This is a genomic window from Hyalangium versicolor (genome assembly GCF_020103695.1).
Taxonomy (GTDB): domain Bacteria; phylum Myxococcota; class Myxococcia; order Myxococcales; family Myxococcaceae; genus Hyalangium; species Hyalangium versicolor.
In genome coordinates, this window is the sequence record NZ_JAHXBF010000003.1 from 57672 (window position 1) to 741390 (window position 683719).

A 683719-nucleotide genomic window follows, 5' to 3' on the forward strand; every position below is an offset into this window, starting at 1 on the left:
CGCGTGGTTCGCTCGTCGCAGCGAGGCGGAGCTGGACGCGGCGCTGGCCGTTCTCGCCAAGGCCCCGAGCTACAAGGATCGCGAGTGGCTCTCGCGCGCCTTCGAGGTGCGGGCCGCGTTTCCGCTGAGCGCGGAGGAACGCACGGCCTGTGACAGCCTGGGCATCCCCACCTTCCACTATGGCCACGAGCCGCCCAACGCCTTCTCCCTCCACGTCGCCAAGTACTTCGCCAACAGCGTCCGGGAGGAGGGCCTGCTCACGATTGCCACGGGTGGCATCGTCTACTCGCCCGGGAGCGCGGGTACCATCCAGGAGATCTTCCAGGACGCCTGCCAGAACCACTACAACACCGTGGGCGTGGTCAGCCCGATGATCTTCCTGGGGCGGGAGTTCTGGACGCGCACCCGCCCCATCTATCCCCTGCTGGAGCAGCTCGCTCAGGGGCAGGAGTATGCTCGCTATCTGAGGATCACCGACTCGCTGGAGGAGATCGTCCAGGCCCTGGAGGAGTACGGCCGGGCCGTAGGCGCCAGCCATCTCCCTCGCCCGGTGTTGTAGCTCGCAGCCTGTCACCAGCGGGGGAGTCCGAGTCCGGACTGTGACCCTGAGCGGAGCTGCCGTGGCTTCAAGTGCGTGCCCATCGGGTACCAGTGAGAGGTATGGTCCGCCGCCATGCCAACTCCTCACATCTCGGCCGCGCCGGGAGACTTCGCTGATGTGGTGCTGATGCCCGGCGATCCGCTCCGGGCCCGCTACATCGCCGAGCGCTTCTTGCAGGACGCCCGTCAGGTCACCGCGGTGCGCAACATGTACGGCTACACGGGCACCGTCCAGGGCAAGCGGATCTCGGTGATGGGTCATGGGATGGGCATTCCGTCTCTGTCCATCTACGCCACCGAGCTGATCAAGGACTACGGCGCGAAGGTGCTCATTCGCGTCGGGAGCTGTGGGGCCATCCGGAAGGATGTGGCCATGCGCAGCGTGATCGTCGCGACCGGAGCGGGTACGGACTCGAAGGTCAACCGCATGAGGCTGCTGGACCACGACTTCGCGGCCGTGGCGGACTTCACCCTGGCCCGTCGAGCCGTCGAGTCAGCCGAGCGGCGTGGCAAGGCGGTGCGCGTGGGCTCCGTCTTCTCCACGGATTTCTTCTACCACCCGCAGCTGCAGCTCTGGGATGTGGTCGAGCGCATGGGCATGCTGGCCGTGGAGATGGAGGTCGCGGGCCTCTATGGCGTGGCCGCCGAGTTCGGGGCTCGCGCGCTGAGCTTGCTCACCGTGTCGGATCACATCCGGCTGGGGCTGAGCCTGTCTCCCGAGGAGCGCCAACTGACGTTCGACGAGATGATCGAGATCGCGATGGATGTTGCCGTCGCCGAGGCTGGCTCCAGCGCCTGAGCGATCACTCGGGTTCTTGAGCAGCCGTGTCGCTCGTGGAGTACTCGGGAGCGGTGGGGGCCTCGCGTCCCCACGGGCCCGGCTCCTGGCGCACCCAGCGCCGGGCGAGTTCTTCTCCCGCGCGGCGCAGCAGCCGGTCGGCCCGGGCATAGTCTGGGTGCTCCGGCAGGGGGCTCTTGTCTCGGGCTGACTCGAGTTCGGGAGCCAAGGCCTCCGCGTCCCGGAGCACCTCTTCCAGGGCGACACGGCCGTGCTTGATGTCGAGCAGCCGATCGCGCAGGGCTCCCGTGGCCTCGAAGACCGGGGCGCCATCGCGAAGCCAGCCCGTGGCCAGGGCGATGAGCCGGAGCAGGTTGTAGGCGTTCTTGGGACGCAACTCGCGGGCGTCGGGGGGCCTTCTGCCTCCACTGCGCGCGTAGCGGGTGAGCGCCGCGAAGTCGTTGGCCTCGATGAGCCCCTGGTCCGATAGCGAGCGATAGAGCTGTTTGATGTACGTCTTGGCCGCGAGGATGCCGTCTTCCACCGTGGGGGCCTGGCGCGGCGAGTGCTTCGCCAGCCTGCGGGCCACCTCGTCCAGGTCCGGCGCGGGCTCCTCGCAGAGCCAGTCGAGGACGAGGTCACGGTGTTCGGCCAGGCGCTGTGAGCTGGACAGCTTGTGGAGCTGGCTCAGGGCGTAGCGGCCGAAGCTGCCGAAGATGTTGCGGGACACGAAGGCTTCGCGCTCGGCCAGCAGCCACTCGCCCAGGACGTCCTTGGAACGGACGGAGGGGACGAAGAGCAGCTCCAGGGTGTTGGGATCCGCGCGGAGTGCCTGGTCGATGGCCTTGCGGTACTCTCAGTAGGTGCTGCTGCCATCGGCGCTGACGAGATCCCTCGGAATCTCGCCCAGTCCCCAGGTCCAGGGGAGCGGCAGGGCGAAGACACCCCGCAGGTCCGTATCCGAGCCCTCGTGGGCGAGCCCCCAGGCCCGTGAACCCACGGTGGCTTCGATCACCGCGCACTGGTGGAGTGCATCCCAGGCGGCGGCACGGCGCAGGGCGAACTGCACCTGGCCGGGCTTGCGAGGCACGAGCTCTTCGCGCGCATACCAGAGTTCGCCCACGCCAGGGATCTGCACGTCCAGGCCGCCGTCTCGGGCGCGAACGACGCGGCCCACCATGCCCTGGGGGACGCGGCGCTCTCCGGAGACGCGCGCGACACGGGTGATGATCTCCGTCCCATGGGGTAGGGGGACGGAGAGGGGATCGACGCTCTCGAGGCCCTTGATGCGGTGCTGGCTCATGAGCGTGCCGCCTGGCGTGACAGGAGCCCGAGCAACCCGAGGAGCATCAGAGCGAACGGGGCGCCGCTCGTGGTGCCACAGTCACACCCGCCCGAGTCCTCCGGGTCCTCGGGTGAATTGACTCCACCATCCGGGTTCTCGGTGCCTCCATCGGAGTCGATCGGGCCTGTTCCCGAGTCCGGTGGGTCCACTCCGCCATCCGGCGAGCCCGTGCCTCCATCCGGTCGACCGCTGCTGGTGCCAAAGCCGAGCGCGCCGATGTCCTGAGTGCTGCCTGTGGGACGAGGTTCGCTCGACTGGTGCTTCACGTACTCACGGGACAGCGGGTGGGTGCTCGTCTCGGCTGGCGGCGCGACGGCCTTGCCACGAAGCGGCGATGAGGCGAGGAGATGGAAGTCCTGGCCCGCGAGGCTCACGAAGCCCGGGTCGGTTCCCGTCACTGTGCCTCCCGTGTCCACAACTTCGCCGGTGACGGTGGCGAAGGCGTTCACATAGCCCGGCTTGAACCAGTTGCCACCATGGCGCAGGGTGCCCGAGCCCGCCGAGATCTCCAGGCTGTTGCCGCTTGCGGTGAGGAACACCACGTTGCCGGTGACATAGGCCGACTGGGCATCGCTGGACAGGCGCACCAGGGTGGTGCGGTCGGTGCGTGTGGAGACGACGGTGTTGTTCCAGAAGTAGAGCGTGCCGCGATAGGTGGGCTCATCACCGTTGTCGCCGCCGAAGTGGACGATCTGCCGGTTGTCGGTACCGGCAGGCTCGATGAGCACGTTGCCGTAGACGAAGGTGCGCAGGTACGAGGGATCCGCGCGGAACGTGACGCTGTCCGACTCCACGAGATCGAGCTGCCGGTTGCCGCCTTCGATCCAGTTGTACCGGACCACAGTGCCCGCCGAGCGGTCCTTGAGGTTGTTGCCCTGGCAGTCGGTGCACAGCGGTCCGAAGTGGTTGTACTGGTACACGATGCCGAGGGCCTCGGTGTACGCGTTGTGCTCGAGGAATCGTCCCGGGTTGCCGTTGCCGTAGATGGAGTTGCCCTCGACGAGTACGTCCGATGTGCCGTTCGCGATGAACAGGCCGTTGCCGTTGTCCTCAAGGACGCAATTGCGGATGACGATGTGCGCGCCCTTCTCGATGAAGATGCCCGCGGCGTTGAGCTCGTAGGTGGAGGCGCCGTTGCGGCCGGTGAAGGAGCCTCGGGCCCGGCGCAGGTGGAGACCCTCGATGACGATGTATGAGGGCGTGGTGTCCGTCGGCGAGTTGGCGCCGCCGATCTTGATGATGCCGCGCTCCTCGTTCCAGTAGTTGAGCTGGGTGCGGGTGGTGGCGCCCTCGCCGTGGATGATGGGCAGGTTACCCTGGGCATCCGGAACGCCGCGCACGGTGATGGGTGCGGCCTGGGTGCCGTTCCGGCCGATCACCCACTTCTCGGTGTACGGCGTGGAGCGCGCGTAGATGAGGACGGTGTCCCCCGGAGCGAGCGTCTCCCAGGGGACAGCGCCGATGCTGGCATAGGTCTGATTGGGGCCAACCCGGAACTCCGTCGCGGATGCGGTCAGTGGCAGGGCGAGCAGGGTGAGGACAGCGGCGAGAGCACGCATGGGTGGGTCTCCTGATCGTGAGGTTAGGCGCTGGTGGCTTCCGCAGGGAACCCCGATTGCACGGGAGCAAATTCATGAGCGCCCAGGAGGCTGGCCGGTTCCTGGACGCATTGAGTGCGTGGGGCGCGGAGAGGTAAGAGGGGCGTATCATGTCCTCATTCAGGGCTCTCGTGGGTCTCCTGCTGCTCCTTGTCACGGGCTGTATCTCGCTTCCGGGCGTAGAACCGGGAACTCCGCCCACGATCATCGAGAGCGCACAGTCCGCGACCACCGCGATGGCCACTGCCTCCGTTATCTTTCAGGTGAAGGCGGAGGACGCCACGTCAAGCGGGCTGCGATTCTCCTGGACCGCCAGCACAGGAACTCTCGGGACTCCAACGAACGCGGATGTCACGAGCGAGGTGACATGGACAGCGCCACTATGTGTGCCGGTTGGGACGATGGCCACTATCACCGTGAGTGTCACGAATGGCGTGGGGCTTTCTGTTTCCAAGACCTTCGATGTTTCCGGAAACCCTTGCCCAACTCCTACTGTGTCTGCAGGAGGTGTTCACTCGCTGGCATTGCGCGCTGATGGCACTGTCTGGACCTGGGGCAGTGATGGGACTGGTATGTCCCACCTTGAGCCAGTGCAGGTGGCGGAGTTGAACAGCGTCGTCGCTGTCGCGGCAGGACCAAACTACTCGTTGGCTTTACGCAGTGATGGCATCCTCTGGGCCTGGGGACTCAACAGGTATGGGCAACTCGGGGATGGGACGACGACCAGCCGTGTTACCCCCGTACGAGTCTCTGGGCTGACAGGCATCGTTGCCATGTCCGCAGGTACGAATCATGCCCTGGCCCTCCGAGGCGATGGCTCCGTCTGGGCATGGGGGAGTAACTCCTTCGGCCAGCTAGGGGATGGGACGACGGTAGACCTCTCCACTCCCGTGCAGGTATCGGGGTTGAGCAATGTCATCGTTGTCGCTGCGGCGGGTACTCACTCGCTGGCACTTGGGCGTGATGGCTCAGTGTGGGCATGGGGCGACAACAGTAGTGGCCAACTCGGGGATGGGACGACGGCTCAGCGCCCCACTGCCATACAGGTATCGGGACTCAGTAGCATTGTCGGCATTGATGGTGGCGGCAACTACTCGGTGGCTCTGCGGAGTGACGGCACGGTTTGGACCTGGGGCGTCAATGATTTCGGTCAACTTGGCGATGGGACCACAACCAATCGCCTAACTCCTGCGCAGCTATCGGGGCTGAGCAGCATCACCGCAGTGTCAGCAGGCGAAAATCATTGTCTGGCTCTGCGCAGCGACGGTTCGGTCTGGGCATGGGGGGCCAATTACTTTGGCGAGACCGGAACAGTGGTACCTGCTGAGCCTCTGACCCCTGGTCAGGTCGCTGGGCTCGACAACATCACCGCTATTGATGCGGGTCTCGCCCACTCTTTGGCCTTTCGAAGTGATGGAGCGGTTCTGGCTTGGGGGGCGAACACTTCAGGCCAGCTGGGCGACGGCCTACCTTCATTGCGCTCTATTCCATCACAGGTAGCTGGAGTAACGACGGCGCTTTCGATAGGCGCCGGTGGTGAGCACTCCATGGCTATCCTGGCCGGTCAGACGCTCTGGGGCTGGGGAGCCAATGGCAAGGGGCAGCTCGGTAACGGAATGAATCTTGAAAGCCCGACTCCCATTCGGGTGCCTGATCTCTTCAATGTCGTGGCTGTTGCATTGGGCAGAGAGTACTCACTGGCCTTGCTGAGCAGTGGCACCCTTTGGGGCTGGGGCGCGAACAGCGCTGGGCAGTTGGGCGATGGGACGACAACCGACGGGTTGACTCTGCATCAGGTGACGCAGGTTGACAGTGTCATTGGAATCGCTGCGAGTGGGGAACAATCACTCGCTTTGCGGAGTGATGGCACGGTTTGGTCGTGGGGGCGCATCTATCTCAGCAGTGGGGCTAGCGGAAATCTCACGCCGGCACAGGTTGCTGGGTTGAGTGGAATCACGGCGATTAGCGCTGGCGCGCATCACTCATTGGCTTTGAAGAACGACGGCACTGTGTGGGCGTGGGGATTCAACTTCTCAGGGAGGCTTGGCGATGGGACGACGACGGACAGCCTCGCTCCTGTGAAGGTATCCGGATTGACCAACGTGACGTCTATCGCTGCAGGAGGGGGCCATTCTTTGGCTTTGAAGAGCGATGGCACTGTGTGGGCTTGGGGGGATAACGGAAGCGGCCAATTGGGCAACGGGACACTTGTCAGTCGCCCTGTTCCTGTCCATATCGTCGGGTTGAGCAGCATTACAGCCATCGCCGCAGGAGAGGGCCACTCGTTGGCTCTTCAGAGCGACGGCACTGTGTGGGCCTGGGGAAGCAATTTTGCTAGCCAGGTCGGTGATGGGACAACGATCGACCGTATCGTTCCTGTGAAGGTTTCTGGTTTGGATGGAGTCATCTCGATTGCAGCCGGTGGGATGCACTCCATGGCCATTCGCAGCGACGGCACCGCTTGGGCCTGGGGTTCAAGCTCCTATGGGCAACTCGGTGATGGCACGACGTCGCGGCGCCTTTTGCCAGTGCGTTCTCGGTTGCCTTGAAGGGGCTTGGAGTACTGGTTTGACGGAGGCGGAAGAACCCAGACTACGTGCCGTGGAAGCCGCGCACTCCCAAGGAGGGGGGCGTTGGTACCTTGTCTGCGGATGGACCGGCTTCGGAATGTCGTCGGCAGTTGCTGCTCCCGGGTTCCTCACTGATGTTGGCCAGCGCTGCGCAAGCGGGCTTCTATGTCAGTCGTTGGCAGCGCCCGCGAGGATCCACGAGCGCACTCGGATCCGCAGTCCCGGATTCTTGTCAAAGTAATCCGTAGCGCCCGGCGGCATCCGCCCACCACAGTTCGTACCTTCCATCTTCAGGATGAGCACGGAGTTATCTGGGCTGCCAGGGGTGACGCGGTTGAGCGAGGAGCATGCGCTGTTGATCGCTTTGACGTTGATCAAACTGCCATAGCTGGTAGCTGCGGAGAGGTTGAGGCTTCCGCTGGAGCCATGGCAGCCTGTGCAAGGCACCGTGTTCCATATGTTCTGGACGTCGGTGTAGTGGGGCACCGTGACGGGAATTGCGATGGAGCGGACCACGGGCGTGCTTTGGCCATCGGTGACACTCACAGAGAGCGTGAAGGACGTCTGTGTGCTCAACGCGGGCGAGTACCACTGGGCGCTCGCGGTGTTGACGGCACCCACGAAGTTGCCCATCGAGGCCGGAGCTGTCTGGCTCCACGCGTAGGTGATCGTGTCGCCGTCCGGATCGCTCGCCGTGATGGAGAACGCTCCCGTGTTACCCGCCAGCAGGGTGCTCGGTCCACTGATGGTGGCACTCACGGTGGGCGGCCGGTTCACCTTGCGGACAGTGATGTCCACGGTGCCCGACACGCTGCCGCCCTGTCCGTCGGACACGGTGACGCGCAGCCTGTAGACACCGTTGGCGTTCACATCCGGGGCCGTCCAACTGGGAGTGGCGGACGAGGTGCTGCTGAAGGTGCCCGTGGGGGATGCGGGAGACACCTGGGTCCACGCATACGTGAGCGGGTCTCCATCCACGTCGCTCGCACTCACCGAGAGGTTGGTGGACGTCTGCTCATCAATGGTGGTGGAGGAGGCTGAAGGGCCTGCCGTCAGGGTGGGGTTGGAGTTGACGAAGGCGTGCACCAGCACAGGGACCGACTTGTTGGTGGTGCCTCCCTTGCCGTCAGACACGGTGACACGCAGCTGGAAGTTCGTGTCGGACGCCGTTTTGGGAGCAGTCCAGCTTGGGGTGGCCGAGGTGGTGCTGTTGAAGGTGCCGGCGGGTGTGGTGGGCTCCTGCGCCCAGAGATAGGTGAGCGGGTCGCTGTCCGGATCGGATGCGGTGACCGAGAGGGCCGTGGTCTGCAGGGCGTTCAGGGTCGCGGGAGTCGCCGTGGGGTCCGTCACCGTCGGTGGGTTGTTTTGGGCAACGGGCTCCTTCACTTCCACGGCCACTGAGCCTTGCGCGGAGCCGCCCTTTCCATCCGAGACGGTCACCTGCAGCGTGAAGTTCTGGGTGCCCGTCACCACCGGGGCGGTCCAGATGGGGTTGGAGAGGGTGGCGTTGTTGAATGTGCCCGCCGGGGTGGCCGGTGTCTGCGTCCAGGAGTAGGTGAGCGTGTCGCCGTCCGCGTCCGTCGCCGAGACGGAGAGCTGTACCGGTGCCGCTCCGACCACGTTCGAGACAGAAGCGGTAGGCGTCCCGCTGGCGATCACGGGAACCTGATTCGGGGGCGGAGGCGGGCGGACTCGCACCGTCACGGAGCGCTGGACGGAGCCATCCTTCCCATCCGAGACGGTGACACCGAGTTGGAAGCTGGTCTCCGCGCTCACCTCTGGAGCTGTCCACGTTGGCGTGGCGCTGGAGGCATCACTGAATGAGCCCGCAGGAGTGGCGGGCGTCTGGGCCCAGGAATAGGTGAGCGAGTCTCCATCCGGGTCCTCGGCTTTCGCGGTCAGCGCCACCGACGCGCCAGAGTTCACCTCCGAGGCCTGGGCTGTCGGGCCCGTGAGGGAGGGAGGCTTGTTGGCGGGTGGGGCGGGCTCGTCGTCACCGCAAGCGGACCACAACGCGACGCACAGCAAGGAGAGGAGAATGCGCGCCAATCGACTGTACATGGGGCCTCCAGGCAACGAATGGAGGGCACCGTAACCCAGGTGCCCTCGTTTCGAGGAGTCGTCACCACCCTCGAACGACGAGGCTCCGCATGACATGGCGGCCCCGCGGGCGGCGGGCAAGGACCGAACTGGTATGACAGCCGTACCAGGCGGCTCGGACCGCGCCCGGACCGGCCCCTTTGTGCCATCGCGCTGGAGTCCGTCGGCTGCCGCTTGTCGGGAGGGGCTACTCGCCGGTCGCCAGGGGGAGATCCGGTTGCATCCGGAGGACGGTCTCGTACTCGCGGGAGCGCCCCTGCCCATCGAGGGTGACCTCTGCCACGACAATGGAGTCCCGCAGCACTTTCTTCACCACGCCGCCGTTGCGGCCCACCTTGCTGCCTCGCGAGATGGGGAAGGCCATGCCCCTGGGGTTCTCGATGACGGCCACCGGGTTCGCCATGCCCGAGATGACTCCCGTCAGCTTGAGTTCGTCGAGGCTATAGATGCAGAGCGGTCCCTGGCAGTCGATGAGCGGCCTCGCGCAGCAGGGCGAATCCAGCGGGTATCGGAACGGATCACGCTTGCCCACGGGGTTGTACGAGTAGGAGACCCCCGGGACGGAATCCTCGGCGGCAGGGGCCGGCATCGCGGCGGAAGCCTGAGCCACGGGAGCAGGGGAGGAGGCGGTTGGGGCCAATGGCTCGGGGGCCCGAGTCGAACAGCCAGACAGCAGCACTCCCAGCAAGAGCACGGCGGGCGAGAGCTTCTTCATGGAGCACCTCCAGCACGGGACGCAGGTCGCAGCCTGGACCAGGAGGACTCCCACCAGCAATGTGCGTCCGTTCCGCCTGCTCTGGACTCACCCGTGTGGATGCAACATTGGCGTGAGGCTGTCCTCTCTCCGCGCTTGCTTCGCCCCCCTGGGCTTCGCACAAGCTCCCTCCTGAAAGAGAGGAGAAGTCGTGACGAAGTTCCAAGGGATCCCCCGGCTCTTGCTGTGTGCCTCGCTCGTCGTGCTGGTGATGTTCGCCACGGCACAGGCCGGCGGGCGTCAGGCCTCACAGAAGGGCGTGCTCCTCGAGCAGCTCGCCTGGCCCCAGGCCGAGAAGGTCCTCACTCCCGACACGGTCGTCGTCATCCCGCTGGGCGCGCAGTCCAAGGAGCACGGTCCACACCTGCCGCTCGCCAACGACTGGAACATCGCCGAGTACCTCAAGCAGCGCGTGCTCCAGAGCGCGGACGTGGTGATCGCCCCCACCGTCAACTACTCGTACTACCCCGCGTTCGTGGAGTATCCAGGTTCAACTTCGCTGCGGCTGGAGACGGCTCGTGACCTGATCGTCGACATCTGCCGGGGGCTGGCGCACTTCGGCCCTCACCGCTTCTATGTGCTGAACACCGGCATCTCCACGGTGAGGGCGCTGCGCCCCGCTGCGGAGATCCTGGCGCAGGACGGCATCCTCCTTCACTACACCGATCTGATGGTCGCCACCGGCGAAGTCGAGAAGCAGGTGTCGCAGCAGGAAGGCGGCACGCACGCCGACGAGATCGAGACCTCCATGATGCTCTACATCGCCCCGAAGACGGTGGACATGTCCAAGGCCGTGAAGGACTACCACCCGGGCAGGAGCCCCTTCAGCCGGACTCCCACGGATGGAGGCGTCATCTACTCGGCGAGCGGCGTCTACGGAGACGCGACGCTGGCCACCCGGGCCAAGGGCCAGCGCGTGGTCGAGGCCATGGTGACCGCGGTCCTCTCGGACATCGAGGCGCTGCGCAAGGCCCCCGTTGGAGCTGCTGGCGCCACGGACGGGGGAGTACCGAAGGGCTCTCCTTAGAAGAGCGGCAGGGAAGGGGAGCGGCCGAGAAGGTGATCGGACCGCGCCGGGGCGGCACAATCCGCGCTGACCGTCCTGTACCGGGAGCCCTCCATGCGCGTTGTCCTGATGACCGGCTCGTCCCACCCCGCCCTGGCCAACGCCGTCGCCAAGGTGCTCAGCCTGGAACTGGGGCGCTGTGCCGTCGATCGCTTCCCGGACGGCGAGCACCACGTCGAGGTCGCGGAGGAGTTGCGAGGCTGTGACGTCTACCTGTTCCAGCCGCTGGGGCCGCCCGTGGACTCGCACCTGATGGAGCTGCTCTTGATGGTGGATGCGTGCCGGCGCCGGGGAGCCGGGCGGGTGACGGCCGTGGTGCCCTATCTCGCCTATGCCCGGCACGATCGCCGGGAGACCGGGCGCGAGCCGCTGGGCGCGCGTCTGGTGGCCGACATCATCCGAGCCGCAGGGGTGGATCGGCTCGTCGCGGTGGACCTGCACAGCCCCGCTGTCGAAGGTTGCTTCAACATCCCCGTGGAGCACCTGAGCGCCATGCCGCTGCTGGCGGACCACTTGAGCCGCACCGCCGTCCCCGGCTCGGTGGTCGTCTCTCCAGACCTGGGCGCGGTGAAGCGCGCCGAGCGGTACGCGGCGGAGCTCCAACTCCCGGTGGCGGTGGTCCACAAGCGCCGCACGAGCGGCTCCCAGGTCCAGGCCCGCAGCATCACCGGCGACGTGAAGGGCTGCACTCCCATCCTCGTGGACGACATGATCTCCACCGCCGGCACCATCGAGGCGGCGGTGAACGTCCTGCTCGAGGCCGGCTGTAAACCCGAGGTGACGGTGGTGGCCACCCACTCCCTGCTGGTGGGTCCCGCCATCGATCGGCTCGGGCGGCTCCCGCTGCGCCGGCTGATCACCACGGACAGCGTCCCCATGATTGGGCGGCTCCCCTTCCAGGTGGAGGTGGTGTCGCTGGCCCCACTGCTGGGCCGCACCATCGAACTGCTCCGCCTGGGCGCCCAGGGCTAGGGACAGCCCGCCATTCCTCGCGTAGAGCGCGTTCCCCGAGATCCGGGCGCTACCTGCCCGTGAGGGGCGGAGAGCGCTCGCTCGCACAGAGACTCACTCACAGCGCGCGGGCGCTGCCCCCGTGGCCGCGTCCATTCCCGACAGAAACCCGATGCAGCGCCAGCACCGTTTTGCATTTCCGCGCCATCCGGATTCGAGACAGGCGTGTCTGGTTTCAATATTGAAACTCTTGCCTTTCATCCTTGAAAAACCAGACACAGCACAAACCGGTTTTTCAACAACGAAATGGTCATCAGGGAACCCTGCCCTTCCGGGAATTGAACCTGCACCAGAGAGGGTGTAACCCGTTGACGCGACAGGGGTCCAAGATGTTTGATCTTCGACCAGCCGTCCTGCCAGAGCACATGAAGCTGGGCAGACCTGTTGGGTCTGCTACGAAACACGCAATATCGATGACCTGGAGTCTTCGAACATGGACATGGCGCAGCAATCGAACCGTCCAGAAATGTTGATTCCAGGAACGTGCGTGGAGCACTGGCGGGTGCTCGAGTGTTTGAGCCAGCACGCGGATGGCGCGCTCTACCGCGTTGAGGACACGCGGCGCTCGGGTGAGCCGCTGGTGATGAGGCTCTCGTCTCGCCGCAGCGATGGTCAGTGCGGAGACCGCAACGCGCGGCTGCAGGCGGCGCACCCCAACATCGCGCGGCTCCATGGCTACGGTCGTTGGCCCGCTCGCGCGGACGGCTTCTTCTACTGTATCCGCGAGGACGTGCGCGGCCAGACCCTGGCTCGCTGGGTGGAGACGCACAACCCCACGTTCCTGCAGATCGCCGCGCTCCTGAACCGGGTGGCCACCGCGCTCGATGAGCTGCACGTGCGCGACACCTGGCACCGCGAGGTCCACCCGGACAATCTGCTCGTTCGCGACGAGGACGCGGAGCCGGTGCTGTTGGACCTGAGGGCCGGTGGCAACGAGTGTCTGGGCACGCTGCTGCACATGCCGCTGCCGCAGGACATGCAGGTGTTCCGCAGCCCCGAGGCCCTGCGCTTCCTGCGGACGAACCTGGGGCGCGACCACGCCCGCTACCACTTCCGGCCCACCGACGATCTGTACTCGTTGGGAGCCCTCGCCTACTGGTTGGTGACGGGACACCCTCCGTTCTCCCCGAGCCTGCCGACGGACCAGCTCCACGCCGAGATCGAGCTCCGCGCGCCGCTGCCTCCCTGGGAGGTGAACGAGCGCGTTCCCAAGCCCCTGGGCGCCATCATCCTGCGGCTCATGAGCAAGCTGCCCGAGGCCCGCCCGCACAGTGGCGAGTCGCTGTGCGCGGAGCTGATGGTGGCCGTGTCCGCGGGCGCTCGCTCCATGTGGGCCCGGCGCGTGTTCGACTGGGCGCCGGACGAGTTGGGGGCGGAAATGGGGGCTCAGCGGATCCGGCGTCCTGCGGCTCCTCCGGTCAGCCCGCTGCCGGGGCCGAGGCTGCCTCGGGTGGTGCACTTCACCTCGCCCTTCGAGCGGCGGGGCCCGCCCCTCCGGTCCGCTCCCAAGGGCGACCGGTCCGAGCCCCTGAGCCCCTGGGCTCGGATGATGTAATTCGTGAATTTCTAGACTAATCCGTGCTTCGTCGGTTGCTCCAGGGCCTGCCGGGCTTGGCGCTGGGGCGCTCCTCTCATTAACCTGCTGGGGTCCAGCGGTTGGGATGGGGTGCAAATGAGCCAGCTGCAGCCTGTGACGCCCGAGCCGTCGTCTCCCTCTCCTCGTGCTTCGAACGAGGCCACCGTCCCCTCCGAGCTCCTTTCGAGTGCGCCGGAGCCGGGCGTCTCCATTCCGGAGATCCAAGCGACCGAGGACGTGTTCGCCTACGTCCAGCGCATGCGCGGTGCCTTTGATTTGAGGCTGTACCAGCAGGTGCTGGGCGCGGCGAACGACTTCAAGGAAGGGGATGCGGCCATCGGGGTGGCTGCGGCGGACGCGGTGTCTCGGGCGAATGCCCGGACACTGCTGGAGCGCACCCGCCTGGGCGAGCTCCACGCGCACCCGCCGCTGGAGGATCGGCTCTTCGTGTTCATGCTCGAGGCCATCGACGCGGAGGTTCGCGCGGCCACGGCGGACTGGACGGTGGGCCGGCTGAAGGACTTCCTGCTCTCGGCGGGTGAGGACGAGATCAAGCGCGTCTGTCGGGGCCTGAGCAGCGACGTGATTGCCTGTGCCGTGAAGCTGATGAGCGACGCGGAGCTCACCACGGTGGGCAGCAGGATCTTCCATCCGTTGCCGGGCAGCCAACTGGGAGCGCGGGGCTACCTGGGCGCGCGCATCCAGCCCAACTCGCCCACCGATCACCCGGAGGACATCTGCTGGCAGGTGTTCAACGGTTGGTCCTTCGCGGTGGGGGACGTGGTGCTGGGCACCAACCCGGTGTCCTCGGTGCCCGAGTCCGTCGCGGCGGTAGAGGCGGCGCTCCACGACATCCTGGTCACCTTCGGGCTGCAGGACGTGATGCCGAACTGCGTGCTGGCGCACATCGACATCCAGGCCCGGGTGGAGGAGTTCCAGCCGGGTACCACGGGCATCTGGTTCCAGAGCATCGCGGGCACCGAGTCGGCCAACCGCACCTTTGACGTCACCCTGGAGAAGATGGTGGAGCACGCGGCCCGGCGCACGGGCCGGTTCGGGCTCTACTTCGAGACGGGGCAGGGCGCGGACGCGACGAACGGGCAGCACGCCGGCTGCGACATGGTGCTGCTGGAGTCTCGCAAGTACGGCTTCGCCCGCGCGCTGAAGCGGCGCGTGGGGCTGGCTCAGGTGGGCGCGGGGCGCGAGGCGGCGCCGTGGGTCCACGTCAACGATGTGGCGGGCTTCATCGGCCCGGAGGTGTTCCGCTCGCGGGAGCAGCTGGTGCGCTGCTGCCTCGAGGACATCGTCATGGGCAAGCTGCACGGGCTGATGATCGGCCTGGACATCTGCTCCACGCTCCACATGGACGTGACGCTGGATGACCTGGGCTGGTGCCAGGACAAGATCGCGCCCGCGTGTCCCGGCTACCTGATGGCGCTGCCGACGCGCAACGATCCGATGCTCAGCTACCTGACCACGTCGTTCCAGGATCACGTGCGGCTGCGCGAGAAGTTCGGCTACCGGGTGGATGACCGGATGTGGGCCTTCTTCCAGCGGCTCGGGGTGATCGACGCGCAGGGGCGGCCCACGGAGCGCTTCGGCGATCCGCGGTGGGTGTACGCGGAGTACCGCAAGCGCAGGGGAGATACGCGTCCGGACGCGCAGCTACTGGCGGAGGCCGAGAAGAAGATGGAGGAGGTCCACGCTCGCGGTGTTGCGCTCGCGGTGGGCCGTGGCGAGCACGTCTGGGACGTGGAGCCGGGCTTGGATCGGCAGGTGCGGGCCCACTACGAGGACGCCAAGCTGGGCATCTGGACGGAGCTGTCGCACGCCTTCATCAAGACCGTTCCCGACGCGGTGGTGCTGAGGACCCAGTCGCTGGATCGGCGCGACTACATCCTGCATCCGCCCTCGGGCGAGAAGCTGGATGCGGACTCGGTGCGGGTGGTGGAGGCGCTGAGACAGCGCCGGGAGTCTCGGTGGGACGTGCAGATCGTGCTCTCGGACGGGCTGGATCCGCGCTCCCTCATGGATGAGGGACACCTGGCACCCTTCCTGGAGACGCTGCGCCGCGAACTGGTGGCCGCCAACTACCGCGTGGCACCCGAGCACCTGGTGATCAAGGGTGGCCGCGTGCGGGCTGGCTATCAGGTGGGAGAGCTGTTGTTCGGAGACAAGGCGGACGGGCTGCCTCGGGCTCTGCTGCACGTGGTGGGCGAGCGGCCCGGTTCCGGCCACCACGCCTTCTCCGTGTACATGACGGCTCCAGCGGGCCGGGTCTGGGCGGGCCAGGAGCGCCCGGTGGACCACGACATTACGCGCGTCATCGCGGGCATCTCGGATACCAGCGTGCGGCCCGAGGAGGCGGCGCGCGAGGCGGTGCGCATCCTCGGGGGGTTGAGCCGGGGCTGAGGCTCCTGCCTGGGCCTATTTCGCCAGCGGCTTGGTGTTCGTGATGCTGATGCCGCCCTCGGTGGCGGTGGCGAACACCTCGCTGGCGGCGGGGATGTTGAGCTTGGTGCGCACCATCTTGGTTCCGAGGACGAACTTCACCTCGATGTCGTGCTCGCCCGGAGGCAGATCCCTCACGGCCACGACCTGCGAGTTGGCGGCGCCCTTGCGGAGCCCGTCAATGGAGACGCTGCACTGCTTGGGGCAGCGCACGGTCAGCATGGAGGGCTCACCGGTGGCCGGCTTGACCTCCTTCTCCTGGCCGAGCGGGGTGCGCTCGGTGATTGTCAGGCGCTTGCTGCCGTCGATCTGCACCTGCACCTTCATGCCGGCGGGGATGTCCGCGAAGCCGCCGTAGAGGGAGCGGTTGAGGAAGCCGCCCGTGGCATCCACGCGCCGCTGCCCGGGCTGCACGTCCTTGAACTCCCAGTTGTTCGCGGCCTGTCGCACGCCGCTCTTGCCATCGATCTTCACGGTGCAGTCATCCGTGCAGCGGACGATGACGGTGGAGGGAGTTCCCGCAGCGCCCTCGGCGGGCTTGGCCGCGGCGGGTTTGCTCGCTGGTGGCTTTGCCTGCGCGGCGGGAGTTCCCTGGGCGAGGGCGGAGCTGGTGACGAGGACGGCGACAACGGCGGCGAGGCGCATGGCGGCAGAGGCCTTTCGAGAGACGGTGAAACGTCCCTGGCCTACCGTCACGCCCTGTTCCCCGTCAACCCGACGAGAGAGCGGGGCCATGCGTCTGTCTGCGAGTGCCGTGCGCTCAGGCTCCCTCGAATTCGATCTTCGCCTTCTTCATGACGTGGTCCACGGCCAGGAGGTGCCAGGCCACCTGCTCGATACGAGACTGGAGCTCGGGCTCGGCCTTCAGCGCGGCGGCCACCTCGGCGGGCGTGAGGCCCTGGGACGCGGTCTCGTCGAGCAGCACCTTCTCCACGAACGCGGGAGTGAGCGTCAAGCCATCGCGCTTGACGATGGCACCCAGCGCCAGGCCGATGCGCAGGCGCATCTCCACCTCATCGCGCAGGGACTCGTCCTGGAGCCAGCTGTTGAGCGCCTCCTCCTGCTCCTCGTCGGAGAAGTTCAGCTCGGACACCGAGACGCCCTCGGTGGCACCCCAGCGGCGACGGATCTCTTCGTCCACCAGCTCGCGGGGAATCTCCACTGCGGCGCGCTTGGCCACCTCGACGAGCACCTGCTGACGCGCCTGGAGCAGCAGCAGCTGGGTATGCTCCTCCTTCATCTGCTCGACGATGCTCTCGGTGGTCTCCTCGATCGTCTTGCCGCGGCCGAACTGCTGGAGGAACTCGGGGCTCTCCAGATCCGGGTACGTCACCTCGCGCGCCGCCTGGATATGGACCAGGAAGCGCGCGGAAGTACCCCGCAGAGCCTCCACCGGGTATTCCGGCGGCAGGGTGATGTCCACCACGAGGCCCTCGGTGGGCACCTGGCCCACCATGGCCTCGTAGAGCCCGGGCAGAAGGGGCTCGGGCTCCACGGGCAGCCACACATCCGTCTTCACGCTGAACGGAATGAGCTTCCCTTGGGAGTAGCCCGCGAGGTTGAGCAGCACCTCGTCGCCCCAGGCGATCTGCTCCGTGGGCGAGCGAGCGCGTTCGGTGGCGTAGGGGCGGGCCAGCTCCAGGAAGCGCTCGTGCACGTCCTCCACGGTGAAGGCTTCCGGGGCGGGGACCGTGACAGCCAGTCCCTCCAAGGAAGGGGCTTGCACCTGCGGCAGTGACACCTCCTTCCCCTGAGCCGCCTGCTTGGCGGGGGACACATACAGGGGGATGTCGAGGGGCTTCCTACCGGAGGGGGTGGTGGGCGGGCTCTTCTTGGAATCCATTCCGTGCGCTCCCTGGCGCCGAGATTACCAGCCGCTGAAGATCTTCTTCGCGCCGTCGGCGATGGCCGATCCTACCTTCTTCGCGCCGTCGGCGATGGCAGAACCCACCTTCTTCGCCGTGTCCTTGATGGCGCCGAAGTTCTCGATGGCGGCGCCCACCGCCGTGGAGGCGATGGAGACGGCCGCGCCCACCTGCGACACGATCGGGATGTTGGTGGCAGCGGCCACCGAGCCCAGAGCGGTGATGCCGGACGTCACCTTGGAGGCGATGCTGGCCTTCGGGTCGGTGATCGTCTTGATGGCGATGCCCACGTCCAGCGCGGCGATGCCCACGTTGAGGCCGGGGGCGAAGCGGCCCGCCAGCTTGGCGGCGGTGCCCGTGGCCTTGGCGGCGGCGCCAGCGGCCTTGGTGGCGGACTCGGCCGCGTGGAGCGCCGTGGCCACGCCCTTGGCGTTGCCGCCCAGCGCCAGCGCGCCGGTCTTGATGATGTTGGACTCGAGCTTGCCGGCCAGCTTCGCCGCGGCGCCGCCGGGGATCTTGCCCAGCAGGCCCGCCGCGCCCGACTTGAGCGTGGTGCCGATCTTGCCCAGGAAGCCCGAGGACTTCGCGGCCTGGCCCAGCACGTCCAGCTTGGTCAGGTCCTTGCCCAGGTGCACGGCCTCGGCGGCGGACTTGGCGATGGCCTTGGTCAGCTTGGTGCCGTCACCGATGGCCGCGGTAGCCGCCTTCTCCAGGCCCTTGAGGGCCAGCTTGGACTCGATGGCGGCGGCGGTGGACAGGCCTCCCTTGACGGTGCCGAGCACGCCCTTGGCGGCGCCCAGCGCTCCGCCGGCGATCTGGTGGCCATCGCCGTTCTTGATGCCCTGGGCGATGTTCTTCACGCCGGTGAAGATGCCGAAGGCGCCGCCCACCAGGCCGCCCGCGCTCTTGAGAATGCCGAGCTTGCCCACGCCGGAGGCCACCGCGTCCTTGGTCGCGTTGGCCACGGCGCCCGCGTGCCAGCTCTTCGCCGCGTTCTTCAGGTTGCTGAAGAAGCTGCCCGCGCTGGATCCGGTGGAGGTCCGAGCGGCGGCCGCCCGGGTGTCCATGCCGTCCTGGACCTGCTGGGGCCGGACCTGGTTGACCGGGGCGGAGTTGGTGCGCTGCAGCTCGGGCCGGGGCTGGGTGTTCTGCACCGGAGCGGAGTTGGCACGGGTGAGGCGGGAGCGGTTGTCGATAGGCGAGGTCATGGGTGCATCCTGGGGGCGGCCAGAATCAAGGCTCGCAGAGTGGGTGGGATTCTATGGGATGGTCGGTCCGGCAATACAGCCTTGCCGGAATAGGTGAGGGCTGATGGAGTTATCGCGCCCACACAATAGAAGTTGCGTGGCGGGGCCTCGATGGGAGGAGCCATGGAGCGGCTGGAAGAGGCACTGAAGGCATGGCGCGAGGTGCTCGGGAGCGAACAGGTCCTCGTGGACGCTGGGACGCTGGAGGCCGTGCAGACGGCGACCTTCGCCACGGCCCAGCGGGTGCCGGCGGTGCTGCGCCCGGGCAGCCGTGAGGAGGTACAGGCGTGCCTGCGCATCGCCCACGAGCTGCGCGTCCCGGTCTTCCCGGTGAGCGCGGGACGTAACTACGGGTATGGCTCGCGTGTGCCAGCACGCACGGGGAGTGTGGTGCTGGACCTGGGGCGGATGAACCGGGTGCTCGATTGGGACGAGGATCTGGCCTACCTCACGGTGGAGCCGGGGGTGACCTTCGCCCAGGCGCACGCCTTCCTGGAGGAGCACGGCTCACATTTGCAACTGGCCACCATTGGTGGACCGCCGCAGGCGAGCCTCGTGGGCAACGCGCTGGAGCGGGGAGACGGTGGCGGTCCTCACGGGGACATCTTCCAGCACGTGTGTGATCTCGAGGTGGTGCTGCCCACGGGCGAGTTGCTGCGCACGGGGTTGGGGCGCTACCCGGGAGCCCGCTCGGGGGTGGTGCTGCGCTGGGGGCCGGGCCCGGGACTGGATGGGCTCTTCAGCCAGTCCAACCTGGGCGTGGTGACGCGGATGACGTTCTGGTTGGCGCCCCGTGCGGCGGCGGTGCGCATCATCTCGGCACCGCTCGAGAGCGCCGCCCAGTTGCCGGCGGTGGTGGACGGGCTGCGTGTGCTGCGAGTGGAGGGCACGCTGCGCGAGGCCTACTCGCTGTGGAACGACTACAAGATGCTGTCGGTGCTCGGGCAGTACCCGTGGGAGCAGGCCGGAGGGCGGACGCCGTTGCCGGAGTCTCTGCGCAAGAGCCTGCTCGAGGAACAGGGATTGGGGCCGTGGCATCTGAGCTTCCTGCTCCAGGCCCCGAGCGAGGAGCAGGCACAGGCGGCGTGGCACCGGGCGGAGGCGGTGCTCAGGGGCGCTGCGCCTTCGCTCGCGTGCTACCGCGAGGAAGAGGTGGAGCCGGAGGCGCTGCGCCGGGTGCCTTCGGCGCGCAACCTGCGGATGATGTACTGGCGCCAGCGCTCACCGATGCCCGCCCAGCCGGATCCGGATCGGGATGGATGCGGCTTCGTCTGGTTGTCCTGCGCGGTACCGATGAAGGGGGCGCACGTGGAGCGGGCCCTGGCCATCGCCGAGCCGCTGCCGCTCCAGTTCGGTTTCGAGCCCAACCTGTGCTTGCTAGGGGTGGGCACCCGGTGTGCCTACCTGGTGGTGGCGCTCGTCTACGATCGGAGGGTGGAGGGCGAGGACGCGCGCGCCCTGGACTGCTACCAGGCGCTCCAGGAGGCGATGAACGGAGCGGGCTACTACCCGGCGCGATTGGGCATCCAGGCTCCGGTGCTCGGGGCCACGGCCGAGGACGACTCCGCGCGGGTGCTCGGAGCGCTCAAGGCGGCGCTGGATCCGCACGGCATCCTCGCGCCGGGGCGCTACCTGCCGTCTCCCTGATCGTGCTCGGGCTCAGTTGTTGGGCGCGCCCGCGAGGATCCACGAGCGGATCATGATGAGCTCGCCCGTGTTGGTGTCGAAGTACTCGGGGTCGTTCTGCGGCATCCGGCCTCCGCAGGCGGTGCCGCTGATCTTCTGCACCAGCAGGGATTCCTCGGGCTGGCCCGGGAGCACGCGCTTGAGTGAGTTGCACTCACCGATGCCGTTCTTGTTGACGAGTGAGGCGTAAGAGCTGCCCGCCTGCAGGTTCAGGGAGCCCGAGGACGTGTTGTCCGAGTGGCACGTCGTGCAGGTGGGGCTCCAGATCGGCTCGACGTTCTGGGCATACGAGGGGACACGGACATCCATCGGCAGCGTGCGGGTGACGGAGTCGGTGCCATCGGACACGGTCACCTGCAGGGTGAAGCTCTTGGTTGCGGCGATCTCGGGAGAGTGCCAGCGGGCCACCGACTCGTTTGGAGTGGTGAAGGTTCCCTGGCCGGCGGGAGTCGTCGTCCAGGTGTACGTGAGCGGATCCCCATCCAGATCGTTGGCGGGGACGAAGAGGGTGAGGGTTTGCCCGGCCACGACGGAGGTGGCGGGATCCGGAGTGATGTCGCCAACGTTGGGAGCGCGGTTGAGGGCAGCCACATTCGTCACTGCGATCGCCACGGTGGACTCGGCCGTGCCTCCCCGGCCATCCGAGACGGTGACCTTCAAGGTGAAGGTCGTGTTGCGCGATACGATGGGCGCCGTCCACGTCCGGGAGGCCCCGCTCTCGGAGCCGAACGCGCCGGCCGGGACGACGGGCAGTTGCGTCCAGGAGTAGGTGAGCGCGTCCCCATCCGGGTCGTTGGCGCTCACGGACAGCGTGGTGTTCGAGCCCTCGTTGACGCCGGCCGGCGAGGCGGTCACCTGGGTGATGGAGGGCTCTCGGTTGGGCGGAGGGATGGTGATCGCGATCGGCGCGGAGGAGGCGGAGTTGCCTGCGGCATCCGAGGCCTTCGCGGTGATCTCCTGGGCCCCCTGGGCCGCGTTGGAGGAATCCCACTCGCACGAGAACGTCTCGCCGGAGTTCTTCTCCACCCCATCCGTGCAGATGCGCGTGGTGGAGAGGTAGAACTCCACCTTGGCCACCTTGCCGGAGTCGTCCTCCGCGGTGGCCGTCAGGGTCCTCCGGCCCGTGACGGTTTCCCCCGCGCTCACTCCTCCCGTGAGCTGGACGCGGGTGGGCGCCGAGGTGTCCTTGTCATCGCCACAGCCCACGCCAGGCAGGCTGAGGAGGACCAGCAGCGGAATCCAGGTTCCTGAGGCGCTTCGAGCCGAGGCCGATGCATTCGTGTCGTTCATCGGCGCGCATGCTAGGGCCGTTGGGACAGAAAGAAAAAAGGGTGCACGCCGAAAAGCGTGCACCCCTTGAAAAACTGGGAGAAGGCGAACGGATCAGTTGCCGGTGAGGAGGCTGGCGACCTTGGACGCGGCGAACTGGGTGAGGTTGTACTTGTCGCCCTGAGCCGCGGCCGAGTCATCGCCCTTGCGCGAGCCCATGAAGCCCTTGACCAGGTCGAGCACGCCACCGGAGCTGTTGAGCTGCGAGCCCAGGCCGAGAGCGGAGCCGAGGCCCGTCTTGCTCAGGAGCGTACCGGCCTTGCCCAGCAGGCCACCACCGAGGTTGCCGACGAGGCCGCTGACGATGCCCTTGAGGCCACCGCCGTTGAGGACGCTGTTGGCCACACCGACGACCTTGGCGGCGCCGGCGATGAAGGGGCCCACGCCCGGAATGAACGAGGCGATCTGCCCCAGAGGCCCGTTGAGGATCTTGCTCGCGAAGCCGACCGCCTTCTTGGCGATGTCACCGATCTTCTTGAACGCCTTGCCGATGCTCTTGATGAATCCCATGGCAAACTCTCTTATGTCGAAAGGAAAAGTACAGCGTTGAAGGGATTATCCGGGGGAGCGCCGAGGAGTTGTGTGGCGACTTCACTTTTTTGTGAGCCCCGTCGGATCAAGGCTTTAGCGGGTTGCGCCCCTTCTTGATCGCGTCGTCGAGGTTGGGATCATTCTTGGGCTTTACGTCCTCGGCGCTCTGGCCGGAGAGATCGACGGCCTTCTTGCGGGTGTCCTCGAAGCCGCTGGGGTTCTGGCCGGCCTTGAAGGCCTCGACGCTGGCGCGGACGTTGGCCTCGATGGCCTCGTAGGTGGGGGGCTCGACCCCCATCTTGCGGAGGTTCTCGTCACTGACGACGAGGAAGGCGGGCTCCACGCCGGGGTTGTTCATGTAGTACCCGACGGTGTTGACGAACTCGTCGAGGTCCATCTCGAGTTCCGCGGCGATCTTCGCGACGTTCGGATCCGCGAGGATCTTCTTGCGTAGCTCGGCGGAGATTGGCGGGGGGGCGTCGAGTTGCTCGATGTCGGCTCCATTGCTCATTTGGACCTCGGGGTAACGTTGAGGCCGGAGAGTATGGAGGTGTCCTCCCGCTGTTGTCGATGGGCTACTCCCGGTCCGTTGCCGTGGGCCTGGCCACGATCCGGCGGATCTCCGCGATGAGCCAATCGCATTGTGGCTGCGATTTGAGTCCGGACCTTGGGGGTTGAGAAAAGTGAGTGGCGTGTTGCTTGATGGTCTGCCCTGCCAGAAAAGCGTGGTGCCGATAGCCGATCCCGGGGATGGTTCGGCAGTAGCGCTGTCGCCCTCCAGGACCGCCAGGAGAGTCCGAATGACGACGACGACCGATCCACGAGAGAAACCGCCCCGCCGTCACTTTTCGATGATCCGGACCTTTGTGCTCGCGGACTTCGTCACGCTGGGCAATGGGTTCTCGGGGGCAGGGGCGATCCTGTCGGCCATGCAGTACCTGGCGACGGGGGAGCTGCGGTGGTTGTGGGTGGCTTTCGGGTTGATGCCGTTGGCGCTGGTGCTGGACTTCGCGGATGGGCGGATTGCCCGTTGGCGCTTCAAGTCTTCGCCGCTGGGGGCGGACCTGGACTCACTGGCGGACGTCATCTCGTTCGGCATGGCGCCGGCGGCGCTGGCGTTCGCGGTGGGGATGCGGGGGGCGCTGGATGTGGGGGTGCTCCTCTATTTCGTGGCCTGTGGGATCAGCCGCCTGGCGCGCTTCAACGTCACGGCGGCCGAGCTCAGCGATGGGACGGGCAAGGTGAAGTACTTCGAGGGCACGCCCATCCCCACGAGCCTGGCGCTGGTGGCGGTGTTGGCGGTGGCCACGTGGCAGGGGCGGATTGGCATCGGGGAGCAGCTCCTGGGAGGCGTGTGGCACTTGGGCCCTTTTGAACTGCACCCCCTGGTGCTGCTGTACCTGCTGAGCGGCAGCGCGATGATCAGCAAGACCCTGCGGATTCCGAAGTTCTGAGGGATGTTTCTCAGCGAACGTCCGCTTCGGGAAACGTGCAGTCCCCTGCGTGTCCGCGCCGTTCCCCATGAGTTCCCCGACTGTGTGGTTGCTCGCCCATGGGTGGGTGCCTAGTTTCGCCACGTGATCCTCAGCAACTCCCAGGGTGGCCGTGGGAGTACCTGAGGTGGGTGGGGTGACGGTGTGGGGGTAGGGACCATGAGTGGGCGCTGGGGCCTGTGGGCCCTCGTGATGGGGCTGCTTGCGGGGTGTGCGGATCGGGAGCGTTCGTCCATGGCGGATGGCCGGCTCACCGCCACGCCCGCAGGCATCGATTTTCAACGTGTGGCGGTGTTCGACGGCCGCGAAGCAGCGGTGACGCTGCGCAACGTGGGCCGTTCGCGCATCGAGGTCGACGACATCTGGGTGGAAGGGCCGGACGGGCAGTACCTGGCCAGCTTCACCCATGAGGGACCTCACAGCCTGTTGCCGGGCAGCGAGTGTGGTCTCAAGGTGCGCTTCGCGCCGCTGGAGCCGGGCGAGCTGCCCGCCACGCTCGTCATCCGTTCCGATGCGAAGCGCGAGCCCATCCTCCGCATTCCGCTGAAGGGTGCGGGCGTGGATGCCTGGGCGCGCGTGTCGCCGCACAAGCTGGACTTTGGCCGCATCGAGGCCGAGTCCTCGAAGACGCTGTCCGTCACCGTCGAGAACCCCACGGACCTGCCCGTGGAGGTGACCACCCGTCTGGTGGGTGCGGACAAGGACGAGTTCTCCATCTCCCCGGTGATGCTGGGAGCAGGGGAGAAGCGCGAGCTGCCGCTGACGTTCAACCCGGTGGCTGTAGGGCGTAAGAGCGTGGCGCTCGCGGTGACGCCGTGCCGGGGTTGCGCGGACGTGCCGGTGATGGTGTCCGCCGAGTCCCTGGACCGCGCCGTGGTGGCCGAGCCGGCCGAGCTGGATTTCGGCGGGGTGCCCATCGACAAGGACAAGCGGCTGATGGCGCGCATCCACAACATCAGCACCGAGCCGATGTCGGTGACCCAGCTCGATCTCGGGGGAAAGGATGCCTCTTTCAGCCTCGGCGCCACGGGCTTTCCGCTGGTGCTCCAGCCGGACGAGGTGCGCGAGTGGGAGGTGCGCTACAGCCCCGGCCACATGGGCTTCGCGGATGACACCGCCAGCTTCCACGTGGTCAGCAAGCGCAACCCCATCACTCCGGTGGCCCTTCGAGGACATGGCGGTGCGGCGGAGCTGTGCGTCTCTCCGGTGGCTTATGACTTCGGGTCGCAGCCGATCGGCGCCAAGACGTCGGTCGTCGTCAATATCAAGAACTGCGGCTCGGAGAACGGCGGGCCGCTGAAGCTCACTGGCCTGGACTTCCAGCCCGACCCGTCGGGCCCGGTACAGTTCAGCACTTCGCCGATGCTGCTCCCGTACACGCTGAATCCCGGGCAGGAGGTGAACCTCAAGGTCTTCTACGAGCCCTCCCGCGAGGGCGATACCACTGGCGGGCTCGTGTTGAGCACGAACGCGTTCAACGCCGCGTCGGTGCTGCTGAACTTCCACGGTGTGTCCCGGCCCCATGCGCCCTGCCAGCTCGCTGTCACTCCGATGGCGGTGAACTTCGGCACGGTGCCACCCCGGCGCGGCGCCGTGCTGGGTGTGAAGCTGGAGAACCGTGGCGATGATGTGTGCCCCGTGAAGAACATCCGCCTGCGCGACGACGGTGGCGGCGTGTTCCGGATGCCGGGCGGCGAGCTGGACGGTCTCATCATCTACCCGGGCAACTGGTTCAGCTTCCAGGTGGCGTTCGATTCGCCGGCCTCCGGTGGAACATTCCTGGGCACGGTGCAGGTCGAACAGTCCGATCCGGTCAACCCGCTGCTCCTCGTGCCGCTGCAGGCCAACTCGCAGAGCGCCTGCCTGGTGCCCACTCCGCGCTTCGTGGACTTCGGTGTCGGCCGCAAGGACTGCCCGCCGACGCCTCGCCAGGTGAACTACCTGAACGCATGCCCGGGCCCGATCACCGTCTCTGGCGTACGCCTGGGGCCGGGCACCACGGACTCGGAGTTCTTCTTGAAGGATGCGCCCAACCCGCTGCCCATCACGCTGCAGCCAGGTGACGCCTTCTCCGCAGAGGTCGAGTACTACGCCCAGGTCACGGGCATGAACCTGTCTCCTCTCTACGTGGACTCGAGCGACCTGCCCGAGCCGCTGCTCGTCCCGCTGCTCGGCGAGTCCTCCAAGAAGGTGGACAAGAAGGACACCTTCATCCAGCAGGACGGCACGAAGGTGGACGTCCTCTTCGTGGTGGACAACACCGCCTCCATGGTCGAGGAGCAGCCGCGCTTCATCAACGCGCTGCCGGCCTTCGTGGGCACCGCGCTGGACAAGAAGGTGGATCTGCACGTGGCGGTGACCACCACCGGCATCACCCCGGAGTCCAACGCTTGCCCGGGCGGAGCGATGGGCGGCGAGGCCGGGCGCATCTTCCCGGTGGACGGCAGCCGTCAGCGCATCCTCACGAACCAGACGCAGGACCTGACCACGAAGCTCCAGGGCAACGCCCAGGTGGGCCAGTGCGCCTCCGTGGAGCAGGGCTTCGAGGCCGTGCGCCGCGCGCTCTCGGATCCGCTCGTGGCCAACGCGGATGATCCGCGCACCCCGCAGCCCAACGACGGCAACGCGGGCTTCCTCCGGGACGAGGCCGCACTCGTGGTCGTCTTCGTGGGCGATGAGGATGATCACTCGCCGGACAGCGTGGAGACCTACGTTCGCTTCTTCCAGGGCAAGAAGGGCGAGTTCCAGCCGCAGCGCATGACGATCTACGCCATCGCGCCCACCGACTCGACCTGCGCCACGGCGGGCGGCTATGGCACCCGGTATGCCGAAGCCACCAGCCGGACGGGCGGCGAGGTGCTCTCGGTGTGCGCCTCGGACTACGCGCCACTCCTGCGCAACGTGGCCAACAAGGCGTTCTCGCCTCAGGACCGCTTCCCGCTGAGCGAGCTGCCAGACCCGGGCTCGGTGACTGTGACGATCAACGGCGCGCCCGTGACTTCGGGCTGGAGCTACGACGCCAGCTCCAACAGCGTCGTGTTCGCTCCCAGCCCGGCGCCCGGCGCCAAGGTGGAGATCGGCTACCGCCGCGCCTGCCAGTAAACGCCTCGGACGGGCTCTCGCGGGCCCGATTTTCGGGCTCCAAACAGGGGATGTCGGCCCCAGGTGCTACAGGGCTGGTTCAACCTGTGCGGATGACCAGAAAATTGGAGGACCCCGCGTGCTGAGTACCCTGAGCCCGTCGCAGCCGCAGCCGAGGAGGCGCCTGGTGAGCACCCGTCAGCACATGCAGCCGTTGTCCGCCGCGCCCCAGAACTCGCGCGCCGCGGGTCCCGGTTTGCGCGTCATTCGCGGGGAAGGCCAGCGCCGTCCCGATGAGCCGCTCACCTCCCGGGATGCCGTGGCCCGCGTGCTCATGGAGGCCGGTGCGGACCTGTTGCTGCGCCGCATTTCCCCCGCACGCGCCGAGGAGATCGAGCGCCAGGTCGACCGCGCCCTCGAGCTCTTCGACCGGGTGGAGGCCAACCCCCTGGTCCTTCCCGTGCTCCGCCGTCACCTGGATGCCCTGGATGCGCTCATGCGCGAGACTCGCGAGCGCCGCCCGTCCCGCCGGGGCGGTTGAGCCCTCGTTCACCTGCCTGCCCGGGCCCGACCCAATTCCTGAATCTGAACCAGGGGTTTGACCCCCCCGCCGGTGCCGCTTACGCTCGGGTTCTTTGTAAACCCGGGCCCTCCCAGCGGGCGGGTCAGATTCGTGTCGCTCGAGAACTACGGCAAGTACCAACTCCTGAAACGGCTCGCGATGGGCGGGATGGCCCAGCTCTACCTTGCGCGCCGCAAGGGTCCGGATGCCTCGGACGAGCTGGTGGTCGTCAAGCGCATCCTTCCGCACCTGGCTGAGAACGTGGAGTTCATCCGGATGTTCCTGGATGAGGCCAAGATCGCCGCGCGGCTGGCCCATCCGAACATCGTCGCGATCCACGATCTGGGCGCCCAGGACGACAGCTTCTTCCTGGCCATGGAGTACATCCACGGCGAGGACGTGCGGCGCATGTGGAAGCGCGCGGCGGGCATGGGGCTCGAGGTGCCGGTGCCGCTGGCGGTCCGCATCATCATCGAAGCGTGCGCGGGTCTGGACTACGCCCACAAGAAGACGGACCCCTCGGGCAAGCCGCTGGGCATCGTCCACCGGGACGTGTCTCCGCAGAACATCCTGGTGTCCTTCGACGGCGTCGTGAAGGTGGTGGACTTCGGTATCGCCAAGGCGGCGGACCAGGCCACCGTGACGCGCTCGGGGGTGCTCAAGGGCAAGTACTCGTACATGTCTCCGGAGCAGGCCGCCGGCAAGCGGGTGGATTGCCGCAGTGACGTGTTCGCGCTCGGCGTGGTGCTGTACGAGCTGATCACCAACACGCGCCTGTTCAAGCGCTCCAGCGACATGCAGACGCTGTCGGCGGTGTCCGAGTGCCAGGTGACGCCGCCTTCGCAGGCGAACTCGCGTGTCCCGGCGGACCTGGACTCCATCGTCATGAAGGCGCTCGCCAAGGATCCGGACGTCCGGTACTCCGAGGCGCTGCAGCTCCAGGTCGCGCTGGAGCAGTGGCTGATCGCCCATCAGTTCTCGGCCAACCCGAAGGAGCTGTCGGCCTTCCTGCACAAGGTGTACGCGGACCGGCTCGCCAGCGAGGCGCGTGCGGGCGGCATCGTGGTGGAGGAGGATCCGCCCCTCACGGGGCAGCGCACGGCGGTGGAGGGACATCGCCGCTCGGGGGGGAACCACCCCAGCGTCGCGCCGAGGAAGGAGTCCAAGGACGTCACCCGCGCGGACCGGGGAGAGCTGATCTCTGCCGCAGCCGCGGAGATCGAATTGACGGATCCCTCGCCCTCGGGGCCCCTGCGGACCTCCCGGAGCGGCGGTGATTCGCGCCGAGAGGTGGAGTCCGAGCGGAACCGGGTGGAGCGCCGTCCCGCGCCGTCCCGGCCGCCAGTTCCCTCCGAGACGCTTCGCCAGGGCTTCGCCGAGCTGCCCACCGAGGCGCTGAATGGGGCGCTGCTGGATCGAAAGCTGATGCCGGATGGCGGGTCGCTGGTCACGGGGACCACGCAGGCCCCGCGCCGGGTACGCGCCCAGCGGCGGCTGATCGCGATCGCCTCCGCGGTGGGGGCGGCGTTGCTGGTCGGCCTGATGCTGTGGTTCCTCCTGCAGCCCTCGGTGCCGCCGCCTCCGGCCACTGTCCGGCTGGAGACGGTGCCACCCGGAGCCAAGATTCTCTTCGAGGGCAAGCCGCTGCCGGGCGTCACTCCGCTGACGCTGCCCACCATGGTCGCAGGCACCTATCAGGTGGTTGCCACCCGAGACGGCTATCAGGAGTTGCATGCCACGGTAGCCATTCCGGTCACGGGCTCGGTGAAGCTGGAGGCACTGAACCTCATCCCGATGCCTGCCAGGAATCCGTCTCCGCCGGTGGCAAAGCCGCAGCCGGTGACGCCACAGCCGAAGCCACCCCCTCCGGTTCCACCTGCCGCCCCCGCGCTGGTGAAGCTCACCGTGGAGACGGAGCCGGCGCAGGCCACGATCTTCGTGAATGGCCAGGAGCGGGGTGTGGCTCCGCAGGTGGTGGAGGCGAAGGCCGAGGAGGAGGTGGAGGTGAAGGCGAGCGCACCGCAGTACAGGGCCGTCTCGAAGAAGGTGAAGCTCGGGACGGGACCCTCTCAGCTGGAGCGGCTGGTGCTCGAGCCGTTGCCGAAGACGGCGCCCACTCCGCCTATCAAGCAGACGCGGGTGGTGGAGCCGCCCAAGCCCGCGCCCGAGGCGCCCAAGGCGCTGGTGCGCTTCGCGGTGACGCCGTGGGCGGAAGTGACTTGCAACGGGCGAAGCCTGGGCACCACGCCGTTCGAGGCCGTGTCCCTGCCCACGGGCGTGTACCAGTGCAAGTTCTACAACCCGGATCTGGGACGGACCCTCTCGCAGAAGATCGAAGTGAAGGCCTCCGTCGTGAACAAAGTCGTGGTGAAGTTCTAGCCATGCCCTGGATGCTCCTGTGACGCTCCCTGCTGGCACCCAGATCGGCAAGTACATCGTCCAGAAGAAGCTCGCCGAAGGCGGAATGGCGGAGATCTACCTCGCCACCTCCCAGGGCGTGGAGGGCTTCGAGAAGGAAGTGGTCCTCAAGCGGGTCGCTGCGGTCCTCGCGGGCGATCCCGGCTTCGTGGACATGTTCATCGCCGAGGCGCGGCTCGTCTCTCGGCTCAACCACGGCAATGTGGTGCAGGTCTTCGACTTCGAGAAGCACGAGGACGTGTACTACATGGCGATGGAGTACGTGCGCGGCTGCTCGCTCGCGGACCTTCGCAAGAAGTGCAAGGACCTGATGGAGCCCATGCCACCGGTGCTGGTGGCGCACATTGGCGCGGAGGTGGCGCGCGGCCTTCACTATGCGCACCGCCTCAAGGTCAATGGTGAGCCGCTCTTCCTCGTCCACCGCGACGTCACCCCGCACAACGTCCTCATCTCGCTCGACGGGGCGGTGAAGCTCACCGACTTCGGGATCGCCAAGAAGGGCGCCGCGCTCACCTCGCCGGGCATGCTCAAGGGCAAGTTCGCGTACATGTCGCCCGAGCAGTCGCGCGGCGAGGCCGTGGATGCGCGCACGGACGTCTTCGCGCTCGGCATCGTGCTCTGGGAGATGCTCACCGGGGGCCGCCTGTTCGATGGGGACTCGGAGCTGGCCGTGCTGCGCTCGGTGCAGCAGACCGCGGTCGCACACCCGTCTCGTCTCAACCCGAACGTCCCCGAGGATCTGGGCGACGTGGTGATGAAGGCGCTCCAGCGGAATCCCGACGCGCGCTACCAGACGGCGAGCGAGTTCGAGCGAGCGCTCGTCCAGTGCGTGCTGAACCACGCCCAGTCCCCGGATGACACGGACGTGTCCGCCTTCGTGCGGCGGATCTATGTTGGCATCGTGCCCTCGGCCGTGGCGCTGCCTGCGCTGCCCGATCACACCCAGTCAGGGGCAGGGCAGCAGGCGGCGGAGCCCGCGCCTCGCGAGCCCACGGCCGTGTTGCCCAACCCGCCGGGGCGGAAGAACTCGAAGCCGTCCCTGCCTGCGGTCTCGCCCGATGAGGACGTCCACGCGTCCACGTCTCTGTTGCCTGGAAGAGGGGAGTCTGTGGCGGCGAGATCGTCCTCGGCTCAGGTGACGACGCCCGGCCGGGCGGTTCCTGCTGTCCCTGCCGAGTTCCAGGACTCGCCCGTGTATCCGGCGACGGTGTCGCTGCCCGTTCCTTCTGCACAGGCTCCTGCGACTCCCGCTCCAGACTCCGGGGCCAAGGCCCGGCGTATGGGGCTGTGGATGGGGGCTGTGGGAGTGGTCCTGCTCATTGTGTTGGGAGTAGGGGCCTGGCTCCGTTCGCAGGCTCAGGGACAGGGCCCCACCACCGACGCCTCGCAGGGGCAGGCTGTCGTTGGAGCGGGCAATGCAGGCACTCCTCCCAAGGTGATCTCCCCTCCACCTGCGACTGCGCAGGGCACCCCAAATGCCGGAGTGGGGAACGGCGTCGCTGTGGCCCCTGCAGGGGCGACGGACGCAGGCAGCGCAAAGAAGGACGAGGCGCACGCTGTTGCTCCGGCCCCCGCGAAAGGCACGCTCACCCTCCGCGCGGTGCCCTATGCCGTCGTTCTGTTGGACGGGAAGGTGCTCGACAAAGAACTTCAGGGGCAGAAGTCCTTCCCCCTGGAGCCGGGCAACTATCAGCTCGTCTTCCAGCACCCCCGCGATACCAAGATGTTCCTGATCACCATCGAGTCCAACGCCACGGTGAGGCGCGAGTTTCGCGTCCGCTGAGCGCGCGCTCCTGAGCTGCCCCCCAGTCGATCGCTGAGCCCCCGCCGGCCCGGGTCCGCCCCGAGCCCCGGCGCCTGCGGATCTGTTCGTTGCTGAACATTCCGTTCGTACGCTTTTCCGGCTTGACACGTGCTGCCGGATTCTGGCACTCAATATAGTCTCTTCAGTACAATCCATTGAATGGAAGCGATGGCACTGCTGGGGCCCGAGGAGATCGAACGGATCGAACGCGACTACGCGGGCGGATTACCGGCGCGGGCCATCCTGGACATCTTCAGGCCTCGGGGCGTGCAGCTCTCGGAGGCCACGTTTCGCAAGTACGTCCAGGCAGGCTTGCTGCCGCGCAGCCGCCGTGTGGGCCGCAAGGGCAAGCACCAGGGGAGCCTCGGCCTCTATCCGGTGGAGTCGGTCCGGCGCATCAACGCCATCAAGAAGATGATGGCGGAGGGACACACGCTCGAGGACATCAAGCGCACGTTCCTCTTCCACCGTAACCACATCGATCAGCTGGAGCGGGATCTGGCGTCGGTGTTGGACGGGTTCCAGAACGAGCTGGGGGAGCGAGCGTTTGGTGGTGAGCACCGCCGGACGCTCGAGGAGCAGCTGGCCACCCTGAGGCGCCGAGCCCAGGATCTGGTCCGAGACGTGGCACGTCTGGGCAGCGCCGTCACCGCGCGCGCAGACGAAACGCCTGATTCGCAATAGGATGCTACAGGCCTGGGCAACCTGCTAGATTCGGAAACATCCGGAGGGGACATGTCGGAAGTGAAGCAGCTCGAGGGCGAGGAGGAGGGCGGAGGGGAGGAAGGGCAGCCGGCGGAGCGGCGCCGCTCCAAGACGATGTCTCGCAAGGAGATGGCGCGCGATTTGCGGCGCCGCCGCCTGGCGGGGCAGGTCGATCCCGAGGAGGGTGAACTCCTCAAGACGATCGATTCGCAGCGCCCCCGCACCCGGGCGGACTGCGTGAACGGGCCGCGGCCGTGCCTGTTCGTGTCGTGCAAGCACAACCTCTATCTGGATGTGAACCCCGAGACGGGCTCCATCAAGCTCAACTTCCCGGACAAGGAAATCTGGGAGCTGGAGCACACCTGCGCCCTGGATGTGGCCGAGAAGGGCGGCATCACGCTCGAGGAGGTGGGGGAGATCATGAACCTCACCCGCGAGCGCATCCGCCAGGTGGAGACGCGCGGGCTGATGAAGCTGCGCGAGGCCACCGAGGCCGAGCCGCCCGCCTCCGCGCGCAAGCCCTGAGGGCTGTAGGGGCATCGGGTGGGATGCGCCGGCCCGCACGGCGCGTTGACACCCCGGGGGGCGGTTGCTAACACCGCGCCTCCCTCTCACCCGAGGCGCACTTCTTGCTGGCTCTCCTCAGCGTTTCCGACAAACGCGGGCTGGTGCCCTTCGCGCAGGGGCTCGTGCAGCGCGGCTTCCGGATCCTCTCCACCGGAGGCACGCTGTCGGCGCTCCAGAGCGCGGGCGTCCCCGCCACCAAGGTCTCCGAGCACACCCAGAGCCCCGAGATTCTGGGCGGCCGGGTGAAGACGCTCCACCCCCGCATCCATGGGGGATTGCTTGGCCGGCTGGAGCTCGAGGGTGACCGGGCTGAGATGGCCGCCCACGGCATCGAGCCCATCTCCCTGGTGGCCGTGAACCTGTACCCCTTCCGGCAGACGGTCGCCTCCGGCGCCAGCGAGGCCGAGGTCATCGAGCAGATTGATATCGGCGGGCCGGCCATGGTGCGCGCGGCGGCGAAGAACTCGCGCCACGTCACCGTGGTGGTGGACCCCGATGACTACGAGGCCATCCTGGCGGAGCTGGCCAAGGGCGGCGGGGTGGGGGACGAGACGCGGCGCCGGCTGATGCGCAAGGCGTTCGCTCATACCGCGGCGTATGACGCGGCCATCGCCGGGTGGCTGGCGGGGCAGGCCCAGGAGCCCTTTCCGGAAGAGCTCTCCCTGCCGTTCCGCAAGGCGCAGGGGCTGCGATACGGCGAGAACCCCCACCAGCGTGGCGCCTTCTACCGGGAGCACTCCGCTCCCGCCGAGCCCACCGTGGCTTTCTCCAAGGTTCTTCAGGGCAAGGAGCTGTCCTACAACAACATCCTGGACCTGGATGCGGCGCTCGGAGTCGTCCTCGAGTTCCCCGAGCAGCCCTGCGCCGTCATCATCAAGCACAACACCCCGTGCGGCGTGGCGGTGGACCCCTCGCTTGTGAAGGCCTATCGCGCTGCGCGTGCGGCCGATGAGGTGTCCGCCTTCGGTGGCATTGTCGCCTTCAACCGCGAGGTGGATGAGGCCTGCGCCCAAGCCCTGGCGGAGACGTTCCTGGAGGCGGTCATCGCCCCCTCCTACTCGGGCGCCGCGCTGCAGGTGCTCGGGGCGAAGAAGAACCTGCGGCTGCTGGAGGCCGGGGCCGCGCTGGCCTCGCCCCAGGTCCGGCCTCGGGTGCAGCTGGATGCTCGGAGCGTGTCCGGCGGCCTGCTCCTCATGGACCGGGACGCCGTCGAACCCCCCCTCGAGTGGAAGATTGTGACAAAACGCCACCCCACGGCCGAGGAGGAGAAGGCCCTCCGCTTTGCCTGGAAGGTGTGCAAGCATGTGAAGAGCAATGCCATCGTGTTTGCCGGGCCAGACCGGCTGCTCGCCGCAGGGGGCGGGCAGACGAGCCGCGTGGATTCCGTGAAGATCGCGGCCGCGCGGGGTGGGGCGGCCCTCCAGGGCAGCGCGGTGGCCTCGGATGCCTTTTTTCCCTTCCGTGACGGTCTCGATGAGGCCGCCAGGGCAGGGGCTACCTGCGTCATCCAGCCTGGTGGCTCGGTGCGCGACGCGGAGGTCATCGCCGCCGCAGATGAACATGGACTGGCGATGGTACAGACCGGAGTGCGACACTTCCGACACTGAGCCATGCGGATCGTCTGCCAGAAATGTGCGGCTGCCTATGCGATTGATGATCGGCTGATCTCGCCGAAGGGGGTTCGTGCGCAATGCCCCCGATGCCGGCACCTCCAGCTCGTCAAACGCGACAGCGCCTCCGCGCCTGAAGCCGCCGCGTCTGCCCCCCAGGCAGCGCAGCCCGCTCCCACGCCTCGTCCCGCTCCGTCCGCCAGTCCCGCGGCCGGTGGTAACTCCGCGGTGGCGATGGATGTCCTCAACGAGTTCAGCGCCCCGCCGGGCTCCGAGGAGCCCGCGCCGGATCCATTGTTCGATGGGCTCGTGCCGCCTCCTGCCGGACGGCCGGCGGCGCCTGCTCCCTCGCGTCCTGCCCCGCAGGCTCCGGGAGGCAAGAGCGCGGATCCGCTGCTTGAGTTTCTCGGACCGCCTCCGGAGGCACCGCCTCCTCCCGTGGCGCCGTCTCCACGCCGGTCCGCCGGGCAGGCAGGGGCCGCGCCTCAGAACGCTCCCGCCCCGGGCACTGTCGGGTGCCGCGAGTGCGGCAAGCCCCTCGCGGATCCTTTCGATCAGGCGATCGGCACGTGCGAGGAGTGCAGGCAGAAGGGGGATCGCGCGGCGTCGGCGGCCACGGCCGTCACGAGCAGCGTTCCGGCCCCTGACTCCTCCATCGATCTGCCTCCGCTCGAGTCCATCGATGTCTCGGGTGTGTCCTCTCAGGCTCCGGCGCTGGCGCTCGAGCCGCGCAGCGGGGTCCGCTCCTCTCCGCCGAGGCCGTATGTGCCTCAGCCCATGCAGCCCATGCAGATGCGCACCTCGGGAGGCTCGGGGGGCGTGGTCAAGGTGCTGCTGGTGCTGCTGCTGGTGGTCGGCGCGGGAGGCGGTGCCGGGTACTACTTCATGGTGATGAAGCCCAAGGTGGCTGGGCCCGTGCAGCCCGTGAAGCCGCCCGAGCCGCCGCCCATCCCCGAGGCCATCCGGGCCGTGCTCCCTCGCTGGGAGCTGCGCTACATGGATCTCAGCGGCAGCAGCATCGAGCGGCTCGAGGAGGGCACCAAGCTGCTCGCCAAGGATCAGCGCTCGGCCTACGCGGAGGCCGAGGAGTTCTTCCAGCAGGCGCTGCTGCTCGATCAGCGCAGCGACGCGGCCATCGCGGGCTACGTGCAGGCGGTGGCGCTCGGGCGTGGCACCAGCATCGACAAGGCCACCTTCGATGAGGCGCTCTCGCTCATCGAGGCCTCCGAGGAGCGCGCGGGCCGCACGGCACAGTTGCTCCTGGCCCACGCCAACCTTCTGCTGTGCCATCCGGGTCAGCAACCGGCGGTGGAGCAGGCCAAGCAGCTCGCCGAAGAGGCACTGGGCAAGGGTACGGATCTTCAGAAGGCCGAGGCGCACCTGGTGCTTGGCCGGGCCTACCTGCAGACGTCCATGGGGCTGGCCAACCAGCACTTCAGCGACGCACTCGTGCTGTCTCCCAACCTCCAGCGCGTGGAGTACCACCGCGCGCTCGCCAATGAGGCGGCGGGCTCGTACGCGCTCGCGCTCGAGGCGCTCCGCAAGCGTCTGGAGAAGGACCCGGAGCACTGGGACAGCCTGGCGACCATGGCGCGCATCTACCTGGAAGTCGGCGAGGTGGATGAGGCGCGCAAGCTCTACGAGGCACGTGCCAAGGCCACTCCGAATGACTCTCGGTTGCTGATGGCCCTGGCCGTGCTGCGCTACCAGGTGGAAGGGAACGCCGCGGCTGCGGCCAGGGATCTGCGTGCGCTGCTCAAGAACCGGCAGCGGTACCCGGAGCGCGAGGTTGCCGATGTGCTCGTCCACCTCGCGGCCGCCGAGCGGCTGGCAGGAAACGTGGACGCGGGCGTGAAGGCCGCCGAGGAGTCCGTGGGGCTGGTGAAGGATCTGCCTGCCGCGCACCTGCAGTTGTTCCTCGCGGCGCTCGGACGGGGGGATGCGGCGAAGGCGGCTGCGCACCTGCCCGGCATCCACGGGAAGATCGAGGACACGGCGCTCGAGAAGGTGCTCGAGGGTCGCTTGCGGCTGGCCGAGAAGAAGCCCGCGGTGGCGCTGGAACTCTTCCAGGATGCCTTCAAGCTGGACTCTCGCCGGGAGGATGCGCTCCTGCTGGCGGGCATTGCGGCCGCGCAGGCGGGCCGCCGGGATGATGCATTCCGGCTGTTCTTCCAGGCGCTGCAGTCGGATCCGCTGCGACTGGCGCCTCGGCCTGTGACGACGGAGTTCTTCCTGCGACCGGGCGAGACGCTGGCGGGGCTGGAGGGCTCCATCCTGGGGTTGGCGAGCGGCAAGGATGACGTGGCGGCCTCGCTGTACGAGGGGCTCCTGCTCTTCCACCTCGGAGATCGCGCGGGGGCGGAGCGGCTCTTCAAGGAAGTGGTCGAGCTGGATCCCAACAACTCGAGCGGCGCGGCCTACCTGGCCTTGCTGTCGCTGCAGAAGGGGGATGGGAGCAAGGCGCGCAGCTTCGCCGCGCGGGCCGTGGCGACGGGACGGCAGAATCCCATCGCGCATATGGCCAATGGGTTCGCGCTCGCGGAGGGCAAGCAGGTGGAGCCCGCCAAGCGCTCGCTGCGCGATGCTCTGGCGCAGGCTCCTGGGCTGCTTTCCGCGGAAGTGAAGCTGGCGGAGCTGGAGCTGGCCTCGAACCGCGAGGCGGCGCGTGAGCGGCTGGTGAAGGCAGCGGGGCGTGATCCCAGCTACCTGCCGGCCAAGAGATTGCTCTTCACGACGGATCAGCGGGGGTGATGTGCGGGTTCTTCTCCTGGGCTCCGGGGGCCGCGAGCACGCGCTCGCATGGAAGCTGGCGCAGAGCCCGAAGTTGTCGGCGCTGCTGTGTGGCCCCGGCAACCCCGGCACGGTGAGGCTGGGGCGCAACGTTCCGCTGAAGGCCGACGCTCCTGACGCGGTGGCGCAGCTCGCGCGCCAGGAGAAGGTGGATCTGGTGGTGGTGGGGCCCGAGGCGCCGCTGGTGGCGGGCGTGGCGGATGCGCTCGCGGCGGCCGGGATCCCCTGCTTCGGTCCGGTGGCCGCGGCCGCGCGGCTGGAGGGCTCCAAGGCGTTCGCCAAGGAGATCATGGCCGAGGCGGGTGTGCCCACTGCGGACTTCCAGGTCTTCACGGACGTGGGGGCGGCGGAGGCCTACGCCGTGGCCAAGGGAAAGATCGTCGTCAAGGCGGACGGTCTGGCGGCGGGCAAGGGCGTCATCGTCGCGCCGGATGCCGAGGCGGCCCGGGCGGCGGTTCGCACCGTGGGCGCCATGGGCGCGGCGGGCCAGCAGATGGTGCTGGAGGAGCTGCTGGAAGGGGAGGAGGTCTCCGTCATCGCGCTGTGCGACGGCGAGCGGTACGCACTGCTGTCTCCCGCGCAGGATCACAAGCGGGTGGGCGAGGGTGACACAGGGCCCAACACTGGTGGCATGGGTGCGTACTGCCCGGCGCCGTTCCTTTCGGGCGAGGCGTTGGAGCAGGTGGGCGAGCGTGTCATCGCTCCGGTGCTGGCGGTGATGCGGCGGCGGGGGACTCCCTTCAAGGGGGCGCTCTACGCGGGACTGATGCTGACCCGGAGCGGACCCAAGGTGCTCGAGTTCAACGCACGGTTGGGGGATCCCGAGACGCAGGTGCTGATGCTTCAGCTCGGAGAGGATCTGCTGCCGTTGCTGGAGGACTGCGCGCACGGGCGGCTGCGACAGCGCGCGCTGGTGCAGGCTCCGGGAGCATCCGTGGGCGTGGTGCTGGCAGCGGAGGGCTATCCGGACACGCCGCGGCGAGGCCAGCGGATCGACGGCGTGGACAGCGTGCCCGCGGGTGTCACGGTCTTCATGGCCGGAGTGGAATCGAAGGACGGGGCGCTCGTCACGGCGGGAGGCCGTGTGCTGACGGTGTGCGCGCGCGGAGAGGACCTGGCTCGGGCGCGTGAGCAGGCCTATGCCGCCATCTCGGGTATCCGCTTCGAGGGCATGCACTTCCGCCGGGACATCGGCGCGCGAGGGCTGCGCGCTTCGCCGTGAAGCTGCTCGCGCGCTACCTGCTGAAGGAGCTGATCGTTCCCCTGGTGGTATGGGTGGCGTTTCTGTTCCTGCTGCTCTTCGTGATGCAGTTCCTGCGTGGCACCGAGGTGCTGCTGGGCTCGGCGGTGACGCTCGGGGATGTCGGGCGGCTCATCCTTTATCTGGCGCCGCACTTCCTGGTGATGGCGTTGCCCATCGCGTTCCTGCTGGCCATCCTGCTCGGGCTCGGGCGGCTGAACGAGGATCGGGAGATCACCGCGCTCCAGGCGCTGGGGGTCAGTCCCACGCAGTTGCTCGCGGGCCCGCTCGTCATCGGCGCGGCGTTGGGTGGGCTCATGCTCCTGCTGTCCTTCACGGGCGAGCCGTGGGGACTCTCCGCGGTGCGGGATCTGGTCAACGAGGTCATCAAGAAGAACGTCGCCGGCGACGTGAAGTCCGGCGTCTTCTACGAGGACCTGAGCGATCTGACGCTCTATGCGGAGCGCGTGTCCCGCGAGGGAGAGCAGTGGACCCATGTGTTGCTGCATGACGATCGCGAGCCCTCCTCGCCGCTGCTGGTGCTGGCCCAGACGGGGCGGATGAGCACCAGCGGCAACGAGGATGCGCTGCGGCTGGTGCTGCGCGATGGCGAGGTGCATCGTGCCAACCGCACGACCACGGATTACAGCTTGCTGCGCTTCGAGCAGGGAGAGATCTCCGTGGGGCTGGGCGGGTCGATCAACCGCAAGAACCGGTTCCGTTCTCCCAAGGAGGAGATGACGCCCGGCGAGCTGCTTCAGGTGGCGGAGGAGGCCGAGAAGAGCGGAGGAGATCCGCGCCCGTTCCTCATGTCGCTGCACAGCCGGCTGGGCAACGCGGTGGCACCGCTGTCCTTCGCTCTGCTGGGTACGCCCCTGGCGCTCGGGAGGCGGCAATCGGGGAGGGCGTGGGGCTACCTGCTGACGTTGGGCGGCTATGTGCTCTTCTATCTGCTGAGCCGTGGGTTCGAGACCCTGGGCAACCAGGGAAAGATGCCTGTGCTGCTGGCTGGCCAGCTGGCCAACGTCATCTTCATCGCGCTGGGCGTGTTCGCGATGTGGCGAGTGAGCCGCTCGGGGACGGCGCGGTGACGAAGACGCTCTTCTTCTACGTGGTGCGCAGCTACCTGCGCTCCGTGGTGGGGATCCTCGCCGCCGTGCTGACGGTCTTCCTCGTGGTGGACTTCGTGGACAGGTCTCGGGCCTACACGGGCGAGGGATGGGTCTGGGACGTGATGCGCCTGTACGCCAACAAGGCGCTCGTGGCGACGCAGCAACTGGGCCCGGCGGCGCTGCTGCTGGCCGCGGGCGCCACGGTCTCCACGTTCCGCAAGCGGGGCGAGGTGACGGCGCTGCGTGCGCTGACCTTCGGGCCTGCGTCCCTCTATGTGCCCATTGGATTGTGCGCGCTGTCCCTGTGTCTGGGGCTCATCGCCTTCGATGAGACGGTGGTGGTGAAGGCCGGCCGGCGGGTGGACGAGATCACCACCCAGCGCTTCAACCGGTGGGGCGACTGGCGCCTCTATTACACCCCCAAGCAGTGGTTCCGGCGCGGCGAGCACGTCTTCTTCCTTCGGGCTGGCAGTGCGGAGGAGGGCTTCCGGGACGTGGCCATCCTGACGCTCACGCCTGATTTCAAGCTCTCGCGCCGGGTGGATGCCGAGGCCATGTATCCGCTGGAGGGGACCCGGTGGAAGCTCACCGGCGTGGTGGAGCGCTCGTTCTCTCCGGATGGTCGCACGCAGGTTCGCTCGTTGGCGGAGACCGAGTACGATCTGGGAGTGCCCTCGCACTCGTTCCGAATTCGCCCAGGGCGGCCCGAGCAGATGCGCTCGGATGAGCTGCGGGAACAGATCGTTGCGCGCGCGGAGGTGGGGCTGGCCTCTCGTCAGTATGAGCTGGCGCTGCACAACCGCTTCGCCTACCCCGTGGCGGGCTTCCCCGCGGCGCTATTGGCGGTGGGGCTGGCGCTGCGGCCGAATCGCCGGGGCCACCTGACGGCGGCCATCGTGGAAGGGTTGCTCATCACCGTGGCGATGTGGGGCCTGATGGTGGTGTGCCGCACGTTGGTGATGACGGAGCGGTTGGCGCCCTCCATAGCAGCCTGGCTGCCGACGATCGTGTTGAGCCTGGCGGCGGGGTTTCTCTGGCTGCGGCGCGAGGGGTTGTTGTACCTGCCTCGGCGACGGGAGTTGGCGAGCCCGGCTCGATAGTCGGTTGACTTCTGCGAGGCAGGGTCACGTTGGCGCACACCTCGAGCAAGGTGGTGTCGGCTGGACAGAAGGCCCTCGCTCTGGAAGAGGGAGGCCGTGCGTCGCGCCGTCACCATCGTCCTGGCTGTGTGGGCTGTCGGGCTCGTCCTGGCGGAGGGGCTGCAGCAACTCTGCGCGGGAGTGGCCGTGCTGTTGGCGCTCGTCCTGGCCGGACGCAGGGAATTGCGCCTGGAGCCGGATGTGCGGGCCTACGTGCGAGCCACCCTGGCGCTGGCGCTGTGGCAGCTCGTCTCCCCGGCCGTGGCCCTTGTGACGGGAGCGGCGGAGCGGTGGCCACGGGGGGCTCGCTATGGGCAGGTGCTCGACACGGTGGCGGCGGCGGCCGTGGCGACGATCGGAACGGTCGGAGTGCCGTGGCTGCTGATCGGAGGCCTGGTAGCGGGGGGCTGGCTGGTTGCCTCGGCGCTGGGGTTGTTCCAGCACTTCGTCCTCTGGAATTGGGAACCTCCGGCCTTCCTCAAACTGAACCTGTCTCGGCTGCAGGAGAACTTCGGCACGGAGCAGGAGCCCCGCTACGCTGCGGGAGGCTTCCTCTTCCACCGGCTGCGCTTCTCTCATGGTGCGATCGCGATCCTTGGACCGGCGCTGGCCGTGCTGGCGCGGGGCAGGGTGGCGTGGCGTCGGGGGCTGGCCGGGGTGGTGGTGTGCGCGCTGTTGCTCGCGCCCTACGCGGCCTTTGCTCGAGCCGCGCTGCTGGCCGGGTTCGCCGTGTGTGTGCTGGCGCTGTTGCTGTTGAGTCGAGGCACGGCTCGGAAGGCGGGGCTGGTGGTCGCGGCGGCCCTGGCGGTGATGGTGGCGGTGACGCCCGCATGGCGCGAGCGCATGGGCAAGGCGGCGGAGAACCTCTTTGGAGGAGAGCGGACCCTCGCCATGTCCGTGGGCTGGCGGCTCGTGAAGGCGCACCCGCTGGTGGGGGTGGGCTTCGGCAACCACAAGCCTGCCGCGCTGGCGACGCAGTCCGAGACGGGCATCACGGATCTGCTCGCCACGGATGCGCACAACCTGTGGCTCACGACCTGGGCCGAGACGGGCCTCATCGGCCTGGTGTTGCTGGCCGCCGTCCACGTGCTACTCGCCCGAGCGTTGATCCGCAGGCACCGCGCGGGCTCCCTCGCGGCCACGGGCGCGCTGCTCTCCTTCTGCGGGTTCCACATCCTCTCGTTGGTGCACTACCTGCCGTTCCATCCCAGCGTGCATCTGTCCTTCGCCTTCGTCTGGGGGCTGGGCCTGTGCCAGGGCAGCGAGGTCCTCGGTCTCCCTCGCGGTGAGGAACGCAGCACTCCCGGCGGACCGTGACAGTGTTTCACCTGGAAGCTGCGGATTTCTCCAGCACCCGCCGGTAGACGGCGAGCGTGCGCGTGGCACAGGCATCCCACGTGTATCGCGAAGCCCGCTCGCGGCCGTTCTCCACCAGACCCTTGCGCAGCCGGTCATCCCTCAAGAGACGCTGCACAGCATCGGTCCATGCTTGCGGATCATCCGGCGGCAGCAGGATGGCCGACTCGCCGGTGACCTCCGGTAGCGCTGACACGTTCGAAGCGAGCACCGGGCACCCCGCCGCCATCGCCTCGAGCGCGGGAAGCCCGAAGCCCTCATAGCGCGAGGGCAACAGCAGTGCCTGCGCCGCGCCATAGAAGCGGGGCATCTCCTCCTCCGGCAGTTCTGACAGCTCCACCGTGGAATCGGGGAACCCGAGTTCCTTGGCCGCTCCCTTGCCCGCCAGCAGGACGATGGGGACCGAGAGCTTCGGTGCGACCTTCGCCAGCAGCCCCAGGTTCTTGTGCGCCTTGGTGTTGCCGACCGCCGCGAGATAGCGCTCCGGGAGGCCACGTCGTTGGCGGAAGTCCTGCGCCTCGGAGGGAGTCGAAGGCTGGTAGCGCTCGTCCACGCCGGGAGCGATGACCTGGATCCGGTACGGCGTCAGGCCCAGATGCGTGGCCAGCTCGTCGCGAGAGAACTCCGACACGGTCAGCAGCGCCGAGGCTCGCTTGGCTCGCGGACCGACGATGAGCCGGTAGTAGAGCGTGTGGACCGGGCTGTAGTTCTCCGGCAGCGCCAGGTGGTTGGCATCGTGGAGCGTGGCCACCAGCCGCCCGCCCCACAGCCCCGGCAACGAGAACGAGGTGGCGTGGAAGAGATCCGGGGAGATCTCCAGCAGATCCGCCAGCAGCGTGGGCTGTTCCAGCACAGGGGACAGGAAGCCCGCGCGGGCCCGTCTCAACGGAATGGAAGGCGTGAGCGCGCCCAGATCCGAGGGCAGCCCTTCGGGAGCCGTGAGGCCCAGGAAGCTCAGGTCTGGCGCGAGCGCTGGCAGCCGCCGCGCCAGCTCCAGGGCGTAGCGCGCGATGCCGTGCATTCGGCCTCGGACCATGCGCAGGTCGATGAGGATGCTTGCCACGGTTCACGGCGTAGCACACGCAGCGCCAGGGCGGGGAAGGGCTCGCAAAAACCCTCGGAAATACACGTTCGGGAAGATCGGCGGCGGCCCTCGTTCAAGGAGCAACACCGGGATTTTCCCTGGGAGGGCGATTCGCCCTCGCACGAAGGGAGACCCCGGTTGCAGTCGGTGGCGAGGCTGGCCGCCTGAGGAACAGCGTCAGGGCAGGGCGCTCAGGGGATGCGCTTGAGGGTGAAGCGGGAGTTCACCTTCGTGCCGCCCGCGCCCCCGCTCATGCCGCCCATTGCCATCTCGGAGGCCAGGGTGCCGCTGAGGTTCAGCAGCTTGCCCGCGGCCACGTCGAACCCTGCAGTGACGTCCAGGTCCGTCTTCACCCCGCCCATCGGCGCGTCGCCCGCGGCCATCGCATCCTGGGTCGGCGAGCTGCTGCCCATGTTCATGCCGCCCATGTTCATGCCACCCATGTTCATGCCGCCCATGTTCATGCCGCCCATCTGGGGGTTCTCGCCTTCGACGTCCGCGCCGCCGAGTGCCTCATCCTCGGAGGGAGACGGAGCCGCGGCGGCCTTCTTGCCCGGCTTGCGAGCGGCTCCGGTCTGCTCGGCAGGGGCGGAGGCCTCCACCTTGCTCCCATCCATCCAGGTCCGGAACTTCGCGACTTTACCCTCGAGCGCGGCCAGCTCCACGTGGATGGTGCCCATCGGCATGGTCACGTCCACGCGCTTGCCAGGATCCATATTGCCATCGGGGAGCACCATCATCTCGAAGATCTGCTTGGGGAGGACATCGACGCCCGGGTCCTCCTCTTTGATGGTCACCTTCTTGAGCGCGGGGGGGCGCTCGGTCGTCTTCATGGAGGCGGTGACCTTGCCCGTCTTCGGATCGACGGAGGCGACCAGATCGACCTGCTGATTCCCCAGGGTTGTGGAGGAAGAGACGCCGTTCGGTCCCACCTGCGTCTTGTGGACGCCGACGAACATCTGATCATCCCGCTGGTACACGGTGACCATCTGGAAGAACTTCGCGCGGCCCTTGCGATCGACCTCGGCCTTCACCACGCGCGCGGCCGGAGGGATCTGGCTGATGCTCGCGACCTTGTTTCCGCCCTGGAAGAAGTCCAGCTTCTCCACGGTGAGTTCGACGTCGGCCGTGCCGTCCTTCCGGACCGCGAGCACCTTCTCGGTGAAGGTCGTCTGGAGCTTCATCTGCATGCCGGCCGCGCCCATGGCTCCCATGCCTGGCATGCCAGGCATCCCCGGCATTCCGCCACCCATCGCCATGGTGAAGGTGGTGTCGTCCTCGTAGCTGAAGTGGTGCTTGTCGCCCTTCTTCCACTGGTAGTTGAGCTCCACCGCGAAGGCAGAGGTCGATACGAAGGATGCGAGACACGCGGCGAGGACACGAGACTTTCGAAACATCGAGGAGAACTCCGAGCGAGAGGTGAAGCGGTGTGGGGTGTGGTGGAGAGCGGCGTGAGGCGCAACGGCACGCTGCCCGCGCCACGCTAGCTCCATACGGCACGATCAGGTGTGTATTCATGTGCACTCGCCGTGAGGCAGTGGCGTGCCCGCTCCTGAGTGCTAGAAGGACCCCCGTGAAGGTCGCCCTCGTCCATGACTGGCTCGTCACCCTGCGCGGCGGAGAGCGCGTCCTCGAAGCCCTCTGCGAGCTGTTCCCCGACGCCGACGTCTACACCCTTATCCATCAGCCCGGGACGATGCCGCCCACCATCGAAAACCGGCGCATCTACACCTCGTTCCTCCAGCGGATCCCCGGCATCCACACTCGCTACCGGCACTTCCTCCCGCTCTTCCCTCGCGCCATCGAGTCCTTCCACCTCGAGGGCTATGATCTCGTGCTCTCCTCCAGCCACTGCGTGGCCAAGGGGATCCGCAAGCCTCCCGGTGCGAAGCACCTCGGGTACATCCACGCGCCCATGCGCTACATGTGGGATCTCTTCGATGACTACTTCGGGCCGGGACGCGCCTCGAGGCCCGTGCGCGCGGCCGCGCTCGCCGTGAGGCCGTGGCTCCAGCACTGGGATCGGAAGAGCTCCGCGGGCGTGGATCGCTTCCTCGCCAACAGCCGCAACATCGCCGCGAAGATCCATCGCTTCTGGGATCGTGACGCGGGTGTCGTCCACCCTCCCGTGGATCTCGAGCGCTTCTGCGCCGCCTCCCTCAATGGCACTGGCCGAGGCGGGTACTTCCTCTGGCTCGGAGCGTTCGCGCCATACAAGCGGCTCGACATCGCCCTGGAGGCCTTCCGCACCCTCGACAGGCCGCTGTGGGTCGTCGGCTCGGGGCAGGAGGCCTCGAAGCTCACCTCCGGCCCGCTCCCTCCGCACATCCGCTTCCTGGGCAATGTGCCGGACTCGGAAGTCCCCGCCCTCTACCGCGATGCCCGAGCGCTTCTCTTCACCGGCGAGGAGGACTTCGGCCTCACCCCCTTGGAAGCCCAGGCGACCGGCCGCCCCGTCATCGCCTACGCCAAGGGCGGAGTGCTGGAGACCGTCACCCCTCGCACCGGGCTCTTCTTCTCGGAGCAGACTCCCGCCGCACTCACTGCCGCGGTGCGCCAGTTCGATGCCTGGGAAGCCGACTTCCGCCCCGAGGAGGCTCGCGCCCAGGCCCGTCGCTTCTCCAAGGCCGCCTTCCAGCGCGGGATCATGGCCGAGGTGGAGGCGCTGCTCGGCTCGCCTGCTTCCTCACACGCCAGCCAGCTCTGACAGCCGTGCCAGGGGGCTCTCCGTTTTCCACTTGGGAAACGCAGCCTCCACATCGGGTGCCCTCCAGGGCAGGGGGGCAACCCGTTGGTTTCACGGGCCTTTCCGTGCTAGGAGGCCCCCGCGCTCCAGCTGTCTCGCAGAGGACACCTCCGCGAGAAAAGGTGCGAGAATTGCAACGGCGGAGCCGTTCGTCCGGCAGGCCACAGGAGTTCCGGCGTGTTCAGTCGTCTCCAGCGCTTCTACACGTCCATCAAGGTCGCCACCGACATCTTCATGCTCTCGGTGGCCTTCTTCCTCGCGTACGCCACGCGCTTCATCGGCCTCATCCCTGTCACCGATGGCATCCCTCCGCTGGATGAGACGCTGGCCTCCCTGGGGATGGCGCTCGTCATCTTCCCGCTGACCTTCCACCAGTCGAATCTCTACACCACCAACCGTTCGCGCACCCACATCGGCGAGCTGTTCGCCGTCTTCAAGGCCTCCATCACCGCCACGTTGATCCTCGTGGCGCTCACGTACTTCACCCGCGAGCGCTACTCGCGTCTCACGCTGGCGCTCTTCCTGGGCTATGCGCTGGTGCTCGTGTCGGTGACGCGGTTGGTGCTCCGGCTGGCGATGGCCGAGGTCCGCCGCCGAGGCTTCAACCTGAAGACCATCCTCGTCATCGGCGAGGGCGATCTCGGCCGGCGCGTCATCGAGACGGTGCGAGACCACCGCGAGCTGGGCTTCCGCGTGGTGGGCGTGCTGGCGCTGGATCTGGAGAACGCTCGCCGCAAGGTGCGCGGCGCTCCGGTGATCGGCCGGGTGGAGGACGTGGACCGTGTGTTGGACGAGCAGCCGGTGGATCAGGTCATCATCGCGCTGCCGCTCGAGCAGCAGGTCGTCGTCAAGCAGCTCATGGAGCAGCTGGCGCTGCGCACCGTGGACGTGAAGGTCGTCCCGGATCTCTACCAATACATCACCCTCTACGGCGGTCTGGAGGAGTTCGGCGGCCTGCCCATCATCAGCCTCCAGGGCGACCCCATGGATGGCTGGAGCCGCGTGGGCAAGCGCGTCTTCGACGTGCTCTTCTCGCTGGTGGCCATCGCGCTGACGGCGCCCATCATGCTGGTGACGGCGCTGATGGTGAAGCTCACCAGCAAGGGCCCCATCCTCTACGCGCAGGAGCGCATGGGGATGGACGGACGCACCTTCCACATCCTCAAGTTCCGCACCATGCGCATCGACGCGGAAGTGGCCGGCGCGAAGATGGCCAGCGCGGATGATCCGCGGCGCACGCCCATCGGCACCTTCCTGCGCAAGTACTCCATCGACGAGCTGCCCCAGTTCTTCAACGTGCTCGTGGGGGACATGAGCCTCGTGGGCCCGCGCCCCGAGCGCCCCGTCTTCATCGAGGAGTTCAAGCGGCAGATCCCGCGCTACCACCTGCGTCACAAGGTGAAGGCCGGCATCACCGGCTGGGCCCAGATCAACGGCCTGCGCGGACAGACGTCCATCCAGAAGCGCATCGAGTACGATCTCTACTACATCGAGAACTGGTCGCTCTTGATGGACCTGAAGATCCTGGTGCGCACCGCGCTCGGCGGCTTCCTCTCGAAGAACGCCTACTGAGCCGGAGTTCTGGATTTCCCCAGACACGGGCGCTTGCCTGCGTAGACAGGCCGTGAAGTCCAGCCCCTCTGGATGTTTCAGTCGCAGCTGAAGACATTCGCGCGCGAAGGAGGGCCGCTCATCGTCATGGAAGCCGTCTAGAATCGGCCTCCTCATGGCGGAAAAGCTCGGTGCTCTCCTGGTCCGCAAGGGCCTCATCAACGCCGCTCAGCTCGAAGACGCCCTCAAGGCCCAGATGATCTATGGCGGCCGGCTGGGGACGAACCTCGTCGAGCTGGATTACCTGGACCTCGAGACGCTGGGGGTCGTGCTCTCCGAGCAGACGCGCTACCCGCAGGCGACGATCGCCGAGTTCGAGGCCGTCACCGTGGCCACGCTCAGCATGATCCCCGCGGCCGTGGCTGAGAAGCACTATGTGTTCCCGCTCGCGCAGGATGGGCGCCGGCTGAAGGTGGCGATGGCCAGCCCCTCGGACATGGCGGCCGTGGATGAGCTGTCGTTCACCACGGGGCTGCGCATCGTCCCGTGTGTCGTGCCGGAGCTGCGGCTCTACCTGTACCTGGAGAAGCGCTACGGCATCGTCCGGCCGGAGCGCTACATCAAGCTGGATGGCGATGCCAAGCCTGGTGGCGGTGTAAGGCTCCCGGGAGGGACTGTCGTGGCTCAGGCGGCCGGGGCGCCGGCTCCACCTCCTGCGGCGCCTCCTCCCCAGAAGGCGGGCATGTTCGGGCTCTCTCCCGGTCAGTTCCTGAGTGACGATTCGCAGGCCAACCCGGACGACAACTCCCTGCCGATGCCTTCGCTGGACGACATGGTCGTCCCCTCCACACCGGCGGAAGAGGAGTCGCGCGATTCCATAGGCGGGCTCGAGCCGGGCCAGTACCTGAGCATGGATGATGACTCGCTGTCCGATCCGGGCTTCATGCCTTCGATGGGATATGGGGCTCCGAAGGCGGCGGCTCCTCCGGTGGCGGCTCCTCAACCCGCGGCTCCTCCGCCAGCGGCGATGCAGGGAAGGCCAGCGGGGGCACCCCAAGCGCCCCAAGGCACGGCGGCTCCGGCCGCGGCGGGTCGGCCTGCGGGCTCCACGTTGCCTCCTGCGGCCTGGGCGGCTGCGGCGAACACGAGCGCATCTCCGGCTGCGGTAGGGACTGCTCCTCCGCTGGAAGTGCCTGATTCGCTCATGCTGGATCTTCCGGGGATGGGGGGGGAACCCCAGGCGCCGTCGCCTCAGGGGCCTGCGACCCGACCGGGGATCCCGCAGCCTCAGGGCACTCCCATCGGTACGCCTGTCATCCCGGCTGCTCAGGCGGCGCCACGTCCTGCCTCGGGGACGCTTCCCGGGGTGGCGATGCAGCCCCCTCCAGGAACTCATCCTGCGGCTGCCGCGCATCCCCAGACCGGGGCGCATCCTGCTGCCGCAGCTGCGGCGCGTCCCGCGCATCCTCAGACCGGAGCGCATCCCGTTGGTGCGATGCATCCCCCTACCGGGGCGCACCCCGCGGCAGGCGCGCAGGTCGGTGCTGGAGTTCAGCCCGCAGCGCCTCCGCAATTGAGCGCCATGCCTGCCGCGAGTGCTCCCCATCCGGGGCAGATGCAGCGCCCCGGGCCCGCGACCCTGACGGGAGTGAACCCGGGAGGTCCTCCCGTGGTGCATGCTGCGCCTCAGTCGGCTCCGCCTCAGCGGCCTCCCACAGCGCCCATGCTGCAGCAGCCCCCTGCGGCAGCCATTCCTCAACAGCCTGTCGGTGCCGGTGGGCCCCAGCAGCTTCCAGCAGCGGCTCCGAGGCCGCCGACGCTGGCTCCTGCGCCAGGGCAACCCGTGCCAGGTGCCCTGCCGCCCGTGGCGCGTCCGCCAACGCAGGTTCCGGTTGCTCAGGCTCCGATTGCTCAAGCTCCGGTTGCTCAGGCGCCACAGCCTGCACGGCAGACCCTGGCAGGAGTGCCGCCAGGTCCGCCCCCGCATCCAGGAACCCCACACGCGCAAGGGGCGCCGCAGCAGGGACCGCCGGTGGTCCACCCCGCGCAGGCGCAGCATGGCGGGCAGCAACAGCCCACGAACCCGCTGGCCCCAATGGGGGCTCCTCCCAGACCCGCGGGCGCTCATCCGGGGACCCTGGCTCCGATGGGGGCTCCTCCGGCGCAAGCGGGCGCTCACCCTGCGCAGGCGCACCCTGCCGCGCAGCACGCTCCCGGCATGACGCATGCCCCAGTGCCGGCGGGCGCGCAGCAGATGCCACCGGCGGGTGGACAGCTCCAGCAGGCCCAGCAGGGGGCTCTTCGTCCGCAGATGCCTGGGGCTGCTCCTGCGCCTCAGCCTCCTGTCCCGGCAGCGGCTCCGGCGGCTGTTCCGGGGAGCCTGCCTCGGGCGCCGCAGGTTGCCGCGCAGCCGAGCCCGGGAGCGCCACCGAGGCCCCCGACGCTGCCTGCAATCCCGCCCCAGCCTGGGGCTGTGCCGCTTCCTCCTCCGCGTCAGACCTCTGCTGGGATACCGGTCATGCCGGTTCCTCCGGCCGCCCCAGCCAACCCAGCCGTGCAGGCCCCCGTGAGTCCGTCGGGTGCTCCCTCCGCGCAGGTTCCTTCCGGAGCCACTCGGCCGCCCATTCCTTTGCCAGCCCCGGGAGTCGCCGCACCCGCGCCGACCCAGGGTGTCGCGGCACCTGCCCTGGCTCCTGTCGCCCTGCCGTCACCCTTCGCACCTCAGCCGGGACCTCCGGCGCGTCCGGTGACCCAGAGCAGTGCCGGATTGCCTGTCGTGGGCGCTCCGCCGGCCGTGGCTCCCGCGCTGGGGCCTTCCGCGCCGTCCGTGCCGCTTCCTTCCGTGCCTCCTGTGCCGCTTCCCTCGGCACCGCCCGTGCTCGCTCAGGCGGCTCCTCCCTCGATGGCGACGCGCCCCCCGGTTGCCGCGCCTGGAGCAGCGGCCGCAGGGCAGCGGATGACGATCGCTCCCGTGCCGCAGGCGCCCGGGCAACCTCCGCCGTCGATTCCTCCGACCATCGCGCCCGCGGGAGTGCCGGTGCCGCGTGCGGGATCACTGACGCCCGCCGCGATGCCCGTTGTTCCAAGCGTTTCGCCTCCACCAGGCGCGTCGGTTCCGCACGCAGGCCCGGGGGCTGCACCCGCAGGGCAGCGGGCCATGCCTCCCGCTCCTCCTGTGCTCGGGGCCGTTGCCCCAGTCGCGGCGCCGCCCGTTCCTGTGGCGAAGCCTCCGCCCATGGAGGCCACGGCTGCTGAGCTGGCAGCCCGAGCAAGAGCTCGGGATAGCCAGGGGCTCTCGGCTCCGCTCGTGGTTCCCGTCGGGAGCACCCCGAGTCCCATCCCCATGGATCTCTCCCTGGAGGAGCCCAGCTCGCTGGACGTGCTGACTCCCGGCAAGGGGAAGGGGCTCGCTGTCGACGACATGTTCGGGCCCGCGACGGACTTCTCCGAGATCGAGGAGACAGGGGCCTCGGCCTCCGAGGTTCCGGTGCCTTGGGACATGCCGTCGTCGGCGGAGGAGTCCAAGCCGTCGCTCCGGTCCGCGAAAGCCCCGGTTCAGGAAGCAGAAGAGCTGGCAGGGGAGGAACTCGCAATCGAGCCGGCCGAAGAGGCCGTCGAGGAGCTGACGGAAGAGTCCACTGAAGCCTCCATGGAGATCCCGGAGCTGTCTGTGGAGGAAGTCTCTGCGGACGCTCCCGAGCTGTCTGTGGAGGAAGTCTCTGCGGACGCTCCGGAACTGTCGATTGCCGATGTGTCGGCAGATGCTCCCGAACTGTCCGTAGCGGACGTGTCGGCGGATGCTCCCGAGCTGTCTGTGGAGGAAGTCTCTGCGGACGCTCCGGAACTGTCTGTGGCGGAAGTCTCCGCGGATGCTCCCGAGCTGTCGATCGCAGAGGTCTCTGCGGACGCTCCGGAACTGTCTGTGGAGGAAGTTTCTGCGGATGCTCCGGAACTGTCTGTGGAGGAAGTCTCTGCGGATGCTCCGGAACTGTCTGTGGAGGAAGTCTCTGCGGACGCTCCGGAACTGTCGGTCGCAGAGGTATCTGCGGACGCCCCCGAGCTGTCGCTCGAGGACGTGTCCGCGGAAGCCTCGGAGCCGTCGGCCGAGGAGATTTCCGAGGAGGCGCTGCCCGGGCCCGCAGAGGAGATCTCCGCGGACGCGCCGCAGCTGGACGCCGAGGAGGTGGCGGAAGCCGCATTGCCCGGTCCCGCCCTGGCGGCGACTGCGGAAGCGCCGAGCCTTCCGAAGAAGCAGGCGGTGGCGGAGGACCAGGCTGGCGAGGTGGGCGAAGCCGTCACGGAAGCTCCGAAGCCTCCGGTGGACCTGGGCGAACTGCCTCCCGCACCCGAGGAGCCGATGCAGTTGGCGGCGACCTGGGAGTTCATGGGGATGGCCGAGTCGCAGGCGAGCGCTCCCGCGCTTCCGAGCGAGGAGCGAGCGCTGGAGCTGGACACCTCGGTTCCGCCGATGCCCGATTACACGGGCAGCCCGCACGACGAAGTGGCGCTGGCGCCGACGTGGGACTTCGTGCCGAAGTGGCAGCCGCAGGAGGATCCTCCGAAGGCCGAGGCAGGCGAATCCGCCCCACCGCTCACGGCCCATGCGCCCGCTCCCGCCGAGTCCTCCGCCGCGAGTGAGGACGTCACGGCCACGGGCAAGTTCGCCATCCCCAGCGCGCAGCCCGCGAAGACCGGCCAGTACGGAACGGTCAGCGCGGCGCCCAAGCCACCCGAGGATCACGGTCTCGAGAGCACGCCTGGCGCGAGGGCCAGTCTCTTCGGCGCCCTGAATGAGGAGCCACCCGCCCCCGCTGCGCAGGAGAGCACCAGCGCGGCGGTGACGACGACCCACAAGTACGGAATTGGCACGGGCGAGCCCGCGAGGACGGGGAAGTACGGGACAGTGAGCTCGGAGGTGACGTCGACCGGCAAGTACGGGATCGGACCGCCGGGGCCATCGAGCACAGGGACTGCGAAGACAGCGGCTCCCACGGTTCCGGCTGTAGCGCAGCAAGGGGAACTCGGAGAGGCAAGCTGGGATCAGCTGCTCTCCGCTGCCGAGCCGGAGCTGCCGGGGGCCGAGTCTGACGCCGCACTGCCGGAGTCCGATCCCTTCACGGAGTTCGCGGCCGAGGCCGCCCGGACCAAGGCAGCGCCAGTCCCCGCACCGGCGAGCCCAACAGGGACCCGGCCGCCGCGTCCGACGGGCCCACAGGGTTCGGGTTCACAGGACTGATCCACCACCCAGTCCGTGCACCGGGCTGTGAAAACGAGAAGGGCCCCGGAGTCTGGCTCCGGAGCCCTCGAGTCACGCGCTCACAGTCGGTTCAGCTGCAGCCACTGGTGGCGCCGCAGTTGGAGCACTTGTAGCAGGCGCCGCTGCGCACCATGATCGCGCCGCAGGTGTGGCAGGGCGGGGCGTCCGCCTGGTTGAGCCAGGTGCTCTTCGGCGCCGTCACCACCGGGAGCTGCGCGACGGCCGGGTCCACCTTCGCCGTGCTGGGCTTCGACTCGATGGCCACCTCGGCCTCGTCCACGAGCTGCTTCGGCAGGAACTTCAGCTCCAGCCACCGGAAGATGTAGTCGGTGATCGACTTGGCGATCGGGATGGCCGGGTTGCCCGTGAAGCCGCTCGGCTCGAAGCGGGTGTGGCAGAACTTGTCCGTCAACACCTGCAGCGGCACGCCGTACTGGAGCGCCAGCGACACGGAGGTGGCGAAGCTGTCCATCAACCCGCTCACCACCGAGCCTTCCTTCGCCATGACGATGAAGAGTTCGCCCGGAGTGCCATCCTCGTACATGCCCACCGTCAGGTAGCCCTCGTGCCCGCCGATGGAGAACTTGTGCGTGATGGACTGCCGCTCGTCCGGCAGGCGCCGCCGCACCGCCTTCGGTTCAGGCTTCACCGCGGGAGCGATCTCCACCGCCACGGGGGCCGCCACCTTCGTGTCCTTCACCTGTTCCTTCGAGGTGTTCAGCGGCTGCGTCCGCTTGCACCCGTCGCGGTACACGGCGATGGCCTTCAGCCCGCGCTTCCACGCTTCCATGTACGCCTTCTCGATGTCCTCCACCGTGGCGTTGGAAGGCATGTTCACCGTCTTCGAGATCGCCCCCGAGAGGAACGGCTGGCACGCCTCCATCATCTGGATGTGGCCCATCCAGCAGATGCTCCGCTGTCCCTTGGCGGGCTTGAAGGCACAGTCGAACACGGGCAGGTGCTCGGACTTGAGGTGCGGAGCGCCTTCAATGGTCTCCTGCTTGTCCAGATACCCGATGATGTCCTGCGCCTGCGTCTGCGGATAACCCAGCTTCTCCAGTGCGAGCGGCACCGTCTGGTTGACGATCTTCAGCATGCCGCCGCCCACCAGCTTCTTGTACTTGATGAGCGCGATGTCCGGCTCGATGCCCGTGGTGTCGCAGTCCATCATGAAGCCGATGGTCCCCGTGGGCGCCAGCACCGTCACCTGGCTGTTGCGGAAGCCATGCTCGGCGCCCAACGCGAGCGCATCGTCCCACGCCGCCTTCTGTGCCGCATACAGCTCCGTGCTCACGCCCTGGGAGGCCAGTTGGTAGGCCGCCTTGCGGTGCTTGCGGATGACGCCCAGCATGGGCTCGGCGTTCTTCGCGTAGCCGGAGAAGGTGCCCTGACGTTCGGCGATGCGCGCGCTCGCCGCATACGCCTGCCCGCACATCAGCGAGGTGATCGCGCCCGCGTAGTTGCGGCCCTCGGAAGAGTCATACGGCAGGCCCGTGGCCATCAGCAGCGCACCCAGGTTGGCGAAGCCCAGTCCCAGAGGGCGGTACTCGTGGCTGTTCTTGGTGATCTTCTCCGTGGGGTACTTGGAGAAGCCGACGATGATCTCCATCGCCAGCAGCATCACGTCCACCGCGTGCTTGAAGGCGGAGACGTCGAACTCGCCATCGATGGTGCGGAAGTGCATCAGGTTCAGCGAGCCCAGATTGCACGCCGAGTCATCCAGGAACATGTACTCGGAGCAGGGGTTGGACGCATTGATGCGCGCGGTGGCCGAGCACGTGTGCCAGGCGTTCACCGTGGAGTCGAACTGCATGCCCGGGTCGCCGCACAGGTGCGCGGCCTCGGCGATCTCGCGGAACAGCTCGCGCGCCCGGAAGGTGTCCATGGGCCGGCCATCGCGCACCGCGCGCGTCGTCCACGCCCCGTCGCTCTCCACCGCCTTCATGAACTCGTCCGTCACTCGCACCGAGTTGTTCGAGTTCTGGAAGAACACGGAGGTGTACGCCTCGCCGTTGAAGGACGGATCGTACCCGGCCTCGATGAGCGCCCAGGCCTTCTTCTCCTCCAGCGACTTGCAGCGGATGAAGTCCAGTACGTCCGGGTGCTCGGCGTTGAGGATGACCATCTTCGCCGCGCGCCGCGTCTTGCCGCCGCTCTTGATGACGCCGGCGAACGCGTCGAAGCCCTTCATGAAGGACACCGGGCCGGACGCGGTGCCACCACCGGCCAGCAATTCCCGGCTGGCACGCAGGGAGGACAGGTTGGTGCCCGTGCCCGAGCCGTACTTGAAGAGCATGCCCTCCGTCTTGGCCAGCGTGAGGATGGACTCCATGTGGTCTTCCACGGAGTTGATGAAGCACGCCGAGCACTGCGGGTGCGGTTCGACGCCCACGTTGAACCAGACGGGCGAGTTGAACGACGCCTTCTGCCGCAGCAGCAGGTGGGTGAGTTCCGCGTGGAAGGCGTCGCGGTCCGCCTCCGCCGCGAAGTAGCTGCCCTCCACGCCCCAGGAGGTGATCGTGTCCACCACGCGCGCCACCAGCTTGCGCACGCTGGTCTCCCGCTCGGGAGTGCCGGGCGCGCCCCGGAAGTACTTCGAGGCCACGACCACGGTGGCCAGCATGGACCAGGACTTGGGGACCTCGATCTGCTTCTGCTCGAAGACGATCCGCCCGTCCTCACCGGTGATTCCCGCGGAGCGGTACTCCCAGGCCAGCTCGTCCGCCGGATCCACGCCCGGCGTCGTGAAGACGCGCTTCACCGTCAGCCCGGTGGTGCCCTTCGCTTTCTTCGCCGCCTTCTTCCCATTCACCGCCGGCTTCGAAACGACCAGATCCTTCTCCATGGACCGACCTCCGGTACTGCGCGCGATTTCACTGAAAGTGTGGATGCAAAACTTTGCAGAATCCTCAACCCCGCGAGATCTCTGAGGAACCTACCGGTCGGCGAGGAAGGGCGCCGACTCAGCGGGGAGGGGATTGCTCGGACAGCAGCGCAACACCCAGGCGGCGGGAGGAGTGCCTTCGAGGGCAACCCCTCCGGTCCAGAACACGAACTCCATATCCTGTGTCCCTCGCTGTACTACCCACAATATGTGGTGGGTTCGCCTGTGTTGCTACCACTCCCTGCTCGCCGGAACTGCAGCCGGACGTGGCCGGCAGGGCGCGCGGTTCTAGAGCCGGTGAGCGCCCGAAATCAAGATGCGTCGCGTGGAAGGTATTGAGATGGCGAGTCATGTATGGTCACAGTGGGAGCTGAGTCTGATCACAAGCAGATATTTGCTGTGAGTCTGCGCATGGATCCGACCGCTGGCTAGTGGCCCGACAGGCAGCAGGGAGGGGGAGGGCGCAGGCGGTGGTCGCTTTCGGACAGGGTGTGCGTTAGGAGGAGAACGTCATGGCTCCTCCATTCCAGCGCCACATCTTTGTGTGCACGAACCGCCGTCCCGACGGCCACCCCAAGGGCTGCTGTGCCTCCAAGGGCAGCGAGGAACTGAGGGCTGCCTTCAAGACGGAGCTGGAGAAGCGCGGCATCAAGGGCCAGATGCGCGCGAACGCCGCGGGCTGTCTGGACACCTGCGCCTTCGGGCCCTCGGTCGTCGTCTATCCGGAAGGAGTCTGGTACGGCGGCGTGAAGCTGGAGGATGTGCCCACCATCGTCGAGGAGCACCTCATCGGTGGGCGTCCGGTGGAGCGGCTGCTGATGTTCAAGAAGAAGGAGCCGCAGGCCCAGGCGGCGGTGAAGCCCGTATCGGAATGATGGGCGGAGTCCCCGGGGATGGAAGCCAGAACGATCGTCCTGATCAAAGCAGTCACCGGCGGCTCCAAGACGGACGAGTACACGGAAGACTTCGATGCGTACTCGGAAGACTTCGATGAGGTGAAGCTCGGCGAGTCCCTGGCGCTGGGCTACCTCAAGGCGTTCCTGGAGTCACAGGGCAGACCGTGGAAGGTCGTCGTCATCAACCCGCTGATCGGCACGCTCTCCGCGGAGGCCGTGGCGGCGCTGACCGACGAGCACCAGCCCTTCCTGGTTGGCATCTCGCTCGTCTACCAGTGGCACCGGAACTTCGCCTTCAAGCTCGCCAGGCTGATCAAGGAGAGGCTGCCGCGGACGCACATCGTGCTCGGTGGCCTCTACACCTCGTCGGACTGGAAGGGGCTGCTGGAGCGCGGGGCCGGTCGCTTCGACAGCATCTGCCGAGGAGAGGGTGAGCAGACCTTCCTCGAACTGGCGGATGTGTTGGCTGCGGGAAGGGAGTGGCGCGGGCTCCACGGGCTGGCGTACCTGGATCAGGGCACCCCGGTCTTTCATCGGCGGCGGCGGCGCATCGAGGAGCTGGAGCGGCTGCCTTTTCCGGATCGCGATCAGCTGCCGGGCATCCTCGGAAAGGGAGGAGTGATCCAGCTCGAGGCGAGCCGGGGCTGCAACGCCGGGTGCACGTTCTGCGACGTTCGTCACACGGGATGGATCGGTCGTCCGCCGAACCATCTGGTGGATGAGCTGGAGCAGCTGGCGGCGCGCCATCCGGATCACGAGGTGTGGTTCATCGACAACATCTTCATCGGGTTCCGAGCGGACCGCTTCGAGCGAGCCGAGAAGATCGCCGACGAGATCATCCGCCGAGGGATCCGGGTGCGGTTCTCCCTGCAGGATCGCGCCGACAACGTCGAGCGGGGCGTGTTCCTCAAGCTGAAGGCCGCGGGGCTGAACCGGGTCTATATCGGCATCGAGTCGTTCTCCGAGTCCGCGCTGCGCCGATGGCAGAAGGGCACCTCGGCCGTCACCAACAAGAAGGCGCTGCACACGCTCAAGGAGCTGGGGATCCTCACCCAGTTCGGGTTCCTGGTGTTCGATGGGGGAACGACGCTGCAGGAGGTCCGGGAGAACATCGAGGGGTTGCGCGAGGTGGCGGCGGACAACGCCTACCTCCACATGCACAACTTCAACGAGCTGATCCCCTATGCGGGGACGCAGTTGGAGCAGGAGTACATCCAGGAATACGGGCACGCGCCGGACAAGAACAGCCGGACGCCGTGGCGCTTTCCGGATGCGCGGGTCCGCGTCTTCCGGGACTGGGCGTGGAAGTACCTGTTCCACCTGTGGCCGGTCAGCGAGTTCGTGTTCCACAACTTCGACGACCAGCTTTTGCAGCCGGACTTCCCGGCGATCCTGCCGGCGAAGAACCGCTGTTTCGTCGAGTACCTGGAGTCCCTCTACGAGCGTGTCTCGGAGGAGCGCCCGGAGCAGGAGCTGTGGGAGCTGTGCCGGTCGGCGGTCGTGGCCACGAAGGAGGCGCTGGGAAGCAGCCTGCGACAATGGGCCAACTCGGAGACCCGGGCGAGAGCAGCCGAGGCGATCGGCTCCATCTCGGAGAAAGTCACCCTGCCGGATTGAGCATGGACCGGCGGGAGCGGGCCACCCAAGAAACTGTGTGAGTGGCCCGCGAGACTGCGCCTGTTAGCGGCGGCGGCCGAGCAGCCGGATCAGGGCGATGAACAGGTTGATGAAGTCCAGGTACAGCATGAGCGCGCCCACGATGCTCACTGTGGCGGCGGAGCTGTAGCCGTGATTGGCGTGTACCTCGCGCAGCTTCTGCGTGTCGTAGGCAGTCAGCCCCGAGAAGATGACGACGCAGGCGCAGGAGGTGACGAAGGCCATCATGTCGTTCTGCAGGAAGATGTTGATCACGCCCGCGACGATGACGCCGATGAGGCCCATGAAGAGGAAGGCGGACCAGCCGCTCAGGTCCTTCTTGGTGAACGTGCCGTAGAGGCTCATCGCGCCGAAGATGCCGCCCGTCAGGAGGAAGGCCTGGCCGACGGATCCCTCGGTGTACGCGAGCAAGTAGACGGACATCGTCACGCCCGTGAGCGCCGCGTAGGCGACGAACATCACTCCGGCCACCGGGCCCGACAGCCTGGGCGCCGCGAACGAGAGCGCGAACACCAGGCCCAACTCCGCTAGCAGCAGCGGAATGCTCCACGAGAGGGCCAGCTCCCACCTTGCCCGGCTGCTGGCGGTGTACACTGCCATTGCGCCGGTGATGAACAGGCCGGCGAACATCCAGCCGTAGACGCGCGACATGAACGCACGCCGAGACTCCTGAATCTGGGCGGCGTTGAGCTCCTCTGGGGAGGTCGTCTGCCAGCCGTTGGTTTCCCAGGCCATGGTGAGCTTCTTCCTTTCGAGCGCCGGGAAGACCCCGGCGATGCCCTTCCTTTATAGCGTGAAGAGAGAGTTGACGCGCCATCCGCTGTCGAGCGAGCGCCATCCCTGTCTGTCCTGCTGCGCGTGGAATTCGTGGCTCAGATGGCCTTCCAAGCCATCAGCAGCTTGTGGGCGACTTCGGAGGTGATGAGGGGCAGCACGCCGCCGCCACCCATGATGTTGACGATCTCGCCCATGGAGCCACGGCACACGCCGCCCCAAGCGGGCTGCTTCGACAGCCCCACCGAGGCGTAGGCGGAGTAATCCACGAAGAACGACGAGGGCAGTACGCCGGTCTCGGTGCAGACGAGGTGGTCCTCGGGAGTGGTATCGACAACCTCCTGCACCACGTAGCCACCGCCGGTGGTGTCCGTGATGGCGCGCTCGCACAGCTCCGCCCACGTGAGCGGGCCGCCGTAGAGCGCCTGGGCGCGCTCGTTGTAGGGGACGCTGCCCACGGAGCGGCCGAGGAACACGGCCTTGCCACCGTAGTCCCAGGCGCGCTTGATGACGAAGCGGTGGGGCTCGGCGACGACGGCAGCCACCAGATCCTCCAGCTTCTCGCCACCGGGCCCCACGCCGGGCCCGCGTCGGAAGCGCCGCGTCCAGGGTACGCAGGCGCGGATGGCCTCCAACTCGTCGGGGCTCAGTCCTGCTCCGTCGGCGAGATCGGGATCGGCCACGGCCTGGGAGAGCAGGGCGAACGTGGTCTTCACCTCCATCTGCGAGGTGGGCGGATTGAGGAAGACGGCCTTCTTGCCCGGCACCGTCCCCAGGAAGTCCTCCATCCAAGGCGACGGAGTCTCCTCCAGCCGCCGCACGAAGAGGTGGCGGTAGACCAGGTCGTACTTCTTGCCGTTCACGATGAAGGCGTCATCGCCAGACACCTCGTCCGGGTGGACGACGTCCGCATCCGCGCCGTACTCCCGGAAGCGCTCGGCCAGGTAGCGCAGCTCGGTGATCTGTGAATCGTTGCGGCGGCAGAGCAGGGCGATGGTGTCCGGCATCTTCCCGCCGCGCTCGGCCGCATACCCGTCCAGCAGGGCGCGGTAGAGCGCCAGGGCGTTGCTCCCATTGAGCGTGAGCAGCGCGTGGATGGCCTTCTCGGGGTAGCCGAAGTGGCGCGCCACCACCTCGATGAAGGTGCGCGCCGCGATGTCCGAATACCCCTGCATCGCGGGGATGGTGGTGTTGATCTCCAGGGCCCGCGGCTGGCCCGCGGTGTTCACGAAGAGATCCACCCGGGTGGTAGCCAGCCGGGAGACCTGTTTCCAGGTGCGCTCGCAGATGGCGCGCTCGAGGGGAGAAAGCGCCCCGAGCAGCACTTCGCTGGAGCCGCCGTTGAGCACCGCGTCGGACATCTTCAGCGTGGCCGAGCCCAACCGTGCGGCCAATTCGCCGCGGCGGCGGATCTCGGCGGCGTCGAGGATGACGGGGGTGGCGGTGACGGGGATGGGGCGCGTGGTGCCATCCTTCTGGGTGACTGCCAGGCCTCGCTGGTAGGCCGTCCGGGCCAGCTCGGCGCCAAACTTGGGCGCCTGGAACCGCAGCACTTCTAAAAGTTCATTCACAGGGATAGATCCTCATTCCCATGGCCAAGACACTCGAATTCTTCTTCGACTACGCCAGCGTCTACTCCTACCTCGCTTCCACCCAGGTGGAAGAAGTGGCAAAGCGTACTGGAGCAGAGCTTCGGTGGCGTGTGTTTCTCTTGGGCGCTGTTTTCAAGGCTGCGGGGAACGTGTCACCCGTCACCGTTGCGAGCAAGGCGACTTATCTGGTCAAGGATCTCCAGGACTGGACGAGCTACCTGGGCCTGCCGCCGTTCCAGATGCCGTCCAACTTTCCCTTCAACTCGTTGAAGGTCAACAGGCTTGGATTGGTGGCGGCGGAGGAGGGGAAGATCGCCGCGTTTTCACACGCCGTGTACCGCGCGGCCTTCGCCGACGGTCGGGATCTCAACGATCCGGCGGTGATCGCGGAGGTCCTGCACTCGGTGGGGCTGGATGCGGAGAAAGCCCAGGCTCGCGCCGAGACCCAGGACATCAAGGATGCCCTGCGCCGCAACACCGAGGAGGCTATTGCGCGCGGCGCCTTCGGTGCCCCGTTGTTCTTCGTGGGGGAGGAGATGTTCTTCGGGAACGACCGGCTGATGTTCGTGGAGCGCGCACTGCGCGCGGGGTGAGGCCCGAGCCGGACGCACCGCGAGCGCGAGTGCGATGGAGTGCGCCGGGTGGAAAGATCCACCTCCGGTCTTGCACCGCCCCTGGACCTGGCTTACAAACGCAACTGCTGTTCATTTAGGAATTCGTGGACGTGAGCTTCCCTGCCCATCCCCCGCTGCGGAGTGCCGCTCGGACGCGCCTGTTGGCGCTGCCGTTCGTGGCACTGTGTGCGGTGGTGTACCTGGGCAGCGCGGTGCACTTCGCCCTCGTCCAGCACTCCACGTGCCTGGAGCATGGTGAGGTCATCCACGTCGATGAGCTCCGGGCCATCGCGCAGCCCGCGGAGGTGGAGGTCGCCTTCACCGACGAGCGCGTTGCCCGGTCGAGCCAGGGCGTCACGCTCTCCCACGGCGCCGAGGCTCACTGCACGCACGCCTTCCTGCGCCGGGAAGGGCTGGCTCCCTCGGCCAGCATCCTGCTCGCGCCAGAGAAGGTGGCCGAGGTTCGGACGACTCCCTCGCTGGAGCAGCTCGTCCCAGAGCCCGTAGCCCGGCTCCGGCTCGCACCCAAGTCTTCTCCGCCACTCGTCTGAGCCACTCGGAGCACGTCCGCCGTGCGGCACCTGTGCGCCGTGCGGGAGGGATCCGGCTGCCGCCGTCGCACGCTCGTGGCGCTCCCTGCACGTGAGCCACGCCGCGTGTGTCACCCTCGGCTGACGTGAGCTTCCGGCGCGCGTGGGCTTCCGCCTCGCGTGAGCGCTCCCGCCATTCCTCTCCCTTTGTCGCTTGTCGCGAGTCGTGTGCCAACGCTCCTGCCTCAGGAGCGCGGTGCTCCCTTGCGCGCTGATGCCGTACCGCAGTCCTACCCGTGGAGTCACACATCATGAAGATGAAGCTGTTGTCCGCTGTCCTGCTGTTCGCGTCGCTGTCCGTGGGTTGTGGAGAAGAAGAGGAGAGCATCGACTCGGAGGGGTGCGAGCACCTGCAGAAGGGCCCCTCGACTCCGGTCACCGCGACGGCCTCCGCTACGGGCGCGCCCGCGGTGAGCAACGATCACCGCCGCTACGACATCTCGCTGATTGATGTCACGGGCGGGAAGGGCGGGTCCGTGTCCTTCGCCGTGTCGGAGGCCATCGACTACATCCTCTTCACCAACGCGGATGTTCCGGTGACCGTCAAGGACGCCAACGGCCAGACGATCGCGTTCGAGGAGAGCGCCAAGAGCTCCACCGAGTGCTCCGACATCAAGGGCCGGTTCACGGTGCCGCTGGCCGTGGGCACGCAGACCTTCACCTTCGGGCCCACCACCGCGACCTCCGTCTCGCTCGTCATCGAGGAGGCGGGCGGGCACGACCACGAAGACTGAGTTCGTGAGCGAAGCACGGCTGTAACCGAGGTGGGGGGCATCCGGCTTCCCTCTCGCAACCGAGGGGTGGGCCCGGGCCTGCCTCTCCTTGCAGTTCTCCTGGAGATGAAGATGGGCAGCTTCCAACAGTTCCTGAATGACAAGCAGATCGACACGAAGGCCCTCACACGCCTGTCGGCGCAACTCGAGGCTCACTCGGAGGAGGATGCCGGGCTGGTCCACAAGCGCTGGGCGAAGCGGCACGACAAGGATACGCAGGCCAAGTCCTATGCGGAGCTCGGCATCGCCAAGCCTCGGAGTGGGCGGGGCGTGAGCGCGCAGCAGCTTCGAGCGGCGCTCGCCGATCAGCCGCTGCCTCCCCGCGTGCGAGGGAAGATCGTGCGCGCGGTGAATGCCGTGCTCGCGAAGGAGGGCGGGAAGCCCGTCACGCACGCCACCCTCTTCGGGGATGTCCGGCACCGCCAGGGCGTCAAGCCCAAGGCGAGCTGAGGGCCCGGCCATGAGCACGCCCCTGCCACCCATGCTTTCCTTGGAGCTCCGCCGCGACGCGGAGCGCCTGTTCGAGACGACGATGTGGTGCCTCGGGAGGGATGTGAACCACCCGGAGGGCAATCTCCTGCTGCGGCGGGGGTTGACCCGCGAGCGCCCACCCGAGGGTCAGCGCGGGAGCAGCGTGTACAGCGCCTCTTTCTCGGGAGGCGGGGGCGTCGAGCTCTGGGCCTTTGGAGTGCTGTGCCACGACGGCGGCGAGGCCACCTTCATTCGCCGGGAGGGCTTCACCCCCCTTCTGGTGGACGTGTCCCGAGTGGCTTGGCCCGTCTTCGAAGCGGAGGCCCTGGGGGGCGCCCAGCCTCCCAGCACGGATGGCCAGCAGCGGCGTTGCCGGGCCGCCGTGGTGACGCTGGCGGAGTGGCTCGCCCGATATGAGGAGTGGGTGGTGAAAGAGGTAGGCCTCTCGTGGCGCCGCGAGTGTCTCGCGCAGCGCCGCAAGGCGCCTCCTGTGGCCGCCGAGGAGCTGGCCGCTGCGTGGTGGCGGCTCTCCTCGCGCACCCGCCTCCTCGAACTCGCTTTGAACGACTTCATCGCCCCTGCCGTTGGGGCTTGAGAGGACCGCATGTTGGCTCGATTGCTGCGAATCGATGGCTCCCCGCTCTTTTCCCGGAGTGCGTGGGAGGATGTCCCGGACTCCGAGCTCCCCACGCCGCCGCTGCGCGAAGGTCTGGGGCAGGCCCACCTGCCGGTGTCCACGCGAGTTCCGCTCGCGCAGGCGTACTTCGATCAAGGTCTGCGTTTGCTGCACATGGGGTGGGGAGCCGAGGCACGGCGGGCCTTCGCGGAAGCGTCTCGGCAGGATCCGAGCCTCGCGATGGCGTGGTGGGGACTGGCCCTTGCTCGTGGTGCGGGAGGCCGGTTCGCCGCGGACCGCTCCGAGGCTGTTCGCAAGGCGCTCGCGCTCTGCGAGGGGGCGACGGATCTGGAGCAGCGCTACATCGTCGCGGCGAGCCTGCTGGCCGACAAGGGGCCCGCCAATGGGCGCCTCGCCTTCGTGCGGGAGATGGAGTGTCTCATCGACTGCCATCCCGACGACGCGGAGGCGCGGTTGCTGCTCGCGGGCTTCCTGCTGGAGGGGTACGAGGCCGATGGGCGGCCTGCCGCGGGTCAGCCGTATGCGCAGACGCTCCTGAGAGATCTGCTGCGCACGCACCCGCTCCATGAGGGCGTCCACCTCGCCTGGGTGTCCGCCATGATGGGAAGCCGCCGGCCTGAAGCCGCGAAGGAGAGCGCGCTGTGGCTGCTGGAGCTCTCCGAGAAGGTCAGCCCGTACCTGCTGGGGGCGGGGCGGCTGCTGCAGCGGATCGGGCTCACGCAGCAGGCGCGTGAGGCACTCCAACTCGCGGTGGAGACGGATGATGCCTGGCTCGCTCAGGAGTCGCTGCCGGTGAGCGCGGCGCCGTTCGCTGCCGAGGCGATGCGGTTCCTGGTGTCCGCCTGCGCCGAGGCGGGGCAGTACAAGGAGGGTCAGGCCTGGGCACGCCGCTTCCGAGGCCGTGTGGAGGCGACCGGGGACGGGCAGGCGGCGCTGCTGGCGGCGAGCACTCTCTCGAGCCTGCACCTGCGCTTTGGCTTCTGCCGAGCGGCGGCGGAGGTGCACGGAGAGGCTGCGGCGGAGGCTCCTGTCGCCGAGCGAGGTCTGCTCGAGGGCTGCCGCTTCTACACCCGAGGGCTGAGTGCCTTGGAGGCCGGGCGGCTCGTGGAGACGGAGCGGGCATGCGATGCGCTCGATGCGCTGCAGCGGTCGCTGGTCGACGCGCGCCGGGTCGAAGGGGCTCGCCTGTGTCCTCGCGACGTGGCGCGAGTGGTGGAGGTGGCTGCGGACGAACTGCGCGGCGCACTGGATGCCCGTCGAGGTGACCCTGCCCGGGCGGAGGCGACCCTCATCCGGGCCATTCGCCTGGAGCGACGCCTGCGCACGGCGGGGCCCACGCCATTCTCCCGGTCCGCGAGGGAGACGCTGGCCCGTGTGCGCATGCGCTTCGGGCGGGAGGCGAAGGCGCTGGAGTTGGCACGTGAGCTGGTGTCGGAGCGGCCCGCGAGCGGCCATGCGCGTCTGCTGGTGGCGGAGGCCCAGGTGGCGCTGGGCCGCTACTCCGAGGCCCTGTCGGACTTCACGGCCTTCCTCGAGTGCTGGCGCCAGGCGGACTCTCACCTGCCTGAGCTACAGCGGGCGCGGGTGTTCATGGCCGGGCGTGGACGCCACCTGAGCGTGGTCGGCGCAGGGCCGAGCACGGAGGAGGAGGAGCCCCGGACCCTCCGGGCTCGAAGGAGGGTCTCGGGGTGAGCCCCGGGATTGTTCCCAGCGAGAAACCGGTCCCGTCCTTTCAGCGGGTGGGATCGAGCAGCCTGCGCAGCTCGTGGATGAGCATGGCCAGCAGCACCAGGAGGCTGGAGAGCACCGTCTGCGAGCCGCCAACGGGGTAGTCATAGAAGAAGGCGAACAGATAGCCGCCCACCCCGGAGATGCACCCGGCCAACGTGGCGATCAGGAACGTCCACCCCAGCCTCAGATCCAGGATCAGCGCGGCGATGGCCGACAGGGTGGAGAAGGCGAACACAGGGAGTGAACCCAGCGCTCGGGCCGACACGCCCACCATGACGCCGATGGACACCATCACCACCGCGTCCAGCAGCCGCACGGGAAGCCCCTGCACGCCCGCGCCAATCCGGTCGAAGCTGGCGAAGGTGAGGCCTCGGTACCACCACAGGTGCACGATCATGACGAGCCCACCGACGATGGCCACGTGGGCGAGCTGCTCGGGCGTCACCAGCACCGCGGTGCCGAAGAGGATGCCTTGGATGTCATGGGCCTCTTGCGCGATGCGGTCTCCTACCAGCACGGCCGCGCCACCGGCGAATGCGAAGGCCAGACCCAGCAGGCTCTCGCGAGTGAGCTTGAGGCGGGAGGGGTCCGTCATCAGCAGCATCGTGGCCGCCAGGGATAGGGTGGTGGCGCCCAGCGTCGGGTCCACCTGGAAGCCCAGGTGGATCTCCGCGAAGAACGCGAGCGCCACGCCCAGGCCGGCCGCGTGGGTGGTGGCGGCGCTGACGAACACCATGCGCCGCAGCACCACGTAGACGCTCAGGAAGCCGAGCACGCCCCCGGCGATGAGGGCGCACAGGATGGGATCTCGGAAGAGATCGAAGCTGGCCTGGAACTGCTCCCACTTCGAGGGGTCAACCGTGGACGTGTCCAAGGTGGGTTCCTGTTTGTGCGCGAGCGCAGTACTCGTCTCCGTACTGGTGGCGGAAGGAGGGGTGGCAAAAGACGGTCTTCGAGTCGCCAACGATGACGGACGGTGTCTCCCGGTCGAGGAAGACCATGGTGTCGGCGTGCTCAGCGGCCAGCGTCAGGTCGTGGCTCACCACCACCACGGCCATGTTCCGCTCGCGCGCCAGGCGGACCAGGCGCTTCATGGTCTCCTTCTCGGCCACGGCATCCATGGCGGCGGTGGGCTCGTCGAGCAGAACGAGGTCCGCTTCGCTGGCGATCACCCGGGCCAGCAACGAGCGTTGCTTCTGTCCCTCGGACAGCTCGCGGTAGGGACGATTGGCGAACTCACGTGCGCCCGCGGTGTCGAGCGCCGCATCCGCGATCTTCCGGTCCTGGCGTGAGGCGAAGGGGTTGAGGAAGTTCCACCCCACGAGCCGTCCCCAGAGGACCATCTCCTTGGGGCGCATGGGCAGCACGGAGTCGATGCCCACCGTCTGCGGGACGTAGGAGCACCGCAGATCGGGCTTGTTCTTCACGACGCGGCCGGACACCGGGGGCTGCATGCCCAGCAGCGTCTTGAACCAGGTGCTCTTGCCCGAGCCGTTGCGACCCACCACGGACACGAAGCTGCCGCGGTGGATCTGGAGGTTGAAGGCCGGCAGCAAGGGCGTCTCGCCAAAGCCGACGGCCAGTTCCTCGCAGCTCAGGAGCAGCTCGGTGGTCCGAGCTGGAACAGGGGCTTCAGGAGGCGAGACGGATTCATCGGGCTTCACGCTGGACCTCCGTCTGGGGGGACTGCTCGGAGAGGCTCTCGAGGAGCTCGGCTCGCACGGCGTCGTTGGCAGGGGAGCTCAGGTCTACGGTGCCATTCGGATCGGGCGTCGCCGCTGCCCAGTCCAGGGGATCGAAGACCGCGGGTGTCAGCTGGAGCCCCAGCGCGAGCAGCACGCGCGGATCATGTTCCCGGTCCGAGGGGACATCGAGCGCTCCGGTGAGCACCGCGACGGGATCGGCATGGGGGCCGGAGGTCGTCAGCTCAAGACGGAAGGGGCGCTCGCCGCTGAAGCGGGGAGTGGCTCGTCCATCTCGCACGGTGCCTTCGAGGCGCAGGGATGTCACCGTCCATTTGGCGCGGGAGAGGTTGGTGCGAGGCAGCTCGCAGTCCGGCTCGCACGCGGGTGTGCGGGTCTCCGGGGCCAGCAGATCCACGTCACCCACAGGCAGGCTGGCGACGGTGGAGGCCGTGGCGCCTCCGCCGGAAAGCTCGGCCTCGACCTCGTCATAGGGGACGAGCGCGCCGTCTTCCCGATCGCAGTGCCCGTTGTGGCAGATGGTGTAGCCCGGAGGTGGGTTGGCCGGATCGAAGGTGCTGGGGCCACTGGCGCTCGCGCTGCCGAGCAGCTCGATGCGCTCCAGCCGAGCCTGCGCGGTCGTCAAGCGCACCTGGTAATCGGAGCTGAGGCGCTGGTAACCGTTGCCGGCGTCGCGAGAGGAGATCGGCGTGTACTCGGCGCGGACGGAAGGCTCGAGCACGGCGAAGCCCTCGCCGGCCTCCCATGCGCAGCCTGTGGAGAGCAACAGGGGAAGGAGGAGATGGACGCGCATGATCAGCCCCCCTTGCTGGCCGCGAGGCCCTGCTCGATTGCCTTCACGAGCCGCTCCATGCGCTGGACGTACGTCTCTCCGTCGCGGAAGTTCGCGCCGCTGGGGAGGATGACGAGGCCCGCGGGGATCTTCGAGGCCACGAGCTTGGAGGTGGAGTCCGGGTAGTACTCCTCCTGGACGACGAGGCGCGCCTTGCGCTGCCGGCCCTGGGCGAGCACCTGGGCCACGTGCGAGGGCGTGGGCGGGATGCCCGGCTTGGGCTCGAGGTACGCGATGGTCTCGAAGCCCAGCCAGTCCCCGAGGTAGGCCGTCGTCTTGTGGTACGAGATGACGGGCACGCCGCGCAGCGCGGCCAGGCGCTTCTCCCAGTCGGCCTGAGCGGCCTCCACGCTCTTGGTGAACTGCGCCAGGTTGGCCTGATAGGTGGCGGCGTTCTTCGGATCGAGCTGTGCCAGGCGCTCCTGGATGCCGCGGGCCACGGCTACGGCTGCCCGGGGATCATGGAGGTAGTGCGGATTGCCACCGGGGTGCACGTCACCCTGGCTGCGGTCGACCTTGACGGTGGGGGCTTCGAGCACCTTCACGAACTGGGAAGCGTCGAGGTAGCCGGGGTTGCCGGACTGGATCTTCGCGTTGCGTGCGCCGAGCTGCAGCGTGGGCAACCAGCCGATCTCCAGATCCAGGCCCACGACGACGAGGAGATCCGCCTTGTTGAGCGCGAGGGCGAGGTTGGGCTTGGCATCGACGAAGTGGGGATCCTGCGTGGGCAGGGACAGCGTCGTCACCGTGGCCTTGTCGCCGCCGACGGCCTTGGTCAGCGCGGCGAGGTCCGGCACGGTGGTGACGACGTTGAGGTCCGCGCGAGCGGGGAGGGCGAAGAGGCAGCAGAGGGCGGCACTCAGTGCCGCGAAACGGAAGGAATTCATCGGAAGGTCTCCAATGGAAAGGGATCAGAAGGCGTGGGCGCCATGCGCGCCCACCACGGCTTCGAGGGTGAGGAAGACGGAATAGTCGGGCTCGTCGCGCCAGCCGGCGCGGTCGGTAGCGGCCTGCAGGCGCAGCCGGGAGAACTCGGTGGGCCAGAAGGTGACGTTGGCGGAGATGCGCTGGCGGGTGTCGGTCCACTCGGGATCGAGCGGATCGGCGGCGACATGGCCGTCCTGGTCATGCGCGGGCGTGCCGAACTCGTAGCGCGCGGCCGTGGCCCACCGCTTGGCGAAGCGCCAGAGGACCTGGGCGTAGCCGTTGTAGTCGGTGAGCACGTCGTTGGGGACCTGGCGGCGGCGGTAGAGCAGCTCCGCCTGCAGGGCGACGATGGTGTCGCTGGCCACGGTGGTGGGGCGGTACTTGAGATAGATGTCGGTGCCGAAGACGTTGGTGTAGTTCCGGTAGCCCGTGGAGTTGGGCCCGGTGGCCGAGGACAGGCCCCACATCAGCGACAGATCGTCCGAGATCGGGAAGAACTGTTTCACTGCGCCGGTGAACTGGAAGTCGAGCGGCGACACGACGCGATCGCCGCCGCCGCCCAGGAAGCTGCGCGCGGTGCCCTCGCCGGTGGCGTCGGTGGCGGAGCCCACCAGCTCCACGTACCAGGGCAGCGGGGTGAGCCAGGATGCCTCGAGCCCCAGGCCCCGGTTGCCCTCGCCGCCGAAGACGCGGCCGATGGCGAAGGGCTGGTCGGCGAAGTCCCACGCGTGCGGGTGCGTGGAGTTGAGGCGGCCGAAGCGGGTGAGGAACTGGCCGGCGCGGACCTGCAGGTTGGCGGGCAGATCCAGCGTGGTGACGTACACCTCTTCGATCTCCACACCCGCGGGGGCGAAGACGATGTTGCTGTCGAAGCGGAGGTACGGATCCACCACGCTGCGGACGCTCAGCTCGAGTTGCTGGAAATTGAACCCGTTGGTGTTCGGGTCATGCCCGCCCTGCTGCAGGGGCTCGTCGGAGGTGAAGGCCGCGAGCGCCATGTCGAGGACGAAGCTCAGATCGAGCCACTGGTTGTTGGCCCCCACGCGGACGGAACTGGTGGAGACTTCCACACCGGAGCTGGCGGGAGCGGGGGCTGGGTTGGTCTCTGTCCCCGCCGCGGCCTTGTCCTTACCGAGAGCAGCCTCGATATCGGCCATATCATCCGCGCTGGGTTGCACTTCGGAGGAACCCGTGGCGGGCGGAGGACCCGCGTCGGACGGTGGCGGGCCGGCGTCGGGAGTGGATTCCTGAGCGGCGGCAGGGATTGCGTACAACCAGAAGAGGCAGGGAACGACAGTGAAGATGCCGGCAGGCCGGCGTGAAGGGGAAGGCACGGAATGACTCCTCGGAACCGGACGCCCGACAGACGGGCGTCGACTCACAGCAATCGCTTCGGGACGCTAGGAGCGCGCCGGGGGCGACAGCTTGGGAGCGGTGGCGAGGATGGGAACCGAGGTGATGGAGCGAGGCGGCGCTGTGGCGAGCACGCTCGTGCCGAGGCACGCCGAGATCGCCACCCACGCTTCCGAGGACTGGGCATCTCCCCGCGTGTCGGCCGTCTGAAGAGGACAGGCCTCGTGCGTGGGGCGTACCGAGTCCACCCCCGTCTCCCTGCGAAGGGCGGAGAGCAGGGGCGTACTGCTGGAGCTACGGGACTGCCACTGCCCTGATCCGCGCGCCGTCTCCTCGAAGGTCTGGTGCTCCGGGCAGAAGCGGTGCGCATGCTCCCGGGAGTGAACGACGGCGACCACGGGCTGCACGGCCCACAGCGCGACGAGCAGCGTCGCGATGAAGCTCCGGAGGGTGGCGATGCGGTCGATCATCGGGGGATAGGTTAACTTGAATGCTCTACTGACGGACTCCGGAGGTGTCAAGGCAAGCCGACGGGCTGGTGACACCTCCATGGATGGGAATTCCTATCGATTTTTCGATGGGATGACTCAAAGACCTCGGCTGTTGGAGCGCATCGCGTGGAGAGACAACCTGCCGGGGAATACATTCCGGTTGCTCACCTGTCGGACCTTGATGCGAGAGGCCGGACGGTGGTGCAGGTGGAAGGGGACCGGGTGGCCATCGTCCGGATCGAGGGCGAGTTGTTCGCCTTCCAAGACCGCTGTCCTCACAGGGAGGGCTCGCTCTCCGAGGGGGATCTGGAGGGGTACGTGATGCATTGTCCCCTGCATGCCTGGCCTTTCGATGTGCGGACGGGCCTCTGCCCTGTGATTCGAGGTGCTCGGATTCGCACCTATGCCCTGCGCGTGGTGGGAGAGGAGATTCAGGTGGCTCCTTTCTCGGGTAGGGTGTCGCCCCCCTGACGTCTTCAGCCAATGAAGGAGCACCTTCCGTGGGAAACCCCCGAGCCTCCCGCCGCGCTTCTCGAGGCGCCTCTGCTGTTGTTCCGGATGTGGCCGCCATGGCCTCCGCGGTCCGGGACTTCTTGCGCGCCGCCGGTTTGCCGCTCACGGATGCGAACCTCGTTGGAACTCCCGAGCGCGTGACGGAAGCCTGGGTGAGCGAGTTCCTCGATGGCTACGGCTGCACCCCCGAGGAGGCTCTCGGGGAGACATTCCCGGCACCCGCGGACTCATCGGGCGAACTGGTGGTGGTGACGGATCTGCGGTTCCACTCCATGTGTCCGCACCACCTGCTGCCTTTTGAGGGCCGAGCGCACGTAGCCTACGTGCCCGGTAAGCAGGTGGTGGGTTTCGGGAGGCTCTCGGCGCTGGTGGACTGCTTCGCCCATCGGCTCATCCTCCAGGAAGATCTCGCCCGGGAGGTGGCCCGCTCGCTCGCGCGGGTGCTGGGCAGCCCCGCGACCGCGTGCATCATCGAGGCGAAGCAGGCGTGCTTGCGCCTGCGTGGGGACAAACAACGTGACGCCGTCACGCATGCGGAGGCCTACGAGGGCCGCCTGCGGAAGGACGGAGCCTTGCGCCGCGAGCTGTGGACGCGGCTGGGGATGCCGAGATGAGCATGCCCTCGGAGAAGAAGTTCCCGCACGTGGAGCCCGAGCGGCTTGAGCGGGCGTGGATGGCGTTGCTCGAGGTGCTGTCTCCCGGGCAGGTGCGGCGCGACGAGGACACCCGCGCCCAGTACTCCCGTGACGAGTCCGACAGCGGCGTCTATCCGCCGGACATCATTGTCTTCCCCGAGAGTACAGCGCAGGTGTCGGCGGTCTTCAAGACATGCCAGTCCCTGGGCGTGCCCTTCACGCCATGCGGGGCGCGCAGCGGCAAGAGCGGAGGCTCACTGCCCCTGCGCGGCGGCGTGTCCGTGAGCCTGGAGCGCATGAACCGCATCCGCTCCATCTCCGTGGAGGATCTCACCGCCGTGGTGGAGCCGGGCGTCATCACCGGCGACCTCATGAAGGCAGTGGAGGAGGTGGGGCTCTTCTATCCACCCGATCCCAACTCATGGCAGTTCTGCACGATGGGTGGAAACATCGCGGAGAACGCGGGAGGCCCTCGTGCACTCAAGTACGGAGTCACGCGTGACTATGTGATCGGTCTGGAGTGGGTGCTTCCCAGCGGAGAGATCCTCCATGTGGGCCGGCGCACCATCAAAGGAGTGGCCGGGTACGATCTCGTGGGACTCTTCGTGGGCTCCGAGGGCACGCTCGGCGTGGCCACGGAGATCACCCTCCAGCTCATCCCCAAGCCCCGGCATGTGATGACGGCGCTGGTCATCTTCGACTCCGTGCTCACCGCGGCGCGTGCCGTCACAGCGGTGCTCGCGGCGGGCATCCTGCCGCGCACCTTGGAGCTCATCGACGACGTGGCGCTGAAAGCCGTGGATGGCCGAGGCTTCCACTTCCCTCCGGGCGCTGGCTCCGCGGTCATCCTCGAGGTGGATGGCAACGTGGAGGACGGTCTGTTGGCGGAGCTGGCTCAGGCCGGAGAGATCTGCGAGCGCCTGGGTGCCACGCAGACGCTCGTCGCCCAGAGCGAGGATCAGCGCGAGAAGCTCTGGGCCGCCCGGCGTGTCGTCTCCACGGCCCTGCGCGCGCTCAAGCCTCACAAGATCTCCGAGGACATTGCGGTTCCTCGCTCACGCATCCCGGAAATCATCGAGAAACTCAAAGCAATGGGCGCGGAACTCGGGCTCATGGTGGCCACGTATGGCCATGCGGGCGACGGGAACCTCCACGCCAACATCCTCTACGAGGGACCCCACCAGCGCCCACTCGTAGAGACGGCTATCCGACGCATGCTCGAAATGACGGTGCAGATGGGCGGCACGATCACCGGCGAGCATGGAGTGGGACACGCCAAGCGCGACTACTTGGCCCTCGAACAGAGCCCCGCCGTGCTCGACTTCCAGCGCCGACTCAAGGCCTTCTTCGACCCATCAGGCCTTCTCAATCCTGAGAAAATGTTTCCCGATCCCGAGCGTTTCTAAAGACACGGTAGCAATGGAACGCGCGGCGAGGCGTGCGGTGAAAAGACACGCTCTAACGAGAGAAAAAATTCCCGCACTGGAATGAGAAACCCTTTTGCTCGTTGCGCGTCTTAGAAGCATGCGGCGCGGGCGGGAGTGACCACAGCGCGTCGGAGCATCTCGGAACGGAGGTCGGGAATCATGGCCAATACGACGAAGTATGCGGCGGAGGGCCTGTCGCACTACCTGCGTCACCTGGGCGGGCACCAGCAGCTGACGCGGGAGCAGGAGTACGATCTGGCGAGACGCGCTCGCAAGGGCGAGGAGGCCGCTCGGCAGACCCTGGCAACTTCCAACCTGGCGTTCGTCGTAGCGGTCGCCAAGAAGTTCGCCAACCGCGGAGCCCGGCTGGATGACCTCATCCAGGAGGGCAATGTCGGTCTGATGAAGGCGATCGAGCACTTCGATCCCAAGAAGAACGTGCGCTTCGCCACCTATGCCGTGTGGTGGATTCGCGCGTACATCACCCGCTATCTGAAGGACAACCGCAGCCAGGTGCGCGGAGGTGAGTCCGAGCGGGGCAGCATGGTGGACTTCTCCCTGGATGCCTCGATTGATGAGGAGGGGGAGACGACGTTCCTGGATCGGCTGGAGGACGCCGGTCCGACTCCGCAGGACTCCTTCCTGTTCCACGAGCAGAACGTCGAGGTGCAGGAGGCGCTCGCCAAGGTTCGCAAGCGCATTGGGGACCTGGGGTGGGACATCCTTCAGGAGCGGCTCACCCAGGACAAGCCGCTGACCCTGGAAGAGCTGGGCCAGCGGTGGGGCGTGTCGCGTGAGCGCGTGCGCCAGGTGGAGCTGAAGACCAAGAGCTTCCTCGAGCGCTACCTCTCCGCGTTCAACCAGGACGAGGAGAACGAGGACGCCGAGAACATGGCTGCTGACGCGGCCTGAGCGACGGCAACTCCCAACTCCTTCCGCGAGCAGGGCGGTACCCCGGGTGCAGTGACCGGGGGCCGCCCTTCTCGTTTTTTCGAACCTGCCTGCTCGCTTTTGACGCAGCCCGCCATGGCAGGTCGGGTTGCTGGGGGACAAGAGCGCATGTTAACACCGCCGCCCATTCGCTTGATTTTGCTCGCCCTTTGACTGCTGGTGGCAGTTAGGACCCATGCAAGCGAAGATCGCCAAGGAGCTGGAATGAGAGCGGAGATTCAGATGCAGGCGCCCGTCCCTTCCACTGGGACCGCGACGAAGAACCTGGTCGAACTGGTGATCGAACGAGCCAAGGATTCTTCGAAGGTTGCTGTCACCTACAAGAAGGATGGCAAGTGGCAGGAGAGCCACTGGCCCGAGGTGCTCCAGCAGGTGAAGACGCTGTCCGCGGCGCTGGTGGCGCAGGGCGTGAAGCCCGGTGATCGCGTCGCCATCTTTGCCGGCACCTCGCTGCAGTGGCTGGTCTGCGATCTGGCCATCTCGGCCGCGCACGCCGTCACGGTGCCCATCTATTCGTCCAACACCCCGGACGAGTGCCGCTACATCCTCAACCACTCGGAGACGTCGCTCGTCTTCGTGGACAGTGATGAGAAGGATGCCAAGCAGGTGGGGCGGCTGTCTCGCATCCGTCAGCGGATCGGCGAGTGTCCCTCCGTCCAGAAGATCGTCGTCTTCGAGGGCGATGCCTCCGGCGATCGGGAGATGAAGCTGTCGGACCTGTTGGCCAAGGGCGTGGCGGCGGAGAAGGAGCAGCCCGGGGCCTTCGAGGAGCGGGCTCGCGCGGTGAAGCAGGATGACGTCTGGGGCTTCGTCTACACCTCGGGCACCACGGGCGATCCCAAGGGCGTGATCCTCACGCACGGCAACTGGGCCTACCACGCCGAGGCGACGCAGAAGATCGGCCTGATGGAGCCGAACGACTCGGTCATGCTGTTCCTGCCGCTGGCGCACGTGTTCGCGCAGGTGGTGAAGGCGGCCTGGCTGGGAATGGGCTACCGCCTGGTCATCGCCGAGTCGGTGGACAAGCTGCTGCCCAACCTCATCGAGACGAAGCCCTCCGTGCTGCCGGCGGTGCCGCGCGTCTTCGAGAAGGTCTACAACAACGTGGTGGCCAACGGCTCGTCGGCGCCGGGCATGAAGGGCAAGCTGTTCCGCTGGGCCTTCAAGCTGTTTGACGAGTACACCGAGGCGCGCATGCAGGGCCGCGAGTACAGCTCGCTGGGCTTCTCGCTGGCCAAGGCGCTGGTGTTCAGCAAGGTGCGCGCCACGCTGGACGAGAAGCTCGGTGGCAACATGCGCCTGTTCGTCTCGGGCGGCGCGCCCCTGTCCCGGAAGATCGCCTACTTCTTCGATCTGCTCGGCTTCAAGGTGCTGGAGGGCTACGGCCTCACGGAGACGTCCGCGCCCTGCAGCGCCAACCGGCCGGAGAAGATCAAGATCGGCACCGTGGGCCCCGCGCACCCGGGCACCGAGATCAAGATCGCCTCGGATGGCGAGATCCTCGTGCGCGGCCCGTGCGTGATGAAGGGCTACTACAAGAACCCCACCGCCACCGCCGAGGTCATCGAGCCGGATGGTTGGTTCCACACGGGAGACATCGGCGAGTTGGACGCGGATGGCTACCTGCGCATCACCGACCGCAAGAAGGACATCATCGTCACCGCGGGCGGCAAGAACGTGGCGCCGCAGAACCTCGAGAACACGCTCAAGACGTTCCCGCTCGTCAGCCAGGCCATGGTCTACGGCGACCAGCGGCCCTTCCTGGTGGTGCTCATCACCGTGGCGGAGGACGTCGCGCGCAAGCTGCTCAAGGACAAGGGCGTGGAAGGTGGCACCTACGCGGACCTGGGCAAGCGTCCCGAGATCCGCACCGCCGTCCAGGAGATCATCTCCAAGGTCAACGAGGAGCAGCCGCCCTACAGCACCCTCAAGAAGTTCGAGATCATGGAGCACGACTTCACCCAGGAGAGCGGTGAGCTCACGCCGACGCTCAAGGTGAAGCGCAAGTTCTGCAGCCAGAAGTACGCGGCGCTCCTCGCCAAGCTGTACGAGGGCGGCAAGAGCTCCGACTGAGCCGGCCGTGCTTCCGGGCCCTCACCCTGGCCTCTCCATCATGAGGGGGGCAGGGTGGGGGACAGAGCCACTCCACAAACGGCGACGCCCGGCCTCACCTCGGAGCACGAGGCGGGTCGGGCGTTCAAGCCTGTTCAAGGCTCCGATAAGGAGCTGTATCAGCCCTGGTGGCTGGCCGACTTGGCCGAGGAGTTCTGGTCCACCGTGGTGGCGCTGGCCAGCGTCCCGTTCTGGGGCTTCTTCTCCTCGGGGGCCTGCTCGCCCTCGCCGCTGAAGCCGCGCTTGAAGTTCTTGATCGCGCTGCCCAGCGAAGCGCCCAGCTGTGGCAGCTTCGAGCCGCCGAAGAACAGCAGCAGCACCGCGAAGATCAGCAACAGCTCCGGCATCCTTAGACCGCCCATTGACCGCTCCTGGAAGTAACCGGAGCCAGCATACCGGCCGGAGCGGCGGCTCGCCAGTGACTCTGCACGGCCTTTCAGGGCTGGGCGGCTGCTGGAGGAGCAAGTTCCTGCATGGAGCCTCCCGGCACGGTGAGATAGAGGGTGCTTCCCTCCGCATCCGTCTCCACGCCGACACTTCCTCCGTGCACCTCCACCTCCTGCCTCGCCAGGTGCATGCGCAGCGGATCCTCCAGCTTCTTCTCCCGGAAGGCCCGCTCCTGGTGCCGGAAGATCAGGCGGATGTCCTCCTCGGACAGCGGCAGGCCCTCGCGCCGCACCTCGATGCGCACCCCCGAGGCTTCGGGAATGGCGCGCACGTGGATGTACTCACCCGGCTGGGCGCGGCTCAGTTGGTGCTGCACGAACGCCTCCACCGCGTGCTGGATCCGGCCGCCGTCGATCTCCACCAGCGGTAGGGGCGCCTGTCCATCCAGCACCACCGTCACTCCTGCCGTCTTCGCTGCCGACTGCTGGTGCTCGACAGCTGAGGCGAGCAAGGGCTCGAGCGGCTGCCGTTCCCGCTCGAAGGACAGCGAGCCCAGCTCCGCACGGCTGGCATCAAAGAAGTCCTGCGAGAAGGACAGCGCCCGGTCGGCGTTACGCAGGATGGTCTCCAGGCCGCGATGGGCCTTGGGCTCCAGGGGGATCCGGCCGCTCAAGAGCATGGCTGCATAGGAGCGGATGTTGGCCAGCGCGCCCCGCAGATCATGCGAGGCCAGCCCCAGGTAGCGCACCCGGCGGCCGGTGGCCTCCTCGGTCTGTGTACTCACCGGCCAGGTCCACACCAGCCGCGCCCCATCTTCCAGCGGGACTTCTCCTGCCCGCACGGCCACGCCATCTCGCTCCCAGGTGTCGTCCGCGTCGGCCCGAGCGTGGAAGCCGGCCTGCTCCAGCAGATCTCCCCCGGACTCGAGGACAGGGGGGAGTGTTTCGAGACCCAGATGTTCGAGCAACCGTGGGCCAAGCAGCCGAGGGGCCCCCTGTCGCGGCAGGAGGACGAGCCCGGGAGCCTCCACCCCACCGTCTGCTCCTCGCGCCCTCTGGCCCATCAGTCCTCCCTCCTATCGTACGGATCACGGGAAAGGGTGGGGAGCGACTGTCGGTTTTGCAACGGGCACCTGTTCGCAGGGGGACGTCACCCGCTTTTTCTTGCGCCCCAGGTGGCTGAATTTGATGGAGAATCCCCTGCTGCCTATTCGGGAGAAGACTCTCTGGCTCCACCCAACACACAGCACAGTGGTTCGACCGTGATTCTCGTCGTGGACGACGACCCGGACATCCTGGAGGCCCTCTCGGAGATCCTCGAGGCCGAGGGTTTCGAGATCCGCCGCGCCCGGAATGGCAAGGAGGCGTTGGAGCGGCTCGAGCCTGATCCCCCGCAGCTCATCCTGCTGGACCTGATGATGCCGGTGATGGACGGCTGGGAGTTTGCCCAGCGCATGCGCCAGAAGCCGGCGGCCATCTCCAGCATCCCGCTCATCGTCCTGAGCGCGGACCGCAATGTGGGCAGCAAGGCACTGGACATCGGCGCCGTGGGTCACCTGGCCAAGCCGTTCGAGCTCAATGATCTGCTCGAGATGGTCCGTCGCGCGCTCAAGGGGCCACCCCAGGTGCCACAACCCACCAAGGAGCCTCCTCGGGCTTGACCTCCCTCGGTGCGGACACTACGGTCCGACCGTCGTTGATTCGTCAATCGAAAACCAGGAGCGACCATGACGGCGAAGGACATCCTCGAGACAGAAATCCCTGGCGTGCTCAAGCAGAAGCCGGAGTTGGCCAAGGACATCAACTCGGTCATCCACTTCGACATTACCGGTGACAACGGTGGCAAGTGGACGTTGGACCTCACCAAGTCCGCGGATTGGGTCTCCACCGGAGCTACCGGTACTCCGAAGATGACCATCACCTGCACCAACGACGACTTCGTGAAGATCCGTCAGAAGCAGCTCAACCCCCAGATGGCGGCCATGCAGGGCAAGCTCAAGTTCAAGCCCATGGACATGGGCCTGGCGATGAAGCTGGCCAAGCTGCTCGCGTAACCGAAGCTCCTGTTCGAGGCGCCCACGATGGCGCCCTCCACCGCGGCGCGACTCCCACTGGGGGCCGCGCCGCTGTCGTCTGGACTGCCCGCTCCCATGAACACGCTCCCCCTTGCCGGACTGAAGGTGCTGGATCTCTCCCGCCTGCTGCCGGGGCCGTATGCCACGCTCGTCCTCGCGGACCTGGGCGCCAGCGTGGACAAGCTGGAGGAGCCCGAGGGCGGGGACTACATCCGCCAGATGCCGCCCCTGCGCGACGGCGAGAGCGCGCTCTTCTACGGGCTCAATCGCAACAAGCGCTCGATCACGCTCAACCTCAAGTCCCCCGAGGGCCGTGACGCGCTCAAGCGCTTGGTGCGGGGCTACGACGTGCTGGTGGAGAGCTTCCGGCCCGGTGTCATGGACAAGCTCGGGGTGGGCGAGGCCGTGCTGCGTGCCGAGAACCCGCGCCTCATCTACTGCGCCATCTCCGGGTACGGGCAGACGGGGCCGGATCGGCTCAAGGCCGGACATGACATCAACTACATCGCCCGAGCCGGAGCGCTGGGCTACGGCGGCGTGGCGGGAGGAACTCCGGCCTTCCCCGGCGTGCAGATCGGCGACATCGGCGGCGGCAGCCTCTTCGCCCTGGTGGGCATCCTCGCGGCGCTGCACGAGCGCGAGCGCACCGGAAAGGGCCGCTTCGTGGATGTGTCCATGACGGAGGGCTCCATGGCCTTCCTGCACATGCACCTGGCCGCGCGGTTGGCCATGGGCGATCAGGGACAGCCGCTTCAACGCGGGCGCGAGGCGCTCAACGGAGGCTATGCCTGCTACGGGCTCTACCGCACCCAGGACGATCGGTGGCTGGCCGTGGGCTCGCTGGAGCCCAAGTTCTTCGCCGGCCTGTGCGAGCGGCTCGGGCGAATGGATCTGCTCGAGGCGGGATACGATCTGGGCGCGGGCGCCGAGCGCGCGAAGGCGGAGCTGGCGCGCATCTTCGCCGAGCAGCCGCTGTCACACTGGCAGCAACTGCTGGAGGGCTCGGACCTGTGCATCGAGCCCGTGCTGGAGGGAGACGAGGTGCTCGCCGATCCGCAGCACCGCGCCCGAGGCCTCTTCGTCGAGGTGGAGGATGCTCAGCGCGGCCGCAAGGTGACACACCTGCTCACCCCGCTGCGCATGGGCGACAACCCGCTGCGGCCTCCCCCGGACCTGGGACAGCACTCGCGGGAGATCCTCACCGAGGCGGGCTTCTCGCCCGAGCAGATCCAGGCTCTGGGTCACAAGTGACTCGGGTGGGGTCATTTTCTTCATGACTCTTTGGGGCGGATATCCTCCTGTGAACCCATGAGGTGGGCAGAATCTTGGCATTCCTCCGTAATTGGCGGAAGCTACAGGGTTGTAGCTGCTGCTTCCGAGAGGAACCCCCCCCATGGTCGAGCTCGAGGATCTGAAAGACTTCATCTGTCGGAAGTTCTCCGAAAATGTAGGACTGCAGCCGGAGGAACTCTTTGGGCAAGACCTCTCGCTGGCTGAAGTGATCACCCGCTCGGCGCGCCTGAAGAACAGCGTGGATCTCATGGAGGCGTTCGCGAAGTCCTCGAACGCGCTTCGCAAGCAGTACGGCCTCCGGGTCCGGCTGCCGGCGCTCTCGCTGGAGACGCGCATCTCCCAAGTGGTCGAGCTGTTCGCGCAGGAGTGTCGGCAGGGGAGGGCCGCCTGATGGGAGCTGCCTTCTTCCAGGAGGTGTCGACCGCGGGCGAGTCTCGCCTCTTCGAGCTGAGCGGGCTCTCCGAGTCAGGGCCGGGCCTCTCCGAGCGCCGTCGGCCTACGGTGATTCCCGAGCTCTACCGGGCCTTCCGCGAGGAGCGCCGCACGCTGGTGGACATCCTCTGGGAGCAGCACCGCTTCCACGAGTCCCGGCGCTGGAACGCCGTCGAGCTGGTGGAGTCCGTCCGCCCGGAGAACCTCACGGATCTGGATCGCTTCGTCGTCTGGAGCGCCGGCCGCGCGGAGATGACCGCCAAGCCCAGCGCCGATCGCATGGCCCGCCTGGCGGACGTCGAGTGCCGCCGGTGGCAGGGCAAGGACGACGCCCTGGCCTCCGTCATCCAGGCGCTCGGCTCGTGGAGCCGCTACTGGAACGAGGAGGAGTCCCATCACGAGATGGGCTTCTCCCAACTGGCCCTTCAGCTGGGCTTCGAGCCGCTCAGCGACGCCTCGGTCATCGACTACCGCAAGGTCTTCCCGGATGACGACCTGCTGAGGACGCTGACGATGCTCTCGTTCTCGGAGGGCATCGCCGCGGTCAACTACGGCCAGTACGCGCGCCACGTCCGCGATCCCAGCCTGAGGATGCTGATCAAGCAGGTGGGTGCGGACGAAGTGCAGCACATGCAGTACTTCATCTCCTTCGCCAAGGCGCTGGCCGACAGCGGGGCCTATGCCCCCAAGGAGTCCTTCGCCGTGGCCCACCTCTTCCTTCGCGAGGGAGGAGAGCTCTACGGCAGCTCGCGAGCGCACGTCGAATACAGGGGTACCCACACCAATTGGTGGGATCACCTGGAGGACGGTGCCGGTAAGGCCGCGGCGGCTCCCGAGGCCCTCGAACGCAAGCGCACCCTCATCCTGCATGCCCTCAAACGGATTACCGGTATCTCCTGCTCCTCGCCCCAGGAGGTTGAGGATGTCTGGATGGACCTCGTGGGTGACTAACGACCTCACAGGTTCTCTCAATTTCCATGAAGTGCTGTATTGAAATGTCGCGTCATTCAGCGTTAGCTGCCAGGCAGTCAGGGGGAAGGGTTGGGTTCACGCTGGCCGGCCATGCATACGTATGGTCCGGACAGTCAGCCATTCCTCGGATCACATGAGGTGGCTCCCTTCTCCGTGGTGGATGAGAGCCCACATCGGCGGAGAGAACCCGACTTCGCCGCTGCGGGCTCGAAGAACGCGAGGAGCCGATGACCGACACCGGTGAGTTGGGAGCGTACATCCAGAAGAAGTTCTGCGAGAACGTAGGCCTGTCCGTCGAGGAGGTCTTCGGGCCCGATCTGACGTTGGCGGCGATCATCTCCCGCTCCGAGCGGATGACCAACAGTGTGGACCTGATGGAGTCCTTTGCACGGACCGCCAATGCCCTGCGCAAGGAGCACGGCATCCGGATCCGCCTGCCCGCGCTCGCGCTGGATACGCCGATCTCCAAGGTCCTCGAGGTGTTCCTCCAGGAAGTGGAGCGCCAGCAGGGGAGGGCTGCATGAAGACGGTGAACCCGCTCATCGAGGCGGGGGCTTCCCAGCAGCCCCCGGTGGCCCGGCAGCAACTGGAGACGTCGGGGCTGGCGGACGAGGGCGCGCGCGATTCGGGCAAGCCCTTCATCGTCGCGGACCTCTACAAGGCCTTCACGCAGGAGGGCCGCACCCTGGTGGACATCACCTGGGAGCAGCAGCGCCTGCACGAGTCGCGGCGCTGGAGCGTGATGGAGATGCTGGCGGCCATCGACGTGGAAGGCGTGACGCAGTCGGACCGGCTGCTGGTGTGGAACGCGGGCCGCGCCGAGCTCACCACCAAGCCGGGCGCGGACCGGCTGACGCGGCAGGCGGACGCCGAGTGCCGCCGGTGGCAGGGCAAGAACGACGTGCTCTCCGCCATCATGCAGGCGTGCGGCACGTGGAGCCGCTACTGGAACGAGGAGGAAGCTCATCATGAGACGAGCTTCAACCGGCTGGCCAACCTGTTCGGGCTGGAGCGCGTCTCGGATGACACGTTCATCGAGTTCCGGAAGATCTTCCCGGATGACGACATGCTCCGCACGCTGACGCTGCTGTCGATCTCGGAGATCGTCGCCGCGGTGAACTACGGCAACTGCGCGCGAGTCATCCAGGAGCCCGGCCTCAAGGCCCTGTTCAAGCAGGTGGCCGCGGACGAGATCCAGCACATGAACTACTTCGTCGCGTTCGCCAAGGCCCTGGTGGACAGCGGAGAGTACGCCGCCAAGGAGGCATTCGCGGTGGCCCACTTCTTCCTGCGTGACGGCGGCGAGGTGCACGGCAGCAAGCGCCAGCGCGTGGAGCAGCGGGACACGCACGTCAACTGGTGGGATCACCTCGAGTACCGCGAGGGCATGTACTCGCCGGACGCGATCGACAAGAAGGAGACGCTGATCTTCAACGCGCTCAAGCGCATCACCGGCATCACCGTCTCCTCGGCCGAAGAGGTCGAGGACAAGTGGATGGAGCTGGTGGGGTGCTGATCGGGCTCGGCCACGATCTGCAGGCCCTCCACGAGCTGAATGGCCGGGAGGGCCTGTGGGAGCCCGGCGTCTTCTTCACCGAGGCGGAGACGGAGCGTTTCCGCACGAGCCCCTCTCCAGTGGAGAGCCTGGCGGCGGGCTTCTCCGTCAAGGAAGCGCTCTTCAAGGCGTTGCCCCCCATCGGGGGCTGGTTCTGGACGGATGCCGAGTTGCACCACGACGCGCGGCACGCTCCGCGCTTCCGCTTCCATGGCGCCCTGCGCGAGCACATGGAGCGTCACGGTTGGGAGACGCTGCTCTCCATCTCCCACAGTGGCGGTTTCGTCTCCACGGTGGTCATCGTCGCGGCCACCGCGCGCTCTTGAACCTTCCTCGCCGGAGTCTCCTGCTTTGCGACTCGAAGAATCGTTCCTCACGCTGAGGGTGCGGCCCAACGATCTGGACAGCCTCGGCCACGTGAACAACGCCACCGCCCTGGAGTACCTGGAAGCCGGACGCTGGGCGTGGATGGAACAGCACGCGCTGCGGCGCGGCGGAAACGTCATCGCCGTCACCATGCGCATCGAGATCGACTACCGCCGGGAGATCGCCCCGCAGGAGGTGGTGGTCCGCACGGTCCTGCAGGAGCCGACCGCGGAGGAACTCGAGGATGGGGACGCGGTCCACTACCGGGCGCGGTTCCACCAACAGATCCTCGTGGACTCCGGTCGGCAGGTGGCGGTGGATGCGCAGGTTCAAGCGGCATTCGTCAGCGCGGCCGATCGGTCGCTATGCTCGGTCCAGGACTTCCTCGCCACCGCTCGCAAACCCGCTTCCTGAGCAGAGGTCTCGACATGACGACTCAGTCCCTCTCTGAGAGTTCCACTCCCTCCACGCCTGCGTCCTCGTCCCTGGTCCGGGACGAGTGGTGGGTTCCCACCAGCGGAGGTCACCAACTTCACGTGGTACAGGTGAGCACCGGCGCCGCGGGCGCGGGAGCCCCGGGGATCCTGTGCCTGCATGGGGTGTTCTCCGACGGGCGCTTCTTCCTGGGCTCGAGCGGCGACGGGCCGGCGCGCTACTTCATCGATCAAGGCTGCACCGTGTACATCGCGGAGCTGCGAGGCCATGGAGGCAGCAAGTGGCCCGAGAAGCGGGCGTGGGACTGGAGCTTCGACGCCTACGCCCAGAATGACATCCCGGATCTGGTGCGCGCCGTGCGGGCGCGGCACACCGGGCCGCTCTTCCTGCTGGCGCACAGCATGGCCGGATACGCGGCGTTCGCCGGGTTGGGGCTCCACTCGGATGCCCAGAGCATGCTGAGTGGAGTGTGCACGCTGTCTGCCGCCGTGAATGACTACAGCGATGGCGGGTTGAAGAAGGCGGTGATGCTGCGCTTCTCCAGCGTGGTGGCTGGGCTGTTCGGCCGTTTCCCGGCCAAGGCGCTCAAGCAGGGCCCGTCGGACGAGCCCGCCGCGCTCATGAAGCAGTTCGCCGAGTGGGCCTCCACGGGGGCGTTCCGCAGCATGGATGGGAGCACGGACTACTGGCAGGCCTTGGGGAAGGTGACGATCCCGGTGTTCGCGGGGGTGGGGGAGGCGGATGTCTTCCATGCCTCTCCGCGCCGGGCCGAGAAACTCGTGGGGAAGCTGGGCAGCACGGACAAGACATTCGTCATCTGCGGTCGCTCGCACGGTTTCGGGAGCGACTTCGGCCACTTCGACATCATTCGCGGCAGACGGGCGCTGGCGGAGGTCCTCCCGCGGGTTCACGAGTGGATGCGTGCCCATTCGGGCACGGCCTGACGGAGCGGGGGGGACGATGCTCGGTGTCATTCAGCGGTTGGGAGAGATGGACGGCCAGCGCGGCGTGCATCTGGTCGAGGACTTCTTCAGTCCTCCTGCGCTGCTGCCCTACGCCGAATTTCCGGCGCGGGTGGCGGCATACGCGGAGCACTTCCGGGCGCAGGGCATCCAGCGTGGTGAGCATGTCATCCTGCCCTTCGAGACCGGAGAGGGCGCGTTCTTCTCCCTGTTCGGGCTGATGGAGGTGGGGGCGATCCCGCTGTCGGTGAAGCCCTACATCTTCAGTACGCCCCGGCAGAGCTACCGCGAGTTCCTGGGGCGGATCTCCGAGCGCTATCGAGCCCAGCGGGTGGTGGATGTGCCGAGCATGGGCAGCGTGGAGCTGTCCCTGCACCGGGTGCCGCTGCCTCCCGCGGGGGCGAAGATCGCGGGCGCGCACCTGCGCGAGGTGGACCCGGACGAGCTGGCCTTCGTGCAGTTCTCATCCGGTTCGACGTCGTTCCCCAAGGGGGTGCCGATCACCCAGCGCAACCTGCTGGCCAACCTGCGGATGATCACCCAGCACGACGGGCGGACCGCGGAGGATCGCGGGGTCATATGGCTGCCGCTGTACCACGACATGGGACTGATCGGCCTGTTGACGTGCGTGTCCATGGGCAACGACGTCTATGTGACGCAGCCATCCACCTTCCTCATGGATCCGCTGGGCTTCCTGGAGTTCATGTCCGAGCGCCGGGCCACGCTCTCCGTCATCCCGAATTTCGCCATCGACTATGCATTGAAGACGATGCGCGAGCTGGATGCAGAGGATCTCGAGCGGTTGGATCTGTCGGCTTTGCGGACGATCTATCTGGGCAGCGAGCCCATCAACATCCCCAACCTGGAGCGCTTCACCGAGCTGCTGCAGCCTCGCGGGCTGAAACCGACGGTGATCAAGCCCTGCTACGGCATGGCCGAGGCGGTGTTGATGGTGTCCTGCGTGGCCTGTGACGAGGCCTGGCGGGTGGTCACCGCGCCCAATGGACAGCCTGCGATCTCGGTCGGGCGGTTGCTGCAGGAATTCGAACTCCGGTTGCGCACCGAGGATGGGCGGCCCTGCCGAGACGGGGAGCTGGGTGAGATCGAACTGAGGGGTGGCAGCCTCGCGGCCACGTACTACCAGGACGAGCGGCCGCTGCGGAACGCGGACGGCTATTACCCCACGGGGGATCTGGGGTTCCTGCACGATGGCGAGCTGTTCATCACGGGCCGCGTCAACGATCGGATCAAGATCAACGGGCAGAGCTACTTCTCCAGCGACTTCGAGCAGGCCGTCGAGCGGCTGCCGTTCATTCGTCCCGGGAGGTCCGTGATCATCCAGGCGCAGGGGCGGGTGGTGGTGCTGGCCGAGGTCAGCCATCCAGGAGTGCTGGAGCGGCGGGCCGAGAATCAGCGGAAGGTGGCCGAGAAGATCCTGGAGGCGGTGGGCGTGACGGTGGCGCAGGAGGATGTGCTGTTCATCCGCTACGGGCAGATCCTGAAGACGAGCAGCGGCAAGCTCCAGCGCCGGGCCATGACGGAGGCGTACCAGCAGGGACGGATCCGCGTCGCCACTCCGATGGAACTGCGTGCGGACCTGTTGCGGATGCGCGCCCAGCGGCTCTTCTATGGCTCGCTGCTCGAGGCACGGAAGCGCGGCAGCCGGTGGCTCCAGTCCGGGCGCGCGGCGCTCGAGTCGGTGGTCCGCGGAGCGAAGCGGGGCTGAGCCTGGTAGCGCTCCAGGCTCTCTTCCATCCATGGATGTGTGATAGCTGCGGGCTCGCAAACGATGTCTGTGAGCCCAGAGGGGGGATACAACATGAAGTCTTGGAAGATCGTGTGGCTGCTGGCCGTGACGGGTCTGGTGATGGCAGGGTGCGGCAAGACTGACGAGGACGACTCCTGCACAAAGGATGCGGACTGCGCGGCGGGGCAGGAGTGCAATACAGAGACGGGGCAGTGCGTGACCGAGGCAGCACCGATCCTGACCTGTGCCACCGATCGTGACTGCGTCCTCTCGGAGATTTGCCATCCCACCGCGAAGGTCTGCGTACAGACATGCGTGGGAAGCGCGGACTGTCCGAGCAGCGCGAAGACGTGCACGGCGCTCAGCACCACGGACACCCGGAAGGTGTGTCAGTGCGCCACGGATGCGCTGTGCAACGCAGAGGGAGGCACTACCCAGCTCGTGTGCTCCAACCTGGACGATGTGTGCACGCCGAAGTGTACCAAGGATGCGGACTGTAGCTTGGGACGTACGTGCGACACGGCGACAGGACAATGCGAAGAGAAGGCGGGGAGCTTGACCTGTACACTCGATGCGGACTGTATCGAGGGGGAGATTTGCCATCCCACGGCGAAGGTCTGCGTGCACACGTGCACGGGTAGTGTGGACTGTCCGGTCACTGCGAAGACGTGTGTGGTGATCAGCACGTCCGACTCCCGCAAGGTGTGTCAGTGCTCCACGAATGCGCTGTGCAATGTAGAGGGAGGTCCTACTGAGCTGGTGTGCTCCGATCTGGACAAGGTGTGCACGCCGAAGTGTGCCGGGGCCGCGCAGTGTAGTCCGGGACGTACATGCGACACGGTGACGGGGCAGTGCAGGAAGTGAGACTGCTCCGGTGCGCTTCGCACGGGTGAGAGCCCGTCGCAGCGCAACCCATGCACCTCCTTATTTCCACTCCGCGAGCCCATGCGCCGCGTGGCACGCGTCGCCAACAAGGTCCAGGTAGAGCTGGGGCTGCTGCTTCGCGATCGTCTCCAGGTCGCGAAAGGCTCCAGCCTCTCCGAGCCTGCGGACCGTGGCTTCGAGGAGTTGGTGTGCTCGCGTCACGGCTTGCTGCTGCCGGGGCGTGGGGCTCCAGCCGTTCTCTCGCCGGTACCTGCCGAGCGTCTCCAGGAAGTGGCCGTAGAACTTGAGGGACTGGGAGAGCAGGGGGAGCCGGTACTGGGGCGCCTCCGCCAGGGCCGCCTCGTACTGCCGGGCCTCGGAGCCCAGCCGGTAGATGAGGACGTCCACCTGTGTGTCCAGGCGCTCGCCCCAGGCCTTGCGAACCGAGGGGTGACGCGCCCAGCTCGCCACGGCCTGGAAGAAGTGGAGCCCCCCGCAGGGGTGCATATAGATGCCCTGCTTCTGCTTGGGCACCTGGGGGAGTCCGGCCTTCATGCCTGCTGCCAGCTCCGCGTGAGCGCGCTCCAGGGTTGCGAGTGCCTCGTCCATTACCGCATCGAAGCGCACGGTCTCTCCCGCGGTGTTGCGGAAGGACGCTCCCGGTGCGAGCACGTGGCCCAGTGCATCCAGCGCCCAGGCCCCCTCCGGCGAGCTTGCCAACTCCGGGCGGAAGTCTCGCTCGAGGTCCTCCACGAGCGCGCCCAGTGTCACCGGACCCCAGGAAGCCTGGAACTTCCGGCTCATGGGAATGCCCGCTAGCACCAGCGTCTTCACCTGGAGGGCCGGATGCGGTTCCACGGGCGTGCCCTCCGAGGTGAAGGGCTCGAAGTACAGCCCTCGGCCCGTCGAGCCCTCCTCCCTCCGCAGGAAGTCCGCGACGATCACCTCCGCGGCGAGCCGCCTATCACTTGCCCGGAAGCCTCGGCCTTCGAGGGTGATTCCATGCGCCAGGGCCCAGGGGTTTTCAGGGCGGGCACCTTCGGTGCGGCACACCGCGCGGAGCTGCTCGGCGGTGGAGGAAGGAGCCGCAGGAGCGGCGGCAACGAGGCCGAGGAGCAGGAGCGAGCCAGGGAGGAGCATGGGCCGGGGATGGGCGCTTGTTCACCTACGATGCGCCTGATATTGACTGAAGAATCAATCTTCAAGAGGAGCGACCATGGTCAACCCCTTCACCGCAGAGCATGAGGCTTTCCGCAAGACGGTGCGAGCCTGGGTCGAGAAGGAGCTCACGCCTTACGCCCTGGAGTGGGACCGGGCGGGCATCTTCCCTCGGGAGATCTTCAAGAAGGCGGGGGAGCTGGGCTTCCTGGGCATCAACCACGATCCGAAGTACGGCGGCAGCGGCCTGGACTACTGGTTCGTCACCGCGTTCTGCGAGGAGCTGACGTACAGCCGGAACGCGGGCGTGAACATGGCGCTCATGGTGCAGAGCCAGATGGCCACGCCCATCATCAACGAGATCGGCACGGACGAGCAGAAGCGCGAGTTCCTCGAGCCGGCGCTCAAGGGCGAGAAGATCGCCGCGCTGGGAGTGAGCGAGCCGGGCGTGGGCTCGGACGTGGCGAACATGAAGACGACGGCGCGCATCGACGGCGACGACTACGTCATCAACGGCTCGAAGATGTGGATCACCAACGGCACGCGGGCGGACTTCATCACGCTGGGCGTGCGCACGGGCGAGGCCGGGTACGGTGGCATCTCGCTGGTGACGTTCCCGACGGACGTGAAGGGCTTCTCGGTGTCGAAGAAGCTCGACAAGGTGGGCAACCTGTCCTCGGACACGGCGATCCTGTACTTCGAGGACTGCCGGATCCCTCGGCGCTACGTGCTGGGCGAGGAGAACGAGGGCTTCTACAGCATCATGACGAACTTCCAGGGCGAGCGCCTGGTGGGAGCCATCTCGACGGTGGGAGGGATGGAGCGGATGGTGGAGGACTCGCTGCGCTACGGCAACGAGCGCGAGGCGTTCGGGCGGCCGCTGATCAAGTTCCAGGTGTGGCGGCACAAGTTCGTGGAGCACCTGACGGCGATCGAGGCGGCCAAGCGGCTGACGTACCACGCGGTGGCGCTGTTCGAGCAGAAGGAGAACCCGGTGAAGGAGATCTCCATGGCGAAGCTGTTCGCCGGGGATCTGGCGCAGAAGGTGGCCTACGACTGCCAGCAGTTCTTCGGAGGCATGGGCTACATCGAGGAGACGCACATCGCGCGGGCGTGGCGCGACGTGCGGCTCATCACCATCGGTGGCGGTACCTCGGAGATCATGAAGGAGATCATCTCCAAGCTGTACGGCTTCTGACGTGTAGGGCGGTTCTGTCCAATCGCGGAAGTTCCGGCTCCCGAGGAGACGGTGGGTTGTCCCGGCGACGTGCGTGTCGCCCTGGAGGGCAGCCCACTTCCGCCGGGAGATCCCGTTATTAACTACAAGTCCTGCCTGTCTCCGGCCGTGGTCGGAGACGATGGTGGATGGTGATCTGGAGAGCGGTGGGCTCGGAGACACTCGGGGGGGGAACCGAGCGCTCTTGATGCGATCGCCACGGAGCCCGGCTCGTAGCCGCAGCCGGTTGGACAAGACCAGAACATGAACCAGAGCGAAGCAGGGGCCGGCCTGCGGCCTCTTACCGTCAGCAAGGCGGAGGGCGGAGCCTTGGCCATTCCAGAGGGCCCAGGTCCCGCCACCATCGGAGCGTCGTCAGCCTTCACTCCCAGCACCAGCGTCCCACCGCCGCTGTCACGCTCCAGCGCGCCGAGAGACACAGGCGCGTCCCTGTCGGGATCCAAGAGCCCGGCACCCTCCGCGCAGGGGGCAGTGCCCGCGCCCGGCACGCGCATCCACCAGTATGAGCTGATCCGCAAGCTGGGCAGCGGCGGGATGGGCACCGTCTTCCTCGCGCGCGATCTGCGGCTGGGCCGGCGCGTGGCCATCAAGTTCCTGCACTCGACGGCGCAGGAGATCACCCGGCGTTTCATTCTGGAGGCCCGGGCTACCGCGCGGTGCAGCCACGAGAACATCGTCGTCATCCACGAAGTGGGCGAGTTCCAGGGCAGCCCCTTCATGGTGCTCGAGTTCCTGCAGGGCCAGTCGCTGCACAAGCTCGTCGGTGGACAGCGCCTGCCGCCCGCGCGGGCCGTGGAGCTGATGGTGCCCGTGGTTCGAGCGCTCGCGTGCGCTCATGCGGAGGGCATCGTCCACCGCGATCTCAAGCCCGACAACATCCTCGTGACGGAGTCCGGCACGCTCAAGGTGTTGGACTTCGGCATCGCCAAGGTGCTCCAGGATCCCTCGCCTGTACCCGAGAGCCCGCCGGGGATGAAGTCTCGTGCGGCTCAGGTGGTGGGAGGCGCCCCGGTGGTGGAGCCGGGGATGGAACTCACGAGCCTGACTCATGACGGCGCCCTCATGGGCACGCTGTCATATATGTCCCCAGAGCAGTGGGGGAACGGTGTCCCGGTCGATCACCGGACCGACATCTGGGCCGTGGGCATCATCCTGTTCCGGATGCTCGCGGGCAGGCACCCGCTGGAGCCACTTCGCGGGCCGCAGCTCGCCATCACGGCGTTCCTCGACGAGACGATGCCGCGCTTGCGCGACGTGGCTCCGGAGGTTCCGGCGGAGGTGGCGGACGTAGTCGATCGCTGCCTGCTCAAACGCAAGGAGGAACGCTTCCCGGATGCACCCGCGCTGCTGCGGGCCCTGGAGCCCTTCCTGCCGGGCCGTTACACCCGCGAGCTGCGCGTGGACGAGAGCCCCTACGCCGGGCTCAGCTCCTTTCAGGAAGCGGACGCGGATCGTTTCTTCGGGCGCTCACGGGAGATCGCCGCGCTGGTGAGCCGGCTGAGAGATCGTCCCCTGATGGCCGTGGTGGGCCCGTCGGGCGCGGGGAAGTCCTCCTTCGTGCGCGCGGGGCTGGTGCCGGTGCTCAAGCGCTCCGGCGAGGCGTGGGAGACACATGTCGTCCGCCCAGGGCGCGATCCGCTGGGCGCCTTGGTCCATCTCCTCGCTCCGCTGGTGACGTCCTCCTCGTCGCTGAACGACGAACTCCGGGAGCACCACAAGCTGGCCGAGCGCCTGCGACAGGAGCCCGGCATTGTGGGTTCGGTGCTGCGAGGCCGTGCTCGCCGCCAGCGCCAGCGCGTCCTCTTGTTCGTCGATCAGTTCGAGGAGCTCTACACGCTCGTTCCGGATGCCCAGGAGCGCCGGGCCTTCACCGCCTGCCTGACAGGCCTCGCGGATGACGCCACCTCGCCGATTCGCGTCGTGCTCTCGCTCCGCTCCGACTTCCTGGACCGGGTGCCTGAGGACGAGCGCTTCATGACCGAGCTCAACCAGGGCCTGTTCTTCCTCGCCATGCCGCAGCGAGAGGGGCTCCAGGACGCGCTGGTGCAACCGGCGGAGATGGCCGGCTACCGCTTCGAGACGCCGGACATGGTGGAGAGCATGCTCCAGCACCTGGAGTCCACCCAGGGCGCGTTGCCGTTGCTCCAGTTCGCGGCCACCCAGCTCTGGGACCGGAGGGAGCAGGCGAGGAAGCTGTTCACCGAGCAGAGCTACCGCGCCATGGGCGGCATTGCTGGCGCGCTGGCCAGCCACGCCGACAGCGTTCTGCACGGCCTCTCTCCTCAGGGGCATGCCCTGGCGCGGGCGATCTTCCTGCGCCTGGTGACGCCCGAGCGCACCCGTGCCCTGGTGACCCTGGAGGAGCTGCACGGGCTCTCGCAGGACACCCACGAGCTCCAGCGAGTGACAGACCAGCTCGTCCAGGCGCGCCTGCTGGTGGTGCAGACAGGAGGCGGCGCGACGGGAGCGACGGTGGAGCTGGTCCACGAGTCGCTCATCCAGGGCTGGCCCACGCTCAAGCACTGGCTGGACGAGAGCCAGGAGGACTCGGCCTTCCTGGAGCAGCTGCGCAACGCGGCTCGGCAGTGGCAGGCCAAGCGCCGGGATGGCGGTCTGCTGTGGCGCGGCGAGATGGTGGAGGAGGCTCGCCGGTTCCAGCGCCGTTACCGAGGCGAGCTCCCCAAGCTGCAGCAGGACTTCCTCAAGGCCGTGTTCGCTCAGGCCGAGAGGGCCGCGCACCGGAGGCGGTCGCTGGCCGTGGGCGCCATCGTGTTCCTGAGCCTCTTGGTGGCCGCCTCGGCGGTGGCGGTGGCGGTGATCCGCAAGGAGCAGCGAACCTCCGAGGAGAACGCGCGCCGGGCGCAAGCCTCCGCGGAGGTGGCGGTTCTAGCGGAGGGACAGGCTCGGCAGAGTCTCACCGAGCTTCGGGCCAAGGAGGAGGAGCGCCAGAAGGCCTTGCAGGAAGCGAAGAAGGCCGGAGAGGAACTGGCCCAGGCCTATGCCCGGCTTCAGCGCACGAATGGGGAGCTGTCCGAGGCACTGGAGAAGGCCCGGTCAGCGGAGGAACGAGCCCAGCTCGCTAGGAAGAGAGCGGATCGCCACGCATGGAAGGAGCGTCTGTCCGCGGAGGAGGCCCGCCGGCTCGCGGCTGAGCTCGAGAAGAAGCGGCAGGAAGATCAGGAACGCATCAACGAGCTCTACAGGCAGCTCGGTGAGCTCGTGCCCGAATTGGAATGAGAGGCATCCCCGATGACCATGAACAGGTTTGTACAGGCCCTCATGATCCTGTTGGCCTTATGGGCGACCCCCGGGCTCGCGCAGTCCTCCGAACTCGTGGTGGAGGACTTGCGCCTCTGGGCTCGGAATGTCTCGCCCGAGGAGCAGCAGGCTGCCATCAAGCTCTTTCATGAGGGCAACACACTTTCGAGGAACGGCCTCTTCTCCAAGGCAGTGGAGAACTACCAGCAGGCGCTCCGGCACTGGGATCACCCCGCCGTCCACTACAACCTGGCCGTGACCCTGCAGAGCCTCGATCGGCCGCTGGAGTTGCATGAGCATCTGACGGCGGCGCTGCGTTACGAGGGCATGCCTCTCGATGAGGGGAAGCGCACCCGAGCCCGTCAGCTCAAGCAGCTCGTCGAGCAGCAGCTCGCGCGGTTGGAGATCCGCTGTGATGTGCCTGGTGCCACGGTGACGATGGGGACAGAGACGGTATGCAACGGATCTGCTCATTTCACTCGCTGGGTTCTTCCCGGGGAATACACCTTTACTCCTGTCAAGGACGGCTACTCCACGGAGTGGAACACCCGGAGACGCTCTCTGCGTCGGGGAGAAAGTGTCTCCGTCAATCTTCATCTGTACACCGACGACGAGCTGAAGATGAGCGATCGCTGGCTACCCAGGTGGGTCCCCTGGGCTGTGCTGGGAGGAAGCGCCGCCATCGCCGCGAGCGGTGGCTGGCTCTACACCCAAGCTCATGATCGCCACCGGCGGTTCGATAGGGCCATTCGGGAGTGCGGCGGTTGTGTACCCGCTTCCGAGACCACGTCCCTTCGCGTCCGCGGAGACCAAATGCAGCGAGGCGCGACAGGGGCCTATATCGCAAGCGGTGCAGCGGTCATCACTGGATTGGTCCTCCTGTATGCCAATCAGGAGCAGACTCGTTACGTCACTGCTGACGTGCACGAGCGGCAACTGAACATCGCGCCCCTGCTCGGTGAGCAGAAGGGCGCGGTCATGACCCTTCACTACTGAGGTATCCCCATGAACCGAATGCCTGCCTTGACGCGGGATGCCACAACTGCGCTCTCGTTGTTACTCCTGTCTCTGGTGTTTCCGGCCTGCTCTGCTACCGAGACAGAGATCTGTTCGTCCGGGATGGTCTGTCCCGCCGGTTGGTCATGCACCGCTGATGGAGAGGCTTGTATTGAAGGCCAATGTGGAGACGGTATCCCGCAGGAGGCAGAGGCTTGCGACGATGGCAACACCCGGGACGGTGACGGGTGCAACGCGACGTGCACCTCCAATGAGAAATGTGGCAACGGCGTGCCGGACCCCGACGAGGCTTGCGATGATGGCAATACAGAGAACGGAGACACTTGCAGCGCTGACTGCAAACAGTCAGCGGAATGTGGCAATCGGAACCTGGATGTGAATGAAGAGTGCGATCCTCCTGGGGATCGCAACGGATATCTCTGTACCAAGGACTGTAAGATTTCTTTCTGTGGCAACGGGCGGACCGAGGGAGATGAGGAGTGCGATGATGGCAATCGCAACGATAATGATTCCTGTCTCAATACCTGTAAGAAGAATACCTGCGGAGATGGTTACCTGAATCCAGACGAGGAGGCGTGCGACGATGGTCCTGCCACTGGCACCCGCACGTGTCCCTATGGCATAAGAGAGTGCGAGGTATGCAACGCTCAGTGCACAGCGAAAGAGCCAGGCACAGGGCCTTACTGTGGAGACGGCGTACAGAACTCCTCTCTCGAAGAATGTGACTTCGGTCAGGCCTGTGGCACGTGCAGCGCTCAGTGCACGCGTGTCAAGGAGCGGCCTGCCACCGGTAAGATCACCGTCGTGGGCAACAATGCTTCAGGGAACAATCTCTCTGAGGGGCACATTTTTGTCATTAGCGACGGCTTCCACCTTCCGGTCATCTTCGAGTTTCTCCACTCTGATGAGGGATATTGCGACGGGGATCAACGTGAGTTCCGCCATTGCTATATCAATTTCAAGGGGAAAGACGATGCATCAACAGTTGCAGGGAACATAGCAAGAATCATCAAGCAGGCGAATGATAGTAACTGGGTTGATGTAAGTGCATCTGTCGTTGGAGGGCTAGATACTGTGCTGCTCCTCAATGATTCGGAGGAGTATAAGGGAACGACAGGAAATCAGCCCTTGCTGACGACTATCCCGGACGGAGCTCTCAGGCGGGAAGGAATGTCCGGTGGAGTTGGGTATGACTGCCCGGAGGGCTCGCCGTGTTTGAATAATGACGATTGCGCGCCCTCTCTCAAGTGTAATTCCAGAAAACGCTGCGTGAGCAAGTGACTCACCAGGAACGGCCACCCAGGAGCGCCCAGCGAAGGAACTCTTCGCGGCAAGTGTGGTTCATTACACCGGCAGATGCCTGGTCTAAAAAGCCGTGATGCCAGGAACCTGGGCGGGGATGGGGTGTGGGGCGCTGGCGCTTTCACCCAATTGGCCCGAATCGTTGTTGCCCCAAGCCCAGAGGGACCCATCGTTCCGCATAGCCAGGGACTGAACGTTGCCCGCCGCCAGGCTGATGAAGTCACTTGAGGTTGAAACCTGGACAGGGGTCGGGCGGCGGGCGGTGGTGCCATCGCCGAGCTGGCCCGAGAGATTGTCTCCCCATGCCCAGAGTTCGCTGTCGTTGCGCATGGCCAAGGCATGAGAAGCGCCTGAGGCCAGGGTGGTGATACGAGACGGGACCAGCGCTTGGACAGGGGTCAGGCGATGAGTGGTCGTCCCATCGCCGAGCTGGCCCCAACTGTTGTTGCCCCACGCCCAGACCGTGCCATCGACGCGTAGCGCCAGGGAGTGTGAATGGCCCGCAGCCAGCAGCTTGATGTTGGCGAGGCCTGAAACCTGGACAGGAGTGAGGTGCGGGGTGGTGCTGCCATCACCGAGTTCGCCGGAGGCGTTGAGCCCCCAGGCCCAGACGGTGCCATCCCTGCGTAAGGCCAGGGAGTGGTAGGTGCCAGCGGCCAGTGCAGTCATGTCAGAGAGGCCAGAGACCTGAATGGGTATGAGGTACCGTGTCTCGGGTCCAGCGCCAAGCTGGCCAGCACTATTGCTTCCCCAGCCCCAAACCGTTCCGTCACTGCGCACGGCCAATGAGTGCTCGGTTCCAGCAGCCAATGAGGTGATGCCCGAGAGCGCTGGAACCTGTACAGGGGCATGGCGATCAAGGGTCGTTCCATCGCCGAGCTGGCCCGAGGTGTTGGCGCCCCAAGCCCAAACAGTGCCATCGCTTCGCAAGGCAAGAGTGTGGGAGTGGCCTGCGGCTATGGCGATGATGCCAGAGAGGCCAGGGACCTGGATGGGTTTGTGGCGGCTGGCGGAGGTGCCATCACCAAGCTGGCCGAAGCCGTTATACCCCCAGCTCCAAACGGTTCCGTCCGCACGCACCACAAAAGAGTCCTGGAATCCACTGGAAAGGGGAGGGCGAACGCAGGGCCTTGTCGAGACAGTGAAGGATCTGCTCGCGGAGAGGTCCTGATCATCCGTGGCTGTGACGGTGACCGTCACCGTACCGTGCGGTGCGCAGTTGCTGCTGAACCATGTTGCGGTGCTGGTGGTTTTGGTGCTCTGAGGGTTTTCAAGAGAGCCTGTGCTTGCAACCCAGGAGAACTGGAGCGAACTGCTCTGGTCATCTTGCGCTGTGACCTGGAACGTGACGGGACTCTCCGTCTCCACGTACAGGGTGGACTGCGAGGACTCAATGATGATGGGAGCGGTGTTGCCAATCACAGCACACCGAGAAGGATATTGTTGGCAGAGTTTCTTGCCTTCCTGCTCGAAGTCAACACAACCGACCATTGCAATCAGCAGCGTCGTGAGGGCAGCAGAAGAGACTCTTCTCCACATGACTTTCGGGCTCATGGCCACGTCCCGTAGACGAAAGCCGATTGACCATTCGTTCCTACTCCCAGCGCTACAGGCTTGGAGGGGGCACTGAACACATACATTCCTGCAGCCGTGAGCAGGCCCGCGGTGCCCGCTCCCATGAGGCTGAGTCCCAGGGTTTGCCAGGTTTGCCCTCGAGAGACACTGCGCTGCACAGCTTCCCTGCTCGCGAGGCCGGGCGAAGCTGTGCGCAAGCGATGGAGCTCGATTCGTGAGAGCGCCCAGGAGATGCCCCCTGTGACCACGAGGCCCCCACCCGCGCCCGCTACGATCGGTGCGTATCTCCTCGGACTTTGAGGAGCAGTCTTTCCCTCCGCAGAGGGAGGCTCCGGTGTCAGAGCCTCAGCCGCAGTTGTTCCCTTGACCTGAGCGCGTACAGACTCGAAATGAGCCTCCACCTTGGGCGAGACCCGAACCGGCAGTGTTGCATCGACGTTCAACGTGAGAGCAGCCCTGAAGGAGGTCGTGCTCTCTGGCCACCGGTTCAACGCTGCCAGGATGATCCCTTCGTAGAGCAGCAGGGTAAGTTCCTGCTCCTGGCTTCGAGTCTCCTCTCGGCCGAGACGGATCTGGTTGAGTGCCCCCTCGTAGTCCAACTCCTTGTAGAGGCGCGCAGCGGAGAGGACGTAGACCTCGGCTGTAGCGGATGGGGCAGCGCGAGCGCTCGAAGTCAGCAGCAAGCAGAGCGCAAGGCTGAGGATGAGTCCGTGGGACGCATCCACGTGACAACGCGGTCGATGCGCAGACGGCCAGAGTGAGCTTGGCATGGAGCCCAGCCACGGTAGGTCGGGCTTCTCATCGGGTCTCTGCCACTGCAGGCGTACTACAGTGCAGGCTCTTACTCGGAGGCGTTCGAGGGCTCTACGGCATGGGGATGGGAGTCGGAGTGAGGTACTGCTGCTGCGCCCCATCGCCCAGTTGGCCGCTCGAGCCCAGGCCCCAGCCCCAGACGGTGCCGTCCTGTTTCAGCGCCAGGGAATATTTGCCCCCCGCGGCGATGGCCGTGACGCCGGTCAGTTCGGAGATTTGAACGGGGACGGGAACGCTTGTCGTCGTCCCGGTGCCGAGCTGGCCGCTATCGTTGAGGCCACAGCTCCAGACCGTGCCGTCCTGACGCCGGGCCAGGGAGTGATAGTCTCCCGCAGCCACATCGGTAACGCTGTCGAGTCCGGCGATGGCCCAAGGTGTGACCCGGTAGGAGCCTAACGTCGCCGTATCTCCGAGCTGGCCATTCCCGTTGAGACCCCAGCTATAGACAGTGCCTTTATCGACGGCCCAGACATGGGCGTAGCCTGCAGCAACGGCCGTAGCGACGACTGAGGCATAGATGAGAGCGGGAGTAGCGCGGTTGGTGGTGCCCTGGGCGTCTCCGAGCTGCCCGTAAATGTTGGAGCCCCAGGTGTAGACAGCGCCGGCAGAGTTGATTGCGACACTGTGCATGGCCATTGGGCCCGACATGAGCGTGCTGACCCCGGAGAGCGTTCCAATAAGGGTAGGGGTAGCGCTCGAGCCGGACGAGCCCGTTCCGAGTTCGCCGGCGGAGTTGTCACCCCAGGCATATGCAGAGCCGCCGACGCGAGCCATTGAGTGGTAGGCTGCGGCTGTGATGCCATTAACGTTGTTCAGCCCGGCGATCACCGTGGGAGTGGGAACGGAAGGACCCGTGCTATTGCCCAGCTGACTGTAGCGATTGGAACCCCAAGATTTGACGGTCTTGTCATTGAGCAGCGCCAGGGAGTGAGTGCCGCCGGCGGAAATCGCGGTGACGTCGGACAGTGCTGGGACTTGAGTGGGAATGGGATGGGAGGCATATGTCCCGTCGCCCAACTGGCCGCTCGTGCCCGTTCCCCAGGCCCAGACCGTGCCGTCGGTGCGCAGGGCCAACGCGTGGCTGCCCCCTGCGGAGATGGCTTTGACTTCGGTCAGGCCCTGGATGCGTGTCGGCTTGAGGCGCTGGAGCGGGTAGCCGAGCTGGCCATTGAGATTGTTTCCCCAGCCCAGGAAGGAGCCGTCGGTCCGCACGGCCAGAGAGTGAGAGGCGCCAGAGGCAAGGGCGATGACGCTTTCCAGTCCAGGGACCGCCGTAGGAGACAGACGCGTGAGCGTGGAACCCTCCCCCAGCTGGCCGTTCGTGTTGGTGCCCCAGGCCACGATTGTCCCGTTGCTCCTCAGGGCCAGCGAGTGGATGGAGCCTGCGGCAAGGGCGATGGCGTCAGTCAGGCCCGTGACCGGCACGGGAGTGGATTGGATGGTAGGGGTGGCCCCATTACCAAGCTGACCGTTGGATCCAGGGCCCCACGCACGGACTTGGCCGTTGGCGAGCAGCGCGAGGGAGTGGTAGTCCCCTGCGGAAATCGAGGTGATGTTGTTCAAGCCCGAGACAGTGGTGGGTTCCATGTGCTGCGTGGTCGTGCCATCACCGAGCTGGCCATACGTGTTGTCACCCCACGCCTGGACGGTACCAGCCGGGGTCAGGGCAAGTGAGTGACGGCGACCTGCCGAGATGGCCTTGATCCCAGGCAGGTTCAACTGATGCGGAGAGGTCCGGTTCGTTGTCGTCCCGTCGCCGAGCTGCCCATAGCTGTTGTCTCCCCAGGCCCAGATCTTCTCGGTGGCGTCCAGCGCCAGGGAGTGGGTGGCACCGGCCGCGAGGGCTTTGATGCCGGAGAGATCGAGCACCTTGGGCGTGGTGCTGTTTCCAGGTGGGGTAACGCCAAGCTGCCCCTGTGCATCGCTGCCCCAGGTCCACACCGTTCCATTCGCCCGCAGGGCCATCGAGTGCGCGGTACCGGCGGCAATGGCGATGATGCTGTCCAGCCCTTGCACCTGCATGGGAGTCGCACGGTCGGTCGTGGTCCCATCGCCGAGCTGCCCCTGGCCGTTCTTCCCCCAACTCCACACGGTACCGTCCGCGCGCAAGGCCAGTGAGTGGTCAGCACTGGAGGCCACGGTGGGGCTCGGGCAGGGGTTGGCCGTGAGCGTGAACGTCTTCGAGTCGGTGTCCCCGCGCTCGTCAGTGACGGTGACGGTGACGGTGACGGTGCCGCCGACGCCACAGGGGGGCGCCTTCCAGGTCAGCTCGCTGTGCGTGGCGGAGTTCGTCGGGCTCCCGAACTCTCCAGCGCCCGTCCAGGAGAAGCTCAGCGTGGGGCTCTCGGCGTCCTGTGCCTCCACGGAGAAGGTCACCGCGTCGTGCGCCATCACGCTGTCTGCTGACTGGTTGGAGCCGATGATGGTGGGCCGGGTATTGGGCGGCAGGCCCGCGTCTGGCTCGCCGCCAGCGTCGCTCCCACAGCGAGCGGGATTGCGCTGACAGAAGGCTTCTCCCTCGTGATTGAAGTCAGCGCAGCCCGTGACGACGGTGAGCACCATCGTCACGAGAACTCCCGCAAAGGCTCGAGTGGGTCGTGGCATCGAGCCCGTCAACTTACCAACACGTGTCGTGAGGACAATTTCGCTTTTCGTGAAGGCTGGGCCTACTTCTTACGGAACAGCGCCTCCGCCGCCGAGACCATCGCGTCCTTGCTCTCCTTGGCGTGCAGGCCGCCCTCGCCGATCTGGAACAGCTCGCAGAAGTTCGCCGAGTCCTTGTCTCCCGGCACGTCCGCGAAGGGCTCCTTGCACTCCTTGGCCACGCCCGGATCGAAGTGCCGGCAGTTGCGACACGAGTGCAGCTCCTCGCCGCAGTGCGGACACGTGTCGCGCCGCCCCACCTGGTTCCCGATGATCTCCAGCCGCTTCCCGCAGTGCGCGCAGCCCGTCATGGCACCTCCCGCGAGGCGCCATCTTGCCAGTGCCGCGCAACCCGCGGCGAGCGCTCAGCGGTTCGGAGTCGCCACCAGCCCAGGCGCGCTCTTCGGGGAAGCGGGCACCGGAGCCGTGGCCAGATCGTGCGGCTCCTCGGCGACCGCGTCATCCAACTGCGAGTTCAGCCGCCGCAGCAGGTAGAGCATGTACGCCACCAACCCGGCGATCGCTCCACCCATCAGCCCCAGCATCTGCCCGCGCTGCCACACGTGCGCGCGCTCCATCACCGCGCGCCGCGCCGCGAACGTCTTCAGCTGCGCGTCCGCCACCGTGTTGTCCAGCTTCTCGGCGTACTCGATGGCCTGCGCGTTGCCGCGCTCCATCAGCCAGCGCGCCTCCGAGTCCAGGTTCGCCTTGCGCGAGTAGCAGAACCCGGCACTTCCCACGCACACGAGGGAGACGCAGACGGCTGCCACTACGCTACGGGAACCCATGGACCCTCCGATGCGCCCAAAAGCGCGGGATATCCTACACCCGCTTCCGCCCAACACTTCCCCGAGGACAGTCCGGAATGCTAGGGACGCCCTCCGTTATGGGCAAGCCCTACCGTCCGAAAGACCACTATTTCCAGAAAGCCAAGCAAGAGGGGCTGAGGGCTCGCTCCGCTTTCAAGGTGGACGAGATCCTCAAGCGCTTCCCGGTTGTGAGGAAAGGTGGGGCCATCCTCGACCTCGGTGCGGCTCCGGGGGGCTTCCTGCAGATCCTCGCGGACGCGGTGGGCCCGTCCGGGCGGGTGGTGGGCGTGGACATTGTCGCCATCCGGCCCTTCAGCCAGAAGCACGTGACGACGGCCGTGCTGGACGTGCTCGCCGACGACTTCGACGCGAAGCTGCTGGCGCTCTACGAGGGCCCGTATGATGCGGTGATCTCGGACATGGCGCCGAAGACGAGCGGCATCAAAGCCACGGATGAGGCGCGCAGCCTGCGGCTGGCGGGCAAGGCGCTGGAGGTGGCGGTGGCGCGCGGGCGGCCGGGCTCGCACTTCGTGGCCAAGCTGTTCATGGGCGGCGACTTCGAGGAGTTTCGCGCCCAGGTCCGCTCGCACTACGAGGACGTGAAGGTGGTGCGCCCCGAGGCCACCCGGGGCGCGAGCATGGAGGTGTACCTGGTGGGGCTGCGCTTGAAGGCCGCTGCGCCCTGAGCGTCAACCCTTCTGCTGCGTGGGGGGCTCGGGCGCCGGGCCGGCCCCCAGCCACTGCGGGTTCTGGACGGTGCCGTCGAACTGGTGGCTCGTCTTGTACTTCTCGAACTTGCCTTCCTTGGCCGCCTTTTCCGTCTTGGCCAGCAGCCCGGACACATCCTTCTCGGACAGCGGCTTGAACTCGCGCGCGGCCTTGAGCGCCTGGTCGAGCCGGTCCATCGAATCCATGCCGGTGATGACCACGCTGACCGGGAGCGACAGGCTGTAGCGCAGGCACTCGGGCGCGGACACGGTCTTGCTCTCGAGGATGAGCTTGGAGCCCATGGGCTTCATGCCCAGCACGCCGATCTCCTCGCGGACGAGCTCGGGCAGCACGCGCTTCTCGAAGCTGTCGAAGTGCGCGTCCATCACATTGAGCGGCATCTGCACCGTGTCGAAGCGGAACCCGTGCTTCTTCGCCGCCTCGAGCATCTTCAGGTGGATGGCGGGAGACTTGTGGCCGGTGAAGCCCAGGAAGCGCGCCTTGCCTGCCTTGCGCGCCTCGACCATCGCCTCGATCGCTCCGCCCCGAGCGAAGGCGCGGTCCGGATCATTGTCGCGAATCACCTCGTGCAATTGCAGCAGGTCGAGGTGGTCCGTCTGGAGACGCTTGAGGGATTCGTTGATCTGGGCCTCGGCCGTCTTCTTGTCCCGGCCGTCGATCTTCGTCATCAGGAAGGCCTTGGCGCGGTAGCCGTCCTGGAGGGCCTTGCCCATCCGGATCTCGCTCTGCCCGTCGTTGTAGTCCCAGCAGTTGTCCAGGAAGTTGATCCCGTTGTCGAGCGCCTTGCGGATGATCTGGATGCTCTCGTTCTCGTCCCTCTGGATGCCGATGTGGAAGCCGCCAACGCCGATGCAGGAGATCTGCTCTCCGGTGCGCCCCAGCTTCCGGCGAGGGAAGGCCGCTGCCTGCGATGGTGGGGTGGCGGCGGCGAAGGCGCTGGGGGCGACCAGGAGCGCGAGGGTGGCGTCGAGAAATTCTCTGCGGTTCATGCGGTGTCCTCCGGCTGCGCGAGGAGGCTGCTCGCGGAGGGAGAGGAGCCGCAACCCGTCTTTCGTTGAGCGGGCGACGGGGCTGAGGAGAGCGTCGGGCGCTGCACGCGTTCGCCCACACAACTGTCTCGTGAGTCACACCCGCGCATGCGTAGAGTAGCGGCATGGCAACGCTCCATCGGCAACAGGTGCTCCTCTCATTCCTCCTCTTCTTCCTCGTCGCCGCTCCGGACACGGCGCTCGCGCAGGCCAAGGCGCCTCCTTCGTGGGAGCAGATCGAACAGCTCGCCAACGATCAGCAGTTGGCGGCTGCTCTCGAGGGCGTCGAGGCCCGGCTGGCGCAGGCTCGGGAGAAGGCAGACGAGAACGAGTGGGCCAGGGCGCTCGTCCGCACGGTGCAGTTGCGCACGGGGCTCCATGGCTACGACACGGCGGTACGCTTCCTGCGCGATCAGCCCTGGCCGAAGGGACTGCTGCCTCGTACGGCGGTGCAGCTCTACTATGCCCAGACGCTCGTCAGCTACACCGAGGCCTACGGCTGGGAGATACGCCAGCGCGAGCGCGTCGTCTCCTCCGGGCCGGTGGATCTCAAGAGCTGGAGTTTCGATCAGATCATTGGAGAGGCCAACCGCACCTACGCCGAGGTGTGGAAGGCTCGCGATCAGCTGGGTGCCACTCAGGTCCAGTCCTTCTCCACGTTCCTTCTGCCGAATACCTATCCCGCGGGCATCCGGAGCACGCTGCGGGATGCGGTCACGTACCTGTGGGCGGCGATCCTCGCGGACAGCTCGGTCTGGAGCCCCGAGCAGTCGCAGGGGCTGTATCAGCTCGATCTCCGCGTGCTGCTCGAGGGAACGCCTCGCGTCGATCTAGGGGATCCGGCTGTCCACCCCCTGATGAAGATCGCCACCATTCTCGGAGACCTGGAGGCCTGGCACCGCGGGGCGGCTCGGCGCGAGGCGGAGTTGGAGGCGCGGCTCACGCGTGTTTCATACCTCCACGGGGCCTTCTCGCAGGCCGATGATCGCACGCGCATCCGCCAGCACCTGGCGGCCTTTCTGGAGGGCTTCCGGAAAGTGCCCTGGTGGGCGATGGGACAGGGCCTGCTGGCGGAGCTCGAGCGCCAGGTGGACCATCGGGTGCGAGCGCATCGGCTGGCGGAGGCAGGGGCCTCGGCCTATCCGCAGACCCTGGGAGGCCAACGCTGCGCCTCGATCTTGAGCGAGCTGGACTCGGCGGACTTCTCCCTCACGGGGATGACCTCGGATGGCCCGCAGCGCCGCTCGATCGAGTTGACGCACCGCAATCTGCCCATCCTGTACTTCCGCGCGTACCCCTACGATCTCGAGAAGCTGGTGACGCAGGGGACCGGTATGGACTTGATGCCCGACAGCAAGTTGCTGCTCGAGGCGATCCAGAAGCAGAAGCCCGCGGCCTCGTGGAGCGTGGCGCTGCCCGCGACGACGGACTTCCGGGACCACCGCACCTTCATCACTCCCCCCCTCCTGCAGCGGGGGACCTATTTCATCGCCGCCTCCGTGCGAGAGGACTTCAGCTCGAAGGACAATGACGTGCGTGGGGTGCTGATGACAGTGACTCCCTACACCCTCACCACCAGCGAGCAGGGGCGCCGCGTGGAGGTCCGGGTGGTGCAGGGCGAGACGGGCCTGCCTGTTGGCGGTGTAGAGGTGCGCCTCTTCCTTCAGAACTATGAGGGGCGCCGCCGCCGGGAGGTGCAGCGCGTCCAGACCAATGCCCAGGGCGAGGCGGTGTTCACCCAAACGATGGGAGAGCAATACGAGACCTTCCTCGTCATGGCGGGCCGGGGGCGGGATGCCCTGGTGCAGTTCGATCACGTGGTCTTCTACGAGCGCGATGATGAGCCGCCCAACACGCAAGTCCTCATCTTCACCGACCGGAGCGTCTACCGGCCGCTCCAGAAGTTGTTGTGGAAGGTGGTGGCCTACCAGGGAAACTCCGAGCAGACGCGCTTCAAGGTCCAGCCGAACGCCTCGGTGACGGTGTCTCTGCGCGATCCCAACGGAGAGGCCGTCGAGCAGCGCGTGGTGCGTACCAACAGCTTCGGCTCCGCGTCGGGCGAGTTCACCATCCCCGCGGGCCGGGTGCTCGGGGCGTGGAGTGTCTCCACGGAGCCTTGGAGCAACGCGCAGGTTCGGGTGGAGGAGTACAAGCGGCCGACGTTCGAGGTGACGCTGAAGGATGCGGACTCGGCGGTGAGGCTCAACCGGCCCGCCACCTTCCGTGGCGAGGCGCGGTACTACTTCGGGCTGCCGGTGGTAAACGGCTCGGTGCGCTGGCGCGCGTACCGCGAGCCCATCATCCCCTACTACTTGTGGGGCGGCGGTTCTTACCGGGGGAGGATCTCCATGGTCGGCAGTCAGATCGTGGCCTCCGGTACCTCCGCGCTGAAGGAGGATGGTTCCTTCCAGATCACCTTCACGCCCGAGGCGGATGAGCGGGAGGCGAAGTCCCTGCCGATCACCTGGCGCTATCGTGTCGAAGCCGATGCCACGGATGAGGGCGGAGAGACGCGCTCGGCGAGCCGTTCCTTCCGGCTGGGCTTCGTCTCGGTGGAGGCCCAGATCGAGGCCGACGTGAACTTCTTCGTCGAGGGCGAGCCCGCGGAGGTACGGGTGACACGCTCCAACCTGGATGGCGTGCCGCAGCCGGGCAAGGGGAGCTGGCAGATCGTGGCCCTTCAGCAGCCCGCGCAGCCGCTGCTCCCCGCGGAGGAGCCTGTCGACCCCTCACTCGAACCGCAACCAGAGGGAGCGGAGGAGCGCATCACCACGCCGGGAGATCTGCTCCGGCGCCGCTGGGAGTGGAACTTCGCTCCCGCGAGCACGCTGCACCGATGGGCGGCGGGAGCCGAGCAGGCGAAGGGCTCGGCGGAGCATGACGCGCAGGGGTTGGCGCGGTTGAAGCTGCCGAACCTGCAGGCAGGGGCCTATCGGCTCCAGTACGAGACGGTGGATGCCTTCGGACAGAAGTTCACCACCTCGCAGGACTTCGTCGTCGCGGGCACGAACGCCCCCGTCGCATTGCCCGCGATGTTGCAGCTCGAGCGGGGCACCGTGAGGGTGGGGGAGAAGGCGCGGGTACTCGCGTTCTCCGGCTTCCAGGGACAGCCGCTGCTCCTGGACGTGTATCAGGGCGACAAGCGGATCCAGCGGCGCCAGCTCACGGGGATGAAGGCTCCCGCGGTCATCGAGATTCCCGTGACGGAAGCGCTGCGCGGGGGCTTCTCCGTGTCGCTGGTGGGCGTGAGGGACTACCAGCTGATGCATTTTGCGGAATCCGTGATCGTCCCGTTCGATGACAAGGAGCTGACCCTCGAGTTCAGCACCTTCCGGGATCTGTTGCGGCCAGGAGCCAAGGAGACGTGGCGTGTGACGGTGCGAGGGCCCAAGGGGGCCAAGGTCGAAGCCGGAACCGCTGAGCTGCTCGCGTACATGTACGACCAGTCATTGGATCTCTTCGCGCCTCACCGGCCGCCCTCGGTGAGCGATCTCTATCGCCAGCGAGATTCGGGTGTGGGGATGAACTCCTCTCTAAGCGCCGCCGATGCCCACTGGATCACGGTCAGCGGGAACCTGGGGCGGGGGAAGGGGTGGAGCCGGCCCGATGAGGATCGCCTCATCTCCGTCGATAACTACGGGGTGGGTGGACCCGGAAGCCGGCGGGGGCTCGAGATGAAGCGACGGGAGATCATCCAGATCATCAAGGGGAGCCCGTCCGCCAGCCGTGATTCGACGGTCACCGCGTCTCCTGCGCCGCCTCCGCCTCCGCCGGCTCCCATGAGCGCCGAAAAGAGCAACGATGCCCGGACGCAGGCGGGCATCCTGGCCTCCGTGTCAGGGGGAGGTGCGCCCAATGCGCCTCAGGAGCCGCTGCGCTCGAACTTCGCGGAGACGGCCTTCTGGATTCCCCAACTGCTGACGGGGCCGGACGGCTCGGCGACGCTGGAGTTCACCGTGCCGGACTCGGTGACGGCCTGGAGCGCCTGGGTGCATGCGATCACGCGGGATTTCAAGGGGGGCTCCGTCCAGCGCACGACGCGCAGTGTGAAGGAGCTGATGGTGCGCCCCTATGTCCCGCGCTTCCTGCGGGAGGGGGACAAGGCCGTGCTGGAGGTGGTGATCAACAACGCCAGCCAGCAGAAGCAGCAGGGCACTCTCACGCTCGATATCGTGGATCCCGAGACGGAGAAGAGCGTGCTCTCCCGCTTCGGCGTCACCAGCGCCAACCAGCCGTTCACGGTGGAGCCAGGGAAGGGGACCTCGCTGCGCTTCACGCTGGCGGCTCCCGCGCAGGTGGGGACGGTGGCCTTCAAGGTCTCCGCGCGTGCCGGCAACCTGGGGGATGGAGAGCAGCGCCCGTTGCCCGTGCTGCCTGGGCGCATGCACCTGTCCCAGTCGCGCTTCGTCACGCTGCACGACAAGGATCGCAAGGAGCTGACGTTCGAGGATCTGCGGCGCAATGACGATCCGAGCCGCATCAACGAGCAGCTCGTCGTCACCGTGGATGCCCAGCTCTTCTACTCGGTGCTCCAGGCGCTGCCGTACCTGGTGGAGTACCCCTACGAGTGCACGGAGCAGACGCTCAATCGCTTCGTCTCCTCGGGCATCGTCTCGAGCCTCTACGGGCAGTACCCGGCGGTGGCGAAGATGGCGAAGCAGATGAGCGAGCGCCCCACGCGCTTCGAGACATGGGACGCGGTGGACGCGAACCGGAAGATGACGTTGGAGGAGACGCCCTGGCTGCAGGAGGCGAGGGGTGGGCCGGAGACAGACCTCCGGATGTTGAAGGTGCTGGATCCCGCGGTGGCGAGCGCCGAGCGTGCGTCCGCGCTGGCGAAGCTGCAGAAAGCGCAGACAGCGAGCGGCGGTTTCCCCTGGTGGCCGGGAGGCCCGCCGTCTCCCTACATGACGCTCTATATCGTCCACGGGTTGGCACGGGCCTCGGAGTACAAGGTGGGCTTCTCTCCGGACATGACCCAGCGGGCCTGGGGCTACTTGACCCAGGTCTTCCGCGATGAGTACGCGACCAAGCTGATGAAGGAGGAGCTGGGTTGGGAGTTCCTCACCTTCCTCAACTACGTGGCCTCCAGCTACCCGGACCCGACCTATACGGGCAATGCGCTCACGCCAGACGAGCGCAAGCGCATCCTCGACTTCAGCTTCAAGCACTGGAAGGACCACTCGCCGTACTTGAAGGGTTATCTGGCGCTGACGCTCAAGCGGGCCGGGCGAGAGAAGGATGCGGACCTGGTGTGGGCGAGCGTGATGGACTCGGCGAAGACGAGCCCGGAGCTGGGCACGTACTGGGCGCCCGAGGATCGGAGCTGGCTCTGGTACAACGACACCACCGAGACGCATGCCTTCGCGCTGCGCACGCTCACGGAGCTGAAGCCGAAGGACTCGCGGCGGGACGGGCTGGTGCAGTGGCTGCTGCTGGACAAGAAGCTCAACCACTGGAAGTCCACGCGGGCCACGGCCGAGGCGCTCTACGCGCTGGTGAAGTACCTGGAGCAAGAGGGCGCGCTCGGGATCCGCGAGGACGCGAAGGTGACGGTGGGAGACAAGACGGTGGAGTTCGCCTTCGAGCCGGACAAGTACACGGGGAAGAAGAACCAGGTGGTCATCCCCGGGCCCGAGGTGGATCCCGTGAAGAGCAGCAAGGTGGTGGTGGAGAAGACGGCGAAGGGGTTCGCGTTCGCCTCGGCCACCTGGCAGTTCTCCACGGAGAAGCTGCCCACGGAGGATCGAGGGGACTTCTTCCAGGTGTCTCGCCGCTACTTCGTGCGCGTGAGCGAGGGCCGGGAGTCCACGCTGCGGCCGCTGGCCGAGGGCGCGAAGCTGGCGCCGGGGGATGAGGTGGAGGTGCAGATCTCGCTGCGCTCGAAGCACGAGGCCGAGTACGTGCACCTGAGGGATCCGCGCGCGGCGGGACTCGAGCCGGAGAACGCGGTGTCCCGCCACAAGTGGGATCTGGGCATCGTCTGGTACGAGGAGACGCGGGACTCGGGGACGAACTTCTTCTTCGAGCGGCTGCCAGCGGGCGAGTACACGTTCAAGTACCGGCTGCGGGCGAACATGGCGGGCACGTTCCGCGTGGGGCCGGCCACGGTGCAGTCCATGTACGCTCCCGAGTTCACGGCCTACTCCACGGGTGCGATGCTCACCGTGGGCAGCGCCCGGCCGTGATGGGGAACAGAGAGGGGAGGCTGTCCTCGCGTGGCTCCCTGCTGCCGAGCCGCTCGCGCTGAGCCCTGGCTGCCTCCCCTCGGTGGTTCCTCCCTTGTTTCGAGGTCCCTCTCACCCAAGGTTTGGGTGGAAGTGGATCAACCAGGGAGGTTCGGCCATGTTCAAGCGATGGATGGTGTTGGGCGCGGTCGCTTCCGCGCTGGTGCTCGCGGGCTGTCGGGATCAGAACCGGGAAGCGGGTCGCCGTTATGGCGCTCAGCCGAGTCAGACGCAGGGCACGGGCGGAGCGGGCCAGAGCACGGGTGAGACCGGCGCGAGCGGCAACGTCGGAAGCAACTCGCAGACCGGAGCGACACAAGGCAGCGGTGGAGACACGGGCTCGTCTGGCACCCAGGACACAGGCAACAAGTAGCCCTGCGAACGGGCGCTCCTGACGTTCCCCGCGGAGCCCGAAGCGAGCAATGGCCTCGGGCTCCGGCAGCTCACTCAGATCTCGTAGGCCTGCTCCTCGAAGACGATGACCTTGTGGGACTCTGGGAAGAGGATGATGAAGAGGTTGTCCCAGTGGTCCCCATTCGGGCCCGTCTGGTAGGTGCGATAGTAGCGCCGCACCTGCACGTTCTCGGTGCCGTTGCCGTACGTCGACAGCAGGGTGGCCGGCAGCGGCTGATAGAAGGAGTACACGGCCGAGGTGAACTGCGCGTACGTGAAGACCTCCGTCGTGCCGTAGTACTCGTAGCGCCACCACTCACCGACCATGTCCAGCGCCTCCGCGGTGGCCTGCGCGAGCGAAGCCTCGCCCGCGTACGGCCAGCCAAAGTCGTACCGGTGCAGGTTGGCGAAGGCGCCGTCACGCGTGTTGCCCGAGTCCACCAGGGCCTGGAGCTGCGCGGTGACGGGCTCCTCGACCAGCACGAGGTGGTAGTCCGCCGGTGCGGCGGGCGGCGGCTGCGGCACGCACGCGAAGCCCATGCAGTCCACCTGGAGCCGGAACTGCTTGCCCGTGCCATTGGGCGAGCTCACCACCGCCAGGTACTCGCCGCCCTGCGCCAGCGTCACCAGGGTGATGCGGCTCAGCGTGCCGTAGCCCGCGTCGTCATCCACGGCCAGCGGGGTGGTGCCATAGCTGCCGTTGGCGTCCTTGGGGCCGTAGAGGAACAGGCCGGTGTCCAGGGACATGGAGCTGCCCAGGTGGGTGACCTCCAGCTTGAGCTGGGAGTTCGCCGGGACCTGGACCTTGAAGGAGAAGTACTGCGGATCCGCGGTGAAGGCCGCCTGCGCCGAGCCTCCCACCGCCACCGGGCCCACATACGTGGTGCTGTCGTAGATGTTGCCGCTGGCCGGCGCCGGCGGCGGAGCCAGCACGGCCTGCCTGCGCTCACCCAGCGCTGTTCGAGGCTCCGTCTCGGGAGTTCCTCCACAGGCGCTCACCAGGCCCACCGACAGCATCCACAGCAACGCGTTCTTCCACGATTGGCGCATCGTCTCGTCCTCAGATCAGAGAACGGAGCCGAGGCCCCGACGCCTCGTCCTCCGTTCAGAAGGGGGACGACCCTGTAGCGCCGTGACACCTGTCATTCAAGTGAGGGAAAGCCCTGCCAGTGAAGGTGGGCCGGGGAACTACTCCGCGCAGGTCGGGCTCTCGTTCGAGGGATACAACGTGGCGATGCCGTAGGTGCCGTTGCGCGTGCCGCAGTAGATCTGCCACGAGCTGCCACCCAGCTCCGGCGACGAGTAGATGCCACCCTCCTTTTTGGCTCCGTCGCGCGCGCAGCAGCGAACGAACGCCCGGGTCCCCAGCGCCGCGATGCTCACCGCATCCTGCGTGCGCGAGAACCCGCCGATCTCCTTCTCACCGCAAGACCACGGGGCCACTCCGTGGAAGGAGATCAAGTACTGGTCCCCGATCACCGCGCTCTTGCCGCGAGCCGGGCCGTCGTAGCAGAGCTTCCCTTCGGCCTCGAGCTGCGCGTACCGCGCCTGGTAGTGCAGTCCACCGATGGGGCCGCGCAGCCAGTCATCTCCGCAGAACACGTGGGTGAAGGCGTTGCGCGGGCCCGTGCTCACCCAGAGGCTCGTGAGCCACTCGATGTTGGCCTGCTTCGCGCTCGAGCCCGTCCGCGAGCGCCCGGCAGCCGCCAGCGCCTTCTGGATGCGCTCGTCGTCATAGTGGTTGGAGAAGAAGCGCTGCACATCCCCGGCGCTCACGGACACGTCGGGCCGCGCGGGGCAGAGCGCGAGGATCTCGCGATCCACGGCGGACAGGGCAGGGGGCTTGGAGAACAGGGGAGGGTTGCTGCACGTCGTCGCGCATCCCGAGGCCTGCTTTGCCACCGCGGGCACCGCCGCGAGCTGCTGCGGCTTGTCTGCTTTCACGAGCTCGGTGGCGCTCGGGGCCTTCTGGACCGCGGTCTCCTCGGCGCCGTCGCAGAGCACCCAACCTTCCGCGGAGGAGCCTTGCAGCTTGCACCACTTCCGCCCAGGGCCGCCCTTCTTGAGGAGCGGGTAGGACGTGTCCGGCTCGACGGTGAAGACGACCTTCTTGGACTCGGGCTGGTCCACCGCCTCCACGCGTGTATCGGAGACGAAGGCTCCAGAGCCCGCCAGGGCGGTCAGGGGAAGGAGCAGGGTCAACAGGAGGGGAGTCAGACGCGACATGGCGCTCGGAGCATACCGTGAGAGGTCTGAAGCCCCCACGCTAGCGAGGGCTCGCAGGCTTGGACTCCGGCCGGGCGCGCTTATTCACCCTGCTACGACAGCTTCACCTTCGCCGCCTTCAGCTTGCCCACCTGCACCAGGTACTCGCCGGCTTCGAGCTCGTGCTTGGGATCGGAGACCTTCTCCCCGTTCACGCGCACGCCGCCCTGCGCCATCAGCTTGCGCGCCTCGGTGGAGGAGGTCACCAGCTTCGTTTCGGGCAGCACCTTCGTCAGCAGCAGCTTCGGCGCACCCGCCAGGGGCACATCCACCAGCTCCAGGCTCGAGGTGTCCAGCTCCTTCTTGGCGAAGCGCGCCTCGAAGTTCGCCGCTGCCTTTTGCCCGGCCTCTTCGCCCTGGAAGCGCGCGGTGATCTCCTGCGCGAAGGCCACCTTCGCGGCCTTCGGGTGCGTCTGTCCCGACTGCACCGACTCCCTCAGCGCCTGCACGTCCTTCAGCGGCTTGGACGACAGCAGCTCGTAGTAGCGCCACATCAGATCGTCCGTGATGCTCATCAGCTTGCCGAAGATCTGATCCGCTGGCTCGTCGACGCCCACGTAGTTGTCCAGGCTCTTGGACATCTTGGCGCCGACGATCTTCCCTTCGAGCAGCTTCGCGTCCAGGCCCTCGAGGATGGGGCCCGTCATGATCACCTGCGGCTCCATCCCCTGTTCCTTCATCAGCTGTCGGCCCACCAGCAGGTTGAAGAGCTGATCCGTGGCTCCCAACTCCACGTCCGCCTTCAGAGCCACCGAGTCGTACCCCTGCAGCAGCGGGTACAGGAACTCGTGGATCGAGATGGAGATGTTCTCCCGGAAGCGCTTCTTGAAGTCGTCGCGCTCCAGCATGCGCTGCACCGAGTAGCGCGACGCCAGCCGGATCATGCCCTCGGTGCCCAGCGCGTCGAGCCACTCGGAGTTGAAGCGCACCTGTGTCTTCTCCGCGTCCAGCACCTTGAAGACCTGGCGCTTGTACGTCTCCGCGTTGGCCTTCACCTCGTCGCGCGAGAGGGGAGGCCGCGTCGTGTTCTTCCCCGACGGGTCGCCGATCAGCGCCGTGAAGTCACCGATCAGGAACACCACCGTGTGGCCGAATTCCTGGAAGCGCCGCATGCGCGTCAGCAGCAGCGAGTGGCCCAGGTGCAGGTCTGGCCGCGTCGGGTCGAAGCCCGCCTTGATGGTAAGGGGCTTGCCCTCCTTATAGGAGCGCTCGAGCTTCTTCTTCAGATCCTCGGCCACCTGGAGATCCACGGTGCCTCGGGTCACTTCCTCGAACTGCTCTTCGGGGGTCGCCTTGCGCAGCAGGTCCTGGGTCATCGCGCCGGGCACGTTACCCGAAACCCACTGCGCCGCGAGGCCCTTCGTACATGAGGAGGGTGAGCACGGCCAGGAACCCTGGCCGGCCCACCCCATCTCTCATGAAGAGAAGCTCTACGTGTCCAGGAAGTCCCAGTCACGGAACAGGCCGCGAAGCGACTCGGCCTCCGTGACGACCAGATCCATGTCCACGTCATCGCCGTTCGTCGGCATGGCCGGGACGATCTGGTCAGTGAACGCCAGACCCACCCGCCGGCTCCGAGCCGAGGCCGCGCGCAGGGTGGCGTCGTAGTAGCCACCCCCGCGACCCAGCCGCTTGCCATCCCTCGTGAAGCCCAAACCGGGCACCACGAAGAGATCGATCTGGTCCACCGGAATCAGATCCGAAGAGTTGGAGGGCTCACGTACCCCCAACCGCCCCGGCTCCAGCTCCGCCTCGGACTTGATCGCCCGGAACGAGAGGATCCGCCCATGAACATGCGACAGCGGGTAGCAGACGATCTTCTCGTCCTGCAGCGCCGCAATCAGGATGTCCCGGGTGGGTACCTCCCCCCGAATGGGGGCATACAGCGCCACCGTCCTCGCCTTCTGGTAGTAGGGCGAAGCCAGGAACCGAGACTGCACCTTCAACCCACGCCCATCGATGAGGTCCGGCGTCATCGCCTTGCGCCGCGCCGTCAACTCCTCGCGCAGCGATTGCTTCCGCGCCGCCTCGTCTGCCGCCACCGTCTCGCTCACCGCCGCCACTCCACAGAAAAAGTCCCCCGCCGCATGGCCGTGTGCCTAGCGTCCATTGAACCCTAAAAAGCCAGGTGGGGACCAAAGTCATGGCTCCGTAGGCTTCCCTCTGCCCCGCGAGGGGGAGGGCTTGCGCATGGCGCCTGAAACGGACCCCGTGATGGACGTATCGGTTCGAATTTCTGCTGGGCATCACGCGCCCCGCAGGGGACAGCCCTTGAACACCTGAAATAGGTTTCTAAGTCCTCAGAGTTGTTGAAGAAACTGCGGAATATCCGGATGAAATGATAAGGACGCCCACCGGCCGGGTCAAGGTGTCCCGCACGCGTTTACAACGTCGGCACATGCCCCCTATGATGCGCCGGCTCTATCCCCAGATGGCGCCCGTGTATCGCACAACAGGCCTCGCGCTGGCCCTTTTCCTGGTTCCTGGCCTGGCCGCTGCGGGTCCGACCCTGTCGGGCAGCTTCCAGGCGGATGCCTATGGCACGCTGGAACTCAAGACCGAGGGCGAGCATGTCTCCGGCCGCCCCCTCGGGGACGGCGTCTGCCGCCTGAACAAGCAGGATCCCGCGCTGGAAGGCGACTTCGAGGGCTCGGTGCTCGTGGCGCGGCTGACGCTCTGCCAGACCGGAGAGTTGTGTCCGAAGCAGCAGACCTACACCGTGCTGGGCTTCTATAACGAGGAAGATCAGACGCTGGTGGCCCACGTGCGGCTGAGCAAGGGGTGCCAGGCGGAGGCCGTGCAGAAGTCCGGGCGCTTCGTCCTGATGCCGGTGAGCCGGACAGGCTCCGCAGGAGGGAGTGGGGACGCGGCGGAGCCGGACAGCAAGCGAGGCTCGCGCTCGGAGGAGGCGGCGAAGCAGGCCCTCCAGCGTGGCAACGCGCTCTACCAGCAGGGCAAGATCTCCGAGGCCATGGCCCAGTTCCGGCAGAGCCTCGAGTATGACTCGAGCGACTCGAACTGGCCGGCGTACCTGGGGCGGGGCTCGTGCCTGCTCAAGCTGGGGTATGTGAGCCCGGCCATCAAGGATCTGGAGAAGGCGCGAGCCGTCCAACCCCAGCATGGACCGCTGCTCTATGTGCTGGGGTGCGCGTATGCGCAGAAGCGGGACAAGTCCAAGGCGCTGGACTCCCTGCGCAGCGCGGTCAACGTGGGGTATGAGCTGCACGCCTCCGCCGAGAGCGATCCGGACCTGATGCGCTATCTGGGGAGCGACCAGCAGTTCAAGGAACTTCTGAAGGCCTCCCGCGAGAAGAGCGCCCGCGGCGCGGCAGCCAGTGGAACCCCAAGCCCGTGAGCACTCCCGTGACGCCGCGGCCGACCCGGGTCTTCGGCAACTATGAGCTCCAGGCCCCATTGGGCAAGGGGGGCATGGCCGAGGTGTTCCGGGCGCGCGTGCTCACCGGGCGCTACGAGGGTTGGAATGTCGCCGTGAAGCGGCTGCTGCCCTCGCTCACCGGGGACCCATCCTCCGTCGAGAGCTTCATCCGCGAGGCGGACCTGTCCACCCAGTTGGACCACCCCAACATCGTGAAGGTGTTGGACGTGGGCGTCGCCGAGGGCACCTACTACATCGTCATGGAGCTGGTGGACGGGCGGGACCTGGCCCAGATCCTCCGCCGCTGCAAGCAGCGAGGCATTCCCCTGCCCATCGACTTCGCGGTGTACCTGGGCAAGGTGCTGCTGGAGGCGCTGGCCTACGCGCACACGGCCTCCGATGCGCGCGGGGCTCCGCTGGGGATCGTCCACTGCGATGTGTCGCCGTCCAACCTGTTCATCTCCCGGCTCGGAGAGATCAAGCTGGGCGACTTTGGCGTGGCGCGCGTGTTCGTGGATGGCTCGCGCGAGGGCGGTGAGGTGCTCGGCAAGCCGTACTACCTGAGCCCCGAGTCCCTGCGCGGCATCGTCACGCCGGAGGCGGACCTGTGGGCCGCCACGGTGGTGCTCTATGAGCTGCTGACGCTGGAGCGCCCCTTCATTGGCAACACGCCGGACGAGGTGTTCTTCAACATCCGGCATCGCCGCTATCGCCCCATCAATGCGCTGCGTCCGGAGGTGCCCGAGCTGCTCGAGGAGGTCATCTCTCGAGGCTTTGCCGCGCGGATCCAGGATCGGTTCCCCACGGCCGATGAGTACGCTCGGTCGCTCACGCCGCACTACGACGAGCTGGTGGGTACGCCGCTGGCCATCGCGGCGGTGGTGCGCGGGCTCTTCGGCGCGAGTGACTGAGGCCGGCTACGCGAGATCCTGAGCCGCGAGTTCCCGCGCACGAGGCACGTGGGTCCGGAGCACTTCCACCACGCGCTCCACCTCGGCCTCGGTGGTGTTGGGGCCGAGCGAGAACCGCAGCGAGCCGTGCGCCTGGGCCGGCGTGAGCCCCATGGCGAGCAGCACGTGCGAGGGCGTCAGGGTGCCCGACGCGCACGCCGCTCCCGAGGAGGCGCAGATGCCCGCCAGATCCAAAGCGATGAGCAGCGCCTCACCGTCCGCGCCATGGAAGTGGAGGTTGCTGGTGTTGGGCACCCGTGGCGCGCCCCCGCCATTCACGGTGACGTCGGGGATGTGCGCGAGCACCTCGCGCTCGAAGGCGTCGCGCAGCGCGGTCAGCCGGGAGGCGGTGGCCTCCTGTTCCGCTGCGGCCAGTTCCAGTGCCAGGGCGAGTGCCTCCGCATAGGGCACGTTCTGTGTCCCAGAGCGGCGTCCTCCCTCCTGGTGCCCGGGTGTGAGCGCCTCGACGTCCACGCCCTTGCGCACCACCAGCATCCCTGCGCCCGCGGGCCCACCGAACTTGTGCGCGGAGAGCGCCAACAGGTCCGCGTCCACCTCGCGCAGGCTCAGCGGCACCTTCCCCGCGACCTGGACCGCGTCCGTGTGGAAGAGGATGCCTCGCTGGCGGCAGGCTCGCGCTACCTCCGCCGCCGGCTGCACGACGCCCGTCTCGTTGTTGGCCCACATCAGCGAGCACAGCGCCGTGGCCGGAGTGAGCGCGTCCAGCAGTGCCTCGGCTCGCATGCGGCCGTTCGCCTCGGGCTTCAGCCGCACCACCTCCGCGCCTTGCCGCTCCAACTGCTTGAGCGCGGTCAGCGTCGCTGGGTGCTCGATGGTGGAGGTGACGATGCGGCGACGGCTTGAATCCGGACGCGCCAGGAAGGCGCCCTTGAGCGCCAGGGCATCCGCCTCGGAGCCAGAGCTGGTGAAGCACACTTCCTTCGGTTCGCAGCCCAGCACCCGCGCCACGCGCGCCCGTGCCGAGTCCAACCGCCCTCGGGCCTCACGCCCGATCTGATGCACGCTCGAGGGGTTCCCGAAACCGCCAGCCGTGAAGGCCCGGGCCAGCGCCTGCGCGACTTCCGGGCGCAGCGGTGCGGCCGCGTTGTAGTCCCAGTAGATCACTCGTCTTGCGCGGCCAGCAGCGAGACGGGCCGCTCATCCGCTACGCCGAACGCCTCCAGAAATCGGCCCACCAGCTCACGCTTGAGCGTCCGGCGCTGGTTGGCTCGCCCCGACAGGGGCATCCGCGCTCCCGCCATGCTGCCGTGGCCTCCCGAGGAGCCTCCGTAGTCCGCGCAGATCTCCCGGATCAGCCGGCCCGCGTTCATCCGGCGATCCTTCACTCGCAGGGACACGTAGAGCTGGTTGCGGTACGTCGCGTACGCCAGCGACCACTTCATCCCCTCGAGGAACATCATCCGCTCGGCCACCTCCGCCACCATGTCCGGGGAGTAGACCTCCTCCAGATCCGTGACGATCGCGGTGCCGTACACCTTCGCCTTCTCGATGGCCGTGTGGTGCAGCTGGAAGTAGCGCGCCGGCAGCTCCGGGTGCTCGATCTGTCCCAGCAGATGTTTGTCACAGCGCGGGAAGAGCCACAGGTAGCTGTCCACGTCCGTCTGGGTCGTCTCCCGGCCCAGATCCCGCGTGTCCGCCTTGATGCCGTAGAACAGCGCGGTGGCCACTTCCACCGACGGCTCCAGTCGCGCCGCTCGCAGGTACTCCACCACCATCGTCGACGTGGCCCCGAAGTCTCCGCCCACGTCCGCGAACGGCGCCTGCAGGCTCTCCTCTCGCACGGGGTGGTGATCGATCACGATGTCCGCGCGGAGCCGCGCCGGCAGCGAGTGGTTGCCCACCGGCGGCTGCGTATCCACCAGCCCGAAGAGATCGTACGTGTCGAAGTCGATCTGTGAGACGTGCGACACCGGCAGCCGCAGCACCCTCACGAACGCGATGTTCTCGGCCCGCCCGATGATGCCACCGTAGCCTACCCGGGCTTCCATTCCCGCACGGCGCTCCAGGATGTGTGCCAGGGTGACAGCAGCCGCCAGGGAGTCGGGATCCGGATTGTCGTGGGTGAGGATGAGCGCCCTCTTCCTCCCCCGGGCCACACGCAGCAGCCGCTCCAGCTTGTCCCGAGCGGGCAACTGCGCGATCCGCGGTGACGGGGGTTCCGCACTCTCCCCGAGAGGTGGGGAGCGGCGGGTGTTGGCGGGCGTTGTGCCAGGCATGGGTCTCTTCTTTTACCGTCTCCGGCGCAGGGATTCGAGAAGCCGGAAGGCCTCCCCATAACGCCCCGGAAACGATGTCTCCAGTACTCCAATGGTGTTGACGAACCGCGGATCATTCACGAGGCACCAAAAGGGCACACGCCTGATTGCCCTCTTGTCCACCGTTTGATCGCGCGTTCTTCGTGAAGTGCTGGAGGTCTCGAGCCCCCGAGCTGCGCGGCGGCGCTAGTTGATGGCCTTGTAGCGCCGGTTCAGGTCCTTGAAGTACTTCACGCCGTTGTCGAGCGAGTTCTCGATCGCGTCCATCAGCAGCGTGCGGAAGCCCGCCACGGGGCCGCGGAAGGACTCGTAGTACTTCTGCCGATCGATCGAGTGGATGACCGCCGGCATGTAGCCGTTGCGCAGCAGGATCAGGTTCGTGCACATCCTGCCCACCTTCCCGCTGTGCTCGGTGAAGGGGAAGATCTGCAGGAACATGTGCTGCACCGTGGCCGCCTGCTTGATGGGATGGAACTCGCGGAACTCGGCGCTCGCCGTGTAGTCCACGAGCTTCTCCAGCGCGGGCTGGATCTTCGCCGGCTGGGAGATGTCGTGGAAGTACGTGCGGTGCAGGGGCATGTCCTTGCGGAAGCCCGCGCGCTCGCGCTCCTTGGCCAGCTCCTTCTCGGTGCGCTCACGCCGCTCGGTGGCCGCGCGCGCCGCCATGGCCTCGGGCGTGTTCCCGATGAACAGATCGTGCATCCGCTTGATCTGCGTCAGCGTGATCTGCGCGTTCTTCTTGCTGGCGTTGGCCTCTTCGCGAATGTAGTCGCAGACGGCCTTGTGCTGACGCACCTCCAGCACCACCGGCATCATCGAGGCCTCGGCCGCCACCCGTCCTGGATACAGCGCAGCGGTGAGCTCCTGCTGCGTGTACACGACGCCCTCGAGCGCGGCGTCGTGGTAGATCCACGACATCTCGAAGCGGTCCAGGAAGTCGCGCGATTTGTCCTTGAAGATGTCGAGGTAGTCGCGCAGCGCCTCGTTCTTCTCGTCGATCTCTTGGTAGCGTTCCTTCACGGACCTGCGGCTCCTTCGTGCCCGCTTCCTGTGACTTCAAGGCTGGGTCAGGCAGTCGGCCAGCGATTGAAACCCGACGGGGATTCTAGAAATTCCGCGCGGTTGGGACAAACAAAACCCTGCTCTACAGATCAACGAGGAAGACCTCGCATGCCTGGTCGAGCAGTTCCTTGGACAGTGCGGGGGGCATCTGCCGGTAGCGCGCGGCGTCCTTGATGAGAGCCACCAGATCGCGCGGGTGGCAGGCGCGCAGCTGCATGTTGCGCGGTTTGTAATACGCCTCGAAGAGGTACGTCACCGCCTGGTCAACGTACGGAATTCCCGCCGCCTCGCACACTCTCTCGAAGATTTCCCGGAAGGTTCCCTCATCCGGGTTCTTCACCTCGATCTTGTACTTGATGCGACGGAGGAAGGCCTCGTCCACGAGTTCCTTCGGATCCAGGTTGGTGGAGAAAACCAGGAGCTGTTCGAAAGGGATCTCGAACTTTTTACCGGTATGGAGGGTGAGGAAGTCGATGCGCTTCTCGAGGGGGACGATCCACCGGTTGAGCAGGTCCGTGGGGTGGACCTTCTGGCGGCCGAAGTCGTCGATGAGGAGCATGCCGCCGTTGGCCTTGATCTGGAACGGGGCCTCGTAGAAGCGGGCGGTCTCCGAGTAGATGAGATCCAGCGTCTCCAGCGTGAGCTCACCACCAACGACGACCGCGGGCCTTCGGCAGAGCAGCCAGCGGTTGTCCATCTCGAAGGTCTGCCGGCGCCCGGTGGAGTCGCGGCCGATCTCCAGCGGGACGGGGGTGTGGTTCAGGTTGTCGAAGACCTTGATGATCTGGTTGTCGATCTCGATGCAGTAGGGGACGTAGGCCTCGCCGCCGAACATGCGCGAGATGGCCTCGGCCAGGCTCGTCTTGCCGTTGCCCGGGGGCCCGTAGAGGAACAGCGAGCGGCCCGAGTTGACCGCGGGGCCCAGCTTGTCGAGCAGATCCTCGGTGACGGTGAGGTGGGACAGGCCCATCAGCAGATCATCCCGGCTGACGACGGGGTTCTCCTCGATCTGCTGGGTGATGAGGGCGTTGTACTGCTCGATGGGCACCGGGGCGGGGCCCACGTAGGTGGTGCGGGTGAGGGCGTCGCGGGCGTACTCGCGGCCCTTCTCGGTGAGGACGAACTCCACCGAGGCGCGGCCGAAGCCCTTGCCGCCGCGCAGATCCACCAGCTTCTCGCTGGCCAGGAAGTCCACCACGCGCTCGATGACGCCGGGCCAGGGCAGGCGCAGCTCGTCGGCGATCTCCATGCCCGTGCCGGTGCCCGAGTAATAGAGGAACTTCAGGGCGATGTCGGACAACAGGCCCATCTTGAGCCCCGTCTCCTCCAGCGACTTCGGCTCCGGCGGAGCGATGTCGAGGATGGACGGGTTCTCGAGATTGAACGGGTTGTCGTCCTGATAACCGGGCGGAGGCATTCGGGGATGTTCTACCTCAATCCCTCGATCCGAGGGTGCACTGCGTCACTCCGGGCCGGGGAGCGAGGCAGCGGTCAGACGTAGGTGAGCCACTCCGCGTAACGCGGCTCCTGCCCGCGGACGACGCGGAAGTACGTCTCCTGGACGAACTGGGTGATGGGGCCGGGCTTGCCCTCGCCGATCTGGCGATTGTCCACCTCGCGCACCGGGGTGATCTCGGCGGCGGTGCCGGTGAAGAAGATCTCGTTGCCGATGTAGAGCGCGTCACGGGTGAACGTGACTTCCTCCACATAGCGCCCGCTGTCGCGCAGCAGCCGGAGCACCGTGTCGCGGGTGATGCCGTCCAGGATGGGGGAAGAGAGGGGCGGCGTCTTGATCACGCCCTTCTTGTTCACCATGAAGATGTTCTCGCCGGAGGCCTCGGCGACGAAGCCGCTGATGTCCAGGAGGATGGCCTCGTCGTAGCCGCCGAGCACCGCCTCGCGCTTGGCGAGGATGGAGTTGACGTACTGGCCGGAGATCTTCCCGCGCACCATGTTGACGTTCACGTGCATGCGGGTGAAGGAGCTGACCTTGGCGCGGATGCCCTCCTTGATGCCCTTCTCGCCCAGGTAGGCGCCCCAATCCCAGGCGGTGATGGATACGCGGGTGGGGTTCACCGCGCCCAGGCCCATGGCTCCGTCTCCCATGAAGGCGATGGGCCGCAGGTAGGCGCCGTTGGCGAACAGGTCTCGCTGCTTGCGCAGCAGCTCCAGGCAGGCCTCCTCGAGCTGATCGGCCGTGTACGGCATCTTCATCAGGCAGATGTGGGCCGAGTCCATCAGCCGCTGGATGTGCTCCCGGAGCCGGAACACCGCCAGGCGCCCATCATGGGTGCGGTAGGCGCGGATGCCCTCGAAGACGCCCAGGCCGTAGTGCAGCGCGTGGGTCATCACGTGCATCTGGCCTTCGTCCCACTTCACGAACTTTCCATCGATCCAGATCTGGTCTGCACGCAGCACTGCGGACGAGGTGGAGCTCATGAGCGATCCTTGATTCGCGGAGGGGGGGACACCGGCCGGGGCCTTCTTTCACATGCCGTGCGATCCGTCAAAGCGTGAATGCTCCGGGCGGGGCCGGAACAGCGCTCGGCGGATTCCACGGTCTTCCGGACTTCACGCCTGGGCGATCTGGGGGAGGTTGGCCTTCGCCTTCTCGATGTCGCCCTCGTACTTGAGGACCAGGTTCAGCGTGGAGGCCACCAGGTCCGCCGTGAGCGCCTCGGCGTTCAGCAGGGCCAGGCTCTGCGCCCAGTCGAGCGTCTCGCTGATGGACGGGGCCTTCTTGAGGTCCAGCTTGCGGATGGCGGCCACGGCCTCGATCACCTGCTCGGCCAGGGTCTGGGCCACGTGGGGCAGGCGGGAGCGGACGATGCGCAGCTCACGCTCGCGATCCGGGAAGTCGATGTGCAGGTGGAGGCAGCGCCGCTTGAGTGCGTCCGACAGCTCGCGCGCGTTGTTCGAGGTGAGGATCACCCGAGGCACGTGCCGGGCCTTGAAGGTGCCCAACTCCGGAATCGTCACCGCATTGTCCGAGAGCACCTCGAGCAGGAAGGCCTCGAACTCCGGATCCGCCTTGTCGATCTCGTCCACCAGGAGCACCGCGGGGCGCTCGGAGAGCTGGGCCTTGAGGATCGGGCGAGGCAGCAGGAAGCGCTCGGAGAAGAAGACCGCGTCCCCCGAAGCCAGCCGGTCCGCCGCCTCCGTCAGCGAGCGGGTGCCCTCCACCATCTCGCCGATCTTGTCCTTGAGGAGCTGCGTGTAGAGCAGCTGCTTGGCGTACTCCCATTCGTAGAGCGCCTTGGCTTCGTCCAGGCCCTCGTAGCACTGGAGCCGGATGAACTCGCGGTCCAGCGCCTGTGCTAGCGCCTTGGACAGCTCCGTCTTGCCCACGCCCGCCGGGCCCTCCACGAGGATGGGTTTGTCCATCCGGTCCGCCAGGAAACAGGCCGTGGCGATCTCAGGAGAGGACAGGTATCCCACCTGCTCCAGGCGGGTCGCCGCGTCCTCCACGCTGGTGAAGGAACGGGGTGGGGACGGCGGGGAAGGGGGGCTCACACCCGGAAACTTAACCGAGGAGATTCTCCACACTGCGGCAAAAATGCCAGAGTTCCGCACGTTCTCCCGCCTTGGTGGCAGGCCGCCTTACTTCCAACCCGTTGGAAATACAGGTGGAAATATTTTGCGCAACCGGGGCACGCCTCGTGCATCACTTCAGCGCATTCCGCTTCAATCTGAGGTGCGCTGTCATGTGGGTGTGGTTCAGGATGGTGCTGGCGTTGGTGGTGCTGTTGACGCCGGGGAGCTTCCCCGTGGTGCTGGCCTACGTGGCGGCGCGGACGCTCTGGTCGCGGTGGCGGGAGGCGCAGGCAGAGGCCAACGGCCGCGAGGTGTCCTTCTTCAAGGACGTGCTGGCGTCGTTGCACTTCCGGGATCTGGTGCGCGAGGCTCGCGCAGCCTTCTGAGCAGCTGAAGTTCGGGTTGAGCGCGGCCCCCGAAAGGACCGCGCTCCCCTCGGTGACGATCAGGACTTGTCGAGCTCATCCACGAGCGAAGTCCAGTCATCCTCCTCCTTCTTCATCGACGACAGGGGCACCATGACGGTGCGATCCGCCGGATCCTCGAACTCCGCGGCCGGTACTGGCGCGGGCGCCGGGGCGGCCTGCTGGACCGGAGCGGGAGGCGCCTTCTTCGCAGCGGGTGCAGCGCCCGCGGCGGGACGGCCAGCGCTCGAGGCTCGGCCCGGAGCAGGGCGGGCGGGAGCTGGGGCCGCAGCCGGAGCGGGGGCCGGAGCCGCCGCCGGGCCGACCTGGGTCTTCACGGCGGCATCGTCGTCGTCCGCGACTGCTGCCGGTTTGGCGGCGGCAGGTGCCGGCTTTCCGGCGGCCGGAGCCGCGGTGGCGCCAGGGGCCTTGCTCTTGTAGCGGGCCAGTTCGAGCTCGGCGACCTTGAGGGCCTTGCTCTTCTCCTGCACGGACTGCTGCAGGCGGGCCACTTCCTGGGCCTTGATGCTGTCGCGGCGCTCCAGCTCCGCCTTCTGCTTGCCGTTGAGCTCCTCGATCTCCTTGAGCTGCTTGGCCTCCAGCTCCTTGCGCTCGCGCTGGGCGGCGGCGAGCTTGGTCGCGGCTTCGGTGGCCTTGGCCTCGGCGGCGGAGACCTTGGCGTTGAGGTCCTTCTCCGCGCGGCTCTTGGCGCTGGCGGCGTTCTCCAGCGCCAGCTCCAGTTCCTGGATCTTCCGGGCGCGGGTGGTGAGCTGGTTCTGGCCTTCCTTGAGCTTCGCCTCGGCGTCCGCGGTGCGCTGCTGGCCGTCCTGGGTGAGCTGGGCGATGCGGGCCTCGGCGGCGGCGAGCTTCTTGGCGAGATCGTCCGAGGCGCGCTTGGCTTCGCTGCGTTCGGCGGCGGCGGCCTGGGTCTGCTGCTGCAGCCGGTTCTCCGCCTGCTGGAGCTGGTTGGCCAGCCCGTCGCGATCGGCGGTGAGCTTGGCCTGGGCGTTGCCGGCCTGGCGCAGCTGGTCGTCCCGTCCGGCGATCTCCTTGCGGGCGCCCTCCAGGTCACCATTGAGGGTGTTCACCTGCTGCTGGAGCGTCTCGGCCTGGCGGCGGGAGTCGGCGGTCTGCTGCGCCAGCTTCGCCTCGAGGGCCTTGATCTGCTCCGTCTTCGCGTTGACGTCGCGGGTGAGGGCCTCGGCCTGGCGCTGCTTCTCCTGGGTGACGGTGGTGAGCTTGCGGAGCGTGTCGGACAGCTCCTTGCTCTTGCCGGCCAGATCGTTCTGGAGCAGCTCCTCGCGGCGCTGGGACTCCTCGGTGAGGACGTTGAGGCGGTCCTCGAGGTGGTGCCGGGCGTCCTCGGTGTGCGCCAGCTGGGAGGTGATCTGCGTGACTTCCGCCACGCGCTCGCCCAGCTCGTTCTTGGTGTGGGCCAGCTGCTCGGCCAGATCCTGGCCGTGCTCGCGTGCGTCGGTGAGCTGGGCCTCCAGCTCCGCCTTCGTCTGGGCCGCCACCTGCCGCGCGCCCGCGTGCGCCGTCTGCTCCTTGGCGAGCGCATCGCGCGTCTGGGCCAGCTGACCCTGGGTGGTGGTCAGCTCCTGGATGGTCGCATCCAGCTCGCCGCGCAGCCCGTCACGCTCCTCGATGAGCGAGCTGATCTGCGCGCTGGTCTCCGCCGCGAGCTTCTGATGGGCGGTGCGCTCGGCCTCGTAGTTGCCCTGGGACTCGGAGAGCTCGGCGCGCAGCTGGCCGATCTGGCCAGTGAGGTCCGTCTCGAGGGCGGCCTTGGCCTGCTCGGTGTCCTGGAGCACGCCGTTGAGCCGCTCGATCTCCTCGCGCGAGGCCTCCAGCTCGCCCTCGCGCATGGAGAGCGTCTGCTGGGTCTGCGACAGCTCGGTCCGGGTCTGCTCGAGCGTGCCCTTGGTCTCGGTCAGCTCGCTGTCCAGTTCGTCCCGGACGGCGATGGTGGAGGCGAGGGTCTGCTTCGTCGTCTCCAGCGTGCTCTGGGTCTCGGTGAGCGTCTGGGTGGTGGCCTCCAGCTCGCCCCGGGTGTTGGCCAGCGCCTCTTCCGTCCGAGCCAGGGTGCCCTGGGTCTCGGTGAGCGTCTGGGTGGTGGCCTCCAACTCGCCGGTGATGCTGGAGATCCGGCTGTCGCGGTCGGCGACATCCGTGCGCAGCCCCTCGATGGACTCATCGCGCTGGGCGATGGTCTGCTCGAGCGACTGGATGTGGGCCTGGAGCGACTGGATGTGGCCGTTGAGGTTGGCCTCCAGCGCGTTCTTGGCGGTGTTGAGCGCCTGGAGCTGGCCGGTGAGCTGGGCCTGCTGCTGGTCCTTGGCGGCCTGCAGCGCCTGGAGCCGATCGGTGAGATCCGTCTCCAGCGCGTTCTTGGCGGCGTGGAGCGCCTCCAACTCGCCGGTGAGCTCGTGCTCGCGGTCGGACAGGTGCGCCTTGACGGCCTCGACTTCGCCCTCGAGCTCGCCGATGCGCTCCAGGTGCTGCTGGATGGTGGAGTTGAGCTCCGCCTCGTGCTGCTCGTTGCGGGAGATGGTCTCCGCCATCTCGCGCTCGAGGGTGGAGATCTTCGTGTCGCGCTCGTCGATGCGCAGGGTGAGATCCTGCTCCTGCGCATCCTTGTCCAGCTTGAGCTGATCGCGCTCTCCGGTGGTGCGAGAGAGGTCCGCTTCCAGGTCGGCGATCTGCTGGTTGAGGCGGGACTCGAGCGCCGCGGCCTGGGCCTTGAGCCGCTCGATCTCCGCGTCGGACTGGGCGCCGTGCTCCTCGGCGGAGGTGGCGCGCTGCTCCAGGGCGCGAACGGTGGTGTCGCGCTCCTGCTCGGTCTGCTGCAGCCGCTCCTGGAGGCCCTGGATGTCGCCTTCCAGCGCCGCGTAGCGCAGGTCGCGCTCGCCGATCGTCTGCGAGAGGGTGGCCTCCAGCTCCTCGCCGCGGCGGCGCAGCTGGTGGATCTCCTGCTCGTTGCCGCGGATGGTGTCGTGGAGCTTCTGCTCGCGGACCTCGGACTCCAGCGTGGCCGTGTTGAACTGCTTCTCGAGCTTGTCGTACTCGTTGCGCTGGTTGTCGAGCTCGGAGGCGCGGCGCGACAGCTCATCGTCGCGGTTGCTGACCTCCTTCTTCAGGACGTTGATGTCCTTCTCCTTGGCCGCGACGACCTCGATGAGGTCCTTCTCGGCCGAGAACTTCTGGAGGAGGAGATCGTCCACCGTGGCGCCGTGCTCACGCTCCTTCTGGAGCATGGACGTCTGCGCCTCGTTGAAGCGCCGCAGCAGGTCGTCCACCTGCATCTTCAGGCCCTGCAGCTCCACGTCCTTCTCGTGGAGCCGGTCCTCGACGGAGACCAGCTCGCGCTCGCGCACGCTCCAGATCTCCGAGATGCGGGCCACCTGGGCCTCGCGCACCTTCAGCTCATCGCGGAGGACCTGGATCTTGCCCTCGGGCGTGCCCATCTGCTCGCGCTTGGGCGGGGTGCGCTTGGATTGGCGCGACTCGGCCAGCAGCTCCGCCTTGCGGTCCGCGATGGACTGGAAGGCGCGGTCGAGGAACGTGCGGTCCTCGTCCGTGATGGCGCTGCGGCGCTCACGCTTGGGCAGCTTGGGAGGCCCACCGGGAGGCGGGGCCCGCAAAGGCGGCGGCATGGGAGGCGGGGCTTCGCGCGGCGGGGCGTTACCGGACAGCGACGCATCCAGCGAGGCCTCGGCTTCCGCATCCTCCAGGTTTCCCGGCGGGATGATGGTGGAGCTGAGCGAGGCCAGCTCTCCCATCTCGAACGGGATCACGAGGTAGCCGTCCGCGGCGGCGGACGTCTCGCGGTGCTTCTTCAGCGCCTCCTCGCCGGTGTCCGACGAGAGCAACAGCACCTTGAGGTTCTGGCCCCACTTCCCCTTCTTGATCTGGCCGCAAAGGGTGAAGCCGGATTGGTCCGGCAGCTCGGCACGCAGCACCACCAGGTCCGGCCGGCGCTTCTCCATCTCGCGCTGGGCCTCCGAGGCAGTGGTGGCCATGGCCGTCTGATACCCCGCGCTGCGGAGGACCGTGGCCATGCTGAGGGCGAATTCGTTCTGGCTTTCGACGATGAGGACCCGACGCTCCATGAAGTCCTTCGATTCGCGATGGCTCGCGAAAAGTGCAGTGAAATCCGGGCCATCCTACCCAGCGTTCGCGGGGCAGGGAAGTTTCCCAGGCGTGCTCGGTTGGCTGGTTTACGAGCCTTTACTGCGCGTGGACCCCTGCGCGCGGGGGGACGGAGGCACCGGAGTGGGATCAGAGGGGGGCTCGTCCCTCCCTGGGAAGTTGGTAGGAGGTGTATGCCTGGCGAACTGGGCTCCCTCGGGGGGGCAGTAACCGTGCGCCACCTGGGCAAACCAGGGATCGAGCGCCGAGTGGGGGGGCTCTGCCACCGGTTGCTCCTCCTGGGGAGCCTGTGCCGAGACGGCCATATCTCGGGACTCCTGTGGAGAACCTCCGATGGGGTCGGCGGAGTCGGCGGCCTTTTCGGACGGATCATCCGAGGCCTCGACGGCCTCCGAGGCGTCCGCCTCCTCTAGATCATCATCCGAGGCGTCGACGGCTTCCGCGGCGTCGGCTTCCTCCAGATCATCATCCGAGGCGTCGACGGCTTCCGCGGCGTCGGCCTCCTCTAGATCATCATCTGAGGCCTCGACGGCCTCCGAGGCGTCGGCCTCCTCCAGATCATCGTCTGAGGCGTCGGCCTCTTCGACCTCGTCGTGGTCGAGCTCTTCTGGCTCTTCCTGCGTGGGGCGAGCGTGGCGCGGGGTGGGCGTCGTGTCCACCGCCGCCTCTTCCGAGATCTCCTGGGCCTCCTCTTCGGAAAGCTCCTCGGGTTCCTCCTCTTGCACCACCGGGGGACGGGCCACCACGGGCGGGAAGACTCCGGAGGGCCGCAGGGGCGGGGGAGTGGGGCGCAGGGGCGGAGGCCCCGCGTTCTCCTGCGGAGGTGACTTGCGCAGGGGTGGAGGCGTCGCGGGCTCCAAGGGAGGAGGACGCGAACTCGCAGGTGTCTGCGGCTCGGGGGCGGGAGAAGTGCGAACGCTGGGAGGCGTCACAGGCTCCGGCGCAGAGGCCGCTCGGGAGGGCGGAGGTGTGGCGGGCTCGGGCGCCGGCGCGGGAGAAGACCGCAGCGGTGGAGGTGTGGCGGGCTCGGGCGCAGGAGCCGGAGAGGCGCGTGGCGGTGGAGGTGTGGCGGGCTCGGGCGCAGGAGCCGGAGAGGCGCGTGGCGGTGGAGGTGTGACGGGCTCGGGCGCTGGAGCCGGAGCGGTGCGTGGCGGTGGAGGTGTGACGGGCTCGGGCGCTGGAGCCGGAGCGGCGCGTGGCGGTGGAGGTGTGACGGGCTCGGGGGCCGGAACCGTTCGCCCTGGCAGAGGAGTCGTGGGCTCCGGTGGTGGAGGAACGCGGATTCTCGGCAGAGCCACCGGCTCCGGCGGTGGAGGAACGCGGATGCTCGGAGGCGCCGCTGGCTCCGTTGGGGAGGGGGCTTGGGGATTCGGAGCCGCGATGGGATCCAGGCGCGGTGGGGGCCCTCGGGTTTCCGAGGGTGGCGGGGCCCTCGTCAGGGGAGGAAGGCTCGGCGTCCGGCTCTTCTCGGCGGGTTCCTGTCCGCGCGTGGGTTCCTGCAGGGCGCTCCGGGTGCCTGTCTTCGGAGCAGGAGGCACCACCGGCGTTCGAGTGGCTCCCTGTTCCGGGCGCGTGGAGCCATTGGAAGGGCTGGCTCCCGGAAACTTCATGGGAACGATGGGCGTGGGGGTCGGCGGCTCCTCTTCTTGCGTAGGGATGATCGGGCGCGGGGAGGCCGCGGGAGGCACCTCGTTCGGAGGCCCCTGCGGCGAACGCACGATAGGCGTCGGCGTGTGAGGGGTATTGTCCCGCTTGGGCGGGATCATCGTGACGATCGACGTCGGTGGTTCCTCGGGCTCGTCCCTCCGGAGCCCTGCGGGCGGACGGACGATGGGCGTTGGACCCGAGGACTCGTCACGAGACTTGGAGCCGGCAGGCGTCCCGTCCCTCAGCGGCAGTCCCATCACCACGGGCGGCTCGTTGGCGCCCGTGTCCAGCTCGGTCTTCACGAGGCGGTCATCTATCCCGGACTCCGACAGCACCTGCCCCACCACCAGGGGCAGATCCTCCTTCTCCTTTTCCTTCTCTTTGGCGGCCGCCTTCTTCTTGGACTTGCCCTTCTCGGACTTCCCGCCGCGCGAGCCCTTTCCACTGCTCCCTCCGCCCTCGGGGGGCTTGATCTGGGAGAGCCGGTTGGTGGGCGTGCCCGTCATCGTCGGCACGGGCATCTCGCTCGGAGTCCCCACGACGGTCTGCTTCCCGAGCAGCTCGTCATAGATGTCCAGGAGCTTGCCGCGGATGAGCCCCGCATCCAGCTCCTGCTCGGCGAACGCCCGGGCCTCACGCCCCATCGCCAGGCGCCGGGGAACGTCTTGTGCCAGCTCGACGATGCTGTCGGCCAGCGACCGGGCATCCCCCGCGGTGTGGAACAGGACGGCGGAGGAGGGGAGCAGCTCGCGCGTCACCGGCAGATCCGCCACGAGCACTGGACGGCCTGCGGCGAAGTACTCGGAGACCTTGGCCAGCGGCCCGCCCTGGAGCCGGTTGCGATCCACGTCGTCCAGGGGCATGACGCCCACGTCCCCGAGCGCCAGCACCTTCACCAGATCGTCATGTGCCACCGGGGCCTGGAACTCGACGTGCTCCTGGATGCCCAGCTCCTTGGCCAGGTCCTCCAGGTGCGGTTGCCAGTCCGGGTGACGCGCGCCCACCAGGGTGAGCTTCACCTCCGCGCCCTGCTCCATCGCGAGCGCCATGGCCCGCATCAGGATCGGCAGCCCCTGCCACCCGGCCTGACTGCCCAGGTACATCAACCGCATCGGCTGGCCGTCCGGCGCTCCGAGCACGTCCGGCGTGTACGGCACCAGATCCACCGGCGAGCGGATGACTCGGATCTGCTCCGTGCTCGCCCCGAGGGTCTGGATGTAGGTCCGGGTGGTCTGAGAACCGGTGATGACCAGGTCGGCGTTCATCAGGCAGAACAGCTCCTGGCGCCGGATCCTGGCGAGGAAGCGCTTGTCGCCCTCCGTCTGGGGGTGGGTGTAGCGCAGCTCCTGCGAGGGGAACGTCTGGGCCTCGTAGATGAGGCGGTAGCCGTAGTCGGCCTTGAGCTCGCACAGGGCGTAGCCGCCGAACGGGTCGGTGAAGTGGGCGAGCGCGTACTCCTCGCTGTCCAGCTGGCGGCGCACCGCGCGCTCGAAGGTCTGGATGCGCGAGGCGAGATCTCCCGAGCCCACGGGCACTCGGAGCAGGCGTGCGCCCTGGTACTTCTCGATGTGCGAGTGGTCCGGCGTCTTCGCCGAGAGCACGACGACCGAGAAGCGATCAGGCAAAGCCTTGAGATACTCGGTCAGTCGGCGTGATGAGCCTGACGGGCCGGGGATGACGTCGAAGCTGCACAGCAGGAGTCTGGGCAGGTCGCTCAAGCGGGCGCAGGATACTCGGTCCTTTTCCAAGGTGTCATCGGCCGTGACGTGGGGACCCGGTCCAGGGAAGAACAGAAAAAACCACAGCTCCGTTGACCCATGAGGCGCGGCGACCTAAAGGCGACTTGTCTATGGACGATCTCAAGAGCGTCACCGTGAGCTACCTGCGGGATCTGGCGCGAAAGCACCTGGGCCCTGGACACAGCAAGCTCAACAAGCAGGAGCTCATTGCTGCGCTCGCCGAGTTCGTCCCTGCTGTGAAGAAGCTCGCCGTGCTTGCGGGAATCGAGCTGGCGGCCCGTTCGAAGGCCGCCGCGAAGTCTACCCCCGCTGCCGAGAAGACGACCCGGGAGGCCCGGGGCAAGGAGACCCGCGTGGCCAACAAGAAGGAGTCCGAGAGCAAGAAGGCGCCGGAGAAGAAGGCGGCCGAGAGCAAGAGGGCGCCTGAGCAGAAGAAGGCTCCGGAACCCAAGAAAGCGCCCGAGAAGAAGGCGGCCGAGAGCAAGAAGGCCCCTGAACCGAAGAAGGCCCCGGAGCAGAAGGCCCCCGAGCCGAAGAAGGTCCCGGAGCAGAAGGTAGCCGAGGCCAAGAAGGCCCCGGAGTCGAAGAAGGCTGCGGAGCCGAAGAAGGATCCCGCGCCGAAGAGGGCTCCCGAGCAGAAGGCGGCCGCGCGCAAGAAAGCGCCCGAGCCGAAGAAGGCGCCTGAGTCGAAGAAGGCGCCCGAGCCCAGGCCGGAGCCGGAGAAGAAGGCTGCGGAGCGCAAGAAGGAGCCCGAGCCGAAGAAGGCACCCGAGCCGAAGAAGGCGCCCGAGGCCAAGAAGGAGCCCGAGAAGAAGGCCTCCGCCCCGCAAGGCCGCAAGGCTGCCTCGCCCCGCTCGGCTTCCCCCAAAGTAGTGGACGATGGCTCCCAGTCACACCGGCCCGCACAGGTGGTGAACTTCCCGCCACGTCCTCGCTACACCCGCTCCGCCGAGGAGGAGTGGGCCGAGTCCGCGGAGGTGGTGGATTCGCCCGAGATGGAGGCCGTGTTCCAGCACGCCGCCGAGCCCCTCATGGAGGGCTTCTTCGTCGCGCGGCTCATGGGTGAGCGCGAGCTGCGGCGCCACCACCTCACCGAGGAGCAGGCCTCCCGCCCCGTGACGAACGGGAGCGGCTCGCCGGAGTTCCAGGAGGAGCTTGGCGAGCTGCCTCTGGACTACGGGAACGATCTGGCGCTGGCGCTGGCGCGGGATCCCCACACGCTCTTCATCAGCTGGGACTTCAGCCTTGCCACCCTCGCTCGGGCCCAGGAGGGGCTCCAGTCGCCTCGGGCCATCCTGCGTGTGTTCGATGGGGATCGGCTCGTCCGTGAGCTGGAGTTCGTGCCCGAGTCGCGCAGCTTCTACATCCACGGGTTGCCCCCGGGACGCCCCTATCGCGTCGAGGCGCACTACGCCGGCCGCGAGGGTCGCTCCCGGCGGATCGGTCACTCGACGCACCCGCTCGCGCTGCCGCGGCCCGGTCCTTCTCAGGACACGTCCGTGCGCTTCATGCACATGCCTCCGCCTCCGCGGGTGGTCGTCACGAGTCAGATTCCCGTCCCGGTGGAGCCCCCAGCTCCTCCTCCGGTTGTGGCGGCTCCCAGCCCCTCGGGCCAGGAGCGCGAGTACATCACCTGGCGCCGTGTCGCGCTGCCGGGCAGCGATGAAATGGCCGCGGTGGCGGAGTCGAGGCGGGAGCGCATCGAGCGTCAGGAGCGCGAGGCCGCCGGGGAACTCGAGAGCGAGGGTCCTCCCGAGCAGCTGGAGTACGTGGAGGTCTCCGTGCGACCGCTGGGCTCCTCGGAGCAGTCGCCGCCCAGGCCTGACCTGGGAGGCTTCGGGGTGGCCCGGAGTGGCTCCTCCGAGCAGACCCATTGGACGCCGCCTCCATCAGGGCGGGGATGATAGGGCGCGCGAGCTATGAGTCAGGGTTCTCTGGCGCTGGTGCTCCACGCGCACCTGCCGTTCGTCCGTCATCCGGAACATGAGGACTTCCTCGAGGAGGACTGGCTCTACGAGGCCATCTCCGAGACGTACCTGCCGTTGCTGGGAGTGTTCGATCGGCTCGCGGAGGAAGAGATTCCCTTCCGGGTGACGATGTCGCTCACCCCCACGCTCGTCACCATGCTGCGTGACGGGCTGCTGACGGGACGGTACTCGCGCAAGCTGGATCGGCTGTGTGAGCTGGGCGCGCTCGAGGTGCATCGCACCCGGAACGATCCGACGTTCGGCCCGCTGGCGCGCTTCTACCGGGACCACTTCGAGTCCCTGCGCGTGGCCTGGGAGGGCCGGTATCAACGGGATCTGGTGAGCGCGTTCCGGCGGCTCCAGGACGCAGGCCACCTGGAGATCATCACCTGCTGTGCCACGCACGGCTTCCTGCCGCTGATGCAGGAGACGCCAGAGGCGGTCCGCGCGCAGATCTCCGTGGCCGCCAACCACTATCGGCAGACGTTCGGCCGGGATGCGCCGGGCATCTGGCTGGCCGAGTGCGGCTACTACCCGGGCGTGGAGCGCTTCCTGGCAGCCGAGCGCATCCGCTACTTCTTCCTGGACACGCACGGGCTGACGGACGCTACGCCGCGCCCGCTGTTCGGGCCCTTTGCCCCCATCTTCACGGAGGCGGGGGTGGCCGCGTACGCGAGGGATCCCGAGAGCTCGCAGCAGGTATGGAGCGCGGAGAGCGGCTATCCCGGCGACCCGCTCTATAGGGAGTTCTATCGGGACATCGGCTGGGATCTGGAGCTCGACTACATTCGGCCCTTCGTCCAGCCCACGGGAGATCGGAAGAACACCGGCTACAAGTACTACCGGATCACCGGCAGGACGCAGGACAAGCTCCCGTACGATCCCGTCGCCGCCCGCCAGCGCGCCGCCCTGCACGCCGGCAACTTCATGTTCAACCGCGAGAAGCAGCTCGAGTTCCTGGCCTCGCGGATGGGGGAGCGCAAGCCGATGGTGGTGGCTCCCTACGACGCGGAGCTCTTCGGGCACTGGTGGTTCGAGGGGCCCCAGTTCCTCGAGTTCCTCATCCGCAAGGTGGCCTCCGAGCAGAGCACCTTCGAACTGGTGACGGCGTCCGACGATCTGCGCGAGTTTCCTCGCAACCAGGTGGCCACGCCGCCGCTGTCCTCATGGGGCGCGGGCGGGTACGCCAACATGTGGCTGGACGAGTCCAACGACTGGATCTACCGCCACCTGTACCACTGCGCCCGGCAGATGGTGGGGTTGGCCCGAGACTTTCCAGAGGCCTCCCCCCTGCAGCGCCGTGCCCTGAACCAGGCAGCCCGCGAGCTGTTGCTCGCCCAGTCCTCCGACTGGGCGTTCATCATGAAGACGGGGACCATGGTGGACTACGCCATGCGTCGCACCAAGGAACACGTCCTGCGCTTCCTGCGCCTGCATGATCAGGTGCGCAACGGGAATATCGACGAGGGCTGGCTGTCCCAGACGGAGTCCCGGAACAACATCTTCCCGGAGATCGACTACCGCGTGTACCGCCCGCTGTGAGCGGTCCGACAGTTGTCTCTCCAACCGAGCTGGGCTTGATGCGGCCGGGGTTGCAATCGAATGCTCGGGAAGAGGAAGGGCGGCGCACTGTTCTGTCCCTGTACCCGAGGTGCAGTTTCTCTTGCCGACCTTGGATCGCGCTTTAGCTTGAGGTGGATATGAGACATCCAACTGTTCGATTCCGGAGCTCCGTGGTCGCGGCGCTCGTCGCTGTGATCTCATCTGTTGCCTTTGCCCAGCCGTCGGCCTCGCCGCAGGCGGCTGCCACCGGCAATGTCCTTCAGCCCGAGACGCGTGCGGCCCAGGCGCTCCCCTCGCTGGCTCCCCTCGTGGACTCCGTGAAGCTTGCGGTCGTCAACGTGGACGTCACGGCCAAGGTGTCCGGTGGACGGGGAATGGAGCAGAGCCCGCTGGATCGCTTCTTCGGTGGTGGTGGGCGCCCCAATGGCCGCGAGAGCATCCGCCAGGGCGCGGGCTCGGGGTTCATCATCGATCCCAGGGGCCTGGTGCTCACCAACAACCACGTCGTCGAGGACGCGGTGTCCATCACCGTCAACCTCAATGACGGCCGCTCCTTCCCCGCGGAGATCGTCGGGCGCGATCCGCTCACGGACGTGGCCGTGATCAAGCTCCAGGGCAAGGATGTGAAGGAGCTGCCCGTGGTGGCGCTCGGGGACTCGGAAGCGCTGAGGGTCGGTGACTGGCTGCTGGCCATCGGCAACCCGTTCGGATTGTCCTCCAGCGTCAGCCTGGGCATCCTCTCGGCCAAGGCGCGCAACATCGAGGCGGGTCCGTATGACGACTTCCTGCAGACGGATGCGGCCATCAACCCCGGCAACTCCGGTGGTCCGCTCTTCAACATGAAGGGCGAGGTGATTGGCATCAACACCGCCATCGTGGGCGGGGGTACCGGCATCGGGTTCGCGGTGCCCAGCAACATGGTCAAGGCGCTGCTGCCCCAGCTCGAGAAGGAGGGCTCCGTCACGCGTGGCTTCCTGGGGCTGGGTATCCAGGATCTGACGGCGGACATCGCGAAGGCGCTCGAACTGCCCGTCAACGAGGGCGCCATCGTCAACGAGGTCAGCAACGGCGGTCCGTCGGCCAAGGCGGGCGTGAAGCAGGATGACGTCGTGGTCGCCCTCGATGGGCAGAAGGTCGCTTCGGCCAACGCGCTGACCCGTGCGGTGGCGCTCAAGCGTCCGGGCTCCGTGGCCACGCTCTCGCTCTACCGCAATGGCAAGAAGCAGGACCTGAAGGTGACGCTGGGGACGCGGCCGGATCTCGAGGGCGTCAGCAAGAAGGGCCCTCGCGAGGCGGAGGAGAGCTCCAAGGCTCGCGTGGGCCTGTCGCTCGACAATCTGGATGCCCGGACCGCGCAGCAGGCGGGCTTCTCCAAGACCGAGGGTGCGCTCATCACCGATGTGGTGCCGGGGTCTCCCGCGGACCGCGCGGAGCTGCAGGCGGGCTTCCTGGTGGTCGAGGCCAATCGCAAGCCGGTGCGCAGCGCGGCGGAGCTCGCTTCGATCATCCGCGCGACGGCCTCGGGCGACACGCTGCTGCTGCGCGTGATGGTGCCGGGGAGTGACACCCGGACCCTCCGCGCTCTGAAGATGCCCTGAGCGGCCTGCGACGGAGACGGGATTGAGCATCTCCTATGTCGCGCTCGGGGACAGCTCGGCCGTAGGAGTGGGAGCAAGCCGTGGCGGGGGATATCCCGAGCGTCTTGCCTCCCGCCTCCGCACGGAAGGGTTCTCGCTGGGGCTCACCAACGTGGGCATGAGTGGCGCGGTCATCCGCGATGTCTTCACCTCCCAGGTGAAGCGGGCGGTGGCCACGCAGCCCACGCTGGTGACGCTCGGTGTCGGCACCAACGACATCTGGCGGGGCACCTCGCTCGAGGACTTCCGCGACGATCTGGATCGCATCGCCCGGCGGCTGAAGCCAACGGGTGCCTCGCTGGTGATCGTGAATGTGCCGGACATGGCGCTCGCGCCGGTGGCGCGCATGGTGCCCAGTCACCTCTACGAGGGCCGAATCGAGCCCTTCAACGAAGCCATCTCCCGCGTTGCTCGTGAGCACGGGATGCACGTGGTGGATCTCTACTCGGCCAGCAAGGTGTTCATCCCCCAGCGTCCCGACTTCTTCTCCTTCGATGGCTTCCATCCCTCGGACGCCGGTTACGAGCAGTGGGCGGACCTGATGCTGCCCACCGTGAGGCCACTGGTCGAGAGGCGCTGAGCTCTTCCTCCCAGGGGGTATGGAGGCGCAACGCCTCCCCACCTACCGTGCGAGTTCCGCTCCCGCCAGAGCATCCGGCTGATCCAGCACGAGGTGCTGTACGCCGGCCGGAATCCGTTCTGAGCCTCAGGCCTTCGCGACGCCCGGAGGGGGCAGGGGGAACGTGCCTTCCGCGGCCGGGCGGGTGCTGCTGTGGGGGCCCCGCTCGCGGCCCGGGTGGATCTCCATGCCGGGCTCGTATGCGGACACCTTGTTACGGCCGCCACGCTTGCTGGCGTAGAGCGCCGCGTCCACGCAGTCCACCAGCGTCTCCTGCTCCGTGGCATCCAGCGGGAAGCTGGCCACGCCGATGGAGATGGTGATGTGCCCCGTGGGCTGGGTGGGAGCCGCCAGGGCGGCCGTTTCCAGCACCGCGCGCCGCAGCTTTTCACCTACTTCCAGAGCGCCTTCCTTGGCCGTCTGCGGCAGCAGGACCATGAACTCCTCGCCGCCATACCGGGCCAGCGTGTCCACCTTGCGCACGCGGGTGCGCAGCACATCGCAGACCTTGCGGAGGACCTCGTCTCCCGCGCGGTGGCCCGCCGCATCGTTGAGCCGCTTGAAGTGATCCACGTCGATCATGAGCATCGACAGCGGAGTGCTGTAGCGCTCGGCGCGAGCCAGCTCGGCCTCCATGCGGTTGAAGAGGTGGCGCCGGTTGGGAACGCCGGTGAGCGGATCCGTCTGGGTGAGCAGCACCGTCTCCGAGTGGAGCCGGGCATTCTTCACCGCCGTGGCCGCCTGATCCGCCACCGCCGTGAGCAGCTCCAGCTCCTCCGGAGAGAAGCCCGCCACTTCCGGACGTTGGAAGTTCATCACGCCCAGCACCGCTTCCATGTGCACCATGGGCACCGCCAGCAGCGAGCCGTGATCGGTTCCACCCACCAGGTTGCGCTTGGCGAAGATGCTCGAGCGATCCGAGACATCCGGCAGGTACACCGCGCGCAGCGTCTCTGCGGCCCGGCCACAGGCGCCCTCGCCAAAGGCGAAGGTGAGGCCCACGCTGCCGCGGTGGTGCGGCCACGCGGTGCGGATCTCCAGGTTTCCGTCCGCGTTGCGCAGCATGATCGAGAAGTTGGGGATCTTCAGCCGCTCCACCACCAGCCGGGTGATGCGCTCGAACATCTCCTGCAGATCCAGCGTGGAGTTCAGCGAGTGCGCCACGTCGAAGAGCAGCGACAGCTCGGTGATGCGCTCCTCCAGCTTCTCCTTGAGGGCCAGCTTCTCCTTGGTGACGGCCAGGTCGCGGTGCGTGTCGATCTCCTCCACCTTCATGGAGGTGATGCGAGCCAGCATCTGGTTGAAGGCCGCGCCGAGCCGGGAGATCTCATCCGTGCCGCGAGTCTCCGCGCGCACCAGCACATCTCCCTCCTCCGCGCGCCGCATGTTCCCCGTCAGCCGGCGCAGCGGCCGGGTGAGGAAGAAGTGGAGCGACAGCGCCGTGGCCAGCGTCAGCATGAGGCCGAACACCAGCGTGGACACCATCGCCAGGTGGAAGACCGAGCCCAACTGGCGGCTCAGGAGCGGCTCGGACAGGCGGACCTGGAGCACTCCCAGGTGCTGGGCGTTGTCACCGGTGTGGCAGTCCGCGCACTCCGCGCCGCCCAGCGGCCTCACCACCTCCGTGCCCTCTCGCGCCGAGCGGGCCGTCTCCGGAGTGGGCGCTGTCAGCCGCTCTCTCTCGGGGTGGAGCGTGCCCTCTTCGCCGCGCTGCCGCGACCAGCGGATCCGGCCATCCGGAGTCAACACGCGCAGCTCCGCGACCGAGCGCAACAGGCGTGTATCCGACGCGATCACCTCGGCCACCGCGCTGTGGGGATGTGCGCGATCCGCCTGGGGCAGGGTGAACGTGGAGGCGATGAACTCCGCGAGCGCGAGGGCCTCGCGGTGTGCCGCGTCCTGCACGGCCCGGCGCATCTCTCGCCAGAAGTAGCCGCCGCCAATCAGCGCGACGATGAGGCCAGGCAAGGCAATGCTCCAGAGGAGCTTCCTGCCGACGGTGTGAGGACCCAGGGCCATGATCTCGGGAGGTCGGCCGCTGGCATTCCTTCCAGCGGACCTACAGGGTTGGAATTGTCCGGTGGACGACTTGGGGCTGTCAAACGTTCCCGGAAGAATTTTCCCGCGGCTCTGGGGATTTCTTGGAGAACAGTGCCGTCCTGGAAAGGGTGGGGTACCGTGTGCACGTCATGGGCTCGCTGTTCATCAACTCCGCATTGCTTCCAGTACCTCATGGCTTCGCCACTCGCACGGGAGGCGTCTCCGAGGGGCGTTATGCCTCGTTGAACCTCGGTTTCTCTGTCGGAGACACGCGTGAGCGGGTGGAGGAGAACTATCGCCGGCTCGCCACGGCCGCAGGGGCTTCGCTCGGTGCGCTGCACCTCGTGAAGCAGGTGCACGGTGATCGCGTCCTGCAGGCAAAGGGCGGGGAGGCCACGCAGACGCTGCGCCCCGTGCTGGGCGATGCGGATGCCCTCTTCACGGAGCAGGCCGGAGACTGGGTGGGAGTGTCCACCGCGGACTGCGTGCCGGTGCTGCTGGTGGATCCCGAGCACAAGCGCGTGGCGGCGGTGCACTCGGGCTGGCGCGGCACGGATGCGGATGTGTCCGCGCGCGCGGTGGATGCGCTCGTGGCGCGAGGCACGCGACCAGAGCGGTTGCTGGTGGCCGTGGGGCCGTGCATCCAGCAGTGCTGCTACGTGGTCTCTCCGGATCTCGCCAAGCACTTCGCCTCGCGCTTCGGCTCGGACGTGGTAGTGGCTCGCGGCGACGAGTTTCGCCTGGATCTGGCCCGCGCGGTGGTGCTGACCCTGCGCCGCGTGGGCGTCAAGGTCGGCAACATGGATGTTCTACAGGAGTGTACCTCCTGTGACTCCTCGCGCTTCTTCTCGCACCGGCGGGACGCGGGACGCACCGGTCGCCACATCAACTTCGTCGTCCATCGCTTCTGAGGCAGGCCGATTTCTTGACCGGCTCGGAAGCTGCTCTTTATCCTCACAGGTGGATACCCGTGCTGGAGCGTCTTCTCATCATCCGACGGCTGATTGCCGTCGCGCCGCTGTGCGCGCTCGTCGCGTGCGCCACTGACTCCGCCACCAAGGCGGATATGGACGCGCTGAGGGGAGAGCTGCGGGCCATGCGCGAGCAGCAGGCCCGCACCAGCGAGCGGCTCGAGCGCCTGGAGCGCAGCAACTCCGTTCTCCGGGCCCGGCCCACGCAGACTCCCGCCGCGGCGCCGACACAGGTCCCCGCGCAGGCTCCCGCCTCCCAGGCCGCGCCGCCTCCTCAAAAGAAGGTGGATGTCCCGGACCTGACGGTGGTGAAGCTCAAGCCCAAGTCCGAGCCCGCTCCGTCACTGCCCACCCGCGTGGCCGTGGTGGAGCCTGAGCAGGAGCAGGTGGAACTGTTCGTCAGCTCGTCGCCCGAGCCTTCCGAGCCCACGCCCAAGTCCGAGCCTGTGCCCGCGCCGCCTCCCGCGAACACGGCGGCGCTCGACGCGGAGTTCGAGCAGGCCGTCTCCGCGCTGCGCACCGGCAATGTGGAACAGGGCGTGGCCCGGCTGCAGGCCTTCGCTGATCAGAACCCCCGGCACTCGCGCGCGGACAACGCGCTCTACTTCGCGGGCCTGGGCATGATCGGCCTGAATGACAACGAGGGGGCCTCGCTCGTCTTCGAGCGCCTCATCGAGACGTACCCCGCCGGGGATGCCGTGCTCGACGGCATGCTCCGGCTGGCCGAGTGCCGGCTGAAGCTGAACCAGCGCGAGGACGCTCGCGCGCTCTACACCCGTGTCATCACCCAGTTCCCGGGGACGGCCGCCGCAACCCAGGCGGAGCAGCGGCTCGCGTCCCTCTCGCCTTAGCAGCAGCCTGAAAGGAAGTCGCCCGATGCGTTCCCGGATCCTCACAGCATTCCTTGTGGCCATCTCCCTGGCGCCGGCCTGGTCGGCGCGTGCCCAGGATCAGGAGCAGCCCGAGGAGGAGAACTCCGAGGGAAGCGAGACCGAGGGCGCGGACGTCTCCGACGAGGGCACGCCCGGCAAGCGGATGGGGCCGAAGATCGACGGCGCCCGCGAGACGGCTCCCGGCGAGGTGCACACCGTCGTCAAGGGCGACACGCTCTGGGATCTGTCCCAGCAGTACCTGGGCAGCCCCTGGTACTGGCCCAAGGTCTGGTCCTACAACCCGGAGATCGCCAACCCGCACTGGATCTATCCCGGCAACAAGGTGCGCTTCTTCCCGGCGGGCGAGGAAGTGCCCTCGCGCGTGGAGACGGGCACCGCGCCCGCGGACAGCATGGTGGTGGAGGAGGGCGAGGTCCAGGCCGCCACGGAGCTGGGGCCCGCCAACGGCGAGAGCCTGGTGAGCGTGTCCGGCGTCATCTCGTACAAGGCCAGCGGCGCCACCCTGGTGACCACGCGCGGCTTCGTCACCTCCAAGGAAGTGGATGAGGCCGGGAAGATCGACAGCTCCTTCTCCGAGATGGAGATGATGTCCTTCCCGGACACCGTCTACCTGCGCTTCAAGAAGAAGGTCGACGCGAAGGTGGGGGATCGCTACCTGGTCTACCGCACCAACTCCGAGGTGAAGCACCCCATCACCGGCAAGAAGGCGGGCTACCTCACGGACCTGGTCGGCACCGTGCGAGTGCTCAGCGTGGGGGACAAGTTCGTCACCGCGCAGATCTCCGAGAGCTGGGATGGCATGTACCGCGGCGATCTGGTGGGCCCCTACGGTGAGCGCTTGATGGATCGCGTCTCCGCCAAGCCCAACACCAAGGCGGTCAAGGGCTACATCATCACGGCCATGCTGCCCTTCCTCACCATCACGGGTGAGCACAACTTCCTGGTTATCGATCGCGGCAGCGCCGACGGCGTCGAGGTGGGCAACACCTTCTCGATTGTCCGCAGGGAGAACCCGGGTGTCGGCAACCTGCTCCATCCCACCGAGAAGGAGAAGGAGAAGGCCAAGGCGCTGCCGGACGAAGTGATCGGCACGTGCCTCGTCTCCGAGGTGAAGGAGCGCACCTCCAACTGCCTGCTCGTCACCTCCATCCGCGAGATCGCCCCCGGCGAGCGCGTGGAGATGCGTGTGGGGGCTGCTCCCACCGCCAGCCGCTAAAGTCGGTCTAAAACCCGCTTTTTGCGACATGCATGCAGGATTGGCTGCTTGACCGCTGCCAGTCCGGTGTTTATGTGTCGCGCCCCCTGCCGTCGGGCCCATCATCTATATAGGTGGGCTTCGGACGGGAGGGGTTGGGTATGGCGGGTACATCTGCACACACACTGACGTCTGAGCAGCGCGCCACGCTGGCACTGTGGGCCGTTCCTGGCCTGGGGCCGAAGACGCTGGAGGCGTTGCGTGTGTTCTCCAGGGGCTCGCTGGCTCGCCTGGTGGGCAGCCCGGTGAGGGAGTGGCTGGTTGAAGCACCGCTGCCCACGCCTGTTCGCCGGCGCCTGGCCCCCGTGGCGGATCTCGCACCCGTGACGGATCGGCTCCTGGAGCGGTGTGAGGCGGCGGGGCTGGAGCTGGCCTTCGCGGGCGAGCGGACCTTCCCCGAGCGCCTGGCCTCGACTCCGGATGCGCCCCCGCTCCTCTTCTACAAGGGGCACGTGGGGCCTCCGCGTCGGCGCGTGGCCATGGTGGGCAGCCGCCACCCGGATCAGGGCTTCCTGCCCTTCGCCCGGGATTTCGCGCGGCGCGTGGCCGAGGGCGGCGTAGGCGTGGTGTCAGGCGCGGCCATGGGCGTGGATCGGGCCTGCCACTTTGGGGCCCTGGACGCAGACGGGGAGACGTGGGCATTCCTCGGCTCCGCGCTGGACGAGCTGGATCCGCCGCAAGCCCGCATGCTTCCTGAGTTTCTCGAAAGAGGTGGGGTGTATTTCAGCGAGCTGCCACCGGGCGTCCGGGCAAGCCGCTCCACCTTCCCTCGGCGAAACCGACTGATTGCTGGCGCGTCGGATGCAGTGCTGGTGCTCCGGGCGGGCAGCAAGTCCGGGGCGCTGTACACGGCGGAGGACGGCCTGGCGCTGGGGCGCCCGGTGCTCGCGCTGCCGGGAGATGTGCGCAACGAGGCCGCGGCGGGCTGCAACGCGCTGATCCGGGATGGAAAGGCGCGGGCTTGTCTGGCGGTGGAAGAGATCTGGGACTTCGTGGGGGCTCGGCCTGTGCTGGCGGTGCCTCCCGGAGCGGGAGAACCCTGGGAGGCGCTCTCGGCGGAAGCCAGAGGCGCCTACCAACTGTTGGATCGGGTCCCCCGCACATTTGATGAGGTGCTGGCGGGCTGCCAGCTCCCGCCCGCCACGCTCACGAGCGCATTGGTGGAGCTGGAGCTGTCCGGCCTAGTGATCCAGTACCCGGGCAAGGTTTACGAGAAGGTCTGAGCAGGAGAGGTCATGGCCACGCGGAAGAAGACTGAAGTCGAGACGGAGGCCGAGGAGACGACCCCCAAGAAGGCGGCGAAGCGTCCGGCGGCGAAGAAGGCCACCGCGAAGAAGAAGTCCGCCAAGAAGGCCGCCGCCAAGAAGGCGACCGCCAAGAAGGGCAAGGGCGCGTTGGCCGAGGTGGAGGCCTCCGCGGCGGAGGACGACGAGTCCACGGAGTCCACTCCGCGCGGCAAGGGCCCCCACTACCTGGTGGTGGTCGAGTCTCCCGCCAAGGCGAAGACGATCAAGAAGTACCTGGGCTCGGGCTACACGGTGAAGGCGTCCGTGGGCCACATCAAGGATCTGCCCAAGAGCAAGATGGGCGTCGATGTGGAGCACGACTTCCAGCCCGAGTACCACGTCATCAAGGGCAAGGAGAAAGTCCTCAACGAGCTGAAGAAGGTCGCCCGGAACGTGGACCGCGTCTTCCTGGCCACCGACCCGGATCGCGAGGGCGAGGCCATTGCCTGGCACATCAAGGAAGAGCTGGACCACAAGGACGCCCAGCGGGTGCTCTTCAACGAGATCACCAAGAAGGCGATCCAGGAGGCCATCGCTCATCCGCGCCAGCTCAACCAGGACAACTACGACTCGCAGCAGACGCGGCGAATCCTGGACCGGCTCGTCGGCTACCAGATCTCTCCGCTGCTCTGGAAGAAGATCCGCCGGGGCCTGTCCGCAGGCCGCGTGCAGTCCGTGGCGGTGCGGTTGATCTGCGAGCGCGAGGAGCAGATCAAGGCCTTCCAGCCTCAGGAGTACTGGACGCTGGACGCGCTGCTGGAGGGTCCGTCGGGCCCGCCGCCCTTCAAGGCCAAGCTGTCCAAGGTGGACGGCAAGAAGGTGGAGCTGAAGGACCGCGACACCACGCAGGGCCTGGTGTCCGAGCTACAGGGCGCGGACTTCACCGTCTCCAAGGTGGACCGCAAGGAGCGGCGCCGCAACGCGCCCGCGCCCTTCATCACCTCCAAGCTGCAGCAGGAGGCGGCCAACCGCCTGTCCTTCACCGCGAAGAAGACGATGACGCTGGCCCAGCGCCTCTACGAGGGTGTGCCCCTCGGCGAGGAGGGCCAGACGGCGCTCATCACGTACATGCGTACGGACTCCACCCGTCTGTCCGATGACGCGGTGAAGCAGGTGCGCGAGTTCATCGGCGCCAAGTACGGCGCGGAGTCGCTGCCGGAGGAGCCGGTGGTGTACCGCAGCCGCAAGAGCGCCCAGGACGCGCACGAGGCCATCCGCCCCGTGTCCCTGGAGTACCCGCCCGAGCGCGTGCGTCCCTTCTTCGAGCAGATGGGCGAGGAGGACATGTACCGGCTGTACGAGCTGATCTGGAACCGCTTCGTGGCGTGCCAGATGAAGCCGGCCGTGTATGACCAGACGAGCGCCGACATCTCCGCAGGCCGGGCCACGTTCCGGGCGTCGGGCTCCACGCTGAAGTTCCCGGGCTACCTGGCCGTGTACGGCGCCGGGCTGACCCCGGAGGAGGAGGCCGAGAAGGAGAAGGCCAAGGCCGCCGGTGAAGACGGCGCGGAGGACGTGATCGGCGAGCTGCCCGCGCTCAACGATGGGGACAAGGTGCGTCTGCAGAAGCTGCTGGACGAGCAGCACTTCACCCAGCCGCCCCCGCGCTTCTCCGAGGCCACCCTCGTCAAGGAGCTGGAGGAGCAGGGCATCGGCCGTCCGTCGACGTACGCGGCGATTCTCTCCACCATCCAGGACAAGAAGTACGTGGAGAAGCTCGAGGGCCGCTTCCGGCCCACGGACCTGGGGCAGATGACCAACGAGATGTTGGTGAAGCACTTCCCCAAGGAGATGGACGTCGCCTTCACCGCCAACCTCGAGGAGAAGCTGGACCAGATCTCCGAGGGCGGTGCCAACTGGAAGGCCGTGCTGTCGGACTTCTACGCGCCCTTCAAGGAGACGCTCGAGAAGGCCGAAGCGGAGATGCGCGACGTCAAGCGCGAGGAGATCAAGACCGACATCGCCTGCGAGAAGTGCGGCAATGTCATGGTGATCAAGTTCGGGAAGATGGGGCACTTCCTCGCCTGCTCGAACTATCCCGAGTGCAAGAACACCAAGGACTTCAAGCGCGACGCTGAGGGCAAGATCGTCATCGTGGAGGAGGAGACCACGGACGAGAAGTGCGAGAACTGTGGCAAGCCCATGGTGATCAAGCGCGGCCGCTTCGGACGGTTCCTGGCGTGTTCGGGTTACCCGGATTGCAAGACGAGCAAGCCCATCTCCATCGGCGTGAACTGCCCGGACTGCAAGCAGGGCTACCTCACCGAGCGCCGCAGCGGCCGTGGGAAGATCTTCTTCGGCTGCAACCGGTACCCGGACTGCAAGTTCGCCGCGTGGGACAGGCCGCTGGCCGAGCAGTGCCCCCAGTGCCAGTCTCCCTACCTGCTCCAGAAGTTCTCCAAGCGGGATGGGGCCTACGTGGCGTGTCCCAACAAGGAGTGCGGGTATCGCCGGGAGATCCAGCAGCCGGGCGAGGTCAGCGCCCCCTCGGCTGCCTGAAAGGCTGAGCGATTCCGGGAGGGTAGCCTGTGCGCGCCTTGACACCCTGAGCGGGCGCCCTCTAAGAAGGGACAGCCCGCTCCCTGCGTGGGAGTCCGCCGCCCGTGCCTGCCACGGGTGTGACGGCCCAGGGCGTTGAAAGGAATTGCAGCGCGATGAGCCCCATGGTGAGCGAACTGTTGAACGGGGTGCTGGCCGCAGCTCCGGCAGGCAAACTGGGTCTCGTGGACACCGTCGTGAAGTTCTTCAAGGACGGTGGCCCCTTCATGTTCGTCAATCTGTTCTGGTTCGCCGCGGCGCTGGCGGTGGCCATCGAGCGCATCTACACGCTCATGTTCCGCTATAACCTGCCCGCGCCTCCCTTCATGGAACAGATCACCAAGCTGGTGATGACGGGCAACGTGGATCGCGCGGTGAAGCTCTGCAACGCCGCCCCCAACGCGCCCCTGGCCAAGGTGATCCGCGCCGGCCTCACCCGCGCCAACCGCGGCGAGATTGAAGTCGCCAAGGCCGTGGAAGAGGCCATGGTGGAGAACACCCCGCACGTGGGTTCCCGCATCCCCTGGCTGTGGTCGCTCGCCAACATCGCGACCCTCGTGGGACTGGTCGGTACCATCTTCGGCCTCATCGGTACGTTCCAGGCACTCGGCAACGTGCCTGCCGAGCAGAAGCAGACGCTGCTGTCGGACGGTATCTCCAAGGCCATGAACAACACCGCCTTCGCGCTGTCGATCGCCGTGATGTGCATCGTGTTCCACCTGATCCTCACGTCCTACGCGAAGAGCATGGTGGAGAGCGTGGAGCTCAACGGGCTGAAGCTGGAGAACCTGCTGTCGCGCCGCCACGCCTCGGACACCCAGGTCGACGGCGAGTCGCGGGCCGCCTGAGCGGCGCCACGCTGAGCCAGAGGGCCACGCATGGCGTTCTACTACTCGCGCCGCAAGCTGAAGCCTCGTGAGGAAGAAGAGACGGGGGAACTGAACATCGTTCCCTACCTCGACATCCTCATGAACCTCATCCTGTTCATGCTGCTGTCCATCACTGGCCTGGCCTCGTTCGGCATCCTGAACGTGACGGCGCCCAACTACGGTGGGCCCTCGGCCGGGGTGCAGCAGGACAATCCGGATCAGCCCAAGCTCACGCTCAGCGTGCTGATCTCCAAGAAGGGCCATTTCATCAACAGCGAGAACGCGATCCTCGGCGAGAACGGGAACGCGCCCACCATCCCCCTCAAGGCGGATGGTTCGTATGACTACGCGGCCCTCAACGCGAAGATGGTAGAGATCAAGCAGGCCTTCCCCAGCGAGACGAAGGTCATCATCGGCGCCGACGCGGATGTGGAGTACGAGGCGCTGATCGCGACCATGGATGCGTGCCGCGAGACGCTGAGCAAGGAGCACCACCTGCTCTTCCCGGACGTCACCCTGGGGGCGATGTGAGCGCGACGGGCATCGAGACGCCGGCGGTGATGACTCCCGAGGAGGAGGAGCGCGTCCAGCGGATGCGCTTCCGCAAGGCGCTGGCGCGCAAGAAGCGCAAGGAGCGCGAGGCCGCGGGCGAGATCAAGGAACTGAACATCACCGCGATGATGGACATGATGACCATCCTCCTGGTGTTCCTGCTCAAGTCCTTCGCCTCGTCTTCGGCGTCGGTGACGGCCTCGGACGACATCCGGCCTCCAGTGTCTTCCACCCGCGCCTCGCCGAAGGACACGGTGACCGTCACCATCACCCCCAAGAACATCCTGGTGGGCGAGAAGGAAGCGCTGCGGCTGGAGAACGGACAGGTGCCGGCCGCTCAGCTCCAGGGGCGGCTCGTGGTGCCGCTCGACGCGGCGCTCAAGAAGGAAGTGGAGAAGCTGAAGTACATCGCCGACCGCAACCCGGCGGCGCCCTTCAACAAGGAGCTGTCGGTGATCGGGGACAAGAAGGTCCCCTATGACTTGCTGCTCACCGTCCTCTACACCGCGGGCCAGAACGAGCTGGAGAACTACCGCTTCGTGGTGCTGAAGAAGGAAGAGGGCGGGGAGTGAGCGCCAGGCGGGCTGGCGCTCCGGGCCCCTACCACGTGTGAGAGCTAGAGGGTGGGCGTGGCGGCATGGCCTCCACGCGTCTCCAGCTCGTGCCGGGTAGCGTCCTCCTCGCAGCGGATGGCGAAGGGCAGGGCCTCCAGGCGCTCGATGGGAATCTCGTAGCCGCAGTCCACGCAGTCTCCGAAGACGCCCGTGTCCATGCGACGCAGCGCGGCGTCGATGAGCATGATCTCGCGCCGCTGCGCCTCCAGCAGGCTGGAGAGCGTGTAGTCGGCAAGCTCGGACTGAGCGTTCTCCTCGTACTCGGGGTCGCGCTCCTGATCCTTCAAAGCCGAGAGCTCTCGGTGGGCTCCCGCATTGGCGCTGAGGACCTCCCGCCGCCGACGCTGGAGGATCTCCCGGATCTTCATCAGTTGGTTGGCTCGACTCATGGCCTGAATGGCTCCATTCCGATGTGGGACCGCGCTCGCCCGGATGGTTTTTCCGGAGGATGAACGGGTGAAACCTAGGGGTGCCTCAGGGGTAGGGAAACCGGAGCGCGGTTGTGACGGCATCGCTGGGCCGAGGGGCGGGCGAGCAGGCGCCTTCCGCCAGCCAACGGCTCGACTTCCCGTTCCTTTTTACTCGCTGGGAAGGGACGGGCAGTCCTGCTAACTGTTTTCGGACGGGCACGATTCAGGCCTACAGGGAGTATGTGAATGGCGGACCAGAAGCCGCGAGTGACGGTGATTGGTGGAGGGCTGGCAGGCAGCGAGTGTGCCTGGCAGCTCGTTCGGCGAGGCATCCCGGTGACGCTCCGGGAGATGAAGCCGCACAAGCGCTCGCCAGCGCATAAGACTGATCAGCTGGCGGAGCTGGTGTGCTCCAACTCGTTCCGCTCGGACAACCCGGAGAGTGCGATCGGGCTGCTGCACGCGGAGCTGCGAGCGCTGGGCTCGCTGGTGCTGGGCAGCGCGGACACGCACCGGGTGCCGGCTGGGGATGCGTTGGCGGTGGATCGCGAGAAGTTCTCGGATGCCATCACCCAGTCCGTGCGCGAGCACCCGCTGGTGGAGGTGGTGCACGGCGAGGTGGAGGCGCTGCCAGAGGGGATCGTGGTGGTGGCCACTGGGCCGCTCACGTCGGAGGCGCTTACCCGCGAGTTGGAGCGCCACGTGGGACAGAAGCTCTATTTCTACGATTCGATCGCGCCCATTCTCTCGGGCGACTCGATCGACATGGACATCGCCTTCAGGCAGAGCCGCTACGGCAAGGGGGATGGGGATGACTATCTCAACCTGCCGATGACGAAGGAGGAGTACTACCGCTTCATCGCCGAGGTGAAGGCGGGCCAGAAGCTGACGCCGCACGCTTTCGAGGAACCTAAATACTTCGAAGGCTGTCTGCCGATTGAGGTGATGGCAGAGCGCGGAGATGACACGTTGGCCTTCGGGCCGATGAAGCCGGTGGGGCTGACGGACCCTCGGACGGGGCAGTCCCCGTACGCGGTGGTGCAGTTGCGAATGGAGGACCGCGCGGGCACGGCGTGGAACATGGTGGGCTTTCAGACGCGGCTGACGTGGGGCGAGCAGAAGCGCATCTTCACCACGTGCATCCCGGGGCTGAAGGAGGCGGAGTTCCTGCGCATGGGGCAGATCCACCGCAACACGTTCATCGACTCGCCGCGGTTGCTGGACAAGGACTTGTCGCTGAAGGCGGAGCGGCGGGTGTTCTTCGCGGGGCAGATCACCGGCGTGGAGGGCTACGTGGAGTCCGCGGCCTGTGGAGCGATGGTGGCGCTGGCGCTGAGCGCGAGGCTGGAGGGGCGCGAGTTCGTCCCGCCGCCGGCCACTACGGCGCTGGGCTCGCTCTACCGGCACGTGACGGGCGAGGCCCATCCACCGGATTATCCGCATCAGCCTTCCAACGTGATCTTCGGGCTGTTCCCGCCGCTGACGGGGCGGGTGAAGAAGCAGGACAAGCGGGCGCGGTACTCGGCGCGGGCGAAGGAGGATCTCGCCACGTGGCTGCCCACGGTGGCCGTACCGCAGTCCCTTCAGAGGAGCGCATAGATGCGGCTTCGGCGACTCATGGTGGTGGGAGCGCTCGCTGCGCTCTCGGTGATGGGATGCAAGCGCGAGGATTCCGGGGGAGGCGGGGGAGGGGGCTCGAGTTCGGGCTCCAACTCGGGCAGTAGCAGTGCCGCGAGCGGGAAGGGCGCGGTCGTGGGCGGGTTGGGAACGCTGCTGGCCCCAGGCCCGGCGGCGGATCTACGAGTGACGCCGGATGGCCAGTTCGCCACCTATCTGTTCGAGGCGAGGAAGCCGAAGCTGGACGGGATTCCGCCGCAGATGCTGCTCGGAGAGCTGCACGTCGTGCCCGTGGCGGGCGGCTCCCAGCGCAAGGTGGGAGAGGGCGTCACGAACGTGCCGGGCGGGCAGCTGTTCTCTCGGGATTCGCACTACCTGTTCTTCCTCAACGGCTACAACCCGGCGAACCAGGCGGGTGCGCTGCACGTGCTGTCGCTCACCGAGCCCACGGCGGAGCCGGCGAAGCTGGGCGAGCAGGTTTCGTACATGTTGCCGAGCCCGGACGGGAAGCTGCTGGCCTTCGTGGACAACGGCGTGCTGAAGCTGGGGCCGTTGCCGACCGGGCCCTTCCAGGACGTGGGCGGCGAGGTGTCCACCGCGCAGTTCACTCCGGACGGCAAGACGCTGTTCTTCCGTCGCCGGCTGGTGGCCGCGGGTGGACTGGCCGCGATCTCGGTGGAGAAGCCCGGAGCCCCGACGAAGCTGGGCGACTACGTGGGGGACTACGAGGTGTCCTCGGACGGCAAGCACGTGGCCTGGCAGGTGCGCAGCGAGGCCGAGCGCGGCATGTACGATCTCTTCGTCGCGGACGTGGCGGACCTGAAGCCTCGGAAGGTCTCCACGGGGACGAAGGTGTTCGGGTTCTCCAAGGACGGCAAGTGGCTGGCGCGCACGGAGAACGGCAAGCCCGAGTTGCTGGGGGATCTGTTCGTGGGCCCAGCGGATGGGGGTGCCGGGCGCAAGGTGGGCGAGCGGGTGGAGGAGTTCGCCTTCTCCCCGGACTCGCAGGCGCTGGGCTCCCTGGAGAAGTACGATCCGTCAGCGCGTGCGGGCTTGATGTCCGTGGTGGCGCTGCCGGACGGAGCGCCTCAGCGCGTGGGAGATCGCGTGCCCAACTTCACCTGGGGCGCGGATGGCAAGTACGTGGCCTTCCTCTCGCGCTTCCTGAAGCCGGTGTACTCGGTGGACCTGATGCTCTACCCCGTGGGCGGAGAGAAGGCCGAGAAGGTCCAGGCGGGCGTGTTCGGCTACGGCTTCACCCCGGGCAACGCCGAGGTCTACTTCCGCACCAACTGCATCCGCGAGGGCCGGGCCTGTGACTTCAAGGCGTTGGACCTGAACCAGGCGCGCGCCGAGCCGGCCACCTGGCTGCAGGGGATCTTCAGCTACAAGCTGGCCAGCGACGGCAAGCGCTTCCTCGTCACCTATGCGCGGATGGACTCGGACACGTACGACGTGGCCGTCTACGACACGAAGAGCAAGGCGCGGAAGACGCTGGACCAGCGGGTGCAGATCCCCGTGCTCTTCGGTGGAAAGGGGGACTCGCACGTCGTGTACCTCATCACCCAGGGTGCCAAGCCCGGCGTGTACACGGCTCCCGCGACGCCCTGAGTCGCAGTGCAGTGCGTCAAAGCCCGCATTCCGGGGCGGTCTTCATGGAAGATTCCGCTCCAGGGCTCTCTTTGCGAGGGGATAGGTGTTTTTATCCCCCAATGTGATCCCCCAGGAAACTTTAGAATACATGGTGCGATAATGTGATTGTAACCCCTTCACTTCCCGTCACCGAAGGTTCGGACCATGAACTCGCGCACGATGAACTACGGCAGCCTGCAGATGTCGCTCCCGGATGGGTGGACGGACGCGACGCAGATCGTGGCGACGGGGCCGGTGGAGGATGGGTTCCGGAGCAGCATGGCGTACGTGGCCGAGCCGCTGCGTCCCCGGGAGACGCCGCCGCAGTTCGCGGCGCGGATGTTGGCGCTGGTGAGCCGGACGACGGAGCAGTTCCAGATGGTGGCGGAGCGTCCGGCGACGTTCGGGAATGTGCCGGGGTTCTTCCGGGAGTTCACGCATGTGGCGCGGGGCGTGAAGCTGGCGCAGCTGCAGTTCTTCGTGATGCGTGAGGGCGTGGTGCACATGTTCACCTTCACGCAGAAGGCCGAGCGGATGCAGGCGACGCGGCACGTGGCGGAGAAGCTCTTCGCTTCGGTGAACCTGGGAGCGGCTCCTGCGGCGGCTCCGTCGACTTCGGCTTCGGCGCCGGCGCCGGCGATGCCGATTCGCCCCCGGCCGTCGCGGTACATCGAGCCGCGGCACATGCGCATCATCGCGGCGTGAGCCCGAGTTGGGATGGAGGGCGAAGTGGCCTCCAAACCTTGCACAGATCGCCGAAGGGTCTACGCTTCAGGGATGCAACCGCTGTCGCCGCTGCTGGAGAAGTTCCGGTCCCACCTCGAGCACGAGAAGGGGTCGTCGCCGCACACCGTGCGCAACTACCTCATCGATCTCGTGGACTTCGAGAAGTACCTCGTCGAGCGGATGAAGCTCACGTTGCTCGCGGGGACGCATGCAGCGATCCGCGGGTACCTGGGCATGTTGGCGGTGGACCACGCGCCGTCGAGCCGCGGCCGGCGGTTGGCCAGCATCAAGTCCTTCTACAAGTACCTGGTGAGGCAGAAGCTGTTGCCAGCCAGTCCAGCGAAGCTGGTGAAGAGCCCGAAGTTGCCGAAGAGCCTGCCCAAGGTGCTCCCGGTGGATGAGGTCTTCGCCATCCTGGACATGCCGTCGCTGAAGACGGTGTTGGGCCTGCGAGACAAGGCCATCCTGGAGATCCTCTATGGAGGGGGACTGCGTATCAGCGAGCTCTGCGGGCTCAACCTGCTGGACGTGGATCGCAGTGGGCGCATCGTCCGGGTGATGGGCAAGGGGAGCAAGGAGCGTCTGTGCCCCGTGAACGCCCCGGCCATCCGTGCGCTCGAGGCCTACCTGGCGAGAAGAGGGGAGCTGCTGGCTACGCTGAGGCCCGGGCAGGATCCGGACGCGCTCTTCCTGAACTACAAGGGGGGCCGACTCACGCCACGAAGTATCGCGCGTCACCTGGACACGTACGTGCTGAAGCTGGCCCTGACGCGCAAGGTGAGTCCGCACGCACTGCGTCACTCGTTCGCGACGCACCTGTTGGGTGGAGGAGCGGACATCCGGAGCATCCAGGAGCTCCTGGGCCACGCGAGTCTGTCCACGACGCAGCGCTATACGCACGTGACGGTGGAGCAGCTCCAGCAGATCTACGATCAGACCCACCCGAGGGCCTGATTCGAATCCCGGAGCCGTGGACCGCGAGAGAGCGGGACGGCCGGGGCCCGCGACCTGCGTCTCCTACCGTGGATCCGTGACTAGGCGCTGAGCTGGAAGATCTCGGCGTTCAGAACGTCGGGCACGTGGACGCGGTGAGAAGCGGACTTGCGAGGAGCCACCGTGCCATACGCCTCTGTGGCCAGATAGAAGGTGGCGCGCACCTTGCCGCCCTCGCGGCGCATCGAGGCCCACTGGATGAGGCCCACGCCTGCTTCGAGCGGCCGGTTGGCCAGCGCCCACACGCAGCGGTCCAGCACCGCGTGGCTCCGGGGATCCAGCACCGCGCGAACGCGGCGCAGCGCATCCCGGTCATTGTCCGCGTAGCAGCGGATGGGGCAGTGCAGCGTCGCGCTGTACGGCCGAGCATCATCGTCCGAGGTGAACGCCCAGCACGTCAGCGTGGAGCGCTGCGCCGAGAAGCGATCATCATCGCCCTGGATCGCCTCGCAGAAGGCCCGTGCCTCACCTTCGGAGTACTCCTTGGCGTGCGACATGGCGAACTCGATGTCCTCCGGAGTCGCATCGCGGTGGGCCACGTAGATCTTCACGCGAGAAACAGCCTGGCCACCCATGTCCAGCGAGAAGTACAGCACCTGATCCTGCACGCCCCGGCGCATCACCACCTGGGTCAGGAAGCGCCACGCGTTGGCGAACCCCAGCCGGTGCAGCGCCTCCTCGACGATGGCGTTCGCATGCTCGGGGCCGCGGGCCTGCGGGTTCAGGTACACCTTCACTTCGGCGCGCCCGTCAGGCTTGAGGCAGAAGGCGTGCCACAGCGAAAAGCGCATGTCCGGATTCTTCGGCTCGAACAGATCCTTCACCCGGTAGAAGTGATCCAGAGACAGGCCGAACTCCTTGTTCAGCCGCTCGTTGAGCGCAACCCCGTCGTCCCAGCTCGTCTGCAGCGTGGTCGGGTTGTTCTGCGCCTCGATCAGGAACCGGATCTCCGGGCGGCTGCCCTCGAGCGCGATGGAGAGCTCGAACGGGGTGTGGTCATCCGAGATGTCCGACTTCCACGGTGACTCATCTCCCACGCGGCGCGTGCTCCAGGACTCCGACATGAAGGTGAAGTACCGCTGCACCTTCTGCGTATCCACCGAGGTGAATCCCGCCGCCTTGCACAGCGCCTCGATGCGAGAGTTGCCAAACTCCTGGAACGTCTGCGAGGCCACCCAGTCCGCCATCGCCATCGGCTGAGAGCTCTTGTCCTGGCCCGCGAACCACCGCATGACGTACTCCAGCATGTGGTCCGTCACTTCGTACGCCAGCGAGAACACCGTCTCGATGTCCGCGAGCGCCTCCGCCTCCAGGTCCGGCATCAGGTCGAGCTCGTTCGTGCTCTCCTTCCAGTGCTCGGTGTCCACGTGCGCCCGTAGAGACTCGATGCACACCAGGTGCTTGCGCGTGCTCGCCTCGAACTCGCGCGACACCTGCTCCAGCGCCATCAGGCTCACCTGGCCCACCGACTTCAGCGCCATCATCAGGATCTGCCTGCGCAGCGGCGTGGCCGAGCGTGCCAGCGAGATGAAGTCGTACAGCACCTCGCGCACCGGGGCGCAGTCATCGCCCCAGAGCAGCTTCAACATGGCGTTGAAGTCCGACACCGAGTGCAGATCCAGCACCTGCAGATCCTTCAGGAACGGACCCCAGTGTGGGCTCTCGGTGGCGGGCTCTTCGGGAGTGCTCTCGTCCGTCTCCAGGAAGCTGTCGGCCAGCTCTGACGAGCCACTCACCAGCGGTGCCACACAAGGCAGGAAGCGAAGGCGATCTTGGGGCGAGAAGCACGAGTCCAACAAAAAGGTCACAAACGGAGAAACCGAAAACGCCTGCTGCTTCTCCTCTAACAACTTCATGACCCGCTTCATCGTGCTCCCTCCTCGGAAACCGTGCCGACCTTGGCGGCACGTGCGTCTGTTTCGCTCCCCCCGCCCTTTCCGCAGCATCCCTGAGGTCCATGTTGACCACAGGGCGCCGTAAACTGGTTCAATGAGTAGCGCATTTTTCTGTCCACGTCAAAGACTTATGGGCCGAGAATGTTTGAAGAGGTGTTGATTTTCCAGGGGATAGCCGGATCCCGAAGAAATCTTGGAACCATTCCCGGTGAATTGGAGCGGCCCAAATGGGGGGCTGGGTTTGAAGTGACTCATGATGTGAAAACCACCCAGGGTGTTTCAGACGTGTCCCAACATGACAGAGCACTCAGGCGGTGCAGTCGGGTCAGTGCTGGGTGCCGCCCTCGGGCGTTCCGTTCGTCCCGGTGGAGAGGCGGCTGATGGAAGGCTCATCGGCCATCGTGTTGTCGAAGCACGTGGCGACCATGTAGCCGGAGCTGGTGGACTCGGAGCGCACCACCAGCAGCCGCGCCTTGGGCATGTTCAGCTGGGGGATGCTCACATCCAGCGCTTCGCCCTGCTCGAGCGGAATGGCCATCTGCAACAGGCAGCCACTCACCGAGGCGTTGATGATGTCAGCTGTCATCTCCTGGCCGCGGCACTGGACCTTGATGGCCAGGCGCAGAGGGTAGCGCTGGTGCCGGCGCCGCTCATGCTGTGACACGGTGTGTTCTCCTGACTCGTCCTTCGCCTGAGAGGGGGGCAACGAGTCCGTGAGACAGAATGTACCGTGATCAGCCGTGCAACGTCATCAGTACGGCCGCTGACCCACGAAGTTGCCGGGCGGCGCGTAGTTGCAAACCCAGAACTCCCAGGTGGGAAAGGCTTTCCCGAAGGGTGAGTTCTTCGTGCATGTTCTTTTCACACAGCCCACGTGGGTAGTGTCCCTCCAGACCAATTGCGTGTAGTGGCCACACACCTTGCCGCTCGCGCACGTGTTGCGGCCCGGATCGTAGTTCGCGGCCTCGGAGGCCCAGTCCTTCACCACATCCTGCGTCTTCCACGCGCCGGGAGTGGCCGCCGCCAGGTTCTCTCCAAAGGGAGCGCGGTTCGGGTTGTGCTCGAAGGTGCATTGGGCCGCCCAGGACTCCGCCTTCTTCGCGGCCTCCGCGGACCACTGAAGCGCGGGCAGGGGAGGCTTGGGCGTGGGACGAGCGCTGGCGCGGGCCTGGTTGTGGGCCTCGATCATCTCCTTCGCGAATGCGTTGGGCGGAGGGCTGCTCTTGGGCGCGGGGCTCGCGGCCGGTGCCGGGGCCGAAGTCTGCGGACGCCGCTCCTTGGCTCCCGCGCCGCACGCGATCAGGCACGCCGCCACGCAGGCCACGGCAACCCGAGAGGCACGCCGCAAGGGACGAAGGTAGGGGCTCGCTTCCATGCCGCGAGGGTGGATGATTTCCAGCCCCGAGTCGACGGCTTCACCGAGTGGAGTGCTGCTCGGTGGGAAGGAGCGTCAGGTGGGCGTCAGTGCAGCAGCGGGGGCTTGGAGGACCCGCCGTGGCCACCCGCGAACTGACGAATGGCGGCATCGTCGGCCAGCGTGGCCTCGAAGTACGTCGCCACCAGATAGCCGGAGGGGTCCGCATGGCAGCGCACCACGATCAGCCGCGTCCGGGGGATCTTCAATTCGGGGATGCTGGCTTCGAGCACGTCACCGGGGGCGAGTGGCTCGGACATGCGCAGCAGGCAGCCTCCCGCCGATGCGTTGATCACATCTGCTTTCAGCTCCCGGCCCTCGCAGTGAAGCCGGATGGGCAGGTGCAGGAGGTACCGCGCGTGTTTCCGCCGTTCTTGCTGGGACATGAATGCCCTGTCTCCTGGCTCCCCAAGCCGCACGGTGCCACCGTGGAAATGTAACGTGTCCCTGTTCCATCGTCATGCCGGAGTGAAGCTTCGCGCGCAAGAAAGCCCACGGTCGCCCGGGCGCGGACGAAAGGGTAGGGAGTTCCAGGGGAGGGCATCTTGTCGGTATCGAACAGACGGCAGGTGCACGTGTGGCTGCGGCGCTCCTTCGTCGGAGTGCTGGTGCTCGCCGGTGTCATGGGAGGCACCGTCGGGGGATACCGGTTCTGGTTCACCCACCGGAGCCAGCCCACGCCCGTGCGCGAGGAGTGGTTCGAGGGCGTGCGCTATGAGCGCCTCGTCTTCCAGGAGCCTCGCCCCGTCGTCGCGCACGTCGTCCGGATCGATCTCCAGGCGCCTGGCATCGACTTCCTCGTGACGCCCGGCCAGCCCTCGGAGGCGGGGGATGTGTTCGCTAACACCACGAGCGGATTTGCGGAGCGACAGGGAGTGCAGCTCGCGATCAATGCGAACTACTTCTATCCGTTCCGGAACAACCATCCTCTCGACTACGAGCCCCACCGGGGGGACCCGGTGCACGTCGTCGGCCTGGCTGCGTCTCGGGGCAGTGCCTTCGGCAGTCCAGGCCGGGACGTCGTCACCCTGTACCTGTCTCGGGATCGCCGCGTCAGCTTCGAACAGCCCTCCGGCGAGCTGTGGCATGCCGTCTCGGGGATGGGCTACGTCGTGCGCGAGGGCAAGCCGGCCGCTCTCGCGGAGGATGGCTTCCGCCAGGTGCCGTACCCGCGCATGCTCGCGGCGGTCGATGAAACGGGTCGCTACCTGCTGCTGCTCATCGTGGATGGCAAGCAGCCCCGCTACAGCGAGGGCCTCACCCTGGCCGAGGCGGCGGACCTGTTCCTGAAGCACGGCGCGTATACGGGGATCCAGCTCGACGGCGGGGGCTCGGCGACGCTCGTGCGGCAGGGCGGACAAGGCCGCATCCGGCAGGTCAATACCCCGACGAACTTCCGCATCGCCGGCTGGGAGCGCGTGGTGGCCACGCACCTGGGCATCTTCGCGCGGCCCCTCCCGCCCGGAGCCTCCTGGACAGATCGAAGGTGAGGGGGCGGACAGGCGGGCGGTCTTCCTTGGAAACCCGCTCTCCAGCTTGTTAAACCCCGCAGACCATGTTCCACGGCACCACCATTCTCTGTGTGCGGCGCGAAGGGAAGGTCGTCATCGCGGGCGACGGCCAGGTCAGCCTCGACAAGACGGTCATGAAGAACACCGCGAAGAAGGTGCGTCGCATCGGTGACGGCCAGGTGATCGCCGGGTTCGCCGGCAGCACCGCGGACGCCTTCACCCTCTTCGAGCGCTTCGAGGCCAAGCTCAAGGAGCACCAGAAGAACCTGGCCCGCGCCTGTGTCGAGCTGGGGAAGGACTGGCGCACCGACCGCTTCCTGCGCCGCCTGGAGGCCCTGCTCATCGTCGCCGATCGAGAGAAGACGTTCATCCTCTCGGGCTCGGGAGACGTCATCGAGCCCGATCACGGCATCGCCGCCGTGGGCAGCGGAGGCCACTACGCGCTGGCCGCCGCTCGCGCCCTGATGACCCACACCACCTTGTCCGCCCGGGACGTCGCCACCCACGCCATGGCCATCGCCGCGGACATCTGCATCTACACCAACTCGCACGTCAGCTTCGAAGAACTCTAGGAGCTCCTCACCGTGGCCGAATCCCGAAAGATGCCCGCCTTCACCCCCCGCGAGGTGGTCAGCGAGCTGGACCGCTACATCGTCGGCCAGAACGCCGCCAAGCGCGCGGTGGCCATCGCCCTGCGCAACCGCTGGCGCCGCCAGCGCGTCTCGGAGGACCTCCGCGAGGAGATCCACCCGAAGAACATCATCATGATCGGCCCCACCGGCGTGGGGAAGACGGAGATCGCCCGGCGGTTGGCGAAGCTGGCCCAGGCCCCCTTCGTCAAGGTCGAGGCCTCCAAGTTCACCGAGGTGGGCTACGTGGGCCGCGACGTCGAGTCCATGGTGCGCGATCTCGTCGAGGCCGCCATCGCCCTGGTGCGCGAGGAGGAGACAGAGAAGGTGAAGCCGCGCGCCCTGGAGCTCGCCGAGGATCGGCTCATGGAGCTGCTCTCCGGCAATGCGCCCAAGGCCTCCTCTCCGCCGCCGTTCGGCTTCCAGGCTCCCTCCGCGCCGCCTCCGTCGCGCCTGGGAGAACATGAGCGAGAGAAGCTCCGCGCCCAGCTGCGCGCTGGCACGCTCGATGACCAGTTCGTCGACGTGGAGACGTCCGACAGCAACCCCACGTTCCTGCGCAACTTCACCGGGCACGGCATGGAGGAGGTCGGCGTCAACCTGCAGGACCTTTTCAAGAACATGCCGGGCATGAACCGCACCAAGCGCCGCAAGGTGCGCGTGCCCGAGGCGCTCCAGCTCCTCCAGCAGGAGGAGGCCAGCAAGCTGGTGGACAACGATCGCGTCACGCGCGACGCGTTGGTCCGCGCCGAGTCCAGCGGCATCATCTTCATCGACGAGATCGACAAGATCGCCAGTCGCGAGGGCGGCAAGGGCCAGGGCCCGGATGTCTCTCGCGAGGGCGTGCAGCGCGACATCCTCCCCATCGTCGAGGGCTCCACCGTCAACACCAAGTACGGCCAGGTGAAGACGGACCACATGCTCTTCATCGCCGCGGGCGCTTTCCACGTCTCCAAGCCCAGCGATCTCATCCCCGAGCTCCAGGGCCGCTTCCCCATCCGCGTGGAGCTCGAGCCGCTCAGCGGACAGGATCTGGTTCGTATTCTCCGAGAACCCAAGAATTCACTCATCCGCCAGTACACCGCGCTGCTGGCCACCGAGAGCGTGCAGCTGACCTTCACGGACGACGCGGTGGAGGAGATCGCCCGCGTGGCCCAGGTGGCCAACGATCGCACCCAGAACATCGGGGCGCGGCGGCTGCACACCGTCCTGGAGCGCCTGCTGGATGATGTGTCCTTCGGTGCCAGCGAGATGGGCCCCAAGACGCTGGCGATCGACGCGGCGTACGTCCGCGAGCGCCTGGGCTCCATCGTTCAGGACGAGGATCTCTCCCGTTACATCTTGTAGCCTTGACCCCCTGGGGCCGCTCCGCGCCGCCCAAGAGAGGAACCGACGTGCAGAACATGACGACCCCGAGCTCCGCCAAGCCCGAGCCCACCTCCGCCACTCCTCGCACCCAGAACGAGATCTGGATCGAGAAGGCCAAGGCCCACCTGCTGCTGAATTACAAGCAGCAGCCCATCGTCCTGGTGCGCGGCAAGGGCGTGCGCGTGTGGGACGCGGACGGGCGTGAGTACCTTGATCTGCTCGGCGGCATCGCCACGTGCGCGCTCGGCCACTGCCACCCGGAAGTCGTCGCCGCCGTGAAGGCCCAGGTGGAGACGCTCTGGCACGTGTCCAACGTCTTCTACTCGGAGCCCTCCATCGAGCTGGCCGCGCAGCTCACCGCGATCTCGGGCCTGCCGCGCGCCTTCTTCTGCAACTCGGGCGCGGAGGCCAACGAGGCCCTCATCAAGCTGGCGCGCAAGACGATGAAGGATCGCGGCACCCCGGAGCGCTTCGAGATCATCTCCTTCGAGAACTCGTTCCACGGCCGCACGCTGGCCGCCGTCACCGCCACCGGCCAGCCCAAGTACCACAAGGGCTTCGAGCCGTTGCCCGCCGGCTTCCATCACGTGCCCTATGGAGACATCGAGGCCGTGCGCAAGGCAGTGGGGCCGAGCACCGCCGCCATCCTCGTGGAGCCCATCCAGGGTGAGGGTGGGGTGCGCGCCGCGCCCCAGGGTTTCCTCAAGGCCTTGCGCGAGCTGTGCGACGAGCGCGGGCTGCTGCTCCTGGTGGATGAGGTGCAGACGGGCATGGGCCGCACCGGCAAGCCCTTCGCCTTCCAGCACGAGGGCATCCTTCCAGACGCCATCAGCGTGGCCAAGGCACTCGGCAACGGCCTGCCCATTGGCGCCATGCTGTGCTCCGAGGCCACTGGCAAGAGCCTTCCCACCGGCACGCACGGCTCCACCTTCGGTGGCAACCTGGTGGCCGCCTCCGCCGCCAACGTGGTGATCCGTTACATCCGCGACCCGAAGCTGCTGAACGAGATCCAGGAGAAGGGCGAGTACTTCATCGCCCGCGGCCGCGAGCTCCAGGCCCGCCTGCCCACCATCATCAAGGACGTGCGAGGCCGCGGTCTGCTCATGGGCATCGAGCTGCAGCAGGAGGCTGCTCCGGTGATTGCCCGCTGCCGGGAGCAGGGACTGCTCGTGAATGCCGCGGGAGAGAAGACGGTCCGCTTCGCTCCCGCGTACATCGTCACCCGTGAGGAGCTGGACGAGGGCCTGCGCATCCTCGAGCGCGTGCTCACCCCCGCCTGAGGATGTCGTCATGCCTGAGTTGGTGGATCTCGATCCTGCGCGACAGAAAGAGATCATCGATCTGGAGAAGGCGCAGGAGGGCCAGGACTACTTCGCCCTCCTGGGCTTGCAGCCCGGAGCGCCCGTCGAGGACGTGAAGCAGGCGTTCGTCGAGGCAGCGCTGCGCCACCACCCCGATCGCTACGCCGGGCTCAACCTGGGCACCTTCCGGGCCCGCATCGAGCGCATCTTCCGCCGCATCGCCGAGGCGCACTCCGTCCTGTCGAACGCGGAGAAGCGCGAGGCCTACCTCCGGGCCAATCCCCGGTTGAGGGGAGCGCCTTCGTCCGCCGCACCGGGCGGTGCGGAGTTGGAGACGCCCCTGGTGGGGGATGAGGAGCGCAGGGCCGAGCGTCAGGCACGGCTCACCCGTCACCCCTACCTGGCGCGCACTCACCGCCTCACCGAGTTGCTGACGCGGGGCAGGGCCTCCATGGCTCGTGGGGACTTCGAGAAGGCCTTCGCCGATCTCAACCAGGTGGTGGCCCTGGATCCGAAGAACCGCGAGGCCACTTCCCTGCTGGCCGAGGTCCGCAAGAAGCACGACGAGCAACGCTCCAAGCTGGAGATGCAGCGCGCGCTGGAGCTGGAGAAGCAGCAGGATCTGCCCAAGGCCCTGGAGTGCTACCGGAAGGCTTCCTCGCTGGATCCTCAGCACGCCGAGGCGGCCTTCCGAGCGGCGCGGCTGGCGAAGGCGCTTGGCTTGGAGTGGAACGAGGTGCGCATCCACGCTCAGCGCGCGGTGGATGTGTCGCCGGACTCGGTGCCCTACCGGCTCCTGCTGGCCCAGGTGCTGCTCGAGGGCAAGGCTGGGAACCTGGCCAAGCGCCACCTCGAGGCCGTGCTGAAGCTGGATCCGAAGAACGCCGAGGCCACCGCGCTGCTGCGCAAGTCGCGCTGGCCCTTCTGACCTTCGCCTGAGGCGCAAAAGAAGAGGGGCGGCCCGGAGGCCGCCCCTCAATCAACTACAGGCTTGCGTACCGACTAGCCGAGCGTGGTGCGCCGGCGAGACAGCAGCACACCCGCCAGGAGCGCGAGCAGCATCGCGCCGCCGGAGCTGGAGCCCGTGCTGGCGCAGCCGCCGTCGTCAGCCTTCTTCACCTCGATGGTGACGGTGTCGGAGGCGGTCTTGCCGTTGGCGGTGATGGTGAGCGTGAAGTGCAGCGTCGCGTCCTCGTCCGGAGCCTTGAAGGTCGGAGCGGAAGCGCTGCTGGAGCTCAGGGTGACCTTCTTGCTGTCGCTCGCGTCCTGGGTCCAGGCGTAGTCGATCTTGTCGCCGTCGGAATCCACGGCGAAGCCGCCGAGGGTGACGTTGGTGCCCGAGACCACGCTCTGGTCCGGACCCGCGGTGACCACGGGATCGTGGTCCGTGGGGCCGCTGTCAGCCGTCACGGTGACGGTGACGGTGTCCGAGACGGACTTGCCGTTGGCGGTGACGGTGAGGGTGAAGTGCAGCACCGCGTCCGCGTTCGGAGCCGTGAAGGTCGGGCTCTCGACGTTGGTGGCGCTCAGCGTGACCTGGTGAGCGTCGCCCGCATCCTGGGTCCAGGCGTAGGTGATGGCGTCCCCATCCGCATCGACGGCGAAGCCCTCGAGGGTGACGGTGTCGCCAGTGTCCACGTTCTGGTCGGAACCTGCGGAGACCAGCGGATCGTGGTCAGCCGGGCTGCTGGTGGAGACCACGGTGATGGCCACGCTGTCGGAGGCCGTCTTGCCGTTGGCGGTGACGGTGAGGGTGAAGTGCAGCACCGTGTTCGCGTTCGGGGCCGTGAAGGTCGGAGCGGCGGTGTTGGCGGCGCTCAGGCTGACCTGAGTGCTGTCGCTCGCGCTCTGGGTCCAGGCGTAGCTGATCGAGTCGCCGTCCGCGTCGTGGGCGAAGCCGCCGAGCGTGACGGTGGTGCCCGAGTTCGCCGTCTGGTCCGGACCGGCCGTGACGACCGGAGCGTGGTCGGTGGACGAGTTGGAGGCGTGGGTGGTGATGGCCACGATGTCCGAGGCCGTCTTGCCATTGGCGGTGACGGTGAGGGTGAAGTGCAGCACCGTGTCCGCGTTGGGAGCCGTGAAGGTCGGAGCGGCGGCATTGGCGGCGCTCAGGGTGACCTGAGTGCTGTCGCCCGCGTCCTGGGTCCAGGCGTAGGTGATGGCATCGCCATCCGCGTCAGCCGCGAAGCCGCCGAGGGTGACGGTGGTGCCCGCGCTGACGGTCTGGTCCGGGCCCGCCGTGACGACCGGAGCGTGGTCGGTGGGCGAGCTGGAGGCGTGGGTGGTGATGGCCACGCTGTCGGAGGCCGTCTTGCCGTTGGCGGTGACGGTGAGGGTGAAGTGCAGCACCGTGTCCGCGTTGGGAGCCGTGAAGGTCGGAGCGGCGGTGTTGGCGGCGCTCAGGGTGACCTGAGTGCTGTCGCCCGCATCCTGGGTCCAGGCGTAGGTGATCGTGTCGCCATCCGCGTCAGCCGCGAAGCCGCCGAGGGTGACGGTGGTGCCTGCGTTCGCCGTCTGGTCCGGACCCGCCGTGACGACCGGATCGTGGTCGGTGGGCGAGCTGGAGGCGTGGGTGGTGATGGCCACGGTGTCCGAGGCCGTCTTGCCGTTGGCGGTGACGGTGAGGGTGAAGTGCAGCACCGTGTCCGCGTTGGGAGCCGTGAAGGTCGGAGCAGCGGTGTTGGCGGCGCTCAGGGTGACCTGGGTGCTGTCGCCCGCGTTCTGGGTCCAAGCGTAGGTGATGGCATCGCCATCCGCGTCAGCCGCGAAGCCGCCGAGGGTGACGGTGGTGCCCGCGTTCGCCGTCTGGTCCGGACCGGCCGTGACGACTGGATCGTGGTCGGTAGGCGAGCTGGAGGCGTGGGTGGTGATGGCCACGGTGTCCGAGGCCGTCTTGCCATTGGCGGTGACGGTGAGAGTGAAGTGCAGCACCGTGTCCACGTTCGGAGCCGTGAAGGTCGGCGTGGCGACGTTGGCGGCGCTCAGGGTGACCTGGGTGCTGTCTCCCGCGTCCTGGGTCCAGGCGTAGGTGATGGCATCGCCATCCGCGTCAGCCGCGAAGCCGCCGAGGGTGACGGTGATGCCCGCGCTGACCGTCTGGTCCGGGCCTGCCGTGACGACCGGAGCGTGGTCGGTGGGCGTGCTGCCGGGCTGCACGGTGACGGTCACGGTGTCCGTGCTGCTCAGGCCGTTGGCGGTGGCGGTGAGCGTGAAGTGCAGCACCGCGTCCGCCGTCACGGTCGGAGCCGTGAAGGACGGGTTGGCCGTGTTGGCGCCCACCAGGGTGACCGGGTTTGCATCAGTCGGGTCCTGGGTCCAGGCGTAGGCGATCGTGTCGTTCTCCGGATCGCTGGCCGAGCCGTACAAGGTGACGGACGAGCCGCTCTTCGCGAACAGATCCACACCCGCGTTGACGTTCGGAGCCTTGTCCGGACGCACGGTGATGGACACCGTGTCCGAAGCGCTGGCGCCCGTCGCCGGGGTGATGGTGAGCTTCAGGACGACGACGCTCTGGGTCTTCACATCCGGAGAGGTGAAGTACGCGGTGGCCTTGTTGGCGTCGGACAGGGTGACGGGGGGGCCGCTCTCCTGCGTCCACGCGTACGAGATCGCGTCACCATCCGGATCGCTGCCGCCGCCGGGGAGCACGACGAGCCGGCGCCCGTCCACCGTCTGGTCCGGACCCGCGTTGGCGGTGGGCAGACGATCCACGTTGGTCACCGTCACGGAAACGCTCGCCGTGTCGAAGTCCCCGTAGATGTCGGTCACCGTCACCTCGAACTCGAACGTGGTGTCCTGCTTCACCTCGGGCGTGGCGAACGTCGGCCGCGCGGCGGTCGGATCGCTCAGCACCACCGTCGGAGCGCCGTTCTCCACCTGCGCCCATGCGTACTCCAACTCCTCGCCGTCGGCATCGTCCGAGGCGGAGGCGTCCAGCGTGATGGTGGGCTGGCTGCGCTCCGGCACGGTGGCCGGCGCGGTGGCCACCGCCACCGGCGCGTGGTTGGTGTTGAGGACGGTGACGATCGCCGTCACCGGCAGGCTGTTCTCCACGCCGTCGTTCACGACGAGCTGGAACGCGTAGGTGTTGTCGTACGGCGTGTCCGCGGTGAAGCTCGGAGTGGCCGTGTTGGCACCCTGCAGGCTCACCGGATCACCGGCGGTCTGCGTCCACGTATAGGTCAGCGGCTGCCCATCCGGATCGTAGCTCGCCGAGCCGTTGAGCGTGACGATGGTGTTGTTCCCGTTCGTGTCGAACTCGGGGTAGGTGCGCGGAGACTGGCCCACGTCGGCGATCGGGCGGCGGTTGCAGACCGTGCCGTCGCTGGTCTCGGCGATCAGGTTGCTGAACTGCCCGCTGGAGACGTTGGTGACCCGGAAGTCGTCCACATCGAAGCCGTAGCCGCCCACGCCGCTGTCGCTACCGATGCGGAAGCGGAAGCGCACGGGCAGACCGTCCAGCAGCGTGCCCAGGTTGACGCTGGCCGTGTTCCAGGCCGGGAACAACGGGTTCGTCGACACGAAGGCCGCGCGATCGCCCAGCGGGTTGTCACCCAGCTCGAGGAACGCGGTGTAGCCAGGGTTGACGCCCAGGTCGAGGTAGAAGTCGTACCAGAAGAGATCATCGATCGTGAGCTCCAGCACGACGCCGTCGTAGTAGGCCGGCAGGCCGTTGACGGTCGCCCACTCGAGCGAGTGGCGGTACTTGAAGCTCACCACCGTGTTGCCCGACGGGTTGATCTGCATCCACGGGGTGGTCAGGCCGACGTCGGAGACGACGCCCTGGTCCACGGCATGCAGGTAGCGGTTGAGCGAGCCGTCCGCGTTCTTCTCGGTCGTCTGCGCCCAGCCCGGCTTGCCGCTGACGAGCGTGGAGGTCCAGCTGGTGATCTTCGAGTCGAACGAATCGATGGTCGAGCCAGTCTGCGCCTCGTCATAGTGGACGCGCTCATCGTACGTCAGGGTCTTCGCCGAAGCGGGCAGCGAGGACTCGTTGAGCGTCACGGTGATGCCCGCGCGCGGCGTGGCGCCGGTGACGGCGTTCAGCTTGACCTGCACCGAGGCCTTGGTCGTGCCGCCCTTGCCCACCGCCGGGAAGGACAGGGTGTTGCCGTTGGGGAACTGCAGCGTCGCGGTGGTGCCGCTGGCGGCCACCGTGCCGGTGAAGGCGGGCAGGGCGCCCAGGCCGGTGTTGCGCACCGTCACGGTGAGCAGGCCCGTCTCGCCCACGTCCAGCACGCCGTCCACGTCGCAGCCGGTGACGCTGTCATCCAGCCGGACGTCGGTCACATCGATGTTGTTGCCGTTGGCGTAGCTCTCCACCACGCCCACGTGGTCGAACGAGTCGCGGTCCGGAGCCTTGGCGCCGAAGCCCGCGCCGCGCTTGGCGAAGGCGTTGACGAAGCGGGTGTAGTCCGCAGGATCCGCCGCGGCCGCCACCGCCAGCAGCGCGTCGCGCGCCTCGATGAAGGTCGGCGAGTTCGGGGTCGTCTTGTAGGCGGCTATCAGGTAGCTCTTCATCCGGTCCTGTGCTTCCTGGAACGGATAGGCGTTGAGCAGCGACGCGTAGCACTCCCACAGCATGTTGGCCCACACCTCACCGCTGTTGTGGACCTCGGAGTTGCTGGCGCCCGTGAGCGTGCTGTTGATCGGCGCGGTGCCCGGCAGCGCCGTGTAGTTGGCGATGTGCTTGAAGGTCAGCGCGTTCTTCGTGAAGTCCGTCGAGTACGGCACGCGGCGGATACCGAAGTAGTAGCCGTTGTTGGCGCCACCGCTCATCACGTAGCTGGCCATGGCGTAGACGCCCTGGAACGTGTTGTTGCCCGGCTTGGTGCGATCCTCGTCGCGCACCGACAGCAACATGGCGTGGAAGTCGCCCCAGCCCTCGCCCATGGACCGGCCCTGGTTGTTGACCAGGCCGTTGGAGTTACCGATGAGGCGGTTGCTGATGTAGTGGCCCCACTCGTGCGCCACGATGTTGTTGTCGATGGTGCCGTCGCGGTCCAGATCCGCGGTCTTCTTCAGGTTCGCCGAGATGGTGGTGCCGTTGGTGCGCACCTCCGTCTTCCACGCGTCGGCCTCCTCCTTGGTGATGGACAGCGTCGGGACGGTGATGGTCGCGTCAGCGCCGCTCATGCCCGGCGCGGATGCGCCCGCCACGTTGTTGGCGATGATCACCGCGATGGCGCCGGCCACCTGCGCGTTCTTCGCCTTGATGATGAAGTTGCACGTGCCGCGGTCGATGACGGCGATCTTCCCGGTGAACGTGCCCGCCGCGAACGCGGTGCAGCCTTCCGTGATCCCGTTGGCGTTGAGGATCGAGACGTTGCCGGTGACGTCGTACACCAGGGCGCCAAACGAAGCGCTGCCCGCATCCTTGATGCCGGCCAGGTTGGCAGGCGACAGGACCTTGAGGGCTGGCAGGCCGTCGAACACGTACATCTGCATGCGCGGCCGCCCGCCGTCCGACGGGGTGGACATGTTGGCGTTGTTGCGGCCGAGGTAATCCTGGGCCTCGGCCTTGATGGCGTCGTTCTCCAGACCACCGCGGCCGAAGTTCTGCTTCTGCGCGTTGCCGGAGATCTCGTCGAAGCCGTAATCGTAGTACCAGTCGTGCAGGAAGTTGTTCAGGTAGAACAGGTGGGCGGTGGCCGCCTTGCGCTGGTTCGCGCTGTCGATCGGCGACTTGGTCACGTCATACGTGTAGTCGAAGGCACCCGGCGCCGTGGTGTTGGCGCGCAGGTCCGTCTCCGGCTGGTAGCCGTCTGGCGCGGCCACGTCCACGTACGCATCCGCGTTGTTGCCGTTGGTCTGCGTGGAGTTGGGCGGCAGCCACGGATCGTTGCGGCTGTACGGGAAGCTCTGCAGGGTGACGAGGTTGGGCGAGATGAAAGGCGCCTGGTAGCCGTTCGGCGTGCCCGTGGGGTGCGGGGTGGCGTCATTGCCCTGCGGACCATCGAAGGGGATGTAGTCCGTGGCGCCGGCCCACACGCGGTAGCTGTACGCGGCGTCCGCCGTCTGGTTGTTGCGGAACAGCAGCGCGCCGTCCGTGGCGGAGATGACGAAGGAGTAGTACTCCGAGTCCTTGCCGCTCTTGGTTCCGACGGCGAGCTCCACGTAGAACGCGGGCTGCAGGCCGTTGGCCAGGGTGAAGTAGACCTTCTTGGCGCGGGCCGGCTCGGACATCGCGTGCGGCATCACCGCGCTGACGCCCTTCTCGAAGGAGAAGCGGGTGTAATCACCCTGGGTGTCCAGCGTGGCCAGCGAGCGGGCGCTGATGGTGGTGTCCGTCAGATCCTTGAACGCGCGGGACACGGCGTCCGCGGCGCTCAGTTGGAAGTCCGTACCGGCGCTGCGCAGGCGCGGCGCCACGGAGTCGTGCGGGGCCATATAGCCGGTGATGGCCACCAGGTTGTTCTGGCGGTCCATCACCACGTTGACGCCGCCGCGGAACACCTCGATGCCGCCCACCTTCTGCTCGAAGCGGGCGACGATGGGGCCGAACCGCGTGTTGTGCACGGACTGGAGGCTGGCGCTGGAGATGTCCTCGCTGGTCAGCCGGTACAGGTCGGCGAACTTCTGCAGGTGCACCCGCGCGGCCTGCTCCGGGCGCTGGGCGGCCAGGGCGCTGCTGCGCTCCGTCTCGTGCCGGTCGTTCCACAGGACCGTCGGCAGGCCGAGCCGCTCCTCGACCGAGCCGACGCGAACGCCTCGGGACTGGAGCTCGGACTCGGAGGCCGCCAGGGTCTTGGTCTCGTGATTCACGAGAAACGCGTCGAAGTTGACGCGCTCCTTCGCCCAGGCGCTGGTGCCGCCGAGTGGCACCAGCAACAGGGTGGTCAACAGCTTTTCCTTCAAGCGCATGCGTCTTCCTTCTTCTGGGAACTGCTCGTGGGGGAACTGCGAACGGCAACTGCACCCGGAGTGCTCACCGCGCGGCGGAGAGGGCTCCTAGGTTTTCCAGGCGGCACAGGGGACAACAGCCCGGGAGGACAGGCGACACACGCTCCGCGCAAGGGAAGCGTCGTCGATGGAAGAGGAGAGGGGCGGGGCAGGGCGCCAGGGGCCTCGTGGGCCTGCTGTCAACGATCTCCGGCAAGCGCTGTACTCCCCGACCCGAAACCTGGGGGTGTCGTGTTGACTACCCGCAGTTGGAAGAGGGGCGCATGGTAACCAGGAGACTACAGGGATGAAAAGGGGCCCCCTTCACTATTCGCGAGGGCCCGTCAAGTCTCAAAAAACTGAGAGCTGAGGTTAGCTGGCAATTCGAGCGAAAGGTCAGGGCCGGCGGGAGGAGCGGGGTGAGGCGGGAGCCTCTTCGCTGGTGGGAGGGGGCGATTGGTCCAGCGGGTCCTCCACCTCGAGGTTCTCGCGGCGCTTGCGGTACTGCTCGCGCACGTAGGCCATGAGCTGGTCCAGGTAGGAGGCCAGGGGCGGGCAGCGGATGCCGGTGCCGTCCAGCAGCTCCAGGGTGTTGTGGCAGTTGTAGATGGCCAGGTGGTTGACGTAGCTGATGGCGGCGCGCTGCGGGCGGGCCAGCTTCTCCAGCACGGGCAGGCGCAGCATGACGTCCGCGGCCCGGGCCGACAGGTTGAAGCGAGGCAGCTTCCGGTTGGCCTTCTCCGCGATGTGCTCGTACACGCGGCGGGCGCTCATGGGGTTGGGGTCCACCAGGTGGAACGTGCGGCCCACGCCGCGCGGATCGCGGGACAGGTGCCACACGGCGGACACGATGAAGTCCACGGGCACCACGTTGAGCGGCGCCACGCCGTTGCCCGGCAGTGGCAGCGGCACCACCATGGGAGACGTCACGAGGAGGATGCCCAGGTAGTAGGGGCCCTCGAAGCGATCGATCTCACCGGTGCGCGAGTCCCCCACCACCGAGCAGGGCCGGTAGATGGTGACGGGGAGGGAGGAGGAGGCGCGCTGGACGATCTTCTCCGCCTGGAACTTCGTCTCCTCGTAGGGGTTGCGGAACGTCTGGCCGCGATCCAGCTCGTCCTCGGCGATGACGCCCACCCGGTCTCCGGCCACGTAGCACGAGGAGAAGTAGTTGAAGCGGCGCAGCTTCTCGCAGTCGCGCGCCAGCTCCAGCATGTTGCGCGTGCCGTCCACGTTCACGCGCCAGGCCGTCTCCTTGGGCGCGCTCAGGTTGGAGATGGCCGCCAGATGGAAGACGTCCGTTACCCGCTCGCACAGGCGCTGGTACTCCTCGCCGGACAGGCCCAGGTGCATGTCCACCACGTCTCCGGTGAGCAGCTCCAGCTTCGCGCCCTCGAGCCCCGCCGAGTGCTTCTGCGCGTCCTTGAGCATCTTGGGCTGAACCAGGGCGAAGATGTGGCCTTGGGGATCCTCACGGGCGATGCGCTCCACCAGCCGCTTGCCGATGAAGCCCGGGTAGCCGGTGATGAAGTAAGTCCCGGGGCCGGAGGCCGCTGCCTTCTTCGGAGTCTCGCTCATGGGCGGCGCAGCATACCCGGCGCTCAGCCGTGTGCGAGCACCGCTTGCCAGACCTGCTCCACCTGGGCCCGGGTGGAGGCCAGATCTCCCGAGTTGTCCACGATCCAGGTGGCATGGGGGCGCTTCTCGTCCAGGGGGAGCTGGGCAGCCAGCCGAGCCTCCGCCGCCGCGTCGTCCACCCCGTCCCGGGCCATCAGCCGCGCCTTCTGGAGGGCGCGGGGCACCCACACCAGGATGACCCCGTTCATGCCGCCTTGGAGACCGTTCTCGATGAGCAGGGGAACGTCATAGATGGCGCGCTCCACTCCCTGTGCGGCCAACTCCTGGATCTTCTCGAGGAAGGCCTGGCCGACCAGGGGATGGACGATGGCGTTGAGGGCGGCGCGCTCGGTGGGATCGGCGAAGACGCGAGCCCCCAGCTTCACTCGATCCAGCCGTCCCTCCGGGGTGAGCACGTTGGGGAAGCGGGCGGCCACGGCGGCCAGTCCCGGGGTGCCGGGCTCCACCACCTGACGGGCGAACACATCCGCGTCCAGCACGTGCGCCCCGAGATCCCGGAGCATCCGCGCCACCGTGCTCTTGCCGGAGGAGATCCCGCCAGTCAGTCCATACACTCGCAAGGCGGGCCTACTTCGCCGCCTTCAGCGTGGTGAAGATGAACGAGTGCACCGTCTTGCCGTCCTCTTTGAAGAAGATGGCCAGGCCCAGCTTGGAGTAGAGGTAGTAGGTGCGGAACTCGTCCGTCACCTTCTTGACGAAGCACGGGTTGGCGGGTGCCGGACCATTGGGGCACGCCGGCCCATAGCTGTTCTCGATGGTCTCCTTGTCGATGACGGGCCCGGGGAAGACGTCGATGCGCTCGACGAGCTTGGTGGCGGTGTCCACCTTGAACTGGGCCTGGGTGGTGCCCTTGATGGCCTCCTTGCCGAAGTAGGCGATGATCTCCTTCTCTCCAGCGACCACGCGAGAGGGCTCGCCGAACTTCTGGATGACCTCGTCCCGCTTGGAGACTCCGGGCTCGATTCCCTGCCAGGGCTTGGCCAGGGCGGGGACGGCGGCGATGAGCACGGCGACGACAGCGAGGGTACGCATCACGGATCTCCTGACCTTGGTGAGCAAGCTACCTCACTAACGGATCGCCCCGGCAGGGCTCAAGGTTCCTCATATAGAACGCCGGGTCGGCCCCCTCATTCAAGATGCCTTGCCCCGCCTGGAGGCCTCTGCTAGGTGCGCTCTTGATGCGCACATCCGGCTTCTGGCTCCTGCCCCTGTTCCTGGTCGTGTCCGTCGCGGCTGGGGCGGCCGACCTCGTCGGCCCGGAGAGCTGCAAGGGTTGCCACCCCGCGGCCTATACGGCCTGGCAGCTCTCCAAGCACGCTCGCGCCACCGATTCGCTCTCGGAGAACCAGAAGAAGGACGCGCGGTGCCTGTCCTGCCACGCTCCGGACCAGTCCCAGGGGGTGACGAACATCTCTTGCGAGACGTGCCACGGGGGAGGGCAGTACTACGCGCCCGACTATGTCATGAAGGACCCGGAGCTGGCCCGGCTGGTGGGGCTGGTGGATCCGTCCGAGAAGCTGTGCCGCACCTGCCACGATGCCTCCTCTCCCTCCCTGCGGCCGTTCAACTTCAAGGAGTCGCTCAAGGCCATCGACCACTGGTCCGCCGAGCGCGCCAAGAAGAACGCCCGCGCGGAGGCCACCACGCCCGAACCGGCGAAGAAGTAGCCGCGTGATCAAGCTCATCGATGCGCAGTTCGTCGTCACCGCCGTGGAGCTCAAGGGGCTGCCGACCGGGCACGCCGCCGAGGTGGCCTTCGTGGGCCGCTCCAACGTCGGTAAGTCCTCCATGATCAACGCCCTGACGGGGCGCAAGAAGCTGGTGCGCGTGTCCAACACGCCAGGGCGCACGCGCACGCTCAACTTCTTCGACATGGAGCTGGAGCGCGACGGCATCCGCTACAAGGTGCGGCTGGCGGACCTGCCGGGCTACGGCTTCGCCAAGGCCAGCAAGTCCGAGCGCGCCCAGTGGGAGAAGATGATCACCGCGTACCTCGAGAACAGGCACCGCCTGGAGATCGTGGTGAGCATCATCGACGCCGAGGTGGGGCCTACGCCGGACGATCTCCTCACGCTCGACTATCTGCAGGAGAAGGGCCGGAAGATCCTCGTGGTCGCCACGAAGATCGACCGGCTCCCCAAGGCTCGCCGCAAGCCCCGCTTGCAGGCGCTCGCGCAGGAGCTCTCGCTGCCCCGCGAGGCCGTGGTGGCCTTCTCCTCCACGGAGAAGATAGGCGTGGACGACGTGTGGAACGCGCTGCTCGGAGTCATCGGCACCGCCACTCGTATCCAGTAGCGAGCGGTAGCCGCCGGGAAACCCTCCCTGCCCGGGAGGGGCTGTGGTAGGCACGCGCCGTGTCCGAGAACAGCAAGGGAAATGGCAAGGACGCGCAGCTGGCTCGACAGCAACTGCGCCGGCAGCTGGCCCAGCTTCCTCCTCGAAAGCGGATGGACGCGCTGATCGAGTCCGCGGATGCGCGGGCCGTGGTGCGCTCGCTGCCCGTCGAGGAGCTCTTCACGACGATCCAGGAAGTAGGGCTGGCGGACGCCACCGAGCTCGTTCAGCTCGCCTCGCCCACCCAGTTCCGTGGCTTCGTGGATCTGGGCGGTTGGAAGCGGGACAGGATCGAGCCCCACTCGGTGCTCACCTGGCTGCGTGCCGCGCGAGGCGATGAGCCGGAGGAGTTCCTCCGCAAGCTGCACGGCCTGGATCTCGAGGTGCTCGAGTTCCTGCTGCGCGAGTTCACCGTGTTTCACGATCTGGAGGAGAACCCGGACGTGAACCCGGAGGGCGTGACGCTGGAGACGCCCGAGGGGCGTTACCTCGTCGAGTTCAAGGTCGAGGGCGCGGAGCTGGCCGGGCTGCGAGCCATCCTCAACGATCTGATCGCGGAGAACCCCTTCGAATCCGTGCGATTGATGGAGGCCACGCGCTGGGAGGTCCCCAGTGAGATGGAGGAGGCGGCCTACCGCTTCCGTACGGCGCGGCTGCAGGATCTGGGCTTCCCCACGCTCGAGGCGGCGATGCGCCTCTTCAGCCGTGTGGACACCGGGCCCGCGCCCGCGAAGAGCACTCAGACGGCGCTCGCTCCCACGCAGGGCCACGTGGACTACCTGGACGCGGCCATTCGCGGGCTGACGGACGTGGAGCGCGACAACCTCGAGGACGAGCTGCGCGGGGTGGCCAACGCGGCCCTGGTGGCCGAGCTGGCGGATCCGGGAGACCTCGATGCCGTGCGCCGGGTCGGAGAGATGGTGCGCGAGTACCTGTCGCTCGGGCTGGAGCACCTGACAGGCGGCGAGCCCGCGCGGTCCGCGGAGGTGGTGCGCGAGACCCAGCTCGAGCGCGTCTTCCAGGTGGGCTTCTCGCTGACGCTGGCGCTCAAGTTCCGGGCGGATCGCCTGGTGAAGGCACCGCTGGCCCGGTTGGAGGACACGCTGCTCCTGTTCCCCGAGGAACTGGCTGCCGTGGAGGCCCTGCGCCTCAAGCGGCCTCGCCGCGCTCTAAAGGTAGAAGGGGCCGAGCCGGTCCCGTTCCGCTCGAAGCGGGAGCTCGCGGCCAGCGAGGCGCTGCTGGCCCGGGCAGAGTCGCAGGTGGAGATGTTCCGCGGGCTGTTGGGCGGTACGGCGGAGTCCGCGCGCGAGGTGCTGGCCCGCTTCGGCGTGGCCCTGCCCGTGCTGGGCGTGGAGCGCCTCTTCACTGCGGGGGTGGCCCTGGCGGTGCTCGAGGGCCGCGTGAATCCCCGGCCTGTACCCCTGGGTCGCACAGTGGAGCTGTGCGAGCGGCTCTTCGAGGGCACGGCCCAGGCGCCGCGGCTGCGTCCCAGTGCCGCCGAACGAGCTCGCGCCGCGCTGGAGCCGGCAGTGGCCGCCGATGCCCGGCCGGAGCTGTATCGCCTGGTGGAGTTCACCCTGGAGCGGATGCTCTCGGAGCTGGCCGCGCCCTACCTCCAGGAGGGAAGGCTGGATCCGACCCTCTCTGTGATCCTTCCAATGGAGGGCACTCCGACGCCGTAATTCTTTCAGTCGCTTGCCCTTCGAGTGCCCGGTTTCCATCGCAAGGCTCTGGATCCACGGGACTTTCCGGATGGCAGTGATTGGCATGTTGCCTGCTACGCCCCTGGACGCACGCGTTCGAACTGACGCCGAAGTCGCCAGGAGGAAGGTATGGGTGTTGGGGAACAGGGGCAGCAGCGGGACATCCTGGCGTTCTATGCGCTGACGGCATTCGCGGCCGTCATGTACGCGGTGCCGGGCGAGTGGATCCCCGCTCTGGCTCCGTTGCGGCTCGCCCTGGTGACATCGGGGTTGGCGGCGGGGTTGATGGCGCTGCGGCGCCTGGGCCGGGCCGAGCCGCTCTACTTTGACGGGGCGCGCGGCCTGTCGCTGCTGGCCTTCTCGGGACTGGCCTTCGCGTCGGTTGCCTGGTCGGTGGCTCCGGACGTGACGCGGGCCACGGGCATCGAGCTGCTGAAGCTCACCGCCATCTATCTGACGATCATCAACGTCATCACCTCGGGTCGGCGGCTGGCGGTGGTGGCCGGCGTCATGGTGGTGGCGTCCATCGTTCCGTCCATCGGTGTCATCAATTGGTACCGGGCGGGCGTGGACATGGTGGAAGGCTTCCGGTCCCGGTGGGTGGGCGTCTACGCGGACCCGAACCACATGGCCATGAACATGGGCATGGTGGTGCCGCTGGCGGTGGCCTTCCTGGCGCGCAAGGAGTCCAAGCTGCTGATGCGCATTGCGTGCGCGGTGGCGGCGGCGCTGGCGGTGGTGGCCATCGTGCTGAGCCACTCGCGCGGCGGCTTCATCGGCCTGTCGGTGGCGATGGCGGTGTGGGCCATCCGCGAGAAGCGGCGCCTGCAGGCCATCGTGGTGGGCTCCATCCTGGCCGTGGGCCTGGTGATGTTCGCGCCGAAGAGCTTCTGGGAGCGCAACGAGACGGTGACGAGCTTCCACGAGGACGCCTCGGCCATGGGCCGCGTGTACGCGTGGCAGGTGGCTTCGCGCATCAGCCTGGACAAACCGCTGCTGGGCGTGGGGGCGGGGAGCTTCCGCTACGCGTGGCCGATGTACGCGCCTCCCGAGGCCCGCCGGGCCTACGTGGCGCACAACATCTTCCTGGACGTGATTGGCGAGCTGGGCTTCGTCGGGCTGCTGTTCTTCCTGGTGTTCGCGGGAGGCGCCACGGGCGGTGCCTTCGCGGGCTCGAAGGACAGCGAGTCGGGGTGGTTGGGCAGAGCCCTGGCCGCCTCCATGGCGGGCTACCTCGTGTGTGACTTGTTCTCGGGCTACATCTTGTCCGCGCACCTCTACGTGCTGTTCGGCCTGGCGGCGAGCGCCGAGCGGATCGCCGAGGCGCGGGCGCGGTCGACGCAGGCGGTGGTGCAACAGGTGCCGGCGGGCAGGGGCTCGGCGGCGGCGTGGGAGGGGTCAGGGCATGCGGCGTGAGGCGGAGGCGGTGGTGGGCATTGAGCCCATCCGCCTGGTGCAGTTCACCCGGTCGTTCTACATCGGAGGCACGGAGGTCCAGGTTCTCGAGCTGCTGCGTGGGCTCCCTTCGAGCTACCGGTTGCAGGTGTCGGTGCTCGAGGAGGTGGGGCCGCTGGTGGGGGAGCTCCGGAAGTTGGGGTTCACGCCGGAGGAGTTTCCGCTCCACGGCTCGCTGGCGCGTCCCAACACGGCGTGGCAGCTGCTGAGGCTGGCGCGGTGGCTGGAGCAGAACCGCATCGAGCTGGTCCACGTGCATGACTTCTACGCGACGATGCTCGCAGTGCCGGCGGCGAAGCTGGCCGGGGCCAAGGTCATCGTCAGCCGGTTGGATCTGGCGCACTGGCATGGCCCGGCGCGGCGCGCGGTGCTCGCCCGGCTCACCGGCATGGCGGACCATGTGGTGGCCAACGCGGCGGCCATCCGCCGGATGCTGGTGGAGGAGGAGGGCCTGCCCGAGTCGCGAGTGAGCGTCATCCACAACGGCCTGGATCTGCCGCGCTTCGACACGCGGATCCGCCAGGGACTCAAGTCGCCGGTGCCGGAGATTGGGGGCGCTCCCTTGCTGGTGCACGTGGCCAACATGAACCACGTGGTGAAGCGGCAGGAGGATGTGCTGCAGGCGCTGGCGCTCCTGCGGCGCGAGGGCTTGAAGCTGCACGCCTTCTTCGTGGGAGACGGGCCCCGCCGCCCCGAACTGGAGCGCAAGGCGGTGGAACTGGGCGTGAAGGACCTGGCCCACTTCCTCGGCCACCGCGGCGACGTGCCGGCCCTCTACGCGCGGGCGAACCTGGGAGTGCTCTGCTCCACGGCCGAGGGCATGTCGAACGCGGTAATGGAGGGCATGGCCGCGGGGCTGCCCATGGTGGTGACGGCGGTGGGAGGCAACCCGGATCTCATCGTCGACGGAGTGCGCGGCAAGGTGGTGCAGCCCGAGCGTCCCGCCGAGCTCGCCGACGCCTTCCGCTGGCTGCTCGAGCACCCGGAGCGGGCCAAGGACCTGGGCGCGGCGGCCCGGGGCTTCGTGCGCCGGGAACTCTCCCTGGAGCGCATGGTTCAGCGCCATGACGCGCTGTATCAACGCGTCGCACGGCCCACGCAATAGGTGCACCGGCCGGGCGTAGAGGGAGGACACACTCCCTCTCGAGGACTCGACTGCATGCACCTGCCGCTGATGCTTCTCCTGGCCGCGGCCCCCGCCCCCCAGTCCTGGAACTTCCAGACCGATGGAACCCCGGAAGTGCGGATTTCGAATATTGAAGGCGAAATCGTGATAGAAGGGGTTGACGGGAATAACGTATTAATCCAAGTATTGCAGGACGGGAGCGAGGCGCGGCGGCGGGAGTCTCCGGTGGAGGTCGTCCAGGAAGGCGACGTGGTGAGGGCGCGGGTGTGCTGTGGCCCGTGCGAAGAGAAGCGTCACTCTTGCAATGACGTGGCGAAAACCCGTTTTCGGGTGCAGGTGCCTCGCGGCTCAGAGCTGAACTTGAGCGCTGTGAACGCTGAGGTAAAGGTGGCGGGGGTAGAGGGTGAGCAGGAGATCTCCACGGTGGATGGACGGGTGGAGACGAGCGGTTCGCAGGGCGCGGTGTCGGTGAGTGCGGTGAGCGGCGCGGTGGTGCTGAAGCCTGGGGTGGTAGGGGAGACGTCGGTGAGCACGGTCTCGGGCTCGGTGAAGCTGAAGATGCCGAAGGGCACGGACGCGCAGCTGGAATTTTCATCAGTGGGCGGCAGCTTCAACGGTCAGGCGACGGCGCTGGGCGGGGTGAAGCGCAAGTACGGGAAGGGCACCCACGAGATTCAAGTCAGCACCGTGAGCGGAGAGCTCCAGGTGCAACAAGATTGACGTCCAGGGGATCGGCTCCATGAGGGCCGACGCCCGGGGCGCTCGCCGGTCAAACTCCAAGGGGCCGGCGGGCGCCCTTATTTTTTGCGGGTCGAAGGTGGCACTCGAAGCGAAGCGAGACTCCCAGGATCCCCAGCGCGATGGGGACGTGAAGCAGCAGGAGCGCCTGGAGGACTTCGTGGGCGGCGGGCGCATCCGCTGCCCCAAGTGCGGCTGGAGGCCGCGCAAGACGGACCGCTGGGGGTGCCGCTGCGGCTGCTCGTGGAACACGTTCGACACGGGCGGCCGCTGCCCCGAGTGCGAGCGGCAGTGGCGCAACACTCAGTGCCTGCGCTGCCAGGAGTGGAGCCCCCACGAGGACTGGTACAGCGAGAAGCCCGCCGGAGCGTGAGGCGGGCCTCGGGGCACGGACGCCGGATGGACTCAGGGGTCGAGCGGGCTCTTGGTGTGGAAGCTCCGCGGCTGGAGGGAGAAGGACATCCACTTGATGGGCATGTTGTTCTGGTCCTCGTCCCGCGGCATGTGGAAGTGCCGGTTGATGTACCAGACCACCAGGTCCTGTCCGTCCACGGATTGCCCGTTGACCATGGCGCTCACGTTCGAGGGAGCGGAGCTGCAGCTTGAGTCGATGTGCGGGGTGAAGTTGCCCACCGCGAGCGATTCGCAGCCGTTGTAGCGGGTGACCCAGAACTCGTGCGCGGCCCAGGGCTCCGAGGTGGTGGCCTGGCCCGCCCATAGCCCCTGGATGTTGGGCATGAGCTCGTAGCCGATGTGGCGCCCCTCGCTGTTGGTGATCGCCTTGTCGTAGATGAACCACGAGGTGTAGCTCGACGGGACGAGATCCTCACCGGTCTCGGTGGGGATGTGCGTCATGACGTTGATGCCGCAGGAGCCTGGTGCGGCGCAGGAGCCGTCGGGAGAGGGGGCCGTGGACGGCTGGAAGGTCATCCTCTCCACGGCGTCGTTCGCCGGACCCCCGATGTCGAAGTCGAGCCGGTAATAGACGTTGTGCAGGTGGGAGATGCCATAAGCCGGCGTCGCGTTGGCTTCGGAGTCCAGGCGGGTGCCGTAGGCCGCATAGGCTGCGCCTGAGATGACGCGCTGGAGCCGGCCCGCCAGCCCCAGCTTGGGCATGATGGTGCCGTCGTCATGGAACTCCCAGCGGTTGATGTACGTGTACTCGCCGAGCTGCGAGGCCATGCTCACCGAGACGCTCTCTCCCATCTGGAAGGTGTTCATGTACTTCCAGGCGTAGCCGCGATCGTCGACGTTCTTGCAGATCAGGTTGTTGGCCAGCAGCGTTCCGCCCGCGCATTCGGAGGGGGACAGCGCGAGGGCGTTGAAGCCCAGCCCCGCGTTGGTGACGTCGAGGGGGCGCGGGCTGCCCGTGACGTAGGGGACATGGATCTCCGAGATGCTCCCCTCGGCGAGCACCAGCCGGGTCATGCCTCCTCGGGGCGTGAAGCTGGCCATGCCGATGACGAGCCCCTCGCACGGACAGCTCTGCACGGTGAACTGCCACCGTGTGCCCGAGGTGAAGGTTTGATCAATCTGGGTGTAACCGGTGCAAGCCGCCGGGGAGCACCCTTGAGCCTCCGCCACCTTCGCAAAGCCGAGCACCACCACGAGCCCCACGAGCCCTGGGACGACGCGAGATCCAGCCATGTTCCCCCCCTGCTGCGGATGACCGCGAGCGTGGGGGAGGAGTTATGGACGGCGCTCGTACGCGCCATCGGGCAGCAAAGGGCAGCCCTCCGCGCGGCTCAGGACAGAGGGCTTCTTCGTTAGGACACCTTGGAATCGGCGGGGACCGGATCGCGGTGATCCGCACCGATGGCCTCTCGGACAGAGCGGAAACCATCCCGGGCGAGCAGGGGACCCAGCTCTCGGATGATCCGCCGCACCATGCCTGGGCCCTCGTAGATGAAGCCGGTATAGGCCTGGACGACGGAGGCGCCGGCTCGGAGCTTCTCGTACACGTCCTGCGCGGTGAAGACGCCCCCCACACCGATGATGGGAAGAGCACCCCCGCTGCGCTGCCAGGCGCGCCGGATGACGGCGTTGGAGGGCTCTCGCACCGGAGCCCCGGACAGGCCGCCTGCCTCCTTCGCTAGCGGATGCTCGAAGGGACGGGCGATGGTGGTGTTGGTGGCGATCAGCCCCGAGAGTCCACACGCGCGGGCTACGTCCACCACCTCGTCCACCGCCTCGGGCGTAAGATCCGGAGCGATCTTCAGGAACAGGGGCTTGCCGGGAGCTACGCGCTCCAGACGCTCCTTCACCGCGCGCAGCAGGGCCGTGAGCTGTTCGGGCTCCTGGAGTTTGCGCAGGCCCGGCGTGTTGGGAGAGCTGGCATTGACGACGACGTAGTCCCCGAGCGGCGCCAGCGCGTCCACGCAGGCCACGTAGTCGTCCACGGCCTGCTCCAGCGGTGTGTCCTTGTTCTTGCCCAGGTTCACGCCCAGGGGGCCGGGGTTCCAGGCTCGCGAGCGCAGGTGCTCGGCGGCCACGGCGGCACCGTGGTTGTTGAAGCCCATGCGGTTGATGAGGGCGCGGTGCTCGGGGAGCCGGAAGAGGCGCGGGCGCGGGTTGCCCGGCTGGGGGCGCGGGGTGACGGTTCCGATCTCCACCGCCGCGAAGCCGCAGGAGAACAGGCCATCAATGGCCTCCGCGTCCTTGTCGAGCCCGGCGGCCAGCGCGAGCGGATGCTCGAAGCGCATGCCGGCCACTTCCACTGCGAGCTCCGTCGAGGCTTCGCGGAGAGCACGCGCCCGGAGCCACCGGCACAGGCCCGCCCACGCCCCGAGCACTCGCAGTGCGAGCATGCCCAGGCGGTGGGCACTCTCGGGGGCCAGCATGAACAGGAGCGAGCGGAGGAGTCGGTACATGCGGCCCTTTTACACGAGGGCCGCCCGCTTCAACCGGGGATGAACGAGTACTGCCGCGCCCACGCGAGCGTCTGATCCACCTGCTCGGGGGTGAGGATGCCGTTCTTCTCCACCAGATCGATCTCCCGGCGCATGTCCGTCTCCAGGAGATAGGGGCCATCGGTGTTGATGGTGAACTTCACCCGCCGGTCCCAGAACGTCTTGATGATGTGGCGCAGCTCGTCCAGACCTTCCACGGCCTTGGTGTGAAGGTTGGAGGTGGGACACAGCTCCAGCACTACGTCCCGCTCGCGCAGCAGCTTCATCGCGGCCTCGTCATACGCGGCGCGGATGCCGTGGCCGATGCGGTGGGGCTTGAGGCGCTCGACCACCGCCATCACGCCCTCGGCGCCGGTGCCCTTCGTCTCGCCGGTGTGCACGGTGCACTTGAGGCCTCCCTTGCGCGCCCTCCCGAAGAGATCCTCGTACTGGCTCACCACTTCGGGCCGCAGCTCGAGCGCGTTCTTCTCCGTGCCCGCCAGGTCGATGCCGTACACGCCACGGGTGCGGTACTTGATGGCCTTCTCCACCAGGATGGTGTTGAGCGGGTGATCGAACTCGCGCGCCAGGCAGAAGATCAGGCCCACCTTCACGCCGTACTCCAGCATGGCGCGATCCATGCCTCGCAGCGCGGCGTGGATGATGTGATCCAGGTCCAGCTCGGAGTTGAGGTTGCGCTTCATCGGGTTGAAGCGCAGTTCGATCTGCGTCACCCGGCTGCCGCGGTACTCCTTGCCAATCACCTCGTACACCGAGCGCTCGATGGCGCTGGGGGACGACTGGATCTTCTCCGTCCACGTGTGGAGGATCTTCAGATAATCCTCGAGGCTCCCCACCTTGCCGGGACGCGAGGTGATGAGTTCCACGAAGTCGAAGTAGTTTTTGACCGGGAGCTTGAAGCCCTGCTGGTGCGCGATGGACCAGAGGATGTGGGGCGCCACGGCGCCGCCCACATGAATATGAAGATCAATGAGGTCGCGAGCCATGGCGGTATGTATGCACAGAGCCGCCCGGGCGTCCAGCTACCTTCGGAGCAACACGTAGACGGCTCCGGAGCCGCCGTCCTGGGGTTTGGCCGAGGCGAACGCCAGCACCATCCTCCCGATGCGCTTCTGGCTCAGCCACCCCTTCAGCTGCGCCTTGAGCACCGGGATCTGGTCCTTGGAATGCAAACCTCGGCCGTGGACGATGAGGACGCACCGCTTGCCTGCCCGGCGGCTGTCCGTCAGGAAACGTTCCAGGGAGTCCCGGGCCTCCACCTGCGTCATGCCGTGCAGGTCCAGGCGGCCCTGGAGCGAGAAGTCTCCACGACGCAGTGCGCGCAGCAGGTTGCGATCGATGCCGGGGCTGGCTCCCTCGATGAACTCGGAGGAGTCCGAGATGTCGAAGTCGCCATCGCTGGAGACGAGCTCCGAGAGCTGGGCGAGCGCCTCGGCATTCTCGTCGATGATCTCGGGCAGGCGCGGGTTGGGCGCGGGGGCTTCGCCGCGGTTGGTGAGCTGCTGGACGCCATCCATGGCCGAGTAGAAGAGCGAGGCATCATCCTCCTCGGGGGCGGGCTTCTTCCTGGATGGAGGAGGGGGAGGGGCCTTGGCCTTCGTCGGAGGCTCCGGGGGCTTCTTCTGGATGGCCTTGATGGCGTCCTTGAAGGGGTTGTTGTGGAAGGCCTCTTCCTTCTTCTTGGGGGGACCGTTGCGTTGGCTCACTGTCTCTCCACGGGTGCCAGTTCCAGGTTTAACCACGCGCTACAGTCCGCGCAGGCGGCGAATCATCTCGTATGCATCCTGAAGCTCCTGGAAGCGCCGGGTGGCTTGCTCGACTGCTCCCGGGCCCAGGTGGGCGACGCGATCCGGATGGTGGGCGGCGGCGAGCTGGCGGTAGGCCCGCTTCACCTCGGCGTCCGAGGCCCCCGGGTTCAGCCCGAGCCTCGCGTACTCGGTGTGGCCCGTGCCCAGGTAGCGCGCGGTGATGGCGCGCCGGTCCTCCTCGCTCAGGCCGAGCCCCTTGACGATCTGGCGCAGGGCCTCCTGCTCGGAGCGCTGGAGGGCGCCGTCCACGAGCGCCAGCTGGTACAGGGTGTCTACCAGCAGCAGGCGGTCCGAGGTGGGCAGCTCGTCCCGGCACGCGGCGATGGACTCCTCCAGCGGTGGGGGCTGCTGGAGGAACTCCTTGAGGTACAGGCGGACCGTGTCGAGGGCCTCGGGGCCATACTTCAGCTCGTCCTGGAAGTACTCGCGCACCACGCGCACCTCGTCCCGAGACACCTCTCCATCCACCCGGGCCACCTCGATGAAGAGGGCGCAGAGGTGGCGAGCGAAGTGCTCCTGGGCGTGGGCGTCGATGGCCTCCTGGGTCACGGGCTCGGGCGGCGGGTCGTCCTTCGAGACGAGCCCGGCCTCCTCGAGTTGCTCGAGCGGGTTGGAGGCGGGCATGGCGTGGGTGTTGTCGTAGTAGTGGCCGGCCAGCCCACCCACGAAGGTGAGCAGGACGATGGCCCACGGGCCTCCGATCCAGAGACCCAGCATCAAGCCCACGATTGCTCCGAGCACTTTTCCTGGCGCCACGGCCGCGTTCACCCCTTGCTGGAGCAGTTTGGCATAGAGTTCGTCCGTTCATGGCTCAGTTGATTGATGGCAAGGCAGTGGCAGCTCGGGTGAGGGCGGAGGTGAAGGTGGAGGTCGAGCGCCTCAAGGCGCAGCGGGAGTTGACTCCGGGGCTTGCCGTGATCCGGGTGGGAGAGGACCCTGCCTCGAAGATCTACGTCACCGGGAAGAAGAAGGCGGCCGAGGAGCTCGGGTTCAACTCCTGGGAGCACCACCTGGAGGCGAGCATCTTCCAGGACGAGCTGTTGGCGCTGGTGCAGAAGCTCAACGCGGACCCGGCGGTGCACGGCATCCTCGTTCAGCTCCCGCTGCCTCGGCACATCGACGCGGAGCGGGTCATCGCCACGGTGAGCCCCGAGAAGGACGTGGATGGCTTCCACCCCATCAACGCGGGCCTGTTGTCTCTCGGCAAGCCGGGGCTGAGGCCCTGCACTCCGTTCGGGGTGATGCGGCTGCTGGAAGAGGCGAAGTGCGAGATCGCCGGCAAGCGGGCCGTAGTGGTGGGGCGCAGCAACATCGTGGGCAAGCCCCAGGCGCTGATGCTGCTCCAGGCGGACGCCACGGTGACGATCTGCCACCGCAAGAGCGATCTGCCTCGCGAGGTGGCCATGGCGGACATCCTCGTCGTCGCGGTGGGCGTGCCGGAGCTCATCCAGGGCGAGTGGATCAAGCCCGGCGCGGTCGTCATCGACGTGGGGCAGAACCGCAGGGCCGATGGGAAGCTCGTGGGGGATGTGGACTTCCAGAGCGCCTCGCAGCGCGCGTCCGCCATCACTCCGGTCCCTGGCGGCGTGGGGCCGATGACGATCGCCATGCTGATGCGCAACACGATCATCGCCGCCACGGGGGGCGTGTAATGCCGACGCGTGAGGAGCGGATCAAGGGAGGGCTGTACGGGCTGCTCATTGGAGACGCACTCGGTGTCCCTTATGAGTTCCACCCAGCCGAGCAGATTCCTCCCCGCGAGCAGATCGAGTTCGAGCCGCCTGCCGGCTTCCATCGCGCGCACTCGGGAGTGGCTCCTGGGACGTGGTCCGATGACGGGGCCCATGCGCTGTGCCTCCTGGCTTCGCTCCTGTATCGGAAGAAGCTCGATCCCGAGGACCTCGGTCGCCGGCTCTGGAACTGGTACGAGCTGGGCTACATGGCCGTGGACTACGAGGTCTTCGACGTGGGCGTGCAGACGAGCAACGCCCTGCGGACCTTTCGCTCGGGGACTCCCGCGCTCCTGTCTGGCCCCAAGGGGGAGCGGGACAACGGGAACGGCTCGTTGATGCGGGTGCTGCCGCTGGCGCTGTGGCACACCGGGGATGATCAGGTTCTCGTGCGCGATGCCATGACCCAGTCCCTGGTGACGCACGGGCACTTGCGCTCCCAGGTGTGCTGCGCGTTGTATTGCCTCTGGGCTCGGAGGACGCTCGAGGGCGCGTCGGATCCCTGGGCCGAGGCGCTGGCCACCTTTCGCCGCCTGTACCCCGATCCGCTCGAGGCCCACGCGGAGCTGGAGTTCCACATCCGCCCGGATCGGCCCGAGCCAGGGAATGGATCAGGCTATGTGGTCGATTGCCTGGTCTCGGCTCGGGACTGCGTGCGCGCGGAAGCTACCTATGAAGGTGCGGTGAAGGCTGCCGTGGCGCTCGGGCATGACACCGATACCACCGCCGCGGTAGCGGGCGGCATCGCGGGACTGCGCGACGGCATCCAGGCCATCCCCGAGCGGTGGCGCTCGGCGTTGCGAGGCCAGGAACTCGTCGAGCCGATGCTCTCGGAGTTGATCCAGCGGATCTAGAACACTTCGCACGTCTGGCTGCTTGGAGAGATGGCAGGCTGAACAGAGATCCTGTCGGAAAGGTGACGCGTACCCCAGGGGGCATCTGAGGCGGAAGCCTCGTGGATGCTAAGAGTTTTCCCGGTCGGGACGATCACGCGTGAGTGCCTACTCCATAGCTTCTCCAATTCCGTGGCAGGACGTGGCAGCGAGTGCGGCCCTCGCGGGGCTCGAAGCGCTCTGGCACGCCCCCATCGGCATCGCCTTCGTGGATACCGGACTGTGCTACCAGCGCGTGAACAAGGCGCTGGCGGCCATGAACGGCCTGCCAGCCAGCGAACACCACGGCCGAAGGCTTGACGAGGTGCTCCCCGCGGACTCGGAGTCGACAAAGGCCACCATCCGTCGGATCGAGCACGTCCTGGCCACGGGACATGCGCTGGAGAACATCGAGGTGGAGTGGGATGCCGCGGGCGCTTCGCCGGAGTCCCATTACTCGCGCGCCAGCTACTATCCGGTCCGGAGCGACTCCGTCATTCTCGGAGTGTGCATCTACGTCGAGGATCTGCGGGAGCAGCGGCGCGCCGAGCAGCAGCGTGGTGAGTTGTTGGAGCGGGAGCGCCACGCCCGTGCCGAGGCGGAGACCGCGGCCCAGCGGCTCTTCATCCTCGCGGAGGCTTCGCATGTCTTCTCCGAGGCCAGCGCTGATCTGCGGAGCCTCGTCAACGCCATCGTTCGCTTGGTGGCCACGATCATCGACGGAGCGTGCGCGCTCTTCCTGCTCACCGAGAACGGGCAGGAGGTCATGCCCGCGGCGGCCTACCATTCGGACTCCGAGGCGCGGAAGGTGCTCGAGGGGTTGGTGGAGCGGGCATCGCACTCGGTGGGCGAGGGCCTCACGGGAATGGTGGTGCGCACGGGACAGTCGCTCCTGCTGCCGCGAGTCTCTCGCGAGGAGCTGCTGGTAGCCTTGCCCGAGGCCCACCGCGCCTATACCGCGCGCTTCACTCCGCGCACGCTGATGCTGGTGCCGCTTCGGGAGCACGGACGGATCATCGGCACGCTGCAGGTGTCTCGCGAGGATGGGGAGCGGCCCTTCGGCCCGACGGATCTCGTCTTCCTGGAGGAGTTGGCGGACCGGGCGTCCCTGGCCATCCAGAATGCGCGGCTGCTCACGCGAGAGAAGGAGTCCCGCGCCGAGGCCGAGAACGAGCGCGCTCGCCTGCATGCCCTGGTGACGCAGGCGCCCGCGGCGATCGCCATCATGCGGGGCACGGACTTCGTCTTCGAGTTCGCCAACCCGCTCTACGAGAAGTTCTCCGGGCGCACGGGGCTGGTGGGCAAGCCCCTGCGAGAGGCGCAGCCTGAGCTGTTCCAGCAGCCGGGATATCTGGAGGTCCTCCTCCGGGTGCTGCAGACCGGTGAGCCCTTCGTGGGCCATGAGTACCCGGTGTCCCTGGATCGGCGCGGAGACGGCACGCTGGAGGAGGCCTTCCTCAACCTGGTGTACCAGCCGATCCACGACGCGCAGGGCCGAGTGGACGGGTTGCTCACGCACGCGGTGGATGTGACGGAGCTGGTCCGGGCCCGCCAGCGCGCCGAGGCGCTGGAGCAGCAGGCTCGGCGGCGGGCTCAGTTCGAGCAGCAGCTGATCGGCATCGTGAGCCACGATCTGCGCAACCCGGTGAGCGCCATCCTCATGTCGGCCCAGATGCTGCTCAAGCAGGACGGGCTGGGCGAGCGGGCCTTCAAGGGCGCCTCGCGGATCCTCTCCAGCGCGGAGCGCGCCAACCGGCTCATCGGGGATCTGCTGGACTTCACCCAGGCGCGGTTGGGCGGAGGCATCCGGATCCAACGCCGGACGACCAACCTGCACGAGCTGGTGCGCCAGGTGTTGGAAGAGAGCCAGGCCGCGTGGCCGGAGAGGGCTCTCCACGCCAGCCACGGGGGCGACGGGTTGGGCGAGTGGGATCCGGATCGGCTGGCCCAGGTGGTCACCAACCTGGTGACCAACGCGCTGCGCTACGGGGCACCTGACACGCCGGTCCGAGTGAGCACTCGGGCCGAGCACGAGGCGGTGCTGATCGAGGTCCACAACCGGGGTCGCCCCATCCCCGAGGAGTTGCTCCCGCACCTCTTCGAGGCGATGAAGCGGGGCTCCCATGACACGGAGCGCTCGGGTAGGAGCGTGGGCCTGGGGCTCTACATCGTCCAGCAGATCGTCCAGGCGCACGGAGGAGCGGTGTCCGTGCGCTCCACGGAGGCGGAGGGGACGACGTTCACCGTCGAGCTGCCTCGCCTGACCTGAGCCTGCCGTCAGGCCGTGAAGGCCTTCTTCACCTCGGGGTTGCTGAGGATGAAGAGCATCCAGCACGTCGCCGGGATGCCCACGCAGACGGTGGGCGACAGGCAGAAGGAGGCGGTGATGGCTCCCACGATGACCAGCCCGTAGCCGCGCAGGTTCAGCGCGCTCAGGGCGCCCCAGATGGAGAGCACGCCGCAGATGATGGCGGCGGCGGCCGGCAGCAGGAAGGACGACGGCGAGAACTCTTTCAGCGCGGTCAACCGCTCCGCCGTGAGCACTCCCGCCATGGTGAGGCCCGCCAGCCCCAGCAGGATGATGCACATGATGAGGTTGAGCGCTCCGACGCACAGCAGCAGGAAAGCCGGGGCGCGGACCAGCCTCAGGGCGGGGAAGCGCGGATCGCTCCGGGGCAGGTTGAGCCCGGGACCGCTCATGATCGAGCCCTCAGCGCGCCTACGATCATCCGCGTCGCCGGGGACTTGTTGAGCGTGTAGAAGTGGATGCCGGGCACGCCGCGCGCCAGCAGCTCCATGCACTGCACGGTGGCGTGCGCCACGCCGAGCTGCATGACGGCCTCGGGCTGGTCCTTGACGCGCTCGAGCTGCAGCCCCAGGCGCATGGGCACGGTGGCGCCGCACATGCGGGTGAAGCGGTGGACCTGCTCGAAGTTGGTGATGGGCATGATGCCGGGGACGATGGGAACGTTGATGCCGATGCGGCGGGCCCGCTCCACGAAGTCGAAGTAGAAGGCGTTGTCGAAGAAGAGCTGGGTGATGAGGAAGTCCAGCCCCGCGTCCACCTTGGCCTTGAGGTTCTGGAGGTCCGCGTCACGCGAGGCCGTGTCCACGTGGCCCTCCGGATAGCACGCCCCGCCCAGGCAGAAGTTGAAATCCTCTTCTCGGATGAATTGCACCAGCTCCGAGGCGTAGTGGAAGCCTCCCGGCGTGGGCTCGAAGTTCGTCTGCCCCCGGGGGGGATCGCCGCGCAGGGGCAGCACGTTCTCGACCTTCGCCTCGGCCAGGCGCTTGAGCACCTCGTGCAGCTCTGCCTGGCTGTGCCCCACGCAGGTGAGGTGAGCCATGGCCTCGATGCCGGTGGTCTTCTTGATACGGGTGACGAGATCCAGCGTCCTGTCGCGCGTGCTCCCGCCCGCTCCGTACGTGACCGAGACAAAGCCGGGCTCCAGCGGCGCCAGATCTTCCAGCGCCTTCAACAGGTTCTCCGTGCCCTCGTCCGTCTTGGGCGGGAAGAACTCGAAGGAGAAGCACGGGTTGGAAGGATTCAAGCGATTACGAATCTTCATATTGAGCCCAGTGTAGCCGGTCCCCGAATGCCTTGATTGGAAGAGGTGCGCGGCTATAGTCCGCCCGCTTTTACCCCCCACCCCTCTAGAGGAGAAGACAATGCCCCGGCGCACGCCCCTGAACGAGGCCCATCGGAAGCTGGGCGCTCGGATGGTCGACTTCGTAGGTTGGGACATGCCCGTGCAGTACACCTCCGTCATCGGCGAGCACGAGGCGGTGCGCAACGCCGTGGGGCTGTTCGACGTCTCCCACATGGGCGAGATCGAGTTCCGCGGCCAGGGGGCCCTTGAGACGGTCAACCATCTCATCTCCAATGATCTGACCCGGTGCGCGGACGGGCAGGCGCTGTACTCGGGCCTGCTCACGGAGCAGGGCACCTTCGTGGACGACATCGTCGCCTACCGCTTCTCGCCCGAGCGCATCTTCATCTGTGTCAACTCCTCCAACCGGGAGAAGGATTTCGCCTGGATGCAGTCCCATGCCCAGGGTGTGAAGCCGGTGGATCGCAGTGACGAGTTCGCGCAGATCGCCGTGCAGGGCCCGAAGGCCCCCGGCCTGGTTCAGCGGCTGACGAAGGCGGACCTGTCCAAGGTGGGCACCTACCGCTTCACGGAGGGCGAGGTGGCGGGCGTGAAGTGCATCATCTCGCGCACCGGCTACACGGGTGAGGACGGCTTCGAGCTGTACTGCGCCGCCAACGAGGCGGAGAAGCTGTGGAACGCGCTGCTGCAGGAGGGCCAGGCGGACGGCGTGAAACCGTGCGGCCTGGGGGCTCGAGACAGCCTGCGCACGGAGATGAAGTACGCGCTCTACGGCAATGACATCGACGACGCGCACACCGCGCTGGAGGCGGGCCTGGGCTGGATCGTGAAGCTCGACAAGCCGGGCGGCTTCATCGGCAAGGATGCCTTGCAGAGGCAGAAGGCCGAAGGGTTGAAGCGCAAGCTCGTGGGCTTCGAGATCACCGGCAGCGGCATTCCGCGCCACGGCTACTCCATCATGAAGGGCGGGCAGAAGGTGGGCGAGGTGACGAGCGGTACGATGGGGCCCTCCGTGAAGAAGCCGATTGGCATCGGCTACGTGCCGGCCGAGCTCTCCGCCGAGGGCTCCACCTTCGATGTGGACATTCGCGGCCGGCCGGTGCCCGCACAGGTGGTCAAGACGCCTTTCTGGAAGAAGCCGTAGCCCCCTTTCGAGGAACAACCCATGTCCGACATTCCCGCCGAGCTGAAGTACACCAAGGATCACGAGTGGGCGCGCCAACAGGGCAGCGTCGTCGTCGTAGGTGTGACGGCCCATGCCCAGCAGTCCCTGGGCGACGTGGTCTATGTGGAGCTGCCCAAGGTGGGCTCCACCATCACCGAGGGCGAGCAGTTCGGTGTCATCGAGTCCACCAAGGCCGTGTCCGAGCTGTTTGCCCCCATCAGCGGCAAGGTGGTGAAGGTAAACGACGAGCTGACTGAGCAGCCGGACACGGTGAACGATGATCCGTACGGCGATGGGTGGATCATCGAGGTCGAACCCTCGGATCCCAAGCAACTGGGCAATCTCTTGGATGCCAAGGCCTACGGCGAGCTGCTGAAGAACGAGTAGCCCCCTTGGCGCACTGAATCCGCCTGGGCCGGTTGTTAGAGACGGCCTCTGATTCACCTCGTACCCGAGCGCACGAACACCATGTCCCTTAACTGGAAGTATCAGGAGTCTTTCGCTGGTCGTCACGTCGGGCCGGATGATCCCGAGCTGAAGGCGATGCTGGCCGTGCTGGGGGCCAGCTCGTTGGATGAGTTCATCGACCGGACGGTGCCTCAGGCCATTCGCTCCAAGGAGCCGCTGCGGCTGCCGGTGGGGGTGGGCGAGCACGATCTGCTGGCGCAGCTCGAGGGCATCGCCGCGAAGAACCAGCGCTTCAAGAGCTTCATCGGGATGGGCTACTCCGACACGCACACCCCGAACGTCATCCTGCGCAACATCTTCCAGAACCCGGGCTGGTACACGCAGTACACGCCGTACCAGGCGGAGATCGCTCAGGGCCGGTTGGAGGCGCTGCTCAACTTCCAGACGATGTTGATGGATCTGACGGGGCTGGAGGTGGCCAACGCGTCCCTGCTGGACGAGGGCACCGCGGCGGCCGAGGCCATGACCATGGCCCTGCACGTGAAGGGTGACGGCGACGGCGGCGCCTTCTTCGTCTCGGAGGCGTGCCACCCGCAGACGATCGATGTGGTGCGCACGCGTGCCGCGCCGATCGGTGTGGAGGTGGTGGTGGGCGATCACCGCTCCGTGGATCTGGGCGCGAAGAAGTTCTTCGGCGCGCTGCTGCAGTATCCGGCCTCGGACGGCGTGGTGAATGACTACCGCGCGTTCGTGGAGAAAGTGCACGCGGCGGACGGGTTGGTGGTGATGGCCACGGATCTGCTTGCGCTCACGCTGCTGACTCCTCCGGGCGAGCTGGGGGCGGACGTGGCGGTGGGAAGCGCGCAGCGGTTCGGCGTGCCCATGGGCTATGGCGGTCCGCACGCGGGCTTCTTCGCGACGAAGAACGCGTACACGCGGTTGATGCCGGGCCGCATCATCGGCGTGTCCGAGGATGCACAGGGCCGGCGTGCGCTGCGCATGGCGCTCCAGACGCGCGAGCAGCACATCCGCCGCGAGAAGGCCACGAGCAACATCTGCACCGCACAGGTGCTGCTGGCGGTGATGGCGGGGATGTACGCGGTGTACCACGGGCCGCGGGGGCTGAAGGCGATCGCGGAGCGGGTGCACGGGCTGACGGTGCTGCTGGCGCAGGGGCTGGCAAAGTTGGGGTACAAGCCTCGGCACGATCAGTTCTTCGACACGCTTCGGGTGGAGCTGTCTCCGGCGCAGGTGCGCACGGTGCTGTCGGCGGCCGAGGCGAAGGGGATGAACTTCCGCCGCATCGACGAGCGCTCCATTGGCGTGTCGCTGGACGAGACGACGCGGCCGGCGGACGTGGAGGCGATTCTCGGCACGTTCGCGGCGGGCAAGGCGCTGGGCGTGACGCTGGACGAGCTGGGCGCGAACCTGAGCAGCCCGGTGGAGGCGGGGCTGCGGCGGCAGAGCGCGTACCTGACGCACCCGGTCTTCAACAGCTACCACTCCGAGACGGAGATGCTGCGGTACATCCGGCGGCTCGAATCGCGGGACTTGTCGCTGACGCATTCGATGATTCCGCTGGGCTCGTGCACGATGAAGCTGAACGCCACGGCGGAGATGATCCCGGTGACGTGGCCGAGTTTCGGCGGGCTGCATCCGTTCGCGCCGCCGTCGCAGGCGGCGGGCTACAAGGCGATCTTCGAGCAGCTGGAGAGCCAGCTGGCGGAGGTGACGGGGTTCGCGGGGTGCTCGCTGCAGCCAAACGCGGGCAGCCAGGGCGAGTACGCGGGGCTGTTGGTGGTCCGGGCGTACCACCAGAGCCGCGGGCAGGGGCACCGGGACGTGTGCCTGATTCCGCAGTCGGCGCACGGGACGAACCCGGCGTCGGCGGTGATGGCGGGCTACCACGTGGTCGTCACGAAGTGCGATGAGCAGGGCAACATCGACATCGGGGACCTGCGGGCCAGGGCGGAGGAGTACAAGGATCGGCTGGCGGCGCTGATGGTGACGTACCCGTCGACGCACGGCGTGTTCGAGGAGGGGATCAAGGAGATCACCTCGATCATCCACGAGCGTGGCGGCCAGGTGTACATGGATGGGGCGAACCTGAACGCGCAGGTGGGGTTGATGAAGCCGGGGCAGCTCGGCGCGGACGTGTGCCACATCAACCTGCACAAGACGTTCTGCATCCCGCACGGCGGTGGTGGTCCGGGCATGGGGCCGATCTGCGTGGCGCCGCACCTGGTGAAGTTCCTGCCGGGGCATCCGGTGATCGCGCAGAGCGGCTCGGAGCGGATTGGAGCGATCTCGGCTGCGCCGTGGGGCAGCGCGAGCATCCTGCTGATCTCATGGGTGTACATCCAGCTGATGGGTGGAGAGGGGCTGACGCGGGCGACGAAGATGGCGATCCTGAATGCCAACTACGTGGCGAAGCGGCTGGATCCGCACTACCCGGTGCTGTATCGCGGGAAGACGGGTGGGGTGGCGCACGAGTGCATCGTGGACCTGCGGCCGCTGAAGAAGACGTCGGGGGTGGAGGTGGAGGACGTGGCCAAGCGGTTGATGGACTACGGCTTCCACGCGCCGACGGTGTCGTTCCCGGTGGCGGGCACACTGATGATCGAGCCGACGGAGAGCGAGTCGAAGGCGGAGCTGGATCGGTTCTGCGACGCGATGATCGCCATCCGCGAGGAGATCCGTGAGATCGAGGAGGGCAAGGCGCCGAAGGACAACAACGTGCTGAAGAACGCGCCGCACACGTCCTGGGTGATCACGGCTCCGGAGTGGAACCGGCCTTACTCGCGAGAGAAGGCTGCGTTTCCGGCGAAGTGGGTGCACGAGGGCAAGTTCTGGCCGTCGGTGGGACGGTTGAACAACGTACTGGGCGATCGGAAGCTGGTGTGCTCGTGCCCGCCGATCGAGGAGTACATGAACCCGGTGCCGCCGAAGGCCGCGTAGCCCACAGTCAGGCTCACCGCTTGTCTGGCCGCTCTCTCTCCAAGACGAGCCTGCTGGCCCTCGTGTCACCCGACGAGCGGGTGCTTACGGTGAGGGGGAGGCAGGGCAGGGTGCCTGGCAAGGAGGGTGAGTCGAATGAAGCTGTCTCTCGCATGCGGAGTGCCCGTGGGGCTCCTTCTTCTCTCAGCCCCGGTTTGGGCCAGGGAGATCCCTCTCTCCTCGGAGCCCACGCTACAGCGATCCTGGCTCGACAGCTCCAGCCTCCGCTGGAACGTGGGCTCGAACATCCCGCTTACCGAGCCCACGCAGCCGCTGGACAGGGCCCGCTGCAAGGCGGAGATCCTCAGCGCAAATACTGACGAGGAGCGCCGCGTCGAAGGGGCAGGGTGGATGCTCGTCGAGCCCACTCGGAGGGCCGGGGCCCTGGCTCTCGTGAAGGGCACTCAGGCCTTCGATGGCGAGTGCCGCCCCACTGCCTTCCAGGTTTTCGTCTTCTCGGAAGGCCAGTTCGCGGGGACGGTGGCTCCTCAACCGATGGAACGCCAGGCCGACGGTGAGCTCCTCCAGGCCCGGGTGGAAGACGACGGTACCGTCATGGCGGACTTCGCACGGTACCGCGCGAAGGATCCGCTCTGCTGTCCGAGCCGCACTGCCACGGTGAGCTACCGGATCGATCACGTGGGCGCCACCCCGATTCTGCTCCCGGAGCGCATCTCCACGGATCTGTTGCCCACCGAGTAGCTCCTCGCGGAGCCAGAAGCTCAGGGCTCTGGAGGCTTGTCGGCGGCGGGGGGAGGCACGGCCGGATCCCACATGGCCCGCTCCTCCTCGGCATAGATCCGCTCGCGTTCCACCATCATCGCCTTGGCCACGCCGTACGCCCAGGCCGCGAGCTTGGCGCCGTTCTGCAGCTCCGCTTGGGTCGTGTACGGGTGCGCGAGCCGAGCCGCCAGCACCTGCCCGGCGAACCAGTCGCGCAGCGTCATGCCCTCGGCTGTGAACATCGGTGTTGTACTCATCGCTCTCCTCGGGGCAATCGGTGTTTCAGGATCAACGCACCTGCAGTGAGTTCACGACCCGTGCCGGTTCGACGTGTACCACCACATCCACCACCTGCGGGAACGCGCTGTGGAGCCGCTGCTCCACCTGATCCGCCACCTCGTGGGCCTGAGCCGTGCTGAGTTGGGGATCCACCTCGATCTTCAGATCCACGTAGACGCTGTCCTCCATGCCGCGGCTGCGAACGTCCCGGCACGAGAGCACACCCGGCACGCCCATGGTGAGCTGCCCCACCTGCACCGCGTCCAGTCGCGCCGTGTCCGAGAGAATACCCACTGCTTGCCGGACGATGCCGTACGCCACATAGGCCACGAAGACCATCACCAGCAGCGCCACCACACCGTCGGCGCGCGGGTAGCCCAGCCACACCAGCCCCAAGGAGACCAGCACCGCCAGGGTGACGTACACGTCCGAGAGTGTGTGGTTGGCATCCGCCAGCAGCAGCGAACTCTTGAGCCGTTCTCCGAAGCGCCGCTCCACACGGGTGACGGCCAGGTTCACCACCAGGGTGACCACCATCACCCCGGCCATGATCGGCGTCACCTGGGCGTGCTTGTCATGCAGCAGCGAGTCGAGCGCCATGCGCCCCAGCTCCAGCATGCCGATGCCGATCATCGCCCCGATGCCCAGCGAGGCGATCGCCTCGAACTTGCCGTGGCCATAGGGGTGATCCTCATCCGCGGGCCGGGCCGCCGCCGTCATGGCCACCAGCCCGAGGATGTTGGAGCTGCCGTCGATGAACGAGTGCAACCCGTCCGCCGTCACCGAGGCTGACTGGTACACCACGCCAAAGAGGAGCTTGGCGGTGGCCACGGCCCAGTTGGCCACGAGGATGGCCGCGAGCACCTGCCGGACCTTCCGGTTGCGCTCCGCGTGGGCGTCCTGACGGTTGGAGAGCGAGGCTTCCACGAAGCCCCAACCCTACCTGCCTCCAGGCCCTGTCCGCGAGTGCGGATTCACCAACTGTCAGTTGGACTGACGGAACAGCCGCATCCGCGGGCCGCCCCCCATCTCCATGAAGAAGCCGAACGAGAAGCGCACCGTGGCGTCCGAGTCCAGCAGCCCCGCCGGCGGGTTGGGGAAGGGCTGAGCCCGCTGGAACGAGGCGACGGCCTCCATGTCCAGGAAATCCAGTCCGCTGCTCTTCTCCACCCGGATGTCCTGCACCATGCCCTTCTCATCCAGGGTCACGTTCACCAGCGTGTAGCGATCCTTGCCGGTGTAGATGTTGCCCGTGGGATCCCGGCGCCGCAGCTCCGTGTTGGGGTTCCAGTGCATGCCCACGCTCTGCTTCACGCGGTTGAAGAAGCTGGCGTACTTCCACTCGCGGGTGTTGAGGAAGGTGCCATCGCCCTCCTCGGCGTCCTTGAGGTGATCGTTGGGCGCCGCGCCGATGATCTTGTCCATCACCGCCTGTGACGGCATCAGCGTGGCCACGCCGGGCAGCCCCGCGCGGCCGTTGGAGCCCTCCTCGTCGCCCATGCCGGTGCCCGGCTGGATGTTCAGGCGCTTGGCGTTGCCCCTCACCTCGTCGCTCTCGTTGCGGTTGGCCACCTGGGGGCCGGGCCCCTTCGAGTCCGGATCTGTCTTCAGCGCGATCTCCTGCTTGCGGTGGGCGTCGGGGACCTCGAACTTGGGCTTGTGGTCCCCCGGGCTCATGGGCCGATCGTCCGCGCCGATGCCGTTGTTGCCCGCCAGTTTGGGCTGCTCCTGCGACTGCTGCCCCGCGCCGTCGCGGTTCTGGGGCGCCGTCTGCTGGGGCATGGCGTTGCGGTAGAAGGGCGTCTGGACCTTGGCCTTGGTCTCCTTCTCGACTTTGTTGTCGTGCTCGGCCAGGTACTTCGCGTCCGGGGCCTTCTCCTCGTTGCCCTTGGCCACGTCCACGACCTGGCCGTTGGGCCGCGTCTCGTCCTTCTTCTTCTCCTCCTCCTTCTTCTTGTCGAGGCGGGGACGCTCGGTGACTTGGGACTTCGCGGGCTTGGACTCGCCGCGGTTCTTGGCCCACTGATCGGCTGTCAGCGGCCGCATGGCCACGGAGCTCGGGGGCCGCGTGATCCGCCTCTCTCCGCCCGGCAGGTGCACGTTGGACACGAGCAGCAGCAGCCCCACGAAGGCCACATGGGCCAGCAGGGCGAGCACCAAGGCCACGAGGGCCCGTCCAGGCCCCTCTCGCCTGCGCCTGCGCCTGTCTGGAGCCGATGTGTGCGTGACCACGTCCTGGATGATAACCCTTGAAAGGCCTAGGTACTCCCGAGCCGTCGCCAGGAGAACAGGAGACCGCTGAAATTTTTCGTGAACGCGACGGAAAATCGAGCGGGGGAGGGGGGAGGCCGTGTCCTGCCCCCCTGGGAGGAGAGGGGCAAGGGAGCGCCCGGAGCCGCCAGCGGCTCAGTAGATGGGGGCCACCTCGGCGCCGTTGTAATAGTGGCGGAGGATGTCCCGGTAGCGCTGGCCGGCCTCGGCTCGCCCGATGGCGCCTGTCTGACACATGCCTACGCCATGGCCCCAGCCGCCGCCGCGGAACACCCAGGCGAGGATGCGGCCTTCGGCGTCCCGGGTGGGCTCCACCACCGCCATGCTGCTGTTGAGCATCCCGAAGAGCTTGCGGATGTTCAGCTCACCTCGGATCTGGGTGGCTCCCTTCTCGCCGGAGATCGTCAGCACGCGGGCCCGGCCGGAGACGCCTCGCTCGGAGAGCGTCATCGCTTGCACGGGACCCACGCCCAGACTCTCAGTGAAGGCGTTCACCTGCGCGGCCGTGAAGCGCTTTTCCCAGCGAAACTTGTTGGGCTGCGCGAGGCTGGAGAGTCGGCACGCGGCCGGTAGATCCGTGGCTGCGAGGAACGACTCGAGATCCTGGGGGCTCGGCTGCCCGGCAGAGGTCTCAAGCAGATCCGGCTGACCGCGCAGGCTGGGATCCGGCGGTCCGCCCCACACCACCTCGTTGTTCTCCGTGTGGCCGCCGCACACGGCGCTGTAGACGGAGTCCACCAGCCGCCCGTCCTTGGAGAAGAGCGCCTCGCCTCGGGTGGCTTCTACCGCTGCGGTGGTGCTGGGCGCCTCACCGGTGCGCCCGCGGTACACGGCACAGTGCTGCTCGGAGCACAGCAGGTACGGGTCCGCGAGGTGCTTGGTGCCCACCTTGGCCAGCACCTCGCCCCGAGCCGTCACTGCCTGTGCCTTGAGCGCCTCCATGTGCGCGCGCGCATAGGTCTCCGAGGGCACCAGCCCCTTGAGCAGATCCTCCAGCTTCACCACGTTCACCACGGCCAGCGTCCCGAAGCGATCCACCGTGAGTTGGAGCGCGCCCCGGTAGCTGCGGTCCTCGAAGCCGTGGTTCTCGTAGCCGACGTGGTACTCCACCTGGCGGATGTCGAAGCCGGAGTCGTCCTTGGTCTCCGCCATCAGCGAGTCCTGCGCCAGCCCCACCACATTGCCCGCTGCATCCCTCACTTCGAGGATGCCGCGCGCCGGAGTTTGCACCTCCTCGAAGAGCGTCGTGCGTGCACCGGACTGGCGCAGCAACTCCGCCTGCCGTGCCGCCGCGGCCTGGGGAGAGAGTTCCTCGTCCACCAGGAGCAGGTAGCGCCGGTTGTCGATCACCTTGCCCGCGATGCCATAGAGCGCGCCGACGACTTGAGTGCGTGTGGAGAGGCCTCGGGCCTGCCACTCCTGCTGCTCTTCGGCGAGCCCGGCCTTGTCCGAGAAGCGGAACTCGCCCAGTTGGATCCTCACGGAGAGGACGGCGGGCTCTCCCTGGGAGACGCGGACCTTCCACACCGAACCAGCTGGGGCCTCGAGCACCTTGTCATCCGGCCCGCCGAAGCGCAGCCGCATCCGGGTGCGAGGGGAGAAGATCACCTCGGGACGGCCCTCCATGAGCCGGATGGGCACCTGGGGCTCGCCGCCGCGGAAGTCGAGCCGCTTCACGTCCGCGGGGGTGGACAGTTCCCCGGGCAACGGGGGCGGCACACCCGCCTCCGTGCGCGGGGCTGGGGGCACGGAGGGTAGGGCAGGCGAGGAACGCGCGTCACTCGCCGGCGCGGGCTGCGGCGCGGAGGCGCAAGCGGCGAGGAGTAGCGTCAGGAGTGTGGGGACGGCCTTGTGCACGGCAAGGACGACCGTACTCGCGTGCCACCCGGACTGCCACTCCGGTCCATTGTCGGATCGCGGGACTACCAGCGAGCCGGGTCCTTCCACGCTTCGGGTCCTGGAAGATTGGGCACTTTGACTCGAACCAAGGAAGGGACTGCCAGGTACTCGGTCAATACGTGCAGGCCGCGTTGCTCGGCCAGCCGTAGAAGCGCAAGGCCTTCCACGCACACATGCATCTCTGTCGCTGCATCTTCCTCCAGCCCTCTTCCTTTCTCTTGGAGCCGGAGCCAGCGCGCGTGCTCCTCATCGAGGAGCTGGGTGAGCGCGGTATTGAACTGTTCGGCGTTCCGGTAGTGGAGCGACTCGACAACTTCACTCCGAGCGTCTTGGGGCTGACGCGCGAGGACGACCGGTCGTGCACGCGGCGCTCGTTCTTCGTCGCCAACTGGGGACGAAGTGACCATGCCCACCAGACACTGCATGAAGAGGAAGTCCTCCTCGTACTCTCTCCTGGGGTCAAGGGGCTTCGAGTTGTGCAGAGCGATCGCTCGCGCCGTGTCCTGGTCCCCGCAAGCGAGCGCATCAAGGAGAGGAGGGGCTCTGCTGGTCAGAAGGGTCTCTTCGTTTCCCTGAGACAGAGAGTACAGGTACGCGTGACCGCTCATGGCCAGGAAGTGGTGGAGGCGCTCCGGGGTGCCGTGGAGCAGCACTTCGCAGATACCTCTACGCCGGAAGGAGCGGCACATCTTCAGGATATCGGCATGTGTCGCGACTCCATTCAGCACGGAGGGGAGTATTTGATGGGCTTCGACCAGGGCATTCTTGGCGAAGACAGGCAGAAACTTGGAAGTCACGTGCCCTCCTGGAATCAATCAACTCTGGCCTGATTGTCTCAACTCCGTCACCTGGATGTTGGTGGGATCAGACGCTTCGAGCGCGTCCACCACGCGCTCGCTGATGACGTACGTCTGTGCGGAGCGCTCGATGCGAAACAAGTCGGGTGCTCGAGCGAGTTTCTCGGGATCCAGCACGTACTCTCGAATATGGACGATGTCTTTCCCAAGGTACTGGATGTCACTTGCGCTGAAGTCCAGACAATCGAACGTGCCGAGGGGGTTGATGAACCAGTAATCCTTGGAGTGCACGAGGCCCTTGTGATTGATCAAGCTGAAGGGAAGGTACTCAACCTCTAGAGCATCCGTGCAGAGCCGGGCGAAGATCTCCTTGGTCTTCGTGTCTACGAGGAGATAGTGCTTGAAGTTCCCGATCAACGAGCTGACGGTGATTCCCGGATACTCCTCGCTCATATGGAGTTGTGCGTTGGGAGGAAAGAAGGGGGCAGCCCTCTTGCCGACAGCCATGTAGTAACTCTCGAGTCCCATTCCTTGGGGTTCGCTGTCGAGCAGGCACAGGGAGTCGTCGTTGCTGTCCCCTAATGTATCAATCAGGTAGTAGTTCATGGAGGATTCCAGGGACTCAGCGCTTTCCCTTTCCCAGGATACGGGGCGTGGATGTTTTCGGGGTGGACTTGGGATTGAGCACGGTGTTCACGGTTCCGTCATAGTCTGGGGAGCGGGTGCTCGAAGTGATCTGACTGTAGATGTCCGTCGAGAGCGTCTCCAGCTTGGTTTTATAGAGCGCGTAGTTGGGCATCACGTGATCTTGTCCTGCTTGGGCCACCTGGTCCAGCACCGAAGCATAGTCGTTCATGATCTCCCCGAGGCGGTTCTTGATCTGCGAGGAGTATTTTGGGTGCGACTTCCTCGTGACCTCTTCCAGGTGTCGAGGCAGTCTGAGTTCGTCCGCGACCACCTTGTCCATGGGGAGGATGATCATGTTGATCTTGTGGTTGATGTTGTAGCCTGCCTTGAGCAACCCTCCGCGCACCAGGGCATTGGCGTCAGGCACTCTCGACTCGAACTTCTTCGTCAGGTCATTGATGGCGTTGCGCAGTTCTGAGTTGGTCACGATGTGATGTGCGTTGTGATAGTAGGGAACCACGCAGCTGTACTTGAAGTTGCCAGTCTGCTCCACATCCCAATCGAACTGCTTGGGGGCGTCGAGAAACTCCCTGTAGAAGGTTGGATATATCGGGTAGACGGTCTGGACTCCTTTCGAGGTCGTGATGTAGTCCTTCTTGGCGTCCGTGCGGAGTTGTTGATTCTCTCGTGTGAAGCGTCTGTATTTGGGCCAGTTGTAGAGTGAGTGGTCCTCCGTGGCGCGCAGATAGGCTTGCCATCGATGTGAGCAGGAGAGTTCCTTCCAGACAGACACGTGGCGGTTGAGGCACTTGCCCGCCGGGGTGTTGGCGTTTTCTTCATGAAACGCGGAGGCCACATCCTTGAGGTGTTGTTCTTGAGAGGGATCTTTATCTGCCATGACTTATCTCTCCTGTTTGAGCAGGATTGCGCTCACATTGCCCCACTCCGAACTGGAGAGGACGAGGACTTGTGACGCCTTGGCGTAACCCCGCGCCAATGAGCGGGCCGCAATGCACATTCCGGCAACACCGCTGGCGGCCCCAATGTCGCCCCATGAGGAGCCTGGGAGGATCCATCGGATGGAGTCGCCCAGGCGCTCCCTGAGTCGGAGCAGGGCATTCCCCCATTCGCGCGCTCGCCACTCCTCGCCATTCAGATCGAGGACGATGTCTCCGTTGAAAGGTACTCCAGAGGAGATGCCGTCGAGGCAGGCTGCCGTCACGGCGGCCAGGCCTTCTCCGACACTCGGTGTGCTCTGGAAGAAGTGTCGTGGCTCCTGGCCTCTGGAGACGGCATCGACCTTCGCTAGGATTGGGGCCTTTCGGCGCGCTGCTGAGCGGCGGGACTCGATCATCACGCATGCGCCCGCTTCTCCCGGCATCAGCCCGACTGGGCGTTCACCGGTCTTCAGCCTGTGTCGGGAGTCCAGCCACTCCAGGGTGAAGGGGTCCAGATAGGAATCAGTGGCCAGGATCACAACGCGATCCAATCCATGGTCAATCCATCGCTGGGCGATGCCGAGAGCTTCAGCACATCCCGCATTGCCACGACAGAGAACTTGAATATGGCGCGGTTCGAAGGGCCACGGTGCTTGTGCTCGCATTCGCTTCAGGAACAACTCCTTCACGGACTCCTCGTCCGTTCCTGGCGAAGGGATGCCTTGGAAGCGCTGTGCGTCCAAGAGAGGTAGGACTACGACCAGCCCCGTGTTCCCCCAGAAAGGTGAATCCTTTGCATCCGGCAGTGGCCCTTGCGCTTCCAGATCCTTGAGACAGCCGAGGCTCAATCGGAGCCAGAGCCCCATGTGGATGAAGCCATTGGCAATGCCGTGAAGTGGATGCCCCACCAAGGGAACGGTGTCCTGGCTGTCTTCATCGAGGATTCGAAAGTATGGAAGGGGCCTGGGGCGAGTGATTCCCGCTCGAATGGACGCGCATGCCGTAGTAGCGTCATGCCCTACGGAGGTGAGCATTCCAAGGCTGGTCACCAGCAGGTTGTGGGTGTGTGTTGGGGCCATTCGCTCCCGCTCCTGGTCATGGGCTCCCTGAGCTGAGCACTTTGAGTTGACGTCTTGAGAAGGCAAAGGTCGGCACGTGGTGAGCGCCTCGGCTGCGTATGGCGAGCGCCAGGGCGAGAACGTGGCGACGTCTCATGGCGCTGGAGATGAGTGCGCCTTGCAAGGTCTGGCTGTTGAGGGGACGTCCCTCCAGATAGCGCTCCTGGGAGTTCAGGTGACGACGCGCCTGTTGCCACCAATGAGTGATGGCCTCCGCCTGTGGCAGCGGCAGCGTGTCGGTAGGGTCGGGGAGGAGATGGGCGTCGAGTTTCTCCTGCTCGATCGGGATGGGCTCCAGTGCCCCCGCGTCTTCACGTTCGGCGGCATATGGACCCTCGATGCGCAGCCCGGTGATGGCGGTGAAGGCCTCGCCCGCGAGCGCTGCGACGGGCTGGTGCCGCATGAACGCGAGGCAGGCGTCGGCGCAAGTGATGCGCCCACTGAAGCCGAGTGCCCAGAGCACTTCGGGCTGGAGTTCCTCGTTGGAGAGCAGCGCTTCGGCGTTCTGGAGATCTCTCTCGCTACCACCCAGGGCCAGCAGAAGCAGCAGGCGCGGAGTGATGCGGGACCGGTCCTGGAGGGCTGTCCGGCAACAGTCCCAGATGGCGCGGTAACCTTGAAGGGCTCCCGTTTCCAGGGCTGCATCCCGAACCTCCAAGGCTGGAGATGCCAGGGCTTGCTCCAGCATGGTGGGAGCAAGCTCGACCTTCGAACTACCTGCGGCACGAATGGCCGCCGCGGCGAGTCTCGGGGAGGTGTGTGTGGACAGGGATCTACAAGTTACTGCGGGGGCACACTGATGGAAGCCCATCACCTGGAGTCCAAGGAGCTGCAGTCGCAGGTCTTCTCTCTGGGAAAGCGACGAGAGCCACGGGGGAAGATCGGAGGGCTCCAGCACCTCCAGGGCTCGCCGGATGGCAGCCAGCGCGACGTCGTCGGCGGAGCGCGCCCGCTCGAGGATTTCTTCGGAAGCTCCAGCAACACGGCCGAGTAGCAGGGCGGAGGTGGCGGTCCAGATGAGCTCCGGATCATCTGAAGCAAGCGCTGGCAGCAGAATGCGCCTGACAACAGGCTCCCTGCCCAGAACGAGCCCATCCAGGTGAGCATGGAGCCGCTCTTCCAGCGGCGCGAGCTCGGCGAGCACGTGGTCGGCCGAGACCAGGGCCTGCTCCCACTGGCTCCACAAGAAGCCCGCCTCTTCCTGGTGCTGCTCGTAGATATCCCAGAGCATCGGAGGTCCCTCCTCGAGAGGGCTGTGCTAGTTGATCTCCACGGAACCGCCTTTGATGCGGTGGGTACCCGTGGCGCGTGATTCCAGGTAGGTGCCCTTCACGATGACCTTGCCGTTGCGCCGCAGGGTGATGCTGGCCTCGCCGCACTGCAGGACGATCTCGTCCTTGCCTTCGATGAGCACCCTGCGCCCGTCCACCTTGGCCTCGGTCGGACGTGAGGCAGAGGGCTGAGCCTGAGCTTCGAGTAACTCGTCCACCAGTGGAGACGGGCTGGGGTCCTGGATGAGGCCCATGATGAAGGGTCGGGTCGGATCTCCCTGCTCGAACAGGAGCACCACTTTCTGGTGGTGGGAGACCGCGGCCTGGAGGGTCTGGGCATCGATCACGGTCGCCAGCCTTGCCGAAACCGGGCCTGTCTTGTTGCCGGGGAAGTCGACCCACAGCCCGCCGGAGTCATCACGGCAGGCAATCCATCCCGTGAGACTTCCCCAGAGACGCTGGGGGGACTCCGTGGCGGGAGAAAGAGAGTCAGCGAGGGTGTTCGCGCGTGAGCTCATGTCTGCACCTCTCGGAATGAGGAGGGTTACACGTCGTGATCACAGAAACGGCATTTGGGCTTCCCCTCCTTCTTGCCCAGGGCAATGACGGGGCCCTGGAGAAGGGGGAAGGGGGGCGTGTTCTTGTCGTTGTGGAGCATCATGTCGAACGCGCGTGCCACGTTCTTTCCCTCGAACTTCACATCGAAGGAGAAGTTGACGAACTCTGCCTTGCCCTTTGTCTTGTTGGAGGCCACGCCTCCTCCGGCTGTACCTGCCTCATCGCCCGTGCTGGTGCTGAAGTTGGAGTCCTTCACGCAGACAGGGTTGCCTTTCACGGATACCTTCTTCGTGCCCTTGGCGGTGTCGGAGGATCTGGCGATGTTGGGGTAGGGGATGGGCACAGGACCCGCGGGGCTGGGCGTCTTGCACACGTCAGGGAAGGCCACGGTGATCCCATTGCTATCCTGAGTCACGACAGACATCTTGTTGACACCGACGTGGACGGCCATGTCTGCACCTCTCGTGAAGCAAGGGTTTGGGTGGAATCAGGAGAGCCCATTCGCCGTGGCGTGCACGGCACGCACGTCATGGATGCTCTCGGTCAAGGGGACGTGACCGCGCCAGAGCAGCAGGACCTGGTCCTCGTCCGTGTCGATGATGACAGTGTCCAGCCGCATCTCGGGGAGCGCGTCGGCTTCGCCAGACAGCTCGACGGAGATGGACGGTGCGGTTGGGGCTGGGAGTGAGAAGGAAAGGGTCCCTCTGGGGGAGGCATTCGTGATGACGACGGGCTCGGTACCTCGGAGATACCCGGGGACAACGAGTTCCGGAGGGGCCGCATTGAAGAAGCGCCGGTCGAAGTCCGTGGGGAGCAGGGGTTTGCGTGTCTTGGCCCACGCGTCGTCATAGGTACCCGCGTACCTTGCGCGCGGGTGCCAGTGAGGGCAGAGGAAGCCGAACCCTGCGGGAGGCACCTGCTGTCCGAATCGCTCGATCGGATGAGCTGGATCCTCGAGGTTGGGCAGGGGCAGGTCTTCCTCGAAGGTGCGTGGCTCGGCTCGGAACCCGATCCCCACGGGGTTGCGTGCCTCGAAGGTGTGCAGGGTTGGATCTGGATCGGTCCGGTCCCAGCCACCGAACGCCCGCTCGTAGACCAAGGGGATGGAATCGAATGGTTCTGGCCGCGTCATGGAGATGAAGCCCAGGCTCTTGTGCCAGACGCGGTTCCCCACCACCCGAACCGACTTCTCGACGGGGCCCACTCGCAAGGAAACGACGACTTCGCGAGTGCGCTGTCCATGCGCCCAGGCGTGGCCCACGAGGACAACGTCCGTGGCGGGCTTGATGAAGGCGCACTCGGGCTCGTAGCGGTAGCTGGACTCCTCGGGGTTGCCCCAGTGAACTCCCGAGACATGGAGGGGGACCTGCTCGCCCGCGAGGCGCAGCCCCTCCGCACGGATGGCATAGGTCGCCTTGGCCACCAGAACGAGGAGCGGTCGCATCTCCTCGTCCGCGAGCGCCAGGAGTTCGAGCGCGAAGGGAGTCTGGTTGTCGATGGAAGGGTGGCCCATCAGTTCTCCGAGATCTTCGAGCCCTTGATGACGACATCTCCGCTGGCCGTGACTTCGACCTTGGCGCCCTTGAGGACGACGTCTCCGTTCTTCTTCACCTGCAGGGTCGCCGAGCCCACCTTGAGGATGAACTGCTCCTCGGCCACGAGCGCGATCTCCTTGGCCGACAGCGTGTATCCCTCCTTGACGACGTGGTTGTGCTTGCCGCCGACGCTCGTGAGCAGGTCCTTCTCCACCTTGAGCGTGCGGTTCTTTTCGATCTGCTCGGACAGATCTCCCCCCACCTGGAGGCTGCGAGAGCCCTTGACCGTCTCGGCCTTCTTGGCGCCCACCGTCTCCGTTTTGGCTCCCCCGACCTGCTCGGCCATGATGCCGCCGATGATCTGGTTGAGCGCGGCTCCGACGGTGATGGCGTAGGCACCACCCACGTTGAGCATCTTCCCGAGCCCCACGGTCTCCGCGGATGCCAGCGCCACCGCCACGGTCTGGTTGCTGTTCACCGAGATGGATTGGTCTCCCACCACGGACTCGGTGTGGTTGCCTGTCACTGTGGTCGAGCGGTCCTTGATCACCTCGAGGCTCTGGTTGCCGCCAATGAGGCTGTCGTCGTTCTTCTTGACCTCCAGGGCCTGATTTCCCTCGATGACCTTGGTCCGGTCCTTCTTCACGAGCAGCGTCTCGTTGCCCCGGACCTCCTGCGTCTTGTCGTTCTCGACGACGATGTTGAAGTCCTTCTGGGCGTGCACGTAGACCAGCTCGCGGCCCGCGGCATCCTCGAAGCGCAGCTCGTTGGAGCCGTTGCCTCCGGGGCTGGAGTTCGATCGCAGTGTGCTCTGCGTCTTCTCGTCAGGCAGATGGATGGGGGGCGGGTTCTGGCCGTTGTAGACGCTGCCCGTGACGATGGGACAATCCGGATCTCCCTCGAGGAACTCCACCACCACCTCGTGTCCGATACGGGGGAGGTAGAGGGCGCCCCAGCTCGGCCCTGCCCAGGCCTGGCTCACCCGGATCCAGCACGAACTCCTGTCGTTGTTCTTGCCCTCACGATCCCAGTGGAACTGAACCTTGATGCGGCCGTGCGAGTCGGTGTGGATCTCCTCGCCTTGTGGGCCAACGACAGTGGCCGTCTGCGCTCCCGCGATCTTCGGCCGCAGTGTGCTGCGCGGCGGGCGGAAGGGCACCTGCGCGGGAATGCAGACGAACTCGTTGCGGTAGGACTCTTTTTTCTCGGACATCGCCTGCTCGAGGGTGAGGACCTCCGGCTGATGGCCGACGTAGCGGGCAGAGAGCAGCAGATAGCTGCGGTTGAACTCGGAGACCGGGTGATCCGCCAGCTCGAAGGTATGCCCCACGAGCACGCGCCGGCAGTTGCTCGCCCCCGTCGCCATCTCCACTCGCGACCGCAGCTCTTCCAGGCGGACCTTGGCGAGCGCTTTCCCAACGCCGGGCTCCTCATAGCGGGCCGGGTAGTCGTAGATCTCGAGCACATGCTCGCCGTCATCAGCGGTGGAGGCGGCTGTGAGATCCAGGGCGGGCCGCACGAAGTTGAAGTCTCGCAGGGTGACGGCGCCGGGTTGGATCTCCATCCGCGCCGAGAACTCGTGCACGGACTCACTGCTTGCCACCATCCGGGAGGGCTCGCGATAGACGAGCTTCGCCTCGCCCTCCATGGCTGCGCAGGTGATGGACGCGTCGTTGAGGACCATCTTGTGCGAGTCCTCCGTGTGCTCGAAGAGATAGAAGATGCCTTCCTCCTCGAGCAGTCGGGACACGAAGTCGAGGTCCGACTCGCGGTACTGCACGCAGTAGGTGCGCGGCGCGTACGAACCCTGCAGAGACAACGTGTGCTCCACCTGACCGTCGCCGAGCACCTTGTGGACGATGTCCGGGACGGTCATCTCCTGGAAGATGCGGCTGCGGCGGGTGTGGCGAAGCGCCCACAGGCGGGGCACCACCGTGACGCGGTAGCGCTGGCGCTCGGGACTGCGGCCAACATCCCAACGTGCGACGCGCGAGACGATGCCGTGGAAGAAGCGGGCCGTCCCATTTCCGAGCTGCACGGTGAGTAGGGCCTTCTGGCCAATCAAGGTCTTCTCGTCGATGGATGTGCCGGGAGGTGCCGCGAGGTTGACTTCGACGGAGTAGAGCTGGGAGATGGTCTCTTGGGCCTCGAAGCCGATGACCGCCAACTCACCGGCTGAGTGAGGGCCGGCCTGGAACTCGAACTCGGGCTGATTGGCCTTGAGCGCGGCAGTTGCAATCATGGAGTCCCTCTCTCAGTCTTGTTGGGAGGCCGCACTGCGTAGGTGTGCGGTACTCGGCCAATGTAGTCGTGATAACAGTTGATGGCTGTACTTCCCAGGGGGATGCTCTCACTCGAGACAAGCCCGCGGGTGTTTCAATGGATTATTGGTTCTTGCCACGTTCAACGGACGTGTCTGGCAGTTGCTGGACGAGGCCTGCCATGTCCATGGCCTTGGGTTTTTGCGGCGAAGAGTTCTTCGCTTGCGTCGCCGTGATGGCTTGGATGTCCTTCACCTTCTTCGACTTGCTGGTGAGGGAACCCGCCTCCTCCATCTTGATCTTGGAGCCCTTGAACTTGATGTCGGACCCGTCGATGGTGAGGGCGTTCGCGTACAGCTTGACCGTTCCCGACTTCTCGAGGCTCAGGATGAGCTTCCCTCCGACGATGAGCTGGAACTTGTCGGCCTTTTGTTCGAATTGCCTGGCAAGCCACGACAGGACGTCTTTGACACTCATTTCGCAGTTCGCATTGCTGGTGTCCTGTCGATCCTTGACCACGGTCGAGTTGAGCTGTCCCTTGATCTCTGTCTGGAAGTCCGCGCCGACCTCGAGCGAACTGTTCTCCTCGACCAGTTCCTGGCGGCTGCCAATGACATACTCGGTGCTGGCCGCGCCCACCTGGGTGGCTTTGTCGCCGCCTGTGGATTCGGTGAACGCCAGCGCCACGTTGATGGAGTAGCCCGCTCCAATGGTGAGTGCCTTGGCGGCCCCCACCATCTCCGTCGCGGTTTGCGTGATGGTCGTGGTGACGTTCCGGGCCACGGTGATGGCTTGGTTCCCCTTGATGGACTCGGAGTGGCTGCCGCGCGTCATCGTGGTGCGGTTGCCTCGAACCTCGAGGGACTGGTTTCCCTCGACCACTCGCGCATCGTCCAGCCTCACCTCGAGGTGCTGGTGGCCTTCCACCGTGCGCTGGCGGTCCTTCTTGACCAGCAGATCCTCGTAGCCGCGGACCTCCTGATCCTTATCGTTCTCGGTGATCAGATCCTCGTCCTTCTGCGCGTGGGCGAAGATCTCTTCCTGGCCCGTCTCGTCTTCGAGCCGGGTCTCGTTGAAGCCGTTGCTGCCCAGGCTGGATGCACTCTTGAGCGTGCTCTTCGTTCGTTCGTCCGGCAGCGTGTAGGGCGTCGGGTTGCCGCCGTTGTACACGGCCCCCGCAATCAGCGGCCGATCGGGATTCCCCTCGAGGAAGCGCACCAGCACCTCCTGGCCGATGCGAGGGAGGAACAGCGCGCCCCAGGCCAGTCCGCCCCAGGCTTGACCGACTCGCACGTAACAGGAGGACCGGTCGTCCCGCTTGCCCTCTCGGTCCCAGTGAAACTGCACCTTGATGCGTCCGTGCTGATCCGTGTGGATCTCCTCGCCCCCCGGCCCCGTCACCGTCGCCGTTTGAAGACCTGGGATGTGGGGCAGGGGTGTCACCCGTGGGGGCCTGAAGGGCACTCCCTGGGGCAGGCACCGGAAGTCATTGGTGTACATCCCTCCGAGGGTCTCGGCACCTCCATGCGTGTCCGGTTGGTGGCCTGAGTGAGTCACCACTTCCACCAGGTACTGCCCGCAGAAGGTTCCATCTCCTGGATCCTCCGCCTCGAAGAGATAGCCCGGAGCGAGTCTTGGGCACACGCTGCGTCCGAGATGGGTCTGCGCTCCCTGCGCTTTCGCCTCCATCCTGACTTTCGCCAGCTGCTTGCCCACCTTCGGGGTGATGTACTCGCCCGGATAGTCATACAGCTCCAGGTCGGTCATTCCGTCCGAGCTACTCTCTGTCGCCGAGATATCCAGTGCCGGCTTCTCGAAGTTGAAGTCGCGCAGCATCACCGTTCCGGGTCGCAGCCGGTGGATGCGTTCCATCCGAGAGATGAACTCCTCGTCGTAGGTCCGCTTGTCCGTCTCCCTCAGGGGCAGCTTCGCCCCGCCTGGGAGTTCCGCGTGCGCGTTCTCCCGGTCTCCGAGCACCAGCGTGTGGCTGCCGTCAGTGTGCTCGAAGAAGTAGAAGATGCCCTCCGCTTCGAGCAGTCGCGAGATGAAGTCGAAGTCCGATTCGCGGTACTGCACGCAGTACTCTCGTGGCAGGTAGGAGCCGCTCAGCGTGAAGCGGTGCTCCACTCCCGCCTCCCCGAGCACCTTCTTGACGATGTCGGGCACCGCGAGCTCCTGGAAGATGCGGCTCTTCCGCATCTGGCAGAGCCGCTCCAGCTTGGGCACCACCTGAATGCGGTAGCACCAGCGGCCGCCGATTTGCCCCAACAACTCCGTCCGCCGTACCAGCCCATGCACGTGGCGAATGGGTTCCTCGCCGATCTGGATCGTGAGCAGGGCCTGAGTGCCGGGCAGCTCTGCCAACTCCAGCAGCCCCCCGTTCTTCTCGAAGAACTCGATGCGAAAGTCGTACAGCTGAGACAGCGACTCCGAGCCCGAGAAGCGGGTGACGACAAGAGATGACGCTGCGTGCGGCCCCACCTGGAGTGTGAACGCGGGTGCATTCGTCCGGGCCATTCGACTCCCCCTTGTTTGAGGTCAGACAAGGTAAGTCGAACGAGCAGGTTTGGGCTGTACCCCGCAGGGGGAACGCGGTCACTCCTGCAGGAAAGACGAAGGCCCGATGCGGCAGATGCTCGCATCGGGCCTTTCTTTTGAGGCGCCACCCGGATTCGAACCGGGGAATGAGGGTTTTGCAGACCCTTGCCTTACCACTTGGCTATGGCGCCGCGACGAATTGGGGACGGTCTTATACGCAGTCCGGCTCGGGCCGGTCAAGGAAGCAACAGCACCCGGGTGCCATCTCCTCCGTTACCATCGCTGTGGGCACACATGCCCACCATGGAGGGGTTCGCGGATGCTGCACGGTTATGGGCTGTACGAGGAGGAGCACGAGGCCTTCCGCCGCACGGTACGCGCCGTGGTGAACAAGGAGCTCCTGCCCTTTGCCAAGGAGTGGGAGGAGCGGGAGGAGTTCCCCCGGGAGCTCTACCCGCGCTTCGGCGAGCTGGGTTTTCTCGGGCTGAAGTACCCGGAGGCATACGGGGGCTCGGCCGCTGGGGAGCTTTACGAGGCAGTGCTCCTGGAGGAGCTGGGCCGCTGCGGCTCGGGGGGAGTGTCCGCGGGCCTGGCCGCCCAATTCACCATCGCCACCGGGCCGCTGCACCTGTTCGGCACGGATGAGCAGAAGCAGCGCTTCCTCGCCCCCGCAATCCGCGGAGAGAAGATCGGCGCCCTGGCCATCACCGAGCCGGATGCGGGCTCGGATGTGGCGGGCCTGCGCACCACCGCCGTGCGAGACGGGGACCACTACGTGGTCAACGGCTCGAAGATCTACATCACCAACGGTGTGCGCGCGGACTTCCTTGTCTGCGCGGTGAAGACGGATCCGAAGGCGGGCCACAAGGGGCTCTCCATGCTCATCCTCGAGAAGGGCATGCCGGGCTTCAGCGTGGGGCGCAAACTGAAGAAGCTGGGCTGGCGCGCCTCGGACACCGCGGAGCTGTTCTTCGAGGACTGCCGCGTGCCCGCGGAGAACCTGCTCGGCCAGGAGGGCCAGGGCTTCTACCAGATCATGGGCAACTTCCAGTGGGAGCGCCTCTCGCTGGCCCTCGGGGCGCTTGGGTCCATGGAGGACATGCTGGAGAAGGTCATGGCCCACGTGAAGGATCGCCACGCCTTCGGCCAGTCGCTCAACCAGTTCCAGGTGGTGCGCCACAAACTCGCGGACCTCTTCACCGAGTTCGAGTGCGCCCGTCAGCTCACGTACCACGCGCTGCGCCTCCACGTGGGCGGACAGTTCGCTGTGGCACAGACTTCCATGGCCAAGAAGGTCGCCACCGAGACGGCCTGTCGCGTGGCGGACGCCTGCCTCCAGCTCTACGGGGGAGCGGGCTACATGATGGAATACGATATCCAGCGACATTGGCGGGATGCTCGGCTGGGCCCCATCGGGGGGGGCACCAGCGAGGTGATGAACGAGATCATCGCCAAGCAGTTGGGGCTGTGAGGCGGGCGGGAGGGACTCCCCGGGGAGGGGCAGGCAGGCAGGCCTGATGGAAGGGGCTTGTCACATTCCGGGTTGGACCTAAGGGTAGTTTGCGGTGGAGGCCTCGCATGGAGATTCGTATCCCCTGCGCCGAGCTGTACCTCAGGCTTGGGGACGAAGATGTCTTGGTGCTCGACTGTCGCCCCCCCAATCAGTGGGAGCGCATCGAGTTCCACATCCCTGGCTCGCTCCGGATGACTCCGGAGGAGGTGGCTCGGGATCTCTTCATCCTTCCGGACGATGAGCTCATCGTCCTCTGCGGCTGTGAGGAGGACTGGGAGGATGTGCTCCGCCTCTGCCGGCTGCTGATGATGCGCGGGCGTAACGCGGTGTGTCTGGATGGGGGCATCCAGGCCTGGATGGCGGAGGGCTTCCCGACCGAACGCCACTTGTGCCCGACTCCGGCCTTGAACGGCTCGCATCCCGCTGCCGAACGGTGCTAAAGCAGCGACGCATCACGGGAGATAACGCACCATGTCGAAGCTCCGCGCCGTCCTGATTGGCGCCACCGGCCTTGCGGGCCAGCAGTTCATCGCCGCCCTCCAGAACCACCCCTTCATCGAGATCACCGGCCTTGCGGCCTCGCCGCGCTCCGCGGGCAAGCCCTACGCCGAGGCGCTGCGCACCGCCAACGGGATGACCGCGTGGTTCGTCCCCGAGCCGCTCTCGGCCGACGTGGCGAAGATGACCGTGGTCAGCGGCGACGAGGTGAAGGGCAAGGACTTCGACATCGCGTTCTCGGCCGTGGAGGCGGACGTCGCTCGGGAGATCGAGCCCCGGCTGGCCAAGGACATTCCGGTCTTCTCCGCGGCGAGCGCCTTCCGCTACGAGGCGGACGTGCCGCTGCTGATTCCGCCCATCAACGCCGCGCACGCGCCGCTGGTTCGCGAGCAGCAGAAGCGCCGCGGTTTCAAGGGCTTCATCGTCCCCATCCCGAACTGCACCACCACGGGCCTGGCCGTCACGCTGGCGCCGCTGGTTGAGCGCTTTGGCGTCAAGGCCGTCCTGATGACGAGCCTGCAGGCCATGTCGGGCGCGGGCCGCTCGCCGGGCGTGATTGGCCTGGACATCCTCGACAACGTCATTCCCTACATCCCCAAGGAGGAGCACAAGGTCGAGGTGGAGACGAAGAAGATCCTCGGTGCGCTGCAGGCGGACGGCGCGTCTCTCACCATCCATGACGTGAAGGTGTCCTGCACGTGCACGCGCGTGGCGGTGCTTGAGGGCCACACCGAGTCCGTCTTCGTGTCGCTGGGCAAGAAGGCCACCGTCGCCGAGGTGGTTGCCGCGATGCGTGAGTGGAAGGGCGCCGAGGTGGCTCGCGGCTTGCCGTCCGCTCCGCCGCAGGGCCGGTGGATCGAGGTGCTGGACGATCCCTTCCGTCCGCAGCCCCGGCTGGATCGCGAGACGCACGGCGGCATGGCCACCACGGTGGGCCGCGTCCGCGAGGACGGGGTGCTGGAGAACGGCTTCAAGTACGTGCTCGTCTCCCACAACACGAAGATGGGAGCAGCCAAGGGAGCCATCCTGGTGGCCGAGCTGATGAAGGCTCAGGGCCTGCTGGGCTGAGGAGCAGGCCCCCTGAAATCAGGTGCGGCTGCTGCTAGAAACCGTTTAGTGTTCGCGGGCACCGCGTGTCCGCGCTGAGGAGAATCATCAGATGGCTTACGTCGTCGCCGAGCCTTGCATCAAGTGCAAGTACACCGACTGTGTCGAGGTGTGCCCGGTCAACTGCTTCTACGAGGGCGAGAACTTCCTCGTCATCCACCCGGATGAGTGCATCGATTGTGGCGCCTGCGAGCCGGTTTGCCCCACCAAGGCGATCTTCCCGGAGACGGAGCTCCCCGAGAAGTGGACTGAGTTCAAGGCGCTGAACGCGGACCTCTCGAAGAAGTGGCCGAACATCGCGGAGAAGAAGGAAGGTCCTCCGGACGCGGACGAGTTCAAGGACGTGCAGGGCAAGCGGCACCTGCTGAGCACCAAGCCGGGCGGTAAGGGCTAGCCAGCCATCGCTGACGGGCAGTGACGAGGGCTCTCCGCTTCCGGGCGTGAGGGCCCTCGGTGTTTTCAGTTCACTCCGAGCGCAAGGAGCGCAGCCGCAGCCCTCGGGCGCCCAGCTCGTCTCGGATGCGCGCAAGGTCCTCCAGGGCGAGCGGACCCTGGCGGCCCTGGATGCGCAGCGCCACCTCGCGAGGCCCCGTGCGCTCCACCTCCACCGTGGCCGAGAAGGGCGAGCCCAGGCTCATGCGCAGGGCGGGCCGCTGTGACTGGATGAAGAGCTCGATCTTCTCGATGAGTTCCAGGGTGGATTGGACCTTGAGCTGAGGGTCCGGAGTTGCGGCAGGAGCGGGGCTCGACTCGCTGGCTGCGAGACGCGATTCGCCTCCGGAAGAGAGGCCCTCGGTGGCCGAGGCGCGTGGAGAAGGCTCGGGAAGGGAAGGGCCAGAGCCGGCGGCAGGAACTGGTGGCTGCTCGGAACGGAGCTGCTGGGACAGCTCTCGGAAGATCAGTTCGGAGAGGCGGTGCTCCGTCTTCTCCTGCGTGGCCCCCTGGGACTCGGTGCGAGTGGTGCGGAGCCGAGCTGCCTCGCTGTGCATCCCCTGCCGGGCGAGGCCGAGGTTCTCGGGGCTGGCGAAGGCGATTCGGGGCGTGGCGCTCCGGGCCATGGAGATGATGGGGCCGCTGGCGAAGGTAGGGCCAGGGGACCGGGAGGGACGGATGGGGAGAGGCACAGCACTCCTGGGAGGCGGCGCGGCACTTCTGGGAGGCAGGGGCAGTCGAGGCTGGGACTTGCCCGGGAGCGCTGATGCAGGAGGCTGGGAGGCAGCGGGCGGCCGGGAGGAGGAAGCTGCGGCGCCGGCCTTCTGGAGTGCTTGCTGGAATTGGCCGGGGGACGGCGGGGCCTGGGTGGGCTGGGATGGATCGGAACTGTCGACCTTCATGGACTCCTCACGGCTGGGGTACAGCCGGGGAGTGAGCACGAGCCATGCCAGGGGGCGCTCCCTCTGAGCGCCTCGTGCAGACCGTCCATGGCGTGGACGGTCCGTCCAGATCCGTGGACGGTGGTCAGTGCCGGCCGAAGCCGCCGGGCTGGGCGGGAGCCACGCCGGTCAGCTCGTTGAATGCGATGGGGCAGGCGGCGGTGGCGTTCGGGTCCGCGAGCAGGACACCCTGGGAGAAGTCCCGATCCTCGAAGAGGAGCGCATCGCGGATCTCCACGTCGGTGATGCCCTTCTTGTACTCCCAGAGCCGGCCCCGCACGAGCATCCGGGTGCCACGGGGGAGCTGATCGAGGTTCACGTACTGCTTCTCCGCGAGCCTCGCGATGATGTTCACGCCCTTGGGCTTTTCGGGGGCGTCGCCTCCATAGATCTGGAGACGGCCGGCATTCGGATCCGGCGGGAACCAGATGAGGTGGGCGAGCATGGCGGGGGGCTCGTCATCCGCCGGAGCCGGAGCGCCCTTGCGCTTCTTGACCTTCTTCTTCTTCTCGAGCCCGGCGTCGATGAACACCAGCCCTCCGAAGACGACGTCCCGGTCGACATAGGCATCGCGGAAGACGCCCTCGGCGGTGCTGGCGGCGGTGGTGTTGGCGAGCACCACCTCCACCTGGTAGCGCTCCCTCAGCAGGGGCAGGGTGAAGAGGAAGCTGTCGATGGGCTTCACGCCTTCGGCCAGGAAGCGCAGCTTGCTCAGGTCCATCGCCGGGTAGTACGGCGACAGGGCGACCGCGGTGTCGTACCAATCCTGGGGGAGCTTTCGATCGATGAGCACCCTGCGCATCATCGCGACGAAGTACGAGGAGCCGGGGAATCTCCCGTTGGTCAGTTGGGTGCCCAGCGCCTGGGCCAGCCCGGGGTCGAGGTAGAAGTTCTCGTCGCGCTTGTGGATGTACGGCGCGGTCTCTCCCATCAGCGTCAACAGGCCGCCGATGACCTGGGTGCAGTTGACGTCTTTGGTCCCCTGGAGCAGCGCCTGATTGAGCTTCGACTTCGCGAAGCGTCGGTCCAGCTCCTCCTCCTTGAACATCGGAGGGGCGCCAGGGTTGAAGAGCTGGGCGGAAGCAGGCAGGGCCAGCAGGCCGAGAAAGAGGGCGAGCAGTGCGGGTCGCATCGGCCCCAGATTATCACGGGCGGGAGGGGGGAATGGTCTCCAGCGGAGGTATCGGGGCGGTCGCCGAAGAAGCCTGGAGGACGAGCACGGCCGCGAGGATGTCGAGCCCCCCGGCCACGGCGAACAGCGCGTGTCCACCACCGAGCAGTGAATAGCCGGCGCCGACGGAGGTGTACCCGATGAGTCCTCCGATGCCGATGGTCACGGCGGTGTAGAGGCCCTGGCCGGAGGCGCGCAGGTGCTCGGGGACGCGGCGCGCCACGAAGGCGACGGCGGACACATAGAAGATGCCGAAGGTTGCCGCGTGGAGCAGGTTGAGTGCGACCAGGGGGATGGGAGAGGAGACGAGCGCCATCCCACCCCAGCGCAGCGCGCTCAGCACGAAGGCGATGCAGAGCAGGTGGCGGGGAGCGATGCGCTCCGCGAAGCGGGGGTAGAGGAACATGGCCGCCACCTCGGCCGCCACGCCGAGCCCCGCGGAGAGGCCTACCACCGACGGAGGCAACCCGAGCGCCAGGATGTGGATGGCCAGCATCCCGTTGTAGGGCGCGCAGGCGATCCAGTGCAGGCAGGTGGCGGCCAGCAGCCAGCGCAGGTCCTTGTGCTCGCGCAACAGCCGGAGCCCTGCCAGCGGATGGGGCGTCACGCCGCGTGGCGTCTGGGAGTTCAGCAGGAGGCTCCAGACAGAAAGCGCTGTCAGAAACGCCACGGCGACGACGATGGCGGAGCGATCCACGCGCTGCGCCAAAAGTCCGAAACTGGTGCTGGAGAGGATGAAGCCGAGCGAGCCGAAGAGGCGCAGGTGTGCGTAGCTGCCACCTGTTCGGGCGACATGGATGAGGGCGAGGCTGTCCACCATGGGGGTGACGGACGAGGCGAAGCAGGCGTAGGCGGCGAGCGTCACCAGGAGTGCGGGGAAGGTGTCCACGCTCAACAGGGGTGCGAAGCAGAGCGCGGTTCCCAGGGCGATGACGGTGAGCACTCGGCTGAGACGGCCCGTGCGGTCGGCGAGGTGTCCCCAGAGCGGAGGGGCCACCAGGGACGCGAGGGGCGAGAGGGCTAGAAGGACCCCCACCTGGGTCGTCGAGAGGGCGAGCGATCGCAGGTAGGCGGGCAGGAAGGGCAGGGTGATGCCCACCGAGCCGAAGTAGAGGAGATAGAAGCCAGCGAGCGGTACCCGCCCGGCCACCTGGGGAGGAGTCATCGCGAGAGGGACGTGCCCTTATCACGCCCTTCATTTTTCCGGCTGTTTGCGTTTCGAGGATTTGTGTACCTTGCCTCCGACATGCCCGACTCGGAGAACATCCAGCCCGTCACCATCAGCCCGATCCAGAACGAGGCGGAGCTCTTTCAAGCCCTCGCCATTCGCGAGGTGGTGTTCATCGAAGAGCAACATGTCCCCGAGGGCATCGAGCGCGACGCGGAGGACGCGAAGGCGTACCACGTGCTGGCGTTCCAGGGAGGCCATGCGATTGGCACGGGCCGCCTGGTGATGCTGCCTCAAGCGCCGGAGGGACAGGCGGGGACGTGGGCGCAGATCGGCCGCATGGCGGTGCTGCAGTCCAGCCGCAAGGCGCGGGTGGGCTCCAAGCTGCTGCAGACGCTCGAGGAGGAGGCGCGGCGGCGGGGCGTCACCGGCATCAAGCTGCACGCGCAGCTCTTCGCGCTCGATTTCTACAAGAAGCACGGCTACGAGCCGCTGGGCGCCGTCTTCATGGAAGCCGGCATCGAGCACCTGGAGATGCAGAAGAAGTTCTGACGCTCAGCGTCGCGGAGGCCGTGGCGCGGGAGGCTGTGCGTGGCGGGGATCCTCGGGCCAGCTGTGCCGGGGGTACTTGCGGCACAGCTCCTTGCGGATGGCCGGATAGTGGCGCTCCCAGAAGCCGGCGAGATCGGTGGTGACCTGGACGGCGCGCATGTTGGGCGCGAGCAGGTGGAGCACCAGCGGTACTCGGCCGGCGCAGACGCTGGGGCCCTGGGCCATGCCGAAGAAGTCCTGGAGGCGGGATTCGACCCAGGGCGGCTTGCCCGGCTCGTAGTGCACCTTGACGCCTCGGCCACCGGGCAGGGTGACTCGTTCGGGGGCATGGGCGGACAGCAGCCGCGCCTGCTCACCGGTGAGCCGTGCGTTGAGCGCATCCAGCAGGGAGACGCCTTCGAGGTCCGCGAAGCTGCGAGCTCCGGAGCACAGGGATGCGAGCGAGTCCCGCAGGAAGGCATTGTCCACAGCGGGGAAGTTGGCCTGCGGGAAGGCCTCGGCGAGCAGGGCCACGCGGGTGCGCCACTGGGTGAGAGCTTCGGGATCGGCGAAGCGCTCCGGGCCGGCGGCGAGCGCGGCCTCGACGAGGACCCGGGCGGTCTCCTCGGAGGGTGGAGCGGGGGTCCGGGTTTCTTCGAGTACGAGGTTGCCGTAGGCGAGCCGGGTGATGCGCTCGACGCGGCGGGAGTCGGAGTTCCACTGGAGGGCGTCCATCTCCTCCAGTGCCTCGGGGTAGAGATCGAGGAGCCATTCGGGCTCCACGGCGCTGGCGAGCCGGACGACGGCGCCCTTGCCGGGGCGTTCCTCTGCGTCGATGGCGACCATGAGCTCGGCGTCCTGCACTACGCTCATCTCTGAAAGGGTGGCAGTGCCGCCTCCGAAGAGGAGGATCTCGGGAGCGCGAGGCTTGCGGCGCTTCGCCACGCGATCCGGGTAGCCCGCGAGCGCACTGAGCATGAGGGCCTCTTCCCGAGCTTCGGCACGCTCGGGGCGAGAGCCTGAGTCTCGTACAGCACGGCGGAGCTGTCGCTGAACGCGATCCACCGCCTGGACGGCACCCTGCTCCAGGGAGAGCGAGTGCAGGCGCCCGGAGGCGAAGTCAGCACGCTCGGCCTCGCGGAAGCGTTCGAGGAGTTCCAGCAGATCCGAGGGCCCGCTGACAACGGCGGCCGAACGTCCCGGGCCACTGAGGTTGGCACGAGCCTCACGGCGGATGTCCCGCTCCCCCATGAGCGCGGCGAGGACAGCGGCATCGGCACCGACGCCACGACGTTCTCCCTCGACGATGATGCGGGCCTGGCGCGGGTGGACGGGGAAGCGCAGGAGCCGTTGGCCGACATCCGTGACGCGGCCCTCGGAATTCACGGCACCCAGCCGACGCAGCAGGGTCTCCGCGGCCTCGAGCGCTGCGGCGGGAGGCGGCTCGAAGAAGGGGAACGAGCCGAGGTCCCGGACGCCCGAGGCGCGCAGGGCGAGCACGGTCTCTGCGAGGTCCACGCGGCGGATCTCGGGAGCATCCTGCTCGGGGCGGCCATCGAAGTCGTGCTGGGTATAGAGGCGAAGACAGTGGCCGGAGCGGGTACGGCCTGCGCGGCCTGCGCGTTGGGTGGCGGAGGCGCGGCTCACCTTGGAAAGCTTGAGCGTGGGCAGTCCGGACCAGGGCGAGTGCGAGGCCACGCGGGCGAGCCCACTGTCGATGACGACGGCGACACCATCGATGGTGACGGAGGTCTCAGCCACGTTGGTGGAGAGGATGATCTTCCGGCGGGAGCTGCGGCGGACGGCGCGATCCTGCTCGGCGGGAGAGAGGTCTCCGTGGAGGGGGAGTACGTCCACACCGTGGCGGTCGGCGAACTCGGCACAGGCATCGCGAGCGCGGCGGATCTCATTGGCACCGGGGAGGAAGACGAGCACATCCCCATCGAGCCCGGCGGTGAAGATGCGCTTGATGGCGGAGAGCACCTGGGCATCGAGGTGCCGGTCGTCTGCGGCGGGGAGGTACTCCAGACTGACATCGAAGCGGCGGCCCTCGGAGCGCAGACGGGGGCATCCGCCGAGGTAGGCGCGGATGGGCTCGGCATCGAGGGTGGCGGACATGACGACGAGCTTGAGGTCGGGCCGAGCGCCTTCCTGGAGCCGTCGGAGCATGGCGAGCGAGACATCCGCCGAGAGGTGCCGCTCATGGAACTCGTCGAGGACGATGATCCCCACATCCTTGAGCTGGGGATCGGAGAGGAGGCGCCGGCCGAGAACGCCCTCGGTGACGAAGGACAGCCGGGTCTTGGGGCCGCGAACGTCCTCGAAGCGGACCTGGTAGCCGACGGTTTCTCCGACACGCTGACCGATCTCCTCGGACACGCGCTGTGCCGCGAGCCGCGTGGGCAGTCGACGCGGCTGGAGGACGATGATCTCCTTGCCCTGAGCGATGCCTGCCTCCAGGAGGGAGCGAGGCACTCGGGTCGTCTTGCCCGCGCCGGGCGGAGCCTCCAACACGAGCGATCGCGCGCCGCGCAGCGTGGAGACGATCTCCGGGAGAAGCGGGTCGATGGGGAGGGCGGCTTCAGCCATGGCCGAATCTCCAACGCGGGCGCTTGAAGCGCTCAGGTCGTCTCAGGGGGAGGCTTGGACTCGGCCTTCTTGCGGCCACGACGGGCGGGCTTTGCCTCTGCGGCGACGGGTTCGGTGGCCGCAATCTCGGTGGCAGGGGGCTCGACAGGAGCGCTCTCGACAGGGGGCTCAGGCGGAGGAGCCTCCGTAGCCGACTGAGGCTCAGGCGGAGAAGGAAGTGGTTCCGAACCATCCTCCTCGGGAGGAAGGTCGGACTCCGCGGAGTCCAGCTCGTCGTCAGCCTGGGCGGGAGGCATCTCCGGGTTCGACTCCTCGAAGCCAAACGGGAGGCCCCGCCCCGCGCGCCGCTTGGGCTTGGCGGCGAGCCCCGTCGCATCGAAGGTTCCCGGAACCGGTACGAGAGAGGCCTCCGCGAGCAACCGGGCCTGCCGCACGGCGACATCCAGCCGGGTTCCGACCGAGATCAGCTCAGCGCGTAGGGGCGCCAGCTGTGCATCAGGGAGGTTGGCGGGAGAGAGGCTTGCCTGCCACGCGGCGAAAGCGCGTGCCACCTGGTCGACGACGGGGCGGACGAAGGAGAAGTCGTCCTGAGCGAAGATGCGAGTGACGTAGCTGGACTTGTAGCGCCGGTCATACGCGGCGGCGAACTCGTTGACGGAGTCCACGGGCGCGCGGCGGAGCTGGGGGAACTTGAGGTGAGGGAAGAGCGCCTCGATGACGGGGGCGCGGCTGCTGGCGCAGAAGGTGATGCCGGCGTGGAGCTTCTCGAGGGCATCGACCCAGAGGTTCTGCTGCTGGAAGGAGAACTCCTCGCGAGCTTCTTCGAGTTCGGGCAGGTCCTTGGCGCGTTCGAGCAGGGCGGGAGCAGGAGTCAGGCCTGAGCGGATGAGCCCGAGGGCCGTGGCCATCCACCCTTTCTCGGGGGCGAGACCCTCCTTGTCCATGAGGGTGTCACTGGCGGTGACGAGTCGGGCCTCGAACGCCTCGGCGAAGCGGATGAGATCGTAGGCTTCCAGCGTGGACAGCGACATGCGGTGGGGGCTCCTCGGGGGGCGGGGGGAGATACCACAACCCGGAGGTACCTCGGAGCAGGCGAGGGGGCGGGGTCAGCGATCCTGCAGGAGAGCGTCGAGCGCGCCCTGGGCGGTGAAGTCCTGGAAGGCGAAGTCAGCGCCGGCTTCGATGAGGGCTTGAGGAGAGAAGTTGCCGGTGCCCACGCCGATGCAGATCGCGCCAATGCCCTTGGCCGCGTGGACATCCTTGGGGGTATCACCGATGACCACGACGCGGCATTCCTCGAGCGGGGCCCCCAGGATCTGCGCGCCACAGCGAGCCCCGTGGCGGATGAGTTCCACGCGGTCCTCGTGATCGCAGCCGAAGCCACCGAAGGCGAACTCCTCGTAGATGCCGACGCGCTCCAGTTTCAACCGAGCGCCAGCGCGCACGTTGCCAGTGCCGAGCCCGACGGCAACGCCGGAGCGGGCGCGAGACTCGGTGACGGCCTCACGCATGCCGGCATGGACGAAGTAGTGCTTCTCTTCGGCCCGCTTCACCTCTTCCCCGAGGAACGAGAGGTATCCGTCGACGACGGCATCGATGGCCTCGGGAGTGGCCTCGACGCCGATGATGCCGAGGGCCTTGCGGACGATGGAGCGATCCGTCATGCCCGAGAGGCTGAACGAGTCACAGGCATCGCGGCGGCCGTGGAGCTTCTCGAAGGAGCGCGAGATGGCACGACGGCCGGCGCCACCGGTGGTGACGAGGGTGCCGTCGATGTCGAAGAGGAGCACGGTTGGACGCATGCCTTCCCATCTAACGGAAGGTCCTGCCCGAAGCGAGCGTGGAAATAGGGCGTACGCCTGGCGGCCACTCAGGGCTCGACGAAGGAGAGTGCCTGCTGGAGTACCTCTCGGACGGCCGGGTCCTCCTCGGAGGGGATGCGCTCTTCGAGGGCTTGCTGGGCCTGAGGACCGCCCAGGCGCCCGAGCGCGCGAGCGACGGCGACACGGACGAGCCCATCGCGATCCTGGAGAAAGGGCAGCAGGGCGGGGACGGCCTCCGAGCCTGCGCGCAGGCTGAGAGCGGTGGCGGCGCTGGCCCGAAGGGGAGACTGGAGGTGGGAGTCCTCGAGCATGGTGCGGAGGTGCCCGGCGCTCTGGGGATGGTCGACGGCGGCCATGGAGGTCACGGCGCGGATGCGCTGGGGCGAGGGCGCATTCGGATTGGAAGCGAGATCGTCCAGGACTCCGAACGCGGCGGGACCCAGGGGGCGCCAGCGCGCCTCATAGGGAGGAAACACATCCGGTCGCTCTAGCAGCGAGACGACCGCCGCGCGCAGCTCCGGGGACGGGGCGGAGGCCTGCGTTTGCGAGGGAGGCTCGGCGGGAGCGGCCTGGAGCAGACTTCCATGTCCGAAGAGGAGGGCGGCGGTGAGCACCGCGGCCCCACGCTTCACGACGGCACCACCCGAGCGGGAGGCGCCGAGGAGGGCTGTCGGCATCGGCATGCAAGGCTCCTTCGGTCGAGGCCAGGGGATACGTTATACGCCGACCGGGCCGTGGGACTCGACGGGGCGGGTGACTTTCACGGAAAGTGGATAGTTGAAGGTCGCGGCGCCGCCGGTATGTTCTCGGGGAGAATGGCCGGACGCGTCTTCTTCTTCCTGCAACACGCCACCTACGAGCCTGCGTTCCAGGCGGCCTCCATGGGGATCACCGCTGCGGCGATGGGGGACGAGGTGTACTTCGTCTTCGCCTTCGATGCGCTGCGCCAGCTTGTCCGCGGCACGTTCGGCCTGCCACACAGCGAGAAGGAGCGGGCCGAGAGTGCTCGCGCGGAGGGGATGGGGGTGCCGACGCCTGGGCGGATGCTCGACGAGGCCCGCGCTCTGGGCGCGAAGTTGGTCGCCTGCGACACCACGGTACGGATCTGCGGATTCGTCCCACAGGAACTGTCGGGCACATTGGACGAGGTGATGGGGCTGGCCTCGCTCTGGCGGCTGACGGAGGGCGCCCGGACGCTCGCTCTCTGAGTGCAGTCGGATTGGGTTGGAACTTGACAGCGCCATTCGAATCGCTGGTGTATGCCCCAGACGCTGTAGCCGCGGTGCCGAGGGACAGGTACTCTCTCGGGGCCGTTTTTCGCTGGAAGAAACCTTGAAGCAGCGGGTGCCGGTACCCGCCTGAGGAAGAAAGCACAGTATGCGTGCCAAGCTAAACCTTCTGAGCGCCTTTGCCGTCGGCATCGTCGGAGGCGCTCTCGTCTCCGCGTGTCAGACGTACGACTTCGAGCCGGTGGAGCCTCTCGCGCTCGCGCAGACGACGGTGGAGACCGTGATTTCGGCCAGGTCGTCGAAGCCGAACCTGATGGTGCTGTTGGACACCTCCGGTTCGATGAAGCTGCCGGCGAATCCGTCGCTGCCGGACTGCCAGACGTCCAAGGGCTTGTGTGGCGAGCCGGCGACGCAAATGGACTGTGACGTGAGCAAGTGCCCCACGCGCTGGAGCGAACTCCAGGGCGCCATGTCGACCTTTTTGAAGGACAACGGGGCGACGGCGCGGATGGGACTGACGACCTATCCGAATGTCACGGGCACGTCGGCTGCGGGGCAGTGCGGAGCCTCCACAGCCGTCAAGATTCCGATTCCTCAGCTCGATGACACGGACACGGCCGGACTCCAGTCGTCGGCCAATGGCATCGCGAACGTGATTCAGGGCATTCCGAACAGCGGGGCTGGCTCGCCGGTGGGAGGTACGCCGACCAGCATCAGCCTCAACTTCGTGGGTTCGCAGGCGGATCTGCAGACCGACGAGCGGCAAGACTTCATCCTCCTGTTGACGGATGGTTTGCCCAATTGCAACGATAAGAACCCCAACTCGGGACTGACGAACCCCGACGCGTGCCAGTGCACCCTGAGCTCGTGTGCGACCCCGGGAGTTGATCGGCTGGGGTGCCTGGACAAGGACATCTCGGTCCAGACCGTTGCCACGCTGAAGGATCAGAAGAAGATCAAGACCATCGTGATCGGCTTCGGCGCTGAGACCGCCTCGGGGGCGGGGCCCGCCACGCTGAATGCCATGGCCGAGGCGGGTGGTTTCGCGCGTAACTGCGAGAAGGAAGGCAGCACCTGCGGCGCGAACGACACATGCGATGCCACGACGAAGCTGTGCGGGAGGCGCTTCTATCAGGCTGCCAACCAGGCTGAGCTTGCCACGGCGCTCCGCGAGATCATCGAGTTGGTGAACACGAACCCCTGCCTGCTCACGTTGGATCCGGACAAGGCTCCTTCGGACCTCAGCCTGATTGTCGTCTATGTGAACGACGAGGCAGTGGCGGCGGGCGACAACACCTGGAAGCTGACGTCCGGGGGCGTGGAGTTCCAGGGTTCGACGTGCGACCGCATCTTGGCCTCGACAGATCGGAACCCGATCAAGGTCGAAGTCCGAGCGGTTCAGCGGAAGTAGGCCGAGGTTGCTTTACCCGGCGCGGGGCGGCGATTAAGAGGGGTTGCGCCGCCGCCCCGCCCATGAAGATCACGATCCTTTCGCGTTCCGCATCGATTCCATCCACCCGGCGTCTGGTTGAAGCCGCGCGAGCGCGCGGTCATCAGGCCCGGGTGTTGAACCCGGGCCGGGTGGAGATGCACCTGGACGGGCGCAGCGCGAACCTCTTCTACAAGCGCAAGAAGCTACCGCCGTGCGACGTGGTGATCCCGCGCATCGCGCAGTCCATCAACACGTATGGGCTCGCGGTGTTGAACCAGTTCGGGATCCGGGGCGTGCCGTTGATGAACACGGCACAGGCGATTGCGCAGTCGCGTAACAAGATGCGCTCGCTGCAGTTGTTGTCGGCCAATGGCATCGACATTCCGGCCACGGTGATGGCGCGGGAGGCGGAGGACCTCAAGGCGATGGTGGGGCTGGTAGGAGGGGTGCCGGTGCTGGTGAAGCTGCTGCAGGGGCAGGAGAAGCACGGGGTGATGGTGTGCGAGAGCCTTCAGTCCCTGGAGGCGGCGCTGGAGGCCGTGCTGGGGCTCGGGCACAACCTGGTGGTGCAGCAGTACGTGCAGAAGACGGGGCAGGACATCCGTGTGTTGGTGGTGGGAGGGCGTGCGGTGGCGGCGGTCGAGCGTCGTCCGAGGGTAGGACGGCTCTCCCATACGCTGATCAAAGGGGCGCGACTGGAGGGCATCGAGTTGTCGGAGGCGTGCCGGGTGACGGCGGAGCGGACGGCAAGGTTGGTGGGACTCGAGGTGGCTGCGGTGGACCTGCTGGACGTGAAGGGGCAGCCCAAGGTGTTCGAAGTGAACAGCTCGCCGGCACTTCCGGACATGGAGGCCGCCACGGGGATGGATCTGGCCACGCCCATCATCGAGCGGGCGGAGGCGCTGGTGGCGGGAACTCCTCCGGTGGAGGACTTGGAGCTCGGAGGAGGCAATGCGCCCGTGGGTGCGCCTGTGGGGAAGCGGGAGGCGCCTCGTCGCAAGGTGACGAGGCGGCCAGCCCGGAAGGCGTCATCGGAGCGAGGATGAAGAGAAAAGGCTCCCTGAGCGTCGGAAGGGTGGTTATACGGTGGCCACCCTACCGAGGAGAGTGCTCCATGCTTCATCCGCGTCGTCTTGCTCCCGTTGTTGCCCTCTGGGGGGCCCTTGTCTGGACCCAGGCGCGTGCCGACGAAGTGGATCCCACCTCTCTCTACGAGGTCAGCACTGAGGGCACGTCCACCAAGGTGAAGGCCGGTGAGAAGGGTGTCTTCGTGCTTTCGATCAAGAGCAAGCAGGGAGCGCACGTCTCGGACGAGGCGCCGTTGAAGCTGCAGCTGAAGGGAACGCAGCTGGCGCCGGCCAAGGAACAACTCGGCCGTGAGGATTCGGTAGCGAAGAAGGCTGAGGGCCAGTCCTTCGTGGATCCGCGTTTCGAGGTGCCGTTCACGGCGGCGGCGGCGGGTAAGGGGACGGTGGACGCGAAGCTGACCTTCTTCATCTGCACGGAGAAGCTCTGCGCTCGCCAGCAGAAGACCTTCTCCATCCCGGTCGAGGTTCAATAGTTCCATGCGTGACCGATCTCCCCGGGGTAGCGAGCGGCGTGAGCGAGGCGAGTCGCGTGAGCGTGAGCCACGTGAACGCGGTGACCAGCGTGAGCGCGGCGATCAGCGCGAGCGTTATGTCTACGGGGTGAATCCGGTACTGGAGGCGTTGAGGGTTCATTCGGAAGAGATGGAGCGCCTCTACATCACGGAGGGGCAGCTCGGCTCCCGGGCCGCAGCGGAGATCCTCAGCCGAGCCCGGGATGCGGGCATTCGGGTGGAGCGAGTGGTACGTGAGCGTCTGGCGACGCTCGCCGACGGAGGGGTTCACCAGGGAGTGGTGGCGGAACTGCGCGGCTTCCACTACGCGGAACTGTCGGACCTGCTTGACGCCGCCCAGGAGAGCGGACGGCCAGCCTTGATTGTCGTCTTGGACGGCATCCAGGACCCGCACAACCTGGGGGCCATCATCCGCTCAGCGCATGCGATGGGAGCCCACGGCGTCGTCATGGGCAAGGATCGGGCCGTGCCAGTGACGGGAGTGGTGGCCAAAGCCTCGGCGGGAGCGGTGGAGCACTGCCCCATTGCCCGGGTGGTGAACATCTCCCGGGCTCTGGAGGAGCTGAAAGAGGCAGGTGTCTGGGTGGCGGCGGCGGACCCCGAGGGCAAGGAGCCTCTCTGGAAGGCTCGCCTGGACGGTCCGCTGGCACTCGTCGTGGGGGCTGAGGGAGCAGGCGTGCGAGAAGGAGTGCTCAATCACTGCGATTTTCGCCTGCGCATTCCCATGGCGGGTCAGGTAGGTTCACTCAACGCGTCCGTTTCCGCTGGCGTTCTGCTATATGAAGTCGCCCGCCAGCGGGGTGTGGGAGTGTCAGGGGGCGCGCGTCCCCGGGATCAATCTCCTTGACTTCGGGGGGGTAGGGTCTCTAAAAGGGCCCGCCTTTCGACGCCGGAAACCGGGCAGGTGACGGTTCCCGTGGGAGTGGATGGGGCAGGGCGAGGTAGCAGCCGGAGTAATGCCGGTGTAGCTCAGTCGGTAGAGCAACTGATTTGTAATCAGTAGGTCGCGGGTTCAAGTCCCGCCGCCGGCCATAAGGACGGGGCCGCGGGATGAGGGCCCGGAAGAAAATGCGGTACTTAGGAGTAGAAGCACGCAGTTGAGGAAAGCTTACGGAGGGATACCCAAGCGGCCAAAGGGAGCAGACTGTAAATCTGCCGGCTCTACGCCTTCGATGGTTCGAATCCATCTCCCTCCATCGGTCAATGCGGGAATAGCTCAGTTGGTAGAGCGTCAGCCTTCCAAGCTGAATGTCGTGGGTTCGAGTCCCATTTCCCGCTCCAACCCGTTGTTAAGTAGATCCAAGCCCTGATAGCTCAGTTGGCAGAGCGCATCCTTGGTAAGGATGAGGTCACCAGTTCAATCCTGGTTCAGGGCTCCATTTCTCTCTAGAGGAGCGTCATGGCCAAGGAGAAGTTCGACAGAAGCTTGCCCCACGTGAACATCGGGACGATCGGGCACGTGGACCATGGAAAGACGTCGCTGACCGCCGCCATCACCAAGGTGCTGGCGAAGACGGGTGGCGCGACGTTCATGGCCTATGACCAGATCGACAAGGCTCCCGAGGAGCGCGAGCGCGGCATCACCATCTCCACGGCCCACGTGGAGTACAAGACCAAGAACCGCCACTACGCGCACGTGGACTGTCCGGGCCACGCCGACTACGTGAAGAACATGATCACGGGCGCGGCGCAGATGGACGGCGCCATCCTGGTGGTGTCGGCTGCTGACGGCCCGATGCCCCAGACGCGTGAGCACATCCTGCTGGCCCGCCAGGTGGGCGTGCCCTACATCGTCGTCTTCCTGAACAAGGTGGACATGCTGGACGACCCGGAGCTGCGCGAGCTGGTGGAGATGGAGGTTCGCGACCTGCTCAAGAAGTACGAGTTCCCGGGCGACAAGATCCCCATCATCCCCGGCAGCGCCCTGAAGGCGCTCGAGGGTGACACCAGCGATATCGGCGAGGGTTCCATCCTGAAGCTGATGGCGGCGGTGGACGAGTACATCCCGACGCCGAAGCGCGCCACGGACAAGCCGTTCCTGATGCCGGTGGAGGACGTGTTCTCCATCGCCGGCCGCGGTACGGTGGCCACCGGGCGCGTGGAGCGCGGCATCATCAAGGTGGGCGAGGAAGTGGAAGTGGTGGGTCTGCGCCCGACGCAGAAGACGGTCGTCACGGGTGTGGAGATGTTCCGCAAGCTGCTGGACGAGGGCCAGGCGGGCGACAACATCGGCGCGCTGCTGCGCGGCCTGAAGCGTGAGGACCTGGAGCGCGGCCAGGTGTTGGCCAAGCCGGGCAGCATCACGCCGCACACCAAGTTCAAGGCGCAGATCTACGTGCTGACGAAGGAAGAGGGTGGCCGCCACACTCCGTTCTTCAAGGGGTACCGTCCGCAGTTCTACTTCCGGACGACGGACGTGACCGGAACGGTAAAGCTGCCGGACAACGTGGAGATGGTGATGCCGGGCGACAACATCGCGATCGAGGTGGAGCTGATCACCCCGGTGGCCATGGATGCGCAGCTGCGCTTCGCCGTGCGCGAGGGTGGCCGCACGGTGGGCTCCGGCGTCGTGGCTGAGGTCATCGAGTAGTCAGTCGTTTACAGGTTCCACACAGGCACCTCGGTGCCGGGGGGAGGGTCGTTGGACGACCTTCCCCTCTTGCCGTATGAAGAGTTCAGGTCATGCCGAAGGGTAACCGCAGCATCATTTCGCTCGAGTGCACCACCTGCAAGGAGCGGAACTACACGACCACGAAGAACAAGCGGAAGAGCCAGGACAAGCTCGAACTGAGCAAGTTCTGCCCTCGGTGCCGCAAGCACACGGACCACAAGGAAGGTAAGGTCTAGTCGTAGAGTTTTAGGCCAGTAGCTCCAACGGTAGAGCAGCGGTCTCCAAAACCGCGTGTTGGGGGTTCGAATCCCTCCTGGCCTGCCAGTTCATTCGAGAGCGGGGCCCCCGGTGCCAGATGGTACCGGGGGTCCCTGCCTTTTTCGCACTACCCCGTGAGGCATCATGGCAACCGCATCTGAGGCCAGCCAGCAGGCAAACCGCTCGGCGATGGACCCCAAGCGGCTGGTCGTTATCTTCCTGCTCCTGGCAGGTATCGTCACCGCCCTCTTCTTCGAGCACGTCCTGGGATTGATCTGGGCTCGCTTCGGTTGGGGCGACCCCATCCTGGTTGAGGGTGTCGACTGGCAGGTCTCTACGCTGGTGGGCTACCTGCTGGCCGTGGGCCTTGCTGTCTTCTGCTGGTTCCAGCCGAAGGTGCACGCGGTGTCCATCGACATCGCCAGCGAGCTGATGAAGGTGACCTGGCCTTCTTGGCCGGAGACCCGGACGTCGACCGTGGCGGTGATCGTCGCCTCGGTGGTGGCCGCCGTCATCCTCTTCTTCATCGACACCATCGCCTACAAGTTGATGGTGGATTGGTTGCCGAGTGTGTGGGGGAAGCTGTAATGGCGATGAAATGGTACGTCGTCCACACCTACTCGAACTTCGAGAACCAGGCCAAGAAGAGCCTGGAGGAGAAGATTCGTCTCGAGGGCCTGCAGGACCAGTTTGGGGAGATCCTCATCCCCATGGAGCAGGTCGTCGAGATGGTGAAGGGCGAGAAGAAGACGTCCAAGCGCAAGTTCTTCCCGGGCTACATCTTCGTTCAGATGGAGCTCAATGACCGGACCTGGCACTTGGTGAAGAACACGCCCAAGATCACCGGTTTCCCGGGCGCCGCGCAGAACCAGCAGCCGACCCCTATCTCGGACGCTGAGGTGGCAAGGCTCACCTCCCAGATCTCCGAGGGGACGCTCAAGCCCAAGCCCAAGGTTCAGTTCGAGGATGGTGACACCGTTCGCGTCATCGACGGCCCGTTCGCCAACTTCAACGGCACCGTGGAAGAGGTCAACCCGGAGAAGGGCCGCGTGAAGGTGCTCGTGAGCATCTTCGGCCGCGCCACTCCCGTGGAACTCGATTTCATGCAGGTGGAGAAGACCACCGGCTAAACCCCTTTCGCGGCTCCTGGCCGCGGAACCCCAGGTGGGAGGGCCTTCGTCAAGAGGTCCGCTCGAACCACCGTCTCGAAAGGCAGCAGTCAGCCCATGAAGAAGGTTACAGGACAGGTCAAGCTGCAGATCCCCGCCGGCAAGGCGAACCCCGCTCCGCCGATCGGCCCCGCGCTCGGTCAGCAGGGCGTGAACATCATGGAGTTCTGTAAGCAGTTCAACGCCAAGACCCAGGCGGAGGCCAAGGAGAGCCTGATCATCCCGGTGATCATCACCGTGTACCAGGACCGCTCCTTCACCTTCATTCTCAAGACGCCGCCGGCCGCCATCCTCATCAAGAAGGCTGCGGGCCTGCACACCGAGAAGAAGAAGGGCTCGGGCGCCAAGAAGCCGGGCAAGGAGAAGGTGGGTCAGATCACTCGCAAGCAGCTCGAGGAGATCGCCAAGAAGAAGATCCAGGACACCACTGCGGCGTCGATCGAGGCGGCGATGAACACCATCGCTGGCACCGCGCGCTCCATGGGCATCGACGTCGTCGGCTAGCCCTCGCCCTCTCTTCTCTAAAGGATTTCTGCCATGCCGAAGATTGCCAAGAAGTTCGCCGCGGCCTCCGCTCTCGTGGACCGCAACAAGCGCTACGCCGTCGCCGAGGGCTTCCAGCTCCTGAAGAAGACCGTCGAGACTCGCGCCACCAAGTTTGATCAGACCGTGGATGTCGCCATCAACCTGGGCGTGGACCCGAAGCACGCGGACCAGATGGTCCGTGGCGCCGTGGTTCTCCCGCACGGCACTGGCGCCACCGTGCGCGTCGCCGTGTTCGCCAAGGGCGAGAAGGCCACCGAGGCCGAGGGCGCCGGCGCGGACGTGGTTGGCGCGGATGATCTCGCCAAGCGCATCGAGGGTGGTTTCCTCGACTTCGACACCGTCATCGCCACCCCGGACATGATGGGTGTGGTCGGTCGTCTCGGTAAGGTGCTCGGTCCTCGTGGCCTCATGCCGAACCCCAAGGTCGGCACCGTGACCATGGACGTGAAGAAGGCTGTGTCCGATGCCAAGGGCGGTAAGGTCGAGTTCCGCGCGGAGAAGGCCGGCATTGTCCATGTGAAGATGGGCAAGTCCTCCTTCCCGGCCGAGAAGCTCGAGGCCAACTTCAACACCCTGGTGGACCTGGTCATGAAGCTCAAGCCGGCCACCGCCAAGGGCGTCTATCTGAAGGGCATTGCTGTCTCCACCACCATGGGGCCCGGCATCAAGATCGACACCACCGAGATCCTCGCCCGGCACCGCTAGCCGGTCCTCAGTCCGCTCCCGGATGGGCACTTTCGGCCCATCTGTCAGCGGCGGAACATTTTTTTCGCTAGAAAAGGCTGGATCTTTGCAGAAGCCGGGGGTATAGGCCCCCGGCTTTTGCAATTCGGACGCCACGTCGTTAGACGGGGTGTCCAAACCCTGGTCCCAGACAGCAGGGACCGAGGAGAGGGTGCTTCACCCGTTGGGAACCGGGCGACCGGTCGGGTGGGGTGGCTCTCTCTCCGGTTCAAACGACCGCGAGGTCAGCCCTGCCGAGACTTGGAGGTGCGGTGTGGTGCCTCTCGAAGGCTCCTCTCGCTCTGCCGCTTTGGCCCAGGCATCAAGCCCACCGAACAGGTGGGCACAGTGAGGAGGTGAGTCAAGGTGCAGAAGAGCGAGAAGGAAGAAATGATCAAGGAACTCAGCGACAAGTTCCAGCGGGCTCAGACCGCGATCGTCGCCGAGTTTTCCAAGCTGAACGTGGAGACCGTGACCAAGCTCCGGCGGAAGTTCCGTGAGGGCAAGGTCGAGTACAAGGTCATCAAGAACACGCTCGCCAGGCGGGCCGCCAAGGGAACGTCGTTGGAAGTCATCTCCGACGACTTCACGGGTCCGGTGGCGCTGGCCATCAGCTACGAAGACGTCGCCGCCCCGGCGAAGATCCTCACCGAGTTCATCAAGGACTTGGAGACGATCAAGATTCGGAGCGCCGTCGTTCAGGGCCGCAAGGTCGACGTTGAGGGCGTGAAGGCTCTGGCGAAGATGCCGGGTCTGCCGGAACTGCGTGCTCAGCTGCTGGGGATGCTGACCCAGCCGGCAGGCAAGCTGGTCCGGACGCTGGCAGCCCCCGGGCAGCAACTGGCACGGGTCCTCCAGGCCAACGCCGACAAGGGCGAGTCCAAGTAACCGATTCGAGAAGCCGTACCACTACCAACCTTCCGGCCTTTCAACTCCTCGTGAGTGCTGGCCGGTTAGATGAACTGAGAAGGAAGAATCACAATGGCTGCAGATATCAACGCGCTGATTGACCAGCTCTCCCAGCTCACCGTCATGGAGGCGGCGAACCTGGTGAAGGAGCTCGAGAAGAAGTGGGGCGTCTCCGCCGCCGCCGTCGCCGTCGCTGCTGGTCCTGGCCCTGGTGGCCCGGCTCAGGGCGCTCCGGTCGAGGAGAAGACGGAGTTCACGGTCGTTCTGGCCAACGCCGGCGCGAACAAGATCAACGTCATCAAGGAGATCCGCGCGATCACCGGCCTGGGCCTGAAGGAGGCCAAGGACCTGGTCGAGGGCGCCCCCAAGACGGTCAAGGAGGGCGTCAACAAGGACGACGCCAAGAAGATCAAGGACCAGCTCACCGCGGCTGGCGCGACCGTCGAGGTCAAGTAGTTCCTTCGGGGGACGCCTGGTTTCGGGAATTCCAGGCGTCTACCTGACCGGATGAGCAGGCCGGCGCTCCCCTGGAGGGGGTGCCGGCTTTGCCCATTTGAAGATTCCAAATTTCCCGACGCCGCCGCGCGTTACTGAAGTTTGCCCGCCCGAGCAGTGCCCGTCCCCGGAGAACGAATGCCGACGCAGATCCAGAACAACTTCCGCGTGCGGAAGACCTTCGCCAAGATCGCGAAGATCATCGACATTCCCAATCTCATCAACATCCAGAAGCAGTCCTACGAGAAGTTCCTCCAGGCCGATATCGCCCCGGAGAAGCGTGAGGACATCGGCCTTCAGGGTGTCTTCAAGTCGGTGTTTCCGATCCGTGACTTCAACGAGACGTCTTCGCTGGAGTTCGTCAGCTACCACCTGGAGAAGCCCAAGTACGACGTTGATGAGTGCCACCAGCGCGGAATGACGTACTCCGCGCCTATCAAGGTCGTCGTCCGCCTGGTTGTCTGGGATAAGGACGAAGAGACCGGCGCCCAGTCGATTCGCGACGTGAAGGAGCAGGAGGTCTACTTCGGCGAAATCCCGCTGATGACCCAGAACGGTACCTTCATCATCAATGGGACCGAGCGCGTGGTGGTCAGCCAGCTGCACCGCAGCCCGGGTGCCTTCTTCGACCACGACAAGGGCAAGAGCCACTCGTCTGGCAAGCTGCTCTACAACGCCCGCATCATCCCGTACCGCGGCTCGTGGATCGACTTCGAGTTCGACCACAAGGACCTGCTGTATGTGCGCATCGACCGGCGCCGCAAGCTGCCGGCCACGGTGCTCATCCGCGCCCTGGGCGCGGTGTCCGATACCGCAAAGAAGAACCCGCTCGAGTTCAAGGGCTCCACCGAGGAGATCCTGAACTACTACTACGCCACCGAGACGATCTATCTGCACAGCGCCACCGAGTTCGAGAAGTCGGTGGAGCTCGATCTGCTCCCGGGTCAGCGCGCCACCCGCGACATCAAGACCAAGACGGGCGAGCTGATCGTCAAGAAGAACCGCAAGTTCACCCGCGCCGCCATCAAGAAGCTCGAGGCGGCCAAGATGAAGACGCTCCCCATCGACGCGGACGAGCTCTTCACCAAGGTCTCCGCGTACGACGTGGTGAACGAGAACCCCGACTCGCCCAACTACGGCGACCTCATCCTGGAGTGCAACCAGGAGGTCACCCAGGAGAAGGTCGAGGAGCTGCTCAAGTACGGCATCAAGGAGTTCAAGGTCCTATTCATCGACAACCTCAACGTGGGTCCGTACCTGCGTGAGACGTTGATGATGGACAAGATCGAGACCTCCGAGCAGGCGATCATGGAGATCTACCGCCGCTTGCGCCCGGGCGATCCTCCGACGCCCGAGACGGCCACCAACCTCTTCAGCAACCTGTTCTTCAACCCCGAGCGCTACGATCTCTCCAAGGTCGGCCGCCTCAAGCTGAACTTCAAGTTCGGCATCGAGGAGCCGCTCGATGGGCAGATCCTCACCAAGCGCGACATTCTCGAGGTCATCCGCTACCTGGTGGATCTCAAGAATGGCAAGGGCGCGATCGACGACATCGACCACCTCGGCAACCGGCGCGTGCGCGCGGTGGGCGAGCTGCTCGAGAACCAGTACCGCATCGGTCTGGTCCGCATGGAGCGCGCGATCAAGGAGCGCATGAGCCTCCAGGAGATCGAGACGCTCATGCCGCACGACCTGATCAACGCCAAGCCTGTCACGGCGGTGATCAAGGAGTTCTTCGGGTCCAGCCAGCTGTCCCAGTTCATGGACCAGACGAACCCTCTGTCCGAGGTCACTCACAAGCGGCGTCTGTCCGCCCTCGGGCCCGGCGGCCTCACCCGCGAGCGCGCGGGCTTCGAGGTGCGCGACGTGCACCCGACGCACTACGGCCGCATCTGCCCCATCGAGACGCCGGAAGGCCCGAACATCGGCCTCATCGCGTCGCTGTCCACCTATGCCCGCGTCAACGAGTTCGGCTTCGTCGAGACGCCGTACCGCAAGGTCGAGGGTGGCTCCGTCACGGGTGAGGTGGCCTTCTACTCCGCGCTTGAGGAGGAGAAGCACACCATCGCTCAGGCCAACGCGGAGATGGACAAGAAGGGCAAGTTCGTCAACCCGACCGTGTCCTCTCGCCGCGCCGGCGACTTCATCCAGCCGAAGGCCGAGGATGTGGACCTGATGGACGTGTCGCCCAACCAGCTCGTCTCGGTGGCGGCCTCGCTCATCCCGTTCCTCGAGAACGACGACGCCAACCGCGCCCTCATGGGCTCGAACATGCAGCGTCAGGCCGTGCCGCTGCTGCGCACCTCCGCTCCGCTCGTGGGCACCGGTATCGAGGCCATCGTGGCCCGCGACTCCGGCGTCACCTGCGTGGCCCGTCGCGACGGCACCGTGGAGTCCGTGGATGCCAGCCGCATCGTCGTCAAGGCCGACACCAACCCGGCCCTCAACGACGTGTCGTCCGAGGTCGACATCTACAACCTGCTCAAGTACCAACGCTCCAACCAGAACACGTGCCTCAACCAGAAGCCCATCGTTCGCAAGGGCGACCGGGTGAAGAAGGGTGACGTGATCGCGGACGGTCCCGCCACCGAGACCGGTGAGCTGGCGCTCGGCCAGAACGTGGTCGTCGCGTTCATGCCGTGGCAGGGCTACAACTTCGAGGACTCCATCCTCATCAGCGAGCGCATCCTCAAGGACGACGTCTTCACGTCGATCCACATCGAGGAGTTCGAGTGCATCGCCCGCGACACCAAGCTCGGCAAGGAGGAGATCACCCGCGACATCCCGAACGTGGGTGAGGAGGCCCTCAAGGACCTCGACGAGAGCGGCATCATCCGCATCGGCGCCGAGGTGAAGCCTGGTGACGTGCTGGTCGGCAAGATCACTCCGAAGGGCGAGACCCAGCTCTCTCCCGAGGAGAAGCTGCTGCGCGCCATATTCGGAGAGAAGGCCGGCGACGTGCGCGACAGCTCGCTGCGCGTGCCCCCCGGCGTGGTCGGCACCGTCATCAACGCCAAGGTCTTCAGCCGCAAGGGCGTCGAGAAGGACGAGCGCGCCAAGCAGATCGAGTCCGCGGAAGAGGCCAAGCTCCTCAAGGACCAGAACGACGAGATCAAGGTCCTCCAGGACAGCGCCTACAACCGCATCCGCGCGCTGCTCCGGACCAAGGAGGCCCAGGGCAAGCTCGTGGATGACAAGGGCAAGATCCTCCTGAAGAAGGGGGACATCCTCAACGACGAGCTCCTCGCCACCGTGCCCTACAAGTACTGGGCGGAGATCTCCGTCGGCGACCCGCTCGATGGCCGCATCCGCGACATCCTCAAGAACCTCGAGGAGACCAAGGAGGCCGTCAAGCTGGCCTTCGGCGAGAAGATCGCCCGCATCAAGAAGGGCGATGAGCTCCCGCCAGGCGTCATCAAGATGGTGAAGGTGTACGTCGCCATCAAGCGCAAGCTCGCCGTGGGCGACAAGATGGCAGGCCGCCACGGGAACAAGGGTGTGGTGTCCCGCATCCATCCCGAGGAGGACATGCCGTACCTCGACGACGGCCGTCCCGTGGACATCGTCCTCAACCCGCTGGGCGTGCCCAGCCGCATGAACATCGGGCAGATCCTCGAGACGCACCTGGGCTGGGCCGCCAAGGGCGTGGGCGAGCAGCTCCAGCGCTACATCGAGGAGAACTACTCCGGCGAGCAGCTCAAGAAGCAGCTGAAGACCGTCTATGACGACAAGGCCTTCGGCGACTTCGTGGACACGCTGCCCGACGACGAGGTGAAGATCCTCTGCCAGCGGCTCAAGAAGGGCATCCACGTCGCCACGCCGGTGTTCGACGGCGCGCGCGAGACGGAGATCCACTCCCTGTTCGACGAGGCGCGCCTGCCTCGCACCGGCCAGATGGTGCTCTTCGACGGCCGCACCGGTGAGCCGTTCGACCAGAACGTCACCGTCGGTGTCATGTACATGCTCAAGCTGCACCACCTGGTGGACGAGAAGATCCACGCACGGTCCATCGGGCCCTACTCGCTCGTCACGCAGCAGCCCCTGGGCGGCAAGGCCCAGTTCGGTGGCCAGCGTCTGGGAGAGATGGAAGTCTGGGCGATGGAGGCCTACGGCGCCGCGTACACGCTGCAGGAGTTCCTCACCGTCAAGTCCGACGACGTGGTGGGCCGCACGCGCATGTACGAGGCCATCGTCAAGGGCGACAACGTGCTGGAGTCCGGTCTGCCCGAGTCGTTCAACGTGCTCCTCAAGGAGCTCCAGTCGCTGGCCCTGGACGTGGAGCTGCTCGAGAGCGCTCCTCCCGAGCGTCAGCGCTCGTTCGGTGGGGACTTCGGCGGGGGTGACGGCGAGGACCGCAAGACGGGTACCGAGGCGTAGTCACAGCGGAGTCACATCAGCGCCGCCCGCCGGATGCCCGCTCCCTTGGAGGGCGGGCGTCTGGTCGAGCGGCGGCGCAGTTCCGCAACGGCAGGGCGCCCCAGGCGCTCTTAAAGAGAGATTTTCGGAGGCAACGTGAAGGACATTTTCAACTTCTTCGAGAAGCCCAAGGACCCGCTTTCGTTCAACGCCATCCGCATCGCGTTGGCATCGCCGGACAAGATCCGGCAGTGGTCTCATGGCGAGGTGAAGAAGCCCGAGACCATCAACTACCGCACCTTCAAGCCGGAGCGGGATGGCCTGTTCTGCGCCCGCATCTTCGGGCCCGTGAAGGACTACGAGTGCAACTGCGGCAAGTACAAGCGCATGAAGCACCGCGGCGTCGTTTGCGAGAAGTGCGGCGTGGAGGTGATTCAGTCCAAGGTGCGTCGTGAGCGCCTGGGCCACATCACCCTGGCCACTCCCGTGGCCCACATCTGGTTCCTCAAGTCGCTGCCGAGCCGCATCGGCAACCTGCTCGACATCACCCTGAAGGAGCTGGAGAAGGTCCTCTACTGCGAGAGCTACATCGTCCTCGATCCCAAGGCGACGCCGCTGCTCAAGGGCGAGCTCGTCTCCGAGGAGAAGATGCACCGGCTCTTCCAGGAGCACGGTGAGGACTCGTTCACCGCCGGCATGGGCGGCGAGGCCGTCCGCGAGCTGCTCAAGTCCATCAACATCGAGGAGCTGTCCGAGGCCCTGCGCAAGGACATGCGCGAGACCAACAGCGAGGCCAAGCGGAAGAAGTACGCCAAGCGCCTCAAGGTCGCCGAGGCCTTCCGTGCCTCCGGCAACCGTCCCGAGTGGATGATGCTGGACGTGATCCCGGTCATCCCGCCGGATCTCCGCCCGCTGGTTCCCCTCGACGGCGGCCGCTTCGCCACGTCCGACCTGAACGATCTGTACCGCCGCGTCATCAACCGCAACAACCGCCTCAAGCGGCTGCAGGAGCTGAACGCGCCGGACATCATCATCCGCAATGAGAAGCGCATGCTCCAGGAGGCCGTCGACGCGCTGTTCGACAACGGCCGCCGCGGCAAGACGATCACCGGCCCCAACAAGCGGCCGCTGAAGTCCCTGTCCGACATGCTCAAGGGCAAGCAGGGCCGTTTCCGCCAGAACCTGCTCGGCAAGCGCGTGGACTACTCCGGCCGCTCCGTGATCGTGGTCGGCCCGGAGCTCAAGCTCCACCAGTGCGGCCTGCCCAAGATCATGGCCCTCGAGCTCTTCAAGCCGTTCATCTACAACAAGCTCGAAGAGAAGGGCTACGTCACCACCATCAAGAGCGCCAAGAAGATGGTGGAGAAGGAGCGCCCCGAGGTCTGGGACATCCTCGAGGACGTGATCCGTGAGCACCCGGTCATGCTCAACCGCGCCCCGACGCTGCACCGCCTGGGCATGCAGGCCTTCGAGCCCGTGCTCATTGAAGGCAAGGCCATCCAGCTCCACCCGCTGGTGTGCGCCGCCTTCAACGCGGACTTCGACGGTGACCAGATGGCCGTCCACGTGCCGCTCTCCATCGAGGCTCAGATGGAGGCCCGCGTGCTGATGATGTCCACCAACAACATCCTCAGCCCCGCGCACGGCAAGCCCATCATCGTCCCCACCCAGGACATGGTGCTCGGCATCTACTACATGACTCGCGCTCGCGAGTTCGCCAATGGCGAGGGCCGCGTGTTCTCGTCGCCGGAGGAGGTGCGCGCCGCGTACGACCACGGCGAAGTCCACCTCCAGGCGAAGGTCGTCTGCCGCATCGACGGCAAGCGCAAGGAGACCACGGTGGGCCGCGTCCTGCTGTGGGACATCGTGCCGCGCAAGGTCGGTTTCGACGCCATCAACAAGGTGCTCGACAAGAAGTCGCTCGGCTCGCTGATCGATCTCTGCTACCGCCTCACCGGTGAGAAGGAGACGGTGCTCCTGGCCGACCGCATCCGCAGCCTCGGCTACACCAACGCCACCCGCGCCGGTATCTCTATCGCGCTCAAGGACATGGTCATTCCTGCCAAGAAGCAGGAGTTCCTGGACTTCGCGCGCAAGGAAGTGGCGGAGATCGAGAACCAGTACCTCGAGGGCCTCATCACCGACGGTGAGCGCTACAACAAGGTCATCGATATCTGGGCGGAGATCACCGAGAAGGTGGCCGCCGAGATGATGCAGCAGATCTCCCAGGAGGAGGCGACGGGGGAGGGCAAGGACGGCAAGCGCGAGACGCGCAAGCAGCCGTCGTTCAACCCCATCTACATCATGGCCGACTCCGGCGCCCGCGGCTCCGCTCAGCAGATCCGCCAGTTGGCCGGTATGCGTGGCCTCATGGCCAAGCCCTCCGGTGAAATCATCGAGACGCCCATCACGGCCAACTTCCGTGAAGGCCTCTCCGTGCTGCAGTACTTCATCTCGACGCACGGCGCTCGTAAGGGTCTGGCGGACACGGCCCTCAAGACGGCCAACTCCGGTTACCTCACCCGCCGCCTCGTGGACGTGGCGCAGGACGCCATCATCAACGAGTACGACTGCGGCACCATGGACGGCCTCTTCATCGGCGCCCTGGTGGAGGGCGGCGAGATCATCGAGCCGCTCGGCGAGCGCATCCTGGGCCGCGTGGCCCTGGACGACATCCTCGATCCCGTCACCGGCGAGGCACTGGTCCGCGCCAACGAGGAGATCGACGAGGAGCGCGTCCGCCGAATCGAGAACAGCGGTCTCGACAAGGTGAAGATCCGCTCGGTGCTCACCTGCCAGGCCAAGCGCGGCATCTGCGTGGAGTGCTACGGCCGTGATCTGGCCCGTGGTCGCAAGGTGTCCATCGGCGAGGCCGTGGGCGTCATCGCGGCGCAGTCCATCGGCGAGCCGGGTACCCAGCTCACGATGCGCACCTTCCACATCGGTGGTGCGGCGACCCGTCGCGCGGAGCAGTCCAGCCTCGAGAACCGGTACGCCGGTACGGTGAAGTTCGCGGGCCTCATCACGGTGCAGAAGACCGACGGCACCCTGGTGGCCATGAACCGCAACGGCGAGATCGTCGTCGTCGACGACTCCGGCCGCGAGCGCGAGCGCTACCAGGTCATCTACGGCGCCCGCATCCTCGTGAAGGAGACGCAGCGGCTCGAGCCCGGCACCCTGCTGGCCGAGTGGGATCCGTTCGCCATCCCGCTGCTCACCGAAGTGGGCGGTGTCGTGCGCTACGATGACATCATCGAAGGCGTGACGATGAGCGAGGCCCTCGACGAAGTCACGGGCCTCAGCCGCCGCACCGTCATCGAGTCCAAGGACCCCGAGGCCCGCCCGCGCATCGCCATCCGCGATGCTCAGGGCAACGTGAAGGATCTGCCCAGCTCCAGGAACCCCGCGAGCTACTTCCTGCCCCAGGGCTCCATCATCACCGTGAACGACGGCGACGAGATCCACCCGGGCGAAGTCATCGCCAAGGTGCCTCGGGAGACGACGAAGACCAAGGACATCACGGGCGGTCTGCCCCGCGTGGCCGAGCTCTTCGAGGCCCGCAAGCCCAAGGACGCGGCGGCGATCGCGGAGATCGACGGCGTGGTGTCGTTCGGCAAGGACACCAAGGGCAAGCGCAAGCTCATCATCACCCCCGAGGTGAACAACGAGCAGCGCACCGACCTGGCCAAGGAGTATCTGATCTCCAAGGGCAAGAACATCAGCGTCCACTCCGGCGACCGCGTGAAGGCCGGCGAGGCGCTCATGGATGGCGCCGCCAACCCGCACGACATCCTCAAGGTGCTCGGCGAGAAGGAGCTCGCGCGCTACCTGGTGGACGAAGTGCAGGAGGTCTACCGACTGCAGGGCGTGAAGATCAACGACAAGCACATCGAGACGATCGTCCGGCAGATGCTGCGCCGGGTGCGCGTCACCGAGGTGGGCGACACCAACTTCCTCGTCGACGAGCAGGTCGAGAAGTGGGTGTTCGAGGAGGAGAACGAGAAGGTCATGGCCGAGGGCAAGCGCCCGGCCGTCGGTGAGCCGCTGCTGCTCGGCATCACCAAGGCCTCGCTCTCCACCGAGTCGTTCATCTCGGCGTCCTCCTTCCAGGAGACCACCAAGGTGCTCACCGAGGCCGCCATCAACGGCAAGGTGGACTACCTGCGCGGCCTCAAGGAGAACGTCATCATGGGCCGCCTCATCCCCGCTGGCACGGGCCTGCCGAATTATCGCCACCTCGACATCGAGGTGGAGAGCCCCACCGACGAGGTCAACGAGATGGAGGCCGCCCTGGCCGCCACTCACAGCGACTCGGCCCCCATCCAGCCTCCGGCTGCTCGCTCCGAGGGCACGCAGACGACGGGTGCCGCCTAACAGCTCCCGCAGCCTGATCGCCTGAAGTTTCGCCGCCGCCCTGGCTTCGCTGGGGCGGCGGTTTCGTTTTTAGCTGGTTCTCCAACGTTCGCGGCTTGACGGGCTTGTTGCCTCGCGTTAGGTTTGACGCAGCACGTCATCCTCGATCGAACACCCTCACTTTCTACTTAAAGAGAGCAAAACCATGGCGACGACCAACGGCAAGGCGCGGGACCTGGAGACGTTCGTGAAGCAGCAACTCGAGGGCGCCCAAAAGCGCTTCGAGGACCTGGAGCAAGAGGCAGAGAAGGCGATCAAGAGCCTCAAGGCGCGCAGCCGCGGACCTGCCCGCGAGGTAGAGAAGTTCCTAGGTCAAATCAACCCGGACTCGCTGCTCGAGAACCCCAAGGTGAAGGAGCTGGGCCGCAAGGCCACGCAGGTCAGCTCCGAGTTGCGCAAGCGCCTGGATGGCATCCAGACGCGCGCGGTGGAGGCGGTGGGCGTGGCCAGCCAGGCCCAGGTGAAGGAGCTCAACCGCGAGCTGTCTCGCCTGTCCAAGAAGCTCGACCAGCTCCTGCCCCCCTCGGCGAAGAAGGTCACCTCCCGGAACAGCTCCCGCGTCTCCGCTTCGTGATCCACGGATCCCTCCGCCAGTCAACGAATAGGTTCATGACGCACTGATCCATCGGTCAGTCAACGAAGGGAACGGTAGGGTGGAATCGGCCGTTCCCTTCGAGGCGGCGGTATGCTTATTTCGCTACCAACTTTTCCGTAGTCCCGGGCTTTTCCAGCTTGGGCGTACTCCCGGAGAGACCACATGGACAAGCCTGAGGCCCCCCGAGAGAAGCACACCGTCACCGAAGCTTTTGAGCGCATCTGGAGTCAGGCCCTCCTCGCGGTCTCCACCGCGGAGGAGGAGGTGAACCGCACCTTCCAACGCGTCGCCTCCACCGCTGGCTTGAGCCAGGAAGAGGTGAAGCGCCAGGCTCGCGAGTTCACCGAGCGGCTCGTGGGTCACCGCAAGGCCCTGGAGCACTCCGTCGAAGATGCCGTGCGCGGAGCCATCTCCCGGTTGAAGGTCCCCCGACGTGAGGAGCTACAGGAGTTCGAGGCTCGGCTGACGCGACTGGCCGAGCGCATCGACTCGCTGGGGCAGCAGAAGTGACGGCCCCGCAGTCGGCGGCTCCGGGCGGCAAGTGGCTGGCCCGGCTCCACTCTTTTAGTGCTGGATGCGCCAAGCTCCCGTTGCTGGCGGGTGTGGCGCTCGTGCTGTCTGCTCGCATCGTTCCCGTGCTCAGTGCGCCGGCTCTGGCTCCCGTGGTTCCCACGCTGGCCGTGGCGGAGCCTGCCTCGCACGACGCGGCCCTGATTGACGCGGTGCTGGCCAAGCGAGCCCCCGATCTCGGTCTCACGCTCCGCCGCCAGCTCGGCCAGGCCATTGCCGAAGAGGCTCGCAAGACGGGGTATGACCCGCTGCTGATCCTCGCCCTCATCGACGTGGAGTCCGACTTCGACGAGGAGGCCCTCTCCATGAAGGGGGCTCGCGGGCTGATGCAGATCAAGCCCAGCACGCTCCACTTCCTCGCCGAGAAGGAGGGCCTGCGGCTGTCTCGCGAAGAGGTGGCCGCTGATCCCGCACTCTGCGTGCGTCTGGGGATTCGCTACCTGCGCAACCTGCAGGAGCGCTTCGGTGGGGACCTGGAATACGCCCTCATGGCCTACAACGCCGGGCCCACCCGCATCCGCAAGGCCATCAAGGATGGCGATGTGGAGAGCTTCCGCCGCTACCCCCGCCTGGTGAGGCGTGATTTCAGGCGCTTCCGAGAGGGGCAGGGGCTGGGAGGAGACTGGGCCCTGGCTCAGAGGGAGGGCAGCGAGGAGATTCCCAACCCCTGATCGACGTGAATGACGGGCTTTCCAGCGCGTTCACATTCATGTACGCGCGCCTTGTCCGGTCCCTCAGGGTACGCTAATGGGGTTGCAAGTTCCTGGGACCTTTGAGGATTTCCAGGAGTGACGCGCATGTATCGCTCGATTTTTTCCGCCGCCCTCGTCGTGCTCGCGGCCCTGATGGCTCCCGCCTCGGCCCTTGCTGGATCGGTCTACCTCAACGGTGTCCGAATCGATGGGCTCACCAACCAGAAGTTCGAGAAGGCCACCGTCCGCATCGACGAGAAGGGCGACATCCACATCGAGGCGGTTGGCTACAAGGTGACGACGTCCACCGTCGCTGTCCAACCGGCTCCAGCGCCCGTGGCACCTCCGCCGGCTCCTGCTGCGACGGCTCCCGCTCCGGTGGCGCCCCCTGCGCCCGTGGCCCCTGCTCGCGGGCCAGAAGCACCCCCGTCGCTCACCCAGCGCTACTGGCTCGTCACGGATCAGTCCGTTCCCGGCATGACCGAGTACGACTTCGATCTCTACATCAACTCCAAGTGGATCCGGAAACTCCGGAATAACGAGGAGCAGGTCATCACGGAGATCACCCGTTACCTGCAGCCCGGGAAGAACACCATCCTGTTCAGTGCCCACAAGGTGTCTGCGGGGGACAGGAAGAGTTTTTCGCCTCAGCACTACTTCAAGGTCATCATTGGCGAGGGCAACATCGGTGGGGACAACGTGATGATCGACAACGCGATCATCAAGTTCCAGCGGACGGCCGCGGACACGAAGGACGATTCCGAGGAGTTCACCCTCACCACACGCTAGCGCCCGAGGAGGCGGCCGGTTCCTTGTTCAATATCGACGAGAGATATCGCGGGTTGCCCGCGAGCCGCGAACAGGTGATCGCGCTCCACACGTCGCTCAACTCGCCGCACCTGTTCATCCCAGGCAAGCCGGCGGGACAGGCGCAGGCGTTCATCCTGGGCCTGCGCGGTTCGACGGGCTTCGCCACGTTCATCTACCTGTACCTGTCCGAGGCCGCCGAGTGCGCGGTCTACGTCTCTGGCAAGCGCAACACCAGCTTCGAGGAGTACCTGGGCGAGGAGGGCGAGGCGCTCGCCTTCGTCGAGTCCATGGGCTTCATGATGGACAACTCGAACTGGCGCTCGTTGCCGCAGCCGACGCAGGAGGAACTGCTGCGGACGCTGCCCGTCTTCTTCCGGGACCCCAAGCAGGTGCCGGCCGTCGCCAAGAAGGTCGAGGAGAAGCGCAACGCCGCCGCCACCCTGGGCCGCTTCCTGGCGGCCTTCTGACTTCCAGCCCCGAGTTCTCTCCATGCCCCGCGTCTCTCTTGCCTGGCCCCTCGCGATCGCGTTCGTCCTCTCTGGTTGCAAGCACATCCCCACGCAGAGAGAGCAGGAGAGCGCGGAGATCCGCTACAACCTGGGCGTGCAGGCGCAGCAGGCCGGCAACATCCAGGAGGCGCTGAGCGAGTTCCAGCGCGCGGTGGAATTCGATCCCGAGAACGCGGACGCGCAGAACGCCCTGGGCATCCTGCTGCACCTGTCCTTCCGGCGTCCGGCCGAGGCCATCGAGCACTATGAGAAGGCCATCGAGATCCGCCCGAACTTCTCCGAAGCTCGGACGAACCTGGCCAACGTCCGCCTGGATCAGGGGCAGTATGACGAGGCCATCAAGCTCTACGAGCAGGTGCTCAACGACATGCTGTACCCCACGCCGTTCATCGCCCAGGGCAACATGGGGTGGGCCTATTTCAAGAAGGGCGACACGCAGAAGGGTGTGGAGAACATCAAGGCTGCGGTGACGCTCAACCCGAACTTCTGCCTGGGCTACAAGAACCTGGGCCTCATCTACGAGCAGACCGGGAAGACCGAAGAGGCCTGCAACGAGTTCACCCACTACCGCGAGCAGTGCCCCGAAGTGGCGGATGCGTACCTGCGCGAGGGCGTGTGCCTGGCCAAGCAGGGCCATGCGGATACCGCGAAGGAGCGCCTGGAGACGTGTGAGACCAAGGCCACCCAGCCGACGCTGAAGGAAGAGTGCCGCCGCCTGCGGGAGAACCTGTAAGCCGGGAGCGATCGTGGACCACGTCGACTTCGGCAAATACCTCTCCCAGCAGCGTGAGCTGAGGGGCATGTCGCGCGAGGACATCTCCCGGGCGACGAAGATCCCTCCCAGCCTCGTCACGGCGCTCGAGGAGGGACAGTTCGAGCGGCTGCCGGCTCGCATCTTCGTGCTGAACTACATCCGGGCCTACGCGCATGTCATTGGCATGGCGCCCGAAGAGGCCGTGCTGCGCTACGAGGAGGTGGACAAGGCCACTCCGGCGCCCACTCCGGCGGCGCTTGAGCGCGAGCGGCGGCGGCGAGCGTGGGTAGGCCTGGCGATGATGCTGGTCGTCCTGGCCATTGGCGTGTACGCCTTCCTCGTGGCCACCGGGAAGCTTCCGCGCCCCTTCGCGGGTTGAGGGAGACCATGGAGCGGTTCGTCGACGAGGCGCTCGTGCTGTCCACCATGGACTACGGTGAGGCGGATCGGCTCGTGACGCTCCTCACCCGCGAGCATGGCAAGCTCACCGCGTTCGCCGCGGGGGCTCGGAAGAGCAAGCGGCGCTTCGCAGGTGCGCTCGAGCCCTTCATGCGCCTGCGCGTCCAGATCGTCGAGACCCGCGGCAGCACCGTGCGCCTGGACTCGGCCGACATCGAGGCCGGCTACTACACGGCCCGGCAGGATCTCGCGCTGATTGCCCGCGCCCTGTACTCCGTGGAGCTGTGCCGCGAGCTGACGCGCGACCATGAGCCCCACCCGGAGCTGTTCGCCCTGCTCGAGGAGTATCTCGCCCGGCTGGATGCCAAGGAGGCAGGCCCCACCTCGCTGCTCGCCTTCGAACTCTCTGCTCTGGCTCACGCGGGCCTGATGCCGCGCTTCGATGCGTGCGCCCTGTGTGGCGGCGTGCCCGGTGAGCGCCCACGCTTCGATCAGTCCCATGGCGGCGCTGTGTGCGAGCCGTGCAGTGGCCGCGCCCGGGAGTCGGTGGCGATCCCTCCCGAACTCCTCTCGGGCCTGCGCGCGCTGCAGGAAGGCCAGCGCACCCCGCTGCCTCCGGAGTTGAGGGCGAGGGCGCGCAGCATCCTCAACGTCTTCATCGCGCACCACCTCGGCCGGCGCCTCAAGAGCGTGGACTTCATGGCCCAGGTCGGGCTCGATTGACGCAGGCTGGGAGCGAGGTCATGACCGATTCGGCGCCGCGGCTCGACGTGGTGTGCATGGGCGAGACGCTGGTGGATTTCCTCCCCGCCGAGTCCGGCTGCCGGGTGCGCGAGGTGTCCTCGTGGTCCCCGTGCATCGGGGGCTCGCTCGCCAATGTCTCCGTGGGGCTGGCCCGTCTCGGAGCGCGCTCGGGGCTGGTGTCCGTGCTGGGCTCGGACGAGTTCGGGCACCTCCTGCGTGAGCGTCTTGCCGCCGAGGGCGTGGATGTGAGCCACGTGCGGCAGACGAAGGAGGCTCGGACCGGGCTCGTCTTCATCTCGCTCGATGCGCGCGGGGAGCGCAGCTTCACCTATTTCCGGACACGCTCGGCGGAGTTCCTCCTGGGTGAGCAGGATGTGGATCCGGACTTCCTCGCGCGGACCCGGGTGTTTCACTGGGGCTCCAACGCGCTCCACCTGCCCGAGGCTCGCGTCGCGGTCCAGAAGGCCATCGAGCGCGTGCGCGAGGCCGGGAACTTCGTGAGCTGTGATCCCAACCTGCGCCTCCATGCCTGGGCGGACCCTCGCGAGCCCAAGGGCATCCTCGAACGGCTGTTGCCCCTGTGCCACGTGGTGAAGCTGTCCGAGGAGGAGATGGAGATCGTCGTCGGAACCCAGGACCCGCATGCCGCCCTGGAGGCCCTGAGCCGGATGGGGGTCACGCTGCCCGTGGTGACCCTGGGAGAGAAGGGCGCCGCCTTCCTCTGGCGGGGCGAGGTGGTCCATGTCCCAGCGCCCACGGTTCGTGTCCTGGACACCACCGGCGCCGGAGATGGCTTCGTCTCCAGCCTCCTCTTCGGGTTGACGCGCCGGTATCCGGACCCGCGGGCCCTGCTCGGTGCCTCCCGCGAGTCCCTTACCGAGCTGGCCACCTTCGCGTGCGTGGTGGGCTCGCGCGTCGTGGAGCGCCTGGGCGCCGTGGCCGGGCTTCCGCTCGCGGCCGAGGTCGCCCAGCACATGCCCGCGGATCTTCGCCCCCGCTGAGCCGGGGTGGCTCGCTGCGTCGTACCCGGAGCGGGCTTTCCTCGTGGATATTTACGATCCGGGCGGGGAAATGGCGGCCCGTACCCCCTCCTTTGTAGGGCGAACGGGCGAGGGGGCGTGACCGCAGCCATGTGCGCCGCTAGCATGGGGGGCCTTTCATGCCCAGACCGGATGCCTCCGCCGGGGCCGATCCCTACCGCGGCCGCAAAATCGGAAAGTACGAGATCCTCACCCGACTGTCCGTGGGGGGCATGGCGGAGCTCTTCCTTGCGTTCACCTCGGGACCAGGCGGCTTCCGCAAGTTCGTCGCGCTCAAGCAGATCCTGCCGGATGTGAAGACCGACGAGTTCGTGAAGATGTTCCTGGATGAGGCTCGCATCACCGCGGCCTTCTCCCATCCCAACATCGGCCAGGTGTTCGATCTCGGCCTGGAGGACGACGAGCTGTATCTGGCCATGGAGTTCCTGCCCGGCCAGAACCTCGAGCAGGTCATGGTCGCGGCCAGCTACACGCGGCCGCTGCCCGTGGGCTTCGCCGCCCGGGTGGCCCGCGACGTCTGCCTGGGCCTCCACTACGCCCACCACTTCACCGCGCCCTCCGGCCGCAAGGTGGCGGCCGTGCACCGTGACATGGCTCCGCGCAACGTCATGATCACCTACGACGGCGTGGTGAAGGTGATCGACTTCGGCATCGCCAAGGCCAGGGGCCGCATTGCCCGCACCCACGTGGGCATGGTGAAGGGGACCAGCGGGTACATGTCTCCCGAGCAGGTGCGCGGCCAGGAGCTCGATGGGCGCAGCGACCTGTTCACCGCCGGAGTGCTGCTGCACGAGATGCTCTGCGGCCAGCGCCTGTTCAACACCACCGACGAAGACGCGATGATGCGGCAGATCGCCAATGCCGACGTCGCTCCGCCCCGCGACCTCAACCCGGATGTGCCCGAGGCGCTCGACGCGGTGGTGGTCCGCGCGCTCGAGAAGGATCCGGCCAGGCGCTTCGCCACCGGCCGCGAGATGGCCAAGGCCATCGAGACGGCGATGGGGCTCCAACTCTTCGACGAGGAGGCTGTCGCCGAGCTCATGCAGGCGCTCTTCGCGGAGAAGCGCCTGAAGACGCTCGCGCTCCTGGACTACGCCAGCCACGATGATGAGCGCGTCAGCAAGGTCGTCGAAGCGCTCCGGGATGATGAGAAGACCCTTGGTGGCGGCTCCCCCAGAGCGGACGAGATCAGCGACCTCGTCCCCACCGCGCCCGTGAAGGCGCTGTCTCACCAGAACCCCCCATCGCGTCCCGCGGCTGGGCGTCCGGCCGCGCTTTCCGGCCGCTCTCAGGCTCGCAAGTCGGGAACTGGAGGCGACCCGCCCTCGGGCCCCGCCAGGGCCCGGCCATTCCCAGCTCCCGCTCGGTCGCCCCCGGAGGCGCAGTCCCGCAAAGCCAGTCTCTTCGAGGAGGACGCTCCCACCCAGATCGGTCCCATCCCCGGCATGCCCTCCGAGGCGGAGACCACGCTGCCCCCCGCGTCCGATCCCCGCGAGGGCCGGCGCAATCCCAGGATGGGGGTGTTCACGCTCGGCCCCACGGAGTCTCCCTCGGGCTCGGCGTCCAGGTCGCGGCACGACGACGGCGAGTTCTCGGAGACCTCCGAGGTCTCTCGGGTGTCCCGCGTCTCGCGCGCCCTGATGGCACTCCAGAAGCCCTCTCGGCGGGGGTTGTGGATCGTCGGCGCCATCGTGCTCGTGGGCCTTGCGGTCCTCTTCATGCCCGAGGCGCTCAGGGACCGGATGGGTTCCGTGTTCTCGTCCGCCGGACAGTGGGCCTCCGAGCGCTTCTCGCACTCCGATCCCCAGGCCGTGCCAGGTCCTCCTGAGTCACCGGCCGTGCTCACTCCCACCCCCGCGCCGCCTTCGCAGGAGGCCTATGAGCCTCCACCACCCGCGCAGGGCAGCGGCGCCGAGGATGCTGTGGGGGACCCCGCGAATACGCCGGCGGCTCCCGCGGAGACGGTGCGCCCCAAGAAGCAGGGCCCCTCCGCAGCCTCCATTCAGAACGCCCCCCCTCGGAAGCCGGTTCGCGCCGTGGCGAAGCCCGCAGTGGACGACACCGCGGCAGAGCCCTCGGAGGCCGATGCGGAGCCGACCGAGGCGGATCCGGCGGCAGAGGAGGAGACCGTTCCGGAACCGCAGACGAAGCCTGCACGGACTCCCGTGATTCAGGGGAAACCAGCGGGGCGTGCCGCCAAGGCGCCAGCTGAGGAAGCCCCCGAGCCTCCGGAGCCCCATGTCGGACCAGCAGAGGTGGATCCTTCGATCCAACCGCTGGAGGAGTCGCCTCCCACCGATGAGGAGGCGCCGCAGTAACCAACGGGTAGGCGGGGAGGGCAGTCCAACCCCGTGACGCGGTGTGGAGACGCGGCTAGCATGGGGGGCCTCGCATGGCGATTCAGGGTGCTTCCGCGGACGATCCCGACCGGGGGCGTCGCATCAGCAAGTATCAAATCCTCACACGGCTCTCCGTGGGAGGCATGGCGGAGCTCTTCCTCGCGTTCACGTCGGGGCCGGGCGGCTTCCGCAAGTTCGTCGCGCTCAAGCAGATCCTGCCGGACGTAAAGACGGACGAGTTCGTGAAGATGTTCCTGGACGAGGCCCGCATCACCGCGGCCCTCGCGCACGCGAACATCGGCCAGGTGTTCGATCTCGGCGAGGAGGACGGCGAGCTGTACCTCGCCATGGAGTTCCTCGCCGGCCAGAACCTCGAGCAGCTCATGAAGGCCGCGGACAAGCGCGACGCTCCGCTGCCGGCCGGGTTCGCCGCCCGGGTGATCCGCGACGTCTGCCTGGGCCTCCACTACGCCCACCACTTCGTCGATCCGACGGGCCGCTCCGTCGCCGTGGTCCACCGCGACATGTCCCCCCGCAACGTCATGGTCACCTATGACGGCGGGGTGAAGGTGATCGACTTCGGCATCGCCAAGGCCAAGGGCCGCCTGGGCCGCACCGCAGTGGGCATGGTGAAGGGGACCGGCGGGTACATGTCCCCCGAGCAGGTGCGTGGCCACGAGCTCGACGGGCGCAGCGACCTGTTCTCCGCTGGCGTGCTCCTGTACGAGATGCTCTGCGGCCAGCGCCTGTTCAACGCCGTCGGCGATGCCGCGATGATGATGCAGATCGCGGAAGGGCAGATCCCTCCACCGCGCGAGGTCAACCCGGCGGTGCCCGAGGCCCTCGAGGCCGTGGTGATGAAGGCGCTCACCCGGGACAAGAGCAAGCGGTTCGCCACCGGGCGCGAGATGGCCAAGGCCATCGAGACCGCGCTGGGGCCGGAGCTCTTCGACGAGGAGCGGCTGGCCGGGCTCATGGAGGAGTACTTCACGGACAAGCGTCAGAAGACGCGCGCGCTCCTCGAGTACGCCAGCCGAGACGATGCCCGTATCAGCGAGGCCGCCGGAGCCCTCCAGGACGAGCCCTCGGACAACGTTCCCACCGCGCAGGTGAAGCGGACGCCCAAGCCGCGCTCCGCACCCAACGGGGGCCCCACTCCGCGCCCCAGCACGCCCGGCGCGCGTCCGCGCAGGCCCCCGAGCAGCCCCGGGCAGGCTTCCGTTTCGTCCACGCCCAGGACTCCCCGGCCTCGGGTGAGCGCCCGGCCGGAAGCGCCGGAGCCAGCCCCTTCGGAGGCCGAGGTTGACGAGGCGGATGAGGCCGGCTCCACCCAGCCTTCGCTCAAGGCCGTGCGTCCGGCACCGCCGCGCCCGGCGCCTCGTGGCAACTCCTACGCGGGCCCCCGTCCTTCGCGCACCACCACGCCCCAGGACACCCCGAAGGCCAGCGATGAGGAGGGCGGGAAGTCCCGCTGGGCCAGCCGCCTGTTCCTCCTCGCTTTCTTCGGCGCCATTGGCGGGCTGCTCTACCTGGAGCCTGTCCGCGCCATGCTCAAGCCTGGGTACGACTCCGCAGTGGCCTGGGTGAAGAACGAACTGGAGCTCAACCCGCCTCCGCCTCCGCCCGATACGCAGACCTGGCCCCCTCCGCAGAAGGCTCGGCCTCCCAATCCGCTGGAGCAGCCGCCGCAGAACGACCCGGCTCCCACTGCTCCCTCGGAGACGGCCCAGGCTGCGACCGAGCCCACGACCGAGCCTGGCACCCCGGAGCCACCTCCGGAGGACGCCAAGGCCGAAGAGGACTCGAAGAGCGGCGACTCGAAGACCCCGGGGAAGGGGACAGCCATCGCCAAGGCCGGCTCGCCCACGGGCAAGTCGGGCACCTCGAAGACCCGGAGCCCCTCCAAGGGGAGCGAGGCGTCGCCCGGAGCGACGGCCTCCAACCCACAGGGTACGAATTCCCAGGCGCAGACGACCCAGCCCAAGGATCTGCAGTCGCAGTTGGCCCAGGAGCCCAACACCACCGTGGAGGACAATCCCGACGGTGAGGTCGTGGTGCTCGACACGAAGGATCCCCGGAAGATGAAGAAGGCCGGCATCGGCCTGCTCACCCTCAACACCGTGCCTCGGGCCGCCGTGTTCGACGGCAACACGCTGCTGGGCACCACCCCGCTGGTGAAGGTCCCCCTCCAGGCGGGCACCTATCGGCTGCGCATCCTCGATTCAGATGGCAACAGTCGGGTGTTCTCCGCTCCCGTCATCGTCGCCAAGGACAACAAGTACACGATTACGGTTTCGGACCTCCCGATGTACACGCAGTAACGGTCGTCCTTGACGGTCCTGGACCCCCTCACTAGGGTCCGCGCGTCTTCGCCTTCGCTCTCGCCAAGGCATTTCGGGACGCTCCGACCATGTACTTCCAGGATCTGATCCTCACGCTCCAGAACCACTGGGCCCGCCAAGGGTGCATCATCGCCCAGCCCTACGATCTCGAGGTGGGCGCCGGCACCATGGCCCCCACCACCTTCCTGCGCGCGCTTGGCCCCGAGCCTTGGAACGTGGCCTATGTGCAGCCCTCGCGCCGCCCCGCGGACGGCCGCTTCGGCGAGAACCCCAACCGCCTGTTCCAGCACCATCAGTTCCAGGTCATCCTCAAGCCCGCGCCCAAGAACGTGCAGGAGCTCTACCTGGAGTCCATCCGTCTGGTGGGCATCGATCCGCAGGCCCACGACATCCGCTTCGTGGAGGATGACTGGGAGTCTCCTACGCTGGGCGCCTGGGGCCTGGGCTGGGAGGTGTGGTGCGACGGGCAGGAGGTCACCCAGTTCACCTACTTCCAGCAGTGCGGCGGCTTCGAGTGCCGCCCCGTGGCCGCGGAGCTCACCTATGGGCTCGAGCGCCTCTGCACGTACCTGCAGGATGTGCCGAGCGTCTTCGAACTCGAGTGGGTCAAGGGCGTGAAGTACCGCGAGGTCTTCCACGCCAACGAGGTGGAGATGAGCAAGTACGCGCTCCACGAGTCGGATCCGCAGATGCTCTTCGCGCTGTTCGACGCGTACGAGAAGGAGTGCAAGCGCCTCATCGAGCGCCAACTGCCGCTGCCCGCGTATGACTACGCGCTCAAGTGCTCGCACGCGTTCAACCTGCTGGACGCGCGCGGCGCCATCTCGGTGACGGAGCGCGCCAACTTCATCAAGCGCGTGCGCGACAACGCCCGCCTGTGCGCCGAGGGCTACCTGCAGATGCGCGAGCGGCTGGGCTACCCGCTGCTCAAGACGCAGTGGACGGTGGGCGAGCAGCCCCCGGTGCTCGAGGGCAAGGCGGCCAGCGACTACTGGAACCACGTGAAGCTCAACAAGCCCGTGGAGAAGGCGGAGAAGACGGGGAAGGCGGAGGTGGCTCGTGGCGCGTGATCTGTTGATCGAGGTGGGCGCGGAGGAGATCCCGGCCTCCTTCATCCTCCCCGCGCTGGAGGACATCCAGCGCGTCCTCACCGAGCGCATGGCCGCCGCTCGTCTCAAGCACGGAGAGGTCCGCACCTTCGGCAGCCCGCGGCGCCTGGCCATCCTGGTCAAGGACGTGGCGGATGCCGGCGAGGACGTCACCACCGAAAAGCTTGGCCCGAGCGCCAAGGCGGCCTTCGACAAAGAGGGCAAGCCCACGGTGGCGGCGACGAAGTTCGCCGAGTCGCTGAAGCTCCAGGTGAGCGAGCTGGGCCGCACCCAGACGCCCAAGGGTGAGTACCTGTCCGCCAAGGTTCAGGAGAAGGGCCGCCCGGCCGCTGAGATCCTCTCGGAGGCGGCGCACGCGGCGGTGCACGGCATCAACTTCCGCAAGTCCATGCGCTGGGGCGACGTGGATCTGGCCTTCGCCCGGCCGGTGCAGTGGCTGGTGGCGCTGCTGGGCTCGGACGTGCTGCCCGTGGTGTTCGGTGACGTGAAGAGCGGCCGTACCACGCACGGCCACCGCTTCCTGGCCCCGGGCGCCATCGAGCTGGCCCGTCCCTCCGATTACGAGGCGGCGCTGGAGAAGGCGCACGTCATCGCGGACTTCTCCAAGCGCAAGGCCCTGTTGCAGGAGAAGCTGCGCGCGGCGGCCAAGGCCACCGGCGGCCAGATCCTCGAGGACGAGTCCCTGGTGGATCAGGTGACCAACCTGGTGGAGCTGCCCAACCCCGTGGTGGGCACCTTCGAGGAGCGGCACCTGGACCTGCCTGCCGAGGTTCTCGTGCAGGAGATGAAGAGCCACCAGCGCTACTTCTCCATCACGGATGCCAAGGGCAAGCTGCTGCCCCGCTTCATCGCCGTGTCCAACACTCCAGTGCGCGACGAGAAGCTGTCCCTCCAGGGCTATGAGCGCGTGCTGCGCTCCCGCCTGTCGGACGGCCGCTTCTTCTTCGACGAGGACCGCCGGACGCCCCTCCTCGAGCGCGTGCCCAAGCTGGCCCGCGTGGTGTGGCAGGGGCAGCTCGGCAGCTACTCGGAGAAGGTGGACCGGTTCCGGGCGCTCGCCGTGTTCCTGGCGGAGCGCACGGGCAAGAACGATCAGCGCTCCACCATCGAGCAGGCCGCTACCCTGGCCAAGGCGGACCTCGTCACCGGCATGGTGGGCGAGTTCCCCGAGCTCCAGGGCGTCATGGGCCGCGAGTACGCCCGCGCCGCCGGCGAGCCCGAGGCCGTGGCCCTGGCCGTCTTCGAGCACTACCTGCCGCGCAACGCGAATGACTCGCTGCCCACGCAGGATCCGGGCGCGCTCATCGGCCTGGCGGACCGCCTGGACACCCTGTGCGGCATCTTCGCCATCGGCAAGGCGCCCACCGGCGCGGCGGACCCGTTCGGCCTGCGCCGCGCGTGCCTGGCCGTCATCAACGTGGTGCTGGGGCGCGGCTACCGCTTCTCCCTGTCCGCGGCGGTGGACGAGGCCCTCAAGCTGCTGGAGCCGAAGATCCGCGACATCAAGCGCAAGGCCGGCGAGCCCGCCCCGCGCGAGCAGGTGCTGGAGTTCTTCCGCGGCCGGCTCAAGGCGCTCTGGGCGGAGGGCAACCGCACGGACGTGGTGGAGGCCGTGCTGTCCGCGGGCTTCGACGACCTGGTGGCGGCGCGCAAGCGGCTGGAGGCCCTTAGCGGCCTGGTGGGCCGTGCGGACTTCACCCCCCTGGCGGTGGCCTTCAAGCGCGTGGTCAACATCGTGGAGAAGCAGGGCAAGGACGTGGCCAAGGGGCAGACCAACCCCGAGAAGTTCCGGGACGACCCCGAGCGCAACCTCCATGCCGCCTTCACCCAGGCCCGCGGCAAGGTGGCCGACTACCTCAAGGCGGACGATTTCTCCGGCGCCCTCAAGGAGATCACCGGCTTGAAGCCCGCCGTGGACACCTTCTTCGACAAGGTCACCGTGATGGCCGAGGACAAGGAATTGCGCGAGAACCGCGTCCGGTTCCTGGTCGAGATTGGCGCCCTGTTCAACCAGGTGGCGGATTTCTCCAAGATCCAGGCTGAGGCCGCCGCGGCAGCCTGAGGAGGGCGGCCGGGCTGACAGCTGTGGAATAGGGGAGTGCCTTTGTAGTTGCTCGGGGCAGGGGTGGTTCCTACACTCCGCCCCCCTCGAATGCGCCCCCTCCTCCTCATCTCCGCACTGGTCTGGGCGGGGTGTGCCGCGGAATCCGAACCGCAGCCTCCCCCCACCGACCGCTTCGTCTACCCCAGCGGCATCGTCCACCGTCCCGTGGATGGTTCCGCCAATGGCGCGCTCTATGTGGCCAGCGCCAACTTCGACAAGTGCTTCGACACGGGCGCCGTCATCGCGCTCGACCTGGATGCCTTGGGTCTGCCCGAGATCGGCGCCCCTGTAGGTGCAGATGGGCCCGCGGAGATCACCGATCTCCGGGTTGCGCCCGAGGCCACCGTGCAGATCGAGAGCTTCGCGGGGCAGATGGCCCTGTGGAACCCGCCGACCGGCACGCCCCGCCTCTTCGTCCCTTCCCGCGCCGAGGAGAACTTCCTCCACGCCATCAACGTCCAGGGGAAGACGAACCTCGAGTGCGTGGGCGGTCTGGGCCGCAACTGCATCCTCGGCGCGCTGTCGCTCACGCGCGACATCCCCGACTCGAAGGACGATCTTCCCCGCGCTCCGGCCCCCATCGGGGTGACGGTGGACGCCTCGAACGGGAAGCCTGAGCTGTGGGTGACCCACATCGAGGCCGCGGACTCGCCCGCTCGCTCGGCCACGAACTTCGACAGTTACGTGCTCCACATCCCGGACGTCGGCGAGGACTCCCTGAGCATCGATGCCTCCGACTTCATCTCGCTGTCCTCGGGAGGCCTCGCGGTGGGCGGCGCTCATGCGACGGCCATCGGGGATCGCTACGTGTACACCACCGGCCGCTCATTCGTGGCGGCCCAGGTCTCCCAGCCGGCCAGCTTCCTGCTGCGCCTCATCGACCGCTCGGACACCACCCGCATCCTCGAAACGGGGTTGAGCGCCGTCTACCGGACGCTGGAGGCGCGGGATGTGCAGCGTGTCTCCCTGGGTGGGGACAAGGACCGCCTCTACATCCTGGCCCGTGCCCCGGACACGCTGCTCATCGTGGACGTGGAGAACGCCAGCGCCGCCCGGCCGACGTTCCTGGTGGTGAACGCGGTGCCCCTGCCGGACGGAGCCAGCGCCCTCAGTGTCCTGCGCCGCGGTGCTCCGGGCGACGAACTTGTCGCCGTCACCTGCACCGCGACGACGCGGACGCAGGGCGTGCTGGTCCTCTACGACACGAAGCTGAATCAGGTCGTCCAGCAGGTAGGTGACCTGGGCAGGCAGCCCTACGGCCTCGCCGTGGATCAGCATGACAATGGGTCGGCGCGGCTCTACGTCACCAACTTCGGCGACGGACGCGTTGCCGTGGTCGACATCCCCAACATCGCGCGGCCGCAGGAAACACGCCTGGTGGCCTACCTTGGCAAGCGCCAGGGGCGCGACGTCAAGCAGGGAACCTCCACGTGCCAGCAGGAGACTGAGCCTTGAAGCACTTCTTCCTTTGCCTCGCGCTCGGCGCAGGCCTCCTCAGCGGGTGCTCCGACACGCAGAGCATCCAGACGACCGCCGGCCTGTCCGGGACGTATGATCTCACCGCCGTCGGCAACTATGTCTTTGCCACCTCCGCGGACCGGAACGAGCTGCGCGTGCTGGACCTCGCCGCCAGCCCCCGCGACTGGGTCCGGGCGCCCAACCCCATCGAGCCGCTCGCCATCCCCGTGCTGAGGCGGCCGCTCTACCTGGCGCGGGACATCCGCTACGAGACGGACGGTAGCGAGGCCACCGGCCCCTATATCTACGCTCGCAGCGCCGGCACCGAGGAGATCTCCGTGGTGGCGGCGGTGGAGACGACGGATGAGGGGGAGAAGGCCTACTTCAAGGAGGCCAAACGCCTGGGCGGGCTCGGGTTCGTCACGGCCTTCGCGGCTCGCGGCGCTCCCAAGGGCGGCAAGAGCGTTCTCTACTTCGCCACCCAGGACGAGTCTGGCTCGAAGCTCTTCCGGTTGGAGCTGGAGGGACCGGAGGCGCTCATGGCCATGGCGCAGCAGCCCCAGGCCACGGAGATTCCGCTCACCACCCCGCTGACGGACCAGTCCGTGACCGCGCTGCTCGTGATGCCCGCTGCCGAGGGGCAGGAGCGCATCGTCGTTGCCACGCGGAAGACGTCCGTGACCGCCGCCAGCGGCGATCGCACCTACCTGCTGGACCCGGTCAGCGGCGCGGAGTTGGTGGAGTACCAGTTCGGTGGACCCGTGCGCCTGCTGGCCACGCACGCCGCCGTGTCGAACCTGCTCCTGGACAAAACGAGCGAGGGCACGACCATTTGCGACCTCGACGACACGCTCCCTCCGAAGGTCGATCTGGCGCACTCGGTGACGACGCTCAAAGAGGGGACGTACGTCTTCGGAGTGCTGGATGAAAGCGCCTGTACCCTGCTGGACCAGGAGGCTTGCTCGGGCGTCCTTGCCGTCGAAGCCAGCACCGGCGCGCTCGCCGTGGACTCCACGGAGTCTCCCATGCTCCCCATCCGGGTGGGCCAGGCGCTGCCCACCGGCCTGACGATCGCTGCCGATGCTGACGTGCTGATCCGCTGTGACGGCACGAGCACCGTTCAGCGCCGTCCGCTGATCGGCATCGTTCCGGCCTCGGATGGGCGGATCAACATCTTCGATGCGGCCAAGCTGCGCTCGTTCGATCTCAACATGGCCTACGATGATGGCGCAGGCAATCAGGTCGCCACCGGCAAGCCCGCGGCGACGGGCCAGGCAATCGTCGACAGCACCGGGGCGGCGAAGACCACCCGAAATACGCCGGCTAACTACATTGGCCTCACCGTCGAGGAGGGGGCCACCCGGGATGACACCTTCCGTGTCATTTACGAGGGCGCACTGCAGGGCCTCGTGAACCGGCCCGTGACCATGACGGGCCCGGAGACCACGGTACGGTGCGAGGGGACCGACTGCTTCTTCTACGTGGATGCCGACGCCGTTACGCCTCGGAGTGGGGAAGACTTCTCCATGGTCCGCGTGGGGGACTTCATCTCTCTGTCCAACAGTGAGGGCGCCTGCCCCACGCCCGAGGACTCCGAACTCCGGGTGCGCACGGCCCAGGTCGGCCCCGTGCCTGATACCTCCCGCTCCGCCGGAGTGCTCAAAACTGGACCCATTCCCGCCGATTGCCCCAATCCCACGCGCTTCACGGTCCGGGCCGGTGCGCATCATTCAGACGCACAATATCCGCTCGTGGTGTACAGCGACGCCAAGGGCTACCTGGGGCGGATGAAGGAGGAGAAGAACACGCTGCCCATTCCCGGCGGCTACTACTTCCACCCCGAGGGCTTCAAAGATAACGAAAAGGAGAAGTTCCGCTCGATCAGCGCTGAACTCCACCTGGACCACCTGGAGGATAAGGACGATCTCAAGCTGGCCCGGGGTGATCAGTTCATCATCACGGCCGTGTCCGGCGTCGTGCCCTTTGCGGCCAATGTGGACACTGTTACCACGACTGCTGGGCTGACGGCCTACCGACTCCCTGGCCCCGTGGTGCACACCCGAGTGGCAGATACGGATTTTGCCTATATTGCCTATCCTTCGGCGGATGGCATTCTTCAGGTCTCCCTCGGCGGCCTGGTGGACAACGCCGCCAACATCAGAGGTCTGGTACCTTTCGAGTAATTGGGCGGGACGGGAGGCCTCTGCTATCGTTCCCCACCTCTCAGACTTTCCGAGTCGATACCCATGATTGACCAGAACTCCCGCCCCGCTCGCAAGGTTGGAATCGCCGACCACCTGTGGGAGACGTTTGAAGAGATGGCCCAGCAGATGGGCTCGGACCGCGACGCGCTGATCAATCAGGCGCTCTTCATGTTCGCGCGGCTCAACGGGTTCATCGAGGTGGGCAAGCCCGGCCGCGCCGAGACGCCGGCCTCGCTCAACGTGGTGCCCGCCACGCCGCCGCCCCCCGTGCGGCCCTCGGGCGGAGGCCCCGCGGTGGCCAAGTCCGGGCCGCCGGTGCTCTCCGCGGCGCCCGCGCCCGCCAAGCCCGCCCCCGTTCGCGACGAGCCTCCCTCGCGCCAGCCGCCGCGCCCGGTGGATGATCGCCCCTCCGCCAACGCCCTGGACAACGATCCGGTCCGCCGCGAAGTGGCCGAGCGCGTGCTGGAGACGGCCGCCGAGCTCGAGCGCCTCATCAAGGGCAAGAACGAGCCGCCCCAGCCCGTGGATGACGACTCCGTCGAGGAGGATGAGAATCCGCCCGACATGCCCGAGGACTCGGGCCTCCAGAACATGGAGGACGAGGAGCCGCCTCCCGAGGACGAGGAGCCCATGGAGGACGAGCCCCCGGCCGAGGACGAGGGCAGCGCGCTCTTCCTCATCTCCGAGGGCGGCGATCAGCAGAAGATCGTCAACGATCGCTTCATCATCGGCCGTGGCAAGCACTGCGACTTCGTGATCAACTCCGGCAAGGTCTCCCGCGAGCACGCCGTGATCATGCGCGAGGGTTCCGAATACTTCATCGAGGACCTGGGGTCCTCCAACGGGACCTGGTTCAACAAGCAGCGCATCAAGCGGCGGAAGGTCGAGGACGGGGACGAGTACTTCATCTGCAGCGAGAAGATCCGCCTCGTCATCCGCTGAGCCTCCCGGGGCCTTCTGGGCCCACGGGATGTTCGCCAATTGACGGAATGAGGGGCTCCCTGCTTTATTCCAGGAGCCTGGCCGCCGGCTCGGCCAGGTGACGGATGACCCCTGTTCAGACCGCGTTGTGGACAGTCCTGGGAGTGGCCCTGGTGATCTCGGTGGTGACGGATGTCCTTCGCCACCGGATCCTGGACATCGTCACCTATCCGTTGATGGTGATCGCCCTGGGACTGCGCCTGTGGTCCGAGGGCGTGGGAGATCTGGAGAAGGGGCTGATCAGCGGGCTGGTGTCGGGGGTGGGGTTGGCGGCGCTGCTGTTGCCCGGGGCGCTGCGGGGGAAGATGGGGTGGGGAGACGTGAAGTTGATGGGCGGGGTGGGGGCGGTGCTCGGCTTCCCCGCGGTGATGGCGGCCGGGGCTTTCATCTCCCTGGCGGGCGCCTTCCAGGCCGTGGTGACGATCATCTGGAAGGGCGAAGTCTGGGAGACGATCGCCGCCACCGGGAGACGCTGGGCAATACGGGCCCGATTGCTGCGCGCGGATACCACACCCGTGACGCAGCGGCACATCCCCTACGGGGTGGCTATCGCCCTGGGGACGTTCTGGGCCATGTGGTGGCAACAATCCAACTCGAGTTAGCTCGGATTCGACGCGCAGAGGGGACCCTGACGATGTTCACACGCTTCACGCAACATGCCGCCGCGCTTGGCCTCTTCCTGGCGCTCTCCGTGAGCGGCACTGCCCTGGCCCAGGAAGGCACCACCCTTGCCCTCGGCGTGGGCACCCAGAAGGTCATCACCATTCCGGGCATCACGAAGATCGCCCTCGGTGATGCGAGCATCGCCGAGGTCAAGAACCTCTCGAACAACCAGATCCTCATCACCGGCCAGGCCGAGGGCAAGACGACGCTCCTCGTCTGGAAGAGTTCCGGCCAGCGCGTCAGCTACCTGATCGCCGTGCGCCGGCAGGACCCCAGCGAGATCATCACCGAGATCAAGAAGCTGCTCGGCGAGATCGAAGGCGTGTCCGTGCGCATGGTGGGTGACCGCATCTACCTGGATGGTCAGGCGTACACCACGCAGGACGCGGACCGCATCGACCAGGTGGTGGCGCTGTACCCCAGCGTGAAGAGCTTCGTGAAGATCGCCCCCAACGCCAAGAAGCTGGTGGCGCAGAACCTCAACGCGGCGTTCCAGAAGGCGGGCCTGCGCAACGTGCAGGCCAACGTGGTGGGCTCCACCATCTTCCTGGAGGGCTCCGTGGAGAGTCAGCAGGACCTGCAGAAGGCGGAGCTGATCACCAAGGCCATCGGCGAGAAGGTGGAGAACCTGCTCGTCGTCGGCATCAAGCGGATGATCCTCTCCGAGGTCCAGTTCGTGGAAATCCGCCGCAACAGCCGGGATCGGTACGGCATCCGCTACCCCACGGACATCACCGGCAACGTGGCGGGCGGCGCCACCTTCAACCAGGAGCTGTACCCGGGCACCTTCGGCTCGGGCACCGGGCAGATGACGTTCTCGGGCGGCTCGGACCTCTCCATCGGCTTCCAGGCCAACGACGGTTACGGCCGCCTGCTGGCCCAGCCCAAGCTGGTGTGCGCCAGCGGTGAGAAGGCCGAGTTCCTCGCCGGCGGCCAGGTGCCGATTCCCCTCATCACCAACAACCAGTTCTCCGTGGAGTTCAAGCCCTACGGTGTGATCCTCAACCTGCGCCCCACCGCGGACCGCAACGGCAACATCCAGACGGAGATCGAGGCCGAGGCCTCGGAGATCGACACCTCGGTGGCGGTGTCCTTCGGCGGGTCCGCCGCCGTCCCCGGCTTCCGCACCCGCAAGGTGAAGACGAACGTCACCGTGCGCCACGGTGAGACGATCGTCCTGTCCGGCGTGTTCAGCCACGACGAGCAGAAGGCCGTGTCCAAGCTGCCCGGCCTGGGCCACATCCCCATCGTCGGCGAGCTCTTCAAGAACCGCGCGTTCGACTCGACCAAGCGCGAGCTGGTCATCTTCGTCACCCCGCGCATCGTCAACCCGGACTCGGACAAGATCCGGACGATCATCGAGGACGTGAAGAGCCGCTACAAGCAGGCCCGCAGCGAGGTCAACTTCAACATCTTCGACTGAGCCAGAGCGGCTGCCTGCTCGGCACAGGGCCGGCCTCGTCTCCCTCGGAGACGGGCGCCGGCCTCGCCATTTCCACCTCTTGCGAAACCCGAGCCACCCTCTTTGAGCCTGAGAGTGCGCTTGGTACCATCCGACCCCATGTTTCTAGTCACGCTTGCCGAGAAGGGCGGCGGCTCCGAGCAGATCGAGTTCGACAAGGACGAGATCACCATTGGCCGCCTGGACAAGAACGACATCTGCCTGAACAAGGGCAACGTCTCGAAGTACCACTCGAAGATCGTTGCGAAGGACGGGAAGTTCATTGTCCTGGACATGAAGTCCACCAACGGCACGTTCGTGAACGGCAGGAAGATCGCCGGCCCACAGGTGATCAAGCCGGCCGACAAGATCTTCATCGGCGACTACATCATCAACGTCGAACCCCTGGACGAGGCCGGCGGAGGCGCGGAGGAGTCGGCCGCGGACGAGGGCTACGACGAGGGCTACGACGAGGGCGAGGAGGAGCAGTACGAGGAGGAGCGCTTCGACGAGGAGCCGGCCGCGCCCGCTCCCGCGCCCATGCCGGTGCGCGCCCAGCCCCCGGCGCCCGCCGAGGCGGAGAACTCCAAGAAGAACATGCCGGCCTCGCTGGCCGCTGCCTTGCGCCGCAACAAGCGCAAGGTGGATCCGCGCATCGAGCGCTACACCCGGCTCCAGAAGGAAATCCATGACCGGCTGATCGAGTACCTCGACCTGCGCCGCATGGACATGGACCGGCTCGGCGACGAGGAGCTGTGGCGCCGCACCGAGAAGGCCATCCGCGACATCATCGACCAGATGGACGCGGACTCGGAGCTTCCGGAGGACGTGGACCGCGAGGAGCTGCTCACCGACGTCATCAACGAGGCGCTGGGCCTGGGGCCCCTCGAGGCGTTCCTCGCGTCGGAAGAGATCAGCGAGATCATGGTGAACCACGCCAACCAGATCTACATCGAGCAGCGGGGCCAGCTCACCCTGTCCGAGAAGACGTTCTCCTCGAACCAGGCGGTGCTCGGCGTCATCGAGCGCATCGTGGCGCCCATCGGCCGCCGCATCGACGAGTCCAGTCCGCTGGTGGACGCGCGCCTCAAGGACGGCAGCCGCGTCAACGCCATCATCCCGCCGCTGGCGCTCAAGGGCCCCTGCATCACCATCCGCAAGTTCAAGAAGGACGCGCTCAAGATCCAGGATCTGATCAAGTACAAGACGATCACCGCGCAGATGGCCGAGTTCCTGGAGATGTGCGTCCGGGCGCGCAAGAACATGGTCATCTCTGGCGGTACGGGCTCGGGCAAGACGACGACGCTGAACATCATCAGCTCGTTCATCCCCGAGGGTGAGCGCATCATCACCGTGGAGGACGCCGCCGAGCTGCAGCTGCCCCAGGAGCACTGGGTGCAGCTGGAGAGCCGCCCCGCCAACCTGGAAGGCAAGGGCGCCATCACCATCCGCGATCTGGTGAAGAACTGCCTGCGCATGCGCCCGGACCGGATCGTCGTCGGCGAGTGCCGCTCCGGCGAGACGCTGGACATGCTTCAGGCCATGAACACCGGCCACGACGGCTCGCTCACCACGCTGCACGCCAACACGCCGCGTGACGCCATTGCCCGCCTGGAGACGATGGTGCTCATGTCCGGCATGGAGCTGCCGGTGAAGGCCATCCGCGAGCAGATCGCCAGCGCCGTTCACCTCATCGTGCAGCAGACGCGCTTCTCGGACGGCACGCGGAAGATCTGCTTCATCACCGAGGTCTCCGGCATGGAGGTGGACATCGTCACCCTCCAGGACATCTTCTATTACAAGCAGGACGGCTTCACGGAGGACAACAAGGTGCGCGGCCGGTTCGTGGCCTCGGGCTTCGTGCCCAAGTTCTACGATGACCTGCAGCGCAAGGGCATCCCCGTGAACATGAGCATCTTCCGCGAGGATTAGTTCCACCATGCCCACCCTGGTCGTCCGTCACCCCGACGGCAGCGAAACCGAGCACGAGCTCTCTGGCGAGCTGAAGATTGGCCGCCAGGACGGCAACGATCTGATCCTCAGCGAGGGAGGCGTGTCCCGGCAGCACGCCCGCGTCTTCGTCGAGGGCGGCAAGGTCATGCTGGAGGATCTCGGCAGCGCCAACGGCACCTATGTGGACGAGGAGCGCATCGAAGGGGCGACGCCCCTGACGCCCCAGTCCCAGGTGGTGCTGGGCGACTACGCCCTGAAGCTCAAGGCCCCGGCCCGTCCCGCCTCCGGGGCGATGCGCAGCAGGGCCCCCCGGTCCGCTCCGGCGCCCGAAGTGGGCTCCGAGGAAGGGGCTCCCCGCGCCACCCGGGCGCTGCCCAGCGTCAAGCCGGCACGTCCTCCCGGATCGGCGTTGGCGAAGCGGGAACGCCCGGCTCCCAGTGCGGCTCCGGCCGAGGGTGGCGGCGGCGGCTCCGGCCCGGTGCTTCGCGGCCTGACGGGGCCCTGGGCGAACAAGACCTATCCCCTCAAGAACAAGCTGCTGGTGGGCCGTGCGCCGCCCGCCGTCGTGCTGCTGGAGGATGACTCGATCAGCCGCAAGCACGCGGAGGTGGAGCGCAGCCCCCGTGGCAAGGTGACCCTGCGCGATCTGGGCAGCGCCAACGGCACGCTGCTCAACGGCGAGCGGCTCGGGCAGGAGCCCGTGGAGCTCAACCCGGGCGACATCATCCAGTTCGGCATGGTGGAGCTGGTGTTCGAGGCGGGAGATGCCGCCGGCGCCGTTCCCTCACGCCGGGATCGCGGCGGGGCTCCCGCTCGCGGAGACAAGGGCGACCCGAGCGACGCTCCGCCCGCCAACAAGCGCAAGAAGCTGCTCATGGTGGCAGGTGGCGCCGTGGGCCTGCTGCTGGTGGTGGGCATCGTCAAGCAGCTCACGGCCTCGCCCGAGGTGGGGCCCGAGGTGCCCGGTCCGGCCGCCCCTCAGGCCGATCCCCAGGCGGAGCTCCAGGAGCTGTTGAGCCAGTGCCGCTCCTTCGCGTCCTCCGATATGGGCAGCGAGCCCCAGTGGGACAAGGCCGAGCAGACTTGTGAGAAGGCGCTGAACATCGACCCGATCAACGGCGAGGCCAACACCCTCATCAAGCGCATCAAGATCGAGAAGGAGGCCGCCGAGCACTTCGCGCAGGGCTCCAAGCTGCTCCAGCGCCTCAAGGAAGAGGACGCGCTGGATGTGCTGAAGAAGATCCCCAAGGATAGCCAGTACTTCCGTCGCGCCAAGATCAAGGTGGACGAGGCCATGGTGCAGGTGCGCAAGCGCGCCCTGGATGACTGCAAGCGCTATCTGGACGAGAACCAGGGGACAGCGGCGGTGCCTCGCTGCGATCGCTACATGGGCTTCTGGTGCCAGAACATCTCGCGCGAGGAGCTGGAGCCGCCCCTGGGCTTCACCCTCTCGCTCGAGGGCCGCATCGGCAAGAAACAGTGGCGCCCCAAGGACAAGCTCTTCGTCCGTTTCCTCCAGGCCCGCCAGCGGCTGGATCCCAAGGCTGAACCCTGGAAGTGCCCGGTGACGGACTTTGGTGTCACTCAGATCGCCGAGGGCCCCGAGGGCCAGGTGAAGAAGATGTTCAAGGATCGCTACCCCAACGAGTACATGACCGCGGCGATGTTCGACTACTGGGGTGGGCGTGGCAACGAGTCCATGGCCAAGCTCCAGAAGGTGCGCTCCAAGCTGGAACTGGCTTCGTTGCACGGGCAGGTGGACCTGCTGATGCAGGACGTGTCCAACGTGGAGCAGCTCTTCAAGCAGGGCTCCTCGGATCTGCAGGCCGGAGACGTGGAGAAGGCCGCCGAGCCCTTCGACGAGGCCATGGAAGTGGACAAGCGCCTCATGGGCGATCTGTGGGAGCGCGCCCCGTCCTTCTACCGGCGCAACATCCAGCAGGACATCGCCGAGAAGGCCTACGAGCGCGGGAAGGACTGGGCCAAGCGCGAGGATCAGCGCAGGGCGTGCCGCATCTGGAAGATAGGCTTCCGCTTCTATAAGGGAAACACGGACCTGATCCGCGTGCTGAGCAACGTGTGCTCGACGATGGGCACCCGGATGTTCAGCGGCGCCCGAAGCTGCGCCGACTTCGCCGAAGTCGCCGAGTGGGCCGTCCCCGGGGATGGGATCGAGGAGAAGGTCGCCAAGAAGAGGGAAGAGCTCAACTGCAAGCAGTAGGGCTCCGGCCGAGATGACAGGCGCTCGCCATGGCGCCTGTCTCCACCGTGGACAGGGCAGGAGAGGCGCGCTAAGGCCGGGGCATGGTCCCGAGCCCAGAGCGCTCCGCGCCCGTCCTCACGCTGATTGACGCCTCGAGCTTCATCTTCCGCGCCTACCACGCCATTCCTCCGCTCACCACGAGCAAGGGCGTGCCCACCAATGCCGTGCTGGGCTTCACGCGGATGCTGCTCAAGGCCATCAAGGATCTGCAGCCCACGCACCTGGCGCTCGCCTTCGACAAGGAGAGCCGCGCCGAGCGCCAGAAGATCGATCCCAACTACAAGGCCCACCGGGAGGCTCCTCCAGAGGATCTGCTCCCCCAGTTCGATCTCATCCGCCGGGTGGTGGAGGCGCTCAACGTGCCCGTGCTCGAGGTGGCCGGCTGGGAGGCGGATGACGTCATCGGCACCCTGGCGAAGCGCGCCAAGGCCGAGGGCTTCTGCGTCCAGGTGGTGACGGGGGACAAGGACTTCATCCAGATCGTCGACGAGGACGTGCGCCTCTTCGATCCGATGAAGGATGTGCACACCGGCCCCGCCGAGGTGAAGGAGAAGCTGGGCATCGAGCCCAAGCAGATGCGCGACTACCTGGCGCTCGTGGGCGACGCGGTGGACAACGTGCCCAAGGTGCCCGGCATCGGCCCCAAGACGGCCACGGAGCTGATTCAGCAGTTCGGGGACGTGGACACCCTGCTGGCCCGGCTGGCCGAGGTGAAGAAGCCGAAGATCCGCGAGGCGCTCGCCGCCCACCGCGACACCCTGTTGATGGCCCGGCAGCTCGTCACGTTCAAGACGGACCTGGATCTGAAGGTCACCATCCCGGAGCTGGCTCGGCGTTCCATCGATACGCCGAAGGCCAAGCAGCTCTTCACGGAGCTGGAGTTCTACCGGTTGGTCGCCGATCTGCCCTCGGACACCGCCGCCACGCCCAAGCCCGCGGAGGCTTCTGTTCCGGCCGCCTCCGCCACGCCGGTGGCGCTGCTCACCACGGAGGAGGAGCTGAAGGCCTTCGCGGAGGCTTCGCGTGCGGCGGGTTCGCTCTTCCTGGTACCGGCCTATGAGGGCGCTCCCTTCACCGCGCCGCTCGTGGGCCTGGGCCTGGCGCTGACGGATGGGCGCACGGCCTATGTGCCCCTGCGCCACCAGCAGCTCGGCAGCAAGCAGGTGACCGAGGCCGTCTTCGCCTCCGTGATGCGCGGGCTGATCGAGGATCCGGCGGTGAAGAAGGGCGGGCATGATCTCAAGGCTTCTGCCCTGGTGCTCGCTGGCGGTGGGATGACGCTCCGGGGCGCCCAGGACGATGTGGAGCTGCTGAGCTACCTGCTCAACCCCTCGCGCCGGGAGCATGCGCTGGCGGATCTGGCTCGCGAGCGGCTGAACACCGAGCTGCCCCCGCTGCCTGCCTCCGCGGAGGGCAAGAAGGGCAGGGCGCTGGCGGATCACGTCCCGGAGGAGCTGTCCCAGGCGTACTCGGCCCGCGCGGATGCGGCCCGGCGGCTGGCTCCCACGCTCTGGAAGGAGCTGGAGGAGGCCGGCATGGCGAAGCTGGCTCGCGAGCTGGAGCTGCCGCTGCTGCCCGTGATCGCGCAGATGGAGCGCCGGGGCGTGAAGCTGGACACCTCGGTGTTCCAGACGATCTCCACCAAGGTGGACGCCGAGTGTGAATCCCGGGTGAAGCACATCCACGAGCTCGCGGGCCAGGAGTTCAACGTGGGCTCCAACCCGCAGCTGGCGCAGGTGCTCTACGAGAAGCTCCAACTGCCCATCCTCAAGAAGGGCAAGACGGGCCCCTCCACCGATCAGGAGGTGCTGGAGAAGCTGTCCGAGCAGCACCCGCTGCCCGGGGCCATCCTCGAGTACCGCTCGCTGTCCAAGCTGAAGAGCACGTACCTGGACACGCTGCCCGGGTTGGTGGCCAGGGATGGGCGCATCCACACCACGTACCATCAGGCGGCCACCGCCACCGGGCGCCTGTCCTCGTCTGATCCCAACCTGCAGAACATCCCCGTGCGCACGGACCTGGGCCGCGAGATCCGCCGCGCCTTCATCGCCGAGCCGGGCCACCAACTCGTCTCCGCGGACTACAGCCAGGTCGAGCTGCGGCTGCTGGCCCACATCGCCGAGGATCCCGTCCTCATCGATGCGTTCCAGCATGACGAGGACATCCACAGCCGCACGGCGGCGGAGATCTTCGGCACCACGGCGGACAAGGTGGATCGCGATCAGCGCCGGGTGGCCAAGACGGTGAACTTCGGCATCGCCTACGGCCTGTCTCCGCACGGCCTGTCCACGCGCCTGGGCATCCCCGTGGAGGAGGCGCGCGACATCATCGAGCGCTACTTCACCCGCTACGCCGGCATCCGCCGCTACCTGGAGGACACCGTCGCCCAGGCCCGGAGGACGGGCTACGTGGAGACGATGTTCGGCCGACGCCGGCTGATGGCGGATCTGCTCTCTCGCAACCGCCAGGTGGCCCAGGCCGCCGAGCGCGCCGCCATCAACATGCCCATCCAGGGCACGGCCGCGGACCTCATCAAGAAGGCCATGCTGGCGGTGGACGAGGCGCTCTCCAAGGAGCAGTTGCGCACCGTGATGCTGCTCCAGGTGCACGACGAATTGCTCTTCGAGGCTCCGGACTCGGAAGTCGAGACGGTGAAGGAGCTGGCCCGCCGCTGCATGTCGCAGGTGGCCACGCTCAAGGTGCCGCTCAAGGTGGACGTGGGTGCCGGGAAGACCTGGGCGGACGCCCACTGAGGCTCAAGGGGAGGAACTCAGCGATCGTTGCGGGAAGCCGCGCGGCGCCACTGGACCTCTCCCACCGATGCCGCCGTGCCCGTGGTCGGCGTGGGGACCGTGTACGTCAGCACGTCGCCGACGAGCGTGAAGAGCCGTTGCTGCTCCGTGCCCTCCCAGTTTGGGAATGACGCGTGCTCGATGTGGAAGGTGATCGTCTTGCCGTCGCTCACCGAGTACGTGCCGAAGTGCGTGTTGCAGCCCTGCACCGCGTCGCGGTTCTCCTCGGCCGTGCCCGCGTTCTTGTCCTTGCTGGCGAAGCGGGCCCGGTCCTCGCGGTAGATCTGGATCGAATACCGGCCTGACTCATCGAGCACGAGGCGGCCCTGGGGATGCGCTCCGTAAAGTTGAACGCGCGTCCCATCGGGCTGCACGTTGTCCACCCGCACGAGGTCCCAGGTGCCTGTCACGAGAACCGGGGCTGGCTTCGGCGCCGGAGTCGAAGCGAGCAGGACCACCGATACGAACGCCATGGCAACGGCAATGCGGCGAGGACGCGCGACCGCGTCGAGCGTGCTGTTTCTCCACTGCATGGAACCCCTCCCAGGTCTGTAACCGGTCTAGATGGTTACATGCAGCGTTATGGCCGGACGCGCTGTAACCTGTCAAGCTGGTTTCAGATGGCTGCGCAGGAAGAAGACCGTGATGGGTTCAAGTTCCGCTCGGGGCGGTTGGCGCTCGATCTGCCCGCGTCATTGGCAGGGAGGCTGCGGCAGCCGCGGGAGCTGTTGGAGACTCCAGAGGATCTGGGGCGCTGGCTGATCGCCTCGGGGCTGACCCCTGTGGATCCCAGCCCCGGGCGCGCCACGCTGGAACAGGCCCGGCAGTTGCGCGAGGCGCTCTATCGCCTCGGCATGGCGTGCGTCCGGCAGCAGCCGCTCGAGCCCGGCGACATGGAGCTCGTCAACCACTTCGCCGCGCGCAGCCCTCCCGTGCCCCAGCTCACTCCGGCGGGAGTCCGGTGGGAGGGAACGTCAGCGCCAGCGCTGCTCTCCGCCATCGCCCGGGACGCCGTGGATCTCTTCGGCACGCCGCTGGCGGGCTTCATCCGCAAGTGCGGCAATGAGTCGTGCGCCTTGATGTTCCTGGATCAATCCCGCTCGAAGCACCGCCGTTGGTGCTCGATGGCAGGGTGCGGCAACAAGGCGAAGGTGGCCGAATTCAGACGGCGCCAGGCCGACGAGACGCCCGAACGCTCGAAGTGAGCCGTCGCTGAAGGCCCAAAAAATACGCGGGAAGAAGTGCCGACCCCCGACGGCACTCCCCCCCGCGTTTCCCCTCCGCCCCAAAAACAAACCGACCCGTCCGGCCGACGAGGCGCGCGGACCCCCATCCACGCGTCCCAAGCGGCCCTTTGGCTAGCTCACCGGCCCCCATGCCGGGAACACGCCCCCCGTTTCGCATCGCAAAGACCCCCATGCCCCGCGATACGCCCCCATCCACCGCCGGCCCTCGGACGCTCCCTCGAGGAAGCATCAAGCCGGACGGGTCGGCACACCCTTAGTGAAGCGCTGCTCGAGTCGCCTCGGTGCCGGGCTGCTGCACCCGGGGCTCCGAGGGCCGCTCGAACCACTCCACCACCAATCCTCCGAAAGGCACCCGAGGCGCCTCGGCGCTCGTGTCCTTCAGGCGCTGCAGCAGCGCGACCGCGGAATCCACCGCCTCGTCCAGGCAGCGGTTGATCACCGCGCGCTCCGCGTCACCGCCGCCGAGCACCTCCACGGCATCCACCAGGCAGCGGCGCAGCACGGCAAATTCGTCATAGAGGCCCCGCGCGCCGCGATCCGGCGACAGGCGCAGCACCGCGCGGGTGCGGCTCCAGGGGCTCGTGCGATCCCCCGAGAGGCTCTGCCCCAGCTCGCGGATGAAGGGCTCCACCAGCCCATCCAGCAGGCCCTGAGGCGGATGAACCTGAGAGCTCCCCGTGCACCGCACCCGCCTCCACGCCGCAGCGAGCCTGTCCGGTTGGTGGGTGAAAACCCGGGCCACTCCGGCGGTCCGCTTCGCTCGCTCCGTCATCTCTGGTGTCCTCCGCGTCACGCGGGGGGACAAAGCAAGTCGCTGGCCAGCGCTCGCGCAGTGGCAGGAGCCAGGAAAATCAGCCCTTTGGGCGGACCCCCCGGACGGAAGGGGAGGGGTGGAGCCGTAATTTCTTCGGGTGGGGAGCCGATAGGAGGGGCCAGGGCATGGCGTTTCCTACTGCCCGGCCCCGGTGATCACAGGTCGTCGCTGGACTCTGTTGCTTGGATGACCTTGGTGTCCGCAATCATGTCGTGGAGGCACTTCACCAGGACGACTGTCGGAGGCACAAGGCCTCGGCAGAAGCCTCATCCCCCTGCAGGGAGCAGGTCGAGGAAGCGGCGTTCCCATCGCTGCCGGTACTCCGCCGTCCAATCGTGCGGAGAAGGGGGCTGTTGATAGAGCCAGGGTTTCAGGACGAGTGCCAGTTCGCGGTACTTGGGCAGGGTGCGGTGTGCCTCCAGGTCGCCCGCATCCGGCCAGGGGCCCAGCGTGACAACAGCCCGGTCTCCTTGCAGGGGTTGGATGGTGGTGTCAGGAGAGGACAATCGTGCCCGCAGACCTGGGGCTCCGCCGAGCGCTCCGAGGACCGAGGGGCCCAGGAACGTCAGCCAGTGGGGGGCGCGTATACGTGTGCCCAGGTACCAGTGGGTGTGACCCAGGCCTCCGAAGTCCATGCCCGGGTAACGGAATGCCAGGCGACGCCACTCTTCGGGGCCGCTCAGGAGCCCCGTCAGTGCGTTGAAGGCGAGGCCAGCATGACCCGAATCCAAGGGGAAGCACTCGGCCAGTTCTAGAGCCAGTGCTTGAACTCGAGAGGGCCCGTGGACTTCCAGGAACTCTGTGGGCAGCCAGAAGGAGACCGCGGACACCATGTCGGGTCTGTCGAGTCCGCGGGGATCTTCGAACCACTTGCCCCGGTACTCGAACCGGAACTCTTGTTCTCCACCCGGGGCATCTTTCAACTCGATGAGCGGCCAGGAGTTCTCGAACAGCTCGCGATGGATGCTGTCCCAGCCTCGAGCGTCCAGGGGCTGCCATTCTCCGTCGTGATCGACGTACCAGTCGAGCGTGCGTGGTGCGATGGCACGGCGATAGAGTTCCAATGCGCTCTGCACTCCTTGAGCCAGTTCCCGGTGGGAGCGGCGCATGTAGAAGCAGATATCCAGGCCGTCACGGATCAAGATCTGGTGATCCTCCGTGTAGATGCGGACCTTCGGAAAGTGCTCACTCATCAAGGATTCCCGCGAAGCACGCCCCAGCGCGGTGCGACACGGGCGGGGTTCCCGCCGAAGGCTTGTTGATAGGTCGAGCCCTGGTCTGCCCCCCGATAGGGGTGACCCTCGCCATAGGTCCGCCATGTCGGAGGGTTGGTGCCAGGGCAGGGGAACTTCAGATCGTAGACGTCGAGGACTTCGGCCACGTTGCCAGTATGGATAACGACATCGGGCTCGATGGTGCCTACCAGATCCTTGCCTCCTGTGCGCAGAAGCGCTTCGACTTGCTGGCGGCTGAGGGGCTCCCATTTTCCTGTGTGGGGGTTCAGGCGATAGCGCTGGTTGAGGCTGAAGCCTCCCTGCCGGAGCGGCGGTAGCTTCTCCTGGATGCAAGCCATGGCCGCCTCATGCTTCTCCAGACCCAGTCGCATGGCTCGAGTCACAGGCTTGCCGTTCGCGTCCCGCTCCAACACCTCGGCGCACTGCTCACGGGTGGGACTGCCGCCAAACAGCTTCTCGTTGAGCAGGAAGTCAGCGTCTTTGACACAGTCGAGGATGATCGTGTCGACCAGCGCTCGTTGCTCCTCGGTCAGATTGCGAAGACCCGCTGCAAGCGAGGCACCACTCGCGCTCACCTCCACGAGGCGCTGGCGTGCGGCCAATGCCTGCGCCTCTCCGCCCGGGCACTGGGCTGGGAAGCGGATACAGAAGTTGGTCTCTGAGTCCACTGCTTGCGCGTAAACCCCTGGTGTGCCCTGACCCGTCATGCCGACACAGGCGCTGAGAAAAAGAACGAAACAAGCGAGTGTTGGTTTCATGCGGCCACCCTACTGCGAGTAGCGTGGTTGACAGCCCCCGCTCAGTGGAGCGTGGGCTTGGACGGGGGCCGCGGTCCGTGCTCGCCGCTCTCCTCATCGGCGAAATCCCGAGGATCCTCCGGCGGGGGTGGCTGTTCGGCCCACTCGGGGATGAGTTCCTCGGGCGGGAGTGCGGGCAGACCCTGCTGCGCGGCCTCGGCGGCCCGCAGTCGTATCGCTGCATCCTCCGCGGCCTCCTCCGCGGCCATGGCCGCCAGCCGCTCCGCCTGCTGCTTCCGGCGGCGCCAATAGGCGACCACGCAGAGCGCCGGAGCCACCAGCCACACCAACTGCATGCTCGTGGTCAATGGCAGCCAGCCGAAGCGTGTCGACAGCCCCTTGCGCCAGTTGCCCTCCTCCACGTCCAGCGAGGAGTGGAACGCCTTGCCGAACGCCATCTGGAACGGCTCGCCGCGGGCCATTCCATCGATGAGCGCGTTCATCACCCCGGGGCCGTGCCGGCCCGCCAGGTACGCCACGAAGTCCGCGCTCTGGGCGTACGCCACCTCCACGTCCGCCGGCATGTCCGGCCAACCTTCCGCCAGATCCTCGAAGTGCAGCACCTTCTGCTGCGTCACCGCCCGGAACAGCGCGGCGTAGTGCGTGACGACGATGCGCTCGCCCGCGAGGTGCTGCGCCAACCCCTCCTGGAACCACCGCGGCCAGTCCCGCGCGAACTGCCCCAGCGCCACGTGCGCCAGTTCATGCCGCAGGGTGATGTGGCCCTCGGGCTCCAGCAGGCTCCGCGCGTCCAGGAGGATGATGTTGTGGGCCGGGTAGGCCAGCGCCACGGCCCACTTCGGCGGAGCCCCGCCCGGCAGTGCCAGGGCCTCGTACTCCTGCCGATCGCGGCCGATGCGGATCTCCGTTCGCCCCTGCCAGTCCCGGCCGAGCACGCTCACGAACGAGTCGCGCACCCACTCGATGCGCTCGGCCAGCGCCTGGGCCGAGCCCTTCGAGCCCTTCGTATAGAGGATGCGGAAGCGCGGCGTGTTGATCTCGTCCTCGACCAGCGCGGGCCGAGGGGTGGGCACCATCGCCGGCTCCGCCATGCCATGCGCGCTGGGCGCAGGCTCCTGGGCCAGGGCCAGGGGCGAGACCAGGAGCAGGGATAGGAACAGCAGCAGGCGCACGAGGAGACTCACGGTCCCCCAGAAATAACAGCCTCGACCGTTGTGGCAGCAACTCCGCGAAGGACGATTCGCTTGCGACGCGATGCGTCACCGGCCAGCAGCTCGACCTGCCTCCGGGGAACCCCGAACAGCTTGGCCAGGAACTCGACCAGGGCGGCGTTGGCCTCACCGTCCACGGGAGGCGCCGCCAGCTGGATCTTCAGCAGCCCGTCATGCTCGCCGACCACCCGGGTGCGCGAGGCGCGCGGCTGAACGAGCACCGCCAGCTCCACACCGTCGGGCACGGCCTTGAGCCACGGGGGAGCCACGGACTACTCGCCGCCGTTGGCCTTCTTCTGGGACAGGAAGGCGACGTTGTCCTCGATGCGGGCGTAGTCCCGGTCCGCGAAGGCGGGGCCCGCGAACGTCTCCAGCAGCTTGCGGTGGGCCTCCACGACCGAGCGCACCTGGGACTCGAACTGGGTGCGCTGACGCTTGAGCTCGTTGATGTCCTCGACGACCTGGACCAGCTTCTGATGGGCGCCGTGGACGATCTTCTCCGCCTGGTGCTCGGCGTCCGCGATGATGATCTCGGCCTCCTTCTTGGCGGTGGCCTTGAGGTCCTCGCTGATCTTCTGCGCGGTGACCATCGTCTCCTGGAGGGTGCGCTCGCGCTCCTGGTACTGCTCGATGCGGAGCTGCGCTCGCTTGAACTCTTCCTTGAGGGCGATGTTCTCCTTCACCACCTCTTCGAACTCTCCGGCGAGCAACTCCAGGTAGGCCTCCACCTCGCGGCGCGAGAAGCCGCGGAGCGCGGTGTCGAACCGCTTCTGCCGGATGTCGAGCGGGGTGATCTTCATGGCTCCGAGTATAGGGCAGCGCTCGGAGTTCTCCAGGAAGTGCCCACTTTCCCGTGGGCCCGCGCGCGGGAGTTCATGCCTGGCCGGCTGCTTGGACGGGTGTCACATGTTACCGCTGTGGTGGAATTCCAAGGGACAGCCCCAGGGCGCTCATCGGCACGCGATACATGTCACCCGTGCCATTGCCGATATCGCGGATCATTTTGTCGTCTCGGGGGACGTCGAACCGCTCTCCCAGGGAGCCGGCGAGCGGGCGCGTGCTGCTGAAGTAGAGCCACTTCCCGTCCGGGGTGACGCTCTGGTTGTACTCGCTGTCTCGCGAGTTGATGCCTCCCCCGAGCAACTGTGCCTTCTCCCAGCCTTCCGGGAGTCTGCGGCTGAGGAACAGATCGTATCGGCCGATGCCGTCCGGCCGTCGCAGCCCGCTGAGGATGAGGTAGCTCTCGTCGGGAGCGATCCAGGGCTCCAACTCGTGCGCGCTCGTGTTGATGGCGTCACCGAGGTTCTCCGGTTCCTGGTAGACGCCATTCACGAACCGGGAGACCCAGAGATCACTCCCGCCGCGAGTGCCGGGACGGTCGGCTCCAAAATACAGGTTTCCGTTGGCCGCCACCGAGGGAGACCACTCGTCGAGGTTCGCATCGTTTACCGGTGCAGGGAGGCGCCAGGCCTCGCCCCACTCGCCATCCTGTTGCAGGGACGCAGCCCAGATGTCGTAGGTCGCACGTGGCGTTGTTTCTCCTAAAGAGGGGCGGTTGGAGATGAAGAAGACGGTCTTCCCATCGGGTGAGATGTGCGGATCCGCGTTGCTCCACTCGGTCGCGAAGCGTGGTTTGACGGGCTGGGACCAGCGCCCATCGGCGCCTTGCCGTGTCTCGAACAGCTCGTAGCGCTCGAAGGCGTCGTCAGCCCGGCCGAAGAGCACTCGCTTCTGATCCGGTGAGAACGCCATGAAGAAATCCCACGCTCCCGTGCTGAAGAGCCCGGCGCCGTAGAGTTCGACAGCCCCGGGGGCCTGCGGTTGCACGGAGACGGGCGCGCGGCATCCCGCCAGCGAGGCACCCATCAGCAGTGCGATCCATGGATGCAGGTTCATCGGGCGGCTCCGTGGAGCACCTCGAGTCCAGAGGCGACGCACGCGACGATATTGGACGCATGCGTGCCATGGGGATCGAGGTCGGGATCGTAGATGGCGATGTTGAGCCCGGCGATGCGTCTCGAGGCGAGGAGCGTCCGGAGGAGGGTCGTCAGCTCCGCGTAGGTGAGGCCCGGGCTGCCAGGAGAGTCCACCGCTGGCATCACCTTCTGGTCGAGGATGTCGAGATCCACGTGCAGCCAGGCCCGGTCGAGCTTGCGATCGATCAGGCGCCGGAGGATGCGGTCCGCGATCTGGGCCACTCCTTCCTTCTGGAACGCGTGCACGGTGATTTGCTCGATCGCGGTCTGCTCGATGTCCTGGAAGGTGTAGTCCGCATCCAGCGACTCGCGTTCTCCCAGATGAACCGCGTCCGCGTCCGCGAGCAGGGGACCCTCTACGCCGGGCCACTCCGTGAGCAGTGACTCGCCGCGTCCCGTAGCGAGGGCGAGGGCCATTCCCGCCGCGGACCAGAGGTTCAAATGTGGAGCGAAGTTGCCGGGATGGGCGAAGTCGCTGTGCCCGTCGAGGTGCACCATCCCGCGTCCGCCGGTTTTTCGAAGCGCGTGCAGGCAGCCCAGGAGGATGCTGCAGTCGCCTCCGACGACGACGGGCACGGCGCCTCTTCGCAGAGACTGTTCGACCTCGGCGGACAGCCGAAGGTTGAAGTCCCGAAGGGCAGGGCCGTTGCGCAGGCGCGTCCCGGGCTGGGGTTTGGGAGAGTACTCAGGCCGTGGGAGTCGGAGGTGGCGATCCGGATGCAGTTGCCTGGACAGCCCTGCATGGTCGAGCGCGGCCGGGGCTCTCCAGGTTCCGGGCTCGACTCCTGGAGTGAGCGGCCTCAGGCCGAGGTTGTTGGGGGCTTCGATCAGGTCGAGCATGCGCCGTGAGGTAGCATCGGGGCATGGCGCGAAACTTTGGGAATCTTGCGGCCGGGGCTCCGGCGCTCCCGATCAGGTCGAGTGGGCGGCATCTGCTCGGCCATGACGGCACGTTCTGCGCTCGAGACGTCGTCTGCCATGCGGGTGCGCACAGCCCCCGCTTCGAGGGGGAGTACAGCCACTCGTGCATTTCGGTGCTTCTGGCCGGGACCTTCCACACGCGTACGGGGCTCGGCGAGGTGCTGGCGGGCCCGGGTACTCTTCTGCTCGCGAACGCCTCGACGGCGTATGAGAACCGGCACGTTGACGACGGCGGAGACCGCTCGATCGTCTTCGACTACGAGGAGGCGCAGCTCGACGAGGTGGGCCATTCCCTCGGTGTCCGGCTTCACGGTGCGCGGCCGTTCGGCCGTGTTTGCATTCCAGCCTCGACTGCCTCGGCGGATGCGGTGGTGCTTGCGCACGAGGCTCTCCGCAGTGGTGATGTAGAGGCGCTTCGGGAAGCGGCGCTGGCGGTCGCGTCCGTCGCGCTGATCGCACAGGGAGGGGGCACGAATGCCGTGCTGGAGCCTTCCTCGCGGCAGCTTCACCAGGTCGCACAGACGGTGCGCTATGTGGAGGCTCATAGTGACGAGGACTGTTCTCTCGACACACTGGCCGCCCACGCGGGCCTGAGCAGCTTTCACTTCCTGCGAGTCTTTCGGGCGATGACTGGCCAGACGCCCCGCCAGTTCGTGATTGCCACCCGGATGCGAGGGGCCGCGATAGCCCTCCGGAGTACGCGCAGGCGCATCACCGACATCGCATTGGATGCTGGCTTCGGGGATCTGTCGCACTTCACGGTGAGCTTCGCGCGGGTATTTGGATTATCGCCGCGCAACTATCGGAAGAGGTATGGACTTGGCGCGCAGGTGGCGTCGCGGAGTGCGCGGGAATGACCGCGTTAGGTAGACCCATGCCCGAGCGTTTCGTCAAACGCAAAGCTTTATGGTTGTGGACTGCTCCCAGCATCCTCGCGTTTCTTGCTTTGGGTTGCTCTTCAACCCCTCCGCTCCCGCCAGGCGTGGTTGTGGTTCCTCGCGCTCCCCCAAGCCGTCCTGGGTATGAATACGTCCTCCCTGCTCCGCTCGATGGAGGCCCATTTGCAACAGTTCGCGATGCTGTGGCGCATGCATGCCATCGTATGATGTCCTTGCCTCACGCCTTCTCTCGCAGGATCGACGTGCGTCGCATTGGTAGCATCTACGTCCGGTATTCGCAGGACGACTCTACGGAATATTGCGCCTGGATCTATTTCACTCCCAAGGGGAAGTACGAGATCAGCTTCATAGCCACCCCTGAAGCTCAAAACACAAAAGGGCCAAGGTTCTGCAGTCTGCCCCAATTTGTCATCGACCCTCGCTATGTGGATGACGAAGTCGAGCCGGACAAAAACATCAAGTATGCCATCGCCATTCACACTCACCCCTCCCCAACAGTCTTCACGCAGGAGGATATCCGATACATTGTAGAGACTGAGCATCGCTTTCAGCGGATTCGCCACGACAATGGCCGATTCCGGCTTGGAGTCGTCGCGTTCTTTTCGCGGGAAGAGCGCGACACGCCTGCCTGCGATGGCTTTTTTGAATACAGCACCGCCGGAGATACAATCCAGATCGTGACCCGCTCGGAGAATGGCGAGTGGCAAAATCGAGACTATGCCAAGGTTGGTCTCAAGCGCGTCAAGGAGACCGGCAAACTGGAGGTCACGATAGATGTGCTGGACGTGAGGGCAGAAGGGTCTTCCTGGTCGGGAGGTCATGCACGATGAGGTTGAAAAAACAGACGCTCCTTGTCCTGTCCAGTTTGGCACTGGCCGGTTGTGCTCACGGGCCGTGTGGGGCTCTGTCGAGCTTATTTGGCTGTGAGTGCGTGCCCAAGCGAGTTCAACCCGAGTTTGCGGACATGCGTATCAAACTGCCGGTCTTCGACAGCAGGTTGCAGGTGGACGCGGACGTCGATGGTTACACGCTTCAGGCCATTCGCATCGCGGCTGATGATTTCCTGAGTCCAGATCCAACGGGTCTCCCATGCCCTGACCAGCAAGTCTCATACGGCTATCAAGCAAAGCGAGAGGGCAACATCATTTTTGTCCGGATCAACTTCAAGCCGGAAAACTGTGGGCTGAGCTATGGCATGCTTGATGGCGGTGTGACCTATGCAATAGACACAACTGGGCGGATCCTCAGGAAGTCGAGCGACACAGTGGGACCTTGAACGACCCGAAAGAGCCCGGAGTGTCAAAGGCCTTTGGGGTCCGTCGAGAGCAGGCTGTAGATCCGAAGGCTGATGAAGTGACTGTCTTTGATCTCGCAGTCACGCATGGTGCCCTCATGGAGGAACCCGACACGCTCCAAGAGCCGATGGCTGGCGGTGTTCCCTTCCTCCACCATCGCTTCGACGCGGTGAACGTCTTTTTCTCGCCGCAGGTAGCGAATCACGGCCGGCATCGCTTCCGTGACGACGCCCTGCTTCCAGAACCGGGGGAGCAGCCAGAAGCCAACCTCGGCCTTCTTGTGCTTGGCTTGGTAATAATAATACCCGATCACGCCTAGGGCTTCCTGGCTCTGCTTGCTGATGATCTTCCACCACTGCCCGGTTCCCTCCCGCTCCAGGGTTTCATAGAAATCCATCTGGGCCTTGGTGGCTTCGAGGGAATCGTACCGGACCCCATAGTAAGGAATCACCTGCGGGTGACTCAGGCCTTCGAAGATAAAGGGCTGGTCCGCTGGCTCTATCCGCTGCAGGGTGAATCGATCAGTGGTCAGGATTGGAGGCATCAACTGCCACTTCAGCACACGAGGTGCGGGAGTCCAAGATTGCCCCTGACGAGTGCCGATGCTAGCATGCTCGGTTGCTCTTTGGGCATCTCCGTGCTGACCCGCACTTCTTGGAGCAACCCATGAATACCCAACCGCTGGTTGCCTTTCTACGCAGACAACTCGACAAGAGAAAAATCGTTTGCGTCGTCCGCACGAAAGAACTCGACAACTACGCATTCAACAGCAGCTATACGATCCTGGCCTATCAGTTGCTCGCCAGCGACGATGTCCGAGGCAAGGCGTATCGGAATGTCATCAACAAGGTCGTCCGAGGACGCAAGGTCGTGGACGTCGGGACCGGTGGGCTCGCGTATATGGCCAGGATGTGCCGTGAGGCCGGGGCCAGCATCGTTCATGCCATCGAATACAACGAGAAGTTTCGCGACTCCATCGAGGCAAGCATCGCCACGACGAGGAGCGAGGACTGCCCCATCAAGGTCTATTACGGCTTTTCAACCGATATCAACCTGCCCGAGTCATGCGATGTCCTCCTCCAGCAAGTCATCGGCACGATCTCCAGCAATGAAGGGGTGGCGCGCACCGTCAAGGATGCGAAGCGCTTCCTGAATCCCGGCGCCGTCTTCATTCCTGCGGCGTGCGGGACCTATGTCTGTCCTACCAGCCCACTCGAACGGAAGTGGAGCCATAAGATCGTCAATCTCCTGGTGGGCGGTACGAACACGATCGAGCCTCTCCGAATGCACGAGGTGCTGCACTTCCCCACGTCCAATCTCATGGCAGAGCCGGGCGAGATGGAAATGTTCGTCTTCTCCGAGGACTATCCGCTCGTGTTCGATCGGAAGCTCGAGTTCCGTATGGATCGCGATGGCCTGGTCGATGGCCTGGTTTTCTATATGCAGATCGTCGTGGATCGCGACAATGTCGTCTCGAGCAGAGGCGAGAATGTTGCTTGGCCGAATCCCTACCTGAAGCTCTTCGACACGCCCGTCCGGGTCGCGAAGGGTGACGTGATGTCGGTCGATATCCACGTCGATCTGGCCACCATCCAGCCCAGCTACGGGGTTGAAGTCAGTCTCAGCTCGACGCCAGAAGGGCGCACCTGTCGCGCTGCGCACCGGTGGGCGGGGGCGGGTAAGTAGAGATCATGACCACCGTGCATGGGGACTGCGATCCTGCGTTCTCCGAAGTCCGCACTGCCTTCGAGGCAAACTTCAGCGATGGGCTCGAGACCGGCGCAGCCCTCGCGATCTACCTTCGCGGTGAGAAGATCGTCGATCTCTACGGCGGGTACCGCGACAGCGCCAGGCAGGAGCCGTGGACTCGAGACACGCTCGTCATGACGTATTCCGTGTGCAAGCCGCTGGTGGCGTGCGCGGTGCTGGTGCTCGTCGACAGGGGCCAGCTCGAGTTGGATGCGCCCGTCGCGAAGTACTGGCCGGAATTCGGGCAGAGCGGCAAACACGCCATCACGGTGCGAGACATTCTCGATCACCTGTCTGGATTGCCCGCCGTTCGCGATCCCATCACCGTGCGAGACCTCTACGACTGGTCCACCATGGTGTCGCTCCTGGAGCGTCAAGAGCCGTGGTGGAAGCCTCGTTCCGCCTTCTCGGAGCAGGTCTTGTTGTATGGCTATATTCTGGGAGAGCTCGTTCTTCGAATCACGGGCCAGGGCTTCGCTGAGTTCTTTCGCGACCAGATCGCGTCAAAGCTGGGGATCGAATTCTACTTTGGCGTCCCGGTCTCGGAGCAGCAGCGCTGCGCGGAACTCTCCGGGATGTCTGAGCGCGACAAGCTCATGTATCTCGCGCCCAAGCTCAAGGAGGCGTTTCTGAACCCCCCGGGGCTCTTGGATGCCTCCGTCGTCAATTCGAGCCCATGGCGGAGTGCATTGATCCCCGCCGTCAATGCTCATGGCACCGCGGATGCGGTGGCGAAGGTCTACGCCGCGCTGGCGAACCGCGGATCGCTCGGAGGCACGCAGCTCTTGAGCCACAGGCTCGCGAGCGCAATCCTCGAACAGCGCCGATTCGTTCGAGACAAATCATCCAAGAGATACGCGCGAATCAGCCACGGGTTCATACACTTCGGGGGAGGGGACTTCGGGCTCGCGGGGGCAGGCGGTTCCTTTGGCTACGGAAACGCTGGGCTCGAGATCGGCTTTGCCTATCTCACCCGGGAGATGAGGCTCGGGTTCGCGCGCGAGCGCCGTGTCTCGAAAGCACTCCGCCGGGTCTTGAAACGCGACCGGTTCAAGAAGTGGTTCCGGCGGCTCTTCTCGGGCTGAACGCCTCGCGGTACTCGCGCATCACCTGCTTGAAGAAGGACCGCCCAACGGTGAACCCGCCCAGCGGCGCTCCGGACCAGATGCCTCCCGTGTCGGGGGCGAGGATCCAGGGGATGATCTCGATTCCGATCGAGCCCGCGGATCGCCGCAGCCGGCCAAGCCGGCTCTGGGCCTCGGCAGTGGGGGGCAGTCCCAACTCGAACACCTCGAAGGAGGCGCGCCGAACCCCAGTGTGCGCCGCCGGCGTGTCGAGGCAGCGCCGGATCACCTCCAGCACCTCGGCCTGCTCCAGGTGGAACTGACGCCCTCGCTCGCGCTCCACCATGCAGACCAGCTTCAGCCCTTGCTCGTTCCACCGATGGAGCATCACGTCGCCCTCCTTGCCCAGCGCCTGGGCACCCTCCGGGACACCGGGCCTGAAGCCACGCTCGGTGACAGCCCGATCCGCGAAGTAGGAGGCGAAGGAGGGGACGTCTCTTTTCTCGGCGTCGAGGCTCATGGCTCACCCCTGTAGGGGAAAACGTCGCCCGGGCTAGGCGAGGTTTCCCCTCTGCCTGCTGGAGAAGTGCCACGTCTTGCTGAAGCCCAGGTCCGCGAGCCGGGCCTGACACTCCTGGATCCGGGCCTGCTTGTCCGGTCTGGCCGGATCGAAGAGGAAGCCGACCACCGTTCCGCTGTGCGCCACCTGGATGCCCAGGGCTTGCACCGACTCCATGATGCCCAGGAACCGATCGAAGTGGGGCTTGGGCAGGTACTTCTGGCTGATGCGGGCGCTGGCGGTGGCGATCTGCCCCAGCAGCCGACAGTTGCCTTCGAGGACGGCCTGCCGCAGCAGCTCTCTCAGCCGCTGGAACTCCTCGATCTCCGCGTCGTTGTAGCGGGCCGGCTCGTGGGCCAGGGTGTCCACGCCCTTTCCGGCGGGATCGACGTTGAAGCCCACCACCTCCAGCTCTGGCACCTGCCCCTGGAAGCGCTGGAGCACCTGGCCCTCGCGCTGGGCGAAGAGCAGGGCACTGTCTCCAAAGATGGTCGAGTCCGAGGCGATCTCGGCCTTCACCGCCAACTGGGCGACGATGGCCGAATCCTCGGGCCGCTTGAGCGCGGCCGTGACGGCACGGATGGCGGCCACCACATCGCTCGTGGAGGAGCCCAACCCCCAGCCCACCGGGATGTTGCCGCGCACCTCCAGCCGCCCTCCTCGGATGGGAGCGCCTCCCCACTCCAGGGTCAGCTCCGCGGCCTTGAGCGCCTTGATCTTCCAGGCGGGTTCGACCACCAGTGGCCCCGTGGGGTTGGGGTGGAAGACCGCCTCCGCGCGCAGGCTCGGACAGGCGAGCGAGAGCAATCCCCGGTGCAGGCGGCCCCGCTCACCCCGGAAAACGCCCTGGAGGATCTCGCCATGATGGCCGATGGCCTCGCCCACGCCACGCTCGGGGCGAGGGGCTGCCTGTGTGGCTTGCGTCCTCGTGGCGCCAGGCTCGGAGGCCGGAGCGCTCCTGGCCTCGAGGACGAGCTTCTCAAGGCCCTGGATCGTTCGCTGCTTGAGGACTTGTCGCAGGCTCAGCGTCACGCCGAGAGAGTCGGCGAGCCGCGCCAGCATCTGGAGAGCCTTGATGGAGTGGCCGCCCAGCTCGAAGAAGTCCGCGTTGATGCCCACCTGCTCGAGTCCCAGCACTTCCTTCCAGACGGCAGCGATCTGCTCCTGCAGCGGAGTCTGTGGGGCGAGCTGCGGCTCGCGCTCCAGGGTCTCCCCGAAGGCGGGTGGGAGCGCCCGCTCATCGACCTTGCCGCTCACAGTGAGCGGCAGCCGCGAGAGGAAGCGGAACTTCTCGGGCAGCATGTAGTCCGGCAGCGACGCCGCGAGGAACTCCCTCAGGCTCGCCGCGTCGACGTGCTGCCACGTGTAGCCTGCGTCCTTGGCGTGGGGGTGCTCTATCCACACGCTGGGATCGTGGTACTCGCCGTACCCCTGCTCGAGGTGGATCGTCACCGGCTGCATCGTGTTCTGGAGCAGGTACTCCCCGGACGAGGTGAACTTCCGTCCGCTCCACTGCTCCCACTGCGCCACATCACCCCGGACGTACTGCGAGCGCAGCTCCACCTTGAGCATGCGTCCGCCCACGCGCTCGTGGATGCGCAGCCAGTTGTCGCTGAGCTGCCCGTCCTCCCGGCGCGAGTAGCACCACTGCTCGAAGGTGAGGTCCGGGCGCGACGACTTGCCCGTGGGACGCACCGGGACGATGACGCGGCCCAGCCCCAGCCCGTTCGCCAGGCTCTTGAAGCCCTGGAGGATGACGGTGGCCAGGCCCTTGCCGAGCGCTCCTTCCGCCACCACACCAGTGAGGATCATCAGCGTGTCGGGCCGTACGCCCCGCGCGGCGTCCTCGAAGCCCTTGCGCAGGCCGTCATCCCAGCCCAGGGGCAGCCCCTCCACCGTCCCATCCCACTGGATGGGCAGGGCGTTGCCCGCCGCCACCACCTCGTCCGCCTCGTTGATGAGCACGAACTGGGTATGGCTAAACTCGCCCGCCAACCGCGGCCAATAGGCCCGGAGCACTTCGTCACCCACGAAGTAGTCGGGCCAGGCTCCCACGTGCAAGTCATCCACGGCCCGCTTGAGTTCGGGCCGCTGCGCCAGCGTGAACATCCGGTAGCGCGTGCCCTCCGCCGTGAGGGTGCTCTCCGGCTCGCGCAGCTCCACATAGGCCACCAGGCCATCGCCGCCGTCGGGCCGCCGCGCGTGCTGGATCAGGCACCGGGCCACCGCGGGGTGGGTGCCCAGGCGGGATTCGATCTCCTCCAACTCGACGCGGTTGCCACGGACCTTCACCTGCTTGTCCGCGCGGCCGATGAAGTACACGTCCCCGGTATCCGAGTACCGGCCCAGATCGCCCGTGCGGTACATGCGCGCGCCCGGCGCCGCGGAGAAGGGATCGGGCGGGAAGGCTTGCGCCGACTTGCGTGCATCTCCCAGATACCCGCGTGCCAGGCCCGGAGAGCTGACGTAGATCTCGCCAGTTACCCCGATGGGGACTGGCCGCAGGGCCGCGTCGAGCACGTACACGCGCGCGTTGGCTACGGGCTTGCCGAGCGGGACGATGTCGCCCTCGAACGGCAGGGCACAGTCGAACCGGCTCGCGTCGACGGTGACCTCGGTGGGCCCGTAGTGGTTGGCCAGCCGGGCGCGGAAGGTCTCCTGGAAGCCGTCCCGCAGCGCCCGCGTCATGAAGGCGCCGCCGCAGATGACCCGCCGCAGCGAGGGCAGCTCCGGCAGGCTCCCGCGGCGCCGGCCCTCCACCAATTCGCCCAGCATCAGGGGCACGCACTGCATGAAGGTGATGCCCTCACGCCGTACCTGCTCGGCCACCTGGGCGGGATTCCGGTGCGTGCCGGGCGGCGGAATCACCAGCCGCGCGCCCACCGCCAGCGCCCAGTAGAGATCCAGGACGAAGGGATCGAAGGCGAACGAGGTGAGCAGCAGCACCGCGTCATCCGGCCCCAACGTGTAGTCCCGCTGCGTGGAGGCGATGAGGTTGAGGATGCCCCGGTGCTCGATCTCGATGCCCTTGGGAGTGCCGGTGGTGCCCGAGGTGAAGAGCACGTAGGCCAGTTGGCTGCCGTGCACGGGCAGCCGCGGAGATTCGGCCGGGAGCGAGGCCACTGTGGCTCGCTCGGCCTCCATGGACAGCACGGTGACGGATGCGGGCAAGGACTCCACGGTCCGCGCCACGTCGGTGAGCAGCAGCCGACTGCCGGCGAGTTCGAGGATCCGCGCCTGGCGCTCCGCGGGGTATTCGGGGCTGATGGGGACGTAGGCCGCGCCCGCCTTCTGGATGGCGAGCAGCGCCACCACCATGTCCGGCGAGGGATCCATCAGCACGCCCACCCGCTCCTCGGGGCGGATTCCCCGCGCGCGCAGGGAGTGGGCCCAGCGGTTTACCTCCGCATCGAGCTGCCGGTACGTGTACCGCCCGCCCTCCCAGGAGAGCGCCACCGCCTCCGGGCTGCGGGCCGCCTGGGCCTCGAAGAGGGTGTGGGCGCCCACCTCGCCGTCGAAGGGCAGGGAGGTGTCGTTGAACGAGCGCAGCAACTGCTTCTCGTCCACCTCGGAGAGCAGCCGGTACTGGGACAGGGGCAGGGCCGGATTGGCCACCACCTGCTCCACCAGCGACAGGTACTGCTCCAGCATCCGCTGCGCCGTCGCGGGCTTGAACAGATCGGTGTTGTAGTTCAGGCGGACGATGATGCCGGTGGGGACGTGATCGACGATGTAGGTGAGATCGAACTTGGAGGTCTGGCTCTCCGCCACGTCGATGCCGCTCATGAACTCCAGCCGCAGCCCGTCGAAGCCCACCTCCGAGGAGAGCCGCAGCTTGTTGTTCTGCAGGCCGTACATCACCGAGAAGAGCCGGTTGCGCGACAGGTCCATCTCAGGATTCAGCTCCTGGATGGCGAGGATGCTCGGATAGGTGTGGTGATCGTAGGCCTCCACCGCCGTGCGCTGCATGTCGCTCAGCAGCGCCTCGAAGCTCATCTCCCCGGAGAGGGTGGCGCGCATGGGCAGCGCCGTGGCGAACAGCCCCAGCAGCGGCGCCACGCGCTCGTCATCCCGGTTGGCGATGGGCGTTCCCACCACGAGATCGCTCTGCCCGGTGAGCCGGTGGAGCTGGGCATGCAGGGCCGAGAGGAAGACGATGTTGAGCGTGGTGTTGTGGCGCCGGGCGAACTCCTCGATGAGGGCGCTCCGGGCGCTCGGGATGATGCTGTTGACCTCCGCGCCGTTGAACGTCTGGAAGGCCGGGCGGGGGAAGTCCAGCGGCAACTCCAGCGCCGGGGGCAGGGTGGAGAACTTCTGGAGCCAGTAGCGCCGCTGGGGCTCCAGCGCGCCGGAGTCGATGGCGCGGGTGATCCAGTCCGCGTAGTCCACGTACTCCAGCGCGAGCTCCGGCAGGCGCGGGACCCGCCGCGCACGGTAGGCGTTGTAGAGCTCGCTCAGCTCTCGCGCCAGGTTCATCGTCGAGGTCTCGTCCCAGATGATGTGGTGGACCAGGAAGATGAGCTGGTAGCGGTCACCGGAGAACTCGGCGACCTTTACCTGGAACATCGGTCCGTTCTCGAAGTCGAGCGCCAGGCCGCTGTAGTGCGTCGCCAGCCGCTGCACCTCGGCCTTGAACTCCTCGGGCGGCACGGCGCGCCGATCCAGGAAGAGCTCCTGCTCGGTGATCCGCAGCTCGGAGCGGACCTTCTGCACGGGCTTGCCGTCCACGTAGCCGAAGTGGGTGCGGAAGGTGGCGTGGCGATCCACCAGCGTCTGCCACGCCCGTAGGAAGGCCTCCCGATCCATCCGGCCGGTGAGGATCAGGTCACCGATGCACACGTTGTAGAAGGGGCTCTCGGGCTCCAGCTCGTGCATGTACCATTCGGGGAGCTGGTAGGTGGCGAGCGGGTAGTGGGGCCGTGCTTCCAGCCGGCGCAGCGGCGGGAGCGCCACGGCGGGCGCGGCCTTCGCGGTGGTGGCCTGGGACTGCAGCGCCTCGACACGCCGCGCCACCTGCGCCACCGTCTGGCCCTCGAAGAGGTCGCGTACCGAGAGCTCGATGGCGAGCAGGTTGCGCAACTTCGCGTTGGCCTGGATGGCGATGAGTGAGTGCCCACCCAGGGAGAAGAAGTTGTCCTCGGCGCCCACCTTCGGCAGGCCCAGCAGGTCGGCCCACACGCTGGCCACCGCCTGCTCGGCGGGTGTCCTCGGCTCGATGTAGTTGGCCCGCACGCCGATGTCCGCCTCTTGCGGCGCCGGCAGCGCGTTGCGATCCACCTTGCCGTTGGTCAGCAGCGGCAGGGCCTCCATCATCACGAAGGCCGAGGGCACCATGTAGTCACTGAGCTTGGCGCCCAGGTACTCGGCCAGCTCGCCCGGCGTGACGTGCTGCTCGCTCTTGAGGGCGACGTAGGCGACGAGCCGCTTCTCGGGGCCCTTGTCCGCCCGCGCGACGACGACCGACTCGCGGATGGCCGGGTGCTGCGCGAGCACGGATTCGATCTCGCCAATCTCGATCCGGAAGCCGCGGATCTTCACCTGGTGATCGATGCGGCCCAGCACCTCGATGCTGCCGTCGGCCAGATAGCGCACCAGGTCGCCCGTGCGGTACAGCCGCGCCCCGGGCTCCGGCGAGAACGGATCGGGCAGGAAGGCCCGGGAGGTCCGGATGGGATCGTTCAGGTAGCCGCGGCCCACGCCCACCCCGCCGATGAACATCTCGCCGGGCACTCCCACCGGTACAGGCTGGAGGTTGGCATCCAGGATGTACGACTGGAGGTTGGGCAGGGTGCCATTGATGGGCATCGCGGCCCAGTGCATCGATGGCGCCTCGTGCATGGGGTAATGCGAGCTGTCGTCGGACACCTCGGTCGCCCCGTAGGCGTTGATCATCGGGATGCGCGGCCACAGCTTGAACCAGCGGGCGCAGTACTCCGGCAGCAGCGGCTCACCGTTGACGATGAACCAGCGCATCGCCGACAGATCGTAGCGCGTGGGGTTCGCCTCCAGCTCCTCCAGCATCAGGCGCATGTGCGTGGGCACCGTCTCCAGCACCGTCACCCCGTCCTGTTGCATCCGGGTGAAGAGCTGGACGGGCTCCCAGGCACTCTCGTCCTTGAAGATGGCCACGCGCGCACCCACCAGCAGCGCGGACACGAACTGCCACACCGACACGTCGAAGCTCTGCGTGGCGATCTCCGCCACCACGTCGCGCTCGGTCATGCCCAACGTGTGCACCTTCGCGTTGAGGTGGTTGAGCATGCCCACCTGCTCGATCATCACGCCCTTGGGCAGACCCGTCGAGCCAGAGGTGAAGATGACGTAGGCCAGGCTCTCGGGCGGGATGGCGAGATCCAGGTTGGTGTCGCTCACTCCCGGGCCGAGCAGATCGACGACGCGCTCGAAGGGCCGGCCCGCGGACACCTGCTCGGCGTCCGCCCGGTACTTCTCCTCGGTCAGCAGCAGATCGCACCCGCTTTGGGAGACGATGGCCTGCAGCCGCAGCCGGGGCAGGGCCGGATCGATCGGCACGTACGCTCCGCCGGCCTTCCACACCGCGAGCATGGAGACGAGGAACTCGATGTCGCGATCCATGAAGAGCGCGACGATGCGGTCGGTGCCAATGCCCCGCTCCCGCAGTCGGCGCGCCAGCCGGTTGGCCTGCGCGTTCAGCTCCCCGTAGGTGATGGAGCGCCCGTGGCAGACGGCGGCGGTGGTCTCCGGTGCCCTGGCGACCTGTTCCTCGAAGACGTGGTGGAAGCAGATGTCCTGCGGCCAGTCGATCGCTGTCTGGTTCCACTCCACCAGCAGTTGCTGGCGCTCGGAGGGGGTGAGCAGGGGCAGCCGGGAGATGCGCTCGCGCGGATCGGTGACCACGCCCTCCAGCAGCGTCTGGTAGTGGCCCGCCAGGCGGGCGATGGTAGCCGCGTCGAAGAGATCGGTGTTGTACTCGAACCAGGCCACCAGTCCGTCAGCCTCCTCGGTGAGGCTGAGCGTGAGATCGAACTGCGCGGAGCCCGTCTCCACGTCCAGTGCCGAGAGCGTCAGGCCCTCGAGCTCCAGGCGCGGCGGGGGCATGTTCTGCAGGGCGAACATGACCTGGAAGAGCGGAGGACGGCTCAAGTCTCGAGGGAGCTGGAGCGCCTCCACCAGCTTCTCGAAGGGAACGTCCTGGTGGGCGTAGGCCCCCAGCGTCGTTTGCCGCACCCGGCCCAGCAGCTCCACGAAGCGAGGCTCGCCCGCGACGCTGGTGCGCAGCGCCAGTGTGTTGACGAAGAAGCCGATCAGCCCCTCCGCCTCCACGCGGCCGCGGTTGGCGATGGCGCTGCCCACGACGAGGTCCTCGGCGCGCGAGTAGCGGTGGAGCAGGGCCTTGAAGCCGGCCAGGAGCGTCATGAACAGCGTCACTTCCTGACGGCGCGAGAGCGCGTGGAGCGAGCCCGTCAGCGACTTGCCGAGCGTCCAGGAGTAGCGGGCTCCCCGGTAGCTCTGGACGGCGGGGCGCGGCCGATCGGTGGGCAGCTCCAGCGAGGAAGGTGCCCCCGCAAGCTGCTTCTTCCAGTAGTCGAGCTGGGCCTCCAGCAGCGCGCCCTGGAGCCACTGGCGCTGCCACACCGCGAAGTCCCCGTACTGCACGGGCATGGGCGCCAGCGGTGAGGGCCGGCCCTCGGTGAAGGCGCCGTAGAGCTCGGCCAGCTCCCGCACGAAGACGCTGATGGACCAGCCATCCGAGATGATGTGGTGCATCGTCGTGAGGAGCACGTGCTCCGTCTCCGACAAGCGCAACAGCCGCATGCGCAGCAGCGGACCTCGGGCCAGATCGAAGGGACGTTGCGCCTCGGCGGCCACCCGCTGCCTCAGCACGGGCTCGGGCGCGCCGAGGCAGTCCTCCACCGCGAACTCCACCTGCATGGAGGCATGCACCCGCTGGACCGGCTGTCCCTCCACCAGCTCGAAGGTGGTCCGCAGCGACTCGTGGCGTTGGACGAGCGCCTCCAGGCTGCGCGTCATGGCCCCCACGTCCAGGGGGCCCACCATCCGGACCGCGCCAGGTACATGGTAGGCGGTGGAGCCGGGCTCGAGCTGGTCGAGGAACCACAGCCGCTGCTGGGCGAAGGAGAGCGGCAGCGGACGATCACGTGGAGCCGGTACGAGCGGGGGGATCTCGTGGCCCTGGGCGCCCTGGCGCGCCGCATCGACGCGAGAGGCCAGCCCGGCGACCGTGGGCTCCTCGAACAGCGCGCGCAGGGGAACCTCCACCTGGAGCACCGAGCGCACGCGCGCCATCACCTGGGTGGCCAGCAGGGAGTGGCCGCCCAGATCGAAGAAGTTGTCATGGATGCTCACCCGCGGCGCCCGGAGCAGCTCGGCCCAGATGCCGGCGACGGCCTCCTCGGTGGGGCTTCGTGCTGGCACCCACTCCCGCTGGCTGCCGCGCCCGAGCTGGGGCAGCGGCAGCGCGCGCAGATCCACCTTGCCGTTCGGCGTCAGCGGCAGCTTGTCGAGCATCAGGAACGCGGAGGGGAGGAAGGACTCCGGCAGCCGCTCCTTGAGGAAGGAGCGCAGCTCGTCCGGCGTCGGCGCCTCTCCCCGCTTGGGGACGACGTACGCCACCAGCTCCTTGGCCGCCGCAGTCTCTTGCTTCGCGGGCAGGAGGATGCCCTCCTGCTCGAGCCGCCGGGTCAGGAGTTCACGCTGCTCGGGGGTGAGGCTGGAGAGCCGGTGTTGCAGGGACGACATACGGAAACCTCACGCGTCTGGCGGGGGCCGCCACGCAGTGGACGCTCTAGAAGTAGGACTGGAGGGTGCCGCGGCGACGGATGTCGAGCGTGGCGCAGTGGAAGGAGCCGCCCAGTCGGTAGAAGTTCTGGAAGTGGCAGGTGATGGGCTTGAAGCCCCAGTCCTTGAAGGCACGGATGAGGGTGTGTTCGTTCTTGTCCACGACGACACGCTCCTCATCCAGCATGAGCGTGTTCATGCTGAGCCACTTGCCGCTGAAATAGAGCATCAGATCATCTGGGGAACACGGCTGCGGAGCCTTCAGGATGTCCCACGTCCTGAACATGTCGGGCACGAAGTCCACGCGCTCCGGGTTCACCAGCAGCTTGCCCGGCGCCATCGGCATGAACGTGGTGTCGATGTGCATGGGCTTGGTGTCACGACAGCGCAGCTCGTGGATCCGGTACTGACTTCCGAGGTGGCGCCTCAGCCACTCGACACCGAAGGTGTTGGTGACGTGGCTGCGGATATAGAAGATGTCCCGGCCACAGCGGATGAAGTCCGCGGCGTCGAAGAGCGGCTCGAACTCGGTGAGCACGTACCGCATCGCTTCCTCGTCGCCAGGCACTTCGTACGTCAGATCGTAGGCCTCGTCGGTGAGCTGAGGCTTGGGCGCCGACGTCCAGCGCGCCCCGGCCATGAAGTACTCCTTGAGCAGCTTGCGGTACGGGTGCACCTCGAAGTACCGCGAGCGCCAGGGCATGGGCGTTTCGATGATCTCATCGCCGATGACGAGCAGCAGATCCCGAGGCATGGCGGTGTACAGGCCGCCCGGAGAGTGCCAGTCCGGCGTGGAGAAGGCGCGAGCGTGATCGATGCGCTCGGGTCGGCGGACCTTGATGCCCTCGGCCTCGAGGATGTGCGCGAACTCGTCCAGGTCCCGGTTGGCGGCGTCGATGAGCTCCTTCGGGAAGGGCTTGCCGCCGTTCTGCTGGAAGAACTCCCAGTGCTGCTTCGGCATGGTGGCCTTGAGCGACACATGCCAGGTGGGGACCGTGGCGCCGTCGGCGACGCCCACGATGACTTCTTCCAGAGGATCCCACTCGGTGTAGGAGGACACGACAGGGAGCCTTTGAGTCTCCCGAGCCAGTTGCAGGTTGGTGCGTTGCATGTGGATGGGCTTTCGCGTGTTTGAGAGGAAGGGTCAGGAAGCGACGCGTCGGTGTTGTTCGATCTCCGCGAGGAGGCGCTCCAGGAGCGCCTGACTCCCCACGGCGGTGGCCAGGGCTGTGAGGCTCGTCGAGGACAGGGACTCGGAGGCCAGCGGCTCCGCGCCTTCCCGGGGCTGGGACTCTCGAGCGAGCACGACGACGTCCTGGATGGAGGGGTGCTGCCGCAGCGAGGCCTCGATCTCTCCGAGCTCGACTCGGACGCCGCGGATCTTCACCTGGTGGTCCGTCCGGCCCAGGAACTCCAGGCTGCCGTCCGGCAGGTGGCGGGCCAGATCTCCGGTGCGGAAGAGGCGCGAGCCCGGTGCCCCTAAGGGATCCGGCACGAACCGCTCGGCGGTGAGCTCCGGGCGGTGGAGGTAGCCGCGCGCCAGGCCCACGCCACCCATGAAGACTTCGCCGGGTGTCCCCACGGGCACTGGCCGTAGGTGCCTGTCGAGCAGGTACAGCCGCATGTTCCCCACGGGCGTGCCCAGAGGAACCATCTTGCGCGAGCTGCCCGGCAGGCAGGGCTGGTACGCCGCGTCGATGGAGACCTCGGTCTGCCCGTAGAAGTTGAACAGTCTCACCTCAGGCAGGCGCGAGAGGATTCGATCCTGGAGCTCGGAGCTGAGCGCCTCGCCCGCGCAGATGAGGAGCCGGAGCGCGCGGCAAGCGGACAGCCGCTCCTCCTCCAGCAGGACGCGGAGCACGGAGGGCACAAAGCACGCCACCGTCACGCCCTGCTCGGCCATGAGCCCCACCAGTTGATGGCTGTCCTGGTTGGTACCCTCGCGGATCAGGATCGCCCGCCCTCCCGCGTGGAGCGCCCGGAACAGTTCCCATACCGCCGCGTCGAAGCTGTACGCGGCCACCTGGAGGACGCGGTCCTCCGCGGTGAGGGGCAACGCGAGCTGCTCCCATTGGAGCCGGTTGGTGATGCCCCGGTGGCTGATCATCACGCCCTTGGGCACGCCGGTGGAGCCCGACGTATAGGCGACATAGGCGAGCTGGTCCGGGTTCACGTGGACAGAGGGCGCCTGCGGTGCTGGCCCCTCCCGGCGCCACGAGCTGGGGCGCAGGATCCGCTCCGGGGGAAGGGGCGCCACGTCCGCGAGCTCTCCCTCGGTCAGCAGGAACCGGACACGGCACTCGGACAGCAGCAGGGACTGGCGCTGCGCGGGAGCCCCCGCGTCGAGCGGGACGAAGGCCCCGCCCGCCTTGAGCACTCCCAGCATCGCCACGAGCACTTCGGGCGAGCGTGGCAGGCAGATCCCCACGCGCTCCTCGGGGGCCAGCCCCAGGTCGAGGAGTTGGTGGGCCAGGTGGTTGGCCCGGTGCTCCACCTCTCCGTAGGTGAGGGACTCGCTCGCGGAGGCAATCGCGATCGCCTCGGGGGTTTTGAGGGCTTGCTCCTCGAAGAGCTGGTGGAGACAGCGCTCGGGCAGGGAGACCTGGGTGCGGTTCCAGTCCACGAGCACCTGGCGCCGCTCGTCCTCGGCGAGCAGCGGCAGCTCCGACAACCGCCGGGAGGGATCGGCCGCGATGCCCTCCAGCAGTGTCCCCAGGTTCTTCACCATCCGGGCGGCGGTGGCCGCGTCGAACAGATCCGAGTTGTACTCCAGCCAGCCCGTGAGCCGCTCCCCGTCCTCCACCAGGGTGAGCGTGAGGTCGAACTTCGCGCTGTCGCTGTCGAAGTCCAGGTTCGTCAGGGTGAGCCCCGGCAGCGCCAGCGGCTGCATGGGGGTGTTCTGGAGGACGAACATGACCTGGAAGAGCGGCGAGCGGCTCAGATCCCGCTTCACCTGCAGATCCATCACCAGCTTCTCGAAGGGCACATCCTGATGCGCGTAGGCGCCGAGCGCCGTCTCGCGGGCGCGGGCCAGCAGCTCGGTGAAGCGCGGATCGCCGTCCAGGCGCGTGCGCAGCGGCAGCGTGTTGACGAAGAAGCCAATCAGCCCCTCGATCTGCGCGCGGTTGCGGTTGGCGATGGGGGTGCCGACGACGATGTCGTCCTGGTGGGAGTAGCGGTGCAGCAGCGTCTGGTACGCCGCCAGCAACGTCATGAAGAGGGTGGCACCCTCGCGGTGGCTCAGGGCCCGGAGCGCCTGCGCCACGTGCCGGGGGATCTCCAGCGGGAGCTGGGTTCCGTTGAACGTCTGTGAGGGTGGGCGGGGCCGGTCGGTGAGCAGATCCAGCGAAGTGGGGGCTCCGGCCAGGTGCTGCCGCCAGTACGCGAGTTGCTTCTCCAGCACTTCTCCTTGGAGCCACTGCCGCTGCCAGGTGACGAAGTCCGTGTACTGGAGGGGCAGGGGAGGCAGCGGCGAGGGCTGGCCCGTGACGAAGGCGCCGTAGAGCGCCGTCAGCTCCCGGAGGAAGACGGCGATGGACCAGCCATCGGAGACGATGTGGTGCATCGTCAGCAGCAGGACATGCTCGGTGCCCGAGAGCTTCAGCAGCTTCTGGCGCAGCAGCGGGCCCCGCCCGAGATCAAAGGGGGTGTTGGCCTCCTCGATGGCCAGGCGACGCACCTCGGTGTCCCGAGCGTCGCCGGACAGGGATGTGAGATCCTCCTGCGGCAGGCTCAGCTCCGGCGCGGGGCCCACCACCTGCACCGCCTCGCCGTCCTTCGTCTGGAAGATGGTCCGCAGGGACTCGTGGCGCTGGACGATCTCCCGGAAGCTGCGCTCCAGGGCAGGCTGATTCAGCGTCCCCTCGAGCCGGACGGCGAAGGGAATGTTGTAGTGATGCCCTCCTGGCTCGAGCTGCTCGAGGAACCACAGGCGCTGCTGGGCGAAGGACAGCGGCGACATCCGAGGCTTGGCTGCCCGTTGGGCCAGCAGCGCCTTGGCGCGTTCGCGCTTCTCCTCCAGCGTCATGGGGGGCTTGGAGTCACTCATGGCTTTGCCTCTTCGCTCTCGAGCTCGGCGAGCAGCGAGTCCAACTCCGCCTCTGAGAGCTGATCGACCTGCACCATCGCTTCTGGCTCTGACTTGCGCGCCGTCATCGTGGGCTCTTCCTGGAACTCCGCCTGGCGCTCGATGGCCTCGGCCAGGGTGGCCACTGTGCGGGCCTCGAAGGCGCTGCGCAGTGGGATCTCTACTTTGAACGTCTCGCGCACGCGCGAGATGAGCTGGGTGGCGAGCAGAGAGTTGCCTCCCAGCTCGAAGAAGTCGTCGTGGATGCCGATGGATTCGGTGCCCAGCACCGAGGCCCAGATCTCCACGAGCGTCCGCTCCGCGGGCGTGCGCGGGGGGGCTACCTCGCCCGAGCCAGTGGACTGGGGCTCGGGGAGCGCCCGGCGGTCCACCTTCCCGTTGGGGGTGAGGGGCAGGGCTTCCAGAAGGACGATGGCCGAGGGCACCATGTACTCCGGCAGGTGCTTGCGCAGCAGCGCCCTCAGCTCCTGCTCGCAGTCCCGTCCTGCCTCCACCGCCGCATAGAGGACGAGGCGCTTGAGCCCGGGCCGATCCTCCCGAACACAGGCGGCGGCCTGACGGACTCCGGGGAGCGTTACCGCGAGGGACTCCAGCTCTCCCAACTCGATGCGGAAGCCGCGCACCTTGACCTGATCATCGCTTCGGCCCAGGAACTCGATCTGGCCGTCGGGCAGGTAGCGGACCCGATCTCCCGTGCGGTAGAGGCGGGCGCCGGGCGTCGCGTCGAACGGGTGCGCCACGAACCGCTCCGCGGTCAGCTCGGGCCGGTTCAGGTAGCCGCGCGCCAGTCCCTTGCCGCCGATGAAGAGCTCACCGGGGACACCGACAGGGACCGGCTGCATTCGCGCGTCCAGGATGAACACCTGGGTGTTGGAGATGGGCCGGCCAATGGGCGGAGCGCTGTCCACGCCGGGGCGGACCTCCGAGCAGGTGGCGACCACCGAGCTCTCCGTGGGCCCGTAGTGGTTGATGAGCCGGAATGGCACTCCCGCCGGAGCCCCTCGATGGAGCTGATCTCCACCCGTCAAGAGCACCCGGAGCGTCGTGCCTTCAGGCCAGGACAGGGGCAGCACCTGCTCGGCCAGGGGGGTCGGCAGGAAGCTCTGGGTGATGCGCTGGGCGGCCATCCATGTCACCAGCTTCGCCGGATCGGCGCGCAGCGCGTCTCCGACGATGTGGAGGCTGGCTCCCGAGGCGAGGCAGGGCCAGGTCTCCCAGACGGAGGCGTCGAAGGCGGGACCCGCCACCTGGGTCATCCGATCCGACGGTTCGACGCGGTAGGCGCGCTGGTGCCAGGTCACAAGGTTCGACAGGCCCGCGTGCTCGATCTCCACGCCCTTGGGCTGGCCAGTGGAGCCCGAGGTGTAGATGACATAGGCGAGGTTGCGAGGCCCCACGTTGAGCCCGGGGTTGCTCTCGGGCTCCTGCCCGGCCTGCCAGGACTCCTCGGCCAGGAGCACCCGGCAGCTCGCGGGTGCGGTCGGAGCGGTGGCGCGCGAGGCGAGGAGCACTGGCGCGCGGGCATCCTCGAGCGCGAACAGGGTCCGCTCCGGGGGCGCGGTGGGATCGAGTGGCAGGTAGGCGCCGCCCGCCTTGAGGACTCCCAGGGCCGCCTCCACCAGCGCGGGAGAGCGTTCGATGCACAGCGCCACGGGCACGTCCGGCCCCACGCCCAGGGCGCGCAGGCGGTGAGCCAGCCGGTTCGCACGCCGGTTCAGCTCGGAGTAGGTGAGGCGCTGGCCCTCGGCCTCCACCGCCAACGCTCCCGGAGATCGGGCGGCCCACTCCTCGAAGAGCGTGTGGACACATTCGGCCGGGGTGGCCACCGCCGTCTGGTTCCAGTCGGCCAGCAGTTGTTGCCGCTCCGCGCGGCTCAACAGGGGCAGCTCGCTCAGCCGTGCATCCGGCTGTGTGGCCAGGCCCGTCAGCAGCGTCAGGAAGTGCCCCGCCATCCGCTGGATCGTCGAGGCCTCGAAGAGATCCGAGCGGTACTCGAAGGCCGCGCTCAGCCCCTCCTCGCCGCCCTCCAGCACGAGCGTCAGATCGAACTTCGCGGTCTGGGCCTCCGGCTCGAGCAGCCGGGTTTCGAGTCCGGGCAACGCCCTGGGAGGCAGCGGGGCCTCCTGCAGGGAGAAGGCGACCTGGAACAGCGGCGTGCGGCTCAGATCTCGTTCGAGCTCCAGCGCCTCGACCAGCTTCTCGAAGGGCACGTCCTGGTGGGCGTGCGCCGCGGTCGTCATCTCGCGGACGCGCGACAGCAGCTCCCGGACGCGCGGGTTGCCGGAGAGGTCCGCCCGGAAGGGCAGCACATTGACGAAGAAGCCGATCAGCCCCTCGGTCTCCATGCGGTTCCGGTTGGCCAGCGGACAGCCGATGACGAGATCCTCCTGATGCGAGTAGCGGGACAGGAGCACCTGGAACGCCGCCAGCAGCGTCATGAAGGGCGTGCACCCCTCGCGGCGCCCGAGCTCCACCACCGCGCGCGCGAGCTCGGCGGGGATCCGCACGGCATGCCGCCCGCCTGCGAAACCCTGTACCGCCGGGCGCGGCCGATCGGTTGCCAACTCCAGCGCGGCCGGAGCCCCCGCGAGCCGCTCCTTCCAGAAGGAGAGCTGTGTCTGGAGCGCCTCGCCTTGGAGCCACTCCCGCTGCCAGAGAGTGAAGTCCGCGTACTGGATCGGCGGCTCCGGGAGGGAAGGCGCCGTGGCCGAAGTCCTGGCGGCGTACAGCGCGGTCAGCTCGCGGACGAGCACCCCGACGGACCAGCCGTCCGCGATGATGTGGTGCAGCGTCAGCAGCAGGATGTGCTCCTGCGCGCCCAGCCGCAGCAGCCTGGCGCGCAGCAGGGGGCCCGTGGCCAGCGAGAACGGGGCCTGGGCCTCCCGGGTGATGAGCGCGCGGACCTCGGCCTCCCGCTCCAGCGCGGGCATCGAGCGCAGGTCGAGGAAGGGCAGCTCCACCGCGCTCGGGGCGGTGATGGCCTGCACCGGGTGCCCGTCGTGGAGGGGGAACGTGGTCCGCAGTGCCTCATGGCGGCGCACTATCTCACTCAGGCTCCATTCGAGCGCACAGGTGTCCAGCTCGCCGCGCAGGCTGACTGCGGCGGGCAGGTTGTAGCGTCCGGTCCCCGGCTCCAACTGCTCCAGGAACCACAGGCGCTCCTGGGCGAACGACAGTGGCAGGTGCGCGGGGCGCTCGGCCCTCCGGAGCGCCGGAGCGAGCGGCGAGGAGGCGCCGCGCTCGGCCTCGATGGACGTGGTCAGGCCCGCGATCGTCGGTGCCTCGAACACGCGGCGCAGCGGCAGCTCGACCCCGAATGACTGGCGCAGGCGCGAGAGCAGCTGCGTCGCCACGAGCGAGTTGCCGCCCAGCTCGAACCAGTTGTCGTGGATGCCGATGCTCTCGACGCGCAGCAGCTCCGTCCACAGGCGCGCCATGGCCTCCTCGGTGGGCGTGCGTGGCGCGACGAAGGCCTCGCGCAGGTTGGCGCGAGTCACCGCGGGGGCCGGCAGCGCTCGGCGGTCCACCTTGCCGTTGGGCGTCAGCGGCAGCTCAGGCAAGAACACGAACGCGGAGGGGATCATCGCCTCGGGCAGCCGCTGGCGCAGGTACTCGCGCAGCGCGTCCGGCTCCGCGCTCTGCCCCGAGTGAAGCACCACGTAGGCCACGAGGACCTTGTCCAGGGACGTCTCGCCCCGCACCACGGCCACGCACTGACGCACGCTGGGGTGGTGCCGGAGGACAGCTTCGATCTCGCCCAGCTCGATGCGAACGCCCCGCAGCTTGACCTGATGGTCGATGCGCCCGAGGAACTGGAGGTTGCCATCCAGCAGGTACCGCACGAGGTCTCCCGTGCGGTAGAGCCGCGCCCCAGGCTCGGTCGAGAACGGATCGGGGATGAACCGCTCGGCCGTCAGCTCGGGCCGGTTCAGGTAGCCGCGCGCCAGCCCCTTGCCGCCGATGAAGAGCTCACCGGGAACACCCGCCGGTTGGAGTCGCAGTTGCGCGTCGAGCACGTAGAGCTGGAAGGCATCCAGCGGGCGTCCAATGGGCGGCGGCACGCCCTCGGTGCCACCGGGCAGGACCGTGGCGCAGGTGGTGCCGATCGTCGCCTCGGTGGGACCATAGATGTTGGTGAGGCGGAAGCGCTGGTTGGGGCGCGGACGCCCGTGGAGCTCATCCCCGCCGGTGATGAGTTCGCGTAGTGCCAACTGATCCGGCCAGCCGAGCCCCAGGACAGTCTCGACCATGGGCGTCGGCAGGTAGGCGATGGTGATGCGCTCGCGGGCCAGCCAGGAGATGATCCGCTCGGGCGAGGTGCGGTCATCCTCGTCCGGCAGGTGAAGGCTCGCCCCCGTGGCGAGCGCCGACCAAATCTCCATGATCGAAGCGTCGAAGATGGGGCTGGCCACGTGGGACACCCGATCCGCAGGCGTCACTGCATACTCCCGCTGGTGCCAGGCGATCATGTTGGCCAGGCTCTCGTGAGAGACCTGGACGCCCTTGGGTTGCCCCGTGGAGCCGGACGTATAGATGGCGTACGCCAGCTGGGAAGGTGAGACCGGGGCCTCGGGCGCCGTCGCGGGCTGTCCCGCGAGCGAGTCCCACCCCTCGTTCAGGGTGATGACCTGGGCGGACGGAGGCAGACGGGAGCGGAGCTGCTCATCCGTGACAATGACCGGAGGCCGCGCGTCGTCGATCACCCAGGCGAGGCGCTCGCGCGGGGAGGCCGGATCCAGCGGCACGGCGATGCCGCCGGCCTTCAGGGTGGCGAGCCACGCCGCGATCATCTCCGGAGAGCGCCGCAGCAAGATCCCCACCGGCACCTCGGGCCCCACGCCCATGCGGCGCAGCAGGTGGGCGAGCTGGTTGGACCGTCGGTCCAGCTCCGCGTAGGTCAGCTCGTGCCCGGCGCCCGAAACCGCGAGCGCCTCGGGAGCGCGTGCCGCGTGTGACTCGAAGCGACGGTGCACGCAACCGTCCGCGGCCGCGTTGCTCCGCCCACCTCCCAGCGCGAGCAGGTGCTGACGCTCCGTCTCGGGCAGCAGCGCCAGTTCCGATACGCGCTGCCCCGGATTCGCCAGGATCGCCTCGATCAGCCGCTGGAAGCGAGCCACCAGCCGGGCCATGGAGCTGGCGTCGAAGAGATCGCTGGCATAGCGGAGCGAACCGGCGAGCTCCCCATCGACCTCGGCCATCTGCAGCGAGAGTTCGAACGGGCTGGTGTTCATCTCCACCCGCAGGCTCTCCGCTTCGAGCCCGGCCCACTTCACCGGGACTCCCTCCAGGCCCAGCACCAGCGGGGTGATCTCCGGGCTGCGATGCGGCTGCTCCCAGGCGAACATCGTCTGGAAGATCGGCGAGCGGCTGGTGTCACGGGCATACCGCAGCCGATCGGCCAGCAGGGGGAAGGGCAGGGCCTGGTGCTCCAGGGCGTCCAGGATCGTCTTGCGCACCTGGGCCAGGAAGTCGCGGAAGCTGGGCGCCCCGGACACGTCGCCCGTGAGGACTACGGGGTTCACGAAGTAGCCGACGAGCCCCTCCAGCCCTGGGTGGGTGCGGCCTGCGGTGGGCGAGCCCACGACGATGTGCTGCTGGCCGGTGTGTCGACAAAGAAGCACCTGGTAGGCAGCCAGGAGCGTGGCAAAGAGCGTGGCTCCGCTCTCGCGCGACAGCGATCGCAGCCTCCGGGTGGTGGTGCGATCCAGCCGGAACTCCACCGCCGCGCCCCGGAACGTTTGCAGCGGGGGACGGGGCCAGTCAGTGGGAAGATCGAGGGCCGGCAGTTCCTCTCCGAGCCGCTGCTGCCAGTAGCGCCACAGCCGATCGCCGTTGGCGCCGGAGAGGTACTGGTGCTGCCACCGCGCGAAGTCGGTGTACTGGATCGACGTGGCAGGAGGCAGCACCTCGGTGCCCTTGCCAGCGAGGAGCGCCGGGTAGAGCCGGTGCAGCTCCTCCGCGAGCACCGCCATGGACCAGAGATCGATGGCGATGTGGTGCGCCGCGAGCAGGAGCACCTGCTCCGCCTGGGGGCGCGCGTACAGGGTGGCGCGCAGCAGCGGGCCGCGCTCCAGATCGAACGGGCGCGCGGCATCCTCGCCGAGCCGACGCTTCAGCGCCGAGGCGTCCTCCGCGGTGGCGTCCACGAGGGTGAGCTCCACTGCACCCGCCGGGTGCACCTGCTGGAGCAGCTGTTCGCCCTTGGAGCGGAACGTGGTGCGCAGGCTGGGATGGCGCTCCACCAGCAGCCGCAGGGCCTCGCGCAGGGTGGGCACGTCCACCCCCGAGCGCAGGCGCACGGCAAAGGCCAGGTTGTAGGCGGCGCTGCGCGGCGCCAGTTGGTGCATGAGCCAGAGCGCCTTCTGGCCCTCGGAGACGGGCTGGGCTCCCTCTTGCTTCCCGGCGGGTACGAGAGCGGGTGGCCGGCTCCCCATCCACCCCAGCAGCTCCCCGGCCAGTGCCCGCAGGCTGATCGTGTCGAGCAGCCGCGCCAGCGGGAAGTCGGCATCCAGCCAGCCGTCCACGTCGCTCTTGAGCTCCACCACCGCCAGCGAATCCAGGCCGAGGCGGATGATCGGCTGCTCGGGATCGATGGACGCGGGGGCGACGCGGAGCTTCGCGGCCACCGCGCCGATCAGGTGCTCCTCCAGCAGGATCTGCCGCTGTTGCTCCGAGGTGGCTTGCAGCCGCGCCACGCTCAGCGCTGGCGGTGGAGCCTCCGGGATGACCGGGGCCGCGGGCAGCGCGCTCTCGCTGAGCACCTCCAGCTCCTTCTCCAGGAAGGCGGCCTTGGTGGCCTGGCGCTGGATCTTCCCGCTCGACGTCTTGGGGATGCTCCCGCTCTTGATGAGCACCACGGTGTGGACCTGCACGTCGTGCTCTTCGGCGACCACCTGGCGCACGCCGCCCACGAGCGCCTCCAGATCCGTGCCCGCCTGGCGCGAGTCCACCTCCTGGACCACCACCAACTGCTCCTGGCCCTCAGCGTCGATCGCGAAGGCGGCGGTGCAACCCGGGCGCATCGCCGGATGGCTCTTGATGACGGAAGCCTCGATGTCCTGCGGGTAGATGTTGCGCCCGCGCAGGATGATCAGATCCTTGATGCGGCCAGTGACGAACAGCTCTCCGTCCCGCAGCACGCCCAGATCTCCGGTGCGCAGGAAGGGCCCCTCGCTGGAGCCCTCCAGCGTGGCTCGGAAGACGCGCTCGGTCTCCTCCGGCCGCTGCCAGTAGCCCTGGCCCGTACTGGGCCCGCTGACCCAGATCTCTCCCTCTTGCCCGGGCGCGCACTCGCGGCGCGTCTGGGGATCCACCAGCCGCACCGTGTTCCCGGACAGCGCACGCCCCGAGCTCACCAGGTTCGCCCCGTCCGTCACCGGCGCGGTCCCCAGGGTGTGCCCCGTGACGATCAGCGTCGACTCGGCCAGCCCATAACAGGAGTAGAACGCCTCTTTGCGGAAGCCACAGGGGGCGAAGGTCTGATGGAACCGCTCCAGCGTCTCCGGCCGGATGGGCTCCGCGCCGTTGAAGGCCACCTTCCAGCGGCGCAGATCCAGCGTCTCGCGTTCCTCCGGCGAGCTCTTTCGGACGCAGAGATCGTAGGCGAAGTTCGGCCCGCCGCTCGTCGTCGCCCCATAGCGCGACACGGCCTTCAACCAGCGGAAGGGGCGCTGCAGGAAGGCGATGGGCGACAGCAGCACCACGGGGAACGCGCCGTACAGCGGCTGCAGCAGCCCGCCGATGAGGCCCATGTCATGGTACGGCGGCAGCCAGATGACGCCCCGGCTCTCGCGCGAGTGGCCGAACGCCGAGTGGATGAGCGCCGAGTTGGCCAGCAGGTTGCCGTGCGTGAGCATCACGCCCTTGGGGCTGCCCGTGGACCCCGAGGTGTACTGCAGGAAGGCGAGCGTGTCGGCGCGAACCTCCGGCTCCTTCCACTGATCCTCCAGCCCCGCCTCCGGCGCGTCCGTGGCCAGCCACTTGAGCGCTCCCAGCTCGGGCGCCTGCTCGAAGAGCATCTCGGCCATCGAGTGGATCATCCCCGTGGTGAGGACGAAGCGGGCGCCCGCGTCGCGCACCATGGCCTCCAGACGGGGCAGGCTGCGGTTGAGCCGCGAGGGATCAGGCGGGTAGGCGGGCACCGCCACCGCGCCCGCATAGAGGCAGCCGAAGAAGGCGGCCAGGTACTCGTTGCCCGGGGGAAACAGCAGCAGCGCCCGCTCCCCACGCGCGCCCTGAGCCTGCAGCAGCGCCCCGATGGCACGCGCCTGCCGATCCAGCTCCCCGTAGCTCAGGTGCGCCTCTTCCTCTTCTCCATCGACCAGGAAGGTGTAGCCCCGGGACTCGGGTTCTTCCTGGGAGCGGAGACGCAACAAGGCAATCAGGCTGTCTAACGACGGCAACATGCTTGGTTGCTCCAGAGGCTCTGGCGGAAAGTCGGCCCAGAGACTTTAGCAACATTTTATGGGAAGGTAGATATTTCTGGGAAGTTGATGAATACTGCTATCACGAGGTTTACGGGTTTACCCTCAGTGATCCCAGCAGGACATCGCGTGGTGGCGGCCCGCAGGGCGAGCGACGGGCTCAGGCGCCATCCAGCACGTGATTCGAACAAGTGTACAAGGTCCCCTGACAGGAGAACTAGATGTACGAGAACATCGAACGGATCAAGTCCCCCTCCCGCGAGGTCTTCATCAACGAGTACCTCTTGAAGCAGAAGCCGGTGATCATCACGGACCTGTTCGAGGGGCAGCCCATCTCGCAGATCTCCAGTCTCGAGGTTGCACGCAAGCAGCTGGGGGAGATGCCCGTCATCGTCCAGGAGGGGCACGAGGAGTATTTCGTCCGCATGCTCCGAGGGCTGCTGACCAGCGACTTCTCCTTCGTGGACATCGGCAAGGAGAAGAGCACGGTCAACGGCTATCTGGCGATGGTGGAGAAGGATCCGAACACCCGGCTGGTGTGTGCCGAGGTTCCCCGGTCGATGATCGACAAGGTGGAGGCCAGCTACTCCATTCCCGATTACTGCAAGCCTGACGCGGGCGAGCTGGACGAGTACACCTCCATGCTCTGGCTGGGCAACGTAGGCAACTACACCCACCTGCACTACGACGCCGACTACAAGAACATCTTCCAGTACCAGCTCTGGGGCGCCAAGCGCGTCGTCCTCGTGTCGCCATCCGAGTCCCGGAAGCTCCTGCCGCTGCGCAACAACAGCGCGTCGAGCCCCGAGGGCCTCAAGGGCGAGGACAATGACGCCTTCGTTCGCTACGTGAACGGATACCAGGCCGTCGTCCGCACGGGTGAGACGCTCTTCATGCCCGCGATGATGTGGCACTACTTCGAGTACCTGGACACCAGCATGGCGCTCACCATGCGCTTCCGGCGCAACAAGTACGTGCGCTTCATGTCCGAGAACCTCCACATCGACTACCACCTGCAGGGGATCGTCTTCAAATTCATCAACGAGCGGGCCATCGGAGCGGAGCACCTGAAGGCCTATGCCGAGCTGGAGGCCGCGTTCGACAAGCCCTTCGACAACCCCTCCGAGAAGGGCAAGTACATGCAGGACACGTACGAGCGCATCTACTCCTGGTTCTGCAAGGACTACTTCCAGGGCGATCTGGCGCGGCCCTTCCTCCGCGAGATCAAGGATGCCATCCGCAACGTGGACATCCTGGCGGGCCAGCTCTACTCGGGCGAGCGGCGCGCCGCCTGAGGTCCTCGCTTGCCGCAGTTGGCACCACGAGGCTCGCAGCTTCTGGTGGGGGTCGCTACACCTCCTCGAATCTCGTGCCCGTGGTGCCCATCTGCTCCAAAGCGGCCTTGATCTCGTCGGAGATGATCAGGGCGACCTCCCACCCGTCAGGACGGAACACCTTGGCGTTCCCCACCTTCGCTTTGTCGATGCGCAAGCGATCGACGCCCATGTATTGCCCGACTTTCTCGGGCACTCCATGCTCTGGCTTCCAGAAACTCACTTCGGACGCCTCTTCGTCGATGCAGCGGATGAGGCGCGTGACCACGAGGACGAGGTACTGATCTGGTTGGCCTTCGATGTCTGCGGGGATCAGCTGCACGTCGCTGGGGGCACGCTCTGCCAGCATGGAGGCAACCTTGACGTGGACGACGGGGATCCTGATTCCCGCCTCGGTGAAGTCGAGCGGCCTGCCCGCAATCTCGACGGGGATCCTCAACCTTCCTTCCACGTGCACGGGTGTTCCTCGCTTGAAATCCCAGTCGTGCACCCTCTGGCCCGAGCCGACGATAGGCGTATCTAGGTGCCAGCGGTGTGGGATATAGACATCATCAGCAAGATCAAAAAAGCGCTGAGCCATGAGGATCTTCTAGCGTCATTTTCCTAGCGTGACGAGGCGGTTGAGTTCCGTGCCAGGGGTAGAGATCAGTCTGGCGAGTTCATCCAGCGCGGGCAGTAGCCTCGCCCGGCATTCCGCGATGCTGCTGCAGTCTCCAAGCGCCCTGTCCACGCGCCTGTAGACGATTTCATGGTAGCGCTGCGGGTGCGGCCCCTTGTGCCCCTCGACGGGCACGACGTTTTCTTCGTCCGTCAGGCGCATTCCTGCCCTGGCAAAGAGCCGCTCCAACCGTTGAGTCCACGGGCCACCGCGCAACGTCGAGATCTTGTTCGCCCTGGTTCCGATGTGATGCCTCTCGGTGCGATTGCGGCGTCCGCCGCTCGCCGCCATCGCTACCGCGCCGGGGGCCAGCGCCATGCTGAAGCCGTCCTCCGTCACGGCCACCGATTCCACCGCGCCCACCTCGGACAGCAGGACTCCTTCCTGCTCCGCTGCATGGAGCGACACTTGAGCCGATCCGGGCAGTGTCGCCACCTGTTCCGTGAACCCTTTCGCCGTGTGCGTGAGCAGTGCCATCACGATCATGGAGAAGGCTTGCGCCGCTTCGCGTGAGAACAAGCGGCCGAACTTCTCGCCCGCGTCGCGGATCTCCTCGAAGGTGGTGGCGGTCTTCATCTCCTCCATCAGCTCGAACCAGCCTTTCACGAGGTGGTAGAGCGTGCTCGCGCCGAGCCACAGCACGAGCGCCGCTGTCGCCCACGCGGCCACGAACTTGGTCACGGGCTCGGGCAATGCGAGCAAGACGAGCAGCGTCACGACAGTGCCGACCGCTGCTTGCAGGACGGCCCGCATGCTCACCATGTCGCCTAGCGCCTTCTGGAATTCTTCTAGAACAGGGCTCTTGCTCAAGGCCATGGCGAGCATGTACCGGCCTTGCATGTCCAGGTACTTGCCCCCCACGAGCGCGCTCAGGCAATCGCCCTCCACACCCTGGGCACTGCGACACCACGCCTTGTAACAGATGACGAGCTTCTGTTCCCCCTCTGTCAACGCACCTTCCAGGGGCATGCCCGACTCCAGCGGGACCAACTTTCGCTCTCGCAGCAGGTAGAGATAATCCCCATAGAGCGCGTCCAGTTGAAACAGCCGTTCCACTGTCTCCCGGGGTGAGCCCGTCAAGCGCACCTCACGTGCCAGTCTCCGGATCGCCTCGGTGACTTGCTCCGGTGGCAACTCCACCGGCTCCGTTGTGGCAGCGCGGGAGATGGAGATCAGTGTTTCTCCCTCTCCTCCCGAGCCCACCCGGATCAATGGCTGGGCGGTAGTGCACCCAACCATCAAGGCAAGGAACAGCGCTTCGACCTTCCAGAGAATCCGCCAGAACATGGGGTACCCCTTCGTGTTGAAGGGGAGCAGGTTAGGGGACTGTTACCCGGCAGAGGAGGATATGGCGAGTGGTGCTCGCGTAGGAACCCACGGGCTCAGCGGGCAGGCGGATCCGATCTGGATCCTGCTCGGATGTAGTGCCTTGCTCTCGCCAAGAGGATCGCGTCCGACGTGCCCGTGTCTGGCTTCGCCTGGAGGTGCTCCACGAGCCCAGTTTGGTGCTAGATGCCCCACTGGTGGGACCACTTGATCAGCCACATGTCCGTGGTGGGCCCCTGCATGAGCTGGTGGGGGAACAGCTGCGTCATCCGCGGGCTGCCCAGCTCGGGCGGTAGTTCCGACTGGGCGCGCGTGTAGACGAAGAACAGCGTCGAACCGAGCCGGTACTCCCAGCGCAGCACGAGGTTCAGGTTGAGGGCGGCCTCGTGGAAGTTCGGATCGAAGTCGAGCTCCGTGGGTTGCAGGTCCGCCAGCAGCAGCCTGCGGTTGGGGCCGGCGGAGGCCTCGTAGAAGGGGCCGAAGCGGCCATAGGCGCTGAAGACCTGGGCGTAGGCCTGGAGCGTCAGCCGGGGAGTGAGCACCAGGAGCTGACGCAGCGTCAGTGAGAGGGTGCGCGGATTGAGCTGGCCAAAGAAGTGCCGCCCATCCTCCTCTCCGAGCCACCGGGGCCCGTCCACGCTCGTCAAGGTCTCCCCAATGAGCTGCGTCTCCAGGCGCGGCACCGGGCGCCACGTCACCGTCACCGAGGCGCCTCCGCCATTCTTGGAGGGCAGCGGAGAGGGGGAGAAGATCTTGCCGATGTACGCCTCCGCCATGACCGAGAGCGCCCGGTTGGGGTCCGTCGTGGCATCGCAGGAGATTCGGCCATAGGGCGGCCGCTCATAGGCAATCCCTGTCTGGGAGATCTCCCGGAGATCCGAGCGCCCGAAGAGCGCGCTGACCTCGCACTCCGCGGTGTGGAAGCCCGGCAGGGTGGCCGCGGCTCCGGCGGTGAGCTCGTTGTAGAGCTGAATCCCTCGGCCGTCCGTGGACCAGCTCCCCGTGGCGGTCACGCTGGCGGAGAAGTCATGCAGGGGACCCCAGCCGGAAGGGCGGACGAACTGGACGCCGGTCTGCGCCACCTGCTCGTTCTGTTTCGGCTGGAAGCCGGTGGCGTTCAGCTCCAGGCGGGGTGAGGCGTATTCGTAGCTCACGTTGAAGCGGAAGGGCTCGCCGCCCTGCTTTCCACCGTTCACGTAGAGGCCCGCACCCATGTCCCCCGGCTCCAACACGGTCCCATCCCGGAGGATCGTGCCGGCTCGCGGGCCGCCCACGATGTGTGAGCCGGAGAGCTGCCCGCGGATCCCCCAGGTGCTGTCCGCGCTGCGCACGTCCCAGTCCACCGCGGCCGCGTTGCCGCCCGTGGCCCGGCACGCATCCTGCGCCTCGGGATCCTCGGGCTGGGTCGTTCCGCAGAGGCTCGACAGGGGCGTGTTGGTCGCGAGCGTGCCGCCCACAGTGGTCGTGAGACCAGGCTGCCCGCGCAGCACCACCGCCAGGAAGTTGCGTGTCGCGCCGGGCTGGGCTGGCAACTGGTAGTTGGGCCCCAGGTGCAGGGGCCTGCGGATATGGAAGCGGATGCGCTGGTCCGGGTTGTCCTCGTCGACCAGACCTTCAGGCGTCGCGGCGGGGTTGGCCGCCCCCATCACCACCGCATCCAGCACGCCAAGCTGGATCCCCTGCGTCGGATTGCCCGTGAGTTTCGCCGCCGCCAGGATGGGCGTCTCCAGTCCGATCCGGCGGGAGTAGAAGATCTGCTGGGACTCGGAGCCCACCGTCTGGAACACGTCCATCCCCTGGAGGAAGAAGGGGCGCTTCTCGGGGAAGAACTGCTCGAAGGTGTTGAGGTTGAGGATGAGCTGGTCCGCTTCGATCTGGCCGAAGTCGGGGTTCACGGTCGCGCTGAGCGACATGCTGCTGGTCAGCGCCGCCTGGAGATCGACGCCGACATCCGCCGAAGGGCTCGAGAGCCGGGGCTTGGGGCGCGACGGGTCCGAGTACTGGGGGCTCAGTCCGAAGCGGGCCGCCACGTAGGGGGTGATGTCGATCCTGCTGGAGTTCTGCGGGAGCTGGGAGAGCCCGCCGAGGTGCCCGAAGCGCGAGACGAAGGCGTTGGCGTTGCGCGGGATCAGGACGGAGTCAATCACCTCGTGGGTGCGAGCCAGCTCCCGCCGCACATGCAGGCCCCAGGTGTTCTCCTTCGACTTCTCCTTCGACTCCGAGAAGCGCAGCAGGTGCAGGGGAATGCTCAGCTCGGCCGACCAGCCCTGTGGCAGCTCCGCCGCCGCGCCGTCCCACACCGCGTCCCAGTCCTCGGTGTACTTCGTGTCCTCGAAGTAGAGCACGTCCCGGAGGATGCCTCCGGCGTTCACCGAGAAGGCGTAGGCGGTCCGGTGATCGTGGCTGCTGTCGATGAAGACCGAGATGAGGTCCGACTGGGGAGGGCGGTCTCGGCGCCCGAGCTGGCGGTTGATGGTCTCCGGCCGGGAGTCATGAGCGATGACGCCGACATAGAGGTTGTTGTCGTCCAGGAGGATGCGCACCTCGGTGCGCTCGCTGGGCGCCGCGCCCTCCTGGGGGAACGTCTGCACGAACCGATCGAACACCTGCGCGGAGGCCCAGGCGGCCTCGTCGAGCTTTCCATCCACCTGGATGGGGAGCGTGGTCCGCTTTGCCTCGAGCAGGAGCTCCTCGGCTGCTGACGCCGCCATGGGCAGCAGCAGCAGGGGAATGAGGGCAGCTCGGAAGCAGCGTAGGTCCATTGCAGAGGCTCCGTCAGAGGAGGCAGAGGGTGGGGCTTTCAGGCCGGGGGAGCATCTCCTGAGCCCTTCACGAGGGGCAACATTCCTTCGAGGCTCATGCTCGGGAGCCTGCCGAAGTAACGCGCCAACCCGGTAGGGCCCAGCGGCTCATGGGTGGAGGAGGGGTACCCGAGCACGTGATCCAACTGCTGCTGAAGGGCTGAGAACACCCTCTGCGCGCCGCGCTCCAGGATCAGGCATTGCGCCAGCGCGGCCACCAGGCCCTCTGACGAGGACTCCTGCGCGCCCGCGGCTCGCAGCGCGGAGGAGAGCTGGGCCTGGAGTTGCTGGCTGCCAGGCTCTTGCAGCGAAGGGGCCTCGAGCTGCTCGGGAGGCTGGGACTCGCCCGGGTCCCGCCCCAACTGCACGAAGCCGTCCAGGAGCTGAGTCTGGGCCTCTGGCGGCAGCTCGACCAGGGCCGTGGCGGCCTGGGCCAGGGTGGCCGCGAGCGCTGCCCGTCCTTCCCCTACTGTCGCGAGTGCCTCGCTCAGCTTGCCCGCCAGCGGCTCCGCGCCTGGTTGGCCGAGCTGCTCCGACACTTCCTTCAGTGCGCCCTGCATCCGCAGCGAGAAGGCGAAGGAGGTCAGGTGCACCCGCGTGCCCAGCCGCGTGTACCGGAAGAAGGCGTCCACGTCCGGTACGAGCGCCTGGATCTCGTCGTGCCTCAGCGTGCCCACCGGCCCCACCATGACGACCTGCAGCGCCTCCTGGATGAGGTTGGCCGGGCCTGCGCATACCTGCTCCAGCCCCACGAGATCCCCGGACTCCTCCACCAGGGTGAAGAAGTCCTCCGGGGTCATCACCGGCCCCTCGCCATAGCCGTTCATGACCAGCTCCTGCATCACGAGCCGCTCGACCGTAGCGGCGATGCCGACGATGATCTTGTACGCGGCGGCGACCGAGACTGGCAGCTGGCCTTCGGCGATGGGCGCCTGCGCGCGGAAGAGCAGGTAGCCGGGCAGGAAGGAGGCGAGCTTGCACACCTGCCACATGTCCAGGAGCGACAACGTGCCTCGGCCCGTCCTGGACTGGTACTGCCCGCGGATGAAGTCGATGACGCTCAGCGTCTCCGTCCAGTGCCGGTTCATCTGCTTCAGCGCGGAGACGTTCATCGGCTGGGCGTGCTTGTAGCGGCTCCCGGAGTAGGGGCACTGCTTGAGCTCCATCGGCACCCCGGCCTTGACGGCCTCGGGAGCGCGGTGCTCGCCCAGGGGCCGGCCCTCCACGTCCACGTGGGGGCTCATGTCCTGGGTGTCGAACAGTTCGTAGGGAGGTTGAGAGGGGGCTTGTGGGCTCATGGTCTCACGTCCAGCGGAACAGGCGCAGCGACAGAAGGAAGCAGATGACGGCCCACGCGCCCAGGACAGCCAGGCGTGGGGCGATGGCGCTCAGCGACTCGCCGTCATTGATGACGGCGCGCAGGCAGTCGTTGAGCGCGGTGAGGGGCAGGGCGCGGATCACCGGCTGGACGGCCTCTGGGAAGCGGCTCGAGGAGAAGAAGATGCCGGAGAGCGCGAACATGGGAATCACCACCAGGTTGATCACGCCCACGCCGGTTTCGGTGCTGCGGACGCGCGAGCCGCAGAGGAACGCCACCCCCGAGAAAGCGAAGATGCCCAGCACGGTGACCAGTACCACGGAGGCCAGTGAGCCCAGGATGGGCATGCCCAGCACCAGGTGGCCGAAGCCCAGCATCAGCGGCAGATCTACGCACAGCACGAAGAGCACGCGCGCGAACAGGAGGGACAGCAGGTAGGCGCCATGGTTCATCGGGGTGGCCACGAAGCGCTTGAGCAACCGGCGGTGGCGTGCCAGGGCGATCACCCAGGTGATGCCCCACATGCAGCCGCTCATGACGTTCATGCCCAGCAGCCCCGGTATCAGCCAGTCCACGTACCGTGCTCCGGGGGTGGAGATCTGATCATCGACCACCGCGCGGACGTCCGTGCGTCCCTGCGCCCGCTGGAGCGCGTCGTCCGCGAAGGCCCGGGCGGCGGGAGCCTCTGGGCGTGAGGGATCGAAGCGGTAGGTGATCTTCCCGTCCGGTGTCGTGGGGGGAATCACCAGCAGTGCCACCCGGCCGGATTGCAGGCGCAGGCGGGCCTCGGCCTCGGGGAACGCCTGTGCTGTCAGCAGGGGGTGGCTCTCGAGGGTCTGGACGAGCTCCGCCGCCCCAGGGCCCTCGAGCACCCCGACGTGGAGCTCGGGTTGCCCCTGCCGCTTGAAGGCACTCCCCAGCGCCAGGGTGATGAGGACCGGAAAGATGATGGACCAGAAGAAGGTGCTGGGCTCGCGGCTGTACTCCTTGAGCCGCGTGAGGGTCAGCATGAACAGCGCACCGTGACGGCGCGTCTGGGGGCTGGAAGGCTCAGTCACGCAGATGTCTCCCCGTGAGGGACACGAAGACGTCTTCGAGGGTGGCCTGGCGCGTGGACAGCTCGCGCAGCTCGATCTTCTGTTCGTTCAGTCGGTTCACGATGGCGGGCAGCGCCAGGTGAGGTTGTGCCACCGAGAGCGCGAGCCGCTCTCCGGCCACTCGGGCGCTGCTCACCCCGGCGATGTCCTCGAAGCGCTCGGGGGGCAGCGGAGGGTGGGTGGCCACCTCCACCATGTGGCCTCCCCCCAGGGACTGGATGAGCTGCGCCGGAGAGCCCTCCGCGATGATGCGGCCCTTGTCCACCACGGCGATCCGGTCGCACAACTGCTCGGCCTCGTCCATGTAGTGGGTGGTCAGCATCACCGTTCGGCCCCGGTCCCGGAAGGCGGAGATCATCTGCCAGAGCGAGCGGCGGGACTGGGGATCCAATCCCGTGGTGGGCTCATCCAGGAAGAGCAGCTCGGGATCTCCCGCCAGCCCGCAGGCGATGGCCAGCCGCTGCCGCTGCCCGCCGGACAGCCGCATCACCCACGTCTTGCGCTTCTCCGTCAGCCGCAGCAGCGAGAGCAGCTCCTCCGTGCTCGGCCCCTGCGTGTAGAAGGAGCGGAACAGCTCGATCGTTTCTTCCGCGGTGAGCTTGTCCGAGAGCAGGGTCTCCTGCAGCACCACGCCGATCTTGCTCCGGATCTCCTTCGCCTGCCGGGCCCAGCTCCGCCCGAGCACCTCTACCTCTCCCTCGGTCTGCGTCTGCAGCCCCTCGAGGATCTCCAGTGTTGTCGTCTTCCCTGCGCCGTTGGGGCCCAAAAGCCCGAAGCACTCGCCCCGGCGGACTTCGAGATCCAAACCATTGACAGCTGTCTCGGAGCCAAACCGTTTGACGAGCCCCCGCACGCGGATGGCTTCGCTCATGGGTCGGAGATAGAAAAGAGCTGCTGCTTTGGCAATACAGGAAAGACGCTATTTCTCAGGTGCCCCATGTCCAGTCCCTGGTTGCCCTTCTTCAGTGCCAATGCCAGCGCGCGGGTCCGCCTGCTCTGCTTTCCCTACGCGGGGGGTGGGGCTTCGCTCTATCGCTCTTGGAGTGGCTTGCTGCCACCCACCGTGGAGCCGTGCGCCGTGCAGCTTCCCGGGCGTGAGGAGCGGGTGGAGGAGCCCTCCCTCGTTGCGTTCCCCAAGCTCATGGCGGCGCTCGAGGAGGCGCTGATGCCGCTGCTGGTGGAGCGGCCCTTCGCGCTCTTTGGCCACAGCATGGGCGCGCTGATCGCCTTCGAGTTCGCCCGGCACCTGCGGCGGCGGGGAGGACCCGCGCCCGTCTATCTCTTCGTGTCCGGGGCGCGTGCGCCTCAACTGCGCGGTTCGGGGTTGATGCTGCATGCGCTGCCGGAGCCCGAGTTCCTCGCGGCGCTCCAACAGCTCGGCGCGGACGCCGCGGCCATTCTCGAGGTGCAGGAGGCCCGGGAGGTCTGGGGCCGGTTGATGCGGGCGGACCTTCAGCTGGCCGAGCTGTACAGCCCGGGGCCTGAGGCTCCGCTCGATTGTCCGGTGGCCGCCTTCGGGGGACTGTCGGACCCCACCGTGGCGAGAGAGGAGCTGGCCGCCTGGCGCGAGCAGACCGGGCAGACCTTCTCGCTGCACATGCTGCCTGGGCAGCATCTCTTCGTTCGCTCGGGCGCTTCGCAGATCACCCGGCTGCTCTGGCAGAAGCTTCGGGGCGTCGTGCCGGGGCTGTGAGGGGACCGGTGCGGGCATCACAGGTCCACGGTGCCGACCACCGTCACCTGGTCCGTGAGCGCGAACCCGTAGGGGATGGGCTCCGTGTTCGCTGGGCGGCTCTGGCCGGGATCGCCTGGGGCCTCCTTCAGATCGAAGCGGGTATCCGAGACCTGGAGCCGCACCGGGGTTCCAGCGGGGACCTCCAGTTCGACAGTGAGTCCGTCAGGGAGCGGGGCCCAGTACTCGATGACGCCTCCTCCCGTGTCTTCCTTCAGCTTCTTGAGGGCGGCTGGGCCGAGCTGCTCGCCCGCCACGGAGAGCCCCTGGAGCGGCAGGCCTGGAGCCAGCAGCAATTGGAGCCGAGGCGCCTGCCGCCGGGAGGCCACCTGGAGGGTGAGTTTGCGCGTACCTTCGGAGGTGACGTCGCGGCTCACTCGCACCTCGGGCGCCTGGAGCGGCGTCATGGGCGCGGGGGCAGTGTGGACGCTGCGCCAGAAGGTGGGGAAGTACGTGTCCAGCAGGCGCTGGTCGGCAGCGCTGCCGAGGAACTTCGCGGTCCAGGTGTCGGGCGCGAAGTCACTGGAGGCCCAGAGCGCCTCCGAGCGGGCCGTGTCCACGAGGTAGATGAGGCTGGCGGGGCGAGGGTGGGCCGCATCGAAGCGCTCGCGGAAGACGCCGGTGCACAGCAGCACCAGGCTCAGCCCCAACGCGGGCAGCGCGGTGGCCCGTCCCAGGCGCTGGGCCGTGAAGAGCTGTGGCAAGAGCAGCCCCACCCAGAGCGCGAGGAGCAACGCCACCCCGCCCGCCAGGCCCAGCGTCAGCGCCACGTAGAGGTTGATGACCTGGGGAACCCAGAGCAACAGCGTAGGGAGGGTGGTGGCCGCCAGCCCCAGGATCACTTCAGGGGAGGGGGGCTCCTGGGATGAGCGGAGCAGGAGCCACAGCCCCAGCGTGCCGCTGAGCACCGGCCAGGTGAACAGGTAGCTCATGCCGCTCACGAGCAGCGAGGTGAGCAGCCCCAGCAGGAGCCAGCAGCACAATGCCCCCGCGAACAGCTCTCCCGGGCGCAGCAGCTTGCGCAGGAACGCACCCTGGAGCGCGGCGACCACCGCGACCGTCAAGGCCACCAGGCCCGCGATGAAGAGGTGATTGTGATAGGCGTCGTTCTGCGGCAGCTCTCGCAGCCCTCCGTCGATGGCGCCCACGGCCATCCACGCCACGAACGAGGCCACCGCCGTAACCACGCCAACGGCCAGGAGTGCCGCCAGGCCCAGCGAGACACGCCCCCACCGGAGCTTTCCCTGCTTCGTCCCCCGGACAAGGGTGGCAGCCAGGGCGATCAGCGACAGGAGCGCCAGGGGCACTGACCATGAAGCCGGGTAGTGGACCAGCAGCGAGCCGAGGTTGAAGTAGATGCTGTCATCGGGGCTGGGGGCACCCAGCTCGACCTGGCCCAGGTGGCGCGCGAGCGAGAGCATCGACTCACCCTGCTGCTGCAGGCTGCGCGGATCGAGGTTCGCCACGTCGTCCAAGCGGGCGTGGTAGCGCATGAAGCCGTCGATCCAGCCGAAGTTGAGGCCCGCCTTGCCCTGTTCGAGGAACACGGTGAGGTCCGTGTCGTTGGGGAGCCGGCGGTAGACCTCGTAGAACAGGGAGCTGGCCTGGGCGGAGATTCCCGCGCGTGCCGCCTGGGCGATGAGCCAACTGTTGCCGGTGCTGGACTGGAACAGCAGCGAGGGCCCGTGCGAGCCGCGAGCCTCGAAGTTGAGGACGACGGCGACCTTCTGCGCCAGCGGGTGCTTCTGAGCGAAGGCCCGGGCTCCCTCCAGTCCTACCTCCTCTGCATCGGTGAAGAGGAAGATGAGGTCATTGCGAAGCCGAGGCCCTGTCTTCAAGGCGCGCAGGGTCTCCAGCATGGCGGCCACCGCGGCCCCGTTGTCGCTGGCCCCGGGCGAGGTGGGCACCGAGTCGTAATGGGCCACGATGGCGACCGCCTTGTCGGCATTCTCGCCTTCCAGCCGTGCGATGACGTTGTGGACGGTGGCCCCGGGGATGAAATACGGCGTCAGGTCCGGTGCGAGCGCGGAGGTGGTTTGCACCTCGGGCGTCACTCCGAGTTCGCGCAGGCTCCGCAGCAGGTACTCACGCACCTCCCGGTGGGCGTCGGATCCCACTGGGTGAGGGACCGCGGCGATCCGCTCCACGTGCTGGCGGGCCCGCAGCGCGGAGAACGCCTCGGCGGGAGCTGTGATCGGCAGGGGGTCCGGAGCCCCCGCGCAGCGCAGGGTGAGCAGGACCGTGACGGCGACGAGGGCCAGCGCGCCGAGGCTGGCGATGCGGTAGGGGGGCATGGCGTTCATTCCCCGGTTCCCGCGGTGTCCACCTCGAGCTGGATGAGCCCCAGCGCCTGATCGATCTCACGGAGCACTCTGGCCCGGTCCTCGCCGCTCGCGATGACGTAGCCCAGTCGATCGCTGGCACTCTCCGGCGGGCGCACGCGGGTACCAGGGCCCTTGTCCACGCTGAGCTCGCGCACGCTGGCGACCTGTCGTGCCTCCTCCACCCCGCGCACTGCGGCCAGCCGCCCCCGGCGGTCCGACGTCACGAAGCGGATGGAGGCCATCGCCTGCTGTCGGGGACGCAGGTCCACCGGCTTGCCGAGCAACTGGTCCAGCAGCACCGACAGCAGATCAATCCCCGTGGCATGCCGCACCAACTCGGGGATCATTCCTCCGGCCAGCCGTGGGTTGATCTCGATGACCACCGGGCCCTGGGGACAGAGGCGGATCTCCGTGTGGGCGGGCCCCAGGTCGAAGCCCACGGCGTCCAGCGCGGCCACCACGGACTGTTCGAGCGCCTGGCGCTCCGCGGGGGGCAGGTCCGCAGGGAAGTCGTGCCCCAGCTCCACGAAGTGCGGAGGCGGGGAGAGGTACTTTTGGGTGATGCCGATGATCCGGGTGTCGCTCTTGGACAGGGTGACCGTCTCGACGCTGAACTCGGGCCCGTTGAGCAGGCTCTCCACCAGGACGTGGCCGGCCAGGGGTTGGCCACGCTCGTTCACCTGGCGCGAGGACAGCGCGGTGAAGTGCGAGAGGAATTCCTCCCGATTCCGCACCAGCCTGACTCCGGTGCTGCCGCTCTCCGCGGGAGGCTTGACGACGCAGGGGTATGTCAGCTGCTCGCTGAGCTGGAGCGCCTCCTGCTCGGAGGTGACGAGCCAGAAGTCCGGCGTGGGCAGTCCGGCCTCACGTAGCACCTTCCGCGCCTCGTACTTCTCGTGACAGATGAGCGCTGCCCGAGGGTTGAGGTACCGCAGGCGAAGCCGGGCGGCCAGCGACGCCACCAGCGGTACATAGAAGGTGGAGAACGTCAGCAGTGCGTCGATCTGCTCGCGCGCCTGGAGCTGGGTGACGCAGGTGGTGACCGCCGCCGGCTCATTGGTCTCGGCCTCCAGTACGCGCAGGGTGGGAGACCCCGCGAGCCGGCCGAGGAAGGGGTACTTGCCGGGCTGCCGGGTGATGAAGGTGACGCGCTGCCGCTGCTCCAGCAGTCGCTCCACCGCCAGCTTGCCGGTGCCGGTGGTGTTGCTCTCGACGAAGACGAAGTGGTGCGTGTCTGTCACAGGCCAAGTTCCCGGGTGATGTCCGAGCTGAGGGACACCTCGGGGGAATGGTACGGCACCGAGCCATCATGCGGCAGCGGGGCGTAGCTCCAGCGCTGGGCCACGTCCACGCCGTAGCGGATGCGCTGCGGTGCGGCCGCCGCCTCCTGTCCCGTCAGGTTGTGCTTGGCCAGGTACTCGTCCGAGTAGATGGTCTCGCCGTAGCGATCCCCTCGGTCGGGCAGCAGGCAGACCACGTTCTGGTCCGGACCGAACTGCTCAGCCACCCAGGAGGCCACGATGTAGACGGCCCCTGAAGAACCGCCGGCGAAGATTCCCTCGCGCCGGGCCAGCTCGCGGCAGCCTTGGAACACCTCTCCGTCCGAGAGCCAGTGCGCCTCGTCGATGACGCGGTAGTTGATGTTGCCCGCGATGATGCTGTTGCCGTGGCCGCTCTGCAGGCGCGCCATGTTGGGCTGGTTGAATTGCACCGAGCCGACAGCATCCACGGCGATCGAGCGCAGGTGGGGCAGCTTCTTCTTCAGCCCGGCGCTGGTGCCGCTCAGCGAACCGCCGCTGCCCACCGAGGCCACCAGCGCGGCGATGTTGCCATCGAGCGCCTCGAGCAGCTCGCCCGCCATCTGTTCGGTATACGCGCCCGGGTTGCTGGGGCTCTCGTACTGCTGGGGCCAGTAGGCACCGGGTGTGTTCTCCAGCACCTGCTTGAGCCGCGCCAGCCGGGACTGCTGCCACCCGCCCGTGGGGTGATAGGTCTCCACCACCTGGACCTCCGCGCCCAGGGCCCGCAGCTTGGCGGCCGTGCTCACGTCGATGCGCGGGTCGGTGACGATGATCACGCGGTAGCCCTTGACGCAGCCGACGCGCGCCAGGCCCTCGGCCATCGTGCCCGAGGAGCTCTCCACGATGACACCGCCGGGACGCAGCAGTCCCTTGGCCTCGGCGTCCTCCACCATCCTGACCGCGACGCGATCCTTCATCTGCCCGGGCATGTGCATTTCGAGCTTGGCCCAGAGCTTCGCGCGGGGCTTGGAGACGGCGCGGCCGCGCAAGGCGACCAGCGGGGTGTTCTTCATCAACTCGAGTACGGAGGAGACCTTGAGCATGGCAGGTGGGAGCGATCAATGGCCCGCGGGGGGCTGGGTAAGGGCACGGGTCTGCTGCAGCAGGAGGGCCTCTGCGCCCTCGAGCCCCTGGCGCCAGAGGGTGAGCTGGCTGGCGATGCTCTGCGCCGAGAGGCGTTCGAGGTGCTCGAGGACGGTCTGCGGCGCGGGGCCTCCGCCGTGAGCCGCCATCTGCATGCAGTTCTCGGGAGCCAGGGCCTGGGCGAGCTCTCCCTCCTCGAGGGGGAACTGCCGCGAGGTGGCCTGGGCGAGCAGGCCCTCCAGGTGTGTCTTCAGCTCCGCGATGGGCGGGAGCGCACCCGCGGGTTTCTGGGCCACATAGCGGCCTACCACGTCATGAGCTGTCCGGAAGGCGAGGCCATGGCGGGCAACGAGGTAGTCCGCCAGCGCCGTCATCGTCGTGTCCGCATCGACGAGGAACTCTCGCATCCGCTCGGGGCGCGGCTCGATGTGTTGGAGCAGCAGCGTCATCAGGCGCAGGGCCTTGCTCAGGGCGCGGAGGGCCGGCCAGAGGTGGGCGGCTGCCTCGCCGCTCACCTCGACGCTGTTGGCATAGGCGGTGTTCTTCATCCCCATGAGGGCGTTGACGAGCGCGCCCGCGGGGTACACCGCCTGGCCGCGGATGTTCTCCAGGACGAAGGCGTTGCGCTTCTGCGGCATGATGGAGCTGGTGCTCACCAGCTCGTCGGGCCAGTCCAGGAAGCCATAGGCCATGCTGCCCCAGGATTGCAGGTCCGTCGCCAAGCGCGTCAGCGTCGAGCCGAGCATTGCCAGCGCGCTCAGCACCTGGATGACGTAGTCCCGCGAAGCCACCGCATCCACCGAGTTGTCGAAGGGCTCGGAGAAGCCCAGCAGCTGGGCCACTTCGCGGGGGTTGATGGGGAAGGACGTGCCGCCGCCGGCTGCCGCGCCCATGGGGCAGCGATTCACGGTGGCGTAGGTGTTGGCCAGCCAGGTGGTGCCGCGCGTGAACTCCGCCAGCACGGCGGCCAGGTAGTGGCCGAGCGTGCCCGGCTGCGCGGGCTGCAGGTGGGTGAAGGCGCTCATCAGCGTCCGCGTGTGCTGGCGAGCCACCGTTTGCAGCGTCTCTCGGAGCGCCTCGCAGTCCGTGAGGAGCTCCAGCAACTGTGCGCGCAGGCGCATCCTCGTGACGGTGGCGTTGATGTCGTTGCGGCTGCGGGCCACGTGCGCGGCACCGCCCACCTCCGCGCCGAGCTGGTGGATGTACTCCTGCTCGTACATCAGATAGAGGCCGCGGTGCGCTGGAGGAGGCTCGAACACCGTCTCTCCGGCGTCTACGCGGGTCCGCAGCGAGGCGTTGACCTCGAGCAGCCGCGTTACTGTACCGGTGGGGAGGATCCCCTGGTGGGCCAGCATCACCAGGTGGGCCGCGTCGATGCGCAGCAGGTGCGGCAGCACGAGCCGCTGGTCCTCCGCGAAGCTGGGCTCATACAGCAGCTTGAAGAGGACCGGGTGGGGAGGGCGGGTGATGCGGCCGATACCCTGTGCACTCAACGTGCACCTGCCTGGGGCGGGGGCTCGGTGTCCGCGGCGATGTCCGCCACCACCGCGCCCGTTCGCTGGACGATATCGGCGGGGGTGATGCGCAGCATGTGCTGCTCGTCTCCTCCGCCGCCAAAGACGATGTCGTACTGGAGCACGCGCTGATCGATGACGATGGGCACCGGTGTGACATGCCCGATGGGCGGTACTCCGCCGACCGCATAGCCAGTGACGCGCAGCACGGTGTCGGGGCTGGCCAGCTTCATCTGCGTGAGTTGCAGCGCGTTCGCGACCTTCGTGATGGCGATCCGGATGTCTCCCGGTGCGATGGCCAGGCACACCCGCGTCGGATCCTTCTTCCCCTCGAGCACGATGCTCTTGACGATCTGCCCGGGCGTGACGCCGAGCGCGGCAGCGGCCAGGGGCACCGTGGGCATGTCGCTTCCGGGCTTCACCAGGGTCGCCTGCACCTGATGCTGCTCCAGGTAACGGCGCAGCCGGCCACTGGCCTCCGCCGGGGTTTCTTGGGAATCCATGTTGATCCGAATTTAGCGTGGTTCTGAAGGGGTTGACCAGTTGGAACAGCGCGACGACTCGGCGATTTCTTCTTGGCCCTTGAACGGGGGAAGACCGAACTCGGTGCTGGTGACGGTGCAGGCCGAGGAGCAGGGGGCTCGTGGCTGCCGGTGAGGGGATGCCTCAGGTCACGCGCTCGAAATCCACTCCCAAATTGCCGACCCTTTCGAGCGCAGCCTTGATTTCCTCCGAGACAATGAGTGCGGTTTTGAATTTCTCCGGCCTGAAGATCCGCGCGCCTTCAGTCTTCGCTGGGTCAATTCGCAAGCCGTAGATCCAGCGATACTGCCCAGCATACTCAGGGAAGGGGTCTTCTTCGGTATAATGATGCACTTCGCGGCAGTTCGCTTCATCAATACAGTCGATGGCTTTGACTGCGTTGACAATGAAATACCGTCGCGGCTCTCCCTCCACTGTCACTGGGAACAGTTGCACATCATCAGGAGCAAGCGTCCTGAAGACATATGCAACGGCTTCGCTAATGATGGGTACACGCTCGATTCCAGTAAACACGAAGGTGCGTCGCTCGCCTTGATGATCAATCTGGGCCTTCATAGGCCCAGGGTCTTGGAGGATGCGCCCTTCTCCAAACATCCAAGGTTCATCGAATTCGCCGCCTGACTCCGGTATGGGTGTCGCGATGAGCCATTGAGGAACATCAGCCCTATCTATCCAGTAAAAGTGACTCTCCACCTCACTCCCCCACCTTCACAATGTAACTCCGCAGCTCCGAGCCCGGTGTAAGCAATTCATTTGCAGTCTTCGCGAGTTCATTCATCAGCCTTGCCCGGCAAGCTTCAGTTTACGCAGCCCAGCCTCATAGAACCCCTACATGCGAAATCCCAGCGACAAAGAGATTCAACATCGTGATTCCGGGGGCTGACAGCTTCAAGGGGGACTTGCGTTCCTAGCCTACTGCACATGCCTTCTCGATCATCCTAGCGTAGGAAAGCCGCGAGGCGCTGCTGGACGACCTTGGCCGTCTTCTCAGGAATGTGCGTCTCGTTCTCCAGGCCACCTCCCCAGGGAGTGGATATCCCCTTACCCCTCCTGGTAGGTTGGCCGGGTTATGCAACCTAACCTACCCACTCGGTCTTTCCTACTTCTTGTCTTGGTGGCCTCGTCCGGCGCGCAGGCCAGGGACAAGTACGACGAGCCGTTGGTGCGCCCCATCATGCTGTCCGAGCACCCTTCTGACGGCACCCACTCCGTCTACGTGAAGGGGCAGATGGTCACGACCCTGCGATTCGAGCAGCCGGTAGATGCCAGCAAGACGAAGATGGTCGGCTGGGAGGGCCGGCTTGAACCGCTGGCGGCCGTCCGCAACAAGGTCATTCTTGAACCGATTCGTGATCTCAACAAGGACGAGGGTATTCCCCTGGTCGTGACACTGGCTGACGGGACCGAGATTCCGTTCCTGGTGAGGCCACCATGGAGCAAGAGCGACGGGGGTTGGCCACCGATTCTTGACCAGCAGGTTGACGTGTTCAAAGACAGGGAGAGCTATGCGTCCATGTTTGCGGCACTGAAGGACGCCCTGAAGAAGAACGAATTCCTCTCGGAGGAGAACGAACGCTTTCGCAAGGAGGAGAACTCCGTCGACCATGCCTACGCGACGCTTCTTGCGAAGGGGCAAGCGAAGAAGACGCCGTTTCGATTCGTGGCATCCGCCCGCCCAAAGGACCCGGACATGGAAATGGTCGTTGAAATCTACTCGGGCCAAGGCAAAGCGGCAGCCGTCATTTACCTGACGAACACCGGCTACGGCGACACGTGGGAGTTCGCGGATGCCTTCCTGACGCGCGACCTGACGAGCTACACGAAGCAGCCCTTTGCGCTTCGGATGACTCGTTCCGCGATTGCTCCAGGGCAGTCAGGAATCATCGCCGTCGTGGTGGACAGGAGCGCCTTCGAGAAGGACGGGCAGCTCGTAGACTTGGCCCTCCAGATTTTCCGTGCGGATGGGAACCAACAGGTCATGGTGAGGATGGATCGCACCCTGATTCGGCAGTAGAAGTGCCGATCATGTCCACCAGTCGAGCCCTACTGCTGCTCTCTGTCACCCTACTTGTGACGTTCTCAGCGTGCACCACGACCAGTGGAGTTTCACTGCGCCCGGACGGCTCTCCTGGACCGCAGGAGTGTCCAGAGAAGGCGCTCGAAGCCATGCGCTACCTGAAGCTGCATGTCGGTGACGCCGCGCTCGTAGAACTGGACGCGAACCAGATGAGATCACGCCGCATCACCCTCTACGACGGTCCGGTTGAGAGCGTCCTCATGCGCGATCTGGGCCCGCTGGAGACGACAACCCGTTTGTACGGACAGGTCTGGACGAGTGGGCCACAGGCCGTCGTCCGGTACTACAAGGCCCACCCACCGGACGGTGACGAAGTGCCCATCTGCGCGGTAGCACGACTGAGTGAGGACCAGATGCGGAAGCGGCCCGAATCGAAGCTTGGCACGGCCATTCTCGATGGTTCCATGGCGTCTGCCGTCGTAGTCAATTCATTCCGGTGACAGATGGGCGTCACCGGTCCGAAGTTCACGGAGTTTTGGCGGAGTCGGTGGGAGGATCGGTACGGACACCCCACTGCCGCGCCCAGTGCGAACTGGTTCGCAGTGGCGCGAGGCTACTCCTGACTGTGTCAGGAGTGCGAACTGGTTCGCAGTGGCGTGAGGCCACTTCTGACGCCGTCAGGAGTGCGAACTGGTTCGCAGTGGCGCGAAGCTACTTCTGACGCCGTCAGAAGTGGACCTTCGCTATCTGCCGAAAAGTAGGAGGTCCGCCTCAGCGCTCGGACTTCTCCAGGAATTGCTCACCCAGCTCGCGCGCACGGCGGGTGGCGGCCTCCACGGCGTTGATCAGCGTGGTGCGCAGCCCTCCCGCCTCCAGCGTGTCACTCTGGCGGAGTACGCATGGGGCCTGTCGGATCGGCATGAGAAGCTAAGGCGTTCACCCTTGCTGGGGGGCGCATATGCTCTCGATGATCGCCGAGGGGCTGGCGGAGGCACTGAGCTGTTGCGCAGGTGCCACGCACTCTACGCGAGGCGGGCCTCCGGGCTCGTGGAGAGCCCCATGACGCACGCGCTGGCGATCTTGCTGCTGCTGGCTCAGGCTGAAGGCGTGGAGGTCGCGCTTGAAGGCGCGTCTTCCCCGATCGAGTCCGTGCTCCCTGTGGATACGCCACCAGCACCTCGCGAGCCTGGCCGGTGGCACGCCCTGGCCCGGCTGGAGGCCAGCACGCTGATGCTGCTGCCGCGCGGAGGAGCAGGAGGGGAGGAGGGGTGGGCGCAGCTGACGCCGACGGTGGTGGTGGATGACGGAGAAGAGTGGGGCCTGCACGTGGGCGCCCCGGTGCGGGTGAGGCTGTGGGGAGCGAACGCGGGAGTGAGGCGGGTGCGGCGGGAGAACTGGGACAGCCTGTCGGACTGGGGGCAACTGGTGCGCACTCTCAAACTGGGGGGAAAGGCGGGGCCGTGTACGCCACGCGAGCCCACTTGCCACCCCCCTACCAGCAAGCCTTCGACGAGATAGAGCGGGCCCTCACGAGGGAGCACTTCTCTCCAGGCCATGTGACGCTGGGCACCTTCGATCACATGACCTTCGGCGTGCCACTGGGCTTCTACTCCCTGGCGGCGGGGACGGGGCATGGGGTGTACACGTTGGCGCAGGGCCAGTACGAGCAGGCCACGCGCGAGTTGGCGCCCGCGGCGCTGATGGTGGGGCTGTACGCGGGCGGCAAAGGGGTGCGCTACCTCTCCCAGGCCCAGGGAGCAGCGGGGGCATGGGAGAGAGGGGTATGGCCCCAGTCGCTGGAACTGCGCTTGCAGGCCCTGAAGGAAGCGGTGGAGCGGCTGCGAGAGCGACTGGGTGAGGACGGCCTTGGGCAGTTGGCCCAGTACATTCGAGCCAACCGCGAGGCGGCCGTCATGGTGGGCGCCGGGGGAGAACCGGCTGCCGTGGCCCTCTACGAGGCCCGGGGCGACCTGACCCGCGCGCAGGCCATGTTGTCCCAGGCGAAACCCGAGCATGGAGGCCCAACCCGGCCCATGGCTGGGACAGGGCAGAGAGTCGGCAGCGCCGCCTCCATGGCGGATGAGGCGCCAGGCTCCAGCCGCAAGAGGGCTGGAGCCCAAGGCGCTCCCAGCAGTGTCGCCTCGCTGGTGGACGAATCCGCGGGCCTCACTCCGGAGGTGGTCGAAGCCAAGCTGCTGTGGGCGGAGTTGGAGTCCGCGGGCTCGCGCCTGCCCGCCGACGTGGAGTTCCTGCAGAAGGCCCAGCCCGCCAGGGAAGCTCCGCCGCCCGGGGTGCCCGTGGGCTTCGCGCTCTGGGAAGAGTACGTGAACTACAGGGAGCGCCGCCTCTCCGAGTTGGCGAAGGGCCAGACGGCGGAAGGTCCCCTGCGATGGGAGCCTTACGAGCGGATGCGGGGGCTGTTCGCTCGAGGGCTGGCGTTCGAGCGCGCCATCGTGGCCCTGCTGCGCGCCGATGCTGCGCTGCCGCCGGCGCAACGGCTGTGGCTCAGGGACTTCAACGATCCGCGCATCGAGACCTACGTAGGGGTGGCGAAGGAGGGCCAATCCGGCGTTCGCTTCGCGGACGTGGTCGTCATTGAGAGGCAGCCCCCTGCGGGCCAGCCGCCGCGCGTGGAGTCCTTCAGCTTCAAGAGCCGGGATCTCTCGCTGCTGAACGACGAAGCTCTGGAAGCACAAATGACTGCGGACGCAAGAGACGCCCTGCGGTATTACGGTGAGACGGTGAACATCCGCCGCCCCTCGCTCAAATACCTCGGCCCGAAGGTGCAGATCCGTAGGGTCCTCCTCGTCTACGAGGGCGGCGCACTCAAGCCTGAGGGCGCAAAACGATTGAAGGCAGTTGTGGGACGTGTGCAGGGGAAAATCAAGGGAGTGGAGGTGCTGGTGCAATGAAGGTGCTGTCGTTGCACGACTTGAAACGGGAGGACCGGCTGGAGTTTTACTTCGATGGTACCTTCAACCCGAAGGCCTCATTTGAGCGCGAGTTGGAGCCCTTCCTGCACGTGCTTGAGGCGTGCGCGGGCGACTGGATGCCGGACGTCGTCAAGGGCAAGCGGCACCGAAAATACTCCCGTGCTGCCCTCTGGAAAGCCCTGGAGGAGAAGCGCGACGAGAACAGCGCGACCATTGGGCTCTATCGTACGCAGTGGCCCGCGTTGGACATGACGCTCTGGCTCAGGTTCCCGCCCGACGAACCCGGACTGTCCATCACTCTCGGCCTGCAACCCCTCTCATTTTTCACGGAGGAGCGCTGTCGCAACTTCGTGGACTTGGTCCGCGCCTGGGCCGCCCACTATCCAGTCACCTACGCCAGCGCCAGCAGCCTGGCGGAAGACCAATTGGCGGACTCTCCCAACTATGGCCGAGACATGCAAACCTCGATACGAGACGGGTTCGACAGAATCTACGAGGTGTGCTGGCTCAACATCTTCGGCCCGAAACTGGTGGAACTCGTCGGCCGCGAGCGCATGCTGTCCACGCCGGCCCACCGGGTCGAGGAACTCCCCAACGGTTCCATCCTCGTGGAGACCTGGCCTACTGCCGCGCACTTCGCCAGAGATGAAGCGCGCCAGGCTCAAGCCCGGGCCTTCGTCCACCTCCGGCCAGACCTCGACTTCGAGACGGTCTTGCGCACTCTGCGGGAGCGCAGTGCCACGCTCGTACCCGTGGAGCCTCGCTTCCCCCCGGATATCGCTCTCCTCCTGACACGCGTGGTGGACTGCGTCGCCATCAGTCAGCGCGAACAGAAGATCGCGGAGTTCAACGCCTGGAAGCCGCCCGAACCGGAGGAGTGGTTGCCTGCGGACGCCGCGCTGCCTTCGGACGTGGCGGATCCCAAAGCCGCTCGCGAGCAATACTCGTTGCTCGCGGAGTACCTCGTGGCGCTCCTGCACTCCAATGTTCCTTCCGTCTTCGAGCAAACCCCCGAGTCGCTCACGGACGTGGACTACCGCTTCTGGTACGACAATTTTCCGGAGACCTTCGAGCGCCACAACATCGACGCGCGGGCGGTACCGGCCGTGGGCGGGTACCTCGGCGAGGTGCTGGTGCGGCGCCTGGGAGGGCAGTGGATACCGCGCCAGAAGTTGGAGGAGGCGCAGGTGCGCGTCGGAAAGCGTGTCTGGCTTCCCTTCGTCCGGGCTCAGCGGTACATGCGCTCGCGCCAGTCACTGCTGGACTACTCCCTGACGCACCTGTTCCGCGTGGCCGAGCGCCACCGCTCCTGACTCGATGCTGGATTACACGGAAGCGGGAGTAGGTATCCCTATGGTTCGTGATCGTGGCCACGCGCCTCATCGACTGCATCGACTCTGAGCAACTCAAGGCGGGGTTGGAGCAGAAGGACGCCACCGGCCCGAAGTTCACGGTGGTTTGATGGAGTCGGTGTAAGGATTGGTACGGGCACGCCACTGCCGGGCCCAGTGCGAACTGGTTCGCAGTGGCGTGAGGCCACTTCTGACGCCGTCAGGAGTGCGAACTGGTTCGCAGTGGCGCGAGGCTACTTCTGACGCCGTCAGAAGTGGACCTTCGCCACCTCCCGAAAGGTAGGAGGTCCGCCTCAGCGCTCCGACTTCTCCAGGAACTGCTCACCCAGCTCGCGCGCGCGGCGGGTGGCCGCTTCCACGGCGTTGATGAGCGTGGTCCTCAGCCCTCCCGCCTCCAGCGTGTCACGTTCTCGGCATGAGCCACGACCGGTGGGGTTTCACTGGGGCCGGACGGCTCTCGTGGACCACATTGACCGCGGCGTCGAGCTTGCGGAGCGCGGCGCTCACGAGGCGATGGCTGGTCCCCTTCGGGAGGAGGAGCTTGAGCTGCGGCTCAGGGCTACCGTAGCGGCTCTCGCCCTGGCTGGCTCACCGTTGCCCGGTGGTTCTTTGTCGCACCAGAGGAAGTGGGTACGCTGGGTGGAGCACTCCCATGCCCTCGGGGGCCCGTGACAGAGAGGATGTCTACGCTGGCGAGCCACGGCGGATTGACGAGGTGTCGGGTCGCCCCACCGCCGAGAGGAGTTGTACGTGCTCTCTAGAGCGCACAACGCCGTGGCCAGGCAGGGAAGACCTGCTCCATCGAAGGGTGCGCACCTGAAGGCGAGGTACACCCCATGACATTCATATGGGGGATGGTGCTTCTGCTCATGACACAAGCGTCAGGAGCGGACGGGCCGCTCGAAGGGGCGGAGCCCCTGGCCACTCCGGCCGAAGCCGTGCGGAGAGTGGAAACACCGTCCGCGGCAACGCCAGAGGGGAGGGGGTGGGACTACCTCACCCGCCTGGAGGCGAGCACGCTGGTGCTGCAGGCACGAGGAGGCGCGGGAGAGCAAGTGGGCTATGCGCAGCTGAGCCCGACTTTGCTGGTGGACGGAGGCGAGGAGTTTGGAGTCAACGTAGGCGCTCCCGTGAGGTTGCGGCTGTGGGGCGGCGAGGCGAGCGCAGGGTGGGTGCGCGAGGAGGACTGGGACAGTCTGTCGGACTGGGGGCAGGTGGTGCGCGCCCTGAAGCTGGGCTCGGACAATTCCCCGGTGGGGCTGTGGGTGGGAGCGCTGGACAGCTACAGCCTTGCTTCAGGGCACCTGGTGCGTCGCTACTCCAACCGGGCCAACCCGGACTACCACCCGGCGGGCGCCTCCCTGACGAGTGCCGTGGGCCCCTTGTATGTAGAGGCCTTCGCCTCGGACGTCCTGGGCGCGCGCCTGATGGGGGCACAAGCCGAGTTGGATGTGGCGCACGTCTTCACCGGCCCGCCGAGGCAGCGGGGGCGCTACACCCTGGGACTGTCGGCGGTGCATGAGTGGGGCAGGGCCGGGGGGCAGTCACCGCCGGTGACGCTGGCGCACCTGGACGTGACAGCGGTGGTGGTGGTGCGCCGGGGCTTTGAGGCGCACCTGCTGGCCGGCTGGGGCGGGTGGCTGGGAGTGGGCGGCGCGTGGGGCCTGGTGGCGGGAGTGGGAGCGGACGCGGTGACGAGCACGCTGGACATGAAGTTGCGGCTGGAGGTGCGCCGGCAGCACGGCGGCTTCCGACAAGGCTCCTTCGGCCCAGACTACGAGCTGGCACGCTTCCGGGCCGCGGGCCCCGAGGGCGTGCCTCTGGCCGAGGCGCGCTTTCCGGACGGCTTCTCTGTCTACGGCGAGGCGGTGGTGGGCTGGGACGGCGTGCACTACGGCGGGCTGCAACGGCACTTGCAACTGTCGCTGGGCGCGGAGGCCTTCACCTGGGGCCGCGTGGACGTGGACGGGCGCGTGGCGGTGCAGGTGTGGGGCCGCAACGTGGAGGTGGCGGTGAAGGGGCTGGCGGTAGGCCTGGGACAGCCTGGGGGGCGCTACCTTGCAGCGGCGGAGATGCGGTGGCGCTTTCTCGGGGGGCGCCTGTACGCGCTGGGCACGGGAGGGACGCAGTTGTTGCCAGAGACGGGAGGGACACTCCGGCCGGGAGCCTACGTTTCGGTGGGGCTGGGGGTAGACAATGCGCGCTGAGCCTGTGGTGTACCGGTGGGCAGCGCTGCTGCTGGTGGGGGTGGCCGTGCTCACCAGCGGCTGCGTCACGCGGGTGTCTCCCCAAGTGGGGAGCGGCGCCCAAGGCCCACGCGCCATGTCGGCCTTGCGAGCGACAACTGCCGGAAGTGCCCAACTCGAGACGCCTTCGGCTTTCGCCTCCACGGGGCCGGGAGAGCAGGAGCGAAGCGCTTCCAGCGCGCCGGACGAGGAGGAGAGGCTGCACCGTCGCCGAGGTGCCCGTGGACTGGGCCCAGAGGTGGCCACGGGGAACGCGGAGGAGGCGAGCCCGAGCGAGGTGGCCAGAGGGGGGACAGCTCCACAAGGCCCGCCCACATGCGGGGGGCAGGCCGTGCCGGAGGGCTGGCCGGACTACTCCACCTGGTGGGAGGGGGAACTGCTCGAGCCCTTCTTCACGTGCACCTCGCCCGCGGAGTTCCTCGCCTTGCAGGGGCGGGTGGACATGCCCCGGCTGGTGGAGGTGCTCAGTGATTGGAACGCCGTGCTGCTGGGCGCCCTGGGGCCTGTGCGAGAGGACGCGGCAGTCCTCCTCAACCGCAAGCGCACTGCCTTCCTCCTGCGGGCTACCGAGGAGTATGGGCCGCCCAGGGCCGAGGTGTTTGCCCTCTTCATCCTCCACTCGGCCCCTGACGACGACTTGAGGGAGATGCTCTTCCTGCTGGCCCAGGACAAGCAGTTGGAGGAGATGCTGCGGCTGCTGCCTGAGTTGCGCGCGGGGCTGGAGGACAGGGGAGTGAAGCCCTCGGCGCGTGTGGACCGGGACTTCAAGTGGACGGACGTGGGCCGGGGCCTGGCCCGCGCGGGAAGGGACGGGCTCGCCACCAGCCAGATGGTGAGTGGGGGGAGGGAGAACGCTCTCCTCTCCATCAGGAGCCAATTGCCGCCACCCTACCAGCAAGCACTGAGTGAGGTGGAGACAGCGCTGGCACGGGAGCACTTCGCGCCAGGTAACGTGGCGCTGGGAAGCTTCGACCACCTCACCTTCGGAGTGCCGCTGGGTTTCTACGGGCTGCTGGCCGGCACGGGGCATGGGGCGTACTCGCTGTACCAGGGCCAGTACGAGCAGGCCACGCGCGAACTGGCGCCTTCTGTATTGCTGGCAGCCCTGTATGCGGGGGGCAAGGGGCTGCGAGTGCTCTCCGAGAGCCGAGGTGCACCGGGTATAGGCGTGCCACGACTCGGAGGGCTCGAGGGTTTGGAGGTGCGGCTGCAAGCCCTCAAGGTCGTGGTGCGCGAGTTGGAGTTGCTGCTGGGGGTGGAGGGGCTGAGGCAGCTTGGCAGCTACATTCGAGCCAGCCGGGAGGCGGGCCGCTTCGTGGCCGTGGGAGGAGTGGACGCGGCTCTGGCTCTATACGAGGCCCGGGGAAACGTGGCCAAGGCCAGGCCGTTGCTGTCCCAGGCCAGGCCCGAGAGGGCGCGTGCCCCTGCTGCGAGCGGTGGGGCGGCGAAGAGCTCCAACCCAGCGGCCGCCGTGGCGGACGACACCACACGTCCTGCCTCCAACAGGGCCGGTGCCGACAAGGCCCCCGGGGGCGTGGCCTCCTTGGTGGACAAGGAGGTGGGTCTCACCCCCGAGGTGGTGGAAGCCAAACTCGCTGCGGTGGAGTTGGAGGCCTCGGGCCCGCGTCTATCCAGGGACGTGGCAGTGCTGGAGAGGGAGTTGGCGGACCTCAAGGAGCGCCCACCCCCCGGAACTGAAGGCATCCCGCGTTGGAGTGAGTACCTCGCCTACCTCAAGAAGCGCCTGGGGGAGCTTGATCAGGGACAGAATGCCAAGCCGCCTCTGAAGTGGGAGGCCTACGAGACGATGTGGAGCCGTTTCACCCGGGGGCTCGCCTTCGAGCGCATCATGGTGGAACTGCTGGAGGCAGACGCAGCCCTGCCTCGGGCGCAGCGGCGCTTTCTCGGGGACTTCATCAAGCCCCGTATCGAGAAATACGTGGGAGTGTCGAAGCCGGGTACCGGCCTGCGCTTCGCGGACGTGCTCATCATCGAAGAGGGTGAGCTGGGCGGACGGTCACCCCGCGTCGAGACGCTCAGCTTCAAGAGCCGTGATTTGTCTCGATTGGACGGCAAGGCGCTGGTGGCCCAGATGATTGCCGATGCGAAGGAAGCCCTGTCGAAATACGGCGAGACGCTGGATATCCGTCGATCCTCCCTCCAGCCCCTCTTGGGCGAGGGCAGCAAGGTGCCGGTTTCAAGAGTCCGCCTCGTCTACGAAGGGGACGTCCTCAAGCCCAAGGATTTACGAGAATTGAAAGCAGCCGTGAACGCAACCCGTGGAAAGGTTCCGGGAGTGGAGGTGCTGTTCCAATGAAGAAATTGAGCGTGCACGATTTGAAGCCTGAGGACCGCCTCCGGCTCACGTTCAAAGGAGTGTTTGACCCCCAGGCGACGCTGGAGAGCGAGCTGGAGCCTTTCTTCCAGGCGCTCGAGGAGTACTCTGATGAGTGGATGCCGGACGTCGTTGAAGGCAGGCGACGACGCAAGTACGCCCGCGCCGCCATCTGGAAGGGATTGGAAGAGGAGCGCGATGGTAACAGCACAGACCTGGGGCTCTATCGAACGAGTTGGCCCGCGCTGGACATGCACCTCTGGCTTTGGTTGCCCCCAAAGCCTTCTGAACTGGAACTCATGACGAAAGTACAGCCGCTCTCGTTTTTCGCGGAGGCGGAGCGCTGCCGGAAGTTTGTGGAGATGGTGCGCGCCTGGGCCTCGCGCTACCCCGTGTCCCATGCAATGGCCCACAGCGTGGCTGATGACCAACTGGCGGGCGCCCCCGACTTCGGTCGTGATGAAGAGACCTCGCGAAGGGACGGGTTTGACAAAATCTACGAGGTATTCTGGCTCAACGTCTTCGGCCCGAAGCTGGTGGAGACAGTGGGCCGGGAGCGCATGCTCTCCACGCCGGCCCACCGGGTGGAGGAGTTGCCCAACGGTTCCATCCTCCTGGTGACATGGCCCACCGCGGCGGACTTCGCCAGCGAGGAGGCACGTGAGGCCCAGGCCCGCGCCCACGTCCACCTGCGGCCGGACTTGGACTTCGACACCGTGCTGCGCACCCTGCGCGAGCGAAGCGCCACGCTCGCTCCGGTAGAGCCTCGCTTCCACGCGGACGTGGCGCCGCTCCTCACTCTCGTGGTGGACGACGTCGCCATTCAAGAGCGCCAGCGGAAGATTGCCGAATTCAACGCGTACCGGCCGCCCGAGCCCGAGGAGTGGCGCCCCGCCGACTCCGTTCTGCCTCCAGACGTGGAGGACTCGGAGCGAGCTCTCCAGCATTACAGCTACCTGGCCGAACTCCTGGTGGCGCTGCTGCACACGAAGGTGCCCTCCGTGTTCAAGGAGACGCCCGAGTCCCTCACGGACGTGGATTACCAATTCTGGCGTGAGCAATTCCCGAAAGTCTTCGAGCGGGAGAAAATCGACGCCCATGCGGTGCCCGCCATTGGTGCCTACCTGGGGGAGGTGCTGGTGAGAAACCTGGATGGCAAGTGGATACCGCGCAAGAAGCTGGAGGAAGCGCAGGTGCTCGTGGGCAATCGCGTCTGGTTGCCCTTCGTCCGGGCCCACCGGTACATGCGCTCCTGCCAGTCACTGCTGGACTACTCCCTCACCCAGCTGTACCGCGAGGCCGAGCGGCACAGGGGCTAGGGGGCAAGGCGCGCCCAGTGCGAACTGGTTCGCAGTGGCGCGAGGCTACTTCTGACGCCGTCAGAAGTGGACCTTCGCCACCTCCCGAAAGGTAGGAGGTCCGCCTCAGCGCTCCGACTTCTCCAGGAACTGCTCACCCAGCTCGCGCGCGCGGCGGGTGGCCGCTTCCACGGCGTTGATGAGCGTGGTCCTCAGCCCTCCCGCCTCCAGGGTGTGCAGGCCCGCGATCGCCGTGCCTCCAGGGCTCGTGACCTGATCCTTGAGCTGGCCGGGGTGGGCGTTCGTCTCGATGAGCAGCTGGGCACTGCCAAGCACCGTCTGGGCAGCGAGCTTGAGCGCCGTGTAGCGCGGCAGCCCCACCTTCACCCCGGCGTCCGACAGCGCCTCGATGACCAGGAACACATACGCCGGGCCGCTGCCGGACAGGCCCGTGACGGCATCCAGCAGGTTCTCGTCCACCACGGTCGTCGTTCCCACGGACTGGAAGATGCGGCTGGCCACCGCCAGATCTTCTTCGCTGGCGTGCTCGCCTCGGGCCAGCGCGCAGGCCCCCGCGCCCACCAGTGACGGCGTGTTGGGCATGGTGCGGATGATGCGAGCCCCAGCCCCCAGCCGTCGCTCCAGCGCCGCGATCGGCACGCCCGCCGCCACCGAGATGATGAGCTTGCGGTGGTCCAATGCCGGAGCCACCTGGACGACCAGCTTGTCCATGGCCTGCGGCTTGACCGAGAGGATGATGATCTCCGCCTCGCGAGCAGCGGCCACGTTGTCCTGGGTGGTGCGCACGCCATAGGCGCGCTTGAGTTCCTCCAGGCGCTCGGTGCGGCGGCCCGTGGCAATGATGCCCTCGGGCCGAGCGGTGCCGGCGCGCAGCAGTCCCTTGAGGATGGCCTCGGCCATGTTGCCGGTGCCGAGGAAGGCGATGGTTCGTTCGAGCATTTCGGGGGTTCCTGAACTCATGGCTTCACTTCGCCGCTCCCCAGCGCGCCGCGACATTCATCGCGGCGGACTGGATGGCGTAGGGCAGGCGGGGATCGCGAGAGGCCGCTTCCACGGCAGCCTTGGCGGAGGGCGTGCGCTGGTACAGCAGCCCATCCAGCGCCTGGATCTTCAGTGCATCCGGCAGCCGAGTGCTGCGCACCACGCTGGTGAGGATCTCCTCCGCACGCGGGTGCTGGAAGAGCGCCACCGCGCGCACGGCGGCCGTCTGGACCCGCGGATTGGGATCCCCCAGCAGCGCCGACAGCGGCCCCAGGGCCCGGGCATCTCCCAGCAGCGCCAGGTCCTCGATGGCAATGGCGCGGATCTCATCGGGAGCGGGCTCGCTGGTCCACAGGATGGCGCGCAGCAGCGCCACATCCGGGCTGACCGGGGCCGAGGTGGCCGCAGCGGTGGACTCGGACGGAGCGGGTTCCGCAGCCACACCCTGAGCGAGTGCGGCGGGCGCGGTCAGCAGAAAGCCGGCGAGCAGCAGATGACGCATGGCATCTCTCGGAGGCAGGGGAGGCCCGGTTCTAGCGGAAAACCTCCGGGTTGGGGGATCGCCCGTGCAGGGTGGCGGCAGTTTTCTTGACGCGATCTCCGATCGTGGGAGTCTGTCGGTGCTACAGGGTTGTGGCGCCTACAGGAGCGAGAAGCAGCCATGAGTTCGGTGGCAGTGAGCTGGCAGACGCTAGACAACGTCGAGGTCGAGTGCACCCATTGTGGCGTCCGGATGACGCTGCACGAGGGCAGTGGGCGGCGGGTGAAGTACTTCCGCTGCGGTACCTGCCACCGGTGGGTGTCGAGCACCTACACGGACATCTTCAAGACGGATGCCAAGCTGCGCACGCACCCAGTGAAGGACACGTCCGCCGAGGACGCGAAGTTCATCGAGGTGAAGGACCGGCTGGAGCGCTGGCTGGCGGCCATCGAGGAGCAGGACCCGTACCACGTGCTGGGCGTGTCGCCGTTGGATCCGCCGGAAGTGGTGCGCACGCGCTACCGCGAGCTGGCGATGGAGCGGCACCCGGACCGCGGCGGCTCGGTGGAGAAGATGCGCGAGCTCAACGAGGCCTACGAGAAGATCCTCCGTCACCGCGAGCGCAAGCGCGAGGAGGCGCTGGCTCAGCGCAAGCTGGTGGAGGACAACGAGGTGTCCCTGCCGGCTCGCAGCAGGTAGGTCCAGAACAGCCCCCCCAGCGTCAGGCCCAGCAGGGCCTTGATCGCGGTGGGGAAGAGGCTGCCCGGAGAGATGAAGCCCTCCACCAGGGCGATGCAGGCCAGGAAGGGCGCGCACCCGAGCACCAGCTTCACGGCGGCCTTCCCACGCAGGGCGAGCGCCTGGCCTCGGGGCAAGTCCCCCGGATCGATCAGCGTGTGCCCGACAATGAGCCCCGCGCCCCCGGCGATGGTGATGATGGACAGCTCCACCGGGCCGTGAGCGGAGATGAAGTCCAGCAGCTTGAGCCCCATGCCCTCGCGGGTGCACAGGGCGGCGATGGCGCCGATCTGCACCCCGTTGTTGACGAGGGTGAACACCGTGCCCAGCCCGAAGAGGATGCCCGAGGCGAAGGCGAAGATGGTGACGGTGAGGTTGTTGGTGGCGATGCCCGAGGCCACCGCGTTGGGCGGCGCCACCGAGAGGATGTCATCCGTCCACATCCGCCGCTGCGCCACGTGATCTCTCACGCCCTGGGGCACGAGCAGCTCCGCGCCGCGAGGCTCCAGCAGCACCACCAGCGCCCCGAGCAGCAGGCCCAGGATGAACAGCGAGGCGCTCACCGCCACGAAGCGCCCCTCCGCGCGCAGGGTGGCGGGGAACTCGCGGCGGAAGAAGTCGCGCACGGCCCGCCAACGCTCGCGTGGGGGCTGGTAGATGGCGGCATAGCCCTGGCCGCACAGCTGGTTGAGGAAGCGGTAGGCGTCCGTGCCCGGGTAGAACGTCTGCGCGTGCGCCAGGTCCGCGGCGGCGCGGCGGTAGAGGGTGTCCAGCCTGCGCAGCTCCTCCAGCCGCAGGGTGCCCGCGCGCTGGCGGGACAGCAGCTCCTGCAGCGATTCCCAGTCCGGACGCCGCCGGCCGACGAAGGCGGGGAGGGGCTCGGCCATGTCAGCGCACCGCCTGGGCTCGAGCCCTCAGGAAGGCCTCGGTCGCCTGGGACGAGGCCAGCACGGTGGTGCGCTCCTCCTCGCTCAGCCCTCCGAGCCGCTCCACCATGCGGGCTCCCAACTGCTGGCGCGCCTCCGGCTCCAGCCATGGGGCGCGCTCGAGAAAGGCGAGGATCAACTCCACCTCCTCGGACTCCAGCCGCCCGGAGCCCGTGGGGAGCGCGGTGGGCGGTGCGGCCGTCTGAGCGGTGTACCGGGCCAGATCGAAGCGCTCCTCCCGCACCAGGAGCGTCCCGGCCAGCAGATCTCCCAGCCGCCGGTGCTGCCGGGTGAAGAGCATGCTGATGCTGCCCACGGCATAGAGCACGGGGAGGAAGTCCACGGCGCGCAGCAGGTTGCGCACGGCGCTCTCGTAGACGCCCACGGGCGAGCCGTCCATGCGCACCACGCGGATGCCCAGCAGCCGCTTTCCCGGCGTCTGCCCATGGAGGAACACTTCGGCGAGCGTCCAATACATCCACTGGGTGGCGAACAGCCCCACCGCCAGCAGCGTCTGGGCAATGCCAGACAGCCCCCGAAACACTCCGAGTACGTCTGATACCAGCAGTGAAAAGATGAAATACGCGGTGACCCAGAAGAAGAACAGGAGCGTCGCGTCAACGAGCCAGGCCAGGCACCGGTAACCAATTCCTGCGACAGGCAGGGTGAGGGAGACCCGCTCGGGGGTGGCGACATCCAGTCCAGGAGAGGAGGCGGAGACCATGCGCACCGCAGCATACGTCGACCGAGACCATTGCCTGGGAGACAGATGGGCAAGTTCCCCTTTGGACAGCGACCACGCCCCAACGTCTGAAACCCCTGGACTTTGGGCTTAGACGTGCCCACTTGACACTCCGCCTCGGGGCGGTTCGCTAAGACAGGGCAAATGGTGGTAATTTTCCTGGCAAGCTGGTCGTAACCGAGGCCAGTGAAGCAGCGGTACAAAAAAACAGGCTGTACGCCATGAGAGCTGGGGGGCTTAACATGGCAACAAATCAGATCGCAGTACGTGTGTCCGTTCTCGAGGGACCTTGGTCGGCCTACAAAGGCCTGGCCGATGGACTTCGAGGTGAGGGTCTTCAGATCATGTCCGTTGCGCGGGATGCCCGTGCTCTGCTGGACAGTTTGGGGACAGACCCACCGCAGGTGGCCATCCTGGATGTGGAAGCGGATGGAGACACGGCGGAAGGGTGCTCGGTGACAGAGGGCATCAGCCTGCTGCGCGAGGCCCGTAAGCGCCGGCTCGAAGTCCGCATGCTGATGCTGGCGGCGGTCAACGCTCCGGAGGTCATCTCCCAGTGCTTCGATGAGGGCGCCTCGGGCTACCTCTTCCGCGTAGGCCTGGGGGTGGGCTCGGTGGCCAATGCCATTCAGGGGCTCGTGAAGGGAGAGCGTCTGTTCCCCGTTCAGCTGCTGCGCAATGACTTCGAGCAGCCGCCCGCCGTCACCCAGCCCGCCAGCGTGCTGCACACGCTCACGCAGCGGGAGCGCGAGGTGCTCGCCTATGTGGCGGGAGGCGCGGACAACCTGAAGATCTCCGCGCACCTGCAGATCGCCGAGCGCACGGTGAAGTCCCACGTGACACAGCTCTACCGGAAGCTGGGAGCGGAGAACCGGACCCAGCTGGCGCTCCGGGCTTGCCACCTGGGCGTGCGCCCGCCGCCAGATCTCTGAGGCGTCGGTGTCTCACAGGTGAGTGGAGCGCCTTCACGCAGGTTCCGCCTCTCGGGTTTTGGGGGGCGGAGCGCAGGGCCTTCCTGGGGCTCAGTACCCCGGGAAGGGCATGGCAGGGACGCGGGACGGCAGGGGGCCGGGCACATATGCTCGACCTGTCCTCCATGGAAAGGCGTGCCGCGTGCTCCGCTCCCTCCTGATCATCGCCTGTGTCGTTGGAATCGGCTGCGCCTCGGGTCCCAGGCCGAAGCCTGGAGCTGACACGGAATCGCCCTCGGTGGCCCAGCCTGCGTCTCTTCGTGAGCACCCGGACTTCCTCTCTCCGGCGGATGTGATGAAGCGCCTGGAAGAGTCGAAGGTGAGCTACCGGCTCGAGCCGACGGACTCACCGCCCGGAGGCTGGGCGGAGCAGTTGTGGCCCCAGCGTGTCGAGGCCTTGCCCTTTCCCCGCGTGGTGGTCGAGAACGGCCAGCGGGTCATCCAGGCGTGGCCGGAGAACCGCAAGGCGGAGGAGCTGATCATCCAGGGCGAGGGGCACTACCAGGCCCGGCGCTACGCGGAGGCGGAGAAGCTCTACGCGCAGGCGGTCGAGCTGTGCCCCCAGTGCTACCTGGCGCGCGCGTACCTGGGGGACGCGAAGCTCTTTGGCGGAGATGCCGCCGCGGCGCTCGTCGACTACAAGAAGGCCGCGGAGATCAATCCGGATGACTATCGGCTCTATTACTTCCAGGGCAGCGCGCTCGCGAGGCTCGGCCGGTTGGAGGAGGCGCGTGAGGCTTTCGCCTGGTCCCTGGTCCTGAATCCGCGCAATCCCACCCTGCGCAAGTTCTTTCGGGAGAACCGGCAGCTGGGGATCCTGGTCGAGGACGATGTGTTGGTCCCCCGAGGCTTCGCGCGTGAGGACGGCAAGGACATCCTGGTCGAGTTCGATCCAGGCTATGGCGCCGCGTGGTTGGCCTTCGCCAACTGCAAGGCGATGTGGATCGGCGAGGCGGCGCACCGAGAGGAGATGACGGGGACCGCCGAGCGCCACTTCTCCTCGACCGAGGAGACCGAGTGCCTGATGTCGGTGGCCATGGTGCACGCGGCGCAGAGCGAGCGGGGGGACGATGACCCGATGGACTCCTCGCTGGACCGGCTGATGGCTGTCATTGAGGACGGCATGATGTCGGAGCTGGTCCTGTTCGAGCTGGCCGCCCGGGTGCATCCTCAGTACACGCTGACGCTCGATGATGCGGAACGGCAGCGGTTGAAGGCGTACGTGCTCCAGCACGTGCTGCTGTCCGTGCGCGGCATCAACCTCTGAGCGGTGGACACGGGCTGCAGGTTCCGGGAGGACTCCCATGCCGGCGACGATGATGCCTGACCTCCAGGTGCAGTGGGCGCGGCCTCCCTCCTCGTGGAGGGAGCGCGTCGAGTTCATGCTCTGGCAGCCTGCTCAGGCGACACAGGCTCGAGCGCACGAGGTGACGCCCGACGCCAATGTGGACCTGCTCATCGAGCTGTCCGAGTCGGATTGCAGGGCGTGGCTCTATGGCCCGGTGACACGGACGGCCCGATTCCGGACCCGCGAGGGCTGTGACTACTGTGTCGTCCACTTCCTGCCCGGTGCCATGCCGCGGTTGGTGGATGCCTGCCCGGCCGAGCTCGTTGACACCGCGGTGGAGTTGCGGAGCGTGGGAGGCGTGTCCGTCGACGGGCTTGGGGAACAGCTCGTTCGTGCCCGATCGATGGAGCAGCGGTGGCAGCTCATGGGGGGCGTGCTCCGGAGCGCCACGTGGCCGGAGCTCGACACGTTCGATCGGGCTTGGCGCTATCTCCAGGCCCAGGAGGACATGCCGAGCGTGGCGCAGTTGTCGGAAGCGCTCCACCTGAGCTCTCGCACGCTGGAGCGGGCCTTCCAGGAGCGCTTGGGCTTCTCTCCGAGGACCTTTCGCCGGATCCACCGGTTGCAGCAGGCTCTGGCGAAGTTGCGCTCGGAGTCAGCTCGCTCCCTGACCGAGATCGCGCTGGCGAGCGGTTATGCGGATCATGCCCACCTGACTCGGGAGGTCCGAGCCCTCACGGGCAGGACTCCCACGGAGTTCCGGGAGCACGGCTGAGCCACACGTGTCGCATTCGTTCAAGCGGCGCCGGGGCCCTGGCCGTACGTTGCGTCCCATGACGACGCGCAAGCTTCAGGTCGTGGAGTGCCAGGGGACCCCGCGACAGATCGGACAGCAGTGGGGCGAGGGATGTCGAGCCAGCTTCCGGACTTCGCTCGACGTGCTCTTCCAGGGGCTGGCCTCCGGGCCCTTCCAGGCTTCTCGCGAGGATGTGGTGCGCACGGCCATGAAGCTCGAGCCCAACGTGCGAGCCTTCGATCCCGAGGCTCTGGAGCTCATCCGAGGCCAGTCGGAGGGAGCGGGCATCCCTTACGAGGAGGCCTTCGCGCTCCAGTGCATGCTCGAGGTGGCCATCAACTACGCGCAGATCGGCGCCATGTGCACGTCCTTCGCCCTCACCGGGAAGGCCACCGCGGACGGGCGGGCGTTGCTGGGGCAGAACATCGACTGGAGCCCGGAGGCCACGGTGGATCTGATCCGCGTGCGATACCCGGACGGACGCACGCTGCTGTCGCTGTGTCTCTCCTGCGCGCCGTACTACCACCTGAGCAGCGAAGGGCTGGCCAACTGCTCCAACCTGACGCTGGTGGCTCCCCAGCCGTGCCGCTCCATCGTGCCGCTGGGGATCTACCTGCCCAAGGCCCTGCGCCAGCCGGGGCTGAGCGCGGCGATGACGATGCTCGCGGGGGTGGCTCGAGGCTTCGGTGCGTACCTGATGGCGGACGCGGAGGGGCGCGTGCTCGGGTTCGAGAGCACCTACGACGATCGGGCCGTCCTGGAGCCCGAGCGGGGTGTCCTCGTTCACGCCAACCACTACCAGGCTGAGCGGCTACGTGCGCTCGATATCACCCATCAGTTCGTGCCGTGCACCCACGGGCGAGCCACGCGGATCCAGGAACTCATCGCCGCGGAGTACGGGCGGCTGACTCCGGAGCGGTTGATGGGGTTCTTGTCCGACCACGGCAATCCGGGCGGGCGCCTGTGCCGCCATGACGAGCAGCCAGCTCCCGGCCAGATGCCGATGGTGACCAAGGCGGCGGTGGTGATGTCTCCCTCTCAGCGGACGATGTGGGTGGCCGCGGGGCCCGCGTGCCGCGAAGGCTTCGTGGAGTACCGCGTGTGAAGCCGCGGAGGGCAGGGGGCGCTGGCTCAGAGTCGCGCTGACAGGGCTCCGCGTACGGACTTGGAGACCGCGGAAGCCTGGGGCAGCAGCTCATCCGGCAGCCAGTAGTAGAGGACGTGATCCGCGTTCTCCACGCTGGAGCGGGTGAAGGCCATCCCTCGAATCTGAGCGCGCTCGGGAGCCTGGGGCAGGCAGCGCTTGCACAGGCACGGCAGCGTCGATTTGGGATCGTGGCCCGTGAGGTTGACGAGGTCCTCCTGTGGGGGCAGCTCGGCTGCGGCGCCTCCAGGGGTGGCGTTTGCCTGGAGCAGCAGGCCGACATCCGCGGCCGTCAGCGCTCGGGGCGTCTGGAGCGACATGCCCAGGGCTCCCTTTGCCGCGCTGATGCCCTTTCCCGACTCGAAGCGGAGGCGAGGGATCAGCGCGGTGATGTCGGTGATGGGGACGCGGTTGGGGCTGGCGGCCCACTCGTCCCCCTTGAACTTCAGATTCTCGAGCACCGCCACCAGCCAGAGCGCCTCCTTGGGAGGGCGCACGGTGACGAGGAAGAGGCGCCCACCCGACTTCAGCGGATCGAGGTGTCGGCTGCCGCTGCGGTACCGATCGAGGGGAAGGACGTCGCCCGGCTTCTTGCCAGCGGCCTCCTTCTCGAAGATCGCCTTGCTGATGATGGCCAGCATGTCAGGCATGGGCGGAGTGTATCAGGCCGCGTAGAGTTTGTGTCTCATGACTCCCTTGGATCCGGCCGCTGTTCGGCTGTTCGACGAAGCCGCGGAGGTGCGGCGCGAGGCGGTGGAGGCCGTCGATGTGGCGGTGCTCGCGGGCTGCTATGCCCTGCGTCAGGCCCTGCTGGGTGATGAGGACGCCGAGGTCCGGTCCTCCGCGGCACGTCGGCTCGGTGAGACACGGGATCGCCGCTTCGCCCCCGCGTTGATCGAAGCTCTGAGCGATCCAATGCCCTCGGTTCGGGATCGGGCCTGGCGTGCGCTGGCTCGGCTAGGCGCTCGGGAGTTGCTGCCCGCGGCGGAGCGGGCTGTCCATGAGGAGCCTGTGTGGTGGGTGCGCCGAGCCGCAGTTCGGGCAGCGGCCTCGGTGGTAGGTGCCGAGGCGCTGGCGCTCCTTCTTCGCATCCTGGAGGACCCGTTCTGGCGGGTGCGGAACGCGGCGGTGCAGGCACTCCTCTGGTTGGGGGAGGGCGATGCGCAGGTGCGCCAGCAGGTTCGCTCGGCCGGGGAGGCTGCACAGCCTGGGCCGGTGAAGGCGGCGGCTGCGTATCTGGAAGGGATTTGGAGCACTTCGCCCGCGTCGGCTTCGGGAACGGGTGTTGGCGTGCCTGCTCCGGTGTCTGCGGGGACGGGGTTGGAGGATGAGGATCCCGCGGTGGTGACGGCAAGGCTGGAGCGGATGCCGGCCTCGGAGGTGCCTCCCGTCAAACTGGTGGAGTGGTTGGGAGATCCGCATGAGCCCTTGCGAGCCCTGGCACGGCGGCGGCTGATCGAGCGGCGGGATCCCGAAGCTGTTCGGCTCGCGATGCGGTGGTTGGACGAGCCGCGCGTCCCTCACGCCGCCGAGGAGGTTCGCACGCTGCTCGAGCGCATCGACGTGGACGCGCTCTCCCTGGCTTCGCGCATCCTGGACGAGCCACCGAGGCCGGGCGCTGTGGCCTGGGCGGCCCAGATTGCCGTGAAGCGGGATCAGGCGGAGCTCATCGAACGCGTTCGCGTGCTGTGCCGCCATGCGGAGCCCGACATCCGGCGCGCGGCGCTCTCCGGGTTGGCCTTCGATCCCGCGAGCCGGGCCGAGGTGCTCTCGGCGCTCGAGGATCCGGATGCATCGGTTCGAGAGGAGGTCATCGCTGCCTGGGAGCGTCGGCCTCCAGCGCCTTCGGCCATCCAGGCATTCGGCAGGGCCCTCGTGGCTTTCGCGCCTCGTGCGAGCACGCCCCGGGAGCGCCGCGCCGTGGCGGAAGGCGCCGGCAGCGTGGGCGACGAGGCACTGCTCGCGCATCTCTCGACGGATGCGGATGCGTCGGTCCGAGCGGTGGCTCTTGGGGAGCGCTCGGTGCGAGGAAGCCTCTCGGACGTGGAGCGCCGTGAGGCCCTCTCGCATGAGGACCCGTGGATTCGCACGGCGGTCCTCGACGTGGCCTCGGCGCGCGGGGCTTGCGAGGACGATGCGGCGCTCTCCGTGCGGCGTGCCGCGCTGTCGCTCCTGACTTCGGGGGACGCGAAGCTCTCTCCCGAGGAGCGTGGCAGCATCGGCCTCGCCAGCGCGCGTTCCCAGGATCCGTGGATGCAGGCTCGGGGAGCGGAGCTGCTTGTCCCCGAGAGGAAGCGAGAGGAGCTGGAGGCCCTGCTGCGTCTGTCGCGAGCCTCCTCACCGATGGTTCGCTCCGCCGCGGCTGCGGTGTTGGAAGAGTGCGAGTCGCTCGATGCGCTCCTGACCGACTTGCTGCGAGGTGCCGCACGCACGCAGGACTCCGAAGTCCGTGCCTCTGCGTACACCTGGCTGCTGCGCCGGGCGGATCCGGCCGCATTCGAGTTCCTGTGCGCCGCCCTACGAGACGCCTCCGAGCCGGGGAGCGTGGTGGCTCACCTGGAGGCGATGACCCTCGTCTTCCCGGACGAAGCCTTCACTGCGGCGCCCGACATCGAGATGCGTCGTCCCACGCGGCAGCGCCAGGAGAAGACAGGCCCGAAGCGGCCCGCCCCGGAACTCTCGCCACGAGCCTCCTGGCGCCCGCTTGGGAACACGGGGCTGAGTGTGTCTCCGCTCGTTGTCTCGGGGGCGAATGGCCTGTCGGCTGCCTCGCTCACGGAGGCCTACGAGGCGGGAGTGAACTCCTTCTTCTGGGAGCCGGATTACACCCTGCTCACGCGTTTCCTGCGCACGAGCCGGGGGAGGAGAGAGGAACTCGTACTGGTGGCGGGCACCTACCATTCGGGGGCTGCGGCGATCCGGCGAGACGTGGAGTCCGCGCTGCGCCAGCTCCGCACCGACTGGTTGGATGTCTTCCTCCTCTTCTGGGTGCGTTCTCCCGAGCGGCTCAATCCCGAGGACTTCGAGACCCTGGAGGCGCTGCGAGCCGAGGGCAAGCTCCGCGCATTCGGCTTCTCCACCCACCTGCGAGATCTGGCTGTGGAGGCGATCCGGCGCAATCCGTGGCCGGTGGTGATGACGCGCCATAGCGCCGCGCATCCAGGCGCGGAGGCGGCCTTCTTCCCGGAGGCACTCGCGCGAGGTACGGGCGTGCTGACCTTCACCGCCACCTGCTACGGGCGGCTGCTGCGGCCCGTGCCGGGGATGCCTTCGGACTCGGCACTCCCGAGCGCGGTGGACTGCTACCGCTACAGCCTCACGCAGCCGGGAGTGAGCGCGTGCCTCACCGCGCCCCGCAGCCACCGCGAGCTGCTGCAGAACCTGGAGGTGCTCTCGCGGCCGCACATGGTGCCCGAGGCCCTGGAGGCCATGCGTGCCCACGGGGCTCGGGTCCGTGCGCGGAACCAGCAGTTCAACGCTCTGGTGCGCCAGGCGCCCGGAGGCACGCGCGACACGTTCCTGGAACTCCTGGAGGAGGACGAGGCTCCTCCGACCTGATGAAGGCTTCACACGCTGCGTGGAATGTGCTGGAGTCAACAGTGCTCCTGGGGTCGCGTGCAGCCAGCCTTCCGTCCGCGATGTCACGTCGCGGCTGCTAGCGATACCCATTGAAGAACGAACCGCGACGAGGTCCGCCCGGCGGGCTTTTCGACCTTGTCAGCGGCTCTGCCGTGCAGGTGGCGGCGGCCCCAGGAGCGCTGTGTCTTGCGCCGCACGGGGAGCGAACCCCAGGAGAGCATGGGAATGGATCTGGTCGGGCTCCTGCTCGAGCTGAAGACGCTGATGGCGGATCCGGAGGCGAACTTCGAGCGGATCACCGAGCTGCTCGAGCGCCACCAGCACCTGGCCGAGTACGAGGTGGCGCGCTTCTACGTGAGTCGCCAGTGGCTGGATCCGGTGGGGCGGATGCTGCGCAGTGTCGATCCGCGTGAGCGGCTGCGGGGCACGAAGCAGATCCCGTTGATCTTCGCGCGTGGCACGGCCTCCGGGCAGTTGCGGCGGCTGGTGAAGGATCCGGACTTGCGGGTGGCGCATGCCGCGAGGAAGGCCGTGCGCAAGCTGGGACTGACGGACGTTTCACCGCCGGATCGGCGCTTCAAGCCTCCGCGCGTCCAGGGGCTGTTGTCACCTGGAGGGTGGAACCCGACGGGTTGGAATTTCGGGGCAGGCGTTGGCAGGCGGGCCAGCCCCAAGAAGCAGCCTCCGCTAAAGGACAAGCTGCCCAAGCTGAGGACGGGCCAGGACGTGGCGAAGTTGGTGGGAGTGAATGAGCTCGAACTCGCCGCGTTGATGCGTCCAGGGACGGAGGCGGGCTCGGGCTACGTGGAGTTCGAGATCGCGAAGCGCTCCGGTGGAGTGCGTCGCATCTCGGCGCCGAGGGCTCGGCTCAAGCAGGTTCAGCGGGTGCTGCTGGAGAAGATCCTGGAGAAGATGCCCACGCACGAGGCGGCCCATGGCTTCGTGAAGGGGCGCTCCACGGTGAGCAATGCCGGGCCGCACACAGGGTCGACGGTGGTGGTGCGGGTGGATCTGGAGAACTTCTTTCCGACGGTGCACTACGGGCGCGTGAAGGGGCTGTTCCTGTTGCACGGCTACGGAGATGAGGTGGCCGGTACGCTGGCGGGGCTCACGACGCATCGGCCGAAGCTGCCGGATGGGAGGGTGGTGTGGCCGGGCGCGCTGCCGCAGGGGGCGCCGACGTCTCCGGCCATCGCGAATCTGGTGTGCCGCCGGATGGATGCGCGGCTCACGGCGTTGGCGAAGAAGTACGGGGCCACGTACACGCGCTACGCGGATGATCTGTCGTTCTCGTTCAAGACTCCGCCCGAGAAGATGGGGCGCTTCATGTGGTGGGTGAACGCGATCCTCCAGCAGGAGGGTTTCGCGGAGAACAACCCCAAGCGCCGGTTGATGCGTCGGGCGCACCGCCAGCGGGTGACGGGCCTCACGGTGAACGAGAAGGTGAGCATCCCGCGCGAGGAGCGTCGCCGCTTCAAGGCCATCCTGGCCAACTGTCGCAAGCACGGCGTGTCATCACAGGCTCGGGGCCGCCAGGACTTCGAGAGCTGGCTGCGAGGCTACGCGGCCTACGTGCGGATGGTGCATCCGGAATTGGGAGCACGCTGGCAGCGCGAGGTGAAGGAACTGCTCGGCGGGTGATGCGGGAGCCACCAGTCCCAGCCAGAGGCTGGGTTGTTCTGAATCCTGGGGAACAGGCAGGAGCCTGCCTTCAGGGGAGCTGACTGTGCCGCCCTGGTAGCCCGGTGGGGGGCGCAGTACATTGGGCCGAGAGAGGCAGGCATGAAGCTCGTCACCGGGAAGGTCGTCGACGGAAAGATCGTGGTGGAAGGGGAGCCCCTCGAAGAGGGCTCGACCGTCACCGTCCTGGCTCAGGAGGGGGACGAGCGCTTCCACGTAGGTCCTCGCGAAGAGGCCGAGCTTCTCCGCCGGATGGATGAGATGCGGAAGGGGAACTTCATGGATGGGGACGAGCTCTTGCGGAAGCTCGACGCCCGAGAGTGAAGCGGCTCCGGCTGCTCTTCTCCCGTGACGCCGCACGAGAAGTCGCGGAAGCGTTGGCTTGGTGGAGCGCGAACCGCACTGCTGCTCCCATGGCTCTGAGAGAGGACCTTCGCCGGGGGCTCGAATTGATTCGCACTCAACCCGAAGCAGGCGCGAGGGCTGCCAATGCGCGATTGCCGGGTGTCCGCCGATTGAATCTCGGCCGGGTGCGCTACCATCTCTACTACTGCATCTCCGAAGATGGCTCGGCGGTGGAGGTCCTCAGCTTGTGGCACTCGAGCCGAGGTGCGGGGCCGAGCCTCTAGCACGCACTTGACGGTTTCGCCCGAGGAGCGCCTTCCGTGAAGCGACTGCACCGCCCGGATCTGTTCTGCTGGTCCACCTTTGTCGAGAGGCTCGACATCGACTTCAACGGCTTCGCCTGGGTTCGCGAGGGCGGCAACGTGCTCGTGGATCCGCTTCCACTCTCGGAGCATGATCGCAAGCACCTGCGGCAACTGGGCGGCGCCGCCTGGATCGTGGTGACCAACTCGAGTCATGTGCGCGGCGCGAAGGAGATCGCGGCCGAGTTCGGCTGCCGGATCGCCGGGCCCTCGGCGGAGCGGGAGACGTTCCCCATCTCCTGCGACCGCTGGCTGAAGGAGGGCGAAGACTTTCTGCCAGGACTCCGAGTCCACGAACTGGAGGGTTCGAAGACGCCAGGGGAACTCGCTGTGGTGCTGGACGACACCACGCTCATCTCGGGCGACCTGCTGCGCTCACACCGCGCCGGAGAGCTGATGCTGCTCAAGCCGGAGCAGGGGCTGAAGGATCCAGGCCGGGCGGCGGCATCCCTCCGGCGCCTGCTCTCCTATGAGCGCCTACAGGCCTTGCTCCTGGGAGACGGCTGGTGCGTGTTCCGGGATGGGCGGAAGCAACTGGAGGAGTTCCTCTCCCCCCTGAACTGAGGTGGAGGGCTGCCTTCGGGCGCGGTTGTCGCGAACCTGTCCGACTAGCATACAGGTTCGGCGGAACTCGCCCCGGAGGGTGGGCTCCTCCATCCGAAGGGTTCAGTGCGAAGGCTCCTCAGCCAGGAAGCGCACGAGCCACGCCGCTGCATCCCGTGTCGCCTCTTCCCAGTCCTGGGGGCGCATCATGTGCTCGGATTCGGGATACTCCCGGTAGCGCAGTCGTTCGGGGGCACGGGCGTAGAGCGGCTCCAGCCGTTCATGGAGCTTCCGGGCCCGGTGAGGGGGGACGATCTCATCCAGCCCCGCTGTTTGGCTGAAGAGGGCCACAGGGAAGAAGCGCTCGAGGTGCTGGTGAGGGCTGGCAGGCAGGGGGAGTGCCCACTCGGGAGAGCCAATGAACGGGACCGCCGCGCGCAACCGGCGATCCTCAACCAAGGCCGCATAGGTGATGAACCCGCCAAGTGAGGCGCCTCCGATTCCCAGCCGGCTGGGGTCTGCTCCCTGCTGTTCCACCAGTGCATCGAGTAGCGCTGGCACCTCGCGCGCGGTGGCATGGACCACCCCCAGAAACTCCTCCTCCACCCGGGGATTCTCCTGGGTGAACCGAGCATCGAAGTCCCGGAAGCGCCGCTCGCCATGTCCCACGGCATCGACTCCCACCGCGAACAGGCCGTGCTCCGCGAAGAGTCTCAACTCGCGCTCATGCACCTCTTTGGATCCATTCAGCCCATGGAAGAAGAGGACGGCACCCCGGCGGAGAGCTTCCTGGCGAGAGCCTCGATAAATGACCAGCGTGGGAGCATCCGCGAGCGTCAGAAGTGAAGTGTGAAGGCTCACGGGGGCTACTCCTCGAGCAGGTGCGTCCAGAAGGACACGAGGTTCCAGATATCGCCGAAGTGGGCGCTCCGATCGACCTCCGCGTGGGTGATGAGCGGTGTCGCGAGGAGGCGGACGCGCGTGTGGGGACGCAGGGCCTGGGCCAGCAGGGACGCCTCGATGGCGGGGATGACCGTATCGTCAGCTCCATGCAGCAGATACACGGGCGCGGACGGCGGAGGTGAGAGCTCGGGAGAGACAGAGGGATCGGCGGCGAAGGCACGGGCGTGAGGCAGCAACAGCGGCCCGAGCGAGGCCACATCCCGTGTATTGACGTACCCCATCAACGTGGACGCGGGCTCGGGCAGGAGCCCCTGCATCCTCCGAGCCTCCTCGAACGTCTCCTCCGCGCGCTTCGCATCGCTCAGTGTGAGGTGCGAGGCCCGAAGAAAGGTCCGGATGGCCTTGCGCAGCGGCTCCACTTGCTCGGCAGGCACGAGCTGGTCGGCCACATTGAGGAGGATGACCACCACGCCGTAGTCGTGAGGCTTCAGTTTGCGCCCGTCCGGGAGCACCCCGGTGCACAGGAATGACAACACACGCGAGAGCTCTCCATGCCCTCCCAATGAGAGCACCACCGCCACCTTGTCTCTCAACCCAGGCTTCCCGGCGGCGACGATGGACAGCCCGCCCGAGAAGCTGATGCCAAACAAGCTCACCTTCCCATCCGGAGCCAGATCCTTCCGAGCCGTGAGCCACAGGGCCGTGTCCTCGATTATATCCGGCAGGCGAGGGGTGATCTCATACCGGAGGAGATCCGTCGGCTCGGGAGTGAGCACCACCTGGCCGCCAGCCGCGAGATCGTTCGCCAGCTTCACCAGCCGAGGCTCATCGATGCCGTCCGCATGCACCCCCGAGGTCAACACCACGGGATGTCCTCGGGCCTTCAGTGGTTTGTAGATCCGAGCGCGGATCGGCCCGTAGCGCGAAGGGAGCAGGAGCTCTGAGACTTCGAAGGGCACCGCCTGCCATTGATCCAGGGACCGGGCCCAGCCCCCCTGGAGCCCGGCGGCGCGAACCACCAGCGCCAGACCATCCAGCCAGGCTGGACCCATGGCAAGAGCCACGAGCAGCCCTGCCCCCAGACATCCGAGCACCAGGATTCGAATGATGCGCCGCATGAGGCGGTTCTACGACGGAACCCGCCCAGCGTATCCTCTCTCGCGATGAGCACGGTTCTCGATCTGGCATTGGAAGCAGGGGACATCGCGACGACGCGCGCGGATGTGGCGCTGTTCAAATACGCACAGCGCTTGTACGGAGTCGCGGGATCCATGGCCAGACGGTTGGAAGCCTCGGGTGTCCCTTCCTCCCAGCTCGAGGTGCCTCAGGGGCAGCACCGCTTCGTGGAGACCCAAGGCGCTCTGGACGTGCCCGTGGCGCTGTTCCTGGGGACCGTGCGCCTGGGCGACTTCGGGTACCACGAGATCCGCCAATTCGCCGTCAGATCCCTCAAGGCGCTCGAGGCGCGAGAGGGCGTGCGCCACGTGGTCACCACGGTGCACGGTCCCAACTACGGGCTGGACGAGGACGAGGCCGCGCTCGCGCTCGTGGGCGGGCTGGTGGAGGCCTTCCAGCGAGGCCATGGCCCCCAGAGCCTGGAGCGCATCACCGTCGTGGAACTGGACATCGGCCGCGCGCAGAGGCTGCGCAAGGCGTTGGAGCGAGGCCTGGGAGGCACGCCCGGAGTCCAGGCCCTGTCCGCGGGCTCCGGTTTCCGGGTCCAGCGGATGAGCGCCTTCGTCCAGGCCCCGCCGCTGGCCACTGCCGGCACGGCCTCCCTGGAGAAACCTCACGCCTTCGTGGCCATGGCCTTCGCGCCGGAACTGGAGGACACCTTCCACTACGGCATCCAGGGCCCCGTGCGAGCCGCCGGCCTGCTCTGCGAACGAGTGGATCAGGCCGCCTTCGACGGCCCCATCATCCAGCGCATCAAGGAGCGCATCGAGACGGCGAAGGTGGTGATCGCGGACCTCTCCATGGCCAACCCCAACGTCTACCTGGAGGTGGGGTACGCCTGGGGCCGGAATCGGCCCACGGTGCTCCTCGTCCGGGACGTGAGGGAACTGCGCTTCGACGTGGCCTCGTACCGGTGCATCGTCTACCGGAGCATCCGCGAGCTGGAGTCGCTCCTGACGCGAGAGCTGGAGCGACTCTCCTGACGCGCGGGCCTGCGGGCCTCAGCCGAACTTGTATCCCTTTGGAACAACGACGATGCCGTTCTCCGTGAGGGTGAAGCCGCGTGCCTTGTCCTGCTCCAGATCGTAGCCAATCTTCGTGTTGGGCGGCACGCGCACGTCCTTGTCGATGATGGCGTTCTTCACTTGCGCGTGGCGGCCAATGTCCACGCCGTCGAAGAGCACCGAGCGCAGCACCTCCGAGTAGGAGTTCACGCGCGCCCAGCGGAAGAGGATGCTCTCGCGCACCACCCCGCCGGAGATGATGCAGCCGCCGGCCACCAGCGAGTTGAGCGCCCGGCCCATGCGATCTCCAGACTCGTGGACGAACTTCGCCGGAGGGCTGTACTCGTTCGCCGTGCGCAGCGGCCACTGCGGGTTGTACAGGTCGAACTCCGGGTTCACCGAGACCAGATCCATCGAGGCCTCGTGATACGCCTGCAGCGTCCCCACGTCCCGCCAGTAGGTGTTCGGCGTGTTCCGTCCCGGGATGGGGTTGCGCGTGAAGTCGTACGTCTGGATGTGGTAGCCGTCCTTCAGCGCCTTCGGGAGGATGTTCTTGCCGAAGTCGTGCTGCGAGTCCTTGTCCCGGGCATCGATCTCCAGCAGATCCTGCAGCACCTGGCGCCGGAAGATGTAGTTGCCCATGCTGGCCAGGGCCATGCCCGGCCGGTCCGGCATGGGCTTGGGATCCTTGGGCTTCTCCTGGAACTCCACCACGCGGCCCCGATCGTCCACCTGCATGATGCCGAAGCGGTTGCCCTCGGCCACCGGCACCGGATACGCCGCGATGGTGATGTCCGCGCGCAGCGACTCGTGGAGCTCCTGCATGTGGGCCACGTTCATCTTGTAGATGTGGTCCCCCGAGAAGATGGCCACGTGATCGGCCGCGTGGTTCTCCACCAGGTGCAGGTTCTGGTAGATGGCGTCCGCCGTGCCTCGGTACCAGACGGGCCCCAACTCCTCGAAGCGGTACATCTGCGCCGGCACCAGCGTGATGAAGTAGTCCGACAGGAACGTGCCGAAGCGCCAGCCCCGCTGGATGTGCTCGGTGAGCGACTGGGCCTTGAACTGCGTCAGCACATAGATGGAGTAGATGCCCGAGTTGATGAAGTTGTTGAGCGCGAAATCGATGATGCGGAACTTCGAGCCAAAGGGAACGGCGGGCTTGGAGCGCCTCGACGTCAGCGGGGCGAGCCGGGTTCCCTGTCCTCCGGCCAGGATCATTCCGAGGATGCGCTGGGCCAAGATCGATCTCCAGGTGTCGCGGGGACGCTGCTGAAGCGGTTTGCGGCCCGGAGGATCGACGAGATGCGTGCCTTCTTCAACTAAACCGACAGGATCAGCGGCATCAGAAGCTTTTCCAATTCCTCGGTCTTGAACGGCTTGGTGAGCAGCGGGTTGCTCATCTTCGCCACGAAGGCCAGTGAGGCGGGGGTGTAGGCGCCCCCGGTCATGAAGATGACGCGGTGAGCCAGCCCGGGAGCTTGCTCGCGGAGCGCGTCATGGAACTGCTTCCCCGTCACCTCCGCCATCATCAGGTCGCAGATGATGGCGTCGTAGTGCCTGCCTTGCTGGATCCAGTGCAGCGCCTCATCGGCACTGGGGGTGTAGGTGACGTCGTGGGAGCGTCCCAGGAGCAGCACGAGGGTCTGTCCGAACCGGATCTCGTCGTCCACGATGAGGATCCGCCCCCGCGGCGTCTCCCCCTTCGGCCCCTCGTGGGGGTAGGGACGAGACGCGGGGCGCTCCTGCGTGGGACCGGTGATCGGCAGCCGGAGGGTGAACGTGCTCCCCTGGCCCGGGGTGCTCTCCGCGGTGATGCTGCCCCCCAACTGCTCCATGATGCTGTGGCTGATGGCGAGCCCGAGCCCCATGCTGTGACCCGATTCCTTCGTGGTGAAGAAGGGCTCGAAGATGTGCTCGATGACGCTCTCGGGCATGCCCTCACCCGTGTCCTGGATCTTCACGATCACGAATGGCTCCTCGGTCCGGAGGGTGAGGCGGAGCTCATTGCGATGGACCGCACCCTCCGGAATGGACTGAGCCGCGTTCACCAGCAGGTTGAGGAAGACCTGACCCAGCCGGGCCCTGTCCACGATGACTTCGGGCACCTTCGCGTAGTCCCGGACGATCTGGGCGCGGTAGCGGAGTTCGAGCATGGCCATCTTCGTGGCCAGCTCCAGCTCCTCCTGGACGTCGACACGCGTTGGCTGCGAATGGGGAGGGCGGGCAAAGGCGCCGAGGTTCTTCATGATATCCAGGATGCGCTCGGCACCGACCTGGGCATCGGCGAGGGACTGGAGGGCCTGCTCCGGTGGATCGTGGGGGGCCCGGTCCTCTGCCCCACGAGTCTGGTCCTCCAGGGCGCATGTGGCCAGGGTGAGGTTGCCCATGAGGAAGGCCAGCGGGTTGTTGATCTCGTGAGCGATGCCCGCCGCGAGCCTGCCGACGGTCGCCATCCGTTCGGCCATGCTCAGACGCGCCTGCATCTTCCGCAGCTCCGTGATGTCGATGATGGCGGTGCGGCAGAGGAGCTTGTTCGGCTCCTGGTCCACCACCGGGGCACTGTGGAGCCGCACATCGATCTGGCTTCCGTCAATGCGCAGCCGCAGCTCCATGCTCAGCGTCTCGCCCGCGATGCAGCGGCGCACGTGGAGCAGGAAGCGGCTCACGTCCGTGGGGTCCACGAAGGGGGTGAAGGGCAAGCCGTGCAGGGAGCGCCGATCCCTGTTCAGCAGCGTGGCCCCCGTGAGGTTGAGATCCTGGATGCATGCGCGCGCGTTCAGGCTCACGCAGGCCATGGGCGCGAAGTCGTACAGCTCCATGTACCGGTTGCGGGACTCCTCCAGCGCCTGCTGGGCCTCCTGGAGCTCGTGGTTCTGCATCTCGAGCTCGAGCTGGTGGCGTTGCAGCTCGCGCGCCAGGTGCCGCAGCTCCTCCGACGCGCTGGGGCTGGTCTCGAGCGCATGCAGCGCCTGGGTCAGCTCCGTGCCCTGCAGACGGCCATTCCGATTCATGAAGTCCCCCCCAGGGCCAGCACCAGAGCCTGGTCATGGGACCAGGTCCAGTCAGCATTCCAGGAATTCTAGAATTATGTCCTGAGATTGATCTCCTGGATAGAGAGGAGGATGTACTGAGTCTGCATTTGTTCACTGGTGATTCGGCGTGCGTTGAGGAGCAGCCGGCGGAAGCCGACGTTCTCGAAGTCGTGCTCCATCACGAAGTCCTGGAGCCGGGTGTTCGAGGGAAGGATCTCCTCCAGGAGCTGGCGCAGCCGCGGGATGTTCCACTGGCCATTGCCGAGTGAGTACAGCGCGCGGCCCACGGTCTGCTCCGGCTTGATGTGGAAGGCGGCATAGAAGGCAGGGTTGGCGTTGACCACGTGCAGCTGCCCATCGAGCACGAGGAAGGGCTCGCGCATCGTCTCGACGATGGCGTTGGCGTACTCGCGGGACTGGCGGGCATCATCGAGGCTGCGCTTGAGCCGGTCCACGTCCAGCAGCGTCATCACCGCGCCGTCGATCTTGTTGTCCAGCGTCTTGTAGGGGCGCAGCCGCAGCGAGTACCAGTGGCCGTTGCGATCGCAGACCTCCTGCTCGATGACGGAGAGGCGCTCGGTGACCTCGGAGATGGCAGCGTCCATGTCGGGCAGGGGAAGGGAGACCTGCACGTCCCGGATGGGGCGGCCGATGTCCGCGGCGGAGAGCTTGAGCACCTGCTCCGCCATGGGGGTGAAGCGGCGAATGCGCCGGTCGCTGCCCAGCATCACGGTGGCGATGTGAGTGCTGCCGAGCAGGTTGGTCAGATCGCTGTTGAGCTGGCTGAGCTCGAGGTTGCGGTTCTGGAGCTCCTCGTTGACGGTGGTCAGCTCCTCATTGGTGGACTGGAGCTCTTCCTTGGCGCTCTCCAGCTCCTCATTGGTGCTCTGCAGCTCCTCGTTGCTGGACTGGGTCTCCTCGGTGGCCGAGCGCAGCTCCTCGTAGGTGGCTTCCTGCTCCTCCATGACGGTCTGGAGGTGCTCCTGCGTGGTGATCAGCTCCTCACGCAGCCGGGTGAGCTCTTCCTGCGCCTGGCTCGGGCGGGTCTTCCTGGCGGGCTCACGGCCTCGCCGGGCTGGAGCGGGCGCGGTCTGCGAGTCTTCCTCGAAGAGCACCAGGAAGCAGGGCGCGCGGCCGCCCTGGGTGGAGCGCAGCGGGTGTACCTCGAGGTTGACCTTCCGCTGCTTGTCCTTGCCGGGTATGCCGAGCCCCTCCTTGCGGACCCGGCCGTTGCTCTTCTTCGCCCGGTGGATGAGCGCGCGCAGATCGAGCGCCAGCCCCTCGCGTGCCATCTTGAGGAGGTGGAGGCTCGCCGCGCCTGGGAGTGGCTCCAGGTACGGCCCGGTGTGGCCTCGGAAGTGGAGGATCTCCATGTCCTCGTTGATGATGACGCCGGGCGGCCCGTAGCGGGCCAGGACGAGGCGATCGGCCTCCTTCTGGGGATCCGCCTCGGGCACGGTGGGCTCGCTCTTGCGGCGCGCGCTGGCGGCCTTGTCTGGCGCGGACTCCCGGTAGGTGAAATGGAGGCTGGGCCTGAGCGTGGAGTCCTTCTTCCGGTAGATCTTGGACCGCTTGTCCACCAGGGAGAACAGGTCCGCGGACGTGCCCACGGACTCCGAGGTGCCGAGGACCAGGAAGCCACCCGGGCGCAGGGCGTAGTGGAAGATGGGCAGGACCTTCTTCTGCAGCACCGGGCCCAGGTAGATGAGGACGTTGCGGCAGCTGATGAGATCCATCCGGGAGAAGGGTGGATCGCTCACCAGGTTCTGCTGCGCGAACACGCACAGGTTCCGCAGGGACTTGTGGATCTGGTAGCCGCCGTCGACCTTCACGAAGAAGCGGCGCAGGCGCTCGGGCGAGACGTCCTCGGTGATGGAGGCGGGGTATATGGCGGTGCGGGCGTGCTCGATGGCGCTGCCGCTGAGGTCCGTCGCGAACGCCTGGATGGGAGTCGCGGTCGCCGCCGCGCCGAGATACTCCATCAGGCAGATGACGAGAGAGTAGACCTCCTCGCCCGTGGAGCACCCGGGGGCCCAGATGCGGAAGGGCAGATTGGGGGGGCGGCCCCGGAAGAGCGTGGGCAGGACCGTCTGTGAGAGTGCCTCGAAGAGAGGGGGATCCCGGAAGAAGCGGGTGACGTGGATGAGAAGATCCTGGTGGAGCAGCTCGAGCTCCTCCGGATGCACTTCCAGGTACTGGAGGTATTCGTCGAGGCGGCCCACCTTGCACAGGAGCATGCGCCGCTCCAGGCGCCGGTGGATGGTGCTGGGCTTGTAGTGGGTGAAGTCCACGCCAACGGAGGTGCGCAGCAACTGGAAGATCTGCCGCAGGCCCTGCTCGTCGAGCACCGCCGGCTGGGAAGCCTCATGCACGGACGGCAGCGTGGCAAGGTTCGCCAACTGGGCCAGGGTGCCTGCGATCGCATCCGGCGGGAGGATGTGGTCCGCACAGCCGGAGGCGATGGCGCTCAAGGGCATGCCATCGAAGTGGGCGGAGGTCGGCTCCTGGACCAGGGTGGTGCCCCCCGCTTCGTGGATGGCCTTCAGTCCCCGGGTGCCGTCCGAGCCCGTCCCGGAGAGGATGACACCGATGGCCCGGCCTGGCGCGCTCTCCGCCAGCGAGATCAGGAAGTCATCGATGAGCCGCAAGCGCTGCTGGGCCGTCTGGCGTTTGTCGAGGTGGAGGGTGCCCTGCTCGATGGTGAGACGGACGCCGGGCGGGCTGACGTAGATGTGATCGGGCGCCAGCGGGAGGCCGTCGGTCGCCTCGAGCACGGGAATGGAGGTGGCTCTGGCGAGCAGCGAGGGGAGGATGCTCTCGTGCTTGGGAGAGAGGTGCTGCACGAGTACAAAGGCCATGCCCGAGTGGGTGGGCAGGTGCTCGAGCAGGGTGAGAAAGGCAGGCAGGCCGCCCGCCGAGGCTCCGATGCCCACCAGGGGAAAGCGCTTCTGGAAGGCCCTGGGCAATCGCTTCTTCACAACCTTCCTTCTCTAGACCGAAGGCATCAGCGAGCCCAGGAGCTTTTCCAGATCCTCGGTCTTGAACGGCTTGTTGAGCACCGGGTTGGTCATCTTCCTCACGAAGTCCACCGAGTCGGGGGTATAGGCGCCCCCCGTCATGAAAATCACACGGCGAGCCAGGTCGGGGGACTGCTGGTGGAGCGCGTCATAGAACTGCTGGCCCGTCACCTCCGCCATCATCAGATCGCAAAGGATGGCGTCATAGCTCCTGCCCGCCTGGAGCCACTCCAGGGCCTGGCGTGCACTGGGGGTGTAGGAGACCTCATGGGCCCGCCCCAGGAGCAGCTGCAGGGTCTGCCCGAACCGGTGTTCGTCATCCACGATGAGGATGCGGCCCCGCCGGACCACGGGGGCGGGTTCCGGGGGCAGGGGAGGCGGTGTCATCGCTTCCCGCTCGGGAGGAGTGGCTGGGAGCCGGATGGAGAAGGTGATCTCCCGGCTTCGATCGATCAGGGCGCGCTCCAGGAGCTCGGCTCGGGAGGCCTGCGGCCGGACCGGGGGCGCGAAGGCGACCAGGTCCTTGACGATCTCCTGGATGCGCTCGGCGCCCGTCTGCACATCCGCCAGGTTCTTGAGGACCGAGCCATGGACCTGGACATCCGAGGGCGCAGGGAACCCGGCCCGGAGTTCCTGGAGCGCCAGCGTCAGGCCGTTCATGAGCAGGGCCAGGGGGTTGTTCAGCTCGTGAGCGATGCCGGATACGAGCGTGCCCACGGCCAGGTGGTGCGCGGAGAGCTCCAGACGCGCCGAGTCATAGCGCTTCTCCAGTTCCTGCTGGGAGGCCTGGAGTTTCCGGTGCATCTCCTCGAGTCCTCGCAGGGCTCGCTCGAGGTCCGTCCGCGTCATGCTGGCCTGATTGCTCATGTGTCCGGCGTCCTGCCCACGTCCAACATCCCGAGAGGGTGGGAGGCTGCATCCCACCATGAGTCATGACTCTTGGGGGGGAAACAAGGCCACACGATCGAGAGATCAGCCAGCCATGAGCAGCGACTTGGCGGCCTCGGGAGACAGGTAGCTCTTGCTCTTCACAGCGAGGCGGAGCGTGTCCAACCGGGGCAGCCGCTCCTGCCGGAGCATCGCCAGCGTCAAGGCATTGTGGCAGTACACGCTCACGAGCTTGGGGAGCCCGCCGCTGCGCAGGTAGAGGATCTGCCGCGAGGCCGGGTCCAGGGTGAAGCCAGCCACCCCGCCAATGCATCGCATCCGGAAGTCGATGTACTCGACCATCTCCTGCTGGGTCATCGGGCGCAGGGACACGGGCCCGGGGCCTTCGAGCAGGCTCGGGGGCGCGTTGCTCTGGGTGAGCCCCTCCTGGAGCTTCTCCGAGCCGATCAACACCAGTGCGAACCGCCGCCGAGACGTGGCCTGGATGATGCGGTCCAACTCCGCGAGCAGCTCCTGATCGGTGGGGTCGACCCCATCCACGACGATGACCGCGGTGGCGTTTGGCCGGTCCGGGAGCACCTGTGACAGGAAGGCCTCGGTGAGGAAGCGCTGGCTGGAACTCGGGTTGACCTGGACGCCCACCTGTCTGCAGAGCGCCAGGAAGAGCCGGCTGCCCATCACGAGCTGGGGCTCGATGGAGAAGACGGACGCGCCCGGGAGTTTGTGCTGCAACATCTCGCACAGGAACGTCCTGCCACTGCCGGGCGGGCCCACGAGCAGGGTGATGCGCTGGCCCTGATCCACCCGGTTGGCGAGCGTCAGCAGCGCGGGGCCGTAGGGGCCTCCATCCCAGAACGAGGCCGGTTGGCGGATGTCGCTGAAGGGGTAGCCCTTGAGCGAGTAGTACTGCTGGTAGCTCTGGCTGCCAGCCGCCACCTCGATCTCCCGGCCCGAGGACTCGAGCATCGGCGAGGAGGTGGGGCCCGACCAGTTCGTGCGCGAGGAGGCGGTGTGCCCTCCGGGCCAGTTCGTCAGGGAGCCCGAGAGCGAGCGCGAGAGGGACTGGGAGCGTGGCCCTGTCCCAGGGCCATCGGAGCCGGGCCCGGAGGAGGGGTTCACCGTCAGCGGCGCGCCAGCCCTCGCGCGGGCTTGTCCGCGATAGCGATGGAGGATGTCATCCAGCCGCTCGACGAGCGCCGCCGCCGTGGGGCGCTCCGAGGCCTGCTTGGCCATGCATCGCCAGAGCACCTCACCGAAGGCGGGATCCAGGTCGGGCACGAGCGCGCGCGCATCCGGCACCGGGCTGTGGCAGTGCGCCTGCATCGAGCCGTAGAAGTCATTGGCCGCGAAGGGCCGGTTGCCGGTGACGAGGTGATAGAAGGTGCAGCCCAGGCTGTAGATGTCCGCGGAGGGGGTGAGCGTGCTGCCCGTCCACTGCTCCGGGCCCATGTAGAAGGGCGTGCCTTCGATCTGGGCCAGGGCCTGACCGATGGTGCCACCGGCATCCACCTGGGCTGCCAGACCGAAGTCGGTGATCTTCAGGGTGCTCGTGGAGGTGAGCAGCAGGTTGGCGGGCTTGATGTCCCGGTGGCAGATGCCCATGGACGCGGCGAGCCGGAGGGCATCGGCCGCCTCGCGCATCTTCTCGAAGGCGAAGGGCACGGGCAGCCGGCCTCCGTACTGCTTGGCCACGTGCCGCGTGGAGGCTCCCTCTACGTACTCCATGGCGATGAAGCGGTGCCGGGTGGTCTCCCCGATCTGGAAGATCTGGACGACGTTGGGGTGGATGAGGCGGGCCGCGGCGCGCGCTTCGCGGAGGAAGCGCTCGTGCAGCTCGTGATCTCCCTCATCCGTGCTTTTGGTGAGTAGCTTGAGGGCGACCTCCCGGCGCAAGACGTTGTCGCGCGCCAGGTAGACCATGCCCATGGCGCCCGCGCCGAGCAGGCGGACGATCTCGAAAGCGCCAATGCGTTGTCCGGTCGGATCCATTCAACGACTTCCCAAGTGATCCATCATCTCTGACGGTCAGACCCGCGGCCACGACCCCATAGGTAGCCTACGGCGAGTGCAGCCAGGGTGAAGATCGGAGCGGCGAGGCGGGGGAGATCCCCCAGGTCCAGTGAGGAAGCGGCCTGTCCCAGCGGCCCGAGCGCGAAGACGGTGCTGACCGAGATCAGCACGCACAGGGCCACCACCAGCGCGGGGGAGACGGGGTTGCGCGCAGGGGCGGGGGGCTCGGGAGGCGGAGTCCGGACGGGAGGCGTGGGGGTGGGTTTGGGGGCGGGCTCGGGGGTGAGGGCCTTGAGGGCGAGGGCGCTCAGGGCCGCGTCCGCTTCGAACTTGACGTTGAACTGGACGTTGACGTTCACCTCGCGGGGGACATTGAGGGGAATCGAGACAGAGGCGGCGGGGGTAGCCAGGGCCGACAGGTCGGGGAGCTTGGCCTCCACGGTGACCTCTTCCCGAGGCGGAGGAGGCTGGGCGTAGGGCTGCAGGCCCATGAGCCGGGTCTGCGACAGCATGTGGTAGGGGATCGTGGCATCGCCCACGCTGGGTATCTCCCCGGACGAGGAAGGCCGCGCTACAGGCATGTCTTCCGGAACGGGCGGGGACGAAGGCGGAGGGGCGGGGGGCGTCCGAACGGTAGGCCTCGTGGCGGCGTTCGACGCCGCGGCCTTCTTCATGACGCTGGCGACGAGTCCGTAGACTTCCTTCCATGCCGACTCTGTCTCAGCGGTGAACCCATCGCCGAGGCCCTCGCGAAGGGTCCACAGCAGGGCCTCACCCACCAGGTCGTAATGGTGATCCTGGACCATGTAGCCGGCATGGCGGACACCGAGCTGTTCGAGCACGGGGATGAGGCGCTGGGGATTGTTCAGCCCGTCCACGGCGACGCCCAGCGTTTGCATCAGCTTCTTCTTCTGCTGAGCCATGTCGTTCTTGAAGAGGGGCCGAACGGCAGGGTCCATCTCGAAGAGCCGATCGTAGAACAGGCCCGCGGCAGCGTCGGAGATGGGCAGTACCTGGGACCAGGAGCGCTGGACGAGCTCCACGGAGCGCGGGCTCAGCGGGCCCTTGGCTGCGGCCGCCGGCAGTGGGGCCGCGACGCTCGGAGCAGGTACCGGCGGAGCGGCCGAGGGAACCGGCGGGCTGGACGGCGGCGGAGGTGGTACGGGCGGGCGCTGGGCCACGGCCGGAACCGGCACGGGGACAGGAGGCGGGGCGGACTGACCCTGCGGCGCGGCTCCAGGGGCAGGACGCGCGGTGGCGGGTACGGGAGGCGTGGAGAAGCGGCCCGCCGACGCTGCGGCCTTCTTCATGACGCTGGCGACGAGTCCGTAGACTTCCTTCCATGCCGACTCTGTCTCTGCGGTGAAGCCATCGCCGAGGCCCTCGCGAAGGGTCCACAGCAGGGCCTCACCCACCAGGTCGTAATGGTGATCCTGGACCATGTAGCCGGCGTGGCGGACACCGAGCTGCTCGAGCACGGGGATGAGGCGCTGGGGATTGTTCAGCCCGTCCACGGCGACGCCGAGCGTCTGCATCAGCTTCTTCTTCTGCTGAGCCATGTCGTTCTTGAAGAGGGGCCGAACGGCAGGGTCCATCTCGAAGAGCCGATCGTAGAACAGGCCCGCGGCGGCATCGGAGATGGGCAGCACCTGGGACCAGGAGCGCTGGACGAGCTCCACGGAGCGCGGGCTCAGCGGGCCCTTGGCCGCGGCTGCATGGGGCTGAGCGACCACCGCGTTGGTAGGGGGCGGTGGCGGAACAGGCGGGCGCTGAACCGCGGGCAAGGTGCCGGCCCCATAGGACACGGTATGAGAAGGGTTGAGGGTCCCGGGGGCCGGAGCGGGCTGCTTGGGATCGGACATGGGGGGGATTCTCACTCCATGTCCTGCGGAATTGAGAGAACCTGTAGAGTCGGTTGTGCGGTGGAGGACTGGTGAGCGCGTGATTCTTGCTCGGCGCCCTGGGGAGTTGGCCGCTACATGACACCTCCCGACTGCTCTGGATCCAGGCCCTCGCTCTCCTGGCTGCCCCCGCCGCGAGGAGGCGCTTCGCGGCGGGGACGGGGTGGGACTACTTCGAGGCTGGTGCGGCGACCTTCTTCACCGGCTGGTACTTCATGCCCAGCTCGTTGAAGAGGAACGAGTACACGTCCACCTCTTCCTCGATCTTCTCATTGAGGGAGGCGCCGATGCCGTGGCCGCCGCCGGCTGCGCGCAGGAAGATGCGGCCCTTGCTGCCCGTGGCCTCCTGCATGCGAGCCACCATCTTGCGCGAGTGGAACGGATCCACGCGCGGATCATTGGCGCCCGAGGTGAAGAGCGTGGCCGGGTACTTCGCCCCATCCTTCACGTGGTGGTACGGCGAGTAGGCGTAGAGCGCCTTGAACTGCTCGGGATCCTTCACGGTGCCGTACTCGGTGATGTTGAACTGGCCGTTGGGCGTCAGCTCGACGCGGAGCATGTCATAGATGCCCACGCGCGCCACGACGGCGCCGTACATCTCCGGGTGCTGCGTCAGCACCGCGCCCATGAGGAGACCGCCGTTGCTGCCGCCCTGGATGGCGAGCTTCTTCGGCTGCGTGTACTTCTGATCCACGAGCAGCTTCGCGCAGGCGTAGAAGTCATCGAACACGTTCTGCTTCTTCGTCAGCGAGCCGTTGAGGTGCCACTCCTCGCCGAACTCCGCGCCGCCGCGCAGGTTGGCGATGGCGATGATGCCGCCCTGCTCGAGCCACGCCCGGCTGAGCCGGTTGAAGCCCGGGGTGATGGAGATGTTGAAGCCGCCGTAGCCGGTGAGCAGGGTGGGGTTGTTGCCGTTGAGCTTGACGCCCTTGGGCTTGAGGATGGACAGCGGCACCTTGGTGCCGTCCTTGGAGGTGGCCTCGGTGCGGATCACCTCGATGTCGCTGAAGTCCACGGGAGAGGTCTGCTCGAACGCCGTCTTCGTCACCTTGCTGTCCTTGGCCGAGTAGCGGAACCAGGCCATCGGCTGCACGTAGCTGGCGTTGATGAAGAGGATGTCATCCCCCGTCTCGCGGACCAGGCCGCCCACGGTGGACACGGGCAGGGTGGGGACCAGGCCGAGCTCCTGTCCCTTCAGATCGACCATGCGCAGCTGCGACGGACCGCCCAGCTGCTCGACGACGTAGATCCGCCCCTGGGTGGGGAGGAAGTTGGCGATCGTCGCCTTGCCCTCGGGGACGATCACCGTGGCCTTGTCCAGCGTGGGGGTGGCCAGCGGCAGACGGAGCACCTTGCCGCGCGGCGCGTCCTTGAGGGACTTCAGATACAGCGCTCCGTCCTCGCCGAAGCGCGCGCCCACCACCTTGTCCTCGAACTTCGACACCTGCTGCCACTGGCCGGACGGGCCATAGAGATAGAGCGCGTGCTCTCCGCCGTCTCCGTTGCCGACCAGGTCGATGATGTACTTGCCGTCGTGGGAGCTCTCGAGCTCGGACTCGGCGATGCGCGGGAAGTCCTTGCCCACCGCGTAGGTGTCCTTGTCCGTGGGCGTGCCGAGCCGGTGGAAGTACACCTGCTGGTAGAAGTTCACGTCCTCGGCTGGGCGCTCGGAGCCGCGCGGGTAGCGCGTGTAGAAGTAGCTCTTGCCGTCCGCGGCCCAGGCCAGGCTGCCGCCCGCCGTGCCACCGTTGACGTGGGGCACCATCTCGTTGGCCAGCGCCTTCCCGGTGGCGACTTCGTAGATGTAGACGTCACCGCTCTCGGTGCCGTCCTTGGAAAGGGACACGGCGATCTTCTTGCCGTCCGGGGAGGGGACGAAGAAGTCGATGGTCGTCTTGCCGGAGGGATCTACCTCCATGGGATCGAGCAGGATGCGCACGCTCGCGGTGTCGCTGAGCGAGCCGATCGTCACCAGCAGGGGTTGCTGCTTGGGGGGCTGGGCCTTGAGGGCGAAGAGGGTTCCGCCCTTCTCCTCCAGGCCAAAGTAGGCGGGAGACTGCCAGGTGATCAGCTCGGTGACGCGCTGGCGGATGGCCTCACGGCTGGGGAGCTTGTCCAGCATGGCGCGGGTATGAGCGTTCTCACCCTGGGTCCACTCCTGCACCTTGGGGTCCGAGGAAGACTCGAGCCACTGGTAGGGGTCCTCGATCTTCGTGTCGTGGTAGGTGTCCACGACGACCTTCTTCTCCGCGACGGGAGGGGCCGAGGCTCCCTTGCCGGCGAGAGAGGAGAGGGGCAGCAGTAGCGAGAGCGCGGTGAGCGCGGGCTTGAGCTTCAATCGGCACCTCGTGGAAAGGTTGGGCAGGCTGGGGTGACTCGCGGGGTCCTATGACAGGACTCGGCGCCGCTGAACAGCCCAGAGGCCGTTCTGTTCCCGAGCCACCGATTGGGGTGGTTGCCTATGGGAGCGGCTGGGTGACGAGGGCCTCGGCGAAGCGGTCGAAGATGCCTGATGCGGAGAGTGCGGGTTGCTCATCCATGTTGCCGAGCATCACGGCGAAGACGACCTGGGGGTGTTCGGGGTCATCGGGGCGTTCGGCGACGCCCACGTAGGCCTTCTGGCTGGAGAGGGTGCCCGTCTTGGCGCGGAGGCGGCCCACGGTCTCGGCGGAGTTGCCGCTGCCGGCGAGTGTTCCGTCCACGCCGGTGATGGGGAGGCTGTCCAGGAGGGTGGCGGCATAGGGTTCCTGGAGGCTGGTGAAGAGCACCCGGGCCAGGCCGTAGGCGGTGGCGAGGTTGTAGCGGGACAGGCCGCTGCCATCGATGGGCTTCAGGTCTCGCGAGGTGATGCCGCGGCGTGTGAGCTCGTCTCCCATGGCCTTGCGCAGATCGCTGTAGCGCTCGCCGCGGGTGCGCTCGCGGGCGAAGCGCAGGGCCATGCGCTCGGCATAGAGGTTGAGGGATTCCTTGTTGGTGACCTTCACGAGCTCGGAGAGCGGAGGACTGACGAGATCGAGGAGGGGCTCGGCGGCGGGGCGCACGGAGGTGGGAGCCGGAGATTGGGGAGAGGGAAGGTGGGTGAGACCGCGCCGGGAGAGGGCGTCCTCGACACAGGCGGAGAAGAGAGCCTGGGGATCGTCAACGGAGAGGCGGGTCGAATTGACGCTCGGGCACTGCTTGGCGGATGAGCGCCAGACACAGCGGACGCGAGAGGGATTGTTCTCGCGCAGGCAGGCGAAGCCGGAGCGAGAGGAGGAGGTGTCGAGCTGGATGAGAGAGGGGAAGGGCGCGAAGCGGGGTGTGAGGAGGACGGTGGGAGGGGCGGAGCAGGCAGAGCCCTGGGAGCGCACGAGGGACAGGTCGACGACGTTCTCGCGGAAGACGAAGGGCATGGGCATGGCGCTCATGGAGTAGGCCACGTCATCCCAGGCCCAGCCGGGGCCGAGCGGACCATCGAGACCGGTGTCCGGCACCTTGACCTGGAGCGCTCCCTTCCATCGGCGGATGCCTTTGCCCCAGAGGGCCTCGACGAGCTGATCGCAAGCGAGCCCGGTTTCGGGGAAGCGCCACGAGCCGAGGGAGGGATCGCCCGAGGACTCGACGACGACATCGCCCTCGAAGAGGTCGCCTTTGTGATTGCCTTCGATGGAGACGGGCGTGCGGAAGCGAAAGTCCGGGCCGAAGGCGGAGAGGGCGGCGGAGGTGGAGACGATCTTCATCGTCGAAGCCGGGAGCGAGCGGACATGCTCGTGGTGGGCATAGAGCAACAGGCCCGTCCGGGCATCGAGGACGATGACGCTCGCCAAGGCACCTTCGCCCTCGACGGCGGTGAAGAGTTCCTCCGCGGTCTTGGCGAAGGACTGTTGCTGGGAAGGACGGACCGCGCGAGGGCACCCCGAGAGCGCGAGGGCCGCGAGCAGGAGCAAGCGGAATGGAGCAGGGGAGCTTCGCATGTCACGGATTACTGCTTGAGAGGAGCCTCGGAGTCCACCTTGTTGCTGCCAGTGCTGGAGGGGGTAGGGGGCGAACTGTACGAATCCAGTCCATCGATGGCGCGTCTCAGAATGCGCCCATCCACGCTGATCGCATAGGTTGCCCCGCTATCGAGCGGGCTAAATTCCCTCCCACAGTTCGCTGGTTTGAAGTCGATTCGGACGAAGATTACGTCGCCCTGTCTCCGGGCCAGATATCTGTGGGAGACCTGCTTGTCCTTGCAGGGAAGATCGGTCGGGTCCGGATTGAGGAAGTCGTCGGCTGCGAGTCTGATGGCTTGAAGCGTATATCCATCCAGATCGATGTCGCTTGGCGCGACGTCGTCGAGATCCGGCAGCGCAATGTTTGAATCCTGGGAAACGGGTTGCTCCTGTTGGGGAGAGCAACTGCATCCGAAGAGGGTTCCCAGGGTTTTGCACGGGCCATGGGCACATCCGGCAAATAGGGTGGTGAAGATGCCTGTTGCAACGAGCAACGGGATCTTGAATGTCGGTCTCGGAATTCCGGTAGCCATGGCGCGGTTCGATGCCTGGAAGTGTTATGGGAACTCTATGATCTGGATGTACGGCATGCTGTTCTCGCGATATTTGTGGTGGACCGTGGCGACTTCCTTCATCTCCCAGTGTCCCGCAGTGTCGACAGTCCATTTTTGTATTTTGCGTGTGGTGCTTTCGTCTGTTTCGTCCAGGGGGATGTCGTACTGAAAGAAGCCATCGCATCTTGGGCTTCCTGAGGTGCCGTTTGAGAAGAATGCGATGATGCCAAGCTTGAACTGGCCGACGCTATGGAAAGAGCCCTTGAGCTTGTGACCGAGTGCCAGGATGTATCCGATGTCATGGTCGGTCAGGGTGTTCGCGGTTGGGTGGCTATGTACCGCAAGGACATACGTAATGTCTTTATCTGGGGGGAGGCTGGGGTCCTTGGCGTAGCGGGCATCAATGACGCGGCGGGGCATGTCGCATTTGCGTCTTCCCTTTGTTGTGTCTTGCCGCTCATTGGTTCCAATCCAACTCAGCTCGAACTGTCCTTGAGGGGTCTGGTAAATCCAGGCGCAATATTCCGTAGAGTCATCCCACGTTCGCACATCCAGGTGGTTGCCACGACGGCTGATCGAGGTCCTGGGAGTCATGGTGGCATCAGGGAGAGACATCAGGACCGGACATGCATATTGCACAGCATCGAAATATGACTTGAAGGGGCCAGCGGTTTTGAAGGGCTCGGCTGTGCGTAGGGGGCCAGGGAGGGCGTATTCATACCCCGGCTTGGGCTCTTGCTCTGGGATGAGCAGAACACCCTCTGGCAATTCAGGATGCGTGGAGCATCCCGGTGCCAGTAAGGAGGCCAATAACCATCGGAGGTACCTTGGCTTCATCTAGCGAATCCCAGTGCGGCGTGAGCCAGGGGAACTTCACATGTTACGGGGATGTGTTCGGGGAAGGTGCATCTTTCGGTGCAGAAGGAGAGGGTGTGTCGTCGTAGGGTTCCATCCCGTCGAGGGCTCTCCGCAAGATATGTCCGTCGACACTGATGGCATAGGTAGCCCCGCTGTCCAGCATGCCGAACTTCCTGCCACAGTTCTCCGGCTTGAAGTCGATGCGAACAAAGATGATGTCTCCCTCACGTCGAGCCTGGTAGCGGTGGGAGGACTGTCTGGCTCTACAGGACTCGAGCTTGGGATCTGGATTCAAGAAGTCATCCGCCGCGATCCGGATGGCTTGAAACGTATATCCATCGACATCGGTGTCGACAGGAAGCCTTCCATCAAAGTCTGGAAGAGGAATCGAGGGATTCTCAGGCTCAGGCGGGGAGGGTCTGGCGGAGCAATCACACCCGAACAAGGAGCCCAAGGCTTTGCATGGCCCATGAGCACAACCCGAGAGCGCTGCGGTGCACAAGCAAAGCGTGAGGAACATCCGCAGCGTCATGGCCATGGCCCCGTCTCGGTGTGGCTAGGGGTGTTGAAGGTCGATGATCTTGATGTAGGGGTCTTGATGGTCCGGCGGGTACTCGTGCTGAGCGATGGCAACCTCTTCCATCTTCCATTTTCCCGCTGCATGGGTAGTCCACTTCTGGATCGTCTTCGTGGCGCCTTGGAGTTCATCCAAGGGAAGCGTGTACTGGAAAAAGCCATCACAGGTGGGGTTGTCATGATCGTTTCGCGAGAAGAACGCGATGATGCCGATGCTGAACTGGCCCATGCTGTGGAAGGAGTCTTGAAGGCTGCGACCCTGCTTGATGATGTAGCCGATATCGTGTCGAGTCAGCAGGCTTGCGACAGGATGGCTGTGGACGGCAAATACATAGGTGAGGTTTCTGTCGGGCGGGAGCTTGGGATCGTCGTTGTAGCGAGCATCCAGGACGCGAGGAGGTATGTCGCATCTGCGGTACTCCGACCGGTCCTGAATCTCGTTGGTACCGATCCAGCTCAGCTCGTAGGCGCCGTCTGGCGTCTGGTAGATCCACGCACAGTACTCCGTGGCCTCATCCCAGGAGCGTTCTTCGATGAAGCGTCCACGTTGGATCACGGCTGTTCGTCGCTTCGCGACGGCTCCGGGCAGGGACATCAAGACCGGGCAGGCGTAGCGTAGTGCCTCGAAGTGTGACTTGAAGGGACCGGCTGTGTGGAAGGGCTGGGCTGTGCGCAGAGGGCCGGGGAGTGCGTACTCGTAGCCTTCTGGGGGACGTCTGTATGGGATGGTCACGACTCCTTCTGGGAGTCCGGCATCGTGAGTGCATCCCGATGCCAACAGCAGCAGCCAGAGAGAGTAGCGAGGCATGCGGGGTTTCCGAGAGATGCGCACGTTACTCTCGATTACTTACGGATCCCAGTCAGGAACCAGGTCTTCACTCGGCCAATGCTCTTCATCTCTGTCTCTCCACGCGGCTCGAATGTGAAGCGATCCTGTAGTGCCACTCGGGTGGATTCGCCGACGTGGATATGCCCGGCCAGTCCGTGCGACTCCAGTCGGCTGGCCATGTTCACCGTGTCTCCCCACAAGTCGTAGGCGAACTTGCGTGTGCCGATGATGCCCGCGATCACCGGCCCGCTGTGCATCCCGATACGCAGGTCCAGTGATGTCCCCAGCACCCGATTCAGCCGCCGGATGGCCTCCACCATCTCGAGCGCCGTCTGTGCCATGACCTCGCGGTGATCAGCGCGTGGGGCCGGTACCCCCGCCACCACCATGTACGCGTCCCCGATAGTTTTGATCTTCTCCAGCCCGTAGCGCTCGCTCAGCGCATCGAACTCCGTGAAGACCTGTCCCAGGATCTCCACGACCTGCTCGGGCGGCAGCAGCATCGACCAGCGCGTGAAGTCCACCAGATCCGCGAACAGGACGGTGACATCCTCGAACCGCTCGGCGATGGCCTGCTCTCCTCGCTTGAGTCGCTCCACGATGGGGTGAGGCAGGATGTTGAGCAGCAGCCGTTCCGAGCGCTGGGTGGCCTCGGACAGCTCTCGCGTCCGCTCGGTGATGCGGGCCTCCAGCAGCCGGTTTGCATCCCGAAGCTGCGAGTCCAGTTGGGCCTGCGTCACGCGCGCCGCGATCATGGACGCCACGGTGGTGAGGATGTGGAGATGCTCCTCCGTGAAGAAGCCCAACTGGGAGTGCTCCGAATCCAGCACGCCGATCACCACTCCCTGGGAGAAGATCGGCAGTGCCAGCTCCGACAACCGCGCCTGATCATCCTGGATGTAGCGAGGCTCCTTCCGTGTATCGGAGATGAGTTCCGTCATCCCCGTTACCGCCACCGTACCGACGATCCCCTTCCCGGGCTGGATGAGGATGGGCGAGAGGATCTCCCGCTCCCGGGGATTCTTCGGCCCGTAGGCCGCCCGCTGGACGAGGTGCTCGCGCCGCTCATCGAACAGGTAGATGACGCAGTCCTCCAGCCCCAGGTGGGCTACGGCTCCCTGTGCCACGTCCCAGAGGATGTCGTCCACGTTCGTCTGGGGCTGGAGCAGTGAGGCCGCCAACCGGTTGATGGCGTCCAGGCTGCGCGCTTTAGCCTCCAACTCGCGGACGCGCCGCTCAAGGGCGCGCTTCTCGTCTGAGAGCGGCTCCGTGCCGGGATCGAGGCTGTCAGGCTGCACCGGAGAGGGGGGCATACGGCGCACACATCGTCTCACTGTTCTACGCCATGTGTCATTTCTCTCCTCAGCCCGAGTCCAGCTGAGTGGTGGCGAGGATCGTCAGCAGGTCGGACTCCACCTATCTCCCCACGCAGATATCTTCTCGCCGAGATAGCCCTCTTCATGTCCCGGAGACTCTGCTGCGGCGGGCAATCGCAGCAGCACCCCTCATTGCGAGAAGTGCTCTGCCTCAGCGGGCAAGGGTGATGGGTAGGTCCTTCATCATCCAGATGTCGTGGTCCACATACGGCGTCGCGCCGTTCTGGTACGACCAGAACAGCGTGACGTAACCCGGGGTGCCCTGAAGAACAGGGTGGGGCTCGACGTCGTACGTCGAAGGCGTGCTGGTGACCCGCGTCGCCGCAGACCACTTCAGCCCGTCCGCGCTGGTGCGGTAGTACACGTCGAACGCATTGGAGCCGGTCTGCTCGATGTACGTCACCAGCACGTTCCCATCCTCCAGCGTCAGTGGCTGGGAGTCGTGGCTGTTGGAACCGCTCGACACCACCGAGGCCGGGCCGCTCCAGTCATACGGATCATACGAAGCCTTCGAGTACAGCTCGAGCCGTCCACCCGAGGCATTCACCTGGTACGTCACCACGTAGAGCCCATCACTGGCGCGCCGGGTGATGCGTGGCAGCGCCGCCGTCCCGTCGCTCACCTGCGTCTTCTGCGTGTCCCACGTGGCGCCCCCATCGAGCGAGCGTGCGATGTAGCTGGGCCCCGAGAGCCGGTGGTACGTCATCGTCAGAGAACCATCGTCCTCGCGGATGACCGTGGGATTGACCTCCGTGTGAGTGCTCCAGCCCAGATCGATCGGCCCCCGTGCGAACCAGAGCCTGCCGTTCGATGAGGTGGACCGGTGGATCCGGTAGACACCGCCGCCCTCGGCCACCAGGTAGAACACCGCGAAGCTGCCATTCGGAAGCCGCACCAGGGCAGGGTGGCGCTCGTTGAGCGAGCTGCCCACGATCATCCGCGGCTCGGACCAGGTCGCGCCTTCGTCCCGCGAGATCGTCAGGTAGAGATCACCCGAGTTCGTTCCCGCCGCCAGGCGCTCGATGACCACCATCAGATCTCCCGAGAGCAGGCGCAGCGGCGAGGGCTGATAGTCCAGCTCGCTGCCGTTGTAGATGGGCCCGCCCGTTTGCGCCCCGGCCGGGCTCCCGACGAGGGCCATCCCCACAAGCACCAGGCCCCATGCCTTCAGCAGACGACTCTTCATGGACGCGATTCCTCCCGTGCGGTTCGCTGTTGGAACCGTCACCAGGAGTCTATGGTTCCCCCATGAGCCAATCATCTTCACCGCGCGGGCTCGGAGCCGAGGCGCGTCGGCTGGCGGAGGACGAGCGCCGCTCGCACAACTGGAAGCGGTGGGGGCCCTACCTCTCCGAGCGCCAGTGGGGCACTGTCCGTGAGGACTATTCGCCAGACGGTACGAACTGGACGGACTTCCCGCACGAGTACGCCCGCAGCCGAGCCTACCGCTGGGGAGAGGACGGGCTGCTCGGCATCACCGATCGCCAGTGCCGGCTGTGCTTCTCCCTGGCGCTGTGGAACGAGAAGGATCCCTTCCTCAAGGAGCGCCTCTTCGGCCTCACGGGCCCCCAGGGCAACCACGGCGAGGACGTGAAGGAGGAGTACTTCTATCTCGACTCCACGCCGACCCACTCGTACCTGAAGGCGCTCTACAAGTACCCCCAGGCCGAGTTCCCCTATGCGCGGCTCGTGGCGGAGAACCAGCGCCGGGGCCGCGACGCGCCCGAGTTCGAGCTGGCCGACACAGGCCTCTTCGATGGACGCCGCTACTTCGACGTCTTCGCCGAGTACGCCAAGGCGAGCCCGGAGGATCTGCTCATCCGCATCTCCGTGGCCAACCGCGGGCCGCAAGCAGCGCGGATCCACGTCCTGCCGACGTTCTGGTTCCGCAACACCTGGGCATGGGGCCGGCAGGGCGAGGGCTACTGGTCCAAGCCGCGCATGTCCGCCATCGGCGAGGACGGGATCCTGGCCGAGCAGGACTCCCTGGGACGTTACCAGCTCCACGCCCAGGCACCCGAGGGCGGAGCGCGCCCCGAGCGCCTCTTCACGGAGAACGAGACGAACCTCCAGCGGCTCTACCGTGTGCCCAACCGCGTCCGCCATGTGAAGGACGCCTTCGACGACTACGTGGTTCACGGGCGCAAGGACGCGGTGAACCCGGATCGCGTGGGCACCAAGGCCGCCTTTCATTACACGCTGGAGGTGCCCGCGGGAGGCTGTGTGCTGCTCTCGCTCCGGTTGTTCTCCGAGGCCGAGGCTCCACGCGAGATCTTCGGTGAGTCCTTCGATCGGACCTTCGAGCAGCGCATCACCGAGGCCGACGAGTTCTACGCCAGCCGGCTCCCGCACACGCTGCCCGAAGAGGAGCGGCGCGTGGCTCGGCAGGCGTACGCGGGCCTGCTGTGGGGCAAGCAGTTCTACCATTACGCCGTGCAGCCCTGGCTGGAGGGAGATCCCGGCTTGCCACCACCGCCCGCCTCGCGCCTCCGGGGACGCAACCGCGACTGGGGCCACCTCTACAACCGGGACATCATCTCGGTGCCCGACAAGTGGGAGTACCCCTGGTACGCGGCCTGGGATCTGGCCTTCCACATGATCCCCTTTGCCCGCGTGGATCCGCTCTTCGCCAAGGAGCAGCTCGTGCTCTTCCTGCGTGAGTGGTTCATGCACCCCAATGGCCAGCTGCCCGCGTATGAGTTCGAGTTCTCGGACGTCAACCCGCCCGTCCACGCCTGGGCATGCTGGCGCGTCTACAAGATGACGGGCTCGCAGGGGAAACGGGACCGGCTCTTCCTCGCGCGCGTGTTCCACAAGCTGCTGCTCAACTTCACGTGGTGGGTGAACCGCAAGGACGTGGATGGGCGCAACCTCTTCTCGGGAGGTTTCCTCGGCCTGGACAACATTGGAGTCTTCGATCGCTCCAAGCCGCTGCCCACCGGCGGTTACCTGCACCAGGCCGATGGCACCGCGTGGATGGCCTTCTTCTGCACCACCATGCTCTCCATGGCGCTCGAGCTGGCCCAGGAGGATCCCGCCTACGAGGACATCGCCTCCAAGTTCTTCGAGCACTTCGTCGCCATCGTCGATGCCATGAACCACCTGGGCGGCACCGGCCTCTGGGAAGAGGAGGACGGCTTCTATTACGACCACCTCCGGATCGACGGAGGGGACATCCCGCTTCGCGTTCGCTCCATGGTGGGGCTGGTGCCGCTCTTCGCCGCCGAAGTGCTCCCGGATCGGCTCATCGAGCGTCTGCCCGGCTTCGCTCGCCGGCTGCGCTGGTTCCTGGAGAACCGGGCCGATCTGGCGCAGAACACCTCCTATATGGCCGCACCGGAGCGCGGTGGGGAAGGGGGCCACCGGCTGCTCGCCATCCCCTCCAAGGAGCGCCTGGTGCGCGTGCTCCGGCGCGTGCTGGATCCCCGTGAGTTCCTCTCGGACTTCGGCATCCGCTCGCTGTCCCGTGCCCACGACGAAGACCCGTTCGTGTTCCGCGTGGGGCACGAGGAGCACCGCGTGGCCTACGTGCCCGGCGAGTCCGACAGCGGCATGTTCGGCGGTAACTCCAACTGGCGCGGGCCCGTGTGGTTCCCGCTCAACTACCTGCTCATCGAGGCGTTGGAGCGCTACCACCACTTCCATGGAGACGACCTCCAGGTGGAGTGCCCCACCGGCTCGGGACGGATGATGACGCTGGCCGAGGTGGCTCGGGAGCTGTCCTCACGGCTCTGCCGCATCTTCATGCCCGACGGCACGGGTCGCCGCCCCTGCCACGGCGATGACCGCCGCTTCGCCGAGGATCCCGACTGGCGCGAGCTGGTCCTCTTCTACGAATACTTCCACGGGGACAACGGCCGGGGGCTCGGGGCCTCGCACCAGACCGGCTGGACGGCGCTCGTCGTCCAGAGCCTCGCGGACGCCCACAAGTCACTCGGGTGAGTCAGCGGACGGCTCGGTGCGTCCGAGCCTCCGTCCGAGCTCCGTCCGGGCCTCTCCGGCCTACGTCACAGGCTCTTCTGGATGCTCGCCATGGGGGCCGCTTCGAACTCGGCGGTGCGCCGCCGGGCCGTGCGGAAGATCGTCGTGCAGTTGGCGCAGCGCAGCCGCACCATGCTCCCCGGCGCGATCGAGCTCTTCGCGGAGAACGCCGGCTCTCGAAGATCCGCGTCCTCCAGCCGGCCCTTGCACAGCGGGCAGGCATCTCCCGCGCTGGCCCGGACCGCCGGATCCCTCAGCCGGCGCCAGCGCTCCATCGCATCCGGAGTCCACGCCAGCGCGCAGTACACGTGATCGTGCCAGGAGGACTCGCCGTACTCGTTCTCGATGCTCAGCCCCAGCTCCCGGCGGAACACGGAGATGATGTTCGCCTCGGGGCTCATGCCTCGAGCCGCTACCCGGTGGCCCTCCAGGAAACAGGTGCCATATCCGTCCACGCTCAGGATGCAGCGGGCCATTGCCCAGAAGGGGTGCAGCACCCGCTGCGCCGGCGGTGCCAGCGTGTCCAACCCCGGCACGTCATCGATCAGCGGCATGTCCCCGCCAAAGCCGATCCGCGCCTCGCTCTCGCTCCGCGACACTGACAGCGTCCGCCGTCCTCGCCCGAAGCTGATCGCCGCCGCCTCATCCTCGTCGTGCACGAGCGCCACGCCCGCGCAGTAGTCCCACGCCTCCGGGAGGTCCGGATGGTGGTTGATGCTGAACGGCACGCAGACCAGTCGGCCCGAGGACACCGGAGGCCGGGGCAGCGCCGCCACATCGTCCTCTCGCGCTCGGCCCCAGCTCAGATCGGGTCCGCCAAAGTGCAGCGACTCGAAGAGCAGCGCGGCGCTCTGCAGCCGCCCGAGGATCTCCCGAGAGTGTTTCCCCGTCTCATCGCGCTGCGACGCACCCAGCTGTGTGGCGCGCCGGACGAGCGCTTCGGCGAAGGACTCCGTCCACTGCTGAATGGCTGAGCGATTCATGGGACGAGCATGGGTCTGAGTTTCACGAACTGTAGTAAAAATCATGTCCTTCATGAAAATCAAGTTTTGCCGTGCACGAGCAGTGGACTGATTTTCAGAAGAAGAAACGGATGGCAAGCCTTGTTGTTCCGTGCACCTTCGGGAAGTCCCAGGCGACCGTCCAGGCGCCCCATCCGACCGTTCGGGCATGTAGGCGTCCAGGCTGGAGAGGGTTGCAGGAGCCTCGCTCCATGACCTGCCGCGCTCCTCGAGAGGCGGCACCTCGTGGAGCCTCTCATGCGATTGTCACCGCTGCTCTGGATCGGCCTGCTCTCCCTCGTGCTGGAGGCAAGCCACGCGGAACCTCGTTTCGCCAGCCAGCCCCTGGCCTCCGTGTCGCCGCAGCCCACCGGTACGGATACGGGCGCGGGCGCAGGCTCAGGCTCGGAACGGATCCACATCCCCGCCGCGCCCCAGCGCTCGGGAGATCCCAAGGCTGGCTATGACACCCTGGTGAATGCCGGCTACGTGAGCTGTGGCGTTCCCTGGTCCATCTACCGAATGGCCATGGGCGATGCGCCGGAGCGCCTGCGGCTCCCAGGACGGCGCGGCCACAACGCGCGGCTCTCCTATGAGGTGACGGCCCTGAAGACGCCCCGAGGCGTCGAGGTGGTGACGGCCAACTGCCTGGGCTGCCATGCCACGCCCACGGAGAACGGCGTCGTCATCGGGCTGGGCAACTCCGCGCTGGATCTCACCGAGGACTTCTCCACCTTCGCCACCGCGGCCGGCCTGCTGGTGCGCAACAGCGACGAGCTGGCCGAGTGGTGGCGCTGGTCCAGCCGGGTCCGCGCCGTCGGCTCCTACACGCGGCCGGACACCATCGGCGTCAACTCGGCGGACAACCTGGCGGCGGTGCTCGCGGCCCACCGCGACCCCGACACGCTCGAGTGGTCCGACGAGCCGCTCCACGAGCTCCCCCCGAGAGAACCCGTGCCCACGGACGTGCCCGCGTGGTGGCTGCTGCGCAAAAAGCACGCGATGTTCCACACCGGCATCGGCCGCGGAGATCACGCCCGGCTGATGATGTCCGCCTCGATGCTCTGCACCGACAGCGTCGAGGAGGCCGAGCGCATCGACAATTCGTTCGACGACGTGCGGGCCTACCTCGCCACGCTGCGGCCTCCGAAGTACCCGCACCCCATCAACCGCAAGCTCGCCGCCGAAGGGCGCGACGTCTTCGAGGCCTTCTGCTCCGAGTGCCACGGCACCTACGGCGACAAGGAGTCCTATCCCAACCTCATCATCCCGCTGGAGGAGGTGGGCACCGATCCGCTGCTCTGGCAGTCCACCGCGCGCGAAGGCCTGCCGCTGGTGCAGTGGTTCAACAGCTCGTTCTACGGGAGCACCGCGAGGCTGGTGCCGGGCCCCGGCTACGTGGCGCCTCCGCTGGACGGCATCTGGGCCACAGCGCCGTACCTGCACAACGGCTCGGTGCCCACGCTGGAGGCCCTGCTCGACAGCCGCAAACGCCCCAAGTACTGGCGCCGCTCCTTCAGCCGCCGCGACTTCGATCCCGTGGCGGTCGGGTGGAAGCACCAGGTCCTCGATCACGGCAAGTCAGCCGAGTCCGACCCTTCCCTCCGTAAGCGCATCTACGACACCACCCTCCCAGGGTATTCCAATATCGGACACACTTTTGGTGATGAATTGTCGGATTCGCAACGCCATGTCTTGATGGAGTATCTTAAAGCGCTGTAAAATGGTAGTAACGGTGGAACCAATGCGAGGGCCTGTCAGGCCTTCATGTTGGGCCATCTACGGTCGGGCGCTACCGCATCCTCTATGGGCACACATCTGTGCCGAGTGGGGCGGTCTGCGTTTTCCACACATCTTACTCTGCGCGTGAGTCGCATCACCGTGGGCTATTCCTCCCGGGAGGGACGGGTCTATGTTGTGTTTACAGTCGGGGCGTAATATTCTGTTTGCATCGCTATTAGTCGTCGCATTCGCGAGCATTTCCTGTGAGAGCCCCGAGGCGGGCTCCGGCGCGGTATCGGGGGCGCCGTCCGCGAGCAGCTCCAATCCCCAGGCTTCCTTTGATGTGGAGGCTGTCATCCGCCAGGTCCACTTCGCTTATCGGCAGGAGAAGGACGGCTGGCATGGTGGGCATTCCAACTATGAGGTGACGGCGACGGCGCAGGGGCTCACGCTGACGCCAGTTCGTGCTCTGCATCTGGAGGAGGAGACCCAAGAGCTTCCCGGAGTCCAACCGCCGCCGTCTCTCCGGGCCGAACTCGAGACGGGGGCTCCGCTGGTCCTGGGTGCGGCCCAGGTGTCGCGAGGGGACACGCGCCTGAGCGTGGACGCCCCTGAAGGTCAGGTCGAGGCGGATGGGCATCTGGCCCTCCGTCATGCCGCGTTCGTCGAGCACCTGCGCAACAGCGAGCAGGGCGTGGAGCAGTCGTGGAGCTTCGACGCGGCTCCCGGCGGCCAGGGCGAGCTGCGGGTCTCCGTGCCGGTGAAGGGGCTCGTGCACTCGGGGACTTCCGAGCAGGGGCTGCACTTCACGGATGCTCGGACGGGGATGGGCTTCCGGTACGGTCACGGCACCTGGGTGGATGCGAAGGGGCAGCGCACGGCGATTCGCGCTGAGTACTCCCAAGGAGAGATCCAACTGCGCGTCCCCGAGGAGGTGCTCGCCTCGTCTGCGTACCCCGCGGTGCTGGATCCCGTGGTCAGCTACGAGATGCTCATCGATGGGCAATTGGTGTCGGCGGACCTGGCCGTGAGGGCCTTCCCCGTGCTGGCCTTCAACGGGACGAACTACCTGGTCGTCTGGCGGGACACGCGCGGCACCCAGTACAACCTCTATGGGACGCGCGTCTCCAGCACGGGCGCCGTGCTCGACACCGCGGGCTTCGTCATCAGCTCGGGGCCTGGGAACTCGGCGGATCCCCAGGTGGGTACCAACGGGACGGACTTCTTCGTGGTCTGGTCCCAGTTCCACAGTGAGACGTGGGTCATCCGCGGCACGCGCATCACCAGCGCGGGCGTGGTGTCCGACGTCGGTGGGCGTCGGCTCTCTCCATCACTGGGCAGCCAGAACTGGCCCCATGTGGCCTCCATCGGCACCGAGTACCTCGTCACCTGGTACATGAGCGCGGCCGACGGCTACTACAACGTCTACGCCCGGCGCTTCTCGAGCACGGGGGATGCACTGGACAAAGCGGATATCTCCATCGCCACCGGGTCGAACTATGACGAGACGACGCCGGTGGTGGCCGCGAACAGCTCGGTCTACCTCGTGGCCTGGAGCGACGAGCGCAGTGGGTCCTCGCGTGTCTACGCCACCCGCGTGTCGACCGCGGGCCAGGTGCTGGACGGCGTGGGTGGCTTCCCGCTGTCGGTGAACTCGCTCCAGTACATGCAGGGCCTGGCCTCCAACGGGAAGGACTTCCTCGCCATCTGGCTGGACTACCGCACCTCCGGCAGCCGGGACCTCTACGGGACGCGGGTGATCGCCACGGAGACCACGAAGGAGGTGGTGGATGCCTCGGGGCTCGCGGTGGGCACCAGCGCTTCCCTCAACGAGTCCTTTGCCTCCGTCGCCTCGAACGGCACCGACTACCTCGCCGCGTGGACGGCTTGGAACACGTCGAACTCGACATTCCAGAACCTGGGGGCCCGTGTCTCGTCCTCGGCCGCCAGCGGGAGCGCCGTGCTGGACACCTCCGCTCTCGTGCTCTCCGCGAATGCGGGCCACAAGCACCCCTCCGTGGCGAGGGCGGGCACTGGCTACTTCGTCGCCTGGGATGGCACCAGCGGCGCGACGACCGAGCTCTATAGCGCCTGGGTCTCCTCGGCCGGAGCGGTCAGCGCGGGCAACGGCTTCCCGGTGACGGCCATCTCCTCCATCTACCAGACCGAGCCGGTGGTGGCCTCCAACAAGAGCAACTACCTGGTCGTCTGGACGGAGCAGGGCGGTGGCCTCACCCGCATCCTCGGCACGCGCATCAATCGCGACGGCGGAGTGCTCGATGTGCCCGCGCTGGTGCTGGCGGCCACCTCGCGCGAGCGGCAGTCTCCGGCGGTGAGCTCCAACGGCACGGACTACCTCGTCACGTGGATGGACTTCCGCACGGGCAACTGGGACATCTATGGCGCACGGGTGCTCGGCTCGGGCGCGAGCTCCGCGGCCGTGCTGGATGCGAACGGGTTCGTCGTCTCCTCGCATGACGGCTTCCAGAACTACCCGGCCGTGGGCTCCGACAAGACGGACTACTTCGTGGTGTGGCGGCAGGACCCCAATGGCCGCGGGGATGTGTATGGCGCCCGGGTGTCGTCGGCCACGGGCCAGGTGCTGGACACCTCGGGGATCGCCATCGCCACCAACGCCGTGGAGCACTACACGCCCCGGGTGGCCTTCAACGGGTCTGACTACCTCGTCGTGTGGGCCGAGCTTCAGAGCGCCACGTCTTGGGACATCCACGGGGCGCGGGTGAAGCGCGATGGCTCCGTGCTGGACAAGAACAGCATCGCCATCTCCAGCCTGGGCGCGGAGCAGTACGAGCCGGACGTGGCCTCGGACGGCAACGGCTTCTTCGTGGTCTGGACGGACTACCGCACGCGGACCAACTACGACATCTACGGCACGCGGGTGTCCGCTGAGGGTGCGGTGCTGGATGGCGACGGGCTCGCGCTCTGCACGGAGACGGTGCAGGAGGCCTCGCCCAAGGTGGCGTTCGACGGGACGAACTACGTGGCGGCGTGGGCGGACTACCGGTGGGACTCGCTGTGGGACGTGTATGCCACGCGGGTGACGGGCTCAGGCACCGTCGAGACTCCGAATGGCTTCTCGGTCGTGTACAACGCCCGGGAGACCGAGCCATTCGTCTCCCTGGCCTCCGCGGGCGACCAGCAGTCCATGGTCGTCTTCTCCCGCTATGACACCGAGCCCAACCAGGGCAGCCGGCGCATTCGCGGAAGCTTCTTCTCCTTTTGATCAGAGACCCACGCTCCTGCCTCCCCAGCGCATCCGCTTCGACACCCCGGTGAATCGCTCTACCGGGGGAAGTCGAGCTTGATGTTGAAGATGTAGGTCACGCCAGTGGGCCTGCCCTGGTACTGCACCGGGGTATAGCGGCGGTTTTCGAGGGCGGAGAGGACGGCCTCGTTCATGTGGGGCAGGCCCTTGATGATGCGGCAGTTCTCCACGTCACCCTCTCGGGTGATGGTGCACTTGGCGATCAGCAGGCCGCGGACCTGGGCCTCGCGAGCCTCGCGGGTGTATTCGATCTGCGTTCCGGACAGCAGCTTGGGAGGTGTCATGGTGCCCATGGAGAAGGGGACCGTGTCCTCTCCCGTGGGTTCGACGACGGGGGCCGTGGCGCCCTTGATGGCCTCGCAGGCCAGGCAGGTGCCGCCCGTGATTCCGTCCGGCTTGCCGTTGGGATCGTAGGGAAGGGCCGAATCCTCGGGTTCATCAGGCTCTGTCTGGGGAGTGGGCTCGACCTCGACAGGCGGCTTCTGGGGGATGGTGGTCGGCTGAACCAGCGTCTGCGGCTTGGGCTTGATCTTGGGCTTGGGCTGGACCGCGGCCTGCTGGGTGGGAGGGTTGGGGTTGCCACGCGGCGGGAGCTGCGTGAGCAGGATGACCGGATCCTTCATCTCCGGCTCCGGTTCCTTGGGCACCACCCGGGTGGAGATGATCAGCGCGACGGCGATCATCCCTCCGTGCACCAGCAACGACACTCCGGCGCCTGTTCCGAGACGACGGGCTCTCCACTCCTGCTGCTCAAGGACTGACTGGAACATCGACTGGCCTCCCTCAGGCGGGCGCTCCCGACAGGGGCAGGCCGCACCATGCGGCCCCTCACCCGCGTGGGCTGAGGTCCGGAGCGCCCCTGTCCACGCACCCCTCACGGTAGGGAAGCGGGGCACGCCGTAGGCGGTGGCCGATTCATCTTTGCGTCATGGTTTTGTCATGGCGTCGATCTCCATCCGGTAGCCGACGCCACGGATGGTGTGGATGGTGAATCCGGAGGTGCTCGTCCAGCCGAGCTTCTTCTTCAGGTTGGAGACGAAGTTGTCCACGGTGCGTGGATCCACCACGACGTCCTGGCCCCAGACGGTGTCCAGGATCTCCTGCCGGGTGAGGGCGCGATCCCGGTGGCGGACCAGGTAGGCCAGCAGATCGAACTCCGTGCGGGTCAGCTCGATGGCGGTCCCATCCCCTCGCGAGAGCATGCGCCGGCCGAGATCCAGCGAGAACCCCGCGAAGCCCATCACCTGGGGAGGGGGAGTTCCGGCCCTGCGCACGAGTGCCCTCACACGCATGAGCAGTTCCCGGAGCCGGTAGGGCTTGGTCAGGTAGTCCTGCGCGCCGGCCTCGAAGCCGCGGACGATGTCGTCCTCCAGGGTGCGCGCGGTGAGCATCATCACCATGCTCCGCAGTCCCCCGGCGCGCAGCCGCCGGCACAGCGAGTACCCGTCCTCTCCCGGCAGCATCACGTCCAGGATGAGCAGGTCGAAGTCCTTGCCGCGCAGCAGCGTCTCCGCCTCTCGGGCGTTGGAGGCGGCGGCCACGTCGTACCCCTCGTCCTGGAGGTTGTCCCGGAGGCCGACTCGCAGGTTCGCGTCGTCCTCGACGATGAGGATGGAGGGGCGGCTGGAAGGAGGAGGGCTCTGGGTCGTCATCGGTGCGGCTCGGGGAAGGACAGCGCGAAGGTGGTTCCTTGAGGGCCGGAGGCGGCGATGCGGATCTGGCCTCCATGGACATGCATGATCCTGCGACAGAGCGCGAGCCCCAGCCCACTGCCGTGGACCTCGGGGCCGGGTTGTGTCAACCGGTAGAAGTCCTGGAAGACGTGCTCCCATTCGCGGTCGGGAATGCCGATGCCGTTGTCAGTGAAGAGCACCGTGCAGCCCAGGCCCTCGGGTGCGTGGACCTTCACGGAGATCTCCACGGGATCGCGTTGGTTGTAGGCGCACGCATTGCGCCCCAGGTTGGACAGCAGCAGGCGCAGCAGTGAAGGGTCGGCCCGGATCTCCACGTCCCCCACGTCCGCCGTGAGGTTCACCGGGACGCGGGTGGCGCTGGCCAGATCGGTGCGCAGCGTGCCGATGAGCTCCTCCAGCCGCACCTGGGTGAGCTTTGGCACCCAGCGCCCCTTGTCGATGCGGTTGAAGGACAGGATGTTCTCGACGAGAAAGTGCAGCCCGTCCGTGGCCTGGAGGATGCGAGCGGGGTAGTCCCGCACCTCGGGCGAGCCTCCGGCGCGCATCTCCAGCGTCTCCGCCAGCAGCCGGATGGAGGCCAGCGGGGTGCGCAATTCGTGGGACACGGTGGCCACGAAGTCGCTCTTGAGCTCCAGGAAGCGGTACTTGCGGTGCTGCGCCAACCCCGCGAGCGCCACGATGGCCACCGCGAGCGCCCCGCAGATGGCCGCCAGCATCGTCTTCAGTCCGTAGCGCTGGTCGATCGCCTTCTCCTCGGCGGACCAGCGGGGGATGACCGCCGAGACGGGCACGGACGAGAGCGGTTGCACGGCCTCCAGCCGCCCCAGGAGCACGTAGTCCTCCGGCCCGAGCAGCTCGCGTTTGCGCATCTCCTGGGTGATCTCCTTCAGGAGCTCCTCCGGATCGATGGCGATGCCTCGGACGAGCTCTCCGTCTGGCTCCAGGTACCAGCGCTCGCCGATGAGGGTGGGCTCGGAGAGGTTGCTCGGCAGCGCGAGCGCGCCCGTGCCGAGTTCGTCGACACGCGCGGTGAAGTTGTCAATCGGCACGCCGAGCCGGAGGCTGAGCTCCCGGATGCGCTCATAGAGGAAGTTGAAGTCGAACTGGCTGAAGCGCTGGCACTCGCGCAGCAGATCTCTCTGCAGGCCGGCGCCCCGCGCGGTGCCTCCAAACTCGTCCGCCAGTCCGCCGCTGAGGAGCCCTCGCACCAGCGGCAGCGAGGCCGCGTCCTGCGCGAGCCGATCGACCACGACGAGCGTGAACGGGATCTCCTCGGCGGCGGGCAGCGGGTGCTCGGCGCGGTAGCGAAGGAGGGTCTCCAGGCGATCCTCGGCGCGAGCCTTCTGCCCCTTCGAGAGTGCGGCCTTCACCGAGCGCAACAACTCGAGCCGCCCCTGCCACGGACCCGAAGCCGGGCCGGTGCTCAGCAGGTATTGGAGGAGTTCGTCGTGGAGCTTCGCGGCGGGCGTCTGTGTGCCGGGCCGTGGACGGGGAAGCCGGGGCAGGAACTGGAACTGGCGGAAGAGCAGGTAGAGCCCGTCGGCCTGGACGAGGGGATCCTCCGCGGCCTTGCCGATATCGGAGGTGGCCAGGGCGAGCCGCTGCTTCAGCTTCTGCCGCAGGGATTCACCGGCGTAGCGCTCGAGCTCGTCCCGATGGGTGCGCAGCTGGTCGCGAGCGTCCTCGGTCTCCTGGGCGAAGATGCGCTGCAGGCTCACGAGCCCCCAGCCGAGCGCGAGGAGTCCGCAACCGAGTGCCACGAGCATGGGCAAGAGCCGACGCAACATCCAGGCCTATCCCCGCCACTCCATGGGCTTCATGCCCCCTATTATCGCACAACCCGGGGGCTTCGCCTCTGCTCAGCTGGCCAGGCCCTGCTCGGGCTGGTGGGGGCTGGCCACCGGAGCGCGCGCGGCCGGCAGGACGATGGTGAAGAGGGTGCCCACGCCGGGTTCGCTCTGGGCGCGCAGCGTGCCGCCCATGCTCGAGACGATGGCGTGGCTCACGGACAGCCCCATGCCCGTGCTGTTGGGCCGGGTGCTGAAGAAGGGCTCGAACAAGCGCGCGAGCACCTCCGGAGCCATCCCCGCGCCCGTGTCCCGGAACTCGATGGTGACCTCGCCGGCCTCGTTGGTCCGGGTGACCACCCGCAGCACGTTGCGGGCGGCTTCCTGTTCGGACATGGCCTGCACGGCGTTGATCATCAGATTGAGGAACACCTGCCCCAGCCGGGCCTCGTCCGCCTCCACCAGCGGCACGGGCTGGAAGTCCTTCTCCAGGTGGGCGCGCAGGCGCAATTGGCTGCGGATGAGCTTGAGGCTGTCCTCCAGCACCGTGTGCACGTCCACCCGGGCGCGGTGCCGGGGCGCCTCGCGCGTGAGCAGGCGCAGATCCTGGACGATGTTCTTGAGCCGCTCGGCGCCCTCCAGGGACTCCCCCAGCGCGTCGAGGACTTCCTCCACGTCCGCGGACTCCACGTTCCCGGTGCCGTGGCGCAGCGCCTCGCGGAGCCGGCCGATCTCCTCCCGGGCGAAGGAGAGGTTGGCCATCAGGAACGCCAGCGGGTTGTTCATCTCGTGGCCGACGCGCGAGGCCAGCATGACCAGGGAGGCCAGGCGGTCGGCATTCATCAGGCTGGCTTCCATCTGCTTGCGCGCCGTCACGTCCTTGGCGAAGACGCGCAGGCTCTCGTTGTCCTGCAGGGGCGTGGTCACCACCTCCCAGTAGCGTCCGCCCAGTTGCACCATCTCCGGTCCGTCCCGGGGAGAACTGCGCCGGGAGCTCGCCAGGGCCGCCGTCACCAGCGGGTGGTGCTCGCCCAACTGCAGCAGATCCGGGAAGCAGGTGTGCGCGGGCGGGTTGGCGTAGCGCAGCTGGCCGTCGCGCTTCAGCTCCAGCATCGGGTCCGGGTGGAGCAGGGGGAACGAGGCCAGGCGGTACAACTCCTGTTCCAGCGAGTCCCTGTCAGTGATGTCGCGCACCAACAGGCCCAGCAGGGGCACGCCTTCTCCGGGGCGGGGTTGGCGCAGCGTGGCCTCGGCCGCGTACATGCGCGTCTGGCCGCCGGCCTCCATGCGGAACTGCATCCTCCCGCTCACGTTGTTGAGGCGGGCCGAGCGCACCAGGGACTCCAGGGGGATGGCGGCCTCTAGCGGGAGCAGATCCATCAGCGTCTGCCCCTCGCTCTCGCGGATGTCCTTGCCGAAGGCGGTGCCCGTGGAGGACCAGATGTGCCGGCAGCGCTCTTCGGCGTCCAGATCGAGGGTGAGGTACTCCGAATTCATGGTGGGGAGGGACTCCGGGACCTGGGCCGAGGTGCCTCGAACGAGGGTGAAACCTTGGATGTCGAAGGGGGCGAGCACGGGTTCCAGGCCCCCCTCGTCATGACTCATGGCGGTGATGGCGGAGACCACGGCGGCTGCCTCAGCGGGTGGCAGCCGGTTGGAGACGATGATGCCGTCTGCGAGCGTCGGGACCGTATAGGCGAATGGGAAGAGGCGGCGCTCGTCCGGCCCTACTCGTTCGGCCAGTTGGGCCCGGACCATGTACTCTTCGGTGTGCGGGGTGAAGTGGGCGGTGACGTCCGCCTCCCCCGAGAGCACCGCCAGCAGCGCCTGGCGGTAGGTGCCGTAGAAGCGTTGCTCGGCGAAGAGCTCGTCGAGCTTCAGCCCCAGCGACTCCAGGTGACGCCGGGGCAGCAGGTAGCCGGCCGTCGAGAGAGGGGCCACCCATGCGGCGCGCTTGCCCTTGAGCGTCTCCAGAGTGAGCGGCTCCTCAGCGCGGGAGAGGAAGGCGGCGTGGTAGTACCAGCGGCCGGCCCTTACCGCGCGCAGCACGGCGCGAGACTGGGGCTCGAAGAGGTTGCACTGCTCGGCGGTGGCCAGCGCGATGTCCACCCGGCCCGCGGCCAGCTCCTGCTCCACCATCTCGTACGTCCGCGCCTGCTCCATGAGCACCGGCCGGCCCAGCCGCTGGGCCAGCACCCGGCCGAAGAACTCGGCGCGCACCTGCTCCTTGACCTGGCCCAGCAGGGGATAGGTGAGGAAGCGCAGGGAGTGGGTCGATTGCGCCAAACCGGGCTCTCCTTCAGGCCTCTGGCGACCAGCTCTCCCCATGGACCGGGAGCATGCCTGAGATTGCGTGAGCGTTCACCGGAAATCCTCTTTCACTTGGTTGGCGGGGATTGAACGTTTCCGCAAGGAAAAATCGTTGCTCTGGCAGGGGGGGCAATGCAGAAACAAAGGACTCCCCCCCTGGAGGTGTGGCCACAATGGATGATCGCTCTCTTCCTCGGTTTTCGCCACGCCGCGAGCTGGGCCGGACGGGTTTTCGTGCCACGGTATTGGGGATTGGAGACCTGGCGGACCGGACAGTGCCACTGGATCGCTGTGTGGCCACGCTGCAACGCGCCATGGATGCGGGGCTCAACCTCGTGGACACCGCGCCGGGCTACGAGGACGGCTACAGCGAGGAGATTGTTGGCCAGGCCCTGCGAGGCCGGCGGGAGGGCGTGTTTGTCATCGACAAGGTGGATCTCCTCGATCGGCCAGTGACTCCCCAGGTGGAAGAGAGCCTGGGACGGCTGAGGTTGGATGCGGTGGATCTGTTTGTGTTCCACAGCGTCTCGCAGCTGGACATTTGGGAGCGGCTGGCGGCGCCGGGGGGAGGGATGGAGGAACTGGGGCGGTGCATCCAGGCGGGTAAGACGCGCTTCCGAGGCATCTCCAGCCATCACCCGGACGTGCTGCGGGCGGCGTTGGAGAGTGGGTTGTGCGATGTGGTGATGTTTCCCATCGGGCCGTGGTGCCACCGGCGGTACGTGGAGGAGATCCTCCCGCTGGCGCGCGCCAAGGGCGTGGGCACGGTGTGCTTCAAGACCTTCGGGGCCGGCAAGCTGCTGGGCGACACGGAGGGTTATGGGCGGCCACTGCAGGTGCGTCCCCGAGGCAAGGTGAGCTCGGGAGGCCAGGAGGCGCCTGCTCCCTCGCTACCGCACCTGTCCGTGGAGGAGTGCGTCCGCTACACACTTACGGTGGACCCGGATGTGGCGCTGCTGGGGATGAGCTTTCCCAACGAGCAGGATGCCGCGCTGGCCGCCGCCGCGGCGTTTCAACCCCTGACGTCCGAGCAACTCGCGGACGTGCGTCGCCGGGCCTCGCTCGCCATCGAGGGCAAGGGGGCGGTGTGGTGGGACCCCAAGTGAGGCCGTGAGGCGCGGGCCTCAAGCGGAGGGGCTGGAGACCTCCACGGTCAGCTCGATGCGCGGCTCGGTCTTGAGCGAGCAACTGATGAAGCAGCGCTTGGGCACGTCCTGGAAGATCGCTCGGACGGCCTCGGCCTCCGCCTCGCTGTTCACCTGCACCACGGGGCGGAGGGTGATTTCAGTGAAGCGGATGACGCCCTCCGCGTCCGCGGCCAGGGTGCCCGCGGCGGTGCTGCGATAGGCGGAGATCTTCACGCTCTTGCGCTTCGCCAGGGCGAGGAAGGTGAGCAGGGTGCAGGACTCGGTGGCTCCCAGCAGGAGTGTCTCCGGGCCCCAGCGTCCCTCCTTCCCGCCGAACTCCGGGGGCGAGCCGAACCCCAGCCCCGGTAGGCCGGTGGAGGCGAGCTCTCCCTCCTGCTCCTGGTTCCAGCGCAGCGACGTCTCGTAGTTCCAGCTCTTCGTTCGGACCATGGTTTTCTCCTCGGAGGGCAGGGGCAGCCCTGGATCGTGCCGCTCACCGTACAGGATGTGACCCCGAGGGTGCCCGGTCACCAGCGGGGCAAGTGCCGTGGGGCCGGTGGGCGTGCGCGCGCAGGTTTTGCTCCCCTGGCGTGTTAAGGAGGAACCATGCCTGCTCGCCGCCCCGAAATCCTTGCTCCCGCGGGGGATATCGACTCCCTTCAGGCCGCGCTCGCCAGCGGAGCGGATGCCGTCTACTTCGGGCTCGATGAGGGCTTCAATGCCCGGGCCCGCGCGGAGAACTTCTCGCTCGCTCGGCTCCCCGAGACGGTGGCCCTCATCCACCGGGCGGGGGCTCGCGCCTACCTGACGCTCAATACGCTGGTGTTCGAGCCCGAACTGGCCGTGGTCGAGCACCTCGTCCGAGGAGCGGCCGCCGCGGGGGTGGATGCGCTGATCCTCCAGGATCCCGCCATGGCCCTGCTGGCCCGGGCGCTGTGTCCGCAGCTGGAGCTGCATGCCTCCACGCAGATGACCATCTCCAGCGCCGAGGGCGTCCGCTTCGCCCAGGGACTGGAGATCTGCCGGGTCGTCGTGCCGCGAGAGCTCTCCGTCGCGGAGATCCGCCGGCTGGCCGGGCAGACGAATGTCGAGCTGGAGGTCTTCATCCACGGAGCGCTCTGCATGTCCTGGAGCGGCCAGTGCCTCACAAGCGAGGCCTGGGGTGGCCGCTCCGCCAACCGAGGGCAATGTGCCCAGTCGTGCCGGCTGCCGTACGATCTGGTCGTCGATGCCCAGACTCGGGAACTCGGGGATGTGAAGTACCTGCTCAGCCCGAAGGATCTCGCGGGCGTGCACGCCGTGCCCGAGCTGGTCGACATCGGGGTGCATGGGCTGAAGATCGAAGGGCGGCTCAAGGGGCCGGCGTATGTGTCCGCCACGGTGCAGGGGTATCGGCGCTGGGTGGAGAGCATCCTTGCCGGTGCGCCCGATGAGGCTCGGCTCAAGCGCGATCTGGCGGACATGTCCCTCGCGTACAGCCGAGGCTTCTCGCATGGCTTCCTCGCGGGCTCGGATCACCAGACGCTCGTCGAGGGCCGTTTCCCGAAGCACCGGGGCGTGTTCCTCGGGCACGTGCGCTCCGTCTCTGGCAAGGAGGTAGTGGTCGTTCCCGACGAGCGGCCGTGGACGGGAGCGCTGGGATTGGGCTCGGAGCGTCCGGAGAACCCCGCTGGGCAGGTGTCGTCGCCCTTGAAGGGAGGAGAGCCCACGCCGGATGCCGTCGATCCGCGTCCTGGCATGGGCGTCGTCTTCGATGCGGGCCGGCCCGAGGACAAGAACGAGCCCGGTGGTCCCATCTTCCGAGTGGAGCGTCGGGGTGAGGGCTGGGTGCTGGGCTTTGGCAACCCGGGTCCCGATCTGGGGCGCGTGGCGGTGGGCCAGCGCGTGTGGCTGAACAGCGATCCCTCTCTGGCCAGGCGCGTCGAGGGCTTGCTGGCGCAAGGGGAGCCGGAGGGCCGCATCCCCCTCGAGCTGAAGGTCTCGGGCTCGGAGGGGAGTCCGCTCCGCATCCAGGCCAGCGCTTGGGGGCATGAGGTCTCGGTCATGAGCCCGGTTCCGCTCGCCGTATCGCGCGGAGGCGGGCTGGATGAGGCGCTGCTTCGGGACAAGCTCGGCGCTTTTGGAGGCACGCCCTTCCGGTTGGCGGGGATGGATTGCTCCGCGTTGACTCCGGGGCTCCACCTGCCTGTCTCCGAGCTCAAGGCGCTGCGCCGCCACGTCGTCACTGAGCTCACGTCCGCGGTGGAGAAGGGCTACCGGCGGACCGTCGTGGAGACGCCGGTGGTCGATTCGGTGCGCACCTCCTTCACGGAGCGCGTGCGAGCGGTGCCCGTGCAGGAAGTGGCGCGCCTGCTCCCGCTGTGCCGCAACGAAGCGCAGCTCGAGGCCGTCATCGCCGCGGGGCTGCCCGAGGTGGAGCTGGACTGGATGGAGATGGTGGGCCTCCAGCGAGCCGTGGAGCGCGCTCGGGCTGCGGGGCTGCGCGTCACCATCGCCACCGTCCGGGTGCAGAAGCCGGGTGAGGAGGGCTATGACCAGCGCATCGACCGGCTGCGCCCGGATGCCGTGCTGGTGCGCCACTGGGGCGCGATGATGCACTTCCTCGAGCGTCCCGCCGGCCAGCCGCGCCCGGTGCTGCACGGGGACTTCTCGCTCAACGTCACCAACTCGATCACCGCCTCGTACCTGCTGGGGCTGGGGCTGGATACGTTGACGTGCTCGCACGATCTGGACTCGGACCAGCTCTTCGCACTGCTGGAGCATGCGCCCGCTCACCGCTTCGCGGTGGCGCTGCACCACCACATCGCCACGTTCCACACCGAGCACTGCGTGTACTCGCACACGCTGTCCAACGGGCGCGACTTCCGCACCTGTGGACGCCCCTGCGAGAAGCACCAGATCTCGCTGCGGGATCGGCTGGGCCTGGACCACCCCGTCATCGTTGACGTGGGCTGCCGCAACACGGTGTTCAACGCGCAGGCCCAGAGCGCCGCGTCGCTGGTGCCTCGATTGCTGGAGCGAGGCGTCCGCCGCTTTCGCGTCGAGTTCGTCCGGGAGTCCCAGGAGGAGGCCGCCCGGGTTCTGGCCGCCTACCAGGAGCTGCTCGCGGGCCGGCTCGCTCCCGCCGAGGCCGTCCGGCGCGCGGCCGTGCACGAGCAGTTCGGTGTGACGAAGGGCACCATGAAGGTGCTCAGCCCACCGCCCGCCGCGCCGCGTTGATCCGATCCGCCCGGGCGCGGTGGGAGCCCTCGTGTAGTAAGGAGCCAATCATGAAGGTTGCTCTCATGGGCTACGGGCGGTTCGGTCGAGCGCTGGGCTCACTCCTGGCGGAGTCCGGCATGGGCTTTCGAGCGCTGGATCCGCATGCGGAGATTCCCGAGCCCTATCGCTGCACCTCCCTGCCGGAGCTGATCTCCGGGGCCGACCTGGTCGTGGTGGCCGTTCCCGTGCCGAAGCTCCACTCCGTCCTCGAGGATCTGCGCCCGTACCTGAAGCCCTCGCAACTCGTGATGGACGTGGGCAGCGTGAAGGTGAAGCCCGTCGAGGCGCTCAACGCCGTGCTGGGCACGCAGGTGCCGTGGATCGGGACGCATCCGCTCTTCGGTCCGCTGAGCCTGGCCATGGCCGAGCGCCCGCTGCGCGTTGTGCTCTGTCCCAACCCGCTGCACCCGGAGGCCGCTGCCCAAGCTCGGACCTTCTACGAGCGCCTCGGCTGCGAGATCGTCGAGCAAACCCCCGAGAGCCACGATCGCGTGATGGCTCACACCCACGCGCTCACGTTCTTCGTGGCCAAGGGGATGATCGATGCGGGCACGGGGCTCGATGTGCCGTTCGCTCCCGCCAGCTTCAAGGCGCTGGCACGCACCATCGAGACGGTCCGCTCGGATGCGGGACACCTCTTCGCTGCCATCCAGCTCGAGAACCCCTTCGCGTCCGAGGCGCGCCAGCAGCTGCTCGAGGCCCTCGAACAGATCCACGAGAAGCTCGAGCGCCTTCCCGCAGAGGCCACCTCGCCGGAAGCCGGGCGCATGGTGATTCCGACTCCGGAGGCCCATTCGACGGAGGCGGCGGAGTACCGGGGGCACCTCGATCAGATCGATCGAGAGATGCTCGCTCTGTTGGCCCGCCGCACCCACCTGGCTCAGCGCGTGGCCCGAGCCGAGGCTCGCGAAGGACAGGGGAGCCATGAGGCTTCGGACGAGGCGCTGCTCAAAGCCCGGCGCGCCTGGGCCTCGGAGCTGGGACTCGAGAAGGAGGCGGAGGTCTTCTTTCGCACCCTTTTCCGGCTCTCGCGTGCTTCCGGCGGCACGGAGGGCTGAGCGGCTGTTAGAGGAGGGCTCTCATCTCTAGCGAAGGAGAGCCAGATGAAGGTGGGTTTCGTGGGCCTGGGGAAGATGGGCCTCGCGATCGCGAAGAACCTGCAGAAGGCGGGGCACGAACTCGCGGTCTACAACCGCACTGCTTCCAAGGCCGAGCCGCTTCGAGCACAAGGCGCACGGGTCGCGGAGACGCCTCGGGACGCGGCTGAGGGGGCGGAGGTTGTCTTCACCATGCTCGCGGATGATCACGCCTTGGAGGAGGTGTGTTTCGGTGAGACGGGGATCCTCGCGGGCCTGGAGCCACGTGCGATCCATGTCTCGGCGAGCACCATCTCAGTGGCGCTCTCGGAGCGGCTGACCGAGGCGCACACCCGATTGGGGCAGGGATATGTGGCGGCCCCTGTCTTCGGACGGCCGGATGCGGCGGAGGCGAAGCAGCTCTGGGTGGTGGCGGCGGGAACCAGCTCCGAGGTGGAGCGCTGCCGTCCCTTGCTCGAGGCCATCGGGCGAGGGCTCTCGGTCCTCGGGCAGAAGCCATCCTCCGCGAACGTGGTGAAGCTGTCGGGCAACTTCCTCATCGCCTCCATGATCGAGGCACTCGGGGAGTCCTTCGCCCTGACGCGCAAGGCTGGCGTCGAGCCCAAGGTCTTTCTGGAGGTGTTCCAGTCCGTCTTCGCCCGGTCGCCCATCTTCGAGCGGTACGCGACGCTGGTCGCCAACGAGCAATACCATCCCCCGGGCTTCGCGTTCCCGCTGGGCCTCAAGGACATCGGGCTGGTGCTGCAGGCAGCCGGTAACAGCCAGGTCTCCATGCCGCTGGCCAGCCTCCTCCGCGATCACTTCGTCGAGGGGCTCGCGCGGGACCTGGGGGAACTGGACTGGACGGCGCTGGCGTTGCTCGCGGCGCAGCGGGCCGGTTTGAGCAAGGCCTGATGAGCGGAGGTGCCTGTCGGGCGCGGTTTGTGCCAACCGGTCTGCTTGTAGGACCAGTAGGCCGAAGTTCGGACCGCCCTGCCTGGGCGGTGATTTGCGAGCGGGTCTGCTTGTAGGACCAGTTGGCCGCAGCTCGGACCGCCCCGCCCGGGGCGCGTTGTTTGCGAACCTGTCTGCTAGTTGGACAGGTTTGGCGGAACTCAGCGCGCCTTGCCCGGCGGCGGCGGCAGGTGCCGGGTGTCCGCTGCTGACAGGTTGCCCATCTCCGGGCCCTCGACCACCCGGGCCGCAATCGCCGCGGCGGCGGTGGCTGCGTCCGGAGCCGAAGCCCCTCGGGCCAGCGCCAGCGTGATGGAGATGCCGAAGACGTCACCGGCACCCGTGGGGTCCACCTCGTTGGCCGGCGCCGCGGGGATCTCCCAGCGCTGCGAGCCCTGCCGCACCGTCGAACCCCGCCGGCCCCGCGTCAGGGCCACCGTGAGCCCCTTGCTGGCCAGTTGCTCGGCCAGGAACTCGGACTCCGGGTGATCCTCCTCGGAGAAGACCGCCACGCCCAGCCCGCGCGGCGGCTCCGAGGCCTCGCTCGCGATGGTTGGCTCGACGACTCCGCCCGGACCCGGCCGCCTCAGCCAGCCCTGAAGCCCCGCGCAGATCAACCTCGAGCTGAGGCCATCGACGAGCGCCCGGTCGCACTCGCCCGCCACCGGCGCCACATACGCCACGGGAATCTTGCGCCACTCGGTCGGGATGTCCTCTGCGCGAATGGGCCGCGCCACCTCGCGCAGGATGACGCGCCTCCGCGGGCCGCTGTAATCCAGCTCGAAGGTCGTCACCTCCGGACTCGGCACCACATGGATCGAGAGCTTTGAGAGCGCTCTCAGCGGAGCCATCAAGGAGAAGTCGGCCGGAGCGGCGGTGACGAGAGCCGTCTCGATGCCCAACGTGGCTGCGACTCGCGCGGAGAAGGAGGCGGCGCCACCCAGGCGGGTCTCGCCCCGGATGAAGTCTCTTGTCACGTGGCCAACGACGAGCAGCTCGGGAAGGGGAGTCATTGCTCCCCTAGCTACGCGAAATCCCCCTCCCACGTCGAGCGGTGGGGGGCTCCCGGGTGAAAATGGGGGTTCCATCCAGGGGGAGTGAACGGGCTAGATTGCGCGCCGCTGACCAACCAGGTGGGCCCGGCGAGAGGAACCCAGAGCGGTCCCACGGCCCATGAACAGGGGACACACACATGCGTCACCACCAGACACTGCGGGCACTCGTCGGTTCGATGGCCCTCCTGCTTGCCGCGGCATGTAGCAAGCCCGAAGCACCCAAGCCGGCCCAACCCAGCACGTCCGAGGCCCCCGCGACCGCCGCGGCTCCCAAGAAGGACATCAAGATCGCCGTCGTCACCCACGGCCAGGCCGCTGACACCTTCTGGTCCGTCGTGAAGAACGGCGTGGACAACGCCGCCAAGGATCTCGGCGTCACCGTCACCTACAACGCCCCGCAGACCTTCGACATGGTGGCCATGAGCCGCCTCATCGACGCCGAGGTCGCCAAGAAGCCCGACGGGCTCGTCGTCTCCATCCCCGACGCCAATGCGCTCTCCCAGTCCATCAAGGCCGCCGTGGCCGCCGGCATCCCCGTCATCTCCATCAACTCCGGCAGCGATGCCTACAAGCAGCTTGGCGTGCTGCTCCACGTCGGCCAGACCGAGTACGAGGCCGGCTTCGGCGGCGGCGAGAAGATGGCCGCCTCCGGCGTGAAGAACGCGCTGTGCATCAACCACGAGGTTGGCAACGCCTCGCTGGACTTGCGCTGCAAGGGCTTCCTGGACGCCATCACCAAGGCGGGCGGTACCGGCAAGGTGCTGGCGGTGAACGCGGCCGATCCCACGGACTCGCAGCAGAAGGTCACCGCCTCGCTGGCGGGCGGGGGAATCGACGGCATCCTGACCCTGGGGCCCCTGGGCTCGAACGCGGCGCTGGCCGCCCTCAAGCAGGGAGGCAACCTGGGCAAGGTGAAGCTGGGCACCTTCGACCTGACGCCGGACGTGCTCACCGGTATCAAGGACGGGGAGCTCGAGTTCGCCATCGACCAGCAGCAGTACCTGCAGGGCTACCTGCCGATCGTGCTCCTGTCCCAGTACAAGCAGTATGGCGTCCTGCCCGCCGGTGGCATCCTGCCGACCGGTCCGGGCTTCGTCACCAAGGAGAACGCGGCTCAGGTGATCGAGCTCGCCAAGAAGGGCATCCGGTAGCGAGTGCATGCGTAGAATCCTCCACCGCCCCGAGTTCGGTGCAGCCTGCGGCGTCATCGCCGTCTGGGTCTTCTTCTCGCTCTACGCGGGAGGCTCCGGCTTCATGTCCCAGGCCGGGGCCGCCACGTATCTCGAGATTGCCTCCGAGCTTGGCATCCTGGCCGCCGCCGTCTCTCTGCTCATGATCGCCGGCGAGTTCGATCTCTCGGTCGGCTCGATGATCGCCGCCAGCGGAATGACCCTCTCGCTGCTCTGCGATCGGCTGGGATGGTCCATCTGGGCCGCGATCGCCGCGGCCATGCTGCTGTCGCTCGCGGTGGGGTTCGCCAACGGCCTCGTCGTCGTCCGCACGGGGCTGCCTTCGTTCATCGTCACGCTCGGCTCACTCTTCATCCTGAGCGGAGGCACCATCGGCATGACGCGCCTCATCACCGGCCGCACGCAGATCGGCGGCCTGCATGAGGCGCTCCACTTCGAGGCGGCTCGGGCGGTCTTCGCCAGCCGCATCGGCGGCTTCTCCGTGTCCATCATCTGGTGGGTGGTCATCACCGCGCTGGCGACCTGGGTGCTGCTGCGCACCCGGTTCGGCAACTGGATCTTCGGCGCCGGAGGAGCCCCGGATGCCGCGCGCAACCTGGGCGTCCCTGTGCGCCGGGTGAAGATCACCCTCTTCATGACGACCGCGTTTTGCGCGTGCCTGATTGCCACGTTCCAGGCCGTGAAGTTCACCGGTTCGGACGTGCTGCGCGGTACGGGCAAGGAGCTGGAGGCCATCCTGGCCGCCGTGCTCGGAGGCACGCTGCTCACCGGTGGCCATGGCTCCGTCGTCGGCGCTGCCTTCGGAGCGCTCATCTTCGGCATGGTGCAGCAGGGCATTGTCTTCGCGGGCGTGGACTCGGACTGGTACAAGGTCTTCCTCGGGGTGATGTTGATCGGCGCCGTGCTCGTCAACACCTACGTCCGTGGGCGGATGGTGGAGGCCCGGCGATGAGCACCGAGAGCGCAGGGGCTCCGCCGCTGCTCGAGGTGGAGGGCCTGACCAAGTCCTTCGGCAAGGTGTCCGCCATCGAGGGCATCTCGATGAGCGTGCGCGCGGGCGAAGTGATGTGCGTGCTCGGCGACAACGGCGCCGGTAAGTCCACGCTCATCAAGACGCTCTCCGGAGTTCACCCGCCGGACAGTGGGCGGATGATCATCTCGGGCCAGGAGGTGCGCCTGAAGTCCCCGCGCGATGCGCGGAGCCACGGCATCGCGACCGTGTACCAGGACCTCGCGATGGTCCCCATGCTCTCCATCGTGCGGAACTTCTTCATGGGCGCCGAGCCGATGAAGGGCTTCGGTCCCTTCCGCCGCTTCGATCTCCAGGCCGCGGACACTGTCGTGCGCGCCGAATTGGAGAAGATGGGCATCCATGTGCGCGACACCTCGGAGCCCGTGGGCACGCTCTCGGGAGGAGAGCGCCAGTCCATCGCCATCGCGCGCGCCGTGTACTTCGGCGCTCGGGTGCTCATCCTCGATGAGCCGACCTCTGCGCTCGGCGTCAAGCAGGCCGGCATCGTGCTGCGCTACGTAGCCCAGGCGCGTGCCCGGGGCTGTGGGGTGATCCTCGTCACGCACAACCCGCACCACGCGTGGCTCATTGGCGATCGTTTCACGATCCTCAACCGCGGGCGCAGCCAGGGCACCTTCTCGAAGGACCAGATCACTCGTGAGGAGCTCATCCAGCGCATGGCGGGTGGGCGAGAGCTGGACGAGCTCACGCACGAGTTGGGCGAGCTCGTTCGCGAGGACCCGCGGCGGGCGGCCTCGCACGAGTGAGCCAGGGCCTCCTCGGGACTACTTCCCGAAGCCCGAGACGCCCGCGATCAAGGCGAACATGAGCGCGTAGAAGCCGCAGAACGCCACGCTCAGGATCGCTGGCACCAGGAGCGCGCCTCCCAAGGCCACACCGGTACTCGTGCGATGCATGCCCCGGTAGGCGAACACCTTCGTCACCAGGCACCAGAACGGGGCGATGTAGAGACTGCAGACGGGGAGCAGTCCGATGACGAGCGGGGCCTGGGCATAGGACGCGGCACGCAAGGTGGTCTCGAGCGGCTGGGGCTTGCCGATCATCCGCAGCACCAGGTGATCCAGCGCGGCCATGAGCACCGCCGCCGCCAACCCGAAGAGCGGGGACGCGACGGTGAGGACGCCGTAGGTGCTCAGGATGATGTAGCGGAGGGGAATGGGGCTCCCGGCGGAGTTCGGAGGCTCGGGCAGGACCAGCGCCGAGGAGATGGTGAACAGCACCATCGTGGTGAAGTAGCCGAAGAGGTTCGCGATCGCGGCGAACAGCAGCGCGCCCCCGACGTCCCCCGAGGGCTTCATGCTGGCGAAGGTCTTCCGGGGGCTCAGCATGATCGGGCCCACGGACTTGAACCAGGCGCGGACGAAGCCCAGCTCCCGGCGGTTCTCCCAGGGGAGCTGGATCCGCTCCTCGCGCGCCACGCATGCGGAGCAGAGGCTCTCTCCCGGTGGGGAGTCGCGCAGGCACTGCTCGCACGCGAAGGTGCCGCACCGCGAGCAGATCTGCAGAGCCTGGTGCTCGGGGTGGATCGCGCAGGCGGCCTGGAGGCTGCTCTCCATTCCGCTCATGCGTCCACCCCAACCTTCGGACAGAGATCGTCCATGGGGCACGCCTCGCACTTGGGCTTGCGGGCCATGCAGGTGTACCGGCCATGGAGCACCATCGCGGGTCCGAAGAAGGTCCACTGGTCCTGGGGGACGAGCTTCATCAGGTCCTTCTCGATCTCCTCGGGCTTGTCCTTCTTGGTGATCCCCAGGCGCTGGCTGACGCGCGCCACGTGGGTGTCGACGATGACGCCCGAGGGGAGGTTGAAGGCGGTGTTGAGCACGACGTTGGCGGTCTTGCGAGCCACGCCGGGCAGCGTGACCAGCTCGTCGACGGTGCGGGGCACCTCGCCGCCGAACTTCGCGAGCAGCTCCCGGCTCATGTTCTGCACGGACTTCGCCTTCTGCTTGTAGAAGCCCGTGGGCTTGAGGTCCTCCTCGAGCTCCGGAGTGTCCGCATCGGCGAAGGCGCGCGGGCCCGGGTACTTGGGGAACAGGGTGGCGGTCACCCGGTTGACGCGCTCATCCGTGCACTGGGCGGCCAGGATGGTGGCGACGAGCAGCTCGAAGGGCGTGGACCAGTTGAGCTCGTAGCGCGCATCTGGGTGGGCTTGGCGCAAGCGCTCAAGGAGGGACGGGACGATCTTGGCGGGAGGCATGAGGACTCCCGCCAGGGTAGACCATCGAGGAGAAGGAATCGATCGGGGAGACGACCTTCCAGGTCCGTTTCCAGCGAGCTTCTCAGGCTGCGACTTCACGCCCGGCGGCGGCCACGGGCGAGCGGCGCATGGGCTGGGCCTTGCCATAGGTCAGCGAGCGCCACACCCACTCAGCCGGACCGAAGCGGAAGCGAGACAGCCACAGGTGGCTGAGGCCAATCTGGATCGTGAAGATGCCCAGCGGAATGGCCACGAGCGCCGGAGGGCCGAACTTGCTGATGAAGCCCAGCCCGAATCCGTAGAAGAACAGCAGGCTCAAGATGGTTTGCGACAGGTAGTTCGTCAGGGCCATGCGGCCCACCGGGGCGATCACCGAGAGCACCCGCTGCCACGTGGGACGCTGGAAGAGCAGGGAGATGCCTGTCACGTAAAAGGCCGCGAGCCCCACCTCTCCGAACTGCCGCACCCCCGTCATCGCGATCGGCAGCCAGGGCAGCTTGTCCGGGTCCAGTACCTTCTTGAGGAAGAGTTGCTGCACCACCAGGCCCGCGCCGTTTCCGAGCACTCCCGCGATGAGCCCCCAGACGAGGAGCTTGCGGAAGAGCGGCAGATGCTGGGAGACGTCGTGGAAGAGCCTGCGGCGGCCCGCGAGCAGACCCAGGAGGAACCGGCCCAGCAGGGAGAGCAGGACGAGCGGCATGTGGGTGACGAAATCACCGAAGTAGAAGGAGGCATTGGCTCGCACGGTGTCGAAGTAGCTGCCGTGGGTGAAGGCCTCCAGGGTCTGGCTCTTGAGAGCCTCGGCTTGGGCCCGGGTCTCCTTGGCGATGGCCTCCGAGGCTTCGGCCGATCCGACGAGTTGCGGCCATTGCTGGATGACCGTGCCCACCAGCGGCGCGAGCAGGATGAGGACGGCGGCCCAGATGAGCAGCGTCTTGTCCATGCGCTTGCGGAACAGGAGCAGCCCGAAGCCCAGCACGGCGTAGCTGCTGAGGATGTCTCCGTACCAGAGCAGGAACAGGTGCGTCAGGCCGATGGCCAGCATGACTCCCAAGCGGCGGGCGTAGAGCGGGACGATGGAGGCCCCTCGTTGCTCGGCGCGCCCCATCTGCACCGCGAAGCCCAGGCCGAAGAGGAACGAGAAGATGGTGATGAACTTCCCGAACACGAGGAAACTCGTGGCTCGCATCGTCACGAGTTCCAGCGTGGAGGCACTCTCCGTCAGCGCCATGGCCTGCTCCCGCGTGAGGAAGGCCCGTCCGCTGAACCACATATAGAGGTTGGAGATGAAGACGCCGCAGAGCGCGAAGCCGCGCAGGGCGTCGAGGAGGACCAGTCGCTCGGTGTCGTCGACCGGGCGCGCTTCGGAGGGGGGCGATGCCGCGGGAGTGGAGGGGCTCATATCTCGTATAAGAAGCCGCCCAACCCTCGCTTGCCTGGCTGTATTCCCGGAGGGGAAGTGGCAGTGGGGAACGCTTGCTCTGCTGCCTGCTCTTCCGTCGCCCGAGCCTCGTGGGTGTGCTCGGAGGCAGGTCGAAGGAAGCGTCCAGGCTGCCTAGCTTGCTTGGGGCAAGGTGCTGGAATGGAGGGGGCCTGATGAGGTGGCAAGGCGGACGGCGCAGCACGAACATCGAGGATCGCCGTGGGATGGGAGTGGGGCGTCCCCTGGCGGTGGGAGGTGGCGCCGCGGGTGTGGTGATCGCGCTCTTGGTGATGCTGCTGGGCGGGGATCCCTCGGATGTCGTGATTCCGCAGGGCCCTTCGGGAGGAGTCGGTGGGTCGGGGCGAGCGGTGGATCCCGCGCAGGATGAGCTCAAGGAGTTCGTCTCCGTGGTCCTCGCTGATACCGAGGACATCTGGCCGCAACTGCTCCAGTCCCAGGGCGTGCAGTACAGCAATCCGAAGCTGGTTCTCTTCTCGGACGCGGTGCAGTCCGCGTGCGGCGTGGAGGAGAGCGCGGTGGGTCCGTTCTACTGCCCACTGGATCAGCGTGTGTACCTGGACCTGACGTTCTTTAATGAGCTGGACCGGCGCTTCGGTGCGCCGGGAGATTTCGCTCGGGCCTATGTGGTGGCACACGAGGTGGGCCACCATGTGCAGAACCTGCTTGGGATCTCTGATCGCGTGCACTCGATGCGTGGCCGGGTGGGGGAGGCGGACTCCAATGCGCTGTCCGTGATGCTGGAGCTCCAGGCGGACTGCTTCGCTGGAATCTGGGCGCACCACGCACAGGAGCAGCGGCAGATCCTCGAACAGGGAGATGTGGAAGAGGGGTTGGCGGCGGCCTCGGCTGTGGGCGACGATACGCTGCAGAAGCGTGCTCGGGGCCGAGTGGTTCCCGAGTCGTTCACGCACGGCTCGGCCGCGCAGCGGACCTCGTGGTTCCGCCGAGGCTTGGAGCAGGGAACGCTCCAGGCATGTGACACCTTCAACGCATCGGATTCGCGCGGGAAGCGGCGCTAATCTCAATCAGCTGTTACAGCTGTGCGGCCCTCGGGTGCGAGACAGCGTGAGTACACGGCTTACGGGGGTAGGGGACCGAAGGTCTCGGCTGGGAGGATTCGGAGCCTAAGGGTGGCAGGATCGGTCCAGCGCCAACCCAGCCAGCGCCATGCCTCGGAGGAGGCGTGGAGGATGCGTCCGCTAATCTCGTCGATCGATGCAGTCTGGTTTTCAGGGAGGACCTGGCCGGACCAGAGACACTGGCCCGAGGAGGCGTCCCACACCCTCAGGGATTTATCCGCCGAACCGGAGAGCAGCCGCTGGCCGTCGGGACTCCAGGCGCACGCAGTGATTCTGGAGGAGTGTCCGGAGAGGGTGAGGAGGCATTGGCCCGAGGGGGTGTCCCACACCCTCAGGGAGCTATCCACCGAACCGGAGAGCATCCGCTGGCTGTCCGGACTCCAGGTGCACGCGGTGATTCTGGAGGAGTGTCCGGAGAGGGTGAGGAGGCATTGGCCCGAGGAGGCGTCCCACACCCTCAGGGAGGTATCCGCCGAACCGGAGAGCAGCCGCTGGCCGTCGGGACTCCACGCGCACGCGGTGATTCTGGAGGAGTGTCCGGAGAGGGTGAGGAGGCATTGGCCCGAGGAGGCGTCCCACACCCGCAGGGAGTTATCCTCCGAACCAGAGAGCAGCCACTGGCCGTCCGGACTCCAGGTGCATGCGGAGACGCTGGAGGAGTGTCCGGAGAGGGTGAGGAGGCATTGGCCCGAGGAGGCGTCCCACACCCGCAGGGATTTATCCGCCGAGCCTGAGAGCAGCCGCTGACCGTCCGGACTCCACGCGCACGCGGAGACCCACAAGGAATCTTTGGAGAGGGTGAGGAGGCATTGGCCCGAGGAGGTGTCCCACACCCTCAGGGAGCTATCCACCGAGCCTGAGAGCAGCCGCTGGCCGTCCGGACTCCAGGCGCACGCGGTGACGCTGGAGGAGTGTCCGGAGAGGGTGAGGAGGCATTGGCCCGAGGAGGCGTCCCACACCCGCAGGGAGCTATCCACCGAACCGGAGAGCAGCCGTTGTCCGTCGGGACTCCAGGTGCACGCAGTGATTCTAGAGGAGTATCCGGAGAGAGTGAGGAGGCATTGGCCCGAGGAGGCGTCCCACACCCGCAGGGAGTTATCCGCCGAACCCGAGAGCAGCCGCTGACCGTCCGGACTCCACGCGCACGCGGAGGCCCACAATGAGTGTCCGGAGAGGGTGAGGAGGCATTGGCCCGAGGAGGCGTCCCACACCCTCAGGGATTTATCCGCCGAACCGGAGAGCAGCCGCTGGCCGTCGGGACTCCACGCGCATGCGTAGGTTCTGGAGGAGTGTCCGGAGAGGGTGAGGAGGCATTGGCCCGAGGAGGCGTCCCACACCCTCAGGGAGTTATCCGCCGAGCCAGAGAGCAGCCGCTGACCATCCGGACTCCACGCGCACGCGAAGACGTTAGAGGAGTGTCCGGAGAGGGTGAGAAGGCATTGGCCCGAGGAGGCGTCCCACACCCGTAGGGAGTTATCTGCCGAGCCTGAGAGTAGCCGCTGACCATCCGGGCTCCACGCGCACGCGGTGACGCTGGAGGAGTGTCCGGAGAGGGTGAGGAGGCATTGGCCCGAGGAGGCGTCCCACACCCGCAGGGAGTTATCCGCCGAGCCAGAGAGCAGCCGCTGACCATCCGGACTCCACGCGCACGCGGAGACACTGTCGGAGTGTCCGGAGAGAGTGAGAAGGCATTGGCCCGAGAAGGCGTCCCACACCCGCAGGGAGTTATCTGCCGAACCCGAGAGCAGCCGTTGTCCGTCCGGACTCCACGCGCATGCGTAGACGCTGGAGGCATGTCCGGAGAGGATGAGGAGGCATTGGCCCGAGGAGGCGTCCCACACCCGCAGAGAGTTATCCTCCGAACCGGAGAGCAGCTGCTGACCGTCCGGACTCCACGCGCACGCGGAGACACTGTCGGAATGTCCGGAGCGGAGTACCGCATGGACGGCGCTGCTTGATGAGAGGGAACGGCTCTGGCCTTCCTCCACGACAGTCGCGTGCTTCTCCCATCCATCTGGCAAGATCGTCCCAGATCGGTCCACTCGGATCCACTGGCACCCAGCAAGTTGCACCTCGCCCAGATTCGCCCCCGCAAGCGATCCCTCACGCCACTGGATTCCGCTGAAATCAGCTTCGCGGGCTCGTGCACGGGGGGCGCTCACATTCAAGAACAGCGCCTGCCGTGCCTGCATGGTCGTGAGGTTGGCCTCCGTGAGATCCACGTACTCCACCCGAGCACGGTTGAGTTTCACGCCCGAGAGATCTGCCCGGCGCAGGTTCAGCGGCTGCGTCGGGCCGAGTCCGCGCAGATGCCAGCTTTCCAGATCCGCTCCCGACAGGTTCACTCGTGTCGGCGACGGTGTCGGGTAGCCGTGCTCCAACGCGCGGAGCCAGTAGGCGAACGCCATGATGGCGGCGCTGGGACTCTCGCCACCCAACACTCTCTCCAGTGTGCGCAGAGCCGGAGTGTTGGGCCTCTGCTCCAGGAGTTGGCCAAGGAAGTCCAACGTCTCCCAGGAGAACCCCGGCAGATCCCAGCGGTCGATCTTGCCCTCGAGTAGCGCGCGCTGGAGGTAGACAGCGAGGAAATACTCCTGCAGGGACGTGTGGGCGAATCGGAAGTGTCTCTCCTCCGTAGTGGGACGCAGGACGAAGGTGGCGGTGCGAAGGTCCTCCTTCAGGACGGTGCGATCCTTGTTGGCATAGGCCTGGGCCAGGGCAGGATGGGCAGCGAGGTATTCGTCGAGCCAGTCCTCGAGTCGCTCCACATCCCACTGCTTGCTGCCATCACGCCAGAGCGCGGCGGCGAGCGCCTCCATGAGGCGGTACTTGTGCTCGACATCGAGTTGGTGCTTGCCGTCATCGCGGTTGAGCCATGAGCGGACGACGAGTTCGTACAGCCGCGCTGCGTTCACCTTCTCACCTCGCGTCTGGAGCTCCTCCAGCTCCCTGAGCCGTCCACTGATCAGGGACAGAAGGTAGGGCCGCTCCGCGAGATCTCTGAGGTTGTGGATGGACGCGATGATGTCGAACGCCTCGGTTGCATGCTCCCGGCCACCGAGGAACGAAGCCAGATAGCCTCGGATCTGTTCCTCGGTGAACGGCAGCAGGCAGAGAGCGGGGAACTGCTGGCGATCCATCCCCTCGCGATCCTCGCCGACCAGCATGGAGTTCTGGCTCAGCACGTCGCGGAAATAGTGCGAGCGGCAGGAGATGAGGAGCTTCCCTCGGCGTCTGCCTTCAGGCCTGGCTTCCCGAGTGGCATCCGGCAGCACGGCCCAGAGCCTGCGAATGAAGGCTCGGGCCCGGTTGGGCGTCAGGTGGACGATCTTCTCGTCCAGGCCATCGAAGATGATGAGCGCACCTTCTTCTCGGACCAGACGCAGAACTCCCTCGGGAGTGATCGCGCGGTCCTGCAGCTTCCAACTGCTCTGGATGACGCCGGCCAGGAGTTGCTCGAGGGTGGGGATGCTGTCCTTGTCCCGGGTCTCGCTGACGTAGTCGCGGAGATCCACATAGATGGGAAGTGGAAGGTCCGGCCGGGTCCTGCGTTTCTCCAGCAGATCGCGGGTGAACTGCTTCAAGGTGGTGGTCTTGCCGATGCCATATTCCCCGAGCAGGGCGAAGAACGGTGGTGCCTCAGGATTGATGGCCCATTCCTCGAGTTCTTCGAGCGCATCACGCGCTTGAACGTGCTCCGCCAGGTTGCGCTGCCCGGTGTCGAGCCTCTCCAGTTGTCCCAAGGCAATCCGGTGTCCTCGGGTGCGCTGGAAGTTCTTGGTCTCGCCCGGCATCGGAACATGAACAGCGGCGGATTCTTTCGAGGAAGTTCCTGCCTCGGGTCCTCGAGGCGAAGGAGGTGGACCCGAAGGGGGAGAGCCGAAGAAGGCATCGAGGCGCTTCTCGATGGCAAGGAAGAGCTTGTGGATGAACTCACGCCGCTTCGGGCCGGCGGGCATCTGGTCGTAGTAGCGACCCTGGGTCCGCTCGTTCTGGAACAGGAAGAGTTGGTGCTCTCCGAGCCCCTTGAGGTCATGCCTGTCGAACGAGACCGGCACGAGCCCCACGGGCAGGACAGGCTTGATCCTCGGGTCATCTTGGGCACCCACGAAGTGGGGCAGCTCCTTCTCTCCAATGAACCTGCTCGCGAGAAAGGCCGGGCTGATCAGCATCAGGCCGAACTCGCAGTCCGAGATGGCTTTCGCGATGCTCTCCCGCCAGCGCTCGCCCAGCAGGATGTCGTGATCGATCCAGGGGTGGACCTCGTAGCGGGCGGATGAGGCGAAGTGGGTGCGTAGCTCCTTCACGAGCGCATCGACGAGCGCCTTGTTGTCGTGGGCGTAGGAGACGAAGAAGCGCACCACCTTCTTGTTTGAGGCCATGGCCGACCCGGTGGTGGCGATTCCCTGGGCGGGCACGAAGGGCTTGCCCTGGATGTCAGCGGTGACCTGATCGGAGTACCGCTCCGCCTGCCGCATGGCGGGATCAGGCCCGGTGAACCAGCAGAAGCGCTCTTCGGGCGGATTCTGCTTCTTGGTGTCCACGTGGAAGCGGAGTCCGAGATCGGCGCGCCCCTCGCCCTGAGAAGCATCGTTGATGCGCTTTCGGAAGGAGGTCAGGGCCGTCTGCGCCTTGCGCTGCTCCTCGCCTGGGAAGAGCGCCTGGAGGCAGTCGGACAGACGAAACCTCTCCGTGACGGCAAGGCCCAGCAGCTTGTCCAGGCGCTCCCGGTCCGACTTGCCAAGCTCATCACGCCAGGGACCGGCCGCCGAGCGAAGGGCCTCACCGAAGAGAAGTAGATTCACGATCATGGAGACCAAAGTACCTGAAAAAAGGCTTCAGTCAATCCAGTTGTTGATGATTTTGACGATTGTTTGATGATTTAAGGGTGCCACCGCCACCCGTTGGTGCTCCGGAGGCGATGGGGCTCACTATGATGAATCCATGAGGTTCACTCGGGAGGAGTTCCTGAAGCGGGGCTCAAGCCTCCTCTTGGGGGTGCTGCTCGTAGCTGGGGGGCTGAGCGGAGCTGGCTGCTACATGAACGGCATGGGATGCCAGCCGGGCGACGACTCGGAGACCTGTTGCCTCAAGGAACACCCGGGAGCCTGGGAGCGCTGTACGGGAACCGCAGGGCCCAAGCCTGAACCCAAGACCGGCAACCAGCCCAAGCCCAAAGGAAACCCGGAACCAATTTCCCCTCCGATTCCCACACCCGAGGAAAAGCAGCGCTGGCGCGAGACATGTCGGGAGCACTACGTGGCGTGTAAAGAGTTCGTCGCGGGGGAGAAACAGCGCCGCGTGTGGGGAGAGAGTCAGTGCCAGTCGTGCATGGATCTCTGCATGCGTGACGGACGCTGGCCGGATGAAGCAAACGGCCACCCCTGCCCAGGAGGTTGAGTGTGCGAGCCTCGCGCAAAGATTGGTGGCAGAGCGTGGCAGATCGTCGCGATGAGCTCCTCGTCAATCTCTACAAGGCGAAGGCGCCGTATGCGGAGCTGAAGCAGGCCGTGCTCGCGCAAGAGAAGGAGTTGAGCCGAGAGGCGAGAACGCAGGCAGAACGCCTGCACCTTCAGCAGATCACCTCGAAGCTGATCATCACCGAGGCCTTCGGCGAAGGCTCAGGGTGGGACGAGTTCGGCGCACTCTTGAGACGTTGCGAGCGGCTTGGCTATGCGGACATGACTCATCGGATCCATGTGGCCTGTCTCTACGTCCAATCGCTGCCACGTTTTCCAGAGAGGGCCCGGCAGGCGTTCGCGATGCTGACGGACGTGGAGACGCGGCTCAAGCGCCTGCCGAAGAGTCACTACCTGCGCCGCGAGGGTTTGCACAGCATTGCTCACGCTCGGGAGGTCGCGGCGGCGTCTGGTATCAGCTCCCCCGCATAGCGCGCTGGAACAGTTCCAAATTGATCAGATGCCCAGCAGCGTGCGGATCTGCATGAGCATCTCGATCTCTTCGTTGTCGACGTGCTGATCACTAGCGGCGACGACCCGCGCCGCCTGGATGACGTCCTGGGGTCGGGTGCGCAGCAGGCCCATGTCCGGTGCGGGGAGTGGCTTGCCGGCTCGCAAGCGGTCGAGCATCGCCGCCACTTCCGCCGCAGGGACATTCCACCGCGCGGCCACCTGGGAGAACTCCTCGAGCTCCTCGGGCTCGAGCTTGTCGTCACTGGTGATGACCTGCAGCAGCAGCTTGAGCACTTCGGTGTAGAAGCGACTCTCGTCGCCGGGTGGATGCGTCATCGAGCGCTACAGCCTCCGGAGCCGGAGAGTGGCCTGTCTTCTCTCCTCCGTCCACTCTCGCGCTCTCAGCGCACCGTGACCGCTCGGAACTGGCCCGGGGTCAGGCCGATCAGCCGCCGGAACTCGCGCCCCATGTGGGACACGTCCGAGAACCCAGCCTGCATCGCGCACGTCGCGAGTGGCTGCCCCTCGGAGATGAGGCGACAGGCTTCCTGGACCCTGCGTGCACCCCGGAGCGCGTCCAGTGAAAGTCCTGCCTCGGCCAGCCGACGCTGAAGCGTTCGAGGCGAGCGGCCAAGGACTCGAGCGAGCGCCGGGAGGGTGGGGGCCTCTCCCAACTGTGTCCAGACGCGCCCGACCAGCGGCTTCCATGCGAACGCTGGGGGAGGAGCATCGACCTGGGCCGGGCTCGACACGTGCCGGTCCCACCGGATCAGCCACGAGTTGGCGTTGGTGATCCTCGCCGCTGCCTCGGCGTTGATAGCTCCCCGAGCCTGGAGCGTGGTCACGCCCTGAGGCAGCACGAGCCCGACGCTCACGTTGCGGCAGCCCATGTCCTCCAGCAGGGCACTGATCAGCCCGCACATGGCCAGCTCCCGCGAGTGTTCCCGGGGCGCACCATTGTGAGCTACCCGCCTCACGCGGACGAGTTCGTCACTCTGCGGCTCGAAGAGCGACAACTGCGGATGACGCCCAAGCTGCTGGATGGCATGCCATCGCTCGAACGCATCCCGTGGAGCCGGAGCCTCGCGAAACAGCGCCAGCGCGGGAGTGAAGACTCCCCGGATGCTCTCCACCCCGAGCCTGAACACCGCCTCCGAGCCGGCCTCCGCATGGTACCGGGTGAGCACCTCGTCCAGCGGTCCAACGGGAGTCTGCGTGGTATGCGTCGAGAGCTGCCCCGCCAACGCGCCACGCTCCACCGACCACCACCCGGGCGGCACACGGCGAGCCAGCGCCGCCAGGAGCACGTGGGCGAGCGTCGCGTTGATCCGAGGCTCCAAGCCTCCTCTCAGGGAGCGCCCGGGGCTTGGAACGAATGCGCCAGAAACGCTCTGCGCTGGATTCATTCGCGGGTCACCCGTCCGTACTGTGGCCGCAGCCACTCAACCCCTTCACGGATGAGGATACATGGAAACGAACCGCTCGCCGCTGCACTCCATTCGGCACCTGGACTACGTTGTCCTGCTGTGCCGCGACGTTCCCCGAATGCGTGCCTTCTACGAAAACGTCATGGGCTTCCCGTTTCACAAGAGCCTCGGAGACAACTTCTGGGTGGAACTGCGCGCCGGCTCCGTGCTCCTGACGCTCCGGCCTCGGGGAGGCATCCAGCCGGGAGGCAAGGACTCCGATGGGCGCTGGACCGAAGGCGCTGCCTCGGTGCAACTGGCCTTCCGCGTCGCTCCCTCCGAGGTCGACGCGTGCCACCGCAAGCTGGTGGAGCAGGGCATCGAGATCCTCGAGCCACCCAAGGACCAACCGTGGCAGCACCGGACGCTCTTCTTCCGCGACCCGGAGCACAACGTCCTCGAGATCTACGCCGATCTCTGAGTCATCGGCCGCTTGCCAGGCTCCCTCGGGTCACGGGGCTTGTGAAACAATGGCAGCACCTTGAAGACCCACTGCCTCGTCCTGCTCACAGCGCTCCTGCTCGCCCCCTTCGTCCCGGCACGCGCGGCCGACCCTGAGCAACCCAATACCGCGCCCTCTGCTCCGGCCACTCCCGACTTTCCCGCCACCGAGACCACTGTCTCCCTGCTCGAGCCCGCCGCGGGCCAGTGCGAGTGGATCAAGTGGGATCCCGTCTCGTCCAAGCGCCGGGTGCTCGCACGCCTCGCGGCGGACTGCCAGGGAGGCAGCACCGCCCTGAGCCGTGACGGCAAGCGCGGCGCCGTGCGCTTCTGGCGAGGCGCCGTCAGCATGCCCATCGTCGGCAGGCCTACCTTCCCCGAGCCCTTTCCCTCCCAGGCCTTCCGGGATCGGCTCTTCCTGGTGGACCTCGTCACCGGTGCCGTGGAGGAACTTCCGCTGCCTCCCGAGGGCGAACTCATCGAGTACGGGTTCGATCCGAACGGCCGGTTGTTGGGCCTCTCCCTCCAGGGCGCCGCTCCAAGCCAGCAGGAGCGGGCCCAGGCCGTGGAACTCGACGCCGTGGGACGCCAGTCCGAGATCGGCCGCCGCAAGAGCACTCCGCTCAAGGCTCACGGCTTCGCCTTCCTGGGCGGCAAGTGGCTGCGCTTGGAGACGAAGGACTCCACCGATGGGTTGGGCACCGCCGCCCTGGACATGCGCAAGGAGATGGGCGAGCGCTCCATCCGCGCGCTCGATCCCCGCTTCGAGGGCCGCGAGATCGAAGACGACGCGGTGCTCGATCCGCTGTACGAACTCTCTCCCGAACAGCCCGAGGGCCAGTGGGTCGAGTTTCGGAGCGGCTTGCACTCGCTGGCCGTCTGGGGCACGCCCTTCGGCAATGACACGCTGGCCACGGGGCTCCTCCGCCGGCTGGAGCCAGGCACGGTGGTCGCGCTCCCTTCCTATCCCTTTCGCCCCAACGACATGATGAGCCTGCGTGCCCGAGGGGCATTCCTGCTCGTGTCGCTGGCGGATTCCGGGGCGCATCCGCGGATGTACCGGGGCCGCAAGCTCGTCTGGAGCTCCGAGACAGCCCGAGCCGTGACTCTCTGGCCCCGGTGAGCATCGAGCGTTCACTCGAACAGGGACAGCTCCGCCAACTCGAGCAGGATGGCGTGGTTGCCCCGAGTCTGCTGGACGAAGACCCGCACCATGCGAACGGGAGGCGCATCCACCAGCGGCACGTCGAGGAAGAGGAGGTTCTGCTGCGTGCGCAGCGGCACGTCGAAGGGCGTGTCCTGGGGCCAGGTGTCGTAACGGCTCGAGATGCTCGACAGTGGCTCCGGATGGAAGGGTTTCAACTCGGCCATGCGCATCCACTGCTCGCCGTCCTCACTGCCTTCCACCACCAGGACGTTCTCTTCCGGCTTATCGAAATCCCTGGAGACCTCCAGGCCTCGGATGACGACCCGAGACAGGTGCTTGAGCGCCTGGAGATCCACCCCTACCTCGTTGGGATAGCTGCCGAGATGGTCCGGCAGGATGACGGGAGTGAGATCTCCGTCCGTCCAGGGACACGGCTCGGGACCCAGCGGGAGACCGGGGGCCCCGCGGCTCACCGGCCGGAGCGTGCCCGCGGCCCAGGGGATTCGCTCGCTGCGCCACTCCATCCAGAACTCCACGCCGCCGGAGTTTGCTCCCAGGGGGGAGAAGCCCCAGTTGCCCAGGGTGTGCGCGCGCACCTGGGCCTCTACGGACGTGAAGTCCTCCAGGAGCCAGGGGGCTGGAGCCCATGGCGAGTCGACGCCCTGCTGTTGCCAGAGCAGTTGGTTGCCGCTGAGGAGCTGGACCACGGCCTTGGGTTCCGAGGGGAGGAGGGGCTCGCTGGTGCCATCCTCGTGGAGCAGCCAGAGCACGCTCGCCGAGGGGGGCTGTTCCGGGGCAGGCGGAGGCGCGGAGAACGACAGAGCGGGGCCCCTGGGTTGCTCCACGCGTGCCAGGTGCCAGTCCCAGGGGTGCAGGGTGGGCAGTTCCACGTCGTCCACCTGCTCGAAGCTGACCCAGGTGCCCCGGCCCCCCTCCAATGGCAGTGCCAGGCGGAACCGTGGGGTGAATTGATTCATGTCGCGATCGAGGAGCTCCGTGTCTCCTTGGAGAACCTCCAGGATGAAGCGGCCCTCGGCGTCCGTGGTCACCTCCGAGTAGGGCTGGAAGGCCGGTGGAGGATCCCCCGGCTTCGCGTTGAGAGGAGTCACCGTTCGCTCCAGCGTCAGCGACAGACCGGGGTGGGGCGAGCCATCGGCTTGCCGCACCTCGCCGTAGGCGAAGATGGGATCCTCGGGAAAGCGCTCGCAGCCGCCCAGGGCGAGGGCCAGCAGGCAGAACAGGCTCCGACGCGGGTTCATGTCAGTACGTTCCTTTCAAGCCGAGCATCGGGAGGATGACGGGAAGGGCGATGCTTTCCCTCTGCGGTGCGCCGGTCTCGAAGACGTACGTGTAGTTGTAGCCGTACACCTCGGACTGGGCGGAGATGTTGAGCACGTCTAGGGAGAGATCGAGTGTGAAGTCCTCCATGGCCCAGGACTTCGCGGCGCGCAGGTCCACGCGGAAGAAGGGGGGCAGGCGCTTGAACTGATCGCCGTCAACACGCACCCAGGTGGGCTCTCCGTCGGAGTCCTGCACGGCCCGCTGGGTATAGGAGGTGATCTGTCCGGACTCCGGGCGCCCGCTGTTGAAGTGGACGACGGCGCCGACGGTGTAGTTGTTGCCGAACTTGTAGCTGAGCGCGGCGTTGAAGACGTGGGCCTGATCAAAGGCGAAGGGCAGCCATGCCTCGTCCGAGGACACCACGTGGTTGGTGTCGTCATAGCGATCGAAGCGCACCTTCCGCTTGCTCTGCAGGAAGCTGTAGGAGACCCAGCCGAACCACTGGCGCCCCAGCGGGTGACGGGCCATCAGCTCGAAGCCGTAGGCGTAGCCCGTGGTGCTGGGATCCGTGATCGCCAGGCTGGCGCGACGGCGGTTCTCCGCCACGTCGGCCAGGTCGAACTCCACCGCGCGCCGCAGCGGGTTGTAGAAGGCGTCAGCGTTCAGCTCCAGCCCGTCGAAGGGCCGCCACTCGGCGCCCACGTCGAACTGAGCTCCGGATTGCAGGCCGTAGCGCAGGGCGGAGCCATCCAACACGGGCAGGTGCAGCAGCACGGTGGGGGACTGGTGGAACAGGCCCGCGCCGCCCTTGAGGCTGAACTGGTCCGAGAGGGCCTTGCGCACGCTCAGGCGAGGCTCCACGGCCGTGTACGTGACGCCAGGCACCAGGTGGTAGGCGTCCACGCGCAGCCCCGGCACCACGGTCCAGGTGGCGGTGGGGAGCCAGGTGGCTTCGGCGTAGGCTCCGCTGAAGGTGGTCAGCGTGGAGGGACTCTTGAGCGGATCATCGGGATCTCCAGGGCGCCAGCCTGGGGGACGGCCGGTGCCCTCGAGCACCACGGCGGCGCTGCGGTGCTCCACGTCTCCGCCCAGTCGGAACTCCAGCGACTCTCCCAGCCGGCGCTTCCAGCCCGCACGCGCCGCCAGGATGGACTGATCCATGCGGTACTGGCCCACGCGCACCACCTGGAGCTGTTGACCGACCCGCTGGGTCTGATCGCCGACCAGGCCCGCTTCGTCCCAGCCCACGGTGATTCCTGCCTCTGCTTCGCCGCCGATCAGCGGGTAGGTGCCGCGCAGATCCACCCGGTGGAAGCGGGTGACGACACCTCCTCCCTCCCTGTTCTCGATCTTCGAGTCCGGCGTCAGCCCGAGATCATCGGAGCTTCCCAGCGCGAACAGGCGCACCCGCCCTTGGCCCACCTTCTGCTCGATGCGGGCCTGGTAGTCCCAGAAGCCGGCACGCACGCTGCCGTCGTCCTCGGCCAGATTCAGCGAGTTGCTCACCAGCGAGATGAGGACGCCGGTGTAGCTGACCCGGCCAGCCACGCTGATGGAGGTGCCGGTTTCCTGGAAGGGGTACTCGACGAAGCCACCGGCGTTGATGAAGTCCGCGTAGGCCGTGGCGTGGAACCGATCCTCACGGGGGCGGCTCAAGCGGCCCTCGACCGCGCCTCCCAGCAGCCGCCCGAACTGCACGGGAGGCGTGCCCGGATAGAAGTCCACCGTGTCGATGAAGTCCGGGTGGATGACCGCGGGCCCCAGCATCAGGTGGTACAGCATGGGGATGCGCACGCCATCCAGGAAGAAGCCGGTGGCGGCCGGCTGACTGCCGCGCACCACCGGGTAGCTGACGCCCGAGGCGAGGCTGCCCACTCCCGGCATCAGCATCACCACGCGGAACGGATCGCCCTGGGTGCCGGGGACCTCGCGGATCTCCTGCTCGTGCAGGCTGATGCGCGTCACCTCCGTGCGAGGCTTATCGTCACGGACCACCGTCTCGTAGGGGTTCACCACGCCGGGCCGCAGCCGGTAGATGACGTCCAGCGTCTGGCCGGGGGTGAGCTGTTCCTCGAAGGTGGCCTGCTCGTGACCCGCCGCGTGCACCTGCACCTGGTGGGGACCGGGCGGGAGTTCCAGTGTGAAGCGGCCCTGGGCATTCACGGTGGCCGCTGGGGTGGTGGCGCCATCCAGAAAGAGCGTCGCATCCGCCAGCGGGCGTCGAGTGCCGCGAGCCCGTACCTCTCCGGTCAGATGGGCCACAGCGGCAGCGGGTGGAGGAGGCGGCACGAAGCGGTAGACGAAGGGCAGGCGGACAGAGACGGGAGCGCCGCCCAGGGTCGCTGGCTGGAAGCGCAGGTGCGGAGCGGCCTTCACCGCGGCGTCGGTGAGGCGCGGCTCCGCAGCCTCCTGGACCACGTGGGATTCGGTCACCTCTCCGTGCTCGTCGATGAGCAGCTCCAGCGTCACTTCAGCAGCTGTGCCCTCGAGGCCCTCGGGCCAGGTGGCCGGAGAGTCCGCCAGCAGCGTTGGAGGGACCAGCTCGGCCACGCCTCCATCGGTATTCAGGCCCAGGCGCCTGGCGTCCTCGGCGGAAACCGAGCTGCCTCCATCGTGAGCCTGGACCTCCACCTCCACTGATCGCGGCTCACTGGCTCCTGATGGGACGCCTTGTGCTCCCGATATGCCTGGGACGCTGAGCACGAGGAGAACGAGCCAAGGGGGATAACGCAATACGTGCATGGGCCCGCTAACACCGCAGGCATTTCAATCTGTCACTCCACGTGTCGTTTTTTCCGGAACAGGCCCCTGTGCGCGCCGCCCTCACAAGGTATCGAGGAACGAGAGGAGGGTCCTTGCGCACGCCTCGGGCTGTTCCAGGGGAAAGAGGTGGGTGGTGCCGGGGAGTTCCTCGGCTCGGACGCCTGGAATGGTGCGTCGGACGCGATCCAGGGCCTCCGGAGTGAGCGTGGTGGTGTCGCCTCCCCGGATCACCAGCGTCGGCACCGAGACCGAGCGCAGCTGGCGCCAGGCATCGCGGGGGGAGGTCTCGAAGATGCGGGCCTCCCAGGCGGTGGGGATGGTGAGCCGGAAGCCTCCGCCGGGCGATTCGGTGAGCCCATGGGCGATGTAGTCCTGAAAGGAGGCGGGATCGAACCGCTGGAAGAGGGGCTTCTTGCGGTAGCTCGCGGCGGCCTCCTCACGGGAGTTCCACGCTTCGCGACGGCGCCGGGCCAGGCTCGCGGGAGGAACCTGGCTCCTCAGCCCGAGCAGGCTTAGCAACCCGAGCAGCATCAGGCGCGAACCCGTGAGCAGGACCGGATCCATGGCCACCACGGCTCGGAAGAGCTTCGGTTCGTTCACTGAGGCGAGCAGGGTGGCCACGCCGCCCATGCTGTGCCCGACGCCGATCACTCCCTCCAGGCCGTGGGCTCGCAGCGCCTGGGCCAGATCGTCGGCCATGTCATCCCACGTCCGCATCTCCAGTGGATCCGATCCCGGTACCAGGGAGCGGCTGCGAAGGGTGAAGACGTGGTAGCGCGGCTTCAGGAGTTCGATGAGCCGGCGGTAGCTGCCCGGAGGAAAGCCGTTGGCGTGGGCCAGGTGCAGTTCCGGACCGCTGCCGCCCCAGTCATCGAGTTGCAGGGGGCGGTTCATTGAGCGCGTCCATCGATCGGGACCTCGCGGGAGTCATTGTTCTCGGGCGCAGCGTCGCTTCGCACTGGCGCGAGTGTGCCGCAGTCCGCTCCCGGGAGTCATCGGGCTTCCGGCGGGGTTGCCGCGATCAGAAGGGAGCCGGGCGCTCGAAGGTCACGCGCTGTCCCGTGTGGGGATGCCGGAACGAGAGAGACTCCGCGTGAAGGTGCAGGCGATCCGCGTCGCGCCCGTAGAGGCGATCTCCGACGATGGGGGTGCCCAACCCAAGCGGATGTGCTGCATGGACGCGGAGCTGGTGGGTCCTCCCGGTGAGGGGGAAGAAGGCCACGCGGGTCCGTTCGCCCCGACGCGCCAGGACGTGCCACTCCGTCACCGCGGGCTTGCCGTGCACGGGATCATGGATCTGCCGTGGCCTGTCATGGAGATCGACGCGCATCGGGAAATCGATGGTGCCTCGCTCGCCGGGGAAGAGGCCCTCGAGCCAGGCCACGTAGCGCTTGTGGACCTCACGGTGGAGGAACTGTCGCTGCAGGTCCGCGTGCGTCCTTGGGTCCAGGGCCGCGACGAGCAGCCCCGAGGTGTCCAGGTCGAGCCGGTGCACGAGCAGCGGGCCTGCCGCGTGCGGGTAACGGGCGCGAAGCCGGGCCGCCACCGAGTCCGTGAGCGACGCATCCTTCGCGGGCACGGAGAGCAGGCCGCAGGGCTTGTCCACGATGACCAGCCACTCATCCTCATAGAGGATGGGCAGCTCCTGGGCGGTGACCACGGGCGGAGCGAAGGCTCGCGGAGGCGCGACGCGTAGACCGTCCAGTAGGAAGGGCAGGAGCGGTCCGCACTTATCCCGGCATGCGGAGTAGAAAGCCCCTGCGACACGGCCTCCCGCGGGAGGCGGAGAACCCCACCAGAACTCGGCGAGCGCCAACGGACGCAGCCCGTGCGTGAAGGCATAGGCCAGGAGCTTCGGTGCCGCGCAGTCTCCAGCCCCCGAGGGAGGCTCTCCGGCCGGGAACAGGGCTCTCAGCGAACGGCGTTCCCCCTGAGCATTGGGGAGCACGTAGCTGTCGTGGATCCGCTTCATGAACGTGCGGCTGACGATGCGCCGCAGCCGGTCGAGTGCACGGAGCCGCCGCTCGAGCCGCGCTCGCTTTGGCTGAATGGTCTGCCACTCCTCTGTCTGGGCTGCCTCCAACCGGCGCCGCTCCGCCTTGTCGCCTCGGCTTTCTTGGTCGAGCGCATGGAGGGCCTGGCGCTTCTCGGCCTCCGAGAGCGTGTCCGCCGCGACGAACTCGGCCCGCCGATCATGGCGCTGCCGCTTCCGAGCCTCGTGCACGGCGCGCATCGCCTCTCGCTCCGCGGCGTGGCGAACCTCCTGCTCCGCGTGGGCCTGCTGGAGCGCGACGAACTCCGGTGAGGTCCGAAGCGCCTCCGCTCGGGCGAGCAGCGCCTTGACCACGGCCTCGCCCGCAGGCTCCACGTGGGTGCGCGCCTCGCGGTCGAACATCGGAGGCACGAAGCCCGGCACGTCCCACCGTCCATCGAGCATCCCGGAGAAGGAGCGAAGGAATCCGATGCGGCCGCCGGGCTCCTGCACGACCAGCACGCCGAACATCTTTCCGCCCTCCGGACCATCGAGCCCCGAGGCCGGAACCCCCGGGGCGACGGATCCAGCCCGGAGCTCCGCCTGCATCCGCTCCGCAGCCAGGCGAGCCAGCGCGTGGGGGCCCAGCTCGTCCAGGGGGCTCGGGAACTCCTCAGGGAGCTCGGACGGAGCGGGTTGCGGCTCGAAAGGGGTGAACCACGTCTCCACGCTCCTCCGGTAGCACGAAACGGCCAGAGGAGGGCAGGGGGCCCCGAAGGATCAGCCCGCCTGGCGCATGGGCGAGAGGCCTCCCCCGGCGCGCTCGCGCACCTCGCGGATCAGCTGGTCCGTGCGCAGCGGACCCGACAGGAAGGTATGCGCCCCCATCGCCAGGGCCCGGTCTCGATCGTGCGCCCGGCCCGCCACCAGCAACTGCGCCCGGATACCGTGCCGCTTCACGGACTCCACCGACTGCAGCGGTGTCAGCACCACCGTGCGGGGGCTCGCCTTCAGCACGTCCTCTGTGCGCGCCACCCGGGCCCGCAGACCCTCGTCCGCGAGCAGCTTCATCAGCCCTTCCGTGGCCTGGGCGCCCCAGCCGTACACCCAGACCTCAGGCTCGGGCACCGCCGCCACCTTGGGCATCTCCGGCTCGGTGACGCGCGCGTCGAAGGGCACGTCCGCCGCCAGCGGCAGCATCACCGGCAGGCCGTTCTGCTCGACGGTTGGCACGGGGGCTCCGCTCTGCACGACGCGGGCGATCATCAGATACTCGGCGCGATCCGTCACCAGCGGCAGGTGCTCATCCGCCTCGGGGAGGGGAATCGGCTCGATGGGGCGCTCGGCCCCGATGAGGTGTGGGTAGTAGAGCCGATCGATCGCCCGCGATACGGCGCGATCCGTGGCCAGTAGCGCCACCACGCGCGACTTGCCCGCCACCCGGGCCACCTCGTCCAGCACGGTGGGGCGCGCCGGAGCAGCCACGGCCACCACCAGCTCGGACTGCCGCAAACCCTCGACGCGCAGCGGAATCACCCGGCACGCCTCGGCCGTCTCCACTGGCAGCAGATCCACCAGGCTGGGATCCAGCGTCTGCTGATCCAGATCGATCGCGGGCAGGTGCTCCTGGCTGGAGAGCAGCTCCAGCACCTGCTGCGCGGTGCAGAAACCCTTGTCCACCACCACCTGCCCCAGGGGCACGCCCCACTTGTAGTGGAAGCCCAGTGCCGCTCGGAGCTGGATGTCGTCCACCAGCCCCTTCTCCAGAAGCAGATCGCCCAGCCGCTTCTTCCGCATCGTCGCGCCCTTGGGTTGTGGGTCTGGAGTAATTGTCGGCGCGTGTGGGTAGAAGTTGTCTGATGTGGTGAAAGGAGAACTTTGTACCTTCAGCGTGAGCCCACCCCCAGCTCGAGTGGCTTCGCCACGGGAACCTCCGCCCGGCAGTGCGCGCAGCGAGAGGCCTCCACCCGGATGGAGGCGCCGCAGCTCGGGCACGGGCGGCGGAAGAGCCTCGCCTCCATGCGGTGTGCCACGAGGGCCGCCGCCACTCCCGCCGCCGCCATGAGCACCACCAGGACGAGCGCCAGCGCCGGGGCCATGAAGACGGCCACGCACAGCCCCAGCACGCCGCCCTCCTGGAAGCGGTTGAGCCACTTCACGGGGTGGAAGACATGGCTCTCGAGGCCCACGAACTCGTTGTGCACGCGCCGCCGCAGCCCCAGTGTTGCCACCGCGAGCAGCGCGCCTCCGCCTCCCACCGCCCACTCGGGGAGCTGCTGCGTCTCCACGTTGAGCGAGCCCATCACCGCCAGGGCACCGCTCCCCGCACTGAGGCCATACTGGACCAGCCCCAGCAGTGAGTGCATGTCTTCATCGCGGACGGTGATCATCTCGAAGATGAGGATGACCGCGAAGGCCGCCATGGCGCCCGGGAGGGCCATCCACTGCAGTTCGGGAGGCAGGGACACGTAGCCATCGTGCGAGGCCACCGCCACCGCCAGCAGGCTCAGCCCGGCGCGAGTGCCCGAGGCGCTGCTCAGCCCGAGCAGCTGGGCGACAAATGCGTAGGAGATCATGGCCTGGCCTCCTGCATCATCTGGAGCGCCCGAGCGTGCAGCAGTCCGAGCTTGCCGAGGATCCACAGCACCACGGCCACCATTCCCGCCACCACGGCCAGGAGCACCACGGTCCAGACCGCGAGCAGTGCCACCTCCCAGAGGGCGACCGGTTCGCCGCGCCCCTCGCGGCCCACCTGCCATGAGAGATAGCTCCGGGTGGCTCCTCCGGCGGCGGCGACCTGGCCTGCGCTCACCACCGTCTTCACCACCGCCCCGGCAGCTGGGATCAGCGTGAGCAGCTCCAGCACGATGACGCTCAGTGCCAGGAAGCAGCCCGTGGCCAGCCGCAGCGTCCACCGTGTGACGATGCGCCGCCGGGGCGTGAGCAGCGTCAGCCCGGGCCTGACGATGGTGAAGCGGATCCACACCAGCGCTCCGGCCAGCAGCAGCGAGTTGACGAGCGGGAACCAGCTCGCCACCAGTGCACCTGCCGTCACGGCCGCCACGGCCAGCCACAAGCGGACGGTGGACTGGGTGCCGTGGAGCTCGTGCAGCGCCGCGCGATCCATGGCGCTGGGCAGCGTCGGCTCACCGCAGCGGGGGCAGGGGCGGCCTCGCAGGGCGGTGCCGCCTGGGAGCCTCTCGGCGCAGCGGCGGCACCTTCCGGACAGCAGGAGCGAGAGCTCGTGCTCCTCGTGGGCGGCCAGGGTGGGCAAACTCGTCATGGGCGCACTCTATGCCGCCCGCGAGCCGCGGCCGTAGCCATAGAAATGGGTCGCGAGCAGCTCGGCGTTGAAGAGCATCGCGTCGTAGCGGGTATAGACGCCGTGTCCGAAGCAGGTGCCCAGGAAGTTGGGCATTCCGCCCACGCCGCGATCGCCGTAGTCGACCAGGTAGCTGAAGCCGTACTGGGACACTCGAGCACGGTGGCGCACGTGCTGGAGCCATGCCTTCACATCGCAGCCGGCTCCGAGGAGGGCATCCAGGCGCGCGGCGAGCTCCCGCTCCTTCGCGTTGGAGGCCGGCAGATCGGAACCCGCGATTCCCCACTGCTGCACGTAGTCGCCGCCCTCCGTGTAGAGCACGCCTCCGAGCGAGGCCGCACGGGGTTCCTGCCCCCGGTGGTTGACGACATGCAGGGCGCGGCAGCGTGGGCCCGTCGCGAAGCCGTAGCGGGGAGGCATGCCGAAGGTGGCGATGTCGAGCCGGGACCGCGCCAACGTGAGCGCCAGCTTCTTCAGCTCATCGGCGGGCTCACCGAGCTCGCGCAGGGCATCCCACAGCTTCGGCGCCGTCGCGGTGGGGTAGATGAGCTGCGTGAGCAGGGCCAACACTTGGCCGCCGTGGCTGTGTCCCACCAGCAGCGCGCGGGCCCGCCCCAACTCCGCGGCAGACAGCAGGCGCAGCAGGTTCGCGGCCGCGAGCAGCCGGGCAACGTGGTGATTTGCCGAGGACCAGAGGAAGCGCGTCGACTCGAAGCCCCCTCCCAGGGCCTGCTCGAACAGCGACACGTACTCGGCGGTGTAGTTGCCGAGATCGCCCATCATGCGATCGCTCGAGAACTTGGAGACGCGCCGCAGGGTGGGCAACAACTCCGGGCTCAGCGCGGACAGTGGGCCAGCCAGCGAGGTGAGCATCAAGGTGGGATCGTCACCGACGAAGGTGCCGTGGACGAACACCACCTTGCGGACCCTGGAGCGGCGGAGGTGGTGACCCACGGCCTCCATCTCGGCGCGCCACTCCGGGGTCTGGCCTTCGAGCACCGGTCGCTCTCGAACGAACGGCGGCAGCGCATGGAGGACCTTCAGCGCGAAGGTCCCTGTTCGCGGCACGGCCTCGTATTGCTGGGGAAGGCAAGGGGCTGGTCTCGCCCGGCGCCATCGCACCAGGATGAGCACCGCGATCGCGACGACGATGAAGAGACCCGCGAGCAAGAACTCCACGTCAAGGCACCTCGACGGAGCTGTCGCGGCCCATTCTTACATAAGGAGGCCTGTCGGGCGCGGTCTGCGCGAGCTGGTAGGGTTGTCATACCAGTTCGGCGGAGCCGAGGACCGGGTGCGAGGGAGCGGCTCAGGGAATGATCCGGCGTCGGCGGAGGTCTGCGAAGATCCTCAGGAACATCTCCTCCGAGTCGACGAACTCGTGGAAGCCGAACCTGCGAGCCTTCGATCCATCCGCGATGACGTCATAGTCCCAGGCGAACACGAAGTCGCCGAAGCGCCAGGAGGACACGTCCTTATAAGGATGCCGCTCGAGTCCATGCTTCTCGGTCATGGCATTCCAGAGGGGCTCCTTGTCGGCCATGATGACGTCGAGCGACATCGGCAGGGGAGGCGCCACTTCGAGCTCGAAGAAGCGGGCGATCTTCGGCCACATCTCATTCCACCGGAACAGGTCCCCGTTGTTGATGTTGAAGGCCTGATTGGCGCAGCGCTCATCGGTGGCGGCCCAGACGGTGGCTCGCGCCAGCAGTCCTGCATCCGTCATCTCGATCAGCTTGTCGTAAGCGCCAGGCTTGCCAGGGAAGCGCAGGGGCAGCCCGAGCTCCTTCGAGATCGCCGCGTACACCGCGATCACCATGGCGAGGTTCATGGGGTTGCCGAGCGCGAAGCCACACACCACGGACGGGCGCAGCGCCGACCAGCTCCAGCCCTGGCCCTTCTGCCGCTCTTCGAGGAAGGCCTGCTGATCGACGTTGAACTCGGGTGGCATGTGGTGGGGATCGCTCTCGCGAGCAGGCGTCTTGAACGGGCCCAGGTGTGCGCCATAGACCTTGTAGCCCTGCATCAGGCTGATGTGCCGCAGTCCGCGCGCGACGGGCTCCACTGCGTCGACGACGTTGACGAGCATGGCGAGGTTGGGAGGCACCAGCTCGGCCCAGGTTGGCCGGTCCTGGTACGCGGCGTAGAAGATGTGCGTCACCTGGGAGAGGCCGCTCAGCTTCTCGCGGCAGTGGGTGCGATCGAGCAGGTCCACGGCTACATGGCGGACGCGGCCCGATGATGTTCCACCGCGGCGCGACAGGCCGATGACGTCCCAATCGCCGAGTGCCGCGAGGTGATCGACGAGGTTGCGGCCAATGACTCCCTGGGCTCCGACGACCAGGGCAACCTTCTTCTGTGGGCTCATGACGGGCTCCTGCGAGCGGGAGGGATGTCCCCAATATGGGAGGCCCGGCATTCGTGAGGTAGACTTGCTGAAAGCACAGGACTTGTGAGTTGAACTCACGATGGGACGACTGGACGTCAATCGCTCGGGCGAGATGGAAGTGTTCGTGAGGGTCGTCGAGCTGGGAGGCTTCTCGGCGGCGGCCCGGGCGTTCCGCATGACGCCGTCCGCGGTGAGCAAGCTGGTGGCTCGGCTGGAGAGCCGCCTGGGAGTCCGGCTCCTCAACCGTTCGACCCGGGGCCTGCAGCTCACGCCCGAGGGCTGCACGTTCTATGAGCGCAGCCTCCGCCTCCTGGCCGATCTGGAAGAGGCTGAGCGAGGCGCGGCCGCGAGCGAAGTCCCGCGTGGCCGGCTGCGCGTCAACACCAACGTGCCCTTCGGCACGCACTTCCTCCTGCCGCTCGCGCCGGAGTTCCTGGCCCGCTACCCGGAGGTCTCCCTGGACATGGTGCTGACCGATCGGGTGATCGATCTGGTGGAGGAGCGCACGGACGTGGCGATCCGCGCCGGGCCGCTGAAGAGCTCACGGCTCGTCGCGCGCAAGCTCGGCGAGACACGGATGGTCATCGTCGGAGCACCGGCCTACATCGAGCGCTTCGGAATGCCCAGGACGCCCCGAGATCTGGAGAAGCACAACCGGATCGGTTTCAGCTATGCGCGAGCGATGGAGGGTTGGCCGCTCAAGGATCGCGGCGGCCCGATCACCGTGCCCCCTGTCGGCAACGCGAAGGTGAGCGACGGCGAGGCGGTGCGTCACCTCGCGCTGGCGGGATTGGGGCTGGCTCGGCTCGCTGCGTTCCAGGTCCGGGCGGATATCGTGGCCGGCCGGCTCCTCCCCGTGCTGGAGGAGCGCAACCCTGGCGATACCGAGCCCGTGCACGCCGTCTTCCTGGGCCAGGGCGGGCACCTGCCGGCCCGTGTGCGTGCGTTCCTCGACTTTCTCGTCGAGAAGGTTCGGCTCGGCTGAAGGCGACTCAGAGGCGGTGACGCCGCTCGAGGACGGGGTTCACCACGGGCACATCCTCCGCCGCGCTGCGGGCCGCCGCGGACGGATAGGGCCGGACGGGCGCGCCCATCCAGTCGGAGAGCTGCTGCAGCGCCGCGCTCTGCTCCGCGGCGGGCAGATCGTAGAGGGAGGAGCCGTGGTTGCCACCCGCCACGAAGTACCGGGCCGACTCATTGGCCGGGTTCACCTCGAAGGCGCCGGAGGACCAGGGATCGTTCTCTCCATAGATGAGCATCATGTGCTGGGCGCTCTTCTTCATCCAAAGCTCCACGAGGTGCATGGAGAGGAAGTCGTAGTCCTTGTCCGCGCCATAGGGCGGGAAGTTCCGGGACCTGTCCTGGAGGGGGTAGCGCAGGAGCGGGAACAGGTGGGCCTCGGAGTAGCTCGGGCCGCCGAGCTGCGTGGCGCTCTGGTAGTAGTAGGCCGCATACGGCTCGAGTCCCTCGTCGGAGTAGAGGTCCACGGCGTTGGTGTCCTCGAGGAACTGGAACAGGGCCGCGGCGGGCGCGTTCGCGGCGGGGATGTCCGCGCAAGCGTCCACGCCATAGCCGTACTGCCAGAAGGTGAAGGGAGCCTCGGTGACGGCGAACTCATACGCCTTGTCCAGACCGAGCCCGTTGAAGGTGATGCCGTAGGCGGTCAGCTCGTCGAGGAAGGGCTGGATCTCCGCGTGGCGCTGGAGCAGGGCGCGCTGCACCTGGCGCAGCTTCTCGCGGCACTCCGCGGTGCCCACCTTGTTGAGGAAGAGCGAGTAGCGCGGATCCCCATCGAGGTAGCTGTTGGGGGCCACGTAGGCCACGGTCGCGTCCACGTCGTTGGGATAGAAGTAGCGGTGGTAGATGGACGTCATGCCACCCTTGCTGCCACCGGTGGTCAGCCAGCTCGCCGGGTAGAGCGGCTTGAGGGCCTGGATGATGCGGTGGTGGTCCGCGGCGGCCTGCTTGATGTCGAGCAGCTTCCAGTTGCTGGAGGCCGGCGTCGACGTGGCGAAGAAGCGGTGCTCCACGTAGAGCAGGTTGGCGGTGAGCAGGTAGGAGGGCTCGGTGTTGACGGGCTGGTACGAGTAGAGATCGTAGCCCGTGCTGGCGAGCACCATGGGGGCCTCGGCCGAGCGGTGCAGCAGCGTCATGCGCTGCTGGAAGTGCTCGCCCTCGGGGTGGCGGTGGTCCGCGGGCTGATCGTAGTCCAGCACGAAGTAGCGCAGGGACGGGTTGCCGGGGACGGGCTTCTCCGCCAGCACCGTCATGCCGGGGATGGCCTGGAGCTGCGCCAGGATGTCGCCCGAGGCCAAGGCCTTCGCTTCCAGCGCGCTCCGGGTCGAGGTGACAGCCGTCGTCTCAGGCAGACCCTCGCCGCAGGCTTGCAACAAGCACGCGCAGAGGAACAGCACGGCACCGCGGGCGACTCCGCGCTCACTCAGTCTCATGGTGTCTCCAGAACGGGTATCAGCGGAAAATCCGCTTGCCATGGAACGCCGGAATTAACGGGGTATTTCGGTCCAGGCGATCGATTTTTCTGGGGACGGGGCGGTTGAGCGACGGCTCTCGCTTTCTCAGAATCCGCCCGCTCTGGCTTACTTCTTCCCTGCGCTGGGCGTCGGCTGGAGCGCGGCGATACGGCCTTCCTCTCCCACGGCCCAGGCTCCCTTCCCGGAACGAGCGGTGGAGATCGCATGGAAGCCCGTGGAGCCCAGGGGCCTCCAGCTCTGGCCCCCATCCTCGGAGACATCAGCACCGGACGGGCCCACGGTGACGAGTGTCGGGCCCTTCTCGCCACGGAGTTGCGCCACGCAGGAGCGGTAGCCAGCGGGGCGCGGACCGGTGGGCACGCTCCAGGTCTGCCCTCCATCGCGCGTGAAGGCCACGTTGCCGGTGGGATCCTCGGGGTGGTGGTAGTTGCCCCCCACGGCAATGCCCTCGCGCTCGTTCCAGAAGAGGAGGGAGAAGACGCCCGCGCCATCCCCCGTGGCCAGCGGCGTGGTCGCAATCGTCCAGGTGCGGCCCTGGTCCGAAGAATGGAGCACTCGTGCCGCCGGGCCGCCGAGCCCGAACCAGACGTGGCCCTCTCCGTGGACGGTGATGCTCGTGCCGCTGGCCGCGAAACCTCCCTCGCCGGGCAGCGCGGCGGGAAGCGCCTCGGCAGGGACGGGCTTCCAAGAGGCCCCTCCATCCAAGGTCACCACCACCACGAAGTGCCCCTCCACCGGATCGCTGAAGGCGATGCCATGGCGCTCATCCCAGAAGGCCATCGCATTGAAGAAGGCCTTGGGCGTGGGGTTGGTGAACTGCAGCGCCCAGTGCGCTCCGCCATCCACCGTCTTGTAGATGCGCGACTTGTCCCCCTCGCCGATGGCGAGCAGATAGGCCGTGCTGGCGCTGAACGCATCCACGTCGCGGAAGTCGAGCTCCTCCGCACCCGGGACGGTGCCCGCCTTCCACGTCTTTCCCCCGTCCGTCGTCCGAGAGAAAGTCCCCTTGTTCCCGCTGGCCCACGCCACGCGGGCATCCACGGCGCTGACCCCGCGCAGGCGCTGGGACGCCCCGCTCGTCTGGGGCGTCCACTGCATGTCCGTCCCTCCCAGCGCCAACAGCGCCGCCAGCCACACCGCTCCAGTCATCATGCCGTGCCTCGGGCTGGCGGCGAGTTCGCTCAGCCGAAGATGACCTGGCAGGTGTTGCTGCAGGCGTCGCCGTTGTTGGTGTTGCCGTCGTCGCACTCCTCGCCGGCCTCCGACTGGATGACGCCATCACCGCAGCGCGGCCCCAGCACGCAGCCAGGAGCGCACTGGCCGTAGCCGCCAGTGTTCGTCGTGTTGTCGCACTGCTCGGGCGGCTGGACGACGCCGTCGCCACAGGTGGTCGCGCAACGGGTGCGGCGGGTGACGAAGTTGCTGAGGGTCAGTTTGTAGGAGGACTCGGTGGTGTGGCGCTCCGCCTGGAACACCACGGCCTCGTAGACCTTGCCCACGATGAGCTGCAGCTCCTGGGACTTCTCGTAGAGCTTGACGGTGCCTGTCTGCGCGGAGTGCAGACCGCCCAGATCCACCGCCAGGCGTCTGTTGATGAACACCCAGACATCGTCGTCTCCGACGAACTCCAGCTCCTCCGTGCCCTTGTACTCGAACCAGTAGCGGACCTCGCTGGTGAAGCTGAAGTTGTGGTTGTTGGTGAGCCGCTTCTCTTCGCCCGAGGCCACCCACCCCAGGTTGTCGAGCGGGAAGAAGGCCGGGTAGTTCTTCTGGTACGACGTCGTATTGGGGATGCGGTCCAGGACCAGCGTGGAGACGATGGGCTTGTTCACGTTCGCCGTGTCGCGGTACCACTGATCAAAGTAGGTTTTCCCGTGCGTGGTGCTGTTGTTGACGTTCGTCACCGCGTACACCGGCTTGCCATCCGAGCCGAGCTGGGTGGCGACGATTCCCTTCTCACCATTGCCCGTCTTGTCGTTGAAGTCCGGATGGACCAGGTTCGTGCCGTTGACCTGGCTGTCCTTGCCAATGAAGTCCCGGTACACGATGGGGATGGTGATCGCGTCGGGCGGCGCCTCGACGATGATCTTGCAGTCGAAGCCCGGCTCTAGCTTGCAGGTGGCCGAGCACCCATCGTTCTCGCGCAGGTTGCCGTCGTCGCACTCCTCGGTGTTGTCGCCCGAGAGGATCACTCCGTCGCCGCACACCGGGACGCAGTTGCCGTTGGTGCAGTTGGGCTCGCGGACGCACAGCGGCGAGCAGCCATCGCCCATGTCATGGTTGCCGTCGTCGCACTGCTCGGTGCCTTCCACGATCTTGTCGCCGCAAGTGGTGCGGACACAGGCCTGGCCCGGAGTGGGGCACTTGTAGCCATTCTCCAGGCGGCACTCGCTGGAGCACCCATCGCCGTTCGCGGGCGGGTTGTCGTTGTCCTCGCACTCCTCGTCTCCAGCGATGATGCCGTCACCGCACTGCGCGGCGGTGCAGCGGCCTCCGCCCGGCGGGCAGTACCAGCCACTCTCCTGGGTGCACGTGGCGCTGCATCCATCGTTGGGAGTGGTGTTGCGATCGTCGCACGTCTCACCGGTGCTGGTGCGGCCATCACCGCACACGTTGCGAATGCAGGGCGCGCCCGCGGTGTCACAGAACCACCCCGGCTCGATGGTCCTGCAGTCCGCGGCGCAGCCGTCCCCGGAGGTCTTGTTTCCGTCATCGCAGGCCTCACCGGCCTGGATCTCCCGGTTGCCACAGTTCGTGGGGTTGGGGCCTCCATCGGGCCCTCCGTCCGGTCCTCCAGTCGGTCCGCCGTCCGGTCCTCCCGTCGGGCCTCCATCCTTGCCGGAGCCTCCATCGGGATCGAGGTGCGGAGGATCGGGAGGGTCTCCCAAGCAGCCCGTGAGTGTGACGAGCAGGCAGGTCAGGAGCAGTTTCGAGGACGAGGATCGAGTGCGCGCACCGAGCATGGGCGCGATCGTGGAAGCCGGGGGCAGCGGAGTCAATCCTCGCCTGACAGGTTGCTGGCAAAGGTGCGCGGCCGGGCCGGAACCGCTTGACAAGATACCCGTTGGATCAGGTCCCGCTCGGCGGGCGCTCGGGTCAGCCGGCCTCGGCGTACACCTTGAGGATCTGCTTCTCTCCGCGGCGCAGCAGGATGCAGTTGCGCGCGTTCAGGGTGAGGTTGCCCTCTTGGAGCAGCCGCGTGTCCTCCTCCATGGAGGTCTCGTAGGTCTGGATGTGCGCCTTGCAGAGGGTGGCGAGGGCGCGGAAGACCCGTGCCTCGTTGACCGGGCTCAGCATCGCCTTGGCGCGGACGAGCGGATCGGGAGCGCTCTCGAGCACGGCCAGCTCCTCGGCCTGTGCGTGGACGATGCGCAGCTCGGAGACCAGCTCGGTGATGATCTTCACATCTGGCCAGAGCGGCAGCGAGAAGACCTGCCGGGAGGAAGGATCGGTGATCCCGAGCATCCGCAGCTTCTTTTCGAGGAGCGGATCCTCCTTGGGCAGCTCGAACGGAACGAGAACCTCGTTGTTCGGGTTGTGCTCGAAGACAAACCCGTAATAGCGCAGTTGGTGGAGGTTGCTGTTGTTGCCGTAGGTGGTGGCGAGCTCCTGGCCGCGGGCGACGGCCTGCCGGGTCTTCATCTCGTAGAACTGCCCATCCGGCGACCAGCCATAGGTGGAGTTCCAGGGGTTGGAGGCGTTGATCATGTCCCCCACGGGAGCCAGGCAGGTGATCGAGTTCCCCTCCAGCTTCGGGCTGAACTGGCGGGTGATGAGATCGAGGTGCGCCCAGACGAACTGGTCGAGCGGGAACCGCCTGAACTCGGGTACGAGCTTGACCGCACTGAGGTACAGGTGCTCGATCACCTGGCGGTGGACGGCGAGCACCTCTGGCAGCAGCGAGCCCTTCAGCAGGGAGAACTCGCTCTCCCCATAGTAGTAGGGGTGGGTGGGGAAGGCCGTCGGCTGCACGTCCAGGAACGGTTTCCAGAAGGAGGCCTCGCCTCGCTCCTTCTCCTGGAGAAGGAAGGCCGCCATGTACAGGTCCGGGGTGTCGAGCTCGGGGTGGGCCACGAGCAGACGGCCGATGTCCGAGCTCCGGGCGACCTTGTGTGTCACCAGGTGGCTGAGGGGAATCCGCAGGAAGATCTCGTCCGCGGCGAGGTCCGTGGCCGCGAAGAGGCCCCGTTCCCCCGTGGCCGAGGCGCCGATCTGGACTTTGGAGAAAGAGGCTCCACCCTGCTCGAGCCAGTGAAGGAGGCGGGAGATCGTGGGGTCCTGCGCCAGATCGGTGGTCATGGGCCGCGCAGCTTATCTGGGTTCCAGCTATTTACGGGGACTGACAACTCTCCGTGCGGCTTTGCGATAATCTGCGTCAGGAGTACGCGTACCAGGGCATGACCCCTGGGATTCTCGGAGGATAAGAAGATGGCCGGCCCGGTCAGTGGAGGTCAATCAGACATCTCTCAGATGATCTTCTCGCATCGCGAGCATCTGTCCCAGGTTCAGAGCCAGATGGTCGCGGCCGCGCCCCCCGAGCAACGCCCATTCCTCGAGGCCCAGTTCAAGTTCGAGAACGAGTCGCAAGCCACTGAGCTGATCACCAAGATGCTCAAGGGCGACGACACGATGAACGTCCTGCGGAACCTCTGAGCCGTCTTCGACGGTATGCCAAGGCAAGCCTCGTTATGATGAGGCGATGGCCAAGCGCGAGTACGGACAGTTCTGCGGACTGGTGCGAGCCTTGGAGTTCGTGGGCGAGCGCTGGGCCCTGCTCATTGTTCGGGATCTGCTGGTCAGCCCGAAGCGCTTCACCGATCTGCGTCAGGGGCTCCCGAAGATCCCGACGAACATCCTCTCGGCGCGGCTCAAGGAACTGGAGCAGGCGGGCGTCGTTCGCCGCCGGGTGCTGCCTCGGCCGCTGGGCTCCGTCGTGTACGAGCTGACCGAGTACGGCAACGAGCTCGAAGACATCGTCATGCGCCTGGGCCGCTGGGGCGCCAAGGCCCTGACGGTGCCGGGACCGGAGGAGATCGTCACGGTGGACTCGATGATCATGGCCATGCGCTCGACCTTCCGCCCCGAGGCGGCGCGTGATGTCACCGTGAGCTATGAGCTGCGCGTGGGCCCGGTGGTCTTCCACGTGCGTGTCGACCACGGGAAGCTCACGGTCAAGGAGGGCCCGCTGCCGGATGCGGAGCTCGTCATCGAGACGGGGCCCGCGATCAAGGCGCTGATGGCGGATGAGCTCAGCCCCGAGGATGCCATCGCCAACGGGAGTGTCCGCCTCACGGGGGAGCCCAAGCTGCTGTCCCGGTTCGTCGAGCTCTTCCACATCTGACGGCTCATGACAGGGCGCTCGCCAGGAAGGGCGCGGTGCGGCTCGCCGAGACGGTCGCGATCTTGGCAGGTGCTCCGGAGGCCACCACCCGGCCGCCCTCGTCACCGGCACCCGGGCCCATGTCGATCACCCAGTCGCTCGCGGCGATCACACGCATGTCGTGCTCGACGAGGATGACGGTGTTGCCCGACTCGACCAGGCCGTTGAGCTGCGTCATGAGCTTGTCCACGTCGGAGGGGTGCAGGCCGGTGGTGGGCTCGTCGAGGATGTAGAGCGTGTCGCCGCGCTGGGTCCGCTGCAGCTCGGTCGCGAGCTTGATCCGCTGGGCCTCGCCGCCGGAGAGCTCGGTCGCGGGCTGGCCCAGCCGCAGGTAGCCCAGGCCGACCTCTCGCAGGACGCTCAGCGAGCGGAGCACCTGCGGTTCCTCGGCGAAGAACGCATGGGCCGCGTCGACGGTCATCCCCAGCACCTCGGCGATGTTCTTGCCTCGATACCGAATCTCCAGGGTCTTGGCGTTGTAGCGGGCCCCGTGACATGTGGGGCAGGGCGCGTAGACGCTGGGCAGGAAGAGCAGCTCGACGCTCACGAAGCCTTCGCCCTCGCACGTGTCACAGCGTCCCTTGGCGACGTTGAACGAGAAGCGCCCGGCATCGAAGCGGCGGGCCTTCGCTTCCTTGGTCGAGGCGAAGAGCTTGCGCACGCTGTCGAAGAGGCCCGTGTAGGTCGCCAGGTTGGAGCGCGGTGTGCGGCCGATGGGCTTCTGATCGACTCGCACCAGCCGCTTGATGCCCTCCAGGCCCGAGGCGATTCGACCACCCGTGGTGAGCACGACGGTGCGCTCCAGCTCCTCTCCCTCATCCTCGTCGGAGGGGGACTCGTGGCCCAGGTGCTCCGCGACCAACTCCACGAGGACCTGGCTCACGAGGCTCGACTTCCCCGAGCCGGAGATGCCGGTCACCGAGGTGAATACGCCCAGCGGGAAGGCCACGTCGAGCTCGTGCAGGTTGTTGCGTGAGACTCCTTCGAGTCGGAGCCATCCCTTGGGTGTGCGCGGTGTGCGGCGCTGCACGGTCTCGGTTCCGAAGAGGTAGCGCCGTGTCCGGGAGTCCTCCACGGATTGGAGCCCTTCGAGCGGTCCACTATAGAGGATGCGTCCGCCCTGCTCGCCCGCGGCCGGTCCGACATCGACGATCCAGTCCGCGTGTCGGATCACGTCTACCTCGTGCTCCACGACAAAGAGCGAGTTGCCCGAGTGCTTGAGCTGATCGAGCGCCTTCAGCAGGGACTGGGTGTCCGCGGGATGCAGGCCCGCGGAGGGCTCATCGAGTACGTACACCACGCCGAACAAGTTGGAGCGCACCTGGGTGGCGAGCCGCAGCCGCTGGAGCTCGCCGGGCGAGAGGGTAGGGGTGCTGCGATCGAGCGAGAGGTAGCCCAGTCCGAGCTCGGTCAGGGCCTGGATGCGCGCCAGCAGATCCTTGGCGATTCGTTGCGCGACCAGGGCCTTCTCCGGGTGGAGTTGCGCCTGCTTGGCCGAGCCCTGGGATTTCCCTTCGGCTGCGGGTTTCAGGATGTCGGCCACGCGCTTCAACGGGAGGTTGGAGAACTCGCCGATGTCGAGTCCCGCGAAGGTGACGGACAGGGGTTCGCGACGCAGCCGCTTGCCATGGCAGAGGGGGCACTCGCCGCTCACCATGTACTGCGACACCCGCTTCTTCATCAGCGCGCTCTGTGTCGTGGCGAAGGTCTGCAGCACGTACTTCCTGGCGCTCGTGAACGTCCCCATGTAGCTGGGAGGTTCCTTGCGCTTCAGGGCGCGGCGCGTCTCAGCGGGAGTGAAACCCGCGTAGACGGGGACGGTGGGTTGCTCCTCGGTGAAGAGGATCCAGTCCCGATCCTTCTGGGGGAGCTCCCGCCACGGGCGGTCGACGTCGTAGCCAAGCGTCACCAGGATGTCGCGCAGGTTCTGTCCGTGCCAGGCGGGAGGCCATGCGGCGATCGCACGCTCGCGGGTGGTCAACGAGTCATCCGGCACCATGGAGCGCTCGGTCGCCTCGTAGACGCGGCCCAGGCCATGGCAGTTGGGACAGGCGCCCGCCGGAGTGTTGGGCGAGAACGCGTCCGAGTCGAGGTGCGGCTGGTTCGGAGGGTAGGTCCCGGCGCGCGAGTACAGCAGGCGCAGGGAGTTGGAGATCGTGGTCACGCTGCCCACGGAGGAACGGGTCGTCGGAGCGCCGCGGTGCTGTTGGAGGGCCACAGCCGGGGGCAGCCCATCGATGGCATCGACCTCGGGAATGCTGGCCTGATCGATCAGCCGCCGTGCATAGGGCGCCACGGACTCGAAGTACCGCCGCTGTGCCTCCGCATAGAGCGTCCCGAAGGCCAGCGAGGACTTGCCCGAGCCGGAGACTCCGGTGAAGACGACGAGGGCATCCCGAGGGATCTCGACGTCCACGTTCTTCAGGTTGTGCTGACGGGCCCCTCGTACCCGGACGTTGCCTGTCTTGGTGTCGTTAGGAGTCTCTGAACGGTGATGGGTGCGCGGGGTGGGCATTTTCGGCCACGCATGAAAGTGCTCCCAGGCGCAGGAACAAGGGTTTTTACCGTCCCGTCAGCGGCGAGTGGTCACTTCGGAACGCGCTCGGAGACACTGGGGCGGTCCGCACTCGCGCTCAGGGTGTAGGCGGCGTAGATGGCGCTGACCTTCTCCAGGACCTTGCGTCCCTGCCCGGCGAACCCCGGTTCCTTCACCTTGCCTCTGCTTACGTAGACGCCTGTCGCATCCCGGGTGTCTCCCAGCGCACCTTCGTACAGCCGAGCAGCCCCGCTGCTGGGGGGTGGGAAGAACAGCTTCATGAGAGTCCACACGAAGAAGGGGAGCCCTGAGGCCTTGTTGCGCCTCAAGGTGTTGGTGCCTCCTGGATCCACGCTGCGGATCTTGATGCCCTCGGCAGCCAGCTGCGGGGCGATCTCCCGGGCCCACAGGGTGACGGCCAGCTTGGTTGCCGTATAGGGTCCGAAGAGCATCTTGAAGTGGGTCGGACGCTCCAGCGTGTCGGGATCGAACTTCCGGGTGAATTGGAACGAATCGGAAGAGGTGTTGATGACGGTCTTCAACGTCCCTCTTCGCAGCTGCTCCTTCAGCTCCATGAGGAGGATGTAGGGCACGAGCGTCTGCACCTCGAAGTGCAGCTCGCGTCCCTGCTTGGAGAAGCGGAGCTCCGGGATGCTGCCGCCCGCGTTGTTGAACAGGACATCGATCTTTTCTTCTCGGGCCTTGAGTTCGCGCAAGGCGGCCCTCAGGCTGTCGAAGTCGCCGAGGTCGGCTTTGTAGATTCGAAGCCGCTTCTCGCTCACGCTCTCGCGGATCAGCGGATCATTTTCAGCGAAGCCCGAGCGGACCAGCGCGATGACCTGCCAGTCTTCCGTGAGCAGTCTGCGGGTCAGAGCGAGCCCGATCCCGTTGCTCGCTCCGGTGATGAGTGCGACGCGATCCTGCATGGGTGATTCCCTCCAGGGAACGGCTGCCAGGACATCGGCACCAACCGGATAGAAAATCCGCTTGAAGGGGATATAAAGGGGCCAAAACGGATACGCAATCCGTTCGGATATGGAGTCCGATTCGTTGTTAGGATCGGCACATGAAGAAACGGGAGGACCCACCGAAGAAGCGAGAGGTGCCGCCGGAGGAGGAGCCGCTACGGGCGGATGCCGCGCGCAACCGGGACCGCGTGCTCTCGGTGGCCCGCAAGCTCCTGGCCCACGGCGATTCTTCCCTGCAGATGAACCAGATCGCACGCTCGGCTGGAGTGGGAGTGGGGACGGTGTACCGGCACTTCCCCACGCGACAGGATCTCTTGGAGGCGCTTGTGAACGAGCACCTCGAGGCCCTGCTCGAAGAGGCTCGCAAGGGGCAGGAGTCCGACGATCCGAGAGCCGGTCTCCAGCGGTTCCTGCGCGCGGTCCTGGCGCTGCAGCTGGCGGACGTGGGACTGGCGGAGGTTGTCAATGCTCCCAAGGACGCCCAGAGCCGGACGTCGCAACTGAAGGCCGGGCTCATCGGAGCCATCCAGCGGATGCTGGGACGGGCCCAGCGGGCGGGCGTGGTGCGCGACGACATTGGCGCGGAAGACATCCAGCGGCTGATGTGCGGTGTCGAGCACGCCGCGCGCATCGGAAGTGAGCCACTTGCCCTGGGCGAGCGTTACCTGACCATTCTGCTGGAAGGCCTGCGCCCAGCCTCGGGGTGAGCTGCTCGAAGGCCGCAGGGTGTGAGCCGTTTCACAGGGGCAGTGTGAACCCATTCACTGAGCCAGGGCTGCCGATGGCGCAGAGTGCCTCCAACGACGACGCGACTCCACCCGTCGGCTGTCCTGGAGGCACCATGCAGAGACCATGCGAGGACCTGTGCCTGGTTGCCGCTCTGTGAGGGGCGCGCGGAGCCTGTAGTTCTCGATGCCCGTCACACGGAGGCCACGCACCCCGGGGGGGAGGTGCGTGGCCTTCGCCTTTTCAGGCCGTAGCTACGCCCGGGAGCCTCTGTGAAACCCCCGGCTCACTCGGGGTGGGCCGCGAACCACTCGAAGAAGGTGATCGAGGGCCCTGCCAGTCTCTTCAGCGTCTCCTCCAGGGCATCCTGGTTGCTCCAGAGGATGCCCTCCTCACCGTGCTGCTCCAGGGCTTGGGCGATGACCACGTTCGCGTCCAGGAGCGGGCAGGTATAGGGCTGCTTCGCACCCGCTTGTTCCCACTCCGCCGCCCGAGCGCGGATCTCCGCCTGGGTTTCGCGGGGCAGTTGAAGGAAGCCTTCCCAGAGAACGGTCCACTCCAGAGCGGTGATGGACAGCGGGTCGGCCAGATGGCGGCAGCAGTGATCACAGCCCATGCGGCAGGGCCACCAGGTGCGCTCGCGGGTGGTGTCTGCCGCTCGCGCCTCCAGCCGCTCGTACAATTCCGCCAGCGCTCGCCGTTGCGCCTCGTTTACCGTCTCCACCTGAGCCTCCTGATCCTCCCGAGGAGAGAGAGGAGCAACAGGCCGAACACCGAGCCCCCGGCTCCCGATCCGCTGCAGCCGCAGCCCTTGTTCTCATCCTGCGGCTCAGAGGGTGCATCCACACAGACACCCTCCTGGCACGTCTTGCCCGTACCGCACTCCGGAGTCGCGCTGCAGAACGTGTCGGGTGTGTTCGGATCTGTCTCGCCCGGGTCGAGCAGGCCGTTGTGGTTGGCGTCCTCTTCACCGTCCTTGCGGCCGTCACCGTCCGTGTCGGCAGTGAGCGGATCCGTGCTGGTGCTTGGGTCCGCGTCAGCTGCGAACTGTTCCTTCGACACGTCGGTTCCGCCGGGCGGCGAAGAGACCGCCATCTCCGTTCCGTCGAACAGACCATCGCCATCGCTGTCCGGATCCCGCACGTTGGGCAGGCCGTCACCATCCGTGTCCTCATTAGGCCGAGGCTCGCGGCCATCGATGACGCCATCATCATCCGTGTCGGCGTCATGCGGATCGGTGCCCGCCTCGAACTCGGCGACGTTGGAGAGCTGGTCTCCATCCGAGTCGAGAGCTCCGTCACCCGGTGAGCTCGGGTCGAACCCGTGGGCCACCTCCCAGGCGTCGGACATGCCATCGCCGTCGAAGTCGTCGGCGACGGTCACGGAGGTGCTGACGCTCTGGCCGCCCACGGTCACCTGGAGGGTGTTCGCGAACGTCCCGCTCTCCAGGCCCGCGGTGAACAGGCCCGAGGCGTCGATCGTACCGCCACCGTGGACTGTCTCCCAGGTCGCGGGGATCCGCAGCTCGTTGTCGAACGCGTCATAGGCCTTCGCGCTGAAGGCAACTGTCCCCTGAATGACCACTGTCGGATTCTGGGGCGAGAGCACCACGCGGTGGAGGGGACCGGGTGCCACGACGACCGAGGACGTCCCCGTGAGGCCGTTGGCCGTGGCGATCACGCTCTCTGGGTACGTGCCCGGTACATGGGCCGCGGTGAAGAGCCCCTCCGGGGTGATGGTGCCGGCCGCATGCAAGGCCGACCAGACGGGCGAGATGGGGACTTCGTTGCCCTCGGCATCCTCGGCTCTCGCGCTGAGTTGCTGCACTCCGCGAGGGCCCACCTGGATGAGCGCGGGCGTCACGACGATCCTCGTGACGTCACCGGGCGTGAGCGTGAGGTCGGCGGACCCACTCACGCCGTCGATCTGCGCCCTCACCGCGTTGGGGTACAGCCCCGCGATGGAGCCGGCCGTGAACAGGCCATCGGCATCAATGCTGCCCACGGCCGCCGAGCTGACCGACCAACTCGGCGTACTGGACACCGGGTTGCCCCAGGCATCGGTTGCGGTCGCCGTGAGCTGCTGGGTACCACGTACCCTCAGTGCTACGGACGCAGGAGTCACCTGCACGGTCTGGACCGGACCCGGGTTGACCGTGACGCTGGCCGTGGCAGACACGGTGCCGCTCGTGACGCTCACGGTGTGCTCGAAGATGCCAGGCGTGGTCCCCGCGGTGAACAGACCGCTCGGGCTGATGGCTCCACCCCCGTTGCTCGCGATCCAGGAGACCGGGGCCGAGGGCAGCACGTTGAGGCAGTTGTCCTGGACGGTCGCGGTGAACTGCTGCGTATCCTGGACCGTCAGCGTCGCTGCGGCGGGAGCGAGCGTGACGAGGGCAGCCGGGCCTGGAGTGAGCGTCACCGTCGCCGAGGAAGACTGGCCATCCGCCGTCGCGGTGACCGCACCTGCGTACGTCCCCGGCGCGCAGCTCGCGGTGAAAAGGCCACTCGAGTCGACGGTTCCCGCCGCGCCGCTCGCGGACCAGGTGATCACCGCCTCGGGGATTGGGGTGTCCGAGGTGTCATACGCCGTCGCGGTGAACTGCTGGGTGCCCTGAACGGCCAGCGTGGAGTCCGAGGGCATCACGACGACGTAGGAAGCACTCGGCGGGACATAGGGGAAGGCGCCCATGTCCAGGCCATCGGAAGCGGCGTGTCGGCACGGCGAGGTGGCCTGGAGCGAGAAATCCGGCTCGCCGACGTACAGGGGATCGACGGAGAGGCTTCCGGGGCCCGGGACGACATAGACGTTGTAGTCGGAGTCGCTGTGGCCCCAGACGTTGTTGTGGTGGACCGAGCGAGCGGGGCGCCCGGTGTAGGGGAAGTAGATGCCGTGGAGGCCGTTCGAGGTGATGACGTTGTCGGTGAGGGTCACTTCCCCAGAGAAGTCGTAGACGACGATGGCGCCCTGGAGGTTGCCGGTGATGGTGTTGTGACGGAGGACCGTGGGCGCAGCCAGGCCAATGACGTAGGCGCTATAGATCAAGGGATCATTGTCATGCACCAGGCTGTATTCCATCAGGGTGCTCCCCCCACTGGTGTGGAGGGCTGCATGGCAGTTCCGCAGGGTGCCGTGACTGAACGTCGTGGTGCCCCCTTTGACATACAGACATGTGTCGGCGCCCTGGATGGTGGAGTGGCTGAAGGTCGAGGTACCTGTGCTGAGCACGCCGATGCGGCCTGCTTGGATGGTGGCGTACTCGAAGGCGGCCGAGCCTCGGATGAACACGCCCTCGGCGCCGGTGGCGGTGAAGGTGACTGGCGCGTCACTCGTGCCCTGCACGGCCAGGTTTCCGTCGATGAAGAGCTCGGTCTTCGTCGTGTCCGCGCCAGCGCCGAGCGCATCCGTGGTTGCGAAGGTGAGGGAGGCACCCGGAGCCAGGGTGAGGGTGACACCGGGACGGACGGTCAGATCTCCCGCCAGGGTGTTGGCCCCCGTGAGGGTCAGGTCCGAGAAGAGGACGCCCGTGAGGATTGGAGTGGGGTGGCCTTCATAGGCAAAGGCGCCCATGTCGGTGCCATCCGAAGCGGCCATGCGTGCGGGCGAGTACTCGGTGAGGCGGAAGTCCGAATCGCTCACGAAGAGCGGGTTGGCGGAGATGCCGCCAGGGCCCGAAGGCATGATGGGGTAGTAGACCGTTCCATTGTCCCACACGTCATTGTGGTGGATGACGCGAGGCTGGCTGGTGCTATCGATGCTGAAGCCTGGGTTGGGATAGCGAGCGGTGATGATGTTGTCGTAGATGCTGACGGGGCCTGCGGTATCTCGTACGCGGAGGGCTCTGTAGGTGTTGCCGGTGATCGTGTTGTGGACGAGGTGGGCCGAGGCTCTCAGGTCGATGGCTTCCTGGCCGTAGCTCGGATTACCGCTGGTGCGCACCAGGCTGTAGAGGAGATCGGTGATGCCTCCGTCGGCACGGATCGCCTGACTGCAGCTCTGCAGGGCGCCATGGCTGAAGGAGAGGGTGCCTCCCGCGACGAGGAGGCATTGGGTGGTGGCCCCCTGGATCGTGGTGTGGTGGAGGGCCGAGGTACCCGTATTGCTCACGCCGAAGAGGCCCGCGTTCAAGGTGACGTAGTCGAGGGTCGCCGTGCCCTGGACGCGAAGACCGTAGGCTCCGGTGGCGTTGAGGGTGACGGGAGCCTCCAGGGTGCCTTGAACCGCGAGGGTGCCGTCGACGATGAGCTCGGTGCGCGCCGTGTCCACCCCCGAGCGCAGGCCATCAGGAACCGCGAAGGTGAGGGAGGCGCCCGGAGTCAGGGTGAGGGTGACGCCGGGGCGGATGGTGAGATCTCCATCCAGGGTGTTGGCACCTGAGAGGATCTTGTCCGAGAAGAGAACGCCCTGGAGAGAACTCGTGGGATGACCTTCATAGGCGAAGGCGCCCATCTCCGTGCCATCCGAGGCGGCCATGCGGACCGGCGAGTTCTCGGTGGGGCGGAAGTCCGTGGCGCTGACCAGCAGCGGGTTGGCGGAGATGCCGCCGGCTCCCGGGCTGACGTAGGCGTAGTTGCCGACTCGATGTCCCCAGACGTTGTTGTGGTGGACCGAGCGCGTGGGGAGGGTGAGATCGTTGAAGTAGAGGCCGAAGGTGCCGCTCGAGGCGATGAGGTTGTCGTGAAGGTCGACATCGCCGGAGAACTTGTTGATGAGGACGCCGCCCTCGGTGTTGCCGATGATGGAGTTATGCACCAGGGTGGCCGGTCCACCGAAGCTGAGGGCGTACCGGCTGCCCGCGCTGGCGCCGCTGGTGTGCACCACGCTGGAGGTGAGCTCGACGGCGCCCCCGGTCGTGAGGATCGCCTGGGGACAGCTCCGCAGGGTGCCGTGGGTGAAGGACAGCGTGCCGCCGGTGACGCGCAGGCACTCGGTGGTGGCTCCCTGAACGATGGAGTTGGCGAAGGTGGTGGTGCCGGAATTGACCACGCCATAGAGCCCCGCGTTGACGGTGGCGGAGTCGAAGGTGGCCGAGCCGCTCACGATGCGCACGCCATAGGCACCGGTCGCCATGAGGGTGATGGGCGACGTGCTGGTGCCCTGGGCGACGAGGGTGCCGTCGACGATGAGTTCGGTGCGTGCCGTGTCCACGCCGGAGCGCAGGCCATCGGCGGCGGGGAGCATGAGGGAAGCGCCCGGAGCCAGGGTGAGGGTGACCCCCGCGCGGACAGTCAGGTCTCCATCCAGGGTGTTGGCACCGGTGAGGATCTTGTCCGAGAAGAGGACTCCCATGAGGGCAGGGGTGGGGACGCCTGAATAGGTGAAGGCGCCGATATCGGTGCCATCCGAGGCGGCCAGACGCGCCGGAGAGTTCTCGGTGAGGTGGAAGTCCGAGGCGCTCACGAAGAGCGGGTGGGCGGAGATGCTGCCAGGGCCCAGCGTGCCGAGTTCGTTGCGGTAGTTGGTGACATGGTCCCAGACGTTGTTGTGATGCAGGGTCTGGGTGGGGGCGGCGTTGCTGGTGAAGCTGATGCCCAAGCTGCCGTTGGACGTGATGAGGTTGTCATGGAAGTCCACGGCCCCGGAGAAGTTGCTGATCTGGATGGCGCCATAGGTGTTGCCGGTGATCGTGTTGTGGACCAGGGTGGTCGGAGCGCCCAACGCGATGGCGGCGCGGGAGCCGGAGCTGGAGCCACTGGCGCGCACCAGGTTGTTGCGGAGTTCGATGGTGCCGCCGAGAGCGAGGAGCGCTTGTGGGCAGCTCTGCAGGGTGCCGGAGGTGAAGGACAGCGTGCCACCGGTGACGCGCAGGCACTCGTTCGAGGCCCCCTGAACAGTGGAGTGGTGGAGGGTGGAGGAGCCGGCGCTGATCACGCCATAGAGGCCGGCGCTCAAGGTGGTGTACTCGAGGGTCGCCGAGCCCTGGACGCGGATGCCGTAGGCCCCGGTGGCGGTGAGGGTGGCGGGAGCCTCGCTGGTGCCTTGAACGGCCAGGGTGCCGTCGACGATGAGCTCGACGCGTGCCGTGTCCAGACCCGAGCGCAGGCCATCCGTGGACGCGAAGGTGAGGGAGGCGCCAGGAGCCAGGGTGAGGGTAACGCCGGGGCGGATGGTGAGATCTCCGTCCAGGGTGTTGGCGCCCGTGAGGAGCTTGTCGGAGAAGAGGATGCCCTGGAGCGACGTGGTGGGCTGGCCCGCATACGCGAAGTCGAGGGCCCCCAGATCGGTGCCGTCCGAGGCGGCCATGCGGGCGGGAGAGTTCTCCGAGAGGTGGAAGTCCGAGCTGCTCACGAAGAGCGGGTTGGCGGAGATGCTGCCGGGCCCCGGGACGAGATAGGTGCTGAGGTTGAAGGTGCTGTGCCCCCAGAGATCATTGTGGTGGATCGAGAGGGTCGGGGGAGTCGAAGAGGGCGCGCTGATGCCGTAGGCGCCATTGGAGGCGATGATGTTGTCGGAGATCTCGACGTTGCCGGAGAAGGTGACGACCTGGACGCCGCCGTAGTTGTTGCTGGCGATGGTGTTGTGGACGAGGGTGGCCGTCGCTCGCAGGGAGAGGGCGTACCGGGAGCTGTTGGCACCACTGGCTCGCACCAGATTGTGGCGGAACTCGGTGGTGCCTCCATCGGTGACGAGCGCGTAGGAGCAGTTCTGCAGGATGCCGTGGCTGAAGGAGGTGGTGCCCCCGGTCACGTTCAGGCAGGTATTGGAAGCCCCTTGGATCGTGGAGTTGATGAGGGTGGAAGTGCCGGAGCTGCGCACGCCGTAGAGTCCCGCGGCGATGGTGACGGAGTTGAAGCTGGCCGAGCCCTGGACACGAACGCCATAGGCATTGGTGGCGGTGAGGGTGATGGGGGCGGCGGTGGTGCCCTGGGCGTTCAGCGTGCCATCGACGATGAGCTCGGTGCGTGCCGTGTCCAGGCCCGAGCGCTGGCCGTCCGTGGCTGCGAAGGTGAGGGAGGCGCCCGGAGCCAGGGTCAGGGTGGCACCGGGGCGGATGGTCAGGTCCCCAGCGAGCGTGTTGGAGCCGGTGAGCGTCTTGTCGGAGAAGAGGATGCCCTGAAGGGAAGGGCTGGGATCGCCGGTATAGGGGAAGGCTCCCAGATCGGACCCGTCCGAGGCCGCCATGCGTGCCGCGGAGAGCTCGGTGATGCGGAAATTGGGCGCGCCGACGAAGAACGGGTCGACAGAGATGCTGCCGGGGCCGGGGGTGACGCCGCTGGAGTAGTTCGTGCTGTGATTCCAGACGTCGTTGTACTGGACGGTTCGAGCGGGGCTGCTGGAGGAGGAGAAGAAGATGCCCTCGCTCGCGTTGGAACTGATGATGTTGTCGGTGAGGGTGACGGTGCCGGTGAAGACATTGACCTGGACGGCGCCGTAGGTGTTGCCCGTGATGGTGTTGTGGTTGAGCTGGGTCGTGGCCTGCAGGGCGATGGCGTGCTTGTAGGTGGCGCCACTCGTGGTGACCAGGCTCTGGCGGAGCGTGGTGCTCCCACCGTTGGTGACCAGGGCCTGGGTGCAGCTCCGCAAGGTGCCGGTGCTGAAGGTGGTGGTGCCTCCATCCACGTGGAGGCACTCCGTGGTGGCTCCCTGGATCGTGGTGCGGTTGAAGGTGGCGTTGCCGGTGCTGACCACGCCGAAGAGGCCGGCGTTGAGGGTGGCGTCATCGAAGGTGGCGGAGCCCAGGTTCAGGACTCGCACGCCGTACGCGCCCGTGGCGGTGAAGGTGATGGGCGAGGCGCTGGTGCCCTGGACGAGGAGCTTGCCCAAGACGATGAGCTCGGTCCGGGCCGGGTCCACCCCCGAACGCTGGCTGTCGGTCGTCGCGAAGGTGACCTGGACGCCGGGCTGGAGGGTCAGGGTGACGTTCGAGGGGATCGTGACGTCCCCGGTGAGGACCCAGGGATTGCCAGCGGGCGTCCAGGTGGTGTTGCTGGAAAGAGTGCCAGACACGTCGGTGGCCAGCACGGTTGCGGGAATGAGGGCGGTGGCAAGAGCCAGCAGGCGAGCGGGAGACACGGCCATTCCTTTCGCGCGCTCCGGCTATGAGCGCGGCGAAGAGCGATGTCCGCAAGGTAACAGAGCTGACGTGTCGGTGGCCCGCGCTCGCGCTGCGGAACCCAGCCGGCGCTCGCGCTTCAGACCTTGCGTTCACGGCGCGCCCGGGTCCGGGGCGCGCTCTCCGTGAAGCGGCGAAAGCAGCTCTCGGCGTGGTCATTCACGATGCCCACCGCTTGCATCCAGGCATAGACGATCGTGGGACCCACGAACTTGAAGCCGCGCTTCTTGAGGTCCTTCGAGATTCGCACGGAGAGCGCTGTTTGGGCTGGGACCGTGCGGCCATCGCCTTGGAGCACCTTGCCGTCCGTGAAGGACCAGCAGAAATCCCCGAAGCTCTCGCCGCGCTGCTCCATGTCACAGTAGATGCGCGCCCCGCCGATGGTGGCCTCGATCTTGGCTCGCGAGCGGATGATGCCGGGATTCTTCAGCAGGCGCTGGATGTCGGCTTCCCTGAAGCGGGCCACCGCGTGGGGATCGAATTGAGCGAAGACTTCACGGAACGTATCCCGCTTGCGCAGGACCGTGATCCAGGCGAGCCCCGCCTGAAAGCCCTCTAGCATCAGTTGCTCCCAGAGCGCGCGTGGGTCTCGCTCTGGCACGCCCCATTCACGGTCGTGGTAATCGCGCAGCAACTCGTCGCTCGATGCCCAGCCGCAGCGTCCCCGTTGATCCATGGATTCTCCTGTCTCCTCATCTTGAAGCGGCTCGCGGGGTGAGCATCGCCCCGTCAACGAGACCAACGCCATGCGGGAGTCGACAGCTGGTCGGCAAGGAAATTCGCGAGCGCCTCGATCTTGGCCGGGCGCACGCGGGCCGTGGGCGTGACGAAGTACAGGCCGCCCTTCTGGAGCGTCCAGTCCTCCAGGATCGTCTCCAGCCTCCCATCGCGGAGGTACTCACTGGCGATGAACTCCGGCATCTCCGCGACGGCGAGGCCCGCGAGCACGGTGGGTACCAGGGCATCCGCGTTCGTGACGCGAAGCCGCCCCGTGGGCGTGATCACAGCCTCGTCTCCCTCGGCATTGGCAAGCCGCCAGGCATCGCTCTTCGCGCGATAGGCGTAACCCAGGCAGTCGCGCACGTTCAGATCGCGAGGGTGCTTTGGACGGCCATGCCGCTCGAGGTAGCTCGGTGCCGCGACGATGAAGCGAGAGACCGGGCAGAGTCGTCGCGCGACCAGGGCGGGGTCCAGGAGCACTGCGATCCGCAGTGCCGCGTCGAAGCCTTGTCCCACCAGATCCACGGTTGCATCCGAGAGGTGGAGATCGATGGATACTTCCGGATAGGCGCGGAAGAACTCTGGCAGGAGCGGTGCCACCCAGCGCAGCCCGAATGACATGGGCACCGCCAGGCGGATGAGGCCTCGTGGCCGGGCGGACAGCTCCCGCGCCGCATCCTCCACCTCCTTGGCGTCGCGATAGATGCGGCTCGCGCTTTCGGCGACCGCGCGTCCGAACGCCGTCAGTGCCAGCTTCCTCGAGGTGCGGTTGAAGAGGCGCGCTCCGAGCCGCTCCTCCAGTCGGCTGACGCCACGAGAGACCGTCGCGACAGACAGGCCCATGGCGCGTGCTGCCGCCGCGAACGAGCGCTCCTCCGCCACCTTGGCGAACATCGCCAACCCTTCGAAATCCGGCAGTTTCGACATCGACATTCCTGCAACGATGCTTTGCAGGCCTTTCTATTTCGGGAAGGTGGGGGTGTCGATACCTCTGCGGCCATCTCGCAGCAGGAACTCCCCATGAAGATCCGCACCGCACTGGCCGCTCTGACGTTCGCTTCCACGCTCTCGTTTTCCATCCTGGCCCAGGCCGCTCCGAAGCAAGGCGCGGCCGTGTCCGACGCAGCACTGGTCCGCACGCTCCCAGGCTTCGCGAATGGCGAGGCAACCGTGAACGGCGTGCGGCTCCATTACGTCGCAGGAGGGCAGGGATCGCCCGTGGTGCTCCTGCCGGGCTGGCCGGAGACCTGGTGGGCCTTCCACAAGATCATGCCCGCGCTCGCCAAGGAGCATCGGGTGATCTCGGTCGACTTGCGCGGGATGGGCAGCTCCGACAAGCCAGCGGGGGGCTACGAGAAGAAGGCGATGGCCCAGGACATCTTCGAACTGGTTCGCCAACTCGGCTACGACAAGGTCGACGTCGTCGGTCACGATATCGGCGCGCAGGTCGCGTTCAGCTTCGCGGCCAATCATCCGGAGGCGGCGCGCAAGATCGTTCTGCTGGACGTGCCACACCCGGACGCTCAGCTCGCCACCTGGCCGTTGCTTCCGGCTGTGGGCACCTTCGGCGACAAGATCGACGAAGCCCATCCCTTCGCATGGTGGTTTGCCTTCCATCAGGTGAAGGGCCTGCCCGAGCAGATCCTGGAAGGGCGCCAGCACCTCGAGCAGGAATGGTTCTTCCGCTACCTGCTCAAGGACGAGAGCGCCATCGATGCGCGTGATCGCGCGGTCTATGCCGCTGCTTATTCCAGCCGGGATGCGATCCGGGCGGGAAACGCCTGGTACCAGGCCTTTCCGCAGGACATCGTCGATGACGGGACCTACTCCAAGCTGACGATGCCGGTGCTCGCCCTGGGAGGTCCGGGCTACGGCTGGTTGAAGGCGACCCTCTCGGGCAAGGCCACGGATTTGCGAGCGATCAAGGTCGAGGGCAGCGGGCACTTCATTGCCGAAGAGAAGCCCGAGGCCACCGTCGGCTATCTCACCGACTTCCTGAAGTAGCCACCGCGGCCTTCCATCTTCAGGTACGGAGCAGCTCATGAGCGACATCGACACCCAGCCGAGCCTTTCCTCCCGCCGCCAACTGCTGCAGCTGCTGGCAGGGGCGTCAGCCGTTGCCATCGTTGGGGGCGAGATGGTCGCCGAGGCGGCGGGAGCGGCCACGGACCGAGCTACCGCCCAGGTGACTCCCTTTCGCGTCTCGATTCCCCAAGCCGCGCTCAACGATCTCAAGCGCCGGTTGGCGGCGACGCGGTGGCCCGAGCGCGAGACGGTGAACGACTGGTCACAGGGTGTCCCCCTGGCCAAGGCGCAGGCGCTGATCGCCTACTGGCGAGACCGTTATGATTGGCGGAAGTTCGAGGCGCGGCTGAATGCCTTTCCCCAGTTCCGCACCCAGATCGACGGGCTCGGCATTCACTTCCTGCACGTCAGGTCTCCCCATCCCAACGCTTTGCCCATCATCCTCACCCATGGCTGGCCCGGCTCGATCGTCGAGTTCCTGAAGATCATCGGCCCTCTGACCGAGCCCACGCGTTACGGCGGAAGGGCGGAGGATGCCTTCCACGTCGTGATCCCCTCGCTCCCGGGATTTGGCTTCTCCGACAAGCCCGCGGAGACGGGCTGGGATGTGGTGCGCATCGCGAAGGCGTGGGGTGTCCTGATGCAGCGGTTGGGGTACACGAAGTGGGTGGCTCAGGGCGGGGATTGGGGCTCGGGGGTCACCCATGCGCTGGGTCATCTCCGTCCGGAGGGGCTGGTCGCGGCGCACGTCAACTGGCCGCTCGTGTTTCCAGAGACGCTGCCGGAGGCTCCGACGCCCGAGGAGAAGGCCGCGATCGACGCCGCCGGATATTTCGCGAACGAGCAGTTCGGCTACTTCAAGGAGCAGGCCACGCGCCCGCAGACGATCGGCTATGCCCTGGCGGACTCACCGGCAGGGCAGGCGCTGTGGATCTACGAGAAGTTCCAGGCCTGGACCGACAACAAGGGCAATCCCGAGGACGCCTTGTCGATGGACGAGATGCTCGACAACATCACGCTGTACTGGCTGACCGACACGGCAGCCTCCTCGGCGCGGATCTATTGGCAGAACTCGCGGGGGAAGCCTTCTGGCTTCTCGGCGGGGCACATCGAGCTGCCCATGGCGGCGACGATCTTCCCTCGGGAACTCTACCGAGCGCCCCGGCGCTGGGCCGAGGCGGTGTGGCCCCACCTGATCTACTGGGGTGAAGTTGACAAGGGCGGGCACTTCGCCGCCTTCGAGCAGCCGACGCTGTTCGCGGACGAGCTGCGCAAGGCGTTCCGAACCATCCGGTAGGGGGAGGGAGATCTCGCATCTTCGAGGGAGCAATGCGCAGGCCGTACACGGCGCGGTATTACACCACCGGGCCTCCCCCGACGCGGGACAGGTGTCCGTGGCCCTCCTGGTCGAATCGCCGTAGCAACTCGTCCTGGCCCTGCTTGCCGTGCTCCAGGAGATAGGCCAGCTCCGTTGGCAGCAGCGCCTTGACGGTGACGAGCCGCACCTCTCCGGACGGTATGGTGAAGCTCCGGGGGAGCACACTCGGCTCCATGCCCAGCAGCACACCCACCCTGCCATCCTGGGTAACGAGCGACTGGGGCATGCCCTTGCCGGAGACCTCCATGGACATCAAGCCCGTCTTCACCTTCTCGCGCACCTGCTCGTGCTCCGCCACCTCATCCGCCACCCGCTCCATGAGCAGCAGAGGCCAGCTCTTCTCGGCCTCCTGGAGGGCCTCGTTCGTCTCCAGGGCCAACTCCAGGCCGAAACCCACGGACGGCTCCGCGCGGTCCGCGAAGAAGTCCGAGAGTCCGTCCGTCACCAGCAGGGTACGCCCACCTGGGCGATGGATGATGCGCCAGACCTGGCGTCGGGCGGGCCATGAGCCACCCACGACGATAGGGATGATGGCTTCCTCGCCCAACCGTCCGAGCGTGCGCCAGAAGGCCTCGCGGGCAGCGTCCGTCTGCTCTCGCAGCTCGATGAGTCTCCGGTTCCGTTCGCGCTCCTCCGGGCTGATGGCGCTCGGGCCAGTGACCTCCTTGAACTTCATGCCCGTGACGCCCGCGCGCTCCAGCGCTTCCTTGATGTCCTCGGAAACAATGAGCGCCACCGTCCACCCCCAGGTGCGGAAGACCTTGGCGTGACCTACCTTCGTGGGATCGATGCGCATGCCGTACACGTCCCGGTACTGCCCAACCTTCTCAGGTCTTCCATCCTCTGGCGTCCAATGCTCCACCTCCTCTGAGGCCTTGTCATCGATACACCGGACAAGCCGTGTGGCAACGAGGATGCAGAACGGGTCTGGCTGGCCTTGGATGTCCACCGGAAGAACCTGAACGTCACGTGGGGCCAGCTCGGTGAAGACGGAAGCCACCCTGACGTGAATGACCGGGATGCTGAAACCTGCAAGGGTGAAGTCGAGAGCCCTGCCCGGACGGCCGATGGGAATCTTCAATCGTCCCGGGTCTGGGACCGGCATGCCCTCTCTGAACATCCATGGGTTTTCTACCTCCCGGCCCTGTGGATCCGTGGGGTTGCCAAGATCCCACCCCCCAGAGCCCTCAACCTCTTGGGACAGCTCGAAGTACTTCATCGGGATGATGGTCCTCTCCGTCACTGCCTCCGGGTCACCAGCTTGTTGAGAGAAGTGCCCTCCGTCGAGATCTGTTTCGCCAACCGTTCGAGTTCCGCCGTCAGCGCCTTCCGGCACTGTTCGATGGTGCTACAGCCCTTGGTCGCTTCATCCAGTCGCTTGTAGATCCGCTCGTGGTACTCCTGTGGGTGGGGGCCTTGGTGGCCCTTGACGCGGACTTTGTTTGCCGGGTCGTTCAGCAACATGCCTGCCCGATCAAAAATCTTCTGGAACTTCGGCGTCCATGGACCACCACTGTGGGTGGCCTCAGTCCATTTGTCGGTGGCAATGTGATGATCATGCCCCTCCATGTCCACCGGGCTGGAAGCTGCACCGCTCAAGCTCTGGGCCGTCGTAGCGACCGCGTTGGGAGCCAGCGCGATGGTGATCGCATCGGCGGTCACGGCCACGGCCTCCACCTGCGCCACCTGGGTCAATTGGACTCCCACCCGCGCCGCGCCCGCTGCTGATGCTTGAGCTGAGCCAGGCAGCGTGGGCACCTTGGCCGAGAAGCTGGCGGCCGTCTGGCCAATGGCAGCGGTGAGCAGCAGGGCAAATGCCCGCGCAGCATTTTTCCCCATCACCTTGCCGTACTTCCTCCCGGCCTCGTGGATCGCCGCGAACGAGGTGGCGTGATCCAACTCTTCCACCATCCGCCTGAAGCCCTGGATGAGCGTCCAGAATGTGTCCACCCCGATATAGCAGACGAAGGTTGCTGTGAGGACCGTCGCCAATCCCTTGGAGAACACCGGTTCGGGCGCCAGCCACATCGCCGCGTAGATCGCCATCGTCCAGTAAAGGGACGCCTTGATCGCTTCCGGGTCGGCCATGTCCTTGAAGGACTGCATCATCTCCGGAACGATCTCTTCGATGGCGAAGGACATGGCCAGGGCGTAGCGGCCATCCCCGGTGAGGACGGGGCTGTTCATCAGCGCCTTCCGGCAATCCCCAGGCTTGCCGAGGGCCTCGCAGAACTGCAAGTACTCCTGCGTCACTCTCGCCGCCACATCGGCCCACTGTGAAGCCGGGGGCGGCGAATCCAGTGGAACAACACCTTCGCGCTGGGTGTATCGGTACCAGCCGCTGCGAGGGGGGACTTCGAACATCTCCCTCGCGGCTTTCTCAGGATTGAACGAGAGCCTCATCCGCCGGGCTTCCTTCGAGATGGCCTTGACGAACTCCTCCTCTTCCAGCTCCACCGGCTTGGATTTGCCCGTGCGGGGGAGGTGGATGAGGGGCTGGCCCTGTTCCATGTCGAGGCGAACCCCGGGCGTCGTGCTGCCGTGCGTCGTGCTGCACGTGGTGGACAGGGCCAAGAACAAGACCGCAACGGCCAGACGACGAGGAGCCATCAGACGCCCTCCAGATGAGGAGAGTTCGAGTCTAGGGAAGGGTTCCCCCAGAGGCGATGACGCCCCGGGTCCCATTCGCACCCCACCACGGGAGGGTGAAGCTGTCCGGCATCTCTCCACGATGCAACGTGGTCCGGTGAATCTCCCCTCCTTGGTGGGATAAGGGCCATGGTGGAGGCTTCGCCCCCGTACCTGTCACGCTGCGGACGAGGCGTGAGCAGTCGGGCGGGAAGGGGGTGAACGCCATGCTGAGCGCCGTGAGGAAGCTGCTGGCCTCAACACCTGGTGCTCCGCTCGTGGAGCGAGCCAGGGGAGGACGAGGAACTTTCGCCCCGGAAGAAGGCATCGAAATCCCCCGTGCAGGGCACGCCCAGGAGGACTGGCCCGTCGCCAGGGGCTTCATGTGTGTCCCCGACGGGATTCGAACCCGTGGTGGCATGGCTCACGCAGGCGTGAGCCGCGCCTCGAACACATGCGCCCAGTGGGCGAGCACCTTGCGGCGCCGGGCGCTGTCGTCGTGGAGAAGGTTCGCAAGCGCCAGGCCACGCAGGAGATCGAGCGTCGCGCGCACGGTGTCGCGGACATCCCGGTCGCGTTCGTCGAGGCCCAGCAGCTCGACCGTAAGCCGGTGCACTTCCCGGCCCACGTGCGTTTCGAGCGGGAGCAACTGCGTTTTCAGCTCCTCATCGGTGACGGCCGCCACCCACAGGTGCGTCGCGGCCCGGAAGAGTGGGCCAGTGAAGACGTCTGCGAGCAGGTTCAGCAGTGGCTCGATGCGTCGCTGGTTCTTGGGCAACTCCTTCGCGCGCCGCACGAGCTCCTCGACCTGCTGCTGGAAGACGTGCTCGACCGCGGCCGCGACGAGCTCCGCCCGCGTCGGGAAGTGGTGCTGGCAAGCACCCCGCGAGACGCCCGCCCGCTCGGCGATGGCTGAGGTCGTGGCGCCCGCCCAGCCTTGCTCCGCGAGCACCTCGATGGCGGCGGCCATCAGCTTCTGTCGCGTCACACGGCTGCGCTCCTGCTCCTGCCTCGTCGCTCCAGTCGCCGGACTGCTCATGTGGCCATCTTGTTGGGCTGCCCCGAAAAAAGCAATCACGCTTGCTTTTTTTGGATGTCGCATGAAGACTGCTCCTTACATCGGTATCGTGAGGTGGGAAGCTCATGCAGCAGACCCAGGAACACCGCGCCATCCGGCAGACCGTCCGCAAGTTCGTCGAGCAGGAACTGAACCCACACGTCGATGCATGGGAGGCCGCCGAGATCTTCCCGGCGCGCGAGGTGTTCCGGAAGCTGGGCGAGCTTGGGTTGCTCGGCATCACCAAGCCCACGGAATTCGGCGGGCTGGGGCTCGATGCATCGTTCTCGGTCGCCTTCGCCGAGGAACTTGGCCACTGCACTTGCGGCGCGCTGCCGATGTCCATCGGTGTCGTCACCGACATGGCAACCCCGGCCCTCGCTCGTTTCGGCAGCGACGCGCTGCGACGGGAGTTTCTCGCACCGACGCTCGCTGGGGAGCGCGTCTGTTCCATCGCGGTGAGCGAGCCGGGGGCGGGCTCCGACGTCGCGGGGATTACGACGAACGCACGCCGCGACGGTGACGACTACGTCATCGACGGCGGCAAGATGTGGATCACGAACGGCATGCAGGCCGACTGGATCTGCCTGCTCGCCAACACGGGCGACGGGCCGGCGCACGCGAACAAGTCGCTCATCGTCGTTCCCATGGATCGCCCCGGCATCACGAAGTCGAAGATCCGCAAGCTCGGCATGTGGGCATCCGATACGGCGCAGCTCTTCTTCGACAGTGTGCGTGTTCCGGTGCGCTTCCGTATCGGCGACGAGGGGCGCGGCTTCGCTATGCAGATGCAGCAGTTCCAGGAGGAGCGGCTCTTCGTTTCGGCAAGCACCCTCGTCACCTTCGACCGGCTCATCGAGCAGACGGCCGAGTACACGAGGCAGCGCAAGGCGTTCGGGCAAGCGATTCTCGACAACCAGAGCGTCCACTTCCGGCTCGCCGAGCTCAAGACCGAGGTCGAGGCGCTGCGAGCGCTCATCTACCGGACGGTCGAGCTGTACATCGAAAACAAAGACAACCCCGAGGTCGTGACGCTCGCTTCGATGTGCAAGCTCAAGTCGGGCCGCTTGGCTCGCGAGCTCGCCGATGGGTGCCTCCAGTACTGGGGCGGCATGGGCTTCACCTGGGACAACCCCGTCGCACGCGCCTATCGGGACCTGCGGCTGGGGTCCATCGGCGGCGGGGCCGACGAGGTGATGCTCGGCATCATCAGCAAGGCCATGGGCACGCTGCCTCGCAAGTCGCGCGGCTGAGGAGGACAACACGATGGGTTACCGATCAATCTTCGCTCCTGACGCCTTCGCGGGCCGTACGATCGTCGTCACCGGTGCCGGCAGCGGCATCGGCCGGTGCACGGCGCACGAGCTCGCGGCGCTCGGCGCGCATGTCGTCCTCGTCGGCCGCAAGGTGGACAAGCTCGCGCGTGTCGCCGGAGAGCTTGCCGCCGAGGGCCACGCGTCGACGCAACATGCCGTCGACATCCGTGACGAGGAGGGCGTGCGCGCCATGGTCTCCGCCATCGTCGAGGCGCGCGGTCGCATCGATGGGCTCGTGAACAACGCGGGCGGACAGTTTCCTGCGCCGCTCGCGATGATCTCGAAGAAGGGCTTCGAAGCGGTCGTCTCGACGAACCTCACGGGAGGTTTCATCGTCGCGCGCGAGGTCTTCACGCAGTCGATGTGCGAGCACGGCGGAGCCATCGTCAACATGCTCGCGGATGCGTGGAACGGCATGCCGGGCATGGGGCACTCGGGCGCGGCGCGCGCCGGCATGTTCAACCTGACGCAGACGGCGGCCGTCGAGTGGGCCTCTACGGGCGTCCGCGTGAATGCCGTGGCGCCGGGCTGGGTCGCTTCGAGCGGCCTCGATACCTACGAGGATCCGGCTGTCCGTGCGCTCATTCCGGATCTGCGAAAGCAGGTGCCGCTGTACCGGCTCGCGACCGAGGCCGAGGTGAGCGCCGCCATCGTGTTCCTCCTCTCCGATGCGGCGGCCTTCATTACCGGTGAGGTCATCCGGATTGATGGCGGCGCGTCCTGTAACACGAAGGTGTTCCCGCTGCCGGAGCACTCGCGCTCGAAACCTTACGAGGGGTTCCACCTCGCCGCATCGCCGCAAATCCTCGGCGACAAGAAGGAGCAGTGACGTGCCTCGGATCATTTCCCGCATCGATCCTGCTTCCGCCGCATTCTCCACGCACAGGACGGAGATGCTCGCCCGTGTCGCCGAGCTGCGCGCCATCGAGTCCAAGTCTCGCGACACCGAGCAGCAGGCCCGAGAGAAGTTTCAGCGCCGCGGACAGATCCTGCCGCGCGAGCGCCTCGCGCTGCTGCTCGACCGTGGTTCGCCCTTTCTCGAGATCTCGACACTCTGCGGCTACAAGCACCACGACGACACCGATGGTTCGCTTGCTGGCGGCAACATCATCATCGGTATCGGTTTCATCTCGGGAGTTCGTTGTCTCGTGGTCGTGAGCAACTCCGCCGTGAAGGGGGGCACCGCGACACCTTGGGGGGTCCAGAAGTCGCTCCGGGCCCAGGCTATTGCGCTCGAGAACCGGCTGCCCGTCGTGTCTCTTGTCGAGAGCGGCGGCGCGAACCTGCTCTACCAGCAGGAGATCTTCGTCCCAGGCGGCGAGACCTTCTACAACCAGGCCAGGCTGTCGGCGGCAGGCATCCCGCAGGTCACCATCGTGCACGGCTCCAGCACCGCTGGCGGGGCGTACATCCCAGGGCTCTCCGACCACGTCGTCATGGTGCGCGGCAAGGCGAAGGTGTTCCTCGCGGGGCCGCCGCTGCTGCGCGCCGCGACCGGTGAGGTGGCCACCGATGAGGATCTCGGCGGCGCCGAGATGCACGCCACCGTCGCTGGCACCGCGGACCACCTCGCCGATGACGACGCCGATGGGATCCGCATCGCTCGCGAGGTCATCGCATCACTCGGGTGGAATGACGCGCTGCCCTCGTTCGAGCGTGCCGCCTTCGAGCCGCCGCGCTATTCCGCCGACGAACTGTGTGGCGTCGTGCCCATCGACCACCGCCGGCCCTACGACTGCCGGGAGGTGATCGCGAGGATCGTCGATGGCTCGGACTTCGCGCCCTTCAAGGATGAATACGACGCCCTCACCGTTTGTGGCTGGGCGCGTGTCGAGGGCCGGCCCATTGGCATCATCGGCAACAATGGGCCCATTACGCCCAAGGGGTCGACCAAGGCGGGGCAGTTCATCCAACTCTGCTGCCAGGCGCGGACGCCGATCGTCTACCTGCAGAACACGACCGGCTACATGGTCGGTACACAGTCGGAGCAGGGCGGCATCGTGAAGCATGGCTCGAAGATGTTGCAGGCGGTGGCAAACGCGACCGTGCCGCAGGTGACCTTCCTGCTCGGCGGCTCTTTCGGCGCTGGGAACTACGGCATGTGCGGCCGTGCGTTCCATCCGCGCTTCATCTTCGCGTGGCCGAACGCGCGCACGGCGGTGATGGGCGGCGAACAGGCAGCGAAGGTGCTGTCCATCGTCTTCGGCGAGAAGGCCCGCCGCGATGGGCTGCCCGTCGATGAGGCCGCGATGAGTGAGATGACGCGGCCGCTCATCGAGCAGTTCGATCGCGAGTCGGACGCGTTCCACTGCAGCGCCCGGCTGTTCGACGACGGAGTCATCGACCCCCGGGACACGCGGCGCGTGCTCGGGTTCATCCTGTCCACCTGCGAGGAAGCCGCTCGCCGCACGCTGTCGCCGAACACCTTCGGCGTCGCCCGGCTGTAGCGAGGAATTCGATGAAGCGCATTCACAAGGTGCTGGTCGCGAACCGGGGTGAGATCGCTGTGCGCGTGCTGCGGACCTGCCGCCGCCTCGGCCTGCGCACCGTCGCTGTGTTCTCCGATGCGGACAGGGACGCGCCGCATGTGCGGCTCGCGGATGAAGCGGTGCGGCTCGGGCCTCCGCCGGCCAGGGAGTCATACCTCTCCATCGAGCGGGTGATCTCGGCGGCGAAGTCGTCCGGCGCGGACTCCATTCACCCTGGCTACGGTTTCCTCTCGGAGAACGAGCACTTCGCGCGCGCGTGCGCGGACGCCGGGCTCGTGTTCATCGGACCGCCAGCCGAGGCCATCGCGCTGATGGGAAACAAGCGACAGGCGAAGCTGCGCATGCAGGCCGCCGACGTGCCGTGCATCCCCGGCTACGAAGCGGCGCGTCCCGGCGAGTCTCTCGACGACGAGGCCCTCGTCCGCGAGGGCACGCGCATCGGGTTCCCCGTCATGGTGAAGGCGGCAGCGGGCGGCGGCGGGCGCGGCATGCGTCTCGTCCGCGACGCTGACGCGCTGCTGGGTGCCATCCGCTCCGCGCGCTCGGAGGCGACGAACGCGTTCGGCAGCGGCGAACTCATCCTCGAGCGTGCCATCGAAGGCGCGCGTCACGTCGAGGTGCAGGTCTTCGCGGACGAGCATGGGAACGCGATGCATCTCGGCGAACGCGACTGCTCGGTTCAGCGGCGGCACCAGAAGGTTGTCGAGGAGAGCCCTTCACCGGCCGTCACGCCGGAGCTCCGCGCACGCATGGGGGCTGTCGCTGTACAGGCGGTCCGTGCCATTGGCTATCGCGGTGCCGGTACGATCGAGTTCCTGCTCGCTCCGAACGGCGACTTCTTCTTCATGGAGATGAACACGCGCCTGCAAGTCGAACACCCGGTGACGGAGCTCGTGACGGGGCTCGACCTGGTCGAATGGCAGCTGCGCGTCGCCGATGGAGAGCCGCTCCCGCTGAAGCAGTCGGAACTCACCTTCCGCGGGCATGCCATCGAGGTGCGGCTGTGCGCGGAGGAGCCAGAGAACGGCTTCCTTCCGCAGACGGGACGGCTCCTCGCGTGGGTGCCGCCGACAGGGGAGGGTGTCCGCGTCGATCACGGCGCGCGCGAGGGCCAGGAGATCACTCCGTTCTACGACTCCATGCAGGCGAAGCTCATCGCGCACGGGCCTGACCGGGAGACGGCTCGCGAGCGGCTCGCGGCGGCGTTGAGAGAGCTGACGGTGTTCGGCGTCGCGACGAACAGCGCGTTCCTCCAGCGCGTCCTCGCGCACGACGCGTTCCGCTCCGGTCAGTACGATACCGGCTTTGTCCCCACGTACATGCCGCCGGAGACACTGCGCGAGCTCGGGCAGGCGTCCGCCGAGGAGCAGGCCGTCCTGGCGGCATTGTTCTTCCATGACGACGCGATGGCGCTAGCCCAACGGGAAGGCTTCGACCCGGCTCTGGCCGGCTGGAGCAGCTCCTTCGCCCTTCCGGTGCCGTTGGTGCTCAAGGAGGGGGCGTCGGAGTTTCGTGCCGTCGTCCGCCCCGTTGCGCCAGCGGAGTACGAGGTGCGCATCGGCGACACGGGCGTCACGCTCGCCCTGCGTTCGAGCGCCGCTGACCGCGTCGAGGTGGAAGTGGCCGGGAGGCGTCGGGCGGTCCGGTACCGGCGCGCAGGGGAGTCCCTGTGGTGCTCCCTCGACGAAGTCACGCGCAACGTCCGTGACGTCTCCTTCCGGCCTCCCTCCGAGCGCGAGCGCACCGGAGACGGCCGCGTCCGCGCGCCGATGGACGGCCGCATCATCCAGGTTCGCGCTCAGGCTGGAGCGGCCGTGACGAAGGGGGAGGTGCTCGTCGTCCTCGAAGCCATGAAGATGGAATCGCCGCTCGTTGCCCCCACTGACGGCGTCGTCACCGAGCTGAGCGTCACGGTCGGCGCCCAGGTGCCGGCTCGACACGTCGTTGCGGTCGTCACGCCCAAGGGCAAGGCGGATTGATTTTCGGCAAGGCACGGAAGTTCGTGCTCTGGCAGTAGTACAAACTCCACGGGGCGTCACAGTCAATTCATGGTTTGCTGGTCTGTCTGTCAGATCCGCTTGCTAGGTGTCCGTCTGCATGAACTCCGGGAATCGCCCCGCAATGGAGCGGGCGGTTCACGGCGTCTCTTGCCGAAAGGATCAGACGTGAGCCAACACCGAACGCTCATTGCCGCACTCGCCGCTTCTTCTTCCCTGATGGTTGTCGCCCCCGGCACCCCCGCCGGAGCCGCTCCCCTCGCGAAGTCTCCCTCCCAGCAGGCCCCCCACGTCCAATACGACATCCATGGACGTGAGGTTCTCGGCAGGGATGGCCGCCCGCGGAGCTACGATGAACTCCAGGCGCCTGCTCCGAAGACTCAGCAAGGTGTAGGGCCGGCGATTCAGACGGATGCCTCCGGCGGAGCCGCTCCCTCTCGAGAGTCCGTGGGGCCAGCGGTGATCTCAGGCGATCTGAGCGTCTCCCGCGAGTGGCAGCGCGCCATCTTCGGAGTGGGTATTGGCGCCACCGGCCTCTCCGTGGCGGACATCGACGCCGATGGGGACCAGGAGGTGGTCGCCGCCGCTGGCACCCATGCCTTCTGGAGCAACTCGTATTGGTACGTCGTCTCCCGCGAGGGTGCGGGCTACGCCCAGACGTGGGTCAGCCCTCCTTATCCCGCCTCCATCCAGGCCGTGCGCGTGGCCCAGGCCGATGGGGACGCTGCCCTCGAGGTGCTGGTGGCCAGCGGAAACCAGCTCCAGGTGTATGACGGGAGCACCCTCTCCGTGCAGCAGACGCTCACGCTCCCGACCAGCACTCCGGTAGGGCTGACGGTCGCTGACGTGGACGCCGACGGCTCGCGGGAGCTCGTCTTCTGCGACAGCTCCAGGCTTTACATCATGGATCTGGCCAGCGGAGCCGTGGAGTTCAATGGCGCCAGCCTGGGAGGCAAGGATCTCGCCGTGGGTCAGGTGGACGGCGACGCCGCGCTGGAGATCATCATCGCCAACGGCTCCTCCGCTGGCTACGTCGTGGACGGGCAGACCCGCGCGATCCAGTGGACGAATGCCTCGGGGTTTGGAGACATCGTCCGCGTGGGGGACATCGACAGTGATGGACTGGCGGAGATCATCGCTGGCTTCACGTGGACCACGGGCCTGCGCGTCTACCAGGGAGATATCCAGACGCTGGCCTACAGTGTCCCGGTCTCCAACCTGGGCGCTGTGCGCGTGGCGGATGTGGAAGGAGATGGCCCCCTCGAGCTGATCTATGGGGATGCGCAGTGGGGCAGTGTCCATGTTCTCAACGGCGCCACGGGCGTCCAGAAGTGGGCCCTGGCCAACCCGGAGCACGGGGTGACGGACATCGCCGTGGGGAATGTGGACGGGGACGCGGCCCGGGAGATCCTCTGGGGCGCGGGTTACAGCTCCTCCGGCGCGGATCATCTCTACGTGGCTGACGCGGTGACGCGCACCCGTGACTGGGAGAGCCAGGACATCACCGGTCCCTTCTACGCGTTGGGCGCGGGGGATGTGGACGCGGATGGGCGCACGGAGCTGCTGTATGGCAGCTTCGAGTCCGACAGCGGCTATGGCGATGGCCTCTTCTTCATCCATGACGGAGCCTCCAAGGCGCTGGAGTACCAGAGCGGCGAGCCCACCGGCTCCAACCTCACGGGCCTGTGGCGCATCCGCAGCGCCAACGTGGACTCGGATGCCCAGCAGGAGGTGTTCGTCTCCACCAGCTCCGGGTATGACGGCCTGATCATCTGCTACGACGGGCTCACCCACGCTGAGCAGTGGCGATCCGCGGGGATCTCTGGCGCCAGCATCCGGGGGATGCAGCTCGCCGATGTGGACGGGGACGGTGCGCTGGAGGTGGTGGCGTCCGTTGGTATCGAGCACACGGGCGCGCTCGGGGCCTTCGTCTACGTCTATGATGCGGCCACCGGCGCGCTGGAGTGGCAGAGCCCTGCGTTGAGCGGCTCGTGGCAGCAGCTGTCCCTGCTGCGTGTGGCCAACGTGGATGCGGACGCCGCGCAGGAGATTGTCGTCGCCGACCTTGGCGTGGGCCTGTGGATCATCGATGCGGCAACGCGGACGGTGCAGCTCACCACCGCGGATCTCGACATCACCGCGCTCGAGACGGCGGATCTCAACGGGGACCGCCGGTCCGAAGTCATCATTGGCACCGCGGCCGGTGCCCTCAAGGTCCTGGATGTGGCCACCGGTGCCGTGAGCCAGACGCTCTACACCAGCTCCGCGCAGATCAATGGTCTGGCCGTTGCTGATCTCAGCGCTGACGGCACGCCGGACTACGTCTTTGCCAGCGGGAACCAGCTGCGCCTGGTCAACGGCGCCAGCCGGACCGAGGAGTGGAGCAGCGGCGTGATCGGTGCGGATGTGGGGGCCCAGGATGGACTCTTCCTGGCGAACATCGACACGGACAGCCGCACCGAGATTGGGGTCAACACGGGCCTGACGGGCTTCATGATCTACGAGGTGGCTGCGGGCGTGGCCTCCGCTGCCTACGATGCGACTCTGCGGGTGCCGCGGTGCTCCACGCCGGGCGTGAGCTGTGACTCGGGCTTGCTGCTCCTGGGCCGCGGCACGGTGGGACCGGAGCTCAACGCGCCCAATACCCTGTTCGCCTCGTGCGCGGATGGGACCTCCGGCGCCTATCACTCGGACGAGTCGAATGACCGCCTGCGTATCGTGTCGCTGGACGGGACCCGCTTTGCACCCGGCAAGACGGTCCGCATCGAGGCGACGGTCTGGGCCTGGTCGGGTTCCGCGGCGGACGTGCTGGACCTGTACTCCGCGGCGGACGCGAACACGCCCGTGTGGCAGTACATCACCTCGGTGCCTGCGGGAGCCGGGGGGGCCCAGACGCTCACGGCGACGTACGTGCTGCCTGCGGGCAAGCTCCAGGCCATCCGCGCGCGGTTCCGCTACCAGGGCAGCCCCGCGCCCTGTGGCACGGGCCCGTACGACGACCACGACGATCTGGTCTTCGCCGTGCAGTAACGGCCTGAGCGGCCGGGCCTCCACATGAGGGGCCCGGCTCGCGGCTACCCTCAGGGGGACGCCTTCTTCCCGACGAGAGCCTCGGCCAGCCCGGCGAAGGTGGTGAAGGTCGCCTGGTGGAGGCCCAATCCCCAAAGGAAGGCCGTGGCGTATGCGCTGAAGCCTCCCCAGGTCTGATCTCCGGCCCACAGCGCCAGGACGCCCAGGAGACCCACGACGAGCGACAGGAAGCCCGAGACGGCCAGCGCGAGGCTCCACCGCCAGCGCGTCACCGACTGGAGATCCAGTGGCCTCGCCAGCACCCCGAGGCGAGCACTGCTCGAGCCTTCTGAGAGGGCGGGCACGAGAGCGGCCAGCCCCGGTCCGTTCACCTGGAGTGGCTTGAAGATGCTTCGGACCTTCACGTCGTCCAGCTCCTTCTGGAGGGTGCGGCGGATCTCCTCATACGCCGCGGCGGCTTCGACCACCCTGCCGTCCTGGGCATGGAGTGCGACTTCCTGGAGCCGGGGCTTCAGTGCTTCGAGCCGCTCCTTGCTGGCTGCCTTGGCCTCCTTGCTGATCTCGGTGCTCGCCTCCACCCGCTGTTGCAGGCTCGGAATCCCGTCGATCAGCGCGCGCGCGGCCTCGGAGAGGAACAGTCGCTGCGCCCGCGTGTACGCCTCGAAGGCCGCCTCCAGGTTGGCATTCGGTGTGCGTGCCGCCTCCAGCTCCGCCAGCACCCGCCTGCGCAGCTCCTCCCAGGCCTCCTTCGAGAACCCGAGAGGCGCATCCACGGGAAGCTGGGAGTTCAGCTGCTCCACGAGCAGCTTCAGGTAGGCGCGGCGAGCCTGCTCATAGGCTTCGAAGGCCTGAGGGAACTCATTGACGGCCAGGTGTCGCCGCGCTGTCTCGAGGTGAGGAACGACCTCCGTGTCCAGCTTGCGGCCCAGGGGCGTGTCCCGGTGCTTTTTCACCTCCGTCTCGAGCGCATCCAGGGACTTCTTCAGCTCCTCGCGCACCGACTGCACCACTTCCAGAGGCGTCTTGCCCAGTTCCTCGCGGGATTGGTCGAGCTCTTCCGCCTTCGCCTGCGCATCGAGGAGCCGTCGCTCCGCCACGCTCAGCCGGTCCAGGTGGGGTGCCTGCAGCTGGACGGGGCGCACTCCTCGGACGTAACGCCGGATCTCCACCCATACGGGCAGCAGCTCGCGCTTGCTCTTGAGCACGGCCAGGTTCGCCAGTGCTTGGGGCTGCTTCGTCGCGCCGGTCGCGATCCGTGTGTTCAGTCGATCCGCCTCGCTCAGCACGGCGGTGAGCACCTGATGCTCCAGTGGCTCGAACGGCTCCCACGCCTGGGCCTCCTGCGCGAGATCCTGCCGGAGCAGGAGCACGGACTGCTGCAGCTCCAGGCGCGGCTGGAGGCCTTGGACGACCCAGCGAAGGAACAAGGAGAGGCCCACGCCCACCGTGATGAACAGGAAGGCGACCCACCAGGGCTCCCGGAGGAACAACCGGACCTCCCTCTCCACCGCCTGCGCGCCCTCGCTCTTGAGGAGCAGCTTTCCCTGGTACTCCCCCGCGCCGGCCAGCCCCGAGAGTTCAAGCTGGAGTTCCCTGGCGGCTCCGCCCTTGAGGGTGAGCGGCTCGGGGACCGTGACCTGAACGGGTGCCTGGAACTTGACCGCCGCTCGCGAGATCCGGCTCAGGCCGACCACCACTGGTGGCTCCAGGAGGACGTCCTGACCGGAGGTCTCCTCGACTGCGAACCTCAGCGTCGCCTTGCTGGTGCCGATCGGCTCCGCTGTCGCCTCCACGGGCAACAGCTCCTTCACCATCACGGACAGGAGCTTGGGGCCGCGTGTGACGATGAAGGGCACGCTCGCAGGGGACTCTCCCTCTCCATAGAGGAGGAAGATGTCGCCGACATACGTTCCCGTCGCGGGGAGCTCCGCCCGGACCTCGAGCGCTACGCTCCCATACGCCGCCACGGAGACCGGGGTGTCCTGCCCCTTGCCTCCCAGATCCCATTGAGCCTCCCAGAGCTGGCCGGTGCTGTCCCGGAGCGGGGAGACAACGACCTTCAGGGCGGTCACGGGCGCGGCAGTCGTGGACTGGATGGTCAGCGACCGCTTCAGCGCGGGTTCATGGAGGGGCAGTTTCAGGCCCTCGATGGGATGTGCTCCCAGCAGCTCCAGTCTGGGCCTGGCCTCTGGAGCGGGCTCGGCGGTTGCCGCTGCCAGGATGAGCACGAGCAGCAACAGCCCCTCACGTCCTCGCCAGCACCCCATCTTCATCCCTTCCTCCCTGGACGGACGATAGAGTGTCTGGCGAGCAGAGCCTAGCTGATATGTTCTGAGCGACCGGGCGGTGAAGCGAGTTCGTTCAAGGCGTCGAACACGCCGCTGGCCAGCGCGTGGATGGTCTCCTCTCGGTGGAGCTCCGAGCTGTAGACCCAGCTCATCCGGAAGTCGGAGCCAGCGCCGTCGCACTCGATCATCAGATCGTAGGAGATCACGTTCGCCGTACCATCCGGGCGCTTGAGCGTGAATGACTCGCCAGCGCCCATCGGGGAACCGCCCTGCTGCACGCTCGTGAGGGCCGCTCCGCGGTTGTTGAAGAAGACCTGCGGAGAGCCACACGCAGCCAGTTGCTCGCCGACGGACGGCTCCGAGCAGTAGCGCAGCAGCCCGTAGCCCATGGCGTGGGAGAGGGTCTCTCGCACGATGTTCCGAGTCGCCTCGAAGGCGGTGCTCGGCTGCAGCGTGGCGGGGACGTCGAAGAGGACCGGGAGCTTGATCGTCGTGGGGCCGACGGTGCGTGACAGGTCCACGGCTTCGAGGAGTCCGCCTCGGCCGTTGTTCTCCACGTCCATGCGCAACGCCCGTCCACCCGCCCAACGGGACCAGGACCGCGCCACGCCGTAGAGCAGCAGATCGTTGAAGGACACCCCCGGGACCGAGCGGATGAACTCCGACAGCCGATCCGCCAGCCCAGGCGGGAGTGAGAGTTCGAGGCGCCGAGAGTTGAGGTCCGTGTGGATGCCTCCCTCGAAATCCACGGGCATGGGCTCCTGGCGCCGCAGGCGGGACTCGGACAGCCAGAAGGCTCGGGCTCGTCGCATCGCCTCGGAGCTCCGGTAGTCCGCCATGGCCTGGACGTACTGCTGGTAGGAGGCGCTCACCTCGAGCGATTGGGGCGGCTCGTTCGAGCCGATCCTCGCGTAGGTCTGGTACAGGCCCTCCAACAGCAGCGGCAGGCTGTAGGCGTCATAGACGGAGTGGTGGATGCTGAGGAGCAGCTTGTCGGGCTGCCCATGCCCCCGCCGACACAGCGTCAGCGCCAGCACCGGCCCCTGGACGATGCTCAGGCTCATCAAGAGCCGCCGGGCGGCCTCGATGATCTCCTCGGGCTGGGCCTGAGGCTCCAGGCCGCTGAGATCGATCTCGGTGATGCTGGGCTCACCGGCGGAGGCCAGCATCAGCAGTCGCCACTCGCCCTCGCCCCGGCGAAAGCGCATGCGCAGCACGTCGTACTGCTGATGCAGGAAGGCCAGGCTGGCCCGCAGCACCTCCAGGCTCGTGTTCTCCGGGAGATCCCAGCCCATCGTCGTGGCCCAGGGCTGGGTCTCCACGTCGAAGGTCTGCACGAGCCATTGTTGCTGCGGGAGGATGGGCAGCTCCTTGTCCACCTCCAGGCTGCTCGAGGGCAGGGCCGAGCGCGGAGCCGCGCTCCCCTGATCGAGCGCGGTGGCCAGCTGCTCCAGCGTCGGGTGCTGGAAGATCTGCCGCACCTGGAGCGCAAGGCCCTGTTGGTTGGCCAGGGCTGCGATGCGCACGCTGTTGAGCGAGTCTCCGCCCAACTCGATGAAGGTGTCATGGACGCTGATGCGGGGCTGGCCGAGCACATCCGACCAGAGCTTCGCGAGTCGCCGCTCGGTCTCGGTGCGGGGGGCGACGTACTCTCGGGAGCGCTTCAGTTCGAGATCCGGGGCCGGGAGGGCCTTGCGATCGATCTTGCCGTTGGGAGTGAGGGGCAGCGCGTCGAGGAGCACGAAGGCCGAGGGCACCATGTACTCGGGCAGGGAGCGCGCGAGGAAGGCGCGCAGGGTGGAGGTGTCCAGGGCCTGTGCCGAGCGGGCGGTGACGTAGGCGACGAGCCTCTTGGAGCCGGAGCTGTCATCGCGAGCGACGACGGCGGTTTGGCGCACCTCGGGGTGCGCGGAGAGGACTGCTTCGATCTCTCCCAGCTCGATGCGGAAGCCACGCACCTTCACCTGGTTGTCGAGGCGGCCCAGGAACTCCAGTGAGCCATCCTCGCGCCAACGGGCCTTGTCGCCCGTGCGGTACACGCGTGAGCCGGGGCGCGAGCGGAAGGGATCGGGCAGAAAGCGCTCGGCGGTGAGCTCCGGACGGCCGAGGTAGCCGCGCACCACGCCTTCTCCGCCGATGTAGAGCTCTCCCGGGACGTCCAGGGGCACCGGCTGCATGCGCTCGTCGAGCACGTAGAGCTGGGTGTTGGCCAGGGGAGGGCCCAGGGGAATGGGACCCTCCGAGCGGGTGACGGCGTGGCTGGAGGACCAGACGGTGGTCTCCGTGGGGCCGTACATATTGAGGAGCGAGGGGACGCGCTGCACCAGTTGGCGCGCCAGCTCCGTGGGCAGGGCCTCACCGCCCACGAGCATCTGCTTCAGGTGGCGCAGGGCATCCGCCGCTGCAGGATCGGACATGAGGGCTTGCGCCTGGGACGGCGTGCACTGCAGGTGGGTGATCGCGTGGCGGCGCATGACTTCGGACAGCCAGTCCGCGCCCAGCGTGTCCTTCTGCACCACGACGCCAAAGCCACGCGACAGGGTCCACAGCAGCTCCAGGACGGAGATGTCGAAGGAGATGCTGGTGACGGCCAGCCAGACACCGTTGGGAGGCACCTGGAGCCGGGCGTCCATGGCCGTGAAGAAGTTGGACACCGTGCGGTGCGGCACCTGCACTCCCTTGGGCCGGCCGGTGCTACCCGAGGTGTAGAGGATGTAGGCCAGGTTGTCGGCCGCCGCTCCGCCGGAGAGGTTGTCACCGCTCGCCGAGGCCAGGGTGGGCGAGTCCACCTCCAGGCGCGCCACGGCCGTGTCCGAGGAGGGCAGCCCCCCCTCCAGCCCGGCCTGGGTGACGAGCACGCGCGTGCCGGAGTCCTCCAGCATGTAGCCCAGGCGCTCGCGCGGCCAGGTCGGATCCATGGGCACGTAGGCGCCTCCGGCCTTGAGGATGCCCAACAGGGCCACCACCATTTCCGCCGAGCGGTGGACGTAGACGCCGACGCGGCTCTCCGGACCTACGCCCAGGTCGCGCAGCGCGCGAGCAAGCCGGTTGGCGCGCTGGTTGAGCTCCCGATAGGTGAGCCAGGAGCCCTCGAAGCAGAGGGCGGGCGCGGCAGGCGTGCGCTCCACCTGTTCCTCGAAGAGGTGATGGATGCAGGCGTCGGCCGGGAAGCGGGTGGCGGTGTCGTTCCACTTCACCAGCACCCGGTGGCGTTCCTCGGGCGAGAGCAGGGAGATTCCGTCCAGGTGGGAGGAGGAGCTCAGGGTCTGCAGCGCCGTGCGCCAGTGCTCCAGCAACCGCTGCATGGAGGAGGGCTTGAAGCGGGGGATCTCGTGGACGGCTCGCAGGCGCAGCGAAGCCCCGGGGAGGACGAAGAGGGTGAGGGGATAGTTGGTGCGCTCGAAGCTCTGGAGGTCGCGCACCTGGAGCGAGGGCGAGGCGTCCGCCAGCGACGAATCCACCGGGTAGTTCTCGAAGATGAGCAGCGAGCCGAAGAGTGGAGTGCCTCGCGGCACCTGGCTGAAGGCCTGGACCTGGTTGAGCGGAGAGTGCTCGTACTGGCGCTGCTCGAGCTGCTGGCTTTGCAGTGACTGGAGCCAGGGCAGCAGGGGCGAACTGCCTGTGGGGAGACGGACACGGGTCGGCAGCGAGTTGATGAAGAGGCCCACCAGGGTGTCGACCCCGGGCAGCTCGGGAGGCCTGCCCGCGACGGTGTTGCCGAAGGCCACATCCTGCTCGCCGCTGTAGCGGGAGAGGACGAACGCCCAGGCGGCCAGGGTCAGCGTATGGAGGGTGAGCTGGTGCTGGCGCGCGAAGGCCTGCAGAGAGGTGGTGGCCTCCGGGGAGAGGCCCACCTCGAGTGTGTGGTGCTCGGGCGGGTGGCCCTGGGGTGCCACCGCATGGGTGTCCGTGGGTAGGGGCGTGGGAGAGGAGAACCCCTCCAGGTACGAGCGCCAGTAGGCCTCGTCGGCGGAGGCGTCCCGGCGCGACAGCCAGGCGACATAGTCCCGGAAGGGCGCCTTGGGAGAGAGCTGCGGAGCGCTGCCGGAGCGGAAGGACTCGTAGAGGGAGAAGATCTCACTGATGAGCAGCCCGAGGCTCCAGCCATCCATCAGCAGGTGGTGGTGGTTCCAGAGGAAGCGCAGGCTGCCATCGGCCATGCGCACCGCCGTCAGCCGCATGAGCGGGGCGCGGCGCAGATCGAAGCCACGCTGGCGCTGATCGCTCAGGAGTTGCTCGAAGCGGGAGGGCTGCTCGGAGGCCGGCACGGCGCTCCAGTCGAGCAGCTCGAAGGGCAGCTCGACGTGCGAGTGCACCACCTGGAGGGGCGCGTTGAGCTCCTCCCAATGGAAGGTGGAGCGCAGGATGGTGTGGCGCTGGAGGCAGGCGCTCCAGGCGCGCAGGAAGGCCGGCAGGTCGAGCGCCGAGGTCACCGTCCAGGAGAGCTGCTCGATATAGACGGAGGACTCGGGAGAGAGCAGGGCGTGGAAGAGCATGCCCTGCTGCATCGGGGTGAGCGGGTAGACATCCTCGATGTCGGGACCGGTCTGCCGCAGCAGCAGCTCCAGGGAGCCCTGGGAGAGCGCCGCCAGGGGGAAATCTCCTGGAGAGAAGCGGCGGGCGTCCTCGGAGGTGCGCAGGGCGATGAGCCCGCGCAGGTGGTGGAGGATGCGCTGGGCCAGGGATTCGATGGTGGCGGCGCGGTGGAGCTGCGTGCTGTAGCCGATGGCGAGCTGCAGCCGCCCGTCGAAGACAGAGCCGTTGATCTCCAGCACATGGGGGCGCGGGCTCGACGGGGAGATGCCGGGGCCGGAGGGCTCGGAGGCCAGGGAGAAGAGGCGGCTGGAGGTGGCCGTGGCGTCGAGCTGTCCGAGGTAGTTGAAGGCCACCTGGGGCACTGGCTGGGCCTGGAACCGCTGGGAGATTTCAGGCGGACCCAGCCACTTGAGGAGGCCGAAGCCAATGCCGTTGTGAGGCAGGCGGAGCAGCGAGTCGCGGACAGAGCGCAAGCACTCGCCGACCGAGCCCCCGGAAGGCAGAGGCAGCAGCACGGGGATGAAGGAGGTAAACCAGCCCACGGTGCGGGAGAGGTCCACGCCGCTGAAGAGCTCCTCGCGGCCATGGCCCTCCAGGTGGACCAGGGTCTGGGGCTGGCCGGTCCATTCGGAGAGCGCCTGGGCAAGGGCCGTGAGCAGCACGTCATTGATGTGAGCGCGCCAGGCGGAGGGCACCTCTTGCAGCAACAGTCGCGTCTCCTCGGCACCGAGGGAGACGGTGAGGGAGCGCTCGGAGGCGCGGGTGTTGGACCCGGAGAAGTCGGTGGGCAGTGGGGCCACCTGGGCTCGGGCCTCCTCCAACCAGAGCGGCGCCTCGGCCAGCAAGGGCTTGGAGTGAGCGTGCGTCCGCAGGCGGAGCGCCCAGGACTGGAAGGAGGTGCTCTTGGCCGGCAGCGTCACCGCAAGGCCCTGCTGGAGCTGGAGGTAGGAGGCCTCGAGATCCTCCAGCAGCACGCGCCAGGAGACGCCGTCCACCACCAGGTGGTGGATGATGAGGAGCAGGCGCTGCTGGCCCTCGCCCAGGTGGAAGAGCGCGGCGCGCAGCAGGGGCGGATCGGAGAGGACGAAGCTGGCCTGGAGACGGGCGGCCTCGGCCTCGAGCGCCTCGAGCCGCTCGGCGGCGGATGTGGAGGAGAGGTCCACCTCGATCAGACGGAAGGAGATCTCCTCGGGGCTGGCGTTCTCCTGCGTCCAGCTGCTCTCGTGCTGTCGCAGGCGCATGCGAAGGGCGTCATGGTGGGAGAGCAGATGCTGGAGCGCCTTCTCCAGCCGGGAGGGCTCCAGTGGCTCTCGCGACGCCAGGAGCACTGACTGGTTGAAGTGGTGGGCGTGCGCCGGGTCCTCCGATAGCAGCTGGAGCTGAACGGGGGTGAGCGGCACGGGACCCGTGACAGGCCCCTGCTCGCCCTGCGGCTCGGACGAGGACTTCACCACCAGGGCGAGCTGCGCGATGGTCTGATGCTGGAAGGGGTGGCGGGCGGTGAGCAACAGGCCCGCCCGGCGGGCCCGCGCGACGACCTGGAGGCTGATGATGGAGTCGCCTCCCAGCTCGAAGAAGTTGTCGTGGATGCCCACCCGCTTCAGGCCGAGCACCTGGGCCCAGATGTCACACAGGCGCTGCTCCACCTCGTTGCGAGGAGCGACGTAGGCGGCGCGCGGCTCGGAGCGGGAGAGCTCCGGCGCGGGCAGCGCCTTCCTGTCCACCTTCCCGCTGGAGTTGAGCGGCAGGGCCTTCAGCGTGACGATGGCCGAAGGCACCATGTGCTCGGGCAGCTTCTCCCGGAGGAAGTCGCGCAGCGTGGCGAAGTCGGGCGGCTGTTCGCCGGCAGGAGGCACCACGTAGGCCACCAGGCGTTTGACGCCCGGGGCATCCTCGCGCACGGTCACCACGGCCTGTCGCGCCCCGGCATGCGTGGTGAGGGCGGATTCGATCTCGCCCAGCTCGATGCGGAAGCCGCGCAGCTTCACTTGGTGGTCGAGGCGGCCCAGGAACTCGATCGAGCCGTCCTCGCGCCAGCGGGCCTTGTCGCCCGTGCGGTACATGCGAGCCCCGGCGAGCGAGGAGAAGGGATCCGGGATGAAGCGCTCGGCGGTGAGCTCGGGCCGAGCGTGGTAGCCGCGGGCCAGGGCCACGCCGCTGATGAACAGCTCGCCTGGCACTCCCACAGGCACCGGGCGGAGGCTCGCGTCCAGGACGTGCATCCGCGTGTTGGAGATGGGACGGCCAATGGGGACGAAGTGCCGCGTGTCACCCCGCTGGCACGCCCATGCGGTGACGTCGACGGCGGCCTCCGTCGGGCCGTAGAGGTTGTGCAGCTCCGCGGGCAGCAGCTCCAGGCAGCGTTGCTGGAGGTCCGCCGGCAGCGCTTCACCGCTGCAGATGATCCGCCGGATGACCGCACAGGACTCCAGCCCGGGCTCCTCCAGGAAGGCCTGGAGCATGGATGGGACGAAGTGCAGCGTGGTGATGCGCTGCTCGGAGATCGTCCGGACCAGATAGGTGGGATCCTGGTGTCCACCCGGGATGGCGACCACGAGGCGCGCCCCCGTCATCAGTGGCCAGAAGAACTCCCAGACGGAGACGTCGAAGCTGAACGGCGTCTTTTGCAGGACGCGATCCTCGCCGGTGAGCCCATACGCCTCCTGCATCCACAGCAGGCGGTTGCAGATGGCGCCGTGGGTGTTCATGGCGCCCTTGGGCCGGCCCGTGGAGCCTGACGTGTAGATGAGGTAGGCCAGGTTGCTGGCTGTCACGCCGGAGTCGAAGCGCTCCGCGGACTGCTGGGCTATCTCCTCCCAGCCGGAGTCGAGGCACACCACCCGCGCGCGGCTCGGCGGAAGGGCGCTCACCAGCCGCTGCTGTGTGAGGAGCACGGCGGGGGCGGAGTCCTCGAACATGTACGCGAGGCGCTCCCGCGGGTACGACGGGTCCATGGGCACGTAGGCGCCGCCGGCCTTCAGGATGCCCAGCAGGCCCACCACCATCTCCAGGGATCGCTCCACGCAGAGCCCGACGAAGACCTCCGGCCCCACGCCCTGGGCGCGCAGGTAACGGGCGAGCTGATTGGCGCGATCGTCGAGCTGCCGATAGGTGAGGCTCTGCCCCTCGTAGGAGAGTGCGGTGGCCTCGGGCGAGCGCTCCACCTGCGCCTCGATGAGCTCGTGCAGGCGCAGCCCCTCCGGGCGCTCCACCTTCGTGGCGTTCCAGTCGATCAGCAGTTGCTGCTTCTCCGCCTCGGTGAGCAGCGGCAGCTCCGAGAGGCGCACGTCGGGGTTGGCGCAGATCGCGTCCAGGAGCACGCCCAGGTGGGACGCCATGCGGCGGGCGGTAGAGGGAGCGAAGAGATCGACGCAGTAGTCCAGCGTGGCGGCGAGCCCCTCCTGGGTCTCGAAGAAGGTGAAGGAGAGATCGAACCGGGAGACGGTGGTGGGGGTGGACACGGGGCGCAGGGAGAGGCCCGGGAGCCGAAGGGCCTCGTCCGGCAGGTTCTGCAGGGTGAGCATCACCTGGAAGAGCGGCGAGTGGCTCAGGCTGCGCGGAACCTGGAGCGCATCCACCAGGCGCTCGAAGGGAACGTCCTGGTGGGCGAAGGAGGACAGGGTGGTGTCTCGGACGTGAGAGAGGAGCTCACGGAAGGTGAGCTCGCCCGAGAGGCGGTTGCGGAGGACGAGCGTGTTGACGAAGAAGCCGATGAGGCTCTCGAGATCGGCATGCCTGCGCCCGACGATGGGCGAGCCCACGGAGATGTCCTCCTGCCCGGAGTACCGGAAGAGCAGGACGTCGAGCCCGGCGAGCAGGGTCATGAAGAGCGTCGCGCGCTCCTGGAGCGCGAGGGACTTCAGGGCCCGGGAGGTCCGCGGCGAGAGGGTGAAGGAGAGCGTGTCTCCGCGGTGCGACTGGATGGCTGGACGGGGTGTATCGGTGGGCAGCTCGAGCAGGGCGGGGGCACCGGCCAGATGCTCGCGCCACCAGGCGAGCTGGGTCTCGAGCACCTGGCCTTGCAACCACTGGCGCTGCCAGGTGGCGTAGTCCGCGTACTGGAGCGGCAGCTCGGGCAATGGAGAGGGCTCTCCCGAGGAGAAGGCGGCGTAGAGCGTGGCCACTTCACGGATGAGGACGGTCAAGGACCAGCCATCCGAGATGATGTGGTGCATCACGAACACGAGGACGTGCGCATCCGGACGGAGTCGCAGCAGCGAGGCGCGCAGCAGGGGGCCGGTGGACAGATCGAAAGGTCTGGCGGCGGCCTCGGTCGCCAGGCGGAGGGCCTCGGCCTCCGGATCCGGATGTGAGGAGACATCCGTCAGCGGGAGCGGGAAGGGCGCGGGAGGAGCGATGTGCTGGAAGGGAGCGCCGTCGTCCGACAGGAAGCGGGTGCGGAGGGACTCGTGACGGCGGACGAGCTCGGAGAAGGCGCGCTCCAGACAGTGGGGTTGGAGCACTCCCTCCAGACGCAGCACTGCGGGGAGGTTGTAGGCGGGGCTGTTGGGATCGAGCTGGTGGAGGAACCAGAGGCGCTGCTGGGCGAAGGAGAGCGGCAGGGCTCCGGTACGAGGCTGCGGGACGGGCCTGGGCAGCGTGGGGGCCTGCTCGCCCGAGGACGCGGCGTCAATGCGCGCCGCGAGTTCGGCGACGGTGGGGAGCTCGAACAGGGTGCGCAGCGGCAGCTCGAGTCCAAAGGTGGCGCGGACGCGCGAGACGAGCTGGGTCGCGAGGAGGGAGTGGCCGCCGAGGCTGAAGAAGCTGTCATGCGCGCCGGCCCGCGGGGTGTTCAGCACCTGGGCGAAGAGGGTGGCGACGAGTTCCTCGGTTGGAGTGCGGGGCGCGACGTACTCGGTGGACGCGGTCCAGCCTGTCTGTGGAGCCGGGAGCGCCTTGCGGTCGAGCTTGCCGTTGGCGTTGAGCGGCAGTGCCTTCAGGGAGATGAAGGCGGAAGGCACCATGTACTCGGGGAGAGACCGCGCGAGGAAGGTGCGCAGGGCCACGGAGTCGACAGCGTCGCCCTGCTGAGGGACGACGTAGGCGATCAGCCGCTGATCGCCGGGGACGTCCTCGCGGACGGAGACGACGGCTTCTCGCACGTCGGGATGGCTGATGAGCGTGGACTCGATCTCACCGAGCTCGATGCGGAAGCCGCGCAGCTTGATCTGGAAGTCGATGCGTCCGAGGTACTCGATGGCGCCATCAGGACGGAAGCGAGCGAGGTCGCCGGTGCGGTAGAGCCGGGCGCCGGGCACATCGGAGAAGGGATCCGGGATGAAGCGCTCGGCGGTGAGCTCAGGGCGTCGCAGGTAGCCACGGCCCACTTGGATGCCGCCGATGTGGAGCTCGCCCGGAATGCCCACGGGGAGCGGGCGGAGCTGGGCATCGAGGACGTACAAGAGGGTGTTGTCGACGGGAGTGCCGATGGGAACGGAGCGCTCACCGGGCTTGCACTCCCAGGCCGAGACTTCGACGGCGGCTTCGGTGGGTCCGTAGAGGTTGTGGAGGGAGGCGAAGGGAAGGCGCTCGAAGCAGCGAGCGGCCAGTTCGGGTGAGAGGGCCTCACCACTGCAGACGATGCGCGTGAGGCTTCGGCATGACTGCTCGAGCCCCGGCTCTGCGAGGAAGGCCTGAAGCATCGAGGGGACGAAGTGGACGATGGAGACGGCCTGCTCGGAGATGAGGCGGGAGAGGTAGGCAGGCTCCTGGTGTCCGCCGGGCCGCGAGATGACGAGGCGCGAGCCGGAGAGCAGAGGAAGGAGGAACTCCCAGACGGAGACGTCGAAGCTGTAGGGAGTCTTCTGGAGGAAGCGGTCGGAGGAGCCGAAGGAGCAAGCGCGCTTCATCCACAGCAGGCGGTTGACGATGCCGCGGTGGGAGTTCATCGCGCCCTTGGGACGGCCCGTGGAGCCCGAGGTGAAGATGACGTAGGCGAGGAGGTCGGTCGAGGCGAGCGGAGCGGGGTTCGAGTCCGAGGAGAGGGCCAACTCGGGAGGTGGCGCGTCGAGACAGAGGACGGCGGCGGAGTGGGGAGGAAGGCGGGCTTGCAGCGCTTGCTGGGTGAGGAGTACCGGTGCCGCGGCTTCCTCGAGCATGAAGGCGAGCCGCTCGGAGGGATAGGAGGGATCGAGGGGAACGTAGGCGCCGCCCGCCTTGAGCACGGCGAGAATGGCTATCACCATCTCGAGCGAGCGCTCCAGGTAGAGGCCGACGCGCACCTCGGGGCCGACGCCCAGGGTGCGGAGGTGGTTCGCGAGGCGATTGGCCTGGGCGTTGAGCTGGCGGTAGGTGAGGGAGCTGCCCTCGAAGACGAGCGCCACCGCATCGGGTGTGAGCGCTACCTGCTCCTCGATCAACTGCGGAAGGCCGAGCTCGCTGGGCAGGTCCGACCGGGTGTTGTTCCACTCCACCAGCACCCGCCGGCGTTCCGCTTCCGTCAGCAGGGAGATGTCGGCCAGCCGCTGATCCGGCCGGGCGATGAGCCCGTCGAGCGCCGCGGACCACTGCTGGAGCAACCGCTCGATGGTGGAGGCGTCGAAGCGAGAGGGATCGTAGGTCAGGTGGAGCCCGAGCTGAGGACCCGGAGTGATGAGCGCATCGAGCGGGTTGTTGGTGCGGTCGAGGCTGTCGACGTCGCGCACATCGAGGCTTGCTCCTCGCTCGCGGACGGTGGCATCGACGGGGAAGTTCTCGAAGACGAGCAGGCTCTCGAAGAGGGGAGTGCCGCGAGGAACCTGGGTCCATCCTTGGAGCGTGACGAGAGGAGTCTGCTCGTACTGGGTGAGCTCCTGCTGTTGCTGCTGGAGCTGTTTGAGCCAGGGGAGCACAGCCTGGGAGTCCGCGAGCCGGACGCGAAACGGGAGCGAGTTGATGAAGAGGCCGACCATGAACTCGACACCGGCAAGCTCCGGCGGACGACCCGAGATGGTGATGCCAAAGACGACGTCGGACTCACCGCTGTAGCGAGACAGGAGCAGGCCCCAGCTGGCCTGCATCAGGGTGTTGAGGGTGAGCTGGTGCTGGCGCGCGAAGGACTGCAGGGCCTGGGTCGCGGAGGCGGAGAGGACGAGGCTCTGGCGGCTCTTGTCTCCGGCGGATCCCGTGCGTGAAGCGGTAGCGCCCGGCAGCGGGGTAGGGGCCGTGAAGCCGCGGAGTGCCTCGCGCCAGTACGTCTCCGCGCGATCGAGCGGCTGTTGCTTCAGCCAGGCGATGTACTCGCGATAGGCCGGGGCCGCCGCGAGCACGGGAGCCTGGCTCGAGAGGAGGCTCTCATAGAGGACGAAGAGCTCGCGGATGAGGATGCCGATGCTCCAACCGTCGAGGAGCAGATGGTGCTGGCTCCAGACCAGGCGAACGACTCCGTCCGCGAGGCGCAAGACAGACAGGCGCATCAGCGGAGGGCGCCGGAGATCGAAGCCCTGCGCCCGGTCCGCGGCGAGGAAGGACTCGATGCGGGCTTGTTGCTCCTGAGGGGATAGGCCGCGCCAGTCGAGTTCCTGCCAGGGGAGTTGCGCGCGAGGGTGAACGAGTTGGACGGGCTCTGAGAGGCCCTCCCAGTGGAAGGAGGTGCGGAGGATGGCGTGGCGCTCGACCAGCATCTCCCAAGCGCGACGGAAGAGAGGCAGATGCAGAGGCGAGTGGATGCTCCAGCAGAACTGCTCGAAGTAGACGCTGGAGGAGGGGGCGAGCAGGGAGTGGAAGAGCATGCCCTGCTGCATGGGAGAGAGGGGATAGAGGTCCTCGGCGAGAGAGCCCGGAGGAAGGAGGGAGGCGAGAGCGGGCTGAGAGAGGGAGGCGAGAGGGAAATCGGCAGGGGTGTAGCGGAGAGCGTCCGGAGAAGAGCGAGAGGAGATGAGGGAAGAGAGAGAGGAGAGGAAGGCCTGAGCGAGGGCCTGGATGGAGGAGGAGGAGTGGAGGTTGTGGCTGAAGGTGAAGGAGAGGTGGAGCTGGCCAGAGAGGAAGACGGCGGAGATGTCTAGGAGGTGGGAGCGCAGCGAGTCGGGAGAGACAGAGGGCCCGGAGTGCTCGGAGGAGAGAGAGAAGAGGGAAGAGTCAGAGGAGGAGGAAGCGAGCTGGCCGAGGAAGTTGAAGGAGATTTCAGGAGAGGGGAGAGAGGCGAGGCGAGAGGAGAGTTCGTCGTCGCGAAGGAAGCGAAGCAGGCCGAAGGACAGGCCGCGAGAGGGGACGGAGCGCAGGCTGTCGCGGACGGAGCGCAGGGCGTCAGGGAGAGAGGAGGAGGGAGAGGAGTGGAGGAGGAAGGGGAAGAGGGAGGAGAACCAGCCGACGGTGCGCGAGAGGTCGATATCTGGGAAGAGGTCCTCGCGACCGTGAGACTCGAGAGTGATGAGGTGAGAGGAGCTGCCCGTCCAGGAGTGGAGAGCCAGTGCGAGAGCGGTGAGCAGGACGTCCTGGAGGGAGGAGCGGAAGGACTGAGGCACCTCGAGCCGGAGGAGACGGGAGGAGTCAGGGTCGAGGGAGAAGGAGAGGGAGCGAGAAGAGGAGAAGGAGTTGGGCCCCGAGGCGTCGCGAGGAAGAGGGGCGAGTGAGGAGAGGGGGAGAGAGAGCCAGTAGTGGGCGTCGGAGGAGAGGGAGGAGGAGGAAGAGAAGGAGAGGAGGCGGTGAGCCCAGGAGAGGAAGGAGGAGGACTTGGGAGGAAGAGAGGGAGGCTTGGCGTGGAGGAACTGGAGGTAGAGGGCTTCGAGGTCCTCGACGAGAAGACGCCAGGAGAAGGAGTCGACGAGGAGGTGGTGAGCGATGAGAAGGAGGCGAGAGGGAGAGGAAGGGCCGAAGGAGAAGAGAGCGGCGCGGAAGAGCAGGCCGGAGTCCAAAGAGAAGGAGGACTGAAGGCGAGAGGCCTCGGAGAGGAAGGCGGAGGAGTGCTCGGAGGAAGGGAGGGAAGAGAAGTCGAAGAGGGAGAGAGAAAAGGGAGCGTCGAGGCCGGAGTTGAACTGGCTCCAGGAGGAGCCTGAGCGAGAGAAGCGCAGGCGCAGGGCGTCGTGGTGGCGCAGAAGGAAGAGCAGGGCCTGTTCGAGCAGGTGAGGCTGAAGAGGCTGCTTGAGCTCGAGAAGGAGGGACTGATTGAAGTGGTGGAAGGAGGGCTGGGAGGAGAGGAGGAAGGAGCGCTGGACGGGGGTGAGAGGCAGCTCTCCGGTGACGAGGCCCTGTTCCTGGAGTGAGGAGGAGGAGGAGACGTGAGGGGCCAGCAGGGCAATGGTCTGGTGCTGGAACAGGAGCTTGGCGGTGAAGTGGAGGCCAGCGGAGCGAGCGCGTGAGATGAGCTGGAGGCTGAGGATGGAGTCGCCGCCGAGCTCGAAGAAGTTGTCGTGGATGCCGACGCGCTGGAGGCGAAGGACGTGAGCCCAGAGGGAGGCCAGCTGTTCCTGGAGGGGGGTGGAGGGAGGAGCGTAGGGAAGGGCCAGCTGGGGGCGGGAAGAGTCGGGAGCCAGAAGGGCCTTGCGGTCGAGCTTCCCGTTGGAGGTGAGTGGGAAGGCGTCGAGGCGCAGGAAGGAAGCGGGAAGCATGTACTCCGGCAAGCGCTGCTGGAGGAAAGCGCGCAGGACGGAGGGTTGAGCGTCGTCGGAGACGACATAAGCAACGAGACGCTTGGAGTGAGAGGCATCCCCCAGGGCGAGCACGAGGGCATCGCGGACGGAGGGGTGAGAGCGCAGAGCGGCCTCCACCTCGGCCAGTTCCACGCGGAAGCCGCGCACCTTCACCTGGTTGTCGCCGCGGCCGAGGAACTCAAGCACGCCATCTGAGCGGAAGCGAGCCCAGTCGCCGGTGCGGTACATGCGAGCGCCGGAAGAGGAGAAGGGGTTGGGAAGGAACTTCTCGGCGGTGAGCTCGGGAGATTCGAGGTAGCCACGAGCCAGGCCCTCGCCCGAGACGAAGAGCTCCCCGGCCACGCCCACGGGTACGGGCTGGAGGAAGCGATCGAGGACGTAGGCCTGGGAGTTGGGAAGGGGAGTGCCGATGGGGACGGCGGAGCCGAGCTGAGAGGAGTCGGTGAGGCGGTGGCAGGTGGAGAACAGGGTGTTCTCAGTGGGGCCGTAGCAGGCAGTGACGGGAATGTGCAGCGAGTCCAGGACGCGACGGACGTGAGGAGCGGAGACGACGTCGCCGCCAGTGAGCAGTTGGTGCAGGCCGCGCAAGCCTTGGAGGTGGGAGTCCACCATCTGAGTGAAAAGGCCCGAGGTGAGGTGGAGGGTGGTGACGCGGTGGCGGAGGAGAATGTCCTCCAACTCGTGGACATCGCCGGGAGGGTGAGGAGGGAAGAGGACGAGGCGAGCACCGTTGAGAAGGCTGCCCCAGACTTCGAGGGTGGAAGCGTCGAAGGAGATGGGGGCAATGAGAAGCAAGCAGTGCTCGGGCCCCAGGTGTGCATAGGAGACGCCGAGAACGGTGCGAAGAACGGAGGCGTGTTGGATGCAGACGCCCTTGGGCCTGCCGGTGGAGCCGGAGGTGAAGTCGATGTAGACGAGGTTGTCCGCAGAGGCACCGCTGAGGGGAGCAGAGGTGGGCAGCTCCTCGAGCACGGCCTGGTCCAGCAGCAGGGTATGGAGCCCCTCCGCCGGCAGGGAAGTCAGCAGAGCGCGCGTGGTGAGGAGCACCTGGGGCTTGGCGTCCGAGAGCATGGAGGCCAGGCGCTCGCGAGGGTAGTCCGGGTCCAGGGGGACGTAGGCGCCGCCGGCCTTGAGGATGGCCAGAAGGGAGACGATGAGCTCGACGGAGCGCTCCAGGCACAGGGCGACGCGGGACTCGGGGCCGACGCCGGAGCGACGCAGCAGGTGAGCCAGCTGATTGGAGCGGGCCTCCAGCTGAGCGAAGGTGAGGCGGGAGTGGGAGGACTCGACGGCGATGGCGTCGGGCCGCAGAGCCACCTGGGCCTGGAAGGCCTCGTGGACGGTGGTGCGAGGGTAATCGCGCTCAGTCTGATTCCAGTCGTACAGCAGCACCTGGCGCTCGCGCTGGGACAGAAGGGAGAGGTGGCCCAGCTTCTGGGAGGGAGCGGCCAGCGCTGCCTCCAGCAGCACCCGGTAGTGCTCGCACAGCCGCTCCACCGTCCCCGCTTCGAACAGCTCCGTGCTGTACTCCACGGCTCCAGCGAAGCTGTCTGCCTCCTCCGCCAGGGAGATGCTCAGGTCGAACCGCGACGTCTGCCCATCCACCAGGTACGGACTCAACTTCAGGTGAGGCAACTCCACAGCCGCTGCTGGCGTGTTCTGCAACGCCAGCATCACCTGCGCCAGCGGCGTCCGGCTCAGGTTGCGCTCGATCTGGAGCGCATTCACCAGCTTCTCGAAGGGCAGCTCCTGGTGAGCAAAAGCTCCCAGCGTCGCCTCGCGGATCTGTTGGACGAACTCACGGAAGGACAGCTCGCCCACGGGCCGGGCCCGCAGCACCAACGTATTGATGAAGAAGCCGATCATCCCCTCCAGCTCGGCCCGCGTGCGGCCGGCAACCGGGGTGGCCACGCACAGATCCTCCTGGCCCGAGTAGCGCGAGAGCAGCACCTGGAACGCCGCCAGCAGCGTCATGAAGGGCGTCACTCCCTCCTGCTGGCTGAAGGCCTTGAGGGACTGCGAGAGCGCCTTGGGCAACCGCAAGATCTGGTTGGCGCCCTTGAAGCTCTGCACCGCCGGGCGCGGGCGATCCGTGGGCAGCTCCAGCGCTTGCGGCGCGCCCTCCAACTGCTTCCGCCAGTATGCCAACTGCGTCTCCAGCGCCTCCCCCTGGAGCCGCCCTCGCTGCCAGACGGCATAGTCGGCGTACTGCAACTGCGGCTCGGGCATGGGCGAGGGCTGGCCCGCCACGAAGGCCTCGTAGAGCAGCGCCATCTCGCGGATGAGCACGCCCATGGACCAGCCATCCGAGACGATGTGATGCATCGTCAGCAGCACCACGGAGTCCCGCGTGTCCAGGCGCAGCAGCAACGCCCGCAGCAGTGGCCCCTGCTCCAGTGAGAAGGGGCGCAGCGCCTCCTCCGAGGCGAGCCGCAGCGCCTCCGGCTCGCGCTCCGGGGGTGGCATCCCGCTCAGATCCACCACCCGCATGGGCACTCGCTGGGGCGCGGAGACGCGCTGCACGGGCCCCTCGTCTCCGGAGTGGAACGTCGTCCGCAGCGACTCGTGCCGCCGAACCAGCTCGTCCAGGCTGGCCTCCAGCACCCCTACCTCCAGCGCTCCTTCGATGCGGACCGCCGCCGGCAGGTTGTAGAAGGCGCTGCCGGGCTCCAGCTGATCCAGGAACCAGAGCCGCTCCTGGGAGAAGGACAGCGGGAAGTCCGACGGGTCTCTTGGCTGGGCCTGGATGGAGGACTGCGGGAGCTGGTTCCGCTTCTCACGCAGCTGGCGCATCAGCAACTGTCGCTTCTCGGGAGAGAGATTCGACAGGCGCTTGCGGGTGTCATCCATGGGCTGGGGTCCTCCAGGAGTAGAGGCAGGGTTTTACAGGGGAACGGTGCCCCCCTGGAACTGCCCCTGGCATGGGAAGATGTGAGTGATCCGCCAGGGGTGCTAGGGTCTCGCGCTCCATGAGGAAGTCACGGTGAGCGCGCGCTGGACGTGGTTCATCCTGGCAGGGCTGCTCGCCGGTTCCGCCGGAGGGGCCTGGCTCGTGGATCGGCCCCCCGAGCCGCTGTCGGCGGAGGCTCCCACGGACGTGTTCTCCGAGGCCCGCGCGCGCCCCGTGCTGGAGGAGCTGGCCGGGCACATCGGTCCTCGGGTCATGGGGAGTCCGGGCGCGGAGCAGGCGGCTGCCTACCTCGAGAAGGTTCTCCGCGGCATTCCTGGGGCCGAGGTGGAGATCCAGGCCACGACGCAGACACGCACGCATCCGCTCGTGCGCGATATGCCCGTGGGGTTCACCGTTCGCAATGTCCTCGCACGGCTGCCGGGGAAGAGGCCGGGAGCGGTGCTCGTCTCGACGCACTTCGACGCGCCCCCTGAGAGCGTGGGGGCCGGGGACGCGGCGCTCTGCGTCGCCGCCGCCGTCGAGATGATGCGGGCCCTCGCGTCGGACTCCTCGCGCGAGCACGGGGTGGTGCTCGTGCTCAACGGAGGCGAGGAACTGGGGCTGCTCGGCGCCGCCGCGGCCGTCCAGCATCCCTGGGTGCGCGATGCCCGGGTCTTCATCAACCTCGACTCGGTGGGGACTCGCGGGCGGGCCATTCTCTTCCAGAGTTCGCCTCACGGGCTGCCCGTGCTCTCCGCCTATGCGCGAGCCGCCCCGGCCCCGCTCGCTTCGGTGATCGGCCAGGATCTGGCTCGCACGGGCGTCCTTCGCTCGGAGACGGATTTCCGCGTCTACAACGATGAGGCGGATCTTCCCGGGCTCGGCATGGCTCTGTTCGAGAACGGTTACGCGTACCACACCATGCGGGACCGGGTGGACAGAGTGGAGCCGGGCAGCCTCCAGCACCTGGGTGCCAACCTGCTGGCCACCGTGCGCGAGCTATCCCAGAGCGAGCAACTCCAGGCCAAGAGCTCGGAGCCCGCTGCCGTCTACTACGACGTGCTGGGCCGGTGGATGCTGGTGTACGGACAGGGGACGGCGGGCGTGGTGGCGCTGGTGGCGCTGGTGCTGGTGGTGCTGGCCACGCTCATCGCGCGATGGAGGGCGGCCCTGCCCATGCGAACCCTTCTGGCGGGGTGGGGCGTGGTGGCCCTCTCGCTCCTGGCGGGGGTGCTGGTGCCGGTGCTGATCGGCTTCGCCCTCGGCCCTGGGCTGCGGAGTTCCCTGCGCTGGTATGCATCTCCCGTACTGGGCTCGCTGGCCTTCGCGTCCGCCGGGCTCGCGGCGGCCAGTGCTGTCCACGCAGCGTGGGCTCGCAGTACGAAGGCTCCTCCCGACGCCCAGGTGCTGGCTTCAGCCTCGGGCGCATTCCTCATCTGGGCACTCTTGAGCATCGGCCTCACCCTCGGGCTTGGGGCCGGCGCTGGTTACCTCGGGACGTGGTGGGCCATCCCAGGCGCCGTGGGGCTGGCCGTCGCGGCGTGGAGTCCCCGCTGGCGGCTCCCGCTATTGCTCGGAGCCTGCGTCCCGGGCCTGATCTTGACGGCGCAAGCCGGACTCCGCCTCGTCGAGTTCTTCGCGCCGATGGGAGGCCGGCTCCCTCTGGAACTCCCGCTGGATGCCGCCTTCGCCGCGCTGGTGGGGCTCCTCGGGACGCTCGCGTACCTGGCGCTGATACCGGTGGCGCACGAATCTCCGGGCCTCGGCCGGGCCGCCCTCGTCATGGCGGGACTGTCCGTCCTCCTGCTCGGTGCGCTCGTCGTCCAGGAGCCCTACAGCCCGGATCGTCCCAAGCGGCTGTGGCTCGAGCACCAGGAACGCGAGGGTCATGGGGCCCTCGTGCTCAGCCAGTGGGATCCCCTGCCGTTCCACCTGGCCTCCTTGTCGGACACTCAGGAGCGCAACCTGCAGTTCGGCGTGTTGCCCACCGCGGGCTCGGGACCGGCCACCACGCTGCCGGTGCCGCCGCTCCGCGTCGACATCGAGCACCTGCCCTCCGAGGGAACCCGGCGCAAGGTTCGCCTCCGTCTCTTCGGGCGCGGAGGCTTCCGCACTCGCCTTCTCCTGCCACGTGATCGGGTCGAGGCCTGGTCTCTCTCCGATTCGCTCCCTTCCGACGAGCAGAAGCTGACGGCCGAGCTGTTCGCCATTCCCGCGGACGGGTGGCCTCTGGAACTGGAGCTGGAGGGTTCGGAGCCGGTACCCCTGGAGGTCCAGGAGTTCCTCTCGATCGACACCGCGGATGTCGCGCGGCTCCGCGCGGAGCTGCCTCCGTGGACGGATGTCTTCGCCTACGGAGTGAAGGCCGAGGTCATCCCGCTCTGAGCGGTCTCCGGGTCAGCGGGGCTTGATCGAAGGGCGGCTCGCCTGCGGCTTGCCCGGCACGAACCAGCGCGGCCCGCCGAAGTGCATCAGCGCCTCCTGCTTCTTCACGAAGATGTCCATGGCGATGGAGATGCGCTCATGGGTGCCCAGGTACGGCCGGACTTCGTGGCGCACGTAGCTGGGGAAGTAGAACAGCTTGCCCTCCACGGGCTCGACGCTGATCTTCCAGTCCGAGTCCCACGGGCTCGTCTGGCCCGCGGCCTTTCCACCCATGCTGCGATCCAGGAAGCCGGGGCGGAAGTAGACCGTCTGCCCGCCCTCGTCCTTGGATGGCGGCTTGCCCACCTCGTACCCCGTCTGCACCTGGTAGTGCGCGCTGACGAAGGACGGATCGTGGTGGTGCACCTCGAGGAACTCGCCGTAGCGCAGCACGTTCGCCCAGCACGAGATGCCCGCGATCTGCATCCCCGGCGAGTCCGGATCCTCACCGACCAGCTTGAACATCTCGCGGATGCCATCCAGCACCATCCGGCGCAGCTCGGCTATCTCCGGGTAGTCCCAGTTGAGGACGTTGAACTCCAGCCAGTGGGCCGTCAGCCCCATCTTCACGCCCGCCACCGGCGTGGCCCGCGTCTTCGAGAGGATCTCCTTCTCCTTCTCCTTGATGATCCGAGCGAGGCCCCGGTTCAGCTCCTCGACGCCCGCGAGCTGGATGGTCAGCGTGGGAGTGGGCCAGAACATCTCCGGCTTCAGATTCTTTTCGATCAAGGCGCTCTGCTCCTGCACGGTCTTGGCGGCCCCGCCAATGTAGAACAAGCAGTGCCGGGCGGAACAGGATCCGCACTCCCGTTGCGGCTTGATGGTGCTGGCGGCCGTGTCATACAACCCGCAGCAATGGAAAGCCTCTTGCTGGACCTGCGCCACGCGCTGCGAGCATTGCGCAGGACTCCCGGCTTCACGCTGACGGCCATCCTCTCGCTGGCGCTCGGCCTGGGTGCGACGAACGCCATGTTCGCGGTCGTCAACGGGGTGCTGCTGCGGCCGCCGCCGTATGCGGAGCCGGATCGGCTGGTGCTGGTCTGGACCACGAGCCCTTCGCGCAACATGACGAGGCTTCCCTCCTCCGAGCCGGACTTCCGAGACTTTCGCAGGCAGGCCCAGGCGTTCGAGGAGATTTCGGCCTACAGCACCGGTGATCACAGCCTGCAGACGGCCGAGGTGCCCGAGCGCGTGCGAGGGCTCTCCGTCGCCGGTGACATGCTGAAGGTCCTGAAGGTGCACCCGGCGCTGGGGCGAGGCTTCCTTCCGGAGGAGGAGATCTTCGGCCAGCACCGCGTGGTGTTGATCTCCCAGGGGCTTTGGAAACGGCGCTTCGGGAAGGATCCGGCGGTGCTGGGCAAGTCCCTGAACCTCGACGGGCAGGAGCACACCATCGTGGGAGTGCTGCCGCCGGAGGTGGACTTCCCGAGGCCGGACGTCACCGTCTGGGTGCCGCTGGCGTTCGAGCCGGGGCAGCCTCAGAGCTCGCGAGGCAATCGCTCGCTGGAGATCCTGGGCCGGCTCAGGCCCGGGATCACGATGGAGCGCGCCAACAAGGAACTGGAGACGATCTCCCGGCGGCTGGAGCAGGAGCACTCGGAGAACTCGGGGTTGAGCGCCACGGCGCTCTCGCTGCACGAGTATCGGGTGGGGGATCTGAGCACGGGCCTGTTCGTGCTCATGGGCTCGGTGGCCTTCGTGCTCCTGATCGCCTGCGCCAACCTGGCCAACCTGCTGCTGGCCCGCGGAGGCGCGCGGCGCAAGGAGATGGCCATCCGCACCACGCTGGGCGCCACCCGGGGGCGGCTGGTGCGTCAGTTGCTCACCGAGAGCGTGCTGCTGTCCGTGCTGGGCAGCGCCGTGGGCACCGTGTTGGCGTGGGTGTCGATGGATGGGCTGCTGGCGCTCGCGCCCAACGAGCTGTCGCTGGTGGGCGTCGTCCTGGATTTGCGCGTCAGCGCCTTCGCGTTGGCCGTGGCGGTGATCACCGGAATGATCTTCGGCCTGGTGCCGGCGCTGCGGCTGTCCGGGGACGCGCTGGCGGGGGCCATCCGGGAGTCCTCCATCTCCAGCCCGAGCGGCAACCGGCTGCGGGCCAGCCTGGTGGTGGCCGAGGTGGCGCTCACGGTGATGCTGCTGGTGGGCGCGGGGCTGCTCCTGCGCAGCTTCCAGCGGCTCATCCAGGTGTCGCCGGGGCTGAGCGCCGAGCGCGTGCTGACGGTCAGCGTGTCGCTGCCGTCCGAGAAGTTCTCCAAGCCCGCCCAGGTGAGCTCCTTCACCCAGCAGCTCCAGGAGCGGTTCACCGCGTTTCCAAGCGTGGAGTCCTCCGGAGCCATCTTCCCCCTGCCCATGGATGGGCACAGCTGGAAGGTGCCGTGCAGCGTGGAGGGCCGCCCAGAGCCCGAGAAGCTGGAGGATGTGCCGCTGGTGGATGTGCGAGTGGTGTCCGGGGAGCTGCTGCGCAGCCTGGGCATCTCGGTGATGAAGGGGCGGCCGTTCGGCCCCGAGGACGGCCCGGACAGCCAGCGGGTGGTGCTCCTCAACCAGGCCGCCGCGCGCGCCTTCTTCCCGGACGAGGAGCCCGTCGGCAAGCGGCTGTGGACGGGCCCGCCCGAGCACTTCCTGCCCGAGGACATCCTCTCCCAGTTGCCGGGGCACGCTTTTCCCCGCCTCACGGTGGTGGGGGTGGTGAAGGATGTCCGCTCGCAGGGACCGCGCATGCCGGCCATCCCCGAGGTGTACCTCCCCGTGACGCAGCAGGATGATCCCGTTCCGGGGCTCGTCTTCACGCTCAAGTCGGCCAGCGACCCCGTGATCCTCATTCCGTTGGTGCGCAAGGCCCTGGCCGAGGTGGATCCGGCCCTGACGCTGGGCGAGGTGAAGACGATGGAGGCGTGGATGGAGGGCTCGGTGGCCCAGCCGCGCTTCTACGCCGTCCTGCTCACCCTGTTCGCCGGCCTGTCCATGGCGTTGGCCATGGTCGGCGTCGGCGGGGTGATGGGTTACTCGGTGAGCCAGCGCACGCGCGAGTTCGGGATTCGCATGGCCATCGGCTCTACAGCCCAGCAGGTGATGGGCCTGGTGTTCAAGCGTGGCTTCCTCTGGGTGGGCAGTGGCCTGGCCCTGGGACTGGTGGGCGCGCTGTCTCTCACCCGGGTGATCTCGAGCCTCCTGTTCAACGTGAGCGCCGTGGATCCTGGGACGTACGCCGCCGTGGTGCTCGGGCTGGCCACGGTGGCGGGGCTCTCCATCTACCTGCCGGCGCGGCAGGCTACGCGCGTGGATCCCGCCACCGCCCTGAGGCCGGAGTAGCGCGCTGCCCGGGGGTGGGGCGCCGCGTCAGCTCGCCGTGGCCCGAGCCTGCTCCGGCTCCACCAGCTTGCCGTCATCGAGCTGGACGATGCGGTCCGCCACCCGGAAGTACCGGCTGTCATGGCTGATCACCACCACCGTCTTCCCGCGGCGCTTCAGGTCATCGAGGATCTGGTTGTAGAAGATGTCCTTGAACACCGGATCCTGATCCGCCGCCCACTCGTCGAAGACGTAGATGGGGCGATCCTCGAGGTAGCTGGTGAGCAGCGCCAGGCGCTTGCGCTGGCCCTGGGACAGCTCGGTGGTGGACAGCTCGCCGCCCGGCCGCAACTGCACCTTGCGATCCAGCCGCAGCGTCTCCAGGTGAGCCTTGGCGCTCTCCTCCAGGTTCGTCCGAGGCAGCCCCAGCAGGCTGTCGAAGAGGAAGAAGTCGAAGAACACCGCTGAGAAGTGCTGGCGGTAGTTGTCGCGGTTCTCCTCCGTGACTCGCTGCCCGTCCACGAAGAGCTCGCCCTCCTCGGGGGTGTACAGGCCCGTCAGCAGCTTCACCAGCGTCGTCTTCCCGCTGCCGTTGCCGCCGATGATGAAGACGCGCTCTCCGCGCTGGAGCGTCAGGTGGATGGGCCCCAGCGTGAAGCGGCTGTCCTCGTTCTCGCGGAAGTAGGTGTGGGCCACCCCGCGCAGCTCGATCTTCTCGAAGGAGCTCGGCTCGGCGGGGGCCGCCTCCAGCTTCTCCTGGAGTTGCTCGGTGCCCAGCGAGAGCCGATCGATCTCGGCCAGGGACATGCTGCCCCGGGTGATCATCGGCAGCGTGTTGACCAGGCTGTCCAGCGGCTGCTGGAGGTAGAGGACGACCATGGTGTAGCCCACCAGCGTCTCCAGGCTCACGGTTCTGTACTGCGGCAGGACGAAGAGCAGCAGGCTGATCAGCAGGAAGAAGATGAAGCTGGACCAGCTCGTGGCGGCCGAGAGGAAGGTGGAGGACTTCATGCTGACGTTCAGCAGCCGGGAGGCGTTGGGATCGAGCATTTCGCCCATCAGCGCCGTGCGCCGGCCGCGGTGCAGCTTCAGCTCCTTGATGCCCTCCGTCAGGCTCTGGAAGGTCTTGAAGAGCACTCCCTCCACCTGGTGGCTGGTCTGGAGGGTGGAGTAGGCGCTCTTGTGCAGCAGCCAGTAGCTGAAGCCCGCGCAGACGATGAAGCCCAGGGTGGCGAAGAAGACGGTCCACGAGAGCCACGCCAGGTAGAGCAGACAGCCGACGATGATCGTCAGGTTGATGATCATCCCAGGGATGCCGCCCAAGGTGAAGCTGACGGTGAGGGCATCCTGGGTGAAGGCCTTGGTGAGCTGCGGCAGGCCCAGCTCCTCGAGCCGCCGCAGCGGGGTGCTCAACACCTGGCGGCTCAGCCGGGTGCGCACCTCGTAGAGCGCGCGGTGGTGGAGCCGGTTGAGCAGGTGCTGCGAGAGGAAGCGCGCCAGCATGGTGAGCAGAGCCAGCCCGAGGAATCCCCAGAAGCCTGCGCGCCGGGAGAGTTCGCCTCCTGTCAGCGCGCTGGTGACCAGGGAGATCAGCCCCGTGCTGCTGGCGCCGGAGAGCAGTCCGAAGACGATGGCCAGCAGGAAGGTGCCGCGGGCACGCTGGATCAGAAACGAGATGAGGTTCATCCGAGGAACCTCTTCAGGCTCGTGTGGGCGGCGTGGACACGCTTGGCGGGTAGGGCAGCGGTGGCGAAGTCACTCATGGGAGGCCTTGCGGGCAGGAGGGCTGAGTTGGGACTGGGCCTCTTCCTCGGGCATGTCCTCGATGCTGGAGAGCATCTGCTCCAGCTCGGCCGGATCGGCTTGATCCGCGAGCGCCTGCTCGATGAGGGCCGCGAGGTTGGCGATGGTCGGAGCGTCGAAGATCTCCCGAAGCGGGAGTTCGAACTGGAACTCATCGTAGATGCGCGCGAGCACCTGGGTGGCGAGGAGAGAGTGTCCGCCCAGCTCGAAGAAGTCGTCGTGGATGCCGATGTTGGGAGCAGGGAGCAGCTCGTGCCACAGGTCGACGAGGAACTGCTCGATGTCGTTGCGAGGTGCCGAATCGGGCTGGGCGATTGAGGAGGCGTCCAGAGAGGGAGGAGGGAGCGCCTTTCGGTCGAGCTTTCCGCTGGAGGAGAGGGGCAGAGCGTCGAGAGAGACGAAGACGGAGGGGAGCATGTGCTCCGGGAGGGAGCGTGCCAGGAAGGAGCGAAGCGTCTGAGGTTCCAGGGAATGCTCAGGCTGAAGGACGAGGTATGCGGCCAGGAGGGGATTGCCGGGGCTGTCCTCGCGAAGAGAGACGGCGGCCTCTCGGACGGAGGGGTGAGAGGAGAGAGCGGCTTCGATTTCGCCCAGCTCGATGCGGAAGCCGCGAAGTTTGACCTGAGAGTCGATGCGCCCGAGGAACTCGAGGGAGCCGTGAGGAAGGAAGCGGACGAGGTCGCCAGTGCGGTAGAGGCGCGAGCCCGGAGAGGAGGAGAAGGGGTCGGGCAGGAAGCGCTCCGCGGTGAGAGCGGGAAGGGAGAGGTATCCGCGAGCCAGGCCCGGGCCAGCGATGAAGAGCTGTCCGGGGACGCCCGGGGGAGTGGGGCGAAGGGAGTCGTCCAGGACGTAGAGGCGGACGTTGGGCAGGGGAGTGCCGATGGAGGGGCGGGAAGGGTCGGGAGAAGGCTGAAGAGAGGCGCAGATGGTGGCTTCAGTGGGCCCGTAGGCGTTGAGGAAGAGGCGGCCCGTGCTCCATCTGCGGATGAGTTCGGGAGAGCAGGCCTCGCCCGCGGAGGCCAGGGTGGTCAGAGAGTGCAAGCCGTCGGAAGGAGTCTGGGCCAGGACGGAGGGAGTGAGGGTGGCGCAGGAGATGGAGGCCTGAGAGAGGAAGCGGTGAAGGGCCGGGCCGGGGGTGAGCCAGTCCCGAGGAGCCAGGCAGAGCAGAGCGCCGGAGAGAAGAGAGGAGAAGCACTCCCAGACGGAGGCATCGAAGCCAATGGACGCAAACTGGAGGACGCGCTGTCCGGGTCCCAGGCGAAGGGAGTGGCTGGCGGCCAGGGCGGTGTTCACCAGGCCGCGGTGGGTGAGCAGGGTGCCCTTGGGAGCGCCTGTGGAGCCCGAGGTGAAGATGACGTAGGCGAGGTTGTCGGGAGAGGAGCTGGGAGAGAGGTTGGTGGAGGGGAGAGAGGAGACGAGGTGCCAGTCGGAGTCGAAGCAGAAGAGGGAGTTGCCGAGGGACGGGAGCTGGTCAGCCAGGGAGGAGGAGGAGAGCAGGACGGGAGCAGAGGCCTGCTGAAGCATGAAGGCCAGGCGCTGGGAGGGGTAGGCGGGGTCCAGAGGAAGGAAGGCGCCGCCGGCCTTGAGGATGGCCAGGAGGGAGACGACAAAGTCGACGGAGGGCTCCAAGCACACGCCGACGAGAACGTCGGGACCGACGCCCAGAGAGCGCAGGTGGTGGGCCAGTTGGTTGGAGCGCTGGTTGAGTTGTCGGTAGGAGAGAGTCAGGTCGAGGAAGGAGACGGCGGGAGCGTCCGGAGTGCGCTCGGCCTGAGCCTCGAAGAGCAGGTGAGCGCAGGAGGGGGGAATGGGCTGAGCGGTGTTGTTCCACTCGATCAGGACGCGTTGCCGCTCGGCCTCGGTCATCAGAGGCAGTTCAGAGACGCGCTGCTCGGGGTGAGCGACGGCGGCCTCCAACAGGGTCGACAGGTGCTCACCCATCCGGCGGATCGTGTCGTCCTCGAACAGGTCCGTGCTGTACTCCCAGAGGCACGACAGGCCCGCCTCTGTCTCCATGACGGAGAGGGTCAGGTCGTACTTGGCCGTCCGGATGTCCGGGTCAATCGGTCGCAGCTCCAGCTCCGGCAAGCGGACGCTCTGGATGGGGGCGTTCTGGAGCAGGAACTTCACCTGGAAGAGCGGTGCGTGGCCAAGGCTGCGCTGGGGATTGAGCTCGCGGACGACCTCCTCGAAGGGAAGATCCTGATGGGCATACGCGCCAAGTGCGGTCGAGCGCGTGCGGGTGAGCAGCTCCTGGAAGGAGGGGTCATCCTCGAGACGGGTGCGCAGCACGAGCTGGTTGATGAAGAAGCCGACGAGGCCCTCGGTCTCCGAGTGGTTGCGGCCGGCGATGTCGGTGCCGACGACGATGTCGCGCTGGCCGCTGTAGCGGGAGAGCAGCGCGGTGAAGCCCGCCAGCAGGGTCATGAACAGCGTGGCTCCCTCGCGCCGACCCAGCGCTGCCAGCCGCTCCCGCAGCTCGCGTGGGATGAGGACGATGCGGGTGGCGCCGTTGGGAGTTCGCACCGCTGGGCGTGGGCGATCCGTGGGCAGCTCGAGCAGCGGCGGTGCACCCGCGAGCTGCTGCCGCCAATAAGCGAGCTGCCTCTCCAGCACCTCGCCTTTGAGCCAGTCCCTCTGCCAGGACGCGAAGTCCGCGTACTGAATGGGCAGCGGCGTCAGCGGCGAGCCCTTCCCGGTGACGAGGGAGGTATAGAGCGCCGCGAGATCTCGGATGATGATGCCGATGGACCAGCCGTCCGAGACGATGTGGTGCATCGTCAGCAACAGGATGTGCTCGCGCTCCGAGAGGCGAAGCAGCCGCAGGCTCCAGGGCACTTCGCGGCTCAGATCGAAGGCTCGCCCAGCCTCCTCGTTGGAGACTCGGCGTGCCTCGGCCTCGCGCAGCTCCGCCGGGATGCCCGTGAGATCGATCACCGGCAAGGGGACCTGTAGCTCTGGGAGGATGATCTGGAACGTGGCGCCTTGATCCGCGCGGATCTTCGTCCGGAGACCCTCATGGCGCCGGATCAGCTCGTTGATGCCCTGCTCCAACGCAGCGATGTCGAGTGAGCCCTCCATCCTCACGGCTGCCGGGATGTTGTAGGCCGGGCTGCTCGGCTCCAACTGGTGGAGGACCCACAGGCGCTGCTGGGCGAAGGAGAGGGGCAGATCCTCGGTTCTGGGGACCGGGTGCAGCGGCGGTGCCTGCAACCGGGTAGCGAGACGCAGAGTGGCATCGAGCCGCTTGGCGAGTTCCGCCACGGTGCGCGCTTCGAACAAGTCGCTGAGCGGGAGCTCGGCACCAAACGTCGCCTGAATGCGGCTGATGATCTGGGTGGCGAGGAGGGAGTGGCCACCCAGCTCGAAGAAGTCGTCGTGGATGCCGATGTTGGGGACAGGGAGCAGCTCGTGCCACAGGTCGACGAGGAGTTGCTCGACGTCGTTGCGAGGAGCTGAGTCGGGCTGAGCGGTTGAGGAGGCGGCCTGAGAAGGAGGAGGGAGTGCCTTGCGATCGAGCTTTCCGCTGGGAGACAGGGGCAGCGCGTCCAGAGCGGTGAAGACGGAGGGGAGCATGTGCTCCGGGAGGGAGCGTGCCAGGAAGGAGCGAAGCGTCTGAGGTTCCAGGGAATGCTCAGGCTGAAGGACGAGGTATGCGGCCAGGAGGGGGTTGCCGGGACTGTCCTCGCGCAGTGCAACCGCGGCCTCGCGGACGGAGGGGTGAGCTGAGAGAGCGGCTTCGATTTCGCCCAGCTCGATGCGGAAGCCGCGAAGTTTGACCTGAGAGTCGATGCGACCGAGGAATTCGAGGGAGCCGTGAGGAAGGAAGCGGACGAGGTCGCCAGTGCGGTAGAGGCGCGAGCCCGGAGAAGAGGAGAAGGGGTCGGGCAGGAAGCGCTCCGCAGTGAGAGCAGGCAAGGAGAGGTATCCGCGAGCCAGGCCCGGGCCAGCGATGAAGAGCTGTCCGGGGACGCCCAGGGGAGTGGGGCGAAGAGAGTCGTCCAGGACGTAGAGGCGGACGTTGGGGAGAGGGGTACCGATGGAGGGACGGGAAGGGTCGGGAGAAGGCTGAAGAGAGGCGCAGATGGTGGCTTCGGTGGGCCCGTAGGCGTTGAGGAAGAGGCGGCCCGTGCTCCATCTGCGGATGAGTTCGGGGGAGCAGGCCTCGCCTGCGGAGGCCAGGGTGGTCAGAGAGTGCAAGCCGTCGGAAGGAGTCTGTGCGAGGACGGAGGGAGTGAGCGTGGCGCAGGAGATAGAGGCTTGTGAGAGGAAGCGGTGAAGGGCCGGGCCCGGTGTGAGCCGGTCCCGAGGAGCCAGGCAGAGCAGAGCGCCGGAGAGAAGAGAGGAGAAGCACTCCCAGACGGAGGCATCGAAGCCGATGGAGGCGAACTGGAGGACGCGCTGTCCAGGCCCCAGGCGGAGGGAGTGGCTGGCAGCCAGGGCGGTGTTCACCAGACCGCGGTGAGTGAGCAGGGTGCCCTTGGGAGCGCCAGTGGAGCCCGAGGTGAAGATGACGTAGGCGAGGTTGTCGGGAGAGGAGCTGGGAGAGGGGTTGGTGGAGGGAAGAGAGGAGAGGAGGTGCCAGTCGGAGTCGAGGCAGAAGAGGGAGTTGCCGAGGGACGGGAGCTGGTCCGCCAGGGAGGAGGAGGAGAGCAGGAGGGGAGCGGAGGCCTGCTGGAGCATGAAGGCCAGGCGCTGAGAGGGGTAGGCGGGGTCCAGGGGAAGGAAGGCACCGCCGGCCTTGAGGATGGCCAGCAGGGAGACGACAAAGTCGACGGAGGGCTCCAAGCACAAGCCGACGAGCACGTCGGGACCGACGCCCCGAGAGCGCAGGTGGTGAGCCAGTTGGTTGGAGCGGTGGTTGAGCTGACGGTAGGAGAGGGTCAGGTCGAGGAAGGAGACAGCGGGAGCGTCCGGAGTGCGCTCGGCCTGAGCTTCGAAGAGCAGGTGAGCGCAGGAGGGGGGAATGGGCTGAGCGGTGTTGTTCCACTCGACCAGGACGCGCTGCCGCTCGGCCTCGGTCATCAGCGAGACATCGCCGAGCCGCTGCTCGGGTCGGGCGATCAGCTCCTCCAACGCCGTCGTCCAGTGATGCAGGAGCCGCTCGATGGTGTCTGGCTCGAAGCGGCTGGTGTCGAATGAGGCGCGCAGCTCCAACTCGTCGCCCGGAGTGATGCCGATGGCCAGCGGATAGTTGGTGTGGTCGAACAGTTGGAAGTCCTGAAGCGCGAGATCTGCACCGCGCTCACGGACGGCGACGTCGACAGGGAAGTTCTCGAAGACGAGCAGGGTCTCGAAGAGAGGAGTGCCGCGAGGAACCTGAGTCCAGCCTTGGAGAGTGACGAGAGGGGTCTGCTCGTACTGGGTGAGTTCTTGCTGTTGCTGCTGGAGCTGTTTGAGCCAGGGAAGCACAGCCTGCGAGTCGGAGAGGTGGATCCGCAAGGGGAGCGAGTTGATGAAGAGGCCGATCATGGCCTCGACGCCTCGCAGCTGCGGAGGGCGGCCCGAGACGGTGGAGCCGAAGACGACGTCAGACTCGCCGCTGTAGCGGGACAGCAGCAGCGCCCAGCTGGCCTGGATCAGGGTGTTGAGGGTGAGCTGATGCTGGCGCGCGAAGCTCTGCAGCGCCGCGGTGGAGGAGCCGGAGAGCCGTAGCCGGCGCTCGCTCATCTCGTGTGCGGTGTCCCCGGAGGCCCGGACGGTGGCGCCCGGCAGCGGGGTGGGGGCTGTGAATCCGCGGAGGGCCTCGCGCCAGTACGCCTCAGCCTGGTTGAGCGGCTGTTGCTTCAGCCAGGCGATGTAGTCCCGGTACGCCGGACGCGGAGCCAGGGAGAGCGGCTGCCCGGATCGGAAGGACTCGTACAGGGTGAACATCTCCTGCATGAGCAGGCCAATGCTCCAGCCATCGAGAAGCAGGTGGTGCTGAGTCCAGACGAACTCAAAGGTGTCCTCGGCGAGTCGGAGGACGGACAAGCGCATCAGCGGCGGGCGCTGGAGATCGAAGCCCTGAGCCCGGTCCGCGGTGAGGAGGGACTCGAGGCGGGCTTGCTGCTCCTCAGGGGGCAGGCCACGCCAGTCGAGTTCCTGCCAGGGCAGTTGCGAGCGAGGGTGGACGAGCTGGACGGGCTCTGAGAGGCCTTCCCAGTGGAAGGAGGAGCGGAGGATGGCGTGTCGCTCGACCAGGGTCTCCCAGGCACGGCGGAAGGCTCCGAGGTGGAGCGAGGATCCCTGAAGCCGCCACGCGGACTGGACGAGGTACGTGGTGGAGGAAGGAGCGAGCAGGGAGTGGAAGAGCATGCCCTGCTGCATGGGAGAGAGGGGATAGAGGTCCTCGGCGAGGGAGCCCGGAGGGAGGAGGGAGTCGAGAGCGTGCTGAGAGAGCGAGGCGAGAGGGAAGTCTGCGGGAGTGAAGCGGAGGGCGTCGGGAGCAGAGCGAGCGGAGATGAGAGAGGAGAGAGCGGAGAGGAAGGCCTGAGCCAGTGCCTGGATGGAGGAGTCGGAGTGGAGGTTGTGGCTGTAAGTGAAGGAGAGGTGGAGCTGGCCGGAGAGGAAGACGGCGGAGATGTCGAGGAGGTGAGAGCGCAGCGAGTCAGGAGAGACAGAAGGCCCGGCGTGCTCGGAGGAGAGAGAGAAGAGGGAAGAGTCTGCGGAGGAGGAAGCGAGCTGTCCGAGGAAGTTGAAGGAGATGTCGGGAGAGGGAAGGGAGGCGAGGCGAGAGGAGAGGTCGTCGTCGCGTAGGAAACGGAGCAGGCCGAAGGACAGGCCGTGAGAGGGGACGGAGCGCAGGCCGTCGCGGACGGAGCGCAGGGCGTCCGGGAGAGAGGAGGAGGCAGGAGAGTGGAGCAGGAAGGGGAAGAGGGAGGAGAACCAGCCGACGGTGCGAGAGAGGTCGACGTCCGGGAAGAGGTCCTCACGCCCGTGAGACTCAAGGGTGATGAGGTGAGAGGAGTGGCCGGTCCAGGAGAGGAGCGCCTGAGCGAGAGCGGTGAGCAGGACATCCTGGAGGGAGGAGCGGAAGGCCTGGGGCACCTCGAGTAGCAGGAGGCGAGAAGCGTCGGAGTCGAGGGAGAAGGAGAGGGAGCGAGAAGAGGAGAAGGAGTTGGGCCCGGAGCCGTCGCGAGGAAGAGGGGCGAGGGGGGTGAGGGGAAGCGAGAGCCAGTAGTGGGCGTCAGCGGAGAGAGAGGGGGAGGAAGAGAAGGAGAGGAGGCGGTGAGCCCAGGAGAGGAAGGAGGAGGACTTGGGAGGAAGGGAGGGGGGCTTGCCGTGGAGCAGCTGAAGGTAGAGGGCCTCGAGGTCCTCGGCGAGGAGTCGCCAGGAGAAGGAGTCGACGAGGAGGTGGTGGGCGATGAGAAGGAGACGAGGGGGAGAGGAAGGGCCGAAGTCGAAGAGGGCAGCGCGGAAGAGCAGGCCGGAGTCCCAAGAGAAAGAGGACTGAAGGCGCGAGGCCTCTGAGAGGAAGGCGGAGGAGTGCTGGGAGGGAGGGAAGGAAGAGAAGTCGAAAAGGGAGAGAGAGAAGGGAGCGTCGAGGCCTGCGTTGAACTGAAGCCAGGAGGAGCCCGAGGGAGAGAAGCGCAGGCGCAGAGCGTCGTGGTGACGCAGCAGGAAGCGCAGGGCCTGTTCGAGCAGGTGAGGCTGAAGAGGCTGCTTGAGTTCGAGCAGGAGGGACTGGTTGAAGTGGTGGAAGGAGGGCTGGGAGGAGAGGAGGAAGGAGCGCTGAACGGGGGTGAGCGGCAGCTCACCGGTGACGAGGCCCTGCTCTTGGAGGGAGGAGGAGGAGACGTGAGGAGCCAGCAGGGCGATGGTCTGGTGCTGGAACAGGAGCTTGGGAGAGAAGTGGAGGCCCGCAGAGCGAGCGCGGGAGATGAGCTGGAGGCTGAGGATGGAGTCACCGCCGAGCTCGAAGAAGTTGTCGTGGATGCCGACGCGCTGAAGGCGGAGGGTGTGAGCCCAGAGGGAGGCCAGCTGCTCCTGGAGGGGGTTGGAGGGAGGAGCGTAGGGCTGGGCGAGCTGAGGGCGGGAAGCGTCGGGAGCCGGGAGTGCCTTGCGGTCGAGCTTTCCGTTGGCAGTGAGAGGGAAAGCGTCGAGGCGCAGGAAGGAAGCGGGAAGCATGTACTCCGGCAGGCGCTGCTGGAGGAAAGCGCGCAGCTCGGAGGGCTGTGCATCGTCGGAGACGACGTAAGCGATGAGACGCTTGGAGTGGGAGGCATCCCCCAGGGCGAGAACGAGGGCATCGCGGACGGAGGAGTGAGAGCGCAGGGCGGCCTCCACCTCAGCCAGCTCGACGCGGAAGCCGCGAATCTTCACCTGGTGGTCGCCGCGTCCGAGGAACTCGAGAACGCCATCAGAGCGGAAGCGGGCCCTGTCGCCGGTGCGGTACATGCGAGAGCCGGGAGAGGAGAAGGGGTTGGGAAGGAACTTCTCGGCAGTGAGCTCTGGAGATTCGAGGTAGCCGCGAGCCAGGCCCTCACCTGAGACGAAGAGCTCCCCGGCGACGCCTACAGGAAGAGGCTGGAGGAAGCGATCGAGGACGTAGGCCTGTGAGTTGGGTAGGGGAGTGCCAATGGGAACGGAGGAGCCGAGCTGAGAGGAGTGGGTGAGGCGGAGGCAGGTGGAGAACAGGGTGTTCTCGGTGGGTCCGTAGCAGGCAGTGACGGGAATGCGCAGCTCGTCGAGGACGCGACGGACGTGAGGAGCGGAGACGACGTCGCCGCCAGTGAGGAGTTGCTGCAGGCCGCGCAGGCCTTCGAGGTGGGAGTCCACCATCTGGGTGAAAAGGCCCGAGGTGAGGTGGAGGGTGGTGACGCGGTGTCGGAGGAGAATGTCCTCCAACTCGTGAACATCGCCCGGAGGGTGAGGGGGGAACAGGACGAGGCGGGCGCCGTTGAGCAGGCTGCCCCAGACTTCGAGGGTGGAAGCGTCGAAGGAGATGGGGGCCAGGAGCAGCAAGCAATGCTCCGGCCCCAGGTGTGCATAGGAGACACCGAGAACGGTGCGGAGCACGGAGGCGTGTTGGATGCAGACGCCCTTGGGCCTGCCGGTGGAGCCGGAGGTGAAGTCGATGTAGACGAGGTTGTCTGAGGTGGCACCGCTGAGAGGAGCGGAGGAGGGCAGGTCCTCCAGCGCAGCCTCCTCAAACAGCAAGGTGTGGAGCCCCTCGGTCGGTAGGAACGTCAGCAGGGCGCGCGAGGTGAGCAGCACCTGGGGCCTGGCATCCGCGAGCATGGAGGCCAGGCGCTCGCGAGGGTAGTCCGGGTCCAGGGGGACGTAGGCGCCACCGGCCTTGAGGATGGCCAGAAGGGAGACAATGAGTTCGACGGAGCGCTCCAGGCAGAGGGCGACGCGGGACTCGGGGCCGACGCCGGAGCGGCGCAGCAGGTGAGCCAGTTGATTGGAGCGAGCCTCCAGCTGAGCGAAGGTGAGGCGGGAGTGAGAGGACTCGACGGCGATGGCGTCAGGCCGCAGCGCCACCTGGGCCTGGAAGGCGTCGTGGACGGTGGTGCGAGGGACGTGGCGCGGAGTGGGGTTCCAGTCGTGCAGCAGCACCTGGCGCTCGCGCTGAGACAGGATGGAGAGGTGGCCCAGCTTCTGGGAGGGAGCGGCCAGCGCAGCCTCCAGCAGCACCTGGTAGTGCTCGCACAGCCGCTCCACCGTCTCCGCGTCGAACAGCTCCGTGCTGTAGTGCAGCTCACCCTCGAAGCCCCGCGCTGTCTCTGCGAGGGACAGCGTGAGATCGAACCGCGCCGTTTGGCTCTCCAGCTCCACGGTACGGAGCTTCAGCCCCGCCAACTCCAGGGCCGGCATGGGCGCGTTCTGGAGGATGAACATGTGCTGGAACAGAGGCGAGCGATCCAGCCGCCGCTCGGGCCGGAGCGCATCCACCAGCTTCTCGAAGGGCACCTCCTGGTGGGCGAACGCCCCCAGGGTACCCTCGCGGACCTGCTGGACGAGCTCGCGGAAGGACAGCTCTCCCGTGGGCCGGGCCCGTAGCACCAGCGTGTTGATGAAGACGCCGATCATCCCCTCCAGCTCGGCCCGCGTGCGGCCGGCCACTGGAGAGCCCACGCAGACATCCTCCTGGCCCGAGTAGCGCGCGAGCAGGACCTGGAACGCCGCCAGCAGCGTCATGAAGGGAGTGACACCCTCCCGCTGGCTGAACAGCTTCACGGCCTCGGTCAGGGCCGGCGACAGGGCCACCGGCGCACGCGCGCCCTGGAAGGTGCGCACCACCGGTCGCGGGCGATCCGTGGGGAGGTCCAGGGCTTCCGGCGCGCCCTCCAACTGCTTTCGCCAGTACGCCAGCTGCGTCTCCAGCACCTGCCCCTGGAGCCGCTCGTGCTGCCACGCCGAGAAGTCCAGATATTGCAACCGAGGCTCGGGCAGCGGCGACGAGCGCTGGGCCGAATACGCCTCGTACAGCGCCGCCATCTCTCGGACGAGCACGCCCACCGACCAGCCATCCGAGACGATGTGGTGCATCACCAGGACGAGCAGGTGCCGGTTCGCATCCAACCGGAACAGCTGCGCGCGCCAGAGGGGCCCCTGGCCGAGATCGAAGGTCCGCCGGGCCTCTGCCGTGGCCAGTCGCAGGGCCTCGGCCTCCCGAGCCTCGGCGGGCAGCGTCTCCAGGGACACGATGGGCAGCGTCGCGGGGGCCGCCGGAGCGATTCGTTGGGTGGCTCCGCTCTCGCCTTGGTGGAACGTCGTCCGCAGTGACTCGTGCCGCCGCACCAGCTCACTGAAGCTCCGCTCGAGGGCGGCGACGTCCAGCTTTCCCTCCAGCCACACTGCGGCGGGCACGTTGTACAGAGGGTTCCCCGGCTCCAACTGGTCCAGGAACCAGAGCCGCTGCTGCGCGAACGAGAGGGGATGGGACGAGGCTGCCCGTGACTGGGACGGGATGCTGTCGGCCTGCGCGGTGCGCAGGGCCTTCTGGCGAAGTTGACGGAGGATGACTTCCCGCTGCTCGGGCGGGAGCGCCGCGATCCGCTGGTTGGAGTCAGTCATTGGCGGTTTTCTTCTGAGGCTGGAGTTGGCCGGGCTGTTCCGGGGCGGCGTCGGCCGGGGCCGACTGCAGGGAGGCAATCATCTGATCCAGATCGGATGGGTCCACCTGGGCGGCAAGTTGGCTATCGATGTAGGCCGCGATGTTCGCGATCGTGGGAGCGTCGAAGATCTCGCGCAGCGGGATCTCGACGTTCAAGGCGTCTTGGACTCGGCCGATGATCTGAGTGGCGAGGAGGGAGTGTCCGCCCAGCTCGAAGAAGTCATCGTGGATGCCGACGTTGGGGACGGCGAGTAGCTCACGCCACAGGTCGACGAGGAACTGCTCGATGTCGTTGCGAGGAGCCGAGTCGGGCTGGGCGCTCGAGGAGGCGGTCGGAGAAGGGATCGGGAGCGCCTTGCGATCGAGCTTCCCGCTAGAGGAGAGGGGCAGAGCGTCCAGAGAGATGAAGACGGAGGGGAGCATGTGCTCCGGGAGGGAGCGTGCCAGGAAGGAGCGAAGCGTCTGAGGTTCCAGGGAATGCTCAGGCTGAAGGACGAGGTAAGCGGCCAGCAGAGGGTTGCCGGGATTGTCCTCGCGAAGGGAGACGGCGGCCTCGCGGACGGAAGGGTGAGCGGAGAGAGCAGCTTCGATTTCGCCCAGCTCGATGCGGAAGCCGCGAAGTTTGACCTGGGAGTCGATGCGTCCGAGGAACTCGAGGGAGCCGAGTGGAAGGAAGCGGACGAGGTCGCCGGTGCGGTAGAGGCGCGAGCCCGGAGAGGAGGAGAAGGGGTCGGGCAGGAAGCGCTCCGCGGTGAGAGCGGGAAGGGAGAGGTATCCGCGAGCCAGGCCCGGGCCAGCGATGAAGAGCTGTCCGGGGACGCCCGGGGGAGTGGGGCGAAGGGAGTCGTCCAGGACGTAGAGGCGGACGTTGGGCAGGGGAGTGCCGATGGAGGGGCGGGAAGGGTCGGGAGAAGGCTGAAGCGAGGCGCAGATGGTGGCTTCGGTGGGCCCGTAGGCGTTGAGGAAGAGGCGCCCCGTGCTCCATCTGCGGATGAGTTCGGGAGAGCAGGCCTCACCCGCGGAGGCCAGGGTGGTCAGCGAGGGCAAGCCGTCGGAAGGAGTCTGGGCCAGGACGGAGGGAGTGAGGGTGGCGCAGGAGATGGAGGCCTGAGAGAGGAAGCGGTGAAGGGCCGGGCCGGGGGTGAGCCAGTCCCGAGGAGCCAGGCAGAGCAGAGCGCCGGAGAGAAGAGAGGAGAAGCACTCCCAGACGGAGGCATCGAAGCCGATAGAGGCGAACTGGAGGACGCGCTGTCCGGGCCCCAGGCGAAGGGAGTGGCTGGCAGCCAGGGCGGTGTTCACCAGACCGCGGTGAGTGAGCAGGGTGCCCTTGGGAGAGCCAGTGGAGCCCGAGGTGAAGATGACGTAGGCGAGGTTGTCGGGAGAGGAGCTGGGAGAGGGGTTGGTGGAGGGAAGAGAGGAGAGGAGGTGCCCGTCGGAGTCGAGGCAGAAGAGGGAGTTGCCGAGGGACGGGAGCTGGTCCGCCAGGGAGGAGGAGGAGAGCAGGAGGGGAGCGGAGGCCTGCTGGAGCATGAAGGCCAGGCGCTGGGAGGGGTAGGCGGGGTCCAGGGGAAGGAAGGCACCGCCGGCCTTGAGGATGGCCAGGAGGGAGACGACGAAGTCGACGGAGGGCTCCAAGCACAAGCCGACGAGGACGTCGGGGCCGACGCCCCGAGAGCGCAGGTGGTGAGCCAGTTGGTTGGAGCGGTGGTTGAGCTGACGGTAGGAGAGAGTGTGGTCGAGGAAGGAGACGGCGGGAGCGTCCGGGGTGCGCTCGGCCTGAGCTTCGAAGAGCAGGTGAGCGCAGGAGGGGGGAATGGGCTGAGCGGTGTTGTTCCACTCGACCAGGACGCGTTGCCGCTCGGCCTCGGTCATCAGAGGCAGTTCAGAGACGCGCTGCTCGGGGTGAGCAGCGGCCGCCTCCAGCAGGGTGATCAGGTGCTCACCCATTCGGTGGATCGAGTCTCGCTCGAACAGATCGGTGCTGTACTCCAGCATGCCGGCGAGCCCCTGCGCCGTCTCCGTGAAGGACAGAGTCAGGTCGTACTTCGCGGTCTGATGGCTCACGTCCACGGGTGCGAGCTTCAGGTCCGGCAGATCCACGCCGGAGGCCGGCGCGGTCTGGAACGCCAGCTTCACCTGGAAGAGGGGAGCATGGCCGAGGCTGCGCTGGGGATTGAGTTCGCGGACGACCTCCTCGAAGGGCAGATCCTGGTGGGCATATGCGCCGAGCGCGGTGGTACGAGCGCGCGCGAGCAGCTCCCGGAAGGAAGGATCGTCCTCGAGGTGAGTGCGCAGCACGAGCTGATTGATGAAGAAGCCGACGAGGCCCTCGGTCTCCGAGTGGTTGCGGCCGGCGATGTCGGTGCCAATGACGATGTCACGCTGGCCGCTGTAGCGAGAGAGCAGCGCGGTGAAGCCCGCCAGCAGGGTCATGAACAGCGTGGTGCCCTCGCGCCGACCGAGCGCCGCCAGTGCTGCCGGGAGCCCCGGAGGAATGGCCAGAGGCTCGATGCCTCCGCCCGGAGTCCGCACCGAGGGGCGTGGGCGATCCGTGGGCAGTTCGAGCAGCGGCGGTGCGCCCGTGAGCTGCTGTCGCCAATAGGCAAGCTGTCTCTCCAGCACCTCTCCCGAGAGCCAGTTCCGCTGCCAGGACGCGAAGTCCGCGTACTGGATGGGCAGCGGTGCCAGTGGTGAAGCGTCTCCCGTGGTGAAGGAGCGGTACAGCTCCGCCACCTCGCGGATGAGGATGCCAATGGACCAGCCATCCGAGATGATGTGGTGCATCGTCACCAGCAACAGGTGCTCGCGCTCGGACAGGCGCAGCAGCAGCTGGCGCCACAGCGGACCCCTCGTCAGCTTGAACGGTCGCCGCGCCTCTTCCTCGGCCAGCCGGAGCGCCTCGCCCTGCCTATGAGCTGCGGGCATTGTCGACAGGTCCACCACCGGCAGGCTCACCAGTAGCTCGGGGTGGATCACCTGGACCGCGGACCCCTGCTCCGCTCGCAGCTCTGTCCGGAAACCCTCGTGGCGTTTGACCAACTCGTTGAAGCTCCGCTCTAGCGCGGTCAGGTCGAGCGTCCCTTCCAACTTTACGGCCGCGGGGATGTTGTAGAGAGGGCTGTCCGGCTCCAACTGGTGGAGCACCCACAGGCGCTGCTGCGCGAAGGACAGGGGCAGGGCCTCCGTTCTCGGCATTGCGCGCAGGGGCGGCGGCTGTAGCTTGCGATCAGCGCGGGCCATCAGATCGATGCGCCGGGCCAGCTCGGCCACGGTGGGCGCCTCGAAGAGTTCGCGCAGTGGCAGCTCTACGCCGAAGGTGGCGCGAATGCGCGAGATGGCCTGGGTTGCCAGCAGCGAGTGGCCTCCGAGCTCGAAAAAGCTGTCCAGGGCGCCGACGCGCTCCACGTGCAGCAGCTCCGCCCATAGCCCCGCCAGCAGTTCCTCGGTGGGAGTCCGTGGCGCCACGGAGCCGTGCGCCCCTGCTCGCAGCGCGCTGGGGGCGGGCAGCGCCTTGCGATCGAGCTTCCCGCTGGGTGAGAGCGGCAGCTCCTGTAGGGTGACGAAGGCTGCGGGCACCATGTACTCGGGCAGCGTTCGCTGGAGGAAGGCGCGCAGCTCCCCGGCGTTCACCTGCTCGTTGGATCTTGGCACCACGTAGCCCACCAGGCGCTTGTCGCCGGCCGTGTCCTCTCGCAGGGTCACAGCGCTCTCTCGGATGGCTGGGTGCTCGGCCAGCGCGGACTCGATCTCTCCGAGCTCGATGCGGAAGCCGCGCAGCTTGATCTGGAGGTCGATGCGTCCGAGGTACTCGATGGCGCCATCGGAGCGGAAGCGAGCGAGGTCGCCAGTGCGGTAGAGGCGAGAGCCGGGACCATCGGAGAAGGGATCCGGGATGAAGCGCTCAGCGGTGAGCTCCGGGCGTCGCAGGTATCCCCGACCCACCTGGATGCCGCCGATGTGGAGCTCGCCCGGGACACCCACGGGAAGAGGGTGGAGCTGGGCATCGAGGACGTACAAGCGAGTGTTGTCGACAGGTGTGCCGATGGGAACGGAGCGCTCCGCGGGCTTGCATTCCCAGGCCGAGACATCGACAGCGGCTTCGGTGGGACCGTAGAGATTATGGAGGGAGGCGAAGGGAAGGCGCTCGAAGCAGCGAGCTGCAAGCTCGGGTGAGAGGGCCTCGCCACTGCAGACGATGCGCTTGAGGCTTCGGCATGACAGCTCGAGGCCCGGCTCAGCGAGGAAGGCCTGGAGCATGGAGGGTACGAAGTGGACGATGGAGACGGCCTGCTCGGAGATGAGGCGTGAGAGGTAAGCGGGTTCCTGGTGTCCGCCGGGCCTTGCGATGACGAGTCGTGAGCCCGAGAGCAGAGGGAGGAGGAACTCCCAGACGGAGACGTCGAAGCTGTAAGGAGTCTTCTGGAGGAAGCAGTCGGAAGGGCTGGAGGAGTAAGCGCGCTTCATCCACAGCAGGCGGTTGAGGACGGCGCGGTGTGAGTTCATCGCGCCCTTGGGACGGCCCGTGGAGCCCGAGGTGAAGATGACGTAGGCGAGATGATCTGGCTCCGTGATGGGCGCCGGATTTGTCTCCTCATAGCGAGAGAGTTCCTGGTGTTGAGAATCCAGGGCGAACACCCTCGCGGAGTGGGACGGGAGACCAGGCCGCAGGTGCTCCTGGGTGAGGAGCACCGGTACCTGGGCATCTTCGAGCATGAACGCCAGGCGCTCGCGAGGGTAGGACGGGTCAAGCGGGACGTAGGCGCCCCCGGACTTCAGGATGCCCAGCAGGCCCACCATCATCTCGAGGGAGCGCTCCATGCAAAGGCCGACGAGGATCTCGGGGCCGGCTCCGAGCGAGCGCAGGTGATGGGCGAGCTTGTTGGCCTCCGCGTTGAGCTGGCGGTAGGTGAGGGATTGGCCCTCGAAGGTGACGGCCACCGCGTCCGGCGTGCGGGCCACCTGCGCCTCGAACAGCTGCGGAAGGCAGTCCGTGTCCGGGTGCTTCACGCGGGGGCCAGTCCACTCCACCAGGATCCGGTGCTGCTCCTCGGCGGACAGCAGGGGGAGCTCCGTCAGGCGCTGGCCTGGTTCGCGGATGATCCCTTCCAGCAGCGTGCGCAGGTGCGTGAGCATCCGCGCCGCTGTCGCTTCCTCGAAGAGCTCGGTGCTGTACCCGAGTGTGGCCTCCAGGCCCTCGGGGGTCTCCATGCAGGACAGCTCCAGGTCGAACCTGGCCGCGCGGGACTGCGCGCCCGTGATGCTCATCTCCAGCCCTGGGAGGACAGGCATCGTCACGGGCATGTTCTGGAGGACGAGCAGCACCTGCACCAGAGGAGAGCGGCTCGGATCCCGCTCGGGCCCCAGGGCCTTCACCAGCTCCTCGAAGGGCATGTCCTGGTGGGCGTAGGCGCCGAGGGCCGTCTCGCGGACCTGCGCCAGCAGCTCACGGAAGGTGGCGCGCTTCGAGAGGCGTGAGCGCAGGACGAGGGTGTTGGCGAAGAAGCCGACGACTCCCTCCAACTCGGGACGGCTGCGGCCCGCCACGGGGGTGCCGACGCAGATGTCATCCTGCCCCGAGTAGCGGGAGAGCTGCAGTTGGAAGGCCGCCAGCAACGTCATGAAGGGCGTGACACCCTCGCGCTGGCTCAACGCCTTGATGCCCTCCCAGAGTTCGCGTGGGAGTACCGCGGTGCGGCTGGTCCCGCGAAAGCCCTGGATGGGCGGGCGAGGATGATCCGTGGGCAGCTCGAGGGCTCGGTGTGCTCCCGCCAGTTCCCGCTGCCAGTACCCCAGGAGTTTCTCCAGCGCGGGACCCTTCAGCCGGCTGCGCTGCCACACGGCGTAATCCGCGTACTGGACTGGTGGCTCGGCCAGCGGAGAGGGGTGCCCCGCGGTGTAGGCGCTGTACAAGGCCGCCAACTCGCGCACGAGGATGCTGGTGGACCAGCCATCCGAGACGATGTGGTGCATCGTCAGCAGCAGGAGGTGCTCGCGCTCGGCCAGCCTCAGCAGGGTGCTGCGCAGCAGCGGTCCACGCGCGAGATCGAAGGGTCGGTTCGCCTCCTCGGAGAGGAGCCGCTCCGTTGTCTGCTGCCGCTGGGTGCTGGGCACCGAGCGCAGATCCACCTCATCCAGCGGCAGTCCGATGGCGGTGGAGAGGACTTGCACCGGCCCCTCCGGATTGGACACGAACGTCGTCCGGAGCGACTCATGACGCCGCACCAGCTCCGCGAGGCTTCGGGCCAGCACGGCCGTGTCCAGGGCCCCCTTCAGCCGGATCGCCAGGGGGATGTTGTAGATCGCGCTCTTCTCCTCGTACTGATCGAGGAACCAGAGCCGCTGCTGGGAGAAGGAGAGCGGCAGGGGCTCCGAGCGGGGAACAGGCCGTACGGGAGGCACCTCCGGGCGCTGTCCCCCCTGCAGGGCCTCTTCGATGCGGCGGGCCAGCGCAACGACCGTGGGCGCCTCGAAGAGGGTTCGTACAGGCAGAGAGAGCTGGAGGGTGCGCTCGATGCGAGAGAGCACCTGGGTGGCCAGCAGTGAGTGCCCACCCAGCTCGAAGAAGCTGTCGGTGGTGCTCACCTCCTGGATGCCCAGGAGCGTGCGCCACGTCGCCACGAGCAGCTCTTCCACCGGGGTGCGTGGCGCCACCACCACGCGCTCGCTACCGGAGGCGGAGGTTGGCAGCGCCCGGCGGTCCAGCTTTCCGTTCGGCGTCAGCGGCAGTGCGCGCATCTCCACGAACGCGGAGGGCACCATGTGCGCGGGCAACAGCTCTTCCAAGAAGTGCCGGAGCTCCTCGACGGTGGGGGCGGGAACACCTTCCCGCGTCACGTGGTACGCCACCAGCCGGTGGCCGCCAGCGCCCTCTTGCGCCACCACCACGGACTCCTTCACCGCTGGATGCCGTGCCAGCGCGGCCTCAATCTCCCCCAGCTCGATCCGGAAGCCGCGCACCTTCACCTGTGCGTCGGTGCGGCGCAGGTACTCGAGCTGGCCATCCGGCAGATACCGGGCCACGTCGCCCGTGCGGTACAGGCGCGCTCCGGGCGCATCGCTGAACGGATCAGGGATGAAGCGCTCCGCCGTCAGCGCGGGCTGGTTCAGATAGCCGAGCGCCAGGCTGGAGCCCGCGAGGTACAACTCCCCCACGGCCCCGCGTGGCACTGGCTGGAGGTGGGGATCCAGCAGGTAGACCGCGGTGTTGGCGATGGGGCGTCCAATGGGCGGGAGCGTGGAGCTCTCCTCCACGGACACCGCCGCGCAGGTGGCTACCACCGTGGCCTCGGTGGGGCCGTAGTGATTGATCAGACGGACACCAAGGGCGCGCGTTGGGCGCCGGCGCAGTCGATCTCCACCCGTCAGCAGGGCCCGCAGGCGGAGCTCCCGAGGCCACGGCACGTCCAGCATCGCTTCTGCCAGCGGCGTGGGAGCGAAGCAGAGGGTGATTCTTTCCGCGGCGAGCCAGGCCAGCAGCCGCTCCGGCGCGGTTCGCACCTCTTCCGCCACCAGGTGCACGCTGGCGCCAGCGGCCAGGTAAGGCCACAGCTCCCAGACGGCGGCGTCGAAGCCGAGGCTTGCCAACTGGGTGGCGCGATCCGAGGGGGTCACCTCGTAGGTACGCCGGTGCCAGTCCACGAGGTTCGAGAGCCCTCGGTGCTGCAGCAGTACGCCCTTGGGCTGGCCCGTGGAGCCAGAGGTATAGATGACATAGGCCACGTCCTCCGCCGTCGCGATCGGAGGGAGCGGAGTCTCGGGTTGTTGGGCCACCTGGGCTTGATCCGAGTCCAGGTACAGACGCCGGGCAGCGGAGCGGGGCAGCCGCTCTTCCATCCGCGCCTGGGTGAGCACCACCTGCGCGCCCGAGTCCTCGAGCATGTGCCGCAACTGTCCGGCCGGATATGCTGGATCCATCGGCAGATAGGCCGCGCCCGCCTTGAGCACGGCGAGTAGCCCCACCACGAGCTCCGGCGAGCGCTCGGCACATACTGCTACCCGCGCCCCGCGTGTCACCCCGAGTGTCCGGAGATGGTGCGCCAGCTGGTTGGAGCGGCGATCCAGATCCCCGTACGTCAGGCTGATTCCGGCCGCCGTAACCGCGAGGGCCTCGGGGGCGCGCGCTGCCTGCCGCGCCACCCACTCATGGACGCACCCTGCAGGCACTTCAGCCCGGGAGGCGTTCCACTCCACCAGTAGCTGCCGCTGCTCCGCGGGCTCCAGCATGGGCAGCGCGCCAATGCGCTCATCTGGCCGTGCCAGTGCTGCCTCCAGCAACAGGTGCAGGTGTCGCAGGAGCCGGGTGGCCGTCGCCGCCTCGAAGAGAGCGGTGTTGTACTCCAGTGCGCAGGCCAGCCCCTGAGCGGTGGGAGTGCAGGAGAGCGCCAGCTCGAACTTGGCGCCCGGAGCCTCCACATCCAGGAACTCCAACGAAAGACCCGGGAGCGCTATCTCCGCCTGAATGTCCTGCTGGAGCGCCAGCATCACCTGGACAAGCGGCGCCCGGCCCTCGCTTCGCGCGGGTTGCAGGGCTTCCACCAGTCGCTCGAAGGGAACGTCCTGATGGGATTGGGCGCCCAGCACGGTCTCCCGGACCTGGCTCAGGAACTGGCGGAAGGTGGGGTTGGAGGACAGATCGTCCCGCAGGACGAGCGTGTTGACGAAGAGGCCGATGAGGCCCTTCGTCTCGGGGCGAGTGCGGCCAGAAACGGGCGTTCCGACGAGGAGATCATCCTGGCCTGAGTAGCGCTGCAGCAGCACCTTGAAGCAGGCCAGCAGCCCCATGAAAGGGGTAACGCCCTCGGTGCGGCACAGGGTCTGGAGGTTCTCCCAGAGGCTGCGCGGGAGCACGTGGCGCTCGGTGGCACCTCGCAGCGTCTGCACCGCCAGAGGCGGACGATCGGTGGGGAGCGCCAGCACTGGGGGCGCCTCGGCCAACTGCTTCCGCCAGTACTCCAACTGCGTATCGAGTACCTGCGGCAGCCACTGGCGTTGCCACAGGGCGTGATCCACGTACTGCAAGGGCAGTTCCGGGAGCGCGGGGGTCGTGCTCTCGGAGAGCGCTGCGTACAGCCGCGACAGCTCTCGGGCCATGACGACCATGGAGCCGCCGTCCGCGATCGTGTGGTGCACCACCAGCAGGAGCACGTGCTCGCGTTCATCCAGCGCGAGCAGCCGGGCGCGGAGGAGGGGACCGTGAGAGAGGGTGAACGGCCGCTGAGCTTCTTCCCGCGCCAGTCTCAGCACCTCTGCCTCGCGCCGCTCCTGCGGCACGTTTCGAAGATTCTCCACGGGAAGCGCCAGGGGGACGGGCGCGCCGATGAGCTGATAGGCCTCACCGCCTTCGGTGACGAGGCTGGTGCGCAGCACCTCATGGCGCGCGATGAGCTCGTTCAGGCTGCGTTCCAGCGCACCCACGTTCAGCGCACCACGGAGGCGGACGGCCGCCGGGATGTTGTAGACGGCGCTGCCGGGCTCCAGCTGATCCAGGAACCAGAGCCGCTGTTGGGCGAAGGAGAGCGGTAGCCGCTGGGGGTGGGGCTGGCGCACCAGGGGCGAGTGCTCCGCGCGAGGAGCCACCCGATCCAGCACCAGCCTGCGCGCCAGTTCCTCCAGGGTGGTGCCTCGCAGGAGCAGCTCCACCGGGAGCCTCACGCCCAGGCTCCGCTCGACCTCGAACGACAGCTCCGCGGCGGCCAGCGAGTCCAGCCCGTACCGGGTAAGGGGCGCGGTAGGATCCAGCTCCGACGGGGCCAAGCCCAGCCGCGCCGCGATTCGTGGGTGCAGCCATGCGCGGAGCCGATCCGGAGTGGTGGCCTCGCTCGCACTGTCTGCCTCAGTCTGCTGCGAGGGCTGGAGGGCCTCTGCCTTGCCGGAGGCCATCACCACGCGCAGTTTCTTCTCGAGGAAGGCCGCTCGGCACGTCCGGCGCTGGATCTTTCCACTCGACGTCTTGGGGATGCTGCCAGGCTCGATCAGCACCACGGCTTGGGGCTGCACATCATGCTGCTCGGCGAGCCGCTGGCGGATGAGGCCAACCACCTCCTCGAGCGGCTGGCTCAGCCGTCGCGGATCCACCTCCTGGACGATGATGAGCCGCTCGCTGCCTTCCCCTTCGACGGAGAACGCGGCGCTGCATCCCGAGCGCAGCGCTGGGTGGCTCTCCTCGACGGTCCGCTCGAGATCATGAGGGAAGAGGTTGCGGCCGTTCAGGATGATGAGGTCCTTGCTCCGGCTGGTGACGAACAGCTCGCCCTCCACCAGCGCTCCGAGATCGCCAGTGCGCAGGAACGGCCCTTGGCCATCGCGCGTGCGCGCCTGGAAGGTGCGCGCCGTCTCCTCGGGCTGTCGCCAATAGCCCTGCGCGACACTCGGGCCTCGCACCCACAACTCGCCCGCCCTGCCGGGGGGGCACGGCTCGAGCGTCTCGGGATCCACCACCCACAGCTCTTGATCCGGCAGTGTCCGGCCGCAGCCCACGAGTGTCCGGGCGGCTGGCGCTCCGGGGGAGGACTGCTCGATCTGGTTCTTCTCCAGCGCCTCGCCGTCCAGCACCTGGAGCGCCGGCGGCGCGGTCTTCTCTCCGCCGGTGACGATGAGCGTGCCCTCCGCCAGCCCGTAGCACGGGTACAGCGACTCGCGCCGGAAGCCACGAGGCGCGAAGGCCTGGGTGAAGCGCTCCAGCGTCTCCGGACGGATGGGCTCGGCGCCGCAGAAGGCCAGATCCCAACTGCTCAGGTCCAGCGCTTGCCGCTCCTCCTCGGTGATGCGCTGCGCGCAGAGCTCGAACGCGAAGTTCGGCCCTCCGCTGATGGTGCCCTGGAAGCGGGAGATGGCCTCCAGCCACCGCAGCGGCCGCTTGAGGAAGGTCAGCGGAGACATCAGCGCCGTGTGGAACCGCCCGTACAGCGGCTGGAGGATCCCGCCGATGAGCCCCATATCATGGTAGGGCGGCAGCCAGATGACGCCGACGCTCCCGCGATGCACCTGGAAGGCGCGGGAGATGTGCCCCAGGTTGTGCAGCAGGTTGGCGTGGGTGAGCATCACGCCGCGCGGCGTGCCGGTGGAACCAGAGGTGTACTGGAGGAAGGCCAGGGAGCCACCGTCCAGCGCGGGTCTGCGCCACGTGGACTCGGCCCCCGAAGGGAGCGCGTCCGTGGCCAGCCAGCGCAGCGCCTTCAGATCCGGCTCCTCCCTCAAGAGAGGCTCCGCCACCTCGAGCACGAAGGACGTGGTGAGCACTACCGTCGCCTGAGCATCGCGGATGATGGCCCTCAGCCGTGGCAGCGTGCGGCCCAGCCTCATGGGATCCGGCGGGTATGCCGGCACAGCGATCAGCCCCGAGTAGATGCAGCCGAAGAAGCCCGCGATGTACTCCAGTCCCGGCGGGTAGAGCAGCAGTGCGCGCTCTCCAGCCGCTGCGAGCTCCCTCAGGGCCGCGCCGATCCGCCGCGCGCTCAGGTCCAGGCCGCCATAGGTCAGCGTGGCGTCCGGCCCTTCCTCCTCGAGGAACGTGTACAGGCGCTCATCCGGGTGCGCGGTGGCGCTGGCATCGAGCAGATCGAGCAGAGTCGAGGGCTGAGAGGGAGTCATGGGCGGGTGGCTTTCGCCGCGCGTCGGAGTGACGGGGAGCTGAGAACGGAGAGCGGTGGGGCGGCTCAGGTGCCGCTGGCCAGCGAGGGCATGGCGATCGGCGGCGCCGCGTGGATGGTGGCCTGGAGCCCGTACTTCGGTGCCAGCGTGACGCTCGCCTCGGCCTCGACGGGGAAGCCTGGGACGGTCCTCACCTCATAGCTGCGGGCCGTCATGGCGATGAGCAGCGTGGCCTGCATCAGCATCATGTTGTTGCCGATGCACTGGCGCTGGCCGCCGCCGAACGGGAAGTAGGAGTACCTCGGCCGCTTCACCGCGCGCTCGGGCAGGAAGCGCTCCGGCTCGAACCGATCCGGGTTCTCCCAGTACGTGGGATCCCGTTGCAGGTGGTAGACGACCGTCATCATGAAGGTCCCCGGGGGGACGTCCCACTCGCCCAGCGTGTCCGCCTCGCGGGCCTGCCGCCCCAGCACCCATGCGGGCGGGTACAGGCGCATCGCCTCCTCGAAGCACATGCGCGCGTAGCGCAGCTTCGGCAGGTCCTCCAGTGTGGGCGTCCGGTCTCCAATGGCCTCGGAGACTTCCTGGCGCAGCCGCTGACGCACCTCCGGGTGCTTGTCGAGCAGGTGCCACGTCCAGGTGAGCGAGCTCATGGACGTCTCCGCTCCGGCGAAGAAGATGTTGGCGGCTTCGTCGCGCAGCTCCTTGTCCGTCATGGCCTGCCCGGACGGGGCGCGCGCGGCGATGAGCATGTCCAGCATGTTCTGCGGCTCGGCGGGAGCCGCCTGGCGCCGCTCGCGGATCAGGGCGTAGAGGCGCTCGTCCAGCCCCTCGAGGATCTCGCGCATCTGGTTCGCGCTCGGAGGCGGCCGCCGGAACAACCGGCGCAGCAGCCGCACCGCCAGCGGGCTGCGATGGTGGATGATCTGGTTGTGCTTGAGGATGCCCTCCAGCACTCCAGGCTGTTCGATGAAGTCCTGGGTGAAGGCGGCTCGCCCGGTGATGGAGAGCATCACCCGCAGCATCTCCTGGGGAATCTCCACCGGCTTCCCCTCGCGGGCGTACTCCTCCCACCGCCCCAGCATCCGCTGGATGCTGTCCACCATCAGGGGGAACAGGTTGTTGAGCCGGTCCTGATGGAAGGCGGGCTGAACCATGCGCCGCTGCCTCAGCCAGAACTCCCCATCGCTGGCGAGCAGACCGTTGCCCAGGATGGGGATGATGCCCGACGGCTTCGAGTAGTTGGCCCCGTTGTCCACCAGGAAGTGCTTGATGTAGTCCGGGTGGCTCACCAGCATCACCACCTGCCCCGGCACCTGGAAGCAGACGAGGTCCCCGTGCTCCTGACGGTACCGGCCGAAGAAGCCCAGCGGGTCGCGATCAGATTCGAGGAAGTCCTTCAGCGCGCGAAGAGAGAACAAGCTCCGGCGGGGGCCCGGAGGCAGCTTGTAGGTGGGAGGTGTCATCCATACGGTCCAGTCGGCGAGCGGTGGGCCTGCGGTCCATCAAGCCCGCGAGATCAGGACTTCTGGTTCTGCATCGCCTTGCGGAGGCTGAGCGGGCGCATGTCCGTCCAGACCTCCCGGATATAGGCGAGGCACTCTTCCTTGGTGCCAGTCTTGCCCGCATCCTTCCAGCCCAGCGCGTTCTCACGGTCGGCGGGCCAGATCGAGTACTGCTCCTCGTGGTTCATGACGACTTTGTAGATCGTGGTGTCTTGATTGGTGTCCATCAGTCGCTTGGGGGGAAGGGGGGAAGGGGAGCGAACGCTAGCAGCAAATTCTCCGCGTCGGGAGGGTGTCGCCGGAGGCTGCTTACACCGTGATCACGAGCTTGCCTCGGGCGTGCCCGGTCTCGCTCAGCCGGTGCGCTTCCGAGGTGTGGGGCAGGGGGAACACCTGGCTGACCACGGGGCGCAGCTTGCCGGCCTCTATCCAATCCGTCAGTTGCTCGAGATCCTTCCCCGACGGTTGGACGTGACCGGTCCGGAACGAGTGCCCCGAGGCCTTCGCCAGCCAGCTCTCCGCCAGGGTGCGGAGGCCCCGAAGCGTGGTGGTCAGGTACGTTCCTCCCCGGCGCAGGTGCCGTGCGCAAGCCCGATAGGAATGGGCCTGGGTCGTGTTGAGGATGAGATCGTAGCGCGTGCTGCTCTCCGTCAGGCCCGCCGTGGTGTAGTCGATCACCTGGACCGCGCCGAGCTCCCGGACCAGTTCGGCGTTGCGGCCGCTGCACACGCCGGTCACCTCGGCGCCGAGGATGCGGGCAATCTGCACCGCATAGGTTCCCACTCCCCCAGAGGCTCCGATCACGAGCACCTTCTGGCCCGGCCCGGTTTGCCCCAGATCCCGTAGCACCTGGAGCGCCGTGCTCGCCGAGAGCGGTACCGCGGCCGCCTCGGTGTACGAGAGGTTCTTCGGCTTGGGGCGTAGGAGCTGAGCGGGGATGACGGCGTACTCGCTGCAGGCTCCATGGTTCAGCCAGAAGCCATACACCGCGTCCCCTGGCGCCCACTGCGTCACGGCCGCGCCTACCCGCGCTACCTCTCCCGCGAGATCCATGCCGATGAGCGCGGGAAACCGCACCTCGCCGCCTCTGCGCTCACCGCTCCGGAACTGGCAGTCTCCAGGGCTGACCGCCGAGGCCCGGACACGTACCAGCACCTGCTGTTCGTCAAAGGCTGGAATGGGCACCTGGGCCGGGTGCAGCACCTCCGGCGGTCCAAAGCGGTCCAGCACTGCCGCAGTCATCATCTCTGACATGCCCGTCCCCTCAGCTCGCCTTGAGTGTCCGCGAGGGTTGCTGCTCCACCGCTGCCTTGATCAGCCGGGCCAGGCGGGAGATCCCCTCTTCGATCCGCGCGGGCGTGAGGTAGCTGCACGAGAGCCGGATCTCGTGCTCGCCGCCTGTGCCCAGGTAGAAGTACCGCATGGGCGTCCAGAGGACCTGGTAGCTCCGCGCGGACTGCTCGAGCAGGGCGTCATCGGCCTCGATAGGCAGCTTCATCACGAGGAAGAAGCCGCCATCGGGGACGTTCCACGTCACACCTTGGGCCCACGCTTCGTTCCTCGGGAAGTGGCGCTCCAGGGCCTGGAGGGCGGCGTCCATGTTCTCCTTGTAGAAGCGAATGGCTTCCCGGTTGGCCTCGAGGAGCCCCCCTCCATGCATCACCAACATGCCGCCGATGATGGCCTGGCTGATCGACGGCGTGTTCACGGACAGCAGGCTCTTGATCTTCGAGAACTCCTCGGCCAGCAGGTGCCGCTTCCCCGTCGCGTTGACGACCTGCTGATCCACCACGGCGTAGCCTACGCGCAGGCCTGGGAAGGCGGACTTCGAGAACGAGCCCAGGTAGATGACCTGCTGCCGGTCATCCATCGACTTGAGGGTGGGCTTGCGCGGACCCTCGCGGAAGAAGAAGCCGTAGGGGTTGTCTTCGATGATGAGCAGCTCCGCGCGTGCGGCGATCTCCAGCAGACGGCGGCGTGCTGGCAGGGGCAGACTCCGCCCGGAGGGATTGGAGAAGTCCGTGACAAGGTAGAGCGCCCGGGCCCGCTTGCCCTCCGCCTGGAGCGCACGCAGCCGTGCCTCGAGCGCCTCCAGATCCAGGCCATCCTCGCGCTCGGGCACAGGGACGATCTCGATCCCCAGGAGCCTGGCCGCGCCGGTGATGCCGATGTAGCAAGGCATGCCCACCAGCAGTACCTCGTCGGGTTTCGAGAACAGCGCGCGCAGGGAGATGAACATCCCCTCCTGGCAGCCCACGGTGACGACGATGGACTCCGGGGTGGTCCGGATGCCCTCATCCTTCTCCAGCATTCGCGCGATGAGCTCGTGGATCTGGCCATTGGTCCGGCCGTACTGGAAGAGCTGGGTTCGGATCTGCGGCTCGGTGAGCCCTCGCTCCTGGCTCAGGTAGCGCACGTACTCGTCGAGGTACGACGAGAGCTGCCGGGCATCGTAGAACTGCTCGTTAGGCCTGCCGGGCGCGAACGAGATGGCCTCCGGGAAGCGGAGCGCCACCTCGTTGAGGAAGTTCATGACGTCCAGGATCGGATCCGTCAATGACGGGTGCAGGGACTCTTGGAGCAGCATGTCGAGGGGGGACCATACGCGGGATCAGAACGTGGAGGCCATCTGCCCCGTGTAGGATGGAGGGCTGCGGCGGCGAAATCATGTGAGAAGCCGTCTTGCCGGGCATGGTGGCTTTGCTCGAACATGAGCGCCTCGTACCCGTCGGAGCAGCGTCGGAGAGGGAGTACCCGAAGTGAACGTCACTGGAATCGATCACCTTGAGCTTTTCGTCGCGGATCTCCATCGAGCAGCACACTGGCTCTGTGATGGTTTCGGCTTCCAGGTCGTGGGTGACGCGGGTTCGCAGGCCCTTGGAGAACACCGGCACAGCCAGGTGCTGCAGCAGGGAAGCATTCGGCTCGTTGTCACGGCCGCGGATCACCCGACGGACGAGGTATCTGGCTATGTGGAGCTGCACGAGGATGGCATTCGAGACATTGCCTTCCGAGTGCCCGATGCGACGGAGGCATTCCGGGAGGCGGTCCGTCTCGGAGCCAGGCCTCTTCAGGAGCCTGTGCGCAGCGAGGACGCGCAGGGGCGGTTGATCCGCGCCATTGTCTCCTCGCCTGTCGGTGATGTGGTGCACTCGCTCATCCAGCGTGAGGCGCCGGAGTCTCAGTTCTGGCCTGGGCGCTTCCAGATGCGGGAGGGAGTGCACCTCCCTTCGGCCCCGATGATGGTCGATGTGGATCATCTGGCCCTGTGCGTGGCGCCCGGCTCTCTCGTGCAGGGCGTGGAGTTCTACGAGCGCGTCTTCGGCTTCCGCCAATCGCATGAGGAGAACGTGGAGACCGCATACAGCGGCATGAACTCGCGGGTCGTCCAGGACGCGGCGGGCAGGGCGTGCCTGGTGCTGATGGAGCCCATGGCCGGCAAGAGGCAGGGACAGATCGATCGCTTCCTTCTCGGCCACCGGGGGCCTGGGGTGCAGCACCTGGCCTTCCGCAGTGGTGACATCCTGGGCACGGTGAAGTACCTGCGCGATCATCAGGTCTCGCTCCTCGAGAGCCCTCCTGGCTACTACGAGCGCCTCCCCCAGCGCGTGAGGCTCGAGGATGTGGGCGAGGACTGGCAGCAGCTGCGCGATGGCTGCGTGCTGGTGGATCATGAAGGGAGCGGTTACCTGCTCCAGGTCTTCACTCGCTCGGCCCACCCGCGGCGGACCCTGTTCTTCGAGGTCACCCAGCGCAAGTCAGCGCGTGGCTTCGGCGCCGCCAACATCCGGGCGCTCTACGAAGCGGTCGAGCAGGAACTCGGACACGGTTGAGCCAGGACGTGCCTCGGGTTGCCAACATCGAGGATCTGCGCCGGCTGGCGCGGCGCCGGTTGCCTCGCTTCCTCTTCGACTTCGTGGAGGGCGGCGCGGATGATGAGGTCACCGTGCGTGCCAACCGGGAGGCCTTTGCCCGCTACATGTTCCGGGCTCGCGCGCTGGTGGATGTCGGCACAAGGGATGTGTCGACGACGTTGCTGGGACAGCGGCTGGCGCTTCCGGTGATTCTGGGGCCGGTGGGCCTCGCGGGATTGCTCGCTCCCCGGGGAGAGCTCCTTGTCGCGCAGGCGGCGGCACGCAAGGGCACCATTTCCACATTGAGCACCATGTCGGTCTGCACCATCGAGGAGGTCGCCGCGGCGGCGCCGGCACCGCAGTGGTTCCAGCTCTACATCTGGAAGGATCGAGGGATTACCGGCTCGCTGGTGGAGCGGGCCCGCGCCGCGGGTTACAGCGCTCTCTGCCTGACGGTGGATGTGCCAGACATGGGCAATCGCGAGCGTGATGTTCGCAATGGCTTCGTGGTGCCGCCCCGTCTCACGGTGGCCAACGCGCTGGATCTCCTGATGCATTTGGGCTGGGCGCTGAGGATGACCCGCTCGCCCCGCGCCACCTTCGGCAACTTCGAGGACAGCAAGGCGCTGACGCGCCGGGATGCGGTCTCCGTGGCCGCCTATACGTCTCGGCAGTTCGATCCCTCCGTCACCTGGTCGGATCTGGAGTGGCTGCGAGGGCTCTGGCCCGGTCCGTTGGTGCTCAAGGGCATCACCCGCGCTGAGGACGCGCGGCGCGCGGTGGAGCATGGCGTCCAGGCCATCGTCGTCTCCAACCATGGTGGGCGGCAGTTGGATGGCTTACCTGCCGCCCTCGATGTGTTGCCCGAGATCGTCGACGCCGTGGGCGGGAAGGCGGAGATCATCCTGGATGGAGGAGTGCGTCGCGGCTCGGACGTGGTGAAGGCGATCGCGCTGGGGGCTCGCGCCTGCATGATCGGCCGGCCGTTCCTGTATGGACTGGCTGCGGCGGGTGAGGCTGGCGTGGAGCTCGTGCTGGAGCTCTTTCGCAAGGAGATCGATCGCACGCTGACGTTGCTGGGCTGCCCTCGGTTGGAGCTGCTGGAGCCCTCGTATCTGCGCGGCCCTGGCAGCCAGTCATTCGTCCAGGTGCTCTCATTAGAGGGGAAGCAAGACAAACCATGGTGAATCCGATGCGATGTGCGCTTGCAGTCCTGATGATGACGACCCTGGGGTTGGGCTGTCACGACGACAAGAAGGAGCCGGATCCAGAGAGGCCCACCGAGTGGGACGGCAACTACGTCCCGCTGGAGGAGAAGGGTGACCACATCGACACCGGCCCCTTTGCCTCCTGCTCGGTTGTCACCGTGGATGACGCGGGCAATCCCGTGCCCTGCGGGAGCCTGGAGTCCTTCAACCTGTCCTCTTGCGACCGGAGCACCCTCTCGCGGCTGTCTCCAGACGGCGTCTACTCCGTGCTCGATCGCTCGAGCAGCAGTCCGTTCTCCGGCTTCTCCCCTGGTGGCTTCCGGGTCTCCACGCAGGGTGGCCCGGAGGCCGTCAACGGCCTGCCACTCCTCCAGAAGCATGTGGATGGGCAGACGTTCTACGTCTCTAGCCAGTTGAGCTTCCCGGATGGCACCAGCCAGCTCTTCGCCTTTGCGGGCTGCCAGGCCGAGAACGAGCAGCGCTTCACCGGGTGCTCTCAGACGTGCATCAACGGTGGGGAAGAGCGCTTCGCCGGCACCTTCCAAGGTGTGCGCACGCAACGGATCGGCGAGCCCGAGCTCTCCGGCATCGAGTTCGTTTCGGAGAGCCGGGTGGACGTGGGCACTCCCGTGGACGTCTACGTCACCAAGAACCACGCCTATGTGGTGGCCCTCAACTACGGCCGGGGCTTCGACGAGGGCGGCCTCGCCGTCTTCGATGTGAGCGACAAGGCCCACCCCGTACTGAAGAAGGTGGTGAAGCTGGAGGGCGATGCCTATTGGAACTCGGTCTGGGCCAAGGACGACGCCCTCTATGTGGGCAGTGGCAATCACGGGGTGCTCGTCTTCGACATCACCGACCCCGCCAATCCGCAGATGGTGCGCGGCGTGCCGGGCGATACCTTCGACATCCACACCCTCTTCGTCGACGGCAACCGGCTGTACGCCCAATCCTCCAGCGGCGGACAGGCGCTCATCTTCGACGTGAGCAACGCTTTGAGCCCCGTGCTGCTCGCCCGCTACGGCGTGCCCGCGGACCCGAATGGCCGGGGGTATCCGCACGACTCGTTCGCGTACCAGAACCGCCTGTACATCAGCCAGATGGGCCAGGGGTACTACGTGCTGGACGTCACGGATGGGAGCGATCCCAAGCCGCTGGGCTCGTACACGTATGACGCGAGCATCTACAACCCCAGCCACACCAGCCAGGTGGGCACCTTCGCCGGCCGCACGATCGCCTTCGAGGGCGGAGAGAACGTGAACGCGCACCTGCGTGTGCTGGATGTCACCGACCCGGCCCACGTCGTGAAGATCGGCGAGTACAAGATGCGGCCGCAGAGCTCGATCCACAACATGGTGCTGAGGGACAAGCGTCTCTACGTGGTCTGGTATGCCGAGGGGCTGCGAGTGTTGGATGTGTCCAACCCCACCCAGCCGAAGGAGATTGCGTACGCCAATACCTTCCGGGATTCGGACCTCTTCGATGGCCTCTTTGTAGGAGCCATCGGCATCCGAGTCCCCGGAGACGGCTACGTCTACGTGGTGGACATGACGCGCGGCCTGCTCATCTACCGCGAGCCGTAGTCCGGCACGCCCGTCCAATAGCGCTCAGCCCCGGTGCCGCTCGGCCACGCGGTACAGTTGCGTCAGGGAGTAGTCCAGCAGTGACTGGCGCGAGCGCATGTACTGGTGAGCCCGGACGAAGGGAAGCCAGACGCGGTTACCGACGCGCACCTGAGCCTCCTCCAACTTCTTGCGTGGTATCCATTGCCCTCCCAGGCGCCGTACCAGCACTTCGCCCAGGTACCCGCCTACGGCCGGCACCGCCCGCGCGTCGATGTTGTGTCGCTCGAAGGTCTCCGGAAAATTGTCGTACCAGAAGCGGTAGTCCACGTCCGTGAGTGACTCGGGGGTTTGCTCGAAGACGGAAGGAACATTGGAGTGCAGGAGCGCCACGAGGTACTCCGCGAGCAGCGAGTAGTGCTCGCGAGCAGCTTTGGGATCCGACACGTCTGGAGGCAGCGCGGCGTCCGCAGGCAACCACTCCTCCGGTTCGGGTGGTTTCCAGGCGTTGAACTCCGCGATCCTCTGCTGGCGCTGGCTGAACGCGGCGCGATCCACTACGCGTGCCAGGAGGGGAGCGATGTCCGGGTAGAAGTGAGGCTCCACGGGTGCGAGCCTCGCACTTCGCTCCCGCAGGGTGCGCAGGACCGCCTCGAAGTCGAGATCCGGCCGGAGGTGGACGAAGGCCCGAGCCTGAGCCTGGCGCGCCTCATCTCGGGCGAAGTCTGCGGCAGTGGGCCAGGTCACCACGAGGATGGAACCGGTGGGGAGTTCCTCCACCCGGTGGGCCGGCGTGGACAGCATGCGCTCGCGGCCGACGAGTTCCACCAGTTGCGGGCCGAAAACGTTGAGCCAGCTCAACTCGTAGATCCTGTCGAACCCGTCCCGGTACATGGTCTCGTCATCGCGGCCGTAGTTGGGAGAGTCCGCCAACTGATCCTCCGCCAGGCTGTTGGCCTTGGCGTGAGTGACTGGGTAGTGGGAGGCCCATGCGGCGACCATGTCCACAAAGTTGCGGCAGCGCTCCTCCTCCGCGAAGAAGGAGAGGGGTTGCAAAGCGAGCCAGATGTACAGGTCGGTCTCTTCGGGCGGGAACCAGAGCCTGAGCGTCATGTCCAATGCGGGCCACTTCGTGCGATAGAGCCCGATGGACGCCCTCTTCTCGTTGCGCTCCTCCTCCAGGGACTTCCAGAGGGCGGCGCGAGAGTATTTTCGGTGCCGCTTGCCTTTGACGACGTCCGGCATCCAGTCGCCCGCACACGCCTCAAGCACTTGGAGGAAGGGCTCCAACTCGCGCTCAAGTGGAGTCTTCGGGTTGAAGGTCGCATCGAAGGAGAGCCGGAGGCGGTCCTCCGGATTCAAGTCGTGGAACTCCAGCGCCTTCATTTCACCAGCACCTCCACTCCCTTGACCTCCCTCTGAACTTCGGGCACCGCTTTCTTCAACAGCGCTGGGTCTGTCGGCTTGAGTTCGCCGCCCTCGTAGATGAGGCGGACTCTGCGGACCTGCACCTCGGAGCCAAGGTATTTGAGAGAAGGACGGCGGATGTTCAGCGTTTCGCCATAATACCCCAGGGCTTCCCGCGCATCCTCCGTCATCTGCGCCGTCAAGGCGCCTTCCTTCAGCAGCGAGAGATCGCGGCTCTTGAAGCTGAAGGTCTCCACGCGCGGCGGCTGGCCCGCAGGGGGTTGCCTCTCGATGACGAGCACGTCCGCGAAGCGCACGCCGGGTTGGCCCTCCTTCGCCACCCCCACACAGGTCTCGATGCGCGGATCGACGAAATCCCGGAGCCACAGCCGCTGCGCCTGCGGCAGCGCTGCGTCCGCGCGCAGCAGGGCCACCATGATCCTCTCGAACGCCAACCCTCGGGCGAACAGCCCACGCAGTTGCTCGTACTCCTCCCATCGCAGGGGCCCCTTGGCCTTCTCTCCCGCCTTCAGCTCGGAGAGGCGGCCCTCCCTGTATGCCACGTACTCGTGCCAGAGCGCGGAGCCCTCGGGCACTCCGGGCGGTGGCGCCTCCAGCCCAGGGCGGTTCTGCTCCAACCACGCCACGTTCGCGGGAAGCCGCGCGCCGGGCGCCTCCAGGAGTTCCGCCCGCGCCAGCCTGGCGTGGACCACCTCCGCGGTGTGGCCCACGGATTCGTTCACCAGCGAGGCCAGGCTGCCCAGAGTGTTTCCGGCTCCGGGCATCTTCGGGGAGGGGCCCGGAGCCTCCTCCGCCATCGAGGCGGCCCTGTCGAGGTTCTTGCCTGCGCCGGCCATGGTCTGGGCGGGGCCTCGGGGCTCGGGCCTGGTTTGGGAGAACACAGCCTGTGCCTTCACCGGGTCGCCGCGGGCCTCGACGAGGACCATGGCGAACGGCTCTCCATGGGTGGCTACCAGGACGCCCACCTCGCGACTGCCTCGAAGCCACCGCACCAACTGCGCAAAGTCGCTCTCGCTCAACCGCGCCCGCAGCCGTTCCACCACCTCCCTCAGCATCTGCACGCGCAGCTCGGGCACTGGCAGCCGCTCGCCTTCGGCTCCCACGCCTGCGACTCCCTTGGCCCCGGAGAAGAAACGCAACCCCTTGCCGCCGGCGTACAAGCCCACCAGCAGAGCCGCGGGCGCCAGCTCCCGCGTGGCCTGCTCGTACTGGCCCTGCGTCAGCGTGTGCACCCCATGTCCCGTCCCAGCCGCCAGGTAGTAAAAGCCCAGTGGCACGCCGAAGGTCATGTGGTCGAGGGTGCCCAGCGTCACATGGCCCGGAGAGAAGTGCTCCCTCACGAGGGCCCGCTCTGTCTCGTCGAAGGCTTCCTGGTAGGGCGGTGGCAAGTGGGCTCGCGTGGCGTACACAGCCCCGCCTTGGAGCCCATCTCTCAAGGGGATGGTGGAGCGCACGTCGTTGGCGGCGCGGCCCAAGCCCCGCAGCACGTCACTGAGTTGTTCGTCCCGGTCCGGGTAGTCCGAGAGCTTGAGGCCCCGACGCTCCAACTTCTCGCGGACGGCCTCCATCCGCCCCAGCGTCTGTTCCAGTTGCTTGTCCCGCGCCAGCCGCAGCAACAGATCGCGCACCTCATCATCGAATGTGGTGTCGACGAGAAAGAGGGTGAGCACCTGGTCGTAGGCCCCGTACTTCTCCGTGGCAGTGACGAGGAACGAGAAGCGCTTGCGCTGGAGCACCTCCGCAGCCGGGGTCTCCAAGGGCCCGAGCGCGCCGAGCCTCACGGCGGACCAGTCCTCCAACGCCTCTACCAGCCGGGGCATGTCCACCCGGCGTTGCAGCTCGAGGAACTCTGAGGGCGAGGTGCACTTGAGGAAGGGAGCGAGCAGCTCTTCATCCAACCAGGAGGAGTAGTCTGGCCAGCCTTCCGGCACGGCCTGGCCCCCGCATGTGGGCGGGCCTTGGGTGGGGGGCTCCGAGCCGGCCGCTTGGCTCAGAGCCATCTCCTCCGGGCTGACCAGGGCCACGTCCGTGCCCACCACGGGCGCGCCGTGGCGGCGCCGGAGCCGCACTCGTGGTCTCTTTTCCGGGGTGGCGGCAGGGTGGAGTTCCTCAACCGAGTGAGTCCCCGTCGCTGGATCCTCTCGCAACACCGCGACAGGGCCGTGGGCGTCACCCGGGCCAGGCCGCGGGGGCCACGTAGCGCAGGCCGTGACGAAGAGGGCGACGGCCATCCACATCACTGCCCACCTGGGCCTCAGCGCTTCAACGCACATGCTCCACCCCCAAGCCCAAGGAAGCGAAGATGACAGGGAGCAGCGTCCCATCTGCCCTCGGATAGAGCCGCGTGCCGCCCTGGGCCAGCGCGAACAGGACGCGGGAGAGACGCCAGCACATCTCTACCGAGTAGAGAGGTAGCACGTCCCAGGCCGGTCCAGGCCCCGTGCCAGGGAGAAGGGGCGGCGCTCTGCAAGGTTTCAGGTACAGTGCCGCCACAGCACTCATGAGGCGAGGAGGGTCACATGCCCACGGAGTACCACCGATCGATCAAGCGGGCCATGCTCCGCTTCATTCCCTGCCCGAAATTGGATGGTCTCGCCAGCAGGCCCGACTTCTCCGGTTGGGGACTCTCTCGAAATGCAGTGCGGCTGTTGCTCCGAGATCCCAATGCATTCCTGCTTGGCGGAGTCTTCGATCGGCTCGTTACAGTGAACCGGGCCTGGGAGTGTCCTGCTCTTCTCGCTGATCGGCTCGGACATCTCGACGTTCGCCGCATCGCCAAGATGAGCGAACGGCAGCTAGCACGTGTCCTGGGTCGTCAGAGCGACGCTCGCGCCCTCCACAGATTTCCCTCTATGATGGCCCGCTGCGTCATCTCCGCATGTAAGCGTCTTGTGAATCAGTATGACGGGAGTGCTGCAAATATTTGGAAGCGAAACCCCGGAGCAAATGAGGTACTGCGCCGCCTCGATGAGTTCGAGGGCATTAGTCAAAAAATCGCGCACATGGTTGAGCGGATGGGAAGACATTGATGTCGCGGTCGACCGACACGTAGCTCGCGTGTTTCTTCGCACTGGATTGGTTCAGGGGACATCGAGGGGTACCGTTCATTCGGTGGCTGCGCTTCGACAGGAGGTCATCATGAAAGCGCGCGAACTCGTCCCGAGATTTCCGGGCGCACTTGACGAACCCGCGTTCGTAGTCGGCATGAGATGGTGCACGGCCGCGAAGGCAAGATGCAACGAGGAAGAAGCGTGTCCCCTCGCATCAGTCTGTGCCAAGCAGCGGAAGAGATGGAAGGTCGTGTAGTTGATTGGGCTGATGAGGTGTTCGTGGATACAAATCGGGTGCACTATCCCTGAGGAAGATAGCGGCATGGCTCTGCGAGATGGCCTTGGAGGCTATGGTCGGCCCACTGGCTTCCTTCCCGAGCACGGGCTTAATGTTCATGATCTCGGCGAACTGATCCGGCGAGCAGGCTGGGAGGCAGGCCTGATCGTGGAGACGGAATGGAAAGTCCCTGGTTCGAAGCTTCGCCGTATCGACTGGGTCTGGCTAACACCAGAGGAGCCGACAAACCCGGTGGTTGTATTTGAGATTGAGGGGCCTGCTGTGCCACTCAAAAGCATCGCCAATGATGAAGCGCGATTGGCCTCCGCCGGTGCTGTTGTCGAGATCATAGCACTCTACAGTGTGGACCATAACCGCACCATCCGTGATCCATCCGTCGCGGATCCTGTGCGTCGCGTTGAGGGCCTGCTCCGCCGGAAGAGTGTTCGCGTCTACTCAGACGTAGAATTGATGAGGTTAGGCGATCCCAAAGGGATCGAATCGCTGATAGGCGAGGCATTGGCACTTTTGCGGACGCGTGCCAGGACCGCCTCGTCGCTCAGCGCGCCATCAGCCCACGCGCCACGGCGGCCACGTACTTGAGTTGCACGGTGAAGCTGAAGCGGTGCCGCCCCATCTCGTCTGGCCCCAGGTGCACGGGCCCAGGGCCCTGGGGCTTGATCTGCGCATACTCAGGCACTCGCTCTGGGTCCCACCCCCGGTTTCTGGGGGTGGGGCCGCTCCGAAGGCTTGGCTACCACGATGATGGCGAGCGTCGGCTAACGGAGTCGATGCCCGACTACGAACGTGCAGAACTCGTCTGGGGGATGGAACAGTGCCGGAGGGCGCGCACCGCTCCTCTGAGCTGGCGGACCGCTCTAGCTTGCACGGAGCGCGCGGACTCTGTCGGCGCGGTAGGTCAGTTTCCTCGATAGTTCATGGCGATGCATCGTGCTTTGGCGGTCTCGGTGGTGACGCAGCAGACCAGCGCCACGAGGCTGCTCGGCACCGAGGTGGCGAGCCTGCAGCGCGAGGTGGAGCACCGGAGCTGGGTCATGCAAGGGCTCCCTTGCGAACGCGCGGACCTCCGGGCACTGACAGTGGCTTTTACGCCTGTCTGCGGCTGTGACACAACTTCGCGTCTCCCCCGAGTTATACTGTTGTCCGGCAGTAGGGCTGCAGTTTTCGGTGCCTGAACAGAATGGATGACGAACTTGCCTGACTACACGAACGACGCCCGCTTCAAGGAACTGCAGTTCCTCGCTGGGTTCGAGCACAAGAACACGCGCTGGCAGAAGGTGCGCTACCCCAAGGATGGTGGGACTTTCGAAGACGCCAAGCGAAAGCAGATGGTCCTATCGCTCATCTTTCGAGAAATGCTGAACGGGCCGGATATCCTAGCAGAGGGGACCACGGGAGTCACAGGGGCCGTCTTGGCCAGTGAACTGGACCGGCAGTTTCGCGGCGACCGGGCGGACCTCATCAACGCACTTGTGAGTGGTCGGGAGGTAGAATTGGAGTTGGGGCACCTGGGCCGCTTGCGCCTCTTCGAACTGCAAGACCAGTTGAAAGCAACCCGTATCCGTGAGGCATTCGGCATCCTTTTCGACGGACGTCACGCTGAGCGGGACGTGGCGGTGGCCATCCTCAACAGCCGGCCCGAGTCACCCCTCTCACTCGCCTATCTCGACATGAATGGCCTCAAGGCTTTCAATGAGGACGGTGACCACTCTACTGGTGATGCCGCCATCAAGGCGTTCTTCCACGTCGTGGAGAAGGCGGTCTCGGGCGTCGGCGATGCTTACCGCAAGGGCGGTGACGAGGTGATGGTGATCATGCCGGGAACGCCGCTTGTGGAGGCTCGACGATGCATGTCTGGAGCACTGATGTCGCTGTCCAAGGAGGAGATCAGTGTGAATGGTGTGCGCCGGAAGCTGTCATCGGCCTGTGGTCTCTTGGCCGTGGTTGACCCGCACGCAGTTGCCGAGGCTGAGATTCAGGGTGCGGACCGCTTGCAGAAGGAAGCCAAGGCGGCCTCCAAGAACCCTGAGAGAAGCAGATGTAGCGCCTTGAAGGTACAGGGCGAACCAGTGGAACGATTTGGTTTATAGATTCCGACCTACCCCGTGCTGAACTATGGCCCAGTCACCTCCGAAGTGGCTGGGCTTCTTTCCTTTGGGGTTCGGTCCACGAGCCCGAGAGCTCGAGAAGGGCACGAAGACGGACAACCCGCGTGAGGTGCCTGTGCACCCTGTGTTGGCAAGAGTGCTGGACAGGTGGCGCCAGGAGGGCTGGGCGCGGATGCGAGGACACCTACCCACCCACGAGGATTTGATCGTCCCCTCCAGAGAGGGAGAGTACCTGCGAGCCGATGACGTGCTTCCACGGCTCCACCACGATCTGAGGCAGCTCGGGCTCCGCCCGCGCCGCACCCATGATGCGCGCCGGACCTTCATCTCCCTGGCGCAGGCGGATGGAGCTCAACCGCACATCCTGAAGTGGGTGACGCACGGCCGCCCGAGGGACATTGTCAGCGCGTATACCACCCTGCCGTGGGAAGCCCTCTGCGGCGAGGTGGCGAAGCTCCGCGTGCAAGTCAGCGATAAGGAGGAACCCACCGTGCAGAGCGCGGGTTGTAACTACGCCGGTACTACGTTTGAGGCCGAAAAGGAAAAAGCCCCCAAGTCTCGCGGACTTGGGGGCCCTCTCGCAGTGTCCCCGACGGGATTCGAACCCGTGTTACCGGCTTGAAAGGCCAGCGTCCTGGGCCTCTAGACGACGGGGACGGCTATGAGTCGCGGGGGGCTCGAACCCCCGACCCTCGGCTTAAAAGGCCGGTGCTCTACCAGCTGAGCTAGCGACTCGCACTATTCTTTTTTCGCACCGGCTCGCGGCCAACGACCGCTGGGCTCTCTACCAGCACTCTCAGACGACTTCCACTGGCGCGCACTTCCCGGACTACCTGACAGTCCCGTCACGACCGCCGGTGAACGTCTGCCTACCCCTCCGGAGCCCCTCCCGGCGGCTTCCCGGGACGGTATACAAGGAAGCATGCGTCAAGACGTACCCCCCCAGCATGACGAGCAGGACGATGAGGAGGCCGAGCCGGGTGGAGGAGGCGCCCACCGCCGCTACCTCACCCGCGCCGGTGCCGAGCGGATGCACCGCGAACTGCTCCGCCTCCTCAACGAGGAGCGCCCCAAGGTCACCGCCGAGGTCTCCGCCGCAGCCGCCCAGGGAGACCGCTCCGAGAACGCCGAGTACATCTACGGCAAGAAGCGCCTGCGCGAGATCGACCGCCGCATCCGCTTCCTCCAGAAGCGCCTGGACACCGCCACCATCGTCACCCCCTCCGAGCAGGCCGACCAGAGCCGGGTCTACTTCGGCGCCACCGTCACCCTCGAGGACGAGGACGGCGCGAAGACCACCTATCAGATCGTCGGCTCGGACGAGATCGACACCCAGGGCGGGCGCATCAGCGTGGAGTCCCCCATCGGCAAGGCCCTGCTTCGCAAGGCCATCGGAGACACGGTCGAGGTCATGCGGCCTCGCGGCGAGATCGAGCTCACCATCGTCTCCATCAAGTACGTATAGGAGAGCCCCCCATGCCACGGAAGCCGCCGTCGGAATTGCGCTTCCGTCGCATCTACAGCCGCTTGAGCGATGCGGAGCTGTCCGCGGCCGAACAGGACGAAGCCCTGAGCCTCGAGGAACTGGGGCTGGAATCTCGCAGTGAGCGCCAGGCGCTCGCCTTCGGCGTCTACAGCCGCCGAGGCCTCGAGAACGTCATGCGCGAGTACGGCCTGCTCCAGCGCTTGGAGGAGCGGCGCGTGGGGCCGCTCGAGGTCCGGCTGAGCTTCGAGGACGCGTTCCGGCCACGCATCATCCTTTGGAGCCATCGCTACCAGGCGGCCACCGTGGACATCTGCCTGCGCAAGGCCTCGGGCACCGACGCGGGAGTGCCTCCGCCGTTGGACGCCCGCGCGCTGCTCTTCATCGACTCGTTGGTCCTCCAGCACCCGGGCCGTGCCTTCGACTGGAGGCGCCCGCCCATGCCGGGCCAGGTCCACCCGGGGTTGGCGCTCTCGGAGGACATCCTCGAGCTGACGCTGCTCATGGCCCGCCGCGTCGGGGCCGAGGGCATGGCCCTCACGCCTTCCTCCTTCGCCGCCGCCTGGGTCTATGCCCGCAGCTTCCGCTTCGTGGACGGCATGGCCCAGGGGCGCTTCGTGTCGCTGCGCAGGGCCGGGCGCGAGTGGCCCCGCTGGCTGCTGGCGTGGGCCGTGGAGCTGGGCTGCGTGCGCGGCCCGGACGGTGAGCCGGTGCACTTCACCCCCTCGCCCATGCTCGCGTCTTTCAGCCGACGCTTCGAGCGTCTCTTCGAGGACAAGGCGTGGCGCGGCGCTGTCCAGGAGCACTCCCGGCTGCCGCTGAAGCTCGACTTCGAGGCGCTCCAGGACCGCTTCCCCTGGGAGCGCATGCCGCAGGGCCCCCCGCCGGATCCGGTCGCGGAGGTGCTCGCCTATGATCCGCTCGTGCCCGTCTGAGCGTCAGGTCCCAGGTGACCCTCCCGTCCCCGGCGTCCCCGCAGGCCTACCCTGAGGGGAGGCAGGGACTTCCCCCTGCTGTCCAAGGGTTGTCCACTGGACACCCTCGTCCCCAGGGCGGTTCGTTCCCTCCGGAGGTGGGTGGGGCGACCGGGCGGGTAGGGGGGTGGCACCTCGAAAGAGGTGTACCTCAGTAGCAAAGCCGCTGTTTCCCTGGGAGGCGGTGTCTATATTCGCTTCTGGAAGGTCTCCAACCAGCAGCGTCCACGCGGTGGCACCCGTATTCGAGGTCGCAACCTCCACGATGCCGAAGAACTTCATCCTCGACACCAACGTCCTCCTCCACGATCCGCGCAGCATCTACGGCTTCAAGGACAACAACGTCATCATCCCGATCTACGTGATCGAGGAGATCGATCAGTTCAAGCGCGATCTCTCGGAACTGGGTCGCAACGCACGCCTCGTCACCCGCTATCTGGACTCGTTCCGATCGGAGGGCTCGCTCCGGGAGGGCGTCCCCATGCCGCACGGAGGGTTCCTCCGGGTGGGCTTCGCCGACAACAAGCCGCCGCCGGAGCTGGCGGACGGCGACCTGATGGACAACCGGATCCTCGGGGTGGCCCTCGATCTGATGAAGAAGGAGCCCGACACCGAGGCCGTCTTCATCACCAAGGACACCAACCTGCGCATCCGAGCGGATGCGATGGGTCTCATCGCCGAGGACTACGACACCGAGCGTGTCGAGATCACCGAGCTGTACACCGGCTTCACCGAATTGCTCGTCCCGCGCGAGGCGGTGGACCAGATGTACAAGCCCGGCGCCGAGGTGGAGGTGGCGGGGCTGGACAAGCTCTTCCCCAACCAGTGCATCCTCCTCAAGGACGAGACCAACCCCTCGCACACCGCCATGGGGCGCTTCAACGCCACCAAGGGCCGGGTCGTCCCCCTGCTGCGCATCATCAAGGAGGGCATCTGGGGCGTGCGGCCTCGCAACATGGAGCAGGCCTTCGTCCTCGATCTGCTGCTCAACGATGACATCAAGCTCATCACCATCGTGGGCAAGGCGGGCACCGGCAAGACGCTCATGGCCATCGCCGCGGGGCTCCACAAGGTGACGGAGGAGAGCCTGTACCACAAGCTGCTGGTGAGCCGGCCCATCTTCCCCCTGGGCCGGGACATCGGGTATCTGCCGGGCAGCGTGGAGGAGAAGCTCAACCCCTGGATGCAGCCCATCTTCGACAACGTGGAGTTCCTGATGAACCTCAGCCGCGCCGACAAGAAGGCCGGCCGCGGCTACCACGAACTGGTTGACCTGGGGCTCATCGAGATCGAGCCGCTCACGTACATCCGCGGCCGCAGCATCCCCAACCAGTTCATCATCGTGGACGAGGCGCAGAACCTCACCCCCCATGAGGTGAAGACCATCATCACCCGCGTGGGCGACAACACGAAGATCGTCCTCACGGGAGATCCCTTCCAGATCGACAACCCCTACGTGGACGCGACCAACAACGGCCTCGTGCATGTGGTCAACCGCTTCAAGAACGAGAAGATCGCCGGACACATCTCCATGGCCAAGGGTGAGCGCAGCGCCCTGGCCGAGCTCGCGGCGAACTTGCTCTGAGTGCTGCGCCAGAGACGACGAGACGTGCCATGAAGAAGGAAGCCCCCTCCGACACTCCCGGGGAAGGAGAGGAGAAGAAGCCCCTCATCGAGTACCCCTCCATCTACACCTTCAAGGTGATGGGCATGCAGGAGCATGGCTTCGCCGAGTATGTGCGCCAGCTCTTCAAGCGGCTCATGGGGACGGAGATCTCCCCGGACTCCATCCATGAGCAGCCCAGCAGCAAGGGCAAGTACGTCTCCGTGAGCATCTCGGTGTACCTGCTCTCCGAGGAGCACCGCCGGTCCATCTACGCCCAGCTTCACCAGGAGAAGCGGGTCATCTACTACCTGTGAGTGAACGGCTGCCCCAGCCCCCTCGGGACAAAAGAGTTCGCACCCCCAACTGGAAGTCCCTCCATGGTGGGGTATAAGACGAGGTTGCATGAGTCCGGCCGGGCCCTTCCCGCTCTATTACCCTGGTGACGCTCGGCGTGCCTTCGGCTCCGATGAGGCCACGCGCCGCTTCGCCCGGGTGGCGCAGCTCGAGCCTGGTTCTCGCATCCTCGTGCTCGGCTGTGGCCCGGTCACCGCTCCGGTGCTGCTCGCACGCGATCTCGGCTGCTCAGTCGTCGCGGCGGACACCGAGGACTCGTTGCTCACCCTGGTCCGTGAACGGGTGAGGGCGCTGGGCCTGGGCGATCGCGTGGAGACGCGCCGCGTCGACCTGGAGCGGCTCGGGTTCCCCGATGGCGAGTTCGACGCCATCCTCATCCAGGGCCGGGTGTTCTTTCCCCTCGGTGCCACCCTGACGGTGCTCCGGCGGCTGCTGGCCAGGCGAGGGCGCATCGGCCTGACCTTCCCGGCCCGTGTGGGCCGCTACTCGGCCAAGTCGGCGGTCGAGTTCTGGGAGAAGCGGCTCGGGATGACCCCTCTGCTCCCTCGCGAACTGCTCCTGGAACTGGAGGCCCATGGCTATGAGCCTGAGTCCGTGGAGACGCTCACGGATCTGGAGCTCGATGCCCTGTACCGGGATGTCGAATCCCGCCTGGAGTCTGCACCGGCCGCGGAGGCCGAGGTGATGCGGCAGGAGATCGCCGTGCACCGCGAGCAGAACGGCAAGGCCGGCGTGAGCTACGCCTTCCTCATCGGCCGCCGCAAGGAGCCGGGAGAGAAGCCGCCGGCGTCGCGAGATCGCGGCTGAAGCCTCACCGAGCAGGGGAGAGAGACCCCGTCGCTCAGGCTCGGCACCAGGCTCCGCAGCGAGCGTGAAGGCCGCTTCGCGCCTCTCGATTCTGACCCCAGAAACGACGAGAGGCCGGGGGACGAGCCACCGGCCTCACGGATGCTCGCGCGGGTGCGCAGCGCGGGTTGCGGCTCAGTTCACCGAGCCGTGGAAGTCCAGCAGGTCCACGGTCTCGGGAGCCACGGAGAGCTTCACCTCGTCCCGGTAGCCCGCCGCATCGCCACCAATCTGCAGCGGCATCGGCTGGGCGAAGCGGATCGTCACGTCCTTCGCGTGGAAGTCGTGGATTCCCGCAGGGAACCAGCTGCCGGTCCACAGCTTGGGCAGGTTGGCGAGCACGTTCGCCGCGTTCACCTGACCCAGCCGCACGTGCATCATCCCGCGGCGCTGGTGGGCGAAGGGGAACATCCGCAGGCCGTAGCCGTAGAAGGGCATCGTCGCCGCGCCCGCCATCATCAGCTTGCCGCGGAACATCGCCTCGCCCGGAGCGATCGGCTCGCCCACCGCGCTGCCATCCGGACCCAGACGGTACGCCTCGTGCGCGCCGTTGATGACCTCGCACTCCACCCACGTGGAGTTCATCAGGTAGTGCGGCACCGTCTTGAAGGCCACCGCGGAGAAGTACCCGCCGCTGCCCGTCAGCACCTTCTTGAAGAGACCCTTGCCCAGGTTCTCCTTCACCCAGATGTAGTCGTTGAGCAGCTTGCCATCCACGCCCAGGCCCGCGAACGGAGTGCGCTGGCCGTCCACCATCACCATGTTCATGCGGCGCAGGCCCGCCACGTCACCCGAGAGAGCGCGCACCACGTCTTGAAGAATGCCGTCGCCGCTGGGGCTCGAGGCGTTCACGAAGTTCGCCAGCCCGTTGCCCGTGCCCAGCTTCAGCACGCCAAAGCGGGGCATCGGCTTGCCCGAGAAGCGGCCCCGGGACTCGGTCTGGCGGAGGAACTCGTTCACGAAGCCCATGAACGTGCCGTCACCGCCACCGGTGAACACCATCGGGTAGCCGCGCTCCAGCACCGTCTGCGTAATCCGCCGCGCATCCAGCGGCGAGCGCGACAGGAACAGGTCCTCCTCGGGGACCACATGCGAGAGGGACTTCACCACCCGCGCGTCCACCTTGCGCGCATTGGCGTTCAGCAGCACGGCGACCTTGGGCTCCGGAGCGACGGTCGTCGCGGGAACCTGAAGGAGATCCGGGGAACGCAGGGGCTGAACCAGCATGGGGGGCAGACTCCTGGAATAAAGGAACTGTCATTGCGCGATGCAGCGCCGCCGCCCACGACTGCACATTCCTAGCCAACAGCCGACGCGAGGCGTCAACCGAAGGCTGAGAAAGTGATTTCAAGGGGTTAACGTTAGGTGTACCCGGGGTCGGAGCGAGTGATCGCTACCCAACGGTGACGGCAGTGTAGAGCGCGTTACGCACCTTTGACGGCTCGGTGGCGAACGCGTGACGCGCCCGGTCGTCCTCCAGGCTGCCCGCAGGCCCCTTCGAGCGCCTGCTCGGCTCCACCGCTCGTAGGTTTGACACCCCCACATCGGTGGTTACGTTGGGCATACCTGAGGATTTGCAGGAAAAACTCAGTAGTTTCCGGAGGATACCGTGGGCAAGATCATTGGAATCGACCTGGGCACCACCAACAGCGTGGTGGCGATCATGGAGGGTCGCGAGCCCAAGGTCATCGTCAACGAGGAAGGTAGCCGGATCACCCCTTCGGTCGTCGCGTTCACCAAGGACGGGGAGCGGCTGGTGGGCCAGGTTGCCAAGCGCCAGTCCATCACCAACCCCGAGCGCACCGTCTACTCCATCAAGCGTTTCATGGGGCGGCGCTTCGAGGAGACGGGTGACGAGGCCAAGCTGGTTCCCTACAAGGTGGTACGCGGGCCGCACGGCGACGCGCGCGTGGAGATCGACGGCAAGCAGTACAGCCCGCCGGAGATCTCGGCGCAGGTGCTGCTCAAGCTGAAGCGCGCCGCGGAGAACTACCTGGGCGAGAAGGTGACGGAGGCCGTCATCACCGTCCCGGCGTACTTCAACGACGCCCAGCGCCAGGCCACCAAGGATGCCGGTGAGATCGCCGGCCTCACCGTGCGCCGCATCGTGAACGAGCCGACCGCCGCCGCGCTCGCGTACGGCCTGGACAAGAAGAAGGACGAGAAGATCGCCGTCTATGACTTCGGCGGCGGCACGTTCGATATCTCCATCCTCGAGGTGGGTGAGAACGTGGTGGACGTGCTCGCCACCAACGGTGACACGCACCTGGGCGGCGACAACATCGACCAGCGGATCATGGACTGGCTGATCACCGAGTTCAAGAAGGACAGCGGGCTCGACATCAGCAAGGACAAGATGGTGCTCCAGCGCCTGAAGGAGGCGGCGGAGAAGGCCAAGATCGAGCTGTCCAGCGCGATGGAGACGGAGATCAACCTCCCGTTCCTCACCGCGGACGCGTCCGGCCCCAAGCACCTCAATGTCAAGCTGACGCGCGCCAAGTTCGAGGCGATGATCGACGATCTCATCGAGCGCTCGCTGGAGCCGTGCCGCAAGTGCCTGAAGGACTCGGGCGTGGACTTGAAGGACCTCAACGAGGTGGTCCTCGTGGGCGGCAGCACCCGTATCCCGAGGGTGAAGGAGGCGGTGCAGCGGCTGTTCGGCAAGAAGCCGAACGAGAGCGTGAACCCGGACGAGGTGGTGGCCGTCGGCGCGGCGGTGCAGGCCGGCGTGCTCTCGGGCGAGGTAAAGGACATCCTGCTGCTGGACGTCACCCCGCTGTCGCTCGGCGTGGAGACCCTGGGCGGCGTGATGACCAAGCTCATCGAGCGCAACACGACGATCCCCACCCGCAAGTCGGAGACGTTCTCCACGGCCGCGGACAGCCAGACGCAGGTGGAGATCCACGTGCTGCAGGGTGAGCGCGACATGGCCACCGACAACCGCAGCCTGGGCCGCTTCCACCTGACGGGCCTGCCTCCGGCGCCGCGCGGCGTGCCTCAGATCGAGGTGACGTTCGACATCGACGCCAACGGCATCCTGAACGTGAGCGCCAAGGACAAGGCCACGGGCAAGGAGCAGAAGGTCCAGATCACCCACTCCTCCGGTCTGGCGAAGGAAGAGGTGGAGAAGATGGTCAACCAGGCGCGGGAGAACGAGGCCGCCGACAAGTCTCGCCGCGAGCTGGTGGAAGTGAAGAACCAGGCCGAGAGCCAGGCGTACGCCGCCGAGAAGATGATCAAGGAGAACAAGGACAAGCTGTCCGCGGACTCCGTGAAGTCGCTCGAGGAGGCGGTGGCCAACCTCAACAAGGTCCGCGAGGGCCAGGACAAGGACGCCATCAAGTCCGCGCTCGATGCCCTGCAGCAGGTCAGCTACAAGATCGCGGAGGAGATGTACAAGGCCACCGGTCAGGCCGGCGGCGCGCCTCCGCCTCCGGGCGCCGGTGGTCCCTCCGCCGCGCCGGGCAGCCAGGCCACGCCGAAGGATGACGTGGTGGATGCGGAGTTCCGCCAGTCCTGAGTGACATAGGCTGAAGCTGAGTGAATGAGAAGGGCCGGTGCCTCCTGAAGTGGGGACCGGCCCTTCGTCTTTTTGCACATGGGCTCGTGCCCGATGCCCTGTCGTGCGGCGTCCAGGCGAGCTTCCTCAAAGGGCGCACCTCATGTGCGCCCGGACGCGGTGACGCGGTGCACTTCAAATAGGCGAGGAGGCAGGGCTAACATGCTTGCCCTCCCGTGACCCACCCAACGTCCCTTCCCCAAGCCGCGCAGGCCTTCCGCCGTTTCTTCGGCGAGCTGCGCGAGACGTACCTCGAGCGAGAGACGCTCTTCACCCAGATCGAGCTGGCGCTGCTGTGCCGCGAGCATGTGCTCGTGGTCGGCCCTCCGGGGACGGCCAAGAGCGCCATCGCCAGCGCGGTGCTCGGACGCATCGTGGACGAGAAGACCGGGGGACCCTCGCTCTTCGCCAAGCAGATCGCCGAGTCCACCGTGCAGACCGACCTCATCGGTCCGGTGGACTTCAAGGTGCTCACCGAGACGGGCCGCACCGAGTACATCACCGATGACGGCATGCTGGGCGCCGTCCACGCGTTCCTCGACGAGGTGTTCGATGGGCGCGACATGCTGCTGCGCTCCATCCTCAACGTGCTGCACGAGCGCGAGCTCAAGCACGGCCGCCGGGTGACGAGCGGGCGCATCGAGTGCGCCATCATGACGAGCAACCGGTACCTCTCCGAGGTGCTCGCCCGCTCGCCGGAGCTGCTGTTGGCCTTCGCCGACCGGCTCAGCTTCATCGCCTTCGTGCCCAAGTCCTTCGCTCGCCGCGCCAGCCGCGCCGCCATGCTCCACCGCTTCATGCACGGGGCCCGGCCGGATCTGCGCGTGTCGCTGACCCTGCAGCAGCTCGATCTGCTCCAGGAGGCCGTGGAGAAGGTGAAGGTCTCCAGCCAGGTGCTCGAGGGCGTGGAGTTGCTGGCGGACGGCCTGGAGCGTTCGTTGTCCGCACAGGTGGCCAAGCTGCCCGACTACGTGCCCACCAAGTACTTCTCGCAGCGCTCGGTGGTGAAGGCGCTCTGGGCGCTCAAGGCCGCCGTGGTGCGCGATCAGATCTACCAGCATCCGGATCGGCAGCTCGAGGCGACCATCGAGGATCTGGAGGCGCTGCGCTGGTTCTTCCTGCTCGGAGGCCCTTCCTCCGCCGACGCCGAGGCGCTCCTCAAGGTGGCTGTGGATCCCCGAGAGCGGGCGCAGCTGGAGATCGTCCGGCTGGAGCAGCGGACCTTCGATGAGACGCTCGCCAAGGTGCGCAACGAGCTGGTCTCCGGCGTGGAGCGCGAGGCCACCGCGCTGGCGGCGGGGGAGGATCTCTCGGCCGCCGAGGCGCTGGCGCGCAGCTTCCAGCCGGGGCTCGCGTCCATCACCGCCCAGCGCCTGCTGGTGAAGCTCGTTCCGGGGCCTCGGCACCAGGACAACCGCTCGCCCTTGCTCGGAGCGGCCCGCGGGCTCGTCACCGCGGTGGAGCAGCGGCTGGCCCGTGGGATGACTTCGCAGCAGGGCGATCCGGCTGCCGCTGGCGGTGTCAACGCGCCCGAAGGCCGAGGTGGGCTCCAGCTCCTGACCTCCTTCAAGGATGCGTTGGAGCTGTGCCGTTCCGTCCCCGAGCTGCGGAGCCAGTTCAACCCGCTGTGCGAATCTTCCGCGCGGCTGCTGGAGCAGATGCTGGAGATGATCGCCCTGTCCGCCGAGGGCGTGGAGTTCGAGGACGGGCTCAAAATCGAAGGTCTGGTCGCGCTGGCCGACAACCTGGAGGAGGAGATCTCCCAGGTGTCCGCGCTGTCCGGGCTGCTGGCCGAGGGCGCGCCCGCGGCGATGGAGCGGCTCCGGGTGGCGGACATGGCCGTGCGCCGGCGGGTCGTCAGCTCGTTGCGGCGGCGCGCGGCGGCCGCCTTCCAGGCTCCGAGGCCCGCCGGCAAGCGGGATCCGTTCGAGACGCTCTCCACGGACTCGCGGCGCCTCACCCAGCTCGAGAAATCGCTGCAGGTACTGGATCCGTCGCAGCCGGGCCTGAAGCAGGAGCTGCTCCAGCCGCTCGGGTTGGCCTACGCGAAGCAGGTTCTGTCCACCACGCCGTTCGAGCGCATCGAGCAGTACGCCCGCGCCGCGCAGATGGTGGCGGAGAATCTCCGGCAGGAGGGCTTGTCTCCCGATGCCGTCATCGCCGCATGCCGGGACATCATCGAACAGCGGCTCGTCGAGCACGCCCGCATGCTGTCTCGGGAGGTGGCGAGCCCTCCGCCCGCGCCCAACGCCGTGGTCAACGGAGACGCCTACACGTTCTACCGCAACAGTTTCTCCGTCCGGGCCCCGGATGGGGAGCTGGCCGCGCTGCTCGGGCTGGACAACCAGCTCTCCTTCGCGCAGCCCCAGACGGCGGCCTCGTTCCTGTCGGATGGTGTCCGCCAGGCGGTGGCGCAGGCCGAACTCGTCTTCGCCCACACGCGCATCAAGTACCTGCGCAGTTGGTTGACCCAGTTGCTCACCGTGCTGCTGCCTGAGCTCGAGGCGCCCAAGGGAAAGGCGGAGGCGGAGCGCACCTTCGAGCGGCTGGTGCGCAGCCGGTTCCCACTGCTCGCGCTCAAGGAGGGCGAGCTGGTGCGGCTGCGAGGTGTGCTGGGCACGCTGGGAGCCATGCAGGGCGAGTTGGGCGAGTCCGCGAAGAAGCTCTCGCTCCAGTTGCGCGGCATCGATGAGGACTTCGGACGCTTCAGCAAGCGCGTCCTGGAGATGCGGACGACGCTGTGAGTGCTCTGGCCTTTCAGTGCGCTGTGCCGCGTGAGGCGGCTCTCGGGAGGCGCTGAGCATGCTGGCGCCTCGACTCACGGAACTGCGCCAGCGGCTGGATGCGCTCCAGCCGAGTGCCGCCCGTCCCGCGGGCATGGTGGGCTGGGCGCTCGGGCTGATGGCGCCCGGGGACGTGGATCTCACGTTCCCCACGATCGCCTCGCTGGATCGCGAGCTGGATCGGGTGGGCGTCCACACTCTGGCGGATGCGCACCTGCTGCGCTCGCTCGGCGTGAAGAAGGGCAGGGCGGGTCAGCTTGCGGAGGCTCTGGAAGCCCGCGCCACCGAGGCGTTGGAGGAGTTCGAAGCGCGCCTGAGGCAGGTGGAGCGCGCGCGCCGGGCCGGGGAGATGCCTTCCGGAGCGCGGACGACGCTGGAGCGCGCCTTCGTACAGCTCGCGCGCATGGTCAAGGTGGCGGATGTGTTCTCCGCCGCGCCGGGAGCCCAGCCGCCACCCTTCGAGATCCTCCCGCGCAGCACCCATACCTGGCAGGGGCGAGCCCCCTCCAGTGCTCGCATGGCCATCGCCGAGTTCCTCGCGGAGCGGGCGCGCGAGAACGTGGATGACGTGCTGCAGAAGCGGCGCGATCTGGATCTGGCTCACGAGATGCTGTTGCGGCTGGGCTCGGACCACGACCGCGATCGAGGCGTGGTGCTCCGCCGGGAGGTGGTGGAGGCCCGCGAGCGCACCCGGACCAGCCCGACCGTCCGCTCCCTTCAGGAGCTGGTGAAGCACGTCCGCCACACCGCCCGGCGTTCGCCCGGAGAGGCCTACCGGTCTCTGAAGGGGCTCTACGAGCGAGCGCTGGAGGCCGGGGATACGCAACTCGCCGCGACCGTCCGCTCGGCCCTGGACCCGATGCTGCCCACGGATGGACGCACGCGGACCCTGGTGGAGCAGGCCGAGCATCAGGAACTCTCCCGCTGGTTTGGCGAGAAGCCGGGCCAGGAGGCCGGGGAGGTAGAGGAAGGGCTGCGCGAGGAGGAGCCGAAGAAGTCACGCGCGGACGATCTCCTCGCGGATCTGGCCTTCTCGCTCAATCCCGAGCAACTCGCGGCCTTCGAGCTGGCGGCCGGTTGCGCTCGCTACTTCGACGTGGAGGACTCGCTCTCCGAAGAGATCGTCCAGGTGAACACCCAGGCGTTGCGGCCCGTGCCGAGGCGTGTGCCGTACCCCACGCAGATGATGAACTTCGAGACGACGGGCAGCCTGCACGAGGTGCACAACTTCGTCGTCACTGATCCGCGGCTGCTCGTCTACGATCTGGCCGCCAACCGGCAGGCGGTGCGCGCCTACCTCGAGGAGGAGCCGCCACCCAAACCCAAGAAGATGAAGCGCACCGCCGTGCGCGTGTACGTGCTGGATGCCTCGGGCTCCATGCACGGCGCGCGGGCACGGTTCCGCGACGCCATCCTCATCGCCGAGCTGAACAACCTGCGCGCCAAGGCCCGCCAGGGGCTGCCGTTCGATCCGCTGTACTTCTCCTTCTTCAACGACTCGCCCACGGAATTGTCCCGCGTGGACACCGCCACCGAGGCCACGCGCCAGATCGAGAAGCTCTTCCGCTACTCGCCCGCCGAGGGCCAGACAGACATCTCCCTGGCGCTCATGGCGGCGTTCGACTCCATCCGCGCGGCGCAGGGCCGGGATCCCTATCTGGCGCGAGCCACCGTGGTGCTCATCACCGATGGCGAGGACCGGGTGGACATGGATCTCATCCGCCGCACGCGCGCTCCGGTGGACTCGCTCACGATCGCGCTGAGCTTCATCTCGCTGGGCGAGGAGAACTCGGACCTCAAGTCCCTGGTGGCGGAGCAGCGCTCGCAGGGAGGCCGAGCCTTCTACCACCACCTCTCCGACGAGGAGATCCAATGGGCGCGCACCGAGTTCGATGCGCCCTGGCGCACGCTGCTCCCCCATGACGTGCCCGACAGCCCAGACAACCTGGAGGCGCTCTGGCCGCACCTGGAAGCCCTGGAGGCCATGGCCTCCAAGCGCCAGGCCGTCACCGCGACTGTGGCGGTGGAGGCCTCCTTCGATGCGCTCTTCCCGGAGGCGCCCGCGCAGGTGCCCGCGCGTGAGGCGGTGGGCAGGGACGTGTTGGCGCGGGTGGGGGACATCCTGGATGCCATTGCCGAGGCCGCCTCGTTGGCTCCCGCGGATCGCCGTGCCACCGAGAGCGTGGTGTTGCTCCAGCACCTGCTGGGTATCTACCAGCTGACTCCAGCCCGGTACCTGGCGGCACTGGCGGCGGGAGGAAAGTCGCTCCAGGAACCACTCGGGAGGGTTCGCCTCCTCTGCCGTCCTTTCGGGTAGGCTAGGGGGCGGCCATGCCCTTCCTGTTCTGGCGCAAGAAGAAGGAGAACACGAAGCCCCTGGACCCGCTGGCGGCCTTCGATCAGCTGATCGAGGACCTGGAGCGGCAGGGCGCCGAGGTGCGCAAGTCCGCGGCCACCCTGTTGGCTCTCAAGGGAGAGCTGTCGCGCTCGGTGGATCGCTACACGCGCCGCATCGGAGACATCTCCGAGCGCCTGGAGGTGGCCAGCTCCCGGGGCGACGCGAAGGCCATGCAGGTGCTCCAGCGGGACAAGGAGCAGGCGCAGGCCTTGCTCAAGTCCACCCGCGACTCCCTGGACCGCGTGGAGCCGGACGCCCGGTTGTTGCTGGAGGCGGCCAATGACGTGGGCTCGCGCGTCCAGGAACTGCGCACCGAGCGTCAGAGCGCCTCGGCGCGATTGGTGGCTGGCTCGCTCGTCAGCAGCACCATGCGAGAGCAGGTGGAGCGCATCGAGAAGGTGCTCGCGGTGGACGCGGCCCGCGATGAGATCGAGCGGGCCCATCAGCTCGCGGAGATCTACCGCGAGGAGCGCGGGGCAGGGGAGAAGGCGGAGTAACTATGTCCGGCGCGCCGTCTGGTGCAGCTCCAGGACGATGTTGCCGCCCTTGAAGAGCCGCACCGCGCCCGAAGTCTGGCTCACCACCAGCGAGATGCAGTGCGTGGTGGAGGTGATGCCCGCCGCCGCCGCGTGCCGAGCCCCGAGGCCCAGGGGGATCTTCAGGTTCTCATCCCCCGCGGACAGGTAGCGGCCCGCCGCCAGCACCACGCCGTCCTCGCGGATGACGAACGCTCCATCCAGCACCGAGAAGTTCTTGATCGCCTCGCGGATCTTCGGATCCAGCACGTTGCGCTCGGCCTCGGACAGGCCCTGGAACGGATTGATGGTGAGCTGCCGGCTCTTCTCCAGCACGCTCGTGTGGTCGCCGATCGTGATGATCGTCCCGATGGGGTGTCCTTCGAAACCCTCCTGGCCGATCTGCAGCGCCAATTGGATGAGCGCGTCCACCACCTGCGAGTTGAACTCCTCACCCAGCTTCACGCCCTCGATGGCTACCCGGTCGTCCAGCGAGCCACCGATGCGCATCTGCATCAGCGTGTCCGGCGCCCGGCCGACCTTGCCCGTCATGCACAGCACCAGGTCGCCCTCCTTGAACGCTCCCTGGGAGAGCGCGGACACGAGGGCCACCTTCACACGCTCTGTGCGCGAATAGTCGTATGCGGGAATCACCAGCGCGCGCAGCTTCCGCGCCGTATATTCCTGGGCGATTTTGTCCGCTGTGACGGCGTAGATAAGCTTCTTGCGAGCGGGCCGCCCTCTCAGGTCCTCTGGGGCGATGGGTACATCGCAGATGTAGAGGAAGTGATCGACGTCATTTCTGGCCGCCAGGGAGAGAGCCGAGCGCAGGAATTCCCGGTCGAACTTCGAACTCTCGCTCACGCAGTATCTCCTCCTCCCGCCCCTGGGGACGCATGGGCACCTTGACACTACGGCCCATGTGAATAAAGCTTTCGGGCCTTTTTTTTAGGGGGACGGGGTTTCTTCTCGCCCATCGGAGCGAAGGCTGTGAATCAGAAAGATCTCAAGCGGTACAAGAAGATGCTCGAGGACAGCAAGACCGCGTTGCTCGAGAGCGCCAAGAAGACCCTGGTCGAGGAGTCCAGCTTCGACACCGACGATCTGCCGGACGAGATCGGCCAGGCTTCTTCCGAGTACGCCCAGTCGATGGTGTTCCGTCTGCGTGACCGCGAAAAGTTCCTGCTCCAGAAGATCGAGAAGGCGCTGCAGCGCATCGAGGACGGCACCTTCGGCATCTGCGAGCGCTGCGAGGAGGACATCTCTCCCAAGCGCCTGGAGGCCCGCCCCGTCACCACGCTCTGCATCCGCTGCAAGGAAGAGCAGGAGAAGAAGGAACGCTCCTACGGGTGAGCGCCGAGGCCTCCGGGCCGCGTGACGCTGTGCGCCGCGCGGCCCGTCCGGGCCTCCGCCTTCACACCATTGCCTGGATCTCCACCCGGAGCAATTGGCGGCCGATGAGGAAGTGGTCGCCGTTGTCGACGAAGGTGGGGCCCGCCAGGCGGATGAACGTGCCGTTGGACGAACCGACGTCCCGGACCATGAGCTGATCCTTGCGGACCGTGAGGACAGCGTGGCGCCCGGAGACGAATCCATCGGTCGGGAAGGTGATGTCTCCATTCTCCCGACCCAGCAGGTTGTCCCCCTCCTTGAGCGGGAAGGCCGCGCCGCGCATGCCTCCCTCGAGGTACTGCACCAGCCGCAGCCGGTAGCCCGGATCGGGAGAGCCCCAGATCTGCGAGCCCCCGGGCCCCGTGGAGGCTCCCGGAATGGGCTCGAGCACCAGGCGCTGGCGGCCCAGCCGCAGCTCGCCTCCCGTGCTCAGCTCCCGCTCCTGGCGCAGGCGCACGAACACGCCGTTGGCGCCTCCCACGTCCTCCACCGCCAGCCGGACGCCGGAGAAGAAGAAGCGAGCCTGCTCGGGCATCACGAAGGGGTCGTCTGGCAGCTTGAGGTCCCCCTGCTGGCCGCAGGTGAGCGTGTCGCGCGTCATCCGCACCACGGATTCCGGGCCGCCATCCGCGCGCACCACCCGGAGGGAGACCTGGGGGCGCGGAGCGAGCTGGGACACCGCCATCACCAGCGTGCCCGAGCGCATGGGCGCGCCGCAGGACTGGCAGATGGTGGCGTCGTCGGGGTTCTCTGCGTCGCAACGGGGGCAGAAGGTCATGGCAAGGCTCCTTCGTCATATCAGGGCCCGGGGAAGGTTGCTCGCTCTGCGAGCACGGCTTGATGCAGACCCGAGCAACGTGCTGAAGTCCCGGCTCCACACTCAACGACCCTGAGACGGAACACGCCTTGCGCTGCCCCACCTGTGGCACAGACGCCGGAGAAGCCTCGAGGTACTGCCCTTCATGCGGCTCGACCCTCGTGCGCACGGCTGAGGCCGACGAGTACATTGGCAAAACGCTCGCGAAGAAGTACCGGGTCGAAGCGCTGATCGGTGAGGGCGGCATGGGCAAGGTGTACCGGGCCCGCCAGCTCGCCCTGGACAAGCCGGTGGTGCTCAAGGTGCTGCGCCAGTCCCTGCTGTCGGACGAGCGCACCGTGGCCCGCTTCCAGCGCGAGGCCAAGGCCGCCAGCCGGCTCAACCACCCCAACTCCATCAGCATCCTGGATTTCGGCCAGGCCGAGGACGACGCGCTCTTCATCGCCATGGAGTTCGTGCCGGGGCAGGACCTGCACCAGGTGCTCAGCCGCGACTGGCCGCTGCCCGAGGCGCGCATCGTGCGCATCGTCAGCCAGGTGCTCTCCGCGCTCTCGGACGCGCACGGCGCGGGCGTCATCCACCGCGATCTCAAGCCCGAGAACATCATGGTGGAGCAGCGCCGCAACGAGCCGGACTTCGTGAAGGTGCTGGACTTCGGCATCGCGAAGATCACCGACTCGTCCGGCGAGGACGTGCCAGCGCTCACTCGCGCGGGCTTCGTGTGCGGCACTCCCGAGTACATGTCTCCCGAGCAGGCGCGGGGCGCGCAGCTCGATCACCGCTCGGATCTGTACGCGGTGGGCGTCATCCTCTACCAGCTCACCACGGGCCTGCTGCCCTTCGAGTCCGACTCCGCGGTGGGTTTCGCCACCAAGCACCTCACCGAGGAGCCGCCGCCCCCGTCGCGTCGCCGCCCGGATGCGCGCATCTCCTCGGGGATGGAGCGCCTCATCCTCCGCGCCCTCTCCAAGGATCCGAATGACCGGCCAGCCAACGCCGAGGCCTTCAAGGCGGAGCTGGTCGCGGTGGATCGCGAGCGGCGCCGAGGGGAGGGGTCTCGCCGCGTCCAGGCCGCGCAGCCTCCAGCGCCCATGTCCTCTCCGGTGCTCGCGCCCATCCCGCGCCGGGCCACGGGCGGCAGCCACCTGGCCACGCAACCTCGCACCGATCCGGGCTGGGGCTCCAACGAGCCCACCATGGAGGCCACCGTCCGCGCCGTGCCGGAGCTGATGCAGACGGTGCAGAACCCGGTGCCCACGGCGACCACGAGCGACAGGACCGCGGCCGTCATGCCGAACTCCTCGGAGGAGGAGGGCGGCTTCAACTTCTTCAAGGCACTCACCATCACCCTGCTGCTGGCCGCGATCGCGATCGCCGCCTACTACTTCTACTACAACAACCCTGGAGGGGCCCCGGACCCTGGGGCGTACTACAAGGGCGCTCCCATCCCAGGCCAGACCGCTGCCGATACCGGGCCGGATCTCACGCCGCTGTACGAGCAGGAGATCCCCGTGCGGAACCGGAATGCGCAGAAGGCGATCAAGTTCGAGACCGAGGGAGATCGGCAGGTCCAGCGCGGCTACCTGGGCCTGGCGGCCAGCGAGTACAAGAATGCCTTCATGGCCGATCCCAAGCCGGAGCTATCCCTCAAGCTGGGCGAAGTCTATTGGCAGAATGGCAAACCGGACGAGGCCAACCACTGGTGGGCGCGGCACCTGAAGGATGCCCCCAACTCCAAGGCCCGGGGCTACATCGAGCAGACGCTGAAGAGCAACGCAGCCCTGCCGATGCCGCCTGTTCAGCAGTGAGGCGCGTGGAGCGCTTCAGCCCAGCAGATCCACCTGGAACACGTGGTTGCCGATGCGGACGCGGTCTCCCGAGCGCAGCGGGCGCTCGGTGCTGGGGGGGATGCGCACATATGTCCCCAGGCCGCCCGACAGATCCCTCAGCATGGCGCCGGTGGCCGTCGGGCTCAGCTCGCAGTGACGGCCGGCAAGCCCCTCGTCCTGCGGGAAGCTGAAGTCGCAGTGCGCCTGGCCGATGGTGAGCAGTGCGGTGGCCGCCACCACGGCACGGCCCGCTCGGCCGCCCACGAGGATCTCCTCCACGGCGTAGATGGCCTGCCCCAGGGGCACGGGAGCGCCGTAGATGACGGGCTGGCTCGCCTGTGCAATGGGGATCTCGATGCGGCCGCTGAAGCGGAACAACCGCGCGCCGGCGCTGAAGAGCGTCTTCGGGGCGATGGCCTCCGTGCCGGGGATCGTGACGAAGACGCCGGAGGCACTGCTCTCGTCCCGGACGAAGAGCGCGCCTTCCTTCACGAGGAACGTCGCGTGCAGGGCGGAGACGAACGCGTCATCCTGCAGGAGGATGGCGCCGCGGCTCCGGCCCACCACACATCCGGTGACCGGCAGCTTGTAGCGCTGCCCTCGGGTCGACCCGGCGACGACGGTGAGCCCGAACCGCGAAGCGGCCGGAGGCGCACGCCCCGGACCGGGAGCAGCACCAGGAGCGACTCCCGGTGGAACTGCCGCAGGCGGAGCGGCAGGCGCGGCCACGGGCATGGGAGCTGCTCGAGGCATGGGCGCATCCGGCACGGGGGGCGGCAAACGCTCGGCTGGAACAGGAGGCGCCTGGCGAGGGCTCGGCCCACTTCTGGGCGGAGGGGCGTCCGCGAGCTGGGGGCGCATGCCCGAAGGAGGGTGAGGGGCCGGGCGTGCCATCCCCACAGGAGGGCCGGAGGGTACCGGCGGCCCGGGGCGGGCGGGAGCTTCGACTGGGAGCCCCCCGTTCGTCGTGGGGAGAGGCGTCCGGGCGGATGGTTTGAGCCCCGGGGGAACCACCTCGCCGGGGCGAACTGCGGGAGGGCCGCTCTCGGGACCTCGAGGGGCGGGGGCGGCTCGAGGCGCTGCGCCCGGGGGGATGGCTGGCCGCTGCCCGGTCGCCGGCCGGGCAGGCGCCGCCCGGGCACCCGGAGCCTCTGCCACGGAGGCCCCACACTGCGCACACGCCGCGGAACGGGGCGGATTGTAGCCGTCACAGTTCGGACAGACTACGGCGAGTGCGGACAGCAGGAGCTGTGACATGGGCGGGGGCGACTTTAGGGGTGCGTAAACAGGGGGTGCAAGATCAACAGAGAGAACCTGCAACGTTGCCCCCCCTGCATACGAAAGTTACGATTAGCCCTGTATCTAAATGATTCGCCTCAACGACATCCTCCAGCGGGTTGCCTCCTATCACCCGGACCCCGACCTGGACATCATCAAGAAGGCGTACGTCTACTCGGCCAAGGTGCACCAGGGCCAGCTCCGCAAATCCGGGGAGCCCTATCTGGTTCACCCGCTCGAGGTCGCCGGCATCCTGGCCGAGCTCAAGCTCGACGAGGCTTCGATCGTCACGGGTCTTCTCCATGACACCATCGAGGACACGCTGGCCACCGCAGAGGAGCTCACCGAGCTGTTCGGCCCCGAAGTGGCCCAGCTCGTGGACGGCGTCACCAAGCTTTCCAAGTTCTCGGCCTCGGCCACCCTCTCCCAGGAGGAAAAGCAGGCGGAGAACTTCCGGAAGATGATCATCGCGATGGCGCAGGACATCCGCGTCATCCTCGTGAAGCTGGCCGACCGCACGCACAACATGCGGACCTTGGATCATATGTCCGAGGAGAAGCAGGCCCGCATCGCGCAGGAGACGCTGGACATCTACGCCCCCCTGGCCAACCGCCTGGGCATCAGCTGGATCAAGATCGAGCTGGAAGATCTGTCCTTCCGCTATGTGAAGCCCCAGGAGTTCTTCAACCTCCAGGAGAAGCTGAACAAGCGCAAGAAGGAGCGCGAGAAGTACATCGACGACACCGCCGCCATTGTCCGCACCAAGCTGGAGGAGCGCGGGCTGAAGGGCGACGTCTCCGGCCGCTTCAAGCACGTCTACAGCATCTACAAGAAGATCAAGCAGCAGGGCATCGACTTCGATCAGATCCACGACATCATCGCGTTCCGGATCCTCATGCCCACGTTGCCCTCGTGCTACGAGGCGCTGGGCCTGGTGCACCAACTGTGGAAGCCGGTGCCGGGACGCTTCAAGGACTTCATCGCGATCCCGAAGCCCAACATGTACCAGTCGCTGCACACCACGGTGATCGGCCCGTTGAGCGAGCGCGTGGAGGTGCAGATCCGCACCCCGGAGATGCACAAGATCGCCGAGGAAGGCATCGCGGCGCACTGGGCCTACAAAGAGGGCAAGGTCCTCATCTCCAAGGATGACGAGAAGTTCGCCTGGCTGCGCCAGCTCATGGAGTGGCAGCAGGATCTGAAGGATCCCAAGGAGTTCCTGGAGACGGTCAAGGTCGACCTCTTCACCGATGAAGTCTTCGTCTTCACGCCCAAGGGAGACGTGAAGAGTCTGCCTCGCGGGGCCACACCGGTGGATTTCGCCTACGCGATCCACTCGGACGTGGGCGGGCGGTGCGTGGGCGCCAAGGTGAACGGGAAGATCGTCCCGTTGCGCTACAAGCTGAAGAACGGCGACATGGTGGAGGTGCTCACCAGTCCTCAGGCACATCCCTCCAAGGACTGGCTCACCTTCGTCAAGACGAGCCGCGCCCAGCAGCGCATCCGCAACTTCATCAAGCAGCAGCAGCGCGACAAGAGCCTGCAGCTGGGGCGCGAGCTCGCCGAGCGCGAGCTCAAGCGCTACCAGATCAACCTCAACAAGCTGATGAAGAACGGCGACATGAAGAAGGCCGCCGAGGAGCTGGGCTACCGCATCGAGGATGATCTGCTCGTGGCCATCGGCTACGGCAAGGTGACGCCGCAACAGCTGGCCCAACGCGTGGTGCCGCAAGAGAAGCTGACGGCCGAGGAGCGGCCTCCTCCGCCCATGCCCAGCTCCAATGGGGACGGCAACGGCTCGTCCATGCTGCCGGGCCTGTCCAAGGTCACGGACCTGGCCAAGCGGTTGGTGGGGCGCACCAGCAAGAGCGGCGTGCAGATTGGCGGAGTCGACGACGTGCTCGTCCGCTTCGGGCGCTGTTGTAATCCCGTGCCGGGAGACCCCATCGTGGGTTTCATCACCCGTGGGCGCGGCGTCACCGTGCACACGGACAAGTGCGAGAAGTCGCTCGCCACCGATCCGGAACGCCGCGTCGATGTCTCCTGGGACGTCCGTGGCGACTTCAAGCGCCCCGTCACCCTCCGAGTCCTTACCGCGGATCGCCCCGGCCTGCTGGCCGACATCTCCAACGCCTTCTCGAAGAAGGGCGTCAACATCTCCCAGGCCAACTGCCGGGCCACCGGGGATGACCGCGCGGTGAACACCTTCGAAGTGACGATCTCGGACCTCAAGCAGCTCACGGACTTGATGCGCGCCATTGAACGGCTCAACGGCGTGCACTCTGTCGAGCGCATCTGAGCCCCGCGCCCGCGCGGGGTTTCGTGCTAGAGCCACCTCGGACCGCGGCCGGCGGACGGCCGCTTCACCCCGAGGTGTCCCCATGGCGCGCAAAGTCATTCACTCCGACAACGCCCCCCAGGCGATTGGCCCGTACTCGCAGGCCATCCAGGTAGAGGCGGGGAAGATGACCTTCCTGTCCGGGCAGATCCCCCTGAACCCCAAGACCATGGAGATGGTGCAGGGAGACGTGGTCGCCCAGGCTGAGCAGGTGATGCAGAACCTGAAGGAAGTGCTCGCCGCCTCCGGGCTCGACTTCTCCCATGTGGTGCGCTGCACCATCTTCCTCACGGACCTGGGCGACTTCGGCAAGGTGAACGAGGTGTATGGCCGCCACTTCCCGTCGGCCCCGCCGGCCCGCGCCACCGTGCAGGTGGCCGCGCTGCCTCGCGGCGCCAAGGTGGAGATCGACGCCATCGCCGTCTCCTGAGCCCGGTCTTCCGAGCCCGCAAAGGCAGAGGCCGCCGGACCACGCGGGTCCGACGGCCTCGGAGACTTCAGGGAAGCGGTGAGGACTACTTGGTGTCCTTGGCCACCGCGCCGCCCTGGGCCTTCTTCAGCTCCTCATCGATGACCTTCTTGAAGTTCTCGAAGGGCTGAGCACCCACGAAGGTGCGGCCGTTGATGAAGAAGGTGGGGGTGCCGTTGGCGCCCACGCGCATGCCCTCGGCGGAGTCCGCGTCGATCTGCGCCTTGAACTTGTCGGTGTCCAGGGCCTGCTTGAACTTGCCCACGTCCAGACCGATCTCCTGGGCGTACTTCTCCAGGGAGGCGCGGTCCAGGGCGCGCTGGTTGGAGAACAGCTTGTCGTGCATCTCCCAGAACTTGCCCTGCTCCTGGGCGGCCATGGCGGCGGTGGCGGCCAGGCGCGCGTTGGCGTGGAAGGGCAGCGGCTGGTGCTTGAAGGCGATGCGGACCTTGCCCTTGTACTCCTGCTCCACCTGCTGGACGGTGGGGATCACCCGGCCGCAGAAGGGGCACTCGAAGTCGGACCACGCGACGATGGTGACCGGAGCGTTGTCCGGGCCCTTCACCGGCGCCTTGCCGATCTCGATCTTCTGCACGGGCGGCTCGGCCGGGGCGGCGGGCTCGGAGGGCGGCGGGGCGTTGGCGGCCGCCTCCATGATCTTCGCGTAGAGGTTCTCCGGCTTCACGCCCGAGGCCAGCAGCTTGTCCGCCTTGCCGAGCTCCTCATCGATGACCTGCTTGAAGTTCTCGAAGGGCTGGGCGCCCACGAGCTGGCGGCCGTTGATGAAGAAGTTCGGGGTGCCGGTGGCGCCCACGGCGGTGCCGGCGGCGGAGTCCGCCTCGATGCGAGCGCGGAACTTGCCGCTGTCCAGGGCCTGCTTGAACTTGCCCATGTCCAGCTTCAGCTCCTGGGCGTAGCGCTCGAAGTCCGCGCGCTCCAGGGCCTTCTGGTTGGCGAAGAGCTTTCCGTGCATCTCCCAGAACTTGCCCTGCTCGTGAGCGGCCATGGCGGCCTCGGCGGCCGGCTTGGCGTGCGAGTGGAAGGGCAGCGGCTGGTTGCGCCACACGATGCGCACGTCCTTGCCGTACGTCTCGCGGACCTTGGCCAGCGTGGGCTCCACGCGGCTGCAGAAGGGGCACTCGAAGTCAGACCACTCGACGATGGTGACCTTGGCCGTCTTCTCGCCCTGGACGGGGGCGTCCACGGGGACTTCCACCTTGCGCGGGCCCGAGGGCTGCTGCGGGGCAGCCGGCTGCGGCGGAGCGGCGCGCGCCTGGCCCTTCTCGATGATGGCGGCGTAGACCTGGCCCGGCTTGGTGCCGTTCTTCACCAGCGTCTCGGCCTTGCTCAGCTCCTCGTCGATGATGGCCTTGAAGTTCTCGATGGGCTGCGCGCCGGACAGGAAGCGGCCATTGATGAAGAAGGCCGGGGTGCCGTTGGCGCCCAGCTGGCTGGCCAGCGCTTGGTCGCGGTCGATGATCTGCTGGAACTTGGGGTTGGTCTGGGACTGCTTGAACTTGGGCAGATCCAGCCCGATCTCCTGGGCGTGCTTCTCGAAGTCCGTGTCCTCGAGGGCGCGGTTGTTGGCGAAGAGCAGGTCATGCATCTCCCAGTACTTGCCCTGCTCGCCAGCGGCGAGGGCGGCCATGGCTGCGGGCTTGGCACGGGGATGGAAGGGCAGGGGGTTCTGCTTCATCACCACGCGGACCTTGTTGCCGTAGTCCTCGCGCAGCTTCTGCACGGTGGTGTGGGCGCGGGAGCAGAACGGGCACTGATAGTCGGAGAACTCGACGATCGTCACGAGGGCTTCGTCGTTGCCCAGACGGGGCGAGTCCTCGAGGGGAACCTTGAACACGGTCGGATCGGCCTGGCGCGATGGCTTGGCGGCCTGGGTGGGCGCCGAAGGCGCATTGGCAGCTTGAACGCTGCCGGTGTCACTGCTCTTACCAGGGCCGGTGGCCGCTCTGCCACCAAAGAACCCGAGCACAAGGCCCACGACGAGGGCCACGATCACATTGGCTTTCATTTTTCCGTTCTGCTCCTTGCGTCTCAGGTCCGTACTGTGCGTGGCGGCCCCGGGCGGGGAAAGGAAGGCGGGCTAGATAACAGAGGGAAATCCGGCCACGCAAGCCGAGCCGCCATCCCTTCGGCGGCTTCCCCACCTCTCCTAGAGGCCCGGAAACACGACACTTTTCCGGGAAATTCCCCCCTCACACGTGGGGGGCGGCGCATGCCAGAGTGACGATCATGGAAGCGGCCGTTTGCGTAGACACCTCGGGAGCCGCCTGTCCCATGCCGATCATCGAGATCGCCAAGGCGATGCGGCGGCTGCCAGCGGGAGCGGTGGTGGAGTTGATCTCCACCGATAGAGGCCTGGAGGCCGACCTGCCCGCCTGGTGCGAGGCGACCGGGAACACGCTGCTGCGCATGGAACGCCGAGGCCCCAGCTACGTGGGGTGGGTGCGCAAGGCAGGCGGGATACCGGGAGTCCACGGCCCGTAGTGACACGGACCGCGCGGGAGTTTCAAAGAATCTGCAGCACACGTTCTTCGAGCCGTTGGCCCCGGTGGACGCCGAGGATGAGGACGCCCGTCTGGAGCAGGTGGCCGACCGTGCGGCTGATGACCTCCTCGGGCTTGTGGGCCTCGCCATCGAAGCGGACCAGGAGCACGCCGGGGGACTCCATCTTCGCGGAGGTGACGCCCGGGAGCTGGGTGAGTTCGGGTGGGAGAACCTCTCCGCGGGCGATCTGCACCCGGAACTCGGCGCCCTGGCCGGTCAGCTCGGACATGGTGCCGAGCTTGGCGACGGTGCCTCGATCGAGGATGGCGGCCGCGTCGCACAGCTCCTCCAACTCCTGGAGGTTGTGGCTGGAGACGACCACCGTCTGCTTGCCCTTCATGTCCCGGATGATCTGGCGCACCTGGCCGGCGACGCGGGGATCGAGGCCGGCGGTGGGTTCGTCCAGGAGCACCAGCGGCGGTTGCCCCATGAGGGCCTGGGCCATGGCGGTGCGCTTGGCCATGCCGTGAGAGAGGGCCTCGGTGGCGGTGGACCAGGCGTCGGCCAGTCCGACGCGTTCGAGGGATTCGCGGGCTTCGCGCTCGGGCTGGGGGAGGCCGGACAGCCGCGCCCAGTAGGTGAGGAGCGCGCCGATCTGCCAGCCCGCTGGGAGGATGGCGTCCTGGGGGAGCGCGCCCAGCTTGCCCTTGAGGGCTCCGGGAGTCGCCGGGTTGACGCCCATCACCCGGAGGCTGCCCTCGGAGGGGTGGAGGAAGCCGCACATCATGGAGAAGGCGGTCGTCTTCCCGGCGCCGTTGGGGCCGATGAGGCCGTACACCTGGCCATGGGGGATGGAGAGGGTGACGGCGTTGACGGCCACCTTGAGGCCGAAGCGCTTGGTGACCTGGGTCAGCTCGATGGCGGAGTCGCTCACAGGTCCCTCGCGCGCAGGACGGCGTAGGCGCCGCCGAGGAAGACGGCGGTGAAGCAGGCGTAGGCCAGGGCGCTGAGGCCGAACTCGCTGGGCACGGGGCTCAGCAGGTTCCCTGAGTAGTACGAGGGGGCCAGGTAGCGGATGTAGACGAGGAACGACTTGTTCTCGGAGTACCAGCCGATGAGCTCCATCAGCAGGAAGGACATGATCAGGACGAAGTTGAAGACGAGGCTCACTCCCGAGGTGCGGAACAGGCTCGAGCAGAACGTGGTGATGGCCACGTAGGCCAGGGCGAAGACCAGGGTGGCCAACCACACCTTGAGCAGGCTCAGCAGCATGGCGGTGAAGGCGAAGTTCGGGTGGGCGAAGCGGGCGTAGATGAAGAGGCCCACGTCGATGACGAAGACGAGCCCCACCAGCAGCGAGGACTGGACGAGGAACTTGCCCAGCAGCACCGAGGACACCCGGGCGCGCACGGTGAGGTAGCGGATGGAGCGCGAGCCCACCTCTCCGCTGATCTGATCGAAGCCCATCAGGGCCACGTAGACGGGGAGGAACCAGAGGGTGATCTTGAAGATGTAGGCCACGTCGGTGGGCATCTGCTCCAGGGCTTCCATGCCCTGGATGCTGGCGCGGACCTGATTGGCCACGACGGTGGCCACGAGCAGGACCACCAGGGAGAACATGCCGTAGAGGCCGAGCAGCACCAGGGTGCGGGCGCTGCGCACGGCCCGAAGGGTCTCGGCACTCCAGACCACCGCGATTTCTTTGAATCCGTCCAAGGTGGGGGCACCCTAGCCAAAATCTTCAGTGGCCGTGCCAGTTTCCGCTCTTCCGAGAGCAGCCGAGGAAGCGGACGTGGACAGACTCGTCCAGAGATCTAGGATCGGATTCAATGCTGGACTCCCGTCACGTACTTGCCGCGCTGATCCTGCCTGTGGCCCTGTTGCTGGGGGCCATGGGGACTGCCACGGGTGCCACCGAGGAGCCTGGCCCTGTCGCTGCGCTTGTTCCGGATGCGGGCGTGCCCGATGCCGGGGTGGGGGCGGCGAACGTGGGGACTGAGGTGCTGGGCCTGGTGCCTCCCACGCCGGTGCCTTCGCGCAAGGATGCTCCGCCCATCACGAAGATGCGCTCGCTGAGCCGCAAGGAGGATCTGCTGTCGCGGGCGAAGCTCCGGCGGGACGGGCGGCTCGTGGTGCCGGGGCCCGAGGGCGAGGCGACGCTCACGATCGATCCGGTGCTTCAGGAGCAGCTCGTCCGCATCATGAAGGACTACCAGACTCCGTATGGTGCGGCGGTGGTGCTGGAGCCCTCTACGGGCCGGGTGCTGGCGCTCGCGGAGCACTCGGAGGCCCAGCCGGACATGCGCGGGCTGACGACGCGCGCGGTGTTCCCGGCGGCCAGCATCTTCAAGATCGTGACGGGCAGTGCGCTGCTGGAGGCGGGAGTGTCTCCAACCGAGGAGGCCTGCTTCCACGGTGGGAAGCGGCGGCTCGACGAGCGGCTCCTGGAGGACAGCGAGCGGGATGGGGCGTGCTATTCGCTGGCCTCGGCCATGGGGAAGAGCGCCAACGTCATCTTCGCGAAGATGACCAAGAAGTACCTGGCGGCGGACACGCTGCGGCGGATGGCGGCGCGGTTGCGCTTCAACCGGCCCATTTCGTTCCCCATCCCCACGGAGGTCTCGTTGGCTTCGATTCCGGATGATGAGTTCGGGCTGGCCAATGCCGGCGCGGGTTTTGGGGACGTGTTCCTGTCGCCGCTGCATGGGGCGGCGCTGGCGGCGGCCTCTGCGACGGGTGTGTGGCGGGATCCGGTTCTCTTCGAGCCTGGGCCTGGCGTGCAGCCTCCCGAGGGCGAGCAGGTGCTGACTCCCGAGGTCCAGAGGGCCCTGGCGGACATGTTGGAGGAGACGGTGACCCATGGCACCGCGCGGCGCATCTTCCGCGAGCGGGCCTTCCGGGTTCCGGGTGCGGTGGGGAAGACGGGCACGCTGGCGGACAAGAATCCGTTCCGGGACTACTCGTGGTTCGTGGGGTTCGCACCCAAGGATCATCCGCGCGTGGCGGTGGCGGCCATCGTGGCCAATGATCCGCTCTGGCGCATTCGAGGCACGTGGCTGGGGCGCGAGGCGATGCGTCTGGCATTGGAGCGATTGCCCGCGCCGCCGCCGCAGAACGTGGCGGTGAAGACGGCTCCTGCTCCCGTGGAGCCGGCTGGGGTGGAGAAGGTGTCTCCGGTGTCCGCTGAGCCCGGGGTGGCCGTGAAGGCAGAGCCGGCTTCTGCCGTGGAAGTGGCGGCGGGCAAGTCGGTTTCGGCGGCTGCGGAGGCTGGCGCGGCGCAGAAGGCTGCGGCGTTGTCCGTCGAACCAGCAGTAGCAGGGAAGGCGGCGCAGATGTCCGTGCAGCCTGCATCGGCAGGCAAGGCGACGCCGTCCTCCGTTCAACCTGCGGTGGCAGGGAAGACGACGCCATCCTCCGTTCAGCCCGCCGTGGCCACTCCTACCCCGTCCCAGCCCGAAGGCCAGGACGAGGACGACGAGTCCCAGGAAGAGGGAACTGTGGAGATGACAGCACCCGCCGGGAACGCCGCGCCTCCGTCTCCGTGAGGCACAGGCCTGTCCCTCAGCGCGGGTTGAGCTTCACGAAGCCGCTGTCCACGAAGCTCTGGAAGTACTTCAGCGCGTCCAACTCGTGCAGCGGGGACACGCGGACGATCGCCGCCACGTCCCGCTTGCCGTCGATGCGCGACAGCAGATAGCGCTCCGGGGCGCTCAACTGCATCGTCTTCAACTGGGCCTGCGGCACCTGCAGTGCCGGGATCTGTGGCGGATCCATCAGCACCAGTCGCAGCACCTCCAGCAGGCCCATCTCCGCCTGCTTGAGCAGATCCGCCGTCTCCGCCGAGGGCGCCATCTCGTGCGCCCGGCGCGCCAGCACCTCTCCATCCCGGTAGTTCAGCCCGTCGATGAACATCCGCGCCGCCTGCAGCACCTCGTCCACCGACGACTCCGAGCCGATGATCTGCGGCCCCGCCTCCTCCACCTCTTCCGCCACAGGTGGAGGCGTCGTCTCCTCGCGCACCTTCACCGCGTCCCGCCGGTACAGCGCGTACAGCCGCTGGTACAGGTAGAAGTCCGAGGCATGCAGCGCCAGCGCCATCTCGTCGATCGTCAGCCCGTCCTTGATCAGCTGAACCAGGCGCTCGTCCATGCTCCCAGGCTGCCGAGGCTCGGCCAGCTTCCGCTCGTCCACCGTCAACCGCGCCTTCCCCGTTGGGAATGCCGCCCGGATCGCCTCCCACGCCGTTTCCCGGAACTCGCCCTCGCGGTGGATGTCCAGCAGATCCACCCGCACATCCAACCCCTCCAGCGCGTTGGCCAGCTCCACCCCTTCGAACTGGAACTCCCCGTCTGGCCACTGGAAGGCATCCAGCAGCATCTCCCGGAACTTCAGGCTCAGCATGCTGAGCACCGTCGACTCGGGGACGATCTCCTTGATCACCAGGATCTTCCCCAGCCGGAAGTCCGTCTCCCGCTGGGCCTCGAAGGCCCGGCTGAGCTGATCCTCGGTCAGGTGACCCATGTTGATCAGGAACTGTCCCAGGTACTCGCGGGGCTGGTTCGAGCTGGCGCTGATCACCGCGCCCTCGCTCAACGTCAGGTCTTTGTACACGCCCCCCCGTTGGACCAGGAGCTTGCCGGAGACCCGACGGTTTCCCAGGTAGTTGACGACGTCCTTGAGGGGCATCGTCGCGAAATCTCCTGACAGGCCGTGCATCGCTGAGCATCCTGCATCGCCATGAAGGTGGATATCTACTCGAAACCCTCCTGCTCGCTCTGTGACGAGGCGATTGACGTCGTGGAGCGCGTGCGTGCCCGCATCCCCTTCGAGCTACGGGTCATCAGCATTCTGGAGGATCCTGCGGGCATGATGGCGTGGCGCTACGACATCCCCGTGGTGCTGATTGACGGTCAACTGGCTTTCAAGCACCGGGTGGATGAGGGGGCTCTCGAGGCATGGCTGCGCAGGGCCCAGGATGGCACAGAGGTTGCTCATCTCCGCGCACGAGATGAGTAACGCAGTGCCCTTCTCCAGGAACTTCAAGGGGATGGGTGGGGTAGGGCGGGGAGTGGGGCTGTAAATCTGGGTGACACGGCGAGGGGCGCGGTGGGTAAGAAAGTTCTGGGTGGGGGCAGGAGGTGGGAGCGGTGGCGCTAAAGCGCAGGCACGGTGGAAAGGCCGGATCCCAGCCGACCGTGCTCCTGGTGGAGCCACGGGCGGAAGATCTGGAGGCGACGCGGGCCCTGCTGGTGGAGGCGGGGTTCCGGGTGGTTCCGCTCACACGGTTCGATGCGGCCGCACCTCTGTTCGAGGTGATCCGCCCGGACGCCGTGGTGCTGGCGGCCCATGCTCCGGACTTCGCGGCGGTGGCCACGGTGCGCAGGCTCCGGCAGATCGGCCGGGGCACGGTGCCCATGCTCTACCTGGTGAATCCGCATGATCCCGAGGCCTGGCGCTTCTGCGTGGAGAAGGGCCAGTGCGTGGACCTGGTGCCGCGCACCGGGCCGGGCTCGGAGCTGGCGCTCAAGCTGCACGCGCAGCTCCGGCTGAGGGACTCGGTGCTGCGCGCCGCCGAGGGCGCGGACGCGGGCACCGCGCTGGTGCTGCATGATCCGCTCACGGGGCTCTACAACCGTCCGTTCCTGCTGGCGCAGATTGGCCTGGAGGCGCGGCGGGCGGAGCGCTACGGCGGTGTCTTCTCCGTGGCGGCGTGCTCGCCACAGAACCTGAGGGCCTTCCGAAAGCAGCATGGGCGCTCCATGGTGGAGCGGCTGTTGGTCTACACCGCGGTGGTGCTGGGGCAGACGGTTCGCGAGTCGGATGTGGTGGCGCGCGTGTCCGAGGAGGAGTTCGCCGTGCTGTTGCCGGGCACGACGGCCGAGGCGCTGCCGCTGGTGCTGTCACGGATCGCCGCTCGCTTCGAGCTGGCGCGTTTCCAGGTGGAGGGCAAGGCGCTGCGCGCGTCCCTGGTGCTGGGGGCGGTGAGCTTCCCGGACATGGTGGGGGTGCCCACGCAGTTGCTGAATGGAGCGATTCAAGAGTTGCGCCGAGCGCGCGGGGCGGCGGCGGGGAGCCGGCAGGAGCCGGCTGTCGGGGAGAGGAATGAAGAGGGTGGCCAGGAAGCACTGGCAGTCACACTTTCTTCGTGAGGGCGAGGGGAGACGAGGGGATGGATCGGATCGCGGTGCTGGTGGTGGACGACGAGGAGTCGGTGCGCACGTTCCTGGCCGAGCTGCTGGGGAACGCGGGGTACCAGGTGCGGTGCGCCTCCACGGGAGCTCAGGCCCTGGAGATGCTCGAAGGGGGATCCTTCGACGCGGTGCTGCTGGACGTGGTGATGCCGGAGATGAGCGGCCTGGAGGTGCTGCGGCACTACCGGAGCTCGGGAGGCTCGGCGCCAGTCATCGTCTTGTCGGCGTTGGCGGGCGCGGATGACGCGGTGCGCGCCATGAAGATGGGGGCCAGTGATTACCTCTCCAAGCCGTTCAGCAATGACGAGCTGGAGGATGTGCTGGCGCGTGCGCTCGGGACGCGGGCTCCGGCCCGTCAGGCCGCGGCGCCCGGGCCGGCTCGGCAGGCGGCTCCGGCGGTGCTCGACAGCTTCAATGAGGCGCGGGTGCTGATCTCCACCTCGCCGGCGATGCGCCGTGCGCGTGCGCTGGTGGAGCGCATCGCGGACACGGACGTGCCGGTGCTGCTGCTCGGCGAGTCCGGTACGGGCAAGGAAGTCATTGCCCGGGAGATCCACGCGCGCAGCCAGCGCCGGAGCCGGCCGTTCATCAAGGTGAACTGCGCGGCGCTGCCGGGCGAGCTGCTGGAGAGCGAGCTCTTCGGCCACGAGCGCGGCGCCTTCACCGGCGCGACGGCGGAGAAGCCGGGCAAGTTCGAGCTGGCCGATCAGGGCACCATCTTCCTGGATGAGATCGGCGAGATGGCGATCCGGCTGCAGGCCAAGCTGCTCCAGGTGTTGCAGGACGAGGAGTTCTTCCGCGTGGGCGGCAAGAAGAGCGTCCGGGTGGACAGCCGCGTGGTGGTGGCCACCAACCGCGATCTGGAGAAAGAGATCGCGCTGGGCAACTTCCGCGAGGACCTCTACTACCGCCTCAACGTAGTGGCCATCCGCCTGCCGCCGTTGCGCGAGCGCATGGAGGACGTGGTGCCGCTGACGGACCACTTCCTCAAGAAGTACGGGCGCAGCTACATCCAGGGCGTGTCGGAGCTGCCCTCGGAGATACTGAAGGCCTTCACCACGTATGACTGGCCGGGCAACGTGCGCGAGCTGGAGAACATGGTCCGCCGGTTGTGCGTGCTGAAGGACCCGACGCTGGTGCTGGATGAGCTTCGGGAGGGCCGGGCGCCGGCGAGCGCTCCGTCTCTGCCCACGGCGTACGCAGGGGATGAGGGCCTGCCTCCGCCGACGCGAGCTCCTGCTCCCGAGCCCGAGCCGGTGCGTCCGCCTCCGGGTTCCTCCGTGCAGGTGCTGGAGATGCCTCCCCGGGGTGGTGCGTCGGTGTCGCCGCCGGTGACAGAGGTCCCGCTCAATCAGATGGCGCCTCGGTACAACAACCCGTTCGATATTCCACAGCCTCCGCCTCCGCCTCCGAGCGTTCCGGTGGGGGAGATGTCGCTGAAGGACATCGGCAAGCGGGCGGCGATGCTGGCCGAGCGCGAGGCCATCCTGGCGATGCTCCAGCGCACGGCGTGGAACAAGCGCAAGGCCGCGGGCAAGCTGCGCATCAGCTACAAGGCGCTGCTCTACAAGATCAAAGAGTGCGGCATCGTCGATCCGCGAGCCAGCGCGGAGTTCTGATGGCCGGAAGAGAGACCGCTCCGTGAGGGGCGGTCGGCTCAGGCACGGGGGTGGGGTCCTCGATTCCCGGATTTTCCCGCAGGCTCCGCCGGGGTGCCGGAAATCGAGGGAATTCCACATCCCATGCGGTGATGTGAGCACTTATTAGCGTGACTTCCTACTCGGGGAGATGCTCTCGGGAGAGCGTCTTTTCAGGCCGCTTGCCGCCTGTCAGGCTAGGGGTTCGGCCGTGATGCACGCGGCTCGTGGTTCGAGAGGGAAGGGATGTCACACAAGCTGCTCGCTACCCTCAACGAGGGTGTGAATCGCTCCATGGCCGGGGATCACCCGGCCGCCATCCGGGCCTTCGACAAGGTACTGGGTGAGGATCCCCGGCATACTCCGGCGCTCAGCGCCAAGGGCTTCTCGCTCATGAGGCTGGGGCGGCCCGCCGAGGCGCTGCAATGTTTCAAGCGGGCCATCGAGTTGGACGACTCGCTCGCGGACAACTACCGCAACGCGGCGATGTGCCAGCTCGAGCTGGACGAGCCCGAGGACGCCTCGCTGCTGCTGGAGCGCGCCTTCCAGCTCAATCCCGAACCTCCGTATCGCGAGGCGGCGGCCGTGGAGATCTTCAGCCTGGGCGAGTCGCTGCTGGCGAAGGGCCGACGGGTGGACAAGGCGCGCTATCGGCATGCGCGGCACGCGTTCGAGTTGGCGCTCGAGTACCATCCTGCCTACGTGGACGCGGCGAGGGCGCTGGCGGACGTCTGGTCCCACCTGGGGGATGCCGAGCGCAGCAGCCACTTCGCGCACCTGGCGGCCCGGCTGAGGCCGGTGGGCTGAGCGGTTCGGTTCGGGGTTGTTACCTCTGAGGTGCAGCGCACCTCTCGCTTCGGAGCTTCGAATGATCGTGATGCTCGATCCGGATTCGCCGCCTTCCACGGTGAACGCGGTGCTGCAGGTGGCGGCCCAGTACAAGGGCATCACCCCGCGGACGCACGTCATCGAGGGGGCCGAGTACACCGTCACCGAGATCTACCTGTTGGGCCAGACGGCACAGGTGCCGCTGGAGCCCTTCCAGCAGATCCCGGGCGTGCGGCAGGTGGTGCGGGTGTCCGACAAGTACCGGGTGATCGGGCGCCACGGTGGGAAGCGGGAGACGGTGGGGTTCGAGTACAACGGGGTAACGTTCGACGAGAAGAGCGTGAACCTGTTCGCGGGCTTGTGCGCGGTGGACACGCGCGAGAGCGTGGACGCGATGATGGGGGCGCTGGCGAAGTGTGGCATCCGCACGACGCGGATGGGGGCGTACAAGCCTCGCACCAGCCCGTACGAGTTCCAGGGTTTGGGGGCGGCGTGCCTGCCGTGGGTGTTCGAGCTCGCGGGCAAGCACGGGGTGAAGGTAGTGGCGATGGAGGTGACGAACCCGCGCCACATCGACGAGATCCGGGAGGCACTGGAGGCATCGGGCAACGCGACGGGCGTTATGTTGCAGGTGGGCACGCGCAACGCGCAGAACTTCGAGCTGTTGAAGCAGATTGGGCAGCAGCGGGTGTTCCCGGTGCTGTTCAAGCGCGGCATGGGCATCACGCTGGAGGAGTCGCTCAACGCCTGCGAGTACGTGGCGAGCGAGGGCAACCCGAAGATTGTGTTCTGCCTGCGCGGAGTGAAGACGCACCTGGGGGATCCGCACCGGAACATGGTGGACTTCGCGCACGTGTCGGTGGTGCGACGGCTTACGAGGCTGCCGGTGTGCGTGGATCCCTCGCACGCGATCGGGCGTTCGGAGGCGGGGCCGGACGGACTGCCGGACATCTTCCACGCGATTGGCCAGGGTTTGATCGCGGGAGCGTCCATGGTGCTAGTCGACTTCCACCCGCACCCGGAGCAGGCACTGTGCGACGGGCCGCAGGCGCTACGGCTGGAGCAGCTCCCGGCGCTCCAGAACTACTCGCGCATCATCCGTGGCGCCTATGAAGAGGCCGTGCGCAACGGAGACGGGCTGCGCGCTCAATCCGCGACTCGATAGCTGCCCAGCACCCGGACCGAGGCGCACACGTTCGTGGCCAGGTCGAGCGCCTCACTCATGCGAGGCTCGTCCAAAGAGCCTTCCACATCCAGACAGAAGACGTAATCCCAAGGCCTTCGCAGGGGGCGAGGTTCGAGGCGCGTCATGTTCACGCCTCGCTCGGCGAAGATGCCCAGCACCTGGTAGAGTGCCCCAGGCGTGTTCTCCACCGTGAAGACCACCGAGGTCTTGCTTCGAGTTCCCGTGAGAGGGGGCACGGCGCTCAGTGAGACGAACCGGGTCAGGTTGTTCGGTGAGTCCGCCACGCCTTCAAGCAGCACCTTCAGTCCGTAAAGCTCTGCAGCGGTTCGGCTGGCAATCGCCCCGCTATTGGGAGGCTTCATCTCCGCCAGCTTCCGGGCACTGCCCGCTGTGTCGATATCCACGACAGGTGTCATCCCGTGCTGGCGCAGGAAGCGCGCGCACTGGGCCAATGCCTGGGGGTGCGAGAAGACGCGCTGGATGTCCTTCAGCGCCACGCCCTCCGGCGCCATCAGGCAGTGCCGGATGCGCAGCGACAACTCACCCGTGATCGGCAGGGAGAACTCCAGCAGCAGATCCACGTTGTCCAGGACAGACCCGGCCAGCGAATTCTCCACCGGCACCGCGCCCCCGTCCACCCGGCCTGCGGCCACCGCCTCGAAGACAGCGCGGAAGTTGGGGCAGGGCACGGCCTCGACGCTTGGGCCGAAGAGGGCGCGCGTGGCCTCCTCGCTGTAGGCGCCTCTTTCTCCCTGGAATGCAATGCGAGGACTACTCATTCCAGTTCTCCGCGCGCGGGTACGTCCCGAGCACCTTCATCGAGGAAGTCAGCGGCTGGAGATCCTGGAGCGCCGCCATGAGCTGCGCCGAGGCCGCGTGCGCCTCCACGTCCAGGTAGAACCGGTAGCACCACGGCTCCCCGGGAATGGGACGGGACTCCAGCTTGGACAGGTTCACCCCACGCTGCGCCAGCGCCGTCAGCACCTGCCCGAGCGTCCCGGGCCGGTGCTCCAACACCACCGTGATCGTCGTCTTGCACGGCACATCCGGTGGCACGGGCGTGGCCTCGCGGGCCAGCTCCACGAAGCGCGTGTAGTCTCCGGAAGCCGGCTGGATGTCTCGCGCCAGCACCTGCAGCCCGAAGCGCTGGGCCGCGGACTCGCTGGCGATCGCCGCTATCGTGGAATCGTTCAGCTCGCGCACCTTCCGTGCCGCGCCGCTGGTGTCGAACTCGGGGAGCGGACGGATCCACGGCACCTTGCGCAGGAACATCTCGCACTGCGCCAGGGCCTGGGGATGCGACAGCACCGTGCGGATGTCCTCCAACTTCACGCCGGGCAGTCCCAGCAGCCGGTGATCCACCTGGCTGAGCATCTCCCCGATGATCGTCACGCCACCCGAGGCGAGCAGATCGTACGTCTCGCTCATGCTCCCGGCGGACGTGTTCTCGATGGGCAACAGCGCGAGATCCAGCTCTCCACGGCGCAGGGCATCCAGCACCTCGCGTCCGTTCTCGAAGCCTGTGAGGAGGACTCCCCCCGAGCGCCCGGCATACCGGTCACGCGCGGCGATGTGGCTGTAGGAGCCCTCGATGCCCGGGTAGCCCACGCGCAGCGGCGTGGTGTCCAGCCGCTGGATGAGCCCCTGCTGACGCGCCACGGACATGTCCATGATGAGCCGGTAGATGCGCTCGATCTCATGGGGATCCAGCCTGTGGGCCGTGGCCGCTTCGCGCACCTTGCGCAGCACCATGTCCTCGCGTTTGGGATCGCGCAGGGGAGAGGCCGCTGCCAGCTTGGCGCGGGCAATGTCATCCGAGAGGTCCATCCGCCGACGAAGGGCGTCCAGGATCTCCGCGTCGATGCGCTCGATGCCGATTCGGAGAGTCTCGAGGTCCGGAAGATCCGCCATATGGGGAGGTAATATGCCACTACTTTTGTAGAATTAGCCGATGGGCTTTGTCTCCGTGAGCGCCTGGGCAGAGGGGCTCGCGGGGGTGGGGGTCTCGTCAACGGTGCGGATCGGGCCCTTGAACCACTGCCGGGCCGAGGCGTACCACCAGACGGTGATCGCGAGCAGCACACCGCCCGCGAGGATCGGTGCGTAGTTCACGTCGTACCAGGTGAAGGTGGGGGTGAACGGCACCGCCGAGGGCAGGAACGGCAGGCAGAAGTAGACCGAGATGAAGGCGATCTCCGCCACCGCGACGGAGCACATCCACTTGTAGTGGCGGCCGAGCGTCCACGGACCCGGGCGGAAGTTGTCTCCGGCCTTCAGCCGCAGATAGATGGGGATGAGGAAGGCCAGGTACAGCCCGATCACGGCAATGGACACCACGGCGTAGAAGGCCACGGGGACGCCAGCAGGGCTCTTGTAGAGGGCCGGCAACGTGATCAGCACGGCGATGATCGAGGAGGCCACTACCGCGTTCACGGGCACATGAGTCCTGGGATGGACCTTGCTCCACAGCGCGCTGCCGGGCACGGCACCGTCTCGGCTGAAGGCGAACATCATGCGGGAGGTGCTCGTCATGCAGGCGATCGCGCAGAAGATCTGGCCGACCGTGGAGATGAGCATGACGGCCTTGAACATCGCGGCGGGGAGGGCGGAGGCGAAGACGGCAGTGACCTGCCCAGCGCCGTAGCCATTGGCCGGATCGTTGATGAACTTCGTGTCCTTGGCGACGAACAGGAACGCGAGGAGCAGGATCCAGCCGCCGATGGCCGAGTAGAAGATCGACTGCCAGATGCCCTTGGCCGCCGTGGTCGCGGCGCCGTGGGTCTCCTCGGAGAGGTGCGCCGAGGCGTCAAAGCCGGTGATGGTGTACTGGGTGAGGAGGAAGCCCAGCGGCAGCACGTACCACCAGTACATGCCGTCGGAGAAACCCGAGTTGTTGATGCGCTCGGTGAAGACGAACGAGGGAGACTGATACTCCTTGGCGGTCAGCAGGAGGATCAACACGACCGCCAGCGAGCCGAACACGTGCCAGTAGGCGGAGATGTTGTTGACCACCGCGAGCAGGTGGGAGCTGAAGATGTTGAGCAGCGCCGCCACGATCATCAGCACGATGAAGAGCGCGAACGCCTGGAGCAGCGGGTCACCCCCAAGTGTGGAGGCCCACGCCGGGGTGAACAGGCCGATGGTGACGTTCATGAAGGTGGCACAGGCGTAGACCACCGAGGCCGTCACGGCGATGAGGCCGATCAGGTTGAGCCAGCCGGTGTAGAAGCCGGCCTGCGGACCGCCCAGCTTGGCCGCCCACCAGTAGATTCCGCCGGCGGTGGGGAACGCCGAGACCAATTCGGACATGCACAGTCCGATGACCATGATGAAGGCGGAGATGAGGGGCCAGCCCCACGAGATCGCGACCGGGCCGCCGTTGTTCCAGGCCTGGGCGAAGGTGGTGAAGCAGCCCGAGAGGATGGAGATGATCGAGAAGGAGATCGCGAAGTTGGAGAACCCGGACCAGGTGCGCTTGAGCTCTTGTTTGTAGCCGAGCTCAGCAAGCCTCTTTTCATCTTCGTTGAGCGGAGTGCTGTTGACGTCGGCCACAGGAACCCTCCTCGCACGCGGGATGCCGCGCGTGACAGGCACGCGCGGGGTAGCGCTGCTTCCCGTTGGGTAGAGCTGCCCTTATAGCTCACCTGGGGAGAGCCGTCTTCCCCAGCTTGAGGATGAGCTTGAAGTGCGGGGCGGAGACGGGCACCACGCTGATGCGGCTTCGGGTGATGAGCTGGATGTCCTTCAGGGCAGCGGTCTTCTTGATGGTGGACAGCTCCACGGGCTCCTGGAGCGGAACCACGGGGCCAACCTCCACGGAGGCCCAGTCCTCGCCGGGGGCGGTAGGGTCCGGGGTAGCGGCGGAGAGCACCTTCGCTACGGCGACGACAGCCTTGCCCTCGTTCGAGTGGTAGTAGAGGCAGAGGTCGCCGGGCTTCATGGCTCGGAGGTTGTTGCGCGCCTCGTAGTTGCGGATGCCGGTCCAGCCGGTCTTCCGCTCCTTCTCGAGCTGGGAGTAGGGGTAGACGGTGGGCTCACTCTTGATCAGCCAGTACTGGGTCTTCGCCATGGCGGCGCACTCTACCCATACGGTAGGGAGACGCGAGCACTCCGTGGTGCTTCAGGCGCTGGTCCGGGTGGCGATCTCGCCTTCCACCGGCGCGTCCTCGATGCCCAGACGGCGCTCCAGCGTCTGCTCCAGGTAGAGGACCTGATCCTTCGCCGTGAGTCCGCCGAGCAGCTTCACGCTCTTGCCTTCGCGATCGATCGCGATGAGATCGTACGTGAGGGTCTGGCTCCCCTTGTTCGAGCGGATCTGCTCCACGCCATAGAGTTGGGTGAACTGCCGCCCCGGTACATCCCGGTTGCCAGGCCAGGGGAGGGGACCGTGGCGGATGGAGAGCCGGTTGCGGCTCACCTCGATACGTGTGCGGTTCAGCAGTCCCGTCAGCGTGTAGTAGGTGAGCCCGACACCCGCGGCGACATGCGCGATGGGGAAGATGAGCGCGATGAGCGGCGCGTTGTCCGACGACAGCGCGATCCCGTACCACGTGAAGAGGAATCCATCCCACGCGATGCAGAAGAAGATGAGGAAGGCGTGGATGACGCTGAACCACCGCCACGAGATGCGTGTGCTCACTCCATCATCTTCGACCTGGAACTTCTCCGGCAGTGAAGCCTTGGCTCGCACGAGCCGGGGCTTCTCCTGTGCGCTCTGCTCCGCGAGCCCCCGTCCCTTGCGTCCGGACAGATCGTAGACCGCGTTGCATGCGCTGCACTTGGCCAACGCCAGATCCAGCCGGACATCCTCCGGCCGCAAGGGGGCGTGGCAGACTTCACAGGAGAGCTGCATGATTCCGGTGACTCCATCTGAGAGTCACCGGAGTCTACTGGATGCGTTGGTTGGAATGACAGGAGGGGCTCAGGTCACGTGCGTCTTCAGGAAGACCCGGAGCGCCTCCGCCACGCTCCACGCCTGCGCGATGCACCCGCGCGGCCGGTACGGCTCCGTCGCGTCGAAGATCTCGCTGATCTGCCCCACGCCCGCGTGCTCCAGATGATGCTCCAGCCCCTGGAGCAGCGCACGCGCCGCCTTGATGTCCGGGTTCACCTTCAGCGACGCGTCGATGTAGTGCCCGATCAGCCAGCCCCACACCGTCCCCTGGTGGTAGGCCGCGTCCCGCGCCCGGAGATCCCCGTCGTAGTTCGCCTTGTAGTCCGGGTGCCCCGGCGCCAGGCTCCTCAGCCCCACTGGCGTCAGCAGATCCCGCCGCACCACTTCCAGCACTGCCTCCCACCGCTCACGCCGCAGCACCGGGTGGCTCAGTGAGATCGCGAAGATCTGGTTGGGCCGGATGGCCGGATCGTCCCTCCCGTTCTCTCCGTCCACTACGTCCAGCAGGCAGTGGGCCTGTGGGTTCCAGAAGCGCTTGTTGAAGCTGCCGTACACGCGCTCGGCCGCGCCCATGTACGGGTTCGGGTCCTTGCCCAGCCGCTCGGCCCACGTGGCCATCAGCCGCAGCGCGTTGAACCAGAGCGCGTTGATCTCCACCGCCTTGCCGCGCCGGGGCGTCACCACCCAGCCGTCCACCTTGGCGTCCATCCAGGTGAGCTGGTAGCCCTCCTCACCCTGCCGCAGGAGCCCGTCTGCTGGATCCACGCCGATGTGGAAGCGCGTGCCTCGCATGTGGTGCTCCACGATGCTGGCCAGCGTGGGGAACATGTCCTTCAACATCTCCCCGTCCTTTGTCGTCTCCACGTAGCGATCCACCGCGTGGAAGAACCACAGCGTCGCATCCGCCGTGTGGTACACGCCCTCGTTCTCGCCGTCGGGGAAGTAGTTGGGGATGAGCCCGTCCTTCACGTAGTGGCGGAAGGTGCGCAGGATGGCCGCCGCCTCGCGGTAGCGCCCCGTGCACAGCGCCAGCCCCTCGAGCGAGATCATCGTGTCCCGGCCCCAATCCGTGAACCAGTGGTAGCCCGCGATCACGCTGCGCGCGTCCTGGCCGATCGAGCGCGCCCACGCATCATCCGAGGGGCGCATCGGGTCGATGATGAACTGGTCCGCCGCCAGCACCATCCGCGCCGGCACGCCCACGTGCGCCTCCGCTGGGGCGCGGGCCAGCAGCTTCCTCTCGCGCTCCAGCTCCAGCGCGAACGTCTGGCGGGGATCCCGATCCAGCACCCACCAGTCCTCCGTCGTCACGCCCAGGGTCAGGAGTTCTCCCTGCCCCACGCTGCACTCGAAGTAGCCCGGGCTGTGCTGGATCTCCGTATGGTCGTACCCACGGGCCCGCTCCGTCCGGTAGAGCAGGGCCTGCGAGCTCTGGTTCAGCGCCACGAAGGGCATGTCGCAACTGGCGCGCAGGCGCATCCTCATGGGAGGCGCGTCCGGCGTGGCCTGCATCTCCACGCGCTGGTTCTGGATGCGGACGATGGGCTCATAGGCCGTGTTCGGGATGGGGCCGTCGTGCGCCCTCATCACCGGGTAGGGGCGCAGCCGCAGGTGCACCTCCGGCCCCGACACGTGCTCCCACGCCACGAAGAGGGTGTTCTCCCCGTGCACCAGCATCAGCTTGCGCCGGATTCGCGAGGGGCCGACTTCGTACTCCCAGACAGGGATCAATCCGTCCAGGTGGAAGCTCCGCAGCAGGGCCACCCCTTCCTGGACGGTGCGGCCGTCCGCGTGCTCCTCGGCGCAGAGGTGGTACACGTGGCCGTTCACCTGCGCCTGCTCCACCAGCCGGGCGAGCAGGACCGTGCGTCCTCGCTGGTGCAGGTTGGGGACGAACAGCCCGTGGTAGCGGCGGGTATTGCAGCCCGGCACGGTGCCCGAGGCGTAGCCGCCTCGCCCGTTCGTTACCAGCCACTCGCGGCTGATGATGTCCGAGAACTCCGGACCCGTCTTCCAGTCAAACCCCAGGCGGGGCAGGGCAGTGGCGGTAGGATTCTCAACGGGGGTCACTCTTTTCTCTCCTCGGTGCTCGCAAGCACGAGCGCTGTCTGTCCAGGAATGCGCAGCCGCCCCTCTTCTGGCAGTGCGGGTGCGCCCATGCCGCCGAAGCGGACGTGCTCTGAAGACAGAAGGGGCCGCCAGAATTTTCCCGGCTCCGGTGCCAGGAGCGGTTCCGGGCACGGTTCCAAGTCCAACCCCGTGCCCAGGTTGAGCAGGAGCAGGCGGTCGCCCTCCTGGCCGCTGCCGAAGTAGCGCAGCACCAATGCATGTCGCGACAGCACGGCGCCTTCGATGCGGCTCGGGTCCTGCGCCGAGAACACGGGATCTTCCCGGCGCAGCCGCAGCAGTTCCTTGTGCAGGGCCAGCGCTTCGCGATTCCGGTCATGCTCGGACCAGTCCAGCTTCGAGGCGCGGAAGGCTTCCTCCCCGATGGGCGCGTCGTGGCCCTCGGCCTCCAGGGCCTGGCGGGCGCTCGGGAACTGGGAGAGGAACGCGTTGCGTCCCTTGTGGACGAGCTTCTGCAGATCCGGCTTGTGGTCCACGAAGTAGAGGAACGGCGCGGAGGCGAAGAACTCCTGCCCCATGAAGAGCATGGGCGTCTGTGGCAGCAGCAGCAGGAGCGTCGTCAGTGCACGGGCCCGCGCGAAGCCGGCCACGATGTGGAGCCGTTGGCCACGCAGCGTGTTCGCGAGCTGATCGTGGTTCTGTAGGTAGAAGACGATGTTCTCGGGAGGGGTGCGTAGCAGCGGCGAGCCCCGGCGTTTCTTCTGCCAGGTGTAGTACTGGCCCTGGTACAGCGAGTTGCGCAACGCGCAGGAGAGCAGCTCCTGGGCAGTGCCGCAGTAGTCCATGAGGTACGCCTCCGAGCGTCCCACGGAGGCCACTCGCGCCGAGTGGTGGAAGTCGTCCACCCAGAGCCCATCCGCGCCGTGGCCACCGCGCTCCTTGGGCGTGACGATCTTGACGTCCTGGGGCTCGTTCTCGGCGATGAGGAGGAGCTTCCTCGCACCCGCGGCCGCGCGGGTCTTCTCGACGAGCTCCTGGACGATGTGCCGGGGTGAGGCGTCGTAGAGGCTCTGGGTGGCGTCCAGGCGCAACCCGTCGAAGCGATATTCGGATACCCAGTGGCAGGCGTTCTGGACGAAGAAGTCTCGGGAGGGACCCGCGGCCTCGCCGTCATCGAAGTTGGTGGGGTCGCCCCACTCGTTGGGATATTTCGGGTTGAAGTAGCCCTGCGCATACTGGCTCAGGTAGTTCCCGTCCGGACCCAGGTGGTTGTAGACGACGTCCAGGATGATGCCGAGCCCCAGCCGGTGGGCCTCGTCCACCAGGCGGCGCAGGTCGTCCGGCTCGCCATACACGGAGCAGGGCGCGAAGAGCGTCACGCCGTCGTAGCCCCAGTTGTATCGGCCAGGGAAGGTGTGCAGGGGCATCAGCTCCACCACCGTGACACCCAGATCCTTGAGCAGGGGCAGCTTCGCCGCCGCAGCCGCATAGGTGCCCTCGGGGGTGAAGGTGCCCATGTGCAGCTCATAGAGGACCTGCCCCTTCATGGAGGCGAGTCCCTTCCATCCCTGGTCGTGCCAGGAGTAGCGGTTCGGATCCACGATGCGCGAGGGGCCGTGGGGGCCCTCGGGTTGGAAGCGCGAGCACGGGTCCGGGAACGTCTCTCCCCCGTCCAGCCGGTATTTGTAGAGGGTGCCTGCCGGCAGCGGGTGGGTGCCTTCGAAGTAGCCTCCCGAGGTCTTCTCGAGGGGCAGGCAGCGCAATCCACCGGGATCGCTCACGCAGACGTCAACGCTCTTGCGCCGAGGTGCCCAGACACGAAAGTGGGTCCGCCCGTTCCCGAGAACCCGGGCACCCAGAGTGAGCTCGACCGATGAGATGGAACTCAAGGCACTCCTCCGCTGGCGCTACTCGCCTCTAGGAATTTGGGAGCGAGAGCCCCTGGCGGGAACCAACGCAGGCGAGGCTGGCTATCGCTCGCTGGAGTGCCTGCTCTTACGACGAGGGCGGCTCGGCGCTGTCTGCAGCCGAGCCGCCCGTAACAATTTCAGAGGTGCCCTGTTTTTCAGGCCTGTTTGGCCAGGCTCTCCGGAGGAGCCGCCAGCTTGCCCTGCAGCACCGCGCTGCCGGCATAGAGGCTGGCGCCCACAATCCCCAGCACCGCGGCCTCCGAGAGAGGACCGAGCACCGAGCCCAGCACCGCCATCGTCGCTCCGCCCGTCATGAACGCCGCCACCATCGCCGCCGCCGCCTTCTTCATGAAAGTCCCTCTCCTCCTCATCGGGCCTGTCGCCCGTTCATCTTGAGCCTCTCTCCTTTCAATCCGTGTGCCGGGCTCTCGAGCGGCAGAAGGGAATGTCCGAGGGAAGAAAAGGGAAAACCTTTTCCCAGCCTGGGCTCCGATCCTCAGAAAGAGGCAGGAGGATCACCCGTCGCGTTCCGGAAATTTTTCCCGGACCCCGAGGCACTTCCGGAGAGGGCAACGCGCAACCCTCCGCGATCCAATGGTTTTCCTCTCCCGGGGGGCATGGCACGCGCGGTGCTACGGCAAGCCCGCCGAAGGAACAACGTTCCGACACCCCTGCAGGGCGTGGGAGCGAGCAGCGGACACACGGATGAGGAGAGGCGAACAATGAGCAAGACGCGGGCGAGTTTCTGGGCGGTGGTGGGCGTGCTGCTCCTGGCGGGGTGCGCCCATACGCCGGCGGCGAAGGTGGACAACTCGGAGCAGCCGTATCGCATCGGTCGCGAGGACGTGCTGGATGTGGCCGTGTGGCGGGATGCGGATCTGTCTCGCACCCTGCCGGTGCGTCCGGATGGCTACATCTCCATGCCCATGACGGGCGATGTGCTCGCGGCGGGCAAGACGCCCACCGAGTTGGCCGACGAGATCAAGGGCCGGCTCCAGCCCTATGTCCAGGAGCCGCGAGTCACGGTGATCGTTCGTGAGGTGAACAGCAGCCGCATCTTCGTCACCGGCGAGGTGGCCCACCCAGGCGCCTTTCCGCTGCGCGGGCGCGTCTCGCTGGTCCAGGCCATCGCCCTGGCGGGTGGCTTCACGGACTTCGCCAACTCGGACGGCATCACGGTCATTCGCAGCGATGGGCAGGGCGGGCAGATCCCCGTGCGCTACAGCGATCTGATCTCTCCGGACGGGGGCCAGGACGTCGTCCTGCGTCCGGGTGACACCATCGTCGTGCCGTGAGGCAGTGGGTGAGTGCAACCGAGGGTGAGGGTCGAGGGATGCGACCAAGGAGGGCGGCGATGATGGGTGGCGTGAGGAAGCTCCTGGCGGCGTGCATGGTGTTCGCCAGTTCTTCCGCGATGGCGGCGCATGTCCTGGACTCTTCGCTGCGGCTCACCGCGGAGGAGCGCTACGACGACGACTTCCGGCTCAATGACGGCGGCGCGGGTGGTCAGTTCATGACCAAGCTGTCGCCCCGGCTCGGGCTCGAGGTGAAGGATCCCGTCTCCAAGGGCGAGGCCTTCTACGCCACGGATCTGCTCGTCCGGCACGGTTCGGGCAATGCCACGCTGGATCACCGCGGCGGAGTGGATCTGAGCTACGCGCTGTCCCGGCGGCTCAAGGTGGACGTCACCGGGCGCATCTTCCGCGTGACGGATCCCACGTCGCTGCCGCGCGAGGGAGTGGCGCGCTCGCTGTCGCCCACGCTGTATGGGCAGGCGAGGCTGTCCGTGTCCGAGCGCCTCACGCGCCGGTGGGACATCCGGGCCAATTACGGCTTCGAGGGAGCCAAGGTGTACGAGGAGGGCCGTGAGCCCGGCTTCGTCCACACCCCCTCTATCGAGGCCTGGTATCGCAGCACCCGGCGGCTCACGCTGGGACTCGAGTATCGCTACCAGGGCTTCGTCTTTGGTGGTGACTCCTCCAACGCGCATGGCGCCTTCGGGGCCCTGCGCTACCGGTTGACCCGTGCCACGACGCTGACGGTGCGCGGCGGGCCCGTGCTCTACACCTCTCATGAGGGAGAGTCCGGGTGGCTGCCTCGCGCCGCGGTGGAACTGGCTCGAGAGGGGGAGCTGCTCGATCTGGGGCTGGTGGTCGGACACGACCTGGTGGGCGCCAGCGGCTTCACCAGCGCGCTGTGGGCGGACTACGCGTCGCTCGTGGCGGGCCGGCGCTTCACGGAGCGGCTGACCGCGAACGCCGCGGCCAGCTTCTTCCGGAATGGTCGTGCGCCGGGCGAGGGCGCTTTCAGTCTGGAGGGCTCGCCGAATGTTTCGCAGGGCTATGCAGTGGGAGGCAGCGTTGATTACCGGCTGACCCGGTACGTGACGCTGCAGGGGGCCGTGGACCGCATCGCCCAGGTGGGCGAGGGCGACGCGGCGGCTGGGGTGAACCTGGCGCGCAATGTGTTTGCGGTCCGGTTGTTGATCTCGGCTTGGTAGTGCACCTGAGGAGGAGGAGCAGAACATGGAGCGTGGGATGACGGCGGACCAGGTGCTGGTGGCCCTGTGGCGCCGCAAGGCACTGGTGGGGGCCATCGCAGCAGCAGTCTTCGCGGTGGGAGCGGCCGTCGTGATGACCCGGCCGAGCATGTACGAGGCATCTTCGGTGGTCCGCGTGGAGCCTCAGCGGCCCAGTGAAGAGATGGTCCAGCACACCGTGAGCGAGCTGATCGAACAGCGCCTGCTCACCGTGCGCCAGGAGCTCATGGCACGGCCGGTGCTCGAGAAGGCCATCCAGGAGATGAACCTTTATCCGGACATCGTCTCGGAGAAGGGCATCGAGACCGCGGTCGCGCAGATGCGCAAGGACCTCACGATCAAGGTGGAGGGTGAGAACGCCTTCGAGCTCACCTATGCCAACCGGGATCCGAGTGTGGCGTCGCAGGTGGCCAACCGCCTGCCTGCCATCTTCGCGGAGGAGACGCTGAAGCTGCGCCAGGCCCAGGCCTCGCGCGCCACGCAGCTCTTCGCCGAGGAGATGGACGCCATGTCCAAGAGCGTGTCCACCTGGGAGCGGCGCATCGCCCAGTTCAAGGTGGACCACATGGGTGAGCTGCCCGAGCAGCTGGAGATGAACATGCGCGGCCTGGAGCGCGTGAGCCACGAGCTGCAGACCAAGTCCGAGGAGCTGCGTGCCGCCGAGGCCCGCCGCTCGGATCTGGCCCGCGCCCGGAACGCCGCGGACAGCGAGGCCGGCCGCCTCGAGGCTGCTGAGAACGGGCTGACCCGCGAGCTGGTCGCCGCCCGCACCTCGTGGACGGAGGACCACCCCGAGGTCAAGCGCCTGGAGAGCGAGCTGTCGGCCATGTCCGACAAGCGCAAGGACGCCGAGGGCCGCATGGTGGTCGAGCGCCAGGAGCGCAGCCGCGCCGCCGAGCTCATCACCAGCATCCAGAACGAGATCAAGGGCCTGCAGAACCAGGCCGAGACGTTCCAGAAGCGTCTGGACAGCACTCCGCGCTGGGCTCACGAGCTGGGCGTGATGAACCGGGACTATGAGATTGCCCGGACCAAGTACCAGAGCGTGGTGTCTCGCAAGGTGGAGGCGGAGATCGCCGAGGAGCTGGAGGCCAAGAGCTCCAAGAGCCTCTTCAACGTCATCTCTCCCGCGGGCGTGCCCACCATCCCGGCCCGGCCGGATCGCTTCGGTGGCCTGCTCATCTCGTTCCTCATCGCCCTGGGCGCTGGCGTGCTCACCGGCGTGGTGATCGAGATGCGCGACGACAGCATCCGCGACGGCAACGAGCTGCGCGAGCGGCTCACCCTGCCGGTGCTGGCGGTGGTCCCGAACATGCAGGGGAAGACGGAGAAGCGGGTGTTGATGCCCTCGTCGTCAGCGCGGAACGGGATTTCTTCCCCGACCACGTTGAACTGAGGCTGAAAAAAGGAAGTGAGGGAGATGGATATGGATCAGACGATGGAGCGGGCGGGCAACTTCCTTCCTCGAGTCGATGAAGCGGCGGGAAACCCAAACGCGGTGGATCGCCGGGTGGTATCGCTGACGGCTCCGGCCTCGGCGGCGGCGGAGCAGTACCGCACCCTGTATTACCGGCTGGAGCGGATGCGGGACGTGAAGCCCATGAAGATCATCGCCTTCACCTCGGCCATGCCGGGCGAGGGGAAGACGGTGACGGCGGTGAACCTGGCGCTGTCCGCGGCCAAGGCGAACCCCGACCGGCGCATCCTGCTGATCGACGCGGATCTGCGTCGCAGCCAGGTGTCCTCGGTGCTGGGCATCCGCGGCAAGGTGGGCCTGGCGGAGCTGCTGGCCGGTGAGTGCGGGGTGCAGGACGTGGTGCGTCGCTTCAGCTCCACGCGCCTGGCAATCATCCCCGCGGGCAGCACTCCCGAGGATCCCACGCAGGTGCTGGCCAGCAGCCGGATGAAGCAGTTCCTCAAGGCGGTGCGCGACAACTTCGATGAAGTGTATATCGATCTGCCGCCCACGCTGCCCTTCGCGGATGCGTCCATCCTGAGCCACCTGACCGATGGTGTGCTCATGGTGGTGAGGGCCAACGTCACGCCGACGAAGGCCGTCAACCAGGCGGTGGAGCAGCTGCACGGTGCTCCCATCCTGGGCTGCGTGCTGAACGGTGCGGAGGTGAGTACCACTCCGTACCTGAAGAACTACGTCAAGAAGTAGGTCTGGGGTTGTTCCGCCGCTCCCCGCTCGTCCGGGGGGAGCGGCGGGAGTTGTCTGAGGCGGTCGGGTGGGTTGGAGGGTGCACGTGCTTCGCGTCTTTCATCATTATTTCTCAGCCAAGAAGCTCACGTTCTTTCTCGCGGAGAGCTCGGCAATCGCACTGGCCTGCGTCCTGGGCGCCGCCGGCTGCGCGTGGATGTTCTCCCCCGCGGGAACGCGCCCTCCGCTGATGACGCTGCTGCCCACGCTCCTGGTGCTGAGCGCGGCGTTCGTCTTCGCCTTCCAGTTCACGCTGTACCTGCTGGATCTCTACGATTTGCGCGTGGCCGCCGAGGATCGTCAGCGCGGCTATCGCTTCCTCAAGGCCGCCGGCGTCACCGTGGCCGTGGTGGGCGTGGGCATGCTGGCGGTGGCGCTGGTGTTCCCCGTGCAGTTGCCGCCGGGCACGCTCCTGGGTGGGGCGATGGGCGCCCTGGCTGGCACGCTGACGGTGCGCGTCGCCATCCACTCGCTGGTCGGTGAGCCTTCTCCGGTGCTCCTGATTGGGGACGGTGTGAAGGCTCGCGCGGTGATGAAGGCCATCGAGGAGGGTGGCGAGGGTTCCTACAAGGTCGTCGCCATGGTGGACCCGCGTCGCGAGGGGGTGGGGCCGCTGGATGTGATGGCCTCGCGCCTGAAGGCCGAGTACGTGGTTCAGGCCGCGGATGACATGCGCGGCGCCAACTGGGTGGATGCGCTGCTGCGCTGCCGGCTGGATGGGCGCCTGGTGTATGACGCCACCGGCTTCTACGAGCGCGTGCTGCGCCGCATCCCCGTGCAGTTCCTGCGCGCCAGCGACTTCGCCTTCGCGGACGAGCTGACCCAGTCGCCGATGCGCCGGGCCTTCAAGCGGGCCTTCGACATCTTCGTCGCGTCGCTGCTGCTGGTGCTCGCGTCGCCGGTCCTGGTGCTGGTGGCCCTGGCCATCAAGCTGGACTCGAAAGGCCCCGTGTTCTACCGCCAGGAGCGCGTGGGCGTGGGCGGCAAGTCCTACTGGTTGTGGAAGTTCCGCAGCATGCGCACCGATGCGGAGAAGAACGGCGCGGTGTGGGCTCGAGCCAATGACGACCGCGTCACCCGGGTGGGCCGGTTCATCCGCAAGACGCGCATGGACGAGATTCCCCAGGTCTTCAACGTGCTGGTGGGGGAGATGAGCTTCGTGGGGCCTCGGCCGGAGCGCCCCGTGTTCGTCGAGCAGCTCAAGCAGCAGATTCCTTTCTACGGGCTGCGTGAGGCGGTGAAGCCGGGCATCACGGGGTGGGCGCAGATCCGCTACCCCTACGGTGCCTCGGTGGAGGACGCGCGCAACAAGCTGGAGTTCGACCTGTACTACGTGAAGAACGGATCGCTGTTCCTGGACATCGGGATCATCTTCCACACCGTGCGGCACGTGCTGCTCGGGCGTGGAGCGAGGTAGCGGGGACTGTAAGGACTCAGTGAGATCGCGGCGGGGGCCGCCGCGCATGGAGTGGGGTAGGGCATCATGGTCGAGTGGGCGGGAAGGGGTGGGGCTATGTCGCTGATGGATCTGGATTCGACTCTCCAGGAGAAGTGGGGAGAGGATGCGAAGTCCGCCAGGCAGCAGGGGCGGAACGAGCTGCTGCAGCCTCAGGTGGATCGCCCCACGCGCATCGTCGCGATGGGTGGTGGGACCGGGCTGCCCGTGGTGCTCCGCGGCCTGGCGCGGCGGGCCACTCCGAAGGCGGGCGATCCCGGTGTGGACATCACCGCCGTGGTCACCATGAGCGATGACGGTGGCAGCTCGGGCCGCCTGCGCCGCCTGCACGGGGTGCTGCCTCCGGGAGATATCCGCAATTGCCTGGTGGCGCTCGCGGGTGGCAAGACTGCCCTCGCGGAGGTGTTCCAGTTCCGCTTCGGTGGCGCCAAGGGCCTGGCCGGGCACGCGGTGGGCAACCTGCTCATCGCCGCGCTGGCGGAGCTCAAGGGGGATTTCCTCGAGGCGGTGCGCGTCTCCGGGGAGATGCTGGGGGCTCGGGGGCAGGTGCTGCCGTGCACGCTGGCTCCGGTGCAGCTCGTGGCGAAGATGGATGACTCCACCGAGGTGGTGGGTGAGAGCAACATCGTCCGCGCCCACGGCCGGGTGCAGCGGGTGTCGCTGAGCCCGCGCTCTCCTCCTCCTTCGGAGGGATTGCTGGAGTCCATCCACAGCGCGGACTTGATCGTCATCGGGCCGGGCTCGCTGTACTCGAGCGTCATTCCGAACCTGTTGGTGGATGGGGTGGCCCAGGCGCTGCGCGAGACTCGAGCGCTCAAGGTGATGGTCGCCAACCTGATGACTCAGCCGGGGGAGACGGATGGCATGGACTGCCTGGACCATGTCCGAGCGGTTATCGACCACGCGGGCCCGGTGCTGGATGCGGTGCTCATCAACGGCACTCCGCCTCCGGTCGATGCCATCCAGCGCTATGCGCGCAAGGGTGCGTATGTCATCCCGGTGAACCGCCGCGAGCTCATCAGCGCGGGTGTGGTTCCGGTAGAGGCGGACCTCCTCAAGGAGGGGTCCAAGATTCGACATGACGGCGGGAAGATCGCTCGCTGCCTGCTGAAGATGGCCCGCTGCGGCTTGTAGCCGGGCCCGAGCATTCCCACCTTGTCTGCGCGCGGCTGTCCCGGGGGGGAGGGCCGCGCCTTGGGAGTTCTGCACATATGGAAGCCAGACAGCTCACGCCCGAGCCGAGTGTCCAGGAGGTGACGGACCGGGCCGGGTTCATGGCGCTCGCGCCCGAGTGGAACGCGCTCGTCGAGGCCACCTCCGACGAGATCTTCTATCGCCACGAGTTCCTGCGGATCTGGATCGACAACTTCGCGCCCTCGGCGCAAATGCGGATCCTCACGCTGCGGGACGCGGAGGGGCGGTTGACGGCGGCGCTGCCGTTGATGGCCGAGCGCGCGACGATGTACGGCGTGCCGGTGCGGCAGCTCTCGGCGACGGCGAATCCGCACTCGTGCCGGTTTGATTTGATTGCCCGGGAGCCCGAGGCCGCCGCGGCGATGTTCCTCGCCTGGTTGCGCATGGACCGGAGCTGGGACGTGCTGCGGCTGACGGATGTGCCGGATGGTGGAGCAGGGTGGAGCCTGCTCGAGGAGGCGCGGAGTGCGGGGCTGCCCACGGGGACGTGGGAGTCGCTCCAGTCGCCCTACGTGCCGCTCCCGGCCACCCGTGAGGCCTACCTGGCCTCGCTCCAGTCCAAGTTCAAGGCCAACTGCCGCCGGCGCCGCAAGAAGCTGGAGGAGAGGGGCCGGGTGACGTTCGAGCGGGTGGACGGCGGCCTCGAGTTGGAGGGCAAGCTGGAGGAGGGCTTTGCGCTCGAGCAGAGCGGCTGGAAGGGGCAGCGCGGCACGGCGATGGCTCAGGATGGGGCCACTCGCGGCTTCTACACGGAGCTGGCGCGGGACTCGGCCTACGCGGGGCGCTTGTCGCTCTACTACCTGCGCCTGGATGGGCGGCCGGTGGCCTTCCAGTACGGGCTGACCTACGGCGGGCGCTACTTCCTGCTCAAGCCTGGTTACGACGAGAGCCTCAAGGAGTGCAGCCCGGGCCAGCTCCTGATGGAGGAGGTGTTGGCGGACTGCATCTCGCGGGGGTTGCGCGAGTTCGACTTCCTGGGGCCGGACATGGTGTGGAAGCGCGACTGGACGGACAAGGTCCGGCACCACACGTGGATCTCTATTTTCAGCGACTCGGCCTTCGGGCGCGCGCTGTGCGCGGCGAAGTTCCGCTGGGTCCCCGCGGCAAAAGAGGTGATGGCGCGATGGAAGAAGTGAGCTCGATACAGAAGCTGTTCGTTCCCTCGCTGCCCACGCTCTGGCCGAGCATGCTCTGGGGCCGGTCGCAGCCGAGCACCACCTTCCAGCCGTTCGCCGCGCGGAACGTGCGTTACTTCTACTTCGCTCGGAACGCCGTCTGGCTCACGGTGAAGATGCTGGGGCTGGACAAGGGCGAGGTGCTCATGCCCGCCTACCACCATGGCGTGGAGGTGGAGGCCGTGGTGGACGCTGGCGCCACGCCGCGCTTCTACCGGGTGGGCTCGCGCTGGGACGTGGACCTGCAGGACGTGGAGAAGAAGATCGGCCCGAAGACGAAGGCCCTCTACCTCATCCACTACGCGGGCTTCCCGGGGCCTGCGGCGGAGATGCGCCAGATCGCGGATCGCCATGGGCTGCCGCTCATCGAGGACTGTGCGCTGTCGCTGTTGTCCGCGGACGGCACGGTGCCGCTGGGGACGACGGGGGACATCGGCATCTTCTGCCTCTACAAGACGCTGCCGGTGCCCAACGGGGGCGCGCTGACCATCAACGGCCAGCGTCAGTACAGCCTGCCGGAGCCGCCCGCTCCGCCGTCGACCTCGACGTTCAGCCACACGGTCTCCGCGCTGCTGCAGAACCTGGAACTCCGAGGTGGGACAATGGGCCGAGGATTGCGCCGCCTCGTCCGCAGCGTGGGGCACGGCACGGTGAAGGCCGCCAACATCGAGCGCGTGGCCACGGGGACGCAGCACTTCAACCGCGATCACGTGGATCTGGGCATGAGCCCGCTGACGAAGAAGATCGCCCTGGCGCAGGATCTGGAGGGCATCGTCGAGAAGCGGCGGCGCAACTACTTCTTCCTGCTGGGACGGTTGCGCGAGGTGTCCCCGCCGCTGTTCAACCAGTTGCCGCCGGGCGTGTGCCCGCTGTTCTACCCGCTGGTGGTGAACGACAAGGCGGAGGTGATGGCGAAGCTGCACGAGCAGGGCATCGACGCCATCGACTTCTGGAAGCGTTTCCACCCCGCGTGTGACGCGGCGGCGTTCCCCGAGGTGCTGGAGCTGCGGCGCTCCATCGTGGAGATCCCTTGCCACCAGGACCTCAGCCCCGAGGTGATGGCGTCCGTGGCCTCGGCGGTGCGCGAGGCGGTGAAGGCGGATCGCCGTCCCCGCAGGCGCGCGAGCTGATTCCCACTTCTTCGAGGGTCGACAGACCATGATTCGTGAATCCGAGGTGACTCCGGAGCCGCAGCCGTCACAGTGGCTTCGGGTGGAGATCGTCCACGAGCTCTCCGTGCTGGCGCGGATGCGCCCCGAGTGGGACGCGCTGCTCGACGCGAGCGACGCGGGCCCGTTCAATGCGTGGGAGTGGATCTACCCGTGGTGCCGCCGCATCGCTCCAGAGCGGCGGCCGCTGGTCCTCACGGCGAGGGATCGCACCGGCGCGCTGGTGGGGCTGATGCCGCTCGGCTTCGAGCTGCGCCACGTGCTGGGCCGGCAGGTGGGACGGCTGTCCTTCCTGGGCGAGACGCACATCGGCAGTGACTACCTGGACGTGGTGGCTCGGCGGGGCCTGGAGGAGGCGGTGACTCGCGCCTTCGCGAATGGGCTGCGCGAGATGCACGGCGGTTGGGATGTGCTGGACCTCACGGACCTGCGCGAGGACTCGCTGACCGTGAAGGTGCTGCGCGAGACGTTCCCGGATCTGGAGGTCCGTGTGACGGAGCGCTACGTGTGCCCGTACGAGGCCTTCACGCCCGGCGAGCCGTTCGATGCGTTCCTCAAGCGCACGGGCCGGCGGGACAACTACCTGCGCCGCCGGAAGTGGCTGGAGAAGCAGGAGGGCTACCGTATCGAGCGCACCGAGGTTCCGGGCGAGCTGGCCGGGCCGATGACGGACTTCTTCCGATTGCACGAGATGCGCTGGGCGGAGGATGGAGGTTCCCAGGGCATCAAGGGCAAGGGCGTGGAAGCCTTTCACCGGGACGCCACGCAGTTCCTGGCCGAACGTGGCCGGCTTCGCATGTACACGATGAAGGTGGCGGGCCAGGCGGTCGCCTCGGTGTACGGCATCATTCACCGGGACACGTTCATCTACTTCCAGGCCGGTTACGATCCGCAGTGGCGCAACCGGAGCGTGGGCCTGGTGCTCGTGGGCGAGACGTTCAAGGACGCCATCGAGTCGGGCCTCCGGGAGTACGACTTCCTCCGAGGCACCGAGACATACAAATCCGACTGGACGACGAAGCAGCGGCGCACGGTGGCGGTGCGCATCCATGCCGCCCAGGGGGTGGGGCACTGGTTCACCCGGCAGGAGGAGGTGGCGCGTGACGCCCGTGAGGTGGTCAAGCGCATGCTGCCCGCCAACACGGTCGAGCGCATCCGGAGGCTCCGGAGACGCCGAGCCGCGGTGTAAGGCTTTGGCTCCTCGGGGAAGCCCTGCCTGCTGGGAACCGCGAATCCATGGCGCAGCCCCCGCAGCCTGGCGGAGGCGCCATCGGTACATGGTCACACCGCAGGCACGATGAGCCCGTGTCGGGCGGGTTGGGGACGAACCTGTAGGACTGGTGGACAGGTTGGCGCGAACCGCGCCCGGAGGGGGCTCCTCCTCGGCAGAGACTCAGAGGACGCCTTCCGCGACGAGCTCATAGGCACACCAGGTCGCAGGAACCGAGCGCCGAGGGTGGCAGAGGAGGCCTGTCGGTCGGGAACCGCGTACCAACTGGTATGACAGGCATACCAGGTCGCAGAAATCGGGCGCCGAGGGGAGACTCTGGCCCTACCGGCCAGCTTCCTGGCGGAGCTGGGCGATCGCGGCGTCGAGCCCCGGAGGCTGCTGGTTGCGCGGCACTTCCACCGTGAAGCGCTCGAAGTAATCCAGCGCCTTGTTGCGGTTGCCCGACTGCAGGTTGATGAAGCCCAGGAAGAGCAACGCCTCCTGCGCGCCCGGATAGGTATCCGCCAGCTCCAGCAGCTCGGCTTCGGCGGCCTGCAGATCGCCTCGGAGCGCATGCAGCACCCCAAGGTGCACCCGGGACTCGACGTGGAACGGATCCACGGCGAGCGCCTTGTTGGTGATCTTCTCGGCCTGCTCGAGTTCGCGCGTCCGGATCATCTCGTGCCCCACGAACGCCGAGGCCTCGAGATCGTTCGGGTTCGCAGCCAGCCGCTCCTTGGCCGCAGTGAGCTCCTCATCCTCCGAGGGCATCTGCTGCTGCTGTTGCTGGCCCATACCACCTTGGGCCGAGGGCACCTTTCCGGTGGCCTCCATGCCGTCAGTCCGCGTCTGCTGATTCGAGACGAGCAGGTATCCCAGCGCTCCGAAGAAGAGGACGACCCCCGCGCCCCAAAGGGCACCCACCATCTGCGGGTTCCGAGCCGCGAAGCCCGTCGGAGCCGGAGCCGCCTGCCCGTGGGCAGGAGCCGAAGAGCCAGGAGCGCCAGACGTTCCAGGCTTGCGCTGGTTCAGATACTCGTCTCGGGCCCGCAGAGCCGCCGCGGCCTCACGCTCCAGCCGGGACTTCTCCGCCTCGAACTGCTCGGGCGCCAGGCTGTGCTTGTCCGCCACCAGCTCTTTCAGTTGCTCGATGAGCGACTGCGCGCGCCGATCGAGATCGTCCAGGACGCCATCGCGCTGAGGCTCGGGACTGGCAGCCTTTCCACCGCCCTTGCCGCGCTGGAGCAGCATGTAGGCTGCTCCACAGAGCAGCGAGATCGCGAGGGCGATGAGCCCGGGCCACCAGTTGGTCTGCTGCGTCATCGCTCCAACTCCTGGCGAACGGCCTTCAGGTAGGGGTCCTCGGCCTCAGGCGTGGGCCCGCCGGGCGGAGGGGAAGAGGGGGGCGGGGGCGGGGGGCGTTTGATCTGCCGCGAGATGACGAGGGCTCCCCCCACCACGAGGGCAACGGGGCCCAGCCACACGAGCCAGTTGAAGCCCGCCTTCGGAGGCTCGAGCAGCACCCACTCCCCGTAGCGATCGGTGAAGTAGGTGATGATCTCCTCATCGGACTTCCCCTCGGCGACGAGCTCTCGCACCGTGTCGAGCTGGGCGCGAGCCATGGAAGCGGGGCTGTCGGCGATGGAGACGCCCTGGCACACGGCACAGCGCAGCAGCTTGCCGAGCTTCTGGACGCGCTGCTCCTGGACGGGATCGGCGAGCGGATCGCTGCCGCCCTTCTGGGGAGCGAACTGGCCGGTCACGAGGCCGGCGGCGAGAGCGAGAGAGAGGAGGGCAGAAGTCATGCGGGGCACCCCAGGCGCGGCTTACCTAGCGCCAAGGCGCAGTGTTGCACAGCGAAACCTTCACCGGCATGGCCATCTTCCCACCCAGCCCCTGTCTGCCTGCCGGGTGGAGCAGCCGGGAGCGCGGACCAGGCTCTCAGCCCCGCATGTCCTCGTCCTCGGGAGGCGGTTCCTCGTCGGCGAACTCTTCTTGTGACTCCGCGTTGGTGTCCTCGTCAAAGGGCGCCTCCCCAGCGGGCGCAGCTTCGTCGCGGCCGAGCGCCTGGAAGACGGCCACCAGCCCCACAGGGACGAGGCCCGCCAGGAACACGATGGGGCCCACCTTCATGTGCATGTTGACCAGCACCCAGACCAGGGCGATCACCATCACCCCCGCCGGCACGAAGCGCAGCCACACGGGGCGCTCCACCTCGGGCCTCAACATCAGCAGCGCGAGGATCGCCATCAGCCCGATCTCCACGGTGGAGCTCATGGACAGCTCGAACCCCGACACCGCCAGGCCTCCGGCGCCTCCGTACACGCTCTGTCCGTTGGCGACTTCCCCGGCAACCGTCCACGTGAAGAAGAGGGCCAACAGGCACACGGCGATGCCCGCGGTCGCCAGCACCCGCATGCCGCGCACGGCGGCGCGAGGCTCGAACAGGTCCGCGTAGCCATCCGGGCCCTCGAACACCTTGCCCCACTGGTCACGCAGCACCAACACCGTGCCCCCCGCCCACAGCAGCGGCTGGATGCTGAGCTCCAGCATGGGCAGGGCGATCGCCACCGCCAGCCCCGAGTAGACGACGGGCAGGACCCGCGGCTGGAGCGACTCGGGGATCCAGTCCAGCAGGGGATTCGTCTCGTTCGCGGCGCGGTACTCCCGGGCGATCATCAGCGCCCCGCCGGCAATCACCACGGCGGACCAGAACGGCCCCACGCCCGCGAGGAAGGGGAGGATGGAGAGAAACAGCGCCACCATGTGCAGGAGGACGCCCAGGACGGTCGGCGAGTGCGCCGGAACATGCTCCAGCCACTTCGGCCCGGTGTAGGCCGGCTGGGCGCGACGCGAGTTCTCCAGCGCCGCGGCCTTCTGGGCGCTCTCGTCGATGAGCGGAGGCGGCTTGAACTCGGGCATCCGCGCCCCGCATTCCTCGCAGTAGCGCAGTCTGGGCTCCGCGGCGACCGCGCCACACTCCGTGCACTGGTGCTGGTGCATCAGTCACCACCTCCGCCCGCGTCGCCCGTGGAGGGCACGGGTCCGACAGCCCGAAGGCTCATGGCTGAGCCGTCACCTGGGAGGCTGTCCTGGCAGTCAGCTCCCGGATGCGGTTGGCCAGCGTCTGGGGATCGATGGGGCCCACGTGCTTGCCCATGATGACCCCATTGGCATCGATGAAGTACGTCTCCGGCACGCCCGACACGCCGTAGTCCACGGAGATGCGCGAGCGCGGATCCACCAGCTGCGGGAAGGAAGCGCCCATCTCCTGGAGGAACCCACGAGCGTTCTCCTCGGTGTCCTCGAAGATGATGCCCAGGAAGACGGCCTGGCTGCCGAACTCGCGCGAGCCCCACTCGAGCACCGGGTGCTCCATCTTGCAGGGCCCGCACCACGAGGCCCAGAAGTTGATCACCACCGGGCGTCCACGCAGCTCCGCCAGGCTCACCGGCTTGCCGCTCTCCAGCGCCCGCAAGGTGAAGGCCGGGGCTGGCTTACCGGAAAGCAGGAAGGGCACCTCGTGAGGATCCCTCCCGAAGCCCTTGAGCAGTACGACGAGCAGCGCGCTGCAGAGGGCCACCGCGCCCAGGGTGATTCCCCACTTCATGCGGCCCCCCGGTTCATGTCACTGCCGGGCACCGGCGCGGCGCCCGCCGCCTCTGGAGTGCTCGAGGCCACCGCCACGCGCCGCCGCGACGGCCACAGCGAGATGAGCGCGCCCAGCACCAGGATGGGGATGCTGTACCAGATCCACCCCACCAGCGGGAAAACCCACACGTTGAGGCTCGCCGTGGTCCCCTCCTGGGAGAAGGCCATCAGCGACATGTAGAGATCCTCCTTCGGCGACTCGCGCACCGCGGGGGTGCCGACGGGATCCGTGCTGCGCTCGTAGTAGTTCAGCCGGGGCTGGAACTCCTCCACCTTGCCGCTGGGAGTCGTCACCTCCACGCGCGCCGCCACGAAGCTGCGGTGGGGCTCCTGGCCCTGAGCCGTGCCCAGGTACTTGAGCTGATAGCCGTCCAGCTTCATCACCTCGCCGATCTTCAGCGTGCCGTTGGTGTGCTTCACGTACGCGGACGAGGCCGCCACCGCGACGATGATGATGATGATGCCCAGGTGCACGATGTAGCCGCCGAAGCGCCGGCGGGCCTTGGAGGCGCTCTGGATCAGCGCGGTGCCGAGCCCTTCCTTGCGCTCCGTCATGCGCACGCGCACGGGAGCCACCAACTCGCGCAGGGTGATGAAGGTGACGAAGCCGGCGATCCCGAAGGTGAGCAGCGGGTAGAAGCCGCGCATCCCCACCGCGTAGCAGATGGCCGCGACCACCACGCCCGTGGCGGCGGGGAAGATGAACTGCCGCCGCAGCGCGTCCTTGTTCGGAGTGCCCCACGGCAGCATGGGGCCCACGCCCATGAGGAAGAGCACGGCGATGCCGCCGGGCACGGCCATCTTGTTGAAGTACGGCTCGCCCACGCTCACGCGCACGCCGCGCACGGCCTCGGACACGAGCGGGTAGAGGGTGCCCAGCAGCACGGTGAAGGTGATGGCCACGAACACCAGGTTGTTCACCAGGATGCTCGTCTCACGAGACACCAGCGAGGTGATCTGCCCCTGGGGCACCATGAGGTGCCCGCGGGTGGCCAGCAGCGCGATGGAGAGCACCAGCAGCAGGGCGATGAACACCAGGAACGTGGGCCCGATGTCCGACTGGGTGAACGAGTGCACCGAGTTGAAGATGCCCGAGCGCGTCATGAACGTGCCGAGGATCGTCAGCACGAAGCTGGCCAGGGCCAGGCTCATGGTCCACAGCTTGAGCATCTGCTTGCGCTCCTGGACCATGGTGGAGTGCATGAAGGCGGTGGCCGTCAGCCACGGCAGGAACGAGGCGTTCTCCACCGGATCCCACGCCCAGTAGCCACCCCAGCCCAGCACCGCGTACGCCCACCACGAACCGAGGATGATGCCCACCGAGAGGAACGTCCACGGAATGAGGATCCAGCGCCGCAGCGGAGCCATCCACGCGTCGCCGATCTCCCCGCGCAGCAGGCCAGCCACGGCGATGCCGAAGGGCACCACCATGCCCACGTAGCCCAGGTACAGCATGGGCGGGTGGACGACCATGAGGATGTGGTTCTGCAGCAGCGGGTTGGGGCCGGGCCCGTCCGCGGGCACCTGCGCCAGCGTCTGCCAGGGGTTGGCCGGGCCGGCGATCAGGAAGGCGAAGAAGACGCCCACGCCCAGCATGGTGCCCAGCGCCAGGGACATGTAGCGGCGGTGCTCGTTGCGGTGCACCAGCATGAAGGCCAGCAGGTAGGTGCCCATGATGAGGCCCCAGAAGAGGATGGACCCCTCCAGGGCGCTCCACAGGGCGACGATCTTGAACGTCAACGGCGTGGCGCGGCTGCCCACCTGGGCCACGTACTTGATGCTGAAGTCGTCGGTGACGAGCGAGTACACCATCATCAGGTTGGAGCCCGCCATGCAGGCGAAGAAGCCCCACACCGCGCGGCGCACCCACTGCGAGCCCGCCTCGCTCTGGCGCAGGCCGCTCGTCAGCCCGATCACGGCTCCGAACGCGGCGCACACCAGCGCGCCGAGCACGAGCCCATACCCGAGGGTTGCGTTCACTGAGGCCTCGCTGTCGCCGTGGCGGAGCTGTCCGTGACGCTCTCCTTCCACTCGCGCGGGTTCTCGCCCGGCTTGGGCGCGCGGTACTCGTTGGAGTGGTTCACCATGAGCCGGTTGGAGCTGAACACCTGGCTCTTGTCGAAGGTGCCCTCCACCACCACGCCGATGCCCTCACGGAACATGGCCGGCGGCACCTCGGTGGACTGCACCGTCACCGCCACGGACTCGGGCGTGTGATCGGTGGAGACCTGGAACTTCAGGCTGGTGTGCTGGGCGTTCCACTGGATGCTGCCCGGCTTCACCACGCCGCCCAGGCGGATGGTGGGGCCATAGGCCTTCTCGCCCTGGCTGATCATCTCCGCCGGGCTCCAGTAGTACACCAGGTTGTCGCCGATGTTGCCGAAGGCCACGAAGGCCAGGCCGGCTCCGGCCACCAGAAGGGCTCCCAGGGCGATGAGGCGATTACGGACGACAGGGGTCATGGCTCACTCCTTCGGGCCGACAGACGGGTTCTTGGGGCGCCGCACCCACAGCGACAGGGCATAGAGACAGAAGGCCGCCCAGGTAATTCCGTAGCTCGTCCAGACATAGCCCCAGCCGCCCTGGATGCGGCCTCGGCCCACCTGGTCCGCGGCCGCCTGGGCCAGCACCATCAGACTCACCAGCGAGCTCATCACGCCACCCCCGGGGTCCGGTTCGTCGGGGTGCTCGGGCTGCTCGGCAGCGCCTCGGGCAGCGCCACCTCGGCGTTCCGCTCGGCCATGGCGATGCGATAGCGGACCATCATGAAGTAGGCCACCAGGGCCAGGAAGCCGTAGGCGCTCATGCGCAGCGGCAGCCAGAAGGCCGGATCCGTGGTGCTCGGGGAGGACTGCTGCTGGTGCAGGCTGCGCCACCACTTCACCGAGAACCAGATGATGGGCAGGTCCACCGCGGCGATGATGCCCACCACGGCGCTCCACGTCGCGCGCTTCTCCGGATCCTCCACGAAGCGGCGCAGCGCCAGGTAGCCCATGTAGGCCACCAGCATGATGGCCGCGGTGGTGAGCCGCGGATCCCACGTCCAGTACACGCCCCACGTGGGCCGGCCCCAGATGGCGCCCAGCAGCACGCCCACCGCGCCGAACAGCAGCCCCACCTCGGCCGAGGCCTCCGCCAGCGAGTCCGTCTTCCAGCTCTGCTTGAAGAGGTACGTCACCGAGCACACGAAGTTGAACGTGAGCGCCAGCAGCGCGTTCCACACCGCCGGCACGTGCGCGTACATGATGCGCTGCACGTCTCCCATCTCGCGATCCGGAGGTGCCACCGCCAGGCCCACGTAGTGCCCGATGCCGATCAGCAGCAGCGCGTAGGTCGGCAGCGTGAAGTGCGAGAACTTGCGCCCCACGGTGAGCAGCAGCACCAGGACGAGGGGCGGCAGGTAGATGGTGAACAGCGACATCGAATCCATAATCAATCCTCGATCACCCGAGGGAACAGCAGGAAGCCCAGGCCCCAGTAAATCAGGTTGAACCCGCCGAGCAGACCGAACCACGAACCGAGCTGCCCCATCGGGTCACCTTGCAGAACCAGCATCATCCCCTTGGCCGAGGCCAGGAGGGCGGGAACAATCAGCGGGAACAATAGCAGAGGTAGGAGCACGTCCCTTGCGCGGGCGTTGCTGGCGATGGCCGCATACACGGTCCCCGGGGCGGCAAGCGCCATACACCCCAGGACGAGGGTGGTCAGCAGGTCCCCCACGCCGAGGACCACCTTCACCCCGTACAGCGCCACCATCGCCGGGACGAGCAGCCCGCCGAGCACCACCAGCAGCAGCGTGTTGCCCAGCGCCTTGGACAGGAAGATGGCGCGGGCATCCGCTGGGGCCAGCCGCAGTCCGTCCAGGCAGGCGTTCTCGTATTCCACGCGAAAGGACTCGCCCAGGGAGAGGGTGCTGGCGAAGAGGATGGCCAGCCACAGGTAACCGCCCGCGTTGCGCTCCAGCAACTTCGTGTCGGGCCCCAGCGCGAACGAGAACAACAGCAACGTCGATAGGGCGAAGAAGATCAGTGCATTGAGGCGGGCACGCGTGCGCCACTCGATGAGAAGATCCTTACCCAGCAGGACGAATGTGGCCCGAATCAGGCCGATGGGGGCAGGGCGCTTCATGCCGGGACCGCCCGTCCTTCCTGAAGGTGAAGGCGCTCCTCGCACAGGGTCAGACCCTGTTCGATGAGGTGGGTGGCGAGGATGACCGTCACTCCCGAGGCCTTGAGCTCCGCGATGATGGCCTCCATGTCCTGGATGCCAGAGGGATCCAGCTCGCCGAAGGGCTCGTCCAGCAGCGCCAGGGCTGGCTTCTTCATCAAGAGCCGCGCGATGGCCAGGCGCTTGCGCATGCCCGCGCTGAAGTGACGGACGGGACTCTCCGTGCGCTTCGTGAGGCCCACCCGGGTCAGCAGCTCACTGGCCGCATCCGACGGGTGGGACATCCCCAGCAGGCGAGCGAGCACGGTGAGGTTCTGGTGCGCCGTGAGATCCTCATAGAGGAAGCTGGCGTGGGACAGGAGCGCCACCTCCTGTCGCACCGCGTCACGGTCATTGACGGTGTGGCGCCCGAGCACTTCGACGCGGCCCGCGGTGGGAGAGAGCGCGGTGGCCACGAGGCGCAGCAGGGTGGTCTTCCCCGAGCCGTTGTGGCCAGTGAGGAGCAGCGAGCGGCCGGGAGGCAGCGAGTAGGTGAGGCGCGCCAGGGCCCAGTGACGCCCATAGCGCTTGCTCACGTCGTGCAGGGCAATCGCGGGGGGCGGAGAGGGGGCTTCCATCGAGGGCAGCGTTCGTAACTGGAAATCCGGCCGTTCTCCAGTGAAAGCCGGAGGAAGCAGGGGCTTGCGCCGGGGGCTCGGGCGGCCTTCGGGGGCAGGTCCACGCCAGTCGCCAGTCGCGCTGTCCCGTTTCCTGCAACTCCTGTGGTGCGTGCACGGGATCTGGAAAGTTTTTCTACTTCGGGTCGCCTTTGTTCCAGGGTCGGCACGAGGCCTTCCCTGAAGGTGGCCGCAATGTGCGGAAGTCGCTGCCCTCGAGGCTGGCATCCCCCATGCATTGCTCTCGGGCAACGGTAACTCTGCGTATGGGGAAGGTCATGGGCGCGGGTCGGTTGGTGCGGAGGGCAGTGAAGGTGGCGGCCGCGGGAATGCTTCACTACAGCGGACTGAGGAAGGCGATGGCGGCGTATCGCCGCAGCCAGTCCGGTGGGCGACGCATCCTGATCGTCAGCTACCACCGAGTGGTGGGCGACTTCACAGGCGAGCTGCAGCGGTCCATTCCGGGGCTGCTCATCTCCCAGGAGACATTCAGGAGGCATCTGGAGGAGGCCGCGGAAGCGGGCTACGAGTTCGCGTCCATCGGGGACGCGGTGGACGTGATGGCCGGGCGCAAGGCGACCAAGCGGGATCTCTGCGTGGTCACCTTCGATGATGGGTATCGGGACGTGTACCGGTACGCCTACCCGCTGCTCAAGGAGATGGGCGTTCCGGCCACCATCTACCTGCCGACGGCGTTCATCGGGACGAACCGGCGGTTCAACCACGATCGGCTGTTCCACCTGGTGCAGATCGCGAAGCGGAAGCGGCTGAAGCTGTACTTCACCGCGCTGCCGAAACCCGCCATGGAGCTGCTCGAGCCCATCATGGCCGAGAAGAAGACGGTCTCGGCGGCGCTGGACGACTTCATTGGAGAGTACTCGGCGAGCGTCCTGCTGGACGTCATCGAGGCGCTCGAGCAGGAGATGGGGGGCGGTCCGGGGCTGCTTCCTCCGCAGGGCGACATCATGGACTGGGACGAGGTGCGGCGCATGGCTCGGGATGGCTTCGAGTTCGGCGCGCACACGCTGGGGCACACGGTGCTGACGCTGGAGCCGCACGAGGTGGTGGAGCGGGAGATCCTCGAATCGAAGCTCACCATCGAGCGCGAGGTGGGGATCCAGGTTCGGGACTTCGCCTACTGCAACGGGTGGTACTCGGACGAGATCATCAACGTGCTGAAGAAGCACGGGTTCCGGTCGGGCGTGACGACGGAGGACGTGCCCAACCGGATCAGCGGGGATCCGTTCACGCTCAAGCGCAAGGTGCTGTGGGAGAACTTCAGCGTGGGGATGCTGGGGGACTACTCGACGGCGCTCACCGGGTGCCAGTTGGATGACTGCTTCGGCGTGCTGGGCATGAGCCATCCGGTGATGGGACGGCGGACGCACTTATCGGTGGTGGAGGCCGCCAACCGGTTGGGTATTCGGGGCGAGCTGGCGGGGAGGGGTCTGACGTGAGCGAATCCTCGGCTCTGGCCTCGTCCGGGTCGTTCCTGGGCAAGGCCGGTCCCCTGGTGTTGGCCCGGCTGTTCACTGCCGGGCTGACGCTGTCCATTCCGCTCGTCCTGGCTCGGGTGCTGAGCCTGGAGGAGTACGGGACGTACTACCAACTCTTCCTGATCGCCACGACGCTGCAGTACGTGCTGCCGTTCGGCGTGGTGCAGAGCCTCTACTACTTCCTGCCTCGCGCGGAGCAGAAGCGGCCCTACCTGGGCCAGACGATGCTCTTCGTGACGATGGCGGGGCTGGTGGGGGCTGGGCTGGTGGCGGCGCTGCTGGGGCCGGTGTCGGGGCTGTTCTCCAACCCGGCGCTCCTGCAGTTCCGTTGGCCGCTGGCCATCTACACGGCGCTGCTGATCGGCGGGTTCCCGCTGGAGGTGTCGCTCACGAGCCAGGGGCGCACACGGCATTCGGCCGTGGTGTACCTGGTGTCGGACACCCTGCGGGCGCTGGCCATGGTGGTGCCGTGCCTGCTGGGCACCTCGCTGAACGGGATGATGGTGGCGGTGTGCCTGTTCACTGGCCTGCGCTACCTGGCCGCGTGGGCTGTCGCGCTCAAGGGCTCCACGGGGCCGTTGATGGATGGGCGGCTGCTGAAGGAGCAGCTCGTGTACGCGGCTCCGTTCGGGGCGGCCATGGCGTTGTCCATTCCGCAGCAGAACGCGCACTTCTATGTGGTGGCGAGCGCGGTGGCTCCGGCGCTGTACGCGCTCTATCGCGTGGGTTGCTTCCAACTGCCGGTGGTGGACCTCCTTTATACGCCCACGAGCGAGGTGCTGATGGTGCGCCTGGGCGAGCTGGAGAAGGCAGGACGGCTCGAGGAGGCAGTGGTGGCCTTCCGCGAGGCGGCCGGGAAGCTGGCCTTCGTGTTCCTGCCGGTCTCGGCGTTCCTGTTCGCCGCGGCGCCCGAGTTCGTCTCCGCGCTCTTCGGCGCGAAGTTCCTCCCCGCGGTGCCCATCTTCCGGGTGAGCGTGCTGGGGGTGGTGCTGGCCATCCTGCCGATGGATGGCGTGCTGCGAGCCCGAGGCCACACACGGGCCATCTTCGTCTCGTACCTCATCAAGGCGGTGGTGACGGCGCCGCTGGTGTGGTGGGGCGTGCAGCGGTTCGGGATGAAGGGCGGCATCGTCTCGTGGGCGGTGGCGGAGCTGGTGGGCAAGGCGACGCTGTTGGCCCGAGTGCCCGCCGCACTGTCTACTCCCGAGCAGCCGCTGCGCATCCGCGACGTCATCCCCTGGCCGGAGCTGGGCAAGGCGGCGCTGGCGGCCGTGGCGGCTGCGGTGGGCATCTTCGCCCTGCGGGCTGGGACGGTGAGTGCGTGGGTTCGGCTGCCCGAGGGCTTCGTCTGGCGGGTATTGCCGCTGGCGGTGGCCGGGCTGTTGTTCGTCATTGGATATGTGGCGGTGCTGTACGCCACGGGGATCCGTCCGCTGCGCGTGCTGGCGGGGATTCGGTCCCGCGGGGCGGCGTGATCGGTTTGTTACCTACTCTGGGAAGAGGACTTCCCTCCCCAGAGGCCGGTACCTAGCTTGCGGTCCACTGGTTGGTTCGGGAGGGCGTGATGGGGTTGGATGCGATGACGTTGTATCGGCTCGCGCGCAAGCTGTATCAGCGCGGGGTTCCTGTGTTGCCGCAGGTGCTGCGAAAGGCCATCTACTATCTGCACAGCTCGTACATCCCGTACGAGGCAGAGCTGGGAGAGGGAACGCAGCTCGGGTATGGCGGTATCGGGGTTGTCATCCACAAGGCGACGAAGATGGGGCGCCATTGCCTCATCTCCCAGCAGGTGACCATCGGCGGCCGTTCGGGTATCGAAGGCGCGCCGGTGATCGGGGACTACGTCCGGATTGGCGCGGGCGCGAAGATCCTCGGCAACATCCACATTGGCGACTTCGCGGTGATTGGCGCGAACGCGGTGGTGCTCAAGGACGTGCCGGCGGCCACGGTCGTCGCGGGGGTGCCGGCCAAGGTGCTCCGCAAGGATCCGGATCCGCTCACCACGTACCAGCGTGAGATGGGGCTGCTGCCTCGGCGGCAGGTACCTTCGGAATCCCTGGAAGTGCCGCTCCAATAGTCAGGAGACCCGAGCGTCATGCGCGTGCTCCTCATTGGCGACTACCCGCCTCCGTATGGCGGGGTGGCGATTCACGTACAGCAACTTCATCGATTTCTTCGCGGGCGCGGTGTCGAGGCGAAGGTGTTGGACATCGGTAAAGGCGGCCGGCCGGCTCCGGACGTCATCCCTGTCCAGTCCCTCTCGCGGTTCGGACTGCGGCTCGCGGGATTCTTGAGCGCTGGGTGGACGGTGCATGTCCACACCAGCGGCAACAACCCGAAGTCCTGGATGCTGGCCGCGGCTGCTGCGGTGCCGGCGCCCCGGTCTCCTCGGGTGATCACTCTGCACTCGGGGCTGCTGCCGGATTTCCTGGCGGGCTCACCGGCGCGCAGGGCGCTGGCTCGGGCCGCGCTCGCGGGGTACTCGCGGGTGGTGGCGGTGTCGCAGGCGGTGAAGGCGGCGCTCGTCGGGTGTGGTGTTCCCGAGGGGAAGATCGTCGTCCAGCCGGCGTTCTGTGCCTCGGAGGTACAGCCAGGGCCGGTGACGGCGGCCGTGGAGCTGGCGAGGTCCCGCCGCAAGCCTCTGCTGGCCATGGCGCACCACCCGTCGCCCGTCTATGGGCGCCTGGTGATGTTCCGCGCCCTCCGATTGATCGCGGAGGAGTTGCCAGGCGTGGGGCTCGCGGTGTTCGGGCCGGGGACGAGGACTGCCGAGTTCGCTCGCGACGCTCGTGAGACGCACGTGGCTCCGTACCTGGAGGACCTGGGCGAGCTGGATCACGAGGAGGTGCTGGGCCTTCTGTCGAGGTGCGACGCGTTCATCCGGCCCACGACGCATGACGGGGATGCCATCTCGGTGCGTGAGGCGCTGGCGCTCGGGGTGCCGTGCGTGGCCAGCGACGTGTGCACGCGGCCGGAGGGGACGTACCTGTTCCAGGCGGGGCATGCGCCGGACCTGGCGCTGCGCGTGAGGCAGGCGCTCGTGGAGGGACCGGCGGAGACGAGTTCTCCGGATGCGGGCCCCGTGCTGCTCCGGCTGTACGAGGAGCTGTCCGAGCCGAGGTTCGAGGGTCAGCGGCCGGCCATGGCCACTTGAGAGAGATAGAGGAGACGAGACATGCGGCGGAGCGAAGAACTGGATCTGGCACGCCGGGCCCTGCGGGGGCGGGACCTGGTGGTGTTCTCCAACGACTGGGACGGAGATCCTCTGTCCAAGGTCCACATCATGCGGATCCTCTCGAGAGAGAACCGCGTGCTGTGGGTGAACAGCATCGGCAACCGTGCGCCGAAGGCCAACACGCACGATCTGCAGCGCATCTGGAGGAAGCTGTCCTCGTTCACCGAGGGCATTCGCGAGGTGGAGCCCAACCTCTTCGTGCTGGCACCGCTGGCCATCCCGTTCTACGGCTCGGAGGTGGTGCGGACCACGAACCGAGAGCTGCTGCGGCTGCAGGTGAAGCGGGCGATGAAGCAGCTGCACTTCAAGCGTCCCATTTCGTGGTCGTTCCTGCCGGCGTCGGCGCCGGTGTCGGGCACTCTGGGCGAGGAGTTCGTCGTCTACCATTGCGTGGACGAGTTCTCCGCGTTCAGCGACACCAACGGCAAGCACATCGCGGAGTTGGAGGAGCGGCTGCTGCGGAAGGCGGACCTGGTCATCACCTCGGCCGAGCGCCTGCGCGAGAACAAGGCGAAGGTGAACCCGAACACGGTGCTGGTGCGGCACGGTGTGGACTACCAGCACTTCGTGAAGGCGTGTGACGCGGCCACGGAGATTCCGGAGGACATCGCGAAGCTGCCCAAGCCCATCATCGGCTTCTTCGGGCTGATGGCGGACTGGGTGGATCAGGAGGCGATGATCGCCACGGCCAAGGCGCACCCCGAGGGCTCGGTGGTCGTCATCGGCAAGGTGGCGCCGGACTGCGACGTGTCGGCGATGAAGGCGGTGCCGAACATCCACTTCCTGGGCCGCAAGCCGTACGCGAGCCTGCCAGGCTACTGCCGAGCGTTCGACGTCGCGCTGATGCCCTTCAAGGTGAACGAGCTGACGCTCAACGCCAACCCGCTGAAGGTGCGCGAGTACCTGGCTGCGGGGCTCCCGGTGGTGTCCACGGACATTCCCGAGGTGCGCAAGGTGGGGCTGTGCAAGCTGGCTACCTCCACGGAGGACTTCGTGGCCAAGGTGGACGAGTGCCTCGCAGAGGGCGCTGGTCCGAGCCGCGAACGAGCCGAGCGCATCTTCCACGAGAGCTGGGACGCCCGTGTCGAGGAGATCCGCGGCTACGTGGGTGAGGCCATGCTCAAGGCGGGACGCGGTCTGTAGTGCTTTTCGGAGCGTGAGGGCTCAGGGGGTATCGGCGGAGGCCCGTCCGGTGATGACGGCCTCCAGCCGTGCGTACCGGGCGGACACGCGAGCGTAGTCCTTGGGAGAGATGGCCGGAGCGTCGAGTGCTCGGGCCAGCTCCGCATGGGCTTCCAGGTAGTGAGCGGCGGGGATTCCGCATCGCAGCTCGAGCATCCGGGCGGCTTCCGGCTCGGAGAGCAACAGGGGAACGCCGAGCCGATCCTGCATGAGCTGGCGCAGGTGGCGGGCCAGCTCGGGCAGCAGCTCGCGTTCGACTTTGGCACGGCGCGCGAGCCATCCCATGGACTGCACGTACTCCAGTGACGAGCGATGGCGCTCGGGGAGTTGGGGCCTGGGGGCTCCGAAGCGAGTGCCTCGGGCGAAGGCGTAGAGCCCTCCTACCGCGAGGCACTGGAGCGCGAACACCCAGAGCCCGCGAGACAGGGGAGGCGGGGGTACCGCCGTATGGTGGAACTCGTCGAACACGAGAGGCCCCCGAGCAGCGAGCGCGTCCCAGAACCGGAGGTTGTCGAGGAGTTCGATCCGCCGATTCTCGGCGAGGTCCGTTCCCGCGGCCACGTACACCTCGCCCTGTCCCATTCCGAGCCGCCAGAGCACGACGCTGTTGCCCTGGCCGGCGAGGGGCACGGCCTCCGCGAGGCCCACGGAGACACCGTGCTCACGTGACACGCGGAAGTGCTTCAGGTCACGCGCGGCACCCACGGGGAGCCAGAAGCCCACGGTGGTGCCTCCCGGGTCCTGTTCTCCCTGAGGGAGTCCCGACTCATCCGCGGGCAACCAGGGGCCCTGCTCCAATTGCAGGAAGTCATCGAGAGCGGGCTGGCCCGAGTTCTTCTCCCGGGAGGTGAGGACGACGAGTGTTCCTCCTGAGCGGACGAATCGCTCCAGTGCCTCCACCTCCGCTGGGGACACGGCCCGAGCGTGGGGAGCCGGGATGACGACGGTCCGTGTGCCAGGAGGCAGCGCTTCGAGGGACTCCTGGTGAGCGGTGACCGTGGCGCCGCCCTCTTGCATATAGAGGTAGAGGGCGCGCAGCCCGAGCGGGCCGGGATTGTCCACGGAGGGAACCGTGGACTCGGGCGGAGCCTGTCGCGTCACGAGCCCCATCGCCGCCGCGAGGGTGATGAGGAGCCCGAAGAAGAGGAAGGTGCGCAGGTTCTTCATGCCGCCTCTCCAGGGGAAGAAACCTGCAGGCGTTCCACATCCGCCAGGAAGCGCGAGGCCTCCTCGGCTTGCACGGGGGACAGCGAATAGAAGGCGCGGTCGTACCAGCGCACGAGCCGCTCCACCTCCTGGACGAGGGGGGCGGGGGCTCCGCGTCCAGGCAGCTCGGCGGCGAGTTCCCGGTTGGTCTTCACTCGGTCGGGGCGGGCCAGCTGGCGCTCTTCCAGGGTGGACAAGAGGGCCAGCAGCCCCTGGCGGATGGCCTCGCGCGGGGTGGAGGCGAGTGCCTCTCGGGCTCGTCGGAGGTGCTCACGAGGCGAGTCGAGTTCGAGCGGAGCGGCTTCTCCCGGTGTGCCGAGCGCCTGGGCTCCTTCAGGGCGGCGCTGACGTCGGAACCGCAATGCCGCCCAGAGCACGACGGCGAGGGCCAACCCGAGCATTACGGCTCGGGTGGCGATGGAGAAGGTCTGTGCGCCTCGGGACTGGAAGAAGCTGTCGAGCCAGGCATTGAGCTGGCGCAAGAGCCTCTGGAGGATATCGGTGTTGCGCTTGCGAGCCTGGGCGAACTCGGGCCGGTCGAGGATGGCGCGGAGCCGGTCCGGGCTGCTCGGGGGCACGGGCTCCTGGGCGTGCGCTTCCTCTTCCTGGAGTGCACAGGCGGCTCGCAGCCGGGTCACCACGTCGCGGGCGAGTTGCTCTGGGGGGACATCTCCGGAGGGGCGCAGTGGGAGCCCACCCGCGCGAGATTCGAGGCCTTCCAGGATGGCGCCGAGCTCCGCGGGGCGGCTCTTGGAGGTCTCCTCGATGAGCCGGACGTTGGCCTCCAGGTCCGCGCAGGGCACCGAGGCGAGGAGCAGGGGCAGGGCGAGGGTCAGCACGAGACGCTCACGAGAGGCGCTCCATCAAGGAGCGGGGCGGAGGGTGTCGAGGCGGCGTCCGAGGTCCAGGCCTTCCCGGCGCATCCGCATGTCCAGGTAGAACATGGCGTAGAAGACGAGGGCGAGGGGAGTGAAGACGGACTGTCCGAAGACCTGGAACAGCTCCACGGGGACGAGGAGGGCCTGGGGGATGGGATGTTCCGCCGCGGCGGAGGGGTCGGTCAGTTGGCCATAGGCGGCGCGGAGGATCCAGGAGGGGAGGCTGAAGACGAAGCTGGCCGCGATGACGATGCCGGACAGGGCGGTGAAGAGGACCATGGCCCGGACTTTCACCCGGCCCATGAAGCCGGGAGCGATGCGGCCCGAGATGAGTGCTCCCGAGCGCCGGAATGCGGCGACAGCGGACAGATCCTCCATGGCGAACACGGAAGCAAGGAGGGAGAAGCGAAGGAAGTACCAGAGGAACGCGGCCAGCCATCCGAGGCCCACCACGAGGGTGCCTCCGACGGCGAGCACGATGCCCAGGACGCTGGCGCCCGAACTGGCGGCGGATTTTCCCAGGAGTGCGCCCGCTCCGAAGAGCAGTCCCCCCGGGATCATCAGCAGCAGGGTGATCCCTGCGCCCCAGAGCAGGGATAGGAGGTACGCGCCCGTGAAGGAGCCCAATTGGCGCAGGCCTCGGCGCAGTCCATCCGCGGGGCGCGAGGGTTCTCCGAGCTGGAGCGGCACGACGTACCGGGTGATGACGAGGGTGGCGAGCCAGTAGCTCCAGATGACGACGATGGAGAGGAGGGAGAGGGAGCCCATCATCGTGCCGACATCGCCGAGGACCCCCATGGGGTCGGCTTCGATGCGGGCCTGGACCGCCTTGTTGCCCTGCATGAGGGCGTTGGTGTGCTCGAGGAAGAGCGTGACGCCCTTGGCGAGGATGTAGTTGACGAGCTCGAAGCCGAGGCAGAGGACGAAGAGCGGTATGAGATGGGCGCGCCAGAAGATGGCGGAGCGGTCGATGAGCTCGCCGAGGGCGAGCGGACGCAGGTCCTTGATGCCAGAGGAGGTGCTCACAGGAGGGGCAGCATACCGCGACTCACTCCGGCACCTGGAGGGAGAGCGAGCTGGGGCGCAGCAGGGCTCGGGCCACGGCGGCGGGATCTTCGGCCTCCAGGACGGCGGAGATGACGGCGAACCCGAAAGCCCCGGGCACCTGGAGGGCTCTTTCGGGAGTCAGCCCTCCGAGCGCGAGGGCCGGGCACTCCAGGGAAGCGGCCAGAGCTCGGAACCCGTCCAGGCCCAGGGGTGGACGGGTATCTCCCGGCTTGGAGCCCGGGGCAAAGACGGGGCTCACCAGGGCCAGGTCGGCGCCACGAGCGAGCCGGGCTTCTTCCACGTCATGGACGGCGACGCTGACCCGCCGCCCGGCGGGCAGGTGAGGACGCACGTCCTCCACGGTGGGGCCATGGGCCGGGAGGTGCAGGTGCGCGTCGACCAGGAGCGCCACATCCAACCTCCCGTTGACGAAGAGCGGGTTTCCGCGTGAGTGGCACAGCTCCGCCAGCGACCTTGCCTCTTCCAGGAAGGTGCGCGCGGGAGCGTCCGGGTGACGGTGCTGGACGGCGACCTCGGGCCCCGCCTCCAGCGCGCGTTCCAGGGCCGAGAGCAGCCGTGCCCGAGGAAGCCGCCAGTCGGTGATGATGATCAGCCGAGGCGGGGCCGACACTACTCGACGAGTCCCTGGAGGGGGCTGGAGGCGCTCCCGTAGGCCTTGCGTGGAATGCGGCCAGCGAGGAAGGCGTCCCGTCCTGCCTCCACGGCCTTGCGCATGGCGACGGCCATGCGGACCGGGTCCTTGGCGCCGGCGATGGCGGTGTTCATGAGGACGCCGTGCACGCCGAGCTCCATGGCGATGGCCGCGTCCGAGGCGGTGCCCACGCCGGCGTCGACGATGACAGGGACCTTCACGGTCTCGAGGATGAGGCGGATGTTGTGGGGATTGCGGATGCCGAGCCCCGAGCCGATGGGCGCCGCCAGCGGCATGACTGCCGCGCAGCCGAGATCCTCCAGCTTGCGGGCGGTGATGGGGTCATCGGAGGTGTAGGGCAGGACGGTGAAGCCCTCCTTGACGAGGACGCGCGCGGCCTTCAGCGTCTCCTCGACGTCAGGATAGAGGGTCTTCTCGTCGCCGAGCACCTCGAGCTTCACCCACTTGCTCATGCCGAGTTCCTCGGCGAGCCGGCAGGTGCGCACGGCGTCGTCGGCGGTGTAGCAGAGGGCGGTATTGGGGAGCAGGCGCATGCGCGAGGTGTCGATCCAGTTCATCAGCGACGCCTCGCCGCGCGCCTGGAGATCCAAGCGGCGGACGGCGACGGTGACCATTTCGGCGCCGGAGGCCTCATGGCAGCGCTTCATCACCTCATGGCTGGGGTACTTGCCCGTGCCGACGATGAGGCGGGACTGAAAGGTGACGCCCGCGAGGGTGAAGGGGGTATCCTGGATGCTCATGTGTTCTCCTACCCGCCACCTACGAAGGTGACGATCTCTACGCGATCGTGAGGATGGAGGCGGTGCTCGGAGTGACGGGCTCGGCGGACCACCTCCGCGTTGACCTCCACGGCGACTCCGGGGCCGCTGCCGATCCGCAGCAGCTCGAGGAGGGCCGACAGGGTCGTACCCTCTGGCACCTCACGTGCTTCTCCGTTGACCCAAACCTCCACGGGTGGTGGCTCCTTACCTGGAAGCCGACGCACTACAAGTGCTCTCTGCCGCTGTCAACGCGTACGGACTGCTGCAGAGGAGGAAGGGCCCGCTATACTCGCCCCCATGCTCATTGCAACCCGCCAGCTCGCTGTATCCGTCCTGGCGTTGACGATTGCCCTGCCCGCGATGGCGGCCAAGCCCAAGGCCTCTCGCACGCCGCCGCCGAAGACTGTGCCGGCGAAGCCCGCGCCTGATTCAACGCCTGAGTCGGACTTGAAGCCCGCGCCGGACCTGAAGCCCGCGCCGGACCTGAAGCCCGCGCCCGAGGCGAAGCCCGCGCCCGAGGCGAAGCCCGTGCAGGAGACAAAGTCCACGCCGGCGGCGAAGCCCGCGCCCGAGGCGAAGTCCACGAAGGAGGAGAAGCGCCCTGTCGAGACGAAGCCCGTGCTCGAGGCGAAGCCCGCGCAGGCCTCGCTTCCCGCCGGGGTGCTGGATAAGCCCACGCGAGCTCCCGAGCCGTTCATCCACGGGCACCGATATGCCTATGTCGCGGGTGGTGTCTTGCTACTGGGTGGCGTGGGGTTCGGCTACTTCTCTCGAGGAGAGGCGAAGCGAGCGGAGACCCTGGAGTCCGCCCGTGAGGCCCAGGCGACGCTGAGCCGGGCTCGTACGGCCGCGGCCACGTCGAACGTGCTGTATGGCGTGGCGGGCCTGACGATCGCCTACGGGCTGTTGTTGGAGATCCTTCCGGAACCGGCCGCGGATGCGGCGAGCCTCACCTACCATTTCTGAAGAGGGCGCGTGGACGCTAGGTTGACAGGTGGCTTCCTCACGCTCGCGGCCGTGCTGACGGCTGCGGGCTGTATCATCTCCCAGGACGAGAACGCGGGACGCGCGTGTTCGGCGAACACGGACTGCCCGGAGGCGTATGCCTGCGTGGGGCCGGAGGGCCAGCGCTTCTGCGAGGTCATCTACCCGCCGCCCAGTGTGACTCCGGATGGGGGCACGGATGGGGGCGTGGTGCCCACGTACTGCAAGGACGTCCAGCCCATTCTGGCGGCGAGCTGTGTGTCGAGCTGCCATGGAGAGGTGTCGTCTGGCAGTGGTCGTACCGATTTCCGTCTGGACTACTACGAGCCGACGGGAAACCAACCCAAGGGGGCCAAGGAGATGGCCGCGCGCATCAAGGTCCGCGCGTTCGATCAGCGGACCATGCCGCCCACGGGCAATCCCGCCCCCACGGATGCCGAGCGTGCGATTCTGGGGCGCTGGGCGGCCGGTGGGGCACCCTTCTGTGATGGGGGCACTCCCTGATGTGGAGGGCAACCGAGCCAGCCATGAAAAGAGCCGTCTTGAGTGTGTGTGTCGCCGGCGTGGTGGCCGTGGTGGGCTGCACCGTGTCGGTGATGGATTTCGCCGGGAAGAAATGCGAGGTCGCGGAGGACTGCCCGGACTCGTACGTGTGCGTCGCGGCGCGCCCCGGGGCAGGGCGGACCTGTGAGGCCCTGGGCCTGCCCGGCATCTCGGATGGGGGTGAGATCCCGACCGGGCCCGTTCCTACGTGGTGTACGGACGTCCAGCCGCTGCTCGCCAACTACTGTCTGTCGAGCTGTCATGGCACGGATCACAGCAACAGCGGCAGGACAGACTTCCAACTGGACATCTACGAGTCGGCCGGAGGCGTCAAGGGCGCCCTGGAGATGGCCCCCCGCATCGAAGCGCGTGCCGTGCGGCTCCAGGACATGCCCCCCATGGGCAGTCCCGCCCCTACCGCCGAGGAGCGCGAGATTCTTGGGCGATGGGCTCAGGGCGGCGCTCCGTTCTGCGACACCGACGGAGGAGTCCCCTCGGATGGGGGCGTGGATGGCGGCACGGACGGGGGCAAGTAATGGCTTCGTCAACCTGCGGAGAGGTGCGAGCTGACCTGTGAGGGCTCGGCCGGTCGCCTGCTACCCCTAAGGTGGCCACCGCACTCTGACAAGCGCTGTTCAGGTGCTGGGGAGGCACCCACTTTCTGCCCAACCGCCGGGGAGCCCTGCTCCCTGGTCAGGCAACGAAAGGAGAGGTGCATGCGGAAGCTCATGGTGGCGGTGGCGGCAGTGGCAGGGCTGGCTCTCTCGACGGGCTGCAAGCGCAGTCCCCAGGAGGAGCGGCGCGAGCTCGCCGAGGCTCAGCAGGACGCCCAACGCGACATCGCCGAGGCTCACAAGGACGCCAACGAGGAGCGGGCTGACATCCGCAAGGACGAGCAGGAAGAGATCGCGGATGCCCAGCGGGACGTCGCCAAGGAGCAGCAGGACGTGGCCAAGGCGGACCAGGAGCGCGCCGAGGACCTGCGCAACGACACGAACACCCTGGCCGTGAACGAGACCGTTCAGGGACAGGTGCGGTCCACGACGGGTGACTCGCTCGTTCTGGTGGTCCCCGCCAAGGACAACGTCGAGGTCAAGCTGAAGACGGATGACAAGACTCGTGTAACCCAGAACAGCCGCGAGGTCGATCTGGATGACTTCAAGGAGGGCACCGAGGTGCGCGCCTCCTACGTGGCGGATGGGGACGACCTGGTCGCTCGCGACGTCGTCATCCTCACCCCCGTGAAGAAGAAGTAGAACCCCACGGGTGGGGTACCCAGAAGACGGCTCTCGCCTCCCGGCGGGAGCCGTTTTCTTTTATGCGGCGCGGAGTTCGCCAACGGATGGAGCGGGTAGGGCAGGGAATGTCTGCCCCCCTTGGTAGGGTGACGACCCATGAGGTTCTTCCCGTCATTCCTACCTGGATGCAGAGCTACCGCGCTCCCAGGTGCGCTTTCTGGTAGGATGCCGGACGGCCAACCTATAAGGTTGGATTGCTCTCCCCAGCCGTCACACGCGCGGCCATTCGCGTGCCCAATCTTCAAGGAGTGCACGAGATGTTCCCACCCAGTGAACGTTCTACGTCAAAACCCATCATCCTCTTTTCTTCGGGTCCCACCTCTTACGAGCTCGTCCGGTACCTCGGATCCACCAGCAGCGGAGAGATGCTGCTCGCGCGCCGCCGGTACTCGGAAGTCCTCGGCAGCTCGGTGATCATCAAGCGTTTGCAGGAGCCCTCGGATGCAGTCGCCCGCTCACGGCTCTTGGAAGAGGTCAAGCTCACCATTCAGTTCAACCACCCCTGCATCACCCAAGTGTTCCTGGTGCGCATGCATGAGGGCTCACCGCATGTCGTCATGGAACACGTGGATGGCTCCTCGCTGGAGTCCCTCCTCAATCTGGCGGCCATGCGCCGAGAGCCCCTCTCTGAGGAGTTCGCGGCCTACGTCGCCGGTGAGGTCGCGGATGCCCTCGTCCATGCGCACATGCTGAGTGATGCCGAAGGCCGCCCGCTGGGCATCATCCACCGGGATGTCAGCCCTCGGAACATCCACATTGGCACCCAGGGACACGTCAAGCTCACCAACTTCGCTGTCGCCTACTCGAAAATGGACGGCCGCATGTCCACGGTGGGGCCGCTGCTCAAGGGGGATATTGCCTACTCCTCCCCGGAGTACCTCCTGCTCCATCCGCTGGATGCCCGGTCCGATCTCTTCTCTCTCGGGGTTGTCCTCCTGGAGATGGTGACAGGCCAGCACCTGCTGGATCTGCCAGAGGTGGAAGAGGCCATGCATGAGGCCGGGGATCCCAACACCGTTCAGGCTTCTCTCGAGAGCGAGGAGCAGAGCTGGGTGCCCGCCTCGCAAATGGCCATGCGCATGGAGCGCTTCCGCCCGGAACACCTGGAGCGCGCCACCCAGGCGCTCTCCGCTGCCATGAAGGCCATCATCACCCGGGCGCTCCAGAGAGACCCCTCCGTGCGCTACCCGTCTGCCATGGAGATGCGGGATGAGTTGTGGGCCTTCCTGGGGGGCCAGGGGCGCTGCTACGGCCACCGGGAGGCGCAGCGCGAGATCGCTCGCATCCGCGGTGATGCCATGCGACGCGGCAGTGGTGCCGAGATCCCGGAAGAGGATCTCCCCGGTGACGAGCCCGGTGGAGGCTCACAGTAGTCTCTGAACCTCAGTCGTAGGCGGGGGGAGCGCTCTTGTCGGGCGCTCCCCGCCGTGCCTCTCGACGGTTGAGCATTGCGAGTGAGGCAGGCCCGGTGAAGGTGGCTTGTCCTTCGATGCATGTCGTCCGAGACTGTCGCCATGAGCGACGTGAACGAACTCCACCGGCGGTGGTGCATCGCGGATGGCCATGCGGACTCGCTCATGTGGAACCGTGACCTCTGTGTTCGTTCCACCGAGGGCCATGTGGATTTCCCCCGGTTGCTTGAGGCGGGGGTCAAGCTGCAGTGCTTCACCATCGTTACCCGGGGGTTCCCCTTCATCGGGGGCTTCCCGGCGTTCGCAGCCTGGCGAGGCTGGCCCCGAGAGGCGCGCTCGGGGGAGTGGAACCGGGCCGTGTGGCAGATCGATCGGCTCGCGGACTTCTGTCGCCGTTCCGAGGGCCGGGTGCGCATCACCACCTCCGCTGCCCTGCTCGAGGAGCACCTGGCTCACGGGCAGCTGTCCGCCATTCTCGGCGTGGAGGGTGGGCATGCCATCGAGGGGCGTGTGGACCGGCTCGCGGAGCTGCACCGGCGCGGAGTGCGGTTCATGGGCCTGACCCACCTCTCCAACAACGATCTTGGGGGCTCCTCCTTTCCCATGATGGGAAACCGAGGCCTCACGCCCCTGGGGCAGGAAGTGGTGCGGGAGATGGCGCGGGTGGGTCTGAGCGTGGATGTGGCCCATGCCTCCGAGCGCACGCTGGAGGAGCTCTTTGCCTACCCCTCTGTTCGCTTCTTCTGCTCGCACACCGGGGTGCGCGGTGCCGGGGGAGGGTGGCGCAACCTGTCGGATGAGTCGCTCCGCCGCATCGCCGACCGGGGGGGCGTGGTGGGTATCATTCTCGCTCCCATCTATCTGGGCGGGGACACCCTCGAAGATGTGACGCGCCACATCTCGCACGCGCTCGACGTCATGGGGGAGGAGGGGGTGGGGATTGGCTCGGACTATGACGGGATGGTGGCGCTGCCCAAGGGCTTCCGGGACGTGACGGATCTGCCTCGGCTCACCGAGGTGCTTCTGCGCCGCTTTCCGGAGCCGCTCGTGGAGCGGATCCTGGGGGGCAACTTCCGGCGCTACTTCCGAGAGACGCTCGGCGGTTGACCGGCTTCGTGAGGCCCGGGATAGTCGGCGCCTGCATGAACCGCTTCCTTGCCCTTCTTCCTCTGGTTGGCTTCTTCTTCCTCTCCGGGTGCGGTGGCCCGGACGTCGGCGACTCGTGCGAGACCACGGGCTATGTCTGCCTCGATGAGAAGCAGGCGCTCGAGTGCCGCCAGGGCGTGTGGCGCGCGCTTCCCTGCAGAGGCGCGTTGGGCTGCCTGGAGTCCAGCGATTCCATCCGCTGTGACACCTCCGCCAATGTCGCCGGGGACAATTGCGCGAACAGCGCCGAGGGTCGTGGCCTCTGCCGGGCGGATGGCCTGGCCGTCGTGGAGTGTCGGATGGGAGTGCTCGTGGAGACCGAGTCCTGTCAGGCCTGCACCCAGGATGGCACCCAGATTGTCTGCCAGCCGTAACTTCCTCCTTCGCTGAGCCACGGGCCGCCGGATCCTGGCGGTTGGCAGGCGGGTTGCCTGTGCCTACCTTGTCCTGGGCAGTGGGGGGTGGGCATGGTGGGGTGGGGGTTATGGGGGCTGGGGGCCGTGGCATGGCTGTGGGCAGGGGGCTGGGGGAGCGATCCGCGTTCCCTAACCGAAGCGCCGAGGGACGTCGCGCGACCGGTGGTGCGCGAAGCCTCCGCTTTCGTGAAGGCTCCTCCGTCAGCCCCACAGGACGTCCGGTTCGTGAGAGCTCCCGTACCTGAACCTCGCCCTCGTACGAGTGGCCTGCAAGGAGACCCCTCCTGGCGCATGGGGAGGCCGGCCAGTCCCAGCCAGCTGCAGGTGAGCGCCTCGGCTCAGGCCGCACGGGCTGGAGAGAGCATCTCCGTGGAGGTCTCCACCAACGAGATCTCCCTGGTTCGCGCCGAAGTCTTCCGGTTGGGAGTCTACGGAGGGACTGGAGCCGCCAAGGTGTGGAGCAGCACTCCCTTCACCGTTGCCACACCTCCTCGGTGCTCACGCTCCGCGTGTCCCGCGCAACAGTCCTTCTCCTTCACAGTGGCCCATGATTGGGAGCCGGGTCTCTACGTGCTGAAAGTGACGCGCGCGGATGGGTTCCGGAGCTTCACCTCGCTCGTGGTGAAGGAGCTTCCAGCCGAGGAGCCTCGTTCCTGAGGCTCAGCCCGTGATCGAAGCCAGGAAGCTGTCGAGCACCGGGTTGAAGCGCTCGGGCTGCTCCTGGTTCGACAGGTGCCCCGCGCCGGGGATGAGCTCCAGCCGAGCCCCGGAGATGAGGTCAGCCATCTGCTTTGCCTTCTCCAGGGGCGTGATGGCGTCGTGCTCGCCCACCACCACCAGTGCTGGGCCCGCGTAGCGCGCGAGGATGTCCTTGCTGTCCGCGCGCAGGGCCATGCCCCGCTGTGCCGCCGCCACCGCCTGGGGGGCCGCAGCCCGCATCATCGCAGCGACTTCGCGGCCCGCGGGTGAATCCGGGTTCGCCACCAGCTTCGGCAGCTGTGCCTGCACCAGGGGCTCCACACCCTTTTCCAGGGCCTCCTTCGCCGTGGCCTCGCGCCGGGCCCGGCCCGCCTCGTCATCCGGGGTGGCCTGGGTATCCACCAGCACCAGTCCGCGCACCCGCCCCGCATCCTCTCGCAGCAGCGCCATGGATGCGTAGCCGCCCATGGAGACACCGCCCACCACCGCCGAGTCGATCTTCAGCGCGTCCAGCAGCGCCAGCGCATCCCTCGCGATGCGCCCCATCTCCGTGGGGCCCTCGCCCAGCTTGCTCTGTCCGAAACCCCGCACGTCCGGGAGGATGAAGCGATAGCGGCCCGAGAGCGCCTTCACCTGCGCGTCGAACGCCGAACCGTTCAGAGGGAACGCATGGAGCAGCAGCACCGGCAACCCCTGGCCCACGTCCCGGTAGTGCAGGGGAATGCCGTCGACAGTCACCGTCAGCATGGAGTTCCTCCAGAGGCGCTCAGATCCACCGTTTGTGTCTGAACCAGACGATGAGCCCGATGGGGATCACCAGGATCATCACCCACATCGCGTAGTAGAAGTCCGTGCGCTGGATCTCGTTGAAGTTCTGTCCGAAGAAACCCACGATGAACGAGAGCGGCAGGAAGATCGTCGCGAAGATGGTGAGCTGCTTGGTGATGTCGTTCGTCTTGTTGGCCACCATGGACAGGTAGCCGTCCATCACGTTGCCCAGGATGTCCCGGCCGCTGTCGATCTGCTCGTACAGCCGCACGAGGTGATCGTACACATCTCGGAAGTACAGCGTGGTCTTCTCCTGGATGTTGGGGATGCCTCGCCGGGACATCAGCCCCACCACGTCCCGCTGCGGTGACAGCACGCGCCGGAACGTCACCAGCATCCGCTTCAGCTCGAAGATGCGCTGCAGGTGCTGCTTCTCCGCCTGCTCGAAGATGGCCACCTCCAGGTCCTCCAACTCGTCGTTGAAGGAGTCCAGGATCGGGAACTGCTTGTCGATCAGCACGTCCGCCAGCAGGTAGAGGATGAAGTCCGCTCCGCGCTCGATCGTTCCTTTCGGATCGTTCTCGACCCGACGGCGGATCTCGTCATGCGCATCGAAGGGGAACTCGTGGACGCTGATCAGCCAGTCAGGGCCCAGGAAGAAGTGATGCTCCTGTAGGGTCAGGTCGCAGATGTCCTTGGCGGCGGTGAACCCCTGGAGGACGATGAACTGGTGGTTGGGGTACTCCTCCAGCTTGGGCCGCTGGTCCAGGTGGAGGCAGTCCTCGACGGCCAGCCGATGCAGCGAGTAGCGCTCGGCGAGCTTCATCAGCCCCTCCTCGCTGGGGGCGAGCACGTCGATCCACTTGATACCGGGCTTGTCGAGCAACTCCTCGCCGCCGGTGAGGGTGCGACCTTCGTGCAGCACACAGACCTGCATCTTCATGAGGCGGACTCACAATGCTGGGAGCGCAACATGCTCCGGATTGCTAGAACCAACCGGCTCAGAAGTCGAGAACCCACCGGCCCCAGATCGGTCTAGAGTGACCCCGTGTCCGCCGATACCCCACCCCCGATTCTCTCTCCGAGGCTCGAGCAGATCCTCCAGACGCTGCCGGATCCGGCGTTCACCGCCCGGCTGAGGAAGGTGTACGCCGCTGCCGCACAGGCCATCGCCCGACTCAGCGACATGGACCTGGTGAAGTATGAGACGCACTCCACCGAGACGGGGGCAGACCTGTCCCTGTGGGAGGAGATGGCTCCCGTCATCCGGGACACAGTGGTGGACGTGAACAGGCTGCTCAATGTCATCCGGGAGCAGTTCCCGCCCCAGCCGTCGGCGAACCGCGCGGCGCCGGGCTCGTTCCCGGACCGGGTCAGGAACTCATCGGTCTCGCTGCAGGAGGCGATGACTCAGATGGCCCAGGAGATCACCCAACTGGGCGAGACCATGCGCAACCCCTCGGTGGTGTCCGATCGGTGGACGCTGCTGGCGGAGATCCAGCGCTTCCGGTCCTTCTTCCGCGAGCAGATCAGCAATCTCGTATTCACGTCCATCAGCGCCTTCGGGGACGTGGCCCGGAAGGAAGTGGTCCCCGGCTACGAGGCCGAGGTGAAGGCCTCCATGACGGTGCGCGCCATCGTGGCCGACCTGGGACGCATTCTCTCCGCGCGGCTGGCGAAGGTGCGCGATGCCGCGCCGGGAGAGGTGCAGAACAACGTCGTGCAGCTCCAGAACGAGATGGACGCCTTCGGCCGGACGGCGGCGTACCGGGGCCTGCGCGCCCAGGACAAGCGGCACTTCATCGAGCTGCGCGGGAAGGTGGGGCCGCTGGTGGAAATGGCCGCTCCACCCAAAGAGGAGGTGCTCAGCGTCGTGGAATCGCTCGATTCGCTCGTGCGCTCGCTGGCCGCGATGAATCAGCGGCAGGTGCTCATCATCAATGACCGCGAGGTCTGGGCCGCGTGTGGCGTGCGGCTGGAGCGGGCGTTCGGGCTGGTGAATTCGGATCCTGCCTCTGCCGCGCGCTTGCTGGCCGAGGCCGCCGCCATCGGGCAGTCTCTCTACGGGCGGGAATCGAACATGGATGCCTTCCTGCGCAAGGCGCGCAAGGCACCGCTGGCTTCGCTCACCGGTGCCGAGCTGCGTTCCACGCTGGAGAACCTGCAAGGACTGCTGGCCAACCTGGGGATCACGTGAGGCGGTCGCGTCGTTCCCAGGAGGCGAGTCCGAGCAGTCGCGCGACGGTTCCCCGGCCTCTCCGAGAGGCAGATTTCTCTCAGGTAGACAGTGTCTTCACGGACGTGGACGGCACGCTCACCACGGGCCACAAGCTCCGCAGCCAGACGATCCGTGCGCTCGAGAGCCTCTCCGAGGCAGGGCTACGGGTGGTGCTTGTGAGCGGCCGGCCCGCGGGGTGGGGCGAGGCCTGGGCTCGGACACTCCCGGTGGATGGGGTCATCGTGGAGAACGGTGGCCTGTTCTTCGTCCGTGATACCAAGGGTGCTCTGCGCCGGGTGTACGCTGAGGCGCCCTCGGAGCGAGCGGCCAACCGCAAGCGCCTGCGCTCGGAGGTGCTCCGGGTGCTGCGCCAGGTTCCCGGGGCCCGGCTGTCCTCGGACAGCGTGTACACCGAGGTGGATCTGGCCATCGATTACAACGAGGAGGCCCGGCTGGGAGACGCGGCGGCCGGCCGCATCGAGTCGCTGCTGCGCGCGCGGGGTGTGACGGCGGTGCGCTCCTCGGTGCACGTGAACTGCTGGATCGGGCGCTTCGACAAGCTGTCCATGTCCCGGCGCTTCGCCCGCGTGGCCTGGGGCGAGTTGCTGACGCCCAAGGATGGCTGCTCCGTGTATGCCGGGGATTCTTTCAATGACGCCCCGATGTTCGAGGCATTCAGCCTCAGTGTGGGCGTGGCCAACGTGCGCGGTGTGCTGGACCGCATCGACGCGCCACCGGCCTTCATCACCCGGGCGGCCGAGGGGAGGGGCTTCGAGGAACTGGCTCGAGCCATTCTCGCCCAGCGAGGCCATCGCCCGGCTCTTCAGGAGTGACTCGTGAACGTTGTGAGACTCGAGCTGGCCCGCGGACTGGGCCGCCACCTGCGCGCAGGCCACCCGTGGGTGTTCCGCAAGGCGCTAGAGCAGGTGCCCAAGATTCCCGCCGGCAGCGTGGTGGACCTCACCGAGGGTGGGAAGTTCGTCGCGCGCGGCTACTTCGATCCGCACTCAGCCATCGCGGTGCGCGTGCTCACGCGGGATCCGCGGGAGAACATCGACGCGGACTTCATCGCGCGGCGGGTGAAGCAGGCGCTCGCCGAACGGAAGGGCCTCATTGATCTCACCGATACGGACAGCTTCCGCCTCCTCCACGGTGAAGGGGACGGGCTGCCGGGCGTGGTCGCGGACCTGTATGCGGGGCATGTGGTGCTCAAGCTGTACTCGGCCGGCCTCACGCCCTACCGCCACCTCATCGTCGAGGCATTCAAGTCGGCGATCCCCGAGCTGAAAGGCATCATCGGCCGGGACGAGGTGGCTCGGGACGATGTGGAGGATGACGAGGGCCGAGGCACCGGGCGGATGCTCTACGGGCCTGACGCGCCGGAGTTGATCCCCATCCGCGAGCGGGGAGCCATCTTCCTCGTGGACGCGTGGCGCGGGCAGAAGACGGGCTTCTTCCTGGACCAGCGGGAGAACCGCTTCCTCATCCGTCGGCTGGCGAAGGACCGGGATGTGCTCAACTGCTTCTGCTTCAGCGGAGGCTTCTCGGTGAACGCGGCGCTGGGCGGAGCCCGGAGCGTCTTCTCGGTGGACCTGGATCCGGACGCCATCGCGCTGGCCCGCGAGAACTTCACGCGCAACGGGCTGCCGGCGGAGAAGTACGATTTCCTCGCCGCGGACGTCTTCAAAATCATCCAGTCCTTCAAGGACGAGGGACGCACGTTTGATCTGATCATCCTGGACCCGCCGGCCTTCGCGAAGAGCCAGCGCGCGGTGCAGGCGGCCATCGACGGGTACGCGTCGCTCAACCGGCAGGCGCTCGCGTTGCTGCGGCCGGGAGGACTGCTGGCCACGGCGTCCTGTTCGGCGCGCGTCAGCCCCGACGACTTCATGGGCGCGGTGCGCGAGGCGGGTTTCAAGGCTGGCGTGGATCTGGCGCTCGTGGAGGAGCGCTACCAACCGCCGGATCACCCGGTCCGCCTGCAGTTCCCCGAGGGGAAGTACCTCAAGTTCTACGTGCTCGCCTCGGTGTGAGCACAAGGCGCGAGGGAGCAGGGGAGTCGCCTCCGCTGCTCACCTCCAGCGCATCACTTCTGCTCGAGCTCCTCGGGGTGGAAGACGCGCGAGGCCACGCGGTCCAGCACCTCGTCGCTCCACCGGAGACTGGCCTTCATCAGCCGCTTCATCTCCTTGGCGAAGGTGCGCTCGTCCGGCACCACCGTATAGGTCCGGCTGAGGTACAGCCCGCGGTTCTCGGGCTCGTAGCTCACGGTGCCCCCGCCCGTGTCCGTGCCTTCCTTCTCCTCCTTCTGGAAGGTCTCGAGCACGCCGGGCTTGGGCGGTTCGTGGAACTTGTACACGAGGGCGCTGCACTCCAGCGCCTGCGTGTCCTCATGCCACTCGAAGTAGAGCTGCGCCCCGCCCATGACGAGGCCACCGAAGCCCTCCGCGTTCAGCCCCGGGCTCTGCAGCGGACCCTCGGGCCGGACGAAGGACTGCACCAGCCGCTGGGCGCCCTCCCGAGTCATGGGCGCACCCGCCGGGGACGCGGGTGCCAGACCGGCCACCCACGACATCAGCAGGCCGCCAAGGCCACTTCGAGGTGCGGTCGCCATCTCAGTCGTTGAACTTGCCAGCCCGGGCCTGGTCGAACGGCACGCGGTGCTGCAGGTACACGGACTCGAAGTTGTGCGACTCGATGGGGTTGAGGTGGAACTCGTTGAACCGGTGCGTCACCGAGCCCTGGCCGCCGTCCGTCAGCGGGTTCCACTTGGTGGGGCCCAGACCGAAGGCGTCGGGCACCAGGTCGCTCTTGTTCACGTAGTGCACGTAGTTGGGGCCGTCCGGGTAGTGCATGGCCGCCGCGCCGAACGTCTCCACGTTCAGCTTGCTCATGGCCTTCTGCGCATCGCCCTTGGACATCCCATCTTCCAAGCGCAGCCTGTCGTACACATGGCCCAGCGCGCGGCTGGTGATCAGTCCGCCCTGGCTGTGCGCCATCACGTGCACCGAGCGGCCCGCCTTGATCTCCTGGTAGAGCGTGTCCGCCAGCGTGTCCACGGCCGGGTTGGTGCCCTTGTCCAGCTTGTCCTTCACGCACTGGGCCAGGTCGGCGCCCATGCCCTCAGTGGCGTTGTGGATGCCCACCACCTTGGCGCCCGTCGTCTCGGCGATCGACTCGAGGCTGCCGTACTGGCCGTCCTTCGTCGTGTTGATGCCGTTGACGTAGACGATCGTCTCGGAGGGGTTCGGGTTGTTCTTCGGGGTGACGCCGGGGATGTCCTTCAGCGCGGTGCCGGGCGGGAACGTCTTGCCACCGGTGCCGACGAACTGGCCGTCATAGACGCGGTCCGCCTGGTTGCCACCACCGAAGAAGCCTTGCACCGCCTTGGCGCCGCTGACGGCCTTGGTCTCGAAGCCGTCCACCACGTTGTGGATCTTGTGGCCTGCGTCCACGGCCACGTCGTGGACCTTGTCTACCGTCTTCTCAACGGCCGTCTCCACCTTGTTGACGGCCTTCTCGGCGCCGGTCTTCACCTGGTTGAGGAGATTGCGGCCGCGCTCGATGGGGTTCATTCGGGACTCCGTAATTTTTGGGAAGGTGCTGCCTTTGGGATGGATTGTCGTACCTGGGCTGGAAAAGTTGCGGCCCAGGAATAACGCGATGCGTTGGGCGGCCTAGTTCTTGAAAACCTTCGAGGCCACGCGGTCGAGCACGGTCTCGTTCCACACGATGCTGGCCTTCATGAGCTTCTTCATGTCCTCGATGAAGGAGGACTGCGGAGGCGCCTGGGTATAGGTGCGGCTGAGGAAGAGGGACTTGTTCTCCTTCTCATAGTCCACCGTGCCGCCACCGGTGTCCGTGCCGGCCTTCTGCTCCTGCTCGAAGCCCTCGATGATGCCGGGCTTGGGCGGATCCTTGAACTTGTAGATGAGGGCGCTGCACTCGAGCGCCTGCTCCTTGTCATGCCACTCGAAATAGAGCTGCGCGCCTTCCACGGCGACGCCGCCGAAGCCTTGAGGGTTGAGGCCAGGGCTGTCGGGGTTGCCAGTGGCTGCCAGTAGCGCCTTCGCCAGGCGCTGCGCTTCTTCTCGCGTCATAGGGGGCTGGATCTCCGGGCGGGGGAAAACGGGGCTGCCCAGCCTAGCAGACCGGACGGCAAAGAGGCCCCAGGTCCCCTCGGGAGGGCCACGGAGTGCCGGAAAGATTCCCCGCGTCTTATGGCGGACCACCGGATCATTCCTGGATCATTTTGCGATCAGGAATGGTGTTTTGGCTGAACATCTGTTCTCTGGGTCGCTTCAGACTCACTGGGCTCTCGTGCGAGGGAGCGGCCACCTGGGCTGGCGAGGATTAAGGTGCCTGTGCATGGTCACCAAAGGGCAGTTCCTCGAGCGCCCGACGCTCATCCCCGTCGGCCGCGAGGTGATGGAGGGCACGGCTCACCGGGGCGTGAAGAGGCCACCCCTGCTCGTGCTCGCGCCTCGGCCTGAGGAGGGCGGGGGAATGGATCACGTCATTGCCGCGGAGCTCGCGTGGGCTGCGGCCACGGCCGGCTTCCCCACGCTTCGGTTCAACTACCGGGGCGTCGGAGGGAGCCAGGGCTCTCGCGGCACGGGCGAGGAGCTCATTCAGGACGCGGAGGCCGCCATGCGCGTGCTGCTGGAGAACGCCCAGAGCGCCAGCCTCGCGGTGGCCTCGCTCCACGGCGGAGCCCAGGTGGCGATGGCGTTGCAAGCCCGGCACCCGGCGGTGGGCGGGCTGTGCCTGGTGGCTCCCGCGGATGTGGAATTGGTGGAGCTGACGCGGTTGGATCGCTCCCTGCTTGTGGTGGTGGGCGAGGAGGACAAGCGTCTGTCTCGAGCGGCCCTGGCGGCGGCGGTGGGAGAGGCGCCTCGGGGCGAGCTGGAGGTGATCGATGACGCGGGGCCCAATTTCCACAGGAATCTCTCGCAGGTCGGGCGGTTCCTGGCCGCGTGGCTGAAGCGGCTGTCGGGCGAGTGACCGATGCCGCGTAAGCCTTCCAACTTCTTAAGGTTTCTCAACACGTCACGGCTTGCCGGCCGGGCCTCCAGTCGACCAGACTGGAAGACAGACCCAATCGTTCCGCCATTCGTTCGTAGGGTCTGTTGAAGAAGTACCCCGCTTTTTGAGGAGTGCCGATGATGCAAAGGATCCTGGCAAACGCGGTGGTAGCGCTCGCGGTGGTCGGAGCCGCAGCCTGCTCGTCCAAGAGCGAGGCGCCTTCCTCCCCCGAGACGAGCCAGTCAGCCCCGAGTTTGGACCTCGCGGAGGCGGAACTGGTGCCGGGCAGCATCCTGGTGGACTTCAAGGACGGCACCACCAAGGAACAGTTCGATGCGTGGGAGGACGAGTGGGGCGTGGACCTCGAGTTCAACTCGATCGAGGGCAAGGATGATGGCCTCACCGTGGCAGTAGGGGTGGATGACGTGGAGAGCGCCCTGGAGCGCATCCGTCAGAACCCCGCCGTGGAGTCCGCTGAGCCGCTGATGCAGTTCCGCGCCAGCTTCACTCCGAACGATCCGGACTACGGCAAGCAGTGGAACCTGCAGATGATCGACATGCCCAAGGCCTGGGACAGCAGCAAGGGCAAGGGCGTGGTGGTGGCGGTGCTGGATACCGGCATCGCCTACGAGGACTACGACGACTTCAAGCAGGTGCCGGACCTGAAGGGCGCGAAGTTCGCCAAGGGCTACGACTTCGTGAACGACGATGAGCACGCCAACGACGACCACGGGCACGGCACGCACGTGGCGGGCACCATCGCCCAGGCGACGAACAACGGCGAGGGCGTGGCGGGCGTGGCCTTCGAGGCGACGCTGATGCCGGTGAAGGTGCTCAACCACTTTGGCGCTGGCACCTCGGCGGACATCGTGGACGCCATCCGCTTCGCCGCGGACAACGGCGCCAAGGTGATCAACATGTCGCTGGGCGGTGGCGGGTACTCGAAGGCCATGGCCGACGCGGTGGAGTACGCGCGCAAGAAGGGCGTCACGGTGGTCGCTGCGGCGGGCAATGCCGCGCGCAATCGCGTGGAGTACCCCGCGGCCTACCCGGGTGCCGTGGCTGTGTCCGCCGTGGGCCCGGATGGGACGCTGGCTCCGTACTCGTCCTACGGCAAGGATCTCGACATCGCCGCTCCGGGTGGTGACAAGCGCAAGGGCGAGCAGAACGGCATCATCCAGAACACGATCGATCCGCGGGATGTGTCGCGCTCCGTGTACGCCTCGTATCAGGGCACCAGCATGGCCACTCCGCACGTGGCGGCGGTGGCGGCGCTTCTGTATGCGGCGGGTGCCAGCGGTCCAGATGAGGTGGAGAAGGCCCTCTTCGAGGGCGCCAAGCGCGTCAATGGCCAGGCCTGGAGCGAGCAGTACGGCCACGGTCTGCTCAACGCGAAGGCCTCGCTGGAGGCGCTCGGTGGCACCGGTGGGCAGTGGCCCTCGCTCTGGTGGGCGCTGGCGCTGCTGGCGTTCGTGCTGATGACCCTGGGGCGTCGCGCTCGGCCAGGTTTCCTCAACATCCTCTTCACCCCGAGCTTCCTCGTGCCGCTGCTGCTCGCGACGGTGGGCGTGTTCTTCGCGCGCTCGTGGTTCGGCGGTTCCTCCGACGTGGTGAACGCCGTGTCGCTGCCCATCCCCGATTGGGAGCGCATCATCTTCGGCCGGGGCAAGCTGGCCAATCCGCTCTTCTACAGCGCCCTCATCCCGACGGTGCTCTCGATCTTCGCCATCAAGTTCCGCGCTCTGCGGCCGGCCATTGGCGGCCTGGCACTCGGCTTCGCGGGCTTCCTGGGCTACGCGGCCTGGTCCAAGGCGCCCGGCCTGGCGTACATGCCCTTCAGTTTCCTGGCCATGCCGTGGCTCGTGGTGAACATGCTGATTTGCACCTTCATCGGCCGCGCCATGCTCAAGAAGGAGACGGTATGAAGCTGAGCGGGCGCGTCGCCTTCCGAGACATCGAGACGGGAGTGTGGGTGCTGGAGGGCGATGACGGCTGCACCTACCAGCTCGCCGGAGGCGATCGGAAGATCAAGAAGGAGGGGCAGCGCGTCGAAGTCGACGGCAAGGTCGACAACGATTCGGTGACGCTCCACATGGTGGGGCCCATCTTCAACGTGGCCTCCTACAAGTTCCTGTAGCACCGAGCCTCCAGCACTCGGTCCGAGCCCTCCTGGCGGAGTCCTCCGCCGGAGGGCTCACTGCTTTTCGGGTGAGCTCTCCGAAGAGGTCTTCGAGGCCTGCCGGGCGCGTTCCTCCTCATAGGCTTCGATGGGCATGCGCCCTTTTCGGACATCCTCCCTCAGCCGCAGCAACTCCCGTCGCTCCTGCTGCTGCGAGTCCGTGGCGTCTTTGGGCAGCTTGGGGAGCTGGTACTGCATGTCGACGAAGCTCAAGCGGATGCCCCGGTTGTCCAGCCACACCAGGGCTCCCACGGAGAGGGTTGCCGCCACCGCCCACGGCAGCGCCAGCCGCATGAGGGAGGGGGCACTCCGCGTGACGGGGGAGGGGTCCTCCTTGGGTCCCCAGAACGCCGGGACCTTGCGCGCGATGGACAGCAGGAGCCCCATGGCGCCCAGGCCCACAATCATCAGCAGGATCACGGACTGGAGTTCGGGTTCCTCGTCCGCCCCCTCCGAGCCCATCTGCCGCGCCGAGAGGAACAGGATCGAGGACACCATGTTGTTGGCCGAGTGGGCAAGGATCCCCGGCCACAGCGAGCCCGTGTAGAGCCTCAGCGCCCCGAACAGCAGGCCCAGCTCCACCCTCGCCGTGAAGCCCACCGGATCCATATGGAAGGCGCTGAACACCACCGCGGTGATGACCACGGCGCTCGTCCGGGAGAGCGTGGTGGCCAGCAGCCCCTTCTGGAAGACTCCTCGGAAGAAGAACTCCTCGCAGACGGGCGCGGCCAGGGAGACGCCCGCGAGCATCACCACCAGCTCCAAGGAGTTCTGCCCCTCGAAGATGCGGCTGCCGTCGAACATGTCCCTCAGCCACTGCGGCGCCACGGACTGGGCGGCGAACTGGATAGGCACTACGAAGGCGAAGAAGTTGGCCACTCCCAGCCCGAAGCCGAGCGCCGCGGGCGCCAGCCCAGAGGACGGCACCCCGGTGAACCCCAAGGGCTCATAGCGTGCGAGCCGGAGCAGCACCCAGGGGATGGCCAGGAAGATGAAGATCTCCGTGAACCAGATGCCGAAGGCCGCGTTGAGGAGCTGGACGACGCCTCCTAGCGTCAGGAAGCTCGCCAGACCCAACGCGGTGGTGACCGCAGCCACCATCAGCGGGCTCATCGTCGGAGGGAGAGGCTCGGGAGCAGGAGGAACCGCTTCGGGGAGGGGGTTAGGGGTGGAATCTTCCACCGGGATCTCCTGACTCTCGAAAAAGGTGCGCGAAATCCGTGAAGCGTCCGCGACGCAACTCTCTATAATGCCGGTACTTTGAGGTTCTTCCTGGATCGAGCGCAGCGAAGCATGGGGAAGGCCGCGCACTCCACCCGGGCCTTGGGCCTGGCGTTGGGGGTGTTGGCTTCGGGATCGGCATCGGCGGCGGCATTCCAGATCGAGGCACGCACGGAGGCACAGGCGTACCAGATCCGAGCCTGGCGTGGCACCACGCCGGACGACGTGGTGTTGCTACCGCGACGGCGGATCGTGCAGTACCTGGGCCTCAACGGCTTCGAGTTGGTCACCGGACAGGATCTGGGCTTCGAGTCCAGCCTGCGCATCTTCGCGGACCTGGGTCTTCCCAAGGGCGAGGCCGCGAAGGTGGACGGCCTGAGGACCGAGGACGCGGACATCATGTACGCGTTCGCCCGGTTCGCCGCCGGTGGTTTCGAGGGCAAGCTGGGGCGGCAGCTGTACATCGACTCGATGGACATCATGTCCTTCGACGGGCTGCGGCTGCGCTACATGTCTCGCTTTGGCGTGGGCGTGGAGGCCTACGGTGGCCTGTGGGTGAAGGGGGCGGGAGTCCTCGGCTCGTCGGTGTACCAGCCGGACGGCGTGCGTGAGAGCGACTCGCGGCGCCTGGATCAAGGCGTGGTGGGCGCTGACGACAGCCTGGGCTCCGTGGAGCCCGTGTACGGCGCGAAGCTGCTGGTGGGCGATCTGAAGGGCTTCAACGGCTCGCTCGGCTATCGCAAGGCCATCGAGGATGGGAAGACGGACTTGGAGCGCGCCGGGCTCGAGCTCCGCTACACGCGGGGACTCGGGGTGAGCGCGCTGGCGAGCCTGGACTTCGATCTGGTTCAGATGAAGCCCGCTCAGGCTCGCGTGCAGGTGCGGTTGGATCGCGAGGTGTTCGCTGTGAGCGCCGAGGCCCTGCGCTTCACGCCGGTCTTCTCCTCGGACTCCATCTGGTACTACTTCGCCTTCGCCCCGAGAGACGAGGGCCGGGTTCGCGTGGACTTCTTCCCCACGGGGCCGTTGCGCTACTACGTCCAGGGGTTGGCCAGCCTGTACCACACCAATCTCAACGACAACCTCGGCATCGCGGACGACGTGGACGGGGAGGGGGCTCCTTCCTCCACGAACGTGGGCGGTGCCGTGGGGGCCTCGCTGCGGCGGGGCAGCCTGCGCTCGGCGCTGGATGTGACGTACCGCACGGGTTTCGGCGGCAACCAGCTGTGGGTGGATCTCACCGGCGGCTACAGCTTCGACCAGGGGCTGTTGGACCTGGATGCGCGACTCTCCGTGGCGCACGTGGATGACGAGTTCAACGAGCAGCTGCGCGGCAACTTCTTCGGCGCGCAGGTCTGGGGCAGCCGGGCCTTGAGCCAGGCGGCCCGCGTCTCCCTGGTGGTCGAGCAGAACGTGAACCCGTTCACGAAATCGGACACCAAGGTCTTCTTCCTCTTCGATCTCAAGGCGAACCTCTAGATGCACCGCCAGTTCCGGAACGTCCTGGGCGTCATTGCCCTCTCTCTGGCCGCGGCAGGGGTGGCCTGGGCTGCCTCGGCCCGCGAGCGCAGCCTCGCCATCTTCCCCGCGCAGAACATCCCGCTCCGCTTCGATCACGCGCTGCACCTGGAGGCCGGCGCCGACTGCGCCACCTGTCACGACGCCGTGAGCAAGAGCGAGGCGGCTCGGGATCGCAACCTCCCCGGCCACGAGGAGTGCGAGACCTGCCACGACATCGAGGCCGCTCAGCAGGGGAAGAAGACGGATCCGCCGGCCAGCTGCGGCACGTGCCACCCAGGCTTCGATTCCACGGTGCGCAAGGAGCCGGCGAAGCTGGAGATGCCGACGGCGAACCTCCGCTTCACCCACAAGGTGCACCTGGACAAGAAGGTGGAGTGCGTCACCTGCCACGGGGACATGACGAAGGTGAACCTGGCCACGCGGCAGCAGCTGCCGAAGATGGCCACCTGCTTCGAGTGCCATGACGGCAAGGCCGCTCCCAACACGTGCACGACGTGCCACCTGAAGGAGGCCTCGGGGCGGCTCCAGCTCAACTTCTCGTCCGGTATCCTCCGGCCCATGCAGGGAGATCCGCTTGGCCTGGATCACGGCCCGCGCTTCGAGTTCACCCACGGCAGTCGCGCCGCGGTGGCCCGGCAGACGTGCGCCCAGTGCCACTCGGACTCGTACTGCCAGAAGTGCCATGACTCGCTGCAGAAGCCGCTGTCCGTGCACCCCAACGACTTCATCACCCTGCACCCGCTGCAGGCGCGCACGGATGCGGCGCGCTGCGAGAGCTGCCACCGCCTCCAGTCCTTCTGCGCGGCCTGCCACGAGCGGGTCGGCGTGGGCATGGATGCGGATCAGACCCTGAGGCCGCGCAACGCCAAGGTGCACCCGGACTACAACACCTGGGTGCAGGTGCTCGGGCCGCAGCACCACGGCATCGTCGCCTCGCGAGACATCCGTCAGTGCACGGCCTGCCACCGGGAGGAGTCCTGCATGAGCTGCCACTCGGCGCTGTCGCAGCGCCAGCAGGTGAACCCCCACCCGAACGGCTTCGCGAACAACTGCAAGCGTCTCGCGGCGGCCAATGATCGGGCGTGCCTCAAGTGCCACACGGAGACCAGCCTTGTGCAGAAGGGGTGCCGGTGATGCGACGCCTGCTGACTGCCTGTGCCTTCCTGAGCCTCGCCGGTTGCCTGGATCCGGGCGATCCTGTCCTGGGCGTGCGTGACGTCGTTCCCCCCGAGGTGTCTTCCACCAATCCGACGGCCAACGGCAGCATTGCCTCGGACGGCACGCTGAAGATCACCTTCTCGGAGTTCATGGACGTGCGCACGTTGCGCCCGGGGATCGCCGTGTACTCTGGACGGGACGAGGTTCCCCTGCGCATTTCCGTGCCTGCTCCGACGGATGGGGACGAGGACGTCGAGCGGGGAGACATCTCCTACACCGTGGAGGTGAATGCGGAGTCGGAGTCCTTCACCCCCAACGCCAGCTTCACCCTGGTGCTGCGGACGATCCTCACCGACTACGAGGGCAATCCGCTCGTGGAAGAGGTCCGCGTTCCGTTCCGCACCGGCCCGTAGCAGCGGGCCGGCGGCTCACGCGCGTTGGAGGTACTGGCGGATCTCGTGAGCGAGCTGCTCGCGGGCCACGGGATCCATGGCGGCCGGGCCCAGCTTGAGCTTCTTGTCCTCCTCGACCAGGTACTTCTGGTCGACCAGGTAGGCCACGGCGTTCTCCAGCGTCGTCTTGCCCAGGGACTCGGCGGCGCCGATGCGGCCGGCATGGAACTCGGCGCGGCCCGTCTCCAGGGCGAACTTGATGAAAGCCTTGCGGTCGTTGGCTACGCCGTCGGCGACGTCCTTCAGCGTCATCGCCGCCAGCAGGTAGGCCTCCAGGTAGTCGCGCAGCAGATCCGCGAGGAACTCCAGGTAGGGCCGCGCGTGGGCCTCGGGGGCCTGCTGGAGGGTGTCCTCCGCGCGCAGCACCAAGCCCATCTTCACTAGAGCCTCCACCGTCTCCGCGAAGATGGTGTCGAAGGTGATGCCCACCCGGTAGATGAACTCGACCTTGAAGAGGCGCGAGAGGAACAGCGCGCGGGCCTTCACGGTCTCGTAGGGGGCGGGGGTGCCCGCCAGCAGCGCGTTGGCCACGAGGCTGCGCGGCGCCACCAGGTTCATCAGGGTGTTCTTGTAGAAGGAGAGCTCCGCGCGGCGCTCGTCCTCGGGCTGGTAGATGACCTCGCCGCGAGCCTGCTGGGTGCGCAGCATCCCGTCCGAGCGGAACGTCTGGATGGCATCCCGGATGGCGCCCAGGGTCTCGGGATCGCTCGGGGCGTTCTGCAGCGTTTTGGAGAGCGGGGTGCGCTCCTCCTCGGCGATGCGGCGCAGCAGGGTGATGCGGTCGGACAGCTCGCGCTGGGTGACGCCGCGGCGGCGGTGGGCCAGCAGTGAAGCGCTCACCAGGGCATGCGGCGTCACGGTGGACACCTTGCTGATCCCGTACATCACCCGGTTGCCGAGCGCGCGCACCAGGCCCTTCTTCTGCTCGTCGTTGACGGGCTCGCCGGGGGTGAGGCCACGGCTCTTCATGAGCTCCACCAGCGAGAGGGGCTCGTCGAAGGTGAGGTGGATGCGGCCGTAGCGCGCCGCGAGCACCTTGGGCGTGCTCAGCAGGGCCTTGATGTCCTCCGGCTTCTTCTCTCCACCGGCCAGCTCCTTCGAGTAGCTGCTGGACTCCACCACCTTCTCGTAGTCGATGGAGACGGGGACGAAGATCAGATCGCTGCGAGCGCCCTCGAGCACGGCCTCCACCTGCCATGTGAACATGCCCAGCTTGGGAGGCAGCAGCTTGCCGGTGCGGGAGCGGCCGCCCTCGGGGAAGAACTCCTGGTGCACGCCGTCATTGACCAGCTTGCGCACATAGGACTGGAAGGCCGCGGAGTAGACGGGGTCCCCCTTGAAGGAGCGGCGCAGGAAGAACGCGCCACAGCGGCGCAGGAAGGGCCCGAGCGGGAAGAACGAGAGGTTGGCACCGGCGGCCACCACCGGCACGGCATAGCCCCGGTTCCAGAGCACCCAGCTCATGACCAGGTAGTCCACGTGGCTCTTGTGCGAGGGGCACAGGACGATGGGGGCCATGCCACCGGCCTTGAGGGCGCGGTGCAGACCTGCCTCATCTACCTCGATGCCGTCGTAGATGCGCTGGAAGACCCAGTCCAGCAGGGGCGAGGCGAAGGCGAGCGCGGTGGGCGAGGGGCGCGCGGCGATGGCCTGCAGGTTGCGTCGGGCATCGCGGTAGACGCTCTCGGGGCGGCGGTTCACGGAGGCGGCGTGGACATCCAGGGCCTTGCGCAGTTGCCGATCCCGCATCGTCTCGTCGATGAGCCGCTCGGTGGGCTTGAGGGGAGGACCAAAGACGGCGCGCGTCTCGCGGGTCAGGTGGACGTTCAGGGCGCCGCGCACCTTGCGGGCAATCACCTCGTCCGAGTCCTGGGGATTCTCCTCGATGAAGCGGCGCAGATCGATGGGCTCGCCGACGCGGAATTGGGCGCGGCGGTAGTTGCGGAAGAAGGCCACCATCGAGTGCAGGAAGCCGGGGGCCTCGGGGCTGCCGAAGATCCGGTCCATGATGCTGGGCTTGATGCGCGCGCTGCGCTTCTCCCAGACGAACAGCTCAGGCACCAGGAACACGGTGCGGTCGCCCTTGCGAGCCATGGCGACGAGTGCCGGAAAGGGGTTTTCCTCGATGTCCTTGCCCGAGGGGCTCATCAGCGCCGTCTTCTTGAGGAAGATGAGGCCGCTGCCGCCGTGGCGCCGGGCGTAGGTGAAGCGCACGTCGAAGTCACCGCGCTGGGCCGTGAGGCGGAAGGGGCGGGTGAACCAGGGGCGCAGGTTCACCACGGCGCGGATGGGGGGCAGGGCGCGGCGCACCATGGCCCAGGCCAGATAGAGGAAGTTGATCCACGCGGTGGAGCGCATGACGTGGACGACGAAGCCCTTGGCATGCAGCTCGCGCAGCTCGACCTCGGACTCCGGAGGGAAGAGCACGCCATCGAAGTAGCGTGCTCCCAGCCACCGGGAGACCGGTCCGAACTCTTCCTTCAGCAAGCTCGCTCCCTGATTCGCAGTCCCGGCCACCGCAGTCTCCACGTTGGCTTCCTCCGGCGGAAAGGCTTCCAAGCCGGGCGGATACTAGCGAAGGAAAGCGGCTTTCCAGCCTCTTTCGTATCCCCCGAGGGGCCTCTTCTAGGGGACGCCTGGGCTGCGACGGCTGGGGCGGACCACCGCCGCCACGGTATCCAGCAGGCGGGGTAGCTGGAGCGGCTTCTCGAAGAACCCGTCGATGCGGTCCAGTCCCTGGCCCGAGGTGAGCGAGGCCACCTCGCTGGCGCCGGAGATGATGTAGACGACGACGTCCGAGAGCGACTCGGTGGCGCGGATGAAGTGGAGCACGGAGCGTCCATCCTCCTGGCTCAGGCGCAGATCCAGCAGCACCATGGCCGGGCGGATGTGCGAGAGGATGGAGCGGGCTTCAGCGGCTCCCGAGGTGGACATCACCCGGTAGCCCTCCTGCTCGAGCACCTGCTGGAGGACCTCGCGGCAGTCCAGATCGTCCTCGACGAGGAGGATTCCACCGGCGCGGGGCGCGGCCTGGGTGATTTCGGGCGTGCTCACCGCCCCGGCGAACATGGGGAGCACCATCTGGAAGGTGGAGCCCTCACCCAGCGTGCTGTTTCCGTCCACGCGACCCCCGTGGAGCGAGAGGATCTTGGCCACCAGTGGCAGTCCCAGGCGGCCGCCCAGGGGGCGCGGCGCGCCGGAGCGGGCGCGGTAGAAGGGATCGAAGATGTTCTCCAGATCCTCTTGGGAGAGCCCCGGGCCGCTGTCCTTGACGGAGAGGGCGGCGAGTCCCTCCTCGGCGGAGACGCGCACCTCCACGGTGCCGCCTTCCTCACTCTGGTGGATGCCGTTCTCCACGAGGTTGTGGATGGCCTCCGCGATGCGCTCGCGGTCACCGCGAACGAAAACCTCCGTGCACGGCGGGACGTAGAGCCGCACCTTGCTGTGCTCGGAGAGTGCCGCCAGCCCGCGAAGGACTTCCTCGGCCACGGCCTTGAGGCCGAAGGGGCGCTGGTTGAGCTGCATCTTCCCGGACTGGAGCCGGGACATGAGCAGCAGATCGTTCACCATGCGCAGCATGCGGTCCGCGTTCCGGTCGCACGTCTGGAGGGCACGGCGCTGCGGATCGGTGAGGCCGCCCAGCTTCTCGCGGCCCACCATGGCCAGATAGGCCTTGATGGTGGTGAGGGGGTTTTTCAGGTCGTGCGAGACGTTGCCGAGCAGCTCCTCGCGGTGCTGCTCCAGGCTCTTGAGGCCGGCGATGGCCGTCTGCAGGTCCTTGTTGCGCCGGGCCGAGTCATCTCTGAGGCGCGCCACCTCGTAGGCGGCGGAGAGCTGCCCCGCCAGCGAGCGCAGCAGCGTCTCGGAGGCCTCGCGCCGGGGAGCGATGATGGCCAGACACCCGGTGACGCCCTGGGAGCTCTCGAGCGGGACGACGACGGTGTCGTCCTCGCGCAGCACGGTGTTCTGGGAGAAGGCGCGGCCCACGACGCCCTCGTCGGGGACGGCGGCGGTGACGCGGTCATCATAGCGGCCGCGGACGTGCTCGACGTGGAGCTGCTTGCGCTCCGCGAAGAAGCGGGCGACGTAGCAGACCTTCGGCTTGAGCAGATTGAAGATCGTCTGGAGGTAGAGCCGGAGCACCTCAGTGGTGCCGGCGCTGGTGGTGAGGTTGCGCGCCATCTCCAGCAGAGCGCTCTCGGCGGCTTCTGGCTCGACGGGAGGATTGGGGCGCACTGCGCGCTTGGCCGGTTTCTTCAGATGGGGGCGAAGCGCGACCACCTCAGCCAGACGGGGGCCTTTCTTCTTGTTGGAGGAGGGCAAGGGATTCTCGCGACGGGAAGGAAACCGGGGGCCATCCTCCTTCAATGCCTCTACGGGGGGGAATGACCCGCCCGGGCAGGTGTGCACGAAAGGGCGGGGGGCGTGTCGGCTGCCCGACATCAGCCCTTGGCTCCCGTTTCACGCTTGACGCTTGACGACCAGGCCCGCCTTGTCGACGGTGTAGGGCTCCACGAGGAGTGCCTCCACCTTCTCTCGGAAGCCCTGGACACCAAAGCCGCTCTCGTGGATCGCCGCGAGGGCCGCCGTCTGCACGCGACGCGCGGTGTCATCGGCGGTGAGCAGCTTGAGCATGGGCTCGCGGGCCGGCTCGTGCTTGCTCGGTGCGAGCGCCTTGAGCGCGGCGATCTTCACGTCATCGGCCATGTCCTCCAGGAAGGGGAGCACGGCGGGAGCGATGCGCGGATCCTCCTTGCCGGTGACGTGGTGCAGGAGGACGACCTTCTTCTCGGGGTCGCGCGTGTAGTGGCTGCTCAAGTGGGTGAGCGTGTCCACGCAGGTGGCAATCACCTCGGGCTCCGGCAGCAGCTCACCCAGAAGCCGCAGGGCCCAGGAGGTGGCCTGATCGCTCTTGCGGAGGAACTCCTGGATGGGAGCGATGGCGTCCTTACCGAAGCCCTTGATGAGCTCGTAGACGTGCTCCTTCTCATCGGCGTCCGTGGTGAGCGGCTCGACGGTGAGGGTGAAGCGCGCCAGCAGCACGCTGACAGCCTCGGGGTACTTCATCTCCCCGAGCTGCTGGATGGCCTTCTGGCGCGTGGCGGGATCCCCATACTTCTGGGTCACCTTGGGTTTGAGCTTGAGGGCTTTCTCGGGGCCGGAGCCACCGAAGAAGTCGAAGAGGCCCATGTGTGTGCTCCGCTGAGGCGAGATGTGGAGGCGCCGTGTAGGACGAGGCGCCGGTCAAGGCAATAGGTAAGAAGGAAGGACCATTCCCATCGTCGGGTGGGAGCCTAGAGCTTCAGCTCCCGTCTGACATCGTCCGGGTAGGCTCGGGCGAGGGTTTCGGCCGCCGCCTTCACCTCGGGGCCGCCTCCCTCGGGAACTTTCACCTGGAGGACCAGGTACATGTCTCCCGGGGATCCCCCCTTGAGCGAGGGCGCGCCGCGACCCTTCAGGCGCATCTTCCGGCCGGATTGGGAGCCGGGAGGCACCTTGACGGTCACCTCGCCCTGGAAGGTCGGGACCTTCACCTCCGAGCCGAGGATCGCCTCGGTGATGGTCACCGGCAGGTCCAGGTAGAGATCATCTCCCTCGCGGCGCACCAGCGGGTGCTCGGCCACTTCGGTCTCGATGTAGAGATCGCCCGGAGGCCCACCATGAGGCCCAGCGGAGCCCTGGCCGGAGAGCCGGACCTTGGAGCCCGTCTGTACTCCGGGAGGGATCTTCACCGTGAGGCGCGTCGACTCCTCGGTCACGCCCGTGCCATCGCATTGAGGGCAGGGCTCGGCGGCGCGGCCGGTGCCGTTGCAGGTGGGGCAGGCGCCGGCGAAGGGCATCCCCGCGCTGCGACGTGTCCGGCCAGTTCCCTTGCAAGTGGGGCAGGGGCCGGAGGCACCCGATTCCCCGCGGCCGTTGCAGCGCTGGCAGCGCCCGGGCCGCCGGACCGACAGCGCGCGCTCGGTTCCGGTGATGGCCTCGTTCAGCGAGAGCGTCACCTGGGCAGTGAGATCCTCACCACGCTCGGGTCCTCCCCGGGCCGCTGCGCCGCGCTGGCGCCCGATCAGATCATTGATGTCGAAGCCACCGGGGCCCGTGCCGCCCCCGCGGCCGAAGATGTCTCCGAAGATATCGCCCAGGTCGAAGTCCTGGCCGCCGCCGCCGGAGAAGGGGATACCCCCCGCGGCGCCTCCTCCGCCGGTGCGAGCCGAGCGATACGCACGGAAGGTCTCGGCCTTCTTTTCATCGAAGCCGAGCTTCGCGGCATCTTCGCCGAACTCGTCGTAGAGCTTGCGCTTCTTGGGATCCGACAGCACTTCGAAGGCAGTGTTGATCTGCTTGAAGCGCTCCTCGGCGGCCTTGTTGCCGGGGTTCACGTCGGGGTGGTGTTTACGGGCCAGCTTCCGGAAGGCTTTCTTGATGTCCTCCGCGGACGCTGTCCGAGGGACCTCGAGAATCTGGTAGTAGTCGTCCGCCATTGCCGTTCTGTCCTGAAAATTCCTTTTGCAAGAACGTAACCAGCCTGACGGACTGCGCCAGCACAATGCGTGCTGCGGGGCGCGATGTATAAAGTGGCCCGAGATGAAGGAGGCCAAGGCAACGCCGCGCCCCCGTCGAGCCATGATCCTCGGGTGGGCGGGGTGGCTCACGCTTGTCCCTGTCGCCGCGATGGCCCAGGCGCCCGGTACGGGTGTGCCCGAGGCGGCCTTCGAGGAGCCCGAGGGGCGCATCGTCGATCAGGTGGTGGCGGTCATCGAGGGCCAGGTGCTCACCCGGAGCGAGCTCGAATTCGAGACGCGGGTGGCGTTCGTCCAGCAGGGGGCCTTGCAGGCAGCCGTCGAGCCGCTCGATGAGGAGGCGTTGAAGGGAGGGCTCGAGCTGGCGATCAACCTGCGGCTGCAGGTGCTGAGCGCGGATCGGCTGGAGGCCTTCCCGACGGAGCAGGCGGAGGTCGAGGCGCGGGTGGAGAAGTTCCGGCGGCTCTTCGACAGCGAGGAAGCGTTTCAGGACTTCCTGGCGCGATCGGGGGCGGACCTGAAGCTGCTCACGGAGGTATTGGGGCGGCGCGTGCGAGCCGAGCGCATCCTGGACAGCCGTATCCGTCCGAGGGCTCAGGTGAGCGAGGCCGAGGTCTCTCGCTACTTTCAGCAGCACGCCAGTGAGTACCCTGAGGGCTACGCGGCGGTGAAGGTGCAACTCCAGAACAAGCTGAAGCGGGAGCTGTACGATAAGCTGACCGCCGAGGATCTGGCCCAGCTTCGAGCCTCCGCGCAGGTGCGGCGGGTGGCTCCCTTCGCGAGAGAGGCGCGGCGATGAGGCAGATGCGCGAGGAGGCCCCCCGGGAGGGCAAGCATCCGTTCGTGATCCGGCAGATGACCCACGAGGACATGCCGGCGGTGATCGCGCTGGAGAAGGCGGCTTTCCGCAACCCGTGGTCGCCCGAACTGCTGCGGCGAGAGCTGGATCACGACTGGTCCACGATCCTCCTGGTGGAGGAGCCGTTGCCCACGGGTGCCCGGAACCTGCTGGGGCTGGCCATCTTCTGGATCGTCCAGGACGAGGTGCACGTGCTCAACGTGGCGGTGGCGCCCGAGCAACGCCGGCGCGGGGTGGGGCGGGCGGTGATGGACGAGGTGCTCGCTCGGGGGCGGCACCGGCACTGCTCGCTGGCGACGCTCGAGGTGCGCCGCAGCAACGAGGCGGCGATCGGCCTCTACAAGTCGCTGGGGTTCCGCTCGGTCGGTGTCCGGCCGAACTACTACGTGGACGAGAAAGAGGACGCGCTCGTCATGGTGCTCGACTTCTAGTGGCACGAAGGGGTAGAGGAGCGCCGCAACCGCGTGTTTCTGGAATGGATCGCCTCCCTCCCATCGGTTCCTAGCTACCGAGGGTCAGGCGGAGCTTGACACGGGAAGGTCCGTCCCTATACTCGCGGCCCTTTTTCTAGCCTAATTGTAGGTCTATATGTGCTGCCCCGTGTCCAGCGACGGCGGCCATGAGAGAAGGAAGCGTCAGTGCCGACGATCAGCCAGTTGGTCCGCAAGGGCCGCGAGAAGTTGAACATCAAGGGAAAGAGCCCCGCGCTGAAGGAGTGCCCTCAGAAGCGTGGCGTCTGCACCCGCGTGTACACCACCACGCCGAAGAAGCCGAACTCGGCCCTTCGCAAGGTGGCGCGTGTGCGTCTCACCAACGGGATTGAGGTTACGTCCTATATCCCCGGCGTGGGTCACAACCTCCAGGAGCACTCGGTGGTGATGATCCGCGGCGGTCGTGTGAAGGATCTCCCGGGCGTCCGCTACCACATCATCCGTGGAACGCTGGACTCCGTGGGCGTGGCGGGCCGCAAGCAGGGCCGCTCGAAGTACGGCGCCAAGCGTCCGAGCTGAAGCAGTCCGATCACCTCCAGAAGTTGAGTTGGGACGCTCGCCCCACACCCTGGGGAGCGCGCCCGGTTTCGTAGTTCCTTTCAGTTCATGAAGCCCCGAAGGGTTCCGCAAAGCGGGACTGGGGCGTAAGGGAAGAAGAGATGCCTCGTCGTCGCGTAGTAGCGAAGCGCAAGATTCTGCCGGATCCGAAGTTCCAGGATCGGCTCGTCACCAAGTTCGTCAACGACCTGATGCGCAAGGGGAAGAAGTCCATCGCCGAGGGCGTGTGCTACGGCGCCTTCGCCCTCATCGAGGAGCGCGCGAAGGAAGATCCCCTCAAGACGTTCAAGAAGGCCCTGGACAACGTCAAGCCGGTCCTCGAGGTGAAGAGCCGCCGCGTCGGTGGCGCCACCTACCAGGTTCCCGTCGAGGTCCGTCAGGACCGTCGCGTGGCGCTCGGCATGCGCTGGATCATCTCCTACGCCAAGGCGCGTGGTGAGAAGACCATGCAGGAGAAGCTCGCCGGCGAGATCATGGATGCCGCCAACAACCGCGGCAACGCCGTGAAGAAGCGCGAGGACACGCACAAGATGGCGGAGGCGAACAAGGCCTTCGCGCACTACCGCTGGTAGGCCTTTCCGGCCTCGCGGTCTGACACCCGGATGCGCTTGGCGTATCCGGGTGTTGCAGTTCTCTGACAATCCGTTTGTTGGTCGTGACGTAAGGGGCGGGATTCATCCGCCCCTGATTCTGAAGAAGGTTATTGGGCCATGCCTCGCGAGTATCCACTCGAGCGCTATCGCAACATCGGCATCATGGCGCACATCGACGCCGGCAAGACCACGACCACCGAGCGGATCCTGTTCTACACAGGCGCCATCCACAAGATGGGTGACGTGGATGACGGCAACACCACCACGGACTGGATGCCGCAGGAGAAGGAGCGCGGCATCACCATCACCTCGGCCGCCATCACTGCGTTCTGGAGCCGACGGGACCAGAAGTACCGCGTCAACATCATCGACACACCGGGACACGTGGACTTCACCATCGAGGTGGAGCGCTCCCTGCGCGTGTTGGACGGTGCGGTTGCGGTCTTCGACGCGGTGAACGGCGTAGAGCCGCAGTCCGAGACGGTGTGGCGCCAGGCGGACCGGTACAAGGTTCCGCGCATCTGCTTCATCAACAAGATGGATCGGGTGGGAGCGGACTTCGAGATGTCCGTGGGCACCCTCCGCGAGAAGCTGGGCGCTCGTCCGGTGCGCATGCAGCTGCCGCTGGGTGCTGAGGATGCGCACCGAGGCGTGATCGATCTGGTGCGGATGAAGGCGCTGGTGTTCCACGACTCGGAGATGGGCAGCAAGTACGACGTCGTGGACATCCCCGAGGAGTTCCTCGCCAAGGCCGAGGCGGCCCGTGCGGAGCTGATCGAGGCCGCCGCCGAGCAGGACGACGCGCTGACCGAGAAGTTCCTCGAGGGCAAGGAGCTCACCGAGGACGAGATCCGGGGCGCCATCCGCAAGGGCTGCGTGAGCCTGAAGATCTTCCCGGTGTTCTGCGGCTCGGCGTTCAAGCACAAGGGCGTGCAGCCGCTGCTGGACGCGGTGGTGGACTACCTGCCCAGCCCGCTGGACATCCCCCCGGTGCACGGCAAGAGCCCCAAGGGGGAGGACGAGGAGCGCCCCACGGACGACAAGGCTCCGTTCAGCGCCCTGGCGTTCAAGATCATGAATGACCCGACGTTCAGCGCCCAGACGCTCACGTTCCTGCGCGTCTACTCGGGGCGGCTGGAGGCGGGCACGGCGGTGTGGAACTCGGTGAAGGGCAAGCGCGAGCGCGTCAGCCGCCTGGTGCAGATGCGCGCGGACAAGAAGGACGAGCTCACCGAGTGCTTCGCCGGCGACATCTGCGCCGTGGTGGGCCTGAAGCTGGCCACGACCGGTGACACGCTCTGCGACGACAAGCACCCGATCATCCTCGAGCGGATGGAGTTCCCCGAGCCGGTGATCGACATCGCAATCGAGCCGAAGTCCACGGCGGACCAGGACAAGATCATCCAGGCCCTGCAGAAGCTGGCGATGGAGGATCCCTCGTTCCGGGTGAGGACGAACGAGGAGACGGGGCAGACGCTCATCGCGGGCATGGGCGAGTTGCACCTGGAGATCATCGTCGACCGGCTCCTGCGCGAGTTCAAGGTCGACGCCAACGTGGGCAAGCCGCAGGTGGCCTACCGCGAGACGATCACCATCCCCGCCGAGGCCGAGGGCAAGTACATCCGGCAGTCGGGTGGCAAGGGACAGTACGGCCACATCTGGCTGCGGGTGATGCCCAACGAGCAGGGCAAGGGCTTCGCCTTCGAGAGCAAGATCACCGGCGGCGCGGTGCCCAAGGAGTTCGTCCAGGCGGTGAAGGAGGGCGTCTCCGAGTCCATGCAGAACGGCCCGGTGGCGGGCTACCCCATGGTGGACGTGAAGGTGGAGGCCTTCGACGGCTCCACGCACGAGGTGGACTCGAGCGAGATCGCCTTCAAGATCGCCGGTTCGATGGCCTTCCGCGAGGCGGTGAACAAGGCCCAGGCAGTGCTGCTGGAGCCCATCATGAACTGCGAGATCGTCACCCCCGAGGAGTTCATGGGGGACGTCATCGGCGACCTGAACAGCCGGAAGGGGAAGATCCAGGGCATGACGCCTCGGCCTGGCGGAGTGCAGGCCATCCAGGCGCAGGTGCCGCTCGCCGCCATGTTCGGGTACTCGACGGACCTGCGCAGCAAGAGCCAGGGAAGAGCCACCTACACCATGCAGTTCAGCCACTATGCGCCTGCCCAGAAGCGGGCAGTGAACTCATAGAGGCTGCCCGCAGGGTGGCCACCCTGCCGATTTCTGTTGATCTTTCAGTCACATTGGAGCAGGACGCAGCACCTTTAGTTTTCCCCGAGAAATGCCGGCCCGCGGGTCGGCCCCACCAGGAGAAGTCATGGCCAAGGAGAAGTTCGACAGAAGCTTGCCCCACGTGAACATTGGGACGATCGGGCACGTGGACCACGGAAAGACGTCGCTGACCGCCGCCATCACCAAGGTGCTGGCGAAGACGGGTGGCGCGACGTTCATGGCCTATGACCAGATCGACAAGGCTCCCGAGGAGCGCGAGCGCGGCATCACCATCTCCACGGCCCACGTGGAGTACAAGACGAAGAACCGCCACTACGCGCACGTGGACTGTCCGGGCCACGCCGACTACGTGAAGAACATGATCACGGGCGCGGCGCAGATGGACGGGGCCATCCTGGTGGTGTCGGCTGCTGACGGCCCGATGCCCCAGACGCGTGAGCACATCCTGCTGGCCCGCCAGGTGGGCGTGCCCTACATCGTCGTCTTCCTGAACAAGGTAGACATGCTGGACGACCCGGAGCTGCGCGAGCTGGTGGAGATGGAAGTTCGCGACCTGCTCAAGAAGTACGAGTTCCCGGGCGACAAGATCCCCATCATCCCCGGCAGCGCGCTCAAGGCGCTCGAGGGTGACACCAGCGATATCGGCGAGGGTTCCATCCTGAAGCTGATGGCGGCGGTGGACGAGTACATCCCGACGCCGAAGCGCGCCACGGACAAGCCGTTCCTGATGCCGGTGGAGGACGTGTTCTCCATCGCCGGCCGCGGTACGGTGGCCACCGGGCGCGTGGAGCGCGGCATCATCAAGGTGGGCGAGGAAGTGGAAGTGGTGGGTCTGCGCCCGACGCAGAAGACGGTCGTCACGGGTGTGGAGATGTTCCGCAAGCTGCTGGACGAGGGCCAGGCGGGCGACAACATCGGCGCGCTGCTGCGCGGCCTGAAGCGTGAGGACCTGGAGCGCGGCCAGGTGTTGGCCAAGCCGGGCAGCATCACGCCGCACACCAAGTTCAAGGCGCAGATCTACGTGCTGACGAAGGAAGAGGGTGGCCGTCACACTCCGTTCTTCAAGGGGTACCGTCCGCAGTTCTACTTCCGCACCACGGACGTGACTGGCACGGTGAAGCTGCCGGACAACGTGGAGATGGTGATGCCGGGCGACAACATCGCGATCGAGGTGGAGCTGATCACCCCGGTGGCCATGGATGCGCAGCTGCGCTTCGCCGTGCGCGAGGGTGGCCGCACGGTGGGCTCCGGCGTCGTGGCTGAGGTCATTGAGTAGGTTCTCCCGGCTGCTCCCCCGGCGGCCAGAAAACGGACTGCCGGGGTAGTGTCGGAATACAGTTGCAACCAGAGGGGTGGGGTGGTACATGCCGCGCCCCTCGTCTGAAGCACGGCTCTGTGACATCCAGGGGACGTCGGTCGTAACGCCTCCACTGCTAGGGGCCGTCAAAGAGGTTTTTTCGAAATGGCGACAACGAAGATTCGCATCCGGCTGAAGGCGTACGACTCGAAGCTCCTGGACCAGAGCGCCGGGGAGATTGTTGAGACGGCCAAGCGCACGGGCGCCAAGGTGGCCGGTCCGATCCCCCTTCCCACGCGCATCAACAAGTTCACGGTTCTGCGGTCGCCGCACGTGGACAAGAAGAGCCGAGAGCAGTTCGAGATCCGCACGCATAAGCGCTTGCTCGACATCCTCGAGCCCACTCAGCAGACGCTGGATGCGCTGATGAAGCTGGATCTGTCGGCTGGCGTTGACGTGGAGATCAAGTCCTAGGAAGCGGGAGAGGACTGGCGCGGTTCCACTCCGACCCCCGAGGAAATGTCATGGCGAAGTTCAAGGTAATCGACCTGGATGGCAAGCAGGTGTCGGAGATCGAGCTCTCCGACGAGGTGTTCGGCGCCGAGCCGAACCCGCACCTCCTTTATGAGGTGTCGAAGTTTCAGCAGATCAACCGGCGTCGCGGCACGGTGGGGGTGAAGAACACCTCGCTGGTGAGCGGCGGTGGCAAGAAGCCCTGGAAGCAGAAGGGCACTGGCCGCGCTCGTCAGGGCTCCATCCGCGCCTCCCACTGGGTTGGTGGCGGTAAGGCCATGGCTCCCAAGGCCCGGGACTACACCTACCGTCCTCCCCGTCAGGTTCGTCGCGGCGCGCTCCGCGCGGCGCTCAGCCTGCGCGTCAAGGAGAACGCCCTGGTGATCCTGGACGGCTTCAAGCTGGACGCGCCGAAGAGCAAGCAGGCCTTCGACGTGCTCACCAAGCGCCTGAAGCTGGAGAACGCCCTGGTCATTGACGACAAGGGCAACATCAATCTGCACCGCAGCGTGCGCAACCTGGCTCAGTTCGACGTGCTGCCGCCCGAGGGTCTCAACCTCGAGTCCGTGCTCCGGCACAAGCAGCTCGTGCTGACCTCCGCGGCCGCCAAGGCCATCCAGGAGGCCCTGTCATGAAGCTCCACGATGTCATCAAGGGTCCGCTCATCACCGAGAAGTTGGACCAGGCTCGCGAGAAGTTCCGCCAGTACTCCTTCATCGTCGACAAGAAGGCGACGAAGGTGGATGTGGCTCGCGCGGTCGAGAGCCTCTTCAAGGTCACCGTCGAGGGCGTTCGCACCAACGTCGTCCGCGGCAAGGTCAAGCGTGTGGGCCGGAGCATCGGCCAGCGCCCCAACTACAAGAAGGCCGTCGTCACCCTCAAGGAGGGCGACAAGATCGAGCTCTTCGAGGGAGGGACGGCCTAGGCGCACCGCGCTGACCGTCTGAGGAAACCACCATGGGCATCAAGAAGTACAAGCCGACCTCCGCTGCTCGCCGCCTGATGACGGTGTCCGACTTCGCGGACATCACCAAGGACACGCCGGAGAAGAAGCTCACCGAGTCGCTCAAGCGCTCCGGTGGCCGCAACGTCCACGGCCACATCACCCGCCGTCACCAGGGTGGTGGTCACAAGCGCCGCTACCGCGTCATCGACTTCAAGCGTCGTGACAAGGACGGCGTGCCGGCCAAGGTCGCCTCCGTGGAGTACGACCCGAACCGCACCGCCAACATCGCGTTGCTGCACTACGCGGACGGCGACAAGCGCTACATCCTGGCCCCCGTGGGCCTGGCGGTGGGGGACACCCTGTTCGCCGGTCCGAACGCGGACATCCGGCCGGGCAACTGCCTGCCGCTGCTGAACATCCCGGTGGGTACGGTCATCCACAACGTGGAGCTGAAGCCGGGCCGCGGCGCCCAGATCATCCGCTCGGCCGGCACCTCCGGTCAGCTGATGGCCAAGGAGGACCGCTACGCCCAGGTTCGTCTGCCCTCGGGCGCGGTGCGCAAGGTCCTCATCGAGTGCCGCGCCACCGTCGGCCAGCTCGGCAACATCGAGCATGAGATCATCCGCATCGGTAAGGCGGGTAAGAGCCGCTGGCTGGGCATCCGGCCCACCGTCCGCGGTCTGGCCATGAACCCTGTCGACCACCCGCACGGTGGTGGTGAGGGTAAGTCCGGCCAGGGTAACCCGCACCCGGTGTCGCCGTGGGGCAAGAAGACCAAGGGCCTCACCACGCGCACCAACAAGCGGACCGACAAGTTCATCGTGAGCAAGCGCCGGCAGGGACCGCGCAGCCAGTAGCTCGTAAAGGGATTCCGAAATGGCTCGTTCGATCAAGAAGGGACCGTTCGTCGACGATCATCTCCTCAAGAAGGTGGAGGACATGATCAAGACGAACCAGAAGAAGGTCGTGAAGACGTGGTCGCGGCGCTCCACCATCCTGCCGGAGTTCGTCGGGCACACCTTCGCGGTTCACAACGGGAAGAAGTTCGTCCCGGTGTTCGTGACGGAGAACATGGTGGGTCACAAGCTCGGCGAGTTCGCGCCGACTCGGACCTTCGGCGGGCACTCGGCGGAGAAGAAGGTCGCCAAGGCCCCCGGTAAGTAATCCGGACCGCTCTAGGAGATGACGATGGAGTCCACTGCACATCTGCGCTACGTCCGCATGTCCCCTCGGAAGCTTTCCACGGTGGCTGCGCTCGTCCGTGGCAAGCCCGTCGAGGCTGCCCTCAACATCCTCAAGTTCACCCCCCGCGCTGCGGCGGCTCCGCTCGGCAAGCTCATCAAGAGCGCCGTGGCGAACGCCACCGACAAGTCCAAGGGCCAGGTCGACGTGGACACGCTCTACGTGAAGACCATCTCCGTGGACCAGGCTCCCACCCAGCGCCGGTACATGCCGCGCGCCATGGGCCGCGCGACCCGCATCAACAAGAAGAGCGCCCACGTTCACGTGGTGCTCGCCGAGGCCAAGAAGTAGCCCTCCGGGCCTTCAACTTTAAGGAGAAGCACGTTGGGACAGAAAGTTCATCCGATCGGGTTCCGCCTCGGCGTCATCAAGACCTGGGACAGCAAGTGGTTCGAGCACAAGAACTACGCCCAGTGGCTGCATGAGGACATCCGCATCCGCGAGTTCGTGAAGAAGTCGCTCAACCACGCGGGCGTCTCCAAGGTGGAGATCGAGCGCGCGGCCAACAAGGTGAAGGTCAACGTCCACACCGCGCGTCCGGGTATCGTCATCGGCAAGCGCGGCGCGGGCATCGAGACGGTGAAGAAGGACCTGCAGCAGTTCACCAAGAACGAGGTCTTCCTCAACATCGTCGAGGTCCGCAAGGCCGAGACCGACGCGCAGCTGGTGGCCGAGAACATCGCCACCCAGCTCGAGCGCCGCATCGCCTTCCGCCGCGCCATGAAGAAGGCGCTGCAGACGGCCATGAAGTTCGGCGCCAAGGGCATCCGCGTGGCCTGCTCGGGCCGCCTGGGTGGCGCGGAGATGGCGCGCTACGAGTGGTACCGCGAGGGCCGCGTGCCCCTGCACACCCTGCGCGCCGACATCGACTACGGCTTCGCCGAGGCGAAGACGACCTACGGAAAGATTGGCTGCAAGGTCTGGATCTGCCGCGGCGAGGTTCTGCCGGGTAAGGGTGGCCAGGCCCCGATGCCCTCCAACCGCTAGCTTTGAGCTCCCCGGGGCGCCCAAGGGTGCCCCTTCGGGGATGAAGGACACCGACGATGCTTCAGCCTGCTCGTACCAAGTTCCGCAAGATGCAGAAGGGCCGCACCCCCGGGAAGGCCCACCGCGGCAGCGATCTCACCTACGGTGAGTACGGCCTCATGTCCCTGCAGCCGGGATGGATCACCTCGCGCCAGATCGAGGCGGCCCGTATCGCGATGACCCGTCACGTGAAGCGCGGCGGCAAGATCTGGATCCGCGTGTTCCCGGACAAGCCCATCACCAAGAAGCCCGCCGAAACCCGTATGGGTACCGGTAAGGGCGGCGTGGAGTACTACGTGGCCGTGGTGAAGCCCGGCCGCATCCTCTACGAGATGGAGGGCATGACGGCCGATGTGGCCACCAGCGCGCTCAAGCTCGCGCAGGCGAAGCTGCCTGTCCTCACCAAGATCGTGACCCGCGGCGAGTTGTCTATCTAGCCCCGCGTCCAGGAGACCGAAGATGGCGACTGCCAAGGAACTGAAGGAGTTGTCGGTGGAGGACCTGCAGCGGCGCGCGGATGAACTGCGTGGCACGCTGTTCCAGGACCAGCTGAGCTTGCGGACGGGCAATCTGGACAGCCCCTCGCAGCGCACCCAGCACCGCCGCGACCTGGCCCGTATCCTCACCGTCCTCACGGAGAAGAAGAAGGCTCCGGAGAAGACGGCCAAGTAGCTGACAGGGCATGCCCCCAACGGGGGGATGCCTTCCCGGGACGTCCCGGGAACACTGACTGACAGGCGAGATTCACGATGGCTGAAGAGACCCAGACCACCTCCGCTCCCGAGACCTCCTCCCGCGGCCGTCCCAAGACGCGCGTGGGGATCGTCACCTCGAACAAGATGCAGAAGACGGTGATTGTCACCGTCCAGCGCCGCGCGCCTCACGCCAAGTACGGCAAGATCATGAGCCTGCGCGAGAAGTACAAGGCGCACGTCGAGGACCACGACTACCCGAAGAAGATCACCATCAACGAGGGTGACCGCGTTCGCATCGCCGAGACGCGGCCGACCTCGAAGGACAAGCGGTGGCGGGTGGTCGAGGTGATCGAGAAGAGCAAGAACGTCTGAGCCCCGTGGCCCGCGCCCACTCCGGCGCGCGGGCGGCTCGAGCCGCGCGGCTCCGCCCTCACCGGGTGGGGGCTGCCGTAGGACTTTAGAGGAGACTTCCAGATGATTCAGATGACGAGCGTGCTCGACGTGGCCGACAACTCGGGCGCCAAGAAGGTGTTCTGCATCAAGGTGCTCGGCGGCTCGAAGCGCAAGTATGCGTCGATCGGCGACGTGATCGTCGTGTCGATCCGCGAGGCGCTGCCCAACTCGAAGGTGAAGAAGGGCGACGTGGCCAAGGCCGTGATCGTCCGCACCAAGGCCGAGGTGGGCCGTCCGGACGGCAGCTACATCAAGTTCGATGGCAACTCGGCGGTCCTCATCAACAAGGACATGGAGCCCATCGGCACGCGTATCTTCGGGCCTGTCGCCCGTGAGCTCCGCGCCCGCAAGTTCATGAAGATCATCTCGCTCGCGCCCGAGGTCCTCTAAGAGGACACGCGGCCTGCCAGCGAGCAGAGCCTGGAGAGGAAGCCATGCAGAAGCTGAAGGTTGGAGACACCGTGCAGGTCATCTCGGGCGCCGAGCGCTCGGAGAAGACCCCGGCGAGCAAGCGCGGCAAGGTGCTGAAGATCGACCACGAGGCCGGCCGCGTCACGGTCGAGGGCCTGCGGATGGTCAAGCGTCACCTCCGCAAGACGGCGCAGAGCCCCGAGGGCGGCATCGTCGAGAAGGCGGGCACCATCGCTCTCTCGGACGTCCAGGTGGTGTGCACCAAGTGCGACAAGCCGACCCGGGTGGGTATCCGGGCCGAGGGCGAGAGCAAGAAGCGGTTCTGCAAGAACTGCGACGCCCTGATTGACTAGGGGTTTGGGTTGGGGCATGTATGCGCGCCCTTTGGCCACCCAGGGCCAGGGGCGAGCAGGCGTGCGTACAGGGGGGCCCGAAGCACTGGGGCCCTCTCCGTGTTTCTGAGATTCCAGATGAACTGATCGAGGCGCTGGGTCCACGACGGCGCTCCGAAGCAGAGGACAGGACAATGGCTGACGAGAAGAAGCCTGAGCAGGCAGAGAAGAAGGAAAAGAAGGAAAAGAAGGGCCGCAAGAAGGACGACGTCAAGAAGGCGGGCTTTGCGGCCAACATCGAGGAGGGCCTCGAGGCGAAGCCGGCGCGGCTGAAGCTGCGCTACCGCAAGGAGGGCGTCCCTGCTCTGATGAAGGAGCTGAGCCTGAAGAATCCCTTCCAGGTTCCGCGGCTCGAGAAGATCGTCGTCAACATGGGTCTGGGCGAGGCGCTCGCCAACAACAAGATCCTGGAGTCGGCGGTGGACCAGCTGGGCGCCATCACCGGCCAGAAGCCCGTGATCACTCGCGCTCGCAAGTCGATCGCGAACTTCAAACTGCGCCAGGGCCAGGCCATCGGCTGCGCCGTCACGCTGCGCGGCGACCGCATGTACGAGTTCCTGGACCGCCTCATCTCCGTCGCGCTGCCGCGCGTGCGTGACTTCAAGGGCGTGTCCCCCAAGGCGTTCGACGGGAAGGGCAACTACACGCTCGGTGTCCGCGAGCAGATCATCTTCCCGGAAATCAACTACGACCAGATCGAGAAGGTGAAGGGGCTCAACATCAGCTTCGTCACCACCGCGAAGAACGACGAGCAGGGGCTGGCGCTGATGCGTCACTTCGGCATCCCGTTCCGCCAGTAACCTTCGAGGAATCCAAGCTCCATGGCCAAGCTCTCCAAGATCGCCCAGGCGAAGCGCAAGCCGAAGTTCTCCGTGCGCAAGTACAACCGCTGCCCGCTGTGCGGCCGTCCGCGCGCGTTCCTGCGCAAGTTCCAGATGTGCCGCATCTGTCTGCGTCTGCGCGCGCTGCGCGGCGAGATCACCGGCGTCACCAAGTCGTCCTGGTAGACGCTGGAAGAGGGGACCCGGGGTGATGTTGCCCGGGGTCTCCTGGCGCCACGCTGGCGCCAAAGCCTCAGAGTCGTGCGAACGCGGCGAACCCCCGGGATGGGCCCGGCAGGCGCGGCGGTCGAATCCGCGGAGTGCCCAGGTGGCCTCCGCACGGAAGGTTGTCCTTCATGAAGCCGGTCAATGATCCCGTCGGCGATATGCTGACCCGCCTGCGCAACGCCTCGCGTGCGCGGCACGACAAGGTTGTCATTCCCCACTCGAAGCTCAAGGTCGAGATCGCTCGCGTTCTCAAGGACGAGGGCTACATCGGGGAGTACACCGTTCACGAGCGTCAGCCGCAGAACGAGATCACCGTTCAGCTGAAGTACGGACCGGACCGCGCCGGCGCCATCACCGGCATCAAGCGCGTCTCCAAGCCGGGCCTGCGCCGCTACGTCCCCGTGCGCGATATTCCTCGCGTGCTCGGTGGCCTGGGTATCGCGGTGCTCTCCACGTCCAAGGGCATCCTGTCGGACGCCGAGGCCCGCAAGCAGAACATCGGCGGCGAGCTGCTCTGCACCGTCTACTAGCCAGTGGCCTGGCGGCGCGACCTGAAAGGGGCGCGAGCCGGGCCAACCTTACGAGGCCATCATGAGTCGCATTGGAAAACTGCCGATCAAGCTGGGCGACAAGTCGAAGGCGACCGTCGCCGGTTCGAAGGTCAACTTCGAGGGCCCCAAGGGCAAGCTGTCCGTGAACCTCCCCGCCAAGGTGAAGGTGGAGGTGAAGGACGGCAATGTGGTGGTGACGCGCGCGGATGACTCGCGCGAGGCCAAGAGCCTGCACGGTCTGGCCCGCACCATCCTCGCCAACGCCGCCAAGGGCGTGAGCACGGGCTTCGAGCGCAAGCTGAGCATCCGCGGCGTCGGTTTCCGCGCCGAAGTGAAGGGCAAGACGATCCAGTTCGCGCTGGGCTTCTCGCACCCGGTGGTATTCGCCCTCCCGGAGGGCGTGACGGCCGAGGTGGACAAGACGCCTCGCACCGAGGAGAGCCTGCCCACGCTGGACCTGACGCTGCGCTCGGCGGACAAGGAGGCCCTGGGGGCCGCCGCCGTGAAGATCCGCGCGCTGCGCCCGCCCGAGCCGTACAAGGGCAAGGGCATCAAGTACGCGGAGGAGAAGGTCCGTCGCAAGGAGGGCAAGACCGGTACGACCTAGTCGTCGTCCGTGCCCTGAACGTTCAACCCCGCGAGCTCCATTGGGGCTTCGCGATCATCCGGCGGCGGAAGGCCTCATCGCCGCCGGAAGGAAGAGGAATCAGCCATGTCGAAGGTCGATCCGCGCATCAAGAGGAAGAACCGCATCCGCAAGAAGCTCTCGGGTACCACCGAGCGCCCTCGGCTCACCGTGTACAAGAGCCTCAAGCACATCTATGCCCAGGTGGTGGACGACTCCTCGGGCAAGACGCTGGCCTTTGCCTCGTCGCTCTCCAAGGAGCTCAAGGGCAAGGACGAGGGTGACAAGAAGGCGGATGCCAAGCGCGTTGGGCAGCTCATCGCCGAGAAGTGCAAGGCGGCCAACGTCGAGGCGGTGGTGTTCGACCGCAACGGCTTCCCGTACCAGGGGCGCATCGCCGCCGTGGCTGACGCCGCGCGCGAGGCCGGGCTGAAGTTCTAGAAATTCGAAAGGAAGCTCTCCAAGTGGCAACTCCGATCAATCCGAACGACCTGGACCTCACCGACCGCGTGGTGAACATCAACCGCGTGGCCAAGGTGGTGAAGGGTGGCCGCCGGTTCTCGTTCGCCGCCCTGGTGGTGGTGGGCGATGGCAACGGCCACGTGGGCGTGGGCCTGGGCAAGGCCAACGAGGTCCCCGAGGCCATCCGCAAGGGTGGCGAGAACGCCAAGAAGAACCTGTTCCGCGTGCCGCTGATGGGGCACACGATCCCGCACGAGATCCTCGGGCACTTCGGTGCCGGCTGGGTGCTGCTGAAGCCGGCCAGCGAGGGTACGGGCGTCATCGCCGGTGGCGCGGTGCGCGCGGTCCTCGAGGCGGCGGGCATCCGCAACATCCTGACCAAGAGCCAGGGCTCGCGGAATCCGCACAACGTGCTCAAGGCCACGGTGGCGGGCCTGAAGAAGCTGCGCTCGGCCGAGCAGGTTTCCCGTCTGCGCGGCAAGGACGTCGAGACCACGAAGCTGGCCGGCGAGGCGAGGACCTAGTCATGGCGCTCAAGGTGAAGCTGGTGAAGAGCTTCTCGGGCTCTTCCAAGGACATGGTGGACACCATCAAGGGGCTCGGCCTGAAGAAGTTCGGGGACGAGCGGCTGCTGAAGGACACTCCGTCCAACCGCGGCCTGGTGTTCAAGGTGAAGCACCTGGTCTCCAGTGAGACGGTGAGCCAGGAGGCTCCGGCGCCCAAGCGTCGCAAGCCGCGCAAGATCGTGGTCCGTGACCGGGCTCGTGCCCAGGCGGCCAAGAGCTAGCACGGACTCATTCCGCGGGGCCTCGTAAGAGGGGCCGTCGCGCGCGAGGATCTCAAGATGTCGACGACTCTCAACAACCTGAAGCGGCCGCACAACTCGTGGCACCGCAAGAAGCGCGTGGGCCGTGGCCAGGGCTCCGGCCTGGGCAAGACGGCGGGCCGCGGTGGCAAGGGCCAGAAGGCTCGTTCCGGCAACATGCGGTTCGAGGGCTTCGAGGGCGGTCAGAGCCCCCTGCAGCGCCGCCTGCCGAAGTTTGGCTTCATCTCGCCCAACCGCATCATCTACGCGGTGGTGAACCTGTCGGACCTGAACGGTTTCGACGCGGGCACCACGGTGGACGAGGCCGCGCTGAAGGGCAAGGGCCTGGTCAAGGGCCGCTATGACGGCGTGAAGGTGCTGGGGCGGGGCGAGCTGGCCAAGAAGCTCACCGTGAAGGTGCACAAGCTCTCCGGGAAGGCCAAGGAGGCCATCGAGAAGGCGGGCGGCGCGGTGGAGGTGCTCCCGCTGGTGGCTCACAAGCCGGAGTCCGCTTCCAAGGCGCACTCGGGCAAGGGCGTCAAGGCTCCCAAGCAGCCGAACGCCTAGGCCTGGGCCGGGCGCGCTTCACTTTGGGTGGTGCGCGTCGGTTCGCTTGTGTAGGCTCACGCGCCCCTCTCCTTCATGGATAGGGGCGCTGTCGTTCTGACAGGACTTTTCGAAGGGGATGGCTCCCACGTGGCTCTGAATGCCTTCACCAACATTTTCCGGATCGCCGAGCTGCGAAACCGGCTGGCGTACACGCTGGTGCTGCTCGTCGTCTACCGCATCGGCATCTTCATCAACACGCCGGGGGTGGACCGGGCGGCGATGAACGCGTTCATGGACGCCCAGAAACAGTCGGGCGGCCTGGTCTCGCTGTTCAACCTGTTCTCCGGCGGCGCCCTGGAGCAGATGTCCATCTTCGGCCTGGGCATCATGCCGTACGTCTCCGCCTCCATCATCATGCAGCTGCTGGCGGTGGTCATCCCCAGTCTCGAACGGCTGCAGAAGGAAGGCGCCGCGGGCCGGCAGAAGATCAACCAGTACACCCGCTACGGCTCCATTGTCCTGTCCATCATCCAGGGCATCGGCATCTCGCGATGGCTGGTGTCCCTGGGCCGCAGCGACGCGGGGCAGGGTGGCTTCAACCAGATCGTCGTTCCGGATGACAGCGCCTGGTTCACCTTCATGACGGTGATCAGCCTCACCGCCGGCACGGCCTTCATCATGTGGCTGGGCGAGCGCATCACCGAGCGCGGCATCGGCAACGGCATCTCGCTCATCATCTTCGCCGGCATCGTGGCGCGCATGGTGCCCTCGGCCAAGCAGCTGTTCGACATGACGGCGCAGGGGGCCATCGAGTCCGCGGCGCTGGTCGCGCTGGCTGCGTTCATGCTCTTCGTCGTCGCCGTGGTGGTCTACGTCGAGCGAGGCATGAGGCGCATCCCGGTCCAGTACGCCAAGCGCATGGCGGGACGGCGGATGTTCGCGGGCCAGGCCACCTACTTCCCGATGAAGGTGAACAGCGCGGGCGTGATTCCTCCCATCTTCGCCGGCGCGCTGCTGTCCTTCCCGGCCACGCTGGGCACCTGGTTCCCGTTCCTGAACACCTTCCGGCAGGGCCTCGAGGGCAACGCGTGGCTCTACAACGGGCTGTTCGTCCTGCTGGTGGTCTTCTTCGCCTACTTCTACACCGCGCTCACCTTCCGGCCGGATGACGTGGCCGACAACATCAAGAAGCAGGGTGGCTACATCCCCGGCATCCGTCCGGGCCGCCAGACGGCGGACTTCATCGAGCGCGTGCTCAACCGCATCACCTTCGGCGGTGGCGTGTACCTGGCCGCCATCTGCGTCATCCCCTCGGTCATCACCAACGTGATGGGGGTGCGCTTCTCATTCGGCGGCACGGCACTGCTCATCGTGGTGGGCGTGGCGCTTGACACGGTGCAGCAGATCGAGGGCCACCTCATCAGCCGCAACTACGAGGGCTTCGCGGGTCCGCGCGGTCCGCGTATCCGCGGCCGGGTGCGGGTGGCGGCCTAGGCTGCGCGTTTCTCCATGGCGCCTCTCTCCGCTTCGGGGAGGGGCGCCTTGTTCGTTCAGGGGTAGTCAGTCGTGTATGGGGGGCGCTTTCGGAGGTTCTTCGCATGGGGCTTCCGTGCGTTCCTTCGGAGGAGCTGAGAGGAGCACATGAACCTGATCCTGTTGGGCCCGCCAAACGCGGGGAAGGGCACCCAGGCCAAGAACCTGTTCCGGGACTATCAGATCCCGCAGATCTCCACCGGGGACATCCTCCGCAAGGCGGTGAAGGATGGCACCGAGCTGGGCAAGATCGCGGGGCCGCTGATGGCCTCGGGCGCGTACGTCCCGGATGACATCGTCATCGGGATCGTCGAGGAGCGCCTGAAGCAGCCGGATTGCGCCAAGGGCTTCGTGCTGGACGGCTTCCCTCGCACCACCCCCCAGGCTGATGCGCTGGATCGGATGCTGGCGAAGAACGGCAAGAAGATCGACGCCGTCGTCTCGCTCGAGGTGCCGCACGCCAAGCTCGTCGAGCGCGGCTCCGGGCGCCGCTCGTGTCCGGTGGATGGCAGCGTCTACCACGTCGTCCAGAACCCCCCGAAGCGGGCCGGGTACTGCGACAAGTGCGGCGCGGGGCTCGTCCAGCGTGAGGATGATCACCCCGAGGTCATCGAGAAGCGCCTGCAGAAGTACGACGCCGAGACGGCGCCGCTGAAGGACTTCTACGGCAAGAAGGGGCTGCTCAAGAGCATCGATGGCGTGGGTGCTCCGGATGGCATCTATGCCGAGATCCGCGCGGCCATCGGCAAGGCCTGAGTGGAGAGCGGTCAGGCAGGCGGGCGCCTCCATGTGGAGTGTCGCCCCCTGGCTCCCGGGTCCTCCCCTGAGCACGCTCGTCGGTAGAAGCCCATGAGTTCTGTTGAGATCAAGAGCCCGGACGAGATCGCCCTCATGCGTGAGGCCGGGCGGATCGTGTGTGAGATCCTCGACGAGCTCGAGAAGGCCGTGGCTCCTGGAGTCACGACCTGGGAGCTCGACGCCCTGTCCGAGAAGCTCATCTACGCGAAGGGGGCCAAGCCAGCGTTCAAGGGCTACCTCGGCTTTCCCTGCTGCCTGTGTGCGTCTATCAACGAAGAAGTCGTACACGGCATCCCCTCGAAGAAGCGGAAGCTCGTCGAGGGCGATCTGATGAAGCTGGACTTCGGTGTGGTGTACCGGGGCTTCTTCGGGGACTCGGCGCGTACGGTGCCGGTAGGGAAGGTGAGCAAGGAAGCTCAGGCCCTCATCGAGGCCACCCGGGAGTCGCTGAAGAAGGGCATTGCCGCCGCAGTGGCAGGTAACCGGATCGGCGACATCGGCCATGCGGTGCAGAGCTACGTGGAGGCGCGGGGTTACTCGGTGGCTGAGGGTTTCACCGGCCACGGGATTGGCCGGAAGCTCCACGAGAAGCCCGAAGTGCCCAATGTCGGCAAGCCGGGGTCGGGTATGAAACTGCGCCCGGGCATGGTCTTGGCCATCGAGCCCATGGTGAACCTGGGAACCTCCGAGGTGGGTCTCCTCGAGGACAATTGGACGGCGGTGACCCTGGATCACAAGGTTTCCGCACACTTCGAGCACACCGTGTTGATCACGGACCATGGCCCCGAGGTGCTCACCCGCAGGCCCTGAGAAGGCCTGACGTCGGGTGAAATACGTTGTTAGTATGCGGGGTTGGTAGAAGTTCGGAGCGAGCGCGACACGGTACTTGCCACTTCGGGACCAAAGTGCTATCCCGCCGCGCTTCCAAGAGTCTGGTGGTCCGGAAGAGGGTTTTCGATTGCCGAAGGATGATTCGATCGAAGTGGAGGGGACCGTCATGGAGCCCCTGCCCAACGCGATGTTCCGCGTGGTGCTGGACAACGGCCACAAGGTGCTCGCGCACATCTCCGGCAAGATGCGGATGCACTTCATCCGTATCCTGCCGGGCGACAAGGTCAAGGTCGAGCTCTCGCCCTATGACCTGACCCGAGGCCGGATCACGTACCGGGCAAAGTAGTGGGGTTGCCTCCGCACCAGGCGGGGGGCCCTTGCAGGCTTTCATTTCACGAAGGAAGGAAGTAGCGCCATGAAGGTTCGGGCGTCCGTCAAGAAGATCTGCGACAAGTGCAAGGTCATTCGTCGCAAGGGCATCGTGCGCGTGATCTGCGCCTCCAACCCGCGGCACAAGCAGCGCCAGGGCTAACGGCCAGGCCGTTGGCTCCAGACCAACTCAACTAGAAGGAACGAACGATGGCTCGTATCGCCGGTGTCGATCTCCCGCCTGCCAAGCGCGCGGTGATCTCGCTTCAGTACATCTACGGGATCGGCAACAAGACCGCCCATGACATCTGCGCCCACGCGGGGATCGAACTCGCGACGCGGACCAAGGACCTGACGGACGATCAGGCTCGCAAGATCCGCGAGTACATCGAGGCCAACCTCAAGGTCGAGGGTGATCTCCGGCGCGAAGTGACGATGAACATCAAGCGGCTGATGGACCTGGGCTGCTACCGCGGCCTGCGTCACCGCAAGGGCCTGCCCGTTCGCGGCCAGCGCACCCACACCAACGCCCGCACCCGCAAGGGCCCCAAGCGCGGCATCGTGCGCGCCAAGCCGGCTGCTCCGGCGGGCCGCTAAACCGTTCCCCCACCTGCGCCGGTCCGTCGAGGCACCGGCGTCGATCATCTACTCTGAGGAGTACCCACTCTCATGGCTGAAGAAGTCAACACCCCCGCAGCCGCTCCGGCCGCTGCCGAGGGCGGTGAGTCCGCCGCGGCGAAGAAGGCCAAGCGCAAGGGCAAGAAGAACATCCTCAACGGCGTGGTCCACATCCAGTCCACGTTCAACAACACCATCATCACGATCACGGACGTGTCCGGGAACGTGATCTCCTGGTCCTCCGCTGGCGCCCGTGGCTTCAAGGGCAGCCGCAAGTCGACGCCGTTCGCCGCGCAGGTTGCCGCGGGCGATGCCGCCGCCAAGGCCATGGAGCACGGTCTGAAGAACGTGACGGTGCTGGTGAAGGGCCCGGGCGCCGGCCGCGAGTCCGCGCTGCGCGCTCTGGCCGCCGCGGGCCTGAAGATCAACCTCATCCGCGACGTGACGCCCATCCCGCACAACGGCTGCCGTCAGCCGAAGCGCCGCCGCGTCTAATCCTCATCCGGGCCGCTCCGAGAGGGGCGGCCTCAGACCACCTTTCGAAGGAGAAGTTCCTTGGCTCGTTACACCGCCAGCGCCTGCCGCATCTGCCGGCGCGAGAACCTGAAGATGTATCTGAAGGGCGATCGCTGCTACACGGACAAGTGTGCCATCGAGCGCCGCCCGTATCCCCCCGGCCAGCACGGCCAGGGCCGCGTGAAGTTCTCCGGCTACGGCGTGCAGCTGCGCGAGAAGCAGAAGGTCAAGCGCATGTACGGCCTGCTCGAGAGCCAGTTCAGCGGTTACTACCGCCGCGCCTCGGCCGCCAAGGGCAAGACGGGTGAGAACCTCCTGCAGCAGCTGGAGCTCCGTCTGGACAACGTGGTGTTCCGCATGGGCTTCGCGGACACGCGCAACGAGGCTCGCCAGCTGGTGCGCCACGGCCACTTCACGGTGAACGGCAAGCGGGTGAACATCCCCTCGTTCTCGGTGAAGCCGGGCAGCTCCGTCGAGGTGGCGGAGAAGAGCCGCAAGGTGCTCCGCATCTCCGAGGCGCTGGAGACCGTGGACCGCCGCGGCGTTCCGCAGTGGATCGACCTGGACAAGAAGGCCTTCAAGGGCACGGTGAAGACCGCCCCGAACCGCGAAGACCTGACCATGCCGATCCAGGAGCAGCTCATCGTCGAGCTCTACTCCAAGTAAGGCGTGAGGCCCCACGAGGGCCTGCTTCCTTCCTTCAGGCGCCCTGGCGGCCTCCGCCGGGGCGTCGTGCTTCTTTCTGGCTGGCCTCGCCGGCCTCGATTATTCGTCGTACCCCCCGCGTGCCCATCCTCCTGCCACCCTGGCGGGTAAGTCGGTGGTGGCGCCCGCACTGAGGAGCAGCAACATGGCTGATACGTTCATTGCGAAGAACTGGCGCGATCTCATCAAGCCGCGCCGGCTGGAAGTTGATCAGGACTCCCTCACCACCACCTACGGCAAGTTCGTCGCGGAGCCGCTTGAGCGCGGCTTCGGCACCACGCTGGGCAACTCGCTGCGCCGCGTGCTCCTGTCCTCGCTGCAGGGCTCGGCGATCACCTCGGTGAAGATCGAAGGCGTGGACCACGAGTTCACCACCATCCCCGAGGTGGCCGAGGACGTCACCGACATCGTGCTGAACCTGAAGGAAGTCCTCCTTCGGATGCACACGAACGAGACGAAGACCCTGCGCATCGAGGCGGAGGGCCCCAAGGAGATCAAGGCCGGCGACATCATCGCCGACCAGGACGTCGAGATCCTCAACCCGGGCCACCATATCTGCACGGTGTCCGAGGGTGGCAAGGTCCGCATGGAGCTGACCTGCCGCCGTGGCCGCGGCTACGTGGCCGCCACGGTGAACAAGGTGGCCGGCTCGCCGATCGGCACCATCCCCATCGACTCGCTGTTCTCGCCGATCCGCAAGGTGAACTACCAGGTCACCAACGCGCGCGTCGGTCAGGTGACGGACTTCGACAAGCTGGCGCTCGAGGTGTGGACGGACGGCTCCGTGACGCCGCAGGACGCGGTGGCGTACGCGGCGAAGATCATCAAGGAGCAGCTCACGGTCTTCGTGAACTTCGACGAGACCGAGGAGCCGGTGGTGGCGGAGGCCCCGAAGGAGGAGGCCAAGCTCAACGAGAACCTGTTCCGCTCGGTGGATGAGCTGGAGCTGTCGGTGCGCTCGGCCAACTGCCTGCAGCAGGCCAATATCAAGACCATCGGCGACCTGGTGCAGCGCACCGAGGCCGAGATGCTCAAGACGAAGAACTTCGGCCGCAAGTCGCTCAAGGAGATCAAGGAGATCCTGGCGGAGATGGGCCTGTCGCTCGGCATGAAGCTGGAGAACTGGCCTCCGAAGCAGGCTCCGGCGGCGGCGGCTCCGGCGGCCAGCGCGGCGCCCAAGGCCTAGGCCTTCCCGTAGTACCTCCCCCCGCACCGCGACACGGTTTCATGCGGCGCGGGGAGAGGGGGCCCTGAAGAGGGCCCGATGGCAATGGCGGCGCTCGTGTCGGAGCCGCCCTTCCCACCCGGTACCTGATACGGCCGGAGTGGTGGAGCCCAGAAGGCTCCGGAGTCACGGACATGCGTCACAAGGTTGGACAAAGGAAGCTCCACCGCACCACGAGCCACCGGCTCGCGATGCTCAACAACATGGTCACCTCGCTGCTGGAGCACGAGGCCATCCGCACCACCGTCCCCAAGGCCAAGGAGGCCCGGAAGATGGCGGAGCGGATCATCACCCTCGGCAAGCGCGGCGGTCTGGCCAATGTCCGGCTCGCGGCTCGCATCGTGAAGGACAAGAACGTCCTTCAGAAGGTCTTCAGCGAGTACAAGGATCGCTACGCCAGCCGGAAGGGCGGCTACACCCGGATCGTCAAGCTCGGCTTCCGCCGTGGTGACGCCGCCGAGATGGCCCTGCTGGAGCTGGTCGATCGCCCGGCGAAGCAGGCCGCTCCCGCCGAGGGTGGCGAGGCGGAGGCCAAGGCCGAGGAGAAGAGCGAGGAGTAGTCCCTCCTCGGCTCTGAAGCCGTCACGGAGCGCCCTTCCCAGTTGGGAAGGGCGCTTTCGTGTTTTCTGGGAGGGACTCTGGGAGGGGCAGAGCCCGCTACTCCGTCAGCGGCTGGCCGTTCTTCACCAGCTCCGCCTTGCCGTTCTTCGTTCGCATCTCCGCGTTGAGGAAGCGCTGATCCGAGGGCATCGGCCCGCCAGGGCTCAGCAGGCTCTTCGGCGTGAGGGTGAAGATGGCCCCCGCGTCGATCTTGTCCACGATGGCCTTGTACTTGCCATTCACCGTGAACACGACGTCCTCCCACGGATCCTCGTCCGTGTTCGACACCGTCAGGCTCGGCGCTGCCTGCGGGCGATCCGCGTTCGGCAACACCGTCACTCGCGCCCCCAGAGCCGCCGTCTGCACACCCCGGCTCGGGCACGCGATGATGATGCTCACCAGCGAGATGAAGATCCACCCGCCGATGATGCCCGCCTTCGCCTTCAGGAAGCGATCCGAGCCTCGGAAGTCCTGCACCAGCTCCTTCGCCATCGCCAGCGCGTTCAGGAACTGATTCGAAGCCTCCGAGCTCAGGCGCTTGCCCACCGGTCCCTCGGGCTTCTTCGCCACCGGGCCCGATCGCGCCGCGCTGAGCGCTCGCATCCCCGGATTGGTCACCGTTCGCGGCATCCCCGGATTCGAGGGCACTCGTGGCGTTCCTGGACTCGAAACCGGACGCTGCGGCGCCGAGGGACTCTCGGCCTCGTCCGCCAGCGGATCGTTGTGTTCAGGCACCTTGCGACCGTCGCTCATCGGCCCCCAAGTGTAGAGGCCTGGACCGCCCGGTGGCTACTCTTGTGCCTTGATCTGTTGCAGCGCCCGCGAGGCCAGCGCGTTGTCCGGCTGCTCCTCCAGGACCTTCAGGAGCCACTTCTCCGCCGCCTCGCTCGTCGTCCGTCGCTCCTCCGCCTTCCGCGACTTCAACGATTGCTCCGTGTAGAGCAGACCCAGCCTCAGCGCATACTCCATGTTCTCCGGGTCTTTTTCGACCACACGCTTCAGCTCGCGCTCGGCTGCCGGGAAGTCGCCCTCGAGCTGGTACACCATCGCCAGCTTGCCCCGAGGGGCCGGTGCGTCGGGCTGCAGCGAAGTGAGGATGCGGAAGGCCTCCCGAGCCGCCGGCAGATCCCGCCGATCCAGGCTGAGATCCCCCAGCCGCGCCCAAGCCTCGTCCAGCAGCGGGTTGAGCGCCACCGCCTTGGAGTAGGCCTCCCGAGCCGCGTCCGCCCGCTGCCGCGTGAGGTACAGCTCCCCCAGATAGAACTGGTTCTTGCCATCCCGAGGGGCCAGCTCGATGGCCTGCTTGAACTCGTCCACCGCGCGCCCCGCGTCATCCAGCCGCTCGTACGCCAACCCCAACAGCGCGTGCACCACCGCCAGGTCCGGGTAGTCGTGCAGGATCTCCTCGAAGGCCAGGATCGCCGACTGCGGGATGTCCAGCTCCTGGAGAAAGCGCATGCCCTCCTCGAGCTTGCCCTCGGCCGCCTTCGGAAAGCCGGAGAACGGGTCCGCGATCTGGTTCATCAATGCCCGGGCCGTCGTCACCTCGGAGGGGGTAGGCGAGGCGCGGACGACGGCTCCCAGCGCAGTCACCGCGCCCACGCTGTCCCCCGTCCGGTGCAGCGCCTTGGCCAGCGGGAGACGGATGGCGGCGCGATCGGGGGCCAACTCGGCCGCGCGGCGTAGCGGCCCCAGGGCCTCGGCATACTTCTCGGACTCCAGCCGGGCGATCCCGAGGCGGTAGTGGAACTCGGCCTCGTTCGGAGCCAGGGCAATGGCGCGCTCGAAAGCGGCCACCGCCGGCGCCCCCGCATCCGAGGCCCGCGAGAAGTAGGCCAGCCCCAGCATGTAGTGGTTCACCGCTCGCTCGGACTGGGCGTTGCGCCGCTGGAGCTCCGCAATCCAGGCGTCCGCGTGGCCCGACTTCACCTGGGCTTCGGTGAGCGAGCGCGCCACGTCGAGATCGTCCGGGCTCTTCGCGTGCAGCTCCTCCAGCAGCGGCAGGGCCCGGGCAGGCTGGTTCTCTTCCAGGTAGACGTGGGCCTGTTCGCGCGGGCTCAGCGCTCGCTCCATGGAGGTACCGTGGCTGCAGCCCGTCAGCAGGCTGAAGCCCAGCACGGCGGCGAAGGCCGGTCGGCGGAGCGGCCAGGAGCGGCGAGGGGAGGGGAGCTTCGCGTTCGAGGTCAGGAGGTCTTCTCCACGGAGGGGGACGGGCTGTTGAAGCCTTCGTGGCCAGCGGCGGCGATGGCGTCCTCGAGATCGCCTCCCTTGCCACCCAGCTCCAGGCTGTCGGCGATGATCACGCTGCGGACGGCCCGGGCCAGGCCCTCGCGATCGTTCGCGGCGAAGGCGGTGGTGTCGATCGGCTTGCCGATCTTCACATGCACGGGCCCCGGGACGATGTTCCAGGAGTTCTTGGGCATGATCTTCCCCGTGCCTTCGATGGTGACCGGGCAGATGGGCACGCGCGCCTCGAGCGCCAGCGCGAAGGGCCCCTTCTTGAACGGGAGGATCCGTCCATCCGGAGAGCGCGTGCCCTCCGGATACAGGAAGATGCTGGTGCCGCCGCGAATCTTCTGCCCAGCCCTCTCCAGCGACTGGATGGCCGCCTTCCGGTTGGAGCGGTTGACGAAGATGTGCCCGGCAATCCACAGGTACCAGCCAATGCCCGGCACCCACCGCAGCTGGCTCTTGGCCACATAGCGGAAGGGCACCGGCACCGCCACGAAGTGCGCCGGGATGTCCAGCGTCGACTGGTGGTTGGCCACGTAGATCGTGGGCCGCTTCGGGTCCACGTTCTCCTGGCCATGCACCACCAACCGAGCCCCTCCCGCCCACAACAGCACGGGACCCCACAGGTGGCGGCAGATCCACACCGTGGCATCCCCGCCCAAGATCAGGACCGTCAGGACCGTGAACGGGAAGAGGAACATCGTCCACGCTCCCGCGACGAACATGCAGAAGAACTTACGTACCATCTGTGGCCTTGAAGTGAGAGCCTGCCACACCCGGAGCGTGTGCGCGGCTCTGTTGTGGGAACCCAGCCCCCGCAGCTTCCCTGGTGCCCTGGAGGGCTCTCGGGCGAGCAGGACGGTTCTCGTGGCGGCCAAGACTCAGGGGCGCTACCCCAAAGGCCACACCGAGCGCGTGGGTGACGGGACCGGGCGGAGGCATGGAGCGGCGCGTTGTACCACGGTCCGCCACCCCCTTTGGTGCTGGTATGCGTCGTCCGGTGAGGTTACAAGCAGGGGTGGCGTGGCCAGGAAAAAGTTCATCGCCGTCGCGGGCAACATCGGCGCCGGGAAGACAGAGCTCACATCGTTCCTCTGCCGCAAGTACGGCCTCACCCCGTACTTCGAGCCGAACGACCAGAACCCGTACCTCGCCGACTTCTACAAGGACATGAAGAAGTGGGCCTTCCGCTCGCAGATCTTCTTTCTGACCCACAAGTTCCGCCTGCACCGGGAGCTCGAGCGCCACGCGGGCACCGTCCTCCAGGACCGCACCATCTACGAGGACGCCGAGATCTTCGCCAAGAACCTGCACCGCCAGCGCTTCATCGACCGGCGCGACTGGCAGATGTACCGCGAGCTCTATGAGACGATCTCCCAGGTGCTGACCCCGCCCGATCTCATGATCTACCTGCGCTGTCCCGTGCAGACGCTCAAGGAGCGCATCCGCCTGCGCGGCCGTACCATGGAGAAGGACATCCCCACGCTCTACCTCAAGCGCCTCAACGCCCTGTACGAGGAATGGTTCAGTAACTACAAGATGTCCCCTGTTCTCGTTCTCCCGACGGACAAGTTGGACTACTTGACCAACCTGGTGGATCGGGTCGATCTCTTCCGCCAGATCGAGAAGCACCTGTGAAGGAGGTCTACATCCTCGCTATCGAGTCGTCCTCCTCGGCGTCCCTGGAGCAACTGCGCCAGACGTTCGAGTCGGACGACGTGCGCTTCTCGCCGCTCGAGGATGGTGAGGGGTTCGCCATCCACGCCGAGGGCACTCGGGTGGAAGTGCGCTTCAGCACCCAGGGGCCCAATGCCAAGGTCTGGGATCCCCGCCTGCTCACGGGCAGTGAAGAGGCCCTCCAGGTCTTCCAGCGCGCCAAGGGCTTCTATCGCATCTCCCTCGAGCCTGGCTCCGGGCCCCAGCCCACCGTTCCCGTCTTCGAGGCCCTGTGGTGCACCCGCACCCTCATGGAGCACTCGCAGGGGGTCCTGCTGGACCTCACCGCCTACAAGCTCCATGACGCGGCGGACGTGGTGGAGATCACCGAGCTGGACTTCGACATCCGCGACCACGTGAACCTGCATGCCGTGGCGGCCATCGAGGGCGATACGCCTCTGTGGGTGCACTCGCACGGGATGGAGAAGTTCGGCACGCGCGATCTGGAGATCTTCCACCTGGGCGAGGAGGATTTGCTGGCCGCGGAGATGTTCCTCCACGAGCTGTGCACGGACATGGCCTTCGGCCAGGGGCCGGAGCCTCGCAAGGAAGTGCACACCAGCGAAGGACAGTCCTTCACGATGGTGCCCTCCGAGGAGGCCCGGGTGAACCTGCTGGGCGTTCCGCTGGAGACCTTCGAGGGCCATGAGTCGCTCTTCCTCAGCGTGGTGTCCCCGCTGGGACGGCACAACACGGCGGAGCTGCTGCGCCCCTACCGCGAGCGCTTCATCCCCGAGCCCGAGGAGCGCACCGAGGCGTTGCGGGTCGAGTCCCAGGCCCTGCTGCCTGCCTTCAAGGCCCGCTTCATGCGCAAGGGGTTGATGGAGCCGCTCACCTTCCTGGTCCGGGCTCCCTTCGAGACCCACCCCGAGGGTCAGGCGGTCGAGGAGAACCTCTGGCTCGAAGCCATTCTCTGGGAGGATGGCACGCTGGTGGGCAAGTTGGTGGATGGTGCCGTCCACACCACCGAGTGGCGCAAGGGCGCCCAGGTCGAGGTGGATGAGGAGCACATCAACGCGCTGGCCATCAGCCGCGAGGGGCGCACGCTGGACGAGGAGGAGATCCGCGCCCTGCTCATCGCCGAACGGCCCATGTAGGACGCGGGTCCGGTGTCCGCCGCTGGCTGCCGCGACGCGGTGAGCTGGCGCGGTGGGCTGGCGCAGCGCGTGGGCCGGGTGTCGTTAGAGTGTCACGAGTGCTCCCTTGCCCGGCGCACGTGGGGCGCTAGGCTCCGCGCGCCATGCCAGCCCTGCTGCTGCTCTCCGGTCCCTCCGCCGGCCGCCGTTACGAGGTGGCCACGGAGGTCACCATCGGCCGCAGCCCGTCGTGCGAGATCCCCATCGACGACGACAAGGTGTCGCGGCGGCACGCCCGTGTCTTCGTGCGCGCGGGACAGGTATGGCTGCGTGATCTGGAGTCTCGCAATGGCACGCTCGTCAACGGCCAGCGCGTGGAGGGCGAGGCCTGTCTGCTGCCGGGCGATCGCATCCAGGTCGGGGAGACGGTGGCCATCTACGAGCCGGTCGCCCCGGCGGCCCCGGCGCAGACGGAGCCGCTGGACGCCAGCCACGTCCCCATCGCCGAGGTGCTGCCGCACGTCGGGCCCGCCGCCGCGCTGTTCTCGGCCGGAGTGGCTCTGCTGGGCGCCACCAGCGAGGCCATGGTGCTGCGGCGGCTGGTGGAGGAGGCCCTTCATGCGCTCAATGCGGACCGGGCCGCGGCGCTGCTGAGCGGGCAGGAGGGGCTGCTCACCGCGGCCGTGTCCGGTGCGCCCTCCGTGGAGGTGCCTCGGGCCATGGCGAGCATGGCGTTGGAACTCAAGGAGGTGGCTTCCTCGAGCACCGCGCTGTGCGCCCCGTTGGTGGCCTCGGGAGGCAGGCCCTTCGGATTGCTGTACGTGGGATGCAACGAGCCGCGCTTCAGCGCCATGGATGTCGGGTTGGCCGCGGCGCTCGGGCGCATGGGCGGTGAGGCGTATGCCGCTCGGCGCTCCCGCGCGGAGGAGGAGCAGGCCGCCGTGGAGCAGGTCGGCACGTCCCGGCCCTTCCGGCGTACGTTGGAGCAGGCCCGCCGCGCGGCCACCAACTCGGCGCCCGTCGTCATCTCGGGAGAGCCCGGCACGGGCAGGAGCCTGCTGGCCCGATATATCCATGTGCACTCGTCCCGGGCGCTCGGGCCGTTGGTGGCCGTGGATTGCCTGCAACCCTCCGCGGAGGAGCTCCTCTTCGGAGGCACACGGGCGCTCGGGCAGCCTCCGCGCTCTTCCGCGCTCCTCCGCGCGGATGGAGGTACGCTGCTGCTCCAGCATGTCGAGGGGCTCTCGGGCGCCGTCATCGAGCGGCTGACGCGGATGCTCGCGCGCAAGATGGCGCCGGCGCGGCAGGGGGGCGAGGAGCCCGTGGATCTGCGCGTCATCGCCACCGCGAGTGCTCCCGCGCAGTTGCTGGCCGCCAAGGGCGAGCTGGACATGGCCCTGGCCATGGCCCTGTCGGGGTTGGAGATCGAAGTGCCTCCGCTGCGCGAGCGCCGCGCCGATGTGCTCGCGCTCTTCGATCACTTCTCCCGACGCAGCGCGGGGGAGGCCCGGAAACCTCCGCCCGTGTTGAGCCCTGGGGCCCAGCGCCTCCTGACGGAGTACGCGTGGCCGCAGAACATCCGCGAGCTGAGGCTGCTCAGTGAGCGGCTCGCACGCGTGTATGCCGGCGGCGAGGTGCATGCCCTGCGGCTGCCTCCGGAGATCCAGGAGGGCTCGGTGGCGGCAAAGCCGCGCAGTCTGCAGCAGATGGTCGAGCACCTGGAGCGCGAGGCCATCACCGAGGCGCTGCAGGCCGCGGGAGGCAGGAAGATCCGCGCGGCGGAGCGCCTGGGCATCAGCCGCCCCACGCTGGACAAGAAGATCGAGGAGTACTCCATCCAGGTGGACCGTTCCCGGCGGGGGTGAGGGGCTTCGGCCGCGCGGAGGGAAGGGGCCCGAAGGCCCCCGCGGCGCGGTCAGGCTCAGAAGGGGGGGACGAGCTGCCCCTGGGTGAGCGCACTGACGCTCTTGCGCAGCTCCTGGTGGACCCCCTCACGGAACCTTTGCTGGAGCCCCTCATGCCGCGTGGTCATGACCTCGGAGGGGAGGGTATACGTAAAGTCGCGCTGGCAGAGCACCACGTGCTGTTGCACGTCCACGAGCTTGACGGTCGCCGTGTAGAGGCCGCCTTCGAAGCGATTCTTCTCGGTCTCGACAGGCTCCTCTTCTTGGACGTCGTCGAAGACGATGGCATAGGCAACGGGCTGGGTATGCGCCTGGCCGCACGGCATCCACGGACGCTCGCCTGGCGGGGGGAAACAGCTTCTGTACACGAGGTCGCCGAACCGGATGCGGCGCTTGTCGCGTGCGGGATGCGTCGCCCCCAGGATCAGGAGCTCCGCATCCATCGCCTCCACCTCTCGGGTGGAGTGGATTCCAGGGCATACGTCCTCGGCCGGTTCCGGACCGGCGAGGGCCTCCTTGACGGCGGCGTACATCGCTTCCATGCGTGAGCGCTGCGCCTGGGTGATCTGCTCCTGGGGCGTCTGGTCCCCCGTCAATGTCTCGAACTGGCAGTCCGCCAACTCATCGGCCCCTCCGGCGACGGACCACCCCTGGGGCCCTTTTGCCAGGCAGAGCGTCAGCACGTAGCCGCTCCCCAGGAGTGCATGCTTCCAGCTCTGCCTGAGCTGGAGCCCATGGAACTTCAGCACCCCGGGATTTCGGGGCTCGAGCGAGACATCCCCGCAGCCCGTGAAGAGCGCATGCTTGCTCTCCAGGTAGTGCGCTTCGGCCAGGTGACACGCGTCCAGGGGGCTCAGTGTCTCGGCGGCGCGAAGCTTTGGTAGCTCCGCTTGCAACTCCGCGACGCGCTGGTCCCTCTCACGGATGATCGTGATGGCTCGCCAGGCAATGACTCCGGCGATGAGCAGGGCGAACGCCAGGACCCCCAACACGAGCCGACGCAAGAGACGCAATGCCATGTCCTCCAGGAACGAATCGGGCGCTCTTGCACAGGTCCACTTCCGCCGTGCAACTTCAAACCCGCGGGTTCGGGTTTTCACCAGTCCCTGGCCACCCGGAGCAGGAGTCGAGTTCTTCCTTAGAGGCTCGTCCAGTCGTTCAGCCAGATCATGAAGTGATCCAGTACGTCCGGGCGCGGGTTCTCCAGCGTGATGAGGCCCGGGCTGCTCGGGGGGACGGAGGCCGGATCGAGAGGCACATGGATCTGGCCTTCGACCTTCAGCAGGGGAGACACCGTGAGGTGGTACGTGAGCGGCGTGAAGTTGGTGAAGGTCTTGTACAGCAGGATGTACTGGCGCCCCGCCACCACCCGCTGGTCCAGGATGGCCGTCCCGGTGTCGAGCGCGTTCTGGTAGTTCTCGCAGGCCCAGGCGGTGAGCTGGAAGCCTTCGTCGATGTCCAGCAGCTCGATCGGATACGCGTAGCCATACGGATAGAGCTGGGATTCGAGCACGTTGGACTGGATCCTCACCGTTCCAGACTTCCGCGCCGTGACGACGTAGGCGTCGTAACGGAAGTCCGGGCCTCCAAACGAGGAGGTGGTCAGCTTCCCTCGAATCATGTCCCCGCTGCCGGGCGACGGCGGGGGAAGGGACGTGAGGAAGTACGAGGCGGCGTCGACTCGCGGGGGAGTCGCGGACTCACCCGAGATGCCGCCGGGCTGAATCGGCGAGGGAGCGCTGGCCGGTTCGGCCTCGGACACCGGCTCAGGCTGGCAGGCAGCCACGTGAGCGAGGAGCGCGAACAGGACGACGGCAGACGGCCTGCGTACGTCGAGCGCGCGGGCCGAACGGTATAGACGGTTCATGGATCTTCCCTCCCAGCAATCCGGCCCGACTCCATGCTCGGGGAAGTCCGGCGCGGGGTCAACCCCTGACAGTGGAGGATCTTCAACCCATGAACGTCGCGTTCCGGGCTACAGCTTCACCAACTCCACATCATCCATGTTGACGTACGAGGCGCCGCCGGACTGGGTGACCTGGGTGTGGAAGCCGTATTCCAGGTAGCCGCCAGTCACGGAGATGGTCGGCGTCTCCACCTGCGTCCAGTTCGAGTACGTCCCCAGGCTCGTGTAGAGGGGCGTGCACGAGGCGCACGTCTTCACCTGGATGCGCGCGAAGCCAAAGCTGCCGCCTGCCTTCACCCAGGCGCGCAGCTTGTAGTTGCCGTTGGCCAGCCCGGAACGGGTCTGGTACGTCCACGTCTCGAACGGCGACTGGCTCCAGTGCGTCAGGTGATACGAGCCGCCGTGTGCTCCTCCGTACGTTTCGCTGAAGGCAGCCCCAGCCGTGCCATTGGGCGACCACGTCGGCCAGTCCGATGTGCCGGACTCGAAGCTGGGATTGGGGATGGAGATCGTCGACGAAGGCGGAGGCGTGGTGCCATTGAGGATGGCGGAGGCCTGATCGGGCTGGAGCGCCGCGAGATACGCGGACGCCTGATCGAGCTGGGCCTGCTTGCTGGAGTTGCCCGCGTACTGCTTGCGCTGGTTGAAGAGCGTGTTGACCAGCTCCAACTGCGTCTGGGAATAGGGAACGCCCAGCTTCTGCTGCAGCGTGGTGAGGAAGCCGTAGCCGAACTCACGGGTGGGCTCGATCATGGAGCCCTCGCCGTAGTCGTTCCACGTGGCGAGCTGGATCCAGTTCACGCCGCTGTTCTTGGCCAGATCGACCGTCTGTCCAAACGTGCCGGTGCCATTGTAGGGCAGCGTCCACGTGGGGCCGCCCCAGCCGCCCGCCTGATAGAAGGGATTGAAGCCGGGATACGCCACCCCAAACTTCACGCCGAGAGGACGGTTGTTATAGAAGTTCGTCAACCCGGTGATGAAGTCCGAGTAGATCCACGGATACTCGCCGCTCGCGCTGCCCTGGGCCTGCTGCTGCTGGTACCACAGCGTCAGGAAGGTGGGCTTGGGCGATAGGACCGAGAAGATGTTCGTCCAATCCGAGGGAGCCGTGAAGGTCTGCGGCCCGAAGTCCATCAACAGCGGCGCGTTGTTGATGCGGATGTAGTTGCTCTTGGAGAAGTAATTGCTCTGCAGGTAGCTCATGTCCGCCCGCGCCGCGGCGTACCTGTCCGGCACCGAGCAGCCATACGTGGGCGCCAGCGAGAGGTTGTGGTCCTCGTAGACGATGGCGAACTCCAGCCCCACCGAGGCCGTCTTGGCGATGAGGGCCTCGGCGTTCTGCTTGTTCTTCGGATAGTCCACGCAGTTGAGCGTGCCGGGCCAGTCGATGAGCACGCCATCCACACCCGCGTACTTCATGAGCAGCAATTGGTACTCGATGACGTCCTTGTCCCCCGAGCCGTAGGGCCCGATGAGCGGATAGGCGTACGCGGCGATCCGCCCCTGGTCGGGGTTCTGGTTCGCCATGGTCCAGTGCTGGCCCCAGGTGCCATTGCCAGACGTGGCCTTGCTCTCGAACCAAGGCATCCAGTGAACGTAGACCTTCTTGGTGAAGGTCTTGCTCACCGCCACGGGAGAGCTGACGGTGGCCAGCTCCTCCGGCGCTGGAGGAGCCGCGCCGCTTCGTTCAGATGAATCCGCACCGCATGCCGCCAACACGAGTGTGAAGGCGACGCCCGCTGCACCGCTCCAGAGAGGCCGCGTCATGGCAAGGCTCCAACGGCAATACCGCTCGCCGCGCGCGGCTCTCTATCAGAAAACGAGACTATCTGGAATAGCTGAATTAACCGGTTTGCATGGGCGCGTTCAGTACAAGAGCAGCTTCCCGGCACGGAAGAAGCACACCCGCGTCTCGTTCTCCGTGTCCACGGCGGCGTCGATCTTCCCCGAGTCCACCTCGCTCAAGTCCTCCGTGCGCGACCAGTAGTCGCTCGTGCCGCGCCGGGCCACCTCCAACTGGCCCCCATGCACGAAAGCCAGGCGTGGGTTCGCTGTTGCATCCGCGGCGACAGCCACCTGCGAGAGGGTGAAGCCCTCCACGTAGGAGAATTTCACGGTGCTGGCGTTGAAAGGCGTTGCCAGCGTCACCTGCAGCAGCCCGTTCGCGGTCAGCAGCAGCGGGCCCGTGGAGGTCCACGCCGTGGAGGTCCTGGCGCTTCCCAGGCTCGCCGGGAGCGTCAGCGCTTCCGCCGCGCTCCCGCTCTTCCAGGCGCCCAGCAGGTTGCTCCCGTAAGGGATGTAGAGGGTGCCACCCGGGCTGAACGTGGCGTCTCCCCAGGGCTGCTGGTCCGTGGAGGCCGAGCCAGGGAAGGAGACCAGCGCGGAGGTCCACGTCGAGGCGCCTGCGCGGTAGGCCACCACCGTGCGCCAGTACGTGCCCACGCTGGGCACGGAGCCGTACCAGCCGTACACGATGGTGGGGCGGTTGTTGTTGGATGGGTCCAGCGCGATGGAGACTTCCGCGCTCGAATTCGGCACGGTCGAGGCGGAGTCCACCCGCTCGCGAATCCACGTGCTCCCGGAGCGGGTGGCGTACCAGATCCCTCTGCCCGCCAGCAGGTACACCAGGTGCGGTGTCCCATCCGCGGAGACGGTCATCGCCAGGGACTGCAGGACGATGCCTCCTGTGTTGAAGCCCATGCCGTCCACCTGTTCCATCGTCCAGGTGGTGCCCGTGCGCGTGCCGTACCAAAGAGAAGGGTGCGTCACGTTGTGGAAGGCCAGGTGCGCCACCGCGCCGCGCATCTCCAACTGACACGCCGAGCCGTAGCTCTCGGGTCCATTGACCACCACCTCCGGAACCCGGACGTACGGCGTCACGGTCACGGTGAGTGTGCTCGTGGCCTTCTGCCCATCATTGTCCGTTACCTCGAGCGTCACGGTGTACGTGCCAGGGGTGAGCCAGGTGTGCGTGGCCTGAGCGGCCGTGCCATCCACGGGCGTCGTCGAGTCCCCGAAGTCGAACCGGTACCGGGTGATGGTGCCGTCCGCATCGCTGGAGGTGGAGCCGTCGAAGGTCGCCACGCGGCGCGCCTCGGCCTGCGAGGGACCCGTGAGCCGCGCCACAGGCGGGAGCTTCACGGGCGCGGGATCCATGACGATCTGGACGCTGGCGCTGGCCACCCGTCCGCCGGAGTCTCTGCCCGTCAGGGTGATCTGGTGCGTGCCCTGGCCGAGCGAGCCCACATCCAGCGAGGTGCCATTGCCCAATTGCCCCCCGAGGCTCGACTGCCACGTCAGGCTGTTGCCGGTGAGCGGGCCGTCCTCGGGATCCTGGCCAGTGCCTCGCAGTGCCACCACGGTGCCCACCGTGAAGTGGGCACCATTGGACGGTGAGGTGATCTGCACGGTGGGTGCGCCGTTCGCGGGGAGCACCTCCACGGTGATGCGTGCGGCGCCTTCATTGCCTGTCGAGTCCCTGGCGGTGAGGGTGATCTCATGGGAGCCGGCCGTCAGCCCAGGCACGGTGAGCGGACTGCCAGTCCCCAATGGGCCCGAGAGGTTGGAGGACCAGCGCAGCGATGCTCCCGACAGGGAGCCGTCCTCCGCGTCCGTGGCCGTACCCTCCAGGGTGAGCGGAGTGCCCTCGAAGAGCGTGAAGCCATTGGCGGGGCGGGTGATGGTGGCCGTGGGCGGCGTCTGTCCCTGCACGGTGACCGTGACGAGCACGGACGCGCTCGTAGTGGCGCCCAGCGAATCCGTGGCGGTGAGCGTCAGCGTGTGCACGCCTGCCGAGAGCAGCACGCCCGTCACCTGCCGGCCCTTGCCCAGACTGCCGTCCTTGCTGGAGGTCCACGCCAGTGCGCTATCCCCCAGCGTGCCATCCTCCGCGTCCGTCGCGCTGCCCTGCAGGGTGAGGGTCTGGTTGGTGAAGAAGCGCGCGCCCTCGGTGGGCTGGGTGAGGGTGACCACCGGCTTCTGGTTCGTCCCCGGCGGGACGACGTTCACCGTCACACTCGCGTAGCCGACCTTGCCTCCCGGATCCACGGCGCTCAGCACCAGACGGTGGGCGCCGCGCGCGGCTCCCGTGAAGGACAGCTGCGTCCCGGTGCCGATGACGCCCGCCTTGTCCGAGCTCCAGATGAGCGACGCGCCCGACAGCGATCCCGTCTCCGGATCCAGAGCCCTGCCGCGCAGCGGAATGGGGGTTCCCTCCTCGAAGGAGGCGCCCGCGGTGGGCGACTCGATGGTGGCGCTCGGAGGCTGATCTCCGACGAGGACGGTGATGGAGATCTGCGCGCGGGCCTGCTTGCCCCCGGAGTCGGTGACATCCAGGCTGAGACGGTGCTCGCCCCCGGAGAGCTGCACGCGCAGGAGACTGCCCGTGCCCAGCTCTCCGTCGAGGTTCGAGGTCCAGCGCAGGGCTGTACCGTTCAGCGCGCCGTCTTCCGGATCGGTGGCCGAGCCCGTCAGCTCGTGCGGACCGGCGCCCAGCAGCGTGGTGCCGTCCGCGGGCGAGAGGATGCGGGCGGTGGGTGCGGCGTTCTCGACGGGAGGGGGCTCAGGCGGTGCGGGCTTGTCACCCCCACAGCCCGCCAGCGCCACGGCCGCGAGCATCAAAAGGATGCGTGAGGACATGGTCTGGCTCTACTGGAACGTCACCGTCGAGCCGGACTGGAAGCAGTAGTGGACCACGCCTGTCGTGGGCCGCTGCGCGCTGGCGATGCGCGAGCTCTGGGTTGCGGTCCCGAGGCTCGTATAGGTCCAGTAGTTGTTGGCGTTGGGGGTGGTCTGTTCCAGGGAGGTCCCGTGGAGGTGGATCTCGTGAGGCTTGCCCCCCACGACGACCAGGTCTCCCACGGGGGCCTCGAAGGCCTCGGTATCGCTGGCGTAGAAAGCAGTCACGGGCTGGGTGGTGCCGGGAGTGATGTCCACTATGACGCTTCCCGTTCGCAGCAGCAGGTGTCCCGCTGCCGTCCTCACCAGGGACGCATTGTAGTCCTCGTAGAGCTCAGAGGCCGTGTTCGTGAGGAACTGGAAGCTGGTAGGGGTCGTGGCCGGCTTCCAGGTGCCGATGGCGCTGTTCGCGAAGGGGATGTAGAGCGTCCCCGTGGGATCGAAGGCAATCTCCCCTCGGAGGGTCTGATCGTAGGAAGAGTTGGGGACCGGGAACGGGACAGTGGCGGCGGTCCAACTGTTCACGCCCGCCCGGTAGGCCACGACGGTCCGCTCCCTGTTGTAGCCCGCGTCAAGGCCGTAAAATGTATAGGCGATCGTGGGGCGGTTGCCCTGGGACGGATCCAAGGCGATGGAGACGCGACCGGAGGATCCATAGGGAGGGAGCGCCGCGGAATCGACGCGCTCACGAATCCACGTGCTTCCCGAGAGCGTGGCGTACCACACACCCCTTCCGTTCAACCGGTAGACGATGTGAGGCTTGCCCGCGGCGTCCAGCGTCAACGCCATGGGGGTCTGCACGATACCGCCCGTGTTGAAGCCCATGCCGTCCACCAGCTGGGTCGTCCACGTGGAGCCGTTCCAGGTGCCGTACCAGATCGAGGGGTGGGTGCCGTTGAAGTAGATGAGGTGCCCGTTGCCGGTCGAGTCGAAGGCCAGATCGCAGACATTGCCCGTGCTGTCGCTGGAGGTATCCACGGCCACGGGGGCGAGCGGCACGTTGGCCAGGTTCCCCTCGGACTGGCTCGAGGCCTCGGCGGAGACTCGGAACTGGAAGGTCTCCGTGAGTTGCTCGCCTGACTGCGTCTCCGCCGTGAGGGTGAGCGAGGCCGTGCCGGCCCGAGGCAGCGTCCAGGTGGCCTGCAACCCCTGGGTCTCCAGCTGTCCTCCGCTGGCGCTCCAGAGCACGGACTTCACGTCCGAACGCGAGGAGAGCGCGTGGAACCGCTCCACCGTCCGCTCCATGAAGGGGCCCTGGTTCTCACGCTGCAGGCTGAAAGAGCGCGCCGCCGGTGGCAGCGGCAGGTCCTCCACGGGCACGGGGGCAGGGGAGGACGGAGGGGACTCCGGCTCGCCACAGGCCGTCAGCATGAGGGGGACGCACAGGCCGAGCACGCGGGCCTTCGAGAGAAGCGATGCCATCAGTGGAAAACTCCGTTCGCGGGAACATTGCTCGCTTAGCCAGTCTGTTCGACAAGCGTCAATGCGGACTTACCCGTATCGGGGTTTCCCAAACCTCGCGCTTGCATGCCGGAGAGGGGGGCGTTATACCGGGCCCAGTAATTGAGTGTTGGCTCAAGAAAGCGCCATGGCCCGCCGCCCCTCCATCCGAGACGAAGACATCCTCGAGGCCGCTCGAGAGGTGTTCCTCGCCAAGGGGATCCGCGCCACCACGGCGGAGGTGGCCGATCGTGCCAGGGTGTCCGAGGGCATCCTCTTCCACCGCTTCAAGACGAAGGAAGGGCTGTTCCGCGCCGCGCTCAATCCCCAGCTCGCTGAACCGCCCGAGGTGCGGGAGCTGGTCGAGCGGGTGGGCAAGGGCACTGTTGCCGACAACCTGCAGGACGCCTGCGTGGCCCAACTCGCCGTCATGAAGGTGCGCATGCCTTTGATCATGCTCTCCTTCTCCAACCCTGGGCCCAGCGGCCTGCCCGAGCACTTTGAGCGCGGTGAGCATCCAGAGCCCATGCTGGCCAAGACCCTTGCCGCCTATGTGCGGGGTGAGGTGAACCTCGGCCGGCTGAGGGACGTGGACGGGGACGTGTTCGCCTACACCCTCGTCGGCGGGATGATTCATTACGTCATGCAGGGCATCCTCCGGCCGGACACCATGCCGCTGCCGAGCAGCGCCCTCTACATTCGCGGCCTCGTCGACCTGCTGCTGCACGGCGCGAGTCCGACTCCTCCTCCACGACGCTGACCCTCTCTTCCTCTCCAGGACACCTTATGCGTCTGTCTCACGTCCAATTATTGAGTAAGGCCTCACTCATGATTCTCTGTGGGCTCTCGGCCCTGGCACTTCCTCGGGGGGCCTGGGCGCTCCAGCCGCTGGAGGCGTTCGTCAGCGCCGCGCGCGAGGGCAGCCCGGACAACCTCGAGGCACAGGCGGGGGCCCTCCAGCAGCAGGCTCAGGCCGATGTGGCGCTGGGACGGACGCTGCCGGGGCTCTCGGCGCGCGGCACCTATACGCGCAACCAGTACGCCACGGAGATCTCGCTCCCGCTGGATCCGACCGCACCCCCGGCGACCATCACCATCACGCCCCACAACCAGTTGGATGCCACCTTCACCCTGAGTGTGCCCCTGGTGGATCTGGCCAGCTTCCAGCGTGTCTCCGCGGCGCGCACGAGCGCCGAGGCCTCCGCGCACCAGGTGGATGCCACCGCGCTTCAGGTGGAGGCCAACGTGGTGCAGGGCTACTACCAGCTGCTCGCCAACTCCGCGCTCGTCGAGGCGGCCCAGCGCGCCCTCGAGGTGGCTCGCGCCAGCCTGCGGCTGTCCGAGGAGCGCTTCAGCGCGGGCAGTGCTCCGGCGCTGGAGGTGGACAGGGCGAAGGCCGAGGTGGAGCGGCAGACACAGCAACTGACGTCCGCCCAGCTGCAGGAGGCGCTCGCGGTCCGCAGCCTCCAGTCCGCCACGGGCCTGACGCCGGAGCTCACGGGGAGCCCGGCTCCTCTGGGGGACGACCTGCACGAAGAGCCGCCCCTCGAGTCCTTCGTCCCCGGGGACCCCGCGCTGCCTCAGCTGGCCGTTGCCCAGGCCAACACGCGCGCGGCCGAGAAGCAGGCCCGCGCTCAACGCCTCACCCTCATTCCTTCGCTGTCCGCCTCCGTCACCGAGCGCCTCACCAACGCCGCGGGCTTCTCCGGCCGATCCTCCTCCTATCAGGCGATGGTCAACCTCAACTGGAGCCTGGACATGACCACATTCGCCAACATCCGCGCGCAGGATGCCGGCGTCTCCGCGGCCCAGGCGCGCGAGGAGCGGACCCGCCGCGCGGCCCATGACTCCATCCATCGTACGTGGAGGCAGGTGCAGGCCAGCCTCGCCCGGAGCCGCTCCGCTCGCGCCGAGCAGGATGCGAGCGCGCATGCCGCCGACCGGGCCAAGGATCGCTACGAAGTGGGCTCGGCCACGCAGCTGGAGCTGCTCCAGGCGCAGCGCGACGCCTTCAGTGCCGAGGTGAGCCGCATCCAGGCGGATGCCGATCTGGCCAACGCCCGCCTCCAACTGCGCATCGCCTCGGGCCAGGACCCCTTCGCTTCCAAGTGACTCATGACTGAAAGGAACTCTTCCATGAACGCTCGCGTCCTTCTGAGTGGTGGACTCGCGCTCCTGCTGCTCGGTGCCTGCAACCGGCAGGCGGCCGAGCCCCCCATGACGCCGCCTCCTCCCGCCATCCACGTGGAGACGGTCACCGTGTCGCCGCACCCCATGCCTCGCGCGCTCCCGCTCACCGGCTCGCTGGTGTCCAATCAGCAGTCGGACGTGGCTGCCAATGCCTCGGGCCAGGTGGTGAAGACCTTCGTCGAGCGGGGTGCTTTCGTGAAGGCGGGCACGCCCCTGGCGCAGCTGGACACGCGCAACGCCCAGCTCAGCGGTGCCGAGGCACGCGCCAACCTGGCGAACGCCCAGGCCCAGCAGGAGCTGGCACGCGCCCAGTGCGAGCGCAGCCAGAGGCTCTTCGAGAAGGGGGCCATCAGCCGCGACGAGTTCGATCGCACCTCCAGCCAGTGCAAGACGACCACGGGCACGGCCGAGGCGGCTCGCGCCCGCGCGGAGCTGGCGGAGAACACGCTCAAGGACTCGCTGGTGCGGGCACCGTTCTCCGGCATGGTGGCCGAGCGCTACGTGAGCGTGGGCGAGTACGTGCAGCCCGTCTCCAAGGTGGCCAACATCGTCGAGCTGGATCCGCTGCGGCTGCAGCTCACCGTGGGCGAGGCGGACATCGGCGCCCTCCAGGAGGGCCAGCAGGTGCAGTTCGACGTGGCGGCCTTCCCCGGGCAGGTCTTCACCGGCACGGTGAAGTTCATCGGCGCGGCGGTCCGCACCAACACGCGCGACCTGCTGGTCGAGGCCGTCGTTCCCAACCCGGATCACAAGCTGCGCCCAGGCATGTTCGCCACCGCGCACCTCCAGCTGCCCGATCAGCCCCTGCCCGCGGTGCCTCGGTCGGCGCTCGTGAAGGAGGGGAGCACCACGCGCCTGTTCACCGTGGTGGAGGGCCACATCGAGGAGCGAGTCATCCAGACGGGCCCGGAGCGGGATGGGCTCGTGGCCGTGCTCGAGGGGCTGAAGCCCGGCGAGCGCGTCGTCAACCAGCCCGGCAACCAGGTCAAGGACGGCACGCCGGTCAACTGACGGCGCTCCAGCTCACATTGTCTCCGTAAAGGACTTCCGCCATGCAATGGCTCGCCAGAATCTCCGTGAGACGCGCCGTCTTCGCGTCCGTGCTCATGCTCGCCATTGTCGTCGTCGGCATCGCCGGCTACGGCAACCTGGGCGTGGACGCCTTCCCCAAGGTCGACTTCCCGGTCGTCACCGTCACCACGCGGCTCGAGGGCGCCTCGCCCGAGGTCGTCGAGACGGAGATCTCCGAGAAGATCGAGGAGGCCGTCAACACCATCTCCGGTATCGATGAGCTGCGCTCGACGTCCAGCGAGGGTGTCAGCCAGGTGTTCGTCACCTTCGTGCTCGACAAGGACATCAACGTGGCCGCCCAGGATGTACGCGACCACGTGTCCACCGCGCTGCCCAACCTGCCGCAGGGCATCGACCAGCCCGTCATCACCAAGCTGGACCCGGACTCGTCGCCCATCCTCTACATCGCGCTGCGTCGACCGGAGAGCGCCTCCGTGCGCGAGGCCACCGAGCTGGCCGACAAGCGCGTCAAGCGCGAGATCGAAAACATCCCCGGCGTGGGGCAGGTGACGATCGTCGGTGGGCGTGAGCGGCAGGTGAACGTGTGGCTGGATGCCGAGGCGCTGCGGGCCCACGGCCTCACCGCCGCGGACGTGCAGCGGGCCCTGGCGAGCCAGAACCTCGAGTCTCCTGGAGGCCGGGTCCAGACGGGGCCCCGCGATCTCACCCTGCGCGTGGAGGGGCGCGTCGAGTCCGTCGAGGAGCTGGCCCGCATCGTCATCCGCACCACCAATGGTCACTCCATCCGTGTGCAGGACGTGGCGCGCGTGGAGGACAGCCAGGTGGAAGAGGAGACGTCGGCGAGCCTGGATGGGCAGCCCACGCTGGTGATGTCGATGCGCAAGCAGAGCGGTGAGAACACCGTCGCGGTGGTGAAGGGCGTGCGTGAGCGCCTGACGCGCATCCAGTCGGGGCTGCCGAATGGCTACAAGCTGGAGGTGGTGCGAGACACCTCGGGCACCATCCAGACCCAGGTGGACTCGGTGAAGGAGCACCTGGTTCTGGGCGCGGTCTTCTCGGCGCTGGTGGTGCTCCTGTTCCTGGGCAACGTGCGCTCCACCCTCATCGCGGCGCTGGCCATCCCCATCTCCATCATTGGCACGTTCGCGCTGATGTGGATCGAGGGCTTCACGCTCAACATCATCACCTTGCTGGCGCTGGCCCTGGCGGTGGGCATCGTCATCGATGACGCCATCGTGGTGCTGGAGAACATCTTCCGCTTCATCGAGGAGAAGAAGCTCAAGCCCTTCCCGGCGGCCATCCTCGCCACGAAGGACATCGGCCTGGCGGTGCTCGCCACCACGCTGAGCCTCATGGCTGTGTTCCTCCCCGTGGCCTTCATGAGTGGCATCGTTGGCCGCTTCCTCAAGGGCTTCGGGCTGACCATGGCGTTCGCCATCGGCGTGTCCCTCTTCGTGTCCTTCACGCTCACGCCCATGCTGGCCGCGCGCTGGCTGGAGCCGCCCCCCGAGCACGGGCACGCGAAGAAGTCGGTGCTGCAGCGCTTCGTGGACCGCTTCTACCAGCCCATCGAGGACGTCTACATGAAGGCGCTGCGCTTCGTGATGCGGCAGCGGTGGCTGGTGGTCGTCACGTGCGTGGTGACGTTGGGCTCGTGCGTGCCGCTGTTCAAGGCGGTGCCGGCCAGCTTCCTGCCGCCCAATGACGAGGCCAACTTCGAGATCAACATCCGCGCCCCCGAGGGCACCAGCCTCCAGGCCACCCACCTGGTGGCCGAGCGCATCGCTCGCGAGACGCGGCGGCTGCCGGGCGTGGCGCACACGCTCGTCACCATCGGTGACAACGCGCAGCGCACGCCCAACGTGGCCAAGGTGTACGTGAGGCTGGTGGATCCCTCGCAGCGCGTGCAGACGCAGCAGGAGATTGCGGCCCGGGCGCGGCGGGACATCGTCTCGAAGCAGCCCAAGGAGCTGCGTATCGACGTGTCGGACGTGAGCGCCTTCAACGCGGGCAGCTCCAGCAAGGCCGTGCAGTACATCCTCAACGGCCCCGATCTGGACAAGCTGGGCGAGTACAGCAAGCGCGTCGTGGAGGAGCTGAAGAAGACGCCGGGCGCCGTGGACGTGGACTCGAGCCTCGTGGTGGGCAAGCCCGAGGTCCGCGTGCACGTGCTGCGCGACAAGGCGGCGGATCTTGGCGTCCAGGTTTCGGACATCTCGAACGCGCTGCGGCTGCTGGTGGGTGGGCTCAAGGTGTCCACCTACCAAGAGGGTGGCGAGAACTATGACGTCCGCGTGCGCGCCCAGGAGGCGGATCGCAGCCAGGTGGAGCGCATCAACCTCATGACGGTGCCCTCGAGCAGGCTGGGCATGGTGCCGCTCCGGGATGTGGTGGAGCTACGGCCGGCGACGGGGCCCTCCGAGATCAGCCGCCTGAACCGCCGCCGGCAGGTGACGGTCGCCGCCAACGTGCAGCCGGGCATGGGCGAGAGCGTGGTGTCGGGCAACCTCGAGCGCATCATCAAGGAGCAGCACCTGCCGGCCGGGTACTCGGCTCAGCCGGCCGGGCGCTCCCGCGAGATGGGACGCACGGTCGTCTCCTTCATGGTGGCCTTCGGCCTGTCCTTCGTCTTCATGTACCTGATCCTCGCGGCGCAGTTCGAGAGCTGGCTGCACCCGCTGACCATCCTCGTCTCGTTGCCGTTGACGGTGCCGTTCGCGCTCCTGTCGCTGCTGATCTTCGGGCAGACGTTCAACATCCAGTCCGCTCTAGGACTGCTGGTGCTCTTCGGCGTGGTGAAGAAGAACTCCATCCTCCAGGTGGATCACACCAACAACCTGCGCGACAAGGGCATGGGGCGGCTCGAGGCCATCCTCGAAGCCAACCGGGACCGGTTGCGCCCCATCCTCATGACGACGGTGGCGTTCGTGGCTGGCATGATCCCGCTCGTCACCTCCAAGGGCATCGGCGCGGGCTTCAACCGGGCCACCGCGGGCATCGTGGTCGGCGGACAGACGCTCTCGCTGCTGCTCACGCTGCTGGCCACGCCGGTCATCTACTCGCTGCTCGATGATCTGGTGGTGTGGTTCCGCAACAAGGTGGCGCGCAAGGCCCCCGTGGATCGCGGCCGGGACGAGCTGGATGCGCTCGACCGCCAGGGCGCCGAGCCCGAGGAGTCGCTGCAGTCCACGGCCACGTAGTCCCGAGCGCGGACATGACAACGCCCCCGGTCAGCAACCCCGGGGGCGTCGGTTTGCGACGATGGTCCGCTGAGGAGCGGGAACTACATCGTCGGGATGAAGATCTTCAGGCCGCTGCGGCCGCCGGCGCCGAGCGTGTTGCGCTCGATGAAGTCGCTCACGGAGCCCTTGCCGTCGCCGGTGGTGATGGCGGTGTGGCCGTACTTCTGGCCCGCCGACGTCGAGGTCTTCTCCCAGGTGAGCACGAGGCCCGGGATCTTCAGCGCCTCGGACAGCGGGATGTCGATCTGCTTGAACTTGTCCTTCGGCAGGTTGTTGTCGATCTGGTTGCCGTTGCCCCAGACCTTGAAGCCGAAGGCGTTCTGGATGGCCTTGCTCACGCCGGTGGCGCACAGGCCCTGGCTCTTGTACCCACCGATGCTCATCGCGGCGTTCTGGCCCGCGCTGGCGAGCTTGCGCATCGCCGGGGTCACCTTGATGCCGTTGACGTTGGTGGTCCCCTCGGTCTTGCCGGTGCCCTTCGAGCCGCTGGTGCCGCCCGTGCCCGTGGTGGTCTTCTTGCCAGTTCCACTCTTGCTGCCCGTCTTGCCGGTGTCGAAGCTGTCGCCCCCGCCCGGGACCTTCAGGGTCTTGCCCGCGATGATGAGGTTCGGGTTCGAGATCTTGTTGGCCTTCGCCAGATCCTTGACCGTGGTCTTGAAGCGCGTGGCCAGAGCCGAAAGGGTGTCACCCGACTTGATGCGGTATGTGGACATGTAGATTGAATCTCCTGGACCCATTGTCGAGACGTCCCACCAGGAGTTGCGCCGGAATTTCTCGGGCTCTTGGAATTTGCCGATAATGCGACGCGTCAGGTCCTCCCCGGGAGGGGGGTGGTATCCGCCACGGCGGGCCATTTCGAGGAAGACGGTCGCCTGCTGCGGGACTTCTTGGGTAGGGTGAGGATGAACTCCGTGAAGGACCGGGCGTCGGTGTCCATGCGCAGCGATCCCTGGTGGCCCTGCACGACGATCTCGTGGCTCAGGGACAGCCCCAGCCCGGTGCCCTCGCCGGGCGGCTTCGTCGTGAAGAACGGCTCGAAGATCTTCGGAGCGATCTCCGAGGGGACTCCGGGGCCGTTGTCGCGGATGTGCACCTCCGCGAAGTCGCCTCGGTTGAGGGTGCGCACCTGCAGCACGGCTTTGTAGGTCGGCCCCAGGTCCCGCAGCTTCTGCTTCATGGCGTAGAGCGCGTTGTCCACAATGTTGAGGATGACGCGCCCGAGATCGGTCCTCACCATCTCCACGGGCCCGATGGACGGGTCGTACTGCTCGTCCAACTGGATCTCCAGGGGCCCGCCCTGGTGTCCTCCAAACGCGTGGCTCACGTTCTCCGCCACGAGAGTGTTCAGGTCCTCCGTCTCTCGCGTTCCCCGGGGCCGGCGGGCATGCAACAGCATCCCATGGATGATCGCATCCGCTCGGTGGGTATGCCCCGAGATCCGGCTGGTGTTCTCTCGCAGGGCGGACAGGGATTCTTCGAACTGCGCGAGCGCGGCCGGCTCCATCCGGTCTCGCTGGTTGCCGAGCAGTGAGGTGAGCTCGTCGACCCGCTCCGTGGCGAGGCCCGCGAAGTTGTTGATGAAGTTCAGGGGATTGCGGAGCTCGTGCGCGATGCCGCTGACCATGGAGCCCAGCGAGGCGAGCTTCGCATCCATGACGATCTGCATGCGTTCCACGGTCTCCCGCTCGATGCGCCGGTACAGAGCTGCATTCTCCAGGGCGATGGCGGCATGGCTGGCGAAGGCCACCAGGAACTCGAGATCCTCCTCGGAGAAGCGGTTGGGTGTGGAGAGGTTGTCCACGTACAGCACCCCGATCACCTGATCCTTGGGCTTCAAGGGGACGCACATCGAGGCGCGGATTGACTGGAAGATGATGGAGTGGGCCGCATCGAGCCGCGGGTCGTGCGCGGCATCCGAGAAGAGCACCGCCACGCTGCGCTGCATGACGTAGTCGACGATGTTCTGACTGTAGATGGGTTGCTGCGCGGGCGCGCCCTGGGCCGTCCTCGTGACGCGCGGCTCGATCAGTCCTGTCTCCTCATTGAGGAGGAGGATGGCGCAGCGATCCGCCGAGAGGAGTTGGAAGACCATGTCGAGGATCTTCCCCAGCAGAATGTCCACCTCATCGGTCAGCGAGAGCAGCTTGGCCATCTCGAGGAGGATCCGCAGCTTTCCATGGAGATGGGCGACGGCGTTGGAGGGATCGGCCTGGACGGTGGCTCGGCGCTCCGAGGATTGGAGCAGCTTCTCCAGGGAGATGGAGGTGAGCTCGCGGATGGCGTGAGGGCGCGGTTCCAGCCCCTGGGTTTGCAGGGGAGTGTCTTCGTTATGGAGGTCTACTGGCGGCGCGGTGGCGCTCTGTTCGAAGAACAGGGTGATTTCGCCCAGGGTGATGATGTCTCCCGACCGGAGCTTCTGGCGCTGCACGGGCAGGCCGTTCACCTGCGTGCCGTTCTTGCTCTGCAGATCGACGATGAAGTACTCGCCGTTGACGCTCTCCACACGGGCATGCTGGCGAGAGAGGCTGGGGTGGGGGATGCAGATGGTCTGCTCATTGGCCCGACCGATGGAGGCGGAGCCCTCTCCAATCTCGAAGGTGACCTCGTCGAGACGACCACGCTTGAAGATGAACCGCGGCACCGCGCACCTCCGGGGTGGTACGACGATAGCGAAAGAATGGGGACCTTCACACGGCCCGAGGGTCTCAGCGCCGACGCTTCCCACGCCATGGAGCTTGTCCCCCGACACTCCCACAGCGTAGATGCCCCCCAATGAGCTTCCGTTACTCCGATGAGGTGAGGCGCGCACTGGACACGAAGGCGCCGCTGGTGGCGCTAGAGACGAGCGTGGTGGCCCAGGGCCTGCCGTATCCGGACAACCTCAACGCAGCCAGGGCCTGTGAGGAGTCCGTCCGCCGCGCAGGCGCCGTGCCCGCTCCCATCGCCGTGGTGGATGGCGAGATATGGATTGGCCTCGAGGAGGTTGCCATGCGCCGGCTCGCGGAGGGCAAGGAGCGCCTGATGAAGCTCGGCTCGCGCGACCTGGCCGTGGCGGTGGCCATGAAGGCCTCGGGAGGTACAACCGTGAGCGCCACCTGCGAGCTCGCCGCAGCCGCGGGGATTCGCGTCTTCGCCACGGGTGGCCTGGGCGGTATCCATCGGGGTGTCAGCGAGCACTGGGACATCTCCCAGGACATCGGTGCGCTGGCTCGTTACCCGGTCGCCGTGGTCTGTGCCGGAGCCAAGTCCGTGCTGGATCTGCCCAAGACGATGGAGGCCCTGGAGACGGCAGGTGTGCCTGTGCTGGGCGTAGGCACCAACGAGCTGCCGTCCTTCTACAGCCGCAGCTCAGGCCTGCCGCTGGAGCACCGGGTCGAGGACGCCGCCACGGCTGCTCGCGTCGTCCGTGCCCGGCTGGAATTGGGGCAGGGGGGGCTTGTCTTCGCGCTGCCTCCGCCCGAGGACGTGGCCCTTCCTCGGGGCGATGTGGAACTGCACATCGCCTCCGCGTTGGCCGAGGCCGAGCGTCAGGGGATTCGAGGCAAGGCTGTGACGCCCTTCCTGCTCTCGGACATGGCGAAGCGCACGGGCGGCAAGAGCCTCAAGGCCAACCTGGCACTGCTCACCAACAACGCGCGCTTTGCTGGTGAGCTGGCCGTGGCCCTGGCTCGCGGCTGATCAGGTTCCCCGGATCGCGGCCCACAAGGACACCGCGCCGAACACGAAGAAGAGCGCGGCGGCGATCCACCGCAGCCACTTCATCTGCACCCGGCTGGCCAGCTTCTCCCCGAGGAACACCGCCAGCCCGTCCGAGAAGAGCATCCCCAACGTCGTCCCCGCCGTCACCTGCACCACGTTCTGGTAGCGCGCCGCCATGGCCACCGTGGCCAGCTGCGTCTTGTCTCCCATCTCCGCCAGGAAGAAGAGGACCACCGTCGTCAGGAACGCCCCGAAGCGCGGCGGCTTCTCGGACTCCTCGAGCGTGTCAGGCTTCAGCGTCCACAGCCCGAATCCGATGAAGGTGACCGCGAGGATGGCCGCCATCACCCGGTGCGGCACGTGCGTGGATACCCAGGTCCCCACGCTCGAGGCCAGCGCATGGTTGGCCAGCGTGGCCACGAGGATGCCAGCCATCACCGCCCACGGTTTGCGGAACCGGGTGACGAGCGAGAACGCGAGCAACTGCGTCTTGTCGCCCATCTCACTGGCGGCCACGAGGAGGAACGAACTCACGATTGCTTCCATCACGACACTCCCTGTCTGCGGCCAAGGTGTCGTGGGAGCCTGCTGCGCGCGCACGAGCCTCGGCCAGGTTTCCCTGTCCGAAGGTCTCGTTCGCCTCGCGCCGCGAGGTGAGGGCCCGGGCTGTCACCAGCCAGTGTGTCGAGCGCCCCGACGTCGATTGTTTCCGACGTGAACTACTCCCCTTACTGGAGCCGTCAATACCAGCCCCATTGGGGGACTGCAACAGGCAGAAGGGCTAGCGCTTCCGGGAGAACCAGCCCATCAGCTCCTCGAGCGCACGCCGGTCCACCTCGTCGAACGTGGCCTTGTGCTCCGAGTCGATGTCCAGCACCGCCAGCAATTCGCGGTTGGGCCCGAACACCGGCACGACGATCTCCGACTGCGAGCGTCCATCGCAGGTGATGTGCCCGGGGAATGCGTGCACGTCCGGCACCACCACCGTCTCGCGCGTGGCGGCCGCAGCGCCGCAGACGCCCTTGCCGAAGGTGATCTCCAGGCACCCCAGCGTCCCCTGGTACGGCCCCACCCGCAGCAGCTTTCCCGGCTGCACCACGCGATAGAAGCCTGTCCACAGGTGCCCGAAGGCGTGGTGCAGCAGGCAGCTCATGGTGGACATGGCGGTGATCTCGTCGTCGATGCCCTCCAGTATCGCCTCGGTGTGTTGCTTCAGCTCCGCGTAGGCTTCCGCCTTGGGCTTGCCGCGCAGATCCAGTGTGACTTCGGCCATGTGGAGTCCTCGAGAGGCTGGGGCGCCTCTTTTACCTGAAAACCCATAGGTGCCCAGAGGGCGACCGGGTTTCACCCGAATGGTGCGAAAAAAGCTCAGCTCGCGACGTTGGCCGCGGGAGCCACCGGAGGTTCGGACTTCGCGGCGTCCGGCTCGGCCTTGGCCGCCGCGGGAGCCTTCTCTGCCTTCTCCGGCTTCGTCAGCAGCCCATAGCGCTTCGCGGCGGACTCCAGGATGCGTCCCACCAACTGCGTGAAGGACATGCCCTTCTCTCGAGCCCCCAGCGCCAGCTCGCTCTTGTCCTCCAGGTACGGGTTCGGGTTCACCTCGAGGACGTACGGGTTCCCCTCATTCGAGATTCGCAAGTCGATGCGCGCGTAGTCCTGCAGTTTGAGCGCCCGGTAGGCCAGCAGGGCAGCCCGTTCGATGCGCTGGCGCAGATCCGGCGAGAGGTTCTTCGCGATGACGAGCTTGGGCGAGCCCTCCGTCTCCGGACCGAACTTCACCTCCCGATCGGAGATCGTCGGCTTGTTCTTGTCCCAGTTGCCGAAGTCCAGCTCCACCACGGGGAGGATCTCCGGCATCTCCTTGGGGCCAATCACGCCCACGTACACCTCGCGACCCTCGATGAACTCCTCCGCGAGCGCTTCGTCCTGCAGTTCCTTGCGGATCTCTTGAACGCGCCGTGTCAGCTCCTCCCACGTCTTCACCAGCGACTTCTTCCCGATGCCGATGGAAGCGTCGCTCCGCGAGGGCTTCACGATGAGCGGGAACTCGAGATCTCCGTGGGTCTCCACCGTGACGCCATCGAAGGTGGCGAAGTCCGCGGTGGGAATCTCGTGGTACTCGAGCAACTGCTTGGTGAGGATCTTGTCCTGCGCCAGCAGCAGCCCTGCTGTCCCCGAGCCGGTGAACTTCACCCGTGCCATCTCCATCAGCGCCGCGACGTTCACCTCCATCCGGTAGTCCTCCGCGAACGTCTCGCAGAGGTTGAACACCAGGTCGCACTGCGAGCGTTCGATCTCCTGGAGGATGTCGAACACCCGGTCACTCACCGCGATGGTGGAGGCGGTGTGCCCCAGTTGCCTCAGGGTCTCGCCCACCTGGGTGACGACGGGATCCACCGGCTCTCCGTCCGGCTGGTAATGCAGGATGGCGATCTTCAGGGGCGGTACCGGCATGGCCCCTCAAGTGTAAGTCTTCGGCGCGGCCAGTGCACCCAGGCGCCCGGGCGCTCCTGGATTTTTTGACCGCGGGCTCAGTCCACCTCGAAGAAGCGGTCCGTGTAGAGGTAGTTCATCGCCAGCGCCGTCACCAGCGAGGTGAGCTTGGTGAGGTACTCGCGCGTCTTGTCCAGGTGGATGGCCAGCCGCAGCGTCATGGCGCGCTCGAGCAGGTGGTCCACCAACGCCACCACCACGGGCCGGCCCACGCCGCTGTACTGCGTCACGGCCTGGATGAGCGACTGGCGCTCGGCGCGGATGAGCGTCTCCGCGCTGGCCGGCGCGGTGTCCGGCGGTTCGAACAGGCCCAGCAGGTCCTGATCGAGGTGCTCGCGCAGTGACAGCTCCACGCGCTCCTCGAGCTGTCGCTGGCGGTAATGGTCGAGGACCGTCTCCTCCATGTCCTCCACGTCGAGATCCCGCTCGGCCAGTTGCACCAGCGCCGGGGTACGGCCCACGCGCTTGATGACCTCGTCCACGTACTGGAGCTTCTTGAGCGCGGCCCAGCCCGCGTAGCGCTTGCCCCAGTCCAGCCCCGGCGTCAGCCACACGGCGAACGTCTCCGCGAAGTCCTCATCCGGGTGCTTCTGCGCGTACCAGCCGGAGATGTGCACCACGTACTTCCGGCTGAACGGGTGCGGCTTGTAGTTCTCGTTGTAGGGCTTGGAGTAGTCCCCGAAGACCTTCCGCCACTCGTCCGTGTCGTAGAGCCGGTAGGCGTAGTTGAACGCGTGCCCGGCCTCGTGGCGCAGGTACATGAGGATCTCGCGCTCCGTCTCCGCGTCGCCGCTCAGCTCCGCCTCGATGGAGTGCAGCCGAGGGTCCGCCAGGTAGAACGGCAGGCCGATGACCGGCACACCGGACGGGCAGCCCCACTGGTCGGACAGGTAGCACTCGGGCTTGAAGGAGATGCCCTTGGCCTCCAGCTCCGAATAGAGCTGCTGGATGAAGCGCTCCAGGGCCGTGCCCTTGAGGTGGAGCCTGAGATCCTTGATGCGGGCCTGGAGCAGCGACTCGCGCTCCGGACGGCGCGGTGAGTCCGCCGCCTCGTGAGGGTCGGCCAGCGTCTTCTCGCGAAAGGTGATCTGGGAGGTCGAAAGCATCGGGTCCCCGGAAGGGCCTCGGAGTCTAATGGCGAGGCTTTCGGGGTAAATTGGCTCGCTTCCCACTACATGCAAATGCCCGGAATTACAGGGAATTGTGGCCTCAAACGACCCCTTGAAGGGCCGTCTCCAGGCCGGGCGGGCGAGCGTTCCGATGTCGGTCTGAGGCCTACTCGAAGACGGAGATGTCCGAGCCGCCGCCGCCCTGTTTGGGCGGCTTCTTGCCCGAGGACTGCGGGCGAGCCACGGCTGACAGCGTCACGTCCACGGGCATGGAGTCGCTGGATACCGCGCTGAGATCGAGGGGGCGCTCCGCGTCCTGGTAGCCCGAGAGCCGGAAGGTGAGCTTGTGCTTCTTGGCTCGAGGGAGCTTGAGGCTCGTGGGGGTAGAGCCGATCTGTTCGCCGTCTTCGTTGAGGATGGTGGCACCCGAAGGCGTCGAGGTGATGTTCAGCTCGACCACGGTGCTGACGGTGGGTTCGGGGGGCTGCGTCTGCTCGACCGGAGGCGGCTTCACCGGAGGTGGCTTCGGCGTCTCGTTGTGGGTGGTGGTGACCACCTGGGGTGGCGGAGTGGCCGGAGCCTGGGTTCCGCCGCCTCGCATGGCCACCACGCCGACGCCTGCGGCGACCAGCACGACAGGGATTCCGATCAGCGCCAGCTTCTTGCCGAGGGACATCCCCTCGGGCGCAGGCGGGGCGGGAGGAGGCGAGGGTGGAGCGGCGGGAGCGCGTTGCGAGGGGGCACTCCCAGGAGGCCGGGCTCTGCTGGTGGAGGGGGCGCTGCCCGCGGTGCCCCTGGCAACGACGACGTTGGAGGGCGCGGAGCTTCGGCCTGGAGACGCGGCGGAAGGCCGGGAGGGCCGAGCGTTGCTGGCGCTGCCGGCGGCCTTGCGTGCTCCGGAGAAGCTCTGCCTGCTGCCACTGCCGCCTCCCTCACGGCCGGTGGCTCCACCGGAGGGCCGCGCGTCCAACTGCTCGGGTGTCAGATCGGCCACGGCGTCCAGCATCGCCTCGATGAACTCCTCGGTGGACTGGAAGCGGTCCTCCTTCTCGCGCGCCAGACCCTTCTGCATGAAGGCGTCGATGGTGGAGGGGACCGGCGCGCCCTGGCGCTTGCTGTTCACCGGCGGCACCGTCTGAGTGAGCGCGGCGGTGAGCGCCTTGCGTACGGTGTTGGCGCCGAAGGGCGAGGTGCCCGTGAGGCAGAAGAAGAGCACGCCCGTGAGCGAGTACAGATCGGAGCGCTGATCCACCAGCTCGCCGCCGGCCTGCTCGGGCGGCATGTACTGGGGGGTGCCGAGCACCTGGCCGGTGGAGGTGAGCTGATCCTCCTCGTCCTGCTCCAGCGCCTTCACGAGGCCGAAGTCCAGCACCTTGACGAAGTCCTTCCCGTCCAGCTGCTGCACCATGATGTTGTGCGGCTTGAGGTCGCGGTGAACCGCGTTCTGCTCGTGCGCGTGGGCCAGCCCGCGCCCGGCCTGCTCGAGGATGTTCACCGCGCGTCCCAGGGACATGGGCCCGTCGCGCTTGACGAGTTCCTTGAGGCTCTCACCCTCCAGGAGCTCCATGACGTAGTAGCAGGTGTTGTCCGGGGCGCGGCCGAAGTCATAGATGGTGATGACGTTCGGGTGGCGCAGGCGGCTGGCGACCTCGGCTTCTCGGCGGAAGCGCTCGAAGAAGGTGGGGGCGGCGGCCAGGGCCGGGTTCAGCGTCTTGACGGCCACCGGACGCTGAACGGAGGTCTGCGTCGCCCGGAAGACCATGCCCATGCCTCCCTGGCCGAGCACGCTCTCGATCTTGTACCGGCCGTCGAGCACTTGTCCCAGCAGCGCCAGGCTGGCGCCTGCGCAGAGGTGGTCGGGACCGTCGGTGCTACCGCAGTGAGGGCAGGGGGAAGCCATTGGACGCGGAGTATAGGCAACCCCGGCGTAGGGCCCAACAATGGGGATCTCCGGGGTCCTCCGTGAGCGAGCAGGCAACCAGGCCGTTCCCGAAGGGGCTTCGGGCTGTTACACCCCCCAGCCGTCATGAGCCTCCTCATCGCCCAGGATATCTGCCTCGCCTACGGGAAGAAGGTCCTCTTCGAAGACGCCAGCTTCACGTTGGGCCCCCGCGACCGTGTGGGTCTGGTGGGAGCCAACGGTACCGGCAAGAGCTCGCTGATGAAGATCATCGCCGGGGTCCAGCAGGCGGACTCGGGGACGGTGTCCTTCGCCCGAGGGGCCCGTGTGGGCTATCTGCCTCAGGAACTGGCGGGCCTGCCCTCGGGTACGGTGGTGGAGGCGGTGATGAGCACCGTGCCGGGCCGTGACGCGCTGGAGGCTCGGCTGAAGAGCACCGAGGAGGCGCTCGCCCAGGCTCCGGACGAGGAGACGCAGTTGGAGTTGTCCCAGGAGCTGGCGGACCTGCACGCGGAGCTGGATCACTTCGAGGAGCACTACGGCCGCCACCACGCGGAGCGGATCCTCAAGGGGCTGGGCTTCCGGGAGGCGGATCTGGCCAAGCCCACGGGGGCGCTGTCCGGTGGCTGGCGGATGCGTGCCGCGCTGGCGGGCCTGTTGCTTCAGGATCCGGATCTGCTGCTGCTCGACGAGCCCACCAACCACCTGGACGTGCCTACGCTCACGTGGTTCGACGGGTTCCTGAAGCGGTCCAACAAGGCGCTGATCCTGATCTCGCACGATCGGGACTTCCTGAACCGGCAGATAGGCCGGGTGTTGTCGCTGGAGATCGAGGGGCTGCGCTCGTACGTGGGCAACTACGACGCATACAAGCGCCTGCGCGCTGAGGAGATGGAGCAACTGAAGGCCCGCGCCGCGAAGGTGGAGGCCCGCCGTGCGGAATTGCAGTCCTTCATTGACCGGTTCGGTGCGAAGGCGACCAAGGCCCGGCAGGCGCAGAGCCGCGCGAAGATGCTGGAGCGGCTGGAGGAGGTGCACCTGCTGGAGGAGCGCGACACGATGCGCTTCCGGTTTCCGGAGGTGGAGCGCTCGGGGCGGGACGTGGCGACGTTTGAGGGGATCCGCAAGGCGTACGGCAACCACGTGGTGTACTCGGGGCTGGATGCGCGGGTGGAGCGAGGCCAGCGCATCGCGGTGATCGGCGCCAACGGTGCGGGCAAGACGACGCTGCTGAAGATCCTGGCGGGCGAGCTGGCTCCGGACTCCGGGGAGGTGAAGCTCGGGCACAACGTGGTGATGGGGTACTACGCGCAGCACCACGCGGACACGCTGGACAAGCGCAACACCATTCTGGAGGAGGTGCAGCCGCTGGCGGCGGACAAGCCGCAGAGCTACGTGCGCGGAGTGCTGGGCGCGTTCCTGTTTTCGGGCGATGACGTGGACAAGCCCATTGGCGTGCTGTCTGGAGGTGAGCGGGCCCGTGTGGCGCTGGCGAAGCTGTTGCTGAAGCCTTCGAACCTGCTGCTGATGGACGAGCCCACCAACCACCTGGACCTGGACTCGACGGAGATGCTCATCGAGGCGCTCGCCGGGTACGGAGGGACGCTGCTGTTCGTGTCGCACAACCGCGCGTTCGTGAACCGGCTGGCCAACCAGGTGTGGGATGTGGTGGACGGCAAGGTGGTTCCGCACCCGGGCAACCTGGACGAGTACCTGTACCACCAGGAGCAGCTGCGCCTGGCGGCGGAGGCAGCCGAGGCGGAGAAGGGCGGCAAGGGCAACGACAAGGTCGCCGCCGGCCCGATGACGGAGAAGGATCGCAAGCGGTTGGAGGCCGAGGCCCGTCAGCGCCGCAGTGTGGTGGAGGGTCCGATCAAGAAGGAGATCGCCCGAATCGAGGAGCGGATCTCCATGCTGGAGGCCGAGCAGAAGGAGCGCGAGGCGCAGCTGGCGGATCCGGCGCTCTACAACGATTTCGCGCGGGCCAAGCCGCTGATGGACACGCATCGGGCCGGTAAGGAAGAACTGGAGTCGCTGTATCTGGAGTGGGAGGCCGCGCAGGAGAAGCTGGCCGCGGCCTCGGCATCGCTGGGCTGAGTTCTTCGATGCTCTACCGTTCGGATCTGCTTGGGAGGTTTCCCAATGGCTACCGTACCGTGTCGAGTTGGAACTGCACGGCGCGGCCTTTGGCGACTTTGTGGATGGACCCGGTTATGAGCTGCTCATCTCAGAGCGCATGGCCGAGAATTTTCGAGTGGAAGGGCTGAGCGGGCTGTTTGGCTTTCACCCTGTTGAAGTGGTGGGGTACTTGGCAAGGCGAGGATGTCTTCCGTCCTCGGGGGGCCAGGGAAGCATCGTCGTCTCCGAGCGTTTCGCCGAGTTCGTGAAGCGCCACGGGTTCACGAACATGAAGCTGATCCCACCGAGGAGTACGTTTGGGATCCCCTTCAAAACCACTGCACGGTCAGGGACCTCACATACCCTGAGCATGCAAGTCCTCCAGCCTGCCTGCGGGAGGACCAGACGTGGAGAGTCCCATGAGTTTGCGTGCCACTGTGGCGATCCTCGTGCTGTCTACCGGGTGCGGTGCGGCCAACGGATCAGTTCCATCGCCCTCCCCAGGAGCCCAGCCAGCGCGGAAGCTGGAAGGACCGGTGATCAGCGCAGCGGTCGGTAGCTTCAAACCAACTTTTTTCTATGGCCCCTGGCAGTGCAATCAGAAGTTCATGGATCACTGCACCGCACAGTGCGCCGCCGAGGGTTACAAGCGCATGGGCTGCATTTGGCTGGCGGATCTCAAGCTCGATTGGCAAGGGGCAGGCGCCCAGGCGGGGGGGGCGCCGCGCCTTCTTCCATTGCTGCTGCTCCTACCCCGAGTTGACGAAGAAAGAAAACGACGCGCAGCGCAGGATTTGGGAGAACGCCCGGAAAAAGTTCCGCGAAGACTGGAGCAAGAGATTTGGAAACTGGCCAATCGAGGATGGGAAGTCGTGGCCAGGACACCACATCCGGGATCTTCTGCACGGCGGCGACCCTACGGACGCTGAGAACCTTATTCCCGCGCCTTCCGCCACTCACGACCTTTTCAATAAGGCGTATCCCGCTTGTTACGCTGGCGCGCCCCCCTGGAATACCGTAGGCCCTGACCTTCCTTACCTGGACTACTGAATGGCCGCACCCCTGAGCAGCTTGCTTGAAGAGGTATCACGCGATCACTTTCCGTACCCTCCCGCTACACCAGAGGAGATCGCGCAGTTCGAGCAGAGCGTGGGATGGAAGCTGGATCTAGACCTGCGCGCTTTCTATCTGCACTGCAACGGGGCGGAGCTGGTCGAGCGGCTGCCGGACTGCCCTTACCAGATCCTTCCCTTGTCGAAGATCAAGCGGGCGAGGGTGGCCATCTACGGCGAGGATGATGACAAGTGGGGCCCAGCGTCGGTTTACGCGATCTGCGATGTTCAAGATGGCAACTACGTCTTGCTAGACGTGAGCAGGCAGGAGAATGGGCGGTATGCTCTCGTAGACGGCTACCATGAGGCATGGCCGAATCCGAAGTACTGCGGGCCGGTTGCGAGTTCCTTCTCCGCGTTTCTCGAAGGTATCTTGCGTACCCGGCGCAATCTCTACTGGATAGAAGGGTAACGCGAGTGGCTTTACCGGCCCGAGGTGGGCCGCGACACCAGCAAGCTCAGCCCTACACAATGCGTTTCACCTGATACCCAAGATCTGAAGGATCCCCTCATGTTGCGAGCAGGCGAGCAGGCGGTGGTTCTATCGGGTGTGGATCTGATCCGGAGCGTTGGACAAAGTCCAGAGAATCTGGTGGGTAGTGTGACTTGAGGAGGCAGAGCCATGCCGAAGGTCACCATTGAAGTGCCCGAGGGATTCGAGGAAGTCGCCAGGCAGTTGGAGCAGACGCTGCAGCGAGCGCAGAAGGGAGTGGAGGGAGCGAAGGTGGGAAACCTGGGGGCGTGGGATGCGGCCTGGCAGTCAGTGAATGCAGGGGTGGAGGAGAGCGAGCGAGAGATGAAGCGGAAGTTGCTTCGAGAGCTCGACGTCGACGCGCCTGAAATCCTCATCAACGGCAAAGTCCACAGGCGAGTCGGGCGGTACGAGGCCCGGTACAAAACGAGGCAAGGGCCGGTAGAGGTGGAGCGCAGCCTGTACCGGGAGGTGGGGTTACGCAACGGGCCGACGGTGGACGTGGTGAGTTTGAGGACCGGAGCGGTGGAGGACGGGTGGCTGCCGGAGACGGCGCAGGCGATGGCGCACCTGATGGCGTGTGGCACTTCGCGGGAGGCCGAGAGCACGGCCCAGGCATTGGGGCGTCTGCCCTACAGCCGCAGCAGCTTCGAGCGGGTGGGGCACGCGGTGGGGGCGCTGTACGGGCGCCAGAGGGCGCAGGTGGAAGCAGCGTTGGCGCTTGGCCACCAGCCTCCACGACTCGTCAGCCGCCCAGGTGGTGTCCCTCTACAGTCGCAGGTTCACCATCGAAGAGAGCTTCCGGGACACCAAGGACCTGAGGTTCGGCATGGGCCTGTCCTCGATGAGCATTGCCGAGCCAGACCGCAGGGACAGGTTGCTGCTTCTGAGTGCCTTGGCCTGTGCTCTGCTGACTCTGTTGGGTGCTGCCGGAGAGAGCCTGGGCATGGAGAGTCAGCTCAAAGCCAACACTGTCAAGCGCCGCACCTACTCACTGTTTCGCCAGGGCTGCATGTACTACGACGCCATCCCCAACATGCCCGAGCACAGGCTGCGTCCGCTCATCGAGCGCTTCGCTCAACTCGTCATGGAGCAGCCCGTGTTCTGCGGAGTCTTCGGTCTCATATGAGGGGATACCTCAGGGGCTGGACTCCATCCATGGCTTCACCCTGGAGTCGGGTACCTGGCAAGGTGGAGGCGTCTTTCGTCCTCGCGGGGGGCAGGGGAGCATCGTCGTCTCCGAGCGCTTCGCCGAGTTCGTGAAGCGCCACGGGGTCACGAACATTAAGCTGATCCCTACCGAGGAGTATGTTTGGGATCCCCTTCAAAAGATACTCAAGCAGGTAGCCCCGCCTCTTTCGCCTGATAGTTAGTTGATGCGGCGAAAGGTGGGAAGTGGCCAGTCAAATTCACCACCGAAGGTTGGTGAGGCGCGATAGTCACTTCCGAGATTCCTGCAGTGCCGCAGATGGAATCGAAGGCTGAATCAGGCCTTTCACAAACGCCTCAAGGTCTTCGTACTTGGTGCCGTAATACAGCAGGCTCAGTCCCGGTTTAGGGGTTATACTCTCTCCATGCAGTACGAGTTGGTAATGCCTGTTCGGCGAATTTGCGAACACGTTTGCACGCCAGTTGAGGAGTGAGCCAAAATTCGGGTCATCGAGTCCCGAACCGAATCCGATAAAGAGGAATGTTTTGGGGCCGCGCAGGAATAAAGTTTCAGTTTGCGGGTGCCCGAGATCGTGCCCATCAATGTAGGCATGGACCTGGAGGAAGTCATCGCGGCGAAGTACCAAGCGCTTGAGAGCGGACTTACAGAGTCTGTCCGGCGGAGGTGGGCGGCTGCCGAGGCGCGGGCACTCGGTCGAGGCGGAGCGACGTGCGTCTCGCGTGCGACAGGGGTTTCGCTGCCGACCATCCGCAAGGGAATTCGCGAAATAGAAAAGGGACTCAAGTTATCACCCGACCGGCAGCGCCATCCCGGCGGTGGCCGGAAGCCTCTCACGAAGGAGGATAGGAGTCTCACGGCGGATCTGCGCCGTCTTGTTTCACC

The 683719-nt window shown here is 66.9% G+C and carries 526 protein-coding genes, 8 tRNA genes, 1 other RNA gene and 3 pseudogenes (1 of these 538 running past the window's edge); 299 read left to right on the forward strand and 239 right to left on the reverse strand.

Translation table 11 applies throughout. From position 1 onward, the window contains the following. A protein-coding gene (locus KY501_RS06690; protein WP_224361767.1) for an LOG family protein crosses the window boundary here: on the forward strand, positions 1-559 show its final stretch. Its footprint begins 605 nt before the window's first position; 559 of the gene's 1164 nt are visible here — the last part of the coding sequence; its start codon lies off the left edge, out of view; the stop codon is at positions 557-559. Positions 560-673: 114 nt separating this feature from the next. After that, positions 674-1399, forward strand: coding sequence for a purine-nucleoside phosphorylase (gene deoD, locus KY501_RS06695; RefSeq protein ID WP_224361768.1), 726 nt, complete (start codon positions 674-676; stop codon positions 1397-1399). A 4-nt stretch (positions 1400-1403) separates the two neighbouring features. Here the strand turns inward: deoD and KY501_RS54215 are convergent, their stop codons facing one another. The 3 genes from KY501_RS54215 to KY501_RS06705 form a co-directional block, all read right to left on the reverse strand. Further along, on the reverse strand, positions 1404-2108 hold the full coding sequence (locus KY501_RS54215; RefSeq protein ID WP_373691562.1) for a hypothetical protein: 705 nt from the start codon (positions 2106-2108) through the stop codon (positions 1404-1406). A gap of 126 nt (positions 2109-2234) precedes the next feature. Continuing rightward, a complete protein-coding gene (locus KY501_RS54220) occupies positions 2235-2681 on the reverse strand; it encodes a DNA polymerase beta superfamily protein (RefSeq protein ID WP_373691563.1) in 447 nt (148 codons plus the stop codon). Next, positions 2678-4282, reverse strand: coding sequence for a right-handed parallel beta-helix repeat-containing protein (locus KY501_RS06705; protein ID WP_224361769.1), 1605 nt, complete (start codon positions 4280-4282; stop codon positions 2678-2680). Before KY501_RS06705 ends, KY501_RS54220 begins: the two co-directional genes overlap by 4 nt. A 440-nt stretch (positions 4283-4722) precedes the next feature. Between KY501_RS06705 and KY501_RS06710 the strand changes: the two genes are divergently transcribed. After that, entirely contained in the window at positions 4723-6870 is a 2148-nt protein-coding gene (locus KY501_RS06710) for an RCC1 domain-containing protein (RefSeq protein ID WP_224361770.1), read from the forward strand. A gap of 189 nt (positions 6871-7059) precedes the next feature. Here KY501_RS06710 and KY501_RS06715 read toward each other — a convergent pair whose 3' ends face one another. Both KY501_RS06715 and KY501_RS06720 read right to left on the reverse strand, forming a co-directional pair. Next, the gene (locus KY501_RS06715; RefSeq protein WP_224361772.1) at positions 7060-8952 is read right to left on the reverse strand and encodes an Ig-like domain-containing protein; all 1893 of its coding nucleotides are present in this window, start codon (positions 8950-8952) and stop codon (positions 7060-7062) included. A gap of 226 nt (positions 8953-9178) precedes the next feature. Next, a complete protein-coding gene (locus KY501_RS06720) occupies positions 9179-9706 on the reverse strand; it encodes a pilus assembly protein PilP (protein ID WP_224361774.1) in 528 nt (175 codons plus the stop codon). Positions 9707-9896: 190 nt separating this feature from the next. Here KY501_RS06720 and KY501_RS06725 point away from each other — a divergent pair, with 190 nt between their 5' ends. The 4 genes from KY501_RS06725 (at position 9897) to eutB (ending at position 15810) form a co-directional block, all read left to right on the forward strand. Beyond that, positions 9897-10772, forward strand: a complete 876-nt coding sequence (locus KY501_RS06725; RefSeq protein ID WP_224361776.1) for a creatininase family protein — start codon at positions 9897-9899, stop codon at positions 10770-10772. A 93-nt stretch (positions 10773-10865) separates the two neighbouring features. Further along, positions 10866-11783 carry a ribose-phosphate diphosphokinase gene (locus KY501_RS06730; RefSeq protein WP_224361777.1) on the forward strand — a complete coding sequence of 306 codons (918 nt, stop codon included), beginning with the start codon at positions 10866-10868 and terminating at the stop codon, positions 11781-11783. 478 nt (positions 11784-12261) lie between these two features. Continuing rightward, positions 12262-13377: a serine/threonine protein kinase gene (locus KY501_RS06735; RefSeq protein WP_224361778.1), complete on the forward strand. Its 1116-nt coding sequence runs from the start codon at positions 12262-12264 to the stop codon at positions 13375-13377. Positions 13378-13656: 279 nt separating this feature from the next. Continuing rightward, positions 13657-15810, forward strand: coding sequence for an ethanolamine ammonia-lyase subunit EutB (gene eutB / locus KY501_RS06740; protein ID WP_373691574.1), 2154 nt, complete (start codon positions 13657-13659; stop codon positions 15808-15810). A gap of 15 nt (positions 15811-15825) precedes the next feature. Here the strand turns inward: eutB and KY501_RS06745 are convergent, their stop codons facing one another. Genes KY501_RS06745 through KY501_RS06755 form a run of 3 tightly spaced genes read right to left on the reverse strand, consistent with a single transcriptional unit; the run spans position 15826 to position 18922 of the window. After that, positions 15826-16584, reverse strand: coding sequence for a hypothetical protein (locus tag KY501_RS06745; protein WP_224361780.1), 759 nt, complete (start codon positions 16582-16584; stop codon positions 15826-15828). A 25-nt stretch (positions 16585-16609) separates the two neighbouring features. Beyond that, positions 16610-17692, reverse strand: a complete 1083-nt coding sequence (locus KY501_RS53605) for a trigger factor (protein WP_304608602.1) — start codon at positions 17690-17692, stop codon at positions 16610-16612. A 24-nt stretch (positions 17693-17716) separates the two neighbouring features. Beyond that, a complete protein-coding gene (locus KY501_RS06755; RefSeq protein WP_224361781.1) occupies positions 17717-18922 on the reverse strand; it encodes a hypothetical protein in 1206 nt (401 codons plus the stop codon). 162 nt (positions 18923-19084) lie between these two features. Here KY501_RS06755 and KY501_RS06760 point away from each other — a divergent pair, with 162 nt between their 5' ends. Then, entirely contained in the window at positions 19085-20608 is a 1524-nt protein-coding gene (locus KY501_RS06760) for an FAD-binding oxidoreductase (protein WP_224361782.1), read from the forward strand. A gap of 12 nt (positions 20609-20620) precedes the next feature. Here the strand turns inward: KY501_RS06760 and KY501_RS06765 are convergent, their stop codons facing one another. The 3 genes from KY501_RS06765 to KY501_RS06775 all read right to left on the reverse strand — a co-directional run bounded on the left by KY501_RS06765 (position 20621) and on the right by KY501_RS06775 (position 23018). Next, positions 20621-21937 carry an Ig-like domain-containing protein gene (locus KY501_RS06765; protein ID WP_224361784.1) on the reverse strand — a complete coding sequence of 439 codons (1317 nt, stop codon included), beginning with the start codon at positions 21935-21937 and terminating at the stop codon, positions 20621-20623. A 93-nt stretch (positions 21938-22030) separates the two neighbouring features. Continuing rightward, positions 22031-22486 (reverse strand): hypothetical protein, encoded by a 456-nt coding sequence (locus tag KY501_RS06770; RefSeq protein ID WP_224361785.1) that lies wholly within the window; start codon positions 22484-22486, stop codon positions 22031-22033. 106 nt (positions 22487-22592) lie between these two features. Further along, complete coding sequence (locus tag KY501_RS06775; protein ID WP_224361786.1) at positions 22593-23018, reverse strand: hypothetical protein; 426 nt, start codon at positions 23016-23018, stop codon at positions 22593-22595. Positions 23019-23307: 289 nt separating this feature from the next. Between KY501_RS06775 and KY501_RS06780 the strand changes: the two genes are divergently transcribed. The 13 genes from KY501_RS06780 to KY501_RS06840 all read left to right on the forward strand — a co-directional run bounded on the left by KY501_RS06780 (position 23308) and on the right by KY501_RS06840 (position 42345). Next, positions 23308-23961, forward strand: coding sequence for a CDP-alcohol phosphatidyltransferase family protein (locus KY501_RS06780; protein WP_224361787.1), 654 nt, complete (start codon positions 23308-23310; stop codon positions 23959-23961). Between the two features lie 198 nt (positions 23962-24159). Next, positions 24160-27102 carry a choice-of-anchor D domain-containing protein gene (locus KY501_RS06785; RefSeq protein WP_224361788.1) on the forward strand — a complete coding sequence of 981 codons (2943 nt, stop codon included), beginning with the start codon at positions 24160-24162 and terminating at the stop codon, positions 27100-27102. Between the two features lie 166 nt (positions 27103-27268). Beyond that, complete coding sequence (locus KY501_RS06790; RefSeq protein ID WP_224361789.1) at positions 27269-27622, forward strand: hypothetical protein; 354 nt, start codon at positions 27269-27271, stop codon at positions 27620-27622. Between the two features lie 132 nt (positions 27623-27754). Next, the gene (locus tag KY501_RS06795; protein WP_224361790.1) at positions 27755-30022 is read left to right on the forward strand and encodes a serine/threonine-protein kinase; all 2268 of its coding nucleotides are present in this window, start codon (positions 27755-27757) and stop codon (positions 30020-30022) included. Positions 30023-30041: 19 nt separating this feature from the next. Beyond that, complete coding sequence (locus KY501_RS06800) at positions 30042-31844, forward strand: serine/threonine protein kinase (protein ID WP_224361791.1); 1803 nt, start codon at positions 30042-30044, stop codon at positions 31842-31844. 180 nt (positions 31845-32024) lie between these two features. Then, positions 32025-32549 (forward strand): MerR family transcriptional regulator, encoded by a 525-nt coding sequence (locus KY501_RS06805; RefSeq protein WP_224361792.1) that lies wholly within the window; start codon positions 32025-32027, stop codon positions 32547-32549. Between the two features lie 51 nt (positions 32550-32600). Next, positions 32601-33095 (forward strand): sigma factor-like helix-turn-helix DNA-binding protein, encoded by a 495-nt coding sequence (locus tag KY501_RS06810; protein WP_224361793.1) that lies wholly within the window; start codon positions 32601-32603, stop codon positions 33093-33095. A gap of 104 nt (positions 33096-33199) precedes the next feature. Then, positions 33200-34744 (forward strand): bifunctional phosphoribosylaminoimidazolecarboxamide formyltransferase/IMP cyclohydrolase, encoded by a 1545-nt coding sequence (gene purH, locus KY501_RS06815; protein ID WP_224361794.1) that lies wholly within the window; start codon positions 33200-33202, stop codon positions 34742-34744. Positions 34745-34747: 3 nt separating this feature from the next. Continuing rightward, entirely contained in the window at positions 34748-37498 is a 2751-nt protein-coding gene (locus KY501_RS06820) for a tetratricopeptide repeat protein (RefSeq protein ID WP_224361795.1), read from the forward strand. Position 37499: 1 nt separating this feature from the next. Then, positions 37500-38759 carry a phosphoribosylamine--glycine ligase gene (purD, locus tag KY501_RS06825; RefSeq protein ID WP_224361796.1) on the forward strand — a complete coding sequence of 420 codons (1260 nt, stop codon included), beginning with the start codon at positions 37500-37502 and terminating at the stop codon, positions 38757-38759. Continuing rightward, positions 38756-39868 (forward strand): LptF/LptG family permease, encoded by a 1113-nt coding sequence (locus KY501_RS06830; protein WP_224361797.1) that lies wholly within the window; start codon positions 38756-38758, stop codon positions 39866-39868. Before purD ends, KY501_RS06830 begins: the two co-directional genes overlap by 4 nt. Beyond that, the gene (locus KY501_RS06835; RefSeq protein ID WP_224362329.1) at positions 39865-40989 is read left to right on the forward strand and encodes an LptF/LptG family permease; all 1125 of its coding nucleotides are present in this window, start codon (positions 39865-39867) and stop codon (positions 40987-40989) included. The genes KY501_RS06830 and KY501_RS06835 overlap by 4 nt, the downstream gene beginning before the upstream one ends. 96 nt (positions 40990-41085) lie before the next feature. Further along, positions 41086-42345, forward strand: coding sequence for an O-antigen ligase family protein (locus KY501_RS06840; RefSeq protein ID WP_309242949.1), 1260 nt, complete (start codon positions 41086-41088; stop codon positions 42343-42345). Positions 42346-42352: 7 nt separating this feature from the next. Here the strand turns inward: KY501_RS06840 and KY501_RS06845 are convergent, their stop codons facing one another. Together KY501_RS06845 and KY501_RS06850 are read right to left on the reverse strand one after the other, a co-directional pair. Next, complete coding sequence (locus tag KY501_RS06845; protein WP_224362331.1) at positions 42353-43420, reverse strand: glycosyltransferase family 4 protein; 1068 nt, start codon at positions 43418-43420, stop codon at positions 42353-42355. Positions 43421-43659: 239 nt separating this feature from the next. Continuing rightward, entirely contained in the window at positions 43660-44865 is a 1206-nt protein-coding gene (locus tag KY501_RS06850; protein WP_224361799.1) for a hypothetical protein, read from the reverse strand. 176 nt (positions 44866-45041) lie between these two features. Between KY501_RS06850 and KY501_RS06855 the strand changes: the two genes are divergently transcribed. The 3 genes from KY501_RS06855 (at position 45042) to KY501_RS06865 (ending at position 53001) form a co-directional block, all read left to right on the forward strand. Beyond that, entirely contained in the window at positions 45042-46175 is a 1134-nt protein-coding gene (locus KY501_RS06855) for a glycosyltransferase (RefSeq protein WP_224361801.1), read from the forward strand. Between the two features lie 216 nt (positions 46176-46391). After that, the gene (locus KY501_RS06860) at positions 46392-47786 is read left to right on the forward strand and encodes an undecaprenyl-phosphate glucose phosphotransferase (protein WP_224361803.1); all 1395 of its coding nucleotides are present in this window, start codon (positions 46392-46394) and stop codon (positions 47784-47786) included. A 154-nt stretch (positions 47787-47940) separates the two neighbouring features. Next, positions 47941-53001, forward strand: a complete 5061-nt coding sequence (locus tag KY501_RS06865; protein WP_224361804.1) for a GspE/PulE/PilB domain-containing protein — start codon at positions 47941-47943, stop codon at positions 52999-53001. Positions 53002-53092: 91 nt separating this feature from the next. On the opposite strand, the gene KY501_RS06870 is transcribed toward KY501_RS06865, so the two are convergent. After that, complete coding sequence (locus tag KY501_RS06870) at positions 53093-55867, reverse strand: vitamin B12-dependent ribonucleotide reductase (protein ID WP_224361805.1); 2775 nt, start codon at positions 55865-55867, stop codon at positions 53093-53095. Positions 55868-56418: 551 nt separating this feature from the next. Here KY501_RS06870 and KY501_RS06875 point away from each other — a divergent pair. Both KY501_RS06875 and KY501_RS06880 read left to right on the forward strand, forming a co-directional pair. Beyond that, positions 56419-56781 (forward strand): (2Fe-2S) ferredoxin domain-containing protein, encoded by a 363-nt coding sequence (locus tag KY501_RS06875; protein ID WP_224361806.1) that lies wholly within the window; start codon positions 56419-56421, stop codon positions 56779-56781. A gap of 18 nt (positions 56782-56799) precedes the next feature. Next, on the forward strand, positions 56800-58419 hold the full coding sequence (locus tag KY501_RS06880) for a B12-binding domain-containing radical SAM protein (protein ID WP_224361807.1): 1620 nt from the start codon (positions 56800-56802) through the stop codon (positions 58417-58419). A 63-nt stretch (positions 58420-58482) separates the two neighbouring features. Here the strand turns inward: KY501_RS06880 and KY501_RS06885 are convergent, their stop codons facing one another. Together KY501_RS06885 and KY501_RS06890 are read right to left on the reverse strand one after the other, a co-directional pair. After that, positions 58483-59193, reverse strand: a complete 711-nt coding sequence (locus tag KY501_RS06885; protein WP_224361808.1) for a Bax inhibitor-1/YccA family protein — start codon at positions 59191-59193, stop codon at positions 58483-58485. Positions 59194-59330: 137 nt separating this feature from the next. Next, positions 59331-60803: a hypothetical protein gene (locus KY501_RS06890; protein WP_224361809.1), complete on the reverse strand. Its 1473-nt coding sequence runs from the start codon at positions 60801-60803 to the stop codon at positions 59331-59333. 20 nt (positions 60804-60823) lie between these two features. On the opposite strand from KY501_RS06890, the gene KY501_RS06895 reads away from it, so the two are divergent. The 6 genes from KY501_RS06895 to KY501_RS06920 all read left to right on the forward strand — a co-directional run bounded on the left by KY501_RS06895 (position 60824) and on the right by KY501_RS06920 (position 65601). Then, complete coding sequence (locus tag KY501_RS06895; RefSeq protein ID WP_224361810.1) at positions 60824-61417, forward strand: 2-hydroxychromene-2-carboxylate isomerase; 594 nt, start codon at positions 60824-60826, stop codon at positions 61415-61417. Between the two features lie 131 nt (positions 61418-61548). Further along, positions 61549-61989, forward strand: a complete 441-nt coding sequence (locus tag KY501_RS06900) for a hypothetical protein (RefSeq protein WP_224361811.1) — start codon at positions 61549-61551, stop codon at positions 61987-61989. A gap of 290 nt (positions 61990-62279) precedes the next feature. Next, the gene (locus KY501_RS06905) at positions 62280-62762 is read left to right on the forward strand and encodes a hypothetical protein (RefSeq protein ID WP_224361812.1); all 483 of its coding nucleotides are present in this window, start codon (positions 62280-62282) and stop codon (positions 62760-62762) included. A 111-nt stretch (positions 62763-62873) separates the two neighbouring features. Then, the gene (locus KY501_RS06910; RefSeq protein WP_224361813.1) at positions 62874-63251 is read left to right on the forward strand and encodes a hypothetical protein; all 378 of its coding nucleotides are present in this window, start codon (positions 62874-62876) and stop codon (positions 63249-63251) included. A 10-nt stretch (positions 63252-63261) separates the two neighbouring features. Further along, a complete protein-coding gene (locus KY501_RS06915; RefSeq protein ID WP_224361814.1) occupies positions 63262-63867 on the forward strand; it encodes a hypothetical protein in 606 nt (201 codons plus the stop codon). A gap of 9 nt (positions 63868-63876) precedes the next feature. Further along, positions 63877-65601, forward strand: coding sequence for a hypothetical protein (locus tag KY501_RS06920; protein WP_224361815.1), 1725 nt, complete (start codon positions 63877-63879; stop codon positions 65599-65601). Between the two features lie 40 nt (positions 65602-65641). Here the strand turns inward: KY501_RS06920 and KY501_RS06925 are convergent, their stop codons facing one another. From KY501_RS06925 to KY501_RS06950, 6 genes are all read right to left on the reverse strand, one after another. Then, entirely contained in the window at positions 65642-66514 is an 873-nt protein-coding gene (locus tag KY501_RS06925) for a metal ABC transporter permease (RefSeq protein WP_224361816.1), read from the reverse strand. After that, positions 66495-67304, reverse strand: coding sequence for a metal ABC transporter ATP-binding protein (locus KY501_RS06930; protein ID WP_224361818.1), 810 nt, complete (start codon positions 67302-67304; stop codon positions 66495-66497). Before KY501_RS06930 ends, KY501_RS06925 begins: the two co-directional genes overlap by 20 nt. Beyond that, positions 67291-68136, reverse strand: coding sequence for a hypothetical protein (locus tag KY501_RS06935; RefSeq protein WP_224361820.1), 846 nt, complete (start codon positions 68134-68136; stop codon positions 67291-67293). The genes KY501_RS06930 and KY501_RS06935 overlap by 14 nt, the downstream gene beginning before the upstream one ends. A gap of 2 nt (positions 68137-68138) precedes the next feature. Continuing rightward, entirely contained in the window at positions 68139-69062 is a 924-nt protein-coding gene (locus KY501_RS06940) for a metal ABC transporter substrate-binding protein (RefSeq protein WP_224361821.1), read from the reverse strand. A gap of 24 nt (positions 69063-69086) precedes the next feature. Next, positions 69087-70436 carry a zinc-regulated TonB-dependent outer membrane receptor gene (locus KY501_RS06945; protein ID WP_224361822.1) on the reverse strand — a complete coding sequence of 450 codons (1350 nt, stop codon included), beginning with the start codon at positions 70434-70436 and terminating at the stop codon, positions 69087-69089. 66 nt (positions 70437-70502) lie between these two features. Further along, on the reverse strand, positions 70503-70925 hold the full coding sequence (locus tag KY501_RS06950; RefSeq protein WP_224361823.1) for a hypothetical protein: 423 nt from the start codon (positions 70923-70925) through the stop codon (positions 70503-70505). Between the two features lie 147 nt (positions 70926-71072). Here KY501_RS06950 and KY501_RS06955 point away from each other — a divergent pair, with 147 nt between their 5' ends. From KY501_RS06955 to KY501_RS06975, 5 genes are all read left to right on the forward strand, one after another. After that, on the forward strand, positions 71073-71417 hold the full coding sequence (locus KY501_RS06955) for a Rieske (2Fe-2S) protein (RefSeq protein WP_224361824.1): 345 nt from the start codon (positions 71073-71075) through the stop codon (positions 71415-71417). A gap of 98 nt (positions 71418-71515) precedes the next feature. Then, positions 71516-72073, forward strand: coding sequence for a GTP cyclohydrolase I (folE, locus tag KY501_RS06960; protein WP_224361825.1), 558 nt, complete (start codon positions 71516-71518; stop codon positions 72071-72073). After that, a complete protein-coding gene (locus KY501_RS06965; protein WP_224361826.1) occupies positions 72070-73500 on the forward strand; it encodes an FAD-binding oxidoreductase in 1431 nt (476 codons plus the stop codon). The genes folE and KY501_RS06965 overlap by 4 nt, the downstream gene beginning before the upstream one ends. A 180-nt stretch (positions 73501-73680) precedes the next feature. Beyond that, positions 73681-74433: a sigma-70 family RNA polymerase sigma factor gene (locus KY501_RS06970; RefSeq protein ID WP_224361828.1), complete on the forward strand. Its 753-nt coding sequence runs from the start codon at positions 73681-73683 to the stop codon at positions 74431-74433. Between the two features lie 243 nt (positions 74434-74676). After that, positions 74677-76545, forward strand: a complete 1869-nt coding sequence (locus tag KY501_RS06975; protein WP_224361829.1) for an AMP-dependent synthetase/ligase — start codon at positions 74677-74679, stop codon at positions 76543-76545. Positions 76546-76703: 158 nt separating this feature from the next. On the opposite strand, the gene KY501_RS06980 is transcribed toward KY501_RS06975, so the two are convergent. Both KY501_RS06980 and KY501_RS06985 read right to left on the reverse strand, forming a co-directional pair. Further along, the gene (locus KY501_RS06980; RefSeq protein WP_224361831.1) at positions 76704-76946 is read right to left on the reverse strand and encodes a twin-arginine translocase TatA/TatE family subunit; all 243 of its coding nucleotides are present in this window, start codon (positions 76944-76946) and stop codon (positions 76704-76706) included. A 74-nt stretch (positions 76947-77020) separates the two neighbouring features. Then, positions 77021-78034 (reverse strand): sensor histidine kinase, encoded by a 1014-nt coding sequence (locus KY501_RS06985; RefSeq protein WP_224361833.1) that lies wholly within the window; start codon positions 78032-78034, stop codon positions 77021-77023. A gap of 198 nt (positions 78035-78232) precedes the next feature. On the opposite strand from KY501_RS06985, the gene KY501_RS06990 reads away from it, so the two are divergent. The 11 genes from KY501_RS06990 (at position 78233) to KY501_RS07040 (ending at position 86786) form a co-directional block, all read left to right on the forward strand. Next, entirely contained in the window at positions 78233-78631 is a 399-nt protein-coding gene (locus tag KY501_RS06990) for a response regulator (RefSeq protein WP_224361835.1), read from the forward strand. Between the two features lie 66 nt (positions 78632-78697). Then, the gene (locus KY501_RS06995; RefSeq protein WP_224361837.1) at positions 78698-79024 is read left to right on the forward strand and encodes an SCP2 sterol-binding domain-containing protein; all 327 of its coding nucleotides are present in this window, start codon (positions 78698-78700) and stop codon (positions 79022-79024) included. A 96-nt stretch (positions 79025-79120) separates the two neighbouring features. After that, positions 79121-80296 carry a CaiB/BaiF CoA transferase family protein gene (locus KY501_RS07000; RefSeq protein ID WP_224361839.1) on the forward strand — a complete coding sequence of 392 codons (1176 nt, stop codon included), beginning with the start codon at positions 79121-79123 and terminating at the stop codon, positions 80294-80296. A gap of 142 nt (positions 80297-80438) precedes the next feature. Continuing rightward, the gene (locus tag KY501_RS07005) at positions 80439-80729 is read left to right on the forward strand and encodes a hypothetical protein (RefSeq protein ID WP_224361841.1); all 291 of its coding nucleotides are present in this window, start codon (positions 80439-80441) and stop codon (positions 80727-80729) included. Next, positions 80729-81721 (forward strand): ferritin-like domain-containing protein, encoded by a 993-nt coding sequence (locus KY501_RS07010; protein WP_224361843.1) that lies wholly within the window; start codon positions 80729-80731, stop codon positions 81719-81721. The genes KY501_RS07005 and KY501_RS07010 overlap by 1 nt, the downstream gene beginning before the upstream one ends. 248 nt (positions 81722-81969) lie before the next feature. After that, positions 81970-82266 carry a hypothetical protein gene (locus KY501_RS07015; protein ID WP_224361845.1) on the forward strand — a complete coding sequence of 99 codons (297 nt, stop codon included), beginning with the start codon at positions 81970-81972 and terminating at the stop codon, positions 82264-82266. Beyond that, positions 82263-83258 carry a ferritin-like domain-containing protein gene (locus tag KY501_RS07020; RefSeq protein ID WP_224361846.1) on the forward strand — a complete coding sequence of 332 codons (996 nt, stop codon included), beginning with the start codon at positions 82263-82265 and terminating at the stop codon, positions 83256-83258. The genes KY501_RS07015 and KY501_RS07020 overlap by 4 nt, the downstream gene beginning before the upstream one ends. Then, on the forward strand, positions 83252-83623 hold the full coding sequence (locus KY501_RS07025; RefSeq protein ID WP_224361847.1) for a holo-ACP synthase: 372 nt from the start codon (positions 83252-83254) through the stop codon (positions 83621-83623). The genes KY501_RS07020 and KY501_RS07025 overlap by 7 nt, the downstream gene beginning before the upstream one ends. Before the next feature lie 25 nt (positions 83624-83648). Continuing rightward, the gene (locus tag KY501_RS07030; RefSeq protein ID WP_224361848.1) at positions 83649-84077 is read left to right on the forward strand and encodes an acyl-CoA thioesterase; all 429 of its coding nucleotides are present in this window, start codon (positions 83649-83651) and stop codon (positions 84075-84077) included. 14 nt (positions 84078-84091) lie between these two features. Then, entirely contained in the window at positions 84092-85042 is a 951-nt protein-coding gene (locus tag KY501_RS07035) for an alpha/beta fold hydrolase (protein ID WP_224361849.1), read from the forward strand. 16 nt (positions 85043-85058) lie between these two features. After that, entirely contained in the window at positions 85059-86786 is a 1728-nt protein-coding gene (locus tag KY501_RS07040) for an AMP-binding protein (RefSeq protein WP_224361850.1), read from the forward strand. Positions 86787-87731: 945 nt separating this feature from the next. Here KY501_RS07040 and KY501_RS07045 read toward each other — a convergent pair. Beyond that, complete coding sequence (locus KY501_RS07045) at positions 87732-88811, reverse strand: hypothetical protein (RefSeq protein WP_224361851.1); 1080 nt, start codon at positions 88809-88811, stop codon at positions 87732-87734. A gap of 76 nt (positions 88812-88887) precedes the next feature. On the opposite strand from KY501_RS07045, the gene KY501_RS07050 reads away from it, so the two are divergent. The 4 genes from KY501_RS07050 (at position 88888) to KY501_RS54620 (ending at position 95622) form a co-directional block, all read left to right on the forward strand. Continuing rightward, positions 88888-90027, forward strand: coding sequence for an acyl-CoA dehydrogenase family protein (locus KY501_RS07050; RefSeq protein WP_224361852.1), 1140 nt, complete (start codon positions 88888-88890; stop codon positions 90025-90027). 282 nt (positions 90028-90309) lie between these two features. Further along, on the forward strand, positions 90310-93303 hold the full coding sequence (locus KY501_RS07055) for a serine/threonine-protein kinase (RefSeq protein ID WP_224361853.1): 2994 nt from the start codon (positions 90310-90312) through the stop codon (positions 93301-93303). A gap of 18 nt (positions 93304-93321) precedes the next feature. Continuing rightward, a complete protein-coding gene (locus KY501_RS07060; protein WP_224361855.1) occupies positions 93322-94320 on the forward strand; it encodes a hypothetical protein in 999 nt (332 codons plus the stop codon). 123 nt (positions 94321-94443) lie between these two features. Beyond that, entirely contained in the window at positions 94444-95622 is a 1179-nt protein-coding gene (locus KY501_RS54620; protein ID WP_507236553.1) for a DUF4215 domain-containing protein, read from the forward strand. Between the two features lie 84 nt (positions 95623-95706). Here the strand turns inward: KY501_RS54620 and KY501_RS07075 are convergent, their stop codons facing one another. The 4 genes from KY501_RS07075 to KY501_RS07090 all read right to left on the reverse strand — a co-directional run bounded on the left by KY501_RS07075 (position 95707) and on the right by KY501_RS07090 (position 101462). Continuing rightward, positions 95707-97197 carry an RCC1 domain-containing protein gene (locus KY501_RS07075; RefSeq protein ID WP_224361856.1) on the reverse strand — a complete coding sequence of 497 codons (1491 nt, stop codon included), beginning with the start codon at positions 97195-97197 and terminating at the stop codon, positions 95707-95709. An 885-nt stretch (positions 97198-98082) separates the two neighbouring features. Further along, positions 98083-100593 carry an RCC1-like domain-containing protein gene (locus KY501_RS07080; RefSeq protein WP_224362332.1) on the reverse strand — a complete coding sequence of 837 codons (2511 nt, stop codon included), beginning with the start codon at positions 100591-100593 and terminating at the stop codon, positions 98083-98085. 104 nt (positions 100594-100697) lie between these two features. Beyond that, positions 100698-100985, reverse strand: coding sequence for a hypothetical protein (locus KY501_RS07085; protein WP_224361858.1), 288 nt, complete (start codon positions 100983-100985; stop codon positions 100698-100700). A gap of 54 nt (positions 100986-101039) precedes the next feature. Continuing rightward, positions 101040-101462 carry a hypothetical protein gene (locus tag KY501_RS07090; RefSeq protein ID WP_224361859.1) on the reverse strand — a complete coding sequence of 141 codons (423 nt, stop codon included), beginning with the start codon at positions 101460-101462 and terminating at the stop codon, positions 101040-101042. Positions 101463-101539: 77 nt separating this feature from the next. Here KY501_RS07090 and KY501_RS07095 point away from each other — a divergent pair, with 77 nt between their 5' ends. Then, the gene (locus tag KY501_RS07095; RefSeq protein WP_224361861.1) at positions 101540-102169 is read left to right on the forward strand and encodes an SAM-dependent methyltransferase; all 630 of its coding nucleotides are present in this window, start codon (positions 101540-101542) and stop codon (positions 102167-102169) included. Between the two features lie 3 nt (positions 102170-102172). Here KY501_RS07095 and KY501_RS07100 read toward each other — a convergent pair whose 3' ends face one another. Further along, positions 102173-103201: an aldo/keto reductase gene (locus tag KY501_RS07100; RefSeq protein WP_224361863.1), complete on the reverse strand. Its 1029-nt coding sequence runs from the start codon at positions 103199-103201 to the stop codon at positions 102173-102175. Positions 103202-103365: 164 nt separating this feature from the next. Here KY501_RS07100 and KY501_RS07105 point away from each other — a divergent pair, with 164 nt between their 5' ends. Both KY501_RS07105 and KY501_RS07110 read left to right on the forward strand, forming a co-directional pair. Then, positions 103366-109428, forward strand: coding sequence for an alpha-2-macroglobulin family protein (locus tag KY501_RS07105; protein WP_224361864.1), 6063 nt, complete (start codon positions 103366-103368; stop codon positions 109426-109428). A 157-nt stretch (positions 109429-109585) separates the two neighbouring features. Next, positions 109586-109840, forward strand: coding sequence for a hypothetical protein (locus tag KY501_RS07110; RefSeq protein WP_224361866.1), 255 nt, complete (start codon positions 109586-109588; stop codon positions 109838-109840). Positions 109841-109914: 74 nt separating this feature from the next. Here KY501_RS07110 and KY501_RS07115 read toward each other — a convergent pair whose 3' ends face one another. From KY501_RS07115 to ssrS, 5 genes are all read right to left on the reverse strand, one after another. After that, positions 109915-110910, reverse strand: coding sequence for a hypothetical protein (locus KY501_RS07115; protein WP_224361868.1), 996 nt, complete (start codon positions 110908-110910; stop codon positions 109915-109917). 138 nt (positions 110911-111048) lie between these two features. After that, positions 111049-112086, reverse strand: a complete 1038-nt coding sequence (locus KY501_RS07120) for an EndoU domain-containing protein (RefSeq protein WP_224361870.1) — start codon at positions 112084-112086, stop codon at positions 111049-111051. Between the two features lie 92 nt (positions 112087-112178). After that, complete coding sequence (tyrS, locus tag KY501_RS07125; protein WP_224361871.1) at positions 112179-113441, reverse strand: tyrosine--tRNA ligase; 1263 nt, start codon at positions 113439-113441, stop codon at positions 112179-112181. A gap of 114 nt (positions 113442-113555) precedes the next feature. Continuing rightward, positions 113556-114179 carry a 5-formyltetrahydrofolate cyclo-ligase gene (locus KY501_RS07130; RefSeq protein WP_224361873.1) on the reverse strand — a complete coding sequence of 208 codons (624 nt, stop codon included), beginning with the start codon at positions 114177-114179 and terminating at the stop codon, positions 113556-113558. A gap of 19 nt (positions 114180-114198) precedes the next feature. After that, positions 114199-114392: non-coding RNA, 6S RNA (gene ssrS / locus KY501_RS07135), on the reverse strand. Between the two features lie 131 nt (positions 114393-114523). On the opposite strand from ssrS, the gene KY501_RS07140 reads away from it, so the two are divergent. Next, positions 114524-115480 (forward strand): tetratricopeptide repeat protein, encoded by a 957-nt coding sequence (locus KY501_RS07140; protein WP_224361875.1) that lies wholly within the window; start codon positions 114524-114526, stop codon positions 115478-115480. Then, the gene (locus KY501_RS07145) at positions 115477-116412 is read left to right on the forward strand and encodes a serine/threonine-protein kinase (RefSeq protein WP_224361877.1); all 936 of its coding nucleotides are present in this window, start codon (positions 115477-115479) and stop codon (positions 116410-116412) included. Before KY501_RS07140 ends, KY501_RS07145 begins: the two co-directional genes overlap by 4 nt. Before the next feature lie 6 nt (positions 116413-116418). Here KY501_RS07145 and KY501_RS07150 read toward each other — a convergent pair whose 3' ends face one another. The 6 genes from KY501_RS07150 to KY501_RS07175 all read right to left on the reverse strand — a co-directional run bounded on the left by KY501_RS07150 (position 116419) and on the right by KY501_RS07175 (position 123302). Then, positions 116419-117576 (reverse strand): cysteine desulfurase family protein, encoded by a 1158-nt coding sequence (locus KY501_RS07150; protein WP_224361880.1) that lies wholly within the window; start codon positions 117574-117576, stop codon positions 116419-116421. Continuing rightward, positions 117573-118688 (reverse strand): DHH family phosphoesterase, encoded by a 1116-nt coding sequence (locus KY501_RS07155; protein ID WP_224361881.1) that lies wholly within the window; start codon positions 118686-118688, stop codon positions 117573-117575. Before KY501_RS07155 ends, KY501_RS07150 begins: the two co-directional genes overlap by 4 nt. Before the next feature lie 225 nt (positions 118689-118913). Then, the gene (locus KY501_RS07160; protein WP_224361883.1) at positions 118914-119747 is read right to left on the reverse strand and encodes a Fic family protein; all 834 of its coding nucleotides are present in this window, start codon (positions 119745-119747) and stop codon (positions 118914-118916) included. 124 nt (positions 119748-119871) lie between these two features. Next, a complete protein-coding gene (locus tag KY501_RS07165) occupies positions 119872-121206 on the reverse strand; it encodes a DUF8689 domain-containing protein (RefSeq protein WP_224361884.1) in 1335 nt (444 codons plus the stop codon). A gap of 74 nt (positions 121207-121280) precedes the next feature. Next, entirely contained in the window at positions 121281-122228 is a 948-nt protein-coding gene (locus KY501_RS07170; protein WP_224361885.1) for a branched-chain amino acid transaminase, read from the reverse strand. Between the two features lie 132 nt (positions 122229-122360). Continuing rightward, entirely contained in the window at positions 122361-123302 is a 942-nt protein-coding gene (locus KY501_RS07175; protein ID WP_224361886.1) for an AAA family ATPase, read from the reverse strand. Between the two features lie 191 nt (positions 123303-123493). Here KY501_RS07175 and KY501_RS07180 point away from each other — a divergent pair, with 191 nt between their 5' ends. After that, complete coding sequence (locus KY501_RS07180) at positions 123494-123709, forward strand: hypothetical protein (RefSeq protein WP_224361887.1); 216 nt, start codon at positions 123494-123496, stop codon at positions 123707-123709. 59 nt (positions 123710-123768) lie between these two features. Here KY501_RS07180 and KY501_RS07185 read toward each other — a convergent pair whose 3' ends face one another. Both KY501_RS07185 and KY501_RS07190 read right to left on the reverse strand, forming a co-directional pair. Next, positions 123769-127839, reverse strand: a complete 4071-nt coding sequence (locus KY501_RS07185; protein ID WP_224361888.1) for a response regulator — start codon at positions 127837-127839, stop codon at positions 123769-123771. 108 nt (positions 127840-127947) lie between these two features. Further along, positions 127948-131244 (reverse strand): glycosyltransferase family 4 protein, encoded by a 3297-nt coding sequence (locus KY501_RS07190; protein ID WP_224361889.1) that lies wholly within the window; start codon positions 131242-131244, stop codon positions 127948-127950. A 131-nt stretch (positions 131245-131375) separates the two neighbouring features. On the opposite strand from KY501_RS07190, the gene KY501_RS07195 reads away from it, so the two are divergent. The 4 genes from KY501_RS07195 (at position 131376) to KY501_RS07210 (ending at position 137012) form a co-directional block, all read left to right on the forward strand. Then, positions 131376-133169, forward strand: a complete 1794-nt coding sequence (locus tag KY501_RS07195) for a DUF4912 domain-containing protein (protein WP_224361890.1) — start codon at positions 131376-131378, stop codon at positions 133167-133169. Between the two features lie 15 nt (positions 133170-133184). Further along, the gene (locus KY501_RS07200; protein ID WP_224361891.1) at positions 133185-134774 is read left to right on the forward strand and encodes a glycoside hydrolase family 57 protein; all 1590 of its coding nucleotides are present in this window, start codon (positions 133185-133187) and stop codon (positions 134772-134774) included. Between the two features lie 158 nt (positions 134775-134932). Further along, the gene (locus KY501_RS07205; protein WP_224361892.1) at positions 134933-136393 is read left to right on the forward strand and encodes a trypsin-like peptidase domain-containing protein; all 1461 of its coding nucleotides are present in this window, start codon (positions 134933-134935) and stop codon (positions 136391-136393) included. A gap of 22 nt (positions 136394-136415) precedes the next feature. Beyond that, positions 136416-137012 carry an SGNH/GDSL hydrolase family protein gene (locus KY501_RS07210; RefSeq protein WP_224361893.1) on the forward strand — a complete coding sequence of 199 codons (597 nt, stop codon included), beginning with the start codon at positions 136416-136418 and terminating at the stop codon, positions 137010-137012. A gap of 126 nt (positions 137013-137138) precedes the next feature. On the opposite strand, the gene KY501_RS07215 is transcribed toward KY501_RS07210, so the two are convergent. Continuing rightward, complete coding sequence (locus KY501_RS07215) at positions 137139-139070, reverse strand: GGDEF domain-containing protein (protein ID WP_224361894.1); 1932 nt, start codon at positions 139068-139070, stop codon at positions 137139-137141. Between the two features lie 170 nt (positions 139071-139240). Between KY501_RS07215 and pgeF the strand changes: the two genes are divergently transcribed. The 8 genes from pgeF (at position 139241) to KY501_RS07255 (ending at position 148027) form a co-directional block, all read left to right on the forward strand. Continuing rightward, positions 139241-140002 (forward strand): peptidoglycan editing factor PgeF, encoded by a 762-nt coding sequence (gene pgeF / locus KY501_RS07220; protein ID WP_224361895.1) that lies wholly within the window; start codon positions 139241-139243, stop codon positions 140000-140002. A 59-nt stretch (positions 140003-140061) separates the two neighbouring features. Then, on the forward strand, positions 140062-140913 hold the full coding sequence (locus KY501_RS07225; RefSeq protein ID WP_224361896.1) for a tetratricopeptide repeat protein: 852 nt from the start codon (positions 140062-140064) through the stop codon (positions 140911-140913). A gap of 25 nt (positions 140914-140938) precedes the next feature. Then, entirely contained in the window at positions 140939-142171 is a 1233-nt protein-coding gene (locus KY501_RS07230) for a LysM peptidoglycan-binding domain-containing protein (protein WP_224361897.1), read from the forward strand. Positions 142172-142311: 140 nt separating this feature from the next. Continuing rightward, the gene (locus KY501_RS07235) at positions 142312-143433 is read left to right on the forward strand and encodes a DNA-processing protein DprA (protein ID WP_224361898.1); all 1122 of its coding nucleotides are present in this window, start codon (positions 142312-142314) and stop codon (positions 143431-143433) included. A gap of 12 nt (positions 143434-143445) precedes the next feature. After that, positions 143446-145995 (forward strand): type I DNA topoisomerase, encoded by a 2550-nt coding sequence (gene topA / locus KY501_RS07240; RefSeq protein ID WP_224361899.1) that lies wholly within the window; start codon positions 143446-143448, stop codon positions 145993-145995. Between the two features lie 155 nt (positions 145996-146150). Then, on the forward strand, positions 146151-146882 hold the full coding sequence (locus KY501_RS07245) for a MotA/TolQ/ExbB proton channel family protein (protein ID WP_224361901.1): 732 nt from the start codon (positions 146151-146153) through the stop codon (positions 146880-146882). 30 nt (positions 146883-146912) lie between these two features. Then, positions 146913-147434, forward strand: coding sequence for an ExbD/TolR family protein (locus tag KY501_RS07250; protein ID WP_224361903.1), 522 nt, complete (start codon positions 146913-146915; stop codon positions 147432-147434). A 62-nt stretch (positions 147435-147496) separates the two neighbouring features. Next, entirely contained in the window at positions 147497-148027 is a 531-nt protein-coding gene (locus KY501_RS07255) for an ExbD/TolR family protein (RefSeq protein WP_255636127.1), read from the forward strand. A gap of 44 nt (positions 148028-148071) precedes the next feature. Here the strand turns inward: KY501_RS07255 and KY501_RS07260 are convergent, their stop codons facing one another. Continuing rightward, positions 148072-148458: a TraR/DksA family transcriptional regulator gene (locus tag KY501_RS07260; protein ID WP_224361906.1), complete on the reverse strand. Its 387-nt coding sequence runs from the start codon at positions 148456-148458 to the stop codon at positions 148072-148074. A 267-nt stretch (positions 148459-148725) separates the two neighbouring features. Between KY501_RS07260 and trmFO the strand changes: the two genes are divergently transcribed. From trmFO to KY501_RS07280, 4 genes are all read left to right on the forward strand, one after another. Then, positions 148726-150078: a methylenetetrahydrofolate--tRNA-(uracil(54)-C(5))-methyltransferase (FADH(2)-oxidizing) TrmFO gene (gene trmFO / locus KY501_RS07265; RefSeq protein ID WP_224361908.1), complete on the forward strand. Its 1353-nt coding sequence runs from the start codon at positions 148726-148728 to the stop codon at positions 150076-150078. Beyond that, the gene (locus tag KY501_RS07270; RefSeq protein ID WP_224361910.1) at positions 150079-151707 is read left to right on the forward strand and encodes a gliding motility protein; all 1629 of its coding nucleotides are present in this window, start codon (positions 150079-150081) and stop codon (positions 151705-151707) included. Between the two features lie 186 nt (positions 151708-151893). After that, a complete protein-coding gene (locus KY501_RS07275; protein ID WP_224361912.1) occupies positions 151894-152433 on the forward strand; it encodes a DcrB-related protein in 540 nt (179 codons plus the stop codon). A 72-nt stretch (positions 152434-152505) separates the two neighbouring features. Further along, entirely contained in the window at positions 152506-153408 is a 903-nt protein-coding gene (locus KY501_RS07280) for a tyrosine recombinase XerC (RefSeq protein ID WP_224361914.1), read from the forward strand. Positions 153409-153488: 80 nt separating this feature from the next. On the opposite strand, the gene KY501_RS53880 is transcribed toward KY501_RS07280, so the two are convergent. The 4 genes from KY501_RS53880 to KY501_RS07300 all read right to left on the reverse strand — a co-directional run bounded on the left by KY501_RS53880 (position 153489) and on the right by KY501_RS07300 (position 157142). Beyond that, the gene (locus KY501_RS53880; RefSeq protein WP_224361915.1) at positions 153489-155183 is read right to left on the reverse strand and encodes a tryptophan dimethylallyltransferase family protein; all 1695 of its coding nucleotides are present in this window, start codon (positions 155181-155183) and stop codon (positions 153489-153491) included. A 484-nt stretch (positions 155184-155667) separates the two neighbouring features. Further along, entirely contained in the window at positions 155668-156006 is a 339-nt protein-coding gene (locus tag KY501_RS07290) for a PilZ domain-containing protein (RefSeq protein ID WP_224361917.1), read from the reverse strand. An 87-nt stretch (positions 156007-156093) separates the two neighbouring features. Beyond that, complete coding sequence (locus tag KY501_RS07295) at positions 156094-156717, reverse strand: CAP domain-containing protein (RefSeq protein WP_224361919.1); 624 nt, start codon at positions 156715-156717, stop codon at positions 156094-156096. An 86-nt stretch (positions 156718-156803) separates the two neighbouring features. Beyond that, complete coding sequence (locus KY501_RS07300; RefSeq protein WP_224361921.1) at positions 156804-157142, reverse strand: PilZ domain-containing protein; 339 nt, start codon at positions 157140-157142, stop codon at positions 156804-156806. A 159-nt stretch (positions 157143-157301) separates the two neighbouring features. Between KY501_RS07300 and KY501_RS07305 the strand changes: the two genes are divergently transcribed. From KY501_RS07305 to KY501_RS07325, 5 genes are all read left to right on the forward strand, one after another. Continuing rightward, a complete protein-coding gene (locus KY501_RS07305; protein ID WP_224361923.1) occupies positions 157302-158246 on the forward strand; it encodes a phosphodiester glycosidase family protein in 945 nt (314 codons plus the stop codon). 65 nt (positions 158247-158311) lie between these two features. After that, complete coding sequence (gene hslV, locus KY501_RS07310) at positions 158312-158839, forward strand: ATP-dependent protease subunit HslV (protein WP_224361925.1); 528 nt, start codon at positions 158312-158314, stop codon at positions 158837-158839. 12 nt (positions 158840-158851) lie between these two features. Next, on the forward strand, positions 158852-160243 hold the full coding sequence (gene hslU, locus KY501_RS07315; RefSeq protein WP_309242951.1) for an ATP-dependent protease ATPase subunit HslU: 1392 nt from the start codon (positions 158852-158854) through the stop codon (positions 160241-160243). Positions 160244-160299: 56 nt separating this feature from the next. Continuing rightward, positions 160300-161544, forward strand: coding sequence for an acetylornithine transaminase (locus KY501_RS07320; protein WP_224361927.1), 1245 nt, complete (start codon positions 160300-160302; stop codon positions 161542-161544). Between the two features lie 10 nt (positions 161545-161554). Continuing rightward, positions 161555-162493: a J domain-containing protein gene (locus tag KY501_RS07325; protein WP_224361928.1), complete on the forward strand. Its 939-nt coding sequence runs from the start codon at positions 161555-161557 to the stop codon at positions 162491-162493. A gap of 74 nt (positions 162494-162567) precedes the next feature. Here KY501_RS07325 and KY501_RS07330 read toward each other — a convergent pair whose 3' ends face one another. From KY501_RS07330 to KY501_RS07345, 4 genes are all read right to left on the reverse strand, one after another. Further along, a complete protein-coding gene (locus KY501_RS07330) occupies positions 162568-169428 on the reverse strand; it encodes a myxosortase-dependent M36 family metallopeptidase (RefSeq protein WP_224361930.1) in 6861 nt (2286 codons plus the stop codon). A 414-nt stretch (positions 169429-169842) separates the two neighbouring features. Continuing rightward, positions 169843-171024 (reverse strand): SDR family oxidoreductase, encoded by a 1182-nt coding sequence (locus KY501_RS07335; protein ID WP_224361932.1) that lies wholly within the window; start codon positions 171022-171024, stop codon positions 169843-169845. A 23-nt stretch (positions 171025-171047) separates the two neighbouring features. Then, positions 171048-171644, reverse strand: coding sequence for a dephospho-CoA kinase (gene coaE / locus KY501_RS07340; RefSeq protein WP_224361934.1), 597 nt, complete (start codon positions 171642-171644; stop codon positions 171048-171050). Positions 171645-171651: 7 nt separating this feature from the next. Further along, a complete protein-coding gene (locus KY501_RS07345; RefSeq protein ID WP_224361936.1) occupies positions 171652-172116 on the reverse strand; it encodes a hypothetical protein in 465 nt (154 codons plus the stop codon). Positions 172117-172262: 146 nt separating this feature from the next. On the opposite strand from KY501_RS07345, the gene KY501_RS07350 reads away from it, so the two are divergent. The 7 genes from KY501_RS07350 to KY501_RS07380 all read left to right on the forward strand — a co-directional run bounded on the left by KY501_RS07350 (position 172263) and on the right by KY501_RS07380 (position 178813). After that, positions 172263-172751, forward strand: a complete 489-nt coding sequence (locus KY501_RS07350) for a multiheme c-type cytochrome (protein ID WP_224361938.1) — start codon at positions 172263-172265, stop codon at positions 172749-172751. A gap of 4 nt (positions 172752-172755) precedes the next feature. After that, entirely contained in the window at positions 172756-173379 is a 624-nt protein-coding gene (gene yihA, locus KY501_RS07355; protein WP_224361940.1) for a ribosome biogenesis GTP-binding protein YihA/YsxC, read from the forward strand. A gap of 59 nt (positions 173380-173438) precedes the next feature. After that, positions 173439-175100, forward strand: a complete 1662-nt coding sequence (locus KY501_RS07360) for a DUF6178 family protein (protein WP_224361942.1) — start codon at positions 173439-173441, stop codon at positions 175098-175100. A gap of 150 nt (positions 175101-175250) precedes the next feature. Further along, positions 175251-176537, forward strand: a complete 1287-nt coding sequence (locus KY501_RS07365; protein ID WP_224361944.1) for an O-antigen ligase family protein — start codon at positions 175251-175253, stop codon at positions 176535-176537. After that, positions 176527-177681: a glycosyltransferase gene (locus KY501_RS07370; protein WP_224361945.1), complete on the forward strand. Its 1155-nt coding sequence runs from the start codon at positions 176527-176529 to the stop codon at positions 177679-177681. The genes KY501_RS07365 and KY501_RS07370 overlap by 11 nt, the downstream gene beginning before the upstream one ends. Before the next feature lie 357 nt (positions 177682-178038). Further along, positions 178039-178422 carry a DUF4097 family beta strand repeat-containing protein gene (locus tag KY501_RS07375; protein ID WP_224362334.1) on the forward strand — a complete coding sequence of 128 codons (384 nt, stop codon included), beginning with the start codon at positions 178039-178041 and terminating at the stop codon, positions 178420-178422. Between the two features lie 97 nt (positions 178423-178519). Then, on the forward strand, positions 178520-178813 hold the full coding sequence (locus KY501_RS07380) for a hypothetical protein (protein ID WP_224361947.1): 294 nt from the start codon (positions 178520-178522) through the stop codon (positions 178811-178813). 32 nt (positions 178814-178845) lie between these two features. On the opposite strand, the gene KY501_RS07385 is transcribed toward KY501_RS07380, so the two are convergent. The 5 genes from KY501_RS07385 to KY501_RS07405 form a co-directional block, all read right to left on the reverse strand. Then, positions 178846-180087 (reverse strand): copper amine oxidase, encoded by a 1242-nt coding sequence (locus tag KY501_RS07385; protein ID WP_224361948.1) that lies wholly within the window; start codon positions 180085-180087, stop codon positions 178846-178848. 119 nt (positions 180088-180206) lie between these two features. Then, positions 180207-181310: a quinone-dependent dihydroorotate dehydrogenase gene (locus KY501_RS07390; protein ID WP_224361950.1), complete on the reverse strand. Its 1104-nt coding sequence runs from the start codon at positions 181308-181310 to the stop codon at positions 180207-180209. Between the two features lie 29 nt (positions 181311-181339). Continuing rightward, the gene (locus KY501_RS07395) at positions 181340-182335 is read right to left on the reverse strand and encodes an amidohydrolase family protein (RefSeq protein ID WP_224361952.1); all 996 of its coding nucleotides are present in this window, start codon (positions 182333-182335) and stop codon (positions 181340-181342) included. Between the two features lie 36 nt (positions 182336-182371). Continuing rightward, complete coding sequence (locus KY501_RS07400; protein ID WP_224361954.1) at positions 182372-183055, reverse strand: Smr/MutS family protein; 684 nt, start codon at positions 183053-183055, stop codon at positions 182372-182374. 39 nt (positions 183056-183094) lie between these two features. Then, complete coding sequence (locus KY501_RS07405) at positions 183095-183874, reverse strand: TerB family tellurite resistance protein (RefSeq protein WP_255636137.1); 780 nt, start codon at positions 183872-183874, stop codon at positions 183095-183097. 89 nt (positions 183875-183963) lie between these two features. Between KY501_RS07405 and folD the strand changes: the two genes are divergently transcribed. The 3 genes from folD (at position 183964) to KY501_RS07420 (ending at position 188028) form a co-directional block, all read left to right on the forward strand. After that, positions 183964-184809: a bifunctional methylenetetrahydrofolate dehydrogenase/methenyltetrahydrofolate cyclohydrolase FolD gene (gene folD, locus KY501_RS07410; RefSeq protein ID WP_224361957.1), complete on the forward strand. Its 846-nt coding sequence runs from the start codon at positions 183964-183966 to the stop codon at positions 184807-184809. Further along, positions 184809-185741, forward strand: coding sequence for an ADP-ribosylglycohydrolase family protein (locus tag KY501_RS07415; protein ID WP_224361958.1), 933 nt, complete (start codon positions 184809-184811; stop codon positions 185739-185741). The genes folD and KY501_RS07415 overlap by 1 nt, the downstream gene beginning before the upstream one ends. A 181-nt stretch (positions 185742-185922) precedes the next feature. Then, positions 185923-188028 carry a sensor histidine kinase gene (locus KY501_RS07420; protein WP_224361959.1) on the forward strand — a complete coding sequence of 702 codons (2106 nt, stop codon included), beginning with the start codon at positions 185923-185925 and terminating at the stop codon, positions 188026-188028. Between the two features lie 8 nt (positions 188029-188036). Here the strand turns inward: KY501_RS07420 and KY501_RS07425 are convergent, their stop codons facing one another. Both KY501_RS07425 and metF read right to left on the reverse strand, forming a co-directional pair. Next, positions 188037-188459, reverse strand: a complete 423-nt coding sequence (locus tag KY501_RS07425) for a hypothetical protein (RefSeq protein ID WP_224361960.1) — start codon at positions 188457-188459, stop codon at positions 188037-188039. Then, complete coding sequence (gene metF / locus KY501_RS07430) at positions 188456-189328, reverse strand: methylenetetrahydrofolate reductase [NAD(P)H] (RefSeq protein WP_224361961.1); 873 nt, start codon at positions 189326-189328, stop codon at positions 188456-188458. The genes KY501_RS07425 and metF overlap by 4 nt, the downstream gene beginning before the upstream one ends. A 100-nt stretch (positions 189329-189428) precedes the next feature. Here metF and gcvT point away from each other — a divergent pair, with 100 nt between their 5' ends. From gcvT to KY501_RS07450, 4 genes are all read left to right on the forward strand, one after another. Continuing rightward, positions 189429-190514 (forward strand): glycine cleavage system aminomethyltransferase GcvT, encoded by a 1086-nt coding sequence (gene gcvT / locus KY501_RS07435; protein WP_224361962.1) that lies wholly within the window; start codon positions 189429-189431, stop codon positions 190512-190514. 21 nt (positions 190515-190535) lie between these two features. Beyond that, positions 190536-190922, forward strand: a complete 387-nt coding sequence (gene gcvH, locus KY501_RS07440) for a glycine cleavage system protein GcvH (RefSeq protein WP_224361963.1) — start codon at positions 190536-190538, stop codon at positions 190920-190922. 81 nt (positions 190923-191003) lie between these two features. Continuing rightward, positions 191004-193901: an aminomethyl-transferring glycine dehydrogenase gene (gene gcvP, locus KY501_RS07445; protein WP_224361964.1), complete on the forward strand. Its 2898-nt coding sequence runs from the start codon at positions 191004-191006 to the stop codon at positions 193899-193901. Positions 193902-194036: 135 nt separating this feature from the next. Beyond that, the gene (locus tag KY501_RS07450; protein WP_224361965.1) at positions 194037-194642 is read left to right on the forward strand and encodes an LppP/LprE family lipoprotein; all 606 of its coding nucleotides are present in this window, start codon (positions 194037-194039) and stop codon (positions 194640-194642) included. Between the two features lie 20 nt (positions 194643-194662). On the opposite strand, the gene KY501_RS07455 is transcribed toward KY501_RS07450, so the two are convergent. From KY501_RS07455 to KY501_RS07525, 15 genes are all read right to left on the reverse strand, one after another. Continuing rightward, positions 194663-194920 carry a hypothetical protein gene (locus KY501_RS07455; RefSeq protein WP_224361966.1) on the reverse strand — a complete coding sequence of 86 codons (258 nt, stop codon included), beginning with the start codon at positions 194918-194920 and terminating at the stop codon, positions 194663-194665. Between the two features lie 31 nt (positions 194921-194951). Then, positions 194952-195869 (reverse strand): cation diffusion facilitator family transporter, encoded by a 918-nt coding sequence (locus tag KY501_RS07460; protein ID WP_224361967.1) that lies wholly within the window; start codon positions 195867-195869, stop codon positions 194952-194954. A gap of 57 nt (positions 195870-195926) precedes the next feature. After that, positions 195927-197099 (reverse strand): energy transducer TonB family protein, encoded by a 1173-nt coding sequence (locus tag KY501_RS07465; RefSeq protein ID WP_224362335.1) that lies wholly within the window; start codon positions 197097-197099, stop codon positions 195927-195929. Positions 197100-197348: 249 nt separating this feature from the next. Then, positions 197349-199070 (reverse strand): SpoIID/LytB domain-containing protein, encoded by a 1722-nt coding sequence (locus KY501_RS07470; RefSeq protein WP_224362336.1) that lies wholly within the window; start codon positions 199068-199070, stop codon positions 197349-197351. 65 nt (positions 199071-199135) lie between these two features. After that, positions 199136-199801, reverse strand: a complete 666-nt coding sequence (locus KY501_RS54230) for an Imm49 family immunity protein (RefSeq protein WP_373691575.1) — start codon at positions 199799-199801, stop codon at positions 199136-199138. Between the two features lie 126 nt (positions 199802-199927). Next, entirely contained in the window at positions 199928-200515 is a 588-nt protein-coding gene (locus tag KY501_RS07480) for an imm11 family protein (protein ID WP_224361968.1), read from the reverse strand. 16 nt (positions 200516-200531) lie between these two features. Next, positions 200532-201434, reverse strand: coding sequence for an AHH domain-containing protein (locus KY501_RS07485; RefSeq protein ID WP_224361969.1), 903 nt, complete (start codon positions 201432-201434; stop codon positions 200532-200534). A 3-nt stretch (positions 201435-201437) separates the two neighbouring features. Continuing rightward, the gene (locus tag KY501_RS07490; RefSeq protein WP_224361970.1) at positions 201438-202163 is read right to left on the reverse strand and encodes a hypothetical protein; all 726 of its coding nucleotides are present in this window, start codon (positions 202161-202163) and stop codon (positions 201438-201440) included. A 406-nt stretch (positions 202164-202569) separates the two neighbouring features. Next, complete coding sequence (locus KY501_RS07495; protein ID WP_224361971.1) at positions 202570-203823, reverse strand: TIGR02270 family protein; 1254 nt, start codon at positions 203821-203823, stop codon at positions 202570-202572. A 27-nt stretch (positions 203824-203850) separates the two neighbouring features. Then, the gene (locus KY501_RS07500; RefSeq protein ID WP_224361972.1) at positions 203851-204381 is read right to left on the reverse strand and encodes a DUF6484 domain-containing protein; all 531 of its coding nucleotides are present in this window, start codon (positions 204379-204381) and stop codon (positions 203851-203853) included. A 26-nt stretch (positions 204382-204407) separates the two neighbouring features. Continuing rightward, positions 204408-204872: a DUF4150 domain-containing protein gene (locus KY501_RS07505; protein WP_224361973.1), complete on the reverse strand. Its 465-nt coding sequence runs from the start codon at positions 204870-204872 to the stop codon at positions 204408-204410. 36 nt (positions 204873-204908) lie between these two features. Then, a complete protein-coding gene (locus tag KY501_RS07510) occupies positions 204909-205934 on the reverse strand; it encodes a DUF2169 family type VI secretion system accessory protein (RefSeq protein ID WP_224361974.1) in 1026 nt (341 codons plus the stop codon). After that, positions 205934-208198 carry a type VI secretion system Vgr family protein gene (locus KY501_RS07515; RefSeq protein ID WP_224361975.1) on the reverse strand — a complete coding sequence of 755 codons (2265 nt, stop codon included), beginning with the start codon at positions 208196-208198 and terminating at the stop codon, positions 205934-205936. Before KY501_RS07515 ends, KY501_RS07510 begins: the two co-directional genes overlap by 1 nt. Before the next feature lie 142 nt (positions 208199-208340). Next, on the reverse strand, positions 208341-210734 hold the full coding sequence (locus tag KY501_RS07520) for a type VI secretion system Vgr family protein (RefSeq protein WP_224361976.1): 2394 nt from the start codon (positions 210732-210734) through the stop codon (positions 208341-208343). Positions 210735-210874: 140 nt separating this feature from the next. After that, positions 210875-210946: transfer RNA gene (locus tag KY501_RS07525), tRNA-Cys, on the reverse strand. Between the two features lie 128 nt (positions 210947-211074). On the opposite strand from KY501_RS07525, the gene KY501_RS07530 reads away from it, so the two are divergent. From KY501_RS07530 to fdxA, 4 genes are all read left to right on the forward strand, one after another. Beyond that, the gene (locus KY501_RS07530; protein WP_224361977.1) at positions 211075-212226 is read left to right on the forward strand and encodes an acyl-CoA dehydrogenase family protein; all 1152 of its coding nucleotides are present in this window, start codon (positions 211075-211077) and stop codon (positions 212224-212226) included. Between the two features lie 107 nt (positions 212227-212333). Then, entirely contained in the window at positions 212334-212708 is a 375-nt protein-coding gene (locus tag KY501_RS07535; protein ID WP_224361978.1) for a rhodanese-like domain-containing protein, read from the forward strand. A gap of 31 nt (positions 212709-212739) precedes the next feature. Next, the gene (asd, locus tag KY501_RS07540; RefSeq protein WP_224361979.1) at positions 212740-213834 is read left to right on the forward strand and encodes an aspartate-semialdehyde dehydrogenase; all 1095 of its coding nucleotides are present in this window, start codon (positions 212740-212742) and stop codon (positions 213832-213834) included. 91 nt (positions 213835-213925) lie between these two features. Continuing rightward, positions 213926-214267, forward strand: a complete 342-nt coding sequence (gene fdxA, locus KY501_RS07545; RefSeq protein ID WP_224361980.1) for a ferredoxin FdxA — start codon at positions 213926-213928, stop codon at positions 214265-214267. A gap of 70 nt (positions 214268-214337) precedes the next feature. Here fdxA and KY501_RS07550 read toward each other — a convergent pair whose 3' ends face one another. The 3 genes from KY501_RS07550 to KY501_RS07560 form a co-directional block, all read right to left on the reverse strand. Beyond that, entirely contained in the window at positions 214338-214997 is a 660-nt protein-coding gene (locus KY501_RS07550) for a hypothetical protein (RefSeq protein ID WP_224361981.1), read from the reverse strand. Positions 214998-215331: 334 nt separating this feature from the next. Further along, positions 215332-216378: a hypothetical protein gene (locus tag KY501_RS07555; RefSeq protein ID WP_224361982.1), complete on the reverse strand. Its 1047-nt coding sequence runs from the start codon at positions 216376-216378 to the stop codon at positions 215332-215334. 13 nt (positions 216379-216391) lie between these two features. Continuing rightward, positions 216392-217582 (reverse strand): MFS transporter, encoded by a 1191-nt coding sequence (locus tag KY501_RS07560; RefSeq protein WP_224361983.1) that lies wholly within the window; start codon positions 217580-217582, stop codon positions 216392-216394. An 81-nt stretch (positions 217583-217663) separates the two neighbouring features. On the opposite strand from KY501_RS07560, the gene KY501_RS07565 reads away from it, so the two are divergent. Further along, a complete protein-coding gene (locus tag KY501_RS07565) occupies positions 217664-218137 on the forward strand; it encodes a GNAT family N-acetyltransferase (protein ID WP_224362338.1) in 474 nt (157 codons plus the stop codon). A gap of 3 nt (positions 218138-218140) precedes the next feature. On the opposite strand, the gene hrpB is transcribed toward KY501_RS07565, so the two are convergent. The 4 genes from hrpB to KY501_RS07585 form a co-directional block, all read right to left on the reverse strand. Further along, positions 218141-220705 carry an ATP-dependent helicase HrpB gene (gene hrpB / locus KY501_RS07570; protein ID WP_224361984.1) on the reverse strand — a complete coding sequence of 855 codons (2565 nt, stop codon included), beginning with the start codon at positions 220703-220705 and terminating at the stop codon, positions 218141-218143. Between the two features lie 32 nt (positions 220706-220737). Further along, on the reverse strand, positions 220738-221736 hold the full coding sequence (locus KY501_RS07575; RefSeq protein WP_224361985.1) for a hypothetical protein: 999 nt from the start codon (positions 221734-221736) through the stop codon (positions 220738-220740). Positions 221737-221811: 75 nt separating this feature from the next. Continuing rightward, entirely contained in the window at positions 221812-222507 is a 696-nt protein-coding gene (locus KY501_RS07580) for an HAD family hydrolase (protein ID WP_224361987.1), read from the reverse strand. 68 nt (positions 222508-222575) lie between these two features. Beyond that, positions 222576-223205: a HEAT repeat domain-containing protein gene (locus tag KY501_RS07585; protein ID WP_224361988.1), complete on the reverse strand. Its 630-nt coding sequence runs from the start codon at positions 223203-223205 to the stop codon at positions 222576-222578. Between the two features lie 138 nt (positions 223206-223343). On the opposite strand from KY501_RS07585, the gene KY501_RS07590 reads away from it, so the two are divergent. The 41 genes from KY501_RS07590 (at position 223344) to polA (ending at position 269992) form a co-directional block, all read left to right on the forward strand. Next, positions 223344-223736, forward strand: coding sequence for a DsrE family protein (locus KY501_RS07590; protein ID WP_224361990.1), 393 nt, complete (start codon positions 223344-223346; stop codon positions 223734-223736). A gap of 169 nt (positions 223737-223905) precedes the next feature. After that, the gene (gene cglB / locus KY501_RS07595) at positions 223906-225168 is read left to right on the forward strand and encodes an adventurous gliding motility lipoprotein CglB (RefSeq protein ID WP_224361992.1); all 1263 of its coding nucleotides are present in this window, start codon (positions 223906-223908) and stop codon (positions 225166-225168) included. Positions 225169-225230: 62 nt separating this feature from the next. Further along, complete coding sequence (locus tag KY501_RS07600) at positions 225231-226235, forward strand: ATP-grasp domain-containing protein (RefSeq protein ID WP_224361993.1); 1005 nt, start codon at positions 225231-225233, stop codon at positions 226233-226235. Between the two features lie 68 nt (positions 226236-226303). Continuing rightward, positions 226304-226750: a hypothetical protein gene (locus tag KY501_RS07605; RefSeq protein ID WP_224361994.1), complete on the forward strand. Its 447-nt coding sequence runs from the start codon at positions 226304-226306 to the stop codon at positions 226748-226750. A gap of 4 nt (positions 226751-226754) precedes the next feature. Beyond that, positions 226755-227636 (forward strand): 23S rRNA (guanosine(2251)-2'-O)-methyltransferase RlmB, encoded by an 882-nt coding sequence (rlmB, locus tag KY501_RS07610; RefSeq protein ID WP_224361995.1) that lies wholly within the window; start codon positions 226755-226757, stop codon positions 227634-227636. Between the two features lie 111 nt (positions 227637-227747). After that, positions 227748-227820: transfer RNA gene (locus KY501_RS07615), tRNA-Thr, on the forward strand. 81 nt (positions 227821-227901) lie between these two features. Then, positions 227902-227985: transfer RNA gene (locus KY501_RS07620), tRNA-Tyr, on the forward strand. Positions 227986-227994: 9 nt separating this feature from the next. Next, a tRNA-Gly gene (locus KY501_RS07625) sits at positions 227995-228070 on the forward strand. A 22-nt stretch (positions 228071-228092) separates the two neighbouring features. Continuing rightward, a tRNA-Thr gene (locus tag KY501_RS07630) sits at positions 228093-228168 on the forward strand. A gap of 20 nt (positions 228169-228188) precedes the next feature. Continuing rightward, positions 228189-229379 carry an elongation factor Tu gene (tuf, locus tag KY501_RS07635; protein ID WP_224361996.1) on the forward strand — a complete coding sequence of 397 codons (1191 nt, stop codon included), beginning with the start codon at positions 228189-228191 and terminating at the stop codon, positions 229377-229379. A gap of 92 nt (positions 229380-229471) precedes the next feature. Further along, positions 229472-229636: a 50S ribosomal protein L33 gene (rpmG, locus tag KY501_RS07640; RefSeq protein WP_002617522.1), complete on the forward strand. Its 165-nt coding sequence runs from the start codon at positions 229472-229474 to the stop codon at positions 229634-229636. A gap of 12 nt (positions 229637-229648) precedes the next feature. Then, positions 229649-229724, forward strand: a tRNA-Trp gene (locus KY501_RS07645). Positions 229725-229802: 78 nt separating this feature from the next. Further along, a complete protein-coding gene (gene secE / locus KY501_RS07650; RefSeq protein WP_224361997.1) occupies positions 229803-230246 on the forward strand; it encodes a preprotein translocase subunit SecE in 444 nt (147 codons plus the stop codon). Further along, entirely contained in the window at positions 230246-230788 is a 543-nt protein-coding gene (nusG, locus tag KY501_RS07655) for a transcription termination/antitermination protein NusG (protein WP_044186079.1), read from the forward strand. The genes secE and nusG overlap by 1 nt, the downstream gene beginning before the upstream one ends. Positions 230789-230884: 96 nt before the next feature. After that, positions 230885-231331: a 50S ribosomal protein L11 gene (gene rplK / locus KY501_RS07660; protein WP_224361998.1), complete on the forward strand. Its 447-nt coding sequence runs from the start codon at positions 230885-230887 to the stop codon at positions 231329-231331. Positions 231332-231364: 33 nt separating this feature from the next. Then, positions 231365-232078, forward strand: coding sequence for a 50S ribosomal protein L1 (gene rplA, locus KY501_RS07665; RefSeq protein ID WP_224362000.1), 714 nt, complete (start codon positions 231365-231367; stop codon positions 232076-232078). 384 nt (positions 232079-232462) lie between these two features. Beyond that, a complete protein-coding gene (gene rplJ / locus KY501_RS07670) occupies positions 232463-232984 on the forward strand; it encodes a 50S ribosomal protein L10 (RefSeq protein ID WP_224362002.1) in 522 nt (173 codons plus the stop codon). A gap of 93 nt (positions 232985-233077) precedes the next feature. Continuing rightward, entirely contained in the window at positions 233078-233461 is a 384-nt protein-coding gene (rplL, locus tag KY501_RS07675; protein ID WP_224362004.1) for a 50S ribosomal protein L7/L12, read from the forward strand. A 177-nt stretch (positions 233462-233638) separates the two neighbouring features. After that, the gene (gene rpoB, locus KY501_RS07680) at positions 233639-237877 is read left to right on the forward strand and encodes a DNA-directed RNA polymerase subunit beta (protein ID WP_224362006.1); all 4239 of its coding nucleotides are present in this window, start codon (positions 233639-233641) and stop codon (positions 237875-237877) included. Positions 237878-238012: 135 nt separating this feature from the next. After that, the gene (gene rpoC, locus KY501_RS07685) at positions 238013-242230 is read left to right on the forward strand and encodes a DNA-directed RNA polymerase subunit beta' (RefSeq protein WP_224362007.1); all 4218 of its coding nucleotides are present in this window, start codon (positions 238013-238015) and stop codon (positions 242228-242230) included. 184 nt (positions 242231-242414) lie between these two features. Then, complete coding sequence (locus KY501_RS07690) at positions 242415-242843, forward strand: hypothetical protein (protein ID WP_224362008.1); 429 nt, start codon at positions 242415-242417, stop codon at positions 242841-242843. Positions 242844-243026: 183 nt separating this feature from the next. Then, positions 243027-243374, forward strand: a complete 348-nt coding sequence (locus tag KY501_RS07695; RefSeq protein ID WP_224362009.1) for a phasin family protein — start codon at positions 243027-243029, stop codon at positions 243372-243374. Next, on the forward strand, positions 243371-244105 hold the full coding sequence (locus KY501_RS07700; protein WP_224362010.1) for a lytic transglycosylase domain-containing protein: 735 nt from the start codon (positions 243371-243373) through the stop codon (positions 244103-244105). Before KY501_RS07695 ends, KY501_RS07700 begins: the two co-directional genes overlap by 4 nt. A gap of 126 nt (positions 244106-244231) precedes the next feature. Continuing rightward, positions 244232-244915 (forward strand): hypothetical protein, encoded by a 684-nt coding sequence (locus tag KY501_RS07705; protein WP_224362011.1) that lies wholly within the window; start codon positions 244232-244234, stop codon positions 244913-244915. A 23-nt stretch (positions 244916-244938) separates the two neighbouring features. Beyond that, positions 244939-245403 (forward strand): social motility and stimulation tgl protein, encoded by a 465-nt coding sequence (locus KY501_RS07710; RefSeq protein WP_224362012.1) that lies wholly within the window; start codon positions 244939-244941, stop codon positions 245401-245403. A gap of 22 nt (positions 245404-245425) precedes the next feature. Next, positions 245426-246178 (forward strand): social motility TPR repeat lipoprotein Tgl, encoded by a 753-nt coding sequence (gene tgl, locus KY501_RS07715; protein ID WP_224362014.1) that lies wholly within the window; start codon positions 245426-245428, stop codon positions 246176-246178. Positions 246179-246191: 13 nt separating this feature from the next. Continuing rightward, positions 246192-246578, forward strand: a complete 387-nt coding sequence (locus KY501_RS07720) for a helix-turn-helix domain-containing protein (RefSeq protein WP_224362016.1) — start codon at positions 246192-246194, stop codon at positions 246576-246578. A gap of 8 nt (positions 246579-246586) precedes the next feature. Then, complete coding sequence (gene recO, locus KY501_RS07725; RefSeq protein ID WP_224362018.1) at positions 246587-247321, forward strand: DNA repair protein RecO; 735 nt, start codon at positions 246587-246589, stop codon at positions 247319-247321. Positions 247322-247341: 20 nt separating this feature from the next. Beyond that, positions 247342-248343 (forward strand): carbohydrate kinase family protein, encoded by a 1002-nt coding sequence (locus KY501_RS07730; RefSeq protein ID WP_224362019.1) that lies wholly within the window; start codon positions 247342-247344, stop codon positions 248341-248343. Between the two features lie 158 nt (positions 248344-248501). Continuing rightward, on the forward strand, positions 248502-250700 hold the full coding sequence (locus KY501_RS07735; RefSeq protein ID WP_224362020.1) for a serine/threonine-protein kinase: 2199 nt from the start codon (positions 248502-248504) through the stop codon (positions 250698-250700). Between the two features lie 74 nt (positions 250701-250774). After that, positions 250775-253042, forward strand: a complete 2268-nt coding sequence (locus KY501_RS07740) for a serine/threonine protein kinase (protein ID WP_224362021.1) — start codon at positions 250775-250777, stop codon at positions 253040-253042. Between the two features lie 89 nt (positions 253043-253131). Beyond that, entirely contained in the window at positions 253132-254133 is a 1002-nt protein-coding gene (glyQ, locus tag KY501_RS07745; protein ID WP_224362022.1) for a glycine--tRNA ligase subunit alpha, read from the forward strand. Continuing rightward, the gene (glyS, locus tag KY501_RS07750; protein WP_224362023.1) at positions 254123-256234 is read left to right on the forward strand and encodes a glycine--tRNA ligase subunit beta; all 2112 of its coding nucleotides are present in this window, start codon (positions 254123-254125) and stop codon (positions 256232-256234) included. Before glyQ ends, glyS begins: the two co-directional genes overlap by 11 nt. A gap of 90 nt (positions 256235-256324) precedes the next feature. Continuing rightward, positions 256325-257731, forward strand: a complete 1407-nt coding sequence (locus KY501_RS07755; protein WP_224362024.1) for a YncE family protein — start codon at positions 256325-256327, stop codon at positions 257729-257731. Then, positions 257728-259917 carry a hypothetical protein gene (locus KY501_RS07760; RefSeq protein ID WP_224362025.1) on the forward strand — a complete coding sequence of 730 codons (2190 nt, stop codon included), beginning with the start codon at positions 257728-257730 and terminating at the stop codon, positions 259915-259917. The genes KY501_RS07755 and KY501_RS07760 overlap by 4 nt, the downstream gene beginning before the upstream one ends. Positions 259918-259980: 63 nt before the next feature. Further along, positions 259981-260880: an FHA domain-containing protein gene (locus KY501_RS07765; protein ID WP_224362026.1), complete on the forward strand. Its 900-nt coding sequence runs from the start codon at positions 259981-259983 to the stop codon at positions 260878-260880. Between the two features lie 104 nt (positions 260881-260984). Next, a complete protein-coding gene (locus KY501_RS07770) occupies positions 260985-261521 on the forward strand; it encodes an A24 family peptidase (protein WP_224362027.1) in 537 nt (178 codons plus the stop codon). A gap of 32 nt (positions 261522-261553) precedes the next feature. Continuing rightward, positions 261554-263005, forward strand: a complete 1452-nt coding sequence (locus KY501_RS07775) for a type II and III secretion system protein family protein (protein WP_224362028.1) — start codon at positions 261554-261556, stop codon at positions 263003-263005. A gap of 138 nt (positions 263006-263143) precedes the next feature. Further along, on the forward strand, positions 263144-264955 hold the full coding sequence (locus tag KY501_RS07780; RefSeq protein ID WP_224362029.1) for a TadA family conjugal transfer-associated ATPase: 1812 nt from the start codon (positions 263144-263146) through the stop codon (positions 264953-264955). Positions 264956-264962: 7 nt separating this feature from the next. Next, a complete protein-coding gene (locus KY501_RS07785) occupies positions 264963-267197 on the forward strand; it encodes an FHA domain-containing protein (protein WP_224362030.1) in 2235 nt (744 codons plus the stop codon). An 83-nt stretch (positions 267198-267280) separates the two neighbouring features. Next, positions 267281-269992, forward strand: coding sequence for a DNA polymerase I (gene polA / locus KY501_RS07790; RefSeq protein WP_224362031.1), 2712 nt, complete (start codon positions 267281-267283; stop codon positions 269990-269992). A gap of 17 nt (positions 269993-270009) precedes the next feature. On the opposite strand, the gene KY501_RS07795 is transcribed toward polA, so the two are convergent. After that, positions 270010-270564 (reverse strand): lipocalin-like domain-containing protein, encoded by a 555-nt coding sequence (locus tag KY501_RS07795; protein ID WP_224362032.1) that lies wholly within the window; start codon positions 270562-270564, stop codon positions 270010-270012. 87 nt (positions 270565-270651) lie between these two features. Here KY501_RS07795 and KY501_RS07800 point away from each other — a divergent pair, with 87 nt between their 5' ends. After that, complete coding sequence (locus KY501_RS07800; protein ID WP_224362033.1) at positions 270652-271236, forward strand: CGNR zinc finger domain-containing protein; 585 nt, start codon at positions 270652-270654, stop codon at positions 271234-271236. Positions 271237-271531: 295 nt separating this feature from the next. Here the strand turns inward: KY501_RS07800 and KY501_RS07805 are convergent, their stop codons facing one another. The 8 genes from KY501_RS07805 to KY501_RS07840 form a co-directional block, all read right to left on the reverse strand. After that, positions 271532-272050 (reverse strand): hypothetical protein, encoded by a 519-nt coding sequence (locus KY501_RS07805; protein WP_224362034.1) that lies wholly within the window; start codon positions 272048-272050, stop codon positions 271532-271534. 308 nt (positions 272051-272358) lie between these two features. Beyond that, positions 272359-273285 carry a DUF3396 domain-containing protein gene (locus KY501_RS07810; RefSeq protein ID WP_224362035.1) on the reverse strand — a complete coding sequence of 309 codons (927 nt, stop codon included), beginning with the start codon at positions 273283-273285 and terminating at the stop codon, positions 272359-272361. Further along, positions 273285-273995 carry a hypothetical protein gene (locus KY501_RS07815; RefSeq protein WP_224362036.1) on the reverse strand — a complete coding sequence of 237 codons (711 nt, stop codon included), beginning with the start codon at positions 273993-273995 and terminating at the stop codon, positions 273285-273287. Before KY501_RS07815 ends, KY501_RS07810 begins: the two co-directional genes overlap by 1 nt. 131 nt (positions 273996-274126) lie before the next feature. Then, a complete protein-coding gene (locus KY501_RS07820) occupies positions 274127-275269 on the reverse strand; it encodes a peptidase MA family metallohydrolase (protein WP_309242952.1) in 1143 nt (380 codons plus the stop codon). Then, the gene (locus tag KY501_RS07825) at positions 275266-275565 is read right to left on the reverse strand and encodes a DUF167 domain-containing protein (RefSeq protein ID WP_224362037.1); all 300 of its coding nucleotides are present in this window, start codon (positions 275563-275565) and stop codon (positions 275266-275268) included. Before KY501_RS07825 ends, KY501_RS07820 begins: the two co-directional genes overlap by 4 nt. Positions 275566-275568: 3 nt before the next feature. After that, the gene (locus tag KY501_RS07830) at positions 275569-276096 is read right to left on the reverse strand and encodes a DivIVA domain-containing protein (RefSeq protein ID WP_224362038.1); all 528 of its coding nucleotides are present in this window, start codon (positions 276094-276096) and stop codon (positions 275569-275571) included. Positions 276097-276205: 109 nt separating this feature from the next. Then, positions 276206-277192, reverse strand: a complete 987-nt coding sequence (locus KY501_RS07835) for a TolB-like translocation protein (protein ID WP_224362039.1) — start codon at positions 277190-277192, stop codon at positions 276206-276208. Beyond that, positions 277189-278112: an arginase family protein gene (locus KY501_RS07840; RefSeq protein ID WP_224362040.1), complete on the reverse strand. Its 924-nt coding sequence runs from the start codon at positions 278110-278112 to the stop codon at positions 277189-277191. Before KY501_RS07840 ends, KY501_RS07835 begins: the two co-directional genes overlap by 4 nt. Positions 278113-278135: 23 nt before the next feature. Between KY501_RS07840 and KY501_RS07845 the strand changes: the two genes are divergently transcribed. From KY501_RS07845 to KY501_RS07855, 3 genes are all read left to right on the forward strand, one after another. Further along, positions 278136-279050, forward strand: a complete 915-nt coding sequence (locus tag KY501_RS07845) for an AraC family transcriptional regulator (RefSeq protein ID WP_224362041.1) — start codon at positions 278136-278138, stop codon at positions 279048-279050. A gap of 284 nt (positions 279051-279334) precedes the next feature. Further along, positions 279335-279922, forward strand: coding sequence for a hypothetical protein (locus KY501_RS07850; RefSeq protein WP_224362042.1), 588 nt, complete (start codon positions 279335-279337; stop codon positions 279920-279922). A 134-nt stretch (positions 279923-280056) separates the two neighbouring features. Then, positions 280057-280368: a hypothetical protein gene (locus KY501_RS07855; protein ID WP_224362043.1), complete on the forward strand. Its 312-nt coding sequence runs from the start codon at positions 280057-280059 to the stop codon at positions 280366-280368. 23 nt (positions 280369-280391) lie between these two features. Here KY501_RS07855 and KY501_RS07860 read toward each other — a convergent pair whose 3' ends face one another. After that, the gene (locus KY501_RS07860; RefSeq protein ID WP_224362044.1) at positions 280392-280949 is read right to left on the reverse strand and encodes a GNAT family N-acetyltransferase; all 558 of its coding nucleotides are present in this window, start codon (positions 280947-280949) and stop codon (positions 280392-280394) included. Positions 280950-281053: 104 nt separating this feature from the next. Between KY501_RS07860 and KY501_RS07865 the strand changes: the two genes are divergently transcribed. Both KY501_RS07865 and KY501_RS07870 read left to right on the forward strand, forming a co-directional pair. Beyond that, positions 281054-282073 (forward strand): SAM-dependent methyltransferase, encoded by a 1020-nt coding sequence (locus KY501_RS07865; RefSeq protein ID WP_224362045.1) that lies wholly within the window; start codon positions 281054-281056, stop codon positions 282071-282073. A 5-nt stretch (positions 282074-282078) separates the two neighbouring features. Next, positions 282079-283221 carry a serine hydrolase domain-containing protein gene (locus KY501_RS07870; RefSeq protein ID WP_224362046.1) on the forward strand — a complete coding sequence of 381 codons (1143 nt, stop codon included), beginning with the start codon at positions 282079-282081 and terminating at the stop codon, positions 283219-283221. Here KY501_RS07870 and KY501_RS07875 read toward each other — a convergent pair. The 5 genes from KY501_RS07875 to KY501_RS07895 are packed head-to-tail and all read right to left on the reverse strand — an operon-like array spanning position 283187 to position 305029. Continuing rightward, complete coding sequence (locus KY501_RS07875) at positions 283187-283720, reverse strand: hypothetical protein (RefSeq protein ID WP_224362047.1); 534 nt, start codon at positions 283718-283720, stop codon at positions 283187-283189. The genes KY501_RS07870 and KY501_RS07875 overlap by 35 nt on opposite strands. A gap of 33 nt (positions 283721-283753) precedes the next feature. Beyond that, positions 283754-292498, reverse strand: a complete 8745-nt coding sequence (locus KY501_RS07880) for a non-ribosomal peptide synthetase (RefSeq protein WP_224362048.1) — start codon at positions 292496-292498, stop codon at positions 283754-283756. A gap of 46 nt (positions 292499-292544) precedes the next feature. Continuing rightward, positions 292545-293648 (reverse strand): inosamine-phosphate amidinotransferase 1, encoded by a 1104-nt coding sequence (locus tag KY501_RS07885; RefSeq protein WP_224362049.1) that lies wholly within the window; start codon positions 293646-293648, stop codon positions 292545-292547. Between the two features lie 33 nt (positions 293649-293681). Further along, on the reverse strand, positions 293682-296585 hold the full coding sequence (locus tag KY501_RS07890) for a non-ribosomal peptide synthetase (RefSeq protein ID WP_224362050.1): 2904 nt from the start codon (positions 296583-296585) through the stop codon (positions 293682-293684). Then, entirely contained in the window at positions 296582-305029 is an 8448-nt protein-coding gene (locus tag KY501_RS07895) for a non-ribosomal peptide synthetase (RefSeq protein WP_224362051.1), read from the reverse strand. Before KY501_RS07895 ends, KY501_RS07890 begins: the two co-directional genes overlap by 4 nt. Before the next feature lie 239 nt (positions 305030-305268). Here KY501_RS07895 and KY501_RS07900 point away from each other — a divergent pair, with 239 nt between their 5' ends. Beyond that, the gene (locus KY501_RS07900; protein WP_224362052.1) at positions 305269-306342 is read left to right on the forward strand and encodes a cupin-like domain-containing protein; all 1074 of its coding nucleotides are present in this window, start codon (positions 305269-305271) and stop codon (positions 306340-306342) included. A gap of 55 nt (positions 306343-306397) precedes the next feature. Here the strand turns inward: KY501_RS07900 and KY501_RS07905 are convergent, their stop codons facing one another. The 6 genes from KY501_RS07905 to KY501_RS07930 all read right to left on the reverse strand — a co-directional run bounded on the left by KY501_RS07905 (position 306398) and on the right by KY501_RS07930 (position 314452). Next, on the reverse strand, positions 306398-306961 hold the full coding sequence (locus tag KY501_RS07905; RefSeq protein ID WP_224362053.1) for an imm11 family protein: 564 nt from the start codon (positions 306959-306961) through the stop codon (positions 306398-306400). 15 nt (positions 306962-306976) lie between these two features. Then, positions 306977-308326 (reverse strand): AHH domain-containing protein, encoded by a 1350-nt coding sequence (locus KY501_RS07910; protein ID WP_255636019.1) that lies wholly within the window; start codon positions 308324-308326, stop codon positions 306977-306979. 221 nt (positions 308327-308547) lie between these two features. Next, complete coding sequence (locus tag KY501_RS07915) at positions 308548-311127, reverse strand: DUF5916 domain-containing protein (protein ID WP_224362055.1); 2580 nt, start codon at positions 311125-311127, stop codon at positions 308548-308550. A 38-nt stretch (positions 311128-311165) separates the two neighbouring features. After that, positions 311166-312464, reverse strand: a complete 1299-nt coding sequence (locus KY501_RS07920) for a hypothetical protein (protein WP_224362056.1) — start codon at positions 312462-312464, stop codon at positions 311166-311168. Between the two features lie 4 nt (positions 312465-312468). Further along, positions 312469-313542, reverse strand: coding sequence for an ABC transporter permease (locus tag KY501_RS07925; RefSeq protein ID WP_224362057.1), 1074 nt, complete (start codon positions 313540-313542; stop codon positions 312469-312471). After that, on the reverse strand, positions 313535-314452 hold the full coding sequence (locus KY501_RS07930) for an ABC transporter ATP-binding protein (RefSeq protein ID WP_224362058.1): 918 nt from the start codon (positions 314450-314452) through the stop codon (positions 313535-313537). Before KY501_RS07930 ends, KY501_RS07925 begins: the two co-directional genes overlap by 8 nt. A gap of 66 nt (positions 314453-314518) precedes the next feature. On the opposite strand from KY501_RS07930, the gene KY501_RS07935 reads away from it, so the two are divergent. Then, positions 314519-315274, forward strand: coding sequence for a thioesterase II family protein (locus KY501_RS07935; RefSeq protein WP_224362059.1), 756 nt, complete (start codon positions 314519-314521; stop codon positions 315272-315274). A gap of 17 nt (positions 315275-315291) precedes the next feature. Here KY501_RS07935 and KY501_RS07940 read toward each other — a convergent pair whose 3' ends face one another. The 6 genes from KY501_RS07940 to KY501_RS07965 all read right to left on the reverse strand — a co-directional run bounded on the left by KY501_RS07940 (position 315292) and on the right by KY501_RS07965 (position 322633). Then, entirely contained in the window at positions 315292-317616 is a 2325-nt protein-coding gene (locus KY501_RS07940) for a M20/M25/M40 family metallo-hydrolase (protein ID WP_224362060.1), read from the reverse strand. Beyond that, positions 317613-318878 (reverse strand): ATP-grasp domain-containing protein, encoded by a 1266-nt coding sequence (locus KY501_RS07945; RefSeq protein ID WP_224362061.1) that lies wholly within the window; start codon positions 318876-318878, stop codon positions 317613-317615. Before KY501_RS07945 ends, KY501_RS07940 begins: the two co-directional genes overlap by 4 nt. Next, positions 318875-319981: a cysteine synthase family protein gene (locus KY501_RS07950; RefSeq protein WP_224362062.1), complete on the reverse strand. Its 1107-nt coding sequence runs from the start codon at positions 319979-319981 to the stop codon at positions 318875-318877. The genes KY501_RS07945 and KY501_RS07950 overlap by 4 nt, the downstream gene beginning before the upstream one ends. 15 nt (positions 319982-319996) lie before the next feature. Further along, positions 319997-321514, reverse strand: a complete 1518-nt coding sequence (argH, locus tag KY501_RS07955) for an argininosuccinate lyase (protein ID WP_224362063.1) — start codon at positions 321512-321514, stop codon at positions 319997-319999. Then, on the reverse strand, positions 321511-322038 hold the full coding sequence (locus tag KY501_RS07960) for an aminoacyl-tRNA deacylase (RefSeq protein WP_224362064.1): 528 nt from the start codon (positions 322036-322038) through the stop codon (positions 321511-321513). Before KY501_RS07960 ends, argH begins: the two co-directional genes overlap by 4 nt. Before the next feature lie 163 nt (positions 322039-322201). After that, positions 322202-322633, reverse strand: coding sequence for an imm11 family protein (locus tag KY501_RS07965; RefSeq protein WP_224362065.1), 432 nt, complete (start codon positions 322631-322633; stop codon positions 322202-322204). A gap of 514 nt (positions 322634-323147) precedes the next feature. Here KY501_RS07965 and KY501_RS07970 point away from each other — a divergent pair. Both KY501_RS07970 and KY501_RS07975 read left to right on the forward strand, forming a co-directional pair. After that, positions 323148-324092: a DUF2381 family protein gene (locus KY501_RS07970; RefSeq protein ID WP_224362066.1), complete on the forward strand. Its 945-nt coding sequence runs from the start codon at positions 323148-323150 to the stop codon at positions 324090-324092. An 11-nt stretch (positions 324093-324103) separates the two neighbouring features. Beyond that, on the forward strand, positions 324104-324595 hold the full coding sequence (locus KY501_RS07975) for a serine/threonine protein kinase (protein ID WP_224362067.1): 492 nt from the start codon (positions 324104-324106) through the stop codon (positions 324593-324595). Between the two features lie 271 nt (positions 324596-324866). Here KY501_RS07975 and KY501_RS07980 read toward each other — a convergent pair whose 3' ends face one another. Next, the gene (locus tag KY501_RS07980; protein ID WP_224362068.1) at positions 324867-325016 is read right to left on the reverse strand and encodes a hypothetical protein; all 150 of its coding nucleotides are present in this window, start codon (positions 325014-325016) and stop codon (positions 324867-324869) included. A gap of 138 nt (positions 325017-325154) precedes the next feature. Between KY501_RS07980 and KY501_RS07985 the strand changes: the two genes are divergently transcribed. From KY501_RS07985 to KY501_RS08010, 6 genes are all read left to right on the forward strand, one after another. Then, positions 325155-325613, forward strand: a complete 459-nt coding sequence (locus KY501_RS07985; RefSeq protein ID WP_224362069.1) for a hypothetical protein — start codon at positions 325155-325157, stop codon at positions 325611-325613. Continuing rightward, entirely contained in the window at positions 325577-327007 is a 1431-nt protein-coding gene (locus tag KY501_RS07990; RefSeq protein WP_224362070.1) for a hypothetical protein, read from the forward strand. The genes KY501_RS07985 and KY501_RS07990 overlap by 37 nt, the downstream gene beginning before the upstream one ends. Then, positions 327004-328341: a hypothetical protein gene (locus KY501_RS07995; RefSeq protein ID WP_224362071.1), complete on the forward strand. Its 1338-nt coding sequence runs from the start codon at positions 327004-327006 to the stop codon at positions 328339-328341. Before KY501_RS07990 ends, KY501_RS07995 begins: the two co-directional genes overlap by 4 nt. 908 nt (positions 328342-329249) lie before the next feature. Then, positions 329250-330587, forward strand: a complete 1338-nt coding sequence (locus tag KY501_RS08000; RefSeq protein WP_373691565.1) for a hypothetical protein — start codon at positions 329250-329252, stop codon at positions 330585-330587. Next, positions 330577-332943, forward strand: coding sequence for a hypothetical protein (locus KY501_RS08005; RefSeq protein WP_224362073.1), 2367 nt, complete (start codon positions 330577-330579; stop codon positions 332941-332943). The genes KY501_RS08000 and KY501_RS08005 overlap by 11 nt, the downstream gene beginning before the upstream one ends. Continuing rightward, positions 332940-334280 carry a hypothetical protein gene (locus KY501_RS08010; RefSeq protein ID WP_224362074.1) on the forward strand — a complete coding sequence of 447 codons (1341 nt, stop codon included), beginning with the start codon at positions 332940-332942 and terminating at the stop codon, positions 334278-334280. The genes KY501_RS08005 and KY501_RS08010 overlap by 4 nt, the downstream gene beginning before the upstream one ends. Positions 334281-334385: 105 nt before the next feature. Here KY501_RS08010 and proC read toward each other — a convergent pair whose 3' ends face one another. Together proC and KY501_RS08020 are read right to left on the reverse strand one after the other, a co-directional pair. Continuing rightward, positions 334386-335219 carry a pyrroline-5-carboxylate reductase gene (gene proC, locus KY501_RS08015; RefSeq protein ID WP_224362075.1) on the reverse strand — a complete coding sequence of 278 codons (834 nt, stop codon included), beginning with the start codon at positions 335217-335219 and terminating at the stop codon, positions 334386-334388. Between the two features lie 25 nt (positions 335220-335244). Beyond that, a complete protein-coding gene (locus KY501_RS08020; protein ID WP_224362076.1) occupies positions 335245-335763 on the reverse strand; it encodes a HEAT repeat domain-containing protein in 519 nt (172 codons plus the stop codon). 159 nt (positions 335764-335922) lie between these two features. Here KY501_RS08020 and KY501_RS08025 point away from each other — a divergent pair, with 159 nt between their 5' ends. Then, on the forward strand, positions 335923-336441 hold the full coding sequence (locus KY501_RS08025) for a J domain-containing protein (RefSeq protein ID WP_224362077.1): 519 nt from the start codon (positions 335923-335925) through the stop codon (positions 336439-336441). Here KY501_RS08025 and KY501_RS08030 read toward each other — a convergent pair. After that, positions 336387-337367: a stage II sporulation protein M gene (locus KY501_RS08030; protein ID WP_224362078.1), complete on the reverse strand. Its 981-nt coding sequence runs from the start codon at positions 337365-337367 to the stop codon at positions 336387-336389. The two genes, KY501_RS08025 and KY501_RS08030, sit on opposite strands and share 55 nt — an antisense overlap. A 1-nt stretch (position 337368) precedes the next feature. After that, a complete protein-coding gene (locus KY501_RS08035) occupies positions 337369-338130 on the reverse strand; it encodes an RDD family protein (RefSeq protein ID WP_224362079.1) in 762 nt (253 codons plus the stop codon). Between the two features lie 260 nt (positions 338131-338390). Between KY501_RS08035 and fruA the strand changes: the two genes are divergently transcribed. From fruA to KY501_RS08055, 4 genes are all read left to right on the forward strand, one after another. After that, positions 338391-339080 (forward strand): response regulator transcription factor FruA, encoded by a 690-nt coding sequence (gene fruA / locus KY501_RS08040; protein WP_224362080.1) that lies wholly within the window; start codon positions 338391-338393, stop codon positions 339078-339080. Between the two features lie 181 nt (positions 339081-339261). Next, positions 339262-340386, forward strand: a complete 1125-nt coding sequence (locus KY501_RS08045) for a tetratricopeptide repeat protein (protein ID WP_224362081.1) — start codon at positions 339262-339264, stop codon at positions 340384-340386. 37 nt (positions 340387-340423) lie between these two features. Next, positions 340424-341182 (forward strand): AraC family transcriptional regulator, encoded by a 759-nt coding sequence (locus KY501_RS08050; RefSeq protein WP_224362082.1) that lies wholly within the window; start codon positions 340424-340426, stop codon positions 341180-341182. Between the two features lie 58 nt (positions 341183-341240). Continuing rightward, complete coding sequence (locus tag KY501_RS08055) at positions 341241-342308, forward strand: C45 family autoproteolytic acyltransferase/hydrolase (RefSeq protein WP_224362083.1); 1068 nt, start codon at positions 341241-341243, stop codon at positions 342306-342308. A gap of 26 nt (positions 342309-342334) precedes the next feature. Here KY501_RS08055 and KY501_RS08060 read toward each other — a convergent pair whose 3' ends face one another. After that, complete coding sequence (locus tag KY501_RS08060) at positions 342335-342997, reverse strand: hypothetical protein (protein ID WP_224362084.1); 663 nt, start codon at positions 342995-342997, stop codon at positions 342335-342337. A 37-nt stretch (positions 342998-343034) separates the two neighbouring features. Here KY501_RS08060 and KY501_RS08065 point away from each other — a divergent pair, with 37 nt between their 5' ends. The 5 genes from KY501_RS08065 (at position 343035) to KY501_RS08085 (ending at position 348877) form a co-directional block, all read left to right on the forward strand. Beyond that, positions 343035-345905: an aldo/keto reductase gene (locus tag KY501_RS08065; protein WP_224362085.1), complete on the forward strand. Its 2871-nt coding sequence runs from the start codon at positions 343035-343037 to the stop codon at positions 345903-345905. 246 nt (positions 345906-346151) lie between these two features. Then, positions 346152-347567 (forward strand): reverse transcriptase family protein, encoded by a 1416-nt coding sequence (locus tag KY501_RS08070; RefSeq protein ID WP_224362086.1) that lies wholly within the window; start codon positions 346152-346154, stop codon positions 347565-347567. A 141-nt stretch (positions 347568-347708) separates the two neighbouring features. Then, positions 347709-347930, forward strand: coding sequence for a hypothetical protein (locus KY501_RS08075; RefSeq protein WP_224362087.1), 222 nt, complete (start codon positions 347709-347711; stop codon positions 347928-347930). Next, a complete protein-coding gene (locus tag KY501_RS54235; protein WP_224362088.1) occupies positions 347927-348235 on the forward strand; it encodes a type II toxin-antitoxin system RelE/ParE family toxin in 309 nt (102 codons plus the stop codon). Before KY501_RS08075 ends, KY501_RS54235 begins: the two co-directional genes overlap by 4 nt. A 36-nt stretch (positions 348236-348271) precedes the next feature. Next, a complete protein-coding gene (locus tag KY501_RS08085; RefSeq protein ID WP_224362089.1) occupies positions 348272-348877 on the forward strand; it encodes an MBL fold metallo-hydrolase in 606 nt (201 codons plus the stop codon). Between the two features lie 102 nt (positions 348878-348979). Here KY501_RS08085 and KY501_RS08090 read toward each other — a convergent pair whose 3' ends face one another. Together KY501_RS08090 and KY501_RS08095 are read right to left on the reverse strand one after the other, a co-directional pair. After that, positions 348980-349717, reverse strand: coding sequence for a dienelactone hydrolase family protein (locus tag KY501_RS08090; protein WP_224362090.1), 738 nt, complete (start codon positions 349715-349717; stop codon positions 348980-348982). A 5-nt stretch (positions 349718-349722) separates the two neighbouring features. Continuing rightward, complete coding sequence (locus tag KY501_RS08095; protein ID WP_224362091.1) at positions 349723-350877, reverse strand: dienelactone hydrolase family protein; 1155 nt, start codon at positions 350875-350877, stop codon at positions 349723-349725. Between the two features lie 45 nt (positions 350878-350922). Between KY501_RS08095 and KY501_RS08100 the strand changes: the two genes are divergently transcribed. Next, positions 350923-351918: a TIR domain-containing protein gene (locus KY501_RS08100; protein ID WP_224362092.1), complete on the forward strand. Its 996-nt coding sequence runs from the start codon at positions 350923-350925 to the stop codon at positions 351916-351918. Between the two features lie 18 nt (positions 351919-351936). Here the strand turns inward: KY501_RS08100 and glgC are convergent, their stop codons facing one another. The 13 genes from glgC to KY501_RS08165 all read right to left on the reverse strand — a co-directional run bounded on the left by glgC (position 351937) and on the right by KY501_RS08165 (position 372143). Continuing rightward, positions 351937-353181, reverse strand: coding sequence for a glucose-1-phosphate adenylyltransferase (gene glgC, locus KY501_RS08105; protein WP_224362093.1), 1245 nt, complete (start codon positions 353179-353181; stop codon positions 351937-351939). Between the two features lie 80 nt (positions 353182-353261). Next, positions 353262-354953, reverse strand: a complete 1692-nt coding sequence (locus KY501_RS08110; protein ID WP_224362094.1) for a hybrid sensor histidine kinase/response regulator — start codon at positions 354951-354953, stop codon at positions 353262-353264. A gap of 74 nt (positions 354954-355027) precedes the next feature. Beyond that, entirely contained in the window at positions 355028-357952 is a 2925-nt protein-coding gene (locus KY501_RS08115; protein ID WP_224362095.1) for a chemotaxis protein CheB, read from the reverse strand. Positions 357953-357964: 12 nt separating this feature from the next. Next, positions 357965-358858 (reverse strand): response regulator, encoded by an 894-nt coding sequence (locus KY501_RS08120; RefSeq protein WP_224362096.1) that lies wholly within the window; start codon positions 358856-358858, stop codon positions 357965-357967. A gap of 105 nt (positions 358859-358963) precedes the next feature. Next, positions 358964-360868, reverse strand: a complete 1905-nt coding sequence (locus KY501_RS08125) for a protein kinase domain-containing protein (protein ID WP_224362097.1) — start codon at positions 360866-360868, stop codon at positions 358964-358966. 23 nt (positions 360869-360891) lie between these two features. Beyond that, entirely contained in the window at positions 360892-362751 is a 1860-nt protein-coding gene (locus tag KY501_RS08130; protein WP_224362098.1) for a globin family protein, read from the reverse strand. Between the two features lie 208 nt (positions 362752-362959). After that, positions 362960-365128: a prolyl oligopeptidase family serine peptidase gene (locus KY501_RS08135; protein WP_224362099.1), complete on the reverse strand. Its 2169-nt coding sequence runs from the start codon at positions 365126-365128 to the stop codon at positions 362960-362962. A 121-nt stretch (positions 365129-365249) separates the two neighbouring features. Beyond that, entirely contained in the window at positions 365250-366743 is a 1494-nt protein-coding gene (gene dacB, locus KY501_RS08140; RefSeq protein ID WP_224362100.1) for a D-alanyl-D-alanine carboxypeptidase/D-alanyl-D-alanine endopeptidase, read from the reverse strand. Between the two features lie 8 nt (positions 366744-366751). After that, on the reverse strand, positions 366752-367297 hold the full coding sequence (locus tag KY501_RS08145; RefSeq protein ID WP_224362101.1) for a hypothetical protein: 546 nt from the start codon (positions 367295-367297) through the stop codon (positions 366752-366754). Positions 367298-367321: 24 nt separating this feature from the next. Then, positions 367322-367912 carry a hypothetical protein gene (locus KY501_RS08150; protein WP_224362102.1) on the reverse strand — a complete coding sequence of 197 codons (591 nt, stop codon included), beginning with the start codon at positions 367910-367912 and terminating at the stop codon, positions 367322-367324. Between the two features lie 820 nt (positions 367913-368732). Next, complete coding sequence (locus KY501_RS08155) at positions 368733-369308, reverse strand: hypothetical protein (RefSeq protein WP_224362103.1); 576 nt, start codon at positions 369306-369308, stop codon at positions 368733-368735. Between the two features lie 287 nt (positions 369309-369595). Next, positions 369596-370894, reverse strand: coding sequence for an adenylate/guanylate cyclase domain-containing protein (locus KY501_RS08160; RefSeq protein ID WP_224362104.1), 1299 nt, complete (start codon positions 370892-370894; stop codon positions 369596-369598). 214 nt (positions 370895-371108) lie between these two features. After that, positions 371109-372143, reverse strand: a complete 1035-nt coding sequence (locus tag KY501_RS08165) for an exo-alpha-sialidase (RefSeq protein WP_224362105.1) — start codon at positions 372141-372143, stop codon at positions 371109-371111. A gap of 62 nt (positions 372144-372205) precedes the next feature. Here KY501_RS08165 and KY501_RS08170 point away from each other — a divergent pair, with 62 nt between their 5' ends. Continuing rightward, complete coding sequence (locus tag KY501_RS08170) at positions 372206-374899, forward strand: MGH1-like glycoside hydrolase domain-containing protein (protein WP_224362106.1); 2694 nt, start codon at positions 372206-372208, stop codon at positions 374897-374899. Positions 374900-374964: 65 nt separating this feature from the next. Here the strand turns inward: KY501_RS08170 and KY501_RS08175 are convergent, their stop codons facing one another. Then, positions 374965-375921: a hypothetical protein gene (locus KY501_RS08175; RefSeq protein WP_224362107.1), complete on the reverse strand. Its 957-nt coding sequence runs from the start codon at positions 375919-375921 to the stop codon at positions 374965-374967. 276 nt (positions 375922-376197) lie between these two features. Here KY501_RS08175 and KY501_RS08180 point away from each other — a divergent pair, with 276 nt between their 5' ends. Together KY501_RS08180 and KY501_RS08185 are read left to right on the forward strand one after the other, a co-directional pair. Beyond that, entirely contained in the window at positions 376198-377661 is a 1464-nt protein-coding gene (locus KY501_RS08180; RefSeq protein WP_224362108.1) for a c-type cytochrome, read from the forward strand. Positions 377662-378004: 343 nt separating this feature from the next. Beyond that, positions 378005-380905, forward strand: a complete 2901-nt coding sequence (locus KY501_RS08185) for a hypothetical protein (RefSeq protein ID WP_224362109.1) — start codon at positions 378005-378007, stop codon at positions 380903-380905. A gap of 59 nt (positions 380906-380964) precedes the next feature. Here the strand turns inward: KY501_RS08185 and KY501_RS08190 are convergent, their stop codons facing one another. From KY501_RS08190 to KY501_RS08205, 4 genes are all read right to left on the reverse strand, one after another. Beyond that, complete coding sequence (locus tag KY501_RS08190; RefSeq protein ID WP_224362110.1) at positions 380965-381717, reverse strand: energy transducer TonB; 753 nt, start codon at positions 381715-381717, stop codon at positions 380965-380967. A 156-nt stretch (positions 381718-381873) separates the two neighbouring features. After that, positions 381874-382599 carry a response regulator transcription factor gene (locus tag KY501_RS08195; protein ID WP_224362111.1) on the reverse strand — a complete coding sequence of 242 codons (726 nt, stop codon included), beginning with the start codon at positions 382597-382599 and terminating at the stop codon, positions 381874-381876. After that, positions 382596-384428, reverse strand: a complete 1833-nt coding sequence (locus tag KY501_RS08200; RefSeq protein ID WP_224362112.1) for a sensor histidine kinase — start codon at positions 384426-384428, stop codon at positions 382596-382598. The genes KY501_RS08195 and KY501_RS08200 overlap by 4 nt, the downstream gene beginning before the upstream one ends. Positions 384429-384500: 72 nt before the next feature. After that, on the reverse strand, positions 384501-386714 hold the full coding sequence (locus KY501_RS08205; protein ID WP_224362113.1) for a sensor histidine kinase: 2214 nt from the start codon (positions 386712-386714) through the stop codon (positions 384501-384503). A gap of 197 nt (positions 386715-386911) precedes the next feature. On the opposite strand from KY501_RS08205, the gene KY501_RS08210 reads away from it, so the two are divergent. Beyond that, on the forward strand, positions 386912-387844 hold the full coding sequence (locus KY501_RS08210) for an aldo/keto reductase (RefSeq protein ID WP_224362114.1): 933 nt from the start codon (positions 386912-386914) through the stop codon (positions 387842-387844). A gap of 18 nt (positions 387845-387862) precedes the next feature. Here the strand turns inward: KY501_RS08210 and KY501_RS08215 are convergent, their stop codons facing one another. Beyond that, positions 387863-388315, reverse strand: a complete 453-nt coding sequence (locus KY501_RS08215) for an OsmC family protein (RefSeq protein ID WP_224362115.1) — start codon at positions 388313-388315, stop codon at positions 387863-387865. 156 nt (positions 388316-388471) lie between these two features. Here KY501_RS08215 and KY501_RS08220 point away from each other — a divergent pair, with 156 nt between their 5' ends. Genes KY501_RS08220 through KY501_RS08230 form a run of 3 tightly spaced genes read left to right on the forward strand, consistent with a single transcriptional unit; the run spans position 388472 to position 393117 of the window. After that, positions 388472-391084, forward strand: a complete 2613-nt coding sequence (locus KY501_RS08220; protein WP_224362116.1) for a U32 family peptidase — start codon at positions 388472-388474, stop codon at positions 391082-391084. Positions 391085-391134: 50 nt separating this feature from the next. Continuing rightward, the gene (locus KY501_RS08225) at positions 391135-392184 is read left to right on the forward strand and encodes a prephenate dehydrogenase/arogenate dehydrogenase family protein (protein ID WP_224362117.1); all 1050 of its coding nucleotides are present in this window, start codon (positions 391135-391137) and stop codon (positions 392182-392184) included. 45 nt (positions 392185-392229) lie between these two features. Then, entirely contained in the window at positions 392230-393117 is an 888-nt protein-coding gene (locus KY501_RS08230; RefSeq protein ID WP_224362118.1) for an NAD(P)-dependent oxidoreductase, read from the forward strand. 200 nt (positions 393118-393317) lie between these two features. Here KY501_RS08230 and KY501_RS08235 read toward each other — a convergent pair whose 3' ends face one another. Continuing rightward, the gene (locus KY501_RS08235; protein ID WP_224362119.1) at positions 393318-394169 is read right to left on the reverse strand and encodes a PfkB family carbohydrate kinase; all 852 of its coding nucleotides are present in this window, start codon (positions 394167-394169) and stop codon (positions 393318-393320) included. Positions 394170-394348: 179 nt separating this feature from the next. Between KY501_RS08235 and KY501_RS08240 the strand changes: the two genes are divergently transcribed. The 3 genes from KY501_RS08240 to KY501_RS08250 are packed head-to-tail and all read left to right on the forward strand — an operon-like array spanning position 394349 to position 397180. Beyond that, positions 394349-395362, forward strand: a complete 1014-nt coding sequence (locus KY501_RS08240) for a sugar ABC transporter substrate-binding protein (protein WP_224362120.1) — start codon at positions 394349-394351, stop codon at positions 395360-395362. A gap of 7 nt (positions 395363-395369) precedes the next feature. Beyond that, entirely contained in the window at positions 395370-396353 is a 984-nt protein-coding gene (locus KY501_RS08245; protein ID WP_224362121.1) for an ABC transporter permease, read from the forward strand. Continuing rightward, positions 396350-397180, forward strand: a complete 831-nt coding sequence (locus KY501_RS08250) for an ATP-binding cassette domain-containing protein (RefSeq protein WP_224362122.1) — start codon at positions 396350-396352, stop codon at positions 397178-397180. The genes KY501_RS08245 and KY501_RS08250 overlap by 4 nt, the downstream gene beginning before the upstream one ends. 18 nt (positions 397181-397198) lie before the next feature. Here KY501_RS08250 and KY501_RS08255 read toward each other — a convergent pair whose 3' ends face one another. From KY501_RS08255 to KY501_RS08265, 3 genes are all read right to left on the reverse strand, one after another. Then, on the reverse strand, positions 397199-397999 hold the full coding sequence (locus tag KY501_RS08255; protein WP_224362123.1) for a YIP1 family protein: 801 nt from the start codon (positions 397997-397999) through the stop codon (positions 397199-397201). Then, positions 397996-398634, reverse strand: a complete 639-nt coding sequence (nth, locus tag KY501_RS08260; RefSeq protein ID WP_224362124.1) for an endonuclease III — start codon at positions 398632-398634, stop codon at positions 397996-397998. The genes KY501_RS08255 and nth overlap by 4 nt, the downstream gene beginning before the upstream one ends. Positions 398635-398716: 82 nt before the next feature. Then, positions 398717-400036 carry a DUF418 domain-containing protein gene (locus tag KY501_RS08265; RefSeq protein WP_224362125.1) on the reverse strand — a complete coding sequence of 440 codons (1320 nt, stop codon included), beginning with the start codon at positions 400034-400036 and terminating at the stop codon, positions 398717-398719. 194 nt (positions 400037-400230) lie between these two features. Between KY501_RS08265 and ypfJ the strand changes: the two genes are divergently transcribed. Beyond that, complete coding sequence (gene ypfJ / locus KY501_RS08270; protein WP_224362126.1) at positions 400231-401097, forward strand: KPN_02809 family neutral zinc metallopeptidase; 867 nt, start codon at positions 400231-400233, stop codon at positions 401095-401097. A gap of 59 nt (positions 401098-401156) precedes the next feature. Here the strand turns inward: ypfJ and KY501_RS08275 are convergent, their stop codons facing one another. Continuing rightward, positions 401157-405968, reverse strand: coding sequence for a WD40 domain-containing protein (locus KY501_RS08275; RefSeq protein ID WP_224362127.1), 4812 nt, complete (start codon positions 405966-405968; stop codon positions 401157-401159). A 591-nt stretch (positions 405969-406559) separates the two neighbouring features. On the opposite strand from KY501_RS08275, the gene KY501_RS08280 reads away from it, so the two are divergent. Next, positions 406560-407048: a hypothetical protein gene (locus KY501_RS08280; protein ID WP_224362128.1), complete on the forward strand. Its 489-nt coding sequence runs from the start codon at positions 406560-406562 to the stop codon at positions 407046-407048. 24 nt (positions 407049-407072) lie between these two features. Here KY501_RS08280 and KY501_RS08285 read toward each other — a convergent pair whose 3' ends face one another. Both KY501_RS08285 and KY501_RS08290 read right to left on the reverse strand, forming a co-directional pair. Then, the gene (locus KY501_RS08285; protein WP_224362129.1) at positions 407073-407405 is read right to left on the reverse strand and encodes a tellurite resistance TerB family protein; all 333 of its coding nucleotides are present in this window, start codon (positions 407403-407405) and stop codon (positions 407073-407075) included. A 65-nt stretch (positions 407406-407470) separates the two neighbouring features. After that, the gene (locus KY501_RS08290; RefSeq protein WP_224362130.1) at positions 407471-408409 is read right to left on the reverse strand and encodes a helix-turn-helix domain-containing protein; all 939 of its coding nucleotides are present in this window, start codon (positions 408407-408409) and stop codon (positions 407471-407473) included. A gap of 127 nt (positions 408410-408536) precedes the next feature. On the opposite strand from KY501_RS08290, the gene KY501_RS08295 reads away from it, so the two are divergent. Both KY501_RS08295 and KY501_RS08300 read left to right on the forward strand, forming a co-directional pair. Next, positions 408537-408956, forward strand: a complete 420-nt coding sequence (locus tag KY501_RS08295; protein WP_224362131.1) for a VOC family protein — start codon at positions 408537-408539, stop codon at positions 408954-408956. Positions 408957-409016: 60 nt separating this feature from the next. Continuing rightward, the gene (locus tag KY501_RS08300) at positions 409017-410099 is read left to right on the forward strand and encodes a hypothetical protein (protein WP_224362132.1); all 1083 of its coding nucleotides are present in this window, start codon (positions 409017-409019) and stop codon (positions 410097-410099) included. Positions 410100-410110: 11 nt separating this feature from the next. Here KY501_RS08300 and KY501_RS08305 read toward each other — a convergent pair whose 3' ends face one another. The 9 genes from KY501_RS08305 to KY501_RS08345 all read right to left on the reverse strand — a co-directional run bounded on the left by KY501_RS08305 (position 410111) and on the right by KY501_RS08345 (position 421829). After that, a complete protein-coding gene (locus KY501_RS08305) occupies positions 410111-411382 on the reverse strand; it encodes a hypothetical protein (RefSeq protein ID WP_224362133.1) in 1272 nt (423 codons plus the stop codon). 1 nt (position 411383) lies between these two features. Next, entirely contained in the window at positions 411384-413954 is a 2571-nt protein-coding gene (locus KY501_RS08310; RefSeq protein ID WP_224362134.1) for a TonB-dependent receptor domain-containing protein, read from the reverse strand. Positions 413955-414227: 273 nt separating this feature from the next. Then, positions 414228-415061, reverse strand: coding sequence for an alpha/beta fold hydrolase (locus KY501_RS08315; protein WP_224362135.1), 834 nt, complete (start codon positions 415059-415061; stop codon positions 414228-414230). Positions 415062-415188: 127 nt separating this feature from the next. Continuing rightward, positions 415189-416868 (reverse strand): RluA family pseudouridine synthase, encoded by a 1680-nt coding sequence (locus tag KY501_RS08320; protein ID WP_224362136.1) that lies wholly within the window; start codon positions 416866-416868, stop codon positions 415189-415191. 51 nt (positions 416869-416919) lie between these two features. Further along, a complete protein-coding gene (locus KY501_RS08325; protein WP_224362137.1) occupies positions 416920-417936 on the reverse strand; it encodes a GspE/PulE/PilB domain-containing protein in 1017 nt (338 codons plus the stop codon). Positions 417937-418025: 89 nt separating this feature from the next. Continuing rightward, positions 418026-418715, reverse strand: coding sequence for a DUF4126 family protein (locus tag KY501_RS08330; protein WP_224362138.1), 690 nt, complete (start codon positions 418713-418715; stop codon positions 418026-418028). Beyond that, the gene (locus KY501_RS08335; RefSeq protein ID WP_224362139.1) at positions 418712-419422 is read right to left on the reverse strand and encodes a hypothetical protein; all 711 of its coding nucleotides are present in this window, start codon (positions 419420-419422) and stop codon (positions 418712-418714) included. The genes KY501_RS08330 and KY501_RS08335 overlap by 4 nt, the downstream gene beginning before the upstream one ends. Positions 419423-419431: 9 nt before the next feature. Then, positions 419432-420640 (reverse strand): hypothetical protein, encoded by a 1209-nt coding sequence (locus KY501_RS08340; RefSeq protein ID WP_224362140.1) that lies wholly within the window; start codon positions 420638-420640, stop codon positions 419432-419434. Positions 420641-420770: 130 nt separating this feature from the next. After that, positions 420771-421829 (reverse strand): SDR family oxidoreductase, encoded by a 1059-nt coding sequence (locus KY501_RS08345; RefSeq protein ID WP_224362141.1) that lies wholly within the window; start codon positions 421827-421829, stop codon positions 420771-420773. 100 nt (positions 421830-421929) lie between these two features. Between KY501_RS08345 and KY501_RS08350 the strand changes: the two genes are divergently transcribed. After that, the gene (locus KY501_RS08350; protein WP_224362142.1) at positions 421930-422835 is read left to right on the forward strand and encodes a LysR family transcriptional regulator; all 906 of its coding nucleotides are present in this window, start codon (positions 421930-421932) and stop codon (positions 422833-422835) included. Between the two features lie 7 nt (positions 422836-422842). On the opposite strand, the gene KY501_RS08355 is transcribed toward KY501_RS08350, so the two are convergent. From KY501_RS08355 to KY501_RS08370, 4 genes are all read right to left on the reverse strand, one after another. Further along, the gene (locus tag KY501_RS08355; protein WP_224362143.1) at positions 422843-424300 is read right to left on the reverse strand and encodes a S28 family serine protease; all 1458 of its coding nucleotides are present in this window, start codon (positions 424298-424300) and stop codon (positions 422843-422845) included. A 147-nt stretch (positions 424301-424447) separates the two neighbouring features. Further along, a complete protein-coding gene (locus KY501_RS08360) occupies positions 424448-425494 on the reverse strand; it encodes a WD40/YVTN/BNR-like repeat-containing protein (protein ID WP_224362144.1) in 1047 nt (348 codons plus the stop codon). 29 nt (positions 425495-425523) lie between these two features. Then, a complete protein-coding gene (locus KY501_RS08365) occupies positions 425524-427305 on the reverse strand; it encodes a DUF4215 domain-containing protein (RefSeq protein WP_224362145.1) in 1782 nt (593 codons plus the stop codon). Between the two features lie 133 nt (positions 427306-427438). After that, positions 427439-428641: an SET domain-containing histone-lysine N-methyltransferase gene (locus tag KY501_RS08370; RefSeq protein WP_224362146.1), complete on the reverse strand. Its 1203-nt coding sequence runs from the start codon at positions 428639-428641 to the stop codon at positions 427439-427441. A gap of 129 nt (positions 428642-428770) precedes the next feature. On the opposite strand from KY501_RS08370, the gene KY501_RS08375 reads away from it, so the two are divergent. After that, complete coding sequence (locus KY501_RS08375; RefSeq protein ID WP_224362147.1) at positions 428771-428995, forward strand: hypothetical protein; 225 nt, start codon at positions 428771-428773, stop codon at positions 428993-428995. Between the two features lie 46 nt (positions 428996-429041). Then, entirely contained in the window at positions 429042-429683 is a 642-nt protein-coding gene (locus tag KY501_RS08380; RefSeq protein ID WP_224362148.1) for a winged helix-turn-helix transcriptional regulator, read from the forward strand. 4 nt (positions 429684-429687) lie between these two features. Here the strand turns inward: KY501_RS08380 and uvrA are convergent, their stop codons facing one another. Together uvrA and KY501_RS08390 are read right to left on the reverse strand one after the other, a co-directional pair. Further along, positions 429688-432237, reverse strand: a complete 2550-nt coding sequence (gene uvrA / locus KY501_RS08385; RefSeq protein WP_224362149.1) for an excinuclease ABC subunit UvrA — start codon at positions 432235-432237, stop codon at positions 429688-429690. Between the two features lie 71 nt (positions 432238-432308). Next, on the reverse strand, positions 432309-433184 hold the full coding sequence (locus tag KY501_RS08390) for an SDR family NAD(P)-dependent oxidoreductase (protein ID WP_224362150.1): 876 nt from the start codon (positions 433182-433184) through the stop codon (positions 432309-432311). A gap of 140 nt (positions 433185-433324) precedes the next feature. Between KY501_RS08390 and KY501_RS08395 the strand changes: the two genes are divergently transcribed. Beyond that, positions 433325-433933: a TetR/AcrR family transcriptional regulator gene (locus tag KY501_RS08395; RefSeq protein WP_224362151.1), complete on the forward strand. Its 609-nt coding sequence runs from the start codon at positions 433325-433327 to the stop codon at positions 433931-433933. Between the two features lie 305 nt (positions 433934-434238). Here KY501_RS08395 and KY501_RS08400 read toward each other — a convergent pair whose 3' ends face one another. From KY501_RS08400 to KY501_RS08415, 4 genes are all read right to left on the reverse strand, one after another. Continuing rightward, a complete protein-coding gene (locus KY501_RS08400) occupies positions 434239-434676 on the reverse strand; it encodes a YkgJ family cysteine cluster protein (RefSeq protein WP_224362152.1) in 438 nt (145 codons plus the stop codon). Continuing rightward, positions 434664-441965 carry a right-handed parallel beta-helix repeat-containing protein gene (locus tag KY501_RS53885; protein ID WP_224362153.1) on the reverse strand — a complete coding sequence of 2434 codons (7302 nt, stop codon included), beginning with the start codon at positions 441963-441965 and terminating at the stop codon, positions 434664-434666. The genes KY501_RS08400 and KY501_RS53885 overlap by 13 nt, the downstream gene beginning before the upstream one ends. Positions 441966-442084: 119 nt before the next feature. Further along, entirely contained in the window at positions 442085-442681 is a 597-nt protein-coding gene (locus tag KY501_RS08410; protein WP_224362154.1) for a DNA-3-methyladenine glycosylase I, read from the reverse strand. 53 nt (positions 442682-442734) lie between these two features. After that, entirely contained in the window at positions 442735-443652 is a 918-nt protein-coding gene (locus KY501_RS08415; protein WP_224362155.1) for a LysR family transcriptional regulator, read from the reverse strand. A 93-nt stretch (positions 443653-443745) separates the two neighbouring features. Here KY501_RS08415 and KY501_RS08420 point away from each other — a divergent pair, with 93 nt between their 5' ends. Both KY501_RS08420 and KY501_RS08425 read left to right on the forward strand, forming a co-directional pair. Beyond that, on the forward strand, positions 443746-444729 hold the full coding sequence (locus tag KY501_RS08420; protein WP_224362156.1) for an alpha/beta fold hydrolase: 984 nt from the start codon (positions 443746-443748) through the stop codon (positions 444727-444729). A gap of 37 nt (positions 444730-444766) precedes the next feature. Continuing rightward, a complete protein-coding gene (locus KY501_RS08425; protein WP_373691569.1) occupies positions 444767-446047 on the forward strand; it encodes an epoxide hydrolase family protein in 1281 nt (426 codons plus the stop codon). A gap of 58 nt (positions 446048-446105) precedes the next feature. Here KY501_RS08425 and KY501_RS08430 read toward each other — a convergent pair whose 3' ends face one another. The 3 genes from KY501_RS08430 to KY501_RS08440 form a co-directional block, all read right to left on the reverse strand. After that, positions 446106-447233: a suppressor of fused domain protein gene (locus tag KY501_RS08430; RefSeq protein WP_309242953.1), complete on the reverse strand. Its 1128-nt coding sequence runs from the start codon at positions 447231-447233 to the stop codon at positions 446106-446108. A gap of 134 nt (positions 447234-447367) precedes the next feature. After that, entirely contained in the window at positions 447368-448738 is a 1371-nt protein-coding gene (locus KY501_RS08435) for an AHH domain-containing protein (protein ID WP_224362157.1), read from the reverse strand. Positions 448739-449180: 442 nt separating this feature from the next. Continuing rightward, complete coding sequence (locus KY501_RS08440) at positions 449181-449744, reverse strand: TetR/AcrR family transcriptional regulator (RefSeq protein WP_224362158.1); 564 nt, start codon at positions 449742-449744, stop codon at positions 449181-449183. Positions 449745-449899: 155 nt separating this feature from the next. Here KY501_RS08440 and KY501_RS08445 point away from each other — a divergent pair, with 155 nt between their 5' ends. From KY501_RS08445 to KY501_RS08465, 5 genes are all read left to right on the forward strand, one after another. Further along, positions 449900-451066, forward strand: a complete 1167-nt coding sequence (locus KY501_RS08445) for an acyl-CoA dehydrogenase family protein (RefSeq protein WP_224362159.1) — start codon at positions 449900-449902, stop codon at positions 451064-451066. Positions 451067-451079: 13 nt separating this feature from the next. Then, positions 451080-451958: an SDR family oxidoreductase gene (locus KY501_RS08450; RefSeq protein WP_224362160.1), complete on the forward strand. Its 879-nt coding sequence runs from the start codon at positions 451080-451082 to the stop codon at positions 451956-451958. Position 451959: 1 nt separating this feature from the next. Next, the gene (locus tag KY501_RS08455; RefSeq protein ID WP_224362161.1) at positions 451960-453576 is read left to right on the forward strand and encodes an acyl-CoA carboxylase subunit beta; all 1617 of its coding nucleotides are present in this window, start codon (positions 451960-451962) and stop codon (positions 453574-453576) included. A gap of 11 nt (positions 453577-453587) precedes the next feature. After that, entirely contained in the window at positions 453588-455597 is a 2010-nt protein-coding gene (locus KY501_RS08460; RefSeq protein ID WP_224362162.1) for an acetyl/propionyl/methylcrotonyl-CoA carboxylase subunit alpha, read from the forward strand. Between the two features lie 186 nt (positions 455598-455783). Next, positions 455784-458645, forward strand: a complete 2862-nt coding sequence (locus KY501_RS08465) for a ligand-binding sensor domain-containing protein (protein ID WP_224362163.1) — start codon at positions 455784-455786, stop codon at positions 458643-458645. Between the two features lie 50 nt (positions 458646-458695). Here the strand turns inward: KY501_RS08465 and KY501_RS08470 are convergent, their stop codons facing one another. Together KY501_RS08470 and KY501_RS08475 are read right to left on the reverse strand one after the other, a co-directional pair. Further along, the gene (locus tag KY501_RS08470) at positions 458696-460918 is read right to left on the reverse strand and encodes a hypothetical protein (RefSeq protein ID WP_224362164.1); all 2223 of its coding nucleotides are present in this window, start codon (positions 460916-460918) and stop codon (positions 458696-458698) included. A 44-nt stretch (positions 460919-460962) separates the two neighbouring features. After that, positions 460963-477885: a non-ribosomal peptide synthase/polyketide synthase gene (locus KY501_RS08475; RefSeq protein WP_224362165.1), complete on the reverse strand. Its 16923-nt coding sequence runs from the start codon at positions 477883-477885 to the stop codon at positions 460963-460965. Positions 477886-478018: 133 nt separating this feature from the next. On the opposite strand from KY501_RS08475, the gene KY501_RS08480 reads away from it, so the two are divergent. Further along, positions 478019-480310, forward strand: a complete 2292-nt coding sequence (locus KY501_RS08480) for a M28 family peptidase (protein WP_224362166.1) — start codon at positions 478019-478021, stop codon at positions 480308-480310. 12 nt (positions 480311-480322) lie between these two features. Here the strand turns inward: KY501_RS08480 and KY501_RS08485 are convergent, their stop codons facing one another. After that, on the reverse strand, positions 480323-481078 hold the full coding sequence (locus KY501_RS08485) for a putative 2OG-Fe(II) oxygenase (RefSeq protein ID WP_224362167.1): 756 nt from the start codon (positions 481076-481078) through the stop codon (positions 480323-480325). A gap of 138 nt (positions 481079-481216) precedes the next feature. On the opposite strand from KY501_RS08485, the gene KY501_RS08490 reads away from it, so the two are divergent. Continuing rightward, a complete protein-coding gene (locus KY501_RS08490; RefSeq protein ID WP_224362168.1) occupies positions 481217-483661 on the forward strand; it encodes an ABC transporter permease in 2445 nt (814 codons plus the stop codon). Positions 483662-483688: 27 nt separating this feature from the next. On the opposite strand, the gene KY501_RS08495 is transcribed toward KY501_RS08490, so the two are convergent. The 7 genes from KY501_RS08495 to KY501_RS08525 all read right to left on the reverse strand — a co-directional run bounded on the left by KY501_RS08495 (position 483689) and on the right by KY501_RS08525 (position 512168). Next, complete coding sequence (locus KY501_RS08495) at positions 483689-485326, reverse strand: cyclic peptide export ABC transporter (protein ID WP_224362169.1); 1638 nt, start codon at positions 485324-485326, stop codon at positions 483689-483691. 69 nt (positions 485327-485395) lie between these two features. After that, complete coding sequence (locus KY501_RS08500; protein WP_224362170.1) at positions 485396-496447, reverse strand: non-ribosomal peptide synthetase; 11052 nt, start codon at positions 496445-496447, stop codon at positions 485396-485398. Next, positions 496440-508076: a non-ribosomal peptide synthetase gene (locus KY501_RS08505; protein WP_224362171.1), complete on the reverse strand. Its 11637-nt coding sequence runs from the start codon at positions 508074-508076 to the stop codon at positions 496440-496442. Before KY501_RS08505 ends, KY501_RS08500 begins: the two co-directional genes overlap by 8 nt. A 65-nt stretch (positions 508077-508141) precedes the next feature. Then, the gene (locus tag KY501_RS08510) at positions 508142-509542 is read right to left on the reverse strand and encodes a cytochrome P450 (RefSeq protein ID WP_224362172.1); all 1401 of its coding nucleotides are present in this window, start codon (positions 509540-509542) and stop codon (positions 508142-508144) included. A 53-nt stretch (positions 509543-509595) separates the two neighbouring features. Next, positions 509596-509808, reverse strand: coding sequence for an MbtH family protein (locus KY501_RS08515; protein ID WP_373691570.1), 213 nt, complete (start codon positions 509806-509808; stop codon positions 509596-509598). 82 nt (positions 509809-509890) lie between these two features. Next, positions 509891-510835, reverse strand: coding sequence for an NAD(P)-dependent alcohol dehydrogenase (locus KY501_RS08520; protein WP_224362173.1), 945 nt, complete (start codon positions 510833-510835; stop codon positions 509891-509893). 10 nt (positions 510836-510845) lie between these two features. Then, a complete protein-coding gene (locus KY501_RS08525; RefSeq protein WP_224362174.1) occupies positions 510846-512168 on the reverse strand; it encodes an aminotransferase-like domain-containing protein in 1323 nt (440 codons plus the stop codon). Positions 512169-512340: 172 nt separating this feature from the next. Between KY501_RS08525 and hppD the strand changes: the two genes are divergently transcribed. From hppD to KY501_RS08540, 3 genes are read left to right on the forward strand one after another with little or no spacing between them, the layout of a single operon-like run. Beyond that, a complete protein-coding gene (gene hppD, locus KY501_RS08530; RefSeq protein WP_224362175.1) occupies positions 512341-513414 on the forward strand; it encodes a 4-hydroxyphenylpyruvate dioxygenase in 1074 nt (357 codons plus the stop codon). 8 nt (positions 513415-513422) lie between these two features. Next, positions 513423-514622: an alpha-hydroxy acid oxidase gene (locus KY501_RS08535; protein WP_224362176.1), complete on the forward strand. Its 1200-nt coding sequence runs from the start codon at positions 513423-513425 to the stop codon at positions 514620-514622. Between the two features lie 29 nt (positions 514623-514651). Further along, entirely contained in the window at positions 514652-516226 is a 1575-nt protein-coding gene (locus KY501_RS08540; RefSeq protein ID WP_224362177.1) for an LVIVD repeat-containing protein, read from the forward strand. A gap of 24 nt (positions 516227-516250) precedes the next feature. On the opposite strand, the gene KY501_RS08545 is transcribed toward KY501_RS08540, so the two are convergent. Beyond that, positions 516251-517591 (reverse strand): hypothetical protein, encoded by a 1341-nt coding sequence (locus KY501_RS08545; protein WP_224362178.1) that lies wholly within the window; start codon positions 517589-517591, stop codon positions 516251-516253. After that, positions 517588-519702, reverse strand: coding sequence for a hypothetical protein (locus KY501_RS08550; RefSeq protein WP_224362179.1), 2115 nt, complete (start codon positions 519700-519702; stop codon positions 517588-517590). Before KY501_RS08550 ends, KY501_RS08545 begins: the two co-directional genes overlap by 4 nt. A 450-nt stretch (positions 519703-520152) precedes the next feature. On the opposite strand from KY501_RS08550, the gene KY501_RS08555 reads away from it, so the two are divergent. Next, positions 520153-520662 (forward strand): HhH-GDP family DNA glycosylase, encoded by a 510-nt coding sequence (locus tag KY501_RS08555; protein ID WP_224362180.1) that lies wholly within the window; start codon positions 520153-520155, stop codon positions 520660-520662. A gap of 857 nt (positions 520663-521519) precedes the next feature. On the opposite strand, the gene KY501_RS08560 is transcribed toward KY501_RS08555, so the two are convergent. Both KY501_RS08560 and KY501_RS08565 read right to left on the reverse strand, forming a co-directional pair. Beyond that, complete coding sequence (locus tag KY501_RS08560; RefSeq protein ID WP_224362181.1) at positions 521520-521660, reverse strand: hypothetical protein; 141 nt, start codon at positions 521658-521660, stop codon at positions 521520-521522. 219 nt (positions 521661-521879) lie between these two features. Then, positions 521880-522017 (reverse strand): hypothetical protein, encoded by a 138-nt coding sequence (locus KY501_RS08565; RefSeq protein ID WP_224362182.1) that lies wholly within the window; start codon positions 522015-522017, stop codon positions 521880-521882. A gap of 157 nt (positions 522018-522174) precedes the next feature. On the opposite strand from KY501_RS08565, the gene KY501_RS08570 reads away from it, so the two are divergent. Further along, positions 522175-523071, forward strand: a complete 897-nt coding sequence (locus KY501_RS08570) for a GGDEF domain-containing protein (protein WP_224362183.1) — start codon at positions 522175-522177, stop codon at positions 523069-523071. A 202-nt stretch (positions 523072-523273) separates the two neighbouring features. Here KY501_RS08570 and KY501_RS08575 read toward each other — a convergent pair whose 3' ends face one another. The 3 genes from KY501_RS08575 to KY501_RS08585 all read right to left on the reverse strand — a co-directional run bounded on the left by KY501_RS08575 (position 523274) and on the right by KY501_RS08585 (position 523824). Next, positions 523274-523444 (reverse strand): hypothetical protein, encoded by a 171-nt coding sequence (locus KY501_RS08575; RefSeq protein WP_224362184.1) that lies wholly within the window; start codon positions 523442-523444, stop codon positions 523274-523276. 229 nt (positions 523445-523673) lie between these two features. Beyond that, a tRNA-Glu gene (locus KY501_RS08580) sits at positions 523674-523746 on the reverse strand. Positions 523747-523751: 5 nt separating this feature from the next. Beyond that, a tRNA-Lys gene (locus tag KY501_RS08585) sits at positions 523752-523824 on the reverse strand. A gap of 187 nt (positions 523825-524011) precedes the next feature. On the opposite strand from KY501_RS08585, the gene greB reads away from it, so the two are divergent. The 5 genes from greB (at position 524012) to KY501_RS08610 (ending at position 528313) form a co-directional block, all read left to right on the forward strand. Further along, positions 524012-524554: a transcription elongation factor GreB gene (greB, locus tag KY501_RS08590; protein WP_224362185.1), complete on the forward strand. Its 543-nt coding sequence runs from the start codon at positions 524012-524014 to the stop codon at positions 524552-524554. Between the two features lie 11 nt (positions 524555-524565). Next, entirely contained in the window at positions 524566-525507 is a 942-nt protein-coding gene (locus KY501_RS08595) for a deacetylase (RefSeq protein ID WP_224362186.1), read from the forward strand. 304 nt (positions 525508-525811) lie between these two features. Further along, the gene (locus KY501_RS08600) at positions 525812-527131 is read left to right on the forward strand and encodes a PhoH family protein (protein ID WP_224362187.1); all 1320 of its coding nucleotides are present in this window, start codon (positions 525812-525814) and stop codon (positions 527129-527131) included. Positions 527132-527160: 29 nt separating this feature from the next. Further along, entirely contained in the window at positions 527161-527466 is a 306-nt protein-coding gene (locus KY501_RS08605) for an HP0495 family protein (protein WP_224362188.1), read from the forward strand. An 88-nt stretch (positions 527467-527554) separates the two neighbouring features. Further along, positions 527555-528313 (forward strand): SAM-dependent methyltransferase, encoded by a 759-nt coding sequence (locus KY501_RS08610; RefSeq protein ID WP_224362189.1) that lies wholly within the window; start codon positions 527555-527557, stop codon positions 528311-528313. A 174-nt stretch (positions 528314-528487) separates the two neighbouring features. On the opposite strand, the gene KY501_RS08615 is transcribed toward KY501_RS08610, so the two are convergent. After that, positions 528488-529579: a diacylglycerol/lipid kinase family protein gene (locus KY501_RS08615; protein ID WP_224362190.1), complete on the reverse strand. Its 1092-nt coding sequence runs from the start codon at positions 529577-529579 to the stop codon at positions 528488-528490. A 382-nt stretch (positions 529580-529961) separates the two neighbouring features. Between KY501_RS08615 and dnaK the strand changes: the two genes are divergently transcribed. From dnaK to KY501_RS08635, 4 genes are all read left to right on the forward strand, one after another. Further along, entirely contained in the window at positions 529962-531872 is a 1911-nt protein-coding gene (dnaK, locus tag KY501_RS08620) for a molecular chaperone DnaK (RefSeq protein ID WP_224362191.1), read from the forward strand. A gap of 215 nt (positions 531873-532087) precedes the next feature. Beyond that, positions 532088-534655, forward strand: a complete 2568-nt coding sequence (locus tag KY501_RS08625) for an AAA family ATPase (protein WP_224362192.1) — start codon at positions 532088-532090, stop codon at positions 534653-534655. A gap of 58 nt (positions 534656-534713) precedes the next feature. After that, complete coding sequence (locus KY501_RS08630) at positions 534714-537011, forward strand: vWA domain-containing protein (RefSeq protein ID WP_224362193.1); 2298 nt, start codon at positions 534714-534716, stop codon at positions 537009-537011. Positions 537012-537025: 14 nt separating this feature from the next. Beyond that, complete coding sequence (locus KY501_RS08635) at positions 537026-537589, forward strand: PspA/IM30 family protein (RefSeq protein WP_224362194.1); 564 nt, start codon at positions 537026-537028, stop codon at positions 537587-537589. On the opposite strand, the gene KY501_RS08640 is transcribed toward KY501_RS08635, so the two are convergent. Further along, entirely contained in the window at positions 537590-538471 is an 882-nt protein-coding gene (locus tag KY501_RS08640) for a DNA integrity scanning protein DisA nucleotide-binding domain protein (RefSeq protein ID WP_224362195.1), read from the reverse strand. It lies immediately after the preceding gene. A 126-nt stretch (positions 538472-538597) separates the two neighbouring features. Here KY501_RS08640 and KY501_RS08645 point away from each other — a divergent pair, with 126 nt between their 5' ends. Then, complete coding sequence (locus tag KY501_RS08645; protein WP_224362196.1) at positions 538598-538960, forward strand: TraR/DksA family transcriptional regulator; 363 nt, start codon at positions 538598-538600, stop codon at positions 538958-538960. A gap of 61 nt (positions 538961-539021) precedes the next feature. Here the strand turns inward: KY501_RS08645 and KY501_RS08650 are convergent, their stop codons facing one another. After that, positions 539022-539777, reverse strand: a complete 756-nt coding sequence (locus tag KY501_RS08650; protein WP_224362197.1) for an FHA domain-containing protein — start codon at positions 539775-539777, stop codon at positions 539022-539024. Positions 539778-539977: 200 nt separating this feature from the next. Here KY501_RS08650 and KY501_RS08655 point away from each other — a divergent pair, with 200 nt between their 5' ends. Next, complete coding sequence (locus KY501_RS08655) at positions 539978-541624, forward strand: serine/threonine-protein kinase (RefSeq protein WP_224362198.1); 1647 nt, start codon at positions 539978-539980, stop codon at positions 541622-541624. Between the two features lie 15 nt (positions 541625-541639). On the opposite strand, the gene KY501_RS08660 is transcribed toward KY501_RS08655, so the two are convergent. Continuing rightward, positions 541640-542398 (reverse strand): FHA domain-containing protein, encoded by a 759-nt coding sequence (locus KY501_RS08660; RefSeq protein ID WP_224362199.1) that lies wholly within the window; start codon positions 542396-542398, stop codon positions 541640-541642. 613 nt (positions 542399-543011) lie between these two features. Between KY501_RS08660 and KY501_RS08665 the strand changes: the two genes are divergently transcribed. After that, positions 543012-545222: a RelA/SpoT family protein gene (locus KY501_RS08665; protein ID WP_224362200.1), complete on the forward strand. Its 2211-nt coding sequence runs from the start codon at positions 543012-543014 to the stop codon at positions 545220-545222. An 82-nt stretch (positions 545223-545304) separates the two neighbouring features. Next, the gene (locus tag KY501_RS08670; protein ID WP_224362201.1) at positions 545305-545691 is read left to right on the forward strand and encodes a RidA family protein; all 387 of its coding nucleotides are present in this window, start codon (positions 545305-545307) and stop codon (positions 545689-545691) included. An 85-nt stretch (positions 545692-545776) separates the two neighbouring features. Here KY501_RS08670 and KY501_RS08675 read toward each other — a convergent pair whose 3' ends face one another. Further along, the gene (locus KY501_RS08675) at positions 545777-547756 is read right to left on the reverse strand and encodes a DsbA family protein (RefSeq protein WP_224362202.1); all 1980 of its coding nucleotides are present in this window, start codon (positions 547754-547756) and stop codon (positions 545777-545779) included. A gap of 221 nt (positions 547757-547977) precedes the next feature. Between KY501_RS08675 and KY501_RS08680 the strand changes: the two genes are divergently transcribed. Further along, complete coding sequence (locus KY501_RS08680) at positions 547978-548232, forward strand: sulfurtransferase TusA family protein (RefSeq protein ID WP_224362203.1); 255 nt, start codon at positions 547978-547980, stop codon at positions 548230-548232. 22 nt (positions 548233-548254) lie between these two features. Here KY501_RS08680 and KY501_RS08685 read toward each other — a convergent pair whose 3' ends face one another. Together KY501_RS08685 and KY501_RS08690 are read right to left on the reverse strand one after the other, a co-directional pair. Beyond that, positions 548255-549166 (reverse strand): ABC transporter ATP-binding protein, encoded by a 912-nt coding sequence (locus tag KY501_RS08685; RefSeq protein WP_224362204.1) that lies wholly within the window; start codon positions 549164-549166, stop codon positions 548255-548257. Further along, a complete protein-coding gene (locus tag KY501_RS08690; RefSeq protein ID WP_224362205.1) occupies positions 549163-549948 on the reverse strand; it encodes an ABC transporter permease in 786 nt (261 codons plus the stop codon). Before KY501_RS08690 ends, KY501_RS08685 begins: the two co-directional genes overlap by 4 nt. A gap of 113 nt (positions 549949-550061) precedes the next feature. On the opposite strand from KY501_RS08690, the gene KY501_RS08695 reads away from it, so the two are divergent. Beyond that, positions 550062-551777, forward strand: a complete 1716-nt coding sequence (locus KY501_RS08695) for a penicillin-binding transpeptidase domain-containing protein (RefSeq protein WP_373691571.1) — start codon at positions 550062-550064, stop codon at positions 551775-551777. 16 nt (positions 551778-551793) lie between these two features. Here KY501_RS08695 and KY501_RS08700 read toward each other — a convergent pair whose 3' ends face one another. Further along, the gene (locus tag KY501_RS08700; protein ID WP_224362206.1) at positions 551794-552948 is read right to left on the reverse strand and encodes a DUF4388 domain-containing protein; all 1155 of its coding nucleotides are present in this window, start codon (positions 552946-552948) and stop codon (positions 551794-551796) included. A 21-nt stretch (positions 552949-552969) separates the two neighbouring features. On the opposite strand from KY501_RS08700, the gene KY501_RS08705 reads away from it, so the two are divergent. The 5 genes from KY501_RS08705 (at position 552970) to KY501_RS08725 (ending at position 558053) form a co-directional block, all read left to right on the forward strand. After that, positions 552970-553248 carry a glutaredoxin family protein gene (locus tag KY501_RS08705; RefSeq protein ID WP_224362207.1) on the forward strand — a complete coding sequence of 93 codons (279 nt, stop codon included), beginning with the start codon at positions 552970-552972 and terminating at the stop codon, positions 553246-553248. 131 nt (positions 553249-553379) lie between these two features. After that, positions 553380-554381 (forward strand): GGDEF domain-containing protein, encoded by a 1002-nt coding sequence (locus KY501_RS08710; protein ID WP_224362208.1) that lies wholly within the window; start codon positions 553380-553382, stop codon positions 554379-554381. A 20-nt stretch (positions 554382-554401) separates the two neighbouring features. Beyond that, positions 554402-556042, forward strand: a complete 1641-nt coding sequence (locus KY501_RS08715; protein WP_224362209.1) for a sigma-54-dependent transcriptional regulator — start codon at positions 554402-554404, stop codon at positions 556040-556042. 264 nt (positions 556043-556306) lie between these two features. Then, positions 556307-556867 carry a tetratricopeptide repeat protein gene (locus tag KY501_RS08720; RefSeq protein WP_224362210.1) on the forward strand — a complete coding sequence of 187 codons (561 nt, stop codon included), beginning with the start codon at positions 556307-556309 and terminating at the stop codon, positions 556865-556867. A 61-nt stretch (positions 556868-556928) separates the two neighbouring features. Continuing rightward, a complete protein-coding gene (locus tag KY501_RS08725) occupies positions 556929-558053 on the forward strand; it encodes a 3-deoxy-7-phosphoheptulonate synthase (protein WP_224362211.1) in 1125 nt (374 codons plus the stop codon). Here KY501_RS08725 and pheA read toward each other — a convergent pair. From pheA to KY501_RS08765, 8 genes are all read right to left on the reverse strand, one after another. After that, the gene (gene pheA / locus KY501_RS08730; protein ID WP_224362212.1) at positions 558035-558853 is read right to left on the reverse strand and encodes a prephenate dehydratase; all 819 of its coding nucleotides are present in this window, start codon (positions 558851-558853) and stop codon (positions 558035-558037) included. The genes KY501_RS08725 and pheA overlap by 19 nt on opposite strands. Beyond that, positions 558846-559985, reverse strand: coding sequence for a bifunctional chorismate mutase/prephenate dehydratase (locus tag KY501_RS08735; protein WP_224362213.1), 1140 nt, complete (start codon positions 559983-559985; stop codon positions 558846-558848). Before KY501_RS08735 ends, pheA begins: the two co-directional genes overlap by 8 nt. Positions 559986-560018: 33 nt before the next feature. Beyond that, positions 560019-561626, reverse strand: coding sequence for an amino acid permease (locus KY501_RS08740; protein WP_224362214.1), 1608 nt, complete (start codon positions 561624-561626; stop codon positions 560019-560021). An 88-nt stretch (positions 561627-561714) separates the two neighbouring features. Further along, complete coding sequence (locus KY501_RS08745) at positions 561715-562143, reverse strand: EVE domain-containing protein (protein WP_224362215.1); 429 nt, start codon at positions 562141-562143, stop codon at positions 561715-561717. A gap of 51 nt (positions 562144-562194) precedes the next feature. Beyond that, a complete protein-coding gene (locus tag KY501_RS08750; protein WP_224362216.1) occupies positions 562195-562926 on the reverse strand; it encodes a hypothetical protein in 732 nt (243 codons plus the stop codon). Positions 562927-562995: 69 nt separating this feature from the next. After that, complete coding sequence (locus tag KY501_RS08755; RefSeq protein ID WP_224362217.1) at positions 562996-565038, reverse strand: amylo-alpha-1,6-glucosidase; 2043 nt, start codon at positions 565036-565038, stop codon at positions 562996-562998. Continuing rightward, positions 565035-566924, reverse strand: coding sequence for a malto-oligosyltrehalose trehalohydrolase (gene treZ, locus KY501_RS08760; RefSeq protein ID WP_224362218.1), 1890 nt, complete (start codon positions 566922-566924; stop codon positions 565035-565037). Before treZ ends, KY501_RS08755 begins: the two co-directional genes overlap by 4 nt. A 176-nt stretch (positions 566925-567100) precedes the next feature. Next, on the reverse strand, positions 567101-567295 hold the full coding sequence (locus KY501_RS08765) for a hypothetical protein (protein ID WP_224362219.1): 195 nt from the start codon (positions 567293-567295) through the stop codon (positions 567101-567103). Positions 567296-567667: 372 nt separating this feature from the next. On the opposite strand from KY501_RS08765, the gene KY501_RS08770 reads away from it, so the two are divergent. From KY501_RS08770 to KY501_RS08810, 9 genes are all read left to right on the forward strand, one after another. Then, positions 567668-568240 carry a polysaccharide biosynthesis/export family protein gene (locus KY501_RS08770; protein ID WP_224362220.1) on the forward strand — a complete coding sequence of 191 codons (573 nt, stop codon included), beginning with the start codon at positions 567668-567670 and terminating at the stop codon, positions 568238-568240. A 59-nt stretch (positions 568241-568299) separates the two neighbouring features. Beyond that, the gene (locus KY501_RS08775) at positions 568300-569445 is read left to right on the forward strand and encodes a hypothetical protein (RefSeq protein ID WP_224362221.1); all 1146 of its coding nucleotides are present in this window, start codon (positions 568300-568302) and stop codon (positions 569443-569445) included. Positions 569446-569470: 25 nt separating this feature from the next. Next, entirely contained in the window at positions 569471-570880 is a 1410-nt protein-coding gene (locus KY501_RS08780) for a GumC family protein (protein ID WP_224362222.1), read from the forward strand. 30 nt (positions 570881-570910) lie between these two features. Further along, positions 570911-571648: a CpsD/CapB family tyrosine-protein kinase gene (locus tag KY501_RS08785; RefSeq protein ID WP_224362223.1), complete on the forward strand. Its 738-nt coding sequence runs from the start codon at positions 570911-570913 to the stop codon at positions 571646-571648. Between the two features lie 85 nt (positions 571649-571733). Further along, positions 571734-573104, forward strand: a complete 1371-nt coding sequence (locus KY501_RS08790; protein WP_224362224.1) for a sugar transferase — start codon at positions 571734-571736, stop codon at positions 573102-573104. Positions 573105-573200: 96 nt separating this feature from the next. After that, complete coding sequence (locus tag KY501_RS08795; RefSeq protein ID WP_224362225.1) at positions 573201-574277, forward strand: gluconeogenesis factor YvcK family protein; 1077 nt, start codon at positions 573201-573203, stop codon at positions 574275-574277. 77 nt (positions 574278-574354) lie between these two features. Beyond that, positions 574355-575473, forward strand: a complete 1119-nt coding sequence (locus tag KY501_RS08800; RefSeq protein WP_224362226.1) for a GNAT family N-acetyltransferase — start codon at positions 574355-574357, stop codon at positions 575471-575473. Further along, positions 575461-576642, forward strand: a complete 1182-nt coding sequence (locus KY501_RS08805; protein ID WP_224362227.1) for a DegT/DnrJ/EryC1/StrS family aminotransferase — start codon at positions 575461-575463, stop codon at positions 576640-576642. Before KY501_RS08800 ends, KY501_RS08805 begins: the two co-directional genes overlap by 13 nt. 28 nt (positions 576643-576670) lie before the next feature. Further along, positions 576671-577870 carry a GNAT family N-acetyltransferase gene (locus KY501_RS08810; RefSeq protein ID WP_224362228.1) on the forward strand — a complete coding sequence of 400 codons (1200 nt, stop codon included), beginning with the start codon at positions 576671-576673 and terminating at the stop codon, positions 577868-577870. A gap of 363 nt (positions 577871-578233) precedes the next feature. Here KY501_RS08810 and KY501_RS08815 read toward each other — a convergent pair whose 3' ends face one another. From KY501_RS08815 to ccmA, 10 genes are all read right to left on the reverse strand, one after another. Then, positions 578234-579214 (reverse strand): tetratricopeptide repeat protein, encoded by a 981-nt coding sequence (locus KY501_RS08815; RefSeq protein WP_224362229.1) that lies wholly within the window; start codon positions 579212-579214, stop codon positions 578234-578236. Then, on the reverse strand, positions 579211-579696 hold the full coding sequence (locus tag KY501_RS08820) for a cytochrome c-type biogenesis protein (protein WP_224362230.1): 486 nt from the start codon (positions 579694-579696) through the stop codon (positions 579211-579213). The genes KY501_RS08815 and KY501_RS08820 overlap by 4 nt, the downstream gene beginning before the upstream one ends. A 136-nt stretch (positions 579697-579832) precedes the next feature. After that, complete coding sequence (locus KY501_RS08825; protein WP_224362231.1) at positions 579833-580894, reverse strand: hypothetical protein; 1062 nt, start codon at positions 580892-580894, stop codon at positions 579833-579835. A gap of 58 nt (positions 580895-580952) precedes the next feature. Then, entirely contained in the window at positions 580953-581501 is a 549-nt protein-coding gene (locus KY501_RS08830; RefSeq protein WP_224362232.1) for a TlpA family protein disulfide reductase, read from the reverse strand. Beyond that, positions 581498-583522: a heme lyase CcmF/NrfE family subunit gene (locus KY501_RS08835; protein ID WP_224362233.1), complete on the reverse strand. Its 2025-nt coding sequence runs from the start codon at positions 583520-583522 to the stop codon at positions 581498-581500. Before KY501_RS08835 ends, KY501_RS08830 begins: the two co-directional genes overlap by 4 nt. After that, positions 583519-584004, reverse strand: coding sequence for a cytochrome c maturation protein CcmE (locus KY501_RS08840; protein ID WP_224362234.1), 486 nt, complete (start codon positions 584002-584004; stop codon positions 583519-583521). Before KY501_RS08840 ends, KY501_RS08835 begins: the two co-directional genes overlap by 4 nt. A 3-nt stretch (positions 584005-584007) precedes the next feature. Further along, positions 584008-584196 (reverse strand): hypothetical protein, encoded by a 189-nt coding sequence (locus KY501_RS08845; RefSeq protein WP_224362235.1) that lies wholly within the window; start codon positions 584194-584196, stop codon positions 584008-584010. After that, complete coding sequence (gene ccsA, locus KY501_RS08850; RefSeq protein ID WP_373691572.1) at positions 584196-584972, reverse strand: cytochrome c biogenesis protein CcsA; 777 nt, start codon at positions 584970-584972, stop codon at positions 584196-584198. Before ccsA ends, KY501_RS08845 begins: the two co-directional genes overlap by 1 nt. 2 nt (positions 584973-584974) lie before the next feature. Then, the gene (locus tag KY501_RS08855; protein WP_224362236.1) at positions 584975-585670 is read right to left on the reverse strand and encodes a heme exporter protein CcmB; all 696 of its coding nucleotides are present in this window, start codon (positions 585668-585670) and stop codon (positions 584975-584977) included. Further along, positions 585667-586326 carry a heme ABC exporter ATP-binding protein CcmA gene (gene ccmA / locus KY501_RS08860; RefSeq protein WP_224362237.1) on the reverse strand — a complete coding sequence of 220 codons (660 nt, stop codon included), beginning with the start codon at positions 586324-586326 and terminating at the stop codon, positions 585667-585669. The genes KY501_RS08855 and ccmA overlap by 4 nt, the downstream gene beginning before the upstream one ends. Positions 586327-586724: 398 nt before the next feature. Here ccmA and KY501_RS08865 point away from each other — a divergent pair, with 398 nt between their 5' ends. The 5 genes from KY501_RS08865 (at position 586725) to exoP (ending at position 592239) form a co-directional block, all read left to right on the forward strand. Then, entirely contained in the window at positions 586725-587822 is a 1098-nt protein-coding gene (locus tag KY501_RS08865; protein ID WP_224362344.1) for a polysaccharide deacetylase family protein, read from the forward strand. Next, positions 587819-589336 (forward strand): lipopolysaccharide biosynthesis protein, encoded by a 1518-nt coding sequence (locus KY501_RS08870; protein ID WP_224362238.1) that lies wholly within the window; start codon positions 587819-587821, stop codon positions 589334-589336. The genes KY501_RS08865 and KY501_RS08870 overlap by 4 nt, the downstream gene beginning before the upstream one ends. Positions 589337-589425: 89 nt before the next feature. After that, the gene (locus tag KY501_RS08875; RefSeq protein WP_224362239.1) at positions 589426-589938 is read left to right on the forward strand and encodes a serine O-acetyltransferase; all 513 of its coding nucleotides are present in this window, start codon (positions 589426-589428) and stop codon (positions 589936-589938) included. A gap of 18 nt (positions 589939-589956) precedes the next feature. Beyond that, positions 589957-591015: a glycosyltransferase family 4 protein gene (locus tag KY501_RS08880; protein ID WP_224362240.1), complete on the forward strand. Its 1059-nt coding sequence runs from the start codon at positions 589957-589959 to the stop codon at positions 591013-591015. Between the two features lie 21 nt (positions 591016-591036). After that, entirely contained in the window at positions 591037-592239 is a 1203-nt protein-coding gene (exoP, locus tag KY501_RS08885) for a spore coat polysaccharide biosynthesis glycosyltransferase ExoP (protein WP_224362241.1), read from the forward strand. Positions 592240-592260: 21 nt separating this feature from the next. On the opposite strand, the gene KY501_RS08890 is transcribed toward exoP, so the two are convergent. The 6 genes from KY501_RS08890 to thiS are packed head-to-tail and all read right to left on the reverse strand — an operon-like array spanning position 592261 to position 597034. Further along, entirely contained in the window at positions 592261-593445 is a 1185-nt protein-coding gene (locus KY501_RS08890; RefSeq protein ID WP_224362242.1) for a DUF4350 domain-containing protein, read from the reverse strand. Continuing rightward, positions 593442-594323, reverse strand: a complete 882-nt coding sequence (locus KY501_RS08895; protein ID WP_224362243.1) for a DUF4129 domain-containing protein — start codon at positions 594321-594323, stop codon at positions 593442-593444. The genes KY501_RS08890 and KY501_RS08895 overlap by 4 nt, the downstream gene beginning before the upstream one ends. Before the next feature lie 24 nt (positions 594324-594347). Continuing rightward, entirely contained in the window at positions 594348-595388 is a 1041-nt protein-coding gene (locus KY501_RS08900) for a hypothetical protein (RefSeq protein WP_224362244.1), read from the reverse strand. 22 nt (positions 595389-595410) lie between these two features. Next, a complete protein-coding gene (locus KY501_RS08905) occupies positions 595411-596040 on the reverse strand; it encodes a thiamine phosphate synthase (RefSeq protein WP_224362245.1) in 630 nt (209 codons plus the stop codon). Continuing rightward, complete coding sequence (locus KY501_RS08910) at positions 596040-596822, reverse strand: thiazole synthase (protein ID WP_255636064.1); 783 nt, start codon at positions 596820-596822, stop codon at positions 596040-596042. Before KY501_RS08910 ends, KY501_RS08905 begins: the two co-directional genes overlap by 1 nt. Before the next feature lie 8 nt (positions 596823-596830). Next, positions 596831-597034 carry a sulfur carrier protein ThiS gene (gene thiS, locus KY501_RS08915; RefSeq protein ID WP_224362246.1) on the reverse strand — a complete coding sequence of 68 codons (204 nt, stop codon included), beginning with the start codon at positions 597032-597034 and terminating at the stop codon, positions 596831-596833. A gap of 106 nt (positions 597035-597140) precedes the next feature. On the opposite strand from thiS, the gene KY501_RS08920 reads away from it, so the two are divergent. The 8 genes from KY501_RS08920 to KY501_RS08955 all read left to right on the forward strand — a co-directional run bounded on the left by KY501_RS08920 (position 597141) and on the right by KY501_RS08955 (position 603299). Continuing rightward, entirely contained in the window at positions 597141-597809 is a 669-nt protein-coding gene (locus KY501_RS08920; RefSeq protein WP_224362247.1) for a hypothetical protein, read from the forward strand. A gap of 9 nt (positions 597810-597818) precedes the next feature. Beyond that, entirely contained in the window at positions 597819-598331 is a 513-nt protein-coding gene (locus KY501_RS08925) for a hypothetical protein (protein WP_224362248.1), read from the forward strand. Positions 598332-598354: 23 nt separating this feature from the next. Continuing rightward, positions 598355-598906: a hypothetical protein gene (locus KY501_RS08930; RefSeq protein ID WP_224362249.1), complete on the forward strand. Its 552-nt coding sequence runs from the start codon at positions 598355-598357 to the stop codon at positions 598904-598906. Positions 598907-599086: 180 nt separating this feature from the next. Then, positions 599087-599626 (forward strand): hypothetical protein, encoded by a 540-nt coding sequence (locus KY501_RS08935; protein WP_224362250.1) that lies wholly within the window; start codon positions 599087-599089, stop codon positions 599624-599626. A gap of 299 nt (positions 599627-599925) precedes the next feature. Further along, positions 599926-601041, forward strand: coding sequence for a serine/threonine-protein kinase (locus KY501_RS08940; protein WP_224362251.1), 1116 nt, complete (start codon positions 599926-599928; stop codon positions 601039-601041). A gap of 141 nt (positions 601042-601182) precedes the next feature. After that, on the forward strand, positions 601183-602187 hold the full coding sequence (locus KY501_RS08945; protein ID WP_224362252.1) for a dipeptidase: 1005 nt from the start codon (positions 601183-601185) through the stop codon (positions 602185-602187). Positions 602188-602222: 35 nt separating this feature from the next. Further along, complete coding sequence (locus KY501_RS08950; protein ID WP_224362253.1) at positions 602223-602600, forward strand: hypothetical protein; 378 nt, start codon at positions 602223-602225, stop codon at positions 602598-602600. A 333-nt stretch (positions 602601-602933) separates the two neighbouring features. Next, complete coding sequence (locus tag KY501_RS08955; RefSeq protein WP_224362254.1) at positions 602934-603299, forward strand: N,N-dimethylformamidase beta subunit family domain-containing protein; 366 nt, start codon at positions 602934-602936, stop codon at positions 603297-603299. Positions 603300-603302: 3 nt separating this feature from the next. Here KY501_RS08955 and KY501_RS08960 read toward each other — a convergent pair whose 3' ends face one another. Then, on the reverse strand, positions 603303-604088 hold the full coding sequence (locus KY501_RS08960) for an alpha/beta fold hydrolase (protein WP_224362255.1): 786 nt from the start codon (positions 604086-604088) through the stop codon (positions 603303-603305). 19 nt (positions 604089-604107) lie between these two features. Beyond that, positions 604108-605052 carry a magnesium/cobalt transporter CorA gene (corA, locus tag KY501_RS08965; protein WP_224362256.1) on the reverse strand — a complete coding sequence of 315 codons (945 nt, stop codon included), beginning with the start codon at positions 605050-605052 and terminating at the stop codon, positions 604108-604110. A gap of 105 nt (positions 605053-605157) precedes the next feature. Here corA and KY501_RS08970 point away from each other — a divergent pair, with 105 nt between their 5' ends. The 3 genes from KY501_RS08970 to KY501_RS08980 are packed head-to-tail and all read left to right on the forward strand — an operon-like array spanning position 605158 to position 608360. After that, positions 605158-606306 carry a hypothetical protein gene (locus KY501_RS08970; RefSeq protein WP_224362257.1) on the forward strand — a complete coding sequence of 383 codons (1149 nt, stop codon included), beginning with the start codon at positions 605158-605160 and terminating at the stop codon, positions 606304-606306. Beyond that, complete coding sequence (locus KY501_RS08975; protein ID WP_224362258.1) at positions 606303-607160, forward strand: HAD-IIB family hydrolase; 858 nt, start codon at positions 606303-606305, stop codon at positions 607158-607160. The genes KY501_RS08970 and KY501_RS08975 overlap by 4 nt, the downstream gene beginning before the upstream one ends. 3 nt (positions 607161-607163) lie before the next feature. Further along, positions 607164-608360, forward strand: coding sequence for a class I SAM-dependent rRNA methyltransferase (locus KY501_RS08980; protein WP_224362259.1), 1197 nt, complete (start codon positions 607164-607166; stop codon positions 608358-608360). Between the two features lie 53 nt (positions 608361-608413). On the opposite strand, the gene KY501_RS08985 is transcribed toward KY501_RS08980, so the two are convergent. From KY501_RS08985 to KY501_RS08995, 3 genes are all read right to left on the reverse strand, one after another. Next, on the reverse strand, positions 608414-608854 hold the full coding sequence (locus KY501_RS08985; protein WP_224362260.1) for a type III secretion system chaperone: 441 nt from the start codon (positions 608852-608854) through the stop codon (positions 608414-608416). Between the two features lie 88 nt (positions 608855-608942). After that, positions 608943-609902: an alpha/beta hydrolase family protein gene (locus tag KY501_RS08990; RefSeq protein WP_224362261.1), complete on the reverse strand. Its 960-nt coding sequence runs from the start codon at positions 609900-609902 to the stop codon at positions 608943-608945. 102 nt (positions 609903-610004) lie between these two features. After that, positions 610005-610427, reverse strand: a complete 423-nt coding sequence (locus tag KY501_RS08995) for a hypothetical protein (protein WP_224362262.1) — start codon at positions 610425-610427, stop codon at positions 610005-610007. A gap of 268 nt (positions 610428-610695) precedes the next feature. Between KY501_RS08995 and sglT the strand changes: the two genes are divergently transcribed. The 3 genes from sglT to KY501_RS09010 all read left to right on the forward strand — a co-directional run bounded on the left by sglT (position 610696) and on the right by KY501_RS09010 (position 613489). Next, the gene (gene sglT / locus KY501_RS09000; protein ID WP_224362263.1) at positions 610696-611331 is read left to right on the forward strand and encodes a type IV pili motility protein SglT; all 636 of its coding nucleotides are present in this window, start codon (positions 610696-610698) and stop codon (positions 611329-611331) included. Positions 611332-611492: 161 nt separating this feature from the next. Next, on the forward strand, positions 611493-613277 hold the full coding sequence (locus tag KY501_RS09005) for a S8 family serine peptidase (RefSeq protein ID WP_224362346.1): 1785 nt from the start codon (positions 611493-611495) through the stop codon (positions 613275-613277). Further along, a complete protein-coding gene (locus KY501_RS09010) occupies positions 613274-613489 on the forward strand; it encodes a DUF5818 domain-containing protein (protein ID WP_224362264.1) in 216 nt (71 codons plus the stop codon). The genes KY501_RS09005 and KY501_RS09010 overlap by 4 nt, the downstream gene beginning before the upstream one ends. Before the next feature lie 57 nt (positions 613490-613546). Here the strand turns inward: KY501_RS09010 and KY501_RS09015 are convergent, their stop codons facing one another. After that, the gene (locus KY501_RS09015) at positions 613547-614713 is read right to left on the reverse strand and encodes a CPBP family glutamic-type intramembrane protease (RefSeq protein WP_309242954.1); all 1167 of its coding nucleotides are present in this window, start codon (positions 614711-614713) and stop codon (positions 613547-613549) included. A 111-nt stretch (positions 614714-614824) separates the two neighbouring features. On the opposite strand from KY501_RS09015, the gene KY501_RS09020 reads away from it, so the two are divergent. The 3 genes from KY501_RS09020 to KY501_RS09030 are packed head-to-tail and all read left to right on the forward strand — an operon-like array spanning position 614825 to position 617844. Further along, positions 614825-616231 carry a hypothetical protein gene (locus KY501_RS09020; RefSeq protein WP_224362266.1) on the forward strand — a complete coding sequence of 469 codons (1407 nt, stop codon included), beginning with the start codon at positions 614825-614827 and terminating at the stop codon, positions 616229-616231. Then, on the forward strand, positions 616232-617407 hold the full coding sequence (locus tag KY501_RS09025) for a cytochrome c3 family protein (protein WP_224362267.1): 1176 nt from the start codon (positions 616232-616234) through the stop codon (positions 617405-617407). Next, the gene (locus KY501_RS09030; RefSeq protein WP_224362268.1) at positions 617407-617844 is read left to right on the forward strand and encodes an Ig-like domain-containing domain; all 438 of its coding nucleotides are present in this window, start codon (positions 617407-617409) and stop codon (positions 617842-617844) included. Before KY501_RS09025 ends, KY501_RS09030 begins: the two co-directional genes overlap by 1 nt. A gap of 15 nt (positions 617845-617859) precedes the next feature. On the opposite strand, the gene KY501_RS09035 is transcribed toward KY501_RS09030, so the two are convergent. The 4 genes from KY501_RS09035 to dnaJ form a co-directional block, all read right to left on the reverse strand. Next, entirely contained in the window at positions 617860-620412 is a 2553-nt protein-coding gene (locus KY501_RS09035; RefSeq protein WP_224362269.1) for a 1-acyl-sn-glycerol-3-phosphate acyltransferase, read from the reverse strand. A 96-nt stretch (positions 620413-620508) separates the two neighbouring features. Then, positions 620509-622065, reverse strand: a complete 1557-nt coding sequence (locus KY501_RS09040) for a hybrid sensor histidine kinase/response regulator (RefSeq protein ID WP_224362347.1) — start codon at positions 622063-622065, stop codon at positions 620509-620511. Positions 622066-622344: 279 nt separating this feature from the next. Next, the gene (locus tag KY501_RS09045) at positions 622345-623073 is read right to left on the reverse strand and encodes a HEAT repeat domain-containing protein (protein WP_224362270.1); all 729 of its coding nucleotides are present in this window, start codon (positions 623071-623073) and stop codon (positions 622345-622347) included. A gap of 104 nt (positions 623074-623177) precedes the next feature. Then, entirely contained in the window at positions 623178-624362 is a 1185-nt protein-coding gene (gene dnaJ, locus KY501_RS09050; protein ID WP_224362271.1) for a molecular chaperone DnaJ, read from the reverse strand. Between the two features lie 103 nt (positions 624363-624465). On the opposite strand from dnaJ, the gene KY501_RS09055 reads away from it, so the two are divergent. The 36 genes from KY501_RS09055 (at position 624466) to rplQ (ending at position 647308) form a co-directional block, all read left to right on the forward strand. Further along, the gene (locus KY501_RS09055; protein WP_224362272.1) at positions 624466-625200 is read left to right on the forward strand and encodes a hypothetical protein; all 735 of its coding nucleotides are present in this window, start codon (positions 624466-624468) and stop codon (positions 625198-625200) included. Further along, positions 625197-625691 (forward strand): ribosomal protein S18-alanine N-acetyltransferase, encoded by a 495-nt coding sequence (gene rimI / locus KY501_RS09060; RefSeq protein WP_224362273.1) that lies wholly within the window; start codon positions 625197-625199, stop codon positions 625689-625691. The genes KY501_RS09055 and rimI overlap by 4 nt, the downstream gene beginning before the upstream one ends. 207 nt (positions 625692-625898) lie before the next feature. Beyond that, the gene (gene rpsL / locus KY501_RS09065) at positions 625899-626270 is read left to right on the forward strand and encodes a 30S ribosomal protein S12 (protein ID WP_108075645.1); all 372 of its coding nucleotides are present in this window, start codon (positions 625899-625901) and stop codon (positions 626268-626270) included. A gap of 140 nt (positions 626271-626410) precedes the next feature. Further along, the gene (gene rpsG, locus KY501_RS09070) at positions 626411-626881 is read left to right on the forward strand and encodes a 30S ribosomal protein S7 (RefSeq protein WP_044191600.1); all 471 of its coding nucleotides are present in this window, start codon (positions 626411-626413) and stop codon (positions 626879-626881) included. Positions 626882-627019: 138 nt separating this feature from the next. Beyond that, complete coding sequence (gene fusA / locus KY501_RS09075) at positions 627020-629095, forward strand: elongation factor G (protein ID WP_224362274.1); 2076 nt, start codon at positions 627020-627022, stop codon at positions 629093-629095. Positions 629096-629222: 127 nt separating this feature from the next. Beyond that, positions 629223-630413, forward strand: a complete 1191-nt coding sequence (gene tuf, locus KY501_RS09080) for an elongation factor Tu (protein ID WP_224361996.1) — start codon at positions 629223-629225, stop codon at positions 630411-630413. Between the two features lie 186 nt (positions 630414-630599). After that, positions 630600-630908 carry a 30S ribosomal protein S10 gene (gene rpsJ / locus KY501_RS09085; RefSeq protein WP_002614753.1) on the forward strand — a complete coding sequence of 103 codons (309 nt, stop codon included), beginning with the start codon at positions 630600-630602 and terminating at the stop codon, positions 630906-630908. Between the two features lie 50 nt (positions 630909-630958). After that, positions 630959-631582 (forward strand): 50S ribosomal protein L4, encoded by a 624-nt coding sequence (gene rplD, locus KY501_RS09090; protein WP_224362275.1) that lies wholly within the window; start codon positions 630959-630961, stop codon positions 631580-631582. Continuing rightward, positions 631579-631872 carry a 50S ribosomal protein L23 gene (locus tag KY501_RS09095; RefSeq protein WP_224362276.1) on the forward strand — a complete coding sequence of 98 codons (294 nt, stop codon included), beginning with the start codon at positions 631579-631581 and terminating at the stop codon, positions 631870-631872. The genes rplD and KY501_RS09095 overlap by 4 nt, the downstream gene beginning before the upstream one ends. Before the next feature lie 32 nt (positions 631873-631904). Beyond that, positions 631905-632750, forward strand: coding sequence for a 50S ribosomal protein L2 (rplB, locus tag KY501_RS09100; protein ID WP_224362277.1), 846 nt, complete (start codon positions 631905-631907; stop codon positions 632748-632750). A 19-nt stretch (positions 632751-632769) separates the two neighbouring features. Continuing rightward, positions 632770-633057, forward strand: coding sequence for a 30S ribosomal protein S19 (gene rpsS, locus KY501_RS09105; protein WP_224362278.1), 288 nt, complete (start codon positions 632770-632772; stop codon positions 633055-633057). A 24-nt stretch (positions 633058-633081) separates the two neighbouring features. Next, a complete protein-coding gene (rplV, locus tag KY501_RS09110; protein ID WP_224248878.1) occupies positions 633082-633426 on the forward strand; it encodes a 50S ribosomal protein L22 in 345 nt (114 codons plus the stop codon). Between the two features lie 33 nt (positions 633427-633459). Further along, on the forward strand, positions 633460-634122 hold the full coding sequence (gene rpsC, locus KY501_RS09115; protein WP_224248879.1) for a 30S ribosomal protein S3: 663 nt from the start codon (positions 633460-633462) through the stop codon (positions 634120-634122). A gap of 56 nt (positions 634123-634178) precedes the next feature. Beyond that, complete coding sequence (rplP, locus tag KY501_RS09120; RefSeq protein WP_224362279.1) at positions 634179-634598, forward strand: 50S ribosomal protein L16; 420 nt, start codon at positions 634179-634181, stop codon at positions 634596-634598. Between the two features lie 22 nt (positions 634599-634620). After that, positions 634621-634833 carry a 50S ribosomal protein L29 gene (gene rpmC, locus KY501_RS09125; RefSeq protein ID WP_224362280.1) on the forward strand — a complete coding sequence of 71 codons (213 nt, stop codon included), beginning with the start codon at positions 634621-634623 and terminating at the stop codon, positions 634831-634833. Between the two features lie 77 nt (positions 634834-634910). Then, positions 634911-635228, forward strand: a complete 318-nt coding sequence (rpsQ, locus tag KY501_RS09130; RefSeq protein WP_224362281.1) for a 30S ribosomal protein S17 — start codon at positions 634911-634913, stop codon at positions 635226-635228. Between the two features lie 102 nt (positions 635229-635330). Continuing rightward, complete coding sequence (gene rplN, locus KY501_RS09135) at positions 635331-635699, forward strand: 50S ribosomal protein L14 (protein WP_224362282.1); 369 nt, start codon at positions 635331-635333, stop codon at positions 635697-635699. 44 nt (positions 635700-635743) lie between these two features. Next, on the forward strand, positions 635744-636073 hold the full coding sequence (gene rplX / locus KY501_RS09140) for a 50S ribosomal protein L24 (RefSeq protein ID WP_224362283.1): 330 nt from the start codon (positions 635744-635746) through the stop codon (positions 636071-636073). A 173-nt stretch (positions 636074-636246) separates the two neighbouring features. Continuing rightward, positions 636247-636912, forward strand: coding sequence for a 50S ribosomal protein L5 (rplE, locus tag KY501_RS09145; protein ID WP_224362284.1), 666 nt, complete (start codon positions 636247-636249; stop codon positions 636910-636912). Positions 636913-636933: 21 nt separating this feature from the next. Further along, positions 636934-637119 carry a type Z 30S ribosomal protein S14 gene (locus KY501_RS09150; protein ID WP_002614761.1) on the forward strand — a complete coding sequence of 62 codons (186 nt, stop codon included), beginning with the start codon at positions 636934-636936 and terminating at the stop codon, positions 637117-637119. Positions 637120-637289: 170 nt separating this feature from the next. Next, positions 637290-637691 (forward strand): 30S ribosomal protein S8, encoded by a 402-nt coding sequence (rpsH, locus tag KY501_RS09155; protein WP_224362285.1) that lies wholly within the window; start codon positions 637290-637292, stop codon positions 637689-637691. A gap of 61 nt (positions 637692-637752) precedes the next feature. Continuing rightward, complete coding sequence (gene rplF, locus KY501_RS09160; protein WP_224362286.1) at positions 637753-638319, forward strand: 50S ribosomal protein L6; 567 nt, start codon at positions 637753-637755, stop codon at positions 638317-638319. Positions 638320-638424: 105 nt separating this feature from the next. Then, positions 638425-638778, forward strand: coding sequence for a 50S ribosomal protein L18 (rplR, locus tag KY501_RS09165; protein WP_224362287.1), 354 nt, complete (start codon positions 638425-638427; stop codon positions 638776-638778). A gap of 23 nt (positions 638779-638801) precedes the next feature. Next, a complete protein-coding gene (gene rpsE, locus KY501_RS09170) occupies positions 638802-639323 on the forward strand; it encodes a 30S ribosomal protein S5 (protein ID WP_224362288.1) in 522 nt (173 codons plus the stop codon). Between the two features lie 2 nt (positions 639324-639325). Continuing rightward, on the forward strand, positions 639326-639586 hold the full coding sequence (gene rpmD, locus KY501_RS09175) for a 50S ribosomal protein L30 (protein ID WP_224362289.1): 261 nt from the start codon (positions 639326-639328) through the stop codon (positions 639584-639586). A gap of 57 nt (positions 639587-639643) precedes the next feature. Beyond that, positions 639644-640171, forward strand: a complete 528-nt coding sequence (gene rplO / locus KY501_RS09180) for a 50S ribosomal protein L15 (RefSeq protein ID WP_224362290.1) — start codon at positions 639644-639646, stop codon at positions 640169-640171. A 129-nt stretch (positions 640172-640300) separates the two neighbouring features. Further along, complete coding sequence (gene secY / locus KY501_RS09185; protein WP_224362291.1) at positions 640301-641647, forward strand: preprotein translocase subunit SecY; 1347 nt, start codon at positions 640301-640303, stop codon at positions 641645-641647. 147 nt (positions 641648-641794) lie between these two features. Next, complete coding sequence (locus KY501_RS09190) at positions 641795-642442, forward strand: adenylate kinase (RefSeq protein ID WP_224362292.1); 648 nt, start codon at positions 641795-641797, stop codon at positions 642440-642442. Positions 642443-642535: 93 nt separating this feature from the next. Further along, positions 642536-643294 (forward strand): type I methionyl aminopeptidase, encoded by a 759-nt coding sequence (gene map, locus KY501_RS09195; protein WP_224362293.1) that lies wholly within the window; start codon positions 642536-642538, stop codon positions 643292-643294. Positions 643295-643442: 148 nt separating this feature from the next. Then, on the forward strand, positions 643443-643661 hold the full coding sequence (gene infA / locus KY501_RS09200) for a translation initiation factor IF-1 (protein WP_002614803.1): 219 nt from the start codon (positions 643443-643445) through the stop codon (positions 643659-643661). A 69-nt stretch (positions 643662-643730) separates the two neighbouring features. Next, positions 643731-643847, forward strand: a complete 117-nt coding sequence (gene rpmJ / locus KY501_RS09205) for a 50S ribosomal protein L36 (RefSeq protein WP_002614755.1) — start codon at positions 643731-643733, stop codon at positions 643845-643847. 47 nt (positions 643848-643894) lie between these two features. Then, on the forward strand, positions 643895-644281 hold the full coding sequence (gene rpsM, locus KY501_RS09210; protein WP_224362294.1) for a 30S ribosomal protein S13: 387 nt from the start codon (positions 643895-643897) through the stop codon (positions 644279-644281). Between the two features lie 72 nt (positions 644282-644353). Then, the gene (gene rpsK, locus KY501_RS09215) at positions 644354-644797 is read left to right on the forward strand and encodes a 30S ribosomal protein S11 (protein ID WP_224362295.1); all 444 of its coding nucleotides are present in this window, start codon (positions 644354-644356) and stop codon (positions 644795-644797) included. A 60-nt stretch (positions 644798-644857) separates the two neighbouring features. After that, positions 644858-645484, forward strand: coding sequence for a 30S ribosomal protein S4 (gene rpsD / locus KY501_RS09220; RefSeq protein ID WP_224362296.1), 627 nt, complete (start codon positions 644858-644860; stop codon positions 645482-645484). Between the two features lie 184 nt (positions 645485-645668). Beyond that, a complete protein-coding gene (locus tag KY501_RS09225) occupies positions 645669-646709 on the forward strand; it encodes a DNA-directed RNA polymerase subunit alpha (protein WP_224362297.1) in 1041 nt (346 codons plus the stop codon). Between the two features lie 173 nt (positions 646710-646882). Beyond that, the gene (gene rplQ, locus KY501_RS09230) at positions 646883-647308 is read left to right on the forward strand and encodes a 50S ribosomal protein L17 (RefSeq protein ID WP_224362298.1); all 426 of its coding nucleotides are present in this window, start codon (positions 646883-646885) and stop codon (positions 647306-647308) included. A 97-nt stretch (positions 647309-647405) separates the two neighbouring features. Here the strand turns inward: rplQ and KY501_RS09235 are convergent, their stop codons facing one another. The 3 genes from KY501_RS09235 to KY501_RS09245 form a co-directional block, all read right to left on the reverse strand. After that, the gene (locus tag KY501_RS09235; RefSeq protein ID WP_224362299.1) at positions 647406-648101 is read right to left on the reverse strand and encodes a hypothetical protein; all 696 of its coding nucleotides are present in this window, start codon (positions 648099-648101) and stop codon (positions 647406-647408) included. Positions 648102-648137: 36 nt separating this feature from the next. Beyond that, positions 648138-649421, reverse strand: a complete 1284-nt coding sequence (locus tag KY501_RS09240) for a tetratricopeptide repeat protein (RefSeq protein ID WP_224362300.1) — start codon at positions 649419-649421, stop codon at positions 648138-648140. A 110-nt stretch (positions 649422-649531) separates the two neighbouring features. Next, on the reverse strand, positions 649532-650326 hold the full coding sequence (locus KY501_RS09245; RefSeq protein ID WP_224362301.1) for a lysophospholipid acyltransferase family protein: 795 nt from the start codon (positions 650324-650326) through the stop codon (positions 649532-649534). Positions 650327-650603: 277 nt separating this feature from the next. Here KY501_RS09245 and KY501_RS09250 point away from each other — a divergent pair, with 277 nt between their 5' ends. From KY501_RS09250 to KY501_RS09260, 3 genes are all read left to right on the forward strand, one after another. Continuing rightward, entirely contained in the window at positions 650604-651218 is a 615-nt protein-coding gene (locus tag KY501_RS09250) for a deoxynucleoside kinase (protein WP_224362302.1), read from the forward strand. After that, entirely contained in the window at positions 651215-652393 is a 1179-nt protein-coding gene (locus KY501_RS09255; protein ID WP_224362303.1) for a DUF2314 domain-containing protein, read from the forward strand. Before KY501_RS09250 ends, KY501_RS09255 begins: the two co-directional genes overlap by 4 nt. Positions 652394-652536: 143 nt before the next feature. Continuing rightward, a complete protein-coding gene (locus KY501_RS09260) occupies positions 652537-654237 on the forward strand; it encodes a sigma-54-dependent Fis family transcriptional regulator (protein ID WP_224362304.1) in 1701 nt (566 codons plus the stop codon). Positions 654238-654293: 56 nt separating this feature from the next. Here the strand turns inward: KY501_RS09260 and KY501_RS09265 are convergent, their stop codons facing one another. The 5 genes from KY501_RS09265 to KY501_RS09285 all read right to left on the reverse strand — a co-directional run bounded on the left by KY501_RS09265 (position 654294) and on the right by KY501_RS09285 (position 662281). Next, a complete protein-coding gene (locus tag KY501_RS09265; protein ID WP_224362305.1) occupies positions 654294-655295 on the reverse strand; it encodes a hypothetical protein in 1002 nt (333 codons plus the stop codon). A 119-nt stretch (positions 655296-655414) separates the two neighbouring features. Continuing rightward, positions 655415-656143, reverse strand: coding sequence for a hypothetical protein (locus KY501_RS09270; RefSeq protein ID WP_224362306.1), 729 nt, complete (start codon positions 656141-656143; stop codon positions 655415-655417). Between the two features lie 108 nt (positions 656144-656251). Continuing rightward, the gene (locus KY501_RS09275; RefSeq protein WP_224362307.1) at positions 656252-657949 is read right to left on the reverse strand and encodes a glycoside hydrolase family 99 protein; all 1698 of its coding nucleotides are present in this window, start codon (positions 657947-657949) and stop codon (positions 656252-656254) included. 99 nt (positions 657950-658048) lie between these two features. Continuing rightward, on the reverse strand, positions 658049-660820 hold the full coding sequence (locus KY501_RS09280; protein WP_224362308.1) for a PKD domain-containing protein: 2772 nt from the start codon (positions 660818-660820) through the stop codon (positions 658049-658051). 9 nt (positions 660821-660829) lie between these two features. Continuing rightward, positions 660830-662281 (reverse strand): hypothetical protein, encoded by a 1452-nt coding sequence (locus tag KY501_RS09285; RefSeq protein ID WP_224362309.1) that lies wholly within the window; start codon positions 662279-662281, stop codon positions 660830-660832. A 166-nt stretch (positions 662282-662447) separates the two neighbouring features. On the opposite strand from KY501_RS09285, the gene KY501_RS09290 reads away from it, so the two are divergent. The 4 genes from KY501_RS09290 (at position 662448) to KY501_RS09305 (ending at position 668721) form a co-directional block, all read left to right on the forward strand. Next, positions 662448-663059, forward strand: a complete 612-nt coding sequence (locus KY501_RS09290) for a TetR/AcrR family transcriptional regulator (RefSeq protein ID WP_224362310.1) — start codon at positions 662448-662450, stop codon at positions 663057-663059. Between the two features lie 68 nt (positions 663060-663127). Continuing rightward, complete coding sequence (locus KY501_RS09295) at positions 663128-664411, forward strand: TolC family protein (protein WP_224362311.1); 1284 nt, start codon at positions 663128-663130, stop codon at positions 664409-664411. A gap of 24 nt (positions 664412-664435) precedes the next feature. Further along, positions 664436-665500 (forward strand): efflux RND transporter periplasmic adaptor subunit, encoded by a 1065-nt coding sequence (locus tag KY501_RS09300; protein ID WP_224362312.1) that lies wholly within the window; start codon positions 664436-664438, stop codon positions 665498-665500. Between the two features lie 41 nt (positions 665501-665541). Then, positions 665542-668721, forward strand: coding sequence for an efflux RND transporter permease subunit (locus KY501_RS09305; protein WP_224362313.1), 3180 nt, complete (start codon positions 665542-665544; stop codon positions 668719-668721). An 83-nt stretch (positions 668722-668804) separates the two neighbouring features. On the opposite strand, the gene KY501_RS09310 is transcribed toward KY501_RS09305, so the two are convergent. Together KY501_RS09310 and KY501_RS09315 are read right to left on the reverse strand one after the other, a co-directional pair. Further along, a complete protein-coding gene (locus tag KY501_RS09310; RefSeq protein ID WP_224362314.1) occupies positions 668805-669476 on the reverse strand; it encodes a LysM peptidoglycan-binding domain-containing protein in 672 nt (223 codons plus the stop codon). 95 nt (positions 669477-669571) lie between these two features. Continuing rightward, positions 669572-671404 (reverse strand): FHA domain-containing protein, encoded by a 1833-nt coding sequence (locus KY501_RS09315; RefSeq protein ID WP_224362315.1) that lies wholly within the window; start codon positions 671402-671404, stop codon positions 669572-669574. Between the two features lie 131 nt (positions 671405-671535). On the opposite strand from KY501_RS09315, the gene KY501_RS09320 reads away from it, so the two are divergent. Then, entirely contained in the window at positions 671536-672441 is a 906-nt protein-coding gene (locus KY501_RS09320) for a pseudouridine-5'-phosphate glycosidase (RefSeq protein ID WP_224362316.1), read from the forward strand. On the opposite strand, the gene KY501_RS09325 is transcribed toward KY501_RS09320, so the two are convergent. The 5 genes from KY501_RS09325 to KY501_RS09345 form a co-directional block, all read right to left on the reverse strand. Then, entirely contained in the window at positions 672442-673008 is a 567-nt protein-coding gene (locus tag KY501_RS09325; RefSeq protein WP_224362317.1) for a TMEM165/GDT1 family protein, read from the reverse strand. It abuts the gene before it with no gap. Between the two features lie 235 nt (positions 673009-673243). Next, positions 673244-673735, reverse strand: coding sequence for a free L-methionine (R)-S-oxide reductase MsrC (gene msrC / locus KY501_RS09330; protein WP_224362318.1), 492 nt, complete (start codon positions 673733-673735; stop codon positions 673244-673246). Between the two features lie 95 nt (positions 673736-673830). Further along, positions 673831-674916 carry a D-alanine--D-alanine ligase family protein gene (locus KY501_RS09335; RefSeq protein WP_224362319.1) on the reverse strand — a complete coding sequence of 362 codons (1086 nt, stop codon included), beginning with the start codon at positions 674914-674916 and terminating at the stop codon, positions 673831-673833. 77 nt (positions 674917-674993) lie between these two features. Further along, complete coding sequence (locus KY501_RS09340) at positions 674994-676061, reverse strand: putative zinc-binding metallopeptidase (protein WP_224362320.1); 1068 nt, start codon at positions 676059-676061, stop codon at positions 674994-674996. 169 nt (positions 676062-676230) lie between these two features. Continuing rightward, positions 676231-677964, reverse strand: a complete 1734-nt coding sequence (locus KY501_RS09345; protein WP_224362321.1) for a serine/threonine protein kinase — start codon at positions 677962-677964, stop codon at positions 676231-676233. A gap of 126 nt (positions 677965-678090) precedes the next feature. Here KY501_RS09345 and KY501_RS09350 point away from each other — a divergent pair, with 126 nt between their 5' ends. The 6 genes and pseudogenes from KY501_RS09350 to KY501_RS09370 form a co-directional block, all read left to right on the forward strand. After that, a complete protein-coding gene (locus KY501_RS09350) occupies positions 678091-680061 on the forward strand; it encodes an ABC-F family ATP-binding cassette domain-containing protein (RefSeq protein WP_224362322.1) in 1971 nt (656 codons plus the stop codon). Between the two features lie 440 nt (positions 680062-680501). Further along, the gene (locus KY501_RS09355) at positions 680502-681011 is read left to right on the forward strand and encodes a hypothetical protein (protein ID WP_224362323.1); all 510 of its coding nucleotides are present in this window, start codon (positions 680502-680504) and stop codon (positions 681009-681011) included. A 121-nt stretch (positions 681012-681132) separates the two neighbouring features. Further along, entirely contained in the window at positions 681133-681606 is a 474-nt protein-coding gene (locus tag KY501_RS09360; RefSeq protein WP_224362324.1) for an SMI1/KNR4 family protein, read from the forward strand. Between the two features lie 387 nt (positions 681607-681993). Beyond that, positions 681994-682407: pseudogene (locus tag KY501_RS54240) on the forward strand (ISKra4-like element ISMfu2 family transposase); the annotation flags it as partial. Continuing rightward, positions 682346-682795: pseudogene (locus KY501_RS09365) on the forward strand (transposase); the annotation flags it as partial. The pseudogenes KY501_RS54240 and KY501_RS09365, both read left to right, overlap by 62 nt. A gap of 631 nt (positions 682796-683426) precedes the next feature. After that, positions 683427-683719: pseudogene (locus tag KY501_RS09370) on the forward strand (ISAzo13 family transposase); the annotation flags it as partial.

Coding starts and splice junctions, on each gene's coding strand:
- KY501_RS07800 (WP_224362033.1), top strand. CDS start 270,652: ATGGCTGCGCAGGAAGAAGACCGTGATGGGTTCAAGTTCCGCTCGGGG.
- KY501_RS08150 (WP_224362102.1), bottom strand. CDS start 367,912: ATGACTCCCAGGACCTCGATCAGCCGTCGTGGCAACCACCTGGATGTG.
- hslV (WP_224361925.1), top strand. CDS start 158,312: ATGTTCCACGGCACCACCATTCTCTGTGTGCGGCGCGAAGGGAAGGTC.
- KY501_RS07015 (WP_224361845.1), top strand. CDS start 81,970: ATGACCGACACCGGTGAGTTGGGAGCGTACATCCAGAAGAAGTTCTGC.
- KY501_RS07690 (WP_224362008.1), top strand. CDS start 242,415: ATGGCGACGACCAACGGCAAGGCGCGGGACCTGGAGACGTTCGTGAAG.
- KY501_RS09320 (WP_224362316.1), top strand. CDS start 671,536: ATGAGCTTCCGTTACTCCGATGAGGTGAGGCGCGCACTGGACACGAAG.
- rpsG (WP_044191600.1), top strand. CDS start 626,411: ATGCCTCGTCGTCGCGTAGTAGCGAAGCGCAAGATTCTGCCGGATCCG.
- KY501_RS09305 (WP_224362313.1), top strand. CDS start 665,542: ATGCAATGGCTCGCCAGAATCTCCGTGAGACGCGCCGTCTTCGCGTCC.
- KY501_RS07875 (WP_224362047.1), bottom strand. CDS start 283,720: ATGAGCCTCGACGCCGAGAAAAGAGACGTCCCCTCCTTCGCCTCCTAC.
- KY501_RS06905 (WP_224361812.1), top strand. CDS start 62,280: ATGAAGATGAAGCTGTTGTCCGCTGTCCTGCTGTTCGCGTCGCTGTCC.
- KY501_RS09040 (WP_224362347.1), bottom strand. CDS start 622,065: ATGGCGCGCAACCTCACCACCAGCGCCGGCACCACTGAGGTGCTCCGG.
- KY501_RS08650 (WP_224362197.1), bottom strand. CDS start 539,777: ATGACCTTCTGCCCCCGTTGCGACGCAGAGAACCCCGACGACGCCACC.
- KY501_RS54620 (WP_507236553.1), top strand. CDS start 94,444: ATGGTCTGTCCCGCCGGTTGGTCATGCACCGCTGATGGAGAGGCTTGT.
- rplD (WP_224362275.1), top strand. CDS start 630,959: ATGGCGAAGTTCAAGGTAATCGACCTGGATGGCAAGCAGGTGTCGGAG.
- KY501_RS08170 (WP_224362106.1), top strand. CDS start 372,206: ATGAGCCAATCATCTTCACCGCGCGGGCTCGGAGCCGAGGCGCGTCGG.
- KY501_RS08050 (WP_224362082.1), top strand. CDS start 340,424: ATGCCGGCGACGATGATGCCTGACCTCCAGGTGCAGTGGGCGCGGCCT.
- KY501_RS07565 (WP_224362338.1), top strand. CDS start 217,664: ATGCCCGACTCGGAGAACATCCAGCCCGTCACCATCAGCCCGATCCAG.
- KY501_RS08605 (WP_224362188.1), top strand. CDS start 527,161: ATGAAGAAGGAAGCCCCCTCCGACACTCCCGGGGAAGGAGAGGAGAAG.
- KY501_RS07060 (WP_224361855.1), top strand. CDS start 93,322: ATGAACAGGTTTGTACAGGCCCTCATGATCCTGTTGGCCTTATGGGCG.
- rplP (WP_224362279.1), top strand. CDS start 634,179: ATGCTTCAGCCTGCTCGTACCAAGTTCCGCAAGATGCAGAAGGGCCGC.
- KY501_RS08910 (WP_255636064.1), bottom strand. CDS start 596,822: ATGAGCATCCAGGATACCCCCTTCACCCTCGCGGGCGTCACCTTTCAG.
- KY501_RS07530 (WP_224361977.1), top strand. CDS start 211,075: ATGCTGCACGGTTATGGGCTGTACGAGGAGGAGCACGAGGCCTTCCGC.
- KY501_RS07335 (WP_224361932.1), bottom strand. CDS start 171,024: ATGAGCGAGACTCCGAAGAAGGCAGCGGCCTCCGGCCCCGGGACTTAC.
- KY501_RS08275 (WP_224362127.1), bottom strand. CDS start 405,968: ATGATCGTGAATCTACTTCTCTTCGGTGAGGCCCTTCGCTCGGCGGCC.
- KY501_RS07975 (WP_224362067.1), top strand. CDS start 324,104: ATGTCCACCAGTCGAGCCCTACTGCTGCTCTCTGTCACCCTACTTGTG.
- KY501_RS08295 (WP_224362131.1), top strand. CDS start 408,537: ATGGAAACGAACCGCTCGCCGCTGCACTCCATTCGGCACCTGGACTAC.
- KY501_RS08395 (WP_224362151.1), top strand. CDS start 433,325: ATGAAGAAACGGGAGGACCCACCGAAGAAGCGAGAGGTGCCGCCGGAG.
- KY501_RS07045 (WP_224361851.1), bottom strand. CDS start 88,811: ATGCTCCTCCCTGGCTCGCTCCTGCTCCTCGGCCTCGTTGCCGCCGCT.
- KY501_RS08630 (WP_224362193.1), top strand. CDS start 534,714: ATGCTGGCGCCTCGACTCACGGAACTGCGCCAGCGGCTGGATGCGCTC.
- KY501_RS07250 (WP_224361903.1), top strand. CDS start 146,913: ATGGCGTTCTACTACTCGCGCCGCAAGCTGAAGCCTCGTGAGGAAGAA.
- KY501_RS08765 (WP_224362219.1), bottom strand. CDS start 567,295: ATGAAGAAGGCGGCGGCGGCGATGGTGGCGGCGTTCATGACGGGCGGA.
- KY501_RS06785 (WP_224361788.1), top strand. CDS start 24,160: ATGAGTGGGCGCTGGGGCCTGTGGGCCCTCGTGATGGGGCTGCTTGCG.
- KY501_RS08495 (WP_224362169.1), bottom strand. CDS start 485,326: ATGAACCTCATCTCGTTTCTGATCCAGCGTGCCCGCGGCACCTTCCTG.
- KY501_RS07370 (WP_224361945.1), top strand. CDS start 176,527: ATGCGGCGTGAGGCGGAGGCGGTGGTGGGCATTGAGCCCATCCGCCTG.
- pgeF (WP_224361895.1), top strand. CDS start 139,241: ATGGGCTCGCTGTTCATCAACTCCGCATTGCTTCCAGTACCTCATGGC.
- KY501_RS06805 (WP_224361792.1), top strand. CDS start 32,025: ATGGAAGCGATGGCACTGCTGGGGCCCGAGGAGATCGAACGGATCGAA.
- KY501_RS08210 (WP_224362114.1), top strand. CDS start 386,912: ATGGATGATCGCTCTCTTCCTCGGTTTTCGCCACGCCGCGAGCTGGGC.
- KY501_RS07295 (WP_224361919.1), bottom strand. CDS start 156,717: ATGGAAGCGAGCCCCTACCTTCGTCCCTTGCGGCGTGCCTCTCGGGTT.
- KY501_RS07695 (WP_224362009.1), top strand. CDS start 243,027: ATGGACAAGCCTGAGGCCCCCCGAGAGAAGCACACCGTCACCGAAGCT.
- KY501_RS07740 (WP_224362021.1), top strand. CDS start 250,775: ATGGCGATTCAGGGTGCTTCCGCGGACGATCCCGACCGGGGGCGTCGC.
- KY501_RS07035 (WP_224361849.1), top strand. CDS start 84,092: ATGACGACTCAGTCCCTCTCTGAGAGTTCCACTCCCTCCACGCCTGCG.
- KY501_RS09055 (WP_224362272.1), top strand. CDS start 624,466: ATGAAGGAGGCCAAGGCAACGCCGCGCCCCCGTCGAGCCATGATCCTC.
- fusA (WP_224362274.1), top strand. CDS start 627,020: ATGCCTCGCGAGTATCCACTCGAGCGCTATCGCAACATCGGCATCATG.
- KY501_RS08635 (WP_224362194.1), top strand. CDS start 537,026: ATGCCCTTCCTGTTCTGGCGCAAGAAGAAGGAGAACACGAAGCCCCTG.
- KY501_RS08995 (WP_224362262.1), bottom strand. CDS start 610,427: ATGACGCGAGAAGAAGCGCAGCGCCTGGCGAAGGCGCTACTGGCAGCC.
- rpsH (WP_224362285.1), top strand. CDS start 637,290: ATGAAGCCGGTCAATGATCCCGTCGGCGATATGCTGACCCGCCTGCGC.
- KY501_RS08845 (WP_224362235.1), bottom strand. CDS start 584,196: ATGAGCTCGCTGGTGAGTCTGATGGTGCTGGCCCAGGCGGCCGCGGAC.
- KY501_RS07885 (WP_224362049.1), bottom strand. CDS start 293,648: ATGCAACGCACCAACCTGCAACTGGCTCGGGAGACTCAAAGGCTCCCT.
- KY501_RS07705 (WP_224362011.1), top strand. CDS start 244,232: ATGTATCGCTCGATTTTTTCCGCCGCCCTCGTCGTGCTCGCGGCCCTG.
- KY501_RS08855 (WP_224362236.1), bottom strand. CDS start 585,670: ATGAAGCGCCCTGCCCCCATCGGCCTGATTCGGGCCACATTCGTCCTG.
- nusG (WP_044186079.1), top strand. CDS start 230,246: ATGGCGATGAAATGGTACGTCGTCCACACCTACTCGAACTTCGAGAAC.
- KY501_RS07960 (WP_224362064.1), bottom strand. CDS start 322,038: ATGGATTCCCAAGAAACCCCGGCGGAGGCCAGTGGCCGGCTGCGCCGT.
- KY501_RS07495 (WP_224361971.1), bottom strand. CDS start 203,823: ATGCTCTGGGATATCTACGAGCAGCACCAGGAAGAGGCGGGCTTCTTG.
- KY501_RS08795 (WP_224362225.1), top strand. CDS start 573,201: ATGTCGCTGATGGATCTGGATTCGACTCTCCAGGAGAAGTGGGGAGAG.
- KY501_RS06995 (WP_224361837.1), top strand. CDS start 78,698: ATGACGGCGAAGGACATCCTCGAGACAGAAATCCCTGGCGTGCTCAAG.
- rpsK (WP_224362295.1), top strand. CDS start 644,354: ATGGCTGAAGAAGTCAACACCCCCGCAGCCGCTCCGGCCGCTGCCGAG.
- KY501_RS09340 (WP_224362320.1), bottom strand. CDS start 676,061: ATGCTTTCGACCTCCCAGATCACCTTTCGCGAGAAGACGCTGGCCGAC.
- KY501_RS08520 (WP_224362173.1), bottom strand. CDS start 510,835: ATGTCAGAGATGATGACTGCGGCAGTGCTGGACCGCTTTGGACCGCCG.
- KY501_RS08950 (WP_224362253.1), top strand. CDS start 602,223: ATGAACCGCTTCCTTGCCCTTCTTCCTCTGGTTGGCTTCTTCTTCCTC.
- KY501_RS07140 (WP_224361875.1), top strand. CDS start 114,524: ATGCCCCCTATGATGCGCCGGCTCTATCCCCAGATGGCGCCCGTGTAT.
- KY501_RS08990 (WP_224362261.1), bottom strand. CDS start 609,902: ATGAACCCCATCGAGCGCGGCCGCAATCTCCTCAACCAGGTGAAGACC.
- eutB (WP_373691574.1), top strand. CDS start 13,657: ATGCGCGGTGCCTTTGATTTGAGGCTGTACCAGCAGGTGCTGGGCGCG.
- tgl (WP_224362014.1), top strand. CDS start 245,426: ATGCCCCGCGTCTCTCTTGCCTGGCCCCTCGCGATCGCGTTCGTCCTC.
- topA (WP_224361899.1), top strand. CDS start 143,446: ATGGCCACGCGGAAGAAGACTGAAGTCGAGACGGAGGCCGAGGAGACG.
- KY501_RS07770 (WP_224362027.1), top strand. CDS start 260,985: ATGACCCCTGTTCAGACCGCGTTGTGGACAGTCCTGGGAGTGGCCCTG.
- rpmC (WP_224362280.1), top strand. CDS start 634,621: ATGGCGACTGCCAAGGAACTGAAGGAGTTGTCGGTGGAGGACCTGCAG.
- KY501_RS08255 (WP_224362123.1), bottom strand. CDS start 397,999: ATGAGCGGAATGGAGAGCAGCCTCCAGGCCGCCTGCGCGATCCACCCC.
- KY501_RS08350 (WP_224362142.1), top strand. CDS start 421,930: ATGGGACGACTGGACGTCAATCGCTCGGGCGAGATGGAAGTGTTCGTG.
- KY501_RS06775 (WP_224361786.1), bottom strand. CDS start 23,018: ATGAGCAATGGAGCCGACATCGAGCAACTCGACGCCCCCCCGCCAATC.
- KY501_RS07200 (WP_224361891.1), top strand. CDS start 133,185: ATGAGTCAGGGTTCTCTGGCGCTGGTGCTCCACGCGCACCTGCCGTTC.
- KY501_RS07180 (WP_224361887.1), top strand. CDS start 123,494: ATGTGGGTGTGGTTCAGGATGGTGCTGGCGTTGGTGGTGCTGTTGACG.
- KY501_RS07090 (WP_224361859.1), bottom strand. CDS start 101,462: ATGGGTTCCCGTAGCGTAGTGGCAGCCGTCTGCGTCTCCCTCGTGTGC.
- KY501_RS08285 (WP_224362129.1), bottom strand. CDS start 407,405: ATGACGCATCCACCCGGCGACGAGAGTCGCTTCTACACCGAAGTGCTC.
- KY501_RS07905 (WP_224362053.1), bottom strand. CDS start 306,961: ATGGCTCAGCGCTTTTTTGATCTTGCTGATGATGTCTATATCCCACAC.
- KY501_RS07870 (WP_224362046.1), top strand. CDS start 282,079: ATGACCACCGTGCATGGGGACTGCGATCCTGCGTTCTCCGAAGTCCGC.
- KY501_RS06780 (WP_224361787.1), top strand. CDS start 23,308: ATGACGACGACGACCGATCCACGAGAGAAACCGCCCCGCCGTCACTTT.
- KY501_RS06940 (WP_224361821.1), bottom strand. CDS start 69,062: ATGAATTCCTTCCGTTTCGCGGCACTGAGTGCCGCCCTCTGCTGCCTC.
- KY501_RS07005 (WP_224361841.1), top strand. CDS start 80,439: ATGGTCGAGCTCGAGGATCTGAAAGACTTCATCTGTCGGAAGTTCTCC.
- KY501_RS08510 (WP_224362172.1), bottom strand. CDS start 509,542: ATGACACCTCCCACCTACAAGCTGCCTCCGGGCCCCCGCCGGAGCTTG.
- KY501_RS09265 (WP_224362305.1), bottom strand. CDS start 655,295: ATGGCATTGCGTCTCTTGCGTCGGCTCGTGTTGGGGGTCCTGGCGTTC.
- KY501_RS07050 (WP_224361852.1), top strand. CDS start 88,888: ATGGTCAACCCCTTCACCGCAGAGCATGAGGCTTTCCGCAAGACGGTG.
- KY501_RS08825 (WP_224362231.1), bottom strand. CDS start 580,894: ATGCACCAGCACCAGTGCACGGAGTGTGGCGCGGTCGCCGCGGAGCCC.
- KY501_RS07270 (WP_224361910.1), top strand. CDS start 150,079: ATGCGGCTTCGGCGACTCATGGTGGTGGGAGCGCTCGCTGCGCTCTCG.
- dacB (WP_224362100.1), bottom strand. CDS start 366,743: ATGCGAAGCTCCCCTGCTCCATTCCGCTTGCTCCTGCTCGCGGCCCTC.
- KY501_RS07830 (WP_224362038.1), bottom strand. CDS start 276,096: ATGAAGATCACCCCGCTCGACATCCGGCAGAAGCGGTTCGACACCGCG.
- KY501_RS08745 (WP_224362215.1), bottom strand. CDS start 562,143: ATGGCGAAGACCCAGTACTGGCTGATCAAGAGTGAGCCCACCGTCTAC.
- KY501_RS07300 (WP_224361921.1), bottom strand. CDS start 157,142: ATGTCCCAGCAAGAACGGCGGAAACACGCGCGGTACCTCCTGCACCTG.
- KY501_RS07520 (WP_224361976.1), bottom strand. CDS start 210,734: ATGGCCCGGACGAATGCACCCGCGTTCACACTCCAGGTGGGGCCGCAC.
- asd (WP_224361979.1), top strand. CDS start 212,740: ATGTCGAAGCTCCGCGCCGTCCTGATTGGCGCCACCGGCCTTGCGGGC.
- rplX (WP_224362283.1), top strand. CDS start 635,744: ATGCAGAAGCTGAAGGTTGGAGACACCGTGCAGGTCATCTCGGGCGCC.
- KY501_RS07365 (WP_224361944.1), top strand. CDS start 175,251: ATGGGTGTTGGGGAACAGGGGCAGCAGCGGGACATCCTGGCGTTCTAT.
- rplK (WP_224361998.1), top strand. CDS start 230,885: ATGAAGAAGGTTACAGGACAGGTCAAGCTGCAGATCCCCGCCGGCAAG.
- KY501_RS08525 (WP_224362174.1), bottom strand. CDS start 512,168: ATGCTGCTCCAAGAGTCCCTGCACCCGTCATTGACGGATCCGATCCTG.
- KY501_RS07280 (WP_224361914.1), top strand. CDS start 152,506: ATGCAACCGCTGTCGCCGCTGCTGGAGAAGTTCCGGTCCCACCTCGAG.
- KY501_RS09270 (WP_224362306.1), bottom strand. CDS start 656,143: ATGAACCGTCTATACCGTTCGGCCCGCGCGCTCGACGTACGCAGGCCG.
- KY501_RS08380 (WP_224362148.1), top strand. CDS start 429,042: ATGGCCAAGCGCGAGTACGGACAGTTCTGCGGACTGGTGCGAGCCTTG.
- KY501_RS08265 (WP_224362125.1), bottom strand. CDS start 400,036: ATGAGCCCCTCCACTCCCGCGGCATCGCCCCCCTCCGAAGCGCGCCCG.
- KY501_RS09350 (WP_224362322.1), top strand. CDS start 678,091: ATGAGCCTCCTCATCGCCCAGGATATCTGCCTCGCCTACGGGAAGAAG.
- KY501_RS07805 (WP_224362034.1), bottom strand. CDS start 272,050: ATGACGGAGCGAGCGAAGCGGACCGCCGGAGTGGCCCGGGTTTTCACC.
- KY501_RS08460 (WP_224362162.1), top strand. CDS start 453,588: ATGAAGCGCATTCACAAGGTGCTGGTCGCGAACCGGGGTGAGATCGCT.
- KY501_RS08335 (WP_224362139.1), bottom strand. CDS start 419,422: ATGACGAGTTTGCCCACCCTGGCCGCCCACGAGGAGCACGAGCTCTCG.
- KY501_RS08700 (WP_224362206.1), bottom strand. CDS start 552,948: ATGCACGGCCTGTCAGGAGATTTCGCGACGATGCCCCTCAAGGACGTC.
- KY501_RS08130 (WP_224362098.1), bottom strand. CDS start 362,751: ATGTCCGATCCCAAGCAGCCCGCTCCGGCCCCCGGGACCCTCAACCCT.
- KY501_RS08305 (WP_224362133.1), bottom strand. CDS start 411,382: ATGAACCCGCGTCGGAGCCTGTTCTGCCTGCTGGCCCTCGCCCTGGGC.
- KY501_RS08665 (WP_224362200.1), top strand. CDS start 543,012: ATGATTCGCCTCAACGACATCCTCCAGCGGGTTGCCTCCTATCACCCG.
- KY501_RS06715 (WP_224361772.1), bottom strand. CDS start 8,952: ATGTACAGTCGATTGGCGCGCATTCTCCTCTCCTTGCTGTGCGTCGCG.
- ccmA (WP_224362237.1), bottom strand. CDS start 586,326: ATGGAAGCCCCCTCTCCGCCCCCCGCGATTGCCCTGCACGACGTGAGC.
- KY501_RS08035 (WP_224362079.1), bottom strand. CDS start 338,130: ATGGTCTCCGCCTCCTCTCCTGGACTGGATGTCGCCACCCCCGAGCGG.
- KY501_RS08735 (WP_224362213.1), bottom strand. CDS start 559,985: ATGGCGGATCTTCCGGACCTCGAGACTCTCCGAATCGGCATCGAGCGC.
- KY501_RS08820 (WP_224362230.1), bottom strand. CDS start 579,696: ATGACTTCTGCCCTCCTCTCTCTCGCTCTCGCCGCCGGCCTCGTGACC.
- KY501_RS08345 (WP_224362141.1), bottom strand. CDS start 421,829: ATGAGCCCACAGAAGAAGGTTGCCCTGGTCGTCGGAGCCCAGGGAGTC.
- KY501_RS06760 (WP_224361782.1), top strand. CDS start 19,085: ATGGAGCGGCTGGAAGAGGCACTGAAGGCATGGCGCGAGGTGCTCGGG.
- KY501_RS07255 (WP_255636127.1), top strand. CDS start 147,497: ATGCGCTTCCGCAAGGCGCTGGCGCGCAAGAAGCGCAAGGAGCGCGAG.
- KY501_RS07555 (WP_224361982.1), bottom strand. CDS start 216,378: ATGCGACCCGCACTGCTCGCCCTCTTTCTCGGCCTGCTGGCCCTGCCT.
- KY501_RS08800 (WP_224362226.1), top strand. CDS start 574,355: ATGGAAGCCAGACAGCTCACGCCCGAGCCGAGTGTCCAGGAGGTGACG.
- KY501_RS08930 (WP_224362249.1), top strand. CDS start 598,355: ATGAAAAGAGCCGTCTTGAGTGTGTGTGTCGCCGGCGTGGTGGCCGTG.
- KY501_RS09300 (WP_224362312.1), top strand. CDS start 664,436: ATGAACGCTCGCGTCCTTCTGAGTGGTGGACTCGCGCTCCTGCTGCTC.
- rimI (WP_224362273.1), top strand. CDS start 625,197: ATGAGGCAGATGCGCGAGGAGGCCCCCCGGGAGGGCAAGCATCCGTTC.
- KY501_RS07115 (WP_224361868.1), bottom strand. CDS start 110,910: ATGCGCCAATCGTGGAAGAACGCGTTGCTGTGGATGCTGTCGGTGGGC.
- KY501_RS07010 (WP_224361843.1), top strand. CDS start 80,729: ATGGGAGCTGCCTTCTTCCAGGAGGTGTCGACCGCGGGCGAGTCTCGC.
- KY501_RS08230 (WP_224362118.1), top strand. CDS start 392,230: ATGAAGGTGGGTTTCGTGGGCCTGGGGAAGATGGGCCTCGCGATCGCG.
- KY501_RS08780 (WP_224362222.1), top strand. CDS start 569,471: ATGGAGCGTGGGATGACGGCGGACCAGGTGCTGGTGGCCCTGTGGCGC.
- KY501_RS07100 (WP_224361863.1), bottom strand. CDS start 103,201: ATGAACCGCAGAGAATTTCTCGACGCCACCCTCGCGCTCCTGGTCGCC.
- rpsM (WP_224362294.1), top strand. CDS start 643,895: ATGGCTCGTATCGCCGGTGTCGATCTCCCGCCTGCCAAGCGCGCGGTG.
- KY501_RS08065 (WP_224362085.1), top strand. CDS start 343,035: ATGACTCCCTTGGATCCGGCCGCTGTTCGGCTGTTCGACGAAGCCGCG.
- KY501_RS08425 (WP_373691569.1), top strand. CDS start 444,767: ATGAGCGACATCGACACCCAGCCGAGCCTTTCCTCCCGCCGCCAACTG.
- KY501_RS07930 (WP_224362058.1), bottom strand. CDS start 314,452: ATGAGCGAAGCCATCCGCGTGCGGGGGCTCGTCAAACGGTTTGGCTCC.
- KY501_RS07425 (WP_224361960.1), bottom strand. CDS start 188,459: ATGAGCGGTCCCGGGCTCAACCTGCCCCGGAGCGATCCGCGCTTCCCC.
- KY501_RS07575 (WP_224361985.1), bottom strand. CDS start 221,736: ATGTCGCTGTCCACGCTGGAAGCCTACGATCTCATCCGCTTCGCCGAG.
- KY501_RS07085 (WP_224361858.1), bottom strand. CDS start 100,985: ATGACGGGCTGCGCGCACTGCGGGAAGCGGCTGGAGATCATCGGGAAC.
- tyrS (WP_224361871.1), bottom strand. CDS start 113,441: ATGACCCAGGACCTGCTGCGCAAGGCGACCCCCGAAGAGCAGTTCGAG.
- KY501_RS08220 (WP_224362116.1), top strand. CDS start 388,472: ATGCCTGCTCGCCGCCCCGAAATCCTTGCTCCCGCGGGGGATATCGAC.
- KY501_RS06730 (WP_224361777.1), top strand. CDS start 10,866: ATGCGCGTTGTCCTGATGACCGGCTCGTCCCACCCCGCCCTGGCCAAC.
- KY501_RS08670 (WP_224362201.1), top strand. CDS start 545,305: ATGGCGCGCAAAGTCATTCACTCCGACAACGCCCCCCAGGCGATTGGC.
- KY501_RS08110 (WP_224362094.1), bottom strand. CDS start 354,953: ATGAATCGGAATGGCCGTCTGCAGGGCACGGAGCTGACCCAGGCGCTG.
- KY501_RS07865 (WP_224362045.1), top strand. CDS start 281,054: ATGAATACCCAACCGCTGGTTGCCTTTCTACGCAGACAACTCGACAAG.
- KY501_RS54230 (WP_373691575.1), bottom strand. CDS start 199,801: ATGTGCCGCTCCTTCCGGCGTAGAGGTATCTGCGAAGTGCTGCTCCAC.
- KY501_RS54220 (WP_373691563.1), bottom strand. CDS start 2,681: ATGAGCCAGCACCGCATCAAGGGCCTCGAGAGCGTCGATCCCCTCTCC.
- KY501_RS09240 (WP_224362300.1), bottom strand. CDS start 649,421: ATGGAGCGAGCGCTGAGCCCGCGCGAACAGGCCCACGTCTACCTGGAA.
- KY501_RS08325 (WP_224362137.1), bottom strand. CDS start 417,936: ATGCGGAAGAAGCGGCTGGGCGATCTGCTTCTGGAGAAGGGGCTGGTG.
- KY501_RS08055 (WP_224362083.1), top strand. CDS start 341,241: ATGACGACGCGCAAGCTTCAGGTCGTGGAGTGCCAGGGGACCCCGCGA.
- KY501_RS07165 (WP_224361884.1), bottom strand. CDS start 121,206: ATGCCTCCGCCCGGTTATCAGGACGACAACCCGTTCAATCTCGAGAAC.
- KY501_RS08370 (WP_224362146.1), bottom strand. CDS start 428,641: ATGACCACCGATCTGGCGCAGGACCCCACGATCTCCCGCCTCCTTCAC.
- KY501_RS07120 (WP_224361870.1), bottom strand. CDS start 112,086: ATGTCGCGTCTGACTCCCCTCCTGTTGACCCTGCTCCTTCCCCTGACC.
- KY501_RS07080 (WP_224362332.1), bottom strand. CDS start 100,593: ATGGTGCTCACCGTCGTCACGGGCTGCGCTGACTTCAATCACGAGGGA.
- KY501_RS08445 (WP_224362159.1), top strand. CDS start 449,900: ATGCAGCAGACCCAGGAACACCGCGCCATCCGGCAGACCGTCCGCAAG.
- KY501_RS08940 (WP_224362251.1), top strand. CDS start 599,926: ATGTTCCCACCCAGTGAACGTTCTACGTCAAAACCCATCATCCTCTTT.
- folE (WP_224361825.1), top strand. CDS start 71,516: ATGGCCTCCGCGGTCCGGGACTTCTTGCGCGCCGCCGGTTTGCCGCTC.
- KY501_RS09005 (WP_224362346.1), top strand. CDS start 611,493: ATGCAAAGGATCCTGGCAAACGCGGTGGTAGCGCTCGCGGTGGTCGGA.
- KY501_RS09245 (WP_224362301.1), bottom strand. CDS start 650,326: ATGGTACGTAAGTTCTTCTGCATGTTCGTCGCGGGAGCGTGGACGATG.
- KY501_RS07810 (WP_224362035.1), bottom strand. CDS start 273,285: ATGAGTGAGCACTTTCCGAAGGTCCGCATCTACACGGAGGATCACCAG.
- KY501_RS07730 (WP_224362019.1), top strand. CDS start 247,342: ATGACCGATTCGGCGCCGCGGCTCGACGTGGTGTGCATGGGCGAGACG.
- corA (WP_224362256.1), bottom strand. CDS start 605,052: ATGAAGATGCAGGTCTGTGTGCTGCACGAAGGTCGCACCCTCACCGGC.
- KY501_RS09295 (WP_224362311.1), top strand. CDS start 663,128: ATGATTCTCTGTGGGCTCTCGGCCCTGGCACTTCCTCGGGGGGCCTGG.
- KY501_RS07765 (WP_224362026.1), top strand. CDS start 259,981: ATGATTGACCAGAACTCCCGCCCCGCTCGCAAGGTTGGAATCGCCGAC.
- metF (WP_224361961.1), bottom strand. CDS start 189,328: ATGAAGATTCGTAATCGCTTGAATCCTTCCAACCCGTGCTTCTCCTTC.
- KY501_RS07920 (WP_224362056.1), bottom strand. CDS start 312,464: ATGAGCCCACAAGCCCCCTCTCAACCTCCCTACGAACTGTTCGACACC.
- KY501_RS07390 (WP_224361950.1), bottom strand. CDS start 181,310: ATGTACCGACTCCTCCGCTCGCTCCTGTTCATGCTGGCCCCCGAGAGT.
- KY501_RS08875 (WP_224362239.1), top strand. CDS start 589,426: ATGGGGTTGGATGCGATGACGTTGTATCGGCTCGCGCGCAAGCTGTAT.
- KY501_RS09275 (WP_224362307.1), bottom strand. CDS start 657,949: ATGACGCGGCCTCTCTGGAGCGGTGCAGCGGGCGTCGCCTTCACACTC.
- KY501_RS08120 (WP_224362096.1), bottom strand. CDS start 358,858: ATGAGCAATCAGGCCAGCATGACGCGGACGGACCTCGAGCGAGCCCTG.
- gcvH (WP_224361963.1), top strand. CDS start 190,536: ATGTCCGACATTCCCGCCGAGCTGAAGTACACCAAGGATCACGAGTGG.
- KY501_RS06745 (WP_224361780.1), bottom strand. CDS start 16,584: ATGGCCCCGCTCTCTCGTCGGGTTGACGGGGAACAGGGCGTGACGGTA.
- KY501_RS08075 (WP_224362087.1), top strand. CDS start 347,709: ATGAAGCTCGTCACCGGGAAGGTCGTCGACGGAAAGATCGTGGTGGAA.
- KY501_RS07755 (WP_224362024.1), top strand. CDS start 256,325: ATGCGCCCCCTCCTCCTCATCTCCGCACTGGTCTGGGCGGGGTGTGCC.
- rplA (WP_224362000.1), top strand. CDS start 231,365: ATGCCGAAGATTGCCAAGAAGTTCGCCGCGGCCTCCGCTCTCGTGGAC.
- KY501_RS07580 (WP_224361987.1), bottom strand. CDS start 222,507: ATGCGTCCAACCGTGCTCCTCTTCGACATCGACGGCACCCTCGTCACC.
- KY501_RS07895 (WP_224362051.1), bottom strand. CDS start 305,029: ATGTTGCCGTCGTTAGACAGCCTGATTGCCTTGTTGCGTCTCCGCTCC.
- KY501_RS07385 (WP_224361948.1), bottom strand. CDS start 180,087: ATGGCTGGATCTCGCGTCGTCCCAGGGCTCGTGGGGCTCGTGGTGGTG.
- KY501_RS08000 (WP_373691565.1), top strand. CDS start 329,250: ATGACACAAGCGTCAGGAGCGGACGGGCCGCTCGAAGGGGCGGAGCCC.
- KY501_RS09335 (WP_224362319.1), bottom strand. CDS start 674,916: ATGCCGGTACCGCCCCTGAAGATCGCCATCCTGCATTACCAGCCGGAC.
- KY501_RS08890 (WP_224362242.1), bottom strand. CDS start 593,445: ATGAAGAACCTGCGCACCTTCCTCTTCTTCGGGCTCCTCATCACCCTC.
- rpsJ (WP_002614753.1), top strand. CDS start 630,600: ATGGCGACAACGAAGATTCGCATCCGGCTGAAGGCGTACGACTCGAAG.
- KY501_RS08250 (WP_224362122.1), top strand. CDS start 396,350: ATGAGCACCGAGAGCGCAGGGGCTCCGCCGCTGCTCGAGGTGGAGGGC.
- KY501_RS53605 (WP_304608602.1), bottom strand. CDS start 17,692: ATGGATTCCAAGAAGAGCCCGCCCACCACCCCCTCCGGTAGGAAGCCC.
- KY501_RS06870 (WP_224361805.1), bottom strand. CDS start 55,867: ATGGAGAAGGATCTGGTCGTTTCGAAGCCGGCGGTGAATGGGAAGAAG.
- rplN (WP_224362282.1), top strand. CDS start 635,331: ATGATTCAGATGACGAGCGTGCTCGACGTGGCCGACAACTCGGGCGCC.
- KY501_RS07785 (WP_224362030.1), top strand. CDS start 264,963: ATGCCCACCCTGGTCGTCCGTCACCCCGACGGCAGCGAAACCGAGCAC.
- KY501_RS07950 (WP_224362062.1), bottom strand. CDS start 319,981: ATGCTCAAGGTCTCCTCCGTACTCGAGTTGATGAAGAACACCCCGCTG.
- KY501_RS07980 (WP_224362068.1), bottom strand. CDS start 325,016: ATGCCGATCCGACAGGCCCCATGCGTACTCCGCCAGAGTGACACGCTG.
- KY501_RS06820 (WP_224361795.1), top strand. CDS start 34,748: ATGCGGATCGTCTGCCAGAAATGTGCGGCTGCCTATGCGATTGATGAT.
- KY501_RS06845 (WP_224362331.1), bottom strand. CDS start 43,420: ATGGTCCGAGGCCGAATGCACGGCATCGCGCGCTACGCCCTGGAGCTG.
- KY501_RS07995 (WP_224362071.1), top strand. CDS start 327,004: ATGAAGGTGCTGTCGTTGCACGACTTGAAACGGGAGGACCGGCTGGAG.
- sglT (WP_224362263.1), top strand. CDS start 610,696: ATGGTCACCAAAGGGCAGTTCCTCGAGCGCCCGACGCTCATCCCCGTC.
- KY501_RS08005 (WP_224362073.1), top strand. CDS start 330,577: ATGCGCGCTGAGCCTGTGGTGTACCGGTGGGCAGCGCTGCTGCTGGTG.
- rplO (WP_224362290.1), top strand. CDS start 639,644: ATGTCGACGACTCTCAACAACCTGAAGCGGCCGCACAACTCGTGGCAC.
- KY501_RS08545 (WP_224362178.1), bottom strand. CDS start 517,591: ATGAAGGCGCTGGAGTTCCACGACTTGAATCCGGAGGACCGCCTCCGG.
- KY501_RS08410 (WP_224362154.1), bottom strand. CDS start 442,681: ATGGATCAACGGGGACGCTGCGGCTGGGCATCGAGCGACGAGTTGCTG.
- KY501_RS06770 (WP_224361785.1), bottom strand. CDS start 22,486: ATGGGATTCATCAAGAGCATCGGCAAGGCGTTCAAGAAGATCGGTGAC.
- KY501_RS07535 (WP_224361978.1), top strand. CDS start 212,334: ATGGAGATTCGTATCCCCTGCGCCGAGCTGTACCTCAGGCTTGGGGAC.
- trmFO (WP_224361908.1), top strand. CDS start 148,726: ATGGCGGACCAGAAGCCGCGAGTGACGGTGATTGGTGGAGGGCTGGCA.
- KY501_RS09045 (WP_224362270.1), bottom strand. CDS start 623,073: ATGGGCCTCTTCGACTTCTTCGGTGGCTCCGGCCCCGAGAAAGCCCTC.
- KY501_RS08805 (WP_224362227.1), top strand. CDS start 575,461: ATGGAAGAAGTGAGCTCGATACAGAAGCTGTTCGTTCCCTCGCTGCCC.
- KY501_RS08025 (WP_224362077.1), top strand. CDS start 335,923: ATGAGTTCGGTGGCAGTGAGCTGGCAGACGCTAGACAACGTCGAGGTC.
- KY501_RS08675 (WP_224362202.1), bottom strand. CDS start 547,756: ATGAAAGCCAATGTGATCGTGGCCCTCGTCGTGGGCCTTGTGCTCGGG.
- KY501_RS09025 (WP_224362267.1), top strand. CDS start 616,232: ATGCACCGCCAGTTCCGGAACGTCCTGGGCGTCATTGCCCTCTCTCTG.
- ypfJ (WP_224362126.1), top strand. CDS start 400,231: ATGAGGTGGCAAGGCGGACGGCGCAGCACGAACATCGAGGATCGCCGT.
- KY501_RS09150 (WP_002614761.1), top strand. CDS start 636,934: ATGGCCAAGCTCTCCAAGATCGCCCAGGCGAAGCGCAAGCCGAAGTTC.
- ccsA (WP_373691572.1), bottom strand. CDS start 584,972: ATGGATTCGATGTCGCTGTTCACCATCTACCTGCCGCCCCTCGTCCTG.
- KY501_RS08070 (WP_224362086.1), top strand. CDS start 346,152: ATGGATCTGGTCGGGCTCCTGCTCGAGCTGAAGACGCTGATGGCGGAT.
- rplV (WP_224248878.1), top strand. CDS start 633,082: ATGGAGTCCACTGCACATCTGCGCTACGTCCGCATGTCCCCTCGGAAG.
- KY501_RS08600 (WP_224362187.1), top strand. CDS start 525,812: ATGCCGAAGAACTTCATCCTCGACACCAACGTCCTCCTCCACGATCCG.
- KY501_RS08985 (WP_224362260.1), bottom strand. CDS start 608,854: ATGACTCGGGAGGGCGCCCAGCGGCTGGTGCAGTCCTTCGTCCGGCCC.
- KY501_RS09235 (WP_224362299.1), bottom strand. CDS start 648,101: ATGAGCGACGGTCGCAAGGTGCCTGAACACAACGATCCGCTGGCGGAC.
- rpoB (WP_224362006.1), top strand. CDS start 233,639: ATGCCGACGCAGATCCAGAACAACTTCCGCGTGCGGAAGACCTTCGCC.
- glyQ (WP_224362022.1), top strand. CDS start 253,132: ATGTACTTCCAGGATCTGATCCTCACGCTCCAGAACCACTGGGCCCGC.
- tuf (WP_224361996.1), top strand. CDS start 629,223: ATGGCCAAGGAGAAGTTCGACAGAAGCTTGCCCCACGTGAACATTGGG.
- KY501_RS07245 (WP_224361901.1), top strand. CDS start 146,151: ATGAGCCCCATGGTGAGCGAACTGTTGAACGGGGTGCTGGCCGCAGCT.
- KY501_RS08955 (WP_224362254.1), top strand. CDS start 602,934: ATGGGGAGGCCGGCCAGTCCCAGCCAGCTGCAGGTGAGCGCCTCGGCT.
- KY501_RS09225 (WP_224362297.1), top strand. CDS start 645,669: ATGGCTGATACGTTCATTGCGAAGAACTGGCGCGATCTCATCAAGCCG.
- KY501_RS09345 (WP_224362321.1), bottom strand. CDS start 677,964: ATGGCTTCCCCCTGCCCTCACTGCGGTAGCACCGACGGTCCCGACCAC.
- KY501_RS07880 (WP_224362048.1), bottom strand. CDS start 292,498: ATGTCGTCCCTGCAACACCGGCTCTCCAGCCTCACCCCCGAGCAGCGT.
- KY501_RS07450 (WP_224361965.1), top strand. CDS start 194,037: ATGAAGCTGTCTCTCGCATGCGGAGTGCCCGTGGGGCTCCTTCTTCTC.
- secE (WP_224361997.1), top strand. CDS start 229,803: ATGGCAACCGCATCTGAGGCCAGCCAGCAGGCAAACCGCTCGGCGATG.
- KY501_RS07155 (WP_224361881.1), bottom strand. CDS start 118,688: ATGCCTGGCACAACGCCCGCCAACACCCGCCGCTCCCCACCTCTCGGG.
- KY501_RS07105 (WP_224361864.1), top strand. CDS start 103,366: ATGGCAACGCTCCATCGGCAACAGGTGCTCCTCTCATTCCTCCTCTTC.
- KY501_RS09355 (WP_224362323.1), top strand. CDS start 680,502: ATGAGTTTGCGTGCCACTGTGGCGATCCTCGTGCTGTCTACCGGGTGC.
- KY501_RS06735 (WP_224361778.1), top strand. CDS start 12,262: ATGGCGCAGCAATCGAACCGTCCAGAAATGTTGATTCCAGGAACGTGC.
- KY501_RS07350 (WP_224361938.1), top strand. CDS start 172,263: ATGCGCACATCCGGCTTCTGGCTCCTGCCCCTGTTCCTGGTCGTGTCC.
- map (WP_224362293.1), top strand. CDS start 642,536: ATGAGTTCTGTTGAGATCAAGAGCCCGGACGAGATCGCCCTCATGCGT.
- KY501_RS07260 (WP_224361906.1), bottom strand. CDS start 148,458: ATGAGTCGAGCCAACCAACTGATGAAGATCCGGGAGATCCTCCAGCGT.
- exoP (WP_224362241.1), top strand. CDS start 591,037: ATGCGGCGGAGCGAAGAACTGGATCTGGCACGCCGGGCCCTGCGGGGG.
- KY501_RS08020 (WP_224362076.1), bottom strand. CDS start 335,763: ATGCGTCATCTGCTGCTCGCCGGCTTTCTGCTGACCGCGCCCGCCGCA.
- KY501_RS08060 (WP_224362084.1), bottom strand. CDS start 342,997: ATGCCTGACATGCTGGCCATCATCAGCAAGGCGATCTTCGAGAAGGAG.
- KY501_RS07735 (WP_224362020.1), top strand. CDS start 248,502: ATGCCCAGACCGGATGCCTCCGCCGGGGCCGATCCCTACCGCGGCCGC.
- gcvT (WP_224361962.1), top strand. CDS start 189,429: ATGCCCCGGCGCACGCCCCTGAACGAGGCCCATCGGAAGCTGGGCGCT.
- KY501_RS08245 (WP_224362121.1), top strand. CDS start 395,370: ATGCGTAGAATCCTCCACCGCCCCGAGTTCGGTGCAGCCTGCGGCGTC.
- KY501_RS06895 (WP_224361810.1), top strand. CDS start 60,824: ATGGCCAAGACACTCGAATTCTTCTTCGACTACGCCAGCGTCTACTCC.
- rpmD (WP_224362289.1), top strand. CDS start 639,326: ATGGCGCTCAAGGTGAAGCTGGTGAAGAGCTTCTCGGGCTCTTCCAAG.
- KY501_RS09030 (WP_224362268.1), top strand. CDS start 617,407: ATGCGACGCCTGCTGACTGCCTGTGCCTTCCTGAGCCTCGCCGGTTGC.
- KY501_RS08725 (WP_224362211.1), top strand. CDS start 556,929: ATGATCGTGATGCTCGATCCGGATTCGCCGCCTTCCACGGTGAACGCG.
- KY501_RS08225 (WP_224362117.1), top strand. CDS start 391,135: ATGAAGGTTGCTCTCATGGGCTACGGGCGGTTCGGTCGAGCGCTGGGC.
- KY501_RS06755 (WP_224361781.1), bottom strand. CDS start 18,922: ATGACCTCGCCTATCGACAACCGCTCCCGCCTCACCCGTGCCAACTCC.
- uvrA (WP_224362149.1), bottom strand. CDS start 432,237: ATGCCCACCCCGCGCACCCATCACCGTTCAGAGACTCCTAACGACACC.
- KY501_RS08615 (WP_224362190.1), bottom strand. CDS start 529,579: ATGCTGGTTCAGCCCCTGCGTTCCCCGGATCTCCTTCAGGTTCCCGCG.
- rplF (WP_224362286.1), top strand. CDS start 637,753: ATGAGTCGCATTGGAAAACTGCCGATCAAGCTGGGCGACAAGTCGAAG.
- KY501_RS08435 (WP_224362157.1), bottom strand. CDS start 448,738: ATGGCTCCTCGTCGTCTGGCCGTTGCGGTCTTGTTCTTGGCCCTGTCC.
- KY501_RS09095 (WP_224362276.1), top strand. CDS start 631,579: ATGAAGCTCCACGATGTCATCAAGGGTCCGCTCATCACCGAGAAGTTG.
- KY501_RS08750 (WP_224362216.1), bottom strand. CDS start 562,926: ATGCAGCTCTCCTGTGAAGTCTGCCACGCCCCCTTGCGGCCGGAGGAT.
- KY501_RS08415 (WP_224362155.1), bottom strand. CDS start 443,652: ATGTCGAAACTGCCGGATTTCGAAGGGTTGGCGATGTTCGCCAAGGTG.
- KY501_RS08815 (WP_224362229.1), bottom strand. CDS start 579,214: ATGACGCAGCAGACCAACTGGTGGCCCGGGCTCATCGCCCTCGCGATC.
- KY501_RS07395 (WP_224361952.1), bottom strand. CDS start 182,335: ATGGCTCGCGACCTCATTGATCTTCATATTCATGTGGGCGGCGCCGTG.
- KY501_RS07900 (WP_224362052.1), top strand. CDS start 305,269: ATGTACGAGAACATCGAACGGATCAAGTCCCCCTCCCGCGAGGTCTTC.
- KY501_RS08830 (WP_224362232.1), bottom strand. CDS start 581,501: ATGAAGTGGGGAATCACCCTGGGCGCGGTGGCCCTCTGCAGCGCGCTG.
- pheA (WP_224362212.1), bottom strand. CDS start 558,853: ATGAGTAGTCCTCGCATTGCATTCCAGGGAGAAAGAGGCGCCTACAGC.
- KY501_RS07915 (WP_224362055.1), bottom strand. CDS start 311,127: ATGGACCTACGCTGCTTCCGAGCTGCCCTCATTCCCCTGCTGCTGCTG.
- KY501_RS08660 (WP_224362199.1), bottom strand. CDS start 542,398: ATGCCTCGAGCAGCTCCCATGCCCGTGGCCGCGCCTGCCGCTCCGCCT.
- KY501_RS08715 (WP_224362209.1), top strand. CDS start 554,402: ATGGATCGGATCGCGGTGCTGGTGGTGGACGACGAGGAGTCGGTGCGC.
- KY501_RS08880 (WP_224362240.1), top strand. CDS start 589,957: ATGCGCGTGCTCCTCATTGGCGACTACCCGCCTCCGTATGGCGGGGTG.
- fruA (WP_224362080.1), top strand. CDS start 338,391: ATGGCAACAAATCAGATCGCAGTACGTGTGTCCGTTCTCGAGGGACCT.
- KY501_RS08160 (WP_224362104.1), bottom strand. CDS start 370,894: ATGCCCCCCTCTCCGGTGCAGCCTGACAGCCTCGATCCCGGCACGGAG.
- KY501_RS09310 (WP_224362314.1), bottom strand. CDS start 669,476: ATGTCCACATACCGCATCAAGTCGGGTGACACCCTTTCGGCTCTGGCC.
- KY501_RS07330 (WP_224361930.1), bottom strand. CDS start 169,428: ATGCGCTTGAAGGAAAAGCTGTTGACCACCCTGTTGCTGGTGCCACTC.
- KY501_RS08375 (WP_224362147.1), top strand. CDS start 428,771: ATGGCCGGCCCGGTCAGTGGAGGTCAATCAGACATCTCTCAGATGATC.
- hrpB (WP_224361984.1), bottom strand. CDS start 220,705: ATGGCTGAAGCCGCCCTCCCCATCGACCCGCTTCTCCCGGAGATCGTC.
- KY501_RS07480 (WP_224361968.1), bottom strand. CDS start 200,515: ATGAACTACTACCTGATTGATACATTAGGGGACAGCAACGACGACTCC.
- KY501_RS08595 (WP_224362186.1), top strand. CDS start 524,566: ATGCCACGGAAGCCGCCGTCGGAATTGCGCTTCCGTCGCATCTACAGC.
- KY501_RS06765 (WP_224361784.1), bottom strand. CDS start 21,937: ATGAACGACACGAATGCATCGGCCTCGGCTCGAAGCGCCTCAGGAACC.
- KY501_RS09360 (WP_224362324.1), top strand. CDS start 681,133: ATGGCCGCACCCCTGAGCAGCTTGCTTGAAGAGGTATCACGCGATCAC.
- KY501_RS08420 (WP_224362156.1), top strand. CDS start 443,746: ATGAAGATCCGCACCGCACTGGCCGCTCTGACGTTCGCTTCCACGCTC.
- rpmG (WP_002617522.1), top strand. CDS start 229,472: ATGCCGAAGGGTAACCGCAGCATCATTTCGCTCGAGTGCACCACCTGC.
- KY501_RS06975 (WP_224361829.1), top strand. CDS start 74,677: ATGAGAGCGGAGATTCAGATGCAGGCGCCCGTCCCTTCCACTGGGACC.
- KY501_RS07585 (WP_224361988.1), bottom strand. CDS start 223,205: ATGCCGACAGCCCTCCTCGGCGCCTCCCGCTCGGGTGGTGCCGTCGTG.
- proC (WP_224362075.1), bottom strand. CDS start 335,219: ATGCTCGAACGAACCATCGCCTTCCTCGGCACCGGCAACATGGCCGAG.
- KY501_RS07170 (WP_224361885.1), bottom strand. CDS start 122,228: ATGAGCTCCACCTCGTCCGCAGTGCTGCGTGCAGACCAGATCTGGATC.
- KY501_RS06875 (WP_224361806.1), top strand. CDS start 56,419: ATGGCTCCTCCATTCCAGCGCCACATCTTTGTGTGCACGAACCGCCGT.
- KY501_RS08145 (WP_224362101.1), bottom strand. CDS start 367,297: ATGGCTACCGGAATTCCGAGACCGACATTCAAGATCCCGTTGCTCGTT.
- KY501_RS08500 (WP_224362170.1), bottom strand. CDS start 496,447: ATGACTGACTCCAACCAGCGGATCGCGGCGCTCCCGCCCGAGCAGCGG.
- KY501_RS07110 (WP_224361866.1), top strand. CDS start 109,586: ATGTTCAAGCGATGGATGGTGTTGGGCGCGGTCGCTTCCGCGCTGGTG.
- KY501_RS08695 (WP_373691571.1), top strand. CDS start 550,062: ATGCTGGACTCCCGTCACGTACTTGCCGCGCTGATCCTGCCTGTGGCC.
- KY501_RS07345 (WP_224361936.1), bottom strand. CDS start 172,116: ATGCGTACCCTCGCTGTCGTCGCCGTGCTCATCGCCGCCGTCCCCGCC.
- KY501_RS08175 (WP_224362107.1), bottom strand. CDS start 375,921: ATGAATCGCTCAGCCATTCAGCAGTGGACGGAGTCCTTCGCCGAAGCG.
- KY501_RS08030 (WP_224362078.1), bottom strand. CDS start 337,367: ATGGCCGAGCCCCTCCCCGCCTTCGTCGGCCGGCGGCGTCCGGACTGG.
- KY501_RS08010 (WP_224362074.1), top strand. CDS start 332,940: ATGAAGAAATTGAGCGTGCACGATTTGAAGCCTGAGGACCGCCTCCGG.
- KY501_RS08470 (WP_224362164.1), bottom strand. CDS start 460,918: ATGAAGATGGGGTGCTGGCGAGGACGTGAGGGGCTGTTGCTGCTCGTG.
- KY501_RS07020 (WP_224361846.1), top strand. CDS start 82,263: ATGAAGACGGTGAACCCGCTCATCGAGGCGGGGGCTTCCCAGCAGCCC.
- rpsQ (WP_224362281.1), top strand. CDS start 634,911: ATGGCTGAAGAGACCCAGACCACCTCCGCTCCCGAGACCTCCTCCCGC.
- KY501_RS08330 (WP_224362138.1), bottom strand. CDS start 418,715: ATGATCTCCTACGCATTTGTCGCCCAGCTGCTCGGGCTGAGCAGCGCC.
- KY501_RS07890 (WP_224362050.1), bottom strand. CDS start 296,585: ATGAGTGACTCCAAGCCCCCCATGACGCTGGAGGAGAAGCGCGAACGC.
- KY501_RS07970 (WP_224362066.1), top strand. CDS start 323,148: ATGCAACCTAACCTACCCACTCGGTCTTTCCTACTTCTTGTCTTGGTG.
- deoD (WP_224361768.1), top strand. CDS start 674: ATGCCAACTCCTCACATCTCGGCCGCGCCGGGAGACTTCGCTGATGTG.
- KY501_RS07515 (WP_224361975.1), bottom strand. CDS start 208,198: ATGATTGCAACTGCCGCGCTCAAGGCCAATCAGCCCGAGTTCGAGTTC.
- KY501_RS07040 (WP_224361850.1), top strand. CDS start 85,059: ATGCTCGGTGTCATTCAGCGGTTGGGAGAGATGGACGGCCAGCGCGGC.
- KY501_RS07560 (WP_224361983.1), bottom strand. CDS start 217,582: ATGACTCCTCCCCAGGTGGCCGGGCGGGTACCGCTCGCTGGCTTCTAT.
- KY501_RS08680 (WP_224362203.1), top strand. CDS start 547,978: ATGGAAGCGGCCGTTTGCGTAGACACCTCGGGAGCCGCCTGTCCCATG.
- KY501_RS08215 (WP_224362115.1), bottom strand. CDS start 388,315: ATGGTCCGAACGAAGAGCTGGAACTACGAGACGTCGCTGCGCTGGAAC.
- KY501_RS09190 (WP_224362292.1), top strand. CDS start 641,795: ATGAACCTGATCCTGTTGGGCCCGCCAAACGCGGGGAAGGGCACCCAG.
- folD (WP_224361957.1), top strand. CDS start 183,964: ATGGCTCAGTTGATTGATGGCAAGGCAGTGGCAGCTCGGGTGAGGGCG.
- KY501_RS06865 (WP_224361804.1), top strand. CDS start 47,941: ATGGCGGAAAAGCTCGGTGCTCTCCTGGTCCGCAAGGGCCTCATCAAC.
- KY501_RS06710 (WP_224361770.1), top strand. CDS start 4,723: ATGGCCACTATCACCGTGAGTGTCACGAATGGCGTGGGGCTTTCTGTT.
- msrC (WP_224362318.1), bottom strand. CDS start 673,735: ATGGCCGAAGTCACACTGGATCTGCGCGGCAAGCCCAAGGCGGAAGCC.
- KY501_RS06705 (WP_224361769.1), bottom strand. CDS start 4,282: ATGCGTGCTCTCGCCGCTGTCCTCACCCTGCTCGCCCTGCCACTGACC.
- KY501_RS07775 (WP_224362028.1), top strand. CDS start 261,554: ATGTTCACACGCTTCACGCAACATGCCGCCGCGCTTGGCCTCTTCCTG.
- KY501_RS07320 (WP_224361927.1), top strand. CDS start 160,300: ATGACGACCCCGAGCTCCGCCAAGCCCGAGCCCACCTCCGCCACTCCT.
- KY501_RS08865 (WP_224362344.1), top strand. CDS start 586,725: ATGGCGGCGTATCGCCGCAGCCAGTCCGGTGGGCGACGCATCCTGATC.
- KY501_RS07415 (WP_224361958.1), top strand. CDS start 184,809: ATGCCGACGCGTGAGGAGCGGATCAAGGGAGGGCTGTACGGGCTGCTC.
- KY501_RS08200 (WP_224362112.1), bottom strand. CDS start 384,428: ATGTTGCGTCGGCTCTTGCCCATGCTCGTGGCACTCGGTTGCGGACTC.
- KY501_RS07590 (WP_224361990.1), top strand. CDS start 223,344: ATGGCCGGACGCGTCTTCTTCTTCCTGCAACACGCCACCTACGAGCCT.
- KY501_RS07780 (WP_224362029.1), top strand. CDS start 263,144: ATGTTTCTAGTCACGCTTGCCGAGAAGGGCGGCGGCTCCGAGCAGATC.
- KY501_RS06920 (WP_224361815.1), top strand. CDS start 63,877: ATGTTGGCTCGATTGCTGCGAATCGATGGCTCCCCGCTCTTTTCCCGG.
- KY501_RS08935 (WP_224362250.1), top strand. CDS start 599,087: ATGCGGAAGCTCATGGTGGCGGTGGCGGCAGTGGCAGGGCTGGCTCTC.
- greB (WP_224362185.1), top strand. CDS start 524,012: ATGCGTCAAGACGTACCCCCCCAGCATGACGAGCAGGACGATGAGGAG.
- KY501_RS08610 (WP_224362189.1), top strand. CDS start 527,555: ATGAGTCCGGCCGGGCCCTTCCCGCTCTATTACCCTGGTGACGCTCGG.
- KY501_RS08920 (WP_224362247.1), top strand. CDS start 597,141: ATGCTCATTGCAACCCGCCAGCTCGCTGTATCCGTCCTGGCGTTGACG.
- KY501_RS07985 (WP_224362069.1), top strand. CDS start 325,155: ATGACGCACGCGCTGGCGATCTTGCTGCTGCTGGCTCAGGCTGAAGGC.
- KY501_RS08720 (WP_224362210.1), top strand. CDS start 556,307: ATGTCACACAAGCTGCTCGCTACCCTCAACGAGGGTGTGAATCGCTCC.
- KY501_RS06965 (WP_224361826.1), top strand. CDS start 72,070: ATGAGCATGCCCTCGGAGAAGAAGTTCCCGCACGTGGAGCCCGAGCGG.
- recO (WP_224362018.1), top strand. CDS start 246,587: ATGGAGCGGTTCGTCGACGAGGCGCTCGTGCTGTCCACCATGGACTAC.
- KY501_RS07185 (WP_224361888.1), bottom strand. CDS start 127,839: ATGGAGCGTCGGGTCCTCATCGTCGAAAGCCAGAACGAATTCGCCCTC.
- KY501_RS06985 (WP_224361833.1), bottom strand. CDS start 78,034: ATGGGCCAGAGGGCGCGAGGAGCAGACGGTGGGGTGGAGGCTCCCGGG.
- KY501_RS07195 (WP_224361890.1), top strand. CDS start 131,376: ATGGACGATCTCAAGAGCGTCACCGTGAGCTACCTGCGGGATCTGGCG.
- KY501_RS07940 (WP_224362060.1), bottom strand. CDS start 317,616: ATGAACGCCATGCCCCCCTACCGCATCGCCAGCCTCGGCGCGCTGGCC.
- KY501_RS07500 (WP_224361972.1), bottom strand. CDS start 204,381: ATGAGCTCACGCGCGAACACCCTCGCTGACTCTCTTTCTCCCGCCACG.
- KY501_RS08505 (WP_224362171.1), bottom strand. CDS start 508,076: ATGACTCCCTCTCAGCCCTCGACTCTGCTCGATCTGCTCGATGCCAGC.
- KY501_RS06910 (WP_224361813.1), top strand. CDS start 62,874: ATGGGCAGCTTCCAACAGTTCCTGAATGACAAGCAGATCGACACGAAG.
- KY501_RS07455 (WP_224361966.1), bottom strand. CDS start 194,920: ATGAGTACAACACCGATGTTCACAGCCGAGGGCATGACGCTGCGCGAC.
- KY501_RS07605 (WP_224361994.1), top strand. CDS start 226,304: ATGCTTCATCCGCGTCGTCTTGCTCCCGTTGTTGCCCTCTGGGGGGCC.
- KY501_RS08095 (WP_224362091.1), bottom strand. CDS start 350,877: ATGCGGCGCATCATTCGAATCCTGGTGCTCGGATGTCTGGGGGCAGGG.
- KY501_RS07600 (WP_224361993.1), top strand. CDS start 225,231: ATGAAGATCACGATCCTTTCGCGTTCCGCATCGATTCCATCCACCCGG.
- KY501_RS08555 (WP_224362180.1), top strand. CDS start 520,153: ATGCCCACGGAGTACCACCGATCGATCAAGCGGGCCATGCTCCGCTTC.
- KY501_RS08100 (WP_224362092.1), top strand. CDS start 350,923: ATGAGCACGGTTCTCGATCTGGCATTGGAAGCAGGGGACATCGCGACG.
- KY501_RS08515 (WP_373691570.1), bottom strand. CDS start 509,808: ATGGACACCAATCAAGACACCACGATCTACAAAGTCGTCATGAACCAC.
- KY501_RS06810 (WP_224361793.1), top strand. CDS start 32,601: ATGTCGGAAGTGAAGCAGCTCGAGGGCGAGGAGGAGGGCGGAGGGGAG.
- KY501_RS08785 (WP_224362223.1), top strand. CDS start 570,911: ATGGATCAGACGATGGAGCGGGCGGGCAACTTCCTTCCTCGAGTCGAT.
- KY501_RS08960 (WP_224362255.1), bottom strand. CDS start 604,088: ATGCTGACGGTGACTGTCGACGGCATTCCCCTGCACTACCGGGACGTG.
- KY501_RS07835 (WP_224362039.1), bottom strand. CDS start 277,192: ATGAACCTGCATCCATGGATCGCACTGCTGATGGGTGCCTCGCTGGCG.
- dnaJ (WP_224362271.1), bottom strand. CDS start 624,362: ATGGCGGACGACTACTACCAGATTCTCGAGGTCCCTCGGACAGCGTCC.
- KY501_RS08770 (WP_224362220.1), top strand. CDS start 567,668: ATGAGCAAGACGCGGGCGAGTTTCTGGGCGGTGGTGGGCGTGCTGCTC.
- KY501_RS07000 (WP_224361839.1), top strand. CDS start 79,121: ATGAACACGCTCCCCCTTGCCGGACTGAAGGTGCTGGATCTCTCCCGC.
- KY501_RS08810 (WP_224362228.1), top strand. CDS start 576,671: ATGATTCGTGAATCCGAGGTGACTCCGGAGCCGCAGCCGTCACAGTGG.
- polA (WP_224362031.1), top strand. CDS start 267,281: ATGGTCCCGAGCCCAGAGCGCTCCGCGCCCGTCCTCACGCTGATTGAC.
- KY501_RS07405 (WP_255636137.1), bottom strand. CDS start 183,874: ATGCTGGGTCTCTGGATCGGAGGCCCGTGGGCCATCGTCCTGCTCACC.
- KY501_RS07840 (WP_224362040.1), bottom strand. CDS start 278,112: ATGCTCGACCTGATCGAAGCCCCCAACAACCTCGGCCTGAGGCCGCTC.
- KY501_RS08475 (WP_224362165.1), bottom strand. CDS start 477,885: ATGGATGACACCCGCAAGCGCCTGTCGAATCTCTCTCCCGAGAAGCGA.
- KY501_RS09260 (WP_224362304.1), top strand. CDS start 652,537: ATGCCAGCCCTGCTGCTGCTCTCCGGTCCCTCCGCCGGCCGCCGTTAC.
- KY501_RS07235 (WP_224361898.1), top strand. CDS start 142,312: ATGGCGGGTACATCTGCACACACACTGACGTCTGAGCAGCGCGCCACG.
- KY501_RS06720 (WP_224361774.1), bottom strand. CDS start 9,706: ATGAAGAAGCTCTCGCCCGCCGTGCTCTTGCTGGGAGTGCTGCTGTCT.
- KY501_RS07795 (WP_224362032.1), bottom strand. CDS start 270,564: ATGCAGTGGAGAAACAGCACGCTCGACGCGGTCGCGCGTCCTCGCCGC.
- KY501_RS08540 (WP_224362177.1), top strand. CDS start 514,652: ATGATGACGACCCTGGGGTTGGGCTGTCACGACGACAAGAAGGAGCCG.
- KY501_RS08450 (WP_224362160.1), top strand. CDS start 451,080: ATGGGTTACCGATCAATCTTCGCTCCTGACGCCTTCGCGGGCCGTACG.
- KY501_RS06950 (WP_224361823.1), bottom strand. CDS start 70,925: ATGATCGACCGCATCGCCACCCTCCGGAGCTTCATCGCGACGCTGCTC.
- KY501_RS09325 (WP_224362317.1), bottom strand. CDS start 673,008: ATGGAAGCAATCGTGAGTTCGTTCCTCCTCGTGGCCGCCAGTGAGATG.
- KY501_RS08945 (WP_224362252.1), top strand. CDS start 601,183: ATGAGCGACGTGAACGAACTCCACCGGCGGTGGTGCATCGCGGATGGC.
- KY501_RS08840 (WP_224362234.1), bottom strand. CDS start 584,004: ATGACCCCTGTCGTCCGTAATCGCCTCATCGCCCTGGGAGCCCTTCTG.
- rplL (WP_224362004.1), top strand. CDS start 233,078: ATGGCTGCAGATATCAACGCGCTGATTGACCAGCTCTCCCAGCTCACC.
- KY501_RS06970 (WP_224361828.1), top strand. CDS start 73,681: ATGGCCAATACGACGAAGTATGCGGCGGAGGGCCTGTCGCACTACCTG.
- nth (WP_224362124.1), bottom strand. CDS start 398,634: ATGCCTCCCGCCAAGATCGTCCCGTCCCTCCTTGAGCGCTTGCGCCAA.
- KY501_RS07845 (WP_224362041.1), top strand. CDS start 278,136: ATGGCGCGAAACTTTGGGAATCTTGCGGCCGGGGCTCCGGCGCTCCCG.
- rplB (WP_224362277.1), top strand. CDS start 631,905: ATGGGCATCAAGAAGTACAAGCCGACCTCCGCTGCTCGCCGCCTGATG.
- KY501_RS08315 (WP_224362135.1), bottom strand. CDS start 415,061: ATGAACCGCCCCCTGCAACTCGATGACTGGGGCGGCAGCGGTCCGGAA.
- KY501_RS07325 (WP_224361928.1), top strand. CDS start 161,555: ATGCCTGAGTTGGTGGATCTCGATCCTGCGCGACAGAAAGAGATCATC.
- KY501_RS07215 (WP_224361894.1), bottom strand. CDS start 139,070: ATGGCCCTGGGTCCTCACACCGTCGGCAGGAAGCTCCTCTGGAGCATT.
- KY501_RS08165 (WP_224362105.1), bottom strand. CDS start 372,143: ATGAAGAGTCGTCTGCTGAAGGCATGGGGCCTGGTGCTTGTGGGGATG.
- KY501_RS09010 (WP_224362264.1), top strand. CDS start 613,274: ATGAAGCTGAGCGGGCGCGTCGCCTTCCGAGACATCGAGACGGGAGTG.
- KY501_RS09290 (WP_224362310.1), top strand. CDS start 662,448: ATGGCCCGCCGCCCCTCCATCCGAGACGAAGACATCCTCGAGGCCGCT.
- KY501_RS09285 (WP_224362309.1), bottom strand. CDS start 662,281: ATGGCATCGCTTCTCTCGAAGGCCCGCGTGCTCGGCCTGTGCGTCCCC.
- KY501_RS09280 (WP_224362308.1), bottom strand. CDS start 660,820: ATGTCCTCACGCATCCTTTTGATGCTCGCGGCCGTGGCGCTGGCGGGC.
- KY501_RS07205 (WP_224361892.1), top strand. CDS start 134,933: ATGAGACATCCAACTGTTCGATTCCGGAGCTCCGTGGTCGCGGCGCTC.
- KY501_RS07910 (WP_255636019.1), bottom strand. CDS start 308,326: ATGTTCTGGCGGATTCTCTGGAAGGTCGAAGCGCTGTTCCTTGCCTTG.
- KY501_RS08180 (WP_224362108.1), top strand. CDS start 376,198: ATGCGATTGTCACCGCTGCTCTGGATCGGCCTGCTCTCCCTCGTGCTG.
- rpmJ (WP_002614755.1), top strand. CDS start 643,731: ATGAAGGTTCGGGCGTCCGTCAAGAAGATCTGCGACAAGTGCAAGGTC.
- KY501_RS07230 (WP_224361897.1), top strand. CDS start 140,939: ATGCGTTCCCGGATCCTCACAGCATTCCTTGTGGCCATCTCCCTGGCG.
- KY501_RS07505 (WP_224361973.1), bottom strand. CDS start 204,872: ATGGCCGTCCACGTCGGTGTCAACAAGATGTCTGTCGTGACTCAGGAT.
- KY501_RS08565 (WP_224362182.1), bottom strand. CDS start 522,017: ATGACCCAGCTCCGGTGCTCCACCTCGCGCTGCAGGCTCGCCACCTCG.
- KY501_RS09020 (WP_224362266.1), top strand. CDS start 614,825: ATGGGGAAGGCCGCGCACTCCACCCGGGCCTTGGGCCTGGCGTTGGGG.
- KY501_RS08775 (WP_224362221.1), top strand. CDS start 568,300: ATGATGGGTGGCGTGAGGAAGCTCCTGGCGGCGTGCATGGTGTTCGCC.
- rplQ (WP_224362298.1), top strand. CDS start 646,883: ATGCGTCACAAGGTTGGACAAAGGAAGCTCCACCGCACCACGAGCCAC.
- KY501_RS07510 (WP_224361974.1), bottom strand. CDS start 205,934: ATGGGCCACCCTTCCATCGACAACCAGACTCCCTTCGCGCTCGAACTC.
- KY501_RS07935 (WP_224362059.1), top strand. CDS start 314,519: ATGTCCAGTCCCTGGTTGCCCTTCTTCAGTGCCAATGCCAGCGCGCGG.
- KY501_RS08235 (WP_224362119.1), bottom strand. CDS start 394,169: ATGACTCCCCTTCCCGAGCTGCTCGTCGTTGGCCACGTGACAAGAGAC.
- KY501_RS08430 (WP_309242953.1), bottom strand. CDS start 447,233: ATGCCGGTCCCAGACCCGGGACGATTGAAGATTCCCATCGGCCGTCCG.
- KY501_RS08190 (WP_224362110.1), bottom strand. CDS start 381,717: ATGTTCCAGTCAGTCCTTGAGCAGCAGGAGTGGAGAGCCCGTCGTCTC.
- rlmB (WP_224361995.1), top strand. CDS start 226,755: ATGCGTGACCGATCTCCCCGGGGTAGCGAGCGGCGTGAGCGAGGCGAG.
- rpsS (WP_224362278.1), top strand. CDS start 632,770: ATGGCTCGTTCGATCAAGAAGGGACCGTTCGTCGACGATCATCTCCTC.
- KY501_RS07095 (WP_224361861.1), top strand. CDS start 101,540: ATGCTAGGGACGCCCTCCGTTATGGGCAAGCCCTACCGTCCGAAAGAC.
- KY501_RS08390 (WP_224362150.1), bottom strand. CDS start 433,184: ATGCAGGATCGCGTCGCACTCATCACCGGAGCGAGCAACGGGATCGGG.
- cglB (WP_224361992.1), top strand. CDS start 223,906: ATGCGTGCCAAGCTAAACCTTCTGAGCGCCTTTGCCGTCGGCATCGTC.
- KY501_RS08195 (WP_224362111.1), bottom strand. CDS start 382,599: ATGACGACCCAGAGCCCTCCTCCTTCCAGCCGCCCCTCCATCCTCATC.
- KY501_RS08705 (WP_224362207.1), top strand. CDS start 552,970: ATGAAGGTGGATATCTACTCGAAACCCTCCTGCTCGCTCTGTGACGAG.
- KY501_RS06880 (WP_224361807.1), top strand. CDS start 56,800: ATGGAAGCCAGAACGATCGTCCTGATCAAAGCAGTCACCGGCGGCTCC.
- KY501_RS08125 (WP_224362097.1), bottom strand. CDS start 360,868: ATGGATCCGACCGGACAACGCATTGGCGCTTTCGAGATCGTCCGCCTG.
- gcvP (WP_224361964.1), top strand. CDS start 191,004: ATGTCCCTTAACTGGAAGTATCAGGAGTCTTTCGCTGGTCGTCACGTC.
- KY501_RS06980 (WP_224361831.1), bottom strand. CDS start 76,946: ATGGGCGGTCTAAGGATGCCGGAGCTGTTGCTGATCTTCGCGGTGCTG.
- rplR (WP_224362287.1), top strand. CDS start 638,425: ATGTCGAAGGTCGATCCGCGCATCAAGAGGAAGAACCGCATCCGCAAG.
- KY501_RS08355 (WP_224362143.1), bottom strand. CDS start 424,300: ATGAGACTGAGTGAGCGCGGAGTCGCCCGCGGTGCCGTGCTGTTCCTC.
- KY501_RS07055 (WP_224361853.1), top strand. CDS start 90,310: ATGAACCAGAGCGAAGCAGGGGCCGGCCTGCGGCCTCTTACCGTCAGC.
- KY501_RS08240 (WP_224362120.1), top strand. CDS start 394,349: ATGCGTCACCACCAGACACTGCGGGCACTCGTCGGTTCGATGGCCCTC.
- KY501_RS07855 (WP_224362043.1), top strand. CDS start 280,057: ATGCGTATCAAACTGCCGGTCTTCGACAGCAGGTTGCAGGTGGACGCG.
- KY501_RS08365 (WP_224362145.1), bottom strand. CDS start 427,305: ATGCTCGGTGCGCGCACTCGATCCTCGTCCTCGAAACTGCTCCTGACC.
- KY501_RS07485 (WP_224361969.1), bottom strand. CDS start 201,434: ATGGCAGATAAAGATCCCTCTCAAGAACAACACCTCAAGGATGTGGCC.
- KY501_RS07275 (WP_224361912.1), top strand. CDS start 151,894: ATGAACTCGCGCACGATGAACTACGGCAGCCTGCAGATGTCGCTCCCG.
- KY501_RS07965 (WP_224362065.1), bottom strand. CDS start 322,633: ATGAAGGCCCAGATTGATCATCAAGGCGAGCGACGCACCTTCGTGTTT.
- KY501_RS06935 (WP_224361820.1), bottom strand. CDS start 68,136: ATGCGCGTCCATCTCCTCCTTCCCCTGTTGCTCTCCACAGGCTGCGCA.
- rplE (WP_224362284.1), top strand. CDS start 636,247: ATGGCTGACGAGAAGAAGCCTGAGCAGGCAGAGAAGAAGGAAAAGAAG.
- fdxA (WP_224361980.1), top strand. CDS start 213,926: ATGGCTTACGTCGTCGCCGAGCCTTGCATCAAGTGCAAGTACACCGAC.
- KY501_RS07075 (WP_224361856.1), bottom strand. CDS start 97,197: ATGAGCCCGAAAGTCATGTGGAGAAGAGTCTCTTCTGCTGCCCTCACG.
- KY501_RS06885 (WP_224361808.1), bottom strand. CDS start 59,193: ATGGCCTGGGAAACCAACGGCTGGCAGACGACCTCCCCAGAGGAGCTC.
- tuf (WP_224361996.1), top strand. CDS start 228,189: ATGGCCAAGGAGAAGTTCGACAGAAGCTTGCCCCACGTGAACATCGGG.
- KY501_RS06850 (WP_224361799.1), bottom strand. CDS start 44,865: ATGTTTCGAAAGTCTCGTGTCCTCGCCGCGTGTCTCGCATCCTTCGTA.
- KY501_RS08360 (WP_224362144.1), bottom strand. CDS start 425,494: ATGATGACTGGAGCGGTGTGGCTGGCGGCGCTGTTGGCGCTGGGAGGG.
- KY501_RS06915 (WP_224361814.1), top strand. CDS start 63,262: ATGAGCACGCCCCTGCCACCCATGCTTTCCTTGGAGCTCCGCCGCGAC.